General features: G+C 63.8%; 824 protein-coding genes, 15 tRNA genes, 10 pseudogenes and 1 riboswitch (1 of these 850 cut by a window edge). Of the genes and pseudogenes, 347 read left to right on the top strand and 502 right to left on the bottom strand.

The features are described 5' to 3' along the window. Nucleotides 1-481 precede the first annotated feature (481 nt). The 6 genes from R2N03_RS06605 to R2N03_RS06580 form a co-directional block, all read right to left on the bottom strand. Entirely contained in the window at nt 482-1,318 is an 837-nt protein-coding gene (locus tag R2N03_RS06605; RefSeq protein WP_316656451.1) for an ABC transporter permease, read from the bottom strand. A gap of 16 nt (nt 1,319-1,334) precedes the next feature. Next, entirely contained in the window at nt 1,335-2,603 is a 1,269-nt protein-coding gene (locus R2N03_RS06600) for an ABC transporter permease (protein ID WP_316656449.1), read from the bottom strand. Between the two features lie 103 nt (nt 2,604-2,706). Beyond that, nucleotides 2,707-3,747: an ABC transporter substrate-binding protein gene (locus R2N03_RS06595; RefSeq protein ID WP_316656447.1), complete on the bottom strand. Its 1,041-nt coding sequence runs from the start codon at nt 3,745-3,747 to the stop codon at nt 2,707-2,709. Nucleotides 3,748-3,818: 71 nt separating this feature from the next. Next, a complete protein-coding gene (locus R2N03_RS06590; protein ID WP_232042868.1) occupies nt 3,819-4,907 on the bottom strand; it encodes an ABC transporter ATP-binding protein in 1,089 nt (362 codons plus the stop codon). A gap of 441 nt (nt 4,908-5,348) precedes the next feature. Beyond that, nucleotides 5,349-6,767, bottom strand: coding sequence for a sensor histidine kinase (locus tag R2N03_RS06585; protein ID WP_316656443.1), 1,419 nt, complete (start codon nt 6,765-6,767; stop codon nt 5,349-5,351). Then, nucleotides 6,764-7,456 carry a response regulator gene (locus tag R2N03_RS06580; protein WP_232042866.1) on the bottom strand — a complete coding sequence of 231 codons (693 nt, stop codon included), beginning with the start codon at nt 7,454-7,456 and terminating at the stop codon, nt 6,764-6,766. Before R2N03_RS06580 ends, R2N03_RS06585 begins: the two co-directional genes overlap by 4 nt. 207 nt (nt 7,457-7,663) lie before the next feature. Here R2N03_RS06580 and R2N03_RS06575 point away from each other — a divergent pair, with 207 nt between their 5' ends. Beyond that, nucleotides 7,664-8,737 carry a porin gene (locus R2N03_RS06575; RefSeq protein ID WP_232042865.1) on the top strand — a complete coding sequence of 358 codons (1,074 nt, stop codon included), beginning with the start codon at nt 7,664-7,666 and terminating at the stop codon, nt 8,735-8,737. Nucleotides 8,738-8,821: 84 nt separating this feature from the next. Here the strand turns inward: R2N03_RS06575 and R2N03_RS06570 are convergent, their stop codons facing one another. From R2N03_RS06570 to R2N03_RS06530, 9 genes are all read right to left on the bottom strand, one after another. Beyond that, the gene (locus R2N03_RS06570; protein WP_316656438.1) at nt 8,822-9,922 is read right to left on the bottom strand and encodes a J domain-containing protein; all 1,101 of its coding nucleotides are present in this window, start codon (nt 9,920-9,922) and stop codon (nt 8,822-8,824) included. An 86-nt stretch (nt 9,923-10,008) separates the two neighbouring features. Beyond that, entirely contained in the window at nt 10,009-10,803 is a 795-nt protein-coding gene (locus R2N03_RS06565; protein WP_316656436.1) for an ABC transporter ATP-binding protein, read from the bottom strand. Nucleotide 10,804: 1 nt separating this feature from the next. Beyond that, nucleotides 10,805-11,713 (bottom strand): ABC transporter permease, encoded by a 909-nt coding sequence (locus tag R2N03_RS06560; RefSeq protein WP_316656435.1) that lies wholly within the window; start codon nt 11,711-11,713, stop codon nt 10,805-10,807. Nucleotides 11,714-11,888: 175 nt separating this feature from the next. Further along, nucleotides 11,889-12,869, bottom strand: coding sequence for an ABC transporter substrate-binding protein (locus R2N03_RS06555; protein WP_316656433.1), 981 nt, complete (start codon nt 12,867-12,869; stop codon nt 11,889-11,891). Between the two features lie 280 nt (nt 12,870-13,149). After that, nucleotides 13,150-13,947 carry a peptidylprolyl isomerase gene (locus R2N03_RS06550; protein WP_316656431.1) on the bottom strand — a complete coding sequence of 266 codons (798 nt, stop codon included), beginning with the start codon at nt 13,945-13,947 and terminating at the stop codon, nt 13,150-13,152. Nucleotides 13,948-13,989: 42 nt separating this feature from the next. Next, nucleotides 13,990-14,262, bottom strand: a complete 273-nt coding sequence (locus R2N03_RS06545) for a BolA family protein (protein ID WP_316656430.1) — start codon at nt 14,260-14,262, stop codon at nt 13,990-13,992. Beyond that, nucleotides 14,262-14,834: a septation protein A gene (locus R2N03_RS06540; RefSeq protein ID WP_316656429.1), complete on the bottom strand. Its 573-nt coding sequence runs from the start codon at nt 14,832-14,834 to the stop codon at nt 14,262-14,264. Before R2N03_RS06540 ends, R2N03_RS06545 begins: the two co-directional genes overlap by 1 nt. Nucleotides 14,835-14,868: 34 nt before the next feature. Next, nucleotides 14,869-15,255 carry a peptide-methionine (R)-S-oxide reductase MsrB gene (msrB, locus tag R2N03_RS06535; protein WP_316656428.1) on the bottom strand — a complete coding sequence of 129 codons (387 nt, stop codon included), beginning with the start codon at nt 15,253-15,255 and terminating at the stop codon, nt 14,869-14,871. A 116-nt stretch (nt 15,256-15,371) separates the two neighbouring features. Then, nucleotides 15,372-16,955, bottom strand: coding sequence for a protein adenylyltransferase SelO (locus tag R2N03_RS06530; RefSeq protein WP_316656426.1), 1,584 nt, complete (start codon nt 16,953-16,955; stop codon nt 15,372-15,374). A 332-nt stretch (nt 16,956-17,287) separates the two neighbouring features. Between R2N03_RS06530 and R2N03_RS06525 the strand changes: the two genes are divergently transcribed. The 6 genes from R2N03_RS06525 to R2N03_RS06500 all read left to right on the top strand — a co-directional run bounded on the left by R2N03_RS06525 (nt 17,288) and on the right by R2N03_RS06500 (nt 24,290). Beyond that, nucleotides 17,288-18,916: a 3-(methylthio)propionyl-CoA ligase gene (locus tag R2N03_RS06525; protein ID WP_316656424.1), complete on the top strand. Its 1,629-nt coding sequence runs from the start codon at nt 17,288-17,290 to the stop codon at nt 18,914-18,916. 222 nt (nt 18,917-19,138) lie between these two features. Then, on the top strand, nt 19,139-20,395 hold the full coding sequence (locus tag R2N03_RS06520) for a branched-chain amino acid ABC transporter substrate-binding protein (protein WP_316656422.1): 1,257 nt from the start codon (nt 19,139-19,141) through the stop codon (nt 20,393-20,395). A gap of 120 nt (nt 20,396-20,515) precedes the next feature. Further along, a complete protein-coding gene (locus R2N03_RS06515; RefSeq protein ID WP_316656603.1) occupies nt 20,516-21,463 on the top strand; it encodes a branched-chain amino acid ABC transporter permease in 948 nt (315 codons plus the stop codon). After that, complete coding sequence (locus tag R2N03_RS06510) at nt 21,464-22,780, top strand: branched-chain amino acid ABC transporter permease (RefSeq protein ID WP_316656420.1); 1,317 nt, start codon at nt 21,464-21,466, stop codon at nt 22,778-22,780. It abuts the gene before it with no gap. Nucleotides 22,781-22,782: 2 nt separating this feature from the next. Further along, the gene (locus tag R2N03_RS06505; protein WP_316656417.1) at nt 22,783-23,571 is read left to right on the top strand and encodes an ABC transporter ATP-binding protein; all 789 of its coding nucleotides are present in this window, start codon (nt 22,783-22,785) and stop codon (nt 23,569-23,571) included. Continuing rightward, nucleotides 23,571-24,290, top strand: coding sequence for an ABC transporter ATP-binding protein (locus tag R2N03_RS06500; protein ID WP_316656412.1), 720 nt, complete (start codon nt 23,571-23,573; stop codon nt 24,288-24,290). The genes R2N03_RS06505 and R2N03_RS06500 overlap by 1 nt, the downstream gene beginning before the upstream one ends. Before the next feature lie 68 nt (nt 24,291-24,358). Here the strand turns inward: R2N03_RS06500 and R2N03_RS06495 are convergent, their stop codons facing one another. Together R2N03_RS06495 and R2N03_RS06490 are read right to left on the bottom strand one after the other, a co-directional pair. After that, a complete protein-coding gene (locus tag R2N03_RS06495) occupies nt 24,359-25,885 on the bottom strand; it encodes an amino acid permease (protein ID WP_316656409.1) in 1,527 nt (508 codons plus the stop codon). Nucleotides 25,886-25,963: 78 nt separating this feature from the next. Further along, complete coding sequence (locus R2N03_RS06490) at nt 25,964-27,499, bottom strand: amino acid permease (RefSeq protein WP_316656407.1); 1,536 nt, start codon at nt 27,497-27,499, stop codon at nt 25,964-25,966. A 358-nt stretch (nt 27,500-27,857) separates the two neighbouring features. Between R2N03_RS06490 and R2N03_RS06485 the strand changes: the two genes are divergently transcribed. The 12 genes from R2N03_RS06485 to R2N03_RS06430 all read left to right on the top strand — a co-directional run bounded on the left by R2N03_RS06485 (nt 27,858) and on the right by R2N03_RS06430 (nt 41,749). After that, on the top strand, nt 27,858-29,939 hold the full coding sequence (locus R2N03_RS06485) for a 3-hydroxyacyl-CoA dehydrogenase NAD-binding domain-containing protein (protein WP_316656405.1): 2,082 nt from the start codon (nt 27,858-27,860) through the stop codon (nt 29,937-29,939). 36 nt (nt 29,940-29,975) lie between these two features. Further along, a complete protein-coding gene (gene pncA, locus R2N03_RS06480; RefSeq protein ID WP_316656403.1) occupies nt 29,976-30,608 on the top strand; it encodes a bifunctional nicotinamidase/pyrazinamidase in 633 nt (210 codons plus the stop codon). Nucleotides 30,609-30,665: 57 nt separating this feature from the next. Then, nucleotides 30,666-31,844: an acetyl-CoA C-acyltransferase gene (locus tag R2N03_RS06475; protein WP_316656401.1), complete on the top strand. Its 1,179-nt coding sequence runs from the start codon at nt 30,666-30,668 to the stop codon at nt 31,842-31,844. Between the two features lie 358 nt (nt 31,845-32,202). Then, complete coding sequence (locus R2N03_RS06470; protein WP_316656399.1) at nt 32,203-34,071, top strand: acyl-CoA dehydrogenase; 1,869 nt, start codon at nt 32,203-32,205, stop codon at nt 34,069-34,071. A gap of 25 nt (nt 34,072-34,096) precedes the next feature. Further along, nucleotides 34,097-34,879 carry an SDR family oxidoreductase gene (locus R2N03_RS06465; RefSeq protein ID WP_316656396.1) on the top strand — a complete coding sequence of 261 codons (783 nt, stop codon included), beginning with the start codon at nt 34,097-34,099 and terminating at the stop codon, nt 34,877-34,879. Between the two features lie 45 nt (nt 34,880-34,924). Then, nucleotides 34,925-35,359, top strand: coding sequence for a PaaI family thioesterase (locus tag R2N03_RS06460; RefSeq protein WP_316656393.1), 435 nt, complete (start codon nt 34,925-34,927; stop codon nt 35,357-35,359). An 89-nt stretch (nt 35,360-35,448) separates the two neighbouring features. Beyond that, nucleotides 35,449-36,852: a serine hydrolase domain-containing protein gene (locus tag R2N03_RS06455; RefSeq protein WP_316656392.1), complete on the top strand. Its 1,404-nt coding sequence runs from the start codon at nt 35,449-35,451 to the stop codon at nt 36,850-36,852. A 43-nt stretch (nt 36,853-36,895) separates the two neighbouring features. After that, entirely contained in the window at nt 36,896-37,906 is a 1,011-nt protein-coding gene (locus tag R2N03_RS06450; RefSeq protein WP_316656390.1) for an NADP-dependent oxidoreductase, read from the top strand. Nucleotides 37,907-38,006: 100 nt separating this feature from the next. Further along, nucleotides 38,007-38,855 carry a class II aldolase/adducin family protein gene (locus tag R2N03_RS06445; protein ID WP_316656388.1) on the top strand — a complete coding sequence of 283 codons (849 nt, stop codon included), beginning with the start codon at nt 38,007-38,009 and terminating at the stop codon, nt 38,853-38,855. Between the two features lie 26 nt (nt 38,856-38,881). Then, nucleotides 38,882-39,838 (top strand): glutathione S-transferase family protein, encoded by a 957-nt coding sequence (locus R2N03_RS06440; protein ID WP_316656386.1) that lies wholly within the window; start codon nt 38,882-38,884, stop codon nt 39,836-39,838. Nucleotides 39,839-39,892: 54 nt separating this feature from the next. After that, nucleotides 39,893-40,795, top strand: coding sequence for an SDR family oxidoreductase (locus tag R2N03_RS06435; protein WP_316656384.1), 903 nt, complete (start codon nt 39,893-39,895; stop codon nt 40,793-40,795). 27 nt (nt 40,796-40,822) lie between these two features. After that, nucleotides 40,823-41,749: an alpha/beta fold hydrolase gene (locus R2N03_RS06430; RefSeq protein WP_316656382.1), complete on the top strand. Its 927-nt coding sequence runs from the start codon at nt 40,823-40,825 to the stop codon at nt 41,747-41,749. A 10-nt stretch (nt 41,750-41,759) separates the two neighbouring features. Here the strand turns inward: R2N03_RS06430 and R2N03_RS06425 are convergent, their stop codons facing one another. Further along, nucleotides 41,760-42,908: an iron-containing alcohol dehydrogenase gene (locus R2N03_RS06425; RefSeq protein WP_316656379.1), complete on the bottom strand. Its 1,149-nt coding sequence runs from the start codon at nt 42,906-42,908 to the stop codon at nt 41,760-41,762. Nucleotides 42,909-43,017: 109 nt separating this feature from the next. Between R2N03_RS06425 and R2N03_RS06420 the strand changes: the two genes are divergently transcribed. Genes R2N03_RS06420 through R2N03_RS06410 form a run of 3 tightly spaced genes read left to right on the top strand, consistent with a single transcriptional unit; the run spans nt 43,018 to nt 44,899 of the window. Then, nucleotides 43,018-43,992, top strand: a complete 975-nt coding sequence (locus R2N03_RS06420; protein WP_316656377.1) for an alpha/beta hydrolase — start codon at nt 43,018-43,020, stop codon at nt 43,990-43,992. A gap of 20 nt (nt 43,993-44,012) precedes the next feature. Then, nucleotides 44,013-44,450 (top strand): acyl-CoA thioesterase, encoded by a 438-nt coding sequence (locus tag R2N03_RS06415; protein WP_316656372.1) that lies wholly within the window; start codon nt 44,013-44,015, stop codon nt 44,448-44,450. Continuing rightward, a complete protein-coding gene (locus tag R2N03_RS06410) occupies nt 44,447-44,899 on the top strand; it encodes a GNAT family N-acetyltransferase (RefSeq protein ID WP_316656370.1) in 453 nt (150 codons plus the stop codon). Before R2N03_RS06415 ends, R2N03_RS06410 begins: the two co-directional genes overlap by 4 nt. On the opposite strand, the gene R2N03_RS06405 is transcribed toward R2N03_RS06410, so the two are convergent. Beyond that, complete coding sequence (locus R2N03_RS06405) at nt 44,889-45,794, bottom strand: LysR family transcriptional regulator (RefSeq protein WP_316656368.1); 906 nt, start codon at nt 45,792-45,794, stop codon at nt 44,889-44,891. The genes R2N03_RS06410 and R2N03_RS06405 overlap by 11 nt on opposite strands. A gap of 101 nt (nt 45,795-45,895) precedes the next feature. On the opposite strand from R2N03_RS06405, the gene R2N03_RS06400 reads away from it, so the two are divergent. Further along, complete coding sequence (locus tag R2N03_RS06400; protein ID WP_316656366.1) at nt 45,896-46,804, top strand: sterol desaturase family protein; 909 nt, start codon at nt 45,896-45,898, stop codon at nt 46,802-46,804. A 12-nt stretch (nt 46,805-46,816) separates the two neighbouring features. On the opposite strand, the gene R2N03_RS06395 is transcribed toward R2N03_RS06400, so the two are convergent. The 3 genes from R2N03_RS06395 to ygfZ all read right to left on the bottom strand — a co-directional run bounded on the left by R2N03_RS06395 (nt 46,817) and on the right by ygfZ (nt 49,121). Continuing rightward, entirely contained in the window at nt 46,817-47,632 is an 816-nt protein-coding gene (locus R2N03_RS06395) for an NRDE family protein (protein WP_316656364.1), read from the bottom strand. 142 nt (nt 47,633-47,774) lie between these two features. After that, nucleotides 47,775-48,065, bottom strand: a complete 291-nt coding sequence (locus R2N03_RS06390; protein ID WP_316656362.1) for a DUF4936 family protein — start codon at nt 48,063-48,065, stop codon at nt 47,775-47,777. A 15-nt stretch (nt 48,066-48,080) separates the two neighbouring features. Then, on the bottom strand, nt 48,081-49,121 hold the full coding sequence (gene ygfZ / locus R2N03_RS06385; RefSeq protein ID WP_316656361.1) for a CAF17-like 4Fe-4S cluster assembly/insertion protein YgfZ: 1,041 nt from the start codon (nt 49,119-49,121) through the stop codon (nt 48,081-48,083). Between the two features lie 133 nt (nt 49,122-49,254). Between ygfZ and mltG the strand changes: the two genes are divergently transcribed. From mltG to R2N03_RS06355, 6 genes are all read left to right on the top strand, one after another. Continuing rightward, a complete protein-coding gene (gene mltG, locus R2N03_RS06380; RefSeq protein WP_316656358.1) occupies nt 49,255-50,253 on the top strand; it encodes an endolytic transglycosylase MltG in 999 nt (332 codons plus the stop codon). Beyond that, entirely contained in the window at nt 50,250-50,867 is a 618-nt protein-coding gene (gene tmk, locus R2N03_RS06375) for a dTMP kinase (protein WP_316656356.1), read from the top strand. The genes mltG and tmk overlap by 4 nt, the downstream gene beginning before the upstream one ends. Nucleotides 50,868-50,948: 81 nt before the next feature. Continuing rightward, complete coding sequence (locus tag R2N03_RS06370) at nt 50,949-51,959, top strand: DNA polymerase III subunit delta' (protein ID WP_316656354.1); 1,011 nt, start codon at nt 50,949-50,951, stop codon at nt 51,957-51,959. A gap of 21 nt (nt 51,960-51,980) precedes the next feature. Beyond that, nucleotides 51,981-52,397 carry a PilZ domain-containing protein gene (locus R2N03_RS06365; protein ID WP_316656352.1) on the top strand — a complete coding sequence of 139 codons (417 nt, stop codon included), beginning with the start codon at nt 51,981-51,983 and terminating at the stop codon, nt 52,395-52,397. 53 nt (nt 52,398-52,450) lie between these two features. Continuing rightward, on the top strand, nt 52,451-53,254 hold the full coding sequence (locus R2N03_RS06360) for a TatD family hydrolase (protein ID WP_316656350.1): 804 nt from the start codon (nt 52,451-52,453) through the stop codon (nt 53,252-53,254). 13 nt (nt 53,255-53,267) lie between these two features. Continuing rightward, on the top strand, nt 53,268-54,092 hold the full coding sequence (locus R2N03_RS06355) for an ankyrin repeat domain-containing protein (protein ID WP_316656348.1): 825 nt from the start codon (nt 53,268-53,270) through the stop codon (nt 54,090-54,092). A gap of 28 nt (nt 54,093-54,120) precedes the next feature. Here R2N03_RS06355 and egtB read toward each other — a convergent pair whose 3' ends face one another. Next, nucleotides 54,121-55,419 carry an ergothioneine biosynthesis protein EgtB gene (gene egtB / locus R2N03_RS06350; RefSeq protein WP_316656346.1) on the bottom strand — a complete coding sequence of 433 codons (1,299 nt, stop codon included), beginning with the start codon at nt 55,417-55,419 and terminating at the stop codon, nt 54,121-54,123. Between the two features lie 241 nt (nt 55,420-55,660). Here egtB and R2N03_RS06345 point away from each other — a divergent pair, with 241 nt between their 5' ends. The 7 genes from R2N03_RS06345 to R2N03_RS06315 all read left to right on the top strand — a co-directional run bounded on the left by R2N03_RS06345 (nt 55,661) and on the right by R2N03_RS06315 (nt 61,522). Beyond that, entirely contained in the window at nt 55,661-56,731 is a 1,071-nt protein-coding gene (locus R2N03_RS06345) for a LacI family DNA-binding transcriptional regulator (RefSeq protein ID WP_232042829.1), read from the top strand. Then, complete coding sequence (locus tag R2N03_RS06340; RefSeq protein ID WP_024975671.1) at nt 56,728-57,759, top strand: ABC transporter substrate-binding protein; 1,032 nt, start codon at nt 56,728-56,730, stop codon at nt 57,757-57,759. The genes R2N03_RS06345 and R2N03_RS06340 overlap by 4 nt, the downstream gene beginning before the upstream one ends. 2 nt (nt 57,760-57,761) lie before the next feature. Next, nucleotides 57,762-58,613 carry an ABC transporter permease gene (locus R2N03_RS06335; protein ID WP_316656340.1) on the top strand — a complete coding sequence of 284 codons (852 nt, stop codon included), beginning with the start codon at nt 57,762-57,764 and terminating at the stop codon, nt 58,611-58,613. Further along, nucleotides 58,610-59,407 carry an ABC transporter permease gene (locus R2N03_RS06330; protein WP_316656338.1) on the top strand — a complete coding sequence of 266 codons (798 nt, stop codon included), beginning with the start codon at nt 58,610-58,612 and terminating at the stop codon, nt 59,405-59,407. Before R2N03_RS06335 ends, R2N03_RS06330 begins: the two co-directional genes overlap by 4 nt. Next, complete coding sequence (locus R2N03_RS06325; RefSeq protein WP_316656335.1) at nt 59,404-60,465, top strand: ABC transporter ATP-binding protein; 1,062 nt, start codon at nt 59,404-59,406, stop codon at nt 60,463-60,465. The genes R2N03_RS06330 and R2N03_RS06325 overlap by 4 nt, the downstream gene beginning before the upstream one ends. Before the next feature lie 5 nt (nt 60,466-60,470). Further along, entirely contained in the window at nt 60,471-61,319 is an 849-nt protein-coding gene (locus tag R2N03_RS06320; protein WP_316656601.1) for a phosphodiesterase, read from the top strand. Nucleotides 61,320-61,393: 74 nt separating this feature from the next. Next, complete coding sequence (locus R2N03_RS06315) at nt 61,394-61,522, top strand: type 2 periplasmic-binding domain-containing protein (RefSeq protein ID WP_316656333.1); 129 nt, start codon at nt 61,394-61,396, stop codon at nt 61,520-61,522. A 111-nt stretch (nt 61,523-61,633) separates the two neighbouring features. Here R2N03_RS06315 and R2N03_RS06310 read toward each other — a convergent pair whose 3' ends face one another. The 3 genes from R2N03_RS06310 to R2N03_RS06300 are packed head-to-tail and all read right to left on the bottom strand — an operon-like array spanning nt 61,634 to nt 65,648. Further along, complete coding sequence (locus tag R2N03_RS06310) at nt 61,634-63,094, bottom strand: amidase (protein ID WP_316656331.1); 1,461 nt, start codon at nt 63,092-63,094, stop codon at nt 61,634-61,636. Between the two features lie 8 nt (nt 63,095-63,102). Further along, nucleotides 63,103-64,314, bottom strand: coding sequence for a M20 aminoacylase family protein (locus tag R2N03_RS06305; RefSeq protein WP_316656328.1), 1,212 nt, complete (start codon nt 64,312-64,314; stop codon nt 63,103-63,105). A gap of 26 nt (nt 64,315-64,340) precedes the next feature. Then, nucleotides 64,341-65,648, bottom strand: coding sequence for an MFS transporter (locus tag R2N03_RS06300; RefSeq protein WP_316656326.1), 1,308 nt, complete (start codon nt 65,646-65,648; stop codon nt 64,341-64,343). Between the two features lie 219 nt (nt 65,649-65,867). Between R2N03_RS06300 and R2N03_RS06295 the strand changes: the two genes are divergently transcribed. Beyond that, nucleotides 65,868-66,785: a LysR family transcriptional regulator gene (locus tag R2N03_RS06295; RefSeq protein ID WP_316656323.1), complete on the top strand. Its 918-nt coding sequence runs from the start codon at nt 65,868-65,870 to the stop codon at nt 66,783-66,785. A gap of 1,438 nt (nt 66,786-68,223) precedes the next feature. On the opposite strand, the gene R2N03_RS06290 is transcribed toward R2N03_RS06295, so the two are convergent. Together R2N03_RS06290 and R2N03_RS06285 are read right to left on the bottom strand one after the other, a co-directional pair. Beyond that, nucleotides 68,224-68,562 carry a zinc ribbon domain-containing protein YjdM gene (locus R2N03_RS06290; RefSeq protein WP_316656320.1) on the bottom strand — a complete coding sequence of 113 codons (339 nt, stop codon included), beginning with the start codon at nt 68,560-68,562 and terminating at the stop codon, nt 68,224-68,226. A 184-nt stretch (nt 68,563-68,746) separates the two neighbouring features. Then, nucleotides 68,747-69,733: a hypothetical protein gene (locus R2N03_RS06285; protein WP_316656317.1), complete on the bottom strand. Its 987-nt coding sequence runs from the start codon at nt 69,731-69,733 to the stop codon at nt 68,747-68,749. Between the two features lie 400 nt (nt 69,734-70,133). Between R2N03_RS06285 and R2N03_RS06280 the strand changes: the two genes are divergently transcribed. Next, on the top strand, nt 70,134-70,481 hold the full coding sequence (locus R2N03_RS06280; protein WP_316656315.1) for a hypothetical protein: 348 nt from the start codon (nt 70,134-70,136) through the stop codon (nt 70,479-70,481). 10 nt (nt 70,482-70,491) lie between these two features. Then, nucleotides 70,492-70,704 (top strand): DUF1653 domain-containing protein, encoded by a 213-nt coding sequence (locus tag R2N03_RS06275; RefSeq protein ID WP_316656313.1) that lies wholly within the window; start codon nt 70,492-70,494, stop codon nt 70,702-70,704. Between the two features lie 103 nt (nt 70,705-70,807). Here the strand turns inward: R2N03_RS06275 and R2N03_RS06270 are convergent, their stop codons facing one another. The 5 genes from R2N03_RS06270 to bioA all read right to left on the bottom strand — a co-directional run bounded on the left by R2N03_RS06270 (nt 70,808) and on the right by bioA (nt 75,384). Continuing rightward, nucleotides 70,808-71,317, bottom strand: coding sequence for a hypothetical protein (locus tag R2N03_RS06270; RefSeq protein WP_316656311.1), 510 nt, complete (start codon nt 71,315-71,317; stop codon nt 70,808-70,810). A gap of 155 nt (nt 71,318-71,472) precedes the next feature. Then, nucleotides 71,473-71,991 (bottom strand): hypothetical protein, encoded by a 519-nt coding sequence (locus R2N03_RS06265; protein ID WP_316656309.1) that lies wholly within the window; start codon nt 71,989-71,991, stop codon nt 71,473-71,475. A 58-nt stretch (nt 71,992-72,049) separates the two neighbouring features. Beyond that, complete coding sequence (gene bioD, locus R2N03_RS06260) at nt 72,050-72,739, bottom strand: dethiobiotin synthase (RefSeq protein ID WP_316656306.1); 690 nt, start codon at nt 72,737-72,739, stop codon at nt 72,050-72,052. Nucleotide 72,740: 1 nt separating this feature from the next. Beyond that, nucleotides 72,741-73,991: an 8-amino-7-oxononanoate synthase gene (gene bioF / locus R2N03_RS06255; RefSeq protein ID WP_316656304.1), complete on the bottom strand. Its 1,251-nt coding sequence runs from the start codon at nt 73,989-73,991 to the stop codon at nt 72,741-72,743. Next, on the bottom strand, nt 73,978-75,384 hold the full coding sequence (bioA, locus tag R2N03_RS06250) for an adenosylmethionine--8-amino-7-oxononanoate transaminase (RefSeq protein WP_316656302.1): 1,407 nt from the start codon (nt 75,382-75,384) through the stop codon (nt 73,978-73,980). The genes bioF and bioA overlap by 14 nt, the downstream gene beginning before the upstream one ends. A gap of 373 nt (nt 75,385-75,757) precedes the next feature. On the opposite strand from bioA, the gene R2N03_RS06245 reads away from it, so the two are divergent. Then, the gene (locus tag R2N03_RS06245; protein ID WP_316656299.1) at nt 75,758-75,931 is read left to right on the top strand and encodes a hypothetical protein; all 174 of its coding nucleotides are present in this window, start codon (nt 75,758-75,760) and stop codon (nt 75,929-75,931) included. A 61-nt stretch (nt 75,932-75,992) separates the two neighbouring features. Here R2N03_RS06245 and R2N03_RS06240 read toward each other — a convergent pair whose 3' ends face one another. The 8 genes from R2N03_RS06240 to R2N03_RS06205 form a co-directional block, all read right to left on the bottom strand. Continuing rightward, nucleotides 75,993-77,210, bottom strand: coding sequence for a benzoate/H(+) symporter BenE family transporter (locus R2N03_RS06240; RefSeq protein ID WP_316656297.1), 1,218 nt, complete (start codon nt 77,208-77,210; stop codon nt 75,993-75,995). Continuing rightward, on the bottom strand, nt 77,207-77,989 hold the full coding sequence (locus tag R2N03_RS06235) for a 1,6-dihydroxycyclohexa-2,4-diene-1-carboxylate dehydrogenase (protein ID WP_316656295.1): 783 nt from the start codon (nt 77,987-77,989) through the stop codon (nt 77,207-77,209). Before R2N03_RS06235 ends, R2N03_RS06240 begins: the two co-directional genes overlap by 4 nt. Then, nucleotides 77,986-79,008, bottom strand: a complete 1,023-nt coding sequence (gene benC / locus R2N03_RS06230) for a benzoate 1,2-dioxygenase electron transfer component BenC (protein ID WP_316656293.1) — start codon at nt 79,006-79,008, stop codon at nt 77,986-77,988. The genes R2N03_RS06235 and benC overlap by 4 nt, the downstream gene beginning before the upstream one ends. Nucleotides 79,009-79,044: 36 nt before the next feature. Next, entirely contained in the window at nt 79,045-79,533 is a 489-nt protein-coding gene (gene benB / locus R2N03_RS06225; RefSeq protein WP_316656292.1) for a benzoate 1,2-dioxygenase small subunit, read from the bottom strand. Continuing rightward, nucleotides 79,530-80,888 carry a Rieske 2Fe-2S domain-containing protein gene (locus R2N03_RS06220; RefSeq protein WP_316656291.1) on the bottom strand — a complete coding sequence of 453 codons (1,359 nt, stop codon included), beginning with the start codon at nt 80,886-80,888 and terminating at the stop codon, nt 79,530-79,532. The genes benB and R2N03_RS06220 overlap by 4 nt, the downstream gene beginning before the upstream one ends. 28 nt (nt 80,889-80,916) lie before the next feature. After that, nucleotides 80,917-81,852, bottom strand: coding sequence for a catechol 1,2-dioxygenase (gene catA, locus R2N03_RS06215; RefSeq protein ID WP_316656290.1), 936 nt, complete (start codon nt 81,850-81,852; stop codon nt 80,917-80,919). 76 nt (nt 81,853-81,928) lie between these two features. Beyond that, nucleotides 81,929-82,219, bottom strand: a complete 291-nt coding sequence (gene catC / locus R2N03_RS06210) for a muconolactone Delta-isomerase (protein ID WP_316656599.1) — start codon at nt 82,217-82,219, stop codon at nt 81,929-81,931. 29 nt (nt 82,220-82,248) lie between these two features. Continuing rightward, nucleotides 82,249-83,358 (bottom strand): muconate/chloromuconate family cycloisomerase, encoded by a 1,110-nt coding sequence (locus tag R2N03_RS06205; RefSeq protein WP_316656288.1) that lies wholly within the window; start codon nt 83,356-83,358, stop codon nt 82,249-82,251. 110 nt (nt 83,359-83,468) lie between these two features. Between R2N03_RS06205 and R2N03_RS06200 the strand changes: the two genes are divergently transcribed. Further along, the gene (locus tag R2N03_RS06200; protein WP_316656286.1) at nt 83,469-84,380 is read left to right on the top strand and encodes a LysR family transcriptional regulator; all 912 of its coding nucleotides are present in this window, start codon (nt 83,469-83,471) and stop codon (nt 84,378-84,380) included. Nucleotides 84,381-84,539: 159 nt separating this feature from the next. Then, complete coding sequence (locus tag R2N03_RS06195; RefSeq protein ID WP_428984369.1) at nt 84,540-87,512, top strand: transglycosylase domain-containing protein; 2,973 nt, start codon at nt 84,540-84,542, stop codon at nt 87,510-87,512. 3 nt (nt 87,513-87,515) lie between these two features. Here the strand turns inward: R2N03_RS06195 and R2N03_RS06190 are convergent, their stop codons facing one another. Beyond that, entirely contained in the window at nt 87,516-89,069 is a 1,554-nt protein-coding gene (locus tag R2N03_RS06190; RefSeq protein WP_316656282.1) for an MFS transporter, read from the bottom strand. 64 nt (nt 89,070-89,133) lie between these two features. On the opposite strand from R2N03_RS06190, the gene R2N03_RS06185 reads away from it, so the two are divergent. From R2N03_RS06185 to R2N03_RS06130, 12 genes are all read left to right on the top strand, one after another. After that, nucleotides 89,134-90,099, top strand: coding sequence for a LysR family transcriptional regulator (locus tag R2N03_RS06185; protein ID WP_316656280.1), 966 nt, complete (start codon nt 89,134-89,136; stop codon nt 90,097-90,099). 41 nt (nt 90,100-90,140) lie between these two features. Then, entirely contained in the window at nt 90,141-90,620 is a 480-nt protein-coding gene (locus tag R2N03_RS06180; RefSeq protein ID WP_316656598.1) for a CreA family protein, read from the top strand. A gap of 160 nt (nt 90,621-90,780) precedes the next feature. After that, complete coding sequence (locus R2N03_RS06175; protein WP_316656278.1) at nt 90,781-90,957, top strand: hypothetical protein; 177 nt, start codon at nt 90,781-90,783, stop codon at nt 90,955-90,957. A gap of 348 nt (nt 90,958-91,305) precedes the next feature. After that, the gene (locus R2N03_RS06170; RefSeq protein WP_316656276.1) at nt 91,306-91,833 is read left to right on the top strand and encodes a (2Fe-2S)-binding protein; all 528 of its coding nucleotides are present in this window, start codon (nt 91,306-91,308) and stop codon (nt 91,831-91,833) included. A gap of 18 nt (nt 91,834-91,851) precedes the next feature. Then, complete coding sequence (locus R2N03_RS06165) at nt 91,852-94,230, top strand: xanthine dehydrogenase family protein molybdopterin-binding subunit (RefSeq protein WP_316656273.1); 2,379 nt, start codon at nt 91,852-91,854, stop codon at nt 94,228-94,230. 9 nt (nt 94,231-94,239) lie between these two features. After that, a complete protein-coding gene (locus tag R2N03_RS06160; protein ID WP_316656271.1) occupies nt 94,240-95,046 on the top strand; it encodes an FAD binding domain-containing protein in 807 nt (268 codons plus the stop codon). Between the two features lie 21 nt (nt 95,047-95,067). Next, nucleotides 95,068-95,964: an AAA family ATPase gene (locus R2N03_RS06155; protein ID WP_316656270.1), complete on the top strand. Its 897-nt coding sequence runs from the start codon at nt 95,068-95,070 to the stop codon at nt 95,962-95,964. A gap of 3 nt (nt 95,965-95,967) precedes the next feature. Continuing rightward, nucleotides 95,968-97,191, top strand: coding sequence for a vWA domain-containing protein (locus tag R2N03_RS06150; protein ID WP_316656268.1), 1,224 nt, complete (start codon nt 95,968-95,970; stop codon nt 97,189-97,191). Further along, complete coding sequence (locus tag R2N03_RS06145) at nt 97,182-97,829, top strand: SRPBCC family protein (RefSeq protein WP_316656266.1); 648 nt, start codon at nt 97,182-97,184, stop codon at nt 97,827-97,829. The genes R2N03_RS06150 and R2N03_RS06145 overlap by 10 nt, the downstream gene beginning before the upstream one ends. 45 nt (nt 97,830-97,874) lie before the next feature. Next, nucleotides 97,875-98,906 (top strand): XdhC family protein, encoded by a 1,032-nt coding sequence (locus R2N03_RS06140; protein ID WP_316656264.1) that lies wholly within the window; start codon nt 97,875-97,877, stop codon nt 98,904-98,906. Nucleotides 98,907-99,181: 275 nt separating this feature from the next. Beyond that, nucleotides 99,182-100,285: an SDR family oxidoreductase gene (locus tag R2N03_RS06135; RefSeq protein WP_316656262.1), complete on the top strand. Its 1,104-nt coding sequence runs from the start codon at nt 99,182-99,184 to the stop codon at nt 100,283-100,285. A 108-nt stretch (nt 100,286-100,393) separates the two neighbouring features. Continuing rightward, on the top strand, nt 100,394-101,116 hold the full coding sequence (locus R2N03_RS06130; protein WP_316656260.1) for an MgtC/SapB family protein: 723 nt from the start codon (nt 100,394-100,396) through the stop codon (nt 101,114-101,116). Nucleotides 101,117-101,143: 27 nt separating this feature from the next. Here the strand turns inward: R2N03_RS06130 and R2N03_RS06125 are convergent. The 4 genes and pseudogenes from R2N03_RS06125 to R2N03_RS06110 form a co-directional block, all read right to left on the bottom strand. Next, nucleotides 101,144-101,302: pseudogene (locus R2N03_RS06125) on the bottom strand (methyl-accepting chemotaxis protein); the annotation flags it as partial. Nucleotides 101,303-101,324: 22 nt separating this feature from the next. Continuing rightward, nucleotides 101,325-102,335 carry a fimbrial protein gene (locus tag R2N03_RS06120; RefSeq protein WP_316656255.1) on the bottom strand — a complete coding sequence of 337 codons (1,011 nt, stop codon included), beginning with the start codon at nt 102,333-102,335 and terminating at the stop codon, nt 101,325-101,327. A gap of 423 nt (nt 102,336-102,758) precedes the next feature. Beyond that, a pseudogene (locus R2N03_RS06115) lies at nt 102,759-102,948 on the bottom strand (3-deoxy-7-phosphoheptulonate synthase); the annotation flags it as partial. Between the two features lie 111 nt (nt 102,949-103,059). Then, a complete protein-coding gene (locus R2N03_RS06110; protein ID WP_316656254.1) occupies nt 103,060-104,286 on the bottom strand; it encodes a DUF2252 domain-containing protein in 1,227 nt (408 codons plus the stop codon). A 36-nt stretch (nt 104,287-104,322) separates the two neighbouring features. Here R2N03_RS06110 and R2N03_RS06105 point away from each other — a divergent pair, with 36 nt between their 5' ends. Both R2N03_RS06105 and R2N03_RS06100 read left to right on the top strand, forming a co-directional pair. Beyond that, nucleotides 104,323-106,209 (top strand): glycoside hydrolase family 15 protein, encoded by a 1,887-nt coding sequence (locus tag R2N03_RS06105; protein ID WP_316656251.1) that lies wholly within the window; start codon nt 104,323-104,325, stop codon nt 106,207-106,209. 6 nt (nt 106,210-106,215) lie between these two features. Continuing rightward, on the top strand, nt 106,216-106,479 hold the full coding sequence (locus R2N03_RS06100; RefSeq protein ID WP_316656249.1) for a DUF1289 domain-containing protein: 264 nt from the start codon (nt 106,216-106,218) through the stop codon (nt 106,477-106,479). Nucleotides 106,480-106,547: 68 nt separating this feature from the next. Here R2N03_RS06100 and R2N03_RS06095 read toward each other — a convergent pair whose 3' ends face one another. Continuing rightward, nucleotides 106,548-107,984 (bottom strand): aldehyde dehydrogenase family protein, encoded by a 1,437-nt coding sequence (locus R2N03_RS06095; protein ID WP_316656247.1) that lies wholly within the window; start codon nt 107,982-107,984, stop codon nt 106,548-106,550. Between the two features lie 151 nt (nt 107,985-108,135). On the opposite strand from R2N03_RS06095, the gene R2N03_RS06090 reads away from it, so the two are divergent. After that, nucleotides 108,136-108,669 (top strand): hypothetical protein, encoded by a 534-nt coding sequence (locus tag R2N03_RS06090; protein ID WP_316656245.1) that lies wholly within the window; start codon nt 108,136-108,138, stop codon nt 108,667-108,669. Nucleotides 108,670-108,907: 238 nt separating this feature from the next. Further along, nucleotides 108,908-109,801, top strand: coding sequence for a LysR family transcriptional regulator (locus R2N03_RS06085; RefSeq protein WP_316656243.1), 894 nt, complete (start codon nt 108,908-108,910; stop codon nt 109,799-109,801). A 17-nt stretch (nt 109,802-109,818) separates the two neighbouring features. On the opposite strand, the gene scpC is transcribed toward R2N03_RS06085, so the two are convergent. From scpC to queE, 7 genes are all read right to left on the bottom strand, one after another. Continuing rightward, entirely contained in the window at nt 109,819-111,366 is a 1,548-nt protein-coding gene (scpC, locus tag R2N03_RS06080) for a succinyl-CoA:acetate CoA-transferase ScpC (RefSeq protein WP_316656241.1), read from the bottom strand. A gap of 329 nt (nt 111,367-111,695) precedes the next feature. After that, nucleotides 111,696-112,319 (bottom strand): carboxymuconolactone decarboxylase family protein, encoded by a 624-nt coding sequence (locus R2N03_RS06075; RefSeq protein WP_316656239.1) that lies wholly within the window; start codon nt 112,317-112,319, stop codon nt 111,696-111,698. A 249-nt stretch (nt 112,320-112,568) separates the two neighbouring features. Continuing rightward, nucleotides 112,569-114,191 carry an ABC-F family ATPase gene (locus R2N03_RS06070; protein WP_316656237.1) on the bottom strand — a complete coding sequence of 541 codons (1,623 nt, stop codon included), beginning with the start codon at nt 114,189-114,191 and terminating at the stop codon, nt 112,569-112,571. A 110-nt stretch (nt 114,192-114,301) separates the two neighbouring features. Further along, nucleotides 114,302-115,222: a muramoyltetrapeptide carboxypeptidase gene (ldcA, locus tag R2N03_RS06065; RefSeq protein ID WP_316656235.1), complete on the bottom strand. Its 921-nt coding sequence runs from the start codon at nt 115,220-115,222 to the stop codon at nt 114,302-114,304. After that, the gene (gene tadA / locus R2N03_RS06060) at nt 115,219-115,767 is read right to left on the bottom strand and encodes a tRNA adenosine(34) deaminase TadA (RefSeq protein WP_316656232.1); all 549 of its coding nucleotides are present in this window, start codon (nt 115,765-115,767) and stop codon (nt 115,219-115,221) included. The genes ldcA and tadA overlap by 4 nt, the downstream gene beginning before the upstream one ends. Before the next feature lie 10 nt (nt 115,768-115,777). Further along, complete coding sequence (gene queD, locus R2N03_RS06055) at nt 115,778-116,254, bottom strand: 6-carboxytetrahydropterin synthase QueD (protein WP_232042772.1); 477 nt, start codon at nt 116,252-116,254, stop codon at nt 115,778-115,780. 78 nt (nt 116,255-116,332) lie between these two features. Continuing rightward, on the bottom strand, nt 116,333-116,971 hold the full coding sequence (queE, locus tag R2N03_RS06050) for a 7-carboxy-7-deazaguanine synthase (RefSeq protein ID WP_316656229.1): 639 nt from the start codon (nt 116,969-116,971) through the stop codon (nt 116,333-116,335). A 465-nt stretch (nt 116,972-117,436) separates the two neighbouring features. Here queE and R2N03_RS06045 point away from each other — a divergent pair, with 465 nt between their 5' ends. Genes R2N03_RS06045 through R2N03_RS06035 form a run of 3 tightly spaced genes read left to right on the top strand, consistent with a single transcriptional unit; the run spans nt 117,437 to nt 120,216 of the window. Continuing rightward, nucleotides 117,437-117,682, top strand: a complete 246-nt coding sequence (locus R2N03_RS06045) for a helix-turn-helix transcriptional regulator (RefSeq protein WP_316656227.1) — start codon at nt 117,437-117,439, stop codon at nt 117,680-117,682. 3 nt (nt 117,683-117,685) lie between these two features. Then, entirely contained in the window at nt 117,686-119,020 is a 1,335-nt protein-coding gene (locus R2N03_RS06040; protein WP_316656224.1) for a type II toxin-antitoxin system HipA family toxin, read from the top strand. Continuing rightward, complete coding sequence (locus R2N03_RS06035; protein WP_316656222.1) at nt 119,017-120,216, top strand: MFS transporter; 1,200 nt, start codon at nt 119,017-119,019, stop codon at nt 120,214-120,216. The genes R2N03_RS06040 and R2N03_RS06035 overlap by 4 nt, the downstream gene beginning before the upstream one ends. Before the next feature lie 45 nt (nt 120,217-120,261). Here the strand turns inward: R2N03_RS06035 and thpR are convergent, their stop codons facing one another. The 3 genes from thpR to pcaH form a co-directional block, all read right to left on the bottom strand. After that, on the bottom strand, nt 120,262-120,846 hold the full coding sequence (thpR, locus tag R2N03_RS06030; protein ID WP_316656219.1) for an RNA 2',3'-cyclic phosphodiesterase: 585 nt from the start codon (nt 120,844-120,846) through the stop codon (nt 120,262-120,264). Between the two features lie 136 nt (nt 120,847-120,982). Continuing rightward, a complete protein-coding gene (gene pcaG, locus R2N03_RS06025) occupies nt 120,983-121,678 on the bottom strand; it encodes a protocatechuate 3,4-dioxygenase subunit alpha (protein WP_316656217.1) in 696 nt (231 codons plus the stop codon). Continuing rightward, complete coding sequence (gene pcaH, locus R2N03_RS06020) at nt 121,678-122,418, bottom strand: protocatechuate 3,4-dioxygenase subunit beta (protein ID WP_316656215.1); 741 nt, start codon at nt 122,416-122,418, stop codon at nt 121,678-121,680. The genes pcaG and pcaH overlap by 1 nt, the downstream gene beginning before the upstream one ends. 93 nt (nt 122,419-122,511) lie before the next feature. On the opposite strand from pcaH, the gene pcaQ reads away from it, so the two are divergent. Next, on the top strand, nt 122,512-123,453 hold the full coding sequence (pcaQ, locus tag R2N03_RS06015; protein WP_316656212.1) for a pca operon transcription factor PcaQ: 942 nt from the start codon (nt 122,512-122,514) through the stop codon (nt 123,451-123,453). On the opposite strand, the gene R2N03_RS06010 is transcribed toward pcaQ, so the two are convergent. Both R2N03_RS06010 and R2N03_RS06005 read right to left on the bottom strand, forming a co-directional pair. After that, the gene (locus tag R2N03_RS06010; protein ID WP_316656209.1) at nt 123,450-124,241 is read right to left on the bottom strand and encodes a DUF2182 domain-containing protein; all 792 of its coding nucleotides are present in this window, start codon (nt 124,239-124,241) and stop codon (nt 123,450-123,452) included. The genes pcaQ and R2N03_RS06010 overlap by 4 nt on opposite strands. Further along, nucleotides 124,216-124,986, bottom strand: coding sequence for a DUF899 domain-containing protein (locus R2N03_RS06005; protein ID WP_316656207.1), 771 nt, complete (start codon nt 124,984-124,986; stop codon nt 124,216-124,218). The genes R2N03_RS06010 and R2N03_RS06005 overlap by 26 nt, the downstream gene beginning before the upstream one ends. An 83-nt stretch (nt 124,987-125,069) precedes the next feature. Between R2N03_RS06005 and R2N03_RS06000 the strand changes: the two genes are divergently transcribed. Together R2N03_RS06000 and R2N03_RS05995 are read left to right on the top strand one after the other, a co-directional pair. Further along, nucleotides 125,070-126,290 carry a helix-turn-helix domain-containing protein gene (locus tag R2N03_RS06000; protein WP_316656204.1) on the top strand — a complete coding sequence of 407 codons (1,221 nt, stop codon included), beginning with the start codon at nt 125,070-125,072 and terminating at the stop codon, nt 126,288-126,290. A gap of 37 nt (nt 126,291-126,327) precedes the next feature. After that, nucleotides 126,328-126,990: a Vgb family protein gene (locus R2N03_RS05995; protein ID WP_316656201.1), complete on the top strand. Its 663-nt coding sequence runs from the start codon at nt 126,328-126,330 to the stop codon at nt 126,988-126,990. Nucleotides 126,991-127,056: 66 nt separating this feature from the next. Here the strand turns inward: R2N03_RS05995 and R2N03_RS05990 are convergent, their stop codons facing one another. Continuing rightward, on the bottom strand, nt 127,057-127,233 hold the full coding sequence (locus R2N03_RS05990; protein WP_316656596.1) for a GMP synthase (glutamine-hydrolyzing): 177 nt from the start codon (nt 127,231-127,233) through the stop codon (nt 127,057-127,059). 450 nt (nt 127,234-127,683) lie between these two features. On the opposite strand from R2N03_RS05990, the gene R2N03_RS05985 reads away from it, so the two are divergent. The 3 genes from R2N03_RS05985 to R2N03_RS05975 all read left to right on the top strand — a co-directional run bounded on the left by R2N03_RS05985 (nt 127,684) and on the right by R2N03_RS05975 (nt 130,260). Further along, complete coding sequence (locus R2N03_RS05985; RefSeq protein WP_316656197.1) at nt 127,684-127,899, top strand: hypothetical protein; 216 nt, start codon at nt 127,684-127,686, stop codon at nt 127,897-127,899. 520 nt (nt 127,900-128,419) lie between these two features. After that, nucleotides 128,420-128,842 carry a transcriptional regulator gene (locus R2N03_RS05980; RefSeq protein ID WP_316656195.1) on the top strand — a complete coding sequence of 141 codons (423 nt, stop codon included), beginning with the start codon at nt 128,420-128,422 and terminating at the stop codon, nt 128,840-128,842. Nucleotides 128,843-129,999: 1,157 nt separating this feature from the next. After that, on the top strand, nt 130,000-130,260 hold the full coding sequence (locus tag R2N03_RS05975; protein WP_316656192.1) for a hypothetical protein: 261 nt from the start codon (nt 130,000-130,002) through the stop codon (nt 130,258-130,260). Nucleotides 130,261-130,515: 255 nt separating this feature from the next. Here the strand turns inward: R2N03_RS05975 and R2N03_RS05970 are convergent, their stop codons facing one another. The 4 genes from R2N03_RS05970 to R2N03_RS05955 are packed head-to-tail and all read right to left on the bottom strand — an operon-like array spanning nt 130,516 to nt 137,549. Then, the gene (locus R2N03_RS05970) at nt 130,516-133,596 is read right to left on the bottom strand and encodes a type I restriction endonuclease subunit R (RefSeq protein ID WP_316656191.1); all 3,081 of its coding nucleotides are present in this window, start codon (nt 133,594-133,596) and stop codon (nt 130,516-130,518) included. A 7-nt stretch (nt 133,597-133,603) separates the two neighbouring features. Beyond that, entirely contained in the window at nt 133,604-134,647 is a 1,044-nt protein-coding gene (locus R2N03_RS05965; protein WP_316656189.1) for a restriction endonuclease, read from the bottom strand. Nucleotides 134,648-134,662: 15 nt separating this feature from the next. Further along, nucleotides 134,663-136,003, bottom strand: a complete 1,341-nt coding sequence (locus R2N03_RS05960; protein ID WP_316656186.1) for a restriction endonuclease subunit S — start codon at nt 136,001-136,003, stop codon at nt 134,663-134,665. Then, on the bottom strand, nt 135,993-137,549 hold the full coding sequence (locus R2N03_RS05955) for a class I SAM-dependent DNA methyltransferase (protein ID WP_316656183.1): 1,557 nt from the start codon (nt 137,547-137,549) through the stop codon (nt 135,993-135,995). The genes R2N03_RS05960 and R2N03_RS05955 overlap by 11 nt, the downstream gene beginning before the upstream one ends. A gap of 163 nt (nt 137,550-137,712) precedes the next feature. On the opposite strand from R2N03_RS05955, the gene R2N03_RS05950 reads away from it, so the two are divergent. Next, nucleotides 137,713-138,324 carry a 3'-5' exonuclease gene (locus R2N03_RS05950; protein WP_316656593.1) on the top strand — a complete coding sequence of 204 codons (612 nt, stop codon included), beginning with the start codon at nt 137,713-137,715 and terminating at the stop codon, nt 138,322-138,324. A gap of 302 nt (nt 138,325-138,626) precedes the next feature. Beyond that, nucleotides 138,627-139,052, top strand: coding sequence for a hypothetical protein (locus R2N03_RS05945; RefSeq protein ID WP_316656181.1), 426 nt, complete (start codon nt 138,627-138,629; stop codon nt 139,050-139,052). Nucleotides 139,053-139,349: 297 nt separating this feature from the next. On the opposite strand, the gene R2N03_RS05940 is transcribed toward R2N03_RS05945, so the two are convergent. The 5 genes from R2N03_RS05940 to guaB form a co-directional block, all read right to left on the bottom strand. Further along, nucleotides 139,350-142,790: a DEAD/DEAH box helicase family protein gene (locus R2N03_RS05940; protein ID WP_316656179.1), complete on the bottom strand. Its 3,441-nt coding sequence runs from the start codon at nt 142,788-142,790 to the stop codon at nt 139,350-139,352. 603 nt (nt 142,791-143,393) lie between these two features. Beyond that, nucleotides 143,394-143,990, bottom strand: coding sequence for a hypothetical protein (locus R2N03_RS05935; protein ID WP_316656177.1), 597 nt, complete (start codon nt 143,988-143,990; stop codon nt 143,394-143,396). Nucleotides 143,991-144,611: 621 nt separating this feature from the next. Next, the gene (guaA, locus tag R2N03_RS05930; protein ID WP_316656175.1) at nt 144,612-146,231 is read right to left on the bottom strand and encodes a glutamine-hydrolyzing GMP synthase; all 1,620 of its coding nucleotides are present in this window, start codon (nt 146,229-146,231) and stop codon (nt 144,612-144,614) included. After that, the gene (locus tag R2N03_RS05925; RefSeq protein ID WP_316656170.1) at nt 146,206-146,781 is read right to left on the bottom strand and encodes a hypothetical protein; all 576 of its coding nucleotides are present in this window, start codon (nt 146,779-146,781) and stop codon (nt 146,206-146,208) included. Before R2N03_RS05925 ends, guaA begins: the two co-directional genes overlap by 26 nt. A gap of 125 nt (nt 146,782-146,906) precedes the next feature. Continuing rightward, nucleotides 146,907-148,370 carry an IMP dehydrogenase gene (gene guaB, locus R2N03_RS05920; RefSeq protein ID WP_316656168.1) on the bottom strand — a complete coding sequence of 488 codons (1,464 nt, stop codon included), beginning with the start codon at nt 148,368-148,370 and terminating at the stop codon, nt 146,907-146,909. 154 nt (nt 148,371-148,524) lie between these two features. On the opposite strand from guaB, the gene R2N03_RS05915 reads away from it, so the two are divergent. Both R2N03_RS05915 and R2N03_RS05910 read left to right on the top strand, forming a co-directional pair. Next, on the top strand, nt 148,525-149,469 hold the full coding sequence (locus R2N03_RS05915; protein WP_316656165.1) for a DMT family transporter: 945 nt from the start codon (nt 148,525-148,527) through the stop codon (nt 149,467-149,469). A gap of 154 nt (nt 149,470-149,623) precedes the next feature. Continuing rightward, nucleotides 149,624-150,163 (top strand): DUF4124 domain-containing protein, encoded by a 540-nt coding sequence (locus tag R2N03_RS05910; protein WP_232042735.1) that lies wholly within the window; start codon nt 149,624-149,626, stop codon nt 150,161-150,163. A gap of 7 nt (nt 150,164-150,170) precedes the next feature. Here R2N03_RS05910 and R2N03_RS05905 read toward each other — a convergent pair whose 3' ends face one another. Together R2N03_RS05905 and R2N03_RS05900 are read right to left on the bottom strand one after the other, a co-directional pair. Further along, nucleotides 150,171-150,536, bottom strand: a complete 366-nt coding sequence (locus R2N03_RS05905) for an RnfH family protein (RefSeq protein ID WP_316656159.1) — start codon at nt 150,534-150,536, stop codon at nt 150,171-150,173. Continuing rightward, entirely contained in the window at nt 150,523-150,960 is a 438-nt protein-coding gene (locus R2N03_RS05900; RefSeq protein ID WP_316656157.1) for a type II toxin-antitoxin system RatA family toxin, read from the bottom strand. Before R2N03_RS05900 ends, R2N03_RS05905 begins: the two co-directional genes overlap by 14 nt. 125 nt (nt 150,961-151,085) lie before the next feature. Here R2N03_RS05900 and smpB point away from each other — a divergent pair, with 125 nt between their 5' ends. Then, nucleotides 151,086-151,532, top strand: a complete 447-nt coding sequence (smpB, locus tag R2N03_RS05895) for an SsrA-binding protein SmpB (protein ID WP_316656154.1) — start codon at nt 151,086-151,088, stop codon at nt 151,530-151,532. Between the two features lie 21 nt (nt 151,533-151,553). Here smpB and R2N03_RS05890 read toward each other — a convergent pair whose 3' ends face one another. From R2N03_RS05890 to ppsA, 3 genes are all read right to left on the bottom strand, one after another. Beyond that, nucleotides 151,554-152,480, bottom strand: a complete 927-nt coding sequence (locus tag R2N03_RS05890) for an SPFH domain-containing protein (RefSeq protein WP_102067135.1) — start codon at nt 152,478-152,480, stop codon at nt 151,554-151,556. 49 nt (nt 152,481-152,529) lie between these two features. Next, entirely contained in the window at nt 152,530-152,955 is a 426-nt protein-coding gene (locus R2N03_RS05885; RefSeq protein WP_232042730.1) for an NfeD family protein, read from the bottom strand. A gap of 165 nt (nt 152,956-153,120) precedes the next feature. After that, on the bottom strand, nt 153,121-155,508 hold the full coding sequence (gene ppsA, locus R2N03_RS05880; RefSeq protein ID WP_316656148.1) for a phosphoenolpyruvate synthase: 2,388 nt from the start codon (nt 155,506-155,508) through the stop codon (nt 153,121-153,123). 230 nt (nt 155,509-155,738) lie between these two features. Between ppsA and ppsR the strand changes: the two genes are divergently transcribed. Next, complete coding sequence (gene ppsR, locus R2N03_RS05875; protein WP_316656146.1) at nt 155,739-156,590, top strand: posphoenolpyruvate synthetase regulatory kinase/phosphorylase PpsR; 852 nt, start codon at nt 155,739-155,741, stop codon at nt 156,588-156,590. Nucleotides 156,591-156,655: 65 nt separating this feature from the next. Here the strand turns inward: ppsR and R2N03_RS05870 are convergent, their stop codons facing one another. From R2N03_RS05870 to rpsB, 19 genes are all read right to left on the bottom strand, one after another. Beyond that, nucleotides 156,656-157,552, bottom strand: coding sequence for a metal-dependent hydrolase (locus tag R2N03_RS05870; RefSeq protein ID WP_316656143.1), 897 nt, complete (start codon nt 157,550-157,552; stop codon nt 156,656-156,658). A gap of 34 nt (nt 157,553-157,586) precedes the next feature. Next, on the bottom strand, nt 157,587-159,386 hold the full coding sequence (locus R2N03_RS05865) for an SDR family oxidoreductase (RefSeq protein WP_316656141.1): 1,800 nt from the start codon (nt 159,384-159,386) through the stop codon (nt 157,587-157,589). 17 nt (nt 159,387-159,403) lie between these two features. Beyond that, a complete protein-coding gene (locus R2N03_RS05860) occupies nt 159,404-160,279 on the bottom strand; it encodes a M24 family metallopeptidase (protein ID WP_316656139.1) in 876 nt (291 codons plus the stop codon). A gap of 137 nt (nt 160,280-160,416) precedes the next feature. Next, nucleotides 160,417-161,199, bottom strand: coding sequence for a TrmH family RNA methyltransferase (locus R2N03_RS05855; RefSeq protein WP_316656137.1), 783 nt, complete (start codon nt 161,197-161,199; stop codon nt 160,417-160,419). An 18-nt stretch (nt 161,200-161,217) separates the two neighbouring features. After that, on the bottom strand, nt 161,218-161,922 hold the full coding sequence (gene rnhB / locus R2N03_RS05850) for a ribonuclease HII (protein WP_316656135.1): 705 nt from the start codon (nt 161,920-161,922) through the stop codon (nt 161,218-161,220). A gap of 4 nt (nt 161,923-161,926) precedes the next feature. Next, complete coding sequence (gene lpxB, locus R2N03_RS05845) at nt 161,927-163,060, bottom strand: lipid-A-disaccharide synthase (protein ID WP_316656591.1); 1,134 nt, start codon at nt 163,058-163,060, stop codon at nt 161,927-161,929. 32 nt (nt 163,061-163,092) lie between these two features. Then, the gene (gene lpxA, locus R2N03_RS05840; RefSeq protein ID WP_316656132.1) at nt 163,093-163,908 is read right to left on the bottom strand and encodes an acyl-ACP--UDP-N-acetylglucosamine O-acyltransferase; all 816 of its coding nucleotides are present in this window, start codon (nt 163,906-163,908) and stop codon (nt 163,093-163,095) included. Continuing rightward, nucleotides 163,905-164,399, bottom strand: coding sequence for a 3-hydroxyacyl-ACP dehydratase FabZ (gene fabZ / locus R2N03_RS05835; protein WP_316656131.1), 495 nt, complete (start codon nt 164,397-164,399; stop codon nt 163,905-163,907). Before fabZ ends, lpxA begins: the two co-directional genes overlap by 4 nt. A 2-nt stretch (nt 164,400-164,401) precedes the next feature. Continuing rightward, nucleotides 164,402-165,469, bottom strand: a complete 1,068-nt coding sequence (gene lpxD / locus R2N03_RS05830) for a UDP-3-O-(3-hydroxymyristoyl)glucosamine N-acyltransferase (RefSeq protein WP_316656129.1) — start codon at nt 165,467-165,469, stop codon at nt 164,402-164,404. Between the two features lie 10 nt (nt 165,470-165,479). Then, entirely contained in the window at nt 165,480-166,031 is a 552-nt protein-coding gene (locus tag R2N03_RS05825) for an OmpH/Skp family outer membrane protein (protein WP_316656127.1), read from the bottom strand. Further along, a complete protein-coding gene (gene bamA / locus R2N03_RS05820; RefSeq protein ID WP_316656125.1) occupies nt 166,031-168,328 on the bottom strand; it encodes an outer membrane protein assembly factor BamA in 2,298 nt (765 codons plus the stop codon). Before bamA ends, R2N03_RS05825 begins: the two co-directional genes overlap by 1 nt. A gap of 101 nt (nt 168,329-168,429) precedes the next feature. Next, nucleotides 168,430-169,818: an RIP metalloprotease RseP gene (gene rseP / locus R2N03_RS05815; protein WP_316656123.1), complete on the bottom strand. Its 1,389-nt coding sequence runs from the start codon at nt 169,816-169,818 to the stop codon at nt 168,430-168,432. A gap of 86 nt (nt 169,819-169,904) precedes the next feature. Next, complete coding sequence (ispC, locus tag R2N03_RS05810) at nt 169,905-171,095, bottom strand: 1-deoxy-D-xylulose-5-phosphate reductoisomerase (protein WP_316656121.1); 1,191 nt, start codon at nt 171,093-171,095, stop codon at nt 169,905-169,907. Nucleotides 171,096-171,109: 14 nt separating this feature from the next. Beyond that, a complete protein-coding gene (locus tag R2N03_RS05805) occupies nt 171,110-171,928 on the bottom strand; it encodes a phosphatidate cytidylyltransferase (protein ID WP_316656118.1) in 819 nt (272 codons plus the stop codon). A gap of 3 nt (nt 171,929-171,931) precedes the next feature. Continuing rightward, the gene (uppS, locus tag R2N03_RS05800) at nt 171,932-172,708 is read right to left on the bottom strand and encodes a polyprenyl diphosphate synthase (RefSeq protein WP_316656115.1); all 777 of its coding nucleotides are present in this window, start codon (nt 172,706-172,708) and stop codon (nt 171,932-171,934) included. A 52-nt stretch (nt 172,709-172,760) separates the two neighbouring features. Continuing rightward, entirely contained in the window at nt 172,761-173,321 is a 561-nt protein-coding gene (frr, locus tag R2N03_RS05795) for a ribosome recycling factor (RefSeq protein WP_316656113.1), read from the bottom strand. 165 nt (nt 173,322-173,486) lie between these two features. Next, nucleotides 173,487-174,197 carry a UMP kinase gene (gene pyrH, locus R2N03_RS05790; RefSeq protein WP_316656111.1) on the bottom strand — a complete coding sequence of 237 codons (711 nt, stop codon included), beginning with the start codon at nt 174,195-174,197 and terminating at the stop codon, nt 173,487-173,489. Between the two features lie 282 nt (nt 174,198-174,479). Continuing rightward, nucleotides 174,480-175,358: a translation elongation factor Ts gene (gene tsf / locus R2N03_RS05785; RefSeq protein WP_316656109.1), complete on the bottom strand. Its 879-nt coding sequence runs from the start codon at nt 175,356-175,358 to the stop codon at nt 174,480-174,482. 249 nt (nt 175,359-175,607) lie between these two features. Further along, entirely contained in the window at nt 175,608-176,351 is a 744-nt protein-coding gene (gene rpsB / locus R2N03_RS05780) for a 30S ribosomal protein S2 (protein ID WP_316656107.1), read from the bottom strand. 304 nt (nt 176,352-176,655) lie between these two features. On the opposite strand from rpsB, the gene map reads away from it, so the two are divergent. From map to R2N03_RS05765, 3 genes are all read left to right on the top strand, one after another. Then, a complete protein-coding gene (gene map / locus R2N03_RS05775; protein ID WP_316656105.1) occupies nt 176,656-177,480 on the top strand; it encodes a type I methionyl aminopeptidase in 825 nt (274 codons plus the stop codon). Between the two features lie 98 nt (nt 177,481-177,578). Next, complete coding sequence (locus R2N03_RS05770) at nt 177,579-180,164, top strand: [protein-PII] uridylyltransferase (protein WP_316656103.1); 2,586 nt, start codon at nt 177,579-177,581, stop codon at nt 180,162-180,164. A gap of 26 nt (nt 180,165-180,190) precedes the next feature. Then, nucleotides 180,191-181,807: a pseudouridine synthase gene (locus R2N03_RS05765; RefSeq protein WP_316656101.1), complete on the top strand. Its 1,617-nt coding sequence runs from the start codon at nt 180,191-180,193 to the stop codon at nt 181,805-181,807. Between the two features lie 72 nt (nt 181,808-181,879). Here R2N03_RS05765 and R2N03_RS05760 read toward each other — a convergent pair whose 3' ends face one another. The 6 genes from R2N03_RS05760 to R2N03_RS05735 form a co-directional block, all read right to left on the bottom strand. Beyond that, nucleotides 181,880-183,001 carry a hypothetical protein gene (locus R2N03_RS05760; RefSeq protein ID WP_316656099.1) on the bottom strand — a complete coding sequence of 374 codons (1,122 nt, stop codon included), beginning with the start codon at nt 182,999-183,001 and terminating at the stop codon, nt 181,880-181,882. 67 nt (nt 183,002-183,068) lie between these two features. Beyond that, nucleotides 183,069-183,602 carry a peptide deformylase gene (gene def, locus R2N03_RS05755; RefSeq protein WP_316656096.1) on the bottom strand — a complete coding sequence of 178 codons (534 nt, stop codon included), beginning with the start codon at nt 183,600-183,602 and terminating at the stop codon, nt 183,069-183,071. Nucleotides 183,603-183,616: 14 nt separating this feature from the next. Continuing rightward, entirely contained in the window at nt 183,617-186,040 is a 2,424-nt protein-coding gene (gene ligA, locus R2N03_RS05750) for an NAD-dependent DNA ligase LigA (RefSeq protein ID WP_316656094.1), read from the bottom strand. A gap of 11 nt (nt 186,041-186,051) precedes the next feature. Then, complete coding sequence (locus R2N03_RS05745; RefSeq protein ID WP_316656092.1) at nt 186,052-187,275, bottom strand: cell division protein ZipA C-terminal FtsZ-binding domain-containing protein; 1,224 nt, start codon at nt 187,273-187,275, stop codon at nt 186,052-186,054. Then, complete coding sequence (smc, locus tag R2N03_RS05740) at nt 187,276-190,791, bottom strand: chromosome segregation protein SMC (protein ID WP_316656090.1); 3,516 nt, start codon at nt 190,789-190,791, stop codon at nt 187,276-187,278. It abuts the gene before it with no gap. Nucleotides 190,792-191,180: 389 nt separating this feature from the next. Then, nucleotides 191,181-192,101, bottom strand: a complete 921-nt coding sequence (locus R2N03_RS05735; protein WP_316656088.1) for a DMT family transporter — start codon at nt 192,099-192,101, stop codon at nt 191,181-191,183. A gap of 140 nt (nt 192,102-192,241) precedes the next feature. Between R2N03_RS05735 and dapC the strand changes: the two genes are divergently transcribed. Genes dapC through prmB form a run of 7 tightly spaced genes read left to right on the top strand, consistent with a single transcriptional unit; the run spans nt 192,242 to nt 197,784 of the window. Beyond that, nucleotides 192,242-193,441 carry a succinyldiaminopimelate transaminase gene (gene dapC, locus R2N03_RS05730; RefSeq protein ID WP_316656085.1) on the top strand — a complete coding sequence of 400 codons (1,200 nt, stop codon included), beginning with the start codon at nt 192,242-192,244 and terminating at the stop codon, nt 193,439-193,441. Nucleotides 193,442-193,486: 45 nt separating this feature from the next. Further along, the gene (gene dapD, locus R2N03_RS05725; protein ID WP_024975807.1) at nt 193,487-194,314 is read left to right on the top strand and encodes a 2,3,4,5-tetrahydropyridine-2,6-dicarboxylate N-succinyltransferase; all 828 of its coding nucleotides are present in this window, start codon (nt 193,487-193,489) and stop codon (nt 194,312-194,314) included. Nucleotides 194,315-194,374: 60 nt separating this feature from the next. Beyond that, a complete protein-coding gene (locus R2N03_RS05720; RefSeq protein ID WP_316656075.1) occupies nt 194,375-194,788 on the top strand; it encodes a hypothetical protein in 414 nt (137 codons plus the stop codon). 14 nt (nt 194,789-194,802) lie between these two features. Continuing rightward, on the top strand, nt 194,803-195,147 hold the full coding sequence (locus R2N03_RS05715; RefSeq protein ID WP_316656073.1) for an ArsC family reductase: 345 nt from the start codon (nt 194,803-194,805) through the stop codon (nt 195,145-195,147). A 37-nt stretch (nt 195,148-195,184) separates the two neighbouring features. Next, the gene (dapE, locus tag R2N03_RS05710) at nt 195,185-196,336 is read left to right on the top strand and encodes a succinyl-diaminopimelate desuccinylase (protein ID WP_316656589.1); all 1,152 of its coding nucleotides are present in this window, start codon (nt 195,185-195,187) and stop codon (nt 196,334-196,336) included. Nucleotides 196,337-196,346: 10 nt separating this feature from the next. Next, the gene (locus R2N03_RS05705; RefSeq protein WP_316656071.1) at nt 196,347-196,865 is read left to right on the top strand and encodes a class IV adenylate cyclase; all 519 of its coding nucleotides are present in this window, start codon (nt 196,347-196,349) and stop codon (nt 196,863-196,865) included. Between the two features lie 16 nt (nt 196,866-196,881). After that, nucleotides 196,882-197,784: a 50S ribosomal protein L3 N(5)-glutamine methyltransferase gene (gene prmB / locus R2N03_RS05700; protein WP_316656069.1), complete on the top strand. Its 903-nt coding sequence runs from the start codon at nt 196,882-196,884 to the stop codon at nt 197,782-197,784. 28 nt (nt 197,785-197,812) lie between these two features. Here the strand turns inward: prmB and R2N03_RS05695 are convergent, their stop codons facing one another. From R2N03_RS05695 to R2N03_RS05655, 9 genes are all read right to left on the bottom strand, one after another. Next, nucleotides 197,813-198,172 carry a chitin-binding domain-containing protein gene (locus R2N03_RS05695; protein ID WP_316656067.1) on the bottom strand — a complete coding sequence of 120 codons (360 nt, stop codon included), beginning with the start codon at nt 198,170-198,172 and terminating at the stop codon, nt 197,813-197,815. Between the two features lie 317 nt (nt 198,173-198,489). Continuing rightward, nucleotides 198,490-199,305 carry a M55 family metallopeptidase gene (locus tag R2N03_RS05690; protein ID WP_316656065.1) on the bottom strand — a complete coding sequence of 272 codons (816 nt, stop codon included), beginning with the start codon at nt 199,303-199,305 and terminating at the stop codon, nt 198,490-198,492. Nucleotides 199,306-199,314: 9 nt separating this feature from the next. Further along, nucleotides 199,315-200,343, bottom strand: a complete 1,029-nt coding sequence (locus tag R2N03_RS05685) for a DmpA family aminopeptidase (RefSeq protein ID WP_316656063.1) — start codon at nt 200,341-200,343, stop codon at nt 199,315-199,317. 1 nt (nt 200,344) lies between these two features. Next, nucleotides 200,345-201,244, bottom strand: coding sequence for a glutathione ABC transporter permease GsiD (gene gsiD / locus R2N03_RS05680; RefSeq protein WP_316656061.1), 900 nt, complete (start codon nt 201,242-201,244; stop codon nt 200,345-200,347). Between the two features lie 10 nt (nt 201,245-201,254). After that, nucleotides 201,255-202,178, bottom strand: a complete 924-nt coding sequence (gene gsiC / locus R2N03_RS05675; protein WP_232042695.1) for a glutathione ABC transporter permease GsiC — start codon at nt 202,176-202,178, stop codon at nt 201,255-201,257. A gap of 70 nt (nt 202,179-202,248) precedes the next feature. After that, complete coding sequence (gene gsiB, locus R2N03_RS05670) at nt 202,249-203,814, bottom strand: glutathione ABC transporter substrate-binding protein GsiB (RefSeq protein ID WP_316656054.1); 1,566 nt, start codon at nt 203,812-203,814, stop codon at nt 202,249-202,251. A gap of 37 nt (nt 203,815-203,851) precedes the next feature. Beyond that, on the bottom strand, nt 203,852-205,699 hold the full coding sequence (locus R2N03_RS05665; RefSeq protein ID WP_428984368.1) for a dipeptide ABC transporter ATP-binding protein: 1,848 nt from the start codon (nt 205,697-205,699) through the stop codon (nt 203,852-203,854). Nucleotides 205,700-205,780: 81 nt separating this feature from the next. Then, the gene (locus tag R2N03_RS05660; RefSeq protein ID WP_316656051.1) at nt 205,781-206,743 is read right to left on the bottom strand and encodes an isoaspartyl peptidase/L-asparaginase family protein; all 963 of its coding nucleotides are present in this window, start codon (nt 206,741-206,743) and stop codon (nt 205,781-205,783) included. Nucleotides 206,744-206,760: 17 nt separating this feature from the next. Continuing rightward, on the bottom strand, nt 206,761-207,750 hold the full coding sequence (locus tag R2N03_RS05655) for a MurR/RpiR family transcriptional regulator (RefSeq protein WP_316656048.1): 990 nt from the start codon (nt 207,748-207,750) through the stop codon (nt 206,761-206,763). Nucleotides 207,751-208,000: 250 nt separating this feature from the next. Here R2N03_RS05655 and R2N03_RS05650 point away from each other — a divergent pair, with 250 nt between their 5' ends. Together R2N03_RS05650 and R2N03_RS05645 are read left to right on the top strand one after the other, a co-directional pair. Beyond that, nucleotides 208,001-209,938, top strand: coding sequence for an ATP-binding cassette domain-containing protein (locus tag R2N03_RS05650; protein ID WP_316656046.1), 1,938 nt, complete (start codon nt 208,001-208,003; stop codon nt 209,936-209,938). A 29-nt stretch (nt 209,939-209,967) separates the two neighbouring features. Then, nucleotides 209,968-211,083, top strand: coding sequence for a CaiB/BaiF CoA transferase family protein (locus R2N03_RS05645; protein ID WP_316656044.1), 1,116 nt, complete (start codon nt 209,968-209,970; stop codon nt 211,081-211,083). On the opposite strand, the gene R2N03_RS05640 is transcribed toward R2N03_RS05645, so the two are convergent. The 4 genes from R2N03_RS05640 to alr form a co-directional block, all read right to left on the bottom strand. Further along, a complete protein-coding gene (locus R2N03_RS05640; protein ID WP_316656042.1) occupies nt 211,066-211,581 on the bottom strand; it encodes a 2-thiouracil desulfurase family protein in 516 nt (171 codons plus the stop codon). The two genes, R2N03_RS05645 and R2N03_RS05640, sit on opposite strands and share 18 nt — an antisense overlap. A 16-nt stretch (nt 211,582-211,597) precedes the next feature. Next, nucleotides 211,598-212,077: a disulfide bond formation protein B gene (locus R2N03_RS05635; RefSeq protein ID WP_316656039.1), complete on the bottom strand. Its 480-nt coding sequence runs from the start codon at nt 212,075-212,077 to the stop codon at nt 211,598-211,600. 100 nt (nt 212,078-212,177) lie between these two features. After that, the gene (gene radA, locus R2N03_RS05630; RefSeq protein ID WP_316656037.1) at nt 212,178-213,548 is read right to left on the bottom strand and encodes a DNA repair protein RadA; all 1,371 of its coding nucleotides are present in this window, start codon (nt 213,546-213,548) and stop codon (nt 212,178-212,180) included. A gap of 85 nt (nt 213,549-213,633) precedes the next feature. Further along, nucleotides 213,634-214,758: an alanine racemase gene (gene alr / locus R2N03_RS05625; RefSeq protein ID WP_316656035.1), complete on the bottom strand. Its 1,125-nt coding sequence runs from the start codon at nt 214,756-214,758 to the stop codon at nt 213,634-213,636. Between the two features lie 630 nt (nt 214,759-215,388). Between alr and lplT the strand changes: the two genes are divergently transcribed. Then, nucleotides 215,389-216,705 carry a lysophospholipid transporter LplT gene (gene lplT / locus R2N03_RS05620; RefSeq protein ID WP_316656033.1) on the top strand — a complete coding sequence of 439 codons (1,317 nt, stop codon included), beginning with the start codon at nt 215,389-215,391 and terminating at the stop codon, nt 216,703-216,705. A gap of 45 nt (nt 216,706-216,750) precedes the next feature. On the opposite strand, the gene R2N03_RS05615 is transcribed toward lplT, so the two are convergent. Genes R2N03_RS05615 through tsaB form a run of 3 tightly spaced genes read right to left on the bottom strand, consistent with a single transcriptional unit; the run spans nt 216,751 to nt 218,803 of the window. After that, nucleotides 216,751-217,545 carry a uracil-DNA glycosylase gene (locus tag R2N03_RS05615; RefSeq protein WP_316656031.1) on the bottom strand — a complete coding sequence of 265 codons (795 nt, stop codon included), beginning with the start codon at nt 217,543-217,545 and terminating at the stop codon, nt 216,751-216,753. After that, on the bottom strand, nt 217,542-218,069 hold the full coding sequence (gene rimI, locus R2N03_RS05610) for a ribosomal protein S18-alanine N-acetyltransferase (RefSeq protein WP_316656029.1): 528 nt from the start codon (nt 218,067-218,069) through the stop codon (nt 217,542-217,544). The genes R2N03_RS05615 and rimI overlap by 4 nt, the downstream gene beginning before the upstream one ends. Further along, on the bottom strand, nt 218,066-218,803 hold the full coding sequence (tsaB, locus tag R2N03_RS05605) for a tRNA (adenosine(37)-N6)-threonylcarbamoyltransferase complex dimerization subunit type 1 TsaB (RefSeq protein WP_316656027.1): 738 nt from the start codon (nt 218,801-218,803) through the stop codon (nt 218,066-218,068). Before tsaB ends, rimI begins: the two co-directional genes overlap by 4 nt. A gap of 150 nt (nt 218,804-218,953) precedes the next feature. On the opposite strand from tsaB, the gene R2N03_RS05600 reads away from it, so the two are divergent. Next, the gene (locus R2N03_RS05600) at nt 218,954-219,223 is read left to right on the top strand and encodes an acyl-CoA-binding protein (protein ID WP_316656025.1); all 270 of its coding nucleotides are present in this window, start codon (nt 218,954-218,956) and stop codon (nt 219,221-219,223) included. A gap of 45 nt (nt 219,224-219,268) precedes the next feature. Here R2N03_RS05600 and R2N03_RS05595 read toward each other — a convergent pair whose 3' ends face one another. The 4 genes from R2N03_RS05595 to R2N03_RS05580 all read right to left on the bottom strand — a co-directional run bounded on the left by R2N03_RS05595 (nt 219,269) and on the right by R2N03_RS05580 (nt 223,748). Beyond that, complete coding sequence (locus R2N03_RS05595; RefSeq protein WP_316656022.1) at nt 219,269-220,726, bottom strand: DHA2 family efflux MFS transporter permease subunit; 1,458 nt, start codon at nt 220,724-220,726, stop codon at nt 219,269-219,271. Nucleotides 220,727-220,808: 82 nt separating this feature from the next. After that, nucleotides 220,809-221,279, bottom strand: coding sequence for an SRPBCC family protein (locus R2N03_RS05590; protein WP_316656021.1), 471 nt, complete (start codon nt 221,277-221,279; stop codon nt 220,809-220,811). Nucleotides 221,280-221,401: 122 nt separating this feature from the next. Then, the gene (gene aceB / locus R2N03_RS05585) at nt 221,402-222,982 is read right to left on the bottom strand and encodes a malate synthase A (RefSeq protein ID WP_316656019.1); all 1,581 of its coding nucleotides are present in this window, start codon (nt 222,980-222,982) and stop codon (nt 221,402-221,404) included. A gap of 67 nt (nt 222,983-223,049) precedes the next feature. After that, nucleotides 223,050-223,748 carry a haloacid dehalogenase type II gene (locus R2N03_RS05580; protein ID WP_316656017.1) on the bottom strand — a complete coding sequence of 233 codons (699 nt, stop codon included), beginning with the start codon at nt 223,746-223,748 and terminating at the stop codon, nt 223,050-223,052. Nucleotides 223,749-223,960: 212 nt separating this feature from the next. Between R2N03_RS05580 and R2N03_RS05575 the strand changes: the two genes are divergently transcribed. After that, nucleotides 223,961-224,890: a LysR family transcriptional regulator gene (locus R2N03_RS05575; RefSeq protein ID WP_316656015.1), complete on the top strand. Its 930-nt coding sequence runs from the start codon at nt 223,961-223,963 to the stop codon at nt 224,888-224,890. Between the two features lie 73 nt (nt 224,891-224,963). Next, nucleotides 224,964-225,398, top strand: coding sequence for a universal stress protein (locus R2N03_RS05570; protein ID WP_316656013.1), 435 nt, complete (start codon nt 224,964-224,966; stop codon nt 225,396-225,398). A gap of 135 nt (nt 225,399-225,533) precedes the next feature. Here R2N03_RS05570 and aceA read toward each other — a convergent pair whose 3' ends face one another. The 21 genes from aceA to R2N03_RS05465 all read right to left on the bottom strand — a co-directional run bounded on the left by aceA (nt 225,534) and on the right by R2N03_RS05465 (nt 246,850). Beyond that, nucleotides 225,534-226,838, bottom strand: coding sequence for an isocitrate lyase (aceA, locus tag R2N03_RS05565; RefSeq protein ID WP_316656011.1), 1,305 nt, complete (start codon nt 226,836-226,838; stop codon nt 225,534-225,536). 399 nt (nt 226,839-227,237) lie between these two features. Continuing rightward, nucleotides 227,238-227,375, bottom strand: a complete 138-nt coding sequence (locus R2N03_RS05560) for a hypothetical protein (protein ID WP_316656009.1) — start codon at nt 227,373-227,375, stop codon at nt 227,238-227,240. Between the two features lie 387 nt (nt 227,376-227,762). After that, entirely contained in the window at nt 227,763-228,179 is a 417-nt protein-coding gene (locus R2N03_RS05555) for a gamma-glutamylcyclotransferase family protein (RefSeq protein ID WP_316656007.1), read from the bottom strand. Next, nucleotides 228,176-228,673, bottom strand: a complete 498-nt coding sequence (gene rraA / locus R2N03_RS05550; RefSeq protein WP_316656005.1) for a ribonuclease E activity regulator RraA — start codon at nt 228,671-228,673, stop codon at nt 228,176-228,178. The genes R2N03_RS05555 and rraA overlap by 4 nt, the downstream gene beginning before the upstream one ends. 34 nt (nt 228,674-228,707) lie before the next feature. Further along, nucleotides 228,708-230,429, bottom strand: coding sequence for a thiamine pyrophosphate-binding protein (locus R2N03_RS05545; RefSeq protein ID WP_316656003.1), 1,722 nt, complete (start codon nt 230,427-230,429; stop codon nt 228,708-228,710). Between the two features lie 82 nt (nt 230,430-230,511). Beyond that, nucleotides 230,512-231,336, bottom strand: a complete 825-nt coding sequence (locus tag R2N03_RS05540) for a LytR/AlgR family response regulator transcription factor (protein WP_316656001.1) — start codon at nt 231,334-231,336, stop codon at nt 230,512-230,514. Between the two features lie 3 nt (nt 231,337-231,339). Next, nucleotides 231,340-232,578: a sensor histidine kinase gene (locus R2N03_RS05535; protein WP_316655998.1), complete on the bottom strand. Its 1,239-nt coding sequence runs from the start codon at nt 232,576-232,578 to the stop codon at nt 231,340-231,342. Between the two features lie 135 nt (nt 232,579-232,713). Next, a complete protein-coding gene (locus R2N03_RS05530; RefSeq protein ID WP_316655996.1) occupies nt 232,714-233,667 on the bottom strand; it encodes a CysB family HTH-type transcriptional regulator in 954 nt (317 codons plus the stop codon). A gap of 41 nt (nt 233,668-233,708) precedes the next feature. Beyond that, the gene (locus R2N03_RS05525; protein WP_316655993.1) at nt 233,709-234,818 is read right to left on the bottom strand and encodes a sulfate/molybdate ABC transporter ATP-binding protein; all 1,110 of its coding nucleotides are present in this window, start codon (nt 234,816-234,818) and stop codon (nt 233,709-233,711) included. Further along, on the bottom strand, nt 234,815-235,801 hold the full coding sequence (gene cysW, locus R2N03_RS05520) for a sulfate ABC transporter permease subunit CysW (protein ID WP_316655991.1): 987 nt from the start codon (nt 235,799-235,801) through the stop codon (nt 234,815-234,817). Before cysW ends, R2N03_RS05525 begins: the two co-directional genes overlap by 4 nt. 1 nt (nt 235,802) lies before the next feature. Further along, nucleotides 235,803-236,717: a sulfate ABC transporter permease subunit CysT gene (gene cysT / locus R2N03_RS05515; RefSeq protein WP_316655989.1), complete on the bottom strand. Its 915-nt coding sequence runs from the start codon at nt 236,715-236,717 to the stop codon at nt 235,803-235,805. A gap of 117 nt (nt 236,718-236,834) precedes the next feature. Beyond that, a complete protein-coding gene (locus tag R2N03_RS05510; RefSeq protein WP_316655985.1) occupies nt 236,835-237,509 on the bottom strand; it encodes an RBBP9/YdeN family alpha/beta hydrolase in 675 nt (224 codons plus the stop codon). 7 nt (nt 237,510-237,516) lie between these two features. Further along, the gene (locus R2N03_RS05505; protein ID WP_316655983.1) at nt 237,517-238,401 is read right to left on the bottom strand and encodes an EAL domain-containing protein; all 885 of its coding nucleotides are present in this window, start codon (nt 238,399-238,401) and stop codon (nt 237,517-237,519) included. A gap of 40 nt (nt 238,402-238,441) precedes the next feature. After that, nucleotides 238,442-238,657, bottom strand: a complete 216-nt coding sequence (locus R2N03_RS05500) for a TOBE domain-containing protein (RefSeq protein ID WP_316655981.1) — start codon at nt 238,655-238,657, stop codon at nt 238,442-238,444. Nucleotides 238,658-238,727: 70 nt separating this feature from the next. Next, nucleotides 238,728-239,567: an ATP-binding cassette domain-containing protein gene (locus tag R2N03_RS05495; protein WP_316655979.1), complete on the bottom strand. Its 840-nt coding sequence runs from the start codon at nt 239,565-239,567 to the stop codon at nt 238,728-238,730. Between the two features lie 19 nt (nt 239,568-239,586). Then, on the bottom strand, nt 239,587-240,393 hold the full coding sequence (gene ssuC, locus R2N03_RS05490) for an aliphatic sulfonate ABC transporter permease SsuC (protein ID WP_316655977.1): 807 nt from the start codon (nt 240,391-240,393) through the stop codon (nt 239,587-239,589). Nucleotides 240,394-240,410: 17 nt separating this feature from the next. Then, on the bottom strand, nt 240,411-241,574 hold the full coding sequence (gene ssuD, locus R2N03_RS05485; RefSeq protein ID WP_316655975.1) for an FMNH2-dependent alkanesulfonate monooxygenase: 1,164 nt from the start codon (nt 241,572-241,574) through the stop codon (nt 240,411-240,413). Nucleotides 241,575-241,665: 91 nt separating this feature from the next. Further along, complete coding sequence (locus tag R2N03_RS05480) at nt 241,666-242,658, bottom strand: sulfonate ABC transporter substrate-binding protein (RefSeq protein WP_316655973.1); 993 nt, start codon at nt 242,656-242,658, stop codon at nt 241,666-241,668. A 105-nt stretch (nt 242,659-242,763) separates the two neighbouring features. Then, nucleotides 242,764-243,456 carry an NADPH-dependent FMN reductase gene (gene ssuE, locus R2N03_RS05475; protein ID WP_316655971.1) on the bottom strand — a complete coding sequence of 231 codons (693 nt, stop codon included), beginning with the start codon at nt 243,454-243,456 and terminating at the stop codon, nt 242,764-242,766. 37 nt (nt 243,457-243,493) lie between these two features. Continuing rightward, nucleotides 243,494-244,513 carry a sulfate ABC transporter substrate-binding protein gene (locus tag R2N03_RS05470; RefSeq protein ID WP_260802585.1) on the bottom strand — a complete coding sequence of 340 codons (1,020 nt, stop codon included), beginning with the start codon at nt 244,511-244,513 and terminating at the stop codon, nt 243,494-243,496. A gap of 1,572 nt (nt 244,514-246,085) precedes the next feature. Beyond that, nucleotides 246,086-246,850, bottom strand: a complete 765-nt coding sequence (locus R2N03_RS05465) for an SDR family NAD(P)-dependent oxidoreductase (RefSeq protein WP_316655967.1) — start codon at nt 246,848-246,850, stop codon at nt 246,086-246,088. A gap of 132 nt (nt 246,851-246,982) precedes the next feature. On the opposite strand from R2N03_RS05465, the gene R2N03_RS05460 reads away from it, so the two are divergent. Next, on the top strand, nt 246,983-247,909 hold the full coding sequence (locus tag R2N03_RS05460) for a LysR family transcriptional regulator (protein WP_316655965.1): 927 nt from the start codon (nt 246,983-246,985) through the stop codon (nt 247,907-247,909). A gap of 92 nt (nt 247,910-248,001) precedes the next feature. On the opposite strand, the gene R2N03_RS05455 is transcribed toward R2N03_RS05460, so the two are convergent. The 3 genes from R2N03_RS05455 to R2N03_RS05445 all read right to left on the bottom strand — a co-directional run bounded on the left by R2N03_RS05455 (nt 248,002) and on the right by R2N03_RS05445 (nt 257,201). Continuing rightward, complete coding sequence (locus R2N03_RS05455) at nt 248,002-252,099, bottom strand: autotransporter domain-containing protein (protein ID WP_316655964.1); 4,098 nt, start codon at nt 252,097-252,099, stop codon at nt 248,002-248,004. A gap of 291 nt (nt 252,100-252,390) precedes the next feature. Next, nucleotides 252,391-256,497 (bottom strand): phosphoribosylformylglycinamidine synthase, encoded by a 4,107-nt coding sequence (gene purL, locus R2N03_RS05450; protein ID WP_316655962.1) that lies wholly within the window; start codon nt 256,495-256,497, stop codon nt 252,391-252,393. Between the two features lie 137 nt (nt 256,498-256,634). Beyond that, the gene (locus R2N03_RS05445; protein ID WP_316655960.1) at nt 256,635-257,201 is read right to left on the bottom strand and encodes a winged helix DNA-binding protein; all 567 of its coding nucleotides are present in this window, start codon (nt 257,199-257,201) and stop codon (nt 256,635-256,637) included. 86 nt (nt 257,202-257,287) lie between these two features. Here R2N03_RS05445 and R2N03_RS05440 point away from each other — a divergent pair, with 86 nt between their 5' ends. Both R2N03_RS05440 and pgi read left to right on the top strand, forming a co-directional pair. Next, nucleotides 257,288-258,883, top strand: coding sequence for an NAD(P)H-hydrate dehydratase (locus tag R2N03_RS05440; RefSeq protein ID WP_316655959.1), 1,596 nt, complete (start codon nt 257,288-257,290; stop codon nt 258,881-258,883). Between the two features lie 61 nt (nt 258,884-258,944). Continuing rightward, nucleotides 258,945-260,564 carry a glucose-6-phosphate isomerase gene (pgi, locus tag R2N03_RS05435; protein ID WP_316655957.1) on the top strand — a complete coding sequence of 540 codons (1,620 nt, stop codon included), beginning with the start codon at nt 258,945-258,947 and terminating at the stop codon, nt 260,562-260,564. 9 nt (nt 260,565-260,573) lie between these two features. On the opposite strand, the gene R2N03_RS05430 is transcribed toward pgi, so the two are convergent. Next, a complete protein-coding gene (locus R2N03_RS05430; protein ID WP_316655955.1) occupies nt 260,574-261,284 on the bottom strand; it encodes an ABC transporter ATP-binding protein in 711 nt (236 codons plus the stop codon). A 73-nt stretch (nt 261,285-261,357) separates the two neighbouring features. On the opposite strand from R2N03_RS05430, the gene R2N03_RS05425 reads away from it, so the two are divergent. Continuing rightward, nucleotides 261,358-261,966: an arylesterase gene (locus R2N03_RS05425; protein WP_316656587.1), complete on the top strand. Its 609-nt coding sequence runs from the start codon at nt 261,358-261,360 to the stop codon at nt 261,964-261,966. A 73-nt stretch (nt 261,967-262,039) separates the two neighbouring features. On the opposite strand, the gene R2N03_RS05420 is transcribed toward R2N03_RS05425, so the two are convergent. The 13 genes from R2N03_RS05420 to R2N03_RS05360 form a co-directional block, all read right to left on the bottom strand. Beyond that, the gene (locus R2N03_RS05420; protein ID WP_316655953.1) at nt 262,040-263,986 is read right to left on the bottom strand and encodes a SurA N-terminal domain-containing protein; all 1,947 of its coding nucleotides are present in this window, start codon (nt 263,984-263,986) and stop codon (nt 262,040-262,042) included. A 155-nt stretch (nt 263,987-264,141) separates the two neighbouring features. Further along, a tRNA-Asp gene (locus tag R2N03_RS05415) sits at nt 264,142-264,218 on the bottom strand. Between the two features lie 46 nt (nt 264,219-264,264). Next, a tRNA-Val gene (locus R2N03_RS05410) sits at nt 264,265-264,340 on the bottom strand. Nucleotides 264,341-264,416: 76 nt separating this feature from the next. After that, nucleotides 264,417-264,689 (bottom strand): HU family DNA-binding protein, encoded by a 273-nt coding sequence (locus R2N03_RS05405; RefSeq protein ID WP_021194571.1) that lies wholly within the window; start codon nt 264,687-264,689, stop codon nt 264,417-264,419. A gap of 171 nt (nt 264,690-264,860) precedes the next feature. Further along, the gene (lon, locus tag R2N03_RS05400; RefSeq protein WP_316655948.1) at nt 264,861-267,281 is read right to left on the bottom strand and encodes an endopeptidase La; all 2,421 of its coding nucleotides are present in this window, start codon (nt 267,279-267,281) and stop codon (nt 264,861-264,863) included. A gap of 170 nt (nt 267,282-267,451) precedes the next feature. Further along, a complete protein-coding gene (gene clpX / locus R2N03_RS05395; RefSeq protein ID WP_316655946.1) occupies nt 267,452-268,726 on the bottom strand; it encodes an ATP-dependent Clp protease ATP-binding subunit ClpX in 1,275 nt (424 codons plus the stop codon). Nucleotides 268,727-268,895: 169 nt separating this feature from the next. After that, nucleotides 268,896-269,543: an ATP-dependent Clp endopeptidase proteolytic subunit ClpP gene (gene clpP / locus R2N03_RS05390; RefSeq protein ID WP_316655944.1), complete on the bottom strand. Its 648-nt coding sequence runs from the start codon at nt 269,541-269,543 to the stop codon at nt 268,896-268,898. 41 nt (nt 269,544-269,584) lie between these two features. Continuing rightward, nucleotides 269,585-270,928, bottom strand: coding sequence for a trigger factor (tig, locus tag R2N03_RS05385; protein ID WP_316655942.1), 1,344 nt, complete (start codon nt 270,926-270,928; stop codon nt 269,585-269,587). Between the two features lie 244 nt (nt 270,929-271,172). Next, nucleotides 271,173-273,179: a bifunctional tRNA (5-methylaminomethyl-2-thiouridine)(34)-methyltransferase MnmC2/FAD-dependent 5-carboxymethylaminomethyl-2-thiouridine(34) oxidoreductase MnmC1 gene (mnmC, locus tag R2N03_RS05380; RefSeq protein ID WP_316655940.1), complete on the bottom strand. Its 2,007-nt coding sequence runs from the start codon at nt 273,177-273,179 to the stop codon at nt 271,173-271,175. A 233-nt stretch (nt 273,180-273,412) separates the two neighbouring features. Then, the gene (locus R2N03_RS05375; RefSeq protein ID WP_316655938.1) at nt 273,413-273,607 is read right to left on the bottom strand and encodes a hypothetical protein; all 195 of its coding nucleotides are present in this window, start codon (nt 273,605-273,607) and stop codon (nt 273,413-273,415) included. An 87-nt stretch (nt 273,608-273,694) separates the two neighbouring features. Further along, a complete protein-coding gene (locus tag R2N03_RS05370; protein ID WP_316655936.1) occupies nt 273,695-275,101 on the bottom strand; it encodes an MFS transporter in 1,407 nt (468 codons plus the stop codon). A gap of 86 nt (nt 275,102-275,187) precedes the next feature. Continuing rightward, a complete protein-coding gene (locus R2N03_RS05365) occupies nt 275,188-276,375 on the bottom strand; it encodes a CaiB/BaiF CoA transferase family protein (protein WP_316655934.1) in 1,188 nt (395 codons plus the stop codon). Next, nucleotides 276,372-278,135: an acyl-CoA dehydrogenase family protein gene (locus R2N03_RS05360; protein ID WP_316655932.1), complete on the bottom strand. Its 1,764-nt coding sequence runs from the start codon at nt 278,133-278,135 to the stop codon at nt 276,372-276,374. The genes R2N03_RS05365 and R2N03_RS05360 overlap by 4 nt, the downstream gene beginning before the upstream one ends. Before the next feature lie 119 nt (nt 278,136-278,254). Here R2N03_RS05360 and R2N03_RS05355 point away from each other — a divergent pair, with 119 nt between their 5' ends. Next, on the top strand, nt 278,255-279,172 hold the full coding sequence (locus tag R2N03_RS05355) for a LysR family transcriptional regulator (protein ID WP_316655930.1): 918 nt from the start codon (nt 278,255-278,257) through the stop codon (nt 279,170-279,172). A 106-nt stretch (nt 279,173-279,278) separates the two neighbouring features. Here the strand turns inward: R2N03_RS05355 and R2N03_RS05350 are convergent, their stop codons facing one another. Then, on the bottom strand, nt 279,279-279,704 hold the full coding sequence (locus R2N03_RS05350) for a GNAT family N-acetyltransferase (RefSeq protein WP_316655928.1): 426 nt from the start codon (nt 279,702-279,704) through the stop codon (nt 279,279-279,281). 260 nt (nt 279,705-279,964) lie between these two features. After that, nucleotides 279,965-281,029: a porin gene (locus R2N03_RS05345; RefSeq protein ID WP_316655925.1), complete on the bottom strand. Its 1,065-nt coding sequence runs from the start codon at nt 281,027-281,029 to the stop codon at nt 279,965-279,967. Nucleotides 281,030-281,320: 291 nt separating this feature from the next. Between R2N03_RS05345 and R2N03_RS05340 the strand changes: the two genes are divergently transcribed. Then, nucleotides 281,321-282,247, top strand: a complete 927-nt coding sequence (locus R2N03_RS05340; protein WP_316655923.1) for a LysR family transcriptional regulator — start codon at nt 281,321-281,323, stop codon at nt 282,245-282,247. Nucleotides 282,248-282,514: 267 nt separating this feature from the next. Here R2N03_RS05340 and R2N03_RS05335 read toward each other — a convergent pair. From R2N03_RS05335 to R2N03_RS05325, 3 genes are all read right to left on the bottom strand, one after another. After that, nucleotides 282,515-282,601, bottom strand: a tRNA-Leu gene (locus R2N03_RS05335). A gap of 125 nt (nt 282,602-282,726) precedes the next feature. Beyond that, entirely contained in the window at nt 282,727-285,846 is a 3,120-nt protein-coding gene (locus R2N03_RS05330) for an efflux RND transporter permease subunit (RefSeq protein WP_316655921.1), read from the bottom strand. 42 nt (nt 285,847-285,888) lie between these two features. Further along, the gene (locus R2N03_RS05325) at nt 285,889-287,103 is read right to left on the bottom strand and encodes an efflux RND transporter periplasmic adaptor subunit (RefSeq protein ID WP_428984365.1); all 1,215 of its coding nucleotides are present in this window, start codon (nt 287,101-287,103) and stop codon (nt 285,889-285,891) included. Nucleotides 287,104-287,272: 169 nt separating this feature from the next. Here R2N03_RS05325 and hpnD point away from each other — a divergent pair, with 169 nt between their 5' ends. Beyond that, a complete protein-coding gene (hpnD, locus tag R2N03_RS05320) occupies nt 287,273-288,106 on the top strand; it encodes a presqualene diphosphate synthase HpnD (protein ID WP_316655919.1) in 834 nt (277 codons plus the stop codon). Here hpnD and R2N03_RS05315 read toward each other — a convergent pair. From R2N03_RS05315 to R2N03_RS05305, 3 genes are all read right to left on the bottom strand, one after another. Beyond that, the gene (locus tag R2N03_RS05315; RefSeq protein WP_316655917.1) at nt 288,096-289,280 is read right to left on the bottom strand and encodes a DUF1501 domain-containing protein; all 1,185 of its coding nucleotides are present in this window, start codon (nt 289,278-289,280) and stop codon (nt 288,096-288,098) included. The genes hpnD and R2N03_RS05315 overlap by 11 nt on opposite strands. 23 nt (nt 289,281-289,303) lie before the next feature. Beyond that, complete coding sequence (locus tag R2N03_RS05310; RefSeq protein ID WP_316655915.1) at nt 289,304-290,914, bottom strand: DUF1800 domain-containing protein; 1,611 nt, start codon at nt 290,912-290,914, stop codon at nt 289,304-289,306. A gap of 80 nt (nt 290,915-290,994) precedes the next feature. Then, nucleotides 290,995-291,402, bottom strand: coding sequence for a hypothetical protein (locus R2N03_RS05305; RefSeq protein WP_316655912.1), 408 nt, complete (start codon nt 291,400-291,402; stop codon nt 290,995-290,997). Nucleotides 291,403-291,642: 240 nt separating this feature from the next. On the opposite strand from R2N03_RS05305, the gene ompR reads away from it, so the two are divergent. Together ompR and R2N03_RS05295 are read left to right on the top strand one after the other, a co-directional pair. Next, nucleotides 291,643-292,365: an osmolarity response regulator transcription factor OmpR gene (gene ompR, locus R2N03_RS05300; protein WP_004627064.1), complete on the top strand. Its 723-nt coding sequence runs from the start codon at nt 291,643-291,645 to the stop codon at nt 292,363-292,365. 44 nt (nt 292,366-292,409) lie between these two features. Continuing rightward, nucleotides 292,410-293,771 carry an ATP-binding protein gene (locus tag R2N03_RS05295; RefSeq protein ID WP_316655895.1) on the top strand — a complete coding sequence of 454 codons (1,362 nt, stop codon included), beginning with the start codon at nt 292,410-292,412 and terminating at the stop codon, nt 293,769-293,771. Between the two features lie 231 nt (nt 293,772-294,002). Here the strand turns inward: R2N03_RS05295 and ispF are convergent, their stop codons facing one another. Both ispF and ispD read right to left on the bottom strand, forming a co-directional pair. Next, nucleotides 294,003-294,509 (bottom strand): 2-C-methyl-D-erythritol 2,4-cyclodiphosphate synthase, encoded by a 507-nt coding sequence (ispF, locus tag R2N03_RS05290; protein ID WP_316655893.1) that lies wholly within the window; start codon nt 294,507-294,509, stop codon nt 294,003-294,005. Next, a complete protein-coding gene (gene ispD, locus R2N03_RS05285) occupies nt 294,506-295,264 on the bottom strand; it encodes a 2-C-methyl-D-erythritol 4-phosphate cytidylyltransferase (RefSeq protein ID WP_316655891.1) in 759 nt (252 codons plus the stop codon). The genes ispF and ispD overlap by 4 nt, the downstream gene beginning before the upstream one ends. A 172-nt stretch (nt 295,265-295,436) precedes the next feature. On the opposite strand from ispD, the gene mfd reads away from it, so the two are divergent. From mfd to serB, 3 genes are all read left to right on the top strand, one after another. Next, complete coding sequence (gene mfd / locus R2N03_RS05280) at nt 295,437-298,868, top strand: transcription-repair coupling factor (protein WP_316655888.1); 3,432 nt, start codon at nt 295,437-295,439, stop codon at nt 298,866-298,868. Between the two features lie 38 nt (nt 298,869-298,906). Next, entirely contained in the window at nt 298,907-300,091 is a 1,185-nt protein-coding gene (argE, locus tag R2N03_RS05275) for an acetylornithine deacetylase (protein WP_316656583.1), read from the top strand. 100 nt (nt 300,092-300,191) lie between these two features. Beyond that, complete coding sequence (serB, locus tag R2N03_RS05270) at nt 300,192-301,049, top strand: phosphoserine phosphatase SerB (RefSeq protein ID WP_316655886.1); 858 nt, start codon at nt 300,192-300,194, stop codon at nt 301,047-301,049. A 28-nt stretch (nt 301,050-301,077) separates the two neighbouring features. On the opposite strand, the gene R2N03_RS05265 is transcribed toward serB, so the two are convergent. The 9 genes from R2N03_RS05265 to phaC all read right to left on the bottom strand — a co-directional run bounded on the left by R2N03_RS05265 (nt 301,078) and on the right by phaC (nt 311,828). Then, complete coding sequence (locus tag R2N03_RS05265; protein ID WP_316655884.1) at nt 301,078-302,304, bottom strand: cystathionine beta-lyase; 1,227 nt, start codon at nt 302,302-302,304, stop codon at nt 301,078-301,080. 53 nt (nt 302,305-302,357) lie between these two features. Beyond that, nucleotides 302,358-303,107, bottom strand: a complete 750-nt coding sequence (locus R2N03_RS05260) for a hypothetical protein (RefSeq protein ID WP_316655882.1) — start codon at nt 303,105-303,107, stop codon at nt 302,358-302,360. Continuing rightward, nucleotides 303,082-304,266 carry a beta-ketothiolase BktB gene (gene bktB, locus R2N03_RS05255; protein WP_316655880.1) on the bottom strand — a complete coding sequence of 395 codons (1,185 nt, stop codon included), beginning with the start codon at nt 304,264-304,266 and terminating at the stop codon, nt 303,082-303,084. The genes R2N03_RS05260 and bktB overlap by 26 nt, the downstream gene beginning before the upstream one ends. 94 nt (nt 304,267-304,360) lie before the next feature. After that, nucleotides 304,361-305,722: a 30S ribosomal protein S12 methylthiotransferase RimO gene (gene rimO, locus R2N03_RS05250; protein ID WP_316655878.1), complete on the bottom strand. Its 1,362-nt coding sequence runs from the start codon at nt 305,720-305,722 to the stop codon at nt 304,361-304,363. Between the two features lie 63 nt (nt 305,723-305,785). Further along, the gene (locus R2N03_RS05245; protein ID WP_316655876.1) at nt 305,786-306,766 is read right to left on the bottom strand and encodes a tRNA dihydrouridine synthase; all 981 of its coding nucleotides are present in this window, start codon (nt 306,764-306,766) and stop codon (nt 305,786-305,788) included. Between the two features lie 196 nt (nt 306,767-306,962). Next, nucleotides 306,963-307,517, bottom strand: a complete 555-nt coding sequence (phaR, locus tag R2N03_RS05240; protein ID WP_316656581.1) for a polyhydroxyalkanoate synthesis repressor PhaR — start codon at nt 307,515-307,517, stop codon at nt 306,963-306,965. A 385-nt stretch (nt 307,518-307,902) separates the two neighbouring features. Next, nucleotides 307,903-308,643 (bottom strand): 3-ketoacyl-ACP reductase, encoded by a 741-nt coding sequence (locus R2N03_RS05235; protein WP_316655873.1) that lies wholly within the window; start codon nt 308,641-308,643, stop codon nt 307,903-307,905. A gap of 120 nt (nt 308,644-308,763) precedes the next feature. Beyond that, complete coding sequence (locus R2N03_RS05230; RefSeq protein ID WP_316655870.1) at nt 308,764-309,945, bottom strand: acetyl-CoA C-acetyltransferase; 1,182 nt, start codon at nt 309,943-309,945, stop codon at nt 308,764-308,766. Between the two features lie 89 nt (nt 309,946-310,034). Beyond that, entirely contained in the window at nt 310,035-311,828 is a 1,794-nt protein-coding gene (gene phaC, locus R2N03_RS05225; protein WP_316655868.1) for a class I poly(R)-hydroxyalkanoic acid synthase, read from the bottom strand. 268 nt (nt 311,829-312,096) lie between these two features. Between phaC and R2N03_RS05220 the strand changes: the two genes are divergently transcribed. Next, nucleotides 312,097-312,327: a hypothetical protein gene (locus tag R2N03_RS05220; RefSeq protein ID WP_316655865.1), complete on the top strand. Its 231-nt coding sequence runs from the start codon at nt 312,097-312,099 to the stop codon at nt 312,325-312,327. 4 nt (nt 312,328-312,331) lie between these two features. On the opposite strand, the gene pgeF is transcribed toward R2N03_RS05220, so the two are convergent. Beyond that, nucleotides 312,332-313,141 (bottom strand): peptidoglycan editing factor PgeF, encoded by an 810-nt coding sequence (gene pgeF / locus R2N03_RS05215; RefSeq protein ID WP_316655863.1) that lies wholly within the window; start codon nt 313,139-313,141, stop codon nt 312,332-312,334. Continuing rightward, nucleotides 313,125-314,237: an RluA family pseudouridine synthase gene (locus R2N03_RS05210; RefSeq protein ID WP_316655861.1), complete on the bottom strand. Its 1,113-nt coding sequence runs from the start codon at nt 314,235-314,237 to the stop codon at nt 313,125-313,127. The genes pgeF and R2N03_RS05210 overlap by 17 nt, the downstream gene beginning before the upstream one ends. A gap of 15 nt (nt 314,238-314,252) precedes the next feature. On the opposite strand from R2N03_RS05210, the gene R2N03_RS05205 reads away from it, so the two are divergent. Next, nucleotides 314,253-315,095: an outer membrane protein assembly factor BamD gene (locus R2N03_RS05205; protein WP_316655859.1), complete on the top strand. Its 843-nt coding sequence runs from the start codon at nt 314,253-314,255 to the stop codon at nt 315,093-315,095. Nucleotides 315,096-315,157: 62 nt separating this feature from the next. Here R2N03_RS05205 and yoaA read toward each other — a convergent pair whose 3' ends face one another. The 3 genes from yoaA to R2N03_RS05190 form a co-directional block, all read right to left on the bottom strand. Next, the gene (gene yoaA / locus R2N03_RS05200; protein ID WP_316655857.1) at nt 315,158-317,269 is read right to left on the bottom strand and encodes a DNA repair helicase YoaA; all 2,112 of its coding nucleotides are present in this window, start codon (nt 317,267-317,269) and stop codon (nt 315,158-315,160) included. A 77-nt stretch (nt 317,270-317,346) separates the two neighbouring features. Further along, nucleotides 317,347-317,550 (bottom strand): DUF465 domain-containing protein, encoded by a 204-nt coding sequence (locus tag R2N03_RS05195; protein ID WP_316655854.1) that lies wholly within the window; start codon nt 317,548-317,550, stop codon nt 317,347-317,349. A 37-nt stretch (nt 317,551-317,587) separates the two neighbouring features. Further along, nucleotides 317,588-318,340 carry a hypothetical protein gene (locus tag R2N03_RS05190; protein ID WP_428984364.1) on the bottom strand — a complete coding sequence of 251 codons (753 nt, stop codon included), beginning with the start codon at nt 318,338-318,340 and terminating at the stop codon, nt 317,588-317,590. Between the two features lie 110 nt (nt 318,341-318,450). On the opposite strand from R2N03_RS05190, the gene R2N03_RS05185 reads away from it, so the two are divergent. Next, on the top strand, nt 318,451-320,799 hold the full coding sequence (locus R2N03_RS05185) for a Tex family protein (RefSeq protein WP_316655849.1): 2,349 nt from the start codon (nt 318,451-318,453) through the stop codon (nt 320,797-320,799). Nucleotides 320,800-320,861: 62 nt separating this feature from the next. On the opposite strand, the gene R2N03_RS05180 is transcribed toward R2N03_RS05185, so the two are convergent. Next, nucleotides 320,862-322,763 carry a potassium transporter Kup gene (locus tag R2N03_RS05180; protein WP_316655847.1) on the bottom strand — a complete coding sequence of 634 codons (1,902 nt, stop codon included), beginning with the start codon at nt 322,761-322,763 and terminating at the stop codon, nt 320,862-320,864. Between the two features lie 384 nt (nt 322,764-323,147). Here R2N03_RS05180 and R2N03_RS05175 point away from each other — a divergent pair, with 384 nt between their 5' ends. Continuing rightward, nucleotides 323,148-323,387, top strand: coding sequence for a hypothetical protein (locus R2N03_RS05175; protein WP_316655845.1), 240 nt, complete (start codon nt 323,148-323,150; stop codon nt 323,385-323,387). 12 nt (nt 323,388-323,399) lie between these two features. On the opposite strand, the gene R2N03_RS05170 is transcribed toward R2N03_RS05175, so the two are convergent. Beyond that, nucleotides 323,400-324,434, bottom strand: coding sequence for a quinone-dependent dihydroorotate dehydrogenase (locus tag R2N03_RS05170; protein WP_316655843.1), 1,035 nt, complete (start codon nt 324,432-324,434; stop codon nt 323,400-323,402). A gap of 229 nt (nt 324,435-324,663) precedes the next feature. Here R2N03_RS05170 and R2N03_RS05165 point away from each other — a divergent pair. The 4 genes from R2N03_RS05165 (at nt 324,664) to R2N03_RS05150 (ending at nt 327,026) form a co-directional block, all read left to right on the top strand. After that, nucleotides 324,664-324,740, top strand: a tRNA-Met gene (locus R2N03_RS05165). A gap of 182 nt (nt 324,741-324,922) precedes the next feature. Continuing rightward, nucleotides 324,923-325,510, top strand: a complete 588-nt coding sequence (locus R2N03_RS05160) for an NUDIX hydrolase (RefSeq protein WP_316655841.1) — start codon at nt 324,923-324,925, stop codon at nt 325,508-325,510. Between the two features lie 21 nt (nt 325,511-325,531). Continuing rightward, entirely contained in the window at nt 325,532-326,278 is a 747-nt protein-coding gene (aat, locus tag R2N03_RS05155) for a leucyl/phenylalanyl-tRNA--protein transferase (protein WP_316655839.1), read from the top strand. After that, the gene (locus R2N03_RS05150; RefSeq protein ID WP_316655837.1) at nt 326,265-327,026 is read left to right on the top strand and encodes an arginyltransferase; all 762 of its coding nucleotides are present in this window, start codon (nt 326,265-326,267) and stop codon (nt 327,024-327,026) included. The genes aat and R2N03_RS05150 overlap by 14 nt, the downstream gene beginning before the upstream one ends. 3 nt (nt 327,027-327,029) lie before the next feature. On the opposite strand, the gene R2N03_RS05145 is transcribed toward R2N03_RS05150, so the two are convergent. The 5 genes from R2N03_RS05145 to R2N03_RS05125 form a co-directional block, all read right to left on the bottom strand. Continuing rightward, nucleotides 327,030-327,197: a hypothetical protein gene (locus R2N03_RS05145; protein WP_316655835.1), complete on the bottom strand. Its 168-nt coding sequence runs from the start codon at nt 327,195-327,197 to the stop codon at nt 327,030-327,032. A gap of 14 nt (nt 327,198-327,211) precedes the next feature. Continuing rightward, nucleotides 327,212-327,526 (bottom strand): TM2 domain-containing protein, encoded by a 315-nt coding sequence (locus tag R2N03_RS05140; protein WP_316655834.1) that lies wholly within the window; start codon nt 327,524-327,526, stop codon nt 327,212-327,214. Nucleotides 327,527-327,595: 69 nt separating this feature from the next. Then, nucleotides 327,596-327,877, bottom strand: coding sequence for a hypothetical protein (locus R2N03_RS05135; protein ID WP_316655832.1), 282 nt, complete (start codon nt 327,875-327,877; stop codon nt 327,596-327,598). Then, the gene (locus R2N03_RS05130; protein WP_316655830.1) at nt 327,874-329,283 is read right to left on the bottom strand and encodes a LutB/LldF family L-lactate oxidation iron-sulfur protein; all 1,410 of its coding nucleotides are present in this window, start codon (nt 329,281-329,283) and stop codon (nt 327,874-327,876) included. Before R2N03_RS05130 ends, R2N03_RS05135 begins: the two co-directional genes overlap by 4 nt. A 30-nt stretch (nt 329,284-329,313) precedes the next feature. Then, nucleotides 329,314-330,039: a (Fe-S)-binding protein gene (locus R2N03_RS05125; protein ID WP_316655828.1), complete on the bottom strand. Its 726-nt coding sequence runs from the start codon at nt 330,037-330,039 to the stop codon at nt 329,314-329,316. 240 nt (nt 330,040-330,279) lie between these two features. Between R2N03_RS05125 and R2N03_RS05120 the strand changes: the two genes are divergently transcribed. After that, on the top strand, nt 330,280-331,077 hold the full coding sequence (locus tag R2N03_RS05120) for an IclR family transcriptional regulator (RefSeq protein ID WP_316655826.1): 798 nt from the start codon (nt 330,280-330,282) through the stop codon (nt 331,075-331,077). Between the two features lie 72 nt (nt 331,078-331,149). Here R2N03_RS05120 and pbpG read toward each other — a convergent pair whose 3' ends face one another. The 5 genes from pbpG to R2N03_RS05095 all read right to left on the bottom strand — a co-directional run bounded on the left by pbpG (nt 331,150) and on the right by R2N03_RS05095 (nt 335,826). Beyond that, entirely contained in the window at nt 331,150-332,337 is a 1,188-nt protein-coding gene (pbpG, locus tag R2N03_RS05115; RefSeq protein WP_316655824.1) for a D-alanyl-D-alanine endopeptidase, read from the bottom strand. Nucleotides 332,338-332,733: 396 nt separating this feature from the next. Next, nucleotides 332,734-333,441 (bottom strand): nitroreductase, encoded by a 708-nt coding sequence (locus tag R2N03_RS05110; protein ID WP_316655822.1) that lies wholly within the window; start codon nt 333,439-333,441, stop codon nt 332,734-332,736. Between the two features lie 15 nt (nt 333,442-333,456). Then, entirely contained in the window at nt 333,457-333,900 is a 444-nt protein-coding gene (locus tag R2N03_RS05105; protein ID WP_316655820.1) for an acyl-CoA thioesterase, read from the bottom strand. 58 nt (nt 333,901-333,958) lie between these two features. Then, nucleotides 333,959-334,876, bottom strand: a complete 918-nt coding sequence (locus R2N03_RS05100; protein ID WP_316655818.1) for a DMT family transporter — start codon at nt 334,874-334,876, stop codon at nt 333,959-333,961. Beyond that, the gene (locus R2N03_RS05095; protein ID WP_316655816.1) at nt 334,873-335,826 is read right to left on the bottom strand and encodes a histone deacetylase family protein; all 954 of its coding nucleotides are present in this window, start codon (nt 335,824-335,826) and stop codon (nt 334,873-334,875) included. The genes R2N03_RS05100 and R2N03_RS05095 overlap by 4 nt, the downstream gene beginning before the upstream one ends. 399 nt (nt 335,827-336,225) lie before the next feature. Here R2N03_RS05095 and R2N03_RS05090 point away from each other — a divergent pair, with 399 nt between their 5' ends. Next, nucleotides 336,226-336,804 (top strand): phasin family protein, encoded by a 579-nt coding sequence (locus R2N03_RS05090; protein WP_316655814.1) that lies wholly within the window; start codon nt 336,226-336,228, stop codon nt 336,802-336,804. Nucleotides 336,805-337,142: 338 nt separating this feature from the next. After that, nucleotides 337,143-337,709 carry an alpha-amylase family protein gene (locus R2N03_RS05085; RefSeq protein ID WP_316655812.1) on the top strand — a complete coding sequence of 189 codons (567 nt, stop codon included), beginning with the start codon at nt 337,143-337,145 and terminating at the stop codon, nt 337,707-337,709. Nucleotides 337,710-337,828: 119 nt separating this feature from the next. On the opposite strand, the gene lpdA is transcribed toward R2N03_RS05085, so the two are convergent. From lpdA to aceE, 4 genes are all read right to left on the bottom strand, one after another. Then, complete coding sequence (lpdA, locus tag R2N03_RS05080; RefSeq protein WP_316655810.1) at nt 337,829-339,607, bottom strand: dihydrolipoyl dehydrogenase; 1,779 nt, start codon at nt 339,605-339,607, stop codon at nt 337,829-337,831. Nucleotides 339,608-339,665: 58 nt separating this feature from the next. Further along, nucleotides 339,666-340,238 (bottom strand): Ntn hydrolase family protein, encoded by a 573-nt coding sequence (locus tag R2N03_RS05075; protein ID WP_009240789.1) that lies wholly within the window; start codon nt 340,236-340,238, stop codon nt 339,666-339,668. 105 nt (nt 340,239-340,343) lie between these two features. Continuing rightward, nucleotides 340,344-342,017, bottom strand: coding sequence for a dihydrolipoyllysine-residue acetyltransferase (aceF, locus tag R2N03_RS05070; protein ID WP_316655805.1), 1,674 nt, complete (start codon nt 342,015-342,017; stop codon nt 340,344-340,346). Nucleotides 342,018-342,168: 151 nt separating this feature from the next. Further along, complete coding sequence (aceE, locus tag R2N03_RS05065; protein WP_316655803.1) at nt 342,169-344,859, bottom strand: pyruvate dehydrogenase (acetyl-transferring), homodimeric type; 2,691 nt, start codon at nt 344,857-344,859, stop codon at nt 342,169-342,171. A 313-nt stretch (nt 344,860-345,172) separates the two neighbouring features. On the opposite strand from aceE, the gene R2N03_RS05060 reads away from it, so the two are divergent. From R2N03_RS05060 to R2N03_RS05045, 4 genes are all read left to right on the top strand, one after another. After that, on the top strand, nt 345,173-347,740 hold the full coding sequence (locus R2N03_RS05060) for a PAS domain S-box protein (RefSeq protein ID WP_428984363.1): 2,568 nt from the start codon (nt 345,173-345,175) through the stop codon (nt 347,738-347,740). 60 nt (nt 347,741-347,800) lie between these two features. Next, nucleotides 347,801-348,436, top strand: a complete 636-nt coding sequence (locus tag R2N03_RS05055; RefSeq protein WP_316655799.1) for a response regulator transcription factor — start codon at nt 347,801-347,803, stop codon at nt 348,434-348,436. Between the two features lie 84 nt (nt 348,437-348,520). Continuing rightward, nucleotides 348,521-349,390, top strand: a complete 870-nt coding sequence (gene folD, locus R2N03_RS05050; RefSeq protein ID WP_316655797.1) for a bifunctional methylenetetrahydrofolate dehydrogenase/methenyltetrahydrofolate cyclohydrolase FolD — start codon at nt 348,521-348,523, stop codon at nt 349,388-349,390. Nucleotides 349,391-349,481: 91 nt separating this feature from the next. Further along, nucleotides 349,482-351,602 carry a M3 family metallopeptidase gene (locus tag R2N03_RS05045; protein ID WP_316655795.1) on the top strand — a complete coding sequence of 707 codons (2,121 nt, stop codon included), beginning with the start codon at nt 349,482-349,484 and terminating at the stop codon, nt 351,600-351,602. A gap of 59 nt (nt 351,603-351,661) precedes the next feature. On the opposite strand, the gene R2N03_RS05040 is transcribed toward R2N03_RS05045, so the two are convergent. After that, nucleotides 351,662-352,936, bottom strand: a complete 1,275-nt coding sequence (locus R2N03_RS05040; RefSeq protein WP_316655792.1) for an amidohydrolase family protein — start codon at nt 352,934-352,936, stop codon at nt 351,662-351,664. A 275-nt stretch (nt 352,937-353,211) separates the two neighbouring features. Here R2N03_RS05040 and R2N03_RS05035 point away from each other — a divergent pair, with 275 nt between their 5' ends. After that, nucleotides 353,212-353,427, top strand: a complete 216-nt coding sequence (locus tag R2N03_RS05035; protein ID WP_316655790.1) for a DUF2061 domain-containing protein — start codon at nt 353,212-353,214, stop codon at nt 353,425-353,427. A 62-nt stretch (nt 353,428-353,489) separates the two neighbouring features. On the opposite strand, the gene R2N03_RS05030 is transcribed toward R2N03_RS05035, so the two are convergent. Next, on the bottom strand, nt 353,490-354,860 hold the full coding sequence (locus R2N03_RS05030; protein ID WP_316655789.1) for an APC family permease: 1,371 nt from the start codon (nt 354,858-354,860) through the stop codon (nt 353,490-353,492). A gap of 282 nt (nt 354,861-355,142) precedes the next feature. On the opposite strand from R2N03_RS05030, the gene xth reads away from it, so the two are divergent. Both xth and hpaR read left to right on the top strand, forming a co-directional pair. After that, nucleotides 355,143-355,952 (top strand): exodeoxyribonuclease III, encoded by an 810-nt coding sequence (gene xth / locus R2N03_RS05025; protein ID WP_316655786.1) that lies wholly within the window; start codon nt 355,143-355,145, stop codon nt 355,950-355,952. Nucleotides 355,953-355,966: 14 nt separating this feature from the next. Next, nucleotides 355,967-356,431, top strand: coding sequence for a homoprotocatechuate degradation operon regulator HpaR (gene hpaR, locus R2N03_RS05020; protein ID WP_316655785.1), 465 nt, complete (start codon nt 355,967-355,969; stop codon nt 356,429-356,431). A 246-nt stretch (nt 356,432-356,677) separates the two neighbouring features. On the opposite strand, the gene R2N03_RS05015 is transcribed toward hpaR, so the two are convergent. Then, a complete protein-coding gene (locus tag R2N03_RS05015) occupies nt 356,678-356,968 on the bottom strand; it encodes a DUF1488 family protein (RefSeq protein WP_316655783.1) in 291 nt (96 codons plus the stop codon). Between the two features lie 328 nt (nt 356,969-357,296). Here R2N03_RS05015 and R2N03_RS05010 point away from each other — a divergent pair, with 328 nt between their 5' ends. After that, on the top strand, nt 357,297-358,100 hold the full coding sequence (locus R2N03_RS05010) for a DUF1223 domain-containing protein (RefSeq protein WP_316656580.1): 804 nt from the start codon (nt 357,297-357,299) through the stop codon (nt 358,098-358,100). A 12-nt stretch (nt 358,101-358,112) separates the two neighbouring features. Here the strand turns inward: R2N03_RS05010 and bcaP are convergent, their stop codons facing one another. The 3 genes from bcaP to R2N03_RS04995 form a co-directional block, all read right to left on the bottom strand. Beyond that, on the bottom strand, nt 358,113-359,543 hold the full coding sequence (gene bcaP / locus R2N03_RS05005; RefSeq protein WP_316655781.1) for a branched-chain amino acid transporter BcaP: 1,431 nt from the start codon (nt 359,541-359,543) through the stop codon (nt 358,113-358,115). A gap of 184 nt (nt 359,544-359,727) precedes the next feature. Beyond that, nucleotides 359,728-360,801, bottom strand: coding sequence for a DNA polymerase IV (gene dinB / locus R2N03_RS05000; protein ID WP_316655780.1), 1,074 nt, complete (start codon nt 360,799-360,801; stop codon nt 359,728-359,730). Between the two features lie 166 nt (nt 360,802-360,967). Beyond that, entirely contained in the window at nt 360,968-361,336 is a 369-nt protein-coding gene (locus R2N03_RS04995) for a hypothetical protein (protein ID WP_316655778.1), read from the bottom strand. 338 nt (nt 361,337-361,674) lie between these two features. Between R2N03_RS04995 and R2N03_RS04990 the strand changes: the two genes are divergently transcribed. After that, entirely contained in the window at nt 361,675-362,613 is a 939-nt protein-coding gene (locus R2N03_RS04990; protein WP_316656577.1) for an aldose epimerase family protein, read from the top strand. 9 nt (nt 362,614-362,622) lie between these two features. Here R2N03_RS04990 and R2N03_RS04985 read toward each other — a convergent pair whose 3' ends face one another. After that, nucleotides 362,623-362,964, bottom strand: a complete 342-nt coding sequence (locus R2N03_RS04985) for a carboxymuconolactone decarboxylase family protein (protein WP_316655776.1) — start codon at nt 362,962-362,964, stop codon at nt 362,623-362,625. A 115-nt stretch (nt 362,965-363,079) separates the two neighbouring features. Between R2N03_RS04985 and R2N03_RS04980 the strand changes: the two genes are divergently transcribed. Both R2N03_RS04980 and R2N03_RS04975 read left to right on the top strand, forming a co-directional pair. Next, on the top strand, nt 363,080-363,997 hold the full coding sequence (locus R2N03_RS04980) for a cupin domain-containing protein (RefSeq protein ID WP_316655774.1): 918 nt from the start codon (nt 363,080-363,082) through the stop codon (nt 363,995-363,997). A 37-nt stretch (nt 363,998-364,034) separates the two neighbouring features. Then, nucleotides 364,035-364,111 (top strand) — tRNA-Pro (locus R2N03_RS04975). Between the two features lie 63 nt (nt 364,112-364,174). On the opposite strand, the gene R2N03_RS04970 is transcribed toward R2N03_RS04975, so the two are convergent. From R2N03_RS04970 to R2N03_RS04900, 15 genes are all read right to left on the bottom strand, one after another. Further along, nucleotides 364,175-364,612, bottom strand: coding sequence for a MerR family transcriptional regulator (locus R2N03_RS04970; RefSeq protein ID WP_316655772.1), 438 nt, complete (start codon nt 364,610-364,612; stop codon nt 364,175-364,177). 33 nt (nt 364,613-364,645) lie between these two features. Beyond that, nucleotides 364,646-365,062 carry an integration host factor subunit alpha gene (locus R2N03_RS04965; protein ID WP_316655770.1) on the bottom strand — a complete coding sequence of 139 codons (417 nt, stop codon included), beginning with the start codon at nt 365,060-365,062 and terminating at the stop codon, nt 364,646-364,648. Between the two features lie 69 nt (nt 365,063-365,131). Continuing rightward, entirely contained in the window at nt 365,132-367,561 is a 2,430-nt protein-coding gene (pheT, locus tag R2N03_RS04960) for a phenylalanine--tRNA ligase subunit beta (RefSeq protein ID WP_316655768.1), read from the bottom strand. A 62-nt stretch (nt 367,562-367,623) separates the two neighbouring features. Continuing rightward, a complete protein-coding gene (gene pheS, locus R2N03_RS04955; protein WP_316656575.1) occupies nt 367,624-368,652 on the bottom strand; it encodes a phenylalanine--tRNA ligase subunit alpha in 1,029 nt (342 codons plus the stop codon). Nucleotides 368,653-368,799: 147 nt separating this feature from the next. Beyond that, a complete protein-coding gene (gene rplT / locus R2N03_RS04950) occupies nt 368,800-369,156 on the bottom strand; it encodes a 50S ribosomal protein L20 (protein WP_012762124.1) in 357 nt (118 codons plus the stop codon). A 28-nt stretch (nt 369,157-369,184) separates the two neighbouring features. Continuing rightward, nucleotides 369,185-369,382: a 50S ribosomal protein L35 gene (gene rpmI, locus R2N03_RS04945; RefSeq protein WP_004636003.1), complete on the bottom strand. Its 198-nt coding sequence runs from the start codon at nt 369,380-369,382 to the stop codon at nt 369,185-369,187. Between the two features lie 167 nt (nt 369,383-369,549). Then, on the bottom strand, nt 369,550-370,086 hold the full coding sequence (infC, locus tag R2N03_RS04940; RefSeq protein WP_316655740.1) for a translation initiation factor IF-3: 537 nt from the start codon (nt 370,084-370,086) through the stop codon (nt 369,550-369,552). A gap of 28 nt (nt 370,087-370,114) precedes the next feature. Continuing rightward, nucleotides 370,115-372,022 carry a threonine--tRNA ligase gene (gene thrS / locus R2N03_RS04935; protein WP_316655738.1) on the bottom strand — a complete coding sequence of 636 codons (1,908 nt, stop codon included), beginning with the start codon at nt 372,020-372,022 and terminating at the stop codon, nt 370,115-370,117. A gap of 367 nt (nt 372,023-372,389) precedes the next feature. Further along, nucleotides 372,390-372,466 (bottom strand) — tRNA-Val (locus R2N03_RS04930). Between the two features lie 22 nt (nt 372,467-372,488). Next, complete coding sequence (locus R2N03_RS04925) at nt 372,489-374,732, bottom strand: RelA/SpoT family protein (RefSeq protein WP_316655736.1); 2,244 nt, start codon at nt 374,730-374,732, stop codon at nt 372,489-372,491. A 28-nt stretch (nt 374,733-374,760) separates the two neighbouring features. Continuing rightward, nucleotides 374,761-375,129: a RidA family protein gene (locus tag R2N03_RS04920; RefSeq protein ID WP_316655734.1), complete on the bottom strand. Its 369-nt coding sequence runs from the start codon at nt 375,127-375,129 to the stop codon at nt 374,761-374,763. A gap of 30 nt (nt 375,130-375,159) precedes the next feature. Beyond that, nucleotides 375,160-376,029 carry an alpha/beta fold hydrolase gene (locus R2N03_RS04915; RefSeq protein WP_316655732.1) on the bottom strand — a complete coding sequence of 290 codons (870 nt, stop codon included), beginning with the start codon at nt 376,027-376,029 and terminating at the stop codon, nt 375,160-375,162. A gap of 147 nt (nt 376,030-376,176) precedes the next feature. Further along, complete coding sequence (locus tag R2N03_RS04910; protein ID WP_316655730.1) at nt 376,177-376,956, bottom strand: 3-hydroxybutyrate dehydrogenase; 780 nt, start codon at nt 376,954-376,956, stop codon at nt 376,177-376,179. Between the two features lie 13 nt (nt 376,957-376,969). Then, nucleotides 376,970-377,605 carry a 3-oxoacid CoA-transferase subunit B gene (locus tag R2N03_RS04905; RefSeq protein ID WP_316655729.1) on the bottom strand — a complete coding sequence of 212 codons (636 nt, stop codon included), beginning with the start codon at nt 377,603-377,605 and terminating at the stop codon, nt 376,970-376,972. 10 nt (nt 377,606-377,615) lie between these two features. Then, nucleotides 377,616-378,317, bottom strand: coding sequence for a CoA transferase subunit A (locus R2N03_RS04900; protein WP_316655726.1), 702 nt, complete (start codon nt 378,315-378,317; stop codon nt 377,616-377,618). 166 nt (nt 378,318-378,483) lie between these two features. On the opposite strand from R2N03_RS04900, the gene R2N03_RS04895 reads away from it, so the two are divergent. Beyond that, on the top strand, nt 378,484-379,029 hold the full coding sequence (locus tag R2N03_RS04895) for a LuxR C-terminal-related transcriptional regulator (protein ID WP_316655725.1): 546 nt from the start codon (nt 378,484-378,486) through the stop codon (nt 379,027-379,029). An 11-nt stretch (nt 379,030-379,040) separates the two neighbouring features. On the opposite strand, the gene R2N03_RS04890 is transcribed toward R2N03_RS04895, so the two are convergent. After that, complete coding sequence (locus R2N03_RS04890; protein ID WP_316655723.1) at nt 379,041-379,826, bottom strand: SDR family oxidoreductase; 786 nt, start codon at nt 379,824-379,826, stop codon at nt 379,041-379,043. 224 nt (nt 379,827-380,050) lie between these two features. Between R2N03_RS04890 and R2N03_RS04885 the strand changes: the two genes are divergently transcribed. Further along, nucleotides 380,051-381,736, top strand: coding sequence for an electron transfer flavoprotein-ubiquinone oxidoreductase (locus tag R2N03_RS04885; protein WP_316655721.1), 1,686 nt, complete (start codon nt 380,051-380,053; stop codon nt 381,734-381,736). Nucleotides 381,737-381,804: 68 nt separating this feature from the next. Here R2N03_RS04885 and aroC read toward each other — a convergent pair whose 3' ends face one another. From aroC to R2N03_RS04865, 4 genes are all read right to left on the bottom strand, one after another. Next, a complete protein-coding gene (aroC, locus tag R2N03_RS04880) occupies nt 381,805-382,905 on the bottom strand; it encodes a chorismate synthase (protein WP_232040277.1) in 1,101 nt (366 codons plus the stop codon). Nucleotides 382,906-382,978: 73 nt separating this feature from the next. Then, entirely contained in the window at nt 382,979-383,395 is a 417-nt protein-coding gene (locus R2N03_RS04875) for an FKBP-type peptidyl-prolyl cis-trans isomerase (protein WP_316655716.1), read from the bottom strand. A 74-nt stretch (nt 383,396-383,469) separates the two neighbouring features. Further along, nucleotides 383,470-385,377 carry an MFS transporter gene (locus R2N03_RS04870; protein ID WP_316655715.1) on the bottom strand — a complete coding sequence of 636 codons (1,908 nt, stop codon included), beginning with the start codon at nt 385,375-385,377 and terminating at the stop codon, nt 383,470-383,472. Nucleotides 385,378-385,469: 92 nt separating this feature from the next. Then, a complete protein-coding gene (locus R2N03_RS04865; protein ID WP_316655713.1) occupies nt 385,470-385,925 on the bottom strand; it encodes a CBS domain-containing protein in 456 nt (151 codons plus the stop codon). Nucleotides 385,926-386,152: 227 nt separating this feature from the next. Between R2N03_RS04865 and R2N03_RS04860 the strand changes: the two genes are divergently transcribed. Genes R2N03_RS04860 through R2N03_RS04850 form a run of 3 tightly spaced genes read left to right on the top strand, consistent with a single transcriptional unit; the run spans nt 386,153 to nt 388,658 of the window. Continuing rightward, a complete protein-coding gene (locus tag R2N03_RS04860) occupies nt 386,153-387,487 on the top strand; it encodes an O-acetylhomoserine aminocarboxypropyltransferase (protein ID WP_316655710.1) in 1,335 nt (444 codons plus the stop codon). Further along, nucleotides 387,487-388,311, top strand: a complete 825-nt coding sequence (locus tag R2N03_RS04855; RefSeq protein WP_316655708.1) for an alpha/beta fold hydrolase — start codon at nt 387,487-387,489, stop codon at nt 388,309-388,311. The genes R2N03_RS04860 and R2N03_RS04855 overlap by 1 nt, the downstream gene beginning before the upstream one ends. Before the next feature lie 29 nt (nt 388,312-388,340). Then, entirely contained in the window at nt 388,341-388,658 is a 318-nt protein-coding gene (locus R2N03_RS04850; protein WP_316655706.1) for an Mpo1-like protein, read from the top strand. A 4-nt stretch (nt 388,659-388,662) separates the two neighbouring features. Here R2N03_RS04850 and R2N03_RS04845 read toward each other — a convergent pair whose 3' ends face one another. Then, nucleotides 388,663-389,979, bottom strand: coding sequence for a YihY family inner membrane protein (locus tag R2N03_RS04845; RefSeq protein WP_316655704.1), 1,317 nt, complete (start codon nt 389,977-389,979; stop codon nt 388,663-388,665). A 77-nt stretch (nt 389,980-390,056) separates the two neighbouring features. Between R2N03_RS04845 and wrbA the strand changes: the two genes are divergently transcribed. Genes wrbA through R2N03_RS04830 form a run of 3 tightly spaced genes read left to right on the top strand, consistent with a single transcriptional unit; the run spans nt 390,057 to nt 392,458 of the window. Beyond that, the gene (wrbA, locus tag R2N03_RS04840; protein ID WP_316655702.1) at nt 390,057-390,650 is read left to right on the top strand and encodes an NAD(P)H:quinone oxidoreductase; all 594 of its coding nucleotides are present in this window, start codon (nt 390,057-390,059) and stop codon (nt 390,648-390,650) included. Beyond that, nucleotides 390,647-391,039: a DUF2069 domain-containing protein gene (locus R2N03_RS04835; RefSeq protein WP_316655701.1), complete on the top strand. Its 393-nt coding sequence runs from the start codon at nt 390,647-390,649 to the stop codon at nt 391,037-391,039. The genes wrbA and R2N03_RS04835 overlap by 4 nt, the downstream gene beginning before the upstream one ends. Before the next feature lie 6 nt (nt 391,040-391,045). Next, nucleotides 391,046-392,458 carry an FAD-binding oxidoreductase gene (locus R2N03_RS04830; protein WP_316655699.1) on the top strand — a complete coding sequence of 471 codons (1,413 nt, stop codon included), beginning with the start codon at nt 391,046-391,048 and terminating at the stop codon, nt 392,456-392,458. A gap of 10 nt (nt 392,459-392,468) precedes the next feature. On the opposite strand, the gene R2N03_RS04825 is transcribed toward R2N03_RS04830, so the two are convergent. Further along, nucleotides 392,469-392,672, bottom strand: a complete 204-nt coding sequence (locus R2N03_RS04825) for a hypothetical protein (RefSeq protein WP_316655697.1) — start codon at nt 392,670-392,672, stop codon at nt 392,469-392,471. 662 nt (nt 392,673-393,334) lie between these two features. Here R2N03_RS04825 and R2N03_RS04820 point away from each other — a divergent pair. Next, a tRNA-Arg gene (locus tag R2N03_RS04820) sits at nt 393,335-393,411 on the top strand. 423 nt (nt 393,412-393,834) lie between these two features. Here R2N03_RS04820 and R2N03_RS04815 read toward each other — a convergent pair. After that, nucleotides 393,835-394,815, bottom strand: a complete 981-nt coding sequence (locus R2N03_RS04815; protein ID WP_316655696.1) for a LysR family transcriptional regulator — start codon at nt 394,813-394,815, stop codon at nt 393,835-393,837. A gap of 310 nt (nt 394,816-395,125) precedes the next feature. Here R2N03_RS04815 and R2N03_RS04810 point away from each other — a divergent pair, with 310 nt between their 5' ends. From R2N03_RS04810 to R2N03_RS04775, 8 genes are all read left to right on the top strand, one after another. Beyond that, complete coding sequence (locus R2N03_RS04810; RefSeq protein ID WP_316655694.1) at nt 395,126-396,739, top strand: arylsulfatase; 1,614 nt, start codon at nt 395,126-395,128, stop codon at nt 396,737-396,739. A gap of 43 nt (nt 396,740-396,782) precedes the next feature. Continuing rightward, nucleotides 396,783-397,859, top strand: coding sequence for a formylglycine-generating enzyme family protein (locus R2N03_RS04805; RefSeq protein WP_316655692.1), 1,077 nt, complete (start codon nt 396,783-396,785; stop codon nt 397,857-397,859). A gap of 786 nt (nt 397,860-398,645) precedes the next feature. After that, a complete protein-coding gene (locus tag R2N03_RS04800; protein ID WP_316655690.1) occupies nt 398,646-399,812 on the top strand; it encodes a GGDEF domain-containing protein in 1,167 nt (388 codons plus the stop codon). A 175-nt stretch (nt 399,813-399,987) separates the two neighbouring features. Then, nucleotides 399,988-400,914: a LysR substrate-binding domain-containing protein gene (locus R2N03_RS04795; RefSeq protein ID WP_316655688.1), complete on the top strand. Its 927-nt coding sequence runs from the start codon at nt 399,988-399,990 to the stop codon at nt 400,912-400,914. Nucleotides 400,915-401,257: 343 nt separating this feature from the next. Continuing rightward, nucleotides 401,258-402,571, top strand: coding sequence for an MFS transporter (locus R2N03_RS04790; RefSeq protein WP_316655686.1), 1,314 nt, complete (start codon nt 401,258-401,260; stop codon nt 402,569-402,571). A gap of 36 nt (nt 402,572-402,607) precedes the next feature. Next, a complete protein-coding gene (locus tag R2N03_RS04785; protein ID WP_316655685.1) occupies nt 402,608-403,801 on the top strand; it encodes a M20 aminoacylase family protein in 1,194 nt (397 codons plus the stop codon). A gap of 72 nt (nt 403,802-403,873) precedes the next feature. Continuing rightward, a riboswitch (glycine riboswitch) is annotated at nt 403,874-403,969 on the top strand. Nucleotides 403,970-404,141: 172 nt separating this feature from the next. After that, complete coding sequence (locus R2N03_RS04780; RefSeq protein WP_316655683.1) at nt 404,142-405,395, top strand: D-amino acid dehydrogenase; 1,254 nt, start codon at nt 404,142-404,144, stop codon at nt 405,393-405,395. 855 nt (nt 405,396-406,250) lie between these two features. Continuing rightward, on the top strand, nt 406,251-407,930 hold the full coding sequence (locus tag R2N03_RS04775) for an MASE4 domain-containing protein (protein WP_316655681.1): 1,680 nt from the start codon (nt 406,251-406,253) through the stop codon (nt 407,928-407,930). 17 nt (nt 407,931-407,947) lie between these two features. On the opposite strand, the gene R2N03_RS04770 is transcribed toward R2N03_RS04775, so the two are convergent. Further along, the gene (locus R2N03_RS04770) at nt 407,948-408,577 is read right to left on the bottom strand and encodes a response regulator (RefSeq protein ID WP_316655678.1); all 630 of its coding nucleotides are present in this window, start codon (nt 408,575-408,577) and stop codon (nt 407,948-407,950) included. A 349-nt stretch (nt 408,578-408,926) separates the two neighbouring features. On the opposite strand from R2N03_RS04770, the gene ftsH (R2N03_RS04765) reads away from it, so the two are divergent. The 4 genes from ftsH (R2N03_RS04765) (at nt 408,927) to R2N03_RS04750 (ending at nt 412,536) form a co-directional block, all read left to right on the top strand. Continuing rightward, a complete protein-coding gene (gene ftsH, locus R2N03_RS04765; protein WP_316655676.1) occupies nt 408,927-410,846 on the top strand; it encodes an ATP-dependent zinc metalloprotease FtsH in 1,920 nt (639 codons plus the stop codon). 71 nt (nt 410,847-410,917) lie between these two features. After that, nucleotides 410,918-411,463 carry an Hsp20/alpha crystallin family protein gene (locus R2N03_RS04760; RefSeq protein WP_316655674.1) on the top strand — a complete coding sequence of 182 codons (546 nt, stop codon included), beginning with the start codon at nt 410,918-410,920 and terminating at the stop codon, nt 411,461-411,463. 117 nt (nt 411,464-411,580) lie between these two features. After that, nucleotides 411,581-412,117 carry a hypothetical protein gene (locus R2N03_RS04755; protein WP_316655672.1) on the top strand — a complete coding sequence of 179 codons (537 nt, stop codon included), beginning with the start codon at nt 411,581-411,583 and terminating at the stop codon, nt 412,115-412,117. Between the two features lie 8 nt (nt 412,118-412,125). After that, the gene (locus R2N03_RS04750) at nt 412,126-412,536 is read left to right on the top strand and encodes a hypothetical protein (protein ID WP_316655671.1); all 411 of its coding nucleotides are present in this window, start codon (nt 412,126-412,128) and stop codon (nt 412,534-412,536) included. A 98-nt stretch (nt 412,537-412,634) separates the two neighbouring features. Here the strand turns inward: R2N03_RS04750 and R2N03_RS04745 are convergent, their stop codons facing one another. After that, nucleotides 412,635-413,312 (bottom strand): hypothetical protein, encoded by a 678-nt coding sequence (locus tag R2N03_RS04745; RefSeq protein WP_316655669.1) that lies wholly within the window; start codon nt 413,310-413,312, stop codon nt 412,635-412,637. 90 nt (nt 413,313-413,402) lie between these two features. After that, nucleotides 413,403-414,689, bottom strand: a pseudogene (locus tag R2N03_RS04740) (erythromycin esterase family protein). 244 nt (nt 414,690-414,933) lie between these two features. On the opposite strand from R2N03_RS04740, the gene R2N03_RS04735 reads away from it, so the two are divergent. From R2N03_RS04735 to R2N03_RS04725, 3 genes are all read left to right on the top strand, one after another. Next, complete coding sequence (locus R2N03_RS04735) at nt 414,934-416,211, top strand: DUF3300 domain-containing protein (protein WP_316655667.1); 1,278 nt, start codon at nt 414,934-414,936, stop codon at nt 416,209-416,211. Further along, nucleotides 416,208-417,158 carry a DUF2950 domain-containing protein gene (locus tag R2N03_RS04730; protein ID WP_316655665.1) on the top strand — a complete coding sequence of 317 codons (951 nt, stop codon included), beginning with the start codon at nt 416,208-416,210 and terminating at the stop codon, nt 417,156-417,158. The genes R2N03_RS04735 and R2N03_RS04730 overlap by 4 nt, the downstream gene beginning before the upstream one ends. 201 nt (nt 417,159-417,359) lie before the next feature. Next, nucleotides 417,360-417,860 (top strand): BCAM0308 family protein, encoded by a 501-nt coding sequence (locus R2N03_RS04725; protein ID WP_316655663.1) that lies wholly within the window; start codon nt 417,360-417,362, stop codon nt 417,858-417,860. A 4-nt stretch (nt 417,861-417,864) separates the two neighbouring features. On the opposite strand, the gene R2N03_RS04720 is transcribed toward R2N03_RS04725, so the two are convergent. From R2N03_RS04720 to R2N03_RS04710, 3 genes are read right to left on the bottom strand one after another with little or no spacing between them, the layout of a single operon-like run. Beyond that, nucleotides 417,865-420,255 carry a serine hydrolase gene (locus tag R2N03_RS04720; RefSeq protein ID WP_316655661.1) on the bottom strand — a complete coding sequence of 797 codons (2,391 nt, stop codon included), beginning with the start codon at nt 420,253-420,255 and terminating at the stop codon, nt 417,865-417,867. Next, a complete protein-coding gene (locus R2N03_RS04715) occupies nt 420,210-421,472 on the bottom strand; it encodes a putative glycoside hydrolase (RefSeq protein ID WP_428984361.1) in 1,263 nt (420 codons plus the stop codon). The genes R2N03_RS04720 and R2N03_RS04715 overlap by 46 nt, the downstream gene beginning before the upstream one ends. Further along, on the bottom strand, nt 421,465-422,253 hold the full coding sequence (locus tag R2N03_RS04710) for a polysaccharide deacetylase family protein (RefSeq protein WP_316655659.1): 789 nt from the start codon (nt 422,251-422,253) through the stop codon (nt 421,465-421,467). The genes R2N03_RS04715 and R2N03_RS04710 overlap by 8 nt, the downstream gene beginning before the upstream one ends. Nucleotides 422,254-422,508: 255 nt before the next feature. Between R2N03_RS04710 and polX the strand changes: the two genes are divergently transcribed. The 3 genes from polX to R2N03_RS04695 all read left to right on the top strand — a co-directional run bounded on the left by polX (nt 422,509) and on the right by R2N03_RS04695 (nt 425,151). Continuing rightward, nucleotides 422,509-424,257: a DNA polymerase/3'-5' exonuclease PolX gene (gene polX, locus R2N03_RS04705; RefSeq protein WP_316655657.1), complete on the top strand. Its 1,749-nt coding sequence runs from the start codon at nt 422,509-422,511 to the stop codon at nt 424,255-424,257. 115 nt (nt 424,258-424,372) lie between these two features. Then, nucleotides 424,373-424,750, top strand: a complete 378-nt coding sequence (locus R2N03_RS04700; protein ID WP_316655656.1) for a hypothetical protein — start codon at nt 424,373-424,375, stop codon at nt 424,748-424,750. A gap of 17 nt (nt 424,751-424,767) precedes the next feature. Next, a complete protein-coding gene (locus tag R2N03_RS04695; protein WP_316655654.1) occupies nt 424,768-425,151 on the top strand; it encodes a hypothetical protein in 384 nt (127 codons plus the stop codon). Nucleotides 425,152-425,167: 16 nt separating this feature from the next. Here R2N03_RS04695 and R2N03_RS04690 read toward each other — a convergent pair whose 3' ends face one another. Next, entirely contained in the window at nt 425,168-426,985 is a 1,818-nt protein-coding gene (locus R2N03_RS04690) for an adenosylcobalamin-dependent ribonucleoside-diphosphate reductase (RefSeq protein WP_316655652.1), read from the bottom strand. Between the two features lie 697 nt (nt 426,986-427,682). On the opposite strand from R2N03_RS04690, the gene R2N03_RS04685 reads away from it, so the two are divergent. From R2N03_RS04685 to R2N03_RS04670, 4 genes are read left to right on the top strand one after another with little or no spacing between them, the layout of a single operon-like run. Continuing rightward, entirely contained in the window at nt 427,683-428,129 is a 447-nt protein-coding gene (locus R2N03_RS04685) for a hypothetical protein (protein ID WP_316655650.1), read from the top strand. 30 nt (nt 428,130-428,159) lie between these two features. After that, entirely contained in the window at nt 428,160-428,624 is a 465-nt protein-coding gene (locus R2N03_RS04680) for a CBS domain-containing protein (protein WP_316655649.1), read from the top strand. Between the two features lie 32 nt (nt 428,625-428,656). Next, on the top strand, nt 428,657-429,340 hold the full coding sequence (locus tag R2N03_RS04675) for a dienelactone hydrolase family protein (RefSeq protein ID WP_316655647.1): 684 nt from the start codon (nt 428,657-428,659) through the stop codon (nt 429,338-429,340). 3 nt (nt 429,341-429,343) lie between these two features. Beyond that, the gene (locus tag R2N03_RS04670) at nt 429,344-430,009 is read left to right on the top strand and encodes a phosphoribosyltransferase (protein WP_316655644.1); all 666 of its coding nucleotides are present in this window, start codon (nt 429,344-429,346) and stop codon (nt 430,007-430,009) included. A 33-nt stretch (nt 430,010-430,042) separates the two neighbouring features. On the opposite strand, the gene R2N03_RS04665 is transcribed toward R2N03_RS04670, so the two are convergent. The 5 genes from R2N03_RS04665 to R2N03_RS04645 form a co-directional block, all read right to left on the bottom strand. Then, nucleotides 430,043-430,696, bottom strand: a complete 654-nt coding sequence (locus tag R2N03_RS04665; protein ID WP_428984360.1) for a DUF2894 domain-containing protein — start codon at nt 430,694-430,696, stop codon at nt 430,043-430,045. Further along, nucleotides 430,671-431,324 carry an OmpA family protein gene (locus R2N03_RS04660; protein ID WP_316655640.1) on the bottom strand — a complete coding sequence of 218 codons (654 nt, stop codon included), beginning with the start codon at nt 431,322-431,324 and terminating at the stop codon, nt 430,671-430,673. Before R2N03_RS04660 ends, R2N03_RS04665 begins: the two co-directional genes overlap by 26 nt. Further along, nucleotides 431,321-433,420, bottom strand: a complete 2,100-nt coding sequence (locus tag R2N03_RS04655; RefSeq protein ID WP_316655637.1) for a DUF802 domain-containing protein — start codon at nt 433,418-433,420, stop codon at nt 431,321-431,323. The genes R2N03_RS04660 and R2N03_RS04655 overlap by 4 nt, the downstream gene beginning before the upstream one ends. Nucleotides 433,421-433,430: 10 nt before the next feature. Continuing rightward, a complete protein-coding gene (locus R2N03_RS04650; RefSeq protein WP_316655635.1) occupies nt 433,431-434,168 on the bottom strand; it encodes a DUF3348 domain-containing protein in 738 nt (245 codons plus the stop codon). Between the two features lie 110 nt (nt 434,169-434,278). Continuing rightward, nucleotides 434,279-435,397 carry a 3-deoxy-7-phosphoheptulonate synthase gene (locus R2N03_RS04645; RefSeq protein ID WP_316655632.1) on the bottom strand — a complete coding sequence of 373 codons (1,119 nt, stop codon included), beginning with the start codon at nt 435,395-435,397 and terminating at the stop codon, nt 434,279-434,281. A gap of 470 nt (nt 435,398-435,867) precedes the next feature. Here R2N03_RS04645 and R2N03_RS04640 point away from each other — a divergent pair, with 470 nt between their 5' ends. Further along, the gene (locus tag R2N03_RS04640) at nt 435,868-438,201 is read left to right on the top strand and encodes a putative bifunctional diguanylate cyclase/phosphodiesterase (RefSeq protein WP_316655630.1); all 2,334 of its coding nucleotides are present in this window, start codon (nt 435,868-435,870) and stop codon (nt 438,199-438,201) included. Nucleotides 438,202-438,275: 74 nt separating this feature from the next. Here the strand turns inward: R2N03_RS04640 and R2N03_RS04635 are convergent. The 5 genes and pseudogenes from R2N03_RS04635 to R2N03_RS04615 all read right to left on the bottom strand — a co-directional run. Continuing rightward, nucleotides 438,276-439,790, bottom strand: a pseudogene (locus R2N03_RS04635) (thymidine phosphorylase family protein); the annotation flags it as partial. A gap of 22 nt (nt 439,791-439,812) precedes the next feature. Next, nucleotides 439,813-440,091: a DUF1488 family protein gene (locus tag R2N03_RS04630; protein ID WP_316655628.1), complete on the bottom strand. Its 279-nt coding sequence runs from the start codon at nt 440,089-440,091 to the stop codon at nt 439,813-439,815. A 69-nt stretch (nt 440,092-440,160) separates the two neighbouring features. Continuing rightward, nucleotides 440,161-441,126 carry a ribose-phosphate pyrophosphokinase gene (locus R2N03_RS04625; protein ID WP_316655626.1) on the bottom strand — a complete coding sequence of 322 codons (966 nt, stop codon included), beginning with the start codon at nt 441,124-441,126 and terminating at the stop codon, nt 440,161-440,163. Between the two features lie 2 nt (nt 441,127-441,128). Further along, nucleotides 441,129-442,487: an MBL fold metallo-hydrolase RNA specificity domain-containing protein gene (locus R2N03_RS04620; RefSeq protein WP_316655624.1), complete on the bottom strand. Its 1,359-nt coding sequence runs from the start codon at nt 442,485-442,487 to the stop codon at nt 441,129-441,131. A 30-nt stretch (nt 442,488-442,517) separates the two neighbouring features. Then, nucleotides 442,518-442,940: an Hsp20/alpha crystallin family protein gene (locus R2N03_RS04615; protein ID WP_316655622.1), complete on the bottom strand. Its 423-nt coding sequence runs from the start codon at nt 442,938-442,940 to the stop codon at nt 442,518-442,520. A 339-nt stretch (nt 442,941-443,279) separates the two neighbouring features. Here R2N03_RS04615 and R2N03_RS04610 point away from each other — a divergent pair, with 339 nt between their 5' ends. Beyond that, nucleotides 443,280-443,783, top strand: a complete 504-nt coding sequence (locus R2N03_RS04610; protein WP_316655620.1) for a lecithin retinol acyltransferase family protein — start codon at nt 443,280-443,282, stop codon at nt 443,781-443,783. A 214-nt stretch (nt 443,784-443,997) separates the two neighbouring features. After that, nucleotides 443,998-444,348, top strand: a complete 351-nt coding sequence (locus R2N03_RS04605) for an HPF/RaiA family ribosome-associated protein (RefSeq protein WP_316655618.1) — start codon at nt 443,998-444,000, stop codon at nt 444,346-444,348. 49 nt (nt 444,349-444,397) lie between these two features. Here the strand turns inward: R2N03_RS04605 and phbB are convergent, their stop codons facing one another. From phbB to R2N03_RS04590, 3 genes are all read right to left on the bottom strand, one after another. After that, nucleotides 444,398-445,144, bottom strand: coding sequence for an acetoacetyl-CoA reductase (gene phbB / locus R2N03_RS04600; RefSeq protein WP_316655616.1), 747 nt, complete (start codon nt 445,142-445,144; stop codon nt 444,398-444,400). A 73-nt stretch (nt 445,145-445,217) separates the two neighbouring features. Next, entirely contained in the window at nt 445,218-445,754 is a 537-nt protein-coding gene (locus R2N03_RS04595) for a hypothetical protein (protein WP_316655614.1), read from the bottom strand. Between the two features lie 5 nt (nt 445,755-445,759). Further along, nucleotides 445,760-446,413 carry a nitroreductase family protein gene (locus tag R2N03_RS04590; protein ID WP_316655612.1) on the bottom strand — a complete coding sequence of 218 codons (654 nt, stop codon included), beginning with the start codon at nt 446,411-446,413 and terminating at the stop codon, nt 445,760-445,762. 221 nt (nt 446,414-446,634) lie between these two features. Between R2N03_RS04590 and R2N03_RS04585 the strand changes: the two genes are divergently transcribed. After that, nucleotides 446,635-448,200, top strand: coding sequence for a bifunctional aminoglycoside phosphotransferase/ATP-binding protein (locus tag R2N03_RS04585; protein WP_428984359.1), 1,566 nt, complete (start codon nt 446,635-446,637; stop codon nt 448,198-448,200). 35 nt (nt 448,201-448,235) lie between these two features. On the opposite strand, the gene R2N03_RS04580 is transcribed toward R2N03_RS04585, so the two are convergent. From R2N03_RS04580 to R2N03_RS04555, 6 genes are all read right to left on the bottom strand, one after another. Continuing rightward, nucleotides 448,236-449,705 carry an efflux transporter outer membrane subunit gene (locus R2N03_RS04580; protein ID WP_316656570.1) on the bottom strand — a complete coding sequence of 490 codons (1,470 nt, stop codon included), beginning with the start codon at nt 449,703-449,705 and terminating at the stop codon, nt 448,236-448,238. Continuing rightward, on the bottom strand, nt 449,705-450,790 hold the full coding sequence (locus tag R2N03_RS04575) for an HlyD family secretion protein (RefSeq protein ID WP_316655610.1): 1,086 nt from the start codon (nt 450,788-450,790) through the stop codon (nt 449,705-449,707). The genes R2N03_RS04580 and R2N03_RS04575 overlap by 1 nt, the downstream gene beginning before the upstream one ends. After that, nucleotides 450,787-451,491 (bottom strand): ABC transporter ATP-binding protein, encoded by a 705-nt coding sequence (locus R2N03_RS04570; protein ID WP_316655608.1) that lies wholly within the window; start codon nt 451,489-451,491, stop codon nt 450,787-450,789. The genes R2N03_RS04575 and R2N03_RS04570 overlap by 4 nt, the downstream gene beginning before the upstream one ends. Then, entirely contained in the window at nt 451,488-452,624 is a 1,137-nt protein-coding gene (locus R2N03_RS04565; protein ID WP_316655606.1) for an ABC transporter permease, read from the bottom strand. The genes R2N03_RS04570 and R2N03_RS04565 overlap by 4 nt, the downstream gene beginning before the upstream one ends. Before the next feature lie 192 nt (nt 452,625-452,816). Next, nucleotides 452,817-453,464, bottom strand: coding sequence for a response regulator (locus R2N03_RS04560; protein WP_316655604.1), 648 nt, complete (start codon nt 453,462-453,464; stop codon nt 452,817-452,819). After that, entirely contained in the window at nt 453,461-454,819 is a 1,359-nt protein-coding gene (locus R2N03_RS04555; protein WP_316655602.1) for a sensor histidine kinase, read from the bottom strand. Before R2N03_RS04555 ends, R2N03_RS04560 begins: the two co-directional genes overlap by 4 nt. Before the next feature lie 274 nt (nt 454,820-455,093). Between R2N03_RS04555 and R2N03_RS04550 the strand changes: the two genes are divergently transcribed. Next, a complete protein-coding gene (locus R2N03_RS04550) occupies nt 455,094-455,891 on the top strand; it encodes a helix-turn-helix domain-containing protein (RefSeq protein ID WP_316655600.1) in 798 nt (265 codons plus the stop codon). Between the two features lie 37 nt (nt 455,892-455,928). Here the strand turns inward: R2N03_RS04550 and R2N03_RS04545 are convergent, their stop codons facing one another. Genes R2N03_RS04545 through R2N03_RS04520 form a run of 6 tightly spaced genes read right to left on the bottom strand, consistent with a single transcriptional unit; the run spans nt 455,929 to nt 459,661 of the window. Continuing rightward, entirely contained in the window at nt 455,929-456,576 is a 648-nt protein-coding gene (locus R2N03_RS04545; protein ID WP_316655598.1) for a BON domain-containing protein, read from the bottom strand. Between the two features lie 38 nt (nt 456,577-456,614). Further along, nucleotides 456,615-456,977 carry a TraR/DksA family transcriptional regulator gene (locus tag R2N03_RS04540; protein WP_316655596.1) on the bottom strand — a complete coding sequence of 121 codons (363 nt, stop codon included), beginning with the start codon at nt 456,975-456,977 and terminating at the stop codon, nt 456,615-456,617. 44 nt (nt 456,978-457,021) lie between these two features. Beyond that, nucleotides 457,022-457,552 (bottom strand): flavodoxin family protein, encoded by a 531-nt coding sequence (locus R2N03_RS04535; RefSeq protein WP_316655594.1) that lies wholly within the window; start codon nt 457,550-457,552, stop codon nt 457,022-457,024. Between the two features lie 57 nt (nt 457,553-457,609). Beyond that, complete coding sequence (locus R2N03_RS04530) at nt 457,610-458,263, bottom strand: BON domain-containing protein (RefSeq protein WP_316655592.1); 654 nt, start codon at nt 458,261-458,263, stop codon at nt 457,610-457,612. Nucleotides 458,264-458,291: 28 nt separating this feature from the next. Next, on the bottom strand, nt 458,292-459,131 hold the full coding sequence (locus R2N03_RS04525) for a universal stress protein (protein ID WP_316655591.1): 840 nt from the start codon (nt 459,129-459,131) through the stop codon (nt 458,292-458,294). Between the two features lie 29 nt (nt 459,132-459,160). After that, nucleotides 459,161-459,661, bottom strand: coding sequence for a universal stress protein (locus tag R2N03_RS04520; RefSeq protein WP_316655589.1), 501 nt, complete (start codon nt 459,659-459,661; stop codon nt 459,161-459,163). Nucleotides 459,662-459,947: 286 nt separating this feature from the next. On the opposite strand from R2N03_RS04520, the gene R2N03_RS04515 reads away from it, so the two are divergent. Next, nucleotides 459,948-460,415, top strand: a complete 468-nt coding sequence (locus R2N03_RS04515; RefSeq protein ID WP_316655586.1) for a CBS domain-containing protein — start codon at nt 459,948-459,950, stop codon at nt 460,413-460,415. Between the two features lie 159 nt (nt 460,416-460,574). On the opposite strand, the gene R2N03_RS04510 is transcribed toward R2N03_RS04515, so the two are convergent. Beyond that, the gene (locus R2N03_RS04510) at nt 460,575-461,801 is read right to left on the bottom strand and encodes an MgtC/SapB family protein (protein ID WP_316655585.1); all 1,227 of its coding nucleotides are present in this window, start codon (nt 461,799-461,801) and stop codon (nt 460,575-460,577) included. A 148-nt stretch (nt 461,802-461,949) separates the two neighbouring features. Here R2N03_RS04510 and R2N03_RS04505 point away from each other — a divergent pair, with 148 nt between their 5' ends. Then, complete coding sequence (locus R2N03_RS04505; RefSeq protein WP_316655583.1) at nt 461,950-462,960, top strand: zinc-dependent alcohol dehydrogenase family protein; 1,011 nt, start codon at nt 461,950-461,952, stop codon at nt 462,958-462,960. An 88-nt stretch (nt 462,961-463,048) separates the two neighbouring features. Next, the gene (locus tag R2N03_RS04500; protein ID WP_316655581.1) at nt 463,049-463,504 is read left to right on the top strand and encodes a universal stress protein; all 456 of its coding nucleotides are present in this window, start codon (nt 463,049-463,051) and stop codon (nt 463,502-463,504) included. Between the two features lie 30 nt (nt 463,505-463,534). Here R2N03_RS04500 and R2N03_RS04495 read toward each other — a convergent pair. Further along, nucleotides 463,535-464,159 (bottom strand): annotated as a pseudogene (locus tag R2N03_RS04495) (LysE/ArgO family amino acid transporter). A 132-nt stretch (nt 464,160-464,291) separates the two neighbouring features. On the opposite strand from R2N03_RS04495, the gene R2N03_RS04490 reads away from it, so the two are divergent. The 6 genes from R2N03_RS04490 to R2N03_RS04465 all read left to right on the top strand — a co-directional run bounded on the left by R2N03_RS04490 (nt 464,292) and on the right by R2N03_RS04465 (nt 467,838). Then, nucleotides 464,292-464,654: an ArsR/SmtB family transcription factor gene (locus tag R2N03_RS04490; RefSeq protein WP_316655580.1), complete on the top strand. Its 363-nt coding sequence runs from the start codon at nt 464,292-464,294 to the stop codon at nt 464,652-464,654. 79 nt (nt 464,655-464,733) lie between these two features. Beyond that, the gene (locus tag R2N03_RS04485) at nt 464,734-465,999 is read left to right on the top strand and encodes an NAD(P)/FAD-dependent oxidoreductase (protein WP_316655578.1); all 1,266 of its coding nucleotides are present in this window, start codon (nt 464,734-464,736) and stop codon (nt 465,997-465,999) included. Between the two features lie 20 nt (nt 466,000-466,019). Then, a complete protein-coding gene (locus R2N03_RS04480; RefSeq protein ID WP_316655576.1) occupies nt 466,020-466,163 on the top strand; it encodes a hypothetical protein in 144 nt (47 codons plus the stop codon). A 35-nt stretch (nt 466,164-466,198) separates the two neighbouring features. Next, nucleotides 466,199-466,275 (top strand) — tRNA-Pro (locus R2N03_RS04475). A gap of 121 nt (nt 466,276-466,396) precedes the next feature. Beyond that, on the top strand, nt 466,397-466,870 hold the full coding sequence (locus tag R2N03_RS04470) for a SixA phosphatase family protein (RefSeq protein ID WP_316655574.1): 474 nt from the start codon (nt 466,397-466,399) through the stop codon (nt 466,868-466,870). A 128-nt stretch (nt 466,871-466,998) separates the two neighbouring features. Beyond that, nucleotides 466,999-467,838, top strand: coding sequence for a GNAT family N-acetyltransferase (locus tag R2N03_RS04465; protein WP_316655573.1), 840 nt, complete (start codon nt 466,999-467,001; stop codon nt 467,836-467,838). 72 nt (nt 467,839-467,910) lie between these two features. On the opposite strand, the gene ppx is transcribed toward R2N03_RS04465, so the two are convergent. Beyond that, nucleotides 467,911-469,449: an exopolyphosphatase gene (gene ppx, locus R2N03_RS04460; protein ID WP_316655571.1), complete on the bottom strand. Its 1,539-nt coding sequence runs from the start codon at nt 469,447-469,449 to the stop codon at nt 467,911-467,913. Nucleotides 469,450-469,618: 169 nt separating this feature from the next. On the opposite strand from ppx, the gene ppk1 reads away from it, so the two are divergent. Then, entirely contained in the window at nt 469,619-471,790 is a 2,172-nt protein-coding gene (gene ppk1 / locus R2N03_RS04455) for a polyphosphate kinase 1 (RefSeq protein ID WP_316655569.1), read from the top strand. 80 nt (nt 471,791-471,870) lie between these two features. Here ppk1 and phoR read toward each other — a convergent pair whose 3' ends face one another. The 11 genes from phoR to R2N03_RS04400 all read right to left on the bottom strand — a co-directional run bounded on the left by phoR (nt 471,871) and on the right by R2N03_RS04400 (nt 483,906). Beyond that, the gene (gene phoR / locus R2N03_RS04450; RefSeq protein ID WP_316655567.1) at nt 471,871-473,199 is read right to left on the bottom strand and encodes a phosphate regulon sensor histidine kinase PhoR; all 1,329 of its coding nucleotides are present in this window, start codon (nt 473,197-473,199) and stop codon (nt 471,871-471,873) included. Nucleotides 473,200-473,283: 84 nt separating this feature from the next. Beyond that, nucleotides 473,284-473,997: a phosphate regulon transcriptional regulator PhoB gene (phoB, locus tag R2N03_RS04445; protein WP_316655564.1), complete on the bottom strand. Its 714-nt coding sequence runs from the start codon at nt 473,995-473,997 to the stop codon at nt 473,284-473,286. A gap of 24 nt (nt 473,998-474,021) precedes the next feature. Further along, nucleotides 474,022-474,735: a phosphate signaling complex protein PhoU gene (gene phoU / locus R2N03_RS04440; protein ID WP_316655563.1), complete on the bottom strand. Its 714-nt coding sequence runs from the start codon at nt 474,733-474,735 to the stop codon at nt 474,022-474,024. 35 nt (nt 474,736-474,770) lie between these two features. After that, nucleotides 474,771-475,562: a phosphate ABC transporter ATP-binding protein PstB gene (gene pstB, locus R2N03_RS04435; protein WP_428984358.1), complete on the bottom strand. Its 792-nt coding sequence runs from the start codon at nt 475,560-475,562 to the stop codon at nt 474,771-474,773. After that, on the bottom strand, nt 475,559-476,443 hold the full coding sequence (gene pstA, locus R2N03_RS04430) for a phosphate ABC transporter permease PstA (RefSeq protein ID WP_316655560.1): 885 nt from the start codon (nt 476,441-476,443) through the stop codon (nt 475,559-475,561). Before pstA ends, pstB begins: the two co-directional genes overlap by 4 nt. A 38-nt stretch (nt 476,444-476,481) precedes the next feature. Continuing rightward, a complete protein-coding gene (gene pstC, locus R2N03_RS04425; RefSeq protein WP_316655558.1) occupies nt 476,482-477,456 on the bottom strand; it encodes a phosphate ABC transporter permease PstC in 975 nt (324 codons plus the stop codon). Nucleotides 477,457-477,558: 102 nt separating this feature from the next. Next, complete coding sequence (gene pstS, locus R2N03_RS04420) at nt 477,559-478,590, bottom strand: phosphate ABC transporter substrate-binding protein PstS (RefSeq protein WP_316655556.1); 1,032 nt, start codon at nt 478,588-478,590, stop codon at nt 477,559-477,561. A 190-nt stretch (nt 478,591-478,780) separates the two neighbouring features. Continuing rightward, nucleotides 478,781-480,124, bottom strand: coding sequence for a phosphoglucosamine mutase (gene glmM / locus R2N03_RS04415; RefSeq protein ID WP_316655554.1), 1,344 nt, complete (start codon nt 480,122-480,124; stop codon nt 478,781-478,783). Nucleotides 480,125-480,227: 103 nt separating this feature from the next. After that, nucleotides 480,228-481,136, bottom strand: a complete 909-nt coding sequence (gene folP, locus R2N03_RS04410) for a dihydropteroate synthase (RefSeq protein ID WP_316655553.1) — start codon at nt 481,134-481,136, stop codon at nt 480,228-480,230. Nucleotides 481,137-481,219: 83 nt separating this feature from the next. Beyond that, a complete protein-coding gene (gene ftsH, locus R2N03_RS04405; RefSeq protein WP_316655551.1) occupies nt 481,220-483,106 on the bottom strand; it encodes an ATP-dependent zinc metalloprotease FtsH in 1,887 nt (628 codons plus the stop codon). Nucleotides 483,107-483,240: 134 nt separating this feature from the next. Further along, nucleotides 483,241-483,906, bottom strand: a complete 666-nt coding sequence (locus R2N03_RS04400) for an RlmE family RNA methyltransferase (protein ID WP_316655549.1) — start codon at nt 483,904-483,906, stop codon at nt 483,241-483,243. Between the two features lie 108 nt (nt 483,907-484,014). Here R2N03_RS04400 and R2N03_RS04395 point away from each other — a divergent pair, with 108 nt between their 5' ends. Further along, on the top strand, nt 484,015-484,515 hold the full coding sequence (locus tag R2N03_RS04395) for a YhbY family RNA-binding protein (protein ID WP_316655547.1): 501 nt from the start codon (nt 484,015-484,017) through the stop codon (nt 484,513-484,515). Nucleotides 484,516-484,565: 50 nt separating this feature from the next. On the opposite strand, the gene R2N03_RS04390 is transcribed toward R2N03_RS04395, so the two are convergent. From R2N03_RS04390 to gloB, 8 genes are all read right to left on the bottom strand, one after another. Beyond that, a complete protein-coding gene (locus R2N03_RS04390) occupies nt 484,566-485,033 on the bottom strand; it encodes a DUF4149 domain-containing protein (RefSeq protein ID WP_316655546.1) in 468 nt (155 codons plus the stop codon). 22 nt (nt 485,034-485,055) lie between these two features. Beyond that, entirely contained in the window at nt 485,056-485,532 is a 477-nt protein-coding gene (greA, locus tag R2N03_RS04385) for a transcription elongation factor GreA (RefSeq protein ID WP_316655543.1), read from the bottom strand. A gap of 196 nt (nt 485,533-485,728) precedes the next feature. After that, nucleotides 485,729-488,974 (bottom strand): carbamoyl-phosphate synthase large subunit, encoded by a 3,246-nt coding sequence (carB, locus tag R2N03_RS04380; protein ID WP_316655541.1) that lies wholly within the window; start codon nt 488,972-488,974, stop codon nt 485,729-485,731. Nucleotides 488,975-488,990: 16 nt separating this feature from the next. Beyond that, nucleotides 488,991-489,665, bottom strand: a complete 675-nt coding sequence (gene leuE, locus R2N03_RS04375; protein WP_232040338.1) for a leucine efflux protein LeuE — start codon at nt 489,663-489,665, stop codon at nt 488,991-488,993. A gap of 21 nt (nt 489,666-489,686) precedes the next feature. Continuing rightward, nucleotides 489,687-490,823 carry a glutamine-hydrolyzing carbamoyl-phosphate synthase small subunit gene (gene carA, locus R2N03_RS04370; protein WP_316655540.1) on the bottom strand — a complete coding sequence of 379 codons (1,137 nt, stop codon included), beginning with the start codon at nt 490,821-490,823 and terminating at the stop codon, nt 489,687-489,689. Nucleotides 490,824-491,153: 330 nt separating this feature from the next. Next, a complete protein-coding gene (prpE, locus tag R2N03_RS04365; protein WP_316655539.1) occupies nt 491,154-493,052 on the bottom strand; it encodes a propionate--CoA ligase in 1,899 nt (632 codons plus the stop codon). A gap of 146 nt (nt 493,053-493,198) precedes the next feature. Further along, nucleotides 493,199-494,731 carry a transglycosylase SLT domain-containing protein gene (locus tag R2N03_RS04360; RefSeq protein ID WP_316655538.1) on the bottom strand — a complete coding sequence of 511 codons (1,533 nt, stop codon included), beginning with the start codon at nt 494,729-494,731 and terminating at the stop codon, nt 493,199-493,201. Between the two features lie 139 nt (nt 494,732-494,870). After that, a complete protein-coding gene (gloB, locus tag R2N03_RS04355; RefSeq protein WP_316655537.1) occupies nt 494,871-495,698 on the bottom strand; it encodes a hydroxyacylglutathione hydrolase in 828 nt (275 codons plus the stop codon). Here gloB and R2N03_RS04350 point away from each other — a divergent pair. Further along, nucleotides 495,697-496,602 (top strand): class I SAM-dependent methyltransferase, encoded by a 906-nt coding sequence (locus R2N03_RS04350; RefSeq protein WP_316655536.1) that lies wholly within the window; start codon nt 495,697-495,699, stop codon nt 496,600-496,602. The two genes, gloB and R2N03_RS04350, sit on opposite strands and share 2 nt — an antisense overlap. 43 nt (nt 496,603-496,645) lie before the next feature. After that, nucleotides 496,646-497,092 carry a ribonuclease HI gene (rnhA, locus tag R2N03_RS04345; RefSeq protein ID WP_316655534.1) on the top strand — a complete coding sequence of 149 codons (447 nt, stop codon included), beginning with the start codon at nt 496,646-496,648 and terminating at the stop codon, nt 497,090-497,092. A 45-nt stretch (nt 497,093-497,137) separates the two neighbouring features. On the opposite strand, the gene R2N03_RS04340 is transcribed toward rnhA, so the two are convergent. The 7 genes from R2N03_RS04340 to R2N03_RS04310 form a co-directional block, all read right to left on the bottom strand. Further along, entirely contained in the window at nt 497,138-498,646 is a 1,509-nt protein-coding gene (locus tag R2N03_RS04340) for a SpoVR family protein (protein WP_316655532.1), read from the bottom strand. 118 nt (nt 498,647-498,764) lie between these two features. Then, nucleotides 498,765-500,027 (bottom strand): YeaH/YhbH family protein, encoded by a 1,263-nt coding sequence (locus R2N03_RS04335; protein ID WP_316655530.1) that lies wholly within the window; start codon nt 500,025-500,027, stop codon nt 498,765-498,767. A gap of 54 nt (nt 500,028-500,081) precedes the next feature. Then, on the bottom strand, nt 500,082-502,004 hold the full coding sequence (locus tag R2N03_RS04330) for a PrkA family serine protein kinase (RefSeq protein WP_316655528.1): 1,923 nt from the start codon (nt 502,002-502,004) through the stop codon (nt 500,082-500,084). A gap of 668 nt (nt 502,005-502,672) precedes the next feature. Then, nucleotides 502,673-502,747, bottom strand: a tRNA-Val gene (locus tag R2N03_RS04325). 69 nt (nt 502,748-502,816) lie between these two features. Next, nucleotides 502,817-503,545 (bottom strand): DNA polymerase III subunit epsilon, encoded by a 729-nt coding sequence (gene dnaQ, locus R2N03_RS04320; RefSeq protein WP_316655526.1) that lies wholly within the window; start codon nt 503,543-503,545, stop codon nt 502,817-502,819. A 24-nt stretch (nt 503,546-503,569) separates the two neighbouring features. After that, on the bottom strand, nt 503,570-504,436 hold the full coding sequence (gene purU, locus R2N03_RS04315) for a formyltetrahydrofolate deformylase (protein WP_316655524.1): 867 nt from the start codon (nt 504,434-504,436) through the stop codon (nt 503,570-503,572). A gap of 8 nt (nt 504,437-504,444) precedes the next feature. Continuing rightward, complete coding sequence (locus R2N03_RS04310; RefSeq protein ID WP_316655522.1) at nt 504,445-505,290, bottom strand: NUDIX hydrolase; 846 nt, start codon at nt 505,288-505,290, stop codon at nt 504,445-504,447. A 104-nt stretch (nt 505,291-505,394) separates the two neighbouring features. Here R2N03_RS04310 and R2N03_RS04305 point away from each other — a divergent pair, with 104 nt between their 5' ends. Then, nucleotides 505,395-505,784: a hypothetical protein gene (locus R2N03_RS04305; RefSeq protein WP_316655520.1), complete on the top strand. Its 390-nt coding sequence runs from the start codon at nt 505,395-505,397 to the stop codon at nt 505,782-505,784. 5 nt (nt 505,785-505,789) lie between these two features. On the opposite strand, the gene R2N03_RS04300 is transcribed toward R2N03_RS04305, so the two are convergent. After that, entirely contained in the window at nt 505,790-506,329 is a 540-nt protein-coding gene (locus R2N03_RS04300) for a hypothetical protein (RefSeq protein ID WP_316655518.1), read from the bottom strand. A 261-nt stretch (nt 506,330-506,590) separates the two neighbouring features. Between R2N03_RS04300 and lpxO the strand changes: the two genes are divergently transcribed. The 3 genes from lpxO to R2N03_RS04285 all read left to right on the top strand — a co-directional run bounded on the left by lpxO (nt 506,591) and on the right by R2N03_RS04285 (nt 509,774). Then, a complete protein-coding gene (lpxO, locus tag R2N03_RS04295) occupies nt 506,591-507,493 on the top strand; it encodes a lipid A hydroxylase LpxO (RefSeq protein ID WP_316655516.1) in 903 nt (300 codons plus the stop codon). 314 nt (nt 507,494-507,807) lie between these two features. Continuing rightward, nucleotides 507,808-508,413, top strand: a complete 606-nt coding sequence (locus tag R2N03_RS04290; protein ID WP_316655514.1) for a BPSL1445 family SYLF domain-containing lipoprotein — start codon at nt 507,808-507,810, stop codon at nt 508,411-508,413. 212 nt (nt 508,414-508,625) lie between these two features. Then, nucleotides 508,626-509,774, top strand: coding sequence for an ABC transporter substrate-binding protein (locus R2N03_RS04285; RefSeq protein WP_316655512.1), 1,149 nt, complete (start codon nt 508,626-508,628; stop codon nt 509,772-509,774). Between the two features lie 109 nt (nt 509,775-509,883). Here the strand turns inward: R2N03_RS04285 and R2N03_RS04280 are convergent, their stop codons facing one another. Both R2N03_RS04280 and R2N03_RS04275 read right to left on the bottom strand, forming a co-directional pair. Continuing rightward, nucleotides 509,884-512,184, bottom strand: coding sequence for a xanthine dehydrogenase family protein molybdopterin-binding subunit (locus R2N03_RS04280; protein WP_316655510.1), 2,301 nt, complete (start codon nt 512,182-512,184; stop codon nt 509,884-509,886). Beyond that, on the bottom strand, nt 512,181-512,648 hold the full coding sequence (locus R2N03_RS04275; protein WP_316655508.1) for a (2Fe-2S)-binding protein: 468 nt from the start codon (nt 512,646-512,648) through the stop codon (nt 512,181-512,183). The genes R2N03_RS04280 and R2N03_RS04275 overlap by 4 nt, the downstream gene beginning before the upstream one ends. Before the next feature lie 140 nt (nt 512,649-512,788). Between R2N03_RS04275 and R2N03_RS04270 the strand changes: the two genes are divergently transcribed. Then, nucleotides 512,789-512,879, top strand: a tRNA-Ser gene (locus R2N03_RS04270). Between the two features lie 43 nt (nt 512,880-512,922). Here the strand turns inward: R2N03_RS04270 and R2N03_RS04265 are convergent. The 20 genes and pseudogenes from R2N03_RS04265 to R2N03_RS21005 form a co-directional block, all read right to left on the bottom strand. Then, a complete protein-coding gene (locus tag R2N03_RS04265; RefSeq protein ID WP_316655506.1) occupies nt 512,923-514,122 on the bottom strand; it encodes an Arm DNA-binding domain-containing protein in 1,200 nt (399 codons plus the stop codon). 291 nt (nt 514,123-514,413) lie between these two features. Beyond that, the gene (locus tag R2N03_RS04260) at nt 514,414-514,701 is read right to left on the bottom strand and encodes an ASCH domain-containing protein (RefSeq protein WP_316655504.1); all 288 of its coding nucleotides are present in this window, start codon (nt 514,699-514,701) and stop codon (nt 514,414-514,416) included. Beyond that, entirely contained in the window at nt 514,694-514,990 is a 297-nt protein-coding gene (locus tag R2N03_RS04255; RefSeq protein ID WP_316655502.1) for a hypothetical protein, read from the bottom strand. The genes R2N03_RS04260 and R2N03_RS04255 overlap by 8 nt, the downstream gene beginning before the upstream one ends. A gap of 277 nt (nt 514,991-515,267) precedes the next feature. After that, nucleotides 515,268-515,594: a hypothetical protein gene (locus R2N03_RS04250; protein WP_316655501.1), complete on the bottom strand. Its 327-nt coding sequence runs from the start codon at nt 515,592-515,594 to the stop codon at nt 515,268-515,270. Further along, a complete protein-coding gene (locus R2N03_RS04245) occupies nt 515,587-515,787 on the bottom strand; it encodes a hypothetical protein (RefSeq protein ID WP_316655499.1) in 201 nt (66 codons plus the stop codon). Before R2N03_RS04245 ends, R2N03_RS04250 begins: the two co-directional genes overlap by 8 nt. Continuing rightward, complete coding sequence (locus tag R2N03_RS04240) at nt 515,784-516,134, bottom strand: hypothetical protein (protein ID WP_316655497.1); 351 nt, start codon at nt 516,132-516,134, stop codon at nt 515,784-515,786. The genes R2N03_RS04245 and R2N03_RS04240 overlap by 4 nt, the downstream gene beginning before the upstream one ends. After that, nucleotides 516,135-517,088: a hypothetical protein gene (locus R2N03_RS04235; protein ID WP_316655495.1), complete on the bottom strand. Its 954-nt coding sequence runs from the start codon at nt 517,086-517,088 to the stop codon at nt 516,135-516,137. Then, the gene (locus R2N03_RS04230) at nt 517,085-517,570 is read right to left on the bottom strand and encodes a hypothetical protein (protein WP_316655493.1); all 486 of its coding nucleotides are present in this window, start codon (nt 517,568-517,570) and stop codon (nt 517,085-517,087) included. Before R2N03_RS04230 ends, R2N03_RS04235 begins: the two co-directional genes overlap by 4 nt. 9 nt (nt 517,571-517,579) lie before the next feature. After that, nucleotides 517,580-517,921 carry a hypothetical protein gene (locus tag R2N03_RS04225; protein WP_316655491.1) on the bottom strand — a complete coding sequence of 114 codons (342 nt, stop codon included), beginning with the start codon at nt 517,919-517,921 and terminating at the stop codon, nt 517,580-517,582. Next, nucleotides 517,921-518,364, bottom strand: a complete 444-nt coding sequence (gene ssb, locus R2N03_RS04220) for a single-stranded DNA-binding protein (protein ID WP_316655489.1) — start codon at nt 518,362-518,364, stop codon at nt 517,921-517,923. The genes R2N03_RS04225 and ssb overlap by 1 nt, the downstream gene beginning before the upstream one ends. Nucleotides 518,365-518,373: 9 nt before the next feature. Beyond that, entirely contained in the window at nt 518,374-518,994 is a 621-nt protein-coding gene (locus tag R2N03_RS04215) for a lambda exonuclease family protein (RefSeq protein ID WP_316655487.1), read from the bottom strand. Beyond that, nucleotides 518,978-519,784, bottom strand: a complete 807-nt coding sequence (locus R2N03_RS04210; protein WP_316655486.1) for a hypothetical protein — start codon at nt 519,782-519,784, stop codon at nt 518,978-518,980. Before R2N03_RS04210 ends, R2N03_RS04215 begins: the two co-directional genes overlap by 17 nt. 433 nt (nt 519,785-520,217) lie before the next feature. Further along, on the bottom strand, nt 520,218-520,406 hold the full coding sequence (locus tag R2N03_RS04205; RefSeq protein WP_316655484.1) for a hypothetical protein: 189 nt from the start codon (nt 520,404-520,406) through the stop codon (nt 520,218-520,220). Beyond that, on the bottom strand, nt 520,403-520,606 hold the full coding sequence (locus R2N03_RS04200; RefSeq protein ID WP_316655482.1) for a hypothetical protein: 204 nt from the start codon (nt 520,604-520,606) through the stop codon (nt 520,403-520,405). Before R2N03_RS04200 ends, R2N03_RS04205 begins: the two co-directional genes overlap by 4 nt. A gap of 31 nt (nt 520,607-520,637) precedes the next feature. Next, complete coding sequence (locus tag R2N03_RS04195) at nt 520,638-520,871, bottom strand: hypothetical protein (protein ID WP_316655480.1); 234 nt, start codon at nt 520,869-520,871, stop codon at nt 520,638-520,640. Nucleotides 520,872-520,901: 30 nt separating this feature from the next. Then, nucleotides 520,902-521,111 (bottom strand): hypothetical protein, encoded by a 210-nt coding sequence (locus R2N03_RS04190; RefSeq protein WP_316655478.1) that lies wholly within the window; start codon nt 521,109-521,111, stop codon nt 520,902-520,904. Nucleotides 521,112-521,125: 14 nt separating this feature from the next. Next, entirely contained in the window at nt 521,126-521,287 is a 162-nt protein-coding gene (locus R2N03_RS04185) for a hypothetical protein (RefSeq protein ID WP_316655476.1), read from the bottom strand. A 7-nt stretch (nt 521,288-521,294) separates the two neighbouring features. Then, a complete protein-coding gene (locus R2N03_RS04180) occupies nt 521,295-521,606 on the bottom strand; it encodes a hypothetical protein (protein WP_316655474.1) in 312 nt (103 codons plus the stop codon). A 145-nt stretch (nt 521,607-521,751) separates the two neighbouring features. After that, nucleotides 521,752-522,225 carry a LexA family protein gene (locus R2N03_RS04175; protein WP_316656568.1) on the bottom strand — a complete coding sequence of 158 codons (474 nt, stop codon included), beginning with the start codon at nt 522,223-522,225 and terminating at the stop codon, nt 521,752-521,754. Nucleotides 522,226-522,276: 51 nt separating this feature from the next. Next, nucleotides 522,277-522,450: pseudogene (locus R2N03_RS21005) on the bottom strand (helix-turn-helix transcriptional regulator); the annotation flags it as partial. A gap of 73 nt (nt 522,451-522,523) precedes the next feature. On the opposite strand from R2N03_RS21005, the gene R2N03_RS04170 reads away from it, so the two are divergent. The 38 genes from R2N03_RS04170 (at nt 522,524) to R2N03_RS03985 (ending at nt 554,314) form a co-directional block, all read left to right on the top strand. Further along, nucleotides 522,524-522,733: a helix-turn-helix transcriptional regulator gene (locus R2N03_RS04170; protein ID WP_316655472.1), complete on the top strand. Its 210-nt coding sequence runs from the start codon at nt 522,524-522,526 to the stop codon at nt 522,731-522,733. Between the two features lie 125 nt (nt 522,734-522,858). Further along, nucleotides 522,859-523,227, top strand: a complete 369-nt coding sequence (locus R2N03_RS04165; protein ID WP_316655470.1) for a hypothetical protein — start codon at nt 522,859-522,861, stop codon at nt 523,225-523,227. A 169-nt stretch (nt 523,228-523,396) separates the two neighbouring features. Then, complete coding sequence (locus R2N03_RS04160) at nt 523,397-523,663, top strand: hypothetical protein (RefSeq protein ID WP_316655468.1); 267 nt, start codon at nt 523,397-523,399, stop codon at nt 523,661-523,663. Then, a complete protein-coding gene (locus R2N03_RS04155; protein WP_316655466.1) occupies nt 523,660-523,878 on the top strand; it encodes a hypothetical protein in 219 nt (72 codons plus the stop codon). The genes R2N03_RS04160 and R2N03_RS04155 overlap by 4 nt, the downstream gene beginning before the upstream one ends. Nucleotides 523,879-524,022: 144 nt before the next feature. Then, on the top strand, nt 524,023-524,847 hold the full coding sequence (locus R2N03_RS04150; RefSeq protein ID WP_316655464.1) for a hypothetical protein: 825 nt from the start codon (nt 524,023-524,025) through the stop codon (nt 524,845-524,847). Continuing rightward, nucleotides 524,844-525,371: a hypothetical protein gene (locus tag R2N03_RS04145; RefSeq protein WP_316655462.1), complete on the top strand. Its 528-nt coding sequence runs from the start codon at nt 524,844-524,846 to the stop codon at nt 525,369-525,371. Before R2N03_RS04150 ends, R2N03_RS04145 begins: the two co-directional genes overlap by 4 nt. After that, complete coding sequence (locus R2N03_RS04140) at nt 525,368-525,823, top strand: hypothetical protein (RefSeq protein ID WP_316655460.1); 456 nt, start codon at nt 525,368-525,370, stop codon at nt 525,821-525,823. The genes R2N03_RS04145 and R2N03_RS04140 overlap by 4 nt, the downstream gene beginning before the upstream one ends. After that, on the top strand, nt 525,820-526,095 hold the full coding sequence (locus R2N03_RS04135) for a Ref family recombination enhancement nuclease (protein ID WP_316655458.1): 276 nt from the start codon (nt 525,820-525,822) through the stop codon (nt 526,093-526,095). The genes R2N03_RS04140 and R2N03_RS04135 overlap by 4 nt, the downstream gene beginning before the upstream one ends. 187 nt (nt 526,096-526,282) lie before the next feature. Beyond that, nucleotides 526,283-526,489, top strand: a complete 207-nt coding sequence (locus R2N03_RS04130; protein WP_182593970.1) for a helix-turn-helix domain-containing protein — start codon at nt 526,283-526,285, stop codon at nt 526,487-526,489. A 1-nt stretch (nt 526,490) separates the two neighbouring features. Then, nucleotides 526,491-526,748 (top strand): hypothetical protein, encoded by a 258-nt coding sequence (locus tag R2N03_RS04125; protein ID WP_182593969.1) that lies wholly within the window; start codon nt 526,491-526,493, stop codon nt 526,746-526,748. 38 nt (nt 526,749-526,786) lie between these two features. Further along, nucleotides 526,787-527,290, top strand: a complete 504-nt coding sequence (locus R2N03_RS04120) for a terminase small subunit-like protein (protein WP_316655454.1) — start codon at nt 526,787-526,789, stop codon at nt 527,288-527,290. Continuing rightward, nucleotides 527,287-528,795: a terminase gene (locus tag R2N03_RS04115; RefSeq protein WP_182593968.1), complete on the top strand. Its 1,509-nt coding sequence runs from the start codon at nt 527,287-527,289 to the stop codon at nt 528,793-528,795. The genes R2N03_RS04120 and R2N03_RS04115 overlap by 4 nt, the downstream gene beginning before the upstream one ends. Nucleotides 528,796-528,804: 9 nt before the next feature. Continuing rightward, the gene (locus tag R2N03_RS04110; protein WP_182593967.1) at nt 528,805-529,011 is read left to right on the top strand and encodes a hypothetical protein; all 207 of its coding nucleotides are present in this window, start codon (nt 528,805-528,807) and stop codon (nt 529,009-529,011) included. A 2-nt stretch (nt 529,012-529,013) separates the two neighbouring features. After that, nucleotides 529,014-529,490, top strand: a complete 477-nt coding sequence (locus R2N03_RS04105; protein ID WP_182593966.1) for a hypothetical protein — start codon at nt 529,014-529,016, stop codon at nt 529,488-529,490. A gap of 11 nt (nt 529,491-529,501) precedes the next feature. Further along, nucleotides 529,502-531,172: a portal protein gene (locus tag R2N03_RS04100; RefSeq protein WP_182593965.1), complete on the top strand. Its 1,671-nt coding sequence runs from the start codon at nt 529,502-529,504 to the stop codon at nt 531,170-531,172. Further along, nucleotides 531,169-531,537 (top strand): hypothetical protein, encoded by a 369-nt coding sequence (locus R2N03_RS04095; RefSeq protein WP_316655450.1) that lies wholly within the window; start codon nt 531,169-531,171, stop codon nt 531,535-531,537. Before R2N03_RS04100 ends, R2N03_RS04095 begins: the two co-directional genes overlap by 4 nt. Continuing rightward, a complete protein-coding gene (locus R2N03_RS04090) occupies nt 531,537-531,875 on the top strand; it encodes a hypothetical protein (protein ID WP_182593963.1) in 339 nt (112 codons plus the stop codon). The genes R2N03_RS04095 and R2N03_RS04090 overlap by 1 nt, the downstream gene beginning before the upstream one ends. A gap of 1 nt (nt 531,876) precedes the next feature. After that, nucleotides 531,877-532,131, top strand: coding sequence for a hypothetical protein (locus tag R2N03_RS04085; RefSeq protein ID WP_182593962.1), 255 nt, complete (start codon nt 531,877-531,879; stop codon nt 532,129-532,131). A gap of 2 nt (nt 532,132-532,133) precedes the next feature. After that, the gene (locus R2N03_RS04080) at nt 532,134-532,367 is read left to right on the top strand and encodes a hypothetical protein (protein WP_182593961.1); all 234 of its coding nucleotides are present in this window, start codon (nt 532,134-532,136) and stop codon (nt 532,365-532,367) included. Next, entirely contained in the window at nt 532,364-533,047 is a 684-nt protein-coding gene (locus R2N03_RS04075) for a glycosyltransferase family 2 protein (protein ID WP_316655447.1), read from the top strand. Before R2N03_RS04080 ends, R2N03_RS04075 begins: the two co-directional genes overlap by 4 nt. Then, nucleotides 533,031-533,354, top strand: a complete 324-nt coding sequence (locus R2N03_RS04070) for a Bbp19 family protein (protein WP_182593959.1) — start codon at nt 533,031-533,033, stop codon at nt 533,352-533,354. The genes R2N03_RS04075 and R2N03_RS04070 overlap by 17 nt, the downstream gene beginning before the upstream one ends. After that, nucleotides 533,347-534,078: a hypothetical protein gene (locus R2N03_RS04065; protein ID WP_182593958.1), complete on the top strand. Its 732-nt coding sequence runs from the start codon at nt 533,347-533,349 to the stop codon at nt 534,076-534,078. Before R2N03_RS04070 ends, R2N03_RS04065 begins: the two co-directional genes overlap by 8 nt. A gap of 101 nt (nt 534,079-534,179) precedes the next feature. Beyond that, nucleotides 534,180-535,226 (top strand): major capsid protein, encoded by a 1,047-nt coding sequence (locus tag R2N03_RS04060; RefSeq protein WP_182593957.1) that lies wholly within the window; start codon nt 534,180-534,182, stop codon nt 535,224-535,226. Nucleotides 535,227-535,237: 11 nt separating this feature from the next. Continuing rightward, the gene (locus R2N03_RS04055) at nt 535,238-535,714 is read left to right on the top strand and encodes a Bbp16 family capsid cement protein (RefSeq protein WP_182593956.1); all 477 of its coding nucleotides are present in this window, start codon (nt 535,238-535,240) and stop codon (nt 535,712-535,714) included. Nucleotides 535,715-535,768: 54 nt separating this feature from the next. Beyond that, complete coding sequence (locus R2N03_RS04050; protein WP_182593955.1) at nt 535,769-535,984, top strand: hypothetical protein; 216 nt, start codon at nt 535,769-535,771, stop codon at nt 535,982-535,984. Between the two features lie 10 nt (nt 535,985-535,994). After that, nucleotides 535,995-536,354 carry a hypothetical protein gene (locus R2N03_RS04045; RefSeq protein ID WP_316655444.1) on the top strand — a complete coding sequence of 120 codons (360 nt, stop codon included), beginning with the start codon at nt 535,995-535,997 and terminating at the stop codon, nt 536,352-536,354. Continuing rightward, nucleotides 536,351-536,701, top strand: coding sequence for a capsid staple protein (gene gp10, locus R2N03_RS04040; protein WP_182593953.1), 351 nt, complete (start codon nt 536,351-536,353; stop codon nt 536,699-536,701). The genes R2N03_RS04045 and gp10 overlap by 4 nt, the downstream gene beginning before the upstream one ends. Nucleotides 536,702-536,704: 3 nt before the next feature. Beyond that, a complete protein-coding gene (locus R2N03_RS04035) occupies nt 536,705-537,445 on the top strand; it encodes a phage connector family protein (RefSeq protein WP_316655441.1) in 741 nt (246 codons plus the stop codon). Next, complete coding sequence (locus tag R2N03_RS04030; protein WP_316655440.1) at nt 537,445-540,264, top strand: ubiquitin-activating E1 FCCH domain-containing protein; 2,820 nt, start codon at nt 537,445-537,447, stop codon at nt 540,262-540,264. Before R2N03_RS04035 ends, R2N03_RS04030 begins: the two co-directional genes overlap by 1 nt. Next, on the top strand, nt 540,261-540,719 hold the full coding sequence (locus R2N03_RS04025; protein WP_316655438.1) for a hypothetical protein: 459 nt from the start codon (nt 540,261-540,263) through the stop codon (nt 540,717-540,719). Before R2N03_RS04030 ends, R2N03_RS04025 begins: the two co-directional genes overlap by 4 nt. Nucleotide 540,720: 1 nt before the next feature. Beyond that, on the top strand, nt 540,721-541,248 hold the full coding sequence (locus tag R2N03_RS04020; protein WP_316655435.1) for a virion core protein, T7 gp14 family: 528 nt from the start codon (nt 540,721-540,723) through the stop codon (nt 541,246-541,248). Nucleotides 541,249-541,265: 17 nt separating this feature from the next. Continuing rightward, nucleotides 541,266-543,590 (top strand): hypothetical protein, encoded by a 2,325-nt coding sequence (locus R2N03_RS04015; RefSeq protein ID WP_316655433.1) that lies wholly within the window; start codon nt 541,266-541,268, stop codon nt 543,588-543,590. Continuing rightward, entirely contained in the window at nt 543,590-549,337 is a 5,748-nt protein-coding gene (locus R2N03_RS04010) for a hypothetical protein (protein ID WP_316655431.1), read from the top strand. Before R2N03_RS04015 ends, R2N03_RS04010 begins: the two co-directional genes overlap by 1 nt. 93 nt (nt 549,338-549,430) lie before the next feature. Further along, a complete protein-coding gene (locus R2N03_RS04005; protein ID WP_316655429.1) occupies nt 549,431-551,974 on the top strand; it encodes a glycosyl hydrolase family 28-related protein in 2,544 nt (847 codons plus the stop codon). 10 nt (nt 551,975-551,984) lie between these two features. After that, nucleotides 551,985-553,067 (top strand): hypothetical protein, encoded by a 1,083-nt coding sequence (locus R2N03_RS04000; protein ID WP_316655428.1) that lies wholly within the window; start codon nt 551,985-551,987, stop codon nt 553,065-553,067. Nucleotides 553,068-553,102: 35 nt separating this feature from the next. Next, complete coding sequence (locus R2N03_RS03995; RefSeq protein ID WP_316655427.1) at nt 553,103-553,348, top strand: hypothetical protein; 246 nt, start codon at nt 553,103-553,105, stop codon at nt 553,346-553,348. Beyond that, nucleotides 553,345-553,788, top strand: coding sequence for a glycoside hydrolase family protein (locus R2N03_RS03990; protein ID WP_316655425.1), 444 nt, complete (start codon nt 553,345-553,347; stop codon nt 553,786-553,788). The genes R2N03_RS03995 and R2N03_RS03990 overlap by 4 nt, the downstream gene beginning before the upstream one ends. A 1-nt stretch (nt 553,789) precedes the next feature. Continuing rightward, nucleotides 553,790-554,314: a 3TM-type holin gene (locus R2N03_RS03985; RefSeq protein ID WP_316655422.1), complete on the top strand. Its 525-nt coding sequence runs from the start codon at nt 553,790-553,792 to the stop codon at nt 554,312-554,314. A 9-nt stretch (nt 554,315-554,323) separates the two neighbouring features. Here the strand turns inward: R2N03_RS03985 and R2N03_RS03980 are convergent, their stop codons facing one another. Beyond that, nucleotides 554,324-555,040 (bottom strand): GNAT family N-acetyltransferase, encoded by a 717-nt coding sequence (locus R2N03_RS03980; protein WP_316655420.1) that lies wholly within the window; start codon nt 555,038-555,040, stop codon nt 554,324-554,326. Nucleotides 555,041-555,370: 330 nt separating this feature from the next. Between R2N03_RS03980 and R2N03_RS03975 the strand changes: the two are divergent. Beyond that, a pseudogene (locus R2N03_RS03975) lies at nt 555,371-555,535 on the top strand (IS3 family transposase); the annotation flags it as partial. Here the strand turns inward: R2N03_RS03975 and R2N03_RS03970 are convergent. Both R2N03_RS03970 and R2N03_RS03965 read right to left on the bottom strand, forming a co-directional pair. Next, on the bottom strand, nt 555,499-556,560 hold the full coding sequence (locus R2N03_RS03970; RefSeq protein WP_316655417.1) for an extracellular catalytic domain type 2 short-chain-length polyhydroxyalkanoate depolymerase: 1,062 nt from the start codon (nt 556,558-556,560) through the stop codon (nt 555,499-555,501). The pseudogene R2N03_RS03975 and the gene R2N03_RS03970 overlap by 37 nt on opposite strands. A gap of 635 nt (nt 556,561-557,195) precedes the next feature. Beyond that, nucleotides 557,196-558,371 carry a lipase family protein gene (locus R2N03_RS03965; RefSeq protein ID WP_316655415.1) on the bottom strand — a complete coding sequence of 392 codons (1,176 nt, stop codon included), beginning with the start codon at nt 558,369-558,371 and terminating at the stop codon, nt 557,196-557,198. 342 nt (nt 558,372-558,713) lie between these two features. On the opposite strand from R2N03_RS03965, the gene R2N03_RS03960 reads away from it, so the two are divergent. From R2N03_RS03960 to R2N03_RS03945, 4 genes are all read left to right on the top strand, one after another. Next, nucleotides 558,714-559,751 (top strand): AraC family transcriptional regulator, encoded by a 1,038-nt coding sequence (locus R2N03_RS03960; RefSeq protein WP_316655413.1) that lies wholly within the window; start codon nt 558,714-558,716, stop codon nt 559,749-559,751. Between the two features lie 191 nt (nt 559,752-559,942). Then, nucleotides 559,943-560,236: a hypothetical protein gene (locus R2N03_RS03955; protein ID WP_316655411.1), complete on the top strand. Its 294-nt coding sequence runs from the start codon at nt 559,943-559,945 to the stop codon at nt 560,234-560,236. Next, complete coding sequence (locus tag R2N03_RS03950) at nt 560,233-561,723, top strand: methyl-accepting chemotaxis protein (protein ID WP_316655409.1); 1,491 nt, start codon at nt 560,233-560,235, stop codon at nt 561,721-561,723. Before R2N03_RS03955 ends, R2N03_RS03950 begins: the two co-directional genes overlap by 4 nt. Before the next feature lie 297 nt (nt 561,724-562,020). Beyond that, nucleotides 562,021-563,172, top strand: a complete 1,152-nt coding sequence (locus R2N03_RS03945; RefSeq protein WP_316655407.1) for an ABC transporter substrate-binding protein — start codon at nt 562,021-562,023, stop codon at nt 563,170-563,172. Nucleotides 563,173-563,453: 281 nt separating this feature from the next. Here the strand turns inward: R2N03_RS03945 and R2N03_RS03940 are convergent, their stop codons facing one another. Next, nucleotides 563,454-563,762 (bottom strand): DUF7696 family protein, encoded by a 309-nt coding sequence (locus R2N03_RS03940; RefSeq protein ID WP_316655405.1) that lies wholly within the window; start codon nt 563,760-563,762, stop codon nt 563,454-563,456. A 514-nt stretch (nt 563,763-564,276) separates the two neighbouring features. Between R2N03_RS03940 and R2N03_RS03935 the strand changes: the two genes are divergently transcribed. Continuing rightward, nucleotides 564,277-566,283, top strand: a complete 2,007-nt coding sequence (locus R2N03_RS03935) for a CocE/NonD family hydrolase (RefSeq protein WP_316655403.1) — start codon at nt 564,277-564,279, stop codon at nt 566,281-566,283. Nucleotides 566,284-566,793: 510 nt separating this feature from the next. Next, entirely contained in the window at nt 566,794-568,335 is a 1,542-nt protein-coding gene (locus tag R2N03_RS03930) for a methyl-accepting chemotaxis protein (protein ID WP_316656566.1), read from the top strand. Between the two features lie 148 nt (nt 568,336-568,483). Here the strand turns inward: R2N03_RS03930 and R2N03_RS03925 are convergent, their stop codons facing one another. Both R2N03_RS03925 and acs read right to left on the bottom strand, forming a co-directional pair. Then, the gene (locus R2N03_RS03925; protein WP_316655401.1) at nt 568,484-570,547 is read right to left on the bottom strand and encodes a sodium:solute symporter family protein; all 2,064 of its coding nucleotides are present in this window, start codon (nt 570,545-570,547) and stop codon (nt 568,484-568,486) included. A gap of 14 nt (nt 570,548-570,561) precedes the next feature. Further along, complete coding sequence (gene acs, locus R2N03_RS03920) at nt 570,562-572,544, bottom strand: acetate--CoA ligase (protein ID WP_316655399.1); 1,983 nt, start codon at nt 572,542-572,544, stop codon at nt 570,562-570,564. A gap of 204 nt (nt 572,545-572,748) precedes the next feature. On the opposite strand from acs, the gene R2N03_RS03915 reads away from it, so the two are divergent. The 4 genes from R2N03_RS03915 (at nt 572,749) to murI (ending at nt 576,914) form a co-directional block, all read left to right on the top strand. Then, a complete protein-coding gene (locus R2N03_RS03915; RefSeq protein WP_316655397.1) occupies nt 572,749-573,708 on the top strand; it encodes a DMT family transporter in 960 nt (319 codons plus the stop codon). Nucleotides 573,709-573,792: 84 nt separating this feature from the next. Beyond that, a complete protein-coding gene (locus tag R2N03_RS03910) occupies nt 573,793-574,332 on the top strand; it encodes a TIGR00645 family protein (RefSeq protein ID WP_316655395.1) in 540 nt (179 codons plus the stop codon). A 189-nt stretch (nt 574,333-574,521) separates the two neighbouring features. Then, nucleotides 574,522-576,045 carry a fumarate hydratase gene (locus R2N03_RS03905; protein ID WP_004634356.1) on the top strand — a complete coding sequence of 508 codons (1,524 nt, stop codon included), beginning with the start codon at nt 574,522-574,524 and terminating at the stop codon, nt 576,043-576,045. A 20-nt stretch (nt 576,046-576,065) separates the two neighbouring features. Continuing rightward, nucleotides 576,066-576,914, top strand: a complete 849-nt coding sequence (gene murI / locus R2N03_RS03900; protein WP_316655384.1) for a glutamate racemase — start codon at nt 576,066-576,068, stop codon at nt 576,912-576,914. Nucleotides 576,915-576,972: 58 nt separating this feature from the next. Here the strand turns inward: murI and R2N03_RS03895 are convergent. After that, nucleotides 576,973-577,998, bottom strand: a pseudogene (locus R2N03_RS03895) (dicarboxylate/amino acid:cation symporter); the annotation flags it as partial. A gap of 205 nt (nt 577,999-578,203) precedes the next feature. Here R2N03_RS03895 and R2N03_RS03890 point away from each other — a divergent pair. Next, on the top strand, nt 578,204-578,545 hold the full coding sequence (locus R2N03_RS03890; protein WP_316655382.1) for a DHCW motif cupin fold protein: 342 nt from the start codon (nt 578,204-578,206) through the stop codon (nt 578,543-578,545). A gap of 23 nt (nt 578,546-578,568) precedes the next feature. On the opposite strand, the gene R2N03_RS03885 is transcribed toward R2N03_RS03890, so the two are convergent. Beyond that, complete coding sequence (locus R2N03_RS03885) at nt 578,569-580,887, bottom strand: AAA family ATPase (RefSeq protein ID WP_316655380.1); 2,319 nt, start codon at nt 580,885-580,887, stop codon at nt 578,569-578,571. A 502-nt stretch (nt 580,888-581,389) separates the two neighbouring features. Between R2N03_RS03885 and R2N03_RS03880 the strand changes: the two genes are divergently transcribed. The 4 genes from R2N03_RS03880 to hemP all read left to right on the top strand — a co-directional run bounded on the left by R2N03_RS03880 (nt 581,390) and on the right by hemP (nt 583,720). After that, nucleotides 581,390-582,049, top strand: a complete 660-nt coding sequence (locus R2N03_RS03880) for an energy transducer TonB (RefSeq protein WP_316655378.1) — start codon at nt 581,390-581,392, stop codon at nt 582,047-582,049. A gap of 33 nt (nt 582,050-582,082) precedes the next feature. Beyond that, nucleotides 582,083-582,811, top strand: a complete 729-nt coding sequence (locus R2N03_RS03875; RefSeq protein WP_316655376.1) for a MotA/TolQ/ExbB proton channel family protein — start codon at nt 582,083-582,085, stop codon at nt 582,809-582,811. Nucleotides 582,812-582,820: 9 nt separating this feature from the next. Then, nucleotides 582,821-583,234 (top strand): ExbD/TolR family protein, encoded by a 414-nt coding sequence (locus R2N03_RS03870; RefSeq protein WP_316655374.1) that lies wholly within the window; start codon nt 582,821-582,823, stop codon nt 583,232-583,234. Between the two features lie 216 nt (nt 583,235-583,450). Then, nucleotides 583,451-583,720: a hemin uptake protein HemP gene (gene hemP, locus R2N03_RS03865; protein ID WP_316655372.1), complete on the top strand. Its 270-nt coding sequence runs from the start codon at nt 583,451-583,453 to the stop codon at nt 583,718-583,720. Between the two features lie 197 nt (nt 583,721-583,917). Here the strand turns inward: hemP and R2N03_RS03860 are convergent, their stop codons facing one another. Beyond that, entirely contained in the window at nt 583,918-584,331 is a 414-nt protein-coding gene (locus tag R2N03_RS03860) for a GlcG/HbpS family heme-binding protein (RefSeq protein WP_316655370.1), read from the bottom strand. Here R2N03_RS03860 and R2N03_RS03855 point away from each other — a divergent pair. Next, complete coding sequence (locus R2N03_RS03855; protein WP_316655367.1) at nt 584,330-584,551, top strand: hypothetical protein; 222 nt, start codon at nt 584,330-584,332, stop codon at nt 584,549-584,551. The genes R2N03_RS03860 and R2N03_RS03855 overlap by 2 nt on opposite strands. Before the next feature lie 31 nt (nt 584,552-584,582). Here R2N03_RS03855 and R2N03_RS03850 read toward each other — a convergent pair whose 3' ends face one another. The 4 genes from R2N03_RS03850 to R2N03_RS03835 form a co-directional block, all read right to left on the bottom strand. Then, nucleotides 584,583-584,852, bottom strand: coding sequence for a hypothetical protein (locus R2N03_RS03850; RefSeq protein ID WP_316655365.1), 270 nt, complete (start codon nt 584,850-584,852; stop codon nt 584,583-584,585). A gap of 192 nt (nt 584,853-585,044) precedes the next feature. After that, entirely contained in the window at nt 585,045-585,371 is a 327-nt protein-coding gene (locus tag R2N03_RS03845; RefSeq protein ID WP_316655363.1) for a hypothetical protein, read from the bottom strand. 150 nt (nt 585,372-585,521) lie between these two features. Further along, nucleotides 585,522-585,761 (bottom strand): hypothetical protein, encoded by a 240-nt coding sequence (locus R2N03_RS03840; protein WP_316655361.1) that lies wholly within the window; start codon nt 585,759-585,761, stop codon nt 585,522-585,524. A 262-nt stretch (nt 585,762-586,023) separates the two neighbouring features. Further along, a complete protein-coding gene (locus R2N03_RS03835) occupies nt 586,024-586,521 on the bottom strand; it encodes a phasin family protein (RefSeq protein ID WP_316655359.1) in 498 nt (165 codons plus the stop codon). A gap of 434 nt (nt 586,522-586,955) precedes the next feature. Here R2N03_RS03835 and R2N03_RS03830 point away from each other — a divergent pair, with 434 nt between their 5' ends. The 3 genes from R2N03_RS03830 (at nt 586,956) to R2N03_RS03820 (ending at nt 589,094) form a co-directional block, all read left to right on the top strand. Next, entirely contained in the window at nt 586,956-587,156 is a 201-nt protein-coding gene (locus tag R2N03_RS03830) for a YMGG-like glycine zipper-containing protein (protein WP_316655357.1), read from the top strand. Between the two features lie 142 nt (nt 587,157-587,298). After that, the gene (gene nodI, locus R2N03_RS03825; RefSeq protein WP_316655356.1) at nt 587,299-588,261 is read left to right on the top strand and encodes a nodulation factor ABC transporter ATP-binding protein NodI; all 963 of its coding nucleotides are present in this window, start codon (nt 587,299-587,301) and stop codon (nt 588,259-588,261) included. A gap of 11 nt (nt 588,262-588,272) precedes the next feature. Then, nucleotides 588,273-589,094: an ABC transporter permease gene (locus tag R2N03_RS03820; RefSeq protein ID WP_316655354.1), complete on the top strand. Its 822-nt coding sequence runs from the start codon at nt 588,273-588,275 to the stop codon at nt 589,092-589,094. A 70-nt stretch (nt 589,095-589,164) separates the two neighbouring features. Here the strand turns inward: R2N03_RS03820 and purF are convergent, their stop codons facing one another. The 23 genes from purF to R2N03_RS03705 all read right to left on the bottom strand — a co-directional run bounded on the left by purF (nt 589,165) and on the right by R2N03_RS03705 (nt 613,371). Beyond that, nucleotides 589,165-590,697 carry an amidophosphoribosyltransferase gene (gene purF, locus R2N03_RS03815; protein WP_316656564.1) on the bottom strand — a complete coding sequence of 511 codons (1,533 nt, stop codon included), beginning with the start codon at nt 590,695-590,697 and terminating at the stop codon, nt 589,165-589,167. 98 nt (nt 590,698-590,795) lie between these two features. Further along, nucleotides 590,796-591,293 (bottom strand): CvpA family protein, encoded by a 498-nt coding sequence (locus R2N03_RS03810; RefSeq protein ID WP_316655352.1) that lies wholly within the window; start codon nt 591,291-591,293, stop codon nt 590,796-590,798. 81 nt (nt 591,294-591,374) lie between these two features. Further along, on the bottom strand, nt 591,375-592,235 hold the full coding sequence (locus tag R2N03_RS03805; RefSeq protein ID WP_316655350.1) for an SPOR domain-containing protein: 861 nt from the start codon (nt 592,233-592,235) through the stop codon (nt 591,375-591,377). A gap of 13 nt (nt 592,236-592,248) precedes the next feature. Next, a complete protein-coding gene (gene folC / locus R2N03_RS03800) occupies nt 592,249-593,547 on the bottom strand; it encodes a bifunctional tetrahydrofolate synthase/dihydrofolate synthase (RefSeq protein ID WP_316655349.1) in 1,299 nt (432 codons plus the stop codon). An 84-nt stretch (nt 593,548-593,631) separates the two neighbouring features. Beyond that, nucleotides 593,632-594,504, bottom strand: a complete 873-nt coding sequence (gene accD, locus R2N03_RS03795; RefSeq protein ID WP_316655347.1) for an acetyl-CoA carboxylase, carboxyltransferase subunit beta — start codon at nt 594,502-594,504, stop codon at nt 593,632-593,634. Between the two features lie 37 nt (nt 594,505-594,541). Then, on the bottom strand, nt 594,542-595,339 hold the full coding sequence (gene trpA / locus R2N03_RS03790; RefSeq protein ID WP_316655346.1) for a tryptophan synthase subunit alpha: 798 nt from the start codon (nt 595,337-595,339) through the stop codon (nt 594,542-594,544). 15 nt (nt 595,340-595,354) lie between these two features. After that, a complete protein-coding gene (locus R2N03_RS03785) occupies nt 595,355-596,176 on the bottom strand; it encodes a DNA-methyltransferase (RefSeq protein WP_316655344.1) in 822 nt (273 codons plus the stop codon). 10 nt (nt 596,177-596,186) lie between these two features. Continuing rightward, nucleotides 596,187-597,380 (bottom strand): tryptophan synthase subunit beta, encoded by a 1,194-nt coding sequence (gene trpB, locus R2N03_RS03780; protein ID WP_316655342.1) that lies wholly within the window; start codon nt 597,378-597,380, stop codon nt 596,187-596,189. Between the two features lie 96 nt (nt 597,381-597,476). Next, nucleotides 597,477-598,190: a phosphoribosylanthranilate isomerase gene (locus tag R2N03_RS03775; RefSeq protein ID WP_316655340.1), complete on the bottom strand. Its 714-nt coding sequence runs from the start codon at nt 598,188-598,190 to the stop codon at nt 597,477-597,479. Then, on the bottom strand, nt 598,187-599,011 hold the full coding sequence (gene truA, locus R2N03_RS03770) for a tRNA pseudouridine(38-40) synthase TruA (RefSeq protein WP_316655338.1): 825 nt from the start codon (nt 599,009-599,011) through the stop codon (nt 598,187-598,189). The genes R2N03_RS03775 and truA overlap by 4 nt, the downstream gene beginning before the upstream one ends. A gap of 91 nt (nt 599,012-599,102) precedes the next feature. Further along, nucleotides 599,103-601,988, bottom strand: coding sequence for a FimV/HubP family polar landmark-like protein TapV (tapV, locus tag R2N03_RS03765; protein ID WP_316655336.1), 2,886 nt, complete (start codon nt 601,986-601,988; stop codon nt 599,103-599,105). A gap of 390 nt (nt 601,989-602,378) precedes the next feature. Next, a complete protein-coding gene (gene asd, locus R2N03_RS03760; protein ID WP_316655334.1) occupies nt 602,379-603,482 on the bottom strand; it encodes an aspartate-semialdehyde dehydrogenase in 1,104 nt (367 codons plus the stop codon). 82 nt (nt 603,483-603,564) lie between these two features. Beyond that, a complete protein-coding gene (locus R2N03_RS03755) occupies nt 603,565-603,741 on the bottom strand; it encodes a hypothetical protein (RefSeq protein WP_232040405.1) in 177 nt (58 codons plus the stop codon). A gap of 81 nt (nt 603,742-603,822) precedes the next feature. Beyond that, complete coding sequence (gene leuB / locus R2N03_RS03750; RefSeq protein ID WP_232040406.1) at nt 603,823-604,893, bottom strand: 3-isopropylmalate dehydrogenase; 1,071 nt, start codon at nt 604,891-604,893, stop codon at nt 603,823-603,825. A gap of 29 nt (nt 604,894-604,922) precedes the next feature. Further along, nucleotides 604,923-605,573 carry a 3-isopropylmalate dehydratase small subunit gene (gene leuD, locus R2N03_RS03745; RefSeq protein WP_316655330.1) on the bottom strand — a complete coding sequence of 217 codons (651 nt, stop codon included), beginning with the start codon at nt 605,571-605,573 and terminating at the stop codon, nt 604,923-604,925. Nucleotides 605,574-605,596: 23 nt separating this feature from the next. Further along, nucleotides 605,597-607,006 carry a 3-isopropylmalate dehydratase large subunit gene (leuC, locus tag R2N03_RS03740; protein ID WP_316655328.1) on the bottom strand — a complete coding sequence of 470 codons (1,410 nt, stop codon included), beginning with the start codon at nt 607,004-607,006 and terminating at the stop codon, nt 605,597-605,599. Between the two features lie 217 nt (nt 607,007-607,223). Beyond that, on the bottom strand, nt 607,224-608,525 hold the full coding sequence (gltA, locus tag R2N03_RS03735; RefSeq protein ID WP_232040409.1) for a citrate synthase: 1,302 nt from the start codon (nt 608,523-608,525) through the stop codon (nt 607,224-607,226). 122 nt (nt 608,526-608,647) lie between these two features. Then, nucleotides 608,648-608,935: an FAD assembly factor SdhE gene (locus tag R2N03_RS03730; RefSeq protein WP_009241006.1), complete on the bottom strand. Its 288-nt coding sequence runs from the start codon at nt 608,933-608,935 to the stop codon at nt 608,648-608,650. Between the two features lie 71 nt (nt 608,936-609,006). Beyond that, the gene (locus R2N03_RS03725; RefSeq protein ID WP_009241007.1) at nt 609,007-609,708 is read right to left on the bottom strand and encodes a succinate dehydrogenase iron-sulfur subunit; all 702 of its coding nucleotides are present in this window, start codon (nt 609,706-609,708) and stop codon (nt 609,007-609,009) included. Nucleotides 609,709-609,730: 22 nt separating this feature from the next. Beyond that, nucleotides 609,731-611,509, bottom strand: coding sequence for a succinate dehydrogenase flavoprotein subunit (gene sdhA / locus R2N03_RS03720; protein ID WP_316655301.1), 1,779 nt, complete (start codon nt 611,507-611,509; stop codon nt 609,731-609,733). 3 nt (nt 611,510-611,512) lie between these two features. Beyond that, nucleotides 611,513-611,878 (bottom strand): succinate dehydrogenase, hydrophobic membrane anchor protein, encoded by a 366-nt coding sequence (sdhD, locus tag R2N03_RS03715; RefSeq protein WP_316655299.1) that lies wholly within the window; start codon nt 611,876-611,878, stop codon nt 611,513-611,515. A gap of 10 nt (nt 611,879-611,888) precedes the next feature. After that, nucleotides 611,889-612,299 (bottom strand): succinate dehydrogenase, cytochrome b556 subunit, encoded by a 411-nt coding sequence (gene sdhC, locus R2N03_RS03710; RefSeq protein WP_316655297.1) that lies wholly within the window; start codon nt 612,297-612,299, stop codon nt 611,889-611,891. Between the two features lie 259 nt (nt 612,300-612,558). Beyond that, a complete protein-coding gene (locus R2N03_RS03705; RefSeq protein ID WP_316655295.1) occupies nt 612,559-613,371 on the bottom strand; it encodes a GntR family transcriptional regulator in 813 nt (270 codons plus the stop codon). Between the two features lie 366 nt (nt 613,372-613,737). Between R2N03_RS03705 and R2N03_RS03700 the strand changes: the two genes are divergently transcribed. The 10 genes from R2N03_RS03700 to R2N03_RS03655 all read left to right on the top strand — a co-directional run bounded on the left by R2N03_RS03700 (nt 613,738) and on the right by R2N03_RS03655 (nt 626,326). After that, nucleotides 613,738-614,727 (top strand): malate dehydrogenase, encoded by a 990-nt coding sequence (locus R2N03_RS03700; RefSeq protein ID WP_316655294.1) that lies wholly within the window; start codon nt 613,738-613,740, stop codon nt 614,725-614,727. A 103-nt stretch (nt 614,728-614,830) separates the two neighbouring features. Further along, on the top strand, nt 614,831-615,811 hold the full coding sequence (locus R2N03_RS03695) for an HpcH/HpaI aldolase/citrate lyase family protein (protein ID WP_316655293.1): 981 nt from the start codon (nt 614,831-614,833) through the stop codon (nt 615,809-615,811). A gap of 30 nt (nt 615,812-615,841) precedes the next feature. Continuing rightward, nucleotides 615,842-616,738: a methylisocitrate lyase gene (prpB, locus tag R2N03_RS03690; RefSeq protein ID WP_316655290.1), complete on the top strand. Its 897-nt coding sequence runs from the start codon at nt 615,842-615,844 to the stop codon at nt 616,736-616,738. Nucleotides 616,739-616,981: 243 nt separating this feature from the next. Beyond that, on the top strand, nt 616,982-617,548 hold the full coding sequence (locus R2N03_RS03685) for a hypothetical protein (protein WP_316655289.1): 567 nt from the start codon (nt 616,982-616,984) through the stop codon (nt 617,546-617,548). Nucleotides 617,549-617,583: 35 nt separating this feature from the next. Next, nucleotides 617,584-619,035, top strand: coding sequence for a bifunctional 2-methylcitrate dehydratase/aconitate hydratase (locus R2N03_RS03680; protein ID WP_316655287.1), 1,452 nt, complete (start codon nt 617,584-617,586; stop codon nt 619,033-619,035). A gap of 71 nt (nt 619,036-619,106) precedes the next feature. Then, nucleotides 619,107-621,812, top strand: a complete 2,706-nt coding sequence (gene acnA, locus R2N03_RS03675) for an aconitate hydratase AcnA (protein ID WP_316655285.1) — start codon at nt 619,107-619,109, stop codon at nt 621,810-621,812. A 203-nt stretch (nt 621,813-622,015) separates the two neighbouring features. Next, nucleotides 622,016-622,288 (top strand): hypothetical protein, encoded by a 273-nt coding sequence (locus R2N03_RS03670; protein WP_316655284.1) that lies wholly within the window; start codon nt 622,016-622,018, stop codon nt 622,286-622,288. An 82-nt stretch (nt 622,289-622,370) separates the two neighbouring features. Next, nucleotides 622,371-623,582, top strand: a complete 1,212-nt coding sequence (locus tag R2N03_RS03665; RefSeq protein WP_316655282.1) for a DUF2863 family protein — start codon at nt 622,371-622,373, stop codon at nt 623,580-623,582. Between the two features lie 160 nt (nt 623,583-623,742). Next, nucleotides 623,743-625,338 (top strand): ABC transporter substrate-binding protein, encoded by a 1,596-nt coding sequence (locus R2N03_RS03660; RefSeq protein WP_316655280.1) that lies wholly within the window; start codon nt 623,743-623,745, stop codon nt 625,336-625,338. A 139-nt stretch (nt 625,339-625,477) separates the two neighbouring features. Beyond that, a complete protein-coding gene (locus R2N03_RS03655; RefSeq protein ID WP_316655279.1) occupies nt 625,478-626,326 on the top strand; it encodes a BspC domain-containing protein in 849 nt (282 codons plus the stop codon). A gap of 60 nt (nt 626,327-626,386) precedes the next feature. Here the strand turns inward: R2N03_RS03655 and R2N03_RS03650 are convergent, their stop codons facing one another. Together R2N03_RS03650 and yaaA are read right to left on the bottom strand one after the other, a co-directional pair. Continuing rightward, the gene (locus R2N03_RS03650) at nt 626,387-627,532 is read right to left on the bottom strand and encodes a M14 family metallopeptidase (protein WP_316655277.1); all 1,146 of its coding nucleotides are present in this window, start codon (nt 627,530-627,532) and stop codon (nt 626,387-626,389) included. Between the two features lie 35 nt (nt 627,533-627,567). Continuing rightward, the gene (gene yaaA / locus R2N03_RS03645) at nt 627,568-628,341 is read right to left on the bottom strand and encodes a peroxide stress protein YaaA (RefSeq protein ID WP_316655275.1); all 774 of its coding nucleotides are present in this window, start codon (nt 628,339-628,341) and stop codon (nt 627,568-627,570) included. A gap of 37 nt (nt 628,342-628,378) precedes the next feature. Between yaaA and R2N03_RS03640 the strand changes: the two genes are divergently transcribed. Further along, nucleotides 628,379-628,918 (top strand): putative toxin-antitoxin system toxin component, PIN family, encoded by a 540-nt coding sequence (locus R2N03_RS03640; protein ID WP_316655273.1) that lies wholly within the window; start codon nt 628,379-628,381, stop codon nt 628,916-628,918. Then, entirely contained in the window at nt 628,915-630,102 is a 1,188-nt protein-coding gene (locus R2N03_RS03635; RefSeq protein WP_316655271.1) for a pyridoxal phosphate-dependent aminotransferase, read from the top strand. The genes R2N03_RS03640 and R2N03_RS03635 overlap by 4 nt, the downstream gene beginning before the upstream one ends. A 12-nt stretch (nt 630,103-630,114) precedes the next feature. Here R2N03_RS03635 and R2N03_RS03630 read toward each other — a convergent pair whose 3' ends face one another. Next, nucleotides 630,115-630,771: a glutathione S-transferase gene (locus tag R2N03_RS03630; protein ID WP_316655269.1), complete on the bottom strand. Its 657-nt coding sequence runs from the start codon at nt 630,769-630,771 to the stop codon at nt 630,115-630,117. Between the two features lie 56 nt (nt 630,772-630,827). On the opposite strand from R2N03_RS03630, the gene R2N03_RS03625 reads away from it, so the two are divergent. The 4 genes from R2N03_RS03625 to R2N03_RS03610 are packed head-to-tail and all read left to right on the top strand — an operon-like array spanning nt 630,828 to nt 635,060. Further along, nucleotides 630,828-632,390, top strand: coding sequence for a 3-hydroxyacyl-CoA dehydrogenase (locus R2N03_RS03625; RefSeq protein ID WP_316656562.1), 1,563 nt, complete (start codon nt 630,828-630,830; stop codon nt 632,388-632,390). A 29-nt stretch (nt 632,391-632,419) separates the two neighbouring features. Beyond that, nucleotides 632,420-633,199, top strand: coding sequence for an oxepin-CoA hydrolase, alternative type (locus tag R2N03_RS03620; RefSeq protein WP_316655267.1), 780 nt, complete (start codon nt 632,420-632,422; stop codon nt 633,197-633,199). Nucleotides 633,200-633,201: 2 nt separating this feature from the next. Further along, the gene (locus R2N03_RS03615; RefSeq protein ID WP_316655265.1) at nt 633,202-633,936 is read left to right on the top strand and encodes a histidine phosphatase family protein; all 735 of its coding nucleotides are present in this window, start codon (nt 633,202-633,204) and stop codon (nt 633,934-633,936) included. 44 nt (nt 633,937-633,980) lie between these two features. Then, nucleotides 633,981-635,060 (top strand): phosphotransferase, encoded by a 1,080-nt coding sequence (locus R2N03_RS03610; RefSeq protein ID WP_316655263.1) that lies wholly within the window; start codon nt 633,981-633,983, stop codon nt 635,058-635,060. Between the two features lie 9 nt (nt 635,061-635,069). Here the strand turns inward: R2N03_RS03610 and R2N03_RS03605 are convergent, their stop codons facing one another. After that, on the bottom strand, nt 635,070-635,474 hold the full coding sequence (locus R2N03_RS03605; RefSeq protein WP_316655261.1) for a VOC family protein: 405 nt from the start codon (nt 635,472-635,474) through the stop codon (nt 635,070-635,072). Next, nucleotides 635,471-636,175, bottom strand: a complete 705-nt coding sequence (locus tag R2N03_RS03600) for an SDR family oxidoreductase (protein ID WP_316655259.1) — start codon at nt 636,173-636,175, stop codon at nt 635,471-635,473. The genes R2N03_RS03605 and R2N03_RS03600 overlap by 4 nt, the downstream gene beginning before the upstream one ends. Nucleotides 636,176-636,293: 118 nt before the next feature. Between R2N03_RS03600 and R2N03_RS03595 the strand changes: the two genes are divergently transcribed. After that, nucleotides 636,294-637,262, top strand: a complete 969-nt coding sequence (locus tag R2N03_RS03595; protein ID WP_316655257.1) for a LysR family transcriptional regulator — start codon at nt 636,294-636,296, stop codon at nt 637,260-637,262. Here R2N03_RS03595 and R2N03_RS03590 read toward each other — a convergent pair. Beyond that, nucleotides 637,190-638,137 (bottom strand): LysR family transcriptional regulator, encoded by a 948-nt coding sequence (locus tag R2N03_RS03590; protein ID WP_316655255.1) that lies wholly within the window; start codon nt 638,135-638,137, stop codon nt 637,190-637,192. The genes R2N03_RS03595 and R2N03_RS03590 overlap by 73 nt on opposite strands. Nucleotides 638,138-638,229: 92 nt before the next feature. On the opposite strand from R2N03_RS03590, the gene R2N03_RS03585 reads away from it, so the two are divergent. The 3 genes from R2N03_RS03585 (at nt 638,230) to R2N03_RS03575 (ending at nt 640,821) form a co-directional block, all read left to right on the top strand. Beyond that, on the top strand, nt 638,230-638,694 hold the full coding sequence (locus tag R2N03_RS03585; protein ID WP_316655253.1) for a PaaI family thioesterase: 465 nt from the start codon (nt 638,230-638,232) through the stop codon (nt 638,692-638,694). Between the two features lie 35 nt (nt 638,695-638,729). Further along, nucleotides 638,730-639,992: an acyl-CoA dehydrogenase family protein gene (locus R2N03_RS03580; RefSeq protein ID WP_316655251.1), complete on the top strand. Its 1,263-nt coding sequence runs from the start codon at nt 638,730-638,732 to the stop codon at nt 639,990-639,992. Between the two features lie 136 nt (nt 639,993-640,128). Then, the gene (locus R2N03_RS03575; RefSeq protein ID WP_316655249.1) at nt 640,129-640,821 is read left to right on the top strand and encodes a glutathione binding-like protein; all 693 of its coding nucleotides are present in this window, start codon (nt 640,129-640,131) and stop codon (nt 640,819-640,821) included. 690 nt (nt 640,822-641,511) lie between these two features. Here R2N03_RS03575 and ureG read toward each other — a convergent pair. From ureG to R2N03_RS03335, 48 genes are all read right to left on the bottom strand, one after another. Then, nucleotides 641,512-642,135 (bottom strand): urease accessory protein UreG, encoded by a 624-nt coding sequence (gene ureG / locus R2N03_RS03570; protein ID WP_316655247.1) that lies wholly within the window; start codon nt 642,133-642,135, stop codon nt 641,512-641,514. An 11-nt stretch (nt 642,136-642,146) separates the two neighbouring features. Further along, complete coding sequence (locus R2N03_RS03565) at nt 642,147-642,836, bottom strand: urease accessory protein UreF (RefSeq protein WP_316656561.1); 690 nt, start codon at nt 642,834-642,836, stop codon at nt 642,147-642,149. Further along, on the bottom strand, nt 642,829-643,491 hold the full coding sequence (gene ureE / locus R2N03_RS03560; protein WP_316655245.1) for an urease accessory protein UreE: 663 nt from the start codon (nt 643,489-643,491) through the stop codon (nt 642,829-642,831). Before ureE ends, R2N03_RS03565 begins: the two co-directional genes overlap by 8 nt. A gap of 867 nt (nt 643,492-644,358) precedes the next feature. After that, entirely contained in the window at nt 644,359-646,077 is a 1,719-nt protein-coding gene (gene ureC / locus R2N03_RS03555; protein ID WP_316655243.1) for an urease subunit alpha, read from the bottom strand. A gap of 22 nt (nt 646,078-646,099) precedes the next feature. Beyond that, nucleotides 646,100-646,405 (bottom strand): urease subunit beta, encoded by a 306-nt coding sequence (locus tag R2N03_RS03550; protein WP_102066395.1) that lies wholly within the window; start codon nt 646,403-646,405, stop codon nt 646,100-646,102. 11 nt (nt 646,406-646,416) lie between these two features. Further along, nucleotides 646,417-647,034: a HupE/UreJ family protein gene (locus tag R2N03_RS03545; protein WP_316655238.1), complete on the bottom strand. Its 618-nt coding sequence runs from the start codon at nt 647,032-647,034 to the stop codon at nt 646,417-646,419. 48 nt (nt 647,035-647,082) lie between these two features. Further along, the gene (gene ureA, locus R2N03_RS03540; protein ID WP_045206205.1) at nt 647,083-647,385 is read right to left on the bottom strand and encodes an urease subunit gamma; all 303 of its coding nucleotides are present in this window, start codon (nt 647,383-647,385) and stop codon (nt 647,083-647,085) included. A gap of 79 nt (nt 647,386-647,464) precedes the next feature. Next, a complete protein-coding gene (locus R2N03_RS03535; protein ID WP_316655232.1) occupies nt 647,465-648,352 on the bottom strand; it encodes an urease accessory protein UreD in 888 nt (295 codons plus the stop codon). A 143-nt stretch (nt 648,353-648,495) separates the two neighbouring features. Next, nucleotides 648,496-649,188, bottom strand: a complete 693-nt coding sequence (gene urtE, locus R2N03_RS03530) for an urea ABC transporter ATP-binding subunit UrtE (protein WP_316655230.1) — start codon at nt 649,186-649,188, stop codon at nt 648,496-648,498. Between the two features lie 30 nt (nt 649,189-649,218). After that, nucleotides 649,219-650,070: an urea ABC transporter ATP-binding protein UrtD gene (urtD, locus tag R2N03_RS03525; protein ID WP_316655227.1), complete on the bottom strand. Its 852-nt coding sequence runs from the start codon at nt 650,068-650,070 to the stop codon at nt 649,219-649,221. Further along, nucleotides 650,067-651,236, bottom strand: a complete 1,170-nt coding sequence (gene urtC, locus R2N03_RS03520) for an urea ABC transporter permease subunit UrtC (RefSeq protein ID WP_316655225.1) — start codon at nt 651,234-651,236, stop codon at nt 650,067-650,069. The genes urtD and urtC overlap by 4 nt, the downstream gene beginning before the upstream one ends. 1 nt (nt 651,237) lies before the next feature. Then, nucleotides 651,238-652,869, bottom strand: coding sequence for an urea ABC transporter permease subunit UrtB (urtB, locus tag R2N03_RS03515; RefSeq protein ID WP_316655223.1), 1,632 nt, complete (start codon nt 652,867-652,869; stop codon nt 651,238-651,240). 106 nt (nt 652,870-652,975) lie between these two features. Continuing rightward, nucleotides 652,976-654,235, bottom strand: a complete 1,260-nt coding sequence (gene urtA, locus R2N03_RS03510; protein ID WP_316655222.1) for an urea ABC transporter substrate-binding protein — start codon at nt 654,233-654,235, stop codon at nt 652,976-652,978. Between the two features lie 264 nt (nt 654,236-654,499). Continuing rightward, nucleotides 654,500-654,979, bottom strand: coding sequence for a MaoC family dehydratase (locus R2N03_RS03505; RefSeq protein ID WP_232040452.1), 480 nt, complete (start codon nt 654,977-654,979; stop codon nt 654,500-654,502). 37 nt (nt 654,980-655,016) lie between these two features. Further along, the gene (locus tag R2N03_RS03500) at nt 655,017-655,502 is read right to left on the bottom strand and encodes a MaoC family dehydratase (RefSeq protein ID WP_316655219.1); all 486 of its coding nucleotides are present in this window, start codon (nt 655,500-655,502) and stop codon (nt 655,017-655,019) included. A 56-nt stretch (nt 655,503-655,558) separates the two neighbouring features. Beyond that, nucleotides 655,559-656,689: an acyl-CoA dehydrogenase family protein gene (locus R2N03_RS03495; protein ID WP_316655217.1), complete on the bottom strand. Its 1,131-nt coding sequence runs from the start codon at nt 656,687-656,689 to the stop codon at nt 655,559-655,561. A 35-nt stretch (nt 656,690-656,724) separates the two neighbouring features. Then, nucleotides 656,725-657,921, bottom strand: coding sequence for an acyl-CoA dehydrogenase family protein (locus R2N03_RS03490; RefSeq protein WP_316655215.1), 1,197 nt, complete (start codon nt 657,919-657,921; stop codon nt 656,725-656,727). Nucleotides 657,922-658,005: 84 nt separating this feature from the next. Then, nucleotides 658,006-658,470, bottom strand: coding sequence for a DUF1178 family protein (locus tag R2N03_RS03485; protein ID WP_316655213.1), 465 nt, complete (start codon nt 658,468-658,470; stop codon nt 658,006-658,008). Between the two features lie 128 nt (nt 658,471-658,598). Continuing rightward, a complete protein-coding gene (locus tag R2N03_RS03480) occupies nt 658,599-659,219 on the bottom strand; it encodes an NUDIX domain-containing protein (protein ID WP_316655211.1) in 621 nt (206 codons plus the stop codon). A gap of 45 nt (nt 659,220-659,264) precedes the next feature. Then, complete coding sequence (locus R2N03_RS03475; RefSeq protein ID WP_316656558.1) at nt 659,265-659,570, bottom strand: DUF2818 family protein; 306 nt, start codon at nt 659,568-659,570, stop codon at nt 659,265-659,267. 13 nt (nt 659,571-659,583) lie between these two features. Continuing rightward, nucleotides 659,584-661,059 carry an NADH-quinone oxidoreductase subunit NuoN gene (gene nuoN, locus R2N03_RS03470; RefSeq protein ID WP_316655209.1) on the bottom strand — a complete coding sequence of 492 codons (1,476 nt, stop codon included), beginning with the start codon at nt 661,057-661,059 and terminating at the stop codon, nt 659,584-659,586. A gap of 16 nt (nt 661,060-661,075) precedes the next feature. Next, complete coding sequence (locus R2N03_RS03465; RefSeq protein WP_316655207.1) at nt 661,076-662,542, bottom strand: NADH-quinone oxidoreductase subunit M; 1,467 nt, start codon at nt 662,540-662,542, stop codon at nt 661,076-661,078. Nucleotides 662,543-662,554: 12 nt separating this feature from the next. Next, nucleotides 662,555-664,615 (bottom strand): NADH-quinone oxidoreductase subunit L, encoded by a 2,061-nt coding sequence (nuoL, locus tag R2N03_RS03460; RefSeq protein ID WP_316655205.1) that lies wholly within the window; start codon nt 664,613-664,615, stop codon nt 662,555-662,557. A gap of 29 nt (nt 664,616-664,644) precedes the next feature. Then, on the bottom strand, nt 664,645-664,956 hold the full coding sequence (gene nuoK, locus R2N03_RS03455; RefSeq protein ID WP_021194982.1) for an NADH-quinone oxidoreductase subunit NuoK: 312 nt from the start codon (nt 664,954-664,956) through the stop codon (nt 664,645-664,647). A 17-nt stretch (nt 664,957-664,973) separates the two neighbouring features. Next, entirely contained in the window at nt 664,974-665,606 is a 633-nt protein-coding gene (locus R2N03_RS03450) for an NADH-quinone oxidoreductase subunit J (protein ID WP_316655202.1), read from the bottom strand. A gap of 146 nt (nt 665,607-665,752) precedes the next feature. After that, the gene (gene nuoI / locus R2N03_RS03445) at nt 665,753-666,241 is read right to left on the bottom strand and encodes an NADH-quinone oxidoreductase subunit NuoI (protein WP_198139547.1); all 489 of its coding nucleotides are present in this window, start codon (nt 666,239-666,241) and stop codon (nt 665,753-665,755) included. A gap of 23 nt (nt 666,242-666,264) precedes the next feature. Then, the gene (nuoH, locus tag R2N03_RS03440; RefSeq protein ID WP_316655200.1) at nt 666,265-667,329 is read right to left on the bottom strand and encodes an NADH-quinone oxidoreductase subunit NuoH; all 1,065 of its coding nucleotides are present in this window, start codon (nt 667,327-667,329) and stop codon (nt 666,265-666,267) included. A gap of 8 nt (nt 667,330-667,337) precedes the next feature. Then, nucleotides 667,338-669,689, bottom strand: a complete 2,352-nt coding sequence (gene nuoG, locus R2N03_RS03435) for an NADH-quinone oxidoreductase subunit NuoG (protein ID WP_316655198.1) — start codon at nt 669,687-669,689, stop codon at nt 667,338-667,340. Nucleotides 669,690-669,701: 12 nt separating this feature from the next. After that, nucleotides 669,702-670,997: an NADH-quinone oxidoreductase subunit NuoF gene (gene nuoF, locus R2N03_RS03430; RefSeq protein WP_316655196.1), complete on the bottom strand. Its 1,296-nt coding sequence runs from the start codon at nt 670,995-670,997 to the stop codon at nt 669,702-669,704. Then, nucleotides 670,998-671,501, bottom strand: a complete 504-nt coding sequence (nuoE, locus tag R2N03_RS03425) for an NADH-quinone oxidoreductase subunit NuoE (protein ID WP_316656552.1) — start codon at nt 671,499-671,501, stop codon at nt 670,998-671,000. It lies immediately after the preceding gene. A gap of 101 nt (nt 671,502-671,602) precedes the next feature. Beyond that, the gene (locus R2N03_RS03420) at nt 671,603-672,856 is read right to left on the bottom strand and encodes an NADH-quinone oxidoreductase subunit D (RefSeq protein ID WP_316655194.1); all 1,254 of its coding nucleotides are present in this window, start codon (nt 672,854-672,856) and stop codon (nt 671,603-671,605) included. A gap of 13 nt (nt 672,857-672,869) precedes the next feature. Beyond that, nucleotides 672,870-673,472, bottom strand: a complete 603-nt coding sequence (locus R2N03_RS03415; protein WP_316655192.1) for an NADH-quinone oxidoreductase subunit C — start codon at nt 673,470-673,472, stop codon at nt 672,870-672,872. A 1-nt stretch (nt 673,473) separates the two neighbouring features. Then, entirely contained in the window at nt 673,474-673,956 is a 483-nt protein-coding gene (locus tag R2N03_RS03410; RefSeq protein ID WP_003272835.1) for a NuoB/complex I 20 kDa subunit family protein, read from the bottom strand. A gap of 6 nt (nt 673,957-673,962) precedes the next feature. After that, complete coding sequence (locus tag R2N03_RS03405) at nt 673,963-674,322, bottom strand: NADH-quinone oxidoreductase subunit A (RefSeq protein WP_004630810.1); 360 nt, start codon at nt 674,320-674,322, stop codon at nt 673,963-673,965. Nucleotides 674,323-674,485: 163 nt separating this feature from the next. After that, nucleotides 674,486-674,570: transfer RNA gene (locus tag R2N03_RS03400), tRNA-Leu, on the bottom strand. A 180-nt stretch (nt 674,571-674,750) separates the two neighbouring features. Continuing rightward, nucleotides 674,751-675,110, bottom strand: coding sequence for a preprotein translocase subunit SecG (gene secG, locus R2N03_RS03395; RefSeq protein WP_316655180.1), 360 nt, complete (start codon nt 675,108-675,110; stop codon nt 674,751-674,753). Nucleotides 675,111-675,174: 64 nt separating this feature from the next. Further along, nucleotides 675,175-675,921: a triose-phosphate isomerase gene (gene tpiA / locus R2N03_RS03390; RefSeq protein ID WP_316655178.1), complete on the bottom strand. Its 747-nt coding sequence runs from the start codon at nt 675,919-675,921 to the stop codon at nt 675,175-675,177. Nucleotides 675,922-676,001: 80 nt separating this feature from the next. Next, complete coding sequence (locus R2N03_RS03385) at nt 676,002-677,006, bottom strand: NAD(P)H-quinone oxidoreductase (RefSeq protein ID WP_316655177.1); 1,005 nt, start codon at nt 677,004-677,006, stop codon at nt 676,002-676,004. A gap of 20 nt (nt 677,007-677,026) precedes the next feature. Further along, on the bottom strand, nt 677,027-677,974 hold the full coding sequence (locus R2N03_RS03380; RefSeq protein ID WP_316655176.1) for an HAD family hydrolase: 948 nt from the start codon (nt 677,972-677,974) through the stop codon (nt 677,027-677,029). Between the two features lie 100 nt (nt 677,975-678,074). Beyond that, entirely contained in the window at nt 678,075-680,252 is a 2,178-nt protein-coding gene (gene pnp, locus R2N03_RS03375; protein ID WP_316655174.1) for a polyribonucleotide nucleotidyltransferase, read from the bottom strand. A 317-nt stretch (nt 680,253-680,569) separates the two neighbouring features. Next, nucleotides 680,570-680,839 (bottom strand): 30S ribosomal protein S15, encoded by a 270-nt coding sequence (rpsO, locus tag R2N03_RS03370; RefSeq protein WP_316655172.1) that lies wholly within the window; start codon nt 680,837-680,839, stop codon nt 680,570-680,572. A gap of 163 nt (nt 680,840-681,002) precedes the next feature. Next, the gene (locus tag R2N03_RS03365) at nt 681,003-682,259 is read right to left on the bottom strand and encodes a branched-chain amino acid ABC transporter substrate-binding protein (protein ID WP_316656549.1); all 1,257 of its coding nucleotides are present in this window, start codon (nt 682,257-682,259) and stop codon (nt 681,003-681,005) included. A 342-nt stretch (nt 682,260-682,601) separates the two neighbouring features. Next, entirely contained in the window at nt 682,602-684,143 is a 1,542-nt protein-coding gene (locus tag R2N03_RS03360) for a 2-isopropylmalate synthase (protein ID WP_316655170.1), read from the bottom strand. Nucleotides 684,144-684,459: 316 nt separating this feature from the next. Continuing rightward, complete coding sequence (pssA, locus tag R2N03_RS03355; RefSeq protein WP_316655168.1) at nt 684,460-685,332, bottom strand: CDP-diacylglycerol--serine O-phosphatidyltransferase; 873 nt, start codon at nt 685,330-685,332, stop codon at nt 684,460-684,462. An 11-nt stretch (nt 685,333-685,343) separates the two neighbouring features. Beyond that, complete coding sequence (locus R2N03_RS03350; protein ID WP_316655166.1) at nt 685,344-685,991, bottom strand: phosphatidylserine decarboxylase; 648 nt, start codon at nt 685,989-685,991, stop codon at nt 685,344-685,346. 148 nt (nt 685,992-686,139) lie between these two features. Next, on the bottom strand, nt 686,140-687,156 hold the full coding sequence (ilvC, locus tag R2N03_RS03345) for a ketol-acid reductoisomerase (protein WP_004630832.1): 1,017 nt from the start codon (nt 687,154-687,156) through the stop codon (nt 686,140-686,142). 76 nt (nt 687,157-687,232) lie between these two features. Further along, nucleotides 687,233-687,724: an acetolactate synthase small subunit gene (gene ilvN / locus R2N03_RS03340; RefSeq protein ID WP_004630835.1), complete on the bottom strand. Its 492-nt coding sequence runs from the start codon at nt 687,722-687,724 to the stop codon at nt 687,233-687,235. Further along, nucleotides 687,724-689,481 carry an acetolactate synthase 3 catalytic subunit gene (locus R2N03_RS03335; RefSeq protein WP_316655138.1) on the bottom strand — a complete coding sequence of 586 codons (1,758 nt, stop codon included), beginning with the start codon at nt 689,479-689,481 and terminating at the stop codon, nt 687,724-687,726. Before R2N03_RS03335 ends, ilvN begins: the two co-directional genes overlap by 1 nt. Before the next feature lie 357 nt (nt 689,482-689,838). On the opposite strand from R2N03_RS03335, the gene R2N03_RS03330 reads away from it, so the two are divergent. The 10 genes from R2N03_RS03330 (at nt 689,839) to R2N03_RS03285 (ending at nt 697,604) form a co-directional block, all read left to right on the top strand. Beyond that, the gene (locus R2N03_RS03330; RefSeq protein ID WP_316655136.1) at nt 689,839-690,405 is read left to right on the top strand and encodes an RNA polymerase sigma factor; all 567 of its coding nucleotides are present in this window, start codon (nt 689,839-689,841) and stop codon (nt 690,403-690,405) included. Continuing rightward, the gene (locus R2N03_RS03325; protein ID WP_316655134.1) at nt 690,402-690,845 is read left to right on the top strand and encodes a DUF3619 family protein; all 444 of its coding nucleotides are present in this window, start codon (nt 690,402-690,404) and stop codon (nt 690,843-690,845) included. The genes R2N03_RS03330 and R2N03_RS03325 overlap by 4 nt, the downstream gene beginning before the upstream one ends. A gap of 10 nt (nt 690,846-690,855) precedes the next feature. Beyond that, nucleotides 690,856-691,707 (top strand): DUF3106 domain-containing protein, encoded by an 852-nt coding sequence (locus tag R2N03_RS03320; protein WP_316655131.1) that lies wholly within the window; start codon nt 690,856-690,858, stop codon nt 691,705-691,707. Between the two features lie 92 nt (nt 691,708-691,799). After that, nucleotides 691,800-692,324 carry an RDD family protein gene (locus tag R2N03_RS03315; protein WP_316655129.1) on the top strand — a complete coding sequence of 175 codons (525 nt, stop codon included), beginning with the start codon at nt 691,800-691,802 and terminating at the stop codon, nt 692,322-692,324. Between the two features lie 25 nt (nt 692,325-692,349). Continuing rightward, complete coding sequence (locus R2N03_RS03310; protein ID WP_316655127.1) at nt 692,350-693,369, top strand: esterase/lipase family protein; 1,020 nt, start codon at nt 692,350-692,352, stop codon at nt 693,367-693,369. Nucleotides 693,370-693,613: 244 nt separating this feature from the next. Continuing rightward, entirely contained in the window at nt 693,614-694,564 is a 951-nt protein-coding gene (locus tag R2N03_RS03305) for a UDP-2,3-diacylglucosamine diphosphatase (RefSeq protein ID WP_316655125.1), read from the top strand. A gap of 101 nt (nt 694,565-694,665) precedes the next feature. Further along, nucleotides 694,666-695,709 (top strand): glycosyltransferase family 4 protein, encoded by a 1,044-nt coding sequence (locus R2N03_RS03300; RefSeq protein ID WP_316656546.1) that lies wholly within the window; start codon nt 694,666-694,668, stop codon nt 695,707-695,709. Nucleotides 695,710-695,721: 12 nt separating this feature from the next. Then, nucleotides 695,722-696,174, top strand: coding sequence for a diacylglycerol kinase (locus R2N03_RS03295; RefSeq protein WP_316655123.1), 453 nt, complete (start codon nt 695,722-695,724; stop codon nt 696,172-696,174). A 150-nt stretch (nt 696,175-696,324) separates the two neighbouring features. Next, the gene (locus R2N03_RS03290) at nt 696,325-697,023 is read left to right on the top strand and encodes a TetR/AcrR family transcriptional regulator (protein WP_316655120.1); all 699 of its coding nucleotides are present in this window, start codon (nt 696,325-696,327) and stop codon (nt 697,021-697,023) included. Continuing rightward, nucleotides 697,020-697,604 (top strand): LOG family protein, encoded by a 585-nt coding sequence (locus R2N03_RS03285; RefSeq protein ID WP_316655119.1) that lies wholly within the window; start codon nt 697,020-697,022, stop codon nt 697,602-697,604. Before R2N03_RS03290 ends, R2N03_RS03285 begins: the two co-directional genes overlap by 4 nt. 163 nt (nt 697,605-697,767) lie before the next feature. Here R2N03_RS03285 and R2N03_RS03280 read toward each other — a convergent pair whose 3' ends face one another. Genes R2N03_RS03280 through R2N03_RS03265 form a run of 4 tightly spaced genes read right to left on the bottom strand, consistent with a single transcriptional unit; the run spans nt 697,768 to nt 702,511 of the window. Then, nucleotides 697,768-698,346 carry a DUF924 family protein gene (locus R2N03_RS03280; RefSeq protein ID WP_316655117.1) on the bottom strand — a complete coding sequence of 193 codons (579 nt, stop codon included), beginning with the start codon at nt 698,344-698,346 and terminating at the stop codon, nt 697,768-697,770. A 35-nt stretch (nt 698,347-698,381) separates the two neighbouring features. Then, the gene (locus R2N03_RS03275) at nt 698,382-698,786 is read right to left on the bottom strand and encodes a group II truncated hemoglobin (protein WP_316655115.1); all 405 of its coding nucleotides are present in this window, start codon (nt 698,784-698,786) and stop codon (nt 698,382-698,384) included. A 36-nt stretch (nt 698,787-698,822) separates the two neighbouring features. Beyond that, nucleotides 698,823-701,354: an ABC transporter permease gene (locus R2N03_RS03270; RefSeq protein WP_316655113.1), complete on the bottom strand. Its 2,532-nt coding sequence runs from the start codon at nt 701,352-701,354 to the stop codon at nt 698,823-698,825. 56 nt (nt 701,355-701,410) lie between these two features. Continuing rightward, nucleotides 701,411-702,511, bottom strand: a complete 1,101-nt coding sequence (locus tag R2N03_RS03265; protein ID WP_316655111.1) for a substrate-binding domain-containing protein — start codon at nt 702,509-702,511, stop codon at nt 701,411-701,413. A 147-nt stretch (nt 702,512-702,658) separates the two neighbouring features. Between R2N03_RS03265 and R2N03_RS03260 the strand changes: the two genes are divergently transcribed. Then, nucleotides 702,659-703,495 carry an ABC transporter substrate-binding protein gene (locus R2N03_RS03260; protein WP_316655109.1) on the top strand — a complete coding sequence of 279 codons (837 nt, stop codon included), beginning with the start codon at nt 702,659-702,661 and terminating at the stop codon, nt 703,493-703,495. A gap of 31 nt (nt 703,496-703,526) precedes the next feature. Here R2N03_RS03260 and R2N03_RS03255 read toward each other — a convergent pair whose 3' ends face one another. Further along, nucleotides 703,527-704,471 (bottom strand): LysR substrate-binding domain-containing protein, encoded by a 945-nt coding sequence (locus R2N03_RS03255; RefSeq protein ID WP_316655108.1) that lies wholly within the window; start codon nt 704,469-704,471, stop codon nt 703,527-703,529. Between the two features lie 213 nt (nt 704,472-704,684). On the opposite strand from R2N03_RS03255, the gene xdhA reads away from it, so the two are divergent. From xdhA to R2N03_RS03225, 6 genes are all read left to right on the top strand, one after another. Further along, nucleotides 704,685-706,199: a xanthine dehydrogenase small subunit gene (gene xdhA, locus R2N03_RS03250; protein WP_316655106.1), complete on the top strand. Its 1,515-nt coding sequence runs from the start codon at nt 704,685-704,687 to the stop codon at nt 706,197-706,199. 4 nt (nt 706,200-706,203) lie between these two features. Further along, complete coding sequence (xdhB, locus tag R2N03_RS03245; RefSeq protein WP_316655104.1) at nt 706,204-708,570, top strand: xanthine dehydrogenase molybdopterin binding subunit; 2,367 nt, start codon at nt 706,204-706,206, stop codon at nt 708,568-708,570. A gap of 13 nt (nt 708,571-708,583) precedes the next feature. After that, complete coding sequence (xdhC, locus tag R2N03_RS03240) at nt 708,584-709,618, top strand: xanthine dehydrogenase accessory protein XdhC (RefSeq protein ID WP_316655102.1); 1,035 nt, start codon at nt 708,584-708,586, stop codon at nt 709,616-709,618. Between the two features lie 2 nt (nt 709,619-709,620). Further along, nucleotides 709,621-710,658: an adenosine deaminase gene (locus tag R2N03_RS03235; protein WP_316655101.1), complete on the top strand. Its 1,038-nt coding sequence runs from the start codon at nt 709,621-709,623 to the stop codon at nt 710,656-710,658. Nucleotides 710,659-710,675: 17 nt separating this feature from the next. After that, the gene (gene guaD / locus R2N03_RS03230) at nt 710,676-712,010 is read left to right on the top strand and encodes a guanine deaminase (protein WP_260801853.1); all 1,335 of its coding nucleotides are present in this window, start codon (nt 710,676-710,678) and stop codon (nt 712,008-712,010) included. A gap of 237 nt (nt 712,011-712,247) precedes the next feature. Then, nucleotides 712,248-712,820, top strand: coding sequence for a TMEM165/GDT1 family protein (locus R2N03_RS03225; RefSeq protein WP_316655099.1), 573 nt, complete (start codon nt 712,248-712,250; stop codon nt 712,818-712,820). 253 nt (nt 712,821-713,073) lie between these two features. On the opposite strand, the gene R2N03_RS03220 is transcribed toward R2N03_RS03225, so the two are convergent. Together R2N03_RS03220 and uraH are read right to left on the bottom strand one after the other, a co-directional pair. After that, nucleotides 713,074-714,318, bottom strand: coding sequence for a urate hydroxylase PuuD (locus R2N03_RS03220; RefSeq protein ID WP_316655097.1), 1,245 nt, complete (start codon nt 714,316-714,318; stop codon nt 713,074-713,076). Nucleotides 714,319-714,332: 14 nt separating this feature from the next. Then, a complete protein-coding gene (uraH, locus tag R2N03_RS03215) occupies nt 714,333-714,686 on the bottom strand; it encodes a hydroxyisourate hydrolase (protein ID WP_027681000.1) in 354 nt (117 codons plus the stop codon). A gap of 375 nt (nt 714,687-715,061) precedes the next feature. Between uraH and R2N03_RS03210 the strand changes: the two genes are divergently transcribed. The 6 genes from R2N03_RS03210 (at nt 715,062) to R2N03_RS03185 (ending at nt 721,562) form a co-directional block, all read left to right on the top strand. Then, a complete protein-coding gene (locus R2N03_RS03210) occupies nt 715,062-715,820 on the top strand; it encodes a GntR family transcriptional regulator (RefSeq protein ID WP_232040495.1) in 759 nt (252 codons plus the stop codon). Nucleotides 715,821-715,912: 92 nt separating this feature from the next. Next, complete coding sequence (locus R2N03_RS03205) at nt 715,913-717,322, top strand: nucleobase:cation symporter-2 family protein (RefSeq protein WP_260801855.1); 1,410 nt, start codon at nt 715,913-715,915, stop codon at nt 717,320-717,322. 4 nt (nt 717,323-717,326) lie between these two features. Continuing rightward, nucleotides 717,327-718,745, top strand: coding sequence for an 8-oxoguanine deaminase (locus R2N03_RS03200; RefSeq protein ID WP_316655087.1), 1,419 nt, complete (start codon nt 717,327-717,329; stop codon nt 718,743-718,745). A 111-nt stretch (nt 718,746-718,856) separates the two neighbouring features. Next, a complete protein-coding gene (gene puuE, locus R2N03_RS03195) occupies nt 718,857-719,819 on the top strand; it encodes an allantoinase PuuE (protein ID WP_316655085.1) in 963 nt (320 codons plus the stop codon). After that, nucleotides 719,816-720,340, top strand: a complete 525-nt coding sequence (gene uraD / locus R2N03_RS03190; RefSeq protein WP_316655083.1) for a 2-oxo-4-hydroxy-4-carboxy-5-ureidoimidazoline decarboxylase — start codon at nt 719,816-719,818, stop codon at nt 720,338-720,340. The genes puuE and uraD overlap by 4 nt, the downstream gene beginning before the upstream one ends. A 151-nt stretch (nt 720,341-720,491) precedes the next feature. Then, entirely contained in the window at nt 720,492-721,562 is a 1,071-nt protein-coding gene (locus R2N03_RS03185) for a porin (protein WP_232040500.1), read from the top strand. A gap of 98 nt (nt 721,563-721,660) precedes the next feature. Here the strand turns inward: R2N03_RS03185 and R2N03_RS03180 are convergent, their stop codons facing one another. Further along, nucleotides 721,661-723,982: an NADP-dependent malic enzyme gene (locus tag R2N03_RS03180; protein ID WP_316655081.1), complete on the bottom strand. Its 2,322-nt coding sequence runs from the start codon at nt 723,980-723,982 to the stop codon at nt 721,661-721,663. Between the two features lie 294 nt (nt 723,983-724,276). Further along, the gene (locus tag R2N03_RS03175; protein ID WP_316655079.1) at nt 724,277-724,945 is read right to left on the bottom strand and encodes a DUF4136 domain-containing protein; all 669 of its coding nucleotides are present in this window, start codon (nt 724,943-724,945) and stop codon (nt 724,277-724,279) included. 163 nt (nt 724,946-725,108) lie between these two features. Between R2N03_RS03175 and pepN the strand changes: the two genes are divergently transcribed. From pepN to R2N03_RS03160, 3 genes are all read left to right on the top strand, one after another. Continuing rightward, the gene (gene pepN, locus R2N03_RS03170) at nt 725,109-727,811 is read left to right on the top strand and encodes an aminopeptidase N (protein ID WP_316655077.1); all 2,703 of its coding nucleotides are present in this window, start codon (nt 725,109-725,111) and stop codon (nt 727,809-727,811) included. A gap of 46 nt (nt 727,812-727,857) precedes the next feature. Then, nucleotides 727,858-728,874, top strand: coding sequence for a class 1 fructose-bisphosphatase (locus R2N03_RS03165; protein ID WP_316655075.1), 1,017 nt, complete (start codon nt 727,858-727,860; stop codon nt 728,872-728,874). 76 nt (nt 728,875-728,950) lie between these two features. Continuing rightward, a tRNA-Thr gene (locus R2N03_RS03160) sits at nt 728,951-729,026 on the top strand. A gap of 59 nt (nt 729,027-729,085) precedes the next feature. Here R2N03_RS03160 and lysM read toward each other — a convergent pair. Then, nucleotides 729,086-729,562 carry a peptidoglycan-binding protein LysM gene (gene lysM, locus R2N03_RS03155; protein WP_316656544.1) on the bottom strand — a complete coding sequence of 159 codons (477 nt, stop codon included), beginning with the start codon at nt 729,560-729,562 and terminating at the stop codon, nt 729,086-729,088. A 263-nt stretch (nt 729,563-729,825) separates the two neighbouring features. Here lysM and R2N03_RS03150 point away from each other — a divergent pair, with 263 nt between their 5' ends. Next, entirely contained in the window at nt 729,826-730,875 is a 1,050-nt protein-coding gene (locus tag R2N03_RS03150) for an extracellular catalytic domain type 1 short-chain-length polyhydroxyalkanoate depolymerase (protein ID WP_316655073.1), read from the top strand. A gap of 7 nt (nt 730,876-730,882) precedes the next feature. On the opposite strand, the gene R2N03_RS03145 is transcribed toward R2N03_RS03150, so the two are convergent. From R2N03_RS03145 to gcvA, 3 genes are all read right to left on the bottom strand, one after another. Further along, entirely contained in the window at nt 730,883-731,188 is a 306-nt protein-coding gene (locus tag R2N03_RS03145; RefSeq protein WP_316655071.1) for a hypothetical protein, read from the bottom strand. Between the two features lie 104 nt (nt 731,189-731,292). Next, on the bottom strand, nt 731,293-731,703 hold the full coding sequence (locus R2N03_RS03140; RefSeq protein WP_232040564.1) for a hypothetical protein: 411 nt from the start codon (nt 731,701-731,703) through the stop codon (nt 731,293-731,295). A 74-nt stretch (nt 731,704-731,777) separates the two neighbouring features. Then, nucleotides 731,778-732,713, bottom strand: coding sequence for a transcriptional regulator GcvA (gene gcvA / locus R2N03_RS03135; RefSeq protein WP_316655069.1), 936 nt, complete (start codon nt 732,711-732,713; stop codon nt 731,778-731,780). A 157-nt stretch (nt 732,714-732,870) separates the two neighbouring features. On the opposite strand from gcvA, the gene R2N03_RS03130 reads away from it, so the two are divergent. Continuing rightward, the gene (locus R2N03_RS03130; RefSeq protein WP_232040566.1) at nt 732,871-733,704 is read left to right on the top strand and encodes a DMT family transporter; all 834 of its coding nucleotides are present in this window, start codon (nt 732,871-732,873) and stop codon (nt 733,702-733,704) included. 9 nt (nt 733,705-733,713) lie between these two features. Here the strand turns inward: R2N03_RS03130 and greB are convergent, their stop codons facing one another. Next, nucleotides 733,714-734,277: a transcription elongation factor GreB gene (gene greB, locus R2N03_RS03125; RefSeq protein ID WP_316655066.1), complete on the bottom strand. Its 564-nt coding sequence runs from the start codon at nt 734,275-734,277 to the stop codon at nt 733,714-733,716. Between the two features lie 114 nt (nt 734,278-734,391). Between greB and R2N03_RS03120 the strand changes: the two genes are divergently transcribed. After that, nucleotides 734,392-734,468, top strand: a tRNA-Arg gene (locus R2N03_RS03120). Between the two features lie 130 nt (nt 734,469-734,598). Here the strand turns inward: R2N03_RS03120 and R2N03_RS03115 are convergent. From R2N03_RS03115 to R2N03_RS03100, 4 genes are all read right to left on the bottom strand, one after another. Beyond that, nucleotides 734,599-737,013, bottom strand: coding sequence for a RelA/SpoT family protein (locus R2N03_RS03115; RefSeq protein WP_316655064.1), 2,415 nt, complete (start codon nt 737,011-737,013; stop codon nt 734,599-734,601). A 257-nt stretch (nt 737,014-737,270) separates the two neighbouring features. Continuing rightward, nucleotides 737,271-737,474 carry a DNA-directed RNA polymerase subunit omega gene (rpoZ, locus tag R2N03_RS03110; protein WP_004630929.1) on the bottom strand — a complete coding sequence of 68 codons (204 nt, stop codon included), beginning with the start codon at nt 737,472-737,474 and terminating at the stop codon, nt 737,271-737,273. A gap of 138 nt (nt 737,475-737,612) precedes the next feature. After that, nucleotides 737,613-738,278, bottom strand: a complete 666-nt coding sequence (gmk, locus tag R2N03_RS03105; RefSeq protein ID WP_316655039.1) for a guanylate kinase — start codon at nt 738,276-738,278, stop codon at nt 737,613-737,615. A gap of 25 nt (nt 738,279-738,303) precedes the next feature. Beyond that, nucleotides 738,304-739,239, bottom strand: coding sequence for a YicC/YloC family endoribonuclease (locus R2N03_RS03100; protein WP_316655037.1), 936 nt, complete (start codon nt 739,237-739,239; stop codon nt 738,304-738,306). 138 nt (nt 739,240-739,377) lie between these two features. On the opposite strand from R2N03_RS03100, the gene R2N03_RS03095 reads away from it, so the two are divergent. The 7 genes from R2N03_RS03095 to R2N03_RS03065 all read left to right on the top strand — a co-directional run bounded on the left by R2N03_RS03095 (nt 739,378) and on the right by R2N03_RS03065 (nt 744,669). Next, nucleotides 739,378-740,400 (top strand): serine/threonine protein kinase, encoded by a 1,023-nt coding sequence (locus tag R2N03_RS03095; protein WP_316655035.1) that lies wholly within the window; start codon nt 739,378-739,380, stop codon nt 740,398-740,400. Between the two features lie 98 nt (nt 740,401-740,498). Continuing rightward, nucleotides 740,499-741,413 carry a PP2C family protein-serine/threonine phosphatase gene (locus R2N03_RS03090; protein ID WP_316655033.1) on the top strand — a complete coding sequence of 305 codons (915 nt, stop codon included), beginning with the start codon at nt 740,499-740,501 and terminating at the stop codon, nt 741,411-741,413. Between the two features lie 92 nt (nt 741,414-741,505). Beyond that, nucleotides 741,506-742,228, top strand: coding sequence for a ribonuclease PH (gene rph / locus R2N03_RS03085; protein WP_316655031.1), 723 nt, complete (start codon nt 741,506-741,508; stop codon nt 742,226-742,228). A gap of 11 nt (nt 742,229-742,239) precedes the next feature. Beyond that, the gene (gene rdgB / locus R2N03_RS03080) at nt 742,240-742,845 is read left to right on the top strand and encodes an RdgB/HAM1 family non-canonical purine NTP pyrophosphatase (protein WP_316655029.1); all 606 of its coding nucleotides are present in this window, start codon (nt 742,240-742,242) and stop codon (nt 742,843-742,845) included. Between the two features lie 7 nt (nt 742,846-742,852). Further along, the gene (gene hemW, locus R2N03_RS03075; RefSeq protein WP_316655028.1) at nt 742,853-744,121 is read left to right on the top strand and encodes a radical SAM family heme chaperone HemW; all 1,269 of its coding nucleotides are present in this window, start codon (nt 742,853-742,855) and stop codon (nt 744,119-744,121) included. Between the two features lie 74 nt (nt 744,122-744,195). Next, nucleotides 744,196-744,285, top strand: a tRNA-Ser gene (locus R2N03_RS03070). A 126-nt stretch (nt 744,286-744,411) separates the two neighbouring features. Then, nucleotides 744,412-744,669, top strand: a complete 258-nt coding sequence (locus R2N03_RS03065) for a DUF6538 domain-containing protein (protein ID WP_316655026.1) — start codon at nt 744,412-744,414, stop codon at nt 744,667-744,669. Nucleotides 744,670-745,240: 571 nt separating this feature from the next. Here the strand turns inward: R2N03_RS03065 and R2N03_RS03060 are convergent. The 12 genes and pseudogenes from R2N03_RS03060 to R2N03_RS03005 form a co-directional block, all read right to left on the bottom strand. Continuing rightward, the gene (locus R2N03_RS03060; RefSeq protein WP_316655024.1) at nt 745,241-746,353 is read right to left on the bottom strand and encodes an OmpA family protein; all 1,113 of its coding nucleotides are present in this window, start codon (nt 746,351-746,353) and stop codon (nt 745,241-745,243) included. Beyond that, entirely contained in the window at nt 746,353-750,165 is a 3,813-nt protein-coding gene (gene tssM / locus R2N03_RS03055) for a type VI secretion system membrane subunit TssM (protein ID WP_316655022.1), read from the bottom strand. The genes R2N03_RS03060 and tssM overlap by 1 nt, the downstream gene beginning before the upstream one ends. 10 nt (nt 750,166-750,175) lie before the next feature. Next, nucleotides 750,176-751,465 carry a type VI secretion system protein TssL, long form gene (gene tssL / locus R2N03_RS03050; protein ID WP_316655020.1) on the bottom strand — a complete coding sequence of 430 codons (1,290 nt, stop codon included), beginning with the start codon at nt 751,463-751,465 and terminating at the stop codon, nt 750,176-750,178. Continuing rightward, entirely contained in the window at nt 751,462-752,805 is a 1,344-nt protein-coding gene (tssK, locus tag R2N03_RS03045; protein WP_316655017.1) for a type VI secretion system baseplate subunit TssK, read from the bottom strand. Before tssK ends, tssL begins: the two co-directional genes overlap by 4 nt. Nucleotides 752,806-752,810: 5 nt before the next feature. Then, a complete protein-coding gene (gene tssJ / locus R2N03_RS03040) occupies nt 752,811-753,311 on the bottom strand; it encodes a type VI secretion system lipoprotein TssJ (RefSeq protein ID WP_316655015.1) in 501 nt (166 codons plus the stop codon). Continuing rightward, nucleotides 753,308-753,562, bottom strand: a complete 255-nt coding sequence (locus R2N03_RS03035) for a PAAR domain-containing protein (RefSeq protein ID WP_316655013.1) — start codon at nt 753,560-753,562, stop codon at nt 753,308-753,310. The genes tssJ and R2N03_RS03035 overlap by 4 nt, the downstream gene beginning before the upstream one ends. A 7-nt stretch (nt 753,563-753,569) precedes the next feature. Continuing rightward, nucleotides 753,570-754,235 (bottom strand): hypothetical protein, encoded by a 666-nt coding sequence (locus tag R2N03_RS03030; protein WP_316655011.1) that lies wholly within the window; start codon nt 754,233-754,235, stop codon nt 753,570-753,572. 34 nt (nt 754,236-754,269) lie between these two features. Continuing rightward, nucleotides 754,270-755,037 carry a hypothetical protein gene (locus R2N03_RS03025; RefSeq protein ID WP_316655009.1) on the bottom strand — a complete coding sequence of 256 codons (768 nt, stop codon included), beginning with the start codon at nt 755,035-755,037 and terminating at the stop codon, nt 754,270-754,272. 38 nt (nt 755,038-755,075) lie between these two features. Then, nucleotides 755,076-755,402, bottom strand: a complete 327-nt coding sequence (locus tag R2N03_RS03020) for a hypothetical protein (RefSeq protein WP_316655006.1) — start codon at nt 755,400-755,402, stop codon at nt 755,076-755,078. Between the two features lie 90 nt (nt 755,403-755,492). Further along, nucleotides 755,493-757,076: a hypothetical protein gene (locus tag R2N03_RS03015; protein WP_316655002.1), complete on the bottom strand. Its 1,584-nt coding sequence runs from the start codon at nt 757,074-757,076 to the stop codon at nt 755,493-755,495. 8 nt (nt 757,077-757,084) lie between these two features. Further along, nucleotides 757,085-757,489 carry an effector protein Tle3 domain-containing protein gene (locus R2N03_RS03010; RefSeq protein ID WP_316656542.1) on the bottom strand — a complete coding sequence of 135 codons (405 nt, stop codon included), beginning with the start codon at nt 757,487-757,489 and terminating at the stop codon, nt 757,085-757,087. A 327-nt stretch (nt 757,490-757,816) separates the two neighbouring features. Continuing rightward, a pseudogene (locus tag R2N03_RS03005) lies at nt 757,817-758,707 on the bottom strand (Clp protease N-terminal domain-containing protein); the annotation flags it as partial. Between the two features lie 415 nt (nt 758,708-759,122). Here R2N03_RS03005 and R2N03_RS03000 point away from each other — a divergent pair. The 7 genes from R2N03_RS03000 to R2N03_RS02970 all read left to right on the top strand — a co-directional run bounded on the left by R2N03_RS03000 (nt 759,123) and on the right by R2N03_RS02970 (nt 765,721). Further along, on the top strand, nt 759,123-759,740 hold the full coding sequence (locus tag R2N03_RS03000; protein WP_316655000.1) for a TagK domain-containing protein: 618 nt from the start codon (nt 759,123-759,125) through the stop codon (nt 759,738-759,740). Beyond that, on the top strand, nt 759,737-760,570 hold the full coding sequence (locus R2N03_RS02995) for a type VI secretion system accessory protein TagJ (RefSeq protein WP_316654998.1): 834 nt from the start codon (nt 759,737-759,739) through the stop codon (nt 760,568-760,570). Before R2N03_RS03000 ends, R2N03_RS02995 begins: the two co-directional genes overlap by 4 nt. Next, on the top strand, nt 760,567-761,088 hold the full coding sequence (gene tssE, locus R2N03_RS02990; RefSeq protein WP_316654997.1) for a type VI secretion system baseplate subunit TssE: 522 nt from the start codon (nt 760,567-760,569) through the stop codon (nt 761,086-761,088). Before R2N03_RS02995 ends, tssE begins: the two co-directional genes overlap by 4 nt. 4 nt (nt 761,089-761,092) lie before the next feature. Continuing rightward, nucleotides 761,093-762,973: a type VI secretion system baseplate subunit TssF gene (tssF, locus tag R2N03_RS02985; protein WP_316654996.1), complete on the top strand. Its 1,881-nt coding sequence runs from the start codon at nt 761,093-761,095 to the stop codon at nt 762,971-762,973. A 2-nt stretch (nt 762,974-762,975) separates the two neighbouring features. After that, nucleotides 762,976-764,013 (top strand): type VI secretion system baseplate subunit TssG, encoded by a 1,038-nt coding sequence (gene tssG / locus R2N03_RS02980; RefSeq protein ID WP_316654994.1) that lies wholly within the window; start codon nt 762,976-762,978, stop codon nt 764,011-764,013. Then, the gene (locus tag R2N03_RS02975) at nt 764,000-765,097 is read left to right on the top strand and encodes a type VI secretion system protein TssA (RefSeq protein WP_316654992.1); all 1,098 of its coding nucleotides are present in this window, start codon (nt 764,000-764,002) and stop codon (nt 765,095-765,097) included. Before tssG ends, R2N03_RS02975 begins: the two co-directional genes overlap by 14 nt. Before the next feature lie 402 nt (nt 765,098-765,499). Continuing rightward, nucleotides 765,500-765,721, top strand: a complete 222-nt coding sequence (locus R2N03_RS02970; protein WP_316656540.1) for a transposase — start codon at nt 765,500-765,502, stop codon at nt 765,719-765,721. A gap of 372 nt (nt 765,722-766,093) precedes the next feature. Here the strand turns inward: R2N03_RS02970 and R2N03_RS02965 are convergent, their stop codons facing one another. From R2N03_RS02965 to R2N03_RS02945, 5 genes and pseudogenes are all read right to left on the bottom strand, one after another. Beyond that, nucleotides 766,094-767,275, bottom strand: a complete 1,182-nt coding sequence (locus R2N03_RS02965; RefSeq protein ID WP_316654990.1) for an MFS transporter — start codon at nt 767,273-767,275, stop codon at nt 766,094-766,096. 1 nt (nt 767,276) lies between these two features. Further along, nucleotides 767,277-769,055 (bottom strand): Vgb family protein, encoded by a 1,779-nt coding sequence (locus tag R2N03_RS02960; protein ID WP_316654987.1) that lies wholly within the window; start codon nt 769,053-769,055, stop codon nt 767,277-767,279. A gap of 15 nt (nt 769,056-769,070) precedes the next feature. Next, nucleotides 769,071-769,850: pseudogene (locus R2N03_RS02955) on the bottom strand (SDR family oxidoreductase); the annotation flags it as partial. Nucleotides 769,851-769,874: 24 nt separating this feature from the next. Then, nucleotides 769,875-770,852, bottom strand: a complete 978-nt coding sequence (locus R2N03_RS02950; protein ID WP_316654985.1) for an SDR family oxidoreductase — start codon at nt 770,850-770,852, stop codon at nt 769,875-769,877. Beyond that, on the bottom strand, nt 770,849-771,784 hold the full coding sequence (locus R2N03_RS02945) for a bile acid:sodium symporter family protein (protein WP_316654983.1): 936 nt from the start codon (nt 771,782-771,784) through the stop codon (nt 770,849-770,851). The genes R2N03_RS02950 and R2N03_RS02945 overlap by 4 nt, the downstream gene beginning before the upstream one ends. Nucleotides 771,785-771,928: 144 nt before the next feature. On the opposite strand from R2N03_RS02945, the gene R2N03_RS02940 reads away from it, so the two are divergent. Then, nucleotides 771,929-772,975, top strand: coding sequence for an AraC family transcriptional regulator (locus tag R2N03_RS02940; RefSeq protein WP_316654981.1), 1,047 nt, complete (start codon nt 771,929-771,931; stop codon nt 772,973-772,975). A 196-nt stretch (nt 772,976-773,171) separates the two neighbouring features. Continuing rightward, nucleotides 773,172-773,804 carry a DUF2968 domain-containing protein gene (locus R2N03_RS02935; RefSeq protein ID WP_316654979.1) on the top strand — a complete coding sequence of 211 codons (633 nt, stop codon included), beginning with the start codon at nt 773,172-773,174 and terminating at the stop codon, nt 773,802-773,804. A 197-nt stretch (nt 773,805-774,001) separates the two neighbouring features. Here R2N03_RS02935 and R2N03_RS02930 read toward each other — a convergent pair whose 3' ends face one another. Next, nucleotides 774,002-774,193 carry a hypothetical protein gene (locus R2N03_RS02930; protein ID WP_316654978.1) on the bottom strand — a complete coding sequence of 64 codons (192 nt, stop codon included), beginning with the start codon at nt 774,191-774,193 and terminating at the stop codon, nt 774,002-774,004. A 382-nt stretch (nt 774,194-774,575) separates the two neighbouring features. Between R2N03_RS02930 and R2N03_RS02925 the strand changes: the two genes are divergently transcribed. Continuing rightward, the gene (locus R2N03_RS02925) at nt 774,576-774,725 is read left to right on the top strand and encodes a hypothetical protein (protein WP_316654976.1); all 150 of its coding nucleotides are present in this window, start codon (nt 774,576-774,578) and stop codon (nt 774,723-774,725) included. A 33-nt stretch (nt 774,726-774,758) separates the two neighbouring features. Here R2N03_RS02925 and pcp read toward each other — a convergent pair whose 3' ends face one another. The 8 genes from pcp to R2N03_RS02885 form a co-directional block, all read right to left on the bottom strand. Further along, nucleotides 774,759-775,406, bottom strand: a complete 648-nt coding sequence (gene pcp, locus R2N03_RS02920) for a pyroglutamyl-peptidase I (RefSeq protein WP_316654974.1) — start codon at nt 775,404-775,406, stop codon at nt 774,759-774,761. A gap of 80 nt (nt 775,407-775,486) precedes the next feature. After that, nucleotides 775,487-776,512 carry a TRAP transporter substrate-binding protein gene (locus R2N03_RS02915; RefSeq protein ID WP_316654973.1) on the bottom strand — a complete coding sequence of 342 codons (1,026 nt, stop codon included), beginning with the start codon at nt 776,510-776,512 and terminating at the stop codon, nt 775,487-775,489. Nucleotides 776,513-776,651: 139 nt separating this feature from the next. Continuing rightward, nucleotides 776,652-777,608, bottom strand: coding sequence for a DUF979 domain-containing protein (locus R2N03_RS02910; protein ID WP_316654971.1), 957 nt, complete (start codon nt 777,606-777,608; stop codon nt 776,652-776,654). Between the two features lie 3 nt (nt 777,609-777,611). Further along, nucleotides 777,612-778,349: a DUF969 domain-containing protein gene (locus R2N03_RS02905; RefSeq protein ID WP_316654969.1), complete on the bottom strand. Its 738-nt coding sequence runs from the start codon at nt 778,347-778,349 to the stop codon at nt 777,612-777,614. A gap of 56 nt (nt 778,350-778,405) precedes the next feature. Continuing rightward, nucleotides 778,406-779,149, bottom strand: a complete 744-nt coding sequence (gene pxpA / locus R2N03_RS02900) for a 5-oxoprolinase subunit PxpA (protein ID WP_316654967.1) — start codon at nt 779,147-779,149, stop codon at nt 778,406-778,408. 19 nt (nt 779,150-779,168) lie between these two features. Further along, nucleotides 779,169-780,218 carry a 5-oxoprolinase subunit C family protein gene (locus tag R2N03_RS02895; RefSeq protein WP_316654965.1) on the bottom strand — a complete coding sequence of 350 codons (1,050 nt, stop codon included), beginning with the start codon at nt 780,216-780,218 and terminating at the stop codon, nt 779,169-779,171. Next, nucleotides 780,215-780,862, bottom strand: coding sequence for a 5-oxoprolinase subunit PxpB (gene pxpB, locus R2N03_RS02890; protein ID WP_316654963.1), 648 nt, complete (start codon nt 780,860-780,862; stop codon nt 780,215-780,217). Before pxpB ends, R2N03_RS02895 begins: the two co-directional genes overlap by 4 nt. Before the next feature lie 266 nt (nt 780,863-781,128). Next, on the bottom strand, nt 781,129-782,343 hold the full coding sequence (locus R2N03_RS02885) for a multidrug effflux MFS transporter (RefSeq protein WP_316654961.1): 1,215 nt from the start codon (nt 782,341-782,343) through the stop codon (nt 781,129-781,131). 496 nt (nt 782,344-782,839) lie between these two features. Between R2N03_RS02885 and R2N03_RS02880 the strand changes: the two genes are divergently transcribed. From R2N03_RS02880 to R2N03_RS02860, 5 genes are all read left to right on the top strand, one after another. Continuing rightward, entirely contained in the window at nt 782,840-784,354 is a 1,515-nt protein-coding gene (locus R2N03_RS02880) for an ABC transporter ATP-binding protein (RefSeq protein ID WP_316656538.1), read from the top strand. After that, nucleotides 784,347-785,456, top strand: a complete 1,110-nt coding sequence (locus R2N03_RS02875; RefSeq protein WP_316654959.1) for an ABC transporter permease — start codon at nt 784,347-784,349, stop codon at nt 785,454-785,456. The genes R2N03_RS02880 and R2N03_RS02875 overlap by 8 nt, the downstream gene beginning before the upstream one ends. Nucleotides 785,457-785,469: 13 nt before the next feature. Next, nucleotides 785,470-786,390 (top strand): ABC transporter permease, encoded by a 921-nt coding sequence (locus R2N03_RS02870; RefSeq protein WP_024975208.1) that lies wholly within the window; start codon nt 785,470-785,472, stop codon nt 786,388-786,390. Nucleotides 786,391-786,471: 81 nt separating this feature from the next. Then, nucleotides 786,472-787,632 (top strand): BMP family ABC transporter substrate-binding protein, encoded by a 1,161-nt coding sequence (locus R2N03_RS02865; RefSeq protein WP_316654955.1) that lies wholly within the window; start codon nt 786,472-786,474, stop codon nt 787,630-787,632. A gap of 159 nt (nt 787,633-787,791) precedes the next feature. Further along, entirely contained in the window at nt 787,792-788,088 is a 297-nt protein-coding gene (locus R2N03_RS02860; RefSeq protein ID WP_316654953.1) for a YkvA family protein, read from the top strand. A gap of 7 nt (nt 788,089-788,095) precedes the next feature. On the opposite strand, the gene R2N03_RS02855 is transcribed toward R2N03_RS02860, so the two are convergent. Genes R2N03_RS02855 through R2N03_RS02840 form a run of 4 tightly spaced genes read right to left on the bottom strand, consistent with a single transcriptional unit; the run spans nt 788,096 to nt 791,271 of the window. Then, nucleotides 788,096-789,076 carry a quinone oxidoreductase family protein gene (locus tag R2N03_RS02855; RefSeq protein ID WP_316654952.1) on the bottom strand — a complete coding sequence of 327 codons (981 nt, stop codon included), beginning with the start codon at nt 789,074-789,076 and terminating at the stop codon, nt 788,096-788,098. Beyond that, on the bottom strand, nt 789,073-789,507 hold the full coding sequence (locus tag R2N03_RS02850; protein ID WP_316654950.1) for a methylglyoxal synthase: 435 nt from the start codon (nt 789,505-789,507) through the stop codon (nt 789,073-789,075). Before R2N03_RS02850 ends, R2N03_RS02855 begins: the two co-directional genes overlap by 4 nt. A 10-nt stretch (nt 789,508-789,517) precedes the next feature. Continuing rightward, nucleotides 789,518-790,309: an SDR family oxidoreductase gene (locus tag R2N03_RS02845; RefSeq protein ID WP_316654948.1), complete on the bottom strand. Its 792-nt coding sequence runs from the start codon at nt 790,307-790,309 to the stop codon at nt 789,518-789,520. Between the two features lie 23 nt (nt 790,310-790,332). Continuing rightward, nucleotides 790,333-791,271: a DMT family transporter gene (locus R2N03_RS02840; RefSeq protein ID WP_316654946.1), complete on the bottom strand. Its 939-nt coding sequence runs from the start codon at nt 791,269-791,271 to the stop codon at nt 790,333-790,335. Between the two features lie 183 nt (nt 791,272-791,454). Between R2N03_RS02840 and R2N03_RS02835 the strand changes: the two genes are divergently transcribed. Both R2N03_RS02835 and upp read left to right on the top strand, forming a co-directional pair. Continuing rightward, nucleotides 791,455-792,933: an NCS1 family nucleobase:cation symporter-1 gene (locus R2N03_RS02835; RefSeq protein WP_316654944.1), complete on the top strand. Its 1,479-nt coding sequence runs from the start codon at nt 791,455-791,457 to the stop codon at nt 792,931-792,933. Between the two features lie 65 nt (nt 792,934-792,998). After that, nucleotides 792,999-793,649 (top strand): uracil phosphoribosyltransferase, encoded by a 651-nt coding sequence (upp, locus tag R2N03_RS02830; protein ID WP_232040591.1) that lies wholly within the window; start codon nt 792,999-793,001, stop codon nt 793,647-793,649. Between the two features lie 70 nt (nt 793,650-793,719). On the opposite strand, the gene R2N03_RS02825 is transcribed toward upp, so the two are convergent. After that, on the bottom strand, nt 793,720-795,297 hold the full coding sequence (locus R2N03_RS02825) for a helicase HerA-like C-terminal domain-containing protein (protein ID WP_316654940.1): 1,578 nt from the start codon (nt 795,295-795,297) through the stop codon (nt 793,720-793,722). A gap of 183 nt (nt 795,298-795,480) precedes the next feature. On the opposite strand from R2N03_RS02825, the gene R2N03_RS02820 reads away from it, so the two are divergent. The 8 genes from R2N03_RS02820 to rng all read left to right on the top strand — a co-directional run bounded on the left by R2N03_RS02820 (nt 795,481) and on the right by rng (nt 802,724). Then, entirely contained in the window at nt 795,481-796,206 is a 726-nt protein-coding gene (locus R2N03_RS02820) for a YebC/PmpR family DNA-binding transcriptional regulator (protein ID WP_316654938.1), read from the top strand. 84 nt (nt 796,207-796,290) lie between these two features. After that, entirely contained in the window at nt 796,291-797,559 is a 1,269-nt protein-coding gene (gene purD, locus R2N03_RS02815; RefSeq protein WP_316654936.1) for a phosphoribosylamine--glycine ligase, read from the top strand. Between the two features lie 147 nt (nt 797,560-797,706). After that, on the top strand, nt 797,707-798,615 hold the full coding sequence (gene hemF / locus R2N03_RS02810) for an oxygen-dependent coproporphyrinogen oxidase (RefSeq protein ID WP_316654934.1): 909 nt from the start codon (nt 797,707-797,709) through the stop codon (nt 798,613-798,615). Then, nucleotides 798,612-799,322 (top strand): nicotinate-nucleotide adenylyltransferase, encoded by a 711-nt coding sequence (locus tag R2N03_RS02805; RefSeq protein WP_316654932.1) that lies wholly within the window; start codon nt 798,612-798,614, stop codon nt 799,320-799,322. Before hemF ends, R2N03_RS02805 begins: the two co-directional genes overlap by 4 nt. A gap of 73 nt (nt 799,323-799,395) precedes the next feature. Further along, the gene (gene rsfS / locus R2N03_RS02800) at nt 799,396-800,025 is read left to right on the top strand and encodes a ribosome silencing factor (protein ID WP_316654930.1); all 630 of its coding nucleotides are present in this window, start codon (nt 799,396-799,398) and stop codon (nt 800,023-800,025) included. 21 nt (nt 800,026-800,046) lie between these two features. Further along, nucleotides 800,047-800,517 carry a 23S rRNA (pseudouridine(1915)-N(3))-methyltransferase RlmH gene (rlmH, locus tag R2N03_RS02795; protein WP_316654927.1) on the top strand — a complete coding sequence of 157 codons (471 nt, stop codon included), beginning with the start codon at nt 800,047-800,049 and terminating at the stop codon, nt 800,515-800,517. Continuing rightward, the gene (locus R2N03_RS02790) at nt 800,514-801,137 is read left to right on the top strand and encodes a Maf family protein (protein ID WP_316654925.1); all 624 of its coding nucleotides are present in this window, start codon (nt 800,514-800,516) and stop codon (nt 801,135-801,137) included. The genes rlmH and R2N03_RS02790 overlap by 4 nt, the downstream gene beginning before the upstream one ends. A gap of 117 nt (nt 801,138-801,254) precedes the next feature. Continuing rightward, nucleotides 801,255-802,724 (top strand): ribonuclease G, encoded by a 1,470-nt coding sequence (rng, locus tag R2N03_RS02785; RefSeq protein WP_316654923.1) that lies wholly within the window; start codon nt 801,255-801,257, stop codon nt 802,722-802,724. Between the two features lie 20 nt (nt 802,725-802,744). Here the strand turns inward: rng and R2N03_RS02780 are convergent, their stop codons facing one another. The 4 genes from R2N03_RS02780 to mdlC form a co-directional block, all read right to left on the bottom strand. Continuing rightward, nucleotides 802,745-804,136, bottom strand: a complete 1,392-nt coding sequence (locus R2N03_RS02780; protein ID WP_316654922.1) for an MFS transporter — start codon at nt 804,134-804,136, stop codon at nt 802,745-802,747. Between the two features lie 123 nt (nt 804,137-804,259). Beyond that, nucleotides 804,260-805,195, bottom strand: coding sequence for a ketopantoate reductase family protein (locus R2N03_RS02775; protein WP_316654920.1), 936 nt, complete (start codon nt 805,193-805,195; stop codon nt 804,260-804,262). A 7-nt stretch (nt 805,196-805,202) separates the two neighbouring features. Further along, nucleotides 805,203-806,687 carry an aldehyde dehydrogenase gene (locus R2N03_RS02770; RefSeq protein ID WP_316654917.1) on the bottom strand — a complete coding sequence of 495 codons (1,485 nt, stop codon included), beginning with the start codon at nt 806,685-806,687 and terminating at the stop codon, nt 805,203-805,205. Continuing rightward, entirely contained in the window at nt 806,687-808,276 is a 1,590-nt protein-coding gene (gene mdlC / locus R2N03_RS02765; protein WP_316654915.1) for a benzoylformate decarboxylase, read from the bottom strand. The genes R2N03_RS02770 and mdlC overlap by 1 nt, the downstream gene beginning before the upstream one ends. Before the next feature lie 92 nt (nt 808,277-808,368). Here mdlC and R2N03_RS02760 point away from each other — a divergent pair, with 92 nt between their 5' ends. Then, nucleotides 808,369-809,271 (top strand): LysR family transcriptional regulator, encoded by a 903-nt coding sequence (locus tag R2N03_RS02760; protein WP_316654913.1) that lies wholly within the window; start codon nt 808,369-808,371, stop codon nt 809,269-809,271. A gap of 5 nt (nt 809,272-809,276) precedes the next feature. Here R2N03_RS02760 and R2N03_RS02755 read toward each other — a convergent pair whose 3' ends face one another. Genes R2N03_RS02755 through R2N03_RS02745 form a run of 3 tightly spaced genes read right to left on the bottom strand, consistent with a single transcriptional unit; the run spans nt 809,277 to nt 812,626 of the window. Then, entirely contained in the window at nt 809,277-809,882 is a 606-nt protein-coding gene (locus R2N03_RS02755) for a peroxidase-related enzyme (protein WP_316654911.1), read from the bottom strand. Between the two features lie 53 nt (nt 809,883-809,935). Beyond that, complete coding sequence (gene msbA / locus R2N03_RS02750) at nt 809,936-811,711, bottom strand: lipid A export permease/ATP-binding protein MsbA (protein ID WP_316654909.1); 1,776 nt, start codon at nt 811,709-811,711, stop codon at nt 809,936-809,938. A gap of 54 nt (nt 811,712-811,765) precedes the next feature. After that, nucleotides 811,766-812,626: a glycosyltransferase family 2 protein gene (locus tag R2N03_RS02745; RefSeq protein WP_316654908.1), complete on the bottom strand. Its 861-nt coding sequence runs from the start codon at nt 812,624-812,626 to the stop codon at nt 811,766-811,768. 183 nt (nt 812,627-812,809) lie between these two features. Between R2N03_RS02745 and R2N03_RS02740 the strand changes: the two genes are divergently transcribed. Beyond that, complete coding sequence (locus R2N03_RS02740) at nt 812,810-813,574, top strand: glycosyltransferase family 2 protein (RefSeq protein ID WP_316654906.1); 765 nt, start codon at nt 812,810-812,812, stop codon at nt 813,572-813,574. Here the strand turns inward: R2N03_RS02740 and R2N03_RS02735 are convergent, their stop codons facing one another. From R2N03_RS02735 to dnaE, 3 genes are read right to left on the bottom strand one after another with little or no spacing between them, the layout of a single operon-like run. Beyond that, nucleotides 813,575-814,498: a glycosyltransferase family 2 protein gene (locus R2N03_RS02735; RefSeq protein WP_316654904.1), complete on the bottom strand. Its 924-nt coding sequence runs from the start codon at nt 814,496-814,498 to the stop codon at nt 813,575-813,577. 5 nt (nt 814,499-814,503) lie between these two features. Next, nucleotides 814,504-815,796, bottom strand: coding sequence for an O-antigen ligase family protein (locus R2N03_RS02730; protein WP_316654902.1), 1,293 nt, complete (start codon nt 815,794-815,796; stop codon nt 814,504-814,506). Between the two features lie 17 nt (nt 815,797-815,813). Then, entirely contained in the window at nt 815,814-819,329 is a 3,516-nt protein-coding gene (gene dnaE, locus R2N03_RS02725) for a DNA polymerase III subunit alpha (protein WP_316654899.1), read from the bottom strand. A gap of 149 nt (nt 819,330-819,478) precedes the next feature. On the opposite strand from dnaE, the gene R2N03_RS02720 reads away from it, so the two are divergent. Together R2N03_RS02720 and R2N03_RS02715 are read left to right on the top strand one after the other, a co-directional pair. Next, nucleotides 819,479-820,327 (top strand): sulfurtransferase, encoded by an 849-nt coding sequence (locus R2N03_RS02720; RefSeq protein ID WP_316654897.1) that lies wholly within the window; start codon nt 819,479-819,481, stop codon nt 820,325-820,327. Further along, entirely contained in the window at nt 820,324-820,449 is a 126-nt protein-coding gene (locus R2N03_RS02715) for a hypothetical protein (RefSeq protein ID WP_316654895.1), read from the top strand. Before R2N03_RS02720 ends, R2N03_RS02715 begins: the two co-directional genes overlap by 4 nt. Nucleotides 820,450-820,513: 64 nt before the next feature. On the opposite strand, the gene R2N03_RS02710 is transcribed toward R2N03_RS02715, so the two are convergent. Both R2N03_RS02710 and R2N03_RS02705 read right to left on the bottom strand, forming a co-directional pair. After that, nucleotides 820,514-821,086: a flavodoxin family protein gene (locus tag R2N03_RS02710; RefSeq protein WP_316654894.1), complete on the bottom strand. Its 573-nt coding sequence runs from the start codon at nt 821,084-821,086 to the stop codon at nt 820,514-820,516. 79 nt (nt 821,087-821,165) lie between these two features. After that, a complete protein-coding gene (locus tag R2N03_RS02705) occupies nt 821,166-821,864 on the bottom strand; it encodes a pirin family protein (protein WP_316654892.1) in 699 nt (232 codons plus the stop codon). A 106-nt stretch (nt 821,865-821,970) separates the two neighbouring features. On the opposite strand from R2N03_RS02705, the gene R2N03_RS02700 reads away from it, so the two are divergent. Beyond that, nucleotides 821,971-822,873: a LysR family transcriptional regulator gene (locus R2N03_RS02700; protein WP_316654889.1), complete on the top strand. Its 903-nt coding sequence runs from the start codon at nt 821,971-821,973 to the stop codon at nt 822,871-822,873. Between the two features lie 62 nt (nt 822,874-822,935). Beyond that, nucleotides 822,936-823,883 (top strand): tRNA glutamyl-Q(34) synthetase GluQRS, encoded by a 948-nt coding sequence (gene gluQRS, locus R2N03_RS02695; protein WP_316654887.1) that lies wholly within the window; start codon nt 822,936-822,938, stop codon nt 823,881-823,883. A 25-nt stretch (nt 823,884-823,908) separates the two neighbouring features. Here gluQRS and R2N03_RS02690 read toward each other — a convergent pair whose 3' ends face one another. Then, nucleotides 823,909-825,396 carry a DEAD/DEAH box helicase gene (locus R2N03_RS02690; RefSeq protein WP_316654885.1) on the bottom strand — a complete coding sequence of 496 codons (1,488 nt, stop codon included), beginning with the start codon at nt 825,394-825,396 and terminating at the stop codon, nt 823,909-823,911. Between the two features lie 245 nt (nt 825,397-825,641). On the opposite strand from R2N03_RS02690, the gene R2N03_RS02685 reads away from it, so the two are divergent. Further along, nucleotides 825,642-826,457, top strand: coding sequence for an oxygen-binding di-iron domain-containing protein (locus R2N03_RS02685; protein WP_316654882.1), 816 nt, complete (start codon nt 825,642-825,644; stop codon nt 826,455-826,457). On the opposite strand, the gene R2N03_RS02680 is transcribed toward R2N03_RS02685, so the two are convergent. Beyond that, entirely contained in the window at nt 826,441-827,142 is a 702-nt protein-coding gene (locus R2N03_RS02680; protein WP_316654881.1) for a TetR/AcrR family transcriptional regulator, read from the bottom strand. The two genes, R2N03_RS02685 and R2N03_RS02680, sit on opposite strands and share 17 nt — an antisense overlap. A 204-nt stretch (nt 827,143-827,346) precedes the next feature. Between R2N03_RS02680 and R2N03_RS02675 the strand changes: the two genes are divergently transcribed. From R2N03_RS02675 to R2N03_RS02665, 3 genes are read left to right on the top strand one after another with little or no spacing between them, the layout of a single operon-like run. Continuing rightward, on the top strand, nt 827,347-829,050 hold the full coding sequence (locus R2N03_RS02675; RefSeq protein WP_316654879.1) for an AMP-binding protein: 1,704 nt from the start codon (nt 827,347-827,349) through the stop codon (nt 829,048-829,050). A 13-nt stretch (nt 829,051-829,063) separates the two neighbouring features. Continuing rightward, nucleotides 829,064-832,375 carry an acetyl-CoA carboxylase family protein gene (locus tag R2N03_RS02670; RefSeq protein ID WP_316654876.1) on the top strand — a complete coding sequence of 1,104 codons (3,312 nt, stop codon included), beginning with the start codon at nt 829,064-829,066 and terminating at the stop codon, nt 832,373-832,375. A 20-nt stretch (nt 832,376-832,395) separates the two neighbouring features. Further along, nucleotides 832,396-833,673, top strand: a complete 1,278-nt coding sequence (locus R2N03_RS02665; RefSeq protein WP_316654874.1) for a branched-chain amino acid ABC transporter substrate-binding protein — start codon at nt 832,396-832,398, stop codon at nt 833,671-833,673. 4 nt (nt 833,674-833,677) lie between these two features. Here R2N03_RS02665 and R2N03_RS02660 read toward each other — a convergent pair whose 3' ends face one another. From R2N03_RS02660 to rpoD, 6 genes are all read right to left on the bottom strand, one after another. Further along, nucleotides 833,678-834,697, bottom strand: coding sequence for an MBL fold metallo-hydrolase (locus R2N03_RS02660; protein WP_316654872.1), 1,020 nt, complete (start codon nt 834,695-834,697; stop codon nt 833,678-833,680). A gap of 204 nt (nt 834,698-834,901) precedes the next feature. Next, nucleotides 834,902-835,726, bottom strand: a complete 825-nt coding sequence (locus R2N03_RS02655) for an OmpW/AlkL family protein (protein ID WP_316654870.1) — start codon at nt 835,724-835,726, stop codon at nt 834,902-834,904. 74 nt (nt 835,727-835,800) lie between these two features. Further along, a complete protein-coding gene (locus tag R2N03_RS02650; protein ID WP_316654868.1) occupies nt 835,801-837,057 on the bottom strand; it encodes a DUF2957 domain-containing protein in 1,257 nt (418 codons plus the stop codon). Nucleotides 837,058-837,143: 86 nt separating this feature from the next. Beyond that, the gene (locus R2N03_RS02645) at nt 837,144-838,739 is read right to left on the bottom strand and encodes a DUF2957 domain-containing protein (protein WP_316654867.1); all 1,596 of its coding nucleotides are present in this window, start codon (nt 838,737-838,739) and stop codon (nt 837,144-837,146) included. 674 nt (nt 838,740-839,413) lie between these two features. After that, nucleotides 839,414-839,501: transfer RNA gene (locus tag R2N03_RS02640), tRNA-Ile, on the bottom strand. A gap of 96 nt (nt 839,502-839,597) precedes the next feature. Continuing rightward, a complete protein-coding gene (gene rpoD / locus R2N03_RS02635) occupies nt 839,598-841,922 on the bottom strand; it encodes an RNA polymerase sigma factor RpoD (RefSeq protein ID WP_316654865.1) in 2,325 nt (774 codons plus the stop codon). Here rpoD and R2N03_RS02630 point away from each other — a divergent pair. Continuing rightward, nucleotides 841,915-842,295 carry a hypothetical protein gene (locus tag R2N03_RS02630; protein ID WP_232040628.1) on the top strand — a complete coding sequence of 127 codons (381 nt, stop codon included), beginning with the start codon at nt 841,915-841,917 and terminating at the stop codon, nt 842,293-842,295. The genes rpoD and R2N03_RS02630 overlap by 8 nt on opposite strands. A 108-nt stretch (nt 842,296-842,403) precedes the next feature. On the opposite strand, the gene dnaG is transcribed toward R2N03_RS02630, so the two are convergent. The 3 genes from dnaG to R2N03_RS02615 all read right to left on the bottom strand — a co-directional run bounded on the left by dnaG (nt 842,404) and on the right by R2N03_RS02615 (nt 846,050). After that, a complete protein-coding gene (dnaG, locus tag R2N03_RS02625; RefSeq protein WP_316654863.1) occupies nt 842,404-844,215 on the bottom strand; it encodes a DNA primase in 1,812 nt (603 codons plus the stop codon). Between the two features lie 40 nt (nt 844,216-844,255). Then, nucleotides 844,256-844,705, bottom strand: coding sequence for a GatB/YqeY domain-containing protein (locus tag R2N03_RS02620; RefSeq protein ID WP_316654861.1), 450 nt, complete (start codon nt 844,703-844,705; stop codon nt 844,256-844,258). Nucleotides 844,706-844,826: 121 nt separating this feature from the next. After that, nucleotides 844,827-846,050, bottom strand: a complete 1,224-nt coding sequence (locus tag R2N03_RS02615; protein ID WP_316654859.1) for a BaiN/RdsA family NAD(P)/FAD-dependent oxidoreductase — start codon at nt 846,048-846,050, stop codon at nt 844,827-844,829. Nucleotides 846,051-846,151: 101 nt separating this feature from the next. On the opposite strand from R2N03_RS02615, the gene tsaD reads away from it, so the two are divergent. Continuing rightward, a complete protein-coding gene (gene tsaD, locus R2N03_RS02610) occupies nt 846,152-847,195 on the top strand; it encodes a tRNA (adenosine(37)-N6)-threonylcarbamoyltransferase complex transferase subunit TsaD (protein ID WP_316654857.1) in 1,044 nt (347 codons plus the stop codon). Nucleotides 847,196-847,241: 46 nt separating this feature from the next. Here tsaD and folE2 read toward each other — a convergent pair whose 3' ends face one another. The 4 genes from folE2 to R2N03_RS02590 all read right to left on the bottom strand — a co-directional run bounded on the left by folE2 (nt 847,242) and on the right by R2N03_RS02590 (nt 851,444). Beyond that, the gene (folE2, locus tag R2N03_RS02605) at nt 847,242-848,048 is read right to left on the bottom strand and encodes a GTP cyclohydrolase FolE2 (protein WP_316654855.1); all 807 of its coding nucleotides are present in this window, start codon (nt 848,046-848,048) and stop codon (nt 847,242-847,244) included. 245 nt (nt 848,049-848,293) lie between these two features. Further along, entirely contained in the window at nt 848,294-850,204 is a 1,911-nt protein-coding gene (gene dxs, locus R2N03_RS02600) for a 1-deoxy-D-xylulose-5-phosphate synthase (protein WP_316654853.1), read from the bottom strand. Nucleotides 850,205-850,260: 56 nt separating this feature from the next. After that, on the bottom strand, nt 850,261-851,160 hold the full coding sequence (locus R2N03_RS02595) for a polyprenyl synthetase family protein (RefSeq protein ID WP_316654851.1): 900 nt from the start codon (nt 851,158-851,160) through the stop codon (nt 850,261-850,263). Beyond that, the gene (locus R2N03_RS02590; protein ID WP_316654849.1) at nt 851,157-851,444 is read right to left on the bottom strand and encodes an exodeoxyribonuclease VII small subunit; all 288 of its coding nucleotides are present in this window, start codon (nt 851,442-851,444) and stop codon (nt 851,157-851,159) included. Before R2N03_RS02590 ends, R2N03_RS02595 begins: the two co-directional genes overlap by 4 nt. Nucleotides 851,445-851,858: 414 nt before the next feature. On the opposite strand from R2N03_RS02590, the gene R2N03_RS02585 reads away from it, so the two are divergent. From R2N03_RS02585 to R2N03_RS02575, 3 genes are all read left to right on the top strand, one after another. Beyond that, nucleotides 851,859-852,956: an aromatic ring-hydroxylating oxygenase subunit alpha gene (locus R2N03_RS02585; RefSeq protein ID WP_024975153.1), complete on the top strand. Its 1,098-nt coding sequence runs from the start codon at nt 851,859-851,861 to the stop codon at nt 852,954-852,956. Nucleotides 852,957-853,042: 86 nt separating this feature from the next. Then, nucleotides 853,043-854,017 carry a DMT family transporter gene (locus R2N03_RS02580; protein ID WP_316654845.1) on the top strand — a complete coding sequence of 325 codons (975 nt, stop codon included), beginning with the start codon at nt 853,043-853,045 and terminating at the stop codon, nt 854,015-854,017. 15 nt (nt 854,018-854,032) lie between these two features. Further along, entirely contained in the window at nt 854,033-854,920 is an 888-nt protein-coding gene (locus R2N03_RS02575; RefSeq protein WP_316654843.1) for a sulfurtransferase, read from the top strand. Between the two features lie 60 nt (nt 854,921-854,980). Here the strand turns inward: R2N03_RS02575 and R2N03_RS02570 are convergent, their stop codons facing one another. The 4 genes from R2N03_RS02570 to polA all read right to left on the bottom strand — a co-directional run bounded on the left by R2N03_RS02570 (nt 854,981) and on the right by polA (nt 861,230). Then, on the bottom strand, nt 854,981-855,787 hold the full coding sequence (locus R2N03_RS02570; RefSeq protein ID WP_316654841.1) for a ZIP family metal transporter: 807 nt from the start codon (nt 855,785-855,787) through the stop codon (nt 854,981-854,983). A 127-nt stretch (nt 855,788-855,914) separates the two neighbouring features. After that, complete coding sequence (locus R2N03_RS02565; RefSeq protein WP_316654839.1) at nt 855,915-856,793, bottom strand: dienelactone hydrolase family protein; 879 nt, start codon at nt 856,791-856,793, stop codon at nt 855,915-855,917. A 100-nt stretch (nt 856,794-856,893) separates the two neighbouring features. Beyond that, on the bottom strand, nt 856,894-858,219 hold the full coding sequence (locus R2N03_RS02560; protein ID WP_316654837.1) for an NAD(P)/FAD-dependent oxidoreductase: 1,326 nt from the start codon (nt 858,217-858,219) through the stop codon (nt 856,894-856,896). A 197-nt stretch (nt 858,220-858,416) separates the two neighbouring features. Next, nucleotides 858,417-861,230, bottom strand: a complete 2,814-nt coding sequence (gene polA, locus R2N03_RS02555) for a DNA polymerase I (RefSeq protein ID WP_316654835.1) — start codon at nt 861,228-861,230, stop codon at nt 858,417-858,419. 4 nt (nt 861,231-861,234) lie between these two features. On the opposite strand from polA, the gene R2N03_RS02550 reads away from it, so the two are divergent. The 4 genes from R2N03_RS02550 (at nt 861,235) to R2N03_RS02535 (ending at nt 864,533) form a co-directional block, all read left to right on the top strand. Then, on the top strand, nt 861,235-862,146 hold the full coding sequence (locus R2N03_RS02550; RefSeq protein ID WP_316654833.1) for an LOG family protein: 912 nt from the start codon (nt 861,235-861,237) through the stop codon (nt 862,144-862,146). Nucleotides 862,147-862,229: 83 nt separating this feature from the next. Further along, nucleotides 862,230-862,658, top strand: coding sequence for a hypothetical protein (locus R2N03_RS02545; protein WP_316654831.1), 429 nt, complete (start codon nt 862,230-862,232; stop codon nt 862,656-862,658). An 82-nt stretch (nt 862,659-862,740) separates the two neighbouring features. Next, nucleotides 862,741-863,745, top strand: a complete 1,005-nt coding sequence (locus R2N03_RS02540) for a homoserine kinase (protein ID WP_316654829.1) — start codon at nt 862,741-862,743, stop codon at nt 863,743-863,745. Then, nucleotides 863,736-864,533, top strand: coding sequence for a BPSS1780 family membrane protein (locus R2N03_RS02535; protein ID WP_316654827.1), 798 nt, complete (start codon nt 863,736-863,738; stop codon nt 864,531-864,533). The genes R2N03_RS02540 and R2N03_RS02535 overlap by 10 nt, the downstream gene beginning before the upstream one ends. A gap of 24 nt (nt 864,534-864,557) precedes the next feature. On the opposite strand, the gene R2N03_RS02530 is transcribed toward R2N03_RS02535, so the two are convergent. Next, nucleotides 864,558-866,918, bottom strand: a complete 2,361-nt coding sequence (locus R2N03_RS02530) for a UvrD-helicase domain-containing protein (RefSeq protein ID WP_316654825.1) — start codon at nt 866,916-866,918, stop codon at nt 864,558-864,560. A 150-nt stretch (nt 866,919-867,068) separates the two neighbouring features. On the opposite strand from R2N03_RS02530, the gene R2N03_RS02525 reads away from it, so the two are divergent. Next, nucleotides 867,069-869,945: a valine--tRNA ligase gene (locus tag R2N03_RS02525; RefSeq protein ID WP_316654823.1), complete on the top strand. Its 2,877-nt coding sequence runs from the start codon at nt 867,069-867,071 to the stop codon at nt 869,943-869,945. A gap of 33 nt (nt 869,946-869,978) precedes the next feature. Then, nucleotides 869,979-870,851 (top strand): UTP--glucose-1-phosphate uridylyltransferase GalU, encoded by an 873-nt coding sequence (galU, locus tag R2N03_RS02520; RefSeq protein ID WP_316654821.1) that lies wholly within the window; start codon nt 869,979-869,981, stop codon nt 870,849-870,851. 117 nt (nt 870,852-870,968) lie between these two features. Here galU and R2N03_RS02515 read toward each other — a convergent pair whose 3' ends face one another. The 4 genes from R2N03_RS02515 to pobA all read right to left on the bottom strand — a co-directional run bounded on the left by R2N03_RS02515 (nt 870,969) and on the right by pobA (nt 874,968). After that, a complete protein-coding gene (locus R2N03_RS02515; protein ID WP_316654820.1) occupies nt 870,969-871,964 on the bottom strand; it encodes a hypothetical protein in 996 nt (331 codons plus the stop codon). Between the two features lie 465 nt (nt 871,965-872,429). Continuing rightward, nucleotides 872,430-872,648, bottom strand: coding sequence for a translation initiation factor IF-1 (gene infA, locus R2N03_RS02510; RefSeq protein WP_004631109.1), 219 nt, complete (start codon nt 872,646-872,648; stop codon nt 872,430-872,432). Nucleotides 872,649-872,992: 344 nt separating this feature from the next. Further along, nucleotides 872,993-873,283 carry a hypothetical protein gene (locus R2N03_RS02505; protein WP_316654818.1) on the bottom strand — a complete coding sequence of 97 codons (291 nt, stop codon included), beginning with the start codon at nt 873,281-873,283 and terminating at the stop codon, nt 872,993-872,995. 461 nt (nt 873,284-873,744) lie between these two features. Further along, nucleotides 873,745-874,968: a 4-hydroxybenzoate 3-monooxygenase gene (gene pobA, locus R2N03_RS02500; protein ID WP_316654815.1), complete on the bottom strand. Its 1,224-nt coding sequence runs from the start codon at nt 874,966-874,968 to the stop codon at nt 873,745-873,747. A gap of 118 nt (nt 874,969-875,086) precedes the next feature. Here pobA and R2N03_RS02495 point away from each other — a divergent pair, with 118 nt between their 5' ends. Beyond that, nucleotides 875,087-876,064, top strand: coding sequence for a LysR family transcriptional regulator (locus R2N03_RS02495; RefSeq protein WP_316654813.1), 978 nt, complete (start codon nt 875,087-875,089; stop codon nt 876,062-876,064). A gap of 137 nt (nt 876,065-876,201) precedes the next feature. Next, nucleotides 876,202-877,371 (top strand): ABC transporter substrate-binding protein, encoded by a 1,170-nt coding sequence (locus R2N03_RS02490; protein WP_316654810.1) that lies wholly within the window; start codon nt 876,202-876,204, stop codon nt 877,369-877,371. 3 nt (nt 877,372-877,374) lie between these two features. Here the strand turns inward: R2N03_RS02490 and R2N03_RS02485 are convergent, their stop codons facing one another. The 10 genes from R2N03_RS02485 to R2N03_RS02440 form a co-directional block, all read right to left on the bottom strand. Continuing rightward, nucleotides 877,375-878,076: an ABC transporter ATP-binding protein gene (locus R2N03_RS02485; RefSeq protein ID WP_316654808.1), complete on the bottom strand. Its 702-nt coding sequence runs from the start codon at nt 878,074-878,076 to the stop codon at nt 877,375-877,377. Then, complete coding sequence (locus tag R2N03_RS02480; RefSeq protein ID WP_316654807.1) at nt 878,069-878,842, bottom strand: ABC transporter ATP-binding protein; 774 nt, start codon at nt 878,840-878,842, stop codon at nt 878,069-878,071. Before R2N03_RS02480 ends, R2N03_RS02485 begins: the two co-directional genes overlap by 8 nt. Then, complete coding sequence (locus R2N03_RS02475) at nt 878,839-879,864, bottom strand: branched-chain amino acid ABC transporter permease (protein ID WP_316654806.1); 1,026 nt, start codon at nt 879,862-879,864, stop codon at nt 878,839-878,841. The genes R2N03_RS02480 and R2N03_RS02475 overlap by 4 nt, the downstream gene beginning before the upstream one ends. After that, nucleotides 879,861-880,730, bottom strand: coding sequence for a branched-chain amino acid ABC transporter permease (locus R2N03_RS02470; protein ID WP_316654805.1), 870 nt, complete (start codon nt 880,728-880,730; stop codon nt 879,861-879,863). The genes R2N03_RS02475 and R2N03_RS02470 overlap by 4 nt, the downstream gene beginning before the upstream one ends. 85 nt (nt 880,731-880,815) lie before the next feature. Next, nucleotides 880,816-881,214: a 4-carboxymuconolactone decarboxylase gene (gene pcaC, locus R2N03_RS02465; RefSeq protein ID WP_316654804.1), complete on the bottom strand. Its 399-nt coding sequence runs from the start codon at nt 881,212-881,214 to the stop codon at nt 880,816-880,818. After that, complete coding sequence (gene pcaD / locus R2N03_RS02460; protein WP_316654803.1) at nt 881,207-882,019, bottom strand: 3-oxoadipate enol-lactonase; 813 nt, start codon at nt 882,017-882,019, stop codon at nt 881,207-881,209. Before pcaD ends, pcaC begins: the two co-directional genes overlap by 8 nt. A gap of 22 nt (nt 882,020-882,041) precedes the next feature. Then, nucleotides 882,042-883,403 carry a 3-carboxy-cis,cis-muconate cycloisomerase gene (locus tag R2N03_RS02455; protein WP_316654802.1) on the bottom strand — a complete coding sequence of 454 codons (1,362 nt, stop codon included), beginning with the start codon at nt 883,401-883,403 and terminating at the stop codon, nt 882,042-882,044. 13 nt (nt 883,404-883,416) lie between these two features. Then, complete coding sequence (gene pcaF / locus R2N03_RS02450) at nt 883,417-884,619, bottom strand: 3-oxoadipyl-CoA thiolase (protein WP_316654800.1); 1,203 nt, start codon at nt 884,617-884,619, stop codon at nt 883,417-883,419. Between the two features lie 22 nt (nt 884,620-884,641). Then, entirely contained in the window at nt 884,642-885,304 is a 663-nt protein-coding gene (locus R2N03_RS02445) for a CoA transferase subunit B (protein ID WP_316654798.1), read from the bottom strand. Continuing rightward, on the bottom strand, nt 885,301-885,990 hold the full coding sequence (locus R2N03_RS02440) for a 3-oxoacid CoA-transferase subunit A (protein WP_316654796.1): 690 nt from the start codon (nt 885,988-885,990) through the stop codon (nt 885,301-885,303). Before R2N03_RS02440 ends, R2N03_RS02445 begins: the two co-directional genes overlap by 4 nt. A 310-nt stretch (nt 885,991-886,300) precedes the next feature. Between R2N03_RS02440 and R2N03_RS02435 the strand changes: the two genes are divergently transcribed. The 6 genes from R2N03_RS02435 (at nt 886,301) to R2N03_RS02410 (ending at nt 891,483) form a co-directional block, all read left to right on the top strand. Further along, entirely contained in the window at nt 886,301-887,092 is a 792-nt protein-coding gene (locus tag R2N03_RS02435) for an IclR family transcriptional regulator (protein ID WP_316654794.1), read from the top strand. Between the two features lie 98 nt (nt 887,093-887,190). Next, the gene (locus R2N03_RS02430) at nt 887,191-887,778 is read left to right on the top strand and encodes a hypothetical protein (protein ID WP_316654792.1); all 588 of its coding nucleotides are present in this window, start codon (nt 887,191-887,193) and stop codon (nt 887,776-887,778) included. A 406-nt stretch (nt 887,779-888,184) separates the two neighbouring features. Next, nucleotides 888,185-889,030 carry an ABC transporter substrate-binding protein gene (locus R2N03_RS02425; protein WP_316654790.1) on the top strand — a complete coding sequence of 282 codons (846 nt, stop codon included), beginning with the start codon at nt 888,185-888,187 and terminating at the stop codon, nt 889,028-889,030. A gap of 48 nt (nt 889,031-889,078) precedes the next feature. Beyond that, nucleotides 889,079-889,774: an amino acid ABC transporter permease gene (locus tag R2N03_RS02420; protein WP_316654787.1), complete on the top strand. Its 696-nt coding sequence runs from the start codon at nt 889,079-889,081 to the stop codon at nt 889,772-889,774. 2 nt (nt 889,775-889,776) lie between these two features. Further along, nucleotides 889,777-890,460: an amino acid ABC transporter permease gene (locus R2N03_RS02415; RefSeq protein WP_316654786.1), complete on the top strand. Its 684-nt coding sequence runs from the start codon at nt 889,777-889,779 to the stop codon at nt 890,458-890,460. 273 nt (nt 890,461-890,733) lie between these two features. Then, nucleotides 890,734-891,483 (top strand): amino acid ABC transporter ATP-binding protein, encoded by a 750-nt coding sequence (locus tag R2N03_RS02410; RefSeq protein WP_301288162.1) that lies wholly within the window; start codon nt 890,734-890,736, stop codon nt 891,481-891,483. Nucleotides 891,484-891,556: 73 nt separating this feature from the next. Here R2N03_RS02410 and R2N03_RS02405 read toward each other — a convergent pair whose 3' ends face one another. After that, nucleotides 891,557-892,480 (bottom strand): glutamate/aspartate ABC transporter substrate-binding protein, encoded by a 924-nt coding sequence (locus tag R2N03_RS02405; RefSeq protein ID WP_316654780.1) that lies wholly within the window; start codon nt 892,478-892,480, stop codon nt 891,557-891,559. Between the two features lie 112 nt (nt 892,481-892,592). Next, nucleotides 892,593-893,861: a D-amino acid dehydrogenase gene (locus tag R2N03_RS02400; protein ID WP_316654778.1), complete on the bottom strand. Its 1,269-nt coding sequence runs from the start codon at nt 893,859-893,861 to the stop codon at nt 892,593-892,595. 581 nt (nt 893,862-894,442) lie between these two features. Between R2N03_RS02400 and R2N03_RS02395 the strand changes: the two genes are divergently transcribed. Then, nucleotides 894,443-895,150: a succinate dehydrogenase iron-sulfur subunit gene (locus R2N03_RS02395; protein ID WP_316654775.1), complete on the top strand. Its 708-nt coding sequence runs from the start codon at nt 894,443-894,445 to the stop codon at nt 895,148-895,150. Nucleotides 895,151-895,308: 158 nt separating this feature from the next. Beyond that, complete coding sequence (locus tag R2N03_RS02390; protein ID WP_316654772.1) at nt 895,309-895,512, top strand: hypothetical protein; 204 nt, start codon at nt 895,309-895,311, stop codon at nt 895,510-895,512. A 166-nt stretch (nt 895,513-895,678) separates the two neighbouring features. Here the strand turns inward: R2N03_RS02390 and pelG are convergent, their stop codons facing one another. The 4 genes in view from pelG to R2N03_RS02370 are tightly spaced (at most 18 nt apart) and all read right to left on the bottom strand, a layout consistent with a single transcriptional unit that may run on beyond the window. Beyond that, nucleotides 895,679-897,049, bottom strand: coding sequence for an exopolysaccharide Pel transporter PelG (gene pelG / locus R2N03_RS02385; protein ID WP_316654769.1), 1,371 nt, complete (start codon nt 897,047-897,049; stop codon nt 895,679-895,681). Then, nucleotides 897,049-898,647: a GT4 family glycosyltransferase PelF gene (pelF, locus tag R2N03_RS02380; RefSeq protein ID WP_316654766.1), complete on the bottom strand. Its 1,599-nt coding sequence runs from the start codon at nt 898,645-898,647 to the stop codon at nt 897,049-897,051. Before pelF ends, pelG begins: the two co-directional genes overlap by 1 nt. Further along, nucleotides 898,644-899,630: a tetratricopeptide repeat protein gene (locus R2N03_RS02375; RefSeq protein ID WP_316654763.1), complete on the bottom strand. Its 987-nt coding sequence runs from the start codon at nt 899,628-899,630 to the stop codon at nt 898,644-898,646. The genes pelF and R2N03_RS02375 overlap by 4 nt, the downstream gene beginning before the upstream one ends. Before the next feature lie 18 nt (nt 899,631-899,648). Then, on the bottom strand, nt 899,649-899,651 hold the end of the coding sequence (locus R2N03_RS02370; RefSeq protein WP_316654761.1) for a PelD GGDEF domain-containing protein. It continues 1,449 nt past the right edge of the window; 3 of the gene's 1,452 nt are visible here — the last part of the coding sequence; its start codon lies off the right edge, out of view; its stop codon occupies nt 899,649-899,651.

Below are 899,651 nucleotides of genomic sequence, written 5' to 3'. Positions count from 1 at the left end.
GGGGAGGGGAAGGAGCCAAACTCGCTGCGCTCAGACAAGGCTCCTTCCTTTTTCCTCCCCGCAACAAAAATCCAAGGCGCCATCTAGGGCAGGAACGTCAAAGGCCACACCGACGGTGTGCTGGCCTGGGTGGTAGTTATTTTTGCTGGTGTTGCTCGCCTTGCTTCGCGTTGTGCTGTTGGTGCCTGCTGCACGGGTGATCGATGGTTTGGCCTTTGACTTTCCTGCCCTATGCGGCGCCTTGAATTTCTGTTGCAAGGAGGAAAAAGGAAGGGAAACTGTCTGAGCGAAGCGAGTTTTTCCCTTCCCCTCCTTGCGACATAAATTCAAGGAGGGGTTCGCCGCATCGGGCGCGCCTTTCTTTGCTTACTTTCTTTGGCAAGACAAAGAAAGTGAGTCAGCCCCGGCAGGGGATGAAACAAGGGATGGACCACAAGAAACAATCCAAACCAAAAGCCCAAACAACCAAAACCAAAAACCCTTACGCCACCGCCTTAGCCGCAGCCCGCCCCCGCAACCACTCAAACGTCAACAGCAGCCCCGTCGAGAACACAATCAGAATCGTCGCCAGCGCTGCAATCGTCGGCGAGATGTTCTCGCGGATGCCCGTGAACATCTGGCGCGGCAGCGTCACCTGATCGGCCCCCGCCAGGAAGAGCGTCACCACCACCTCATCGAACGACGTGGCAAACGCAAACAGCGCGCCGGAAATCACGCCCGGTGCGATGACGGGCAAGGTGATGCGGAAGAACGTCATAACTGGGTTGGCACCCAGCGACAGGCTCGCCCGCACGAGGTTGTGATTGAAGCCCTGCAGCGTCGCCAGCACGGTCGTCACCACAAACGGCACGCCCAGCGCCGCATGCGCGAGGATCAGCCCGATATACGTGTTGGCCAGCCCCAGCGGCGCGAAGAACAGGTACATGCCCACGCCGACCACCACCACCGGCACGATCATCGGCGACACCAGCACCGCCATCAGCAGGCCCTTGCCGCGGAAGTCCGCCTTGTTCAGCCCGATGGCGGCCAGGGTGCCGAGCGCTGTTGCGACGATCGTGGCGGCGGGGGCGACGATGAAGCTGTTCTTGGCCGCCATGCGCCATTCGTCAGACGTGACGAGGTTCTGGTACCAGCGCAGCGAATAGCTCGGAATCGGATACGAGAGGAACGTGCTCGACGAGAACGACAGCGGCACGATCACCAGCACCGGCAGCACGAGGTAGAGCAGCGTGAGCACGGCCAGGCCGCGCAGCGCGAAGTACCACATGCGCTCGACGAGCGAGGTGTGCGGGGCGAACATCGGTTTGGCGAGTTTCATTGTCGATGGGCTCCGTTCAACCAACGCGGACCTTGGGCCGCGTGAAGCGTCCATACACGGCGTACAGCACCAGCGTCGCCAGCAACAGCAGCGCACCCAGCGCGCACGCCATGCCCCAGTTGATCGTGACGTTGGTGAAGTAGGCCACGTAGTAGCTGACCATCTGGTCGTTCGGCCCGCCCAGCAGCGCGGGGGTGATGTAGTAACCGAGGGCCAGGATGAACACCAGCAGCGCGCCGGCGCCGATGCCCGGATACGTCTGCGGCACATACACGCGCCAGAACGCGGCAAACGGATGGCTGCCCAGCGACACGGCCGCGCGCTGGTACGTGGGCGGGATCGACTTCATCACGCTGTACAGCGGCAGGATCATGAACGGCAGCAGGATGTGCGTCATCGAGATGTACACGCCCACGCGGTTGAACAGCAGCGCCAGCGGCTCCTTGATGATGCCGAGGTCCATCAGCCCGTGGTTGATCAGGCCTTCGGTCTGCAGTAGCACGATCCACGCCGCCACGCGCACGAGGATGGACGTCCAGAACGGGATCAGCACCATCACCATGACGAGGTTGGCGCGGCGCTCCGGCAGCGAGGCAATCCAGTACGAGAGTGGATAGCCCAGCAGCAGGGCGAACAGCGTCACCATCGCGCTGATGACGAAGGTGCGGATGAACACCGTCACGTAGATCTGCTCGTCGGGGTCGGTCGCTTCGATATGGCCGAAGGCATCTTGCCGGTGGTCCAGCGCGGCCAGCAGGTAGAACGGCGACGTGCGGCTGCTGTTCTTGGCAATGGCCTGCCAATACGTGACATCGCCCCAGCGCTCGTCGAGTTCGAGCAGCTTGGCGCGGGTCTGGCCGGGCGTCAGCGTCAGTGCCTTGCCCTGGTCATCGGCCAGCGGCATCGCGCGAGCGGTCTTGGCAACCAGCGAGCGGAAGCCCGGGATTTCAGTGTTGAGGCGGCGGGCCAGTGCGCCCATCGCTTCGCCTTCGCTCACGATGGTGAGGTCTGCGGCGAGCGCGGCGTAGGCGGCGTCGGCCGGCGGGCTCTTGCGGTCCCAGTCCTTCAGGGCGATGACCGTCTTGGGCAGCGCGTCGGCCACCTCGGGGTTCTGCACGGCGCGCGTGAGCAGGGCGCCGATCGGCACGACAAAGATGAGCAGCAGGAAGATGGCGAGCGGCGCCACCAGCGCCAGGGCCATGGCACGCCTGCGCGCCTCAGCGCTCTTCAATTCGCGTTTGAGTTTGGCCGTCGAATCAGGAACCGATTCAGCCGCGATCGTCATGGTGTTCAATGCTGCCTCGCCATCGCTACGGGAATTCGTCCGCGCGGTTGCCTTGCCAAGCCGGCAGGGCACCGCGCGGTCACTGCGTTACACCGCTATGCGGTTACTTCGACGCCCACGAGGCGAAGCGCTGTTCCAGTTCGTCGCCGTGGTCGGTCCAGAACTGCAGGTTCTGCAGCACGGCGTTCTTGGCGTTCTCCGGCGAGTTCGGCATGTTCGCCTGCGTCTTGGCGTCCAGCGCCTTGATGGCCGCTACGTTGGCCGGGCCGTAGGCGATGTGCTTGGCGTACTCCTGCTGCGGCTTTTGCGACAGCGTGTAGGCGATGTACTGCTCGGCCAGCGCCTTGTTCGGCGTGCCCTTGGGGATGGCCCAGTAGTCCAGGTCGTAGATGCTGCCGTTCCAGACCACCTTCAGGTTCTTGCCTTCGCGCTGGGCTGCGTCGATGCGGCCGTTGAAGGCGGTGGACATCACCACGTCACCCGCCACCAGGAATTGCGGCGGCTGCGCGCCGGCTTCCCACCACTGGATGTTCGGCTTGAGCTGGTCGAGCTTCTTGAACGCGCGGTTCTGGCCGTCCTTGGTGGCCAGCACCTTGTACACGTCCTTGACGGGCACGCCGTCGGCCATCAGCGCGAATTCCAGGTTGCCGCGCGCACCCTTGCGCATGCCGCGCTTGCCCGGGAATTTCTTCACGTCCCAGAAATCGGCCCAGCCGGTCGGGGCGGTCTTGAGCTTGTCGGCGTTGTACGCCATCGCGGTCGACCACACGAAGAAGCCCACGCCGCAGGTGCTCGGCGACTCGGGGATCAGATCGGTCTTCTTGGCGATCTTGCTCCAGTCGAGCTTCTCGAACAGGCCTTCATCGCAGCCGCGGCCGATGTCGCCCGATTCCACTTCCACCACGTCCCAGTTGACGTGCTTGGCTTCGACCATGGCCTTGATCTTGGCCTGCTCGCCGTTGTACTCGACCACGGTGACCTTGTTGCCGGTCTGCGCCTCGAACGGCTTGTTGAAGGCCGCCTTCTGCGCGTCGCCATTGGCGCCGCCGAAGTTGACGACGGTGATTTCCGATGCGTGCGCGCCGAATGCAATGGCGAACGCACCGGCAAGCACGGACAGACGCGTCTTTGTGATGTGTTTCATTCCTGGCTCCTCTTATTGGCGTGTGGGTACAACGTGTGGTCGTGGCATGCGGGCAGGGTTGCCCGCGTGCGTCATGCAAAAACGCGCAGGTGTTCGGGTGCGAACTCAAGCTGGATCGGTGCGCCGGGTGCGAAGCCTTCGAGCGCGCGCGTGCCCAGCGGCACCTTCACGAAACATTCGGGTTGATCGGGCAGGGCACAGCGCATGCGCACGTGGTCGCCAAAGTAGACGAGGCCCCGCGTCTGCCCCGTGATGGCGTTGCCGGCAGCGGAGGCACCCTCGGCCAGGCGCATGCGCTCGGGGCGGATGCAGCCGGTGGCGGTGGCCCCCACGTTGGCGCCGGCGATGTTGCGGCCCATGATGCGGGCGCCGTCGTTGAGCTGCAGTTCGCAGTAGTCGCCGTCGACGCGGGTGACGGTGCCGCGCAGCGTGTTGCTGTCGCCGATGAAGTTGGCGACGAACTCGTTGCAGGGGCGTTCGTAGAGGCTGTCCACGGTGTCGAGCTGCTGCACGATGCCTTTGTCGAACACGGCCACGCGGTCGGACATGGTGAGTGCCTCGCCCTGGTCGTGCGTCACGTAGACGAAGGTCACGCCGAGCTTTTCGTGCAGCGATTTCAGCTCGTACTGCATGTGTTCGCGCAGTTGCTTGTCGAGTGCGCCCAGCGGTTCGTCCATCAGCACGAGCTTGGGCTCGAACACCAGCGCGCGGGCCAGCGCAATACGCTGCTGCTGGCCGCCCGAGAGCTGCGCGGGGTAGCGCTTGGCAAAGCCTTCCATGCGGACCATCTGCAGGGCCTTGTGCACGCGGTCTGCACGCTCGCTGGCGGGAATCTTGCGCACCGTCAGCGGGTATTCCACGTTTTGCGCGACCGTCAGGTGCGGAAACAGCGCGTAGTTCTGGAACACCATGCCGATGTTGCGCTTGTGCGGCGGCACATTGTTGAGCAGCGCGCCTTCCAGGCGGATCTCACCGCCGGTCGGGAATTCGAACCCGGCCAGCATCATCAGGCACGTGGTCTTGCCCGACCCGGAGGGGCCCAGCAGGGTCAGGAATTCGCCCTGGTAGATGTCCAGGTCCAGATGCTTGACCACGAGGGTCTCGCCGTCATACGTCTTGCGTACACCGCGAAAGCTGACGATCACGTCGTCGGTCTTCATTGCTGCCTCCTGCCGTTCTCCGATCCTTTCGGGTCGGTCAACATGCCGTGTTGTGACGAATTGTTGATGGACTATAGCGGCTCATTGTTCTGCAAAGTGGACCCAATCCTGGTTATTTGATGGAGCCATTTTTAGCGACACCTCAGGCGCGGCCTACGGGCGTGCGGGCCGCGGCACCACAATAGGGAAAACCCCGGATGCCTTGCCCGAGCAAGCTCGGCGGCCGATCGTGTGGTGGTTGCGATGTGTTTGAGTTTAGGTCGTGCGCCAGCCCACGTGCGGCGGGCATAACAGCGCGCGGATGGAACCAATTTTGGCGGAACAGCGGGCCGGGTCAGGGCGCGTGGAATTGGTGCGCCGCGTCGTCACGCAAATGGTGCACGGCGTTGGGCAGGTGTGTGGAGCGCTAGGAAGACGATGTTGTCGTGCAGCAACCCGCGTTCAGGCGGGCGTGTCCTCAGCCAACGCCAGGGCCAGGTAGACGCTCACGGTCAGGCCCCCACCGGGTGTTTCAGACAGCGCGACCGTGCCGCCGTGCAGGCGAGCGATCTCGCGGACGATCGCCAGCCCCAGCCCGCTGCCGTCGTGGCCTTCCGATGCGGCACCGCGATAGAAACGGCCGAACACAGCATCGCGCTCGGGCACGGCAATGCCGGGGCCATCGTCTTCCACTTGCAGCACGGCCTGCTCGCCGAGCATCGCCATCGCCTGCCGCTTGACCCGCAGCGTGACGCGCGCGCCGTTTCCGGCGTAGAGGATGGCGTTGTCGAGCAGGTTGCTGATCAGCTCCTGCAGCCATTGGGATTCGCCCGCGATCGTCACGGGTTCGCCTTCAAAGCCGAGGTCGACGCCGGATCGGCGCGCAACGGGCGCCAGTTCCAGCGCGACATCGCCGGCCAGTGTGTCCAGGCGCAGCGGCTGGAGCTGCGGTGCGTAGCCGCTGTCGGTCTCCAGGCGCGAGAGCGACAGCAGTTGCTGCACGCCCCGCGCGGCCTGGCGCACGGTGCCGTGCAGCGGCTCAAGGTGGCGGCGGATGCGTTCTCCATCGGGCTCGCGCAGCGCGAGTTCGGACTGCGCCTGGATCACGGCCAGCGGCGTCTTCAATTGATGTGCGGCATCGGCAAAGAAGCGCTTGCGGGCTTGCACCATGCGCAGCAGGCGCGCCACATATTGATTGATGGCCTCGACCAGCGGAGCCACTTCCGCCGGTAAGCCTTGCTGCGGTAGCGGGGCAAGCTCATCGGTACCGCGTCCGGTAACGGTCTCGCTCAGTTGGCGCAGTGGTCGCAGACCCCGCCTGATACCCAGCCAGACAATGCCGACCGCCAGCACCACGAGCAGGCCCTCTTGCTGGAGGGAGCCCGCCAGGATCTCGTGCGCCAGCGCCTCGCGCGGCTCCAAGGTCTCACCCACCAACAGCCACACGAGCTGGATCTGGGCAGACTGGGCGTCGCGTACGGGCACGGCTTGCGCAGCCAGGCGCACGGGCATGCCCTGGAATTCGCTGTCGTAAAAGACGGAGCGATAGGGCGCCGGCCGCCGCCCGGTCGGCATGGGCAGATCGTCATAACCGGTCAGCGTCTTGCCGTTGGCATCAGTCAGGCGATAGAAGACGCTGCTGCCGGTTTCCGATTGCAGAACGTCCAGCGCGAGGTAGGGCAGGTCGATGGCGAACTGCTTGTCGCGAAGGCGCACGCCCTCACGCATGGCCTTGAGCGACGCTTCGAGCGTACGGTCGAACGCGGCGTTTGCAGCCGTCATGGCCCGCGCGTACGTAAGCCACGCGTCGAGCGCGAGCAGCCCCATGAGCGGCAGCAGCAGCCAGAACGAAAGCTGTCGGCGCAGGGTGGGCGGGCTCATCGGCCTGCGGTCGCGGTCGTGCTGGGCGTGGCTTCCAGCAGATAGCCGAGACCGCGCAGCATGACGATGGCCACGCCGCTGCCGTCGAGTTTTTTGCGCAGGCGGTGCACGTAGATCTCGATGGCATCGGCGTTGACCGATTCGTTGATGCTGAAGATCTTTTCCGAGATGGCGGCCTTGTTGACAGCGCGGCCATCGCGCAGCATCAGCACCTCCAGCACGGCGCGCTCGCGGCCGGTGAGGGCGAGCAGTTCGCCATGAAGCGTGAAGGCCCCGCTGATGCCGTCGTAGTGCAGCGGGCCGCATTGCAGCTGCGTGCTCTCGTGCCCGTGGCTGCGGCGGATGAGCGCCCGGGCGCGGGCCTCCACTTCGGTCAGGTCGAACGGTTTCGCAAGGTAATCGTCAGCCCCGAGGTTCAGGCCGCGCACGCGTTCTTCCACGGCGCCATGTGCGGTCAGGATCATCACGGGCAGCGGGTTCTTGCGGGCGCGCAGGCGGCGCAGCACTTCCAGTCCGTCCAGGCGCGGCAGGCCAATGTCGAGAATGGCCAGGGCGTAGTCCTGCGTGGTGAGCAGCAAGTCGGCCGCGTGGCCGTCATGCACGCAATCGACCGTGAAGCCGGCCTGGCCGAGGGCTTCTTCCAGCGTGCTGGCCAGCTTCAGGTTGTCTTCCACCAACAGGATGCGCATATCGGACGTCTCTCAATCAGCCGCAGAGGAATACAGACATCGCCGCATGTTTTGAAGCTAGGGAAACCCCCGAGAACACCGCGACACACACCGGCAATTTCCCGCCAATCGAAAGTGAACTGAAAGTGCGCCCCTCATACGATCCGTCCCGCCCAAAGCCCCTGTGACCGGGGCTCTTGCGCAAGGACAACGAATAAGGGAGACCTGATGAACAAGACTTCGATGGCGCTGGCCGTGGTTGCGCTTGCCACCGCCACCACGGCCGGCACGGCCGCCGCACAATCCTCCAACGTGACCCTGTACGGGATCATGGATTCGGGTATCGAGTACGTGAACCACGCCGGCCCGAACGGCGGCAGCGCCACGCGCCTCGTCTCGGGGGGCAAGAACACGTCGCGCTGGGGCATGCGCGGCACGGAAGACCTGGGCGGCGGCCTGAAGGCCGTGTTCAACCTGGAAAGCGGCATCGCCATCGACACCGGCAAGCTCGACACCGACAACACGCTGTTCGACCGCCGCGCGGTGGTTGGTCTGGCGGGCGGCTTCGGGCAAGTGGTGGCAGGTCGCACCTTCACGACCACGTACGACTTCATGCTGCCGTACGACCCGATGGGCTACGCGCCGAACTACTCGTGGGCAACGTCGTCCACGGCCACGGGCGATCGCAAGGACGGCCTGTTCTCGCGCGCCTCCAACGCTGTGCGCTATGACGGCAAGTTTGGCGGTCTGAAGCTGGGTGCCACCGTGGGCTTTGGCGAGGCGGCCGGCAACTTCAAGAGCAGCTCGAAGTACGACCTTGGGGTCGGCTACAGCGTGGGCGGCTTCTCGGCCGCAGTCACGTGGGATCGCCAGAACGGGGCGGGCACCAGCACCACGCCGGCAGACACGACCGATTACATCCAGGGCATCCATGCCGGTGCCAGCTACGATTTCGGTGCACTGAAGCTGTTTGCGGGCTACCGCAACTACAAGCGCGCCTTTACCACGGCCGCTGCCAGCCTGCGCAGCGACATGTACTGGGCGGGTGCCAGCTATGACGTGACGCCGGCTTTCACACTGTACGGCGCGGTGTACAAGCAGAACATCAAGGACGGCACGGATGCCGATCCGATCCTGTTCTCCGTGCGCGGCCAGTACGCACTGTCCAAGCGCACGACGGCGTATCTGTCTGCCGGTTATGCCAAGGCCAAGAACGGCCAGAACGTGAGCCTGTCGCGCGACGTGATCGGCTACGCCAACAACCAGGTTGGCGTGACGATGGGCCTGCAGCACCGCTTCTGATCGGCCAATCGAACGATCGCTGTAAAGAACACGGGCACCTTCGGGTGCCCGTTCTGTTGGATCGGTGCGCAGCTCAACAGGCCATCAGTCGAGCACTGGGCGGGATTTCAGCATGCGCCGCACGTCTTTGAAATCGTCAAAGGCGGCAAGGTCCTGCTCGATATTGCGGACGTGTTGGCGCAGCGCTGCGATGTCGATATCGAGCTTTTGCAAGATGGCGTCCGGCGGAAGTGCCCCGAACCGCTGATACCCGTATGTGTACCGAAACGTCGTCTCGACACGATGGATTTGCCGGTCCAGCTCGCGCACCTGGTCTTTCAGGATCTGGTTGTAATGCGTCAGCCGCGTTTCGCTGATCTGGTTGATCGAGCGCTGGTCGATGTGCTCCAGCTCAAGTTGCAACTCCAGCAGTTGCAGCAGGTTGTTCTTGTCGTAAGCCTCGTTGACGCGCTGCATGAGCCGCGTCTTCCGGTCGCGCTCCTGCGGACCGCTCTCTCGGTCGGGGTGCAGGGCGCTGGCGAGCTTGCGATAGACCTCGCGGATGGAGATGCTGATCTGCGCCTGTTCGTCTTCCTCCCGCGCTTCTGCCGCAAGTTGCTTCGGAGATTTCTTTCGCGCGGCCCGGCGGGCTTCACGCCTGGTTGCGGCGGCGGCCTTTTTCGCGGCGCGTTGCTCGATGTGCGCGCGGGCGCGTTGCAGTAGCGCTTCCTCTGAATGGACATCCGCGTCGTCGCCCAGGTCGACGCCGAGGGCGGCCTTCAGCCTTGCCTTCATCTCTGCAGCTTGCAGCGCGGCTTCCCGGTCGAAGTCCGTGCCGCTGTACTTGTTGTAAAGCGCCTTCAGGCTTGTGTCTTCATCGATCAGATCGCGTGTCAGATCGATGATGAGGGCGGATATCTTGCGGCGCTCGGCCTTGGTGAAGGCCTCGTGCTCGTAGATCTGGTCCAGGCTGCGCACAAAGCGGATTTGCAATGCGATGCGGCTGCGCTCCAGCGGCAGGAACTCGCCGGCATATCGGCTCTGGAACTGAACGGTGGACGTCTCCCAATCCGCCAGCCGCTTGCGCCGATTCTCGATCTGCTTGATCAGCGCGTTGAATGCTTTCTGGCCTTTTGTCAGCGCTGATGAGTCGTCCGCATGCTGATCGGGCGCGATGCTGATGGCAGGGCGGTGGGCCTTGGTCATGGAGCGGAAATGTCGCGGGCTCCGCTAAGGGAGCCCGGTCTGTGTGTGATGTGCCCTGAGCGTCGTGTTGACGCCCAGGAACGGGATCAGCCCAGCAACAGCGCGTCGTCGTCCACCTTGGCGCCGCGCGTTTCCTCGAACTTCTGCAGCAGGTGCGGCACGTCCAGGCCGCGGCGTTCCTCGCCTTGCACGTCGAGGATCACGTTGCCCTGGTGCAGCATCACCGTGCGATCGCCGTAGTCGAGCGCCTGGCGCATGGAGTGCGTCACCATCATCGTCGTCAGCTTGCTCTCCGAGACGATCTTGGCGGTCAGCTCCAGCACGAAGGCGGCCGTTTTCGGGTCCAGCGCGGCGGTGTGCTCGTCCAGCAGCAGGATGCGCGAGGGCTGCAGCGAGGCCATCAACAGACTCACGGCCTGGCGCTGGCCGCCCGAGAGCAGGCCGATGCGATCGGTCAGGCGGTTTTCCAGGCCCAAGTCCAGCCGGCGCAGTTGCTCGCGGAAGATCTCACGCCACTTGCGGTTGGTGGCGAACGAGAAACCGCGACGCTGCCCGCGGCACATGGCCAACGACATGTTCTCTTCGATGGTCAGGTTTTCGCAGGTGCCGGCCATCGGGTCCTGGAACACGCGGGCGACCATGTTGGCGCGCTGCCAGGCGGTTTTGCGCGTGACATCGACACCGTCGATGGTGATGCGGCCGGAGTCGACCAGTTGGTCGCCGCTGATGGAGTTCAGGAACGTCGACTTGCCGGCACCGTTCGAGCCGATCACGGCCACGAACTGGCCTGACGGAATCTCCAGCGACAAGCCGCGCAGCGCGCGCGTCTCGATGGGCGTGCCGGGGTTGAAGGTGAGGGTGAGTCCTTGTGCGCTCAGCATGTCAGTTCCCCTTGGTACCGGTCTTGGCCAGCTTGCCGAACACCTTGCGACGCATGCCGGGCAGCACCAGGGCGATCACCACCAGCGCAGCGGTCACCATGTTCAGATCCTGCGCCTGCAGGCCGATGAAATCGCTGTTGAGCGCAAGGGCGATGAAGAAGCGATACAGGATCGCGCCGACCACCACGGCCAGCGTGGTCAGCACCAGGCGGCGGGCCGGCAGCACGGTCTCGCCGATGATGACGGCGGCCAGGCCAATGACGATGGTGCCGATGCCCATCGATACATCAGCGCCGCCTTGCGTCTGTGCATATAGCGCGCCGGCAAGCGCCACCAGTGCATTGGAGAGCGCCATGCCGGCCAGCGTCGCCGCGCCGGTGGCGATGCCCTGTGCACGCGCCATGCGCGGGTTCGCGCCAGTGGCGCGCAGCGACAGGCCGATCTGCGTGGAGAAGAACCAGTCCACCAGCAGCTTGACCACTACCACCACGACGGCCAGCAGCACGGGGCGGAACACGTAGTCGGGCATCCAATCCGGCTGCAGCAGCGAGAAGACGGTCGGCTCGGTGATGAGCGGCACGTTCGGCTTGCCCATGATGCGCAGGTTGACCGAGTACAGCGCGATCATCATCAGGATACTGGCGAGCAGATCCATGATCTTCAGGCGCACGTTCAGCCAGCCCGTAATGAAGCCGGCAACTGCGCCGGCCAGCGTGCCACCCAGCGTCGCCATGAACGGATCGTGTCCGCCCGCGATCAACGTGGCTGCGACTGCGCCGCCCATTGGGAAGCTGCCGTCAACAGTGAGGTCAGGGAAGTTGAGGATGCGGAAGGAAATCAGCACCCCAAGCGCCACGAGACTGAAGATCAGACCGATCTCCAGGGCGCCGAGCAATGAAAACAGTGACATGACAGAGTAGGGCGCGATGGTTGGGCACCGGCCTGTGTGCAATGAACGGGGACGCTTGTGGGTAGCAGCGTAAGCGCCCGGCCATTATGCGGCGGATAGCCGCGTTGGGGCTCGGGCTGCCAGACCCGCGCCAGGCCGGCTCCGTCAGGCGGAAGCCGACCCGGCGCCTTGCGAGTTACTTGATGACTTCCTTGGCGTCCTTCAGCAGGTCCGCCGACAGGGTCGCACCTTGCTTCTTGGCCGCGCCTTCGTTCACGAACAGTTCCAGGTCGGAGCTGCCGGCCGACGCAATCGCACCCGGCTTCTCACCCTTCAGGATGCGGGCGACGACCTTGCCGGTCTGCTGGCCCAGCTTGTAGTAGTTGATGCCCAGCGCAGCGATGGCGCCACGCTTCACGCTGTCAGTGTCGCCGGCAACCAGCGGAATCTTCGCTTCGTTGGCCACCTTCACCAGCGATTCGTACGCCGACACCACGTTGTTGTCGGTGTTCGTGTAGATCACGTCGACCTTGCCGATCAGGTTCTTGGCCGCCGGCGCGATGTCCACGGTACGCGGTGCAGCTGATTCCACCAGCGTCATGCCCTGCGCCGGCAGCAGCTTCTTCAGCTCGTTGACGACCACCACGGAGTTGGCTTCGCCCGGGTTGTAAACCATGCCCACGCGCTTGGCATTCGGCACCACACGCTTGATCAGCGCAATCTGCTTGTCCAGCGGCAGTTTGTCGGATACGCCCGTCACGTTGGTGCCGGTCGGCGCCCAGCTCTTGACCAGTTGCGCGGCAACCGGATCGGTCACGCCCGAGTACACCACCGGGATCGTCTTGGTGGCAGCCACGACAGCCTGCGCCGACGGGGTGGCGATCGCGATGATGGCGTCCGGCTTGTCGCCGATGAACTTGCGGGCGATCTGCGCGGCCGTGGCGGGGCTGCCTTGGGCGCTCTGGTATTCCCACTTCAGGTTCTTGCCTGCGTCAAAGCCTTCGGCCTTGAGCTGTTCCTTGGCGCCATCGCGGATGGCGTCGAGCGCGGGGTGCTCAACGATGGCCAGCACTTCGACCGACTTCGTGGCCTGTGCAAGCGCTGGCGTGGCCTGCAACAGCGCCACCGGAATGGCAGCGAGCGCGGCAATACGGAAAGCGTTCTTGAAGCTGGACATAAGGATCTCCTGTTTCCTTTTGGGTGGTTTCGCTCGAGCCGCGGGCGGGGTAGGCCCGGGCCGGCGTGGTTGGATTTCAGACGTTCTTGGGCGCACCGAAGCAGTGCAACGCCGGCGCACGTGGCCGCACATTATGAGACAAATGACGCTGCTTTTCAGCAAACGCTTCAAACGGGGCGTGGCTGCGCCAAAACGTCCGGCGAGGCGCAGCGTGCGCCAGGTCATGAAATCAAAAAGGGGCACACGGCCCCTTTTCTTGACTGCCCCAGCGGGCCGATGCTTACTGGATCTTCGCCTTTTCGCGCAGGTCCTTCAGCATGGCCTGGAACTTGGCACGCTGCCAGTTCTGATCGCCCATCATCATCTCGAGCAGTTGCGGCTTGACGTCTTCGTACGACGGGATCTTCGCATCGCGCGTGTCGTCCAGGCGGATCACGTGCCAGCCGAACTGCGTCTTGACCGGCGTCTGGGTGATTTCACCCTTTTTTAGCGCGGTAAGCGCCGCCGAGAATTCCGGCACGTAGGTGCTCGGGTTGGCCCAGTCCAGATCACCGCCATTGGCGCCCGATCCCTTGTCCTTCGATTGCGCCTTGGCGATGTCTTCAAACTTGGCGCCGGCCTTCAGCTTGGCGATGATGGCCTTCGCGTCGGCTTCCTTGTCCACCAGGATGTGGTGGGCGTGATATTCCTTGCCGTTGCCGAACTGCGACTTGATCTTGTCGTACTGCTTGTGCAGTTCGTCTTCGGTGGCGGGGCTGTTCTTGACGTAGTCCTCGAACTCGGCGGCCACCAGGACGTTCAGGCGGGCCTGTGCGAGCTGTTCCTGCACGTCATCGCGTTCGAGCAGGCCGCGCTTGGTGGCGTCCTGTTCGATCAACTCGCGGTCGATCAGCATGTCGCGGGCGCGGTTGCGCAGCTCCGGCGATTCGGGCTGGCCCGACTTCTTGATCAGCGCGTCCACCTTGGCGCTCGGGATGGCTTTGCCGTTGACTACGGCGGCGTTCTGGGCCAGGGCCGGTGCGGCGGTCGCAGCAAGGGCAACAGCCAGCAGGCTGGCGGTGAGGCTGGAAATCTTCATGGGATTGCGTTCGAGGGAAGGACGAGTGAGCGAGGAAGGCGCTTACGTGTTTTCTTCGGGAGTGACCGCGCGGATCGCCAGGGCATGAATGGCTGCGGGCCACAGCGTGCGCAGCGCATCATACACCATGCGATGACGCGCCAAACGGTTCTTGCCGGCAAAGGCCGTACTGACAATATCGACGTTGTAGTGCCCCCCGCCGGACGCAGCGCCAGCGTGCCCGGCGTGCTTGGCGCTGTCGTCCTCGACGACAAGGTGGGTGGGCTGGAAGGCCTCGCGCAGCAGGCGTTCGATTTCGCGCGGGTCAGCGGCCATCAGCGGTCTTCCTGAGCGTTGGAGTCATTGGCAGCATTGGCCGGACGTTCCTGCATGTGGCGCGCCAGCCAGATGCTCTGCACGATGATGAACATCACCATCAGGCCCATCGAGCCGAACAGCTTGAAGTTGACCCAGACGTCCGTGTCGAAGTGATACGCCACGTACAGGTTCAGGCCGCCCATGGCGAGGAAGAATGCCGCCCACACCAGGTTCAGACGGGCCCAGAGCGGATCGGGCAGCGAAACCTGCTGCTCCATCATGGCGCGGATGAGGTTCTTGCGAACGAACACCACGCTGCCCAGCAGCACCACGCCGAACAGCCAGTACAGCACTGTCGGCTTCCACTTGATGAAGGTTTCGTTGTGGAAGATGAGCGTCGCGCCGCCAAACACACCGATGATGAGCAGCGACAGCCACTGCATGGCGTCGACCTTGCGGTGCCGGAACCACACCCAGGCGATCTGCAGCACGGTGGCGACCATCGCGACGGTGGTCGCCACGTAAATGCCGGCCACCTTGAAGGCAGCAAAGAACAGGATGACCGGGAACAGATCGAACAGGAATTTCATGCGGGAACGCGCTTGTGCGGGCCTATGCGGAGGATCAATCGCCGAATTTTAGCGCAGCCGAGTTGATGCAATACCGCAGGCCGGTCGGAGCGGGGCCATCTTCGAAGACGTGACCCAGGTGCGCGCCGCAGTTTTTGCACTGCACCTCGATGCGCACCATGCCGTGCGAGTAGTCGGTCTTTTCGGCGATCACCTCGCCATTGATCGGCTGGAAATAGCTCGGCCAGCCGCAACCGGCGTCGAACTTGGTCGACGATTCAAACAGCGGCGTGCCGCAGCAGACGCAGTTGTAGATACCGCGATCCCAGTGATCCCAGTACTTGCCGGTAAAGGGGCGTTCGGTGGCGGCTTCGCGGGTGACGCGGTATTCGATGTCGGAGAGTTGGTCGCGCCACTCGGCGTCGGTTTTCTTGACGGTCATGGTGATGAGACTCCTGGTTGGTATCACCGGCGGCCTCGTGGGCGCCGGTCTGTGTTGGTCGTGCCGGGGTGTGGATCCTGACAGGCGCGGATGAGCGCACGGCATCGACTGGGCGGTTACGACGAGCAGCTCACTTCGAGCGACGCCGCCCAATCGGGCGCCGGTTGCGCGTAATGCTCAAAGCCAGCGTGCTCGTCAAACGGGCGGGCCAGCACGGCCCGCAGGTTTTCGACCTCGGAAAAGTCCTTCTCCCTCGCGCGCCGGATGGCGATTTCCGCCAGGTGGTTGCGCAGCACATATTTCGGGTTCACCCGGGACATGGCGGCAGCGCGCGCGTCGTCCGGTTGCGGTTCGGCCTGGAGGCGCTGGCGGTAGGCGCTCAGCCAGACGTCGGCGGCGGCGCGGTCGAAGAAGAAGTCGCGGACGGTGCGCGCTTGTGCCGCAGCAGGCGTATCGTCGCGACGCACCTCGGCCAGGTGGCGGAAGAAGAGCGTGTAGTCGGTGCGCTGGGCGTGCAGCAGCTTGAAGAGGTCACCGAAGAGGGTTTCGTCCTCGTCCCGCGCGGTGGTCAGCCCCAGCTTGGCCCGGTAGCGCGCGTAGAAGGCGGCACCGTAGGCATCGCGGTACGTCAGCAGGGTGTCTTGTGCGGCGTCGATGGCGGGCTGCGCCTGGGCTTCGTCGCTCAGATCGATAAAGGCGCCCGGATCGTCGCCAAACAGCGGCAGCAGGGCCTGCGCCAGGCAGAACAGATTCCAGTAGCCCATCTGCGGCTGCTGGGCGTAGGCGTAACGACCGCTGGTGTCCGAGTGGTTGCAGATGTGGTTGGCGTTGAAGCCATCGAGGAAGCCGAACGGGCCGTAGTCGAGCGTGAGGCCGAGGATCGACATGTTGTCGGTGTTCATCACGCCGTGGCAGAAGCCGACGGCCTGCCAGTCGGCCATGAGTTCTGCCGTGCGGCGGGCCACCTCGCGCAGCAGCGCGAGATAAGGCTGCACCTCGCTGCGGCAGGCGGGATAGAAGCGGTCGATGACGTAGTCGGCCAGCGCGCGCAACTGGGGCAACTGCTCGCTGGCGGAGAAATGTTCGAAGTGACCGAAACGCACGAAGGATGGGGCAAGCCGCGTCACCACGGCGGCGGTTTCGATCTCTTCACGACGCACCGGCGCGTCGCTGCCGGTGACGCACAGTGCACGCGTGGTCGGGATTCCCAGACCCGCCATCGCTTCGGAACAGAGGAATTCGCGGATGGACGAGCGCAGGACGGCACGTCCGTCGCCCATCCGCGAATACGGCGTCCGGCCTGCGCCCTTGAGCTGGATTTCGCAAGGCCCATCTGTCGTCTGGAGTTCTGCCAGCAGCAGCGCGCGCCCGTCGCCCAACTGGCCTGCCCACACCCCGAACTGATGGCCTGAATAGACGGTAGCGAGGGGCGTGCTCCAGGCGGGGACGGCGTTGCCGGTAAACGCATCCAGGCCGGCAGGCGTATCGAGTTCCGCGCGCGCAATGCCTAGCGAAGCTGCTGCTTCGGGCGAAAAGCCGACCAGATACGGCGCGCTTCCCGTCGGCATGGGCATGGGCCGCAGGCGCGTCAGGAAGCGCTCGCCCAGTGCGGAAAAGCCGGGCGTGGCGGGCGGCCGGCCGGCCCAGTCGAAGGGGCTCGCAAGGGAATCGTCAGGTTGGGCGGCAGTGGAGGGGGGCATAGGTCGAGGCGGCTGATTAGCACAGGAAACGGCGCAAAAACAGTGCCGAACCCTCAAATTTTGTGTGCTGCGCGGGGCGTTGGACCACGCGCTGCGTAGGGGAAAACGCCATGTTGAGATGCAACAAGACTATCGCGTATTGTACTTGCGAGTAAAAAAAGCTGCAGCCTGCCAACCGTTGCACCATAAGGGTTCGCAGGATTTTTTAGATGGCCGGGTAAACGTGGGGGCCGATGCCGCAGCGCACAACAACATCCCGTTGACGCGTCAGACGATCACGGGAACAATCGGCCAAAAAATAGAACGGTTGTTCAGTTTTTCTAGGAGACACCATGGCCCTGATGGGACAAATGATGAGCGCACCCTTGCTCATCTCGACCATCATCGAACACGCCGCGCGGAATTCCGGTTCGACCGAGGTCGTGTCGCGCCGGGTTGAGGGCGATATCCATCGCACCACGTACCGGCAAGTGCGAGACCGCTCGAAGCAGCTGGCAAATGCGCTGGCCGCGCTGGGCGTGCAGCCCGGCGAACGCATTGGGACGCTGGCCTGGAATGGCTATCGTCATCTCGAGATCTACTACGGCGTGTCCGGTTCGGGGTCGGTGTGCCACACCATCAACCCGCGGTTGTTTCCCGACCAGATCGCCTACATCGTCAACCACGCCGACGATCAGTACGTCTTCTTCGATCTGACGTTCGTACCGCTGGTTGAAGGCATTGCCGCGCATTGCCCGAACGTGAAGGGTTGGGTGGCGATGACCGATCGCGCGCATATGCCGGCCTCCAGCGTGCCGATGCTCTGCTACGAAGAGCTGCTCGATGCGCAGAGTGCCGAGTACACGTGGCCGCAGTTCGACGAGAACACCGCCGCCGGTCTCTGCTACACGTCGGGCACGACCGGCAACCCGAAGGGCGCGCTGTATTCGCATCGCTCCACGGTGCTGCATTCGTACGCGTCCGCGTTGCCGGATGCGCTCGGATGCTCGGCGCAGGACGTGATCCTGCCGGTGGTGCCGATGTTCCATGTCAATGCCTGGGGTCTGCCGTATTCGGTGCCGCTGGTCGGTGCCAAGCTGGTCTTCCCGGGGCCGAAGCTGGACGGCGCCTCGCTGTACGAGCTGTTCGAGCAGGAACAGGTGAGCTTCTCGGCTGGCGTGCCGACCGTATGGCTCGGGCTGCTGCAGCACGTGCAGGCCAACAAGCTGAAGTTCTCGACGTTCCGCAAGACGGTCATCGGTGGCTCCGCGGCGCCGCCGGCCATGATCCGTACGCTCAAGGAACTCGATGTGGAAGTGATCCACGCCTGGGGCATGACGGAGATGTCACCGCTGGGCACGACGTGCAGGCTGATGGGCAAGCATGCAGGCCTGTCCGATGACGCCAAGCAGCATGTGCTCGAGCGCCAGGGCCGCGCCATCTATGGTGTCGAGATGAAGATCGTCGACTCGGAGGGCCAAGAGCTGCCCTGGGATGGCAAGGCCTTTGGCGACCTCTACGTCCGTGGGCCATGGACCATCCAGAGTTACTACCGCAACGACAAGTCGCCGCTGGTCGACGGTTGGTTCCCGACCGGCGACGTGGCCAATATCGATGCCGACGGCTACATGCAGATCACCGATCGCAGCAAGGACGTGATCAAGTCGGGCGGCGAGTGGATCTCGTCCATCGACATTGAAAACGTGGCTGCTGCGCACCCCGCGGTGCACATGGCAGCCTGCATCTCCTGCTATCACCCCAAGTGGGATGAACGGCCGCTGCTGGTGGTGATGAAGAAGCCCGGTGCAGAAGTCACGCGTGAAGAGATGCTGAAGTTCTTCGAGGGCAAGGTGGCCAAGTGGTGGATTCCCGACGACGTCGTGTTCGTCTCCGAGATTCCGCTCACGGCCACCGGCAAGATGCAGAAGCTCAAGTTGCGGGAGCAGTTCAAGGATTACCGGTTCCCCTCCACGCAAGGTTAGACACAAGGCAGAAACCGCCGCCCGTGCCCCGGCAGCAGGCCAAGCACACGGACGGCGGACGTAAGACAACCGGATCAGGGCCGGCCACTGCGCAGCGATGCTGCTGACGCAGCGGGATGAAGCCCGGGCGCGTTGCAACCTGGAGACGCAAGCAGCCGACGTGCTCGACAACGGCACGCGGAGAGTGACTCGCAGGCGCTCCACCACATGAAGGAGACACGCATGACGAAGTTCCGTCCGTTGGTTGTGGCTGTCGCATGTGTCGCGGCAATTGGTGGTGCAGCCCTGCCCACCGGAGCATCTGCCGCCGAAACCGTCAAGATCGCCTGGATCGACCCGCTGTCGGGTCTGATGGGCGCGCTGGGCCAGAACCAGCTGCGCAGCTGGCAGTACATCGCCGACATGGCGACACAGAAGAACTGGGCTGGCGACGGCACCAAGTTCGAGGTGGTGGGCTTTGACAACAAGCTCTCGCCGCAGGAAAGCCTGACCGTGCTCAAGCAGGTGGCCGACCAGGGTATCCACTACATCGTGCAGGGCAATGGCTCGAGTGTTGGCATGGCGCTGGAGGAGGCCGTGGCCAAGTACAACGAGCGCAATCCGGGCAAGGAAATCGTCTACCTGAACTACGCGGCGGTAGACCCCGACATGACCAACAGCAAGTGCAACTACTGGCACTTCCGCCTGGACGCCAACTCCGACATGAAGATGGAGGCACTGACCAGCTATCTGGCCAAGGATCCGAAGGTCAAGAAGGTCTACCTCATCAACCAGAATTATTCGTTCGGCCACCAGGTGGCGCGTGCGGCCAAGGAATATCTCAAGCGCAAGCGTCCGGATATCGAGATTGTCGGCGAAGACCTGCATCCGCTGGCGCAGGTGAAAGACTTCTCGCCTTATGTCTCGAAGATCAAGGCTTCGGGAGCCGACACGGTCATCACCGGCAACTGGGGAAGTGACCTGGCGCTGCTCATCAAAGCGAGCAAAGACGGCGGCCTGAACGCCAACTTCTATACCTACTACGCCTCGACCACCGGCGTGCCGACAGCGATGGGCGCCGCAGGTGCCGATCATGTCAAGTACGTGGGGTACTGGAACGTCAATAACGATGGCTACAAGGGCGCTGACATCGTCGAGGGCTTCAAGAAGAAGTACAACGATGACTTCTACCTGATGGCCTCGTACACGGGCATTGCCATGCTGGCCAAGGCTGTCAAGCAGGCCAAGTCCGCCGAGCCTGCCAAGGTTGCCAAGGCCTTTGAAGGGATGAAGGTCGACAGCCTGAACGGCACGTTCGAGATGCGCGCGTCTGACCACCAGGGCCAGCAACCGCTCTACATCGCCACCTGGGAGAAAACCAACGGCAATACCGTCAAGTTCGACCAGGAAAACACCGGCTACGGTTGGAAGACCAACGCCGTACTCGACGCGTATGTGGCGTCGCAGCCGACGTCCTGCCAGATGAAGCGTCCCCAATAACGCTGGTCGTTTAACGGCAGGTGGAACGCCGAAGGGCTGCCCGATGCTATCGTGCGGCGATGTTTTAAACGGGGCATGGGCCGATGCATTCGGCCCATGCCCCGCCGAAAGGGCTGTAGCGTGGAATTCCTAGTCATCAATCTGTTGAACGGCGTCAGCTATGGGCTGCTGCTGTTCATGTTGTCTTCGGGCCTGACGCTGATTTTCAGCATGATGGGCGTGCTGAACTTCGCGCACGCCAGCTTCTACATGCTGGGCGCGTATTTCGCCTATGTCGTCAGCGGCCATCTTGGCTTCTGGGCTGCACTGATCGTGGCGCCGCTGCTCGTCGGCACGCTGGGCGCGGTGGTGGAGCGCTTTTGCCTGCGCACAGTGCACCGCTATGGCCACGTCGCGGAACTGTTGTTCACCTTCGGTCTGGCCTACCTGATTGAAGAGGGCGTGAAGCTGGTGTGGGGCCTGCCAGCCGTCCCCTATCGCGTGCCGGATGTACTGGACGGGCCGCTGTTCACGTTGTTCACCTCGTCGTTCCCGAAGTACCGCGCTTTCATGATGCTGGTATCGCTGCTGATGCTGGTGGGCATCTTCCTGCTGCTCACGCGCACCCGCATCGGCCTTGTCATCCAGGCGGCGCTCACGCATCCGGACATGGTGGAGGCGCTGGGCCACAACGTGCCGCGTGTGTTCATGCTGGTGTTCGGCGGCGGCTGTGCGCTGGCCGGGCTGGCGGGCGTGATCGGCGGCAATGCCTTCGTCACCGAGCCGTCGATGGCGGCCGCGGTCGGCTCGATCGTATTTGTGGTGGCGGTGGTCGGGGGGATGGGCTCGCTCGTGGGCGCCTTCATCGCGTCGCTGCTGATCGGTTGCATCCAGACCTTTGCTGTCACCTTGGATATCTCGGTGACGAGCGTGCTGGAAAAGATCGGCGTCACGCTCAGTCCCGATGTGCCGCTCAGCTCGGTCTGGAACCTGACGATTGCGCAAGTTGCACCGGTGCTGCCTTACCTGCTGCTGGTGTTGATGTTGATTTTCCGCCCGCGCGGGCTGATGGGTACGCGGGAGAGCTAAATGGAACGCGTCATGCAACAACAACAAACGCTGCCGACCAACGATCGCTCGCGCACGATGAAGTTCAGGCCGGTCAACCTCACCCGGTGGCTGATCTGGGGTATCACGGCGCTGGTGATGATCGTGCTGCCGCTCATCTGGTCGCAGGGCTTTGCAATCACGCTGCTCTCGCAGATGGGCATCATGATCATCTTCGCGCTGTCATACAACATGCTGCTGGGGCAATCGGGCATGCTGTCGTTCGGCCACGCGGTATATGCGGGTCTGGGCGCCTTCATGGCCGTCCATCTGCTCAACAAGATCGGCGCGATCCAGGCAGTTGGTATTGCAGGGCCGCTGACAGTCGCACTGCTGCCCATCGCTGGTGGCCTGGGCGGTGCGCTGTTCGGCGTGATCTTCGGCTACGTCACCACCAAGAAATCGGGTACGACGTTCGCCATGATCACGCTGGGTATCGGCGAGATGGTTTTCGCCAGCGCCCTGATGTTCCCGGACTTCTTCGGCGGCGAGGGCGGTGTCTCCACCAACCGAAGCATCGGCGATGCGTTGATGGGGGTGACGTTCGGTCCGGCGCGCCAGGTGTATTACCTGATCGCCGCCTGGTGCCTGATCTCGATGGCGCTGATGTACGCCTGGACGCAGACTCCGCTGGGCCGTATCGCCAACGCGGTGCGCGATAACCCGGAACGTGTCGAATTCATTGGCTACAACACGCAGCGCGTGCGGTTCCTGGTGGTGATCCTGTCGGCGTTCTTTGCCGGCATTGCCGGTGCGCTGTCGTGCATCAACTTCGAGATCGTCACGGCGGAAAACGTCTCTGCGGTGCGCTCCGGCTCGGTTCTGCTGGCGACGTTCATTGGCGGCATGGGGAGCTTCTTCGGGCCGATCATCGGTGCGGTGCTCACCGTGTTTTTTACAGTGGCGCTGTCGGGCATCACCAAGGCGTGGCTGCTGTATCTGGGCCTGTTCTTCGTGCTGATGGTGATGTACGCGCCGGGTGGCATTGCCAGCCTCCTTGTCATGCATCTGCCCATCATTCGCCGCGGTAAGTTCATGAGGCTCGTGCCCGCGTATGCGGTAGCGATTGTGCCGGCCGCCGTGCTGCTGGTTGCGCTGATCTCCACGGTCGAGATGATCTACGCCATACAGGACGAAAGCTCGGGCGGCGTCGCCACGCTGTTCGGGATGTCGTTTGAACCGGCAACGTGGATGCCGTGGGCGGTGGCTGCCGCTCTGTGGCTGGTGGGGGCCATCGGTCTGCGCGTCGCAGGCAGCAAGCTGCGCGCCGCCTGGGACAACGCTTTGCAGGAGCCGTAATCATGAGCCAAACCACTTCCGGGCCGATCCCCGCGCTCGAGTTGCGTGATGTACGCAAGCGCTTTGGCGCCACAGAAATTATCCGCGGCGTCAATCTCACCGTCGGTAAGGGTGAGCGGCATGCGCTCATTGGCCCTAACGGCGCGGGCAAGTCGACGACGTTCAATCTGATCTCGGGCAGGTTCCCCGCCAGTTCGGGCAGTGTGCGACTGAACGGTGATGAGATCAGCGGCCTTGCGCCGTTCGAGATCAATCGCAAGGGCCTGTCGCGCAGCTTCCAGATCACCAACATCTTTCACCGGCTGTCGGTGTTCGAGAACCTGCGCTGCGCGGTGCTCTGGTCGCTGGGCTACAAGTACTCCTTCTGGCACAAGCTGGCCGAGCTGCGCGATGCGCGTGAACGTGCAGAGGAGGTGCTGGAGCAGATCGGTATGACGCACCGGCGCGATGCCCCTGCTGGCATGCTGACCTATGCCGAACAGCGTGCGCTGGAAATCGGTATCACCATCGCGGGTGGGGCGGACGTGATCCTGCTGGATGAGCCCACTGCCGGCATGAGCCGCTCGGAATCGGACCACGCAGTCGACCTCATCCGCAAGGTGACGGTAGGCAAGACGCTGGTGATGGTCGAGCACGACATGAGCGTCGTGTTCGGCCTGGCTGATCGCATCTCCGTGCTGGTCTATGGCGAAGTGATCGCCACCGATACGCCTGAAGCCATTCGCAATAACCGCCGCGTGAAAGAAGCCTACCTCGGCACCACGCTGGACGAACCCGCAGGAGCGCATTGATGGCGACAAACACTCCCATGCTCGAAGTGCGCGGCCTGCATGCGTACTACGGCAAGAGCCACATCCTGCACGGCGTCGATATGCACGTGGGCGAGGGCGAGATCGTTGCCCTGCTCGGGCGCAACGGGGTGGGCCGCTCGACCCTGGCCAAGTCCATCATGGGCATGGTCAGGCATGAGGGCGAGATCCTGCTGCGCGGCAAGAACGTCAGCGGCCTGCGCACCTTCGAGGTGGCGCATCAGGGCATCGGCTACGTTCCCGAGAACCGCGACATCTTTCCGACATTGACGGTGCGCCAGAACCTGCTGCTGGGCGAAAAGCGCAATCCCAGCCAGCCCAAGCGGCGGTGGCAGCTGGAGGACATGTACCAGATGTTCCCGCGCCTGAAGGAGCGCGAGAACACGGCTGCTGGTGTGCTGTCCGGCGGGGAGCAGCAGATGCTGACGCTGTGCCGCACGCTGATGGGCGATCCCGATTTCATCATTATCGACGAGCCGACCGAAGGTCTTGCGCCGCTGATCGTGACACTCGTGGGCGAGTATCTCAAGACGCTCAAGGAGCGCGGAATCTCCGTACTGCTGGTGGAGCAGAAGCTGGCTATCGCCCTGGACATTTCACAACGCGTGTATGTGATGGGCCACGGCCAGATCGTGTTTGAGGGAACGCCCCAGCAGTTGAAGGCGGATGCGAAGGTCCGGCAGGAGTGGCTGGAGGTTTAAACGCCGCAGGTCGATCCACGGCGTACAGATGGCCCGCATGGACAACCGTGCGGGCTTTTTTCTGGCAGTCAGTTGACGGCTGTGCCCGCCGCAGAGGCTTCCGTGGTCGCCTTGGCTTGCTGGAGATGCTCGGCGCTGAACTGCATCTCCGAATACTTCACAAAGCGCGTCTTGAACTTCCAGCGGTAAGCCAGCCAGATCACCACGAACAGGATCACGCCGCAATACGTTGCGATGAAGGCGCCAAAGTTGTCGACGGGTGCAAACAGCGCCTTGGTGTTCTGCCCAAGAATGATCACCACGCACAGGATCGCCACCATGATCGGCCCGAAAGGGAAGAACGGCGACCGATACGCCAGTTGCGCCACGGAATGCCCCTGGCTCGTGAACCCCTTGCGGAACCGGTAGTGCGCCAGCGCAATGCCGAACCAGGCGATGAAGCACGTGACCGCAGACGTATTCAGCAGCCACAGGTAGACCACCTGGTCGCCAAACAGCGAACTGAAGAAGCACAGTGCGCCAACCGCCGACGTGGCCAGCAGCGCGCGATGCGGCACTCCATTGGCCGACACCTTGGCAAACCAGCGCGGCGCCTGGTTCTCGAGCGCAAGGTCATACAGAATCCGCGTCGATACGTACAGGCTCGACGTACCGGACGACAGCAGCGCGGTCAGCACCACCGCATTCATCATCCCAGCCGCAAACGCAAGGCCCGCATGCTGGAACACCAGCGCAAACGGGCTGACGCCGACGTCGGTCGCTTCATTGCGCAGCAGGTTCGGGTCGGTGTATGGCAGCAGCACGCCGATGATCAGGATCGCCAGCACATAGAACAGCAGGATGCGCCAGAACGTCTGGCGGATGGCGCGCGGGATCGTGCGGGAGGGGTTCTCCGCCTCGCCGGCAGCCACGCCAATCGTCTCGACGCCCTGGAACGAGAACCCGGCGATCATCGCCACGCCGACCATGGCCGGCACGCCGCCCACGAACGGCGCATCGCCCACGGTGAAGTTCTGCCAACCCGACTGCGGCCCGCCGTGCATGATGCCGAAGATCATCGCCAGGCCGATCAGCAGGAACACGACGATGGTCACCACCTTGATCATCGAGAACCAGTATTCCGCCTCGCCAAAACCGCGCACGGAGAAGGCGTTGAGGCCAAACATCAGCAGCAGGAATGCGGCGCTCCAGACCATGCCCGACACGCCTGGGAACCAGTACTTCATCACGAGTTGCGCGGCAGCCAGTTCCACGGCTACGGACACGGCCAGCGCAAACCAGTAGTTCCATCCGAGCGCAAAACCGAAGCCTTCTTCGACATACAGGCGGCTGTAAGTCACGAACGAGCCCGAGACGGGCAGATGCACCGCCAGTTCGCCAAGACTCGTCATCAGGCAATAGACCATCACGCCGATCAGCGTGTAGGTGAGCAGGGCGCCGCCGGGCCCCGCCTGCGCGATGGACGCGCCGGACGCAACGAATAGCCCCGTGCCGATGGCGCCGCCCAGGGCAATCATCATCAGGTGGCGCGAGCGCAGGCGTCGGCGCAGTTCGGATTGGGCTTCGAGGCCGGTGGGGGTGATGGATGTATGCATAGCCGGTGGCGCCTGAGCGGGCGCCCCAATAAAAACGCCCGCCGGACGCTGTGCAAACGGCTGGCGGAGCGGGAGTGATTACTGCGTACGGTTCGCGACGGTCGGCAATTCGGGGCCAGGGTCTTGGCCGGCCAGCGAATCGCGCAGCACGGGCGGGCGCGGGAAGTGCATATCTTGATAACGGACGATGCCGCCCCCGCGCACCAGCCGGTAGCCGATCCAGATCAGGAAGAAGACCGGGATGCCGATGTACGTGGCGATCACCGCTGGCCAATCGACGGTGCCGGTGGTGAATGCCTGGTAGTTCTGGCCGAGCGTGATGACCAGGCACAGTCCAAACGCGAACAAAGGGCCATATGGAAAGAACTTGGAGCGGTACGGCAACTGCGCCGGATCATGCCCCTGCGCCACAAGACCCTTGCGGAACCGATAGTGGCTGATGGCAATGCCAAGCCATGCCACGAAGCCGGTCATGCCCGAGGTGTTCAGCAGCCACAGGTAGACCGTCTTGTCGCCATACAACGAACTCAAGAAGCAGAGCGCGCCGACGGCGGTCGTGGCCAGTAGCGCATTGCGTGGCACACCGTTCCGGGTGAGTTGCGCAAAGATGCGCGGCGCGCGGCCCTCGGTGGCCAGGTTGTAGAGCATCCGCGTGGATGCATACATGCCCGAGTTACCGGCCGACAGCACGGCGGTCAGGATCACCGCGTTCATCAGGCCGGCGGCAAACGCAAGGCCTGCGTGCTTGAAAACGAGCGTGAAGGGGCTCACGCCAATGTTCGTCACTTCCGTCGACAGCAGATTGGGATCGGTGTACGGCACCAGCGCGCCAATGATGAAGATCGCCAGCACGTAGAACAGCAGGATCCGCCAGAACACTTGTTTGACCGCACGCGGAATGGTGCGCGCCGGGTCGGCCGATTCGCCGGCCGCCACGCCAATCAGCTCCGTCCCCTGGAACGAGAATCCCGCGATCATCGCCACGCCGATCATCGCCGGCAACCCGCCGACGAACGGCGCATCACCGATCGTCAGATTCTGCAGGCCCGATTGCGGACCGCCCTTCATGATCCCGAAGATCATCGCCAGGCCAATGCCGATAAAGAAGATGACGGTGACGACCTTGATGAGTGCGAACCAGTATTCCGCCTCGCCAAAGCCGCGCACCGAGATGGCGTTGAGCAGAAACATGATGGCAAGGAACGCGGCACTCCATAAGACGCCGGGCACATCGGGAAACCAGTAATGCATGACGAGCTGCGCGGCCGCCAGCTCAACGGCAATCGTCACGGCCCAGTTGTACCAGTAGTTCCAGCCAAGCGCGAAGCCGAAGCCTTCGTCCACATACAGCGCGCCGTAGGTGGCAAACGATCCGGAAACGGGCATATAGGCGGCAAGCTCGCCCAGGCTGGTCATCAGGAAATAGACCATTGCCCCGATGAGGATATAGGCGGCGAGCGCGCCTCCGGGGCCCGCTTGCGAGACCGAGGCGCCGGAGGCGACGAAAAGCCCGGTGCCGATCGAACCGCCGATGGCGATCATGGTGAGATGGCGCGCGCGCAGGGTACGTCGCAAGCCAGGTGTCTCGGAAGACGGGGTGGCGTATTCGGACATGGAGACAGAGTGGGCGATTTTGCTCGGATCGCGAGCGAAATCAACAAAATGTGACGAGACATTCCCCGCACCTGTTGGGCGCCGGCGAACGAAATGCGCGACTCTATCAAAACCGTCTGGTGGGCTGCAAAAAATCGATGCTGCCGCACCCGCCATCGTGCCTGCTATTGCTTGCCGGATCGCCCTTCGGAGGGCCCCGTGCAGCGCAAAAATAAAAATTGAACGACCGTGCTATTTTGTGTATTCTGTGTCGAGTCGCGGGCCCGCCGCGCGCAGAAAAAAGACATTTGAGAGACAGTTCAACCGCGAGGCACGGCGCGTCGTTTCAGCCGGCCCTCGCATCACCAAAGGAACAAGCATGACAGCGGAGTACAAGGTCCAGGACGGCGTTGCCGTCATCACGCTCAACAACCCGCCGGTCAATGGTCTTGGCCACTCCACGCGGCTGGGCATTGTCGAAGGCATGGTGAAGGCAGGCGATGATCCGAGCGTCAAGGCCATCGTCATCACTGGCGCGGGCAAGGCCTTCTCGGGCGGTGCCGACATCCGCGAGTTCAACACCCCCAAGGCGACGCAAGAGCCGACGCTGCACGCCGTCATCAAGGCGGTCGAGTCGAGCACCAAGCCGGTCGTGGCCGCCATCCATTCGGTGGCGATGGGTGGTGGGCTCGAATTGGCGATGGGCTGTCACTTCCGCGTCGCTGCACCGGGTGCGCAGATCGCGCTGCCGGAAGTGAAGCTGGGCATCCTGCCGGGCGCAGGCGGCACGCAGCGTCTGCCGCGCGCCATTGGCCTGGAGCCGGCGCTGAACATGATCGTTTCCGGCAACGCCATTCCGTCGGAAAAGCTGGCCAAGAGCGGCCTGTTCGACCAGATGATCGAAGGCGACCTGATGGCTGGCGCCATTGACTTCGCGCTGAAGGCTGCTGCCGAAGGCAAGCTGCCGAAGCTGCGCGATCGCAAGGTCGAGCACGACAATCCGCAAGGTTTCCTGCAATTCGCCCGTAACACGGTGGCTGCTGTCGCCAAGAATTTCCCGGCGCCAGGCAAGTGCGTCGATGCCGTGCAGGCCGCGGTGGAAAAGCGCTTTGACGACGGTATCAAGTTCGAGCGCGAGCTGTTCATTGAGCTGGTGAATACGCCGGAATCGCGCGCCCTGCGTCATGCGTTCTTCGGCGAACGCGCAGCGAGCAAGATTCCGGACGTGCCGGAAGCCACGCCGGTGCGCAAGGTGGAGAAGGTTGCCGTGATCGGCGCCGGCACGATGGGCGGCGGTATCTCGATGAACTTCCTGAACGCGGGCATTCCGGTCACGATGCTGGAAACCAAACAGGAAGCGCTGGACCGCGGCGTGGCCACCATCCGCAAAAATTACGAAAACAGCGCCAAGAAGGGCAAGCTCACGCAAGAGAAGGTCGAGCAGCGCATGGCCCTGCTGACCCCGACGCTGTCCTACGACGACATCAAGGACGCCGACCTCGTCATCGAGGCCGTGTTCGAAGAAATGGGCGTCAAGGAAGTCGTGTTCAAGAAGCTGGACGAAGTCGTCAAGCAGGGCGCGATCCTGGCGTCGAACACGTCCACGCTGGACGTCGACAAGATCGCCAGCTTCACCAAGCGTCCGCAGGACGTGGTCGGCATGCACTTCTTCAGCCCGGCCAACGTGATGAAGCTGCTGGAAGTCGTGCGCGGCAAAGAGACGGCCAAGGACGTGCTGGCTACCGTCATGAAGCTGGCCAAGGCCATCAAGAAGACGGCGGTCGTGTCCGGCGTGTGCGATGGCTTCATCGGTAACCGCATGATCGAGCAATACAGCCGCCAGGCCGGCTACCTGCTGGACGAAGGCGCGCTGCCGGAGCAGGTCGACAAGGCCATCGAAAAGTTCGGCTTTGCGATGGGCCCGTTCCGCATGGGCGATCTGGCCGGCAACGACATCGGCTGGGCCATCCGCAAGCGCCGCGCTGTGGACAAACCGGACATCGTCTATTCGAAGACCGCCGATCTGCTGTGCGAGATGGGCCGCTTTGGCCAGAAGACCGGCGGCGGCTGGTACGACTACAAGGCGGGTGACCGCAAGCCGTATCCGAACCAGCAGGTCAACGACATGATCGTCCAGCACTCGAAGGATCTGGGCATCACCCGCCGCAAGATTTCGGACGAAGAAATCGTCGAGCGCCTGGTGTTCGCGCTGGTCAACGAAGGCGCGAAGATCCTGGAAGAGGGCATTGCCTCCAAGGCGTCGGATATCGACATGGTCTACCTGACCGGCTACGGCTTCCCGCTGTTCCGCGGTGGCCCGATGCTCTACGCAGACACCGTCGGCCTGTACAACGTTGCGCAAGCCATGCACCGCTATAGCAAGGGCTACCACGGGGAAGCCTGGAAGGTCGCGCCGCTGCTGCAGAAGCTGGCCGACGAAGGCAAGGGCTTCAACGGCTGATGCGCGGCTAACGGACCAAGCGACTAAGCAACCGCCATGCAACTCACGCCCACCGATTGCCTGCTGATCATCGACGTGCAGAACGACTTTCTGCCCGGCGGTGCGCTGGCGGTGCCGGACGGCGACCAGGTCATTCCGGTCGTCAACCGGCTCGCCCAGGCGTTCGGTCGCGTGGTGCTGACGCAGGACTGGCACCCGCGCGAGCACGTGTCGTTCGCAGCCAACCATGCAGGAACGCAGCCGTTCGGCACGATCGATCTGCCGTACGGCCAGCAGGTGCTGTGGCCGGTGCACTGCGTGCAGCACAGCACCGGCGCCGCGCTGGCCGATGGTCTGGAGGCACCGCATGCGCAGTTGATCATCCGCAAGGGCTATCACCCGCATATCGACAGCTACTCCGCCTTCTTTGAAGCGGATCGCAAGACGCCGACGGGCCTGCTGGGCTATCTGCGCGAGCTTGGCGTTAAGCGCGTGTTCTGCGTTGGGCTGGCCACGGATTTTTGCGTGGCGTGGTCGGCACTGGATGCGCGTGCCGCAGGGCTGGAGGTTGCTGTCATCGAGGATGCGTGCCGGGCGATCGACCTGAGCGGGTCGCTTGCCCAGGCGTGGCAGCGCATGACGGATGCAGGCATTGCACGGTTGCAGTCGTGCGACGTCTTGAACGGATAACGAAATACCTGGCGCGGAACGGAAACCGCGCCTCCACCAGATACGAGGAGCAACACCATGACCGAAGCAGTCATCGTTTCCACCGCACGTACCGGCCTGGCAAAGAGCTGGAAAGGCGCTTTCAACATGACGCACGGCGCCACGCTGGGCGGCCACGCCGTGCAGCACGCCATTGCCCGCGCCAAGATCGAAGCGGGCGAAGTGGAGGACGTGCTGATGGGCTGCGCCAACCCGGAAGGCGCGACAGGCGCCAACATCGCTCGCCAGATCGCCCTGCGCGCCGGCTGCCCCGTGACCGTGCCGGGCGCAACCGTCAACCGCTTCTGCTCGTCGGGCCTGCAGACGATTGCCATGGCCGCGCAGCGTGTGATTGCCGATGAAGGCGACATCTTCGTGGCGGGCGGCGTCGAATCCATCTCGTGCGTGCAGCAGGAGATGAACCGTCACATGATGACCGAAGGCTGGCTGAACAAGCACAAGCCCGAGATCTACTGGAGCATGCTCCAGACCGCCGAGAACGTCGCCAAGCGCTACAACATCGGCAAGGATCGCCAGGATGAATACGGCGTGCAGAGCCAGCAGCGCGCCGCCGCTGCCGCCGCTGCCGGCAAGTTCAACGACGAAATCGTCCCGATGACGACCGTGATGGGCGTGGCCGATCCCAAGACCGGCCAGCTCATGACGCGCGAAGTCACGATCTCCGCCGACGAAGGCATCCGTGCCGACACGACGCTCGAAGGCGTGTCGAAGATCCGCACCGCCATGCCGGGTGGCGTAGTTACGGCAGGTAATGCCAGCCAGTTCTCCGATGGTGCCTCGGCAGTCGTGGTGATGAACGGCAAGGTGGCCGCTGCCAAGGGCCTGCAGCCGCTGGGCGTATTCCGCGGCTTTGCTGTGGCTGGCTGCGAGCCGGATGAAATGGGTATCGGCCCGGTGTTTGCCGTGCCCAAGCTGCTGAAGAAGGCCGGCCTGAAGGTCGAAGACATCGGCCTGTGGGAACTGAACGAAGCGTTTGCCGTGCAGGTGCTGTACTGCGCAGACAAGCTGGGCATCCCGATGGACCGCCTGAACGTCAACGGCGGTGCCATCGCCGTGGGCCACCCGTACGGCGTGTCGGGTGCACGCCTGGTCGGCCACGCGCTGATCGAAGGCAAGCGCCGCGGCGTCAAGTACGTGGTCGTGACCATGTGCATCGGCGGCGGCCAAGGCGCAGCCGGCCTGTTCGAGGTGCTCTAAACAGACAGGCTCCCGCTCAAAACGGGAGCCTGTTTGTTTGTGCCAAAACTGGCTTGATCGCTAGCGCATGCACCCCAGACGGTTTGGCCGTTGACGTTCCTGCCCTAGATGGCGCCTTGAATTTTCGTCAGCGGGCGGAAGCAAGACGGGAAACTGTCTGAGCGAAGCGAGTTTTTCCCGTCTCCGCCCGGTGGCGAAAATTCAAGGGGTGGGTCGCCATCTCGGGCGCGCCTTTCTTTGCTTACTTTCTTTGGCAAGACAAAGAAAGTGAGTCGGGCCCGGCAGGGCACGAAACAAGGGGTTGACCCAAGGCCCTCGCCCAGGCAGGGCACGAAACACAGGATGCACCACCAACATCATGTCCTCGAAACTGCTATCCCGCCGCGACCTCAGCTTCCTGCTCTACGAATGGCTCAACGTCGAATCGCTCACACGCATTCCACGTTACGCAGACCACTCCCGCGAAACCTTCGACGCTGCACTCGATACCTGCGAGCGCATCGCAACGGACCTGTTCGCCCCGCACAACAAGAAAAACGATCAGGAAGAACCGCACTTCGACGGCAACAAGGTCCACATCATCCCCGAAGTGAAGGTCGCGCTGGACGCCTTCAACAAAGCCGGCCTGATGGCTGCTGGGCAAGACTTTGAACGCGGCGGCATGCAGCTGCCGACCGTGGTCGAAAAAGCCGGCTTCGGCTTCTTCAAGGCCGCCAACGTCGGCACCAGCTCATACCCGTTCCTCACCATCGGCAATGCCAATCTGTTGCTTGCGCACGGCACGCCCGCGCAAATCGAGACCTTCGTGCAGCCCGAGATGGAAGGCCGCTTCTACGGCACGATGTGCCTGTCGGAGCCGCAGGCAGGCTCGTCGCTGTCGGACATCGTCACGCGGGCCGAATATGAAGGCGAGTCGCCGCTTGGCGCGCAATATCGCCTGACCGGCAACAAGATGTGGATCTCTGCCGGCGAGCACGAACTGTCGGACAACATCGTCCACCTCGTGCTGGCGAAGATTCCCGGCCCGGACGGCAAGCTGATTCCGGGAGTGAAGGGTATTTCGCTCTTCATCGTGCCGAAGTTCCTCGTCAATACCGATGGCACGCTCGGCGAGCGCAACGACGTCGTGCTGGCCGGCCTGAACCACAAGATGGGCTATCGCGGCACGACCAACTGCCTGCTGAATTTTGGCGAGGGTACGCAGTTCCGCCCGAAGGGCGCAGACGGGCAGCCCCGCGCGGGCGCCATCGGCTACCTCGTCGGCGAGCCGCACAAGGGCCTCGCGTGCATGTTCCACATGATGAACGAGGCGCGCATCGGCGTCGGCATGGGCGCGACGATGCTCGGCTACACAGGTTACCTGCATGCGGTGGACTACGCGCGCAATCGTCCGCAGGGGCGTCCGGTCGGGCCGTCGGGCAAGGATGCGGCATCCCCGCAAATCCGCATCGTCGATCACGCCGACGTGCGCCGCATGCTGCTGGCGCAGAAGGCCTACGTGGAAGGCGCGCTGGGCCTGAATCTGTATTGCGCCAAGCTCGTGGATGAGGAACGTGGCGAGACCGACGCCGCCAAGCGTGCCAAGCTCGGCCTGCTGCTCGACATCCTCACGCCGATTGCGAAAAGCTGGCCGTCGCAGTGGTGCCTGGAGGCCAACAGCCTGGCGATCCAGGTACATGGCGGCTACGGCTACACCCGCGAATACAACGTCGAACAGTTCTACCGCGATAACCGCCTGAACCCGATCCACGAGGGCACGCACGGCATCCAGGGTCTGGACCTGCTGGGGCGGAAGGTCGTGATGCAGGATGGTGCGGCCTTTGCCGCACTGGGCGAACGCGTGCAGGCCACTGTCGGCCGTGCGCTGGAGACCGACAACGAATCGCTGGTCGGCTATGGCCGGGCGCTCGGCATGGCGACGCAAAAGCTCGCCAAGGTCACGCAGACGCTGTGGGCGGCTGGTGACCCGCGCGTGACGTTGGCCAATGCATCGGTTTATCTCGAAGCCTTCGGCCATGTCGTCATCGCGTGGGTCTGGCTGGAGCAGGCCCTGGCTGCGGCCGAGGCATTGCCTGCCGCGCAGGGCGACGATGCGGATTTCTATCGCGGCAAGCTGCAGGCTGCGCGCTACTTCTTCCAGTGGGAGCTGCCGAAGATCGACCCGCAGATCGCACTGCTGGGTTCGCTCGACACCACGACGCTGGACATGCAGGACGCTTGGTTCTAATTACGACAACGACACTGGAGACACCATGGGTACGCTCAAGCATCTGTTCGATCTTTCCGGCAAGACGGCGCTGATCACCGGCGGCTCGCGCGGCCTCGGCCTGCAGATTGCCGAAGCACTGGGCGAACAGGGCGCACGCATTGTTTTGTCTGCCCGCAAGGCCGATGAGTTGAAGGAAGCGCAGGCGCATCTGAAGTCGCTTGGCATCGAGGCCGACTGGATTGCTGCCGACGGCGCCGTCGAAGCCGACATCCAGCGCCTGGCCGATGAGGCGCTGGCCAAGCTCGGCCACGTCGACATCCTCGTCAACAACGCGGGCGCGACGTGGGGTGCGCCGGCGGAAGACCACCCGGTCGAAGCGTGGGACAAGGTGATGAACCTGAACATCCGCGGCCTGTTCCTGCTCACGCAGCAGATCGGCAAGCGATCGATGATCCCGCGCAAGTACGGCAAGATCGTCAACGTGGCATCGATTGCCGGTCTGAAGGGGAATGCGCCCGGAACGCTCGACACGATCGCCTACAACACGAGCAAGGGTGCGGTCGTGAACTTCACCCGTGCACTGGCCGGCGAATGGGGCGAGCACAACATCACGGTCAACGCCATCGCGCCGGGTTTCTTCCCATCGAAGATGACGCGCGGCTCCCTCGAAAAACTTGGCGTCGAGAAGCTTTCGGCACGCACGCCGTTGCACCGCATTGGCGACGAAGAAGACCTCAAGGGCGTGGCAGCGCTGTTTGCGTCGGATGCTTCCAAGCACATCACGGGCCAGATCCTGGCCGTGGATGGCGGCGTGAGCGTGGTCTAATTCCGGCTGGCTTTCACTCCATTGAACGCAGCCTTCCAAACGAGCATGAACGCAGACACCAACGGTTTTCCGATCAACATCCCCTTCCTGCAATGGCTGGGCATGCGCTGCCTGAAGGCGGCGGACGGCGAGGGCATCGTCGAGCTGGCACTCGAAGATCGCCACATGAACAGCTGGGAAATGGCCCACGGTGGCGTCACCATGACGATGCTCGACGTGGCGATGGCCATGGCCGGACGCTCGGCGGATGCCCATGGCCGCGGCGTGGTGACGATTGAGATGAAAACGGCGTTCATGCGGCCCGGGCGTGGCACGCTCAAGGCCAGCGCGCACTGCGTGCACCAGTCCACCACCATGGCCTTCTGCGAAGGTGAGGTGAGGGACGAGGATGGCAAGCTGGTGGCGCGCGGCTCAGGCACGTTCAAGTTCGTCAAGCGCATGCCGCCGCCGCGCACCCCGGAGCCGGGTGCTGACGGCTGAACGTACGCATCGCAGTTGCAGTTTGGCCGTGCCCCGTTTGCCCGCCGGGCAGAGCCCGGTCTACCAGAAGTGCAATCACGGAGACGACCATGCGACAACCCGCGCGGCAGGCAGTATCTGCCCTTGCCATCACGTTGCTTTGCACGACAGGACTCACCATGACCCTGGAAGGATGCGCCTCGAACTCCGCGCCGGCTGCGGCACCCGCGACCACCGCGTCGGCAACGGTGCAGCCGCCGTCGGCGCCCAACCCGCCGATGCAAAAGCCGCTCACGGCGGACGAGTCCGACCCGAACAGGATGGGGTGGATGCAGGGCTTCCCGCCGCCGGCGGATCGGATCATTCGCTTTGATCTGGCGGGCAACATCTTCCCGCGCACGCGCTACGGCTACAGCCACGTGCGGGAATTCGTCCCCACCCGCGTTGTCTGGCGCGGCGATGGCCCGGTGAGCAAGCTGCCGCGCGCCGAGCGCGACATCAGCGGTGTCCTCTTTACCGATGCCGACGGCACGCGCCGCACCTTTGCCGAAGCGCTGAAGCTGACCTACACCGATGGCATCCTCGTCATGCACAAGGGCAAGGTGGTGTACGAGCGCTACTTTGGCGCGCTCGATGCGCACACGCAGCACATCGCCATGTCGGTGACGAAATCGTTTGTCGGCACGCTGGCCGCCATGCTGGTGGCCGACGGCAAGCTCGATCCGTCCGCGCCGGTCACGCAATACGTGCCTGAACTCAAGGACAGCGCCTACGGCGATGCTACCGTGCGCCAGGTCATGGACATGACGGTGGGTGTGCATTACTCCGAGAACTACGCCGATCCGAACGCCGATGTCTGGGCCTACGCGCGCGCGGGCGGCATGCTGCCGCGCCCGGTTGGCTACCAAGGGCCGGACAACTTCTATGACTACCTGAAAACGGTGCGCAAGGAAGGGGCGCACGACGCCGAGTTCTCGTACAAGACCGTCAACGCGGAAGCGCTGGCGTGGATCGTACGCCGCGCCTCGAACAAGTCGCTGGCTGCGCTGCTGTCCGAGCGTATCTGGCAGCCGATGGGCGCGCAGGACGATGCCTACTTCCAGGTCGACAGCATCGGCACCGAATCGGGCGGCGGTGGCTTGAACACCACGCTGCGCGATCTGGCGCGCTTCGGAGAAATGATCCGCAACGAGGGGCGCTTCAACGGCAAGCAGATCGTTCCCAAGAGCGTGATTGCCGACATTCGCCGCGGCGGTGACCCGGTCAAATTTGCCAAGGCAGGCTACACGACGCTGCCGGGCTATTCGTATCGCAACATGTGGTGGGTCTCGAGTAACGAGCACCACACGTTCGAGGCGCGCGGCATCCACGGCCAGCGCATCTATATTGATCCGGTAGCCCAGATGACGATCGTGCGGTACGCCTCGCACCCGATTGCCGCCAATGCCGCGAACGATCCGGTGACGCACCGCGCGTATGCGGCGCTCGCCGAGTATTTCATGCAACACAAGTAACCCCGACCCTTACACCGACATCCGACATTCAGGAGCGATATTCATGTCGAAGACCTATCAGCGCATCGTCCTGGCATCCCGCCCGCAAGGGCCCGTCACGCCCGAGAACTTCCGCCTGGAGACAGCGGAGATTCCCGAGCTGCAAGATGGCCAGGTCCTGGTGCGCAATCATTTCCTGTCGCTGGACCCGTACATGCGCGGGCGCATGAACGAGAGCAAGTCGTATGCAGAACCGCAGCCGCTGAACGAAGTGATGATTGGCGGCACCGTGGGCGTGGTGGAAGCCTCCAAGAACCCTTCGTTTGCCGTCGGCGATAGCGTGGTCGGCATGTTCGGCTGGCAAGAGGTGGGCGTGTCGGACGGGCGCGGTATCCAGAAGGTGGATACGCGCCACATTCCGCTGTCGGCGTACCTGGGCTCGGTTGGCATGCCCGGCGTGACGGCTTGGTATGGGCTGAACAAGATCATGCAGCCGAAGCCCGGCCAGACCGTTGCGGTGAGCGCCGCTTCGGGCGCCGTCGGCAGCGTGGTCGGCCAGCTCGCCAAGCTCAAGGGCTGCCGCGTGGTGGGCTTTGCCGGCGGCAAGGACAAGTGCGACTACGTGGTCAACGAGTTGGGCTTTGACGCCTGCATCGACTACAAGGCCGCCAAGGACCCGAAAGAGCTGTACAAGATGCTCAAGGAAGCCACGCCCGACGGCATCGACTCGTACTTCGAGAACGTGGGCGGCACGATTCTGGATGCGGTGCTCTCGCGCATGAACGCGTTTGGCCGCATCGCCATGTGCGGCATGATCGCCGGCTATGACGGCCAGCCGCTGCCGCTGCAGAATCCGCAACTGATCCTGGTGTCGCGCCTGACGATCGAGGGCTTCATCGTCTCCGAACACATGGACGTGTGGCCCGAAGCCCTGCGCGAGCTGGGCGGTTTCGTGGCGCAAGGCAAGCTGAAGTTCCGCGAGAGCGTGGCACAGGGCTTGGCTAGCGCACCGGAAGCGTTCATGGGCCTGCTGAAAGGCAAGAACTTCGGCAAGCAACTCGTCAAGCTGGTCTGAGCTGCGCCGCAGCGTACGGACTGTCAATGGTTTGACAGTTCGCCGGGTGAGGGCCGCCACAGAATGGCCCCACCCACAACAAACGCGTGAAGGAGACACCATGAACGCACCCGAAACCGCCCACGCCAAGCGGCCCGACAGCATGACGGCCAACCTCAGTCCCGAGGCCGCCGCCCGCTACCGCAACCTGCCGCGCCCGCCGCAATTCGCCACGGTTGAAGAGGAGCGCCTGCACCGCAAGCAGCGGTTGGCTGCGGCCTTCCGGCTGTTTTCCAAGTTCGGCTTTGACGAGGGGGTGGCGGGGCACATTACTGCACGTGACCCGGAGCACCAGGACAGCTTCTGGGTCAACCCATTCGGTGTGCATTTCAGCCAGGTGAAGGTGTCGAACCTGATCCGCTGCGATCACCACGGCAACGTGGTCGAGGGCGATTACCCGGTCAACGCGGCGGCGTTCGCCATTCACTCGCGCGTGCACCAGGCGCGGCCCGACGCGGTGGCGGCTGCGCATTCGCACAGCACCTACGGTCGCGCTTGGTCGACACTTAGTCGCAAGCTCGATCCGCTCACGCAGGACGTGTGCGCCTTCTACGAAGACCATGCCGTGTATGACGATTTCGGCGGCGTCGTGGTCGAACTGGACGAGGGGCAGCGCATTGCCGAATCGCTCGGCGACAACAAGGCCGCGATCTTGCAGAACCACGGTCTGCTGACCGTCGGCAAGACCGTCGACGAGGCGGCGTGGTGGTTCATCACGATGGAGCGTTCGTGCCAGGTTCAACTGCTGGCCGAGGCGGCTGCCGCGCGAACGGGCGAGGCGCCTCGCTGCATCTCGGATGCGGCTGCGCGGCAGGCCTATTCCATCGTTGGCTCTGCGCAGGCCGGCTGGTTCCAGTTCCAGCCGCTGTACGCGCGCATCGTCAAGGAACAGCCGGATCTGCTCGACTGATCCGCCCCCCTTTTTCTGGAGCATCCATGACGGACCTGATCCTGCATCACTACGCCACCTCGCCGTTCTCGGAGAAAGTGCGGTTGATCCTCGGCTACAAGGATCAGCCGTGGAAGTCCGTCACGGTTCCCGTGATCCTGCCCAAGCCCGATGTGATGCCGCTGACAGGCGGTTACCGCCGCACGCCGTTCCTGCAGATCGGCGCGGACATCTACTGCGATACCGCGCTGATCGCGCAGGTGCTGGAATCGATTCATCCGGCCCCGACGCTCTATCCGGCAGATCACGCCGCAGCGGTGTTTTCGATGGCGCAATGGGCCGATACGACGCTGTTCTATGCGTCGGCCTCCTTCGTCATGCAGCCGGCGGGCTTCCAGAGCCTGTTTGGCAGCATGCCGGAGACCTTCGTCAAAGCGTTCGTTGAAGATCGGAAGGCGATGCGCTCGGGGGGCACCGGCCTACGCATGCCGCTCGAGGAAGCGACGTCTACGCTGCATGTGTTCCTTGCGCAGCTCGAACGCCAGTTAGCCACCGGGGAGCGCATCCTCCTGTTTGGCGAGCAGCCGACCGTGGCGGATTTTTCCGTCTATCACTGCCTGTGGTTCATCCGCCGCGCAACGGGTGTCGCGGGCATTCTCGACGCACATCCCGAGGTCGTGGCCTGGATGCATCGGATTGCTGCATTCGGTCATTCGCAGGCGCAACCCATGACACCCGGCGAAGCCCTCGACCTTGCCCGCGCAGCCACACCGCGCGCGCTGACCGAGGCGAATGCCGCCTTCGATGTTCGTGATGGCCTGGCCAAGGGCACGCGAGTGACGGTGGCGGCGGTCGATTACGGTACCGATCCGGTCGAGGGGGAACTGGTCGTCTCCACGCGAGACGCGGTGGGTGTGTTGCGCGAAGACCCGCGCGTCGGCCAGGTGGTGGTGCATTTTCCGCGCGTGGGTTACGCCGTGCGCAAGGTCGAGGCAGCCGGCTGATACAGCGTTGCCACGTCGATCGCATTTCATGACTACAACACGAGAGAGACACATATGAAGCAATTCGCAGGCGGCGTGGCCGTCATCACGGGTGGCGCGTCGGGCTTCGGCAAGGAATTCGCCAAGATCGGTGCGGGGTTGGGCATGAAGCTCGTGCTGGCCGATATCCAGCAGGACGCGCTCGATGCCGCCTTGGCCGAATTCAAGGCGCAGGGCGCGGATGTGGTCGGCCTGCGCGTCGATGTGTCTAAGGTGGAAGACGTACAGGCGTTGGCTGATCTGGCCGTCAAGACGTTCGGCAAGGTCAACCTGCTGTTCAACAACGCCGGTGTCGGTTCCGGCGGCCTGATCTGGGAAAACACCGAGCGCGACTGGGACTGGGTGCTCGGCGTGAACCTGCACGGCGTGATCCACGGCGTGCGCATCTTCACGCCCCTGATGCTGGAAGCGGCCAAGAAAGATCCGTCGTACGAGGGCCATATCGTCAATACGGCTTCGATGGCGGGGCTGCTGAATGCGCCGGCCATGGGCATCTACAACGTGTCCAAGCACGCAGTGGTCGCACTGTCCGAATCGCTGTACCAGGACCTGAGCCTGGTGACCGAGCAGGTGCATTGCTCGGTGCTGTGCCCGTACTTCGTGCCGACCGGCATTACGCAGTCGGACCGCAACCGCCCGCAGGACCTGGCCAACACGGCGCCGCCCACCAAGTCGCAGTTGGTTTCGCGTGCCATGTCGGAAAAGGCTGTCAGCTCCGGCAAGGTCACCGCCGAGCAGGTCGGCCAGATGACCTTCGACGCCATCCGCAACGCGGGCTTCTACATCTACTCGCACCCGCACGCGCTGGCGCCCGTGCAGCATCGCTTTGAAGACATCATCTCGCAGCGCAATCCGTCCGATCCGTTCGAAGGCAAACCGGACGTGCGTGCGCGCCTGGTGGATGCGCTGCGCGGGTAATCCCACTTCCACGACTCCGGAATCGACATGAACACTGCCACTGCCGCCGCCATCACGGAATCGCAATTCGCCGATCTGCCCAACGGTACACGGCTGCATTACGCCAGCGCGGGCAAGCGCGGTGCACCGCTGATGCTGTTCGTTCACGGCTTTCCGGAGTTTTGGTACGAATGGGAAGCGCAACTCGCTGCGTTTGGCGATACGCACTTTGCCGTGGCGCCCGACATGCGCGGCTACAACCTCTCCAGCAAGCCGGCGGCGGTCGAAGCGTACCGCCCGAAGCTGCTGGTGCAGGATCTTGAGCAGTTCATCACGTCGCTTGGCTACGAGCGTGCCATCGTGGTCGCGCATGACTGGGGTGGGGCGATCTGCTGGAACCTGGCGATCCAGCATCCGGAGCGCGTGGAGCGGCTGGTGATCATCAATTCGCCGCATCCGTGGGTATTCGCCAACGCGCTGCTGACCGATTCTGCGCAGCAGGCTTCGTCGGCCTACATGAACTGGCTGCGGCAGCCGGGTTCAGAGGAGGCCCTCGCTGCCAATGACTTCGAGAAGCTCGAAGGCTTCTTTCACGGCATGGGCCAGCCCGTGGCCGACTGGTTCACGCCCGATGTACGGGCGCGGTACCACGCAGCCTGGAGCCAGCCGGGCGAGGGTGGCTCGCATGGCCTGACAGGCGGTGTGAACTACTACCGCGCCTCGCCATTGCACCCGCCTGCAGAAGGCACGGCGCCGTTGCGCATCGACCAGATGCCGCCCGAAGCCTTTGTGGTGAAGGTGCCCACGCTCGTGATCTGGGGCGAGAAGGATATGGCGCTGCCCAAGAGCCTGCTCAACGGGCTGGAGCGCTTCATTCCGGACCTGCAGCTTGAGCGCATTCCCGAGGGTACGCACTGGGTGGTGCACGAACAGCCGGACCACATCACTGCGGTGATCCGGCCGTTCGTTTCATAGCGCAGCCGCGTTACATCGATTCCGCCAGCATGCGGCGGTAATCGTCCGCCGTGGCCATACGCGGGTTCGTCTTGTGGCAGTGATCGAGCAGGGCACCTTCCACGACATGCTCCAGTGCGTCTTCCGGCACGCCCATCTGGCGCAGACCGGTCGGCAGACCCAGCCGCGCAGTGAGGTCATGCACGGCCTGGGCGAGGTCGGCTCCGGCGGGCAGGTTCATCACGCGGCGCATGCGCGCGTAGCGGTTGTCCCGCACAACGGACTCCGCCGTCTCGTTGAAGCGCAGGACTGCTGGCAACACCACCGCATTGAGCGTGCCGTGGTGCAGCCCAGTCTTGCCGTTCACCTTCACGCCGCCCAGCGGGTGCGACAGTGAATGCACGCAGCCCAGCCCTTTCTGGAACGCCATCGCGCCCTGCATCGATGCGCTCATCATGTTCAACCGGGCGTCCCGGTCCGAGCCATCGCGCGTCGCGCGCTCGATGTTGGCCCAGGCGCGCTCGAGGCCGTCGAGCGCGATGCCATCGGCGGGCGGGTTGAAGGCCGGCGCGAGGAACGTCTCGATGCAATGGGCGATGGCGTCCATGCCGGTGGCGGCCGTCAGCGCGGGCGGCAGGCCGAGCGTCAGCTCGGCATCGCAGATGGCCGACTTGGGCAGCAGGTGCCACGAGTGGAAGCCGAGCTTGCGGCCATCCTCGAGGATGATGATGGCGCCGCGCGCGACTTCGCTGCCGGTGCCCGCCGTGGTGGGAACGGCGATCAGCGGAGCCGCCGCTTCTGTGATCTTGCCGCTGCCGCCTTCGATCGTGGCGTAGGTGGTGAGCGGCTCCGGATGCGTTGCCGCAATGGCAATGCCCTTGGCGAGATCAATCGAAGAGCCGCCCCCGATGGCAATCAACCCATCGCAGCCGGCTTCCTTGTACTGCGCGGTAGCCTTCAGCACCATGGCTTCAGTGGGGTTGGACGGCGTCTCGTCAAAGACCGTCACGGGCAGGCCGCCCGTCGCGTCGATGGCGCGCTGTGCGAGGCCAGCCGCAGCCACGCCCTTGTCGGTCACGATCATGGGCCGGCGGATGCCGACGCGGGCGCATTCGCTTTTCAGTTCGTTGATCGTGCCGAAGCCGAGGTGAACGTGGGTCAGGTAAAAGATCAGGGCCATGCGTTGTCTCCGGTGGTGTCGTGTGCGGCGCCCGTCTTGTCTCGCGGGCGTGGTTCAATGGATACTCCGATGATAGCCAAATTAGAACGATCGTTCAGTTCTCGCCCTCATGCAGTCCCCGTCTCTCGACCCGCACGTCGCCCAGTTGCTCGAACTGGTGGCGCGTGCCAAGCGTCCGCCGCTGAATGCGCTCGATCCGGCCGACGCCAAGATCGCCTACGAAAAGAGCAGCCCCATTGTCGACATCCCACCCATTGCCCTGGAATCCGTACATGACCTGACGGTGACCGCGCGCGACGGCCATGCGATTCCCATTCGGACGTATGCCGCGCGCGAGGCGAGCTGGGCCGATCCGCTGCCGTTGCTCGTGTACTTTCATGGCGGCGGCTTCACGGTCGGCAGCGTCAAGACGCATGACCAGCTCTGCCGCTCGCTGGCCGCCAAATCCGGCGCGATGGTGCTCTCGGTCGATTACCGCCTCGGGCCCGACTGGAAGTTCCCGACCGCCGTCAACGACGCCTTCGACGTGCTGCAGTGGGTCTTCGACGAAGCCGCCACGATTGGCGCGGATGCCTCACGCATCGCCTTTGGCGGTGACAGTGCCGGGGGCACGCTCGCGGCGGTGTCTGCCATCGAAGCGCGCAACCGCGGGCTGTCGCCCGTGCTGCAACTGCTGATCTACCCGGGTACCACCGCGCGCGAGACCACGCCGTCGCACCGCGCATTTGCCGAAGGCTATCTGCTCACGCACGAGATGATCCGCTGGTTCTTCTCGCAATACCTGCGCTCCGACGCCGACCGCGACGACTGGCGTTTTGCCCCGCTGGATGCTGGCGGCCATGGCGCGGACGTGCGGGGCGTGTGTCCGGCGTGGATCGCCGTGGCGGGCTTCGACCCGATCCGTGACGCGGGCATCGGCTACGCCAACAAGCTGCGCGCAGCGGAGGTGCCCGTCGAGCTGAAACTGTACCAAGGCATGATCCACGATTTTTTCAAGATCGGCCGCTTCGTACCCGCCGTCGAAGATGCGCACTGGGACGCCGCCAACGCGCTGCGTCGCGCCTTCGGCACCGAAACCGAATAAGCCTGGACCAGGGAGACCGCATGGCGATCGAGGATTTCCGCCACAGCACGCCGCTGCGCGTGCGCTGGGCTGAAGTCGATGCACAGGGCATCGTCTTCAATGGCCACTACCTGATGTACGTCGATGTGTGCACCACCGAATACTGGCGCAGCATCGGCGTGCGGTATCCCACCGAAGTGGTGGATGTGCTTGGCGTTGATTTCTACGTGGTCAAATCCACGCTCGAATACCACGCGTCTGCGCGCTTTGACGACGAACTGGACCTGCGCTGCCGCGTGGCGCGCCTGGGCCGCTCTAGCATGCGCTTCATCATCGAGATGTATCGTGCGCAAGAACACCTCGTCACCGGCGAAGTCATCTACGCCTGCGCCGATCCTGCCACCCAAAGCGCGGCGCCGATACCCGACGCGCTGCGCGAGCGCATCCTCAATTTTGAAGTTCTGAAGCCTGAAACATGACTGCTCCTGAATCTGTCCGCCCGCTCGGCGACGTTGAAATCAGCCGCTGGGACGCCGTACGCGAAGACGCCCGCGCGATCCGTTACGACGTGTTCGTCATCGAGCAGAACGTGCCCGTCGAACTCGAATGGGATGCATGGGACGACCAATGCTGGCATGCGCTGGCACGTGACACTGCTGGCCGGCCCGTCGCCACGGGGCGCCTGCTGCCAGACGGCCATATCGGCCGCATGGCGGTGCGCAAGGAGGCGCGCGGCACCGGTGTGGGCGCGCGCGTACTGGAAGCACTGATCGGCAAGGCGCAGTCGCTCGGCTACCCGCAGCTGATCCTCAACGCGCAAACCCACGCGATGCCGTTCTACGCACGCGCCGGCTTCGCGCCCGAGGGGGAGGCGTTTGAGGAGGCCGGTATCCCCCACCGGACCATGCGACGGGTGCTCACACGTTGATCGCTTGGGCGGCCCGCGCGATGGCAGCGATGGCCGCCTGCGCCGCCGGCGAGGCGGTTCTTCCGCGCAGCCGTACGATGCCCGTAATGGAGGGCGGCGACAGCCAGCCCTTCACCGAAAGCCGCACGAGTGCACCAGACTCCAGCTCTTCGCGCACGGCGGCATCCGTTGCGCCCAACACCGTGTCCGTGGTCAGTGCCACCGTCTTGAGCACCCCGTAGTTATCGCATTCCAGCGCGATGCTGGCCTCCTGGCCAGCCGGCAAGCCCAGCAGGGTGGCCAGCTCCAGCTTGGACGGGCTGAGCAGCTTCGGAACCGCAATGCCGTATTCCCACACCTCGCGCGGCGTATGCCGACGCGTTGTCAGGGGATGGCCTGCGCGCGCATACAGGTGTGGCGGCTGTCCGCCGATCGGCTGGATGTCGAGCGCTGCGTCGCTGGGCATGTCTCGTACATCGGCGGCAAAGAACTCGATGCTCTCGCTGCGCAGGCTGTCGAGCAGTTGCACCCAGTTGCCAACCTCCATGCGCAGCGCCACCTTTGGATGCTGCTGGCGTAGTTCGCGCAGGGCTTGCGGCATGAGCGTGGCCGTCAGCAGCGGGCCAACGCCGAACGCGGTATCACCAAGCTGGCTGTCGCGGTAAAGATCGACGTCGCGTTGCAGGCAACGTGCCTCGAACAGTAGCTTGCGCCCCCGTGCGATGACGAATTCCCCAGCCGCGGTCGGGCGTACGCCGCCAATGTCCCGGTCGAACAGGCGAATGCCAAGCTCGTCCTCGATCGCTTGAATGCTGCGGCTGAAGGCAGGCTGGCTCAGGTGCACGAGTTCAGCGGCCCGCGCGAAGTGCAGGGTGTCGGCCAAGGCAACGACGTGACTCAGGCGGCGTAGATCCATCGTATTGCGTAAATTGCATCAAATAAATGCTAATTATGCATTGGACGCATTGAGTGGGCACTCCTAGGCTTGTCATCACAACCAAAAGGAGGAGACGTTCGATGAGTTCGCAACTGGAGCACGCCCTGATCGCAGCCTGCATCCTCGGCTTTGGCGCGATGGAATTCATCAGCCGGCGCTACCAGGCCAATGTACGTGGCCGCGCCACTGCCAACGATGCCTGGCTCGAGGTGCTCATGTTCATCAGCCTGGTTGCCGTCACGCAGCCGATCGCGCTGCTGGGCAGCAACGCATTGTGCAAGTGGCTGATTCCCGCCCAGCACGATGCCTGGGCGGATCTGCCATGGTGGGCCATGACGGGCCTGCTGTTGATCGGCGACGACCTCACGCAGTACCTGTGGCATCGCGCCTCGCACACGCCGCTGCTGTGGCCGTTGCACCGCGCGCATCACAGCGCGTCGTACATGAGCGTGCGCGTCACGTACCGGAACAACTTCTTCTATTACCTGATGATGCCGGGGCTGTGGATCGGCGGCGTGGCGGTGTATCTGGGCTTCGGCGAGGTGTATGCGGCATACCTGGTGGTGAAGCTCGCCGTCATTGTCGGGGCGCATTGCGCCTGGCCGTGGGATGCGCCGCTCTATCGCATTCGTGCATTGCGTCCGCTGATGTGGCTGGTCGAGCGCACCATCTCCACGCCGGCCACGCACTGGGCACACCACGCGCTCACCAATGCAGACGGCATTGGTCACTACAAGGGCAACTTCGGCAACCTGCTGTTCTTCTGGGATGTGCTGTTCGGCACGGCACACATCACACGCAAGTACCCGGCGCAGGTCGGCCTGCAGGATGATGTGCTGTTCGGCCCCGAGGCCTGGAAGGTGCAGATGTTCTATCCGCTCGTGCGATCCGGCCGCGAGCATTCGGCGCTGCGGCCCGGCGGCGCGGCGGTCACTGAAATGGACATGCAGAAGGAGCTGCTCTCTGACACTCACCGCGAAGCGGCATAAGCCGCCTTGCGCTCAGGTATCGGCGTGCGTGACGGTGTCGAGCACGCCGAGGTAGCGCGTCTCGCCAATCTGGCCCTGGGCGTCGAAACGGCGTTCGGTCACGTCGAAGCAGCCGTCATGGCGGATGCGCAGCACAGTCGTCGCACGTGTGCCGTAGCGCGGTGAACGGATGAAGGCCGCGGAAAGCAGCCGCTCCCAATCCGGCGCGACGCCGGTGGCGGGCAGGGCGCTGACGGGCGCCTCCCGCGTCTCGGCCATCAGATCGAGATAACGGGCCACATCGCCCGCATTGCCGTGCCGGCCCGTATCGGCGGCCAGCGCTTCGGCAAAGGCAGCCATGCGATGCCGCACCTTGAACCATGGTGTGTCGAGCAACGCATTCGAGAGCCCGTACACACCCGGAGAAAGCTTGCGGGGAGCCTCGGCGCGATTGCTGGCCCACCAGAGCTCGTCCCGTGTGGCCGTCAGCAGGTTGTAACCGTTGTACGCGCCGTTGCGTGCGGTGAGGCTATCCAGGTACGTCGGGATCGACGTGTCTTCCGCCCTGAGAAAATTGGAAACCAGCTCGCCGCGCGAACGCGCATCGGGCCGGCGCTCCGACGGCGCGCGGTAATTGGTGAGCGCGGCAAAACGGCCGTCGCGCGTCATGCCCATCCATGTGCCGGCATGGCCGACTACCTCGGCAAGGTCACGGCCCGCGAGCACGTGGGGCGCGTCGCTCCACCACGCCAGCGGCGCGGCAGGGCGGTCATAGAATTCGTCCCGGTTGGCGGCCACCACAAGTGCGTAGGCGGGGTGGGCGTGCCAGGCCGTGAGAATCAAACACATGAGCACTTCCTTTGAACATGCCGCGCAACGGACGGCCAATGGTCAATGTGACGACCTGTGTCGCGCGGGCTTCGGCCAAGCATAGCAGCCTGCCGGATGTTTGCGTTGGCGATCATGCCGGCCGAAATGGCCAGCGGCGCCGTCAACCGTTTTCGATGTCGGCGAACAGTTCTGCGTGGCGCTCGCCGGCGACGAATTCACGTGGGCCGCTGGTATCCCACAGCCCCGCAAGCGTGGCGGCGAAGGCTGGCGGCACATCGTGGTAGCACTCCATCCAGGTTGCCTGGCCGTCGCGCAGTTCGGGGCGGCGCATCAACATGCCGCTCACGCCGGTCGCCTCTTCCACGGTCTCTAGCCAACGCTGCCAGCGCGGCACGGCGGCCCCGGCATCACGCTCCGCGATGCGAAAGTAGACGAACAGGTGGTCGGCCATGATGGTTGCGCGTTGTCAGGCGTCTTGCGTCAGGGGGATCGCGTACGGCAGCTTCTGTAACGTCAGGAGCGGGCCGTCCGCCGTGGCGAGGTGGATGGCGGAGCCAAGCGCATCCAGCTTCAGTTCGACCAGGAGATCCGTGCCGCCGTCCGGCGCCATGGCGGCATTGACCACCATGCCGCACGGCTGGTTCGGATCGGACTCACTGTAGACCTCGGCGCCAGCGGAGGTGGGCGCATCGACGTGCGCGCGCTGCATGCGCCGCTTGAGCGTACCGCGATACTGGCTGCGCGCCACGACTTCCTGTCCCGGATAGCAGCCCTTGCGGAAGTCGACCCCGCCCACGAGCTCGAGGTTCACCATCTGCGGCACGAACTGGTCTTGCGTCGGCAGCGTGATCTGCGGCACACCTGCCTGCAGGGCCATCCAGTCCCATACCTCGGTGCCAACCAGCGACAGGCGGGACGACAGCGTCTTCCACGCGTGCTGGAAATGCTCGGCATGGACGATCCATTGGTAGCGCGCTCGGCCGTCGGCGTCCGGCAACCGGACCACGGCCCCGACCTGCTGCCCGACCGTCGCTGGCTGCTGCGCCACCGCGTACACCGCATCCTGCTCGGGCAGCACGGCGCCGGCATCGCGCAGCGCCTGCGCCGCTTCCGGACCGGCGACACCGATGGCGATGAATTCGTCCATCGGGCGCAGCTTGGCCTTGGCACGCAGCACGAACATCGACAGCCGCTTGGTCAGCGCGGGCGCGACGAGCTTGTCGGTCTGCAGCACGATGGTATCGGCCTGACGCCACACGAGCAGCGAGGCAAGCAATCGGCCCTTGGGCGAGCAGTAGCCTGCCACGCGCGCCTGGTTCAGGCCCAGACCGGTGACAGCATTGGTCAACTGGTTGTGAAGGAATTCAGCCGCATCCGCGCCTTCTACGGCGATGCGTGCGAGGTCGGTCGGTGCACACAGCACGCTGCCGCGGGTGGCGGCGTCAAACTGCACGTCGAGCGGCGGAAAGCTGAGCGTATCGACGAAATCCTGAAAAACGTCATTCATGGTGTGCGGGCTGCCGGAGGTTGACCCGGTATTATATTGGGCTGTCTGAAGGGCCGTTTATGCGCCTTCAATCCATTCCAAGAGTGCGGGCAAGGTCGATCGTTGACTGCCCCGCGCGCAGATTCACAACGCAATGCTCTCATTTCTCAAGCGCTTGACTCTGCTGGCGATCCTGATGGCGCTGGCGGCAGCAGGTGGCGTGGCCTGGTGGGCCCAGCAACCGGTGAGCCTGACGGCGTCGCCGCTGGAAGTGGTGATCAAGCCAAACTCGAGCGTGATCTCGGTCGCCAGGCAACTTACCAGTGCCGGCGTGGGTGTGCAGCCGCAATTGTTCTCGCTGGTCGCGCGTGCCACGGGTCATGCCAAGAGCCTCAAGGCAGGCGGCTATGCCCTGGAAGCGGGCGCCACACCACTTTCCATTCTCGACAAGATGGCGCGCGGCGACGTCACCCATTACGTCGTGACCATCATCGAAGGCTGGAACATGCGCCAGATGCGCGCGGTCATTGATGCCGAGCCTGCGCTCAAGCACGAGACCGCTGGGCTGAGCGATGCCGACCTCATGCGCAGGATCGGCGCACCCGAGGCCAACCCCGAGGGGCTGTTCTTCCCGGACACCTACCTTTTCGCACGCGGCAGCAGTGACGTGGAGCTGTACCGCCACGCCTACCAGGCCATGCAGAAACGCCTGAACGATGCCTGGGCCAAGCGTGCGCTCGATCTGCCGTACAAGACGCCGTACGAAGCGCTGACCATGGCCTCCATCATCGAGAAGGAGACCGGCCAGAAGCTCGAACGTCCGATGATTGCCGCCGTCTTCGTCAATCGCCTGCGCAAGAACATGCTGCTGCAGACGGACCCGACGGTCATCTACGGGATCGGCGCTGGTTTTGACGGCAACTTGCGCAAGCGTGATCTGCTGACCGACACGCCTTACAACACCTACACTCGCACCGGCCTGCCTCCCACGCCGATCGCCCTGCCGGGCATGGCATCGCTGCAGGCGGCGCTGAACCCGGCGCCCTCCGACGCGCTGTATTTCGTGGCGCGCGGCGACGGCAGCAGCCAGTTTTCGACCAACCTGACGGACCACAACCGGGCCGTCAACAAATACCAGCGCGGCCAACCATGACCGGCAAGTTCATCACATTCGAGGGTATCGACGGCGCGGGCAAGAGCACGCACCTGGCATGGTTCGCCCAGCAGTTGCAGGACCGGCTTGCGCCTCAGGGGAAACAGGTGGTCGTGACGCGGGAGCCGGGCGGCACGCCGCTCGGCGAACGCCTGCGCGAGCTGCTCCTGCACGAGCCCATGCACCTGGAAACCGAGGCGCTGCTGATGTTCGCCGGGCGCCGCGAGCACATTGCCGAGGTGATTCAGCCTGCGCTTGCGCGTGGTGACTGGGTGATTTCCGATCGCTTCACCGACGCGACGTTCGCGTATCAGGGCGGGGGCAGGGGCTTGGCCATCGACCGGCTCGAAGCCCTGGAACGGTGGGTGCAACAGGGCCTGCAGCCGGACAGGACCATCCTGTTCGATCTGGCCCCCGAGATTGCCGCCGCGCGCCTGGCTGATGCCCGTACCCCCGACAAATTCGAGGCCGAGTCCACCCAGTTCTTCGTGCGCACCCGCGCTGAATACCTGCGCCGCGCAGCGGCCGACCCCGGCCGGTTTGCTGTGCTGGACGCCAACCGCGAACGCGGCGACATCCAGAAAGATCTCGAGAAACTGCTTGCAACACTCTGATTCGGCTGGCAATTTCGGTTACTGGAATAATCGTTTCACGACAATAATCCGCATCAACAATCTGACGTAACTCATTGATTCATGATGCTTTATCCATGGCAATCCGCTGACTGGACGCGCCTGCAAGCCATGCGCGGCAAGCTGCCGCACGCGATCCTTCTCAACGGCCAGTCCGGCACCGGCAAGCGCGATTTCGCCATGCACTTCGCGCAAGGCTTGCTGTGCGACTCGCCTGCCGCCGACGGCCAGCCTTGCGGGACCTGTGCAGCGTGCAATTGGTTTGCCCAGGGCAACCACCCCGACTTCCACCTCGTGCGGCCCGAGGCCATGGAAGAGGCGCCCGAGACAGAGAAAGACGCCGACGGCAAGAAAAAGGCGCCCAGCAAGATCATCCGCATGGAGCAGGTGCGCAACCTGATCGAGGCCGTCGGCGTGGGAACGCACCGGGCGGGGTTGCGCGTGGTGGTGCTGTATCCGTTGGACGCCCTGCAGACCGAGGGTGCGAACGCGCTGCTCAAGACGCTGGAAGAGCCGCCACAGGACACCATCTTCCTGCTCGTGACCGACCGCATCGACCGCATCCTGCCGACGATCCTGTCGCGCTGCCGGCAATTCCCCCTGCAACCCCCGCAGCCCGAGGCCGCGCGCCAGTGGCTGGAGCAGCAGGGCGTGCCGCATGCACAACACCTGCTGGCCGAATTCGGCAACGCGCCGCTGGCCGCCCTCGCTGCGGCGGAGTCCGAAGACCGGCCGCTGCTCCAGTTCCTGCTTGAACAGCTCGGCCAGGGCGCGAAACTCGACGCGCTGGCCACGGCAGACCATTTACAGAAATTGTCGGTACCTGCCGTTCTCAGTACCATGCACCGATGGGTGTTTGACCTCATGGCATCCCGGCTGGCGGGACGGCCGCGTTACTTTCCCGCGCAACGTGATGCGCTGCGGCGCTGCGCAAACGCCATTCCCCTGGACCGTCTGGAACGTTTTGCGCGTGCCTTGCCGGGACGCCGCCGCACCGAGCTGCACCCGCTGGCGGCACGGCTGGTCATCGAAAGCCTTTTGCTGGATTACAGGCAGCTGTTTGCGGCCGCCTGACACTGAACCTCTGGAATCTCTGTGAGCACAGCACCTCTTCGCACGCCGGGCACACCGGTGCCCCCCGGTACACCGGCTCCTGGCATGGCTGCAGGCGCGCCGACACGTCCCGGCATTGTCTCCCTCGCCATCAAGGACGAGGCCGGCCTGCACGCGGCGTACATGCCGTTTCTGAAGAATGGCGGCATTTTTGTTCCGACGCAGCGCCCATACCGGATCGGCGAGGACGTCTTCCTTGTCTTGTCGCTGCTGGATCGTCCGCAGAAGTACCAGGTGGCCGGCAAGGTGGCCTGGATCACGCCGGTCGGCACGCCCAACAAGACGCCCGGTATCGGCGTACATTTCGGCGAAGATGAACCCTGCAGCGTTTTGCGTCGCGTGATCGAGGAGTTGCTCGGCAAGCAGATCAACTCGCAGCGACCGACGCAAACGCTCTGATGTTTTTTCTGCTGCAGCACATGAAACCTGTGCTGTAACTTTCTGATTATTCGATGTTTGTCGACTCCCACTGCCATATCAATTTCCCCGATCTGCGCGCGCGCCTGCCTGAACTGCTCACGCGCATGAAGGAAAACCGCGTCACGCACGCGCTGTGCATTTCCGTCACCCTGGAAGACTTCCCGAGTGTGTTGGAGATCGCCGAGCAGCAGCCGAACGTGTACGCCACGGTGGGCGTGCACCCCGATGCAGAAGCCGACATTGACGAAGGCACCCGTATCGAAGAGCCGACGCTCGAGCGCCTGCTGGCGCTGGCGGATCATCCGCGCGTGGTCGGCATCGGCGAGACGGGGCTCGATTACTACCGCCTGAACGGGCGCTCCGTTGCAGACATGGAATGGCAGCGCGATCGCTTCCGCACGCATATCCGCGCCTCGAAGCAGACCGGCAAGCCGTTGGTGATCCACACCCGGTCGGCGGCGGATGACACGCTCGCCATCATGCGCGAGGAAGGCGCAGAGGCCGCGCGCGGCGTCATGCATTGCTTTACCGAGACGTGGGACGTGGCAAAGGCCGCGCTGGACCTCGGTTTCTACATCTCGTTCTCAGGCATCGTCACCTTCAAGAACGCGGTAGACCTGCAGGAAACCGCCAAGAAGGTGCCACTGGATCGCATGCTGATCGAGACCGATTCGCCGTATCTGGCACCGGTACCGTTCCGCGGCAAGACGAACGAGCCCGCCTATGTGCGCCATGTGGGCGAGTTCCTGGCGACCTTGCGTGGCGAACCGCTGGACCGTATCGCTGGCGCTACCACGGATAACTTCTTCAATCTTTTCAAGGCAATACCGCGATAACTTGAAGCGCTCTATGAAAAAAACCGCAGTAGCCGCAGGGCTCGTGATGGCGCTGTCTGGCGTCGCATTCGCCACGCCGCAAGACGACCTGCGGGAGGCGGTTGAGTACAACCGGCCGGCGCTGGTGCAGAAATATGTCGCCCAGGGCGTCAACCCCAACCTGAACACGCGCGACGGCACGCCGCTACTGGTGGATGCGCTCAAGGACAAGAACATCGAGGTGGCCGAGGCGCTCATCCGCGCCAAGAACATCGATTTCGAGCGCACCAACGCTGCCGGCGAAAACGCGCTGATGATGGCCGCCTACCAGGGCCTGCTGCCCATGGTGAAGCTGCTGGTGGAAACCTACGACGTGGAGGTCAACAAGACCGGCTGGACCGCGCTGCATTACGCCGCCACCAACGGGTATGACGACATCGTCAAATACCTGCTCGACCACGCGGCCTATATCGATGCGGAAAGCCCCAACGCGACCACGCCGCTGATGATGGCAGCCATGGGCGGGCACATCACCACCGTCAAGCTGCTGCTGGACGAGGGCGCGGACATGAACCTGCGCAACCAGCAGAAGATGGACGTGATCGACTTCGCCAAGCGGTATCACCAGGATGAGATTGCGGCGGGGTTGGAATCGCGTCGCCGCAAGCTGGCAGCGCAGGCGGGCAAACCCGCTCCGGTGGCGTCGCCCGCAGCGGCAGTCTCGCAGCCTGCCCAGGCAAGCGCGCCTGACGCGCCAGCGCCGATGCCGGCAGTCAAACGGGACACCGTCGCTCCTCGCCCGGCGGGCCAGGACACGATCGGCACCCCAACCAACATGCTGTTTGACAGCAACCGCTAGACGCAACGCAACTACCGGGCGTGGCGCCTCACGCCCGCCGCGCCAGCCGCACTCCGGTGAATTGCCACCGCTGGTGCGGGTAGAAGAAGTTGCGATACGTCGCCCGCAGATGCCCCTCTGGCGACACGCACGACCCGCCACGCAGCACCATCTGGCTGCACATGAACTTCCCGTTGTATTCGCCCACGGCCCCCTCGGCTGGCTCAAAGCCCGGGTAGGGGCCATAAGGGCTGGCGGTCCATTCCCATACATCACCGAACAGTTGACGCAGGCTGCTAGCCTCGGCGATGTCGTGGTCGGGCAACGGGCGTAGTGCGCCCCGGCCGGCAAAGTTGCCTTGCACGGGGAGGCCTTCTGCGGCGTGCTCCCATTCGGCTTCCGTCGGCAGGCGGGCGCCGGCCCAGCGGGCATAGGCATCGGCCTCGTAAAAGCTGACGTGCGTGACCGGCGCCTCCAGATCCACCGGCTGCAGGCCGTGCAGCGACATCTGCTGCCAACCTTCGGCCTCGTCCATGCCGGCGCGCCAGTAGAGCGGGGCGTCAATGCCTTCGCGCTGCACCCATGCCCAGCCGTCGGAGAGCCACAACGTTGGCTGCCGGTAACCGCCGTCCTGCATGAAGGCAAGCCACTCGCGGTTGGTGACCGGGTGCGTGGCCAATGCATAGGGCTCCAGCCAGACCGTGTGGCGCGGGCCTTCGCAATCGAACATGAAACCGGCATCGGACTCGGTTTTGCCGATCTGCACTGCGCCGCCCTGGAAGCTCACCCAGCCCGGTTGCGCGGGCGCCGCATGCACGCGTGGCGGCGGCGTTTCTGCATAGGCCGGGCATAGCGGATTCTGTGCAAACAAGTGGAGCAGATCGGTCAACAGCAGTTCCTGATGCTGCTGCTCGTGGTGCAGACCAAGCGTAATCAGGCGCGCCAGGTCATCCGTTACGCCGTCGGCCAGCAAGCGCTGCATGGCCGCATCGACATGGGCCCGATAGGCACGCACTTCGTCGAGCGTGGGGCGGGTGAGCATGCCACGGCGCGGGCGCGGGTGCCGCGCACCCACGGTCTCGTAATACGAATTGAACAGGTAGCGGTAGCGTGCGTCCGGCGAGCGGTAGCCCGGCACGTTCGGGCCCAGGATGAATTCTTCAAAAAACCACGTCGTATGGGCCAGATGCCATTTGGCGGGGCTGGCGTCGTCCATGGATTGGACGGTGGCATCGGCGTCGGACAGGGGCGCGGCCAGGGCCAGCGATTGCGCTCGCACGACGCCGTAGTGCTGCATCAGCGCGGGCAGGGCGGTAGTTGGCACATCAAAAACGGGCGATACGCGCATGGGGTCTCCAGAGCAGGCAGCGAGAACAGCACAGCAGCAAGTGGGCCATGCCGCTGCGCGCGCGTTGGCGCACGCCGCTTGCCCATTTTCGTAAGAAGCATATGCGAGCTTTGTAACTTTGCCATGCACAACCCTGGCGATGCTGCGTTGCGGCGATGACTGCACTGCAGCATCGATTGTCATGAAATAGTCATTGCGCGCACCTAGGATGTAAACGTTTACACTTTTCAAGGGGCCCGCAGTGGGCAGCAGCATCAAGGACGTGGCGACGCATGCCGGCATTTCGATTGCCACGGTGTCGCGGGCGGTCAATACGCCGGAGCGGGTGAGCGCGTCGACGCTGGCCCGTGTGCAGGCCGCCATGGATGCGCTTCACTACCGCCCGAACGCGCTGGGCCGCCAGCTGCGCGCCGAGCGCACGGGCTTGCTGGGCGTGGTGCTGCCATCACTGGCCAACCCCGTGTTTGCCGAATGCATGCAGGGCATCGAGGAGGCTGCGTCCATCACAGGCCAGCGCGTGATGCTCATGACCACCGCCTACGACCGAGAGCGTGAAGCCCGCGCCATCGAGACCATGCTCGAGCAGCGCGTCGACGGCCTGATCCTGACCGTGGCCGATGCCGCCGCCAATCCGCACCTCGATCGCCTCGACGCCGAGCATGTGCCTTATGTGCTGGTCTACAACGACACGGTCGGCCAGGCGCGCATTCCTGCACGCTGCTGTGTGACCGTCGACAACCGGGCGGCCGCCCGCGACGCCATCCGCGCGTTGCTCGCACAGGGCCACCGCCAGATCCGCATGCTCACCGGCACGCTGGCGGCGTCGGACCGTGCGGCGCTGCGCCACGACGGCTACCGCGAAGCGCTGGAAGCGGCCGGCATTGCGCCGCAGCCGCCGGTCGAAATTGACTTCAATGCCGACGCCATGCTGCCAGCCGAGCTGGCCCGCCTGCTGGCGCCGCCGCGGCCGACCGCCATTTTCTGCAGCAACGACCGCCTTGCGTTGCTCACCATCCGCTCGCTGCGCGAGATGGGCCTGCGCGTGCCAGAAGACGTCAGCGTCGTCGGCTTCGATGGCCTGGCGATGGGGCAGTGGCTTTCGCCCACGCTGGCGACGGTGGCGCAGCCGCATCGCAGGATCGGCACCGATGCAGCCATGGCGCTGGCCCGCCGCATCACTGGCGAGGCGGTGCCCTCGATTACGTTGCCGCACCGCCTGCTGGCGGGCGGCACGCTGGCCCGTGCGCCGGCTGAAGCGTCTCTCTCCGTTGTTTCTTCCCTCACGTCTGATACGCAAGGAGCGTCTCGATGAAACGTCTCGTTCAATGGCTGCGCGCGTGCGGCCTCGTGGCAGCCGGCGCATTTGCCCTGGCTGCGCCGGTGCAGGCTCAACCTGCTGGCCAGCAAGTCGCGATCTGCTACAACTGCCCGCCCGAGTGGGCCGACTGGGCCAGCCAGATCAAGGCCATCAAGGAAAAGACCGGCATCACTGTGCCGTTCGACAACAAGAATTCCGGCCAGGCCATCGCACAGATGCTGGCCGAGAAATCGCACCCCGTGGCTGACGTGGCCTACCTGGGTATCACGTCCGCGTATCAGGCCAAGGAAAAGGGCCTGGTCGCCAACTACAAGCCCAAGCATTGGGAAGACATTCCGGCCGGCATGAAAGACCCGGATGGCGCGTTCTTCTCGATCCACTCCGGCACGCTGGGCTTCTTCGTCAACAAGGACGCGCTGGAAGGCAAGCCCGTGCCGCGCTCGTGGAAGGATCTGCTCAAGCCCGAATACAAGGGCATGGTCGGCTATCTGGACCCGAGCAGCGCCTTTGTCGGCTACGTGGGCGCCGTGGCGGTCAACCAGGCGCTGGGTGGCACGCTCGACAACTTCGGCCCGGCCATCGAGTGGTTCAAGCAGTTGAAGAAGAACGCCCCGATCGTGCCGAAGCAGACGGCCTACGCGCGCGTCGTGGCAGGCGAAATCCCCATCCTGCTGGACTATGACTTCAACGCCTATCGCGCCAAGTACAAGGATCACGCCAACGTGGAGTTTGTGATTCCGCAGGAAGGCACGATTGCCGTGCCGTACGTGATGAGCCTGACCGCTGGTGCGCCGCATGCCGAGAATGCCAAGAAGGTGCTGGATTTCGTGCTGTCGGACGAAGGTCAGACGCTGTGGGCCAACGCCTACCTGCGCCCGGTGCGCGCCAGCGCCATGAGCAAGGAAGCCGCCTCGCGCTTCCTGCCGGCCAGCGAATACGCCCGCGCAAAGACGGTCGACTTCAACAAGATGGCAGCCGGCCAGCAGGCGTTTGGCACGCGCTACCTGAACGAGGTCCGCTGAGCATGAGCACCGTCACCCGAACCACCTTGCCCGACGATGCGGTGTTGCCCGCACGGTGGCGGGTGGCGTTGCTGGCACCGGCCGTCGCGCTGTTCTGCGCGTTCTGGCTGCTGCCGATGGCCGCGCTGCTGCGTGTGAGCGGCAGCGAAGGGCTGGTCGCCACGTACACGGCGGCGCTCACCACACCGCGCTACCTGGGCAGTCTGTTCTCGACGGTGGTGCTGTCCGCGGCGGTGACGCTGGCGACGCTCATTCTCTCGACCATCGCCGGGTTGTTTCTGGTGCGCCACAACGTGCCGGGCAAGCGGATGATTACCGCCATGCTGACGTTTCCGCTGGCGTTTCCCGGCGTGGTGGTCGGCTTCATGGTGATCCTGCTGGCCGGGCGCCAGGGCCTGCTGGGTGACCTCACGCACAAGCTCGTCGGCGAGAAATGGGTCTTCGCCTATTCCATCGGCGGGCTGTTTCTCGGCTACCTGTATTTCTCGATTCCGCGCGTGGTGCTGACGGTCATGGCAGCGGCGGAAAAGCTCGATCGTTCATTGGAAGAGGCGGCACGCTCGCTGGGTGCATCGTCGTGGCAGGTGACGCGCGATGTGCTGGTGCCCGGGCTCGCGCCCGCCCTGATCGCCTCGGGGGCCATCTGCTTTGCCACGTCGATGGGCGCGTTCGGCACCGCCTTTACGCTCGCCACCGATATCGACGTGTTGCCGATGACGATCTATACCGAGTTCACGCTCAACGCCGGGATTGCGATGGCGGCGGCGCTGTCTGTGGTGCTGGGCGTGGTGACGTGGCTGGTGCTGGCGATTGCGCGCACGGCGGCTGGCGGACAAGCGGGGGCGGCAGCATGAAGCGCGCCTTGTCTGCTGCCCAGTGGGGTATCACGCTGCTGCTGTGCCTGTTCCTGATCGTCCCGGTCATCCTGTCGATGGCCGTGGGCCTGACACGTAACTACATCCGCGGATTCAAGAGCGGTTGGACGCTCGATTGGGTCGCCCAGGTCTGGGATATGTATCAGGCGTCGATCTGGATGTCACTGCTGGTGGCGCTGTGCACGCTGGTGATCGTGCTCGCGGCCGGCGTGCCTGCGGGCTATGTACTGGCGCGGCGTCAGAGCCGTGCAAGCCGCCTGATCGAAGAATTCCTGACGCTGCCCGTGGCGCTGCCCGGCTTGGCGACGGCGCTGGGGTTGATCGTGGCCTATGGCGGCTTTGGCGGTTTTCGCGAGAGCCTGTGGTTCATCGTCGTCGGGCATGTGGTCTTTACGCTGCCGTTCATGGTGCGCTCGGTTGCAGCCGTGGCGGCAGGCCAGAACCTGAAGACGCTGGAGGAGGGCGCCGCCAGCCTGGGCGCGTCGTTCTGGCAGCGCTTTCGCACCATCGTTCTGCCCAACGTGCAGCCCGGCATCCTGGCCGGGGCATTGACAGTGGTGACGCTCTCGGTGGGCGAATTCAACCTCACCTGGATGCTGCACACACCGGAAACCAAAACCCTGCCGGTCGGCCTGGCCGATACCTATGCGTCGATGCGCCTGGAGATTGCCAGCGCCTACACGCTGATCTTCTTCGTCATGATCGTGCCGCTGTTGGTGCTGATGCAGCGCTTTGGCGGCCTGCGGGTGAACAACGGAAAGGCTTCCCGATGAGTACCGAACCTCTACATCTCGCGCCCGTGCCGATCCGGCTGCGTGGCTGCGGAAAACACTTCGGCGGCCAGCGCGTGCTGGAGTCGATGGACCTCGACATCGCGGCGGGCGAGACCGTCGTGCTGCTCGGCCCCTCGGGCTGCGGAAAGACCACCACGCTGCGCATCGTCGCGGGGCTGGAAGCGCCGGACGCCGGCGGCACCGTGCACTTTGGCGACGAAGACGTCACCGCACGCCCGATCGAGCGCCGCCGCGTCGGCATGGTGTTCCAGAGCTACGCGCTATTTCCCAACCTGAGCGTGCGCGGCAATGTGGAATACGGCCTGCGCATCCAGCGCCGGCAGAACGGTTTGTCCGACACGCAGATCAGCGCCCGGGCGAACACGCTGCTGGAGATGATGCACCTCACGCCGTATGCAGACCGCGGTGTGGATCAGCTCTCCGGCGGGCAGCGCCAACGCGTGGCCCTGGCGCGCGCGCTGGCGCCCGAGCCGCGCGTGCTGCTGCTTGATGAACCCCTCACGGCGCTCGACGCCAAGCTGCGGGAATCCGTGCGCGCCGAGATGGACCGCCTGCTGCGCAGCCTCGGCATCACGACCATCTACGTGACACACGACCAGGAAGAGGCGATGGCGCTGGCCGATCGCATCGTAGTCATGGAAGCCGGCCGCATTGCGCAGATCGGCACGCCGCGCGAAATCTACTTCCAGCCGGCCAACCGGCACGTGGCGGATTTCATCGGCGTCATGAACCGTCTAGATGGTAGGCGCGAGGACGGCGCATTCGTCTGCGCAGGCGGCCGCTTGCCCGTGCCAGCGGGCGAAGGCGACGCCGTGTTCTTCCGCCCCGAAGATGCCGTGCTGGTGGATCCGGCGCACGCCGCCCTCAAGGGCAAGGTCGAATCAACGGTGTTTCTCGGCTTCCGCACCCGCGTCCGCGTGGCGGGCATGTCAGCCACGCCGTTATTCATCGACGTCCCCGGCCGGCAACTCTTTACGCCTGGCCATGCGATCGGCTTTGATGTTCCGGCCGAGCGCCTCCTGACCTTGCAGGCCTGATGCCGATGCATTTCCTGCAACTGACCGACCTTCACATCAAGCGCCCGGGGCGACTCGCGTATCGGCGCGTGGATTCGGCGGCCTATTTGGCGCGCTGCGTGGCGCATATCCTGGCCCAGCCCGAGAAACCGGACGCCATCGTGCTGACCGGCGATCTCGTGGACGCTGGCGCGCCGGAGGAGTACGCGCACTTGCGCGCCGTACTGGCGCCGCTCGATGCGGCTGGCATCCGCATGCTGCCCGTACTGGGCAACCACGACGGCCGCGAGGCCGCCCGCGAAGCGTTTGCCGATTGGCTTGCGCCCATTCCGGCCACCGCGCAAGACACACGCGGTTTCCAGTACTGGACGGACATTGGCGACGCTCGCCTGATCGTGCTCGATACGCTGGACACCGGCCATCCGGGTGGCCGCCTGGGCGTGCAGCGCCTGGATTGGCTGGCCGAAGCGCTGGCGTATGAAACGCAACGCCCGACCGTCATCGCGATGCATCACCCGCCGTTCGCCACCGGCATCGGCCACATGGACGTGCAATCGCTGGCCGAGGAAGACATCCCGGCCTTCGCACAGATCGTGCGTGCCGCCGGCAACGTCGAGCGCATCATCTGCGGGCATCTGCATCGCTCCATTGACGTGCGCTTTGCCGGCACGGTGGCATCGACGTGCCCCTCACCGGCGCATCAGGTCGCGTTCGACTTGGACCCCGACGCGACGCCCGGCTTCGTGATGGAGCCGCCCGCGTACAAGGTCCACGCGTGGGTGCCGGGCCAGGGGCTGGTGAGCCACCTCGCGTACGTGGGCGAGTTTGACGGCCCACACCCGTTCTTCGAGGCGGATGGCCGGCTGATCGACTAGGCCGCTTCCGCGGCGGCGGCCATGCGATCAGCGCGGCACTGGCCGGACAGGGCGAGATTCTGACGAACCTGCCCTTGGTGCGAGACGCATTGCAGGCGGGCACGCTGGCACAGCCGTTCGAGGGACCCGTGATCCGCCGGTATGTGTTCTGGGCGGTGAGCCCCACCGCACGCATTGAAGATGCGGGCATGCGCGCCGTATGAAACTGGCTGCAGCTGTGTCGCGCTGAGATGACAGCGGCGCGAACGACCGCCAGTTGAGCGCCGCGTCGTAGCGTGCAGCGGTCATCGCCGACCCGCAGGCTCGCGAGGGGATCAGCCCAGGAGTGGCGATCTCCGCTGCGCTGGCGCGAATGCCTCGTGCCAGGCGGCCGCGAGCTGCAGCAAGGCGAATTCCGACCGCGGCGGCGCAATGACCTGCAGGCCAAGCGGCAGACCGTCTGCCGTGAAGCCCGACGGCAGGCTGGCAGCCGGCACGCCGGCAAGTGTCGGGCCAATCACCACCTCCATCCAGCGGTGATAGGTGTCCATGGCGCGGCCAGCCACTGTCTTGGGCCAGGGTTCTTCTGCGGGAAACGGAGCGACCTGGCTGCACGGCAGGACAAGAAAGTCGTAGTGTGCAAACTGGGCCAGCAGCGCCTGGTACCAGCGCGATCGCGTGGCCGTCGCACGGCTGATGTCGGCTGCACTGCGGCGCTGACCTTGTTCGACTTCCCAGATGGCTTCGGGCTTGAGCAGCTCCCGTGTCTGCGCGTTGGCGTACAGCGGTCCCAGATTGCCGGACACCATCCACGAGCGCAGCGTGCACCAGCACTCCCACAGCGCGTCCATCGGGAAGAAGGGGGATACCGCGTCAACGTGGCAACCCAGGGTGTGGAACGTCTCCAAGGCCCGGGTGTTGACGGCCATCACTTCGGGCTCGATGGCGAGGTAGCCGCCCAAGTCGCCCAGCCAACCGATGCGGGTCTGGCGAAAGTCGCGTTGCAGCGGCTGGGTGAAGCACGAGGGATCGTCCCCCAGCGAGAGCGGCGCGCGCGGATCGTATCCGGCCAGCGTGGCAAGCAACCACGCGAGGTCTTGCGGGTTGCGTGCCATGGGGCCTTCCGTGCCGAGCTGCTGGAAGAACACGTCGGCGGTCGGACCATAAGGGACGCGGCCGAGGCTGGGCCGCAGCCCGTAAATATTGTTCCAGGCTGCGGGATTGCGAAGTGAACCCATCATGTCGCTGCCGTCGGCCACGGGCAGCATGTTCAGGGCCACCGCGACGGCCGTGCCGCCGCTGCTGCCGCCGGCCGAGCGGGCAGGGGCCCAGGCGTTGCCCGTGGTGCCATAGACGCGGTTATAGGTATGGGAGCCCAGGCCGAACTCGGGCGTGTTTGTCTTGCCGACCAGCACCGTCCCCTGGCGGCGCAGGCGCTCCACAACGATGCTGTCGTGCGTCGGCACGTGGTTCGCCAGGGCCAGGCTGCCCATGGTCGTGACGAGGCCCGCTGTGGCGGCAAGGTCCTTGGGCGCCTGCGGAAAACCGTGCATCCAGCCGCCAGACCGCCCCTGCGACAGTTGCGCATCACGCATGCGGGCCTGTTCGAGCGCCGCTTCGGCGTCGACCCGCGCGACGATGGCGTTGACCGCCGGGTTCAGGCGGTCGATCTGTGCCAGGAAAGCTTCCATCACTTCGACGCAGGACACATCGCGTCTGTGGATGCGCGTGGACAGCTCGATTGCGCTCCACTGAACGATGTCCTGGTTGGCTGTGGCAGAGAGGTCGGCGTACATGGCAGTGGTCAGCCCTTCAGGAAAGCTTGCGTCAGTCGCACCCAGCAGGCCGCGCCCAGTGGCAGGACCTGATCGTTGAAGTCATATCCCGGATTGTGAACCATGCAGCCGCCGAATTCCCCCTCGCCGTTGCCCAGGATGAGGTAGCAGCCGGGCACTTCATTGAGCATCCAGGCAAAGTCCTCGCTGCCATTGAGCCCCTTGGGCGCCTGCGTGACCACGTTGTCCGATCCGACCAGTTCGGTGCAAACCTGTTGCGCCAGCTGGGTTTCGGCCTCGGTGTTGACCATGGGAGGCGTCAGTTGCCGGTAGTCGACCTGTGCTTCCACGCCGTGCGCCTGCGCCGTCAGGCTGACGATCTCGCGGATGCGCTGCTCCACCAAGGCACGCGTTTCAGGCCGCGCCGCGCGCACATTGAGACCGATTGTGACCGCTTCCGGAATCACGTTGTGCGTGGCGCCGCCACGAATGAACCCGACCGACACCACGGCGGTATCGTCGGGAGCCACGTTGCGTGCGACCACCGTCTGCAACGCGGTAACGATCGCTGCCGACGCTGCGATCGGGTCGCGCGCGCGGTGCGGCATTGCACCGTGCCCGCCCACCCCTTTGACGATCACGTCCGCCACATCGGATGACAGGCTCACCGGCCCCGGCAATACGCGGAAGCTGCCAGCCGGCACGCCCGGCATGTTGTGCAGGGCGAAGACGGCATCGCAGGGAAAACGCTCGAACAGTCCGTCCTCGATCATGGCGCGAGCGCCGCAGAGGTTCTCTTCGTCGGGCTGAAAGATCAGATTCAGCGTGCCGTCGAAGCTGCGGCTGTCGGCCAGCGCCTTGGCGGCCGCCAGGAGGATGGCGGTATGGCCGTCGTGGCCACAGGCGTGCATCTTGCCGTGGTTGCGGCTCGCATAGGGCAGGCCGGTGGCTTCGATGATGGGCAGCGCGTCCATGTCGGCACGGATGCCCAGCCTGCGCGTGCCGTTGCCCACCTTCAGTTGGCCGACCACGCCGCTCTTGCCGATGCCGGTATGGACCTCGTAGCCCCAGCTTTTCAGCAGGTCTGCAACGAGCGTGCTGGTCGCGCCGACCTCAAAGCCCAGTTCCGGTTGCGCGTGGATCTGGCGGCGGATGTTGACGAAGGTTTCGGCGTCGATCTGCACCGGGGGCAGCAGATGCGGCAATAGCTGGAAGGGCGTGAGCGTGGGCGCTTTGGTCATGTCTGGGGCTCCTTGCGGGATGGTGTTTATTGGTGGGACTCGCGCGTTTCGCGCAAGCTCAGCACGGTCAGCAGCGTCACGGCACTGCACGCCATCATGTAAAAGGCGGGCGAGAGCGGGTTGCCCGTGCGGGCCAGCAGCCACGTCACGACAAACTGGCAGGAACCACCAAACACCGTCACGCCCACCGCGTAGATCACCGACAGGCCACTGGCGCGGACCTTGGTCGGCAGCATCTCCATCATCATCAGCAGCATTGGCGTGGTGCCCAGATACAGGCCGCCGGTCAGCAGGGCCGACAGCGCCAGCACAAGCGGCACGCTCGGGTAATGCGTCATCAGCCAGAAGGCCGGATACAGCGCCGCCACCGTGAACAGCGTCGCGCCCACCACGAGCGGCTTGCGGCGCGGCAGGCGGTCGGCCAGCCAGCCGGACACCAACGACGCGGTAAAACTCGTCAGCCCGGTCACGCAGCCCGCGAGCAGCGACAGCGACGGCGGCAGATGCAGCTCGCGGATCATGTAGGTCGGCATGAAATAGATCACCAGATACGTGCCAACCGTGCCGCCAATGATGGTGAGCACGCCTTTGACAACGAGGTCACCATGCGCGCGGAAGAGGGTACCCAGGGGGCTCGACGCATGCGGTTGCGCGGTATGGGTTTCATCCAGGTGCGCGCGGATGTAAAAGCCCACCGGAGCGATCAGCAGCCCCAGAAAGAAGGGCACGCGCCAGCCCCAGCCCTGCAGTGCCTCGGGCGACAGGCTGCCGTACAGCACCGCAGCCGTCAGGGCCCCGCAAAGCGCGGCGATGCCCTGGCTGCCCAACTGCCAGCTCACGCGAAAACCGCGCCCCTTGATGCCGCCGGACTCCATCAGCATGGCCGTGGAGGCACCAATCTCGCCGCCGAGTGAAAAACCCTGCAGCAAGCGCCCGGCCACGACCACCAGCGGACCGAGCACGCCTGCCGTGGCATACGTCGGCGCCACGGCCAGGCACAGCGTCCCGATGACCATCAGCCCAATGGTCAGCGTCATCGCGGCCTTGCGCCCGCGGCGGTCGGCATAGTTGCCGATCACGAAACCGCCCAGCGGGCGCATCACGAAGCCGATGCCGAACGTCGCGACCGCCAGCAGCAGTGAGCCATAGGCACTATCCGACGGGAAGAACAGCTTGCCGATCATCAACGCGAAGAAGCTGTAGACGGTGAAGTCGTACATCTCGAGCGCATTGCCGATCGAGCACGCGGCGATCAGGCGCGCCTGGCTCGCAGGCTTGGGGGTGGCAGCCGCGGACACGGGTGTCAGGGCAGGCTGCAGGGTGGCGTCATTCATTCGGGTCTCCGTCCATCGTGTTGAAAAGGGGTTTCTCTGAACCCTCGCGATGCAGTATTCCGGTAAGCCGCGCCATGAAAAAATCGTAAATATTCATCGCGATAACCAAATAGAATCACCGTCATAACCGGCGCGCATCCGCCATCGGGGAAAGCCCGGTGCAGCGCCGACACGCGATGCGAATTCCACGACACGCGCACCGGAGGAGGGCAGAGCACGGTGAAACTGCACCAATTGCGCATCCTGCTGGCTGTGGCCCAGCACGGCAGCATCCACGAGGCGTCGCGCGCGCTGCATATCTCGCAGCCTGCGCTGTCCAAAGCCATTGCAGAACTGGAGCGCGAGCTTGGCGTCACGCTGCTGTCGCGGTCCGTGCGGGGCGTGAGCCTGACGGCCTACGGCATGGCGGTGGTGAAGCGTGCCAGCGTCGTCGAACAGGAGCTTCGCCACGCGCTGGAAGACATCGAAACCATCCGCGGGCACGCCGAAGCCGAGCTCAACATCGGCTTTACCGCCGTGGCCTCCAGCGGGCCGCTGCCCGACGCAATGGCTGCGCTGCGCAAGCGCTTTCCGAATGTCGCCTTGCGCTGCTTCGAACAGCGTCCACAGCAGATCCTGGAAGGCCTGCGCGAGGGGCGTCTCGATCTGGGGCTGATCTCCAGCAACAGCGGGCCAGGCACAAGCAGCTTCCAGTGGGAGCCGCTGTTTTCCGTGCCGATGCGCCTGGCCGTGCGGCCAGGTCATCCGCTGCGCCGCGCGCGCCGCTTGCGCCCGCTGCTGGATGCGGACTGGCTGGTGCTGGACCCGCTCGACGACCCAGGCAGCCCTCTGGTCAGCCTGATGCGGCTGCATCGGCTCGAGATGCCGCGCCGTATCGTGCAGAGCGGTTCCAATCTGCTCGGGCTGCAGTTGGCCACCAAGACCGATCTCATCAGCATGTGGTCGGATTTCGTCTTCAGTGGCACCGGCGGCCCGCTGCGTATGGTCCCGGGTTCGCTGGATGTGCTGCCCATGGAAGACGAGTTGCCCGAATTCAGCGCCTATCTGGTCTATCGGTCAGCCGATCTGATGACGCATGCGTGCGCGGAGTTTTGCAAGGAAATCCGGCACTTTGCGCAGAGCTACCTGACCAAATAGCCGCATAATTTGCAGTATTTCAGCGGCTCAACTCCGCTCGCCCTCCTTCCCCCCGTCCAGCTCCGTGAGGGCCCGCACTTGCTGAGCAAGCTGCGGCAAGCCCGCTACGATGGCCTGTAGGGCTATCTGAGACTCCGTCATACCAAGAGCTTCCGCTGCTGCGCGCAAACCACACCTGAGCTGATACGAGATGCTGAGGTTCAGTCTTTCACGAGCGCTTTCACCCCCAAGGGTTCGCATTGGTTCAATTACCCCGTTTTCCCGAACGGTAACCGATGGGGTGATCCCGTGTGGTTCTGGGGTAGTTTGACTTTCCCCCCGTGTTACAGGTCGGGGGGCATCGGTTTGGGCACGCGCTGGCGACCATTCGGTTTCCGAACCGCTCACTTTTTGCATCAAGGCTTTTCTCTTAGCTTCACCCATTGGTTACACCTGTCACCGATCCGTTACCTATTGGTTACTTCAAGCGTAGCGGATAGAAGGGAGCCACGCAAGCCCGCCACCCCGTGTGTGATGGGGCCACCGCGCCCCGCTGCGCGTGTCACAGCGGCCCCAACCCCCACGGATACACCGGTGCAGCCACCAGAAACGACAGCGATACATGCGGCTGGCAAAGGGGTAGGGAGCGTGACGCGGCGCAAAGACGGGCGAGGGCGGTCATACCCGCTACTCGGCCCCGCCAGCCGCGCTGGAAGCGCGTCAAAGGCCCAGAGCACCGGAATCCTCTCCATGCCCCCGAAGGGGCCCCCCTGCGGCTTCGTTTGCGGCGCGGGCACTCCCGACGCTAGACGCTGGCGACAGGGAAACGAGCGCAGAGGTCGCGGGAACATCGTTGCGGGGATCAGGGCGACCAAGCTGGCGAAGGTAGCCAGCGGATTCGAGCCTTTGCAAGCGCAGAACCTGAGGGGCCCAGTGCGGGACAGGGCGCAGGCCAGTATCCCAAGAGGTGATCGTTCTCTTGTGCGTCTTGAGCTTGCGGGTAAGGGCTTTCATGGGCAAGCCCTGGCGCTCATAGCACCACTCGGCGTGAGTCGCCCACTTGCGAGAGGGATTATTAGCCATTGGCCACCCCCGGCGCACAGGAAATTTTTTCCACCCGGGCATCCTCGAGAGCATCACGAGCACTACCCACGCCAGCCGCTAAGTGGCAAAAAACTAACGAGACATGCTCCAGCCAGGTATAGCTGGGAGGGTTGGTTGTTGAAACTATTTGAACGAAAGAATCGAGCGCCCAAACGGCATCGTTAAGACGCTCCCATGCTTGGGAGCTAGAATCGGCAAGAGCCATTATCAACCTCTTGTGCAGATTGATTGTGGTTAGGGGCCGGCCTGTGTTGGCGCACGCGCCGGCCCCGCTTTTGTACTACGAGATACGCATAATTTGCATTATGTTAAATAAAGCGCGCAGGGACAGCCGCAAGCGTCATCCCTCGTTCTGCTAGGCCTTCTTCAAAAACTCCGGCTTGAGCAGATAGCTCACGCCATCGATCTTGCAATCGATCGGATGGTCACCCGAGACCAGCCGGATGTTCTTGACCTTGGTGCCCGCCTTGAGCGTGCCCGAACTGCCCTTGAGCTTGAGATCCTTGATGAGGATGGCCGCGTCTCCGGTGCTCAGCAGATTCCCGTTGCTGTCCTTGATGACCGGCTCGGCTTCCGTTTCGTCTGACGGTGCTCGCGGGTCCCATTCGTGGGCGCAGTCAGGGCAAATGAAGAACTCGCCATCCTGATAGGTATGCTCGGAGGCGCATTCTGGACAAGCTGGAATCGTAGACATATCGGGTGGCATGCAGGCGGCTGAATCGGGGCCGGCACTATACCAGCCGGAAGCGCGTCGATGGCTTGACGATTGTCATGCCGACCCGAAACTCGCCAGCGCGAAAACGGGCCCGCGATCAACGGTGGCCCGTTTCCATCTCCCCTGACGGCGCCCTTCGCGGTGCCGTCGGAGGCTGCGGTGCTCAGTTGCCGAACAGGCTCTCCAGCGCGCTGATGGTGGTCGAGATGGTCGCCGTCACCGTGCCTGTCTTTCCTGCATCGATAGCCAGTGTGACGTCGCCCGTGGAAGCGAAGGATGCGCTCGCCTGATCCTCCGTCGTGGCAAATGCCACAGCGCCGCCACTCGGCACGCCCGTGGCGCCCACGATCAACGGTGAACTCGTGGTGAGCAGCAGGTTTTCGTTACCGGAGGGGGTTGTGAAGTTCAGGTTGCCAGAAAGACTGACCTGGTCCGTGAACGTCAGCAGCGAGAGCGCATCATCCAGACGCCAGCCCGCCAGCACAATGGAATCCTGAACGCCATTGATATTGCGATTGACGGTCGCATCATTGGATGTCGCGATATATCTGAGCGTGCTGTCGGGTTGCGGAATCGATTTGGAAATGGTCATCGTTCCGTTGAATGTCATGGAGGCAGTCCCTGCCTGGGCACTCAGGTTGTTGGCCGTAGCGGCTGCAACAAACGAGAAATCCTGCAGGTTTGCAGTTGGACCGGACGCCGCATTGATGACGAATGACATTCCGCCATTCAGCGTGGTCAATAATGTTGCGCCGGCAAGCTCAACATTCTCCTGACAATTCGCGAAGGTCATGCTGGCGGTGTCGCCCGCCGTGATGCTGTTCGACCCATCGCGATCGTTAAACGTAATGGATGCCGTGCCGCCGCCCGTGCAATTGGTCGAGACCGTTCCCGGGCCCGCCTGGCTTGCGGCGATAATGACCGAGAACAGGCTGATTGCGTAGAGGCTGTAGGTATCGCGCGAGCCGAAGTACGTGTAGGCGGCAGCGGTTTGCGCATTCAGGTAGCCGTTGGCCGGGTCTGCCAGTCTGATGGACGAAGGTTGCTGCGGCGCGGGCGGCACGATCCCCCCGCCATCATCCCCGCCGCCACACGCAGCCAATGAAACCGCCATCGCGGTGATCAATGTCGTCTGTAGCCATGTCTTCACAGCAACCTCCTTATTCTTTTTAAGGTGATTCAAAAATCTGTGCTGGAGACATCAGCTTATGCAGCGTGAATTCAATTGCCTTTGACGATTAAAAGTTCATTGATCCACCGCAATACACTGCGCGCGTCAAAATCATCTGACAAAGCAGAATCTGCCTGCGCTTTCATTGCAATCCAATATCTGAATATCCGGCAATCTCATGCGCGCCCCCTCACCTTCGCGTGTCATTCCCCATCGCTTATTTGCATCACCACCCGCGCATTCAACGTGCGTGCCTTCGAGGAAGACTCGTCCGACCGTCAGGCGCGCGAGCGTCGCCCGCGGCGTCAACAGCGCGACACGCCCCTGTCTTCGTTCTATGATCCAGCCTTCAATGATGGTTGCTGAACAGGAGAAGACCATGGGCGAAGCCAAACGACGCGGCACGCAAGCCGAACGCATGTCCCAGGCGCAGAGCCGGCTGGAAGCGCTGCGCCCCGACAAGTTGGTCTGCGGCGCCTGCCAGACCGGCTTTACCGAATTCGAAGGCATGGAGCCGCGCGACATGCCGGGCATCCGTGCCATCTTCGGCGGCGAATGCCCGAACTGCGGCCAAAGCGTCATTTCGTTCAATGGCGAGCCCGAGGCGGTCGCCGCAGCCATGCTCGCGTATCAAGATGCGATGGAAAACGCCAAGCTCGGCGCACAGACCCAGGAAGGCAAGCACGTGCCGTACGTGGACGAAGATGACAAGCCCACGCACCACTGAGTTGCAGACCATGGAAAATCGCCCCGCGACACGCCGCTACCGCCACTACAAGGGCGGCGAGTACGAATGGCTTTGCGAAGCAACGTACGAGCCCGATCCGGCGATCAAGATGACGGTCTATCGGGCCGCCAACGGCACCATCTGGACGCGCCCTTCCACCATGTTCCACGAACTGGTAGAGGTCGAAGGCCGGCAGGTGCCGCGCTTCGCGCCGATCGACTGAGGCAGGTTCGCGCCCCGTTGCGCAGCCGTCTTGGGTCGCCATTTTGGGTGATTCCGCACACGCGGCTGGCTGTATTGCGCCGGCATCCGCCGGTTGAGCGCGATCAGCCCGTCGCATGCGTGCGTTGCAATTCACCGGCTGCCGGTACACGGCGCTCGAACGTGACGCGGACACGGCGCGAGAACTGCAGGTAGACGCCACACGTGGCCACCATAGCCACGGCGACCGCCACGCCATCGATGAGGGTGCCACGCGCGCCCGGCACGCCACCCGCCACCAGCATCAGTCCGATGAGCGGCGGCAGCAACGCCATATGCACGATCGTGGCGCGCCGAAACGCGCTGTCGTGCGTGGTGGCCAGCACCAGCACGGTCACGCACGAGATCAGATAAAGCAGTGTTGTCAGGTTGATGGTCCCGCTGCCCGGCGTATCCGCGTTGAAAAGGTCAGCGCCCGCCAGCCGCACGGCGTCGACCGACAGGCCCTGCCAGAACACCCAGGTCGGTCCGGCAATCGCCACCGCAAGCACCCACGGCAGCCACCCGGCTATGCCGTACAGCGGATGATGTTCCGCTTCAGACGGGTCGATGTCGACCCAGCGATGCGTCAGCATGAGGCACCCCCTGGCTTGGTTTCCTGCTCTGCGGGCGGGTTGTTCCGGCGCATGCCCTGAGGCACGTGCTTCCCCTATTGCTCAGCTTAGGTCGTGGGCCGGCACGCGCAATGCGGGAGGAACCCCAAGCGCACAAACGGGTTGCGCCACATCAATCACCGCCGGAAGAGGCGCGGACGGTCGGGGTCGTACAGCGGGTCGGGCGTGATCTGCGTCAGTTGCAGCACGCCGGCCGGGTCGAAATAGAAGTGCATCAGCGAGGGCCAGACGTCGTCCGACTTGAAGCGATATGACCACACCAGCCGATCCATGCGCGGGAAGTACGCCGTCTCCACTGGCCTGCCGAAATGGCGAAGTACGTCGTCCTTCGTCCAGACCCCGACCTTGGCCTGGGCAAACTCCAGGCTGCTCAGGACCTGTTTGAATGCGATGAGTCTGCCGCTGGCGTCAAAGTCGGCTGCATAGGTGAACTGCCCGTAGGGTTGGGTCGGGTACAGCCAGCGCGTGCCGCCGTTCAGCGGATAGGTTTCGCGCGGCGGTCCGAATTGCGCCTGCACCGCGGATGCGTCGCCGCCGACGAGACGCTGCCCTTTCGTCACCGGGGATTCCAGTGCCGCACATCCCGCCATTGCCGCGACCATCGTCGCTGCCGCCAGCCAACGCGTCACGCGCATGACAGCCGTCTCCATCCGACCATTGAACCCTGACAGTGTAGCGCCGCCTGGGCCTTCATCATGCGAGCAACGGCGTGATGTCCAGGTGTGAGGCAGCAAGGCGGGCATCGGCGGCGGGCAGGCGCGGGACCGTGCCGAGGTGCGGTGCGTCGATCCAGCGGCGCAGGGTCGCGACATTGTCGTCAAGCCCGGCCATGCCGGCGTCGACCACATTGCCAACCCAGCCAGCCAGGCGCAGCCCGCGTGCGGCAATGGCTTCCGCCGTCAATGCGGCGTGGTTCAGGCAACCCAGCCGCAGGCCGACCACCAGGACCACCGGCAAGCCCAGCGCGACAGCCAGCTGCGCCGTATCGAAATCGTCCGATAGCGGCACGCGAAAGCCGCCCACGCCCTCCACGACAACAGCATCGGCCAGCGATTTCGCCTGACTGAGCGCGTCGAGGATCGGCGGCAGGGTGATGGTCACGCCCTCGCGGGCCGCGGCCAGGTGCGGCGACATCGGCGCCTCCAGCAGCCAGGGGCAGATCGTCTGCAGCGGCAGGTCAACCGATGCGGCAGCCCGCAATTGCTCGACGTCTTCATTGGTGCGCTCGGACGATCCGGGCAGCGTGCCTGCGGCAATCGGCTTGAGACCGGCTGCACATAAACCGGCGTCAGCCAGCTTGACCAGCAGGGCCGAGCTGACCAGCGTCTTGCCGATCTCGGTATCGGTGCCTGTGACGAAGCAGGCGAAGCGGGCTTGCGTCATGTCAGGCCGCCTTGGCAGTCGGATGCAGCGATTCGCCCGCCGCCTCCAGCGCCCGCGCCAGGCGCTCGATATCGTCGTCCGTGTGCGCTGCCGAAAGCGTAATGCGCAGCCGGGCCGTGCCAGCCGGCACCGTCGGCGGGCGGATGGCGGCGATGCGGATGCCCTCGCGCTCCAGTGCCGCGGCCAATGCCAGTGCCGGCGCGTTTTCACCGATCACCAGCGGCTGGATCGCCGTGGGCGACGGCAACCATTGCCAGCCGAAACGGGCCGCCAGGCGCTGCGCATGCTGCGTCCAGGCTGCGATATGGCAGTTCAGCCGGGCGCGCCGCTGGCGGCCCTCCTCGCCTGCGATGACATCCAGCGCCGCCTCCACTGCACAGGCGATCGCGGGCGGCGCTGCCGTCGTGAAGATGTACGTCCGCGCCCGCTGGATCAACCAGTCGATGACCAGGCGGTGCGCAACGATCGCGGCCCCCGAGCCGCCCGGCGCCTTGCCGAACGTGCCGACGTAGACGAGGCGCTCCGAATGCAGCCCGAGGTGCGACAGCACGCCCGCGCCGTTCTCGCCGAGCACGCCCAGGCCATGGGCATCGTCCACGATCAGCCAGGCGTCATAGCGCTCGGCCAGAACCAGCAGCTCGGGCAGCGGCGCAATATCGCCATCCATGCTGAACACGCCATCGGTGACGATCAGCTTGTTGCGGCTTGTGCTGGCGGCCAGTTGCGCTTCCAGTGCGGCCAGGTCGACATGTGGATACACCTTGATCGGCGCCCGTGACAGCCGCGCGCCGTCAATGAGCGAAGCGTGATTCAGCGCATCGGAAAAGATGGTGCACTCCCCCGCCGGTCGCACGCCACCTGCCTGCGCCATGGCGCTGACCACGGCCAGGTTGGCCATGTAGCCGGTGCAGAAGAACAGCGCATCCGCCTCGGGAATGTGGGCAGCCTGCAAGGCCGCCATGCGCGCTTCCAGCCGCGCATGGGCAATCGAATGGCCGCTCACCAAATGCGACGCGCCACTGCCGAAGCCATATTCGCGCACGCCGGCGGCCGCGGCTTGCACCAATGCCGGATGGGCTGCCAGGCCGAGGTAGTCGTTGCCGCAGAAACCAAGAATCTCGCGCGGTTCACTGCCGGGCATGCTGATGCGCTGGCTGCGATCGGTCGGGCTGTACGCGGTGCGGCGCACGCGGCGCAGGTGGGCGGCGTCGATGGCGTCGAGCCCTGCCTGCAGGTCGTCAAGCAATCGCATAGGTTTCTCCTTCTTGCGCGCCGGTCGCTTGGGCGAGCGTGTCTTCCAGCGTCAGCAGCGTGCGTTCGACGAGTGTGTCGGTCTCGGCATCGCTCAGCACATAAGGCGGTAGCAGATAGACGGTGTTGCCGATCGGGCGCAGCAGCAGTCCATGCGTCCGGGCGGTGAGCGCAAAGCGCTCGGCAAAGCGCGCGCCGGCCACTTCCGGATGCACGTCGAACGCGGTGATCATGCCGGTCTGCCGCAGGTGCGCGAAGCGCGCGTCGTGCGACAGCGGCGCGAGCCCCTGCGCGATGCGCGCGGCCGTCACGCGGTTGCGCGCAAATACGTCTTCTTCGGCAAACAGGTCCAGCGTGGCAAGCGCTGCGCGGCACGCCAGCGGGTTGCCGGTGTAGGAATGCGAATGCAGGAAGCTGCGTACCGGCGCATCGTCGTTGAAGGCGTTGTAGATAGCGTCGCGCGAAAGCACGATCGACAGGGGCAGGTACCCTCCGCTGATGCCCTTGGACAGGCACAGCAGATCCGGCCACACGCCTGCCTGCTCGCAGGCAAAGAAAGTACCCGTGCGCCCGCAGCCGACGGCAATCTCGTCAGCAATCCAATGGACGCCAAACGCGTCGCACAGGGCGCGCACGCCGCGCAGATAACTCACATCGTGCATGGCCATGCCGGCCGCGCATTGCACCAGCGGCTCGGTGATGACGGCTGCGATGGCACCCGCATGGTTGGCAAGGCACGCGCGCAGTGCCTCGAGCGCGCGTTCAGCGACGTCGGCCGGGGTTTCTCCTGGCGCAGCCTGGCGGGCATCCGGCGATGCGACGCGGTGCGATTGCAGGATCAGTGGGTCATAGGCATCACGAAAGATCGCTACATCGGTCACGCCCAGCGCGCCAAGCGTTTCGCCGTGGTAGCCCTGCTCCAGACAGAGGAAGCGGTCGCGCGCGCCCTGTCCCGCATTGCGATGGGCATGGAAGCTCATCTTCAGCGCGATCTCCACGGCGGACGCGCCATCGGAGCCGAAGAAGCTATGTCCGAGCGCGCCGCCTGTCAGGCCGATCAGGCGTTCAGCCAGCTCGACTGCCGGGCGATGCGTGGCGCCGGCCAGCATGACGTGCTCGAGCGAGTCGAGTTGCGATTTGAGGGCGGCATTGATATGCGGATTGGCATGGCCGAACAGGTTCACCCACCACGAACTCGTGCCGTCGAGATAGCGTTTGCCGTCGAAGTCGATCAGCCATGGCCCCTGTCCGCGTGCGATCGGCAGCGGCGGCATGGCGTCGAGCCGCGCATTCTGCGTGCACGGATGCCAGACAGCCGCACGGCTGCGCGCCTGCCACGCCGCGTTGGCATGGGGCGCGCCGTCGACCGGCACAGGGATGGGGGGATACGCCATACAAACCTCCAGGTGACAACGCCGACCTCGAGGCATCAACCTCGGCGGCCGGCACATGGCGGCGTATGGTAGGCGGCTTCTCCGCAAAACAACAAGCGAACAGATCGATCAATTTTAGAGGAAAATTAGCCGACAAAGACAGACAAAGTGCTATTTTCTTGCCGAAAATGAGGCGTCCTGCCGGCTTCTCTTCGCAAAAAAAATTCTTAGCGCAAGGCTTTGGGTGCACTTTTATTCACTTATTTGGGTGCACCGCTGGCAGGCGTGGCATCAAGGCTGGGTGATATTCACAATGTACCGGCAGTATCGGCTCCAGCGTTGCCCAACCCTAGGGATAACCCTATACTCGGAAAAACCCTAGAGAGAGCCTATCATGATCCAGCAAAGCTATTTCACCCCGAAGTTTGCCGCTGAAGCCCAAGTCCAAGCCGCCGCGCGCACGCCGGTTGCACTGATGCGCGAAGCGCTGAATTATTTTCGCCAGGGCTGGCAAGCCAACCTGATCAATGCCAAGGTGGTCGGTCAATCGGGGTCGTACATCGGCTGAGGGCTCGAGCCACGCGATGACAAACGGCGCATCCGCGCCGTTTTTGTTTTGGATGAGGCCGTCAGCGTCGCGTTGCGCTCAGCACCAGTGAGGCGCCCGAGCCGATGACGACACCCCAGAAGGCCGAGCCCAGCCCGAAGAGCGTCAGCCCAGACGCAGTCGCCAGAAAAGTGATGACCGCGGCCTCACGGTGGGCTTCATCCTGAATCGCGCCCATCACGTTCGATGCAATCGCTCCGATCAGGGCAAGTCCGGCCAGGATGGCGACAAAGGGCTTGGGCAGCGCGACAAACAGCATCACGATGGCGCCAGCGAAGGTGCCTCCCAGCAAGTAGAAGATGCCGTTGGCGATGCCCGCCACGTAGCGTTTGGCTGGGTCGTCATGCGCATCCTTGCCCGTGCACAGCGCCGCCGTGATTGCCGCGATCACGATGGTGATGCCGCCAAAAAACGCGACGGCAATCGACGCGAGACCGGTCGCCGTCATGATCGGACGGGCCGGGGTGTCGTAGCCCGAGCCCCGCAATACGGCCATGCCCGGAAGAAACTGCCCTGTCAGGCTGACAATGACGAGCGGAATGGCCAGGCTCAGCGTTGAGTTCAGCGTCCAGCGCGGTGCAATGAAGACCGGATGCGTCAATTGCAGCGACACCCCATTGAAATGGGTCTGCCCCAGCGCCATCGCCAGCGCAACACCGGTCAACAGGACCACCACGATGCAGTAGCGCGGCCACCATCGCCGGCCCAATACGTACGCGGCGATCATGGAAAACGCCAGCACCGGTGTGGCCGCGGCAGCCGCGAACGCGTGGGTGCCGAACTGGAACAGAATGCCGGCCATCATGCCCGCGGCGATGCCCCTGGGAATCAACCGCATCAGCCTGTCGAAGGTACCCGACACGCCGATCAGCAGAATGATCGTGGCTGCCGTGATGTACGCGCCTACCGCCTCGTTGAGCGACAAGCCAGGAAACAGCGACACCAGCAACGCCGTGCCCGGCGCGGACCACGCCGTCACCACCGGTGCCTTCCACCGCCAGCTTGCATAGATGCCGGACACTGCTGCGCCGATGGAGATCCCCCACACCCATGACGCCACCATCGCATCGGACACGTGCGCGGCCTGGGCTGCCTGGAAGAAGATGACGAGCGGCCCTGCGTACGAAATCAGCACGGCAAGGAACCCGGCCGCAACGGCGGAGACCGACCCGTCCGCAAGCAGGCTGCGTGGGGCGGCGTCCGCGCCTGCCAATGCCGCGTCGGCGGAGCCGCGCGTCAACCGAGGTCTCCGCCGCCGACCGGCAATACCGTTCCCGTGATGTACGAGGCGTCGTCGGATGCGAGGAAGAGAATCGCCCGCACCTGCTCATCAATGGTGCCGTAACGGTGCATGAGGCTGCTGGAGAGGGTTTGATCGACGATGCCCTGGTACCAGAGGGTTTCCTGCTCGGACATGGGTGCCGCGTTGCGCGGAATCCTGCGCGGCGGTGCTTCCGTGCCGCCCGTGGCGACCGCATTGACACGAATGTTGTCTTCCGCATGCTCGAACGCCAGGCTGGCCGTAAGCGCATTGACGCCGCCCTTGGCGGCCGAATATGGAATCCGGTAGATGCCGCGCGTCGCAATCGACGACACGTTGACGATCACGCCCCGCTTGGATTCCACCATGTGCGGCAACACCGCCCGGCAGCACCACAGCGTGGGGAACAGCGAGCGACGGATCTCCGCTTCGATCTGCGCTTCTTCGTAATGTTGATACGGCTTCGCCCAGATCGTGCCGCCAACGTTGTTGATGAGCACGTCAATGCGGCCGAAGGCATCCAGCGCTGTCTGCACGGCGCGCTGCGCGCCGGCGTAAGTTTCCAGGTCGGCTGTGACGGCGTTGGCGTTGCCCCCGGCTGCAGCGATTTCAGCCTGCACCTCGTGGACCAGCTCTGCGCGATCCACCAGCAGCAGCTGCGCGCCCTCTTCTGCCGCCGCGATGGCCACGCCGCGCCCGATACCCTGCGCCGCGCCCGTCACGACGACGACCTTGCCTGCAAATCGAAGCATGCTCATGCCGCCTTCGGGAGAACGTTCGGGGTGAATTTTTCGTAGTGGAAGCTGTGCGGCTTCACACCCTCATCGTCAAAGTACTTGCGCACGGCATCGACCATCGGCGGCGGCCCGCACAGGTAGACATCCACGTCGCCCTCGTTCAGGGCGTCGGCCGGAATGTGCTGCGTCACCCAACCCTTGCGCGGATGATCGGACGCCGCGTCGGCGACGACGGTGGCGTAGCTGAAATTCGGCAGCCGGGCTGCATACCCCTCGAGCGCATCGACCTGAACCAGGTCGAGATCACGCGTCACGCCATAGATGAGGTGCACTTTCTGCTGCGGGTTGGTGCGCGCCAGCACCTCGAGCATCGACAGGAACGGAGCGAGCCCCGTGCCGCCGGCAAGGAACAACAGCGGCCGCTGCACGTCACGCAGATAGAAGCTGCCCAGCGGCCCGTGCAGATCGAGTTTGTCACCAGGCTGCGCGGTTTCCAGCCAACGGCTCATCACGCCGCCGGGAATCTTCTTGATGAGGAAGCTGATCTTCCCTTCCCCGGGCGCGGATGAGAACGAATACGAGCGTTGCTGGCCGCTGCCGGGCACAGCGATGTTGACGTACTGGCCGGGCAGGAACACCGGCGCGGTGGCATCGACATCCAGTTCGAGCACGACCGCCGCATCGTTGTGCAGTTCGACCTTCGACAAGGTTGCACCGAATTGACTCTGGCCGGTCTTGCAGCTGGTCGACGTGGTCGGCACGGCGATCACGCAGTCGCTTTGCGGCACCATCTGGCACGTCAGGACGAGGCCGGCGTTCTTCTCGTCTTCGGTCAACGCTTCGTCGATGTAATCGTCGCCGAGGTCGTAGCTGCCGCTCTCCGCGCGGCACTTGCACGTTCCGCAGACGCCATCGGAGCAATCCATCGGCAGGTTGATCTTGGCGCGGAAGGCGGCATCGAGCACCTTCTCACCGGCCTTGCAATCGATGAAACGGGTAACGCCGTCCTCGAAATTGAGTGCAACTTTGAAACTGGACATGGAAGCCTCCACTGCCTTTGGTACGCGAGCTCGGCGTCAGACGTGATAGACGTCGAGCACCTGCCGGATGTAGTCGTTCTTCAGGACGATCTTCTTGCGTGCGATGCGCAACCCATCACCCGCCCTGCGCAAGGTCACGAACATCGTGCCGAAGAACTGGTCGGTGCTCTTGTACCGATGACTCAGCGTGTGGAAGTTGTAGCGCACGTCGACTTCATCGTCGCGCTCGGCCAGGACTTCCACGTTGGCGATGTTGTGGCTGGTTCGCGGCTCCGGTGTGGAGGCCCCGCTGCGCTCGGTCTTGATGCGGAATACGCGGTCTTCAAGCCCGCACCGATCGGGGTAATACATCAGCGAGATCTGGCTCTGCGGGTCGTCGGTGAGCTGATCGTCGTCATCCCAGGCCGGCATCCAGTAAGAGACGTCTTCTGCATAGCACTCCAGCCACGCGTCCCACTGACGGTCATCGAGCAGCCGCGCTTCGCGGTACAGGGCGGCGCAGATGTTCTGGTAATCGAAGCTCATGCCGCCACCCCTTCGCATTCCTTCTTCAGTGCATCGCGCATGACCTGCACCCAGTATTCGTGCTGGCAGACGAACAGGCCTTCATCTTCGCTGCGTTCGCCGGAAATCAGCGGCCTGAGCCCCATCTTGTCCGCGTTTTCATCGGGGCCATGAACCCACAGCGGCGCACCGCGTGACAGGTCGTTCCACAACGCGGTGGTGCCGGCATAGCCGTTCTGGCACGCGCGGAATTCTTCCAGGTCGTCGGCGGTGCCCATGCCCGACACGTTGAAGAAGTCCTCGTACTGGCGGATGCGCAGCGCCCGGTCGGTTGCGTTCTCACCCTTCGGCGCGAAACAGAAGATCGAGACTTCCGTCTTGTCGACGCTGATCGGCCGCACCACCCGGATCTGCGTGCTGAACTGGTCCATCAGGAACACGTTCGGATACACGCACAGGTTGCGGGTCTGATTGACGATGAAGTCCGTCTTGATTTCGCCCACACGCGCCTTGATCTCATCGCGGTGTGCATATACGGGCCGCACCTCGGGGTTCATCGTCTGCGTCCACAGCAGGATGTGGCCGTGCTCGAACCCATAGACGCCCGCTACCGACTTGCTCCAGCTGTTCGCATCCACGGCTTGCGTGCCGCCTTCCTTGCGCCGCCCCATCGTTGCGGCGTAGTTCCAGTGCACGGTGCTGACGTGGTAGCCGTCGCAGCCGTTCTCCATCTGCATCTTCCAGTTGCCGTCGTAGACATAGGAAGAATTGCCGCGCAGCACTTCCAGGCCATCGGGTGCCTGATCGACGATCTGGTCGATGATCACCCGCGCCTCTCCAAGGTAGGCCTCGAGCGGCTGTACGTCGGCATTGAGACTGCCGAACAGGAAGCCACGATAGTTCTCGAACCGCGCGACCTTCTTCAGGTCGTGCGACCCGTGCGTGTTGAACTGCACCGGGTACTCGGTCGTCTTTTCATCCTTCACCTTGAGCAGCTTGCCGGTGTTGGAGAACGTCCAGCCGTGGAACGGGCAGGTGAAACTGCCCTTGTTGCCATGCTTGCGACGACACAGCATCGCGCCCTTGTGCGCACAGGCGTTGATGACCGCATGCAGCTCCCCGGTCTTGTCGCGGGTGATGACGATCGGCTGGCGGCCGATCCACGTAGTGTAGTAGTCGTTGTTGTTCGGGATCTGGCTTTCGTGAGCCAGGTATACCCAGTTGCTCTCGAAGATGTGCTTCATCTCCAGTTCGAACAGATCCGGGTTGGTGAAGATATCCCGACGGCAACGGAAAATACCGGCCTCTTTGTCATCCACCACCGCGGTCGATAGCAGGTGATCCAGTTCGCGGGCTTTGTCGATCAAGGCGGACATGTGGCTCTCCATCAGCGCGAGACGGTCGTTACACCGCCGCCGAAGCGCGAGGGCGGTTCACGATCTGGTTATCCTTGCCCTGCACCAGCGGCGTGAGGACAACATTGAATTCAATGTCTTTGTACGCATCGGCCTTCAATCCGAATGCGCCGCCACCGGCCTTTTCAACCACATGCGGAATGAGCTCTTCCCGCGTGGCGTAGGCGAAGTCGTCCCAGATCAGCGGATCGCCTTCGATATTGAATTGCGTCGTCAGCTTGCGGTGTCCGTTGCTCGTGACGAAGAAGTGCACGTGCGCGGGCCGGTTGCCATGGCGCGCAAGCCCGTTCAGCAGTTGCTGGGTCGCGCCCTGCGGCGGGCAGCCGTAGCCGACCGGCATGAGCGTGCGGAACTCGTATTTGCCATCGGCGCCTGTCTTGACCGCGCCACGCAGGTTGAACGCGCTCTGCTTGCCGGTCGGATCGAAGTGCGAGTAGAAGCCGTTCGAGTTCGCGTGCCAGCATTCGACCAGCGCGCCGGCCAGCGGCTTGCCGTCCTCACCCGTGACCGTGCCGTGAATGACCAGCGGGCCAGCGGCGGGATCCGCGTCGATGTCGATGCGGGATACACCATCGCGCACGGGCGCGCCGGCAACGTACAGCGGACCTTCGATCGTGCGCGGCGTGCCGCCCTCGATGCCGATCGCCTTGTCCGCGGCGTCCATGCGGATATCGAGGTACTTCTCGAGGCCGACGCCCGCGGCCAGCAGCGCGGCCTCGCCGTCCTGCCCAAGCTTGTTCAGGTAGTTGATGCCGGCCCAGACTTCATCCGGGGTGATGTCGAGATCGTCGATGGCCTTGAACAGATCGGCCAGCAGGCGGTGCACGACCAGCTTCAGGCGGGGGTTGCCCTCAGCGCCTTCCAGGTTGGTGGCTGCCTTCAGCAGATCCTGCACTTCTTTCGTTTGGAATACCTTTACGCTCATGATGCGTGTCTCCTTTGGCTTTTAGGGAAATGTCCGCGGCGCGTTCGCCGCCCTTCAATATGCAGACCCGTTGGCCTCAGGCGTCGCTCTCTCGGATCGATGACGGGTGTCGGCACAGCGGCTGCACTTCAATCGTCATGTACGGAAAGAGCGGCAGCGTGGAGACCAGCGTGTGCAGCTCGTCGACGCTATCCACATCGAAGATGCTGACGTTGGCGTACTGCCCCGCGATGCGCCACAGGTGACGCCACTTGCCTTCGGCCTGCAGCGCTTGCGCACGTGCCTTCTCGGTCGCCTTGAGCGCAGCGGCTTCCTGCTCGGGCATGGAAGGCGGCAGACGGACATCCATTCGTACGTGGAACAGCATCGTGGTCTCCTTGATGAGTGTCTTTGGTGTCATGGGCGGCGCAGGCGCGCCAGCTTGTCGCGATCGATCTGGATGCCGAGGCCGGGGCCGGTGGGCACCTGCAGCATAAAATCGCGGTACTGCAGCGGCTCGGTCAGCAGCTCCTGCGTGAGCAGCAGCGGCCCGAACAGCTCGGTGCCGAACTGCAGGTCGCCGAACGTGGAAAACACATGGGCCGAGGCTGCCGTGCCGACCGCGCCTTCGAGCATCGTTCCGCCGTAGAGGCCGATGCCCGCAAGCTGCGCAATGGCCGCAACCTGCATGGCGGGAATGAGGCCGCCGGACTGCGCGATCTTCACGGCAAACACGTCGGCGCTGGCGGTGGTCGCCATCTCGAAGGCATCCAGCGGGCCGTGCAGCGCCTCGTCGGCCATCATCGGCACGGCGAACTGGCGTGCCAGCCGCTGCAGCGCGCCACGGCTTTCTGCGCGTACCGGCTGCTCGATCAGGTCGACCCCACCGGCTTCCAATGCAGCGATGCCATTAGCGGCATCCAATTCGCTCCAGGCCTGGTTGACGTCCACGCGCACGCTCACGGCATCCCCCAGCGCGCGCTTGATCGCCAGCACATGGGCCACGTCATCGGCCACCGGGCGCAGGCCGATCTTCAACTTGAAGATGCGGTGGCGCCGCTCGGCCAGCATTACCTCTGCCTCGGCAATGTCTTTCTTCGTGTCGCCGCTGGCGAGCGTCCAGGCCACGGGCAATGCATCGCGCAGACGGCCACCGAGCAGTTCCGACAGCGGCACGTTCAGCCGGCGCGCCTGGGCATCGAGCAGCGCCGTCTCGAGTGCGCACTTGGCGAAGCGGTTGCCCTGGATGGTCTTGCGTACCTTTGCCATGGCAGCCGCCACGTTGCGCGCATCCATGCCGATCAGCAGGGGCGCAATGTGCGTGTCGATATTGACCTTGATGCTCTCGGGGCTCTCCTCGCCGTAGTTGAGGCCACCGATGGTGGTGGCCTCGCCCCAGCCTTCGATGCCGTCTTCGCAGCGCACGTGCACGAGAACGAGCGTCTGCGTGTGCATGGTGGCAACGGACAGCTTGTGCGGACGGATGGTGGGCACATCCACTAGAATGGCCTCGATCGAGCGAATCATGTTTTCCAGGTATCAGATTGACAAAGATCAACTTGGAAATGAGATTACGCACCACGATTTATTGCGTCCAACACCGATTTAGTATCGGCTCTATACCTCAAAGGTTGGATATGGAACTGCGTCACCTGCGCTACTTCATCGCCGTCGCCGAGGAGCTGAACTTCACGCGCGCGGCGGAACGGCTGCACATTGCCCAGCCGCCGCTCTCGCGGCAGATCCAGCAACTCGAGGAGGAGATCGGCGTGCTGCTGTTCGAGCGTGGCAGCCGCCCGCTCAGGCTGACGGAAGCAGGCCGCTTCTTCCATGCACATGCGCGGCAGTTGCTCGCGCAGACGGCGGAACTCGCCTCGATGACGCAACGCGTGGGGCAGATCGAGCGACGCCTGTCGATCGGCTTCGTGGCTTCCACGCTGTACGGGATGTTGCCGAAAGTCATCCGGCGCTTTCGGGCGGAATACCCGATGGTCGACCTGGCGATGCACGAGATGACGACGATGGATCAGATCCAGGCGCTCAAGGACGGCCGCATCGACGTCGGCTTCGGCCGCATCCGCTATGAAGACCCAAACGTGCGGCGGATCCTGCTGCGCGATGAACGGCTGATCGTCGCCCTGCCGTCCGGCCACCCGCTGCTGGGCGCCAAGCCCGCCGCGTCCTTGCGCGACCTCGTGGGCGACACGCTCATCATTTACCCGCGCGCCCCGCGCCCGAGCTATGCCGACCAGGTTCTGGCGCTGTTTCACGATCGCGCGCTCGAACCGACAAAGATCTACGAGGCACGGGAATTGCAAATCGCACTGGGGCTGGTCGCGGCAGGGGAAGGCGTGTCAGTGGTGCCGCGCAGCGTGGCGGGGCTCAAGCGCGAGGATGTCGAATACATGGAACTGGATGATCCACAACTGGTCTCCCCCATTATCCTGAGCACGCGGCTGCTGGATGAGTCTGAAGATATCCAGGCCATCCTGGCACTGACCTACCGCCTCTACGACGAGCAGCACATCCCGTATTACGCACCGTCGTAAAGCTTGCAACAGCGGGCCCGAAGTGACACGGCGCTGGACACGACGGCGGCGTGGGCTAGATTGAAACCAGGCGCGCGTTCGCCTGCGATTGGAGCGTAGCAAGTGACAAGAATACGGCGCCCCGTCAAATTGGCCCTGATTGCAGCGCTCGTGCTTGCGATGGCCGCATGGCTCGTCGTCCGCGAGTTCCACAGCTCCGCATGGCAGGCGCACTATTTCGCACAGCTTGCCCGATCGCAAACCTTTACGGTCAAGCCGGGGCCCAATGCTTCCGCCCGATACCCGAACTCCGGGCCGTATGACAAGCGGCTCGGGTATCACGATCTCCCCACGTACTTGGATCGCTTGCGTACACGCGGCTACGTCGTCGCGCAGCAGGCCGTGCCGTCGCAGGACATGCTGTCGCTGATGGATCGCGGCCTGAACGCGCCTTACCGGGAGAAAGATCAGGCCGGGCTCGAGCTGCTCGATGCCGATGGCCATCCGATCTATCGCGTGCGCCACCCGGAGCGGGTGTATGACGGGTTCGAAGCGGTTCCTCCGCTGCTCGTCGATTCGCTGCTGGCCATCGAAAACCGAACGCTTCTCCAGACCGAATATCCCAAGCGCAATCCTGCCGTTGAATGGACGCGCCTCGCACGCGCGGTATGGGATCGCGCCCTCCATACCGTCAATGCCGAGCATGAATCGCCCGGCGGCAGCACGCTTGCCACGCAGATCGAAAAGTATCGCCATTCGCCCGAAGGCCGTACCGATTCCCCTAGCGAAAAGCTTCGCCAGATGGTGTCGGCGTCGATCCGCGCCTACCTGAGCGGCGAAGACACCACTGCCACGCGCCACCAGCTCGTGGTCGATTACCTGAACACCGTGCCATTGGGCGCGCGCGCCGGGTTCGGGGAGATACTCGGTATCGGCGATGCGCTTCGCGTCTGGTACGGACGGGATTTTGCGCAGGTGAATGCGCTGCTGTCGGCCGGATCAACCGCGCCCCTGGCGGACCGCGCACTCGCCTACAAGGAGGCGCTGAGCCTGCTGGTATCGCAGCGCCGGCCGTCGTACTACCTCGACAACCTCGATGAACTGGAGGCGCTGACGAACGCCTACCTGCGCGTGCTTACCGCGTCCGGCGTGATTCCGCCCGCGCTGCGCGACGCGGCCATTGCGCAATCGCTCAAGCAGCAGGCGCTCGGCACGCGCGTACCGCCTCCGCCCGCCGAGCACAAGGGCACGAATGCCGTGCGCGTGAACCTGGCGGGCATGCTCGGTATCTCGCGCATGTACGCGCTGGACCGGCTCGACCTGACCGCCAGCAGCACGCTCGATGCGCCCTTGCAGCACCAGATCACCACCGAGCTGCGCAAGCTGCAAGACCCGGCACACGCCAAGGCCGCCGGCCTCGTGGGCGACATGATGCTGCAACACGGCGATCCACGCGGCGTGACTTACAGCTTCACCCTCTATGAACGCGCCCCAGGCGGCAATCGCGTGCTGGTGCAGGCCGACACATTCGACCAACCGTTCGACATCAACGAGGGCGTCAAGCTGGATCTGGGCTCGACGGCCAAGCTGCGCACGCTGGTGACATATTTGCAAATCGTGGCCGAGCTGCACCAACGCTATGCGGGGCAACCCGCGGCGGCGCTGCGCAAGCTCAACATTCCGGTGCAGAACCCGATCGAGCGCTGGGCCGTCGATTATCTCGCCCATGCGCAAGACCGCTCGCTCACCCCGATGCTCAATGCAGCAATGGAGCGCAAGTACTCCGGTAACGCCGGCGAATGGTTTGCAACCGGCGGCGGCATGCAGCACTTCGAGAATTTCGAAAAATGGGAAGGCACCCAGCAGTTCACGGTGCGCGAGGGGCTCAAGCACTCGGTCAACCTCGTCTTCGTGCGGATCATGCGCGATATCTCGCGCTACTTTCAGCACCAGTTGCCCAGCGCGGGTGCACAGGCCCTGACCGATCCGAACTCCCCCGAGCGGCAGGTCTACCTGCAACGGTTTGCCGATCGCGAAGGCAAGCTCTTCATGGGCCGCTTCTACACCAAGTACCGAGGCAAAACGCTCCAGGAGCAGGAAGCCACCCTCGTCCAGAGCACGCATGCAACGCCGGTGCGGCTGGCCGCCATCTTCCGCAGCATCGACCCGCAGGCCGGCCCCGACAAGCTGGCCGCCTTCCTGCGCACGTACCTGCCGGGCGCCAGGCTTGACGACGCAGCGCTTGCCAAGCTCTACAACAACTATTCGGTGCAGCGGTTCGACCTGGCGGACCGGGGCTACATCGCGCGGCTGCATCCGCTGGAGCTGTGGCTCGTGGCGTATCTGCGCGAGCATCCGCAGGCAACGCTCGCGCAGGTCAACGAGGCCAGCGCCACGGAACGACTCGCAGTCTACAAATGGCTACTGCAGTCGCACCGCAAGGGCGCGCAGGACAAGCGCATCAAACAGATGCTCGAGATCGAGGCTTTCCAGCAGATCCATGCCATGTGGAAGCGACTGGGGTATCCGTTCGAATCCCTGGTGCCGTCGTATGGCACGGCCATCGGCGCGTCGGCGGACCGCCCTGCCTCGCTGGCGGAGCTGATGGGTATCATCGAGAACGATGGCGTCCGCCTGCCCAGCGTGCGCATCGATCGCCTGCACTTTGCCGCCGGCACACCTTACGAGGCCATGCTTTGCAGAGACCCCAGCGCCGGAGAGCGCGTGCTGCCGCCGGAGATTCCGCCAGTGGTCAAAGCCGCGCTGGCGGGAGTCGTGGAAGGCGGCACCGCCAGGCGGCTCTCGGGGACGTTCATGGACAACGACGGCACGCCCGTCGCCGTGGGCGGCAAGACCGGCACCGGCGACAACCGTTTCAAGACCTTCAGCCGCGGCGGCGGGCTCCTCTCCGAGCGGGTGGTGAGTCGATCCGGCGCGTTCGTGTTCTATCTGGGAGACCGCTACTTCGGCACCGTCGTCGCCTACGTCGCCGGGGCGGACGCGGCCAGGTACAAGTTCACGAGTGCGCTGACCGTGCAGGTGCTCAAGGTGCTGGCGCCGACGCTGATGGCGTATCTGGACCTGCAGGACGCCGCGCCCGCATTCCGTTGCAACGTACCGCAGGCGACTGCGCCCGCGCAGAAGCTGGATTGATGCTCAGCGCAGATGGCGCTGCAGCCAGATCGCGCCCGCGCACAGCAGCGCAATCAACGCGCCCCAGGCAAGCAGATCGCTGGCGGCCAGCAGCGTGGCCTGGCGGTCGATCTCCGCCGACAGTCGAATCAGCTCGGCGCCCTGCAGCGGATGCGGCCATTGCCACGCCGGCGTGAGCGCCGTCACGTGGCCGACCAGGTCCGTGCGGTGCTGTGCTTGACCACGCTGCAGCAGCAACGTGGCGCCCATCGTGCCAAAGGCCTGCGCCCAGGCGCGCATGATGCCCTTGAACTGATAGGCGTGGCCGAAATCCCGGGCGGGCATGTCGACGTAGGTCAGCCCCGCGACCTGGATCACCACGAACATCCCCACCGTGCCTTCGATCATGAACCCTGGTGCGACGGCTGCCACCGAGGCGCCCGGCATGGCCACGTGTGCCAGCCACAGCAACGCGGTGGCCATGAGGACGAAACCGATGGAGATCAGCACCCGCTTGGGCGGCAGCAGGCTGGTCAACTGGAAATTCAGAAAGCCCAGCACGACGGTCACGAGACCGCCCAGGCTCATCAACTGGGCCGTGGTCTCGTAGCGAAAGCCCAGGCCGTTCTGGAGCAGGCTGGAGGAAAGAAAGCCCCACGCGCTGGCAAACATGTAATAGATGGCGTAGAAGACCATTCCCGTGAGGAAGCGCCGCTGCAGCGTGGCGCGCAGGTCAACCCAGGGCAGCGGATGGCCCGCCTGGCGGATGCCGACCCAGGCGATCAGCGCCGCCACCGCGATGATCGGCAACACCTGTGCGGGCGAACCATCCGGGTGAACGAAGCGTGCCTGCTGGAAGCCATGCAGGGCAATCAGGGCGGCCAGCCCGAAAGCGACGGCCGAGGGCCAGTCGAGCGACGCAAAATCGCCCTTGCGCTCATGCATTCTCGGGTGCGGATAGAACGCCGCCACCAGCACGCAGACGACCACCGCCACGAGCAGCTGGGCCACGAAAATGGCGCGCCAGCCAAATTGCTCCGTGAGCGCGGCCGACAGCATCGGCGACACGCAGCTCAACCCGAAGATGCCGTAGATCATCCCCTTCATCAGCGTGCGGCGTTCCTGTACAGGGCTGTGCTGCACGAAAATGCGCGAGGTGGAGAGCATCGGCCCGCCGCCAAAGCCCTGCACGGCCCGGCCAACGATGAGCATCGTGCCGCCATCGGCCGCCGCGCACATCACGGTGCCGGCGATGAACACCAGCAACGACAGCAGCGTGTGCCTGCGGTACGTCATGTGATCCGCCAGCCGCCCCATCACCAGGATCGCGAGGCTGGCCGCCGCTGCATACGAGGTGACGGCCCATAGATAGACGTCCCGGGAAGCCAGCACCCCGCCCTCGATATGCGGCCCGGCAATCGAGAACATCAGGTTTGCCATGTAATCCACGCCCGTCGCCAGCCCGATCACCATGCCGACCATGCGCAGCTCGAGCCGGCTACCGACAGTCGACTCCCCGCGCCCAGGGCGTGGCGCGGGGGCGGGTGACAGGCTGGGATGCGTGCTTGGCGTGTTCATGCCGGGATGGTAATTTGCCTGAAAACCGCCGGAAATCAGCCTTCAACAAATTCATTGTTCAACCATGCGAACGACGGACTGGAACGATTGGGATACTTTCTGCACCGTGGCCACGCTGGGCAGCTTCACCCGTGCGGCCGATCGTCTGGGGTTGCCCAAATCGTCCGTCAGCACCGCGGTATCGCGGCTGGAAGGAAAACTGGGCGTGCGCCTGTTCGAGCGCAGCACCCGCCGCCTGCGGCTGACGGATGCCGGCGAGGCCCTGCTTCGCGATGCCGGCCCATTGTTCCAGCGCCTGCGTGAAGTCTCGGAAGACGCGGCGGCGACGTTCCAGTCACCGGCCGGCACGCTCCGTATCGCCATGCCATACGAATTTGCAGCGCGCCAGTTTGCCGAGGTGGTGCTGGAAGTCATGCGCGAGCACGCCGGCCTGCGCATCGAAGTGGACGTGGCGCCACGCGAGATCGACCCGCTCGCCCAGGGCTACGACATCATGCTGACCGTGCCCCGCGGGCCGCTGCCCGATTCCGGCCTGGTTGCCCAGCGCGTGTTCGACCTGCGGCGCGCGGTGGTGGTCGCCCCGCAGCTTCTGCAGCAGCGCGGGCCGCTCACGCACCCGGATCAACTCGCCGACTGGCCGTGCCTGGGCCTCTCCAACGAAACCGAGTGGCAGTTCCGCACGCCCGGCGGCGAAACCATCAACCTGCCGCTCGACTTTCGCATGCGCACGTCCAACAGCGAGTTGCGCATGCAGGCCGCCATTGCCGGGCTGGGTGTGGCGCGAATCACGTCGGTGTTCGCCACCGATCTGGTTGCCTCGGGTGCGCTGGCCGAGGTGCTGACGGATTTCCAATCGACGCCGATGCGGGTGTACGCCGTCTTCCCCGGCCGCCGCCTCATGCCGGCCAAAGTCAAAGTCTTCATGGACACCCTGCACCGCCGCATCGAACACGCCCGCCAGGCCGCGGATGTCCGGCCAACCTTCTTGGACGATGCCGCCGCGCCATGGCCGCCTGAATCGCTTCTCTGATGTCTTCCCACATGCTTTCTCTTACCGACCACCCGAGCACCATGCGCCCGTTTGTCCGCTTTCCCACGCTTCTTGCCCTGCTCGCGCTGAGCACGGCTGCCTGCTCCCGCGCCGAAGACATCGGCAGCGTCAGCACGAACTTCCGCATCACCGGCTCCGACAAGATCGTCGTTGAAGCCTTCGACGACCCGCTCGTGCAGGGTGTCACCTGCTATGTGTCACGCGCCCGCACCGGCGGCATCAAGGGCACGCTCGGCGTGGCCGAAGACGTGAGCGAGGCCGCCGTGGCATGCCGCCAGGTCGGCCCCATCAGCTTCACGAAGCCACTGCCACAGCAGGACGACATGTTCACGCAGCGCCTGTCGCTCGTCTTCAAAACGCTGCACGTCGTGCGCGTGGTCGATACCAGGCGCAATGTGCTGGTCTATCTGACCTACTCCGACAAGGTCATCTCGGGTAGCCCCAAGAACAGCGTCACCGCCGTACCGATACCCGCGGGGCAGCCGATTCCTGTCAAATGAGATCGGCAAGTGCGCAGCGCACCGCATTGGTGCGTTCCGGCGCAACCGTGGTGGCCGCACAACGTCAGGTGGTGCATACGTAAGCTTACGTATGGTGCATTGCATCATCTGATGTATGATTAGGGTATTCCCTAAGCGGGAATTCCCTAAGAGGCCAATCATGCAAAACACGAACGACCTGAAGCTGACCGATCAACTCGAACGCGAACTGATCGAGCGCGAAATGTCCGAAGGTATCTACTACTATCGCCGTCCTGGCGGCCAAGCGTTCTCGTTTGCCCAGTTCTTCTCGGCAATCGCGCACCTGTTCAGCACGCACCGCACCGCCAAGGCCTAAGCCGCCGTTATCGTTGATGGGCGTGTGCCCAGGCTAGCTGATCTGTAGTACCCGATACACCGCAGTTCCGTGCGCCGGCCGTGCTTCGCAGCACCTGCCGCCACACCCGCTAGGTCATGACCGCCTGGTGCCAATCGAGGGCCGGATTCCGGCCCTTTGTCACGTCTGCGGCACGGTCTTTCCGTGCCGGGGCAGCCCCCTTTTCTGCTTTGCCCCCATCCGCGCCGCGGTTGTCTTCTCCGTCGCCTGTGCTTTACTGAGTAAAGCCGCGATCACCGAAATGCAGAACCCGCGCGCATCTTCACTGCGACGCGGGCACACGGCGACCATTCCCCCAAGGAGACTCCTATGGCGATCAGCCTCAAGCTGTCGGTCAACGGTGCGCCTGTCACCGTCAATGTCGAACCCCATACCCTGTTGGTCCAATTGCTGCGCGAACACCTGCGCCTGACCGGCACGCACGTCGGCTGCGACACGGCCCAGTGCGGCGCCTGCACCGTCCACCTGGACGGCCGGGCGGTGAAGTCGTGCAACATCCTGGCCGTACAGGCCGACGGCGCCGAAGTGACCACGATTGAAGGCTTGTCGCAGCAAGGAGCGCTGCATCCGATGCAGGAGGCGTTCCGTGACTGCCACGGCCTGCAATGCGGCTTCTGCACACCCGGCATGGTGATGGCGGCCACTGCCCTGGTGGCGCAGTGCCCGCATCCGGATGAACGCCAGGTGCGCGAGCAGCTCGACGGCAACCTGTGTCGCTGCACCGGATACCACAACATCGTGCGCGCCGTGATGAAGGGTGCCGACGCCATGGCGGCAGCCGAGGGCGACGATGCCTCGCTGCAAAGCCTGGCCGCCGCGCGCGCCCAAGCCGCCTGACCGAGCGAGGAGACGACCATGAATGCTCCCGCAGAAGCCAACAACCACCTGATCGGCGCCTCCGTCAAACGCAAGGAAGACTTCCGTTTCCTGACGGGCGCCGGCCAATACACCGACGACGTCGTCCAGGCCCACCAGTCGTATGCGGTGTTCCTGCGCTCGCCGTATGCGCATGCCCGCATCAAGCATATCCATGCGGATGCAGCGCGCGCGCACCCGGGGGTGCTCGCCGTGCTGACCGGCGACGACCTGGCCGCGGACAAGGTCAACGGCCTGCCATGCGGCTGGCTGATCCACAGCATCGACGGTACGCCGATGAAGGAACCGCCCCACCCCGTGCTGGCGCAGGGCAAGGTGCGCCACGTGGGCGACCAGGTAGCGCTGGTGGTGGCGGAGTCGGTGAAGATCGCCAAGGACGCCGCCGAGATGATCGACGTCGAGTATGAAGAGCTGCCCGCTGTCGTCGACCCCGCCAAAGCGGCAACCGCCGGTACGGCCGTGCATGACGATGTGCCGGATAACACCTGCTACATCTGGGGCCACGGCGACAAGGCGGCCACCGATGCCGCCTTTGCCAAGGCGGCGCACGTCACGCAACTTCACATCGTCAACAATCGGTTGATCCCGAACGCCATCGAGCCGCGCGCCGTCAACGCCAGCTATTCCCGCCAGGACGACAGCTACACGCTCTACGTCGCCAACCAGAACCCGCACGTCGAGCGGCTGCTGATGTCGGCCTTCGTGCTGGGCCTGGCCGAAGCCAAGGTGCGCGTGATCGCCCCGGATGTCGGCGGCGGTTTCGGCTCGAAGATCTTCCTGTACCCGGAAGACGTAGCGCTCACGTGGGCATCGAAGAAGGTCGGCCGGCCGATCAAGTGGACGGCGGAACGCTCCGAATCCTTCCTCACCGACGCACACGGGCGTGACCACGTGACGCAGGCCGAGCTGGCCATGGATGCGCAGGGCAACTTCCTCGCCATGCGCGTGCATACGACGGCGAACATGGGCGCGTACCTGTCCACGTTTGCCAGCAGCGTGCCGACAATTCTGTACGCGACGCTCCTGGCGGGTCAGTACAAGACGCCGGCCATCTATGCCGAGGTCAAGGCGGTGTTCACCAACACCGCGCCGGTTGACGCCTATCGTGGCGCCGGGCGACCGGAGGCGACCTACGTGGTCGAGCGCATTGTGGAAGCGGCCGCGCGTGAACTCCAGATGGACCCCGCCGAACTGCGCCGCCGCAATTTCATCCGCACGTTCCCGTACGCCACGCCGGTTGGCCTGACCTACGACACGGGCGACTACGAGCCTTGCCTGGACCGCGCCATCGAGTTGGCCGACGTAAAGGGCTTTGCCGCCCGTCGCGATGCCTCGCGCGCCAAGGGACGCCTGCGCGGCATGGGCTATTCCTGCTACATCGAGGCCTGCGGGCTGGCGCCGTCGAACATCGCCGGGGCACTGGGCGCACGCGCCGGGCTGTTTGAGGCGGGCGAGATTCGCGTGCATCCGACCGGCTCCGTCACCGTGTTCACCGGTTCGCACAGCCACGGCCAGGGCCACGAGACGACGTTCGCACAGGTGGTGGCCGATCGGCTGGGCGTGCCGATTGAAAACGTCGACATCGTGCACGGCGACACGGGCCGCATCCCGTTCGGCATGGGCACGTACGGTTCGCGCTCGATCGCCGTGGGCGGCTCGGCCATCATGAAGGCGCTCGACAAGATCGAGGCCAAGGCCAAGAAGATCGCGGCGCACCTGCTCGAAGCCTCGGCGGAGGACATCGAGTTCAAGGACGGTGTGTTCCGGGTGGCTGGCACCGACCGCACCAAGACCTTCGGCGAAATCGCGCTGACGGCCTATGTGCCGCACAACTATCCGCTCGACAAACTGGAGCCGGGCCTGGACGAAAACGCCTTCTACGACCCGACCAACTTCACCTATCCGTCAGGCGCGTACATCTGCGAGGTGGAGGTCGATCCCGACACCGGCGAGGTCCACATCGACCGGTTTGTCGCCGTGGATGACTTCGGCAACATCATCAACCCGATGATCGTCGAGGGACAGGTGCACGGCGGGCTCGGCCAGGGGATCGGCCAGGCGATGATGGAGCGCTGCGTGTACGACGAAAGCGGCCAGTTGCTGACCGGCTCCTACATGGACTACGCCATGCCGCGCGCGGACAACCTGCCGAGCTTCACGGTGGAAACCGCAAAGGGCACGCCGTGCACGCACAACCCGCTAGGCGTGAAGGGCTGCGGTGAAGCGGGAGCCATCGGCTCGCCACCGGCGCTCATCAACGCGATCGTCGATGCGCTGGCCCCCCTGGGCGTGAAGGACATCCAGATGCCCGCCACCCCGCACCGCGTGTGGCAGACCATTCAAGCGGCGAAGGCCTAGGAGCAGAACATGTACGACTTCGAGTACCAGAAAGCCACCGATGCCCAGACCGCTGTCACGGCGCTCAAGACGCAGTCGGATGCGAAGTACCTCGGCGGCGGCCAGAGCCTGCTGGCAGCCATGAAGCTACGCCTGGCGCAGCCCTCCACGCTGGTGGATGTCACGCGCATTCCCGGCATGGCAGGCATCCGCTCGCAGCCCGGTGTGATCACCGTGGGTGCCGCCACGCGCCATGCGGATGTTGCGGAAAACGACGAGGTGCGCCGCATGCTCCCTGCGCTGGCCGAGTTGGCCGGCGGCATCGGCGACAGGCAGGTGCGCGCCATGGGCACGCTTGGCGGGTCGCTGGCCAACAACGACCCGGCCGCGTGTTACCCGGCAGCCGTGCTCGGGCTGAACGCGACCGTCGTCACCGAACGCCGCAACATCGCCGCGGACGACTTCTTCCTCGGCATGTATGAGACCGCGCTGGCAGCGGACGAGCTCATCACCGAGGTGCAGTTTCCGGTGCCGGATCAGGCGGCCTACGTCAAGTTCCGCAACCCCGCGTCGCGTTTCGCACTGGTCGGTGTATTTATCAGCCGCAAGGGCAACAACGTGCGTGTGGCCGTGACGGGTGCGGCGCCATGCGTGTTTCGCAGCACGCCGCTGGAGCAGGCGCTGTCGGCCAGCTTCACGGCGGAAGCCGCGCGCAAGGTGGTGGTGCCAGCCGATGATCTGGTGGGCGATCTTCATGCCTCGCCGGAGTATCGCGCGCACCTGATTCCGGTGCTGACGGCACGCGCGGTGGAGCAGGCCCTGGCAAGACACCACTAGACGTATCCCTCAGAGAGCCGCATGCCCGTCGACTCCATTGATGATTGCCTCTCGCAACTGCAGGGACAGGGCTATTTCGCCAGCCGCGAGCTGGCAACTGCCCTGTTCCTCGCGTTGCGCATGCAACGACCGTTGTTCCTGGAAGGCGAACCCGGCGTCGGCAAGACCGAGCTGGCGAAGGCGGCGGCCGGGCTGCTCGGCACGCCGCTGCTGCGGCTGCAGTGCTACGAGGGATTGGACACCGCCAGTGCGCTGTACGAATGGGACTACCCGCGCCAGATCATGGCACTGCGCCTGGCCGAAGCTGCCGGGGAAAAACCACGCGCCGACACGCTGTACCGTGATGAGTTTCTGCTCAAGCGGCCGCTGCTGCAGGCGCTGCTGCCCGATCCGGCTCACCCTGACACACCGCGTGTCCTGCTGATCGACGAGATCGACCGCGCCGACGAGCCGTTCGAAGCCTTCCTGCTGGAACTGCTATCGGATTTTCAGGTGTCGATTCCGGAGTTCGGCACCGTGCGCGCACACGTCATTCCGCTCGTCATCATGACGTCGAACCGCACGCGCGAGGTGCACGACGCGCTCAAGCGGCGCTGCCTGTATCAGTGGATCGGTTATCCGGACAAGGCGCGCGAGCTGCAGATCGTGGCGCAGCGGGCGCCCGAGGCTGCCGCCCGCCTGCAACAGCGTGCGGTGGATTTCGTGCACCGGCTGCGCGGCATCGACCTCTTCAAGGCACCCGGCATCGCCGAGGCCATCGACTGGTGCCGCGCGCTGGCCGCGCTCAACGTCACGGAGCTCGATCCGCAATCGGTGCAGGACACACTGGGCGTGCTGCTCAAATACCAGGACGACCTGGCCCGAGTCGATGCGCCGACCATCCACGAATTGCTGGCCGCGCCCGCGCTGCCGGAGTAGGCGATGCACGCGACGCTGCCGATGTTCGCCCGCAACGTGACGCACTTCGTGCGCCTGCTGCGCAATGCCGGCATGGCGCTCGCGCCGTCCCGCGCCGTCGATGCGATCGAAGCCCTGGCCTATGTCGACATCGGCCGGCGCGAGGACGTCAAGGGCGCGCTGGCCTCCCTGCTCGTCTCACACCCCGACGAGCGCATCCTGTTCGATGCTGCCTTCAATGTGTTCTGGCGCGATCCGGACTGGGAGTCCAAGCTGCGCGCGCTGCTGCTGCCCAAGGTGCGGGGCGGCATCCCGCCCACGCGAAGCAACCGCCTGGCCGATGCGTTGCGCGCGCAGCCCTCCTCCAGCCTGCCGCCAGGCCCCTCACCCGACGGGGAGCGCCATGACATCGTGGCGCCATTGGCGTTTTCCGCGCACGAGGCGCTGCGCACACGCGACTTCGATACGCTCAGCGCGGCGGAATGGCGCACGCTGCAGCACGTGATCCGCCAGCGGCGTGTGCATCTGGCGCAGGAGCGCACGCGCCGGCTGAGCGCTGCATCGCGCGGGCGGCATCCTGACCTGCGCGCCACCGCCCGCCAGGCCGTGCGCGCCGGCGGCGAATGGACGGAATGGAGGTATCGCCAACCCGTGGAGCGCACACCGCCGCTTGTTCTGCTGCTGGATATCTCAGGCTCGATGAGCCGCTATTCACGCGCGGTCCTGTATTACTGCCATGCGCTGGTGCAATCGCGCGAACGCATCCAGGCGTTCCTCTTCGGCACGCGGCTGACCAATGTGTCGCGGCAACTCAGGGAACGCGACCCGGATGTCGCCGTACAGGCCATTGCCCAGCTCGTGCCGGACTGGTCGGGTGGCACGCGCATCGGCGGCGCGCTCGCAGAATTCAACCGCCACTGGGCACGACGCACGCTGTCGGGCCGCGCCACCGTGCTGCTCGTGACCGACGGGCTCGACCACGAACACATCGAGTTGCTGGACGCCGAGATGGCGCGCCTGGCGCGCTTCGCCCACCGCATCCTGTGGCTCAACCCGCTGCTGCGCTTCGCCGGCTTCGAGCCGCGGGCACGGGGGGTGCGAGCCATCCTGCCGCACGTCGACGCGATGCTGCCGGCCCACCACTTCGACAGCCTGACGGCACTGGAGCTGGAATTGGCGCATGCTCGGCGCACGCGCGCTCCACGTCCCCACCCTATTCACGCCCCCGCCACCGCACCATGGAACTGACCCAGACCCACCTCCTGCCCGTGCCCTTGCAGACCGCCTGGGATGCCCTGAACGACCCCGCCGTGCTGCAACGCTGCATACCCGGCTGCGAAAGTCTCACGGCCGCCGGCGATGACGCTTACGAAATCGCCATGCAAGCGGCGGTTGGGCCCGTCAAGGCCCGCTTCAAGGGGCGCATGCAGCTGTCCGACATCACGCCCCCACGCAGCTATTCGCTGCACTTCGACGGCCAGGGCGGCGCGGCGGGCTTCGGCAAGGGCAGCGCACAGGTGCAGCTCACCCCCGAGGGGCCGACCGTCACGCGGCTGTCCTACACCGCCACGGCGCAGGTGGGGGGCAAGCTCGCGCAGATCGGCTCCCGGCTCATCGACGGTGCCGCGCGCAAGCTGGCAGACGAATTCTTCCAGCGCTTTGCGGCGGAATTCGGCTCAACCGATGAAGCCACGGCCGCGGTGGACGGCATGCCCGCTGGGCAAGCCATTCCCGATCTGGCGACTGGCCAGCTCCAGGCTCACGGCGCGCCGCAAGGCACCCCGGCGATCAGCCCGGCGGTGCAGCCGCGCAATCCGTGGCCGTGGATCATCGTCGCCATTGTGGCCGTGGCGGCGGCATACCTGTTTTTGCATCACGGGGCATAATCGGCCCTCCTCTTCGCACAGGCGCCAAAGCGCAGGAAACGCATCATGGACAGCGTCGATCTTGAAGTCTTGAAAACCAGCGCGCGCTGGCTGGAACAGGGGCGGCGCGTGCTGCTGGTCACCGTGGTCAAAACCTGGGGATCGTCCCCGCGGCCCGAGGGCGCAATGCTTGCGCTGCGCGACGATGGCGTCGTCGTGGGCTCGGTGTCGGGCGGCTGCATTGAAGACGACCTCATCGATCGCGTGCGCCGTGAGGGTCTTCAGCAGACCCGGCCCGAGGCGGTCAAATATGGGATCAGCGCGGAAGAGGCGCACCGCTTTGGCCTACCCTGCGGCGGCACCTTGCAACTGGTGCTCGAACCGCTGACGGCTTCCAGTGGCATCGATGCCCTGCTGCACGCGGTGGAAGCCGGCCAGCTCGTCGCGCGGACACTCGACATGGCAACCGGCGCAACCACGCTCGATCATGCCAACGTGACCGACGGTCTCGCGTTCGACGAGCAGCGCCTGGTGACGATCCATGGGCCGCGCTACCGCATGCTGCTGATCGGCGCGGGGCAGCTCTCCCGCTACCTTTGCCAGATCGCTGTCGGGTTGGACTACCAGGTGACGGTGTGCGACCCACGCGAGGAATACAGCGAAGACTGGTCGATCCCGGGAGTGACCATGGTTCGCACCATGCCGGACGACACCGTGCTGGCCATGAAGCTCGACGAGCGCAGCGCCGTGATCGCCCTCACGCACGATCCGAAGCTGGACGACCTTGCGCTCATGGAGGCGCTCAAGACGCCCGCCTTCTACGTAGGCGCACTGGGCAGCCGCCGCAATAACGCCAACCGCCGCGAGCGCCTGAAGGAATTCGACCTCAGCGATGCCGAACTGGCTCGACTGCACGGCCCGGTCGGCATCTACATCGGCAGCCGCACACCACCGGAAATCGCGATTTCCATTCTGGCCGAGGTTACGGCCGCCAAGAATGGCGTGTCGCTGCCCACCATCCTGCAGGTGGAAGGCGCGAAGGCCGCGCGAGAAATTGCCGCAAACGCCACATCCAGTTGCGTCGTGCCGCATACCTGAGTCAATTCCCGCATCAAAAGGGGATGCTGAAAGGCGCCTGAAAGGTTACATTCTTATAACTCGCTGACTCTGCTCAGCGTTCGGCCGTGCTGTCTCGGCGAAGCCATCCGGCCCCGTGAACCCTGTTTCGCGTGCGCGGCTGCCTCTGGCGCCACCGCCTGCCCCTGCCCCGGGCGCACCGTCACTGTGCGCGTTCGCCGGTATGGCAGCAGGCAGATTGTTCGCAAGCCGGCGAGTTGCCGGCTTTGCCACCCAAGGAATTCGAGTTTTCTCGCATGAGTATTCTGCTGACCGGCGCGACCGGTTTTGTGGGCGGCGCCATTGCCGCAAACCTGGCAACCAAAGGTTTGCTGGCCGACACGCGCTTTGCCGTGCGCGGCCATACGCCCGCCGAAGGATTGGAACGACTGCGCAGTAATCTGCGTCGCTTCGAGTTTGCTCAAGCCACGTTGGACGGCATCACCGAGTCGCAGATCGTGCCGTTCGACCTGCGCGAGGCCGGTGCCGCCAACCTGGGCGACCCGGAGGTCATCATCAACTGCGCAGCGCTGGCGACGTTCTCGAACCATCCCTCGCTGTGGGAGACCAACGTTGGCGGCGTGCTCGCGCTCGGCCGCCTGGCGTCGCAGGGCAAGCGGCTCAAGCGGTTCGTGCAGATCGGCACGGCCATGTCGTGCGGCCAGCTGGCGGATCGCCACGTCAGCGAAAGCTGGGATGTGCCGCCGCTGGAGCAGCACGCCGTGCCGTACACGTATTCCAAGGGGATGGCGGAGCTGAAGCTGCGCGAACACGTGCCCGAACTCCCGTTGGTGGTGGTGCGGCCGTCCATCGTCGTGGGCCATAGCACGCTGGGTTGCGAGCCGTCGGGCAGCATCTTCTGGATGCTGCGCATGGTCGCGATGCTGGAGACATTCAGCTGCCGCCTGAGCGACCGCGTCGACATCCTTCCTGTGGATGACTGCGCCGAAGCCATCGTGCGGCTGGCGACCAAGGCCACGCTGGCGCACGACCTGTATCACATCAGTGCCGGTGACGCGCATTCGGAGCGCATCGAGACGCTCTACCCGCGCTTCAAGCGCTGCAAGACGCCGGAAGAAGATGCCCAGGCCGTGGCCGGCTATGTGTATCAGCAGAAGATCGAAGAGAAAGCGCTGGCACGCAAGTTCCTGCGCATGACGGGCGATGGCAACGTGCGACTGGTTGCGCGCTGCATCCACCTGTATGCCAAGTTCGCCAGCATGAGCTACGTGTTCGACAACACGCGGCTCGTGCAGGAGACCGGCTTCCAGCCGCGTTCCCTGCTCGCCTACCTTGACCGCTGCCTCGAAACGTCGGACGCCGTGTCGATTACCGAGCAGATGCAGTGGGACTATAAGTAGCCGTCAGCCTCTCCGGCTCGCACGGCGTGTCATGGCGCCGTGTTATAAGCATCGGCGCCCAATCCAGCACCAGAGCAAGACTCCGGTCGTTACAACAAGGAGCCGCCGATGACGCCACAAGCACTCGTCCATCTCAATATCCCCACGCTGGTGGATTCATTCATCAGCCTGGCCTCCGCCTTTGCGCTCGGCTCGCTGATCGGCTTCGAACGGCAGGTCAGGCAGCGTACCGCGGGCTTGCGCACCAACGCGCTGGTGGCCGTGGCGGCCGCAGCCTTTGTCGATATGGCTGCGCAGGTCGGCACGGCTTCCGACACCACCCGCGTGATCGCCTATGTGGTGTCGGGCGTCGGCTTCCTGGGCGCCGGCACCATCATGAAGGAAGGGTTGAACGTGCGCGGGCTGAACACGGCCGCCACGCTGTGGGGGTCGGCGGCCGTGGGCGCGGCGGCGGGCTCCGACCTCGTCGGCCAGGCCCTGATGATTTCCCTGTTCGTCCTGGCCTCGAACATCCTGCTGCGCCCGGTCGTGGATCGTATCAACCGCACGCCGCTCGACAATCAGGCCAGTGAAGTCACGTACACGATGTGCGTCATCTCCACCAGCAACCGCCAGAAAGAGGCCCTGGCCGATCTGGAGCGCCTGCTGGAAGAGGCCAGCTATCCGATCAGCGACCTGTCGGTCGAGCCCTTTGGGGAAGACCACGTGGAAATCGAAGCGATGCTCATGTCGACCGCCGCGAACGCTGCCGAGCTCGATCGCATCGTCAGTGCGCTGCAGGCGCAGCCGCATATCGCCCAGGCCTTCTGGAATCCGAGCACGACGGAGTGAAGCGCCGCACCCGGCGGCAGGCCTGACTCAGGCCAGGCGAAAAGCTGCGATGGCAGCTTTCAGCGCCTGCGCTCGCTCTTCCAGCGATTCAGCGGCAGCCGCCGCTTGCTCCACCAGCGCGGCGCTCTGCTGCGTAGCTTCGTCCATCAGCGTGACTGCCTTGTTGACCTGCTCGATACCAGCGCTTTACGCACCCCGCCAGCGCTCGTCACTGATACTCCATCAGCACCGACATGGCGCCATTCACGGTGCCGGGCGTGATGTTGGCTTCGGTCTGAACATACGACACCCGCATCGGGATCGAGAAAGAACCGCCCGTGTCCTTGTCGTAAGCATCGACGGCGATCGACGTATCAAATGCAGCCGCCGCGCCCGCGTTGTCGGTCACCTTGATCTTCACGCCCTTTGCGGTGGAATCAGCGGAAAGCGGCAACACACCCGGTGCATTCTCAATGGTGCCGCCCTCCGGCGTGAGCCTGTAAAGAACCTTGTTGAATCCCTTGGGGCAGTTGTTGATTTGAATCTGGAAACTGCGCTCGCCGGCCGTCGTCCCGATGCCGGTTAAGCTCCCTGCCCGCGTGGATGGCAGCACTACCGTCTGACTCGGCACCGAGCAGCTCTCTTCGACCCAGGTCACGCTCGTGTTGAGATGGATGTACCTTCCGATCGAGTCTCCTGGACCTGCTGAGAAAAGCGTGAACTGAAGATGGTTCTTGGCCACTGAATTAGCCATTTCATATTTGTTTCTCAGCAACTGAATTTCGATGGGGGAGGAAAATTCCACTGACTTACCTCCAAAAAACTTCCCCAGAGGTTCTCCATTGACCACGATCTGCATATCCAAGCCTCTAAGTTCTGTGCCAGCGCGTGGCCCATCTGCGAACCAGATCCACTGGTTGCCGCGGAGACTGTAGATATCAAATGCGATTAACGTGCAGGTGGCTTTACCACATATCTGTTGAGGCGTCCTATATGCCCTCGCCACAACCCTATCAGTCGGAGTATTTTTCGGTAGTGTAATCGGAGCAGGAAAAGGGTTGATATCGCGGCCCTCATCAGCCAAAGCCGGCTTTGCCACAGGCAAAATCAGGGCCGCCAATACTGTGCATCCAATCCTGCGCATGGCTTGCGCACTCGGTCGATTTGTCATCATTAAGTCGTTCCAGAAATAGTGATCGCAGCGGTCGGGCAGACTCATTTCACGCATCGCGTTATCCATATTCAAATCAACCCTAATTCCTAGGCGTATCTCCGTTTAATTGGGAGAGGCCCCGGAAGCGCTGCCCGTACGGTGAACAGCACGCTGCCAATTGACTTCGCCAGCTATTGCAATGCAATGCCTGGTCGGATTCTGGATGTTGGGCGACGCCAGATATGTAAGAGCAGTCTGAAATGCAGCTCAATGCAGGCACCCAACGCACCAAGCGAACACCAAATGTGATTTGGGAAGAGACCAGCCGACGCGATAGGTCGGTGCCTGGACGATGTGGGCGGGATGCCTGCTCGCAAGACAAGACCAAGCTGCACGCGAGTGTGCATCCGACTGGCAGTCATTGAATGGACTAAAGAAACGCCGACCGACGTCGGCGATCGGTACAAGGCGGCAAAAGCAGAATCCACCGTCCTTATCTGACCCGTCGTACGAATACGCGCGCCGATGCCGCACCGCCTCGGCCAGTACGTCGAGCACGGGCTCAGTCTGCGTCCAGCTCAGGCGCGCCTGTGATCGACGCGCCGTACTGGAGCGGCACGCCCGGTTTCAGGTCGTGGCGGCCCGCTTCGAGATTGCTTTCGACCATCACGCCGATGATGCGGCGCTCCCCCTGCGACATTTACCGTGCGAGACCCCGCGCCGCGTGGAGTTATCGAGGTTCTTCATGGTGCGCTCAGGGCGACTTCAAACAGGCGCCGAGCGCCGGAGGCCAATGGCCGCCCTCGCGCACTCAGCGGGCCTTGTCACCGCGCGCCTGGCGGTAATCCTCGGCAAACTCGGCCCATTGCCGTAGCGACACGTCACGCCCATGTGCTGCCAGCTTGAGCGCCGACTTGCGCCACGCCGTGCCGGCCGCGTAGTCCTGCACCCGTTCGACCAGATCGGTTCCATGCCGGCCGCACCCGCGCAGATGGCACCACGCCGCAACGCGGGCCATGGTCTGCAGTGCATCGTCCAGGTTGGCGACGACGTTTTTGCCGGAGCCCAGCGCCACGCGGTCAGCGGTCGGCTGCAGGCTCTTGACCACGTATGACTTTGGCGCCTCACCCTTGGCCCCGTACACCACGCCGCGCAGCAGCGCCGGTGAGATCGCCTGGGAGATGCGCTGGATGCCAACCACCCGCACAGCCTCGCTGCGCCAGGGCGCCACGCTCCCCGCATGGCCCAGCGCAGCGGCCCACACACTCGGGACAGCGAGCTTGATGTCGATCAGGCGCAGCGTGGCGGGATCGTCCTGGGGGCGCGCCAGCACCGAATAGCGCTCCAGCCCCAGGCTGCCCGTACCGGCAATGCGCCGCGCCACGTCGATCGCGATAAAACGCTGGCCATCGCCCTGCTCCCCATACGCTTCCAGGATGCGGCGCGCGCGCCGGGCCTCGTCCTTGCTGGCACGCAATGTGCGGCGTCCATCGATACGCAGGCTGACGCGGTTGCCGTCGCGCTCCGTGCGGTCGGCCAGGTAGGCTGCGCGGTTGCGCTTGCGCAGGCCGCGCAACAGGTCGTACACGATGCCCGTGGCCGTGGCGCGTTCGACCCAACGTGGCTTGCCATCGACCAGCGCAGCGGCATACGTGTCAAGGAAGCGGTGGCAGAGGTTGCGTGCGTCTTCGTCCGCCAGTTTCCAGCAGCGCGCGGCCACCTGAAGGCTTGACAGCACGCGGACGAGATCGACGGTGAACGGTGCGGCCAGGGCCTCGTCGAAATCGTTCATGTCGAAATAGACGAGGCCGTTATCGCCCTTGAAGCTGCCGAAATTCTCGAGATGCAGGTCTCCGCAGACAAGCGTGCACGGGGCATCATGCAGCAGCGGGGCATCGGCCAGCGAGGCCGCGTACAGGTTGTTGGTACCGCGAAAGAACGAGAACGGATCGGCAGCGATGGCGGCGAGCTTGCGGGTGAGCCGCTCCGGGTCGCGCCCGGCGTTGTATTCGAGAATGGTGCGGGTGCTATCGTGCATGGTCACGGCCTCGTCGGTCACTTGGAGTGGAGTGCAATGCCCTCGAAGATCGAAGATTATGCCCTGATAGGCGATTGTGAAACCGCTGCACTGGTCTCGCGCAACGGGTCGGTCGACTGGCTGTGCTGGCCCCGGTTCGATTCGGGCGCATGCTTTGCCGCGCTGCTCGGCACCCCCGACCACGGACGCTGGCGCATCGCCCCGCAAGGTGGCGTGCGCCGCGTGCACCGCCGCTACCTGCCGGGCACGCTGGTGCTCGAGACGGTGTTTGAAACCGACACCGGCGTCGTCAGCCTGACAGACCTGATGACTTTGCGCCTGCCCGGCACCAGCGCCAGGCGAGACGACACGTCGGACCTCATCCGCATCGTGCGCGGCATCTCCGGAACGGTGACCATGCGCATGGACCTCACCCTGCGCTTCGATTACGGCGCCTCCGTGCCCTGGGTGAGCCGCGTTTCGGAAGCTACCGGTACCACGGCCGACGGCCCATGCGACACGCCCAACTGCGTATTGCGCGCCGTCGCGGGGCCCAACATGACGACCCTGCGCACGCCCGCCCCCATCCGGGGCGAAAACCTCTCCACCGTGGCCGATTTTGTCGTCGCCGAGAGTGAGGCCGTGCCGTTCGTGCTGACGCATTCCCCATCGCATCTGCCGCTGCCGGAGTCCATCGACGCGCTCGAAGCACAAGTCGACATCGAGGCACGCTGGCGCGCGTGGTCCGACCGCTGCCAGGGTGCAGGCGAATGGACGGAAGCCGTCACGCGCTCGCTCATCACGCTCAAGGCGCTCACTTACCACCGTACCGGCGGCGTCGTGGCGGCCCCCACCACCTCGTTGCCCGAGCAGCTCGGCGGCGTGCGTAACTGGGACTACCGCTACTGCTGGCTGCGCGACGCCACCCTGACCCTGCTCGCCCTCATGAACGCCGGCTACTACAACGAAGCCCGGGCCTGGCGCGAATGGCTGGAGCGCGCCATTGCGGGCAGCCCTTCGCAGGTGCAGATCATGTACGGCATTGCAGGCGAGCGCCGCCTGGGCGAATGGACCGTACCGTGGCTCCCCGGCTACGAAGGCGCGCAGCCCGTGCGCGTCGGCAATGCTGCCGCCATGCAGCTGCAGCTCGACGTCTATGGCGAACTGATGGATGCGCTCTACATCGCCCGCAAGGGCGGCCTCGATGGCGACGAAGCGTCCTGGCAGTTGCAGGTTGCGCTGATGACGCATCTGGAAGGTGTCTGGCAATCGCCGGATCGAGGCATCTGGGAGGTACGCGGCCCGTCGCGGCATTTCACGTATTCCAAGGTGATGGCGTGGGTGGCATTCGACCGAGCCGTCAAGACGATCGAGCAATTCAATCTGGCCGGCCCCGTCGAGCGCTGGCGCGGCGTGCGCGAGCGCATCCACGCCGAGGTCTGCACACACGGCTACAACGCCAGGCGCGGCTGCTTCGTGCAGAGCTACGGCAGCGACGAGATGGATGCTGCGTTGCTGATGCTGCCGCTGGTCGGCTTCCTGCCTGCGGCAGATCCGCGCATCCAGGCGACTGTGCGGGCCGTCGAAGAAGACCTGCTCGTCGACGGCCTCGTGCGTCGCTACCGTACCGAAGCCGTGGCCGACGGCTTGCCCCAGGGCGAGGGGGTCTTCCTCGCGTGCAGCTTCTGGTATGTCGACAACCTCGCCTTGCAGGGGCGGCATGACGAAGCGCGTGCGCTATTTGCCAGGCTGCTTGCGCTGCGCAACGACGTGGGGCTGCTGGCGGAGGAATACGACCCGCGCGCAGGCCGCCTTGTCGGCAATTTCCCGCAGGCGTTTTCGCACATTGCGCTGGTGAATTCGGCCTTGACCCTGTGCGCCGCCGCCGACCACGTAAGCCAACGCGCGGGGCACGCAAGCCCCACGCCGAAGCCGGTAAAATAGGCGCTCATGTCTCAACCCTCCGCCCTCAGCCCCATGTCCGACGAAGAGACCAGTGCGTCTTCCGGCAGCACCCTGCTCGGCCGCCCCGACAGCCCATGCATCGGCATCTGCTCGACCCTCTTCGACGAGGTCTGCCAAGGTTGCGGGCGCACCGCGCTGGAAGTCAGCAATTGGGTGTTCATGACCGACGACGAGCGCGACGCTGTCTGGACCCGCATCCTTGCCGACGGGACTGCCCAGGGATACCACCCCGACGGCAGCCGGAAGTAAGCGCCGCCAGCCGCAATCAAAAAAATCCCCGGCGAAAGCCGGGGTTTTTCGTAGGTGCCGCAGAGAGGTCAGGCGGTCTGCGCGGGCTTGAGCTGGAGCGCCTTGTACTCCAGAAACTCCTCCAGCCCGTACTTGCCGTTCTCACGCCCGTTGCCGGATTGCTTGTAGCCGCCAAACGGCGCCTGCATGTTGAACGGCCCGCCGTTGATGTCGACCTGCCCCGTACGGATGCGCCGCGCGACGCGAATCGCCCGCGCCTCGTCGCCCGACCAGACGCCGCCGCCCAGACCGTAGATGCTGTCGTTGGCAATGCGGACGGCCTCGTCCTCATCGTCGTAGCAGATCACGCTGAGCACCGGTCCGAAGATCTCCTCGCGCGCCACCGTGTCGGTGGTCTTTACGTTGCCAAGCACGGTGGGCTTGACGAAGAACCCCTTCGGCAGGCCTTCCGGCGCTTCCGGCCCGCCGGCAATCAGATCGGCGCCCTCTTCCAGACCCTTGCGGATATAGCCGAGCACACGTTCGCGCTGGACGGCGGAGATCAGTGGACCGAGGCGCGTGGTTTCCTGGGACGGGTCACCCGGCACGTAGCCGGCAGCAAACTGTGCGGCAAGCGCTTTCACTTCTTCGTACCTGGCGCGCGGCACCAACATGCGGGTATGCGCCGAGCAGGTCTGTCCGGAATTGAGGAAGCAGGCCGACAGCGTGCCCTTGACCGCAGCGGCCAGGTCCGCGTCATCCAGGATCACCGAGGCGGACTTGCCGCCCAGCTCCAGCGCCACCCGCTTGACCGATTGCGATGCCAGTTCAGCCACACGCTTGCCGGCACGCGTGGACCCCGTGAACGACACCATGTCCACTTCCGGATGGCTCGCCAGCACCTCGCCCACCACGGGCCCGTAGCCGGTGACGAGATTGAACACGCCGGGCGGCAGGCCGGCTTCTTCGATCACTTCGGCCAGCACGAAGGCATTGAGCGGGGCCACTTCCGACGGCTTGAGTACGACCGTGCAACCGGCCGCCAGCGCGGGCGCGACCTTCAGGGTGATCTGGTTGAGCGGGTAGTTCCACGGCGTGATCGCGCCCACCACACCCACCGGTTCGCGCACGACCAGCGAGTTGCCGACCTGCTCTTCAAACTCGAACTTGCCGAGCAGCTTGGCGAAATTGCCCCAGTTGTAGACCGGGCCACCGACCTGGATGGCGCGTGCCAGCTTGATGGGCATGCCGACTTCACCGGCGATGAGTTGCGCCAGCTCCTCGCTGCGGGCCTTCAGGCCATCGGCGATCTTCTGGATGTATTCGGCGCGCTTGGCCACCGGCGTGGCGGCCCAACTGTCGAAGGCGGCGCGGGCAGCCGCCACGGCTGCTTCGGCGTCGGCGACGCTGCCTTCAGGAATCGTCGCCATCACGGCTTCGGTGGCCGAATGAATCACTTCAATCACGCCCTTGCCCTGCGGGGTGACCCATTTGCCGTTGATGAAAAGCTTGTCGCGTTGCTGCATCGTTGCTTGTCTCGCTCTGGTGGATGCGCGATGTGCGCGTTGTGCTATCCGGGTTGCGACTGAGGCCAGCATCGCCCCCGGGCGGTTATGATCGGGCTATTGTAGAGCCAGTCGAGCGCGCACTGCAGACGCGCCGGACGAGGGAGACCGCATGACCACCACCATCTACCAGAAGACCGAAAAGGGGCAGGACGAGATCCGCACCCGCGCGAATCGTCTCGGCCAGCGTCACCGCGCGCTCCTTCTGATGATCAATGGCGAGAAAACCTGCGACGACATCCTCGTTCAGCTTGAGCCGCTGGGCATGACATCTGCCGTGTTCGATGAGCTCGAACAAGCTGGCTACATTCGCGTGCATGTGCCTGGTGCGTTGCCGGTCAACAGCGCCCTGCCCGGTAGGTCGCCTGCCGCAGTGGAGGGCGCGGATACGCCCAAGCCGCCGCCCAGCGAGGAAGGCATCGAGAGGTACCAGCGCCTCTACCGTTTCTATACGGAAACCATCAGCCGCTACCTGGGCCTGCGTGGCTACCTGCTGGAAATGAAGGTGGAAAAGGCTGGCAACATCACCGAGCTCATCGCGCTGCGCGAAACGCTCAGGGACGCGCTGGCCAAGGCACGCGGGGAGCCCGACGCCAGCAACGTGATCGCCCAGCTCGATCTGCTGATTGACGAGGCAACCAGCTAGGCCATCCCCCTGCCGACACTGATAACGAGGCGGCCTCTCCGGCCGCTTCCGTTGCGTCTGCGCGTATCCCTCAAGCGCTTGCGCCAAGTCGCCGCCTCGGGATGCTGGCGCGGAATCGTTTGGTCAGCCGTCCCCTCTGGCGTGGGAAAGACGGCGGTGGAACCCATGCGCCGCGGAATGGAAAAACCTCATTACTATTGCGTATTCCATTCGCCTGCTTCATGGCAGAGGTCCGCCCGTGTCCATCGATATCCGAGCCCTCCGTTACTTCGTTGAAACCGCGCGGCTGCAGAGCTTCACCCGGGCGGCAAGCTCGCTGTCGGTCACGCAGTCCACCATCAGCAAGATGGTTCGTCAGCTGGAAAACGAAATCGGCCAGCCGCTGCTGATCCGCGAAGGCAGGCAGGTGCGCCTGACAGACGTAGGACGGGTCGTCTATGCACGCGGCCAGGAAACGCTTGGCGTGGTGCATCGGCTGACGCTTGAGGTTGCCGACCTGTCTTCGCTTGGGCGCGGTGAACTCACGGTCGGCATCCCGCCGATGGTGAACCTGTTCTTCTCGCCGGTCGTGAGCGCGTTTCGCCAGCGTTATCCCAACCTGGTGCTGAACCTGGCCGAATATGGCGGGCTGACCGTGGAGCAGCAGGTCGCCAGCGGTGAACTGGAGGTGGGCGCCACCGTACTGCCCGGCGACAGCGGCCTCGAACTCGCTACGCGGGCGTTCGCCAAGTATCCGATCTGGGTGGTGGGGCCGCGTAAGGCGAAGTGGGCGAAGGGCAAGACCGTCACCCTCGCGGCACTGCGCGACGAACCGCTGCTACTGCTTGCCGAAGACTTTTCGCTGACGCGCAAGCTGCGCCAAGCCTTTATCGAAGCCCGCTTCGAGCCGCACATCGCGGCACAAAGCGGGCACTGGGAATTCCTCGCCTCCATGGCGGCTGCCGGACTGGGCACGACTTTTTTGCCACAGCCGTTGGTGGCCAACCTTGCCAACCGCGACAAGCTGGCCGTGGCACGCCTGACCGCTCCGGACATGGATTGGGCGCTTGCGCACCTGTGGTCGCCGGGCCGGTACCTGTCCCACGCCGCTCGCGCGTGGCTTGCGACGTGCGAGGAAGTGCTGGGCGCCTGAGCAGCGGCGCCCACGCATCAAGCGCTGAGAGCGGGTTCCGGACGCTGGCTCTCATCCATAGAACCTGCCGGGGCCATCGAGCCCTGATCACGGAAACGGACATGCCAGGCGAGCGCCTCCTCCAGCAGATGGGGCGTGTGGCCGCCGCGTCGCTGGGCGCGCACAACGTAGTCGCGCAGCAGCTCGCGGTAGCGAGGGTCCGCGCAGTGGCTGATGATCTGCACGGCACGCTCGCGCGGCGCCAGCCCGCGCAAGTCGGCCAACCCATGTTCGGTGACGATGATGTCGACGTCGTGCTCGGTGTGGTCCACATGCGAGACCATCGGGACGATGCTCGAAATATCGCCGTCCTTGGCCAACGACTTGGTCACGAAGACCGACAGATGCGCATTGCGCGCAAAGTCGCCCGAGCCGCCGATGCCGTTCATCATGTGCGTGCCGCCCACGTGCGTCGAATTCACGTTGCCGTAAATGTCGCATTCCAGCGCGGTATTGATGGTGATCAGACCCAGCCGGCGGATCACCTCCGGGTGGTTGCTGATCTCCTGCGGCCGCAACACCACCCGCGACTTGTAGCGCTCCAGTTCTGTCAGGAACCGCTTGTACACCGGGCGGGACAGCGTGATCGACGAAGCCGAGGCAAACGCCAGCTTGCCCGAGTCGAGCAGCTCGATGGAGCTGTCCTGCAGCACCTCCGAATACATCTTCAGGTCATGGAACGGCGAGTCGATGAAGCCGTGCAGGACCGCGTTGGAAATCGTCCCGATACCCGCCTGCAGCGGCTGCAGCGTGGGTGACAGGCGGCCCGAGCGCACCTCGTGTGCCAGGAACGCATTCAGGTGCCCGGCGATGGCGTTGGTCTCCGCATCGGGCGGCAGCACGTTGGAGGGGCTATCGTCCTGCCCGGTGATCACGATGGCCGCGATCTTGCGCGGATCGATCGGGATATACGGCAGACCGATGCGCTGCTCCGCCGAAATGAGCGGAATCGGTTGGCGATAAGGCCGCTGCACTGGAAAGAAGATATCGTGCAGCCCCTCGAGGTTGGCGGGCATGTTCAGGTTGATCTCGACGATCACCTGTTTGGCCAGTACCGCGAAGCTGGCGGAATTGCCCACCGACGTGGTCGGTACGATGCCGCCGTTTTCCGTGATGGCCGTGGCTTCGACAACCGCCACATCGAGCGGTGCGATCTGCCGCGAGCGCAGTTGCTCAACGGTCTCCGACAGATGCTGGTCAATGAACATGACCTCGCCTGCGTTGATCTTGCGCCGGAGCGTGGCGTCCGCTTGAAACGGGAGGCGGCGGGCGATCACATCGGCTTCGGCCAACACCTTGTCGATGTCGTTGCCGAGCGAGGCGCCGGTCATCAGGGTGATGCGCAACGGCTCGTGCGCGGCACGCCGGGCCAGCGCGAACGGCACCGCCTTGCAGTCACCTGCGCGGGTAAAACCGCTCATGCCGACCGACATGCCATCACGGATCAGGGTCGCGGCTTCGTCCGCAGACACCACTTTGTCCAGCAGGGATTGCAGGCGAATGCGGCCGCCAATATCGGGTGTCATCTCGTCTCCTTGGTACGTCGAGGGGCTGCGGTTGGCGCTTCTTATGCTGATATGCGACGCCTTGTACGCAGCCCTGGCTTGTTCACAGTGATGTGCGGACCAAGTGTAGCGATGGCAACGGATTCCGATGGCGATAAAAAATCATAGTATCCAGTCGGTTTTTTCATAGACTTGGCCGAGGCAGCTCGCCTTCGCCCCGGGCAGCGCCCAAAGAGAAAGGGGCCGCACATTGGCGGCCCCTTGGCGACAGCAAATGGTCAGCGCTCAGATGGCAACGTTCTGGCTCCCCAGGTACGTCAACACGCCGCCCTTACAGAGCGCCACGGCGATCACGGCTCCGGAAAACGCGCGAGCTTCGCGGCGTTCTTCGGCACCGCGTATTGCGCCACGTTCATCTCCATGGCAAGCAGCGTGTAATAGCCGCAGATGCCGGTCATGTCTACGATCCCCTTATTGCCGAACCGCTTTTCCGCCCGGGCATAGGTATCGTCGGACACCCGCTTGTTGCGGATGAGCTCGGTCGTGAAGTCATAGACGATCTGCTCATCCTCGCTCATGCCGGCGGGGCGGCGGCCGTCCGCGATCGCATCGGCAATGCTGGGTTTGATCCCGACCTTCAGGGCGATCGGATGGTGCACGTACCACTCGTAATCCTGGCTCCACTCTCGCGCGGTAACGAGGATGACCAGTTCGCTCAACGTGTTGCCAAGGGCCGAGTGGTATCGCAGGTAGTCGCCCATGGCACGCGCCTGGCTCATCACCTCCGGGCTATGCATCAGTGGCTCGAAGGGTCCGAAAACCGGAACCTTGCGCGCAGCCAGAAAATCTTGCGCGGCCTTGACCTGCTCTGCGTCGTATTTGTCTGGCGGAATGGTCGGCAGGCGGTCCGCCGCGTGTGCAGACGTCATCAGCACCAGTGCAGCTGTCGACAGGAACGTCAGTACGTTTTTCAACGTGAGTCTCCTCATATGTCTTGATTGTTCTTTGCTGGCGCTGAACGCCGCGGCTGAGATGCCGGTGCGGCGTTCGGCCAGGGCATTCTGGAATCAGGCGGAGGCACTGTCAACGAGCCTTGGCGGGCGGCACGTCGCGGGTCGGTCGGTCCCAACGGGACAAGGCACGCTCACCTTGCGGGGAACGCTGCCCCCAAAAAAAGGAGGCCGCACATCGGCGGCCCCTGGGTGACGGTGAACGATCGACGTTCAGACTTCCACGCCCTGGCTCTGCAGGTATTCGTCGTAGGTGCCGAGGTAGTCGGTGAGCGTGCCGTCGGTGCGAATTTCAATGATGCGCGTGGCCAGACCGCTCACGAACTCGCGGTCGTGCGACACGAAGATCAGCGTGCCCTCGAACTTGTCCAGCGCGATCTGCAGCGACTCGATCGACTCCATGTCCATGTGGTTGGTCGGCTCGTCCAGCGCCAGCACGTTGTGGCGGCCGAGCATGAGCTTGCCCCAGATCATGCGGCCCTTCTCGCCACCAGAGAGCACCTTCACGCTCTTCTTGATGTCGTCGGCGGAGAACAGCAGACGGCCCATCGTGCCGCGCAGCGACTGGTCGTCGTCGCCGGCCTGCGTCCACTGGCTCATCCAGTCCATCAGGTCGCGGTCTTCCGGGAATTCTTCGTAGGTGTCCTGCGGCATGTAGCCGACGTTGGCGTGTTCGGCCCACTTGACGGTGCCACCGTCGACCTCGATGCCGCGCTGTACGCCGGTCTTGACGGCGCCGTTCAGCAGGCAGCGCAGCAGCGTGGTCTTGCCGGCGCCGTTCTCACCGATGATGGCAATCCGCTCGCCCGCGCGTACGGCCATGGTCAGGCCGTCGAAAATCTTGCGGTCGTACGTCTTGCGCGCGTTGTCGGTTTCCACCGCCAGGTTGTGCAGCTTCTTTTCGAACTCGAAGCGGATGAACGGGTTCTGACGCGACGACGGCTTGATGTCTTCCACCTTGATCTTGTCGATCATCTTCAGGCGCGACGTAGCCTGGCGCGCCTTGGACTTGTTGGCCGAGAAGCGGCGCACGAAGTCCTGCAGGTCGGAGATACGCTCCTTGGCCCGCGCGTTGGCAGCCTGCAGGCGTTCGCGCGCCTGCATGGAGGCTTCCATGTAGTCGTCGTAATTGCCCGGGTAGACCTTGAGCGTGCCGTAGTCCATATCAGCCATGTGCGTGCAGACCGAATTCAGGAAGTGGCGATCGTGGGAGATGATGATCATGGTGGAATTGCGCTCGTTGAGCACCGATTCCAGCCAGCGGATCGTGTTGATGTCGAGGTTGTTGGTCGGCTCGTCCAGCAGCAGCACGTCCGGGTTCGAGAACAGCGCCTGGGCCAGCAGCACGCGCAGCTTCCAGCCGGGCGCGACGTTGCTCATCGGGCCGCTGTGCTGGTCGGTCGGGATGCCCACGCCGAGCAGCAGCTCGCCCGCGCGGGCTTCGGCGGTGTAGCCGTCGTATTCGGCGTACTTGGCCTCCAGGTCGGCGGCTTTCATGTAGTCGTCGTCGGTCGCGTCCGGGTTGGCGTAGATGGCGTCGCGTTCCTGCGCGGCAGCCCACATTTCGGTGTGACCCATCATCACCACGTCCAGCACGCGCATGTCTTCGTAGGCGAACTGATCCTGGCGCAGCTTGCCCAGGCGCACGCCGGGTTCCAGCATCACGTTGCCCCCGCTCGGCTCGAGGTCGCCGCCCAGGATCTTCATGAACGTCGACTTGCCGCAGCCATTGGCGCCGATCAGGCCATAGCGATTGCCCTCGCCGAACTTGACCGAGATGTTCTCGAACAAGGGCTTGGGCCCGAACTGCATGGTGACATTGGCGGTGGAAAGCACGTGGGAACCTTGATTGAAAAGCAGTGAGCGGGCGCCGCAAGCACTTTGCGCGCACCGGTTGGAAAACCTGGCATTTTACCATCCGGCCATGACCCGGACGGGCGGTCGGCCTATCGGTGCAGCGTCGGATACCGCGACAGATGCAACGTAAAGCCCGCAGAGTCGAATTCCAACCCGGCCTGCGCGCCGATGGGTAACGTGGCCTTGGTGGGGCAATGGCCAAACGGCAGGCCGCTCAAGACCGGAATCGGCAAGCGCTCGGCAAGGTAGTCTCGCATGGCGTCAAAGTCATAACCCGCGTCGTACGGCGTCGTGCGGTAGCCGGAAAAATCGCCCAATACCAGCGCTTGCTGGTTCGGCAGCACGCCGGCCTGCTCCAGTTGCAGCAGCATGCGCTCGACCCGGTACGGGTGCTCGTTGATGTCTTCAACGAAGAGAATGCCGCCCTCGATCTTCGGCAGATAGGGAGTGCCAATCAGGCTGCAGAGCATGGCCAGGTTGCCGCCCCACAGCTTGCCGGTGATGCGCCCGCCCTGGCCTGCAGCCTGCGGCGCCTCGACGCGCAGCCGGTACGCGGGCTCACGCAGGATGCCCCAGAAATGCTCGACCATGAAGGCATCCACCTCAGCCAGGCCGAAATCGGAGCACAGATGCGGCCCCGCGAAGCTCACTCCGCCCGTGGCAGCCAGATAAGCCAGCGAGAACGCCGTGAAATCACTATGGCCGACGATAATGGTATCGGTAGCCTGCGCGCGCTGGTGGATGGCCGCAAAATCGATGCGGTCCAGCAGCCGGGTCAGCCCATAGCCACCGCGGACGGCCATCGCGATCTCCTGGCCGGCGCCGGTGCCGATCTGGTGCAGGTCCGCCAGCCGCGCCTCGTCGTCGCCGGCAAAGCGTTGATGCTGGCGCGCGAGGCATGCCTCGTTGACGAACTCGCAGCCTTGCGCACGCAGCGTCGCAATGCCTCGGCTGGCAATTTCCGCGTCATTCGGGTAGCCGGAAGGAGCGATCAGGCGAACGGTGATCATGGGGCGCAGTCGTCGGATTCGATGGCAGCAAGCCGCGCAGCACGTTGGCTCGCACGGCGCTCGGCAAAGAAGGCGCGCAGCATGTCGCCGCATTCCTGCGCAAGCACGCTGCCGGTGATGGCAGTCTGGTGGTTCAGCCGCGTCTCGGCAAACAGGTCGAGAATGCTGCCGGCGGCGCCCGTCTTTGGGTCCGGCGCGCCATACACGACCCGCGCCACGCGGGCATGCAGCATGGCGCCGGCGCACATCACGCACGGCTCCAGGGTCACAAAGACTTCGCAGTCGGGCAGGCGGTAGTTGCCGAGCTTTTCGGCGGCCTGGCGCAGGGCGCGCATTTCGGCATGCGCGGATGGATCGTGCGTGCCGATCGGGGCGTTGTAGCCGACGCCGACGATCTCGTTGCCGCGCACGACCACGGCACCCACAGGCACCTCGCCCTGCCCCCATGCGAACCTGGCCTGCACGAGCGCCTGCTGCATCCAGTAGCCGTCTCGCTCGTGGGTGCTCATGCCGGCAGGCGGTGTCAGAACGTGCGGCGACGTCATGCGAAGGGATTCAGTCCTGCTCGTGCGGGCGTGCGAGCTTCACGTCGGCCCAGCAGTTCGGGGTTTCGTACAGCACGAGCTTGGACAGACGCAGATGGTGCCCAAACGTGTTGCGAAACACTGGCTCGAGAATGTCGAACGCAATCTGCGCGAGGTTCTCGACGGTGGGGACGTCATTCAGCACGACGGTCTTGTGACCGCCTTCCATATCGTTCAGGAATTCGACCAGCTTGGTATCGCCGCGATAGACGAGGAAGGCGTGATCCCAGAGGTCGACGAGGTGCTTGTTGGCGAGCTGCTTGACGTCGCCGAAGTCGAGAATCATCCCGTCGTCGGCAGCCTTGTCGTTGTGCAGGACAACGCCTTCGAGCGTGAGTTCGAGTTGGTAGCGGTGGCCGTGCAGATTGCGGCACTGGCCCGCATGGCCCGGGATGCGATGGCCGGCGTCGAATTCGAGCCGGCGCGTGATGGAAACGGTCTTGGTCATGGAGCAAGGTGGCGGCAGCAGGCGCCGCGAAACGGCTGGAACCGGCAGAAAACCGGGGACAAAGTGCTGCGGCCCGCCTTAGCGGATGCCCAGCATCTTATGGGTTTGCAGCGACAGGCGCCAGCGCGGCCGGCGCTGGCACAGCGCAACGGCTGCCGCCGTATTCTGCCGGGCAAGCGGGCCGTCCATGGCCTGCAGGAAGAAATGCTGGAAATCCAGCCGTTCGTATGCGTCGAGGTCCTGCCCGTCTTGCGGGATCACCACCTTCAGCTCGTCGCCGCGCGTGACGACGAGTTCGGAACCCATCTTGGGGCTCACGCACACCCAGTCGATGCCTTCCGGCACGGCGATGGTGCCGTTGGTCTCGATGGCGATTTCGAAGCCGCGTGCGTGCAGCGCGTCGATCAGCGGCGTGTCGAGTTGCAGCAGCGGCTCGCCGCCGGTGCAGATGACGAGCGGTTTGCCGCCGCTGGTGCTGTCCGGCCATTCGGCGGCGACGGTATCGGCAAGTGCGTCGGCAGTGGGGTATTTGCCGCCTTGCGTACCGTCCGTGCCGACGAAGTCGGTGTCACAGAACTGGCAGATGGCGGTGGCGCGATCGGCTTCGCGCCCACTCCAGAGATTGCAGCCGGCAAAGCGGCAGAAGACTGCTGCGCGGCCGGTGTTGGCACCCTCGCCTTGCAGCGTGTAGAAAATTTCCTTGACGGCGTAAGTCATGTCTGAACGGTGGCATTCACAGGAGAACGACGCAAAAGCGGCGTAATTCCCGCGCAAACCGTACCAGTGCCCACTAGTGATTAACCCGATATTGTTTCATAAATCCGGCTTATGCGCAGAAAAACGCCAACGTCACAAGCGAAAATGCACGCCTCCGGCGTGAGCCACGCCAGGAAAACAGCGACGGCATCCGCCACCACGTGCGCCAACGCCGCCCATCGCTTGGTTTGCGCCTTCATACTGCCGCTATGAGGTTCGACACGGCTGGCCGCCGCAGGATGGAGCCACGCGGAGCCGGATGCCCCCTATGCATCCGCACTGGCCGGAAAGGCGCTTGCGCGCCCTCCGACGCGATAGCCTTGATATCGTCCAGGAGCGATATCGCAAAATAATCACCCCTGAGCGATATATTGCAATTATCGCTTAAAGCCGATAAGCTACCGTTATCGTCTTGAGGTGATCATCATGGATACGCAACTGTCTTCCGCACCACAGCTGTCGGCGCATCTGAAGTCGCTGCGCAAGGCACGCGGACTGACGCAGGCGCAACTCGGCGCCCTGCTCGGCGTGAGCCAGAACCGCATCGCCGACATCGAGAAAGACCCAGGGGCCGTCAGCTTCGAGCAACTACTGCGCATCCTGCATGCGTTGGGCGCGCAACTGGCGGTGCGCACAGTCCCGCCAGCCGCCGACACGCCGGCTGACTGGTAAGCCATGGCTCATCCCGAACTCCACCTGTGGATGAACGGCGAGCATGTCGGCGTCTGGACGGCCAGCCGTGCCGGCGTGCCAATCCTGCGTTATGACGAGGCGTGGTTGCGCTCGCCCAACGCACGCCCGTTGTCACTGTCTCTGCCCATTCCGGCCGGTGTGCCCGAACTGCGCGGGCAAGTGGTCGACGATTACTTTGACAACCTGCTGCCCGACGCTCAGTCCATTCGCGAGCGCGTGAGACGTCGCTTCGGCCTGGCCTCCACCCACGCAGCCGACTTGCTGGCCGCCATCGGACGCGATTGCGTGGGCGCAGTGCAACTCCTGCCACCGGGCATGGCGCCCACCGGCTACGACCGCATCGACAGCGAGCCCCTCACCGAGGCTCGGGTCGATGCGTTGCTGCAGAACCTGACCGCCACGCCTGCACTGGGCGAGGACGCTGACGACCCTGATGCCTTCCGGATCTCGATTGCCGGCGCGCAGGAGAAGACTGCCCTGCTGCGCATCGGCAACACATGGCATCGGCCGCTGGGCGCCACGCCCACCACGCATATCCTCAAGCTGCCGCTGGGCCTGATCGGCAACATTCGCGCGGACATGCAGGACTCCGTCGACAACGAATGGCTGTGTGCGCAGTTGCTGGCGGCATGGGGGCTCGATGTGGCCCGGACGGAAATGGCGCGCTTCGGCGATCGCAAGGTGCTGGCCGTCGAACGCTTCGACCGCCGCTGGATGCCGGGCAACACGTGGATCGCGCGCCTGCCGCAAGAGGATTTCTGCCAGGCTACTGGCACACCCGCGCACCGCAAGTACGAAAACGACGGCGGCCCGGGCATGCGCGCGTGCCTTGGCTTGCTGTCCGCCTCCGAACACGCTGTCGACGACAAGCGCCGCTTCGTACTGGCGCAGCTTGCCTTCTGGCTGCTGGCGGCCACGGACGGGCATGCAAAGAACTTCTCGCTGGCCATCGCGCGAGGCGGACGTTTCCGCATGACGCCGCTGTACGACGTGCTCTCTGTCTGGCCAATCATGGGCGACGGGCCGAACCAGCTCTCGCCGTATCGGGCTCGCTTGGCGATGGCGCTTCGCGGCAAGAATGTGCACGCCCGCCTGGCCGATATTCACGTGCGACACTGGCAAACCCTGGCAGCACAATCGGGGGTTCCGGATGCGTTTGCGCAGATGCAGGCCCTTGTCGAGCGTGCACCCGCGGGGCTGGACCGCGTCGAGGCCATCCTGCCCCACGACTTTTCCGCACGGGTGTGGGAGGCCGTGCGCGCCGGAGTCCGATCGCAAGTCCAACGCTTTCAAACCGAACTCGCCTCCACGCCATGACCCCTACCCCGCGCCCAAGCGTCCTGCGTCAGATTCCATCCGGCATCTGGGTACTCGGCTTCGTCAGCCTGCTGATGGACATCGCCTCGGAGATGATCCACAGCTTGCTGCCGTTGTTCATGGTGTCGGTGCTGGGGGCGAGCGCGCTCACCGTGGGCGTGATCGAAGGGGCGGCGGAATCGACCGCGCTGATCGTCAAGATCTTCTCCGGCGCGCTGAGCGACTACCTCGGCAGGCGCAAGGGTTTGGCGATATTCGGTTATGCGCTGGGCGCTTTCACGAAGCCGCTCTTCGCCATCGCACCCACGGCGGGCATCGTGCTGACAGCGCGCCTGCTGGACCGTGTCGGCAAGGGCGTGCGTGGCGCACCGCGCGATGCGCTGGTCGCTGACATCACGCCGCCCGAATTGCGCGGGGCGGCGTTCGGGCTGCGGCAATCGCTCGATACGGTAGGGGCATTCCTGGGCCCTCTGCTTGCTGCCGGCCTGATGCTGCTGTGGGCGGACGATTTCCGGGCGGTGTTCTGGGTGGCCGTGGTGCCGGGGCTGCTCTCGGTGGCGTTGCTGACGCTAGGCCTGCGCGAGCCGCATGCGCACGCGGGCCCCCATCGCACCAACCCGATCCGCCGCAGCAACCTCAAACGGCTGGACCCGGCGTACTGGTGGGTGGTGGTGATTGGCGCCGTGTTTACGCTAGCGCGCTTTTCGGAGGCCTTCCTGGTGTTGCGTGCCCAGCAAGGAGGCATCCCCGTCGCGCTGGTGCCGCTGGTGATGGTGGCAATGAACGTGGTCTACGCGCTGACGGCGTATCCGTTCGGCAAGCTGTCGGATCGCGTAAGCCATACCGCGCTGCTGGCGCTTGGCCTCGCGGTGCTGATTGCCGCCGATCTCATCCTCGGGATGTTTGGCCACTGGGGCGTGGTCATCGCGGGCGTGGTGCTGTGGGGCATTCATATGGGGATCACGCAAGGTCTCCTGGCGACCATGGTGGCCGATACCGCTCCCGCGGATCTGCGTGGCACCGCCTACGGCATGTTCAACCTGGTGAGCGGACTGGCCATGCTGATAGCCAGCGCCCTGGCCGGGCTGCTCTGGGACAGGGCAGGCCCTGCCGCCACATTCCACGCCGGCGCTGTGTTCTGCGTACTGGCCCTGGGTCTGCTGGGCGCCCGCCGAGCCGCTGCAGGCAGACCGTGACGCCCTGCCCGCGGACCGATCGCGAACCGCGGGGCCAGGCGTCAACTAACCCGTGAGCGACCAGCGCCCCAGCTCGTCGTACCGTGTCTTGCCGAGCCAACTGTGGATCAGCATGAAGTCACGTACCGTCCAGGTCACGGGTTCGACCGGCTTCGATGCGAAACCGCCGCGGTCATACAGGAGCGTGACGTGCGGCTTGAACTGGCCCCCGGGCAGCGGGACGCCCGCCTCCTGCAGCGCTTCGCCCAGGGCCGACTGGAATGCCATCAGGGGTGCGACCTCATCGCTGCCCACCAGGACAAAAGGCCGCTTGTCGCGGCGGCCATGCAAGCTCACCACGCGGTCAAACGTGACGCTGAATGGCGGCATGACCAGCGCCTCGGCGGCACCGCGTATCCGCGCAATGAGGTCCTCCGGGGGCGGTTGGACGAAATCCCCGAGGTAATACAGCGTGACATGCAAGCGGTGCGCATGCAGCGCCTTGCCCTTGAAGCCGACCGCGGGCCGCAATAGTTCCACCAGCCGCCCGATGTGCTCTGCCGTTGCGGAATCCGGCTTGATTGCCAGAAACAGGCGATGCGCGGGCACCTGCGGGATGGCTTCGAAGCCAGGAAGGGAGAGTTGGGTCACGGCGATGGCGGCGGGTGCAAATCATGGATCAACCCCGCCATTATCGGCATGTGCGTGACGTCTTGCGGGCTGCGCGCGGAAAAAAAAGACGCCCGGCAGCGTCAAGTGCCGGGCGTGGTTCCCTGTGATGCGGCGATCAGATATCGAAGAAGACCGTCTCGGCGCCGCCGTCGGGCGTGTCCTGCAGGCGCACGTCGAACGTATAGACCACCTCGCCGTTACGCTCGCTGCGCTGGGCGATCAGCGTCTTGCGGCGCACTTCCCATTCGATGCCGCCGAGTACCGGGTCGGTGCCGTTGGCGCCGGTCTCATCGCTGAAGTACACACGCGTGTGCAGGCCCAGGTTGATGCCGCGCGCGAACAGAATCATGCAGATATGCGGCGCCTGCACCGATGCCCCGCGCCCGGCCACCGCGCCCGGCTTGATGGTTTCGAAACGGTACACGCCGGTATCGAAATCCGCGCCCGCGCGGCCCCAGCCGCGAAATGCCGGGTCGACCGGCTTGTCCTGGCGGTCCGCCGGATGGGCGTACTTGCCATCGGCATTGGCCTGCCAGATTTCGATCAGCACATCGCGCACGAGCGAGCCGGAACCATCGAAGACACGGCCTTCCAGCGCGATGCGCTCACCGCGCGTGTCCGGCGTCGTCAGCACGTTGCCGAACTCTTTCTCGTAGATGTCGAAACCCGCCTGACGCGGCGCAAGCCCGATGTGTACGTAAGGGCCGCCCGTCTGCGAAGCGGTCTCATTGAAATGCGCGAACGGCGGCGTTGTCGCCATGGATGTTGCCTCGTCGCGCTCGAGCGATTGACGAAGCGTGGTCATGGTCATCACTTGGCTCCTTGCACGGCGTTTTCAAAATGCGTGGCGCGGCGGCCCCGCAGCGTGATGTCAAAGCGATAGCAACGCGCGTCAAGCGGCACGTGGTTGGCGGTGTCGTGCAGCGCGATCAGCCCGCGCACCTGCTCCTCGCTCGGGATGGTCTTGATGATCGGGCACTGCGCGATCAGCGGATCGCCTTCGAAGTACATCTGGGTGATGAGGCGCTGCGCCCAGCCGTCACCCGAGAGCGAGTAATGGATGTGCGACGGACGCCAATCGTTGATGCGGTTGCGCCACGGATACGGGCCAGGCTTGATGGTGCGATAGACGTAGTAGCCGTTGGCGTCGGTCAGCATGCGGCCGCAACCGCCGAAGTTCGGATCGATCGGCGCGATGTACTGGTCCTTCTTGTGGCGGTAGCGACCGCCGGCATTCGCCTGCCAGACCTCCACCAGTGCGTTCGGCACGGGGCGGCCGAATTCGTCGCGCACGTAGCCGTGGACGATGATGCGCTCGCCGATGGGCAGGCCTTCCTTGGCGTAGTTGAGGATGAGGTCATTGTCGAGCGGGCCGAGGTCGTCGGCATGGAACACCGGCGCGGTGGTTTCCGAGAGCGTGTTCAGCGTCGAGATGAGCGCATTGCGCGGCGAGCGCAGCACGCTCGTTTTATAGACAGGGGTCAGTGCGGGCGGATGCTGGGCGGTGTCGCGCTGCGCGAATTCACCGGTGCCGGAAAGCGGCAAGGTCATGGGGCGTCTCCTGTTGAAATCGTGAGACGACTGTATCGCTGCTAAAAAGTGAAGTAAATTGACTTCTGATCGAAAAATCAATAACCCTTGGTTATGGAAAATATCCCGTCTGGCGATTTGTCTTCGCGCATCCGCTTCCGGCATCTGAGCTGCTTTGTCGCCATCGCCCAGGAGCGCAACCTGCGGCGCGCCGCCGAACGGCTGCACCTGAGCCAGCCGGCGGTCTCCAAGACGTTGGGGGAGCTTGAGTCGCTGGCCGGTATGCAACTCGTGGAGCGCGGGCGGCACGGCGCCAGGCTCACCGCCGCCGGGGAGCAATTCCTGCGGCATGCGGTGGGGGTCTCGCAGGCGCTGGAAGCGGCGACGGCCGCCCTGATGGGCTCCAGCGACGCTGCCGCGCCGATCGTGCAGATAGGCGCCCTGCCGACCGTCGCCAGCAGCCTGCTGCCCCAGGCGATCGCACGCCTGCACGCGCAGCGCCCGCATGCGGGGGTGCGCCTGCGCACAGGCACCAACATCGAGCTGCTGTCGGCGCTCAAAGCAGGAGAGCTCGACTTCATCGTTGCACGCATGGCGGAGCCGGATGCCATGCAAGGGCTGTCGTTCGAACTGCTCTATGCCGAGCCACTCGCGCTGGTGGTACGTCCCGGGCATCCGTTGCTGGCGCAGCCGGGGGCATCGGCCTCGTTGCAGGCGGTGCTGGATTACCCGTTGGTCGTCGCGGCCCCTGGCACCGTGCCGAGGCACCACACCGATGCCCTGTTCCAGACGCACGGATTGCGCGTGCCGACCGGCGTGACGGAAACGCTGTCCGTATCCGTCGCGCGCCTGTTGGCATGCCGGTCCGACGCTGTGTGGATCACGCCTGAGCGGGCCGCCCGTGATGACCTTGAGCACGGCGCATTGGCACGCCTTGACATCGCCACCTCCGGCACGAAGGAGCCCGTCGGCCTGCTGCGCCGAAGCGCCAGCGCGCCCAGCGAACTGGCTGGCGCATTCATGGACATGCTGATTGAACTCGCCCAGGCGCACTAACCCGGCACGAGCGCTCGCACGACCAGAAAGGCGCCGCTTCCCAAGGCCGCTGCGCCGACAAGCCTTGCCGCCCGGTCGCCAAACGGCGCGAGCCGCTCGAGGGTGATGGCAGCCGAAACCGCCGCCATTGCCCACAGATCCATGGCACCGGCCACCAGCAGGATCGACGTCAGGGCTGCGCACGAGCCGACGCACTGGATGCCCAGGCGCGCACCGTATCGCAAGGCGTGACGAGGGCCGGCACGCAGCATCCCGCCAGAGGCCGGCACCGTGCGGCAGCCTGCAAGCTGACGGGCCTTCCACGCACTCAATTGCACCGCGCCCGCGGCGAGGACAATCGCGCCCGTCGCAGCCGGAACACCACGCACCACGCGCGGCCAGACCATTTCGAGCACGGCAAGTCCAGCCTGCCCCGCAAGCACTGCCGCCCCGACACCAACCCAGACCGCCAGGTAAGCCACGCCCACCAGCACGGTCAGTGCATCCAGTTGCGCCTGCCTGACAACCGGCACGCCCCGGCGATAACGCTGCAGCATCGGCACCAATGACGGCAGCATCATCGCCGCCATCATCACCGTCCACATGCCAAGGAACGATGCGGGCTGCGTGGTCCACCGCCGCCCGCACAATGGCATCCACATTGGCATATCGGCCACGGCCCGCATCGACTCACACCACGCCACCGTCGCGCCCGCACTGATGAAAAATACCAGCGCCGACACGGCGAGAAAACGGCGCTCACCCGATGTGGCTGCGCGCGGTTCATCCACGCGGTGCGTACTCGTCATGGCGACGCCACCAGACTCCGGCCTCGTTGCGGCCCAGCGGCGCGCGATCGAGCCATTGGTATGCGCCCCACAGCCCATCCAGCCCGCGCGCGTAGGTGGAGTACGTGTGATACACGACGCCGTCCTGCATCACGAATGCGCTCATGCCGGGCCGATCCCGCACATAGGTTGGGCCATCGGTACCGCACATGGTCGCAAACTGCACGACGGGCGCGGGCAGGTCGGATGCGTCCATCACGTGGCTGCCGCGCACGTAGTTGTAATCAGCCGTGCCGTCGCGCTGTTGCGCTTCGGAAATCGACACGTTGAAGTCATAGTTGAAATCGCTGCTGGCCGAAGATACCCACGGGAACGACCATCCCATGCGGTCCTTGTATGCCTGCAGCTTGGCAAGCGGCGCGCGCGACACCGCCATCAGCGTGACATCATGGTTGGCCAGATGCGTCACGAAGCCATCGAAGCCGTCCGCAATCATGGAGCAGGACGGGCACCCGGCCTTGTAATCGGGGCCGAACATGAAGTGATACACGAGCAGTTGCGAACGATTGCCGAACAGGTCAGCCAGCGTGAGGCTGCCAGCCTCGGTTTCAAACTGGTAGGTTTTGTCGATGCGGACCCACGGAAGTGCCTGGCGCCGGCGCGCCAGCTCGTCGCTGCGCCGGGTCAGTTCCTTCTCGGCCTTGAGCAGTTCGAGCCGCTCGGCAAGCCAGGCTTCGCGTGTTCCGATGGGATGTCCTGCGCTCATGCTTGTCTCCGTTCAGGTAAGGGGTCGTGCTAGATTAGGCGGCGAACCAGAACGGCGGGAGTGACAAGTGTGGCGGGATTTGGATGGATTCCTTGATCACGGCGGCGGCGCGCGCGCTCGCGGCCGGTGACCCCTTCGGTGCCCTCAACCGCGTCGCCCTGCGCGACGATGCGTCCGCACTCGCACTGCGCGGCATCGCCATCGCACAACTCGGTGACCTCGCGCGCGCCAAGCATCTGTTGCGCCGCGCCGCACGCGCATTCGGCGCCAAGGAAGCCCTGGCACGCGCCCGCTGCGTCGTCGCAGAAGCAGAGGTCGCCCTAGCCTCACGCGATCTCGGCTGGCCCGCCAGGACGCTGGACGCCGCACGCGTCACGCTCGAGGCGCATGGCGACCCTGTCAACGCGGCCCATGCGCGGTATCTGGCCATCCGCAAGCTGCTCCTGATCGGCCGCCTTGACGAGGCCGACCGCGCGTTGACCGCAATGACACCGTCGCGCCTGCCGCCTGCGCTGCGTGCGGCGCATGCGCTGGTCGTCGCGGGCATCGCCATGCGCCGCTTGCAGACCGCTGCGGCACGCAGCGCGCTGGTCCAGGCGAGCGAAGCTGCCCGGCAAGCCGGCATTTCAACGTTGACGGCGGAAGTCGAGCGTGCCGCCCGCATCCTGCAGGCTCCGGCAGCCAAGTTGATCGCGCGTGGTGCTGAACGCGTCGTGCGCCTGGAAGACGTGGAGGCGCTGTTCGCATCGGATGCATTGGTTGTCGATGCCTGCCGGCTCTCGGTGCGGCACACCGACACGGTCATCTCGCTGGCCACCCGCCCCGTGCTGTTCATGCTCGCTCGCCTGTTGGCCGAAGCCTGGCCAGCCGATGTGCCCAGAGACACGCTGATCGCCCGCGCGTTCCGCACCCGGCACGCAGACGAATCGCACCGTGTACGCCTACGCGTCGAGATGGGCCGACTGCGCACCGCATTGGGTGCAGCGGCAACGATCAAGGCGACTCGGCACGGATTCGGGCTTCAGCCACGTCGCGCTGCGGAGGTCGTTGTGCTCGCGCAGCCTGTTGAAGAACGGTACGCCGCCGTGCTCGCCTGCCTGGCCGATGGGGAATCGTGGTCGAGCTCGTCCCTGGCGCTTGCCCTGGGGGCCAGCCAGCGCACTGTACAGCGCGCGCTCGATGCGTTGGCGGTATCGGGCAAGGTGCAATCCTTCGGCCACGGGCGTGCACGCCGCTGGGTGACGCCGCCTGTCCCCGGATTCGCGACCACCTTGTTACTCCCCGCGCCGCTGCCGAGTGACTAGCATGGAAGCTCGACAACCGAACGCACAGGACAAGAACATGAAACGATCCGCCGCAGACATCGTGCGCGAATATGGCCCGTTCCCGGAGGCCGACAGCGTCGGCGGCGTCACGTATGACGGCCAGAGCATCTGGTTTGCCGCCGGCGGGCGGTTGCAGCAAATCGACCCGGCGAGCGGACAACCACTGCGGTCGATCGACGTAGCCGCCCATGCCGGCACGGCATTCGACGGCCAGCACCTGTTCCAGATTGCCGAAGACCGTATCCAGAAGATCGACCCGCAAACGGGTCAGGTGCTTGCGACGATCCCCGCGCCCGGGGCCGGTGGGGACTCGGGCCTCGCCTGGGCCGAGGGCACGCTGTGGGTCGGGCAGTATCGCGACAAGAAGATCCACCAGATCGATCCTGAGACCGGCACCGTGCTGCGCACCATCGAGTCGAACCGCTTCGTCACCGGCGTCACCTGGGTCGATGGCGAACTCTGGCACGCCACCTGGGAAGGCGATACGAGCGACCTGCGGCACATCGATCCGCAGACCGGAGAAGTGCTTGAGCTGCTCGAGATGCCCCCGGGCGTGGGAGTCTCCGGACTGGAGTCGAATGGCGCGGATCAGTTCTTCTGCGGTGGCGGCAACAGCAGCAGGATCCGCGCCGTACGCCGGCCTGGCAAGACGGTCAAGACGGACGCGGCTGCAGACTGACCGCGATGGTCGGCCTCATGAAAAAGCCCGCCGTGCAGGCGGGCTTTTTGCTGGCTTTGCGGGAAGTCACTCCCACTCGATCGTCGCAGGCGGCTTGCCGGACACGTCATATACGACCCGGTTCAAACCACGCACTTCGTTGATGATGCGGTTCGACACGCGTGTGAAAGCCTTGTCCGGTGCGGGTTCTTGCGGTTTTAGCCCGTCCCTGTCCAAGCTCTGTCCAAAAGGGTCAGAGCAAATGAGTATCCGTCTACGTGGGAGCCGATTTCAGGTCCGTGTCACTGTTAATGGTCATACAGCCGCACAAAGCTTCGACACCCTAGCTGAAGCGCAGCGCTGGGAAGCGCACCAGAAGATCCTGCTCGAGCATGGTGTAGCTGGGCGAAGCAAGCCCGTAGCGCCAACGGTCAAGATCTCGCTGGCCGATGCTATCGATCGGTACAGCATTGAGGTTCTCCCCGAGAAACGGGGGTGTCGGTCGGAGCAGTACCTGTTGCGGTACTGGCGAAACTCATCTCTTGGGGGGCGTCTGGTAAGCGAGATTTGTAGACAGGATCTGGTTACGGCCCGAGACGAGCTTCAGGAGTCTGTGCCGAAGCCTTCCTCCAGAACGATCTTTGTCAGAAGTGCCCCAAAGAGGCCCCAGACGACCACGAGCTTCACACACGTGATTGCGATATTGGACTTTGTTTGACCCTGCACACCCATCCCCTTTTGTTCCCTGAGCGTTGGTTAGTGAGCCTTATTGCCTGCAACACCAGACGCCCGCCAAACCTTGAACACGTAGTTGCCGTCCTGCTGCTGCCGGGACTCGTAGTGCCGTTGCACGACGAGATCGAAACCCTGCTCGGCAGCAAGGAGCCGCAAATGGAGTTCCGCTTCTTCCTGCGTATCGAAGAAACCTGACTGAAGCGTTGCCGTACCCCAGCTTTTGTCCAACCCAGTCTTGCCTTCGTACCTCGCCGAAAACACGTCCATCGCCTCGGCCCTGGTCACGAGTTTGTTAGCCTCAACCGAGCACGTCGGACAAAGACATACCGTCCGAGACCATGCGGACCCCGGAAACGCGTTGCTTAGCGGATTGGAATGCCGGCAAGCCTTGCAAATCGAGGTATTGCACTTGGCACACGTCGACAAGCCATGTCTCGCATCATGGACAAGAATTTGCCCTTCGCAGCAGGAGCAAGTCCCGACCGGCTGAGCGTTGCGCCATCTCGAATAGAAATAGGTTCCAACGGCTGTCGAAGCAGCTGCAATAGCAAGCGCCAAGGCTCGGGCAGCGCCACGCCCCATCACGTCATCTTCAACTGAGTCAGCCACATCTATCCCCGATCGCAGTCCGTCAACTGGTAAGCATAAACCACATGAAATTAATGTAAAACCATTTGGTTTCCTGGCGCTAGCGTAGCTCTTCGAAACTTCGGGCATGCCCAGCCCGGAAGAAAAACTAGCCTTTGCCGAACGCCTGAAGCAGGCCCTGACCCGCAGCTCGAAGAAGATCGAGTCGGCGGGCGAACTTGCCTTGCAGTTCAATCTCCGACACCCGAGCGAACCGGTTTCAGTTCAGGCGGCCCACAAGTGGCTCATCGGCAAGGCAATGCCGACCGTCGACAAGATGGAGACGCTGGCCCTATGGCTGGACGTTCCACTGCAATGGCTTCGGTATGGGATTCCGGAATCAGGGGGTAAGCCCAGGAAGAAGAAAGCGAAAGCGAGCGAACTGGGCACCCTGGCAGCAGACGAGGCAGAGCTGATCGTGCGGCTCAGGGCGATGCCGGAGGTTCGCCGCAAGCTCGTCTTGGACTTGGCGGAACAGCTCTCGCTCGACGGCGAGATGTGGGCCAACTAGTCGGGTCTATGCCGTGACTGCTGTGACAAGGCCGTGACGACCGCCGAAGGCCGAAAAGCCTTGCCAATACTGGGCTGTGACACTGTGACAGTTGTGACAGTAGAAAACACATAGCCCAGACTGCGCATTGCTCCCGACTCACGAGGAAAGCATTCCATGGAGTGGAGGCCGCCCCATCCCCCCCTTTCACCTGCCGCTGACACGTTCGTCACAACGTCACAAGCCAGGCGTCATGCGGATTTTGTGGTGTCACGGGGCGATCTCGGCACCGTCACGGCTGTCACGCCAGGCGGTCACGGGCCGGATGCACGACTATACGACGCCATAGCCTCAACTGGCCCAGCCACGAAATCGCTTCCGTCACTGACCACGGCCTAGCATGGCCTGTGTACGAGCCAACATGGCTGCCTTGATGTGGTCTCGCTGGTGGTCATCTTCCGCTAGCGACGCAAGGTATTTGTCTCGCAAGCGCACTGCGTGGCCGTGCCGCTGGTAAACCTGTACCAGATCTGATTCCAATTCTTGATGGCCAGCGGAATCCCAGTTGGCATCAGCGTCCGGTAGCTCACCGCCCCAACCACGGGCTAAGGCATCGTCCTTTTCCCACTCACCTGTCCAGTGCTGTAGCGCTCCGGAACCGAGCATCCCAGTGGCAGATGAGACGGCAGTACGAGAGGCTTTCGCCCGCCCCAAGAGAGCAGGAAGCTCCCGAACGAGGGCGCAGTAGTCAACTTGGGCTCTGCGCAGTTCCAGGCGCAGATCTAACGCCTTCATCTCCCCGGAGCGTCTGTAGCTGATGTAGCCCATCACAGCCCCTGCGCTCCCGGTAACCGCACCGATCACGCCTGTTGTGGCCCCAAGGTAGATCAACCAGTTTGGATCGGACAATTTTTCACCTGTCTATGGATGGGCGACCTCTAGGGATATTAGGCCCCTTGCAAGGACTCGGGCGAAATGGCTAACGGACACACCCCAGAGCGCTCATCCGGCAAGCGTGTGTCAGCCGAGCGGCCGAAAGCGGATTTGCCAACGCCAATAAGTCGACGCGCTTTCCCCGCCCTGAGGGGATCGGGTCCGGCACAGCCCTCATCCGCTTCACTAAAAAGTTTGTTCAAACTAAATTTTTAGAATAAACTACGTAAATTGACGGAGGGGTTATGGAGAAGCGACACGACGACGTTCTTAACGCACGCCTTGAGTCCGTGATGACTGCAGGGGTAGCGCACGTGCTATGGAGTGAACTGTATCTGTGGTACGGGGTGCAGAAGATTGCGGCTCGTACGATTCGTGACCTGATCGAGCGCTGGGAGGAAATCTCGCAGGGCGAGCATGGTCGCTTGATGCAAATCCCGGGGTCTGGTGGTGTCTTTTTGGTTGCCGAAAAGAACATCGAACCCGTGGTGGACCCAAAAGCGTAGCACCAGGCAGGACCATGGTGCGGGGAGAAGTTGCAGAACGCCAGGCTAGACGAATGGAGAAGAATAATGGCCCAACGAGAGCCAAAATCTGTCACACGCACTGTCATCAAAGTCACCGGACGTACCGGTGACAAGAAAGGCTCGCTGGAGCTCACCTCCGGCAATGTTAGCTATACGCGCAGCAATGCGGATTCGCCTGTGCTTACGCTCACCTACCTTCTACTCACGTGATATGGCGATTGGACAGGCTTGGATTCAAGCCCACTCCGCACTCAGCTTCTCGGCCTGCTGCAGGACAGTCTGCACGGCTTCTTCTTGCTGATCAGGCGGGTATTTGTACTTCCGCAGGATGCGCTTCACCATTAGTCGCAGCTTGGCCCGCACACTCTCTCGCTTCTCCCAGTCGACGCTGACGTTCTGTCGGAGGTTTTCGGTCAGCTCATGGGCGATTTTCCTCAGTGTTTCGTCACCCAACAGACGGACGGACGCCTCATTGTTCGCCAAGGCGTCGTAGAAACGCAGCTCGTCCTCGTTCAGCCCCAACTGCTCGCCCCGGCTTGCCGCCTCCCGAAACTTCTTCGCCATCTCGATCAGTTCTTCGATGACCTGGGCTGTTTCGATAGACCGGTTTTGATAGCGAGTGATGACGTTGGACAGGAGCTCCGAGAACTTCTTCTCCTGGACGACATTGCCACCGAAGCGACTCTTGATCTCGCCCTCCAGCAGTCGCTCCAGCAACTCCACCGCAAGGTTCCGCTCTGGCAAGTTTTGAACCTCAGCCAGGAACTCGTCATCAAGGATGCCGATGTTCGGCTTGTCCAGACCAACCGACTCAAAGATGTCGACAACGTCTTCTGACACGACAGCAGATCCAATGATCTGCCGGATGGCCAGTTCCCGTTCCTCGTCGGTACGTTTCTTCTGGCTGATGTCTCGCTTGGTCAGTAGCACCTTCACGGCCTGGAAGAAGGCAACCTCCTCACGTACAGCCTTCGCCTCATCCAGAGTGCAGCAGAGCGTGAACGCCTTGCTCATGGCGAGGGCGGTGTCAGCAAAGCGCTTCTTGCCGTCCTTCAGGCCGAGCACGAAGTTCGCTGCACCAGCCAGCAACTTGTGTCCACCGGTCAGGAAGCCGCTGTAGTCGAAGCCGTGCATCATGTCTCGCAACACATCCAACTTCTCTTCCAGCACAGCATAGGCTTCGTGTGCATCTACGGTTGGCCGTCCTCGGCCATTGCTGGCTGTGTATTCCTTGAGGGCCTGCTTGAGATCGTTGGCGATGCCAATGTAGTCGACCACCAAGCCGCCCTGTTTGTCTCGGAATACTCGGTTGACTCGGGCGATGGCCTGCATCAGGTTGTGGCCCTTCATCGGCTTGTCCACATACAGCGTGTGGACGCAAGGGGCATCGAAGCCCGTCAACCACATGTCTCGAACGATGACGAGGCGCAGCGGGTCCGCCGGGTCCTTGAATCGCTTCTCCAGCCGTTTCTTGACCTGCTTCGAGTAGATGTGGGGACGCAGCAATGCCTTGTCGGAGGCCGAGCCCGTCATGACGATCTTGATCGCCCCTTTCTCCGGGTCGGCATCGTGCCAATCCGGTCGCAGCTTGACGATCTCGTCGTAGAGGTGAACGCAGATCTCCCGGCTCATAGCAACGACCATAGCCTTGCCCGGCATCGCCTTGTTGCGCTCTTCGAAGTGGGCGACTAGATCGGCAGCCACGCTCTTGATTCGTGGATCAGCGCCAACGATCTTCTCAAGCGCTGCCCATCGGGTCTTCAGCTTGGACTGCTCATCGCTTTCCTCGTCCTCCGCCAGTTCGTCGACCTCCGCGTCAATCTCCGGCAGAGTCTCCTCTTTGAGCCCCAGCTTAGCCAAACGGGATTCGTAGTAGATCGGCACCGTGGCCCCGTCATCCCGGGCCTGCTGCATGTCATAGACATGGATGTAGTTACCGAATACAGCCCGAGTGTCTCGGTCTTCACTGGAGACCGGCGTGCCGGTGAAGGCAACGAACGTCGCGTTGGGCAGAGCATCCCGCAAGTGCTGGGCGTAGCCGACCTGATAGCCCTTGCTATCACCTTTGAATTTCGCTTCGAAACCGTATTGCGTTCGATGGGCTTCATCTGCGATCACGACGATGTTGTGCCGGTCGGAGAGCACCGGGAAGGTGTCTTCGTCCTCGCCAGGCATAAACTTCTGGATGGTGGCAAAGACAATGCCACCCGAAGGCCGGTTCGCCAGCTTGGCACGGAGGTCTTGCCGAGTGTCAGCTTGCACTGGCTGTTCACGCAACAGGTCTTGCGACAGCGAGAACACGCCGAAGAGTTGGCCGTCGAGATCATTGCGGTCCGTGATGACAACAATGGTCGGGTTCTCCATGGCCGCCTCACGCATGACCCGAGCGGCAAAACACGTCATGGTGATGCTCTTGCCACTGCCTTGGGTGTGCCAGACAACGCCGCCCTTATTGCTTCCGCCAGGTCGAGACGCTGCTACGACTTGGTTGATAGCTGCACGTACGGCATGGAACTGGTGATAGCCAGCGATCTTCTTGACCAGCGTGCCGTCATCTTCAAACAACACGAAGAAACGCAGGTAGTCGAGCAGATAGCTCGGCGAGAGCACGCCCCGAATGAGCGTCTCCAGCTCGTTGAACTGCCCCAGTGGATCGAGCGTTTGGCCGTCGATGGTGCGCCAAGCTTGGAAGCGCTCCGAATTGGCGGATAGAGAACCCATCCGAGCTTCGCTGCCGTCCGAGATGATCAGGATTTCGTTGTACTGGAAAACGTCGGGGATCTGCTCTTTGTACGTCTCGATCTGGTCGTACGCTTTCCAGATGTCAGCGTTCTCGTCGGCTGGGTTCTTCAGCTCCAGAAGGACCAATGGCAGGCCGTTGATGAATAGAATGATGTCCGGACGCCGGGTGTGCTTCGGCCCCTTGATGCTGAACTGGTTGATTGCAAGCCACTCATTGGCAGATTCGTTCGTGAAGTCGATGAGCCTCACGAAATCACCACGGGTCTCTCCATCTTTCTGGTACTCGACCGGCACCCCGTTGACCAACAGATTGTGGAACAGCCGATTGACGGACAACAGAACAGGCGTGTCCAGATTCACGACCTGACGCAACGCGTCCTCTCTTGCTTCAAGCGGGATCGTTGGATTCAGCCGGCTGACGGCACTCCGCAAACGATCGATGAGCACCACCCGGCGATAGTCGGATCGTTCTGGCGATTCGCCGTCAGGGCCAATGTCTGGACCGTAAAGCTGGCTGTAACCGACATCCGTCAGCCAATCGAGCGCTTCTTGTTCTAGTTGGTCTTCGGTCATCGCCCCGTCACTCCTCCGGGTTGGCAACAGTCCAAATCCGCTTCAACGGCAGTTCCGCCCGAATGTCTTGGTCGATCTTGTCGTAATTCTCAAGGAGTTGTTCGATGAGGTCGTCACGGTTCCAGATGCGAACCTTGAAAAACTGCGTTGGCAGCTCCTTGAGAACCGTCGCTTTGAACCCCGACCAAGACACGAACAAGCCTTGGTCTGCGCTAACGCCTTGCATCGCGCCGATGAGCTGTGTGAACTCTGGTCTATCCGATGGCGCATCGCCAGACTTCACCTGGACACAGATACGAGGCCTATCGAAACCGAACGCCCCGCCTGCAGCGAGTATGTCGACGCCTTTATCTGGCCCCTCCGGACTCAGATATGTTGTGAACCCTTGAGCTTTCAGGATGGCTTCGACCAAGCGGGCCATCCCGTGACCCTTGAATTTCTGGATAATCACCTTGGCGATAGCATCCCGGCCGACCTGTTCGAGGTCCACCGCAGCGTCATCGGTTGCGAGTCCGTCACCTTGTTCAACAGCAACGGCAGTGGGTGGGGTCGCCGGCATAGTCCCCCATCCTTTCTTGGCCATAGCACGGACGCGCTTTTCAGCATCATTCCGCTTTATCTCGCAGACAGTCAGGAACGCACCAAAGGAGAAGAGGAGGTCCTGATCGAATACACTTCGGGGAACATCGGTGTTGAACCATTGCACCTTGCGATAGTGCCGATACATGGCTTCGGCCGTCGGAGCAAATTCGTAGCCGCTTTGGACCTCGCCGATAGCAATACTCCCGCTGTGCTTTCTGGGCACGATTACCCAATCGTCCGGTTGTATGCCGAGAGCAAAAGCCCACACCTGCCCGGACCAGTTGATGACACGCTTTACTGGTTCATTGGGATAGTGCTCCAGCATCAGTGCCTTGATAGCAGCGTAGTCGGATGCAACGGAGAGGTTAGTTTCTGTCAGTGCATCCCACGTCAGGTAGATGCGCTTGTCGTCGAAGAACCGTTGCTCGTGTTCTCCATACCTGCCTGCACGGACGAGCCAGAGGGCCATAGCGTTGCTGTGTTGTTAGACGGTTTCGAGTGCATCAGCAGCTTCGGAAATGCGAAGCTGGCCTGAGATCAGGCGAGGTAGGAGGGTGTCCCTGAGGGGGGTCAATATTGACAAGGTCCTGCAGTTGTTGATCTGCGATTCCATCAGGGGGCCTACGGCATCGACAAAGGACTTAGTGGCGAGGGATTCCGGTACAACAAGACGCATGCCGCCAAGAAGCTTGGTGGTCAGACTACCTCGACTACTGTGAGAGTCCGAGATGTTACGCATCTCGTCGTAACGTCGTGATAGATTGTGGAATAGCCACAGAGAATGGCAAGCACTTGGTTCGGCACGGATGGCGACGACAGATTGATTTATGTACGTCTCTACAGCGCTATAGGACGTCTGCCCTCTCGTGTGTCCCTGTCCCGCAGAGGCAATAAGAATGTCCCCGGGTATCGCAAGCCTCGTGGATGAGTTTTCTACGGCCAATGCATTAATCCGCTTTTCACAATCGACGATGACTCGGTGCCTCGTCTCTCCCGACGAGAACCAGCGTAGCGGGCCAACCCAGTATTCGGCCTTACGGGTATCTGGCGTTCCACCGCTGAATACGTTTGACGAGACCTCCGCAACTGAACGCACACGCCATCCCCTCGGCACCAGCCCCAGCTCCGATGCCTCGAAGCTATCCGGGAACAGCGCAGCCGTGTCCGAGTCCATCCCTTCCGGCTCACGGCCCTCAGCCTTGGCTCGAACCGGGTCGAAGTCAACGAACCAGGACTTGAATAGAGCTTGGGCGATGGCTTCGAGGGTGGCATTGGTTTCCCGAAGCAGGGCGATGCGGTCGTCGAGGGTGGAAATCACTCGGGCAATCTCGTCCCGCTCACCCTTGGGCGGAATCGGGATCGGCAGTGCTCGAACGTCCTTTAAGTTGATCGTCGTTTGTACCGTGGTATTCGCTCGACTAATTAGCAGGCTTTGCGACGCTGGTGAGCGTAGGCACGCAGAAATCCACTCCGGTCCAATCTCAGAAATTGGGTGTATGACGCCAACAGCCCTCGCCACGTTGAAGCCCGCCAGGGATTCTGGAACCATGGCCACTTGGCCGACAGATCCAACCAGCGTGAGGAGGACTTCCCCACCCTTCAGCCGGGTACGGGAGTACTTGGACTCTACGTCCGACGAGATCTTCATGAGATCGGTTAGGTCGAGCTGCCCCTCACGAAAATTGTTAACCCGAACCAACGGAATTCCTTCAGGTTGTGCCGTGCCGGGCTGCACTACGCCATAGGTAATTGACCCATCTAAAGCGCACTCATTGAGCGGGCGATATTCCCAGCCATCTGGCAGATTGGGAAGGTCAAAACTCATACCCGAGCCCTCCCAGCTTTTGGCGAATCAGCGCATCCAGCTCAGCCCCCTTCGCCATCTGCTCGCCCAGCTTTTCAGTCAGCTTTTGCATCTTCTCGGCAAACGCCTCGTCGTCATCTTCGACCTCTTCTGCGCCCACATAGCGGCCCGGTGTCAGGACGTGACCATGCTCGGCAATCTCAGCCAGTTTCACGCTACGGCAGAAGCCAGGAATATCTGCATAGGTTGTCGTCGCTTCGCCATCGCCTCGCCATGCGTAGACAGTCTCAGCGATCTTGCCGATGTCTTTATCGGCCAGTTCAATTTGTACACGGGTAACAGACCGTCCGAGCTTCCGGGCGTCGATGAACAACACTTCGCCTTTGCGGGATGCCTTCTGCTTGGTCAGGAACCACAAGCAGGCTGGAATCTGCGTGTTGAAGAACAACTGGCCGGGCAAGGCGATCATGCATTCGACAACATCAGCCTCGACCATCGCAGCACGAATGTCACCCTCGCTGTTCTGGCTAGAACTCATAGAACCGTTCGCCAACACAATGCCAGCACGGCCCGATGACTTCAGGTGATACAGCATGTGCTGCAACCAAGCATAGTTGGCATTCCCTTGGGGCGGCGTACCGTAGACCCAGCGAGGATCGCCCTCCAGGCTCCCGTGCCACCAATCGGAGACGTTGAATGGTGGATTGGCCAGCACGAAATCAGCACGTAGGTCGCTGTGCTGGTTCCGGATGAAGGTGTCGGTTGGCTCCTTGCCCAGATTGAAGTCGATGCCTCGAATGGCCAAGTTCATTGCGGCCAGCCGCCAAGTGGTCGGGTTGGATTCCTGGCCGTAAATCGACACGTCCCCGAGCTTGCCCCCGTGGGCTTCGATGAATTTCTCAGACTGAACGAACATCCCGCCAGACCCGCAGCATGGGTCGTACACCTTGCCGTGGTGGGGAGCCAGAACGGCCACCAGGGTCTTCACGATGCTGGCAGGCGTATAGAACTGTCCGCCTTTTTTTCCTTCAGCGCTGGCAAACTGGCCGAGAAAGTATTCGTAGACCTGCCCGAGAATGTCCTTGGCCTTGCTGGTATCGTCGCCAAAACCGATCGTCGAGATCAGATCCACGAGCTCTCCAAGCTTGCCGTCCGGCAACTGGGCACGAGCATAGCGCTTGTCGAGGATGCCCTTGAGCTTCGGGTTCTCAGCCTCGATGGCTGCCAGCGCCTCATCGATGCGCTTGCCGATATCCGCCTGTTTAGCTTGTGAACGGAGGCTTTCCCATCGTGCTGCCTCGGGAACCCAAAACGCATTCACTTCCCGGTAGTAGTCCCGGTCCTCTAGCTCCTCAGCGAGCAACTCATCGTCGCTGTCGTACAGGAAATAATCGTCGTTGGGATCAAGGAAGCGCCGGGTCAGTTCTGCTCGCCGAGCTTGGAAAGCGTCTGAGATGTATTTCAGGAAAATGAGGCCAAGCACGATGTGCTTGTACTCGGCGGCGTCCATGTTGGCACGGAGCTTGTCGGCCGTGGCCCACAGGGTTTTCTTGATGTCTTCGATCATCTGGGAGGCGTGTTCTGTTCGCAAGAATGGCGCAGCAGCCGTTATTATGAAGCGGTTTTGTAAGATTTTTCCTACATTCCGTCGCCAGGTACGCTCGAATAATCCATACCCGAGCCACGTTTGGCGTTGGAGCCCAGATTTTGAGAAACAAGGGAAAAGCAGTATGCAGACGGTCGCTGTTCTGGACTTTGAAACTACAGGGCTGTCACCGAGCCAAGGCGACCGAGCCACGGAAATCGCCATCATCCTGCTGCGAGAAGGGCAGATCGTCGACCGCTATCAAAGCTTGATGAATGCGGGACGGCGCATTCCCTCGAACGTCGTCAGCCTTACTGGCATCACGAACGAGATGATTGCATCTGCGCCGGCAGTGTCGACGGTGATGCGAGAAGCATCCCAGTTTGTCGGCAAGCATCCGGTAGTGGCGCACAACGCCTCATTTGACAAGCAGTTTTGGCGGGCTGAGCTTGCACTGCTGGGGACCACGGCAGACCAGTCGTTTGCCTGTACGCTGCTTGCGTCAAGGCGCATCTACCCGCATGCTCTGAATCACAGGCTTTCGACGCTGGCAGACATGCTACGGTTGCCCAAGGCCGGGCGTGCTCACAGAGCGATGGCCGATGCTGAGGTGACCAGCCACCTATGGTGCCGACTGCAACAAGATATCGCTCAGACCTACGGGGTGAGTCGAGTCGATTACGACCTCATGGCCCGTGTACAGGCCACCAGCAAAGCTCAGGTTCCGGCGCTGCTGCGCAAGTTAGGCGGAGGCTAGACACAAATCAAGTTGTGATCCGAGCCTGGAAGAGTGAGCGGCTCGGCTCGGCCGATGGCCTTCTCTCTGCTGATGTTTTCTCTCTCTCTATATATATATTAGGAAATGCTCGACGCCGGAACGCCGGCATTGACATAGCTTTCCGGCGCTAGATCGCCCACGAGTTTTTGAGTTTCGTGGGCGAAACACCACCGGGAATGACTCCGGTCCAGCACGTATCCAATGACGTCATAGTCCATGACTGCCTCCTTCGGAGTCTGCTAGCGTCGCCAGTTCCTGGGCTGTGGACCAGAACGTTCTCCATGGCTTCGATCACCGCCCACAGTGCCTTCCTGTTATTCGCGTTGATGCTCATCATGAACTCCATGGTCGGCGGTTGGGAATCGCCTGAGACCATGAAGTCGGCAGGACAGTTGGTTGCACCAACCAGTTGTCTGGATCGTGAGCGAGCCATGAGTTGCCAACTGTTGGTGGCTCTGCGTGGCACGCAAGAAAACGCAATGGAGCCAATCATGAACCGTGAATCTCAGAAAGACGCCGGCGAAATCAATGCGTATCTTCGCCAGTTTGATAGAGAACAGCTACTTGAGCTTGGAGCCAAGTTGTACGAAATGGCAAAAAAGCAATGCCAGACTGGATTTGATGACCGTGGTCAACCAGTAACGCAAGAGCACTTCAGAACGCTAAACGAGATGCGAAAAATCCTCAACGACCGAGGTGCATCATAGTTCGTGGCGGCTCCCTCGTGTCCATGCCGACCCCATTTCATGGGCTGCCGGCGACAGGGCCTGCTTGATGTTCTCCATCATTGCTGGGAGGGGTTTCGTCCATGCCGGGGCTAGTCGTGCTATGGCCCCGAGCTTTGGGGGAGCAGACGGTTCGGCCGGGCAGTTGGCCTGCTCTCTGTTGATGTTTTCTATATATATAGTAGGAAATGCTCGCAGCCGAACAGCAAACAATGGTGCGGCTTTCCTGCGCTGAGTCGCCCACGAATTTTCAAAATTGGTGGGCGGACCACCAGCCGGTCAGCGCAACATCAGTTCGATCTTGATGGGCTTGAATGCGTCGCAGCGTTTGCCGACAGCATCGAAGGTCGAACTTTGCCAGTCTGTTTGACGCCCCACGCAACAAGCGTTCTGATGAAAGAACTTGCAGCCCTCGCAGACTTGGCGAGGCATCGCAGGCTCTCCCAGCGGCAGCACCTCCGCAACCGGCACCGTCTGTCCTTTGGGCAACGCCCGCAGTCGAGCTGCCTGACGTTTCAGGATCAGAATCATCTCCGGAAAGTCCCAGTTTGGCGGCACGATGGGCTTGGTGATATCCGTCACCTTCCGGCCCCTGTCCTGCTTTTTGCCGTAACTGACACCCAACGGCCCAAGCAGTTCGCACAGCAGTTCGAGGCCGTCCTCATGGGCTGAGGCTCGCTGAGCGTTTCCGCCCTTGCCCCTCAGTTTTTCTCGAACCTTCGTCAGCCGATCAATCTTTCGCCCAATGGACTGGAACTCCATGTCGCTCCCCGCCAGGGCTTGGAACGCCTCTCCAAGCTGACCGTTTCGGGTCAGCGCCGCCGACAGATCTTCCGCATTGATCCGTCCAGCCTTGAGGTCCTCCAGCTTTTCCAGCAACACGACAATCTTGTCTGTCTTCTCGGCCTCGACCTTGGCCCAGTCGGGGTGACGATCCCGAGCATACTGGTTCGAAATCCACGGCGAAATTTCACCGATCAAGCGCAAGACCTTGCCTCCATCGACCTTTTGAGCCACCGTCGGGTCTGCAATGCCGAAGCCTGTCATCACGATGCCAGCCTCTTCGTTTTGCAACTCACGCTCAAGACGAGGTTCGTCATGCTTCCAGCCGTTCCTGCGCTCGTCTCGTAGTGCTGTCAGCTTGGCCGCTGCACCGAGCGGACCATGCCTGGGAACCAACGCGGCTGCTTCGACAACTGCCTGACGATAGGCCAAGCGTGCCTCTTTGCGAGCCTCCTTGACAGGGGCAGCAACACTGCGCTCAACCACGGCATCCGTTCGCACAACAACGTCATAGTTCTGGATGGCGTTGTCCCGCACCAGCACGCTCAGCGCAACCTGGCTGTTCTGCTCGGCCTCACGCAAGCTTTTGTACAGCACCCGGTCGAGCTGGAAGTGTTCTTCAAGCAAGCCAGCAAGGGACGCTTCGCCCTGCATACGCTCAGCGATTTCCTGGCGCAGCATGACACCGTTGGGCAAAGCAAATCTCACGTCAGGCTGAACGTTGCCGTAGATGCGCACTTCGCACTGCACTTGGCCACGATTGGCACGGTTCACCGTCTGGATGATCTGATTGGTGTCGGCCTTCACATGATCGAAGCGAGCCCACAGGATGTCTGGTTCCCGCACGAAATTGAGCCCCAGGCCAAACAACGGACTGGCGATAAGGATGGGCAGCGTGCTCGTTCTTGCAGCTTCGATTTCCGCTTCAGTGCTCTCAGGACGAGACACGACCATGGCGTGCCCTGTTAGGCCGTACCGCTGCACCAAGAGGCGATACATGCCCAGCCTGGAGGTATCGAGCATCAACACCAGGCGTGGCAAGGGCTCGCCGTTGTCCAGCTTGGCTTTGAAGCCCTCGAACAACACAGCGAGGTCCGAGTCAAACTGCCCACTGGGTACAACTTCCAACGGATTGGCCTTGGCCGATGCAAATTCGTAGCAGCAGTAGAGATCTTCTGTCAGGCCCCCCAATGATTGCTTGCAGACCTCAGTCACAGCAGTTCGTTGAACGTCCGTCAGCGTGCCTGTCAGCATCAGTGTCTGGCGAGCCTTGCCGAGAGCAGATTCCAAGGCAGCCAGGCGATTGGCCTTGCCCATGTAATGGTCCAGACCTTGATGAATTTCATCGAGAATCAGGACATGGGGCAGCCCCAGGTTATAGGCACTCTTCAGGAGCTTCGGCAAAGACTTGTAGGTGGTGACAACCACGCCACCTCTGGGCAAGTTCGGTCCCCACGCGTCCTTGTAGTACACAGGGTTGAGACCGGCTGCTGTCAGGTCGCCCCGCATCTGATCCACCAAGGCAATCGTCGGCCCGGCATAGAAAACAGTCCGACGCTGTTGGATTTGTTCTCCAATCCAGCCGATCGTTGCTGTGGTCTTGCCTGAACCCGTCGGCGAGTAAACCAACGACACCTTGGCTGTGGCAAAACTCGTCAACGCTGGAAGATAGCCGTCAACCAGATCCAAATGATGGTGCGGCACCTCTGAAAACCAACCAAGCTCATCTCGCACATAGGCATGCGCACCGGGCGACAGCTCCTTGAGCAGAAAAGTCTCAGCGTCACCGTGACGAATACCAAGCTGGGGGCGCTGCTTGCTGACATACCAGGAGCCAGGTGAGCCCTCGTCGGCGAAGTACAGCGTCAGATAGTTCCCATCGCCGCTAAGCTTGGTGCGGACCAAGGTGCGGCCGACGCGGGCGGGCTGACCGGCACGGTTTGGTGCAGCGCTATACCGGGTGTTGGCGATCCTGCCCTCAACGTGGGTCAAGGCGGTTCGAGCCGTGTAGCCGTGGGCACGCTTGTACTCGTTGACGAGCTGCTCCTTGAGTGTTCTGGCCTGACGTTCCACGGCCTTGTCCAACGCTGGCACCGAGACCGATTGAACGTCCTTACGGATCAAGCCTTGACGGCTCTCGGGCAAGAGCTGGCACACAACCCCATCACCAATCGTCGGCGCTGCAATGTAGTGGGCCTGAACTGGGTTATACAGCAATGCTGGATCAATACCAGGGACCAACGCCACAACGCCGCCCTTGTTCTCGCCCAGCTTGTAGAAGCCGGTCTGCATACAGTGCAACGACAGATAGGCAACAAGCTGCTTGCCGGGGATACGACGATCCAGCCAGAAGAACAGATGGACGTTCAAGCCAGACTTGAGCGGAACTCCGTCTGCGCCCAGGATGCCGGCACTGGCGCTGAACTGAAAGAAGTACGTCGCGTTGCGGAACTCAGCCGGGAGCCGGGCAATCACCCACTCGATAGCCTCATGTGACAGCGGGTCCATACCTTCCGGCAGCTCGATGTCGTCGAAGTCGAGCATCGCCCATGGGGTGCCAGCCGGATGTTCGCAGAAGTTTTCTTTCGTCCTGCGTACCCACGTACGGGAGGTGCTAACCGGTAGGTCACGGATCAGGATGCACTGACGATTGGCGCTGTGCGATTCGACGATCCCGGCAAGGTCTTCGATCCCGTTGGCTGGGACCATTTTCGCCACGTACCCGAACGCATTTTGGTAGCTTGTTTTCCGCACATCGCCCGCTTCGTCCTTGTTGTAGCACTTGTTGACGGGGGCATCCAGCGAGGTCAGTACCGTCACATACGACCCGCTAGTTGCAGCGGTGACGGTGGCCGGAACGTTTGGAGCAGATTTTTGTTGGAAGGAAATGCTTGTCTGTAACGGAATTCCCTCCATGAAGATGGAGTTAAAATACATATATCAATTGTTTTTTATTATTCGGGCTCGGTCGAATTCTCACTTCGCCGAGCTCTTGTTTTTGGAACGGTGGGAACGAAACCTACACATCTCCACCGGTAGTGCTGTCAGATGGCCTTCCGCAGTGTTGCCACAGACACACCGACAAGCGTTGCAAGCCTTTGTGCGCAGTCATACTTGGGGACGTATCCTTTGTTCTGCCAAGTCTTGACCGCCCGACTCGACACACGCAGCTCTGCTGCTACTCTGCTGGGTCCACCGGCATTGCGCACGGCGGAAATTACGTTATTCTCTGTGTTCATGATTAATTGCATGCGCTGAAAAATTGCAGCACAAATTCCTTATTCGTATTTTAACTTTAAAAGTACTTATTTCAATATTTTTTAAAAAATTAAGAAAGAACTGCTCAAGGCAGGCGGACCGTCTAGAGGCATCGCCCAGGAGCGGCAGGAGCCGTGCAGAGGAGGAGCGTGGATTTGTTTGAAGGGCATAATCCCATCCTCCCAACGCCCGTCGGATCGTGGGTTGGCGAGAGTCACCCAGGGGAAGATGGGGAGGTACAGAAACGAAAAATCCCCGCTTTTGTCGGCGATCAGGTGATACTCAGGATGGCTGCCTGTTGAATTTACTCGTGCGATGAGATGCTGCCCGAGAGCCGGCCTCAACGACAGACCCGCTCTCGTCAATTCTCAAGAACTGCCCCGGAGGCGGACACAACTCCCCCAACTCTAGCCTTACCCTTTCCGCAACGTCATGCGGAGAGACCGTCTTGCGATCAAAAAAAGGCCAGATTCCGGCATTTTGATAAGACGTAACTGGGAACTCATCCACCGACTTCCGTTTCTCCTTGACAACAAACAAGCTGTACCACACTCGCCCAAATCTAGGTGGCAAATTCGCCCCGAGATATTTCAACGCATATCCGGCAAACACCAAGCCCTTGTTGGTATTGCTTAACCGGCCAAACGCCGCCCGAGCATAGTTTGCCGATAGTTCGTGGTAGAGCCTCTCCAGCCAATCGAGCGCCTCCCTTGCAGGAGTCAAGGCAAGCGCAATGTAGAGCACCTCCTCATAGGCATCTTTCGGAAAGATGTCATCTGATCTCAGGAGCACATTTGCCCGATACACCGCCCTGCTCGGAACCGGTGGGAGCGTAGCGCAGAACTTCTGAAATGGATTCGGGCCAGCATTATTGGTCATGGTGCCCTCCTTCGTAGGCAAGAGCCCCATGCAGTTTGCGCTGGGTGCAATCCCAGGTTGCCAAGGTGTTCGACTGAACGCCCATGTAGGCGGCGGCTTCCGCCCAATCAATATCTGAAGCGCTCGCTGAAGAGGCAATACCAGTGCGGGCAAAGGTGGGAGCCCCAAAGCTCCGACCGCCGCCAGCGGGTCACGGTCCAACATTTCGAGGTCCAGCCATTCAAACGGCCTCTGCTCGACTGGCGAAGTGCTCATATCCATGAAATCTGTTGCGTAGAGCCATCTCGTTACCACTCAGCCCATTGGTACAGCATGGGGCTGGAATGAGAGGGCGGCGTTCGATTGGTGAGGATGGGGCAATATCCCAAACGGCGATCGATGGAAGTGCTGGTTGAAGCATCGCCCTCGCCTGCTTACGCCCTTCGCCGATCCACCAGCGTTGGCAAAAGCCTTAGAATGCAAAAACGGCTTGGCAATCACCAAGCCGTTCTTGTCCAAATCTTGTCCAAATTTGAGCTTGGACAGAGGACGAACTGAACCAAAAACCCTGTGCCGGGCGATTTGGGCGCCACTGAATGTTGGGCTAGACAGGTGGCTTAACCCATTGATTTATCGGAGTTTTCACTCCCACTCGATCGTCGCAGGCGGCTTGCCCGACACGTCATACACGACACGGCTCAAACCACGCACCTCGTTGATGATGCGGTTGGACACGCGACCCAGCAGCGCATACGGCAAGTGTGCCCAGTGCGCAGTCATGAAGTCGGTCGTCTGCACGGCGCGCAATGCCGTCACGTAGTCGTACGTGCGGCCATCGCCCATCACGCCGACGGATTTGACCGGCAGGAACACGGCAAACGCCTGGCTGGTCAGGTCGTACCAGCTCTTGCCAACGTCGCCCTCGGCGCAAAGGCCGGCAGCGGCGTCCTGTGCCGTTGCCTTGGTGCCGCGCAATTCCTCGATGAAGATCGCATCGGCACGGCGCAGCAGGTCTGCGTATTCTCGCTTGACCTCACCCAGAATCCGCACGCCCAGGCCAGGCCCCGGGAACGGATGGCGATACACCATCTCGTGCGGCAGGCCCAGCGCCACGCCCAGCTCGCGCACTTCGTCCTTGAACAGGTCGCGCAGCGGCTCGAGCAACTTCAGGCCGAGCGTTTCCGGCAGGCCGCCCACGTTGTGGTGGCTCTTGATGGTCGTTGCCTTCTTCGTCTTGGCGCCGCCCGATTCGATGACGTCCGGATAGATCGTGCCCTGCGCCAGCCACTTGGCATTGCTCAGCTTCTTGGCTTCGGCCTGGAACACTTCAACGAATTCGCGGCCGATGATCTTGCGCTTGGCTTCCGGGTCGGTCACGCCGGCCAGGTGGCCAAGGAACTGCTCGGAGGCATCCACGTGCACAACCTTCGCGTGCAGGCGGCCGGCGAACATGTCCATCACCATCTTGCCCTCGTCCAGGCGTAGCAGGCCGTGGTCGACGAACACGCAGGTGAGCTGGTCGCCGATCGCGCGATGAATGAGCGCCGCTGCCACCGACGAATCGACGCCACCCGACAGGCCGAGGATCACCTCTTCATCGCCTACCTGCTCGCGGATGGCCTTGACGGCTTCCTCGATGTGGTCGCGCATGACCCAGTCGGGCTTGGCACCGGCAATTTCCAGCACGAAGCGCTCGAGCAGCGCACGGCCCTGCACGGTATGCGTGACTTCCGGGTGGAACTGCACGGCGTAATAGCCGCGCGCCTCATCGGCCATGCCGGCAACAGGGCAGCTCGGCGTTGACGCCATCAGCTTGAAGCCGGGCGGCAGTTCCGTGACCTTGTCGCCGTGGCTCATCCAGACCTTGAGCATGCCGTGGCCTTCCGGCGTGGCGAAGTCCTGGATGTCCTTGAGCAGGCGGGTGTGACCATGCGCGCGCACTTCGGCGTAACCGAATTCGCGGTGGTCGCTCCACTCCACCTTGCCGCCCAGTTGCACGGCCATGGTCTGCATGCCGTAGCAGATGCCGAGCACCGGCACGCCCAGGTCCCACACGGCCTGCGGGGCGCGCAGCTGGTGGTCTTCGTACGTGCTGGCGTGGCTGCCGGACAGGATGACGGCCTTGGGCGCGAACTCGCGCACGAAGGCGTCGGACACGTCGTTCGGGTGAATCTCGCAATAGACGTGTGCTTCACGCACGCGCCGCGCAATCAGTTGCGTGACCTGCGAGCCGAAATCAAGGATGAGGACTTTGTCGTGCATGTTGTGGAGGAATGGAATCGGCAATCGTGTCGACCTCAGTGCCGGGGCCGTAGCCCGGGGGCGGCATGTAGGCGGGTTCGCGGCGCTCGGCGTCGACACGCTGGCGCTCGCGCGCGGCGGCGGCTTCATCGCGCGCCTTCTGTGCGCGCTCGCGCTCGTTGGTGCGCACGCGACGCGAAGCGGGAATCTGCACAGCGGAAAACGCTGCCAGCACGGCGGCGAAGGTTGGCAGCCAGATGCGGCCCGCGCCTTCCACCGGCAGGTGGAAGAACAGCAGCCAGGCAATCACCAGCACCGCCACGGCCAGGTTCACATGGCCGATCACCTGCGCCACGGCGGTGGTCAGTTGCCCATTGACGGTGGCGTGCCACAGCAGCCACGCCAGGCCGATCAGCGTCACGCCGAGGAGTTGACCGTACAGGGCCGGCTCCGGCTGCGGCAATTGCAGCGCGCCGAAGATGGACGTCAACGGCGAAGCCAGCAGGACGAGACCGACGCACAGCGCGACAGCCGCATCCAGAAACAGAACGAGTCGCAAAAGCGCTTTCATCTTCGTCTCCAGTTGCGGGTGGCCGCCCGTGCTTCGGCCACCGGTTGAATCAGCCGGAACGCCCGCGCGCCCCGGCGGCAGTACTGCTCACCTTCTATCTTGTGTACGGTGATCGGGGCAGCCGATCAGTCGAGGTGATAGTTCGGCGCTTCCTTCGTGATCTGCACGTCGTGCACGTGCGATTCGCGCATGCCGGCGGCGGTGATCTGAACAAACTGGCTCTTGTCGTGCCATTCGTCAATCGACGCGCAGCCGCAGTAGCCCATCGACGAACGAATACCGCCCGTGAGCTGGTGCACGATCGGCAGCACCGAGCCCTTGTAGGGCACGCGACCCTCAATGCCTTCCGGCACGAGCTTGTCGACGTTGGCGGTGTTGTCTTCCTGGAAGTAGCGGTCAGCCGCACCGTCCTTCATGGCGCCTACCGAGCCCATGCCACGGTAGCTCTTGTACGAGCGACCCTGATACAGGAACACTTCGCCCGGCGCCTCTTCCGTGCCGGCGAACATGCCGCCCATCATCACGGTGTGCGCGCCTGCAGCCAGCGCCTTGGCGATATCGCCCGAGTAGCGGACGCCGCCATCAGCAATGAGCGGCACGCCGGTGTGCTTGAGCGCTTCGGCCACGTTGGACACGGCCGTGATTTGCGGCACGCCCACGCCTGCGACGATCCGCGTCGTGCAGATCGAGCCTGGGCCGATACCGACCTTGACCCCATCTGCGCCGTGGTCGACCAGTGCCTTGGCGGCTTCGGCCGTGGCGATGTTGCCGCCAACGACTTGCACATGCGGGTATTTATCCTTGATCCAGCGCACGCGATTGAGCACGCCCTGGCTGTGACCGTGCGCCGTGTCGACGACGATCACGTCCACGCCGGCCTTGGCCAGCAGCTCGACGCGCAGATCGTTGTCCGGACCCACGCCCACTGCCGCGCCCACACGCAGCGAACCCTGCGCATCCTTGGAGGCAAGCGGGTACTCGGTGGCCTTCTGGATGTCCTTCACGGTAATGAGGCCGCGCAACTCAAAGTCGTCCCCGACTACCAGCACGCGCTCCAGGCGGTGCTTGTTCATCAGGCGCTTGGCCTCTTCCAGCGAGGCGCCTTCCTTGACGGTGACCAGCTTCTCGCTCGGCGTCATCTTGGCGCGCACCGGGGCGTCCAGCTCTTCTTCAAAGCGCAGATCGCGGTTGGTGATGATGCCCACCACCTTCTTGCCTTCCAGCACCGGGAAGCCCGAAATGCCATGCTGGGCCGACAGGACCATCACGTCGCGTATCTTCATCTCCGGGCCGATGGTGATCGGATCGCGCAGCACGCCCGATTCGAAGCGCTTGACCTTGGCGACTTCGCGCGCCTGTTCTTCCGGCTTCAGATTCTTGTGGACGATACCGATACCACCCTGCTGGGCCATGGCGATGGCCAGCCGCGCTTCCGTGACCGTATCCATGGCGGCGGACACGAGCGGAATGGCGAGTTCGATCGAACGGGTGAGCTTGGTGCGAAGGGACGTATCGCGGGGCAGGACGGCCGAGTAAGCCGGGACGAGCAGCACATCATCGAACGTGAGTGCTTTCTGGACAAGACGCATAGCAATTTCCTCTAGGCGCAAAATCGGATTATACGGGAAATCGCCCCACGGTTGTAACGACCCGTGCTATGCTCGATAAATTTTTCTTCGCGCACGCACCTCCAGCGCCCTGCGCCGCCAGCAGCCGCGCAGAATCAGCCTCGCGAGTGTTCGAATGGGAATTGGCGTATTGTGCGCCCTGCTGGCCGGGGCGATGTGGGGCATGGTGTTTATTGCGCCCCGCGCGCTGCCCGCGTTTTCACCGTGGGAACTGACCCTCGGCCGCTATCTCGCCTACGGCGTCATCGCAGCCGTTGCCGCTGCCCCGATCCTTCCCCGCATTGCCCGCAAGATTACCCGCGCCGATTGCCTAGCGCTGGTCATGCAATCCTGCAGCGGCAATCTTGTTTACTTCGTTTTCGTGGCGTTTGGCGTGCAACTGGCTGGCGTTGCACCCACCTCCCTCATCGTCGGCATCCTGCCCATCACAGTGACGATGCTTGGCCGGCGCGATCACGGCGCCGTGCCGCTCTCCCGGCTGATCTGGCCGCTACTGGTTGTCGCTGCGGGCATCGCCTGCATCAACGTCGACCTGTTCGGCCATGAATCGGCAACGGCAGCCACCAACGTCCGGCCGGTCTGGCAACGCATTGCCGGCATCGCTTGTGCCGTGGGCGCGCTTTGCAGCTGGACTTGGTACGCCGTGGACAATGCCCGCTACCTGCAGCGCAATCCGCATTTCTCCAGCAACGAATGGTCTGCGTTGTACGGCATTTCCAGCGGCATTCTGTCGGCGGCCTTGACCTTGGTGGCCCTGCTCGCGGTTGGTACGAGCTGGATGCATGCCGGCGGGCGCGTCTGGGGCACGTTCTGGGCGGTCAATGCCGCCGTGGCACTCGGCGCGTCGCTGATCGGCAACAACCTGTGGAACATCGCCTCCCGACGGCTACCGCTCACGCTGTCGGGCCAGATGATCGTGTTCGAGACGCTGTTCGCGCTGGCATATGGCTTCGTGTACGACGGCCGCTGGCCGCGTCCGCTTGAGATCGCCGCAATCGCCTTGCTGATTGCGGGTGTCGGCTGGTCGGTCCGCTTGCACGCCAACGACAAGTCTGCATAAACTGGGCGCCTTGCCGGGGGGCGAGTCGACAGGCCAAGCCAGGCCGTCGGCCTAAATTGGCGAGTGGCGATCACGCCACCGGGCTCCCGTGCGCGTCGAGGGGCCGTCGTCGGGTCGGCCAGCGCGCCGTCGGCAGTCCACGAACGAGAACTTCATGAAACGACTGCACGTCCTGTTACCTGCCACCGCTGCCCTGATCGCCCTTGCCTGCCCGGTTGCCCAGGCGCAATGGGCCTGGCAATGGCGCGATGACAAGGGCCACATGGTCTACAGCGACGCCGCACCGCCGCCGTCAGTGCCGCCCAGCCGCATCATCCGCAACCCGAACAGCCGTACGGCTACTGCGTATGAAGCCCTTTCTGCGCCGGCCTCTGGCGTTAAAGCGGTGGACGCGAACGGGGCAGCCAAACCCGGCCAGCCAGCCTCGGGCGTCGCGGCATCCAACCCCGATGAAGAGCTGCGCAAACGTCTGTCCGATCGCGCCAAGAAAGAACAGGACGAAGCCAGGCAGGCAGAGGCTGCCCAGCGCAAACAAGCCGAATGCGCACGCCTGCGCAACGAAACCACGTATATGCAGGATGGCCGCCGCGTCGGCTCAGTGCAGGCCGACGGCTCGATCGCCTATATGGATGACAACCAGCGCGCCGCAGCCGTCCAGCGCAACCAAGCTGCCCTGAGCGCCAACTGCAACTGATTGCCCGTTACTCGAGGACGTCGTCTTTGGGCGGCGCCTCGTTGCGCAGCCACTTCAGCCCCTCGCGCGTGCCAGTGGCTCGCACCTTCTGCACGCGCCGCCGGCGTGCGGTTTTTGGATCGGCGATCAGCGGTCCCAGTATTTCTATGCGGTCACGTGCGTGCAACGGTGCATCGGGCGTCTTGCGCTTGCCGTAGATCCCCAGGCGGCAGCTATCGATCGTCAGTTCCAAGCCATCGAGCAGACCAGAGGCACGCACAGCGTCAGCCACCGTCGCCTGCGCCGCCACCTGCACGTTGACAAGCCGCGGCGGCGTGACCGTCGCCAGGCAGACCATCACGTCGATCACGTTGTCGGACTCAGGATTCGCCATACACCGTCTCAGCGCGTTTGACGAACGAATCGACGAAGGTGTTGGCAATCATGCTGAACACCGGCCCGATCAGCTTTTCCAGAATCACGCTGGAAAATTCGTAATGCAGGTGGAAGTTGATCTTGCAGGCGTCCGCGCGCAGCGGCGTGAAGATCCAGAAACCGGTAAACGACTTGAAAGGCCCGTCTGCGAACGTCATATCAATGCGGGTGGGCCGCGTTTGCACGTTACGCGTGCGAAAGAACTGGTGGATGCCCTTGAAGGCAATATCCACGCGGGCGTCGAGTGACGTTTCGGTCTGCTCGTAGATTTCCACGCCGCCGCACCACGGCAGGAAGTTCGGATAGTCCTTGACGTCGGTGACCAGGTCGAACATCTGCTCGGCCGAGTAGCCAATCAACACGGTTTTTTCAACGTCTGCCATGCGTCATCCGAAAGCTTTGCGCGCCGCGTCCCGGTTTGGATTGCGGCGGATTTGTTAAACTCGCCATTTTATCGCAGCGCATGCAGGGATCGTCACCCCAAGGCGCGCACCGCATATTCCAACGTATGACCATCGCCGACAACAAGAAGGCCTTTTTCGATTACTTCATCGAAGAGCGCTACGAGGCAGGCATGGCTCTCGAGGGCTGGGAGGTGAAAGCCATCCGGGCCAACCGTGCGCAGATCAAGGAAGGCTACGTCGTCATCCGTAACGCCGAGCTGTTCCTGATCGGGGCCCATATCAGCCCGCTGCAATCGGCCTCCACGCATGTCCATCCAGACCCCGTGCGCACCCGCAAACTGCTGCTGCACGCCGAAGAGATCAAGAAGCTCATCGGCAAGGTCGAGCAGCGCGGCTACACGCTCGTGCCCATCAACCTGCACTACACGCGCGGCCGCGTGAAGTGCGAAATCGGTCTCGCCAAAGGCAAGAAGCAGTTCGACAAGCGCGAAACCGAAAAGAACCGCGACTGGCAGCGCGAAAAAGCCCGCCTCATGCGCGAGAAGGCTTGAGCCCTTTCGCTCGCCGAGCTTTTACGCGCTCGGCCGCTGCTGCTTCACAATCGTCAACGCTGACGCAATCATCGTGCTCAGGTCGCCCATGTTGCCCGGTACGATGAGCGTGTTGCCCTGCTTGGCCAGGTTGCCGAACGCACTCACATACTCTTCCGCCACTTTCAGGTTGACGGCATCGACACCGCCCTCGGTGCGAATGGCCTGACCGATCTTCTGGATCGCTTGGGCGTTGGCTTCAGCCACCGCCAGAATCGCCGCCGCTTCGCCCTGCGCCTTGTTGATGGCGGCCTGCTTTTCCCCTTCCGATTTCTGGATGGCCGCCTCGCGCGCACCGGATGCCAGGTTGATCTGCTCTTGGCGCTTGCCTTCGGATGCGGCGATCAGCGCACGCTTTTCGCGCTCTGCCGTGATCTGCGCCTGCATGGCGTGCAGGATTTCCTTCGGCGGCGTCAGATCCTTGATCTCGTAGCGCAGCACCTTCACGCCCCAGTTCGATGCCGCCTCATCCAACGCATTGACCACGCTGTGGTTGATGAAGTCGCGTTCTTCAAACGTCTTGTCCAGTTCCAGTTTGCCGACCACCGAGCGCAGCGTCGTCTGCGCCAACTGGGTAATGGCGATCACGAAATTGCTGGAGCCATACGAGGCCCGCATCGGATCGGTCACCTGGAAGTACAGAATGCCGTCCACCTGCAGCTGCGTGTTGTCCTTGGTGATGCAGATCTGGCTCGGCACGTCGAGAGGAATTTCCTTGAGCACGTGCTTGTACGCCACCCGATCGACAAAGGGCAGCACGATATTGAGCCCGGGCGAAAGCGTCGCGTGATACTTGCCCAGCCGCTCGAGAATCCAGGCGTGCTGTTGCGGCACGATCTTGATGCCTTGTGCGATCAGCACAATGGCGGCAAACAGGACGATGATCGCGAGAGTCCCCAGCTCGAACATAGAACCTCCGTGGTTGAGCTTGTTGGTTGTTTTGGATGCTATTTGCGTGCTATTTGGGTGCGACGACGAGCACGTTGCCGCGCACTTCGACGATGCGGAATTCACCGCCCGTAGCCGGCGCATGCGGTGCCAGTTCGACATCCCATGCAGCGCCGCGATACTGCACGCGCGCGCGGCGCTCTGGCGACCAGGCATCGACACGCAAAGTCTCGCCGATATCCAGATTGACGTTGCGATTGCGGGCGGCATTCTCGCGCGTGGTCCGCCCGTAGCGCGTGCGCCGCAGCCCGACGATGCCGAACACCGCCACAATCGCGGCCACGATGGCCTGGGCGGGAAACGTAAGGCCGATCAGCGCGCCAAGTCCGCCGGCGACCAAGCCGATGGCCACCATCAGCAGATAGAACGTCCCCGTCATCAGCTCGCCGATGACGAGCAGCACGGCCAGAGAAAACCAGACGGTCTGAGCCGACATACTCCCTCTCCCGAAATCCCATAAAAAAACCCCCGCGACGCTGCACGTCTGCGGGGGCATGTCGCTCGGCCCCCGCCAGCGTTGGGCGCCGCCGGGCACTTCGCGTTCTTGTTGGCGCATACCCGTCAGGATACGCGCCGCGTCTTACGACACTCTAGGCCGGCATTAAACCGAACCGAGCTTCTGCCACGTGTCGATCACCGAATCCGGGTTCAGCGAGATCGACGAGATGCCTTCCTTGGCCAGCCATTCGGCAAAATCCGGATGGTCGGACGGGCCCTGGCCGCAGATACCGACGTACTTGTTCATCGACAGGGCCGTGGAAATGGCACGCTGCAGCATGAACTTGACCGCCGGATCGCGCTCGTCGAAGTCCTTGGCCAGCAGCTCCATGCCGGAGTCGCGGTCCAGACCCAGCGTGAGCTGCGTCAGGTCGTTCGAACCGATCGAGAAACCGTCGAAATGCTGCAGGAACTGCTCGGCCAGGATCGCATTGGACGGCACTTCGCACATCATGATCAGACGCAGCCCGTTCTCGCCGCGCTTCAGGCCGTACTTGGCCAGCAGCTCGACAACCTTCTCGGCCTGGCCGAGCGTGCGCACGAACGGCACCATCACTTCGACGTTGGTCAGGCCCATTTCGTCGCGTACGCGCTTCATGGCGCGGCATTCCATCTCGAAGGCTTCAGCAAAGTCCTCTGCGATGTAGCGCGAGGCGCCACGGAAGCCCAGCATCGGGTTTTCTTCGTCCGGCTCGTAGCGCGAACCGCCGATCAGCTTCTTGTACTCGTTGGACTTGAAGTCCGACAGGCGCACGATCACGGGCTTCGGATAGAACGCCGCCGCGATGGTGGCGATGCCCTCGGCCAGCTTGTCGACGTAGAAAGCACGCGGGCTGGCATGGCCGCGGGCCACGCTTTCCACGGCCTTCTTCAGGTCGCTGTCGACCTGCGGGTAGTCGAGGATCGCCTTCGGATGAACACCGATGTTGTTGTTGATGATGAATTCAAGGCGGGCCAAGCCCACGCCGCCGTTCGGGATCTGGCAGAAATCGAACGCCAGTTGCGGATTACCGACGTTCATCATGATCTTGGTGCTGATCGTCGGCATTTCGCCGCGCTGGACTTCCGTGATTTCGGTTTCCAGCAGGCCGTCGTAGATCTTGCCTTCGTCGCCTTCGGCGCACGAGACCGTCACCAGCGTCCCGTCCTTCAGCAGGTCGGTCGCATCGCCGCAGCCAACGACCGCCGGCACACCCAGTTCACGCGCGATGATGGCTGCGTGGCAGGTACGGCCGCCACGATTGGTGACGATGGCCGAGGCACGCTTCATCACCGGTTCCCAGTTCGGGTCGGTCATGTCGGCAACCAGCACGTCGCCTGGCTGCACGCGCTCCATTTCAGCCGGGTCGTTGATGACGCGCACCGGGCCCGTACCGATCTTCTGGCCGATGGCGCGACCGGTGGTCAGCACCGGCGCCGAACCCTTCAGGCGGAAGCGCTGCTCGACCTTGCCGTGCGCCTGGCTCTTCACCGTCTCCGGGCGGGCCTGCAGGATGTAGATCTTGCCGTCCTTGCCGTCCTTGCCCCACTCGATATCCATCGGGCGGCCGTAGTGCTTTTCAATGATGACGGCGTACTTCGCCAGCTCTGCCACGTCGGCATCGTTGATGGAGTAGCGGTTGCGGAGTTCGCCCGGCACGTCGACGGTCTTCACGCGGCCTTCTTCGCCCGGCGCGGTGAATTCCATCTTGATCAGCTTGGAGCCGATCGAGCGGCGGATGATCGGGTACTTGCCGGCGGCCAGCGTCGGCTTGAAGACGTAGAACTCGTCCGGGTTGACCGCGCCCTGCACCACCGTTTCGCCCAGGCCGTAGCTGGAGGTGATGAAGACAACCTCCTGGAAGCCCGATTCGGTGTCGATCGTGAACATCACGCCCGAGGCGCCGCAGTCCGAGCGCACCATGCGCTGGATGCCTGCCGACAACGCCACCACGTCATGGGCGAAGCCCTTGTGCACGCGGTACGAAATCGCGCGGTCGTTGTACAGCGAGGCGAACACGTGCTTGATCTTGTCGAGTACGTCGTCAATGCCGGAGACGTTGAGGTAACTTTCCTGCTGGCCGGCGAACGAGGCGTCGGGCAAATCCTCGGCCGTGGCCGACGAACGCACCGCGAACGAGGCCTCGGCCCCTTCACGCTTGGAGACACGCTCGAAGTGCTCGCGGATCTCCTGCTCCAGACGCGGCTGGAACGGCGCAGTGGCGACCCACTCGCGGATCTCCTTGCCGGCGGCAGCCAGCGCCTTGACGTCGTCGACATCCAGGCTGGCCAGACGCTGGGAGATGCGCTCGGTCAGGTTGTTGTGTGCAAGGAAATCGCGGAATGCCAGTGCCGTGGTGGCAAAACCGCCCGGAACGCGCACGCCGGCGCCATCCAGCTGGGAGATCATCTCGCCCAGCGAAGCGTTTTTACCGCCGACGACTTCAACATCCGTCATCCGCAATTGCTCGAACGGCAGCACATAGGCGCCGTCTTGCGACTGGTTAGTCATACAAACCCCTAAACTAAGTGAAAAACCGGTCGGATGCGTGCAGGACTTTGTTCTTGTCGTCTCGCTGCACGAATCGCTTGGCTAAACCATCCGGAACCTGGCCCCAATTGGCACACTGGCGGCGCCGGGCGGGCGGCCTCCCCGAATTGCTTAGCTAAACGATCGCCGCTATTCTACCGTGCCGCAGCACGATTTCCTGCCGGCGTGCTGGAAAAAACCCCTCGTTTTCGATGACCGACCTCGCCGCCGCATCTCCCAACCGCGCGCCCGTCCGCACTGTTTTCATCGTGTCGGATGGCACCGGGATCACCGCAGAAACCTTCAGCCACTCGATCCTCGCCCAGTTCGAGATGAAATTCCGCCAGGTGCGGATTCCGTTTGTCGACACGCTCGACAAGGCACATGTGGCCGTCGCGAAAATCAACGAGGCATTCCACACCGAAGGGGTGAGGCCGATTGTCTTCACCACGCTGGTGGATGCCGAGGCCAACGAGATCGTCCATCGGGCCAAGGCAACCATCCTGGACATGTTCCAGACCTTCATCGAGCCGCTCGAGAAGGAACTGAACCTCAAGTCCACCCACGCCATCGGCCGCTTCCATCAGAATGCGGATACCGAGGCTTACAAGAACCGCATCGAAGCGATCAACTTTTCGCTCGCGCATGATGACGGCCAATCGCACAAGAATCTGGCTGAAGCCGATGTGATCCTGGTGGGCGTGTCGCGCAGCGGCAAGACGCCGACCAGTCTCTATCTGGCCATGCAATACGGCGTGAAATCGGCCAATTACCCGCTGATTCCGGACGATTTCGAGCGCGGCAAGCTTCCCACGGTGCTGTACGACTACAAGGCGAAGATCTTCGGCCTGTCGATCGATCCGCAGCGCCTGTCCGAGATCCGGAACGAACGTCGCCCAGGCAGCAAATATGCGGCACTGGAAAATTGTCGCTACGAGGTGAACGAGGCTGAATCCTTGATGCGGCGAGAGGGCATCAAGTGGCTATCGTCCACGCACAAGTCGATCGAGGAGATCGCCACGACGATCCTGCAGGACGTCAAGATGGATCACAACAACGACTAGGGTCCTCGTCGCTGCACAGCAAACGGCCGGCTTCGCACCGGCCGTTTTGCTTGCTGGAAGCCCGCTCAGGCAGCGTCCCGCACCCAGTTGCCGCCGTGGGCAGCGGCTTGCGCCGCAGGGGAAGTTGCAAGATAGGCCAGTGCCTGCTCCGTCGAGCCTTCGTGATGGGGCGTGTAGCTTGGCCGGAAATAGCGCAGGGCTGCTCCCAGCATCTTCCAGAACGACGGCAGGCAAGCGCGCCGCGAACCGTGCCACCAGCCCCGGATGAAACCTGGAAAGCGTCCAGCCCCCGGATCTCGCCTGTACATGAAGCGGAAGCCTGTGACGAGAAAGTACAGCAGCAGCAAGATCGTGGTCAGCATGTGGAAGCAGCGCTCCGCATAGGTGCCGCCCATGTGGCGGAAGATGTCGAACGCCACCGTGCGGTGCTCGACCTCCTCTGCGCCATGCCACCGCAGCAGGTCGAGCATCACTGGGTCCGCCTGGGCGGCGTCGAGACCCTTCGCGTTGAGCACCCAGTTGCCGAGATAGCCGAAGAAGTGCTCCAGCGCTGCGATGATGCCAAGCTGCTGACGAAGCCAGAAGCGCGTGTGGCCAATCTTCAGGCCCAGCGGCTGCTCGCCGAGCACCTTCGCAAACAACCAGTCCAGCCGCCTGGTAAAGGGCTGGGTGTCGATGCCATGATCCTTGTAGTAATGCGCCAGGACCCCGTTGTGGGAGCGCGAGTGGACCGCCTCCTGACGCAGGAAGCCCTCGGCATCCGCGCGCAGTTTCGGATCGGTAATCTGCGGCAGCGCCTTGTTGTAGACACGGCAGAACCAGAGTTCGCCTGCGGGAAACAGCAGGTTCAGGATGTTGATGATGTGCGTGCTGGACGGGTCACCGGGAATCCACTGGATAGGCGTGTCCTTCCAGTCAAAGCGGACGTGGCGAGCCTTGATGTAATAGTCGGGCGCGGTCATGGTTTGTCTCCGTATCGTTGTCGTGTTGCCGCGCTCAATGCCCGGCCATGCTCACGCGCGCGATCAGTCGGCCGAGCCACTGCGCATAGCGTGAAATGAAGCGCGACGCGTGCGCCTCGATGCCGATCGTGACGACCGGCTTGTTGCGCAACACCGCGCGCAGCATGGCGCGGGCGACGGTCTCGGGCTTGAGGCCACGCAACTGATAGAGCTTCGTCGCGCGGGCGCGCAACTGGGCTTGCTGAGCCTCCGTCGTACCGGCATACACGGTAGAGGCCATGATTCCGGTTTCGGCAAAGCCGGGGCAGATGGCCGACACACCGATGCCGTATTCGGCCAGTTCACCACGCATGCATTCGGAGAGCATCAGCACGGCGGCCTTGGTGGTTGCATAGGCCGCCAGATCGCGCGATGGTGCAAACGCCGCGGCCGAGGCGGTGTTCAGGATATGTCCGCCCTGCCCGCGCGCCACCATCTGTCTGGCGAACAGGCGCGCTCCGTGGATCACGCCCCACACATTCACATGCAGGATGCGCTGCCAGTCGCGCTCCGACGTGTCGATAATGCCGCCGGCCATGCCGATGCCCGCATTGTTGACAACGATGTCAGCACCGCCGAGTTCCTTGCCGACCCAATCGACGAGCGCCTCCATGTCTCCCGCGTTGCCGACGTCAGCCGTCCGCGCCCACGCCTTGCCGCCCGTCAGGCGAATCAGCGTGGCGGTGCGCTCGGCATCTTCGGCGCGAATGTCGACAGCGACGATGGCCGCACCCTGCGCTGCAAACTCCAGCGCCGCACACCGGCCGATCCCGCTACCCGCGCCGGTAATGACAGCGAGCTTGCCGGACAGCGGCGCGTGCTCGCCGTGCTGGCGTGCCCGCTGCAAGGCTTCGGGCTCCGGCTTGCCCTCCACATAGTCGATCAGCTCACGCGCCATCTCGGCCATCTGGGTGGCGTGCGTGACCGGCAGCCAATGCCGCGCGACCACCTCGCGCCGCCAATACTGCGGCACCCAGCGCGAGAGGTCTTCGGACAAGGCCGGGCTGACGTATTTGTCCAGCATTGGGACGATGACCTGCACCGGCGCGTGCGCATTACGCTTGCGCGGCGCGAACAGGCTACGGATGAAGTTGGCGCGATAGAGCGAGACACCACGTACGCCGTCGGACGTCTGCGTGGCGCGCGGCACGATGGTGGTGTTCTCGACGCGCCGCAAAAGCCGTGGCCACGCGCGACCGAGCCACAGGCGCCACGTCAGTTCGGGCACAATCGGCAAGTGGAACAACAGCACGTACCACGAGCGCACAAGCTGCCCAAGCATCTTCCCCAATGACGCAGGCGTGGGCCGCAGCAGCCGCGCGCGCATCCAGTGCCCTACGTGGTCAAGACAGGGCCCCGAGCACGACGTGTACGACGCGATGCGTCCGCGCAGGCGCGCTTCGGTCACGAATTCCCAAGACTGGATCGAACCCCAGTCGTGTGCGATCAGGTGAACCGGCTTGCTGGGGCTCAACGTGTCGATCACAGCGATGAAATCGTCCGTCAGCCGTGCAAACGTGTAATGGCGCATGCCCCGTGGTGCACTCGATCGGCCCGCGCCGCGCACGTCGTAGGCAATGACGTAATAGTCGCGCGCGAGCATTGGGGCCATCTCGTGCCAGACCTCACTGTTGTCGGGATAGCCATGGACGAGCACGATCGTCGGGCGCGCCGGATCGCCCCACGTTTTGACCGCGAGTGTCACCTCGCCGGACTGCACGGTGCGCTCGGCGCGCGGGAAAGCGACGGCCGGTTCGAACAAGGCCAGCGGAGCCTCTTCAGGAAGCGTCTTCATGTGGGCCTCCGCACGCGTTACGCCGCACGTTGCTGCGCGAGCTGACGCTGTTGCCAGCGACGCACGTGCGGCAGATCGTCGTCGAGCCAGTAGGCGTCGTCTTCGGTGATGACGAGCAATTCTTCAAACTTGGCGCCGACGCCATGAAAGCCCAGATGCGGCTCAACGGCCCACAGGCCAGGCACCGGCGCGTGCTCGGAGCGCCGATCGATCGACCAGAGGGGCGACCACCCCTCCTGCTTGCCGCTACGCACTTGATCGAGGACCAGGTTGCGCGTGGCGTTCAAGCCGAAGCGCGCGACGAAACGTGGCTTGGACGGGCGCTCCAGCTTGGCCACGCGATGCGCCAGCACCTTGAACGGATACGCCTTGTGGCGCGGCTCCACGCCCTGCTTCATGCAGAGTTGATCGACCGCTCGCGCCACATCCGCCATCGGCCGGCGCTCGCGGATGAGGCGCACGATCAGCTCGCGATGCGCCATCAGGTCGTCCAGCAGCTGCTCCAGGATGTCGTTATGGCCAAGGCACGTGGCGTACCCGACATCGGCAATCACGCCATTGCGTACCGGCGCCACATCGAGAATGACCGGCATGTTCTCCTCCAGCCGCCGCGACGACGGGAAGAACGCCAGGTTGAAGCCAGCCATATGCGTCAGACCTGAGAAGCCCTGGAAGGCCGTGCGATCGCCAAACCAGGCAAACGGCTTGTGCAGCCAGTCGTGCACGCCACGATCGCCCAGCCATTCCGTGAGCAGCCTGGCAGCGTCCTTCTCGGTCATGCCCGGCCGCAGCATGGCGCCGACGGCCTCGACGCATTGGTAGGCGAGTTGCTGGATCTCGCGAAACTGCGCGAGTTCGTCCATGTTGACGCGCGCCAGCGTGGGATTCGGCATGGCGGTCTCCTTGAGTCTGGTTATCGGGGGCGCCGAACGGCACCTCGCTCAATGTTCCATTACTCAATGGCAAAGTCAATGCGGGACTGTTCTGGCGTTTGAAAACGCCATGTGACCTATCGCCAACAAAAACAGGTTCAGCCGGCGCGACGCTGGCGCACGGCCTCGAACAGACAGATGGCTGCAGCGGCAGCCACATTGAGCGACTCCATGCCTCCGGGCTGCGGAATGGCCACGGGGGTAGTCACCGCAGAGAGCCATTCATCAGAGACGCCCGCCCCCTCGTTGCCGAACACCCACCCCACCGGGGTCTTGAGCGGCACATCAAAGACGGCCTGCCGCGCGTGCGACGATGTCGCCAGCAACGGTATCTGCAATCGCGGATGCACGCTCTCGAACGTGCAGTGTTCGACGATGTTCAGGTGAAAATGCGCGCCCATCGCGGCACGCAGCGTCTTGGCCGACCACGCAAATGCACAACCTGCCGTCATGAACACATCGCGCACACCCGCAGCTGCCGCGCAGCGGAGGATCGAGCCTACGTTGCCGGCATCCTGAATGCCATCGAGGATCACGCAATCCGTATCGATCACCTGCGGCAGATGGCCTTCCGGCGTGTCGATCAGCGCCATCAGGTCGATGCCATTGACGACCGTGGTGAGTTGGGCGAACAGGCTGTCCGCCAGCAGGATGACGGTTTGCGGGTCGACGCGATCGAGCAACCTCGCCACCTCCGGATGCGCAACGTGCCGTTCGGAGACCAGGCACTGGGCCGGCGTGTGTCCCGCATCCAGATAAGCCGCAACCAGGTGGACGCCGTCGAGCACCGACTGCCCCGCGCGCCGACGATGTTGCGTCGAGCCCGAGAGGGCCTTGAGGTGCTTGAACACCGCGTTGTCGCGGGAGGTGATGTGTTTCACGAGGTCGTTCGCGGAGAGTCAGGCGTCCCAGGCGCTTTCGGCGGCGTCGGACGGGGTTTGGGCGTGCGTCGTCGCCAAGGCCTCAAGCACGCGGCGCACAGGCGCAAATGAACGGCGATGGTGCGGCGTCACGCCATGCAAGTCGATCGCCGCGAGATGCTGCGGTGTGCCATACCCGGCATGCACGTCGAAGCCGTAATGCGGGAACGCCTCGTGCAACGCAGCCAGTTGGCGGTCGCGCGTGACCTTGGCCAGGATCGATGCCGCCGAAATGGCCGGCACAAGCGCATCGCCCTTGACGATGGCCTCGACGGCAAACGCGATCTGCGGACAGCGGTTGCCATCCACCTGCACCAGATCAGGCGCCATGCCCTGAGCGGCTACGCCCTCCACCGCTCGGCGCATGGCCAGCATGGTCGCGTGCAAAATGTTGATGCGGTCGATCTCTTCGACGGTAGCCTCAGCCACATGCCAGGCGAGCGCCTTTTCGACGATCTCGTCGTAGAGCGCTGCGCGCTTCTTGGCGGTGAGGATCTTCGAATCCGCCAGCCCCTTGATCGGCTTGCGTGGGTTGAGAATCACGGCGGCCGCCGTCACGGGTCCGGCCAGCGGCCCGCGGCCCGCTTCGTCCACGCCGCAAAGCACGCGGCGGGCGCGCTTGCCCTCCGCTGTATCCAGAAGCGGGAGGCCGAGTTGCGAGGGATTGGAATTGCGCGGCGCCATGGCCTTACAGCTTAGCGCGGCTGCGCAGCAGGTCGACCACGACTTTCGCGCCGATCTCAGCCATGTTCTGCTTGAGCGTCAGATGCATCTGCGTGAAATGCTCGCGCAGGAACGTGGCGTTGCCGTGGTCGCTGAGTTGCAGCAGGGTTTCACGCGCCAAGGCCTCGGGCGTCGCGTCGTCTTGCAGCAACTCGGGCACGACAAAGCGACCGGACAGGATGTTCGGTAGCCCAACGTACGGCAGATAGCCCTTACGCTTCATGATCTGCGCTGTCAGCCAAGGCACCTTGTAGGTGATGACCATCGGCTTCTTGTACAGCGCGGCTTCGAGCGTGGCCGTGCCGCTGGCCAGCAGGATCACGTCGGCGGCTTCCATGGCCGCATGCGACTGCCCGTCGACGACCCACAGGTGCAGGCCCGGATGTTCAGCGTGCAGGGCGTCGATACGTTCACGCAATGTCGCGTTTGCGGCGGGCAGCACGAATGCAAGATCGGGCTCCACCAACTGCATGCGTGCCATCGCGGCAAACAGCGTTGGCCCAAGGTGCTTCACTTCGGAGTTACGGCTGCCCGGCAACACCGCCACGACCTTGCGGCCCAGCGGCAGGCCCAGCCTTGTGCGGGCCCCTTCCACGTCCGGCACGAGCGGGATTTCGTCCGCCAGCGGATGACCCACGTACGTGGCCGGAATTCCGGCCTTTGCATAGATCTCGGGCTCGAACGGAAACAGGCAAAGGATATGATCGACCGCGCGCGCGATCGTCTTGATGCGCCCCGCGCGCCACGCCCAGATGGACGGGCTGACGAAGTGCACCACCGGCACACCTGCCTGTCGCATCGCGATCTCGACGTTGAAATTGAAATCCGGCGCATCGACGCCGATAAAGGCCAGCGGCGGGTTTGCCAGCAGGTCCTGCTTCAGCGCCTTGCGAATGGCAAGGATCTCTCGCAGTTGCCCCAGCACCTCCACGTAGCCATTGACCGACAGCTTGTGCATCGGCCAGTTCGACTGGAAGCCCTGCTCGGCCATGCGGGCCCCACCGATGCCGTTGTAGGCGATGTCGGCGGGCAGCTGCGCCTGCAGTCCCTTGAGCAACAGCGAGGCCAGCAGATCGCCGGACGCCTCGCCGGCCACCATGCCGATGCGACGTGCCGGCGCTGTGCGATCGGTCAACGCACGATGCCGCGCTTGGTGGCGGCAATGAAATCAGCAAAGGCGGTGAGCGCCTCGCGGGCAGGCGCGTCGTCGGCCTGGGCAATCTGCGCGGTGATCTCAGCCTTGGCCTGATCGAAGCTCAGATCGCTCTTGTACAGCAGCTTGTAGGCCTGGCGCAGGCCGGCGATCTGACCGGCTGTGAAACCGCGCCGGCGCAGCCCTTCCACGTTGATGCCATGCGGCGCCGCCTTGTTGCCGCCCTTGTCGCTCGCGGCGATGACAAACGGGGGGACATCCTGCACGAGTGCCGACGCGCCGCCCAGCATGGCGTGCGCGCCAATGCGTACGAACTGGTGGACGCCGGACATCCCGCCAAGGATCGCCCAGTCGCCCACTTCGACGTGACCGGCGATCTGAGCGTTGCTCGAGAATATCGTGTGGTTGCCGACGCGGCAGTCGTGCGCAATATGCACGTAGGCCATGATCCAGTTGTCGTCGCCGATGGACGTAATGCCTGCATCCTGCGCCGTGCCGGTGTGGATCGTGGTGAACTCTCGGATGGTGTTGCGATCGCCAACGATCAACTGGGTCGGCTCATCGCGGTACTTCATGTCTTGCGGACGACCGCCTACCGACGCGAAATGTCCAATGCTGTTGTCTCGGCCCAGCGTGGTGTACCCCTCGACCACCGTATGGTGGCCAATGCGGGTGCCCGCCCCGATGCGCACGTTCGGGCCGACAATCGTGAAGGCGCCAATCTCGACGCTCGAGTCGAGCTCCGCCTTCGGGTCGATCTGCGCGGTCGGATGGATCTTCTGTGCTTGCGTCATGCCTCGCCCTTGGATTTGTCTTCGCGCACGGCACACATGATCTCGGCCTCCACGGCAACTTCGCCGTCAACCGTACCGTACACCTTGAACTTCCACATGCCGCTCTTCGAGCGCAGTAGCTCGGCCGTCATCACCAGCTGATCGCCGGGAATCACCTGGCGCTTGAAGCGTGCGCCGTCGATGCTGACGAACAGGTAAAGCTGGTTATCCTTGCGCTCATGGTCGGCCTCGCCGAAGGTCAACAGTGCGGCGGTCTGCGCCAGCGCTTCGAGCATCAACACGCCCGGCATCACCGGGTGACCGGGGAAGTGGCCGTTGAAGAACGGTTCATTGAACGTAACGTTCTTGATGGCCGTAATCGACTTGCGCGGCTCCAGCGAAATCACGCGATCCACGAGCAGCATCGGATAGCGATGCGGGAGCAGATCGAGAATCTTCTTGATGGTGAAATCGCTGACGAGGCTCGTCGTCGCGTTAGATGCTTCGGTCATGGTTATTGCTGCAGGTCTCTGACCTGCTGTTCCAGTTGTTGCAACCGTTCGCGCATGCGCGTCAGGCCTCGGACGATGGCCGCGTTGCGTTCCCAATCGCCATGCGGCATGAACGGGAAGACGCTGGTGAAATGGCCACCGGGTTTAGTGATGGATTTGGTGATCGATGTACCGCCCGATACCGTCACACGATCGGCGATCGTGAGGTGACCCGCAAAATTGGCCGCGCCGCCGATGATGCAATAGCGCCCGATCTTTGTGCTGCCCGAGATCGCTGCGCAGCCCGCGATGACGGTGTACGCGCCGACGTGGACGTTGTGTGCGATCTGGACCTGGTTGTCGATCTTGCAGCCTTGCTCGATCACCGTGTCCGCCATTGCGCCGCGGTCGATGGCGGTGTTCGCCCCGATCTCGACGTCATCGCCGATCATGGCACGGCCAGTTTGCGGGATCTTCACCCACTCTCCGCCCTGGGGGCCGAAATCGGGCGCAAAGCCGAAGCCGTCTGCGCCGATCACGACACCGCTGTGCACAATGCAGCGCGCACCGACGATGCAGCCGTGGTAGATCGAGACGTTGGCGTAAAGCAGCGTGTCGTCGCCGATGTGCGCGCCGGCACCGACGAAGCTGTTGCCAGCGATGCGGACGCGCTCGCCCAGCACCGCTCCGGCTTCGATCGTCACGTTCGGGCCGATCGAGCACGACGTCGGCACCACGGCACCCTCGCCCACGCTGGCGCTCGGGTGGATACCCGGTACGACCGGGCGTGCGGCCAACGCAGCATAGCGCTGAGCGACGCGCGCAAACGCAGCGTAGGGGTTGGCTGCCACGAGCCAGCTCCGGCCAGCCGCATGGCCTTGACCCTCAAGCGTTTCCAGATCGCGGGGCGACACAATGATCGCGCCCGCGCCGGACGTCACGGCTTGATTGAGGTACAGCGGATTGGAAAGAAAAGCGAGCTGATCGGCGCCGGCCTGGTCGAGCGGCGCGATCGACTTGACGATCAGGCCGGCGTCACCCTGGACGGTCGCGCCGAGCGACGCGGCAAGTTCACCAAGCGAAAACGACATGGGAACACCCTCATTTCGCAGATTGCGAAGTGTTCAGCGCCTTGAGCACATCGTCGGTGATGTCGATGCGCGGGTTCACGTACACCGCTTCCTGCACAATCAGATCGTACTTGCGCTGCTCGGCGATCGAGCGGATGACGCGATTCGCCCGCTCCAGCACCTGCGCCAGTTCCTCATTGCGACGCTGGTTCAGGTCCTCGCGGAACTCACGCTGCTTGCGCTGGAAATCACGGTCCAGATCCGACAGCTCGCGCTGGCGGCGAGTGCGATCGGAGTCGGCCAGTACTGCCGATTCCTTGTCGAGCTTGTCCGACATGGACTTGAGCTTGGACGCCATGTCCTGCAGTTCGCGATCACGCTTGGCGAACTCGGCTTCCAGCTTGGCCTGTGCAGCCTTTGCGGGCTGAGAATCGCGCAGGATACGTTCGGAGTTGACGGCCGCGATGCGGGCTTCCTGTGCAGTGGCCGGCAATGCGGTTGCCACGGCGAGCGCGGCAAAGGCTGCGGACACGCCCATGCGGGACAGCTTGATGCGCGTGGTTTTCATCATGAATGCAGTCATTAGAATGCAGTCCCGATCTGGAACTGGAACCGTTGGGTTTGATCTTCGGCCTTGCGCTTGATCGGGAAGCCCATACTGACCTTCAGCGGGCCGATCGGCGACAGCCACGACAGGCCGAAACCGGTGGAGTAGCGCATGTCGCCCAGCTTGTAAGGCTGGCCTTCTGCGAACACGTTGCCGTAGTCGAAGAATGTGAACAGACGAACCGTGCGGTCTACGCCGGACCCTGGCAGCGGGAAGATGAACTCCACGTTGCCAACGAACTTGCTCGCGCCGCCGATGGCGACACCGTTTGCATCGCGCGGGCCCAGCGTGCTGGTTTCGTAACCGCGGATCGAGCCGATACCGCCGGCGTAGTAATTCTTGAAGACCGGGAAATCCTTGTTTCCGTAGCCGTGGCCGTAACCGATCTCGTTGTTGAAGGCCATCGTGAACGACTTCGACAGCGGATAGAAGTACTGGTGCTGGTAGTACGCACGGTAGTACTGCAGGTCGCCGCCCGGGATACCGACCTCGAGGTTGGCCTGCTGATAGCGACCGCGTGTCGGCACCAGCGCGCTGTCACGCTGATCCTTCGACCAGCCGATGGTGATCGGGAAGTTGTTGGTGATCCGCCCGTTCTTGGCAACGTAGTTCTGATAAGCCAACGGCGTATTCGACGTGACGTCGATGGTCGTACGCTCGTAGCCGATGCCGAAGAAGACAGTATCGGTTTCCGAGAACGGCACGCCGAACTTGACGTTACCGCCCTGTTGCACCACACGGTAATCCTGGTCACCCGTGTAATACAGCGGCCGATATGTGCGGTAGTACAGCTCGGTCGAGCGGCTGATGCCATCCACCGTGAAGTACGGGTCGTACTGCGTGACGGCAACCGTGCGGTTCGACTTGGACGTGTTCACGTCCAGCCCCAGGCTGGTACCCGAACCGAACACGTTGTCCTGACGAATACCGGCCGACAGCACCAGCTTGTCGGTTGAAGAGAAGCCCACGCCCAGATTGATCTGGCCGGTCGGCTTCTCGGTCACATTGACGTTCACATCCACCTGATCGGACGTGCCCGGCACATCTTCGGTGGTGATGTTCGCGTCGGTGAAGTAGCCCGTGCGGTTGATGCGATTCTGCGAGAGCTGCAGTTTCTCACCATCGAACCACGAAGCTTCCATCTGGCGCATCTCGCGGCGGACGACCTCGTCGCGGGTCTTGCTGTTGCCGACCACGTTGACGCGGCGCACGTACACACGGCGGCCCGGATCCACCACCAGCGTAAGCGTAACCGTGCGATCTTTCTGATTGATCTGCGGCTGCGGGTTGATCGTCGCGAACGCGTAGCCATATGTGCCGAGCAGATCGGTGATCGCCTTGGTGGTCGCCGACAGCTTGGCGGACGAGAACACATCGCCCTGCTTCAGCTTGATGAGCTTTTCCATCTCGGCCTGCTTCGAGAGCAGCTCACCGGTCAGCTTGATATCCGACACCTTGTACTGCTCACCCTCGTGGATGTTCAGCGTGAGGTAGATATCCTTCTTGTCAGGCGTGATGGACACCTGGGTCGACTCGATAGCGAATTCGAGATAACCGCGATCGAGGTAGAACGAGCGCAGCGCTTCCAGATCGGCGGTGAGCTTTTGCTTGGAGTACAGATCGTTCTTGGTGTACCACGACAGCCAGTTGGGCGTGGACAGCTGCATCTCGTCGCGCAGGTCGCCTTCGGAGAAGGCCTTGTTGCCGACGATGTTGATCTGGCGGATCTTGGCGGTCGGACCTTCATCCACGGTGAAGGTAATCGACACGCGGTTGGCATCGACCGGCGTGACGGTGGTCGACACGTCTGCGGCATAGTAACCGCGAGCGACATACTGGCGCTTGATTTCCTGCTCAGCGCGGTCGATCAGCGATTTGTCGTAGTAGCGGGCTTCAGCCACACCCACACCGCGCAGCGTGCGACGCAGCGCTTCCTTGTCGAATTCCTTGAACCCGATGAACTCGAGTTGGGAAATCGCGGGACGCTCTTCCACGCGCACGACCAGCACGTTGCCTTCGGCGCGGATCTGCACGTCCTTGAAGAAGCCGGTGTTATAGAGCGCGCGAATCGACTCTGCGCCCTTCTCGTCGGTGAAGGTCTCACCCACCTTCACGGGGAGATAGCCGAATACGGTGCCCGGCTCGACGCGCTGCACCCCCTCCACGCGAATGTCCTTGACGACGAACGGCTCCACTGCATGAGCCTGACCGGCAGTCACGGTCAGCACGGAGGCCGCCAGCACGCTGAGCGGGAAGCGATGTTGTCTGATCAATCTAATCCCCTAATTGGATCCGGCTGGAATCCACTTCCGAGTGTTTTCAAAACCTTGGGTTGCCCGCTCACCTTCAGGGCAACGATAAGGCAGCAATACGTCTAGCCGCGAGTCAGAAACAGCCGACTCAAATCGTTGAACAAAGCGAGCGAAGTGAGAAGCAGAATGCAGGCGACGCCGATTTTTTGGAGTACTGCTTGCCAGGATTCCGGCACGGGTCGGCCTGTCAAAAATTCCACGCAATAATACAGCAAATGCCCCCCATCCAATACCGGAACGGGCAACAAGTTCAGCACACCGAGGCTGACACTGATCAGCGCGAGAAAGCCTACAAACGTCTGCCAGCCAAGGCTCGCCGCCTTGCCCGCGAAATCGGCCACCGTAATCGGGCCGCTCAGGTTCTGCAGCGATGCCTGGCCGACGATCATCTTGCCCAGCACCTCCAGCGAGAGCACCGATGTCTGCCAGACCTCGCGCGTCGCGTGGACCATGGCGGCTAGCGGCTCGTCACGGATCAGCGCCGTTTCGACCTTCTGATTCAGCTGGGCGCCGAGCTTGCCGACCTTGGGGCCGCCCGGATTCTTGGGGTCGGCATCGGCGTCCAGACGAACCGGCAGCGTCAAGGACACGCCATTGCGCAATACGTCGATCGAGGCGTTCTGCTCCGGCATCGCGCGAATCTGACGGATCAGATCGGTCGCCTGATCCGTGGATTGACCGGCGAAGCGGACGATCCGATCGCCGGCACGCAATCCGGCGCGCGCAGCGGCGCTGTTGGGCAAGACATCGACGATCGTGACAGGGCCACCCATCAGACGCAGGCCAATCTGGTCAATCACATCCGCCTGGGGTGTGCGCGCGGCGCTAGGCAGACCTTGCAAGCGGACCGTACGCTCGACCCCGTCAGCGCCACGCACCTGCATGAGCGCATCGTGCCCGCCGATACCCGCTGCGTACAAGCGCATGCGGACATCGCTCCAGCTCTGCACGGGGCTCGGCGCATCAGCCTCGGTGCCGATGGCGACCACGCGGTCCTTGGCTCGCAGATCCGCTTGGGCCGCAATGCTTCCCGGCGGCGGGGCGCCGAGAATGGGCAACGGCTCAACCGCACCCACCCACGCCAGCACCGCATACAACACGATCGCGAGCAGGAAGTTGGCGATCGGACCTGCAGCAACAATGGCGAAGCGCTTATAGACGGGCTGGTGATCGAACGTGCGCGGCAGCTCTTCGGGACGAATCGGCGGGTCTTTCTCCGGATCTCGCGAGCCCTCGCCCAGCATCTTGACGTAACCCCCCAGAGGGATGGCGCAAAGGGTCCATTCGGTGTGGTCGGGGCCGCTGCCGACCCGTCGGAACAGCACCTTGCCGAAACCGACAGAGAACCGCAGCACCTTGACGCCGCACAACCGGGCGACGCTGTAGTGCCCGAGTTCGTGAATGACGATCAACACCGCGATCGCAAAGACAAACGCTAAAACGGTCTGCAAGAACCTTCTCCGGATGCACTGAACGGTTCGCGCAGCCTAGCCGCGCGAGCGCGTTATGTTACCCGCTTGCCCTGACGGGGCACTGTTTACGCGGCGGGCGACTGCGCGCAGGCCAGCGCAATGTAGCGTTCGGCCTGCCGACGCGCCGCCGCATCCGCGGCGAAGACGGTCTCGAGCGAATCCGCCGGCACAACCGTTGTACGCGCCAGCGTATCGCCCACCACGGCGGCGATGTCCGTAAAACGGATGCGGCGCTGCAAGAATGCCTCGACCGCCACCTCGTTCGCGGCGTTCAACACAGCAGGTGCCGTACCACCGGCCCGCAATGCTTCAAAGGCCAACGCCAGGCACGGGAAGCGGTGCAGATCCGGCGCCTCGAACGTCAAGGTACCCGTTGCCGCAAGATCCAGCAGCGGCACGCCTGCCTCGATGCGCTCCGGATAAGCCAGCCCATACGCGATCGGGGTGCGCATGTCGGGATTGCCCAACTGGGCCAGTACCGAGCCATCTTCGTATCCGACCATCGAGTGGATGACGCTCTGCGGGTGAATCAGCACTTCGAGCCGCTCGACGGGCACACCAAAGAGCCAGTACGCCTCGATGACTTCCAGCCCCTTGTTCATCATGGTGGCGGAATCGACCGAGATCTTGCGCCCCATCACCCAGTTCGGATGAGCGCAGGCCTGATCGGGCGTCACATCGGCCAGTGTTTCGACGGCGCGGGTGCGGAACGGGCCGCCGGAGGCCGTCAAGACAATACGGGACACACCGCGACCAAACTGCGGCGAGTGCTGAGGCAGACTCTGGAAGATGGCGTTGTGCTCGCTGTCGATCGGCAGCACCGTAGCCCCATGCTGGCGCACCGCATCCATGAAGAGCGCACCCGACATGACCAGCGCCTCCTTGTTGGCCAAGAGCACGCGCTTGCCAGCGCGCACGGCAGCCAGGGTCGGGCGCAATCCGGCAGCGCCAACGATGGCGGCCATGACAGCGTCGCAATCAGGATGGGCAGCGGCTTCTTCCAACGCCTCGGCGCCCGAGCGAATGTCGATGCCGGCAGCGTCTGCCCCCAACTGTTCGCGCAAGGCGTCGGCTGCCGCGGGCGAGCCGAGCACGGCCATCTCCGGGCGGAACTCACGACAAAGCGCCGCAAGCTTGTTGGCCTGCGCGTTCGCGGTGAGTGCAAATACGCGATACTTGTCAGGATGACGACGCACCACGTCTAGCGTGCTGTCGCCAATGGAGCCGGTGGCGCCAAGAACGGTCAAGCGCATCATGTTCAGAAGACGCCTCAGGAAATCAGCAAAGCAGCCAGGGGGAACACCGGCAACAGTGCATCGATGCGGTCCAGGACACCGCCGTGGCCGGGAAGCAGCCGGCTGCTGTCTTTCATGCCAACCTGACGCTTGAGCAGCGACTCGAACAAATCTCCGCCGATGCTTGCCCCCACCAGCAGCAGGGTCAGCGCCAGGGCAGTGACAGCGCCGCGCTGATCGAACTGATACGAGAACCACGTCGGAGCAAACCAGTGCGTGCTACCGGCAACGGTCGCAATCACACCCACCAGCACGGCACCGCCAATCGCACCCTCCCAGGACTTGCCCGGGCTGATGGTCGGGGCCAACTTTCGCCGGCCAATCGCCTTGCCGACAAAATAAGCACCGACATCGGCCGCCCACACGAGCACCGCCACCGAAAGCAGAAAGGCAATACCGTGTGCACGCAACATGCTGACCGCATGCACAAACGCAGGGAGAATGACGCACCCCAGCAGCGCGACAACCACGCGGCGACCGCCGCTCAATCCGTGCACGCCGCCGGCCAGCAAGGCCCAAGCCACGATCCACGCCGCTGCGGCCCCGTAAAACAATGGGCGGACATCGCCACGGGGAGGAATATCGTGCCAGGCGATCGTCAACAGAATGACCACGACCGCATAGGCAACCGGCCCCCACCCGTCAGGCAAGCGGACCAGACGCCCCCACTCCCATGCGGCGAGCGCGGCAAACACCACCACCAGCCCGACCAAGCCGGCGGGCGGCGCGAAAAACAAAATGGGCAGGATGACAATCAGCAGGCAGACAGCGGTAATCACGCGAGTCAGCAGCATGTGTCAGGCTCCAGCAGACAACACAGTGGGGGCGGCGGCGTCGAGTTGCGCGCTGGTGCGACCAAATCGACGCTCGCGATTGCGATACCAAGCAAATGCGCGATCGAGCTCTGCGGCGTCGAAATCGGGCCAGAAGCGATCGGTGAAATACAGCTCGGAGTATGCGAGCTGCCACAACAGGAAGTTGCTGATGCGCTGTTCGCCGCCCGTTCGAATGAACAAGTCCGGCTCCGGCGCATAGGCCAGGGCCATGTGGGGTGCCAGCACCTCTTCGGTGATGGCCTCGGGCGCGATACCCGGCTGCGCGGCCAGCAACGCCTGCATGGCCTGGAGAATGTCCCAACGCCCGCCGTAATTGGCAAGAATGGTCACCGTCAGCCCCTTGTTGGCGGCTGTCTTGGCCTCCGCCTCGCGGATCAGCAGTTGAATGCGCGGGCTGAAGGCTGACAGATCGCCGACCACGCGCAAGCGAATGCCGTTCTCGTGAAGCTTGCTCACCTCGCGACGAAGCGCGGTCATGAACAGCTTCATCAGGAAGGTGACTTCCTCCGCCGGCCGGCGCCAGTTCTCTGAACTGAAGGCAAACAGCGTCAGGTACCCCACGCCTCGGCGGGCCGCGGCCTCGACCGTCGCCCGGACAGCATCGAGCCCGCGGCTGTGCCCCGCGACGCGCGGCAAACGACGCTCGGTCGCCCAGCGGCCGTTACCGTCCATGATGATGGCAACGTGGCGCGGGGTATCGGCGGTGTCTGGCACCGCCAGTGTGGAACTGATATGCATGAATCGGGGTTCCCGCCGCGCACGCCCAGGGCGTACGTCGCGGGAGACGGCCTTACACCGTCATGATTTCCTTGTCTTTCTCGGCAACCAGCTTGTCGATCTCGGCGACATACTTGTCGGTCAGCTTCTGCACCTCGTCACCACCGCGGCGCTCGTCGTCTTCCGAGATGGCCTTGTCCTTGACGAGCTTCTTGAGTTGCTCATTCGCATCGCGACGCAGGTTGCGCACGGCAACCTTGGCGTCTTCACCTTCGCCCTTCACAACCTTCGTGAGCTCCTTGCGGCGCTCTTCCGTCAGCGGAGGCATCGGCACCCGGATGATCTCGCCCATGGTGGCCGGGTTCAGGCCCAGGTCGGCGTCGCGGATGGCCTTTTCAATGGCCTGCACCATCTTCTTTTCCCACGGCTGCACGCTGATCGTGCGGGCGTCGGCGAGACCCACGTTAGCCACCTGGCTGATCGGCACCATCGAGCCATAGTAGTCGACCTGTACGTGATCGAGCAGACCGGTATGGGCACGGCCCGTGCGCACCTTGGCCAGATCGGCCTTGAAGGCGTCGATCGACTTCTGCATCTTCTGCTCAGCATTCTTCTTGACATCGGCGACGCTCATACTTCCTCCGAACAATAACGGCGGCCTGCCAGACACGCGTCCCGGAACACGACACAGGACGTCGGCAAGACCAACAAGACAATAGGCGATTTTACATGGAAGCCGCCCGCCAACGCCATTTGCGTGGACATGACAGCTCCCGGCAGAACAAGCGAACTGGCAACCTCAGACGTGCACCAGCGTGCCCTCGTCTTCGCCCATGATCACGCGCTTGAGCGCACCCGGCTTCTGAATCGAGAACACCTTGATCGGCAGCTTCTGGTCGCGGCACAGCGCGAATGCGGTCGCGTCCATCACCTGGAGATTGCGCGAGATGGCCTCGTCGAAGGTGATGGTCGTGTAACGGGTCGCGCTCGGGTCTTTCTTGGGGTCTGCGGTGTAGACACCATCGACCTTCGTGGCCTTGAGGACGATTTCTGCGCCGATTTCCGAGCCGCGCAGCGCGGCGGCGGTGTCGGTGGTAAAGAAAGGGTTGCCGGTGCCGGCCGCGAAGATCACGATCTTGCCCTCTTCCAACTGGCGGATAGCGCGCGGACGAATGTACGGCTCGACCACCTGATCAAGGCGCAGCGCAGATTGCACGCGGCCCTCGATATTGGCGTGGCGCATGGCATCCTGCAGCGCCAAGGCGTTCATCATGGTGGCAAGCATGCCCATGTAATCGGCCGTAGCGCGGTCCATGCCGGCCGCACCGCCAGCGACGCCGCGAAAAATATTGCCACCGCCGATCACCACAGCGACCTGCACGCCCAACCTCACGATCTCGGCAATATCGTTGACCATCCCTTCGATGGTGCTGCGATTGATGCCGAAGGCATCGTCACCCATCAGGGCTTCGCCGGAAAGTTTGAGTAGAACGCGCTTGTAGGCAGGCATGGAAATCCTCGTGACGATTCCTGGTACGGGAAACAGGAATGGAAAATAACGGCTGCGACAGGAGAAGCGGGGGTTTCGCCGATCCCACAACCTTCTTGCGTGGGCGCCATCCGGACGCGATCCCCGGCGGACGCCAGCGCAAGCAGGCTGCACCTGCAAACAGGGCACCTTGCGGTGCCCTGTCTGTTCGGCATTATATGATCGCGCCGATGGAGAAAAGTTGCCCTGTCGGCCCATACCGAAGGGCCGACCGACTGACCATCGGAAACGATCGAGACAGCATTACGCCTGTTGCTTGGCGGCCGCGACCTGTGCGGCCACTTCAGCAGCGAAGTCGTCTTGCTTCTTCTCGATGCCCTCGCCCACCACATACAGCGTGAAGCCCTTCACGGTCGTGTTGGCGGCCTTCAGCATCTGCTCGACGGTCTGCTTGTCGTTCTTCACGAACGGCTGGTTCAGCAGCGAGACTTCCTTCAGATACTTCTGCACGCTGCCTTCGACCATCTTGGCAACGATCTCAGCCGGCTTGCCCGATTCGGCGGCCTTCTGCTCGGCGATGCTGCGCTCCTTGGCGATCAGCTCGGCGGGCACTTCATCCGACGACAGCGAGACAGGCTTCATGGCGGCGGCGTGCATTGCCACGTCCTTGGCGGCCACTTCGTCGCCTTCGAACGCCACCATCACGCCGATGCGGGTGCCATGCAGGTACGAAACCAGCTTGGAGCCCTCGAAGCGCTGGAAGCGGCGGATCGTCATGTTCTCGCCGATCTTGCCGACCAAGGCCAGACGCGTGGCGTCAACGGTCGCGCCGTCCAGCTCGAGGGCGGACAGTGCAGCCACGTCGGCCGGAGCCTGCTTGGCCACCAGTTCAGCGACCTTCGCGCCGAAGGCCAGGAAATCGTCGTTCTTCGATACGAAGTCGGTTTCGCAGTTCAGCTCGACCAGCGCGCCCGTCGTGCCGTTGATGTAGGCGGCCACGATGCCTTCAGCCGTCACGCGCGAAGCAGCCTTGCTGGCCTTGTTGCCCAGCTTCACGCGAAGGATCTCTTCCGCCTTTTCCAGGTTACCTTCGGCTTCGGTCAGAGCCTTCTTGCACTCCATCATCGGCGCGTCGGTCTTCGCGCGCAGTTCTGCCACCATGCTTGCGGTAATTGCCGCCATTCTTATGCTCCTTGTTTCAGATCGTCGTCCGGTCGCAAGCGAACTCATCGCCCCGCGCCGGCCTGTCGTCCGGTTTCCATCCGGCCGCCCCACGAAATACGACGTGCGTGGGACATCCGCATGACAAATTTCAAAAAAAAGGGGCGTTTGTTACGCGCCCCTGTCTGGCCATCAGCCCCGATGCGTTGCACCAGGTGCGGCCTGGCAGCGTCCCGCGCAACCAAGCCGCGGGCGCACGCCTTCTTGTCTTTAGCCTTCTTGGACTTCGACGAAGTCGTCGCCGCCACGAGCAGCCTCGACCACTTCCTGGACCGCGTTGGCGCGGCCTTCGAGGATCGCGTCGGCCACGCCGCGCACGTACAGTGCGACAGCCTTGCTCGAGTCGTCGTTACCCGGAATGACGTAGTCGATGCCTTCCGGCGAGTGGTTCGTGTCAACCACGCCGATCACCGGAATGCCCAGCTTGGCAGCTTCCGTCACGGCAATCTTGTGGTAGCCGACGTCCACCACGAAGATGGCGTCCGGAATGCCGCCCATGTCCTTGATGCCGCCGATGGACTTTTCCAGCTTGTCCATTTCGCGCTCGAACATCAGCGCTTCTTTCTTGCTCATGGTTTCGGTCGCGCCGGCTTCCTTGGCGGCTTCCATGTCCTTCAGGCGCTTGATGGAGGTCTTGACCGTCTTGAAGTTGGTCAGCATGCCGCCGAGCCAGCGGCTGTCGACGTACGGCATGCCTGCGCGAGCGGCTTCCTCAGCCAGGATCTCACGCGACTGGCGCTTCGTGCCGACGAACAGGATGGTGCCCCGGTTGGCTGCCAGTTGGCGCACGTACTTCAGTGCGTCCAGGTACATCGGCAGCGTCTTTTCCAGGTTGATGATGTGAATCTTGTTGCGATGGCCGAAGATGAAGGGGGCCATCTTGGGGTTCCAGAAGCGGGTCTGGTGGCCAAAGTGGACACCGGCTTCCAGCATTTCGCGCATGGTCACGGACATGAAATTCTCCAGTCGGGTTAGGTCTGAAGCCGCCTCAGACATCCGTTGCATGCGTTACGACGGACACCCGCGGTGAAGCGGCTCGCGATTTCAAGCGCCACCGACCACACGGCCGGCAACTGCTTAGCCGATGATTATAGCGGCAAAAACCCAATCAACTCAAGACCTTCCATAGACGCACCCCAATCCACTCAAGACCCGGAACGCGCGCGCGGCAGCCCCGACCGGGTCGCTTTGGTGCGATAATTCAACCTTTAGCCAATACGCAGCGCATTGCGCATCTGCGTGCAGAAAAAGTCACAGTATGGCCGTTATCATTCACACCGCCGAAGACATCGCGCAGATGCGCGTGGCCTGCCGGCTGGCGTCTGAAGTTCTCGACTACATCACACCGTTCGTGAAGCCGGGCGTCACCACCGGTAAGCTGGACGCCCTGTGCCACGCCTACATGCGTGACGTTCAAGGCACGGTGCCGGCCCCTCTCAACTATGCCCCCCCGGGTTACCCGCCGTTTCCTGCGTCGATCTGCACGTCGATCAACGATGTGATCTGCCACGGCATCCCTGGCGACAAGGCGCTCAAGAGCGGCGACATCGTCAATCTGGACATCACAGTCATTACGAAGGAAGGCTATTACGGCGACACCAGCCGTACCTTCATCGTCGGCGAAGGTTCCATCCTGGCCAAGCGCCTCACGCAAGTGACGTTCGAGTGCATGTGGAAAGGCATCGTCGCGGTGCGGCCGGGCGCCCGGCTGGGTGACATCGGTCACGTGATCCAGCAGCACGCCGAGGCAGCTGGCTACAGCGTGGTCCGCGAATATTGCGGCCACGGCATCGGCAAGAATTTCCATGAGGATCCGCAGATCCTGCATTACGGCCGCCCGGGCACGGGCATGGAACTCAAGGCCGGCATGATCTTCACCATCGAACCAATGATCAACGCGGGCAAGCGCGACATCCGCACCATGCCGGACCAGTGGACCGTCAAGACTCGCGACCGCAGCCTGTCGGCGCAGTGGGAACACACCATTCTGGTGACGGAGACCGGCTACGAAGTACTGACGGTGTCGGCGCTGACGCCCCCGCCACCGGAATTCGTCCGCGAAGGCGCCCCGGCCACGGCCTGATTGAACGCGATGCGGGCGCGCCGCAGCAGTTGCGCCTGCCCCAATCCCTGCAGCGACCGGACGTCCGCGCCGGTCGCTGTTTCATTTATGCTCGATTCATGCACACCGCTGCCGCCGCCCCCGCCGAGATGTCTCCGCGCGACGCCCTGAAGGCTGAACGCGCGCACCTGTTCGCGCAATTCGAGCAGCACGCCAATGTGCATCAGTTGGTCACCAAGCTGGCCCGGGCGGTGGATCACGCGCTGATCCAGCTCTGGCAGGACGAACAGATGCCCCAAGGTTGCGCCCTGGTTGCCGTGGGCGGCTATGGGCGAGGGGAGCTGTTCCCGCATTCCGACGTCGATATCCTCCTGCTGCTGCCGCACGCCGCAGACAAGGCGCTCGAGACGCGCCTCGAAGCGTTTATCGGCCGATGCTGGGACATGGGGCTGGATATCGGGTCATCGGTGCGGACGGTCGAGGAGTGCATCAGCGAGGCCGAGCTGGACGTGACGGTGCGCACGTCCCTGCTGGAGCATCGCCGCCTGACCGGCGACGAAGACTTGTACCGTACGTTCGAGGTGCAGTACCAGCAGCACCTCGATGCTGCCGATTTCTTTCAGTCGAAGCTGCTGGAAATGCGCCAGCGGCACGCCAAGTATCAAGACACGCCCTACTCCCTCGAGCCCAATTGCAAGGAAAGCCCAGGGGGCTTGCGCGACCTGCAGGTCATCCTGTGGATGACGCGCGCAGCCGGCTTCGGATCGAGCTGGAACGAACTGCTCGCAGGCGGCCTGCTCACGCGCCGCGAGGCGCAGGAACTGACCTCCAACGAACGCCTGCTCAAGACCATCCGGGCGCGCCTGCACCTGCTGGCGGGGCGCCGCCAGGATGTGCTCGTCTTCGATCTGCAAACACAGTTGGCCGAGGCTTTCGGCTATCGCCCGACCACGGCCAAGCGGGCAAGCGAACAGATCATGCGCCGCTACTACTGGGCGGCAAAGGCGGTCTCGCAGCTCAACACCGTGGTGCTGCAGAACATCGAGGCACGCCTTTTCCCAACCGAACTTGGCATCACGCGAAAGATCAACGAACGCTTCGTCGAGCGCCAAGGCATGCTCGAAATTGCCGACCCCGATCTCTACCAGCGTGAGCCGACCGCGATCCTGGAAACCTTCCTGCTGTATGAGCAGACACGCGGCATCAAGGGATTGGCGGCCAGCACGCTGCGGGCGCTGTACAACGCCCGGACGCTGATGGACGCCAGATGGCGCCAGGACCCGGCCAACCGCGCGCTCTTCCTGTCGATCCTGCAACAGCCGCAGGGCATCACGCACGCGCTGCGACTGATGAACCAGACCAGCGTGCTGGGCCGCTACCTGATCAACTTCCGGCGCATCGTCGGACAGATGCAGCACGACCTGTTCCACGTCTACACGGTGGACCAGCACATCCTGATGGTGGTGCGCAACATCCGCCGTTTCGCCATCGTCGAGCACACGCACGAGTTCCCGTTCTGCAGCCAACTGATGGCGAACTTCGACAAGCCGTGGGTGCTGACCGTGGCCGCGCTGTTTCATGACATCGCGAAGGGGCGTGGCGGCGACCATTCCGTGCTCGGCATGTCAGACGCGCGACGCTTCTGCCGACAGCATGGCATTGCCAAAGAGGACGCAGACCTCATCGTCTGGCTCGTCGAGCATCATCTGACCATGAGCCAGGTCGCGCAGAAGCAGGACGTGGGCGACCCCGAAGTCATCCGTCGCTTTGCTGACCTGGTCGGTGGCGAACGGCGCCTCACCGCGCTTTATCTGCTGACCGTGGCCGACATCCGGGGCACCAGCCCCAAGGTGTGGAACGCCTGGAAAGGCAAGCTGCTGGAAGACCTGTACCGCATGACATTGCGCGCCTTGGGCGGCGCCACCACCGACGCGCATGCCGTGCTCGAAGGCCGCAAGGATAAGGCGCGCGCCCTGTTGCGCCTGGCTACGCTGGACGACGCCGCTTACGAAGCCTTGTGGAAGCAGCTCGACGTCGGTGTGTTCTTGCGCCACGGAGCGAGCGATATTGCCTGGTTTACGCGGCACTTCTGGAACCGCGTCAACACCACCGCCCCCATTGTGCGGGCGCGTATTTCTCCCGTGGGTGAAGGCCTTCAGGTGGCCGTGTATTCGCCGGACCGGCCTGACCTGTTTGCCCGCATCTGCGGGTATTTCGAGCGCAAGGGCCTGACCATCCTCGATGCCAAGATCCACACCACCAAGCACGGCTATGCGCTCGACACCTTCCAGGTAGCCGACCCAGGCACCGGGCTGGTGGAGCCTGGGCACTACCGCGACATCATCACGCTCGTCGAGCACGAGTTGGCCGAGCAGATCGCACTCGAAGCCGCTTTGCCTGAACCGCCGCGTGGACGCGTCTCCCGCCAGTCTCGCAGTTTCCCGATCAAGCCCCGCGTCGACCTGCGTCCGGACGAGCGCGGCCAGTATTACCTGCTGTCGATCTCGGCCACTGACCGCACCGGCCTGCTGTATGCCATTGCCCGTGTGCTCGCGCGCCACCGCGTGTCGGTGCACACCGCACGTATCAACACGCTTGGCGAGCGCGTGGAAGACATCTTCCTGGTCGACGGCACCCGCCTGACCCAGGACAACAAACTGCAGCTCGCGCTGGAAAGCGAGCTGCTCGATGCGCTCGCCATCTGAGCGCCCAGCCTTACCGGTCCAGATTCATGACTACCGACTCCGACGATTTTCCGGGCGACGACGACAAGCGCCGCTCCGACCCGACCCAGCGCGCAACCCGCCCGGGCAAGCGCACCACGCTCGGTGTGCGCCGTGACGAAACGGGCAACACGGTGCGCAGTAGCGGCAAACCGCTGCGCGCCTCTGACCTGAACCGTGACCGGCTTCCGCTGCGGCCGTCGCAACGCGCTCCCAAGCCCGAGGAAGGTCGCGACAATAAAGCCTCACAGCCACGCGCGCCGAGACGCGACGCGGATGAGCGCCCGCCGCGCAGGTTCAGCGATGACCAGCGCCCGCCACGCCGCTTCGATAACGACCAGCCGCCGCGACGCTTCGAAGACCGCCCACCGCGTCGTTTTGACGATGCGCGTCCGCCGCGCAGGCCCAGCGATGACCAGCGCCCGCCACGCCGATTCGATAACGACCAGCCGCCGCGACGCTTCGAAGACCGCCCGCCGCGCCGGTTCGATGACGAGCGTCCGCGCCGCTATGGCGATGATCAACGTGGGCCACGTCGTGACGGAGACCAACGGGCACCCAGCCGCTTTGACGAGAATCGCCCGCCACGCCGCTACGGTGACGATCAACGTCCGCCCCGACGTGCCGATGACGAGCAACGCCCACGACGCTATGGCGACGATCAGCGTCCGCCGCGACGCTTCGACGATGAGCAGCGCCCCCGCAAGTACGGCGACGACCGCGCGCCGCGACGCCTTGACAACGACCGTCCGCCACGCCGCCCCGAAGACCGGCCGCAGCGTCCGGAGCGCCAGGAGCGTGCGCCGCGCCAGGTCGAAGAGCGGGCCCCACATCAGGCAGCACCGGCTGAATCGGGCGGGCTTGTTCGCCTGTCCAAGCGCATGTCCGAACTGGGTCTGTGCTCACGCCGCGAGGCCGACGAGTGGATTCCGCGCGGTTGGGTCGTCGTCGATGGCGAGCCCGTCACCGAGCTGGGTTCGCGCGTGCGCCCGGATGCGATCATCGAGATCCACCAGGCCGCGCGGTCCGAGCAGGGCGAACGCGTGACCGTGCTGCTGCACAAGCCGGTCGGGTACGTGTCGGGCCAGGCAGAAGACGGCTACCAGCCGGCGGCCGCGCTGTTCGTGCCGGAAAACCAGTGGGAGCAGGATCCCACGCGCAAGCGCTTCGCCCCGTGGCAGCGCAAGGCGCTGGCGCCCGCAGGCCGCCTGGACATCGACTCCACCGGCTTGCTGGTGCTGACGCAGGACGGCCGCGTCGCGCGCCACCTGATCGGCGAGGATTCAACGGTCGAGAAGGAATACCTCGTGCGCGTGGTGTGGAATTCACCGCAAGGTCGCGTGGAGCACGACATCTCGAAGGTCTTCCCGGAAGAACTGCTCGAGAAGCTGCGCTTCGGCCTGTCGCTGGACGGCGAGCCCCTCAAGCCCGCCAAGGTGAGCTGGCAGAACGAGGAGCAGTTGCGTTTCGTGCTGCGCGAGGGCAAGAAGCGCCAGATCCGGCGCATGTGCGAGCAGGTCGGCCTGGACGTCGTGGGCCTGAAGCGCATCCGTATGGGACGCATCGTACTGGGTGATCTGCCGGTGGGGCAGTGGCGGTTCTTGGGGCCATTCGAGAAGTTCTGACGCCCGCTCCGCTCCAACGAAAAAAGCCGGTCGACGCCTATCGCGTGACCGGCTTTTTCCTTGGGCGCCTGGTCAAAGACGCGGTGCCTGGCAGGCGGCGCCCGTGGCGTTGGTTGATGCCGGCATACCGAACACGGCTTGCGCACCGCAGCGCGAGCCAAACATCTTCGCCTGATCGTGCCCCACGCCGACCACCTCGTGCGCCTGGTGGTTGACGTGCATGCGACCCGCCAGATGGTGCTCGTAGCGCCAGTAGTTGCGTGCGCGATCCAGACGGGTCGGGCCTTCGGCCTCGGCACCGCAGCGCTTGTCGAGCACGCGGTGATTCGGGTCGTTGTCGGCGGTGCCGGCCAGATAGGTCACGTGGCGTTGTGCGTAGCGGTGGAACAGTTGCCTGCCGCTCTTGCCGGCCGCATACGGGACCATGTCGACCATGCCGTACTTGTAGTGGTCGTAATCGGGACAGACGCTCGTGCTGTAGCGCCTGAAGCCCTTGCCGTGCGGCCGTTCGGGCGTGAAGTACAGATAGGACGACGGGTTGGCGACCACATAGTTCAGGTCAATGCCGCGCTTGCGGATACCCTCGTCGATATCGTTGAGCACCGCATAGCGCTGCACGATCTGCCCGCCACCGGAATGGCCCGCCACTGTCACGCGCTTGACGTTGGGTGCGCGCACCGGGTCGGTCACGTAAGCGATCAGGTCATCGAGCACCTTGAGCGAACTCAGCCCCGTGTAGGGGGGATTGGTCGCATTGAAGCCGCCGATCCACCCGTCGACCGACCAGACCGGCATGCCATCGAAGCCCTTGCCCGTATCGGGTGTGCCGGGAAAGTTCGGCGCAATCAGCAGAACCTCGTCGGGGTTGCGGCCGCTCGTCCTGAGCAACTCCGCGCCTGCGGCGTAATAGTCGTTGCCGTTGCGCTGCAGACCGTGCTGCACGAGCACCACTTCCCGGATGCCGCTCAGGTCGCCGTCAAGCGGATGGTTGGCATAGACAGGAAAATCGTAGGCACCGGCGTCGGCGCCCAGATGCACACGCTGCCAGACCGGGCCTTGCGGTTTTACAGCTGCCGGCGCGGCCGCGGCTGTTTCCGGAGCTTGCGGCCCCGCGCAGGCCGCCAGCCCGAGCATGGCTGTTACGGCCATTCCAAGCGCCAGTCGGCGCCAGCCCCACATCCCCTCTCCCTTCATAGCATCTCCGTGGTGGATGAAAACGCGCCCACCCGCCCCAGCGGATGCAGCGCTCCCGCCACTGCGATCAGTCGTCGTGATTGGCGGGCAATTCCGGGAACAGCACCTCAGTAAAGCCGAAGCGGGTGAAATCCTTCACACGCATCGGATACAGGACGCCCTGCAGGTGATCGCACTCGTGCTGCACGACACGGGCGTGGAAGCCCTCTGCAATGCGGTCGATCGCGTGGCCGTGCTGATCGAAGCCGGTATAGCGCAGACGGGTGTAGCGCGGCACGACGCCGCGCAGGCCGGGTACCGACAGGCAGCCTTCCCAGCCGTCTTCCATCTCGTCGGAAAGCGGTTCGATGGTGGGATTGATCAGCACGGTCTTCGGTACGGCGGGCGCATCCGGATAACGCTCGTTGCGGTCGAACCCAAAGATGACAACCTGCAGGTCCACGCCTACCTGCGGTGCCGCGAGGCCAGCGCCCCGCGCGGCATCCATCGTATCGAACAGGTCTTCGATCAGCGCAGTCAGCTCGGGCGTATGAAAGCGCTCGACCGGCTTGGCGACGCGCAGCAGACGGCTGTCGCCCATCTTCAGGATGTTTCGGATCACGCCTCGTCTCCTGGCTACTTTTTTAACAGCGCGAGCATACCCGCTTCGTCCAGAACCTTCACGCCCAGTTCTTCTGCCTTGGCGAGCTTGCTGCCGGCCTCTTCCCCGGCGACAACGTAGTCAGTCTTCTTCGAGACCGAACCCGAGACCTTCGCGCCTGCGGCTTCAAGCATCGCCTTGGCTTCATCGCGCGTCAGGTTCGGCAACGTGCCGGTGAGCACAACGGTCTTGCCCGACAGAACGCCCGCTTCCGCAGCCTCGTCCGGCATGATGGCCAACAGCTCGGCGCGCAACGCATCGAGTTGTTCCAGCTGGATGCGGTGGTCATGCGCGCCTAGCCATTCAAGCAGCGAAGCCGATACGTCTGCCGGCAGACCGGCCAGCTGATCGGCTTGCACCCGCGCCAAATGGCCAAGCGTCGGCGCCGCGGCAGCCAGTTGCCTGGCACGCGTGGCAGTCAGCTTCGGCACGCCGAGCGACGCATACAGCTGCGCGGGTTCGAGCATCTCGCGCAGCTTGGCGTTCGGGGCATGCTCGCCCTGCGGAGCGACGCCCGCATCGAGCAACGCATCCAACGCCTGCTGGTTCTTCGGCTCGGCAAAGAAGTCGGCAATGGCCTCGGCCACGACGGCACCCACGTCGGGCAGGGAAAGCAACAGCGGCGCAGGCGCACGGCGAATGACCGCCAGGCTCCCCAGCCAATCGGCCAGCGTCTTGGCAGTCGACTCGCCCACGTGGCGAATGCCGAGCGCAAACAGGAAGCGCGCCAGCGGCGGCATCTTGCTCGCCTGAATGCCTTCGAGCAGATTCTCTGCCCACTTCGTGGCGATCTTGCCGGCAGCCACCGTTTCGGGTGTCAGCCCATCCCGCTCGTCGGCGCGCCGCTTCATCTCCAGGAAGTCTTCGAGCGTGAGCTTGTACAGGTCAGCAATGCCATGCACGTAGCCCAGCTCGACGAGGTTGTCGATATAGCGCTCGCCCAGGCCTTCGATATCCATCATCCGGCGTCCGGCAAAATGGCGGATCGCCTCTTTGCGCTGCGCCGAGCAGAACAGTCCGCCCGAACACCGCGCCACCGCCTCGCCCTCCTCGCGCACGACGTGCGAGCCGCAGACCGGGCAGGTCTTGGGCAGCATGTAAGGGCCGTGCTGGGGCACCTGCTCCGCATGGAAAAGATCCCGGCCGGGCTTCTCCACCATCGGGCGACGTTCCAGCACCACGCCCACCACCTCGGGGATCACGTCACCGGCACGCCGCACGATCACGGTGTCGCCCACGCGCACGTCCTTGCGGTGCACTTCATCTTCGTTGTGCAACGTCGCATTGGTCACCGTCACGCCACCGACGAACACCGGCACGAGCCGCGCCACGGGCGTGATGGCACCCGTGCGGCCCACCTGCACATCGATTGCCTCGACCGTGGTCAGCGCCTCCTGGGCAGGATATTTGTGTGCCACGGCCCAGCGCGGCTCGCGCGTGCGGAAGCCCAGCTCGCGCTGCAACGCCAGCGCGTTGACCTTGTAGACGACCCCGTCGATATCGAACGGCAGGCTATCGCGCTTGGCCCCAATGGCAGCGTGGAAGTCAACCAGCCCATCCCCGCCTTTGACGGTCGCACGCTCCTTGCTGATCGGAAAACCAAAATCCTGCAGCGCATCGAGCAGGCCGGAATGCGTCTCGGGCATAGGCTTCCAGCCAACCACCTCGCCCAAGCCATAGGCAAAGAAAGAAAGCGGGCGCTCCGCGGCCATCTTGGGGTCGAGCTGCCGCACGGCCCCGGCAGCGGTGTTACGCGGGTTGACGAAGGTCTTCTCGCCGCGTTCACGCTGGCGTGCATTGAGCCTTTCGAAATCGTCGCGGCGCATGTAGACCTCGCCGCGCACCTCGAGTACGTCGGGCACGACGCCGCGCACTGGAGACAGCCCGAGGGGTATCTGCCGGATCGTGCGGATGTTCTGCGTCACATCTTCGCCCGTCGTGCCGTCGCCGCGCGTGGCCGCCTGCACGAGATAACCAGCCTCGTAGCGCAGGTTGATGGCGAGGCCATCGAACTTGAGTTCGGCTGCGTATTCGACGGGCGGGTCGGTCGCATCGAGGCCCAGTTCACGGCGCACGCTCGCATCAAACGCACGTGCGCCGTTTGGCGTGGTGTCGGTCTCGGTGCGGATCGACAGCATCGGAACGACGTGGCGCACCGGCGCGAACTCCGGCAGGATCGCACCGCCCACCCGCAGGGTCGGCGAATCGGGCGTCTTCAGTTCCGGGTGCTCGGCCTCGAGCGCTTCGAGCTCGCGATAGAGCCGGTCATATTCGATGTCGGGCACGCTCGGCTGATCGAGCACGTAGTACTCGTGCGCATAGCGATTCAGCGCGGCACGCAGCCATGCCGCCCGCGCCTCGGGAGTCGCTCGGGACGCAGGGTCTGCGGTCTTGCTCATCGTGGAAAGCGTCAGTGACTGAACAGGCGCACCGCAGTGCTGGAACCCGCCGGGATGCCGCGCGACTCAAGCTTGTCGTACAGCACCCGCAGATGCTTCTGGATGGCAACGAAAGACTGCTCCGTCAGCGGACGCAGGTTGTCGTCCACCACCTGTGCACCCATGCGCTGCGAGAGCGTGTAGGCATATTCGCAGACCAGCTTGAACGGTTTGGACGCCTCCTCGGCCACGGGCACGTCCAGCAGCAGCGTGATCTGACGGCCGCCCTTGACGGTCAGGTCATCGCGCAGGAAGTTGGTGTCGCCGAACTGCAGCGTGAACAAGGCGCGCTGTACGCCGTCGGCCCCTGCGTGGAAGCGTGTGAAGCGTGTGCCGTCGCGCGAGAGCACCAGACCGTCCTGCGTCGCCACCGTCTGCACATACGCTGCCGACCACGGCGCGCCGTCGGAAATCACGCTCACGCCGAGTTGCACATCGCACTCCGCGGCGAACGCATCGAGCTCGCGCGCGTTCGAGATCGTCTCGTTCATGTCCGGCAGTTCTGGTACTGCATCGGCGGCTTCCGACAGCGGATCGATGGCGCTGATGAATTCCGAAAACTCCAGCGCATTCAGCGGGCCAGTGCGGTTGGCCAGTTGCACGGCCACCTGCAAGTCGAGGTAACGCTGGCCGGCGCGAATGGCTTCCCAGGCGTTGGCCGCCGGGTTCAGGCCTTCCACGTGGATCTGCTTGGTGCCCGCGCGACGCAGCTTGGCCAGCGCGGGCAGCAGACGGTCGCCCGACACTTCGCGCTCCGGATGCAGCGGCACGATGCAATCGATCAGAGGGTCGATCACGCCGGAGGCAGGCTCAAGCGAGCCAGGCGCGGGCTCCTCGGCGGGCTCTTCCGCTTCCGCCGCCAGCAACTCGGCCTCTTCGCCACCGGGGGCGAGTTCGGCACCGATCACGCCCGCCTCGGTTTCAGCGCTGCCTGTCGACGGCTCATGCCCATCGGAGCGCAGAGCCAGCCCGGGCTCGAGACGCGGCTCGACACGGTCGATCTCGTCCAGCTGACCGCCCAGCGCAGGTTCATGCCGGTCGGCCCAGCCCTCCCCGTGCGGTGCTTCCCCTGCGAGCGGGTTATAAGCCTCGGGCCGGCGCGCCTTGCGGATCTGCCATTGGTTGTAGACCACGATCACCAGCACGAACACCACGCCGGCGCCCAACAGCGCCATCACCAGGTTGTTGTCCTGCATTTACGCGGCCTCCGCCATGGTCAGCGCGGCATCCATGTCCACCGCCACGATCCGGGACACACCCTGTTCCTGCATGGTCACACCAATGAGCTGTTGCGCCATTTCCATCGCAATCTTGTTATGAGAAATAAAAACGAATTGGGTCTTGTCGGACATGCGCTTGACCATGTTGGCGTAGCGCTCGGTGTTGGCGTCGTCCAGCGGCGCGTCCACCTCGTCGAGCAAGCAGAACGGGGCCGGGTTCAGCTGGAACATCGCAAACACCAGCGCAATCGCGGTCAGCGCTTTTTCGCCGCCCGACAGCAGGTGGATGGTCGAGTTCTTCTTGCCCGGCGGCTGCGCCATCACCTGCACGCCCGCGTCGAGAATCTCTTCGCCCGTCATGATCAGCTTGGCCTGGCCGCCGCCGAACAGCGTCGGGAACAGCTCACCGAAGTGATGGTTGACCTGGTCAAACGTGCCTTGCAGCAGAGCGCGCGTTTCCTGGTCGATCTTGCGGATAGCGTCTTCGAGCGTGTTGATGGCGTCAGTCAAGTCCGCCGACTGCGCATCGAGGAAGCCCTTGCGCTCGCGCGCTGCCGCCAGCTCGTCGAGTGCGGCCATGTTGACCGGGCCCAGTGCATTGATCGCGTTGTTGATCCGCGTGACTTCGCCCTGCAGATACGAAGGCTTGAGGTCTGCACTCAGGCGTTCCGCCAGCGCGGCTTCGTCCACGTTGGCCGTGGTGAGCTGCTCGGTGAACTGCTCCTGATTCAGGCGTGCGGCCTGCTCCTTCAACTGCAGTTCGGTGATGCGATCGCGCAGCGGCTGCTGCCCCCGTTCGGCCGTCAACCGTTGCTCGTCGAACTGGCGCAGCTGCGCGGACAACGCGTCGAGCTCCATGCGCGCCATGCCGAGCTTCTCTTCCTTCTCGGCACGACGTTCGAGCGCTTCCTGCAGGCCGGTGTGCGCGGTCTGCTCGTTGATGGTTTCCAGCTCAGCGCGCGCGTTCTCCAGCGTCAGCACGATCTGCTGGGCCTGGTCGGTGGCCACCTGAATGTTGCGCTTGAGCTCGGCGATGCGGTTGTTCAGGTTGCGCTCGGCAAAGTGCGCTTCCTGCGCGCCGCGCTCGAGGTCACGCAACGCGTTGCGAGCGTCTCCCAGGCGGGCTTCCAGGGCTTCGAAAGCCTGCTGGTTGTCTTCAAAGCGCGCCTGCATGTCGGCGAGCGCCGCATCGTGCTGCTCGAAGGTCGCTTCCGACTCGGCCCGGATGGCACGTTGTTCCTCGATCTGCGCGCGGATCTCTTCCAGCTCGCTGTCGATCTGGCCACTGCGTGCGTTGTAGCGCTCCATCGCCTGCGAAAGCTTGAGCACGTCCATCTGCAATACGTGCACACGCCGCGTGGCCTGATCGGCGCGGGCTCGCACATGCAGGAGCGCCTGGCTGGCCTGCGCGTAGGCCGCATCCGCACGCACGGCTGCGCTCTTGGCTTCGTCCGACAGCAGCGTCTGGGCGCGCACCTGCTTCTGCAGGTTCTCGATCTCCTGCGCGCGGGCCAGCATGCCGGCCTGCTCGGAATCGGGCGCGTACAACTGCACCGACGAACGGCCTACCAGGTGCCCGGCCTTGACGACAAACGTACCGCCCTCGGGCAACGTCTGGCGCGCGGTGAGCGCCGCCTGCATGTCGTCGGCGATGTACACGTCGGCCAACCAGTCCTGCAGCACGGCGCGAATGCCTGGCTCGGTCACCTGCACCAGCGACATCAGCGGACGCAGCCCCGCCGGCGCGTCAACCGGGCGCGCCGCCGCGGGCGGCGCATAGAACGCCAGCTTGGCGGGCGGTGCATCGGCCGCGAACGCCTTGATCCAGTCGAGGTTCGAAACCTCCAGCGCTGAAAGCTTCTCGCGCAGCACGGCTTCCAGCGCCGGCTCCCAGCCCTGCTCGATCTGCAGCTTCTTCCAGAAACGCGGCAACTCGCCCAGTTCATGCCTGGCAAGCCACGGCTGCACCTTGCCGTCGGTCTGTACGTTTTCCTGCAGCTGCCTGAGCGCGGCCAGGCGAGCCTCGAGGCTGGCAATGGTGGACGCTTCGGATTGCACGCGATCCTGCGCAGCGCGACGTGCGTCGTCGAGCAGCGGAAGTTGCGTCTCGGCGTCTTCAAGTGCGGCCTGCGCTTCGGTCAGCACTTCTTCCTGCTCGGCGAGTTCGGCGCGCAGCGTTTCGAGCTGCACGTCGTCCGGCTTGTCGAGGCCGCTGGCTTCCTGCGACAGGCGCTCGCGGCGCTGCTCAAGTTGCTGCAGGGCTTGATCCGCATTGCGCTGATGCGCGGCTTCGAGCTTGAGCGCCTGTTCCGACTGGAGGATGGCGGCGCGTTGCTCGTTCAGCGTGGTCTGTGCATCGCGCCACTGCGCTTCCAGGGCAGGCAGTTCGTCCGACTTGCGGGCGACTTCCTCGGCGGCCTGCGCGGCGCGTTCCTCCGCCATCGCCAGTTCTTCTTCCGCCGCAGCGAGATCCGCCTGGGCCTGCTCACCCTGGGTGCGCCATTGATCCTGCTGTGCGGTCAGCGTCGCAATCTGCTGCTGGATGCGATTGCGCGATTCCACCACGTAGCGGATCTCGGCTTCCAGGCGGCTGACCTCGGCGTTGGCTTCGTACAGGGCGCCCTGCGCGGCGTGCATGGCATCGGACGACGCGTAGTGGGCGGCACGCATCGTTTCCAGCTCCGCCTCGATGTGGCGAAGCTGCGCGGTCTGCGCTTCCAGGTCCACCTGCGCCTGCAGGATCATGCGCTGGTGGCGTTCCTGCTCGGCCTGCGCTTCGCGCTTGCGCAGCAGCCACAGCAGATGCTGCTTCTCTTCGCCTTCGGCCTGCAGCGTCTGGAACCGCTGCGCGACTTCGGCCTGCCCCTCGAGTTTTTCGAGGTTGGTGCCGAGTTCGCGCAGGATGTCTTCCACGCGGGTGAGGTTTTCGCGCGTGTCGGAAAGGCGGTTTTCGGTTTCGCGGCGGCGTTCCTTGTACTTGGAAACGCCCGCGGCCTCTTCCAGGAAGATGCGCATGTCATCGGGCTTGGCCTCGATGATGCGCGAGATCATCCCCTGCCCGATGATGGCGTAGGCGCGCGGTCCGAGGCCCGTGCCGAGGAAGATGTCCTGGATGTCGCGGCGACGCACCGCCTGGTTGTTGATGAAGTACGACGAGGTACCGTCGCGGCTCAGCACGCGCTTGACCGCCACCTCGGCGTATTGGCTCCACTGGCCGGCGGCACGGCCTTCGGCGTTGTCGAACACGAGTTCGACGCTGGCGCGACCGGCGGGCTTGCGTTGCGTGGAGCCGTTGAAAATCACGTCCTGCATCGATTCGCCGCGCAGTTCGGCCGCGCGTGATTCACCGAGCACCCAGCGCACGGCGTCGATGATGTTGGATTTACCGCAGCCGTTCGGGCCGACGATGCCGACGAGCTGGCCCGGAACGTGGAAATTGGTCGGATCGACGAAAGACTTGAAGCCTGCGAGCTTGATCGAGGAGAGGCGCACGTTGAGTTCGTCTCGAAGGGATCAGTGAGAGTAACGAAGCGAGCGCCCGAGGCTTGCACCCTGTCCATGACTCACGCACGGTGTGGCGCGTGATGGCAAGGCGCCCGCCAGGGGCGCGGATGGCGCCATCATACCACCCGCCCCCTGGGCTCCCGCCAATCAAATCGCTACAGAAATGAACGAAATTGGCCCGACCTTACGCCGGATTGCTGCGGATTTGTCAGGGGTTTCACCTGGGTGACAAATGATGTCAATCCGGCCGCCGGGCTCGCGCGTGTTCACGGGGCGCAAGCCATTCCGGCGAGCGTCTTGTGCATCGCACCAGGACTCCGAACGGGATGGGAGGCAACAGCGCCATCGCTTCGGTCGGTTGGCAGAACCGCCGCGGGCTATTTGCGCGGCGACAGCGCCGACAGCGCACCCGCCAGAATGATGCACGCGCCGCCCGCCATCTCGCGCATCGACATGCGCTCCGCGGTGAGCAGCGCCGACGACACGGCCGCCACCACGATCTCGAACAACATCAGCAGCGCGGCGCGGTTGGCGTGCAGGCGCTGCAGACCGCGCTGCACCAGCGCATTGCCACCCACGAGTACGCCGGCCATGGCAATCAACAGGAGCCAGGTACCGCCCTGTGCAAGTGCGTCAGGTGCCGAGTGCACACCATCAAACAGCAGCGCCGCAGGAAACCCGACCAGCGCGCAACCGGTGAACACAACCACGGTACGCATCTCCGGCCGCATGGTCGGATGGCGCTGCCCCGCCAAGCGCGACAGCACGTTATTGCAGGCAAAGGCCAGACCGGCGATCAGCCCAGCCCATTCCGCCGATGACCCTGGCCACGGTGTGCCCGCCTCGCCCGACCACAGCATCATCACCGCGCCCGCCAGCGCGAGCGTCAGCAGCATGCCGCCGCGCCACCCCAGCCGCTCATGCAGCCACATGCGCGCCAGCAGCGCCGTCCACACCGGGGTCAGGTAGAACAGCAGCAGCACACGCATCACCGTGCCGTGTACCGTGCCCCAGACAAAGCCGGCGTTGGTCACCCCTGCGGCCAGCCCGAGCGCCGGGATCACCCATGACCACTGAAACGTTGCGAAGTGACGGCGGAGCGCCACGGCAGCCAGTACAGCGGCGGCGGCACCCGTCAGCGACGAGGCCAGCATGCCGCCCAAGCCCCAGGCGGCCAATAATCGATACGGATACCAGGCAATGCCCCAGACCGAGGCGCCCAGCAGGATGAACATCGCGGCCGCCCATTGCGGCTCGTGGTGGGTGGCGGTATCCGCCGAGGAAGCAATCGATGTCATGTGACCAACAAAAAGCGGCGGAGAACCGCCGCATCCAGCATTGTCTTGGGGCGGCCAGCACACGTTGGCCGTATAATTTCGGGCTTCCCGGCAAGCGCCCCTGCTTAGCCCAGACCAGCCCAACACCGCCGCCCAACACCGTGAATCCGCGCCTGTCTGCCCTGCAGCCGTATCCGTTCGAGAAACTGAAAGCGCTCGTCAAGGACGTGACGCCCAGCCCTGCGCATACGCCGGTCAGCTTCGGCATCGGCGAGCCCAAGCATCCGACGCCGGCCCTGGTGAAAGACGCGTTGACGGCGGCGCTCGGCGGGCTGGCGAATTATCCCACGACGCTCGGCTCCGATGCACTGCGACAGTGCATCGCCGCATGGCTGGAGCGCCGCTACGGCTTGCCGAAGGTCGATCCGGCCACCGAGGTCATCCCGGTCAACGGCTCGCGGGAGGCACTGTTCTCGTTCGCGCAGACCGTGATCGACGGCAGCAAGCCCGGCGCCCGCGTGCTGTGCCCGAACCCGTTCTACCAGATCTACGAAGGCTCGGCGCTGCTGGCCGGCGCCACGCCGCTATTCGCCAACAGCGACCCGGCGCGCAACTACGCGCCCGATTTCGCCGCGATTACGCCCGAAGAATGGCGCAACGTGCAGCTCGTCTTTGTATGCAGCCCGGGCAACCCGACCGGCGCCGTGCTCACGCTCGAAGACTGGAAACAGCTCTTCGCGCTGTCGGACGAATATGGCTTCATCATCGCCTCGGACGAGTGCTATTCCGAGATCTATTTCGACGAGGCCAACCCGCCGCTGGGCGCGCTGCAAGCCGCGCACAAGCTGGGCCGCGGTTTTGACCGCCTGGTGATGTTCTCGAGCCTGTCCAAGCGCTCCAACGTGCCGGGCATGCGCTCCGGTTTCGTGGCCGGCGACGCCAAGCTGCTCAAGGCCTATCTGCTGTATCGCACGTATCACGGCAGCGCGATGAGCCCGTCGGTGCAATCCGCTAGCATCGCTGCGTGGAACGACGAGGCCCACGTGCGCGACAACCGCGCGCAGTACGTCAAGAAGTTCCAGCAGGTCACGCCGATGCTGGCCCAGGTGCTGGACGTGGCCCTACCCGACGCAGCCTTCTACCTGTGGGCCAACGTCAAACGCACGGGCCTGTCGGACACTGAATTCGCACGCCAGCTGCTGGCCGCTAAAAACGTCGCCGTGCTGCCAGGCAGCTACCTCGCGCGCGAGGCGCACGGCACGAATCCGGGCCAGGACTACGTGCGCATCGCGCTGGTGGCCGGCGTGGACGAATGCCTGGAAGGCGCGCGCCGGATTGTCGAATTCTGCCAGCAACGCTGATCCGTAATTTTCTCTTCTGTTTCCTCTCCGAGAGCCAACAAGACCATGACGCAACAACTGCAATCCCTGATCGATCAAGCGTGGGAAGACCGCGCCAACCTGTCGCCCAAGGCCGCTCCGGCCGATGTCCGTGAAGCCGTCGCCAACGTGATCGGCCAGCTCGACCGTGGCGCGCTGCGCGTGGCCGAGAAGAAGGACGGCGAGTGGATCGTCAATCAGTGGATCAAGAAGGCCGTGCTGCTGTCGTTCCGCCTGGAAGACAACGCGCCGATGGCTGCCGGTGGCTTCACGCAGTTCTACGACAAGGTGCCGAGCAAGTTCGCCAACTACACGGCCGAAGACTTCGCCGCGGGTGGCTTCCGCGTGGTGCCGCCGGCTGTGGCGCGCCGTGGCTCGTTCATCGCCAAGAACGCCGTGCTGATGCCGTCGTACGTGAACATCGGCGCTTACGTTGACGAAGGCACGATGGTCGACACGTGGGCCACCGTCGGTTCGTGCGCACAGATCGGCAAGAACGTTCACTTGTCGGGCGGCGTGGGCATCGGCGGCGTGCTCGAGCCGCTGCAGGCCAACCCGGTCATCATCGAAGACAACTGCTTCATCGGTGCCCGCTCGGAAGTGGTGGAAGGCGTCATCGTTGAAGAGAACTCGGTAATCTCGATGGGCGTGTACCTGGGCCAGTCGACCAAGATCTACGACCGCGAAACCGGTGAAGTCAGCTACGGCCGCATCCCGGCGGGTTCGGTGGTGGTGGCGGGCAACCTGCCGTCGAAGGACGGCACGCACAGCCTGTACTGCGCCGTGATCGTCAAGAAGGTCGACGCCAAGACGCGCGCCAAGGTTGGCCTGAACGAGCTGCTGCGCGGCGATTAAGCATCGGCGCAAGGCATGCCTGCTAGTCTTGCGGGCATGCCAACCACTTGAAGCCCAGCCATGTCCGAACGCAATGCCACCGGCACCCGCTTCGGCAAGCTGCGCCAACGCATCATGGGTCTTGATCCAAACACCATCGGGACTGTCCTGTCGCTGCTGCCCACCATCCTGGAGCAAGCGAACAAGACCATCGACAAGTTCAAGAACCGCAAGAAAACCGGGACCGAGCCTGCCCGCGGAGAGGGCGCCGCGCCCGACCCGAATACACGGATTGCCGAGCTGGAAGCGGCGATCCTGCAGCAGGCCGAGTCCGTCAAGCTGCTGGCCGAACAGCACGCCATCACCATCGACGCGTTGCGCGACGAAGCCGCGCGGCTGGAGCGCCGCCTCAAGCGCATGACGTGGCTGGCGTCCATCGGCTTTGCCTTGGCCGTTGTTGCCCTCTCGTTTGCCCTGCAAGCCTCTCGACACTGATTGCGAATCCCACCATGACGACCCTGCACGGCATCCCCAATTGCGACACCGTGAAGAAAGCCCGCACGTGGCTCGAATCGAACGGCATTGCCTACACCTTTCACGATTTCAAGAAGCAAGGCGTGAGCGCCGATATGCTGGCCGGCTGGCTCAAGCATGTGCCGCTCACCACGCTGCTCAACCGCAAGGGCACCACGTGGCGCGCGCTGTCTGACGCCGACAAGGCCCGCGCGGAAGACGAAGCCGGCGCCATCGCGCTGATGCAGGCCAACCCGTCGCTGATCAAGCGGCCAGTGCTCGTGCACGAAAAGAGCGTCAACGTAGGCTTTTCTGCCGACCAGTACGCCGCCCTGTTCTAACCACAACAACATCACCGTGACTGTCGTCATGTCGAACATGCAGCCCACGCTTGCCCTCACTGAAGACCTGATCCGCCGCCGCTCCGTCACGCCCGAAGACAAGGGTTGCCAGGACGTGCTGATCGAACGCCTGACCGCCGCCGGCTTCGAATGCGAAACCGTGATCAGCGGCCCGGACCACTTTCGGGTGACCAACCTGTGGGCCGTCAAGCGCGGCCGGGCCGGCACCGACGGCAAGCTGCTGGTTTTCGCAGGCCACACCGATGTGGTGCCCACCGGCCCCGTCGAACAATGGCACTCCGACCCGTTCGAACCCACGCACCGCGACGGCAAGCTCTACGCTCGCGGCGCGGCCGACATGAAAACGTCCATCGCCGGCTTCGTGGTCGCATCAGAAGAATTCGTCGCCAAGCACCCGGACCACGCCGGCTCGATCGGCTTTTTGATCACCAGCGACGAGGAAGGCCCGGCGCACGACGGCACCGTCAAGGTGTGCGACCTGCTGCGCGCGCGCGGCGAGCGCCTCGACTACTGCGTGGTCGGCGAGCCGACCTCCGTATCCACCCTCGGCGACATGGTCAAGAACGGGCGACGCGGTTCTTTGTCGGGCAAGCTCACGGTGAATGGCGTGCAGGGCCACATCGCCTACCCGCATCTGGCCAAGAACCCGATCCACCTGGCTGCCCCGGCGCTGGCTGAGCTGGCCGCCGCCAAGTGGGACGACGGCAATGCCTACTTCCCGCCGACCACGTGGCAGATGTCGAATATCCACGGCGGCACGGGCGCGACGAACATCATTCCCGGCCACGTCACGATCGACTTCAACTTCCGCTTCTCGACCGCAAGCACACCGGACGGCCTGAAGGCGCGCGTGCACAGCATTCTGGATGCACACGGCCTCGACTACACGCTCGACTGGACGCTGGGCGGCGAGCCCTTCCTGACCGAGCGAGGCGACCTCTCCGAAGCCCTGGCCTCCGCCATCCAGGCCGAGTGCGGCGTGACGACCGAACTGTCGACCACGGGCGGCACGTCGGACGGCCGCTTCATCGCCAAGATCTGCCCGCAGGTGATCGAGTTCGGCCCGCCGAACGCGAGCATCCACAAGATCGACGAACACGTCGAAGTGGCGTTTATCGAGCCGCTGAAAAACGTGTATCGCCGCGTCTTGGAAACGTTGATCGCCTGAGGTTGCCCCGATGGCGCGCAACGTCGAGATCAAGGCGCGTGTGCGCGATGTGGCGGCACTCATCGAGCGCGCGGCTGCCATCGCGGATTCCGGCCCCGAACGCATCGAGCAGGACGACACGTTCTTCGCCTGTGCGAACGGGCGCCTGAAGCTGCGGCAGTTCTCGCCCGAGCGCGGCGAGCTGATCCACTACTTCCGCGCCAACAGCGCCGGCCCGCGCGTGTCGGACTACCACATCGTTCCGTCCAGCGCGCCAGACGCCCTGCGCGACACGCTGGCCGCCGCCATCGGCACGGCCGGCCGTGTCATCAAGGTGCGCCAGCTGTATCTCGCCGGCCAGACGCGCATTCATGTGGATGCAGTGAAAGACCTCGGCGATTTCGCCGAACTCGAAGTCGTGCTGCACGATACGCAGTCCGAAGACGACGGCGTGAAGATCGCCCACCAACTGATGCACGCCCTCGGCATTGCCGAATCCGACCTGCTCGACGTGGCCTACGTCGACCTGCTCGCTGCCACCCAACGCTGAGCCATACCCGTCAACCATGACCACGCCTACCCTCCCCGCCTCCCACCCGTTCACCACCGTCCGCGATCTGCTGCGCTACGCCGTTTCGCGCTTCACCGCCGCCGGCCTTGTTTTCGGCCATGGCAGCGAAAACGCCTACGACGAAGCCGCTTACCTGATCCTGCACACGCTGCACCTGCCGATCGACACGCTGGAGCCGTTCATGGACGCGCGCCTGCTGCCCGAAGAAGTGGCCGCCGTGCTGAAGGTGATCGAGCGCCGTGCCGTCGACCGCGTGCCCGCCGCGTACATCACGCGCGAGGCGTTCATGCACGGCATGCGCTTCTACGTGGACGAGCGCGTGATCGTGCCGCGCAGCTTCATCGGAGAATTGCTCGAAGACGGGCTGGAACCGTGGATTGACCAGGAGGACGGCCCGACCGACGTGCTGGAGCTGTGCACCGGCTCGGGCTGCCTGTCGATCCTGGCGGCGCTGCAATGGCCCAATGCGACCATCGACGCGGTGGACCTGTCGCCGGACGCACTGGTTGTGGCCAATCGCAACGTCGCCGATTACCACCTGGAAGAGCGCATCCGCCTGCACGAAGGCGACCTGTATGCGCCGCTGCCGCCGGGCGTGCATTACGACGTGATCCTGACGAACCCGCCGTACGTGAACGAGGCGTCGATGCAGGCGCTGCCACCCGAATACCGCGCCGAGCCACGCATGGCCCTGGCCGGCGGCACCGACGGTATGGATATCGTGCGTCGCATTCTGGCCGATGCGCCACGCCATCTGAAGCCGCACGGCGTGCTAGTTGTCGAGATCGGCAACGAGCGCGAAAACGTTGAAGCGGCGTTCCCCGACCTTGACATGGTCTGGCTGCCGACCAGCGCAGGCGAAGACCAAGTATTCCTGGTCACGCGCGAGGCGCTTTGACGCCGTCAGACGCCCATCCCGATGGGCGTCACGACACCATCTCGTCGCACGCGTCCTTCACGACGCACATGGAAAAGCGCTTGTCGAACACCTGGCCGCTCGGGCAGTGGTCGAAGGCAGCGTGCGACTGCGCGTCGCAGGTGGCGTAGGCGGTTGTGCAGTTGGTCCGCACGGGCTGGTTGGGGCCGCGGTTGGTGCCATCGTCGACGAGGAAGCGGCCGGATGGGGATGGGCATTTGAACTCGGCAGCCGCCTTGGCCAGGGCGGCTGCGGCCTTTTCGGCCTTCGACGTCTGCGGCGTGGGCGGATTGGCCGGGGACGGGCGGCGGTCGCAGGCCGTTAGTGCTAGCGCACACAGCAGCATGCCGAGTGTGAGTGCGCGGGTCATGGGGGCTCCTTCGGGGTTGGGTGTCCTGAAGTTTACGCTGCGATGTGCGTTTTTGGTCTATCCCTGTTTCGTCCCCTGCCGGGGGCGACTCACTTTCTTTGTCTTGCCAAAGAAAGTAAGCAAAGAAAGGCGCGCCCGAGATGGCGACTTCCCCTTGAATTTATGTAACTGGGCGGAGACGGGGAAAACTCGCTGCGCTCAGACAGTTCCCCGTCTTTTTTCCGCCCGCTTACAAAAATTCAAGGCGCCATCTAGGGCATCAACGGCCAAACCGTCTGAGTGCGTGGGATGGCGCCATGACTTGCGCCACACCTTTCTCAGCGGAGCATCGCTGACATGGCAGAGAGGCTGTTGAGCATGCGCACGGCGTGCTCGACCGAATCGGCCGCGAAGCGCAGCATCGTGCCGTCGACGCGTTCCAAGGCGGGCCATTGGCAGAACAGGTCGGCCTGTGCGGGCGTTTGCGTTTGCAGCCGGCACACGATCGGTGCCTGCAGGCGCAGCGGCATGCTGAAGTGCCCGCGCTGTACCGTTGCCTTCACCGCCGCGTAGATGGCGTCGCACGATTGCTCAGGCGAGAGCGACGTGCCGGCGTTCTGGCCTTCGGCCTGCTTGGTCTCGACAAACGTGGTGTGCGGCAGCAGCGGCTTGGTTTCCTTGATGAACACGTCGTCGCCGCTGGCAACGGCCACCGGCACACCGCGCTCGCCGGCTAGGGCGCCGTAGAGGCCGGCTTCGCCCAGTTCCTGCTCGTTGAACCAGACGCGCGCAAACGCGAAGCTGTTGATGGTGTGTGCCAACACGCCGCGGCTGCCCGCGCGCGCGTGGTAGCCGATCATGCAGACGGCGTCGCAGCCGTCCACGCCGGCCATCATGCTGAGGTAGCGCGGCTTGCCGAGAACGAAGCGTGCGCGGCGGTCGATGGAATCGGGGATGAGGTTGCGGAAGCCGCCGTGCGAATCGTTGACGAGTACGTCAGTGGCGCCACCATCGAAGGCGCCGCGAACAGCTGCGTCGGCTTCTGCAGTCATCCAGCGGCGGGCGCGTTCGTACTCAGCGTTACCGGCACGCGTTTGCTCGGGGTGGAACACGTTGGCCACGCCTTCAATGTCGGCGGAAATCAGGATGCGCATGGAGTCAGGTCAGAGCAATTCGGTCAGGGCGCGGCGCGTGTTGCCGTCTCGGCCGGTGACGGCGGTCGCGTGGAACAGCGCGTGCACGATGGCTTGTTCGACGCTGTCGGCGGCGGCCTGGAACAGCGGGTCGAGGTGCGATTCGTGGGTCATGGCGACGGCCGGCATGGCGCGTGTGCCTTCGTGCGGCACGGTGTAGGCGGTGGAGAACGCCAGCGCGATATCGCCGCTGCCATGGCCGAAGACGGAGCCGGTACGCGCCAGGCCTGCGCCCGCGCGCAAGGCGAGGCGGCGCAACTGGCGGGCGTCCAGCGGCGCATCGGTGGCGAGCAGCATGATGATCGAGCCTTTCTCGGGCTCTGGGGCAACGGCGGCCAGCCCTTTCGCCAGCGCCTCTCCCACACCGCGTCCCGCAAGTGTCAGGTTCTGCATCACGCCAAAGTTGGACAGCACCAGCGCGCCGACCGTGCGTTGGGCGCCGTCGGCAAGCGTGACCACGCGCGACGCAGAACCGATGCCGCCCTTCACGCCGAACGATGACATCCCGCGCCCTGCCCCGACCGCGCCCTGCTCGAACGTTTGGGCTGCCGCAGCGTAGGCCGCGTCGTAGTGCACGTCCTGCACGGCAAACGCCTGCAGGTCGTTCAGATAGCCGTCATTGCATTCGAAGACGAGCGGATTGACAGTCGACCATGTGCGACCGATCTGCGGGTTGGCTGCAACGGCCTGGCGGATCTGCGCCTGCGCCACAGCGCCCACGGCGAACGTGTTGGTCAGCGCGATCGGCGTTTCCAGCACGCCCAGCTCATCCACCTGCACCAGGCCGATGCTCTTGCCGAAGCCGTTGAGCACCACGCTGGCCGCGGGCACCTTGTCGAGGAACGGGTCACCCGCATGCGGGCGCACCACGGTCACGCCGGTCTGGATGTCGCCGCCGGCAATCGTGGCGTGGCCGACGCCGACGCCCGCCACGTCGGTGATGCTGTTGCGCGCACCGGCAGGCAGCACGCCGATGTGTGGAATGGTGAGGTGCGTCATCTCAGCGACGGTCGATCTTCGGATCCAGCGCGTCGCGCAGTCCGTCGCCCAGCAGGTTGAATGCCAGCACGGTCAGGAAGATCGCCAAACTCGGGAAGATGGCCACGTGCGGTGCCGTCACCATGTCGGCGCGTGCCTCGTTGAGCATCGCGCCCCACTCCGGCGTGGGCGGTTGTGCGCCCAGGCCCAGGAACGAGAGGCTGGCGGCGGTGATGATCGAGGTGCCGATCCGCATCGAGAAGTACACGACGATGGACGAAATCGTGCCCGGCAGGATGTGCCGCATGATGATGGTCCAGTCCGACGCGCCGATGCTGCGTGCAGCTTCCACATACGTCAGGTGCTTGAGCATGAGCGTGTTGCCGCGCACCAGCCGCGCAAATGCCGGGATGCTGAACACCGCCACGGCAAAAACGACGTTCATCATGCCGTTGCCCAGGATAGCCACAATGCCGATCGCCAGCAGGATGCCCGGGAAGGCGAACAGCACGTCGGAGATGCGCATGACGATGCGGTCCCACCAGCCTTCGTAGTAACCGGCGAGCAGGCCGAGCACGGTGCCCACGATGGCGCCGATGATGACCGACACGAAGCCCGCTTCCAGCGAGATGCGCGTGCCCATCAGGATGCGGCTGAAGATGTCGCGGCCCAGCGAATCGACGCCGAACCAGTGCTGCGCCGACGGCCCCGCGTTGAGCGCGTCGTAGTCGAAATAGTTTTCCGGATCGAACGGCACGATGTGCGGCGCGAGGATGGCGATCAATACCAGCGCGATCACGAACACACCGGCGCCCATCGCCAGATGCTGCTTGCGGAACTTGCGCCAGAACTCGCTCCACGGCGTGCGGACGGGCTCTGCAGCGGTTTTCGGCGCGACCGCCACGCTTGTTGCCTGTGTCATGGCGGTCTCCTTACTTCTTGTAGCGGATGGTCGGATTGATGATCGTGTAGAGCACGTCCACCACCAGGTTGATCAGGATGAATTCCAGCGAGAACAGGAGCACCTCGGCCTGGATGACGGGGTAATCGCGCATCTCCACTGAATCCACCAGCAGCCGACCGAGGCCCGGCCAGTTGAACACCTTCTCCACCACGATCGAGCCGCCCAGCAGGAAGCCGAACTGCAGCCCCATCATGGTCACCACGGGAATCATCGCGTTGCGCAGGCAATGCTTGATGACGACCACCGTTTCGCGCACGCCCTTGGCCCGGGCGGTGCGCACAAAATCTTCCTGCAGCACTTCGACAAACGAAGCGCGAGTGAAGCGCGCCATCACGGCAGCCACCGCAGCACCCAGCGTGAGCGAAGGCAGGATGTAGTGTTTCCAGCTCTCGGCGCCGATGGACGGCAGCCAACCGAGCTGCACCGAGAACACTTCCATCAGCAGCATGCCCAGCGCGAAAGCCGGAAACGAAATCCCCGACACAGCCAGCGTCATGCCCAGGCGATCCGGCCACTTGTTGCGCCACACGGCCGAAGCAATGCCGATGGCCATCCCGAAGATCACCGCCCACACCATGCTCGCAATCGTCAGGTTCAGCGTCGGCATGAAGCGATCTCCGATCTCTTCGCTCACCGGACGCTTGGTACGGATCGAGTTGCCGAACTCGCCGCGCACGGCGTTGGCGAAGAAGCGCACGAACTGCTCGTGCATCGGCTTGTCCAGGCCCAGGTCTTTGCGCACCAAGCCAACGGTCACGTCATCGGCCTCGGGGCCGGCCGCGAGCCGGGCCGGATCACCCGGCAGCAGGTGCACGAACAGGAACACCAGCACTGCCACGATCAGCAGTGTCGGGATCACGCCCAGCACACGTTTAATGAAGTAGTTCAGCATGGCAAATCCACCGCAGGCGGCAATTCAACGGCCCGCGCAACGGCTGCGCGGGCCGGTACGGCAATGAGACTTACTGCTTGATGTCGATGTCGTCGAAGCTGAACGAGCCGTCCGGTGCCAGGTAGGCACCCGAGAGGCGCTTCGAACGCGCGTAGACGATCTTCTCGGTCACCAGGAAGGCCCAGGGCGCGTCTTCCCAGATACGCTTCTGGGCGTCGGTGTAGAACTTCGACTTCTCGGCACGATCGGTGGTGCGCAGTGCGCCGGCAATGTCGGCATCGACCTGGTCGTTCTTGTAGTACGCCGTGTTCAACGATTTGGGCGGCATCGACTCCGAAGCCAGCAGCGGACGGAGTGCCCAATCCGATTCACCCGTCGACGACGACCAGCCTGCGTAGTACATGCGCACGCCGGCGTCTTCCGGCTTGGGCACGCTTTCCACGCGCTCGACGCGCTGGCCGGCTTCCAGCGCCTGCACCTGAGCCTTGATGCCGACCTGGGCCAGTTGCTGCTGCACGAACTGGATGATCTTCTGCGCCGTCGTGTGGTTGTAGGCCGACCACAGTTGCGTCTCGAAGCCGTTCGGGTAGCCCGCTTCCTTCAGCAGCTCTTTCGCCTTGGCCGGGTTGTACGGCCACGGGCCCAGCTTGACCGCGTAATCCACGCCCTGCGGCACCACGCCGTCGGCTGGCACGGCATAACCCGAGAACGCCACCTTGGTCAGCGCATCCTTGTTGATGGCGTAGTTGATGGCCTGACGCACCTTCGGATTGTCGAACGGCTTGACGCGCGTGTTGAACGACACGTAACGCTGGATGATGGAAGGCGCGGCGATCAGGTCCACCTTCGGGCTGTTCTTAAGAACGGCCGCCTGCTCGAACGGAATGCTGAACGCGAAATCCGCCTCGCCCGTCTGCATGACGGTGGCGCGCGTGTTGTTGTCCACCACCGGCTTCCACGTGATGGTGTCGATCTTGGGCAGCCCGTGCTTCCAGTAGCCGGCGAATTTCTTGCCCTTCAGATCATCGGTCTGCTTCCACTCGACAAACTCGAACGGGCCGGTGCCGACCGGGTGGAAAGCAATGTCCTTGCCGTACTTCTTGAGTGCCGTGGGCGAAATCATCGCGGCCGACGGGTGCGCCAGCACGTTGATGAACGGCGAGAACGGCTCCTTGAGCGTCACGCGCGCGGTGTACGGGTCCACCACTTCGGTCTTGGCGACACGGTTGAACAAGGTGTAGCGCTTGAGCTTGTTGGCCGGGTCCGTCACGCGGTCCAGGTTGGCCTTGACGGCGTTGGCATCAAACGTGGTGCCGTCGTGGAACTTCACACCCTTGTGCAGCTTGAACGTGTAGACCAGGCCGTCCTTGCTGACGTCGTAGCTGTCGCACAGCACGTTGACGAGCTTCATGTCCTTGTCGAAGCCGAACAGGCCTTGATAGAACGACTTGGCGGCGCTGAACGACAGCGTGTCGTTGGCGTCGTACGGGTCCATCGTGGTGAAGGTCGAGTAGACCGCCATCACGGCGTCCTTGGCGGCAAAGGCCGGCATGGTGAATGCCGCCAGGGCCAGGCCGCTGGCAACCATGGCTGCGCGCGGGCCGAATGCGACTCGGTGGGCAAAGCGATTGAACATTTCCTTCCTCCTCATCAAAGATGACGTCTCACTGCATTCAATAAGCGCCGCCAATCGAATGGCGGGCAACAAAGTGGTCTGGCGCCACTTGCACCAACGGCTGCACCACCGGCAGGTCGCCAACGGCACGGATCGGGCTGGGAATTTCGTGCGTGGAAAGTTCACGCTTCAGGTGACGGCGCGCCGGGTCCGCAATCGGCACCGCAGACATCAGCTTCTTCGTATAGGCGTGCTGCGGGTTTTCGAAGATGGCGCGGCGCGGGCCGATCTCGACGATCTGGCCGAGGTACATCACCGCCACGCGATGGCTGATGCGCTCCACCACCGCCATGTCATGCGAGATGAACAGGAACGCAACGCCAAATTCCTTCTGCAGGTCGAGCATCAGGTTGACGATCTGCGCCTGGATCGACACGTCCAGCGCGGACACAGACTCATCGGCAATCACCACCTTCGGGTTCAACGCCAACGCGCGCGCAATGCAGATGCGCTGGCGCTGGCCACCCGAGAATTCGTGCGGATAGCGCGACGCATGTGCGGCCTGCAGGCCCACCTTGTCGAGCAGCCATTCCACGCGTTGCTGCGCCTCTTTGCCGGAGGCCACCTTGTGCACCAGCAGCGGCTCCATGATGGAGTAGCCGACCGGCACGCGCGGGTCCAGCGAGGCGAATGGGTCCTGGAAGATGAACTGGATGTTTCGGCGCAGCGTCTGGAGCGCGGGCCCCTTCAACTCGCCGATGTTCTGGCCGGCAAATTCGATGCTGCCGCTCTGGCTGTCCACCAGACGCAAGAGTGACCGTCCCGTCGTCGACTTGCCGCAGCCCGATTCGCCGACCAGCGCCAGGGTCTCACCAGGGTAGAGATCAAAACTGACCTGCTCCACCGCATGCACCCGGCGCGTGACGCGGCCGAAGATGCCCGTGGGCACGTCAAAGCGCGTGACGAGATCACGCACACGCAAAATGGGTTGCACATCGTGCGACGCCGCCGGTTGCGGTGTCGTATCCACCGCAGCAGCCGTGCCATCCACACGCAACAGCGGAAAACGCGCCGGCCCATCGGTGCCCTGCATCGAGCCCAGGCGCGGCACCGCCGACAGCAACGCACGCGTATACGGATGCGCGGGCTGCGCAAACACGGTGGCCGACGGGCCCTCTTCCACGCGATCGCCCTTGTACATCACGAGCACGCGGTCGGCGACTTCCGCCACCACACCCATGTCGTGCGTGATGAACACCACGGCCATGTGCAGCTCCTGCTGCAGCGCGCGGATCAGTTGCAGGATTTCGGCCTGGATCGTCACGTCCAGCGCGGTGGTCGGCTCATCCGCAATCAGCAGCGACGGCTTGCATGACAGCGCCATCGCAATCATCACGCGCTGGCGCATGCCGCCCGACAGTTGGTGCGGATAGCGCCCCAGCACGTTGCGCGCTTCCGGAATGCGCACCAGCTCCAGCATGCGCAGCGCCTCGGCCTTGGCCTGACTATGCGTCTTGCCCTGGTGCAGACGAATCGATTCGGCAATCTGCTCGCCCACGGTAAACACGGGGTTGAGCGAGGTCATCGGCTCCTGGAAGATCATCGCGATGTCGGCGCCGCGCACGCCGCGCATGGCAGCGGGGCTGGCGCTGGCCAGGTCCAGCACTTCGCCGTTGCGGCGGCGCAGATGCATCTGCCCGCCGATGATCTTGCCGCCGCCGTGCTCCACCAGCCGCATCAGCGCCAGCGACGTCACCGACTTGCCCGAACCCGATTCGCCCACCACGGCCAGCGTCTCACCCCGGTCGACGTGGAACGACAGGTTGCGCACCGCGTCGACCACGCGCTCGGACGTGGCAAAGCGCACACTCAGGTCTTGCACTTGCACGACGCGCTGATCGGGCATGGCAATGACGCTGCTGGCACTGGGCTGTTTGGTTGCTGTCACGACAAATCTCCTGCTGTCCGGCTTGGCGGGTTCGGCTTCTTACCGATAGATCGACACAACGGGCACCTGCGCGCCGCGTGCGAACCCGCGGTACATCCCTTCGGTGTTGAACGGCAACGCGACGTTGCCCTGCGCATCCACGGCGATCAGGCCACCGCGGCCATTGATGGCCATCAGCTTGCGCATGACCACGTCGTCGGTTGCATCGGCCAATGACTTGCCGGCGTATTCCATCTGCGCGGCAACGTCGTAGGCAGCTACGGCGCGCATGAACATCTCGCCCGTGCCCGTGCACGACACCGCCGCCACGTTGTTGGCAAAGCAGCCCGCGCCAACGATGGGCGTATCGCCCACGCGGCCGACCTTCTTGTTGGTGACGCCGCCCGTGGAGGTGGCGGCCGCCAGGCGCCCTTGCGCGTCGCATGCCACGGCGCCCACGGTGCCGAACTTGCTGTCCGGGTCGATGGGTGCGGCTTCCTTGGCCACGAGCGACGCGGCATCGTGATCGAGCAGCGCCATGCCGTCCTGCTGGCGGGCGCGCTGCCATTGGGCGTAGCGCGCTTCGGTGTGGTAGTAGTCGGACTCGACAAACTCCAGGCCCTGCGCCTGTGCGAAGGCCTCGGCGCCTTCGGAGGTGAACAACACGTGTTCGCTGCGCTCCATCACGGCGCGAGCGGCGAGGATCGGGTTGCGCAGGCGCTTGACGCAGGTGACCGCGCCGGCAGCCAGCGTGGCGCCATCCATGATCGACGCATCGAGTTCGTACGTGCCGGCGCTGGTGAGCACCGCGCCCTTGCCGGCGTTGAACAGCGGGCACTCTTCGAGCAGGCGCACCGCTTCGGTCACGGCATCCAGCGCGCTGCCGCCGTCCATGAGAATGCGCTGCCCAGCGGCCAGGATGTCATGGAGCGCTTGTTGGTAAGCGGCTTCCTTGTCGGCACTCATGGCCGTGCGGGTAATGGTGCCGGCGCCGCCGTGGATGGCGAGGATGGGCGTAGTCATGCGTGGCTCGATGTCAATCAGTTTTCAGCGGTGCGTTTGCGGCCGCGTCGGGTGGTCGTCGGTGTGCCGGGGGTGCCTGCGGCATCGTTGGCGCGGTGCGCTGGGGCGGTATGCAGCCACGGCAGCACGAATTCAGTGAGTCGCTCGGCCGATTCCAGCGAATGCGCAGAGCGATGCGCAACCGCGCCGCAGAGCGCCTCGAACAGCGCCACCGCAGCCGTGTCGGACGTGGCGGAGAACTGCCGCTCCGTGCGCGCGTACAGCGCAATGTCAGCCAGCGGAGCAAGCGGCGAAGTCGGGCTGTCGGTCAACGCCAGCACCTGGCAGCCCTGCTCGCCGGCTTGCTTGCACAGGGTGATGGTGTCGGCCGCATAGCGCGGGAATGCGATGGCGATCAGCAGATCCTTCGCGCCGATCTTGCGCAGGTGGCGCGCGGCATCGGAGGCGCCGCCGGGCTGCGAGACGGAGATCACCGTGTCGCAGTACAGGTCCAGACCGTGGCGCAGCAGGCCCGCCAGGTAACCGCTCGCCCCAAAGCCCATCACGTAGATGCGTTGCGCGCCCAAGATGGCATCGACCGCGCGCTCACACGCTGCGGGGTCGAGCATGCGGCGCGTAGCGTCGAGGTTGGCGATATCTTCGTTGAGTGAGGCGGCGAAGATCTCCGCGCTGGTGGCCGGGCGTGCCAGCTCGTGGCGCAGTTTTTCCACCGGCGCGAGCGTCGCCTCGAAGCCGCGCAGCAGCCCGGCACGGAACTGCGGATAGCCATCAAAGCCCAGCGCCAGCGCAAAGCGATTGGCCGTGGCAATCGACATGTCCACCGCGGCGGCAAACTCGTCGATGCGCATGGTGGCCGCGCGGAACGGGTTCGCCAGCACGTATTCCGCCATGCGCTGGTGCGCCGGCGTGAGCGTGGCCAGGGCCGCCCCAATGCGCTCGGAGACCGTCGCATCGTCGGCAAATGCGCCTTTCGACACATCCGTACGCTTGCTGGTGGATTTCGCCATGTTTCTGGGCCGTGAAAATTTTGTGTAAATGTATTTTCACGAATTAACCGTGTAAAGAAAAAAACTTTCATGAAGGCCTATGGTTTTCCCTAGGTCCAAGGCTCGCGCACAGATTGGGGGCGAGCGCGGCCTCGTCACGGTGCAATACACCAGTCCAAACGCCCCTAAAAGGCCCTAAGGCGCCAGGATCGTGCGACGCAGCACGCTACAATCGCACCCTTCTCCGATTTGCCTTCAAGCGCAGTTTTTCGTGATCCGATTCGACGACCTCGTCCTCCAGCGCGGCACCAAGGTGCTGTTCGACCACGCCTCCGCCACCCTCAACCCCGGTGAACGGGTCGGCCTTGTCGGCGTGAACGGCAGCGGCAAATCCACGCTGTTTTCCATGCTGCGCGGCGAGCTGCACGCCGACGGCGGCGAAGTCGCCATCCCGCCTACCTGGCAGGTCGCGCACGTGGCGCAGGAAACCCCCGCAGTCGACCGCAGCGCGCTCGACTACACGCTCGACGGCGACACCCGCCTGCGCGACATCGAACGCCGTCTCGCCGCAGCAGAAGCCGCGCACGACGGCCACGCGCAAGCTGAAGCCCACACCGCTTTCGCCGATGCCGACGGCTACACCGCACCGGCGCGCGCGCAGGCGCTGCTGCTCGGCCTCGGTTTCACGATGGCGCAGACCACGCAGCCGGTGGCGAGCTTCTCGGGCGGCTGGCGCATGCGTCTGAATCTGGCCCAGGCGCTGATGTGTCCGTCCGACCTGCTGCTGCTCGATGAGCCGACCAACCACCTGGATTTGGACGCCGTGGTCTGGCTGGAAGACTGGCTGTCGCGCTACGCCGGCACGCTGGTCATGATTTCGCACGACCGCGAATTCCTCGACGGCGTGTGCAACGTCACGCTGCATATCGAAAACCAGAAGCTCAAACGCTACGGCGGCAACTACACGCAGTTCGAGACGCAACGCCTGCAGCAGATGGCGCTGCAGGAAGCGTCGTACGCGCGGCAGCAGAAGCAGATCGCGCATCTCGAATCGTTCATCACACGCTTCAAGGCCAAAGCCAGCAAGGCCAAGCAGGCGCAGAGCCGCGTCAAGGCGCTGGAGCGCATGGAGCGCCTCGCGCCCGTGCATGCGGCGGCGGGCTTCTCGTTCGAATTTCGCGAACCTGAGGCGGCGCCCAACCCGATGCTCACGTTTGAAGGCGTCGATTGCGGCTATCCGGGCCCGAGCGCTGATGAGCCCATCACCATCCTCAAACACCTGACGTTCTCGATCCAGACGGGCCAGCGCATTGGCCTGCTGGGTGCCAACGGCCAGGGCAAGTCGACGCTGGTAAAAACGCTGGCCGAAACGCTGGCGCCCCTGTCCGGCACGATCCGGCGCGGCAAGGGCCTGCAGATCGGCTACTTTGCCCAGCACCAGCTCGAAACGCTGGACGATCACGCCTCGCCGCTGCTGCACCTGGCGCGCCTGGCGCCCGACGTGCGCGAGCAGGAACTGCGCGACTTTCTCGGCAGCTTCAACTTCCGCGGCGATATGGCGACCTCGCCCATCGAGCCGTTTTCTGGCGGCGAGAAGGCGCGCCTGGCACTCGCCCTGATCGTCTGGCAGCGCCCCAACCTGCTGCTGCTCGATGAACCGACCAACCACCTGGATCTCGACACGCGCGAAGCGTTGACGATGGCACTCGCCCAGTTCGACGGCACGCTGATCCTCGTCTCGCACGACCGGCATCTGCTGCGCGCCACGACCGACCAGTTCCTGCTCGTCGGCCAGGGCACCGTCGCCCCGTTCGATGGCGATCTGGACGACTACCGCGACTGGCTGCTCAAGCAAGCCGCTGCCAAGCGCGCAGCCGCCAGTGCACAGGCAGCTCCGGCCGATGCGGATGGTGCACCGGCCACCAACCGCCGCGATCAGAAGCGCGAAGAAGCCGCTGAACGTCAGCGCCTGAATGCGCTGCGCAAGCCGCTGCAAAAGAACGTCGACACCATCGAAAAGCGCATGGCGCCGCTGCAGAAGGAAAAGGCCGAAGTCGAAGCCTTCCTCGCCGACGGCGCCGCGTATGAAGAGGCCAACAAGGCGCGCATGATGGAAAGCCTGCGCCGCCAGGCTGAACTGAACGCCGAGCTGGAACAGTTGGAAGAACGCTGGCTCGAACTGCACGAACAACTCGAACAAATCAATTAAGGCTGGCGTGCCCGGCCGAGGAGACCTCTTTGACGACGACCCCATCGCCGGACACCGCCACGGCTAAGCACCAGCCGCTGGCGGGCGTGCGCGTGCTCGACCTGACGCGCCTGCTGCCGGGCCCCGCCGCCACGCGCCACCTGGCCGACCTCGGTGCGACTGTCATCAAGATCGAAGACCCGGGCCCTGGCGACTACGCCCGCGATATGCTGCGCTCGCCTGCCGACCGCGCGGCCGATCGGCCGAGCCTGTTCTTTCGCTCACTCAATCGCGGCAAGGCGGAACTGCGCCTCGACCTCAAGCTTGCCGAAGACCGCGAAGCCCTCATCGAACACGTGCGCCATGCCGACGTGCTCATCGAGAGCTTCCGCCCCGGCGTGATGGCGCGCCTGGGCGTAGGTTGGGAAACCCTGCGTGCGGCCAACCCTGCATTGGTGATGTGCTCCATCAGCGGCTATGGGCAGGATGGGCCGCTGGCCCAGGCCGCCGGCCACGACATCAATTACGTCGGCTATGCGGGCATGCTGGATCAGCTCACCAGCATCGACGGCACGCCCATCGTCCCCAATGTGCAGATCGGCGACCTGCTGGGCGGTGCGCTGACGGCGGTGGTCGGCATCCTCGCCGCACTCGTCGACGCGCGCGCCACCGGACGCGGCCGCTACATCGACGTGTCGATGACGGACTCGGTGTTCGCGCACAACCTGATGGCATTCTTTGCAGTCGGCACGCGCGGCCAGGCAAGCCGTGCCGGTGCTGACCTGCTCAATGGCGGCGTGCCGTGCTACGGCGTCTACCGCACCGCAGACGACCGTTTCATGGCGGTCGGCGCGCTGGAGCTGAAGTTCTGGCAGACGATGTGCGACGTGATCGACAAGCCCGAATGGAAGGACAAGCACTGGGCGTGCGGCCAGCGGGTCGGCGGAGAAGAAGCGCACGCCATGCGCGACGCGCTTGCTGCGCTGTTCCGCACAGCCACGCAAGCCGAATGGACCGCACGCTTTGCCCACGCAGACTGCTGCGTCACGCCCGTCCTTCGCATGGAAGAAGCGATGCAGCATCCGCTCTTTACCGCGCGCCACAGCGTGATCAGTGCAGCGGGAGAACCCGTGCAGCTCGCTTTGCCGCTACGCTTTACCGACTGAAGTGACGCGGTCGAGCGCGTCGAGCAAGCGGGCCGCTTCTTCCAGCTGGTGCTGGCTGAACACCCGGATGCCGTGCTGGCGCAGCAGCGCGGCCGTCACGCCCTCGCCAGGCTGCAACTGGCCGGCGAACGTTCCGTCATACACGATCGTAGAACCGCAAGATGGGCTCTGCTCGGTCAGCACAGCGATATGGACGCCCGCTGCGCGCGCGGCCGCCAGGGCGCGTTGCGCGCCCCGCACGAAGGCCTCGGTGACATCGTGGCCATGGTGCTCCACCACGCGGGCGTGGCCACGAAGGACCGCCCCACCGCCACCCTCACCGCGGATTTCCGCAGGCGGACGCGGCACCGGCAGGCCGCCAGCCATCTCCGGACACATCGGCACGACGCGCCCTTCCATCTGCCAGCGTGCGAGGATGCCCCCTTCGCTGATGACCGTGCCGCCGTCATAGCGCACCGGCTGGCCCAACAGGCATGCGCTGACGAGAACCCGTTGCACGGCAGATGGCGCAGGCTTAACGACGTTCGCGGCGGATCATCGCCACCACTAGCGTCAGGGCCAGGATCACCATCCAGACCAGCGACCAGGCGGGAATCGACAGACCCAGGATGGGCGGCGTCGGCGCCGTGCACAGGCCATCGGACTCAAACACCTGCGGCAGCCACTTCGCCGTTGGAAGCGCGTTGACCCAGTTCTCGATCGGGTCGATGCCGCACGTCGCCTTCGGGTTGAGCAGCAGCGACACGTGATACCCCGCCACGCAGATCCCGCCCAGTGCAGACAGCATGCCCAACCCGTGCCACAGCAGGCGCGTGGCCGACGACACCGCAGCCAGCAGCGAGAACACACCGATGCCGACAAATGCAAACCGCTGCAACACGCACAACGGGCAGGGCTGCAGCCCTTGCACGTGCTGCAGGTAGAGCGCATAGCCGACCAGCCCGAAGGCGATCACGGCAATCAGCAGGAAAAAGGCGCGCGAATTGGCTTGCATGGCGGCGTCGGGTCAGGAAAGAGAGATGGCGGATTATCGCATTGCAGGCGCGCCGCATTTTCAAAGCGCGTCACTGACATCGTTGCGAAAGGCTGAACACTCAGGACTCCAGTGCACGCACTCGGTCGATCGCCTGCTCGATACGCTCCACGGCGATCACATCCAACCCCTCGATGGGCTGCTTGGGCGCATTCGACTTGGGGATGACGGCAATCGAGAAACCCAGCTTGGCGGCTTCTTTCAAGCGCTCCTGGCCGCGCGGTGTCGGGCGGATCTCGCCCGCCAGGCCGATCTCGCCAAACACGACCAGCCCCCGCGGCAGCGGCTTGTTGCGCATCGACGAATGGATCGCCAGCAGCACCGCCAGATCCGCCGCCGGCTCGGTGATCTTCACCCCGCCCACGGCGTTGAGGAACACGTCCTGGTCGAAGCACGCAATGCCCGCATGGCGATGCAGCACCGCCAGCAGCATCGCGAGCCGATTCTGCTCCAGCCCGACCGCCAAGCGGCGCGGGTTCGGCACGTTGGCCGTGTCCACCAGCGCCTGAATCTCGACGAGCAGCGGCCGCGTGCCCTCTTGCGTCACCAGCACGCAGGAGCCCGGCACCACCTGTTCATGCTGTGACAGGAACAGCGCCGACGGATTGGCCACCCCCCGCAGCCCGCGCTCGGTCATTGCAAACACGCCCAGCTCGTTGACGGCCCCGAAGCGGTTCTTGAACGCGCGCACCAGCCGGTAGGCGGAATGCGTATCACCCTCGAAATACAGCACCGTATCGACGATATGCTCCAGCACCCGTGGGCCAGCCAGCGCGCCTTCCTTGGTCACGTGACCGACAAGGATCGTCGTCACGTCGAGCCGCTTGGCGATGCGCGTGAGCTGGGCCGCGCACTCGCGCACCTGCGCCACGGAGCCCGGCGCGGACGTCAACGCCTCCGAGTACAGCGTCTGGATCGAGTCGATCACGACAACTTCGGGCTTTTCCGCCTCGATGGTCGCCTGGATGCGCTCGAGCTGGATCTCGGCCAGCAGCGCGAGGTTCGGACTCTCAATGCCGAGACGCCGGGCGCGCAGCGCGATCTGCGCACCAGACTCCTCGCCGCTGACGTAGAGGACGCGGCGCGTGGCCGACAGGTTGGACAGCGCCTGCAGAAGGAGCGTCGACTTGCCGATGCCGGGATCCCCGCCGATCAGCACCACGCCGCCGCTGACCAGGCCGCCGCCCAGGACGCGGTCAAATTCGTCGATGCCGCTGGAAAAACGCGGCACGTCCACGGCGTCGATGTCGGACAGCTTGCGTACCGTCGCGCTCGATGCCAGAGACTGGAACCGCGCGCCCGCTCCGGTCGTCGGCTGCGCGACCGTCTCGACCAACGTATTCCACTGCTGGCATTGCGGGCACTGCCCCGCCCATTTCGGCGACGTGCCCCCGCACTCGGTGCACGTGTAGACCGTCTTGCTCTTGGCCAAACCACCCCCTGCTTGCGGCCGCCAGCCACACGACGGCCGCCGCTTGATGTGTGTAATGCGTATGTGACGTGATGTGCGGCCGCGCTCAGGCGGCCTTGCCGATCTCGCCAGCGTCCGCCGAGTCAACCGGCTCCACTGTCACCGGCACGCGCGGCGCCAGGGCGCACATGAGCTCATAGCCGACCGTGCCCGCGGCATGCGCCACGTCGTCGATCGGCAGGCCTTCCCCCCACAGCGTGACGGACGTGCCGACCCGTGCGTCGGGCACGTCGGTCAGGTCGACGGTGATCATGTCCATCGACACGCGGCCCACCGTGCGGGTGCGCAAGCCGCCCACCAGCACCGGCGTATGGTTGCCGTCCCAACCGGGCGCATGACGCGGGTAGCCGTCCGCATACCCGCACGCCACGATACCGATGCGCATCGGCTGTTCCACCTTGAAGCGGGAGCCGTAACCGACGGTGGCGCCGGGCTGCAGGTCCTGAATGGCAATCAGCTCGCTCTTGAGCGACATGGCAGGCATCAGTCCCGTACCTTCGATGTCGGCGGCAACGCCGGTCGGCGAGGCGCCATACATGATGATGCCGGGGCGCACCCAGTCGCGATGCGCCTTGGGATGCCACAGCGTAGCGGCGGAGTTCGACAGGCTCGCCTCACCCGGCAAACCCTGCGTGGCCTGCTCGAACGCGGCAAGCTGGTGGTCGATGCCCCGCGGGCCGTCGGCATCGGAAAAATGCGTCATGTGAACGATGGTGCCGATGCCCGAAATCGCGCGAGCGCGCTCCCACGCCGCACGATAGGCGCCGGGCGCAAAACCGAGGCGGCTCATGCCGGTGTTGATCTTGAGCTGTACGCTGATGGGGCCCTTAAGGCGGGCCAGCTCCAGCATGCGCAGTTGCTCTTCGTTGTGAACGGTGGTGGTCAAGCGGTACTGCTCGACGATGGCGAGGTCTTCGGGCTTGAAGAAGCCTTCAAGCAGCAGAATCGGCCCTTGCCAGCCAAGCTGGCGCAGGCGGACGGCCTCGTCCAGATCCAGCAGCCCGAAGCCGTCGGTCTGGCGCAGGCCTTCATAGGCGCGTTCGATGCCGTGGCCGTAGGCATTGGCCTTGACGACGGCCCAGAGGCGCGCGTTCGGCGCATAGCGGCGGGCAACCTGGAGATTGTTGGCAAGTGCACGGCCGTGGATGACGGCCTGGATGGGTCTTGGCATGACGACAAACCTGCAGAACGTTGATGCGATGCACGCTTGTGGCGCGGCGTCGATGTTGCGATGCAACAAGTATGCGCTGCGGCAGAGGGAGTGTGCCCGGCCTCGCGCGATGAGCGTTCTATTTGACCACAGGACGCCCGGTGGTTCGCGCTCCGCGGGCTCATCGCTCAAAAAGAAACTGCCGGGCCGTCACCGGAAGCGCACAAGTTTCGTGATATAAAGCCGTTCAATTTAGGCGTGGGAAAACAGACGTGATGCGTTGGCAGCATGAGGAAAGTTCGGCAGCAGCCACTTCTCTTTGCGTAGCGACGTCACGTCTGGGTTGACCATGCGAACAGGCGAAAACAAAACCTGTGCGGGGCGGAACGCAAATCCCCGACGCCTGTCACTGAAGATTCCCGCGGTTCCCCGGCGATGCGCCCAGGGCCCGCACAAGGGAACCACAGCAAGGGGAGCCCGCGCGGGCGTCGGCAGCATTGCCGCAGCCGCGCAATGGTGCGCTGCCTGGCCGGTCAGCCAGGTTGCCGCATGGCTGGCTGCCCCGGGGGAGCGCTTCCGCATGCCGGCATACCGCCGGCACGTCGCGAAGACAGAAATGGCACCGCGGTCTACGGGGACGAATTCGAAGGTATGAAGAAGGGCTTTTACACCATCATGGCGGCGCAGTTTTTTTCGTCGCTCGCCGACAATGCGCTGCTGATCGCCGCAATCGCCCTTCTCACAGAGATGCACTCCCCGCAGTGGATGACCCCGCTGCTCAAGCTGTTCTTCGTGCTCTCTTACGTTCTGCTTGCCGCCTTCGTGGGCGCGTTTGCCGACTCCATGCCCAAGGGCAAGGTGATGCTCATCACCAATGCCATCAAGCTGGTGGGTTGCGGCGTCATGCTCACCGGAATACACCCCCTGCTCGCCTATGGCGTGGTCGGCTTCGGTGCGGCGGCGTATTCGCCGGCCAAGTACGGCATCCTCACCGAACTGCTCCCTCCGGAAAAACTCGTCGCTGCCAATGGGTGGATCGAAGGGCTGACAGTCAGCTCGATCATCCTGGGCACCGTTCTGGGTGGCGCGCTCATCTCCAAGCATGTCTCGACGTGGCTCCTGTCATTCGACATACCGGGCCTCGAAGCCATCGACACCCCGGCTGAGGCCGCCATGCTCGTCATCATGGTGATCTACCTCATCGCGGCGCTGTTCAATATGCGCATTCCCGACACCGGTGCGCGCTACCCGCAGCAGGAAAAGAACCCCGTCCGGCTGATCTCGGAATTTGCCGACTGCTTCAACGCGCTGTGGCACGACAGGCTGGGGCAGATTTCCCTGGCGGTGACGACGCTGTTCTGGGGTGCGGGCGCCACGCTGCAGTTCATCGTGTTGAAGTGGGCAGAACAGTCGCTGGAGCTGAACCTCTCGCAGGGCGCCATCCTGCAGGCCGTGGTCGCCGTGGGTGTGGCAGCGGGCGCCATGGCTGCGGCCGTGAAGATCCCGCTGCGCCGCTCCCTCGACGTGCTGCCCGTGGGCGTGGCAATGGGCGTCGTCGTCATGATGATGGCGTTCTATACCAAGCACACCATTCCCGAAGTCATGTTCCACATCGGCGGCATGCATCTGCCGCTGTACATGCTGATCGCCTACCTGTTCCTGATGCTGATCGGGGCGATGTCGGGCTTTTTCGTGGTGCCGATGAATGCGCTGCTCCAGCATCGCGGGCACGTGCTGCTCTCGGCCGGCCACTCGATCGCCGTGCAGAACTTCAATGAGAACGTCTCGGTGCTGCTGATGCTGTGCCTCTACGCGCTGCTCATCAAGCTGAATGTCTCAGTCGGCGTCGTGATCGTTTCGTTCGGTATCTTCGTGTGCGCGACGATGGCGCTGGTGATGCAGCGGCATCGCCGGAACGAACGCCTCTATCACACCGCGGCCCTCATCGGCGAAGACAAGCACCACTGACCTGGGGGGCGCCGGCCTGCCGGCTCCGCCGCTTCGACGAGGAAGTTACCGGCCGCCCTGCTCCGCATAGACCTTTCGGGCCAGGCACAGGTCTTCCCATGCGCGGGACTTGTCTGTCAGGGTGCGCAGCAGATACGCCGGGTGATACGTCACCACCACCGGCACACCTTCCACCTCGTGCACCTTGCCGCGCAGCTTGCCGACCGGCGTTTGCGTCTGAAGCAGGCTCTGCGCCGCAAAGCGCCCGAGCACAACGATCACGCGCGGCTTGACCAGCGCGATCTGGCGCTTGAGATACGGATCGCACATCGCCACCTCGTCCGGCTCCGGATCGCGGTTACCAGGCGGGCGGCACTTCAGCACGTTGGCGATGAACACGCCTGTCTCGCGCGACAGGCCGATCGCTCGCAGCATGCTGTCGAGCAGCTTGCCCGCCTGACCCACGAACGGCTCGCCCTGCTTGTCTTCCTGCTCGCCGGGCGCTTCGCCGATCAGCATCCATTCGGCCTGGCGGTCGCCCACGCCAAACACGGTCTGCGTCCGGCGCTCGCACAGCTTGCACGCGGTGCACCCGGAGACGGCGGCCTCAAGCTGCGCCCAGTCGAACGCGGCAATCTGTTCGGCGCGAGGCGAGACGGCGTCCGCGCTCCCATCGGCTACGCGAGCCACCCCGGGTTCGGCGTTGGCTACGGCAGGTTCCCGGGCCACGGCAGCCGGCGCAACGGCCGCAGGCTCGGCAATGGCAACCTCGGCAGGCGCTGCCTCGATCGGTGCCGCACCGCGCAACGTCCATTCTGTGGAAACGCCCAATGCTTCCAGCAGGCGGGATCGACGATTCATGCTGCCTCCACCCCACTGGCCTCGCAGACGATGCGCATGACGACGGCATCCTCACGCGTATTGTTTTCTGCCGGGTAATAGCGTTTGCGCCGGCCGATCTCGGTAAACCCGACGCGCCGATACAGCGCAATCGCGCCGGTATTGGACGGCCGCACCTCCAGGAGCAGGCTGCCAAACCCATGCGCCAGGGTGAGCGCCACCGCCAGACGCAACAGCCACCGGCCCAGCCCCTGCCGTTGCCAGACGGGCGCCACCGTCACGTTGAGCAAGTGCATCTCATCGACCACCGGCATCAGGATCAGGTATCCGGCAACCTCGTTGCCTCCATCGCGCAACACGACACCAAGGTGGCCCGACTTGAGCGAGTCTTCAAAGTTGCCGCGTGACCAGGGAAACGCAAAAGCCGCCTGCTCGACGGCCGCCACGCCGGCGACATCGAGCGCGGACATGCGTTCAGCCCGCCAGCCGGAAGGCAACGGGGCCTGCGCGATGACGCTGGCCAACGCGTTGTCGATCACGCTCATGGATGACCACCCGCGGCCGCCTTGGCCTGCTGCACAGCGAGGCGCTCCTCGATGGTGAGCGCGACCTTGTCACGCACGTAGAGCGGCGCCGCGTCTTCCGGGCGGACCGTATGACCTGCCGCCAGCAGTCGCTGCCCGATGGCGACGATCTCACGCGCATGCGGCAAGACTTCGGGCAGCACGACAGCTGCTCCTGCCGCCACGCTCAACCGATCGCCGAACGCCGCAGCAGCATTGCCAGCCAGCCAATAGGGGCCGGATGGCGCGGCCACCGTCTGGGGCGCGCTCACCTGGATGGGGGACAGCGCGTGCCAGCCCGAGGCCTCCCGCGCCGTATCGACAGGCGCGAAGCTGGCCCAGTAGCACTCGTCCATGCGGGCGTCGAGCGCAACCGTAACCACCGTACCGGCTGGAAGCGACGCACGTGTCTGCTCCGCGCAGGCGGCAAGAGAACTGACCTGCACGATTGGCAGCTCCGCGCCAAAGGCCAGTCCTTGTGCCACGCCGCAAGACGTGCGCAACCCGGTGAACGAACCGGGCCCGGCGCCGAAGGCAATCGCTGCGCAATCGGCCAAGCGAATGCCAGCCTCGGCGAGCAGTTCTCCGGCGGCCGGCAGCACACGGCCGCTGGATCGGGCACCCGTGTGCTCGTGGCGAAACAGCGTGCGCGTGCCGTCACCAAGGGCGACGGAACAGAACTCGGTGGAGGTGTCGAAAGCAAGAATCCATGGCATGGCGGCATTGTACCGGCAGGGGTGACGCCTGAATGCGCAATCCCCCCGCGGCGCACGCGGAAAACCGAAGGCGTCCTCGAATTCAAACGGCCCTGCGGCATACCCCGGGCGCTATCATCGCGTCACGATTGTTTTCAGCCGGGAACCACCATGAGCGACCTGCAAGCCCGTTTCGACCAAGCCCAGATCGACGTCAAGGGCCTCTCCGAGCGCCCCACCAATATGACGCTGCTGCGCCTGTATGCCCTCTACAAGCAAGGCGCCGAGGGTGATGCGCACGGCGACAAGCCGGGCTTCACCGACATCGTCGGGCGCTACAAGTTTGAAGCGTGGGAGGGCCTGAAGGGCACTTCGCAGGACGAGGCCAAACAGAAGTACATCGACCTCGTCGAAGAACTGAAGAGCGGCGCGACGACCTGATCGTTCGATCGCGGCACGAAGAACCGGGCGCCACGCCCGGTTTTTTTATTGCGCGGCAGGCGCGGCGGACAGCGCCTCGCGCCGACGCATGCGCCACGCGGCTGCCACGGCCAGCGCGCACAGCGTGCCGAGAAAGATAAACGTCTCGTCGAACGCGAGGATGCGTGCTTCCGGATCGACCGCCGCCGCGTGAATCGTCTCGATCCCGCGCGAGGCGAGACGCCATTGCAGGAAGATGCCCGTCGCCGACACGCCGATCGCGCCGCCAAGCTGCCGCAGAAAATTCACCGCGCTGGAGCCCTGCGGAATCAGCGTGAAGTCAACACCGCGCATGGCGCCGAGGCTCAGCGAAGGCAGCACGAAACCGAGCCCGATCCGGCCGATGATGGCAATGGCGATCAACAGCAAATAGCTGGTGGCGCGGGTATTGGTCGCCATCAGGAAGAACGAAAGCGCTAGCGCCGTGAGCCCGAATGATACGAGGCGGAACGGCTCGACACGGTTGGTCATGCGCCCCGCCCACATGATCGTGACGGCCAGCACCAGACCGGCTGGCAGCAGCACCAGCCCGGCGCGTGACGGCGCGTAGGCGAGCGCCACCTGCATGTACACCGGCACAAGGTAGGTCGAGCCGTACAGTCCGGCGCCGTAGATGAAGGCCACCACCGCGCCCATTGCAAACTGCCGGTAGCTGAACAGCCGCAGATCAAGCAAGGGCGATTCCACCCGTCGCTGCCAGAACACGAAGCCCATCACGCACACTGTCGCCGCAAGCATCAGCGCAATGCCGTGCACCACGCTGGCATGCAACGCCACCAGCCCGTTGAGCAGCGCAACCGTCGCCGAGCCGATCAACAACAGCCCCCGCCAGTCGAGCGGCCTCGCTTCCCCTGTCATGGACGAGTTGATCGGCATGAGGCGCCGCGCCATCGCCCACCCCAGCAGCGTGAACGGCACGACGACAAAGAAGATCGACCGCCAGCCGAACAGCTCCACCAGGAAACCGCCCACGCTCGGCCCCACGGCCGGCGCCAGCACCACCCCAAAGCCAAACAGGCCGAACGCCTTGCCCTGCTCCCGCTCCGGAAACACGCGCAGGATCAGGATGTTGGGCAGCGGCTGCATGATGCCGGCGGCCATGCCTTCCACCACCCGCATGCCGATCATCACGCCGTAGTTGGGCGACAGGCCGCCCGCCAGGCCGCCCAGCCCCAACAGAAGCAACGCGCCGATGAACGTGCGCCGCAACCCAAAGCGCAGCAGCAGCCAGGGCGTGAGCAGCATGGACATGGTCATCGCCACCATGAAGCTGGCCGACACCCACTGGGCGCGCTCCTGCCCCAGCACGAAATGCCGGCTCAGGTCGGGAATCGCCACATTGACGATGGTGGCCGAAATGACGGACGACACCGCGCCCACCATCAGCGTCAACAGCACGAGCCACTTGAATCGCTCGCCGTGACGGGCGCGCAGGGCTTCCAGGGTGGGTGTGGATGTCGCCATGGTCTCGTTCTAGTGTTGTGAGACGACTTGGGGGACAAACCCGGTCCGCCGCGTCCTCCACGCGTCGGCCGGATAGGAACCGTCAGCCGAGGCGGCCGGTGGCGGCAATCTCGCGGATGCGGCGCACGGTGTCGATATCGGATTCACGATAGGCGGACTTGACGATCTCGGCGTAGCGCGTGTCGCCGGTTTCGTCGGCGTTGGGCAGCGTGGTGTCGTAGACGAAGCGGATGAACGCGGCGTTGGCGTCGTTACTCTCGATCGTCATGGTCAGCGACCCACCGGCGTGTTCGCCGGTGGCTGCGGTGGTGTAGGTCACGCGCTTGTGCGGCTCGAGCGTCACGCGATCCTGGATGCGCGCCTTTCCGAAAACAAGTTCGCGCTCGACCCAGCCGTCGCCTTCGGCGGTGATGATGCATTCGTCCAGGCTTTCGACGAATTCGGTCTGCTCGCGCACGCGCAGCACCAGCCCTTGCCAGATCTGGTTCAGGGTCAGGGTATCGAGGAGCGGGTTGAGTGGATCGTTGACTTCCACCAGGTGTTCAAAACGCAAAGCGGCCTCCGCAAAGTTTCGTGACATTATCGCGCGGCTTGACCGGCCTTGCGGCAAAAGAAAAACGCCGGCGGGTTGCCCCGGCCGGCGTTTCCTCTGCGCGCTTGAAGCGTCGCTTACCTTCAGATTTCTTCGTACAACGGCAGCGTCAGGAATTCTGCAAAGTCTTCCGACGTCGACATCTGTTCGAAGATTTCCGCAGCGCGGTCAAAGTGGCCCACCGCGCCCGTCTCCTTCACCTTGGCCAATTCTTCCGGAATCAGCTTGCGCACGAGTTCGGCCGTGACCTTGGTGCCGTCTTCCAGCTTGCCCTTCGGCGAGCGGATCCATTGCCACACCTGCGAGCGCGAGATTTCTGCCGTGGCGGCATCTTCCATCAGGTTGTGGATCGGCACGCAGCCGTTGCCGGCCAGCCAGGCACCCAGGTAGTGGATGCCGACGTTGATGTTCATGCGCAGGCCGCCTTCGGTGATCGGCGTTTCCGGCTGGAAGTCCAGCAGGTCGGCAGCCTTCACTTCCACGTCCGGGCGTTGCTTCTCGAACTGGTTCAGCTTGTCGCCCAGCACAGCCACGAATTCCTTCATGGCCGGCTCGACCAGGCCGGGGTGGGCCACCCAGCCGCCGTCATAGCCGTCGGTCGCGTCGCGCTTCTTGTCGTTGATGATGCCGGCCATGGCGATGGCGTTCTTCTCCGGATCGTTCTTGATCGGGATCAGCGCGCTCATGCCGCCGATGGCGGGCGCGCCACGCTTGTGGCAGGTCTTGAGCAGCAGCAGCGCGTAGGCGCGCATGAACGGCGAGGTCATCGTCACCTTGGCGCGGTCGGCCAGGCAGAAGTTCTTGTCGACCTTGAACTTCTTGATGCACGAGAAGATGTAGTCCCAACGGCCAGCGTTCAGGCCAGCGCTGTGCTCGCGCAGTTCGTACAGGATTTCTTCCATCTCGAACGCGGCGAGGATGGTTTCGATCAGCACGGTGGCCTTGATCGTGCCTTGCGGCAGGCCGATCTCGTTCTGCGCCATCACGAAGACGTCGTTCCACAGACGCGCTTCCAGATGGCTTTCCATCTTCGGCAGGTAGAAGAACGGGCCGGCGCCACGAGCGATCTGTTCCTTGGCGTTATGGAACAGGAACAGCGCAAAGTCGAAGATGCCGCCCGAGACGCGCTGACCATCAACCGTGACGTGCTTCTCGTCCAGGTGCCAACCGCGCGGGCGCACCTGCAGCGTGGCGATCTTGTCGTTGAGCTTGTAGGTCTTGCCGTTCTGCTCCAGCGTGAGCGTGCGGCGGATGGCAGCCTTCAGGTTGACCTGGCCCTGGATCTGGTTGTGCCAGCTGGGTGAGTTGGAATCCTCGAAGTCGGTCATGTAGCTGTCCGCGCCCGAGTTGAACGCGTTGATGACCATCTTGGCCTCAACCGGGCCGGTGATTTCCACGCGGCGGCAATGCAGTGCCGGCGGGATCGGGGCGACCTTCCAGTCGCCTTCGCGAATGGCCTTCGTTTCCGGCAGGAAATCGGGGCGCTCGCCGGCGTCAAGACGCTTGGCGCGTTCGACGCGAGCCGCCAGCAGCTCTTGGCGACGCGGCTCGAAGGTACGATGCAGCTTGGCGACCAGCGCCAGTGCTTCGGGGGTCAGAATGTCTTCATAGGCCGGAAGAATCTCGGCCTTGATCTCCATGCCTTGAGGCAGCGTGAGCGCCATGGTTGTTCTCCTGATGAGGATGTGAGGGTTGGACGGGGTCGGCCCTATGGCTGGGCCGATTGAATGCTTACGTCAGTTGCCTTGCCTGCACGAACTGCAGCAGATCGCGCATATCGTGGCCAGCCGCGGTGGGCGCCACGTCGAGTGCCTCGGGCGGATGCCCCAGGCGGTTGATCCAGAACGTTGTGAAGCCGTACCACGTCGCGCCACAGGCATCCCAGCCATTGGACGAGACAAAGAGAATCTGCTCGGCAGGCACGCCAAAGGCTTGCGGCGCCAGCGCGTAGGCTTGCGGCGCGGTCTTGTAGAGCTTGACCGCATCCGCCGACAACACGTGGTCGAACAGCCCGGCCATGCCGGCGCTTTTCACGGCAATGTCGAGCATCTGCGGGTTGCCGTTGGAGAGAATGCCCAGCGGCAGACCCAGCTCGCGCAGACGACGCAGCGCCGAGACATTTTCGGGAAAAGCCGACAGGCACGCATATTCGCGCATCAGCGTGGCTTCGTCGTGGGGGGAAAGTTCTACGCCCAGGCGGGCCGCCGCATAGCGCAGCGCATCGACGGTGATGTCCCAGAACGGCTTGTAATGCTCGCCCGAGGGACCGGCCAGCGAGCGGATGCGCGTGTAATCGATCTGTTTGTCGCGCCAGAGCACGGACAGCGCCTCGCCCTTGCCAGTAAATAGCTGCTCGGCCCGCGCGGCCACGGAATACACGTCGAACAACGTGCCATAGGCGTCGAAGACCACCGCGCGAATCGGACTCATGCATCAGCTCCACGGACTCGAAGGCCTTGCACCGCACTTTCCGCCCAGGCAGAACGCTTTGCCGACCTTCGTAACGAAGGCCATTCTAGGAAATGTGACGCGCCGCACAAAGACGGGTTCGGTCACTTGATCTTTGACTTTTATCCATTGAATAACGAGTGATAACCTTTATATTCGTCACAATCCCGCAGCGCGCTGTATAACTACCGGCCATGGACCATTTCAAGCAGCTCGAAACCTTTGTCGCCGTGGCCACACGCGGCAGCCAGTCCGCCGCCGCTGCCGCGGAAGGCGTGGCGCCGGCCATTATCGGGCGACGCATCGACGCGCTGGAGGAGCGCCTTGGCGTCAAGCTCCTGGTGCGCACCACGCGCCGCATCACCCTGACCTTCGAGGGCTCGGCGTTCCTGGAAGACTGCCAACGCATTCTCAATGACCTGCACAACGCCGAAGCCAGCGTCTCGGCGGGCGGTGTCAAGGCCAGCGGGCATCTGCGTGTCACGGCCCCGGCCGGCTTTGGCCGCCGCCACGTGGCGCCGATGGTGCCGGATTTCATTGAAGCGCATCCTGATGTGTCCATCACGCTGGACCTGGGTGACCGGGTAGTCGACCTCGTGAACGAGGGGTTCGATTGCGCCATCCGCCTGGGCGACCTGCCGGACTCCAGCCTGGTGTCGATCCGTCTCTGGGAAAACCGCCGCGTGGTGGTCGCCGCGCCGTCGTACCTGGAGCGCCACGGCGTGCCGACGCAGCTTGAGCAACTTTCCGGCCACAACTGCCTCGCGTTCGGTGCCAGCGCCAACGTGCAGCGCGGCTGGGTGTTCCAGCAAGGCAGCAAGGCCGTCACTGTCAAGGTTTCGGGAACGATGGAGTGCACCGACGGCGCCGTGCTGCGCGAATGGTGCCTGCAAGGCCATGGCCTGGCCTGGCGCTCCTGGTGGGAAGTCGGTCATGACATTGCCACCGGCAGGCTCGTGACGGTGCTCGATGCGTTCGAAGCGCCGCCCATCGGCATCCATGCCGTGTTTCCGCAGCGCAAGCACTTGCCGCTGCGCGTGCGCCTGTTCATCGATTTCCTGAAGAATACCTACGGCAATCCGGCCTACTGGCGGCGCGCCGACGCTCTCGTCGGAATGGATTAGCCATCACTCCGGGTGGGTGAAGCCGGCCGCGCAGCCTACAATCGAGACAAAGCACAGCACCTCAGGAGGCCGCATGTTCCAGCACATTCTCATCCCGACCGATGGTTCCGAATTGTCGCGCAAGGCAGTGGCCGGCGCACTCGACTTTGCCAAGACGCTGGGCGCACGCCTGACGGCCTACACCTGCCTGGAGGAATATCCGTACACGCCCTTCTCCGAGATCGTCGTGGAGACCCCGCAGGCCTTCAAGGAGCGTGTCGAAGCGCAGGCGCGTGCAGTGCTCAAGGACGTGGAAGATGCCGCGCGTGCCGCCGGCATCCCGTGCGACACCGATATGACCTGCTTTGCCGTGCCTTACATGGGCATCATCGACGCGGCCGAGCGCCACGGCTGCGATGTCATCTTCATGGCGTCGCACGGACGGCGCGGGCTGGCCGGCCTGCTGCTCGGCAGCGAGACGCAGAAAGTCCTGACCCACACAGAGATTCCGGTGATCGTCTATCGCTGAACGTCACCCGGTTGCAGGCCGCATGCAGTGCGCACGCTGCACTGCATGCGCGCAGAAAAAAACCGCGCCACTCACGGGGCGCGGTTCGAGAGACCGGAGCGTGGTCAGCACACCGGCCCAGGTGACCTGGATGCGTCAGGCTACCTTTTTGGCTTGCGCCTTTTCTTCGAAGAATTGTTCGTCTTCCGTGGAGCCCTTCAGCGCGGTGGTCGAGGCTTCGCGCTCGATGGTCTGCGTCACGGCATCGAAGTAGCCCGTGCCGACTTCGCGCTGGTGCTTGACGGCGGTGAAGCCCCGCTCGGCTGCCTTGAATTCGGCTTCCTGCAGCTCGACGAAGGCGCTCATCTGGCTGCGGGCATAGCCGTAGGCCAGGTTGAACATCGAGTAGTTCAGGGCGTGGAAGCCAGCCAGCGTGATGAACTGGAACTTGTAGCCCATCGCACCGAGTTCCTTCTGGAACTTGGCGATCGTGGCGTCATCCAGGTTCTTCTTCCAGTTGAACGACGGCGAGCAGTTGTAGGCCAGCATCTTGCCCGGGAACTTGGCGTGGATGGCTTCGGCAAACTTCTTGGCGTATTCCAGGTCCGGCTTGCCGGTTTCGCACCACACCAGATCGGCGTACTCCGCATAGGCCAGGCCGCGCGAGATGGCTTGCGCCAGGCCCGGCTTGGTGCGGTAGAACCCTTCCACGGTGCGCTCGCCGGTGCAGAACGGCGTGTCGTTTTCATCCACGTCGGCGGTCAGCAGGTCAGCGGCTTCGGCATCGGTACGGGCGATCAGCACGGTGGGCACGCCCATCACGTCGGCGGCCAGGCGGGCAGCCACCAGCTTGCTCACGGCTTCACGGGTGGGCACCAATACCTTGCCGCCCATGTGGCCGCACTTCTTCACGGCAGCCAGCTGGTCTTCAAAGTGGACGCCGGCAGCGCCCGCTTCGATCATGGCCTTCATCAACTCGAACGCGTTCAGCACGCCGCCGAAACCGGCTTCAGCGTCCGCGACGATCGGGGCGAAGAAATCGATGTCGTCCTTGCCTTCCGACCATTGGATCTGGTCGGCACGCTGAAACGTGTTGTTGATCTTCTTGACGACCTTGGGCACCGAGTCCACCGAGTACAGCGACTGGTCCGGATACATTTCGCCGTTGCTGTTGGCGTCGCCAGCCACCTGCCAGCCCGACAGGTAGATCGCCTTCAGGCCTGCCTTGACCTGCTGCATGGCCTGGTTACCCGTCAGTGCGCCCAGCGCGTTGACGAACGGCTCGTTGTTGATCAGGTTCCAGAGCTTCTCTGCGCCACGCTTGGCCAGCGTATGCTCGATCTGCAGAGAACCGCGCAGGCGCACCACGTCTTCGGCGGTGTAACCACGCTTGATGCCCTTCCAACGCGGGTTGGTCTCCCAATCCTTCTGCAGTGCTGCCACTTGCTGTTCGCGCGTCATTTGAATCTCCTGTTCGATCGCATCACTCAAATAGAAACCGGGTCACTCACGCATCGCCTCGAGCCGCTCACGCCTTCTGGGGTGCCGTTGGGCGGCCCTAGTCATATGTCTTATATAAGAGTGTAGGAAGGCGAGGTGCAGCGCAACAAGCGAAAGATCATCACAAGAAGAAGTTTTTATTCGTTATTTTTCATATACTTACAAGCATTATTCCACGATGCGAGAACACCTCCCCCATCATGAAAGATGGCGGATGGTGCCATGCGATACACGTTTTTGCGAAACAAAAAGTCTTTCCGCATCGTGAAAATGAACTACCCGATCACCGGCGCGTGCTGGCGGGCATAAAAAACGCCGCGGGTGCGGCGTCCAAGCTGAAATGGGGAGGCGCGGATGCACTCAGGACTGCCGCGCCACGTCCGACAGAACGTCCCACTGCAGCGGGTCCGGCGCCTTGCCGCCCAGCGCCGCCGTCACGAACCTATAGAGCGCGTCGATGAAACCAGCCCGGAACTCACGCGGGAGCGTGCGGGACATTCCATCGGTCTTGGAGCGCAACCGCACGGCCATGAACGGCTGGCGCGCGCGTGTCGATGTGTGTCCAGCGGAGAAACTCCTTGGCGGCGAGCGCCCCCGATTGGTATTGACGCAGGACATTCATCGCACACCCCCGCGCGGCTGGCACAGGGAGATGCAGGGCGGTGGAGAGGGATACGAAGCGGGGCGATACCTGCTTGACGCGATAGACGTGAAGTCTCCTGGACGAGGAGGCCAGCCGTTCGCCGCTAAACGAGGGTGGCGGGCCTGACGACGGCGTTAGCAGACGATGGAAAAGCACATGGGCTGCCAAACCCGGCTGTTCGAGCAAACAGCGCCGAAATCATAGCCGCGCGATGCGAGGCACTTTTTCTGAATTTTGTGAGCCTAGCGCGCCAGGCGATGCGCCACCCAGTCGCCACCCGTGATAACGGGCCGCCCCGCGATGTGCTTCGGGCTGACGGGGTAGACGATACATTCCACGGGTTCGCCGCCCAGCGTAACCGGATGGTTCTCGCGCAGGAACAGCGCGTCGCCACCCGGGTACACCTCTTCGATTTCGTCGAGCACGGGAACAAGCGCGGCATCGATGCGATACACGTCACCGCGCACAGCTGTGCCGGTGGGGTCGAGCACGAGGCCGGGGTACGCGCCAAAGTCGTACAGGCGCCCGTGCAGCATGGCCGACCCCAGGAGCTCTGGCTCCGCAATGCCACGGGCCGCGGCGGCCACCCGCAAGTCATTGGCCTCGCCCGCCCGGAGCGTACCGTAGACGAACACGTGGATGGCGTCGGCGCGGCTCATACGAGTTTGTCCTGCGAGACCAGCACGCCGTCTTCGTCGGCATAGACCCATTCGCCCGACTGGATGTACGCGCCCGGCATCTGCACACCGACCTCGCGCTGACCGGCGTTCTTTTTGATGCTCTTGCGCGGATGCACCGCGAGGGCGTGGATGCCGACATTGCACTCGACCAGCTCGCGCGTGTCGCGCACGCAGCCGTTGATCAGAATCCCTTCCCAGCCGTTCTCCTCGGCCAGCTTGCCCAGATTGCCGCCCACCAGCGCGCAGCGCAGCGAGCCGCCGCCGTCGATCACGAGCACGCGGCCGGCGCCCTGCTCTTCCAGTGCGGCGCGCACCAGGCCGTTGTCTTCAAAGACCTTGAGCGTGGAGGCCGGGCCAGCAAACGCGGCGCGCTTGCCGAAGCTGCGGAACACCGGCGTGAGCACGCGCAGGCTGCCGTACACCAGCTTGTCTTCGTGCATATCGCACAGGTCGGTTACGGGAATCATCGTCATGGCAATGGTCGGAAGGCTGTTGGAGAAAGCGGGCTTAACTGCGCGATTGCGCGCGCAGTGAATCGATGGTTGCGCGCGGGCTGATGATGTTCGGATCGGTCTGCACCTCGATCACGCTCGCCACGGGCGCAGCCAGCGCGGTCTCCACCGCCGACTGGAACCCTTCGAGCGAACGCACCGTGTGCCCTTCGGCGCCGTAGGCTCTGGCCAGCGCGGCAAAGTCGGGGTTGCGCAGCTCCGTGCCGCTCACGTGCTCGGGGTACTCGCGCTCCTGGTGCATGCGGATGGTGCCGTACATGCCGTTGTTGACCACGATAAAGATGACCGGCGCGTTGTATTGCATGGCGGTCGCCAGCTCCTGGCCGTTCATCAGGAAGCAACCGTCGCCGGCCATGCAGATGACGGGGGTGTCGGGACAGATGATCTTGGCGGCCACCGCAGCGGGTGCGCCGTAACCCATCGCCCCGCTGGTCGGTGCCAGCTGCGTGCGCGAGCCCGCGGCCAGCGAGCCATATTGGTAGAAGCGATGCAGCCACGTGGCGTAATTGCCCGCGCCATTGGTCAGGATGCTGTTGCTCGGCAGGCGCTCGCGCAGCCACCGCATCGCACGGGCCATGTCGATGCCCTTGCCGCCAAACGGGGGCGGCACGATGTTGGCGAGGTAATCGGCGTTGGCCGCTTCTGTCCAGGCGGACCAACGCGGCGGGGTCTCGGGCGAGTCGGGCGATACACCATCCAGCGCTTCCGCAATCGCGGGCATCGATGCATGAATCATCAGATCGGCCTGGTAGACACGCCCCAGCTCTTCCGCGCCCGCATGCACGTGAATGAGCGTCTGCTTCGGGCGCGGCACATCGAAGAGCGTGTAGCCGGAAGTGGTCATCTCGCCCAGGCGCGGGCCGATGGCGAGCACCACGTCGGCGTCTTTCATCCGTGCGGCCAGCTTCGGGTTGATGGCAATGCCGACGTCGCCAGCGTAGTTCGGGTGGCGGTTGTCGAACAGGTCCTGCCGGCGGAAGACGCAGCCCGCCGGCAGATTCCAGCGCTCAACAAAGGCTTGCATGCGGGCGGCAGCTTGCGGCGTCCAGCCGGAGCCGCCCAGCAGCAGCATCGGGCGCTCGGCGTTCTGCAACAGCGTCTTCAGTCGGGCCAGGTCGTGCGGGCCCGGCCAGGCCATCGCGCGCGGCATGGGCGGCACGTCGGCCACGCTGGCCACCTCGGTCAGCATGTCTTCCGGCAGGGCCAGCACCACTGGGCCCGGGCGGCCCGCCGTGGCAGTCTGGAAGGCGCGCGCGATGTATTCGGGAATGCGCTCGACGCTGTCGATCTGCGCGACCCACTTGGCCATCTGGCCGAACATGCGGCGGTAGTCGATCTCCTGGAAGGCTTCGCGGTCGACGAAGTCACGGCCCACCTGTCCGATGAACAGGATCATCGGCGTGGAATCCTGGAACGCGGTATGCACGCCAATGCTGGCGTTGGTGGCGCCCGGGCCGCGGGTGCAGAAGACGATGCCAGGACGGCCCGTGAGCTTGCCGTAGGCATCGGCCATGTTGGCGGCGCCGCCTTCCTGCCGGCAGACGATGAAGCGCGCACGATCGCGGCGCTGGTAGAAGCCTTCGAGCACCGACAGGAAGCTCTCGCCCGGTACGCCAAAGGCCATATCGACGCCGTGAGCGACCAGCGCATCGACAAGGATCTGCCCCCCGTGACGCGGCTCGTTGGCAGGGATGGCGTTGCGTGCTGCTGTCTCCATGGCGGCGGGTCTCGCTCTCGACTCGTTGACGACACAACGGATCATAGCGGAAGCCATCGCGGGCGCACACGCCCGAATCGGTCTACATCTGCCGGAACAGGTGGGCGTATTGGCGAGCCACGGGCAACGTCTCGGTGCGGCCGCGCATCTTCAGGCCCAGTCGACCCAGCGACAGCTGCACGGCGCTCGACACGTGGGCCACGTTCACCACCGTACCGCGATGCACCTGCCAGAAATGCTGCGGGTCGAGCTGCAAGAGCAACTCGCGCAGGCTCGTGCGGATGAGCGATTCGCCACTGCCTGCCACCACGTTGACGTACTTGTCCGTCGCTTCCAGATACAGCACGTCATCTACGGGAATGAAGCGCACTTCCTGTCCGACCAGCGCCTTGATGAAGCGCAGATACCCACCTTGCGGCGCGAGGCGCGTCTGCGCGGCGCCCTGCAGGCCCGCCAGGCGTTCAACCAGCTCTGCCAGCGTCTGCGTCGGGTCGGCAGCAGCCGCACCGTTCGGCTGCGACCCGATGCGCGCCTTCAGGCGTTTGACGGTGTCGGCCAGCCGCTCGGTCTGCACGGGCTTGAGGACGTAATCCACCGCAGCCTGCTCGAAAGCGTCGAGCGCGAACTGGTCATAGGCGGTCACGAACACCACCAGCGGGCGATCTTCGCGGTCCGACAATTCACGCGCCACGTCGATGCCCGAGAGGCCGGGCATGCGGATGTCGAGGAAGACCACGTGGGGCCCCTGCCCCTCGGCCGCGTCGTCAATGAAGTCGAGCGCAGCCTGCCCGTCGTGCACGGCAGGCAGCAGCGTGGCGTCGGGCCACAATGCCGCCAGCTCGGCGACGAGGTTGTCGGCCAGCGCCGGTTCGTCGTCGGCAATCAGCAAGCGAGGGGATGCGGGCATCGGTCAGGTTCCGGCGGATACGCGCGAAGCCAGCGCGGCGGTCGGGCGGGAGAAGCGGCAACGCCATTCGGGAGCGTCGGCTTGCGAGGGCGCAGGCATCGTCACGTGCGCCAACGGCAGCTCGATGGCGATCGTCACGCCGTGCGGCATGGTCTCGGTAATCGTCAGACGCGCGGCGCCATCAAACAGCCGCGACAGGCGTTCACGCACGTGGGTGAGCCCGAGGCCCGAGCCCTTGCCGCCATCGTTGCCGAAGCCGACGCCGGTATCGCGCACTTCCAGCACGAGGCGCTCGCCTTCGCGTCGGGCCGACAGTGCGATCTCGCCACCCTCGCGCGCGGGCTCGATGCCGTGCACCACGGCGTTTTCCACCAGCGGCTGGATCAGCATCGGCGGGATGACGATGTTGGCGATGGCATCGTCCAGGGCCAGCGAGAACCGCAGCCGGCCACCAAAGCGTAGCGCCTGGATGTCGAGGTACGCGTGCAGCAGCGCAAACTCCTGCGCCAGCGTGCACTGCTCGGCACGGGCATGCGAGAGCGACGTGCGCAGAAAGCCGATCAAATGCTGCAGCAGGCGCCGTGCGCCGGCGGGGTCACGGGCAATCATCACGTCAACGTGGGCCAGCACGTTGAAGAGAAAATGCGGCTCGATCTGTGCCTGCAGCGCCATGAGTTGCGCACGCACGACCTGCTTCTCGGTCTCTTCACGCTCCAGCGCATCGAGTGCAGCCTGGCGCTGCAGCGCCGCCAGCTTGCCGCGCGACCAGTAGTAGTACGTCGCGCCCAGTGCCGCGAGCATGGCGATGATGAAACTCGTGCGCAGGCTGTCGGCGTGCCAGGGTTCCGGGTTCGGGTTGTTCTGGCACAGGATCGCGCGCGCGATCCACTGCCCGAGCGGCACGCCGATCAGCACCGCGCTCACGATGACCCACGGAAACACCTTCTTGCTTGGCGGCCCGTCGCCCCAGAGCACATGGCGCGGTATGCCAATCAGTGAGTACATCGATAAACCGATCGACTGGCTGAACACGAAATCCTTCCAGAAGGTCTCTTCTGGCCGGATGCCGAACGCAAGCACGGCCGCAATCAGCGTATTGATGCCGATGATGACCGTGTAGCGGATCGCCCAGCGCTGGGCCAGGCGCAGGCAGTCTGCAAGCGAAGGGAACGACACATTGGCGAACATGCGGGCGATCTTACCGGAGGGTGCTCCAGCGTTGAAGCGTGGGGTTTCCCGCATCAACGCGGGCCGGCCGGCGTGGAACCGAAGCTGTCCGCAGTATAGGAACGACGCCCGGGCAGACGCCACGGGCGTGCGACGAATGGCGCAATTGGATGGATGAACGGCTGGCAACCGGGTCCGTCGATGCGGCAGCTACGCCGCCAGCGCCTCTCGCGCCGACACCACCGTGGACGCCACTGCCTCCGCCACCGTCTCGCGCGACAGATGCGGCGCGAACATCCCGATGAAGTCGTGCGCATAGCCGCGCAGGTACGCGCCCCGGCGCACCGCCACGCGCGTGGTATTCGGCTCGAACAGGTGATCTGCCCCAATGCAGACGAGGTTGTCGTCCTTGCGCCCGTCATACGCCATCGACGCGATGATGCCCACGCCCACATCCAGCGCCACGTAGGTCTTGATCACGTCGGCGTCCATGGCGGTCAGCACGATTTCGGGGTGCAGGCCGGCACCGGCAAATGCCGCGTCGATGTTGCGGCGGCCCGTGAAGCCCGCGTCGTACGTGATGAGGGGGTATTGCGCCACGTCTTCCAGCGTCGGGAGCGGGTTCTTGGTCAGCGGATGGTCCGGGCTGACCACCAGCACGTGACGCCAGCGGTACGCCTCGAACGACGTCAGCCCCGGCTCGTTGGCCACGGCTTCCGTGGCGATACCGATATCGGCCTGCCCCGTGAGCAGCAGCTCGACGATGTGCGAGGGCGATGCCTCCTGCAGCGCCAGCGTGACGTGCGGGTATTCCTTGCGGAACGACTGCACCACCTTCGGCAACGCATAGCGGGCCTGCGTGTGCGTGGTCGCCACGGTCAGGCGGCCGGATTGTCGGCCGGAGAATTCCTCGCCGGCCTGGCGCAGGTTTTCGGCTTCGAGCAGCAGGCGCTCGACAATGCGGACGATCTCGCGGCCCGGCTCGGTCAGGCCCGTCAGCCGCTTGCCGTAGCGCTCGAAAATCTCCACGCCAAGCTCATCCTCCAGCTCGCGAATCTGCCGCGACACGCCGGGCTGCGACGTGTACAGCGCATTGGCGACTTCGGTCAGGTTGAACTGGCGGCGCACCGCCTCGCGGATGGAACGCAGTTGCTGGAAGTTCATGGCTCGTGTCCTCTCGTATGGGTTGTCGTCGGAGCGTCGTGTTACACGGCGGCCTGCGCGACGGGCCGTGCATTGCCTTGCGCGAACACACGGATCGCGCGCGGGCGCACCACCAGCGTTTCGCCTTCACGGAAGCCCTCGATGCGGAAGCGCTCGATGGGCAGGGAGACTTCGATGATGTCGTCGGTGTCTTCGCGCTCCAGCTCCAGCTGCGCGATGGCGCCCAGCGTGAGCGCACGGCGCAGCGTCACGGGAATGCCCTCGGCGCCCGGCGCATAGCGCTCCAGATCGATCTCGTGCGGGCGCACGAAGGCCACGGCCTGATCGGCGCGCGACGAATCCACGCCGCCCGACGGCACGGCGATGGCCGAATCACCCACGTGCAGCACGCTGCCGCCCTCGCCTTCTTCCAGGCGGCCGTGGAACAGGTTCACGTTGCCGAGGAAGCCGTAGACAAACGGCGTGGCCGGCGTGTTGTAGACCGCATCGGGGCTGCCGACTTGCTCCACCTGGCCGCGGTTCATCAGCACCACGTTGTCGGCCACTTCCAGCGCCTCTTCCTGGTCGTGCGTCACGAACAGGCTCGTGACATGCAGATCGTCGTGCAGGCGGCGCAGCCAGCGGCGCAGTTCCTTGCGCACCTTGGCGTCGAGCGCGCCGAAAGGCTCGTCGAGCAGCAGCACGCGCGGCTCCACCGCCAGCGCGCGTGCCAGGGCAATCCGCTGGCGCTGTCCGCCAGACAACTGCGGCGGGTAACGATCGGCCAGCCAATCCAGCTGCACGAGTTCCAGCAGTTCCTCCACCTTCGCGCGGATCTGCGCTTCGCCCGGCCGCTGCGCGCGCGGTTTCACACGCAGGCCAAAGGCCACGTTCTCGAACACCGTCATGTGCTTGAACAGCGCGTAATGCTGGAATACGAAGCCGACCTGGCGCTCGCGCACATGCTGGTCCGATGCGTCTTCGCCGTTCAGGTGGATGCTGCCCGAATCGGCATGCTCCAGCCCCGCGATGATGCGCAGCAGCGTGGTCTTGCCGCAGCCCGACGGGCCCAGCAGCGCAGTCAGTTCGCCCTGCTTGAAGTCGAGCGAAACATCGTTGAGGACCACGAAGTTGCCAAAGCGCTTGGTGATGTGTTGAACCTGGATGCTCATGCTGCGCTCCCTTCCAGCGGAGATTGCACGGAGACGTGCGAATGCGAAATCGATGGTGACGATAACGGTGCGACGCGCCCGCCCGGGCCTTCGCCCACGCCGGCATCTGCATCAGCCAGCTCGCGGCGGCTGCGCCATTCGACCAGCGTCTTCAGCGCCAGCGTGACAAGCGCCAACAACGTCAGCAGCGACGCCACGGCAAACGCGGCCGCAAAGTTGTATTCGTTGTAGAGAATTTCCACGTGCAGCGGCATCGTGTTGGTCAGGCCGCGAATGTGGCCCGACACCACCGACACCGCGCCAAACTCGCCCATCGCCCGCGCGTTGCAGAGGATCACGCCATACAACAGGCCCCACTTGATGTTCGGCAGCGTCACGCGAAAGAACATCTGCCAGCCCGATGCGCCGAGCACGATGGCGGCCTCTTCCTCTTCGCTGCCCTGCGCCTGCATGAGCGGAATCAGCTCGCGGGCCACAAACGGAAACGTGACAAACACAGTCGCCAGCACAATGCCGGGCACCGCAAAAATGACCTTGAAATCGTGATCGGACAGGTAAGGCCCAAACCACCCCTGCGCGCCGAACAGCAGCACGTAGATCAGGCCGGCAATGACGGGCGATACCGAAAACGGCAAGTCGATCAACGTCAGCAGCAGGTTCTTGCCGCGAAACTCGAACTTGGCGATTGCCAATGCCGCCGCCACGCCAAACACCACGTTCAGCGGCACGGCAATCACCGCGACCGTCAGCGTGAGATAGATCGCCGACAGCGCGTCTGGCTCAATCAACGCTTCGAGATAGACAGCGACGCCCTTCTTGAACGCCTCGACAAACACGCTGGCCAGCGGCACGAACAGGAACAGCGCCAGGAACACGAACGAAACGAGGATCAGCGCTGCGCGCACCCAGGCAGATTCTGCGGTGGCGCCACGGCGGCCCACAGCGGGCGCCTGACCGAGTTGACGGGAGACAGTACCGGCCATGTCAGGCTCCTGCTGCCGCATGGGCGGTCGGGGGTTCTGGGGCACGCTCGATGGCGTCATTGCGATTGCCACGGCGGCGCGTCCAGGCTTGCAGCAGATTGATCACCAGCAGCAGCGTGAACGAGATGCCGAGCATGACGACGGCAATGGCAGTGGCGCCCGCGTAATCGAATTGCTCCAGCTTGGAATAGATCATCAGCGGCGTGATCTCGGAAACCATCGGCATGTTGCCGGCGATGAAGATGACCGAGCCGTACTCGCCGGTGGCACGCGCAAACGCCAGCGCAAAACCGGTCAGCAATGCGGGCAGCAAGGTCGGCAGAATCACGCGAGCGAAGGTCTGCCACCGCGTGGCGCCCAGGCTGGCTGCCGCTTCTTCCAGTTCGGCCTCCAGGTCTTCGAGCACCGGCTGCACGGTGCGCACGACAAACGGCAGGCCGATAAACGTCAGCGCCACCACGATACCCAGCGGCGTGAACGCGACCTTCAGCCCCAGCGGTTCCAGCCGCGAGCCGATCCAGCCATTCGGCGCGTACAACGCGGTGAGCGCAATGCCGGCCACCGCAGTCGGCAGCGCAAATGGCAGATCCACCAGCGCATCGATCAACCGCTTGCCCGGAAAGCGATAGCGCACCAGCACCCACGCCACGATCAGCCCGAACACGAGGTTGATCACCGCGGCAATCAATGAGGCACCGAACGTCAGCTTGTACGACGCCACCACACGCGGCGCGGTGACGGTCGTCCAGAACGCATCCCACGTCATGGTGAACGTCTTGAGGACCGTTGCCGACAGCGGGATCAGGACGATCAGCGCGAGGTACAGAAGCGAGAAGCCCAGCACCGGCCCGAAACCGGGCAGCACGTTGGCGGGCTTAGGCCGCCTGGACAAAGAAAACGCAGAAGACAGGCTCATCAGCGCACCGATAAAAATGGCCGCAGGGCAAAACACTGCGGCCGATATGCAGATGAACCGATTGTGGCGGACCGCTCTTATGACGAAAACGAATATTTGCGCATGTGCATCATCGTTTTAGATATAAGGCGTGCTGGGTAAGACATCCCACTGCGCTTGCCAGTCGGCGCCATCGCGGGTGGTGTCTTCGGCACCTGCGCGGCCGATCAGGCGGTCGAGCAAGTCCAGGCCGGCGTCCCATTCACCGAGGTTGGAATCGGCGTTGATATGGCCGGCCTCGCCGGCGTCGACGAATTCCGTGCCCCACCGCGCGGCCCAGTCGATGGCACTACCTTGCGGCATCCACGGATCGTTACGGCTGGCGACGACCGTGGCCGGGAATGGCAGCGTATGGCCGGGCAGCAGATCCCACACGCCAAACTTGTCCGGATCCGCCGGCGCGACGAGCAGCACCGCCGCCACCGCCTCCTTGGTCTGCACTGCCCAATGCAATGACGCCAGGCAGCCAAAGCTATGCGCCACCAGGATCACCGGGCGCCGGCTGCGCGTCGGCGGACGCTCGGCGACTGCCGCATCCACCGCTTCGCCCACACGGGCGGACCAGCGCGGCAGGTCAGGCGTTGACCAGTCGTTCTGTTCCACGCGACGCCACGCCGGGAAGCGCTGCTCCCAGCGCGTCTGCCAGTGGCCGGGGCCGCTGCCATGCAAGCCAGGAACGGTCAGGATGACGGCGTCTGCCGGCCACTGCCAGGCGGGTGCGTCCGATGCGGTTGCGGGTGCGCTGCGTGCCATGTCGTACTCATTGCGTCAGAGAAAGGCCGGCCGCGCTTTGCTGCTGTTGCACCAGCGGCGCCTGCGCCATCGGTACCACCATGGGCGCGGGTGCAGCCTCCGGCTCGGGTTCCGCGCCGGGCAGGATGCTGCCCTGCACATACGTGATACCTGCAGCGCGGGCCAGTTCCAGATCGCTCGGGTGTTCGCAACGCCGCAACGCCAGCGTCACGCCCAGCTCACGCGCCGAATCGGCCAGCGACACCACGTTGCGCGTGCGCCAATCGCGCCGTGCGTCGAGCTTCAGATAAGCCGGCCTGGCGTGCACGAGCAGCGCGCCCGCTTCCGCCGGGTCCGATGCCTGCACGGCCACGGCAAAACCGTTGCGCCGGTAGTTGTCCACCACGAACAGCAGCAGCCCCAGATCGTCATTGGCCGTGGACGGCACCTGGATGACGAACTGCTCGGGATGCAGCCCCAGCGCCGTCACCGCACGGTGGAACGCCTTGCCGTGGTCGGCCGCCACCGCCGCCAGCAACCGGCCATGCACATTGACGACCAGCCGCCGCGCGTCGGTGCGCGAAAAATAGTTGAGCGTATGCACCAGCCGGCACAGGCGGTCCAGCTCGACCAGCGTGCCGTCATCCGACGCCAGCGAGAACACCTTCCACGGGTTCAGGCCCAGATCGCCGTCGCGCGTCCAAGTGCGCATCAGCGCTTCGTGGCCGGCAAGCGCCAGCGTGCCATCAGCGGCCAGCTGCCAGACCGGTTCAAACAGGCTGGTCAGCGCGCAGTGGAAGAACTGGCCCTGCACGCGGCCGGCGGCGTCGCGCCACAAGTGGCGGTCCGGCGTCGGGGCGCTGGGCAGCGTGCCGAGAAATTGTGCGAGTGCGGTGGTGTGCATCAGGCTCATGGGTGAGGCTCCTTGTTGGGTCGCCGTCTCCTCCCCGTCCTTACAGTTTGGCGATCGAGACTTCAGTCGCCTTCACCAGCGCAACCACTTCGCTACCGACCGTGAGGCCGAGGCTGTCGACCGAGCGCGTGGTGATGACCGAGGTGACGATGCCGGCCGGGGTCTCCACGTCGATCTCCGAGAGCACGTCGCCCCGGATGATCTCCTTGATCTGCCCGCGAAACTGGTTGCGTACGTTAATCGCTTGGATGCTCATGATGTTCCTTCTTAGATGACAACGGCACTACGTGCCAATGAATGTTTTCAGGAGAAAGGTTTGCCGCGCCTTACACGGCCCAGCGCACGGCGGTGGCCGACACGTCAAAGGGTGATGCCCACGCCGTGTGCGAGCGCACATCGGTCACTTCGTTCGGATCGGTCTTGCGCTGCATCACGCGATTGAGGATCGCCTCTTCCAGCCGGGCAAACGCGGGCGAACCACGATGGCGCGGACGCGGCAGATCAATGCGCTCATCCAGCGCAATGCGGCCGTCTTCGATCAGCACCACGCGGTCGGCCAGCGCCACCGCCTCGGCCACATCGTGCGTGACCAGCACGGCGGTAAAGCCAAGGCGTTGCCACAGGCCTTCGATGAGGTTCTGCATGTCGATGCGGGTGAGCGCGTCGAGCGCGCCCAGCGGCTCGTCCAGCAGCAGCAGGCGGGGGCGATGCACCAATGCGCGCGCCAATGCCACACGCTGGCGCTGCCCGCCCGACAGGCGCGCGGGCCATTCCCCTGCCCGCTCGGCCAGACCGACTTGCGCGAGCACTTCAGCGGCCTGCGCGCGTCGTGTTTTCGGCAGGCCGAGCGCGACGTTGTCGAGCACCTTCTTCCACGGCAGCAGGCGGGCATCCTGGAACATCACACGAGCATCGTCGTGCAGGCCGTCTTCGGCGTCGCCGTCGCGGCGCAGGTGGCCATCGTCAATGCCTTCCAGCCCGGCAATCAACCGCAGCAGCGTGCTCTTGCCGCAGCCGCTGCGCCCGACGATGACGACAAACTCGCCCGGGGTGATGTCCAGATCGATACCGTGCAGCACTTCACGGTCGCCATAGCGTTTGACGACGTGCTCGATGTGCAGGGCGGTGCCGGCCAGCGCGGCGTGTTCGGTAGCGTTGCTTTGCATGCGTCTCTCCAATTCAGCCTCAGGCCGCGGCTTGATAACCGGGGTGCCAGCGCAGCCAGTAACGCTCCAGCCCACGCGATAGCCAATCCGCCAGCTTGCCCAGCAGCGCGTAGAGCAGAACGCCAAGCAGCACCACATCCGTCTGCAGGAACTCGCGCGCATTCATCGTCATGTAGCCGATGCCGGCCTGCGCCGAGACCGTCTCCGCCACGATCAGCGTCACCCACATCAGGCCGAGCGAGAAGCGCACGCCCACCAGGATCTGCGGCAGCGCCCCCGGCAGGATCACCTCGCGATACAACTGCGCACGCGACAGGCCGTAGCTGCGGGCCATCTCCACCAGCGCCGGATCGACCGAGCGGATGCCGTGATACGTGTTCAGGTAGATCGGGAAGAACACGCCCAGCGAGACAAGAAACAGCTTGGCCGACTCGTCGATGCCGAACCACAGGATCACCAGCGGAATCAGCGCCAGCACCGGGATGTTGCGGACCATCTGCAGCGTGGTGTCGAGCAGTGTCTCGGCGGTGCGGAAGGTGCCAGTCAGCAAGCCCAGCGCCAGCCCCAGCGAACCACCGATCGCAAAGCCCAGCAGCGCGCGCCACGTGCTCACGGCCACATGCGTCCACAGCTCGCCGGAGCGTGCCAGCGCAATAGCGGCCTTTGCCACGTCCAGCGGTGCCGGCAGGATGCGGTTCGACAGCCAGCCCCATTGGGCCGAGGCCTGCCACAGCACCAGCAGCACCAGCGGCACGATCCACGGGGCCAGGCGTTGCTGGACGGTACGCAGGAAGGTCTTCGCCTTCGGTTTCGATTCGGATGCCATTACTGTGTCCCCCGGGCTCAGCTTGCCGCCACGCGCGGCACGATGCCGGTGGCAATCACTTCGCCAAACGGGCCGTTCAGCACGTTGCCCGGCAGCTTGTCGCGCACCGAGCGCGGCAACAGCGGGAACACCAGTTCGGCAAAACGGTAGGCCTCTTCCAGATGCGGATAGCCGGACAGCACGAACGTATCGATGCCCAGCTCGGCGTATTCCTGCATGCGCGCGGCCACGGTTTGCGGATCGCCCACCAGCGCCGTGCCGGCACCGCCGCGCACCAGACCCACGCCGGCCCACAGGTTCGGGCTGATTTCCAGATCGGCGCGCGTGCGCTTGACGCCGTTGGCATGCAGCGCGGCCATGCGTTGCTGGCCGGCGGAATCCATCTTGCGGAACGCCTCTTGCGCGCGCGCCACGGTGTCGTCGTCAAGCTTGCTGATGAGCTTGTCGGCGGCAGCCCAGGCTTCTTCATCCGTCTCGCGCACGATCACGTGCAGGCGGATACCGAAGCGCACGGTGCGGCCATGCCTGGCAGCGCGCGCCCGCACGTCGGCCAGCTTCTCGGCCACAGCCGCAGGCGGTTCGCCCCAGGTGAGATACGTGTCGACCTGCTCCGCTGCGAGTTCGTGCGCCGCCTCCGACGACCCACCGAAATACACCGGCGGATGCGGCCGCTGCACCGTCGGATACAGCACCTTCGCACCCTTCACGCTGAGGTGCTTGCCGGTGTAATCCAGCGCAGCGCCTTCGTGGCTGGCCGCCAGCGTTTCGCGCCAGATGCGGATGAATTCTTCCGAGGCTTCGTAGCGTTGCGCGTGGTCCAGGAACAGGCCATCGCCGGCCAGCTCCGACGGATCACCACCGGTGACGAGGTTCACCAGCAAGCGGCCATTCGACAGACGGTCGTACGTGGCGGCCATGCGGGCGGCAAGCGTGGGCGCCATCAGCCCGGGACGCACCGCCACCAGGAAACGCAGGCGCTTGGTGACGGGAATCAGGCTCGCAGCCACGATCCACGGGTCTTCGCACGAGCGGCCGGTGGGAATCAGCACGCCCTCGTAGCCGAGCGTATCGGCGGCCACGGCCACCTGCTGCAGATAGGTGTGATCGACCTGGCGTGCGCCCTCGGCAGTGCCGAGGTAACGGCTGTCGCCGTGCGTCGGGATGAACCAGAAAACTTGCATGAAAGCTCCTCGAATCGTATTCAGCGTTAGGCGATTGCCGGTTGCGCGGGCGTCGCGGGCCGTGCGGCTTGGATATCGATCGTCATGGCAATCAGCGCGCAGCTTGTTGCGTCGTCGGTTGCCACGCAGCGTCGGCCACCTTCACCGGACGCGGAATCAGCTTCAGTGCGTGGAACGTGTCGGCAATGCGCTGCTGGTCAGCCAACGCCTCGGCGCCGACAGGCTGGATGCCGTAGGCAATGCGCGATACCGAACGCGCCACCACGGCCGGCTCCAGCCCCAGCTGCGGGCCCAGGATGGTCGCCACGTCCGTGGCGTGTGCAGCAGCCCAGGTGTCGGTCTTCTTCAGTTCATCGAGCACGATGTTCAGCACATCGGGCCGTGCGCTCGCATACCCTTTCGATGCCAGGAAATACTGTGAGTTGTTCACCACGCCCGTGCCATCGGCCAGTACGCGCGCGCCGAGCTGCTGTTCGGCTGCGGCGAAGAACGGGTCCCAGATCACCCAGGCGTCGATGGCGCCGCGCTCGAAGGCGGCACGGGCATCGGCAGGCGTGAGGTTGACGGGCTGGATGTCGCTGTAGGGCACGTTGGCCTTTTCCAGCAGCTTCACCAGCAGGTAATGGACGTTCGAGCCCTTGTTGAAGGCCACGCGCTTGCCTTTGAGATCGGCCACGCTCTTGAGCGGCGAGTTCTTCGGCACGATGATCGCCTCACCGGCCGGCGCAGGCGGCTGGTTGCCGACGTAGACCAGATGGGCACCAGCCGCCAGCGCGAAGATGGTCGGCGCCTCACCGGTGGTGCCGAAATCGATGGCGCCGACGTTCAGGCCCTCCAGCAATTGCGGTCCGGCCGGGAATTCTGTCCACTTCACCTCGATGCCCTGGGCGGCGAGGCGCTTGTCCAGTGTGCCGCGCGTCTTGAGCACGGTCAGCGTGCCGTATTTCTGGTAGCCGATGCGCAGTTGCTTCCCGGCTGTAGGCGGCGGCGCGTCGCTGTTGGCAAAGGCAGCGGATACGCCAACCGTGGCGAGAAGCGCTACGGCGATGTTCAAGGTTCTACGCAGGGGCGAATGGGTTGTCATGGTTTGATCGATGCGAAAGATAGGGACGGCACAATCCGCGCGCAGGCGCTGCGCGGCATGAGAACAACGGGAACGGTGTAAGAAGGTGGCGGCGCGTTCAGCGCATCACGCCAGACATCGCATTCGCTCGGCGTCGGCCTGCGTGTGGGTCTGCGTATGGGTCTGCGTATGGGTCTGCGTATGGGTCTGCGTATGGGTCTGCGCATGGGCGAGCGTTGCGGCACGCACCGCGCTGCGGCTTGAAACGATGACCTGCGCCACGGCCGGATGCCGTGCCAGCGCCAGTGCCTGATGCACGCGCTCCACGCCGTCATCCAGGCGCTGCTGCAGCGATGGGTCGACGCTCACGCCGTCATCGGCCACGACGATCTGCGAGTCGACTGCAAAGATGCCCGGCAGGATCGAGCGCGCCGCCAGCGCCGTCAGCACGGGGCGCAGCGCGTAGTCGATCGCCAGCGTGTGGGCGAGGCTGCCGCCGGTGGCAATCGGCAGCACGACCTTGTCGCGCAGCCCGCTCTGCGGCAGCAGATCGAGAAACGTCTTGAGCAGCCCGCTGTAGGCCGCCTTGTAGACCGGCGTGGCAAGAATCACCACGCCCGCCGCTTCCACCCGCGCCACCGCATTGGCGATGGCGGGGTCGGACACCTGCGCACCGAGCAGCGCATCGGCCGGCAGGCTGCGCAGGTCCAGGTGGTCCGCCTGCTCGCCGGCGCGTTGGAGCTGCGCACGCACATGGCCCAGCAGGCGCGCAGATCGCGATTGCGCCGAAGGGCTGCCGGAAATCGTCAGGATTTGCATGATGCGGATCACCCGATGTCGTTACGTCGTGGGGGCCTTACTTGCCCGGTTGATAGAGCTGGTCAAACTGCCCGCCGTCGGCAAAGTGCGTCTTCTGCGCCTTCTGCCAGCCGCCGAACGTGTCGTCGATGGTCACGAGCTTCACCTTCGGGAATTCGCTCTCGTGCTTCTTGGCCACGGCCGGGTCGGTCGGTCGATAGAAATTCTTCGCACCGATCTCCTGCCCTTGCGGCGTGTACAGGAACTTGAGATACGCCTCCGCGGCCTTGCGCGTGCCCTTCTTGTCGGCCACCTTGTCCACCACCGCCACCGGCGGCTCGGCCAGGATGGAAATCGACGGCACTACCACGTCAAACTTGTCTTTGCCTTCCACGCGCGAGGCCAGCAGCGCTTCGTCTTCCCACGCGATCAGCACATCGCCGATACCGCGCTCGGTAAAGGTGGTGGTCGCACCGCGCGCGCCCGAATCGAGCACCGGCACGTTCTTGTAGAGCTTCTGCACAAAGTCTTTGGCGGTGGCGTCCGAACCGCCCGGCTGCTTCAGTGCGTAGGCCCAGGCGGCCAGGTAATTCCAGCGTGCGCCGCCGGAGGTCTTCGGGTTGGGCGTGATGACGGCGATGCCCGGCTTGACCAGGTCGTTCCAGTCCTTGATGCCTTTCGGGTTGCCCTTGCGAACGAGGAAGACGATGGTCGACGTGTACGGCGAGGCGTTGTGCGGCAGGCGCTTCTGCCAGTCCTTGGCCGTCAGGCCGCGCTCGGCGATCGCGTCGATGTCGTAGCCCAGCGCCAGCGTCACCACATCGGCATCCAGCCCGTCGATCACGGAGCGGGCCTGCTTGCCCGAACCGCCATGCGAAGCGCGCAGGGTGATGTCCTCACCCGTTTCGGCCTTCCACTTCTTGGCGAATTCGGTGTTGATTTCCTTGTACAGCTCGCGCGTCGGGTCGTACGACACATTCAGCAGTGTCGTTGCCGCATGCGCACCCACGGTTCCCCCCGCCACGATGGCAGCCGCCGTAGCACGTACAAGCGTATTGAACACAAACTTGCGAATCATCTTGCAGCTCCGTTTCTGATCTCTGATGGATTTGGAATAGGAGCAAGACTACCGAGCGGGTCTTGTACGGGGAACGAATGGTTTCAGGGAATGTTCATTGGTTTTTGCATAAAGGCGGGGATTGGGGCTGCGCGGATGCGGGGCAACGGGCTTCAGGCGAGGCGCCAAGCGTGGCGCTTGAGGGTCAAACCCCGGACTTTGGATGTCGGAGAGCCGAGCTTGGGCCTTGGACAGCGGGACTCCGGGGGTTTTGGGTGGAGGTCGGGCCTCGGAGAGACGTCGGGTCGATTGTTTTTGGGTGGAGCTTGGGGGTTGGAGGGTGGAGCTTGAGGGGTTTTGGGTGACGCTTGAGTGTTGGAGGGTCCAGATTGAGGGTTTTTGGGTGGAGTTCCAGTCTCGGACGGCGGAGCTCGAGGGTTTTTGGGTGGACTTTCACTCTTGGATGGTGGAGCTCGAGGGGTTTTGGGTGGACTTCCACTCTTGGACGGTGGAGCTCGAGGGTTTTTGGGTGGACTTCCAGTCTTGGATGGTGGGGCTCGAGGGTTTTTGGGTCGAGTTCGGGTGTTGGAGGGTGAATTGCCCCGGCACCGGGAGTGTCAGTATTTCCGTGTTCAAGGGGGCTTCCTTGGCCCGGGCGTTTTTTGTTGGTGGTGCATCTCTGTTTCACCCCCTGCCGGGGGCGACTCACTTTCTTTGTCTTGCCAAAGAAAGTAAGCAAAGAAAGGCGCGCCCGATGCGGCGACCCCCTCCTTGAATTTCTGTCGCAAGGAGGGAGGGGAGGCAAACTCGCTGCGCTCAGACAGCCTCCCCTCTTTTTCCTCCTTGCAACAGAAATTCAAGGCGCCGCATAGGGCAGGGAGAGGCCAAACCGTCGATCACCCGTGCAGCAGAAGCCACCAACACAACGCGAAGCAAAGCGAGCAACGACAGCAAAAAACGAGTGCCAGCCAGGCCAGCACACCGTCGGTTTGGCCTTTGACGTTCCTGCCCTTGATGGCGCCTTGGATTTTTGTTGCGGGGAGGATCAAGAAGGGAGGCCTGTCTGAGCGAAGCGAGTTTGCCTCCCTTCCCTCCCCGCGACAAAAATCCAAGGGGAAGTCGCCATCTCGGGCGCGCCTTTCTTTGCTTACTTTCTTTGGCAAGACAAAGAAAGTGAGTCGCCCCCGGCAGGGGGAGAAACAAGAGGTACGCCGCCGCGCCAAGCCCCAAGCCCTCACGTTTCCAGTTCTGAACTCCACGCACGGAGCATTTTTCTCGGCCTCCCGAGCTCAGAACTCGATCCACGGAGCTTTTTGCTCGGCGCCCCGAGCTCGGAGCTCGGCGGATGGAGTTCAGAGCTCGACGGATGGAGTTCAGAGCTCGACGGATGGAGCTCAGAACTCGACGGATGGAGCTCAGAACTCGACGGATGGACCTCAGAACTCGGCGGATGGAGCTCAGAGCTCGACAAATGGCGCTCAGAACTCGGCGGACGGAGCTCAGAGCTCGACAAATGGAGCTCGGAGCTCGACGCCTGGATTTCAGAACCCCACAGTTGACGTTCTGAACCCCATGCGCAGGGACGTGCGCTGCTTACAGGAACATCCCGCCCGACGCCTCAATACGCTGCGCATTGACCCACCGGTTATCTGGCGACAGCAACGAGGCCACCACGCCGCCAATATCGTCCGGCAGCCCAGCGCGCCCCAGCGCTGTATTGGATGCCACCATCGCATTGAGGCTCGCGTTGTCGCGCACGGCGCCGCCGCCAAAGTCCGTCTCGATGGCGCCCGGCGCCACCACGTTCACGGCAATGCCGCGCGGGCCAAGTTCCTTCGCCAGATAGCGCGTCAGCACCTCCACCGCACCCTTCATTGCCGCATACGCGCCGTAGCCCGGCAGCGCAAAGCGCGCCAGCCCCGACGAAATATTCACGATGCGCCCGCCGTCCGCCATGAGCGGCAGCAGAATCTGCGTGAGGAAGAACACGCCCTTGAAATGCACGTTTATCAGTTCGTCGAACTGCGCTTCGGTGGTTTCGGCCACGGCGGCATGCACGCCAACGCCGGCGTTGTTGACGAGGTAATCGAAGCGCTCGGCCTTCCACTGCGCCAGCACGCCGCGCACGGCCTCGGCAAAGGCGGGGAACGTGGCGATCTTGCCCGCGTCGAGCTGCAAGGCGGCGGCACGGCGGCCCTGGGCTGTCAGTTCAGCGACAAGGGCATCGGCTTCAGCGCGGTTGCTGCGGTAGGTGAAGATCACGTCGGTGCCGCGCTGGGCCAGCTTCTGCACCATGTTCTTGCCAAGGCCGCGGCTGCCGCCGGTAACGATGGCGATGGGGGTATGGGTCTGCGTCATGTTTGCTCTCCGGTTGGATTTGAGATGGGTGTCGAACACCGTGAGAGCATGGTATTGGGCGAGTAGCAAAGAATAAATCTCGCTTATCCTATCGCTGTGTTTGTCCACAGATAACAATCAGCCCACCCCGCCATGTCCACCAACCGACTCGAAGCCATGCAGATCTTTGTGCGCGTGGCTGAACTTGCCAGCTTCACGCGTGCGGCCGAAGCGCTGAGCATTCCCAAGCCGGCTGCCTCGGTGGCGGTGCAGCAGTTGGAGACGATGCTCGGCACGCGCCTGCTGCACCGGACCACCCGCAAGGTGCAGCTCACGCAGGACGGCCAGACGTTCTACGAGCGCTGCCAGGACCTGCTGGCCGACATGGACGAACTGCAGACCATGTTCCGCCAGAGCCCGCAGGCGCTGCGCGGCCGTCTGCGCGTCGACATGCCGGTGGGCGTCGCGCGCCGCATCGTCATTCCGGCCCTGCCCGCACTGCTCGATGCGCACCCCGAGCTGGAAATTGAACTCTCCAGCACCGACCGCCGCGTGGACCCCGTGCGTGAAGGTTTCGACTGCGTCTTGCGCATCGGCACCCTGACCGACAGCAGCCTCATCGCGCGCCCGCTCGGCCAGTTGCATCAGGTCAACTGCGCAAGCCCCAGTTACATCGCACGCCATGGCCTGCCGCAAACGCTCGACGACCTCGACCACCATCGCATCGTCCATTACGTGCAGACGCTGGGGACGAAATCACCGGGGTGGGAATACACGGTGGATGGCCGCTCCGCGTTCCGGCCGATGAAGGGCGCGGTGACCGTCAGCTCAGCCGAGAGCTACGATGCGGCGTGCCGCGCGGGGCTGGGGATGATCCAGGCGCCCGTATATGCGGGGCTGTCGTCGGCGATTGCGGACGGCACGCTGGTGGAGGTGCTGCCCGACTTCCGGCCGCCGCCGATGCCGGTTTCGCTGGTGTATCCAAACCGGCGAAACCTGCCGGTGCGGGTGCAGGTGTTCATGAACTGGCTGGGGGCGTTGTTGGGGCCCTATCTGGCACCGGTTTCGGCCGGTCGGTAGCGCGGGGGACTTCGCATCCCCCGCACTGCCGACTGGCCGGGCACCTGCTCTGCGTGGATGCCCCGCTCGCGCGCGGCTGCACGACACAGCCATCAGAACCGGTGATTGACCCGCACATATGCCGACTGCGCAGACACATGGCTGGTGTTGAGGGTGGCATCCACCCCCAAGGACACCGTGGTCGCCTTGGCGGCCTGGAGCGTGATGCTCGCCCCCGTCGTCAGGAACGAACGCGGCAGATCGGCGCCCGGTGCCGCGAACACGGTGCCGTCCTGGCTCTGCACCTGGACGACGCGGCCGGCGTTCATCAGCTCGTGCGCATAGCCCACGCGAAGCTGCACGTTGACCGGCCGCACATCGCCGAAGGCCTTGTCGAGCGTGACGCCCACATACGGCTGGAGACTGCGCGCGCTGTCCGGGCCGACTTGCAGGTTCTGGCCGTTGGCACCGTTCTCGCCGAAGCCGCTGCCGCGCACATAGGCATAACGCAGCCCCAAGTGCGGCGCGAGCCGGATGCCGCCCGCTTCCATCGGCAGGCTGACTTGCGTGGCGGCAGTGAATTCATGCGCCAGATGATCGCCTTCGGCCGTACCCACGCTGCCGAACGGCCGCTTCTGCGAGAAGAAATCAAGCCCGTAGCCGACGGTGGCCGACAGGTTGACGGCACCCATCGGCTGCGCACCGTAAAGGGCCACGCGCAGCGTATCGATGGCGCCCGATGCGCCGGTGGTGTCTTCGCCGAGCGTGGTGTGCGTGTAGCCGCCCGCCGCGCCGACGGTGGCTGCGCCCATGCGGCCCTCCGCTCCGGCGAGGAACCCGTAGGCGTGCGTGAGGAACCCCGGCGCGTTGCCTGTGCCGCCCACCTTCGTGCTGGAACCGCTGGCCGTAGCCCATACGTTGTTGGAGCCGCCCAGCGCGTCTTGCGGCCCGGACACGCGGCCGAGCAGCGCGGCGTTGGCGCCCTGCGCCTGCAGCAGCGCCGTGGTGCCAAGCGCCGTGTAGATGGTGGTCTTGGTCGGCGCCACGACGGTCGGGCTGCCGGGTGTGCCGGGCGCGGTTGCTTCTGCGAGCAGCAGATCGACCGCATTCGTTCCATAGTCCACCGAGGTCTGCAACGTACCGAGGCTGGCTCCTGCCGTTGCCGTACTGATGTTTGCGAAGCGCCCCGTCACGCCGTTGGCCGCGCTCAGCACGGTATAGCGACGAGCGGTATAGGTGCCCGGATCGAACACGATGGCAAGCGACCCGCCAAGCGCCGCAGCACCACCCACACGCAGTTGCGAAGCCTCCGTCGGGCTGATCTCGATGGCGAGCGTCCCGCTCGAACCTTGCGTGTAGTTGCCGCCCACCGAGAGGGTTCCGATGGAGCCGCCCGGCGCGACCACCCCGCTGCTGCTCACGTCGCCCGAAACCGTGCCGTGGCCGCGCAGCGTGCCAAGCGCGCTCACCAGGACACTGCCGCCAAGCAGTGCGCTGGCGTTCGCCGCATCGCCGACAGCGAGGGTGCCGCCCGCGACCGTAGTCGTGCCTGAAAAAGCGCTGCTGACGCCGTTGAGCGTGAGCTTGCCCGTGCCCTGCTTGATCAAGGCACCGTTGCCGCTCAGGCTGCCGCTGAAGGTCTGCGAGGTGTCATCAGCCAGCGTGAGCGAGCTGCCGCCCAGGGCAACGCGGCTGCCTGTCACGCCGGCGAGATGCGCTACCGTTTGGTCGCCGCCAGCAGATAGATCGAGTGCCGAATTGACGCCTGCCAGCGTGACCGCCGTGGCCGAGGCCAGGCGGCCTGCACCCGACAACGCCAGCGTGCCGGCGTTAATCGTCGTTGCCCCGGTGTACGTGTTCACGCCGGACAGGGTTTGCGTACCACCGCTCAGCGTGAGGTCACCCGTCCCACCAATCACGCCGCTGAACGTGCCGGCGGCGTTGGTCAGTGTGAGCGTCCGGCCGCCCAGCGCGACGGTGCCGGTGCCGGTCAGTGCGTTGATGCTGGCGCCGGAGGTCGTCCCCGAGATATCGAAGGTGCCGTTGTTGACCACACCGCTGGACGCCGCAATGCTGCCGGCGCCCGACAGCGCAAGCGTGCCAGCGTTGATGGTCGTTGCGCCGGTCAATCCGTTCGCCCCCGACAACGTTTGCACGCCGCCCGCAACGATAAGCCCGCCGGTTCCGCCGATCGCCCCTTTGAACGTCCCGGCCGCATGGGCCAGGGTCAGCGTCTGGTTACCCAGGGCGACGGTACCCGTACCTGTCAGGGTGTTGATGGTGGCGCCGGCCGTCGTTCCAGAAATATCAAACGTGCCGTTGTTGACCACCCCGCCGGAGGTCGCAATGCTGCCTGCACCCGACAGCGCGAGCGTGCCCGCGTTGATGGTGGTTGCGCCGGTAAAGACGTTTGTGCTCGACAGCGTTTGCGTGCCACCCGCCACCGTAAGCCCGCCTGCGCCGCCGATGACGCCGCTGAACGTGCCGGCTGCGTTGGCCAGCGTAAGGGTCTGGCCACCCAGGGCGACAGCGCCCGTGCCCGTCAATGCGTTGATGGTGGCGCCCGAGGTCGTCCCAGCGATATCGAAGGTGCCGTTGTTCACCACGCCGCTCGAAGCGGCAATGCTGCCGGCGCCCGACAGCGCGAGCGTGCCGGCGTTGATGGTGGTACTGCCGGCATAGCCCGCCGTGCCGGAGATGGTCAGCGTGCCAGCCCCTGCCTGCACCAGATTGCCCGCGCCGCTGATGGTGCCGGCGTACGTGACCGTATCGCTGCGGTTGAAGGCCAGTGTGCCGTTGTTGACGATATTGCCCGCCACCGAGCCCGTGGTGCCGCCGTTGCCGATCTGCAGCGTGCCGGTGGTGATGGTAGTCGCGCCCGTGTAGGTGTTGTCGCCCGTCAGCGTGATCGTTCGACTGCCGGTGACACCCACGCTGCCCGCGCCCGATATGACGCCTGACACCACGAGGTTCGTTGTGGTCGAATCAAGCGTGACGCGGGACGTGGCGTCGCCCAGCGTGACGTTGTTCGACAGCGAGAGGCCTGCACTGCTGGCGGTGATCTTGGCCGCCGCCCCCGCTGCCACGTCGAGGTTGCCGACGATGTTGGAACCCGTCACCAGTTGCAGCGTGTTGTTCGTCCCGTTGAACTGGATGGCTGCCGCACGCGTCACGCCGTCGCTGAACAGCCCGCCGCTGATAGTGCCGCCATTGACGATGACCGCGCCGTTGGCAATGACACCCACGCCCGCGGCTCCGCCGTTGCCCGCACCGCCGGTAATCGTGCCGACGTTGGTGAGCACGTTGAACCCGGCAGCCAGATTGACGCCCACGCCACTGGCACCGGCCGTGCTGCCGCCGCCACCGGCAGCGCCCCCTACACCGCCCACGATCGTCCCAACGTTGGTCACCTGAGTGCCGGAGCCCAAGACGAGCAACCCATCGCCGCCGCCACCGCCGCCGCCCGGGTTTCCGCCGCCCCCTCCGTTACCGCCATTACCGCCGACCAGCGTGCCTTGGTTGTTCACGTCGGCAGCCGGCGTCACCATCACCAAGGCAGCGCCGCCACCACCGCCGCCTCCGCCATTGGACGGCGTCCCCGATGTGCCGGCGCCGCCATTTCCGCCGGCGCCGCCCTGCACGGTCATCCCGTTGTTAACCGTGAGGTTGGTGCCCGTGGAGTACACGCCGGCGCCGCCGCCACCGGCACCGCCAGCGAAATTGAATCCGTCGAACGCTTGGCCCGACCCGCCCTGTACGTTCGTATTGACCACCGCATCGCCCGCCAGCACCACTGCCGGCGCCCCGCCGGGGCCGTCTTGCCCAAATTCGTTCAGGGCCCCGATGCCGCCGGTCCCGCCCGACGTTGCACCGCCAGGAATCTGCACCGTTGCGCCGCCGTTGCCCAGCCCGGACGAACCGCCGCCACCGCCATTGCCGCTGCCACCGTTTCCGCTGCGGTTTGGGATGCCGCTGCCGCCTGCGGCGCTGCAGTCTGCAATCGTGCTCGGCGAGCACGTCGCCGCCCAGCTTGGCAGTGCCGCGCCAGCCAGCCCGAGTGAAACACCGATTGAAAGGATGGAGGCGCGCCGACGTGCTTGCGTCGTGTCACTGCTGGCGTCAACGCCGCCGCGCGACGCCTTTGTCAGTTCGGACACTACTTGCGGAGCACGCAAGGTGCGGCTCCAGACCAGCCGATAGACCCGGTTCATGTTGATCCCCTCGTTGCATAGACCCATGGGTCGGGCGCTGATCATTGAGAGGCAGGACCGTGGCGCGAGTGACCCGTTTTTTGTGTTGTCGTTCTCTGGCGCGCCGTCCGGTGGATGCAGTATTTTTTGGACTTATGAATCGGGGCGCATGCGCGCGAAATATAGCACCTGCCTGGGTAACTATTGTCCAGGCCATCGACAAGGCCTACCGTGCGGGTTCTGTGCCCCCGAACGAGAAAAAAAAACGCGCCGAGTCGCCCCGGCGCGTTTTTTATGGGTGCGGCAGACGGGTCAGCCCATCCACTTCCGCGCGTTGCGGAACATGCGCATCCACGGGCTGCTGCCGTCGCCGGCGGCTTCCCATTCCTTCGGATGCCAGCTCATCTGCACGGCGCGGAATACGCGCTCCGGATGCGGCATCAGGGCAGTGAAACGGCCGTCATGCGTCGTCACCGAAGCAATGCCCTGCGGCGAGCCGTTCGGGTTCAGCGGGTACGTCTGCGTGACTTCGCCGCGGTTGTCGACGTAGCGCAGGCCAACGGCGACCTTGCCGATATCGCCTTGCTGCGAGAAGTCGGCATAACCCTCGCCGTGCGCGACGACGATGGGGATACGGCTGCCTTCCATGCCCGCGTAGAAAATCGACGGGGATGCTTCGACCTGCACGGTCACCAGGCGGCCTTCGTATTGCTCCGACTGGTTGCGCGTGAACTTCGGCCATGCGCCGGCGCCCGGGATGATCGGTGCGAGGTTCGCCATCATCTGGCAGCCGTTGCACACGCCGAGCGCGATCGAATCGGTGCGGTTGAAGAAAGCCGCGAACTGCTCGGCGAGCATGCTGTTGAAGAGGATCGTCTTCGCCCAGCCTTCGCCCGCGCCGAGCACATCGCCGTAGCTGAAACCGCCGCAGGCGACGAAGCCCTTGAAGCTGGCGAGGTTCGTGCGGCCGGCCAGCAGGTCGCTCATGTGGACGTCGTAGGTGTCGAAGCCGGCCTTGTCCATCGCGTAGGCCATTTCGATCTGCGAGTTGACGCCCTGCTCGCGCAGGATCGCCATGCGCGGGCGCGCGCCCTTGGCAATGAACGGCGCGGCCACGTCTTCCGCAATATCAAACGTGAGCTTGGGCGAGATGCCCGGGTCTTCGGCGTCGAGGATGCGGTCGTATTCGCTCTGCGTGCACTCGGGGTTGTCGCGCAGGCTGGCGATGCGCCAGGAGACGTCTGTCCAGGTGCGTTGCAGTTCGATGCGCGACGCGCTGAACACCTTCTTGGCGTCGCGCCAGATTTCGATGTGGTCGTTGGCATTGGGCGCGCCGATGACATGGCTGCAAGCCGAAAGGCCGTGTGTGCGCAGTACCGCCAGCACGGCGTCGCGCTGAGCCAGCGGGACCTGGATGACGGCACCAAGTTCTTCGGCAAACAGCGCGCGCAGCGTGAGGTCGGCACGGCGGCCGGAGACTTGCTGCGCCCAGTTCTTGGCGTCGCCATAGTCGAACTCATGCGCGCCGTCCAGCGTGAGCATGTCGACGTTGATCGAGACGCCGCAGTGGCCGGCAAAGGCCATTTCGCAGACCGTCGCCCACAGGCCGCCGTCGGAGCGGTCGTGATACGCCAGCAGCGAACCGCTCGCGTTCAGTTGCTGGATGGCGGCGAAGAAGCGCTTGAGATCTTCGGCGTCGTCCACGTCCGGCACGCTGTTGCCGATCTGCTCGGTGACCTGTGCCAGGATGCTGGCGCCCATACGGTTCTTGCCGCGGCCGAGGTCGATCAGGATCAGCGTGGTGTCGGCCGGCGCGTTGGCCGATTCGACTTGCTTGAGCTGCGGCGTGAGCGTCTTGCGCACGTCCGTCACCGGCGCAAACGCCGAAACGATGAGCGACACCGGCGCGACGACTTCCTTCGCGCGAGTTTTCCCACCTTCGTCGTCTTCCCACTTGGTGCGCATCGACAGCGAATCCTTGCCCACCGGAATGCTGATGCCCAGGGCCGGGCACAGCTCCATGCCGACCGCCTTGACGGTGTCGTACAGGCGGGCGTCTTCACCGTTCACGCCGCAGGCTGCCATCCAGTTGGCCGACAGCTTGAGTTGCGTGAGCGAGTCGATCGGGGCGGCGGCGATGTTGGTGATGGACTCGCCGATGGCCATGCGGCCCGATGCGGGCGCGTTGATGACGGCCAGCGGCGTGCGCTCGCCCATCGTCATCGCCTCGCCGGCGTAGCCCTTGTAGTCGAGCGTGGTGACGGCCACGTCGGCCACCGGCACCTGCCACGGGCCGACCATCTGGTCGCGCGTGTTCAGGCCGCCAACAGTGCGGTCGCCGATGGTGATGAGGAATGACTTGCTGGCCACCGTCGGATGACGCAGCACGTCGCGCGCGACGACTTCCAGGTCCAGACCGGTGACATCGACTTCCGGCAGCTCCTGCGCGACGCGGCGCACGTCACGGTGCATGCGCGGCGGCTTGCCGAGCAACACGTCCATCGGCATGTTGACCGGGAAGTGCTCGGGGAGATCGGCCGCGGTGTCGCTGTCAACGACTTGCAACTGCTGCTCGTCCGTGGCGAAACCGACTACCGAGAACGGCGCGCGCTCTCGCTCGCACATGGCCTGGAAGCGCGGGAAATCGCCGGGGGCAATCGCCAGCGTGTAGCGCTCTTGCGATTCGTTGCACCAGATTTCTGCCGGGCTCAGGCCAGACTCTTCCAGATGCACCTGGCGCAGGTCGAAGCGCGCGCCCTTCTCGGCGCCGTCGACGATTTCCGGGAAGGCGTTGGAGATGCCGCCCGCGCCCACGTCGTGGATCGACAGGATCGGGTTGTCTTCGCCCAGCGCCCAGCACGCGTTGATGACTTCCTGCGCGCGGCGCTGCATTTCGGGGTTGCCGCGCTGGACGGAATCGAAGTCCAGGTCGGCGGTATTGGTGCCGGTGGCCATCGAGCTGGCCGCGCCGCCGCCCATGCCGATGCGCATGCCGGGGCCGCCAAGCTGAATCAGCAGCGTGCCGGCCGGCAGCCCGTGCTTGTGCGTGTGGCCAGCATCGATGTTGCCGATGCCACCCGCAATCATGATCGGCTTGTGATAGCCGCGCACGGTACCGCCCACGTTCTGCTCGTAGACGCGGAAATAGCCGCCCAGATTGGGCCGGCCAAATTCGTTGTTGAACGCGGCGCCGCCGATCGGGCCTTCGATCATGATCTGCAGCGGCGAGGCGATGCGGTCCGGCTTGCCCACCGGGCCCGGTGCAGCTTCATTCGGGTTGCGGTGCGCCACGGGCTGGGCAGTATCGCGCGCGTTTTCCCACGATTGCACGGCTTCCGGCAGCAGCAGGTTCGACACGGTAAAGCCGGTCAGGCCAGCCTTGGGCTTGGCGCCGCGGCCCGTCGCGCCCTCGTCGCGGATTTCACCACCCGCGCCGGTGGACGCCCCCGGGAACGGCGAGATGGCCGTCGGGTGATTGTGCGTCTCCACCTTCATCAGCGTGTGCGTGAGGGCTTCGCGGCGGCCATATTGCGGCACGCCCGTCTCGCCTTCCGTGCCTGCGTGCGCGAACCAGCGCTCGGCCATGCCGCCCTCCATCACGGCGGCGTTGTCCGAATACGCGACGATCGTGCCCTGCGGCGCGAGCTGGTGCGTGTTGCGGATCATCGCAAAGAGCGACTTGTCCTGCGTCTCGCCGTCGATGGTCCAGTCGGCGTTGAAGATCTTGTGGCGGCAGTGCTCGCTGTTGGCCTGCGCGAACATCATCAGCTCGACGTCGGTCGGGTTGCGCTCGAGCTTGCGGTAGGCGTCGACCAGGTAGTCGATTTCATCATCGGACAGGGCCAGGCCCATGTCGACGTTCGCGGCTTCCAAGGCTTGGCGGCCACCGGCGATATCGACAAAGCGCAATGCCTTGGCGGGCAACACGTCGAACAGGCCATAGCCGGCTTCGCGCGTGTCGATGACCGTTTCGGTCATGCGGTCGTGCAGGTGCTCGGCCACGGCGGCGCGGGTGGCGTCGTCCAGATGCTTGGCCGCACCGGTCAGGCTGCGGATGAGGCCCTTCTTGCACGTGACGGTAAATTCCACGCCGCGCTCGATCCGGTGGATTTGCGGCAACGCGCAGTGGCGGGCGATTTCCGTCGCCTTGCTGGCCCACGGCGAGATCGTGCCGAAACGCGGGATGACCACGAAGCGGTCGCCCTCGACATCGGCCGGAGCGGGCGAACCGTAGGTCAGCAGCGCTTGCACACGGGCGGATTCATCGGCCGACAGCGGCGTGTCGGCAGCCACGAAATGCAGGTATTGGGCACTGACGGCATCGATGTCCGGATCGATGCGCTTGAGGGTGGAAAGCAGGCGTTGCTGACGGAAGGCGGACAGCGCGAGAGCGCCGGGAAAGCACGAGAAATGCGCCATGGTGGGCAAGGCAGGCAGTAGCTGGAAGGGGAGTTTTCCCGGCGTGCGCGGGAAAACCGCTATTGTACCTTGCCCAGCCCCTCTTACCGACGGTCAAATCGGCTGGAAATGCCTTTGCCAGGGCTGAAACAGGCGTTTTACAGCGAGGTCGCCGAGCGCGCGGCCTGTTCGTACAGGCCTGTCAGCACGCGCAGCAGTCGCGCCAGCTCGCCGATCTCGGCGTTTTCCTCGCCGCCGGGCGAGATGTTGCTGGTCAGGCATTGCTCGCGGATCTCGCGGTACCGTGCGCACGCCTTCTCGCCCGCCGGGGTGGTGGTGTAGGTGACTTCCTTGCCATTGCGCGTGCCTTCCACCAGCTCCATCCCCTGCAGCTTCTTGAGGGAATATGTGACGAGGTGGGTATCTTCCACGTTGAGCACAAAGCAGATGTCGGCCAGCCGCTTGGCTCGGCCGCGGTGGTTGACGTGATGCACCACCAGCACATCGAGGAACGTCAGGTCGCGCACGCCGGCGGCGGCCATGCAGCGCACGCACCAGCGGTTGTAGGCGTTGTAAGCCGTGTTGAGCGCAAATTCGAACTCCGACAACTCCGGGCTGCGCGCCGACACCAGATGCGACGAAGACACGATCGGACCACCCTTTCCTGCCGCGTCGACGGCGGCTTGCGGCAGATCAGCTTTGGGAGTGGACGGCGACTTGGACATTGCAACTGGGCTGGGAATGGACGGGAAACGCAGGCTATTGTAAGAGAATAGATCGTCATGTCTGTCCCGGTAAATCCATCGTCGCCATGTCCGCACACCCATCCTGGCGGGAAATCCTGACCGACGGCGCGCTTGCCGCCCACCATGGCGCCGACCAGTTGTTCGGTACCGTGGGCATTCGCGCGCTGGAAGCCGCCGCCTATCGCACCCTCGAACCGTTCACGCTCATGGCCCGCGCCGGCGAGGCAGCCGCCGACTGGCTGCAGGCGCGCGTGCCGCACGGGCATCTGCTGGTCTTGGCCGGCCCCGGTAACAACGGCGGCGATGCGCTGGTCGCCGCAACGGTGCTGCACCTCGCTGGACGCCCCGTCAGCGTGTGGCTCGCGGGCGACCCCGCCAAGCTGCCCGATGATGCCCGGCGCGCCTGGACGGAAGCGCGCGCCGCCAACGTGCCGATCGAAGTCCTTCACGCACCGGCGTCTGTGCCGGCTGCAGCGACCGCCATCGTAGACGGGCTGTTCGGCATCGGGCTTGCGCGCCCCTTGACAGGGTTGCATGCGGCGCTCGTCGAAACCGCCAATGCGAGCGGTCTGCCGGTGTACGCGCTGGATATCCCGTCCGGCCTGAACGGCGATACGGGACAGGCGCCGTGGCCGGAGTCGCCCGTCATCCAGGCGCGGGCGACGATCACCTTCCTTGCCGTCAAACCGGGGTTGCTCACCGGCGATGGTCGCGATGCGACGGGCGATATCGCCCTGGCCGACCTGCAAGTCGCGCAACCCGCGTACGACGGCGTGATCGAGCCAGATGCATTCATCAACACACCGGCGCGCTGGCTTGCGCACGTGCCGCGGCGGCGCCACAACGGCCACAAAGGCACATACGGGAGTGTCGCCGTCGTGGGCGGCGCGGCGGGAATGGTCGGAGCGCCGCTACTGTCGGCGCGAGGCGCGCTCTATCTTGGTGCAGGCAAAGTGCATGTGGTGTCGCTCGGAGCCGATGCGCCAAGTGTCGATCCGGCGCAGCCGGAATTGATGCTGCATCCGTGGGGAGCCCTCGATCTGGGCGGCATGCAGGCGCTCGCCGTCGGCCCCGGCATGGGCACCGGCAAGGAGTCCGAGGCCGCGCTCGAACACCTGCTGGATCGCATGCTGTCAGCCCGGACAGCAGCCGTATTCGACGCGGATGCACTCAATCTGTTTGCCAAGGTGCCGGCACGGCTCGCGCGCCTGTCGCAACTGGCAGGGAGCGGCGTACCGCTGGTGCTGACGCCGCATCCGCTCGAAGCCGCGCGGCTGCTGCAGACTGACGCGCGCGCCGTGCAGCATGACCGGCTTGCAGCCGCCCAGGCCATCGTCAACCGCACCGGCGCCGTCGTGATCCTCAAGGGATCGGGCACCGTAGTTGCAGCACCGGGCGTGTCACCTGCCATCAATCCGACCGGAAACGGCGGCTTGGCAACGGGTGGGACCGGCGATGTGCTGACCGGCATGGTCGGCGCGCTGCTTGCACAAGGCATGGGCGCGCGCGAGGCTGGGCTTGCGGCGGTATGGCTGCATGGGCGGGCGGCGGATGATCTCGTTCATGCGGGGGTGGGCCCCATCGGCCTGCACGCCGGCGAGCTCTGCGCGCCTGCGCGGGCCGCACTGAACGCCCTGCTCGCGTCGGACGCTCGCCGATAGATCAGCGTCATCCTGCGCCGTTATACTGCGCACTCGTTTTCCAACGCCGATACGACGCCGTATGCCCATCGCCTTCCCCGCCTGGCAGTCCCTGACGCAACACGCACAATCGATCCGCACCGCACAGATGCGCGACTGGTTTGCCGCGCCGGATGCCGAGCAACGGGTGCGCGACTTCACGCTAGAAGCCGCGGGCCTGACGGTGGATTACGCCAAGAACCGGATCACGCGCGATACGCTTGCCCTGCTGCTGCGGCTGGCCGACGAGGCTGGCGTGCTGACGCTGCGCGATGCCATGCTGCGCGGCGAGCGCATCAACAACACCGAGCAGCGGTCGGTGCTGCACGTGGCCCTGCGTGGCCAGGCCGAAGACGATTATCGAGCCGATGGCGAACCCGTCATGGGCGACGTGCTGCGCGTGCGCGCGCAGATGCACGACTTCGCCAACCGTGTGCATAGCGGCGCATGGACGGGCCACTCCGGCCAGCGCATCACCGACGTGGTCAATATCGGCATCGGCGGCTCCGATCTCGGCCCCCGCATGGTGTGCCGCGCGCTGGAACACCTCGCCGTGCCGCATGTTCGCGTGCATTTCGTCTCCAACGTCGATGGCACCGATCTGGCCGAGACGCTCGACCGCTTGAACCCTGACACCACGCTCGCCATCGTCTGTTCGAAAACGTTTACGACGCTCGAGACCATGGCCAACGCGCACAGCATGCGCCGCTGGTTCGTCGAGCATGGCGTCGCGGAAGACCAGCTCAAGCAACACTTTGTCGCCGTTTCCACCAACCGCGATGCTGTCGTTCAGTTCGGCATTGACCCGGACAACATGTTCACGTTCTGGGATTGGGTGGGCGGGCGCTTCTCGTTGTGGTCGGCGGTAGGCCTGTCGATCGTCCTGGCCATCGGGCCGCAGCAGTTCGAAGCGATGCTGGAAGGCGCGCGCGCGATGGATCGACACTTTGCCACCGCAGCGCCGCGCGAGAACCTGCCGCTCATTCTCGGGATGCTGTCGGTGTGGTATCGCGGATTCTTCAACGCGGCAAGCGCCTGCACGGTGCCGTATTGCGCTCCGCTCGAGTTGCTGACCGATTTCATGCAGCAGCTCGAAATGGAAAGCAACGGCAAGTCGGTCCAGCGCAACGGTGCCGCCATCGACACGGACACCGGGCCCATTGTCTGGGGCACGGCCGGCACCAATGGCCAGCACGCGTACTTTCAGTTGATCCACCAGGGCTCGCAGATCGTGCCGGTGGATTTCATCACCACGCTCGAACCGGTGCGTAGCCTGCCCGGCCACCATGCCAAGCTGCTCGCCAACTGTTTCGCGCAGGGCGAGGCGCTGCTGCGCGGCCGCACCGCAGATGAGGTGCGCGCCGGGGGCGTGACCGACGAGGCGCTGGTGCCGCACATGGTGTTTGAGGGTAACCGCCCCAGCACAACCATCCTCCTCGAGCGGCTCGATGCCGCATCGCTGGGCGCGCTGATCGCCTGCGCCGAGCACCGCACGTTCGTGCAAGGAGCGGTATGGAACATCAACTCGTTCGATCAGTGGGGCGTCGAACTGGGGAAGAAGCTTGCCAAGCCGATTCAGGCGGAGCTGGAAGGTGCGCCCGCCTCCGTCGCGCACGATGCGTCGACGGCCGCACTGATCCGTCGCGCCAAGCGCGCCCTCTGACAACGTCGATCAGAGCTCGGTGACGGTCTCGTCAGCGACCAGACGCCCCGCTTCGATGGTGAGAATGCGGCCGCAACGTGCGGCGACGGAGCGGTCGTGCGTGACCAGCACCAGCGTTGAACCCGCGCTCCGGTTCAACTCGAACATGAGGGCGATGACGGCTTCGCCGGTCGCGGTGTCGAGACTGCCGGTCGGCTCGTCGGCAAACAGAATATCGGGTTGTGTGACGAACGCGCGGGCCAGCGCCACGCGCTGCTGCTCGCCGCCCGACAACGTCTTTGGATAGTGCGACAGCCGTGAACCCAGGCCCACACGGTCCAGCAGTGTCGAGGCGCGACGGCGCATCTCGGCAGCGCTCACGTCGCCCTGGAGTTCAAGCGGCAGCATGACGTTTTCAAGCGCGGTCAGGTGTGGCAGCAGCTGGAACGACTGAAACACGAAGCCCACATGGCTGCCGCGCACGGCCGCCCGGCCGTCCTCGTCCAATTTGAACAGCTCATGGCCCAGCAGCGTGACCGAGCCCGACGTCGGCAGATCCAGCCCGGCAAGCAAACCAAGGAGCGTCGATTTGCCCGAACCCGACGCGCCGACGATGGCTAGCGTCTCGCCGGCTTCCACGCGGAAGGTAACATCGCTCAGAATAGGTAACTCGCCCGTGGCATCGCGCACGGTCTTGTGCAGCGAATCGACCTCAATCACACAGGTAGCAGAAGACGACATGATCGGACAGGTTGGTAAGAAAAGGCACAGCGTCAAGTTGCTGGTGCTCGCGCTCGGTTGCGGGGTGCTCGGAATGCTGCCGATGGGAGGATCGCTTGCCGCGCAGGCTTCTCTGACGTCGCGCCGCGTGGTGGTCCTGGGCGACAGCCTGTCTGCCGGGTATGGCCTGGCACAAGGCACCGGCTGGGTGACGCTGCTCGACAGGCGCCTGAAAGAGCGGAAGCCTGATTATAGCGTTGCCAATGCAAGCATCAGCGGCGACACGACGGCGGGCGGGCGGGCACGGCTGCCGGCTGTGCTGGCGCGCGAGAAACCCTCGATCGTCATCCTCGAACTGGGCGCCAACGACGCACTGCGCGGCCTGTCGTTGGCCTCGAGCGAGGCCAACCTCAAGGCAATGATCGAGACGTCGCAGGCGGCCGGCGCCAAGGTGCTGCTGGTGGGCATGCGCATTCCGCCCAACTACGGGCCCGACTACAGCGAACGTTTTTTCGCCATGTTCGGCAAGCTGGCGCAGCAGTACAAATTGCCGCTGGTGCCGTTCCTGCTCGATGGCGTGGTACAGCGACCGGACTGGTTTCAGGATGACCGCATCCACCCGGTCGCCCAGGCTCAGCCCACGATGCTCGATAACGTCTGGCCCAAGCTGGAACCGATGCTCAAACGACGCTCGGGCGCTTGATTCGCGCCACTATCGTCGGCATAAAAAGAAGGCCCCCTGAATTGGGGGCCTTTCTTCATCGACGTCTGGTTGCTCAGGAGGCGTCGTCCGCCGTATTGGCAGGCTTCTGGGCGTCGACCGCACTGCTGTTGATCTTCACCTTCGAACGCGCCTTGAGTGCTTCGTAGTAGGCGTTGAAGTCGGCCTGGCCAGCAACCTGCGCCAACTGCTGGGCATCCGCCGCGCGGCGAGCTTGATCCACGTTGGCGGGCGGCAAGACCTTGTTGATGCGATACAGGGCATAGCCCTGCGGGCCGAGATCCACGCCGACAGTCGTCGGCAGCTTCGTGGCATCGGCACGCAGGATGGCAGTGAGCGCCGCCGGCGGCGTTCCTTGTGCCTGTTGGCGCGAAACCGTCTGCACAGCGCCGAAGCCATCTGCGCTGTTGCTCTGCTTCAGGGCGGCGAGCTTCTCTTCACCCGCCTTCCTGGCCAGCGCGGCAGACGCTTCCGCGATCACCTTGGCCTTGACCTGTTCACGCACGTCCGCGAGTTTCTTGACGGTGGCGGGACGATACTCGGCCACGCGCGCGGCAACCAGTGTCGTGGGGCCCACCTGGATTGCCGCCGTGTTGCGGTGATTCTTGATGACGTCGTCGGCAAACAGGGCCTTGAGCACCTTGTCGTTGCCGATCGGGCTGCTGGCCAGCGCCGGATTCGGTGTGCGCGTCACGTTGTCGGCGGTCTGAATCTGCAACTTGAGCTTGTCGGCGACCGGCTTCAGGCTGTCCGACTGATCCTCCACCGTGTTGGAGAACGCATCGGCCAGCTCCGAGTACTTCTTGTTGGCCAGTTGCGTACGCACTTCGCGCTCGAGCTCCGGCTTGACGGCTTCAAGCGGCTGCACGCCGCCGCCCTTCACTTCTTCGAGCTTGATGATGTGGAAACCGAAACTGGTCTCGACGACGTCGCTGATGTCACCCGGTTGCTTGAGCGCAAACAAGGCGCTTTCGAACGGCGGCACGGTCGCACCCTTGGATAGGAAACCCAGTTCGCCGCCCTGCGCGGCCGAGCCCGGGTCTCCCGAGTATTTCTTGGCCAGATCGGCAAAGGCTGCCGGGTTCTTGTGCACCTCTGCCAGCACCTCCTCTGCCTTCTTCTTGGCCGCGTCCTTATCGGCCGGCTTGGCGTTGTCGGGGAGCTTGATGAGAATATGCGCGGCGCGACGCTCCTCCGGTGTCTTGAAGCGCGCTGCATTCTGGTCGTAGTACTCCTTGAGCTGCTCGGGCGTGACCGGAATCTGCTTCATCATGTCCTCGCCGGAGAACACGACGTACTCGGCCTTGACCTGCTCGGGCACCGAGAACGCTTGCTGGTGCGCGTCGTAATAAGCCTGGATCGCCTTGTCATCTGCGGTGACCTTGGCGGCATAGTCAGCCGGCTTAAACAACAGGGCCTGCACCTCTCTCTGCTGGTCGCGCGCCTGAATCAGACGGTCTACCAGCGACTTCGGCACAAAGGCCGTCGCCACGATCGATTGCGGAATCTGTTGTTGCGCAAGCTCGAAGCGCAGGTTGCCCTCCAACTGCTCGGGCGTCATGTTCTGTGCGGCCAGCAGGCGCACGTATGCTTCCTGATCGAACGAGCCGTCAGGCTTGCGCAAAGCCGCCACTGCAGGGATCTGGAGAATGGTGTCGCGAATCTTGTCGTTCGAGACATTCAGATTTGCACGCGTGACTTCGTTGGCCAGGACGCGCTGCTGAATGATGCCGTCCAGCACATCGCGGCGCATCTGCGGCCCTTCGAACTGGCGCGGATCATACTGCGCGCCAAGCATCTGGCGCAGCCGCTCGGTTTGCTCGCGCACGCGGGCATCGACCTCGTTGGTGGTGATGACCTTGCCGTCCACCTTGGCGGCGTCGTGCGAGCTGTCCATAAAGCTCGAGTAGCTCTGCACGCCAAAGAACACGAACGATGGGAACACCAGAATCAGCAGCACCAGAAACATCAAGCGCCGATGCGTACGTACGAAATCAAGCATGCTGGACCGGAGATGAAGGGAAGGTGGAAAATCCGGCGATTCTATCAGGTGCTGTCGACATTCCGGACAATCGCGGCATGGCGCCCCCGATAAGCTGCGAGGTGACTGCCGCGGAAATGACAAAGGCCCGAACGAATCGGGCCTTTGCAGTGTATTGGCGGAGCGGACGGGACTCGAACCCGCGACCCCCGGCGTGACAGGCCGGTATTCTAACCGACTGAACTACCGCTCCAGATTTTGGGCGGACGGTTCGAAGTGCGGAACGGCATTGCGAACGGTGGTGGGTGCTGAGAGGCTCGAACTCCCGACCTACGCCTTGTAAGGGCGCCGCTCTACCAACTGAGCTAAGCACCCGTTCACACTGCCGGCGCAAGCCGGACTGTCCAATGCTCGCGTTCGTTGTCACCCGAACCGCAAGCACCAAAGCCCGCTAGTTTAGCGCATCTTTCAGCGCTTTGCCAGGTTTGAATTTTGCGACCTTGCCACCCTCGATGGTGATGGTCGCGCCGGTGCGAGGATTGCGCCCGTTTCGCGAAGACCGCTTGCCAACCAGGAACGTACCGAAGCCGACCAGCGTCACCGATCCGCCATCGCACAACGCATCTTTGATACCACCGATCAGCGCGTCGATAGCACGCCCCGCCGCAGCCTTGGACATATCCGTCTGCGCAGCCACATGGTCGATGAGATCCGTCTTGTTCATCGCGCCACCTCCCCGAACGCCCGCTCAATGTGGATTCATTAAAGTGGCCGGCTATCGACGTGTCAAGGCGAAGAACCGCCTACACCGACCATCTAAACCTCATCGTCATCCGCCCGAAAAAAAAGGCCCGAACAGTCTCGGGCCTTTCTTCAACCTGCTCAGGTCGGCGCATCAGTGATGCACCATCTCCTGCGATTTCCCATCGTCGGCCTTGCCGGCTTCGGGTGCTGGCTTGGCTTCTTCTTCCGGCAGCGGCTCCGGCTTGCGCACCAGCGCGAGTTCCAGCACCTTGTCGATCCAGCGCACCGGCTGAATCTCGATGCTGTTCTTCACGTTGTCCGGAATGTCCGCCAAGTCCTTGACGTTCTCTTCCGGAATCAGCGCCAGCTTGATGCCGCCGCGGTGTGCAGCCAGCAGCTTTTCCTTCAAGCCACCGATCGGCAGCACTTCGCCGCGCAGGGTGATTTCGCCGGTCATCGCCACGTCGGCGCGCACCGGAATACCCGTCAGCACCGATACCAGCGCCGTCGTCATCGCGATACCCGCCGACGGGCCGTCCTTGGGCGTCGCACCTTCGGGCACGTGGATGTGGATGTCGCGCTTCTCGAACATCTCATCCTTGATACCCAGCCGAGCCGAACGCGAACGTACCACCGAGCGCGCAGCCTCAACCGACTCCTTCATCACGTCGCCCAACGAACCCGTGCGGGTGATGTTGCCCTTGCCCGGCATCAGCGCGGCTTCGATGGTCAGCAGATCGCCGCCCACTTCGGTCCATGCCAAACCGGTCACCTGGCCGACTTGGTCTTCCTTACCGGCCAGACCAAAGTCGAAACGACGCACGCCAAGGAATTTGTCGAGATTGTCCGAATCGACCTTCACCGACGTACCGCCTTCCTTCTTCAGCAGCAGCTGCTTGACGACCTTGCGGCAGATCTTCGAGACCTCGCGCTCCAGCGAACGCACACCAGCTTCCCGCGTGTAGTAGCGGATGATGTCGCGCAACGCGGCTTCGGTCACCTCGATCTCGCCTTCCTTAAGACCATTGTTCTTGATCTGCTTGGGCAGCAGGTAGCGGCGGGCGATGTTGACCTTTTCGTCTTCCGTGTAGCCCGACAGGCGAATCACTTCCATCCGGTCCAGCAACGGCGCCGGAATGTTCAGCGAGTTCGACGTCGCCACGAACATCACGTCCGACAGATCGAAGTCCACCTCGATGTAGTGGTCCTGGAACGTATGGTTCTGTTCCGGGTCCAGCACCTCGAGCAGCGCGGACGACGGGTCGCCGCGGAAGTCCGCACCCATCTTGTCGATTTCGTCGAGCAGGAACAACGGGTTGCGCACGCCGACCTTCGTCAGGCTCTGCAGAATCTTGCCCGGCATCGACCCGATGTACGTACGGCGGTGACCGCGAATCTCGGCCTCGTCACGCACGCCACCCAGCGCCATGCGCACGAACTTGCGGTTCGTTGCACGCGCCACCGACTGCCCAAGCGAGGTCTTGCCAACACCCGGCGGCCCCACGAGGCACAGGATCGGCGCCTTCAGCTTGTCCACACGCTGTTGCACTGCGAGGTATTCAAGGATGCGCTCCTTGACCTTCTCCAGACCGTAGTGGTCTTGATCCAGCACTTGCTCGGCGTTCGACAGGTCGTTGTTGACCTTGCTCTTCTTGCGCCACGGCAGACCGACCAACGTGTCGATGTAGTTGCGCACGACCGTTGCCTCGGCCGACATCGGCGACATCAGCTTGAGCTTCTTGAACTCGGACTCGGCCTTCTTCTTGGCCTCCTTCGGCATGCGGGCGGCCTTGATCTTCTTGTCCAGCTCTTCGAGATCGGCGCCCTCTTCGCCTTCGCCCAGTTCCTTCTGGATGGCTTTGACCTGCTCGTTCAGGTAGTACTCGCGTTGGCTCTTTTCCATCTGGCGCTTGACGCGGCCGCGGATGCGCTTTTCCACCTGCAGGATGTCGATCTCACCTTCAAGCTGCGAAAGCAGGCTCTCCAGACGTTCGGTCACGTTGAACATCTCGAGAATCTTCTGCTTCTGCTCGAGCTTGATCGGCAGATGCGCGGCGATGGTGTCAGCCAGGCGACCCGGCTCATCGATGCCCGACAGCGACGTCAGGATCTCGGGCGGGATCTTCTTGTTCAGCTTCACGTACTGATCGAACTGCGACACGATGGCGCGACGCAGCGCCTCGGTCTCAGCCGATTCAGTGGGTTCCGGGCCGACGGGCACGGCTTCGCAGAAGAAGTGCGATTCGTCGTCGGTAACGGAAAGGATGTTGGCGCGCTGCGTGCCCTCGACCAGCACCTTCACGGTGCCGTCCGGCAGCTTCAGCATCTGCAAAATGTTGGCGATACAGCCGACCTCGTAGAGGTCCTTGTCGGTCGGCTCGTCCTTGGCGGCGGTCTTTTGCGCCACGAGCATGATGCTCTTGCCCGCCTCCATCGCGGCTTCCAGCGCCTTGATGGATTTGGGGCGCCCCACGAACAGCGGAATCACCATGTGCGGAAACACCACCACGTCACGCAGCGGCAACAGCGGCAGGCGAATCTGCTCAGCGGGTAAAAGTTGGGTTCCGGACATTATTTTCCCCAGAAAGTCATGTAAGGGCTAAATTGGGCGCAGTAACGGTTTTACAAGACCGTTGCTGCAAGTCGCATGCCGACCCGGTTTCCCGAAGCAAAAAAAGCCGCTCGCGTGCGAACGGCTTCCTGCATGGGACACATACGGCGCATCCCGGCCGGGCATTCGCGTCAGTTGGAACCTGCAACCTTGGGTTGCTCTTCGTAAATCAGCAAGGGTTTGCCATCGCCGGAGATCGTGCTTTCATCGATCACCACCTTTTGCACACCCTTATGGTTGGGGAGGTCATACATCACATCCATCAAAGCGTGCTCGACGATGGACCGCAGACCGCGCGCCCCCGTTTTGCGCTTGATCGCCTTGCGCGCGATTGCCGTCAGCGCAGTCGGGCGAATCTCAAGCTCCACGCCTTCCATCGCCAGCAGTTTCTGATACTGCTTGACGATTGCATTCTTGGGCTCGACCAGGATTTCCATCAGGGCAGCCTCGTCGAGCTTGGCCAGCGTTGCCACAACCGGCAGACGGCCAATCAACTCTGGAATGAGACCAAACTTGATGAGATCCTCGGGCTCCACGTGAGGAAGGACTTCGTTGACGTCGCGCTCTTCCTTACTCTGCACTTCCGCGCCAAAACCGATCCCGGTCTTGTCCGAGCGCTGCCTGATGATCTTCTCCAGACCGTCGAAGGCGCCGCCGCAGATGAACAGGATGTTGGTGGTATCGACCTGCAGAAAATCCTGGTTGGGATGTTTTCGGCCACCCTGCGGAGGCACGGAAGCCATCGTCCCTTCGATGAGCTTGAGCAGTGCCTGTTGCACACCTTCGCCAGACACATCCCGCGTAATGGACGGGTTGTCCGACTTGCGCGAAATCTTGTCGATCTCATCGATGTAGACGATGCCGCGCTGCGCCTTATCCACCTCGTAGTTGCAGTTCTGCAGCAGCTTCTGGATGATGTTTTCGACGTCTTCGCCGACGTAGCCCGCTTCGGTCAGGGTCGTCGCGTCGGCAATCACGAACGGGACGTTGAGCAGGCGTGCCAGCGTTTGCGCAAGCAGCGTCTTGCCGGAGCCCGTCGGTCCGATCAGCAGAATGTTGCTCTTCGACAGCTCGACATCGTCCTTCTTGCCGAGATGCTTCAACCGCTTGTAATGGTTGTAGACCGCAACCGCCAGGATTTTCTTGGCCTGCTCCTGACCAATCACATATTGGTCGAGGCTTTGGCGAATTTCATGTGGCGTGGGGAGGTCGGACTTGACCGCCAGGCCACCTTCCTTTTCGGAAATGGCGGCCTCGTCCCGGATGATCTCGTTGCACAGGTCGATACATTCATCGCAGATGAAGACCGAGGGGCCGGCAATCAGTTTCTTGACCTCATGCTGGCTCTTGCCGCAGAACGAGCAATACAGCAGCTTTTCGCCAGTCGAGCCTTTCTTGTCCGCCATAACGATAACCAGTAGTTCCTGGCAGCATCATACGCCAAATTATCTGGCGACGATCCGCACGTGTTGTACAAAGCAAAAACGAGGCGCGAAGCCTCGTTTTTGACACCGCTTGACATGATTGGTGCGCTGGTGTGCCGCAGAGCGCACCGGCTCGCGCGCACTCCGCGCATTAGCGCTTGCTGATCACCTGATCGATCAGACCGTACTCCTTGGCCTGTTCGCTGCTCATGAAATTATCGCGGTCAGTGTCGCGCGCAATCTTGTCGACCGGCTGACCGGTGACCTCCGAGAGCACCGTATTCAGGCGTTCACGCAGATACAGGATTTCGCGTGCCTGGATCTCGATGTCCGAGGCCTGACCGCGCGCGCCTCCCAGCGGCTGGTGGATCATGATGCGCGAGTTCGGCAGTGCCAGGCGCTTACCCTTAGCGCCGGCCGCCAACAGGAACGCACCCATGCTGGCTGCCATGCCCATGCACAGCGTCGACACATCGGGCTTGATGAACTGCATCGTGTCGTACATCGCCAAGCCCGACGATACCGAGCCGCCCGGCGAGTTGATGTAAAGCGAAATGTCCTTGTCCGGATTCTCGCTTTCCAGGAACAGCAACTGTGCCACCACGAGGTTGGCAGTCTGGTCGTTGACCTCGCCCACCATGAAGATCACTCGCTCCTTGAGCAGGCGCGAGTAGATGTCGTAGGCGCGCTCGCCGCGGCCAGACTGTTCGACCACCATCGGCACCAGACCAAGCCCCTGCGTTTCGAGCGCGGAAGCCTGGGTACGGGCAAGTTGGTCGATCAGTTCATTGCGGATCATGCGGTTCTCCGGTGCTTATTTCGGAAACTCTATCGATCGAATCAGCCTTGCGCCGGCGTGGCGGTCAGCTCTTCGAACGACACGGCCTTGTCAGTAACCTTGGCCTTGTCGCACACAAAATTTACCACGTTGTTTTCGAGCACGTAGGCTTCCATCTCGGCCAGGCGCTGTTGATCGCCGTAGTACCAGCGGATGACTTCCTTCGGATCTTCGTAGCTCTTGGCGAACTCTTCGATCTCGGCCTTGATCTGCTCCGGCTTGGCTTCCAGGTTGTTGGCCTTCACGACTTCGGCCAACACCAGACCCAGCTTCACGCGACGCTCGGCTTGCTGCGTGAACATCTCGGCCGGGATCGGCATGTTCTTGGCGTTCGGCATGCCGCGGGCTTCGAGATCACGACGGGCCATTTCCACCAGGCGTTCCTGATCCTGCTCGACCAGCGACTTCGGCACGTCCAGCTCTGCCACCTTCAGCAGCGCTTCCATGACCTGGTCCTTGAGCAGCGCGTGCGTGCGGCGCTTGACTTCACGCTCGAGGTTTTCGCGGATGTCGGCGCGCATCTTGTCGAGGTTGCCGTCGGCGATGCCCAGCGATTGCGCGAAGGCTTCGTTGACTTCCGGCAGGTGCGCCCACTCGACTTGCTTGAGCGTGACGGTGAACTCAGCCGTCTTGCCGGCGACGTCCTTGCCGTGGTAGTCCTCGGGGAATGCCAGCGGGAATTTCTTCGACTCGCCTTGCTTCAGGCCCAGCGTGGCTTGTTCGAACTCGGGCAGCATGCGGCCTTCGCCCAGCACGAAGCTGAAACCTTCAGCCTTGCCGCCGGCAAATTCCACGCCGTCGATCGTGCCCACGAAATCGACCGTCACGCGGTCGCCATCCTGTGCAACGGCTGCACCGCCGTCGCCGTGCTCGCCAGCTTCGCCGCGCGGGTGGTAGTGCACGCGTTGCTTGCGCAGGATGTCGAGCGTCTTGTCGATCTCGGCATCGGTGATTTCGGTCTTGGTGCGGGTCAGTTCCGCGCCGGCCAGATCGCCGAGCTTGACTTCCGGATACACCTCGAAGGTGGCGTCGAACGCGACTTGGTCATCGGCCACGCCTTCGGTCTTCAGCTCAAAGCGCGGTTGGCCGGCAACCTTCACGCCCTGCTCGTTGGTGATGTCGAAGAACTGACGGGCAGCCTTGTCGTAGCGGACTTCAAATTCGACCTGTTGGCCGTATTGCTTCTCGACCATCTTCATCGGGACCTTGCCCGGGCGGAAGCCGGACATCTTGACGGTCTTGGACAGACGCGCCAGACGGCTTTGCTTCTCTTGCTCCACTTCGGCCTTCGGGACAGCCAGGGTCACTTTGCGATCAAGCTTGCCGAGGTTTTCGATAGTCGACATGGTCGTAATTCCAGATTCAGAAGATGGTTGCGTCGAACGGCGCAGCGCCAGCAGCAGCCGTGGTTCAAAGTTCTTGGTCTTGCCGGGCTTGCAGGAATGCGGCGCGAGGGCCGCTTGACTGCACAATGCACGGCACAACGGGCGCGTTCAGGCTGGCAAACGCAAAACGCATATTATGGCATGGAACGTTCGGCGGCCCTGATTTTTTGGGTCGGAACGCCTGGGAAACCGTCTCGGGAGCCCGTCATTCGCCGCTGAGCGGCGCGTCCATTTCGGTGGGTGCTTCCCCCTGCCTGTGACGCAACGCGCGCAGGACGAAACGCCCCGGATCCAACGCCGCCGCCAAGTCTGCCTCGAGCGGCAATGGACCTCCGTCGATCAAGGACGCCAGCAGTTCCGCGCCCAGCACCGACCACGTCAGGCCCCGCGAGCCATACGCCAGCGCTGCGTACAGGCCCGGCACGCGCGGCAGTTGGGCATGCGGTCCGCGCAGGCGAAAACCTGCTGACATGGCCACCGCCTCATCCACGAGGGCACCAATCAACGGCAGCCGATTGGCAGAGACACAACGAACGCCGACATAGCCCCGCAAGCTTGCGGGATCGAGCTTTGCAAGCGCCACCGACTGCCGCGGCTGCAGGCGTGCCAGCCGTTGCAGATTGGCTGTGTGATCGGCGGCACACTCGGCCAGGCTGGACGCTCCGGGCTGGAAGGATGACCCGGCGCGCACGGATTGCGCACCCGGCTCGGCGGGCAGCAGATAACCGTCGCCGCACACCACCGCCTTCGGCCATGCCACCCCCGGCTCCAAACCGGCGATTGGCACATCCGTGAGTTGGCCGCGCACCGGCTTGAGCGACGCGGAAGCCAACGGTACCAGGCGCGCTGCGTCGAGCCCATTCGCAACGACGACGACCGGCGCACTGGCAATCACGCCCCCCTGCGCATCGCCGGCCTGCCAACGACCGCCCTCCTGCCGCAACGACTCTACTCGGGTGTTCCAACGCGCATCGAGCGCAACACCGGCGCAAGCGAGGTTGGCCCGGCAGACATCCGGGGGCGCAACCCACCCTGCCTGCGCGAACCACCAGCCGCCTTGCGGCACGCTGGCACCGATGCGCTCGGCAGCTTGATGCGCGTCGAGCCAATCGATGTAATCAGCGGGGTACCCGAGCGCCCGCACAACCCGCTGCTGCTCGATGGCGTCGTCCGCGTGCTCGGCAAGTTGCAGCACGCCGGTGGCCCGGAAACCGGTGGCGAAGCCAGCCCGGTCGAGCGCGCCCCAATGCCGACGTGCGAGCAGGTTGCCCGCGCGCGATAGGCGCGAAAGCACGCTGTCATCGATCGACACGTGCGGATGCATGGCCGCTGCTCGATGTGCGGATGTGCCTCGCGCCGGGCCGTCGTTCTCGTCAATGAGCGTGATACGCCAGCCGCGCGCAGCAAGCCGTTCCGCGACGGCACTGCCCGCCAGCCCCGCGCCAAGCACGATCGCATGGCGCTCGCTCCAGACCGGCGGCTCGGCCGGACCGCGCCGTGTGCGCCAATGCGTCGGGAACTGCGCGATGGTCATATCGCGTTTCGTGCCGAAGCCAGGCGCCTTGCGCGTGTCGAAACCGACTTCCTGCAGGCCGCGCCGCACGAAACCGGCGGCGGTATACGTAGCCAGCGTGGCGCCGGCGCGGGCAACGCGCGCGAGTTGCTTGAACACCCGCGGCTGCCACAGGTCAGGGTTCTTGGCAGGGGAGAAACCGTCGAGATAAAACGCATCCGCCGCGCAGGACAACTGCGGAAGCATGTCCATTCCATCCCCAAACAGCAGCGTCAGCGTGACACGTCCGCCATCAAACTCGAGACGGTGTACGCCCGGCACCGCGACGGGCCACACCTGACGCAGCGCGTGCGCTAACGGTGCGAGGGCGCCATCCTTCGGATGCAAGATGGATAAGCCGGCACTGTCGAACGGATGTTTCTCGAGCGAGACGAAATCGAGCCGCGCGCAGCGCAGCGGATCGTTGCGCCAGGCCGCCCATGTTGCGAGGAAGTTCAGCCCCTGACCAAAGCCGGTCTCGACGATGGTGAAAGCGCCCTTGCCCTGCCACGCGCCGGGCAGGCCATTTCCGCCCAGGAAGACATGCCGAGCCTGCGCGAGACCGCCTTCGATGCTGTGATAGACATCGTCGTATTGCGCAGAGAACGGCGTGCCGTCGGGCGTGAGCTGAGGTGTGGCGAGAACGAGGCCGCGGGGCATGGAACACTTGGAGAAATGATCGGCGGATTGTACTGCCGCGCTCGCGGACGGCTTTGATCCCGGACAGGCGCGCACACCCGCGAATCACCGGTCGACGCTGTGCTGCGGGCGTGGTGGAACCGCACGTGGAAATCTCACATGCCGCCCTCCAGCAGCATTGGGCATGGGCCCATTTCCAAGATCGCCCGCGTATCCTGAAACGGCAGGCCCGCGCCGCCGTGCAGCGGGTCGTGCTATGCCCCACCGCCAGCGGAGCGATGTCGGAACGCCACCAGGGCGATGGCCAACGCCCCAAGCGACAGGCCGATGGCCAGGCCGGTCATTCTGTCCGCTCGGCGCGACCGCTCGGCCTGGTCACGAGCCTCGATGGCTTTGCGCACGGCCTCCCAGAACTCGGCGCGGTGTTCGTTCTCATCGAAGATGGTCATGGCAGGTTTCCCCGTTGTGTCTGCCCTGCCATCCTAGGGAACGTGCGGCATGAGTGCTACCGGACGTTTCGCGTAAGCCACACCGGATCAGGTTGCAGCGACAGGTTTACCCACTGGCGCAGAGGGTGGCAGCGGGATATCCATGTGCGCCTGCCCAAGATCCATTGCGTCGGCCCGTTCAGCGGAGGAAAGCTCATCCGCGCGATACCCCGTCCGGTTGAGCAGCACCAGCGTGCAGGCCAGCGACACCCCGGCATACACCGCAGACGACACGGCAACACCGACGATGTGCCCGGTGCTGTTCAGCACCCACTGTGCGAATACCGGCGTTCCACCGCCCACCACGAGCGAGCACAACTGATACGCAAGCGACAGACCTGTATAGCGGATACGTGTCGGAAACACGCGCGCCAGAATCCCGCCGATGGCACCGTAGAACATCGAATGCGGAATGGTCGCCAGGCACATGCCCACAAGCGCGATCCAATACACCTTCGTCTCGATTGCGAAGAACATCACCGGCATCAGCAAAAACTCGGGCAGCACCATCAGGCAGATGGCGCGGCGCATGTCCATACGCGAGACCAGCCAAGCGCCCACCGGCTGCGTCAGGAACTGCACCACCAGCGCAATCGCAATGATGCCGAGAAAGGTGTCCTGCGCGTAGCCAAGTTCCTTGGTTGCCCACGACAACGCAAAGTTGCTCTTCAGATACGTCACGTGAATCAGCGGCAGCGTGCCGGCGCCAAGCAGCACCAGGCCCCAGTGGTCGCGCGCGACGTCCTTGAGGGGCAGCTTGACGGTCTTCTTCTGTGCAAGCACGCGCTTCATGTCATCAGACTCTTCCAGCTTCAGCCGGATGACCATGCCGACGATCACCAGCAGCGCCGACAGCAGGAACGGCACGCGCCAGCCCCACAGCATGAATTGCGGCGTAGGCAGTGCGCTGAGCCCGAAAAACACCAGCGTTGCAAGCAGATTGCCAGTGGGCGAGCCCTGCTGGGCAAACGACGAATACAGGATGCTCTTGTGCTTGGGCGCGCTCTCGCTGGCAATCAGCACCGCACCGCCCCATTCGCCACCCACCGCCACGCCCTGGACCACCCGCAGCACCACCAGCCCGACCGGCGCCCACATGCCAATCTGCGCGTGGCCGGGGAGCAGGCCGATGCCCATGGTTGCAAGGCCCATCAGGATCAGCGTGATGATGAGCGTGGTCTTGCGGCCGATCCTGTCGCCCAGATGCCCGAAGATGATCCCGCCGATGGGCCGCGCGGCAAATCCGGCCCACAGCGTCACGAACGAGAGCAGCGTGGCAATGCCCGGGTCCAGTGTCGTGGAAAAGAACACCTTGCCAAATACAAGCGCGGCGGCCAGGCCGTAGATGTAGAAGTCGTACCACTCGATGGTGGTGCCGATGAACGCGGCGACTGCCGCACGGCGCGGCTGCAGGGTCGAGGCTCCGATGGCCGGCGATGCTGGCTGGTTAGACATGTTGGTCTCCTTGGTGTTTTGCCGAGTGGTGCGGCCTCTGGTGGGCCATCTACCTCGTTGTGCGCGGGATGCGAATCAGTTCGTCTTCATTTCAGGATGCCGGCCTCGAATAGTCGCTGCCGCGTGTCTGCGTCGATGCCCAGCGACGTCAGCACGGCGTCCGTATCGGCGCCGAATGCCGGCGGCGCATTCCGGTACGTGGCCGGCGTGCGCGAGAGCTTGATCGGCGAGCCAGTACCGCGGTACTCACCCAGCGCGACCACCATCTGGCGGTGCAACGTATGCGGATGCCGCGCCACCACATCGACACTCAGCACCGGCCCGCATGGCACACCAGCACGGATCAGGTCCTGTGCGAGCGTCTCGCAGTCGAAGCGTGCAAGCCGCGCTTCCAGCGCCTGCTTCAGTTCCGGGCGGTGCGCGCATCGACTGCGGTTGTCGGCAAAGCGGGCGTCGCCGGCCAACTCGGCCGCGCCGATATGCATGCACAGCTTGGCGAACTGGCGGTCATTGCCAACGGCTAGAAAGATCGGCGCGGTGCCGGTCTGGTAGCTGTCGTAAGGTGCAATGTTCGGATGGGCGTTGCCGCTGCGCCCCGGCGCCTTGCCAGAGCCGAAGTAGTTGGGCAGGTGCGGATGCAGCAACGAGACACCGCAGTCATAGAGGGCAATATCGATCGACTGGCCGCGCCCGCTCTTCTCGCGCTCGGCCAGCGCCAGCAGAATGCCGGCAAAGGCGTTGAGCCCCGTGACCATGTCGACGATCGGCAGGCCGACGCGCATCGGGCCACCGTCACGTTCGCCGTTGACGCTCATCAGCCCGGCCATCGCCTGGATGACTGCGTCATAGCCGGGCAACCCTCCAAGTGGCCCGTCGGGCCCGAAACCCGACACGGCGCAATGAATCAGCCGTGGAAAACGCGGCTGCAGGTCGCGCTCGAAATCCATGCCCCAGCGCGCCAGCGTGCCGGGCTTGAAGTTTTCGACCAGCACGTCAGCATCTTCCAGCAATTGCCAGAGCACCGTGCGGCCCTCCTCGCGCGACAGATCCACAGAGATGCCGAGCTTGTTCCGGTTGACGCCGTTGAAGTACCAGGCGGTGTCTGTGTCATCGAACGGCGGCCCCCATGTACGGGTTTCGTCGCCAGCCGGTGGTTCGAGCTTGATCACGCGGGCGCCATGATCGGCCAACGCTTGCGTGCAATGCGGGCCGCCAAGCACCCGGCTCAGGTCGATGACCTTCAAGCCCTGCAATGCGCCGGTCACCGCGCTCATTGCGCTCTCCCTCGCGGCAGTGCCTGCATGGCCAGAGCGAATGCGACCTCGCGCTGCTTGACGAGCGCATCGGACAGCAGCGCGCTGTCGTCTTCGGGGAGTGCCAGCGGATCCACCGGCAGCAGCTTGTGACGCAACACCAGGTGAGCGAGTGCAAGACGACGATAGTCCGGCGCCAGACGCACGCCCTCCACCGCCATTAAGATCGCTGTGGCGATGTGATACAGCGCCGAGCCTGCCTGACGGACCAGCTCGTCGCCGCCAGTTTCGGCCACGTGGTCGATCGTGTGGCACACCCGATCCAGCGTGGCGCGCAACTGCGCGTCGCTTTGCGGCGGCACCGTGACACTTTCGAGCAGGCCGAGCAGATACGTACGCAGCGGTTCCAGCGCGCCTTCGCGCTTCACGGCCCGCGCTATGTCCAGGGCAACGATGTTGCTTGTTCCCTCCCAGATCGAACCGAGGTGTGCATCGCGCACGAGGCGCGCGTCGCTCCACTCTTCGATGTAACCCGTGCCGCCGCGCACTTCCATCGCATCGCCGGTCACGCGGCGTGCATCTCGGCAGGCCCGGAACTTGATCATCGGCGTGAGAATTCGCACGCATTTCGCCGCATGCTCGTCGCCGGCATCCGCAAGCGGCAATAACTGCGCGATGTGCATGAACATCGACCGCGCCTGCTCCGTGGGTAACAGCATCTTCAGCAACTGGCGCTGCATCAGCGGCATGTCGATCAGCTTTCGGCCAAAGGCTTCGCGGCGGCCCGCGATATGCAGCGCCTCGGTGGTGGCACGGCGCATCAGGCCGGCCGCGCGCACGCCGTTCGACAGGCGCGACATATTGATCATGTCGGCCATCTGATGAAAGCCCCGGCCAATTTCGCCAATCAGATAAGCCTCGGCGCCTTCGAGAACGATCTCGCCGCTGGCCATCGACCGGCTGCCGAGCTTGTCTTTCAGCCGGACGATACGGTACTGATTGCGTGTACCGTCCCGCAGCGTCCTGGGCAGCAAAAACAGCGCCAGACCGCGGATGCCAGACGGTGCGCCATCCGGACGGGCCAGGACCATGGCGAGATCGGCATCCGCGTTGGAGCAGAACCATTTGTCGCCGTAGAGGCGCCAGGTCCGTGTGCCGTCCGGCGCAGTCTCCAGTGCCGCCCGCGTTGCAATGCGCGCAACATCGGAGCCTGCAGCCTGCTCCGTCATGAACATCGCGCCTTGGTAAAGCGCATCGAAATCCCGCGATGTCAGCTTCGGGAGATAGCGCGCCACCAGGGTGGGATCACCAAACTTGCGTAGCGTGCGCGTCAGCGAGTCCGTCATGCTGACCGGACAGCACAGGCCAAACTCGGCTTGCACGAACAGATACGTGAGCGCGTATTTGACCAGCGCCGGCTGTGCGTTGCCAACGTGGCTCATCGAAGCCAGACCCAATTCGGCGTATGCCACGCGTTCGAGTGCGACGTAAGCCGGGTGCTTGTCGATGCTTTGCCGCGCCTCGCCGCGACGCGTGCGGTGGCGCAGCAGCGGCGGATTGTGGTCGGCGCTGATGGCCCAGGCATCAAGTTCATCGGAAGCCCGTTGTCCCAGCGCATCGAGCTGCGGTTCGAGTGCACGGTATTGCGCCTCGCCCAGATGCAGCCGTAGCAAGCCGGCGAAGTCGGGGTCCACGCGGAAGAAATTGATGCCCTGGCTATCGGGAATGTTTTGAGGGCCGACCGGCAGAGCGGTGACCGGGTCACGAGCGATGTCGTTCATGCGGGGGTTGCCTCGCTGTCTCCTGTTTTGTCCAGCCAGCATAGAAACCACATCGATAACCGTCCAATACACATTTCATCCTGTACGATAAATAGTTTTTATCGATGGCCGGAGGCGTGATGGATCTGAAGCAACTGCGGTATTTCGTTGCCGTGGCGGAGGAGCTGCATTTCGGACGGGCCGCCCAGCGCCTGTTCATCTCGCAACCCGCACTCAGCTTTGACATCCGCAAATTCGAGGAACGGTTGGGCGTACAACTGCTTGCGCGCACCAACAAGAATGTCGCGCTGACGAACGCCGGGCAGGTGTTGCTAGACGAGGCGCGCAAGCTGTTGCAGCAAGCGGCAGAGGTCGAACGGCTTACACAGCGCTCGGCGCACGGGCTGAAGGGCCGGCTACGCATCGGCTTCGTCAATTCGATGCTGTATCGCGGCTTGCCGCGCGCGGTGGAACGCTTCGAGGCCGACCACCCGGCGGTGGAGATCATCCTCCGGGAAATGAACACCAGCGAGCAGGTCCAGGGCATCCTGCGACAGCAGATCGACCTCGGCTGCGCCTACTGGGGCACGTTTCCGGCGGAAGTCGTTTCCACGCCGCTCTTTTCCGAACCCTTCGTCGCCTGCCTCCCCGTGGCCCACAAGCTGGCACGCCGCAAGCGTCTTGGCCTTGAGGCGCTGGCGCAGGAGCCTTTCATTCTTTTTCCGCGCACAGTTTCGCCGCATTATCACGACCTGATCATCGCGCAGTGCGTGGATGCGGGCTTCAGCCCCGTGATCCGCCACGAGGCGCGGCTATGGCAGACCGTTGTGACGATGGTGGGGTTCGGGATGGGCGTGGCATTGGTACCCAAAACGCTGCGGCACGCAGGCGATTCGCGCGTGAGCTTTGTACCTTTGACCGGCGCAAGGAAGGAATCGCCCGTGCTGTCACTGCGGCGCGCGGGCGATGTGGAGCCGGTGGCAAGCCGCTTTCTCGACTACCTGGAAGTTGCCACCCGAGAGGACGAGAAACGCCAGCCGGTCCGGAGCACTCGGTAGGCTTGAACCGTGCCGATCCGGCCACCGAAGTGCTGCCGTATGATCGCCGGCACATCAAGTCTTGCATCCCTGTCGCCGGCCTTCACATGCTGCGCTCTGCGACTCCCTACAACGTCTTGCTGAGAAAAATTCGGCAACTCCCGGGCGGATCGCACGGCACCTCTCCAAACCTCACCCATCCGTGGCGCTCATAGAATTGCGGTGCCTGAAAGCTGATCGTATAGACCACCGCCGAGCGGCATCCGCGGCGGCGCCCTTCGTCTTCAAACTTGCGCAGCACCTCGCTGCCTACGCCCGTGCCGCGAAGCGTCTCGGGCAGATACAACAGGTCTAGAAACAGCAGGCCCAGGGACGTGCGGCCGCTTGCCCCACCATGAATCTCGCCGCTTTGCGGATCGCGCACGAGCACGGCCAGCGGCTCCCGGTCGCCATAGCCGACGTGAGCATCATTGAAGCGGTTCAGCCCTTCGCCAATGATCTCGACTGCCCTGGCATCAGCCTGGTCGGTAACGATGATGTCTGGGACGCGCATGGAGCCTTCCGGTTGGCAGAGACTGCTGCACGATATTCGGCGTGATGGCCTGCGTCAAATGGACGGGCGCAACGTCCGGCTCCAGCCTTGGTGCGTCGCAGTAACTCGGGCCGGTCAGGTTCGAGGCTGTCCTTCAGAAGAGTAAAAAAAAGCCGGCACAAGTGCCGGCCAAACGTCCTTGAGCGGAGTGACAAGTCAAGGTCGATATGAGTCGTGATCGGCGTACCACCCGGTGCGTCGACGTCTCTGCATGAGCCGCATCAGAAGCGATGACGCACGCCGACCATGGCGCCCGTCTGGTTCTGCCCAGGCAGCGTATTGGCTGCGCCGCTCATGCCGTAGGTTGCGTTGCCCTTGTTGTTGACATAGCCCAGCAGCGCATAGGCGTCGGTTCGCTTGGACAGCGCGTAGTCGGCATTCACAACGAACATCCACGCGCTGTTGCTGTCGGTGCGGGCGTTGTTGTAATAGGCCGCGCCGGTCAACGTGAAAGCTGGCGTGATCTTGTAAAGGGCGCCGAGCCAGTACAGGTTGTCATGACGTGCGGTGCCGCCCGTCAGCTCGTTGCGCATCCAACGGTAGCCGGCAAAAACCTTGGCATCGCCCACAGCATAGGACGCACCGATCGCGGCCCGCTTCGCAGCTTGTTCTGCAGACGAAATCGTGCTGCCCTGGTATTGGTCGTAGGCCACGCCCACGGACAGCGGGCCGTTTGCATACGCAGCGCCACCACCAAAGTTGGTGCCAACCTTGAAATGACCCGGCACTTCACCGCCCAGACCGGAATTGACATCACGGCCGAAGCTGTAGAAGCCCGTCGCCGTGACCCCGCCAAACTTGCCGGTGTACTTGACCGCATTGTCGGCGCGGCCATTGAACTGGTTGTCCACCGAGTTGAGCGAGAACATCGGCCCAACCGCCATCGGGTCGTACGCACCGAACAGGTCATACAGCGCGTTTTGCTGACGGCCCAGCGTAACGGCGCCGAAATCGCCCTGCAGGCCCACATAGGCCTGACGACCAAACAGCCGGCCGCCTTGAGCCGACTTGCCCGTGTCGATATCGAAGCCGCTCTCCAGTACGAAAATACCCTTCAGGTTATTTCCCAGATCTTCGGCCCCACGGAGCCCCCAGCGAGAACCCGAGAGCCCGCCCGAGGTCAGCGCGGTGGTGGATCCACTGCCATTGGCGCCACCATTCACATGGTTCTGGTAGCTGACGCCTGCATCCACAATCCCATAAAGCGTCACGCTGGACGATTGGGCGAACGCGGCGCAGGACGACGTACCAGCCAGTACGGTCACTGCGAGGAGAACTTTTTTCATTATCAGTCCTGATTGTGCTTGATCGAATGACCTTCCAACTTCATGCCATGAATGCTTGCGACATCCCGTTCAGACCGCCGTCATGCGATTCCAACGGGTGGCACCCCGAAGGCGCAGCAAGTCTAGTTCCGTCGCTGCGCAAACAGAAGCCGACGACCGTGAACACGGCGTTCTCCTCCTCGAACAATCTGTTCCGGTGGCTGGAAAAACAGACGGGGGCTGGCGTGGCAAAATCGTTGCATCGCGAATCAATCGCGATTTGGCCTGCAGCGAACGAAAGAGGATTGAGCAGTGAAGGCAGCGGATTGGAAGGATTGGGAGATCTTCTGCAGGGTCGTCGAAGGTCAGGGCTTCACGAAAGGAGCTGCCCTTGCCGGTGTGCAGAAATCATCTGCGAGCACGGCTGTGTCCCGCGTCGAAGCCAGTGTTCGGGCCAGACTATTCGAACGCAACACCAGGCATGTGCGCGTCACCCAGCAGGGCCGGCTGCTTTACGAGAAGCTGGCGCCGCTGTTCGAGGCCCTGGTGGATGTGACACGAGATGCGGAGGCGGCCTCGGAAGAGGTGCGCGGCACACTGAAGATCGCCACGCCATATGAAATCGGAGTCCAGCAACTATCGCCCTGCCTGTCCCAACTCATGCAGACCTATCCCGATCTGCAGGTGCAGGTCGACGTCACCTGGGAACAGCCCGACCTCGTCAGGCAAGGCTATGACCTCGCCTTTGTCATGACAAACACCGCGCTGCGCGACAGCGGTATCACGTGCAAACGCGTGGTTTTGTGGGAGCGCGCTTTCTTCGCATCTCCGGAACTGATTGCCCGACTGGGATGCCCGACACGACCTGGCGACCTGAACGACTGGCCGACCATCGGTAGCGACGACGAAACGCTCTGGGAATTCTTCCATGACATCGATGCGCCAGAAGACGTTCAGATCACGCCACGCATGCGTACGTGCAGCGCCGAACTGCGAATGCGGGCTGCCTTGCATGGCCTCGGCATTGCCCGCTTGACCCAACAGTTTGCGGCAGACGAGGTGGCACGCGGGCGATTGACCCGGGTATTCCCCGCTTTCCGCTCGACACCGCTGAAGGTTTACGCACTCATGCCCGCAAGAAAGAACATGCCGGCCGCAGTTCGCGCCTTCTTGGCGACCCTCGAATCGACGTTGGACTTGGCAGGGCCGAACGGGACTCTGCGTGCGCCGCGCCCGTAGAGGCGCACACGCGGCGCATACGCAGGCCACACGCACGATGCCGACAACTCGCCGGGCACGGCTGAACGGCCACGCGACCTTCGCGATGATTGCCCGCCCTTAAGGCTGGCGGATGCCGTCAGCAGACGCTGAGGCGGGCTCGCGAGCAGTGGAAAAGTTCGCCGGAAATGCTGGCAAGTTTGCTGTCATTTCTGGCTGAAAGCTGGCAAAAAAGGGCTGGATTTTTGACAGCCTAAAAATCTAACTCTTTGATTTTAAAGGAAATTTTGGTGCGAGGGAGGGGACTCGAACCCCTACACCATTGCTGGCGTCAGGACCTAAACCTGGTGCGTCTACCAATTTCGCCACCCTCGCCGGATGGATCGCGGAGCCCAAGGCATGCCAAGGGCGTCGGAAAGGAAGCCGGAGATTATATCGCAGTCGCTCGCGGGTTTCTATCCCCACCACGGTAGCGATGTGGCGGCGTTGCGATGCGACATTCAGATGGTTGGCGCGCTTGCCCCGGCCTCTGGCCGTTTCACCCGGAACCACGCCGCGTACAGCGCCGGCAGGAACAACAGGGTCAACACGGTAGCAACGATGAGGCCGCCCATGATGGCCGCGGCCATCGGGCCCCAGAACACGCTGCGCGACAACGGAATCATCGCCAGCACTGCCGCCGCAGCCGTCAGGATGATGGGGCGGAAACGGCGGACGGCGGCCTCGACAATGGCCGTCCAGACAGGCACGCCCGCAGCTACGTCCTGCTCGATCTGGTCCACCAGAATGACCGAGTTGCGGATGATCATCCCGATCAAGGCGGTAATGCCGAGCTGCGCCACGAAGCCCATCGGCGCGCGCAGCAGCAATAGCGTTGCCGCTGCCCCGATCAAGCCGAGCGGGCCTGTGAGAAACACCATCACCGAGCGCGAGAAGCTGTGGAGCTGCAGCATCAGCAACAGGAAGATGATGAAGATACACAGCGGCATCTGCGCGGCAATCGACGCCCCGGCGTTCGCGCTTTCTTCTTCCGCCCCGGCAATCTTGATCTGATAGTCCGGCGGCAGATCGGCGCGGATCTTGTCGAGCAGCGGATTGATCTGCGCGGTCACCGTCGGCCCCTGCACGCCATCAACCACGTCAGACTGCACGGTGATGCCGTAATCGCGGTTCTCCCGCCAGATCACACCGGGTTCCCAGGCAAAGCGCACGCGCGCAACCTGCGAGAGTGGCACCACGCGTCCGCTGGATGTCGGCACCTGCACCTTCTGCAGCGCGTCGAGCGTATTGCGCTCGTCTTCCTGCGGCCGCATGACGATGTCGAGCAGCTTGTCGCCGTCGCGGTACTGGGCGATGGGCGCGCCAGACATCACCGTCTGCGTAACCTGCGAAATGGAGCCCGTCGATACACCGAGCGCACGCGCCTTGTCCTGGTCGATGTCCAGGCGCAGCACCTTGACGTTCTCGTTCCAGTTGTCGTTCACGCCTACCGTGTTCGGGTTCGCTTGCATGATCGCCTTGACCTGGTCGGCAATCTTGCGCACGCCGCCAATGTCAGGGCCCATTACGCGGAACTGCACCGGATACGGGACGGGCGGCCCATTCGGCAGCAACTTCACGCGACCCCGCAAATGTGGGAACTGCGATTTCAGCAAGCCGATGATGTGCTGCCGCACGCCCTCCCGAGCTTCGAGCGAAGTCGGCATGACGATCGCCTGCGCGACGTTGGTCTGCGGCAGGATCTGGTCCAGTGGCAAATAGAAACGCGGCGCGCCCGAGCCAATGAACAGCGTCACGCTGTCGACGTTCTGCTCCTTGCGCATCAGCGCCTCGAAGCGCTTTGCCTCGGTCTCGGTCTGGTTGAAGCTGGAGCCCTCCGGCAGCCACAGCTCAACCATCAGCTCAGGACGGCTGGAATCGGGGAAGAACTGCTTCTCGACGTACTTGAAACCGAACACGCCGAGGCCGAACGCCACCAGCGTGATGACGATGACCGTCTTGCGGTATTCCACGCACCAGTTCACCCAGCCGCGAAAGCGGTTGTAGAACGGCGTATCAAACAACTCATGATGGCCGCCGTCGCCAACGTGCGATTGCGTACGCAGCAGCAGGAAGCCCAAATACGGCACGAACACCACCGCCGCAAACCACGACAGAATGAGCGCCAGCGCCGTCACCGCAAAGATGCCGAACGTGTATTCACCCACCGTCGAACGTGCCAGCCCCACTGGCAAAAAGCCCGTGGCGGTAATGAGCGTGCCGGTCAGCATCGGCATCGCGGTCGACGTATACGCAAAGGTGGCCGCCTCCATCTTGGAGAAGCCCTCTTCCAGCTTGCGCACCATCATTTCGACCGCGATGATCGCGTCGTCCACCAGCAGACCCAGCGCAATGATCAGCGCACCGAGCGAAATCTTGTGCAGCCCGATGTCGAAGATGTTCATGAACAGGAACGTCACCGCCAGCACCAGCGGGATCGTCAGGCCCACCACCAGGCCCGGCCACACGTCAATGCGCAACTTCGGCCTGGTGTGCAGACCCAGCGAAAGAAAACTCACGCCCAGCACGATCACCACCGCCTCGACCAGCACATGCACGAATTCGCCCACGGAACTCTGCACCGATTTCGGCTGGTTCTGCACCTGCTCCATCTCAACGCCCACGGGCAACTTCGCGCGGATCTTGTCGACCGTCGCGCGCAAGTCCTTGCCAAGCTGGATGATGTCGCCGCCCTTGGTCATCGAGATGCCCAGGCCGATCACCTCCTTGCCGTTGAAGCGCATCTTGGCGTGCGGCGGGTCTACATAGCCGTGCTTGACCGTGGCGATGTCACCCAGGCGGATATTGGTCGTACCGCCGGGGCCGCGCAGCGTCAGGTTCTCCAGATCGCGGATGTCCGAGAACTGGCCCGACACGCGAATCTGTACATTGTCGGTCGGGGTGACCAGCACACCGCTGGGGCCGATGTTGTTCTGCTGGCCGATCTGCGTGGCGATGCTGTTGATATCGAGCCCCATCTGCGCCAGCTTGGCCTGCTGGAACTCGATGTAGATCTTCTCGTCCTGGTCGCCCAGCAGCTCGACCTTGGCGACATTGGGTACGCGCAGCAATTGCTGGCGGATCGCATCAGCGTAGTCGTTGAGCTGGCGGTACGTAAAGCCGTCGGCGGACAACGCATAGATCGAGCCATACACGTCGCCGAAATCGTCGTTGAAGTATGGTCCGCGCACACCCTGTGGCAAGGTCGGCGCGATATCGCCCACCTTCTTGCGCACGGTGTACCAGAGCTGCTGCGTTTCCTTGGCGGGCGACGTGTCGGCCAGCTGGAACGTCACGAGCGTTTCGCCGGGCTTGGAGTAGCTGCGGATCTTCCAGGCGTAGGGCACTTCCTGCAGTGCCTTTTCGATCTTGTCGGTCACCTGGCGCGACATCTGCTCGGCCGTCGCACCCGGCCAGAACGCCTGCACCACCATCGCCCGGAAGGTGAAGGGTGGATCCTCGTCCTGCCCGAGCCTGGAATAAGCAAAGATGCCGCCAAGCAGCAACGCGACAAGCAGGAAGCGCGTGAGCGGCTGATGTTCAAGCGCCCAGCGTGACAGGTTGAAACGGGAGTGTTCCATACGCGCGAAGGTTGGCGTGTTGGGGCGGAAGCCGGATGCGGCTTACCGGCGCGGCGTGATGGCAGATTGCGCCGACGGCTGATCGGCGGGCGCCATCGGCATCACCTTCTGTCCGGCTTTGAGCAAATGCACGCCAGCGGTCACGATGGTCTGACCGGGCGCAAGACCACTGGTGACCAGCAGCACGTCGCCTCTCGGCTCCCCCACCGTCACCGGCACAGGCTTGACCGTCTGCGACGCGGCATCGTAAAGCCATACGACGTTCTTGCCTTGCTCCTGAAGCAGCGCACTCATTGGCACACGCACGCCCATGTCGCCAGTGCCCGCACCGCTGCCCGGACGAACAAACGTCGCCACTGCCGTCATGCCCAGCCTTAGATCGGGCGGCGGGTTCGGAATCGAAATCTTCACCGTGTATGTCCGGGTCAGCGGGTCCGCCGCCGGCGCAATCTCACGCACCTTGCCCGGTATGCTGCGCGACTGGTCAGCCCATAGCTTGACGCTCACCTCGGGCGATTTGCGCAGCGTATCGACCTGGTCTTCCGGAATGCCGACAACGACTTCCTTCTCGGCAGTCTGCGCGACACGCACGACGGGTTGGCCAGCGGACACGACCTGCCCGACTTCCGCATCCACGCCCGTCACCACGCCGTCGGCGTCGGCCTCGAGCGCGGCATAGGCGGCCTGGTTGGATTGGTTGCGGTAACCGGCCGTCGCCTGCTCATAGCGAGCCTGGGCGGCATCAAAGTTGGCCTGGTGGCGCTGCTGCTCCGCCGCGCTGATGAAGCCCTTGGCGAAGAGTTCGGAAAAGCGTTTGAGATCGGCGGCGGCAAGGTCACGGTCGGTCTTGGCAGCCGACAACTGCGCCAGGGCCGATTGTTGCGCGAGCGCAAGATCGGTCGGGTCGAGCCGGGCGAGTACCTGGCCCTTCTTGACGGTCGCGCCGACATCCACCAGGCGCGCGATGATCTTGCCCGGCACGCGGAAGCCCAGACGCGACTCGATCCGCGGGCGCACGTCGCCGGAGAACTCGGCGGTTCCCGCTGCCTGCTCGCTTGTGACCGTCATGGTGCGCACCGGGCGCACGTCGGGCGCTTTGGGTGGTGCCTTGCTGCAACCGGCCAGCAGCGCGCTGCCGCCAAGCAGCACAGCTGCTACGAACGCGGCGCCGGCCACGGCGCGCCTGCGCGACGCCAGAGGCATGTCGGCGGAACCGTTGGAGTCCAACTGCAGGTACGACGGGCACATCGCAGGCATGACACGCTCTCAGTAAATAACTGACCGGTCAGTAATATACCCACGGCAATGCGCAGGGTCAACGACACGGCCGCGTCTGATTGATTTTCCCAGCAGAGGGCGCCGGCTTGCCCCGCCGTAACGCTTGTAGAATGTCCGCCCAGTCCCCCCCCTACCCCAGCGGCTCGACGTGACCCCTGACGACTACTGTGCCGACAAGGCCGCCCCGCCCGGCAGCGACCTTTACTACAGCGTATTGTTTCTGACCCCCGAACGCCGCCGCGCAACCATCGCGCTGGAAGCCGTGCGGCGGGAGTTGGAAGACGCCGTGCGCGACGCCAGCGACCCGGGCGTGGTGCAGTCGAAGCTCCAGTGGTGGCGGCAAGAGCTTGCCCGCCTGTTCGAGGGGCGACCAGACCATCCCGCCACCAAGGCGCTGCAACCGCATCTCGCTGCCTACGACATCGGCGCCGTCCATCTCGGGGAACTGCTGGCCGGTGTCGAGGCCGACGCCATGCAAAACCGCTACCTGGATTGGCCGAACCTACGTCGGCATGGCGACCAGGTTGCGGGCGTCGCCGGCCGCCTCACGGCGCGCATCGCGGGGCACACGCACGCACGCACGCTGGAATTCGCGCGGCAACTGTCGCTGGCCGAACAACTCGTCCACTTCATCCGCAACCTGGGTGAAGATGTGCGCAGCAACCGCGTCTACATCCCGGTGGATGAACTGCAGCGCTTCAACGTGCCGGCGGCCGATCTGTTCAACCGCCGCTATACCGAAGGTTTCAAGCCGCTCATGGCATTCCAGGCCGAACGAGCGCGCGCCATCCACAGGGAAGCGCTGGCCGTGCTGCCGGCGGAGGATCGTCGCGCTCAACGCCCGGCGCTGATTCGCGGCCGGCTGGCCATGCATCTGCTAGACGAAGTGGAGGCCGACGGCTTCCGGGTACTGACGCAGCGTACCGACCTCACCCCGCTGCGCAAGCTGTGGCTCGCCTGGAAGACGCAGCTCAGGCCCTGATCAGGTCCAGTGGCGCGAACCGCCCAGCCAGCACCGGCTGGGAGTCCATACCCCACCAGCGCTCCAGCACCGTTGCGTAGAGCGAGCGGAAATCGACCGACGGGTCGAGATTGCCGCCGCCATCCAGCCGTTCCAGCACGGGCCCCTGGCCGGCCAGGCCGCCATTGACGCGGCCACCGGCCACGAAGTGCGCCGCCGCAGTGCCGTGGTCCGTGCCATTGTTCAGGTTCTCGCGCGGGCGGCGACCGAACTCGGAGTACGTCAGGATCAGGGTGTCGTTCCAGCGGCCCAACTCCATGAGGGCACTCTTGAGCGAAGCCATGCCCTCGCCCAGCTGGTGCAACAGACTCGCCTGCGTGCCCAACTGGTTGGTGTGCGTATCAAAACTGCCCAGCGACAGGCATACCGCAGCAACATCCGCCCCGCCACGCCCGGGCGCCGCGATGACCTGCATCGCCGCCTTGATCGAGTTGCCGAACCCGCCTTCTGGGAAACGGGTCTGGAACACAAACTTGCCCGCCCTGGGGCGCAGGCCGTCTGCCGCCTTGACGATATCCGACTCGACCTTCAACACGTGCGCGAGCGTGGCATTGCCGGTGGCGTTGGACGGCATCGCCAGCTTGGCTTCATTCAGGAAGGCATCAGGATTGGTCAGTGCCACCGCGCGCGCGCCCCCGCCGAGCGGGCCGAGATCCGCACTGCCGATAATCACGCCATCCGCACCAAACGAAGCGGGCACGGGCTTGAGCGAAAACGCACGCGTCAGCCAGCCTTCGCTCAGGTATTGGTCTGAGCGCGAGGCCGTATCCCAGATCTCGATCGAACGGAAATGCGACAGGTTCGGCTGCGGGTACGACAGCCCCTGAACCACAGAGAGTTCACCGGCGTGCCATAGCGGCATCATGGCCTGCAGCGACGGATGCAGCCCGTAGCGATCATCCAGTTGCAGCACCTGCTCGCGCCTGATCGCAATGCGTGGGCGCAGCGCGTAGTACTGGGCGCTGGTGTAAGGCACCACGGTATTCAGCCCGTCGTTGCCACCCTTGAGTTCAATGAGGATGAGCAGGTTGCCGTAGCCCTGGCGCCTGTCCTGCCCTTGCGCAAAGACGACGCCAGGCGCCATGCCGCCCATGCCAAGCATGGCGCCAGCCTTCAGAAAGTCGCGACGTTCCATGATGTGCTCCTGCAGACGGGGTATTACTTGAGCTGGTAGGCCGGGTCCATCATCAGCGTGCGCAGGTACGCTGTTCCGGCGAGCTTGACCGGGATCGGTGCGGTCGGCTCGATCGGCAGCACCGCCCGCTGGATCGAAATGCGTGGTGCCAGTTCCGGTGGGGTGTCTCCCTCGGCACCAAACTGAGCGAGCCATTTGGCCGCATTGAACGACACCATCGTCTGCGACTGTGCCAGCTTGAAGCGCCCCTCTTGTCCCATTCCCTTCAGCGCCTGGCCCAAACCTTGTACGGCGCCGCCTTGCTTCAGTTCTTGCCGCATGGCTGCCATCATCACGCCGGGCTTCTGTGCCTGGGCGGGCGCCTTCATTTCGGTCGACCGGAAGAGTTGATCCAGAAACTGCTTGCGTCCCAGCAGGGTGTTCGAGTTGATCCACGCGTCGCCGCCAGGCCAGCCTTTCACGTTGGGTGGCGCCAGCAGGTTCTGCCCGAGCTGTGCGGCCTTGATGGCAAACGGCGCAGGATCGGAATACTGGACGTTGAATTCCTTGAGCGTGCCGACAATCAACTCCACCGGCGACTTCACCAGCGTCGCGCGCGATTGCGACGCCCAGAACGCCGGCGTCAGGAACAGCCCGCGTAACGCCACCTTGATGTCGTAGTTGCTGGAGCGGAACGCATCAGCCACGCGCTGTACCTGCGCCGCATCGGGATCGGGCGAGACAAACTCGCGCCAGAGCTTGGTGACGATGAAATTTGCCGTTTCAGGGCGCGCCAGCAGGATGTCGAGCATCTGGTCGCCATGGTAATCGCCGCTCTGCCCGAACACGGTCTTCACCCCGGTGTCGTGGATCTGCGGACGCCAGATGTAGGCAAAGTCGTGCTCGCGGTCGACGCTCCAGCCGGTATAGGCCCGTGCAGCTTCCTTGATGTCCTGATCGGTGTAGTGGCCCTCTCCGAGCGTGAACAGTTCCATCACTTCCCGCGCGAAGTTCTCGTTGGGCTTGCCCTTGCGGCTCTGGGCGCCGTCGAGATAGATGAGCATCGCCGGGTCCTTGGCGATGGCATGCAGCATGGCGCCGAAATTGCCGACCGCGTTCTCGCGCAGCAGCACATTCTGCCGATACATCAACTGGGCAAACTGAACCTTCTGCGCGCTGGACACGAAATGGTTGTGCCAGAACAGCGTCATGCGTTCGGTCAGCGGCGACGGTGTCCTGATCATCTCGCCCAGCCACCATGCGCGCAGTTCCAGTTCGCGGGCGGCGTTCTGACGGCGCGCGGCTTTTCGAGCCTCTTCGTCCGGCAGCTTGTTGTACGGGATGATCGGCTCGTTCACCCATGCCGGCGGCGGCTGCATGGCAACGTGGCCCGTCTGCGCGAGCAGTCGGTCGACGGCCTCGGGGCGCGTGAGCCCGGCATAGGCATCGAGTTCGCTCTCGGACGGAGAAAAGCCGACGCGGGTGAGCAAGTAGCGCGCGTCGTCGCGGTCCAGGCGCTGCGCGTCGGCGACTGGCGCCGCCGCGGGCACGATGTGGCGATGCGCCTTGCCTTGTGTTGCCGCCTGCGTGGGCGCAAACGTGAATGCACCGGCTACGCCCAGCGCCAGAACGATCGCGATGCCGCGGATTCGCATGCCGTGTCCCCCAAGTCAACCCGTTTGGTCTATTGCCGCTTGCCAGGACAGCAACGGTGCATTGTTTCTTCCCGGCCTACCTAACCGCCACGGTGATAAATGTCGCGCGTGACGTCGTAGATGTTCTGACGCAATTGCCGGCGTTCCTCGGGAGACAGCTTGCGCTGCGGGGGGGGCGAACGGCCCACGCTCTCGGCACGGCGGTTTTCCATGGCGGCCGCACGGCGCCGGCGCTCTTCGTTCTGACTGCCATGCGCCGCGCCAGGGTTGCCGCCTTTGTGCGGTCCTGCCGCGTCAAAGAAACCGCCGCCAAACCGGCCGAACACACCGCCATTGCCACCGACAGGGCCTGACGGGGCACCGTGCGGCCCGCGCGCCTGCGCCGGAAGGTTCGCCAGGCACAGGGCGACAGCACACGCCGCCAGCGCCAGGCGCTGCCGCCAATGAGTCGACCGATACGTCAAATGAGAGAGATAAGCTACGTCCATGTTGCTGGAAACCGATGCGCCATGCATCATTGCGCGACAATCGATAACAGGCAACCGCATTGCACGCCAGTCCTCTTCGAGGGGGTCGACAGCGTCGCACCCATCCCGACGAACCGCCAAAGCAGTGTAGCTGTGCGTCCTACAGACTGTTCGCGTGGCGCGGTAAATAATGTAACCGTCTGTTTCAATTGGGCTTTTACTGCGCCTCGGCCCCCTGCTTTTGTCGTTACCATTAGCGCCATGGAAAATTCTGGTCAAAAGATTCTTGTCGTCGACGACGATCCCCGCCTGCGCGATCTGCTGCGCCGCTACCTCGGGGAACAGGGCTTCACCGTGCTGGTGGCGGAAAACGCCACGGCCATGAATAAACTCTGGCTTCGCGAGCGTTTCGACCTGCTCGTACTGGACTTGATGATGCCGGGCGAGGATGGCCTGTCGATCTGTCGCCGCCTGCGTGGGGCCAACGATCAGACGCCCATCATCATGCTCACCGCCAAGGGCGAGGACGTCGACCGCATCGTCGGCCTCGAAATGGGCGCCGACGACTACCTGCCTAAACCGTTCAACCCGCGTGAGCTGATCGCGCGCATCCACGCGGTGCTGCGCCGCCGTGGCCCGGCCGAAATTCCCGGTGCGCCATCGGAAACGCCCGAAACCTTCGCTTTCGGCGATTTCGTGCTGAACCTCGCGACCCGCACGCTCAAGAAGAACGATGAGGAAATCACGCTCACGACGGGCGAATTCTCCGTACTGAAGGTGTTCGCGCGTCACCCGCGCCAACCCCTGTCGCGTGAAAAGCTGATGGAAATGGCGCGCGGCCGCGAGTACGAAGTGTTCGATCGCAGCCTGGACGTGCAGATTTCTCGCCTGCGCAAATTGATCGAACCCGACGCCAGCAATCCGCGCTTCATCCAGACGGTATGGGGACTCGGCTACGTGTTCATTCCTGACGGCGCCAAGTAAGGCGCTCGATCAGACTCCAAGCAACCCTCTTTCCCGCATCCGACTTGGGCATTCCGCGTCCGGCCGCGCTGCGGCGCCTGTTGATCAGTGTGTTCGGTTCGCTGTTCTGGCGAACCTTCATGCTGATCGCGCTGCTGATCGCCATCTCCCTGGGCGTCTGGTTCCAGAGTTTTCGCATTTTCGAGCGTGAACCACGCGCGCAGCAGATCGCCATGCAGGTGGTCAGCGTGGTCAAGCTCACGCGGGCAGCGCTGCTGTACTCGGACCCCGGTCGGCGACGGTTCCTGCTGCTGGACCTCGTGCAGAACGAAGGCATCAAGGTCTACCCCCGCGAGAACGAGGACGAATACCGCGAGCCGCGCACCAACCCCTACCTGACGCAGCTCGTCCAGCAGGAGATCCGCAATCGGCTCGGGACCGATACGGTCATCGCCACGGCCGTCAACGATATCCCGGGGGTGTGGGTCAGTTTCCAGATCGAGGGCGACGATTACTGGGTTGCCATCAGCCCCGACCGCTTCGAGCACGTACCCGGGCTGCAGTGGCTGTGGTGGTCGATGGCGGCGCTGGTGCTGTCGGTACTCGGCGCAGCATTCATCACCTCGCGCGTGAACCAGCCGCTCAAGCGGCTCGCGGATACGGCACGCGCCATCAGTGCGGGCGACGATCCGAAGCCGCTGCCCGAGGGGGGCGGTACCGAAGTGGCGCAGGCGAATCACAGCTTCAACCAGATGGTGCGGGACCTGAAGCAGCTTGAAGCCGATCGCGCTGTCATGCTGGCGGGCATCTCGCACGACCTGCGCACGCCGCTCACACGCCTGCGGCTGGAAACCGAAATGAGCCCCGTCGACGACCAGACGCGCGAACTGATGGTGGCCGACATCGAACAGATGGATGCCATCATCGGCCAGTTCCTGGACTACGCGCGCCCGTCCGGCGAGATGCTCGAGGCGGTCGACCTGACCGAGCTCATCCGCGACACCGCGCCGGTCTACTCGGCCCATGGCGACATCGATCTCACCCTCAAACTGGCGCCCGAGGCGATCGCGCGCTGCAACCGCATGGAGACGCAGCGCATTCTCGACAACCTGATCGAGAATGCCCGGCGCTACGGCAAGACACCCGGCACCGACCGAGCGGACATCACCGTCAGCACCTCGCTGCAGGGCAACGAAGTGGTGTTGTGTGTCGCCGACCGTGGCGCCGGTGTGCCACCCGACCAGCTCGCCCTGCTGACCCGGCCGTTCTACCGGCTGGAATCGGCGCGCAGCGAAGCCAAGGGCGCCGGGCTTGGCATGTCGATCGTCAATCGCATCCTGCAGCGCAGCGGCGGCCGGCTCCTGCTGGAAAATCGTACCCCGCCGGAAACCGGGCTTGTCGTCAGTGTCTGCTACGCGCGCATCTGACCTGACCTGCCGTATTGATACGGTCCTCGCTGCTCCCCGCCGCCGTCATGTACCACGGGCAAGGTAATTCGCGCCCCCGGCCCTAAGTGCGACGCGCGGTTGATCAACCACCCGGTTCAGGTTCATTACCAATACCGCAGCTGCAAGGCTCAGTTCGCTCCAGGAGCAACAACGGCAGCGCGGGAGTGATCCGGGCTGCCGCTTTCCTCACACACGACGAACGGGCGAAGCTCAGTCCTGCTCGGCGGCTTCTGCGCGATAGATCAACACCACGGCCTGCGCAACGATGCCTTCTTCCTCGCCTTCGAAGCCGAGCTTCTCGTTGGTCTTGGCCTTGACGTTGCACCGCTCAGGCGCGATGCCCAAGTCTTCGGCAAGGTTGGCGACCATGCCCGGCACATGCGGCGCAAGCTTGGGCTTCTGCGCGATGACAGTGGCATCGACGTTGCCGACCGCATAGCCGGCCTTGTGCACACGGCGCACGGCTTCGCGCAGCAGCACGCGGCTGTCGGCACCGGCAAAAGCCGGATCGGTGTCGGGAAAGTGCCGGCCGATGTCGCCCAGGCCGGCGGCGCCGAACAGCGCATCGGTAATCGCATGCAGCAGCGCGTCAGCATCGGAGTGGCCGAGCAGGCCGCGCGTGTGCGGGATCTCCACGCCACCCAGGATCAGCTTGCGGCCCTCCACCAGCGCGTGCACGTCGTAGCCCTGGCCAATGCGGATGTCCATCCAGTTCATGCTTGCGATGCCTCGTTGGGTTGTGCGCCCTGCGCGAGGATGGCCTCGGCAAGCGCGAAATCGTCGGGATACGTCACCTTGAAGTTGCGCAGCGCACCCGGCACAAGCAGCGGCGGGTGACCGGCGGCTTCGATGGCGCTGGCTTCGTCGGTGACGATGCGATGCTGCAACAGCGCTTCCCGCAAGGCGCGCTCCAGCAGCCCGAGCGGAAACATCTGCGGCGTCTGCGCTTGCCACAGGCCGTCGCGCGGCACGGTCGCGTCGATATGCTCTGCCGCATCTGCGCGTTTGAGCGTGTCTGCCACGGGCAGCGCAAGGATGCCCCCCGCAGCTTGCGTGCCTTCGGCCTCCACGGCGGCGACCAAACGGGCGATCAGTGCGGGCGTCAAGCCGGGGCGCGCCGCATCATGTACGAGCACCCAGTCGTCATCGTGTGCACCCAGGCCACGCAACGCCGCCAAACCATGGGCGACGGACGCGTGGCGCGAGTCGCCTCCGCAATCGACTTCGACCAGCTTGGGCGCATCGAAACCACCGTCGGGGAAGCGCTGCACGAGCGGCTGTGCGCCGGGCGTCGTCACCACAAGCACGGTGTCGATTTCGGGGCTGGCCAGGAAGGCCTGCGCGGTGTGCCACAGCATCGGCCGCCCGGCGATCACCTGATATTGCTTCGGCAGATCGCCACCGGCGCGCGAGCCAGTGCCGGCCGAGGGAATCAGCGCAAAACGGCGTCGGCCGGGGAAGGAAATCGACATGACAGGCGGGAATGTGAACGTGGGCGCAGCATTTGCGTGGTTTTTGGCCCTCGCAAGCACGCAGCTGGCGCGGATTTTATAATAGCGGTCTACGTCACGACACCCCGCCTGCACATGCCGGCGGGGTGTCGTGCTTTGTCTTGCAGTCGTGCCCCCCAGAACCTGACACCCCATGTCCGATTTTTCGCTCTCCGCCCTGCCCGCCGTCAAACCGGGCTCGCGCTTCGTCTTCAGCGGCCTGCAGGGCGCGGCAGATGCCCTGCTGCTGGCGCGCTACCTGGAGCAGCATCGCGCCGCTGTGCCGATGCTGGCGGTGGTCTGCGCCAATGCCGTCGATGCTCAGCGCCTGGCCGAGGAGCTACGCTGGTTTGCCCCGCAGGCGCGTGTGAAGCTGCTGCCGGACTGGGAAACGCTGCCGTACGACAATTTCTCGCCGCACCAGGATTTGATCTCCGAGCGGCTGGCGACGCTGCATGACCTCCAGAACGGTGCGTGCGACATCCTCCTCGTGCCCGCCTCCACGGCGCTGCAACGCGTGGCGCCGCCATCGTTCCTGGCGGCCTACACGTTCTTCTTTAAAAAAGGCGAAAAGCTGGACGAGGCGGCGCTGAAAGCGCAGTTCACGTTGGCCGGCTACGAGCACGTCAGCGCCGTGATGCGCCCAGGCGAATACTCCGTGCGCGGCGGCCTCATCGACTTATTCCCGATGGGCTCACCGCTGCCGTACCGGCTCGACCTGTTTGGCGACGAAATCGAGACCATCCGCTCATTCGATCCCGACACGCAGCGCAGCCTCTACCCGGTCAACGAAGTCCGCCTGCTGCCGGGCCGCGAATTTCCGATGGACGAAGCCTCGCGCACGGCCTTCCGCGGTCGCTGGCGTGAGGTGTTCGAAGGTGACCCGACGCGCTCGCCCATCTACAAGGACATCGGCAACGGCGTGCCGAGTGCCGGCATCGAGTATTACCTGCCGCTGTTCTTCGAAGAGACCGCGACGCTGTTCGACTACCTGCCGGGCGCCACGCATCTCGCCTTCGTAGGCGACATCGAAGGCGCGGTGCGCCGCTTCTGGGCCGACACCACGCAGCGCTACAACTTCATGCGCCACGACCGCGAGCGGCCGCTGCTGCAGCCTTCCGCGCTGTATCTGGATGAAGAGGCGTTCTTCGTCGCGGCCAAGCCGCACGCTCGCCTGGTGTTGCGCGCCGAGCCGGGTGATGCACCGCTTTCGCTGCCGTTGCCGAACGTTGCCGTCAACCGCCGCGCAGAAGACCCGCTGGTCAATCTCGAATCGTTCCTCATGCGCAGCAATTGCCGCGTGATGATCTGCGCCGAATCCGCAGGCCGTCGCGAGACGCTTGCGCAAATGCTTGCCACCAGCGGCCTGCACCCCGAGGGCGTCGCGGACTTTGCCGATCTGATGAGCGGCGATGCCAAGTTCGTGCTGGGCGTGGCACCGCTGTACCAGGGTTTCATCCTCGGCGACGAACGCATCGCGCTGATCACCGAGACCGAGCTGTACGCGCAGACCGTGCGCCGCGCCGGTCGCCGCAAGCAGGAACAGGCCACCGCCGTCGATTCGATGGTGCGCGATCTGGCCGAGCTGAAGATCGGTGATCCGGTGGTGCACAGCGAACACGGCATCGGGCGCTACCAGGGGCTGGTGTCCATCGACATGGGCAATGGCGAGGAGGAGTTCCTGCACCTCGACTACGACAAGGGCAGCAAGCTGTACGTGCCGGTGCATCAGTTGCATGTGATCTCGCGCTACTCGGGCGCCGATCCGGAAACCGCGCCGCTGCATTCGCTTGGCTCGGGCCAATGGGAAAAAGCCAAGCGCAAGGCGGCGCAGCAGATCCGCGACACGGCAGCTGAGCTGCTGAACCTGTACGCCCGACGTGCTTTGCGCCAGGGCTTTGCGTTCCCGCTCACGCCGGAGGACTACGCCACATTCGCCGAGAGCTTCGGCTTTGAAGAAACGCCCGATCAAGCCGCCGCCATTGCTGCGGTGATTGCCGACATGACGTCGGGCAAGCCGATGGACCGCCTGGTCTGCGGCGACGTCGGCTTCGGCAAGACGGAAGTCGCGCTCCGTGCCGCATTTGTTGCGGTGATGGGCGGCAAGCAGGTGGCCATCCTGGCACCGACTACGCTGCTGGCCGAGCAGCACTACCAGACGCTGGTCGACCGCTTTGCCGACTGGCCGGTGCGCATTGCCGAGATATCGCGTTTCAAGAACAAGAAAGAGATCGATGCCGCGATCGACGCCATCAACGCCGGCACGATCGACATCGTGATCGGTACGCACAAGCTGCTCTCGCCGGACGTAAAGTTCGACCGGCTGGGACTCGTCATCATTGACGAGGAACACCGCTTTGGCGTGCGCCAGAAAGAGGCGCTCAAGACGCTGCGCGCCGAGGTGGACGTCCTCACGCTCACCGCTACGCCGATCCCGCGCACGCTGGGCATGGCGCTGGAAGGCCTGCGCGATTTCTCGGTGATCGCCACGGCGCCGCAAAAGCGCCTGGCCATCAAGACGTTCCTGCGCCGCGAGGAAGACGGCGTGCTGCGCGAGGCCATTCTGCGTGAGCTGAAGCGCGGCGGGCAGGTCTACTTCCTGCACAACGAGGTCGAGACTATCGAGAACAAGCGCGCCAAACTGGAAGAGCTGATTCCGGAAGCGCGCGTGGTGGTCGCACACGGCCAGATGCACGAGCGCGAACTCGAACGCGTGATGCGCGATTTCGTGGCCCAGCGCGCCAACATCCTGCTGTGCACGACGATCATCGAGACCGGCATCGACGTGCCAACGGCCAACACGATCCTGATCCACCGCGCCGACAAGTTCGGCCTGGCGCAGTTGCACCAGTTGCGTGGCCGCGTCGGGCGCTCGCACCACCAGGCGTATGCGTACCTGCTGGTGCACGACGTCGACGGCCTGACCAAGCAGGCACAGCGCCGCCTTGAAGCCATTCAGCAGATGGAAGAACTCGGTGCGGGCTTCTACCTGGCGATGCACGACCTGGAAATCCGTGGTGCCGGTGAGGTGCTGGGCGACAAGCAATCGGGCGAGATTTCCGAGATCGGCTTCCAGCTCTACACCGACATGCTCAACCAGGCGGTGAAGTCGCTCAAGGCCGGCAAGGAGCCCGACCTGATGGCGCCACTCGCGGCCACGACCGAGATCAACCTCGGCACGCCGGCCCTGCTGCCGCAAGACTATTGCGGCGATGTGCAGGAGCGCCTGTCGCTGTACAAGCGCCTGGCCAACTGCGAAAGCAGCGAGACCATCGACAACATCCAGGAAGAATTGATCGACCGCTTCGGCAAGCTGCCGCCGCAGGCGCAATCGCTCATCGAGACACATCGCCTGCGTATTGCCGCCCAGCCGCTCGGCATCCGCAAGATCGACACGGGGGCGAACGCTGTCACGCTGCAGTTCGTGCCGAATCCGCCGGTCGATGCCATCAAGATCATCGATCTCGTGCAGAAGAACCGGCAGATCAAGCTGGCCGGACAAGACCGTTTGCGCATCGAGAATATCCCGGCCGAGACCGCGGCGCTGGCGCAGACGATCCGCCACGCCATGCGTCAACTGACGTGATCCGAGAGCATCGACGGTTCAAGACAAGGATACCTATGATGAGCACCGCCCTCACCACGCTCGACTGGACACGCAAGCTGGTCAGCTTCGACACCACCAGCCGCGGCTCCAACCTCGCGCTCATCGAAACCGTGCGCGATTACCTGCGCGGGGCTGGCGTCGAATCGCACCTCTCGCACAACGACGATGGCAACAAGGCCAATCTGTTCGCCACGATTCCGGCAGCGGACGGCAGCGTACAGGGTGGCATCGTGCTGTCGGGCCATACCGATGTGGTTCCGGTGGACGGCCAGAAATGGGACAGCAACCCGTTTGCGCCGGAAGTGCGCGACGGCAAGCTCTACGGACGCGGCACGTGCGACATGAAGGGGTTCATTGCCGCGTCGCTGGCGCTGGTGCCGTCGCTGCTGCAGGCCCGACTGCGCGAGCCTGTGCACCTCGCGCTGTCATATGACGAGGAAGTCGGCTGCGTGGGCGCCCCGCGCATGATCGAAGACCTGATCGCGCGCGGCATCAAGCCCGCCGGCTGCATCGTCGGCGAGCCCACCTCCATGCGCCCGATCGTCGCGCACAAGGGCATCAACGCCTACCGCTGCCGCGTGCACGGCCGCGCCGCGCATTCGTCGCTCACGCCGCAGGGCGTCAACGCCATCGAATACGCCGCGCGCATCATCTGCTTCGTTCGTGACCTGGCCGATGAATTTCGCGCGAAAGGCCCGTTCGATGAGGCATTCGACGTGCCGTTCACGACCGCATCCACCGGCCTGATCCAGGGCGGGATTGCGCTCAACACCATTCCGGCGCTGTGTGAGCTGGTATTCGAATTCCGCAACCTGCCTGGCGTGGATGCACCGGCCATCCGCGCACGCGTGGAGCGCTTTGTTCGCGAGACCATCGAGCCGGCCATGCAGCGAGAGCACCCCGACGCCCGCATTGAGCTTGATGAAATTGCGGCCGCGCCGTCGCTCGACGCGTCCGAGCAGGCCGCCATCACGCAACTCGTGCGCGCGCTGACCGAGGACCATGACAAGCGCAAGGTGGCCTACGGCACGGAAGCGGGCCTGTTCCAGCGCGCCGGCATTCCCGCGGTGCTGTGCGGTCCTGGCAACATCGAACTGGCTCATAAGGCCAACGAGTACGTCGATCTGTCCCAGCTCGATGCCTGTGACCGGTTCCTCTCCAAGGTCGCACGGAGCCTGATGATCGATACCGCAACTGCCTGAGCCTTAGCCCGTACAGGCCTCGCCTGTCGTCGGGGCGCGTTGCGACCGGCCCGTTCGTTACAATAGCGGGCTCCACGGCGCATCTTTTCCTCTCTCTTCCATGCCTGTCGTCCTGCAAAGCCTGTCGCCACTATCCACTGGCGACATCGAATCCGTCCGTAGCCTGTTCGGCAGCGCCGCCTACGAGATGCGTGCGCCCAACGTCGCCACGATTGAATGGGTGCATGAGCTGCCCAGCGAGCTGCGCGTCCAGCTGGATGCCATCTGTGCCAACCTGAAGCTGGACTACGCCTGGATTCCCGACGAATGGACCTTCGGGGATTTCCGTGTGCTGGCGATGGACATGGACTCCACGCTCATCACCATCGAATGCATCGACGAGATCGCCGACTTCTGCGGGCTCAAGCCCCAAGTGGCCGCCATCACCGAGGCCTCGATGCGTGGCGAGATCAAGGATTTCAACGAAAGCCTGACGCGCCGCGTCGAACTGCTGAAAGGCCTGGACGCGAGCGTGCTCGAACGCGTCTACAACGAGCGGCTACGCCTGTCCCCCGGGGCCGAGAACATGCTCAAGGCCGTGCAAGCCATGGGTATCCGCACCCTGCTCGTGTCAGGCGGCTTCGAGTTCTTCACCTCGCGCCTGCAGGAGCGCCTGGGCCTGGATCGCACGCGCGCCAACACCCTTGAGATTGTCGACGGCAAGCTGACAGGTCGCGTGCTCGGCGATATCGTCAATGCCGATGTCAAAGCGCAGACGCTCAAAGCGTTCTGCAACGACCTGGGCGTGACGCCGCAGGAGGCCATTGCCATGGGCGACGGCTCGAACGACTTGAAGATGATGGGGGTAGCGGGCCTGTCGGTGGCGTTCCGCGCCAAGCCCATCGTCCAGGCGCAAGCGGACGTGGCGTTCAACGTCGTCGGCCTGGACGGTCTGCTGAATCTGTTCCCGCTGCAGTAAGCCGCAGCGGAAACGGCGGGCGGGAGCGTTATTCCGCCCGCAGGTACGTTTCCATCGCGTGTTTCAGATCGGCGATCAGGTCACGCGGGTCTTCCAGTCCGATGTACAGCCGCACGAAACCGCCTGCGTTTTCCCAGCCCGCCGGCGGCCACGCGGTCGCCGTACGCATTGACGAAATGTTGTACGGCAGCGCAAGGCTGTGCGCCCCACCCCACGAAAAGCCGATTGCGAAGTAGCGCAGCCCTTCGATGAAGGCATCGACCTCGGCCTGCGAGTAACGCTCGTGCAGCACGATCGAGAACAGGCCGCTCGCGCCGGTAAAGTCGCGCTTCCAGAACGCGTGGCCAGGACAATCCGGCAGGGCCGGATGCAGCACGCGTACGATCTCCGGCCGGTCGGCCAGCCATTCCGCAACTTCACGCGCATGGGCGTCGTGCGCCGCCAGCCGCGTCGGCAAGCTCGGCAGACCGCGCAGCACGAAATAGCAATCATCCGCCGACACGCCCCACCCCATGCGCATGCGCGTGGCCAGCAGCTTGTGGTGCACTGTCTCGTCATTGGTGATCGCCGCGCCCATCAGCACGTCGCTGCCGCCGGACTGGTACTTGGTCAGCGCCTGGACGGAGATATCGATTCCGTGGGCGAACGGCTGGTAATACACGCCGCCGCTCCAGGTGTTATCGATGGCGGTGAGGGCGCCTGCGGCACGGGCCGCTTCGGCGATGGCAGTGCAGTCCGGCACTTCCATCGTCACCGAGCCGGGCGCTTCCAGCCACACCAGCTTGGTGTTATGCCGGATGAGGTCGGCAATCCCGGCGCCGATCATCGGATCGTAATAGCGCACGGTGATACCGAACTGGCGCGCCATCCATTCCGCGTGGTCGCGGTTCGGTCCGTAGGCGTTATCAGGCACCAGCACATCGTCGCCGGATTGGATCAGCGCGAAGTACACCAGCGAGATTGCGGCCAGCCCCGAAGGCAGCAGCAACGCGTGCGAGCCGCCTTCAATCTGCGCCAGCGCCTGGCACAGCGCATCCGACGTCGGTGTGGCGTGCAAGCCATAGCGCCAATGCACCACGCTGCCGCTGCCGAAGGCCCGCATGTCAGCCAGGTTCTTGAAGACCACGGTCGATGCGCGGTGCGTGGCATGCGAGAACGCCGCAAAGCCGGGCGGAACATCCAAGTTCGGATGCACGGCTACGGTGGAAGGAAAGGCGGCGGGAAACTTTGGCGGGAGCTTGTTATCGTCGGTCACGGAAGTTCCTCGTACGTAGCGTAGGGGCGGCGGTCAGCCATTGACCCGGCAGCTTACCAGCGGGCGCCTGATTGTGCGGGATTGACCGGCGTCAGCACTGGCGCGGGAGCCATCTGCCCGGGGGCAGCCGGCATGGTTGGTGTCGCTGGCGCGGCAGCATTGCTGTTGGCTGCGTCATCGTATGGTGGAATGACGACCACGGCGACAGGCCTCAGCACGAAGGGCAGCGTACGGCCATCGTGCGCAACGTCCGTCCATGTTCCGCGCACATTGCCGCGCGCGTCGATGGCGCCCTCCCATGTGCCGCTGACGCGCGTGCCGTCTTCCGACTCCTCCATGAGGAAGCCGCCGTTCTCGTATTCACCGGTCACGAGTCGCACGCCCGGGCTGTTGCCGGCGACGTATTCGCCATGGACGCTGTCGATTTCGCCGGGCTTGCGGCCCAGGCGCATGCGGATCGACATGTCGCCGATCACCCCGGTGTAGACCGGGAATTTTGCATAGTCGGGCTGCGGCTGCAGCACGGGGGGCTGCCCGGTCTGGACAGACAGTCCGTTGGTGGACTTGGCCGCCTGGGCGGCGCGCCGCTTGTCGCCATCGGCGATGGCGCGGTTCAGGCCCAGGTCGCCCGGCTGCACGGTGGCGCCGCCGGTCGAAACGTCGTAGCCGTTGTCGGGCGTCGGCGTCCGGGCAGACGCCGACGCTGCGCCCAGGACCAGCAGTAACGCGATCAGCGCTCCTGCCGGCCCCATTGGGCGTTGAATCGAAACGATGTGCTCAGATGCGTTCAAACACCGCGGCAATCCCTTGTCCTCCGCCAATGCACATGGTCACCAGCGCGTAGCGACCGCCAATGCGCTGCAACTCATGCAGCGCCTTGACTGTAATCAGGGCACCCGTTGCGCCAATGGGGTGGCCCAGCGAAATACCCGAGCCGTTCGGGTTGACCTTGGCCGGGTCGAGGCCGAGTTCCTTCGTCACCGCGCAGGCCTGGGCGGCGAAAGCTTCGTTGGCCTCAATCACATCGAGATCCTTGACCGACAGGCCGGCGCGCTCCAGCGCATTGCGCGTGGCGGGCACGGGGCCGATGCCCATGATCTTCGGATCCACACCCGCATGCCCATACGACACCAGGCGCGCCAGCGGCTTGAGACCGCGCTTTTCCGCCTCCGAGCGCTCCATCAGCACGAGCGCCGCACCCGCATCGTTCAGGCCCGACGCGTTGCCGGCTGTGACCGTACCGTTCTCCTTCGCGAAGACCGGCTTGAGCTTGGTCATGTCATCGATGGTCGCGTCATGACGGACGTGCTCGTCGGTATCGAACTGGATGTCGCCCTTGCGCGACTTGATCGTGACCGGAACGATCTGGTCCTTGAAGTAGCCGGCACGGATCGCGCGCGAGGCACGCTGGTGCGATTCCAGGGCCGTCTGGTCCTGCTGCTCACGGCTGATGCCAAATTCGCGGGCGACGTTTTCTGCCGTCACACCCATATGGATCGTATGGAACGGGTCGTGCAGCGCGCCGAGCATCATGTCGACCATCTTGGCGTCGCCCATGCGGGAGCCCCAACGGGCGGCCGGGGCCAGGTACGGCGCGCGGCTCATGCTTTCGGCGCCACCGGCGATGGCGATGTTGGCGTCACCCAGCAGGATCGTCTGTGCGGCGCTCACCACGGCCTGCAGGCCCGATCCGCACAGGCGGTTGACGTTGAATGCCGGGGTTTCGGCGGACACGCCGCCGTTGACGGCCGCCACCCGCGAGAGATACATGTCGCGCGGTTCGGTGTTGATGACATGGCCGAACACCACATGGCCAACCTCCTCACCCTTCACGCCGGCGCGGGCCAGCGCCTCACGCACCACCAGCGCGCCCAGTTCGCACGGCGCCACGTCCTTCAGGCTGCCGCCAAACGTCCCGATTGCGGTACGAACGCCGCTCACCACCACCACTTCACGTGCCATTGCTGTCTCCTATGCCATCAAAGTTGGATGGCGGCCAGTATAAACGCACGACCGTTCGCAAATTTTAGGTAGGACTACTTAAGCAAACGCTGCCTCAGACCTCACCCCACAAGTCGTGGCCATCGGCGCCCGTGATCTTGACCGACACGAAATCGCCTGCCTTGTAGCGCTTGTAGGGCTTGGCCGGCGGCGCGATGTAGACCAGACCATCAATTTCCGGCGCATCCGCCGACGAACGGCCGATGCCGCCGTCCTGGTTCACCTCGTCCACCAGCACCCGCAGCGTCTTGCCGACCTTGCGCTGCAAGCGGCGCGCGGATACACGCTCGGCCACCTCCATGAAGCGCGCACGGCGCTCCTCGCGCACCTCGTCGGCCAGCGCACCGGGCAGCTCGTTGGCCGTGGCACCTTCCACGGGCGAATACGCGAAGCAGCCGACGCGGTCCAGTTCGGCTTCGGCGATGAAGTCGAGCAGCGTTTGGAACTCTTCTTCCGTTTCGCCCGGAAAGCCCGCGATGAAGGTGCTGCGAATGGTCAGCTCCGGGCACACCTCGCGCCAGGCGCGGATGCGGTCCAGCGTCTTTTCGGCGTTGGCCGGGCGCTTCATGCGCTTGAGCACGTCCGGGTGGGCGTGCTGCAGGGGCACGTCGAGGTACGGCAGCACCTTGCCCTCGGCCATCAGCGGCATCACTTCGTCCACGCTCGGGTACGGATAGACGTAGTGCAGGCGCACCCAGGCGCCGTACTGGGAGGCCAGCTCACCGAGCGCCGCCACCAGTTCGGTCATCCGTGTCTTGAGCGGGCGGCCATTCCAGAAGCCCGTGCGGAATTTGACGTCCACGCCGTAGGCGCTCGTGTCCTGCGAGATCACGAGCAGCTCCTTGACGCCCGCCTTCAGCAAGTTCTCCGCTTCCAGCATCACTTCAGCCACGGGGCGCGAAACGAGGTCCCCGCGCATCGACGGGATGATGCAAAAGCTGCAGCGATGGTTGCAGCCTTCGGAAATCTTCAGATACGCATAGTGCTTGGGCGTGAGTTTGATGCCCTGCGGCGGAACCAGGTCGATAAACGGGTCATGCGGCTTGGGCAAGTGCGTGTGCACGGCTTCCATGACTTCGCCCAGCGCGTGGGGCCCCGTCACGGCAAGCACCTTGGGGTGCACGCTCGTGATGATGTCCTGGCCAGCGGCATCTTTCTTGGCGCCCAGGCAACCCGTGACGATCACCTTGCCGTTCTCGGCCAGCGCCTCGCCAATCGCGTCCAGGCTCTCCTGCACGGCCTCGTCGATGAAGCCGCAGGTGTTGACCACGACAAGGTCTGCGCCGCCGTACGTGCCGGAAATCTCGTACCCCTCCGCACGCAGTTGGGTGATGATCTGCTCGGAATCGACGAGCGCCTTGGGGCAACCGAGCGAAACGAAGCCCACCTTCGGGCTCTGGGGACTGACGTCGGACATGGAAACAACCTGATGTGGGAGAGGATTTGCGCGGGTCACGGGTTGGCCGCGCTGTTGCGTATTTTAACTGTTTGCCATGCCTCGGCGGCCAAGCGCAAGCAGCATCTGGTGGATCACCTGCTCGATTTCGAGCGCGTCCTGCAGGCGCCGGATGGCGTCGTGCAGTTCCGCGGCCTGCGGCCACGTCCGCTTCAGATAGCTGAGCCACAGTTTGACGCGGCCATGTTCATGTTTGGCCGAGATGCGCGCGTGCAGCTTTTTCAGGTAGGCGGACAGGTACCCCAGGACGATCGGCCACTCCGCGGGGGACGGCTCACGCTCGGCCTGGCCGCGAATGCGCTGCGCCAGGAACGGATCGGAGACCGCGCCGCGGCCGATCATCACGTCGTCGCAGCCGCTGACTGCCCGGCAGCGCTCCCAGTCGGTCACCGTCCAGACTTCGCCATTGGCGGTGACCGGCACGGCGACGGCATCGGCAATCCGTGCGATCCAGTCCCAGTGTGCGGGCGGGCGATAGCCATGATCGCGCGTGCGGGCATGCACTACCAGCGCCTGGGCTCCGCCTTCCGCCAAGGCCGTCGCACACTCAATGGCGCGAGACGTGTCCGAAACACCGAGCCGCATCTTTGCCGTCACCGCAATGTGTGCAGGCACCGCCGCGCGCACGGCCCGCACGATGTCATGCAGCACTTCCGGCGTAGCGAGCAGCATGGCACCGCCGCCATGCCGGTTCACCACCTTGGCCGGACAGCCGAAATTCAGGTCGATTCCGTGCGGAGACAACGTTGCGGCATAGGCGGCGTTGCGGGCCAGCCATTCCGGATCGCTGCCGAGCAATTGGATGGCCATCGGCGTGCCGCTGGCCGTGTAGCCGCCGTTGCGGATCTCGGGCGTCTCACGCTCATAGGTGCGCGCGGGAAGCAACGAACCTGTCACGCGAACAAACTCCGAGACGCACCCGTCGTATCCGCCAGCCTGAGTCAGCACATCGCGCATGACGAAATCCGCGACCCCTTCCATCGGGGCAAGCAACAGGCGGCTCATGCGAAAACGGAAAACGACCGGCACGCGTGCCGCAGGCTGACAGCAATCATGGGAAAACCAAAACGGGGTCGGAGAGTGATGCGGCGCTTGCCACACACGAAGCGCCGGCATTTTACCCTGCCGCCCGCCACGGGGCCCCAAACGAAAAAGGCGAACCGCCACGCGATTCGCCTTGCTTCTGCCAGCGCTGCCGAACCTACTTCTTCTCGGGCGGCTGGTTGAACGGGAATGTCCCGAACATGTTCTTGGCCTGGCTCTGCATCTGTTCCTGCATCTGCACGAACAGGTTTTTGCTCTGCTCGATGTAGTTGCTCATCATGCCCTGCATCATCGGGCCCTGCATGTTCATGAACTGCGACCACATGTCCGGGTTGAACGTGTTGCCGCTATACAGATCCTTCGAGTTTTCTGCCAGCTTGTTCTGGATGTCGATGAACGCCTGGATGTTCTTCTCGAGGTACGTTCCCATCATTCCCTGCATGGCATGGCCGTAGAAGCGGATGATCTGCGCCAGCATGGAGCCGGAGAACATCGGCACGCCACCGGTTTCTTCTTCCAGGATGATCTGAAGGAGGATGCTACGGGTCAGATCTTCACCGGATTTCGCATCGATGACACGAAACTCCTCGCTTTCCATCACAAGCTGCTTGACGTCTGCCAGCGTGATGTAAGTGCTGGTCTGGGTGTCATAGAGCCGGCGGTTGGGATATTTCTTGATCAGCCGTTCGGTGCCCTTCTTGCTGGTGGCCATCATGCCTTTCCGTGTTGGCGATGCTGCTGCGGTGCAGCCGATGCAGTGCGAAATCGGCGCAGCAACATACAAGTCTTGCGCTGCTGCTCCGATCTGCGTGCGAGTGCGGCAACGCAAGTGCATCCGGTTATGATCGGACGCCCCTTGTCTCCCTGCGGAGCGCCTCCGTGACTGGATTCTATGCGGATCGCCCTGCAAAGAAAAGGCGACCTCCCCCGGTAAAAACCCGCAGCATTTTGACGCGAGCGAGTCAGCTGAATGCGCGCGGGAATAAACAAATGCGCTGTGCTGCAATGCACTTGAGGCATTGCAGCACAGCGCGAGGTTTCGGGGAACATTGCTGCAGCCATGCCGCAGCATTGCCGCAGCATGGAGATCGTGGCGGTCAGCCCATGTGCAGGCCGCCGTTGAGCGAGAAGTCTGCGCCGGTAGCAAAGCCCGACTCTTCCGAGGCCAGCCACGCGCAGATCGAGGCGATCTCTGCGGGCTCGCCCAGGCGCTTGACCGGAATCGTGCCGACGATCTTATCGAGCACATCCTGACGAATGGCTTTCACCATGTCGGTGGCAATGTAGCCCGGCGATACGGTATTGACCGTGACACCTTTCGTGGCCACTTCCTGCGCCAGCGCCATCGTGAAACCGTGCAGGCCGGCCTTCGCTGTCGAGTAATTGGTCTGCCCAAACTGGCCCTTCTGGCCATTCACCGACGAGATGTTCACGATCCGGCCCCAGCCGCGATCAGCCATGCCATCGATGACCTGCTTGGTCACGTTGAATAGCGAAGTCAGGTTGGTGTCGATCACCGCGTCCCAATCGGCGCGGGTCATCTTGCGGAACACCACGTCACGCGTAATGCCGGCGTTATTGATCAGCACATCCACGTCGCCCACTTCCGCCTTGACCTTGTCGAAAGCGGCCTTGGTCGATTCCCAGTCACCAACATTGCCTTCCGAGGGGATGAAATCGAAGCCGAGCGCCTTCTGCTGTTCGAGCCACTTCGCCTTGCGCGGCGAGTTCGGTCCGCAGCCTGCAACGACGGTAAAACCGTCGCGCGCCAAGCGCTGGCAAATCGCCGTTCCGATACCGCCCATGCCACCGGTGACGTATGCGATGCGTTTGGTCATGTCCACTCCTTGTCGTTGTTGTTGGAACTGCCCGGTCATTTACCGGGCAGCTGATGCTCGGTGTGTCTCGGATCGGCATGCGCAGCATTCGTTCCGCGTCACGCCCATCCCACCACAAGATTACGGACGCTCAACAGCCAGCGCCACGCCCATGCCGCCGCCGATACACAGCGAAGCGAGGCCCTTCTTCGCATCGCGCTTCTGCATCTCGTGCAGCAGCGTGACCAGAATGCGGCAGCCCGACGCGCCGATCGGATGGCCGATGGCGATGGCGCCTCCGTTGACGTTGACCTTGGAGGTATCCCAACCCATCTGCTTGTGCACGGCCAGGGCCTGCGCGGCAAACGCCTCGTTGATCTCCATCAGGTCCAGATCGCCAACAGACCAACCGGCACGCGACAGGCAACGCTGGGACGCCGGCACCGGGCCCATCCCCATGACCTTCGGGTCCACGCCGGCGCTGGCGTAGGCGCGGATGGTCGCCAGCGGCGTCAGCCCAAGCGCCTTGGCCTTCGCGGCAGACATCACCACGACCGCCGCCGCGCCATCATTGATGCCCGATGCGTTGGCGGCCGTCACCGTGCCAGCCTTGTCGAAGGCTGGCTTCAGGCTGGTCATCGATTCCAGCGTGGCGCCGTGGCGGATGAACTCGTCCTGCGCGAAGGCGATCGGGTCGCCCTTGCGCTGCGGGATCATGATCGGGACGATTTCATCGTTGAATCGACCGGCCTTCTGCGCAGCCTCTGCCTTGTTCTGCGAGGCAACGGCGAACGCGTCCTGCGCCTCGCGCGTGATGCCATATTCCTTGGCGACGTTCTCGGCTGTGATGCCCATGTGGTACTGGTTGTAGACGTCCCAGAGACCGTCAACGATCATCGAATCGATGAGCTTGGCGTCGCCCATGCGAAAGCCGTCGCGCGACCCCGGCAGAACGTGCGGGGCGGCCGACATATTCTCCTGACCACCTGCCACGACGATCTCGGCATCGCCCGCCATGATGGCGTTGGCCGCCAGCATGACGGCCTTCAGGCCCGAACCGCACACCTTGTTGATGGTCATGCCCGGTACCATGTTGGGCAACCCAGCCTTGATGACGGCCTGACGGGCAGGATTCTGTCCCGAGCCGGCAGTCAGCACCTGCCCCATGATGACTTCGCTCACCTGATCCGGCGCGACCTTGGCGCGCGACAGGGCTTCGCGGATAACGGCCGCACCCAGGTCGGGCGCAGCAACCTTTGCCAGCGAGCCGCCAAATTTGCCGACGGCGGTACGTACCGCCGATACGATCACAACATCGGTCATTTGCTTACCTTCCACTTTCGAGAGAGAGAGTCGTGAGAAACCGTCAGCGGTCGTGGCCGCGACGGCAACGGGGGATCATTCGCGCGATCTTACGCTTTCTGTTTGACGTATCGGCCAGGCGCTGGCTCGATCTCCGGGTAGTCTCCACTGCCGTAGCGCTTGGGAGCCGCCTTCTGTGCCCCGGCGTGGGACGCCAGCCACGCCGACCAGTCGGGCCACCAGCTGCCCGGCTGCTCCTTGGCACCCGCGAACCACGCATCGGCGGTGTCAGGCAGCTTGGCGTTGATCCAGTGCGAGCGCTTGTTGGCCGCCGGCGGGTTGATCACGCCGGCGATATGACCAGAAGCCCCGAGCACGAAACGCCGTTCGCCCTTGAGCAGCGGCACCGACGCATAGGCCGAATGCCATGGGACGATGTGGTCTTCGCGCGAGCCGTAGATGTAGACCGGCGCATCGATCTTGCCGAGGTCCACAGGCGTGCCGTTGACCTTCAGCTTGCCGGGAATCTTCAGGTCGTTCTGCAGGTACGTATGGCGCAGATACCAGCAGTACCACGGCCCGGGAAGATTGGTGGAATCACCATTCCAATACAGCAGATCGAACGGCGCAGGCGTCTTGCCCTTCAGGTAGTTCTCGACCACATAGTTCCACACCAGGTCATTCGGGCGCAGGAACGAGAATGTGTTCGCCAACTCGACCCCACGCAGCAGGCCAGGACCGGTGGGCGCCTGTGCGCCGATGGTCCGCTCACGCATCTCTACCTGCGCCTGGTCCACAAAAACGTCGAGAATGCCGGTGTCTTCAAAGTCGAGTAGCGTCGTCAGCAATGTAAGGCTCGCGGCCGGGTGTTCGCCGCGCGCGGCCAGCACGGCCAGCGCCGTCGACAGGATCGTGCCGCCGACACAGAAGCCCAGCGCATTGATCTGGTCCTGGCCGGAAATCTCCCGCGCCACACGCAGTGCCTCGATCGCGCCGCCTTCGATATAGTCGTCCCACGTCCGGGACGCCATGCTCGCGTCGGGATTCCGCCACGAGACCAGGAATACCGTATTGCCCTGCTCGACCGCATAGCGCACAAGCGAGTTGGCGGGCTGCAGGTCGAGGATGTAGAACTTGTTGATGCATGGCGGCACCAGCAGCAGCGGGCGCGCATACACCTTTGCCGTCAGCGGCTTGTACTGGAGGAGCTGGAAATAATCGTTCTCGAAGACGACCGCGCCTTCGCTGTTGGCGACGTTCTGACCAATCTCGAATGCGGTCTCATCCGTCTGGGAAATCTTCCCGCGCTCCATGTCCTGCAACATGTTCAGAATGCCGGTACGCAGGGATTCGCCGCGCGACTCGATCAGGTGCTTCTGCGCCTCGGGATTGGTCGCCAGGAAGTTGGATGGCGACATCGCTGCCGTCCATTGCGAGACGGCAAAGCGCACGCGCTCGCGAGTCTTTGCATCGGCCTCGACGGCGTCGGCCATTTCCGTCAAGGTGCGCGCATTGAGCACGTAGAACGCCGCTGCATAGCCGTAGAGCGGACTCTTGCGCCACGCATCATTCGCAAAACGGCGGTCGGACGGCGCGATGGCCTCAGCGCCCTCTCCGGTGCTCATGTGGCGCCAGATCTTCAGCCATTCTTCGAGATACTTTTGCTGGATTTCCGCCAGCCTTTCATGCGGGATCAGCGTGAATGGGCTCGCGCCCTCGCCCGCCTGCGCGCCGTTGACGCCGGCAGAAGCCGGTGAGGCGCCTCCGGGTTGGGCAAACGCACCTGCAAAGGCTTGCCATTGCTTGAACTGCTCAGTCCACTTTGCGGGGTCCGCCAAGCCCTGCCAGGAGGCTTGAGTGTGGGCGCCAGATGCTTTGGAAGATGTCGATTGACGCGATGCCATAGTGCCCTCGATCCGTACGATATATGCCACTCCGATAATGGAAGCCGCATAACTCGTAGTATTGCGGGGCATTGTTGCCTTGTGGTTTCAAGGCTGTCAACGGGAGTTGCCCGATCAACCTACGTAAACCTTGATCGGGCGCGGGTTTTGGCGCCTCGGGAAAATAAGGCGTCCACTGAATGGCTAAGCTCGGTGACGGGGCTATGCGCCGGGCGGCGCCGTTTCATGCGAGACTGCCGCATTGCGCCGACGCCGGGCCATTTCGTCCATGTATATCGTTGCCATTGCCTGGCTTTATGTCGTTCTGATGATGTCCTTGACTGAGCAATCGTGGATTGCAGGTGTCGGCACGTTCCTCCTGTACGGCGTCGCACCGCTCTCGCTCTTTCTGTGGATCGTCGGATCGCCTGCGCGCAAGCGGCGCCGACAGGCACGCGAGTCTTCCGCGGCCAAGGTGGAGGCAGATACCGCCGCCTCGGCCGGCGACGGTACGCCCTGAACTGTCACTCGGCGCGCCAGATCAGCGTCGCCATGCGACCGGTTGTGCTGGCGCGGCGGTATGAGTAGAAACGGCTCGCGTCGGTCATCGTGCACAATCCACCGCCGTACACGTCGGTGCAACCAAGGCGCGCCAGTCGCAGCCGGGCGAGCGCATAGAGATCGGCAAAGAATTTCCCTTCGACTGCCCCTCGGACGAAAGCAGCCTCCGTGGCACGCCACTCGTCAGGTCGGGCTGCATCCAGAAAGGCCCGCCGCACTTCCTCGCCAACCTCGAAGCACGAAGGGCCAATCGCCGGACCGAGCCACGCCAACCATGTCGGATCCGCTTCCTGCCCACTGGCACGCAGCCGCTCCATCATTGCGTCGATCGTGCGCTCGATCACACCGCTACACAGGCCACGCCACCCGGCGTGAGCCGCGCCCACCGTCACTCCACGCGCATCACTGAGCAAGATCGGCAGACAATCGGCCGTCATGACGACGCAGACGCGGTCCCGGCAGGAAGCCACGGCGGCATCAGCCACCACGGGCGTCAACGGGCCGGCGACTTGGTCGAGGTCGGCCACGCCGGTGCCGTGCACCTGCTCCATCCACACAGGCTCCGAGGGGAGCGCCTCCCGCAGGATGCGGCGATTCTGCTCGACGGCTTCGGGCGCATCGCCGACATGCCGGCCAAGGTTCAACCCGCCGGGCAGCCCGCCAGCCAGGCCGTACGGGCCGACGCTGACACCGCCCAAACGAGTCGTCGACAAGGCCCTGACGCGCGGGTGTGCCGGCCAGTCGGGAATGATCCAATCACGTGAGTTCGACATCGGGATCGAGGTCCAGGGCTTCCATCAATGCGGCGAAATCCTCAGGCACGGGCGCTTCCCAGTGCACCGACTTGCCTGAGGCTGGATGCACCAGGCCCAAGCGCACGGCATGCAGGGCCTGCCGGGCAAACGGCACGGGAAGCGGGGCCTTGATCGTCTGTGGTCGCCCCCGCCGGAAGTTGCGGGTGTACACCGGATCGCCCACGAGCGGATGGCCCTCGGACTCGAAATGCACACGAATCTGATGCGTGCGGCCGGTCTCGAGCTGGCAGCGCACGAGCGAGATCTGCGCGCGTCCCAGGTCCACCACGTCCAGCGTCTTGAAATGCGTGCGCGCCGGTTTGCCGCTCGCCGTTTCGATGATGGCCATGCGCGTGCGATCGCGAGGATCGCGCCCGATCGGCGCATCGATCGTGCCCTCCTCCGGCGTCTCCCCCCACACGAGCGCAAGGTAGGTTCGCTTGACGGTGCGAGCCTGCAGTTGCCGCACGAGATCGGTCTGCGCAGGCAGCGTACGAGCAACCACCATCAGGCCTGACGTCTCCTTGTCGAGCCGATGGACGATGCCGGCACGCGGCAATGCCGCTGCGTCCGGATAGCGATACAGCAGGCCGTTGAGCACAGTGCCGCTCCAGTTGCCGGCGGCTGGGTGCACGACCAGGCCAGCCGGCTTGTTGATGACGAGCAGCGTGTCATCTTCATAGATCACGTCCAGATCGACGGGCTCCGCGACGAAGGCATGCTCGTCGGCTGCCCGCTGGGGCACGACCTCCACGCGCGCGCCACCGGACACGGCCGCACGCGGGCGCACCGCTGCGCCATCCACGCGCACGGCACCTGCGTCGATCCATTGCTGCAGGCGGCTTCGCGAATAGTCGGGCAGCAGCTTGGCGAGCACCTTGTCCAGGCGTTCGCCATGGAGGGTTTCAGGGATTTCCACGACGATGGGAACGACGGCGTCCGCTGCGTCAACGGCAGGCAAGTCGAGCGACTCATCGTCGAGCGCGTCTTCGGCGTCCCGCGCAGTGAGGGAAACGTCAGCAGCTGCGTCGTCTGACACAGGGCTTGGGCTATAATGCTTGATGCGATTTTTCATTCAGAAAAGGTGCCCATGTCGGTCACGAGCATGAAGCTGGCGCGGTTTCACAAGAAAACCCGTGCACATATCGGAGCAGTGTTGGTGGCAGGCGCATGCCTGGCTATCTCGGCCTGCGGCATCCTGCCGGAACAGCAAGACGAAACGGCTGGCTGGTCGGCCAACAAATTATATTCGGAAGCGAAGGACTCGCTCGACGGCGGCGACTACGCCAAGGCCGTCAAGTACTACGAGAAGCTGGAAAGCCGCTATCCGTTCGGCCCGTACGCCCAGCAGGCTCAGATCGAAACGGCCTACGCCAACTACAAGGACGGCGAAACCGCCGCCGCGCTGGCTGCGGTCGATCGCTTCATCCAGCTTCACCCGAATCACCCCAGCGTTGATTACGCCTACTACCTCAAGGGGCTGATCAACTTCAACGACAACCTGGGCTGGCTCGGCCGCTTCTCGAACCAGGACCTGAGCGAGCGCGACCCGAAGGCGTCGCGCGCTGCCTACGATGCGTTCAAGACGCTGATCACGCGCTTCCCGAACAGCAAGTACACGCCAGACGCCACGCTGCGCATGCAGTACATCGTCAATGCGATGGCCGAGCATGAGGTGGGTGCCGCGCGTTACTACTACCGTCGGGGTGCATACCTCGCTGCGGTCAATCGCGCGCAGGACGCCATCAAAGACTACGATCGCGCCCCCGCCGTGGAAGAAGCGCTGTACATCATGATGAAGTCGTACGAGGCGCTCGGCATGAAGGACATGCGCGACGACACCGAACGGATCATCAAGCAGAACTACCCGAACAGCGATTTCCTCGCCTACGGCCAGCGCAAGAAGAGCAAGCCCTGGTACCAATGGTGGTAAGCGCGGTTTGCGTCCGTACCAAGAAAAAGCCCGGTCGATTCGCCGGGCTTTTTGTTTGCACGTCAGGTGGAAACGTCGCCTGGGGGCGGAACGTCTGGCCGAAGTGAGCGCAGGAAATCGGCGGCTGTCTCTGCCTCGCGCGTGCGCTTGAACGGCGGAAGACTCTGCCAGATCTGGCGACCATAGGATTTCTCCACCAAGCGTGGGTCGCAGATCATCAGGACGCCGCGATCGGTCTCGGAGCGGATCAGCCGGCCGGCCCCCTGCTTGAGCGTGATGACGGCATGCGGCAGCTGGTGGACGGCAAACGGGCTCAGCCCCTTCTTCTCGAGCGCCTCCATGCGCGCGCTCAGAACCGGATCATCGGGTGGTGCGAACGGCAGCTTGTCGATGACGACCAGCGACAACGCCTCGCCTCGCACATCCACGCCCTCCCAGAAGCTCTGGCTGCCGATCAGCACCGCATTGCCCAGCGCCCGGAAGCGGTCGAGCAGTTCTGTGCGGCTGGCCTGGCCCTGGACGAGCAGCGGGAAATCCCAGCCGCGCTGGGCAAACTCATCCGCCAATCTTTCTGCCGCGCGATTGACTGCGCGCAGCGTCGTGCACAGCACGAACGTCTTGCCACCAGCCGCTTCGATCATCGGCAAGGCGGTGTCGAGCACGGCATCGGTGAAGCGCGGGTCGCTCGGCTGTGGCAAGTCTCGCGGCACGAAAAGCAGGCCCTGCGATGCGTAGTCGAACGGGCTGTCCAAGGTGATTGAACGGTTGCGGTCCAGGCCGAGCTGCGCGGCGTAGTGCGTGAAGTTGCCGCGCACGGAGAGCGTCGCCGAGGTAAAGATCCAGGCGCGCGGCTGGCCCGCCCGTTGGCGCGAAAAGATTGGCGCAATCGACAGCGGCGTCAGGTGCAGTTGCACGGAATTGGCGAAAACCTCCACCCAGCGCACGCGTTCGTCAGCAGGCGCCGCGGTTTCCCCAGCCTCGCCGCCATCGTTCCTGGGCGTCTGCGACAGCTTGGGATTGGCCCATGCTTCCAGCTTCTCGCACAACGCAATGGCGCGGCGATGGCACTGCTCGATGGTCTCGGCGCGTTCGGCCTGGGCTTCGAGCGCCGCCGTGAAATCCGATAGCGCCTGCTCCAGCTTGGGCAGCACCTCGTAGAACGGCGTGGCGATGGCAGCATCGTTGTCGATCTGCTTGATCGACAGACGCGCGCCATCCTGCCGGAAGACAAGGCGCAGGTCGCGCGCCGCACGCTCGAGCGGGGCGGCAATCGCCGCCCAGTCCACCGCGTCGCGGGCGTGCGAGAGGCCCTCCGCCACACTGTCGCGTGCGAGTTCGAGAATCTGGTTGGTCGAGATGGTCTCGCCAAAGAACAACGTGGCGGTCTCGGGCAACTGATGCGCCTCGTCAAAGATGACCGTGTTGGCGGCTGGCAGCAGCTCCGCCATGCCGGTGTCCTTGAGCATCACGTCGGCGAAGAAGAGGTGGTGATTCACGACCACCACGTCGGCCTGCTGCGCCTCCTTGCGCGCGCGCATGACAAAACAGTCCTTGTAATAGGCGCAGTCCGAGCCAAGACAGTTGTCTCGGGTGGACGTGACGAGGTTCCACACCGGAGCGTTCTCGGGCACAGATGACAGCTCAGCCTTGTCGCCAGTCTTCGTGGTCTTGAGGAACAGATTGATCTGACGTAGCCACGCCGCGTCCTGCCGCGAAGACAGGCGTCCGTTCTGCGAGGTGCGTTCCAGGTGATAGTGACAGACATAGTTCGCGCGGCCCTTGAGCAACGCCACCGACACCGGCGCATTCAGCGCTTTGCGGACCGTCGGAATATCGCGCAGGAACAACTGGTCCTGCAGGTTCTTCGTCCCGGTGGAGAGGATCACCTTGCCGCCCCACAGCATCGCCGGAACGAGGTACGCATAGGTCTTGCCCGTGCCTGTGCCAGCCTCGACGATGACCGAATCGGCGGCCTCAATGGCATTGGCCACGGCCTGCGCCATCTTCAGTTGCGACAGGCGCGGGCGGTACGAATCGATACCTTTGGCCAATGTCCCGTCGTCGGCGAACAGCGTCGCCAATTCGTCGTGATGGGCATCAACCGCAGCAGCGGCAGGCGTCTCACCGGCGTCGGGTTCAGCAGACGGCTCGGCAAGCGGCAGTGGCGAAGTCAACGCAGATTCCTGGGGATGAAATGACGGAGGCCGCACATGATCGCGGCCTCTCGGGATTGGTTTGCGCTAGCCACAACCTAGGCCGGCACATCGGGCTCGAGCTGCAACTGTAGCAGGGTGATGGTGTCCTTGAGCTTGAGCCGGCGCTTCTTGAGGCGGCGCAGTTGCAACTCGTCGTGATCGACTTCCGCTGCCAGCCGATCGATCAGGAAATCGAGATCGCGGTGCTCGATCTGCAACTCGATGATGCGACGCGATAGCGTGTTCAGATCGCTGTCCATCTCGCCCTCCTCAGGAAACCCCGGCCTTGGCTGGAGTTTAGAACCCCAGCGGGCTCGTGTTGTTCTGGTTTTGCTCGTTGCGGCGCTTGGTCTGTTCTCGGCGCTCGTCCAGTTCTCGCTGGCGCTGAACTGCCTCCTGCTGCTTGTCCTGATATTGCTTGACGTTCTGAGCGCGCTTTGCCGCGTTGGCTGCACCCTGCTCTTGTGCCGCCTTCAGCTTGGCATCGTAGTCGGATTGCTTCTTGCCGTACGCCTGCGCCTTGGCGGCGCGCTGCGGCGCCTCGGCCTGACGCTGGGCCTCGTTCAGGCGTTGCTGCTCCTGCTTGTTCTCGAAATCGGCGCGGTTCTTCTGCTCGGCTGCCTCCCGCTGCGGGCGCTCGGCCTTGTACTGCGCCTCGCGGATAGCGCGGTCCTGATCGCGGCGGGCGGCACGGTCGGCGCGCTCGGCTTCGTCCAGTGCCAGTTCGCGTTCTCGGATCGTATGCAGCTCCGTACGGCGCACATCCTTGGCCTTCTCGATGCAGTGCGTCGTGAAGAACTTGTCGTAGCAGGCGCGTTCGGCCTGCGCATATCGGTACTCCGCCCACGACTTGGCGCTGTTGATGCGGTCATGCTCCGAGCCGAAGTCGGGCAGCGCACCAGGCGTGGCAACGGCAGGCGCAGCGGCCGGCTGGGACTGGCTCCATGCCGGCGCCGAGGACAGCGCGGCCAGCAACAGGAGCAGTCGAGAGGCGTAGCGCGCGGCAGCGCGGCGGCGAGCGGAAAACAGGGGCGTAGGCATGGCACGCATTTTATCACCGCCCCTGTGCGGCAAACGCCGCGCAATCGAGGATTTCAGCCCGGGAGCGGTGTTCACGTTGTGGCAAAATGCGCGGCTTTCCATCGCACTCTCTGGAAGCAATGACCGATTCCGTGCTGCAGAAGATCGTCTCCCGCATTGCCGTTGAACTGGCGGTGAAGCCGCAACAGGTTGCCGCCGCCGTACAGTTGCTGGATGAAGGCGCCACCGTGCCGTTCATCGCGCGCTACCGCAAGGAAGCAACCGGCAACCTGGACGACACACAACTGCGCAATCTGGAAGAACGCCTGTTGTACCTGCGCGAACTGGAAGACCGCCGCGCGGCCATCCTGGCGTCGATCGAAGAGCAAGGCAAGCTGACGGACGCGTTGCGCACCGCCATTCACGCCGCCGAGACCAAGCAGGTGCTGGAAGACCTCTACCTGCCATACAAGCCCAAGCGCCGCACGCGTGCCCAGATCGCGCGCGAATGTGGCCTGGAACCCCTCGCTCATGCGCTGCTGGCCGACCCGACGCTCGATCCTCAAGCTGAAGCTGCCAAATTTGTCAACGGCAAGCCGACCGCCGATGGCGGCGTCCCCGACGTCAAGGCCGCGCTGGACGGCGCGCGCGACATCCTCTCCGAACAATTTGGCGAGACGGCCGAGCTGCTGGGCAAGGTGCGTGACCACCTGTGGAACCACGGCCTGGTGTCGTCGACGGTCGTGGAAGGCAAGGAAACGGCTGAAGAAGAGAAATTCCGCGACTACTACGCTTACAGCGAGCCGATCCGAAACGTGCCGTCGCACCGCGCGCTGGCGCTGTTCCGTGGCCGCAATGCCGGCGTGCTGTTCGTCAAGCTCGGCCTAGGCGAAGAGCAGGACGCGCTGAGCCCACACCCGTGCGAAACCATGATTGCACGCCACGTCGGCATCGAGAACAAGGGCCGTCCGGCAGACAAGTGGCTGTCGGACGTGTGCCGCTGGTGCTGGCGCGTCAAGGTGCAGCCGCATATCGAGACCGAACTGCTGACGCAACTGCGTGAATCGGCCGAGGCAGAAGCGATCAAGATCTTCGGTCGCAACCTGCACGACCTCTTGCTGGCCGCACCGGCTGGCCCTAAGGCGGTGATGGGCATCGATCCCGGCATCCGCACGGGCTGCAAGGTTGCAGTGGTCGACCATACCGGCAAGCTCCTGGAAACCGCCACGATCTACCCGCATGAGCCGCGCCGCGATTGGAACGGTTCGCTTGCCACCCTCGCCCGCCTGGCCAAGCAGCACGGCGTGGCGCTCATCTCCATCGGCAACGGCACCGCAAGCCGCGAAACCGACAAGCTCGTGCAAGACCTCATGCATCAGTTGGCCAAATCGGCCCCCGAACTGAAGCTCACCAAGATCGTTGTGAGCGAGGCGGGCGCGTCGGTCTACTCGGCATCGGAACTGGCAGCCAAGGAGTTTCCGGATCTCGACGTCTCACTGCGCGGCGCTGTATCCATCGCCCGCCGTCTGCAAGATCCGCTGGCAGAACTCGTCAAGATCGACCCGAAGTCGATCGGCGTTGGGCAGTACCAGCACGACGTCAACCAGCGCGAGTTGGCCCGCGCGCTGGATGCGGTAGTTGAAGACTGCGTGAATGCCGTCGGCGTCGATGTCAACACGGCTTCTGTTCCGCTGCTGGCGCGTGTCTCTGGCTTGAACTCGATCCTCGCCAAGAACATCGTCGAATATCGGGACGCCAACGGCGCGTTCGTCAACCGCGACGCACTCAAGAAGGTCCCACGCCTGGGCGACAAGACATTCGAACAGGCGGCAGGCTTCCTGCGCATCAACGGTGGCGATAACCCGCTGGACCGCTCGTCGGTGCACCCGGAAGCCTATCCGGTGGTGCAGCGCATTCTCGACCGCATCAAGAAGGGCATCGGTGACGTGCTCGGCAACCGCGAAGCTCTGCGCGGACTCACGCCCCGCGATTTCACGGACGAGAAGTTCGGCCTGCCGACGGTGGTTGACATCCTGTCCGAGCTGGAAAAGCCCGGCCGCGATCCACGACCCGAGTTCAAGACGGCGACGTTCCAGGACGGCGTCGAAAGCATCAAGGATCTTCAGCCTGGCATGGTGCTCGAAGGCGTGGTGACCAACGTAGCCGCCTTCGGCGCGTTCATCGACATCGGCGTGCATCAGGACGGGCTGGTGCACGTCTCGGCGCTGTCGACCAAGTTCGTGCGCGACCCGCACGAGGTCGTCAAGCCCGGCCAGATCGTGAAGGTCAAGGTGATGGAGGTGGACGTCAAGCGTAACCGCATCGGCCTGACGATGCGCCTGTCGGATGAGCCCGGCCATGCGCCCGCCCGTGCGGCTGGCGCAGGGGAGCGCCAGGGCCAGGGCGGTCATCGCCAAGGTGGCCAGCAGCGCCGCGAGGTGGAGCCGGCGGGGGCCATGGCCGCAGCGTTCGCCAAGCTCAAGCGCTGAACGGACGCAAAAAACAAAAAGCCCGCCAGGACATCGGCGGGCTTTTTGTTGGTGCAAGCTTGTCAGATTTCGACCTTGGTGCCCAGCTCGACCACGCGGTTGGCGGGGATATGGAAGAAGTCCGACGGCTTGGCGCCGTTCTGATGCATCCACGCAAACAGGCGCTCGCGCCACATCGACATGCCGGGCAGCTTGGACGGCACGACCGATTCCCGGGCGATGAAGAAAGACGTATCCATCAGTTCACAGCGCGTGCCGATCTGCGGCTGACTGAGTTCAAGGACGCGGTACACGTCGGGGGTTTCCTTGAAACCGTATTCGGCCTTGACGACGTAGATGCCGCTCCCGAGATCACGCACGTTGACGCGCCGCTTGTCGTCCACGTAGGGAATGTCGCGCGTGACGAAGCTGATGAAGATCACCCGCTCGTGCAGCACGCGGTTGTGCTTGAGGTTGTGCAGCAAAGATACCGGTACGTATTCGGTATTGCCGGTCAGGAATACGGCTGTCCCTTCCACGCGATGCGGCGGATGCGCCAACAGCCCGGCCAGGAAAGGCTCGAGTGGAATCCCGTCTTCCAGGCTGCGTGCACGCACCAGCTTCTTGCCCTTGTACCAGGTCATCAAAAGGAAGAACACGAAGCCGCCCAGTGTCAGCGGGAACCATCCGCCGTCGCGGATCTTCAGCAGGTTTGCCGAGAAGAAGGCCATGTCGACCACGAGGAAGCCCAGGCTCACCAAGGTGACCAGCGCCGGATGCCAGCGCCACACCGAGCGCATGACCACCGCCGCCAGCACGGTCGTGATGACCATCGTGGTCGTCACAGCAATGCCGTAGGCTGCGGCCAGGTTGTCGGACTTCTTGAACGCCAGGACCACGCCGATCACCAGGATCAACAGCATCCAGTTCACGACCGGCACGTAGATCTGGCCGATCTCCGCCTCCGATGTGTAGCGGATCCGCATGCGCGGCACGAAACCCAGCTGGATGGCCTGGCTCGTCAACGAGAAGGCGCCCGAAATGACAGCCTGCGAGGCGATCACGGTGGCGGCTGCGGCCAGCACCACCATCGGTAATTGCAGCGCTTCCGGGACGGAGCGATAGAACGGGTTTTCGATGGTGCTGGGGTCGGTCAGCAACATTGCGCCTTGCCCGAAGTAATTGAGCAACAGACTTGGCGCCACGATGAAGAACCATGCCCAGCGAATCGGGCGGGCGCCGAAATGCCCCATGTCCGCGTACAGCGCCTCGGCCCCTGTCAGCACCAGAAAGACCGAGCCCAGCACGATGAACGCCTGTAGCGCATGGTCATGCAGAAACGAAATCGCGTACGCCGGGTTGACGGCCGCCAGGATCTGCGGCGCCTTCGCCAAGTTCATCAGTCCGAGTGCCGCCAGCGCGGCGAACCACAGCAGCATCACGGGCCCGAACAGCTTGCCGACCACCGATGTCCCGCCGCGCTGAATGAGGAAGAGCGCCGCCAGGATCACCAGCGTGATCGGCAGCACAAACGGTGTCAGTGCCGGCGCAGCGATCTCCAGCCCCTCCATGGCAGACAGCACCGAGATGGCCGGCGTGATGACTGCATCGCCGTAGAACATGCAGGCGCCAAACACGCCAAGCATCATCAATACCGACATACGCTTGGAACGCGCATTTGCGGTGCGCAACGACAATGCCATCAGCGCCAGGATGCCGCCTTCGCCATTGTTGTCCGCACGCATGACGAACAGCACGTACTTGAGCGACACCACGATCACCATCGCCCAGAACAGCATCGAGATGATGCCGAGCACGGCAGCGCTGGAAAATGGAATGCCGTGATCGGGACTGAAGCACTCCTTGAGCGAGTACAACGGGCTGGTGCCGATATCACCGAACACCACACCCACGGCACCGATGACAAGGGCGCGCAGATTCACACTGCTGTGGGGAGACCCTGTTGCTGTGAGAGCTTGACTCATGAACTTGGAAAGCAGCCGAACGACCGGCCACTCAAAATAGTGCAATGCACAATGAGGGCGGATTGTACTCTCGGCTTTTCGCACGCCAACCCCTCACGCAGACATTCGTTGCCTCGCCGCATCAGCGCAAGTTCCCCCTTGCATCCGACGCTGCAGACAAGCACAGGCGCGGCCCTCGAACAAACGACCGTTTCATACCTGAAGTACCCCCCAACGCCCGGTCTTCGATAACCCTTATTGAGGATGAGAGCCCCACGCCACTCGGTCAAAAGTGGGACATGCGCCGACATGACTTTGTAGGAGAATTTCCGACAAAGCCGAATTGCGAATGCTGGTCGCGCACCGCCTTGACGGAGCGCTACGATTCTTCACCAAGGACAGGTATTGTCGAATTCCCCCATTCTCGCCTGGGCACGCGCTCGCGCCCCGTTGGCCGCACTGGTTGTGCTGCTCACGGTGGCTGGGGTGTTGCTGGCCATCCCGCGGGTCATCTTGCCTTGGGCACAATCGGCGTTCGCGCAACGCCTCGATCCGGCAGTGTGGGCCGACTATGCCGGCCCGTTTGACTTGGCTGCTGCCGTGGTGGCCGTCAGCGCCATCATCATCTATTTGATCCGGCGCTGACACGGAGACAGTTCAACGCTCCAGCGCGCGAGCGCATTCCGCAACCAGCGCCGGACCACGGTAGATCAAGCCGGTATAGAGCTGCACCAGCCGCGCACCGGCGTCAATCTTCTCGCGCGCATGCTCGCCAGCCAGAATGCCGCCCACACCGATAATTGGTACGGCGTCACCCAGCAACCCATATAGAGCGCGGATCACTCGGGTCGAGCCCTCGCGCACCGGCTGCCCGGACAGCCCACCCGCCTCCTCCGCGTGCGGCAGCCCCGCGACCGCTTCACGGCGGATCGTCGTATTGGTGGCAATCACGCCGTCCATCTTGTGACGCAGCAAGGCATCGCCAATGTTCGCGATCTGGTCATCGTCCAGATCCGGCGCAATCTTCAGCACCACCGGCACATAGCGCTTGTGCTGGTCCGCCAGTCGAAACTGCGCATCGCGCAGCGTGCCAAGCAGGCTGTCGAGTTCGCTTGCGCCCTGAAGCTGCCGCAGATTCTTGGTGTTCGGCGATGAAATGTTCACCGTCACGTAGCTCGCGTGCGGATAGACGCGCTCCAGACAGTACAGATAGTCGTCGACGGCGCGCTCAATCGGGGTGTCAGCGTTCTTGCCAATGTTCAGGCCCAACACACCGCCGGCTGCGCGCCACTTCGACGCCTTCACGTTTGCGATGAAGGCGTCGACGCCGCCATTATTGAAGCCCATCCGGTTGATCAGCGCGTTCGCCGCCGGCAGCCGGAACATGCGCGGACGCGGATTCCCCGGCTGCGCACGCGGCGTGACGGTGCCCACCTCGATAAAGCCGAAGCCCAGCGCACCCAGCGCGTCGATGTACGCCCCATCCTTGTCCAACCCCGCCGCCAGGCCAACCGGATTCGGAAACGTCACCCCCATCACCGTGCGCGGCTGCGCAGCGACGCGCGCGCCGATGCAGCCCGACAGCCCCATCGAGTGCGCCCGCTTGAGCTGGTTCAGCGTGAAGTGATGCGCGTCTTCGGGGTCCATCGAAAACAGCAGGGGGCGGACAAGCGGATACAGAGCGTTGAGCACGATCAGAGATGAGAGAGGAAGGCCAAAGGCCGCATTGTAAACGGCGCATGCGTCGCCATGCATCGTGGGCGCCGCATACCAATTCCAACAAGCGGAATGTGTCGCAGAGTCAGGTAAATCCAATGTTTGCGGGCACACTGCGCCCGCCTCTGGCCGCTTCTATTGGCATGCCGCACAAAAAGGTGTTGCATTGCCGCATGGCTTCCGTTATAGTCTTCTCTTCGACGGACGCGGGGTGGAGCAGTCTGGCAGCTCGTCGGGCTCATAACCCGAAGGTCGCAGGTTCAAATCCTGCCCCCGCAACCAACAAAGTCGAACGGCTCGCTCCAAGACCTGAGCCGATCCAGCAAAGCCCGCCAGCCAGCGGGCTTTTTGCTTTTCCGCGCGCGCAGTCAACCCGCGCGCACCGTCGATATCCCGGCCCGCACGGGATCAAACCTGCTCGGTGATACACTGAGATATTCCATCTGCCTGAGTCCTCGGCCCCTATGAAATTCTGTTCCAACTGCGGCCAGCCTGTCGTCTCGCGCATTCCCGCCGGCGACAACCGGCCGCGCGCCGTTTGTGACCACTGCAATACGATTCACTATGTGAATCCGCGCAACGTAGTGGGCACGGTGCCCGTTTGGAACGATCAGATTCTCTTGTGCAAGCGCGCCATTGAACCGCGCTACGGCTTCTGGACCCTGCCGGCCGGCTTCATGGAAATCGGCGAGACCACTGCAGAGGCCGCCTCGCGCGAAACGCTGGAAGAAGCCGGTGCGCGCATCGAAATCGGTGAGCTCTATTCAGTGCTCAACGTACCGCACGTGCATCAGGTGCATTTGTTTTATCTAGCCAAGCTCAACGATCTGGATTTCGCACCTGGTGAGGAAAGCCTGGAGGTCGGCTTGTTCAACGAAGCCGATATTCCTTGGGATGACCTTGCCTTTCCGACTGTCATCCATACGCTGCGCTGCTTCTTTGCCGACCGCGCGGCGGGCCGCCTGACCGATGGCAGCTTCCGCCTCCACACGCTGGACATTTACAAGCCGATGCGATCGAGCACGGCCGACACAGCAACCATCACGTCGTAATCCCGCCCGGGTTTTCGCACCATGATCGCCTGGCTGGATCCGCATGATCCCTTTCCGCCGGTCGATCAAGCTCTGGGATCGGACTCCGAAGCACCCGGTCTGCTGGCGGCGAGCGCGGAACTCTCTCCACAACGGCTGTTGATCGCATATCGGCAAGGTATCTTTCCTTGGTATGCGCAAGGACAGCCCGTGCTGTGGTGGAGCACGGATCCGCGCATGGTCTTGCGCCCGGAACGTTTTCGCGTGTCGACGACCTTTCGCAAGACACTGCGGCGCGTGCTCGATCACCCAACGTGGGAAATCCGCATCGACCATGGCTTCCGCGAAACGATGATCGCCTGTGCCAGTACCGCTCGCCCCGGCCAGCACGGCACGTGGATCACCGAGGAAGTCATACAGGCCTACACCGCCCTGCACCGCCGCGGCTACGCTCACAGTGTCGAGACCTGGTACGCCGGGCAGCGCGTGGGCGGCCTGTACGGCGTCGCGCTAGGCCGCATGTTCTACGGCGAATCGATGTTTGCGCACCGCACGGATGCATCCAAGATCGCTTTGGCCGCCCTATGCGCCTTCCTCGGCAACCACGGCGTTGCGATGATAGACTGCCAGCAGGAAACCGAGCATCTGGCGTCGTTAGGCGGAGCCCCGATGCCGCGCGCTGCTTTCCTCGCCCATGTGCGCGAGGCAACCAACGCGCCGGCCGTCACGCCCTGGCACTTCGACAAGTCGGTGCTCCGCCGGTGGACCGTGCGCAATGAGCAAGCTTAAGGAACTCCCCCTCTCGGCATTGCAGTTCTATGCCACCGCGCCTTACGCATGCAGCTATCTCGATGGCCGCCTGGCGCGTTCGCAGGTCGCCACGCCGGCGCACCTCATCAACGCAGACGTCTACTCGAAACTCGTCCGCGCCGGCTTCCGGCGCAGCGGTATCTTCACCTACCGGCCGCATTGCGATGATTGCCATGCATGCACGCCATGCCGTGTGGTTGTCGACGAGTTTTCTCCGTCGCGCGCGCAACGTCGCGCAGCCGAGCGGCATCAGTTGCTCGAGGCACTCGTCGCTCCGCTCACCTATGTCGAAGAGCATTACCAGCTCTACCTGCTCTACCAATCGGTCCGGCACGCCGGCGGCGGCATGGACCACGACAGCCGCGACCAGTACGAGCAGTTCCTGCTGCAAAGCCGCGTGAATTCGCGCCTGGTGGAATTTCGCGAGCCGCCAGAATCACCGTCGGCCGGCAAGCTGCGCATGGTGAGCATGATCGACGTGCTGGAGGACGGTCTCTCTTCCGTCTACACGTTCTACGATCCGACCGAGCAGAAAGCGAGCTACGGAACGTACAACGTGCTGTGGCAGATCGCACAGGCGCAGGCCCTGGATCTGCCATACATCTACCTTGGCTATTGGATAGCGCAGAGCCGCAAGATGGCCTACAAGGCGCTGTTCCAGCCGCTGGAGCTGCTGGTCAATGGAGAGTGGCGGCGATTCGAAGACGTAGCACCAACCGGCCAGTAATTGTCAGCGCGAGGTGCGCTCGATGCCCGCGTCGACAACCCCGTAGGCGGTCACACCGGAACTCTGGCTGTACTGTTCGCGCGAAGTGCTGCACCCCGCCAGCAGGGCACCGAGGCAAGCCACCCTTGCCGCCGCGAGCGCAATGCGCTTCCACCAAACGGTTCGCTTCATGAGATCACCTCGCTTCAGGTGGCAGCCGACAGCCGCTCGGCCAGGACCGTGTTGTACGCGCGGACCATCCCGGGAATCAGGAACATATCCACCAGCACCCACAGCCCGCCAATCACGGCGAGCACCCAGCCTGCCGTGTTGCCCATGTCGCGGAAGGCGAGCCACGTGCCACCGATGTTGGCGACAGCCTGCGCCACACCGCTGCCCGGGCGTTTCAGATAAAAACGGTGCACCCCCAGAAAGCCCAGCAGGAACCACCAGAGATAGGCGACACCCGAGCTTTTCTTCTGGGCGTCGTACAGCATGATTTCGCGGGCAGTTTGGTTCATGGAATCGGCGGACACAGGAATCACGAGTCAGACACTAGCACGCATCGTGCGTTCCATGTCGCCCAAGGATTACATGCTGGCCAGCTTGGCTTCCGCCTTGTCAGTCCACAGCCGCATTTCAGCCAGCAACGACGCCGGCGAGAATGAACAGCTTTCCTCGCCAAACGACACCGCCATGTCCAGACGCTGGAGCAGTGACCGGCGGACCTGATCGTACGCCGGCGGCAGCGCAGCCAACGGCTCCAGCGTGGCCTCGTCACGCCACAGCTTGAGCAAGCGCGGCAGGTCGGGCGAACGGGCGTGACGATCAAGCCCATCACGCAGTGTCTGGAGGGATTCCGCGGTCGTCATGCTCGCGCCTTCTTCTCGCGATAAAGCTCGCGGAACGTCTTGCCTGCGGGCGCCGGCATGTCGCGCGTATCCGTCCAGCCCTTGCCGACGGGCAACGCGTGAATCAGCTTCTTGTCGCCCCCCATCCAGCGCAGCACGCGCGCTGCGACCCACGTCCCGGCCGAATAGAGCGCCGGACGACGCGCCACGAACCCCCAGACGCGCAGCCCGAAGCGCTCGGACTGCGGACGCAGCTCTCGCTCCATCTGCTTCTCGCGCAACGTGCGGAGCAGGTCCGACAGCGGAATCGAAGCCGGGCAGACGCGATTACATTCTCCGCACAGAGTGGCGGCCTGCGGCAAGTCCAGCGCATTCGACAGTCCGACGTAGCTCGGCGTCAGTACGCTGCCCATCGGCCCGGGATAGACCCAGCCGTATGCATGGCCGCCGATCTTCTGATAGACGGGGCAGTGATTCATGCACGCGCCGCAGCGGATACAACGCAGCATTTCCTGGAACTCGCCGCCGATCAGACCACTGCGGCCTCCGTCGACGATGACGAAGTACATGTGCTCGGGGCCGTCCTTCTCACCTTCCGCGCGGGGACCCGTCAGCAGCGAGAAGTAGTTCGAGATCGCCTGCCCCGTGGCAGAGCGCGGCAGCAAGCGCATCACGGTCGCCAAATCTTCAAGCGTCGGCAGCACCTTCTCGATGCCCGTCACCGCGACGTGCACGCGCGGCATGATCGTGCACATGCCTTCGTTGCCCTCGTTGGTGACAATCGCCACCGAGCCCGTCTCGGCAATGATGAAGTTGCCGCCCGTCACGCCCATGTCGGCGGAGAGGAATTCCGGACGCAGCACTTCGCGCGCCTCGCGCGTCATCTGCGGAATGTCGGTCAGGCGCGGCTTGTTGTGCGTCTTGGCGAAGAGATCGGCGATCTCTTCCTTATCCTTGTGCACCACCGGCGCAATGATGTGCGACGGCGGCTCGCTGTCGTTGATCTGGAGGATGTACTCGCCCAGATCGGTCTCGATGCTCTGCACGCCCATCTCGCCGAGCACCTGGTTCAGGCGCATCTCCTCGGTCACCATCGACTTGCTCTTGATGACCTTCTTCACGTCATGTTTGCGGGCGATTTCGGCAACCAGGCGAGCCGCGTCGGCTGTGGTTTCGGCGAAGAGCACCTTCGCTCCACGGCGCATCGCTTCCGCTTCGAAGGTGGCCAGCCAGACGTCAAGATTCTCAAGGGCGCGATTGCGACGGTCCTTGAGCGCTTCCCGCGTGGCAGGAAAATCGATCTCCTGGATGGCCGCCGCCCGCGCAGTGACGAACTTCGTCGAGAGCTTGGTGAGGTTTTGCTGCAGGCGCTTGTCGGCGAGTTTCTGCCCCGCGCGCGCCTTGAATTCCATGCTGCGGACTTGCATGTGATTGCGTCTCCGTGGTGTTCCTGACGCTTACGCGTCACCAGCCAAGACTTGCGCGATATGCAGCACGCGCGTGTGGGTGTCGCCGGTTCGGCGCAGGCGGCCTTCGATGTTGAGCATGCAGCCTACGTCGCCAAGCACCACGGCGTCGGCGCCGCTGGCCTTGATGTTGGCGCATTTCTCGTCGGCGATGGCGGTCGAGATGTCGCCATACTTGATCGAAAACGTGCCGCCAAAACCGCAGCAGGCTTCGCATGCGGCCATTTCGGTCAACTGCACACCCGGCAACTTGCCCAGCAATTCGCGAGGCTGCGTCTTCACGCCCAACTCCCGCAACCCGGCGCAGGAGTCGTGATACGTCACGTGTCCTTTGAATTCGGAATCAAGCGCTTCGATACGCGCCACATTGACCAGGAAATCGGTGAGTTCGTGCACGCGCGGCGCAAGGCGCTCATAGCGGCCGGCAAGCTCCGGATCATCGCGGAACAGATCGGCGTAATGCTTGCGAATCATGCCGCCGCATGAGCCAGATGGAATGACCACGTAGTCGAATTGCTCGAACTCTTTCAGCGTCTTTTCCGCAAGGTCACGCGCCAGGGGGCGGTCGCCTGAGTTGTAGGCAGGCTGACCACAGCATGTCTGGGCAGGCGGCACGACCACCTCGTAACCGGCCTTTTCCAGCAGCTTGAGCACCGAAAACCCGATGTCGGGCCGCATCAGATCAACCAGGCAAGTGACGAACAGACCTACGCGCATGGGGAGTCTCGTGTGTTCTTCGGGAAGCCGCCATTATGCTCCCGATGCCCGGCCAGCCCGGCTTTCCACGCACAGAACTTCTTCATGCCGGTGATGAGTGCGCTTCACGAGACCAACGCGAACACAATGGTGTGTTGCGTGAACTTACCCTCAAAAATACCCGGAATCATGCATCGAGAGGGTGCGCATTTTCACATCGTGGGATAGAATTTTGCATCGCATTCGCAACTCACGGTACCCATGGCAGAAGCAGACAAGGACCCTGGCAAGACGTCAATCCAGGTCATCGAACGCATGATGATGCTGCTCGACGCGCTGGCCGATCATGCCGATCCAGTCAGCCTGAAAGCGCTGTCGGCCAGCACTGGCCTGCATCCCTCCACCGCGCATCGCATCTTGAACGACATGGTGGCGTGCCGCTTTGTCGATCGCTCGGACCCTGGCAGCTACCGCCTCGGCATGCGTCTGCTTGAGCTCGGTAACCTCGTCAAAGCCCGGCTGTCGGTGCGCGAAGCCGCGCTTGCACCGATGCGCGCCCTGCACCGGCTCACCGGCCAGACGGTTAATCTCTCGGTGCGCCAAGGGGACGAGATTGTCTACATTGAACGCGCATACTCGGAGCGCTCGGGCATGCAGGTCGTTCGCGCCATCGGAGGCCGGGCGCCGCTGCATCTGACTTCAGTTGGAAAGCTGTTTCTCGCCGCCGACGAAATCGGCCGAGTGAGGGCCTATGCGACGCGCACCGGTCTTTCCGGCCACACCCGCACGTCGATCACCGATCTGCCCAAGCTCGAACGCGAACTAAATTGGGTGCGTACCAACGGTTACGCGCGCGACAACGAAGAGCTGGAACTTGGCGTGCGCTGCATCGCTGCTGGCATTTATGACGACTCGCGCCGGCTGGTAGCTGGTCTGTCGCTGTCCGCGCCCGCAGACCGGCTGCAGGATAGCTGGCTCGACAACCTCAAGGACACCGCCCTGCAGATCTCCAAGGGCATGGGATACACCTTGGAGGAAGAGCCGGCTCGAGCTGAATGACCCTGGGGGCACAGCCAACAAAAAAGCGCGTTCGATGACGCGCTTTTTTGTTGGCAGAGCGTGTGCTGTGGCTCAGGCCCCGGGCTGCTCCGAAGCCAGAACGGTCGCCGGCCGATTCGTGACCGGCACGTTACGCAGCGGCGCCGCTGCCTGCGTCGCTGCCTCGATATGCGGATTATGTTCCAGCCAGTTGCGCACGCGCGTGGCATCGGCAAAGCGCGTCAGGTTACCCGCCGAATCGAGGAACACCATCACCACATTGCGACCGTGTACGTTGGCCTGCATCACCAGGCAGCGCCCGGCCTCGTTGATGAAGCCGGTCTTCTGCAGACCAATGTCCCACTCGCCACCCCGCACCAGGCGGTTGGTATTGACGTAATGGAGGGTGCGACCGTTCGCGTTGACGGTGTGCTCGGGGGTAGTCGTGAACTGACGGATGATGGGCACCTTGTAGGCAGCCATCACGATTTTGGCGAGATCCTGCGCGCTCGAGACATTGCTGCTGGACAGGCCGTTCGAATCGACATAGTGCGTGTCATTCATGCCCAGCTCGCGCGCCTTGCGGTTCATGGCAGCCACGAATGCCGGGCGACCGCCCGGGTAGTTACGGCCAAGTGCGGAAGCCGCCCGGTTTTCCGAGGACATCAGGGCCAGCAGGAGCAGGTCTTCACGCGTGAGCATCGTGCCATAACGCAGGCGCGATCCGGTGTTGCGTTCGTAATCGCGATCGTCCTCGGTGATCTCGAGCAGCTCGTCCATCGGCTGATGCGCATCGGTCACGACCAGCGCAGTCATCAGCTTGGTGATCGAAGCGATCGGCAGCACGGCCGATGAATTTTTCTGGAACAGCACTTCACCGGTGTTCTGATCCATCACCAGCGCGACAGAGGAACGCAATGCCAACGCATCCGGCGTGGACCTCAGGCCCATGGCCTCACCGAGGGTCGGGGCAGCCGGCACGAACGACGCGCGCACTGGCCGCGCTCCGCGCTCGACCATGATGACCCGGCGCTTGCCTTTTACGATGACGACCTTGCGGACCTTGGCGGACGCAGCCGAATCGGTACTCGCAGCGGCAACCTTGGCGCTGGCCTTACGGCTGCTGACGGTCTTGCCTTTCGTCTTCGCGGTCTTGGACGCGGTGGATTTCTTGGTGGAAGTCGCCGCGTGGGCGGTGGCGACGGAAGCGGCAGCGAGCGCGACCGTCATCAGCGAAACGAGACCGAAACGCCGAAAAAATGAGGAAACAGACCGTGACATGATTCGATCACCCGCGCGTGAGATGGCGCAAGTGTAGGTAAAAACAAAATTCTTAGCAAGATGAAGGACTTAGCTCACAGCCTTAAAGTTCGACCTATAGAGCCTTATCATTCGGTCATCATTTCGACGCCGCGCACATCTCGGACACGATGAAACGCCCGACAAAAGTTATTTATGCATCACATAACCGCAGCACAGAGCAGGCTGCCTGTAACAGCCAACTAGCGTCGTCGCAGCCGCACTGCCATCGGCGCCAAACGCACCGGCGCAGATGCGAGCCACATGGCGCAGTCTAACGGTCCATCGGCCCGCTCTGTTGACACAATTCGACCTCTTTTCCGCGGTAATTCTGGCTTTGCGCGAGGAAGTGCGCGATTCGCTGCGTAATCGCGACACTCAGTCGAGAAACCGGGTGAAGTCGGAGACGGGCGCACGTTCGGTCACCAGCGTGTTCTCGACCGCGGCAGGATCCGCATAGCCCATCGACATGCCGCACACGACCATTTCCTCGTCCGGCAGCGCGAGCTGTTCCTTGATGACGCGATGAAACTGGGTGAACGCAGCCTGGGGGCAGGTATCCAGACCACGCGCCCGCGCTGCCACCATCAGGGCTTCGAGGAACATACCGTAATCGAGCCAGCTGCCCTGCTCCATCACGCGATCAATCGTGAAAATGAGTCCGGCTGGTGCGTCGAAAAAGCGAAAGTTGCGAGCGTGCTGCGCGCGCATGCGCTCCTTCTCGGTCCGGCCAATGCCAAGCAGGCCATAAAGATCCCAGCCGACTTTGCGACGTCGGCTCTGATAGGGATCGACCCATGCCCGCGGGTAGTACGGATATTCCTCGCGATGCAGGGTATCGGCCTCCGGATGGTCATACGCAGCCAGCACGGAGTCCGACAGGCGCGCCTTCGATTCCCCCGTCAGGACGTAGACCTTCCACGGCTGGGTATTGCTGCCTGACGGCGCATGCCGCGCCACGTCCAAGACCGCCTCGATATCCTCGCGCGCCACAGGCTGCGGCAGGAACGCGCGAACGGAGCGACGAGAAGTAATGGCCCGGTCGACAAGCGCGATGTCGGCGGGACTGGGATGTCGGTCTTTCATGGCAAGACAGATGACTCAGGCGACAATGCTCGTGACGAGCGGTTCGAGCACCGCGCGCAATGCTTGCGGCAACGGCACAGGGCGGCGCGTGTCACGATCCACATAGACATGCACGAAATGTCCCTGCGCGGCGGCCTCGTGCGCATCGGCACGGAACAGTCCCACCTCATAGCGCACGCTGGTAGTACCCAGGCGTGCCACACGCAGGCCCGCAACCACGGGCGCAGGAAACGACAGCGACGCAAAGTAGTTGCATTGGGTCTCAATGACCAGACCGATGGTGTCGCTGTGCTGCGGATCGAGTACGCCCCGCTCGATCAGGTAGGTATTCACGACGGTGTCGAAATAGCTGTAATAGACAACGTTGTTGACGTGGCCGTAGACGTCGTTGTCCATCCAGCGCGTGGTGATGGTCTGAAAGTGGCGATAGTCGTCGCGCGTCTGACGGGGCGTGCTCATGGGCTGCGGGCGAATGGCTGGAGAAAGTGGTGAGGATACGCCAACCACTCGCTGCCGATCACCTGCGGATGACAAGGGCTACGCCGCATGCCGCAATCACCATACCCAGCGCGGCCAGCGGTGGAAAGCGCTCGCCAAACAGCGCCCACGCCATGACGGCCGTCGTCGGCGGGGTCAGGTACAGGAGCGACGTCACCTTGGTCGCCGCACCTTTTCGGATCAGCACGAACAGCAGGGAAATCGCCCCGATCGACAGCGCCAGCACTGACCACACGAGCGAACCGATCATCTGCGCCGTCCAGTGGACCTCACGCGTCTCAAACAGGAACATGAATGGCAGGCACAGCAGCGCCGACGCGCCGAACTGGATACACGCACCCATGCGCAGGTCGAACATCGGGCAATAGCGCTTCTGGTACAGCGTGCCCGTGGTGATCGACAGCAGCGCACCCACACACAGCGCAAGCGTCGTGACACCCACGCCCGCCAGATGCAACTTGTTGGCCACCACGAGGCCCACGCCAAGAATGCCGCAAAACAGACCCATCCATTGCCGGCGCGATACGCGCTCGCCACGCATCGAAACATAGAGCGCAGTCAGGATCGGTTGCATGCCGACGATCAACGCAGTCATCCCAGCAGGCATACCCAGCTTGACCGCGGCCCAGACCCCGACGAGATAGCCCCACTGCATCAGCACGCCGGCCACGGCAATGTGACCGACAACCGCCCAATCGGTCCGCTCCGTTCCCACAAGGCGCGGCAGCGGCACGCACGCCAGCCACACCAGCGGCAGCAGGCAGACCAGCACACCGACAAAGCGGAAGAACAGGAAGGTGATCGGCTCGGCGTACGGCATGCCGTACTTGGCCACGATGAAACCCGTGCTCCAGATCAGCACGAACAACCATGGCATCGCGGCGACGAACAGGGACTCGCGCGCCGGCGAGGGCGCAACGGAATACGCTTGGGTCATGCGGAAGGCAGATGAAGGATCGGCGTGGCTGCTCGGGCTGCCCAGCGCTGAGCGTGTCGGGCAGCCAGCGCGATAGTTTGCGCATGCACGGCCACCGTGTCGTCGATGTTGTTGCCGTAGCCGCCCGCCATGGTAACGGCAATCGGAATCCGCCGCTGGTATGCAAAATCGAATACTTCCTGATCCCGCTGGGCCAAGCCGCGCATGGTCAGCTTGAGCCGGCCGAGCCGATCGCCCTCGTGCGGATCGGCGCCCGCCAGATAAATGATCAGTTGCGGCTTGAAGCGCCCTGCCAGAATATCCAGCGCGCCCGTCAGGGCCTGCAGGTAATCCTCATCCCCGCAGCCGTCGTGCAGGCCGATGTCCAGGTCTGAGGCTTCTTTACGGAAGGGATAATTCTTCTCGCCATGCACGGATAGCGTGAAGATCGACGGATCGTCTCGCAGGATCGACGCCGTACCGTTGCCCTGATGGACATCGAGATCAATGATCGCGACCGCAAAATCCGCCGGCGCCCTGCCCGACCGATGTTGCATCCAGCGCGCGGCAATTGCGGCGTCGTTGAAAACGCAGAAACCGCCACCTTTGTCTGCATAGGCATGGTGGGTTCCGCCTGCGAGATTGGCGGCGATACCGTCAGCCATCGCGGCCTCGCATGCCGCCATTGTGGCGCCGGCCGAACGGCGACTGCGTTCCACCATTTCGGGTGACCACGGAAAGCCGATCTCACGTTGGCGCGCCAGGTCCAGCTCGCCGCTGCTCACCGCCTCGACATAGCCTGGCGCATGGGCCAGCAGAAGTGCCTCGTCATCCGCGCGTGGCGCCTCGCAGAGCGCGACCTGTGGAACATCCGACAGGACCCGGGCCCGCAAGTCACTGTATTTACGCATGGGGAAGCGGTGGCCTGACGGCAGCGGCAAAACAAAATGATCGGTATAGAACGCCCGCATGTGAACGAAGAATCGCAAAGCAACAATAATTGGCAGCCGAGCGCATCCTAACCTACGCTGCCGCCATGTGTTCTTGGAGTGGAATTCGCTCGCCGATTGTCTGCAAGCCCGGCTGCAAGCGCTACATGTCCGCACTTTTTGGCCACAAAAGATCACGCCAAACGATTCGTCGCGCAATTCGTGCGCACGAAAAATCGGCGAATCCTTATTTTTGTGCAATGCACAAATCACGCTTGACAGCGGTCTGGCGTTCAACAAGAATGGAATTGTTGCGACGCACCATCCCTACTCGATCGCGATGTCGCCTGGAAGGCTGGACGCTAAGCGTCACGCTTTATTCATCTGGGCGATCTAAATTTTGAATTTGATTCCCCGTCCACCTTCAATTGGAGAGACAACATGCTGACCCAGGAACAGATCGCTGCGGCGCACAAGGCCAACCTCGAAACGTTTTTCGGCCTGACCAACAAGGCTTTTGAAGGCGTCGAAAAGCTGGTTGAACTGAACCTGCAAGTCGTCAAGGCCACCTTGGCCGAGAACGTCGAACACGCCAAGAAGGCGCTGTCCGCTAAGGATGCCCAAGAATTCCTGTCGGTGCAGACCGCTGCCGTCCAGCCGCTGGCCGAGAAGGTTCTGGCTTACAGCCGCCACCTTTATGAAATCGCTTCGGACACGCAGAGCGAGTTCAGCAAGGCCGCCGAATCGCAGATCGCCGAAAACAGCCGCAAGCTGCAAGCGCTGGTCGACAATGTGTCGAAGAATGCCCCGGCGGGCTCGGAGTCTGCCGTCGCACTGGTGAAGTCGGCTCTGTCCGCCGCCAACAACGCCTACGACTCGGTGCAGAAGGCTACCAAGCAAGCTGTGGAACTGGCCGAAAGCAACTTCCACGCTGCCGCCAACGCTGCCAGCAAGGCAACCGCCCAAGCTTCGGCCCAAGCGCGCGCTGCCACGAGCAAGAAGTCGGCAACGGCCGCCTAAGTCGCTCTCGGTTGCACTGCAGTTAGAAGAGCCTCCTTCGGGAGGCTCTTTTCATTCTGGCCGTCGCGCCTGAGTCAACCCTCCAAACGCACGGTTTGCGCGCATTTGCGCGGAACCGAAACGTTGGCCGGGCGGTCCATTGCAGCGTGTTCGTCAAGTTGTCTCCTCGGTACCGCCACGAAAACCTGTCCTCAGTGGTGATCAGTGGGTACCTTTAACCCGGCTCCGGCCGGGTTTTTTGTGTGTGCTCGCCGGCCCCGACACCTTCAAACTGCGAACTTTTGTGCCTGCCTGACACTCCATTCAACATTGCGGCTTACCGCTTCTTCTTCACGCAAATGTCCCGCGAGTCCCTGGCAAAGCGCGCCCTGATTGCGGTGGCCGCGCTGATCTTGCTGTTTGAAGAGTGGATCTGGAATGTCATGCTGCGGGCGACAGCCCGACTGGCGGCGCATCCCTGGGTCAAAATTGTGGAACGCAGGCTCGCCCTGCTTGAGCCCGTCGAGGCACTGAGTGTGTTCATCCTGCCGATGCTGGTACTGCTGCCGTTCAAGTTGGCTGCTGTCTACGTCCTCGCACGCGGCAAGTTCATTGCCGGCACGCTGGTGCTGATCCTGGCGAAGGTCGTCAGCACGGCACTCGGTGCACGCATCTACTACGTCGTACGCCCTCAACTGCACACGCTTGCCTGGTATGTCCGCTGGGAAAGCGCCTTCCTGGCCTGGAAGGGCCGCATGGTGGCCGCGCTTCGGGCAACGCCAGCATGGCAGGCGCTGCAGGCTCGCCTCGCCTTGTGGCGTGAGCATCGGCACGGGTTGATGCATCTGGCTTGGCGTCGTCTCACCGCTGCCCTGCGCTTGCTGAAGAAGCATCGACGTTCCACGCAGCCTCGACATCAAGACTAAGGATCGCTGCCTTCACACTGACGCCTAATAAAGAAGAAGGGGCGGTCCACCAGGACTGCCCCTCTTCTTTGCAAACCTAACACGTAGATTGCCGTACGTGCCTGGCGGTTAATTGCAGTTCAACGCTTGCGAGCCGGCGGTACGTCCGTGCAAACGCCCTCATAGATTTCTGCAGCCATACCCACCGACTCACCCAACGTCGGGTGCGGGTGGATGGTCTTGCCGATATCCACAGCATCCGCGCCCATCTCGATGGCCAGGCAAACCTCGCCGATAAGATCGCCCGCATGCGTGCCGACGATGCCGCCACCGATGATGCGGTGGGTTTCCTCGTCGAAGATGAGCTTGGTGAAGCCCTCGTCGCGGCCGTTGGCAATTGCGCGGCCCGACGCAGCCCACGGGAAGACGCCCTTGCCATACTTGATGCCCTGTGCCTTGCACTGGTCTTCGGTCAGGCCTGCCCAGGCCACTTCCGGATCGGTATAGGCGACCGACGGAATCTGCTTGGCATCGAAATACGCCTTCTCGCCATGTGCGGCCTCGGCCGCCACATGGCCCTCGTGCACGGCCTTGTGTGCCAGCATCGGCTGCCCGACGATGTCGCCGATCGCAAAGATGTGCGGCACATTCGTGCGCTGCTGCTTGTCCACGTCGATGAAGCCGCGGTCGGTCACGGCCACGCCGGCCTTTTCCGCGCCGATGCGCTTGCCGTTTGGCGCGCGGCCCACGGCCACCAGCACCATGTCATAGCGCTGCGGCTCGGCCGGTGCGGCTTCGCCTTCGAACTTGACGTAGATGCCGTCCGGTTTGGCTTCCACCCCGACCGTCTTGGTCTTGAGCATGACCTTGTCGAAGCGGTTCTTGTTCATCTTGTCCCACACCTTGACGAGGTCGCGGTCGGCGCCCTGCATCAGGCCGTCAAGCATTTCCACCACGTCGATGCGGGTGCCCAGCGTGCTGTACACCGTGGCCATTTCCAGGCCGATGATGCCGCCGCCGATAACCAGCATCTTGGCCGGCACCTCGCGCAGCTCCAGCGCGCCGGTCGAATCGACGATGCGCGGATCTTCGGGGATGAACGGCAGCTTCACGGCCTCGCTACCTGCAGCGATGATCGCCTTGGCGAAGCGGATGACCTTCTTCTCACCGGTGGCCGCTTTGCCGGCGCCATCGGTCAGCTGGACTTCCAGATGGTTCGGATCGAGGAACGTACCGACGCCGCGCACGACTTGCACCTTGCGCGCCTTGGCCATGCCGGCCAGCCCGCCGGTCAGCTTGCCGATGACGGACTCCTTGTGCTTGCGCAGTTGGTTGATATCAACCGTGGGCTCGCCGTAGACAATGCCGTGTGCAGCCATGGCCTTGACTTCGTCCATCACGGCGGCCGTGTGCAGCAGCGCCTTCGACGGGATGCAGCCCACGTTCAGGCAGACACCGCCCAGCGTGGAGAAACGCTCGACCAGCACGGTGTTCATGCCCAGATCGGCGCTGCGGAAGGCTGCCGAGTAACCGCCCGGGCCGGAGCCGAGGACGAGCATGTCGCATTCGATGTCAGCGCCGCCGGCGTGCTTGGCCGCTTGCGGTGCGGGGGCCGATGCTGCCGGAGCGGCAGCAGGCGCTGCGGCGGGAGCCGGAGCTTGAGCAGGCGCCGGAGCAGCAGCGCCGGCTTCCGCAGTCGCGATCACCATGCCCTTGCTGACCTTGTCGCCCACCTTGACCTTCACGTCGACGATCTTGCCGGCCACATCCGACGGCACTTCCATGCTGGCCTTGTCGGATTCCAGCACGATCAGCGACTGCTCGGGCGCCACGGTATCGCCCGCCTTGATCAGCACTTCGATGACTTCCACCGCATCGAAATCGCCGATGTCCGGCACCTTGATTTCCACCACGCTCATTCCTGACTCCTTGTTCTTGTCGTCGGCACCCGGCATCGCCCGGGCCCGCTGACGCTTTTCAATCCTGCAGACGGACTGTGTGCACTTCGATCGGACCGCCCGAACTCTTGTCGAACTCCACGCCTGCGGACACGCCCACCTGTGCAACGTCCGCCGCCGACTTGCCCGGCATATCGAACACCGCCGACATGGCCCCCAGCGCAAAATTGCGCCCCGAACCGATGCCCCAGAAGCGGTCGAACGAAAACACCTCGCGGTACGAATAGACGCCGTAGATGCCGGTAGCGTTGGCGATCAGGCAGGTGATCTGCGACGACTCGTACGGGTCGTCATCGTCTTCCTTGGTGTTGACGAAATACTCGTCCTTGAGCTTTTCGTGCACCTTGAGGAAGGTTCGGAAGACGTCGTCGCGCGTGCCGAGGCGGCACTCGTCGGCCAGCCCCGTCAGCAGGCTGCGCATGACCGGAAAGTGGGCCGTCGTGCCCGCCAGCGCGATCAGCGAATCGCCCACCTGGAAGATCTTCTGGTTCTGCTCGTAGCCGCGCGCCAGGCGCGTATCGCCGAACGTCACGAGTGAATCGGCCGCAATCGCCACTTCGCCGTCTTTCTTGACCACCACGCACGTCGTCATGTCGTCCTCGCCATCAGTCCACTGACCAGTCCGCCGACCGCTGCAAACCCATGCGGGCCGGCACGCACAGGCTCGAAGCCAGATGCGTGCCGAGCCCGCGTGGGCTTACAGGCTGACGCGGCGGAAGTCCGCCAGCACGCTGGCCAGATACGCGTTGAAGCGCGCAGCCTCCGCGCCGTCGATCACGCGGTGATCGTACGACAGCGACAGTGGCAGCGTCAGGCGCGGCACGAATTGCTTGCCGTCCCAAACCGGCTTCTGATAGCCGCGCGACAGGCCCAGGATCGCCACTTCCGGTGCGTTGATGATCGGCGTGAAGTTCGTGCCGCCAATACCACCCAGCGAAGAGATCGAGAAGCAGCCGCCCTGCATCTGGTCCGGCTTGAGCTTGCCTTCGCGGGCAGCCTTCGACAGGTCCGCCATTTCCTTGGCGATGTCGATCAGGCCCTTCTTGTCCGCATCGCGAATCACCGGCACCACCAGCCCGTTGGGCGTATCGGCCGCAAAGCCGATGTGGAAATACTGCTTGAAGACGAGGTTGTCGCCGTCCAGGCTCGCGTTGAAGGTCGGGAATTTTTTGAGCGCACCAACGACTGCCTTGATCACGAACGCCAGCATCGTGAACTTCACGCCGGCCTTTTCGTGGTCCTTGTTCATCTGCACGCGGAAGGCTTCCAGCTCGGTGATGTCCGCTTCGTCGTTGTTGGTGACGTGCGGGATCATGACCCAGTTGCGGTGCAGGTTTGCACCCGAAATCTTCTTGATGCGCGACAGCGGCTTCGGATCGATCGGGCCGAACTTGGTGAAGTCGACCTTCGGCCACGGCAGCAGGTTCAGCTCGCCACCACCGGCCGGCGCACCCGCCGCAGCCTTGCCAGGCGCCGCGGCCTGGCCACTCATCACGCCCTTGACGTAGCGCTGCACGTCTTCCTGCGTGATGCGGTTTTTCGGGCCCGTGCCGCCAACGAGGTGGACGTCCACGCCCAGCTCACGCGCGTACTTGCGCACCGACGGGCTGGCGTGCGCGGCCTTGCCCACCGTACCAACCGTATCGGCGGTGTACGTAGCGGGCGCTGCGGCCGGAGCAGCTGCGGGCGCAGCCGCCGGGGCCGGGCTCGGTGCAGCGGCAACCGGGGCCGGGGCTGGAGCCTGTGCAGGTGCCGGTGCAGCAGCAGCGCCGCCAGCACCTTCCAGCACGACGATCAGCGTGCCTTGCGATACGGCATCGCCAACCTTCACGCGGATTTCCTTGACGACACCAGCGGCCGGCGAAGGCACATCCATCGTGGCCTTGTCCGACTCGAGCGTGATCAGCGACTGCTCGGCTTCCACCTTGTCGCCCACCTTCACGCTGATCTCGATGACCGGCACGTCGGTGTAGTCGCCAATGTCCGGCACCTTCACTTCAACGGTGCCGCCACCTGCGGCAGCCGGCGCAGGGGCCGGGGCTTGTGCTATGGGCGCGGGCGCCGGTGCAGCAGCGACCGGAGCCGGTGCGGGTGCAGCTTGCGGCGCAGGGGCCGGCGCGGCGGCGGCGCCCTGCTCTTCGAGCAGCAGCACCAGCGAGCCTTCCGACACGGTGTCGCCCACCTTGATCTTCACTTCCTTGACGACGCCGCTCTTGGGCGAGGGCACGTCCATGGTCGCCTTGTCCGACTCCAGCGTGACCAGCGAATCCTCGGCGTTGACGGTATCGCCCGCCTTGACCAGCACTTCGATCACCGGGACGTCTTTGTAGTCGCCGATGTCCGGCACCTTGATTTCTACGACTTGACTCATTCTTCTGTCTCCAGAGGTCTGGCGGCGAGCGCGTCCGGCGGTAGACACGCGCTGCCCGGCAGGCTACCGCATCGTGCACGCAAATACACTAGGCGAAAGTCTGTCGGGGCGGTGCCCGGCCGGGACGCAACCCGCGCGCCCGGCGGCTCCGTTATACGGTCATCGGGTTGGGCTTGTTCGGATCGAGGTTGTACTTCTTCAGTGCCTCGGCCACCTTTTCGCGCGGCAGCACGCCTTCGTCGGCGAGCGCCTTGAGCGACGCGACCGTCACCCAGTAGCGGTCCACCTCGAAGAAGTGACGCAGCTTCTCGCGGGTATCCGAGCGGCCGAAGCCGTCGGTGCCCAGCACCACGTAGCGACGCGGCACAAAGGCGCGGATCTGCTCGGCGAAGGTACGAACATAGTCGGTCGATGCGATGACCGGACCGCGTGCGTTCTTGAGCAGCTTCTCGACGTGCGACTCGCGTTGCGGAGCCGTCGGGTTGAGCAGGTTCCAGCGCGCGGTGGCGTTGCCTTCGCGGGCCAGCTCGGTAAAGCTCGGGCAGCCCCACAGGTCGGATTCGACGCCCCAGTCCTTCTTCAGCAGCTCGGCCGCAGCAATCACCTCACGGAAGATCGTGCCCGAGCCCAGAAGTTGCACGCGCGGTGCGTTGCTGTTCTCGACGCCCTTCTTGAACTGATACATCCCCTTGATGATGTCCGCCTCGACACCCGCCGGCATTTCGGGGTGCTCGTAGTTTTCGTTCATCACCGTCAGGTAGTAATAGACGTCTTCTTGCTCCACATACATGCGACGCAGGCCGTCTTGCATCACCACCGCCAGTTCGTACTGGAAGGTCGGGTCATACGAAATGCAGTTCGGGATAGCAGCGTGGTACACGTGCGAGTGGCCGTCTTCGTGCTGCAGGCCTTCGCCGTTCAGCGTGGTACGGCCTGCGGTGCCGCCCAGCAGGAAGCCGCGCGAGCGCATGTCGCCAGCGGCCCAGCAGAGGTCGCCGATACGCTGGATGCCGAACATCGAGTAGTAGATGTAGAACGGGATCATCGCCACGCCATGCGTCGAATACGACGTGGCGGCGGCAATCCAGTCGCACATGGCGCCGGCTTCGTTGATGCCTTCCTGCAGCACCTGACCCGTCTGCGATTCCTTGTAGAACATCAGTTGGTCGTGATCCTGCGGCACGTACTTCTGGCCTTCCTGGTTCCAGATACCAACCTGGCGGAACAGGCCTTCCATGCCGAACGTGCGCGACTCATCGGGCACGATGGGCACGACGTGCTTACCGATGTTCTTGTCCTTCAGCAGGATGTTCAGAATGCGCACGAACGCCATCGTCGTGGACACTTCACGGCCTTCGCCGGTGGCCTTGAGCAATGCGTCGAACGCGGCCAGCGCCGGAATCTGCAGCGGGTCGGCCTTCTGGCGACGGGCCGGCAGGTAGCCGCCCAGGTCCATGCGCGCCTTGCGCATGTATTCGAGTTCCTTCGAGCCTTCTTCGAACTTGACGTACGGAACGTGCTCGAGCTGATCGTCGGCAACCGGGATGTTGAAGCGATCGCGCAGCTTGCGGATGGCGTCCACCGGCATCTTCTTCTGCTGGTGGGCGATATTCATCGCCTCGCCAGCCTCGCCCATGCCGTAACCCTTGATGGTCTTAGCCAGAATGACCGTCGGCTGGCCCTTGTGCTCGGTCGCCGCCTTGAACGCCGCGAAGATCTTGTGCGGATCATGACCGCCGCGGTTCAGCGCCCAGATGTCGGCGTCGGACCAGTCGGCCACCATCGCCTTGAGTTCGGGCGTGTTGAAGAAGAACTCACGCACGTAGGCGCCGTTCTTGGACTTGAAGGTCTGGTATTCGCCGTCCACGCATTCCATCATGCGGCTCATCAACAGGCCCTTGGTGTCGCGGGCGAGCAGTTGATCCCAGCGACTGCCCCAGATGACCTTGATGACGTTCCAACCCGCGCCGCGGAATTCCGATTCCAGCTCTTGAATGATCTTGCCGTTACCGCGCACCGGGCCGTCCAGGCGCTGCAGGTTGCAGTTGATCACAAAGACGAGGTTGTCCAGCTTTTCACGGCCGGCCATGCCGATCGCGCCCAGCGACTCTGGCTCGTCGGTTTCGCCATCGCCCAGGAAGGCCCAGACCTTGCGGTTTTCCCAGTTCTGGATCAGGCCACGGCTAGCCAGGTACTTGGTGAAGCGCGCCTGGTAGATCGCCATGATCGGACCCAAGCCCATCGACACGGTCGGGAACTGCCAGAAATCCGGCATCAGCCACGGATGCGGATACGACGAGATGCCCTTGCCGTCGACTTCCTGACGGAAGCTGTCGAGTTGTTCCTCGCTCAGACGGCCCAGCAGGAAAGCGCGCGAGTACACCCCCGGCGCAGAGTGGCCCTGCACGAAGACCAGGTCGCCGCCGTGCTTGTCCGACGGGGCGTGCCAGAAGTGGTTGTACCCGACGTCGTACAGCGTGGCAGCCGAGGCAAACGACGAGATGTGACCGCCGACGTTGGTGTCCTTGTTGGCGCGCAGGACCATCGCCATGGCGTTCCAGCGCGTGTACGAGCGGATGCGGTGCTCGATTTCCTGGTCGCCGGGAATGCGGTCCTGGTTCTCCACCGGGATCGTATTGATATAAGGGGTTTCTGCATGCAGCGGCGAGGTCACGCCATTGATGCGTGCGTACTCGATCTGCTTGTCAAGGAGGAATGCCGCGCGCTGCGGGCCTTCCGCGCCGATGACGCCTTGCAGCGCCTCCAGCCATTCCTTGGTTTCCTGGGGATCGACGTCGCTGGCGCGCGTGGCGCCCAGGACTTGCTCTGGTACGGCCGACATGGCGGTCTCCTTGGGTAGCAGTAACGTTTGATGCGTCTCTTGGGAGGCGTCCCGACGGCACGCGCGATCGCACGCACAGGACCACCCCGACTTTTGCGCTGATTCTATGGGCACCCCCAAACGCAATACAAGCGGAATTTTCAAATTGCGATATGGTTTTTTATAATGCGGAATATTGTGGCGACGCAAAACAAAGCACTTTTGACGCTGCACCGCAGCAATTTCGCCCCATTCCCGCCACCCTTACCAAGCGGTTTCCCCAAGCGACGCGCAAGTTGATTGCCGTTACACTAGGTTTTGCGCAGTTGCACAGATGTCCACTCCTTTTCCTCCTCAGAATTCCGGCGTTCGTCCGCCCATCATGCTTGCCCCCTCCCACGCCTCAAAGGAATCGGCCGCGGCCGAGCCTTCGGTATCCGTCGTGCCTGTCCCGGTGCCCGCGCCGGAGCTTCCGCCCGATGACGGCGTGCGCCCGAACGTGCCCCGTCGTCTGTGGCTGACGCGCCTGGGGCGGCTGTGGTCGACCAACTGGTTCATGTTCATCCCTTTGGTGGCGATCGTCCTGTTTGCCGGCGCGATGATCTTCATCCTCTATCAGCTGCATGCCACGGAAGTGCAGCAGCAACGCGACGCCCTCTACCGCGACGCCGCTTGGGCCGAGCAGAAGGTGCGGCTCTCCCTGCAAAGCAATCAGGATCAGGTCGCAGCGCTGGCTCGTGACATCGGCGCCGCGCAGCTCGATCCGAGTGCCTATCGCGATGCAGCCCGCCAGTTGCTGCGCGAAAACCCCGAGCTGGTCTTCATCAATTGGCTCGACGCCACGCGCCGCCCGCGCTGGGCTTTTCCCGCCAATTCAGAGTTCGTCACGCGCGTGCGGGAGACGCGCGAGCATCCGCTCGAGCCCGAGATCCAATCCGCCTACGATGCCGCACGCGAAACCCAGCGGCCCGTCTACTCGCGTCCGATCCAGAACGAGCGTGGCGAGAGCTTCATGCTCATGGAGGTGCCCATCGTGCGCGACAACGAGTTCCTCGGCACCGTGGGCGCCATGTACTCCGTCACGGGCATCCTCACGCAACTCCTGCCTGGCGAGCTGACGGACCGCTACCGCTTCTCGCTGGTCGACAAGAACAACGTCATCCGTGCGAGTACGTCATTGCGGCCGGTGCCCAAGGCGGCGGCATCGTACGAAGTGCTGCTCGACCCGCCGGGGCATTCGCTGTCGCTGCGGGCCGAGGCGTATCCGGCCCCATCCAACCTGCCCAACAACATGCTGATGTGGCTGGTGGCAGGGCTGTCGTGTTTCGTCATCTGGAGCCTGTGGAGCGTGTGGCGTCACACCAGCCGGCGCTCCGAGGCACAGCGCGCGCTGCTGGCGGAAACCTCGTTCCGCCGCGCGATGGAGAACTCCATGGTGATCGGCATGCGCGCGCTCGATCTCAACGGCCGCATCACCTATGTCAACCCTGCGTTCTGCCGCATGATCGGCTGGACGGAAGCAGAACTGGTCGGCCGCATGCCGCCCTTCCCGTATTGGCCGCCCAACGAGATCGGCGAAATGCAGAAGCACATCGAGCTCACGCTGCGCGGCAAGGCCCCCGCCAACGGCATGGAGCTGCGCATGATGCGCCGTGACGGCACGAGCTTCTATGCGCGCATGTATGTATCGCCGCTGATCGACGCGCGCGGCCGGCATACCGGCTGGATGAGCTCCGTGACCGACATCACCGAGCCCAAACGCGCGCGGGAAGATCTGGCCGCAGCGCATGATCGCTTCACGACCGTGCTGGAAAGCCTCGACGCCGCCGTCTCGGTGCTCTCCACCGACAAGGCCGAATTGCTGTTCGCCAACCGCTACTACCGCCAGCTCTTCGGCTGGGAGGCGTTCGGCCACTTGCAGCTCTCCGGCAATGACGTCAACACGGAGGATGTTTCCAGCGATGCGCTCGACCTGGTGGATGCGTACGCCGGCCTGCCGGCCTCTGAGCTGACGCCCCATGCAGCCGACGCACGTGAAATCTACGTGCCGTCGATGCAGAAGTGGTTCGAAGTGCGCCGCCGCTACATCCAATGGGTCGATGGCCACCTCGCCCAGATGCAGATCGCGACCGACATCACGGTGCGCAAGGCGGCCGAAGAAATGACGCGCCAGCATGAAGAGCGCCTGCAGTTCACCAGCCGACTGACCACCATGGGAGAAATGGCATCGTCCCTTGCCCATGAGTTGAACCAGCCGCTGGCCGCGATCAACAACTACTGCATGGGTGCGGTCGGCCGTCTCAAGAGCGGACGCAGCACGCCCGAAGAGCTGATCCCAGTGCTGGAGAAAACGTCAGCGCAGGCGGTGCGCGCGGGCACCATCATCCAGCGCATCCGCGGCTTCGTGAAACGCAGCCAGCCGCAGCGCCGCGAATCCGATCTGCGCGAGATCGTGGCCGACGCGGTCGGCCTGGCCGAGCTGGAAGCCACCCGGCGTGGCATCACGATCCTGACCCGCTTGCCGGGCGATGTGCCGCACCTGTACGTAGACCCCGTGCTGATCGAACAGGTGCTCGTCAACCTGCTCAAGAACGCGGCGGAAGCCATGGCCGCCCATCCTCGCCTGCGCGCTGCAAGCGTCCTGCGGCTGCATGCGAAGCTCGTCCACGACCCGGAAAACTCGGTGTTGATCGAGGTCATCGACCAGGGACCAGGCGTGGATGACAGCACCAAGGAACGCCTGTTCGAGCCCTTCTTCAGCACCAAGTCCGACGGCATGGGTATGGGGCTCAATATTTGCCGCTCCATCATAGAATCGCACCTTGGCAGGCTTTGGGTGGAAAACAATGCAGACGGGATCGGCTGTACGTTTAAAATCATCCTGCCGTTGAATCCGCTGTGATGGGCGGTTATTCGCAGTACATCGTTTATATAACGTAGAACGTAGACCGAGGACTCCTCCATGAGTACAACGCCCGCTGCAGTTGCTCCGCGCAACGAAACCGTATTCGTCGTCGACGACGATGAGGCCATGCGTGACTCATTGACGTGGCTGCTGGAAGGCAACGGTTACACGGTGCGCACCTATCGCAGCGCTGAAGAATTCTTGGTCGACGACAAGCGCGGCGAAGGCGTCGGTTGCCTGATCCTCGACGTGCGCATGCAAGGCATGAGCGGCCCCGAACTGCAGGATCGCCTGCTGGCCGAGAACAGCCGCATGCCCATCGTGTTCGTCACGGGCCACGGAGACGTGCCGCTGGCCGTGTCGACCATGAAGAAAGGCGCGGTCGATTTCATCGAGAAGCCGTTCGACGAATCGGAACTGCGCGAGCTGGTCGAACGCATGCTCAGCAAGGCACGCACGGAGGATTCTGCCGCCCGCGAACAGCAGGCGGCCAAGGACTTGCTCAGCCGCCTGACCACACGCGAGCAGCAGGTGCTCGAACGCATCGTGGCCGGCCGCCTCAACAAGCAGATCGCCGACGATCTGGGCATTTCCATCAAGACGGTGGAGGCGCACCGCGCCAACATCATGGAAAAGCTGAACGTGAACACGGTGGCCGACCTGCTGCGCCTGGCCCTGTCGCGCAACGCCTGACGCGTCCGGAAAACGGGCGGCAGGGCGGCCGGAAAGGAGGCGCCGATTTATAATCGCGGTTTGCCCTCCCTCCTCCGCCCAGACATGACCGCCCAACTCATCGACGGCAACGCGCTTGCCAAGCAACTTCGCGCAGAAGCCGCGCAACGTGCCGCTGCCCTTACCGCACGGGGCCACCAGCCCGGCCTCGCCGTCATCCTCGTCGGCGAAGACCCGGCCAGCCAGGTTTACGTGCGCAACAAGATCAAGGCGTGCGAAGACAACGGCTTCCTCTCCGTCTTCGATCGCTACCCGGCTGATCTGACCGAAGCCGACCTGCTCGGCCGCATCGACGCCCTGAACCGCGACCCGCGCATCCACGGCATCCTGGTTCAGCTTCCGCTGCCCAAGCACATCGACAGCCACAAGGTGCTCGAAGCCATCGCACCCGAGAAGGACGTCGACGGCTTCCACATCGCCAACGCCGGCGCCTTGATGACAGGTGCCCCGCTATTCCGTCCGTGCACGCCGTATGGCTGCATGAAGATGCTGGAGTCGATCAACTATCCGGTGCGCGGTGCCAACGCAGTCGTGGTGGGTGCATCGAACATTGTCGGCAAGCCGATGGCCATGCTGCTCCTGCAGGCCGGCGCCACCATCACCATCTGCAACAGCAAGACGCGCGACCTGGCCGCGCACACCCGCGAGGCCGACATCATCGTGGCCGCGGTCGGCCGCCGCAATATCATCACGGCTGACATGGTCAAGCCGGGCGCCGTCGTCATCGACGTGGGCATGAACCGGGACGACGCGGGCAAGCTGTGCGGCGACGTCGATTTTGCGGGTGTGAAGGAAGTCGCCGGCTACATCACCCCGGTGCCCGGCGGCGTCGGGCCGATGACCATCACCATGCTGCTGATCAACACGCTGGAAGCCGCGGAACGCGTTGCTGAGGGAGCTTCGCCGGCGGCGTAAGCTTCACCTGATCCATTGGAAAAAGAGAAAGCGTCCCAACCTGACGGATCGGACGCTTTTTTTGTCCCCAAATTTCTATTCCGAGCCCGCCATGACCGACACTTCGCCCAACGTTGCCAGCCCGGCCAACAATCCGCTGCTCGATTTTTCCGGTCTGCCCCGCTTTGCGGACATCCGCCCGGAACACATCACGCCCGCCATCGACGTGCTGCTTGAGCGCGCTGCATCGGCCGTCGCGCAGGTCAAGGACCCGGCCACACCGGTCGGCTGGAATACCGTCGTCACCGCGCTGGAAGAGGCCACGGAGCCGCTGGGCCGCGCCTGGGGCATCGTCAGCCACCTGAGCGCCGTCGCTGACACGCCCGCCCTGCGCGAAGCACACGCCGCCAACCTCCCGCGTGTGACGGAGTTCTGGTCGGGCCTCGGCCAGGATCTGGAACTATTCAAGAAGTACAAGGCGATTGCCGCAAGCGATGCGTTCGCCGCGCTCACAGCTGCACGCAAGAAGCTGCTCGATAACGAGCTGCGCGGTTTCCGACTGGGCGGTGCCGAGTTGCCCGAAGATCAGAAGCCGCGGTTTTCGGCGATCCAGGAACAGCAGGCGCAGCTCACGAAGGCCTTTAGCGATCACGTGCTGGATGCCACCAACGCCTATGCATTGGTGATCGACGACGAAGCCCGCCTGGCCGGGCTGCCCGAAGACGCCAAGCAAGCTGCGCAGGATGCCGCGCGCCGTGATAACGCCGACGCCAAGGGCTGGAAGTTCACCCTGCACTTCCCATCGTATTTTCCGGTCCTGCAATACGCCGACGACCGTGCGCTGCGCCGCACGCTGTACGAAGCCAACGTCACCCGGGCGTCGGAACTGGGGGTGCACCACGGTGGCGGCAAGGCGGAGTGGAACAACACCGCCAACATGGCCGAGCAGCTCGCATTGCGCACCGAAGAAGCCCATATGCTCGGCTACCGCAATTTCGCCGAGGTCTCGCTCGTACCGAAGATGGCCGATTCGCCGGAAGAAGTCCTGCGGTTCCTGGGCGAGCTGGCCGATCGTGCCCGCCCCTTTGCGGAAAAGGACTGGGCGGAGCTGCAAGCCTTCGCCAAAGACACACTGGGCATCGACAAGCTCGAACCCTGGGACATGGCCTACGCTTCGGAAAAGCTGCGCGAGGCCCGCTATGCGTTCTCCGAACAGGAGGTGAAGCAATACTTCCCGGAGCCCGCCGTGCTGGACGGCCTGTTCGACGTCGTGCAGACGCTGTTCTCCGTCAAGATTCTCCCTGAGCAGGCGGAAGTGTGGCATCCGGACGTGCGTTTCTTCCGCGTGGAATCGGCCAAGGGTGAACTACTGGCACAGTTCTACATCGACCTGTACGCCCGCGAGGGCAAGCGCGGCGGCGCCTGGATGGACGACGCGCGCGGCCGCAAGCGCCTGGCCGATGGACGTGTGCAGACCCCGGTGGCCTATCTCACCTGCAACTTCTCCGGCCCGGTCGGCGACAAACCAGCGCTGTTCACGCACGACGAAGTCATCACCCTGTTCCACGAGTTCGGCCATGGCCTGCACCACATGCTCACGCAGGTGGATGAGCTGGGTGTGTCGGGCATCAATGGCGTGGAATGGGATGCGGTGGAGCTGCCCTCGCAATTCATGGAGAATTTCTGCTGGGAGTGGGAAGTCCTCTCGCGCATGACGCGCCATGTCGATACCGGCGAGCCCCTCCCCCGTGCGCTGTACGAGCGCATGCTGGCCGCCAAGAACTTCCAGAACGGCATGGCGACGCTGCGCCAGATCGTGTTCTCGACGTTCGACATGCATCTGCATACGGATTTCGACCCCAAGGGCACGACTTCCGTGCTGGAGCTTTCCCGCCAGGTCAACAACCGTTTCCACGTGGTTCCGCAGGCCGAGTTGTCGCGCTGGCCGAATACGTTCAGCCATATCTTTGCCGGAGGCTACGCGGCGGGTTACTACAGCTACAAGTGGGCCGAGGTCCTGTCCGCCGACGCGTATGCGGCATTCGAAGAGGCCAGCAAGCTGACCGGCTCGGTGCTCGACGCGCAAACCGGAGAGCGCTACCGGCAGGAAGTGCTGGCGGTCGGCGGCAGCCGTCCCGCGATCGAGTCGTTCACTGCCTTCCGCGGCCGCGCTCCGTCGATCGATGCATTACTGCGTCACGGCGGGATGGTCGTGACAGCCGAGCCGGTCTGACACGCCACGCCGCCGCGCAAAACGCCGCTTCGCGCCCTGTGCCGAAGCGGCGTTTTTTTCTACTGCGGTAAGCGGAAATCGACGCGTGCGGGTCTGCCCGGCAGGGACAGCTCGGCATGCGGAGCCGGTGATCGCGCCAACACCTGGCCACGGCGCATGACGAGCAGGCGTGCCGCCCGCAGCCGGATCGCCTCAACCGGGCTGGCGGCATCGAGCACGACCAGATCGGCGTGGCATCCGGGGGCGATACCGTAGCCGTCCAGACCGAGGATGCGCGCAGGCGCCTCAGTCACGGCGGCAAAGCACTGGCGCATCGCATCCTGCCCGGTCATCTGCGCGACATGCAAACCCATGTGGGCAACCTCCAGCATGTCGCCGCTTCCCAGGCTGTACCACGGGTCCATCACGCAGTCGTGTCCGAACGCGACGTCGATGCCGGCCGCCAGCAGTTCGGGCACGCGGGTCATGCCTCGCCGCTTCGGATATGTATCCGACCGTCCCTGAAGCGTGATGTTGATCAGCGGATTGGCGATGGCGGCCACGCCAGCCTCGCGCATCAGCGGCAGCAGCTTGCTGACGTAGTAGTTGTCCATCGAATGCATCGACGTCAGGTGCGAGCCCGCCACGCGGCCATGCAGACCCAGGCGATGCGTTTGCCCAGCCAGCGTTTCGATGTGGCGTGAGAGCGGATCGTCGGATTCGTCGCAATGCATGTCGACGCGCAGACCGCGCTCCGCGGCGAACTCGCACAGCAGGCGAATCGATTCGGCACCGTCGGACATGGTGCGCTCGAAATGCGGTATGCCTCCCACCACGTCGACACCCATGTCGATGGCACGCTTGAGGTTGTCAAAGGCGCCGGGACTGCGCAATACGCCGTCCTGCGGAAAGGCGACCAGCTGCAGGTCCAGATACGGCGCCACCTGCTGCTTCACGTGCAGAAGCGCCTCGACGGCCAACAAACGCGGATCGCACACGTCCACGTGAGACCGAATGGCCAGCAAGCCGCGCGCGACGGCCCAGTCGCAGTAGTGCAGTGCGCGGTCCACCAGCATCTCCTGTGTGAGTGTCGGCTTGAGTTCGTTCCACAGCGCGATACCTTCGAGCAGCGTCCCAGATTGGTTGACACGCGGTTTGCCGTAGGACAGCGTCGCGTCCAGATGAAAATGCGCATCGACGAACGGCGGGCTGACGAGCGCGCCGTTTGCGGCAAACTCCTGCGTCCCTCGTGCGGGCAGATTCGGCTGCACGCCGACGATGCGGCCAGCCTCGATACCGATGTCGATGCCGGCGCGCCCGTCGGGCAGGCTGGCGTTGCGGATCACGAAATCCATGCTGGCTCCTGTGGCGGCGTTGCCATCAATCTACCGCACGCGCGCCGCAGCCACCTGGCAAAGCGCGCAGATCTGTCCCACGATATCCAGATGAACGCCTGGGTGATCGAAGGCGAGGCAGCGTCAAGCGCCAAGAGCGTTGGCCAGACGCTCGCATGCCGCCGGCGGGTACGGTCGCCTGGCCACCACGTGATCGCATCGGGCCATTGCTGCCTGTCCTGCCCGTCCGTTGGCGGTTGTGCGCGACAAGGCATGCACGGAGAAGGGAAAACATCATGGTACGAACCGTCAGTGCTCGCCGCTCCGTGACCAAGGCGGTGACCTATCGCGTCCTGGTCATGTGCCTGGACTTCGTCACGCTCTACCTGCTGACCGGCACGGCACATATTGCGATCGGCTTCATGGTCATCAGCAATGTCTACACGTCGATCGCCTACTTTGTCCACGAGCGCCTGTGGGCGCGCCTCAAGTGGGGGATCTCCGAGACATGAAGGCGCCGCCCGGGTTCAGAAAAGGGGGGGAAATGCGATCGAACCCATGGGCATAAGCCTGCTCAGTTGGGCTGCGCCGCCCAGATTCGCCTGCGATTCAGCGCCAGCGGAATGGCACCGATGGCAATCCCGCCCATGCCGACGAGGTTCGTGACCCAATCGAACGTCGGAATGCTATAGAGCGCGATAAAGAAGAGAAAACACCCGCTTGCAACGGGCCAGATGACATGCGTGACGGCCCGCCACACGCCCTCGCCCAGCGTCTGACGGTAGTACCAACCGCAAGCGAAACCCGTCAGGCCAAGGTAGAAGCAGATCTGGAACCCGATGGCGGTAATCGAATCCTGCAGGATGATGTTGATCGTCGGCAGGTAGGACGATACGAACAGCAGGACCAGCCCCGTGATCCAGATGAAGAAGATCGCGATATGGGGCGTCTGCCAGCGCGGGTGAAGACGCGCGTAGCGCTGGTGGAGTGCACCGTCGCGGCTCTTGGCAAACAGCGTGCGCGTGAACTGCAGCATCTGCGTCTCAACCGTGCCCACGGTACTCAGCAACACCGCAATGATCGAGACGTAGCCCCACGTCGGCCCGAACAACTTCTCCGCGATCGCGAAAATGATGTTGGTGTTGTAGTGCTGAATTTCCGAATCCGACAAACCCAGCAGCGTGATGGTGATGAAGACCAGGAAGAACACCATCAAGAAGACCATCGACCAGAACGCAGCCCGCCCCGGGGTGTGATTTGAGTCGCGCGTCTCCTCGCTCAGGTTCATGGTCACGTCCCAGCCATAGAAGAAGAAGATCGCCACCAAGGCACCATTGGCGAACAGCTTTGGTGAAAACGCAAAAGGCGAGAACCAGGCCAGTGAGAACGGGTGCTGCGGAGCGTGCGGAAACATGAAGAAGCTCGCAACAATGATCACCAACAGAATCACGCCCTCGACGAGGGTCATGAGCACCTGGACGTAGCTGGTGAGCTTGATGCCTTTGACGACGACCGCACTGACAAACGTCAGCCAACCGGCCGCAATCAGGGTCACGTAATGGACGTTATTCATCCTTGGCCGATCAAAGATGAGCAGCGTCGCGTTTGCTGCCGGAATCATCGCTGAGACCATGAACACGCAGCACAGCACCAGGAGCGCCCAGCCGGCAAAGAAGCCGAGCGCCCGCCCGAATACCATGCTCACCCATGAATACGATGTGCCGGCACTCGCCAGGGCACGGTTCATGTTGATGAACGCGTACGCGATGCCAAACATGATCAGCCCGCACACCAGGATGCTCGCTGGCGAGAGCGTACCAGCCGTCCCGATGATGGTGGAAGTCGTGATCTCGATGCTGTAAGCCGGCGCAGTACCGGCAATGCCCATGATGACCGATTCGACGATGCCCAGTGAATCGGCATTGAGCTTGGCAGGTTGATTCATGACTGAGCGACTCGCAGTCGACATTGATGGGTCGACTTTTACTCTTTGCGGGATGTGCTGACAATAGGATCGCACCCGGCGCACCGCACTACTGCAATGGGCTGCACTGCAACAGCGGCGGCGTGCCGGAACGGGATTGCGCACTGATACGATAGTGCCTTTCCTGCAACACGGCTGCTACGCCTCAACTGCCTGCCCGCTGGGCATGTTGCTAGGCAGCCGGACCCACACCGGCGCTTGCGCGCAACGCAAGCGCCTGACATTCGACATATTGCTGATCCCATGAGAGTCGCAACCTGGAACGTCAACTCCCTCAAAGTCCGCCTGCCGCACGTGCTGCAGTGGCTGGCTGAACGCGAAGCCGATGCCACGCCCATCGACCTGCTCTGCCTTCAGGAACTGAAGCTGCCCGATGACCGTTACCCGTTGGCTGAACTGGATGCCGCAGGCTATTCGTCGCTGTTCACGGGCCAGAAGACATACAACGGCGTCGCCATCCTGTCGCGCAAGGCTGCGGTGCCGGAGGGCCACGATGTGGTCAAAAACATCCCCGGCTTTGAAGACGAGCAGCAGCGCATCGTAGCTGCTACGTATGACATGGCCGACGGCCCGGTGCGCGTCATTTCCGCCTACTTCCCGAACGGTCAGGCGCTTGATTCCGACAAGATGGTCTACAAGATGCGCTGGCTCGCAGCGCTGCAGACGTGGTTGACATCCGAGATGGCTGCAAACCCGCGCCTGATGCTGCTCGGCGACTTCAACATCGCGCCGGAAGACCGCGACGTACACGACCCCAAGAAATGGGAAGGCCAGAACCTTGTGTCGCCCGAAGAGCGTGCCGCGTTTCGCGCCCTTGAAGGCGCGGGCCTTGTCGATGCGTTCCGCCTGTTCGAGCAGGAAGACAAACTCTTCTCCTGGTGGGACTACCGGCTGTTCGCCTTCAAGCGCAACGCGGGTCTGCGCATCGACCACATCATGCTGTCGCCCGAACTGGCCAGGCTGTGCGAGTCATGCCACATCGATCGCGTGCCGCGCACATGGGAGCAACCTTCCGACCACACCCCCGTGGTCGCTGCGCTGCGCGACGCGTGAAGTCGGGACACGGCATGGCGTCCGCGTTCAGGCACCGCAACCTGCCGCATCTGCTGCTGCGCGCGCGGGAGACCCTCATGGCGCGTTTTCGGCCTATCCTGCGCGAGCATGGCATCACCGAGCAGCAATGGCGAGTGCTGCGCACGCTAAATGACATGGGCGACATGGAGCCCAACCAGCTCGCCGATGCATGCCTGATCCTCAGCCCGAGCCTGACGCGCATGCTGGCGACGATGGAGCGGTCCGAGATGATCGATCGCCGACGCTCATCGGTGGACCAGCGACGCCAGGTGATCTCGCTGACGCCAAAAAGCCGCGAATTCCTCGCCAATGTGGAGCCTCTGGTAGAGGCGGAATATGCGCGCATCGAAGCCCAGCTTGGGCGTGCGCGCCTGGACGCCCTTTACGTCGCCATCGACGAGTCGATCCACGTCATGGAAACGCACGCGCCCCTGTCTCCCTTTACCGGCGACGACTGACGCCGCTTCAGCAGACGACGCGATCCGTTATGGGCGTTCCATCGTTGCCCCTGAGGGCCTGTGCAAGCGGTTCGGCGCTGCGTGCCCGCGATGACACATCCGTGCCGACCGCCGCAAGGGTGCCGCCTGGCGAGAGGTTCGAGTCATGCCTCATGCAGAAAAAAGCCGGTCGCGTGGACCGGCTTTTTCTCGGGGCAGTGGACATGGTTGGCCACCGTGGTGTGGTCACAAGGGCGACCGATCGAATCAAACCACGGCAACGTGCACGCGCTTGACCACGACCGGCTGCGGCAATTCGGTCAACCCGTTGGATCGCTGCACGCCGTCGGCAATCAGCACGCGGGCGGCATCCTGGATCCGCTCTTGGCCGGCCTCAAAGGCCGCCTGAAGCGACAACACCTGGTCACCACTCAAGCCTTCCCACAGTGCCTCGCGCGTTGCCACGCAGGTCACCTTTTCACCGTCGACCAGCGCGTCGAACAACAGGCCCTCGTTGTTGATGTCGTACGCCTCTTTTTTCTCAAACTTGATTTCCATCGTCAAAGCCCTCCGATTGCAATGGACAACAACGCACACGCTGTTGCGTGGAAACCGTGCGGGGGGGCCGGCATGGTTTCGTCGGACTGATGTCCAACTGCACAGATCATTTTAACCACAGCTGGCGACACACGTGCGAACGGCATCGACAGCGGCGAACGCCCTGCTCGACGTCCGCAGCCAGCCATCCCAGACGGCACCTGGCCTCGCGGCCGCTTCGGCACGGCTATGCTTTTTTGTCAGGGGCGCGCCGCTGATCCGACTAAGCAAAGCGAGAGCCCTACGCAAGCACCGTGCCGGACGCGCCACCCAGGAGACCATGATGGCAATGAAACCACGCTGTTCACGACACGCCCATGTCATTGGCGCACTGATACTGGTGGCATCCCAGCTGGCGCACGCTGCCGACTGCAGTGCTTTGCATGTCCGCAGCCCAGCGCACACGATTGCCTTGGTTGAACTCTATACATCCGAAGGTTGTAATAGTTGCCCACCCGCTGACCGCTGGTTGAGCCGGACACCGCCAGATGCCCAACGCTGGATTCCGCTGGCGCTGCATGTCGACTATTGGGACAGCTCCGGCTGGAAAGACGCTTTTGGTCGTGCCGCATTTTCAGAGCGGCAGCGTGCGCTCGGGGAGGCTGCCCGTGCGCCGACGATCTACACCCCGGAAGTCTTCGTCTCCGGCCGTGAACTGCGCCAGTGGGCAGACCCGGCTGACTTCGCGCGTGCCGTGAATGCGCGTAACGCGCTGCCTGCGATGGCGGACATTTCACTCGATGCCATCCTGCCGAGCAGACCGGGCGCAGCGCTGCAAACCCGGGCGCACTTCACACGCCGGCCCAGCGCCACCGGCCGTGCCAGCCAGGCCGTGGCGTGGATCGCATTGACACAAAACGGCCTCGTAAGCCACCCGAACGGCGGTGAAAACGGCGGCGCGGAGCTGCATCATGACCATGTTGTCAGGGAATGGATCGGCCCGATCCAGTTGGCTGGGCCGACCGCCGAATGGCAGGGCGAGATTCCCCTACCCGCCAATGCACCCCGCACCGAGATGGCCCTGGCCGCCTTCATCGAGCGGCCGCGCGACGCGGAGATCCTGCAGGCGGTTTCCGCGCCACTATGCCATTAGGCACTGCGGCAATCAGCGCGCCGTTTCCGATACCTGAACGGCGTCAGGCCTCGCCGTATGCAGCAGCGAGCGGCGGCGTGCATAGCCGAAGTAGACCAGCAGGCCGATCACCACCCAGACCAGGAAGGCGATCCAGGTGACCTTCTGCAGGTGGCTCATCAGGAACAGGCACATCCCGATGGCCAGCAGCGGGACCACAGGCACTCCCGGGCAACGAAAACCGCGATGCAGATCCGGACGCGTGCGTCGCAGCACCAGCACTGCCATTGCGATGAGCGAAAACGCTGCCAGCGTGCCAATGTTGATCAGTTCAGCCAGCACGTTCAGCGGGACGAGCGCGGCGATCAGCGCAAACACGATACCGACCACCCACGTATTCAGGAATGGCGTCGCATAGCGCGGGTGGATGTGCGACAAGCGCTTGGGCAGCAATCCGTCGCGCGACATGGCAAAGATAATGCGGGTCTGGCCGTACGCCATGACGAGGATCACCGTCGTCATGCCGATGATCGCGCCCAGGTCCACGAAACCCGCTACCCAGCTTTCGCCGGCAATCTGCAACGCCAGCGATACCGGATGATCCACGCCCGCAAACTTCTGGAACGGCACGATACCGGTCATGATGGCAGCCACCAGCACGTACAGAATCGTACAGATGGCCAGCGAACCGATGATGCCGATCGGCAGGTCGCGCTTGGGATTGCGCACCTCTTCGGCCGCGGATGTTACGGCGTCAAAGCCGATGAAGGCAAAGAACACGATGGCCGCCGCACCGAATACGCCTGACATGCCGAACGGCATGAACGGATGCCAGTTGACGGGCTGCACATGACGCACGCCGACGAAGATGAACAGCAGCACCACCGTCACCTTGATCGCCACCATCACGTTGTTCGCGCGCGCGGATTCCCGCACACCAAACGACAGCACGGTCGTCACGAGCAGCATGATCACCAGCGCGGGCAGGTTGAACAGGGTCTGCACGCCCGGAATGGCGCCTGGCGCCGCGGTGAGCGCCTGCGGCAGATGGATGCCGAAACCGGACAGCAGCGACTGGAAATACCCAGACCAGCCGACCGACACGGCAGAGGTCGCCAGGCCGTACTCCAGCATCAGGTCCCAGCCGATGATCCATGCCACCAGCTCGCCCATGGTCGCGTAGGCGTAGGTATAAATGGAGCCCGACACGGGGATGGTCGAGGCGAATTCGGCGTAGCACAGCGCGGCAAACCCGCATGCCAGCGCCGCCACGATGAACGACAGGGTCAGTGCGGGCCCGGCGGTCAGTGCGCCCGTGCCGGTCAGCACGAAGATGCCGGTGCCGATAATGGCGCCGACGCCCAGGAAGGTGAGATCCAGGGGCCCGAGGACTTTCTTCAGGCCGGTATTGCTGTGGCCCGTGCGGATCATGTGATCCACGTTCTTGGTACGGAACAAACTCATCGACTGCGTCTCCTATCTGCGCTTTCCGGATGTGGTGGAAGGCACTGTCGCGCACGTGTGGCGCGCGGCGGCGGATTCTTGCAAAAAGCGGGGATTCTACCCGCTGGCGATAACCCGCCCTCGTATCGCCATGCTGCAGACAGGAGAATAGGACAATTCTGACCCGAGGGTTGCGACAGACGGCTCAATCGGCAGCCGCAGGATCTTCGGCAAACAGGGGCTGCTGGCGCGCGTGGGCATCGGACTCGTACAGACGCACGCCCACGCCCAGCAACCGCACGGGAATCTTCCGACGCTCGAACCCCTGTGCCAGCAGCTTCGAGAACACCGGCAACGACACCTGCGGCGAGATGCACTCGACCGTCGTGCCACGGAAATCGGCAAAGCGCAGCTTGACGTAGGTCTTGTGGATCATGTTGCCGGCGCGCGCGCGCTCGACACGGGCGGCCAACTGGTCAACGAGCGTGCTCAGTTCGCGCTGACACTCGTCGAGTGTGCGCAGATCCGAGGCATAGGTTTCTTCCACACTCACCGACTTGCGGGTCTGTGACGGCTGCACCTGGCGGTGATCAATGCCTCGGCAAAGGTCGTGCAACCGAAAGCCAAAGACGCCGAAATGCTGCTGCAGGCGATCGGTGCCCCACGCGCGGAGGTCACCGCAGGTTTCCGCGCCGAGGCGTCGCAGCTTGGCGGCAGTGACCTTGCCCACGCCAAAGAGACGATCCACCGGCAGGGCTGCCACGAAGGCATCTACCTGCTCTGGCCGCACCACAAAAAGGCCATCCGGCTTGTTCCAGTCGCTGGCGATCTTGGCAATGAACTTGTTGGGAGCAACCCCCGCCGACACGGTGATGCCAACTTCCTCGCGCACGCGGCGGCGGATGTCTTCTGCGATGCGCGTGCCACTGCCGGCGAGCAACGGGCTGTCGCTCACGTCCAGGTAGGCTTCGTCCAGCGAGAGCGGCTCCACCAGCGGCGTGTAGCTGTGATAAATGGCGAAGATCTGACGCGCGACCTGCCGGTATTTCTCCATGGCCGGCGGCACGATCAGCAAGTCGGGACAACGCTTGACCGCTTGCGCCATGGGCATCGCGGAATGGATACCGAACTTGCGCGCCTCGTAGTTGCAGGTTGCGACTACCCCACGCCGCTCCGGCCGCCCGCCCACGGCCAGCGGCTTGCCGACAAGGCGCGGATCGTCGCGCATCTCGATGGCGGCATAGAAACAGTCACAGTCGCAATGGATGATCTTTCGCACGGCAGCGCCGCTGCAACCCGCGTCAGGTACGGGTGAGCATGTTCAGAGGGACCGCCAGCGTACCAGCTTCCGCCGCATGCGCACGCTCCCCTGCGCAACATGGCTTTTCGCCGATGCCGCATCGCAGCATCAGCGAAAATCGGTCCACGAAGATGGACGCGACGCCTTAGCGATTGATATCGCGCGAGACGGCGCCCAACTCGTCGTTGAGCGCGTGCTGCTCATCCCCTGACAGGCCGCCGCGATGCTGGCTGGCCATATCGTTGGCCTCCTGGCGGATACGGCGCAGCCGGTCGCGCAAGCCATCGGCGCGGTACGGATCGATGTAGCCCTGCGATTGGCGCACGTCGACGCGGTGAAACTCTTCAGCAAGACGGCCCTGCACCTGGTCAAAGCGGGCGCGCGGGTCCACCGGGGCGGGTGCAGGCTGCTCATGCACGACGACCGTGCGCGTTTGCGCGGGTGGCGCAACAACACAACCGGCCATCGAGGCCGCCAGCACGGTGCACAAGGTCAAACGCGGAAGAATCGACATGATTTGGCTCGTAGTGTCGTAACAAAAACGCGCATATTACGCGCGACTGACGCAATCTTACGAACCGCTTCACGCAAAGCTGTGACGATTGGTAACCATGCCTTACACCGCGAGAGCCTCGGGCGGCTCGACGGGAGGCGGCGGCTCGTCCGGCGAGGGCAAATCGGGCGGGATGCCGGGTGGCGAGGGTTCGTCGGGCGGAGGGACAGTGTGTGCAGGCAGCATCTGGCGGCAAGACAAACCGCAGCGGCGGATAGACATGGTTTCCCTCCAGACAAAACGCATTGACAATCTAGTATGCGATTCCCATGCCAACAAGTCACTGCGCTGCCGACCCCATGCACGATCTGCCCACTGCCCGGTTTCAGGACCAAACGCTCATCCGGATCGGAGACGCCCGCGTGGACGGCTCCATGCTACTGCTCGCACCCCATGCCGGCGGGCGGCTCGTGCGTTGGCGCCATCGCGGCGAAGACATCCTGTTCTGGCCAGAACACGCAGACTGGTCGAACCCCGCCAAAGTACGCGGCGGCAATCCCCTGTTGTTTCCCTTTATCGGCAGGCATTTCGTCGAGGGTGAAACCGGGCGCTGGCGCGATGCGCGAGGCCAGGTGCATGCCTTGCCGCAGCACGGGTTCGCCCGTGACCTGCCATTCGAGGTGGAAGACGCGAGCGACAAGCATATCGTCATGCGTTTGCGCGACAGCACGCAAACCCGCGCAGGCTACCCATTCGCCTTCGAGTTTTGCGTGACATACCGGCTGCTTCACGACGGGCTGGAGGCCACCTTTACGGTCAGGCATGTCGACGACGGCAGCGCCCATGCGCCCATGCCCTTCTACGCGGGCCATCATTTCTATCTGGCGCTACCGCACGCGCTGCGCGGCGCAACCGAACTGTCGATGCCGCCATCGCGGTTGTCGCGGCAGTTGTCCGATGGCAGCCTCGACACACCTGAACCGGGTCGACGTACATACCAGCTCAATGACCCGGCGCTGCAGGATCGCTACCACCTGCTCGACGCCGACGGCGCAGCCACGCTTGCCATCCCGCCGCATGCCGATGCACCGCTGGGTCGCCGCATCCGCTTCGAGGTGGACAACGCGCCGGTACCCTGGCACGCCATCACCACGTGGACGGAGAACGCGACGTCCGACTTCTACTGCGTCGAGCCGTGGATGGGGCTGCCCAACGCAATCCACCACGGCGAAGGCTTGCACCTGCTCGCGCCGGGTGAGTCGCGTCAGGCCACCTGCTGCCTGCGAGTCGCACGTTAGCTGACGCGCTCAGGCGTTTTCATATGCCTGCACAGCATCCATCACGCGCGCCGAGTAGACCAGCGCGGCGCCCGCGTTGATCGCAATTGCCACGCCCAGCGCCTCGGCAATGTCTTCATGCGTGGCGCCATGCCTTAGGGCTTCAGCAGTGTGCACGGTAATACAGCCGTCGCAACGCGCCGTCACGGACACCGCCAGCGCAATCAGCTCGCGCGTCTTCGCATCCAGGCGCCCCGTCTTTGCGCCGGCACCTGACAGCAATTGATAGCCCTTGACCGTGTCCGGCGTGATGCGTCCGATCTCGCCGATACGCCCAAGCAACGCTTTCCGATAGTCGACCCAGTCCAGCATGATGTGCTCCCGATGAAGCGGCGCTGGCCCGATGCCTGCGCCGTCAGGAAAGTATTGCCATTGTGGTCGATCCAATGAATACTCGATCCGATCAATTTTTAGCGGAATCGTCTCAATGGACGCCCTAAGCCGGTTCATCAGACTTATCCGGCCGCAAGCCAGCCTCGATTTGCGATGCCTGTTCCAAGGGCCCTTCTCGATCCCGCATGATCCAGAGCCGGACGGCCAGGCGCCATTTCATCTGGTGCTCGCCGGCCGTTGTGTCGTCGAGATCGGCGGCCGCCGCCTCACGCTGCGAGCAGGCGACTTCATCCTCCTCCCGCGCGGCCAGGCACACACCCTCCGAGATCCAGCCGGCTCGCGTGACACACCTGCCCGCAAGCCGCGCGCAGGTCACGACGGCATGCTGCCGCTTCGCCAGCTCGGCCGTGGCGCTGCCGAAGTCGACCTGCTGTGTGGCCGCTTCGTGCATGAACCCGGCTCTGCCGCCCTGCTCCTGCAGACGCTGCCCGATCCGCTGCACGTCTCGCTGGCAGACAGCACGTCGTTTCCTGCGCTGCAGGCGCTCATCAACCTCATGCGAGTTGAGGCGGAAGCGCGCGCCCCGGGGGCGCTGGCCATTGTCACAGCGCTGAGCCAGGCGCTGTTGACGCTCGCGCTGCGCATCCACGGACAGCGCGAACACGCCGACGCTGGCATCCTGACGCTGCTCTCCGACACCCGCCTTGGCGCGTCCGTCCAGGCCATGCTTGCAGCGCCAGAGCAGCCCTGGACGATCGACACGCTCGCTGACCTGGCTGCCATGTCGCGCGCTACCTATGCCCGTCATTTCAAGGCACGCTCGGACATGACGGTGTGGAACTTCCTCACACGCGTGCGCATGACCCTCGCCTGCGACCAGTTGATGCACACACCGCACGGTGTCGGCGACATCAGCACGGGCGTTGGTTATCAATCGGAGGCCGCTTTTGTCAAAGCATTCAAGCAGCACCTGGGCATGACGCCCGCACGCTATCGGCGCGCGACCCACTAGTCATTGGCGAGCGGTCTCTGTTATACTTTCATGCTTTCGGGGCGTAGCGCAGCCTGGTAGCGTACCTGCATGGGGTGCAGGTGGTCGGAGGTTCAAATCCTCTCGCCCCGACCAAAATAAAAAGCCCGCGTAACGTCTTCGTTACGCGGGCTTTTTCATTTCCGGTGGTGCCGCCGCCTACCCCTTGTCCGTGCGCAGGACGGCCAGTAGGTCCATCAACGCACGCCGCAACACCGGCACATCGACTGCGCCATCGGCAATCGCTGGCGACGGCGGTGCTGCCTCGATCTTTTCGGCTTCCGGTTCGGGGATCGACGGCGCGGCACTGCCGACGCCATGCCGAAGCTCATCGAGCCGGTTGCGCGCCCCATTGATCGTAAATCCCTGTTCGTACAGCAACTCACGGATGCGCCGGATCAGCAGCACTTCATGATGCTGGTAGTAACGGCGATTGCCGCGCCGCTTGACGGGCTTGAGTTGCGTGAACTCTTGCTCCCAATAGCGCAGCACGTGCGGCTTGACGGCGCACAGGTCACTTACTTCCCCGATGGTGAAGTAGCGTTTGGCAGGAATGGGCGGCAGGTTGACCCGCTCCGTATGTTTATCGGCGGCCATGAAGGGCTGGCGAAAGAAGCAGAATAAACGGAATTACGTAGCGCTCGCAGGCAGCGGCTCGACGCGCTCTTCAACGAGCGCCTTGAGCTTCTGGCTGGCGTGGAACGTAACGACACGGCGTGCGGTGATGGGGATGATCTCCCCGGTTTTCGGGTTGCGGCCCGGACGTTGCGGCTTGTCGCGCAACTGGAAGTTGCCAAAGCCCGACAGCTTGACGCTATCGCCCTGCTCGAGCGCCTCGCGGATCACGTCAAAGAACGCCTCGACCATGTCCTTCGACTCGCGCTTGTTCAGGCCGACCTGTTCGAACAGCATCTCGGCGAGTTCGGCCTTGGTGAGTGTCGGCACATCCTGGACGCGCGCATCCCGGGCATCGGCCAGTACGGTCGAAGAGGAGCCGAGTGATTCGCCCAAAGATGCGGCCAGCGCGGACGCGTGTTGATCGTTCATAGGATTCGCTTGGCGTATTCGATCCGAATGCGGAGGTTCGTTCGAGCTGTCTCTCGCGAGGGGCGGACGTCAGGCGCGCAGACGCGCACCGAATGCATCGCCGGCCGCTCGAATCAGTTGCTGCGTGGCGGCCTCGACAATGTCATCCTGGAGGGTGCTGTCAGTATCTTGCAACGTAATTCTGAAGGCAAGGCTTTTCTCCTGCGCCCCAATCACGGCCGTCGCGGCCTTCGGACGGAATTCATCGAACAGCACGACGCCTTGCAGATAGCGCTGCCACGACGTGCCGATCGCGGTCTTTTCGAACGTGTCGACGAGATCCTGGACCGCCACATCCTGACGCACAACGAGTGCGATATCGCGCGTCACCGCCGGCACGCGCGGCACTTCCCGGTACGTCGGCAGACCAACCGCGGTGATGGCGTCGAGTTCGAGCTCCCACACCACGGGCGCGGTCGGCAGATCGTACTTCTGCAGCCAACGCGGATGCAGCTCGCCAATCCAGCCGATCGCGCGACCATTCAGCACGACACGGGTCGAACGGCCAGGGTGCAGGGCCGGATGCTCCGCACGCTCGAAACGCGCCTGCAGCGGCCACAGCAAGGACTCCACATCGCCCTTCACGTCGAAAAAATCGACGGCGCGCGACGGTACGCCCCACTGTTCTTCCTTCGCGGGACCATATGCAATACCCCCTGCCATCATTGGCTGCGCATAACCGGCAACCGACAGCCCCCCATCCGCAACGCTCGCATCGCGATGGAACACACGGCCCACCTCAAACATACGCACGCGCGACGCCTTGCGGTTCAGGTTGTAGCGAACCTTGTCGACGAGTCCGCCGATGAGCGTGCTGCGCATCACCGCGTACTGGCTGGCAATCGGGTTCAGCAGCGGGATCGGCTGCGTGTTGCCAGCGAAATCGGCTTCCCAATCGGTCTCGACGAAGGCGAAGTTGACGACCTCGTGGTAATCGCGCGCAGCCACGGCATGGCGCACGTCGTGCATCGTACGGCGCGCCTCGTTGGTCGGACGCATCGCGTTTTCGGCGACGGGTGGTTTGGCTGGAATCTGCTCGAAGCCGTAGATGCGAGCGACCTCTTCGATCAGGTCTTCCTCGATCTCCAGGTCGAAGCGATACGACGGCGGCTCGACGATGACCACATCGCCGTCCACGCTGAACGTGAGGCCGAGGCGCTTGAACACGTCTGCCACAACGTCGTGCGACAGCGGAATACCGAGCACACGTGCAGCACGTGCGACGCGCATGCGCACCGGCTCGCGCTTGGGCAGATTGACGATCTGATCGTCGATCGGGCCAGCCTGGCCGCCGCAGATTTCGAGGATCAGCGCACTGATGCGTTCGATGTGTTCAACGGTGGTCGCGTAATCAACGCCTCGCTCGAAGCGATGGCCTGCATCCGTCGAGAAGTTGTAGCGCCGCGCGCGGCCTTGAATAGCCGCCGGCCACCAGAATGCGGCCTCGACGTAAATGTTCTGTGTGTCGAGCGTGACGGCCGTCTTGTCGCCGCCCATGATGCCGGCAAGGCTTTCGATGGCCTGCTCGTCCGAGATCACGCCGACCTTTTCGTCGACGGTGATGGTGTCGCCGTTGAGCAGTTTCAGTTGTTCGCCAGCCTTGCCCCAGCGCACCGTCAGGCCGCCGTGGATCTTGTCCAGGTCGAACACGTGCGACGGGCGGCCCAGTTCGAGCATCACGTAGTTCGAAATATCAACCAACGCCGACACGCTGCGCATGCCCGCGCGCTCGATGCGCGAGACCATCCAGGCCGGCGTCTTCGCGTGCGCGTTCACGCCGCGAATGATGCGACCCGAAAAGCGACCGCACAGGTCCGGTGCTTCCACCTTGACCGGCAGCTTGTCAGCGAGCGTCACCGCCACGGGCGCCATCGACGGCACGGTGATCGGTGCGCCGGTCAGCGCGGACACTTCGCGCGCCACCCCATGGATCGACAGGCAATCCGCCTTGTTGGGTGTGAGTTTGATGATGAAGATCTGGTCATCCAGATCCAGCACCTTGCGAATGTCTTCGCCGACCGGTGTGTCTTCCGGCAGGATCAGCAGACCGCCGTGATCTTCCGACAGCTTCAGCTCGCGCGCCGAACACAGCATGCCGTAGCTCTCCACGCCGCGCAGCTTGCCGATCTTGATCTTGAACGGCTTGCCATCTTCGCCAGGCGGCAGCTCGGCGCCGACCATCGCGCACGGCACCTTGATGCCCACCGACACGTTCGGCGCGCCGCAGACGATCTGCAGCAGCTCGCCCGTACCCGCATCGACCTTGCAGACGTTCAGGCGATCGGCATCCGGGTGCTTGTTGACCTCGACCACATGGCCGACAACGATCTGCGAGAACGGCGGAGCAACGGGGTCGACCTCTTCCACCTCGAGGCCGGCCATCGTCAGGCGATGGGAGAGCTCATCCGTGGTGATCGACGGATTGACGAAACTGCGAAGCCAGGATTCCGGAAATTGCATGGCGCGACAGAAAAGAAATTCGATTAACGGGGCGACGAAGTACCAGTGCGAGCGCTCGGCGCTTACGCGAACTGGCGCAGGAAACGCACATCGCCCTCGAAGAACAGGCGCAGGTCGTTGATGCCATAGCGCAGCATCGTCAGGCGCTCCAGGCCGGAGCCGAACGCAAAGCCGATGTAGCGCTCAGGGTCCAGGCCCATGTTGCGCACCACGGTCGGGTGCACCTGGCCGGAGCCGGAAATCTCCAGCCATTTGCCGTTGCCGAACGCCATATCGATCTCGGCCGACGGTTCGGTGAACGGGAAATACGACGGGCGGAAACGCACCTGGATGTCGTCCCGCTCAAAGAAGTTGCGCAGGAAGTCGGTATAGACGCCCTTCAGGTCGGCAAAACTAATGTTGTCGGCAATCCAGAGGCCTTCGACCTGATGGAACATCGGCGAGTGCGTAGCGTCGCTGTCGACGCGGTACGTGCGGCCCGGCGCGATGACCTTGATGGGCGGAATGCGGTCGAGGTGCTTGTATTTCTCAACGTGCATGCGAGCGTAACGCACCTGCATCGGGCTGGTGTGCGTGCGCAGCAGCAAGAGCTTGTCTTCGCTGTCGCGGCCATCGATGTAGAAGGTGTCCTGCATCGAGCGCGCCGGATGATTGTCCGGGTTGTTCAACGCAGTGAAGTTCATCCAGTCCGATTCGATTTCTGGGCCGTCAGCCACGTCAAAACCGATCGAGCCGAAGATCTTGGCGACGCGCTCCCAGGTGTTCATCACCGGGTGCAGGCTGCCCTCGGCCACATCGCGGCCGGGCAGCGTCACGTCGATCGCCTCGGCGGCCAGACGGGCGTTCATCAGCGCGTCGGCCAGCGCCTGGCGGCGGGCGGTCAGCGCCTCTTCAACGCGGCTCTTGGCCTGGTTGATGCGCGCGCCTTCGGACTTGCGCGTCTCCGGATCGAGCTTGCCCAAGCCTTTGAGCAAGTCGGTCAGCACGCCAGACTTACCGAGAAAGCGTGCCTTCTCGTTTTCCAGCGAGGCGTTGTCCTCCGCAGAGGCAAACGCGTTTTGGGCATCGGCGACGACTTGATCCAGATCCAGTGACATGGGAAGGCGAGCGAGAAAATTCGGGTGATTCGGGTCCGCGAAATGCGCGGAATAAAAAACGGGGCTCGGTGAGAGCCCCGTCAGGGTGATCAGCCGGCAAAGTCACTGGGCAATTCCAGCGGCCTACCCGGCCAATCCAATTCAGGCGACGTTGGCTTTCACCTGGTTCACGATGGCGGCAAAAGCCACCTTGTCGTGAATGGCCATGTCCGACAGCACCTTGCGGTCCAGCTCGATGGACGCCTTCTTCAGGCCGTTCATGAACTTGCTGTAGGTCAGACCATGCTCGCGTGCGCCAGCGTTGATACGTGCAATCCAGAGCGCGCGGAACACGCGCTTCTTGTTGCGACGATCGCGGTAGGCGTACTGACCAGCACGCATGACCGCCTGCTTGGCGATGCGATAGACGTTATTGCGGCGGCCGCGGTAACCCTTGGCTGCGCTGATAACCTTCTTATGACGGGCCCGCGCTGTGACCCCACGTTTTACTCGAGGCATGAAATGCTCCTTTCGTAGTTAGTTAGGGTTAGGCGTACGGCATCATTGCGCGAACGGACTTCAGGTTCGTCTCATGGACGCCCTCGGTACCGCGCAGGTGACGCTTGTTCTTGGTGGTCTTCTTGGTCAGGATGTGACGCTTGAAGGCTTGGCCACGTTTGATCGTGCCACCAGGACGGGCAGTAAAGCGCTTGGAGGCGCTTTTCTTCGTCTTCATCTTCGGCATGGAACAACTCCGTTTTTGACATGAAGCCAGGTGGACGGCTAGCGCCGACACTTGCAAGACCCGGGCTCACTTGTTGTATCGCTGCAGGCTTTGACACCTGCCGCGTTTTCCGACGTTTCCGTCTGGAACCTGCTCAGCGCAGCCGGAAACGTCCGGCCACCACTGCATTACTTCTTCTTCTTGGGCGCCAACATCATCACTGCCTGGCGGCCTTCCATCTTCGGCATCTGCTCAACCTGGCCGAATTCCTCCAGGTCAGCCTTGATACGCTCCAGCACGCGCATGCCGAGTTCCTGGTGAGCCATTTCGCGGCCGCGGAAGCGCAGGGTAACCTTGACCCTGTCACCATCCTCCAGGAAGCGCGTCGCGTTGCGCAGCTTGACGCCGTAGTCGTTGTCGTCGGTGCCAGGGCGGAACTTGACTTCCTTCACCTGTATGACCTTCTGCTTCAGCTTGGCGTCGTGGGCCTTCTTCTGTTCCTGATATTTGAACTTGCCATAGTCCATCAGGCGGCAGACGGGCGGCTGCGCAGTCGGCGCGATCTCGACCAGGTCGACGTCGTTCTCTTCTGCCAGACGCAGTGCGTCGAACAGCTTGACGATGCCGAGCGCTTCCCCCTCAACCCCGGTCAGCCGGACTTCCGGTGCGCTGATCTCGCGGTTGATGCGGTGAGATTTGTCGGTAGCGATGTTGAATGTCCTCAAAGAAGCAAAAAAACAAGCCGTGCCCAGCTCATGACTTGTTGGCGAGATCGTTCTGCAGTCGCTCAACAAACGCCGATACGGGCATGGAGCCTAGATCGACGTTGCCACGGGCACGCACGGCCACCTGATTTTCATCCCGCTCTTTATCGCCCACCACAATCTGATAGGGGATCTTCTGCACGGAATGCTCCCGGATTTTATACCCAATCTTCTCATTCCGCAAATCGACAATCGCCCTAAATCCTTGTTTTTGCAGGGATTGAGCAACGGATTGTGCGTATTCGGCGTGAGCATCGGTGATGCTGAGAACAGCAACCTGGACGGGCGACAGCCATGTCGGCAGCGCGCCGGCGTATTGCTCAATCAAGATACCGATGAACCGCTCCAGGCTGCCGACGATGGCGCGGTGCAGCATGATCGGCCGATGGCGCGCGCCATCTTCGCCCACGAACTCGGCGTCAAGACGCTCCGGCAGGTTCGGATCCACCTGGATCGTGCCGCACTGCCACTGGCGCCCAAGCGCATCTTTAAGCACATACTCGATCTTCGGACCGTAGAACGCCCCCTCGCCCGGCAGGTACTCGAACTCGCACCCCGATGCGCGCAGGCCCTCGGCCAGTGCGGCTTCGGCGCGGTCCCAGCTCTCTTCGGTGCCGATGCGCTTGTCCGGACGGGTCGACAGTTTGTAAAGAATCTCGGTAAAGCCAAAGTCCTTGTAGACCTTCTGCAGCAGCGTCGTAAACGCCGTCACTTCGGCCTGGATCATGTCTTCGGTGCAGAAGATGTGGCCATCATCCTGCGTGAAACCGCGCACCCGCATGATGCCGTGCAGGCCGCCCGAAGGCTCATTGCGGTGGCAGGCACCAAACTCGCCGAAGCGCAGCGGGAGGTCGCGGTAGCTCTTGATGCCCTGCTTGTAGATCAGGATGTGGCCCGGGCAGTTCATCGGCTTGAGCGCGTATTCGCGCTTCTCCGATTCCGTGATGAACATGTTCTCGCGGTACTTGTCCCAGTGGCCGGTCTTCTCCCACAGCGACTTGTCGAGAATCTGCGGCCCCTTCACTTCCTGGTAGCCGTTCTCGCGATACACGCGACGCATGTACTGCTCGATCTCCTGCCAGAGCGTCCAGCCCTTCGGATGCCAGAACACCGTGCCGGGCGAGTACTCGTCGATATGGAACAGATCGAGCTCGCGGCCAAGCTTGCGGTGGTCGCGCTTTTCAGCCTCCTCCAACATGTGCAGGTAGGCTTCCTGGTCTTCCTTCTTTGCCCAGGCCGTACCGTAGATGCGCTGGAGCATCTCGTTGTTGTGATCGCCGCGCCAGTAGGCGCCAGCCACCTTCATGAGCTTGAAGACCTTGAGCTTGCCCGTCGACGGCACGTGCGGGCCGCGGCACAGATCGACGAAATCGCCTTCGCGATACAGGCCGATCTCCTGGTCCGCCGGAATAGAAGCGATGATCTCAGCCTTGTACTTCTCGCCCATGCCCTCGAACAGCTTGACAGCATCGTCGCGGCTCCAGACTTCGCGGGTGACCTTCTCGTCTTTCTTGGCGAGCTCAGCCATTTTCTTTTCGATCGCACCGAGGTCTTCCGGCGTGAAGGGCCGCTTGTAGGCGAAATCGTAATAGAAGCCGTTCTCGATGACAGGACCGATCGTGACCTGCGCGTCCGGGTAAAGCGCCTTGACCGCATAGGCCAGCAAATGCGCCGTGGAATGGCGAATCACATCGAGACCATCGGCATCCTTGTCCGTCACGATAGCGAGCTTGGCATCGCGATCGATGGTGTAGCTGGTATCGACCATCTGGCCATCCACACGGCCCGCAAGCGCGGCCTTGGCCAAACCCGCACCGATGCTCTGCGCCACTTCGGCAACCGTCACCGGGCCGGGAAACTCGCGCCGGGAACCGTCCGGCAACGTGATTGCGATCATGCTTGCTCCTGTGGAGTCACTGTCGCGCGATTCTCGTGCACGCGGCAGGTGTCATTCTGTCGTGCGCCGCACCGGAAAGGCGCGGCAGGTTATCGAATCGGATGCTTCGAAGCGATTTCAGCCTGATCGCCACGCACAAGACAAAATTGCGGACGAAAAAAAACGCGGCCAAGGCCGCGTTTTCATTTGCGCTGACTACCCGCTCTGGGCAGACCGCAAGGCGAAAACCGCACCTTGACTACTGTCGCTCCGAAGCGGTGGTAGTTCGCGGTGCCTGAATCATATTTCGCCTGATATGCAGTTGTACGGGACAACTCCGAGGGATGACGGCTTGGACACCCTACCCGACGCGTCCTGCTGAATGCGTTGGTAGGCTCGATTGGACTCGAACCAACGACCCCCACCATGTCAAGGTGGTGCTCTAACCAGCTGAGCTACGAGCCTGCCGAAAGACGAAACTATACCGTCACTTTCGCCGCGCTGTCAATACCCCCGTGACTTCCTCAATCAATGTCAGTGCGCGCTGCAATTGAGTGGCCTGCGCCACCTCGGCCGTGAACTGCATCTTGGCAACGCCCTTGCTCGACAATGTCCGGACACCGGTCACATTGATCTTCTCGCGGGAGAGAATTTCCGAGATGTCGCGCAGGAGCCCCTGGCGGTCCAATGCTTCGACCTGGATATCGACGGGATAGACCGAATCACTGCGCTGACCCCACTCCGTCTGGATCACTCGGCCAGGCGCCCGCGCAGCCAGCTGCTGGAACGTCGAGCAATTCTGACGGTGGATCGACACCCCCCGCCCTCGCGTGACGAACCCGACAATCGGGTCGGGCGGTGCCGGCTTACAGCAACGCGACATCTGCGTGAGGAGCGAATCGACCCCCACCACCAGCACCCCGCTCTTGGCACCGCGAGCGACACTCGTTGCGCGGCTCTTCTTGGTGATGGCGGCCTCGTCGTCGACCGGCGCAGGCGGCGGTGCCCCGTCGGAGCGCAGCACAGCCTCCACCCGTCGCAAGCTCAGTTCGTCCTTGGCAACGACCGCATACAGGTCATCGGGCGTCTTGTACCCGAGCTTGGCGGCCAGTTCTTCCAGGTTGACGGACGTCTTACCCTCGCGCTGCAGGGTTTTATCGATGAGCGCACGGCCTTGCGTAAGCGTTTCTTCCAGCTCTTGCGCGTTAAACCACGCGCGCACCTTGGTGCGTGCCCGGCTGCTGGCCAGATAGTGCAACTCGGGATTCAGCCAGTCGCGCGAAGGCCCGCCCTGCTTCACGGCGACGATTTCGACGGTCTGCCCGTTCTTGAGCGGCGTGTTCAACGGCACCATCGCGCCGTCGACGCGGGCTCCGCGGCAACGATGCCCGAGGTCGCTGTGAAGGTAGTAGGCAAAGTCGACCGGCGTCGCACCTTGCGGCAGGGCAATGACACGCGCCTGCGGCGTCAGCACGTAGATGTGGTCATCCAGCTCCGTGTGCTTCAGTTGCTCCCACGGAGAATCCTCGTGCGCGACGGTGTGCTCGGCCTCATCCTTCCAGGCGAGCAACTGGCGAAGCCAGGCGATCTTCTCGTCGTAGCGCTCACTGGCGGAGAACTGCCCGGCGTAACCCTTGCTTCCCGCCTCCTTGTAGCGCCAGTGCGCAGCCACGCCGTATTCGGCGAAGTGGTGCATTTCGCGGGTGCGAATCTGCACTTCGAGCGCACGGCCGTCATCGCCGATCACCACCGTGTGCAGCGACATGTAGCCGTTGGCCTTGGGGCGCGAGATGTAGTCGTCGAATTCCTTCGGGATCGGCTGCCACATGTGGTGCACAAAACCGAGCACGGTGTAGCAATCCTTGATGTCGTCGACGATGACACGGAACGCACGCACGTCGTACAGGTCAGCAAAGTCGAGTTCCTTGCCGCGCATCTTCTTCCAGATGCTGTAGATGTGCTTGGGCCGACCAGAAACCTCCGCCTGGATGCCTGCATCGTGCAGCGTCTGTTGCAGCTTGGCGATGGCTTCGCCGATGAACTTCTCGCGCTCGATGCGCTTCTCATCGAGCAGGCGCGCGATGCGCTTGTAGGTGTCGGGGTCTTCGAAGCGGAAGCCGAGGTCTTCGAGCTCCCACTTGAGCTGCCAGATACCCAGGCGGTTGGCCAGCGGCGCGTAGATATCGAGCGTCTCGCGCGCCATGCCTTCCGGCGCCGGGCGCTTGCTTTGCGCCAACCAGCGCAGCGACTGCAGCCGCGACGCCAGCCGGATCAGCACGACACGAATGTCCTGCGCAAAGGCGAGCAGCATCTTGCGCAACGCCTCGACCTGGGCACGGCGAGCCTCGGCTTCGTTCTTGCGGGTGATGCTGGCGTCCGTGGGGCTGACCAGGCCTGCGATCGCCCCGATGCGCAGCAACTGCCGCACGTCGTGGACCAGCTTGACCACTTCGGCGCCGAAAGCCGGTTCGAGCGCCTTTTCGTTGTCCATTGCCAGCGTGGGCAGCAGGAACAGCGCGGCCGCCTGCAGCGATGGCGTGTCGACGCGTAGCCCTTCGAGAATGGCGATCGTGCCGCGCGCGTGCGATTCGAGCGGCTCGCCGGTCAGCGTGACGCGATCGCCCACGTTGGCCGCGAGATGGTCGATGGCCCGCGCAACCTGGACGCTGCCCGCGCCGTGCTCTGCCGTCGTTCCGGCCTCCTCAGCCGGCCGGTCGGTCTTGTTGTTCATGATGCGTCCTGCAATGACGCGACGGGCTTCAGTTCTTCTGAGCGGCCGTCACAACGATTTCGATGCGGTACTTCGGGTTGGCCAGCGCCGCCTCGACGGTTGCCCGCGGCGGCGAATTCCTGGAATCTGCGGCGACCCACTGGTCCCATACCTTGTTCATCTCGCCAATCTCGCTGATGTCTTTGAGAAAGATCTGGCACATCAGGATGCGCGTCTTGTCACTGCCGTTGGCGGCCAGCACGCGATCGATGATGGCGAGCACCTCGGCAGTCTGCTCGGCAATGCCCGCGTCCAGCGTGGTCTCGGGCACCTGGCCGGCCACGTAGACGACGCCGTTGAATACGGCCGCATCGGAATAACGATGCTCGACATTGAAACGCTTCAGTTCAGAGTTCATCAGGTCAATCGAATTGGATCAGATACACGGTCATTGACCGAGGAAGAATGTGCGGGCTATCGCGACCTGGTCGGGCTGGACGAAGGTCGGCGCATGGCCCACGTCTGCAATCTCCACCGCATTGACGTGCTTACCCCGCTGCTTCATGGCATCGACGGTTTCGCGCGTGAGCAGGTCGGATTGCGCACCACGCACAATGAGCACCTCGCCGGGGATCGCCTCAAACAGTTCCCAAAGCGCGGCCTCGCCAGCAGCGAGCAGTTCCGGCGTAGTGCTCTTGAAGGGCTCCGCCAGGCGAGGATCGTAGTGCGGCACCCACTCGCCGCCCTGCGGTTTGAGGATCGCGGCATTCAGCTCGCGCCACTGCTCCGGCGTATGCGGCCCGAACGACGCGCTGATCGTCTTCAGGTAGGCCAGCCCTTCGTCAAAGGTTTTGAAACGAACGTTCAAGCCCAGATAGGCACCAATGCGCGCCAAGGAGGACTCCGTCACGCGCGGACCCACGTCGTTGAGCAATAGTTTGCGAACAGGTGAGTTCGGCAGCCCCGCCAGGCCCATGCCGATCAGCCCGCCCATCGAGGTGCCGAACCAGTCGACCGACTCCGCGTTCAGGCGTGCCAGCAGCGTCACCATGTCGGAGACGTACTGCGGCAGCACATACCCTTTCGGATCAGTGAGCCAGTCGGAACGTCCGCGGCCGACGACGTCGGGACAGATGACGCGATAGTCATTGGACAGCGCCCGCGCCAGTACGTCGAAGTCACGACCCGTGCGCGTCAGTCCATGCACGCAGACCAGCACACGCGGATTCTGCTGATCACCCCATTCGTGATAGGCCATGCGGTGCAGGCCGGACGGGCTTAGGCACTGCACGAAAGCGAGGCGCGGCGAAACGGGCATGAACGACTCCTACACGTGGACGGCGGGGAGAAACCAGGCCTGATTGTACGCGGCCCCGCAGCCATGCGGCAGCGCAGCAGGAAGGTGCGGTCAGGCAAAAACAAAAAAGCCTCGCCGCAGCGAGGCTCTTCCATCCGCATGAATCGCTTATTGCGCGACCCAGCCGCCGTCCATGTTCCACGCCACGCCGCGTACCTGCTCGGCCGCGTCGCTGCAGAGGAACACCGCCAATGCGCCGAGCTGGTCGGGGGTGACAAACTCGCCCGAAGGCTGCTTCTCCATCAGCAGTTCCTTCTTGGCTTGCAGCGCGGGAATCCCTTCCTTCTCTGCACGCGCGTCGATCTGTTTCTGCACGAGGGGCGTCAGCACCCAGCCGGGGCAGATCGCGTTGGAAGTGATGCCCGTCTGCGCCGTCTCCAGGGCTACCGACTTGGTGAAGCCGACGATGCCGTGCTTGGCCGCCACGTACGCCGACTTCTGCGCCGACGCCACCAGGCCATGCGCCGAAGCAATGTTGATGATGCGCCCCCAGTTCTTGCGCTTCATGCCCGGCACAGCCAGACGCGTGGTGTGGAAGGCCGAGGTCAGGTTGATGGCGATGATGGCGTCCCAGCGTTCCACCGGGAAGTCCTCCACGTTGGCCACGTACTGAATACCGGCGTTGTTCACGAGGATGTCCACGCCGCCGAACTCGGCATCGGCATAAGCGAACATTGCCTCGATTTCGGCGGGCTTGCTCATGTCGGCGCCGTGATACCCGACGCGAATGGCCTGTTTGCCCGCCGCCGCGATTTCAGCCTTGGGCCCTTCCACGTCGCCAAAGCCGTTCATGATGATATTGGCGCCTTGCGCGGCAAGCGCGCAGGCAATGCCCAGACCGATCCCGCTGGTCGAGCCTGTCACGAGGGCGGTTTTTCCTTGCAGCATTGCAGTCTCCTGATTACAGCAGTTTGACGCCAGTCTTGGCTTGGATCTCTTCACGCGATACGCCCGGCGCGGTTTCCACCAGCTTCAGGCCTTGTTCCGTCACGTCGATCACGCCGAGATCCGTGATGATGCGATCGACCACGCCCACGCCCGTCAAGGGCAGCGTGCATTTCGGCAAAATCTTCAGGTCTTCGGTGCCATCCTTCTTCTTGGCCGTGTGCTCCATCAGCACGATCACGCGCTTGACGCCTGCGACGAGGTCCATCGCGCCGCCCATGCCCTTGACCATCTTGCCGGGGATCATCCAGTTGGCCAGATCGCCCGCCTCGCTGACCTGCATGGCGCCGAGAATGGAGAGATTGATCTTGCCGCCGCGAATCATGGCAAAGCTCTGGTCGCTGCCGAAAATGGCGCTGCCCGGCAGGGTGGTCACGGTTTGCTTGCCGGCATTGATGAGATCCGCGTCCACTTCGTCTTCCGTGGGGAACGGGCCGATGCCAAGCATGCCGTTTTCGCTCTGCAGCCAGACTTCCTTGTCGCCGGTGTGGTTGGCCACCAGCGTCGGGATGCCGATGCCGAGATTGACGTAGAAACCGTCCTGCAGTTCCTGGGCAGCGCGTGCTGCCATCTGATCTTGTGTCCAGGGCATGTCGGTCTCCTTAATTCGTTGCGCGGACAGTGCGCTTTTCAATGCGCTTCTCGGGCGAGGCATTGAGCACGATGCGGTTCACGTAGATGCCCGGCAGGTGGATGTCGTCCGGGGCAAGCTCGCCCACTTCCACGATCTCTTCCACCTCGACGATGCAGAGCTTGCCAGCCGTGGCCGCAGCCGGATTGAAGTTGCGCGCGGTCAGGTTGAAGCGCAGGTTGCCCGACTTGTCGGCCACCTGAGCCTTGACCAGGGACACGTCGGGCACCAGTGAACGCTCCATGACGTACATCTCGCCGTCGAACTCGCGCAGTTCCTTGCCCTCGGCCACCATCGTGCCGACGCCCGTCTTGGTGAAGAACGCCGGGATGCCGGCGCCGCCTGCGCGCAGCTTTTCTGCCAGCGTGCCTTGCGGCGTGAATTCCAGCTCGAGTTCGCCGGCGAGGTACTGGCGCTCGAACTCCTTGTTTTCGCCCACATAGGACGAAATCATCTTCTTGATCTGGCGCGTTTCCAGCAGCAGGCCGAGGCCGAAGCCGTCAACGCCCGCGTTGTTGGAGATGCAGGTCAGCCCCTTGACGCCCGAATCACGCAGTGCGGCGATCAGCGCTTCCGGAATGCCGCACAGGCCGAAGCCACCCACGGCGATGGTCTGGCCGTCCTTGACGACGCCGGCAAGCGCCTCGCCCGCGCTGGCGAAGATTTTGTTCATGCGTACTCCTTCCTTGGTGGTCCAACGAATCCGGCTCGGTTTTGACCGCATGCACACTTGGGGTTTGTGCGGTGCAGCGCCGGAAAATTGTAACGGTACAATCCGGCGAGAATACGCAAGCGCCACGCAACGCAGCAATACGTACGACTACATAAGGTCCAGCCCCATGACAGCACTCGATTACCAGACCGCGTTCCAGCTTGCCCCGGTCGGCATGGTGATGTCACGCGAGCGGGTGATGGTCGATGTGAATGACGAGGCCGCGCGCATTTTCGGCCACGCGCGCACCGCAATGATCGGCCAGTCGTTCGAACTGCTCTACCCGACCCATGATGAATACGAGCGCACCGGCGCCCGCATCGTGCCGATCATGAACGCGCGCGGCAGCTATTCGGACGAGCGCATCATGAAACGCGCCAGCGGCGAGCTGTTCTGGTGTCACGTCACCGGCCGGGCACTCGACCGGGCCAAGCCGCTCGGTGAAGGCATCTGGACATTCGAGGATCTCTCCGCGCATCGTCCCGTCACGGCGGCACTCACGCCGCGCGAGCGCGACATCGCTGCGCAGCTGGTCGAGGGCAAGACCAGCAAGCAGATCGGCAAGCAGCTGGAGATCAGTCCGCGCACGGTGGAGATCTACCGCGCGCGGCTGATGAAGAAGTACGCCGCCAACACGTCACTGGAACTCGTGCAGCGGCTCATGGGGCACTGAACCCCATCGCGTCACACCATGCCGTCGTCGGCGTTGATGACGGCGCCATTGATGAAATCGGACTGATCCGACGCCAGCAGCAGAATCAGCCCGTCCAGGTCTTCCGGCTTGCCGACGCGCTTGCGCGGCAGCATCTGGACGAGCTTCTGGCCCGCTTCGGTTTCCCAGTGATGATGGTTGATCTCGGTATCGATGTACCCGGGGCAGATGGCGTTCGTGTTGATGCCATAACGCCCCCACTCGAGCGCCATGGCTTTCGTCATGTGGACCACAGCGGCCTTGCTCATGCAATACACGCCGATCTGCGAGAGGACCTTCAGGCCAGCCACCGACGCAATGTTGATGATGCGTGACTGCGGCAAGGGCGAGCCATTCTTCTCCGCCCCCTTGGCACGGGCGATCATGCGCTTGGCCGTCTCCTGCGCGACAAAAAAGGCACCGCGCGTGTTGGTATCAAAGATGAAATCAAAGTCGTCAGGCGTGACATCGACCATGCGCTGCGTCGTCGAGACACCCGAGTTGTTGACCAGGATATCGATGGTGCCGGCTTCGGTTTCTGCGTGAGCGATGGCCGCGCGGATGCTGTCCGGATCCGTCACATCCAGGCGCACGACGTGCGCGCTCCCACCCTTCGATTCAATGTCGGCACGCAGCTCCTTGAGGCGCTCGACGCGCCGGGAGGCCAGGACGACCTTGGCACCCGCGGCCGCCAGCGTATGCGCAAAGCGCGCGCCAAGGCCGCTCGACGCGCCCGTGATCAGCGCGACCTTGCCTTCCAGATTGATCGACAAACCCATGATGCGTGATCCCCGTTGTGTTGGTGTTGCGGGTGCCGGGCCGGTAGACAACGGCGTCAGCATGTGATTTGGGCGCAGCTTAGCAAAAAATCGAACGATCGTTCAGAAATTTCTCTTGCCGCATCCGGGCGCCTCCCGGACAATGCGGAAAATTCTAATGCAGTAATCCGTCATACCAATAAGCAAACGCCCCTAACTGTCCCAAAAGCAGCGAAGAGACACTTATGAACCAGCAGCAGCTCCTCGAACAATACGGCCCGCGAGAGTCCATGGAGTATGACGTCGTGATCGTCGGCGGCGGTCCTGCCGGCCTCGCGACTGCGATCCGCGTCAAGCAACTGGCTGCCGAGACGGGCAAGGACGTGTCCGTCGTCGTGCTGGAAAAGGGCTCTGAGCCGGGCGCACACATCCTCTCGGGCGCCGTGATGGACCCGCGTGCGATCACCGAACTGCTCCCGAACTGGAAGGCTGACGGCGCGCCGCTCAACCAGGCGGTGACAGGTGACGACGTGCTGTTCCTCAGCGAGACCGGTTCCAAGCGTACCCCCGACTGGCTCGTGCCGCGCAACTTCCACAATGACGGCTGCTACGTCGTCTCGCTGTCGAACGTGGTCAAGTGGATGGCCACGCAGGCCGAAGCGCTGGGCGTGGAAATCTTCCCCGGTTTCGCTGCCGCAGAAGTGCTTTACGACGACAAGGGTGCGGTGCGCGGCGTGGCCACGGGCAACATGGGCATCGGCAAAGATGGCGAGCCGACCGAGAACTTCCAGCTCGGCATGGAGCTGCTCGGCAAATACACCATCTTCGCGGAAGGCGCACGTGGCCATCTCGGCCGTCAACTGCTCGAGAAGTTCAAGCTCACCGCAGGCAAGGACCCGCAGACGTTCGCCATCGGCATCAAGGAACTCTGGGAAATCGATCCGGCCAAGGCCAAACCCGGCCTGGTGGTCCACACCGCCGGCTGGCCAATGGAGGATGACACCTTCGGCGGCGGCTTCCTGTACCACCTCGAAGACAACAAGGTCACGCTCGGGTTCGTGATCGGCCTTGACTACAAGAACCCGTGGCTGAGCCCGTTTGAAGAAATGCAGCGCTGGAAGGCCCACCCGGCCATCCGGGCACATATCGAAGGCGGCAAGCGCATCGGCTACGGCGCCCGCGCCATCAACAACGGCACGCCGCAAGCGCTGCCCAAGACGGTATTCCCGGGCGGCGCGCTGGTCGGCTGCGATGCTGGCTACCTGAACGCAGCTCGCATCAAGGGCAGCCATGCGGCCATCAAGAGCGGCATGATGTGTGGCGACGCCGTGTTCGAAGCCGTGACTGCCGGCCGCTCGGCAGACGAGCTGTCCGCGTACCCGGCAGCATTCGAGCGAAGCTGGCTGAAGGAAGAACTGGACCAGTCGCGCAACTTCAAGCTGTGGTTCAAGAAGAGCCCGACCCTGGGCAAGATCATGACCGGCATCGAGCAGTGGCTGCTGCCCAAGATTGGCGTCAGCAACCCGCCCTGGACGCTGCACGGCACGAAGTCGGATAACCAGTCGCTCAAGCCGGCATCGGAATGCCCGAAGATCGAGTATCCGAAGCCGGACGGCAAGATCACGTTCGATCGCCTGTCGTCGGTGTTCATCTCGAACACCAACCACGAAGAGAACCAACCGGCCCACCTGACGCTGAAGGATCCGACCGTACCGACGCGCATCAACCTGACGCAGTTTGCCGGCCCCGAACAGCGCTACTGCCCGGCTGGCGTGTATGAGTTCGTCAAGAACGATGAGGGCACCGAGCGCCTGCAGATCAACGCGCAGAACTGCGTGCACTGCAAGACTTGCGACATCAAGGACCCGACGCAGAACATCGTGTGGGTCACGCCGGAAGGCGGTGGCGGTCCGAACTACGTCGGCATGTAAGTACCGGGGGAGCGCCCAACAAAAAAGACGGCTTGAAGCCGTCTTTTTTGTTGCCTGAGCGAATCGATTCAGGAAGCTTTTGCCGGAATGGCCGGCGTCTGCACCGACACGTCACCGCATTGCGCGCGATGGCGCAGCGCGTGGTCGATCAGGACAAGCGCGAGCAGCGCCTCGGCGATCGGCGTCGCACGAATCCCGACGCACGGGTCGTGGCGGCCGAACGTCTCCACCACAGCCGGATCACCCGCCTTGTCGATCGAACGGCGCGGCGTGCGAATGCTCGACGTCGGCTTGATCGCCAGCGACACGGAAATGTCCTGTCCTGTCGAAATCCCGCCCAGGATGCCGCCGGCGTTGTTACCGACGAAGCCCTCCGGCGTCAGCTCGTCGCCATGCTCGGAGCCGCGCTGGCTAACTGCGTGGAAACCAGCACCAATCTCGACGCCCTTCACCGCATTCAGGCCCATCATGGCGTGGGCGATGTCTGCGTCCAGCCGGTCGAACAGCGGCTCGCCCCAGCCGACCGGCACACCGGTAGCCACCACCTCAATGCGCGCGCCGACGGAATCGCCGTCCTTGCGCAGGGCATCCATATAGGTTTCCAGCTCGGGAACGATCTCGGCATTGGGCGCGAAGAACGGGTTGTTCGGCACCTCGTTCCAGTCCATGAACGGGATCTGGATATCGCCCAATTGCGACATGAAGCCGTGGATTTCAACGCCGAACTTCTCTCGCAGCCACTTCTTGGCGACGGCGCCTGCAGCCACTGTCGGCGCCGTCAAACGGGCGGAAGAACGGCCGCCGCCGCGCGGATCACGGATGCCGTATTTGTGCCAGTAGGTGTAATCGGCGTGGCCGGGACGGAAGGTCTCGGCGATGTTGCTGTAGTCCTTGCTGCGCTGGTCGGTGTTGCGGATCAGCAGGCAGATCGGCGTGCCAGTGGTCTTGCCTTCGTACACGCCGGAGAGGATCTCGACGAGGTCTTCTTCCTTGCGCTGGGTGACGTGGCGCGAGGTGCCGGGCTTGCGGCGGTCCAGATCGGGCTGGATGTCTTCTGCCGACAGCGTCATGCCGGGCGGGCAGCCGTCGATGACAGCGCCGATGGCCGGGCCATGCGACTCGCCGAAAGTAGTGACGGAAAACAGCAGGCCCAGGGTATTGCCAGACATGATCGTGCTCAGGAAAGCGCCGCCACGGCGGCGGCGCGAAACTTCGGGAAACCGCTATTGTAAGGCCGATCAATCAGCTGCCGATGCCCAGAAGCTCGACCTCAAAATTCAGCGTGGAATTGGGCGGGATCGTGCCAGGCACCCCGCGTTCACCGTAGGCGGTAGCGGCCGGGCACGTCAGCTTCGCCTTTCCGCCGACCTGGATTTTCTGCACGCCTTCCGTCCAGCAAGGGATCACGCGGTTCAGCGGGAACGAGATCGGCTGGCCACGCTTGTAGGAGCTATCAAACTCCGTGCCGTTGGTGAGCGTACCGCGGTAGTGCACCTTGACCGTGTCGCTGGCCTTCGGCGACGGACCGGTGCCCTTAACAAGCGTTTGGACGATCACACCAGAGGGCAAGGTTTCGGTTGATGCCGGCACCGCCGCTTGAGCGGCAACTGCGGCAAGGACGAGGGACGAGGCGCACAGCAGCTGAGAAACGGTTTTCATCGGAGATCACGGAAGAAGTTGGGTTAGCGGCCCCGCGAGGCCTGCCGGCAGTGTATCGAATTCCGGTGGTGCCGCTAGAGACGTTCGCCGCGCAGTGCCAGCACCGCTGCTTGCAGTCCTTCCGGCGACACGGCCTGGGCCGGCACCGGCGTACCGATGCACAGTTCCAGCCGGTTGAGCACACCGCGACGGAACGGACGCGTCATCGCTGCCCCGCCCTTGCGCGAGAAGAAACTGCCCCACAGCCCGCGCAGCGCCATCGGCACCACGGGCACCGGAGTGCGCTCCACAATCCGCCTCACACCGTCCTTGAAGGGGTTGATTTCGCCCGTCGCGGTGATCTTGCCCTCGGGGAAGATGCACACCACCTCGCCGTCGGCCAGCGCGGCAGCAATCCCGTCGTAAGCATGCTTGAGCATCTCCGGATCTTCGTGCATCGGCGCAATCGGAATAGCCTTGACCGTGCGGAAGAACCACGACAGCAGCGGCACCGTGAAGATGCGGTGGTCCATCACAAAACGGACCGGCCGGCTTACGAAGGCACCGACGACCACCGCATCGACAAAGCTGACATGATTGCAGACCAGCAGGCACGGGCCCTCATCGGGAATGCGGTCCGCGCCATCCACCTTCACGCGATACACGGTGTGGATCAACAGCCACATCACGAAGCGGATCAGGAATTCCGGCACCAGCATGTAGATGTAGATCGCCACCACGGCATTGAGGATGCCTGTGATGAGAAACAACTGCGGGATGGTGAAACCCGCGCGCGTGAGCACCATCGCCAGGACGGCCGAGGCAATCATGAACAGCGCATTGAGGATGTTGTTGGCCGCGATGATGCGCGCGCGGTGTGTCGGCTCGCAGCGGCTCTGGATCAATGCATACAGCGGCACGCTGTAGAAGCCACCAAACATCGCCAGCAGGAACAGGTCAGCCAGTACGCGCCAGTGGCGGTGGTTCTGCAGGAATCCCGCCACACCCGTCAGCACATCATGGGCGACCAGCGCCTCCGCATGGGAGGCAAAGTACAGGTCGGCCGCGAACACTGTCATGCCGATCGAGCCGAATGGCACGAGGCCGATTTCCACCGTGCGCCCCGAAAGCTTTTCGCAGAGTACAGAGCCGAGTCCGATGCCGATGGAAAACACCGCCAGCAGCAACGTCACCACATTCTGGTCGCCGGCGAGCACGTTGCGCGCAAAGGCGAAGAACGACGTCAGGAACGTCGCGCCCACAAACCACAGCCACGAGATGCCGAGCAGGCTCAGGAACACCGCGCGCTGGTTGCTCGCCAGCTTCAGGTTGCGCCAGGTCTCGGAGATGGGGTTCCAGTTGATGCGCAGATCCGGCTGGGAGGCAGGCGATACGGGGACGCCGCGTGCCGTCAGCCAGCCGCTCACTGCGATGGCGATGCACACGATGCCTGTGAACGTTGGGCCGATAAGCTCGCCGTTACGCGTCAGGTTGGCCAGTTCACCGCCGGCAATGGTGCCGATCAGGATGGCGACGAAGGTGCCCATTTCCACCAGTCCGTTGCCGCCCACCAGTTCCGCAGGCTGCAGATGCTGCGGCAGATACGCATATTTGACCGGCCCGAACAGCGTGGAATGCACGCCCATCAGGAAGGTACACAGGTAGAGCAGCTCGATATGGCGCAGCGCAAACCCGGCGCAGCCGATCGCCATGATGGCGATCTCCAGCGTCTTGACGAAACGGATCAGCCGCGCCTTGTCCATGCGATCGGCAATCTGACCGCTGGTGGCGGAGAGCAGGACAAACGGCGCGATGAAGATGGCCGAAATCAGAAACGCCGCGGAAGCCGGATCTGCGTGACCGAACAGCGCGGCGTGGTAAGTCACCAGCGAGGAAAACGCCACCTTGAACACGTTGTCATTCATGGCGCCCAGGAACTGCGTCCAGAAAAACGGCGCGAAGCGGCGCTGCTTCAACAAGGAAAACTGGCTCGACTGGCTCATCGGCGATAGTGATCGGGGGGCGGAGGGATCAACAAAAAACCCGCTCGCAGCTGCGGGCGGGTTCTGGGAGTGTACCGAAGACGTCGCGCAGTTCAGTCTTCGTTGGCCTTCTCTTCCGGCCAGTCGCGAATGTATGCCTTGAGCATCTTGTTCTCGAAGTTCTGCTCTTCGAAGACAGCCTTGGCAACGTCGTAGAAGGAAATCACGCCCATCAGCGTGCGGTTGTCGAGTACCGGCAGATAACGGGCATGGCGCTCGAGCATCATGCGGCGCACTTCGTTGACCTCGGTTTCCAGCGTACAGGTGAGCGGGTGGTCGTCCATCACCTTGCGGATCGTGGTGCCGTCGCCAACGGTGCCATTGTTCTTGGCGAGGACCTTGATGACCTCGCGGAAGGTCAGCATGCCGACCAGTTCGCCGTATTCCATCACCACCAGCGAACCGATGTCGTATTCCGCCATCGTCTGCACGGCCACCTGGACCTTGGTTTCGGGGGCCACGGTGTAGAGCGTGTTGCCCTTCACGTGAAGAATATCGCTGACTTTCATATTGCGTCTCCCAGGTTTTGGGGTGCCGGTCTGCCGGGGGGCGACCGCGCGCGGGTTGTCGTTATCGTTGTGTTTCGATCCTAGCCCAAACGGGACGGCTTCGACAAGCACGCGAAGCAGAAAAAAGCGTCGAAAACCGCGCCCGCTCGGCGTTTGCCCGGAATGCATCGCGGGTGGGTGGGGTGCTAGCATGCCTGGTCTTCATTCCTATTCGGTGCTTGAAAACCATGTCCAAAGCCCGCTTCGATACGCTGGCCCTGCATGCTGGTGCGGCTCCCGACCCGGCCACGGGCGCGCGCGCCACGCCCATTCACCTCACCACGTCGTTCGTGTTCCGCGACAGCGAACACGCGGCGTCATTGTTCAACATGGAACGCGCGGGCCACGTCTATTCGCGCATCTCCAATCCGACCGTCGCCGTGTTCGAGGAGCGGATGGCAGCGCTGGAGAACGGCGTAGGCGCCATCGCCACCGCATCGGGACAGGCGGCGCTGCACCTGGCGATCGCCACGCTGATGGGCACGGGCTCGCATATCGTAGCCTCGTCGGCGCTGTATGGCGGCTCGCACAATCTGCTGCATTACACCCTGCGCCGCTTCGGCATCGACACGACCTTCGTCAAGCCCGGCGACATCGACGCCTGGCGCGCAGCCGTCCGCCCGAACACGCGGCTGCTGTTTGGCGAGACGCTGGGCAACCCGGGGCTGGATGTGCTCGACATCCCGACGGTGGCATCCATCGCGCACGATGCAGGCGTACCGCTGCTGGTGGATTCCACCTTCACCACGCCGTGGCTGTTGCAGCCGTTTGCGCATGGCGCAGACCTCGTCTACCACTCGGCGACCAAGTTCCTGGGCGGACATGGCACGACCATCGGCGGCGTGCTGGTTGACGGTGGCACGTTCGACTACGTTGCCGCAGGCAAGCACCCCGAGTTGACGGAGCCCTACGCCGGCTTTCACGACATGGTATTTGCCGAGGAAAGCACCGTTGCGCCGTTCCTGCTGCGCGCACGCCGCGAGGGCCTGCGCGACTTTGGCGCATGCATGAGCCCGATGGCAGCGTGGCAGCTACTGCAGGGCATCGAAACCCTGCCGCTTCGCATGGCACGCCATGTGGAAAATGCCCGCCGCGTCGCCGCCTTCCTGGCAAGCCACCCGATGGTCGCGTCGGTGGCCTACCCTGATCTGGAATCGCACCCGGATCACGCGCTCGCCAAGCGTCTGCTGCCGCGCGGCTGCGGCGCGGTATTCAGCTTCGACCTGCGCGGCGACCGGCGTGCCGGCCAGCAGTTCATCGAATCCCTGGGGCTGTTCTCGCACCTGGCGAACGTGGGCGATGCGCGCTCGCTGGTCATCCACCCGGCGTCGACCACGCATTTCCGCATGGACGCCGATGCGCTGGCTGCCGCCGGCATCAGCGAAGGCACGATCCGCCTGTCGATCGGCCTTGAAGACGCCGATGACCTGATCGACGATCTCAAGCGCGGCCTGAAAGCCGCCGAGCGGGCCATGTCTGCCGCGCCAGGCAAAGCCGCCCCCAACGCAACCGGAGCCCGCTGATGGAATGGACCGTACAAGGACAGCGCGCCTATGCCTACACGGGCGGCAAGCCCTTTAACGCAGCGCTGCCGTGCGTCGTGTTCGTGCACGGCGCGCAGAACGACCACTCGGTCTGGGGGCTGCAGACGCGCTGGTTCGCGCATCATGGCTTCAGCGTGCTGGCGGTGGATTTGCCGGGGCATGGCCGCAGCGCCGGCGCACCGCTGCAAACGGTCGAAACGATGGCCGACTGGGTCATGGCGCTGGTACAGGCAACCGGCGTCACGCAGCCCGTGATGGTGGTCGGACACAGCATGGGTTCGCTGATTGCGCTGGAGTGCGCGTCGCGCTACGGCGACCGCGTCCGGCGCATTGCGCTGGTGGCGACCGCCTGGCCGATGAAGGTGTCGGATGCACTGCTGGATGCGGCGCTCAACAACACCGCCGGCGCGATTGACATGGTGAATGCCTGGTCCCATTCCAGCCTGGCCAACAAGCCGTCGGCGCCGGGCCCAGGCTTCTGGATGCACGGCTGCAGCCAGCGGCTGATGGAACACGTGGCTCGCGTCATCGAAGCCCCCGTCTTCCACACCGACTTTTCTGCCTGCAACGCCTACGCGCGCGGCGCCGAAGCGATGGCTTCCGTGAGTTGTCCGTCCCTCGTCATCGTCGGCGAGAAAGACCAGATGACGCCCGCGAAGGCTGGCCGACAAGTGGCTGCAGGGCTGGTAGGCAGCCGTGTCGTGGGCCTGCCTGGCGGTCACGCGATCATGGGAGAATGCCCCGACGGCACACTCGACGCGCTGATCGCTTTTGCCCGGGAACGGGAAGCCGCACCCGCGTAGCCAGCAACCCAGGACTCAGGAGACGCATCATGGCCACTACCGAGACGCATACCTTCGGCAGCTTCGCCGAGTTCTATCCGTACTATCTGGGCGAGCATCAGGACCGCACCTGCCGACGCCTGCACTTTGCTGGCTCCTCGGTGGCGCTGGTATGCCTGATCCTGCTGCTGTTCACGGGCAACGCCTGGTGGCTGCTCGGCGCAGCCATCAGCGGCTATGCCTTTGCGTGGGTCGGGCATTTCGGCTTCGAGAAGAACCGGCCCGCCACGTTCCGTCACCCCTTCTATAGCCTGATGGGCGACTGGGTGATGTACCGCGATATCTGGACGGGAAAGATTCCGTTCTGAGCCATCAGCTGGCGGCTGAGGCCGGCATGGACGGTGCCGCAGCGGCGGCCTGCGCCGCAGCCGCCACGCCGCGCTGGCCCGACGCGAAGACACTTTCTAGCGTGCAATCGAGCGCCGGATTCCGCAGTTGGCTGACGAGTGAGCGCGTGTCACCCAGATGCCGCGCCAGGGCCGTGCGCGGCAGGCGCGGCAGATTCAGTACGAGCCGTTCATACAATGGGCGCAGCGTGGTTGTGTGTGCGTCGCACAGCAAGGCCCAATGCGTTTCGCTTCGATCCTGTTGCAATTTGCCGACCAGGTGGAGCGACTTGAGCTTGACCAGCAGATCAGCCAGGTAATCGGCTTCCAGTTGCAGGCGCCTGCCGATCTCCAGTTCAGCCACCGTGCGCGGCGGTTCCTCGCGTGCGCGGTAGAGCAGCAGCAGAATGCCGAGCGCGTCGAAGAACTCGCTGCCCGGAAATGTTCGCCGCTGCCAGTAGCCTTGCCGGACGATCGGTAACGTCGATGCAATCGTGGCGCCCAGCAGGGTGACCAGCCAGCTCACGTAAATCCATGTCAGGAAGATCGGCAGCGCGGCAAATGCGCCGTACACAGCCGTGTACGTGGGGATGTGCGCGACATACGAGCCAAAGCCTCGCTTGGCGATTTCGAACGCCACCGCGGCGATCAGGCCTGCGACAAGCGCGTCTCGCCGCGCGACATTGGTGTTGGGCACGAAGACGTAGAGCATCGCAAAGGCAATGGCCGACAACAGGATCGGCACGACGCCCACGACCACGCCCAGCCCAAAGGGCAGCTTATGGACGTAGCCCGCCGAGATCGACACCAGGTAGGAACTGACCGACAGGCTCGCCCCGATCAGCACGGGACCCAGCGTAACCAGTGCCCAGAACACCAGCACACGCTGCGCCAATGGCCGCCGTTGACGCACGCGCCAGATTGCGTTGAGCGCGTTCTCGACCGTCAGCATGGTCAGGACGGAGGTCACCACCAGGCCGATCAGGCCCGCCGCGGTGAGTCCCTTGGCATTGCTCGAGAATTGATTCAGGTAGGCGAGGATCGGCCGGCTGATATTGCCGGGCACGAGGTTGCTGAACATGTAGCTTTCGATGTCGGCGCGAAAGCTCTTGAACATCGGAAAGGCGGTGAACAGCGCGAACGCCACGGTCAGGACCGGCACCAGCGAGAGCACCGTTGTGAATGTCAGGCTGCCGGCCACCTGGGGCAGCCTGTCCTCACCCGCACGGCGCAGCGCATAACGCGCCAGCGCACGCAGCTTGGCGGCATTCCATTGGCGAAGCACTCGGGCATCAAAAAGCATGAAGAATGAGGCGGGACGCGGGGGTAAGGGGCGCAACTATAATACCGCGACGTCATTGCCGGTCCGGCCCCCTCGTTATGAAAGACATCCTCGTCCTGTACTACAGCCGCCACGGCAGCACACGCGCACTCGCAGAAGCCATCGCGCATGGCATTGAGACGGTGGACGGCGCCCAGGCGCGCGTTCGCACGGTTCCGGCCGTCTCCACCGTCTGCGAAGCCACCCAGCCCGACGTGCCCGACGGTGGGCCGCCCTACGTGGAGGTCCGCGATCTGGAAGAATGCGTCGGCCTGGCGCTGGGCTCGCCCACTCGCTTCGGCAACATGGCCGCGCCGCTCAAATACTTTCTCGACGGCACCACGCCGCAATGGCTGTCAGGCGCATTGGCAGGCAAGCCCGCGTGCGTGTTCACCTCGACGGGCAGCATGCATGGCGGACAGGAAACCACGCTGATCTCGATGATGCTGCCGCTGCTGCACCATGGCATGGTGTTGCTCGGTCTGCCGTATCAGCAGAGCGAGTTGCTTTCCACGGATGCCGGCGGCACGCCATACGGCCCGTCGCATGTGGCCCACCGCGGTGATACCGCACCGCTCACCGCCCATGAGCGCACGCTGGCTACGGCAATGGGGCGTCGGCTCGCACAGACTGCCCTGAAGCTTTCCGCATGATTCCCGCCGATCACGCCGTCGCTGAATCTCGGGCCCTGCATCTGCTGAGTGCCGCGAGCCTGCTCGCCATGATTGTGCTGTGCGCTGCGTGGGAGCTCTGGCTGGCGCCGGTCCGGCCGGGTGGATCATGGCTCGCGCTCAAGGCGCTGCTGCTGGCGTGGCCGTTGCCGGGCGTGCTGCGCAAGAACCGCTACACGATGCAATGGGCGTCCATGTTCATCCTGCTCTTCTTTACCGAGGGCATTGTGCGCGCCACATCAGACATCGGGCTCTCACGTTCGCTCGCGTGGGCTGAGGTGGTGCTCAGCGTGGCGTTCTTCTTCGCGACGATCTTGTATCTGCGCCCGTTCAAGCGTGCCGCCAAGGCGCGCGCCAACCCGAACCGCTGACCAGCCATGACCTACGACGCCTTCCTGCAAGCCTGCGTTGACGCCATTGGCGGTGCACACGTCTTGACGGCACCACAGGACCAGGCACCGTACCTCACAGACTGGCGCAAGCGCTTCACGGGGCGCGCACGCGCGGTGCTGCGTCCAGCCAGCCCTGATGAAGTGGCGACACTCGTGAGCCTGTGCGGCGCGCACGGCGTGCCGATCGTCCCGCAAGGCGGCAACACCGGTCTGTGCGGCGGCGCCACGCCCGACATGGAAGGCAACGCCGCCGTGATCTCGCTGCAACGCATGCAGCGCGTGCGGGCGGTTGACCAGATCAACAACACCATCACGGTGGATGCGGGTTGCATTCTCGCCAACGTACAGCAGGCCGCAGCCGACGCCAATCGGCTCTTCCCGCTGAGCCTGGCGGCGGAGGGCAGTTGCACCATCGGCGGCAACCTCGCGACAAACGCGGGGGGCACCGCCGTCCTGCGTTACGGCAACGCGCGGGAACTGTGCCTCGGCATCGAGGCCGTGCTACCCAACGGCGAGCGATGGAACGGCCTGCGCGGCCTGCGCAAGGACAACACCGGCTATGACTTGCGTGACCTGTTGATCGGTGCGGAAGGCACGCTAGGCATCATCACCGGCGCGACGCTCAGGTTGTTTCCGCAGCCGCGTGCCCGGGTGACGGCGCTGGCTGCGCTGCAATCACCCCAACTGGCGCTCGAGCTTCTCGCCCTGGCACAGGGCCATGCGGGGACGCTGCTGACGGGCTTCGAGTTGATGTCGGCGTTCTGCCTGGACCTGGTGCGCAAGCACTATCCACAATTGCGCGTGCCCTTCACGCAGGCCCACCCTCAGTACGTGCTGCTGGAGCTGTCCGATCTGGAGAGCGAGGAACACGCCCGTGCGCTGTTCGACGCGCTGATGGAAGACGCGCTCGCACGAGGCGTCATCGTCGATGCGGCAGTCGCGGAATCGGTCGCGCAATCGCGCGACTTCTGGAACCTGCGCGAGCATATTCCATTGGCCCAGGCCGACGAAGGCAAGAACATCAAGCACGACATTGCCGTGCCGATCTCGCGCATCGCCGACTTCATCGAGGTCACGGACCAGGCGCTCGCCTCGGCCTACCCGAACATCCGCATGGTGACGTTCGGCCACCTCGGCGACGGCAACCTGCATTACAACGTGTCACCGCCCGTGGGGCACCCGCACGATGCCTTCCTGGCCAACCAGGACGGCATCAACCGTATTGTTTACGACAGCGTGCATGCGCACGGCGGGTCCATTTCCGCCGAGCACGGCATCGGCCAACTCAAGCGCGAAGACAATGCACGCTACAAGAGCGCGGTGGAGTTGTCGGTCATGCGCGCGATCAAGCGGGCGCTGGACCCACGCGGTTTGATGAATCCGGGGAAGGTGCTGTAAGGCGCGCGCTTCAGCCGAAGTACCGCCAGATGTAATTGACGACCGCAAACGCGATCGTCGCCGCCAGCAGCCATAGCAGCATGCGCGGCACGCCGCTGGGCGGCAAGCGGTGATCGGCTGCACCGGAACGGTCACCGATCCGCCCACTCTGGGCATGGCGGGTATAAGTGCTTCGGGACGCCCCCGCTGGGCGCCTTGCATGACGCGTGCTCATCGACCGTTCCTCCCTGCCCCATGGTTGTCGCTTCGCCTGGCCCCCTGTTGCCGGCGAAACATCATTGCGAGGGCCGCCAGAAAGGCTGCCCGAACAAGACTCCCCTGATTTTCCCGTTTGGTCGGAACCGAAATAGCCTCCATCACCATCATCTGGCGTACGTAGGCTTGGTGCTCCGCGTCGTTGCGCGGAATTTCAAGTTGAAACGTTATTGTTTTGAAACGACCCGACGTCGTGGAATGTATCAAAAATCCCCCCGATTGGGGGGTATGAATATCATCCCTGACCATTTGGATGATGCGCGGGAACGACGCTTGCGGGCCCGATACGGGCAAACCCGAAGTCTGGCTACTGATCCACCACGGAGCTGCCCATGCAATCCGCCCTGCCCGATCCGCGCTGGCACGCGCATATCACGCCGCCCACACCTCCGGAGTCTCCTCCGCATCCGCCTCCTGAGATGCCGCCCCCCGACGAACCGGCGCATGACCCGGTCCACGACCCTGAACCTCGAACGCCCCCGATCGAGCTGCCGCCCGGCGAGGTACCACCAGAGATCCCGCCCCAGCACTAGCAGGCCACACCACGGCCATCTGTTAGAATCGCGGCCTCCCAGGCATCCGGAGGCCGCGCGTCTGTGGTGACCCTGGGCAGCCACGGATCTGCCCATAGCTCAGTTGGATAGAGCATCGGCCTTCTAAGCCGACGGTCGGGGGTTCGAATCCCTCTGGGCAGGCCAACTATCCTGACGGGTCAATGGCTTAGAGAATCACGACATCGGTGTGGTTTCAGAAAACTGCGCTCACAGTGCGCCGTAGGCGCGCCGAGCAAACCACCCGCAAAGCGCCATCCCAGGCCACGTTATAGCCCTGCAGGAACCGCCCACTGCGCAAAAGCCGACATAGCCATTGGCGCGACGGACACCCGTGACAGAAACCGCCCCGCGCTCGCAACGAGCGCATCCCTGGGACAGTACGTAAGCGCCCAGTACCACCAACCGATACAGGCACCCCTTCAGCCGCAGATGCCACTGGAGCGGCAAGCACAGCTCAGGAAACGCTCTGGGCACCGTCTCGTCGCGGCAGACTTCCTCAAGCGCTAGGCAACCGACGAGTCGCCAAAGAGCTGTGGCGCGACGATCTAGGCTACGAGCCGCTCGTTCTCACCTTGCGGACACGGACTCCCGGCTGGCCTCCTGCAGCGCGGCTAGCACCACGGACACCGCCGTACTTTTCGGCTCCGTCGTCAACGCACCGACGCGCTCGACTGCAGTCGATACCTTCAACGGTAATTGCCGCAGTTCTCCATTCAAATCCGTTTCGCCGTGCCGCAAGCGCGTCGAAACGAACAGGCACGGCACGCGCCGCGCCACGGCGTAGTTGGTCAGATGCGATGTCGACTCCATCAATACGTGCGGCGCGGCGACGCCCGCAGTCGCGAATTCGACTTCGAGAGCGGTTCGCATCGGAGAACCCATCGGCGGCATGATCCAGGGCCACGCTGCCACGTCGCGCCAAGTGACGCGACTGTGCCGATGTAATGGATGATCTTGCGGCGCGACGACCAGAATCTCGTCGCTGTATAGCTCGGTGACAGAAAAGCCTGCGGTCAGCACCACCGACTCGAGCCGGCACACAAGTAAATCGAGCTCGCGTCGCTGCATGAGCGGCAGTAGATGGTCGAGTGTGTTTTCCGAGTAGTTGATCTGCTGCGTCGGCGCATGTCTTGCCAGGTACTCGATTACACCTGGCAGCAGGCGCATCGAGATATACGGCAGCATGCCGACCTTCAATGGCAGGCTCGTGCCGCGTTTCAAGGCATCGAATGCGGGCTGAATCGTGCGCAGGTCGGTGAGGATGCGCGCAACGCATTCGAGCATCGCTTCCCCATATGCCGTGGGCGCGACCCGTCGCGAGGTGCGCTCAAACAGGGGCAGGCCCAACGTGTCCTCCAGTTCGCGCAGCCATTTCGATAACGCCGGCTGTGTGATGGACGCTTCTTCGGCCGTACGCGCAAAGCTGCGGTGGCGCCCGAGCCAGTCGAGCGTCTCCAGATCCCGTATGCGCAGCTTGCGCAATACGTGCGGCAAATGCTCGATACGACTACGGTCAGCGCCGGGCGGCACCACGTCGGGAAGCAACACGGATGATCTTTTTGTAGCAGCCATCGCGCCCTTTCATTCATTACCGTACGGTTATCAATCAGCACTCATATTTCATCGAATCGTATCGTATATCGCTACACAATTGAGCACGCACCTGTCCTACGCGGATGCGGGAAATCGAAGGGGCAAACCCAGGAACGATCAAAAAATGGCCTGAGCTTGAACGCCTGAGACCAAAACAAATATTCAAGGAGACACGATGAAGCACCTCATCAGCGCATGCGCGATCGCCTGGGCAATGCTCATGACGTCCAGCGCACACGGCGCCGACAAGCGCCCGAACATCCTTTTGATCCTCGCGGACGATCTCGGCTACTCGGATATCGGCGCGTTCGGCGGCGAGATCAATACGCCGAATCTCGACCGGCTCGCGAAAGAAGGTGTTCGCATGACCGGTTTCTATGCGTCGCCGTTCTGCTCACCGACGCGTGCGATGCTGATGTCGGGCGTCGACAATCATCGCGTTGGGCTGGGCGGCATGGCCGAGCTGCTGACGCCAAAGCAGCGCAACGCGGCCGGGTACGAAGGCTACCTGACGCATTCCGTCGTCACGTTCCCGACGCTCCTCAAGAACGCGGGCTACCACACCTACATGGTGGGCAAGTGGCATCTCGGGCTGACGGAGGAGTACAGCCCCGCGAAACGCGGCTTCGAGCAGTCATATGCAATGGTGCAAGGCGGCGCCAGTCACTTCGACCAGACCGGCATCATCACGACCGACCCTGACAAGACGCCGAAAGCGATGTACCGCGAGAATGGCAAACTCGTCGATCTGCCGGATAACTTCTATTCCACCGTCTTCTATACGGACAAGATGCTGTCCTACATCGACAGCAACAGGGACGACGGCAAGCCGTTCTTCGCCTATGTCGCATACACCGCGCCGCACTGGCCGCTGCAGGCTCCCGACGAGTACATTGCGAAATACGAGGGCAAGTACGACGCTGGCTACGACGCGATCCGCGCGCAGCGTCTCGCGCGCATGAAAGCGCTCGGCATCGTGCCAAAGGACATGCAGGCCTATGAGGGCAACGACACCTGGCCGAAGTGGAATTCGCTGACGCCGGTGCAGCAGCGGATCGAAGCGAAGCGCATGGCCGTGTACGCCGCGATGGTCGAGGCGATGGACGCGCAGATCGGGCGTATCGTCGCGCATCTGAAGGAGACGGGGCAGTACGACAACACTCTGATCTTCTTCATGTCGGACAACGGCGCAGACGGCAACAGCATCCTCGACGAAGCCGCCGACCGTGACTGGATCAGGCGCCACGCTGACAACAGCATTGCCAACACCGGACGCAAGGGCTCGTTTGTCGAGTACGGCCCCGGCTGGGCGCAGGTCAGCGCGACACCCTGGCACCTGTACAAGGCGTTCGCCCACGAGGGCGGCATCGCCGTGCCGAGCATCGTCGTGATGCCACGCTCTCCGCGCGCCGGAGAGATCAGCCGCGTGCCTGCCCATGTCACAGACGTGGCGCCGACCATTCTGCAGCTCGCAGGCGTATCGCCTCCCGACGGCTGGTACGACGGGCGTCCAGTATTCCGTATGCAGGGCACGTCGATGCTGGGCTTCCTGTCCGGTCAGAGCAGCCGGGTTCACGGGCAGTTCGTCGAAGGCTGGGAACTGAACGGCCGCCGCGCAATGCGCAAGGGCGACTGGAAGATCGCTTATGCGAACAAGCCGTGGGGCAAGGATCGGTGGGAGCTGTATCACGTGAGCGTCGATCGCTCCGAGTTACACGACCTCGCCGCACGGTACCCGGCGAAGTTGAAAGAACTCGTCGCCGACTATGAGAAGTATCAGGCTGCGAACGGCGTGCAGGATATTCCCGGCCTCGCGGAACGCCCCGGCTACAGCAACGGCACGCACTACTATCAAGATGAACTCGACACGAATCCGTAATCGTTGCGTACTCGCTGCGTTGTGGCTCACGACGGCGTGCTCGTTGGCGTTCGCATCGACAGACAAGCCGCTGTGCGAGGCTTATCGCGGCGTGCCCGACGGCTTCGGCCCGATGCGCGGCGATGTGCCGAATCGCGCAGGCATGATCGCGATTCCGGCGGGCCGCTTTCGAATGGGCTCGACCGAAGGCTATCCGGAAGAGCGTAACGTCCAGCCGGTGAAGCTCGACGGCTTCCTGATCGATGCGCATGAGGTGACGAACGCGCAGTTCGCGATGTTCGTCCGGGCGACCGGCTACGTCACCGAGGCCGAGCGCCAGCGCGATCCCTCCGATTTTCCCGGAGTCCCTGCGGAGCAGCTACGACCGGGGTCGGTGGTGTTCGTATGGCCGAACGGCGCCGAGCAGTTCGAGCAGTCGTACCGATGGTGGCGCTTCCAGCCGGGCGCAAACTGGCTGCATCCGTATGGGCCCGGGAGCAGCATCGCCGGCAAGGCGAACCATCCCGTCGTGCAGGTGACGTATCGCGATGCGCTAGCGTACGCGAAGTGGCTCGGCCATGACCTGCCGACCGAAGCCGAATACGAATACGCGGCGCGCGGCGGCAGGGAGAGTGAGACATATCCGTGGGGTAACACCTTCAAGGTCAATGGCAAGTACGTGGCCAACACTTGGCAGGGCGACTTCCCTGCGCATAACGAAGCGAGCGACGGCCACAGGGACAGCGCACCTGTCGGTTGTTATCCGGCGAACGGTTATGGGATGCTCGATCCCGTCGGCAACGTGTGGCAGTGGACGAAAGACGTCTACGGGGATCGGCATCCTGCCGAAGAGGCTCAGAACCCACTCGTCGTCAAAGTATCTGCGCCGTTCGATGACGGACGTCATCCGGCTCGCGTCATCAAGGGTGGCTCCTTCCTGTGCGCACCGAACTTCTGCGTGCGCTACCGGCCGTCATCGCGGCAACCTCAGGATCCGACACTCGGCACGGTGCACATCGGATTCAGGACAGTGTTGAGGGCGTCGTCGGCCCCGGCTCAAACGGAAACCGGCAGCCTGAAGAATCTCGAAGATTCGCGGCGTGTTCGCGCGCAGTCCAATTTGAACCACGGTTTGGAGTGAATCCCATCGGCCACCGCAGCGGCCCGCTCCGAATCACTCCGTCAAGCGGGTCAATCCTGCTTGCGCGTTAGCCACACAGGAGACGGCATTGCCATCAAACGCAGGGTCAATGGCATCTCGATACGCTGCGTCGAGATCGACCCCGCAATCCTCTGGGATGCATCGCGCAGACAGGGTCCAGCCCGAGCACTTCAGCAAGGACGCTCTTGCTGAAGTCAGCAGAAGGGACAGAGGACAGATGCTCGATGCCCACCCAAGGCAACGCGCACGCGCAGCATCCAGCGCCGAGCGATCGGTGACGAGTCGATCGGCATGCAGAAGGAGCGCTATGCAATCGGTCCTCGGCATCCCGTCGAGTCGACTTGCAGAAACGACGACAACGATCATCGCGCCTGCATGGTTGCCCCCGCAACAATCGCATTGCCAATCCCCGCCTCAGGCATCTCGACTGCACAGAAACCGGCAATCGCACGCGTAACCCATTCCGGTAGGATTTCATTCGCTGGCTTCATGGCGGGTCCCGGGCTTGCGGCGGGTAAGTTGCAGCGCGCGCTGCATCACGAACCGGCACCGCCCTGGACACCGCACGTTTGTCGCCCGCAGCGAGCGCCAACGCCATTGCAAACAAGACGCGTTTTCGACACGTTCGTCGAGAGGCGGACCGCGCTCACGCGAGGCTGCCAGGCAGCGCGCGCCCCCGACCAGAGTGGGGTTCAGGACGCAGGCTCCCGGCCGTTAGCTAGCCGATAACCGGATCAAAAAAGAAACCGGTGCATGGGAGCGTCGATGATGGATCAGAGCGAAAGCATCCTGCGGCTGGTGATGCTGATCCTGTTTGCGGTGTGCGGCGTCATGTGGGCCGTCCTGGGCCGGGTCTTCCGCGAAGAAATCAAACAGGGGAGCCTGCTCTTTGTCGCCAACATCTCCACCGGCGTTGGCGTGGCGCTGATTACAGAGCGCGTCATCTACTCGAACTTCGTCACCGTACAGATCGCCGACTGGCTGGTCGTGGCAGGCCTCATGGTGTTCTGCCGCGCAGTTGCCGCCTTTGGCGACTCGGCCCGGCCATCGCCGCCAGTCTGGTACCTGCCGCTACTCATTGAGGTGGTATCGACGGCCTTCGTTCCGTCCAATGCCAGCTCCTACCTCCTGAGGTCGATGGTCTTCAACGCCGCAACCGGCTTCCTCACGTTCTTCGCCGGTATGCAATGCCTCAGAGGACTCGCAAGGCACCACAGCCGAATACTGCTCGCGCTTCCGTTCCTCTGTGTCGGGATCCTGTTCTTCGCGCGCCTGGCACAGATCATCGCGGCCATGTTGCAAGGCAGCACGCCGGTGAGCGACTTCCGCGTGAGCTTTGTCCCCTATCTTTGGGGCTTCATGGTCTTCCTGGTGATCGCGAACATGTCGGCCATCGGCGTGGTCGTGGGCAGGCTCGTCAGTCGTCTGAGAGGGTTGGCCGCCAATGACTATCTGACGGGCGGCCTGAACCGGCGCGTCATCACGGAAAAGCTGGGGCGCCACCTCGCCAACCTTCAGCGCCATCGGGTTCAGTTGTCGTGCGTGCTGTTCGATCTCGACCATTTCAAGCAGATCAATGACCGCCACGGCCACGACGTCGGCGATGCTGCACTGATGTACGTCGGCGCTCTGGTCAGGTCATGCATTCGAGAAACGGACGACTTCGGACGCTACGGCGGCGAAGAATTTGTCATCCTGATGCCGCAGACGACCATCGCGATTGCGCTGCAGGTCGCTGAACGGATTCGCCAGACCCTGGAGCAGTCGCCGCTGCGCTATGGGGATATCACGGTTCCACTCACGGCAAGCTTTGGTGTGGCAGAAGTGCGGGCCGGCGAGTCCCAGGAGAGCGTCCTGCGCCGCGTTGACGTGCTGATGTACGCAGCCAAGCAGGCGGGGCGGAATCGCGTCATGCTCGCCACGGAGACGTAGCCCTCACAGCGCGACTTGTCCCATCGCAGGTGCGGGGTCGGCTATAGTGCCCGCCACGGCAGCCTGTGGCATCCCACGCGCCTGCAATTGCCCTTGCCTCGCGCCCACGACAAAATGGCGAGGCCCCGGCGCACGGCCGCATCGTGCCGGCAAGGCCCTCGTTCAAGACCCTCTCATGAAACTTCACCAGCTCCGCGCACTTGCCGCCATTGCCGACGCAGGCAGCATCCAGGAGGCCTCGCGCGTGCTGCACATCACGCAGCCTGCGCTCAGCAAGGCCATCAAGGAGCTTGAGACCTCGGTGGGCGCAACGCTGTTCGTGCGCTCCAGCAAGGGGATCCGCCTGACGCCCCATGGCCAGCGGCTGGTCAGCCACGCGCGACTCATCAGCGAGAACGTACGCCGCGCGCGTGAAGACCTCGAGGACATGAAGGGGACGGTCGTCAGCGAGATCGGCTTCGGGGTGACGCCGGTCACGGCCCTGATGCGGCCGGTGGCAGCCGTGCTCGATACGTTCCGCCGCGAGTTCCCCGCTGCGCGCCTGCGCATCCAGGAAATGCGCTCGGCGCAGTTGCTGGAACAGGTACGCGAGGGCATGATGGACTTCGCCCTGACGTCGCAATTGCTGCCCGCCGATGGCGGTCTCGACTGCACGCCGGTTTGCCGGGTGCCCTCGGTGATCGGTGCTCGCAAGGACCATCCGTTGCGCGGCGCACGTTCGCTGCGCGAACTCCAGCAAGCGGACTGGCTCACCCTCGATCCGCTCAGTGATATCCACGCGCCGTTTTCGCGCCTCTTCGCCAACGCCGGGCTCGAGTTGCCCGGACGCGTGGTCGAATGCACGTCGATGAATCTCGCGCTGGAGCTGTGCTGGAAGTCCGATGCGCTGCTGCTCCTGTCAGCTGAATCCGTGCGCCATTCCGTGATCCTGCAGACCATCGACTTCCTTGCCATCGAGGAGCCCCTGCCAGACCGCATGGTGTCCCTCGTGACGCGCGACCGCCACACCCTCACATGGGCCGCCGAACGCCTGCACAGCCGCCTGCTCGCCGGGCTGCAAGGACGACACGGGTATCTGGAGAAGCTCCCCGCATCGAACTGACCTCGCAGCGCACCCCGCGCGCGGAAAACCTCACCTGACTGCCCAGGCAATCCAGCACTCTGCGCCACGGGCTCCCACGCCACGAGGCGCCGAGCAACCATGAGCGCGCGCCAGCGGACGACGGTGCCTGTGCCGATCTGGTGTCGCCGCCCGGGCCAGACAATTCCCCTGCTCCACGCCTCGACCGCCGGCCTCGGTGATAACCCGAACGAGCCATAGCCGTTGCTCATACCCATGAACAAAAGCGAGGGCCGTGGATGCCGCTGGGCTCTTACTATGTGCCGCACAGGATCGGGCGCACCGGTCTCCTTCCCGTGCGACCTGCCATACCAGCGAGGATTTCATGATCGAGTCGCAGCCCGCGTCACTTTCCCTGCCGTCGCAGCCAGGGGCCGCTGCCCCGCCTGCGGCTGAACGTTCCCACGCGCGTCGCGCCGTGGTCGCCGCCGCCATCGGCAACGGCCTGGAGATGTACGACTTCACCGTCTACAGCTTCTTCGCCGCGACCATCGGACGGCTGTTCTTTCCAGCCACCAGCCCGCTGGCCTCGCTGATGCTCTCGTTTGCCACCTTCGGCGCCGGCTTCGTCATGCGTCCGCTGGGTGCCGTGCTGATTGGGCACTTCGCCGACCGCCGAGGCCGCAAGTCGGCACTGACCCTGACCATCGGCCTGATGACGGCTGGCACGGCGCTGATCGCCTTCGCACCGACTCATGCCTCGATCGGACTGGCCGCCACCGTCCTGGTGGTGCTGGGGCGGCTGCTGCAAGGCCTGTCGGCCGGCGGCGAGATCGGCGCGGCCTCGGCGCTGTTGATGGAATCGGCCAGCAAGCAGAAGCGCTGCTTCCTGGTGAGCTGGCAAGGCGCGACCCAGGGCGGCGCGGCGCTCGCCGGTGCGCTGACGGGTGCGGCCATCACGGCAACGCTTTCGCAGGAAGCAATGATGTCGTGGGGCTGGCGCATTCCGTTCATGATCGGCCTGCTGATCGCGCCCGTCGGCTTCTACATCCGCCGCAACCTGAAGGAAACGCACGTGAGCGGCACCGAACACGCCGACCTCAAGACCGTGTTCCGCCAGTACTGGCGCGTGCTGCTGCTGGGCATGCTGCTGATGACGGGCAGCACCTCGGGCATGTACATCACGGTGTTCTACATGCCGACGTATCTCATCCAGTCGATCCACATGCCACCAGTCACCGCTTTTCTCGCCGCCTGCATGGCGGGCCTGGCCATGCTGGTCATGTCGCCCGTGTTCGGCAGGCTTGCAGACCGCCTGCCCACGCGCAAGCCGATCATCGTGGTAGCTGCACTGACGTCGCTGGCCTGGTGCTACCCAAATTTCCTGCTGCTGACCACGCACGCCACGCTGATATCCGTCGTGCTGCAGATCGGCGTGAGCGTGACCATCATGTCGATCAGTGGCGGTGCCGGCGCCGCCATGATGATGGAAGCGTTCCCGCGCGAGCATCGCGCCACCGGCATGGCGGTGATGTACAGCCTGGGCGTGACCGTCTTTGGCGGCTTCGCGCCGCTGATCGTGACATGGCTGATTGCCACCACCGGCTCGCCCATGGCGCCGGCCTGGTACCTGATGTCCGCCAGCACCATCAGTCTGGTCGCGCTCACGCTGTTCCCCTCGCATCCCGGCCGCGATTGACCCTTACCGCATACGCATACGAACGTGCATCACGCCATGAACCAACTTCCCGACAATCTGAACATTCCCGCACCGCTGCGAGAAGCAGCGCAGCGATTCGCCCAGATTCGGCAGCGCATCCACGCCCGGCCTGAACTGGGGGGCGATGTCGCCAACACTGCCGAGCTGGTGGCCGGCTTGCTCAAACAATGGGGCTATAGCGTGCACACCGTGGGCGGCCACGGCATCGTGGGCCAGCTCAAGGTTGGCGACGGCACGCGCAGCATCGGCCTGCGAGCGGACATGGACGCCCTGCCGATGCAGGAACGCACGGGCCTGCCCTACGCCAGCGAAGTCCCGGGCCGCATGCATGCCTGCGGTCATGACGGACACACCGCCACGCTGCTGGCCGCCGCCGAATATCTCGCTTCCACGCGCAACTTCAGCGGCACGCTCAACCTGATCTTCCAGCCCGACGAAGAAGGCCTGGCCGGCGCGCTGGCGATGATGGACGATGGCCTGTTCGAACGTTTTCCGTGTGACGGCATCTACGCGTTCCATAACGCACCGGGGCTGCCGTTGGGTGCGGCCGTCGTGCAGGAAGGCCCGCTGGGCGGCTCCTCGGACCGCGTCACCGTGACGTTTCGCGGCCGCGGCGGCCATGGCGCCATCCCCAATCTGGCCAACGATCCGACGCTGGCCATGGCGGCCACCGTGCTGGCGCTGCAGGGCATCGTTTCGCGCAACGTGGCGCCCGTGGACGCCGCCGTCATCAGCGTTGGCGAAATGCACGCCGGGACGACGCACAACATCATTCCCGAGACGGCCATGCTCAAGCTGAGCGTGCGCGCCACCAAGCCGGACGTGCGCGATCTGCTGGAGCGCCGCATCCGCGAGGTGATCACGCACCAGGCTGCCTCGTATGGGGTGGCGGCGGACATTGAGTATGAGCGCCTCGTACCGGCCATCCAGAACAGTGCGCGCGAGGCCGGTATCGCCCGCGAGGCCGTGGCGTCGGTGGTGGGCGGTGAGCGTGTCCTGCGCATGCCGCCGTCAGCGCAAATGGGCAGCGAAGACTTTGCCTGGATGCTGGAGCGCATGCCCGGCTGCTACTTCGCCCTGGGCAACGGCATGGCGGGGCAGGCATGGGTCGGTTGCTCGCTGCACAACGACGGCTACGACTTCAATGACAAGCTGATCCCGATCGGCGCGGCATGCTGGGTCACGCTGACCGAGCAATACCTGCGCTGACCCTTCGGGATTGCCCTCTGGTCATTTCACGCATTGTGTTGCATAGTGACGGCCAGACATTGCAAGGTTTTACCCGCGATACCGGGAGAGACTGCCCACCGCCAGGCGGGCAGCGCCGAAGGAGCAACCGCCCCGGAAACTCTCAGGCAAACGGACCGGTATCCGTCATCACACTCTGAAGAACCCCGGCCTCATCGTCAGCCGGCGGTACCGAAGGAGCAAGCCACGGCCCGCGATTGCGGGCCGCTGCGAATCTCTCAGGTCAAGGACAGAGGGGGCGCCCGCTGCGCATCGTGCGTCACGGGCTTCCCATCCTGACGTCCGCAAGAGACCTGAAACAATGAAGACAATCGCCGTAGTTGGCGGTGGAATCACGGGAGTGACCACCGCATATGCCCTTGCGCGCCGCGGATTCGCCGTGACGCTGTTCGAGCGCCATCGCTATCCCGCCATGGAGACCTCGTTCGCCAACGGTGGCCAGCTTTCCGCCTCGAACGCCGAGGTCTGGACGCACTGGTCCACGCTGCTCAAAGGCATGAAGTGGATGCTGCGCAGCGATGCCCCGTTGCTGCTCAACCCGCGCCCCACCTGGCACAAGCTGAGCTGGTTTGCGGAGTTCATTGCGGCCATCCCGCGCTACCGCGCCAACACCATCGAGACCGCGCGCCTGGCCATCGCCGCGCGCGAGCATCTCTTTGGCTGGGCAGAAGCAGAGGGCATCGACTTCGACCTTCGCAAGCAGGGCATCCTGCACATCTATCGACACAAGGCCGGCTTTGAGCATGCCGGACGCGTATCGGCCCTGCTGGCTGCCGGCGGATTGCCGCGCCGCGCCGTCACACCCGAAGAGATGCGCGCCATCGAACCGACCCTGGCCGGACGCTACTACGGCGGCTACTTCACCGAAAGCGACTCCACCGGTGACATTCACAAGTTCACCACGGGTCTGGCCGCTGCGGCAGCCCGGCTCGGCGTGGACATCCGCTGCGGCCAGGACGTCGACACCGTGACGACCGACGGGCGCCGTGCCGCCGTGGTTGCAAACAACGCCACACATGGTTTCGACGGCGTCGTCGTGTGCGCTGGCGTGGCCAGCCGGGAACTGGCCGCCCAACTGGGCGACCGGGTCAATGTGTACCCCGTCAAGGGCTACTCCATCACCGTCAACCTGACCGACGAAGAGAGCCGCGCCAGTGCGCCCACTGTCAGTCTGCTCGACGACGAGACCAAGCTCGTCACCAGCCGGCTCGGTGCGGACCGCTTCCGGGTGGCCGGCACGGCGGAGTTCAACGGCATCAACCGCGACATCCGCGCCGATCGGATCCGCCCGCTGGTTGACTGGGTGCGCGAATGCTTCCCGGGAGTCAGCACGCGTAGTGTGGTGCCTTGGGCGGGCCTGCGCCCCATGATGCCCAACATGATGCCGCGTGTCGGACGCGGCCGCGCAGCCAATGTCTTCTACAACACGGGGCACGGGCACTTGGGGTGGACCCTCTCGGCGGCCACCGCTGAGATGATCGGCGACGTGGTCCGGCAGGCAGTGGAGCCGACCGTATCGGTGCAGGCAGGCGCGCCACGGGTGCGCGCCGTCTGATGTGACAATGCGGTGCGAGAAAACCTGGCCCGGTTGCCTCGCCCGCGCCCTTCCGCAAAACCGCGTCACGCGCGCGCCCGGGACTCCGGCGTGCGCGCCTGCGCGGGGCAATCGGCGCGGGCTTATGCGGAACCTCGTTGCGCGAGTCCTCGCTGCTTCCGGTAACACAGCGCCTGACACCGCTGCGCCGACCGACAGCCCGTGAGCCGGGCCGGCAACCGGCCATGGTTGGGCAGGGCCACCGCCCAACGTTTCCCGATCCGCCTTCCTCGCGTCGTGGCCCTCGCCGCCACAGACCCGCGCTCCTGCAGCGCCCCGCCGCCATGCACACCGGAGCCGCCGGCCAGGTACCACGCAGACAGGCGTAAGAATCGCTTCAGATAGGCGGCTTCGATCAGATCAGGCATGAAGAGGCTCCTGTGCATCGGCCGCACCGGGCACCATCAGTCGCCAATGGTCCGCAGCAAGCCGGTGAATTGACCAGGCAGCAATCAAGCGCTTGACTTCGCAGCATGCTTGACGCCGAATGGTGGGGTATATGCAGTGCCTCATCCGGACACGTGCAACAACAATGCACGGCCAGCGTAAGGGGTGGAGTCCACACAAGTAAGCGGCCTCGGACGAAATGCGCGTCAGCCGATGCGATCGCGTGTCAGGTAAACCTGACAAGAACATCGTTAGCAGCCGCTATGCAGCCGGCTCCCCCCTCAGCGCCCCCAACAGAATCGGGAAAACCTGCCCCGGACGGATGCCGCGCGTCCGCCGTTCCATCGGAGTTTGATCTTGCCTGACTCGGCGAATAGTCCCCGCATCTTCCTGTCCAGCGTTGCACCCCGGGCCTGGCAGGAACGGCTGATGTTGATCCTCATCCTGATCTCCGCGGTGGTCTTTGCGGCCATGCTGCCCTTCGCGCAACATCAGCTGCACCAGATCTGGGGGTTCATTCCGGTCTATCAGTCCGCGATCATCATCAATGACCTCGTCACGGCGGCATTGCTGATCGGCCAGTTCACCCTGCTGCGCTCGCCCGGGCTGCTGATCTTGGCATCGGGGTACTTCTTCACCGCCACCATGGCCGTGGTGCATATGCTCAGCTTTCCGGGGCTGTTCGCCCCCACGGGGCTGCTCGGGGCCGGACCGCAAACCACGGCGTGGCTTTACATGTTCTGGCACGGAGGGTTTCCGCTGGCGCTGATCGGCTATGCGCTGCTGCAAGAGGTCGCACGCACGAGGCAGGCACGCCTGCGGCACGCTGCTCGTCCGGTACTCTGGTCCGCTGCCCTCATCCTGCTTCTGACGTGGGGGCTGACGGCACTGGCCACGGGCAGTGCGTCGCCATTGCCGGAAATCATGCGCGGACACGGGTACGCCTATGCCATGTCTCCAACCGTGAGCGTGGTCTGGGGCCTCAATGTGCTGTCTGCGGCCATCCTGTGGCGCTATCGCCGCCGCTCGCTGCTGCATCTGTGGTGCACGGTGGTGGCGGTGGCATCGGTCTTCGATGTGGCGCTTTCGACTGTCTTCAACCATGGCCGGTTCGATGTCGGTTTCTACGCGGGGCGCGCTTACGGCCTGATCGCTTCGGGCTTTGTGCTCGTGGCGCTGATCATCGAATACGCCCGCCTGTATGCGATGCTCGTGACCGCCCTGGAGAACGAAAGCGCCGAGCGGCGACGCGCGCTCGACAAGACGCGCCAGTTGAACGAGGCCAACGAACACCTCGAGCAGCGCGTGTGGCAGCGCACCGCGCAGCTCAGCACCACCAACGAAGAGCTGCGCCAGGAAATTGCGGAGCGCAGGCGTACCGAGCAGGCGCTCGAGCGGTCGCGAGAAGAGCTTCGTGAACTGGCGACGATCAGCTCGCGCGCCCGCGAAGAAGAGCGGCGCAGGCTCTCACGCGAGCTGCATGACCAGCTTGCGCAGTCGCTGGCCGCGCTCAAGGTAGACATTCAAATGATGGAGCACAAGCTCACGCCGCCAGACGAGCCCCTCGCCAAGCGGCTGAAGCTCATGGAGCAAGCCGTCGACAACATGATCGGCGAGACGCGGCGGCTCGCCTCGGACCTGCGGCCGTCCATGCTGGACGACCTCGGGCTGGCGCCGGCGTGCCGATGGCTCGTTCAATCCTTCCAGCGGCGTCATCGCATCCAGTGCGAACTGACGATCACGCCGGAGCAGCTCGAACTGCCGGAGCCCTATGCGTCGACCGTGTATCGCGTCCTGCAGGAATGTCTGGCCAACGTGGCTCGTCATGCCGGTGCCTCGCTCGTGCAGGTGCGGCTGGCCGATGACGCGTCCGGCGTTGTGCTTTCGGTGCGCGACAACGGCGTCGGCTTCGACCCCGCACACCCCCGAAAGGAGCTGTCCTTTGGCCTGGTGGGCCTGCGTGAGCGCGCTTACCTGGTGCAAGGCAACCTGCGCATTGAATCTTCGGCCGAGAGCGGAACGCTCATCGAACTGACCATTCCGCTCGGGCCGGTTACACAGCCACCAGCGCAGCCACCAGCTGCCAGCCCCCAGCCGCACGCGACGTAGGCGGGACGCGGCGCGGCTCAATGCAGCCCGTGGCTGAGCGCATACCGCACCAGGGCCGCATCATTGGGCAGGTTCATGCGCTCGAGGATGCGTGCCTTGTACGTACTGACCGTCTTCCTGCTGATGCAGAGATCATGCGCGATCTGCGCGAGTGAATCGCCCCTCGACAGGCGCAGGAACACATCGAACTCCCGATCGCTCAGCCGCTGATGAAGGAGCTGTTCGGTCGGGTCGCCGAGATTCTGGATCAGCAGCTCCGCCACGGCCTGGGTCATGTACGTCCCGCCCGCTGCCGCTTTGCGGATGGCCTGCTCGAGCTCCATCACCGCGCCTTCCTTGGTGAGATAACCCACCGCGCCGGCACGGAACGCGCGCAGCGCGTATTGGTCTTCGGCATGCATGGTCAGGATGAGGATCTTGAGCGGCGGCGCTTCCCGGCGAACCTGTGCGATCAGGTCGATCCCGCTGCGCCCAGGCATCGACAGGTCAAGCACGAGGACGTCCGCAGCGATCCGGCGCGCCAGCTTGATCGTTGACGCACCGTCCGTCGCCTCGCCAACGACGTCGATGTCGTCGGCATCGCTGAGAATGCGCCTCAGGCCCTCACGAAACACGGCGTGGTCATCCGCAATCAGTACCTTGATCATTCGGCCTCCCCTGAAGCAGCGGCGCTACCCATTGCTTTCATCCTATGCCGAGCAATGGCGCGTTCTCAACGCCAGTTCAACCGCATCCTGATCGATGTCAGGAAGCCAGCGCACGATGGCCCTTGTGCGGGCAGCCCTGTCCGGGCGTGATCGATTGCGCATGCGCTCGTGACACCTCGTTGACCGGCATCAAGCCGCTTTACGTGTTGCAGTCGAAGATGAAGATTCGCCTTGGATGGACAGGAGTCTTCCCATGCTCGCATTCGTCCCGGCTGCACACGCGCCGTCGGAAGGCCACCCGCCAGCGGACCGACCGTGGTCGCGCCACTGATCGCACGTAGAGGACGACATGGAACCGCAGCAAAGGAAGTTCTCGATCTGGTATGTGATCGTGGTCATGTTGACCACCCTTGCCATCCAATCCCTGTTCTTCTCAGAACAGCTCCAGACGCTGCCCTACAGCGATTTCAAGGTGCTGCTCAAAGCCGGCAAGGTGACAACGGTTTCGATTGGCGAACAGGACATCACCGGGACGTTCTCCACCGCGGGTGTCGATGCCCTGCTCTCCAAGCCGCAGGCTGAGGAGATACACCGCGCCGCCAAGGCTGAACAGGCGTTCTCGACGCTGCGCGTGACCGACCCGGCACTGGTTCAGGATCTGGAGGCAGCACACGTGCGATTCACGGGGCGCCCCGACAACAAATGGTTGAGCACCGTCATCTCGTGGGTGGCACCGGCGCTGATCTTCTTTGGCATCTGGAGCGTACTCATCCGCCGCGTGGGCACTGCGGCCGGCGGCTTGATGGAGATCGGCAAAAGCAAGGCCAAGGTCTACATGCAGAAGGAAACCGGCGTCACCTTTGCCGATGTGGCCGGCATCGACGAAGCCAAGGAAGAACTCTCCGAGATCGTCAGCTTCCTGAAAGACCCGATGCGATATCAGCGCCTCGGCGGCCGGATTCCCAAGGGGGTGCTGCTCGTCGGGGCCCCCGGCACAGGCAAGACGCTGCTTGCCAAGGCGGTTGCAGGCGAGGCAGCCGTTCCCTTCTTCAGCATGAGCGGCTCCGACTTCGTCGAGATGTTCGTCGGCGTGGGCGCTGCGCGCGTGCGCGACTTGTTCAGCCAGGCAGAGAACATGGCGCCCTGCATCATCTTCATCGATGAACTCGACGCGCTCGGCAAGACCCGTGCACTGAGCCTCGTCGGTGGCAATGAAGAGCGTGAGCAGACCCTGAACCAACTCCTGGTCGAGATGGACGGCTTTGACAGCAACAAGGGCGTGATCATCATGGCGGCGACCAACCGCCCCGAAATACTTGACCCGGCACTGCTGCGACCGGGCCGGTTCGACCGCCATATCGCGCTGGACCGCCCGGACCTCAAGGGTCGCGAGCAGATCCTCAAGGTGCACGCCAAGAACGTGACACTGGGCGCCGATGTCGAGTTGAGCAAGGTCGCGGCGCGCACGCCGGGCTTCGCCGGGGCCGACCTGGCCAACCTCGTCAACGAGGCCGCGCTGTTGGCCGCGCGCAGGGGCAAACCCGCCGTCGACATGACCGACTTTGATGAAGCACTGGACCGGATCGTCGGCGGCCTGGAGAAGAAGAACCGGGTGATGAACCCGAAAGAGAAGGAAACGATCGCTTATCACGAGGCCGGTCATGCCATCGTCGCCGAACACCGCCCGCTGGCCGATCGCGTGTCGAAGGTGTCGATCATTCCGCGTGGGATCGCCGCCCTGGGCTATACCCAGCAAACGCCCACGGAAGACCGCTACCTGCTCAAGCGCAGCGAACTGCTCGACCGGCTCGACGTGCTGCTGGGTGGCTACATTGCCGAGCAGATCGTGTACCGCGACGTCTCGACCGGCGCCCAGAATGACCTGCAGCGCGCCACCGACATGGCCCGCCAGATGATCACGCAATTCGGCATGAGCGAACAGCTCGGGCTCGCCACGTATGAGGATGCGCCCAACCCGCTCCTCGCGGGGTCGGGATTGGCACAGCGCGAGCGCAAGGAATACAGCGAAGCCACGGCACAACTGATTGATGGCGAAGTGCGCAGGGTGCTCACCGACGCCAGCGTGCGCGTCACGGCCACGCTGGAAGGCCAGCGCGCAAGGCTTGAAGCGCTGGCGCACCTGCTGCTGGAGAAGGAGGTGGTCGATCGCCACGATCTCGACACGATTCTGGCCGCCAACGTGACGCCCCTGCCGCCCCCGAAACAAGGGCCGGGACCGTCTTCCAGCGCCCCGGCCGCGATGGGTTGATGCCTGTCAAGGTGCCGCTCGCAGGCGCGTCCAGAATGGTTTCTCCAAGGACCTCAACAGGAGAACGCACCATGGCTGAATCTGACACCAAAGTGCCGGTGAAGACCGGCGCAGAACCCTCGACCAAACCACCGGGCTCGCTCCAGCCCTGGCGCGCATTCGACAATCTGCGGCAGGAAGTGGCGCGCGTGTTCGATGACTTCGATCGCGGGTTCCACCTGTTCCCCTTCCGTCGCGCATCGCTCGATATCGAGCCGTTCTGGCGGCGCGAATGGGCCTTGACTTCCGCGCCCGCCGTGGATGTGGTCGAGAGCGATACCGCTTATGAAATCAAGGCGGATCTGCCCGGCATGGACGAGAAGGACGTCGAGGTGCACCTGGCCAACGGCGGCCTGACGATCAAGGGCGAAAAGCAGGAAGAGAAGGAAGAAAAGCAGAAGGACTACTACCTGCACGAGCGCCATTTCGGCTCGTTCGAGCGTTCGTTCCGGATGCCCGATGGCGTCGATGCCGACAAGATCGAGGCCAGCTTCAAGAATGGCGTCCTGACCGTGACGCTTCCCAAGACGGCCGAGGCCCAGGCCGCGCCGAAGAAGATCCCGGTCAGCGGCGGCTGACCGTCGGCTCGACACCGACCTGCCGGCGGATGTCCGGCGGCGCCAGGCACATGGCGCCCCCGATGCTTCCGCCAAGGTCAGCCGCGCGCGCCGTCCATCTTTTTGCAGGAGTATCCGATGACCGAGCCGTTTGCCTATCTGGCGTTCGAGCCGAAAGGCCCCGGGTTGATGTGCGCTCTCATGGTCATCGTCGAAGGTGACGACGTGTACGGGTGGTACACGGGCCCGGCCAAGGGCAGCTTCCCCGCTGCGTTCTTCATGCTGGAGCGTTACTACTCCACGCACGAGACCGCCTTCTATCACAGCGTGCAAGACGACGTCTATGCTGGCTGGCGGCTGGCCTACCCGCCGGTCGAGATTGACGCGGGCCGCCAGCCACCCGTGCAGCCGCCCATGTGTCACGCGCTTGAACAACGCCAGGACGCCTTCCTCGCGGCGTGGCTGTTCTATCGCGACGATCCCGGCAATGCCGATGAGGTGCAGTGGTATGCCACGCAGCACCTGCCACTGGGGCATACCGGCATCCGGCACGAACAGCTGAACAGGTTCGCCCCGGGCGACGTGATCTGGAGTTATGCATCGCCCGGATTGGATCTCAATATCGTCGAGTTTCTCCGCCGCCGTTGGCCCCTCGACTTCGCACTGGCTGCGTAGCCCATCCGATGCGCAGCCCGCCAGACCATCTGCATATCGACGCGACGGCTTGCGATCACTCGTGCGTGGGCAGCCGCATTGCCGGCAATGGCCCCGATATGGCCCACCGGAACCCAACGCGCACGGTGGAGCACGCCCCGAAAGGCTCCGCAGAGGAAGCCCACCGGATCCGCACGGCGCGTGCACAGGCCGAGCGTATGACCGTGATCGGCGACGGGCATGCCGGCTGGGTGAACGTTCGCACGCTACGGCGGAGCGACAAGCGCTGGGTGTGCGAATGCAGGTTCATCTCGCCGACGGGCGACAACTCGCCGTGGGTCTGTGCCGCAAGCGAGGAGGGCTACATTTCGCGCGATCTCGCCCTCAGTGCAGGCGTTCTATTGGGCCGCGCCCTGGCGGCGCACTACAGGCGCGGATAGGCGCCCGCCGCCCGGCGCGGCATCATGCCCACACCGCGCAAGATGCGTGAGCGCCCGCCTGGCGCGCCGCATGGCAGCCGGGCGAGCGCGTGTCACATCTATTCGTGTTGCCAGGTCATCGTGCGCACGACCGCCTGGCTTGCCGGGACGGTCATTGCCGTCTGCTGGACGACGCCGTTGTACGACGCGCTGACCCGGTAGCTGCCGCGCGGCAGGCGGACATAGAGCAACGGGCCCTCCGACACAACGGCCAGCGCGACGGCCCCATCTGCGGAGCGGATGTGGGTATCGACATCGGACAGATATTCGCCGCTCTTGCCCGTGAAAGTCAGCCGCACGTTGTACTGCGGCGCGATCTTGCGCATCGCTTCCACATCATCCTGACCGATCCCGCCGGACACATAGGCCACGCTCCCCTGCTTCCGCGCGACCGGGGTGCCGGTACGGGGCCCTTCGTCCAGGCAGCCCATCTCGTGCATGGCCCGCCACGACCGGCGGTCCATCATCGTGCCGCGCGGCATCTCCCGAGGTCGCTGATTCAGGCGGCCTGGAGCGTTCGCCCCCGGGATGTCGTGCATACGCTGCATCAGGGCACGACGCTCCGCGGGGGTCCTGGCATTGCGCAGTTGCGTACAAAAGTCGGCAGTGGCATCGCGCTGCTGATCGGGCGGCGTTGACGGCAAGGGGGACGGCGCCTGCGCCAGCGCCGCGCCCATTGACGCGAGCGACACCGCGACCAGCGCGGCATGCAGTGGGTGACGTATCCGAAGCATCATGGACTCCTAGAAAGATCAGCGCATTCCTCTAGCCACAATGGTCCATTCGCGCAGAAACGCGTTGATGTGGCGCAACTCCCGCCGTGGCCGTCAGGCAGGCAACGCTGCGCTCAAGGGTTCGATCGCGGTGGTTTCGTCCAGGTGGAACAAGGCGTCGAACTGTGCACCGATGACGGCTTCGAAGTAATGCGAGGCGTACTCGGTTTTCGGCAGATACAGCACACCGATGGCGCGCTCGAGTAACGGTTCATGGAACACGTCGCGCGCCGCAGGCCCGAGGGGCAGGAAGAGCCGGTCCAGGCCCGTACTGTGAAACAGAAACTCCCAACTGTCGGGGCGTGCCGGCCGAACCCACTTCTGTTCGGCATCGCCGCCCCACTCGGATGCCGCGCAGACCTGCCCCGTGTACGTCGTGAAACCGACAAGCAGCGCCGCATCGTGCGCCTGCTCCCGGACCAGTTGGCCGAGATTCCATTCACGTCGACTGGCCGATTCCGTGGCACGCGCGTCGCCCAGGTGCGAGTTGTGTGCCCACACCACCACGCGCCCGTTACCGCCGCGGCGCTGCCGATAGGCGGCCAGGCCAAACAGCGTCTACGCCATGTGCGCGTCACGCAAGTTCCATGTGTTGACGCGGCGGCCGAACGATTCGCGGTAATAGGCCTCCGCATTGACGACCACCATGGCGTTCTGCTCGGCAAAATAATGTGCGTCCATGGCAGCCATGCCTTCCTGCTCGATCAATCTGGCCTCGCTGGTACGAAGCCTGCGCAGTTGTTCGACCACTTCCCGTTGCGCAGGCAGTCTTAGCCCTGAAGCGGCCTCATAGCCGTAAGTCATGGGCTCTCGCACATGGTCCAGCGCCGCATAGTGCTCGCGCGCGGCGGCCGCCTGGTCCGGGTCGTTCCTCTCCAGGTACGCGATGACGGCTTCCGCCGAGCGGTACAGGCTGTACAGGTCCAGCCCATAGACGCCGACGCGCTCCGGCGCGGGTAATGGCGCGTTGTAATCACGCAGCCATGTGATGAATTCCAGCACCTCGCGGTTGCGCCACATCCAGGCGGGAAAGCGCTGGAAGTCGGCCAATGCCTCGACAGCGGTGTCGGTGCTCTCTGCCTGCACATAGCGGTTGATGCGCCAGACGTCCGGCCAGTCGCCTTCAATGGCGACCGCGTCAAAGCCACCTTGCCCGATCAACTGCCGCGTAATATCCGCCCGCGTCTGATAGAACTCGCGCGTTCCGTGCGTCGCCTCGCCGAGCAGCACATAGCGCTTGTCGCGCGCCATCTCGAGCAGCCGCTCGTAGTCGGTGGCGCCGCCCGTCAGGCGGCTGGCCGCCTCGCGCACGCCAAGGAAAGGGGTCAGAGGCTGGGACATGGGCGATGGACTCCGATGTGTGCAACCGCGAGCAGAACCAGTCTATGCAACGGTGCCCTGCATGACTTGCGCCATCGCAAGCGGCGTACGCCGCGGCCCGGGCATCCATGCGCTCCACGCGTGCCCGTCGTCTGCGCGGGCGTTGACGCGTATCAACCGCAGACCGCCCCGTTGGCCGAATATGAAACGCACAGGGAACCCGTCTGTGCCGGACGCGAGGTTCCCGCGCTTGCGGAGGCAGTCCATGAAAGCGCGATCGGTCAGGCCGCTGGCAATTGCACTGACGTTCCTGCTGCTGATGTGCAGCGCCGCCTTTTCCCAGCCGAATACGCCTGAGAGCATGCCACCGCAGCCCACGGCGGAGCAGCTCGACCAGATGCTCGCGCCCATTGCGCTGTATCCGGACGCGCTGGTCGCCCAGATCCTCATGGCTGCGACCTATCCGCTCGAGGTGGTTCAGGCAGACCGCTGGGTGCGCGACCCGACCCACGCCGCCCTTGCCGGTGATGCGCTGGCAGATGCATTGACGCCGCTGCCGTGGGACCCGAGCGTGAAGTCGCTCGTGCCATTCCCCAGGCTCCTGCACATGATGAACGACAACCTCGACTGGACCGAGCGCGTCGGCAACGCGTTCCTCGCCGACGAAGCCGCCGTGATGGATTCGATCCAGCGCCTGCGCAGGCGGGCCCAAGTCAACGGCAGCCTGGGTTCGACAACGCAGGCCATGGTAACCACGCAGGACGGCGACATCCTCATCGAGCCCACCAACCCACTGGTGGTCTATGTGCCCGTCTATGACCCCTATGTCGTGTACGGGCCGTGGCCGTATCCGGCTTACCCGCCCTACATCTTTCCGGATATCTGGGGCGGGGTCGTCATTGGCGGCGCCGTCGGGTTCGGGTGGATCGGTTTTACGGTGGTCGCGCCGCTGTGGGGCTGGAGCCACTGGAACTGGCACAGTCATCACATCGATATCGACCGCAGACGTTTTGGCGACATCGGCCACCATCGGCCGCCGCCCGGCGGTTTCTGGGTGCATGACCCGGGACATCGTCATGGCGTCCCGTATCCGGGCCCCTCGCGGGGGCGCTTCGACAGCGGAACGGCTGTCTCACCGGATGCGCGGCGCGGCTTTCGCGGCTATCCCACGCCGCCGTCCGCGCCTGCGGGCTCGGTGATCCGGCCCTCCCCGATTTCGCCGCCGCGACCGGCTTTCCAGGCACCGCATGGCTCGCCCCGGCCGACGCCAGGGGTACGCCCCGCCCCGCGCGCCCGATCGCCAGCCTACCCGCCGACATTCGAGTCATTCGGGCGCGGCGCCGACGTGCGCGGCCAGGCGCAACGCGGACAGGCCAGTCGCATGCCAGCGCCAGTGCCCCAGCCGAGCGGGCAACCACCAAGAGGCTTCGCACCGCAAGGGATACCCCACGGGTTGCCTCACGGGATCCCTCAGGGAGCCCCTCATGGGACGCCTCGCGGGGCACCTCAGGGCGCGCCCGCCGGCGGCGCCAGGAGACGATGATGCGAGAGACCTGCACACAGTGGCTCCTGCGCCGTCTTGCCGCGCTCACGGTGGCAGCGGCCGCCGGCATGACGAGCCTTCCTGCGACGGCCACGGCGGCTGCGCAACGGACGTTCTCCTCCCCGGAACAGGCTGCCGAGGCATTGGCTTCCGCCTGGCGCAGCGGCGACAGCACTGCCCTGCTCGCGCTGTTCGGCCGCGACGGCGCCAGGCTTGTGCGCTCCGGTGACCCAACCGGAGAGAGGATCGCGCGGAGCAGGCTGGCCTCTGCCTACGATGAAGCCCATCGCATCGAGATGGACGGCGCGGACCATGCGTTCATCATCCTGGGCAACGACGAATGGCCCTACCCGATTCCGCTGGCGATGCGGGACACGCGCTGGCGCTTCGATACGCAAGCCGGCGCACAGCAGATCATCGACCGGCGCATCGGCCATCATGAAGCGCATGCGATCCGTGTCTGCCGCGCCTATGTAGAGGCGCAACTCAGCTACGGCGCATCGCACCGCGCGGCGGATGGGCGGCCGGTGTACGCACAGCGCCTCGCCAGTTCACCAGGCAGGCAAGACGGCCTCTACTGGGTCGCATCAGCCGGCGAGGAAGAAAGCCCGCTGGGGCCGCTCATCGCACTTGCCGACGCTCAGCGACGCGGGACATCGGGCACGGGGCCTGCCGCGCCCTTCCACGGCTACGTCTTCCGCATCCTGACCCAGCAGGGCACGCACGCACCCGGCGGCGCGCAGGACTACGTCGTCGACGGGCACATGACCGGCGGGTTCGCGCTGGTGGCGTTTCCTGCCGCGTACGGCGCGTCGGGCGTGATGACGTTCATCGTCAATCAGGACGGTGTCGTGTATCAGAAGAACCTCGGCCCCCACACCGCCGGGACGGCGCGCCGCATGCGCGCATACGACCCCGACGAGAGCTGGACGCCGGCCCTGCCATGACCCTCCGCTTCATCATTGAAAGACACCGTCATCGCGCCCATGACGACGGTGCCGCGAGTCACCCCAAGCCCGGGCGCTTCGCTTGATCCAGCCCAAACCGCGGCGCGCTGCCATGGCTAACCTAGGAAATGTCCAACCGCACCGGCACTCCAGATTGGTGTGCGCTGCACGTCGGCAGGACCGCCCTCAATAGGAGTCAACATGAAACTGCGTTCCCAATCCGAACGGGTATGGCCGGCACGCTGGAGCCCGTTTGCCGTTGAGCCGATTCACGACCGCTACCGCCAGCCAGACAAGGCGCCGAGCGCGAGTTGCTGTCCGGTATGCGGTGCCGTCTTCCTCAAGGGCCGCTGGCAATGGCGCAATCCGCCGCCCGGTGCCAATGCCCTGGTCTGTACCGCCTGCCAGCGCGCGGCCGATCATGCGCCTGCCGCACGCATCCATCTGTCGGGAGCATTTGAAGCGGCCCACCGCGAAGAGATCCTCACCCTTGCGCGCCATCGCGAAGCAGCGCTGCGCGCCGATCACCCGATGGAGCGCATCATGGCGGTCGAATCCTCGGCGGATGGCACGAACATCATGACGACGGGCTTCCACCTGGCGCGCGACATCGGCCATGCAATCCATCACGCATTCCACGGACGGCTGACCTTCGACTATGGCAACGCCGAGACCGAGCTGCACGTGAAATGGACGCGCTGATGCGTCAGTAGAGAAGATACGGCGCACGCAGCGCGCGGAACGCCTCGGCCTGCGCGCTGGCGAGCTGCTCGATATCGCCCAGGGGCACGCCATCGCGCAGCATGCTCCAGACCGTCTGCGAGCCGACGGAGGTGCGGATCGCGGCCAGCCTGAAGTGTTCGGGATAACGCAGCGACAGCACCCTCGCCAGGGCCAGCCCGATGCGGCCCGGGCGGTCCGGCATGGAGACGCGCCGGATCATCACCCCCGAACACAGCCGGCCCTGATACGGTCCTTCGGCCGGCACGAAATGGATCGGCTGATACGTGGCACCGTAGCCGGTCGCATTCAGCTCGCTTGCCAGCGCAGCGCCGTCGATCCACGGCGCGCCGATCACACTGAAGGGCGTGGCGGTGCCCCGGCCGACGCTGATGCTGGCGCCCTCGATCAACCCGACATCAGGGTAGCGCTCCAGGGCCACGGAATCACGCAGGTTGGGCGAAGGCGGAACCCAGCCCAGACCGGTGTCCGCAAAGCGCATCGAACGGTCGTACTGCTCCATGGCCACGACCTGCAGTGCCGCGCCGTGACCGGGCCGATCGTTCAGGAAGCGCGCCAGTTCGCCGATGGTCATGCCGTGCACCAGCGGCAGCGGCGCATAGTTCGTCAACGAACCGTCCGCCGTGTCCGATACCGGGCCGCCCACCACGTCACCACCCAGCGGATTGGGCCGGTCCAGCACCAGCACGGGAATATGCGCCGCGGCGCCCGCCTCCAGCGTGGCGCCCAACGTGGCGAGGTAGGTAAAGAATCGCACCCCGGCATCCTGCAGGTCGAACACCAGCACGTCGATAGTGGACAGCACATCAGGCGGCATGCGCCTGCGCGTGCCGTACAGACTGTGCACGACCACGTGGGTGCGGGCGTCGATCGTGTCGCCGAACGGCGTGTCGAGATCCGTGCCAAGGCCATGTTCCGGCGCAAAGATGGCGCTCAGCCGAACGCCGGGCGCCTGCGCCAGAACGTCGATGGTCCGTCTGCCCATCGCGTCGAAACCGCTGCGGTTGGTTACCAGCCCCACCCGCTTGCCGACGAGGGGTGCAAACCCGGCGGCTTCCAGCACATCGATGCCGGTGCGCACGGGTCCGCTCGCGGGGGGCAAGCGCTGTTCGGTCCAGGCTACTGCGTCGGCCATGACGGGCGCCCGTGCAGCGATCTGTTGCCCCGAGAGCACCGGCGCCGTACTCGAGACCAGGCCCAGCACGGCTGCACGCAACGGCATGGCGTCGCCCTTCTCATCGGGGTACAGGCGGCTGGTCAGCACGATCACGAACCGCCGCGTCACCAGATCGATCCACAACCCGGTTCCGGTATAGCCGAGATGCTGCAGCAGCCCGGCGCGTGGCGCGCGATACCGGTTGGGAATCAGCGGCGCCTGCACTTCCCAGCCGGGCGTGCGCGTGGCCTCCGGCGCGGTGGTGCTGTCTGGCGTGGAAAGCATGGCCACGCTGGCAGCCTGCAGAATGCGCTGGCCATCCAGCCGCCCGCCATTGAGCAGCATGCGCGCAAAGCGGGCAAGGTCGCCCGCACTGGAAAACAGGCCAGCGTTGCCGGATACACCACGCAACGCGGCGGCCGTCGGGTCCTGCACTTCGCCCCGCAGCCATCGTCCGTTCCGTGTCGTGGTGGGGGCAATACGGGCCATCAGCTGGCGGCCCGGCCGGAACCGCGTGTCGCGCATGCCAAGCGGGCGGAAGATGTTTCGCGCACACCAGGTATCCAGCCCGATCCCGCTCGCGCGCTGCACGATCTCGCCCAGCACGACGTAATTGATATCGCTGTAGATGACGCGGCTGCCGGGCTCGGCAACAGGCGGCATGGCCGCGATCGCATTGAGCACTGTCGTGGGGCTTTTCAATGCCGCACGCGACGCCAGGCCGGGCGGCAGGCCCGAGGTGTGCGTCAGCAACTGGCGCACGGTCACACCCTCTTTTCCGTCGGCGCCAAAGGCAGGCCAGTAGCGGGCGGCAGGTGCATCCAGCACGATCTGCCCGCGCTCCACGAGCTGCAGCACCGCCGTGGCGGTGGCGACAGCCTTGGTGAGCGAAGCGAGATCGAAGATCGTGTCATCCGTCATCGGCTCGGCCGCCGGCCCGATCGTGCGCTGCCCGAGTGCGACGCGCTCGCGCACGCCGCCGGCATCGCCCACCAACACGACCGCGCCCGCCACGTTGGCATCCGCGATCTGCGCAGCGACCACGGCTTCCAGTTCGCGCCCGGAGACGGGCTTGCCGAGTGGCGCGAGATCGCCTGCAGGCGCCGCGCCACCCCTCGCCAAGGGTCCATACAGCAGCGCGGCGAGCGCCAGCCCTATCGCGGCAAGCTGGCGCGATCGTAACGGTTGCGAGCGTTCCATAGCATCCACCCGTGGGTGCCCTCGGCGTTGGCGGCGTCGATCTGGGCCTGGATCATCCCGGCATCGAATTCGCGATGGTCAAAGGCATAGTCCCGAAACGCCTGCAGCCACGGCCGGAACCTCACGCCGGGCAAGCCCGTGCGGCGCCTGGCTTCGGCCAGGGAGCGCGCGACGATCTCGCCGGGCTTCTCGGTCGGCTTCCTGATGCCGGGCAGGCCCCACGTAAAGCCGGACGGATACAGCATCGGCGATATGTAGTCCACCGCCGCGCCCAGCGTTTCGATCCGCTGTCCAATGGCCGTGTCGTCGGCGTTCCAGCACACGTAGCCGAAGATATCTGCGGACAGATACACATTGTCCGCGCGCAGCCGCTCGCGGGCCCGCGCAAGAAAGCCCGTGATGGCCGCCACACGGTTGACCTCGGTGTTGGGCAGTTTGAACTGCAGGCCGCTGGCATCGGGAAACCGGAGGTAATCGAACTGGATCTCGTCAAACCCGAGCCTGGCCGCCTCTTCGGCCACATCGAGGCTACTGACCCACGCAGCCTCGATGGTGGGATCGATCCAGCGCTGGTCTTCCCGATCACGCCAGATTTCGCCGTTGCGGTCACGGACAGCCCAGCCCGGGTGCGCCGCTGCCAGTCGATCGTCCTTGAACACCACGATACGGGCGATCAGATACAGACCGCGCGCCCGCAATTGCTGGATCAAGCTGGCAAACCGCCTGCCGCGCGATGCGTCGCTGCCGCCCGCCGGCGCCGCGCCGATCGCCAGGCGAGACGCACTCGGATAAGGGGTGTCCCCACGGTCGCCCTTCATGTCGATCACCAGCGCATTGATGGCGGTGTCGCCTTGCAGGGCAACCGCTTCCTCACGCAAGGTCGGGTTGGAGACCCCTTGTACCGACAAGTAGACCGCCCTGGGCTGGATTGGCCTGAGCGCAACATTGACGGCCGCCTGATTCGCGTCGAGCGCCACCTCCGTACGGGCATAGCCGGGCGCGCGCACGCTCATCGTCGAACGATCACCGACGCGGGGCGATGCAATGGACGCGATACCGGCCGCACTGGTGACTTGACTGCCGCCCCACGCCACCGTGGTGGCCCCAGCGACGGGCCGGCCGTCCGACGCGTCCACCACATGGACCTCCAACGCCTGGGCCAGTCCCATGATGCAGAACAGCACTGCGCCCAGCCATGTGCACCCGCGGCTACTCATGTCGTTCCTCGCCCGCCCTGAGCATGTCGGCCATGCACTGCACGCCGCAGCGGTCGGTCATCAGATAGCGCGGCAGCGCCATCGCCCGCTGGGTGCGCCGCACCGGTTGCGCTTCCAGCGTGAAGCCCGCGATATACCCCTCCTCCTGCGCAATCCGCTCCAGCACCGGGCCGTGGATGCCAAACGGCCACGCCAGCAGGTGCACCGGCCGCGCCGTCTCCGTCTCGAGTCGGGTGCGCGAGCGCCGCAGCTGGTCGTGCACGAACCGGGAGAAGTCTTCCGCACCCCGATGCTGCTGCTCGACACGAAAGTCCGGGTGCCAGTACGTGTGGGACTGCACATCGAACTGACCGCCTGCCACCAGCTCGCGCAGTTGCGCCCAGGTCATCGCATAGGAGGCGTTCGAGATGGCTGACGGGTAGATGAACAGCGTCACCGGGATCGGCCTGCCGCGCACCGCCGGCCACAGCGTTTCGTAGACCGACCGGTGCCCGTCGTCCACGGTGATGGCGACCGCGCGCTCGGGCAGCGCAACGTCGTTACCGGCCTGCCAGTCGACCACATCGGCCAGCGCGACGATGCGATAGCCGGTCGCTTGAATGGTGCGCAATTGCGCTTCGAACGTCTGCATGCGAACGGTCATGGCGCTGTCCACGGTTGCCCCGAAGCGGTGGTAGACCAGGACCACCACATGACGGTGCACCTGCGCAGAGTCGGCGCTTGCGCGAGGGCACCCGGCCATCAGCCATGCAACGCATAACAACGGGATCAGGCTCCGCATGGCGGCAAGCCCTCCAGGCAGAGTGGTCGCTGTGCAATTCCTCATGCTTACGATACGACCGGCGGTTGTGGTCGGGTTGATCCTGCGCAAGCCGAACGGCACGCTGTGCCGCCGCGCCCACGAAACGTCGCCTGGCTTGACGTGCCGCAAGGTCCATCGCGCTGCGCGTGAAACGATGAGACATCCGCTACCGCACGTGGGCTGGGTCCCTGCGCTGCGGCGCCAGGTGACTTCACGCAAACATGGGGACGTCTCATGCCGCAACCGGTTTCCTCCCGAGATCAAGGCAACCAGCACATCGCTGCGGTCTTCAATGAAATTGCCGATCTGCTCGAGGTGGAAGCAGCGAATCCGTTTCGGGTGCGCGCCTACCGAAACGCGGCGCGCCTCGTTGAAGGCATGACCGAGGGCGTCGACGCCATGCTCGCGCGCGGCGCAGACCTGACCGGGCTGCCCGGCATCGGCATCGACCTCGCCGCAAAGATGCGCGAGATCGTCGAGACGGGAACCTGCGCCATGCTCACGCGCGTGCGCGCCGAAGTTCCGGCGTCCATCGTCCAACTGCTTCAGTTGCCCGGACTCGGGCCCAGGCGCGCCCGCATGCTGGAGCACGAACTCGGGATCGTCACCCTGGACGACCTGGCCCGCGCGGCGGCCGCACACCGCATCCGCGAGCTGCACGGCTTTGGTCCGCAAAGTGAGGCGCGCCTGCTCGAAGCGGTCACGGCACGCCTGGAGCGCCATCGCCGCTACGGGCTGGACATTGCCAAGCCGTGCGCCGACGCCCTCACGCGCTACCTGCAGGCAAGCGGTAAGGTCGAGCAGCTTGAAATGGCCGGCAGCTACCGCAGGGGCCGCGACACCGTGGGCGACCTCGACGTGCTCGCCACCGCCCACGACCGGGCATATGTCGTCGAACACTTCGTGCATTACAACGAGGTGGTCAACCGGATCTCGGCAGGGCCGACCCGGGCGAGCGTCGTACTGAAGAACGGCATGCAGGTCGACCTGCGCGTCGTCCGGCCGGACGCGTTCGGCGCGGCGCTCGTGTATCTCACCGGCTCCAAGGCGCACAACATCGCGTTGCGCAAGCTGGCGCAGACGCAGGGCCTCAAGATCAACGAATACGGCGTGTATCGGGGCAAGGACCGCGTGGCGGGCGCCACCGAAGCATCGGTCTATCGCGCGATCGGCTTGCCCTGGATCTGCCCCGAACTGCGCGAAGACCTTGGCGAGATCGAAGCCGCGCGGGCAGGCACACTCCCGTCACTCGTGGAAGACCACGACATCCTTGGCGACCTGCACGTGCACACGTCCGCCAGCGATGGAACGGCCACATTGGAAGCCATGGCTGCGCAGGCCAGGCTGCAGGGACTCCACTACCTTGCCATCACCGACCACTCACCGCGCATCGCCGTGACGCACGGCCTGACTGCGGCGCGCCTGGCCGCACAGGCCGACGCGATCGATCGCTTCAACGCCGAGCACAAGGGATGGCCCGTGATACTCAAGGGTATCGAGGTCGACATTCTGGAGGATGGATCGCTCGACCTGCCAGACGCGGTCCTCGCACGCCTGGACCTCGTCATCGGCGCGGTTCACAGCCATTTTGGCCTGCCGCAGGCGAAGCAGACCAGCCGCTTGCTTCGCGCGATTGACCACCCGCACTTCACCATCCTGGCGCATCCGTTCGGCCGCCTGCTGGGCGAGCGCAAACCCTGCGAGGTCGATCTGCCGCGCGTGATGAAAGCGATCGCGCAGCGCGGCTGCTTTGTCGAAGCCAATGCCCAACCCGCGCGGCTGGATCTCTCCGACATGGGGTGCCGGCTGGCAAAAGCCGAAGGCGTGCTGGTGAGCATCGCCACGGACGCCCACAGCCCGGCTGACCTCGGCAATATGCCCTTCGGCGTCATGCAGGCGCGGCGTGGGTGGCTGGAGCGCAAGGACGTGCTCAACACGCGTTCGCTCAAGGCCCTGTTACCGCTGCTGAAACGGACCCTGTAGGCAGGGGCGCCAGACCCGCCTGTCTCGGCTACCGGATCAAGCCTTGTGCGCGATCAACCGTACATGCGCCGCGTCCTCTAGATTGAAACAAGAGCCACTTCAACACGCGCCTGCCATGATCGCCCTTGCCTCCCCCCACGCGCATCGCGCCAATGCATTGCCCGCTCCTCCCCTGGTCGAGGACACGCTGGCCGAGGCCTTCCTCCCGGACGCAGTCTCTTCCGCGCTCAGCGACCATGCGCTGGCCGTGCTGGCCAGAACGGCCGCGGACTGGTTCACCCCGTCGGTGGCGAAATACCTTGGCGTCCGGACCGGGCACGGGCGTATTCGACTGGCCGGGCACATTGCAGACGCGCGCCCGCTGGCCTATCTGAAAACCGCCCTGCTTCGCCTGCCCGGCGTGAGCGGGCTCGACCTGCTGATTACCGTGGAGCCGCCATCCGGTCTGCCGCTTGACGACGCCGCCACTGCGCGCCGGCCTCTGGCGGGATAACCGGAGCAGGAGCAACCATGTACACGGCACGCTTCTGCGCAACGGCCTGCCCTTGTCCGCGGATTGACTTCGAACCGGGCTGCCCGCAATCGAAGGAGGACATCCTGCAAGCGTATGCGGTGCTTTTCTGGTTCAACTTCTACCTCCGCTGTCCCGAGTTTCCGGCGACAGACGGCATGTTCCCGAGGCAGCCGGATGTTCGCCGGGCCTATCTGCAGGTGCATGCAAAGGTCTTTGCGCACTGGGCCACTGCGGCCAACCGGATCGGCATCCCCACGGCGCGGTTCCGCGACACTTGCGTGACCGTGCGCGCGGCATGGATCGGGGCGGGCGACCCCCTGCTGGCCTGCCGCTCGCGGGCGGGGGCCCTGTCCGGGTACCCCTCGATGGATCTGGACTGAGCAGCGGCCCGGCCGCTCAGCAACCACAGGCGGGGCGTCCGTCCGCCGTGGGCAGCACGGCCAGCACGTCATCCGCAGCGGTGTCGGGCCGGAAAACCGTGATGCCCTTGAGCCGCAGCCGCCACGCATGAAAGAGCAGCGCGTCAACCTCCGCGCGCGAGACACCGCCGGAAATCAGCACCGTCTTCGAGATCGAAGCGTCAATGAACGGCTGCAGCGTCGCCACCATGCGCAGGTGGTCCAACCCGCTGACCTGGCTGGCTTTCACGAAATAGCCCGGCAACGCCGCATGGTTGCCGTGCAGGGCCCGGAAGTGCCGGCTGGCGCGGTTCTCGATCCGGTAAAGCTGCGGGGGACCGTGCTGAATGCGCACCCTCCGCTGGTATGCCCAATCGAACGCCGGTTCGACGCCGCTGGAGCAGTTGTCGCCAAAGGCCAGGCTGACGCTGCCCGTCGGCGCCAAGGACAGCAGATGGCTGTTGCGCAAGCCGTGGCGGGCAATCGATTCACGCACCGCCCTGGGCAGCGCGGCCGCAAAATGCCCGGGTGCAAGGCTGCGCTCGGCGCGAAACAGCGGGTAAGGCCCGCGTTCCCTCGCCAATGCGGTGGAGGCGGCATAGGCGTTGTCGCGCAGGCATCGTGCGATCTGGGCGGCCATGTTGCGCGCCTCGGGTGCGTCATAGGGCAGGCACAGCATCGTAAGCGCATCGGCCAGGCCGGTCACGCCCACGCCGATCCTGCGCTTGGCGCGCGCTTCGCGCATGTGCTCCTCTTGCGGCCAGCGCGTGATGTCGATTGCGTTGTCGAGCATCCTGACCTGAATCTGCACCGCGCGCCCCAGGCCGACGAAGTCGAACATCGGTTGCCCGCCCACGCCGAATGGCCACTGCACCCACCTCGACAGATCGATCGGGCCGAGCACGCAACTGCCCCACGGCGGCAGGGGCTGCTCGCCGCACGGGTTGGTGGCGGCAATGGTTTCGATGTCGGCCAGATCGTTGGCGGCGTTGATGGTGTCGATGAACAGCAGGCCGGGCTCGGCACTGTCATGCGCACCCTCCACGATCAGGCCCCACAGGTGCCGTGCAGGCGGCGTTGCGTAGCACCAGCTACCGTTGTCGAGCCGGTAGGCACCTGCCGCGCGCAGCGGCGCGTTCGGTTCGGCACGATGCAGCAGAGGCCATGGGGCATCGTCGGCGACGGCCTGCATGAAGGCGTCTGTCACTGCCACCGACACGTTGAACGTTGTCCAGCGCTTGCGTCCACGCTTTGCGGCGACGAACGCGCCGAGGTCCGGGTGGTCGCAACGCAGTACCGCCATCTGGGCGCCACCTCGCGTGTCACCCAGCGGCAGCGACCGGCACGCCTGATCGAAGCGGTCGATGACGGCGCAGACGCCGCCCGTGGCCCCATTTGGCCTCGCACATCGGGCATCGACAGGTGCCACCGAGGAGAAGTCGTAGCCAACGCCACCGCCCATGCGAAGCGTGGCCTGCGCCTGGTGCAATGCACGTTCGATATCAGCGAGACTCGCCACTGGCGCATCCGGCGCGACGATGGGATGCACGAAGCAGTTCACCATCGTGGCGTGCCTGGCAAGGCCCGCATTCGCCATGATGCGCCCGGCCCCGATGGCCCCAAGGAGCATGTTGCCGTAGAACAGGCTCGCAACGTGAGCGCGACGCTCGGGGACTTCTGCCGCAGCCAGCGCCTGCGCGACCCGCCTGAACACCTGATCGCGCGTGGTTTCCTTCGGACCGAGATAGCGGTCGGCCAGCACGGCCGCGCACACGGGCGACAGCGCCTCGGGTTCGGTCGGCGTGTCTGCCTGCATGGATGTCGGCCCCGGGCTGCAAGTCGGTCGGCAGGTCAACCGGCGCGCATGAAGGCCGGCAGCCGCGTGCCGGCGCAGGCCCGCGTGACCACACGCCACGTCACCGATTTACCGCCCGCACCCGGCGCGCGGCGCACAGACCACGCACGGCGCCCCGGGCGGCCCAGAGGCATGCCAGTGCAGCGCGCGCCGAGCCGGCAGGCCGGTTCAGGTGCGCCACGGCACGCACGCGCGCACGAACGCACGGGCTTGCGTGCCGGCGAGCGCGCCCGCCCGCGCGGCGATGATGATCTCGAGCGCATATGGTTCTCCCGCGTGTCGGATGTGTCATGGCCAGTGCGGCTGGTTTCCGCACGCGATCCACGCCCGGACACCCCCTGCCTACCCTCGACTCCATGCTAGGCAACGGTCCTCCTTCCAGGTTGATCTGCGTCATGCAGGAATGGCCCGGAGCCGCGTGGCGGCATTGGCTCTGCCCCTGTCGGCGTAGGCAAGCAAGCGCCTTGAAAGGCTGGCCTGGCGGCAAGCGCACGCCAGCGGTTCGCACCCTTTGCGCCATATCAATCCGAAGCGCGGTGGAATACCTACCCTGCAGGGAGATCAATCATTCGGCGGCGCCCGATGCCGCCGCCGGACCTGACCGGAGACAGCGATGCAACAACCGTCAGATGTGGCCTGCACCCTTGCCTGCGCCGCCATGCGCGATGCGGGTCGGGCTGCTGAGTTTCTCCTCGATGCGCAAATCGAGTTCGCGCGCTTCCGCCTCAAGGTCGCCGAGGCCGCGTTGGAGGATGTGAGGGGAATCGAGCACGAACTGAGCAGCACCCATGACTGGGCGTCGTTGGCGGCTGCGCAGAGCGCGTTCGTGAAGATGCAATCGACGCATGGCGCGACAGCGCTGAAGACCTGGGTCGATTTCATGAACGGTCTGCAGGCCGCCTACCTGCGCCAGATGACCGAATGGAACGAGCAGATGCAACGTCCGCAGGGCCAAGCCTCTTCGTCGCAGTTGTTCGCGGCCTCCGCCGATTCGTTGCGGGCCTTTTTCGACAGCTTCAATCTGGTGGCGCCCGCCAACTCCGAGGCCAAGCGAAAGACCGCGCCGCAACCGGCAATGCAACCCCACGGCGGGCACGCCGCCTGAACACCACCAGACTGCCAGCAGGAGCCCATCATGCGAGTTCAAGACGTGTATTCCCATAACGCGGTTCACATTCCGCATTCCTGCACGCTTCAGGAAGCGGCCCAGCAGATGCGCGCGAAACATGTCGGCGCCCTGGTGGTGACGGAAAACACGCCTGCCGGCCCGCGTGCGGTGGGTGTGGTGACCGATCGCGACATGGTGCTCGACGCGGTTGCGGTGGGTGTCCACCCGGCCCAGACCTGCGTTGCCGATGTGATGAGCCGCGGCCTGTTCAGCGTGTCGGTCGATGCCAGCCTGAGCGATGCGCTGCAAGAGATGCTGGCGGCGGGTGTGCGACGCGTTGGCGTGACTTCCGATGGCGAACTCGTTGGCGTGCTGTCTCTGGATGATGTGCTGAGCGCAATGGCCACCGAATGGAGCCTCATCGCGCGCCTGGTGCGCAACGAGCGCGAGCGCGAGACGACAGGCAGCGTACAGCCGCCGCTGAGCGTCTGACATGGTGGGTTTCCAACAACCGGACGCGCAGCATGAACCCTGAAGCGCTGAATCTCAGCATGGATATCGTGGCCGATGACGCGATGCTGGAGGGCAACCTGACGTGCCCCGGCAACGCGATCGGTCTGGTGATCTTTGCGCATGGCAGCGGCAGCTCGCGATTGAGCCCGCGCAACCGGTTCGTCGCGGATCGGCTCAACGCCGGGGGCTTGGGTACGCTGCTGTTCGACCTGCTGACCCCGGACGAAGCGGCGCATGCCGCAAACCGCTTTGATATCGAACTGCTCGCGCAGCGCCTGCGCACGGCCACGCACGCGGTCGGCCACATCGCGCGCGAACGCCAGCTGCGGCTGGGGTATTTCGGGGCCAGCACAGGTGCCGCTGCCGCCATCCAAGCCGCCGCCGCGCCGGACGGCCCCTATCGGATCGATGCCGTCGTCAGCCGCGGCGGGCGCCCGGACCTGGCCGGGGCCGATGCCCTGGCGCAGCTTGCGTGCCCCACCCTGCTGATCGTCGGCGCGGCGGATATCGATGTCCTGGATCTCAACCGCCAGGCCATGTCGGAGATGCGCTGCGAGAAGGCCCTGGAGACCGTGCCGTACGCAACGCATCTGTTCGAGGAGCCTGGCACGCTCGAACACGCGGCGGAGCTGGCACGGGCCTGGTTCGTGCGCCACCTGGGCGCCACCGAGCGCCGCCATCAACCAGCGAGGTGAGTCGTGCGATTCAAGGATCGATCGGATGCAGCGCGCCTGCTCGCGCTCGCCCTGGACAAATACAAGGACAGCCATCCGCTGGTCCTGGCCATTCCGCGTGGGGCTGTCCCCATGGGGCAGCTCATTGCGGCAGCGCTGGAAGGCGAGCTTGACGTTGTGCTCGTCCGCAAGATCGGGGCGCCGTTCAACCCCGAACTGGCCGTCGGGGCAGTCGAAGAAGGGGGCTGGACCTACGTCGCCCCGCATGCAGCGCGCGTGGGCGCCGACACGACCTATTTCGAACGCGAGCGCGCTGAAGAAATGGACGTCATCCGCCGGCGACGCGCGCTCTACACCCCGCACCGCGAGCCCATCGAAGTGAAAGACCGGGTGGTGATCGTCGTGGATGACGGCCTGGCGACAGGCGCCTCCATGAAGGCCGCGCTGCACGCCATACGCGAGCGGCACCCGAAACGGCTGGTCTGTGCCGTTCCGGTGGGCGCACCCGACAGCCTGGAGGCGATTCGCCCGCTGGCCGATGAACTGGTCTGCCTGTACGCGCCACCCGGTTTTCGCGCGGTGGGTGCGTATTACGATGCATTCCCCCAGGTGGAGGACGATGAAGTGCGCGCCGCACTGGATGCCGCACCGCATGGCGCGCCACACGGCACACACGCCTCGGAGGAATGACGCGGCTGCGGAAATGCATCCGCTTTGATCCCGCTAGCGCGCCTTGCCGCGCTGACTTTTACGGGCCCCGCCGGTCCGCGTGCTGTCCCGGGCCGCGACCGTGCTGAGCTCGCTCATCTGCTCAAGCCACGAAAGCGCATCCACGTAGGAAAGGAACTGCCGCAGATACGCTGGCGACAGCTCGCGCATGCGTACCAGCGAACGATGCACGAGACTGCTTGAGTTGAGCGGCCCTGCATTCGATGGCACCTTGTCCAGCGACTGACGCAACTGCGTTTCAGCGCTGACCCGCGCCCAGATCGCCCGAAAGTCATCCAGCATGCCCAGTTCCGGGTACGTGCCGGACATGGCGCCCTGGCCCGCAGGACGTGCACGGCTGGCGATGTCGCGCAGCAACTCGGCCAGGGGGCCCTGCACGGGTTCGCACGGGCAGGCTGTGTTGTCGACCGTATCCGCCGTGTGAGCGGCAGGCACCGTTGGCCGGACGCGATCGGCATAGCGCTCCAGCAGCCGGTTCAGCCGCTGGAACAGCATGTCCCGCGCGTCGCCAGCCTGGGCAGCAGCCCGCCGGTGCAATGCCTCGATCAAGCGGAAGCGAACGGGGTCCACCCGGTCGGCGCCGGTTGCGCGCAGGTCGTCCAGCGCCGCTGCAATGGCCGACTCAGTGAGCGTCACGTTGCCCGCCATTGGAAGCCGCCGACCGGGCAACCGGCGCGATCTCGACCCGCCGATTCCGGGCGCGGCCCGCGTCATCCGCATTGGAACTGACCGGCTGCTCGGAGCCGAATGCCGCGGCAAAGACGCTTGAAGCGGGAATGCCTTCATCGATGAACGCGCGCGTGACCGTCAACGCGCGCTTTGCCGACAGCTCCCAGTTGTCGGCAAACTGGCGGTTGCCCGCACGCACCTGCTGGTCGTCGGCAAACCCGCTCACCATCAGGATCTCGTCGCGCGATTGCAGATATGCCGCCAGCGGCCCCGCAAGGCTCTTCAGCAACGTCAGCCCCTGCGGCTGCAACTGGTCTGAATTGAGCGCGAACAGCACGCTGCCATTGATGCCGATCCGCCCGTTGACGAGCGTTACCCGCCCAGCCGCCAGCGGACCGGCAAGCGCCTGCTCCAGCGTCCTGCGGCGCTGCGCTTCCGCCTCCCGCTGCTTCACCTCGTGCTCCAGTTTGGATGACAGCTCCAACTGCACGCCGATAACGCCCACGAGAATCAGCACAAAGGCGCCGAGCAGTACCGACATCAGGTCGCCAAAGGCGGCCCACACCGGCGCCGCGCCCTCCAGGCCTGCGTCAATGTCGTCGTTCATGCCGCCTCGGCTCCGGCCACGGTGCGTTGCCCGCCCAGCCGCTGCAAGTCTTCGAGGATCTGCTTTTGCGACAGCATGCTCAGGTCGATGACCTCCCTCGCCTGCGCGACGTAATAGGCGAGTTGCTCGTCGCTGCGTGCGAGCGACTTGTCCAGCGCCGATTCGATCCGCTGCAGATGGGCGATCAGTTTGTCGTTCGACTCGCCGAACACCTGAACGGCCACGCCGAAGGCTTCGCCCAGGCTTGCCACTTCGGCGGCGCTGCCTGTCACCTGTGCGGCCACCGCGCCCAGCTTGCCGGTTTCGGCCTCGACGTGGTCCGTGAACCGGGTGCTCACGCGCTCGAGCAGACCGGCGGAGGTCGCCACCAGCGCGTCCACAGCCGAGCGCTGCTCGGTAGAGGCGTGGTTCACGGCATCGAGCAGCGTTTCGAGCGTGCCCAGCAAGCGCGTGCGCTCTTCCAGCATTGCCGTGTCGCGCACCATGCTGTCGGACAGCTTCTGGCGCAATTCGGCGACCACCTCGGCCGCCGCCCTGGGCGCTTCCGACGCGGCCTGCACGAGCCGCGAAATCTCCGCGATCGTCTCGCTGGCATGCGCCTGTGTCTGCGCGGAGATCTCGCGTGCGGTGTGCGCCAGCGCGTCGCAGATCTCGCGCTGCCGGCTCGCCATGTCGGCGCCCGCGGCTTCCCAGCGCTGGCTCAGGTCGGCACCCATCACGCCGAGCGTGTCCGTCCACGCCGCCAGGCGCTGCTGGTCACGCGCTTCCAATGCAGACTGGAGTTCGAGTTGGGATTGCTTCAAGGCGTCCAGCAGTGAGGCGGCGTGTTGCCCGAAGGTCGCGGCAATCGCTTCAAAGGCGCGCTGCTGCTGGCCGGCTGCAAGCGCCTGGGCATGCCCTTGCTGCACGAGCGCGTCGCCCCATGCACCGGACAGGCTGCCCGTGGTCGCTTCGAGGCGCTCGGCAACGCCATCGACCAGGCGTGTGGAACGTTGCTCGAACGCTTCTGAAAACCGGTCGAGGGCGGTGCTGACGTGTCCGACCAGCGCCTCGCTCGCGCGTTGATGTTCCGACAGGGCGTTGTTGCAGATGCCGGCCACCGTCTGGGCTGTGGTCTCCAGACGCGTCGACACGCCATCCAGCTGCCGCTGCACCGCATGCGCCACCGCGTCGTGCAGCGCGGCGGTTTCGCGTGTGATCCCGGCCATCGTCGTTTCGACGACCGGCTGGATGGCGGCGCCGGCCGCGCGGGCGCTTTCGGCGGCGCTCTCCCGCAACGATTGCCCCACCGATGCGGCGAGGCTGCTGTAGGCGCTCTCCGCCTTGTCGAGAAACGCCTGCTGGCTGGCAAGCTGCCGCTCGCCGCTGGCTGTGCCCTGCTGCTCCAGGGCCGCCATCATGGCCTGCAAGCGGTCTACCAGCGCGGGCATCACGTCGGCCTGGCGCTGCAGGAGCTTGACGGTCTCTTCGCGTTGATGCGCGTGTGAGTAGGGGCGCAGCGTGGTCGCGATGTGGGTATCGAGCGCCTGCACGGCCTGAAGCCGCTCACGTCGGCACAAGGCGGACAGCAGCCCGAGCATGGCCGACGTTGCCACGCCCGCAATCGACGTGCCGAACGAAAACCCGAGCCCCTTGATCGGCGCCGCCAGCGAGGCGCGGATCGCCTGCAGGTCCGTCGCGCTTTCCAGCGCAGCGCCTGTCCCCTTGAGCGTCACCACCATGCCCAGCAGGGTGCCGAGCATGCCGAGCAGCACGAGCAGGCCGACAAGGTAGGACGTCAATACGGGGCCGGGAATCGCAGCGCGCTCGCCCTCCACGCGCAGGCGTACCGCGTTGCGCAGGCCGGGATGTAATTGATCGAGCCAGCCACTCAGCCTGGCGGGTGGCTCGGACAGCCCGGCAACGGCGCGGTCGAGCGTGCCCGTCGCCTGCTGATACCGGCGCAATTCGAGCGTCCCCGTCAGGTAGATGGCGCCGATCACCAGCGTGACGCCCAACGCGAGCGGGTTCCAACCAATGAGATAGCCCGCGGCAATCCAGCCCACGGCCGCCAGGCCGGCGAAGAAAACGATGAAGTTCAGGTGATGTCTGGACATGGTGTCCGGCTTAGCGGGGGCCAAGGGCGGCAAGCAGCCCTTCGACCGGTTGAAAACGGACATCCAGCTCGGCAAGGAGCACGCTCTGCATATCGTTGCGGAATGCGTTCAGCCAGGCGCTGGATGGGGCGGGAGCCGTGCTGTCGGCAAGGGGATCGGCCTGCCGCTGCAGCTCGGCGGCTCGCAGACGCTCGAAATACTGCCCGAGCAACGTCGGGATCGCGCCCAGCAGCGTGCGCTCCCGCCCGGCGAGGGCTTGCTCCATGCTGGCATCGAGCATGGCGAGGCGCGCCAGGTCTGGTGCCTTGGCAGCCAGGGCACGACGCAGGCGGCCACGCAGGCTGCCGATCTCCGTTTCCATCGTCTGCTGCATCGACACATACCGCTGCCGAAAGTCGGCAAAGTCGACGTCGACGGCCACGGGTGCGCTCTGGGCGGGCGGGCGCGCACCGGAGTTCGATCGCGTGTCTGACAGACCGGTCGCGCCGATGGCCTTCGCCAGTGCCGAGCGAACGCGGCCGCACAGCGTTGCCGCATCAGCGCCAGCGGCCTGCGCGCCGGGCGCGACCGTGGGCAGGCTGGCGTTCAGCGCGGTCGACAGTGTGATGGCATCGGTCCAGCTGAGCCATTGGCTCAGCCGGTCTGACAGTGACTGCCCAGGCTGGGAGAGATCGGTGTCCGCCAGGCGAGCGAGTAAGCGGATCAGCGCAGGGCCGCTGAGCGCCCTGCGTTGCTGGACGTGCGCCATGCTACGAGTGCAAAAAAGGGCGCAGTTTACACCCCCGGGGCCCCGCGCCCCCGCCGGCCAGCCCGCCGCCTGCGCAACCGGCGGCAGACACGCGGTTCGGCGTGCCGACGTCAGCCTTTGCGACGCGCGCGCACCGCGCCGGCAAGCGTCTCCAGCAACGGCTCGGTCTGGGTCCAGCCCAGGCACGCGTCGGTAATCGACACGCCATGTCGCAACGGCACGCCCGGCTTGAGGTCCTGCCGGCCTTCCTCCAGGTGGCTCTCGATCATGACGCCGACGATGCGCTGCTCCCCACCGGACAACTGCTGCGCCAGGTCATGCCCCACGTCGATCTGGCGCGTGTGCGACTTGCCCGAATTCGCGTGCGAGCAATCGACCATCACCTGCTCGCGCAGCCCTGCCGCTCGCAGGATCCGGCAGGTGTCTTCAATGGCGGCGGCGTCGTAGTTCGGGCCCGTCTTGCCGCCGCGCAGGATGACGTGTGCATCGCGGTTGCCGCGCGTCTCGAAGATCGCGGCCATGCCCATCTTGGTCATGCCCATGAAGGCGTGCGACGAGCGCGCCGCCAGGATGGCATCCGCCGCGATCTGGACGCTGCCGTCGGTGCCGTTCTTGAATCCGACAGGGCAGCTCAGCCCGGAGGCGAGTTGCCGGTGGCTCTGGCTCTCGGTCGTCCGGGCGCCGATCGCACCCCAGGCGATGAGATCGGCGATGAACTGCGGGCTCAGCAGGTCGAGGAACTCGGTGGCGACAGGCAGCCCCAGCGCATTGATTTCCAGCAGCAGCTCGCGCGCGCGGCGCAACCCTTCATTGATGCGGAAACTGCCATCCAGGCGCGGATCATTGATGTAACCCTTCCAGCCGACGGTCGTACGCGGCTTCTCAAAGTAGACCCGCATCACGACCAGCAGATCGTTCTGCAGGCCCGCCACCGCCGCCTTGAGCCGGTGGGCGTACTCCATCGCCTGGTCGTGGTCGTGGATCGAGCATGGGCCCACCACCGCGATCAGGCGGTCATCCCGGCCCTGCAGCACGTTGGTGATGGCGGCCCGGCTCGTCTCAACATGGGCCTGGACTTCGGGTGACACCGGCAACTCGTCGAGCAGGAGCGCCGGCGAGATGAGCGGACGGACGGCACCAATGCGCACGTCGTCAATGCGGGTCGTATCCTGGGTGGCGTCGGCCACGCCGACCTCTTTGTCATGCTGGGGATCGTCAATGCGGATCATGGCAAGCGCAGGCCTGGGTCTCAGGCGGCAAGAAAAACAGCGCCCATTAAGCCCGGGCAATGCGCGCCGCGCAAGCCTGTCCGGGCATGACGCCCGCACCAATCGCATGAAATCTGTCCGCGGACAAACACCGCGTCAATGGCTGCCTGCACATGCGGCGCCGTGAGCCATTTTGCTGCACCGCACGACCACGGCCCGCACGCAGCGGCCCTCATACAAAAGCTCTATTCAGAAAGGGACGAATCGTCCGCTTCTGTGGGGTAGGGCAAGCGAATGCGTGCCCCGCTGCCACTTGGAAAGGAATTCGCATGCCGCTGGCCCGCCCGCTCCCCTTGCCCGTCCGTTCAAGACGGGCGGCACACATGGCCATCATGCAGATCTGCGCTGTCGTTGCCCCTTATGCCCTGGACCCTGCCCGGCCATAGCGCCTGTCGATCGCGCGCCGCCCGGACCGAACCCTGGAGCGTTCCATGAGCGTCAGCACGTTTGCGGGCAAGGTGGCCGACTTCCTGGGCGTGTCGCAGGACAACCCGGAACTGCTCAAGGCGCAGTACCGCGCCTTCTCGCGCCAGTTGCCGATGATGTACTTCATCCTCATCACCAGCACCTGGGCGGTCGCCCTGACCTACCGCGCCATCAGCCCTGCGTGGCTGGCAATCGGCATCCCGCTGCTGCTCACGGCGGCCTGCGCGGTGCGCGTGCTGCACTGGTGGCGATCCCGGCGGATCGATCCGACGCCAGCGCTCGCGCTGCGCGCGCTCACGCGTACCAACCGGTTGGCGAGCGTCATTGCCTTCGCGTTCACGGCCTGGTCGCTCGCCCTGTTCCGCTACGGCGACGCCTACACCCGCTCATACCTGGCCTTCTACATGGCCATCACGGTCATCGCCTGCATCTTCTGCCTGATGCACCTGCGCTCGGCGGCCGTCATGGTCACGATCATCGTCAACGGTGCGTTCATCGCGTTCTTCGCATCGACAGGCCAACCGACCTTCGTGGCGATCGCGGTCAACATGGCCCTGGTGTCGTTCGGCCTGCTCGTCATCCTGATGATCAACTATCGCGACTTCACCCTGATGGTGAACGCGCAGACAGAGGCCCGCCGCCGCGAAGCGGAGCAAAGCCGGCTGCTGCACATGATCGACGACATGCCGATCGCCGTGATGACCGTCAAGCCCGATACCTGCCACGTCAACTACGCCAACAACACGTCGAAACGCCTGCTCGACCAGATCGCACACCTGCTGCCAATGGAGCATGACGCGCCGCCAGATACGCCCGTCGACGTTCTGCTCGCGCATCCGGAGTTTCAGCGGCGGCTGCTCGTCGAGCCCGGTCACCCGGCGCAGAACACGCGAGTGCGGCTCGGGCCCGAAGTGCTCGACCTGAAGATCGCGCCCGTCCGGGCCCATGACGGCAGCCACCTTGGGTCCATGTTGACCTGGGGGCTGGTGACAAAGGAGGTGGAGGCGGAAAACCGCATCCGCCAGCTGGCCCACTACGACATGCTCACCGGGCTGGCCAATCGCACCAACTTCCGCGAGCAATTGGACATGCACCTGGCGGCGCCGGGGGCCCACCTCGGCCTCCTGTATGTCGACCTCGATGGCTTCAAGGTGATCAACGATACCAAGGGCCACCGCGCGGGAGACGCGCTGCTCGAAGCGGTTGCCGCGCGCCTGCGCTCGGTCTGCGGCGACCCGGGCACGACCATTGCGCGCCTGGGCGGCGACGAGTTTGCCGTGCTCGTGCCGCATGACGATGCCGATCGCGCCACCGCCCACGCCCACGCCATCATTGCCGCATTGGGCGCGCCCTACCCCCTGGGCACCGATCAGAGCGTGCGGATCGGCGCATCGATCGGCGTGGCACTGGCTCCCGCGCATGGCCATGACGCCGAGACCCTGCTCTCGCGCGCCGACATCGCGCTCTATGCTGCCAAGTCGGCGGGCAAGGGCATGGCGCGCCTGTTCTGCCCAGCCATGGAGACCCGCATCCAGGAACGCGCCCTGCTGGAAACCCAGTTGCGTGCCGCCCTGGAAACCCAGGACCGCCTGTTCGTCTTCTATCAGCCGATCGTCAATGTCCAGACGGGCAAGATCACCGCGCGCGAGGCGCTGGTACGCTGGCACCATGCCGAACGCGGCTGGGTGCCGCCCGCGGAGTTCGTGCCCATCGCCGAACAGAGCGGTCTCATCGACCACCTTGGCGATTTCGTTCTGCACCGCGCCTGCCGTGAAGCGATGCGATGGCAGGACGGCGCGCGCGTAGCCGTCAACGTATCGCCCATGCAACTGGGCAAGGCCACACTGGCGCAAACGGTACGCGCTGCGCTGCTCGACTCCGGCCTCGCCGCTGATCGGCTTGAGATCGAAGTCACGGAAACAGCGCTCATCCAGAACGAGGCGGAAAGCTTCGAGGACCTGCGCCAGCTCTACGAGATGGGCGTGCGTGTCGCGCTGGACGATTTCGGTACCGGCTATTCGTCTCTGGCGCACCTGCGTGCCTTCCCGTTCGACAAGATCAAGATCGACCGGTCCTTCGTCTGCGACGTCCACAAGCGGCCCGACAGCGCGGTGCTGGTCAAGGCGCTCGCCGATCTGGGCCGCCAGCTTGGCGTGACGACCGTGGCCGAAGGCGTTGAGACACAGACCCACGCCAGAATCATCCGGGAAGCCGGCTGCGCCGAGGCCCAGGGTTATTTCTACAGCCGGCCCGCGCCATCCGATGAAGATAGGGCCGTCGTGGACACCTGTGGCGTGACCTCGCCAGAAGCCATCGCGCCCGGAGGCTGCGTCGCCTGATGCGAGGCGCGATCCATCGGTGAGGGCGCGGCACCCGCCGGCACGGGCCCGCTGGCCGCGTCCTGTTCTGACAATGCCAACGCGACCGCCGGATGTATCCGCGCATAGGCAAAGGAATACTCCAGCTCGCCCGACGCCTGCGCATGGATGGTGAACAGCGGCTGTCCGACCCTGACCCGATCGTGCAGCCGCACATGCGTTTCGACACCCGCCACCTGGCGCATGGGCGCGCCTGCCAGCTTGGCGATGCGGGCGAGATGCCGGTTGTCGATGTCCACGACAATGCCGTCCTGCTCGGCCACCACGTCGCGGCGGAAGACGGCTTCACCGGGCACCCACAGGCCACCCTGCGCTTCGCAGATCTCCTCGAACTTGCGCCAGGCAGCGCCGCTGTCAAGGACGCCGGCAGCCACATCCTGCCCGGTGCCCGGCGCCGCTGCCCCGCAAAACTCCAGTAGCGCGCCGGCCAGCAGCAGCGAACGCTCGCGCAGATCGAACGGCGCGGTGGGCATGCGCTGCAGCACCGCCAGCACGTCGCGCGCTTCCAGCGCCGGGCCGATCCCCCGACCCACCGGCTGCATGCCGTCCGTGCGCACGATCAGGACGTGCACGCCAAACGACCGGGCCACCCGCTCGAGCAACATGCGCAGCCGCTCCAGATCCTGCAAGCTGCGGACCTTCGCCGTCGGCCCCACGGGCACGTCGATCACCACATGGGTGGACCCGGCGGCGATCTTCTTGGACAGAATCGATGCCACCAACTGCGCGTCGCTGTCGACATCCAGCGCACGCTCCACGCGGATGAGCACGTCATCCGCAGGGCTCAGGCTGAGCGCGCCGCCCCACGCGAGCGAGGCCCCCACCCGATCGACCACACGCCGCAACTCGGATGCGCTCAGGGCCACACGCGTGAGGGTTTCCATCGTGTCGGCGGTGCCGGCCGGTGACGTGATCGCACGCGACGAGGTCTTCGGCAACAGCAGCCCCGCGGCGGCCGCAATGGCCACGACGATGGGGCTGGTGCGGTTGCCCGGCAGGCCGCCCACGCAGTGCTTGTCAGCCACCACCGGACGGTCCCACTTCAGGCGCTCGCCCGAATCGACCATCGCCTGCGTGAGGTCGATCGTCTCCTTCACGCTCATGCGCCCGCCCGCGCATGCGCTGAGGAAGGCAGCGATGTGCACGTCGGCGTATCGCTCGTTGGAAATGTCGCTGATGACGCCGGCCAGTTGATGGGTATCCAGGTGCGTGCCATAGATCTTGGCGCGCACCGAGCGCAGCGACTCCAGCGCGGGCGCATGGCTCACGCTCACGATATCGCCGGGCCGCGCCAGCAGATGCTCCGCCGCGCTGACGGAAAGACTGACCTCGTGCGTCTCCAGCAAGCCCGACCCGACGAGGTTGAGCGTCGCGATCACCGCCAGTTGGCCGATCCGCACCTCGACCCGGGCCTGCGCTGCAAAACCTTCGGCGCGGCAGATCGCGCAATCCGGATGCATGTAGATGACATGCTCCTGCCACGTGTCGATGCCCAGCGGCTTGAACGTGAGTTGGTCGGGCAGCACCGTCACCTCGGGCGGACTGAGCATGGCGAACGCTCCTGGACAGGCGTCACACGGGAAAGCGAAAGTGACCGCTGTGCAGGGTGATCTGCTTTGACCCGGTCAGCTCGAACATCGCGCGGGCCACGGCCTCGATGTCGCTGCGGTGGCCGAAAAACGCCTGCACCAAGTCTTCGGAGCGACACGACCGCGCACCGAAGTGGTCTTCAAGCGCCTCTGCGGTGATGGCGTAGCTTGCGCTGCTGCCATCCACCGACGCGCCACATTGCAGGACCGGACCGGCCGCGCAGTACGTCGGCTCGCCGGTTGAGAACTCGATCTGTTTCATGGTGCATCCCACGGGGGGTTGGGGTTCCGCTCTCTGCCATTCTTTACCGCCAGCGTAGAAGGCCCGTCTTCAACGATCAAGCCGGGTTGTGGCGTCGGTCAGAGGTAGATCAAACAGCGGCGCAATCGCATCGGCGAGGGGCTGCGCCAGCGCAATGCAGTTGGACGGATGCGCGATGGAGTCGGCGGTAACGACGTCTTGCGCCGCACTCCTCAGCTCGTTGTAGGCGCTGCCGGCAAACACGGCATGGACAGCCACGCAATACGGGCGCGGCAACCCCGCCCGCTGCAATTGCCACGCCGCGGCAATGAGCGTCCGGCCGGTGGAAATGATGTCGTCGATCAACACCGGCGTGCGCCCCGCCCCCTGCCCCGCCGCAACGGCCGATACGTCGACGCTCCACGCCCCGCGGCGGACCTTGCTCAGCACCGTCCAAGGCACATCGCACAACGCCGCGACCTGCTCGACCCACTGGCGGCTCTCCTCGTCCGGCCCGACGAGAAACGGATGGGGCACCTGCGCACGCACCCACGCCGCCAATGCCGGAGCGGCCTGCACCGCCACCGCGGGGACTCGGAAAATTTCCGACAGCGTCGGAATCCGATGCAGGTGCGGATCAACGGTCACCACCCAATCGAAATGGCCGCTCAGCAATGCGGCAAAGTGCTGCGCCGCGCGGATCTCTCCGGCCTGAAAGACGGCGTCCTGCCGCATGTAGGCCAGATACGGGGCAACCAGCCCCACACGCCGCGCACCGCCCTCGCGGGCGGCAATGGCCAGCCACAGCAGCGACAGCACCTTGTCATCCGGCCGGTCCAGCGTGCATACGATGACGACGTCGGCATCGGTCACGGGCGTGAGCAGCCGTACAAAGGACTCGCCATCGGGAAAGTGCTTCACCTCGGCGCGGCCGCGGTCGGCGCCCAGCCGGGTCACCAGCCCGACCGCCGTGGCCTCGTTGCCTGGCATGGCAAGCACGATGCGCCTTCCGCCCGCAGTGACAGCCGTCGGAGCCAGCGCGGCCAGGGGTTCCATCTTCAGCCCAGCGGATAGGTCTGCCGATACTCTGGCATGCACACCGGCCACTGCAGTTCGCGCTCGATGCGTTGGCGCATGGCATCGCTGGCGGCCGGCTCGCCGTGCACGATGAACGTCTGCCGCGGCGCACGTGTGAAGCCGCGCAGCCAGACCATCACCTCCTCGGCATCGGCATGAGCGGAAAGGTTGGCAATCTGTTCGACCGTCGCACGGATAGCGATGTCGCGGCCGTGCACGCGCAACTCGCGCTGGCCGGCCAGCAGGGCCGCGCCCCGCGTGCCCGCCGCCTGGAAGCCGGACATCAGGATCGCATTGCGCCGCCCGCCGCCAAAGCTCTTGAGGTGATGCAGCACCCGGCCACCCGTGGCCATGCCGCTGGCGGCCAGAATGATCTTCGGCGCACGGTCGCTTCCCAGGTGCATCGACTGCTGCGGGCTCTGGACCGGAATGGCCAGCGCACACGCCGCCTGGCAGTCCGCCACGTCGATGTGCAAGTCGTCGATATGGCGGGCAAACACCTCGGTCGCGCGTTCGGCCATCGGGCTGTCGAGATAGATCGGCACATGCGGAATCCGGTGTGTGCGGATCAACTGGTACAGGCAGAACAGCAGCTCCTGGGTACGCCCGACCGCAAATGCCGGGATCAGCAACGTGCCACCCTGGCCAATGGTCCGCCGCACGATGTTCTCCAGCACCTCGAGCGGGTCACCCGCCGGATGCAGGCGATCGCCATACGTCGATTCGACCAGCAGCGTATCGGCCTCCGCCACAAGCTCGGGCGGGCGCATGACCGGATCGACCTGGCGTCCCAGATCGCCGGAGAAGACAAGGCGCTGGCCGTCTGCAAACAACGTCACCGTGGCCGCGCCGATGATGTGCCCGGCGCGGTGGAACTCCCCTTCCACGCCTTCCACCACCGGGAAGCGCTCTCCATATGCCACCGGGTGCAGCTTGTGCAGCGCCTTGGCGGCATCGTTTTCGTCGTAGAGCGGCAAGGCGGGATGATGGCGCGAGAAGCCGTGCGCATTGGCGTACTGGGCATCTTCGACAGCGAGCCGCGCGCTGTCGGGCAGCAGGATGTTGCACAGCTCTGCCGTGCCCTTGGTGCAGTAGACCGGGCCGCGAAAGCCGTTGCGGACCAGCAGGGGCAGGTAGCCGCTGTGGTCAATGTGCGCATGGGTCAGCACCACCGCATCGACGTGATGCGGGTTGACAGCCAGCTTGTCCCAGTTGCGCAGCCGCAAGGACTTGTAGCCCTGGAACAGCCCGCAATCGACCATCACGCGATGCCTGGCGGTCTCCAGCACATACTTTGAGCCGGTCACCGTATCGGTGGCCCCGAGAAACTGCAGCCGCACGGTTCCCCCCCTTTCTTCTTGATCGTTCGCTCAACGGATGGTGATCCGCTGCTGCTGCGAGGCCTCTTTCTTCGGCAGCGTCAGGCGAAGCAACCCGTTCTCGTACGTCGCCTCGACCTTGCTTTCATCGATGGCGGCGTCCAGCGTGAACATGCGCTGCATGGACCCACTGTAGCGCTCGCTGCGGATGACGCGCTCGCCTTCCTTCTTCTCGGTCTGGCGCTCGACCTTGGCGGCAATCATGACCGTCCCGCGATCCACCGTGACGTCGATATCTTCCTTCCTGGCGCCCGGGATCTCCGCGACCACCGCATATGAGGTGTCCGATTCTGTCACGTCCACCTTGAACGGCAAGGCACGCTCCATGTTGCCCTGGAACGAGCGCAGCAACCCCTGGAACAGATCGCCCACCGGTTCGATGGCAAACGGGTCGTAACGCCTGAGTTGGCTCATGGCTGCCTCCTGATGAATGGTTTGAAAGGACGTGCGGGCAAGTGCCTGCCGACCCATTCATCGTGGCACGGCAGACAGGGGGGGCCTTGCGGCAGATCAACGACCGGAAACCCCGGCAGCAAAGGCCTGGCGATGTGTCCTCTCCTGCACGCCCAGGCGGCATGCCGCGGCGGCTGGCGACACGCGTTGTCAGGGTTGACTGACAGCACCGGCCGGCCTTCCGACAGGATTCTCAGACCAGCCTGCATGACGGGCGCCCTGGCGCAGCCAATACTGGGTTCACGCCATCGCGCAGTGCGACGGTTGCGCAAGCGCCCCACGGAGCGACGGGAGTCCGCCATGCACCCCAACCATCATGAAGACCGCAACTTGCGCGGCACCCGCAGTGATGCTGCCGCCGATACCCTATTCTTCTCGTTGGGCGCGCACCTTGTCACGCAGCGCGAGGGGTATGAGCACCACGGCATCTATGTCGGCGATGGGCAGGTGATCCACTACGCGGGCTTCTGCCACGGGCACCGGCGCGGCCCGGTGGAGCGGGTTTCCACGGACGCCTTCGCCTGCGGACACCCGGTTCATGTCAGGACGGACCGCCATCCCCGATACGAGGGCGCCGAGGTTGCGCGCCGCGCCGGCTCCCGTCTGGGCGAAAGCAACTACCGGTTGCTGACCAACAACTGCGAGCACTTCTGCGCATGGTGCCTGTTTGGCGAGTGCCGCAGCGAACAGGTCAACGCCTGCCTCAAGAGCCCGGCGCGCGCCCTGCGAGCCGCCGCCGGACTGTTCATGGCGGCCATGCCGGTGCCTTGGCGCACGCTGCAGGCCAGCCCGCGCGCGACGTGAGGCGCCAGCAGCATGGACCGCGCGAAACAGTGCCTGCGGCGGCACAGACCAGTGTGCGGCGCAGCATCAAAACGGGGCAGCGTTGACGCGTATCAAACCGCCATCCCGCTAGACGGGAAAAATGAAGCTGCTGGATCGCGCAGACAGGCTGCCCTGGGGCGCGCGCCAGACCGGCGCAGCGTGTTGCTGCGCGGCCTGCTCAATGGAGTTCCCCGTGACGATTCCCGTCGATATCTCGTTTCAAGGTCTGCCGCACTCCAAAGCGGTCGAAGACGCCATCACCCATCAGATCACCCGCCTGGAACGGCTGCGCAGCCACATCACCCGCTGCCGCGTCAGCCTGGTCCAGACTGCCCGGCATCAGCAGCAGGGCAGGCCTTTCACCGTGCACGTCGATGTGACGACCCCGCTGAGCGACCACATCTCCAGCACCACGGCGGAGGAAGACCCCTACCTTGCACTGCGTGAGGCGTTCTCGCACGTGGAACGCATGCTCGTCGAAGCCGCGCAACGGCAGCATCCCGGCCACGGCGGCCGGGCGGCAGGCCAGACCGAAAGCGCATGACGTACGCCTGCCGCCCGGAGCCATGCGCCCGGGCGGCGCGTGCGGTGGGCTACTGCATGTGCAGGCCGCCGTTGACGGCAATGTTCGCGCCGGTGATGTAGGCAGCGTCCTCGGAGCAGAGGAAGGCCACCAGCGCGGCCACCTCCGCAGGCTGCCCAAGACGGCCCAGCGGGATCTGCGGAAGGATGCGCTGCTGCATGACATCGGCGGGCACGTCGCGCGTCATGCGGGTCGCCAGGTAGCCCGGCGATACGGTATTGACCGTCACGCCCCTGGCCGCGCATTCGAGTGCCAGCGCCTTGGTAAAGCCATGGATGCCGGCCTTGGCCGCTGAATAATTGGTCTGCCCGAAAGCGCCCTTCGACCCGTTGACGGACGAGATGTTGACGATGCGGCCCCAGCCACGCTCGATCATCCCTTTATAGAACGGCTTGGTCATGTTGAAGACCGAATCGAGATCCGTGGCCAGGACGTTGCGCCACGCCTCGAGCGTCATGCGCTTGAACGTCACGTCCTGCGTGATGCCGGCGTTGTTGATCAGGACGTCGACCGGCCCGACCTTTGACAGCACTTCTGCGGCGCACCGCTGGCACGCGTCGTAACTTGCCACATCGACCGCAAAGGCAGGAAACACGCGGCCACTGGCTTCCTGCCCCGCCAGCCAGGTGGCCACGTTGGCGTTGCCCAAGGAGTGCGTGACCACCACCTGGAATCCCTGCGCGTGCAGTCGGACCGCCATGGCTTCGCCCAACCCGCCCATGCCGCCCGTGATGAGCGCAATTCGGCCTGCTGTCATGTTCACCTCTTCTGATGGACGCATTTGACGAGCCGGTTGCCGGCGGCCCGACACACGGGCCGCGCAACAGGGCTCAAGGATCACGGCGCGAGGCTTGTCCCCCGGCGCCGGGCGGGGCGCGCGGCACAACGCGCGAACACCCGGTCTTGCAAAGCAGCCATTCGTCCGGGCCGGGCACGGCTGGCAACCGGATGATCATGTCGACCGGCTGCGGGCCTGCCGTGAGCGTGACCGCGTGCATGCCGCCCCGGTATGCCGTGTTGAGCTGATAGCGCCCGTCTGGCAACTTCAGATACAGCAAGGGTCCCATCGTGCGCATCCGCAGACGCAGCCGTCCATGCTCGTCGACAACCGACACGTCGACATCGGACAACGCCTCGCCGCCCTTCGCCGACACCAGGTTGAGCCGGACGTTGAAGCGGCGCGCCATCGCATGCATCGCCTTGCGTTCGTCGCGCCCCACCCCGCCCGAGACATAGGCGATGTCGCCCTCGAAGCGGACTTCGGGTGCGGGCATGGCCTCGGGCTCGCTTGCATACGCTCCGCCGGCCGCCAGCGCGGCTTGCGCCAGTACGACCCAGAGCAGGAAAACGACGATCCGAGCCATCATCCGCCTCATGCACCGGGTTGCGGATGCCCGACGGTCTGCGCCAGCACCGGCACTTCATCCTCGTTGAGCGACAGCGCTTCGGCCAGCAGCCGATGGTTGATCCAGCCCCGCACGACCGTGGCAAGGCCGGCCGAGGCGCAGTACAGCGACACGTTCTGGCAGATGGCGCCGGCGGTGACCGCGGCAAACGACGCACGCTGGGGCGGCGGCAACTGATCGGCGCGAGCGTGGTTGATGACATAGACGATATCCAGCGGCGCCTGACTGACAAAGTCCTGATACCCCGTCAGGTTGCGCGCATCGACCGCACGCCGGAGCACGAGGCGATGCGGTACGGGTTCATAGCGGTAGACCCCCTCCGGCAGCGCTGCATAGATGTCGATCACATTCAGGCCATGTGGCGACGGCGCGGTACGGCCACGGATCTCGGGCCGGTTGACGCCATCCGCCGCCCACAGCAGTTCACTGAGCTGCTGCAGGGAGAGCGGTGCCGTTGAGAATGCCCGCACGCTCTTGCGTTGCGCAAGCGCGGTCATCAGCACGGCACCCCCGCCCAGGTGCGGCGCGGGCAGTTCCATCGTGGCGGGCGGCGTGTGCCCGGTCGGCGCAGGCAGCACTCCGTGCGCGGGTTCATAAGAGAGCAGCGTGGTTTCGCTCATGGCGTCGACCTCAGAACACATGGAGACAGGGCAGCAAGGCAACACGACCCGACTGCTTGAGCGTAGTCAGGCAATGGCGGTTAGCATTGATGCCGGTCAACCGGTCCGCAAGGATCGAGCGTGACGCATCGCGGCAGGTGCCGTGCCCCCCGGCTCACGTTGATCTGCATCAGCGACACATTGGCGTGCACACACGATAGTGACGCTCAGGAGGGACGCGCATGGTGGACCAACGAGGCTGCACACGCCCCACAGCACCCGACCCGCAGGCCGAGGCATGGATCGCCGGCATGCTGGAGCCGGCCGCCTACCCGCACCCGGCCGCACAACCCCGGATGATCGAGACGCATCTGTCGTGGGTGTTTCTCGCGGGCGAATTCGCTTATAAGGTCCGCAAGCCGGTCGCACTCGACTTCGTCGACTTTTCATCCCTGGCCGCGCGCCGCGCCGATTGCGAAGAGGAATGGCGGCTCAATCGCGCGCTCGCGCCTGACCTCTACCTGGGCGTCATCCCGATCACGCGCGACCAGGGCACCATGGCCATCCGTGTCGGCGGGCAAGGGCCTGCCGTGGAATACGCCGTCCGCATGCGGCGCTTTCACCAGCGCGATGTCTTGCGTGCCATGGCATGCGAACGGCGGCTTGGCCCGGAGCAGATCGACCCGCTGGCCGATCTGGTTGCCGATTTCCATCGTGCAGCGCCCACGGCTGCCCCGGATACCGACTACGGAACCCCCGCGCGCATCCGTCGCACGCTGGAGGACTGCGCAGCCGGACTGCTCGCGCTGACCACCGACCCGCTGCAGGCATCGACCGCCGTGTCGCTGCTTCGCCGGCACGCCGAGCGGCTCGACAGCGCCTTCCGCTCACGCAGGCGCACCGGGCATATCCGCGAATGCCATGGCGATCTTCACCTGGGCAACATTGTCCTGATCGGCACGCGGCCAACGCCGTTCGATTGCCTGGAGTTCTCCGCGCCGCTGCGGTGGATCGACACCATGCATGACACGGCATTCCTGTTCATGGATCTGCTGGCGTTGGAGCTGCCCGAACTTGCGTACCGCCTCATCAACCGCTACGTCGAATCCAGCGCCGACTATGGCGGGCTCGCGGTCCTGCCCTTCTATGCCGCCATGCGCGCGCTGGTGCGTGCCCGCGTGCTGCTCGAGCGCGCGCGGCAGCTTGCCAATGCGCCCGAACAGGCCGCCGCGCAGCGCCGCGAGGCGCACGGGCTGCTCGATCTCGCGGTGTCGCTGCTGACGCGGCATGACGGATGCCTCATCCTGATGCACGGCCTGTCGGGCAGCGGCAAATCCACCCGCGCCGCGGCGCTCGCGGAGGCCGAGCGCATGATCCGCGTGCGATCCGATACCGAACGCCGGCGCAGCCGACACCCCACCGGCGCCGACCGTTACACGCCGCATGCGGTCGACCGGACCTATCGGCGACTGGCCGCCATTTGCAGGATTGGCGCGTGTGCGGGGTTTCCCATGATTGCCGATGCCACCTTCCTGGCGAGCCGGCACCGCGCGCGCTTCTTCGCGCTGGCAGAGCGCCTTGGCGTGCCCGTTGCCATTGCGGATTGCGGCGCCGCACCCGATGTCCTGCGCGCACGCGTCGTGGAAAGGGCACAGCGAGGCACGGATGCCTCCGAAGCGGATCTGTCCGTGCTGGAACGACAGATCGCGAGCGAGCAGGCCCTTTCGGATGTAGAGCAGGCCCGTGTCATTCCCGCGGGCACGTCTCCGGTGTTGGCCTGGGTCCAGCGCCCGCCGGCAGCCCGATGAACGCGAAGTGAACGGGCGGGTTGCGGCCGCCTTGCTCAGGGGCCAGGCGCACCGGCCACGGACGGCGCCGCGTTGCGCCAGCCACCACCCAACGCGAGGAACAGGGCAACGGTGTCCTGCAGGCGTTGGGCCCGGGCCTGCACGGTGCCGAGCACCGCTTGCTGATACTGCTGATCGGCGCTCAGCACCTGGAGGTAACTTGCCACGCCGGCGAGATACTCCGCGTGGATTTCATCCAGCGCATCGCGCGCAGCCGATTCGGCACGCAACTGCGCATCGACTTGCACAGCGTCGTGTTCTAGCGCGCGCAGGACATCCGCCACCTGCTGGAAGGCGCCCAGCACGACCTGCCGGTAGTCGGCATCCGCTGCCTGCAGAGCCTCTTGCGCCGCGCTGCGCCGGTAGACCAGCGTTCCGCCCTCGAACAGCGGCGCCATCAGGCTGGCACCCAGGCTCCAGGCGGCGGCCGGTGCGCCGAACAGGCCCGCGCCGGTGCTCGACATGCGTGCGTAGTCCGCGCTGAGGGTGAGGCTCGGCAACATCGCAGCAGTGGCAACACCGACCTGCGCGCTCGCCTCATGCAAGCGTGCCTGGGCTGCCAGCACGTCCGGCCGCTGGCGCACCAGCTCTGATGGCACCAGGCGGGGCAGATCGGGCGGCAACGCCAGACCGGCCAACGCCACGTCCGCGGCATCCGCCTGGGCCGGAAACCGTCCCGTCAGCACGGCCTCCAGATGCGTGGCCTGATCGCGCTTCTGCTCCAGCGGCGCGAGCGACGCTTCCAGCGAGCCCAACTGCGCGGCAAGGGTCAGTTCACTGGCATGCGCAGCGACACCGGCCTCGACTTGCGCATGCGCGATGTCCACCTGCTCGCGTACCACCCCGATCAAGCGCTGCGTGGTGTCGATTTGCGCGGCGTATGCGGCGCGGGCGATCACAGCGTTGGCCAGATTGCCCGTCAGGGTAAGGTAAGCCGCCGCCAGCGCGTACCGCTGGCCCTCGGCCTGCGCGGCCAGGGCTTCCACGGCGCGCCGGTTGCCGCCGAAGAGATCCAGCGCATAGCTGACGCTCGGCCCGAGCGTCCAGAGGGTAAAGAGGCTGGCGGGCCCCGCCTGCCCCAGCCTGGCGGGCACCACCGCCTGGCGCGACACCGCTGCCGAAGCCGACACCTGCGGATAGAACACGCCAGCGCCGGCCCGCAGCAGGTCTTGCGCCTCGCGCAGCTTGGCTTCTGCCTGCTGCACTGTCGGATTGGCAAGGATGGCCGCCTCCATCACCGTATCGAGCGGCGGGCTGCCGAAGGCACGCCACCAGTCGGCGGGCACCGACGCCGCCGCAAAGCGCTGGACGACACCGTCGGCCAGAGCGGATTCCACCGGATCCCCCTGGCGCAGGTATCGGTTCACATCGGGCGCGGGCGGCCGATGGAAATCCGGCCCCACGGCGCACCCGCCCGCAAGCGCGATGGCCGCCAGGCTGGTGGCCGTGCAGCGCGCCGCCTTCATCACGATGCCCCCTGCAGATAGACATCGACCAGCTGCCCCGGATACACCATGAGGTTCGCTGGCTGTGCGAAACGGAACAGCAACGGCAGCACACGCACGTCGACGCGTTCCGAGCGTTGGTCAGAAAGCTGCACCTTCGGCGAGATGTAGGGCTGCACGCGCACGAACTCCAGCGGCACGCTCACATCGGTGCCACGGAAGAACATGCGGGCCTGCACCTTGCCCGGCGGGAGACGATGCACAAGGATCTCGTCCACATACACGCGTACGGCCAGCTTGCCCTGCCCGGATCGCATCATCACGAGCGGCACGTAGCTGCGCGTGTAGGCATCGTAGGTGCCCTGCGCGGAAACATACGCCCCGGGCGAGGTGTTGACCGACATCACGACGCCATCGACCGGCGCGCGGACGACATACTTCCCGAGCAGGGCGTTGGCCGCTGCGGCGCCTTTCTGCAGCGCGTCGCGCTGCTTCTGGAGCGAGCGCACGTCGTAGATCCACGCGCCCGCGCGCGTGAGCTCATACTGCCGCTGCGCGACGGCGAGGTTGCCGTGTGCCACGCGTACGGCATTGGCGGCGTTGTCCATCGCATCGCGGCTGACGGCCCTCGGATTGAGGCGGGCGGCTGCCTCCAGCTTGTCCAGTTGGTCCTGCACCGTCCGAAGGCCCGCTTCTGCCGCGGTGACCTGCGCGCGCGCGACCTCAAGCGTTTCCTTGCGCGGCTGGGCGGTCAATGCGCTCAACTGGGCGTCGGCGGCTTCGGCCTGCGACTGTTGCTGTGCCGCCAGCGCGCGCTGGACGGAATCCTCGACCTGGATCAGCGCGTCGCCCTGCTTCACTGTCTGACCTTCCTGCACGAGAATGCGCGCCACGGTGCCCGACACCTCGGCGTACAGGTTCAGGTTGGCGCCGCTGGACTGATCGCTTTCGATGATGCCATTCGCGTAGATGCCGGTGGCATAAGGGTTGGACGCCGCCTTGAACACCGGCGGCAAGGGCGGGCTCTGCCGCCCGTAATAGATGGCAGCCCCGATGCCCGCAAGCAAGCCGAGCACGGCCAGGATCATCAACCACCGGATCTTCATTGCGAGGCCCCACGTTCAATGTGGCTCAGGCGGCCGTCCTCCATGTTGAGGATGCGGCTGGCCATGTCCAGGATGCGCGCATCGTGCGTCACGATCACAATGCAGCGCTGCGCGTTGAGGATCTGCGTCTTGACGAATTGCATGATCGTGCGGCCCGTATCGCCGTCGAGCGAGGCCGTCGGTTCGTCCAGGATCAGGATGTCCGGCTGCGTGACGATGGCGCGTGCGATGGCCACGCGCTGCTGCTCGCCGCCGCTCAGCTTGACCGGCGGCAGTTGCGCGCGATTCTTCAGGCCGACCACGTCGAGGTACTGCATGCCCTGCGCCAGCGCCTGGTCCCAATCCATATGACGCAGCACCAGCGGAATGGCCACGTTCTCGACCGTGGTCAAGCGCGGAAACAGGTGGTAATCCTGGAACACAAAGCCGATCTTGCGCAGGCGGAATTCCGCCAGGGCATCGGCTCCCAGCTTCCAGATATCGACGCCGTCGACCACGGCACGGCCGTCATCCGGACGCAGGATGCCGGAGATCACGCTCAGCAACGTGGTCTTGCCGCTGCCCGACGGGCCCACGATGAACAGCATCTCGTTGAAGTAAGCCTCGAAGCTGACTGCATTGAGCGCCCGCGTGCGCGCCTCGCCCTCGCCGAACCATTTGTCGATGCCCTGCGCGGCAATGGCGACATTGGCCACGATCATCCCCGGAAAATGTCGAAGGGCTCGATGCGCAGCACCTTGCGCACGCCGATGTAGCCCGAGATCGCGGCAATGATGATCACCATGACAAGCGCAAGCAGCAGGTTGGTGAAGGTGATCATGGCGGCGTAGTCGGGAATCCGCAGCCGGACCAGCGCAATGGATGCCGAGCACAGGCCGATCCCCAGACCATAGCCAAGCAAGGCCACGAAGGTGGCCTGGAATACGATCATCATCACCAGCTCATGCCCCTTGGCGCCGATGGCCTTGAGCGCGCCGAAGCGTTCCAGGTTCTCCAGGATGAACGTATAGAACGTCTGCCCCGAGATCGACAGCCCGACGACAAAGCTGATCACCGTCATCAGCAGGATGTTGGTACCGAGGCCGGTCTGGTAGGTGTAGAAATGCGAGATGCGGCTGATGAACTCTTCCTTGGTCAGCGCGCGGTAGCCAAGCCTGCCCACCGCGCGCTCGATGCCGGCGATGTCGGCATCGCTCTTGGGTTCGACCAGAACGTAGGACATCGTGTAGCGCGTGCCGGGCAGGTATTGCACGGCACGGCGGTACGTGGTGTACAGCGTCGGCACGCCGAACAGGCCGCTGGTCACGACCTTGCCGATGCCGACGATCACGCCGCGATGGTCGTTGATCTCGAACTCGGTGCCGATATGCGGGTTCTCGAGCTTGCCGAACTCGGCGTCCTGCATGACGATGAAGCCGTTCTCGCCGTACACATCCTCGATGCGGCCGCTGAGCATGCGCGGGCGGCCGAACAAGGTGGCGTCATCGATGCCGACGACCGAGACCGGCTGGTAGGTGCCACTGGCCAGGCGCACCAGCGCGCCGCCCGAATACAGCGGCACGGCAAATTTCACACCGTCGATGCTGCGCACGGCGTCGAGCACGTAGTCGGGCATGCCGATCGTGTTGGCGACCGTGTTGACGGCCGGGTCCATGACCCACATGCGCGCGCCAATGTTGTACACGGCCGAAGACGACCGGTTGAGCACGCCCGCAAAGAGCGAGGTCATCTCGATCATCAGGAACACCGCGAACGTGATGCCCACCAGCAAGCCGCTCAGCTTGGCCTTGTCATTGACCAGCAGCTTGTAGGCGAGTCTGAGGATGGCTGGCACGTGACCCCCTGTTGGTCATGCAGGGGGTAGCCGGAGCCAGGCCCGAAGGCAGCATCTGACCCGGCGCCGATGCACGTGCCTTCACGATAGCGCGCGACCGGCGTTCCTCCTTGACGTGCCGCAAGGGGAAAAAACTTCCGCGCAGTGTGCGCGCCGGACGTGACGACCACGCCGCGCATGGCAATGGAGCGGTTACAGCGTGTCTTCGTCCGAGAACAAATGGTGGCGTATCGCGTAGCGCACGAGCGCTGCCTCGCTCGAGAGCTGCAGCTTGTCCATCAGCCGCATCTTGTAGGTGCTGATGGTCTTGGCGCTGACGCACAGGCTGGTGGCGATCTCGGTCAGGGCCTCGCCCTGCACCAGCCTGCGGTAGACCTCCATCTCGCGGTCCGACAGCCGGGTATGGGCCGCCTCGTCGTTGGCTTCGCCCAGGCTGTGCGCAAGCTTTTCGGCCATGGCAGGGCTGACATAGGTACCGCCACTAGCGACCTTCTGCAGGGCCGCGACCAGCTCGGTCGCAGCACTTTCCTTGGTGAGGTAGGCCGCTGCCCCGGCACGGAACGCGCGCGCGATGTACTGCTCCTCCGCATGCATGGTGAGCACCAGCACCCTGACGCCGGGATGGTCCGCATGCAGTTGACGCACCAGTTCCAGTCCGTTGCGCCCCGGCATGGACAGATCCAGCACAATCACGCGCGGCTGATGGTCGCGCACCAGTTGCAGCACCTGCGTGCCGTCGGAGGCTTCGCAGACGACATCGAAATCGCCAGCCCGCTCCAGAATATGGCGCACGCCGTCGCGCATCACGGCGTGATCGTCGGCGATCATCACGCGGATCATGGGCGGCTCTCCTCGGTGCGTTCTTGGGCGGCCGGAAACCGCACCGTCAATCGGAAACCGCTGTCCAGCGCATGCGACGTCGTGGCCTGGCCGCCGAGTTGCCGCGCCCGCTCTCGGATACCAAGCAGCCCAAGTGGCCGGCGCGCCCCCACGGCTGGCGGTGCGCCGCTCCATCCGCGGCCGTTGTCCTGGATGTCCAGCTCCATCATGTCACCCTTGCGGCCAAACTGGATCTCGACACGCGTGGCGTCGGCATGGCGCACGACATTGTTCAGCGCCTCCTGCACGATCCGGAACACCGAGATGGCCGAGCGTTCATCCATCGGCACCTCTTCGGCCTGCACATGGATGACCAGTCCAAAGCGCTGGCGGACATTCTTGGCGATCCATTCGATGGCAGGCACCAGCCCCAGTTCGTCGAGCAGCGGCGGACGCAGATCGGCTGAAATCTGGCGTACGGCGGCGATGGTCTCATCGATCACGCGCTGCATGGCCAGCGTCTGGGCGGTCAGCGCGCCGGGCGTGCCCGCCGCATGAAGATCCGCCCCCAGCAGGGAGAGATCCATCTTCAGGGCGCTCAGGCGCTGCCCCAGGTCGTCATGGAGTTCGCGGGCGATGCGGCGCCGCTCCTCTTCGCGCGCCGCCAGAATGCTGTCGGACAGGTGCTGCAGTTCTTCCTGCGAGCGCCGCAGCGCTGCCTCGGCCCGCATGCGCTCGGTCGTGTCGCGCAGCATCACCGTGAACAGCTTGGTGCCGCTGTCCTCGATCTGCGAGATGGATGCCTCGATCGGAAACTCCCGGCCGTCCGCGTGCAGGGCGAACAACGCACGCTGCTTGCCCATCTGGCGTTCCGAGACGCCGGTCACGCCAAAGCGGCGAACATGGGCCTCGTGGGCGCTGCGAAACCGCTCGGGGATGAAATCAGCCAGCGGGCGGCCGATGGCGTGGCTGGCCGGGCAGCCGAAGAGCGTTTCGGCCATCGGGTTGAAGAGGACGATGCGCTGCGCGTCGTCCACCGAGATGATCGCCTCCATGGACGAGCGGATGATGCCGGCGAGACGGGCTTCGCTCTTTTCGAGGTAGGCGAGATAGTCGCTCACGGTGGCGCGCAGCATGCGCAGCCGGAACCAATAGAACGTGAGGGCCAGGACGGCGGCGATACAAGCCCCGGCAAGCAACACGACGGCCGCACCGCGCGCACGCGGAATGACCGCCGATACCAGCCAGGCTGCCGACACGAACAGCAGCAGAATGGCCACCGCACCGGCGAGCAGTTCCGCCGGCGTGGAATGCAACTGCAGCACGCGCCGCCGCGACGCCGGCGCGGAATGCCCGACTTGCCCGTGTGGCTCCATTGCTGAGCGCCGCCCCGATCAGATAGAGATGTCCAACCTTAATGCATCTGGGCGCCGAATGGAATGAGCCAAGTGACGGAGGCGTCGCCGCACCCGGCGGCTGTTGTCAGGGATTCCTGACAGCGCCGCAGCGCACGCCGACGCGACTCTCAGCGCTGCCTGATTTCGATCAAGGCCAAGCGCTCTGATACTACGCATACGGACGCCGCCACAGCCAGACTGTCGGCGATCAGAGGCCGAACGCAGCACGCCCGCCCCCTCAGGAGAGACATCCATGATTCCGAATGCCCTCGAAGCCCGCCCCCAGACCGATGTGGAACGCCCCGCCCCCGTCGCCACGCTCAAGCTGGTGCGTGATATCAACGCCCACGTGCCGATGGACCCCGCGCTGCAGAGCCAATGCGCCAACTGCGTCATGCATTGGGCATGCCTGACCAATGCCGTACCCTCGGCACAGCGCACGCACCTGGAGCGCATGGTCCACACGTGGCGCAAGGTCGGCAAGGGCGAGGCGCTGTTCCGCGCCGGCGACACCTTCCACTCGATCTACGCCATCCGTTCCGGTTCGTTCAAGACAGTGGTGTCGCACCCCAACGGCTCAAATCACGTCACCGGATTCCAGTTCCCCGGCGAAACGCTGGGCCTCGATGGCATTGCGGCTGACCAGCACACCTGTGACGCGATTGCCCTGGAAGACAGCACCGTCTGCTCGATGCCATTCCATTGCGTGGAAGATCTTTGCCAGGACATCCGCCCGCTGCAGCATCGGCTGCATCAACTGCTGGCCGAGGAGATCGTCCGCGAATCCGGGCTGATGCTGCTGCTGGCAGGGCTGACCGCCGAGGCGCGCGTGGCGACCTTCCTGCTGAACCTGTCTGCGCGCATGCAGGCGCGCGGCTATTCGCCATCGAGCTTCACCCTGCGCATGACGCGCGACGAAATCGGCAGCTACCTCGGCATGCAGCTGGAAACCGTCAGCCGCGCGTTGTCCCGCTTCCAGCGCGAGGGCTGGCTCACCGTTGAAGGCAAGCGGATTGAACTGCTCGATCCGGATGCGCTCGGCGCCCTCTGAGTTGTCGATCCCATGCGGCGCCATCCCCGTGGCCGGGTCAGGGGGCCAGCTGCAGATGATCGATGACTTCCGTCACGCCCGGCGCCGACCACGCGGCGCCCATGGCGGCACGACGCTCGGCAGCCGAATCGATGCGCCCGCTCAGCGTGACCGTGCTCCCCTGCACAGACACCTGGATATGGCTGGCTTCACGTTCGGCATGCCGGCGCAGCGCGGCTCCGATCTGCTGCGTCACGTCGGTCGGCACGAGCCGCTCCTTGATCTTCAGCCGGTTGATGAGCCCCCCTACCCCGCGTAACGACCCGACCGCGCGCGCGGCCAGTTCGCTCTGGTAGGGCCAGTCAACCTCGCCGGACAGGGTCACCCAACCGTTCTCGACCAGCACCTCGATACGGTTCGACGGCAGGCTGGCGTGCCACTCCAGGGCAGATCGCGCCGCGTACGCGATGTCCTCGTCCGCATGCGTACCGGGTAGGCGGACTTCGATCTTCTGGACCACGCCCCGCACACCCGCCACCCGTTCCGCAGCGTGCTCGGCAGCCAGCTTTTCCGTGTAGCTCTGCACGTGGCCGGTCAGGGTCACCACGCCGTGATCGACCTCCACGCCGATCGCCGCCGCATCCACGGCGGGTTCCCACAGGAGCTCATCGCTCACGTCCTGCTTGATGCCCAGATCACTCTTCATGTCAGCCTCCATGCCTCGGTGGTTCGCTTGCACTTGCATTACGCCCAGTGGCGTTCCCGGGCCGCCTGGCAGGCAACGCAACGCTCCGCAGTGGGCTGGGCCTGCAGTCGCAGGAACGGGATGGCATCGCCGCAGTCCACGCAGACACCGTACCGGTGCTCACGCATGCGCTTGCGGCTCGCTTCAATGTCGGCCAGCTCCTGCCGATAGTGCGCCAGCATGACGTCGCCGGCGAGTTCGCTGGTTTCCTGTGCCGCCAGGTCGGCGTCTTCAAACGGCTCCGCCGCCATCGGCGGTGGCGCACTGGAAATGACGCCAGCCAGCTGTCGGCGCACGCGGCTCTCGTGCTCATCGAGCAACGCATTGAGCTGCTTCCATTGCGCGTCGGTCAAATGGGTCATGCCCGTCTCCCCTTTCCCCTGTTGATCCCCGTCCATGGGCAGTCTCATGCCTCCGAGGGCGACAGCCACGCCGGGCGCCGCTTTGTCTGCCCCCAATGGCCAGCGACCCGCACCTGATCGATGAACCCCGCGACCTCTTCTTGCGAAAGCCCGCTCAACACATCGCGCTGGCACAGTGCCAGCACCGGCGTGGGGATCGACGCAGTGATCTGCGCGATCTCCTCCACGGCCCGGAACGCACCGCGTGCGGCCATCACGCACACCACGGAAAGATGCGCGGGCAGCGGCATCTGGTCTTTCAGGAAATCCCGCATGGGTGAGGCAAGGTGACCCATCCAGATGGGTGCAAGTACCACGACCTGATCGAATGACTCGAGATCGGGCCCTGCATAGTGGTAGCGCGCGTGCTTGCCCAGCAGGGTTTCAACGACGCACCGAAGGTCGCCCATGAAGCCCGCTCGCGGATGTTCATCGGTCACTTCGGCCAACGGCCAGCCGCTCTGCGCCGCCATCTGTTCGGCCACCAGGCGGGCAGTGCCGGTGCGCGAGTAATACACAATCAGTGTTCTGTTCATGGCGAACTCCTGGGCTTGCGGTTTGCGCGGTTTGCGCGGTTTGCGCGGCTTGACCGATCAGACCTTCACCCACAGGTGGTCGATGACGGCACGCACGCCGGGGGCATCCCACGCGGCCTCGCGGGCGGCACGGCACTCGTTGAGATTGCGCAGCGCCCCGGTGAGCGTCACGGTGCCATCGGCCACCGACACGTGCACCCGCGCGGCATCCAGCACCGCCTGGCGCTCCAGTGCCTTGGTGATGCGTTGGGACAGGTCCGCCGGGCCAGCGGCATTGCGCATCGTCAGCGCATTGGCCACCGACCGGACGCCACGCACCCTGCGCACGGTGTCCAGTGCGGCACGGCGCTGAAAATCCTGGTCGACTTCGCCGCGCAAGGTCACGGCGCCGTCGTCGACGGTCACGGAAACGGCGCCCTCGGGCACGGAGGTGTTCCAGTGCAGCGCGTCGCCGATGGCCCGGGCAATCTCTTCATCCGGGCGCTGCATCTCGGGCGGCACCCTCACGTCCACATGCACTACCAGCGCCGTGACCCCCGAGACGCGCCGCACGGCCTCCTCGGCCGCTGCCTTGTCGGCAAAGGCATCGACGTTGCCCGAGAGCGTGACGACGCCGTCCTTGACGCGAACGGCAAGGCGGTCGGCATCGACCGCCGGATCCCATTGCAACTCCTCTTCCACGTCGCTCTTGAGTTGAATGTCGCCTTTCATGCCGTTCTCCTTCGGTCCACGCCCGGACTCAGTGCGACAACAGCACCGGCACCGTCATGGTGCCCAGCAACGTGCGCGTCACCCCGCCCAGTACCAGTTCGCGCAGGCGGCTATGCCCGTACGCGCCCATCACGATGAGATCGGCGTTGAAGTCGGAGGCGCGAGACAGCAGCATCTCCCCGATCGCGATATCGGATTCCACGCAACGCACCTCTTCAACGGTGGCTTCAATGCCATGCATCTTCAGTGCGCGCGCAACCTGGCCGACGGTCGTCTCTTCGGCCCAGTGCGGCGGACGGTCGCCCATCATCTGCAACACGTGAACCGTGGCGCCTCGCATCAACGGCATGGCATCGTGCAGCGCACGCGCCGATTCCCGCCCGCCGCTCCACGCCACCAGCACGCGCTTTGCCACATTGGCAAAGTGCCCCGCATAAGGCACCGCCAGCACGGGCCGGCCGGCTTCCAGGAGGAGTGTCTCGACAAAATCGGCCGCGACGAAGCTGGCCGGATCATCCGGGTTGCGCTGGCCAACGACCAGCAGATCGGCCTCGCGCGCTTCACGCAGCACGAGCGCCAGTGGGTCACCCTCGACGGCGCGCCATTCGACCTGGTCCGCCATCGACGCGGTGGCCTCGCGAAAATTGCCATGCATGACATCGCGCACGAGATCCCGTCGATGGCGGTCTTCTTCCAGGTAACGCGCCGCCCCATCCATCATGTAGAACCAGTCGGGGCTCGGCATGAAGCTCGCATAGACGCCGATCAGCCTGGCGCGGTGCGCCTTGGCGTACTCCATGGCGAGATGCAAGCGGTGCACCGCACCCTCGCTTGCGTCCAGATGCACCATCACGCTGGCATAACTCATAGCGGTTCCTTCTGCCGTTGGGCGCCGGGCTAGGCGATGACGACGTTCGAAAGCGGTTGTGTATCGACAGGCTCGGCTTGGGCCTCGACGGCGCGCACGAGCAGCACCGGCAAGCGGCTCTGCCGCACGACGCTCTCCGCCACACTGCCCAGCAGCATCCGCCTGAAGCCGCGCCGGCCATGCGTGCCGAGCACGATCGCTTGGGCATCGGTATCGTGCGCGGTCTGTTCAATGGCGTAGCCAATGTCAAAGGTGCCGATCGGATCGTCCACGACGACGGTCTTGACCCGAACGCCGGCTTTCTCGGCCTTGGCGCGGCCCGCGGCAACAAATTGCTTACCCTGGTCGATCAGCGCGTCGGTAAACCCGCGCACGTCGATGTAGCCCACGTCGTACTTGAGGTAGCTGTTGTCGATCACGTGAGCGATGACCAACTCCGAGTCAAGCTTGAGGGCAAGCTGGATCGCCTCGTCAAGGGCGCGATCGGCGGTTTCGCTGCCGTCGACCGCAACCAGGATCCTGTCGTACATGGTGAGCCTCCACATCAAACGGGCCGAATGCCCCTGCCTCGGCTTGCTTGGTTCCATGTTGGATCAACTGGCGGCCGGCCCCTTGATTTACATCAGCGTTTGCCCATGCCCGCGCCGCGCGAGAGCGGCTTGATCTGCCTCAAGGGGTGGCTTGCGACGCCCGCTAGACTCGGCGGCAGTTCGCTGCCACGGCGACCCTCGGGCAGGGGCATCACACCTTGTGCAGGATCAACATCCGGGGGTGCCCCGTCCTTATAGTGAAGACGTATGTGCAACGGAGTCCAGCATGAGGGTTGACGAGATTTGCTCGCGCCGCATCGTCCACGTCTCGGCGTCGACGACGCTGCAGACGGCCGCTCGGCTGATGCGGGACCAAAGCCTGCGCGCGTTGTTCGTCACCGAGCCTCGTGTGTCGGGCATGCGGGTGGTCGGCATCGTGACCGACCGCGACATGGTGGTGCATGGCATTGCCGACCACGACGACTGCACCCTGGCCACCGTGGCCGAGGTGATGACCCACGGCGTACTGACCATTCAGGGACACGCCGTCATCAGCGAGGCGCTGCGCACGATGCTGGGCCACGGCCTGCACCGGCTGGCGGTGATCGACGAGCAGCAGCGGCTGATCGGCATGCTCACATTGGACGACACGATCCGCGCGATGGGAGGCGAATGGACGTTGCTCGCCGGCATCCTGGGCCGAGACCGCTGTTCAGAGTCGACGTCGCAGGCGCCGTCGTACCTGACGATCTAGCCTCGGCGTTCTCCATCTCGTAATCGGCATGGCCAGGTAGCGCTGGCCGCGTCCGGGAAGGTGCCGGCGCGGGTGGGCTGCCCGGGCCTGCCACCGCTGATGAGGGGGCCGATCTGTTGATTCCCGCTCGACTGACCGCTGGGCATCGGGTGGGACGGATCACCGCCAAAGCAGGAAGACGGCCCAGGCCAGGGCCACCATCGTCAGCAGGCCGACGGCAACGCGGCCGGCGAACGCCTTGCCGCCGCTGAACGCCACGACCAGCTTGGTGAGCGTATTGGCCGTGAAGGCCAACATGATGAGCATGCCAGCGGCGGGCTGCGCAAGCACCCCGTCCGCTGTCTGCGAGGCAATGGATGCCGTGGCAGCATGCACATCTGCCAGGCCGCCGAACAGGGTGACCGCCACGACGGCCGCCGTGCCAAACCACGTCCTTGCCAGGGCGGCCACGAGCAACAGCGCCGCTGTCCACAAGCCGAAACCAATCGCGATACGCCAGTCGATCGATGACGTGGCGCTTTCCGCCTCGGCCTGCGCCGGCGACTTGTCGCGCAGGACCCAGAAGGCCACCCATCCTCCAATCCCTGCCATACCGGCTGCCAGCGGCAAGGCCAGGAGCCACAGCAAAGCCACATTGATGGCGGCCACCAGCAAGGTCATCTGCGCCAGCGTTGCAACGTTGGACATCAGCGCGGCGGCGACGGCGCCTTCGATGGAAGATCGCTCCGCACGCACCCGCCCGCCCATCGCCGCGATCGTTGCAACGCTGGAAGCAAAGCCGCTGAACAGCCCCGCGAGCGGCAGCCCGATACGGCTACCAAGCCACCGTGTCGCCAGATGTCCCGCGTTACCGGTCACCATCACGAGCAGCACGACCAGCCACAGCGTATGCGGGTTCCATACATGCAGTGGCCCCATGGTGCGGTCGGGGACCGCTGGCCACACCAGCAGCGCGGCAACGGCCAGGGTCAGCAGGTCGGCCAGTTCACGCTGCGTGATGACCGTGCGGGCAAACCGATGCAGGCGGGCCTTGGCATAGAGGAGTACCAGCAGCACGGTTCCGAGGCCTGCCGCCATTTCTGGAGCGCTCACTGCATAGGCTCCGAGCAAGGTCGTCGCGACCAGCGCCACTTCGGTCGTGACACCTGGGTCCTGCTGCGCCGAGTGGTGATAACCCAGCGCTGCCAACACTGTCACCGCGAGCACGACCGCAGGCACGGCAAGCGGAATCGGCAGGCTCGCGGAAATGGCACCCGCCAGTCCGGCAATGGCAAACGTTCGCATGCCGGCTGGAAGCTCGTCCGTGCCGGTGTGGCTACGCTCTCGCTCAAGGCCGATCGCCAGCGACAGGCCCAGCGCAACGGAGAACGACAGTAACGAGGTCATCGCTGGCGCATCGGCAGTTTTCGGGCGTCCAGTATGAACCACAGCCGGCCACCCCGGTTGATCCAACGCAGCCGCGGGTCCGCTACCCAGGCCACGGCTCCGATCGGCTCGTCCATACTGAATGCTCACGCTGCGTTGGGAGGCTTCCATGTCGGAATCCATGCGGGCCATGATCCTGGGGAAAGCAGGCGCGCCGCTGGCGCTGCGTACCGTTCCCACGCCTGTGCCAGGGCCGGGCGAGGTCCGGATCGCCGTGTCGGTGTGCGGCGTCTGCCGTACCGACCTGCACATCGTCGACGGCGAACTCGCGCACCCCAAGGCATCGCTGATCCCGGGCCACGAAATTGTGGGCACCGTCGAATCGTGTGGTGCCGGCGTGACGTCGCCCACGCCGGGCGACCGCGTCGGCGTGCCCTGGCTCGGCTGGACGTGCGGCGCATGTCCGTTCTGCCTGGGGGGGCATGAAAACCTGTGCGACCACCCTGCCTTTACCGGGTACACGCGCGACGGCGGCTACGCTGAGTACGTGGTGTGCGATGCACGCTACTGCCTGCCGATTCCGGAGCGCTACGACGACGCACACGCAGCGCCGTTGCTGTGCGCGGGCCTGATCGGCTACCGCACGCTGCGCATGGCGGGCGATGCACGCCGGCTGGGCATCTACGGCTTTGGAGCCGCCGCGCACCTGATCACGCAGATCGCCGTCGCCGAGCAGCGCAAGGTCTTCGCATTCACACGCCCCGCGGATACCGCCGCCCAACGGCTCGCCCGGGAAACCGGCGCCTGTTGGGCAGGCGCAAGCGACGAGACCGCGCCGGAGCCGCTCGATGCAGCCCTGATCTTTGCGCCCGTCGGGGCGCTGCTGCCGCTCACGCTGCGCGCCGTCACCAAGGGCGGCGTGGTGGTCTGCGGTGGCATCCACATGAGCGACATCCCGGCATTCCCCTACCGGCTGCTCTGGGAGGAACGCAAGCTCATGTCCGTCGCCAACCTGACCCGCGCGGACGGCCTCGCACTGATGCGCGTGGCGGCGGCGGTGCCTTTGCAGGTGCACGTCACGCCTTATCCGCTCGAAGCCGCCAATGCCGCGCTGGATGACCTGCGCGCGGGGCGCGTGGCGGGCGCCGCAGTGCTGCGGATTGCATGCCAGGACCGTTGATGTGCATCAATGGGCGCGCCATCACCGCGCCTACGCTGATCACATGCGGCAGTGTCCGCACCACATCTCTGGAGACTGGGAGCCTGCCATGTACCAACGTATCCTGCTCGCCGTCGACGGCAGCCATGCCTCGCGCCTCGCACTGCATCAAGCCATCATCGTGGGCAAGGCCACGGGCGCCGAAATTCAAGCCCTGTTCGTAGCCGACACGTCGGACGCCGCGCTCGATATGGTTGGCTTCGACGCGATCGCCTACACAGAGCGTGTCATTGAATACGGCCGCGACACGTTGGCCGACGTGGCCTCCAAACTCGAAGCCGCCGGCGTGAAGCACTCCACCAAGCTGCTGGAAAAAGCCGTCGCGCCAGGACAGATCTCTTCGACCATCGTGAACGAGGCCAACGAGACTGGCGCCGACCTGATCGTGCTGGGCACGCACGGCCGTCGCGGGATCAAGCACATGGTGATGGGCAGCGTGGCCGAAGGCGTCGTCCGCAAAACCAACAAGCCCGTGCTGATGGTGCGCAGCGAGGTCGAAGAGTAACGGCAGCTGACCGTTGCCGCTGCCGCGCCCTCACCGCCCGAATAGGGCATGGCGCAGCAGCCGTGCGGACAACGCGAGCATCGTCACCCCAATCATCCCAATCACCCCATCCAGCACCTGCCATGCCCGGCGCCGGGCAAACCAAGGGGTGAGCCAGCGCGCGCCAAACCCCCAGCAGAGCAAACCAGAACAGGCTGGCTGAACCGGCCCCGGCCACGCACCACCCGGGCAATGCCGCCGCCTGCTGCGCGCCAATACTGCCTACCAGCAGCACCGTATCGAGGTAGACATGCGGGTTGAGCAGCGCAGACGCCGCTGCCTGAGCCAGCGCGGCTGCGTGGTTGAGGCCCGGCCCTGCCCGGCGACGCCTGCAGCCGGCTGGCTTGGCCCGCCCGCCGTACAGCAGTAGGAAGGCGGCACCCGCCACCACCAACGCACGCGCGAGACCGGGCCGGTCGCCCAACACCTGCGCCATGCCCAGCACACCCGCGCTGATCAGCAACGCTTCGGCCATGGCGCAGAACAGCACCACGCTGCCTACGTGCTCACGGCGCAAGCCCTGGCGCAACACGAACGTGTTCTGCGTGCCAATCGCCACAATGAGGCCCAGGCTGAGCGCCAGCTCCTGAAGACAAACGGAGAACAGCCGTGAGATGGAGGCAAGAGGATTCGTCCAGCAGACAGCTGGCCCGCGGTTTCCGCAGACAATCTATATTTTTATATAATATTTGCCTCATATTCCGCCTGCCAACCGCGCAAACAGAACGCGTCTTTGCACTGCGCCCCGATGACTGACCCGACCACCGCCCAGACCGAGCCTGCCCCGTTGCCCGAAGCGGCCATCTCCATGCTGCGCGCCTCTGCCTCCCAGGCATGCGCGGTCCTCAAAGCGATGGCGCACGAAGATCGCCTGCTGCTGCTCTGCCAGCTCACGCAGGGCGAGCGCAACGTTGGCGAACTCGAAGCCCTGGTCGGCCTGCGCCAGCCGAGCCTGTCTCAGCAGCTCGGCGTGCTGCGCGACGAAGGGCTGGTTTCGACCCGCCGCGAAGGCAAGTACATCTATTACCGGCTTGCCAGCTTCGAGGTCATCCAGATCATGCAGACGCTTTCCGAGCTGTACTGCGGCAAGGTCATGAAGATCGTCCAGTGAATCGCCCCGCATGGCGTGCGCGCCGTGCCTACCACCGAAGCACCGGCCGCACTCCCCCGGCCGCCCCATCTGAGATCGCATGCATACCGAGTCCCCCTCCCAGCCCCTGTCGACGCCCCTGCTCGACTGCGATGTGCTCATCCTCGGCGGCGGTACCGCTGGCATTGGCGTTGCCGCCAGCCTGCGCCGACGCCGGCCGCAGCTTGGCATCACCATCGTCGAACCGTCCGATACGCATTACTACCAGCCTGCGTGGACGCTGGTGGGCGGCGGTGTCTTCGACGCCCAGGCCACTGCCCGCCCGACCGATGCGTTGCTGCCGGCCGGCGTGCAGCGCATCCGCGCCGCTGCCACGCGTGTCGATGCCGATGCGCATCGCGTGCAACTCGACAATGGCCAGACGCTGGCCTACCGGCAACTGATCATCTGCCCCGGCCTACGCCTGGCATGGGAGCGCATCGAGGGCCTGGAAGCCACGCTCGGCCAGCACGGCGTGACGTCGAACTATCGGTTCGATCTGGCGCCGTACACGTGGTCGCTGGTGTGCGGCCTCCGCGCGGGCCGCGCGTTGTTCACGCAGCCCGCCATGCCGATCAAGTGCGCCGGCGCGCCTCAGAAGGCGATGTATCTCGCCTGTGATCACTGGCGGCGTACTGGCGTGCTCGACCGCATCGACGTGGAATTCAACCTCACCGGCGCGGCGTTGTTCGGCGTCGAGGCCTTCGTGCCGGCGCTGACGCGCTATATCGAGCGCTATCGCGCGAAGCTGGCATTCGGCTCCACGCTGGTGGCCGTTGACGGCCCGGCACGCACGGCATGGTTCGAACACAAGAACGCCGCGGGCGAGCCGGTACGCACCGCCAAGCGCTTCGACATGCTCCACGTGGTACCGCCCCAGGTTCCGCCGGCCTTCATCGCTGAGAGCGGCCTGGGCGATGCGGCAGGCTGGTGCGAGGTCGACCCGGCCACCCTGCAGCACGTGCGCCATGCCGACGTGTTTTCGCTCGGCGATGCCAGCTCGACGCCCAACGCCAAGACCGCCGCCGCCGCCCGCAAGCAGATTGTCGTGGCGGCAGAGAACCTGCTTGCGCATCGCGAGGGCCTGCCGCTGCCGACGCGCTACGACGGCTACGGCGCGTGTCCGCTCACGGTCGAGCGGGGCAAGGTTGTGCTGGCCGAATTCGGCTACGGCGGCAAGCTGCTGCCGACCTTTCCGCTGCTGCCGACGGTGGCACGCACCTCCGCCTGGTGGCTCAAGAAGACCGTGCTGCCTTGGGTGTACTGGAACGCCCTGCTCAAGGGCCGCGAATGGCTCGCCCGTCCGAGCACGCCGGCGGAGCGCTGACACGTGCCTCCGGTTGAAGCGTGCTTGATCACGCTGGCGCCCTGACCGGCAGGCTCGCCGGTGGCCGCTTTGCACAGCGTCTTGCCGGGCCGGCGCTCCAGCAAGGCTTCGCGATTTTCGCCGGCGTGACGGCGCTCGGGTTGATCGCCCGCACGCTGATTTGACCGGGTTGCCGCGAAAGCAGTATAATTGCGGGTTCCGGAGCGTAGCGCAGCCTGGTAGCGCATCTGATTTGGGATCAGAGGGTCGTAGGTTCGAATCCTATCGCTCCGACCAGCATTGAGCAGCACAACAAAACGGCCTACGTTCATCGCGTAGGCCGTTTTGCTTTGCGCAACCCGGAAGGTCATCGGGCGATGCTATAAAGGCAGTATTACGCGTCGTCCGCCGAGCCTCCATGAACCTCATCCTGTGGCGCCACGCCGAAGCCGAAGACGTGGCCGCACCCTTGCGCATCCATCGCAGCACCGATCTCCAACGCGAACTGACCCGGCGCGGCGAGAAGCAGGCCGAGAAAATGGCCGCCTGGCTGCGCCCCCGCCTGCCCGAAGATACGCTGGTGCTCGCCAGCCCGGCTGTGCGCACCCAGCAGACCGCCCGCGCCCTGACCGAGCATTTCCAGACCCTCCCGGCAATGGCGCCGGGCGCCGGTGTCAGCGGCATCCTCGCAGCGATCGATTGGCCCTCGAACAGGAACCTGGTGCTGGTAGGCCACCAACCCTGGATCGGTCGCCTGGCCAGCCTGTTGATCGCTGGCAGCGAGATGGACTGGAACGTCAAGAAGGCTGGTATCTGGTGGCTCTACCGCCGCGTTCGCGAAGGCCAGGCCCAGACCGTGCTGCGCGCGGTCGCCAACCCCGACCTCGTGTGACACCTCACTGGCGTCACGGTAACGCCACGCAAAATTCATGCAACAGTCACGATTGACACGGTTTTGTCGCCGATCTGTCACGCTGCGTCTCTAGAATCGCCCCGAAATCTACCCTTGGGGATGCACGAATGCGAGACCTGCCAACGCCCACCCAGCCGTTGATCGACGCACTGCCCAGCCTGAATCTCGGCCAGGCCAACGCACGGAGGGGGCTTCCTCGCACACCGGATGCTGTTCCGACGCGTGACAAGCCTGTTCTGGCCGTTTCGTGGGCGCGCCATCAGGATGAAGTGACCGAAGCGCAGCGCCTGCGCTACAAGGTCTTTGCCGAAGAGATGGGCGCCCGCCTGCCCTCGGCCCATACCGAACTGGACGTCGACATGTTCGACGCCGTGTGCGATCACCTGATCGTGCGCGACCAGAAGACACTGCGCGTGGTCGGCACCTATCGCGTATTGCGTCCGGACGCCGCCAAGCAGATCGGCTGCCTGTACTCGGAGTCCGAGTTCGATCTCGTCCGCCTGGCACACCTGCGACCAAAGATGGTCGAGCTGGGCCGTTCGTGCGTGCACCGCGATTACCGCTCGGGCAGCGTCATCATGGCGCTGTGGGCAGGCCTGGGCGAATACATGCAGCGCTACGGCTTCGAGTCGATGCTGGGCTGCGCGAGCGTATCAATGGGCGATGGCGGCCACTTTGCCGCCAGCCTGTATCGCAGCTTCGTCGACGATGGCTCGCTCGCGCCGGTCGAATACCACGCCTTTCCGCGCGTTGCCCTGCCGGTTGAAGAGCTCAACCAGCGCCTCGAAGTTGAGCCGCCGGCGCTGGTCAAAGGCTACCTGCGCCTGGGAGCCCGCATCTGCGGCGCGCCGGCCTGGGACCCGGATTTCAATGTCGCCGACTTCCTCACGCTGCTGCGCCTGTCGGATATCAATCCGCGCTACGCACGCCACTTCCTGCGCGCCTGACGACAGCCCCGCAATGCAAAACGGCCCGGTCTTTCGAACCGGGCCGTTTGCTTGGCGCGTACACCGCGACGCCTACACGTACACCACCTTGTAGCGTCGACCGATGCGCTCCCATTCATCGGCTTCCTGGGCGAGGCTGTACTCGACCAGCGGATTCTGCTCGATCCATCGCTTGGGCAGTTCCACCTCGAAGCCGCCTTCGTTGAGTTCGCCCTCGCTGTGCCGTACGCGCAGGTCAGGCATCTGCATGGCACCACGCCGGCGGCACAGCACAAACGCCAGGCGCAGGCTGAACAGCATCCGCCAATCCAGGAACTTGCCACCGCCCGAGAGCTTGCCCAGCTTGCCTGCGTGCCCCAGCAACAGCGTCGCCAGCCGGGCCTGATCGGTCTTGGAAAAGCCGGGCATGTCCGCGTGGCTGGCGATGTACGCCGAGTGCTTGTGGTAGCCGCTGTGCGAGATGCTCATCCCGATCTCATGCAGGCTTGCAGCCCAACCAAGCAGCGCAATGTTGTCTTCGCGACGCTCATCGGGCGGATCGGGAAACTGCGACAGCAGCGATGTGGCCGCGTCCCGCACACGATGCGCCTGCGCACGGTCGACACCATAGCGGCGCATGAACTGCTCGATCGTCACCGTCCGCATATCCTCATGATGCGTCCGTCCAAGCAAGTCATAGAGCACGCCCAAGCGCAGCGCACCGTCGGTTACGTCCATGCGGTCGATGTCGAGTTCAGCAAACACCCCCAGCATGATCGACAGCCCGCCAGGCAGCACCGGAATGCGGTCGGCTTTCAGCCCGGTCATCTTCAGACGGTTGGTGTTCTCGGCCTTGATGAGCGCGCGCTTGAGGCGCTCCAGGCCCTCGCGCGTGATGCCGTGCTCGGTGCCCTTGTCATTGAAGCCATTGAGTTCGATCAGCTCGGCCAGCGCGCGGGCCGTGCCAGACGAACCGACCGCCTGATTCCAACCCGCCGTCCGGTATTGCTGCACGAGAATCTGGATCTCGCGACGCGCGGCCAACTCCGCCTGCTTCATCGCGTAATCGTCAACGCTGCCGTTCGGGAAAAAATGGCGACTGTGCGATACGCAACCGATGTAGAGTGATTCCATCAGCTTGGGCTTGTAGCCATTGCCGATGATGAACTCGGTCGAACCACCGCCAATGTCGACCACCAGCCGGTTGCCCTGGCACGCAGGCGCATCATGCGACGCACCGAGATAGATCAAGCGTGCCTCTTCCCGGCCCGCGATCACTTCGATGGGGAAACCGAGTGCCGCTTCGGCCTCGATCAGAAATTCCTGCGCGTTCCTGGCCACGCGCAACGTGTTGGTGGCGACTGCCCGCACCTGTTCCGGAGCGAAGTCGCGCAGCCGATCACCAAAGCGGCGCAGTGCGTCGACACCGCGGCGGCGTGCCGGCTGGTCCAGGTATTTGTCTTGCGTGAGCCCGGCGGCAAGTCGCACCGGTTCACGCAGCGCATCGACCTGGAAAATCTGGCTGCTGCTTGCGCCATTGGCGGTGACGGTCTCGTCGACGCGGCCGATCATCAGCCGGAAGCTGTTGGAACCCATGTCGACAGCGGCCAGCAGACGGGGGGTGGGACTCATGAATGGAAACGGGTGAGGTGCAGAATCAAGGCGCGGGGCTATTGTCGTTCGAAACAATGCGCAACAAAATATGTCTCTAGTGTGTCCCGAACATGACAATTTTGATGTGTCACAAATTTGACACCTGATTATGAAAAAGTGGCCGGATCGTCATCCGTCTGAATGCAACATGTCCACATTGCCCGCTGGCGACCTGCTCAACCGCGAACTGGGCATCCTGGAATTCAATGCCCGCGTACTGGCACAAGCTGCCGACCCGGGTGTGCCACTGATGGAGCGGCTGAAGTTCGTCTGCATCGTGTCGAGCAATCTGGATGAGTTCTTTGAGATCCGCATCGCCGGGCTGAAGGAACAGATGCGCGACAACCCTTCGTCAATGACACCTGACGGGCTCTCGGTGCAGCAGGCGTTTGGTGTAGTGACGGAGCGCGTGAGGCAGCTGGTTGCGCAACAGTATGCCATGCTGCAGGACGAGATCCTGCCGCTGCTCGAGAAGGAAGGCGTCTTCTTCCATATGACGACCAACTGGAATGAAGCGCAGCGTGCCTGGTGCCGCAACTTCTTCCAGCACGAGCTCGTGCCGATTCTCACGCCGATGGCGCTGGACCCCGCGCACCCCTTCCCGCGCGTGCTCAACAAGAGCCTGAACTTCATCATCGAGCTCTCGGGCAAGGACGCCTTCGGCCGCGAGGCAGAGCTCGCCATCGTGCAGGCACCGCGTGCCCTGCCCCGCCTGGTGCAGATGCCACCGGAACTGTCGGGCTATCCGTATGGCTTCGTGCTGCTGTCGTCGTTCATGCAGGGCTTTGTGCATGAACTGTTTCCGCAGATCGACGTGCATGGGTGCTACCAGTTCCGCGTGACGCGCAACTCGGACCTGTTTGTATCCGAAGACGAGATCACCGATCTGCGCGAGGCGCTGCAGGGCGAACTCTCGACGCGCCACTTTGGCGATGCGGTGCGCCTGGAGATTGCGCATGACACTTCGCCTGCGCTGGTCCGCCGCCTGCTCCAGGAGTTCGGCTTGTCCGAGGCCGACTGCTATCGCGTCAAGGGACCGGTGAACCTCGTGCGGCTGCTGCAGGTGCCCGACATGGTCGACCGGCCCACGCTGAAGTACCCGCCGCACGCACCGGCAACGGTCAAATCGGTCGCGAACAGCTCGAGCGTGTTCGACGCCATCCGCCAGGGCGACATCCTGCTGCATCATCCGTACGAGAGCTTCACGCCCGTCCTCGAGCTGCTGCAGCAGGCCGCGCGCGACCCCGACGTGGTGGCCATCAAGCAGACCGTCTATCGCACCGGTAACGAATCGCCGGTCATGGAAGCACTGATCAAGGCAGCACTCAACGGCAAGGAAGTCACGGTGGTGGTCGAGCTGCTGGCGCGCTTTGACGAAGAAACGAACATCAACTGGGCGGATCAGCTCGAATCCGCAGGCGCCCACGTGGTGTACGGCGTCGTAGGCCATAAATGCCATGCCAAGATGTTGCTGGTGGTGCGCCGCGAAGTCTCGGGCAAGGGCAAGACTGTGAAGCTGCGCCGCTATGCGCACCTGGGCACGGGCAATTACCACCCCAAGACCGCCCGCCTCTACACCGACTTCGGCCTGATGACGGCCAACGAGCAGATCTGCGAAGACGTGCACCATGTGTTCCAGTTGCTCACCGGCACGGGTGCGCAGGTCAAGCTGCACCATCTGTGGCATTCGCCGTTCACGATGCACGACAACCTTGTCGAGCATATCCGTGCCGAGGCACGCGCGGCCCGCTCGGGCAAACGTGCGCGCATCATCGGCAAGATGAACGCGCTGCTGGAGCCGACCATCATCGACGAGCTGTATAAGGCCTCACGTGCGGGCGTCAAGATCGATCTGATCGTACGCGGCGTCTGCGCGCTCAAACCGGGTGTGCCGGGGTTGTCGGAAAACATCAGCGTGCGCTCGATCGTCGGGCGCTTTCTTGAGCACCACCGCGTCTACTATTTCCACGCAGGCGGCGCGGAAGTGGCTTATCTGTCGAGCGCCGATTGGATGGACCGTAACCTGTTCCGTCGCGTCGAGGTGGCTTTTCCGGTGCTCGACCGCAAGCTCAAGGCACGCGTCATCAAAGAGAGCCTGCAAGTCCATCTGCGCGACAACGCATCGGCATGGGTCATGCAGTCCGACGGCACCTACGTGCAGCGTCAGACCCGCGGCAAACACGTGCGCATCAGCCAGCTCGAGTTGCTGAACCATTTCTCGCCGCAGGCTGCGGCAGCCGCAGAAAACGCGGCGGCGGTGGCGGCGGCGACCGCCGCGGAGCCAACGGTACGCGCTCCGGTGGAAATCTCGGCCGGCTAGCACGCTCGCCCGCGCAACAAAAAACGCACGCTGTGGAGCGTGCGTTTTTTGTTGGATAGACATGCCGGCCCATGCGCCGGTCAGGCGATGCGCTCTTCGCTCACACTGGCACTGCGCACCACCGTCCGTTCTGCCGGGAATACGGCCCGGAACGTGCTGCCCTTGCCATGCTCGCTGGTGACCTGCAATTCGCCGCCGTGACGAGACAGCACGTGCTTGACGATCGCCAGGCCCAGCCCAGTTCCGCCGGTATCGCGCGAGCGGCTGCGGTCGACGCGGTAGAACCGCTCGGTCAGGCGCGGGATATGTTCGGCCGCAATACCGATGCCCGTATCGGTGACGGAAAAAACGGCATGACCATCCTTGACCGTCCAATCGAGATGGATCTTGCCGCCTGCGGGCGTGTACCGGACGGCGTTGGAGGCCAGGTTGCTGAATGCGGAGAGCAGCTCCAGCTCCGCACCACACACGCTCACCGTCGGGTCACACGACATGCTGACAGCATGCCGGCCAGCGGAAAGCGCCTCAACGTCATGCTGGAGCTGCAGCATCATGCGCGGCATCGGCACCGGCGTGAGCGAAGGCGGCTCGGAATTGCCCTCGAGCGTGGCCAGGGCCAGCAGGTCTTCCACCAGATGCTGCATGCGCACGGCCTGCACATGCATCATGTCGAGGTAGCGCTTCTTGTCTTCTTCAGGCAGCGGAAGGTCCCGCACGGTCTCGAGAAAACCCGACAACACAGTCAGCGGGGTCTTCAGCTCATGCGAGACGTTGGCGACGAAGTCGCGGCGCATCGCCTCGGTATTCTCCAGCTTGGTGATGTCCTGCGACACCAGCAGCTTGCGGTCTTCCCCGTATGGCAAGACCTGTACGGAAATGATGCTTTGCTTGTGGGGGCCCACGTCATGCATGGTGAGCGGCTCCTCGAACTCGCCGCGCGCCAGGTAGCGCACGAACTCCGGCCGGCGGATCAGGTGGGTAATGCGTTGACGCAGGTCTCGCTTGGCACTCAGGCCGAAGTGCTCCTCGGCGACGGCGTTGCACCATTCGATCTGGTCTTCGCCATCAAGCATCAGCACTCCGTTGGGCGACGCCTGGATGGCCTGGATGAAGCGGCTGTGTTGTTGCTCCACCTGCAACACCTGGGTGCGCCAGCCTTTCATCAGCCGATGCAGCCGGTAATAGACTTCACCCCAGAGGCCAATCGCACTCGGGATTTCTCCATAGGCAGGCGAATCCAGTATCCGCCACAGGCGCTGAATCTGGTAAACGTAGTAAAGGAGCATCGCCAGCAGCATCGCGCTGAGCACGGCCAGCGCGACGATCCTGTTGGCGAAGACATAGAGACATGCCGTCGCGATGCCCATCAGGGCACCGAAGAAGGCAAAGCGGGTCCAGAAGACGTTCATACGAGCATTCTAAGCGCTGGACCGCGACGTTCGTGTGAACGCGCGATGGAAAACGACGCCATCGCGCACTCGCTTTGATGAGGCTTACTGCCCCGGATTACGCGCGAGCCGATAGCCGCTGCCGCGCACGGTCTCGATCATGTTGCTGTAGCCCCCCGGGGCAAGCGCTGCGCGCAGGCGCTTGATATGCACATCCACCGTGCGCTCTTCGACAAACACATGATCGCCCCATACCTGGTCGAGCAGCTGCGAGCGGCTGTGCACCCGCTCGGGATGCGTCATCAGGAAATGCAGCAGACGGAATTCGGTCGGGCCGAGGTCGAGCTTGATGGGATTTTCCGCTTCGGTGTTCGTGGCCGTCACGCGGTGCGTGGCCGGATCCAGCTTCAGGCCATTGATGGTCACCACATCGTCGGTCAGCTGCGGCGCGCGGCGGCGCAGCACGGCCTTGATACGGGCCAGCAGCTCCTTGGGCGAAAACGGCTTGGTCACATAGTCATCGGCGCCGCTGTCCAGGCCCATGATCTTGTCCTGCTCTTCGCTGCGGGCGGTCAGCATGATGATCGGGATCTGGCGCGTACGCTCGTTGGCGCGCAACTCCTTGGCGAACATCACACCCGACTTGCCCGGCAGCATCCAATCCAGCAGGACGAGATCAGGCAGCACGTCGCTCATCAGCGACAGCGCCTGTTCTGCGTTGTATGCGCGGATCGGGTAGTGCCCTGCATGCTGCAGGTTGACGGCGATCAGCTCGGCGATCGCCGGTTCGTCTTCCACGACCAGAATACTGCTCGGCATGCTCACGTCTCCAGTCCTGCCCTGTTACTCGCCTTCGCCCAGGATCTCGCGCTCCAGCGTTTCGCGCGAGGCATGCCGGACGTCCGTTCCCTTGACGATATAGATAATGAACTCAGCGATGTTCTTGGCGTGGTCGCCGATGCGCTCGATGGCCTTGGCAATGAAGAGCAGATCCAGGGCCACGGAGATCGTGCGCGGGTTCTCCATCATGTAGGTGATGAGCTCGCGCATGAAGCCACGGAATTCCTCGTCGATCGCCTTGTCTTCCTGCAGGATCGATAAGGCTTCTGCGGTGTCCAGGCGCGCGAAGGCGTCCAGCGCGTGGCGCAGGATAGTCGCAGCCATTTCGCCCGACCGCTCGACGCCGGCATAGTGCAACGCGTGCGCCGACGGGTCCTGCATGATGCGCTTGGTGCGCTTGGCGATCTTCTCGGCCTCGTCGCCCACACGCTCGAGGTTGGTGATGGTCTTGGAAATGGCCATCACGAGGCGCAGGTCGCGCGCGGTCGGCTGGCGACGCGCGATGATGTTGTTGCAGTCGCCGTCGATCTCGATTTCGAGCGCGTTGACTTCCAGCTCCACGGCCATGACCTGATCGCACAGGGCGGCATCGAAGTTGGCCAGGGCGCGCATCGCACGCGCGATCTGCGCTTCCACCAGACCGCCCATCTGCAGCACCTTCGTGCTGATGGACGTCAGGTCGGTGTCGAACTGCGTCGACAGGTGTTTGTCGGACATCGTTTTCTCCTTGTCGCTTCGGCGCGCGTTGCGTGTCAGCCGAAACGGCCGGTGATGTAGTCTTCGGTTTCTTTGCGCTGCGGCTTGATGAAGATCTTTTCGGTCTCACCGAATTCGATCAGCTCACCCAGATACATGTACGCGGTGTAATCGGAGCAGCGCGCTGCCTGTTGCATGTTGTGCGTCACGATGACCACGGTGTAGTCATCCTTGAGCTCAGCGATGAGTTCTTCGATCTTGCCGGTGGAAATCGGGTCAAGCGCCGAGCACGGTTCGTCAAGCAGAAGCACCTCCGGGCGGATGGCGATGCCGCGTGCGATACAAAGGCGCTGCTGCTGGCCGCCCGACAGGCCGTAGCCAGACTGGGTGAGCTTGTCCTTCACTTCGTTCCAGAGTGCGGCCTTGGTCAGCGCCCATTCCACGCGATCATCCATCTCGGAGCGCGACAGGCGTTCAAACAGCTTCACGCCAAAAGCGATGTTGTCGTAGATCGACATCGGGAACGGCGTCGGCTTCTGGAACACCATGCCGACCTTCGCGCGCAGCAGCGCGATATCCGTGCGAGAGGTCAGCAGGTTTTCGCCGTCCATGTTGATCTCGCCTTCGGCACGCTGCTCGGGGTACAGCGCGTACATCTTGTTGAACGTACGCAGCAGCGTCGACTTGCCACAGCCCGACGGGCCGATGAAAGCCGTCACCTGCTTCTCGGGAATCTGCAGCGAGATGTTTTTCAGTGCGTGGAACTTGCCGTAGTAGAAGTTCAGGTCACGCACATCGATCTTGGGTTGTTGCGTGCGCACTTCGAGGGATGTAGCAGTCATGATCATTTCTTGGTGAACAAGGCACGCGCGAGGACGTTCAGTCCGAGCACACCCAGCGTAATCAGGAACACCCCGGCCCAGGCCAATTGCTGCCACTCGGGGAACGGGCTCATCGCGAAGCGGAAGATCACCATCGGCATCGTTGCGATGGGCTGATTCAGGTCCAGGCTCCAGAACTGGTTGTTCAGCGCGGTGAAGAGCAGCGGCGCGGTTTCGCCTGCAACGCGGGCCACAGCCAGCAGCACGCCGGTGATGACGCCCGCATAGGAAGCCTTGAGCGTGATCGACAGCACCATCTTCCACTTGGGTGTACCGAGCGCCATGGCTGCTTCGCGCATCGCGTTGGGTACCAGGTTCAGCATGTTCTCTGTGGTTCGCACGACGATCGGAATCTGCAGCAGCGCCAGCGCGATCACACCGGCGATGCCCGAGAAGTGCTGCACGCGTGCCACGACCAGCGCATAGACGAACAGGCCGATGACGATGGACGGGGCAGACAGCAGGATGTCGTTGATGAAGCGCGTGGCGCCGGCCAACACTGAAGTCTTGCCGTATTCAGCCAGGTAGATGCCCGCGAGGATGCCCAACGGCGTGCCGATCAGCGTGGCCATGCCCACCAGCAGGAGCGAGCCTGCCATGGCATTGGCGAGGCCGCCTCCCGGCGTATTCGGCGGCGGCGTCATCTCGGTAAACAGCGACAGCGACAGGCCACCGACACCCAACGACAGGGTCGTCCAAAGGATCCACGCCAGCCACACGAGCCCGAAGGCCATCGCGGCAAGCGACAGCGTGAGCGCCAGCCGATTGACGTTGCGGCGGCGGGCCTGCAGGCGTGCCTTGATCTTCTCCGAGTCGGCGCGGACGGCAGGAATGGAAGGCGTACGCATGGTGTTGGTTCTCATGGCATCGGGCAGATCGCGTTGGTTCACTTTCGGCCCTCGCCTTTCTGCAGTCGCAGCAGCAGCAGCTTGGACGCTGCCAGCACAACGAACGTGATGACAAACAGGATCAGGCCAAGCTCCATGAGCGCCGCGGTGTGCAGGCCAGGACCCGCTTCCGCAAACTCGTTGGCCAGCGCCGAGGTGATGCTGTTACCCGGCGAAAACAGCGATACGTTATCCAGCAGGTTGGTGTTGCCGATCACGAACGTGACAGCCATGGTCTCGCCCAGCGCGCGGCCCAGGCCCAGCATCACCCCGCCAATCACACCGGCCTTCGTGTACGGCAGCACGACGTTCCACATCACTTCCCACGTGGTGCAGCCCACACCGTAGGCGGATTCCTTGAGCAGCGTCGGCGTGACTTCGAACACGTCGCGCATCACCGAAGAGATGTACGGGATGATCATGATCGCGAGGATCACCCCCGCGCACAGCAGGCCGATACCGATCGGCGCGCCCTGGAACAGCGCGCCCACAAACGGAATCATGCCGATGGTCGCGGCCAGCGGCTTCTGAAAATATTCGCCGAAGATCGGCGCAAACACGAGCAGGCCCCACATGCCATAGACGATGGACGGCACGGCGGCCAGCAGTTCAATGGCGGTACCCAGCGGCCGGCGCAGCCAGGCGGGCGACAGCTCGGTCAGGAACAAGGCAATGCCGAAGCTCACGGGCACGGCAATGATGAGCGCAATCAGCGAGGTGACCAGGGTGCCGTAGATCGGCACCAGCGCGCCGTAGACATCGGCGGGCGGATCCCACTCGGAATTCCACAGGAATGACAGGCCAAACTTCTCGATCGACGGCCAGGCGCTGATGACGAGGGAGACGATGATGCCGCCCAGCAGCAGGAGCGTCACGATCGCGGCAAGGCGGGTCAGGCCGCCGAACAGCAGATCGCCGATGCGGCTTGGCGCGCGCATGTTGGAAGCGTCGGAGGAATCAGAGAGCGTGGCCATGAGGAACACCAGTCAGCCGTGAGAGAAGCTTTGAAATGGCGCGGGCAGCCTGACAATGTCGGCCGCCCGCACCGTGTGCTGCATCTACGCAGCAGGCGAAACTCAGTTGTAGATCGCCTTGCCCGAGGCGTCCTTCACGCTCGACTTCCACGTCGCGCGAATCTGGTTCTTGACGACGTCCGGCAGCGGCACGTAGTCCAGATCCTTGGCAGCGGTGTCACCACCCTTGTAGGCCCAGTCGAAGAACTTCATGACTTCCGCACCCTGGACCGGCTTGTCCTGCGTCTTGTGCAGCAGGATGAAGGTCGCGCCGGCGATCGGCCATGCGTCCTTGCCCGGCTCATCGGTCAGGATCTGGTAGAACGACTTGCTCCACTCGGCGCCAGCTGCAGCGGCCTTGAAGGCATCGGCGGTCGGCTGCACCACGGCACCCGACTTATTCTGCAGATTGACGTGCGTCATCTTGTTTTGCTTGGCGTAAGCATACTCGACATAGCCAATCGCGCCACCCAGACGCTGCACGAAGGCGGCCACGCCTTCATTGCCCTTGCCGCCCGTGCCGGTGGGCCAGTTCACGGTCGTACCTTCGCCGACCTTGCTCTTCCACTCCGTGTTCACCTTCGACAGGTAATTCGTGAAGATGAAGGACGTGCCCGAGGCGTCAGCACGGCGCACCACCAGGATGTCCTGATTCGGCAGCTTCGCCTTCGGGTTCAGCTTGGCGATCGCCGGATCATTCCACTTCTTGATCTCGCCCAGGTAGATCTTGCCCAGCACCTCGCCAGTGAGCATCAGTTCGCCAGCTTTGATGCCCGGGAGATTGATCACCGGCACCACGCCGCCGATCACGGTCGGAAACTGCATCAGACCATCCTTGTTCAGGTCGGCGTCCTTCAGCGGCATATCGGAGGCGCCAAAATCGACGGTCTTGGCAGTGATCTGCTTGATCCCACCGCCCGAGCCGATGGCTTGGTAGTTCACCTTCGTGCCGGTCGCCTTTTGGTAGGCGTCAGCCCACTTGCTGTAGACAGGCGCCGGGAAGGTTGCGCCAGCGCCAGTGATGTCGGCGGCAAACGCAGCGCCAGCGATAGCCAGGGAAGCAACGCCCGCGATTGCGGTCTTAACCAGTTTCATGTGTCCTCCAGAGGAGCGGTTGAGCGATGACAGATTTTTGACATCCGAACTGTAGGCCGCGCAAATGACAGTTATGTGACAACACGAAAACTTGTCATAACTGCCCTGCAGCGCACGAAAGTCGCCTCGAGAACACAAAAAAAGCGGCCCGAAGGCCGCTTGGCTACAGGTCTCATTGACCTGGCAGGCGCTATTGCAACGTCGCGGCCAGACGCTCCGCATGCTGGTTGGCCAGATCGGCGTCCTGCGCTTCCACCATCACGCGCACCACCGGCTCGGTGCCGGACGGCCTGATCAGGACACGGCCCTTGCCGTTGAGCTCGGCTTCGCTCGTCTTGAGTGCAGCCTGCAGGCCCGTGTGCGATTGCCAGTCGAAGCCTTTCTCGACCCGCACGTTGATCAGCTTCTGCGGAAACAGCCGCACGCCATCGAGCATCTGCTCCAGCGTCTGGCCGCTGCGGCGCAATGCAGCGAGCACCTGCAGCGCCGAGATGATGCCATCGCCGGTGCTGTGCTTGTCGAGGCACAGGAGGTGCCCAGAGCCCTCGCCGCCAAGCAGCCAGCCATTCTTCTTCAGCTCTTCCAGGACGTAGCGGTCACCCACCTTGGCCCGGACGAATGCAATGCCTTGAGCCTTGAGGGCCAGTTCCACCGCGAGGTTTGTCATGAGCGTTCCCACAGCGCCTTGCACCGGCAGGCCGGCTGCACGGCGCGCCTGCACCATGACATAGAGCAGTTCATCACCGTTGTAGAGACGGCCATTGCGATCGACCACCTGCAGGCGGTCGGCATCGCCGTCGAAGGCCAGGCCAATGTCGGCCGCATGTTCGCGTGTCGCCTCGACCAGCTTGGCGGGCGCCGTCGCACCGTAGCCGTCATTGATATTGCGTCCGTTCGGCTGGTTGCCGATCGACACCACATCCGCGCCCAGCTCGTGGAAGACGTGCGGCGCGATGTGATAGGCCGCGCCGTGCGCGCTGTCCAGCACGATCTTCATGCCAAACAGATTCAGATCATTCGGGAAGGTGCTCTTGCAGAACTCGATATATCGACCGGCAGCATCCTCGATACGACGGGCGCGGCCCAAAGCGTCGGAGGCCGCATATTCCATCGGCTTTTCCAGCTCGGCTTCAATCTGCAACTCGGTCTCGTCGGGCAGCTTGTCGCCCGTGGCCGAGAAGAACTTGATGCCGTTGTCGTAATACGGGTTGTGCGACGCCGAGATCACAACGCCTGCCGACAGGCGCAGCGCACGGGTCAGGTAGGCGACGCCGGGCGTGGGCAGCGGTCCACTCATCAGCACATCCACGCCCGCCGCCGTAAAACCGGCTTCCAATGCTGCCTCCAGCATGTAGCCTGACAGGCGCGTGTCCTTGCCGATCAGCACAGTGGGCCGGCCGTGGCCACGCGCCTCATCACCGTGTGCCAGCACGCGGCCGGCGGCATAACCCAGGCGCAGCACAAAATCCGGCGTGATCGGGCTTTCGCCGACACGCCCGCGAATGCCATCGGTGCCGAAATACTTCCTGGACATGGAGTGTTTCTCCTGCAGAGTGTTTCTTTGTTTGTAAGGCGCCGGCCTCGCCGGAGCAATCATCTGTTCGCTCGACACCAGCCGCGCGAGACCGGAATGCATGTCACCCCAGCGGCGGATCGAAGCGCTCGTGACGCATGGCCCACCAGATCTGGAGCGCTTCGACCGTCGGCTGGACATCATGCACGCGCACAATGAATGCACCTCGCTCGGCAGCCAGCAGCGCTGCCGCCACGCTTGCGGTCACACGCTCCATAGGGGGCTTGCCGCCCAGCACCGCGCCCAGCGTCGACTTGCGAGACAGGCCGACAAGCAGCGGCAAGCCAGTCTGCGTGAGTTCCGCCAAGCGATTGAGCATGATGAGATTGTGGTTCGGCGTCTTGCCGAAGCCAAATCCCGGGTCCAGCGAGATGCGATCCGCAGCCACGCCCGCAGCCATCAGTGCCGCTGTCTGCGCGTGCAAGAACGCCGTCACCTCGCCCATCAGATCGCTATAGCCCGGCGATTCCTGCATGGTTTCCGGATCGCGCTGCATGTGCATGACGCACAGGCCAGCATTGCCCTTGGCGACCGCCTCGATCGCGCCGGGGTGCCGGAATCCCCAGATATCGTTGATGAGATCCGCTCCGGCGCTCAGAGTGGCAGACATCACCTCGGGCTTATAGGTGTCAATCGACAGGGGCTTACCGCAATCGCGTAATGCCTCGACGATCGGCATGACACGATCCAGTTCTTCCTGCAATGCAAGCGGGGCGGCCCCGGGCCGGCTCGACTCTCCGCCGATGTCGATCATGTCGACACCCTCTGCGATCAGTTGCTCGGCATGGCGTAACGCTGTGTCGCGTGTGGCGTGCTGGCCGCCGTCGGAAAACGAATCGGGCGTGACGTTGAGAATGCCCATGACCAGCGGACGACGGTCACGCGCGTAACGGAAGCGGCCGCACTGGAAGTGTGTGGTGGTGTAAGTGGAGGTCGTCAAGATAGATGATTCAGAATGCAGCGCCCGAAGCATGCCAAAAAAAGCGCCAACAAAAAAGCCGGTGCGTGTGCACCGGCTCTTCCACGTCGCCGCCGGGGCGACAAATCAGTAGGTCATCATGCCGTGGCAGGCACGTTGCCAGGGGTCACGCCTGCTGGCGTACCACCACCGGGAGGCGTGCTGCCGCCACCGGTGGAGCCGTAACGCGGCGGACGCGGCGGCTTGCCATCCATGATGTCGTTGACCTGGTCCGCATCAATGGTTTCCCACTCAAGCAGCGCTGCCGTCATGGCCTCCACCTTGTCGCGGTTGGATTCCAGCAGACCCTTAGCCAAGGCATATTGTTCGTCGACAATGCGACGGATTTCCGAGTCCACCTTCTGCTGCGTTGCCTCGGAGACCGTCTTCGATGCCATGCGACCGAAGAAACCGTCCTGCTCGGTATCGACGTAGACCATCGTGCCCAGCGTGTCGCTCATACCGTAGCGCGTCACCATGTCGCGGGCCATCTTCGTGGCACGCTCGAAGTCGTTCGAGGCACCGGTGCTCATCGCCCCCAGGAAGACCTCTTCGGCAGCACGACCACCAAACAGGATGGCAATCTCTTCAAGCATCGTGTCCTTATAGGCGTAATGCTTGTCGTGCTCCGGCAGTTGCCAAGTCAGGCCGCCAGCCCAGCCGCGCGGCATGATCGTGACCTTGTGCACCGGGTCAGCCTTCGGGAGCAGCTTGGCCACCACCGCATGGCCCGACTCGTGGTACGCCGTCGCGCGGCGTTCCTCTTCGCGGATCACGGCCGACTTGCGCTCCGGACCCATGAAGATCTTGTCCTTCGCATCTTCGAAGTCCTGCATGTCGACCACGCGCTTGTTACGACGTGCGGCAAACAGTGCAGCTTCGTTGACCAGGTTGGCCAGATCAGCGCCCGAGAAGCCCGGCGTGCCACGCGCCAGCACCGATGCATCAACGTCGTTGCCGATCGGCACCTTCCGCATGTGCACCTTGAGAATCTGCTCGCGGCCGCGAATGTCGGGCAGCCCAACATAGACCTGACGGTCGAAACGGCCGGGGCGCAGCAGCGCCTTGTCGAGCACGTCGGCACGGTTGGTTGCCGCGATCACGATGACGCCCGAATTGGCCTCGAAGCCATCCATCTCGACCAGCATCTGGTTCAGGGTCTGCTCGCGCTCGTCGTTACCGCCGCCCATGCCGGCGCCACGATGACGGCCGACCGCGTCGATTTCATCGATGAACACGATGCACGGCGCCTGCTTCTTGGCATTTTCGAACATGTCGCGCACACGGGCAGCGCCCACGCCGACGAACATTTCAACAAAGTCCGAGCCCGAGATGCTGAAGAACGGCACCTTGGCTTCACCGGCGATCGCACGTGCCAGCAACGTCTTGCCGGTCCCCGGAGGGCCGACCAGCAATACACCACGGGGGATGCGGCCGCCCAGCTTCTGGAATTTCTGAGGATCCTTCAGGAAGTCGACCAGCTCGACAACCTCTTCCTTCGATTCGTCGCAACCGGCCACGTCCGCAAACGTGACGCTATTGTTGTTCTCGTCGATCAAGCGCGCTCGCGACTTGCCGAACGAGAACGCACCGCCTTTCCCGCCGCCCTGCATCTGCCGCATCATGTAGAACCAGAACACGATGATCAACAACGTCGGGCCAAGGTAGTAAAGCGCGGTCAGGAGCACGCCCTGCTCTTCTTCGGCCTTGCCGGTCACCTGCACGCCGTACTTCATCAAGTCGCCGACCATCCAGATGTCGCCCGGCGAGATGAGGGAATACTTGTTGCCCTCGTTGGGTGTGACCAACAACGTACGGCCCTGGACTTCGACGCGCTTGATCTTGCCGCCCTTCGCGTCATCCATGAATTGCGAGTACGTCACACCCTCCTGGGTGCGAGGCTTGTCGAACTGCTTGAAGACGGTGAACAGCACCAAGGCAATCACCAGCCAGATGGCCGCCTTCTGAAACCAGTTGTTATTCAAGGCGAGACTCCTTTAGAAATGCCTTGACGGGATGCTTGGCATTGTAATGCACGGGCACCGTCGCGGGTTGATTGCCCGCAAGACAGCCGACCGGCGCCCACATGATTGAGGACGCCCTTTCTGAGTAACGTCCGTCAGCCCGCATGCTTGAGCTGCCGGCCAAGCAGGAAGGTCTCGGACGATTTGTCGCGGGAGGCCTTCGGCTTGCGCGGCGCCACGATCTTGAAATGGCGCTTGAACATCTCGACGATCTGACTATAGCCGCTGCCGTGAAAACATTTGATCAACAGCGCGCCCTCAGGTTTCAGGTGCGCCATGGCAAACTCCACGGCCAACTCGGCGATGTGCTCCATGCGCGCGGCATCTGCCGACGCTACTCCTGACAGGTTGGGGGCCATATCGGACAAAACAAGGTCCACTTTGCCGCCGCCGGTGGCTTCAAGCACAATTTCTTCCAGTTGCCGGAAAACGCCTTCCTCGCGGAAGTCACCTTGGATGAAGGCGACATCGGCGATCGGCTCCATCGGCAGGATGTCGATGGCGACGATGGCGCCATCAATGCGCCCGTCCTTGGCCCGTGGCGACGCAGCCAGCTTGTTGCGCACATACTGGCTCCAGCTGCCCGGCGCAGCACCCAGGTCGACGATGACCTGGCCCGGCTTGATCAGCTTATCCTGCTCGTCGATCTCCTTGAGCTTGTAGGCGGCGCGCGCGCGATAGCCTTCGCGCTGCGCCAGCTTCACGTACGGATCGTTGATATGGTCGTGCAGCCACGACTGGTTGAACTTGTTCTTTGCCATTGAATTGGTTGCAATATCGTCCCAACATCGCGCCAAACATGGCGGCCAGGACTGATTTTGGCGGATAATACGCGCCGTTTGTCCTTTTGCGCGATCTCGCCTTCATTTATGCCCGCCCTGAGCCTCACCCCTGCCCAACGATCGGAACTGCGCTCGGAAGCGCACGCGTTGAACCCGGTCGTCATCATCGGTGCGGAGGGCCTCACCAAGGCCGTTCTGGCCGAAATCGACCGCTCCCTGGCTGCCCACGGGCTGATCAAGATTCGGGTGTTCGGCGATGACCGCGAAGCACGCATCGAACTTTACGACACCATCTGCGCGCGCCTGCAGGCCGCGCCCGTGCAGCACATCGGCAAGCTGCTGGTGATCTGGCGCGAAGGCCCGGCGTATTTGAAGGAAAACCAGCCGCGAGACCTCAAGCCGCCGCGCAAGACCTCCGTTGGCGCCGGTCCGCGTTCGGTCACCGTGCGCAAACCCAACCCGAACAGCGCACGCCGCCCGAAGCCGGTACGCCTGAGCGTGCTCGGCAACGAACGCGTCACGGCGGGCGGCAACGTCAAACGCGCAAAACCGCGTCAATCCAGCCAGAAGAAGAAGGCGCTGTCCTGACGCCGAGCGGCGCCGAAAACGACCGGCTTTCTAGCCGGTCTTTTTTTTGTTCAAGCCGGATGCCGGATACCGGCCGCCTTCCAGATGAGCACGAGGCCCAGCAGGCTTTGCACCAGGTAAAACACGCTCGACACGCCGTGCAGCATGCCAAACCGGGCGCGATACGGCGAATCGCCCACCGCGACGCCAAGCGCATCCGCCTGCTCGCGCAGCGACGCCATGAACGGCTGCAGGCCGAAATAGCCGACCAGCACACACAACAGCATGGCCAGCACCAGCCAGCGCAAGCGCTTGTACCCGGTCAGCCCGCGCCGAACCTGCGCCGTGGCAGCCAGCAGCATCAGGCAGCCCGTCGCCAAACCGATCCACGCCTCTGCGTGGAACAGCCGGCCGGCGATCGAACCGGCCAGTTGACGGTCGTCCAGCATGGCAAACAGCGTCGGCGCGACGACATAGCCGATCGTCCAGAGCGAGCCGCACCAGACCGTGGCAAGCAACTGGAAGAAGCGCTGCGGCATGGTTGGTGGCTCCGGGTGCGTATTACAGATACTTGACCGCAACGACTTCGTACTCGCGCTCGCCGCCCGGGGCGACGACGGTGGCGACGTCGCCCTCGAACTTGCCGATCAGGGCGCGGGCGATCGGCGAGCTGATCGAAATCTTGCCACTTTCCAGATCCGCTTCGTCATCGCCGACGATCTGGTAGGTGACGGGCTTGCCGGAATCCAGGTCTTCGAGGTCGATGGTGGCGCCGAACACGACACGGCCATCGGCATCGAGCGAGGCCGGATCAATGATCTGCGCGGCGGCCAGTTTGGATTCGATTTCCATGATGCGACCTTCGATGAAGCCCTGACGCTCCTTGGCGGCATCGTAGTCGGCGTTTTCGGACAGGTCGCCCTGGGCACGTGCCTCGGCGATCGCGTTGACGACGGCCGGACGCTCCTTGGTCTTCAGACGTTGGAGTTCGTCTTTCAGCATCTCGGCACCGCGTTTGGTAATTGGAATGGTGCTCATGTTGAGTAATTCGGAATCGCAAAAAAATCAGCCGCAGCAAAGCGGGAGGGCGCGTAGCGCACACCCGCCTGACGGCGGCTGTCGTTGTGTTGACACTGACGCTGTAGTTTAGGCGAACCGCCCGGAGGCGGCAACTGCCCTCCCCCGGCGGGTCCGCTGCGACGCTATGTCGCGCCGCGAGGTCTCAGCACTGACCTTACAGCGTGGCGTGGAGCCCCTGCAGATCGTACACGTCCAGATTCTGCATGTGCTTCAGGCCCTCCACCGCAGCGCGCGCGCCGGCGATGGTCGTGTAGTACGTCACGCGGTTGGCCAGCGCAGCCGTCCGGATGGAGCGCGAATCCGCAATCGCGGCGCGCGTCTCGTCGACCGTCGTGAACACGAGCGCCAGCTCGTTGTTCTTGATCATGTCGACGATGTGCGGGCGGCCATCCTTGACCTTGTTCACCACACGCACCGGAATGCCGGCAGCTTCGATGGCCGAGGCGGTGCCACGCGTTGCCACGATCGGATAGCCAAGCGTATGCAGGGCCCGGGCGACCTCGACGGCCTGCGGCTTGTCGCTGTCCTTGACCGTCATCAGCACGGTGCCCTTTTCGGGCAGGCGCGAACCGGCGGCGAGCTGGCTCTTGAAGAGCGCCTCGCCAAACGTCTTGCCCACACCCATCACCTCGCCGGTGGAGCGCATTTCCGGTCCAAGCACCGGGTCGACACCCGGGAACTTGTTGAACGGGAAGACGGCTTCCTTGACGCTGTAGTACGCCGGCACGACCTCCTTGTCGATGCCCTGCGAATCGAGCGACTGGCCTGCCATGCAACGCGCAGCCACCTTGGCCAACGAAACGCTGGTGGCCTTCGAGACATACGGCACTGTGCGCGATGCACGCGGGTTCACTTCCAGCACGTAGACGATGTCTTCGCCGCCCTTTCGCTGGATCGCGAACTGTACGTTCATCAGGCCGACCACGTTCAGCGCCTTGGCCATTGCGGCGGTCTGGCGCTTGAGCTCATCGACGGTGGCTTGCGACAGCGAGTACGGCGGCAGCGAGCAAGCCGAGTCGCCCGAGTGCACGCCAGCCTGCTCGATGTGCTCCATCACGCCGCCGATGAACACGCGCTTGCCGTCGGAGAGGCAATCCACGTCGCATTCGATGGCGTCGTTCAGGAAGCGGTCGAGCAGCACGGGGCTGTCGTTCGATACCTTCACGGCCTCGCGCATGTAGCGCTCGAGGTCGCGCGGCTCATGCACGATTTCCATCGCGCGGCCACCCAGCACGTACGACGGACGCACCACCAGCGGGTAGCCGATTTCTTCGGCCAGCTTGAGCGCTTCGTCTTCGGCACGCGCGGTGCGGTTGGGCGGCTGGCGCAGGCCCAGCTCGTGCAGCAGCTTCTGGAAGCGCTCACGGTCTTCGGCCGCGTCGATCATGTCCGGCGACGTGCCGATGATGGGCACGCCATTGGCTTCCAGGTCGAGCGCGAGCTTCAGCGGCGTCTGGCCACCGTATTGCACGATCACGCCGACCGGCTTTTCCTTGTCGACGATCTCGAGCACATCTTCCAGCGTCACCGGCTCGAAGTACAGGCGGTCGGACGTGTCGTAGTCGGTCGAGACGGTTTCCGGGTTGCAGTTGACCATGATGGTCTCGTACCCGTCTTCGCGCAGTGCCAGCGCGGCGTGCACGCAGCAGTAGTCGAACTCGATGCCTTGGCCGATCCGGTTCGGGCCACCGCCCAGCACCATGATCTTCTTGTTGCTGGTCGGCTCGGCTTCGCACTCGCCGTGCTCGGCCTCATAGGTCGAGTACAGATACGCGGTGTTGGTGGCGAATTCGGCCGCGCAGGTGTCCACGCGCTTGTAGACCGGGCGGACTTTCTCGGCGATACGCTTCTCACGCACGGCCTTGGAAGTCGTCTTCATCAGCTTGGCAAGGCGGCGGTCGGAAAAGCCCTTCTGCTTGAGCAGACGCAGCTCGGCGGCCGACAGGCTTTCCAGCGTGCGGGCCTTGACCAGTGCTTCCGTCTTGACGATGTCTTCGATCTGGGCCAGGAACCACGGGTCAACGGACGTCTCGGCGTAAACCTCGTCGATCGACAGGCCCAGGCGGAATGCGTCGCCCAGATACCAGATGCGGTCCGGACCGGCTTCGCCGATCTCTTCGATGATCTCGTCACGGTCGGTGGACTTTTCGTCCAGGCCGTCCACGCCGACTTCCAGGCCGCGCAGTGCCTTCTGGAACGATTCCTGGAAGGTCCGGCCCATGGCCATCACTTCACCGACCGACTTCATCTGCGTGGTCAGGTGGCTGTCGGCCTGCGGGAATTTTTCGAACGCGAAACGCGGCACTTTGGTGACCACGTAGTCGATCGACGGCTCGAACGACGCCGGGGTCGCGCCACCGGTGATTTCGTTCTTCAGCTCGTCCAACGTGTAACCCACAGCCAGCTTGGCAGCGACCTTGGCGATCGGGAAACCGGTGGCCTTGGAAGCCAGCGCGGAGGAGCGCGACACACGCGGGTTCATCTCGATCACGATCATCCGGCCATCCTTCGGATTGATCGAGAACTGCACATTCGAGCCGCCGGTATCCACACCGATCTCGCGCAGCACGGCCAGCGAGGCGTTACGCAGGATCTGGTATTCCTTGTCGGTCAGCGTCTGCGCCGGGGCTACGGTGATGGAGTCACCGGTGTGGATGCCCATCGGGTCCAGGTTTTCGATCGAGCAGACGATGATGCAATTGTCGGCCTTATCGCGCACGACTTCCATCTCGTATTCCTTCCAGCCGAGCAGCGACTCTTCGATCAGCAGCTCGTTGGTCGGCGAGAGGTCGAGACCGCGCTTGCAGATCTCTTCGAATTCTTCGCGGTTGTATGCAATGCCGCCGCCCGTGCCGCCCAGCGTGAACGACGGACGGATCACGATCGGGTAGCCGCTGGTGCCGGTGTCGCGAGCGATCTGCGATTGCACGGCCAGCGCCTCTTCCAGCGAATGCGCGATGCCCGACTTGGCCGAACCCAGGCCGATCTTGGTCATCGCGTCCTTGAACTTCTGGCGGTCTTCGGCCTTGTCGATGGCCTCGGGCGATGCGCCGATCAGCTCGACGTTGTACTTCTTCAGCACGCCGTGGCGGTGCAGGTCCAGCGCGCAGTTCAGCGCGGTCTGGCCGCCCATGGTCGGCAGGATCGCGTCAGGGCGTTCCTTGGCGATGATGCGCTCGACGACTTCCCAGGTGATCGGCTCGATATAGGTCACGTCGGCCGTGTTGGGGTCGGTCATGATCGTGGCCGGGTTGCTGTTGACCAGGACCACCTTGAAGCCTTCTTCACGGAGCGCCTTGCAAGCCTGCGCGCCGGAGTAATCGAATTCACACGCCTGGCCGATGATGATCGGACCCGCGCCGATGATCAGGATGGTTTTGATATCTGTACGTTTTGGCATAACCCGCTCGATTCGATTAATTCAGTGTGGCCGTCGCCAGCTTGGCGGAAAAGCCGATAAACATGGCGCCGACGCCGCTGCTCATACCAGCAGACAAACGTCGTCGCGCGCGGAACGCCGCGGCCAGCCGCGCGCCCACGAAGATGATGGTGGTCAGGTACAGGAAGCTGCAGATCTGGCAGACCAGCCCCAGCACGACGAACGACACCACCGGCAGCGCGTAGTGGGGGTCGACGAACTGGATGAAGAACGAGATGAAGAACAGGATCGCCTTCGGGTTCAGCAGGCTGATGATCAGCGCCTTCTTGAAGGGATGCGATTCATCGGCCGGGACCGCGTTTTGTTCGACGGACCCGCTGGCCTTGCGCGCGCGCCAATTGCGCACCGCGCCACGCAGCATCTGCAGACCGATCCACGCAAGGTACGCCGCACCGATGTACTTCACGACGTAGAACAGCGCCGGACTCGCCTTCAACAGCGAAGCCACGCCCGCTGCCGACAACACCATCAGGATGGCATCGCCCAGAAACACGCCGCACGCACCCTGGTAGCCCGCGCGCACACCGCGTCGAGCCGCCACCGACAGCACGTACATCGAGTTCGGCCCCGGCAGCAGCACGATGAAGATCGTGCCGAGCAGGAAGGTCCAGAACTCGGTGATGCCGAAGTGGGCGAGCATGAAGGCGTTCATGACGATGCGATCTCGTTTGCTTTACTGCTTGGCTGCGTCCATCGCCGCGGTGAAGCGGTCGAACAGATACGCGATGTCGTGCGGACCGGGCGACGCCTCCGGGTGACCCTGGAAACAGAACGCCGGGCGGTCGGTCAGCTCGAAGCCCTGCAGCGTGCCGTCGAACAGCGAAACGTGCGTCACGCGCGCATTGGCCGGCAGCGATTCGGGGTCCACTGCAAAGCCGTGGTTCTGCGAAGTGATGACCACGCGGCCATCCTGCAGATCCTTGACGGGGTGGTTCGCGCCATGGTGGCCGGTCTTCATCTTGAGCGTCTTGGCACCGACGGCCAGGCCCATGATCTGGTGACCCAGGCAGATCCCGAACGTCGGGATACGACGCGCCAGGAATTCCTTCGTGGCGTTGATGGCGTAGTCACACGGTTCCGGGTCGCCGGGGCCGTTGGAGAGGAACACGCCGTCGGGGTTGTAGGCCAGCACATCGGCTGCGCTGGTTTGCGCCGGCACCACCGTCACGCGGCAGCCGCGCTCGGCCAGCATGCGCAGGATGTTGAACTTGACGCCGAAGTCATACGCGACCACGTGATACTTCGGGGCTTCCTGCTTGCCGTAGCCGCGGCCCAGCGCCCATTCGGTCTGGGTCCATTCGTACGGTTGGGTCACGGATACGACCTTTGCCAGATCCATCCCCGAGAGACCTGGGAACGAACGCGCGAGGTCGATAGCCTTCTGGACGTTGTCTTCGCCCGCCAGGATGCAGCCATTCTGGGCACCCTTCTCGCGCAAGATGCGCGTCAGTTTGCGGGTATCGATGCCGGCAATGGCGACCACCTTCTCACCCTTCAGGTAATGCGAGAGCGAGTGTTCCTTGCGGAAGTTGGACGCGAGGATCGGCAGATCCTTGATGATGAGGCCGGCGGCATGGACTTTCGTAGCTTCGACGTCCTCACGGTTCACGCCAACGTTACCGATGTGCGGGTACGTGAGCGTGACGATCTGGCGCGAGTAGCTCGGATCGGTAAGGATTTCCTGATAGCCGGTGATGGCGGTGTTAAACACCACTTCGCCGATCGTATGACCGGCCGCACCGATGGAATAGCCACGAAAGACCGTGCCGTCTGCAAGCGCGAGGATGGCGGGCGGGAAAGACGGCAACACGGGTAGCTCCTGCTGGATTCACCCTGTGCCAACCTGAACGCCTTGTGCGCCATGCGGAATTCCGGCTGCGCGGAATCCGGCCGTTTGCACGTCGAAGCCGGGGCAAGACTCACCGGGAAACGAGGCAGACAGGGCGATGGGCGGGAGGTAGGAAGCGGTAGGCGCTAGGGTGAGGGGTTTCTGAACTCAAACCTGAAAATTATACCCCGACACCGCAAAAAACTCAATAAAAGGAAGGACTTATCGGCGGGCCGTCCGTCGATTGTGCAGGTTCGCCGTACCCGCCAGCCTTGCCACAGGCTGGCGCCGGCTTCACTTCTTGTGACCGCGCTAGCCCTGCATCGCGGCCTGAACCTGAGCCAGCGCGGTCGGATCTTCGATGGTGGTCAGGTCGCCAGGGTCGCGCCCCTCGGCCACCGCCTGCATCGCCCGCCGCAGCAGCTTCCCGGAACGCGTCTTGGGCAGTGCGTTGACAAAAAACACGCGCGAAGGCCGCGCCACCGCGCCCAATTGCGCTTCGACCGTTCGCATGAGCTCGCCCTCCAGCGCGATGCGGTCGGCAGGTTCAGCCACGCGCGACGCATCGCGCACGATGGCAAACCCCATCGCCACCTGCCCCTTGAGCTGGTCAGCCACGCCTACCACCGCCACCTCGGCGATGGCCGGATGTGAAGACAGGCTTTCTTCGATCTCGCGCGTGCCCAACCGGTGGCCAGCCACGTTGATCACGTCGTCGGTGCGGCCGAGGATCGTGACGTACCCCTCTTCGTCACGCACGCCCCAGTCAAAGCTCGAATAGATGTGCCGCCCCGGGAAAGCCGACCAGTACGTCTTCAGGAAGCGCGCGTCATCACCCCAGACGGTCGTCATGCAGCCCGGCGGCAGTGGCGCCGCGACCGCCAGCAGGCCCTTTTCGCCGGGCGGGCACGGCTGGCCTGTCGTCTCGTCCAGGATGTCGAGCTTGTAGCCATAGACCGGGAAGCCCGGCGAGCCGAGCTTTTGCGTCGAGGGCTCCACCCCCTGCGGGATGGCCAGCATTGGCCAGCCGGTCTCGGTCTGCCAGTAGTTGTCGACGATAGGCTTCTGCAGCGCCTCGCCGATCCAGCTCGCGGTCGGTTCGTCCAGCGGCTCGCCGGCCAGGAAGAGGCGACGCAGACTCGAGAGATCGTGGCGCTGCAGCAGCGCCGGATCCTGCTTCTTGAGGACGCGGATGGCCGTCGGCGCTGTGAACATGATGCTCACGCGGTATTGCTCAACGATGCGCCACCAGATCGCGCCATCGGGGCGAATGGGCGTGCCTTCGTACATGACCGTCGTCAAGCCCGCGAGCAGCGGCGCGTACACGATGTAGCTGTGCCCGACCACCCAGCCCACGTCGGAAGCGGTAAACATCGTCTCGCCCGCCTTCGCGCCGAAAATGAGCGGAATCGAGGCGGCCAGCGCCACGGCATAGCCTCCTGTGTCGCGCTGCACGCCCTTCGGCTTGCCCGTCGTGCCCGACGTATAAAGGATGTACGACGGCTCGCTCGACTCCATCCATTCGCATGGCACATCGGCCTCGGCGTGCTGCGCAGCCAAGGCGGCGTAGTCGACATCACGCGCGTTGTGCGGCATCGGGGCGAGCTTGCGGTCGACCAGCAGCACGCGCTCGGGCTTATGCGCCGCCATGTCAATCGCCGCATCGAGCAGCGGCTTGTATTCGACCACCTTGCCCGCACGGGAGCCCGCGTCCGCGCTGACGATCACGCGCGGCGTGGCGTCGTCGATGCGTGTGGCCAAGCTGTTCGACGCAAAGCCGCCGAACACGACGGAATGGATCGCACCGATACGCGCACACGCCAGCATCGCAAACGCGGCCTCGGGAATCATCGGCAGGTAGATCAGCACGCGGTCGCCGCGCTTGACGCCCAGCGCCTGCAGGCTCGCCGCCATGCGGTTGACCTCGCGATGGAGTTGGCGATACGTGTACGTGGTCTCGATCCCGGTTTCGGTCGAGACATACACCAGTGCAGCCTGCTCGCCGCGCGTGGCGAGATGCCGGTCGACGGCGTTGTGGCACAGATTGGTGCGCCCCCCGACAAACCATCGGGCAAACGGCAAGTGTGAGTCGTCGAGTACCGCCGAATACGGCGTTTGCCAATCGATGCGCTTGGCCTGCTCGCCCCAGAAACCGGCGGGGTCATCGATGGAGCGCTGATACAGCGCACGGTATGCGGCGGACATGGGCATGACGTTGTCTCCTGGCCATCGTGGGCGACGGCTCGATTGGGATGTGCTGGATACGGCTACTCTGGCGCAACGAACTTACGCAGGTCTTACCGCACCCCAAAACGCGAAACGGCGCCCCGCGGGACGCCGTTTCATGTTGCCGGGCTTCAGCGCTTCTTGCGCTTGGCCGACGGGCTCGCTACGTGCTTTGCCTTCGCCACCGGCTTTCCGGCCACCTTTGCGACCGGCACGCGCACGGTTGCAGCGGTGGCACGGGCCCCGCCGGCCGATACGCGGACGACCCGCACACGGCCCGCGCCGCGCGCCGGCGGCAGCATCAGCACCACATTACGGCCGCGGGGGATGGCGTCACCCGGCAGCTGATTCCACGCGCGGATCTGAGCGACCGACACGCCATAGCGTCGCGACAGGCCCGCCACGGTATCGCGCTTGCCCGCACGCACCACCACGCGCCGCAGATCGGGCATATCCGGCTCGACCGCCATGGTGGCGTTTTCTGCCAGTTCCGGGCTGATGTCGGGAGCGTCTTCCTTCGCGCCGTCGGCACGCGGCACGACGACGGTGGAGCCCGCCTTCAGGCGCATACCCTTGGGGATCCGGTTGATCTCGCGGATGGTGTCAGGGTCGACCTTGAGCCGTGCCGCCAGCGCCTCCACGCGCTCGCGGTTGCCGACGGTCACCGCCGTCCAGCTGGACAGCCCGCCGTGATACGTGTTGAGGTTGTATTGGAACGTCTCGGCGTTGTCGTACGGCAGCAGGATCTGCGGGTTGGACGCGCCCAGGATCACCGGCCGGTTGAACGACGGGTTCAGCGCCTTGAACTCGTCCATCGGCAGATTCGCGAGCCGCGCAGCCAGTGCCACGTCGATGTCACGAGACGTCGTGACGGTCACAAAGTACGGATGGTTCGGGATGTCCGGCAGCGTGATGCCGTATCGCTCCGGGTTGGCGATGATGTTCTTCACCGCCTGCAGCTTGGGCACATACATGCGCGTCTCGGCGGGCATGTTCAGGTTGACGTAGTCCGTCGCCAGACCTGCCGCCTGGTTGCGCGCGACTGCCTTTGCCACCGAGCCCTCCCCCCAGTTGTAGGCGGCAAGCGCGAGCTGCCAGTCACCGAACTGGTCATGCAGCTTGGAGAGATAGTCCAGCGCAGCGTCGGTCGAGGCCAGCACGTCGCGGCGCTCATCCTGAAAGACGTTCTGCTTGAGGTTGTAGGTCTTGCCGGTGCTCGGGATGAACTGCCACATCCCGGCCGCCTTGGCGCTCGACACTGCCTGCGGGTTGAACGCGCTTTCCACGAACGGCAGCAAGGCCAGTTCCGTGGGCATGTTGCGCCGCTCCAATTCTTCAACGATGTGATACAGGTAGCGGTTCGAGCGCTCCACCATGCGGCGGAAGGCTTCGGGGCGCTGTGCATACCAATCGGTGCGATCGTCCACTGCCGAGCTTTGCAGGTCGGGCATGGAGAAGCCTTGGCGAATGCGCGCCCAAAGATCCTTGGCCGGCCCTTTCAGGGAGGCCACGGGCTGCTGATCGACATTGACAACCGGCGCCTTTTGGCCGGATGCGGAAGAGGCGCTTGTGCTGGCGGTGTCGGCGTTCGGCGCGGGGGCCGTGGCACAGGCCGCGAGTAGCAGGCTGAGCACAGATGCCGCAAGAAGTCGCACGGATCGCATCAAGTTCTGAGAGGTTGGTACCGAAAATTGCCCCAGATAGTATGAAACGCATCCCGCCGCGTCAACCCGCGTTCACCCGGCGCCTGCCCAGGCAACGAATGAGTAGCGCACGCGTTGGCAGTCCGCGCGCCCAGCATTTTCAACGAAAGCTGTTCTTCCACTCCCGCAGGGCAGCGAACACCGCAACCGGGTCGGCTGCATCGATTCCAGCCTGCCGGGCCACTGCCCGCGCAACGTCAGGCTCGTCCGAACGCATGAACGGATTGGTCGCGCGCTCGTGGCCGACTGTGGTGGGCACGGTCGCGCGGCCCTCGGCCCGCAACGCCGTCACCTCATCCTCCCAGGCCGCCAACGGGGCATTGCCCGGCTCGACCGCGCGGGCAAAACGCACGTTCGACGCGGTGTATTCGTGCGCGCAGTACACACGCGTGTCCGGCGCCAGGGCAGCCAGCTTGGCCAGCGACGCGCGCATCTGCGCGGGCGTGCCCTCGAAGAGCCGGCCGCAGCCCGTGGCAAACAGGGTATCGCCGCAGAACAGGCTGGCCGGCGCATCGTTGCCCGAGAGCTCGCTGACATAGGCGACATGCCCCTTCGTGTGACCGGGCACGTCGATGACGCGAAATGTCGCCGCCGGGTGCGCAAGCGTGACGACATCCCCCTCGCGCACTGCCTGCGTGCGGCACGGAATCGACTCATCAGCCGGGCCGACCACCGGCAACGGCGTGCCATCGGGGCGCTCCGGATATGCCGCGACCAGCTCGCGCACCCCGCCCACGTGATCGCCGTGATGATGTGTGATTACAATGGCACCGAGCGCGAGACCGCGCTCTTGCAGAAAGCGCAGCACCGGTTGCGCGTCGCCCGGATCGACGACGGCAGCCACGCGGCCATCGTGAAGTGCCCAAATATAATTGTCGGAAAACGCAGCGATCGCCTCTACGGCAAGCGGCACACCACCCTGGACCATGCCCGACTCCTCTAACGATCGTCGCATTATAGATTGGCACCACTGGCTCGCCTCGCCGCCGGGGCAGTACGTCCTGCGCTGGGAGCAGGCGCAGTTCGACCGCACCGTGGCCGACATGTTCGGCTTTCACGCCTTGCAGCTCGGCCACCCCGGTTTTGGCGCGCTGCGTGAAAACCGCATTCCGCTGATCGCCCGTGTCGTGGACGATATCGATCCGGCCGCCCCGACCGAGACACTGGATTCGATGGACGGGGACCCCGCCGAGGCTGCCGAGACCGCCGAGGGCGAGCACGACCAGACCGCTCCACAGCGCCAGGCTACGCCGCGCGTGATCTGCCGCTACGATGAACTACCCTTTGCCTCGCAAAGTATCGATCTCGTCGCCCTGCCCCATGTGCTTGAATTTACCGACGACCCGCACGAAGTGCTGCGCGAAGTCGCGCGCGTGCTGATGCCCGAAGGGCGACTTGTCATCACCGGCTTCAATCCGCTCAGCCTGTGGGGCATGCGACAGGGCATGCGGCGGCTCGGTACCGAATCGTTCCTGCCGGCACAAAGCCAGATGATTGCCTTCGCGCGCCTGAAAGACTGGCTCAAGCTGCTCGGATTTGATATCGTGCGCGGCCGTTTCGGCTGCTACTGCCCGCCCAACCGCACCGACAAATGGCTGCAGCGCGCGGCGTTCATGGAGAAGGCCGGCGACCGCTGGTGGCCCATTTTCGGCGCGGTCTACATGTTGCAGGCGGTCAAGCGCGTGCGCGGCATGCGGCTGGTCGGCCCCGCCTGGAAGACGCGCAAGGCGTCGGCACTCGTGCCGACCGGCACGCCGGTCGCCACGCCCTCGGGCTCGCATTCGACCAAGACGCCACCCGCCGCCGCACGTGATGGCCAATCGGGCCTCTGACGCCAGGGCGCCGGCGCTCCACTGACCTATTCCAATCGTTTTCATGCAGGAAGTTACCGTCTACTCCGATGGCGCATGCAAGGGCAACCCCGGCCTGGGCGGCTGGGGCACCGTGCTCGTCTCCGGCAGCCACGAGAAAGAACTCTTCGGCGGCGAAGCCGTCACCACGAACAACCGCATGGAGCTGATGGCCGTCATCGAGGCGTTTCGGGCGCTGAAGCGGCCATGCCGGGTGAAGGTCTACACCGATTCGCAATACGTGCAGAAAGGCATCAGCGAGTGGCTGGCCGGCTGGAAGGCGCGCGGCTGGAAAACCGCCGACAAGAAGCCCGTGAAAAACGACGACCTGTGGCGCACGCTCGACGCTTTGGTGGCGCCGCACGAGGTAAGTTGGCACTGGGTAAAGGGGCACGCCGGGCATCCCGGCAACGAACGCGCGGACGCACTGGCCAACAAAGGCGTCGACATGGCGCGCCAAGCTAGCGCCTGAGGCTGCCAAGCGTCCAGGGCACGCGGGTTCAGGCGCTTGTGCCCTTCAGTCGGGCTTGCATTCGCACTTCATCTCGCGTCGCCCGTCCTCGTAGACCACCTCCAGCCGGCACGTAAAGCCCCATAGGCGCACGACGTGCCGCAGCATCTCTTCGTAGTTCGGCCCAAGCGGGCGGCGGTTGCTCTGCAGGTGACGCAGCGTCAATGAGCGATCACCGCCCACGTCCACGTTGATCACCTGGATGTTGGGCTCGATGTTTGAGAGGTCGTACTGCCCTGCCAACAACTCGCGGATCTTGCGATAGCCATCGTCGTCATGGATGGCGGTGACGCGGAGCCTCGCGTCGCGGTCGTCGTCGAGCACGGAGAACAGCTTCAGCTCACGGATCACGCGCGGCGACAGGAACTGCAGCAGGAAGCTCTCGTCCTTGAAGTTACGCATGGCGAAGTCGAGCGTCTTCTGCCAATCACTGCCGGCGATCTCCGGCGCCCAGCGGTAGTCCTCGTCGTCAGGGGATTCGCAAATGCGCCGGATGTCCTGGAACATCAGGAAACCCAGCGTGTACGGGTTCAGGCCGCTGTAGTACGGGCTGTTGAACGGCGGCTGGTAGATCACGTTGGTATGCGCCTGCAGAAGCTCGAGCATGAACGCATCGTTGACGAGTTTCTCGTCGTAGAGCTTGTGCAGGATGGTGTAGTGCCAGAACGTGGCCCAGCCTTCGTTCATCACCTTGGTCTGCCGCTGCGGATAGAAGTACTGCGCGATCTTGCGCACGATGCGCACGATCTCTCGTTGCCACGGCTGCAACTTGGGCGCGTTCTTCTCGATGAAGTACAGCAGGTTCTCTTCCGGCTCCGGCGGGAACTGCGGATCGGGCTCCGGGGCATCGTCGGCAGTTGCCAGCGCGCGTGCGCGGTGCGTGGGCAGCGTACGCCACAGGTCGTTCACCTGTGCTTCAAGATATTTCTCGCGCTCCGCCTGGCGTGCCTGCTCCTCGTTGATCGACAGCTTCTTGGGCCGCCGATAACGATCGACCCCGTAGTTCTGCAACGCATGGCAGGAATCGAGCAGCAGTTCCACCTCCTGCTCGCCGTAGCGCTGCTCGCATTCGGCCACGTAGTTCTTGGCGAAAAGCAGGTAATCGACGATGGCGTCAGCGTTCGTCCACGTGCGGAACAGGTAGTTTCCCTTGAAGAAGGAGTTGTGGCCGTAGCAGGCATGCGCGATGGTCAGCGCCTGCATCGGCATCGTGTTCTCCTCCATCAGGTAGGCAATGCAGGGGTTCGAGTTGATGACAATCTCGTAGGCCAGCCCCATGAGGCCGCGCTGGTAGCCGCGCTCCGATGCAAGGAAGTGCTTGCCGTAAGACCAATGGTTGTAGCCCAGCGGCAGGCCGGACGACGCATAGGCATCCAGCATCTGCTCGGCGGTGATGATCTCGATCTGGTTCGGATAGGTGTCCAGGCCGAAATCTGCGGCAATCTGGGCGATGCTTTGGTCGTAGCGCCTGATCAGCTCGAAGGTCCATTCCGAGCCCGTAGATAGGTAGGCCATGCTCGTTCCCGTTGGTCCATCACACAGGGTCACAGGTGGCGTGCTCGCCATGGCACACGCTGCCTCTGCACGGCGGCAGTGCCCAGCTGGGAGCAACCTGCTGCAGCCCGATCAGCAATCAGGCGGCGCGCTTCTGAAACAGCTCGTGCAACACCGGATAGATTTCGTCCGCCTTGAGAATGCGCTGCATCGCGAAGTTATCGTGCCCAGCCTTCAACGAAAGATACTCCTCCCACAGGTTCTGCGGCTCCGTGGAGACCACCTCAACATAGGCGTAATACTGCGTCAACGGCAGGATCGACTCGCGCAGGATCTTGGCGCACAGCTCTGAGTCCCCAGCCCAGTTATCTCCATCCGAAGCCTGCGCGCAGTAGATGTTCCATTGGCCGGGCGAATAGCGCTCCTGAATCACTTCCGCCATCAGCTTGAGTGCGCTCGACACAACAGTGCCGCCCGACTCGCGGGAGTGGAAAAAATCCTCCTCATCCACCTCCTTGGCCACCGTGTGGTGGCGGATGAAGACGACGTCGATCCGTTCGTAGTTCCGCTTCAGGAACAGATACAGCAGCATGAAGAAGCGTTTGGCCAGGTCCTTGCGCGACTCGTCCATCGAGCCGGACACGTCCATCACGCAGAACATCACCGCCTGCGCCTGCGGCCGCTTGCGCAGCACGCGATTGTTGTAGCGCAGGTCGAGCTTTTCAATGAAAGGCACGCGATCCAGGCAGGAGCGCAGATGGCGCATCTCCTTCATCAGCTCTTGCGCACGTACGCTGTAAGGGCCGTCGTTTTCCAGTTCTTCGTTGTACTGGCCTTCCAGCTCATGCAGCCGACGTTGATATGGGCTGGACAACGCAATGCGGCGACCGAGCGAGCTACGCATCGTCCGCAGAATCGACAGGTTGGACGGTGTGCCGTCGAGTGAGAACCCCGCGCGCACCTTGCGCACCTCCGCGATCTTGGCAAGGCTGCGCTTGGCGAGATCGGGCAACGCCATGTCTTCGAAAAAGAAGTTGAGAAAGTCCTCGCGCGAGAGCGTGAAGATGAAATCGTCTTCGCCCTCGCCCGAGTCGCTGGCCTGCGAGCCTGAGCCGCCGCTGCCCTGCTGCGGGCGGTCGAAGCTGTCACCGCGAATGAACTCTTTGTTGCCCGGGTGAACGCCTTCTCGGCGCCCGCCCGAGCCGTGGTGGAACATGGGCTCGGAGATGTCCTTGACCGGAATGGACACCTGCCCGCTCTGCTCGATGTCCATGATCTTGCGACCCGTCACCGCCTTGGCCACCGCGCGGCGGATCTGGTCTCGGTAACGCTTGATGAAGCGTTGCTTGTTGACGGTGCTCTTGCCGCCACCGTTCTCCCGCCGATCGATGATCGTGCCCATGTAACTGCCCTCGATTGGAAGTTCGCTGGGTGTCCTTGCCCTCTCCTGACCTCCTTACGATGACTTCCTGACGCGCAGATACCACTCGACCAGCAAGCGCACCTGCTTCTGGGTATAGCCCTTCTCCACCATGCGGTTGACGAAGTTCTCGTGCTTCTCTTTGTCGTCATGCGACGACTTGGCATTGAACGAGATCACGGGCAGCAGATCCTCCGTGGTCGAGAACATCCGCTTCTCGATCACCGCGCGCAGCTTCTCGTAGCTCGTCCAGACCGGGTTCTTGCCTCCGTTCTTGGCGCGCGCCCGCAGCACGAAATTGACGATCTCGTTGCGGAAATCCTTCGGGTTGGAAATGCCCGCCGGTTTTTCCACCTTTTCCAGCTCGTCGTTCAATGCGCTGCGATCGAGAATTTCGCCGGTGTTAGGGTCGCGATATTCCTGATCCTGGATCCAGAGGTCGGCAAACACCACGTAGCGATCGAAAATGTTTTGCCCGTACTCCGAATAGGACTCCAGATACGAGGTCTGGATCTCCTTGCCGATGAACTCCACGTACGGCGACGTGAGGTATTCCTTGATGTAGGACATCAGCTTGGATTCCGTCTCCGGCGGGAACTGCTCGCGCTCGATCTGCTGCTCGAGCACGTACAGCAAGTGCACCGGATTGGCCGCCACTTCCGTCCCATCGAAGTTGAAGACCTTCGAGAGCACCTTGAACGCAAAGCGCGTTGACAGGCCTGTCATGCCCTCGTCGATGCCTGCAAAGTCGCGGTACTCCTGATACGACTTGGCTTTCGGGTCGACATCTTTCAGGCTCTCGCCGTCGTACACACGCATCTTCGAAAAGATGTTGGAATTCTCGGGCTCCTTGATACGCGTGAGCACCGCGAACTGCGCCATCATCTTCAGCGTGTTCGGCGCGCACGGCGCGGCCGCCAGCGAGCTGTTGCGCAGCAGCTTGTCGTAGATCTTCACCTCGTCCGACACGCGCAGGCAGTACGGCACCTTGACGATGTAGATGCGATCAAGGAACGCCTCGTTGTTGCGATCGGACTTGAAGCTCTGCCACTCCGCCTCGTTCGAGTGCGCCAGGATGACGCCATCGAACGGGATCGCGCCAAAGCCCTCCGTGCCCTTGTAGTTGCCTTCCTGCGTGGCCGTCAGCAGCGGGTGCAAGACCTTGATCGGCGCCTTGAACATCTCGACGAATTCAAGCAAGCCCCGGTTGGCCAGGCACAGCCCACCCGAATACGAATACGCATCCGGATCGTCCTGCGGATAGTCCTCCAGCTTGCGGATGTCGACCTTGCCTACCAGAGACGAAATGTCCTGATTGTTTTCGTCGCCCGGCTCCGTCTTGGAAATCGCAATCTGCGACAGCACCGACGGATGCAGCTTCACTACGCGGAAACGCGTGATGTCGCCATTGAACTCATGCAGCCGCTTGACCGCCCACGGCGAGGCAATCGAGTTCAGGTAGCGTCTTGGTATGCCGTAGTCCTCCTCCAGGATCTTGCCATCTTCCTCGGGCGAGAACAGCCCGAGCGGGGACTCGTGAATGGGCGAGCCCTTCAGTGCGTAGATGGGGATCTGCTCCATCAACGACTTCAACTTCTCGGCGAGCGAGGATTTGCCGCCACCCGGGGGCCCGAGCAGGTAAAGAATTTGTTTGCGTTCCTCAAGGCCCTGCGCGGCATGCTTGAAGAACGAGACGATCTGCTCGATCGTGTCCTCCATGCCGTAGAACTCCCGGAAGGCTGGGTAAATCTTGATGACCTTATTGAAGAACAGACGCGACAGCCGAGGATCGTGGTGGGTGTCCACCAGTTCGGGTTGCCCGATCGCGGTGAGCATGCGCTCGGCGGCGGTCGCATAGGCGGTGGCGTCTCTCTTACAGATATCCAGATACTCCTGGATGCTGTATTCGTCCTCTTTGCGAGCTTCGAAACGCGTTGCGTAGTGGCGGAAAATATCCATATCTCCCCCGTAGATTTCTTCCTCACTCCCCACCATCCGCCGAGAGCCAGGCTAGTTCTTGCGTGCGTTGAATCGATGATGCTGATTCCACTGTAGACGAATCGCCGATGAGCACAAGAACGCTGATGGGCATCCGGTGGTGCACAGCCGCTCACGATTGCGTTAGCGCTCGACCGCGTGCAGTGCCAATTCATCCTGACACGCAGCGTGAGCGCAAACGCCACGACAATCGGCCTTCCCGAGCCACAGCAGAAAGCATACCCATGATGCACTTCTGTCGCGCTCGCAGAATTGGTACGTAACCGATCTGTCTGAGTTCCCGCGTATCACCTGCGCGCAGGCAGGGGATTTCCCGGCATTTCGGTGCTGTCCAGACCGTGGTAGGCAAGGTCGCGGGGCGAATGTCGTGAAACCTGTAAGGGCAACGTTCCTCGCTGTTGCGGGGAGCGGCGCTCGGATTCCGTCGGCAGGTAGTTGACGCACCCCTGCTTGCAAAGAGAAAGCGCGGGAGTGTGCCTCCGCCGACAGGTGTCGCTTTTTCGCGCCAGAAAGCCGGGGCGGCCGGATACCGAGACGGCAAAGGCGACGATGAGACTGCGCGGACGCGAGGCAAAGAAAAAGGCCCTCGGCAGTCGCCTGAGGGCCTTTTGAGCGATTTCTCGCTGATTTGGTGGGTGGTACAGGGATTGAACCTGTGACCCCTGCCGTGTGAAGGCAGTGCTCTACCGCTGAGCTAACCACCCGAATGCGGTGAAAACGGGATTATGGCGAAAAGCCATTAGCGTGTAAAGACCCCAACCGCACTTTTTCCGTCATGCCGCCGGCGGCACGGCGTCCAGCGATTGATACGTCCAGACAGTCTTGCCACCGCTCGCTTTGTCGATGTCCTTGAGTACACCCGCATGGGCTTGCGCCTCGGCCTCCGTGGCGAGCAGGACCGGCAGCTCCAGCGCGCTCAGATCGACGGCAACCGCCTCGGACGATGCGCCCTCGCCGCTCTCGAGCATGTCGATCACCAACGTGTTCTGACCGCGCGTCATGGCCAGATAGACTTCGGCGAGCAGCTCCGCATCCAGCAAGGCGCCGTGCAACGTGCGGTGCGCGTTACTTACGCCCAGCCGGTCGCACAGCGCGTCAAGCGAGTTGCGCTTGCCCGGAAACATGCGGCGCGCCTCGAGCAGCGTATCGATATGCCCCGACAGATGCTCACGGAAGGCCGGCAAGCCCAGGCGCTGGAACTCCATGTCCAGGAAGCCCAGATCGAACGCCGCGTTATGAATGATGGCCTCGGCGCCCTGCACGTAGTCGCGGATCTCATCGACGATTTCGGCAAACTTGGGCTTGTCCGCCACGAACTCGTTGGTGATGCCATGCACCGCCATGGCGCCGGCATCGATCTCGCGCTCGGGGTTGATGTAGAAATGCAGATTCCGGCCGGTCAGGCGCCGGTTGACCATCTCCACGCAGCCGATTTCGATCACGCGGTCGCCAGTGGCAGCGTTCAGGCCGGTGGTTTCGGTATCGAGAATGATCTGTCGCATCGCGCGTTCCCTCTGCTGACTGGCTTACTTGAACACGACGGTCTTGTGGCCGTTGAGCAGGATGCGATGTTCCGCATGCCACTTCACGGCGCGCGCCAGCGCCACGCATTCCACGTCGCGGCCCACGGCGGTGAGCTGTTCAGGGTCCATGCTGTGGTCGACGCGTTCGATTTCCTGCTCGATGATCGGACCCTCGTCGAGGTCGGCCGTCACATAATGCGCAGTGGCACCGATCAGCTTCACACCGCGCTCGTGCGCCTGGTAGTAGGGCTTGGCGCCCTTGAAGCTCGGCAGGAAGGAGTGGTGGATGTTGATCGCACGCCCTTCCAGCTTGCGGCACAGATCGTCAGACAGGATCTGCATATAGCGCGCGAGCACCACCAGGTCGATCCGCTCTTCCTGGGCGATTTCCCAGATGCGGGCTTCCTGCTGCGCCTTCTGCGCATCGGTCGCCTTGAGCAGCGGCAGGTGCATGAACGGCACGTCGTACGACGCTGCCAACTGGTAGAAATCGCGGTGATTCGAAGCGATGGCGGCAATCTCGATCGGCAGCTGCCCGGCGCGGGCACGGAACAGCAGATCGTTCAGGCAATGGCCGATCTTCGAGACCAGGATCATCACGCGCGGCTTCACGCCGGCATCGAACATGCCCCACTGCATCGAGAAGCGCTCGCCAATCGGGGCAAAGCGTTCGCGCAGCGCGGCGAGTTCCAAGGGTTGCCCCTGCGGTACGAAGTGGACGCGCATGAAAAACCGGCCAGTGAACTCGTCGCCATACTGGTCGGAATCGAGGATGTTGCAACCCTGCTCGAACAGCAGGCCCGACACGGCGTGAACAATGCCGGGCTGGTCCGGGCATGACAGGGTAAGAATGAAACCGGAGTGACTCATCAAGCGTTTTACGTATTGTTGTCGGGCGCGAACCGTTGCGGTGCATGGGGCAAACCCAGGCGCGCCAGGGCGTCGAGGGTGACGAGCGTGGCGTCGACCGTCATCGCGCGGTCCGCCATGATATCAAGGGCGGTGTCGGGGCTGGCGCGCAGGTGTCCGGCCACCTCGCCATCCTGGTTGACCGGAGTGAAGTCGGCCGGCAGCACCAGGTCGAACGCAAACAGCGTCTCGCATTGAATGCCCTCCGGCACCTCGCGAAGAACATCGAGCGTACCGCGCGGCACCAGGTCAGCGGCCAGATCAGGGCCGATGCCGGCCTCTTCCCAGCATTCCTTTTCGAGTGCCCCGCGCGGGTCGAATCCGTGGCCGATTCCGCCGGCGACGAGGTTGTCCCACATGCCAGGGTCGATGGGCTTGGTTGGGGCGCGGCGGGCCAGCCAGAGCTCGGGGCCGGGGCCCTCAATCAAGCCATTCATATGCGCTGCATAAGTGCGGATGCCGAAGAAGCGCGCCGCGGCGCGTTCGATGAGCGCGAGCGCGGGCGCACCCCAGCCGGTATTGACGACAAAGCGCTCGTCGCGCCAGCCCCACACGTGACCCTCTTCGGCCAAGCGGCCGATGACCTCGGACAGGGCGGCGGTGCGGTCGGCCTGCGTAGCCAGCGTCTCGCGCAGATCCACGCGCTGCGCCGACATATCAAACCACTGCGGCCAGCGCGCGAGCAGTGCGCCACGCTCCGGGGTAAGCCAGCCGACGCGCTGCCCGGCAATGACCCACGCCAGCAGCCCAGTGCGATCGAATGGCTGACGCGCGGAAAGGCCGTCCCGCACGCGCTGGATGCGCGGGTCCGTCATGCCTGACTCCCATCAGGGCCGGTGCGCGTTGTACTTTCCGTGCTGCGCGTGCCGGGCGATAATGCACTGCTCATACAAGCCGTCATCAGACTGGAGAAACAAGGATGGATGAAATCGACGAGCTGTCGGATCTGCCGACCCCGCGCTTTATCTGGGGCTTCGCCATTGCCGTCACACCGTCCGGCGAAGTGTCGCACGATGAGTTCGAGTACCTGACCCACACCCGCGCGCCACGCTTTACCTGCCGCGTGGTCGAACTCGAAGACATGCCCGCCGAGCCCGAGGACGATGGCGACATCGACGGCCGCATCGTCCATTTCGACAACCCGAAGCGGATGTTCTACATCACCGACCTGGGTCTGGCGCTGATGAACTTTACGCTGTTCGACAAGGTGGACAGCAAGACCACACTGAAGAAAGCCTGCGACGAAGCCATCGCCGACTGGCTCACGCGACGCGAATTCCTCGACTCAGAACCGGACGACGAGGAGTAATCGGCTCAGCTCTCCCCGCCTGCACGGCCGTCCTCGGCGAAGTGCAGGTCGGGCAGGCGCACATCGGCGTAGGAGCGCCCCGCGTCCAGCAGCGCCGAAACCTGGGCCTTCACCCGCTCTTTCTGTGCGCGCAACGACCGCGGCGGCGCGGTCGGGTCCTGGCCCGTGTGGTGCAGATACAGCATCTTGTAGGTGAGCTGGCTCACCATCCACTGTCGCAGCACGCGACGCCGGCCCGCGTGGTCGGCCTCCAGCGCGTCGATCTGATTGAGCAGCGCGGAAAACGCCCGCGCCACGCTCGCGGCATCCGGCACTTCGCCGGCAATACAGCGCTCGGCGACGCCACGCGCATCGGCGGGTGACATCGCATCGCTCTCGACGAAGCGCTCCTCGGCCTGCACGGCGGCCGGCGTCTGCCGCGCAGAGACGCCCGAGAGCGCCTCCTGTGCCCGGCGGATGGACGCATCCAGCGACTCCGTACGGCCCGGCGCCATGCCAAGGGTGGGCATTTCGCTGGGTTGTTCGGCGCTTCGTTTGGCGTCCATGGCTCCCTCCGGTTACTGCCCGCCGCCATCTGCGTGAGCTAGTAGAAACGCGATTGTAGAACGCCGCGCACATTTCGCGACAACCGAACACATGGGTTCGGCATGGCGAATGGCAGGCAAACGATCACGTGACATCACGTCAAGCAAGGCGCTGTTGGCTCGCGCCCACGCTGGGCTGCCCCGCCACGGTTAAAATACGCGCTTGCGCAGCTGGGGCTGCGCCTCAATTGCAGACCGCCCGTGCGCGGCAAGGAACACGCCTTGATCAAGTGGATTCTCGTGGCCCTGTACCTGGGCTCCATTCTGTACGTGCATTTTCGCGGCAAGGTGCGCCTCAAATTCTGGCGCCAGATGTTCGATCACTCCGCCGTGGTCGCGCCGGTCAACTGCTTTATGTACGCCTTCTCCGGCGTGCCACAAACGCCATACATCCCGGTTGAGCGCTTTCCCGATCTGGAAAAGCTGCAGGCCGCCTGGCCGCAAATTCGGGACGAGGGACTGGAGCTGATCAACCTGCGCAAGATCAAGGCAGCCGAGAAGAACGACGATGCCGGGTTCAATTCGTTCTTCAAGAATGGCTGGAAGCGCTTCTACCTCAAGTGGTATGAGGCGAGCCATCCCTCTGCCGAGCAGTTGTGTCCGAAGACGGTGGCCCTGCTGCGCGAGTTGCCCAGCGTGAAGGCAGCGATGTTTGCAGAGCTGCCACCGGGTGGCAAGCTCAACCCGCACCGCGATCCGTTTGCAGGCTCCCTGCGCTATCACCTGGGATTGGCGACGCCCAATGATGACCGCTGCTTTATCGAGGTTGACGGCGAGCGCCATAGCTGGCGCGATGGCGAGGGCGTCGTCTTTGACGAGACCTTCCTGCACTGGGCACAGAACGGCTCCGACAAGGACCGGCTGATCCTCTTCTGCGATATCGAGCGGCCCATGAAGTTTGGCTGGGCGCAGCGCGTGAACAAGTGGCTTGGCCGCAAGGTCATGACGGCAGCCAGCTCCCCCAACGATGACGGCGACCAGACCGGAGGCATCAATAAGCTGTTCCGCTATGTCTGGTTGATGGGCCAGTACCGCCGCCGCTTCAAGGCGTGGAATCGCCAAGCGTATTACGTGGTGAAGTTCGGCCTGATCATTGGCGTGGCAGCGTTGATCGTCTGGATCTGACTCCCCGCCCGGCGCGTGCCCCCACAGCGCATCAGATAACCGGCCTCCGAGCCGGTTTTTTTGTGACCGTCGCAGGCGCCGCCCCCGCACTGCCAGCTTGCGTTTTTACAAAGGAGTGAAGGAAAAGCCCCACATCCGACGCAAATCTCGCCTAATGTCAGGAATTGAGCGCCCCGGCGTTCATGCGATATGGCGGGCACGCCGCTTGCTCCACGTTGGTTGACACCCTTGCCCACGGCACGGGAACGCGTCAGAGCCGGGATGCGCGTGGCTGTGTCCCCCCATCAACAATCGAGACAGTGAGATCCATCGCCATGAAAAAGAACCTGATCAGCCGCCGTACCGCCGCTACGCTTGCTGCCGTCGCACTGCTTGGCACACAGATCGCGGCCTGTACGACGACCAGCCCGAATGCGCAGGGCTCCGATGTGATGACATCGACGAACAAACACGCGACCACCAACTCGCAGGCAGATTCGGTGCTGTCGCGCCTGTACACCACGGCCAACGGCTCCCGTGAGCTGGTGTCGCGCGCCAAGGGCGTACTGGTATTCCCGTCCGTGCTCAACGCCGGCTTCGTGGTCGGCGGCCAATACGGCGAGGGCGTGCTGCGCACCAGCGGCGGCCGTCCGCTGGGCTACTACAACATTGCTTCGGCATCGCTGGGCTTCCAGGCGGGCGCCCAGTCGCGCGCGCTCATCATTCTCTTCATGACGGACGAGGCACTCCGGAAATTCCAAAGCAGCCAAGGCTGGACGGCCGGGGTTGATGCCACGGTAGCGCTGGCCAAGATCGGCGCAAATGGGGCCGTGGACACCAATACCGCGCAGCAGCCGATCATCGGCTTCAACCTGACCAACGCGGGCCTGATGGCCGGCGCATCCATCGAAGGTACAAAGATCACCAAGCAGAACAACTGAGCTCGGGATCTTCTCGCTGTAATCACCGCCGTCCTGCACGGCGGTTTTTTTCGTATGAGCCTGCCGCAAGCGTTGCACCGAAGTCGCAATCCGGGGGAAACCCGAAGAGGGTGCCGCCCGGCTTCTCGGCTAGCATCGTCGGTCCGATGTTGCAGTGCGCGCTGCGACAGCGGACCACACGACAGAACAACCACCCAGGACAAGGGGGAGACATGACAGGTCGCATTTTTGCCTGGCGAGGCGCCTTGGCGTGCGCGCTACTGACAGGCGTACTGGGATCGGGACACGCGATGGCCGAACCGGGCGTCACCGATGGCAAGATCCTGATCGGCCAGACCGCGGGCTTCACGGGCCCGGCCGGCGAGCAGGTCAAGGAGATGACGCAGGGCGCGAAGCTCTACCTCGATGCCGTCAACCGGGCGGGCGGCGTGCACGGGCGCAAGATCGAGCTCATCTCGGAAGATGACGGATTCGATGCCAACGCTTCCAGGAAGCATGCTCACGCGCTGCTGGTCGACAGGCAGGTGTTCGCCCTCTTCCTCCCGCGCGGCACGCCGAATACGGAGGCGATCATGACTGAAGCTCGCCCGCTGGGCGTGCCGGTGGTGGCGCCATCGACGGGGGCGGCAACGTTCTTCGATCAGCCAGACCCTCTGCTGTTCGTCGTGCGTGCGAAGTACCAGGCGGAAATCGCGGAGCTGGTCCACTACTTCGATACGCTGGGCCTGCGCCGCCTGGCACTCGTCAACGTGAACGACACGTTCGGCAAAGACACTGAAATCGGCTTCGACAAGGCCACGCAGAAGCTGCCGTCGGATGGCCATCGCATCTTCACGGTGGATCGCCTGAAACCCGAAATCGCCAGGGCGGCGGCTGACGTCGGCCAGTTTGCGCCCCAGGCGGTCATCCTGGCCTGCCCCGGCACCACCGCGCGCGCCATGATCGAAACGCTCAACAAGCAAGGCACGGCCACACAGATTGCCGCGCTGTCGAATAACGCGGGGCTGGCATTCGCGCGGTCGCTGGGAGCGATGGGGCGCGGCGTGGTGGTATCTCAGGTGATGCCGTCGCCGGTGCGCTCGACCACCCAGCTCGGACGTGACCTTGCGGCCAGCGCGAAAACGGCGGGTGTAACGCCCTCATACGCCATGATGGAAGGCTATGCTGCCGCGCGCGTGCTGGTCGAAGGGCTCAAACGCGCCGGCAAATCGCCCACGCGGAGCAGCTTCGTATCGGGCCTGGAGTCTGCCGGCGCGATCGACCTGGGCGGCCTCGAGGTGCGGTATGGCCCCAACCTGCGCAAGGGCTCGAACTATGTCGAGCTGACCGTCATCGGCCCGAACGGAACATTCGTCAAGTAGGCAGACCGCAATGCCAGCTGTCCGGGTGGCCGCCTGACCGGCCGGCCGCGAGCGTCGGGAAAAAGCCGCAGGCCTTCACCTGCGGCGTCTTCGTTTCAGCGTAATCCCATCACACCATCGGCAACTGCCGGACGGGCTTGCCGGTCAACTGCGCCACGGCGTGCGCCACGGCAGGCGCGATCGGCGGCACACCCACTTCGCCGATGCCACTGGGCTCCGCCGTGCTCGGCACGATGTGCGTTTCGATAACCGGCGTCTCGGCCATCTTGAGCGCCGGATAGTCAGGGAAGTTGGACTGCACGACCTGCCCGTTCTTGATCTCGATGCGCCCGTGCAGTGCCGCCGTCAACCCGAAGATGACCGCGCTCTCCATCTGCTGCGCGACGATGCCGGGGTTGACCACCGTGCCGCAATCCACCGCACAGACAACGCGATGCACACGCGGCTTGCCGTCTTTCAGCGACACCTCCACCACCTGCGCGACCACGGAACCGAAGCTCGGGTGCAGCGCCAGTCCACGGGCACGCGGTGCGCCATCGGCCGCAGGTGCAAGCGGCTGGCCCCAGCCTGCCGCCTGCGCGGCGGTCTCGAGCACCTTCAGTTCGCGCGGATGCGCCTTCAGCAGATCTCGTCGCATGGCCAGCGGATCCAGCTTCGCGGCAGCGGCTACCTCGTTGAGGAAGCCCTCCAGGAAGAACCCGTTGTACGAGTGCCCGACGCTGCGCCAGAACCCCACGGGAACCGGCAGGTCGACCGCCACGTGCGCGATGTGCTCGTGCTCGATTTCGTATGGCAAGTCGAACAGCCCCTCGGCGGTGTAGCGGTCAATGCCAAGCGAGGGCGCACCGAACAATCGATCCAGCTCCCCTGCCAGGATCGATTGTCCCGCGCTGCGCGACGCGATGGCCGTGACCTTGCCGTTCTCGACGCGAGCCTTGAGCCGCGCGATGGCCTGGGGGCGATAGAAGTCGTGGCGGACATCCTCTTCGCGCGACCAGATGACCTGCACCGGCCGACCTTCGGTCTTGGTGGCGATGGTGACCGCCTGACCGATGAAATCGGATTCAAGCCGCCGCCCGAAGCCACCACCGATGAGCGGAATATCGATGTGGACCTGATCGCCGCTCACGCCCGCAGCGCGCGCCGCCACGAGTTGCGCGAGTGTGGCGACCTGCGTGGGCGCCCACAGATGCACGCCGTCCTTGGTCACCTGCGCGGTGCAGTTGATCGGCTCCATGGTCGCGTGCGCCAGGTACGGCGCTGCGTATTCGGCTTCGACGATGGTGGCGCCATCCGCCTTGTCGAACGCCTTCAGACCGTCGCCCAGGGAGCGGTAGGTAAAGCCGCTCTTGTCACTATCCAGCGCGCTGACGAGCTGCTGTTGAATGCCGGCAGAATCCAGGGAGGCATGCGGGCCGTTGTCCCATTCGGGCTGTACTGCGGCAAGCGCCTGACGCGCCTGCCAGTAGTGATCGGCGACCACCGCCACGCCCGGCGCGCCGCCGGTCGATCCTTCGAACGGCACCACGTAACGCACACCCGGCATGCCGAGCGCGGCTTTCGACTGGAACGTCTTGAGCTTGCCACCGAAGACCGGGCACATCGCGATGGCGGCATACAGCAGGCCGGGCGGGCGCGCATCGATGGAGAAGCGCGCAGTGCCATCCGTCTTGGCTGCGATGTCATTGCGCGGGGCCGGCCTGCCGATCAGTTGGTACTGCGAAGCCGGCTTGAGCACCACGTGGGCCGGCGCCGAGATACCCTGCGCCACCTTGGCCATGCCGCCAAAACTGGCCTGCTTGCCGCCCGGCCCGACCAACTGCCCGTCGCGTACGCTCACCTGCGCCGCAGGCACGTTCCACTCCCGCGCAGCCGCTTCCACGAGGGCAGCACGCGCCGTGGCGGCTGCCTCGCGCACGGGCTGCCAGCCGTCGGCCACGCTGCTGCTGCCACCCGTGATGATGAGGCCGATTTCCCGTGCACTCTTGGCCATGATCCAGTGCAGCGCGCGCGCCCACGCCTTATCGGCGCTATCCGGATGCAACGGCAGCGAGCTGTCCCCCATGGCGACAACATTCCCGTAGATGCGCTCGACGGGCGACGTCTCGATGCGCACGCGCGACAGCGGAACGTCGAGCTCTTCAGCGGCCAGCATCGAAAGCGCGGTGTGGATGCCCTGCCCCATTTCCACCCGCGGCATGGCCAGCACGACATCGCCGTCGGGCGTGATCTTGATCCAGCCGTTCAGCGCGATCTCGCCGTTGTGTTCAGGAAACGCCGAAGGGTCTCCGACCCGGCTGCGCGGCGGCATCACGCCCCACCCCACCACGAGCGCGCCGCCCACCGCGAGCGCGCCCAGCAGAAAACGACGGCGGCCGCTGCGCGGCTTCTTGCTTGTGTTGGCGCTCATGCGCGGACCTCCCGCAGTGCCTTGGCAGCGCGCTTGATGGCGGCACGCACGCGCGGGTACGTGCCGCAGCGGCAGATATTCGTCATGGCGGCGTCGATGTCGGCATCACTCGGATCGGGCTGGCGGGCCAGCAGGTCGGCCGCGGCCATGAGCATGCCGGACTGGCAGTAGCCGCACTGCGGCACCTGTTCGTCCATCCAGGCCTGCTGAAGCGCATGGCGTTTGCCTTCTTCGCCAGCGAGTCCCTCGATCGTCGTGATGTGCTTGCCCGCAACGGCGGCAACCGGCAGCACGCAAGACCGCACGGCGGCACCGTCCACATGGACCGTGCACGCACCGCAGGCTGCAACGCCGCAACCAAACTTGGTGCCGGTCAGGTTCAGGTGGTCGCGCAGCACCCATAAAAGGGGCGTGGCAGGATCGCAGTCAACATTGACTGCCCGCCGGTTCACATCCAGATCCATGAGGTTGCCTCCAAGTGTTGTAACTTTTTTGTGAGGCAAGCCTACGTTCAAACAGTTGCGTCCCGCAATAGTGGTACCCCTCGATCGACGCTCCGCAGGACTTGGCGTCGTTGCACGGTGTGCTACAATCGCGGGCTTCCGGAGAGATGGATGAGTGGTTTAAGTCGCACGCCTGGAAAGCGTGTATAGGTTAATAGCCTATCGGGGGTTCGAATCCCCCTCTCTCCGCCACCATTCCTATATCCAGCAAGGGTTTACGGAAAGCATGCTGCGATTACTTGCTGCTGTTTTCGCTGGATTTCTGTACGGAATCGGTAGGGAATCGCAGCATCGCTGCGAACTTCTCGACAGCCTTGCTTCCGGCCCCTTGGTCAGCCTCTGGCATCCACCGCGCGTAGGTCTTGAGCGTGATGGTGGCGTTGGCGTGGCCCATCTGCCGGGCCACCCACATCGGATGCTCACCAGCCGACAGCATCATAGACGCATAGGTGTGGCGCGTCTGGTACGGCTTGCGGTATCTCACCCCGGCTTTGCGCAGGTAGCGCGTCCACAGTAGCCGAATCTGCATGTCGCCGCCCCAGCGCTCACCGTGGCGCGGGTCTTGGAAGACTTCCTTGTTGGCGAGCGCCGTGTGCGCCTTCTGCTGGATCAGCGCCTGGAGCGCGGGCGGAAGCAACTTCACCTCGCGCCGGCCGGCTGCCGTCTTGGTGCCCTCTGGCGCATCGGCGGTCTGCGTCTGGGCCCGGCGCACGCGCATCGTCTCGCGCGCGAAATCCACGTCCCGCCACTCCAGCGCCACCAGCTCGGATGTGCGCAGTCCTGACCAAAACGCAAACTGCACCATGTTCGCCATCTGCTCTGGCATCGCCGCGATGATGGCTGCCTGCTCGTCTGCGGTGAATGGGTCAATCTCGTCCTCTTCCTTGGGCTCTTCCTGACGCGCATAGGTCCAGTCGTGCAGCGGATTGGAAGGTATCAGCTCGTCTTCGTCGACGGCATCCTGCAGCGCCGACCTGAGCACGCTCTGGATATTGGCCAGGCGCTTGTTCGTGCAGTCCAGGGTAGCCAGCCAGTCGCGCACGTTTTGGCGCTTGAGGTCAGCCAGCACTTCCTTGCCGAGCGCTGGGATCAGTTGATAGTTGACGATCTTGCGGTAGCCGTCCCAGGTGCTGGCCTTGAGGTGCGCTTTCTTGCGCGCGAGCCACGCTTCAAGGTACTCGCCGACGGTCTGCACCTCGCCCTTGTACTCGGCGAACTTGGCTGCGTTGGGGGAGTTGGGAAAGCTCTTGGCGTAGACGAACGTGCCGTTCTCGATGGCGAGCAGGACGCTGGCGCGCCACTGCTCGGCCCGCTTCAGATTAGCGGCAATGGGCTTGAGCCGAATGCGCTCGCGGCACTCGACGCCCCTGTACGTGAAGGCGATTTGGATGCTGCTTTCCGAGGCTTTCTTAACACCCCGCCCGTCTCTACCCATCGTTCGTACCCCTCAATATCTATCAGCACGCGGCCATCGGCGGCCTTCGTCCAGACGTCGCCTTCGGCCCAGGTGCCGTCGTTGATCTTGTTGTACACGGCCTTCTCGGTGTACCCGGTCAGGTCGGCGAATTTGCGGATTGTAATGTGCCGGATCATCGTAGGCCCCAATGCTTCCGCGTCGTCTCAATGACGCGCCGCGCTTCCCTATCCCAATTATTCCAATCGAGCGCGCCGGGTATAAAAGCCGCCGCGCTCGTCTCCAGAATCCTCGCCAGTGCTGCTGGGTGGGTCATGCTGGCGTACTCACGTCGATGGCGAACACTTCGACCGGTTCAGGCCCGAAGTGTGGATGCGTGATGCGCTTCAGCTTGTAGCCGCGCCACTTCAAGACGAGGCGGCGCGACTCGTCATCTGCTTTCGGGTAGCCGCGCGTCAGCACAATCCGGTCATAGACTCGGCCTGTGATGCGCTTGCGCCAGTAATCCGTGAGCAGCCGATACTCTTCGAGCTTTGTGCCAGCCTTGATCTGGTCGAAGTAGACCCCGTTCACTGGAATCGTCAAAACACGTTCAGCCATCACCCCTCCCCGTCATCGCGGGCGGTTGTGCGCTGACGACCTGATGCGCTATGACCGGCTCGCCCATGAACGTCGGCGGAGGCGGATTTACCTTGTCCCACTCGGCCTTGTATTCCTCAAGCAGTTTGCAAGCGTTGTTGAAATTGGCATCCGCGTCCCATGTCATGCATTCGAGCATGAATGCGAGCTTGCCCGCATAGTGCTCGTCAATGGCGCGGGCGCGCTGGCATAGCGTGCCGCAGTTGCATTCATGCCCGCACTTCGGATACATCGCATCAAATCGGCTCATGGTTCAAACCCTTGATTCTTGGCGCTTCCTTCAGAATATCGATCCCAATCGCCGCGTATCTCGTGGTATCTAGGGAGAAGACACTTAGCCAGTTCCGGATGGTCTAGCGCCCAAACAATCATCTGATGCACCTCAAGAGGTACATTGTGTGCAACAGCGTGAATTGAGCTACCCGTCGAAGTCTTTGCCTTGTAGCTGGCCGTAATTGATACTTTCATCATCCGCTCACATCCCGAAGATCGACAAAATCCACCGCAGCTATTGCATTGTTTTTGGCTCACTTGCTTTCTCCAATGGCTGCGGCTGCGCGGACGATGGCGCGGCGGGTGGCTGCCAAACTGTCTGATCCGTATGGCTCGCGCTTACAACCTGCGTCTTTCGACCAAAACGCTTCCACCACGCCTAACGCTCTCTGATGATTCACATCGATTTGCAGCTGTACTGCCAGCCGAAACGCATCTCCATCGTCTTTGAGTGGATTCCAGCGCGTTCCGAACTTGCCTTTGTCGATGTCAGAAAAGTTCTCGCTTCCCTCTGTGCCCCATATATGGAGCCTGATGCCTACCGCTTTTGCTGCCAACTCGACTAGCTCACGATCAGTCATGGCCGCCCTCCTGCTGCTGCGCCGGTACAACGACGCCAAGCCTAGCGGCTTCTCGCAGCACCCACGGGTCACGCCAACCATTGGAAACCTTGCGCGAAATTTCCGTGCGCTTCTCGTTTTCCGTTTGCCAGTAGTAACCCTTGCGCGGGTATTCGCCGCTGGCGCGCAACACGTCGAAATAGCTGTCGCTCATACGCCCTCCTGCTGCTGCGTGGGGGCGGCGGCGCTGTCAACTCCCGCGAGCAAGCCATAAAGGTATGCGTAGATCAGCTCTTTCGACGCGCTGCCGTTGATCGACCAATCGGTGTTGTCGCGATAGAAGTTGATGACCTGAAATTCGGGCGCGCGCGTCTCCACGATCAGTGAGTAGTGACGTGCCTTGATAGGCTTGCGCAGCGGTTTGCGGATCTCGTATTCCTTCCACCAGATCCTCCAGTCCATCCCCGTGGTTTCCCGGACCTCCGACAGCAGGTCATCAAGCGCTTTATCACCAGTCGGCTGCATGGCCTCGTTGTCGCCGAAGTATGAGCACATGGGCATTTACTCGCCCTCCTGCTGCTGCGTTGGGGCGGAGGCGAGCGCAGTGAACACCTCGCCAACTATGGGAGCACAGGGCTCACCGTCTCCGTAAGGCTTGCCTTGCAGAAGGGCCTTGGCGACGCTTCCGTCTTCTACCGTGGCTGTCCCTGCCTCATCGCACCAGAAGTTCTGCGGCTCACCAGATACCGTGTCCCATGCGGTATCGTCGGACAAACTGAAGTGGTGCCCATTGGCGTAGAAGCGCAGCACATCGAGAACTTCTAGCGGCAGCGGAGCCTTCCCATCCGCCACGCCCGCCCGCTGGCCGGACTGGGCGGCGCGATCCATACCTGAACGAACGCCACCGTTCCAGATTTCTTGCTCTGTCGGGGCTCGGCCATGCACGCCGATGAAGCCACCACGAAAGCCGCCAAGCGAATTTGCGACACGCGGCAGGTCATTAACGGACTGCGCCGCCCGCTCATCCGCCCCCGGCTCGGCCTGCTGCTGGGCGGCCCTGTCATGCCACCCCTGCGCATACCCTTCTTTGCGCATAGTTTCTCCAAATTGCTTCAGCTTTGCGTCAGAAATCGGGATAGGCTCGGCCACAGTCGCGGCGCTGGCGCGGGCGAGGTTCGCTGCGAACGCCTTTTCAATCGCAGCTTTGTCGCCCCAGTTCGCCATTACGATGCGCATAGCGTCTTCGACACTCAGCCCCGGCGCCGATGCTTCGGGGTGGGTGTAGTTGCAAGGGTTGACGGCTGACACCAGGGGGATGTCATGGTTCGTGTCTTCCTTCTCGGAAAACGACGGGCCGACGAAATCACCGGCTTCACCCTTGCGGATGCCGTTCCACCACAGCACGGGCCGCGCATCCGCCTGCGCGCGGAGGATTTCTTGAACTGCAGCATGTGCCCGGACTGCATTCGCGGGGTCGTCCGCAAAATGCTTCGCGATGATCTCGTTCGTGCTCATTCCTGTTTCTCCTTCTGCTGGGCGAGGGCGGCGGGCGCTGCTGGCAGCGGAATCCAGTGGGTATATTCAAATTCCGGAGTCACCTTCCAACGCGACTCCCACTCCTTTCCTGGCAGCCACATTGCGAAATAAGTGCCTGCACTACGGCTCACGTATGAGCACCACGGCTCACCACCACGGATGTCCCATGCGCCGTCTTCCTCATCCTCTGCAACGACTTCAAAGTGCCCGTTGCAGAGATCGTAGACAGTGCCTTCCTCAATGCGAGCAATGACAATGGTCGTCCCATCCTTCGGCGCCGTCTCAATCAGCTGCCACTGAGCAAGGTGCTGGTAGCAGGCGAGCCATGCCTTGTATGCAGTAGCGGCCTTTTCATACTGGTAACCACCGCGCTCTGAGCGCACCAAAGAAATGGGTGGCCTAGTTCTCTTTGCCCACGCCTCAAACACCTCACGCAGCGCCTCTGTCGTCTTCTCGTCCATGCCTTCCCCTCAAACTGTCTTGGACTCAATGCGCCGCGTGGACTCAAGGGTGCGCCAGACTTCGATCTTGGCTTGTGCAGCGATCATCATCCAGCGCAACTCTTCCTCTACCGCAACTGCTTCTTTCAGGCCTTCCAAGTGCTTGATGTAGCCCGGGTCGGCATATGCTTCCCGTTCTTGCGCGCTGACCGCGTTGTGTCCAGAGGCTTCCGCTTGCTTCATGAGAATCGACTTCATACTCTTACGGTATTCCTCTAGGTAGACGCGATTAGCCTTGGCCTGGGCGTATTGCGGGGCGTTGTCCCGAATGAAATCCAAGCACTTGAAGACATTGATTTCGGCGTCGTCCATCAGAAGGGAATCCGATCATCTATGTCGTCATAGCCGCCCCCTTGCGGCTGCTGGCGGCCCTCACGCGCTGCCTGATAGCCTTTGCCGCCGTCATTCTTCGGCGCGCCCTCCGGCTTGCCGCCCAGCATCTGCATCTGCTCTGCAACGATCTCGGTGCTGTACTGCTTCTGGCCGTCCTTCTCCCATTGGCGCGTCTTCAGCTTGCCCTCGATGTAGACCGATGAGCCTTTCTTCAGGTACTGACCCGCGATCTCGGCCAGTTTTCCGAAGAAGGCCACTTTGTGCCACTCAGTCGCCTCTTTCATTTCACCGCTAACTTTGTCCTTGTAGCGGTCGGTAGTTGCCACGCGGATATTGGTCACGGCGTCGCCGCTGGGCATGTAGCGCGTTTCAGGATCGGCGCCGAGATTGCCGACGATGATGACTTTGTTGACGGATGCCATTTCTGTTCCTTACGCTGCGATTTTTTGGAGTGCGGTAACTTCTGCTGCGACTTCTTCAAGGAAGCGCTCGATCTCAAACGCCAGTGCCTTGATGTACTGTTCGTCCCTCGGGATGCGCTGCACGAACATCTGAAGTTTCTCGGGCATGCGCGGGTCATAGCTCACAAAGTCACACCATTCCCGGCCAGCGATCCACATCTGCCCTTGCACCTGCGGCATGTGCTCAAGCGGCATGTGCTGCGTCTTGAGAGTTTCAATGTGTGTTGCCGAGACTGGACACTTGATTTCGATTAGGCCGTCAGCACCAATCAGGCCATCAGGCGAGCATCCAGCCATCAGCGTTTCGTGCTGGATAAATCCGATCTCCTGCACATCCACTCCGCGATCAGCCATGTAGGCAATACGGGCAAAAGGCTCTTGCTCGGTGCCCCACTGCATCGCAGCGTTGCTGTAGCCCTCTTGTCGGTTTCCCGTGAGGCGCTCAATCACCAACTGCGCACGGTAGTTGCGCCGGTCTGCAGCCTCGCCCGTCTTGATCTTCGCCAGCACCTTGCCCAGCACCTTGCCGAAGTTGCTTGCTGTGGCGCGGCCCAAGCGGGCCTCAAACCATGAATCAGTCCGTTGTTCCATTGCTGGCCTCGCTCAGTTCCTTTTGGCGAACTTGGAAGTACGGCAAGTACTTCTTGCGCTCGTCCGCCTTCAGCGTGTTCATGATCTTCGCCAGGTCCTGCACAGATTTGGCTTCTTTCATGGCCGGGTGCTCAATCGGATTCCCGGGCTGCACAGGATTGCCGTCATCGTCAGCCGCAGGGCGAAGTTCTTCCGGCAGGTCTTCGATGTCCTGCGTGAAAATGTCCGATGCGCCTAGCGCGGTCAGCGTGAAGTCGATCTGTGCGCGCTTCTTCGCCATCTTCAGGACCGTGTTCGCCAAGTCGGCAGGCTCGGTGCGTACCTGCTTGATCTGCATGAAATCGTATCGACGCTGGCCCTTGTTCCATACCTTCTGGAACTTCACGCGCTTGCGCGATTCCGGGTAGAAGTCGAATTCCTCATCGCAGACAGCCGTGCGCCACTTGTACTTTTCTTCCCCGGTGGAGCACTCCCCAATACCCTCGCCAACAGCTGTGCCGGTTGGCTGGTGAAAGCCAATGGCTTTGACCCGGTAACGAATGCAATCGCTGTCAGATAGGTCTTCGATTTCCAGGCGCAGGCCCATGTGGAACGTGGTCAGCAAAACCTCAGAACCGGCCTTGTACAGCGTCGGCTTCTGCGTCCCCGGAATCGTCCCGAAGTGCGTGCCGTCCTTCATGACGGCGCCCATGACCTTTTGTACTGCGTTGATGCGTTCCCGCATCTGATCCGCAGACATGAGCTGCATTTGTGGCAACTCTACGAGTGCATTCATTTCGTCGTTCCTCATGCCATTTCAAAACGTCTTCCGCGTCCGCGTTGTCGTCCATGTCAGGCTCGCAAGCCGACCGTGACGTACCACATGACCCCAATGCAAAATCCCAAGCCGATGACATATGCCCAGTCCATCGCTTTGCTCGCCAAGCTCTTGCGGCGCTCTACGCTCAATCGAGCGTAAGGCCCGAACTTGGAAGAACTCAGCGAACGCGGCGTGCTGCTGTAGTGCCTCACATCCCTTGAGAATTGCATTGCGGTCTCCTGTTATCGCGAGAACGGCCAACCCTTGCGTAGTGCAGGCAACCCATCCGCGCGATGCTTGATCTTCTCCATCATGTCCAGCAGGACGTAATCGGTGTCGCGTACCAGTTTCTTTGCGTCTACTACTGCGCTTGGGTCGATATGCAGGACAACTGCACCCTGTACCCATCTGACTGAGCTTGAGTTCATTGCTGGGCCTCCGCTTTGGCGATTACTGCGTGGAGCTTTTCAATCAAGGCGTCCGCCTGAGCCAGCGTCCATGCGGTGGGCCCGCACAGGTAGTCAACGGAAGCCTTGCACGCCTCCACCAACTCCCCCACAAGGTTTTCATGGTCGGCGGATCGGGCGATGGCCTTCTCTTGGGCGGTTGTCATGTCAGGCTCTCGTAGGCGGCGATTTCTTTGTTTTCCGGATGCGGACCAAGGCCGTGCACGTACTGGATGTGCTCGTAAATGCCTTGTTCTTTCTGAGTGTCCTGGTGGACGATCATCACCACGCCGCCTGCCGCTTGATAAACAAGCGCGTGTTCACGGGCTAGTCGACAAATCTCGTCATATGCTTGGTTCGCATTCATGTCCTTCCTCTTTCGTGTTCAGTGGCGGGGGTTAGGCGCGACCGCTGCCCATGCCGTCTTGGCGAAGAAGCCCGACGAGGCGGCGAAACGTCTCGGGAGGGTCAAATTCATCCGTGGTAAGCGCGGTGCTACAGCACAGCGTCGAATCAGTCGCGCTGGGGCAATGGATCGTCGCCACCATCGCCATCTTGTTTTCACGACAGACGGCGATGATTTGCTTCATCAGCGGCGCGATCTGCTCGTCGTAGACATCTTCTTTAGTCATGTGTCATCCCCTGTTGGTCAGCAGCGCCGGTTAGGCTTTGATTGCGTAGATGTCTTCGTGAGCGCGACGGTTGCTGTACCCCGGCGCCGTCCATCCCCAAACTTCGCGGGTCTTGGTTTCCCACGTCGAGAAGTTCGGCTTTGCCAAGGGCATGATGTCGCGCGGGTCTGCATACAAAGCAGCAAAGAACTCGTCTTTGGTAACGCGCTTGAAACCGTGCGGAATATCAAAGGTGCTCATCACCATTCCCCTCATCAGCAGCGCCGCCGTTGGCTGCGCTCGTCGTCTTGTTCGCTGTGGATTCGGTTGCCCGGGTTACGCGCCAGCTTGTTCACCAGCAGCACGAACCCAAAGATGAAAGCCATCACAAACGCCAAGCCGATGGCCGCCCAGGTGTAAGCCTCTGTTGCAGTCATGGCGGCCTCACGCAGCGCGGGGCAGGGACATGCCGAGCGAGCGCTCCAGCCGGCCGCGCGATTCCTCTTCGGCGATCAGCGCGTCGGCGGCTTTCTCTTCCTCGGCAACGGCGTTGCGAATGTCGCGCAGGAACTGCTGCACGAGTTCGCGGCCCAGCGATGCCATCGCCTTGTCGTCCAGATCACCGCGCAGCAGAGCGTTTGCGATGGGCGCCATGTAGCCGTGCGTGTCGTCGATGCCTTGGTCCGCGCAATACATGCCGTCGGCCACAAGGGCTTCGCACACCAGGCGTTCCGTGGGGGTGACTGCGTTGATCATCGCTGCTCTCCATCTGTTGGCACCGTGTGGTGCGTCGATGGAGGTACTATAGGCATACCGATATTCCATGTCAATAGGAAAACCGATATTCCTGGCAAAAAAATTGCCGACTCGTCGGTCGGCGTTTAGTTGTGGTGCTTTGCCGTCAGGTCAGGTCGATGGAGGCTTGCCTCACCACTCCGCAAATCGCGTCCTCTTCGGTGAGCTTGAGGTACCTGTTGGGCCAGTTTGGGTTCAGGGCCAGCAAGTACAGTTCGCCGTCCACACTTACAAGTCGCTTAAAGGTAGCTTCCTTGTTGTCGCGCCGAACGATGATGAAGTCGCCCGGGTTGGGCTGCAGGTCGGGGTTCACGTACAGAATCATCCCTTCGGGGAAGGAGTACTGACCGCCAGGATCTGTCATCGAGTCCCCCTTCACTCTCAGACAATAGCCTGCTTTCCCTAGGTCTTTTGAACAGTCCTTCCATTCGTCTGCGTCCCCCGGTGCGAAGTTATCTATGATGTCTGTCCACATGCCTGCCTGAACCCACGAAATTAGTGGGTATCTCCTCCCGCTGAGGCTAGGGCCGTCTTCTATATTTGCCTTCTCTGCCGCTGACGTAACGGCTCTTCCCCGCACTCCCGCTGGCGTGGAATGTTTTGGCCCTCGCTCTTCCGCCAGCCATAACGCACTGACACCACAAGCCGCCGCCAAGGCAGCAACATGCGCTGATCCCGAATGTACACCTCTCTCGGCGTCAGAGATAACGGATTGCGATATGCCGGACTTGCTCGCTAGCTCCTTCTGAGTCAGCCCAGCTTCCTTGCGTGCGTCTCGCAGGCGCTCACCAAACGTTTTTTTCATGCCGATATTGTGGCTTCGGCTGCCATAGGGATGCCTATTGACTTTCAAGATCGGAATGCCTATATTTGTACGCATGGACGATTTGAAGAAGCTGGCCAGCGAAATTCTGGCGACCGGACTGACGCAGAAAGCTCTTGGCGATCTCATTGGGAGAAGCCAAGCGCAGGTGTCCGACCTCGTGAACGGCAAGACCAAAACGGTCGAGTACAGCGTTGGCAAGAAATTGAAGTCGCTGCACCGAAAGCACTGCAAGACCCGCGAAGCCAGCTCGCAACCCGCATAACGATCTCCCCCTTTTGGCGTGCCCGTCGCACGCCTCTTTTTAGTCGCCAGCCAACTGGGTAACCAAGTGGGTATTCAACTGGGTAGCGATTGAATTTTCCTAATAACAAGAAGCGAGTAGCGCCCATGAACCAGTTGGAGATTCGCATGTTTGCGCCGTTTGTTGAGGCGCACAGGCTCACAGAAGCAGAGGTAGAGGCCATGTCATTTGAGCAGACAGTAGAGAAGGCGCTGGAGTCTGGCCTGAAGCGGTTCGACCGACGTACCTTGGCAAAGCTCGCAGGCATCCACTACCCCCACTTTGGCGATCTGATTTCCGGCCGCCGTCCTTTCCCGGCGACCAAATTGGCGCGCTTCTGCATGTTGTGCGGTTGCGCATATCCGCAGCAGTGGTTGGAGATCCGGGCCAGGCGCGACGAAGAGGAATATCGGCGCGTCAGTGGTCAAGCGATTTTTGACTACTTGCAGCAAGGCATTGCAGCGAGGGCGGCATGATTTCCATCGCTTCTATTGACCAAGTTAGGGAACAGGGAAGACAAGCGGCCCGTGATGGCGTGCCCATGTCTACCAATCCGTATCCGCGTCCCAGCCCACATGCCACGCAGTGGGAACACGGGTTCATGTGGCAATTGCTGGATCCAATTGTGAAATCGTTGGAGGCGGTATGACCGAGTTTCACGCAATCGCCAATGCCGCCATTTGGGCCTTCAAAGCTAGGCGGCTATGGCTTGAGGCGCGTCGCAAACATCGCGACATGCTCTTTGATTTCACGAGAGAAACCGGTGAGTGGTACACAGAAGTTCAAGACGCGACTGACTACCCACATATCGAAGCCGCACACAAAGAACGTCAGGAAGCGGCCAAGGAAGTTCGCCGTACTGCGCGAAAGCTGCGATCACTGATCCGATCCCATCTCAGGGAGGCGTCATGAAATCCAAAACCCAGTACGACCGCATCTGCACCGTCCTGCGCATCAAGGCGATGACGACGTTTGAACTTGCTGTCGCGGTCGGCTCTACATGCGTGTGGAAACGCCTACGCGAGGCAGTGGATTACGGCTATCTCCGAGCAAACGAGAAGCTCGTAGAGGGCACTAAGCGCGTCAATGGCAAGACGCTGAAGACTTGGAAGATTGTGCGGGTGTGATGGCATGCAAGAAGTATCCGCGCAAGCCTTCTGTGACGAAGGCCGAGCGTGAGCATACCCCTCCCCAATTAGCCGAGTGGCTTGTCGAATTAGCGCGTCGCTGCGCACGTGTGAGGTAACGCTGTGGCCGGAGACTGGATCAAGATGCGCACGGACCTCTTCACTCATCCGAAGGTGTTCAAGATCGCGCAAATGCTCGGCAAGGACGAACTGTATGCCGTTGGTGCTCTCTTTGCGTTCTGGTCGTGGGTAGATAAGCACGTTGTAGACGGTCATGTAGACGGAGCAACGTCTCAGCTTGTAGACAGAGCGACACGTGTAGACGGTCTTTCTGCGGCTCTTATTTCTGTTGGGTGGATGTCTGTCTCGGATGAAGGGATTTCCATTCCAGAGTTTGAGGAGCACAACGGCGACTCTGCCAAAGAACGAAGCCTTAAAAATCAAAGGCAAGCGCGTTGGCGAGCCAGAAAAGCAGATGGTCTTGTAGACGCATCACCGTCTACAGAAGCGTCTACCAGAGAAGAGAAGAGAAGAGAAGAGAAGAAAGAACAAAAACAAAAGACAGCGCGCGTTGCCGCGCTCTCATCGTCGGACCTTGTTGCAGAAGGCGTTGACGAAGAAACCGCCACCGAATTCCTGGCCCTGCGTGCGAAGAAGCGCGCGCCCTTGACGCCCAAAGCGTGGGATGGCTTCAAAGCGGAAGCTGAAAAAGCTGGCTGGTCGCTGCAAGACGCCGTTGCCAAATGCCTTGCACGCGGCTGGCAGGGATTCGAGGCCGTATGGGTGCAGTCCGAATCCAAGCCGCAGGCGCAGCGTCCTCCCCCTCTGCACGCCATGACCGATACCCAGCTCGACACCGAGGGTCGCCGCTATGGCGCAGGTGGAGCGCGAATGGGTGAAAGCCGGCACGAGTACATCGGCCGCATTCAAACCGCGATGGCTGCAGCTCAAGGAAGGGCAACGGAATGACGATCGATCGAACCCCTAGCAACGCGCCCACAGCAGGTAAGCCGGGTCAGTGTTTCGCCTTTGGCTGCCCGATGTGGGCCGGCATCAAGTCAGGCGACGAGTGGCTCTGCGACTGCCACGCCATGAGCGCACCGCAGGACTGGCAGGACATCACGCAGCGCTTGCGCGAAAACATCCGTCTCGTTCGCGCATGCCATTGGGCGATGAACCTGCATGGATCGAACCAGGCGGTTCGCGCTGGCGAGTACATGGCACGTATCGGGCGCCCGGATTTGGCACCTCAAGTCCGCAAGCTGGATCACTCCTACCCCGATCGTCACACCGGAGAGCGTGTGGAGCGAATTGTGGCGTGTGACGAACGCGAATACTTGGGCCTGTGGGTCCAACGCCTACGCAGCACTCTGTTCCGTGAAGCAACGCAGAAAGCCGAACGGCGAGAAGCACGGATTCAAACGACTCAACACATTGAGACGTGGACTCGTGCGGCTGGCCTGCTTGGGAACACCGATCAGGAGGCGGCATGAGCCTCCAGCCCACCTACCAAGGCGAAGTCCAGTTCGCCGGTTACAGCGACAGCAGCCGCAGCGGCCCGCGCGTGACGATGCGCTTGCACGATCGAGACGACCTACAGCTTTTCGTTGGTAAGGAAGGCAAGCGGTTCGCGTTGGTGCTGGTCGAGATTGGGGATGACGAGCAGCCGGTGCAGCCCGCTCCCGAGGCACCCAAGGGCGGCGCACTGGCAAAGCTGGCCGGGATGTGGTGCCAGGAGCCGGAGTTTTGGGCGTTCCTGAACGCATGGCGCGGGGATACAACCTACCCAGTGGTAGTTGAGCCGGGCGGCGCTGCGCTTGCGGTGCGTGCTATCTGCGGTGTCGATAGCCGTGCCGCGCTGGACCACGACAAAATCGGCGAGACGCGGTTCCAAACGTTGATCCGCATCCCCTACATGCGCTGGATGGCAGGAGACCGCTCATGACCAAGGCAGAGGGCGAATACCTGGGTCGCGTCGCCGCGCTGGGTTGCATTCTTTGCCTGCGCTTGGGCTACGGCTTCACGCCTGCACAGATTCACCACGTGCGCGAGGGAGAAGGCGCCGGCCAGCGCGCGTCGCACTTTCTCGGTGTGCCGCTATGCGAGCCGCACCACACTGGACCGCGCGGCATCCACGGCAACCGCCTGGCACTGCTGCCGCTGAAGGCGGACGAGATGGACCTGTTGGCCTGGACGATCGAGGAGTTGAACTCATGACCTGCTGTCTTTGTGACTCATCTGAGCACACATCTGCACACCGCCGCTGGCTGAACATCTACCGCGACCGGAACGGCAAGTTCCACTGCAGTGAGATCGGGTTCGAGACGGAGCAAGCCGCTCGGAACGTTGGTGAGGCGCACGGCGAGACGTTTCTCAAGCCGGTGCATGTTGATTGGAGGGAGTGATGGCACAAGTGTTCGCTGAACGACTGAAGCAGGCCCGCGAGGAGCGCGGATGGTCGCTTGCCAAACTCGGCTATGCGGCAGAGATGAGCCGCGAGCAAGTTGCCCATTACGAATGTGGCCGCAAGGAGCCGCGCTTGAAATGCCTGATCCGTCTGGCAGACGCGCTGGATTGTTCGCTGGATTTCTTGGCTGGACGGGAGGACTGACGTGAAGTACGCCAACGAGGTCATCGAGATCCTGACGTCTCAGCCCCACCACAAGTTCCGCATGTACGAAATCATGCACTCCATGAAGCCAGACCACGGCAAGTTCGAGTCAATGCGCTTCGGCGTGCATCGCGTGCTGCGCCATCTGTGCAAGGCGGGGATCGTGTCGAAGGAGACGGCGATTCTGCTCAAGAAGACGCACGTATATCAGATTGTCACATCGCATCACGCAGCGTCACATCACGCCACTACTAAGTAAAGGCGCACACCCCTAGCATTCTCGGGGGAAAGTGTGTCTTGCAAAAAGGCATCTCGCAGGCCCACTTCGGTGGGCTTTTTTCTTTTGGAGCGTGTGTGGGGCGTCCTAGCTCTTTCACTCAGGCGGTAGCGGACACGATTTGCGAGCGCCTCGCGCTTGGTGAGTCGTTGCGCGCTATTTGCCGTAGCGAAGGGATGCCGGATCAGTCCACTGTGTTTGATTGGCTCCGGAAGCACGAGGACTTTGCCAAGCAATATGCACGCGCGCGCGAGGATCAGGCCGAGTTCTACCTCGACGAGATCATGGCCATTGCTGATGACTCGCGCGGAGACACGGAAACGCGGGTTGATTCGCAGGGCAATGAATATGACGCGCCGAACAACGAGTGGATTCAGCGCTCGAAGCTGCGCGTGGATGCCCGCAAGTGGGCCATGTCGAAGCTGGCTCCCAAGAAATTCGGTGACAAGATCGGCGTCGAGCACAGCGGCAGCATTGAACTGGCAGACGCCCTTGAGGCTGCTCGCAAGCGGGTGGCCAAATGACCGCCAGCGTCGAAGCCCAACTGATCGAGGAAATCGCCAAGTACAGCAACGACCCGCTCGGGTTCGTGAACTTCGCGTTCCCGTGGGGCTCGGGTGAGCTGGCCGACCATCAAGGTCCGGACGAATGGCAGGTGGACACACTGACCGACATCGGTGAGAAGCTGCGCGCCGGCCAGATTGATGCGGCGCAGGCCATTCAGATCGCGGTGGCATCCGGCCACGGCATCGGCAAATCAGCCCTCGTGTCTTGGCTCATCCTGTGGGCCATTGCCACATTCGAAGACACGCGCGGCGTGGTGACGGCCAACACCGACGCCCAGCTGCGCACCAAGACGTGGGCCGAGCTGGCCAAGTGGTACCGCCGCTGCATCTGCTCGCACTGGTTCGAATTCACGGCCACGGCGCTCTACGCACGCGACACCAAGCACGAAAAGACCTGGCGCATCGACATGGTGCCCTGGAGCGAGCGCAACACCGAGGCATTCGCCGGCCTGCACAACCAGGGCAAGCGCGTGCTGCTGGTATTCGATGAGGGCTCGGCCATCCCCAACATCATCTGGGAAGTGGCAGAAGGTGCGCTGACCGACAAGGACACGCAGATCATCTGGGCCGTGTTCGGCAACCCGACACGTAACTCTGGCCGCTTCCGCGAGTGCTTCGGCCGATTCAAGCACCGTTGGATTACCCGCCAGATCGACAGCCGCACTGCGCGGATGACGAACAAGGACCAGCTGGCGCAATGGGTGGCCGACTATGGCGAAGACTCTGACTTTGTGCGCGTGCGCGTGCGTGGTGTGTTTCCTCGCGCTGGCTCGACCCAGTTCATCGGGTCGGACATCGTCGAGGCGGCGAAGTCGCGCGAAGCTCACGCTGGTGTCTACGACGCGCTGGTGATCGGCGTTGACGTTGCACGCTTTGGTGACGACGAGACGGTCATCTACATCCGCAAGGGGCGCGACGGTCGCACGCATGAGCCGATCAAGCTGCGCGGTCTGGACACGATGCAGGTCGCCGCGCGGGTGGCCGAGCAGTACGAGTTCTACCGCGCCGATGCGATCTTCGTTGACCAGACAGGCGTCGGCAGCGGCGTCGTGGATCGACTGCGCCAGCTGCGTATCCCCTGCACTGGCATCGACAACGGCGCCAGCCCTGACCGCTCCAACCCGGGCCAAGAGGCCACGGTCTACGCCAACAAGGGCGCCGAGATGTGGGGCGTCATGCGCGACTGGCTCAAGACCGGCGGCGCGATCCCAGAGAACGATGTCGACTTGCACGCCCAACTGCAAGACCGCGAATACGGCTACGTGCTCCGCAACGGGCGCGATGCCATCCAGCTTGAAAGCAAGAAGGACATGAAGAAGCGCGGGCTGTCGTCGCCTGACATCGCGGACGCGCTGGCCCTGACCTTCGCCTATCCCGTGCAGCCCAACGCGAATGCCGGCCGTGCCGCTGCGTTTGCGAGCAGGCAGGTGCAGCACGAATACGACCCGTACGCAACGAACTAGGAGGCCCACATGGGAGGCTCGTCCGCACCATCCGTTCCGGCCGTCACCGTGCCGCCGCCGATCCCGCAGGTGCAGTCGCCTGCCGGTCTCAAGGCTGCCAGCGATACCGCAGCCCGCGCGCAGAACGCCGTGGGCCCAGCCGCAACCATCGGGACTACTCCCAATGGCACCACCGCGCCGGCCACCACCGGCACCAAAACGCTACTCGGGAGCTAGCCATGTCGCTGAAAGACAAGTTCGAGGCCATCAAGGCCGCCATCCACAACGCGATGAACTTCGCCGAGCCGGAAGAAGTGCTGAAGAAGGCTGAGCACGAGTTCAAGCAGGGCATCGTCGACGAGTTCGAGGCCGTGCACGCAAAGATCAAGGCGCTGGAAGAAAAGCTGTTAGGCACGTCCGCGCCTGTCGAAAACGCCCAGCCGGCGGTGGCGGAAAACACCGGCAGCGGTGCAGCACCTGTCGACTCCCTGGGGGCGACTAGCGACAGTGCGGGCGTCTCCATTCCCGCAGCGGGCACCGCGCCTGACGCAGTTGCTGTCCAGAGTGGGGTTGATGTTGCCGCGATCGATGCGGCAATCGCGCAGCAACATGCTCAGGCACAAGCAACCTTGGAATCCGCGATGTTCGCCACCCCGCCGGAGCCCAAGGTGTTCGACGGCATCGTGCCGCGCACACCCGAAGCACCGGCAGCCTGACGGACTGACCCATGGCTGATCTCGGCAAACTCCGTCAGCACTGCGATTCGCTGTTGCTCGGCATGCGGAACGACCGCATGTCGTGGTGGACGCATTGGCGCGAAATTGCCGACTACATCATCCCGCGTCGGTACAAGTGGCTGATCACTCCGAACCAGGGCAACCGCGGCTCGCCGATCAATCAGCGCATCATCGACAACACCGGCACGATCGCGCTGCGCGTACTGTCGGCTGGGATGATGTCCGGCATCACGTCGCCTGGGCGGCCGTGGTTCAAGCTGGCCACGGATGACAGCGACCTGAACGAGGTGCCCGCCGTCAAGCTGTGGCTGGACGACTGCCAGAAGCGCATGGCCACGGTGTTCGCCGAGTCGAATTTCTATACCTCGCTGGCCACGCTGTACAACGACCTGGGCGCGTTCGGCACGGGCGTCATGATCCTGTACCAGGACTACGACGACGTGATCCGGTGCTTCAACACGTGCGCTGGCGAGTACTTCCTGCAGAACGATGACCGCCAGGACGTGAGCACGCTGGGCCGTGAGTTCGTGCTGACCGTCAAGCAGGTCTACGACCAGTTCGGCGAGGAGAACTGCAGCGAGACGGTGGTGAACGCTGTGAAGACCGGCGGCGCCGCATTGACCCGCGAGATTCGCATCGGCCACATCATCGAGCGCAATGGCGACATGATCCCGGATGCGCCGGGCGCGCGTGGCATGCCATGGCGTGAGGTGTACTGGGAAATGGGCACCGGTCAGAACCTGGTGCTGCGCACGCGCGGCTTCCGTGTGAAGCCATTCATCGCGCCGCGCTGGGACATCGTGGGCAATGATGCCTACGGCCGCTCGCCAGGCATGGATGCGCTGGGCGACATCAAGGCGCTGCAGGTCGAGCAGAAACGCAAGGCGCAGGCCATCGACAAGCACGTCAATCCGCCGATGATCGCCGACGTGTCGCTCAAGAACGAGCCCGCGTCGATGCTGCCCGGCGGCGTGACCTACGTGACGGGAACCGGCGCTGGCGTCGGGTTCAAGCCTGCGTACGAGGTCGCCCCGGACTTTTCCGGTCTGGTCGAGGACATCAAGGAAGTCCAGCAGCGCATCAAGACGACGTTCTTCAACGACCTGTTCCTGATGATCAGCCAGCTCGACACGGTGCGCACAGCCACCGAAGTTGATGCCCGCCGCGAGGAAAAGCTGATCCAGCTGGGCCCGGTGCTCGAGCGCTTCGAGAACGAGGCGCTGGACCCGGCCATCAATGCCACCTTCGACATCATGCTGCACGGGGGGCTGCTGCCTCCGGTGCCGCAGGAGCTGTCCGGCAAGAACATCAAGGTCGAATACATCTCGATGCTGGCCCAGGCGCAGAAGGCGGCCAGCACCACGGGCATCGAACGCCTGATCGGGATCGCCGGGAACGTGGCGGCCGTCAAGCCAGAGGTGCTCGACAACCTGGACTTCGACCAGATCATCGACGACTACGCCGACCTGCTCGGTGTGTCGCCCAAGTCCATCGTGGCCATCGACAAGGTGCGCCAGATCCGCGCCAAGCGCGACGCGCAGCAGCAGCAGCAACTGGCGCTGCAGAACAGCATGGCCGCTGCCCAAGGCGCCGAGACGCTTTCCAAGACAGACGTGGGCGGCGGTCAAAGCGCCCTGCAACGCATGGTGGGTGCCGCATGAGCGAGAAGCTTTTCGACCTGAAGGATCTACACAAGCTCATCCGGCCCGAGGTAAGCGCGCGCGACCGGCGCTTGTTCGACATGCGGCAGGAGCAGGAATCGCTTGAGCAATTGGCCGAGGATCGCGCCAAGGAAATGACGGCCGGGCCGCCGCCGGTGCCGGATGCGCAGCTGGTGTTCAACCAGGCAACGCAGACCATGGGCGTGGCCGTGCGTGGCGCGCGCCGCGTCTGCCCGCTTCCCAAAGGCTACAGCGGCGCCGGCACTGAGCTGGCCATACTGCCCGGCAATCGACTCATCGTCATCAGCCCGGACAAGTCGCCGCTGCTGATCGACCCACAAACAGGCACAACCCGGAGGCTGTGATGGCAACCAACAAACCAACTGGCCCGACTTCTGGCCCCGCAGCGCCTCCGCCGGAGGTTGCGCCGCCGCTGTCTGGCAATGCCGGCCAGCCTTCCCTGTCGCGTGATGCGTCCGACCCGTGGCGCGGCGGCAGCGGTGGCAGCCCGACTGACAAGGACGTGAGCAAGGGCAGCATGGGCAAGGTCACGAAAGAGGATGCCAAGGGCAGCAAGAAGACGGGTGGCATCAAGGACAACCCGGGCACCGGCAAGGAATCGGTCGTCTCGCGCACGGCGCTGAAGCACAAGACGCCCGCGCAGAAGATGTATCCGAAGCTGCCTTCGCGCGACGGAGACTGATATGCCAAAGCTCACCGCTGCCGATCGCAAGAAGATCCCGGCCAGCCAGTTCGGCGAGCCGGGCAAGCGCGCGTATCCAATGCCGGACAAGAGCCACGCCGCCAACGCAAAGGCGCGCGCCAGCCAGGCGGTGAACTCCGGCCGCATGTCCAAGGCCGAGGAAGAGAAGATCGACGCGAAGGCCAACAAGGTTCTCGGCAAGGGCAAGAGCCCGGCCGAAAAGCTGTATCCCAACCAGGGCAAGAAAGGAGATTGAACGTGGAACATCAGGAAGCCCAAGCTACCAACGGCGGGCACATCATCGAACGCAGCGGCGACGCACAACCGGCGTACCTGTCAGAGAAGATCGGCCGTGACTTCGGCGCGCCATTCGGCGGATGGACGCCGGAGCGTGACAAGGCGACGACGTATGAGAGCGCCGAGAAGGCGCAGGCAGTCATTGACGGCCCACTCGGTCACGTCGCTCCGTTCTGCAAGGTGGTGGCCAAATGAAGCGCGTCGCGATCTGCATCCCCTCGCCCGACATGGTGCACGCTGATTTCGCCATGTCACTCGCTGCGATGGCCTACCGCTGCTCTGGCTTTACGCAGGGCGGCCAGCAGTTCGAGGCCATCCCCATCGCCATCATCAACACCAAGGGCTCGCTGGTGGCTAACAACCGCAACCGGCTGGTGAAGGAAGCGCGCGAGCTAGGCGTCGACTACCTGCTGTTTCTGGACAGCGACATGGTTTTCCACGTCGACACGCTGCGTCGCCTGCTGTCGCACGACAAGGACATCGTCGGCGGCACGTACATCCAGCGCGAAGACCCGCACCGCCTGCTCGGCAAGACGGTCGACGGCCAGATGCTGCATGAGGCCATGTCCGGCCTGCAGGTCGATCTGGGCGGCCTGATGGAGGTCGGCGCGCTGCCCGGCGGCTGCCTGCTGGTGAAGATGAGCGTGTTCGACGACATGGTCCATCTGCCATTCCAGACGCCTGCGCATTTCGAGAACGAAGAACCATGGATCGAGGGCGAAGACTATTTTTTCTGCCGCATGGCGCGCGAGGCTGGTAATCAAGTCTGGCTCGACTGGTCCGTGTCCTTCCACCTGCGCCACATCGGCCAGACGCACAACGCCATCCCGGCCGTGCAAGTCCAACCGGAGGAAGCCCATGCGATCGTCCACTGATACCGAAGTCGCGCAGTACGACGACCTGGGCGACCGCGCCTCGGTCAAGGACAAGGAAAAGCGCGCCAAGGTGCGCGAGGAACGTCGGATCAACGCGCTCAAGCAGGTCATGGGCAGCGCCGACGGCCGCTTGTTCATGTGGGAGTTTCTGTCGAGCTGCGGCCTGTTCTCGGTCGCCTTCAACGGCAACTCGCGCGACTACTTCAACCTGGGCCAGCGCAATGCCGGCATGCCCTTGTTCCTGGACATCCAACGCCACTGCATGGATCAGTACCTGCTGATGGCCAAGGAGAACGCAAATGCTTAAGTACCTGCTCCGACGCCATTTCCTGATGAACGAGGCCGGCGACGGCGGCGATGGTGGTGGCGGCGCTCCTGCCGCGGCACCGGCCGCTACCGATGCGCCCGCGCCGGCCGCCAGCGATCTGATGCCGCCGGAAAGCCTGCTGAACGACAAGCCCGAGGCTGATGCGAAGCCGGAAGGCGAAGGCGAGAAGCCGGCAGAAAACAAGGAAGGCGAGAAGCCTGCCGAGGACAAGCCCATCAAGTACGAGGCGTTCACGCTGCCGGAAGGCGTGACGATCGACGAGGAAAAGCTGGGCGCGTTCAAGGAACTCGCCGCCGCCAACAAGATCCCGCAAGACGTCGCCCAGCAGTTGGTCGACATCTACGCGGCCGACATCAAGCAGCTCACCGAGGCACCGTATCGCGCGTGGTCGGAGCTGCAGACCAAGTGGCAGGAAGAAATCAAGAACGACCCCGTCATCGGTGGCGCGGATCTTGACAAGAACCTTGCCGCTACCAAAGCCGGGCTGAAGAACCTGCTCGGCGAAGATTCAGCGAAGTTCTTTGAGGCGCTCAACATCACCGGCGCCGGCAACAACCCGGACATCGTCCGTGCTCTCTTCAAGGCGGCAGCCCAACACGCACCCGCCACACCGGTACGGGGCAACCCTGGCGGTGGAACCAAGTCTGCAGGCGCAACCCTGTACCCGCAGATGGCAGGGCTCGGCAACGGGCACGAAGGCTAAACCACTCCACGTCGCGATTCGAAACGGCCTCACCTTGACACGGCCAACCGATGACGACTCAACGCAAGGAGAACTGACCATGCAAACCTAGGAGCAACACCATGGCAACCATCGGGGGCACCGCCCTGACCTACGCCGATTGGGCGAAGCGGATGGACGACGACGGCAAGGTCGCGACCATCATCAACCTGCTTTCGCAGACCAACGAAATCCTGGACGACATGCTCGTGGTGGAAGGCAACCTGCCGACCGGCCACAAGACGACCGTCCGCACCGGCCTGCCGGCCGCGACGTGGCGCCTGCTGAACTACGGCGTCGTGAAGACCAAGTCGACGACCGCGCAAGTCACCGACAACTGCGGCATGCTGGAGTGCTACAGCGAAATCGACAAGGATCTCGCTGATCTCAACGGCAACACCGCCGAGTTCCGCTTGTCGGAAGACATGGCCTTCCTGGAAGGCATGAACCAGCAGATGGCGCAGACCCTGTTCTACGGCAACGTGACCGTGAACCCGGAACGCTTCATGGGGCTGGCACCGCGCTACAACACGGTGACCCTGGCGAACTCGCAGACCGCTGCCAACGTCATCGACTGCGGCGGCACGCTGTCCACCAACACCTCCGTGTGGATCACATGCTGGGGCCCGAACACGATGCACGGCATTTTCCCGAAGGGGAAGATCTCCGGCCTGCAGCATCGTGACCTGGGCGAATGGCCGCTGCAGGATGCCAACGGCAACCTGTACCAGGGCTACCGGACTCACTTCAAGTGGGACATGGGCCTTACCGTGCGCGACTGGCGTTACGCGGTTCGCCTGGCCAACATCGACGTGGCACTGCTGTCGGGTGGCTCGGCTGCGAACCTGATCAACGCCCTGATCCGTGGCGTGCACCGTCTGCCGACGGCGCCGGTTCGCGTGTCGACCGAGCAGAAGTCCGATGCGCCGGACGGCGGGATGATGCAGATGGGTCGCCTGGCGATCTACTGCAACCGCACGATCCGCACGTATCTGGACATCCAGGCCGTCAACAAGACGAACGTGCTGCTGCGCCTCGAAGAGTGGGAAGGCAAGGCCATCACCACGTTCCGTGGCATTCCCATCCGCACGGTTGACGCGCTGCTGTCGACCGAATCCCGCATCGTCTAAGGAGTATTGCCATGATCCTCGACGGAAACCTCGTCTTCGACGGCACGATCGCCACCACTGGCCTGACGGGCGTCAACCAGTTCGCCAGCGGCGCAACCACCACCAGCACAAACACGATCGACCTGCTGAACGCTCGTGATCTGGGTGATGGCGGTGATTCGATGTCCGGCAACCTGACCGTCAGCTTCCTCATCACCACGGCGTACTCCGGCGGCACGTCGGTCAACTTCCAGCTGCAAGGCTCGACCGACAACACCACGTGGACGGTCTACAGCGAGACGGGCGCCATCGCCATCGCCTCGCTGACGGCCGGCACGCGCCTGGCGCTGAAGATGCCCTCGGTCAACCCCGATGCCGGTCCGCCGCCGCGCTACCTGCGCACGGCCTACGTGAACGTGGGCGCGAACACGGCCGGCGCCGTGATGGCGTACCTCAACACGCCGGACGACAACCGCTACTACAAGCCGGGCATCGTCATCAGCAACTAAGCCGCACCGGCCCGGTTCGCCGCCGGGCCGTTTCCCATCCCATAGGAGATTCCCATGTCCGACACCGCACAAGCCAAGGGCGAGATCCCGCAATACGAACTGACCGAAGCCGCCTACATCGACGACAAGTACCTCGAAGCGGGCGCAAAGATTCAATACCTGGGCGAGCCCGGCCACCACATGACGCCGCTGAACGCCGCCGCCGAGGCCGCCGCCAAGAAGGCGCGCAAGTACCTGGACCCCATCCTGGCGATGACCGCCGTCAACTAAGGAGAAAGCCATGGGAGTTTTCGCAACGGGCGGCGTTGAGCAGGCCCAAACAGTCGTCACCGGGACGCTGGCCGCCGCTGCGAACGGCAACGCGGCGTTCTTTCTCGGAAACTTCAACGTTGCTGTGTGGGGCACGTTCGTCGGCACGCTGACTCTGCAGAACTCCTATGACGGCGGCACCACGTGGATTCCAGTCATCAACAAGCGCACCGGCAACGTGATCACCTTCACTGCGCCCGGCGCGCTGCAAGAGGACGAGGTCGAGGCTGGCGTGCAATACCGCCTCGCAATGACCGCGTACACCAGCGGAACGGCCAACTACCGTCTGTCGGAAGGCGCGCAAGCCGGCCGCGTGGAGCGACTGTCATGAGCATGAAAATTGTCGATATGGCGCGGGACGAGGATTTCAGTGGCCCCGACTATCCCGAGCCCAGCCCGTATCCGTGCGGCCTGCGCATCAGCCTGAACAAGGAAGACTTGGAAAAGCTCGGCATTGATGAGATGCCTGAGCTGGGCGACCAGATTTGTTTCTACGTCTGCGGCGAGGTCGTCAGCACGTCCGAGTCGAGCGAGTACGGCGAAAGCAAATGCCTCGGCGTGCAGATCCAGCAGATGGCACTCGAAGAGCCGCCGGCCGAAGAAGAGGCCGAGGATGCGGCGGCCGAGCGCGGCGGCTTCAAGGAAGCGGCCGGCAAGCTCTACGGCAAGAAGGGGTAAGCCATGTCGACGTCGTCCCAAGTCGCAATCGCAAACATGGCGCTCGACGCGATCGGCACGCGCTCAACCATTGCCGCCATGAACGAGGGCAGCGCCGAGGCGAATGCCATCAATCGGCACTGGGACAACGCCGTGGCGTCTGTGCTGCGCGCGGCGCATTGGAACTTTGCGCGCAAACAGGTTGCGTTGACCTTGCTGCAGGACGGCACCAATGGCGGCACCGTTCCGACGCCGTGGCTGTACGAGTACGCCTACCCGAGCGATTGTCTGCTCATGCGCTACCTGATGCCGCTTATTCAGGTGCAGCCTGTAAGCGTGGTTGGATCGGCGTCGCCCGTGGCCGCATACGGGCCGCCCGTGAAGTTCGTCATCGGGACGGACGTTGACCTGAACGGCAATCCCATCAATGTGATTCTGACGAATCAGCCGCAGGCGGTTGGCGTCTATACATTCCGCAACACCAACACGGCGATGTGGGATGAGCTGTTCGTGCAGGCGCTTGCCTCCTATCTCGGCTCGCGCGTGTGCATCGCGTTGACCGGCGACAAGGCCATGATGAAGATGGCCTTCGACATGGCGGTGCAGCACACGCTCAAGGCGCAAGCCCAGAACGGCAACGAGGGGCTGACCAAGATCGACATCACGCCGGACTGGATGCGCGTGCGCGGCTACTACTCCGATTGGGCGTGGCCTGATGGTGGCCTGTACTCCTACGGCCCGCAGTCCCTGACGATGGTGTCCTGATGGCGCAGCCCGTCATCCTCCCATCCTTCGGTGCCGGCGAACTGGCGCCATCGATGTATGGCCGCGTCGATCTGGCGAAGTATCATGTGGGTGCCGCGCGCTTGCGCAACTATTTTGTCGACTACCGCGGCGGCGCATCTTCGCGCACCGGCACGCAGTTCGTGGGCCAGGTCAAAGACAGCTCCACGCCCAACCGACTCATCCCGTTCCAGTTCAACACGCAGCAGACGTATGCACTGGTATTCGGCAACCAGTCGCTGCGCTTCGTCACGAACGGCGGGTATGTGCTGGAGCCGACGATCGCGATCACCGGCATCTCAAAGACCAATCCCGTCCTGATAACGTCGCCAGGCCACGGGTATAGCAACGGCGACCTGGTGTTTCTGTCCGGAATTTCCGGCATGACGCAGTTGAACCAGCGCTATGCGGTTGTGACTGGGGCCGGCGCGAATTCGTACTCGCTGAACGATATGTACGGTGTTCCGCTGAACACCAGCAACTACGGCGCCTACATCTCAGGCGGCACTGCGGCGCGCGTGTACACGCTGTCGACGCCGTACGCAGGAGCGGACCTCGGGCTGCTGAAGTACACGCAGTCGGCTGACACCATGACGTTGGTGCACCCGAGCTACCCGCCATACACGCTGAAGCGCCAAGGCAATGCCAACTGGACGCTGGCAGCCATCAACTTTGCGCCGACGACTGCCGCGCCGACTGGTGTGGTGGCGACATTCCAGAACCGCGGCACCGGTACGGCGTATCCAAACACGCAGTATGGCTACGTGGTCACGGCCATCGTGCGCGGCGTCGAAAGCCTGCCGTCGGCCATCGCCAACACCACCAGCATCGCGCTGGGCCAGAACGTCGGCGCGCAAAACAGCATCATGTGGAATGCGGTCACTGGCGCCACGCTTTACAACATCTACCGCACGCAGGAGAACCTGGGCTCCAATGTGCCGCAGGGCGCGCTGCTAGGTTACATCGGCTCGACGACGCCCGCCGGGACGAACTCGTTCATCGACGACAACATCCTGCCGGATTTCACACGCTGCCCGCCGCAGGCGTACAACCCGTTCACCACTGCCGGGAACCCCGGGTGCGTGACGTACTACCAGCAGCGCCAGGTATTCGGCGGCATGGCCAACGCGCCGGAGCAGATCGACTTCTCGAAGTCGGGCGATTTCTTCAACATGGATTACTCGATCCCGTCGAAGGACAACGACAACATCGAGATCACGATCGCCAGCCAGCAGGTCAACGCCATCAAACACCTGGTGCCGATGCAGAGCCTGATCGCGCTCACATCGAACGGCGCCTGGAAGATCGATGCCGGCAGCGGCGCAGCGATTACGCCCACGCAGATCCAGGCCACGCCACAGGCTTACAACGGTTGCAGCGACGTGCCGCCGCTCATCATCAACTATGACATCCTGTACGTGCAGTCAAAGGGCTCTATCGTGCGCGACCTGTCGTACAACTTCTACGTGAACGTCTTCACCGGTAAGGACATTTCCCTGCTGGCGAACCACCTGTTCTACGGTCACCAGATCATGGAATGGTGCTACGCCGAGGAACCGTTCAAGCTGATCTGGTCGGTGCGTGAGGACGGCATCCTGTTGTCCCTGACGTACCTCAAGGAACAAGACGTCTACGCCTGGTCGCATCACGATACAGCCGGCCTGTTCAAGAGCATCTGCACGATCAGCGAGGGGCAAGAAAATGCGGTCTATGTGATCGTCGAGCGGCTCATCAATGGACAGTACCTGCAGTACATCGAGCGCTTCGCCAGCCGTCAGATGAAGGCAGATCCGACTATCGGGCTGCCGGCAGATGCCAGCCTGGCGTGGTGCGTGGACGCTGGTTTGCAGTATCCGCTTACAAAGCCTGCCGCGACGCTCACGCCTACCGAGGTCAGCACGGTGCCGGTGGTCTATGGCGTGCACACCATCGCAGGGGGCCAGAACTACAGCTCGGGGACCGTGATTACGGTGACCGACGAAACCGGCGTCGGCGCCGTCCTGACGCCTGTAATCTCGGGTGGCGTTATCCAGTCCGTGACGGTGGTGCAGCAAGGCTCCAACTACACCAATCCGACGCTGACCATCATCGACCCGGCCGGCACCGGATCAGGCGCCGCGGTTCAGGCAATTCTCGCAAGCCCTGTGCCGATGACTGCGAGCGCTGGCGTGTTTGGTTCTGCCAATGTCGGTGACGTGGTGCGCATCAATGGCGGCATGGGAACCGTGCTGCAGGTGCAAAACTCACAACAGATCCTGGTGAACGTCACGACGCCGCTCACGAATACGTGGCCCGCCGTCGCCGGATCGTGGTCGATCACCACGCCGGTGTCGACCATCCGAGGTCTGGACCACTTGAACGGCCAGACGGTATCGATCCTGGCTGATGGCAACGTCGCGCCGCCACAGGTCGTGGTGGATGGATCAATCACCTTAGACCGCCCCTACAGTGCCATCACGGCCGGCCTGCCGTTCACCTGTCAACTGCAGAGCCTGTACCTGGACATTCAAGGGGCAGACGGCACGATCCAGAGCAAGCGCAAGACAGTGCCGGCGGTGACAGTTCGGATGCAGGACACGCGCGGCCTCAAGGCGGGCCCGACATTCGACAACTTGGTCGAGATCAAGGAGCGCACCACCGAGCCGATGGGGCAGCCGATCAAGCTGTTCACGGGGGATCAGCGCATCGTGCTGCCGGCCAGCTACAACGTGCCGGGCCAAATCTGCATCCAGCAAGACTACCCGCTGCCGTCCACCATTCTGGCGCTGATTCCGGAAGTGGTGGTTGGAGACACGCGATGATCGGTGAAATCGTTCCCGCCATGTCATCTCACGCCAGACAGATGGCGCCCAGGATGCGCGCTGCCGAAGTGCAGGAGGTCGCCGATTCTTACGGCATGTCTCCGCTGGATGCGCTTCTCTTTGAGGTCAAGCGCTCATCGGTTGCGTGGTCTTGGGTAATCGACGGCGAGGTCGCGTGCATGTTCGGGATCGTCACGCCCGCGGCGCTATCAGAGGTGAGCTATCCATGGTTCCTGACGACGGAACTTGTCGAGCAGCACAGCCGGCAGTTTGCGCGTGCGTGCAAGACGCTGTTGCCGGAACTGCTGGCACATCATCCACGCATGGTTGGCCGTGTCGACGCCAGGTATATGGCATCGGTGCGCTGGCTGCAGTGGCTGGGCGCGAAGCTAGGCGAGCCTGAGCCGTGGGGCGTTGGCAATGCATTGTTCCGAACATTTGAAATAGGAGGCTGACATGGGTGTCGCAGCAGTAGTCCCGATGGTCATCACAGCTGTTGCAGCAGCAGCCAGTACGTACAGTGCTGTGTCCAGCGCAAACGCTCAGAAGGCCGCATCAGCTTATCAAGCGCAAGTCGCGCAAAACAACGCCACCATTGCCGGCATGAATGCCAATGCCGAGATCGAAAAAGGTAACCAGCAGGTGCAGGCCGCGCAGGAGCAGGCCGCGCAGCACCAAGGGATGATTCGCGCGGTCATGGGCGCCAGTGGCCTTGATCTGAATTCCGGAAGCGCACTGCGCAACCAGGAAGGCATGGCGCAGATCGACCAGATGAATCAGGCCACGATCACGAGCAATGCCGCACGTGCCGCATGGAACTACCGAAACAGCGGGGCAAATTTTGGCGCGGAATCTCAGTTGGACATGATGCGAGGCAACGAGGCTGCAACAGCCAGCTATCTCAGCGGCTTCTCGTCAATGTTGAGCGGCGCGGGCACATTCGCACGGCAGTATTACGGCATGCAAAACAGCGGTGCTTTGTGACGTAAGGAAAGAAAAACATGCCACTCCTGCCGAAACTTGAAACTACGCAGAGCGTCTTCAGCTCCGGCGCACTTGCGCCGCAACAAATCGGTGGCATCACGCCGGACGCGTTCGGCGGGAAAATTGCCGAGGCCGAAGGCCAAGTCGGCCAAGCGCTTGGCAAAGCCGGGAACGATGCGTTTGACATTGTTCAGCAGCAGCAGGAAATCAAGAACGAAACGGATGTCAACGACCAATACTACAAGTCGACCTTCCCCGCGATCACCGACGCCACCCAGAAGTTCATGAGTCTGCAGGGAAAGGCTGCCGTCGATGCGCTTCCTGCCTATCAGCAGCAGCTTGAAGACATCCGCTCGCAGCAACGCGCCAATCTCGCCAATCCAGCGCAACAGCGCATGTTCGACAACATCGCGCGTCGCACGATCGCGTTCAGCGCAGACGGAGCGGCGCGTCACGCTTCGCAGCAGCAGCGCGTATACGAGGATCAGACCTCGGCCGGCATGGTGTCCACCTACCAGCAAACGGCGGCGCAGAACTGGAACAACCCGAACGCTTTCAACGGCGCGCTGGCTTCGATCGTGGCGGAGCGGACAACGCACGGCCAATACACTGGCCAGCCAGTCGAGTACGTCACCGCGCAGGTGCAGAAGGACATCAGCGCATCGTGGATCGACCGCCTGAAGGGTATCGCTGCGGCAGGAGATGCTCAGACCGCGCTTTCCCTGCTGAAGGATGGCGAGAACTGGACCGACAGCGCAGGCAACCAGCGGCATACGGATGTCCGCGGCCAGATCCTTGGCCGCGACCTTCCGGCCATCACGGCAGAACTGTCGAGTCATGCAGCGGATCAGATCGGTGTGCAGTATGGCAACCAGGCAACCAGCCCGCAGGCAACCGCGGCCCCTGCCGGCGCCTCGCTTGGCGTGCGCAACAACAACTTCGGAAACCTGCGTGATGCGAAGACCGGCCAGTTCCGCCAGTTCGCCACGCCGCAGGAGGGCATGCAGGCTGCCGACCAGAACCTGCTGGCCTACAACACCAAGCACGGCATCAGCACAATCCAGGACGTCATCAACCGCTGGGCGCCGGCATCGGACAACAACAAGCCGCAGGAATATGCCGCGACTGTGGCGAAGGCCGTCGGCGTGGCTCCAGATGCCAAGATCGACCTTACCGACCCGAAGGTGCGTACCAAGGTGCTCAACGCCATGTACGACGTAGAGTCGCCAGGGTGGCGCGCCGCCGTGCAGCAATCTCAGCAGCCCCAGGTGGGCGCAGCGGCTGGCGCGGTCAGCGGCACGCTGCCGGTGGGTAATGCGTCCGGCGTTCCGAACGCCGCGGCAATTGCCCCGCAACCTGTAGGTTTGGCGCAAGACCCGAACGTGATGCGCGCCAACCAGGAAGCGACGGCAGAGGCTGCGCGCAAGGCGGCGCAAGACCATGTGATGCAGTTGACCGGCAATCCCATGGCTGCCAAACGCGCCGGGGATGTGGCAGCGGCAACGGTGGCCGGCAACACCAATGCTGCCATCGCAGCGCAGCACTCGCGCCAACAAGCCGCCAGCGGCGAACTTGCCAAGGCAATTGCAGGTGACCCTTTGTCAGGCGCCAAGCCGATCACCTCGTTTGCTGACCTGGTATCGAACCCGGTGGCGTACGCCCAGTACAGCCAATTGTCGCCCGCCGGCCAGGCAGCGGTGACTGAGCGCCTTACGAACCCGAGCTCGCTCAAGATGACGCAGGAGTCGCTCAACACGTACTACCAGTTGCGCGGGCAGGCAGCGAACGATCCCGAGACGTTCATGAAAACAGACCTGTCGCAGTACTTCGGGAAAATCCCCGAGCCGCAGCTGATGCAGTTGATCGGCCAGCAGACCAGTGCCGCGAAACGGGATGTGAGCCAGCAGAACAAGGATCTGAACTGGAGCCGGGCCAAGTCCAACGTCGACGACATGCTGCGACCGATGGGCTTGGGCTCGGTGGTAAAGAAGACCGACGAGACGAACCTGAAACGGACAGAAGCTTTCTACGGCAAGTTCCAGGAAGCGCTGGACGCCTACCACGACGCCAACCAGAAATACCCGGACACCTCGACCACACGCAAGATCGCCAGTTCGTTGCTGGCCGAAGGCACGCAGGATTCAGGTCACTGGTACGCCTTCAACAGCAAGATGCCGGCTTTCGAATCGCCGGACGTGTCCAAGTTCACGGCGACCATTCCGGATGACCAGAAGCCGCAGTTGTCGGCTACCTTCCAGAAGGTGATGGGCCGCGCGCCGACCGACCAAGAGTTGGGCAAGTGGTACACCGCATTCAAGCTGTCCCAGCGCAAGGGCAAGTGATGGCTGACGATTTCGAATCCTTCCTGCAGCAGAACGCCCAACCGGCCGCCGGCCCGCAGGCGGATGTGCCGTCCGCACCGACGATCACGCCGGATAAGCCCCCTGCCGATCCGTTCGAATCATTCTTGCAGGACAAGAAAGATCAGTACCTGAAAGACACCACGCAACGCGCGCAGGCGGTAGCTGTGTCGAACAGCGGAGCCAGTTCTGCCGCCGCTGGCCAAGCCGCGCGCGTAGGCCGCAAGATCGGCATGCCGCAGGCTGCTGTCGAAGCCGATCTGCCGCGCTACGAAGCGCAGGCCAAGGCGCAAGAAAATGCCCAAGTGCTGGCAGACGATCCGAAGTTTGCGCAATGGGTGGCCGGCAACCCGGATAGCGCGCGCGTGGCTCAGGACGATTTCGCCAACATGTCGACGATCGGCAAGCTGGTGAGCGGCGCCGAGGCCGGCGGCCTGGGTCTTCTGCGCGGCTTGGGCGCATCGATGAACTCGGCTGCGCTTGCCGTGAACCGGGCGATCCCAGCGGCCGCGCGATACCTTTTCAACCCGAGCGGCGCCAACCCGGAAAACATGATCCCGGGCGCGCAATCGCGCACGCTCTCGAGTCTGATTACCGGCCAGTCCAATACCACCCATCCGCTGGAGGACTGGTGGAACCGGAATTTCGTGCAGCCGCGCATCGAGGCGCAATCCGCGCTGGCCACGCCGCAGGATGCCAGTTTCGGCGTAAAGGCGGCCGATACGGTCGGCAACCTACTTGGCACGCTCGCGCAAATCACGCTGACTGGCGGCGGTGGCGAGGCGCCGGCCGCTGCCAACGCAGCAAAAACAGCGGCCCAAGCCATCGGCGAGACGGTTGCGCACGGCGCGCGCGCGATGGCATTCCCGTCCCTGACAGCAGCCGTCAATACTGGGAAAGACGTCTACGATCAGACCGGCGACATCGGGCAAGCCGTGCGCGCGGCGCAGATGGCCTACGGCACGACCACGCTGGGCGGCGTCGTTCCGCTTGGCGCGCCTGGCGGCTTGGCCACGCGCTTGGTGACAGGCGCTGTATCCGGCGCCGTCTCCGGGGAAGTCTCGCGCCAGGCCATGAATCTGGTGATGCCGCAACAGCAGGGCTTCGACCCGGAACAGCTCATCTTGTCCGGGTTGACAGGCTCGCTCCTATCCGGCGTGATGGGGCCGCGTGCGTTGCACGACGGCGTGCGGCAGGCGGCCGCCGACAGCGTGCGCGCCGAGGCCGCCGAGCGCGGCGGCGATGCGATCGCCAAGTTGAGTGAGTTGTCGACGTCCTCTGCGCTGCGCGAGCACGATCCCGATGCCTTCCGTGAATACGTGAAGCACGCCAGCGAGGACGGCCAGCTGACGGATGTGTATGTGGATGGCAATGTCCTGGCAGACGCGCTGCGCCAGTCTGCGGTCGACCCGAACAACATCCCCGGCCTGCCTGACCGTATGGCCGAGGCACAGCGCGCCGGTGGCGACGTGCAAATCCCGATCGAGGACTATGCTACGCACATTGCCGGGACGCCGATCGACAAGGCCATCCTGCCGAATCTCAAGGTCGAGGAAGGCGGCATGACGTATGCCGAGGGGCAGCAGTTCTTCCAGGGCGCCAAGGAAGACATGGCCGCGCGCGCGCAGGCGATCGCCGATCAGCACCAGCAGGAGACGGCTGGCGACGCCGAGGTCAAAGCCATCGGTGACAAGCTGTTTCAGCAGATGCAGTCGACCGGGCACTTCCCGGATGACGTGTCGCGCGCCAGCATCGCGCCGGTGACGGAGTTCTACCGGACCATGGCCGAGCGCCTCGGGGTATCGCCGGCCGAACTGTACGAAAAGGCACCGCTGCGCATCGTCGGAGAAGACGTGGGCGGTGGCCTGGAGAAAGGCGGCGAGCGCGGCGCTTTCAACCCAGACACGCGCACCGTGGCGTTGCTGCAGCACGCAGATTTGAGTACGTTCCTGCACGAGTCTGGCCATTTTTTCCTGTCGACGCTGGGCGACCTGGCGGCCCGGCCGGATGCGCCTGCGCAGATCCGCGCGGACATGGAGACTGCCATCAAGTGGATGGGCGGCAAGGATCTGGCCGACTGGCAGGCGCGCACACTTGATCAGCAGCGCGACATGCACGAGAAGTTCGCGCGCGGCTTCGAGGCGTATCTGATGGAGGGCAAGGCGCCGAATGCCACCATGCAGTCGCTGTTCTCGCGCTTCCGGTCCTGGCTGGTGAACGTCTACCGCAGCATCTCTGGGCTGAACGCCGAACTGACGCCGGAGGTGCGCGGCGTGTTCGACCGCCTGCTGGCTAGCGACGAGGCCATCCGCCAGACCGAGCAGCAGCGCGGCTATTTCCCGCTGGACCTGTCCAAGTCAGGCGCCACGGAAAAGCAATTGTCCGACTATGCCGCGCTCGGCCAGCAGGCCACGGCCGATGCCGTCGGCGACATGCAGACGCGCAGCCTGCGAGATATGAAGTGGGCGAGCAACGCGAAGTCCAAGGCGGTCAAGGCGCTGCAACGCCAAGCGGCCACCGAGCGCAAGGTGATCCGCGAGGAGGTCACCAAGGAAGTCAAGGCCGAGCCTACCGAACGCGCGCGCGAGTTCTTGAAGTCCGGCAAGATGCTGGACGAGAACGGCCAGGAAGGCCCTGACCTGCGCCCGCTGGGTTCCGGTGACGCCAAACTGAACGCCGATGACGTGAAGGCTATGTATCCGGAGAGCATGCTGAACCGGCCGGACCTGGACGCCCTACGCGGCATGACCAGCAAGAACGGCATGCACCCAGATATGGTGGCTGAGATGTTCGGTATCGGAAGCGGCGACGAGTTGGTGCGCAGCCTAACTGAGGGTGAAAAGCCGGCAGACCGCATCGCACGCCTGACCGACGAACGTATGCTGCAACGACATGGCGAACTGGTCGATCCGGATGCTATTGAGGCCGCGGCCAACGAGGCCGTGCACAATGAGGCGCGGGCTCGCTTCATGGCCACCGGCCTGAAAATCCTGGCCAAGTCGCCCATTCCAGCCCGCGAGCTGGCGCGCGCCGCTACCGAGGCGGCAGAGGCGGCCATTGCAGCCAAGCGCGTGCGCGACGTGAAGCCTCGCCAATATGAGGTTGCCGAGGCCAAGGCCAACAAGGAAGCGATAGCCCAGGCGCCGAAAGACCCGGCCGCAGCGCTGGAAGCCCAGCGTCAGGCGCTGCTGTCCAACCGGCTTGCCAAGGCCGCGCGCGACGCCGAGACGCAAATCAAGAAGATCGTCGACAGCCAGAAGCGCTACGACCGCGACAGCATTCGCGCCAAGATGGACCCGGATGTGCTTGAGCAGATCGACGCGCTGCGTGAGCGCTTTGACTTCCGGCAGGCGCCGCCGGCTGGCGCCACCAAGGATCAGGTAGCACTGCAGACATGGGTGGACACGCAAAAGGCCTTCGGCTACGCGCCGGTGCAACACCCCGACATGCTCAATCCGACAGTGCGCATGCACTACAAGGACATGACGGTCGAGCAGTTGCGCGGCTTCAATGACACCATCCGCAGCCTTGAGCAAATCGCCAAGGAGCGGAAATCCGTCATGATCGACGGCAAGAAGGCGGACCTGGCCGAGGTTGTATCTGGTCTGGTCGACAAGATGAAGGCCCGCGGCGAGAAGTTCACTACACAGGAACTGGTCGACCGCCCACGCGCCGGGGTCGACTCCATTTTCAAGGTGACGCTGGATCGGGTGGCATCCTTCCTGCGCGCGAGCGCTGCGGAGTTCAAGGGCCAGCAGTTCAAGGCGAACCAGTTCGACATGCACGAGGTGATGGGTCCGTTCACCAAGGCGATCTTCGAGCGCGTGTTCGGGGCGAACTACCGCAAGGTTGACATGCTGAAAAGCCTGTCGATGGAGTTCCGTGCATCGGCGGAAAAGCTCGGCGTGGACTGGCAGAAAAGCCTACTGGACGTGGTTCCCAATACGCGCCTGATCGACGCCGACCTGACGCAGGAGCGCGGCGAGCCGGTCTACCGGCGCCTTACGCGCGGTGACATGCTGGGCATTGCGCGCCACGTCGGCAACGAATCGAACTTCGACAAGCTGACGCGGGGCATGGGTTGGGCGCCGGGGGACGTGTGGGCGTTCCTGAACGAGCACATGACGGCCAAGGATTGGCAGGCGACGCAGGCCACTTGGGATGCGTTCGAGAAGCACTGGCCGGAAATGGTCGAGATGAACAAGCGGCTTGGCAATGTGTCTCCGGATCACATCGAGCCGCGCGCGTTTAAGACGGCAGACGGCATTGATCTGCGCGGCGGATACGCACCAATCGACTACGACCCCCTGCGCTCCAAGCTGGCGGTGCGCAAGGCAGATGCGTCGGCGATCAACCCGAGCGAGGGCCTGTTTGGCAAGAGCTATTTCCGCGCCGATACCACCACCAACGGCTCCCTGAACGCGCGCACGGGATACATCGATCGCCTCGACCTGGATTTCCACTCGCTGGAGAAGCGACTGCACGACACCATCCACGACCTGGCTTACCGCGAGGCGTTGCTGGATGTGCACAAGATCCTGAGCAACCAGGACTTCCGACGCCAGTTCCTGCTGTCCTACGGTCCCGAGCAGTACAAATCGCTGCAGCAGTGGGTGGGCGACTTGGCCAACGGCCAGAACTCTGACGCGCAGATGAGCCGTCTGGGACAGATCATGAACGCCACACGGCGTATGGTGGTTGCTAATGGCATCGCTCTGCGCGTATCCACGGTGCTCAAGCACGGCGGCGCTGCCGGCCTGAAGTCGCTTGGCTATTTCAGCGGCGGCGGCGAGAAGTACTTTGCGGCGCGCGTGGCCAAGATGGCGACCGACAACAGCGGCCAGATCCAGGGTGCCATTGAGAAGTTCCCCGAGATTCGTGCGCGCCTGATGCAACAGGACCGCGATTTCCGCCAAACGTCATCGTCCCTGTTCCAGCCGGAGAGTCTGCACGCGAAGGCCGAGCGCTTCGGCCACGCCGCGGTGGCCTATTCGGACATGATGACGGCCGTTCCAACCGCCTGGGCCGCCTATGATCGAGCGATCACCGAGGGCATCCCCAAGAACCGCGGCGGCACCGGCAAGCCCATGAGCGAGGAAGACGCCGTGCGTTACGCCAGCCAGATCGTGCGCGAGGCTCACAGCAGCAACATTGAGTCGGCGCGCTCCATGATCCTGCAGGACAAGAACGAGGCCGTGAAGATGTTCACGACGCTCTACGGTTTCATGAACAACTCGCTCGGCCAGCACATGGATATGGTCGACAAGTTCCGCACGGCTGGCTTCAGCAAGCCCGAGGTACTTGCGCGCTACATGATGGCCATGATTGTGCCGGCGCTCTGGACCGGCATGGTTCACAAGCCAGACAAGGAGGAAGGCTGGGCGCATTGGGTGGCCGGCTCGATCACTGGCGAATACGCCGCGATGGTGCCGATGCTGCGCGAGGCTTGGTCGGCGCTGGAGGGCCACAGCTCGGCCGGCGTGCCGTCGTACATGAGCGTGCTGGGCGCGATTGGCAAGCCCATTTCCGACCTGTACAAGGCGGCCAAGGGCGACGAGGTAAAGGCGCCGATCAAGGATCTTGGCAATGCGCTGGGCCTCGCTATCCCCGGGCTCGGCCAAATTGGCACGACACTGCAGTACGCAGCAGACGTGAAGCAAGGGAAAGCACACCCGCGCACAATCTCGGATGCGTTCCGAGGCTATGCGATGGGGCAGAATACCGACTGACATTTTCATAAACCAGTACTTGCGCTAGCCGGCTACACCTTTACACAGCCACCCGCGCAACCGCAAGGCAACCCAACCCGATAGGGGGCTGCCTTGACGATTTCCACCACTTCGAATTCCGTTGTTGCCCAAGGGAATGGCGCGACAACGAATTTTTCCTTCAGCTTTGCCGTCCCGAGCGCAGCGTTTCTGCAAGTGCTGTATGCGGATACCACGGGCACGGTAACGCTTCTCCCTCCCTCGTCCTATTCCGTTTCCGGCATCGGCTCGTCGGTCGGTGGCTCCGTCACCTATCCGCTGTCTGGACCGCCCATTCCTGCCGGCACTAGCCTGCTGATCCAGCGCATCGTCCCTTACCTGCAGCTGACCGATCTCATCAACCAGGCGGGCTATTACCCCAATGTGGTCGAGCTTGCGCTGGACTACCTGACGATGGAGATTCAGCAGCTTGCGCAGAATTCCGCGCTGTCGTTGAACGTGCCTTTCGCGGCAGTCGCGCCGGGCCTGACATTCCCGAACGCCGCTGGCCGCGCCAGCAAACTGGCGGGCTTCGATGCAAGCGGCAACGTGGCTGTCTACCCGATCACGGCATCGGTCGGGGCCGGCAGTCTCACGAGCGAAGGCCCTTTCGTTGCGGGTACGAACTTCACGCCAGGCGTCACGACTAGCCTGACGCTTTCACAGGCGTACGGTTCTGCCGCCAACGTCGCCGTGCATTTCGATGGCCTGTATCAAGGCACCGACCAGTACACCCTCACCGGCACGCAGATCACGTTCACTTCGCCAATTCCGGTCGGCGTCAGCAAGATCTACATCGTCGGCGGTACCACGCTGTCGATCTACGTGCCGGCTGCAAACTCGGTCGGAGACGGGCAGCTTTCATGGGGCAACATCCTTAACCGGACGGTCGATTCGATTGCCGCGCTAGCCTCCCTGAATCCATCAATCTACACGCGCGCGTTCGCAACCGGTTACTACGTCGCACAGGATGGCGGCGGCGGCCACTACGTCTACAGCTCGACTACGCCGCAGGCGAATGCCAACGGCGGCACGATCGTGGCATCGACGTATGCAGGAGCAACTGGCTGCTGGCTTCTCATCACGATAGGCATGGTGTCGATCAAGCAGTTTGGCGCCAAGGGCGATGACACAGCCGACGACACCGCGACGACGCAGGCGTGCATGACGTGGTGCTACACGAATCTGAAAGCGATGTGGGTTCCGAAGGGCACATACAAACTCACGTCGAAGGTTTCCGTGGCCGGCCCGATGACGATTATCGGGGAAGCGCTCAGTCCGCCAGTTACTCCCGCGTATCAGCAAGGCCAGCCGGTAGTCACGTTTCACTCGACCATCACCAGCGGCTACGCGATTCAGTGCGGCGGGCCCACGTATGCTCGCGGCGGCCATTACGAGAACTTCCGCGTCTACGGATCAGGAACTGCCCAGCATGGCTTCTACATCCAGAACCAAGGCTGGGAGGGCTGCATCCGCAATGTCACGATTGAGAGCTTCACGGGTACGGGTTGCACACTGGATTACCTGCAGGACAGCACGATCACGAATCTTGCGATCATCGACTGCGGTTCAGAAAACCAGTATCCATCGCTGAACATCATCAACGGCAGCAACATCCTGCGCTTTGAGCATCTGCGGCTTGAGATCACGCCGTACATGATGAATGTCAACGCCGGGGCTGACATCTATTTCGCTGGCTGCCACTTCGAGACCAGTGAATATGTCTCGGGTCCGATCACGGTACTCAATCGTTACACGCGATACTCCACGATCATCATCAACAACGCCAGCACGGATGTGCAGTTTGATTCGTGCATCTTCGGGCCGAACAGCGTTCAGGGTGTGGCCGCGCATTTCAGCGTGGCCCCAACGTCTGTTGCGGCGATGGTGAGCGTCGCAGGATGCGCGAACGTGCGATTCAGCAAGTGTCGGTTCGCCATGAGCGGAGCCAACCGCTCCGCGAATTTCTTGTCCTTCAACACTGGCACATCATCCACTTCGGTAACTGAATGCTCTTTCGAGCAGGTCTACACCGATGTGAATGCCATCGTGCTATCCGGCACCACGTTCGTGAACAACGACGTGTCTTGGTTCGACGATGGCGTGAGTACATTGATGTATGGCATCGCCAATCAGCCTGGCGGTAGTCCATCCATCGTAGAAAACAACCGCCTGTATCAGAACATCAGCACCGGACAAGTCAAGACTGCGGGCTATCTGCTGACGAGCCAGACGGGCGGCTCGTATCTGATCATCGGCTACAACCAAAACAGCGTTTCGAAGTTCTACAAGCACCATAACGCGGCATGTCTCGCCAAACCTTGGATGCAAGCTCAGAACGTCAATCTCACCGGCTTCTCCGGGACGCTTGATCTTGAACTGTACGACATCAACACGCAGTTCTATTGGACGGCGGCGGCCACGGTCAGCTCAATCATCAACATGTGTTCTGGCCAGCGCGTCAAGCTTTGGAACAGCAGCGCCGGAACGTTGACAGTCAATAACGCCGGCAACGTCGTGTTGAAAGGAAACGTGAACGCATCTGCCGGCCAGAACGGAATCCTGGTTCTCGAAGAGAGCGGGACTGGCTATCTGATGGAAACATCCCGCAACTTCTAAGGGCTCAACCATGAAACGATTTTCGACATTCATCCTGGGTCTGGCTCTCTCGGCATTTGCTGCAGCGACGACGCTCAACCCCGTGCAATTGCTGAACCCGGCAGGGTCAACGGCTGGCCAAGCTGTCATCTCGAATGGCGCCACCAGCGCGCCGACATGGCAGGCGGTTCCTCTAACTGGCCTTGCCACACAGGGTGCGAACACGGTGCTTGGCAACGGCACCGCAAGCACTGCGGCGCCTACGGCATTGGCCGTACCCAGTTGCAGCGCTGCCACCAATGCTCTGCTGTGGACGAGCGGCACAGGGTTCTCGTGCAACTCAGGTATCAATGCTGCCACGCTCGGCGGCGCGACCTTCGCGGCGCCTGGTGCCATCGGTGGTACGACTGCCGGCAGCGGCGCATTCACCACGCTGACCGCCAGCAGCACGGTGAGTGGCGCGGGATTTACGAGCCTGCTGAGCCCATACGCCCCGCTTGCGTCGCCAGCGCTGACCGGCACGCCCACCGCGCCCACTGCTGCTGGCAACACCAACACCACGCAGCTCTCCACAACGGCATTTGTAGAGGGGGAGTTCGCGGCACCCCCTGTCGCTGGTTTTGGTAGCACGACGGCGCGGCCCGTCGCTGCAACGACGATTACCGCCAGCAGCACGATCACGCCTTCGCAGACGGCCGGCATCGTTGGCACGACGACGAACAACAACGCCAATGCGGGCAGCTTCGGCGAGTACCAGACGGCCACGACGACTAACACCTCGATGTCGAATGGTGCCGGCGCCAATCTCACGTCGATCTCGCTCACGGCTGGCGATTGGGATGTCGAGTGCAGCGCTCTATTCCATCCGGCAGGCACGACCGTGATTACCGGATTGGCCGTGAGCGTCAGTACCACCTCAGCGAGTCTGGGTGCGCTCGGCACGATCAACTACATCCAGGCCAATTACAACACGGGCAGCAACAACTACATCCCGGCGCCGACTACCCGCATCAGCATCGCCGCGACCACAACGACCTATTGCGTCGGCGTAGCCAACTTTGGCACGAGCACGATGCAGGGCGATGGATTCATCCGCGCGCGTCGCGTTCGATAACAACCATCGATAGGGAGGGAGGCATGGAGATGAGCATGATTATCCAGATTGCCGGTGGCAGCATCATCGCGTTGCTCGGGTTTTTGCTGAGCCGCACCTACGGCCGTATCGACTCTGCGCATACGGAACTTGGCGATGTTCGCAAAGAGATGACCGATCTCGCGCTGCAACTCGCCAAGGATTACATCCGACGCGACGACTTCCAGGCCGTCACAGATGCGATCTTCAAGAAGCTGGACCGTATTGAAGACAAGCTCGATGGCAAGGCAGACAAGCCATGAACTTCGATCTTCTTGAAGCCGATCTCAAGCGCGATGAAGGAAGCCGGGATCGGCGCTATCAGGACACGGTTGGCAAGTGGACGATTGGCTATGGCCACAACATCGACGCCGATCCGCACTACCCCTATACGCAGGCTGACGAGCCACTGACGGAGGAGCAGAAAGTCGCGCTGCTTCGCCGCGACATGGCCGCCGCTGTCGCCGCGCTTGACGAGTATGCCAACTGGTGGCGCGCAATGGAGGAACCGCGACAGCGCGCGCTGGCCAACATGTGTTTCAACATGGGCTGGGGCACGCTGTCTCAGTTCAAGAACACGCTGGATGCAATGCACTTCGCCAAGTACGACTTGGCGGCAGCCGGGATGCGTGCGTCGAAGTGGTATCGCCAGGTGGGCGCTCGCGGCGAGCGTCTCGCCAAGATGATGGAAGAAGGAGCATGAAATGGAATGGAAAGACCTTGCGGCAGACGTTGCGAAAGCCGCTCCGATACTTGGTGGCCTGCTTGGCGGCCCCGCTGGTGCTGCTGTTGGTGGTCTTATTGCTTCGGCGCTTGGAACGGGAAATGACCCGGCGCAAATCTCGGCAGCCCTAGCAACCAACCCCGATGCATTCATCAAGCTCAAGCAGATCGAATCCGAGCAATCGGTTCGCTTGCGCGAGCTTGCCGTAACCGCAGAGAGCAACCGCCTGCAAGCCGAGACTGCCCAGCTTTCCACGGTCAACACTTCCATCCAAGCCGAGACAAAAGCCGATCACTGGCCCACGTATGCATGGCGCCCGTTCATCGGCTTCATCACGGGCTTCATGGTCTTCGGGGACTATTTCATCTTGCCGCTGGCCAAGATCCCGGTTCCCTCCGTACCTGAATCCGTGTGGATCATGCTTGGTTCTATCCTTGGCGTGGCCTCGTTCTGGCGCGGCAAGATGCAAGCTGATCCGAATGTCAAAACGGATGCTCGAGGATAGGATGCGCGCTTAAGCCGCGTACTTCCGATACTTCGCTCGGGTAACTTGGTAGTACTCTTTGGAGAAACTGAACAGGAGATCCAGTTCGGTTTCTCCGGTCACCTTGGCGCCGAATCGAGTGTGGAAGGCGATCACTTTTTCATTGCCCTTGCGCACATCAAAGTGCGAGCGCTGGAAACCCAGCGAGTCGAAGGCGAAATCGTAGACCAACAGCGCGGACTCGATGGCTGCAAAGCTCGGTGCATCCGGCACTGTCAGCCAGCTACCCCAGCAGAACGAATCACCTTGGAAGTCGTATAGCCGAACGGTGCCAAGGGCGTTTCCTTCCTTGTCTTCCATGATGAAGTAGTACTCGATCCCGATAGCCTCGCGCTCCACGTAGCCGCGCAGATAGTCGGCCTGCTTCTGGACATCTGGAGATACCGAACTGATGAAGCGGTTTTTCGCGGCGTTCAGGCGCAGGCTAAGAATGAAAGCAGCATCCGATGGGCGGGCTGCCCGGAGCACCAAGTTCTTTCCAGAGATGCGAAGTGCCCGAGCCTCTGCGATCTGAGCGACGTCTGGATCAGCATCCTTGGCAAGCTCATGAATCACATTTTCAGATGTCGCCAGGTTGGCCGCAACGGCGCCACGGATGACCGGATCGCCATCTTTTGCAAGGCGCGCCAGCTCTTCGGCTGAAGTCGTGCTGTTCGCATGGCGAAATTGTGCGTGCTGGTCCTGCATGCTGTTCTCCTTGTTCTTTTGCGGCCGTTAGGATGCCACAGGTGGTAACCGGCAAGCCTTTTCTGCTGGCCTAGTTGTAGATTAATTCGACGGTTTATCACAGCATCTTCCTGCAAATGGCGTAGCTACGTAGAGCAACGGGGGTTCGAATCCCCCTCTCTCCGCCAGGATTCATCCTCAGCGACGCTCGCTGAGTGCCAAACGCTCTCGCCACCCCGCTAAAACAGCGGCTTTCGTGGTGAATAGCGCTCCTCTCGTCCCTAGGCCTCCCAGATTGTCCGACCCTCCGTTGTGGGTAGGATGTTGGGCAGCGCCTCCCCCAGATAGAAACACCGCCGGGCGCCGTGAAAGCGCAGCGAATCGGTGGCGCTGGCCGGCCGGCAATGGGTGCACTGGTGCAATCACACCCGACGGCCTGAGCCCATCGGATACATCCCGCAGGCAGAAGCTGAGGCAGACTACGGCCGGCCGGTCACCCGCTGCACCATCGCGTAGAGCACCGACATCTGCAAGCCGTTCTTGAGTGCGTAGTTCGGGTCGTATTGATTAGAGTAGCCCCACCAGTCAAAGCAAGCATTCGGGTTCGTCGTCCCTGGCGCAGACGAGGCAATCGTGTCGGGATAGACAACCACGAGTTTGTTCGTGTCGGCCCATGCATTGATGCCGGCCTCGGTAACCCAGCGGTTTCCGATAAGCGATGCCTCCTGCAGACAACCGTGGAGGGCGAGCACGAGCCCGCACTGATCGCCCCCGGCGCACGCTTTCGGAACAAAAACGCTCCCCGTCGGACTCATCGAAACCGTCGGGGACGCGCCGAACTCCGTTTGATCGAATGTAGCAAGCGTGCCCGACAGCGCTCCGTCGTTACGCGGTTTCAATGAGCCGAGGAACATCGTCAGCCACGTCTTGACGGAGTCGTAGACCGCACCGTTCGCCGAGCAGCGCACCATGTAGGGGCTTCCCAGTGTGCCGCATCCAAGCTCACCGTCAGGCGATTCCCAGCCGTGCGCAGCGGGATACATGTTGTCGAAGTGAACGTTGGCCCCATAACGCTCATATTCTGAGCTGAGGTCGGCCATCTCCAGCGGGTTGACGACAACGTCTTGCGTGCCGGACCAGAGGTAGACGGGCTGTCCACGCAGATTCGTCGCCGGATCGATGGTGCCAAGCGATGATTGCGCGTCCAGATACGCCTCGGATACCGCAAGCGTGCTGTTGTACGAGGCCTGATTCGAAGGAAGCGTCAAGCCTCCGCAGTTTGCCAACGCTGAGGCGGCTCCGCCGGCGCCGGCACACCAGTACACGCCGCCAGCATAGACAGCAGCCCCCTTGAAGGTCGAAGAGTGGGCCACATGCATCTGTACTGCCGCGAAACCGCCAGACGAAATACCCACGACAAAGACCTTCGCCGGGTCGATGTTATAGCCCTGAAGACTTACCGTCGTGGCCGATCCGCCACCTGCATCGGAAGTGCCAGCGACGGCTAACGCCGTCACCCCGGCCAGGCTGAGCGCTAGCACAGCGACCGACGCCAACCGTCGGCCTGGAGTCATCCTCATCACTGTCACCTCCTCGAATCCACCACCGGACGCATCGCACGTCCTGATCAACTGTCTGACGTTATTCCGCGTGGACGAACAGAACAAGTAGGGTTGGCCCGCCGTGCTTGCCGTCGTGATGCGAGCCTCAGGGCTTGCCCCAACGTTTGCGCGACAGCAGCCAATGAAACGTCCCACGCACCGGCGATCGAAGCCACGTCGAGGTCCACTGTGAGGAAGCGGCAACACTGCGGGGCTACCGTTACATCAACTGACCGACGCGGCGCAAGGCTTGTCGCATCACCGGCGAACGTACCAGAGCGACCAGGCTTCACCGAGATCCGCCCACTCCCCCTGGTGCATGAAGACCCAGGGGACAGTGGAATCACCGGACCGCTGCGATCCCGCTGACCAACCCACTGGCCAACACGCCAAACGGATTGACTGCACGACATCGTCGCCCGTGGCATGCGCCGCACGATCGCGCCGACGCATGGCTCACGCTTCATCGACCCTTCGGAGAAACATCATCCGAACGTGAGGGGGCGGCCAGGGCGGCACTCAATTGTCTCCCCCTCCATCTCACCTACCGTTCCTCAGGCTACTGCTTCAAGGACCTAGTTGCATGTCTGCGTGCCGGCGGGAACCGTTGGTGCGCCTCCCGCAAAGCGGCTGGACAAATACTGCAATGCGCTTGGTGCGCCGGCTACCAGATAGCTGATGTGATCGCCACCGACCGGATCACGATAGTAGTTGACGTGTGCACCCGCTGCGCACCAATTGCTGACCATCGCATCCGCACCCGCAATCGGGATCAGCTCGTCGGTCTGCGAGTGATAGACAAACATATTGATTGTCGGGGTCTCACCGGAACTCGGTAGCGAGATCAGCGGACCGACAGCGGTCACCGTGGGGTTATTGAGCGGATCGGGGATAGTCGTGTAATCAGCAAAATGGCCCGTCGGAGCAAGCGAGCCGTCCGACGTGTCCCCCACACAACCGTTGGCCAGTGAAGTGAACGCACTCTGGCCTCTCGCGTTGAGTACTGGCGTCAGGAACTGTGGATAGGCACGATTGACGCCTTCTGCCGCGGACAAGATGAGTGAAAAGAAGGCAGCGCTGATGGCCGGGTTGGTATCGACATTGCGCAGGACGCCGAGGACATCTGCGGGCGTCCCGCCCGAGGCAGCGCCAACGATATTCAGCTCTGGCGCATAGCGGGGCTGCAAGGACGCTGCCCAGGAAGTTGCAATGGCGCCGCCCGAGTAGCCCCACATCCCAACCGGCGTGTGCACATCGAGTCCGAGCGGAGCAAATTGTTCAGCCGCACGGATGCTGTCGAGCGTAATCTGCCCGGCGAGCCGGCCGGCCGCATACGACGAGCTGGGTCCCTCGTGGTCCGGATAGACCAGCGTCCAGCCCATCGTGTTCAAGCCTACGAGCGGAAGTGAGCTCTCTGCCTGGCTATTGCGGTCGCCGGTGAAGCCTGTCGTTGTATGCGACGGCGCGCACTGATTGCCAAGCGCATCCTCCGCATACTGGTACGCAACCAGCGGAGCGACGCCAGGCGCTGGGGATTGCGGCTTGACCACCGTGGCTACTGCCGCAATCGGACGTCCGTCCGTATCGCTCGACATGAACTGCAATTGCCACGCAGCGTTCGGCAACGGGGTACCCGCCACGGGCGCAAACGTCACGGAGCGCGACTTGAGGATCGTGCCTGGTGGTACGTTGGGCAGCGGGTTGGGCTGTTGGTAAAACGGATCGTTATCGGGCGCGGGGGGAAACGGCACCGTCACCGCGAGCGGTGTTGCTGTCTGTGCGCCATCACTCCCTCCGCCTCCACAAGCGCCAAGGCACCCGATCAGGGTTGCAGCAACGACGCGCACAAGCGTCCAGACTGCGCGGCTCTTGCGTGAAGAGTTGGTCGTTACAGGATGCATGCCTTCGCCTCTATCTCTTGGCCGCCGCAGTGTGCGTTCGCCGCCTTCGTTTCTTCCGGGTAAGTCTCGACTTGTACAGCCGAGTAAATTCTCTTGAAATACCCCGCACGATTTCATCGTGATCGTGCGCCAGTCTAGGAATCAAACGCGGGCGTACCACTATCCCAACCCAGCCAATTGAATGACTTGAACATGCCAACCCTGACCGTGACCCGGGGCAGCTCGTCCGCCTGGCTCAAGGGCGTGACCAACATGTTTGCGTCCGAAGGACTGGACGTTTCGCGCCTACTCGCGGATGTCGGCATTGATAAGGACCTGCTCGGCAGGCCCGACGCACGATTCGGTGCTGACCAGATCACGCGTCTATGGGATGTGGCCGTGGAGTGCTCGGGCAATCCCGTGCTGGGTCTGGACCGGCAACTGGCGGCCAGGCATGTCGACCTCGATGTGGTGGGCTATGCGATGCTCGCCAGCTCCGATCTGCGCACAAGCCTGCAGACGTTGGCCCTATACATGGCGGTGATTTCCAACGCCGCCACATTCGAACTTGCGCCGGAGGGGCGGCACTGTTGGCTGGTGCTCGGGCACGTCGGCAACACGCTGCGGGTTCCGCGCCAGCGGCAGGAATACGGACTGCTGTCGATCCTTGCCTGGTGCGAGTGGTTGACACGCCAAACCATCCACCCACTGTGCGCGGAGTTCGTGGCAGGTGACCCAGCCAACATCGCTCCGTATCAGCGCGCGTTTGGCTGTCCGCTGCGCTTCGGACAGCCCCGCACCAGACTGCTGCTGGCGCAACAGGACCTGGACAGAGCCCTCCCCTCGCACAACCCATCCTTGCTGGACGTGCATGGGCGCCTCATGCAAGAGCGCTGCGCTGACCTGGGCGCCCTTAGCGTGCGCAGCCGGGTCACCAGCGAAATTCAACGCCGGCTGCACCTGGGCGAGCCGCGCCGTGAAGACATCGCGGCTGGCCTTGCCCTGACCGACCGCACGCTGCAAAGACGCCTGCAGGCAGAGCGCACGTCGTTTCAACAGCTACTCGATGAAGCACGCCGAGAGCTGGCACATAAGCACCTCGCCGACCAACGGCACAGCCTGGCAGAAGTTGCCGACTTGCTGGGCTTCGTGGATCAAAGCAACTTCTTTCGCGCGTGCCGCCGATGGTTCGGCTTGCCGCCCGGACAATACCGCCAAAGATCGGCGCATGCGACCGAGGGCATGCGATGAGCCTGTCCTCGCGACCCAATGATGACGCCAGCCGATGCGCTGTCCGCGAGAGAGGGGCAACGTAGTGGTTCGCCCTGCCCTGCCCCAGGGGTATCGATGTAAAGCCCATCCGCCCTGCATACTCTTCCCGCTCGCTTGCGCCTCGAGTGAACCAGTATCGATCGACAAAGCGGCGATCGGCTTGCGCGGGAATGCCGATGAATCCCGAGGCGCGCGCCGAGATGACAAGCGCAAAAGATAAGCAGCCGTTTCATCCGCATGGAATGGTTCGCGCGCCTCGCATGCAGATGTACGTGGCGCTCACCCCAGCACCATCGAACTGTCATTGGCCAAGCTGTGCGCTCGGATGCAAACACGCCGGGCTTGCGCTGGCGCCAAGGGATCTCATCGAATTCCCATCTCGTAGCGAGCCGAGCGAAGCCATGAAGCACATATACCTGGACGATCTCGATCAAACACCATTCTCGATTGGAGTGACAGCATGAAGGATTCAAGCAGTGCCGCGGCCAAGACCAAGATCGTCGTGGGAGCGGCAACCCAGGTTGCATTGACAGCCGGACTGGTCGCCGCGACGGCAAGTCGGGCGCCGCAGGCTGGGTCGTATGTGACGGTCATCGCGATCGTCCAGGCAGCGCTGGTGATCGGCTACGCGTGGTGGATCGCGAGCCGCTTTGTGACACCGGTAGATCGGTTGGTTGCCATCGCCAAAGACATTGCGTCGGGTAACTTGCGGGACATTCGTTGGGAGGCAGAAAAAGGCAGTCTCTCAGCGCTCAGTGCCGAACTGCAGGGAATTGCCGACACGCTCTTCCAGATCGTTTTGCGCGTTCGCTCCGGCACGGCTGCCGTCGCAACAACATCGAGCTTCATCTCGGCCGACAGCAATGCTTTGCTGCAGAGTACGACCACCCAATCGGGCGCGCTCGAGTCGACAGCGTCGACAATGGAGCAACTGACTGCGACGGTTCAACTGAATGCCGCCAACGCGGAGCAAGCCTACCAGCTCTCGACGCATGCTTCGAACGCCGCGAAGAATGGCGGCGAAGCGGCTGACCGCGTGGTCAAGACGATGAGCACGATCATGGAAAGCTCGAAGCGCATTGTCGAGATCATCTCCGTAATCGACGGCATCGCCTTCCAGACCAATATCCTGGCGCTGAACGCCGCTGTCGAAGCTGCGCGTGCCGGGGAACATGGCCGTGGCTTTGCCGTGGTGGCGGCCGAGGTGCGTTCGCTCGCGCAACGCGCGTCAACAGCGGCCAAGGAGATCAAGCTCCTGATCGAAGACTCCGTGAGCCGCATCCACGAAGGCAACGTCCAGGTCATGGAAGCTGGCGGCGTCATCCAGGGCATCGTGAACAACACGCAGAATCTGATGAACCTGATGGCGGACATCTCTTCCGCCAGCAAGGAGCAAAGCGATGGGATCGTAGCTGTGAATGAAGCCATGACCCAGATCGACTCGATGACGCAGAAGAACACCACGCTCGCAGGGGATTCCACCAAAACCGCAGTCAGCCTGATCGAGCAAGCCCAGCATCTCTCACTCGCTGTTGCCGCGATCAAGCTCGGCGCCGGCGAATTCGGCACCCGCGACGAGGCGGTACAGATGGTGAAGGAGGCCGTCAACTTCGCGCGTGAACATGGTGCGGACGCGCTGGTGGAAGAAGTGGGCAAACTGAACAAAAGCCGCTTCGTGGACCGAGACCTGTATTGCAGTCTCTACGACGTCGAATGCAAATGCCTCGCAAACGGAGCCAACCCGCGATACGTCGGCATCAACGGCAACACGTTCAAGGATTCGGACGGCAGGTTCTTCGTCAAGGAGATCGTCGCGAAAGCCGCCAAAGATGGAAGCGGCTGGGTCGATTACAAGCATCCGCATCCGGTCACACGCGAGTCGCAGCCAAAGACGACGTACTTCGAGCGGATCGGCAACATCGTTGTCTCGTGCGGCTTCTATCGCCAGTGATGATGACGCTCTGCCGCGGGCGCGGCGCGCCGTCATGACTGCGGACACCACGCTCACGCACCTGGTGTTCCAGGTGGATTGCCACCCTGGCTCGCAAAGACAGCAAGCAGCACGATCACGCACCGTGTCCCGGCGTATCGCGTGGCATCGCGCGCAAGCAGATTGGCTGGGAAGCGCAACGCGTTGACGTCGATCAGGTCGCCGGCGCGCCCATTCCTGCGCAGGGTTGTTCGGCATGCCCCAAGCGCGCGCCATTCCTGACGCTCGCAACAAAAATAATGACAAGAGGAGACGCACATGGATCGCAGACAATTCATACGGAGTTCAGCCGTGCTCGGGGGTGCCACGCTGCTAGCGCCGCTCGCCCGCGCAACCGAACCTGGTGTACACCCCGACAAAATCGTCTTCGGGCAATCGGTAGGCTTCGAGAGCATCTGGGGAGACGGCTACCACAACTACACCAACGGACTGCTCGCTTGCTTTAACCATATCAATGCGCAAGGCGGCGTTCACGGGCGCAAGCTGGAGCTGCGGCATCTGGAAGACAACTACATCCCGGAAAAGACGGCCGCAAACGTCAATGCGTTTCTACACGAGGACGTCTTCGGACTTGCCTGCTTGGGCGGCACCGGCAACACGGTTGCTGCATTGCCCCTCATCGAGCAGCACCGCCTACCGACCGTGGGCACGCTGACTGGCGCCCCTGCAGTGCGTAAGGCAAGCGCCCCGCTCTTCCACACACGCGCAACCTATAGCGACGAAGTGTCCAGGATGGTGCAGCACGCAACCACGATCGGGCTGAAGCGTATCGCGGTGGTTCACCTGGACAACGCGTTCGGCGCCGCATGCGCACAATCGGCCCAGGAGGCAGCGCAAAAGTTTGGCGCCCAGATCGTCTCAATCATTCCGCATAGCGTGCAAGGCGACGACATCGACGCTGTGGTGCAGAAGATCAACGAGGCCAAACCCCACACGACACTGCTGTTCACCTCGCCGCAGTCGGTGGCGAACATGCTGCTGCGCTATCACGCGAAGTACGGCCCCCTGCCACTGCCACAGCCCTGGATTCTTTCAGTCACGACGGCCAAGATCGTCTTCGAAAAAGCCGGGCCGCTCTCGCATGGCGTGGCGATCACGCAAGTGGTGCCAGGCCCCAACGAGCGCTCGGTGCCGCTGGTGCAGGAGTTCCGTGAGATCAATGACAACTACGGCGTCAAGACCAACCAGACCTACGAGGCGATCGAAGGTTTCCTGACCGCCAAGGTCATCGTGGAGGGGCTGCGCGCATGCGGAGCCAACCCGACGCGCGAAAGCTTCATCAATTGCCTCGAGGCGTTCGGCACGCGGGATTTTGGCGGCGTACGCGTGCACTACGACCACGCCAACCATGGTGGCCTTGACTACACCGCCGTCGCGATGATCGGCGTGAACGGGCGCATCGTCAGCTAAAGCGACAAAAGGCGATCACGGGGTACGGATGGCACATGCACGGCGGGTCGCCCTGTGGCAGACGCTCCGCTCTGTTTTGTGGGGGATTTTCTGGCGGCGGACGGCAGCCCCTTCGCTTCGCCAACATCAGAGGCCCAAGCATGCGTTGCCTGGGCCTTTTTGTTTTACAGGCCGGCCAGTCTGAAGCGATCGATGTCGCCGCGAGGACAACAACATCCATGCCGCCCTCGTCATGGCACTCTCCATCACCTCCTGGCGCACGCCGGCCCGTCCCCAGTGTTTCAATGCAACGTAGCGTTGCCCTGCGTCACATACGCCGCAACTGCATCGCCGCCTGTCTGCAATGTCTGCATCACCGTCGCGCGGATCGACTCCGCCTTCATCTGCAGGCGCAGCGCGATGTCGGCGCCGCGGCTTGCAGCCACGTGTTCGATGAAAGCCATGCGGGCGCGCTCGTTCAGCGTGGCGACGTGCGCGGCTTCAGACCACACCCGCCAGGCAGCAGGTTGACCGGCGAATTGCTGGCGGCGGCGCAGCAGGTCCGAATCGATGGCAGCCGCGATTTCGACGTCCTGGATGGTGCGGTTCATGGTGGCCTCTTCTGTCTGTGGTCTGTGCGTGGCGCCCTGTCCCGGGCGTGTCTAGACGGTTCCATGCAACGTCCATGCCAATCCGAGTGCGCGCATTTTTCCCGCTGCGCCGCCGGTCCGGGAAACGCCCGCCACCTGTTTGAAACGCAAGCGGGGCGTGGCTTTCCGGAGACCGCCCCCACATCGGTGGGGTGCGTTTCTTTTGCCTCAGAAGCGCGGCGTTACGATCGCTCGTTACCTCGCACGTTACGTAACACCGGCGATGCTTCGCGCCAAAGACACGCGCACAAGGCCGACGCCATGCGGTCCTTGCGCTGTAGATCGACGGGCACAGTTGCTGCTTGCTGTCCCTGCCCAAGCCTGCTGACGCAGGGTCGGTCGTGACACCCACCCGTCTCTGCGTCGGTCCTTTCGCTTGCTCGGCTTCCTGATCGGAAGCGATCTGCCGCGTGCCGCCCCCTCGGCATGCCGGCCCCCCCACAGAACAGAAACGACAGTACAGAGGAGACACCCCATGCAGATGGGTACCCTACGCGCGCGGCCAGTTCGCCGGCTGATCTTGCCGCTGCTGTGCGCCGCGCTTGCGTTGTCCGGTTGCGGCGGCGATGGCGCTTCAAGCGTCGCCACACAAAACACGGCACCGGCCGATTCAAACGCCACGTCAACGTCGGCCGTGCCTGGCGCGGCCAACTGGACCACGCTCGGCACACGGGCCACACTCGCGCAGCCAGGCACGTCGATCACCAGCAATGCCGGGGCCAGATGGGTCGATTACAACCCGCCGATGCAATATGCCGGCGTCGCACGACAACCGACCCAGTACGTCACGATGCCCGACGGCACCAAGCTCGCCGCTTATGTGACATTGCCAGCCGACGCCGCTGGCAACCCGGCGGCCGGCCCCTTTCCGACGGTGCTCGTGCAAACGTCGTACAACGGCGGCAACGCGCAGTACGAAGCCTCGATCGGTGCCGCACTGGGTGCGGCGGATCCATACATCGTCCAGCATGGTTACGCCACCGTCGTCGTTGACGTGCGCGGCACGGGCCAATCGCAAGGCTCATGGGATGCGTTTGGCGCCGATGAACAAAGCGACTACGGCCATGTCGTCGACTGGGTCATGCAGCAGCCGTGGAGCAACGGCGCCATCGGCCTGTACGGCGTGTCGTACCTCGGCATCACAACGGTGATCACGGCGGCGCAAAACCACCCGGCGGTCAAGGCGGCGTTTCCCATCGTGCCCATTGGCGACGGCTACCGCGACATCGTCTTCACCGGAGGCCAGACCAATCTCACGTTCATTCCGGCCTGGTTTGGGCTGGTCTCCGTGCTGAGCCTGACCGACCCGACGCTGGTGACCGACCCCGCGATCGGTCTACCGACGGTCCTGCAGCACCTCGTGTCTGCGGTCACGACCTTCCAGTTGCCAACCATGCTGCAAGCGCTGGTCGGCACAACGGCCACGGCTTACGACGGCGCATTCTGGGCCACGCGCTCGCCGCTGGAGACCGACGGCAAGATCCAGGTGCCGACCTTTGTGGTGGGCGGTCTGCATGACCTCTTCCAACGCAGCGAGCCGCTCACCTACGAGACCATCAAGACACAGGCCCCCGCCAAGCTCCTGATCGGTCCGTGGACGCACTTGCAGGCGGCGATCGGCAGCGGGCTGCCGGCCGACGACGTGCCACCGCTCAACCACATCGAGTTGCAATGGTTCGATCAGTATGTCAAAGGCATGGCCGCCGGTGCCGACGCATTGCCCAACGTCACGCAGTACATGACAGGCTATGGCCACTACGCCACGGCGACCGACTGGCCCCATCCGCAGGTGCAAGCGCTGCCCTTGTTCCTGCGCGGCGACAGATCCCTGTCCGCCACGGCGCCGGCTGCTGACGAGGCCTTCAACCTGGTGCCGCAGGTGCCGCTGAACGGGGCGTGCTCGATCAGCCTGTCGCAGTGGACCGCGGGCCTGACCGGCTTCATCCCGCTGCCTTGCCAGACGGATGACACCCTCGCCGAGGCAGCGGACGTGAAGTTCGAGACGCCTCCCATGCAGACGGACATGGTCATCAACGGACCGATCGAGGCCGATGTGTGGATCTCCACCACGGCGCTCGATGCTGGCGTATCGGTGCGCATCGATGACGTGGACGCCGCCGGCAACGTCACGCCGCTCACCGATGGCCTTCAGACCGCCTCGCTGCGCGCGGTGGATGCCAGCCGCTCGCGCACCATGAACGGCCTGATGATCCAGCCGTGGCATCCGTTCACGCCAAGCTCCGCACAACCGCTGATGCCGGGTCAGCCTGTTCTGGTGCCAGTGGAGGTGTTTCCGAGTAGCGCCCTCATCGCGAGCGGCCACAAGCTGCGGGTGGCAGTGGGCGCAAGCAACCTGCCGCAAGGCGTGCCACCGCTGCCAACGTTGCTGAACTCGCTCGCTGGCGTGCTGACCATCTACAGCGATGCGGCCCATCCGTCGAAGGTCGTACTGCCGGTCGTACCCGCATCCGTTCTGCAGTAACTGCGCTCCATCCGTCCGAAGAAGCCCGCCTGCATGGCGGGCTTTCTCTCATCAGTTCGACCGATAGCGGAAATCGCTAATCGAATGCATCCGGCTCGCTTCAAAGCGGCATTGGAAGCGCCGTCTGGTTTATTCAAATTAGCGATGCGCCTCGCCCGAGGTGATATTAGCGAAATCCATCACACTATCCGGAATTCCACGAAGGCTGACACCCCACAGCCCAATAGCCGCAAGCCACGGCGACCGTCAACAGAACTCAAAATAGTTAAGTAGAAACCTGAACAAAATGGTTATTCAGGATTTGATCTGCCCGCCGATACAACCCTATAGCGCGCCTCAAGCAACCAATGGGCTTTTGCCGGCGCTTCCATAACGAATCCGCTTCGACGTCAGCTACAACGGCAGCAACACGGTGGCAGGTTTGCCGACCGCGCACTCGACGCAGGCCAGCCATGCCGATCACGACCGCACCATTCTTGTAGACCGGAGGACGCTGTGAACCTTACCCAGGTGACCATCAAGTCCAAGCTGACCGCAGGTTTTGGCGTACTGGCCGCCATTGTCGTCGTGGTATCAGGCATGTCATTGCGGGCGCTTTCCGAGTCCACAGAAGGCTTTTCAAATTTCGTACACGGCATCAACGCACGCGCCGATGCGGCCAACGCCGTGCGAACGGCGGTTGATCGGCGTGCCATTGCTGCACGCAACCTTGTACTGGTGGTCACGCCGGAGGATCTGGAGCTGGAAAAAGCCGAGGTGTCACGCGCCCATGAGGACGTCAAGGCGCGGCTCAAACTCCTGAACGACCTGGTGACCAACACCAAGGACGCCAACGATCGCGCGCGTGCGCTGGTCGCTGACATTGACAGCGTGGAAATGCGCTATGGACCGGTAGCGACCGACATCGTGGCGCTGGCGCTCGCCGGCAAGCACGAAGACGCTATCCGAAAGATGGACAACGAGTGCCGTCCGCTGCTGGCTGCGCTCATCAAGGCCACCGGCGCCTACGCCACCTACACGCACGAGCGTCAGGAGCAGCTCGTGCAAGCCTACGAAGCGCAGTACCGCATGCAGCGCAATATCCTGATCGGCCTGTCGATTGGCGCCGTGTTGCTCGCGGTGATCGCGGGCATGGTGATCACCCGTTCGATCACGCGGCCCATCCGCACGGCCGTGGATGTTGCCAAGACCGTGGCCCGCGGCGACCTGAGCAGCCGCATTGAAGTCCACGGCAAAGACGAGACGAGTTTCCTGCTCTCGGCCCTGCGTGACATGAACGGCCGACTCACGGAGATCGTCGACAAGGTGCGCGTGGGCAGTACCAGCGTGGCCGGAGCCGCCAAGCAGATCGCGGCGGGCAATGCAGACCTGAGCCAGCGTACGGAAGCGCAAGCGTCATCGCTGCAGCAGACCGCAGCCAGCATGGAAGAACTCACCTCCACGGTCAAACAGAACGCCGACAACGCTCAACACGCGACGGCGCTGGCGGCGACAGCGTCTGAGGTGGCGCATCAGGGCAGCACGGTTGTCGGCCAGGTCGTGGCAACCATGCAGGACATCAGCGATCGCTCGAGCAAGATTGCCGACATCACCGGCATCATCGAGGGCATTGCCTTCCAGACCAACATCCTCGCACTGAATGCCGCGGTCGAGGCTGCGCGTGCCGGTGAACAGGGCCGCGGCTTTGCAGTGGTAGCCAGCGAAGTCCGCAGCCTCGCGCAGCGCTCTTCGACGGCGGCCAAGGAAATCAAGGAGCTGATCGCCTCGTCGGTGGAGCGCATCCACGATGGCTCCACGCTGGCGGGCGAAGCCGGTCACACCATGTCGGAAGTCACGCAGGCCGTGGCGCGCGTCACGCACATCATGGAAGAGATTGCGGCGGCCTCGATCGAGCAGAAACGCGGCATCGAACAGGTCAACCAGGCCATCTCGCAAATGGATGAAGTGACGCAACGCAACGCGGCATTGGTGGAAGAAGCGGCCGCGGCGTCGCAATCACTGCAGGATCAGGGGCAGGAACTCAACGCGGCGGTGGCGTTTTTCCGCATTTAGGCGCGGTGCGGAACCGCCTGATGCCCGACTTCTGACGCCATGCCCCCTCGCCTTCCTGGCATCCGCGCCTGCCAGATCGCGGCCCTTGTGAGCGCCTGGCCGGACCCACGCGGCCCGATACAAGGGCGCGCATCAGAACGGCCGCCGCCTACAGAGGATCGCGGATATAGCCGACCAGCTTATCGATGACCGGCCGGTTCGGCCGGGTCAGCAGGCTGACGACGATGGCCACGGCAAACCCTGCCGGCACGCCGAAGGCGCCGGAGGCAATCGGGTCGACGCCAAACCATGGCTGGCCCAGCACGCCCGTCATGCGCGTGAAGAATGGATAGTTGGCGATGATGTAGTACACGCTCACGGCCAGCCCCGTCAGCATGCCTGCGATGGCCCCGGCGCGGTTGGTGCGTTTCCAGAACACCCCCAGCACCAGCACCGGAAAGAAGCACGACGCTGCCAGGGAGAACGCCGCGCCGACCAGGAAGAGGATGTTGCCCGGTTTGAGCGAGGTCACATACGCCGCAAGCAGCGCCACGCCCAGCAGCACCACCTTGGCCCCCGTCACGCGCCGCTGGTGGCTGGCAGTGTTGTCGATCATGTGGAAATACACGTCGTGTGACAGCGCATTGGCAATGGTCAGCAGCAGGCCGTCGGCGGTTGACAGCGCCGCCGCCAGCGCCCCTGCGGCGATCAGCCCCGACACCACATAGGGCAGGCCCGCGATCTCGGGGGCGGCCAGCACAATCATGTCGGGCTGCATCATCACTTCCGCCCACTGCACGATGCCGTCGCCGTTGATGTCGTGCAGTGCGAAAACGGGCGGGTCCACCTTGCGCCACGGCACGATCCACTGCGGCAGATCGGCAAACGGCGCGCCCACCAGGTGCTGCAGCAGGTCCAGCTTGACCAGTGCCGCCAGAGCGGGAGCCGACACATAGAGCAGCACGACGAAGAACAGCGTCCAACTCACCGAGTTGCGCGTCTCCCGCACGGACGGCGTGGTGTGAAAGCGCGTGAGGATATGCGGCAGGCTGGCCGTGCCCACCATCAGGCAAAAGACGAGCAATACGAAGTTCAGCCGCTCGGTGCCGCGCTCCGCTTCGGATTTCGACGGAAACGGCTCGGCGGACGGGGGCTCCATGCGGCTGCGCGCGAGCGCATCCTCGCGCTGCTGGTTCCACATGAACGCAGCGGTGTTGGCATCGGGCGGAAACTCCTCGCGTGCACGTTCGAGCGCCTTGATCTCGCGCAGCGGTGCGTTGCGCTCGCGGGCGAGCGTCAATCGGGTATTCAACGCCTCGCGCGCATCCACAAAAGACTGCGGCAAGCCTGCAATGCGGTCCTGAAGCGCCTGTGCCTCGTTCAGGAAGTGGTCGCGCACGCCCTGCTCCGCCGGGTCATGTGCAATGCGCTGCTCCTCCTTCTCGATCTGACGCAGCAGGTGTCCGGTCGAGAACTGCGGCAGCGGATCGTGATACCGATGCCAGCCGATCAGCCCGACCACGCCCAGAAACGACACGATCATGATGATGTACTGCGCCACCTGGGTCCAGGTGACGGCGCGCATGCCGCCCAGGAACGAGCACACCAGAATCCCGGCCAGCCCGAAGAACACCCCCACCGAAAACTCCACGCCGATGAAGCGTGTGACCACCAGTCCCACGCCCTGGATCTGCGCGACGAGGTAGACGAAGGAACAGAGCGTGGCGCCGAGCACGGCAATGCCGCGCACGACGGAGCTGCCGCCGCGCTCGCCGTTGCCGTAGCGCGTGGCGAGAAAATCCGGCACCGTGTAGCCGCCGAATTTGCGCAGGTAAGGCGCGAGCAGGAAGGCGACGAGGCAGTAGCCACCCGTCCAGCCCATCACGTAAGCCAGGCCTTCATAACCCGAAGCGAACACGATGCCCGACAGGCCGATGAACGAGGCGGCGCTCATCCAGTCGGCGGCGGTGGCCATGCCGTTGAAGAACGCGGGTACCCTGCGCCCGGCCACGTAGTACTCGGTCAGGTCTGCGGTGCGGCAGATCAGGCCGATGCACGCATAGATGGCGATGGTGACAAAGAGGAACACATAGCCGAGCCACACCCCGGGCCCGCGCACGCGCTCGATCGCGCCCATCATCGCGATGAAGAGCAGCAGCCCCGCGGTATAGAGCCCGTAATACAGAAACAGCCGCTTGCGAAAGCGGCTGTCTTGCTGTGGATCGGCGGCCAAGATGGCGACCAGCGTTAGCGGGTTTCCTTCAACTGGTCGAGGATGGCCGGGTTCTCCAGCGTGGACGTGTCCTGCGTGATGTCCTCGTCCTTGGCCAGCGAGCGCAACAGGCGACGCATGATCTTGCCCGAGCGCGTCTTGGGCAGGTTGTCGCCAAAGCGGATGTCCTTCGGCTTGGCAATCGGACCGATTTCCTTGCCGACCCAGTTGCGCAGGTCCGCCGCGATCTGCTTGGCCTCGTCACCTTCAGGACGCGAGCGCTTGAGCACCACGAACGCGCAGATGGCTTCGCCCGTCATGTCGTCGGGGCGGCCGACCACGGCAGCCTCGGCGACGATCGGGTTGGCTACCAGCGCCGACTCGATCTCCATCGTGCCCATGCGGTGGCCCGACACGTTGAGCACGTCGTCGATGCGGCCCATGATGGTGAAGTAGCCGGTGTCCTTGTCGCGGATCGAGCCATCGCCCGCGAGATACAGCTTGCCGCCCAGCTCTTCCGGGAAGTAGCTCTTCTTGAAGCGCTCCGGGTCGCCCCAGATCGTGCGGATCATCGACGGCCACGGGCGCTTGACGACCAGGATGCCGCCCTGCCCGTTCGGCACATCCTGGCCGGTTTCATCGACGATGGCGGCCATGATGCCCGGCAGCGGCAGCGTGCACGAGCCCGGCACCAGCGGCGTGGCGCCTGGCAGCGGCGTGATCATGTGACCGCCGGTTTCGGTTTGCCAGAACGTATCGACGATGGGGCAACGGCCGCCACCGACGTTCGTGTGGTACCACATCCAGGCTTCAGGATTGATCGGCTCGCCCACGGTGCCGAGCAGGCGCAGGCTCGACAGGTCGTACTGCTTCGGGTGGATCTTCTCGTCGGCTTCGGCGGCCTTGATGAGCGAGCGGATCGCCGTGGGCGCCGTGTAAAACGTATTGACCTTATGGCGGGCGATCATCTCCCAGAAGCGCCCGGCGTTCGGGTACGTCGGCACGCCCTCGAACACAACCTGCGTGGCGCCTGCAGCCAGCGGGCCGTAGCTGATGTAGGTATGGCCCGTCACCCAGCCGATGTCGGCCGTGCACCAGAAAACGTCGTCCGGCTTCAGGTCGAAGGTCCACTGCATGGTCAGCAGCGCCCACAGCAGGTAGCCGCCGGTGCTGTGCTGCACGCCCTTCGGCTTGCCCGTCGAGCCCGAGGTGTAGAGGATGAACAGCGGATGTTCCGCGCCCACCGGGGTCACTTCGCACGTGTCGGGCTGGCCGCCCTCGACCTCGTCCATTGCGCGATCGCGGCCTTCCACCCAGTTCACGTTGCCGTTGGTGCGGCGATAGACGATGACGTGCTTGACAGCCTCCGTGCCTTCCATGGCGAGTGCTTCATCGGCGATGGCCTTGAGCGGCAACGCCTTGCCGCCGCGCATCTGCTCATCGGCGGTGATCAGCGCCACGGCGCCCACGTCGACAATGCGCTCCTGCAGCGATTTGGCCGAGAACCCGCCGAATACCACGGAATGTGTGGCGCCGATGCGCGCACACGCCTGCATGGCGACGATGCCTTCGATCGACATCGGCATGTAGATGACCACGCGGTCGCCCTTCTTGATGCCCAGGGCCTTCAGGCCGTTGGCGAAGCGGCAGACGCGCGCATGCAGTTCGCGGTAGGTGACGCGCGACACCTTGCCATCGTCCGTCTCGAAAATGATCGCGACCTTGTCGGCGTTGCCGTTTTCCAGGTTGCGTTCGAGGCAGTTGTACGAGGCGTTGAGTTCGCCGTCTTCAAACCACTTGTAGAACGGTGCGTTGGATTCATCCAGCACCTTGCTGAAGGGCTTGTGCCACAGCAGATGCTCGTGCGCCAAGCGTGCCCAGAAGCCTTCGTAGTCGTGTTCGGCTTCGGCGCACAGGGCGCGGTAGGCGTCCATGCCGGCGATGTTTGCCTGTTTGACAAAGGACGCGGGCGGGTCAAACACGCGCGTTTCCTGCAGGACAGATTCAATGCCAGCCATGATGTCTCCTGATAGCGATGTCTGTGATCGTTTTGCGGCGAATCTAAGCGGCTGACCTGACTCCAGCCTTACGCACTCTGACGCCTCAAACCGACGCGAAGGGCATTACTATAATGCGACAGCCCATCCAGGGGCGCGCATCGCACTGCAACATGATCGGCCTCAGAGCCGCACCCCGCGCCGCTTTCCATTCCATTCGTCATCGTGCCCATCCACGCCCTCTTCCTGATTGCTGCCATGGCACTGGTCGGCAGCAATGTCGGCTTCGGCAAGTCCATCGTCGCCGTCATGCCGGTGATGCTGTTTGCACTCCTGCGCTTTCTGATCGCCATCGTCTGCATGGCACCCTGGTACAAACCTTCGCGCATGCGCAAGGTGACGCGCGGCGAGTGGAAGAACCTCTTCCTGCAGGCGTTCTTCGGCACGTTCGGTTTTACGCTGCTGATGCTCAACGGCGTGCGGCTGACATCAGCGCTGGCCGCTGGCATCATCACCAGCACGATTCCGGCCGCCGTAGCGCTGCTGTCGTGGCTCGTGCTGCGCGAGAAGCCATCGGGACGGACACTGGTATCTGTCGTGCTGGCGGTGGCAGGCGTGGCATTGCTCAATGCCTATCGCGGCGGCGAATCGTCAGCGGGGGCACCCGGGGATGCTTCGGAGGCGTTGCTCGGCAATGCGCTCGTGATGGGCGCCGTGCTGTGTGAGTCGATCTACGTGATCCTGTCACGGCGCCTGACACAAACCCTTCCCGCCATCGAGATCTGCGCGTACACGCACCTGATCGGCGCACTGCTGATGCTGCCGCTGGGCCTCGTGCCCCTCCTGACGTTCGATGTGGCGAGCGTGCCGCTCTCCATCTGGGCGCTGGTGGTCTGGTATGCCCTCGCGGCCAGCATCTTTTCGTTCTGGCTGTGGATGAAAGGCATCCGCCATGTGCCGGCGCATCTTGCGGGCGTCTTCACCTCCGTGCTGCCGATTGCGGCCGCCACCTACGGCATCGTCGCGCTGGGCGAGACGCCGGGCTGGCCGCACGGCGTGGCACTGGCGTGTGTGGTCGCGGGCATCCTGGTCGCAAGCTGGCCTGCACGCCCCCGGCACCCGGTGCGCCCTCGGCGCGTGGCGGACCCATTGGATCCGCTTGATCCGTCTCTCGATCGGGAATAACGCGATTGCCGCAGGCGCTGCCCCGTAAGCGAATTCGCAAACCGGGATCGATACAATCGCGCCCTTTTACCCGCCCCATTCCACATGAAGTCGCCCATCGCTCCGCTGCGGCCCATTCCCCGGCTGATTTTCTTTTCCCGCTGGCTTCAACTGCCGCTGTACCTCGGCTTGATCATTGCGCAGGCGGCCTACGTGTACCTGTTCGTGATCGAGGTCTGGCATCTGGTCTCGCATGTGACAGAACTCGACGAAACCAAGATCATGCTGGCCGTGCTCGGCCTGATCGATGTCGTGATGATCTCCAACCTGCTGATCATGGTGATCATCGGCGGGTACGACATCTTCGTGTCCAAGCTCGGCATCGAGGGCCATGAGGACGAGCCCGAGTGGCTGGACCACGTCAACGCGGGCGTGCTGAAGGTGAAGCTGTCGATGGCGCTGATCAGCATCTCGTCGATCCACCTGCTCAAGACGTTCATCGACGCGGCCCAGAAGGACACGCACACGATCCTGTGGCAGGTGCTCATCCACGTGGCATTCCTTGTGTCTGCGCTGGTGATGGCGTGGGTGGATCGCATCGTTTCGCACGCGCATCCGCACGGCGAGGCTGCCGACGCACATTGACGCTGCGCCCTTGTTGGCGCGGCGATTCCGACGAACGCGATCGGACAATCCGCGCCCGACATTGGGTGTATGATCTCAGGCTGTTCTGAGCCTGCGGCGCCCGCCGTCCAGGCCACAGGCGGGGAGTGAAGGTCACCGACCGCTGCCCTGCCGCACCGGCTTTTCATTCCTATACGTTGGTCCCCCACCATGACCGTCATTCGTCAAGAAGACCTCATCCAGAGCGTCGCCGACGCCCTGCAGTACATCAGCTACTACCACCCGATGGACTACATCACTGCTCTGGGCCGCGCCTATGAGCAGGAGCAGAGCCCGGCCGCCAAGGATGCCATCGCGCAGATCCTGACCAACAGCCGCATGTGCGCTGAAGGCAAGCGCCCGATCTGCCAGGACACCGGCATCGTCACCGTGTTCCTGAAGGTGGGCATGAACGTGCGCTGGGATGGCGCCACGATGAGCCTGGAAGACATGGTCAACGAAGGCGTGCGCCGCGCGTACAACGACGTCGACAACAAGTTGCGCGCGAGCGTGCTGGCCGATCCGGCCGGCAAGCGCACCAACACGAAGGACAACACCCCGGCCGTGATCAACATGTCGATCGTGCCGGGCGACACGGTGGACGTGATCGTCGCGGCCAAGGGCGGCGGCTCGGAAGCCAAGTCGAAGTTCGTGATGCTGAATCCGTCCGACTCCATCGTCGACTGGGTGCTCAAGACCGTGCCGACGATGGGCGCCGGCTGGTGCCCACCGGGCATGCTGGGCATCGGCATTGGCGGCACGGCCGAAAAGGCCATGCTGCTGGCCAAGGAAGCCCTGATGGAGCCGATCGACATTCAAGACCTGATCGCCCGCGGCCCGAGCAACCGTGCAGAAGAACTGCGCATCGAGCTGTACGAAAAGGTCAACGCGCTGGGCATTGGCGCGCAAGGCCTGGGCGGCCTGGCCACCGTGCTCGACGTGAAGATCCTGGACTACCCGACCCACGCGGCCAACCTGCCCGTGGCGATGATCCCGAACTGCGCCGCCACGCGCCACGCACACTTCACGCTGGACGGCAGCGGCGTTGCCAAGCTGGAAGCGCCGGACCTGTCGCAATGGCCGAAGGTCGAGTGGGCACCGAACACCGAGACCTCCAAGCGCGTCGACCTGAACACGCTCACGCCGGAAGAAGTTGCCTCGTGGAAGCCGGGCCAGACGCTGCTGCTCAACGGCAAGATGCTGACCGGTCGCGACGCCGCACACAAGCGCATCGCCGACATGCTGGCCAAGGGCGAGAAGCTGCCGATCGACTTCACCAACCGCGTGATCTACTACGTCGGCCCGGTCGACCCGGTGCGCGATGAAGTTGTCGGCCCGGCAGGCCCGACCACGGCCACGCGCATGGACAAGTTCACCGAGACGATGCTCGCCCAGACGGGTCTGATCGCCATGGTGGGCAAGGCCGAGCGCGGCCCGGTCGCCATCGAATCCATCAAGAAGCACAAGTCGGCTTACCTGATGGCCGTGGGCGGTGCCGCTTACCTGGTGTCGAAGGCCATCCGTGGTTCCAAGGTGCTGGCATTCGAAGACCTGGGCATGGAAGCCATCTACGAGTTCGACGTGAAGGACATGCCCGTGACCGTCGCCGTCGATAGCTCGGGCACGTCGGTCCACAAGACCGGCCCGGCGGAATGGCAGGCGAAGATCGGCAAGATTCCGGTCGCAGCAGGCTGATCCGTTCACTCATATTCAATATGACGACACGCGCGCAGGCACCGGTCGGGGTCTTTGATTCCGGCCTCGGAGGGCTCTCCGTCCTGCGCGCGATTCGCGCCGAACTGCCGGCCGAATCGCTTCTCTATCTGGCGGATTCCCGCCATGCCCCGTACGGGGAAAAATCTCCCGAATACATTGCCCATCGCACGCTGCGCGTGTGCGAATGGCTGGTCGACCAGGGCTGCAAGGCGTTGGTGATCGCGTGCAACACCGCCACGGCGCAAGCCGTGCACGTGCTACGCGAAAAACTCGCGGTGCCGGTGATTGGCGTCGAGCCGGGCTTGAAGCCAGCGGTTGCCACATCGAAGAGTCGTGTGGTCGGCGTGCTCGCGACCGAAAGCACGCTGCGCAGCGAAAAATTTGCACGCCTGCTGGCGGCTGCCTCGGGCGATTGCAAAGTGCTAAGCCAACCCGGCTACGGGCTCGTCCCCCTGATCGAACGTGGCGATACCCACTCGCCTGCGGTGCTGGAGCTGCTGCGGGCGTATCTGCAACCGATGCTGGACGCAAACGCCGACACGTTGGTGCTCGGCTGCACGCACTACCCGTTTCTGGAAGACGCCATCCGCGAGATCGCGGGCGATCGTCTGACGTTGATCGACACCGGCCACGCCGTCGCGCGCCATCTGGGCCGCACGCTCGCGGCGGCGGGATTGCAGGCAGCGGGCCCAGCCGCATCGCCCCGCTTCATGAGCACCGGCGACGTGCTTCCGCTGCAAGCCATGGTGGCTGCATTGCTCGGAGAGGCACCGATGGCACAGCGTGTCGACATCGGCGATGCGCCCCTGAGCCCGGCCGTGGCATCGCTCGCTTCTCAACCGGAATAACGCCGCTCAGATACAACAACACCGCCCTGAAAGGCGGCGCTGTCGTCTTGGCTTAAAGTCAGCCGACCTGCGGCTGCACTGCGGGTTCTGCGGCCTCTTCCACCGCCTCCTCTTCAGCCGGCTCATACTTCGCCACCACGGCCGTGGCCAGGCTGTTGCCGATCACGTTGGTGGCCGTGCGGCCCATGTCGAAGAACTGGTCGATCCCGATGATCAGCAGCAGACCGGCTTCGGGCAGATGGAACATCGGCAGCGTGGCTGCCACCACCACCAGCGAGGCACGCGCCACACCGGCCATGCCCTTGCTCGTGAGCATCAGGACCAGCAGCAGCGTCAGTTGCTGCGTGAAGCCCATCTCGATGTTGTAGGCCTGCGCGATGAACAGCACCGCAAACGCCTGGTACATCATCGAGCCATCGAGGTTGAACGAGTAACCCAGCGGCAGCACGAAGCTCGAAATGCGCTTGGGCACGCCAAAGCGGTCAAGCGCCTCGATCGTCTTCGGGTAAGCGGACTCGCTGCTCGCCGTGGCGAACGCCAGCAGCGTCGGCTCACGAATCAGCCCCAGCAGACGGCCCAGCGAACGACCCAGCAGCACGTAGCCGACAAAGAACAGGATCGCCCACAGCAGCGCAAGGCCCAGGTAGAACTCGCCGATCAGCTTGCCGTACGTCCACAGCACGCCCACGCCTTCCACCGTGATGGCGGCGGCCATGGCGGCAAAGACGCCCAGCGGCGCGAAGCGCATCACGTAGTCGGTAATGCGGAACATCAGCTTGGTCAGCTCTTCCAGGCCACGGCCGATCACGCTGTCCATCGGGTTCTTCATCGTCGACAGCGCGGCGCCGAAGAACAGCGAGAACACCAGGATCTGCAGGATCTCGTTGGTGGCCATGGCCTCCACGATGCTGTGCGGGAACACGTGCGTGATGAAGGCCTTAAGGGTGAAGTCACCGGTCTTCAGGCCCGACGTGGCCGACACATCCGGCAGCGCGAGGTTCATGTGCACACCCGGCTGGAAGAAGTTGACCAGGAGCATACCCAGCGCCAGCGACGTCGCCGACGCGCACACAAACCAGATCAATACATTGAACCGATTGAATTTGCAGGCTGCTGCAATGCCGCATGAACATTGGCTGGATGTTCCAGCGCCACGGATTGTTGAGGAACAGGCAATGCTGACGAGGGATGCCTGCAAGCGGCGCCGCATGCACATGAAAAGCGGCGCCTCCGGCATATACGTCCCTGCTACGATCATGGGCTCACTCACCTACACCACGGAGCCCGCAATGAACATGGCGCCCTTCGCTTTCGGCACGACCGACTGGTCCGCCGTCGAGACCACCGAACATGCCGGCGAGACCGGCACGGCGATCTGGCGTACACGCTACTTCGGTGACGCGTCGAACCGCATCCGCGTGCGCATGGTCGATTACACGGCGGGCTATCTGGCAGACCACTGGTGCAGGAAGGGGCACATCCTCTTCTGCCTGGAAGGCGAACTGGAAACCACGTTGGAGGACGGCCGCAGGTTCGTGCTCACACCCGGCATGAGCTACCAGGTGGGCGACGATGCCGAGGCCCACCAGTCCTGCACGAAGACCGGCGCGCGGCTGTTCATCGTGGATTGACGCCGCGCGGTGACCAGCGGCGATCAGGGCTGCGTAAAACCGATCGAACGGTGCTCGCGCAGCGCCGGCTTGATGGAATGTTCCTGCCGCAATTGCGCGAGAAACGCCTCCGGATCGAGCGCCTCGCCCAGCAACACGGACTGCTGCTTCACCACAGCGAAATCGCCCGGCGTCAGCATGTCGAGCGAGGCGAGGATCTCTCGCCAGATGGGCTTGAGCGCCTCCGCCTTGCCCGCCAGCGCCTCGACGATGAACATCTGCTCACGCTGGGCGCGCATCAGCGGCTTGAAGCGGATCTTGAACGCAAAGCGCCGCAGCGCCGCCTCGTCGATGCGATCGAAGAGGTTGGTCGTACAGATGAAGATGCCGTCAAAGCGCTCCATGCCTTGCAGCATCTCGTTGACCTCCGACACTTCGTAGTGACGTACCGCGCCTTGACGACTCTGCATGAAGCTGTCGGCCTCGTCGAGCAAGAGCAGCGCGCGCTCCTCTTCCGCGCGCGAGAACATGGCGGCGATCTGCTGTTCGGTCTCCCCAACGTACTTGCTCATCAGATCCGATGCGCGGCGGATCATCAGCGGCACGTCGAGTTGCGCGGCAATGTGCTCGGCCAGCACCGTCTTGCCTGTTCCCGGCGGCCCGTAAAAGCACAGCGTGCCGCGTTTTCGGGCGCGCAGCGCATCGATGATGCGCTCCACCGAGAAACGCGATTCGAGGTTCAGGTAGTCCAGCTTGTATTCGGTCACGACGCGATGCGCCTGCACTTCCGGACGCAGGCCCATGGCCTGATCGGCGTGATCAAGCTGACGCACGATCAGGGATTCGGCCGACTCCTCCATGGCGGGCTGCGTGAGGCGCGCAAAGCGCGCCGCAGAGTCGATCTGGGCGGGCGTGAGCGTCTTGCGCGCAGCCAGCTTGGCCATGAAGGCATCCGATACGTCCAGGCCTTCCAGATGCTTGCGGATGATGCTTTCGCGCACCGCCGACGGCGGCACTTTCAATTCAAGATGGAACTGGAAACGCCGCAAGTACGCCGGGTCGATCTGGCGGATGGAGTTCGACACCCAGATCACCGGCACCGGGTTCTGTTCCAGCGTCTGGTTGACCCACGCCTTTCCGTTGACCGAGCCGCGCGGCTCCTCATGCCCGAACAGGCTCATCAACTCGCGCGTCGGGCCGGGGAATACATCCTCCACCTCATCGAACAACAGCACCGCGCCGGGCCGCCCGCGCAGGAACGCCTGCGAGACCTGCAGCGAGCGATAGCGATCTTTGCCGTTGAGACTGTTGCCATCCTTGTCCAGGCAATCCACTTCATACAGCTCACAGCCCGCATCGCGTGCCAGCACGCGCGCCAGCTCGGTCTTGCCGGTGCCGGGCGCGCCGTACAGCAGGATGTTCACGCCCGCCGCGCGCTGCTGCGATGCATTCTCCAGCAGAGCGGTCAGATAGCGCGCGTCAGTCTCGACATGCGGGTAATCCGCCTGTGAGAGTTCGGTGGGCGGGGCGGGACGCGTGAAGACGGCCATCATCTCCGCCTCGCTGGCGTAGTCGCCCAGCAGCACGTGCAGCAGGCGGTCGGAGATGCGCATCAGGTCACCGAGATCGGTGACGCTGTTTTCGGGCAGCGGCGGCTCGATCAGGCCGAGCGTTTCCAGACGCGAGCCAGGACGCAGCGAGGCGGCGACCTCGGCGGTGCTCGCCCCCGCAAGGCCGGCCAGCAGCTGGAATGCTTCCTGGCTGTGCGCGACCTTGCAATCGACCATCACCGCGCGGAGGTCGCGCTTGTACTTCACGAGCGACGCAAACAGCAGCAGCGCGCGCTCATGCGGCGGCAGGCCCAGCACGCGCGCCAGCATGTCGATGTTGCCGACCAGCAGGACGCGCTCGTTTGCCAGCCGTGCGCCCAGGACATCGCACGAGGCGCCGAAGACGGTGAACATGTCCTTGGCGTGATGCTTGACGTATTCATCGAGGTAATAGAACAGCGAGCCCTCATCGAAGGCGCTGCTCCATTGGCCGTGGCGGTCCATGAATGTGGGCAGGTCCAGCTTACCCACGGCGCGCCAGCCCGGCATGTCCGCGCAGCGCGCGGCCAGGAAGCGCTGCAGGCGCTGGATGACCGTCACGGGCCAGACCAGTTCCGGCGCGCAGACGGTCAGGATGTCGTTGATATTGGTGCGCAAATTGAAGCGCAAGCCCATCGCACATACCGTGCGAAGCGCGAATTGCGCACACATGGAGTCCAGCGACGAGACCAGCGCCTGGGGCTGTCTGCCGCCGGTGGGGACGAATGTGCCGTCGTCATCGGCGTCGTCCAGGCTGAGGTTGGCTTCATCCATGGTCGCCCCCTTTCCCCGTTTCACGGTTGGCCGGCCGGTCACCGCGTTCGAATGTTTTTTCATCCTAGCGCGTTTGCGCCCGGTGCGTACCCCGGGTTCATCCCCGTGTCCGCACATTGCGGGGCTGCTCCGGCCGCGCACGCAAGCCGCCCAAGCAGCCAAGGGCCTGCCATCCGCCATCTGGACGTGGCCCGCACCCCACGAATCGCATGGTATTTTCGCAAATAGGAATCATTAGCGTTTATACTGCATCAATCAAAGCGATAGCGCAGATCAAAGCCGCATCCCGCTGTCGCAACATTGTTGCAATATGTAGGCCTACAATACCTGCCATGCTGGCGGCGACCCCGCTGGCTCCAACGCTAGGCGTCATGGAACTGCTCCTCAGTCTGCTCATCAGCATCGGCGTTTCATTGCTCGTTTTTGGCAAGCGCTGAAGCCTTCGTCCTGCTGCCAGACACGCCGCACACTAACCCTTTCTGCCTTCGATTCCCGGTCGTTGATGATTCACCCACGTACTCTCAAGATCCTGGTGGTCGTGCTGATGCTGCACGCGGGCGTGCTGATGATGATCCAGCTCGGCCTGATTCAGCCGCCCCTCAGCGAGGAGGCGCCGCCTGAACTGCAGGTGAACCTCATTCCCGCAGTGCGGCCGGAGCCGATCCGGCAGCCGGAGCCGCCCAAACAGCCGCCCGTGAAGCAGGAAGCACCCAAGCAGGTCAATCTGGTCAAGCCGGCGCCGCAGCCCAGGCCGACCCCGATGCCGACGCCCGCGCTGCCGCCATCGGACAACGCACCCGTGGCGCCCCCGGCACCGCCCGCGCCGCCTGCCCCGCCCGTCGAGGCAGCGCCTGCGCCCGCACCCGTACCATCGGGCCCGATCAGCGTCGGCCTCAATGACATCCAGTGCAGCGACCCCCAACCGGTATACCCATCGATGTCGCAAAAGATGGGCGAGGAAGGCCGCACGCTGGTCAAACTCTCCATCGGCACAGCTGGCGAGGTCACCAATGTGGCCGTAGTCACGTCGTCTGGCTCCCCTCGCCTGGACCGCGCAGCTACCGAAGCGGCCCGCGGCATCAAGTGCACTCCATACAAGCAGAACGGCCGTGCTGTGCCCGTCGTGGCCAGCAAGCCGTACGTGTTCAAGCTCGATAACTAATCCGATCTGTCTCTCGTCATCAGGAAACCCACTATGCAGGAACTCGGTCTTTCCCACCTCTGGACACAAGGCGACATCGTCACGCGCGCCACGGCGATTCTGCTGCTGATCATGTCGCTCGCCTCGTGGATCGTCATCCTCACCAAGGCGTGGGATATCGTGCGCCTCAAGTCGATGGCGCAAGGCGCTGAAAAGCGCTTCTGGCATTCCGATGATTTCGATCACGCGATGCAGACGCTGGGCTCACCCAAGGACAATCCGTTCTACACGCTTGCACAAACCGGCCGCGAAGCCGCGCAGCACCATCGCGCCAGCCAGCCGCAATTGCATGACGTGATGGATATTTCCGACTGGATCACGCGTTCGCTCAAGAGCGCCATCGATGAATCGGTCGGGCAGATGCAATCCGGTCTGGCCGTGCTGGCGTCGGTCGGTTCGACTGCGCCATTCGTCGGCCTGTTCGGGACCGTGTGGGGCATTTATCACGCGCTGCTCGGCATTGGCGCGGTGGGCGTGCCCACCATCGACAAGGTGGCCGGCCCCGTGGGGGAATCGCTCATCATGACGGCATTCGGCCTGGCGGTGGCCATTCCGGCGGTGCTGGGCTACAACGCCCTCACACGCGGCAACAAGGCCGTCATCGCCAAGCTCAACCGCTTTGCACATGACCTGCACGCTTACTTCGTGACCGGCGCACGCCTGCGCCCGAGCAGTCAGCGTGACGACGGCGGCGTCCGCCTCACCGCTGTGAAGCCGCAGTAAGGAGTCGCCATGGCCTTCGGATCTTTCGACAGCGATGACGACGTCATGAGCGAAATCAACATGACGCCGCTGGTCGACGTCATGTTGGTGCTGCTCATCATCTTCATCATTACGATTCCCGTGATCAACCATGCGGTGAAGATTGACCTGCCGCGCGCCTCCAACAAACCCGACGATGCCAAGCCGCAAAGCGTGAACGTGGAGATCGACGCGCAGGGCCAGGTGTTCTGGAACAACCAGCCGGTCGACGAGGCCACGCTGCAGGCGGATATTGCCCAGGCCGCGCAGCAGCAGCCCCAGCCCGAAATGCATCTGCGGGCGGATCGGAACGTCCGTTATGAACGCGTGGCGCAGGTGATGGCGGCCATCCAGCGCGGAGGCCTCGCCCGCATCGGCTTCGTCACCGAGCCGCAGCGTAACTGACACCGCCGGCAGGCTGACGTCACTCACCCCCCGCCCTCGCGCGGGGGTTCGTCATTTCAAGCATCGTGCACCGCGAGATCAGTGACCCCTGGGGCGCAAGGGCTCAGCACATCGTCAGGCGAACCTTGAAATGATAACGATTCTCATTTATTCTGCTGCGTATTCGCTGGAAACGCTCTTTCCAGCCAACGCTTTGCTGCTCGCCTGGAACGCTCAATGATTGCCGCCGAACACCAAGACGCAGGACGCACCGTGACACGCCGCCGCCATATCATCGTGGCCCGCACACGCCCAACCCGCGCCGACGCCGCACCTGCACCCGCAGCCGCGCAAGCTGCCGAGCCCGCCGCCACGGCAGGCACCGCGACAAGGACGATGACCTCGGAGCAGCTCTTCGCCGGTCAGAACGCGGTGGCCATCCATCACAACGGCGCTGTGTACACCCTGCGTGTGACGCGCTTTGGCAAGCTGATCCTGACCAAGTAACACGCACCGGCTTTTGTGGGGACATCTCTCTCAGGAGACATTCGGCCGTAGCCAGCCATCGTCATTTCGCGTTGGCAGACGTCCAGACCCGTCTGCCTGACGACCGCCAGCCAAGCCGTTCTTTTCTCGCCACCCAAAGAAAAAAGGGCGCGACTTGCGCCACGCCCTCCTCTTCGGGCCACTTCGCGATCTGCGTATCAGCAGATCACGTGCACAGCGGCAATGCCCGCCTTGGCGATCTGCACGTCTTCCGACGACTTCACGCCCGATACGCCCACGGCGCCGGCACAAACGCCTTCCACCAGAATGGGGACGCCGCCCTCCAGCATGCCTTGCAGGTGCGGTGCAGACAGGAACGAGATACGGCCGTTGTTGATGATGTCCTCGTAGATCTTCGATTCACGGCGGCCCAGCGCGGCCGTCTTGGCCTTTTCCGGTGCAATGTACGCAGAGATGACTGCGCAGCCGTCCATGCGGCGCAGGCCCATCAGATGGCCGCCGTCATCGACCACGGCGATCGTCACAGCCCATTGATGCGCGCGCGCTTCCTTCTCGGCGGCATCCAGGATTTTGGTGACATCGTCCTGGCACAGGCAGGGCTTGGTTTTCATGACGTTCTCCTTGGTCGAGGTGATACGGATGCGCGAATGCCGCGCAAAGCGAAAGTATGCCACCGGCGTGCGCCGCTTCCAGAGCACGATCCTCTTCATCCAGCGCAAAGGAGCCGATACATTTCTGCATCTTCAGTATCGTCGCGCGTGCGCGGCTTGCCAGGTGAATGTTCTTCCGCCACGCACGCGCAGCCGACAGGCAAGAAAAAGCCCGGTGTGACCCGGGCTGGATGTCGTGCGGCAACGGCGGATCAAGCGCCATCGGTATAGGGATCCCGGCGGCCGACCCCGGCGCCTTCCGTGTACGGGCCGGGGGGCGCCGTCCTGGCACCGTCTGTGTAGGGATCGGCACGGCCGATCTTCGCACCATCGGTGTAAAGGTCTGCACGGCTCACCTTGTGGATCGGCTGGTCGGGCTCGATCGAGCCGGCGTGCGCGACTGTCGCGCCGAGCGCGAGCGCCAAGCCGCCTGCGGTAACGGCGAGGGCGCGGATTGCAGATCGTTGCGTCGTGACTTGCATGTGGCCTCCTTCGGTCATGGCAGTGTGAACATGCGATCGGCCAAGGACGCCGTCGGTTCTGCCCCGTGCGCGTTTGTCACGTAGCAACCACGTCGCTTGCCCGTCGTGGATTTCTACGCAGATGCCGTGCCTGCGGCGTGCCGGCAAAGAAAAAGGCTCCCAAGGGAGCCTTTTCATCGAGCAGCCTGCCGTTCAACGCCAGTGTCCCCAGCGACGGCCGTCATACCAGCGGTACCGTGGCCCCCACCGATACCACCCCGCACCGACCACCACCGGAGGTGGACCGTAGTACACGGGCGCCGGAGCGTAATACACGGGGGGCGGCGGAGGCGCGTAGTACGCCGGGGGCGGCGGCGGGTAATAAACCGGAGCAGGTGCCACATACACCGGAGCGGGAACCACCGGAATACCGAAGCCAATGCCGACGCTCACGTGCGCCGACGCTACCTGCGGCACGGCCAGCACCGCCAGTGCCGCCGCACCTGCAATCAACAGCCCATTGCGTCGAGTCATCTTCATCACCTGCAGCTTGAGAAGCGCCAGCCAAACCCTGGCCCGCGCCGATTACGGTATCTGTATTGTATTCACGGCAAAAAACGCAGGTGATACGGTGCTCGCGATTTGGTAACAGAACGTAACCTCCACACGCGACACCCCTGGCGCGGCAGCTCAACCTGGCGTCGGGCTGCAGTCCAACTCCCCAGCGGCGATCATTGCGTCGGCATAGGCGCGGGCCGCTTCGAGGGCGACGCTGGCGCTCGGGTAGGTATTCGTCGATTCGCGCACGGTGGTACGTGGCAGAAGCGTCTGGCCGGTGCTCGCATGCAGGATGCTCACTTCCGCGCGCCATGCATTCGGCGAGAGTTCATAGGCTGACACCTCGATCTTGCAATCGTCTCGGAAAGTCATGTGTCCTCCGGTTCATATTGAAGCGTCGCGGCCGCTCGTCAATGCACGAACAGCCAGATCAACAACAACAAGAACGCGGGAACACCGAGTAACCACGCAACGAGATAGGGCATGACGGCCTCCTACATGTTGGATGGACATGTAGGAAGCCTACAAACATGCGCACAGTGGGAGTGTCGACGCCGTCCCGCACCGTTTTGTAGGACTGGACCGAAATCGCCGTCGGCAGCGTGCCGACATTGCTAGCCCGTGCGCGGCTGCCTCAATGTGACGCTTCGTCCTTGGCGATCGCGTCACTCACCTCGGCCACGGCCTCCTCGGCAGCCTCCGCGGCAGCGACTTCCAAGCCCACCGAAGCCTTCAGGAACCTGATCGCGGCTTCTGCGCCGGGAGGCGCGGCGTCGACAAAATTTTCGGTGACGAAGCCCCATTGGCGACGCACCTCGTCGCCATGGCGCTGCAACGCGCGGGTGATGGCGTTCTGCGTCTGCACCCCGATTTCGACAAGATTGCGCGTGTAGCCCGAGACCCGCTCGCCGGCAGGCTGCAGATAACGCGCCTGCGCGCTCCACCATTGGCCTGGGTCCTGTGCGTCGGCAGCCTCGTGCAGGCACTGCCCGGTTTCGCCAAAGCCGGCCTTGAACGCTTGGAGGTTGAGCCCGATCAGGCGATTGACGCCGTCAACGGTTTCTTCGGTAACGGCCAACCACGCTTCGAGCTGCGAGCGTTGAAGCAGGCCGAGTTGCTCCAGAGTCATCATGTCGGGTTCTCCCTCGCGAGATGGGTAAATGCGTCCGGCACGCGCCGGGCGTTTCAGTGTAGTCGCGGGCGAAAGCAATTTCCTTGACCTCGCCCATCTGTCCGACCGGTCTCGCGACAAGATCGTCCATCGTGAACCGCGCCGGGAGGGGTGGAACCGGCGAGGACCGTCCGTCTGGCATGCGGAGGCGTTCGCCGCGTGGGCGTGGGCGCCCTGCGGTACATGCTCACGCCCCATCGGCCCAGCCCGGCACCGGGGCTGCCGGCACGCCATGACAGAACGGACAGGGCGTGTTCCCGCGCGGGGAACTTTGTTGCCGGAGGCATCCCCGGCCATGTGGGAATCGGCTGACAGTGTTTTCAGGCAGCGATGCCTGCACATGGTCGCGCCGGCGCCCTTTAATCCAGGTATACAAATGACGCGAGGAGTTGTTTATGCGTGCCTTCGTATCCTTGTTCCTGGCGGCCGCGTTGGCATCCGTCAGCGGATGCGCGGACATGACACCCAAGCAGCGCAATACCGCACTGGGGGCGGCTGCAGGTGGTATCGCCGGGGCGGCCATCTGGGGCGGCCCGGGCGCCACGCTCGGTGGCGCAGCGCTGGGTGGCGTGATCGGCAATGCGGCCACCAGATAGCGCTGTATCTCAGTTCGCGGGTGAGGGCCAGGCAGCATGCCTGGCCCTTTTTGTTGACTGAGCGCGGGGCTTTCCTCGCGGATGCCCCTCGCACGCGCACGGCTGGGCGAGCGCATAATCGGCGTTTTGCAACGGAGGCGACGTGCGATACGAGCACCCAGGCTTTGCCGTGAGCAGCACACCGATCCTGAGCGTCGAGGGCTTGCGCAAGCAGTACGGCGGCCAGACCGTGGTCGACAACCTGAGCTTCAAGGTCCGCCGCGGACAGTGCTTCGGACTGCTGGGCCCAAATGGCGCAGGCAAGACGACCACGCTGCGCATGCTGCTCGGCATGACGATGCCCGACGCGGGCACGCTGCAACTCTGCGGCGAGGCGGTCCCCGAGTTTGCCCACCGCGCGCGCATGCGAGTGGGCGTGGTGCCGCAGTTCGACAATCTCGACCCGGATTTTTCCGTCACGGAAAACCTGCACATCTTCGGGCGTTACTTTGGGCTCTCCTCTGCCGAGATCCGCGCACGCATCCCTGCGCTGCTCGAATTTGCACGGCTCGAGCAAAAGGCTGACGCACAGGTGCGCGCGTTGTCGGGCGGCATGAAGCGGCGGCTGACGGTTGCTCGGGCGCTCATCAACGATCCGGATATTCTGGTCATGGACGAGCCGACCACCGGGCTGGACCCGCAGGCACGCCACCTGATCTGGGAGCGCCTGCGTTCGCTGCTCGCGAATGGCAAGACCATCCTGCTGACGACGCACTTCATGGAAGAAGCCGAGCGCCTCTGCGATGAGCTGTGCGTGATCGACAATGGCCGCAAGATCGCGCAGGGCAAGCCACACGAGCTCATCGCCCGCGAGATCGGCTGCGACGTGGTCGAGGTCTATGGCGAAGAACTCAGCGCGCTGCGCACGCTCCTCGCTCCGCTGGCCGAACGCGTGGAAACCAGCGGCGAAACGCTCTTCTGTTACGCACGCGATCCACAACCCCTGGTGGCGGCGTTGCGCGCCCAGAGCGAAGCGCACACCATGCCCGGCCTGCGTTACCTCCACCGCCCCGCCAACCTCGAAGACGTTTTCCTGCGCCTGACCGGCCGCGAAATGCGAGACTGAGGCGCTTATTCATGTCCACTGAAACCACGCTTTCCGTCCCGCAGCAGCGCGCTTATCCGCAACCACTGCTGCCGCTCAATTTCCGGAACTGGCAGTACGTCTGGCTGCGCAACTTCATGGTGTGGCGCAAGCTGGCCATCCCGTCGATGGCCGGCAACCTGGCCGATCCGATGATCTACCTGTTCGGCCTGGGTCTCGGCCTCGGTCTTCTGGTCGGACACGTGGATGGGGTTTCGTACATTGCCTTCCTGGCCGCCGGCACAGTCGCGTCGAGCACCATGATGTCGGCCAGCTTCGAGGCGATGTACTCGGCGTTCTCGCGCATGCACGTGCAGCGCACGTGGGAGGCGATCCTGTACGCGCCGCTCAGTCTGGGCGACGTGGTGCTCGGCGAACTGATCTGGGCGGCCAGCAAGTCTGTATTGTCGGGCCTGGCGATCATGCTGGTGGCAGGCGCGCTCGGCTACGCATCGATGCCGCAGGCGTTACTTGCGCTGCCGGTCGTTGTGCTCACGGGCTTTGTCTTCGCCTGCCTGGCGATGAACATGACCGCCCTGGCGCCCAACTATGACTTCTTCATGTTCTATCAGACGCTGGTGATCACACCGATGATGCTGCTCTCGGGCGTGTTCTTTCCATTGTCACAGCTGCCGGCGCCAGTGCGCGCGGCAACAAACGTGCTGCCCTTGCCGCATGCCGTTGAGTTGATCCGCCCGCTGATGCTGGGTCGTACGCCCGACAACATCCTGCTGCACCTCGGTGTGCTGCTGCTCTATGCCGTTGGCGCACTGTGGCTGTGCCTTTGGCTGCTGCGTCGGCGCATGCTCAAATGACGCCGCCATTGGGCCGCCCAAGAAAAAGCCCGTCCACACTGGACGGGCTTTTTTGTTCCGCTTCTGCCGCCTACTCGTTCACGGCAGAGCGCTGCAGATGCAGTTGCGTGCGCGGATCATCGTTCTGCGCCTGATCGGCCCCAGCGGCAGAGTTGTTGCGTGCAGTCTCCAGTCGATCGAGATATGCCTCGTCGATATCCCCCGTCACATACTTGCCGTCGAAGCACGACGCGTCGAAATCCTTGAGCGCCGGGTTGACGTCGCGCACGGCGCGCTTCATGTCTTCCACGTCCTGATAGACGAGCTGATCGGCGCCGATGATCTTGGCAATCTCTTCGTGCGTGCGGCCGTAGGCGACGAGTTCACCGCGGGTGGGCATATCGATCCCGTACACGTTCGGATATTTCACGGGCGGCGCCGCGGAAGCAAAGATCACCTTCTTGGCACCGGCGTCACGCGCCATCTGCACGATCTCCGACGACGTCGTGCCACGCACGATGGAGTCGTCGACGATCAGCACGTTCTTGCCCTTGAACTCGATCGCCATGGCGTTGAGCTTCTGGCGCACCGACTTCTTGCGCACCGCCTGGCCCGGCATGATGAAGGTCCGGCCCACATAGCGGTTCTTGAAGAAACCCTCGCGATAGGGCACGCCCAGATGGTTGGCGACCTGCATGGCGGCCGGTCGCGACGAGTCCGGGATCGGCATCACCACGTCGATCCGATCCGTCACTTCACGCTTGATCTTCTCGGCCAGATAGTCGCCCATGCGCAGGCGCGCGTCGTACACCGACACGCCATCAATGCGCGAGTCCGGACGCGCCAGGTAAACGTATTCAAAGATGCACGGTGTCAGGACCGGGTTTTCGGCGCATTGCTTGGTGTGCAGCTTGCCTTCCAGATCGATGAAGATGGCTTCACCGGGCGCCACGTCGCGCTCGAATTTGAAGCCGATGCCTTCCAGCGCCACTGATTCCGAGGCCACCATGTACTCAATGCTGCCGTCCGGCGTTTCCTGGCTGCCGAGGGCCAGCGGACGGATACCGAACGGGTCGCGCACAGCCAGCACGCCGTAGCCGGAGATCTCGGCGACGATAGCGTACGAACCGCGCACGCGACGATGCACACCCTCCACGGCCGTGAAGATGGAGTGGCGGTCCAGCGGGATGTCATTGCTTGCACGCTGCAGCTCGTCAGCCAGCACGTTGAGCAGCACTTCGGAGTCCGACTGCGTGTTGATGTGACGGCGGTCGCGCCGGAACATTTCTTCGCGCAGTTGATCGGAGTTCGTCAGGTTGCCGTTATGCGCCAGCACGATGCCGAACGGCGCATTGACATAGAACGGCTGCGCCTCTTCTTCGTTCGACGTTCCAGCCGTCGGATAACGCACCTGGCCGATACCGCTTGTCCCGGGAAGGCCACGCATATTGCGGGTGCGGAACACATCACGAACCATGCCGTTCGCCTTGTGCATATAGAAGGTGCTGCCGGATGCGGTGGCAATACCGGCCGCGTCCTGCCCACGGTGCTGCAAGAGCAGCAGGCTGTCATAGATGAGCTGATTGACAGGCGTGGATGAAACCACGCCAACGATACCGCACATGTCGATCTCCAGCGAGAACGTATTGGAGGCGCCAACACCCGTTGCAGGCGCCAAAAAAAACCTTCCAGGTCGTCTAGCTTGCGGCAAGACGCCCTGAATCAATAGTGAACGTACTTGGCGACGTCCGGCGGCAGCAGCGGCTTCGCCGCTTGCGCTGCCTGCTCTGCGTAAGGGCGTACGACCGCGTCGCGCCAAAACGGCTGTTCGGGCAAGCTCGTGAAGCCCGCCACCGTCATCAGCACGAGGACGATCACACCGCCGCGCGCCAACCCAAAGACCATGCCGAGGCCGCGGTCGGCCGGCTTGAGGCCCGCACTGGCCAACGCCGCCGCGAGGAGCGCACCCAGCAACGACGTTGCGATCACCGTCACGATAAACAGTAGAACGAAACCGAGAACCGTGCGCGCCACCGGCCCGCCCGGCAGCGTCTCGGGCATCCACGCCGCAGCCACGTCCGAAAACGAGTACGCCACCCAAGCAGCGAACAGCCAACCCAGCAGGGCGAGTACCTCGCGGATCAGCCCTCGAAACAGTCCTACCAGTGCTGACGTGACGACGATGAACAGCACACCATAGTCAAAGAACGTGGGATGCATCAGGTAGCGGCTCGGGTCGGCTTGGGTTGAAGTCTGCGCATCGGACCGGCGTGTCTGGCGAGTGCGCGTCGTACCGCATGGTTATTGCTGGACGAGCTTCGGCGTCAGGCCGATCTGTTCTGCGCGCTTCTGCGCCGCTTCCGCAGCCGCACGGTCATTGAACGGGCCCGCTCTCAGCAGGGCCAGGTCACCCTTCTCGGGTACCTTCTTATGTTCGATATAGCCTGGAATCTTGTCGGCCTTGAGCTTGCCGAGCCAGTTGCGTGCGCGGTCTTCCGAAGCGAATGCACCGATCAGGAGGATGAACTTGCCTTCCTTTGCATCGTTGCCCGGTGTGACGGCTTGCTGGGCTTGCTGCGCCGCCTTGGGGGCGGGCTTGGACTCCACAGGAGGCGCCACGCTGGCAGCGGGTTTCGGTGGCGTGGGCTTCGGGGCCTGAATGTTCTGGACGACAGCCGGTGCGGCGGAGCTGGCGACCGGCGCATCGTTGGCCGCCACCACTTCCTCACCCTGATCCAGTGCCTGCGTCTGGTCACCAGACGAGCCAGCAGCGCGTGGCGCCAAACGACGGCTCGCAACTTTCGGCTCATCGCCAGAGCGCTTTGCACTGCCGTCAGCCGATTGATCCTGGATCTGCACGGCGACGGCATCCGTGACGGGCCGCGGCTTGGCGTCAAACACGAGCGGCAGGACGATCACAGCCGCGCCAACCAACACGACCGCCCCGATCAGGCGGCGACGCGCACGTTGCTTTTGCGGAAGTTCGGGATCAAGGCCATCGTCGTCACTGTCATCGCGACGGGAAGCACGGCTGCGCGCATTCGACGAGGCGCGGGACTCGCGCACTGCATCGCGGGCCACGTCAGCAGCACTGCCGGCCGCGCGCCGTGAGCGTTCGCCTTCAGCGTTCTTGCGGGAGGAGAAGATGGAAAACAGTCCCATGAGGGCCCCGGGTTTAGTGCGCGCGACTCTTGCGCTCCGCCAGCACGCCGGCAACGGTGTAGAACGATCCGAAGACCACGATTCTATCATCCTCGGTCGCCCGCTCCATGGCATTGCGATAGGCTGTGGCGGGATCGCTGAATGTGCTGACGCTGGCGTCCTTGCCAGCCTGGAACCCGACATCGGTCAGTGCCTGCGCGAGACTCTCGGCGCTGGCGGCGCGCGGCGTGGGCAGATCGGTCAGGCACCAGTGGTCCACCTTGTCGAGCATGTGCCTGAGTACGCCGGCGATATCCTTGTCCTGCATGGCGCCGAACACAGCATAGGTGTAGCGGTAAAACCCCATGTTCTCGAGGTTCTGCCCGAGCGCTGCCGATGCGTGCGGGTTATGCGCCACGTCCAGGATGACCGACGGGCGGCCCGGCATCACCTGGAAGCGACCCGGCAGCGCCACTTGCGACAATCCCAGACGCACGTCTTGTGCCGTAACGGGTAGACGATCCCGCACCGATTCCAGCGCGGCGAGCGCCGCCGATGCATTTAGCAGCTGATTGGCGCCACGCAGCGCCGGATAGCCAAGGCTTGACCAACGCCGCCCGCGGCCGCTGAATCCCCACTGCTGCTTGTCGCCTTGGAAATTGAAATCGCGACCGATCAGCCAAAGGTCGGCGCCAACAGCTTCGGCGTGCTTGACCAGTGACACCGGCGGCACCGGATCGGCGCAGATCGCAGGCTTGCCGGAGCGGAAGATACCAGCCTTCTCGAAGCCGATTGCTTCGCGCGTATCGCCCAGATAGGCCATGTGGTCGAGGTCGACGCTGGTGACGATCGCGCAGTCCGTATCGATGATGTTGACCGCGTCCAGCCGCCCGCCCAGGCCAACTTCCAGGATGACCGCGTCGAGCCCAGCGTTGGCAAACAGAAGCATGATCGCCAACGTGGTGAACTCGAAATACGTCAGGCTGACTGGTTCATCAAAGCTGCAGCGTGCGCGCTCCACCGCTTCGAAATGCGGCAGCAGCATGGCATCAGGAGCGATCTCGCCGTTGATGCGCGCGCGCTCGTTGAAATCGATCAGATGAGGCGACGTGTGACAGCCAACCTTGTAACCAGCGGCCAGGAGAATCGCCTCCAGCATCGCGCAGGTCGAGCCCTTGCCGTTGGTGCCGCCCACGGTGAAGACGACCGATCGGAATTCCAATCCCAGCGCATCGCGCACGCGGCTGATGCGCGCCAGCCCCATGTCGATGCCGACGGGGTGTGCGGTTTCGAGGTGGGCCAGCCAGTCGGGCAGATTGTCGAATGTAGGCATGCGAAGCGTATCGCGCGGAATCCGCCGCGCAAAAACAAGAAGCGCGGACTCATCGCCCGCGCTTCGGTTATCGGAGGCAGCGCATCAGGCCAGCGCGTCGGCCGGTTGCTTCTGCAGGAGCGCCAAAAGCTCAGCGATCTCGCGGCGCATGTTGCGGCGGTCGACGATCATGTCGATGGCGCCCTTCTGCAGCAGGAACTCGGCGCGCTGGAAGCCTTCCGGCAGCTTCTCGCGCACGGTCTGCTCGATCACGCGCGGGCCTGCAAAGCCGATCATGGCCTTGGGCTCGGCGATCACCACGTCACCCATGAAGGCGAAGCTGGCGGACACGCCACCTGTGGTCGGATCGGTCAGCACGCTGATGAACGGCAGCTTGGCTTCGGCCAGCTTCTGCACCATCGCAGTGGTCTTGGCCATCTGCATGAGCGACAGCAGGCTTTCCTGCATGCGCGCACCACCCGAGGCCGTCACGCAGATGAACGGCACCTTCTGTTCCAGCGCCGTCTGTGCGCCACGCACGAAGCGCTCGCCCACCACCGAACCCATCGATCCGGTCATGAACTCGAACTCGAAGCAGGCCACCACCACCGGCAGGGCATGGATGGCGCCGCCCATCACGACCATGGCATCGGTCTCGCCGGTGTTGTCCATGGCGGCCTTGATGCGATCGGGGTATTTCTTGCTGTCCTTGAACTTGAGTGCATCGACCGGGAGGATCTCCTGGCCCAGTTCATAGCGGCCTTCAGCGTCCAGCAGCGCGTCCAGACGGGCCCGTGCGCCAATGCGCATGTGATGGTCGCACTTCGGACAGACGTGCAGGTTGGCTTCGACATCAGTGCGGTACAGCACCGACTCGCAGGCCGGGCACTTGATCCACAGGCCCTCGGGAATGCCCTTGCGCTGTGACGGATCAGTCTGTTGGATCTTGGGCGGAAGCAGTTTGTCCAGCCAGCTCATGCGTACTCCTTGAATGCGCTCGCGCGAAGATTGCGACTCAGGCGTCCAGCGCCTGGCGGATCTCCGCGATGAAATCAGTCAAGCATTGTACCGCTTGTTCGCGGGGTGCTTCCTCAAGCAATTGCACAATGCGGGATCCGATAACCACGGCGTCGGCGACACCGCCGATCGCACGTGCCGTTGCCGCATCACGGATGCCAAAGCCCACGCCCACCGGCAGACGCGCATGCTGCCGAATCTGCGGAATCCGGGCGGCAACGGCGTCCAGATCGATGGTGGCCGCACCCGTCACACCCTTGAGCGATACATAGTAGATGTAGCCGCTTGCCACACGTGCGATCTGGGCGATGCGTGCCTCGGTGGAGGTCGGCGCCAGCAGGAAAATCGGATCGATGCCGGCTGCACGCATGGCCATGGCAAAGGCTTCGCATTCTTCCGGCGGATAGTCGACCACCAGGACACCGTCTACGCCAGCCTCGGACGCCGCCTTGGCAAAGGCATCGACACCCATGCGCTCGATCGGGTTGGCGTAGCCCATGAGCACCACGGGCGTCGTCGTATCGGTGGCGCGGAACGCACGCACGTATTCCAGCACGGTGCGCAAGCCCACTTTCTTTGCCAATGCGCGCTCGGAAGCCCGCTGGATGACCGGACCATCCGCCATCGGATCGGAAAACGGCACGCCCAGCTCGATGACGTTGGCGCCGCCCTTGACGAGGGCGTGCATCAACTCGACAGTCATTTCGGGGTACGGATCGCCTGCCGTGATGAACGGGATCAGGCCCTTGCGGCCCTGCGCTGACAGTTGCGAAAAGGTTTGAGCGATGCGGGACATATGGGAACAGGTTTGTCAGGCGACCTTGACGACGTCAGGCGCCACGGATTCAGTCGGTTGCGCAGCGGATACGGTGACGGCATGGACTGCCGCCACGCGCTCACGTGCCACGCGACAATAGTCGGCGTTGATCTCGAAGCCGGCGAAGCGGCGGCCAAGGCGCGCGCATGCCGCCGCCGTCGTGCCACTGCCCAGGAAAGGGTCCAGGACGAGGCCACCCGGCGGGCAGCTCGCCAGGATCATGCGCTCAACCAGCTCGAGCGGCTTCTGCGTCGGGTGCTCGGCACGCTCCGGGTCCTGTCGGTGCAGGCGCGACACGCTCCAAACGTCCTTCGGGTTATAGCCGACCTCGAGCCACTTCTTACCCTCGAAACGCTTGCGGCTGCGCGCTTTCTTGGTCTCGGCGTCATACGGAATACGCACGGCGTCGACGTCGAAGTAGTAATCGCGCGAGGCGGCAAAGAAACCGATGTTGTCGTGCACCGACGAAAACTTGCGCGTGCTCCCGCCCATGCTGGGCACGCGACGGTCCCAGATGATCTCGTTGACCATCGTGAGCCGTCGCTTGAGCATCACGAACAGTTCAGGCGCGTATTGCCAAGTGCAGAACAGGTAAAGCGATCCGTTGCGCGCCAGCTTCGGCCGCACCGCATCGATCCAGCGTTCAGACCAGGCCAGGTAGGCATCGCCAGACAGCTTGTCGGAGTCGTTGCCGTAATCCTTGCCCAGCCCGTACGGCGGATCGGCGATGACGAGGTCCACACTGCCGTCGGCCAGATGCCCGACCCCGGTAATGCAGTCCTCGTTGAAGATGCCGTCGATGGCGCGCTCGGTCATGTGGACGTGCTTAGAACTTGATGCCGGAAAGTTCAGCGACGGTGTGCATGTCCTTGTCCCCGCGGCCGGAAAGGTTCACCAGCAGGATCTTGTCCTTGGGCAGCGTTGACGCCAGCTTGCACGCATACGCCAGCGCGTGGCTCGACTCCAGCGCGGGAATGATGCCTTCCATGCGGCACAGGTCGTGGAAGGACTGCAGCGCTTCCCCGTCGGTGATGCCGACGTATTCGGCGCGGCCCATGTCCTTCAGCCAGGCGTGCTCGGGACCGACCCCAGGGTAATCCAGGCCCGCCGAGATGGAATGCGTCTCGATGATCTGGCCATCGGCATCCTGCAGCAGATACGTGCGATTGCCGTGCAGCACACCGGGGGTACCGCCGGAGAGTGACGCCGCGTGGCGGCCTGTCTCGATGCCCTCGCCGGCAGCTTCCACGCCGATCAGCTTCACGTCTGCATGATCGATATACGGGTAGAAGATGCCCATGGCGTTGGAGCCACCACCCACGCAGGCAATGACCGCATCCGGCTGGCGGCCGACCATCTCGGGCATCTGCACCTTGCATTCCTCGCCGATCACGGCCTGGAAATCGCGCACCATCATGGGATACGGATGCGGACCCGCCACCGTGCCGATGATGTAAAAGGTGTCGGCCACGTTGGTGACCCAGTCTCGCATCGCTTCGTTCAGCGCATCCTTGAGCGTGCGCGAGCCGGATTCCACCGGCACCACGGTGGCGCCCAGCAGCTTCATGCGATAGACGTTGGCGGCCTGGCGGCGCACGTCTTCGCTGCCCATGTAGACGACACATTCCATGCCGTAACGCGCAGCAATGGTCGCCGTGGCTACGCCGTGCTGACCGGCGCCGGTTTCGGCAATCACGCGCGGCTTGCCCATGCGGCGCGCCAGCAGCGCCTGGCCGATGACGTTATTCACCTTGTGCGCGCCGGTGTGGTTCAGGTCTTCGCGCTTCAGATAGATCTGCGCGCCGCCGCAGTGCTCCGTCAGGCGACGAGCATGGTAGACGGGTGACGGACGGCCGACGAAATGCTTCAGCTCGTACTCGTATTCCTTGATGAATTCTGGATCGTGCTGGTAGCGCGCGTAGGCATCACGCAGTTCATCCAGCGCGTGGGACAGCGTTTCCGCAACGAAGGTACCGCCGTAGGGGCCGAAATGGCCGTGGGCGTCGGGCAGGTTATACATGGCAATCTCTCGAGGCGTCCGCCGAGGCCAGGGTGAAGACCAGTCGGCGGAGATATTCAGGACTGCGTACGTCGCGAGAGCCCCGCCAGATCGGCTTTAGGCCTGAACCGATGCGCCCAGGGCTGCATCGGCCTCGCGGACCGCACGCACAAATGCGGTCATCCGGGCGTGGTCTTTCACGCCCCGTGCGGCCTCGATTCCGCTGCTGACATCCACAGCGTAGGGCCGCACGCGTTCAATCGCGCCAGCGACGTTTTGCGCGCTCAACCCACCACTCAAAACGAGCCGAGGAGCGGCGCTTGTGGTTGGCAAGGATGGCGATTGCGGGAGCCATTGCAGAGGAATGAGGGTCCAGTCGAAGACGTGGCCGCCGCCACCATATCCCTCGACGAATGCGTCGAGTAGCAAACCTTGGGCAGCGGCAAAGCGATTTCCGAATTCTACCGAATCGGCCCCCGGCTGAACACGGACGGCCCGCAGCCAGGGCAGGCCCACCTGGTCGGCAATCTGCGCGCACACCTCGGGGGATTCATCGCCATGGAACTGGAGTAAAGTCAGCGGCACTTCGTCGAGCACGCGCGCCACCTCCTCCGCGCTGGCGTTGACGAACAGGCCGGTCACGGTGACGAACGGGCCGGCACGGCGGGCCAGCTCAGCGGCGCGCTCCACAGTCACATGGCGGGGGCTCGGCGGATAAAACACCAGCCCGATGGCATCGGCGCCCAACGCGACGGCGTGATCGACATCGGCCGGCTCGGTCAGGCCACAGAGTTTGATGCGGGTTCGATGGAGCGACATGGCGAAGTTCATAGCCCGGCGTGCTCGTCGAACACGCCGCGAAACAGGCTGGACGAAGCCGGCGATGCCGGCAACTGGAAAGCGTCAGGATAGCCGACCTCCGCCAGATACAACCCGTCCGGCATGAAGGTAGGTGCGGCAGCGACACGGCTGCGGGCGGCCAGCACCTCAGCCATCCATGACGCAGGTTGACGCCTGCGACCAATGGCCACGAGGCACCCCATGATGTTGCGCACCATGTGGTGCAAGAAGGCGCTGCCGCGTATGCGCACGAACACCCACTCACCTTCACCGCGCACTTCCATCGAGTACATCGTCTTGACCGGCGACTTGGCCTGGCACTCCGCCGCGCGGAAAGAAGAAAAATCATGCTCGCCGACGAGCGCCTGCGCGGCCTCATGCATAGCTGCCACGTCAAGCGTCTGGCCAGGCGGCAGCGTCACGTAGCCAGCCTTGCCCTCGAGCAACGGCGCTCGCGTCGGGCCGAAGGTGAGTGCGTAGTAATACGTGCGGCGGTGCGCGGAAAAGCGTGCATGAAAATCGTCCGGCATGTCCTGCGCCCAGCGCACCGCCACTGCCGGCGGCAGGAAAGCATTGGTACCCCGCACCCACGAGAACGGATCGCGAACGAGGTCGGTATCGAGGTGGACGATCTGACCCAGCGCATGTACCCCCGCATCGGTGCGACCAGCCACGGTGGTCGGCAGGGCGACGCCAGCAAACCGGCGCAGCGCCGCCTCCAGCACGTCCTGAACAGTATTGCCGTGCGGCTGCGATTGCCACCCAGAGAACGCGGCACCGTCGTACTGGATGCCGAGCGCAATACGCGTCATGCCTTGTGAATCCTTATGCGGAAAGAAAAACGCCGGCAGGATACCACCCTGCCGGCGCTGTCGATGGCCTTGCCGTCTGATGGCGCGTCCGTCAACCGATCTGGCGCATCAGGGCCTGGGCTTCCGCATGGAACGACGGATCGCCCAGGTCAAGCACTTCCTGCAACAGCTCGCGCGCACCTTCCTTGTCGCCGATCTCGATGTAGGCCTTGGCCAGGTCGAACTTGATCTGCAGGTCGCGCACGCTGTCGGAGCCGCCTTCGCCAGACAGGGTATGCGGCAGATTGGTATCCAGACGGATGGCCGATTGCGGCTCGTCGTTGGCCACGTGTGCCGGCTCGGCGTGATGCGCCTGGGCTTCGAAGTGCATCGGAGCCTGCGAGGCGTCAGCCGGCTGCGCCCATGACGGGAGACTTTCCTCGGCTGCGGGCACCGCCGCTGCCGCGGCCGCTTCGGCTGCAGCCGGAGTCGGGTTCAGGTCCAGCGACAGGTCCGACAGATCCATATGCAGCGGGGGCGCAGCGACCGGCTGATAAGCCTCGCCAGCATGCACGTTGAATTGCGGGAGGTCGGCGTTGGGCTCGGCGTGCACCTTGAACATGTCTGCAGCCTCTTCCGGCGCAGTGATCGGCTCGCTCGCCGAGGGCGCCGGGAACGATTCCAGCGGCAGTTCAAGATCGGCCAGCTGCGGTGCCTTGGTCGACGGCGCAGACGGGTCCAGATCCGGGGACAGCGTGGTCCAATCGTCGCCGCGGCGAGTCGTTTGACCCGTCACCGTCGGGCTGAAGGCTTCAGCCGCCACGGCAGCCCCGACGCCCGCAAGCGCCGCAGCGCCGGCGACAGCCGCACCGGCATGGCTCGGCGCAGCAGCGGCTTCGGCAGTGGGATGCTGCCCGTCACCGTGCGCCGTCAGGTACAGCGGGTTGGCCGGATCGAACTTGCGGCCCATTGCGGTAGCCTCAGCCCACTCGGGCGACGATGCACCCACCTGCGCCAGCATCTCTTCTGCAACGGTCTGGAACCCGTGTGCGTCCTGCCGGTTGGCGTAGATCTCCATCAGCTTCAATCGAATGGCCTGACGCTCCGGATGCTGTTCAAGCGCCTCGCGCAGGATTTCCTCGGCCTGCACGTCGCGGCCATAGGCAATATAGACATCGGCCTCGGCGATCGGGTCTACCTCGTTACTCTCGTTGCTGCCGCCGATACGGAAATCGGCACCAAACACGCTGTGCTGGGAGGTATCCACGCTTTGGCCCCCGGCTGCACCGAAGAGCGAGTTCGCACCGGCCATCACGGTGCTTTCCTGGGATAGCAAACTATCCTGGAAGCCGTGCCCCTGCTCCGGCTTTTGCTGGCGACGACGATACGCCACCAGGCCACCCAGCAACGCGATCACCACGCCACCCAGGCCAAGCGCCATCGGGTTACCCATCAGCGACGACAAGAACGACTCTTCGGCAATCGGCGGCTGGGGCGCCACGACAACAGGCGCCTTCTTCTTCGGCGCCACGGCCGGCGCGGATGCGGCGGCAAGGGGCGCGCTGGCAGCCTGCGCCGCCGAGGCAGCGGCAACCGGAGCCGATGCCGCTTCCGGCGTGGAAGCGGCAGCCGTTGCCGACGAAGCCGGCGCCGCAGCGGCCGTCTGCGTATTGGCCACCGGTTGAGCCGGCGCAGAAGCCGACGCAGCAGCCGGTGCCGGTGCATTAGCGGCTGCCACAACCGCGGCGGCTGTCGACGGTGCAGCGCCCGCTGCAGCCGGTTTGGCGGCGCTCGCCGCCTTCGCCAACTCGGCGTTCTTCAGCTCGACCAAGCGTTGCATGTCAGCGAGATTCCTCTCCAGCTGAGCAACGCGTGATTCCATTTCCTTGAGCGCATGCTCCTTGGCGACCAATTCCTCGTCGCGCGCGGCAGCGCTGGCCTTTGCGGTGCGATCCGCCTTCGACAGGCGCAATTCATCGCGTCCGCTGGCTGCCGGTGTAGCCTGGTCCTGCACACGGGCCGACACGCTGCCACTTTGCTGGCGAGCTGAATCGGTGTCTGTCGCTGCGTTGGCTTCCGCTGCGGTGGCCAGGCGATTACGATAACCGGCGAAACCGGAGGTCTGCGCGACCACCTCACGACGTGCTTCGCGCGGCGAGACTTTCTGCGCATCGGTCTGCGACGGCACTTTCAGCACTGAACCGGTACGCAGCCGATTGATATTGCCGCCGATGAACGCGTTGGGGTTATTGCGATACAACGCCAGCAGCATCTGGTCGAGCGACACGGCCTCCTGGCCCTGCGCCGCCGTCGAGGCAATGTCATACAGGCTGTCGCCCCGCTGTACGGTGTACGAACCGCCCGGAGCCGCGTTCGGCGCGGGAGCAGCGGGCGCCGCTTGCTGCGGCCGTGCTGCCTGGCGCGCTGGGCGAGCCGGCGCGGCGGCTGCCGGTGCCGGTGCAGGCGATTGGGACGCCGGCGCAGAAGTGGTTTCCGCCGCGCCGGGCGTGGTGGCTTGTACTACCGGCGTCGGCGCAAAATTCTGGGCGGAATGGTTCGACCCTACCGGATCCAGCAGGAACGTATAGGCGCGGGAGATATGGCCGCTCGCCCAGTTGAGATCGACCAGGACATCGACGAACGGCTCGGCAACGGGCTGGGTGGAACGCAGCCGCACCACGTAATTGCCGTCTGACTGGCGCACCAGCGAGGCACGCAGCGAAGAGACGATTGGGTTGTAGGTCAGGCCGGCGCGCGCGTAAGCGTCGGGGGTTGCCAGCTTGGCAACCAGGTTTTGCGCTTCTTCCGGCGTCACGCCAGTCAGGTCGATTTCGGCCTGCAGCGGCTGCCCAAGATTGGAACGCACGTGCAGCGCCCCGAAGCCAGCCGCCTGCGCAGCGGGCTGGATCAGCAGCAGGCTCGCCGCGGCAAACGCGACGGCAGACCAGCGGGGACTGCGATGGGACGATTCTCTCCGGCGGTATTGGCTCACCCTCACCTTCGACTCCGTTATCTTGTAATGTGCAAACGAACTTAACATCAACGAGTTAGCGCAGCAAGTTCACCCAAAAGGTGAAAAGCCGGGACAAGAACCGCCGTCAATTCATCTGAATACGACAAAGTTGGCGAGATTCTGAAGCACCCGACGTACCCCCCCGGAATGCGTGTGCTTCAATGTGGCGCTAACCCCTCCCCGTGCCCCGTCCACCCCACCAATGGGCGGACAGCGTTCCGGCCGCTATTGTGTACCAACGTTAAAGCCCGTGGGCGTCCAGATGGCACAACGCCGCGCAGGCCGCGCGGCGTTGGTTGAAAAAGCGCACTTTCTGTTGTCAGGCAGCAACGACCATCGTTACAGGCCCGTCTGCCACCGAAAGCAAACCGAGAGTCACTTATCGAGCAGGATGCGCAACGTACGACGCAGCGGCTCGGCGGCGCCCCACAGGAGCTGGTCGCCGATCACGAAGGCGCTCACATACTCGGGCCCCATGTTCAGCTTGCGCACGCGGCCCACGCCGATTTCCAGGCCACCCGTGATGGAAGCCGGCGTCAGTTCCCTCTCGGTGATGCTGCGGTCGTTCGGCACCCACTTCACCCAGGGGTTGCCCGAGCGGATGATCTGCTCGATTTCGTCGAGCGGCAGGTCGCGCTTGAGCTTGAGCGTCAGGCCCAGGCTGTGGCAGCGCATTGCGCCAATCCGCACGCACAGGCCGTCGACCGGAATCGTCTGCGCCGTGCCCAGGATCTTGTTGACCTCGGCCTGACCCTTCCACTCTTCCTTGGACTGACCGTTGTCGAGCTGCTTGTCGATCCACGGGATCAACCCACCAGCCAGCGGCGCCGGGAAGAATTCGGTCGGCACGTCTTCGCGGATGGTCTTGGCAACCTTGCGGTCGATGTCCAGGATGGCGGAGGCCGGGTTGGCCAGCTCATCGGCCACGGCACCGTGGATCACGCCCATGCCCTTGAGCAGCTCGCGCATGTGGTTTGCACCGCCGCCCGAGGCTGCCTGGTAGGTCATCGAACTGACCCATTCGACCAGGCCTTCGCGGAACAGACCGCCCACGCCCATCAGCAGGATGGAGTTGGTGCAATTGCCACCGATGAAATTCTTGGTGCCGGCCGCCACCGCATTCTTGATGAGCGACAGGTTGACCGGGTCCAGCACGATCACGGCATCGTCTTCCATGCGCAGCGTCGAGGCGGCGTCGATCCAGTAGCCATTCCAGCCGGCAGCGCGCAGCTTCGGGAAGACTTCTGTCGTGTAGTCACCGCCCTGGCACGTGATGATCGTGTCGCACGCCTTCAGCGCTTCGATGTCATTCGCGTCGGCCAGGGGCGCATCCGTCTTGGCGAATGCGGGTGCCTTGCCGCCAGCGTTGCTGGTGCTGAAAAACACGGTGTCGATCAGGTCGAAATCCTTTTCTTCCTGCATGCGCTGCATCAGCACGCTACCGACCATGCCGCGCCAACCGACGAGACCTACCTTCATGATTGTGAACCTCTAGTGATTTTCCCCGCCTCGGTCGCCCGGCGTGACCGCGCGGGGAAGGCGAACGGGCACGACGGACGATCTACGAGATCGTTTTTTTGGTAATGATTTTCGTGGTCGTGCGAATCTCGACAGGCGTCATGCGAGTGCGCGCGGCGGTGCCCTTGGCGGCAATGGCCAGGGTGCCCAGAATGCCCAGTACGAGGACGGGGAGCGCAATCGAGATCATCTGCAAAAATATACACGATTTGGCGGCCACACAATGCACTGCAACATGTGTCCGCCCAAAAAACGACGATTGCGGTGCCGCGTGTGACGGCACCGCGACGCATGTTTTGATTTACAAGGCAGCGACCACGGCGTCGCCCATCTCGACAGTGCCGACCTGCTTGCAACCGGGCGTCAGGATGTCGCCGGTCCGGTAGCCCTGCGCCAGCACCTTCTTGACGGCAGTTTCGATGCGATCAGCCTGCTCGGCCTTGTTCAGCGAATAGCGCAGCATCATCGCCGCCGACAGGATCGTCGCCAGCGGGTTGGCAACACCCTTGCCAGCGATGTCCGGCGCGGAGCCGTGCGACGGCTCATACAAGCCTTTGTTGTTCGCATCGAGCGACGCCGACGGCAGCATGCCGATCGAGCCCGTCAGCATGGCAGCCTCGTCCGAAAGGATGTCGCCGAACATGTTGCCGGTAACGATCACGTCGAAGTTCTTCGGCGCCTTCACGAGTTGCATGGCCGCGTTGTCGACGTACATGTGCGACAGCTCGACTTCCGGATATTCCTTGTGCACATCGGTGACGATGTCCTTCCAGAACTGGAACGTCTCGAGCACGTTGGCCTTGTCGACGCTGCACAGCTTCTTGCCGCGCTTGGCGGCAGCCTGGAAGGCGACGTGCGCGATGCGGCGGATTTCCGGCTCGCTGTAGCGCATGGTGTCGAAGCCTTCGCGCGCGCCGGCGAACACACCGTCAGGTGCTGCTCGCACGCCGCGCGGCTGGCCGAAGTAGATATCGCCAGTCAGTTCGCGCACGATCAGGATGTCGAGGCCGGAGACGATCTCAGGCTTCAGGCTCGACGCGCCGGCCAGTTCCGGATAGCAGATCGCCGGACGGAAATTGGCGAACAGTTGCAGGTGCTTGCGCAAGCCGAGGATGGCCTGCTCCGGGCGCAGCTCGCGCGCCAGCGTGTCGTACTTCCAATCGCCCACGGCGCCGAACAGGATGGCGTCAGCCTCCTTGGCGAGCTTGAGCGTGTCTTCCGGCAGCGGATGGCCCTTGGCCTCGTAACCGGCGCCGCCCACCGGGGCGAATTCCATCTCGAACGGCTCGCCCAATACCTTGAGCACCTTCACGGCCTCGGCGACGATTTCCTTGCCAATGCCGTCACCCGGCAACACTGCAATCTTGGTCATGTGGTTGTCCTTGTTGTTCTGGTATCCGCTCAGCCGACGAGCTTGTGCGCGAGCCACGGCATCCTGGCCAGGCGCTGCGCTTCGTAAGCCTTGATCTGGTCGGCGTAGCGCAGGGTCAGACCGATGTCGTCGAAGCCGTTGAGCAGACAGTATTTGCGGAAGGCCGTGATGTCGAATGGATACGCCGTACCGCCCGGCGTGACGATGATCTGCTTGTCCAGATCGACAGTCAGCTGGTAGCCGGTAAAGGCTTGCGTCTCGTTGAACAGATGGTCGACTTGCGACTCTGTCAGCACGATCGGCAGTAGGCCGTTCTTGAAGCAATTGTTGAAGAAGATGTCGGCAAAGCTCGGCGCGATGATGGCGCGGAAGCCGTACTGCTGCAGCGCCCACGGCGCGTGCTCACGCGAGCTGCCGCAGCCGAAATTCTTGCGCGCCAGCAACACCGAGGCGCCCTTGTAACGCGGCTGGTTCAGTACGAAATCCGGGTTCAGCGGACGCTTGCTGTTGTCCTGCCCAGGCTCGCCGACGTCCTTGTAGCGCCACTCGTCGAACAGGTTCGGGCCGAAGCCCGTGCGCTTGATCGATTTGAGGAATTGCTTCGGGATGATGGCGTCGGTGTCGACGTTTTCGCGGTCGAGCGGCGCCACGAGGCCGGTGTGGATGGTGAATTGTTCCATGATTGCTCTCTCTATCCTGCCGCTCAAGCGAGCTTGCGCACGTCAACGAAGTGACCTTCCAGGGCAGCCGCAGCCGCCATCGCCGGGCTGACCAGATGGGTGCGGCCGCCCGCGCCCTGACGGCCTTCGAAGTTGCGGTTGGACGTGGATGCGCAGCGCTCGCCCGGGTCGAGGCGGTCGGCATTCATTGCCAGACACATCGAGCAACCCGGCTCGCGCCATTCAAAACCCGCCGCCTTGAAGATCTTGTCGAGCCCTTCGCGCTCGGCCTGTTCCTTCACGAGGCCCGAGCCCGGCACGACCATCGCCAGCTTCACGTTCGAGGCAATGCGCTTGCCCAGCTTCTGCACGACCCACGCGGCAGCGCGCATGTCTTCGATGCGGCTGTTGGTGCACGAGCCGATGAACACCTTGTCGATGTTGATGTCGCTGATGGCGACGTTCGGCTGCAGGCCCATGTATTCGAGCGCGCGCTCCATGGCGTTGCGCTTGTTCGGGTCTTTTTCCTTTTCAGGATCCGGCACACGGTCTTCAATGCTGACCACCATTTCCGGCGACGTGCCCCAGCTCACCTGCGGGCGAATCTCTTCAGCGCGCAGCTCGACCACCTGATCGAAGTGCGCACCTTCGTCGGAATGCAGCGTGCGCCAGTAGGCGACGGCCTGTTCCCACTCCACGCCCTGCGGCGCGAACGGACGACCCTTGATGTACTCCAGCGTGACATCGTCCACGGCGACCATGCCTGCGCGTGCGCCGCCTTCGATGGCCATGTTGCACACCGTCATGCGGCCTTCCATCGACAGCGCGCGGATGGCCGAGCCACCAAACTCCATGGCGTAGCCCGTGCCTCCGGCCGTACCGATCTTGCCGATGATGGCGAGCACGATGTCCTTGGCGCTGCAGCCGCGCGGCAGCGTGCCTTCCACCTTCACGAGCATGTTCTTGCTCTTCTTGGCGAGCAGCGTTTGCGTAGCCAACACGTGCTCGACTTCCGACGTGCCGATGCCATGCGCAAGCGCGCCAAACGCACCGTGCGTGCTGGTATGCGAATCGCCGCACACGACCGTCATGCCAGGCAGCGTCGCGCCCTGCTCCGGCCCGATCACGTGCACGATGCCCTGACGCTTGTCATTCATCTTGAATTGCGTGATGCCGTAGCTGTCGCAGTTGGCATCGAGCGTATCGACTTGCAGCTTCGAAACCGGATCGGCAATGCCGTGCGAACGATCGGTGGTCGGCACGTTGTGATCCGACACAGCCAGGTTGGCACTGATGCGCCACACCGGACGCTCGGCCATCTTCAGGCCTTCGAAGGCCTGCGGGCTCGTCACTTCGTGCAGCAGTTGACGATCGATGTAGAGGACGGTCGTGCCATCCTCTTCGGCATGAACGACGTGATCGTCCCAAAGTTTGTCGTAGAGCGTCTTGGCCATGATGCGATCCGTGCACAACGCGCCCTTTCTTATTTCAGGGCCGCCGCGCGAGCAGTTTCGTGGGGAGTGATCGATTATGCCACCCGGTGCATTGGGCACCGGACGTGACTGACGAAAGGGGGTATCGCCATTATGCGAAAGCCCTTCTGACAGCTGCGGGCAACAAAAAGCCCCGCTGGTTTCCCGAGCGGGGCTTCTGTAAAGCAAACAGCCTGGCTTAGCGCTTGTCGATCGACGGCACTTCGCGGGTTGCAGCACCGTTGAACAACTGGCGCGGACGGCCGATCTTGTATTCCGGATCCGTGATCATCTCTTCCCACTGTGCAATCCAGCCCACCGAGCGGGCCAGCGCGAAGATGCAGGTGAACATCGAAGTCGGAATGCCCAGCGCGCGCTGAACGATGCCCGAATAGAAGTCGACGTTCGGGTACAGCTTGCGGCTGACGAAGTACTCGTCTTCCAGCGCGATCTTTTCCAGCTCCATGGCCAGCTTGAACAGCGGGTCGTTGTGCAGGCCCAGTTCGTTCAGCACTTCATGGCAGGTTTCGCGCATCAGCTTGGCGCGCGGATCGTAGTTCTTGTACACGCGGTGGCCAAAGCCCATCAGGCGCACGCCGCTGTTCTTGTCCTTCACCTGCTTGATGAACTCGGGCACCTTGTCGACGGTTCCGATTTCTTCCAGCATGTTCAGTGCAGCTTCGTTCGCGCCGCCGTGCGCCGGGCCCCACAGGCAAGCGATACCGGCAGCGATGGCAGCGATCGGGTTGGTGCCCGACGAACCGGCCAGACGCACCGTCGAAGTCGAGGCGTTCTGCTCGTGGTCTGCGTGCAGGATGAAGATCCGGTCCAGTGCCTTCTCCAGCACCGGGTTCACCTTGTAGTCTTCGCACGGCGTGGCAAACATCATGCGCATGAAGTTACCCGTGTACGACAGGTTGTTCTGCGGATAGATGTTCGGCTGGCCGATGTTGTACTTGTACGCCATGGCCACCAGCGTCGGCAGCTTGGCGATCAGGCGGATCTGCGAGATTTCGCGCTCGCGCGGGTCGTTGATGTTGGCAGCGTCCGGATAGAAGGCGCTCATGGCACCAACCAGGCCAGTCAGCACGGCCATCGGATGGGCGTCACGACGGAACCCGCGCAGGAAGAACTGCATCTGCTCGTGCACCATGGTGTGATTCGTCACCACATGGTTGAACTCTTCCTTCTGCTTGGCATTGGGCAGCTCACCCTTCAGCAGGAGATAGCAGATTTCCATGAAATCGCACTTGCTGGCCAGATCGTCGATGGCGTAGCCGCGGTACAGCAGCTCACCTTTGTCACCATCAATGTAGGTGATCTTGGAATTGCACGACGCGGTCGACATGAAACCGGGGTCGTACGTGAACTTGCCCGTCTGACCGTACAGCTTGCGAATGTCGATCACGTCCGGGCCAACCGTGCCCTTGTAGATCGGCAGCTCGACGCTGGGCGAGCCATCGGAAAACGATAGGGTGGCTTTCACTTCGGACGGCGTCATGTCGGTTTCCTTCTCTGCTGTTTATAAAAATAAAGTCGGGAGACTCCCGCCAGACGGATCAAGGGGCGCCGGCCGGGGGCGGCTGGACTGATTCGTCTTGCGGCAACCTCTCGCGCGCCGGTTTAGACCGAGCGCAGCAAGGTCAGGACGTGCTGGATGTGAGGCACGTCGAGTTCGCCCTCCGGCTCCTTGCGTGCAAGCAGGAGATCCATCAGGTCGTTGTCGGGTAGCTCGAACAACTGCGAGAGTGCGGCAACGTCGTCATCCGACAGTTCCGTCTCGTAGCGGTTGAAGAAGCGCTCGACGATGATGTCGTTCTCGAGCAGGCCGCGTCGGGCACGCCAGCGCAAACGGGCTCGCTTGTGCGGATCGGACTGATGGGAGAACGTCGGAGTGTTCACAGCAACCATACTTCCTAAAAATGCGTCGCCGGAGAAACCGCTCCGGCGACACACAATGCCAAAGTGCGCTGACTCGCGGCTCACACCGCGCGGCGCACCATCAATTCCTTGATCTTGCCGATGGCCTTGGTCGGGTTCAGACCCTTCGGGCACACATCGACGCAGTTCATGATGGTGTGGCAGCGGAAGAGGCGGTACGGATCTTCCAGGTTGTCCAGACGCTCGCTGGTGGCCTGGTCGCGGCTGTCAGCGATGAAACGATACGCCTGCAGCAGACCGGCCGGGCCGACGAACTTGTCCGGGTTCCACCAGAACGACGGGCACGACGTCGAGCAGCTCGCGCACAGAATGCACTCGTACAGGCCGTCGAGCTCTTCACGCTCTTCCGGCGACTGCAGGCGCTCCTTCTCGGGCGGCGGCTCGTCGTTGATCAGGTACGGCTTGATCGAGTGGTACTGGTTGAAGAATTGCGTCATGTCCACGATCAGGTCGCGCACCACGGGCAGCCCCGGCAGCGGGCGCAGCACGATTTTCTCGGGCAGCTCACGCATGTTGGTCAGGCATGCCAGACCATTCTTGCCGTTGATGTTCATGGCGTCGGAGCCGCACACGCCTTCACGGCACGAGCGACGGAACGCGATCGACTCGTCCAGCTTCTTGAGCTTGACCAGCGCGTCGAGCAGCATGCGCTCGTGACCGTCGAGCTCAACCTCGTAGGTCTGCATGCGGGGCGCTGCGTCCTTGTCCGGATCGTAGCGATAGACTTCAAAAATACGCTTCATTTTTGTGGGCCCTTCTTATCCGTTAGAACGTACGCGCCTTGGGCGGCACCGATTCCACCGACAGCGGCTTCAACTGCACGGGCTTGTAGTCGAGGCGGTTGCCTTCGGAATACCACAGCGAGTGCTTCATCCAGTTTTCGTCGTCGCGGTTCGGGAAGTCGCTGTGGGCGTGAGCACCGCGTGACTCCTTGCGGGCGGCGGCCGACACCATCGTCGCCTTGGCCACTTCCACCAGGTTGGCCACTTCCAGCGCTTCGATGCGCGCGGTGTTGAACACCTTGGACTTGTCCTTCAGGTGGATGTTGGCGGCGCGCTCGCCCACTTCCAGGATGCGCTCGACGCCTTCATCCATCAGCTTCTGCGTACGGAACACGCCCGCGTGCGACTGCATGTTGCGGCGGATGTCGTTGGCAACGTCCTGCGCGTACTCGCCCGAGCTGGACGCATCCAGCTTGGCCAGGCGCTCGAGCGCACGGTCGGCGGCATCGGCCGGCAACGGCTTGTGCTCGCGGTTCTTCAGGTTCTGCGCAATGATGTGGTTGCCCGCCGAACGGCCGAACACCACCAGGTCGAGCAGCGAGTTCGTGCCCAGGCGGTTGGCGCCGTGCACCGACACGCACGAGCATTCGCCAATGGCGTAGAAGCCGTTGACGACCTCGTTCGGGTTGCCATTCTTCGGCACCACGACCTGGCCGTGATAGTTCGTCGGAATGCCACCCATCTGGTAGTGGATGGTCGGCACCACCGGAATCGGTTCCTTGATGGCGTCGACGTTGGCGAACTTCAGCCCGATCTCGCGGATCGACGGCAGGCGCTTCATGATGGTCTCGGCGCCGACGTGGGTCAGGTCGAGCAGCACGTAGTCGCCGTTCGGGCCGCAGCCACGGCCTTCCTTGATTTCCTGGTCCATCGAGCGCGACACGAAGTCACGCGGCGCCAGATCCTTCAGCGTCGGAGCATAGCGCTCCATGAAGCGCTCGCCGTCCTTGTTACGCAGGATGCCGCCTTCGCCACGCACGCCTTCCGTGATCAGCACGCCCGCACCGGCCACGCCGGTCGGGTGGAACTGCCAGAACTCCATGTCTTCGAGCGGAACGCCTGCGCGCGCGGCCATGCCCAGGCCGTCACCGGTGTTGATGAAGGCGTTGGTGGACGCTGCGTAGATGCGGCCTGCACCGCCCGTGGCGAACAGCGTCGTCTTCGCTTCGAGGATGTAGACCTCGCCGGTTTCCATTTCCAGCGCCGTCACACCCAGCACGTCGCCGTCCTGGTCGCGGATCAGGTCCAGCGCCATCCATTCGACGAAGAAGTGGGTCTTGGCACGCACGTTACGCTGATACAGCGTGTGCAGCAGCGCGTGGCCGGTACGGTCAGCCGCGGCGCAGGCACGCTGCACGGGCTTCTCGCCGTAGTTCGACGTGTGGCCGCCGAACGGACGCTGGTAGATGGTGCCGTCGGCGTTGCGGTCGAACGGCATGCCGAAGTGTTCCAGCTCATACACCACGTTCGGTGCCTGGCGGCACATGAACTCGATCGCGTCCTGGTCGCCGAGCCAGTCGGAGCCCTTGACGGTGTCGTAGAAGTGATAGTGCCAGTTGTCTTCGCTCATGTTGCCCAGCGAAGCACCGATACCACCCTGCGCCGCCACGGTGTGCGAGCGGGTGGGGAAAACCTTGGACAGCACGGCCACGGAGAGGCCGGCTTCTGCCAGCTGCAGCGATGCGCGCATGCCCGAACCGCCCGCGCCGACGATCACCACGTCGAACTTGCGGCGCGGCAGTCCAGTCTTGACTGCGACCATGTCTTAAACCCTCCAGAGAATCTGAGCTGCGTAGCCCGCGCAACCAACGAGCCACAGAATCGTCAGCACTTGCAGCGTCAAACGCACTGCCACGGGCTTGACGTAGTCCATCCAGATGTCACGCACGCCGATCCAGGCGTGATACGTGAGCGACAGGATCGCCAGGAACGTCAGCATCTTCATCCACTGGTTGGCGAACAGGCCCGCCCAGCTCTGGTACGACGTGTCCTTCGAGAGCAGGAACGACGCCAGCAGCACGACGGTGTACACCGCCATGATCACCGCCGTCACGCGCTGCGCGAGGAAATCCTTCAGGCCATAGTGCGCGCCAACGACCAGGCGCTTGGGACCGATATTGTTGTTTGCCATCAGGAGCTCCTCAGAACAGGCCGAACAGCTTGGCGCCGAACACGACGGTGAGCAGCAGGCTGACGATCAGCACGCTGACAGCCGACTTGGCCGAGGTGGTCTTGTCGATACCGATGTGCAAGTCGAGGATCAGGTAGCGGATACCAGCGCAGAAGTGATGCAGATACGCCCAAATGAGCGCAAGAACGACAACCTTGGCGAAGCCGTTGGACAGAAGCGCCGAGAACTTGGCGAAACTGATTTCCGACGTGAGACTCTGCTCGAACAGATACAGCACGAACGGAAGAAGAAGAAACATCAGTGCACCGCTGGCACGATGCAGGATGGACACCTTACCGGCCCAGGGCAAGCGGTAGCGGGCGATGTCGCCCAAACCGATGTTCCTGAATTCCGGCCTGGCTTTCTTGATGGCTTCTGCCATGTCAGACCCCATTGGCTAATCAACAAACAAAACTGCTTTGCAAAAATCCGCAAGATTTTAGCGCGCTTTCGTTGCGCAGCGCACCAATAATTTCCCGCGCAGCGCCCCGTTCTTTGTGCATCCTGCCCCCTGCCGCCATTGGCGCAAACGGGGGCGATTGTCTTCTCTACACAGCCTTCATGGCGCGCAATGCGCTGTTGCGCAACCCACAAATCAAAGCGCCGCCGAACCCGCATCAATCAGGCCCGGCGGCGCGTAGTCAACTCAGGTCATTCTGGTAGTAATGCCGCGTGGTGACGTACAGCCCACGGCGCAACTCCACGGGTCTATCGCCGAATGTGTGCGAGACACGCTCCACCGACAGCAACGGCGACCCGGTCGTCACGGACAACAGCTCCGCCGTGGCCGCATCAGCGGCGACAGCACGAATGTGCTCGGTAGCACGCAGCATGCGCACACCGAATTCCGCCTCGAAGAACGCGTACATCGGCCCTTTCCACTCGGTCAGCTTTTCGGCGGTCAACCCCTTGAAGCTGATTCCTGGCAGCCAGATTTCCTCGAACACGGTCGGCTCGCCGGAAAAGAACAACACGCGGCGGATCTGCACGACGCTGTCACCGGCCTTCAGCTCGAGCAGGCGCGCGATTTCGGCCGGCGCCCGCATACGCTTGCATTCCAGCACGCGGCTGCTCGGGTAGTGTTGCTCACCCTGCTCCGGCATCAGGCGCAAGAAGCGGAATTGCACGCCTTCTTCGTAATGCGTCGTAACGAACGTGCCCTTGCCCTGACGGCGAGCGACCAGATTTTCGGCCGCCAACTCATCGATCGCCTTGCGTACGGTGCCCTGGCTCACCTTGTAACGCGCCGCCAGCTCCATCTCGCTGGGAATCATCTCGCCCGGCTTCCACTCGCCGGTCTGGAGGCTTTTCAGGATCAGTGTCTTGATCTGCTGATAGAGCGGACTGAAGGTGGGTGAGCCCGCCCCCGCGCCCGCTGATGCAGGCGACATACCGACGTCCGCGCCAGTAGCGGGCGGCACGACGGCAGATGGAGGGCTGGAGGGACTCGACATAACTGCCGATTTCACCACAAAAGCCACGGACGCGTCCAGCCCGTTTATAGAATGTCTTATGTCTTATATAAGACAGAAGATTGATTGACTTTCACATCAGGGCACCCCTACACTCGCGCCTGTTCCGGACGAGCGGTTTCACACTGGTCACAGCGAGGGTTCACGCACACGCGCCAGGGTGTTTCCACTTCGTCATGCGGACGCAGTAAACTGCGAAGTTCTTGCCGATTCCGGGCCGGCTACCCCATGAGATCCATGAGGCAGTGGCATGCGTCGGCGATGCCCGCGCAGCTGCGCCGCCATCCTGCCAAGGGTGCGCGCCCTGCGCAGTGCGATCCGCTTTTCACTACCGTTTGGAGAGTTCTCATGGCAAAAGCACCCATGCGCGTCGCAGTGACCGGCGCTGCTGGACAGATTGGTTACGCCCTGCTGTTCCGCATCGCTGCCGGCGAAATGCTGGGCAAGGATCAACCCGTCATCCTGCAACTGCTGGAAATCCCCGATGAGAAGGCCCAAAAGGCGCTCAAGGGCGTGATGATGGAGATCGAAGACTGCGCCTTCCCGCTGCTGGCCGGCATGGAAGCCCACTCCGACCCGATGACTGCCTTCAAGGACGCCGACGTTGCCCTGCTGGTGGGCGCCCGCCCCCGCGGCCCGGGCATGGAGCGCAAGGACCTCCTGTCGGCCAACGCGCAGATCTTCACGGCACAGGGCAAGGCCCTGAATGCCGTCGCCTCGCGCAACGTCAAGGTGCTGGTGGTCGGCAACCCGGCCAACACGAACGCCTACATCGCCATGAAGTCGGCGCCGGATCTGCCCCGCGAGAACTTCACCGCAATGCTGCGCCTGGACCACAACCGTGCCCTGTCGCAGATTGCCGCCAAGACCGGCAAGCCGGTGTCGAGCATCGAGAAGCTGTTCGTGTGGGGCAACCACAGCCCGACGATGTACGCCGACTACCGCTACGCCACGATCGAGGGCAAGAGCGTCAAGGACATGATCAACGACCCGGTGTGGAACAACGACGTGTTCCTGCCGACCGTTGGCAAGCGCGGCGCCGCCATCATCGAAGCGCGCGGCCTGTCGTCGGCCGCTTCGGCCGCCAACGCTGCCATCGATCACGTGCGTGACTGGGTGCTCGGCACCAACGGCAAGATCGTCACCATGGGTATCCCGTCGAACGGCGAATACGGCATTCCGAAGGACGTCATGTTCGGCTTCCCGGTCACGACCGCCAACGGCAAGTACGAAATCGTACAAGGCCTGGAGATCGACGAGTACAGCCAGGGCAAGATCAACATCACGCTCAAGGAACTGCAGGAAGAGCAAGATGGCGTGAAGCACCTGCTGGGCTGAGTCGCATGACCTGAAGAGAAACCGGAGCGGATCGCCAACGAACCCTCCGGTTTTTTTTGCATCTGGAAGGCGCCGCAAGCGCCGCCAATCTGATAGAAACGCCGTGCACCCCACCGAGGTTTTGTTCCAGGACGACACCGTTCCTGCCCAATTGCCCGTCTGCGACCACTATGCTGGCGCGGAAAAGCTGATGCGCAAATCGCTCGCGCTGCAACAAGCCCTTGGTCCCGTTTTCGACATCACGTTTGACTGCGAAGATGGCGCCGCCGTCGGCCGCGAGCGCGAGCATGCCGAACTGGCCGCCGCGCTGATCAACAGCGACGATAACCACTTCAATCGCGTGGGCGTGCGCATTCACGATCCGAATCACGATGCGTGGACGCAGGACGTCGACATCCTCATCGGCCAGGCAGGCAGCCGTCTTGCCTATGTGACCGTGCCGAAAGTGCGCGACGTGGTGGAAGTCGCGCGCGTCACCGACCGCGTGAACCAGGCCGCGCGTGCGGCCGGAATTGCGCGACACCTGCCGATCCATGTGCTGATCGAAACGCATGGCGCGTTGGCGCAGGTGTTCGACATCGCATCGCTGGTGCAAGTGGAGTGCCTGAGCTTCGGGCTGATGGACTTCGTGTCTGCGCACAACGGCGCGATTCCAGGCGCGGCGATGGGCTCGCCGGAGCAATTTGAACATCCGCTGATCCGGCGCGCCTTGGTGGACATCTCTGCTGCATGCCATGCGCATGGCAAGGTGCCGTCGCACAATGTCAGCACCGATATCAGGCACCCGGATCGCGCGGGCACCGACGCCGCGCGGGCACGCAACGCATTCGGCTATCTGCGCAAGTGGAGCATCCACCCCGACCAGATCGAACCGATCGTGCAGGCATTCCGCCCGTCGCATGACGAAGTGATCCAGGCTGCGGCCATCCTGGGGGCTGCACAGGACGCCTCCTGGGGACCGATCCAGCACGAAGGACGCCTGCACGATCGGGCCAGTTACCGCTACTGGTGGGCGGTGCTTCAACGTGCACACACCACGGGAGTGGAAATGCCGGTCAGTGCCGCATCGCGCTTCTTCGCATGATGCAGCCATCGCATTGAGAGGAGAGTTGCCATGACATCCGATACGCAATCCAGCGCAGGCGCGCGCTTCCGCCATGCGCTGGCCGAAGAATCGCCGCTGCAGATTGTCGGCACGATCAACGCCAACCATGCGCTACTGGCCAAGCGCGCCGGCTATCGGGCGATCTACCTGTCAGGCGGCGGCGTGGCGGCAGGATCGCTGGGCTTGCCCGATCTGGGCATCTCCGGCCTCGACGACGTCCTGACCGACGTGCGCCGTATCACCGACGTGTGCGACGTACCGCTGCTGGTTGACGTCGATACCGGCTTTGGGGCCTCCGCCTTCAACGTGGCGCGCACGACCAAGTCGTTGATCAAGTTCGGCGCGGCCGCCATGCACATCGAAGATCAAGTGGGGGCCAAGCGCTGCGGACATCGGCCGAACAAGGAAATCGTCTCGAAGGACGAGATGGTTGACCGCATCAAGGCCGCTGTCGATGCGCGCACCGATGAGGCTTTCGTTGTCATGGCTCGCACCGACGCGCTGGCGGTCGAGGGCTTTGACCGCGTCCTGGAACGCGCCGTAGCCTGTGTCGAAGCGGGCGCGGACGCGATCTTTCCCGAAGCGATGACGGACCTGTCGATGTACCGCCGGTTCGTTGACGCCGTCAAAGTGCCGGTGCTGGCCAACATCACCGAGTTTGGCCAGACGCCGCTGTTCACGCGCGATGAACTGGCCTCCGTGGGCGTCTCGATGATCCTGTATCCGCTCTCGGCCTTCCGCGCCATGAACAAGGCTGCCGAGAACGTCTATGCCGCCATTCGTCGCGACGGCACGCAGAAGAATGTCGTCGACACCATGCAAACGCGCATGGAACTCTACGACAGCATCGGCTACCACGAATACGAAGCCAAGCTGGACGCGCTGTTCGCGCAGAACCGCAGCTAAGTCTGGCAGATCGATCAACACCGACAAGGAGCACCGAAGGCGCAGAGCAGGGGGCGGGTTGCCCCGCAATACCCGGCAGCAGATGGCAGGTCTCCCTCATTTGGTGGACAGCTTGCATCGTCGTGTAACAGACCGTTGGGTGCGGCGAACAAATCGGTCAAAATACCGGCCGGCGTGCGCCAAGCCCTGGCATTCCGGCCCCGGGCGGCCGCCACCCCTGACCAGTCTTTCGGAAGGAAATTTATGAACAAGTTCATCGTGGGCGCCTGTGCCGGCGTTCTCTCGCTGGCTGTATCGCAGTACGCGACGGCCCAGAGCCCGACCACGGCAAAACCGGCTGCCAAGAAGAAGGCGCACGCCAGGAAGAAGATCGCCAAGAAGGCACCCCCGGTTGCTGCCGTCAAGCCGGAAGGCGTGGAATGGAAATGCGAGCTCGGCAACGAGATGTACCTGAAGGGCGACATGGCGCGTGACCAGGTCATCACCATGTTCTGGAAGGGCAAGAACTACCAGTTGCCGCGCCAGATGACGCATACGGGCGCCGACCGCTATTTCGATCAGAAGTCCGGGCTGGACCTGGTGGTGATCCCTGCCAAGGCCATGCTGTTCGACCACAATGAGGGCCACCGTCTGGCCGACGAATGCCAGACTGCCGCAATGGCCGCCGGCGCACCGGCTCCGACGCAAGCCGGCGCGCTGCGTGCTCCTGCGGGCCTGCCGCTCATGCTGCAGGACAATGCGACCCCCGCTCCGGCTCCGGCTCCGGCTCCGGCCCCGTCGCCTGACGCGGCTCAACCGGCCAAGCAGTAACGCGCACTATCGCCAGGGGCCGACAGGAACTGCCCATGTCCGCGCCGATTGCAAACATCCGCCCGAAGCCCGACAAAGTCATCGTCGACATCGTCGACTACGTGACAGCGTCCAAGCTCGCCAGCAAGGCGGCCTACGATACGGCCCGCCATTGCCTGATCGACACCTTGGGCTGCGGGCTGGAGGCGCTGTCCTATCCGGCGTGCACCAAGCTCCTGGGGCCCATCGTACCCGGAACCATCGTGCCCAACGGCGCGAAGATTCCGGGCACGCCATTCCAGCTCGATCCGGTGCAGGCGGCCTTCAATATCGGCGCCATGATCCGCTGGCTGGATTTCAACGACACGTGGCTGGCAGCCGAATGGGGCCATCCGTCGGACAACCTCGGTGGCATCCTGGCGGTGGCCGACTGGCTGTCCCGCACGAACATTGCCGGAGGCAAAGCGCCGCTCGTCATGCGCGACGTGCTCACCGCGATGATCCGCGCCCACGAAATCCAGGGCTGCATCGCGCTCGAGAACGCATTCAATCTGGTAGGACTGGACCACGTTGTACTGGTCAAGGTCGCCACCACCGCGGTGGTCGGGCAACTGCTCGGGCTGTCACGCGAGGAACTCATCAATGCCGTGTCGCTGGCATGGGTGGACGGCCAGGCGCTGCGCACTTACCGCCACGCGCCGAATACCGGAAGCCGCAAATCCTGGGCGGCAGGTGACGCGACCAGCCGCGGCGTGCGCCTCGCACTCATTGCCAGGACCGGCGAGATGGGCTACCCCTCCGCTCTCACCGCAAAAGGCTGGGGCTTCTACGATGTGTCCTTCAAGGGGCGGCCGTTCAAGTTCCAGCGCAAGTACGGCACGTACGTGATGGAGAACGTGCTGTTCAAGATCAGCTTCCCGGCAGAATTCCACGCGCAGACTGCCGCCGAAGCCGCCATGACGCTGCACACGGCCCTTGCCAAGGCCGGCAGGACCGTGGATGACATCGAACGGGTCACGATCCGCACGCACGAAGCGGCGATCCGCATCATCGACAAGCAAGGCCCACTGAACAACCCGGCCGACCGCGACCACTGCATCCAGTACATGGTCGCCGTGCCCCTGATCTTTGGCCACCTGAGGGCTGAGGACTACGAAGACCACGTCGCCCGCGACCCGCGCATCGATGTGTTGCGCAAGAAGATCGTCTGCGTCGAAGACAAGCAGTTCACCCAGGATTACCACGACCCCGGAAAGCGCTCGATCGCCAATGGCATCACCATCCAGTTCAGGGATGGCACGGCGCTCAAGGAAGTCGTGGTGGAGTACCCGATCGGCCACAAGCGGCGTCGCAAGGAAGGCATGCCGCTGCTGGTCGAGAAGTTCCGGAGCAACCTGGCCCGCCGTTTTCCGGACAGGCAGCAGGAGGCCATCCTGCGTGTGTCATTGGACCAGAAAGCGCTGGAAGCCATGCCGGTCAACGAGTATGTCGATTTGTACGTGATTTGATTCTGTCGATTTGATGTATCCGCAACGGTCGCTTCGGCGCCCCGCGCATCCTTGAGCCTTGGAGCCATGCCATGCCCTACAACCTGAAAAAAACCCTGAAGGAATTCAAGATCAACGGCGGCCAGACCGGCAAGTTCCACTCCCTGCCGCAACTGGGCAAGGAACTGGGCGTGGCGATCGAGCGCCTGCCGGTGTCGATCCGCATCGTGCTGGAGTCCGTGCTGCGCAACTGCGACGGCAAGAAGGTGACCGAAGAGCACGTTGCGCAACTGGCCAACTGGAAGCCCAACGCCGAGCGCGTTGATGAAATCCCGTTCGTGGTAGCCCGCGTGGTGCTGCAGGACTTTACCGGTGTGCCGCTGCTGGCTGACCTAGCCGCCATGCGCAACGTGGCCGAGCGCATGGGCAAGAACCCCAAGAAGATCGAGCCGCTGGTGCCGGTCGACCTGGTGGTGGATCACTCGGTGCAGATTGACCACTTCCGTGAGAAGAAGGCGCTGGACCTGAACATGCAGCTGGAATTCTCGCGCAACAACGAGCGCTACCAGTTCATGAAGTGGGGCATGCAGGCATTCGACACGTTTGGCGTGGTGCAGCCTGGCTTCGGCATCGTCCACCAGGTCAACCTGGAGTACCTGGCACGCGGCGTCCATAAGAAAGACGGCGTGTACTACCCGGATACGCTGGTCGGCACCGACAGCCACACCACCATGATCAACGGTATTGGCGTGGTGGGCTGGGGCGTGGGCGGCATCGAAGCGGAAGCCGGCATGCTCGGCCAGCCGGTGTACTTCCTGACGCCGGACGTCGTGGGCGTGGAGCTGAAGGGCCGCCTGCGCGAAGGCTGCACGGCCACCGACCTGGTGCTTACGATTACCGAAATGCTGCGCAAGGAGAAGGTCGTCGGCAAGTTCGTCGAGTTCTTCGGCGAAGGCACCGCCAGCCTGTCGCTGCCGGACCGCGCAACCATCGGCAACATGGCTCCGGAATACGGCGCCACGATGGGCTTCTTCCCGGTGGACGACAAGACCATTGACTACTTCAAGGGCACGGGCCGCACGAAGGAAGAAATCGCCGCGTTCGAAAGCTACTTCAAGGCGCAGAAGCTGTTCGGCGTGCCGAAAGCCGGCGAAATCGACTACACCAAGACGTTGACGCTGGACCTCGGCACGGTGGCCCCGTCGCTGGCTGGCCCGAAGCGCCCGCAGGATCGTATCGAAATCGGCAACGTGAAGTCGACGTTCTCGTCGCTGTTCTCCAAGCCGGTTGCTGAAAACGGCTTCAACAAGAAATCGGAAGACCTCGACAAGACCTTCACGACCACCAACGGCGTCGACGTGAAGAGCGGCGACGTGCTGATCGCGGCCATCACCTCGTGCACGAACACCTCGAATCCGAGCGTGCTGCTGGCGGCGGGCCTGCTGGCCAAGAAGGCTGTCGAAGCCGGCCTGGAGGTCGCGCCGCACATCAAGACCTCGCTCGCCCCGGGAAGCCGCGTGGTGACGAAGTACCTGGAAGCCGCCGGCCTGCTTCCGTATCTGGAAAAGCTCGGCTTTGGCGTGACGGCCTACGGCTGCACGACGTGTATCGGTAACGCCGGTGACCTGACGCCGGAGTTGAACGAAGCCATCGTGAAGAACGACATCGTGGCCGCCGCCGTGCTGTCGGGCAACCGTAACTTTGAAGCGCGCATCCACCCGAACATCCGCGCCAACTTCCTGGCCTCGCCGCCGCTGGTGGTCGCTTATGCAATCGCCGGCAACGTGACGCGCGACCTGATGACCGAGCCGGTCGGCAAGGGCAAGAAGGGCCGCGACGTCTATCTGGGCGACATTTGGCCGACCTCGGACGAGATCGCCAAGCTGATGAAGTTCGCAATGAACGCCGACACGTTCCGCACGAACTACGAACAGGTCAAGAAGCCGTCCAAGCTGTGGGCCAACGTCAAGGGCACGAAGGGTCAGGTCTACGACTGGCCGAAGTCGACGTACATCGCCGAGCCGCCGTTCTTCGAAGGCTTTGGCATGACGCCGGCCGCTGCCTCGGCATCGGTCAAGGGCGCACGCGCGCTCGGCGTGTTCGGCGATTCCGTGACGACCGACCACATCTCCCCGGCCGGTTCGATCAAGGAAACGTCGCCCGCCGGCAAGTACCTGCTGGCCAACGGCGTGCTCAAGGCCGACTTCAACAGCTATGGCTCGCGCCGCGGCAACCATGAGGTGATGATGCGCGGCACGTTCGCCAACGTGCGCATCAAGAACCTGATGATCCCGGCCAAGGCCGATGGTTCGCGCGTGGAAGGCGGCGAAACGCTGTTCCAGCCGAGCGGCGAACAAATGTCGATCTACGACGCCGCCATGAAGTACATCGCCGACGGCACGCCAACGGTCGTATTCGGTGGCGAAGAGTACGGCACGGGCAGCTCGCGCGACTGGGCCGCCAAGGGCACGCAGCTGCTGGGCGTGAAGGCCGTGATCGCGCGCAGCTTCGAGCGCATCCACCGCTCGAACCTGGTCGGCATGGGCGTGCTGCCGCTGCAGTTCAAGGGCAACGACTCGGCACAATCGCTGGGCATCGTGGGCGACGAGACCTTCGACATCGAAGGCCTGGATGGCGAAATCAAGCCGCAACAGGACGTCACCCTGGTCATCCATCGCGCCAATGGCGAGACGACGCGTGCACAAGTGCTGCTGCGCATCGACACGCCGATTGAAGTGGACTACTACAAGCACGGCGGTATTCTGCCGTTCGTGCTGCGTCAGTTGCTGGCCGCGTAAGCTGCCGGCTGCGCTGCAGCAGACCGGAAGCCGGCTCTTCGGAGCCGGCTTTTTTTATTGCTGCGAATCAAACGTGATGACGAGGGCCCAATCCGCAGGCGCGCTTTGGTAGAGTGTGCCGAGTACCGCGCGGCGCAGTTCTCCGTGATCCGCGCAGCCGTCCGGTTCATCTCTGACGATTCATCCGCAGGAGCTTCGCACCCATGTCCAAAGTGGTCCTCGCCCTACTCGTCGTTGCGGCCGCCGTGTTCTATATCGTGTTCAAGGCGCCGCAAACCGATACGCGGGCACCGGCATCGACTGCGACGCCCGGAGCAACCGCCCTGGCACCACCGCCGGGCAACGCACCCGCTTCCGCAGCAACTGCCAGTGCCCCGGCCAGCATTCCGGCCGCATCGGAACCTGTTGCCACCTCGGCACCGCGCACGACGCGCGATACCGCAACCGAAGCATCGGCACCCCCAGTCAAACCCTAGGCTTTCGCCGATAAAGCGTCGGGCAGCTGCGTCCAAGGGTAAAATAACGCCCCTTCTTTCCAATCGACCGGTACGGCACAGCATGGCAGGATTCCGCTCCAAGGCTCCCCAACGTCTTTCCCCCGATGCAGAACGGCTCGTCGCCGATGCCCTGGCGCTCGATGCGTCCGGCAGCCGCATCGAAGACGTCTACTGGGAACAAAGGCTGTCCGAACGCCTCTCCCGGCTGCTCAAGAATGGCAGCCAGACCGCGCTCGACGCCGCACTCGAGCACCTCTTCAAGCACAATGAAGAGGCCTCTGACGTGCTGGCAGAGCAGGCCGAGACGTTGGCCGAGTCGGCAGTGATCAGCTCGGGCGGCGTCGAATACGACGCGTTGCTGATTGCTGCGCCCGTCCTCGCACACACGCGCTACATGATTCCGTCGGGCACCATCAAGCCCGAGCTTGCGCAGACGCTGCAGGTCCACCTGCAGGCCCATGTGATGGCGTCCAATGCCCGCGTGGCGCTGGCGCCTTATCTGTACAGCATCGATCAGCTTCCGCGCACGCATTCCGATACCTTCGCGCTGACACACAAGCTGGCCGCGTATGCGCTGTCGGGTCAGCCAGCCAAGGTCGACCTGCGCGACATGCCCGAGACCGCGCCCATCCTGGCCGACCCGCGCTACCTGCTGGCCATTGTCGTGGCCCAGCATGGCCAGCCGCTGTTCCGCTGGCAGGAAGACGCCAAGGAACACCATGCCGAGCGTTCAGCGTGTCTCGAACAATGGCGCGAGCAGGTCACGCCGACGATCTCCACGCTGATGCCCGGCTGCGAGTTCGATCTGCTGCTGCCGGACGCATTCTTCCTGTCCTGCCGCGAATCCGACAAGCGCATCCGTCCGCTCACGGTGCGCGCAGCCGTCAACTATCTGCAAGGCGCCCTGGACATGCCGGCCAACCGCTTTGCGGCCATCATCGGCGCATTCGGCGAAGAGCAGATCGAGGAATACCGCGTCGCTTTCACGGTGCGCGGAGAGAAAGACCTCATCTATGGCATCGTCTGGCCGGTCTACGGTCGCGATGGCGGCGCCACGGACGTTGCCGCCGAGGGCGAGCCCGGCAGCCCGCTGGAGCAGATCTGCGACGAACTGCGCGCTTGCGGCATCGAAGACATCTTCCGCCACGGCCAGCTGTTCGAGCCTGAGTACTGTGAAGACTGCGGCGCGCCGCTGTATGCGGATCGCTCGGCCGAGATCGTTCACGCAGAAATGCCGGAAGACGCACCCACACAGCAGCCCCTGTTCCACTGAGGTGCCGTACCGCGACGCAAGCCACCTTCGGGTGGCTTTTTCATTGCTGCGGCGTCGATTCTATCGATAGCCGCTTTGTGCCCCACACGTCGAGACGGGCTGCGGCACAATGGCGCTTTCTCGCCACATGGCATCATCGCCCGAACCCGAGGAGCTCCCGATGGCCAGTCACCCCTTCAGCCCTTTTCTGCGCGCCCTGATCCGCAACCTTGCCGCGTGCATACTGGCAGGCACCGCGGCAGTGCCGCTAGCCGCACAGGCCGACGACTTGCGCATTGGCCTCTCCGCCGACGTCACATCGATGGACCCGCAATGGAACAACGCCGGTCCCAACAATGCGATGGCGCTGCATATCTTCGAGTCGCTGGTCTTTCTCGACAAGAACGGCCGATACATCCCAGGCCTGGCGACATCGTGGAAGGCCATCGATGCGCACACGTGGGAAATCAAACTGCGCCCGAACGTGAAATGGAGCGACGGCACGCCATTCACCGGCGAAGACGTGAAGGCCTCCATCGAGCGCCCCGCGCGCCTGACCAACAGCCCGGGCCCGTTCACGAGCTACACCAAGTCGATCACCGAGGTGCAGATCGTCGATCCGCTCACCGTGCGGCTGAAGGTGTCGATCCCGAACTACGCGAGCATCCCGAACGACCTGAACAGCCTGCCGATCATCCCGAAAAAGGTGGCAAACGCATCGCAGGCCGACTTTGATGCGGGCCGCGCCATGATCGGCACCGGCCCGTTCCTGTTCGACCATTTCACGCGCGGGCAAGAGATTGTCCTGAAGAAGAACCCCCATTACTGGGGCCGCGTGCCGCAGTGGGACAAGGTGACCTTCAAGATCATCACCGACAATGCGGCGCGCACGGCCGCCCTGCTCTCGGGCGACGTGGATGTGGTGGAAGCGGTCCCGGCCGCCGATGTGCCGCGCATCAAGCAGAACCCCAAGTTCCATCTCGAGCAGCAGGTGTCGTGGCGCACGATCTTCTGGCAGATGGACCAGAGCCGGGATGCCTCGCCGTTCATTACCGACAAGGCAGGCAAGCCGCTTGCCAAGAACCCGTTCAAGGACCGTCGCGTGCGCGAGGCCGTAGCGCTGGCAATCAACCGCGATGCCATCGTGAGCCGCGTGCTGGAGGGCCAGGGCGTGGTCGCATCGAGCATTGTGTCGCCCCAGATCTTCGGGCACCCGGGTGGGAAGCCGATCGGATATGACCCTGCCCGCGCAAAGAAACTGCTTGCCGAGGCGGGCTATCCGGACGGCTTCGGTCTGACGCTGCATGCCACCAACAACCGATACCTGAATGATGCCCAGGTGGCGCAGACCACGGCGCAGTTGCTCACGCGCATCGGCATCCAGACCAAGGTGGAAACCCTGCCGGTGGCGGCGTATTTCTCGCGTGCGCGCCAGGGCGAGTTCTCGTTCATGATGCTCGGCTGGGGTTCCGTGGCCGCGGACGTGGCGCTGCGCAGCATCCTCGGCACGCCAAATGCGCAAACCGGCTACGGCACCTGGAACTGGGGCCGCTACAGCAATCCGGAACTGGACAAGCTCGTGCAGACGTCGCTGTCCACGGTATCGAGCGAACAAGCGCACGAGCAGGCCGCCAAGGCTGCGGCACGCTTTGCACAGCAGGATTACGCGATCATCCCGTCGCACCACCAGCTCGCCACATGGGCGATGCGCAAGGGCATCCGCTACGAGGCGCGTACCGACGAATGGTCGCTCGCGCACCTGTTCACCAAGCAGTGATGACCGGCCCGCAACGTCGTGGCGTGCGGTGACAGCAAGATCGCCGCACGCGCTGCATTGGGGAAAGCCGCAGGAACTTTCGCCTACGGCTTTCCTCTATCATGGCGTTTTCCCACGCCGATACCCTGTAACACTCGTGATGTTGCGACCCAAACTTCTTTGTCTCGGCGTCGTTGCGCTGCTGGCTGCCTGCTCCAATCTGCAGACCCAACCAACCGACACGTCGAACCAGACCACCGCCTCGACTGGCGCAGCGCCGGCCACCCAGGCCGTGCAGTCCACGCCGGCCACCCCGCCCGGACCGACCACCCCGCCCATCGTGTTCAGCGCGCCCGACGCGGACGGCACCACAACGGTCAACCTGCCGCCCAAGGACAAGATGAGCTTGTCCGAGTACCGCGCACAAACCCGCGACCGCCTGATCAAATCTGAAAACGCTCGCCCCGACGTGGCCGATTGCGCCGCACATGCGAGCTGGATCATTCCACGCTCGACGAGTTTCGATCAGTTCCGACTGCCGACCGGCGCATTGTCCGACGGGCAAGCCAAGGTCGAACCATGGGATACGCGTTTCTCACCGAGCAAGCAAGGCGCAATCAAGGTCTCGAGCGTGGTGAGCTTCATCGCCGCCGTGCACAAGCGCGGCACGCCAGGCGACCAATGGGAACCGGTAAAGGTGCGCTGCGGCTATGACGAAGGCATGATGCTCGCGTACGAGTTGCTGGACGCCAACGGGCAACCGTTCGCCAGCCCGTCCGCCGCACCATCGACAACCGCCCGTACGCACTGCCGACGCGGTCATCGCTGCACGACGACTGCGGCGCACGGCAAAACCTCTGCCAGGGGCAAGGCCTCGGCCAAGTCCGCCAAAGCTTCCAGGAGCAATGGCACGGCAAAGGCCAAGTCGGCCACGACCGGCAAATCCAAATCCAACGCCAAGTCGACGACCAACAAGGCAACAAAGAAGAAATCGACGGCCAGCCAGTAAAAGCAAACGCGCCGTCAGGGTTTCTGGCGGCGCGTGTTGTCTTGGGGTCGCCGTACCCCCTCAGCCCAGGTATTCCAGGATCGCTTGCAGCATCGCCGCGCCCAGGGCGGCACTGCGCGCACCGTCCCAGCCCACGCGCGCGTCGGGCAAATCGGCGTTGTCCTTGAACGGCATCTCCAGCGTCAATGACAGGCACCCATAGGTATGGCCGATGTACTTGGAGGCCAGCTTGAGCGCATCCTCGTTGTACTTGCTCGCCTCGTAGCCGTACTTCGTCTGAAAATCCGGTGAGGCGCGCAGGAACGCGGCCACAAAGCGGTCCTGGTCCGCGCGCTGCGCATCGGTGAAGCCAGGCAACATCTCGCTGCCGGCCACGAAGACATAGGGCAAGGCCTCATCACCATGGATATCGAAGAACAGGTCGACGCCGGTTCGCTCGATCGCCCCACGCACGCAGAGGACTTCTGGGCTGCGCTGCGCATCGGGCTCCATCCATTCCCGGTTCAGGTTGGCGCCCGCTGCATTCGTGCGTAGATTGCCGAGCGACGAACCGTCCGGGTTCATATTGGGCACGATATGAAACACCGCGCGGTCGGCGAGCACGCGTCCCACCGGGTCACCCTTCCACACGCCCTGACGCGTCAGGCGCGCGAGCAGACCTTCGACAAACCATTCGGCCATCGTCTCGCCGGGATGCTGGCGCGCGATGATCCAGACATGCTTCTTGCCAGGCCCGGGCTCGCCGACGGTGATGCTGGTCATGTCGCGCCCCTGCACGGTGCTGCCCAGACGCTGGGTCCGCACGCCCGGCGACGCTTGCGCGGCCGCAACGAGCGACAGGTGCCGCTCATCCGGATACGGTTCGAAATACGCGAACCAGACGCTGTCGTGCTCGGGGGTCAGTTCGATGGTCAGCGCCTTGCCGTCGTAGCGCGTCGGCACGCGGAACCAATGCTCCCGGTCATACGACGCGACGGCCCGGTAATCCTTCCAGCCAGCGGCGTACGTGCATTCGCTGGCGTTCTCGAGGGTCAGCCTGCACGCCTGACCCTGCACGCCCTGCAGGCGGAAGTGGAACCACTGCGTGAAGTCGGCATGCGAATCACGGCGGATGCGCAGGCGGATGGCATCTGCGCGCGCGGCATCGACGATCTCGATGGCGCCGCTGTCGAACGTGCTGGAAATGTACGGTTGGGTGGCAGTCATGTCAGGCCCTGAAGACGTTGGACAGCAAAGGCGTGTCAGGCAAGCTTGCGGCGGAAGACCCAGCGCTCGTCGTCGGAATCGTCGGCGACAAAGGCATAGCCATCGACATCGAACGCCTGGAGCTTGCGCGGATCGGTCATGCGGTGTTCGATCGCGTAGCGCGCCATCAGCCCACGCGCGCGCTTGGCATAGAACGAAATGATCTTGTACTGGCCGCTCTTCCAGTCTTCGAACACCGGCGTGACGACACGCGCCTTGAGCACCTTGGGCCGCACCACCTTGAAATACTCTTCCGACGCGAGATTGACGAGCACGGGGTCGTCGTCCTGCTTGAAGAGCGTATTGAGCGCAAGCGTCACATCATCGCCCCAGAACGCGTAGAGATCCTTGCCGCGCGGATTGGCCAGGCGCGTACCCATCTCCAGCCGATACGGCTGCATCCAGTCGAGCGGGCGCAGGACCCCGTACAGGCCGGACAGAATGCGCAGGTGCTTCTGCGCGAAGTGCAGATCGTCTGCGGAGAGCGCGTTTGCGTCGAGCCCGCCATACACATCGCCGTCGAACGCGAGGACCGCCTGCTTGCTGTTCTCGGCCGTGAATTCGGGCGACCAATCCGCGTAGCGCGTGGCATTCAGCACGGCAAGCGGGTCGGAAATGTGCATCAGCGTGCCGATCTGGGCCGGTGACAGCTTGCGGAGCACGTCGATGAGTTCTGCGGAGCGCCCGATGAAATCGGGCAGCGTGTGGGTCTTGATGCGCGGCGGCGTGTCGTAGTCGAGCGACTTGGCCGGCGAGAGGACGATGATCATGTCAGAATCGCGGTTCACAAGTCTGGAATTGTATCGAATGGCAGACGCTGCCGCCCTTGCCCCGAGCCCATGCCCGCCACCGCCGCGCGTGGTGCTGGACTCCAACATCTGGGTCGACATCCTGATCTTCGATGACGCTGTGGCGCGCCCTATCCGGGCAGCGCTCGAAGCCGGCCGGCTGGAAGCCATCATCAGCCCCGCCTGCCGCGAAGAGTTACGCCGTGTGCTCGACTACCCGCAGTTCGCGCGCTATGCAGTCGATGCACAGGCGGCGCTGGCCTGGGTGGACCGTGTCACGCAGCCGGTGGCCGACCCCGAAGAGGCGGCCGGCGCGCAAGGCCAACCCTTTGTCCCCCGCTGCAAGGACCGCGACGACCAGAAGTTCCTCGCGCTGGCCGACGCTGCCAGCGTGGCGTATCTCGTCTCCAAGGACAGGGCGGTGCTCAAGCTCAAGCGTCGCATGGCCAAGTATTGCGACGTGGCCGTCTTGCCGCCGAAAGAATTCGCCGCGCGCGTCAGGTTGGAAGCCATTGAACCTGCCCAAGCCCACCTCAAGCCCGAAGCCGCCTTGCCATGACCACCGTTGCTACCCGCGCTGCTGAACCCCTTGCGCCCATGACCCCGCCGCCCTCGCGGCTGCCGAATGTCGGCACCACCATCTTTACCGTGATGTCGGCGCTGGCCGCCGAGAAGCAGGCCGTCAACCTCGGCCAGGGCTTCCCTGACTTCGACTGCGACCCGCGCATCGTCGATGCGGTGTCGGACGCCATGCGCGCCGGGCTGAACCAATATCCGCCCATGGCGGGCGTGCCGGCGCTGCGCCACGCCATCGCAGCGAAGATCGCCAACCTCTACGGCCACAGCTACGACGCCGATCGCGAGATCACGATCACCGCCGGCGCCACGCAGGCACTGCTGACCGCCGTGCTGTGCTGCGTGCATCCCGGCGACGAAGTGATCGTGTTCGAGCCGACGTACGACAGCTACATCCCATCGATTGAGCTGGCAGGTGGCAAGGTGGTTCCAATCACGCTCGAAGCTCCGGACTTCCGTATCCCCTTCGACAAGCTGGCGGCTGCCATTTCACCGCGCACGCGCCTGGTCATGCTCAACACGCCGCATAACCCGACCGGCACGGTCTGGCATGCGGACGACATGCAGAAGCTCGCCGACATTCTGGCGCCCACCAACGTCCTGCTGCTCGCCGACGAGGTCTACGAGCACATGGTGTACGACGGCGTGCCGCACGCCTCGGTGGCACGCATTCCCGAGCTGGCGCGGCGTGCCTTCGTGGTCTCGAGCTTTGGCAAGACGTATCACGTGACGGGCTGGAAGGTCGGCTACGTGGCTGCGCCCGCTGCGCTGTCGGCGGAATTCCGCAAGGTGCACCAGTTCAACGTGTTCACGGTCAACACGCCAATGCAGCACGGGCTGGCGGCCTATATGGCCGATCCGCGCCCGTACCTCGACCTGCCCGCGTTCTACCAGCACAAGCGCGACCTGTTCCGCGCCGGTCTCGAGAAAACGCGCTTCAAACTGCTCCCCTGCCAGGGGACGTATTTCCAGTGCGTGGATTACACCGCCATCTCGGACCTGCCCGAGGCCGAGTTCGCCAAGTGGCTCAACAGCGAGATCGGCGTGGCGGCCATCCCCGTGTCGGCGTTCTATTCGCAGCCGCGCGAGTCCGGCGTGGTGCGTTTCTGCTTCGCCAAGAAAGACGAAACGCTCCAGTTGGCGCTGGAGCGTTTGTCGAAGCTGTAAGGCTGGCGCCCGTCAGGCTCGCTTGCTGGCGTAGTAGGCGAGCATCTGTTCCGTGTTGACCTTGCGGTCGGCGTTGATCTTCTGCACGTTCGGGTTTTCAGCCATTTTCGCCAGATACGGCTTGATGCCCTCGATGGCCGCGAGCATGTCTTCGCCGTAGATGATCTTGGTGGCCGAGCTCACCAGCGGGAAGTGCACGATGGCCGCACAGTCCGCAATGGTGAACGTGTCGCCCGCCACATACGGCGCAAACTTGAACAGCTTTGCCGCGGCCGGAATGTTCTTCTGGAGTTGCTCGCGCACCTTCACCTTCAGGTTGTCGCTGACCTTGCCGCCGAAGAACGCTTCTGCGAACAGCTGGCGCGCCACCAGTTCCAGGTGTAGCTCCAGGAAGGTCACGATTTCGCGCACCTTCGCCGCCGCGAACGGGTCGGACGGAATCAACGGATGCTGCGGATAGCGGGCCTCCAGATAATCGACAATCACCTGCGACTCGCAGAGCCCTCCCGCTTCGCACGCCAGATACGGGACCTTGTGCAGCGGGGAGAGGTCAGCATCGGTCTGGTCGGGCCAGCGCAGCGCTTCCTCGAACGGAAGGCCCTTCTCCATCAGCGCCAGCTTCACCTTGTTGTAGTAGTTGCTCGCAGAAAAACCGTATAGCGTCAGCATGAAGCCTCTCTCCTTGGTGGTGTGACCGCCCATTATGGTCGGTGCGGGTGCCAAAAATCGCACGCTCGTGCTATTTTAGCCAGACTTCTTTCGATCGCAGCGGAATTCAAATGCAGACCATCGGGATTGTGGGCACCGGCGCCATGGGGCGCGGCATCGCACAGATTGCGGCCCAGGCCGGCCTGCGCGTCAGGCTGTTCGACGCCAACGCGCAAGCGGTGCAGGCGGCGCGCACGGCACTGGCAGACACGCTGACCAAGCTGGCCGCCAAGGGCAAGCTCACGGCGGATGAAGCCGACGCCACAATCGGGCGGCTGTCTCCCGCCGACACCCTCGCCGACCTCGCCGACTGCGATCTTGTCGTCGAGGCCATCGTCGAGAAACTGGAGGTCAAGCGCGACCTCTTCCGCCAGCTTGAAGACATCGTGCGTGAAGATGCGATCCTGGCGTCGAATACGTCGTCGCTGTCGATCACGGCCATCGCTGCGGCGTGCAGGCACCCCGAGCGCGTGGCGGGCTTCCACTTCTTCAATCCGGTGCCGCTGATGAAAGTCGTCGAAGTCATCGACGGCCTGCGCAGCGCGCCGGCCACCGGCGACGCCCTGGCCCTGCTCGCCAAGCGCATGGGACACACCGCCGTGCGGTGCATCGACATGCCGGGCTTCATCGTCAACCACGCCGGACGCGGCATGAACACCGAGGGACTGCGCGTGGCGCAGGAAGGCGCCGCCGCATTTGCGGACATCGATGCCGTGATGCGAGAGCAAGCCGGCTTCCGCATGGGCCCGTTCGAGCTGATGGACCTGACGGGCCTGGACGTGTCGCATCCGGTGATGGAATCGGTCTACCGCCAGTTCTATGACGAGCCACGCTATCGGCCTTCGCAGATCACAGCCGTGCGCCTTGCCGGGGGCATCCTGGGCCGCAAGACCGGCGAGGGCTTCTATCGCTACCCCGATGGGCAGAAGCAGGTCCCGGCCGCAGCGCCCGCGCCGGCAGCCCGCCCGTCGTCGGTGTGGATCAGCCGCGCTCATGAGGCCGGTCATGCCGCAGCCCAGCGCCTGCTGCTCAGTCTGGGTGTCACGCCCGAAGCGGGCTCCAAGCCATCGGCCGATGCGCTCATCATCGTCACGCCGCGCGGCGTCGACGCGACGGCTTGCGTGGCCGCCGAGGGACTCGACGCGCGCCGCACCGTGGCGCTCGATACGCTCTATCCGTTTGCCGCCACCAAGCGCCGCACGCTGATGACCACGCCCGCCACCGACCCGACCTACCGCGACGCTGCCCACGGCCTGCTCGCCTCCGATGGTGTGCCCGTGACGGTGATCCGCGATTCGGGTGGCTTCGTTGCGCAGCGCATCGTCGCGTGCATCGTCAACATCGCCTGCGACATCGCACAGCAGCGCATTGCCACGCCACACGACATCGACCTGGCCGTCACGCTCGGCCTGGGCTATCCGCAGGGGCCGCTCGCGCTGGGCGACACGCTCGGCGCAATGGCGATTCTCGAAGTGCTGCAGAACCTCTACGCGCTCTACGGTGACCCACGTTACCGCCCGAGCCCATGGCTGCTGCGCCGTGCGCGTCTTGGCATGTCGCTGCTGACACCCGACGCCTGATCGCCCCCACCCACCCTGACGAGGCCGACATGACCGCGCAACTGCTCTCCCAACGCATCGGCTCGACGCTGGTGCTCACGCTGTCCAACCCCGACGCGCGCAATGCACTGGACCCGGTGATGTACGCCGCGTCGATGGAAGCACTGGACCGCGCCGCCAACGACAACGAGATCCGCGCCGTCATCTTCACGGGTGCCGACAAGGCCTTCTGCGCCGGCGGCAACCTGAACCGCCTGCTGGAAAACCGCAGCAAACCCAGGAGCGTGCAGGAACAGGGCATCGACGCGCTCAACCACTGGATCGAAACCATCCGCACGTTTCCCAAGCCCGTGATTGCGGCCGTGGAAGGACCAGCGGCGGGCGCTGGCTTCTCGCTCTTGCTGGCGTGCGACCTTGTGGTCGCCGCATCCGATGCGAAGTTCGTGATGGCGTATGTGAATGTCGCGCTCACGCCGGACGGCGGCGGCTCGTGGCACATCGCGCGCTTCCTGCCGCGCCCGCTCGCCAGCGAAATCATCATGCTGGGTAAACCCGTCGGCGCCGAGCGGCTTGCACATTTCGGCCTCATCAATGAAGTCGTCAAGCCGGGCGAAGCGCTGGATCACGCGCTCGCGCTGGCGGAAAGACTCGCGGCGCAATCGCCGCACGCCGTAGGGCGCATCAAGGGCCTGATCGCGCACGCAGAAGATGCCTCGCTGCACGAGCATCTCAAGGCCGAGCAACACAGCTTTGTCGAAGCCCTGCACCACGCCGATGGCAACGAGGGCATTTCGGCCTTTCTGCAGAAGCGCAAACCCCAATACCGCTGAGCATGGTTCCGTTCCCGACCCCGAACCGTCGGCGCGTCTATCTGATGCGCCATGGCGCCGTCACGTACTTCGATGCAACCGGCCGCCCGGTCCTGCCCGAAACCGTGCCGCTCAACGAAGAGGGCCGCAGGCAGGCCAGCGCCGCAGGCCAAGCCTTTGCGAACGAGAACATCGTCTTCGATCGCGTGATCGTCAGCGGCCTGCCGCGCACGGTGGAGACGGCGCAGCGCGTTCTGGCCGAAATGCCCGCGATGCAGCAACGCGGCGTCACGCTCGAGCAATGGCCGGAGCTGCAGGAGATCCGCGGCGGCAAACTGGCAGAGATTCCTGAGCACGAAGTCGCGCAGGCCTTCATCGGTGCATTCGCGGGCACGGTGCCGGAAGACCGGCGTTTTCTCAACGGCGAAAGCATCGGCGAGTTCCTCGACCGCGTGATCCCGGCGCTGACCCACCTGCGCACGCAACCCGACTGGGACACGGTGCTGCTGGTGCTGCACGGTGGCACCAACCGCGCGATCCTGTCGCACGCCATTACCGGAGGCCAGCGTGTGTTCTTCGGCAACCTCGCGCAGACCGCCGGCTGCATCAACGTGCTGGATGTCGGCGATGACCCTGCCGACTGGGTGCTGCGCATGAGCAATTTCGCGCCACCCTCCCCCGTACACCTCGGCTCACGCCTGACGACGATGGAGGTCCTGCTGCAGCAATACCTTCGTTTCCGCCGGCCGGCAGCCTGACCCCTTTCCCAATACAGAGACAGAACAAGATTCGGAGACACGCCATGACACAGCAGGATTTTTCCGCCTTTGAAGGCACGCGCCCCGTCGCAGAACAACAGAAGTTCGACATCGGCGCGCTCGAGGCATGGATGGCCCATCACGTGCAAGGGTTCGCTGGCCCGCTCACCGTTGAACAGTTCAAGGGGGGGCAGTCGAACCCGACCTTCAAGCTGATCACCCCTTCACGCACGTATGTGATGCGCGCCAAGCCGGGCCCGAAGGCGAAACTGCTGCCCTCCGCCCACGCCATCGAACGTGAATACCGCGTGATGGATGCACTGGCCAAGACCGATGTGCCCGTCGCCAAGATGGTTGCGCTGTGTGAAGACGAAGCCGTGATCGGCCGCGCCTTCTACATCATGGAATTCGTGCAGGGCCGCGTGCTGTGGGACCAGGCGCTGCCCGGCATGGAGCCGGCCGAGCGCACCGCGATCTATGACGAGATGAACCGCGTCATCTCTGCGCTGCACACCGTCGATTACGCCGCCATTGGTCTGGCTGACTACGGCAAGCCCGGCAACTACTTCGCGCGCCAGATCGAGCGCTGGAGCAAGCAATACAAGCTGTCGGAAACGGAATCCATCCCGGCGATGGACAATTTGATCGCATGGCTGCCCAAGCATGTGCCGCAGGAGGCCGAAGAGATCACCAGCATCGTTCACGGCGACTACCGGCTCGACAACCTGATCTTCCACCCCACCGAACCGCGTGTGCTGGCCATCCTCGATTGGGAACTGTCGACGCTGGGCCATCCGCTGGCCGATTTCAGCTACCACTGCATGAGCTGGCACATCGAGCCGGGCCAGTTCCGTGGCGTGGCGGGGCTGGACTTCGCAGCGCTGGGCATCCCGACCGAAGCCGAGTACATCCGCCAATACGAAGAACGCACCGGCCGCCGCATCACGGGCGACTGGAACTTCTACCTCGCCTACAACATGTTCCGCATTGCCGGCATCCTGCAGGGGATCATGAAGCGTGTCGTGGACGGGACGGCCTCCTCTGCGCAGGCGCTGGAAGCCGGCAAGCGCGCGCGCCCAATGGCTGAACTGGGCTGGAAGTACGCGCAGAAGGCCGGCGCCTGAGCGCTGGTCTCACTCGTACTCGCGCGCCGCTTCCAACGGACCGGACAGCGGCGCTTCCAGCTCCACCACCACACCACCCGGCAACTCGACAAAGATCTGCGCAGCGGGCCGGCCAGGATGCTTGCGCACCTGGTGCGGCATCCCGCTCGCCTTCACGGAGGCGAGCACCTCCGCCGCATCCCGCTTGGTGCGGAAGGCGATGTGCGAGAACACCATTTCCGGTGCTTCGCCCTCTTTGTCCACCAGGTGCACCAGCGCATCGTCGCCCTGATACAGCCACGTGCCTGAGAATGGAAAGGCCGGGCGAGGTCCAGGCTTCCAGCCCAGCACGTCGGCGAAAAACTTCCGGATGGGCGCATCGCCCGCCACGTGAAAGTTGATGTGATCGAATGTCCAGTCGCTGCCGGATGTCATAGCAAACCGCCTCCGTCAATGTCGATGAGGGCACCGGTCATGAACCCGTTGGTCATGGCCAGCAGATAGCCTTGTGCCAGGTCGTCGGGCGTACCCACGCGGCCAACGGGCAAGCCGCTGCCGATGCGGGCGAGCATGGCCTGGCGATCACCCTGTGCGCCCCACACCGCCGTATCCACCACGCCAGGACTCACCACGTTGACGCGGCGCGGCGCCAGTTCCTTCGCCAGGTTCCTGGCGGCCGCCTCCACGGCAGCGTTGATGGACGCACGCAGCAGCCCGGTGGCCGTTGGCTTGCGCGAGAGCAACCCAGACGTGAGGGTAATCGATGCGCGCGCCGCCAGGTGCGGCAACGCTGCCTGTACCGCCATCAGCGCCGCAAAGAGCTTGGTGCCAAAACCTTGCTCCAGATCGGCACGCTGCAAAGATGCAAAGGGTGGCGGGCTCTTGCGCGAGCCAATGGTGATGACAAGATGGTCGATCTGACCACCGGCAGCGGCTTGCGACATGGCACGGACCAGCGACGCCGTATCGTTCGCGTCGACGGCAATCCCGGCAATGGCGCCATCGGCCGCACCCGACCTGCCCAGCACCGTCACCCGCGCACCCGCCACCGCAGCCGCTTGCGCCACCGCCTGGCCGATGCCCGCCGTGCCGCCCAATACCACCACCGACTGGTCCTGCAAGATCTTCGACGTCATGCCAATGCTCCTTTGAGAAGAAAGAAAAAAACCGTATCCCGGATGCGGCCATTCTTTCATCAAACAAAAGCGAGACAATCTGGCTATGCTTTGATGATTTTCCAAATTTAATTTGATAATGATTGCGCTCGACGACCTCCGCCTGCTGGTGCGCATTGCAGACGCCGGCAACCTTTCCGCCGCGGCACGCCAGCTCGGCTGGCTGCCCGCCACGGCCAGCGCCGCGCTCAAGCGCGTGGAAGCCGAACTGGGCGCGCGGCTGTTCGACCGCACCACACGCAGCATGCGGCCCACCGAAGCCGGCCAGCGTTATCTGGGCTACGCAAGACAGGCGCTGGAGGCGTTGGATGAGGGCGCGGAAAGCCTGGGGCAGGATCGCACCGAGCTGTCCGGCCCGATCCGCATTGCCGCCACGTCGGACCTCGGCCGGCACATCCTGCGCCCCTGGCTGGACGCCTTCTGCGACCAGCATCCGGGCGTGCGCGTGACACTCGTGCTCGGCGACCGGCTGGCAGACCTGATGCGTGAAGACCTGGATTTCGCGCTGCGCTACGGCCACCTGCAGGACTCTGCGCTGTTGCGGCGGCCGCTGGCAGCGCATCCGCGTGTGATCGTGGGCGCGCCGTCATATTTCAAGCAGCACGGCAGGCCCGCGCACCCGAGCGACCTTGCAGACCACCGTTGCCTGATCCTGCTGCGCAACGGCGAGCCCGTCACGCGCTGGCAGCTCACCCACGCCAGCGGCCCCGCCCCGATCGACGTACGCGGCGATTTCCAATGCGACGATGGCGCGGTCGTCCGCGACTGGGCCATCGCGGGCCGAGGGCTGGCGTTCAAATCCTGGCTGGACGTCGCGCAGGACGTCTACGCCGGGCGCCTGGAAGTGACACTGCCGGCGTGGAGCCATGCACCCACCCCGCTGCAGCTGGTCAGCCTGGCCCGCCGACATCGCCCGGCGCGGCTCACGGCATGCGCGGATTTCCTTGCCGCACGCTTTGCGGAATTCAGCGCACGCTATCCGTTTCCGTCGGCAAAGGCGGCAACCGCATCGTCCAGGGCCACCTCGGCCATTGCGGCAAAAACGTGATCGCGCAGCCACCGACTGGCGGCATCCTGGTCGCTGTTGGTGTGCCAGTACAGGTAAAGCTCCAGCGGCGGCACGTTGAACGGCAGCGGCAGCATGACGTTGCCGTACGGCTCGTTGGCGATGCGGGCATAACGGATCGGCAAGGTGGCCAGCAGATCCGTGCAGCTCACCACACGGCAGGCTGCCGGATAGTGCTGGCAGCGTAATCGCACACGCCGTTCATGGCCGAGCCGGCGCAGCTCCACGTCCTCCAGGCCAGCGCCTCGGCGCCGCGACGACACGTGCACGTGCTCGCACGCCAGGTAGCGTTCGAGCGTAAGCGGCTCGTGCGCGATCGGGTGGCCCGGGCGGGCCAGCACCACCATCGGATCGGTCAGCAGCGGGGCATGGCGGATGGCGGGCGACGCCGGCAGCAGAATATCCGCCGCCGCATCGATGGTGCCGGCCAGCAATTCGGCTTCGAGCTGGCGCCGGTCGCCGCGTACGGTCGTCACGTCGATGCGCGGAGCCTCCTTGGCAATGGCGGCCATCAACGGCGGCAGCAGCGTCGCTTCCAGCGCATCGCGCATCGACAGCGTGAAACGGCGCTCGCTCGTGGCCGGATCAAAGCGCGTGCCTTCGCGCAAGGTGCGCTCGAAGCCCTGCAACGCGGTGCGAACCTCGGCGACGAGCGTGCGCGCCAGGGGCGTCGGCACCATGCCCTGGCCCCGGCGCTCGAACAGCGCGTCGTCAAACAGCTCGCGCAGCCGTCCAAGCGCATGGCTGACCGCCGGCTGCGTCAGGTTGAGCGTGCGCGCCGCCGCGGTGATGCCGCCCTCTGTATAGATCGCATCAAAGACGACGAACAGGTTCAGGTCGACGCGGGATATATGCATGATATTGATGAACTGCAATCCACGAAATTCATTTCTCTTATTGTATGCCAGCGCTTATCCTGCGGACATCGATGTGAGTAGCGCCACGCGCCATGACCACAGCCACCCGCCTCCGCGTACCTGCCGGCTTTCAACAGCTGGTCAAGCCGAGCCCCTTCCTGACCATGCTTGGGCCCGTCTATGCGCGTGGCATGGGGCCGTCGATGGTGATGGGCTTTCACGTTGGCCACCACCACCTGAACCGGCGAGGCATCCTGCACGGCGGGGTCGTGGCGTCACTGGCGGATGCAGCGCTCGGCTACTGCCTTGCCGAGCCTGCGAGCGGCGACAGTCGCGAGGGCGTACTCGCCATGTCGACCGCCAGCCTGACGGTCGACTTCATCGCTTCGGCCGGTGAAGGCGACTGGATCGAAATCACCCCGGAAGGGTTGCGCACCGGCAGCAAGCTGGCCTTTGCGCAAGCCCTGTTTCATCGCGCTGACCGGCTGGTCGCCCGCGCGAGTGCCGTGTTTGCAGTGCTCGGCGGACGCATCGCCGGGCCGTCTGATCCGACTTGATGGATTGCCCGTTCGAGATTTCCTGAGGAGACACCATGAATTTCGATTACACGCCCAAGGTCAAGGACATGCAGGCACGCCTGCTCGCCTTCTTTGACCAGCACATCTACCCGAACGAGCACCGCTTTCACGAAGAGGTGGAAGCCAACCGCCGCGCCGGGAATGCCTGGATTCCGACCAAGGTCATCGAAGAACTCAAGCCGCTGGCACGCAAGGCCGGGCTGTGGAACCTGTTCCTGCCGCGTTCGCCGCGCGCGCCCGAGGGCCTGTCGAACCTCGAATACGCCCCGCTGTGCGAGATCATGGGCCGCGTGCCCTGGGCGCCGGAAGTGTTCAACTGCTCCGCGCCCGACACCGGCAACATGGAAACGCTGGAGCGCTACGCGTCTGAAGAACTGAAGGATCGCTGGCTGGAGCCGCTGCTGCGCGGTGAGATCCGCTCGGCCTTCCTGATGACCGAGCCGGCCGTGGCCTCGTCGGACGCCACCAACATCGAATGCCGCATCGAGCGCCAGGGCGACGAATACGTCATCAACGGCCGCAAGTGGTGGTCGTCGGGTGCCGGCGACCCGCGCTGCGCTGTTTACATCGTCATGGGCAAGACCAACCCCGATGCCGGCCGCCACGAGCAGCAATCGATGATCGTGGTACCGGCCAATGCACCGGGCATCACGGTCATGCGTCCGCTGTCGGTGTTCGGTTACGACGATGCGCCGCACGGCCACATGGAAGTCGACCTGAAGGACGTGCGCGTGCCGGTGGGCAACATCCTCCTGGGTGAAGGCCGCGGGTTCGAGATCGCGCAGGGTCGCCTGGGCCCGGGCCGCATCCACCACTGCATGCGCAGCATCGGCGTGGCCGAGCGCGCGCTGGAACTGATGTGCAAGCGCCTGTCGTCGCGCGTTGCGTTCGGCAAGGCCATCGCACAGCACAGCGTGTGGCACGAGCGCATTGCCGAAGCCCGCTGCATGATTGAACAGGCCCGTCTGCTCACGCTCAAGGCCGCGTACATGATGGACACCGTCGGCAACAAGGTCGCCAAGGCCGAGATCGCGATGATCAAGGTCGTAGCCCCGAACATCGCCTGCCAGATCGTCGACTGGGCGATCCAGGCACACGGCGGCGGCGGCGTGTCGGGTGATTTCCCGCTGGCGTCGGCCTATGCACACCAACGCACGCTGCGCCTGGCTGATGGCCCGGACGAAGTGCACCGCGCGGCCATCGCCAAGCTGGAACTCGCCAAGCATCTGCACAAGCTCGCCGATGTGGCCGACATGCCAGTCACGCGCGGCGCCTGAGGCTGGCCATAACGTTCACTCCTTGTCCCCGCGTTACGCGGGGTTTTTTTTGCCCGCGCGCACCGTCAGCGCGTTTTGGCGTTCTGTGCTTGAATGACCGGCTCTTCCTTCTTTCCTGCTCAGGAGCAAGCAAGTCATGATCGACGTCTACAGCTGGGCCACGCCCAACGGGCACAAGGTGCACATCATGCTGGAGGAATGCGGGCTGCCCTACCGCGTTCACGCCATCAACATCGGCGCCGGCGACCAGTTCAAGCCCGACTTCCTCAAGATCAGCCCCAACAACAAGATCCCGGCCATCGTCGATCAGGATGGTCCGGACGGCAAACCGATTTCGCTGTTCGAATCGGGCGCGATCCTGCTGTACCTCGCCGGCAAGACGGGCAAGTTCATGCCCGACGACGTGCGCGGCAAATACGAGGTGCTGCAATGGCTGATGTTCCAGATGGGTGGCGTCGGCCCGATGCTTGGTCAGGCGCACCACTTCCGCATCTACGCGCCTGAGAAAATCGAGTACGCGGTCAACCGCTATACGAACGAGGCCAAGCGTCTGTATGGCGTGATCGACAAGCGCCTGTCCGAATCCAAGTACCTGGGCGGTCCGGAGTACTCCATCGCCGATATCGCCACGTGGCCGTGGCTACGCAGCTGGCAGAACCAGGGGATCGAGCTGTCGGATTACCCGAAGCTGCAGCGCTGGTTCGAAGCCATTGAAGAACGCCCGGCCGTGCAGCGCGCGGTGAAGGTGCTGGCCAAGGAACGGCCTGCTGTGCAGGACGACAAGGCGAAGGAGATTTTGTTTGGGGCGACGCAGTACGAGCGGCGTTGATTCGGCGTTTTCCTTTGCTGGAAGGGCTGCCTTGTTTGGCGGCCTTTTTTGTTTTTGTTGGTTGGGGTTGGGCTTTTGTTTTGTTCCCCTGCGGGGGCTGGCTCTTGTGGTGCATCCCGTGTTTCACCCCCTGCCGGGGGCGACTCACTTTCTTTGTCTTGCCAAAGAAAGTAAGCAAAGAAAGGCGCGCCCGAGATGGCGACTTCCCCTTGGATTTTCGTAACCGGGCGGAGACGGGGAAAACTCGCTGCGCTCAAACAGTTCCCCGTCTTTTTTCCGCCCGCTTACAAAAATCCAAGGCGCCATCTAGGGCGGGAACGTCAAAGGCCACACCGTCGGTGTGCTGGACTAGGTGGCACTTATTTTTGCTGTTGTTGCTTGCTTTGCTTCGCGTTGTATTGGTGGTTCCTGCTGCACGGGCGATCGATAGTTTGGCCTTTCCCTGCCCTAGATGGCGCCTTGAATTTCTGTTGCAGGGAGGAAAAAGGAAGGGAAACTGTCTGAGCGAAGCGAGTTTTTCCCTTCCCCTCTCTGCGACATAAATTCAAGGAATCTTTCGCCATCTTGGGCGCGCCTTTCTTTTGCTTACTTTTCTTTGGCAAGACAAAGAAAAGTAAGTCGTGCCCGGCAGGGTACGAAACAGGGATGGACCACAAGCGCCCACCGCAGGAAACACACCGCCCCAAAAAGCTAGCCCCCCACCAACATCCCCTGCCTCTCAATAAACCGGATCACCTCATTCAACCCACCCTGCGCCCGCAGATTGCACATCACGAACGGACGGTCGCCACGCATCTTGCGCGTGTCGCTCTCCATCACCTCCAGCGACGCTCCGACATACGGCGCCAGGTCCGTCTTGTTGATGATGAGCAGGTCCGACTTGGTGATGCCGGGGCCGCCCTTGCGCGGAATCTTCTCGCCGCCCGCCACATCGATCACGTAGATGGTCAGGTCCGACAGCTCGGGGCTGAACGTCGCCGCGAGGTTGTCACCGCCCGACTCGATGAAGACCACATCCGCATCTGGAAACCTGGAGAGCATGCGATCGACCGCTTCGAGGTTGATCGACGCATCTTCGCGGATGGCCGTGTGTGGGCAGCCGCCGGTCTCGACACCCATGATGCGTTCGGCAGGCAGCGCGCCGGAGATGGTCAGCAGGCGCTGATCTTCCTTCGTGTAGATGTCGTTGGTGATCGCCACGAGGTCGTAACGCTCGCGCATGGCCTTGCAGAGCATTTCGAGCAGCGTGGTCTTGCCGGAGCCCACCGGGCCGCCCACGCCAACACGCAGGGCAGGAAGTTTCTTGGTTCGCATGATGATCGGGTTCAGGATCGAAAGAGTCGTGAGTATTGCGTTTCATGCCGGGCAGACAGCACGCCCAGCCCCGGCGAAAACGTAGACAGTTCAGGCGGATGACAGGCCGCGCGGCGCGTGGCCTCTTCCACCGCACGCGCCACCGCAGCGTGCAGGCCAAAAAGGATGCGCTGCCCCGCAGCCTGCCCGAGCGGCACCGCCTTGACTGCCGCCGCCATCTGGTTTTCCACCCAGGCAAAGCAGTACGCCGTCACACCGTCACGCGGGTCGACATTCAGCGCAGCAGCGGCGGCGGCAAAGGCCGTCGGAAACGTCACCGAGGCACGCGCAGCCAATGCACTGCGCAGTGCACCATCGCCCCACTCCATCTGCTGGATGAGGCGATTGAGCGACCAGCCCATCTGAGACGTTTCGAGCCGCAGCTCGCGCGTCTCGCGGGTGGCAAGGAACCACGCATCGCGCTCGGCCACGGCATCGAAGCGGCCTGCCTGCCAGTCGGCAAACTGCAGCAGCCACAGCGGCGCCTCGCAGGCGGCCAGCACGTCGAGGCCTTCGGCAATCCACGCCGCAGCCGACGCTTCATCCACCACGTGCCGCACGTCTACCGCTGCCTCCAGGCCCTGCGAATAGCTGAACGCGCCCACCGGCAGCGCCGGCGACGCGAGATGCAGCAAGGCAGTGAGCTGCGCGGCGTTAGTCATGGTGATGGTGGTGATGGCCGCAGCCGGGCCCGTGGACATGGCCGTCGTCGTGACCGTGACCGTGGTCGTGCCCATGCGCGTGATCGTGGCTATGCGCGTGCCCATGGTCATGATCATGCGAGTGACCGTGATCTTGCCCGTGGTGTTCGTGGTACAGCGCCTGCGCGGCCGCGTAGTCCTCTTCGAACGTCGCATCGTGGCCGTGACGATGGCCGCCACCATAGGCGCCCGCCTCCGGCTCGAACGGTGCTTCCACATGCGCGACGGTCACGCCCAGGCGGACCAGCATGTCTTCGAGCACTGGATCGGCTTCGAGCTGCAGTGCATCGGCACTGACCTGCACGGGCGTGTGGCGATTGCCGAGGTGGTAGGCGGCGCGCATCAGCGCAAGACGGTTGTCGCTGGTCACGCGCAGTACCCGCTCAGGCGCGGCCTGCACTTCCACCAGCGTGCCGTCTTCAGCGACCAGCACGTCGCCGCCGCGCATGACGGTGCCGCGCGGCAGCACCACGGCCACTTCACGGCCATCGTCGAGGGTGGCGCGCAGGCGGCTGCGGCTGCGCTCCAGGAATGGCAGCACTAGCTTGGGTGCACGCTTGACCAGCACGGAGGCCAGGCCATGCGGTGCGGGGAGGTGTTTGTTGATGGAAAGCATCTTTACGACCTGATTCGTCATCCAACTATGAAGCTCGAAGTTCTGAACTCCAGGCGTCGAGTTCTGAACTGCAAGCACCGGGTTCGGAACTTCAAGCGTGGAGTTCTGAACGCCATACGTCGGGTTCTGAACGTCAAACGTTGAGTTCGGAACCTCAAGCGTCGCGTTCTGAACTCCGAGCGTTGAGTTCAGAGACGCCACGCATCGGGTTCGGAACTTCAAGTGTCGAGTTCTGAACTCCAACCGCCGAGTTCTGATCTCCAAGCGTGGAGTTTTGATCTCGGCGCGGCAGCGCATCCTTATTTCACCCCCTGCCGGGGGCGACTCACTTTCTTTGTCTTGCCAAAGAAAGTAAGCAAAGAAAGGCGCGCCCGAGATGGCGAAAGACTCCTTGAATTTATGTCGCAGAGAGGGGAAGGGAAAAACTCGCTGCGCTCAGACAGTTTCCCTTCCTTTTTCCTCTCTGCAACAGAAATTCAAGGCGCCATCTAGGGCACAGGTAAAGCACACAATCTTCTGCCCGTGCGCCACTCCGTTGTACGACTGGAACCATCGCTCGCACTCAACGAGCCCCGGCGCCCACCTCAGTTCCCCGCCGGTGTGGCCGTTGACGTTCCCGCCCTTGATGGCGCCTTGGATTTTTGTTGCGGGGAGGAAAAAGAAGGGAGGCCTGTTTGAGCGCAGCGAGTTTGCCTCCCTTCCCTCCCCGCGACACAAATCCAAGGAGTCTTTCGCCATCTCGGGCGCGCCTTTCTTTTGCCTACTTTTCTTTGGCAAGACAAAGAAAAGTAGGTCGTGCCCGGCAGGGTACGAAACAGGGATGGACCAACAACAACAAACCCAAGCCCATCCCACCCACCCCACCAACTAGAACAAGAAATACCTCTGCGCCATCGGCAACACCTCCGCCGGCTCACAAGTCAACACCGTCCCATCCGCCACCACCTGATACGTCTCCGGATCAACGGTAATGTCAGGCTGCCAGTCGTTATGAATCATGTCCGCCTTGCTCACACTACGCGTGCCCTTAACGACTGCAGTGGTCTTGGCCAACCCATATCGCTCCGCCACGCCAGCCGCAGCAGCCGATTGCGACAGAAACGTCAACGACGTCCGCCCCAACGCCCCGCCCGCCGACCCAAACATCGGCCGATAGTGCACAGGCTGCGGCGTCGGGATCGACGCATTCGCATCCCCCATCGCCGCAGAAGCAATCATCCCGCCCTTCAGGATCAGGCTCGGCTTCACGCCAAAGAACGCGGGCTTCCACAATACGAGGTCAGCCCACTTGCCGACTTCAACCGAGCCCACTTCGTGCGCAATGCCATGCGTGAGCGCGGGGTTGATCGTGTACTTCGCCACGTACCGCTTCACGCGGAAGTTGTCATGCCCGCCGCGCGCGTCGTTCGGGTCGCCGGCCAGCTTGCCGCGCTGCACCTTCATCTTGTGCGCGGTCTGCCACGTGCGCAGCACGACTTCGCCGACGCGGCCCATGGCTTGCGAATCGCTGGAGATCATCGAGAACGCGCCCAGGTCGTGCAGGATGTCTTCGGCCGCAATCGTCTCGCGGCGGATGCGGCTCTCGGCAAAGGCGATGTCTTCGGCAATGGACGCATCGAGGTGATGGCACACCATCAGCATGTCGAGGTGCTCGTCCAGCGTGTTGACGGTGAACGGCCGCGTCGGGTTGGTGGACGATGGCAGCACGTTGGATTCACCGCACACGCGGATGATGTCGGGCGCGTGCCCGCCGCCCGCGCCCTCGGTGTGATACGTGTGAATCGTGCGTCCTTTGAATGCGGCGACGGTGGCTTCAACAAAGCCCGATTCGTTCAACGTATCGGTGTGGATGGCGACCTGCGTGTCGGTGTCGTCGGCCACACTCAAGCAGCAATCGATGGCGGCGGGCGTGGAGCCCCAGTCTTCGTGCAGCTTCAGGCCGATGGCGCCTGCGTCGATCTGCTCGCGCAGCGCGCCGGGCAGGCTGCCGTTGCCCTTGCCCAGGAAGCCGATGTTCATTGGGTACGCATCAGCCGCCTGCAGCATGCGCTGCATATACCAGGGGCCCGGCGTGCAGGTGGTGGCGTAGGTGCCGGTGGCGGGGCCGGTGCCGCCACCAATCATCGTGGTCACGCCGCTGTTCAGCGCCTCGTCGATCTGCTGCGGGCAGATGAAGTGGATGTGCGAGTCGACGCCGCCGGCGGTGACGATCATGCCCTCGCCCGCGATGATCTCGGTGCCGGGGCCGATGACGATCGTCACGCCGGGTTGGATGTCCGGATTGCCCGCCTTGCCGATTGCCGAGATGCGGCCGTGCTTCAGGCCGATGTCGGCCTTGACGATGCCCCAGTGGTCGATGATCAGCGCGTTGGTGATGACGGTGTCGGCGCAGTCTTTCGATTCGCGCTGGCTCTGGCCCATGCCGTCGCGGATGACCTTGCCGCCGCCGAATTTCACTTCTTCGCCGTAGATGGTGAAGTCGCGTTCGACTTCGACGATGAGGTCGGTGTCGGCCAGGCGGACGCGGTCGCCCGTGGTTGGGCCGAACATTTCCGCATAGGCGCGGCGGTCGATCTTGAGTGTCATGTCCGTTCCTTCTGCGTCAACTTCACAGCTTGCCCATCACACGGCCAGCAAAGCCATAGACCACGCGATCGCCCGCAAGCGCTACGAGTTCGACCGTGCGCTCCTGCCCCGGCTCGAAGCGCACGGCGGTGCCGGCGGCGATGTTGAGCCGATAGCCGCGCGTGGCTTCGCGGTCAAAGCGCAGCGCGTCATTCACTTCATAGAAGTGGTAGTGCGAGCCGATCTGCACGGGGCGATCACCAGTGTTGGCCACCGTGACCGTGACCGTCGCGCGGCCTGCATTGAGTTCGAGATCGCCGTCTTGCGGCAGGAGTTCTCCGGGGATCATCTCGCGCCCCTTCAGACGGCCGCCGCCAGCAGGCCGGCACCGTACAGCGCCACGCCCACACCCGACAGACGCGCCAGCCATGCCAGACGCGGCTTCAGCGCAAAGCCCGCGCCGATACCGGCGGTATGCAGCAACGCAGTCGCCACGGCAAAGCCGCCCACGAAGGTCGGGAACATGGCCTGCGCGCCTGCGGGGAATTCCGTGCCGTGCGCGTAGCCGTGGAACAGCGCGAACGCGCCGCACAGCAACGCACCACCCCATGCCGGCAGTTGGGCGCGAGCGGCAATCAGCAGGCCGAACACGAGCAGCGATGCGGCGATCATCGGCTCAGCCATCGGCACCGCCACGCCACCCGCGCCGAGCAGCGCGCCCAGGATCATCAACGCAACAAAGGCGACCGGCGCCCACAGCGCATCGCGCACCGAGCGCGAGGCCAGTGCGCTCCACACGCCCACGGCCACCATCGCCAGCAAATGGTCAGCGCCCGTGAGCGGATGCAGGAACCCGGCAAGCAAGCTGCCTTCGGCGGTATGGCCCGGATGCCCCGGGTGGGCAAACGCGATGGACGCGCCAAACGTGAGCGCAATGGCCGCAGCGGGCCGGACGAAGCGAGACAGGGTAGGCGTCATGGCAGGACTCGTAGTGGTGAGTGGCGTGCGGACTTCAAACTTCAAAACTCAAACGATCGGGTGATGGACGGTGACGAGCTTCGTGCCGTCCGGAAACGTGGCTTCGACCTGGATGTCGGGAATCATCTCGGCCACGCCGTCCATCACGTCATTGCGGGTGAGGAGCGTGGTGCCGTAGTGCATCAGCTCGGCGACGGTCTTGCCGTCACGCGCGCCTTCCATGATGGCCGCGCTGATGAAGGCGACGGCTTCCGGGTAGTTGAGCTTGAGGCCACGGCCCTTGCGGCGCTCGGCCAGCAAGGCGGCGGTGAAGATCAGCAGCTTGTCTTTTTCGCGCGGGGTCAGTTCCACGAGGGGCTCTCTTCGGTGAGGGTCAATTCAGTTGAGTTCAGATCGGGCGATGCGAAGTCACGTTGCCATCAACTGGCCATCATGTGGCCCACAGGCGCAGCGGACGGCCTATCACGCCATGCATCGGTTCGCGCAGCGCGAGCCACGTCTGTGACAGCAACGCGCGCGCATCTTCGGGCCGACGTGCGAACACGCGCAGCAGCAAAACGTTTGGCAGACCGGGTGCATCTTGCGTGAGACACGTGACGCCCGCGCGCAGATCGTCGTTGTACGGCAGGTGCTCGGCCATCGATTCGGCCAGGGCTTCGGTGGCGCCCTCGCCCACGGCCCACAGCGTGCCGACGACGTGGAAGCCGGCCATGCCCGTCGTCGCATTCAGCATGGGCGATTGCGCATCGAACGCGGCCGACTCGATCCATAGCGGCTGGCCGTTGCAACGCAATGCGGTGCGCATGGCGATGCGGCCTTCGTCCCACGATTCGCCAGCGGCATGGCGGCCGAGCATGGTGGTGTCCCAGCCGATGGCGGTGGCACCGGGGGCCAGATCGAGAGTCAGGTCGATGATCGGGCAGGCCTGGTTGAAGACGATGTTCTCTTGCGGCAGCCAGTCGAGCCGCGCGCCTGCATCCATGCGGATCGCAACGCGCTGCGTGGCCGTGCGGCCGAGCGACTTGTACCACTTGGTGGCGCCGGGCGTGGTCAGCACGGCATGCGCATCGGCGCCGAGTTCGATGTCGATATCGAGCACGTCGCCGCCTGCAATGCCTGCGGGCGGATGCAGCATGACGGCATGGCAGACGCCCTCACCTTCCGGATACAGGGCCTTCTGCACCCGCAGCGGCCCCTGATGCCGGCACATGGCCAGCACGGTGCGCTCACTGCGCCGTGCAAACGCCAAGTGCAATGAGGCTTCCCAAGATGCAAATGCGGAGGCCTGCGGCGGAACAGGAAAATCGGGATGGCGCATCGGTCGTGCAAACGGGAGGCATCCCTCATGAAACGCGGCTGTGCGGTTCAGATTGGACTCTGCCCTAAGCAAACGGAAAGGTTTTCCATCATAGCCAGATGCCGCCCATTTGGCACCCGACTTTTTCACACGACACCTGTGCGTCAAACCGCCACCAGATCGCGTACGCCATCGGCCTCCATGTTGGCGCCGTCGCCCTGGGCGATCACCTCGCCACGGCTCATGACGACGTAGCGGTCGGCAATGCTGCGTGCGAAGTCGTAGTACTGCTCGACCAGCAGCACCGACATGCCGAACTCATCCACCAGCCGGCGCAGGGTGCGGCCGATCTCCTGGATGATCGACGGCTGAATGCCTTCGGTCGGCTCGTCCAGGATCAGCAGGCGCGGCTCGCTCATCAGCGCGCGGCCAATGGCAAGTTGCTGCTGCTGGCCGCCCGACAGATCACCGCCGCGTCGGCCCTTCATCTCCTTGAGCACCGGAAACAGTTCATAGATGGAATCGGGCACCTTGGACGGCGCACGCTTGGCGGCCGCACCGATCAGCAGGTTCTCTTCCACCGTCAGGCGCGGGAAGATCTCGCGCCCCTGCGGCACATAGGCAAGCCCCTGCGAGACACGCTCGTACGCGGGCAGCTTCTGGATGGTGCGCCCTTCCCAATCGATCGCACCGCTGGCAGCGGGCACCACGCCCATCAGGCATTTGAGCAGCGTCGTCTTGCCGACGCCGTTACGGCCAAGCAGTGTGGTCAGCTTGCCTGTTGGGACGTCAAAGCTGACGTTGCGCAGGATGTGGCTGCCGCCGTAGAACTGGTTCAGTTGTTGGACCTGCAACATCGCGTTCTTTCCTTTTGCCTTGAGAAGGCTCTAACGCCCCAGATAGGATTCGATGACGCGCTCATCGCGCTTGACGGCGTCGAGCGTGCCTTCGGCCAGGACGCTGCCTTCGGCCAGCACGGTCACGCGCCCTTCCGCTCCCGCCAGCGCGGCGACAAACTCCATGTCGTGCTCCACGACCATGATCGAGCACGTGCCGCGCAAGCCGTTGAGCAACGTTGCGAGCTGCATCGTCTCTTCATCCGTCATGCCCGCGACAGGCTCATCCAGCAGCAGCAGTTGCGGCTGCTGCATCAGCAGCATGCCGATCTCCAGCCGCTGCTTCTGCCCGTGCGAGAGCAGCCCGGCGGGCCGATACGCCTCGGCTTCCAGGTGGATGCGGCCGAGCGTTTCTTCGATGCGCTGACGGCCGTCGTTCAGCAGACGCGCGCGCAGCGATACCCACCAGCGCTTGTCGGCCTTCATCGCCAGTTCCAGGTTTTCCCACACGGTGTGCTGCTCGAACACGGTCGGTTTCTGGAACTTGCGGCCGATGCTGATCTGCGCGATGCGCGGTTCGGTCAGGCGTAGCAGGTCGATGGTCTGGCCGAGGAACACGCGGCCCGTCACGTCGGCGTTGCGCGGCCCCGTCTTGCCGGTAATGACGTCCATCATCGTGGTCTTGCCCGCGCCGTTGGGGCCGATGATGCAGCGCAGCTCGCCGTGGTCGATCGACAGCGTGAGCGCGTTCAGCGCGCGAAAGCCGCCGAAGCGCACCGTCACGTCTTCGAGATACAGGATGGCGCCGTGCGAGACGTCAATCGTGTCCGGCTCGACCAGGTGGCCCATGCCGGTGGCGGTGCCAGTCTCCGCGCGGTCGGGGAGCTCGGTGAACGTGCTCATGCGTGGTCTCCGGTCACGGTCGCGGCTTCGGGTGCCTTGGCTTGCGTGGGCGCCCGCTTCTTCATGCGCAGCTTGCCCATCAGGCCCAGCACACCGTTCGGCAGATACAGCGTCACCAGCACGAAGATTGCACCAAGCACGAACAGCCAGTATTCCGGCACCCATGCGGTGAGCAACGTCTTGGCCCCGTTGACGAGGAAGGCGCCGATGATCGGGCCGATCAATGTGCCGCGCCCGCCAACGGCCACCCACACGGCCATCTCGATGGAGTTGCCCGGCGACATCTCGCCCGGGTTGATGATGCCGACCTGCGGCACGTAGAGCGCGCCCGCAATGCCGCACAGCACCGCCGAGAACGTCCACACGAACAGCTTGTAGCCGAGCGGGTTGTAGCCGGAGAACATCACGCGGGCCTCGGCATCGCGAATGGCAGTGACCACGCGGCCGAACTTGGACGTGACGATGGCGCGGCACGCGATGAACGCCAGCACCAGCGCCACGAACGTCGCGACGAACAGCACGGTGCGCGTGGGCAATGCGGAGATCGGGAAGCCGAGGATGCGCTTGAAGTCAGTAAAGCCGTTGTTGCCGCCAAAGCCCGTTTCGTTACGGAAAAACAGCAGCATGGCCGCATACGTCATCGCCTGCGTGATGATCGACAGGTACACGCCTTTGACGCGTGAGCGGAAGGCAAAGAAGCCAAACAGCCACGCCAGCACGCCGGGCACCAGGATCACCAGCAGCATCGCCCACGCGAAGTGCTCGGTGCCGTGCCAGAACCACGGCAGCTCTTTCCAGTCGAGGAAGACCATGAAGTCGGGCAGATCGCTCTTGTACACGCCTTCTCGGCCGATGGAGCGCATCAGGTACATGCCCATGGCGTAGCCGCCCAGCGCAAAGAACACGCCGTGGCCGAGGCTGAGGATGCCGCAGTAGCCCCACACCAGATCGAGTGCCAGCGCGGCCAGGGCGTAACACATGATCTTGCCGATGAGCGTGAGCGCATACGCCGACAGATGCAGCGGGCTGCCTTCCGGCACAAGAAGCGCGCACACCGGCGCACCAATGCACACGATGAGCGACACGAGCACCAGCGCAGACCACCCGCGCCGCGACAGCAGCGGCATGCGCGCCGGAATATCGAGAGAGAACTTGGTTGTCGTCATATCAGGCCTCGGCGCTGCGGCCTTTGAGGGCGAACAGGCCCTGCGGACGCTTCTGGATGAACAGCACGATCAGCACCAGCACGATGATCTTCGCCAGCACCGCGCCATAGAACGGCTCGATGAATTTGTTGATAAGGCCCAGCCCGAACGCACCGATGATCGTGCCCGCCAGCTGCCCCACCCCGCCCAGCACCACGGCCATGAACGAATCGATGATGTAGCTCTGGCCGAGGTCCGGCCCGACGTTGCCGATCTGCGAAAGCGCGCAGCCGCCCAGCCCGGCAATACCCGCGCCGAATGCAAACGCGTAGCTGTCGACCTTCCACGTACGCACGCCAACGCAGGCGGCCATCGTGCGATTCTGCGTGGTGGCACGCACGAACAGCCCCAGGCGCGTGCGGTTGAGCACCGCCCAGGCGATCGCCACCACGGCCAGCGCAAACAGCAGGATGACGAGCCGGTTGTACGGCAGCACAAGGCCCTGCGTCAGGGCAACGCCGCCGCTCATCCAGCTCGGGTTGGCAACCTCCACGTTCTGCGCACCGAAGATGGAGCGCACCGCCTGCATCAAAAGCAGGCTGATCCCGAAGGTGGCGAGCAGCGTTTCCAGCGGACGGCCATACAGGTGACGCAGCACCAGCCGCTCCAGTGCAAAGCCGACGACAGCCGCCGCCAGGAACGCGGCAGGCAGCGCTGCGGGCAGATACCAGTCGAAGGCGTTCGGAAAGTCGTTGCGGAAAATCGTCTGCACCACGTAGGTGGCATACGCACCGATCATCAGGAACTCACCGTGCGCCATGTTGATGACGCCGATCAGGCCGTAGGTAATGGCCAGCCCGAGGGCCGCTAGCAGCAGCACGGAACCGAGGCTCAGGCCGGCAAACAGGTTGCCGATCAGTTCAGATTTGCGTTCCTGCGCGGTCAGACTGTCGAGCGCTTGCTGTGCGGCGGCACGCAGCTCATTGTCGGCGCCGCTGTCTTTGGCAAGCAACGGGGCGATGCGCTGGCGGGTCTGCGGATTCGTATCGGCTGCGAGCAACTTTAGCGCTTCGAGCTTCTCGGCATGCGTGCCATCGTCGAGCGCGAGGTTGGCCCACAGCAGATGCAGCTTGCCGCGCAGCTCCGGATCGGTTTCATGCTTGCGTGCGGCGTCGACAATGGGGCGCGACGCCGTCTCGGGATGCGCGAGCAACGTATCGACGGCTTGCGCGCGCACGGCACGGTCGGGCGATTGCAGCACGAAGCCGCTCGCCGCACTGTCGACTTGCGCACGCAGGGCATTGTTCAGTGTGAGGGATTGCAGATCGTCGGCCTTGACGGTGACCGGCTGACCGGAGATCGCATCCAGGTACTTCTCGCCGTCCTGGCGCACCATGCCGGCGGCGGGCGCGAAGAACAGCGCGTCATTCTGCAACGCTTGCAGGATCGGCCCGGCTTGTTCGGCGGGCGCAGCGGCCAGCGCGTTGAGCGTCTTGACCTTGGCATCGAAGTCGTCTTCGGCCAGCGGCTTGAGATCGGCCTGGGTCAGGGGTTGTCCGGCCGCCCACGCAGATACCGCGGGCATCGCAGTCAGACAGAAGGCGCACAGCAGTGCGGCAAGGGAATGAAACAACCAGCGGGACAAGCGCATCATGGCAATCCGATGCGTGGCGGCCGATGTCGAAACCGGTCCGCCACGTCGTACAGCGTCGTTCAAAGGACTGGCCACGTCAGACACGTGACCCGTCCGCCTGACCACATTACTTGCTTGCAACCATGTCAGGCTTGCCCTCGTTGCCCGGGATGTACGGGCTCCACGGCTTGGCACGGATCACCGTCGGCGTCTTCCACACGACGTTGAACTGGCCGTCGCCACGCACCTCGCCAATCATCACAGGCTTGCTCAGGTGATGGTTGTTGTTCATCACCAGCGTGAAGCCCGACGGAGCCTTGAACTGCTGGCCGTACATCGCCTTGCGGACCTTGTCTACGTCGGTGGAACCGGCCTTCTCGACAGCTTGCTTCCACATCATGATGCCGACGTAGGTGGCTTCCATCGGGTCGTTGGTGACGCGCTTGTCGCCGCCGGGCAGATTGTTGGCCTTGACCCATGCAGCCCACTTCTTCTTGAAGTCGTCGTTGACGGGGTTCTTGACCGACATGAAGTAGTTCCATGCAGCCAGATGGCCCACCAGCGGCTTGGTGTCGATGCCGCGCAGTTCTTCTTCACCCACCGAGAAGGCCACCACCGGCACGTCCTTGGCCTTCAGGCCCGCGTTGCCGAGTTCCTTGTAGAACGGCACGTTGGAGTCGCCGTTGATGGTCGACACCACGGCCGTCTTGCCGCCCTGCGCAAACTTCTTGATGTTGGCGACGATGGTTTGGTAGTCGGAGTGGCCGAACGGGGTGTAGACCTCTTCGATGTCGCTGTCCTTCACGCCCTTGCTGTGCAGGAACGCGCGCAGGATCTTGTTGGTCGTGCGCGGATAGACGTAATCGGTACCGAGCAGGAAGAAGCGCTTGGCACCGCCGCCCTCCTTGCTCATCAGGTATTCCACGGCCGGAATGGCCTGCTGGTTGGGCGCCGCGCCGGTATAGAAGACGTTCTTCGACATCTCTTCGCCTTCGTATTGCACCGGGTAGAACAGCAGACCGTTCAGCTCTTCATAGACCGGCAGCACCGACTTGCGCGACACCGACGTCCAGCAGCCGAACGTCACGGCCACCTTGTCCTGCGTCAGCAGCCCGCGCGCCTTCTCGGCAAACAGCGGCCAGTTCGACGCCGGGTCCACCACCACCGGCTCCAGCTTGCGGCCCAGCACGCCACCACTCTTGTTGATCTCGTCGATCGTCATCAGCGCGACGTCTTTCAGCGACGTCTCGGAGATGGCCATCGTGCCCGACAGCGAATGCAGGATGCCGACCTTGATCGGTTCTTTGGCCTGGGCAAACGCGAGGCTCGACACGGACAACAGCGTTGCGGCGGCGGCAGACAGCTTCAACAGCTCACGACGTTTCATTGCGGCTCCTTGGGTTTATTGGTGGCAAGAACGACTCCCGGGGCCCAAAAGTGCAACTACCGTGCCATCGCATTTGGCTCGTTCAAAGGGAAATACGCGCCAAAACGGTGCTGAAGCCGCGCCAAGTCAGCGCATGTGTTCGTTGGAATGCGCCCGCTTGGGGCGCGTAAAGACAAGCACAAAACAAGCGGAGTGCAAGCGCACGCCAGTGCAAAAAGAAAGGCCGGCATTGCGCCGGCCTGGGGAACATGAGAAAGACGCGACTCAGGAATAGCGGCGAGAGATCGATTCGGCCACGCACACCGGGCGATCCTGCCCTTCGCGTTCGATGGTCACCGCCCAGGTCATCTGCGCGCCCGTCAGCGTGGGGGCATTGGGCAATGGCGGCAGCGCTTCCATTTCCACCAGCTTCACGCGGGCGCGCACACGGCTGCCCACCGGCACGGGCGCGGTGAAGCGGACCTTGTTCAGGCCGTAGTTCACGCCCATCTTCACGTCTGACATCTCGATCGCGTTGGCCATCAGCATGGGCAAAAGCGACAGCGTGAGGAAGCCGTGCGCCACCGGCGCGCCAAACGGCGACTCGCGCTTGGCACGCTCCACATCCACGTGAATCCACTGGTGATCGCCCGTGGCCTCGGCAAAGAGGTTGACCTGCTGCTGCGTGATCTCGGTCCAGTCGCTCACGGCAACTTCCTGGCCGATCAAGCCTTTGAGCTCGTCGAGCGATTCGATGATGCGCATCTGCGTTGTCTCCTTGTTGTGATGGAATGGCGAGCGATCAGGCTTGCGGACGGCGACCGAACAGGCCCATGCCCGTGACGGTACAGACGAGTTCGCCGCGCTGGTTGCGAGCCTCCCAGCGGTTGACGGCCACGCCGCGATCCGGCTTCGACTGCGACGGACGCACTTCCATGCAGGTGCTCGACACCGACAGCGTGTCGCCCGGATACACCGGCTTCATCCAGCGGATTTCATCCACGCCGGGCGAGCCCATGCTGGCCGCCTTGCCGAGAAACCCCGTCACCATCAGCCGCATCATGATCGAGCAGGTCATCCAGCCGCTGGAAATGATGCCGCCGTAGATGCTGTGCTTGGCGGCTTGCGCATCGATGTGGAACGGCTGCGGATCGTACTGCCGCGCGAAGGTCAGGATCTCTTCTTCGGTAACCGTGTAGGTGCCCATCTGCAGCGTGCGGCCGACTTCGAAATCGTCGAAGTAGAACTCGTACGATCGTGTTGTTGCTGCCCTTTCGTTCTCCGCCATCTCGTCTCCTCCAAATGACAACGCCCCGCACGAATGCGGGGCGTTCAGGTTTGCCGTTACGCCGCTTGCTGGAAACCCGGCAGCGATGCGAAGCGTGCCAGGTGATGGTCCACGTCGCCCAGCGTCGTGTTGATCATTGTCAGCCGCTTGAACATGTGCGCGGCCGGCAATTCGTTCGTCACGCCCATGCCGCCGTGCAGTTGCACGGCTTCCTGACCAACGTCTCGCGCTGCCTGGCCGACACGCGCCTTGGCCGCCGACACGTAGCGGCGGCGTGCCTCGACATCGCCATCTTCAAAGTGCGCAGCAGCCAGATAGGTAATCGAACGGGCCTGCTCTGCGTGGATGAACATATCGACCATACGATGCTGCAGTGCCTGGAAGCGCGCGATGGGCACGCCGAACTGCTGGCGGGTCTTGGTGTACTCCAGCGTTGCGGCGTTCAGCGCATCGATCAGGCCGATCGCTTCTGCGCACAGCAGGACACAACCAAGATCGGCCACGGCATCGATGGTTTCCCACGCCTCGCCCGCAGTGCCCAGCAGCGTTGCCGGTGCGTTGTCGAAGCGGATGTCGGCAGCACGCAGGTTGTCGATCGTACGGTAGTCCTTGACCGTGACGCCGGCGGCGTTACGGTCGACCACGAAGAGCGACAGACCCGACGTATCACGCGCGTCGCCGCCGGTACGTGCCGAGACGATCAGCTTGTCAGCCTGTGCGCCGTGCACCACCACCGCCTTCTCGCCGGTGAGCGTCCAGCCGTTGCCCTGCTGCGCAGCGCGCGTGGTGACGTTGAAAAGCTCATAGCGCGATTGGGGCTCGCCGAAGGCAATGGCCAGCTTCACGGCGCCGCCAGCGACTTCTTCGAGCAATGCATCCTGACCGCCCGCCAGCTTGAGCGCCTGCGCGCCCAGCACGGTGGCCTGATACGGCTCCACGACCAGGCCGCGGCCGAGTTCCTGCATGACGACCAGCAGGTCCATCGCGCGACCATCAAAACCGCCTTGTGCCTCCGGCACCGGCAGTGCCGTCAGACCGAGCTCCGCCAACGCATCCCAATGGCCTTGCGATACGCCTTCGGGGGAATACACGACCTTCTTGCGCGTCTCGAAGTCGTAGTCCTTGTCGATGAAGCGGCGCACTGCATCGGCCAGTTGCTTCTGTTCGTCGGTGAACGAGAAATCCATGTTTGTCTCCGCTATGTGTTCTGTCGCCGTTCTGCTCAGACGCCAAGGATCATCTGCGAGATGATGTTGCGCTGGATTTCATTCGACCCGCCGTAGATCGAGGTCTTGCGATAGTTGAAGTAGTACGGTGCGAGCGGCGCAGCATCGTTGTCGCCCGTGACGGCCTGCGGCACATCGCCCTCGAGGTAGTCCGGGTCGAAAGGCTGGGCATACGGCCCCACGGCCTCGACCATCAGTTCGGTCAGCAACTGCTGGATCTGCGTGCCCTTGATCTTCAGCAGCGATGCCTCGGGGCCCGGGCCCTTGCCGGCGTTCTCGTTCGACACCACACGCAGCACCGTCATCTCCAGCGCCAGCAGTTCAATTTCGAGCGAAGCGATCTTGGCAGCGAACATCGGATCTTGCAGCAACGGCTTGCCGTTCTTCTGATGCTGCAACGCGACGCGCTTGAGGAATGCGAGTTCGCGCTTCGAATTGCCCACGCGAGCAATGCCGGTGCGCTCGTGGCCAAGCAGGTACTTGGCATACGTCCAGCCGCGGTTCTCTTCGCCGATGAGGTTTTCGACCGGCACCTTCACGTTGTCGAAGAACACCTCGTTCACCTCGTGCTCTTCGTCGAGCATGATGATCGGGCGAACGGTAATGCCCGGCGTCTTCATGTCGATCAGCAGGAACGAGATACCCTCCTGCTTCTTGGCCTCCGGGTCCGTGCGGACGAGGCAGAAAATCATGTCGGCGTGCTGGCCGAGCGTCGTCCAGGTTTTCTGGCCATTGACGATGTAGTGGTCACCTTCGCGTACCGCGCGCGTCTTCAGCGAGGCGAGGTCGGAGCCCGAGCCCGGCTCCGAATAGCCCTGGCACCACCAGTCGGTACAGTCCAGGATGCGCGGCAAGTAGTAGCGTTTCTGCGCTTCGTTGCCGTACTTCATGATGACGGGCGCGACCATGCTGACGCCGAACGGCAGCACGCCAGGCGCGCCGACCTGCGCGCACTCTTCGTCCCAGATGTGTTTTTGGATGGGGGTCCAGCCGGTGCCGCCCCATTCGACCGGCCAGTGCGGGACCGACCAGCCCTTGCCCGCCAAAGCCTTGTGCCAGCGTACGAAATCGTCGCGGTTCAGGCGGCGGTGGTTCAACACCTTGTCTTGGATGTCCTTGGGCAGATTGGCTTGCAGCCAGCCGCGGACTTCCTGGCGGAACGCGTCATCGGCCGCCGAGTAGTTCAGATCCATGCCTGTCTCCTGTGGTTGGCTCTCCACCGCGGCAAATCGATGGAGAACGTTCTGTCGGACCGGCGCGGACCTGGAATCGGGCGACTAGTGCACGGGCTGCTTAAGCGCGTCGGGCACCAGCAGCGGCATCACGTCAATGCCTTCCTCTGCCAGCTCCTGCGCTTCCTCCCGAGATGTCGTCCCGCGAATCCCCCGCTCCGGCGCCTCGTTGTAATGCATTCGGCGCGCCTCTTCTGCAAACCGATCACCGACGTCCTCGGTCGTGGCGAGGACATGGCGCACGGCTTTCAGATAGAGCTGCTGCAGGGCTGCTGCGGAAACACCGGCCTTGCCTTCGCCCGTCGTGACGGCATTCCCGTTGGTGGGGGCATCGGCACGTGACGATGACAAATTCAGGCGCGGCGCACTCGGCAAGCGCTCAACCTCGTTGTGACCGCAAACTGGGCACGTCAATAGCCCGCGCTCTTGCTGCGATTGCAGGTCGGCATCGGAACCGAACCAGCCTTCGAAGCGGTGGTCATTGGCACAGCGGAGGTCCAGCACTTTCATGATCGGTCCAGCGCATGGAGATGAGTGTATCCCCGATTCGAAAATTTGTGAACGGTCGTGCTAATTTTTTCGCACGACCGTTCGCTAAGAGACGGTGAGCAAAGGAAGTGGGGCCGGCTGCCGATGATTCAAGCGGCGCCAGCGCCACCCGGAGCCCACTCGCCGGATAGTATCTTCTCCAGCCAGAACACACCGATGATGGTCTTCACGTCGGATATCTTCCCGGCGCGGACCCAGTCGATCAACTGCCCGGCCGACGTGATGAAGGTCTCCAGGAATTCGCCTTCGTCGAGCGCGGCCTCGCCTTGCTGCAGATCCCGCGCCAGATAGATGTCGATGAACTCGGTGGAATACGAGATGACCGGATGGATCCGCGTGAGGTAATCCCAACGCTCGGCGGTGTAGCCGGTCTCCTCTCGCAGCTCACGCTTGCCGCAGGCCAAGGCCCCCTCCTCTGGATCGAGCTTTCCAGCCGGGAATTCGATCATCACCTGACCAATGGGATAACGGAACTGGCGTTCCATCAGCACGGTACCGTCGTTGAACAACGGAATCATCATGACTGCGCCCGGATGGATCAGGTATTCGCGGCTCGCGTTACGCCCGTTCGGCAAGCGAACGATGTCCTGCTTGAGGGTCAGAAACTTGCCCTGGTGCATCAGCGCGGACGCAACCGGCGTCTCACGCAGGCCGGCGTCGGTATCGGATGCAGTGTCAGGCGATGGGGGAAGCGGGTGGTGATCAGACATGGCGCTCTCTCGTGCCGAGACAGCGGATACCTGCACGGCGGATGGTCAACGGGGGTGGCGAACCAGGTACTGCCACGTAAAGCCGGGAAACGCGAATACCAGCATCAGGCAGGCTGTGACTGCGTAGAACTGCCACCCCTGCGGGAAGGCATTGCCCTGGCTTGATTCGATGCCGAAACCGATCAACCCCACCATCACATACATGGCAATCAGCTCGACGCCACGCAACCAGAACGGCTTGCGTGGCCAGCGTGCCGGCACCAGGGCCAGCACGCGTTGATTGACGAACGGCAGATTCGCACCGATCAGTGCCAATACGATGACAAACAGGCCGCTCGTCGAAGCGCTCATCATGAACCGCCGACTAGGAAGCCAGGGTCAGGCGGATGGCCTGATAGCAGAGGGCCATCAGGCTCGCCGGGAAGATACCCAGCAGCAAGACCAGCAGGCCATTGACCGACAGCAGCGAGCGCAAGCCAAAGGTCGCTTCCACAGGGCCTTCATCCGCCGGCGCGTCAAAGTACATCGCCTTCACGACACGCAGGTAGTAGAACGCGCCAACCAGTGAGAACAGCACAGCCACGATGGCCAGCCATGACATGCCGGCGTCCACCACAGCGCCCAGCACGGACAACTTGGCATAGAAACCGACCGTCGGCGGCAGACCTGCCAGGGACATCATCATGAACAGCATCAGGAGCGCAAACCAGGGGCTCTTCTTCGACAAGCCCTTCAGGTCAGCGATCTCCTCTGCTTCATAGCCCTTGCGCGCCAGCAACAGAATCATGCCGAAGGCTCCCAGCGCGGTGAGCACATAGGTGATCGCGTAGAACATCGATGCGCTGTAGGCCTGGGCCGTGAGGTTCGGCTTGCCGGCGCTGACGCCCGAGAGCAACCCAAGCAGCAGGAAACCCATGTGCGAAACCGTCGAGTACCCCAGCAGGCGCTTGAAGTTGGTCTGCACCACACCCGTGATGTTGCCCACGGCCAACGACACGACCGCCAACACGATCAGCATGTTCTGCCAGTCGAACGCCAGGGGCAGCATCCCCTCGACCAGGATACGCAGCGCCATTGCAAACGCTGCCAGCTTCGGCGCCCCCGCAATCAGCAGCGTCACCGCCGTGGGGGAGCCTTGGTACACATCCGGCACCCACATGTGGAAGGGTGCGACACCCAGTTTGAAGGCCAGCCCTGCCACCAGGAATACGACGCCAAACACCAGGATCGTCTTGTTGATATTGCCGGTGTTGATTGCGCGGAATACCTCACCCAGGTCCAGCGATCCGGTCGCGCCGTACAGCATCGACATGCCATACAGAAGCAGGCCCGACGCCAGGGCACCCAGAATGAAATACTTCATCGCCGATTCCGACGACACGTTCGAGCGGCGACGCAACGCGACCAGCGTGTAGGACGCCAGCGACAGCAACTCCAGACCGAGATAAAGGGTCAGGAAGTTGTTGCCGGTGATCATCACCACCTGACCACCCAGCGTGAAGAGCGAGAACATGTAGAACTCGCCGTTATACATGTCGCGGTCTGCCAAATACTTCCGCGTGTACACCAGCGTGGCGAACAGCGCCAGCGCAGCAGTTGCACACAGCACGTTGGCCATCGGATCAATCACCGCCAGTTTGCTGAACGCATAGTGCGTTTCGCCGCCGGCCGCATTGATCGAAAACCACACGGCAAGCACCAGCGTAATGACGAGCGACACCGGATAGGCAACGCTGCTGCGCTGCTGGCCTCGCGCCAGATCAATCCAGTTGACGGCACCAATACCAAGTGCGAGGAAGATGATCGGGGCGATGGCCGCCATGGATGAGGACGATTGCATGGTTTCTTCTCCCCGCTTACAGCTTGCTCTGTGCCACGTGGGTGAGGAGATTCACCACGGACGCGTGCATGACATCAGTGAAGGGCTTCGGATACAGGCCCATGTACAGCGTGGCGATCGCGAGCACGCCCAGCATGAAGAACTCGCGGCAATTCAGGTCCTTCAGCTCGGCCACGTGCTTGTGGGTCACATCACCGAAGATCACGCGCTTGACCATCCACAACGAATACGCTGCGCCCAGGATCAGTGCCGTCGCGGCCAGCAAGCCGATCCAGAAGTTTAACTTGACAGAACCCAGGATCACCATGAATTCGCCAACGAAGCCAGAGGTTGCCGGCAGGCCGCAGTTGGCCATTGCAAAGAACACCGACAGCGCCGCGAACTTCGGCATCGTGTTCACCACACCGCCGTAATCAGCGATCTGGCGAGAGTGCACACGGTCATACAGCACACCAATGCACAGGAACATCGCGCCCGAGATGAAGCCGTGCGAAATCATCTGGACGATACCGCCTTCGACACCGATCTCGTTGAAGATGAAGAAGCCCAGTGTGACAAAACCCATGTGCGCGATCGACGAATAGGCGACCAGCTTTTTCATGTCGGCTTGCACCAGCGCCACCAGGCCGATGTAGATCACGGCGACCAGCGAGATCGCGATGATGAATGCGGACAGGCTATGGCTGGCATCCGGCGCGATCGGCAACGAGAATCGCAGAAAGCCGTAAGCGCCCAGCTTCAGCATGATCGCGGCCAGCACCACGGAACCGCCCGTAGGCGCTTCCACGTGGGCGTCGGGCAGCCAAGTATGGACCGGCCACATCGGCACCTTCACGGCAAACGCCATGAAGAAGGCGATGAACAACAGGATCTGCTCGTTCAGCGACAGCTTGACCTCGTGCCACTGGAGGATTTCGAACGTACCGCTGTGGAAGTACAGATACAGCAGGGCAATCAGCATCAGCAGAGAGCCGAGCAGCGTGTACAGAAAGAACTTGATCGCCGCGTAGACGCGGTTCGGACCACCCCACACGCCGATGATGATGTACATCGGGATCAGCGTGGCCTCGAAAAATACATAGAACAGCATGCCGTCGAGCGACGCGAACACGCCGATCATCAGACCCGACAGAATCAGGAACGCGGCCATGTACTGCGCCACGCGCTCTGTGATCACTTCCCAGGCCGAGATCACGACGATCACGGTGATGAAAGACGTCAGCACGACGAACCACATCGAAATGCCGTCGACACCCAGGTAGTAGCTGATGTGGAAGCGTTCGATCCAGCTCGACTTCTCGACGAACTGCATCGCGGCAGTCGTTTTATCGAAGCGCGTGATCAGCGGCAGCGTCATCACGAAGCTGATCAGTGAACCGATCAGCGACATCCAGCGGACATAACCGGGATTGCGGTCTGAGCCCGAGGCCAGCACCAGCACGCCGAAGAAAATCGGCAGCCAGATCGCAAAAGACAGAACCATTTTTGTTATCCCTTATTTGCCCGCAAGGAACACGAAGTACGTCAGCAGCGCAACCGTGCCGACAATCATCGCGAACGCATAGTCATAGATGTAACCGGACTGGAGCAGGCGTACGACGCTCGCGAACCACCCCACCAGACGCGCGCTGCCGTTGACGACCACGCCATCGATCACACCCTGATCGCCGCCCTTCCACAAGCCGCGGCCAAACTTGACCGCGCCGTTGGCGAAGACGATCTCGTTGATCTTGTCCATGTAGTACTTGTTGTCCAGCAATTTGTAGACGCCGGAGAAACGGCTTGCAATTGCGGCCGGGATATCGGGGCGCTTCAGGTAGAAGAACCACGACAGCACCACGCCCGCCAGCAGCAGGATGAACGGCGCTGACGTGAAGCCGTGCAAAGCCATCTCGACCCAGCCATGGAAATCTTCAGCCAGCACCTTCATTGCTTCGTGGTTGTCAGCATTGAAGATGACTTCCGAGAACACCACACCGTGCTTGAAGAACTCGCCGAACAACATCGGCTGAATCGCCATGGCACCGATGATGACCGACGGGATTGCCAACAAGACCAGCGGGACCGTCACAACCCAGGGCGACTCGTGCGGCTTCTCGCCCGGCGCAAGGCCGTGGTGATGGTCGTGGCCACCCTCCTCCTCTTCATGGTGATCGTCATGATGAGCGTGGGCCGTGCCGAAACGCTCTTCACCGTGGAACACCAGGAAGTACATGCGGAACGAGTAGAACGCAGTCACGAACACGCCGGCCAGCACCGCCCAGTAAGCGAAGCCAGCGCCCGGCAGGTGCGATTCGCGCACCGCTTCGATGATCGAGTCCTTCGAATAGAAGCCTGCGAAGAACGGGGTGCCAACCAGTGCCAGCGAACCTACCAGCGACGTCAGCCACGTGATCGGCATGTACTTGCGCAGGCCGCCCATGTTGCGCATGTCCTGATCGTGGTGCATGCCGATGATGACCGAGCCGGCGCCGAGGAACAGCAACGCCTTGAAGAACGCGTGCGTCATCAGGTGGAACACCGCAACCTGATAGGCCGATGCGCCCAGCGCGACGGTCATGTAGCCCAGCTGCGACAGCGTGGAGTACGCCACCACACGCTTGATGTCGGTCTGGATGATGCCCAGGAAGCCCATGAACAGCGCGGTGATGGCACCAATGATCAGCACAAACGACAGCGCGGTGTCCGACAGCTCGAACAGCGGCGACATGCGCGCGACCATGAAGATACCGGCCGTCACCATCGTGGCTGCGTGAATCAGTGCGGAGATCGGCGTCGGGCCTTCCATCGAGTCGGGCAGCCACACGTGCAGCGGGAACTGCGCCGACTTACCCATCGCGCCGATGAACAGGCAGATGCAAGCGACCGTCAGCATGTGCCAATCGGTGCCCGGGAAGCCGATCGTGGCCAGATTGTCGCGGGCCGCAAACACGTCGGCATAGCTCAGGCTACCGCTGTATGCCAGCAGCAGGCCGATGCCAAGCACGAAGCCGAAATCGCCCACGCGGTTGACCAGGAACGCCTTCATGTTGGCGTAGATGGCCGTCGGACGCTTGAACCAGAAGCCGATCAGCAGGTACGACACCAGGCCCACCGCTTCCCAGCCGAAGAACAGCTGCAGGAAGTTGTTGCTCATCACGAGCATCAACATGGAGAACGTGAACAGCGAGATGTACGCGAAGAAACGGTTATAACCGTCGTCTTCCGCCATGTAGCCGATGGTGTAGATGTGCACCATCAGCGAGACGAAGGTCACCACGCACATCATCATCGCCGTGAGCGAATCGATGAGGAAACCGACCTCCATCTTCAGCGGGCCGACTGACATCCACTCATAGACGGTACCGTTGTAACCGGCGCCATTCATGACGTCAGACAGCGTCAGTGCTGATAAGACGAAGGCGATCGCGACACCAAGGATGGTGACAGTGTGGGACGCCGCGCGGCCGATCTTCTCACCAAAAAACTTGGTGCCGAACAGCCCGGCGATCGCCGCGCCGGCCAGCGGCGCAAGCGGAATCGCCAGCAGCAGGTTGGGGTTGAGCGTGGTAGCCATGGAACGCTTCTTATAGGTGGATGCGGCGGTCAGCCCTTGAGGCTGTCCAGATCGTCGACGTTGATGGTGTCCAGGTTACGGAACAGCACCACCAGGATGGCGAGACCGATCGCGGATTCCGCCGCAGCCACCGTCAGGATGAAAAACACGAATACCTGCCCCGCCAGATCACCCAGGTAATGGGAGAACGCGACGAAGTTCATGTTGACCGCAAGGAGCATGAGCTCGATCGCCATCAGCAGCACGATCACGTTCTTGCGGTTCAGGAAGATGCCGACGATGCTGATGGCAAACAGCACCGCGCCGAGCACGAGGTAATGGGCGAGGGACAGCGAAGACATATGGATTCTCCCGGGGCTCAGCTTTTGGATTCAGCCGAAGCAACGCCGGCCGCCTTTTCCGCCGGCATCGAGACCAGGCGCACGCGATCCTTGCGCTGGACCCGGATCTGTTCGGAGGGGTTCTGGGCCTTTGTATCCTTGCGGCGCCGGGCAGTCAGCGCAACCGCGGCAACGATCGCCAGCAGCAGCACCACGCCGGCAACTTCAAATGCATAGATGTAGTCGGTGTAGATGAGCTTGCCCAACGCCTGCGTATTCGGGCCGTTAAACCCTTTGGGCAGCTCCTGCACTGGCTGCACACGGCCCATGAACGTCTTGGTGAGCACGACAGCCATTTCGAGGATGATGACCACGCCTACGAACGCGGCCATCGGGACGTAGGTCCAGAAGTCGCGGCGCAGGTGCTCGATATCGATATCGATCATCATCACCACAAACAGGAACAGCACCATCACCGCTCCGACATAAACGAGCACCAGCGTGATCGCGAGGAACTCCGCCTTGAGCAACATCCAGATCGCCGCCGCGGTGAAAAACGACAGCACGAGGAACAGCGCCGCGTGAACCGGGTTCTTCGCGGTGATGACCTTCAGCGCTGCGAGCACCAGCACCAGCGCGAAACAATAGAAGATGATCGTCGTGGTTTCCATGATCCTGGCGCGCGCCGTTTGGCGGCACGCGCTTATCCAAAGCCGCCGCAGCTCAACGCTGCCGCAACTGGTTGGCTCCCGAAGAGCCGTTGTCCTTCCGGAATGTCAACTGCGCCACCCGCCGCTTTCGCCGCAGGCGTCTTGAATCAGCGGTACTTTGCGTCGGCCGCCTTGTTGGCCGCAATTTCCGGCTCGAAGCGGTCGCCTACGGCCAGCAGCATGTCTTTGGTGAAATACAGGTCGCCGCGCTTTTCACCGTGGTATTCCAGGATGTGGGTTTCGACAATGGCGTCCACGGGACAAGCCTCTTCGCAGAAGCCGCAGAAAATGCACTTGGTCAGATCGATGTCGTAACGCGTCGTGCGGCGTGTGCCGTCGTCGCGCTGGTCCGATTCGATGGTGATGGCCATGGCGGGACACACGGCTTCGCACAGCTTGCATGCGATGCAGCGTTCCTCGCCGTTCGGATAGCGCCGCAGCGCGTGGAGACCGCGGAAACGCGGTGACAGCGGCGTCTTCTCTTCCGGAAAGAGCACCGTGATCTTGCGCGCAAACAGATAGCGCCCGGTCAGGGCCAGCCCCTTGAAGAGTTCCTTCAGGAGCAGGCTGTTAAAAAATTCCTTGATGGCAAGCAACATGGTGCCTTCCTATTGTCCCGTTACTTCCAGATATTCCAGGGCGACACCAACCAGATGGCGACGACGACCAACCAACCCACCGTGAGCGGAATGAAGATCTTCCAGCCCAGACGCATGATCTGGTCATAGCGATAACGCGGAAACGATGCGCGCAGCCAGATGAACACCGACAGCAGGAGGAATACCTTGATCAGCAGCCAGAAGAAGCCCGGAATCCAGTTGAGCACCGGCGCATCGATCGGCGAGGCCCAGCCTCCCAGGAACATCGTCGCCGTCATTGCCGAGATGACGATCATGTTGATGTATTCAGCCAGGAAGAACAGCGCGAACGCCATCCCCGAGTACTCAATCATGTGGCCTGCCACGATTTCCGACTCACCTTCCACCACATCGAACGGATGACGGTTCGTCTCGGCGACGCCGGAGATGAAGTACACGCCAAACATCGGCAGCAGCGGCAGCCAATTCCACGACAGGATGTTGATACCGTGATCGGCGAAGAAACCGCGATTCTGGGAATTCACGATATCGGACAGGTTCAGACTGCCTGTGACCATCAACACGGTCACAAGCGCAAAGCCCATGGCGATTTCGTACGAGATCATCTGTGCCGATGCGCGCATCGCACCCAGGAACGCATACTTGGAATTCGAGGCCCAGCCGGCAAGGATCACGCCATACACGCCCACCGAACTGATTGCCATCACGTACAGCAGGCCGGCGTTGATGTTCGACACCACGGCCTCGGCCTGGAACGGCACCACCGCCCAGATCGCTATAGCGGGCATCAGCACCATCAGTGGCGCGATGATGTACATGCCACGGCTGACCGCGCTCGGCACCATGACTTCCTTGAGCAGCAGCTTGAGCACGTCTGCAATCGGCTGCAGCAAGCCCATCGGACCCACGCGGTTCGGGCCCAGACGCACGTGCATCCAGCCGATGAGCTTACGCTCCCAGAGAATCAGGTAGGCCACGCACAGCAGCAGCGGCAAGATGATGCAAACCGCACGAACCAGCGTCCAGACCAGCGGCCACCAGCCGCCGAAGGTGGCGGCGCCGAAAGATGTAATCGACTCGATCATGTTGACCCTTACACCGTAGCCGCCAGCGCGGACGATTCAACCTTCTCAACGCTCACCGCACCGAACATCGCACCCAACTTGGTCGAAGCTTCGGTTGCAGCCGGCACACGGATCACACCGGAAGCCAGCGACCGATCCAATACCGCCGGCATCACGACACTACCCTGCCCTTGCGTCACGCGGACGGCATCGCCATCGGCCAGACCCAACTGCGTGAATACATCGGCGGACACGCCTGCACGAACGGCTGCGCGAGCGGCTGCGGTCAGCTGCAGAGAACCGGCTCGACGCACAATCGGGTCAGCGTGATAAATGGGGACGTCGGCCAGACGTTCGATGCCGACACTGTCCGCAACCGGCACCGTAATCTGCGCGGTTGTTGCGTTGGAGAGCTGCCCGGCAACCGGCTTGGCCAACACCTCGTCACGCACAGCTTCCGACGTGTCGTATTCGAAGCCAGGCAGATTGAGTAAATTGCCAAGCACCCGCAGGACCTTCCAGCCAGGGCGCGAATCGCCCAAACCACGCACCACGCCGTTGAAGCTTTGCGGCAGGCCCTCGCAGTTCACGAACGTACCCGCGGTTTCAGTGAACGGCGCGGTCGGCAGCAGCACATCGGCGTATTCCAGCGCCGCACGCGACGCGAACGGTGCCAGTACGACCACGGTATCGGCCTGATCCAGCGCAGCGCGCGCCTGCTGTGGATGAGCGGTATCGAACTCCAGCTCGGCGCCGAGGAGCACATAGGCACGGCGCGGCTGCGCCAGCATGGCGGAAACATCGAGGCCGCTGGACTGCGGCAGCGCGCCAGCAATGTAGCCCCCCACCGTATTGGCAGCCTCGGTCAGGAAGCCCAGCGTGGCGCCGGTCTGCTGAGCGATCCACTGAGCCAGCGCATGCAACTTCGAGAACTGCGGATGCGCCACGGCGGCATTCCCCAGGAACACGGCCTTGCGCTCACCCGAAGCCAACGACGCGGCGATGCGCTGCGCGGTTTCCCCAGCCTCGACACCTTCCGTGCCCGTCGGACGTGCTGTGTTGCTGGCTGCGGCAATCGCCACGGCCACTTGAGCCATCAACGACAACCATTGCGAAGGCGCGCCTAGAAGTTGCGTGGCTGGCATCAGCAGGTCTTCGCCGCCGGCACCGATCACGCTCAACTGCGCCCCCTTCTTGCCGGCTTGGCGCAGACGCGCAGCGAGCAAGGGGTGATCCTTGCGCAGGAAAGCACCCACCACCAACGTGCGCTGCAGCAGCGACACATCGGCGATCGGCATGCCCAGCCACGGAGCCCCCGCCGGCTTGACGGAGAAATCCGATTGGCGCAGGCGGAAATCAATGTTGTCGCTGCCGATGCCGCGCATCAGCTTCTGCAACAGGAACAACTCTTCCAGCGTGCTATGCGGGCTGGCCAGTGCACCAATCTGCTCGGCGCCGTGGTCACGCTTGACGTTATTCAGACCGTTGGCCACGTATTCAAGCGCCGTGGTCCAGTCGACAGCATTCCACTGACCGCCCTGCTTGAGCATTGGCTGCGTCAGGCGCTCGTCGCTGTTGAGACCTTCGTAGGCAAAGCGATCCTTGTCGGACAACCAGCATTCGTTGATGGCTTCGTTGTCCAGCGGAAGCACGCGCATCACACGCTGGTTCTTGGTCTGAACGATCACGTTCGCGCCGAGGCCATCATGCGGCGACACCGACTTGCGGCGCGCCAGTTCCCACGTACGGGCCGAGTACCGGAACGGCTTGCTGGTCAGTGCACCGACCGGGCACAGGTCGATCATGTTGCCCGACAACTCCGAATCCACCGTCTGGCCGACGAACGTGGTGATCTCGGAATGCTCGCCGCGGTTGAGCATGCCCAGTTCCATCACGCCGGCAATTTCCTGGCCGAAGCGGACGCAACGCGTGCAGTGAATGCAGCGCGTCATCTCTTCCATGGAGATCAGCGGGCCCACGTTCTTGTGGAACACCACGCGCTTCTCTTCCTTGTAGCGCGATTCGGACTTGCCGTAGCCGACCGCCAGATCCTGGAGCTGGCACTCGCCGCCCTGATCGCAGATCGGGCAATCCAGCGGGTGGTTGATCAGCAGGAATTCCATCACGGACTTCTGCGCCTTCACGGCCTTCTCCGAGGCAGTGAAGACCTTCATGCCCGCGGTGACGGGGGTGGCGCAGGCCGGCAGGGCCTTGGGCGCCTTCTCGACCTCGACCAGACACATCCGGCAGTTGGCCGCGACCGACAGCTTGCGGTGATAGCAGAAATGAGGAATGTAGGTACCCGCCTGGCGGGCCGCCTCCATTACCAGGCTGCCCTCGGCAACCTCGACCTTCTTGCCATCGATTTCGATTTCAACCATGTTCTGCCACGCTTAAATGTAGGTGGGCACCATGCACTGCTTGTGTTCGACGTGATACGCGAACTCATCCCAGTAGTGCTTGAGCATGCCGCGGACCGGCATCGCGGCGGCATCGCCGAGCGCGCAGATGGTCCGGCCCATGATGTTCTCGGCCACGTTGTTCAGCAGGTCCAGATCTTCCTGGCGCCCCTTGCCGTGCTCGATGCGATCGACCACGCGGTACAGCCATCCGGTGCCCTCTCGGCACGGCGTGCACTGGCCGCAGGACTCCTCGTAATAGAAATACGACAGGCGCAGCAGCGACTTCACCATGCAGCGCGTCTCGTCCATCACGATCACCGCCCCTGAGCCGAGCATCGAGCCGGCCTTAGCGATCGAGTCGTAGTCCATGTCGGAGGCCATCATCAGATCGGCCGGCACGACTGGAGCCGAAGAACCACCCGGAATGACCGCCTTGAGCTTCTTGCCGCCACGCATCCCGCCAGCCAGCTCCAGCAGCTTCGAGAACGGCGTGCCCAGGGGGATCTCGTAGTTGCCCGGACGCTCCACATCCCCGGACACCGAGAAGATCTTCGAGCCGCCGTTGTTCGGCTTGCCCATCTTCAGATAGTTGTCAGGACCGATGGACAGAAGGAACGGTACCGCAGCGAAGGTCTCGGTATTGTTGATCGTCGTGGGCTTGCCATACAGGCCGAAGCTGGCCGGGAACGGCGGCTTGAAGCGAGGCTGCCCTTTCTTGCCCTCCAGCGATTCGAGCAACGCGGTTTCCTCGCCACAGATGTACGCGCCATAGCCATGGTGCGCATGCAGCTGGAAGTTGAAACCGGAACCAAGGATGTTGTCGCCCAGGAGGCCCGCAGCACGCGCCTCTTCCAGCGCCTCTTCAAATCGCTTGTAGACGTCCCAGATTTCGCCGTGGATGTAGTTGTAGCCCACGGTGATACCCATTGCGTAGCCACCGATCGCCATGCCTTCGATCAGCGCGTGCGGGTTGTAACGCAGGATGTCGCGATCCTTGAACGTACCGGGCTCACCCTCGTCCGAATTGCAGACGAGATACTTCTGGCCAGGGAATTGGCGCGGCATGAAGCTCCACTTCAAGCCAGTCGGAAAGCCAGCGCCGCCGCGGCCGCGCAGCCCCGAAGCCTTCACGTCGGCGATGACCTGCTCGGGCGGGATCTTCTCGGTCAGGATGCGCTTGAGCTGCTGGTAGCCGCCGCGCTTGACGTAGTCTTCTAGGTGCCAGTTGTCGCCGTTCAAGCCGGCGAGAATCAGCGGCTGGATATGTCGATCGTGCAGAGAGGTCATTTACTTGCCTGCTCCGTTGGCGGACGCCTTCGCCTGCAAATCGGCGATCAGCGCGTCGAGCTTCTCGTTGCTCATGAAGCTGCACATGTGGGTGTTATTGACGATCATGACCGGTGCATCACCGCACGCGCCCATGCATTCACCTTCTTTCAGCGTGAAATTGCCGTCGGCCGTGGTCTCATTGAAACCGATGCCAAGCTTCTTCTTCAGATGTTCAGCAGCACGGTCGCCGCCCGACAGCGCACAAGGCAGGTTCGTGCACACCGACAACTTGAAGCGGCCTACCGGCTTGGTGTCGTACATGTTGTAGAACGTCGCCACTTCCTCGACCCACACCGGCGGCATTTCGAGATACTCGGCCACGAACTGCATGACTTCGGGCGAGACCCAGCCTTTCTCGCTCTGCGCGACCGCCAGCGCCGCCATCACGGCGGACTGTTTTTGGTCGGCGGGATATTTCGCGACCGCCCGGTCGATTTCCTTGAGAGCTTCTGCTGATAGCATGTTCGTTGCGATTGGTGCGGGACGCGGGGCTCTCACCCCGGCGTGCGTCCTCGTTTCACAGCCGCGCTTGCCCGCGCGTCAAACCTTCGTTTACTGGGCGCTCAGCGATCGATTTCGCCGAACACGATGTCCTGCGTCCCGATGATCGTCACTGCATCGGCGATCATGTGACCCTTGGCCATCTCGTCGAGTGCCGCCAGATGGGCGAAGCCCGGTGCACGAATCTTCAGGCGGTACGGCTTGTTGGCACCATCGGACACCACATAGATACCGAACTCGCCCTTCGGGTGCTCGACGGCGGCATACGCCTCGCCTTCCGGCACGTGCATGCCTTCCGTGAAGAGCTTGAAGTGGTGGATCAACTCTTCCATGTTGGTCTTCATGTCCACGCGCGAGGGCGGTGCCACCTTGTGGTTGTCGGTGATCACCGGACCCGGATTCTTGCGTAGCCACTCGATGCACTGGCGAATGATGCGGTTGCTCTGGCGCATTTCTTCGACACGCACCAGGTAACGGTCGTAGCAATCGCCATTGACCCCGACGGGGATATCGAAATCGATGCGGTCGTACACCTCGTACGGCTGCTTCTTGCGTACATCCCACTCGATCCCGGAGCCGCGCAGCATGGCGCCGGAGAAACCCTTCTGGAGCGCACGCTCCGGGCTCACCACGCCAATGCCGACCAGGCGCTGCTTCCAGATCCGGTTATCGGTGAGCAGCGTTTCGTATTCGTCGACGTACTTCGGGAAACGATTGGTGAAGTCTTCGATGAAATCCAGCAGGGAGCCCGAACGTGTTTCGTTCAGCGCGGCCAGCGCCTTCTCGTTGCGCACCTTGGATGCCTTGTATTGCGGCATCGTATCGGGCAGGTCGCGGTACACGCCGCCCGGACGATAATAGGCCGCATGCATACGCGCGCCCGACACGGCTTCATACATGTCGAACAGGTCCTCGCGCTCGCGGAAGGCATACAGGAACACCGCCATGGCGCCCACGTCCAGCGCGTGCGAACCGATCCACATCAGGTGGTTCATGATCCGCGTGATCTCGTCGAACATGACGCGGATGTACTGTGCACGGAGCGGAACCTCGAGGCCCAGCAGGCGCTCGATGGCCATCACATAGGCGTGTTCGTTGACCATCATCGACACATAGTCGAGGCGGTCCATGTACGGTACGCTCTGGATCCAGGTCTTCTGCTCAGCGAGCTTCTCAGTCGCACGATGCAGCAGGCCGATATGCGGGTCAGCGCGCTGAATCACTTCGCCATCCAGCTCGAGCACCAGGCGCAGCACGCCGTGCGCGGCCGGGTGCTGCGGGCCGAAGTTCAGGGTGTAGTTCTTGATATCTGCCATGATCGGGCGCCCTTCAGTGCTTCAGGCCACCGTATTGATCCTCACGGATCACACGCGGCGTAATCTCACGCGGCTCGATGGTCACCGGTTGGTAGACCACACGGCGCTGCACCGGGTCGTAACGCATTTCAACGTAACCCGACACAGGGAAATCCTTGCGGAACGGATGGCCGATGAAACCGTAATCGGTCAGGATGCGGCGCAGGTCCGGATGGCCTTCGAAGACCAGACCGTACAGGTCGAACGCCTCGCGCTCGAACCAGTTTGCGGAATTCCAGATGTCTACAACGGACGGCACGACAGGAAGGTCGTCATCCGGCGCAAACACGCGCACGCGCACGCGCCAGTTGTGCGATACCGACAGCAGATGCGAGACAGCGGCAAAGCGCGGACCATTCCAGGCACCATCGCCGTAGTCGGCATAGTCGACGCCGCACAGATCCATCAGTTGCTCGAACTTGAGCGAAGCGTCGTCGCGCAGCACCCGCATGGCCTCGAGATAATCGGAAGCCTTCACCACCAGGGTGAGTTCACCGACGGCTTCGGACAGACTCTGAATGCGGTTGCCTAGCGCCTTCTCGAGCGCGGCTTTCAGGGTGGCAAGCTTGTCGGTCATGTCAGCCCTTGCGCGCGATGGTATTGGTACGGCGGATCTTCGCCTGCAGCTGGATGACGCCATAAATCAGCGCTTCCGCCGTCGGCGGGCAGCCCGGCACGTACACATCGACCGGCACGATGCGATCGCAGCCGCGCACGACGGAGTAAGAATAGTGGTAATAGCCACCGCCATTGGCGCACGACCCCATCGAGATGACCCAGCGAGGCTCGGCCATCTGGTCGTACACCTTGCGCAGCGCGGGCGCCATCTTGTTACACAGCGTGCCGGCCACGATCATCACGTCAGACTGACGCGGCGACGGGCGGAACACCACACCGAAGCGGTCCAGGTCATAACGCGATGCGCCAGCGTGCATCATTTCGACGGCACAGCAGGCCAGGCCGAACGTCATCGGCCACAGTGACCCGGTACGGGTCCAGTTGATCAGCTTGTCAGCGGTTGTCGTGACAAAGCCTTCATTGAGTACGCCTTCGATCGCCATTTCACATCACTCCCAATCGAGCGCGCCTTTTTTCCAGATGTAGACGAAGCCCACGAGAAACTCGAGAAGAAACACACCCATCGCGAAGAACCCAGGCCAGCCGATCTCACGCAGCGCCACGCCCCACGGAAACAGGAACGCAGTCTCCAGATCGAACAGAATGAACAGGATGGCGATGAGGTAATAGCGCACGTCGAACTTCATGCGCGCGTCTTCGAACGCTTCGAAGCCGCACTCGTACGGCGAGAGCTTGTCAGGATCGGGATTGTTCGGACCGAGAACTCGGCCGATGGTCATCAGAGCAAGGCCAAGGCCAACGCCGACAACGATAAACAACAGTACGGGGAAATAGGCTTCGAGGTTCAAGGGACGCCCGCCTTTTTGAATGGTTGCAACAGCACTGCCCGCAGGCGGCGCCTTGTCGCCCCATCGAAGGCGCCGGGTCCGCAGCCTTACGACGCTTCAACTGCGCGTCGTCTTGCGGAGGGGCCTGCGCGGAACATCCCGTTGAACAGACCCCGAATTTGATTGGTGCCGACGGCGAGACTCGAACTCGCACAGCTTTCGCCACTACCCCCTCAAGATAGCGTGTCTACCAATTTCACCACGTCGGCTGGGGGATGAAACTTTATCAGGAAGCCGGATTTGGCTTGGCGCCTCCGCCGTTTTCCGTATTGTTTCAAGCCTTGCATTCTACCGCAAAGCGAGACTTTTGTTCAATGCACAAACAAAAAACTTGCACTGCAAGATGGGCTTTCGAACCGCGACAGCACACCCCTATTGATTACGGGAAATTACTTCGGCACAGCCGGCGCGGACGCTGCCGCTGATGCCGCCGGAGCCGACGCAGCAGGCGCCGAAGCCGCCGGCGCAACAGGCGCCACCGCTCCCATCACACCCGCCGAAACACCACCCTTATTCGTACCGATCAGCGTGAGCGCCAGCGTGGCAATGAAGAACACGGTGGCCAGTACCGCCGTCGTACGCGACAGGAAGTTGGCTGAGCCACTGGCACCAAACAGGCTGCCCGAGGCGCCCGAGCCGAATGCCGCGCCAACATCCGCGCCCTTGCCGTGCTGCAGCAGCACCAACCCGATGACGCCCAGTGCGCTTAGGATTTGCGCTACCAGCAGCAGAGTTTTCAGAATCGCCATTTCGCTTCTCTCAAGAATATGTTGCGGTCGCGCACATCCGTTGTGCGACGACCTAGACAGCCGCTTACGCGCGGCCGATCGCCAGAAAATCTTCAGCCTTCAGCGATGCGCCGCCGATCAGGCCGCCGTCGATATCGGCCATCGCGAACAGCTCACCCGCATTGTCCGGCTTCACACTGCCGCCATACAGGATCGGCAGGCGCTGTGCCACATCAGCATGGCACGCAGCGACGCGGCCACGCAGGAACGCATGGACCGCCTGAGCCTGCTCGCTCGTCGCCGTTTTACCGGTACCGATGGCCCAGACGGGCTCATAGGCCACAACGATGCGGCCGAGTTGCTCAACCGACAGCGCGTCCAGCACCGCGTCCAGCTGGCGGCCGACCACCTGCTCTGTCTCACCGGCTTCACGCTGTGCGAGCGTTTCACCCACACAGACAATCGGGATGATGCCGTGTTCCAAGGCCCGCAGCGCTTTCGTCGCCACTTGCGCATCGGTTTCGCCGTGATACGTTCGGCGTTCGGAGTGGCCGACGATCACGTAGCCACAGCCGAATTCCGACAGCATCGACGCCGCCACTTCACCGGTAAAGGCGCCGCGCGTTTCTGCCGACACGTCTTGAGCACCCCACCCCACCATCGAGCCGGCCAGCAGCGACTGGCACTGCGCCAAGTACGGGAACGGGGCGCACACCGCCAGCGTGGCGTTGGTTTTGCCTGCCGCCTTGATCTGTTCAAGCAGCGCGGCGTTGGTGCTCAGGCTGCCATGCAGCTTCCAGTTGCCCACCACCAGCTTCGGTCTTGCGTTCACGTTTTTGCTCGGTCGACTGTCAAATAAACCCGGCATTCTACCGTGGCGGCAAAAACGGGGTCAATTTTCGCGTCTTGGCGTCAATCCCAAATCAACATGATCTTGCCGATGTGGGCACTCGACTCCATCAAGGCATGCGCCTGAGCCGCCTGTGCCGCCGGCATGACCTCGTGAATCACAGGTTTGATGCGGCCCGACGCCAGCAGGGGCCATACCGTCTCGTACAAGTGGCTGGCGATCGCAGCCTTGAAGGCGACCGGCCGCGGGCGCAGCGTCGAGCCCGTCAGCGTGATGCGCCGGCGCAGGATGTCGCCCAGCGGCACCTCGGCCTTGGCGCCACCGAGCAATGCGATCAGCACGATACGCCCGTCGTCGGCCGTACAGGCAATCTCGCGCGCGACATAGCTGCCGCCCACCATGTCCAGCACCACGTCGGCACCACGCCCGGTCTCCGACTTGACGATCTCGACAAAATCTTCTGTCTTGTAGTTGATGGCGCGAGCGGCGCCCAGTTCGACGCAGGCCGCGCACTTGTCCTCGCTGCCTGCCGTGGCGAACACCCGATGGCCCAATGCCGACGCCAGCTGGATGGCCGTGGTACCGATGCCACTGGAGCCGCCCTGCACGAGCAGGGTTTCTTCGGCACCATGTGCGCCCCGCCCGAGCAACCCGCGATCAAAGACGTTCGACCAGACGGTGAAATAGTTTTCCGGCAGGGCGGCAGCCTCGACGTCGGACAAGCCTACCGGCACCGGCAGCACCTGGCCCAGCGGAGCGGTGCAGAATTCTGCGTAACCGCCACCCTGCACCAGCGCGCATGCGCGATCGCCCAGCTTCAAGCCATACCGGTTGTCGGCGTGCGACAGATCTCCGCCGACGAGCTCTCCAGCCACCTCCAGCCCGGGAATATCGGAGGCGCCGGGCGGCACCGGGTAATTGCCGGTGCGCTGAAACACATCCGGCCGATTCACGCCGGCCGCGCGCACGCGGATCAGCACTTCGCCCGGTTTCGGCTCCGGCGTGGGCCGCTCGCCAAGCTTCAGGACTTCCGGGCCGCCGTATTGTGTGATTTCAATCGCTTTCATGGGAATCGGGTCAGTGAGGGTTACGACACAGAGCGCTTCGGTTCGACGAAGTGCTGCGGAATGCCGCGCGTGGTTTCGCGCAGGATCTCCTGTTTGCCATGGACGATGGCATCGGCGATCTTGCCGATATGTAATTTGAGCCACATCTCAGTCGGCGAGCCGGCGCGGTAGTCGGCCGGGCCGTGCATGTCGACGCGATCATCCGCACGCAAGTTGTCGGCCTGCTCGAAAGAGCGCGGGCTCTCGGGGTTGTAGACCGCGTACGTGCGACCGCCGCCCTTGCGCGCCACCGAGAACGCCGGAATATCGCTCGGGCCATCGGCCACGTAGATCATGTTGGCAAACGGCACGCGACGCTCATCCTCGGCGATGGACGAGTTGACGTTGACCGCTTCCGGGTGCTTGTTGACGCCCTTGTTGATCTCGAACAGCGCGCGTGTCTTGGTGGTGTTGTCGATGGCATAGATGACCTCCGAGATCACGAGCCGGCCGGTCGCATCCGGGGCTTCCAGAAATTCGCAGCCCCATACGCCATCGATATACGGCGCGATGGGCGAGCCCTTGATCATCTCGGTCAGGCCAGTGCTGACGATGTAGTGCTCGAGCTTGATGTCGAACGCCTGGTAGGCGCCGCTGTCGCGCACCCAGATCTTGCTGCGCTCGAAAAAGTCGGTCACGCCCGGGAAGAACTCAAGCTCGGCGCCAAGTTCGCGCAGCGTGGCATTGTCCAGACCACTCATGCGGCCGTCACGCACGTGGCGCAGCAAAACGTTCAGGTAGAAGGTTTCGCGGTTGACTTTTTGTCCGCGAAACTCGATTTCCCTCGCGCCCGCGTCGACTTCGTCCCAGAACGCCTGCTCGGCAACGCCGTAGCGTTCAAAGAGAGGCTCCTGCATGTAGCGAGGGATCAGCGTCTTGTCGAAATCCCAGACGACGGCGATGCGGTTTTGCTCGAACAGGCGGCTCATGTTAGGGCGCGATGGGGTTGCGAGAAACACTCGCGACGCAGTGTAAACAAAAAAACGGCTGGACATCGTCCAGCCGTTTCCGTCACGAGAAACGCCGCGCTTACTGCTGTTGTTGCTGTTGTTGCTGTTGTTGCTGCGAGGCAGCGTCGCCAGCACCCGGTGCTTGCGGTGCCGCAGCCGGCACGTCACCTTCCTCAGCCTTGGCAGCCTTGATCGACAGACGCATGCGGCCCTTCTCGTCGGTGCTCAGCAGCTTCACGCGCACAGCCTGGCCTTCCTTCACGTAGTCGGACACCTGGTTTACGCGCTCGTTGGCGATTTCCGAGATGTGCAGCAGACCGTCCTTGCCCGGCAGGATGTTGACGATCGCGCCAAAGTCCAGCAGCTTGAGCACGGTGCCGTTGTAGATCTTGCCCACTTCAGCCTCGGCCGTGATGCCTTCGATGCGGCGCTTGGCTTCGGCCATGCCTTCCGACGACGTCGACGCGATGGTGATCGTGCCGTCTTCCTGGATGTCGATCGTGCAGCCGGTTTCCTTGGTCAGCGCCTGGATGGTCGAACCGCCCTTGCCGATCACGTCGCGGATCTTCTCCGGATTGATCTTGACGGTGATCATGCGCGGAGCGTGCTCCGACAGCTCGGTGCGTGCGCCGCCCATGGCAGCCTGCATCTTGCCCAGGATGTGCAGACGGCCTTCCTTGGCCTGCGCCAGTGCCACTTGCATGATTTCCTTGGTGATGCCCTGCACCTTGATGTCCATCTGCAGCGCGGTGATACCAGCGTCGGTACCCGCCACCTTGAAGTCCATGTCACCCAGGTGATCTTCGTCACCCAGGATGTCGGTCAGCACGGCGAACTTGTTGCCTTCCAGGATCAGGCCCATGGCCACACCAGCCACGTGCGCCTTGATGGGCACGCCTGCGTCCATCAGTGCCAGCGAGCCGCCGCACACCGACGCCATCGAGGACGAGCCGTTCGATTCGGTGATCTCCGATACCAGGCGCATCGTGTAAGCGAATTCGTCGTCCTTCGGCAGCACCGGAATCAGCGCGCGCTTGGCCAGTCGACCGTGGCCGATCTCGCGGCGCTTCGGGCTGCCCACACGGCCGGTTTCGCCCGTGGCGAACGGCGGCATGTTGTAGTGGAGCATGAAGCGATCGCGGTACTCGCCTTGCAGCGCGTCGATGATCTGCTCGTCGCTCTTGGTGCCGAGGGTGGCCACCACCAGCGCCTGCGTCTCACCACGCGTAAACAGCGCCGAACCGTGCGCGCGCGGCAGCACGGAGGAGCGGATCTCGATCGGGCGCACCGTGCGGGTGTCGCGGCCGTCGATACGCGGCTCGCCGCTCAGGATCTGGCCGCGCACGATCTTCGACTCGAGTTCGAACAGGATGTTGTCGACTTCCACGCCGTCGGCATCCACGCCGGCTTCAGCCAGCTTGGCGGCAACCGACTTGTAGACTTCCTTCAGCTTCTGGCTGCGAGCCGACTTCTGGCGCAGCTGATAAGCGGCCTGCAGGTCGGCCAGACCCAGCTCCGACACCTTGGCGACCAGCGCCTCGTTCTTCGGCGCAGGTTGCCAATCCCATTCAGGCTTGCCGCCTTCACGCACCAGGTCATGGATCGCGTTGATGGCGATCTGCATCTGCTCGTGGCCGTACACCACGGCACCCAGCATCACTTCTTCCGACAGCTGGTTGGCTTCGGATTCGACCATCAGCACGGCACGCTCGGTACCGGCAACGACGAGGTCCAGTTCCGAATGCGCCAGTTGCGCACGGTTCGGGTTGAGCAGGTACTGGCCATCTTTGTAACCCACCCGGGCAGCCCCCACCGGGCCGTTGAACGGCAGGCCCGACACGGCCAGTGCAGCCGAAGCAGCGACCAGCGCCGGGATGTCGGCCGGCACTTCCGGGTTGATCGACAGCACGTGGATGACGACCTGAACTTCGTTGTAGAAGCCTTCCGGAAACAGCGGACGCAGCGGACGATCGATCAGGCGCGAGGTCAGCGTTTCATTTTCCGACGGACGGCCTTCACGCTTGAAGAAGCCGCCCGGGATCTTGCCGGCGGCGTAGGTCTTTTCCAGGTAGTCGACGGTCAGCGGGAAGAAATCCTGGCCCGGCTTCGCATTCTTGGCACCGACCACGGTGGCGAGGACGACGGTGTCATCCATGTCGAGCACCACGGCGCCGCTGGCTTGACGAGCGATCTCACCCGTTTCCATGCGAACCGTATGGCCGCCCCACTGGAATTCCTTGACGATCTTATTGAACATGTTTTCTCCTGTTCGGTATTCGCGGCGCCGACGCTTCGACGTCGTTTCTCATGCGCCACGACAAACACGCTCCGGAAGACGGTGCGGTTGCAGAAGTGTGTTTATGCCATTCCAGAGCGGCGCTGCCGCAACGCCGCGCTGGAATGACACAAGATCCTGCTTCCTGCCGCCTCCGGCCCTTGGCAGCCGATCAACCGGCTGCCCTCGCTTGCCGGTTGCCCGGCGCGACCACAAACGCGGCCGCCAAAAACAAAATGCCTGCATCAGCATGCTGACGCAGGCACTTATTCATCACGCGCTGCGCGTGATACCCACCATTACTTGCGCAGACCCAGCTTTGCAACCAGTGCGGTGTAACGGTCGGCGTCCTTGCCCTTCAGATAGTCCAGCAGACGGCGACGACGGCTCACCATCTTGAGCAGGCCGCGGCGGCTGTGGTGGTCCTTCATGTGCGCCTTGAAATGCGGCTGCAGTTCGTTGATGCGGGCCGTCAGCAGTGCAACCTGCACTTCCGGGCTACCCGTGTCGTTGGCGCTGCGGCCGTTATCCTTGACGATTTCTTGCTTGTTGATGTCAGCGACGGACATGTTGATTCCTTTGACTTGCGGACACTGCAGCGCCAAGAGTGGCCGCCGCCGATGCCGTGTTAAACGATAGTCTTGCCGGACACGTGTCAGACTCGATCAGGCCGGCAAGACCGCGATTATAGCTCAGAACATTGCACTGACGACTGTTTCATGCCACTCCCGCTCAGGGGCGCACCATCTTGCAGGTCGTCGGCAAAGCCGTTTGCGCCGCATTAATCACTTTCAACGTGCGAAAGCCGTAACCGGAACCCTCGATATCGAAGGGTACGCCAGGCGTGCCCGCGCGCTCCATCTGCATGACGATCAGCGGCTGGATCGCCTGGTGGTCCTCGGGGCGCAGCGTGATGCGGTGGAAACCATTGTCCATCGAAGCGCCTTCCAAAGCACGCGCCACGGCTGCCGCCTCATTCGTGCCGGCGCGCTCGATGGCAGCGACCAGCATGTCGACCATCATCTGGTCACGCAGAACCGGGTAGTCGTCCGCCGCGGCTGGATAGCGTACACGGAACGTCCTATAGAAGGCGTCTGATTTGGCGCCACCTAGATTCGGATGCCACTCCGCCACCGCCACCACACGGCCGACGCCTGCCTCCCCCATCGCGCCAGGCGCACCCAGCGAGTTGCCATAGAACGTGAAGAAACGCGCTTTGAGCCCCGCATCGCGGGCGGCTTTGACGAGCAGCGTCAGGTCATTGCCCCAGTTACCGGTGATGACCGTATCGGCCCCCGACGCTGCAATGCGCGCCACGTAAGGCGCAAAGTCCTTCACCTTGCCAATCGGATGCAGCACCTCGCCGACGATGGCGACATCGGGCCGTTTCTCTCCCAACTGCTGGCGTGCAGACTGCGCGACCTGACGACCAAACGTGTAGTCCTGCCCGATCAGATAGACCTTCTTGATGGACGGGTCCGTGCGGATGACTTCGGTCAGGGCATGCATGCGCATCTCGGCCGAGGCATCGAAGCGAAAGTGCCAGAAACTGCATGCTTCGTTGGTCAATGCCGGATCGGCGGCGGCATAGTTCAGAAATAGCACGCGCGCGCCAGGATGGCGCTCGTTGTAGCGCGAAATCGACGTCGACAGCGCCGCCGCAGCCGCAGAGCTATTGCCCTGCATGACAAATCGGATGCCCGCATCGGTGGCCGCCTGCAATTGCAGCAGAGACTCATCGACGGTGTTCTTGCTGTCGAAACGCACCAGGGCGAGTGGATGGCGCCCATCGGGTAGCCTCACGCCTCCGCGCGCGTTCACACGTTCAATGGCAATGCGCAGATTGCGATCTACCGCCTCGCCCGCATTGGCAAAGGGACCCGACAGGCCTTCAATCAGTGCGAGCCGGATCGGCGCGGCCTCAGGCTGAGCGCATGCCGCACCGCACAGGCCCACTGCCGCCAGCGCGGCCATCAACCAACGTAACATCATGGCAACTCCCCGTGAAGCGCGGATGGTAAAGCCGCCACGGGCGCAAGCACAAGCAGCCGCCCTTGCCCAGCGACTGCACCCCCGAAATCGGCACCGGGCTTCGACACGCGATCGTGGCAAAGGGATGAGCGCGCGTCGTTTTTCAGCGGCAACATCCACGCGAGGCAGATGACCTGGCGTGGACATTCGGGTCGGCAATGTCGTGGATCGCACGGACACCGCTCTCAAAGACGGCTGGCATCGGATCACGCTTCTTCTGCAACCCGATACGGCCGTACCCGCTTCGCGACCCGATGGGTAACCGGGTGCGCGCTCTGTGATGTTCCTGTGGAACCGCGATCAGATCTGAGGATTGAGCTTCTCGCTGCTCTTGTCCTGCAGCTTGTTCAGCGCGGCCAGATACGCCTTGGCCGAGGCGGCGACGATATCCGGATCCGTGCCCACGCCGTTGACGATGCGGCCCGACTTCGACAGGCGAACCGTAACCTCGCCCTGCGCCTGCGTACCCGTCGTGATGGCATTGACGGAATACAACAACTGCTCGGCACCGCTGGCAACCTTGCTCTCGATGGCATTGAGGGTGGCATCAACAGGACCGTTGCCTTCCGCCTCGCCCGTTACCTCCTTGCCGTCCGCCACGAACACGATGCGGGCATGCGGACGCTCGCCGGTTTCCGAGCGCTGCGACAGCGACACGAAGCGGAAATGCTCGCCTTCGCTCTGCTGCGCCTCATCCGAGACGATGGCAACGATGTCTTCGTCGAAGATCTCGGCCTTCTGATCGGCCAGCTCCTTGAAGCGCGTAAAGGCTGCATTGAGTTCCGCCTCCGAATCGAGTTCGATACCGAGTTCCTGCAAGCGTTGCTTGAACGCGTTGCGGCCCGACAGCTTGCCGAGAACGATCTTGTTCGCAGACCAGCCCACGTCTTCCGCGCGCATGATTTCGTACGTGTCGCGCGCCTTCAGCACGCCGTCCTGGTGAATGCCGGAGGCATGTGCGAAGGCGTTTGCGCCCACCACAGCCTTGTTGGGCTGCACCACGAAACCGGTGATCTGCGAGACGAGCTTGGAAGCCGGGACGATCTGCGTCGTGTCAACGCCGACGTCGAGGTTGAAGTAGTCGCGGCGCGTCTTGACGGCCATCACCACCTCTTCCAGGCTGGTATTGCCGGCGCGTTCACCCAGGCCGTTGATGGTGCATTCGACCTGACGCGCGCCACCCAGCTTGACCGCAGCCAGCGAATTGGCGACTGCCATGCCGAGGTCGTTATGGCAGTGCACCGACCAGATCGCCTTGTCCGAATTCGGGATGCGCTCGCGCACCGAGCGAATCAGTGCGGCATAACCTTCCGGCACCGCGTAACCCACCGTATCGGGAAGATTGATCGTCGTCGCGCCCTCGGCGATCACGCCTTCCAGCACGCGACAGAGGAAATCCATGTCGGAGCGGCTGCCATCTTCCGGCGAGAACTCAATGTCGTCCGTGAACTGACGCGCGAACCGCACCGCAAGACGGGCCTGCTCGTACACCTGATCCGGCGTCATGCGCAGCTTCTTTTCCATGTGCAGCGCCGAAGTGGCGATGAATGTATGAATCCGGAACTGACCGGCGGGCTTCAACGCCTCGGCCGCGCGGGAGATATCACGGTCGTTGGCGCGAGCCAGGGAACAGATTCGCGAGTCCTTGACCGACTGCGCAATCGCGCGGATGGCCTCGAAGTCGCCATTCGAGCTGGCCGCGAAACCGGCTTCGATCACGTCCACCTTGAGCCGCTCGAGCTGTTTGGCGATACGGATCTTTTCTTCCTTGGTCATCGAGGCGCCAGGGGACTGCTCGCCATCGCGCAACGTGGTATCAAAAATAATGAGTTTGTCGCTCATGGCGGCTCCTTGGTGGCGTGACGTTTTTGGCGTCGATCTCAGTGGTGTGAAGGGCTGGCTTTTTGCGGCGCAAAATGCAAAACGCCCCGGCGTGCATGGTTGCAGGCCGGGGCGCTGTGAATCCTGGTTCGCGAAAACTTGGCGGTTTCAGCTTGCCTTGTCTTGCTATTTCCTATGCGCGTGCCCCGACCTGACGACCTAGTAGGCCATCAATCGAGACTAGCGTAATCAGAATGGAAATCAGACGCGAAAGCATGCGGTCGACTATAGACGAATTCAAAAATTGACGCAAGCGCACAATCGTGCAGCGCACCAGTCACTCATGCGCATCTTCGGACGCCTGCCTTGGCAAGCGCGGACTTCCCTGCTGCCCGTGCAACGTGCGCCAGCCCCAGAGGAGATAACCCGATAGGGCGTAGCCAACGAACAGGCCGAACAGTGCCACCGGCGGATCGCTCGATACCACCACGAACAGCACAAGCACCAGCACCATCACACCGAACGGCACACGGTGCCGCACATCAAGCGCCTTGCCACTGTAGAACGGCGCATTCGACACCATCGACAGCCCTGCATACAGGGTCAGCCCGAATGCAACCCACGGCATCCACAGCTCCTTGACGGGCAGCTTGTTGTCGATGGCCAGCCAGACAAAGCCGGCGATCAGCGCAGCGGCGGCCGGGCTCGGCATCCCCTGGAAGAAGCGTTTGTCGACCACACCAATGTTGGTGTTGAAGCGCGCCAGACGCAGCGCTGCGCCTGCGCAGTAAACGAACGCAGCCAACCAGCCCCACTTGCCCAGGTCACGTAAGATCCACTCGTACATCACCAGCGCGGGCGCGACACCGAATGACACCATGTCCGACAGCGAGTCGTATTGTTCACCAAACGCGCTTTGCGTGTGGGTGATGCGTGCGACACGCCCGTCCATGCCGTCAAGCACCATCGCCGCAAAGATGGCAATGGCCGCCGTCTCGAAGTTCAGGTTCATGGCCTGCACGATCGCAAAAAAGCCCGCGAACAGGGCCGCTGTCGTGAAGGCATTGGGCAGCAGGTAAATGCCGCGCCGACGTGGACGCATGACCTCGAGGTCGTCGTCCTCCGATCGTGGATGGTTGTGGCGCAACGGACGCAGGTGCGTCACATTGTTGGCAGTAAAGCGCTTCTTGCGCCGGTTGAACGCGGGCATGGCAGCCTCCGTCAGTCCAGTTCGGCGAGCACCGTGAGGGTCGCAGACACTTTCTCGCCAATTGTCACGCGCGGGCGCGCAGTCAGCGGAAGATACACATCGACGCGCGAGCCGAATCGGATGAAACCGTAGCGCTGACCACGTACAAGCGTCTCGCCTGCCTTGGTATAGCAAAGAATACGACGCGCGATCAAACCGGCCACCTGCACCGACGTGACGAGCTGCCCGTCGGCGCGACGCAACACGACTGCATTACGCTCGTTCTCCAGCGAAGCCTTGTCCAAGTCGGCATTCACGAACTTGCCGGGAAAATACTGCACTTGCTGCACCGTGCCGTCGACCGGCGCACGGTTCGAGTGCACGTTGAACACGTTCATGAACACGCTGATCTTCAGCGCATCGCGATCGGCGTACGGATCACGCACTTGCTCGACGGCGACGATGCGACCATCGGCCGGCGACAGAATCGCATTGGCCTGCGTGGGCACGGCGCGCGCCGGATCGCGGAAAAACTGCAGCACAAACAGCGTCAGCATCCAGAACGGCCAAGCCCAGCCGAAGCCGGCGGCAGCCTGCACGATGAGCGTGACGATGAAAATCCCGCCCAGGTACGGCCAGCCCTCGCGGGCGATGATGGGATGCGGATACGTGTTGTTCAAATCAGACCTCGACAGCGTCTTGAAGGAAATGCGGCATTCTAGCCGACACGGGGCCGCGCCAGCACTTGAAACAATGGTTGGCGCCCCGGATTCAGCATAAAAAAAGCCAGCCCGGAGGCTGGCTTCTTCTCGCACAAGGCGCGAACAATCAGTTCTTCGTCTGGTCGACCAGCTTGTTCTTGGCGATCCACGGCATCATCGCACGCAGCTTGGCGCCCACTTGCTCGATCTGGTGCTCTTCGGTCAAGCGACGACGCGAGATCAGCGTCGGCTGGCCTGCCTTGTACTCCAGCAGGAAGCTCTTGGCGTATTCGCCGGTCTGGATGTCCTTCAGGCATTGCTTCATGGCCTTCTTGGTCTCTTCCGTCACGACGCGCGGGCCAGTGACGTACTCGCCGTATTCGGCGTTGTTCGAGATCGAGTAGTTCATGTTGGCGATGCCGCCTTCATAGATCAGGTCGACGATCAGCTTCAGCTCGTGCAGGCACTCGAAGTACGCCATTTCCGGAGCGTAACCAGCCTCCACCAGCGTCTCGAAACCAGCCTTGATCAGTTCGACGGTACCGCCGCACAGCACGGCTTGCTCGCCGAACAGGTCGGTTTCGGTTTCTTCGCGGAAGTTCGTCTCGATGATGCCGGCACGGCCGCCGCCGTTGGCGGTGGCGTACGACAGGGCGATATCACGCGCGGCGCCCGACTTGTCCTGGTGCACGGCAATCAGGTGCGGCACGCCGCCACCTTGGGTGTACGTGCCACGCACGGTATGGCCCGGAGCCTTCGGGGCAATCATGATGACGTCCAGGTCGGCGCGCGGGATCACGGCACCGTAGTGCACGTTGAAGCCGTGAGCGAATGCCAGTGCAGCGCCTTGCTTGATGTTGCCGTGCACTTCGTTCTTGTACACGTCGGCGATCTGCTCGTCCGGCAGCAGGATCATGACGACGTCGGCTTCCTTCACAGCCTCGGCCACTTCCTTGACCTGCAGGCCGGCGTTGACAGCCTTGTTCCACGACGCGCCGTTCTTGCGCAGACCGACCGTCACCTTCACGCCCGAGTCGTTCAGGTTCAGGGCGTGGGCGTGGCCTTGCGAGCCATAGCCGATGATGGTGACGTTCTTGCCCTTGATCAGGGAGAGGTCAGCGTCCTTGTCGTAAAACACTTTCATGTTGATGTCCTAATTTTCAAATACTTCAATATCGATGGGGGCCGGCCGCAGTTACACGCTGGGTGCACGCGCCGGCTCAAACCTTCAGAATGCGCTCGCCGCGGCCGATGCCCGAGCCGCCCGTACGGACGGTCTCAAGAATGGCAGTGCGATCGATGGCATCGAGAAACGCGTCGAGCTTGCTGCCGTTGCCGGTCAGCTCGATCGTGTAGGTCTTCTCGGTCACGTCGATGATGCGGCCGCGGAAGATGTCCGCGGTACGCTTCATCTCCTCGCGCTCCTTACCGACCGCGCGCACCTTCACGAGCATCAGCTCGCGCTCGATGTGCGCACCTTCGGTCAGGTCGACGACCTTGACGACTTCCACCAGGCGGTTCAGGTGCTTGGTGATCTGCTCGATGATGTCGTCCGAACCGGTCGTGACGATCGTCATGCGCGACAGCGAGGCATCTTCGGTCGGAGCGACCGTCAGCGTCTCGATGTTGTAGCCACGCGCCGAGAACAGACCCACCACGCGCGACAGCGCGCCGGGTTCGTTTTCCAGCAGGACGGAAATGATGTGACGCATTACAGATCCTCCGCGCCGAGCAGCATTTCAGAAATGCCCTTGCCTGCCTGGACCATCGGCCAGACGTTTTCGGTCGGGTCGGTCTGGAAGTCGAGGAACACGGTGCGATCCTTGAGTCGGAAGGCTTCGCGCAGCGCGGGCTCGACGTCGGACGTCTTCTCGATGCGCATGCCAACGTGGCCATACGATTCGGCCAGCTTTACGAAGTCGGGCAATGCCTGCATGTAGGAGTGCGAGTAACGGTTGTCGTACTCGATTTCCTGCCACTGGCGCACCATGCCCAGGTAGCCGTTGTTGAGCGAGCAGATCTTCACCGGGGTGTCGTACTGCAGGCAGGTCGACAGTTCCTGGATGCACATCTGGATCGAGCCTTCACCGGTGATGGTGACAACTTCCTTGTCCGGGAATGCCTTCTTGATGCCCATCGCGTACGGCAGGCCCACGCCCATCGTGCCCAGGCCGCCGGAGTTGATCCAGCGGCGCGGCTCGTTGAACTTGTAGAACTGCGCGGCCCACATCTGGTGCTGACCGACGTCAGAGCAGACGAAGGCATCGCCATTGGTCAGTTCCCAGATCTTCTCGACCACGTACTGCGGCTTGATGATCTCGGAGGTACGGTCGTACTTCAGGCAATCGACGCTGCGCCACTGTTCGATCTGCTCCCACCACTTCGCCAGCGCCGTCTTGTTGGGCTTGATTTCACCCGTCTGGATCTGGGCGATCATCTCCTGCAGCACGTCCTTGACGTTGCCGACGATGGGGATGTCGACCTTCACCCGCTTGGAGATGGAGGACGGATCGATGTCGATGTGGATGATCTTGCGCGGCTGCGTGGAGAAGTGCGCGGGGCTGCCGATCACGCGATCATCGAACCGTGCGCCGATGGCGATCAGCACGTCACAGTTCTGCATCGCCATGTTGGCTTCGTACGTGCCGTGCATGCCGAGCATGCCAACGAACTGCTTGCTGGTACCAGGGAAGGCGCCCAGACCCATCAGCGTGTTCGTGACCGGGTAGCCCGTCAGCGCAGCCAGTTGGCGCAACTCTTCGCTGGCCTCCGCCAGCACCACACCGCCACCCGAATAGATGTACGGACGCTCAGCCTGCAGCAGCAGGCTCACCGCCTTGCGGATCTGGCCGGAGTGCCCCTTGTTGACCGGGTTGTACGAGCGCATCTCGATGGTCTTCGGATACTCGTACTTGCACATCTCGCGCGAGACATCCTTGGGGATGTCCACCACCACCGGGCCCGGACGACCGGTCGAGGCAATGTAGAACGCCTTCTTGATGGTCGACGCGAGGTTGCGAACGTCCTTGACCAGGAAGTTGTGCTTGACGATCGGGCGCGTGATGCCGACCGTGTCGCACTCCTGGAAAGCGTCCTGGCCGATGGCGTGCGTCGGCACGTTGCCGGTGATGACCACCATCGGGATCGAGTCGAGGTACGCGGTGGCGATGCCGGTCACGGCATTTGTCACACCCGGGCCGGACGTGACCAGCGCGACGCCAACCTTGCCCGTGGCGCGCGCATAGCCGTCGGCCGCATGGACCGCCGCCTGTTCATGGCGCACCAGGATGTGTTCGATCTTGTTTTGCTTGTAGAACGCGTCGTAGATATAGAGCACCGCGCCGCCGGGGTAGCCCCAGACGAACTCGACACCCTCTGCCGCGAGCGCATTGACGAGGATCTCTGACCCCATCATGTCGGCAGTTGAACCGCTATTGGCGTGGGAAAATTCCGCGCTTGGCATATTCATGTCAGTCCTTTGCAATTTTCGGCAAAAAATTGTTTGGATGCTCTCTACCGGGCTTGTGGCGCGGGTTTGAGCGGTGCGCGTCTGCATGGATGGTCCGCCTGATGGGCGGCCAGATGAGACAAACCACAGATGTTGTGAACCGCGAATGATACTGCAATGCCGCAAGGCGGTCCAGCCGCCGCGCGATTCGCCACACCAGACTGTCCGCCGGACAGCCGGGCTGTCCGCGGAACGGCATTTTTGCTAGCATCGCAACATTTTTGGCGGCCTAGACCGTCAGCCGCGCGGCGCTACCATCACATTATGACAATGTGAAATGTCGCCAAAACGCCCCACAGGATTCGCACCCGCCGTTGTATGGCCTCTGAACAGGAACTGTCGGCCTTCCTTTTAAGCGTCGAAAAACGCGCCTTCAAGCAGGCAGTATTCGCGGTCCGCGATGATGACGCCGCGCTCGACATCGTGCAGGACGCGATGATCAAGCTAGCCGAAAAATACGGGGACAAGCCCGGCGCAGAGCTGCCGCTGCTCTTCCAGCGCATCTTGCAGAACACCATTCACGACTGGTTTCGCCGCGCCAAGGTACGCAATACCTGGGTCAGCTTGTTCTCCAGCTTCCGCTCGGACGCCGAGGGCGACGATACGGATCCGCTTGAGTTGATCGAAAGCGAAGCCGGCTCCACAGCAGCGGAGAGCAGCGCCGACAAGTTCGAGCGCGCGCAGATGCTGGACATTCTGGAACGTGAGATCGAGAAGCTTCCGGCGCGTCAACGGGAGGCCTTCCTGATGCGTTACTGGGAAGACATGGATGTTGCCGAGACCGCCCAGGCGATGGGCTGTTCCGAGGGGAGCGTGAAGACGCACTGCTCGAGGGCAACGCACGCCCTGGCCCAAGCGCTGCGGGCGCGAGGGATCCGACTATGAACAAGGCAGAACTTCGAGAACGCCGCTTCGTGCATGCCGTCCGCACCGCTCTGAACGAGTCGGCCGGACAGTTGCCGCCCGATGTGCGCGACCGCCTCGCCGCGGCGCGCCGGACAGCGCTCGCGCACCAGAAAGCAGAGGCGCCGCAGACGGTGCGTTCGTCTGCCATGGCCGTGCCCGGTGTGGGCTCAGTGTCGTTCGATCTGGAGGGACGCGGTCACGCCCCGCTCCAGCGTGCCGGCGCATTCCTGCGCCGCCTGGGCCTGCTGTGGCCGACCATCGCGCTGATCGCTGGGCTGGCCGGCATTTATCAGTGGCAGCAGCAGCAACGGGTCAACGAGCTCGCCGAAGTGGACGCCGCAATGTTGCTGGATGACTTGCCGCTGGCCGCCTACGCCGACCAAGGCTTCCATCAGTATCTCGACAAACGCGATCAGTAAAGGCTGATCGATGAGCAACTTGCACCGCACCCACGGCCAGGCACCGCGAGGCGATCGATTAGCACACCCCCGCGCAATCCTCCTCGCGCTGATCGGTGCCGCGGGACTGCTCACCACCGGGCTCGTCATCGGACAGGTCCAGACAGCGTCGATGCCGGCAGCTGCCTCTGGCGCAGCAGCCAGCACAACCACTCCGCTGGCACTGCCAACGCCGCCCGCGACCAATCCGCAGCCCTCCATCCACCCAAACTGGTCGGAGTTGACCGTTGTACAGCAACGCATCCTCGCGCCGCTGTCACCGGAATGGAACGGGCTGCCCGAACTTGCCCGCAGGAAGTGGCTGCAGATCGCCCAGGCCTATCCGAGATTCACACCGGCCCAGCAGCAGCGCCTGCAGGCGCGCATGGCCGACTGGATCAAGCTGACGCCGGAACAGCGTCACCGCGCCCGCGAAAACTTTCAGACCACGAAGTCCGTTCCGGTGCAGAAGAAGAGCGAGGCCTGGCAGCGATATCAGCACTTGTCCGACGACCAGAAGAAGGAGCTGGCCGCGGCAGCCAAGGCACAGAAGCGTCTATCGGCTGTCACGGCGTTGCCAAGTAGCGCGCGGCTCGCCAAGGATGCTGCGAAAGCCGTGCATCATGGGGCGCACACCAAGCCCGGCACGACCAAGTCCGCACCGAATGCGACGACACCGGCGCCGCTGCCGGTAACTGCATCGGCGCCGACAGCGTCGTCAACGCCGGCACCAGCGCCGGCAGTTGCCGCCCCCGCCGCCGCCAGCACCCCGTCCGTTGCGCCTGCCGGGCATTCCGACGGCGACTCCGGCAACCCGCCACCATCGACCATGCTGGGCAGCTGAGCCCGGCGCGCCGTTTGGCATAATCCGAACAAGCGCCGCACATGAAGTCCGGCGCATGATCGACAGCGCACTGAACGCGCGCACCCGGATCGATGCTCAATATCGCCTCCCCCTCCTCCCCCACTACGGCCTCTGACCCGCTCGCAGCGCCAACACTGCGGCGCCGGTTCGCAGCCATGCTCTATGAAGGTCTGCTGCTCTTTGGTGTGATGTTCGGGGCAACGGCCCTCTTTCTGCTTGCACGCGCAGTCATCCCACCATTGGCCCGCACCGGCGACGCAGGCCTGCAAGTGTGGGGCTTCTTCGCGCTCGGTCTGTACTTCGTCGGCTTCTGGCGCAAGCGCGGGCAGACGCTCGCCATGCAGACGTGGCGTATGCGCGTGGTGAATGCAGACGGTTCGCGCATTTCGATCGGTCGCGCCATTGCCCGTTATGTGCTGGCGTGGATGTGGGTCGCCGTAGCCGTTGGCGTCATCCACCTGAGCGGCGTGTCCCGCTGGGCCGGGGCCGGAGTCGCTCTGGCCTGCGTATTGGCCTGGGGCGCGCTGGCGTGGCTCGACCCGCAACGCCAGTTCATGCACGATCGCCTGGCCGGCACGCGGCTGGTGCGCGACTGACGTCATCCTCGGCGACGGCCCTGCCATGACCCGCGCCGATCTCGCTGCTCCATCCGTCCCATTCGCGTCGCTGACGGCAGCCAATGCGCGCCGTGCAGCCGTGGCGCTCCAATGCGTCGCGGCGGTCGCGGTAGCCTGGGCGGCGCATCGCTGGGGCGGATGCAGTTGGGCAGGCGCAGCAGCCGTTGCCGCAGTGGCGCTGGTCTTCGGCTACGTGGCGTCGGTTGGCTGGGCGTTCCTCATCGCGTTGGCGAGTCTCGGCTCGGCGAATCCGGATGACCCAGCCTGGGATCGCATGCCCGTACCGAGCGCGCAACGGATCGGCACCGCAGGCTTCATTGCATGCTGGCTGCGCGAATGCGCGTCGGTCGCATGGATGTTCAACGTGCTCCAGCCATTCCGGGCACAGGTGGCGTTCGATACGCCGGTTGAAGGCGGTCAGCGCATACCGGTGTTGATGATCCACGGCTATGGCTGCAATCGCGCGGTGTGGCTGCCGATACAGAAGCACCTGGCCGCAGCCGGTCACCCAACCGACGCGATCGATCTGATGCCGTTGCTAGGTGATATCGATGATTACGCTCGCGACATCGCCCGCGCCATTGCAAGCATGACGCATGCGCATGGCCGCGCTCCGGTCCTCCTCTGCCACAGCATGGGCGGGCTCGCCGCACGGGCTTTGCTGCGCCAATCGGGGGACGGCTGCCCGGTGGCGCACGTCATCACGCTCGGCACGCCACATCGCGGCACGGTGATGGCGCGCGGCGGGCGCGGCCGCAATGTGCGGCAGATGGCGTGGGCCAGCCCCTGGCTGCGTCAGCTGGCCGCATCCGAAACGCCGGCTGTGCGTGCACGCATCACGTCGATCTTCTCGTGGCATGACTCCATCGTCGGGCCAGCCGGAGCGTCATGGCTGGAGGGCGCACGACACGTTCCCTTCGCGGGCATCGGGCATGTGTCGCTGCTATGCGACGCGCGCGTGCGCAACGCCGTGCTGGCCGAACTCGCACGCATCGAACGCATCAGGCCAACCCCATCCGCTTGAAAGGCTCGCCCCGCGCGGGTCTTGGGCGCATGCCGCAGCGCCTTGCGAGCACCCCGTCATGTGACGGTCATGTTTCTGACACGGCGCGTTCACGCAGCGGTGGCGAAATCCATGTAACGCAGCCTTCGTTGCCGACATGGTCCTGCCCAATCTGCCATCGCGCCCTGGTTTCCTCCGCCGCTTCGCGCAACGCTTTCGCGCCGCTCCCTCCATCGGTTCCGACCGGAACGCTCCCCCGCCGCTGATGCAAATGGCCGCTGGACTCGCCGCCGCCGGCGCGCTGGGTTCCGCGGTACCCGCCAGCCGCGGCGACGTGCGCGACCATGAGCCGCCCGGGGCTGCGCCCGCCCCGATGCGGCTTGCAGAGCAACTGGCGGACAACGATACCGATCCGCCGATCGAAAAAATCCACCGCTATCGCACCATCTGGCTGTCGGACATTCATCTCGGCACCGCCGGCTGCCAGGCCACCTACCTGCTGGACTTCCTCAAGCACAACGAGTCCGACACGCTTTACCTCGTCGGCGACATCGTGGATGGGTGGCAACTGCGCAAGGGCTGGTACTGGCCACAGGCACACAACGACGTGGTGCAGAAGGTGCTCCGCCGGGCGCGTAAAGGCACGCGCGTGGTGTTCATTCCTGGCAACCATGATGAGATGGCGCGCCAGTTTCACGGTCTCAACTTCGGCGATATCGAGGTCGCAGAGGACGCGGTGCACGTGACGGCTGCAGGCAAGCGCCTGTGGGTGGTGCACGGAGACCTCTTCGACGGCGTGATGCAGCACGCGCGCTGGCTGGCCTACGTGGGCGACACGCTCTACACCTTCATCCTGGCGATGAATCGGCACTTCAATCGCATTCGCGTGCGGCTGGGGTTTCCGTATTGGTCGCTCTCGCAATACCTCAAGCACCAGGTCAAGAACGCAGTCAACTTCATCAACTCGTTCGAGCGCGTGATGACCGACGAGGCACGCCGCCGCGGCTGCGACGGCGTGGTCTGCGGGCATATCCACAAGGCCGAGATCCGCGAGATCGACGGTCAGCTTTACTGCAACGACGGCGACTGGGTGGAGAGCCTCTCTGCCCTCGTCGAAACCATGGAAGGCGAGTTGCAGATCGTCTACTGGACGCATCTGCTCGATGCACCGCGTACGACCCGCAGGGCACGCCGTGCCGCAGCGGCTGCTGTCTGATGAAAACCCACATGACCACAACCAGTATCGACCTCGCGCCCCTCGACGTTACCGCCACGACATCCACCGCACCCACGCCCCAAGGAGAGCCCGTGAAAGTCATGATCGTCACCGATGCCTGGGAACCGCAGGTCAACGGCGTCGTCCGCACCCTAACCCAGACACGCCGCGAACTCGAAGCAATGGGCCACCTCGTCGACATGATCACGCCACTCGAATTCAAAACGGTGCCGTGCCCGACGTACCCAGAGATTCGCCTGTCGATTCTGCCCGCCAAGCGTATGCGCGAGCGCATCGAAGCGTTTGCGCCGCAAGCGCTGCATATCGCCACGGAAGGCCCACTTGGGCTCGCCGCGCGCGCCTACGCACTGCGGCACAAGCTGCCCTATACGACGGCTTACCACACGCGCTTTCCCGAGTACGTGCAGGCGCGCTTCGGGATTCCGCTGGCCTGGACGTATCGCTTCCTGCGCTGGTTCCACAGCCCCGCCCAGGCCGTGATGGCACCCACGCCCGTCGTGCTGAAAGACCTGGCTGCGTATGGCATCACGAACGGCGTGCTGTGGACGCGCGGCGTCGACCTTGACGTCTTCACGGCGCAACGCGGCAACGTGCTCAACACCGCGCACCCGATCTTCCTGTACGTAGGCCGCGTGGCCGTCGAAAAGAACGTGGAGGCGTTCCTGGAACTCGACCTGCCCGGCTCGAAGTGGGTCGTGGGTGAAGGTCCGGCCCTGGCCGGCCTCAAGGCGAAATACCCGAACGCGAACTACCTGGGCGTGCTCAGGCAGCCTGAGCTGGCCAAGGTGTATGCGTCGGCCGATGTATTCGTCTTTCCGAGCCGCACCGACACGTTCGGCCTCGTACTGCTGGAGGCGCTTGCCAGCGGCCTGCCGGTGGCGGCGTACCCCGTGACGGGTCCGATCGACGTGCTGGGGGACTCGCCGGCCGGCGCGCTGCGAGAAGACCTGCGGGAAGCCTGCCTGGAAGCGTTGCGCATCGACCGCGCCACGGCACGTGCGCATGCGGAGCGCTTCTCGTGGCGCGCAGCCTCCGAACAATTCCTGGCGCACCTGCGTCCGTTGCCCGCCGGCCAGGCCATTGGCGCCAAGGCTGCGCAGCCGTCCACCGCAGCGGGATCCTGAGCCTTGCGTGCCATGAAGCCCACCACCCCGCCGGAACGCCCGCCCGCACCGCCTGCGGCAGGCGCCTATTCGCCGGCAGACAACCCGCACAAGGGCAACCGCGGCGTCACGCGGGCGTGGTTTGCGCTCAAGAACTCCATCAGCGGCATCCGCTTTGCCATCGACGAGGAAAGCGCGTTCCGCCAGGAGTTGACGCTCTGCGCAATTCTGCTTCCGTGCGCGTTCGTCATCCCCGCCACGGTGGTCGAGCGCATCATGATGATCGGCACGCTGGTGCTGGTGCTCATCGTCGAGCTGCTCAATTCCAGCGTGGAGGCCGCGGTCGACCGTATTTCACTGGAGCAGCATGGCCTGTCCAAACGCGCCAAGGACTTCGGCAGCGCCGCGGTCATGCTCGCCCTCCTGCTTTGCGTGGGCACATGGGCGGCGATCGCCTGGCCCTGGGTGGCAACGCTGCTGCACTAGGCACGCGTTAGGACATACCCGCCCTTACGCCACGTCAACGTTTGGCAACGTCGCCCCCGCTGTACCCGGAGCGACGTTGCACTGGCACGATCTTTTATAATCCGGGCACCAACACGCCACGGAGACAGGGCCCCCGGCCTTGGCAGTTCAATGGAAACCAAGCAGCATTCCACCGGCCCGCGCCGCACACGCGATCGCATCCTCGAGGTGTCGCTACGCCTGTTCAACGAGCTCGGCGAACCCAACGTCACCACCACGACGATCGCCGAAGAACTCGAGATCAGCCCGGGCAATCTGTACTACCACTTCCGCAACAAGGACGACATCATCAACTCGATCTTCGTCCAGTTCGAACAGGAGATGGGCCGTCGCCTGAAGCTGCCCGACGACCACAAGGCCACACTGGATGAAACGTGGGGCTACCTGCAGTACATGTCGGAATTCCTCTGGAATTACCGCTTCCTGTATCGCGACATCAACGATCTGCTTGCGCGCAATCGCATGCTGGAGTTGAACTTCAAGCGGATCGTCGAGCAGAAACGCCACTTCGCAATGGACATCTGCCACCAGTTCATCGAAGACGGCGAAATGGAAGCCACGCCCGAGCAGGTGGACGTCATCTGCACCAACATCGTCGTGGTGGCCACATACTGGCTGTCGTTCCAGTTCGTGCAGCACCCACGCCAATACAACGATCCCAACGCGATCCGTGACCACCTGCACGGCGTGAGCTACCACATCCTGTCGATCCTGGCGCCGTATTTGCGCGGCAAGCCCCGGCGGGCTTTCGATCTGTTGGCAGTCAGCCGCAGCAACGACCCGCCGCCCCAAGTCACCTCAGCCCAATGAATTCGATCTGCGTCTATTGCGGTTCCAGCCCGGGCGTGCGCCCCGAATATGCAGGCCAAGCCATTGCGTTGGGTGAGGCGATGGTCAGGCGCGGCCTCACGCTCGTCTACGGCGGCGGCAATGTTGGCCTGATGGGTATCGTGGCGGATGCGGTCCTGCACGGCGGCAGTCCTGTCATCGGCGTCATTCCCAAATCGCTCGTGCGCAAGGAGGTCGGCCATAAAGACCTGACCGAACTGCACATCGTCGACAGCATGCACCAGCGCAAGCAGATGATGGCTGACCGCGCGGATGCCTTCATCGCCATGCCTGGCGGCGTGGGCACCTACGAGGAGCTGTTCGAAACGTTCACGTGGCTGCAGCTCGGCTATCACAACAAGCCGATCGGCCTGCTGAACGTGGCGGGTTTCTACGACAAGCTGCTGGGCTTCATCGACCATGCCGTGCAAGAGGGTTTCCTCAAACGCCACCACGCCGATCTGCTGCATGTCAGCGACGACCCGTCCGCGCTGATCGACATGCTGGCAAACGCGCCGCGCGACACCGTCGACAAGTGGTCGGAGCGCCGCGAGCGTACGTAGGCCACGCATGCAAGACACCTTGCTCGGCATGGCGTGCTGCTGACAGTGCGGCGCGCGTGGGCGCACCATACGCCAACGCTGTTGCGCGGGGGTTCGATGGTGCCGATCACGTTTTCGGGCGCGCTCATGTAGTCGGCGTTCAACCGCTGAGCCGCGTCAGAGTCTAGAAGGACGATCCCGGCTGCGCGAGAAACGCGACCTCTTCCGGCGTCGACGCCCTTCCCAGCGCGGCATTGCGATGCGGGAAACGCCCGAAGCGCGCAACGATGTCCCGATGCTTCTCGGCCCAGACCAGCGAATCCGTATCGCCCTCCTGGTCGCGCAGGCGCGTATAGAGTCGAATCGACTCGTCCTGCATGGCGGGCACTTCGCTGTGCTCGAACGGCAGGTAACAGAACATGCGGTGGAAGCGGGTTGGGAGCTGGGTGTCCCAGCCAGCGGCCACGACGATCTGCGCGGTGTGCAAGGCCGCTGCATCGCTGGCAAAGGCGCGGGCCGTATTGCGGAACATATTGCGCGAGAACTGATCGAGCACCACGATGCGCGCGATGGCTTCCTGCGGCGTGTCCATCCACGTATCGCCTCCGCCTGCCGAGAGCGCCTCCCACAGCGGCAGGAAGCGGGCGCGAATCTCTGCATCGAACGCATCGGACTTGGTGAACCACTCGGGCCGCGCATCGACGAGCGGCACGGACCCGAACCAGAACGCGAGTACGTCGTCGGCAGTGGGCAAACCGATCATGCGAAGTCTCCTGTCTTTGTCATGGGCACGCGCCATCAGCGCGGTACGTTGCGCATCCAATCCGCGGTTTGCCAGAACGCCTGCATCAGGCGCATCTGCAGGGCTTCGTCCAGGCCCTGGTCCTGCATCGCGAGTGCCATGCAGCGCATCCACTGGTCGCGCTCCTGCGTGCCGATCTCGAACGGGAGATGGCGCGCGCGCAGGCGCGGGTGTCCAAAGCGTTCAATGTAATGGCTGGGGCCGCCCAGCCAGCCGCACAGGAACCAGAACAGCTTGTCGCGTGAACCGTCGAGGCTGGGCGGATGCAGCGCGCGCAGCACGGCAAACTCGGGTTCGAGGTCCATCAGGTCATAGAAGCGGTCCACGAGTTCACGCACACGCGCCTCGCCGCCGATCAGGTCGAAGGCCAGGGATTCCTGGCCGGAGGTTGCATCAGTCATACAGCGTCAGTCACTTCAAGAAGAATCACGCTCCGCTCACGCGTCGCGCAGCGTTGCCATGGCCGGCCGGCGCAGCACGTCGCGCAGACTCAGCCAGCCCCCGGCAAAGGCGCACACCATGCCGCCCACAATGCCCACCGGAAGAATCGCCGGGTTGAACCGATAGGGAAAATCGAACACATAGGCCGACAATGCCCAGCCGATCGCAATCGCTGCCGCACCGGCCATCAGACCGGCCAGGCCACCGACGATCAGCACCTCGGCGTACTGCGTCTGGCGCACCACACGAGAACCCGCGCCCAGGGCGCGCAGCACGCCGGCATCGCGCAGCCGCTCATCGCGCGAGCCCGACAGCGCCGCATAGAGGACGAGCATGCCTGCCGCCAACGTAAAGACAAACAGAAATTCCACGGCGGCCGTCACCTGGTCGAGCACGCCTTGCACCTGCTGCAGGATCAGCTCGGTATCGACCACCGTCAGGTTGGGGAACGCGCGCACCAGCCTGGACGGCAAGTCCGCTTGGCCGGCGGGAATCCGGAACGCTGTCACGAAGGTCTGCGGCATGTCGCGCAGCGCCACGGGCGGCAGGATCACGAAGAAATTCACGCGCATCGAACTCCAGTCGACCTTGCGTAGCGAGGTGATGGGCGCGTCGACGGTCTGCCCGCCGACGTCGAAGCGCAGCACGTCGCCCAGGCGCAGGTTCAGCGTCTTGGCGATGCCCTCCTCCACCGATGCCTCGGGCTTCTGTCCGCCGAACCAATGCCCCGCGACGATGCGATTCTCCGGCGGCTGCGCGGTTGCGTAAGACAGGTTGAACTCGCGCTCGACCAGGTTGCGGGCGCGCGACTCGGCATAGGTCTGGCGGTCGATGGCCTGGCCGTTGACGTGGGTCAAGCGCCCGCGCACCATCGGATAGAGCTTCGGTTCTGCAACGCCGGCGCGGGCCAGCGCCTGACTGACGGGCCCCACCTGGTCCGGCTGGATATTGATGATGAAACGGTTGGGCGCATCGGCAGGCGTCGCGCTGTGCCACGAGCGGATCAGATCGTTGCGGGTCATGGCGAGCAGCAGCAGCGCCATCAGGCCGACCGCCAATGCCACGGTCTGCAAGACGCTGACGCCACGGCGGCGCTCCAGCACGGCCAGCGCAAAGCGCCACCCCACGCCGAACACACGCCCGCGACCCCGCGACGCCGACAGCGCCCGCAGCGCGCCCGCGGCCGCCAGCGAAAACATGACGATGGCGCCGGCAAGCCCCGCTGCCATCAGCGCTCCCAGCTTCAGATCCCGCGCGGATGCCACCAGCAGCGCGAGAAATGTCGCACCACCAAAGGCGTATCCCACCCATGTGGCAACGGCACGCTCACCCACATCGCGGCGCAGCACGCGCAGCGGCGCCACACGCACCAGGTTCAGCAGGGGCGGCACAGCAAAGCCCAACAGCAGCACCAGCCCCGCCATCACGCCGACGACAGCCGGCCACACCGACGGCGCAGGCAGCGACACGGTCAGGAGATCACCCAGCGATGCCAGGAGCAGCCAGTGCGCTCCAAAGCCGAGCGCGACGCCTGCGGCCGACCCCAGGATGCCCACCAGCACGAATTCCAGCGCGAACAGGCCCAGGATCTGCCCCTGCCGCAGCCCCAGGCATTTGATGATCGCCACCGCATCGGTATGCCGCGCGGTGTAGCGACGCGCCGCCATGGTAATCGCCACGGCAGCGATCATCGCGGCCAGCAGCGCCACGAGCGACAGGAAGCGCTCGGCGCGATCCAGCGTTTCACGCATCTGCGGCTGTCCGTTCTGCAAAGACTCAATGCGCACACCACGCAAATGCCGCGTCTTCAACACCTGCTCCGCCCAGTTGCGGAAAGCGTTTGCAGCGGCATCCGGACCGGCCACCAGCAAGCGATAGGTTATCCGGCTGCCATAGGTGACCAGGCCCGTCGACGCCAGGTCGGCCATCGGCAACATCACTCGGGGGGCAAAGTTCATGAAGCCCGCGCCGCGGTCAAGCTCCTGCGTGATGACGTGGGCGATCCTGAACGTACGCGTACCAAGACGGATGGCATCGCCCACGCGGACGCCCAGCGCCTCAAGCAGCGGCGCGTCGACCCACACTGTGCCGGGCGCGGGAATCGCGTGGATGGGTGCGCCGAGACTGTCGCCCCCGTCACCGACCTTGATGGCCCCGCGCAGCGGGTAGCCCAGGTCGACCGCCTTGACGGCGGCCAGTTGCGAAACCGGTTCGCCCGATATGCCGCTGGCCAGCGCTGTGGCCATGCTCGGAAACACCGCGGTATGCGTGACCTGCAAGCCACTGGCGCGGGCCCGCGCTTCGATATCCGCTGGCAGCGGCTGGTCGGACACCACCAGCACATCGGCGCCCAGCAATTGGCGCGCATCGCGCTCCAGTCCGGCATGCATCCGATCGGCGAGGAAACCGACCGACGCCAGGGCAGCCACGGCAAGCACGAGCGCGACGAGCAGCAGGTTCAGCTCACCGGCGCGCCAGTCGCGCCGCAGCATGCGCAAGGCTTGGATCCACACGGAAAATCGAGACATGGGCAGAACACGGACGGGGCGCGTCGAACGCGCGACCCCGCCATGTTCGCATGACTTCAGCGCGCGAGCGCGGGGAGGCCCTCGGCGTGCCAGGGCAGCGCCTGCTCGGCGGTCAGCAGCGAAACGTGCTCGGGTGCGCGATAGCCTGCCAGATGGCTCAGGCCCGCCCGGAAACCGGGGTCGCCGATGCGCTCCATCAGCTCGCGCACCCAGGGCGCAAGCGCGTCATTGCGGCGCACCGCCAGGTAATACGTTTCGCGCGTGAGCGGCACGAAATGCAGACCGTGGGCCTCGGCGCCCGGGCGCAGGCCGAAGCCAACGTCTGCCCGCCCGTCCTGCACGGCCACGGCGATCTTGTCGCTGGAAAACTCCTGTTCGTCGTACCCGAGAATCTGGTCGGGATACAGGCCCGCGGCCACCAGCAGCTGATCGAACAGCAAGCGCGTGCCCGAACTGCGCTGGCGATTGATGAAGCGCGCCTGCGTGCGCGCCAGATCTGCGAGCGACTGCACACGTCCGGCCCACTCCGGCGACATCATCAGACCTTGCTCGCGGTCGGCCAGCGCGATCAGGCGCACTGCCGTCGGGCGTAGCCATTTGCGCAATGTCTGATGCGCAATCGAACCAGCGCCCTGTTGCGGCGCCACGTAAAAGCCCGCCACCTCGCACTGCTTCTCCTGCAGGCAGATCAAGCCCTCGACGGCACCGCAGAACACGGTGTCGAGCTGCGCGCCGTGGCCTTCGTTGGCAAACGTTTGAGCCAACACCTCGACCGCTGGATCGTGACTGCCCGAAAAACGGATGCGCGTCTGCGATTGGGAGGCATCTTCCAGCTCAGCGAGAAACTGATGCATGGCATGGCGCACCACGGGGTCGAGCTGCTCGCGCAGACGCATCTCGGCGCGCAGCATGCGTTCGCCGAACAGGGTGAGAGAAGCGCCGCGGCCGCGTTCCATGTCGAGCAGGGAGCGCCCGAGCATCTCTTCCCACGACCGCATCACGCCCCAGGCGTGCCGGTACGACAACCCGACCTGCTTGGCTGCCCGGTGCAGCGATCCCGTCTCGCGCACGGCTCGCAGCAATTGGAAGACCTTGCCATTGGCACGCGGGTTATCGTCCGGCCCAATTACCGGAAAGACTTCGAACTGGAACGTCATTATGTTTATGATTTCCCATTTACTTCGATCACGCTCCCGGAAAACAATCTTCGTGATCTTCGGGGCGGGCGCATCGTGGCCGCCGCACGCCGCCATCATGCAGCATCAGACATAAAGCGTCCACGTCTCTCACATTGCCCTCACGACATGACCCGCCTGTCCAAATCCCTTCGCGCATCGGCTGCCGTCTTGATGACGCTGGCGTTTGCCACCGCCGCATATGCTGGCGATCTCCGCATGGCGACCACCACCAGCACCGACAATTCGGGCCTGCTGAAAGTGCTGCTGCCCAAGTTCGAAGCCGCCACGGGCGTCCATGTGCAGGTGATCGCCGTTGGCACCGGCAAGGCGGTCAAGCTCGGGGAATCGGGCGATGTGGATGTCGTGCTCGTTCACGCAAGGTCGCTGGAAGACGCCTTTGTCGCATCCGGCGGCGGCATCGACCGGCGCGATGTGATGTACAACGATTTCATCCTTGTCGGCCCGGCGGCAGATCCGGCCCACCTGCGCGGACAGAAGGACGTCATCCGGGGCATGGAGGCGATTGCCAAGGCCGATGCCAAGTTCATCTCGCGTGGCGACAATTCCGGCACCGATGTCATGGAAAAGGCCTACTGGAAGATGGCCAACATCGATCCGAAGGGTCAGCCTTGGTACGTGAGTGCCGGCCTGGGCATGGGCGAAGTGCTGAACATGGCCGCGCAGATGAATGCCTACACGCTCTCTGACCGAGCCACCTACGGCGCCTATCGCGCCAAGACGGGCCTGGATATCGTGCTGGCCGGCGATCCGCGCATGTTCAACCCGTACGGCATCATCGCCGTCAACCCGAAGAAATATCCGAGCACCAACTACGCGGATGCGACCAAGCTGATCCAGTGGATCACGTCGCCCGCCGGCCAGCAGGCCATTGCGGACTTCAAGGTGAACGGTGAGCAGGTGTTCTTTCCGGACTACGGGAAAGCAGCGCCCGGCAGCAAGTAACGCGCACTGAAATAGCGCACAGGACGGCAGCTCAGGCTGCCGTTTCCAATTGCGGATGCTGCGGCAGTTCGGCCGCCACCTCGCCGATCATGCGGCGCAGCCACATGACATCGGGTGCAGCATGGCTACGCTCGTGCCAGAGCTGATAGAAGCGCATCTTGGGGAACGCAACGGGTGCGGGAAGGATGCGGATCGGCAGGTACTGCGCGCAATGCGCGGCGAACTGCCGGCCCGTCGTAAAGACGAGGTCCGAGCGCATCAAAACGTACGGCACCAGCCCGAAGTACGGTAGCGACACCTGGATCTGGCGCTTGAGCCCCTGCTCTGCAAGTGCCTGATCGATCATGCTGCGCTGCATGACGGCATACGGCGCGGGCGCCAGATGCGGCATCTCCACATAGTGCTTGAGCGAAATGCCCTTGCGCGCCAGCGGATGCTGCGCACCCAGCATGCAGACGACTTCATCGTCGAACAGCGGTGAAATATGCAGATGTTCGGGCGGCGACAGCCAGTTGCCGATCACGAGGTCCATGCCGCCCTGCTCCAGTGCGGCCAGGTAATCGACGCCGGCATTGAGCGGATGCACCACCAGCTTGGCCTGCGGCGCCTGCTTGCGCAGACGCTCGACGATGTTGGGCAGGAAGAAGGCATCGAGGTAATCCGGCGCGCCGAGGTGAAACGTGCGGGTGGTGTTGCCGGGGTCGAATTCCTGCGACGGGCGGGCGATGCGCTCCATCGCCTCCAGGCTCTGCTGCGCGAGCGCCAGCAGATCATGGCCGCGCTCGGTCGGCACCATGCCGTTCTTGCCGCGCACCAGGATGGCGTCGCCTGTGATCTCGCGCAGGCGCTTGAGCGTGTTGCTGATGGCCGGCTGTGACTGGCCGAGCTTGACCGCCGTGCGCGTCACGCTCTGCTCGGTGAGCAGCGTGTAGAGAACACGCAGGAGGTAGGTATCGAGGTGATCTTTGCCGTGCATCTGGAGGCGGGTAGCGGCTGCGCCGACCCTTCTAAAAGAAGTGCTTGGGGACGCTGTCAGTGTATGTCACCTGCACGCCGCGCCGCCAGACCGCTACCGGCGGGTATACCCCGGATTTTGGCTTTCCGATGCGGGTTATCACATGGGCCAAATATTGCATTCCTGGCCCGGTGCTATGGTTCCGTTACACACACAAACAGGCGTAGAACCCCCATGGAGACTCAGCCCATCCGCTTCTTCCACCGCGGCCAGGTCCGCACCGTCACGGACGCCCCGATCACCCGGACGGTGCTTCAATACCTGCGTGAGGACGCACACTGCACCGGCACCAAGGAAGGTTGCGCCGAAGGCGATTGCGGTGCATGCACCGTGGTGCTCGGCGAGCTGCAGGAAGACGGCAGCGTCGGCCTGAAGGCCGTCAACGCGTGTATCCAGTTCCTGCCCACGCTGGACGGCAAGGCGCTGTTCACCGTGGAAGACGTGCGCGGCAAGGACGGCACACTGCACCCGGTGCAAGAGGCCATGGTGGAGTGCCACGGCTCGCAGTGCGGCTTCTGCACGCCGGGCTTCGTGATGTCCCTCTACGCGCTGTACGAAAACACCGGCAACCAGGCGCCGATCCCATCGCGCCAGACCATCTGCGATTCGCTGACCGGCAACCTGTGCCGCTGCACCGGATACCGCCCGATCATCGACGCTGGCGAACGCATGTTCGAACTGCCCGCGCCGGCAGGCATCGACCGCACGCAATTGGCCGACACGCTGCGCAAGCTGCAGCGCAAGGACACCTTCAGCTATGCGCCCGTCGACACCGAGAACGCAGCGCGCTTCTACGCACCGCGCACCGCATCGGCCTTTGCCGCCATCAAGGCCGCGCATCCGAACATCCGCATCCTGGCCGGCAGCACCGACGTCGGCCTGTGGGTCACCAAGCAGTTCCGCGATCTGGGCGACATCCTGTACATCGGCCAGGTAGCCGACTTGTACGCACTGGAAAAGCGTGGCGGCTGGATCGAGATTGGCGCGGCCGTCTCGCTGGAAAAAGCCTACGAATTCCTGGCCGCCGACTACCCCGAGACGACCGAGTTGTGGAAGCGCTTTGCCTCGCTGCCGATCCGCAATGCTGGCACGCTCGGCGGCAACATCGCCAACGGCTCGCCGATCGGCGACTCGGCACCCGCGCTGATCGCCATCGGCACGCGCGTCGTCCTGCAGCGTGGCGAAGTCCGCCGCGAATTGCCGCTCGAAGACCTCTACCTCGCCTATCAGAAGAACGCGATGGAAGAAGGCGAGTTTGTTGCCGGCCTGCGCATCCCCGCGCGTGAGGGCCGCGATGCTTTGCGCTTCCGTACGTACAAGCTGTCCAAGCGCTTTGACGAAGACATTTCCGCCGTGTGCGCGGCGCTGGCCATCGAGCTGGACGGTGACATGGTCCGCAGCGCACGCATCGCCTACGGCGGCATGGCAGCAACTTCCAAGCGCGCCACTGAAACCGAAGCCGCCATCGTCGGCCAGCCGTGGAACGAAGCAACGGTGCGTGCTGCCATGGCAGCCATGTCACGCGACTACACCCCACTGACCGACATGCGCGCGACCGACAACTACCGCCGCATATCGGCCGCCAATACGGTGTACCGCTTCTGGCTGGAAACCCGCCCCGATGCGCCGCTTGCGGCCGAACAGATCAATGTGCGCGCGGTCGAATTGAATACCCTCACAGCAGCGTAAGAACATGAACAAGCAAACCGAAGCCTTCCTGCTGGCTGAAGCCGATATTGCTGCCGCCATGCCTGATCAGCGCGGTGCTGTGGTGGGCATTTCGCGCCCGCATGAGTCTGCGCACCTGCATGTCGCGGGCACTGCCACGTACACCGACGACATTCCTGAGCTGGCCGGCACGCTACACGCGGCGCTCGGCATGAGCACGCAGGCGCATGCGCGCATCGTCAACATGGATCTGGATCGCGTGAAGGCCGCGCCGGGCGTGGTGGCGGTATTCACATCAGCCGACATTCCGGGCACGAACGATTGCGGGCCGATCATCCACGACGACCCGATCCTCGCTACCGACACCGTGCACTTCATCGGTCAGCCGATGTTCATCGTGGTGGCCACGTCGCACGATGCGGCCCGCCGTGCGGCGCGTCTGGGCAATATCGAATACGAAGTCCTGCCCCCGCTGCTGACGCCTGAAGAAGCGCGTGCCGCCGGCAAGTCCGTGCTGCCGCCGATGCACCTCAAGCGCGGCGAACCGGCTGAGCGCATCGCCTCTGCACCCCACGCTGAAGCCGGCAAGATGTCGTTGGGCGGGCAGGAGCAGTTCTACCTCGAAAGCCAGATCTCGTACGCCGTGCCGAAGGAAGACAATGGCATGCACGTGTGGTGCTCGACGCAGCATCCGACCGAGATGCAGCACATGGTGTCGCACATGCTGGGCTGGCATGCCAACCAGGTGCTGGTCGAGTGCCGCCGCATGGGCGGTGGTTTCGGCGGCAAGGAATCGCAATCCGGTCTGTTTGCCTGTTGCGCTTCGCTGGCGGCGTGGAAACTCGCCTGCCCCGTCAAGCTGCGTCCGGACCGCGACGACGACATGATGATCACCGGCAAGCGGCACGACTTCCGCTTCGCCTACGAAGCCGGCTACGACGACGACGGGCGCATCCAGGGCGTCAAGGTCGACATGACCTCGCGCGCCGGTTTCTCGGCCGACCTTTCGGGCCCGGTGATGACGCGCGCCATCTGCCACTTCGACAACGCCTATTGGCTGCCCGAGGTGGAAATCGACGGCTTCTGCGCGCGCACCAACACGCAGTCGAACACCGCATTCCGCGGCTTCGGCGGCCCGCAGGGCGCGTTTGCCATCGAGTACATCATGGACAACATCGCGCGCTCGGTCGGCAAGGATGCCCTCGACGTGCGCCGCGCCAATTTGTACGGCAAGGACAAGAACAACGTCACGCCGTACGGGCAGACCGTGGAAGACAACGTCATCCATGAACTGCTCGACGAACTGGAGGCGACGTCCGACTACCGCGCCCGCCGCGAAGCGATTCGCGCGTTCAATGCGACCAGCCCGGTCCTCAAGCGCGGCTTGGCGCTGACGCCGGTGAAGTTCGGCATCTCGTTCAACGTGAAGCACTTCAACCAGGCCGGCGCACTCGTGCACGTCTACAACGACGGTTCGATCCTCGTAAACCACGGCGGCACCGAAATGGGCCAGGGCCTGAACACGAAGGTCGCGCAGGTCGTCGCGCACGAACTGGGCGTGTCGTTCACGCGCATCCGCGTGACGGCCACCGACACCAGCAAGGTGGCCAACACGTCCGCCACGGCTGCATCCACGGGCAGCGACCTGAACGGCAAGGCCGCGCAAGACGCCGCACGCCAGATCCGCGAGCGCCTGATCGCGTTTGCCGCCGAGCATTACGAAGCGCCCATCGAAACGGTGGCGATCGTGGGCGACCATCTGGAAATCGGTGCACGCCGCGTGCCGTTCAACGAACTGATCAGCAAGGCCTACGTTGCGCGCGTGCAGTTGTGGTCCGACGGCTTCTACGCCACGCCCAAGCTGCACTGGGATCAAGCCAAGCTGAAGGGCCGGCCGTTCTACTACTACGCCTATGGCGCGGCAGTCTCGGAAGTGGTGGTCGATACGCTCACAGGCGAATGGCGGCTGTTGCGCGCCGACGTGCTGCACGACGCCGGTCGCTCGATCAACCCGGCCATCGACATCGGCCAGGTGGAAGGCGCGTTCATCCAGGGCATGGGTTGGCTGACGACCGAAGAGCTGTGGTGGAACAAGAACGGCAAGCTGATGACGCACGCGCCGTCCACCTACAAGATCCCGACGGTCAACGACTGCCCACCGGACTTCCGCGTGAACCTGTTCAACAACGCCAACGTGGAAGACAGCATCCACCGTTCCAAGGCGCTGGGTGAACCGCCGCTGCTGCTGCCGTTCTCGGTGTTCTTCGCCATTCGCGATGCAGTGGCTGCGGTTGGCGATGGCCGCACGAACCCGCCGCTGAATGCGCCGGCCACCAGCGAGGAAATCCTCAAGGCCGTGGATGCGATCCGCAGCGCCCCGCTGACCGCCTGAGTCGGGAGACACCATGGACCACACGCAATTGCGCCCATTCCGCTTTGCCGATGTGCTTGCCACCGTGCAGGCCGGGCAGCCGTGCGTGCTGGTCACGGTGACGGACGTGCAAGGCTCTGCGCCGCGAGAACCGGGCACGCTCATGCTGGTGGGCACCGACGGCTTCTTCGGCACCATCGGTGGCGGTCATCTGGAATGGCGCGCGATGGAAATTGCTCAGGCGATGATGGACGTGCCCGAAGCCACCGGCGAAGCGCGCCGCCAGTTCGTGCGCATTCCGCTTGGGCCTGCGCTCGGCCAATGCTGCGGCGGCGTGGTGCGGCTGTCGCTTGAACGACTCGACGCGCGTGATGTGGACTGGATCGCCCTCGCCGATGACGCCATGCGCCAACGCCGCAGCCTGCGCCGCTTTGTCTCCGCTGATCCTGCGGTAGCGGTTGAAGCAAGCGTGGGCGACGCAGCTGCGGCCGGCGTGCAATTCGACGCCAGCGGATTCACCCAAACGGTGCTGCCGCCCGACATGTCGATCGTGCTGTGCGGCGCGGGCCATGTCGGGCACGCCATCGTGCGCGCACTGGCGCATCTGCCCTGCCGCGTCACGTGGGTGGATGAGCGCGATGCGATGTTCCCGTTTCCGACGGAAGTGCCCCCGAACGTCGTCATCGAATCCACCGATACGCCGGAAGCCGTGATCGATCACGCGCCCGCCGGCAGCTACTTCCTGGTCATGACGCACAACCATGCGTTGGATCTCGCGCTGTGCGAACGGATCATGCGCCGCACGGACTTTGCCTACTTCGGCCTGATCGGCTCCAAGACCAAGCGCGCGCGCTTCGAGCACCGCATGGTCGAGCACGGAGTGGACCCGGCACGCCTGCCGGAAATGGTGTGTCCCATTGGCGTGGCGGGCATCGTGGACAAGGCGCCGGATATCATTGCGGTATCCGTCGTCGCGCAACTTCTGCAGGTGCGAGAGCTGCAACAGCACGCGCTCACCAGCGCCAGCAGCGGCGCGGCGGTTCCTTACCGAGTCCCCACGCCTGTCTAATCATGCCGATTTCCGCCGCGCTTGCAGAACGCATCGCCACCAGCCCGAAAGCTGAACTGCACATCCACATCGAAGGCTCGCTCGAACCCGAACTGATGTTCGCGCTGGCTGAGCGCAACGGCGTGAAGCTGCCGTATGCGTCCGTCGAGGAAGTGCGCGCCGCCTACGCCTTCGACGATCTGCAATCGTTCCTCGACCTGTATTACGCCGGCGCCAGCGTGCTGCTCACCGAGCAGGATTTCTACGACATGACCGCCGCGTACGTGGCACGCGCACTTGCCGACAACGTCCACCACGCCGAAATTTTCTTCGACCCCCAGACGCACACCGCGCGCAACGTGCCCATGCATGTCGTCATCCACGGCATCGTCCGCGCATTGGATGACGCCGAGCGCGAGCACGGTTTTTCCAGCGCGCTGATCCTCTGCTTCCTGCGCCATCTGAGCGAGGAAGACGCATTCGACACGCTCGAAGCGGCCCTGCCCTACATCCAGGACCCGGCCAACCGCATCATCGGTGTGGGGCTGGATTCATCCGAGCGTGGCAATCCGCCGGAGAAGTTCGCGCGCGTATTCGCGCGCTGCAAGGGGCTGGGCCTGCACCTGGTGGCCCACGCCGGCGAGGAAGGCCCGGCGCAATACGTGATCGACGCCCTCGACATCCTCAAGGTGGAGCGCATCGATCACGGCGTACGCGCCATCGACGATGCCGCACTCGTCAAGCGCCTCGCCGCCGAACGTATCGCGCTGACGGTCTGCCCGCTCTCGAACGAGAAACTGAAGGTCTATCCGGACCTGCGCGACCACTCGCTCAAACAACTGCTGGACGCGGGCTGCGCTGTGACGCTGCACTCCGATGATCCGGCCTACTTTGGTGGCTACATGAACACCAACTGGCTCGCCACCTTCAATGCCCTCGACCTGTCTGCGGCCGATGCGCACACGCTCGCACGCAACAGCTTCGAGGCGTCCTTCCTGCCCGAACAGGACAAAGCCCTGTGGCTTGCCAAGGTCGACGACCACTGGAAAGCCGCACACTAAAAATCTACGAAACGACGATGACCACGATGCCCCCGACTTCCAACAACGTTCACGCTTACCGCGGCCGCGTGCTGCATTTCCTGCACGATCCGCAGTATCGCGAGCGCGATGCCTATGAGTACTGGGAAGACGGCCTGCTCGTGGTCACGGGCGGCAAGGTCGTGCAGGCCGGCGACTACGCGGCACTGCGCGAAAACCTGCCCGCCGGCACGCAACTGCACGATTACAGCGGCAAGCTGATCGTCCCGGGCTTCATCGATACGCACATCCACTTCCCGCAGACGGACATCATCGCGTCGCCGTCGCCTGGCCTGCTGCACTGGCTGGAGACATACACCTTCCCCGAAGAGCGCCGCTTCGAGAGCGAGCAGTACGCCGCTGGCGTCGCCTCGTTCTTCCTCGACGAACTGCTGCGCAACGGCACGACCAGCGCCATGGTGTGGAGCACCGTGCACCGCAGCTCGGCCGAGACGCTGTTCACGCAGGCCCAGCAACGCGGCATGCGCATGATCACCGGCAAGGTGATGATGGACCGCAACTGCCCGGAATATCTGCGTGACACGGCCGAATCGGGCGCCCGCGACACGGCTGACCTGATCTCACGCTGGCACGGCAAGGACCGTCTGGCCTACGCCATCACACCGCGCTTTGCACCCACGTCGAGCGAAGCGCAACTGCAAGCGTGCGCAGAGCTCGCCAAGCAATACAAGGACGTCTTCATCCAGACGCACGTCGCAGAAAATCCCGACGAAGTGAAATGGGTGGCCGACCTGTTCCCGAACGCACGCAGCTACCTGGACGTCTACGACCGCTACGGCCTGCTTCGCAAAGGCGCCTTTTACGGCCACGCCATCTGGCTGGACGACGGCGACCGCCAACGCATGGCCGAATCCGGTGCAGCCGTGGCGCACTGCCCCACGTCCAACCTGTTCCTGGGCAGCGGCCTGTACAACTTCCACAAGAACGACGCGCATCGCCTGGCGCTCACGCTGGCCACTGACGTTGGCGGCGGCAGTTCGTTCTCGATGCTGCGCACGATGGGCACGGCGCATAAGGTCGCGCGCATGGGCGGCTATCACCTGACCGCCCTGAGGATGTTCTACCTGGCCACGCGCGGCGCCGCTGAAGCGCTGGGCTGGGAAGACCGCATCGGCAGCTTCGTACCGGGCGCGGAAGCCGACTTCATCGTGCTGGACCCGGCAGCGACGCCGCTGCTGGCCCGCCGCAATGCACGCTCGGAAACGCTGGAAGAGCTGCTGTTCTCGCTGGCACTGCTGGGCGAAGACCGTGCCGTATCCGCCACTTACATCCAGGGTGAGCCGGCCAAATTCGCGGTTGGCGCCAACGCCTGATGCACTTATAATCCTGCCTTCCATTGGGGAGTAGCCGCCCGGGGTCGATACCCTGGGGGCCACGTCAACAGACTTGACCGCCGTCGCAACGACAGGTGGTTATGGCGTGGTCAGCCGCACTCAGGGTGCCACCCCGGCACCCGGTGACGCGCCTGGCGAGACCGATGACAACCCACTGCGGACAGGGCCGGCAGTGGCGCGTCATTGGTTCGCACACGGCCCGGACACCACAACAACATGGAAGCCTTTCTCGTCTCCACCGGCATCGTCGCCCTCGCAGAAATCGGCGACAAGACGCAACTGCTGTCGATCTTGCTGGCTGCGCGTTTTCGCAAGCCGGTGCCGATCATCCTCGGCATCTTCATCTCCACCCTTGTCAACCACGCACTGGCCGGCGCTGTCGGTGGCTGGATCACACATGTACTTGGCGAGAACGTCCTGCGGTGGATTTTGGGCGTGGGCTTTATCGCCATGGCCGGGTGGATGCTGATTCCGGACAAGCTCGACGACGAAGAGGCGCCCAGCGGCACGCAGCGCGGCCTGGGCATCCTGGGCACGACGATCGTGGCGTTCTTCTTTGCCGAGATGGGCGACAAGACGCAGATCGCGACCGTGGCACTGGCGGCTCGCTTTCACGATGTCGTATCGGTCGTGGCGGGCACGACCGTTGGCATGCTGCTGGCGAACGTGCCGGCCGTGCTGATGGGCAACAAGTTCGCTGCGCGCATGCCGATCACGCTGGTGCATCGGATTGCGGCGTTGATCTTTCTGGTGCTGGGAGTGCTTGCGCTGTTGGGCGTTGGGAAGTAAGCCACAGATCTCAGGCTTCAACGCTCGCTCGGGGCATGCTTAGGCTGCGCGGCGCACCTTGGAAAGCGCCAGCGCAGCGCCCTGAGGCTTGTATGGCCGAACCGAAATCGAGCGACGCGGAGCACCTCGCCGCTGATGCTTAGCGCAAAAAAAACGGGGCCGTAGCCCCGTTCAACCCTCACCGGTCATGCCACCCGCTAGGGAACAAATGGCATGCTCCGATAAACCTTTCTGTTGTTGCTCAGCGTGCGCCTCAGTTCGTCTTGGCGCCGTCCTCAAACCACTTGGCGATGATCGCGCGCTCGTCATCGGTAATCTGCGTCACGTTGCCCAGCGGCATCAGCTTCTGCTGCACGACTTGCTGATAGATGAGCTGCGCATGCGCGGCGAGCTCGTCGGGCGTATCGAGCAACACGCCCTTGGCCGGTGAAGGCATCAGGGTAGGATGAGCCGAGTGACATTGGTAGCACCGCGCAGTAACGACTGCCTGTACTTTGGCGAAGTCAGAGCCGCCGTGTGCCGGAGTGGCAGCCACCGCCGCGCCTTGCGCCGCTGCGGCCGGCGCGCTTTCCGTGGCCGCAACGGCCGGACGGGGCACCGGAGCGAGCCACACCGCCACCCCCAACAGCACGGCCACGCCTGCTGCCGGATAACCCCAGTTCACCACGCCCTTGTGCTTGAGGATGAAGAACTGACGGATCAGCACGCCAGCCAGCATGATCAGCACCAGCACAGCCCAGTTGTACTTGGCGGCGTACGTCATGCTGTAGTGGTTCGACAGCATCGCAAACAGCACCGGCAGCGTGAAGTACGTGTTGTGCACGCTGCGCTGCTTGCCGCGCTTGCCGTGGATCGGGTCCGGCTTCTCGCCCGCCTTGAGCGAGGCCACCACCTTGCGTTGCCCCGGAATGATCCAGAAGAACACGTTGGCGCTCATGATGGTCGCGATCATCGCGCCGATCAGCAGGAATGCCGCGCGGCCCGAGAACAGGTGGCACGCCGCAAACGCCGCGAGCACCACGTAGATCGCCACCAGAATGCCGACCACGCGGTCGTTCTTGCCAAACACGCGGCAGATGGTGTCGTACACGAGCCAGCCGACCACCAGGAAGCCCAGTGCGAGCAGCACGGCCGTCGTCGCCGTCATGTCGAACACGCTGCGATCGATCATGTAGACGTTGGCGTTGAACAGGTACACCACCGTCAGCAAGGCGAAGCCCGACATCCAGGTGGAGTACGACTCCCAGTAGAACCAGTGCAGATGGTCCGGCAACTGCTTCGGTGCCAGCAGGTACTTCTGCGGGTTGTAGAACCCGCCGCCGTGCACGGCCCACAGCTCGCCGTCGACGCCCTTGTCCTTCAGATCCGGCGCGGTCGGCTTGGTGAGGCTGTTATCGAGCCAGACGAAGTAGAACGACGACCCGATCCACGCGATCGCAACGATCACGTGCAGCCAACGCAAGAGCAAGTTGGCCCAGTCGAGGATATAGCCTTCCATGATTGCCCCGCTCCTTAGCTACCGCGATAGGTCGAATACGACCACGGCGACACCAGCAGCGGCACGTGGTAGTGCGCGCTCGTATCGGCCACGCCAAAGCGCAGCGTCACCACGTCCAGGAACGCGGGCTCGGGGAGTTTGACGCCGGCGGCGCGGTAATACTCGCCCACGCCGAAGTCCAGCTCGTACACGCCGGTTTGCAGCGCGTCGCCTTCAAGCAGCGGCGCATCGCAACGGCCATCGTGATTGGTGCGAACCGATTTGATCGGTTGCCGCTGATTGTCGACAATTTTGAACAGTGCAATCGCCAGGTTTTGACCCGGCGTGCCTGCAGCGGTGTCGAGCACATGGGTGGTCAAGCGTCCCATTTGTCTTCCTCTGTAGTTCGAATTTTCAGAAGCGCCGCTGCCTCCACTTGCACCTCGCGCCAAACCCTTGTGTGACAAGGGCTGGCGTCGGGGCCCGCTCGGTACGTGCTGTGCACGCATCCCGGCGCGCGTCCAGCCGGTTTACGCCTGCCGTCCATCGGGGGAAGACATGCCAAACCGGCAAAGCCGTCGCTCGTTCTGGGTCCGACTCCTTGTCTTCGCCGTGTCCCTAGACCGGCTCGAAACAGGGATTTCCCTAGTTTGTCGGATTCCCGAACGCATTTTGTTGACAATATTGAAGGCGCCCACGAATAATTGTCAACAGATTTTCGCAGTGGCTGATGCCGCGGCGCACTAATGAAAGGCAGGTCTGCCATGTCCAAGAATCTCAAGCTGGTCTCCACGGAAGCGGTGTCAAAGTCGGGCGCCAAAGCATCGGGGGCAACACGCATGTCGGTCGAAGAACGGATGTATCACGAGATCTACGACGCGATCATGGAACACCGTCTGCCACCGCGCACGAAGCTGACGGAGCATGCGCTTTGCGAAATCTATGCCACCGCCCGGCATACGGTGCGCAAGGTCTTCTCCCAACTGGCCGCTGATGGCCTGGTTGACCTGGAGCCGAACCGCGGTGCGTTCATCGCCGCACCCTCCATCGACGAGGCCCACGCCATGTTCGAGCTGCGCCAGATCCTGGAGCGCGCGGTGCTCGACAAGGTGGGTCACAGCAGCAACCCCAAGGCGGCCATCGCGCCGCTGATGGAACTCGTCAAGCAGGAGCGCCAGGCGTTTGTCACGCACGATCGTCCGCGCTGGATTCGCCTGTCTGCGGAATTTCACGTGGCGCTGGCCGAGCAATCCGGCAACCCACTGGTGGTCGAGATGATGCGCAGGCTGGTGTCGCGCACCACGCTGATGATCGCCAGCGTCGAGGCCCCGGGCAACAACGCCTGCTCGTTCGACGAACACCTCGACATCCTCAATGCCCTTGAGCGCGGCGACGCCAGCGCTGCCCAGGCCCACATGGCCCAGCACTTGCAATGTTGCGCCGATCGCGTGCGCCCCGAAGCGCCCGCTGATTTCGATCTGCGTTCGGTATTGGGCCCGCGCGGCGGGAAGGACAAAGTCTAGGACCGGTTTAGCTGTATCGGGCGAGCCGGCACGACAGAGGCCAGCCGCCACAAGCCGGACGCCGTCCGGCTTACCACCCAAAGGAGACCTTCATGGCAAGCAGCACCATCGCCGCCCCCACGGCGGATCTGACCAATGAGCGCGTGGCGTACGGACGCCTGCTCGCATTGGGCCTTCAACATGTATTGGTGATGTATGCAGGCACCGTGGCAGTGCCTCTGATTGTGGGCGGTGCACTGCATCTGCCCAAGGAACAGCTTGCGTTCCTGATCAACGCAGATCTCTTTGCCGCCGGCCTAGCCACACTCATCCAGGCCTTCGGTGTGTGGAAGTTCGGCATCCGCATGCCGGTCATGATGGGCGTGACCTTCGCGTCGGTGGGCCCGATGATCGCCATTGGCACCGACCCGAGCATCGGCCTGCTGGGCATCTACGGCGCTGTGATTGCGGCGGGGTTGTTCGGCATCATCGTCGCGCCGCTCATGGGGCGCGTGCTTGGGCTCTTCCCGCCGGTCGTAACCGGCACCGTCATCACGCTGATCGGCATGTCACTGATGGGCGTGGGGATCAACTGGGCTGCGGGTGGCCAGCCGACCATGAAGACCATGGTGGACGGCGTGCTCAAGACCGTGCCCAATCCGGCCTACGGCGACCTGAGCGGCTTGGGCATCGCGCTGGCAGTGCTCGTCATCATCCTGTTGCTGACAAAGTACGGTCGCGGCCTGATCGGCAATATCGCCGTGCTGCTGGGCATCGTGATCGGCACGTTCATCGCCATGGCGTTCGGCAAGGTCAGCTTTGCCGGCATCACCGACGCCGATTGGGTGGCCGTGATCACGCCGCTGCATTTCGGCATGCCGACCTTCCACTTCGGCGCCATCGCTTCGATGTGCATCGTGATGTTGATCACGCTGGTGGAATCGACCGGCATGTTCCTGGCGCTGGCGGAAATTACCGGCAAGAAGCTTTCCACCGATGACCTCACCCGTGGCCTGCGCGCTGACGGTCTTGGCACGGTGATCGGCGGCTTGTTCAACACGTTCCCGTACACCTCGTTCTCGCAGAACGTGGGGCTGGTGACGGTCACGGGTGTGCGCTCGCGCTTCGTGGCAGCCATGGGCGGCCTGATTCTGATTGCGCTGGGCCTGTTCCCGAAGATGGCCCACATCGTGGCGTCCGTCCCGTCCTTCGTGCTGGGTGGCGCGGGCATCGTGATGTTCGGCATGGTGGCCGCCACGGGTGTGCGCATTCTGGGCTCGATCGATTTCAACAAGTACCGCCACAACCTGTTCATCGTGGCGATCTCGATCGGCTTCGGCATGATCCCGACGCTGGCACCGACCTTCTTCCAGTATCTGCCGCATTGGCTGGAGCCGGTCACGCACAGCGGCATCGTGCTGGGCACGCTGGTCGCCGTCATCCTGAACCTTTACTACAACGGCATGCAGTCGGCCGAGCACGCAATGCGCGACGCTGCCGCCAACACCCACGGCACGGAGTAATTGCATGACCGCCACTGTCGCGCACAACGACCCGCTTCTGATCGCCCGTCATGCCGACGTGCTGGTCACCATGGATGCGCAACGCCGCGAGATCCCCGACGGCGCACTGGTTGCGCGCGGTGGCGTGATCGAATGGATCGGCGCCACGGCGGATCTGCCCTCGCAGTATCGCGACGCCATCGGTCAGCCGAATGTGCGTGTGATGGAGCTGCGCGACCACGTGGTCACGCCGGGCTTCGTCAACACGCACCATCACATGTATCAGAGCCTGACGCGCGCCCTGCCGGCCGCGCAGGACGCCGAACTGTTCGGCTGGCTGACCAACCTGTATCCAGTGTGGGCAGGTCTCACGCCGGAAATGGTGCGCGTGTCGACGCTCACGGCGATGGCCGAACTGCTGCTGTCGGGTTGCACGACCTCCAGCGATCACCTGTATCTCTACCCGAACGGCAGCCGGCTCGATGACTCGATCGAAGCCGCACAGCAGATCGGCATGCGTTTTCACGCGGCGCGCGGCAGCATGAGCGTCGGCCGCAGCCAGGGCGGTTTGCCGCCGGACCGCGTGGTCGAAGGCGAAGAGGCCATCCTGAAGGAAACGCAGCGCCTGATTGAAACCTGGCACAACGCCGATCGCCATTCGATGCTGCGTATTGTGGTGGCACCGTGCTCGCCCTTCTCTGTCTCGCGCGACCTGATGCGCGAATCGGCCAAGCTCGCGCGCAGCTACGGCGTGTCGATGCACACACACCTGGCCGAGAACGATAACGACATCGCTTACTCGCGCGAGAAGTTCGGCATGACGCCCGCCGAGTACGCAGAAGACCTCGGCTGGGTGGGCCGCGACGTCTGGCATGCACACTGCGTAAAGCTCGACGCGCATGGCATCGACGTATTCGCGCGCACCGGCACCGGCGTTGCGCATTGCCCGTGCTCGAACATGCGGCTGGCGTCGGGCATTGCGCCCATCCGCACCATGCGCGACGCCGGCGTACCGGTCGGCCTCGGCGTGGATGGCAGCGCGTCGAACGATGGCGCGCACATGCTCGGCGAAACGCGCCAAGCCATGCTGCTCGCGCGTGTCGGCTTCGGCCCCGCGGCGATGAGCGCGCGCGAGGCGCTGGAGATCGCCACGCTCGGCGGCGCGCGCGTGCTCAACCGCGACGACATTGGTGCGCTCGCACCCGGCATGTCGGCCGACTTTGTCAGCTTCGATCGTCACCAAGTCAGCTTTGCCGGCGCCGACCACGACCCGGTTGCGGCGCTGGTGTTCTGCGCCCCGTCCAACGTGGCGCACAGCGTGATCAACGGGCGCGTGGTCGTCGAAGACGGCCGCCTGACCACGCTGGAACTCGACGCCCATCTCACGGTTCACCGGAAGCTCGCGCTGGAACTGGCGCAGGCTGCCCGGGCAGTCCCGGCCTGACGCGATGGCGCTTTGTCTTGTTCATGACGCCGCTGTGATGTCGTGAATTTGGAAAGCCGCATTCCACTGTCTGACCGGTGTTGTATGAAGTCTCCTCGACATGAAAAAACCATGACAAACAATAACTATCCGCGCGATCTCATCGGTTACGGCAAGAACCCGCCCAACGCCAATTGGCCGGGCGGCGCGCGCGTAGCACTGCAGTTCGTCCTCAACTACGAGGAAGGCGGTGAAAACTGCGTCTTGCACGGCGACGCCGGCTCCGAGCAGTTCCTCTCCGAAATCATTGGCGCCGCGGCCTACCCCGACCGCCACATGAGCATGGAGGGCATCTACGAATACGGCTCGCGTGCAGGCGTGTGGCGCATACTGCGCGAGTTTGAAAAGCGCGGCCTGCCGCTGACGATCTTCGGTGTGTCGATGGCCCTGCAGCGCCATCCGGACCTGACCCAAGCCTTCGTTGACCTGGGCCACGAAATCGCCTGCCACGGCTGGCGCTGGATCCATTACCAGAACATCGACGAAGCCACCGAGCGCGAGCACATGCGCATTGGCGTGGAGATCATCCGCGAGCTGACCGGCAACGCGCCGCTGGGCTGGTACACCGGCCGCGACAGCCCCAACACGCGCCGCCTGGTGGTCGAGCACGGCGGCTTTGCCTACGACGCCGACTACTACGGCGACGACCTGCCGTTCTGGACCGAAGTGCAAACCTCGTCGGGCGAGAGCAAGCCGCACCTGGTGGTGCCGTACACGCTCGACACCAACGACATGCGCTTTGCCAGCCCGCAAGGCTTCAACACAGCCGACCACTTCTACCAGTACCTGAAGGACGCCTTCGACGTGCTGTACGAGGAAGGCGATCCCAACGGCCTCGCACGGCCGAAGATGCTGTCGATCGGCATGCACTGCCGCCTGCTGGGCCGCCCCGCGCGCTTCCGTGCGCTGCAGCGCTTCCTTGACTACGTGCAATCGCACGACAAGGTCTGGATCTGCCGGCGCATCGACATCGCGCAGCACTGGATCCAGAACCATCCGTATGCCAAGCAACCCGTTTTGAGCACCGCAGCATGAGCCAGACCACCTATACCCTCTCGCAACTCAACGGCATGGACGCATCGCAGTTCGTGCAAGTCCTGGGTGGCATCTACGAGCACTCGCCCTGGGTTGCTGAACAGGCCGCCACGCAACGACCGTTTGCTTCGCCCGAGGCGCTCGCGGCTGCCATGCGCAATGTCGTCGACACCGCGGGCATCGAGCCGCAGCTCAAACTCGTGCGCGCCCACCCGGAGTTGGCGGGCAAGGCCGCCGTGCGTGGTGAGCTGACCGCCGAGTCGACGCGCGAACAAAGCGGCGCGGGCCTGAACCTGTGCACGCCGGAAGAATTTGCACGCCTGCAGGCACTCAACGCCCAGTACAACGAGAAGTTCGGCTTCCCGTTCATCCTGGCGGTGCGCGGCTATGACCGCCACGGCATCATCGAGAACTTCAGCCACCGCGTTGAGAACGACCGCGATACCGAGCTGCGTGCGTCGCTCGAACAGATTCATCGCATCGCGGGTTTCCGCTTGGCCGATTTGATTGCAGCACACTGATTTTTCAGGTTCATCAGCAAAAACAACGCTGTGGGCACGGTGTCATGGGGCATGGGACACCGATCGGCATGGAGCCTGACCAGCCGGCCTGTGACCGCATCAAAGAATGCGGCGCAACCCGCAGTGATCTTCAACAACAAAGGAGGTAGCAATGCAGTCGAAATTCAAGCGTGGCGTGGCCGCGCTGGCAGTGGCATCGGCACTGGGGGCAGCAAGTGCCGGTGCGCAAGCGCAATCGTCCGTCACGCTGTACGGCCAGGTGGATGCATGGGCGGGCGCCACCAAGAGTCTGGGCGCATCGGATCGCGCCTGGGGTGTCAACTCGGGCGGGATGTCGACCTCGTACTGGGGCATGAAGGGCAGCGAAGATCTGGGCAACGGCCTGAAGGCGATCTTCACGCTGGAAGCGTTCTTCCGCCCGGACACCGGCAAGTCCGGCCGTTTTGACGGCGATACGTTCTTCGCCCGCAACTCGTTCGTGGGCCTGCAATCGAGCACGTGGGGCTCGATCAAGCTCGGCCGCCTGACGCCACCGTACTTTGTCTCGACGATCCTGTTCAACCCGTTCATCGATTCGTATACGTTCTCGCCGATGGTGTTCCACACCTACCTCGGCAACGGCCTGAGCGGCCCCGGCGGCATCTCTGGCCTGGTGGGCGATTCGGGCTGGAACAACTCGATCATGTACTCCACGCCGGACTTCAACGGCCTGACCGCCAACTTCATCTACGGCGCGGGTGAGCAAGCCGGCCATAACGGCCAGAACAAGTGGGGCGGCAACTTCCTGTACTTCCATGGCAACTTCGCGGCCACGGCAGCCTTCCAGCAAGTGCGCTTCGACGGTGCGCCGGGTGACCTGAACGCGCTGGTGGCAGGCTTCTCGCGCCAGTCGGCTGCGCAACTGGGCGCCACGTACGACTTTGGCGTGGCCAAGGTCTACGGCCAGTACCAGTACATCAAGAACGCCATCAACTCGGGCGACGCGAAGAGCAACGGCGGCCAACTGGGCGTGTCGGTGCCTGTGGGCCCGGGCAGCATCCTGGCGTCGTACGCGTACACGAAGACCTCGGGTGCGGCTGACGTGAAGCGCAACACGTGGGCAGTCGGCTACGACTACTCGCTGTCCAAGCGCACTGATGTGTACGCCGCGTACATGCGCGACAAGGTGACGAACCTGAGCTCGGCCGACACCTTCGGCGTGGGCATCCGCGCAAAGTTCTAAGCAGTCGGCAGCAAAGAAAAACGGCGCCTGGATTTTCCCCAGGCGCCGTTTTCTTTTGGGCCGCCAACCTTCAGCGGCCCAAATACCGGATCAAACGATCAACGCGTGGCCGACACGTCTGCCACCGCCAGCGCCGTCATGTTGACGATACGGCGCGATGTGGCCGACGGGTTCAGGATGTGCACCGGCTTGGCCGCGCCCAGCAGGATCGGGCCCACCGTCACGCCCTGCCCGCCCGTGATCTTGAGCAGGTTGAACGCGATGTTGGCGGCGTCGAGCGACGGCATCACCAGCAGGTTTGCGCTGCCCGAGAACGCGCTCTTCGGCAGGAAGTGGTGGCGGATATCTTCCGACAACGCCGCGTCGCCCTGGATCTCCCCTTCCACCTGCAGATCCGGTGCTTCGGTCTTCAGCAGGTCATACGCAGCGCGCATGCGGCGGGCCGAGGCGTTTTTCGACGAGCCGAACATGGAGTGCGACAGCATCGCCACCTTCGGCTCCTGGCCGAAACGGCGCACTTCTTCTGCCGCCAGCTTGGTGATGTCGGCCAGTTCTTCTGCGCTCGGCATCTCGTTGACGAACGTGTCGGTGATGAACAGCGTGTGCTTCTCCAGCATCAGGCCGTTCATGGCCGCAAACACCTTGGCGTTCGGGGCCAGGCCGATCACGTCGCGCACGTGTTCCAGATGCGCGTCAAAGCGGCCAACCGCGCCGCACAGCAGCGCATCGGCATCACCCAGACGCACCAGCAGTGCGCCGATCAGCGTGTTCGAACGGCGCAGCGCCGACTTCGCCATGTCCGGCGTCACGCCGTTGCGGCCCATCAGCTCGTGGTAAGCGGTGTGGTACTGGTGATAGCGGCGATCGTCTTCCGGGTCCACCAGCTCGAAGTGCACGCCCGGCTTCAGGCGCAAGCCAGCCTTCTGGATACGCATTTCAATCACATGCGGGCGGCCGATCAGGATCGGCTTGGCCAGGCCTTCGTCGACCACCGTCTGCACGGCGCGCAGCACGCGCTCTTCTTCACCTTCGGCGTACACGACGCGCTTCGGGTTGGCCTTGGCGGCCGAGAACACCGGGCGCATGGTCAGGCCCGTGTGATACACGAAGTCGCTCAGTTGGGCGCGATACGCATCCAGATCCTTGATCGGGCGCGTGGCCACGCCGGATTCTTCCGCAGCCTTGGCGACGGCCGGCGCGATCTTCTCGATCAGGCGCGAATCGAACGGCTTCGGGATGATGTAATCCGGGCCGAAGGTCAGGTCCTGCCCGGCGTAAGCCTGGGCCACGGCGTCGTTCGTTTCGGCTTCCGTCAGTTCCGCGATGGCCTTCACGCATGCCAGCTTCATCTCTTCCGTGATCTTCGTGGCGCCACAATCGAGCGCACCGCGGAAGATGTACGGGAAGCACAGCACGTTGTTGACCTGGTTCGGGTAGTCCGAACGGCCCGTGGCGATGATGCAGTCCGGCCGCGCGGCCTTGGCCACTTCCGGGCGGATTTCCGGCTCGGGGTTGGCCAGCGCCAGGATGATCGGCTTCGGAGCCATGGTCTTGACCATGTCGGCGGTCAGCACGCCGGCGGCCGAGCAGCCCAGGAACACGTCTGCATCGCGCACGATGTCGGCCAGCGTACGGGCCGAGGTGTCCTGCGCGTAGCGCGCCTTGTTCGCCTCCATCTTGGCGTCGCGGCCGACATAGATCACGCCCTTGGAATCGACCACGTAGACGTTCTCACGCTTGACGCCCAGGCCCACCATCACGTCCAGGCAGGCAATGGCCGCGGCGCCCGCGCCCGACACGGCCACCTTCACGCTGCCGATGTCCTTGCCGACGACCTTCAAGCCGTTGAGCAGCGCCGCCGACGAGATGATCGCCGTGCCGTGCTGGTCATCGTGAAAAACGGGAATGTTCAGGCGGTCACGCAGCTTCTGCTCGATGTAGAAGCACTCGGGCGCCTTGATGTCTTCGAGGTTGATCCCGCCCAGCGTCGGCTCCAGCGAGGCAATGATGTCGACGAGCTTGTCCGGATCGCGCTCGGCCAGTTCGATATCGAACACATCCACGCCGGCAAATTTCTTGAACAGGCACCCCTTGCCCTCCATCACCGGCTTGCTGGCCAGCGGGCCGATGTCGCCCAGGCCCAGCACAGCGGTGCCGTTGGTGATCACGCCGACGAGGTTGCCGCGCGAGGTGTACTCCGCCGCCAGCGACGGGTCTTGCTCAATCGCGGTACACGGATACGCCACGCCCGGCGAATACGCCAGCGACAGGTCGCGCTGGTTGATCAGCGCCTTGGTCGGGCGCACCTCAATCTTGCCGCGCGTGGGGGCGCGATGGTATTCAAACGCCGCGCGGCGCAGTTCGGCCTCGGCGCCTTGGTCTTGGGAATCCGGCGAGGCGTCGTGAAGCTTGTCGTTCATAGCAATGAATCCTGATGGGGAGTTCCGCACATGAGGCGCACATGCGCTCAGGCAGAAACTCCCTGAGACGAAATGGCGAAAAACAGTGGGAACAAAGAGAAACCGGGGGTGAGGCCGCACGCGTTGCGCAGCACCGTCAGGAGGGTAGCGACGGGGCGGAGGCGGCGCCGGCCAGGGGTGGCGGTCGGCGCGAGACGGGATGAAGTGACAACGCTCAAGCGAGGTACGGCTGGCGGCCTACAGATTAGGTCACGCATTCTAACGTAGACAGCCGGCCAAAACCCACCCTGGCGCCTACTTGGGTGCCGGCCCGGATGCCGGTTTCGCCGCCGGTTTCACCGATGGATCAACAGGCAGCTCTACGACGATGGGCTGCGCGTTCGGCGCCGGGAAATTGGCAAAGGCGCTGCGTACCAGGTACGGCATCACCGCCGTCAGCGATCCATCCCCACCCTGCGTTTGCGCCGTCACCTGATAAACGCGCTTGCCGGTGGCTGCTTCGTCAATTTCCACGTGATAGGCATAGAACGGCACCTGCACGTTGGTATCGACGTATTGCGGCCCCCACGGGCCCCAGGGTCCCCAAGGGCTGCGCCATGGCCCCCATGGCCCGGGCCCCCAGTACGGATCGGGATACACCGGCTGCCGCACCTGTACGAGGCGCGTGGCGGTCGAGTAGTCCAGGCGGACCAAATAGCGTGCGCTGGCACGGGGCACGCTGGAAAAGCCGTGGGCGGCCAGTTGGTCTGATGTCCAGGTCTCGTAGGTCTGGCGTTCGAGATCATTTTGCTGCGCCGCAGTGTGCTCGAAGGCATAGGTGCGCGGCGGGTTGTCGGTCCAGCCGGGTTGCCGGAACGCCGTCACCTGGCTGGTGACCGTGCTCGCGCAGCCCGCCAGCAGGCTGGCCGCCATCAGGGCGCCAGCCATCGGCCAGACGCCCGATCTCTTGATCCATTTCCACATAGAAGATCCCTCTACTCTCAATCAGACAGATGGTCGCGGGCCCAGGGCGCGGGCTGCGCGCGCTCTGTTACTCAGAGTGACGCCCCGCGCGGAAGATTCCCGCCAAGGGCCTGAGTACAATGGCCCTTTGCGACCGCAGACAACGCAGATAAGGATGTTACCGATGTTGCGCACCGATACCGCCGTCACGATTTACCGCAAGGACTACACCGCGCCCGCTTTCCGCATTGACGAAGTGGCCCTGGAGATCGATCTCGTGCCCGAGCGCACTCGCGTCGTCAACCGCATGCGCATGACGCGCACGGACGCCGGCAAGCCGCTCGTGCTGGTGGGTGAGGGGCTGGAACTGGCCGCCGCAACCGTCGACAGCAAAGCGCTTTCCGGCCTGCAAGCCTCGGGCGACACCCTCACCATCGACGCCGTGCCGGCCGATGTTGGCACCAGCTTCACGTTGGAACTCACCACCTACTGCAATCCCGCAGCCAATTCGTCGCTGATGGGCCTGTACGTTTCCAACGGCAACTTCTTCACGCAGTGCGAGGCCGAGGGCTTTCGCAAGATCACCTACTTCCTCGACCGCCCGGACGTGATGACGGTCTACACCGTCACACTGCGCGCATCGAAGGCGGACTACCCGGTGCTGCTGTCCAACGGCAATCTCATGTCGGAGCGCGACCTGCCGGACGGCCGCCACGAAGCCGTGTGGCACGACCCCTTCAAGAAGCCGTCTTATCTGTTCGCGCTGGTGGCGGGCAAGCTGGAGTGCATCGAAGAGCGCATTCAATCCGCCTCGGGCAAGGAGAAACTGCTGCAGGTCTGGGTCGAGCCGCACGACCTCGGCAAGACCCGCCACGCGATGGATTCGCTCATCCATTCCATCCACTGGGACGAACGCCGCTTCGGCCTGGAGCTGGATCTCGACCGCTTCATGATCGTCGCCGTGGGCGACTTCAACATGGGCGCGATGGAGAACAAGGGCCTGAACATCTTCAACACGAAATACGTGCTGGCCAATGCAGAGACGGCCACCGATGTGGACTTCGCCAATATCGAATCGGTGGTCGGCCACGAATATTTCCACAACTGGACGGGCAACCGCGTCACCTGCCGCGACTGGTTCCAGTTGAGCCTGAAGGAAGGCCTGACGGTGTTCCGCGATCAGGAGTTTTCCGCGGACATGGCCGCAGCCGCCGGCAACGAAGCCGCCGCGGCCAGCGCCCGCGCCGTCAAGCGCATCGAAGACGTGCGCGTGCTGCGCCAGGCGCAGTTTCCGGAAGATGCCGGCCCGATGGCCCACCCGGTGCGGCCCGACAGCTACGAAGAAATCAACAACTTCTACACCGTCACGGTGTACGAAAAAGGCGCGGAAGTGGTCCGGATGTACCAGACGCTGCTCGGCCGCGACGGCTTCCGCAAGGGCATGGACCTGTACTTCCAGCGCCACGATGGCCAGGCCGTCACCTGCGACGACTTCCGCGCTGCCATGGCCGATGCCAACGGCCGCGACCTCACGCAATTCGGCCGCTGGTATAGCCAGGCCGGCACGCCTGTCGTCGCAGTCGAAGGCCATCACGATGCGGCCACGCACACCTACACGCTCACGCTGCGCCAGCGCTGCGAGCAGGTCGGCATCGAAGTCAACAGCGGTATCCAGAAGCAACCGTTCCACATTCCGTTTGCGATCGGGCTGATCGACAAGCAGGGCCAGGATCTGCCCCTGCGTTTGCGTGGTGAAACCGCATCGGCCTCGCCCGTGACCACGCGCGTGCTGGACTTCGCCGAAACCAAGCAGACCTTCGTCTTCGAAGATGTGGCCGAAGCGCCGTTGCCCTCGCTGCTACGCAATTTCTCGGCGCCGGTGATCGTTGAATACGGCTATACGACCGAGCAGCTCACGTTCCAGCTCGCGCACGATTCCGACCCGTTCAACCGCTGGGAAGCCGGCCAGCGCCTGGCCACCGACACGCTGCTGCGCATGGTGACGGACATCCAGCACGGCCGCGCGCCGGTGGTCGACCCTGCGCTGGTCGAAGCCCTGCGTGCCGTCGTCGCCGACGCCTCGCTTGATCCGGCCTTCCGCGAGCAGATGCTGATCCTGCCGGCAGAGAGCTACTTGGCCGAGCGCATGGACGTAGCCGATCCGGCAGCCATTCATACGGCGCGTCGTACGCTGCGCCGCACGCTTGCGGAAGCCCTCAACACCGAGCTGCTGCGCGCGTATCACGACAACCAGACCGACGAGCCGTATTCGCCCGATGCGGTATCGGCCGGCAAGCGCGCACTCAAGAACATCACCCTCGGCTATCTCGTGGAAACCGAAGCGCCCGACGCGTTGGCGCTGGCCGAGCGGCAGTACGCCAACGCTACCAACATGACCGACCGCATGGGCGCCCTGTCCGCCCTGGTGACCAGCTACGCACCGGGCCGCGAGGCGGCGCTGGCCGATTTCTACACGCGCTTTGCCGACGACGCACTCGTCATCGACAAGTGGTTCTCGCTGCAGGCCATGCAGCCGGGCGCCGCCGGCAAGCCGACGCTGGCGACCGTGCGCGCCCTGATGGCCCATCCCGCCTTCACGCTGCGCAACCCGAACCGCGCGCGCTCCCTGATCTTCAGCTTCTGCTCGGGCAACCCCGCGCAGTTCCATGCCGCCGATGGCTCGGGCTATGCCTATTGGGCCGAGCAGGTGCTCGCGCTCGACGCCATCAACCCCCAGGTCTCTGCCCGCCTGGCACGCGCGCTGGACCGCTGGCGCAAATACGTGCCCACGCTGCGCGACGCCATGCAGGACGCGCTCAAGCGCGTGGCGGCGCATCCGAGCCTCTCGCGCGACGTGCGCGAGATCGTCGGCAAGGCGCTGGCCTGAATGTCACCGCTTGTATCGTAAAATCGCGCCCGTCTCAGGAGAACCCATGAAGCGCATCAACCTCACCCGCTACCTGATAGAAGAGCAGCGCGAGCACAACACCATCCCGGCCGAGCTGCGTCTGCTGCTCGAAGTCGTGGCGCGCGCCTGCAAGGCGATCTCGCACAGCGTCAACAAGGGGGCCCTTGCCGGCGTGCTCGGCTCGGCTGGCACCGGCAACGTGCAAGGCGAAACCCAGCAGAAGCTGGACGTGATCGCCAACGAAGTCCTGCTCGAAGCCAACGAATACGGCGGCAACCTGGCCGCCATGGCCTCGGAAGAGATGGAATCGTTCTACGAGATTCCGCACCGCTATCCGAAGGGTGAATACCTGCTGCTGTTCGATCCGCTCGACGGCTCGTCCAACATCGACGTGAACGTCTCGATCGGCACGATCTTCTCGGTGCTGCACATGCCGCAGGCGGGCGAGGCCGTGACCGAAGCCGACTTCCTGCAGCCCGGCGCCAAGCAGGTCGCCGCCGGCTATGCCGTGTACGGCCCGCAGACCACGCTGGTGCTGACCGTCGGTAACGGCGTGCACATGTTCACGCTCGATCGCGAAGTCGGCAGCTTTGTGCTCACCAGCCGCGACGTGCAGATTCCGGCAGACACCAAAGAGTTCGCCATCAACATGTCGAACATGCGCCACTGGGCACCGCCCGTGCGCCGCTACATCGACGAATGCCTGGCCGGCACCGAAGGCCCACGCGGCAAGGATTTCAACATGCGCTGGATCGCCTCGATGGTGGCGGACGTGCATCGCATCCTCACGCGCGGCGGCATCTTCATGTACCCCTGGGACAAGCGCGAGCCGGGCAAGGCCGGCAAGCTGCGCCTGATGTACGAAGCCAACCCGATGGCTTTCCTGGTGGAACAGGCCGGCGGCGCGGCCACCAACGGCGAGCAACGCATTCTGGACATCCAGCCCGAACAGCTGCACCAGCGCGTGGCGGTCGTCCTGGGGTCGAAAAACGAGGTGGATCGCGTCACGCAATATCACCTCGAAGCCAAGAAAACGGCGTAACGCCGCCATGTAAGACTGTTGCTCCGGCGGTTCTTGCAGAGCGACAAAAAGTTCTGTTAGAATCTCCGTTTCCGACGCCGCTGTAGCTCAGTCGGTAGAGCAGCGCATTCGTAATGCGAAGGTCACCAGTTCGATTCCGGTCAGCGGCACCAGAATGACGAAAAGCCCAGTCTTCATCGACTGGGCTTTTTGCTTTTGGCCTGCAGAAAAATCAGGCCGCGGGAATGCGCAGCTTCTGCCCCGGATAGATCCTGTCCGGATTCGACAGCATGGGCTTGTTCGCCTCGAAAATCAGCGGGTATTTGTTGGCGTCGCCATAAAACGTTTTTGCGATGGCCGACAGCGTATCGCCGCGCTCGACGGTATGCCATTGCGACTCGGCCGATTCGGTATTGACCGACATCTGATCGTCGACCGATTTGATGCCCTCGACATTGCCGCAGCACAGGACAATCTTTTCGCGCGTGGCCTGGTCAGGCGCGACACCGAACACCTTGGCGGCATCGCCATCGACCTGCACAGACAACGCGGTCGCCGAAAGGCCCTGTTGGGCGATGTATTGTTCGATGGCCGCGCTCTTTGCACGGTTGGAAGCATCTGCATCGGCCGGTGCATCCGCAGGAGCGGCTGCGGCATTACCGTGGAACAGCTTCTCGCCGGCTTCTTTGATAAAGTCAAAAAGACCCATAACGACCTCCATCAGTACACAACGGGGAACGGAAAGTGGGAAGGCGGATGCGCCAGGGGAGCGTCCGCCGCGGCAGTGTAGCCGCTCATGTACGCCCCCTCCATGACGGCTCGGGCGCAAATGCAAACTTCAGCGGCGTATGTGCATTGGCCGCAGCCCGATATGCTGCGATGCAACAAAATCGCTGGCACAATGGTCTACCGATGGAAGCCCAACACAACCGACGGGCAAGCCCCCCCCCCCACCCAGCCTGACGCATCGCCATGAATCGCATGTGGATAAAATCCATCTCCCGGCTGGTCGACGCACTGACCACGCCCGGCTTCGGGCGCCACTCGTGGCCACCCAAGCCTGTCAGGCCGCTCAAGCCCGCCGCGCGCCGGGACGGCCCGCGCCGCGTGCGCCCCACGCCCACCCAGGGAACCTTCGTTCGCGAACAGTTCATCTACGAACCCGAATCGCCCGCCGTGGTGGCGCGCCGGCCGGAATACTGGCTCTACACACCGCCCACACGCGGCAGCAAGCCCCCCGCATTGATGGTGATGCTGCATGGCTGCAAGCAATCGGCAGAAGTGCTGGCGCATGGCACGCGCATGAACGCACTGGCAGACCGCGAGGGCTTTATCGTGCTGTATCCGGAGCAGCCGCGCCGCGCGCATCCGCAATGCTGCTGGCACTGGTATGACCCCGAGCACGCGGGCGCACGCGAAGCCGATGGCATTATCCAACTGATCGAACAAACCCTGGCACAAACTGGCGCCGACCCTTCACGTGTGTATCTGGCAGGGCTGTCGGCCGGCGCGGGATTGGCCGGCCTGATGGCATTGCGTCATCCGAAGCTGTTCGCCGCGTTGGCGCTGCATTCGGGCCCGGCCTTGGGTGTGGCACGCTCGCCGGCATCTGCACTGAACCTGATGCGGCGCGGCGCACGCGTCGACCCGCTCGAAGCGCTATCGACCGTGGTGGATGTGAACGCCTACCCGGGCATGCCGACGATGATCCTGCACGGTCTGCGCGACGACGCCGTCAACCCGGCCAACCAGGCGCAACTGGCTGCGCAGTTCCGTGCGCTGAACCATCTGGGCGATGGGCGCGGTGTTTCGCGCGACACCTCACGCGGCGACGGCTACGTCCTGCGCAACGACATGCGCGGCGGCGAATGCATTGTCAGCCTGTGTCAACTCACAACCATGGGCCACGCCTGGAGTGGCGGCGACCCACGCTTCGCCTTCCACGCGCCGGGACCGGATTCAACGTGGCTCTGGTGGCAATTCGCGCGCCAGCACGTTCGGCAGACCGCGCTGGCAGCGTGAGCCCACGTCAGAGATCGATCGACTGCTGGACGGGGTTGCGCCCGAGCAATTCGTCAATCAACCCATAGCCGCGCGTCAGCCCGGCATCTTCCGCGGCTTCGCGCGTGGGCAGCGGGCGCTCGTCGTGCGAGTGGGCGACGAGGGTTTCGACCGCTGTCGGGTCTGCACCCGACTCGCAAATGCGCACGACAAAATCCCACTGCGTGGGCCCCTGCCCGCCCTTGTCCGATTTGCGCTCAGCACGCGGAATGGCCAGTACGTAGACGTCGAAGTCCTTGTACAGCTCGGTGCGCCAATTCGATTCCATTGTCATGTTGCCTCCCGGAAGACGCCGCAACTTCTCACTTGGCGGTTGCGGCATCGACAGACTTGCCTGCAAAAAACAGGCCGGTACATGACCGGCCTGTCGTTGCATCGTCAGCATTCGCCCTTGCGCGCGTGGCCCGGGGGGCAGTGGTAGCGGTCGTCGCGATCCCGGCCACGGCCATGCCAGCGACCGTCGTCGCCTCGGTCCCAGCCACCGTCACGCATTTGCCAGCCGTGCGGACCCTGCTCCCAACGCGGCTCGCGCCAGTGATAACCCGGTCGGCCATGTTCGCGATAGCCGCGACGCCAGACATAGCGGCCGTCGCGCCATTGCCAGTAACCCGGTACCCATACGTAGCCCGGCTGCAAGACTGGCACGGGCTCATACTGGGGCGGCGGGGGCGCGTAGGTCGGGCCGATCTGCACGCCGATCGACACCTGGGCCTGCGCCGGCAAGGCGATCGAACCAGCGACACCGGCAGCCGCCAAGCATGCAGCGAGAATCCATGCGTTCTTCTTCATGTGGGGACCTCCTTTTCAAAGCAATCGAGCGTGATTGCATCGTAGCATCGCGTTTCGCCCCCGCCTCTAGGGTGTTACGCGGCGTTACCTCCGTTACCGGAGACCGGAAATGTATTCACGTTTGCGTGACGTTGCGGTCGTTCCTCCCCCAGCCACGCGCAAAAGGCCTGCACGACCTCGTCACCCAGATTGCGCGCGGGGCTGTACCAGTAGTAGCTGCGCGCGACCAGCGCGAGATCCGGAAACGGCGCCACAAGACGCCCCTCCTCCAGATCCTCCGCGATGAGCGCCGATGGTCCCATCGCGACACCCAACCCATCGATGGCGGCTTGAATCGACAGATAGAAATGCTCGAACGTGAGCGCATGCGCTGGCCGCAGGTTCGGCACGCCTGCCAGCACCAGCCAGCTGGGCCACACCGAAGGCAGCGTGTCCGAATGCAGCAGCGTGTGATGCCGCAAGTCGGACGGGGTCGATAGCGGCAAGCGCTCCAGCAACACCGGGCTGCACACCGGAAAGCGGCTCTCGTCCAGAAAGCGCCCGGATTGAAAACCCGCATGAATCTCCGGCCCGCCACGAATGATCACGTCGAAATGATCAGGCAAGTCTTCGATCTCTTCGATGGAGGTGGTCAGCCGCACCTCCACGCGCGGAAAGCGCATCTGAAACGTGGAAAGCCGCGGAATCAGCCAGCGCATCGTGAACGTCGGGATGCTGTTCACACGGAGGATGCGCACGGCATCGCGGTCGCGCAGCGCCTGGCTGGCCATGCTGATGCGGTCAAGCGCTACGCCAATCTCGGCAAGGTAGCGTTGGCCCGCATCGGTCAGTTCCACACGCCGATTCAGCCGACGAAACAACGACACACCCAGCCACGCCTCCAGCGCCTGGATATGACGGCTGATCGCGCCATGCGTGACGCTCAGTTCTTCGCCCGCGCGCGTAAAACTGAGATGGCGCGCCGCCGATTCAAAGGCGCGCACGGCATTCAGAGGGGGCAGCTTGCGCATATCGCGTGAATTTTTTGCACAGATCGAGTCAGTATATATCGATTGTTGATCACACTTTTGCGGCGTTACGCTGGCGTCTTCTTGCTCTCGCTGCCACAGCATCGAGTGAAAAAAATCTACCCGATTCTCGCTTTCGCACATCGCGCACATCGTCATCGTGACCGCCGCCGTCATCGCCCTGGTTCTCTGCGCCGCCCTGCTCCACGCCTCATGGAATGCCTTGCTGAAAAGCGGCTCCGACCGCCTGCGCGCCATTACGCTGATGACGCTGGCCTCTGGCGTGGCCGCAATACCGATGGCGATTGCATTGCCGTTGCCGGCGCCGGCCGCTTGGCCTTATGTGGCGCTGTCCGCGGTGCTGCACGTCGGCTACAACGTGTTCCTCGCGCGCGCGTACCGGTTTGGTGAATTCGGGCAGGTGTACCCGATTGCGCGCGGATCGTCGCCGCTGCTGGTAACGGTGGGCGCCGCACTGTTTGCGGGCGAAATGCCGGGCGTGATTGCGCTCGCGGGCGTGGTGCTGGTGAGCGGCGGCATTTTGAGTCTGGCGCGCGGCCGCAAGGCCGACCTTGGCTCGACGCTGGCGGCCCTCACCACGGGCGTGTTCATCGCGTGCTACACGGTGTGCGATGGCATCGGCGCGCGGGTAGCCGGCAATGCGAATGCGTACTCGGCTTGGCTATTCATGCTCGACGGTCTGCCGATGGTGCTGCTCTATCGCGTGTGGAAAGGCCCGTTAAACATCGACCTGCGAGACGCCGCTACGCTCAAGACGTTTGGCGGCGGCGTGGTCTCGCTCATCGCATACGGCATCGTCATCTGGGCCGTGACGCTCGCGCCGATGGGGCCCGTGTCGGCCCTGCGCGAAACGTCGGTGGTGTTTGCCGCGCTGCTCGGCCGACTGTTCCTGAAGGAGTCGCTCACGGCGCGGCGCCTCTCGGCGTGCTCTGTCATCGCTTTCGGCGCCTACTGCCTGGGGCACCCGGCGTGAGGACACAACTCACGCCGAGCGCGGCGGATATTTGACTTCAAGGATGTCGATCTGCTCGACGCCCGTGGGCGTGCGCAGCGGCACCGTATCGCCCTCGCGCGCTTTGATCAGCGCTCGCGCAATCGGCGAGATCCAACTCACGTGTCCGATGTCCAGATCGACCTCGTCCATGCCGACGATGGTGACGGTGGTCTCGTCACCGCGCTGGTTGGCGTAGGTGACCGTTGCACCAAAGAAGATCTGATCGTTGTCGCCCTGCAAACTGGCGTCGACCACCTCGGCCTTTTCGATACGGCGCGTAAGAAAGCGGATGCGGCGATCGATCTCGCGCAGGCGCTTCTTGCCGTAAAGGTAATCGCCGTTCTCAGAGCGGTCGCCGTTTGATGCCGCCCAGGACACGATGCCAACCACTTCGGGCCGCTCGGTGTCGATCAGGTGCATCAGCTCGGTGCGCAGGCGCTCGTAGCCTGCCGGCGTGATGTAATTCTTCGAGCCTGCCGGCAACGGTGCGGCCCCTTCGGGCAGATCGTCTTCGTCATCGCCGGCGTCTTCCCGGACGAAAGCCTTGTTCATGTGGAAACCAACGGTGGATCAGGGCTCCATTATAGAAAGCCGGCTCCCTTGCAAGAAAAAGTGAAGAAGGGGTTCACAAGACCGAAAAACTCTGTATAATCTCACTTCTCGGTTGCGGCTGTAGCTCAGTTGGATAGAGTACTTGGCTACGAACCAAGGGGTCGTGGGTTCGAATCCTGCCAGCCGCGCCAACCTCATTTGAAAAAGGCTTCCAGAAATGGAAGCCTTTTTCTTTTGCCGCGCAGCTTGCTTCGCGAGCACAAACCATCCGCAAAAAGGCGAGGCTATGTGGCCTCGCCTTTTTTGCTTTTATCCGAGGGATCACTCCCCGCCGCGGTCCCGCGCGATACGGATGACATCCGGGTTACGCCGTAGCGCGCGCATCACGTCGGCGAGGTGCACGCGATCATGCACCTGGATCAGGAATGTCATATACGTCGCTTCCTGATCGCCCTCCTGCTCCATCGATACGTGGGCCACATTGGCGTCCGCCGAGGTCAGGTCCGCCGCCACGCGCGCGAGAATGCCCTTGGTATTGCGCACCAGCACCTTGATCGACACGTCAAACGCGCGCGTGGTGTGCTCGGCCCACATGACGTCAATCCAGTGCTCCGGATCCTTGCCATGCAAGCGCTTGGCCACGCGGCACTCCTGCACGTGGATCTGTAGCCCTTCGCCCTTGCCGATATAACCGACGATCGGGTCGCCAGGGATCGGTCGACAGCATGGCGAAAACACCATCGCCATGCCCTCGTCGCCACTCACGGTCACCGCGGGCGCTTCTTCGCCTGCGAAGGTATGCACGGCAGCCATCAGCGCTTCGTCACCCTCGTGGCCACCCTCCTGAAGGACGATCTCGATGCGGCGTGCGACCACGGCTGCCACGCGACGACCGAGGGCAAGATCCGCGAACACGTCTTCGCGCGTCTTGTTGCCAGTCCATTGGACAATTCGTTCCCACACCTGCGCGGACACCGCCTTCATGTCGATGCCGAGCTGGCGCAAGGCCTGATCCAGCAAACGCTCCCCGAGCTGAATCGCTTCGTCCAGCTTGGCCGTCTTCAGGAAATGACGGATCGCCGCACGCGCCTTGCCGGTGCGCACAAACGTCAACCACGCGGGGTTGGGCTTCGAATAGGGCGCCGTCACGACCTCGACGATATCGCCGTTCTTCAGCTCCGTACGCAGCGGCAGCAACTCGTTGTTGATCTTGACCGCCACGCACTGGTTACCCAGGTCGCTGTGCACGGCGTAAGCGAAGTCCAGCGCAGTGGCACCGCGCGGCAGCGCCCGGATCTCGCCTTTGGGCGTGAACACATAGACGGCATCCGGGAACAGGTCGATCTTGACGTGCTCGAGAAACTCCTGTGAATCGCCCGTCTGGCTCTGGATATCCAGCAGCGACTGCAGCCACTGGTGCGCCTGCTGCTGCGCGCGATCGGGCTCGTCGTGATGCTGCTTGTACATCCAGTGCGCGGCCACGCCCGCCTCCGCGATCTGGTTCATCTCCCGCGTGCGGATCTGAAACTCGACCGGCGTGCCGAATGGCCCGACCAGCGTCGTATGCAACGACTGGTAACCATTGATCTTGGGGATGGCGATGTAATCCTTGAACTTGCCGGGCATCGGCTTGTACAGGCTGTGCAGCGCCCCGACCGTCATGTAGCACTGCATCTGCGTGTCCACCACCACCCGGAAGCCATAGACGTCCAGCACCTGCGAGAACGACAACTGCTTGTCGTGCATCTTGCGATAGATGCTGTAAAGCGTCTTTTCGCGCCCCGTCATTTCGGCCGGGATGCCAGCATCCGCCAGTGCGCGCTGCGCCGCCTCCAGGATACGGCTGACCACCTCGCGCCGATTGCCGCGCGCCGCCTTCACTGCCTTCTCGAGCGTCGCATATCGGAACGGCGAGCCAATGCGGAAGCTCAGTTCCTGCAGTTCCCGATACGTGGTGTTCAGGCCAAGACGGTGGGCGATCGGCGCGTAAATCTCCATCGTCTCGCCGGCAATGCGACGGCGTTTCTCGGGCGGCACGTGGTCGAGCGTGCGCATGTTGTGCGTGCGGTCGGCGAGCTTGACGAGAATCACGCGCACATCGCGCGCCATCGCCAGCAGCATCTTGCGAAAGCTCTCCGCCTGCGCCTGTTCGCGGCTCTGGAATTCGAGCTTGTCCAGCTTGGTCAGGCCGTCGACCAGTTCCGCGACCTTGGGGCCGAACTTCTCGGCCAGCTCGCTCTTGGTCACGCCCTGGTCTTCGATCACGTCGTGCAGCAGCGCCGCCATGATCGATTGAACATCCAGCTTCCACGCCGCGCAGATTTCCGCCACGGCCACCGGATGCGTGATGTACGGCTCACCGCTCTGCCGGTATTGGCCAAGGTGGGCTTCGTCGGAAAAGTGGAACGCCTCCTTCACCAGCTTCAGGTCTGCCGGCTTCAGGTACGACAGCTTTTCAGTCAGCCCCGCGATCGAGACAACCTGCTGACGCGGCGGCGTGGCCGGCTGCGAGGTCGGTCCAAACAGGTGCCGATAGGTCTGCTCGAGCACCGCATCGATGAAGAGCGTGTCGGCCGGTTCGGGCTCGTCCGCCCGTGGTGCTATCTCTGCACCGCCGACCTTGTGCGTCTTGGGCGGTAGCGCCGCCCGCTCTCCCACCAGATCCGCGCCACGCGGGTCAGGCAGGTTCGGCGCGCCAGTACGCGGCGACGCAGGACCGGAAGCGGATGTCGGCATGGAAACGATGGAAGCGGTGGAGGGCCCGGGCGGCGATGCGGAGGGACCGCCTGTCGCGCCCGCTGGCACCACCGCCGGCGGCACATTGGATTCGTGCGTGGCGGAGTGCTCGTTTCTGGGCGAAGAAGAGGCGGGCGAGGTAGGCATGCCTGAGTCTGGTGCAATCGCGGCTTTGTCGTCCATGAAAGATCGCACAAACGATCCATGGCCGCGATCAGTGGCCAGGGCAGCGTACCACGCCAGGCAATGCAGTCAGCTCAGGATGGGACCTTCTTGAGCATCTCGATACCAACCTGGCCGGATGCGATTTCGCGCAATGCGGTCACGGTCGGCTTGTCCTTTGCATCGACCTTGGGCGTATGGCCCTGCACCAACTGACGGGCGCGGTACGTTGCGGCCAGCGCCAGTTCGAAGCGGTTCGGAATCTGTTTCAAGCAATCTTCGACGGTAATACGCGCCATGAAAACTCCACCTGGTGGCAAATCTTGTTGATATCGATATTTTAGCAGCAGCGTGGCACATGGCCCCGGCAGCCCATTCGGCGCAGGCTCTACCACAGTTTTGCCGATGCACCGGAAAATGCGGGCGCTCGCAGAAACTCAGTGGATGCCCAGTTCGACGAAGAGCTCGCCGTGGCGCGCCTTCTGGGCACCAAAGCGCAGACGCGTGGCCTGCACCACCGTGCGCAGTTCTGCCAGCGCGGTGCCAAAGTCTTCGTTGATGATCACATAGTCGGCATCGGGTGCGTGGGCCATCTCCGAGCCGGCGGCGAGCAGACGGCGCACGATCACGTTCGGTTCGTCCTGGCCGCGCTTCTTCAGGCGATCTTCCAGTGCCGTGAGCGACGGCGGCAGAATGAAGATCTCGACCGCGTTGGCGAAGCGCTGGTGCACCTGCTGTGCACCCTGCCAGTCGATCTCGAGCAGCACATCGGTGCCGGCGCGCATCTGCTCTTCGATCCACACGCGTGAAGTGGCGTAGTAGTTACCATGGACTTCCGCCCATTCGAGAAACTCACCGCGATCCCGACACGCCTTGAATTCCTCCACGGTCATGAAGTTGTATTCGCGGCCGTGCTGCTCGCCTGGGCGCGGCTGGCGCGTGGTCGCCGAGATCGACAGGCGAATCGACGAGTCCTGCGCCAGCAGCGCGTTCACCAGCGTCGATTTGCCGGCGCCGGACGGCGCCACGACCATGAACAGGCTGCCAGGGAAATGATTTTCGATAGGCGTGTCGACCGCGGAATGCGCTTGAGTGGATGGCATGTTCTGGTTCTGTCGTTCTGGAGTGTTATTCGAGGTTCTGGACCTGCTCGCGCATCTGTTCGATGAGCAGCTTGAGCTCCATCGACGCGTCGGCCAACTCCTTGGCAGCGGCCTTCGACCCGAGCGTGTTCGCCTCCCGGTTGAGCTCCTGCATCATGAAATCCAGGCGCTTGCCGATCTGGCCGCCCTTCTCCAGGATGTGGCGCGTCTCGCGCAGGTGCGCCTGCAGGCGGGAAAGCTCCTCGGCGATATCAATGCGAATGCCGTATACCGTGGCTTCCTGGCGGATGCGCTCGGACAGTTCATCCCGGGTAAGCGCAGGAGTGCCGTCTGGCGCAGCCAGGCCAAAGGCTTCGCGCAACCGGTCGGTCAATTTGTCCTGGTGCTGCTGAATCAAGTTGGGCACCATCGGCGCAAGCTGCTCGATGATCACCAGCATGGCGTCGACACGCTCCAGCAGCATGGACTTCAGCGCATCGCCCTCGCGACGGCGCGATTCGAGAAGTTGCTTGAGCGCCTCTTTGGCGGCGTCAACGACGGCTTCGCGCAGGGCGTCCTGGGTCAGTTGGGGCTCGGCCAGCACGCCGGGCCAACGCAGGATTTCACCCATACGAAGCGATCCCGAGGCCGGCAGGTGGCGCGTCACTTCCTGCTCCAGCCTGGCCAACTGTTGCAGCATGCCGACATTGAGCGCAGCGACGTCGCTGGCGGCTTCCTGGCGCTGCAGATTGATCCGGCACTCCAGCTTGCCGCGCGACAGTGCCCCCATCAGCATTTCGCGCAGGGCCGGCTCGAACGCCCGGCACTCTTCGGGCGCACGGAACAGCAGGTCGAGAAAACGCGAGTTGACGGTGCGGAATTCAACCGACACGGTGGCAAGGCTTCCGCTGGGGGCGCCGTGAGCGTCGGTAAAGGCTGCCTGGCGTGTGGCAACGCCGTAGCCGGTCATGCTATGGATCATGGATTCGTGGTCTTTTTTGCGTGGAGAAGCTTGGAGAATTGGCGGGGAATCCCCCACCTTTTGTCGCTTTACAACGTATGGACTGGTCGGTGAGAATCCGACAGCCATTTCGCCACAGAAGGTCTGTTGACCCTAACCATGACAGAGTCAAAAGGCTCAGGACAGCCAAGCAGTGCGCCGTTGCCGGTCGGCACCTTGCTGTCCAACTATCGTATTGTAAAGAAGTTGGCCAGCGGGGGGTTCAGCTTCGTCTATCTCGCCACCGATGAGCATGGGACGCCGGTGGCCGTAAAGGAATATCTGCCGTCTTCGCTGGCGCGTCGCGCCCCCGGCGAACTGATTCCGGTTGTGCCGGAAGAAAGCGCGAGCGCGTTCCGCCTCGGGCTCAAATATTTCTTTGAAGAAGGCCGGTCGCTGGCCAGGATTTCCCACCCTGCCATCGTGCGCGTGCTCAATTTCTTTCGGGAAAACGGCACCGTGTACATGGTCATGACGTACGAGCAGGGTAAGACGCTGCAGGAGCACATCCTCACCGCGCGCCAGCAAGGCAAGCTGAAGATGCTGCGTGAGCGCTTCATCCGCCAGGTCTTCCATGACCTCATGAGCGGCCTGCGCGAAGTGCACATCCACAAGCTGCTGCATCTTGACATCAAGCCGGGCAACATCTATCTGCGTGAAGACCATTCGCCGATCCTGCTCGACTTTGGCGCCGCACGGCAGACGCTCACGTCCGAGGCATCGCGTTTCCAGCCGATGTACACCCCGGGCTTCGCTGCGCCGGAGCTGTACCGCAAGCACAACGAACTCGGCCCCTGGACAGACATCTACAGCATCGGCGCCACGATCTTTGCCTGCATGGCTGGCACGCCCCCTCAGGAAGCGACGCAGCGCGAAAAGGAAGACAAGCTCGAAGAAAGCCTGGAGCGCCTGCGCAAGGTCTACACCAGCAGCCTGATCGACCTGGTCGGGTGGTGCCTCAAGATGAAGCCGGAAGAACGCCCGCAGAGCGTGTTCCGGTTGCAGAAGGTGCTGCGCGAAGAAAGCAACGCGCTGACCGAATTGCAGGCCCTGACCGCCGTCACGCAAGGCGGCCCATTGCCCGAAGAAAAAGAGGCGCTGACGACGCGTTTCATGAGCCTGTTGCGCCGCCGGGACAACTGACCCGCTTGCGCGGAGTATGATTTTCGAATCCAAGCGGCGCAGCGGCGGGCAGAAGCCGCCCTGCTCCGTTCTCACCTCACCCCAACTCACGAGCCGCAATGCGCTTCTCGGTTTATCAAGAAAGCAAAAAGGGCGCACGACGCGTCAACCAGGACCGCATGGGGTACTGCTTCACGCGCGACGCCATGCTGATGGTGCTGTGCGATGGCCTGGGCGGTCACTCGCTGGGTGAAGTCGCGGCGCAACAGGCGCTGCAGACCATGGCGCGCCAGTTCCAGCGTCACGCGCGGCCGTCGATCCGCAACCCGCGCGACTTCCTGCACGAGAGCATCATGCTCGCGCACCGCGACATCCACCGCTATGCCGAAACGAACGGCCTGCCGGATGCGCCGCGCACCACCATCGTCTGCGCGCTGGCGCAGCGCGGCTCGCTGCACTGGGCCCATGCCGGCGATTCACGTATGTACCTGATGCGCAAGGGCGCCCTCGTCACCCGCACGCGCGATCACTCCAAGATCGAAAACCTGCTGCAGCAGGACCGCGTGCTGCCGATGCAGGTTGCCAACCACCCCGAGCGCAACAAGATCTACAACTGCCTCGGCTCGCCCAACCTCCCGCTGGTCGACATCGGCGGCCCGGTCAATCTCGAGACGGGCGATGTCACCATGCTGTGCTCCGACGGCCTCTGGGGCAGCGTGCAGGAGGATGAGCTGATCGACACGTGCACGAGCTTCTCCGTCACGCAGGCCATCCCGGAATTGATCGCACGTGCGCTGCGCAATGCCGGCGACACCGCAGACAACACGACCGCCATCGCCATGATGTGGGAACTGGATGCCGTCACCGCCACGCAGGATTCCGTCCAGACCGACACCTTGCCGCTGAACGCCTTCACCACGTCCATCCTGGACGCGCCTGGCAGCGAATCGGGGCTGATGTCGGAGGAAGAGATCGAGCGGTCGATTGCCGAGATCCGCGCCGCCATCGACAAGACCAGTAACCTGACGCGGTAGGCGTTACCACGCTGCGCCATGCCGGCCCGCCCTGCCGAGCGCAGCGCGGGCCGGTATCATGTGGGGCTATCCGATTCTCCGCGAGACCCCCCATGCGACCCAGCGGCCGCCAGCCCGACCAACTCCGCCCTGTCACTCTCACCCGCCATTTCACGCGCCATGCCGAAGGTTCGGTGCTCGTCTGCTTTGGCGACACCCAAGTGCTGTGCACAGCCAGCGTGCTACCCAAGGTGCCTCCGCACAAGAAGGGCAGCGGCGAAGGCTGGGTGACGGCCGAATACGGCATGCTGCCGCGCTCAACGCACACGCGCTCCGACCGGGAAGCCGCCCGCGGCAAGCAGACCGGTCGGACGCAGGAAATCCAGCGCCTGATCGGCCGCGCGATGCGCTCGGTGTTTGACCTGACCGCGCTGGGCGAGAACACCATTCAGCTCGACTGCGACGTGCTGCAGGCCGACGGCGGCACGCGCACGGCCAGCATTACCGGCGCCTTTGTCGCGGCATACGACGCCGTCTCCGTCATGCGCAAGACCGGCTTGCTGCCTGAAGGCGCGCAACCGATCCGCGATTTTGTGGCGGCGGTATCGGTCGGCGTGGTCGACGGCGTGCCGGTACTCGACCTCGACTATCCGGAAGATTCCGCCTGCGATACCGACATGAACGTCGTCATGACTGGCAGCGGCGGCTTTGTCGAAGTGCAGGGCACCGCCGAAGGCACCCCGTTCACGCGCGCCGAAATGGACGCCCTGCTGGGGCTGGCCGACCAGGGCATCCGCACGCTGATCGGCCTGCAGAAGCAGGCGCTTGGCCTGTAAGCGAAGCTGCAATGCGCAAGCTCGTTCTCGCCTCGAACAACGCCGGCAAGCTCGCCGAGTTCAACGCCCTGCTCGCTCCACTTGGCTTTGACGTGACGCCGCAGGGCGCACTGGGTATTCCCGAGGCGGAGGAGCCTCATGTGACCTTCGTCGAAAACGCGCTCGCCAAGGCTCGCCATGCAAGCCGCGCCTCGGGCCTGCCCGCGCTGGCTGACGATTCCGGCATCTGCGTGCATGCGCTTGGCGGCGCACCTGGCGTGTACTCGGCGCGTTACGCCCAACTGGTCGGCGAACCGAAGTCCGACGCGGCCAACAATGCACGCCTCGTGCGCGAACTGGCTGGCAATGCCGACCGCCACGCGCACTATGTGTGCGTGCTGGTCTACGTACGACACGCGGAAGATCCGCAACCCATCATCGCCGAAGGCAACTGGTTCGGCGAGGTGATCGACACACCGCGCGGGGATGGTGGCTTCGGCTACGACCCGCACTTCCTGCTGCCGGGCCTCGGCAAGACCGCCGCAGAGCTCTCCAAGGCAGAGAAGAACACCGTGAGCCATCGCGCCCAGGCACTCACGCAACTGGTCGAGCGGCTGCGCCTGTTTGAAAACGCTTGAAGGTCCGATGATTCCGATTCACCCCGCCGGCGCCCCCAAGGCACCCTCCGCAACACCCGCCGAGACCGGCGACAAGGTCACCTCGGTGTTTCTGCAGCCGGGCAGGATCAGCTTGCCCGCCTCGCCACCGCTGTCCTTGTATGTGCATGTGCCGTGGTGCGTGCGCAAGTGTCCGTACTGCGATTTCAACTCGCATGCGGAGCCGGAGGCAGGCATCCCGGAGGAACGTTTCCTGGCAGCCGTCCGGCAGGATCTGGAGGCCGCGCTGCCCATGGTGTGGGGGCGGCCTGTGCACACGATCTTCATTGGCGGAGGCACGCCGAGCTTGCTGTCGGCGCAAGGTCTCGACCGGCTGCTGTCGGACATCCGCATGCTGCTGCCGGTCGATGCCGACGCCGAGATCACGATGGAAGCCAACCCGGGCACTTTCGAAGCCGAACGCTTCCGCAGCTATCGCGCAAGCGGCGTGAATCGGCTTTCCATCGGCATCCAGAGCTTCAATGACGCGCACCTCCAGGCGCTGGGCCGCATCCACAGCGCCACCGAGGCCCGCGCGGCCATCGACATCGCGCAAGCGCATTTCGACAACATCAACCTCGACCTGATGTTTGCGCTGCCCGACCAGACCCTCGCCGAGTGCGAGGCCGACGTTGAAGCCGCGCTCGCGTTGGACACGAATCACGTATCGCTCTACCACCTGACGCTGGAACCCAACACGTATTTCGCCAAGTACCCGCCCGCACTGCCGGACGAAGATACGGCGTTTGCCATGCACGACTGGATCCACGCGCGCCTCGCCGCTGCCGGCTACGAGCATTACGAGGTGTCGGCCTACGCCAAGCCGGGCAAGCGCTGCAAGCACAACCTGAACTACTGGCAGTTCGGTGATTACCTCGGCATCGGCCCGGGCGCGCACGGGAAGCTAAGCTTTCCGCATCGGGTCATCCGTGAAATGCGACACAAGCATCCGGACACCTACCTGCGTCATGCGGAAACGACCGGAGGCGCTGCAGTTGTCCAGGAACAGCGCGAAGTCGACGCGGCTGACCTGCCGTTCGAGTTCATGCTCAATGCGCTGCGGCTGACAGAGGGCTTCCCGGTCACGCTGTTCCAGGAACGCACCGGCCTGCCCCTGCGTACGGTCGAGCGCGAACTTGATGCGGCCGAGCAGCGCGGCCTGCTCGCGCGCGACCACGCCGCCATCCGCCCGACGGCGCTGGGGCAGCGATTCCTCAACGACCTTCAGACGCTGTTCCTGCCCGACGACGAACATTGAGGGTTGCGCCGCTTTGCGCAGCCGTTACAATGGCGGCCTCGCGTGCAATGCGCGAGCTGCAATCTGTACATCAAGGAAGCGTGGCCGAGTGGTTTAAGGCAGCAGTCTTGAAAACTGCCGATGGGGTGACCCATCCGTGAGTTCGAATCTCACCGCTTCCGCCAATTCAAGCCAAGTCATTGATTTGCCGATAGACAGGGGAGTTTTTGCCCCTAACTGGTACACATGACTGGTACACAACGGCAGCGCAAGGCTCGCTCAGCACAGGAAGCTGACACGCCCCCCTCTACATGCGCAAGGACGACCACGGTTACAAACTCGTCCGCCCCATCCCCAAGGATTTACGCGACCAACTTGGCCAGGCCAACTTCATCAAGCGATTGGGCCGCGATTACCGGGAGGCCAAAACCGCTTGCGTCAAGTTCACCGTCGAAACCGACCGGCAGCTTGCCGAGGCCCGAGCCAAGCGGGCCAACCAGAATTCGATCGATGCGTTCCTCAAGCGGGATACCCAAGCCCGGCTCAAAACCATTTCGGTTATCCAGTAACTCCCCGACCAAGTAGCAGCTCTCTGGCTACAAGCCCTGAATGCTGACGCCCTGGCCCGCAAGGGTGGTCTCGACGACGAATTTGAGTCGCTGGATGCCAACGTGGGAGAAATGCTGCCCCTTATCAACCGAGCGCTCGCATTCGGGTAAGTCGCCAAATTCCACGGTGTCACCGTCCAACTACTGATGATGCGGGGCTGTCAGCTAAGCGAAACGGCTACGCTCGGCTTGAGTCTGCGCGATAGACATGCTTTTCCTCCATGAAATAAGCCGACAGGGCCGTGTTGCCATACTAGCCGCCCAAATCTTCCACTGCTTCTTGGGCACAACCTGCTTCCACGTCGCATCCCCGCCTATGTCGCGCAAGAACGCCACCATGCGCACGAATTCCGCTTCCTCGTTCATGAGCTAGCCAATGCTGGCGCTGGCGTTCGACCGCAACACACGTCCTTGGTCGCCAGCAAGTCAGGCTTGAACGCTGCCAGATCGTTCGATTGTGGTTGCTTGCATCTGCTCCAGCGTATCGAAGGTCTTGGTGTCGTCGAGCTGGCCGAGGCGCACCACCGTGGACTCAGGACGCCGCGTCTCGCAAGCGATCCAGCGTGATTTCCACACGCCGGTTCAACGCCCTGCCCGCAGCGGTCCGGTTATCCCCAATCGGGTCTTGTGCGCCACGCCCGATGATGACCATCCTGCCCATTGCAATGCCTCGCCCGTGCAAATAGCGTCCAACCGCCATGGCGCGAGCTTCGGACAGCGCAAGATTCGACTCCAGGCTCCCTTTTGGACCGGGCGAGTCGTCTGTGTGGCCCACGATCTTGATCACGCCACGCGTTGTGGCCAGGGCCGTTGCAAGCTGATCCAGTTGACGCGCGAGCATTGATGTCAGCTCTGCCCGGCCTGGCGCGAATCCGAGGTCGGCACTGACCACCATATGCGCCAAGGCATCGCTTTGCGCGGACTCGACGGAGGCAACCTGAGTGGAGAGCTGATTCACCTTGTCCGTCAATGCTTGGTTGGCGCGGTGCTGCAAATAGACCACCAGCGCAAGCATAACCGCCAGCACTGCGACGATGGCCGCAATAACAACGGGGGCGCGGCTGCGCTTCTGCGGTTCCTCGTGTACGAAAAACATCTTCGGGCCAGGGTCGGCTGCACTTAAGACCGGTATCGGACTTGGTACGGCAGCGGCGGCAGCCAGCGGCACGGGTACTGCCGTGCTGTGGCGTGCTGGCTCCGGTCGCGGCAACGGTGCCCCATATTCGTCACGCAGCCCACGGTCGATCAGTTGGCCGAGCACTTCGAGCGCATCCCCGAATACGTTCGGGGCTTGCAGCAAGGTAGCGATCCAGGCGCGGCAACGGTGGCCGGCACTGTTCTCGCCGTAAAGCTCGGCCAGCAGGCCAGGCTGGAGCCATGCGCCACGCAGGCTGTTGGCACGGCCACGCACTCGGCTTCCTGCTTGATCCATCGCGGCACAGAAGCAGTAGTGAACTGCCTCCACGCCGTCAGCCTTGTGTCCGGCTGCATGGCTGGCGGCCTTGTAGGTCGCCAGACGTGCACGCGCTTCGGATTTGAGCGCATCCAGCCGTGCCAGCGATTCCAACTCCGGCGACAACTCGTCCAGCAGCCAAAACAGAGGTTGGGCAAGCCTGAGTAGGTGGTTCTTCGACGGCGCGCCCATCACCCCGACCTCCCCGGACACTGAAAGCCTTGCAGCAAACCCGTGGTCCACGGGTTCGGCAGGCTACCGGTGTTGATGTCGAGCTTGGCCTTGCGGCCGTCAAAGTCATACTCGGCCACAAAATGGCTGGCCGACGCCGAACTCGCCAGTTTGCCCTTGGCAATCACTCGCATGAGCGACCATGGACCTGACGCCGTCAGCGTGGACGTCTCCGGGCGCACGCGCGGGTTGGCGGTAATCTCAGCGCCCTGCCCGCCGCGCGGGCCTGGCCACGTGACCTTGAGCGGGCTCACCGGCCCGTGGACGTAACGCTGGCTCTCTCCGTCGAAGTCCATGTTCAGCTCGACAATCTCCGGGTCAAGCTCGACGACCTTCATATCCACCTTCCAGGCCATCTTCCTAGCGCCCGGATCCCGGAAGAACACCTCGCGGATTTCCTTGGCGCGCTGGAACGGCACCAGGCTCGGCCCCATTATTGGCGGCACGTCCGGCGCGCTGAGCGTGTAGCGCCAGGGGGAGATAGTGGTATCCACGTGCGGGGCCAGCACCTTCTGGAAGAAATCGTCCAGAACGCCTCCGGAAGCAAACACCCGCGCAAAGTCCTCCAGGTCCACATCCAGCTTTGACGTAGGCGTAAAGGGGTATTTACCGTCAATGGCGCTACGGCAGCTTTCGCCAATCACGGCGTTCATCTGGGCAATCAGGATGTCGCCGATGCCCTTGTTGACATCCCTCGAGCCCTGCACCACCAGGTTGGCTAGCACTTCCTTGAACGGTGCCGGCAGCTTGGCAGCCTCCATGCGTAATTGCGCGCCGGCTTCGGCTTGCGGCGGCAGGTTGCGTGTTTCAATGGCGTTGCTAGCGACCACGAGCGTGGTGTAGTACGCATTGACCATGCCGGCGATGGCGTCCAGCCGTGGCTTGCTGTTTCCTGCCTGCGCGTTGGCAGCCGTCACATCGGCCTGGCCCGTCACGACCTCACGCAAGGCTGCGAAGCGGCCATCCACAAGTTCGCGCTCCTGCCGTGCTTCGGCTCGGGTGGCGAAACCGCTGATCTTGTCGGACTTCTTGTCCAGGACGGCCAACGCCTTGTCCGCCAAGGACTGATCCTCCGGGTTACTGGGCGGCTGACTCAGCGTCGTCTCCTGCACCACGGCACGTCCTAGACGCGCCAGCGGCGAATCAGGCGCGGCGAAGTTGCGCAAGACCTCCAGATCGAAAGCGAGGTTGTTGCCCGTCAGTGCCCGAATGTCCTTGAGGTAGTCCGTCCATCGCTCGGCATACTCGGTCAGATACAAGCGACGGATTTCCTTCGTGAGTGGATCGTCGCCCGTCAGCTTGCCGGCCGCGCCCTCAAGCGTTTTTTTTTGAGCGCCGAGCCCGCCTCGTCCCATGACCCACGCATCCACCGCCTGGGCTTTATTCACGAACTCGGGCAGGCGTGCATTGAACAGGTTGTGATAACCCGCATAGGTGAACAAGCCTGGGACACCGCGTTCCAACGGCTCCCCGCTGGCGCGGGAGAACACCGTTCCGGCCTGTGGCCCGATCGCGCGTACCAAGGTGAAGTCCGCTGGCGCCTCCTCCATCATGGCGGCCTTGGCTCGGTCGTACAGACGCTCCGTCGACGTGTTACCGTCCAGGAAATCCCGAGCGGATTTGATGAGTGTTTCGTTCTTGGCGTACGGCGACAGAATCGGGCGGCTGCCATCGAGCAGGCTGTTCAGGTGTTCAACCACGGCAACGCGGCCGCCAAACGCGTCTGCACCTCCGGTCGCCCAGTCGGTCTGCACCCAGCTTCGTACGTCGGATGCACTGAACGGATCCTTTTCGTACAGCATCAGGTAGACGCGCAGCGTGTCGTAGGTCAGTTTGGCGTCCTTGCTGGCGATGGCGGCGGACAGCACCGATTCCACGCGGCGCACCAGATACGGTACCAGCAGGTTGTCCTCGAGCTTGACGTGTGTGGCGGTGGACACAGCCAGCACCGTCGGGACGGAATACAGCCCATAGCGCCAGCTCAACGGAGGCGCGGTCAGATTCAGGCTGGTGTAGGCCGGCAAGTCATTCGCCTGGGCGAGCAAATCCGGCACGCCATCCGCTTCCGGCTTCTTGTAGAAGTCCGTCACCCGTGCGCTCAGGGCGCGGGCCTTGTCCCGCACGACGTCGAGATAGTGGCTGTTGTGCCCGAAGCTTGCGTACAAGCCCGCCACCAGCCACAGCACAAGGGCCAGCATCGAGGTGTGGGCCATCAGGCGGAGCAGGCGGAAGCGGAACTCCCAGCGCAGATTCGGCCGCACGAGATGCGCCTCCGGGAAAATCCCCCGCTTGAAGAGGTCAGCCAAGAAGTAGCTGTCGGAACCGGCGGTTCGGCCACGCTCTTCGGCCTTGTCCGCATCCGCATCGAGCACGCGCAGCAGCACGGCATCGTTGGCGGCGATCACCGACTCGCTGGTCTGTGCCGCGCTGGTGAAGTAGACGCCGCGCAGCGTCGCCTTGACCTGCGTGTTGTCGTAGCGTGAGTCCGCAAAAATTTGGTCGACCAGGTCGGACAGCGGGTCGGTCAGGGCATCGAACTCCTCAACCAACCCCACCAACGCAGCGCGCCGATTCAGATCGAATTCCTCATTGAACCGGTCGGTTTCGCGTGCGACCAGACGCGCGCCCAAGGCAGCCATCTCGGTTTGACAAAGCGCACCGACGGGGGGTAATACCTCGTCGCGCTTGACCTTACGGTCCGCCGGGAAGCTGAAGCCCCACGATTGGGTGCGCCCTTCGCTACCCAGGTATTGGAAATACTGTGCGAAGCCGCTCAACTGGTCGAGCTTGCTGACCACGACATAGACTGGGAACTGGATCCCCAGCCTCTCTCGCAACTCCTCAAGGCGCGAGCGAATCTTGAGGGCCTCGCTGGCGCGCTCCTGTGGCGTTTGCTGAACCAAATCGGCCACGCTGACTGTGACCACCACGCCGTTGACAGGTGCGCGGCCGCGGACTTTGCGCAGCAGGCCGAGGAATCTGTCCCATTCGGCACGCACCGCTTCGGGCTTACGCGCCTGACTGGTGGTGTTGCCGACGGTGTCGATCAGCACCGCCTCGTTGGTGAAGCGCCATGCGGGGACGGTGGGACCATCCTCGGAGCGGGCGGATACGTCTGGGCTGCCGCCCACGGGGAAGCGCAGACCGGCGTTGCTCAACGCGCTCGTCTTGCCTGCGCCAGCAATGCCCAGCGTGAGATACCACGGCAACTCGTACAGATAGCGCCGTCCCTCGAACAGCCGAGCCAAACCACTGCCGGTACGCAGCGCCTTCAACTGGCGCATGGCCGCATCGACGCTGGCTGTCACGGTCTTGGTATCGCCCTCGGGGGCTGACTCATCGACGCTCTTCTTGCCAGCATCCAATATCCGGTTCCGGAATCCTTCGTCCGTGCGGATGCGGTGCCAGAGCAGGTAAAACAAGTAGACGGCCGACACCAGCACGATGACACCGATCAACAGCAGGCGAGGTGTCGTGTCTTGCAGCGGGTGATGCTCACCGAAGGCCAACATGGGCCCCACGTGCCAGATCAACAGGCATAGCGCGGCGGCCATCACGAAGAACACTGGCAACCCACGCAGCAGGAAGGCGTAGAGCGCCAGCAGCAGCACGATGATCGCCACGCGCACGCCGACACCGGCCAGCGGCACGATGCCATCCACGCTCAAGAGCGGTCCAATCCACCAGACCGCTGCGGTCACCAGAAGGATCGCCAACAGGCCCAGCATTTGCCAGGAAAAAATGGCCGATCCCAGTCGATTCAAGAATTTCATGCTTGGCTTCTCATGACTGCGAGACGATGATCTCGACCCGGCGATTTTTCGCCCGGCCTGCCCACGTCGTGTTGTCCGCCACAGGCTCGGTGTCGCCCTTGCCTACGGCTTCGATGCGGTTCTGTACGACGCCCTTGCCAGCCAGGTATTCGGCGACGTGCACCGCGCGCTCTTCGGAAAGGACCTGATTCGATGCGAACTCCGCCGTGCTGATCGGCTGGTTATCGCTGTGGCCGATGATGGTGACCTTGCCGGGCACCTTGGCGATCTCGTCTGCTACCTTGTCCAGCAACGGCAGGACCTTGGCGTTGACGCCCGCGCGGCCACCGCCGAACATGTCGTCGCCACGGAAAGTGACCGCGCTCTGGTGAGCGTCTTCCTTGACGGTCACCACACCGCGTGCGATCTCGTCCTTGAGCAGCTCCGCCAGACGCAGCGCCACTTTGGGTGGCGGCGGTGGGGTAATCCTGCCTATAGCCTGAATCTGCTGCTCCAGTTCGTGCGCACGCACGGAAAGTTGGTACTTGTACCAAGCGAACAGACCAAAGGCGGCCAGCCCGAGGATGGCGGCGCTCAACCAGATGGGCACCGTGCGGATCATCGAGAACCGTCGTGGCAGAGCGACCTGCAAATTCGGGGAAAGCTCTCGCGGCACGGGTCCGCGGTGCTGGCGAATCAGGTCATACAGACGCTGGCGAATCGCAAGATGCTGCCGTTCGCCGTCCGTGATGTTGCGGTACCGGCCCTCGAAGCCCAGCGAGAGCAGGTAGTAGATCAGCTCGATCACGTCGATGTGCTCGGCCGGGCTGTTCACCAGACGGCCCAACACATGGAAGACTTTCTCGCCGCCCTCGTGCTCACCGTGCATCTGAATGAGCAAGCTGTTGTTCGCCCAGACGTACTGGCCCCACGGCATGCCTTGCGCGGCTTCGTCCAGCGCCGTGCACAGGCAGTAGCGTGCGGCCAGAATATGTTCGGCGCGGATGTTGGCGCGCTCGCAAACGGTCTGGAAATCGTGCAGTTCCTCGATGAGGACGGATTTGAGGAGGACGACCTGATCGACGCGCAGCGTGGCTGGCATGTCCGCTAGCGCCCGCACCAACGGCCGGGCGGCGGCCAGCAGCGGGTTGGCGGCTTGCTGGGCTTTTGCGACACGTTGCTCGATGGGCTTGCGCTTGCCGCGCAGCGGGTCGTTGGCGGCTTGCGATGGAGTTGGCCGCACGGTGTCGGGGCCTTCCGCCATCGCGTCGGGCGTCTGAGCGAGGCGATTGTCCAAGTCTGTCGTGACGGGAGCGTTCATTGGCGCACCCCCCACAATTCAAGACGCAATTCGGGGAAGTTGCCCGCCACGTGCAGCGCGAGTCCGCCATAGCGCTGAACCTGCGCCCACAGCGGGTGGTTCTGATCCAACTCGAAATAGACCTGACCCGCGTTGAACGGAATCTGGCGCGGCGGTACAGGCATGGCTTGCAGCGCGATGCCTGGTAAGTGCGAGCGGATCAATTCAGCGAGACGCGCGGACGGCCCGACCTTGGCTTGGGCCGGGAACTGTTGCTGCAGCGTATCGGCGGGCATCTGTGCGCCCACCGCGAGCACGAAGGTGCCAAATCGCTCGAACTCCGTTGGCTCCAGCACGGCCAGTTGTACGCCGTTGGGTTCATTACGCAACTCAATGCGTTGAGCACTGCGCTCCAGCACCACGTTCAACAGGAAACGCAGATCGTCCACAACCGGTTTGATACAGGTGTGGGGCTCGTCATGCCGATATGGGGCATAGTCCTTCGGGCGGCGTGTTGTTATGCGCACGAAGGTGGACAGTTCACCCGCAAATGCGGTCAGTTCAACGTATAGGGCTTCGGGCGATGTTGCTTTAGCGCTGAGCATGTGCGCGAACACTGGCTCGAAGCGGTTAAACAACTGCAGGATCAGGTATTCGGAAATTTCCGCCGCATCGCCGCCGCGGGTACTGGAAGCCGTTAGGCGTTCGGCCATGGCGCTAGCGCGCAAGCGCAGCAGCCCGTGCACTTCACCCAGCCATGATTGCAGCAAGGCGCTGGCCGAGTAGACATTGACGGGCGGGATCATTGCCGCGTCGAGACGCGCGCTGCCGTCGGCACGGATTTCGATCACCTTGGTCAGGGGAAGGCCCAACCACGATTCGGTGAGTTCTTTCTCAGGCAGCAGGCGCAGACGCAGGTCGGCCAGCTGGACCAGTTTGGGGCCTTGGCCGATGCAGTTGGCGTCCAGCAGCTCTTCTTCGAAGCTACGGTAGCGGGCCAGGGAGTCTTGCGCATCCTCGAAGGTGGTTTCTTCCGTGTTTGGCGTGCGGATGGGGGCGGCCAGATAGATGGTCTGGTTCAGGTGCTCGTGACGCAGTGCCAGCGGCGGCGGCAGCTTGGCGTGTGCGGGCGCATCAAACGGTGTGCCATCCTGAAAGAGGCCAGCCGCGCCGGAGACGACGAGCTTGCCCAGCGCCAGTGCTTCCGCATCGACCGCGAAATCGTGGAAGCCCCAGAAGAATGGGCTCAAGGCGGCAGCGCGCTTGTGGGCGAAATGCTCCAGATAACGCTCCTGCTGCTGGAAGAGCTGCGGGCGCAAGAACAGCCCTTCGCTCCAGACGACTTTGTTGTACCAGCTCATAAAAATCAGTCAGGTTTGGATACGGTAACGGCTTGCTGGTCGAGCAGGATGTGCAGCTTGACCTTGCGGGCGGGGATGGCGGCGCGATACCAAGCGGCTTCGGGCGCGGGTGGCAGCTTGTAGATGGTGCGCCAGGTGGCCTTGCCCAGATCGCGGTAGCCGACCAGGAAGCCCAACGCTTGCGAGTCGGGGTTGAGCTTGCGCTCGATGTCCTGGAACTCGCCGGGGCGCAGGATGAATTCGTCGCGGGCGAGCAAGTCCTGCATCAGCACGGTTCGGTCTGTCGATTCGAGGGAGTAGTAGTCGGCCTGCTCGAAGCTGCTGGTGGTCTTGAGCTCGTACAGGCGAACGAGCACGGGGGACGCCCTGCCCTTCTCGTCGGGGTTGATGGTGCCCTTGGCCTCGATGGACAGGTCGAGCTTCATTTGCTCGGGCTGCGCGGGCGCGGTGGAGCACGCTGCGAGCGCCAGCGACAGCACCCACAGCATCAGCAAACGGAACATCATGCTTTGCCTGGCTGACTGCCGATGAGGATGCAGCCGCACTCGGTGCCGTCGCCCGCGTGGGCCATGAGAATGCCGTCGACTTTGGCGGTGCCGCCCACGTTCATGATGCGGTTGACGCCGTGCGTCGGGCAGTTGACGAGGTCGCCCAGGCGGGCGATGGGGCGGCCGCGGATTTTACTGGTGAGGGAGCCGGTGATGACGACAGCGCCGTGGGTGCCGGTGTCGCCTACGGTGATGATTTGTGCGGACACGTTTCGCCTACCTATCCATCGCTCGCATTGTAAAAAAACCGCCTATGCCGATGGCAGCAAACGGGGCCAGCACGATCACTCCTCCGACTGTCAAGAGAGCCAGCACTCCATCTGCTGCAACTGTTACAGGGGTCAGCACCGCCAGGGCTACCTTGCCGCCAATAGGCAACTCCTCCCGAACACATACGCTATAGGGTTGGTTGAATTTCTTTGTCTGGCCTGTCGCGGGTATCGTGAAGCCCCTAGCGCTATAGCGTTTGCCGTTCAGCTCAAAGTTCTGGCTCGTGCGCTCGCCATTCGATTTTTTGAACCCGTACGCCTGCGCCAATTGCTCGTCTTCATCGGTAGCATCTTTTGGCAATAGCAAGAAGAAGCTGCCATTGATGTCGCCGTTCGGCGTGACATCGAACTGACGCATCACTGCTGAGAGCTTCGGATGCAGCGGCGAGTCAAGAACTTCGATCAGCTTGGGTGGTGTATCGAAGATGTAGTGATAGGTTTCCCCAAGCACGACGATCTTCTTGCCGTCGCTGCTGACCAGGATTTGGCTGACGGGCTCCTTGTAATCCCTGTACTCTTTTTCTGAGATTTTCTTGTACAGCGCCTTGGTGGCGCACCCGCCTAGACCGAGCAGCGGCAGCGCCGATGCGCAAAGAAATAGCCGACGATTCATTATTTGTTCACTCCCCTAGAATTTTCTGTATCTGTTACTTGCACGCTGCGACCATCTTCTTCGCGGACTGCGCACCGGGCAGCCTGAAGAAGGCCGACAACGCATCCACACTCTCTGGAGTCTTGGCGTGCTGAATCAAGCTGCGGCACGTGCTTTCGTCAGGCGCATGGCCCTTATCCAGGCATGCACCAAACACCGTTGATAGGTCCGTCTTCATGCCAAGTTCTGCGTAAGTCGCTACCGCGCTCGGACGTAAAGAGGGGTGGGATTGCGCGCAACCTTCAACGATGCCGGCCAACTCAAACATCGCTGCTTCAACGGCCATCGCTGTTCGTACATCGTTCTTGAATTTCGCGTGGCACGATTCGACCATCCCTGCCGCGACTTTCGCGCTTGACGCTTCGAAGAACGCCTCCAGCGCATCCATGCTTTGTGGCGGCTTGGCTTGTTGGATCAAGCTACGGCACATGCTTTCGTCGGGCGCGCGCCGCATATCAAGACACGAGCCGAGCTCCGATGAAACGAATGCGCCGTCCATGCCGAATGCACCCAGAGCCGTATCTGCATACTTACGTAACGAAGAGTGAGCCTGTGCACAACCTTCGACCATGCCAACCATGTAGCCCACCGCCATGGTGGCGGCCAGCTGCATTTGGGTGCCGGCCATCTTCCTCAACTCCCGTGCTTGCCAGGCAGTGATGTCGGCATTGGCCTGAGTGGGCCATTGGCCGATGGCAACGGCGAGGGCGGCCGATGCCCATTTAGTTAAAGATCTCATTGCGTTGGCATCTCCTTTGTTCACTTATCAAAAGTGTTTCCAGCTTCAAATGCGATGTAGCTCTACCGTGCAAACCTGACTGAAACGCGCTCCGGCTTGTCCGTCTCATACAAACCGGTCTCGCCATGCTCGTCGGTGACTCCCGCCATCACTACAGTGCCGTCCTGATTGACGATTTCATATCGTCTATTCGCAACCGGCCGGTTATCTGCAGGACGCATCAACCGGAACTTGCGCCCAAATTTCTTCGCCTCCAATTGCGATGTCTGCAGATCCTGTTTTCCGGGCTGAAGCACTCCCGGTGCCGTAGTAGTGCAAGCAGACAGCAGCACGCAAAATGCCGCCAGTCCAGCCGTTATTCCGTACTTCAACGAATAAGAATTTCGCATAACACCATCTTCTTTATGACTCTTGGTTGGGAGACAAAATTTGGATAAGCGCCTAGACAGCTCTCGTGCCTCCGCTTGTCCCACGCTGCATTATTTGTTGTTAATTGGATTGCCAAACCACGGCCAATACGCCCGGCCCTCGCCCCGCGCGCGATCCCACTGCGTAATCTGTGGCGACGGCTTCCAACCCGGCGGCGGGCCAATCAACACGGCCCAGCTATCGGTGGCATCGGCCACGCTGGTGACGACCGCACTCTTTCCACTTTGGTTGGCATAGGCAGCGGCAAACGCAGCATTGGTGGCAAAGCTCGCTGCCCGCGCTGGCCCTTCCATGTGCTCGGACACGCTGTAGATATTGGTGACCTGGTCCAAGTCAGGCCATTGCTGATGCACGGCGGCACGCAGCGGGCCCATCAGCGTGGTGATGTTGGGGGCGTGCTTTTGTACGTCGTAATAGACGCGTTCGACCGGTTGGCTCTGAGGCACTTGCCCTTGCACCGCTTGCATCAAGTCGCTCCACGCACCGCCGGGGTTGGCGGACTTGGCATCGATACCGCCTTCGTGGTGGTGCGGAGCATAGACAGAAGCCAGCGGTGTATAGCCCCAATCCGCGCTCGGATGGCCGAGGATCAGGAGGGTGCTGTTCTCGTTGGTCTGCTCCCCCATGGGGTAGTTGGGCGCATCCATGTTCCACACCCACACCAGCTTGTTGGGATTCTCAGCTAAGAATTTGAGAGCCTCTTGCAGATCGTAGAAGCCGACGGTTTCATCGCCAGCCTTGAGCACGATCTGCGGGAGCCTGCCCGTGGGATTGAACATCATGCTCTTGGCGCCGGCGCTATTTGCCACCTTGTCAAAGACAAGCCGCCGCGCACCTTGCAGCGTCAAAGTCCGCTCGCCGATGATCATTGTTTCGTTTGCGGGCGCACCGCGAACGGTTTCACCCCGATCGTTTTTGTGCAAGGTCACCCAATAGTCCCGCATGCGCTCTTCTGCGTGCGCGGAGTCATAGGCCAAATAGCTGGGCGCAGGAATGCCCATGGCTTTCTGGTCATCTAGCAACTCTTTTTGACCACTGTCTAGGTTCTGGTCATTGAAGTACGTCGGTGTATTGAGCCATTCCCGCGGCATACCAGCGAACACGATCGCGTCGATGTAATCAGGACGACTCGTTCCCGTGCGAATCGAGTAGAAGTAATTCGGATCAGCCGGATAAGATCTGAAGGTGCTTAGTGGTTTGCTTAGTAACTTACTGAAAGCTCCAACAAATCGGTCGCGTTTGACGTTTGGATAGTCCTCCAGTCGCTGGTTGCGAGGCATGCCAAGAGTCAACTCCCCCACTGCGCCCCCCAACTTGAACCGCGCCGCCTCACGGTCATTCGCATTGGGCTGCGCCAGCCCCTGTACCCACAGCAGGTTCCATTGGGTGGGGTAGCTGCGTCGCATCAGCGGGTTGAGCCACTGCACGCCCAGCACCACGGCGGCAGGTGCTTTGGCGCAGTCGGCTTGTGCGCCAGCGGTTTGCATTCGTGGCCAAGCCACGGGCTTGCGAGAGTAGTTGGCAGACATCGAAACTCCAGAATGGCAGGCGGTCAGCAGCAGGCAAGTCGTGGCCAGCATCTTGGTAACCACAACCGTGCGCCTGCGCAAATTCAAACGAAACAGGTTAGACATGCAGGTCCTCATGCGTAGCGCGAGTCGGAGTTCTTCGGTTTGTGCTGCGATTGCAGGACCGGAGCCCAGTTGCGCTCAGCCTCAATCTTGAGAACGGAAAGCGCCCCCTTCTCTGGGTCGAACTTGGCGACCTCCATCAGCTTCTTTCCTCCCAATTGAGCCGTGCCGTAATACTCGAATTCGATGTCTTTGTCGGCATCTCGCCCCGGCGGGAAATAGTCGCCGTATTCTTCTTTCGGCTCACACCACCGCCAATCCGCCATCCTGCGCAACTGGTTCATCTGCGCATTGCTGAACTGGCACAGCCCCACGTCCACGTCATAGGCCAGCACGTGCTCGCTGTGCTCGGGGTTGGTCAGGATGGTGGAGTGGTTGGTCGCCTGCTGGTCGGCGCCCTTCGCAAGCAAGCCCATGCGCTGGGTCTTTTCAAATGCTCCAAAGTCCGTGCCATTGATGTCGACGTGCTTGGCTGCGCTCATCTTGCTGATGTCGTCTTCGTTGAAGCGCTTGCCAAAAAAATTGAGCGCGCCATCGGGGCCAAACCATTGCTTGCCACCGCTGCCGTCGTAGATCGCACGGCGCGCTTTTTGTCGAATGCCGGCGTTTTGGTCGTAACGCATGGACGCCTCGCTGGCGGCGTCGCCATGTCCGGTTTCGCGTTGCTCGGCGTAGGCGTCTTTCCCTTCGAAGGTCTTGCGGTTGGCGTTGAGCGAATCGCTGGCTGATTCCTTGTACCGGTTGGCGGCCTCCTCCAGTACGCCCTTCAGGCGCGCCTCAAACTCGCCCCTCATGCTCGCGCCGGCCAACAGCGCGCCGACATCCAGGCTGAGCAACCGTACGCCCTTCAGGCTCGGAGGCACTTCGTCAGAGGCAATGGCCTGGGCCAAGCCTTCGATCACTGCGGTCTTGCCGACACCGGCTTCGCCCGTGATAAGCGGATTGTTCTGACGGCGACGCAGCAGAATGTCCGCCATCGTGCGGATTTCGTGCTCACGGCCGATGACGGGGTCGAGTTCGCCAGCACGGGCCGCCTGGGTGAGATCGCGACAATACTGGCCCAGCGCGGACTTGCCCGACTTGGATGCAGCCATGGCACCACTGGCCTCGCCAGGCGTGGCGGACTCCAGACCGCTGCCGTCATAGGCAGCCTCGCCACTCTCCGGCGATTGCGCGACCAACGCTGGCACGGTCTCCACCAAATCGTCAACGCGCACCTTGGCGAACTGGTTCGAGATGGCGAGCATCGTGCGACGCAGCTCCGGCGTCTTGAGCAGCGCGGTCAGCAGATAGGCACCGCGCACACGGCCGTCAGCAAAGCCCAGCGTGGCGAACACCCAGGCACGTTCGATGGCGGTTTCGATCTGGAAGGCGAAGTCGCTGATGGACGTGGCGCCAGTCGGCAACGCGGCCAGCGCGCGGGTCAAGTCAGCATCAAGCACGGACCGGTCCACGCCCGCGTACGTCAAAACCCGCTGGAGATCGCCATCCGGCGCCTGCAGCAACTGATGCAGCCAGTGCACCACCTCCACATACGGGTTGCCGCGCAACTTGCAGAACGCTGTCGCGCTCTCGATGGCCTTGAACAGGGTGGGATTGAGTCGGCCGAACAGCGCCTGACGCGATATATCCATTGAAACTATTCTTGTGAATTCCCTTGAAATTCCGACCACCTATTCCGGGCGGCCTGAATTGGCTCTTATTTTTAGAATACGTTGGACCAACCACTCAGCGCAATTGAAATTATGCACTACAAATTTCAATGCTAATTTACATTTCTTGCGCCAACAACGTCAGAAATCATGTTATGAAAAAGAAACACAAAATACCCTTGTCAGACGGTCATCTCCAAGCCCTATGTTTTAATATAGATCAACACCCGAGAGCACCACAAATAACATACGAGACACACAGAAATGCGCCCCTCCATGAATATTGACAATTTATTTCATCCGAATCCTTGAATTATATTTTACTTAATTCTTATATTGAGAATATTGAATTTAAAATAATTTGCATTACGAAATGCATCGCGCTTGCAAATATCATGTGCTGCGTTTCAATCTTTCAGTCTATTTGCGCGTGGAAATCATGGAGCACCAACAACTCAACCAGCACGAGGGCGGCTTACTCGACGATCTCGTACCCGCAGGACGCGGCGACGCGATGCGGAATCTGGACGACCCGTTTGCCTTGTTGCGACACACCGGCACGCCCATGCCTCACCTGCCCTCGCGGGAGGTGCAGGATGCGATGTTGGACCCGTTGGCGCAGCTTCAGCGTGAAGCAGAGGCCGTGCTGCGCAACCCGGAGTTGACCAGCACCTACCGCCAATCGGCGTTGGTTGAGCGGTCCACCGCGCTGCCGGAGGCGGATACGCCGTCGAAGCATCCATGGGCAGGCACCGATGGTGACGCCAGCAGCCTGCTCGATCTGCTCTCCGGGCCATCCGGAATCAACGATCTCATCGGCACGATGGACTCTCTCGACACCCGCCGGCTCTTAACGCCGCCCACCACGCCGGATGTCTTGCTGCTCTTTGCCGGTGACATCGGCACACATCAGCGGCACGGCATGACCGCTGCATTGACCCGCCGCGAGCATCACCTGGTGTCGATGGACAGCGCCTATCTGCCCGCGGCACAAGCCGGAGAAGAACAACCATGACCACGATTGCCTTGGTGTCTAATCAGCCATTCAGCCCGGGGCTCACCGCCGTCCTTCAAGACGCTGGATCGGTTTCTCTCGCCTTGCAAGCTGCGGAAGCGCGCGTGCGCCAGCAACCCGCCGCACTCGACGCGCGCTGGCCGCTGTTCCAGTGGCTTTGCCTAGTGGGGGATTGGCCGCGTGCCCTCAAGCAATTGCAGATGGCTACCCAGTTGGCACCCGACTTTGCGCAGACCGCGCACGTCTATCGAGACTTGATCCGGGCCGAGATCTTCCGCGCTGCCGTGCTCAACGGCGAGCGCGAGCCGGGCGCCTTGTTGGCATCCCCCGCTTGGATGCTGCCACTACTCGATGCGCTGAAGCTGGCTCGAGAAAACAACCTTGATAAAGCGGATCGCTGCCGCGAGCAGGCGCTCTCCGAGGCTGCCGCGCCCGCAGGCACGCACGATGGCACGCCGTTTGGCTGGATCACCGACAGCGATACCCGCTACGGGCCGACGTGCGAGCTGATTTCGGCGGGGCGCTATGCATGGCTGCCGTTTACGCAGATGCGCAAACTGGAGATGCAGCCAGTCACAGGGTTGCTCGACCTGATCTGGCGGCCCGCCACAGTGACCCTGATCGACGGCGCCGTCTGCCGTGGCTTCACGCCCGCGCGCTATTCGCGTTCCGAGCACAGTGTCGAGGCGCTCCAACTGGCACGCGAGACGCATTGGACCGACGTTGGTCAGACCGGCGTCATTGCGCTGGGACAAAAGACGTGGATGACCGATACGGGCGACGTTGGCCTGCTCGACGTCATCTCGCTGACCTTCGAGCACGGCGCATGAGCGGACATCGCACACCCAAGCGGCCCAATACGCAGTTATTGCCGACGCTCTTCGACCGCCTGCGCGACGATGCACCGCTACGGGAAACCGAGAACGCCAGCGAGTACACGGTGAGCCGCTCGCAGATACGCGAGATTATCCAACGCGACCTGACCTACCTGCTCAACACCACCAACCGCGAAGACGAAATCGACCGCGCCAAGTATCCAGCGGTGGCGCGCTCGACGGTCAATTACGGCGTGCCGCCCGTGGCCGGCAGCTATCTCTCGACGCACAAGTGGACCGACATCGTTTCGATCGTCCGCCGGGCGATTCTGGACTATGAGCCACGACTCATTCCCGGCTCGCTCGGTGTTCGCCCGCTGGGCGATGAAGACGCGCCGACGCGCTACAACACGCTTGTCTTTGAGATCCGCGGTTTGATCCACATGGACCCGTATCCGATGGCGTTTACGGCCCAGAGTTCGCTCGACCTGGAGACCGGCAAGATGAACCTCCAATCCATTCACGCAAGCTGAGCCCATGGACCCGCAACTGCTGGATTACTACAACCGGGAACTCGTCTACATGCGGGAGCTGGCGGGCGAATTCGCCAAGCAGCACCCGAAGGTGGCCAGACGTCTGGGCATGCAAGGCATTGAGATAGCCGACCCCTACGTGGAGCGGCTGATCGAGGCGTTCTGCTTTCTGTCGGCGCGCACGCAGATCAAGCTCGACGCGGAGTTTCCACGCTTCACCCAACGGCTGCTGGAGGTGGTGTATCCCAACTATGTGGCGCCCACGCCCGCCATTGCGGTAGCGCAGTTCCACCCGAGCCACAGCGAAGGCGATCTCGCGCGTGGGCAGCCAGTACCACGCGGTACCCCCTTGCTCGCCAAGGCGCCGCCCGGCGAATCGACGCAGTGCGAGTTCCGCACGACGCAACCGCTGTCGCTCTGGCCGATCGAGATTGCCGAGGCGCGACTGACGGGCATTCCGCCCGACATTCAACGGCTGGAACGCTTTGTGCCCGCGCATGTGACCGTGCAGGGGGCGCTGCGATTGCGGCTTCGGCTCACTCTGGACGCCACCTTTGCGCAGTTGAACGGCTTGGAATCGCTGCCCATTCACCTGTGCGGCGACGACCAGATTGCGTCGCACCTGTTCGAGTTGCTGCACAGCGCGGGCTGCGCCACGTTAGTCGGCAAGCCGGGCGACATGGGTGAACGCTTACATGCTGTCACGAACAGCGCGGTGAGCCATGTTGGCATGGCACCTGATGAAAGTGCGCTGCCGCTGGATTGGAACAAGTTCCACGGGCACAACCTGGTACATGAGTACTTTGCGTGCCCGCAGCGATTTTATTTCTTTGGGCTCAACGGGTTGGCGCCTGGGTTGTCCCGGATCGACGGCCGGGAGGCGGAGATCGTGGTGCTGCTGTCAAAATCGCCACAAACCTTGGCCAGTCAGGTGGACGCGGGACAGTTCGCGCTCTTCTGCACGCCCGTCATCAACCTGTTCCCGAGGCGGGCCGACCGGATGGAGATTGACCCGGGGCGCACGGAGTTTCATCTGGTGGCCGATCGCCGCCGGCCGATGGATTACGAGATATTTTCGATCCGAAAACTGTCAGGGCAGGCCAACGAGCACAGTGTACCGGTCGATTTCCGGCCGCTGTTTTCCACGCTCAACAGCGATGAGGGCAACCACGGCCGCTACTTCTCGATGCGGCGCGAACGCCGGCTGGTATCCGAACACGGGCGCAAGCACGGGACGCGAACAGAGTACACCGGCACCGAGGTGTTCGTCTCGCTGGTGGATCAGGTCGAAACGCCCTACCCCAATGACCTGCGCTACCTGTCGGTCGAGGCCATGGCGACCAACCGGGATTTGCCGATGCTGGTGCCGCGCAAAGGGTTGAATGACCTGCGCTCACCGGACTCCATTCCGGTGGCGGGGGTTGGGCTGATCCGGCCGCCTTCCACGCCGCGCCCGCCCTTTGCAGAGGGTGAGACGGCTTGGCGCTTGGTCCGTCAACTGGGCTTCAACTATCTGTCGCTCACGGACCTAGATCACCGCGAGGGGGGGCAGGGCCTGCGCGACATGCTGCGCCTCTTCGTGGCCAGCGAAGACTTGGCGCAGCAGCGCCAGATCGAGAGCTTGATTGGCTCCAGGGTCCTGCCGGTTACGCGACGGTTGCCCGGGAGGGGACCGATCCTCTATGGACGTGGCGTGCAATGCGAGTTGACGGTGGATGAGACGGGGTTCTCGGGCATCAGTCCGTATCTGTTTGGGGTGGTGCTGGAACACTTCCTTGCTCGGCACGTGTCGGTCAATGCCTTCACGGAGACGGAGTTGACCTCGATCCAGCGCGGGCGGGTGCATCGCTGGCCCGTGCGCATGGGTAACCGGAGCGCGGTCTAGCCATGTATCGCGGAATCGACGACAACACACCACCCGCTGCAGGAACGCATCCTCCAGCAGCGCCACCGCTCCATCAAGCGCCCTGGCGGCTGAGTTTCCTGGGGCTGCTGCGTCAGTTGAGCGCGCAGCAGCGGGATCGTCCCCCGATTGGTCATGCGAGGCGGCCGAGTGACGAGCCCTTTCGGATTGGACAGGTCGCCTCGCTCACCTTCGCCCCGCGTGAAATCGCGCAAATTCAACAACAGCGGGACAAGCTCAGGATTCAGCTCTTCGGCCTGGGCATGCTGGGTCCGAATGGTGCGCTGCCGATCCACTTCACGGAGATCGTGCGTGAGCGGACCGAGGCGCACCGCGACAGCACCACCGCGGATTTCCTGGACCTGTTCCACCATCGCGCGCTCACGCAGTTCTACCAGGCGTGGGCGCATGCGCAATCGACGGCGGGGTTGGATCGCCGGGACGATGAGGTGTTCTCGCGCTATGTTGGATGGCTGGCGAGCCATGCGCCGAAAGAGATGGCGGGCCCGTTGCCCTCGCATGCCCGATTGGCAGCCAGCGCCCATCACGTGCGGGAAGCGCGCAACCCCGATGGCATTGCGGCCACGCTGGCGCATTTCTTCGGCGTGCCGGTAAAGCTTGAGGAATTTGTTCTGCACTGGATTGCGATTGATCCAGCCGAGCAATCGTTGCTGGGCGCCCCCGGCGCACCCAGCGTCATGGGGCAAGGCGCCATGCTGGGCGAAGCCGTACCGGATCGCCAACACAAATTCCGCTTGGTGATTGGGCCGCTAGACCTGAAGCAATACCTGAACTTCACACCGAATGGGCGGGATTTGCCTGTGCTCATCGAATGGGTGCGCTCGTTCGTCGGCTACGAGTTCGTGTGGGAGGTCGAGCTTCAGGTCATTCCCGACTCAGCGCCACCGGCGGTGCTGGGTTCCTCCGAAAGTCTGGGCTGGTCAACCTGGCTCGGAGAGCCCGACAGTGGCCGCGCCATCACCGGCATGGTGTTCGAGCCAGAGCAGTATGCAAAACATTGAAGCGATGAAAACGAAATCGAAGCATCCAGTATCCGCGCAGCCCATCACTGCGTTCGCCGAGCTATACGAGGCCATCTCCCAAGAAAAGCCCTGCGGGGATGACCTGGAATACGACCCGGAGTTTGTGGTACTGCAAGCCAAGGCGGCGACCAAGCCTGACGCCCAGTACGGCGAATTCGTCAGCACACCGGAGGCGGTGAACTGGAGCGACCTGGAGCGTGATTGCCGCCGCCTGCTGCAGCGCACGCGCGATATTCGTGTGCTGGTGCTGTTGCTGCGCTGCCGGGTCCGGCTGGACAACGCGAACGGCTTACGGGATGGCTTGGGCGTCTTGGCGCAACTGTTGGCGAAGTGGCCGGAGGCCATCCATCCGCAACTGGTGGTGGATGGCGAAGTCGACCCGGCGTTGCGCGCCAACGCGCTGGCTGCCTTGGTGGATCCGCAGGGGTTTTTGCAGGACATCCGGGAACTGGCCATCACCTGCAACGGTGTGCTGCGCCTGCAAATGCGTGACGTGGAGCGCTCGCTCAGCATCCCTCGACCGGCGGATGCGCTGGCGTCGGAGTCTGTGCGGCAGCAGCTTCAGGATTTGCGGCAGCAGCAGAGCCCGGCGATGGCGGCGCTCGACCAAGCGGCGGCCTTTGCGGCATCCATCGACGCATGGGCTCGCGACCATCTGCCGGGCGAGCATCCCGATCTGGAGCCGCTCCTTAAGCTGCTGGAGTTCGTGGCCACGGACACAGTCACAACATCGGCAGCAGCGGCGGTCCCGGTCACAGAACCGAGCCGGATAGCACCGGCCCTCCCGCCATCGTCAAACACTGGAAACCTGGAGTGCGGTGACGTGTATACTGAAGTCCCCAACTGCACCAGCCTTAGTGATGCGCAACCTGCCATACCCATGGATCGAGACACGGTTCGCGCTACGATTCGCTCCGCCCGGCTTTGGTTTGAACACAACGAGCCGAGCAGTCCGGTATCGCTGCTGCTCAAGCAAGCAGAGCGCTTGACCGGCAAAGGTTTTGATGAGGTGTTTCAGGCCATTCCGGCCGATCTCGTGGAACGATGGGCGCAGGATGATTGACGTATCACGACGGCCAACGCGCAAAGATTGATCGCAACATGCCGCAACCGGACACATGGGATCGGCTCTCACGGGAGAAACGGGCGCGCGAACTCAAGACCGTCAGTCGGGAATGCCATGCTGCTCACCGGCGTGAACGTCAGGCAACCCTGCCGCGCCTCCAACGGGACATCATCCGGTTTGCAATCCAACGGCATGGACTGCGCATTCTGCCCCATGTACCGGAGTGGGTGTCATGGCGCCGCGGTACTACAACCCCATGACGGGAGAGACTTGGTCAGGCCTGGGTGCGCCACTGTAATGACCCAGTGAAAAACTGCTCACGTCAGAATAGGAGAAATGACGATGCGCACGAAGATGGAAGAAGACATCAAGCACTGAACAGCCAAGCGCAAGCGCGCACTGGTGTTGGCCATCATCCAGGGCAAGACGACGGTAGCGGAGGCCAGTCGAGCCTACGATCTGTTTCCCTCCGAGGTTGAGGGCTGGGTGGACGATGGTAAGCGCGACGTTGAGAACGCATTGCGCGCCAACCCGCTGGACCTGAAGGAACAATACGAGCGGCAGATCAAGGGCCTTCAGGAAGCGTGCTGCGAAGTCATGCTGGAGCTGCGTGCCAGATAAAAATTGCAGTCCCTGAAGTCCCGGAAGGAACTCGTGCTGGCCGTGCTCCGTGCGGCGCTGGATGCTGGGCACGGACGCATCCGGTTTGGCTGGATGCGGTTGAGCGTTGAAACGCAAACCGTAATCAGTGTCAAGGCGGCACGGAAGCTTGCACCACCAGACGGTCCAAACACCCAAACGGGTCTACCAGCGTAGGAGCACACGATGGTACGCTTATTGACCTACATGGCTGGTACACACCGTGTTTCGGGTGTCGTTGTAACTCCTTGAATTACAACGACTCCTTATTTCAGACGCCGAATCTCACTGCTTCCGCCAATAAACCCGGTCTCACCCTCACCCTCGCCCTCGCCTTCGCTTGCTGGCGCAAGCTCAGCGCACCTGGGCGCGCAGCGCTCGCATCCACGTCAGATTGAACAGCATCAGCGCGACCAGTCCGCTGCCGCAGCACAGCAAGGCAACACTCACGCCAAAGCGCTGCATCAGGGCACCGGCAAGTACGCCCGAGCTGGCGGGGACCACCTGCGAGATGATGGTGTACATGCTCAGCACCCTTCCGCGCACGGCGACGGCGGCTTCGGCCTGAATGCCGGCAACGATCAGAGACAGGCTCATTCCGCCGAGCACACCGACCGTGGCAAGCATGGCCAGCGCGGTGCCAGGCGCCCGTATGCCGCCCAGCGCCGCAAGAGCGACGCCAGCGCCGAGCGTTCCCGCAAAGATGGCCGCTCCGTGATGCACACGGGAAGCCAGCACCATGGCCAACACGCCTCCGCCGATCAGTGACAGCGCAAGGCTGCCGAGCAGCAGCCCGCGTTGCAAGTCCGCGAGGCCGAGCTGCTCTACCGCCAGTCTTGGCAGCAGCACTTGCATCGGTCCCATGGCCAGATAGCCCGCCATGGCAACCAGCATCAGTTGCATCAGCAACGGCTGGGCCCATACCGCGCGCAGACCTTCCCGCACGTCGGCGGCCATCGCTTGGCGCGATGCGCTACCCGCTTGGGTCCGGACGGGCAGGAGCAGCACGGAGGCGACGATCACCAGACCGAGGATGCCCCACACCACGGACGGCCAGCCGCCCAGACGGCGCAGCATCGCGATCATCAGCGGCCCCAGGCCAAAGCCCAGCATCACGAAAACGTTGAAGAGGACGGACATCTTCTTGAGCCGCTCGGCTGGCACGATCTGCGCGAGTGCTGCCATCCGTGCAGGGGACGCAAAACTCCACGCCACACCCGCGAGCCCAGCGGCGAGCAGCAGCGTAGCGGTGCGCTCGTGCGGTGCCCGTAGGACGGTCCAACCCAATGCAAGCGCGGCAAGACCGAAGATGGCCTGCGCACCCTGGATGACGCGCCCCGGCGCCAGCCGGTCACACAACACGCCGGCAAACCAGCCGAGGACCAGAGGTGGCCCGAAGCACAGGCCCAGCCCGAGCCCGGATAACCAGGCAGAGCCAAGCATGTCCTGCGCAAACAGGATCACGCTGTAATTGACCATGTGCCCGGCTGTGAAAGCGCACAGGCATGAAGCGAGGAAGCAGGCTTGCCGATGCATCTTATCGTGGCTGGAGGTGAATCAGGGTTGGCTGGGCATCTTCGACATGCCAGCTCGGAAAGCTGGACGTTGACGTGTAGACACTGCCGTCGGGGGCAATCTCCACATCCCGCGTAAAGGCCACGCGCTTGGGCAACGGATACTGGACCCACTTGCCCGTGGCGATGGTGAGCGCATAGAGTGAATCAGACTGATCGCCGTTGACCCACACGACCCCGCGGGCCTTGTCCACGTTCAGTGCGTATGGCGTGTCGCTGCCCTTGGGCAGCACAGGCAGGTCGTAGCGCGTGAACTTTCCGTTTGCCGGGTCGTAGCTGGCGATGGCAGATTCCGGAAACGCGGTGATCCAGAGTCGGCCATCGGCATCCGTGCGCAGGCGGCGCGGACCCTTGAACGGCGTGGGGATCATCGTGATGCGGTCGGTGCGCGGGTCAATCACGCCGATCTCGTTTGTATGCAGCCGCGCGAACCACACTCGGCCATCGGGTGTGATGTCGATGCCATAGGGCAGTGGTACGCCGGTATTGTCCCGGTCGACCTTGAGCCAGTTCGCGAGTGGAACGCCATGATCCATCAGCCAGTAGAGCTGGCGGATGAAGTGCGTCGTGAACTTTTCGCCCAGGCTGCGCGTGGGAAGGTCATAAAGCTTGAACTTGCCGGTTGCGCGGTCGAGCATCCCGACCTGGTTCGAGAGCGCGAGCGTGAACCATACGCGGTCCTGCGCATCCACGCGAATGGTGTGCGGATAGAACCCGCCACCGATTTCGTGCAATTGAAACTTGCCGGTGTGCGGATCGAATTCGACCAGCCGCTGCTGCGCCGATGGCGTGATGAAGATGTGGCCGTCCTTTTGGGACTCGGCCAGGGAGTGCGCGTTGGACGTCGAATCGTGCCGCGGGAAATCCCGCAAGCGTGCGCTCAGCAGACCGCCCGGCTTGTCGCCCGGCAAATGCGGAATCTTGTAGACCGTCATGCGGCCGGTGTCGGGCTGAAGCGCCCAGAGCCGGTCCTGGATGTTGTCCGCGACATAGAGCACGCCGTCGCGGGCGAGCAATACGTCGTGGGTCTGCGACATGGCGTCACCGACGGGCCATTCCGTGATGCGCGCGGTGGCCAGCTCCGTTTGCCAGGGCGCTGTCTGCGCGACACGCTCGGGATGCTCGCGCAGCGTCTGCCAATTCTTGGCAAGCAGCGACGGCAGGATCTTCTGGTCTTCCGTCGACAGCCGCGACCCATAGCGCATCATGCGCTGGATGGTGTGGGTCCATTCCGTTTCCGAACGCTCGCGGCGCACGAATGCGTTGCCCTGCTGATGGCAGAACGTGCATTGCGTCTGGTAGCGCAGCTTCAGGCCGGGATCGCCAAGATCGAGCGAGCCGAGCCATGCATTGGCCGGCCGCGCCTCGGCAAGCCTTGCGGGGTCGGTTTCGCGCTGGATCTTCAGCACCGAGCCCGAGCTGGCCAGCGGCAGGGTCAGCTCCTGGTACCCCGGTTTGCGCAGGCGCACCTGCTGCGGAAAGTCGGGCGTGTCGTCGGGGAGCGTGGCGCGTCCTTGTGCATCGGTGAAGACGGTTGTCTCCTTCCAGGCCTGGAAGGGCTGTCCCGAAGGCGGGTAGCCGCCGTCACTATTCGGCAATCCCGGCGACTTGACGGGAAAGACGCGCAGCATGACGGTCGGCACGGGCACACCGGCAGCGTCCACCACCTGCACCTGGGCAGCCGAGGCGGCCCGCATTGCGCCAAGCAACAGGGCGCTTGGCAGAATCCATTTTGTTTGCATGATTGTCCTGCCTCCTTAACGGAATTCGTGGCCAACGCGACGGCGCATCAGGCCTTCGTACATTCGGGGCGCCAGGCGGCTGACGATATAGGCGACCTTTGCCGTGACACCAGGCAGCACCAAGCGCTTGCGGCCCACCGCTGCACGCACGATGCAAGCGGCGATCTCGTCGGGGCTGGCCACCGTTCCCGTCACGTCGCGCTTGCCGCCGACGGGCTTGCCGTCGCCTCCGAGCGCCGCCGCTTCAATCCCTGTCGAGATGAAGGACGGGCACACCAGCGTCACGGAGACGCCGCGGTCGCGCAGTTCGCTGCGCAGGCTGTCGAAAAAGCCATGCAGCGCGTGTTTGCTCGCGGCATAGGCCGAGCGGCCGATCAGCGGCGAAAACCCGGCGATGCTGCTGACGGCGACAATGCGGCCGCGTGTTGCCATCAGCGACGTCAGCGCTGCCTTCGTGCAATGCACCGCGCCGAAGTAGTTGACCTCCATGACTCGGTGCATGACCTCTGAACCTGTGTGCTCGAACAGGCTGCGCGCGGCGATGCCGGCATTGTTGATGAGCAGGTCGACATTGCCGAACAGCGCGACGACTTGCCCGAGGGTCTCTTCCACCCGATCTGCATCGGTGATATCGCAGGTAAAGGCTTGCGCGCGGCAGCCGTCAGCCCGCAATTCAGTGGCGATGGCTTCCGCCGCGGCGCCGTCGCGGTCGAGCAGGGCCACCTGGGCGCCCGCCCTCCCCAGCTGACGGCTCAACGCAGCGCCCAGTCCACCGCCCGCGCCGGTCACAACCGCGCAACGGCCCTGCCATGCCCCTACCTACGCACGCCCATGGCGCGGGCGACTCGCCCACCACAGATCGAAGACTTCGGCCGACGTCCTGCGCGGCCGGTAGCCAAGTTCGGCCTTGAGCCGCTGGTTATCGAGCACCGGCCGATAACGAAGGAAGCGGACCTGTTCCGGACCATAGCGACTGACGCCCAGGCGATGGCCGATCGCCAATGCCAGTTGCAGCAGCCACGGCGGGACGACCAGGCAGGGCTTGCCCATGCGTGCGGCCAGCTCGCGCACACCCAGCGCGCCATCGCCGGCCACGTTGAAGATGCCCGCACGGCGACCTCGCAACGCGTGCAGGATGATGCCGACGACGTCCTGGTCCCAGATGAAGACGAAAGGACTGGCCGCACCGCGAAGCACCAGAATGCGCTTCTTCTCGAACAGCGCCGTGATCTGATTGTTGACGCGCTCGCCGAGGATGGTGCCCACGCGGAGTACGGTCTGCTTGAGGGCCGGGTGGCGTTCGCGGTATTCGGCGAGCATCTCCTCAACCAGCCGCTTGTGCCAGGCATACGCAAACTCTTGGTTGCCGCGGATGGGGTCGCTCTCGCGAAGCCACTCGGGGTTGTCTGCGTGGTAGCCATACGCCGCGCCGGACGACGAGATCAGGATCTGCTCCACGCCGGTGGCCACGCAGGCCTGCAGGAGGCGCTGCGTCCCGACGACATCGACCTCATACTCCAGCGCACGATCGCTGCCTTGGGGCGGCGTCACGATGGCCGCGAGATGCACCACTTGCTGGATTCGATGTGTGCGCAGCAGCGCTTCGAGGTCTGCATTCCGAATATCGCCCTGTGCGTAGATGACGCCCGGGAGTCGTTTGCCGGCGGCTGGCTCGCGAAGATCCATGCCGACGATCAGTCCGGACTGTCCGCTGTACTGTGCAGCCAGCGCCTCGACGACCTGATGTCCCAGGTAGCCATTGCTGCCGGTGACGAGAATGCGCGCAGAGTCATTCATGCCAGCCTCCTGCGATCGCGCATCAGCCAGAATGTCGACAGCCCCGTGCCCGCCGCGATATGCCAGATTCCCCACCACGACGTGACGATGGCCATGCCGCCCAGCCCGTCAAAGAAATTGAAGATGAGCACCAACCCGAGCCCGGAGTTCTGGATGCCGGTTTCAAAGGCCACGGCGCGGCAGTCGCGCTCCGCCAAGCCCGCAAGGCGCGCGAAGGTGTAGCCACCGGCCAGGGCGAGTGCGTTGTGCGCCAGCACCAGCAGTACGACGTAGCGCCCCCACTCCAGGAAGATCGCCCAGTTGAGCGCCAGCGCGCCCAGCACGAACACCAGAAACACCAGCATCGAGAACCGCTTCATCGGCACGTGCAGGCGCTTGGCCAGGGCCGGCGCACGTGCTTGCACCAGCAGTCCGAGCGCCAGCGGCAGGCCCAGCAGCAGCCCGACTTCCAGCAGCATCCGCGCCGGATCGAGCGAGAAGCTATGCAGCAATGCGGCCATCTCCGGATCGCGTGACGCCCAGAAACTGACGTTCAGCGGCGTCATGACAATGGCGCCAAGCGTCGACAGGGTGCTGATCGACACCGACAGCGCCGTGTTGCCGTTGGCGCGGTGCGTGAAGAAATTCGAGATGTGGCCGGCTGGGCAGGACGCCACGAGCAACATCCCCAACCCGATCGACGGCGCCGGTCGCAGCAGGACGATCATCAGGAATGTGGCGGCCGGATACAGCACGTGATGGCTGAGCAGACCAATGACCAGCGCCCGCGGTCTGGCCCACGCCTGCCGGAAGTCGTCGCGCGTCAGGTCCAGGGCGATGCCGAACATCACCAGGGCCAGGACCAGGCTGAGCCCGAGCTGGGCTTGCGGATTGAAGTTCAGTCGCACCAGGTCAATCGACGAGGCAGCGACGTGCTGTGGTGTGATAGGCACCGGAGTCTCCCTTGATGATGGCCGCTCTCTGTTGGGGGCCATTGCGTCATGTCGACACCGATTGTTCTGTCCTGCGGACGACTTGCCTAGGTGCGAAACGTCCAAAACAGATGAAATTCGGACACGTTGCTACAATGCTCCGCCATGCAGCCAGACTTCCCTTTGTCCGACGAGCGGATTCACCGTCCGCACAAGCTCCAGGCCCTGATCGAGATCATGGTCGGCCTGGGCGTGGATGCCGTCGCGGCGCTGGCGGGCACAGGCCTCGCGGTGACAGACTTCCAGCGGCCCGAGACGCGCATCAGCGCGCGTCAGTTGCTGACCGTTTGCGAGAACGCACTGCGTCTGTCACCTCGCGCCGATCTGGCGCTGCGCGCCGGGCTTGCTGCCCGGATCACGCAGTTCGGCCTCTACGGATACGCCTTGCTGTGCAGCCCCACCGCGCGAGAGGCGATCGCCATGGCGATGCGCTATCGCGTGCTGACGGCACCGCTGCTCGGTCTGGAGTTTGTCCAGCGGAACAACGTCGTTGGCTGGCGCTTCAGCGATGTCTATGGCCTGGGCGAGGACACGCCGCTGTATCGCTTCGTGCTCGAATGGCAACTGGGTACGCAACTGGCCCTGCACCGTGACGTGCTGGGCGCAGCACTACGGCCCTTGCAGGTCATGCTGCCGTACGCGGCGCCGTCGCACACCGCCGACATGGCCGAGCAGCTTGGCTGCCCGGTTCAGTTTTCCAGCGGCCAGAGCGAGCTGCAATTCGATGCGGCCTGGCTTGAGCATGCTCCCGTACAGGGCAACCCCGCCACCGCCATGGTGGCGTACGAAACCTGCGAGCGCCTGCTGAACGAGTTTCAACAGGCGCGTGGCATCACAAGTCGATTGATCGCTGAATTGCTGCGCGTACCGGGGCGCTTTCCAGGCATCGAAGCGATTGCCGCCGACTGGGGGATGAGTTCGCGCACGCTCAGGCGCAAGCTGGCCGACGAGGGCAACGCCTATCAGCAAGTGCTCGACAAGGTGCGTTGCCAGCTCGCATTGGATTACCTGCGGGATACGCGATTGAACAATGACGAGATCGCCGCGGCGCTGGGGTTTACGGAGGCAGCGAATTTCCGTCAGGCATTCCGGCGCTGGACAGGCATGCCGCCCAGCCGGGCGCGGACGCGGCGCGGATCACCGGCTCGGTAAATGGGAAGCAAACGGGAAGCCGGCGAGTCGCAGGAAACGCACAGCGGACGGACCGCGCGTGGGCCGGGTAGCCTGCGTCAGGGCCGTCGTCGTAGGGGCAATCCATCGTCCTGGAGGCTGCCATCGGCGCGCCGGCGAAGCGAAGCCGCGGGCAAAACTGCTATAGTCGCGTCGGCCTTGATTTCTGACTCCTGCGATGTCCTTCGTCTTCCGCCGAACCGTTCTCACGCTTGCCGCCGCGGCTTCCGTTGCGGGCACCGGGCTGGCCAACGCTCAAGCCGCCGCACCGCAAACGCCAGCCGCCGCTACCGTTGCCGCGGGCGGCACTGTCGCTGAACTGCAGCAGTTGCTTGCCCAGAAGCGCCTGACCGAACTGCGCACCACCTACAACGGTGACTACGGTACGAGCCTGCTCCTGGTGAACGAAGACACCACCGCCTACGTCGCGCTCTCGTATCGCAAAGAATTGTGGCGCGTGTACAAGTTCGCGGCGGTCGAACCGGCCGAGGGCGCATATGACACCCTCGCCGGCCAGACCCGCACGTGGGCGGAAGACGACCTGCGCCGCGCTGTCACCGCCGGACAGAAGGCACACCTCGAACGCGAGGCCCAGGCGGCCGAACAGCGCGCCGCGTCCCTCAGCGAGGAAGTGCGCATCATGCAGGCGCAACGCCAGAAGATGCTGGCGGAGCAGCAAACCATGCGCAAGGAAGCCCAGGCATTGGACGTCGAACGCCGCGCATACAAAACGCAGTTCGATTCACTGCAGCAGCAGATCCGCCTGCTGGAAAAGCAGCTCAACGACCCGCACTGGTCGCCCGCACCGTAACGTCGCCAGGCGACGCGCGGCAAGCAGGATCCCCACCGGACCCGCCCTGGCGATATCGGACAAGTCTGATCGACCGGGCTGGCTTCGCTGTCTAAGATCGGCGCGTTCCATCGGGGCGCAGCTGGGTCCATCCGTCCACCCCATGGTCATTCAGCGTGGGGAAATGCAATGGGCAGGCGAAACTTCATCATCGACGGTCACTTGGCCATGCCGGGCGCCTCGCGGCTGCGCGTGCCGCCGCCATTCGGCGCGTCGCGCGGCATCACCGAGACGATCGAGTCGCGCCGGGCCAGCGCATTGGCGGATGACGTGTTCACCGCGCTCGGTGTCAGCGGCCCAGTCGATGGCTCGGCCTGGCCATCGCGACTCTCGCTGCTGGCAGTGGGCATCGCGTGTACAGTGGCTGCGGCGTGGCTTGGTGCCTACACCGCGCAGCGGCGCGACCTGACACCCTCCCGCGAACCCCTCCATGCAACGGCAGCTCCGCAGAATGCCGCCTCAGAGCCATCGCGGCCACCGGTGGCTTCCGCGTCTGGCCATGGCGTGCCGCTGGTCCTGAGAGCGATGACGCCCCCGGCCACACCGGCATTACCCGGTCTGGCACTGGCGAGCGGTCGGAAACCCGCCGCGGCGTCGCTGCCTTCAGCCAGATTGGCCGGTCCACTCAAGCGCGTGACTGTCTTGGCCGCCCCTGCCCAACCCATCGCTCAATCAGACCGGCCAAGCGCCCTTGCGCGCGCCGCTCACCGCACAGCTGTGCTCGCGGGGCCCATGGATTCCGCCTACCAGATCGACGATGCATCGCTGCCCGTCGAAACCGATCGCGCAATGGCCGAGACCACGCCGATCCATTCGGGCTATGTGGCGCACACCTCGCCAGTGCGCTTCGAACTGCAACGCCACACGCGCCTGACCGACTGATCCTGCATGCGCCCCGAGACTGCCGCCGGTTGCCTAGTGCAACTGCCCGCCTGTTTCGCGAATGTCTTCCGGACGACGCAGCGTCGTCTCGATGGCGATCCGCAGACCGGTCACAACGGTGTCCTGCGCCAGGCTCGGCTGGCCCGGATGCCTGACTGCCTGCGACGGCAGGTACGGAATGTGGATGAAGCCGCCACGCGTCGGCAAGTTGTGGCGGGCAATCGCATGCATCAGGCCATAGAACACGTGGTTGCAGACGAACGTGCCAGCGGTCTGCGACACGGACGCTGGAATGCCGCCCGCCCGCAGTTCCCGCACGATGGCCTTGATCGGCAGGGTTGAAAAATACGCCGCCGGCCCATCGTGCTCGATGGCAACGTCGATGGGCTGCTTGCCTGCGTTGTCGGCAATGCGCGCGTCGTCCACGTTGATGGCAATGCGCTCGATCGACATCTCGGCGCGGCCCCCTGCCTGCCCCACCGCGATCACCACGTCTGGACGCAGTGTCTGCAGCAGTTTGCCGAGCACCTTGATGGATTCGCCGAATACGGTCGGCAGTTGCCGCGCGATGATGTCGGCACCGGCGATTCCCTGCCCATCCAGCGTGCGCACAGCTTCCCACGACGGGTTGATGGGTTCGTTCTCGAAAGGATCGAAACCTGTGACGAGGACGGTTGGCATGGCGTTCTCCTGCTGCTCGGTAAGACAGAAATGATGATAAACGCCCGTTGAACATCATGCCCAAGCTTGCAGCGATGGCCTCACTTGACCTTGCTGCGCTTGTTCTCGAAGCTCAACAGGATGTCGACTTCCTCCGTGCCTGCCGTGTGCAGCCATTCGCGCGTCAGGCGCTCCCCCAGGCGCCGCATGTCGCCTTGCAGGCTCACGTCGGGGTTGAGTACACGCACGCCGGTCCTGGCAAGCTCGGCTTCATCGTGCTCGTAGGTCTGGCGGCTGGATTCCCAGCCACGCGCTTCGTAATCCTGGGCGAGCTTGAGCACCGTTTGCTGCATCGCAGGCGCAAGCCTGGCAAAGCGAGCCGCGTTGACGAACACCGCATTCTTCGGGATCCACGCGTTGACCTTGTAGTAGTAGGTCAGACGCTGCCCCGCCCTGGTCTCCAGACCGGTGGAGGGTGAAGTCAGCATCGTATCGATGCGGCCCGCGCCGATGGCGGCGCCCAGATCGGCTGCCTCCACCTGCACGGCCTGCGCGCCATAGAGTTCCGCGATGCGCTTCTGTGCGGCGTTGTAGGTGCGCAAACGATGTCCTTTCAGATCGGAGAGCCGGGCAATCGGCGTCTCGGCATACAGGTTCTGCGGCGGCCAGGGCACGGCATAAAGCAGACGCAAGCCATTGGCCTTCATCAGTGCCTCCACGCGGCTGCGCGAGGCATCCCAAAGCAGGCGCGCATCGTTGTAGCCCGACACCACAAAGGGAATCGAATCCACCCCGAACAGCGGATCGCGCGGGGCCAGCGTGGACAGCATCACCTCGCCCGCGTCGGCCTTGCCATCCCTCACGCCATCGAAAATGCTGGCGGCCTTGAGCAACGAGCCGTTCGGATAGACCTCGAACGTCAGCCCGCCATGAGTGGCGGCGCCCACCGCACTGGCAAAGGCTTGCAGGTTCTGCGTATGGAAGTTGGCGGCCGGATACGGCGTGGCGACGCGGAACGTCTCGGCGCGAGCCTGCGCGGCCGACACGAGCGACAGCGCACTGGCTGCGAGAACACAAAAAAAGCGGCGTCCCGACATGGAACGGCCGCGTGTCATCTGGCTGCTCATGAATCCCCCCGGAGAAGAGCGCGATGCTGGTCGACGGCCGCCCCTGCCGTGTCGCCACGAGCGGCCACGTGCGGTGGCGTCCGCCGGCTTGATTCGGTCGCCGACGTGACGCGCACAGCACGCTATACCTTCAACACGATTACTGCAGCATCAGGAAGTACAGCAGCACGATATTGGCTGTCAGCAGCAAGAGTGCGGTGGGGAGCTGCGCCTTGATGACGGCGTTCTTATCGGACAGCTCCAGCAGGGCCGCCGGCACGATGTTGAAGTTGGCCGCCATCGGCGTCATGAGCGTGCCGCAGTAGCCCGAGAACATGCCGATGGCCGCCATCACCGCCGGGTTGGCATGGAACACGCCCACCAGGATCGGTACCCCCACCCCGCCCGTCATGACCGGGAAGGCTGCAAAGCCGTTGCCCATGATGACGGTGAACAGCGCCATGCCCACGCAGTAGACGACGACCGCGACGAGGCGATAGTCCATGTTGATGTAGGCGGTGGCCAGGTGCGCGACGGCCTTGCCCACACCCGCATCGGCAAAGACGAGACCCAGCATGGCCAGCATCTGCGGCAGCACCAGCGCCCAGCCCAGCGACTCAGTCAGCCGGCGCGACTCACGCATGGCTTGCACCGGCGTGTCGCGCGTCATCCAGCAGGCCAGTGCGAGCGAGATGATGCAGCCCAGGCCCAGCGAGACGAACGTCTGGTTCTTCGGGTCCAGCAGCAGGTCGCCGCCGATCTTGATGTCCTTCAGGAACACGCTGCCAATGACGGTGACCACCGGAATGGTCAGCGCCGGGATGAACAGGCGGTTGCCCAGGCGCTTGGCCGACGCGCGGCGCTCTTCGACCGGCAGTTCGCCGTGCTTGCCGAGCGTGACACCACCCGTGCCGGCCAGCAGCGCCATCAGGACAGCGCCGCAGCCCACCAAGATCGGCGGAATCTTGTCGCCGACCAGGAAGATCATGGCGAAGATCGCCCAGAACAGGCCGGTCGTCCAGCGGCGCGGATGGTCCTTGTCGGCAAACGTCATCAGCGCGGTGATCGTCAGGACGATCCCGGCCAGCCAGTACAGATAGTTGATCGACAGAATCATGGCTTACCCCTGCTTGGCCGCAGCCGTGTTGGTGGTGCCGACGGCGCCCCGCTGGCTACCCATTTCACGGGCCAGCCAGCCGTCCAGGCGCTTGAGGCGCACAGCGTGGATCAGGAACGCGCAGATGGCGGTCGGGATGCCCCACACGGCGATGTGCAGCGGTTCGATGTCGATGCCCGAGCCGAGCAGGAACGTGTGCATCAGCGCGATGGCACCGAAGGCCACGAAGATGTCTTCGCCAAAGAACAGGCCGACATTGTCAGTGGCGGCACAGAACGCCAGCAGGCGTTCACGCACCGGCGCCGGCAGCTTGCCGAAGCGGTTCTCGGCGGCACCTTCGGCCATCGGCGCCAGCAGCGGACGCACCATCTGCGGATGCCCGCCGAGGCTCGTCAGACCGGCGGCCGCCGTCAGCTCGCGCACGGCGAGGTAGACGATCAGCAGACGACCCACCGTGGCCGATTGAATGCGCGAGATCCAGTTCTGCGCGTGCTCACGCAAGCCGTGGCGCTCAAGCAGGCCCACCACCGCGAGCGGCAGCAGGATGATCAGCGGCAAGGTCCGCGTCTTGATGATGCCCGTCCCGATCGCCGTCAGGATCTGGTCAATGGACATCGATGCCGCAAAGCCGGTGGCGATGGCAGCCGCCGCCACCACCAGCATCGGATTGAAGCGCAGGATGAACCCCGCGATGATGACGACCACCCCGATCAGCGGCCATAGATTCACTGCCGTACCCATGTGGTGCTTCCCCCCCAAGTTGATAAAAGGCCCCGTTGGAAGGACGGGGCCGTGGCTCAGGCGCCGGCGCGAACAGCGATCCCTTCGCTGCCCAGCCGTTCCCGAATGCGTCGCGCGAACGCCAGCGCGTGTGCGCCGTCGCCGTGCAGACAAACCGTTTCCGCGCGGATCGGCACCCACGTGCCATCGATGGCCTTCACGCGCTGTTCGCGCACCATCGTGAGCGTCTGGTCGAGCGCGGCCTCTTCACTGTCGATCAGGGCACCCGGTGTGCCACGTTTGACGAGCGAGCCGTCAGGGTTGTACCCGCGATCGGCAAACACCTCTTCCTTGGCCTGCAGGCCGAGTTCACGCGCGGCCTTGACCAGCTCACCGCCCGCCAGGCCGAACACCACCAGCGACGGATCGAAATCACGGATCGCGCGCACGATGGCGGCAGCCAATGGCCGGTCACGCGAAGCCTGGTTGTACAGCGCGCCGTGCGCCTTCACGTGGGCCAGCTTGCCGCCCTGCGCGCGCACGATGGCGGACAGCCCGCCGATCTGGAACAGCACGCCCGCGTAGATTTCTTCGGGCGGCAAGTGCATCTCGGTACGGCCAAAGTTTTCGCGATCAGGAAAGCTCGGATGCGCGCCGATCGACACGCCCTGGCGCAGCGCCCAGCCGACGGTCTGGCGCATCGTGTTGACGTCGCCCGCATGCCAGCCGCAGGCGATGTTGGCGGAGCTCACCAGCGCAAGCAGCGCCTCGTCGGTATCGCAGCCCTCGCCAAGATCGGCGTTCAGATCAATCGTGGTCATGATGGTGTCTTCCGGTGCTTCAGGCGTTCAGTCGCGTCCTGGCGGTGCGCCGGGCTGTGGAGAGGATGCCCTGGCGCTGCCAGTCCAGCGCGGTTTCGATTTGCTGCAGATACCGTGCCACGTCGGCGCGGGCGGCTTCGGCCTCTTCCAGCGTCACACGCTCGAAGCGCACGCGCGTGCCGAGCGGGATCTGCGCGAGGCGCCATTGATCGGCCAGGATGACGGTGCCGATCTTTGGGTAACCGCCGGTGGTCTGCGCGTCGGCCATCAGCACGATAGGCTGGCCCGACGGCGGCACCTGGATCACGCCCGGCACCACGCCGTGCGAGAGCAGATCGCCGCTGCGCTGCTTCTTGCGCTTGAGCTCAGGCCCTTGCAAGCGGAAGCCCATGCGGTTGCTGTTGGGGGTGAGCGTCCATTCCGATTCCCAGAACGCGGCCTGCGCATCGGCGAGGAACTCGTCGTACTCGGGGCCGGGCAGCACGCGGATCACGGGGGTGTCGCCTTGCGCGCGGTCGAACGTCCAGCGTGCCGCCTTCACGGCAACGGCATCGCCGCTGATGTCGGGCGCGTAGGTCGTATCGGCGGGAAGCACGGCCAGCTTGTCGCCGTCCCTCAGGGGGCGGCCCTCGAAGCCGCCGAAACCCGCCTTCAGGTCGGTGCTGCGCGAGCCCATCATTTCGGGGACATCGATGCCGCCAGCCACACACAAATAGGCCCGCACACCGCCCTGCGCTACGCGCAGCGTCAGCGTCTGCCCGCGCTGCACGGGAATCGCACGCCACGCATGCACCGGCGTGCCGTCGAGCGTGGCACGGCAATCGGCGCCGGTCAGCGCGATCAGCCCATTCACGTGGAAGCGCAGCGTGGCGTTACCCAAGGTGAATTCGATACCCGCCGCATCGCTGCGGTTGCCCACGAGGCGGTTACCGACGTACAGCGACAGCGGATCCAGCGCGCCCGACATGCACACGCCAAAGCGGCGATACCCGGAGCGGCCCAGGTCCTGCACGGTCGCCAGTACGCCAGCGCGTACGACTTCGATCATGGGTAGCGGTTTGGAGCTCATGCGCGCACCTTCGAGGCGACGAAGCGGATGCGGTCTCCTGGTGCCAGCAGCGCGGGGGGATTGCGCTGCGGCAGGAAGAGCGCTGCGTCCGTGCGCCCGAGCAATTGCCAGCCGCCGGGAGAGGCGGCTGGGTAGATACCGGTCTGCTCGCCACCGATGCCGACCGAACCCGCCGGTACGGCCATGCGTGGCTCGGCGCGGCGGGGCGTCGCCAGCGATTTGTCCAAGCCGCCCATGTAAGCGAACCCGGGCTGGAAGCCGAGGAAGTAGACGATGTATTCGGGGGCCGTGTGACGACGTACCACCTCTGCGGGAGTCAAGCCGGTGTGCTTGGCAACCTCGCGCAGATCAGGGCCCTCGTCGCCGCCATAGGCGACTTCGATATCGACCAGCTTGCCGTCGGCCACCAGCGCCTCGCTCTCCTCCCAGGCTTCACGCAGCCGGGTCTCGAGCAGTCGTGCGTCGGCCAGCGGCCCAAACACGAGCGTGAGATTGTTCATGCCGGGCACCACGTCCACCACGCCCGCCCAGTTGGACGCGCGCGAGGCCATCGCCCAGATGCGCTGCTGGCAATTCAGGGTCGCCGGCGGCGGGACCTCGCACAACAGCGCCAGCTCGCCCAGCCGGTGAATCGTGCACTGCAACTTAACCCCCGTTTCGTGTGCGCAGTTGTCGGACCAATCCCGGCAAAACGCTGCGCGATTGAAAACGAAAGTGATACGTTAATAAAACGTTGATAAATTCTATATAAGAGCTAACCCTTAGACCGCGAAAGGGGCGCGCTGCCCGCGTGTGGTGCACGGGGCAGCTTTCCTCATCATAGGTAACGACAGGGAGAAGAGATCTGGCGTGTTACGCAGGAGGCACACCAAACCGAGGCGGCTGCCGCAGAGCCGCCAGCGGAGTGACTTCAGTGTCCCGCCTCATGGCGCGTGGCGCGTAGGCCCAGCCACAGGGCGGCCGTCGAGCAGATCGCCATCATGCTCAACAGTGGCGCGGCACTCTGGCCCACGGCGGCAACCACCGTACCGGTGACCATGCCCAGGCCGAACTGCATGGCGCCCATGAGCGCAGAGCCAGTGCCCGCGCGGGCGCCCTGCCCCGCCATCGCCAGCGCCCCTGTGTTGGGCGAGATGCAGCCGATGGACGCGATGTAGCAGAACAGCGCCGCCAGCACGAGCGGCAGCGGCGTGAAACCGGCAGCCGCCGCCCCCGTCGCCAGGATGCTCGTCACCACCGGAATCCATAGCGCGCGCCTCAGCACGCGCGCCGGCGAGAACCGGCGAACCAGCCGCACGTTCACGCGCGAGGCCGCGATCATCCCCGCCGCGTTGCCGCCAAATACCCAGGCGTACTGCGACGGCGTCAGCCCGTAGCCGTCAATCAACACGAACGACGACACGGTGATGTACGCGAACATGCCCGACAGGAAAACTGCGCCGCACCACATATAGGCAGCGTAGTGACGGTCGCGCAGCAGGGCCCAGTAGTCGCGCAGGACAGGACCGAAGGCCAGCCTGCGCACGTTCTCCGGCGCCAGCGATTCGCGCATCAGGTAGTGCACGGCCACAAGCGACAGCACGCCAAAGGCCGTCAGCAGCACAAAGATGACGCGCCATGACGCCACCTGCAGTACCGCCCCCCCAATCATGGGCGCCAGGATGGGCGCGATGCCCATGACGAGCATCAAGGTCGAATAGGCCTGCGCGGCGCCGGCCGGATCCATGCGATCACGCACAGCGGCGCGCGCGATCACCATGCCGGCACATGCGCCAAACCCCTGCAGGCCCCGCAGCAGGGCCAGCATCGAGGCGTCCTTCGCAAAGGCACAGCCAACGGAGGCAGCCACGTACAGACCCAGGCCAATGTAGAGCGGCGGCTTGCGGCCAAAGCGATCACTGGCCGGACCGTAGATGAGCTGGCCGATCGCCAGGCTGATGAGAAAAACCGTGAGCGTGAGCCCCGCCGCCGCCGACGACGTATTCAGATCGCGGGCAATGGTGGGAAGGCTCGGCAGATACATGTCGACCGACAGCGGGCCAACGGCCGTAAGCGCGCCGAGCAGCAGAAGCCAGCCGGGGATAGGGCCGGGCAGGCGAGAACGTCCGGGAGCAGGAGCAGTCATGGAAGGCAGGACAACGCGGCAGCGCAGTGGCGACTGATCGCGGGGCAAACTGCGCACTGTAGCCTAAAGAGATCCCCTACGCCGAGGCACCGGGCCGGTGCATATCGTGGCAAACCCGCCGGATTCGCCCCACGCGGGGGACGCGCCTGCCACCTGCATACCGCGGCATGACAAGCTGCAACCCCGTCAATCGAGCCGCTCGTCCCGGCACGGGATTTGCACGCTGCCAGCCCTTGTACGAGACAGGCGCAGACCGGCTGAAATCGCGGTCCGACGCAATGCCCGAAGCTATAATTCGCGGCTGATGGCAAGCATCACATTGCGATGATGATTGCTGCGATGCGTCGAGGCGAACCTGCATCGGCACCGCAATCTGTGAAGTGTCGTCAACGCAAATAAGAGACCGCCTCCGATGCGCATCCGCACGGTGAGCGGCACGGAAACCACGAGCCAACCTGTTGTGACACCACTCCCACCACGCCTGTCGCTGACGGGCATGACCAAGCGCTACCCGAGCGTGGTCGCCAACGACGGCGTCAGCCTGACTGTCGCGCCGGGCGAGATCCATGCCGTGCTGGGCGAAAACGGCGCCGGCAAGTCGACGCTGATGAAGATCATCTTTGGCGCCGTGCAGCCCGACGCCGGCGAGATGCTGCTCGACGGCCAGCGCGTCGAGATCGCCAACCCGCACCAGGCGCGCGCGCTGGGCATCGCCATGGTGTTCCAGCACTTCTCGTTGTTCGACACGCTCACGGTGGCAGAGAACATCCTGCTCGGCCTGCCCGCTGGCACCGACTTGCGCGATGTAGCCGATCAGGTGCGCAGCACGGGCGAGAAATACGGCCTGCCGCTGGAGCCGCATCGCCATGTGCACACGCTGTCCGTCGGCGAGCGCCAGCGCGTGGAAATCGTGCGCGCGCTGCTCACCAAGCCGCGCCTGCTGATTCTTGACGAGCCGACCTCGGTGCTGACGCCGCAGGCCGTCGAGAAGCTCTTCGTCACGCTGCGCCAGTTGGCGGCAGAAGGCACGAGCATCCTCTACATCAGTCACAAGCTCGACGAGATTCAAGCCCTGTGCCACGCCGCCACGGTGATGCGCATGGGCAAGGTCACGGGCGTGTGCGACCCACGCCAGGAAACGGCGGCTTCGCTGTCGCGCATGATGATCGGTGGCGAGCCGCCGCGCGAATTGCGCCCGCAGACCACACCGGGCGAGGTGCGCATGGAGGTGGCCGGCCTGTCGCTGCCCAAGTCGCACGCCTTTGCGACGGAACTGCGTGACATCGCCCTGCAATTGCGCAGCGGCGAGATCGTCGGCATCGCGGGCGTCTCGGGCAACGGGCAGCAGGAACTGCTGGCCGCCCTGTCGGGCGAAGATACCCGCGCCTCGGCACAGACCATCAGCATCGGCAACGAGCCGGTCGCCAAGCTGGACCCACGTGCGCGTCGCAAGCGCGGACTGTCGTTCGTGCCGGAAGAGCGCCTGGGGCGCGGCGCCGTGCCATCGCTGTCGCTGGCCGCCAATACGCTGCTGACGCATCAGCGTGCGCCGCAGGTGCGTGGCGGGCTCATCGACAAGAAGGCTGCCGCCAAGCTGGCTACCGGCATCATCAGCCGCTTTGGCGTGAAGGCCGGCGGCCCGGACGCATTGGCCAAAAGCCTGTCGGGCGGCAATCTGCAGAAATTCATCGTCGGCCGCGAAATCGAATGCGCGCCGCGCGTGCTCATCGTCGCGCAACCTACCTGGGGCGTGGACGTGGGCGCGGCGGCGCAGATCCACAACGAAATCCTCGCGCTCAAGGCGGGGGGCTGCGCCATCCTCATCGTGTCGGAAGAACTCGACGAACTCTTTGCGCTGTGCGATCGCCTGCACGTGATCGCCAACGGGCGCCTCTCCCCTTCCACCCCCACGCACGCCACCGACCGCGAACAGATCGGCCTGTGGATGAGCGGCATGTGGGACAAGACCGCGGCTTCGGCGGCAGCAACCTCGGAGGCGGCCCATGGCTGACGTCATGCATGGCAGCCGCCTGGCGCTGCCGGTTTCGCTGGAGTTGCGCGCAATCCCTTCGCGCACCATGGCCTATGCCTCGCCGCTGATCGCGCTGGTGCTGACGATGGTGTTCGGCCTGCTGCTGTTCGCACTGCTGGGCAAGGACCCGGTGGCGGGCCTGCGCGTATTCCTCGTCGAGCCGCTGGCCAGCAAACGCGCGATTGGTGAAGTGCTGCTCAAGACCGTGCCGCTGGTGCTGTGCGCGCTCGGCTTGTCGGTGTGCTATCGCGCCAACGTGTGGAACATCGGCGCGGAGGGGCAGCTCATCGTCGGCGGTATCTTCGCGGCGGCCACGATCATTTACTTCGATACGCCCACGCCCGCCATCCCCGGCGGCTTTGCGCTGGTGCTGGCCGTCGTTGCCGGCCTGATCGGCGGGGCACTGTGGGCCGCCATTACCGCGCTGCTGCGTGATCGCTTTCATGCCAACGAGATCCTCGTCTCGCTCATGCTCACGTACATCGCGCAGTTGCTGCTGCTGTACGTGGTCAACGGGCCGTTGAAGGACCCGAACGGCATGAACTTCCCGCAGTCGATCGTGTTCGACAGCGCATTTGTTCTGCCGACGCTCGTGGCCGGCACGCGTCTGCACGTCGGCTTTCTGTTCATGCTGGTGATGACGGCGGCGATGACGTTGTTCGTGTTCCGCAGCTTTGCGGGTTACCGGCTGCAAGTGGGTGGGCTGGCACCGCAGGCGGCGCGCTACGCGGGCTTCTCGTCGCGTGCGGCGCTGTGGACAGCGCTGCTGGTGTCGGGCGGCCTGGCAGGCATTGCCGGCGCCTTCGAGGTCACGGGCCCGATCGGGCAGCTGCTGCCGTCCATTTCCCCGGGCTACGGCTTTGCCGCCATCGTGGTGGCATTCGTCGGTCGGCTGAATCCGGTTGGCACCGTGCTGGGCGCGATCGTGATGTCGCTGTTCTATATCGGCGGCGAGCTTGCGCAATCGCGCCTGGGCCTGCCGTCGGCCATTACCGGAGTGTTCCAGGGCATGCTGCTGTTCTTCCTGCTCGCCTGCGACACGCTCATCGAATACCGCCTGCGCTGGCGCGCGCATCACTGATCAGGCCTCACACATGGAAAGTCTCGCTCCCCTGATCGCCGCGTCGATCAACGCCGGCACCCCGCTGTTGCTGGCCGCCCTGGGCCTCTTGATGAACGAGCGCTCCGGCGTGCTCAATCTCGGCGCCGAAGGGATGATGCTGGTGGCCGCCGTGGTCGGGTTCATGGTCGGTTACCAGACGCAGATTCCGCTGCTGGGTTTTGCCGCCGGCGCGATTGCCGGTATGGTGATGGCAGCCCTCTTCGCGTGGCTGGCGCTGGTGCTCGTCACCAACCAAGTCGCAACAGGCCTCGCCTTGTCGATCTTCGGCACCGGGCTGTCCGCCTTCATGGGGCAGCGCTTTGTCGGCATGTCACTGCCGGCGCAGGCGCACGGCATTCCGGGGCTGGAGTCGATTCCGTTCGTCGGCCCTGCCCTGTTCGCGCACCACTGGATGGTCTATTTCAGCCTGCTGCTGTGCGGCGCGATTGCCTGGTTCCTGTTCAAGACGCGCGCGGGGCTCACGCTGCGCGCGATCGGTGAATCACCGGAGTCGGCGCACGCGCTCGGCTACCCGGTGCGCACCATCCGCTTTGGCGCGCTGCTGTTTGGCGGCGCATGCTGCGGGCTGGCCGGCGCATACCTGTCGCTCGTCTACACGCCAATGTGGGTCGAAAACATGGTCGCCGGCCGCGGCTGGATTGCCCTCGCGCTGACCACCTTTGCGACCTGGCGGCCCATGCGCATCCTGTTCGGCGCGCTGCTGTTTGGCGGTGTGACGATCCTGCAGTTCTACCTGCAGGGGATGGGCGTGTCGGTGCCGTCGCAGATTCTGTCGATGGCGCCGTTTGCCGCAACCATCGTCGTGCTGGCCATCATCTCGCGCAATCCGGATTGGATCCGCCTGAACATGCCCGCTTCGCTCGGCAAGCCGTTCCGCCCAGGGGCTGCCTAAACTGCTGCCCAAGGCTTCTGCATTCCCGTCTTTTGCTTCAAGCATTAACACAGTCAACGAGCCACACAACAGGAGAAATCGATGAACGTTACCCGCAGGATCACGCTGGCCGCCCTGGCCGCCGGTGCTGCCCTGACCCTCTGGGGTTGCGGCAAGTCCAATGACGGCGCCGGCGACAAGACCGCCGCCCCGGCCGCTTCCTCCGCGCCCGCAGCGACCGCCCCGGCTCCGGCAAACGAGCCGCTGAAGGTCGCATTCGTCTACGTCGGCCCCGTGGGCGATGCAGGCTGGACATACGCCCACGACGCCGGCCGCAAGGAAGTCGAGGCCAAGTTCGGCAACAAGGTGAAGACCACCTACGTCGAGAGCGTGCCCGAGAGCGCGGCCGACGCTGAACGCGTGTTCCGCGACCTGGCCACCCAGGGCAACAAGGTCATCTTCGGCACCAGCTTCGGTTTCATGGAATCGATGCTCAAGGTCGCCAAGGAATTCCCCGACGTGAAGTTCGAGCACGCCACCGGTTTCAAGACCGCCGACAACCTCGGCCAGTACGACGTGCGCACGTATGAAGGCGCGTACCTGGCCGGCGTGGTGGCCGGCAAGATGAGCAAGTCGGGCAAGCTGGGCGTGGTGGGTTCGGTGCCCATTCCTGAGGTGATCCGCAACATCGACTCGTTCACGCTGGGCGCGCGCAGCGTCAACCCGAAGGCCACCACCCGCGTGGTGTGGGTCAACAAGTGGTTCGATCCGGGCAAGGAGCGTGAGGCTGCCACCACGCTCATCGGCCAGGGCGTCGACGTGCTGATGCAGAACACCGACTCCGCCGCCGTGGTGCAGACCGCGCAGGAGAAAGGCGTCTATGCGATCGGCTGGGATAGCGACATGAGCAAGTTCGGCGAGAAGGCCCACCTGGCCGCCTCGATGAACAAATGGGGCGTGTACTACACCAAGGTGGTCGGCGACGTGCTCGACAACAAGTGGAAGCCGGAAACCGTGTGGTGGGGCCTGAAGGAAGGCGCAATCGATCTGGGCGCGTACAACGCCGTGGTACCGGAAGACGTGAAGGCGCTGGTTGAGACCCGCAAGAAGGGCATCATCGACGGCTCGGCACCGATCTGGAAGGGTCCGCTCAAGGACAACACCGGCAAGGAAGTCCTGCCTGCCGACAAGGTCGCCGACGACGGCTTCCTGCACGGCATCAAGTTCTACGTCGAAGGCGTGGAAGGCAAGATTCCGGGCTAAGTTCTACCCGTTGAGGCAAAAAGCCGGCACCTCGCAAGAGGGCCGGCTTTTTTATCGCTGCTTGCCACATTGAAATCGGTGCGTCGTACCCAAGCTGATAAGCTGGTTTGCCGGTCAAGCACCTGCATGTGATCCTCGCTTTTCACCCAGGAGCCCACGATGTTCGGACGCCTTTTCCGCCTGTGGAGCGTCGTGCGCACTGACGTGCGCCTGCTGTGGTTTGCACTGCGCCATCCGGACAGGCCGTGGTGGCTCGCCCCGGCTGCCCTGCTGCTGGTGGGATATGTGGTCTCGCCGGTCGACCTGATCCCGGATGTCATTCCGGTACTCGGCTGGGTGGACGACATCGTGCTGGTGCCGATTGCGCTGCACATGCTGCTGCGTGCGCTGCCCGACCGCGTGCGCGAGGATGCACGCTTTGCCGCCGCCCGGCGGGTGAAGCCCACCGGGCGCTAACCGCTCTTTACGGCAAAAGGATCGTCGATCCGGTCGTCTTGCGCCCTTCCAGATCGCGGTGCGCCTGCGCCGCGTCGGCCAGCGCGTAACGCTGGTGGATCTCGATCTTCACCTTACCGCTGATCACGACATCGAACAGGTCCGCGGCCATCGGCTCCAGCAGGTCACGCCGCGCCGTGTATGTCATCAGCGTCGGGCGCGTGATCTTGAGCGAGCCTTTCGCGCTCAGCACGCTGAGGTCAACCGGTGGCACCGGCCCCGACGCGTTGCCGTAGGTGACCATCATGCCGCGCGGGGCTAGGCAATCCAGCGAACCCGTGAACGTGTCTTTGCCGATGCCGTCGTAGACCACCGGCACACCCTTGCCACCGGTGATTTCGCGCACACGGTCGGTAAAGTTCTCGCGTGTGTAGACGATGGTGTGGTCGCAGCCGTGCGCGCGAGCAAGTTCCGCCTTGGCATCGCTGCCGACCGTGCCGATCACCGTGGCGCCCAGCGCCTTCAGCCACTGGCAGGCGATCAGGCCGACGCCGCCCGCCGCCGCGTGGAACAACACCGTATCGCCCGGCTGGACGCGGTAGCTGTCGCGGATCAGGTATTGCGTGGTCATGCCCTGCAGCATCATCGCCGCGCCGGTTTCAAAGTCGATGGCCTCCGGCAGGCGCACCAGGATATCGGCCGGCATCGTACGCACCTGCGCGTAAGCGCCGGTCGGACGGCCAGCGTAGGCCACGCGGTCGCCCGGCTTGACGTGCGTCACGCCCTCGCCCACCGCTTCCACCACGCCGGAAGCCTCCATGCCGATGCCGGCAGGCAGCGGCTGCGGATACAGGCCCGTGCGGAAATACACGTCGATGTAGTTGAGGCCGACGGCATGTTGCCTGATGGTGGCCTCGCCCGGGCCGGGCGCGGGCACGTCGACGTCGACGAGCTGCATCACTTCCGGGCCGCCGGTTTCAAAGATGCGGATGGCTTTTGATTGCGTCATGCGTGGATCTCCTTCGGGTCGGGTTGCACCAGCCGCAGGGCGGACATCACCAGATCGGCGGTCGCCAGGTTGGTGGCACAGGGAATGTTGTGGACGTCGCACGCGCGCACCAGCGCATTGATGTCGGGTTCGTGCGGCTGCGGCGTCATCGGGTCGCGCAGGAAGATGACTGCATCGATGCGGCCTTCGGCAAGCTGCGCACCGATCTGCAGGTCGCCGCCCCACGGGCCGGACAGCATGCGCTGCACCGTCAGGCCGACTTCCTTCTCCAGCCGGCCGCCGGTGGTGCCGGTTGCCAGCAGATCGCATTGCGACAGGAAGGCATGGTGTGTTTGCGCAAACGCGACCATGTCGTCCTTCTTGTGGTCGTGCGCGATCAGGGCGACGCGGCGGCGTTTCAAGGATGTGCTCTCGGGCGTATTGGTGGTCATTGGGGGTGGCTCAGAAGGTGCCAGGATATGCGCCGCCATCCAGCAGGATGTTCTGCGCGTTCAGGTAGCCGGCGTGCTGGCTGCACAGGAAGGCGCATACGGCGCCAAACTCGGCCGGCTGGCCGAAGCGCTGCGCCGGGTTGCCCTGGCGCTTGCGCTCGAAATGCTCGTCTGCGCGGATGCCTGCCGCCTTGGCGCCCGCTTCGAGCGTCTTGGTCAGGCGATCGGTTTCGAACTGGCCCGGCAGCAGGTTGTTGATGGTGACGCCGTGCCTGGCCACTTCGCGCGCAAGACCCGCCACGAAGCCGGTCAGGCCCGAGCGCGCGCCGTTGGACAACCCGAGCACGTCGATCGGCGCTTTCACGGCACCGCTGGTGATATTGACGATGCGGCCCCAGCGGCGCTCGATCATCTTGTCGACGGTGGCCTTGATCAGGTCGATGGGGGTCAGCATGTTGGCATTGAGGGCGGCCATCCAGGCGTCGCGGTCCCAGTCACGGAAGTTGCCGGGCGGCGGGCCGCCCGCGTTGTTGACGAGGATGTCGGGCGAGCCGCCCAGGCGTTCGCACGCGAGCAGCGCCTCAGCGCGGCCTTCCGGCGTCGTGATGTCGGTAGCGACGGCTTCCACGCGCACGCCGTGCGCTGTGCGGATGCGCTCGGCGGCTGCCGACAACGCTTCGGCACCGCGCGCGACGATCACCACGTCCACGCCTTCGGCGGCCAGCGCGTCGGCGCATGCGAGGCCCAGTCCCTTGCTTGCGCCGCACACCAGCGCGCGCTTGCCTTTCAAGCCCAGGTCCATCCTGTCTGACTCCTTCTTGATCGTTATTTCGCAGGGCTGGCGGGTTGGCTGCCACGCCGGGACAGCAGTGCCATGCCGGCCAGCACCAGTGCGCTGCCCGCGATCTGCCACATGGTGATCGGCTCGCCAAGGAGCCACCACCCGAGCAGCAGCGTCGACACCGGCCCGATCATGCCCGCCTGCGAAGCCACCGGTGCGCCCACGCGCGCCACGGCCATCATCGTGAGCGTGACGGGCGCCACCGTGCAGAATACCGAGTTGATGGCTGACAGCCCGTACACCTGCCATGGCAGCACCAGCGCCGACAGCGGCCGCAACACCAGAAACTGCACGATGCACGCCACGGTGGACACGCACATGGCATACGCCACCAGCCGCATCGAGCCCACACGCTTGACGAGTTCACCGCTGGCCAGCAGGTAGATGCCATAGCTGAGGGCGCTGGCGAGCACCAACCCGCCGCCCAGCCATACGGTGCCGCCGCCCAGATGCAGGTCGTGCGCAAACACCAGCACGATGCCGGCATACGCCGTCGCCAGCGACAACCATTGCAAGCCAGTAATACTGCGCTTGAAGACCGTCGCCGTGATCAGCAGGACAAACGACGGCGTGAGAAACAGGATCAGCCGCTCCAGCCCCGCCGTGATGTACTGAAGCCCAAGGAAATCGAGAAAGCTCGAAAGGTAATAGCCGACCAGCCCCAATCCGACGATGCGCCAGCGGTCTGCGACGGCCAGCGGCGCCACGCGCCGCGACTGCCACCAGCCCATCGCCATGAAGAGGGGCGCGGCCAGCAACATGCGCAGCGTGATCACCATCACCGCATCCACCTGGTAGCGGTACATCAGCTTGGCGACAACGGCCTTGGCAGAGAACAGCACGGCACCCACCGAGGCGAGCAGCAAGCCGCCAGTGTCGGCGGTACGCGTGGGGGCGGGGGGCGCAGAAGACGCGATGGTCACAACGGTACGCGAGCGGGCGCGGTGAGCGTGTTGGAGAGCGCCGTCGATTGTATGTGAATTCAACCATTCGTTCCGATGGCGGGCACGCCGCGCGTGGCACAGGTTTCGCTTCGGGCTCCGGCTGGCCGCCGTACAATCGCGCTGCATTCCGAATATCAAGAACGACAACGGATTCCACATCACATGAGCCAAACCCATTCCGCCGCCTTCGCCGATGGCGCCGCCAACGCGCCCGACCCGACCCTCTGGAACGAAGACCTCAACCCCACCCCGCAGGCTGCCCGCACCTGGACGGCGACCAATTACGCCGCGCTGTGGGTATCGATGGTGGTGTCGGTGCCAGCCTACATGCTGGCGTCGGGCCTGATGAGCGAAGGCATGAACTGGTGGCAGGCGGTGCTGACGGTGTTCCTCGGCAATCTGATCGTGCTGGTGCCGATGGTGCTGGTGGGCCACGCTGGCACCAAGTACGGCATCCCGTTCCCTGTGTTGGTGCGGGCGTCGTTCGGCGTGCGCGGCGCGCAGTTGCCGGCCATCCTGCGGGCCATCGTCGCATGCGGCTGGTTCGGCATCCAGACGTGGCTTGGCAGCCAGGCGATCTACACGATCCTCAACGTCGTCACCGACAACATGCTGGTCGGCAGCAACATTCCGGGGCTGGGCATCAACCCCGGCCAGGGATTCTGCTTCCTGCTGTTCTGGGCGCTGCACATCTGGCTGATCACCAAGGGGCTCGAATCGATCAAGCGCTTCCAGGCGCTGGCCACGCCGCTGTTGATCCTGGCGGCGCTGGGCCTGGTCTGGTGGGCGTATATCAATGCGGGCGGCTTCGGGCCCATGCTGTCTGCGCCGTCGGCGTTTGCGGCGGGCGGCAAGCGCGCCGGCGAGTTCTGGGGCTTCTTCTGGCCGTCGCTCACGGCCATGGTCGGCTACTGGGCCACGCTGGCGCTGAACATTCCCGACTTCACCCGCTTCGCACGCAGCCAGCGTGATCAGCTGGTCGGCCAGGCAATCGGCCTGCCGCTGCCGATGGGGCTGCTGGCGCTGGTGGCCGTGCTGGTCACGTCGTCCACGGTGGTCATCTACGGCCAGGCCATCTGGGATCCGGTCACGCTGGCCGGCAAGATGACGGGCCCGTCGGTCATCGTCGCGCTGCTGGCGCTGATCACCGCCACGCTGATGACGAACATCGCAGCCAACGTGGTCTCGCCGGCGTATGACTTCTCGAACCTGGCACCGCACCGCATCTCGTTCCGCATCGGCGGCTACATCACGGCGGGCATCGGCCTGGCGATGATGCCGTGGAAGATCCTGGAAACGACCAAGGGCTACATCTTCACGTGGCTGGTCGGTTACGGCGCGCTGCTGGGCCCGGTGGCCGGCATCATGATGGTCGATTACTTCCTGGTGCGCCGCACCGTGCTCAAGACGGGCGAACTGTTCCGCGTGGACGGCCCTTACGGTTACGGAAACGGCTGGAACGGCCGCGCCATCGCCGCGCTCGTCATCGGCGTGCTGCCCAATCTGCCGGGCTTCTTCAAGCAGGCCGGGTTCGTCGCCAACGTGCCGGGCGTGTTCGAAGCGCTGTACACGTATGCATGGTTCGTGGGCCTCGCTATTTCGGCCGTGGTGTATGTGATCCTGATGCGCGGTCGCCGTTGAGCGCCTCCACAATCGGCACGGGGCGCGCCGGTACAATGCGCCCCATCTGAGAATCCCTTGCCGCCATGAAACAAGATCCGCGCTTTCCGAACCTGTTCATCCTCAATCACCCGCTGATCCAGCACAAGCTCACACACATGCGCGACAAGGACACGTCGACGCGCACGTTTCGCGAGCTGCTGCGCGAGATCACGCTGCTGATGGGCTACGAGATCACGCGCAACCTGCCGCTGACCAGCCGCCACATCGACACGCCAATGGGCCCGATGGAAGCGCCCGTCATCGCCGGGCGAAAGCTGGCCGTGGTGCCGGTGCTGCGCGCGGGCGTCGGCATGAGCGACGGGCTGGTCGAACTGATTCCGTCGGCGCGCATCGGCCACATTGGCGTGTACCGTGATGAGCAACACCGCCCGGTGGAATACCTCGTGCGGCTGCCGGACCTGGAAGACCGCACCTTCATCCTGTGCGATCCGATGGTCGCCACCGGCTACTCGGCCGTCCACGCTGTCGACGTGATGAAGAAGCGCGGCGTGCCCGACGAGAACATCCTGTTCCTCGCGCTGGTGGCAGCGCCCGAAGGTGTGGAGGTGTTCCAGAAGGCGCATCCGAACGTGAAGCTGTTCGTGGCCTCGCTCGATTCGCACCTGGATGACAACGCCTACATCATCCCGGGCCTGGGCGATGCGGGTGACCGCCTGTTCGGCACGAAGAACTGAACGCGCACCGTTTTGCACAAACAAAAACAGCCGGCACTGCCGGCTGTTGTCTTTGGTGCGTCGAATGCGCTCAGCGCTTCTTCGATCCGCCCAGAATGCTGCCCAGCACGCCGCGCACGATTTCGCGCCCGACAGTGGAGCCGATGGTGCGCATCGTCGACTTGGCGAGGGTTTCGACGATCGAGTCACCGCGACCGCTGCGGCCGGTGCCCTTTGTCAGGATCGACCCGACTTCGCCGAGCCAGCCACCGCCGCTGTCCTGTGCCGGAGCGGGCATGGGCGCGGTTGTCGGAGCCGGCGCCGACGCCGTACCCGCGGAGGCACCGAAATCGGTGCCGATGGAACCAGGGGCCGGTGCAGTCGCCGAGCCGCTCGCGACACGGCCGGTCAGCTTTTCGTAGGCCGACTCCCGGTCGATGGCCTTGTCGTAACGCCCCGCCACCAGCGAATCGGCCAGCAACGCGCGGCGCTCATCGTCCGAAATCGGCCCGATGCGCGATGCCGGCGGCACGACGAACGCGCGCTCTGTGACCTCCGGGCGGCCGCCCTCATCGAGCATGGAGATCAGCGCCTCGCCCACGGCAAGCTCGCCGATAGCCGCTTCGATACTGAACCCCGGATTCGCCCGCATCGTGGTGGCCGCCGCCTTCACGGCTTTCTGATCGCGCGGCGTGAAGGCCCGCAGCGCGTGCTGCACGCGGTTGCCGAGCTGGCCGAGCACCGTGTCGGGCACATCAGCGGGGTTCTGCGTGACGAAGTACACGCCCACGCCTTTGGAGCGAATCAGCCGCACCACCTGCTCCACCTTCTGCAGCAGCGAGGGCGGAGCGTCGTTGAACAGCAGATGCGCCTCGTCGAAGAAGAAGGCGAGCTTGGGCTTGTCCACGTCGCCCACCTCGGGCAGATGCTCGAACAACTCGGAGAGCATCCACAGCAGGAACGTCGCGTACAACTTGGGCGCATTGAGCAGCTTGTCAGCCGCCAGGATATTGACCACGCCCTGCCCGCGCACGGTCTGCATCAGGTCATTGACGTCCAGCATCGGCTCGCCGAAGAACTGGTCGGCGCCCTGCTCTTCCAGCGCGATCAGGTTGCGCTGGATGGCCCCGATGCTCGCCGACGAAATGTTGCCGTACTGGTTCGTGTAGTTCGAAGAATGCTCACCAACGTGCTGAAGCATCGCGCGCAGGTCTTTCATGTCGAGCAAGGCGAGGCCGGCGTCGTCCGCGATCTTGAAGACAAGATTCAGCACGCCGGTCTGGATGTCGTTGAGTTCCAGCATGCGCGCGAGCATCAGCGGGCCCATGTCGGACACCGTGGCGCGCACCGGGTGACCCTTCTCGCCGTAAACGTCCCACAGCGTGACCGGGCATGCGGCCCATTGCGGCTCGTCCAGGCCGCGCTCCTGCAGGCGCGCCTTGAGCTTGTCGTTCGGCTGCCCAGGCTGCGAAATACCGGTCAGATCACCTTTCACGTCGGCCAGGAACACCGGCACGCCGATCTTCGACAGGCCCTGGGCGATCGTCTGTAGCGTGACGGTCTTGCCGGTGCCGGTGGCGCCGGTGATCAGGCCATGGCGGTTCGCGAGCTGGGGCAGCAGCACCAGCTCAGCTTGAGCGTTCTTGGCGACAAGGATGGGGGCGGTCATGGCGTATTGGCGGAGATCAAATTCCTGGGGGCAACGCCCGTGCTCGACCGGATGGACGGGTCGGCAGGCGGGTTCAGCATGCTAAAATCCGCGGTCGATTATAGAGCGTGCACGTGGCGTCGGACCGCCATCTGAACGCCTCACATCCCTTCATTTCCCACCGCATTCCGCTCGGAGAGTTTCATGGCCGGTCATTCCAAATGGGCCAACATCAAGCATAAGAAAGCCGCTGCCGACGCCAAGCGCGGCAAAGTCTGGACGCGCCTGATCAAGGAAATCACCGTGGCGGCCCGTCTGGGCGGCGGCGATGCGGACTCCAACCCGCGCCTGCGCCTGGCCATGGACAAGGCCACCGACGCGAACATGCCCAAGGACAACATCAACCGCGCCATCCAGCGCGGTGTGGGTGGTCTGGAAGGCGCGAACTACGAAGAAATCCGCTACGAAGGCTACGGTATCAACGGCGCCGCCGTGATCGTCGACTGCCTGACCGACAACCGCACGCGCACCGTGGCCGAAGTCCGCCACGGCTTCGACAAGTACGGCGGCAACATGGGCACATCGGGCTCCGTCGCGTTCCTGTTCGACCACATCGGCCAGTTCATCTATGCTCCGGGCACGCCGGAAGACAAGCTGATGGACGCCGCGCTCGAAGCCGGCGCCGACGATGTCGTCACCCACGATGACGGCTCGCTCGAAGTCATCTGCCCGCCCAACGATTTCAGCAAGGTCAAGACCGCGCTGGAAGCCGCCGGCTTCAAGGCGGAACTGGCCGAAGTCATCATGAAGCCGCAGACCGAAGTCGAGTTCACCGGCGAAGACGCGGTCAAGATGCAGAAGCTGCTCGACGTCCTGGAAAACCTGGACGACGTGCAGGAAGTCTTCACCAACGCGGTCTTCGGGGAATAAGCCCCGGGACACGCGCATAACGGCGATCGACCTCACGATCGCCGTTTTTGTTTTCCAGATTTCGAATTTTTGAGTAGGTACAGCATGAAAGTGATGGTGGTCGGTTCGGGCGGTCGAGAGCACGCCCTGGCATGGAAGCTGGCACGCTCGCCCAAGGTGCAGGTGGTATACGTGGCCCCCGGCAACGGCGGTACGGCGCTCGACAAGCGCCTGCAGAACCTCCCGATCACGGATCCGGAAGTGCTGGCAGCCTTTGCCGAGCGCGAAGGCATCCACTTCACGGTGGTCGGCCCCGAGGCGCCGCTGGCCGCCGGCATCGTCGACCTGTTCCGCGCCAAGGGCCTGCGCATCTTCGGCCCGACCAAGGCCGCCGCGCAGCTCGAATCGTCGAAGGATTTCGCCAAGGCGTTCATGCACCGCCACGGCATTCCGACCGCCAAGTACCAGACCTTTAGCGATGCTGCGCAGGCACATGCGTACGTTGACCAGGAAGGCGCCCCGATCGTCATCAAGGCCGATGGCCTGGCCGCCGGCAAGGGCGTGGTCGTGGCGATGACGGCCGAAGAAGCGCACAACGCCATCGACATGATGCTGGCCGACAACCGTCTGGGTGACGCAGGCGCACGCGTTGTGATCGAAGAATTCCTCGCCGGCGAAGAAGCCAGCTTCATCGTGGTGTGCGACGGCAAGAACGTCGTGGCACTGGCCACCAGCCAGGACCATAAGCGCCTGCTCGACGGTGACGCCGGCCCCAACACGGGCGGCATGGGTGCCTACTCGCCCGCCCCGGTCGTCACGCCGACGCTGCACGCCCGCGCCCTGCGCGAGATCATCCTGCCGACCATCCGCGGCATGGAGAAGGATGGCATTCCGTACACCGGTTTCCTGTATGCCGGCCTGATGATCGACGCAGAAGGCAACCCCAAGACGCTCGAATTCAACTGCCGCATGGGCGATCCGGAAACGCAGCCCATCATGGCGCGCATGAAGACCGACCTGTACGACGTGCTGGACCGCGCCATCGACGGCAAGCTCGACGGCATGGAGCTGGACTGGGACCGCCGCACCGCACTGGGCGTGGTCATGGCCGCACACAACTACCCGGACACGCCGCGCAAGGGCGACGTCATCACCGGCATCCCGAAGGAAACCGAAGACAGCGTCACCTTCCACGCCGGCACCACGCTCCAGGACGGCGAACTGGTCACCAGCGGCGGCCGAGTGCTGTGCGTGGTGGGCCTGGCAGACACCGTGAAGGCAGCCCAGCGGGCGGCCTACAACGTCGTGGAACAGATCCAGTTTGACGGCGCCCAGTACCGGACGGACATCGGATACCGCGCCATCCGCCGCTGATCGACACACCACCTACCGCGCCGGCGCCCACAGGGGCCGAGCGCGGTATCGGTCACCAAGGGTGATCCCCGACTTGCCTCGGCGACACGCCCGCTACAATGGTGACAACCGTATGACTTGGCCGCCGCTGCGGCCCCTCCCGACCTGATGGATACGCAAGCCGTCCGCGCCTACCTGCTGGACCTGCAGGACCGCATCACCACTGCCGTCGGCGCACTCGACGGCGGCACCTTCGCCACCGATACGTGGGAAAAGCCGCCCACCGAACGCCTGCGCGGCAATGGCCGTACCCGCATCCTCGAGGCCGGTACGCTTCTCGAGCGCGGCGGCGTGGGTTTCTCACACGTCCTGGGCGACACGCTGCCCCCCTCGGCCACGGCCAACCGGCCCGAGCTGGCCGGGCGCGGCTTCGAAGCGATGGGCGTATCGCTCGTCTTCCACCCCCACAATCCGTACGTGCCGACAGTGCACATGAACGTGCGCTGCTTCGTCGCCCAACGGGCCGATGCCGAGCCGGTCTGGTGGTTCGGCGGTGGCATGGACCTCACGCCGTATTACGGCTTCGCGGAAGACGCCTCGCACTTTCACCGCACGTGCCAGGGCGCGTTGGCGCCGTACGGCGATGAACTGTACCCGCGCTTCAAGCAGTGGTGCGACGACTACTTCTATCTGAAGCACCGCAAGGAAGCACGCGGCATCGGCGGCATCTTCTTCGACGACTTTGCCGAACTCGGCTTCGAGCGCAGCTTCGAGATGATGCGCTCCGTCGGCGATGCGTTCCTGCCCGCGTGGCTGCCCATCGCCGAGCGGCGCCGCGCCGTTGCCTACGGGGAGCGCGAACGCGCCTTCCAGGCCTACCGCCGCGGCCGCTACGTCGAATTCAATCTTGTGTTCGACCGCGGCACGTTGTTCGGCTTGCAAAGCGGGGGGCGCGCCGAATCGATCCTCATGTCGATGCCACCGGTGGCCAACTGGCGCTACGACTGGCACCCCGAGCCGGGCTCGCCCGAAGCCGCGCTGTACACCGATTTCCTGCCGGCGCGCGACTGGGTATGACACAGCCCGACCGCGCCCGCCGCAAGCTCGACCGGCCATACCGCCTTGGCTTGCTGGGCGGCACGTTCGACCCGCCGCACGTGGGCCACGTCGCCCTGGCCGAGTTGTGCATTGCACGGCTGGAACTTGACGAACTGCTGTGGATTCCGACCGGCGTGTCGTGGCAGAAAAGCGCCGATGTCACGCCCGCCCCGCTGCGCCTGGCGATGACCGAACTGGCCGCGCAGGCCGTGCGGCCCGGCCGCGCGCGCGTCCACGTCAGCCGCATGGAAGTTGACCGCCACGGCCCCAGCTACACCATCGACACCGTGCGCGAACTGCGCGGCGTCTACGGCCCGGACGCCTCCATGGCCTGGCTGATGGGCGCGGACCAGCTTGTCGGTCTGGACACCTGGCATGGCTGGCAAGAACTGTTCGGGTATGTCCACCTGTGCGTGGCCACGCGCCCCGGCTTCGACCTGCACGCGCTGCATGCGCCGGTCCAGCGCGAACTCGACGCGCGCCGCGCCGACACGGCATTGATACAATGCGCTCCCGCTGGCCATATGTGGATCGACCAAACCCTGGCTGTCGACCTGTCATCCACCCGCCTGCGCCAGCAGCTGGCCACTGGCGCACGCTGCGACGCCGACCTGCCTGCCGGGGTGGCTGACCTGATCCAATCGCATTCGCTGTACCGCCGTGCCAATGGCACGGTCAGTGCTTGACCGCGTGATTGACCGTATTCGCGCGCTTTTTTCGACCTTTTTTCTCGCCCTTTAAACGTTCTTCTCACTCAGTATGGATATTCGCAAACTACAACGCGTGATCGTCGACGCGCTCGAAGACGTCAAGGCGCAAGACATCAAGGTCTTCAATACGACCCACCTGACCGAACTGTTCGACCGCACGGTCATCGCCAGCGGCACGTCCAACCGCCAGACCAAGGCCCTGGCCGCTTCGGTGCGTGACGCCGTCAAGGAAGCCGGCGGTCACGTCATCGCCGTGGAAGGCGAAGACGTGGGCGAATGGGTGCTCGTCGACTGCGGCGACGCCGTGGTCCACATCATGCAGCCGCAACTGCGCCAGTACTACAACCTGGAAGAAATCTGGGGTGACAAGCCGGTGCGCATCGAGCTCGGCGGCACCGCCAAGCGTGGTCTGCCCAAGGCCAGCGAAGGTTACGACGACGAGGAAGACGAGGCCGAAGAGGTCACGCCCGCCAAGCGCCGCACAACCAAGCCGAAGCTGGCAGGCGAGCGCCCGACCAAGGCCGCAGCACCGGCCAAGAAGGCGCCCGCCAAGACGGCTGCCAAAAAGCCGGCCACCAAGCGCGCGACCGGTACGGGCAAGACCGCCACGAAGACCGCCGCAAAAACGGCCACCAAGACGGCAGCCAAGCGCGCTCCGGCCAAGAAGCGCGCAGCGTAACGTCGGGCACGCACTCGCGCCATGCAGTTGCTGATCGTTGCCGTCGGGCACAAGATGCCGTCCTGGATCGAGGACGGCTTCTCTGAATATGCCAAGCGCATGCCGCCCGAGCTGCGCATCGAACTGCGCGAAATCAAGCCCGAGCAGCGCTCGGGCAGCCGCACCGCCGCCACCGTCATGCAGCTTGAAGCCGCGCGCATTGAAGCCGCGCTGCCCAAGGGCTGTCGCATGATCGCGCTGGATGAGCGCGGCAAGGACCTCACCACCGTCGCACTGTCTGAATCCCTCACCGGATGGCAGCAGGAAGGCGGTGACATCGCTTTCGTGATCGGCGGCGCGGACGGGCTGGACCCAACGCTCAAGGCCAAGGCGCGCATGCTGATCCGCCTATCCAGCCTGACGCTGCCGCATGGCATGGTGCGCGTGCTGCTGGCCGAGCAGCTCTACCGCGCGTGGAGCATCACGCAGAACCACCCCTATCACCGCGTATGACGCTCGAAACCGCCGGCGCCCCACATCTGTATCTGGCCTCCCAAAGCCCGCGCCGGCAGGAACTGCTGCGCCAGATCGGCGCACGCTTCGAGCTCCTGCTGGCCGCCGACGACGAAGACGCGGAATCGCTCGAAGCCGTGCTAGCCGGTGAAACACCCGACGATTACGTTCAGCGCGTCTGCGCCCTGAAAGCGCAGGCAGCCGTACGCCGCCGGATCACACGCGACCTCCCCGCCCTGCCGATCCTGACTTCCGACACCACCGTGTGCCTTGGCGGCGAGATTCTGGGCAAGCCGGCCGATGCCGCCGACGCCCATCGCATGCTGCGGGGCCTGTCCGGCCGGGCGCACCGTGTGCTGACCGCCGTGACGGTCGTCACGGCCGAAGGCACGCCAATGCACGCGCTGTCCATCTCGGACGTGCGGTTTGCCGTGCTGACGAACAACGACATCGCCCGCTACATCGCCAGCGGCGAGCCGTTCGGCAAGGCCGGCGCCTACGGCATCCAGGGGCGCGCAGCGGCCTTTGTCGCGCATATCTCGGGAAGCTATTCGGGTATCATGGGCCTACCCTTGTTCGAGACCGCAGCGCTGCTCGCACAAGCCGGAGTGGTGCTGTAACCCCACGCTGCAACCCGCACACGCCGCCAGTGTGCGAGGGCCGGTTTCAAGACACGCTTCGGGCGCGCACTACCAGCCCGGAGGCGGGTGCTGAAACCCGCTCTCCTGGTATCTCTCATGTCCGAAGACATCCTCGTCAATATCACGCCGCAAGAAACGCGCGTGGCCATCGTCCAGCAAGCCGCCGTTCAGGAACTCCACATCGAGCGCACGCTCACGCGGGGACTCGTCGGAAACATCTACCTCGGCAAGGTTGTACGCGTGCTGCCGGGCATGCAGTCGGCCTTCATCGATATCGGCCTGGAGCGCGCGGCGTTCCTGCATGTGGCCGACATCTGGCACCCGCGCGATGCCAAAGACGCGCCGCCCACACCGCAGGTCGCCATCGAAAAAACGCTCTTCGAAGGCCAGGCGCTGATGGTGCAGGTCATCAAGGATCCGATCGGCACCAAAGGGGCGCGGCTGTCCACGCAGGTCAGCATTGCCGGCCGCACGCTGGTGTATCTGCCGCAAGACCCGCACATCGGGATCTCGCAAAAAATCGGCAACGAGGCCGAGCGTGAAGCGCTGCGTTCGCGCGTGACAGCCATGGTCCCCACCGACGAGCGCGGCGGCTTCATTGTGCGCACCATCGCCGAAGAAGCCACCGACGAGGAGCTCGCCAACGATGTCGCCTACCTGCGCAAGATCTGGGCAACCATCCGCCACAACGCGACGACCCTGCCCGCCCCGTCGATCCTGTATCAGGACCTGAACCTCGCCCAGCGCGTGCTACGCGATTTCGTGACGGACGAAACGCGCAGCATCCAGGTCGATTCGCGCGAGAACCATCAGAAGCTCGTCGAGTTTGCGCAGGAGTACACGCCGGCCGTGGTCGAGCGCCTGACGCATTACACCGGCGAACGGCCGATCTTCGACCTGTACAACATCGAAGCGGAAGTGGAGCGTGCGCTGTCGCGCCGGGTCGACCTGAAATCGGGCGGTTACCTGATGATCGACCAGACCGAGGCGATGACGACCATCGACGTCAACACCGGCGGTTACGTGGGCGCGCGCAACTTCGACGACACGATCTTCAAGACCAACCTGGAAGCAGCCCACACCATTGCGCGTCAGCTGCGGCTGCGCAACCTGGGCGGCATCATCATCATCGACTTCATCGACATGGAGTCGGCCGAGCATCGCGATGCCGTGCTGGCGGAACTGCGCAAGGCGCTGTCGCGCGACCGCACGCGCATCACGGTCAACAGCTTCTCGCAGCTGGGCCTGGTGGAGATGACGCGCAAACGCACGCGCGAATCGCTCGCGCATGTGCTGTGCGAGCAATGCCCGGTATGCCAGGGCAAGGGCCAGGTGAAGACGCCGCGCACCGTGTGCTACGACATCCTGCGCGAGATCATGCGCGAGTCGCGGCAGTTCAATCCGCGCGAATTCCGCATCCTCGCGTCGCAATCGGTGATCGATCTGTTCCTGGAAGAAGAAAGCCAGCACCTTGCGATGCTGGGGGATTTCATCGGCAAGCCGATTTCGCTGCAGGTGGAATCGTCGGCGGCCAGCCAGGAGCAGTACGACATCATCCTGATGTAGCGCTGCGCCCAGCGTGGCAGCTATGGTTTGACCGGACTGCCGTGTGGCAACTGGGGGCCGGCTCCAGACGGAGTCGCCCGCTGGATCAGGCGCGGGATCTGTTCGCGCATGGCCAGCAGCGCGGCCAACACCACCAACATCACGATCCCGAGCATGGCCAGATAGGCCACTGACCCGCCGGCGGTGATAATCATCGCCCCGGCAAACGCGCTGAGAATCGCGCCCAGCCGACCGAACGCCACCGCCGACGCCGTGCCCGTTGCGCGCACCGCCGTCGGATAGACATAGGCACAGAGCGCATACATCGTCGATTGCACGGCGTTGACGAACAGCCCGTGCAGCCCAAGCCCGACGATCAGCAGATTCGTATTCAGCTTGGCGTCGACACCCTGCAACGCAAAGGCGCTCGCGGCCGCGCCCACGCAACACAGCGCCATGGGCCAACGCGAACCCCATCGCGCGATGGTCACTGCGCAAACCAGGGCGCCGATCACACCGCCGAGGTTGTACGCCGTCAGCCCCGAGCCGGCCACGCTCACGCTTAAACCTTCTGAAGCAAGCATCGTCGGCAGCCAGCTGAACGCCGCATACACGGCCAGCAGGCACATGAAGAAGGCCGCCCAAAGCGCCACCGTATCGCGCGCCTGCCCCGGCGCGAAAAGCGACCGGAAACTCGCGTGCTGAATGACCTTCTGACCCGCCACATCCGCAAACGCGGTATTGGCGGGCACATCGCGCCCCATCTTCGATAGCAGATGCGCCAGTTGTGGCCAGCGCGACGGACGACGCGCCAGGAAACGCGGCGATTCGGGTAGCCCAATCACCAGCACGCCTCCGAGTACCAGCGGCAGCGCCCCGCCGATCCAGAACAACCCACGCCAGCCATAGAGCGGCAGCACGTGACCCGCAAACAGGCCCGCGAGCATCCCGCCCAGCGGCACGCACACGATGGTGGCCGTCACCGCCAGCGTGCGGCGACGCGCGGGCGTGAACTCCGCCGTCATCGTGGTGGAGCTTGGCAGCGCGCCACCAATGCCCAGGCCAGCAATGAACCGCAGCATGGCGATCGTCGCCACATTGGGCGCGAAGCCGATCGAACACGTCGCCACGCCAAACACGAACACGCTGACGATCAACGCCCAGCGACGCCCGAAGTGATCGGCAAACAGGCCGGCCAGCGCACTCCCCAGGCCCATGCCAATGAGCCCCGCGGCCACGGCCGGTGCGAACGCGTTGCGCGTGATGCCCCACTCCTTGATCAGCACGGGGATGGCAAATCCGATCAACTGACCGTCAAAGCCGTCCATGACAATGGCAAAGGCTGCGAGCAGCACCGCCACCTTCTGCGCCAGCGAAAATGGACCGTCGTCCAGAACGGCCCCGATATCGACCGTCATCTGACTCCGACTCATAAGGGCCTCCGTTTGAACGCCGCGCTCTGCAAGCTCGAACTGAACATCATGTGGTTGTCTCCTGTGAACTGGCGTCTGCGCGCCGTTTGAATTGACGATATCGAACGTCCGTGAGCGGCTGCGCTACGGCGCTCCGGGGCTCAGGCCCTGCGCCTGCAGCAGCCTGACCAGCTGCATGAGCGTCTCCGTGTGCGGCACCGGCACGCCATGCCGGCGCGCTGTCGCCACCACGGCGCCGTTGATGGATTCGATCTCGGTCGGCCGTCCGGCCAGCACGTCCTGCAGCATGGAAGGCTTGTGCCCGCAGTGGGCGACGATGGCGTGCCGCACGTTGTCGCCCACCTTCGCGGCGTCGACAGGGATGCCAGTCGCGCGCGCCACGGCCAGCACCTCGTTGGCGATGGCCAGCGCGAGCGCCGGACCGTCTTCCACCGCACCGAGCGCATCGACGGGTCGATTCAGCACCGTGCACAACGGGTTGAGCGCTGCATTGAAAGCCACCTTTTCCCACACCGCGCCCCACACATTCTCGTCAGCGTGGCAGTTCAAGCCCGCGTTCGTCAGCGCATGGACTGCGCGTGCGAGTGCAGGGCTTTGGGCGCCATCGGCCGTCATCATGCGAATCGCACCGGCACCATGCGAACGCACTCGGCCCGGACCCGTGAGGTCGGCTGGCCACGTCGTCACGCCGACGAAGATGCGTTCGCGCGGCACTACAGGTACCAGCGCCTCAACATTACCCAGACCATTCTGCAGGGTCAGCACGTGCGTCGATGGGCCGATGAGGTGGCGCGCGCTGGCCAGTGCAGCGCGCGTGTGCATTGCCTTGGTGAAGACGATGAGCAGGTCGGGGCGCCGCGTTGCCGCGCCCGGTCTCATGGCCTGCAGGTTGCGGATACGGCGCTCGCCATGGTCGGTTTCGAGCTGCAAGCCCTGCGTGCCGATCGCGTCCAGATGCGCATCGTTGATGTCGAGCAGCGTGACATGTTCACCCGCTTGCGCCAGCAATCCGCCAAAGAGCGAACCCATGGCGCCCGCGCCGAGTATCGCGATATCCATGACCGGCTCAAAACGGATAATGGCGTGGCGAGGTCTGCACCGTCAGCCAGCGCAGTTCGGTGAACTCGGCCACCCCTGCACGACCGCCAAAGCGACCGAAGCCGCTCGCCTTGACGCCGCCGAACGGCATCTGCGCCTCGTCATGCACAGTCGGGCCATTGATGTGGCAGATCCCCGATTCGATGCGGCGCGCCACGTTCATCGCCCGGGCCACGTCGCGGCTGAAAACGGCCGACGAAAGGCCGTACGCATTGTCATTCGCGCAGGCCACGGCCGCATCGTCTCCGCTCACCCGTACGATGCCCTTCACGGGTCCGAACGACTCTTCCGAGTAGATCAGCATGTCGGGCGTGACGTGGTCGAGCAGCGTAGCCGGCATCAGCGTGCTGGTGGCCTTGCCACCACACACCAGCGTTGCACCCTTGGCGAGTGCGTCATCGATCAGGTGATTGCAGCGTTCGACCGTGCTCATGTCGACCACCGAGCCGAGCACCGCAGGACCCTTGCGTGGATCGCCCAGTGGCAACGATGCGGCCTTCGCCGCAAGCTTGGCAACAAACGCATCAGCGATGGATGCATCCACGATGATGCGTTCGGTGGACATGCAGATCTGCCCGGAATTGGCAAAGGCGCCGAAGGCAGCGCCCGCCACGGCGGCATCGATATCCGCATCGGCCAGCACGAGCAGCGGCGCCTTGCCGCCCAACTCCAGCACGGCTGGTTTGAGATACGTGGCGCACGTCTGCGCGATGATGCGGCCCACGCGCGTGGAACCGGTGAAGTTGACCCGCCGCACAGCCGGGTGCGCGATCATGGCCTCGACGACGGCGCCTGCATCGGCCGGCGCATTGGTCACGAAGTTGACGACGCCGCTGGGCAGACCGGCCTCCTGCAGGGCTTCGATGATGAGTCCGTGCGTGGCCGGGGAGACTTCCGAGCCCTTGAGCACGACGGTATTGCCGCACGCCAGCGGCAGCGCGATCGCACGCACTGCCAGAATGACCGGTGCATTCCACGGGGCGATGCCCAGTACCACGCCTGCCGGTTGGCGCACGCCCATCGCCAGGCTGCCTGGCACGTCCGAAGGAATGACCTCTCCGGCAATCTGCGTGACCATGGCGGCGGCCTCCTGCAATCCACTTGCGGCCAGATGCACGTTGAAGCCGGCCCACAATGCGGACGCGCCTGTCTCGGCCGCCATGGCCTCCGCAAAGGCGTCGCCCTTCGCTTCTAGCGCCTGCGCCGCACGCATGAGCAACGCACGGCGTTCGGACGGGCCCATCGCGGCCCAGGCAGGGAAGGCAGCGGCTGCCGCATCGACCGCTCGACGGGCGTCATCCACCGTGGCGGCCGGCGCGCGTGTTGCCACGGTGCAATCGAGCGGGTTGCGTCGCTCGAAGACCTGGCCATTGGCGGCCTGTACACGCTCCCCGTTGATCAGCATCGGGATGGTCTGCGCAGTGTCCAGCGGTGCAACGTTCGTATTCGTCATCAGGCAATCTCCACTTCAATCAAGGTCGGTCCAGCCGATTGCAATGCGGTGCGCAGCACGGCTTCCAGCGCATGCGGGTCGGTCACGCGCTCGCCGGTGCAGCCCATGGCGCGGGCCAGCCCGACGAAATCAATCCCTTGCAAGTCGGTGCCCTGCACCACATCGGTGGCAGCAAAGCCGAACACCGGCGCAAACTCCTGCAGCGCGGCGTAGCGGCGGTTGTTCAGGATGACGAAGGTCATCGGCAGCTCAAGGAGCGAGGCGCTGCGCAGCGCCTGGATCGAATACATGCTCGAGCCATCGCCGATCAGGCCGATCACGCGCGTGCCCGGCTTTGCCAACGCCACGCCCACGGCAGCGGGCATGCCGTAGCCCAGGCCGCCGCTATCCATCGTGTAGAACCCGCCCGAGCGGCGCATGGGCAGATAGGCCTGCATGGCCGACCGGGCACTCGGAGCTTCTTCGACGACGATGTCTGTGGGGCGGCGTACCGCGTCCAGCGTCTGCAGAACAAAGGCCGCCGACATGGGAGCGCCCGGCTCGGCGCGCGGCGATAAGGCGCGTGCAGGCGGCAGCGGCCGGGCTGGCGGGGCGGGCCTGGCGAGCAGATCGAGGACGCCCAGCCGAATGTTGCCCACTGCCGAAATGCCCTCTGGGGTCCACGCAGCGGTGGCAGGATCGTCAACCAGTTGCACCAGCTTCGCACCCACTGGCACGTGCGGGCCGTGCCCTTCCACGTGATACGTGAATGCCGGTGCACCCAGCGCAAAGACGACATCATGTCCCTGCAGCAGCCCGACGATCTTTTCGCGCATGGCCGGCAGGAAACCGGCAAACAGCCGGTGGTCTTCCGGAAACGCCCCGCGCCCCGCCATCGGTGCGGTAAACACCCGCGCCTGATGCGTCTCGGCGAGTTGCACGACAGCATCCCAGGCGCCTGCCCGGTCAACCGCTGCACCCACCACAAATGCCGGACGCCGCGCGGCGTCCAGCACATCGCCAAGGCGGGCGAGCACCGCCGGGTCGGGTCGTACCGCTGTTGCGACTTCGTGTGCGGCCACCGGCTCGGTTACCTGGTCCCAATCATCGACAGGAATCGACACCAGCACCGGCCCACGCGGCTCCTGCATGGCGATGTGATACGCGCGGGCCAGCGCAAGCGGTACGTCTTGCGCACGCGCGGGCTCGATGCTCCATTTCACATACGGCTTGGGCAGTTCGGTGGCCTGGTTGGAGGCGAGGAAAGGATCGAACGGCAGGATGGACCGCGCCTGCTGCCCGGCGGTAATGACGAGCGGCGTGCGGTTCTTGAACGCCGTGAAGATGTTGCCCATGGCGTTGCCGACACCGGCGGCCGAGTGCAGGTTCACCAGCGCCGCGTTGCCTGTCGCCTGTGCGTAGCCATCGGCCATGCCGACCACCACGGCTTCCTGCAAGCCCAGGATGTAGCGGAAATCTTCCGGAAAATCACGGAACATCGGCAGCTCGGTCGACCCCGGATTGCCAAACACGTGGGTCATGCCGAGCTGGCGCAGCAGTTCGATGGTGGCGTCGCGCACGGTGATCAACGCGAGCGAAGTGCGGGTCATACGGGCAGTCTCCTTGAAACAGGCTGCCAGTATGGGATCCGCCGCCATTAACGCGACATTGAATTCTTGCGCCAAAGCCATTACCTTTTGGCATGACTTTCGATCTGCGCCAGTTGCGCGCCTTCACCACCATCGTTTCGGCCGGCAGCCTCGGGCGCGCGGCGGAAGTCCTGCACGTCACTCAGCCTGCCCTGAGCCGGATCATCAAGCGCCTGGAAGACGAAGTGGGCGCGCCGCTGTTCGAGCGGCACTCCAAGGGCATGCAGTTGACCGCCATCGGCGAGGCGCTGCTGCCGCACGCGTCATTGCTGCAGCGTGAGGCCGATTACGCACGTGAAGAGATCGACGCCATGCGCGGCCTCGCCAAGGGCACGATCCGGGTGGGCGCAGTGGGCAGCATCGCCAGTTATGTCCTGCCGCTTGCCGTGGGCACGGTGGTGGCTCGCTGGCCGAACCTGCGCGTGGAGATCCTCGAGGGCGTCTGGGACCGGCTGGCCGAGGGTCTCGTCAAGCACAAGATCGACCTTGCGCTCTCGATTGCGATGCCGGATACGGACGAGATCATCGCCATCGCCGATTGCCGCTGGGAAGACGCCAGCTTCGTCGTGGCATCGCCCGAGCACCCGCTGCGCAAGCGCCCAGCACTGACGCTGGCCGCTACGCTGGATGCGCCCTGGGCCATCCCGCCGCGCGGCACCGGGCCGTACGAACACATGCGGCACGTGTTCGAAGCCGCGGGTCTTGGCTTGCCGAACATCGTGGTGGAAACACGCTCGGTGACGGCGCTCAAGAGCCTGGTGGCGCGCTCGGGCTTCCTGAGCTGGATGGCCGAACCGATGATCGATGCAGAGCGCCGTGCCGGGGTCATCGAACCGCTACCGATTCCCGGCCTGGTGGCGCGCCGCACGCTCACTGCGTTCCGGCGTCGCCACGGCATCCTGCCCAGCCCCGCCGTCAAGCTGCTCGAAGCGCTGCGCGCGCTGACGGCGACGTAGGCTGCTCAAAGCGCGTGTTTCTTCTCGCGCGGCACGCGGCCGAGCAGGAAGAACTCGTCATTCGGGCGCATCGAGATCACGTTCGCCATGCGGTTAGACAGCCCAAAGAAGGCCGTGATGCCAGCGATGTCCCACACGTCCTCGTCGTCAAAACCGTGCGTGCGCAGGGCATCGTAATCGGCCTCGGTGACCATGTGCGAGGCGGTGCAGACCTTCATCGCGAAGTCGAGCATGGCCCGCTGGCGCGGGGTGATGTCGGCCTTGCGGTAATTGACGGCGACCTGATCGGCCACGAGCGGATTCTTCTCGTAGATGCGCAGAATGGCACCATGTGCAACCACGCAATACAGGCACTGGTTGGCGCCGGACGTGGCCACCACGATCATCTCGCGCTCGCCTTTGGTCAGGCTGCTGCCTGCGCGCAGCATCAGCGCGTCGTGATAGGCGAAGAAGGCGCGGCACTCGTCCGGCCGATGCGAGAGCGCAAGAAACACGTTCGGCACGAAACCGGTCTTGTCTTGCACCTCGAGGATGCGCGCACGGATGTCTTCGGGGATGTTTGCCAGTTCAGGAACGGGGAACCGGCTGATGGGCGGCGTGGTGGTGGTCACGATGTCTCCTGTGTGTGATGGGACATCCTGCACGCCGCCCGTGAGGGCACGGCTTACTGGGTGGCGAACTGGATGCGATGCAGGCCAGCATACAGCCCATCGCGCTCGATGAGTTCGCGGTGGGTGCCAGCCTCGGCGATTTTTCCGTGTTCGAGCACGACAATGCGGTCTGCGTTCTCGATGGTCGACAGGCGGTGCGCGATCACCAGCGTCGTGCGGCCCTGCATCAGCGCTTCGAGCGCTGCCTGGACCTGGCGCTCGGATTCCGAGTCGAGCGCGGACGTCGCTTCGTCCAGGATCAGGATCGGCGCGTCCTTGTAGACGGCACGAGCAATCGCCAGACGCTGACGCTGGCCACCGGAAAGCTTCGAACCGTTGTCGCCGATATTGGTGTCGATGCCATCGGGCAGGTTGTCCACCACGTCCGTCAGGTAGGCGGCCTCCAGCGCACGACGCACGCGCGCCATGTCGATTTCGGAGGCATCCCGCGCGCCGTAGGCCACGTTGGCGGCAATGGTGTCGTTGAACAACACCACATCCTGGCTGACGAATGCAATCTGGCGGCGCAGATCGTGCAGCGACAGGTCGGCCAGCGCATCGCCATCGAGCGAGATCATGCCCGAAGTCGGCTCGAAGAAGCGCGGCAGCAGGTTCACCAGCGTGGTCTTGCCGCTGCCCGACGGGCCGACCAGGGCAACGACTTCGCCCGGCTTGACGTGCAGGTTGACGCTATCGAGCGCAGCGCGACCGTCTTCGCCATAGCGGAACGTGACATTGTCGAAGCGGATGTCGCCGCGCGCGCGGTCAAGGGGCTTGCCACCCTCTTGCGGCTCGATCGGCGTGTCGATCAGGCCGAAGATGAACTCGGCTGCGGTCAGGCCGCGCTGCAGCGGCTGATTCACGTCGGTCAGGTGCTTGAGCGGCGAGATCAGCAGCAGCATTGCCATCACGAAGCCGGTAAAGCCGCCGACCGTGGTCTGGTTGGCCTGCGCCTGCAGCATGGCGATGGCCAGGATGATGGACAGCGCCAGCGCCGCCAGGAACTGCGTCACCGGCTGGTTCAGGCCGCCGGCCACCGCCACGCGCATGGCGTAGCCGCGCAGACGGTCGGTCATGGCGTTGAAGCGCAGCGACTCATATGCCTCGCCGCCATGCAGCTTGACGACCTTGTAGCCGCCCACGGCCTCTTCCACCACGTAGGCGGCCTGGTTGGTCAGGTTCTGGCTTTCACGGTTGAGCGAGCGCAGGCGACGGTTGATACGCGACATCAGCAGGCCGATGATCGGCAGGATCACCGCCACCACCAGCGTCAGGCGCCAGTTCGTATAGAACAGGAACACCAGCAGCGCCAGCACCGTCATCGAATCGCGCACCATCGTGATGAAGACGCCGGTCAGTACCTGCAGCACCTGGTTGACCTCGAAGATCACGGCATTGATGATCGATGCCGCCGTGTTGCGCTGATAGAACGACGCCGGCGCCTGCAGCAGCCGCTCGAACATCTTCATGCGCAGGTTCAGCAAGACCTTGTTCGACACCAGGCTCAGCAGGTAGGTCGACGCAAACTGTGCGACGCCGCGCACCACGGCAATACCGACCAGCATGGCCGGCACCTGCCACAGCTTGCCCGCGTACTCGCCCCCGAAGCCCTGGTCCAGCAGGTCCTTGACCACCTTGGGAATGATGCCCTCCGTGGCCGCAACCACGCCCATGGCGATCATGGAGAGGATGAAAGCGGTGAGCTCCGGGCGCAGGTAACCCCACAGCCGCTTGAGGTTGTTGGGCGTGGGCGCCTGTGATGCCGTTTTTGAAGAATCAGTCACTGCCATGGAATCAAAAGGAAAATTGGCCGAAGACGACCCGGATCTCGTGTGATTGGGGGCTTAGAGAACGTCGACACCGGGACGCAGCCGTCTCGACAGGTCATTGCGACGCAAGTCCCAGCGCAGCTCGGAGGTCAGCTTCGGCTCGGGTAGTCGCCAGTTGGCGCCGGCGGGCATACCGCGACGCAGGAAATATTTGTCGAAGGTGGACTGTGACAGACCCCATTTATTGAGGAACTGGCGTCGGCCATCGTTCTTCTTCACCTTACCAGTCGACTTGCACTGGAAGTGGTAAACCAGCGAATCGCCCACACCCAGAAAGATGCGGCAGCCCGCGTGCCAGAGTTTCATCGAAAAATCATTGTCACTGCTCATGCCAGGCGACAACTCGCTGCTATAACCGCCGAGCTTGAACCACCAGCGCCGATGAACCAGCGTCGGCGGCCACGTGGCACCCATCCAGTCGCCGCGCACGAGACCCGGCGCGTCAGCCAGCAGGCGTGTCGCGTCGAAGGTGTCCGCATCGCGTCCGTAATCGCCGACTACCACGCACGGGTTACCTGTGTTCACCGGCTCAATCATGGTGCCCGAGAGCATGAACTGGTCCGTGTCCAGCGTTTTCAAGCGCCGCACGAGTGCGCTGTCCCAGCCCGGGCAGCACACCATATCGTCATTCAGGAAGACGATATAGTCATGCTTGGCCAGCATGGCCGATTCATTTACAGCTAAGCAGATACCGACGTTCTGCAGCGAATATGTGTGGTCCAACCCCTGCTCGCGCACCCACGTCAGCGTGCCGTCAGACCCGTCATTGACGTGCACGATAATCTGGTGGTCATACGCTGAATGCTCGCGGATGCTTTGTACGCACAACTTGAGCAGTGGGAGGTTGTTCCAGGTCGGCAGTAGGATGGAAAACATAGCGAAAATGAGGAATCGCCGCGAAACGCGGCCACCCGCTTATAGCGGTCGAGTATTGTACCGCCTGCAATCCCGGGGCCATATGCCACAATATGCGCCGCCAAAACGCCCTGGCTCATACGCAAGCGGTGAGCCCGCGGCTGAACACCGCTACTGATCGCTCCAGGCGCACACACTTTTTTCATGCCCATCCAGCTAAGCGCTACCATCCTCACGCGCAATGAAGCACACAATATCGGCGACTGCATTACCTCGCTTGCCGGGCTAGCCGACGAGGTCATCGTGCTCGATTCCTGCAGCACCGATGCTACACGCGACGTCGCCCGAGCACACGGCGTGCGCCTTATCGAGGATGACGGCCCGTGGCCCGGCTTCGGCCCGCAGAAAAACCGTGCGCTCGAGGCCGCCAGTGGCGAATGGATTCTCTCGATCGATGCGGACGAGCGCGTCACGCCCGAGTTGGCCAACGAAATTCGCTCCGCCATCGCCCAGGCAGATGCAACTGGCGTCAATGCCTACGCAATTCCCCGTTTATCGCAATTTTGCGGCGCCTGGGTGTACCACTGCGGCTGGCGGCCGGACTATGTGACACGCTTGGTCCGGCGCGGCCTGGCGCGCTTTTCGGACAACCTTGTCCACGAAAGCCTGAAAGTGACTGGGACAACAGGGCGCCTGCAGGCGTCGCTACTGCATTACAGCTACACATCGATGGAGCAAGTGAAGCGCAAGAGTGCGCAATACGCAGAAGCCGGCGCGCGTGAATTCGCTGCGCGTGGTAAGCGGCCCGGATGTGTGTCTCCAGTACTCCACGGCGGCTGGGCCTTTGTCCGCACGCTACTGCTGCGGCGCGGCTTTCTAGACGGCCGCGCCGGCTGGGCCATTGCGCGAATGAACGCATCAGTCAGCTATCGCAAATACCAGCGTGCGCGTGAGCTGACCGGTAGATGATCATCGCTCGCCTTTTTCGTCAGGCGCACGGGTGAGAATTTGTGCCGGCAGGTTTGGCTCCCACGCGCGCAGGTCGCCGGTCGGATACAGCTTTAGCGCATAAAGTGCCCGCTTTAAGCGCCCTTTCAAGCCCGATTTGGGCACCGTGGGCAATGCACTCGCCACGACCTCTTGCGCGGTCGACCACACGTAGCCGCGCGTAAAGGCGTGCTGCGAGACACCCCACTTCAGCAGAAACTCTCGCCCGCCTCGGTTGCGCCGCACGCGGCGCGTCGTGGAGCAGCCAAAGTGATAAATACGGCTCGCACCGACCACACGAAAAATACGGCAACCGACCAGCCACAGCTTCATCAGGAAGTCGTCGTCACTGCTCATGCCGGGCCCGAATTCGATACTGTAGCCGCCCACCAGATGCCACAGGCGACGGTTGACCAGCATTGGCTGCAGCGCCACGCCGTCACGGTCTGCCAATGGCGGCTGGCTTGCCATATACGCCAGCAGGCCGGCTTCATTAAAGTTGTCTGGCCCCGTGCCAAAGTCGGCCACGTTCACCTGCGTGTTGCCGGTATCAGTCGGCTCGATCAGTTGCGCAGCTAGGTAGGAAAACTGATCTCCGATCTGGCGCTGTGCCGTCACAAACGCCTTATCCCAACCCGGCGTGACGACCATGTCGTCGTTCAAGAACAGAATCCAGTCATGCGAAGCCAATCGCGCCGCATCGTTGAGCGCCAGGCATACGCCGACGTTGCCCCGGCTCCACGTGTGCGGCAACCCCTGCTCACGCACCCAATCGAGAGTGCCGTCATTACCTTCATTCACGTGGATGATGATCTCGTGTGCAAACGCGGAATGCCGTCGGATGCTATCCACACACAACTTGAGGTAAGGCAGGTTGTTCCAGGTTGGGATAAGGATGCTGAACATGGTGCTCAACGCTTATATATACGATCGGAAGGGTGGCCCGCATGGGCCGCAATGCCCGCCAGAATCGCCATGACGGCAGCGTAGAACGACACCGTCTGCTTCAACGTAAAAATTTCGACCGTCAGCCCGAATACGAAGAAGGCCGCGGCGAACACCATACCCATCAGCCCAGCACGCCGCATCGGCGCGATGGGCGAGTGTAGGTAGCGCCAGCATAGGATGGCCGGCATGAGGTGGATGGCGATGATCCCCAGGCCGCCCAACACCCCATACGCGACGGTGAAAGCCAATAACTGATTGTGGGCCTCGCCGCAGCCCAGTTCGCGAGCCATCGGCGTCATCTGTCCGGCATCGACCAAGGCCTGAAGATTGCTGCAAAAACCGCCTGCGCCAAGACCGAAAAGCGGATTGTTCTCTGTCAGAATCAGCGCCGCATGGTAGATCTGCAAACGGATGCCCACCGAGGTGTCCTTGTGCCCCAGCGCAAACTGCGACAGATCAGACCACAGCTCATGAAATCGCGCCTGGATCGGCGCGGAAACCAGATAGACCGCCGTCAGCCCCAGCACTGCCGTCACTGGCACCAGCCAACGCCAGCGCGAAGACTTGTTCCGCCCACGCACGATCACCACCAGCAGCAGGATGGCCGGAATAGCCAGCCATCCGCCGCGCGATCCGCTCAACAAAGACGTCGCCAGCCCCGCCAGCAAACCGCCCACCTTGAGCACGCGCACCATCAAGGTGTCTTTGCGCCACCAGTTGAGTGACAGCACCGACAGCATCCCCAACGCCAATGCCATGTCGCCGTAGTGGATAGGGTTCAGAAACTTGCTGCTCAACCGTTGGCCGCCCCAGTCTCGCCCATACCAGAGACCAATCCCGAGCGCAGCAAAAGCGGCCACCATGAACGACAGATCGCACCAACGCATCCAGCGCAACGGCACGCGGCGCAGCACAAGAAACAACGGCACCGCTACGAGAAAACGCGAAGGCGTATCGAATGCGCTCCAGCGCATCTGGGTATGCCACACCTCACTTAAAAACACGGCGATGAGCGGTACAGCCATTGCCGCGCAGGTCGCCCGGATGGACCAATCTACGTCGCGCCGCACTTCGGTGTCGGTCGAGGTGCGAGGGGAAGTTATTTCGACCCAAAGTGCAACTAAACCAGCAGCAATCAGTAGCGCACTGGCACTGCCGCGCATTGCAATGGCCGCCAGGGGATACAGCAGCAAAAATGCTGCCAACGCCACATACCGGACATCGACCACACCGGGTCGTTTCAGCAAGCCTTTCATCGTGTTGGGGGGGAAAATCAGTCGTAAAGGGTGGCGACGTTCTCGGCATCCAGCGCCAGCCGCAGCGCAGCGATGGCATCCTCGGTCGGCACGATGCGCCAGTCATCGCCCAGCACGGCCTCGCAGCGAGCCTGCTCGCAGACGTAGCTGATGCGCACGGATACTCCGTTGCCGTCCGCCGATACATGCGGCGTGAGGAGGTCGCGCAGCTTGGCGGGCGTCGAATCGCCGTTCATCGAGAGCCGGATGGCCCGGGCGAACTTGGCGCGCGCCTGCGTCATGTCCATCACGGATTCGGCTGTCATGCGTACGCCGCCGGTAAAGGTGTCGTGACGGGCGTTGCCCTGCACGATCAGGACTTCGTCTTCCTTGAACAACGCGCGGTTGGCTTCAAACACTTCGTTGAATACCGTCACTTCGACAGTCGCGCCACTGCCGTCGTCCAGCAGCACGATGACCATCTTGCCGCGCTGGGTCATCTGCGTGCGCACGCTGGCAATCACACCGGCGACGGTCTTGCCGCGGACATCGCGGCCGAAACCGCCACCGCCACTACCGCCGCTGACTTCCTTGGTGAGATCGGCCAACGTTGTACGGGCGAAGCGGCGCACCTCGTCGCGGCACGCATCAAACAGATGCCCCGAGAAGTAGAAGCCCAGCGCCTGCTTCTCTTCCTGCAGCGTGCGCTTGGTGCTCCAGCGCGGTTCATCAACGAGTTCTGGACGGTGGGCTTCCGCCTCTGCTCCGCCCATCAGGTCAAAGAGGGAGACCTGGTTGGCCGCTGCCGCCTTCTGCTCGGCGGCCTCCATGGCGAGGCCGATCGAGGCCAGCAACTGCGCGCGGTTGTCATTGAGGCTATCGAAGGCGCCCGCGCGGACCAGTGCCTCGATGGTGCGGCGATTGACCTGGCGCCGATCGACGCGCTCGCAGAAGTCGAACAGATCCTTGAACGGGCCGTCTTCGCGTGCGCGCAGGATGTCTTCAATAGCCCCCTGCCCGCTGCCCTTGATTCCGCCCAGGCCGTAACGGATCGTCTTCGCGTCCGTCGGGGCGAAGCGGTACTGACTCGCGTTGATGTCCGGCGGCAGCACCTTCAAACCGTTGCGCGGATCCACGCAGTCGTCGTGAAGGATCTTCACCTTGTCGGTGTCGTCCATGGCGAGCGACATGTTGGCTGCCATGAATTCGGCCGGGTGATGCGCCTTGAGCCACGCGGTGTAGTACGCCAGCAGCGCATACGCGGCCGCGTGCGACTTGTTGAAGCCGTAGCCCGCGAACTTCTCCATCAGGTCGAAGATTTCGTCGGCCTTTTCGGTGGAGAGCCCATCCTTGGCTGCGCCCGCGCGGAACAGCGCGCGGTGCTCGGCCATCTCTTCGGCTTTCTTCTTACCCATCGCACGGCGCAGCAAGTCGGCGCCGCCGAGCGAGTACCCGCCCACGATCTGCGCCATCTGCATCACCTGCTCCTGGTAGACCATGATGCCGTAGGTCTCCTTGAGCACCGGCTCGACGCGCGGGTCGGGGTACTCGACCTTCTCGCGACCGTGCTTACGCGCGCAGAAGCTGGGGATCAGGTCCATCGGGCCTGGGCGATACAACGCTACCAGGGCGATGATGTCCTCAAAGCGGTCAGGTTTGGCGTCCTTCAGCATGCCCTGCATGCCGCGGCTTTCCAGCTGGAACACAGCGACCGTGTTGGCCGACTTCAGGATGTCGAACGCCTTCTTGTCCGTCAGCGGAATGTGACTGCAGTTCCAATCTGCCTTGGACGGATCGAGCATGCGGATATAGCGCTCGGCCCAGTCGAGGATCGTGAGCGTGGTCAGGCCCAAGAAGTCGAACTTGACCAGGCCGACGGCTTCCACGTCGTCCTTGTCGTACTGGCTGACGACGCCGGCATCTTCGCCGCCTTGTGTGTAGAGCGGGCAGAAGTCGGTCAACTTGCCCGGCGCGATCAGCACACCGCCCGCGTGCATGCCGACGTTACGCGTCATGCCTTCCACGCGCTGTGCAAGTTCCAGCAGCTGCTTGACCTCTTCTTCGTTGGCTTCGCGCTCGGCCAGCAGCGGCTCTTCCTTCTTCGCTTCTTCGAGCGTGACGAGCTTGCCCGGCTTGAACGGGATCAGCTTGGCCACGCCGTCAACAAAGTTGTAGCCAAGATCGAGCACGCGGCCCACGTCGCGCACCGCGGCCTTGGCGGCCATGGTGCCGAAGGTGGCGATCTGCGAGACGGCATCCTTGCCGTACTTCTCTTTCACGTACTGAATGACGCGGTCGCGGCCGTGCTGGCAGAAGTCGATGTCGAAGTCGGGCATCGACACACGTTCCGGGTTCAGGAAACGCTCGAACAGCAGGTTGTATTTGAGCGGGTCCAGATCGGTAATGCCCAGCGCATATGCCACCAGCGAACCGGCGCCCGAACCCCGACCCGGCCCCACCGGCACGCCGTTGTTCTTCGCCCAGTTGATGAAGTCGGCAACGATCAGGAAGTAGCCGGGGAAGCCCATCTTGATGATGGTGCCGGTCTCGAATTCCAGGCGGGCGTAGTACTCTGCGCGCTTGGATTCACGTACCGCCTCGTCGGGGAACAGCACTTCCATGCGCTTTTCCAGCCCTTCCTTGGCAAGCTGGACGAGGTAGTCATCCAGCGACATGCCATCGGGCGTCGGGAACAGCGGCAGCTTGGGCTTGCCCAGTTCTAGCTTGAGGTTGCAGCGCTGCGCGATCTGCACCGCGTTGGCCAGCGCGGACGGAATGTCGGCAAACAGCGCGCACATCTCGTCCTGCGTCTTGAAATACTGTTCGGTCGTGAAACGACGGGCACGGCGCGGATTGGCGAGCAGTTCGCCCTCCGCAATGCAGGTGCGCGCTTCATGGGCCGTGAAATCGTCCGGCGTCATGAACTGCACCGGATGCGTGGCCACCACCGGCAACTGCATGGCCGAGGCCAGCTTCACGGCTTGCTGGATGTAGGCCTCGGTACCGGCGTGCCCCGCGCGCTGCAGTTCGATGTAGAAAGCGCCCGGAAACACGCGCGACCAGTTCGTCGCGAGCTTGCGCGCCAGCGCATCGTTTCCATTGGCCAGCGCCATGCCGATATCGCCCGCCATACCGCCGGAGAGCGCCAGCAGGCCGGTGGCCAGGGGGGCGTTTTCCACGCCAGGCTCATCGAACCATTCGGGGGCGATTTCCGCGCGGCCGCGATGTTGGTTGGAGAGCCAAGCCCGGGCCAGCAGCTGGCACAGGTTCAGGTAACCCTGCTTGTCACGCACCAGCAACAGCAGGCGTGTCGGTTTGTCGCGTTCATCGTGATTGGTGATCCACACGTCGGCGCCGACGATGGGCTTCACGCCCTTGCCGCGCGCCTCCTTGTAGAAACGCACCAGGCCGAAGGCATTGGCGAGATCGGTCAGCGCCAGCGCACCCATGCCGTCTTTGGCGGCAGCCTTGACGGCGTCGTCAAGACGGACGTTGCCATCGACGACGGAGTATTCGGAATGGAGACGGAGGTGGACGAAGCGCGGCGAAGTCATCCGCGTATTGTACCGGGTGACACCCCCGGCAAAGCATTCCACGCTGGCCCCATTGACCCACGACAACCCCGCCCGGCGTTCCGGGCCGTTATAATTTCGTCTTACGAATCAAAAGCTTATCCACGCGCACCAAACCGCGCGGCAGCACAATGCAGATCGTCAACATTTCCGCTTACAAATTCGTCACCCTCGATGACCGCGAGACCCTGCGCCCCGCTCTGCTGGCCGAGTGCCAGGCGCGCGGGTTGAAGGGCACCGTGCTGCTGGCGCCCGAGGGCATCAACATCTTCCTGGCCGGCTCGCGTGAGGCCATTGACGGCATCGTCAGCTGGCTGCGCGCCGACCCCCGTTTTGCTGACCTGGCACCGAAGGAAAGCCTGTCCGACCACCAGCCGTTCCGCCGCTTGCTGGTGCGCATGAAGAAAGAAATCATTACCATGCGCCACCCGCTGATCCGCCCGGAAGAGGGCCGCGCGCCGTCGGTCGCCCCGCCAGATCTCAAGCGCTGGCTCGATCAGGGCCACGATGACGAGGGCCGCCCCGTGGTGATGCTCGACACGCGCAACGACTACGAAGTTGCCGTCGGCACGTTCAAGAACGTCGTCGAATACAACCTCAAGAAGTTCACTGAATTCCCGCCCGCCATTGCCGCGCACAAGGACGACTTTGCCGGCAAGACGGTCGTGTCGTTCTGCACCGGCGGCATCCGTTGCGAAAAGGCGGCGATCCACATGCAGGAGATCGGGGTCGAGCGCGTCTATCAGCTTGAAGGCGGCATCCTCAAATATTTCGAGGAAGTGGGCGGCGCCCATTACGACGGCGATTGCTTCGTGTTCGACCACCGCACCGCACTGAATGCCGAACTGCTGCCGGCGGGCCCCAAGCAATGCTTCGCCTGCCGCGCCGTGGTCACGCCGGAAGAACAGCAATCTCCCGACTACATCCCAGGCCAGCGCTGCCCGCATTGCGCCGGCAGCCAAGCGCGCGCCGCCGCATGAAGCGCCTCGCCGCCCTGCTCCTCGTCACCACGATGTGCCTGACAGCATTGGCAGGCTGCGCGGCTAGCTGCGAGGGTGGCTCCAACCGCGGCGTGTTCTGCGGAGCGGGCACGCGCTTCTGAGCGCTTAACAGCGCACCAACAAAAAACGCCGGACGTGCCGGCGTTTTTCTTTGAGCGATCCGCTTTACTGACGGCCGCGCACGAACTGGTTGGTGATGGCAACAATGCGCTCGCCGAACAGCTTGGCGGTTTCCAGGTCGCCGGGCAGCGGGCCTTCTTCCGGGCTCGCGTCCGACGGCGATTGCGCCAGCGCGCCGCCAAAACCCGCCAGGTAGTTCACATCGTTGCGCGTGGCGGCCTTGCTGTTGGCCGGCATCATGCCCGTGCCGACCCAGATCATCCCGTGCTGCTGCGAGAGCGTCCACAGGTATTGGATCGATGCGTACTTGTCGCCGTTCATCGACGCGGAGTTGGTAAAACCCGCCGCGATCTTGTCACGCCAGGCGCCCGTGAACCACGCCTTGGACGACGCATCGGCGAATTTCTTGAAGTCGCCGGACACACCGCCCATGTAGGTCGGCGCGCCAAAGACGATCGTATCGACACCCGCCAGCAGCGCCCAGGTATCGTCGTTGACGTCGGCCACCGAGATCAGGTGGGCCTCTGCGCCAGCTGCCTGCACGCCCGCGAACACGGCCTCGGCCTGCTTCTTGGTGTGGCCATAACCGCTGTGATAAACGACTGCAACTCGTGCCATGGGAATCCTCTTATGGGTTGGGGTACGACAGGGGAACGAACGAGAACAAACGCGGCGCACCTAGCATGCGCCGCCAAGATTACGGCAAATCGAACACGAGCACTTCGCTGTCTTCACCGCCGGAAAGCGTCACCGCGTCTTCCCGCGTCAGCTTGGCTGCGTCACCGCCCGTGAGCGACCGGCCATTGACGACCAGCGTGCCGCGTACGACGTGCACATACGCCCGGCGGCCCGCCGCGATGGGCAACGACGCAGCTTCCGCGCCATCGAAGTACCCGGCATACAGCGCCATGTCCTGATGCACCTTCACCGATCCGTCACGACCATCGGCGCTAGCGATCAGGGCGAGCTTGCCGCGCTTCGCCGCCGCATCGAAATGGCGTTCTTCATAGCCCGGTGTGAGGTTCATTTGCGCGGGCAGCACCCAGATCTGCAGAAAATGCGTGGTCTGGTCCTGCGCGTGGTTGAACTCGGAGTGACGCACACCTGTCCCAGCTGTCATACGTTGCACGTCGCCCGGGCGCAGCACGCTGCCGTTGCCCATGCTGTCCTTGTGCGCCAGTTCGCCGTCGAGCACATAGCTGATGATCTCCATGTCGCGGTGGCCGTGGGTGCCGAAACCCATGCCCGCTGCCACACGGTCTTCATTGATGACGCGCAACGGCCCGAACTGCACGTGCTCCGGGTCCATGTAATCGGCAAACGAAAAGCTGTGAAACGACTTCAGCCAGCCATGGTCGGCGTAGCCTCGATCCTGGGAGTGGCGGATTTCAATCATTTTGATGAATCTCCTATCCAAATCACTGCGTTGATGTGTGAATGGTACGCAGATTGGCTATAGTTGAGAGGAACGGCTTTGATTCAATTCATCAAAAATTCTGAATATGGCGCTCTCACTGGAATCTCTGGAAGTGTTGGACGCGATCGAGCGCAAGGGCAGCTTTGCTGCTGCGGCGCATGAACTGGGCAAAGTGCCGTCGGCGCTCACATACGTGGTGCGCAAGCTCGAAGACGACCTCGACGTGCTGCTGTTCGATCGTCGCCGCCACCGCGCGGAGCTGACGCCCGCCGGCCGTGCGCTGCTAGACGAAGGGCGTCACCTGCTCCAGGCTGCAGACGACCTTGCGCGGCGCGTCAAACGCCTCGCCACCGGCTGGGAATCCACGCTGACCATCGTTGTCGACGACCTCGTGCACTTTCGGGCGCTCATGCCCGTCATCCAGGATTTCTACGCCGAGAATACGGCCACGCGCCTGCGCTTCAGCCGCGAGGTACTGGCCGGTACGTGGGATGCGCTGCTCTCGGGGCGCGCCGATCTGCTGATCGGACCCGCGCAGGTGATGCAGGTGCAAGGCATCCAGACCCGCACGATCGGCAGCATTCCCTTCGTGTTCACAGTGGCGGCGCACCATCCGCTCGCGCAGGCGGACGAACCGCTGCCGGCCGCCGCCATCACGCGCCATCGCATCGTTGCCGTAGGTGACACTTCGCGCAGTCTGCCGGCGCGCACCATCGGCATCCTTGCCGGCCAGGACACGCTGGTTGTGCCCTCCATGGCCGACAAGGTGCAGGCGCAGATTCGGGGCCTGGGTTGCGGCTGGCTGCCCGTGCCGCTGGCACAGCCGTATCTCGATTCCGGCGTGCTGGTCGCAAAGGAAACCACCGAGGACAACCGCGCCGGCACATTCCAGGTCGCATGGCGCAACAACATGCGCGGCAAGGCACTGCAATGGTGGGTTGATAAGCTGGAAGACCCCCGTTTGGCGCAGGCCTTGCTGATGCAGTAGGCGGCCCGGCGTGAAAAATCGCGCAAAATAGCAGCATCGGCATTCGCGCCTGGAGCTTTGCGTTGTCCCAAGCCAATCTCGACTTTCCGGAAACCGCCGCCGCGCATGCGCAAGGCGTCTATCGCGGCCGCTTTGCGCCCTCGCCCACCGGGCCGCTGCATATCGGGTCGCTGGTCACCGCGCTCGCCAGTTGGCTCGATGCACGCGTGCATGGCGGCATCTGGCTCGTGCGTATTGAAGACATCGACTTCCAGCGCAACGTACCCGGGGCCGACCGCGACATCCTCGCCACCCTGGAGGCGCTCGGCCTGATCCCAGATGAGGCACCGCAGTGGCAAAGCACACACCTGGCCCGCTTCGAGCAGGCGCTTGAACGCCTGCTGGCCATCGGCAAACTGTATCCATGCGGTTGCACGCGCCGCGAGATCGCAGATTCCGTCACCACCGTCGACACCAATGGCCGCCTGCGCCATCAGACCCTGATCTATCCGGGCACGTGCCGCACCGGATTACATGGCAGGCAGCCGCGCGCCTGGCGGGTGCGCGTGCCGGACCCCGATGCCGCAACCGTCTGCTTTCACGATCGGTGGCAGGGTATGCAATGCCAGAACCTGGCAGAAGCTGTCGGTGACTTCGTGCTCAAGCGGGCCGACGGCATGTGGGCATACCAGATTGCCGTGGTGGTGGACGATGCAGCACAAGGCATCACGGACGTCGTGCGTGGCGCTGACCTGCTGGACTCGACGCCGCGCCAGATTTATCTGCAGCAATTGCTGGGGCTGCCCGCGCTGCGCTATCTGCACGTGCCGGTGGTCGTGAATGCCGAGGGCGAGAAGCTGAGCAAGCAGACCGGCGCACGCGCCATCAGCCGCAGCCAGCCGCTTGCCGCGCTCACTGAAGCGGCGCGGCACCTCGGGCTGGCCATTCGTGCCGACAGTGTGGAGGAGTTTTACCGGGACGCCGTCCCGGCATGGGCCAATCGCCTGGCGCAATTGACCCCGGCGGCATGATCGCCGCCGCTTTCAAGACAACCGCTTAACGCTTGCGCGGCACACCGCCGAGCAGCGCGGCAATCGGGCGCTTGGCTGTGCGTGGGTGGCCGGCGGGCTGCGTCGGCTTGGCGGCCTCTGCCGACTCCGCCGGCACAGACGACTCGTATGGACGATTGAAGAACGGGTCGTCCGATGGGCGGAACGCCGGGCGCACGATCGTGTGATCGAGGACGCGGGCGCCGTTGCGCTCATCGCGCTCACGGGCGCGACGGACTTCACTGCGGGCGCGCTTCTCGTCGCGCTCGCGGCGTTCACGGTCACGCGCCTGCTCGCCGGTCGGATCGAATCCTTCGATCTGCTCGCGCGGCAAGTTGCGCTTGATGAGCTTTTCGATATCGGCCAACAGCCTCTCATCGCCCGGCGCGAACAGCGACAGCGCGTCGCCCGAGGCGCCGGCGCGGCCTGTACGGCCGATGCGGTGCACATAGTCTTCCGCATTGAACGGCAGATCGAAGTTGATCACGCACGGCATCTGCGAGATGTCGAGGCCGCGCGCCGCCACGTCGGTGGCGACCAGCACGTCGACGGTACCTTGCTTGAATGCTTCGAGCGTCTGCATGCGCTCGGTCTGCGTCTTGTCACCGTGGATGGCACTGGCGTTGATGCCTTCTCGTTCCAGCGCACGCGCCAGCCGCGAGCAACCGATCTTGCTGTTCGAGAACACGATGCACTGGCGCGGCAGGCCTTGCTCTGCGCGCTGGCGGAGCAGGTGTACGAGTGCGACCTGCTTGTGGTTGTCGGGGACGGTATAGATGACCTGGCGGACGTTCTCTGCCGTGGCGTTGCTGCGCGCGACTTCGATCGTCTGCGGATGGCGCAGGTAGCTGGAGGCCAGTTTCTTGATCTCGGGCGAGAACGTGGCCGAGAACAGCAACGTCTGACGATGCGCCGGCAGCAGGTTGATGATGCGCTGCAGGTCGGGCAGGAAGCCCATGTCGAGCATCCGATCCGCTTCGTCCAGCACCAGCATGCGCACCTGCGAGAGGTTCACGCTGCGCTGCTGCACGTGATCCAGCAGACGGCCCGGCGTGGCGACGAGGATTTCCACGCCACGGCGCAGTTGCTCGGTCTGCGGGTTCATGTCGACACCACCGAACACGACAGTGCTACGCAGCGCCGTGTACTTCGCGTACTTGGCGACGTTGTCGTACACCTGGTCGGCCAGTTCGCGCGTGGGCGTGAGGATCAGCGCCCGCACCGGATGGCGTGCCGGAGACGCGCTGGTGTTGGCATCGGGCAGCAGGTTCTGGATGATCGGCAGCGAGAAGCCGGCGGTCTTGCCGGTGCCGGTCTGCGCGGCACCCATGACGTCGCGGCCGGCCGTGACCACGGGAATGGCCGCAGCCTGGATGGGCGTGGGCTTGGTGTAGCCGCTCTCGGTCAGCGCACGGAGGATATCGGGATGCAGGCCGAAGCTGTCGAATGTCACCGATTCGTTGACCGGCGCTTCTGACGTTGTCGCAGTGTTCATAGGGGGATGCAGCATGCCGAGGGGCATGGCGGGCGCAATCGGCGCAGGCGGAAAACCGAAGAAAGAACCGCGAGCGGCTCGCGCAATGCGTTAAAAATCAAAAGTTTATCACGTGCAGCACCGTCCGGACGGTGGATACGCACGTCGACGCCCCCGCGTACGCCACGCCTGCCTTGACACGGATCAAGCGCGCAAGCCCGCCGCTGCGCCACCATCGCATCATCCAAACCCGCGCCCCAGCTGCCATGGTCACCACACTGTATGAATCCGCCGAGCACGTCTGCCTGATGTTTTCCGACCTGGTCGACGACCAGGACGACCTGCCGGTGCAGACCAACCAGTTCCTCGTCGTCGACCACGGTCACGGCGCGCTGATCGACCCGGGCGGCCAGATGACGTACAACGCTTTGTTCATCGCGATGAATCGGTACTTCTCGCCCAAGCAGTTGGACTACGTGCTGGCGTCGCATGCGGACCCGGACATCGTGGCTTCCGCAGGCCGGTGGCTCACCAGTTCGAGTTGCGACATCCTGATCTCGCGCGTGTGGGAACGCTTCCTGCCGCACTTCTGCAATGTGGGCAAGACCGAAGGGCGCATCGTGCCGATTCCGGATACGGGCATGGCGATTCCGCTGGGTCAATCGCATCTGCTGGCCGTGCCCGCGCACTTCCTGCATTCCGAGGGCAACTTCCAATTCTACGATCCTGCGTCGCGCATTCTGTTCTCCGGCGACCTGGGCGCTTCGATGGTGCATGCCAACGTGGCCGCCAAGCCCGTGGAAGATTTCGACGCGCACCTGCCGCTGATGGCGCCCTTCCACCGCCGCTACATGAGCGGCAACCGCGTCTGCCGGCTGTGGGCGCAGATGGTGCGCGGGCTCGACATCGAGTGGATCGTGCCGCAGCACGGCCAGGCGTTCCACGGAAAGGCCATGGTCAACCGCTTCATTGACTGGGTGGAAACGCTCGAGTGCGGCATCGACCTGATGACGCCGGAAATCTACCGCCTGCCCGGGCTGCCAGCGGCACCGGCCGGCACAGCACTCAAGACGCGCGCGTAGGCGCCAGCGCGGCGGCAGCCGGCAGGATGATCTTCATCATGGCGCTCGACAGCTCGTGCGCCAGCACTTCCGCATCGATGCGGGAGGGATCGTGCCATGTGTACATGAAGCCCATCACCCCGCCCATCGAATGCGCGGCGACGCGCGCATCGCCAAACTCAAACACGCCCGTGCGCTTGCCCTCATCGAGCAGGGCGTAAAGGTCGCGGTAATACGCGCGCGACATGCCGTGCAGCCATTCCACCGTCTCGGGTCGCAGGTATTGCCGGTCGCGGTAAGTCAGCGCAGCGGCGTAGTGACACCGGATACAGCGGCGAGCCATTTCCAGCAGGCAGGCCTGTAGCCGTTCACGCACGGGCAGCGCCGGATCGGCCGTCTCGCGAATCGCAGACAGACAGACTTGCGCGGCCTCGCGGCACAGGATGTCGAAGATCTCGTACTTGTCGGTGAAGTAGTAGTACACCGCCGGCTTGGTCACACCGAGCGCGGCGCACAGGTCGCTCATCGTCATGCCAGCGTAGCCCTTGGTAAAGAAAAGCTGGGCCGCGGTATCGAGAATCTGGCGGCGGCGTGCCTCCTGCCGTTCCGCAATGTGCGGACGCGTGACTGGCACGGACGCTTGGGGCGCTTCGCTTTCGGCAGACGGATGCACGTCGGGGACGGCAGTTTTGCGGACGGTGGACATGACTTATATTTTCGCACGCCACCTGCGAACGCGCCGTGGCGCCGACGCATCTCGCTACGCAGCGTTTTGAGGAGGCCATGCTTGACGCATCAAACAAGGCTTTCTATATTCATACCCGTTGGTATAAAAATTTACCTTTTAGTATAAACAGCGCGGCGCAATGATGCGCACGCGCTGCACACCCAACGGAGACAAGCTTTGGCGATGGACGAGTCCGAGTACCTCGGGCGGGTCCGCGCGCTATGGGCGCGCGCATGGCCGGCCGGCACACCCCGCGAACCGCACTACCCCATCGGTCGTGCTCCGCTCACCGACTATCTGCGCCACTGGGCACGCGCGACGCCCGACAAGCCCGCCATCCATTTCTACGGCCACGACACGACGTTCGCCCAGCTTGATGACCTGAGCGACCGCATCGCCGCGCTGCTCGCGCAGCAGGGGATCGGCGCGGGCGACCGCGTTGCGGTGTTCCTGTCGAACTGCCCGCAGTTCAACGCGGTGTTCTTCGGCATTCTCAAGCTCGGTGCGGTGTATGTGCCAATCAGCCCGCTGTCGCAACGCGCCGAGCTGATGCACGCCCTCACCGATGCCACGCCGCGCGCGATCGTCGCGCTGGATCGGCTGATGCCGCTCGTGCGCGACGTCAAGGCGGAGACGTCGCTCGAACACGTGTTCGTCACCCGCTACGCCGACGTCCTGCCGGCGCAGCCGACGATGCCCCTGCCCGCCATGCTGACCGAGCCGCCGCTGGCCTGCGATGACGCGATTGATCTGCTGCCCGCGCTTGCCGCCGTTGAGCCGATTGCCCTGCCGCCCGCGTCGCTCGATGCCGTTGCCGCCCTCAACTACACCGGCGGTACGACGGGCCTGCCAAAAGGCTGCATCCATACGCAAGGCGACATGGTCGACATGGCGGCGGCTTTCTCCGCCGTGTCGCTGCGCGCCGATGCAGACACCGTCATGCTCAGCTTCTATCCGCAGTTCTGGATTGCCGGGGAAAACACCGGGCTGATCTTTCCGGCGTTTCTGGGCGTACCGCTGGTGCTGCTCGCGCGGTGGGACGCCGAGGCCTTCATGACGGGGGTGCAGCGCTACCGCGTCACCAATGGTTCGATGCTCGTCGACAGCGCTGCCGAGGTGATGGCGCATCCGCGCGTGCAAGCATACGACCTGCGCTCGTTACGGCACACCGGGGTGTCGTCGTTCGTGAAGAAGCTGAATCCGGAATACCGCCGCGCGTGGCGCGAACTCACCGGCTCCATGATGGCCGAGAGCGCCTGGGGCATGACGGAGACGCAGACCTGCAACAGCTTCACCGTCGGCATGCAGGCAGATGACTTCGACCTGCGCTCGCAGCCGATCTTCGTCGGCTTGCCGGTGCCGGGTACCGACTTCAAGATCTGCGATTTCGATACGCACGCCCTGCTGCCCATCGGCGCGGAGGGCGAACTCTGCGTGCGCACGCCCACCCTGCTCAAGGGCTACTGGAACAAGCCCGAAGCGACCGCGCAAACGCTGCGCGACGGCTGGTTTCACACCGGCGACATCGGCTGCATCGACGAACACGGCTACATCCACTACCTCGGGCGCCGCAAGGAAATGCTCAAGGTCAACGGCATGAGCGTGTTCCCCGCAGAAATCGAAGCCATGCTCGGCAAGCACCCGGCCGTGCTCGGCTCGGCAGTCGTCGGCCGCACGGACGAACAGCGCGGTCAGCTTCCCGTCGCGTTCGTGATGCTGCGCCCCGAGGCCGCCGGCAAGCTGGATGACGCCACCCTGACCGACTGGTGCCGGGACAACATGGCGGTCTACAAGGTGCCTATCGTACGCATCGTCGATGCACTGCCACTCACCGCCACGGGCAAGGTCCGCAAGCAGGATCTCGCGCCGCTGGCAGAACAGCTCTAACCCTGGTTTCTCCATGACGTTTCGCAAACTGCTGATCGCCAATCGCGGCGAGATTGCCATCCGTATCGCCCGTGCGGCCGCCACGGCCGGTCTGCCTTCCGTGGCCGTGTACTCCGAGGACGACCGCGACGCGCTCCACCCACGGCGCGCCGATGAGGCCGTTCCCCTGCCGGGCACCGGCCCGCGCGCCTACCTCGACGGCGCGGCCATCCTCGCTGCGGCCAGCGCGGCAGGCGCCGACGCCATCCATCCCGGTTATGGCTTTCTCAGCGAGAACGCCGACTTCGCTCGCCAGTGCGCACTCGCCGGCGTGCAGTTCGTCGGGCCGGCACCACGCGTGCTGGCGTGCTTCGGCGACAAGGCACGCGCCCGTTCGCTCGCACTGGAAGCCGGCATTCCGGTCGTCAGCGGAACGCGAGGGGCGACATCGCTGGAGGACGCGCAAGCCTTCTTTGCCGCGCTGCCGCCTTCGCACGGCATGATGATCAAGGCGGTGGCCGGTGGCGGCGGCCGCGGCATGCGCGCCGTGCGTGACGCGCGGGCCATTGCCGAAGCCTATGCGCGCTGCGTGTCCGAGGCCACCGCCGCATTTGGCAGTGGCGACGTCTACGTGGAGGCCCTGGTCGCCGCACCGCGCCACATCGAGATCCAGATCGTTGCCGACGCGCACGGCAACGTCACACACCTCAACGAGCGTGAATGCAGCCTCCAACGCCGTCACCAGAAGCTGATCGAGATCGCACCCAGCCCGGCGCTGGACGACGCACTGCGCGCACGCATCGCCGACGCGGCCGTGACGCTTGCCAAAGCGGCCGGCTATTGCGGCATCGGCACGTTTGAATTTCTGGTGGAAAACGCCGGCACGCCGCGCGCTGCGTTCTATTTCATGGAGGCCAACCCGCGTGTGCAGGTCGAGCACACGGTCACCGAAATGGTGACGGGTGTCGATCTGGTCCTGACCCAGCTGGCGCTGGCGCAAGGCGCTTCGCTGGCCGATCTGGGCCTCGCCCGACCGATCACGCCGCGCGGCCATGCCGTTCAGGTGCGCATCAACGCAGAAACGATCGACGCATCCGGCCAGCCGCATCCGTCTACCGGCATGCTGACGGCGTTCGAGCCGCCGAATGGACCCGGCGTGCGCGTCGACACGGGTGGCTATGCCGGTTACCGGCCCAACCCGCGCTTTGATTCGCTGCTGGCCAAACTGATCGTCCATGCGCCGCGGGGCACGTATGCGCAGGCGCTCTCACAAGCGTACCGCGCGCTGTGCGAGTTCCGTATCGAAGGTGTGGCGACCAACAAGCTGCTGCTCCAAGACCTGCTGCGCGATGCCGACGTGCAGGCCAATGCCGTGCACACCCAGTTCCTTGACACCCGCCTCAACGACCTCATCGGCGGCACCGGCGCGACGCATCCGACGCTTCACGTTCCATCCGGCGCCGCTGCCAGCGTGGCGCCCGCCGAATCGTTCGGCGATGCGCTGCCCGATGACGCAGAACTCCTCACGGCGCCGATGGACGGCGCCTTGATCCAGCTGTCAGCCGAAGCCGGCGAGCACGTTGCACGCGGCGACGTGCTCGCCGTGATCGAAGCGATGAAGATGGAGCACGTCGTGACCGCGCCCGCCGCGGGGCGCGTGCTGCAGATCTGTGCGCAGCCCGGCGCAACCGTACGCGAGGGCCAGCCGCTTGTCGCGCTGATGCCCGACGCCATGCAACACGACGCCGATGCGTCCAGCGCGGATATCGATCTCGACCATGTGCGGCCCGACCTGCAGGCGGTGATCGATCGCCACGCGTTCGGCCTCGACGAGCACCGTCCCGATGCCGTCGCACGCCGCCGCAAGACAGGCCAGCGCACGGCGCGCGAGAACATCGACGCCCTGTGCGACGCGGGTTCGTTCATTGAATACGGCGCGCTGGCCATTGCCGCCCAACGCCAGCGCCGGACCGTGGAAGACCTGATCCGCGCAACGCCTGCGGATGGCATCGTCACGGGCATCGGCACCGTCAATGGCGAGCACTTTCCTGACCAGGACGCGCGCTGCATGGTGCTTGCTTACGACTACACCGTGCTGGCCGGTACGCAAGGCACCTTCAGCCACAAGAAGACGGACCGCATGCTGACGCTTGCGCAGCAATGGCAACTGCCGGTGGTGCTGTTTGCGGAAGGCGGCGGCGGGCGCCCGGGCGATACCGACAAGCCAGGCGTGGCGGGCCTGGACTGCACGACGTTCATCCAGTTTGCGCGGCTTTCCGGGCTGGTACCGCTGGTGGGCATCGTGTCCGGCCGTTGCTTTGCAGGCAACGCCGCACTGCTCGGCTGCGCGGACGTGATCATTGCCACGCGCAATGCCACCATCGGCATGGGCGGCCCTGCCATGATCGAAGGCGGCGGACTGGGCGTCTACGCGCCCGAAGAGGTGGGGCCCGTCGGCATGCAGGCCCCCAATGGGGTGATCGATGTGCTGGTCGATGACGAAACCGCCGCCGTTGACGTCGCCAAGCGCTATCTGAGCTATTTCCAGGGCCCAATGAAGACCTGGGAGACACACGACGCACGTCACCTGCGGCACGTGATTCCGGAGAACCGCATGCGCAGCTATGACATGCGCACCGTGATCGATGCGTTGGCCGACGTGGGGTCGGTGCTGGAGCTGCGGGCGGCATTTGGCGTGGGCATCATCACCGCGCTGATCCGGATCGAAGGCCGTGCCTTTGGCTGCATTGCCAACAACCCGCGCCACCTGGGCGGTGCGATCGACGCACCCGCCGCCGACAAAGCGGCCCGCTTCATGCAGCTCTGCAATGCGTTCGACCTGCCGATCGTTTCGCTGTGCGACACGCCGGGCTTCATGGTCGGCCCCGAGGCGGAAAAGACCGCCACCGTGCGGCACGTCAGCCGCATGTTCGTGACCGCTGGCAACCTGCGGGTACCGTTCTTCACGGTTGTGCTGCGCAAAGGCTACGGCCTGGGTGCGCAGGCCATGGCTGCGGGCAGCTTTCACGCACCGTTCTTCACGGCGGCATGGCCCAGCGGCGAGTTCGGAGCGATGGGCGTGGAAGGCGCCATCCGGCTTGGCTTCCGCAAGGAGCTCGAGGCCGTGGAAGACCCCGCCGCGCGCGATGCGCTATTCCGCAAGATGGTCGATGAAGCCTACGAGCGCGGGCGCGCGCTGAACATGGCCAGCTATCTGGAGATCGACGCCGTCATCGACCCCGCCGACACGCGCCGCTGGCTGTTGCGCGGACTGCAATCGGCACCCCCGGCACCGCCGCGCCACACGCGTGACCCGGCTGGGCGCCGCTTCATCGACACGTGGTAACCACAGCACAAGGAGGAGACATGCCCGCATCGATCCGCTCTGCCCGTCCGTTGTCCGCGCTTGTCATTGCGGCCGCCGTGCTCGCCGCGCCGCTGGCCCAGGCCTCGGACCCGGCACCGATCAAGGTGGCGTTCATCGATCAGTTGAGCGGGCCGCTGTCGAATGTGGGCGAACAGTTCCTGGCGAACCTCAAACTCGCGGTGGAGGATGCGAATGCGCAGCCGCAGGGTGTGCTGAACGGGGCGCGCTACGAGCTCTCGACCTACGACAACAAACTGTCCGCGCAAGACAGCCTGTCGGCGCTGCAGAGTGCCATCGATGCCGGCGCCAAGGTGGTCTTTACCGGAGGGTCGGGCTCCTCGGTCGTGGCCGCCATGGTAGACGCCGCGACCAAGCACAACGAGCGCAATCCCGAGCAGCGCGTGTTGATCATCAACTATGCCTCGATCGATCCGGACCTGACCGGCGCGCACTGCAGCTTCTGGCACTTCGCCACCGAGGCCAACACGGCCATGAAGATGCGCGCGCTGGCCAACTTCGTGAAGACGCAGTCCGACATCCATCAGGTGTATTCGCTGAACCAGGATTACGCACACGGCCGGCTGTGGGCGTCACTGGGCAAACAGATGATTTCAGCAGCGCGGCCGGATGTGCGGTTCACGGGCGAAACCCTGCACCCGATCGGCAAGGTGAAGGATTTCGCGCCCTACGTATCCAAGGCCAAGGCGACCGGCGCGGACACGATCCTCACAGGCAACTGGGGGCAGGATCTGAACCTGCTCATCAAGGCAGCCGGTGACATGGGCTACGACGTGCGTTACCTCAACCACAGCGGCGCTGGCGCGCCCGGCACCGTGCTGGCAGTGTCGCAGGCCAAGCTCGGCAAGGTGACGTGGGTGTCGGAATGGACACCCGGCAATGGCAACGCGCAACTGATGCAGATGGATGCGCGCGTGCGCCAGACGCCGGCCGGCGAGCATTTCGCGCCTCGCACCATTCTGTCGGTCGAACTCCTGACGGATGCCATCCGCAAGGCCAATTCCACCGACCCGCTCAAGATAGCCCTGGCGCTGGAGGGCATGCAGAAGCAAAGCTTCCTCGGCGAGGTCACGATGCGTAAGACCGACCACCAATTGCTGCTACCCCAGGTCGTCTCGACCATCGCACCGGTGGACGGCAAGGCAGTCAAGGTCGGCTACGACGGCACGCAGTGGGGCCACAAGACCGAAAGCACGACCTCGGCCAAAGACCTGGACCTGCCGACCCTATGCAGAATGAAGCGGCCGGCAGGGGCATGACGCTTCAGTCCGTCCGGTCCGTGCGCAGCGGGCCATACTCGATCGGCACCCAGGCGAAAGCCTTGCCGTCCTGCCGCACATGGCCGAGACCCGGGAACGGCAGGTGGGCGCCCGCTACCCAGAGCTTGTCGTGCGCCGCCTCCGCAAACAGCTTGCGGCGCGTGGCAACTGCCTGTTTCTGATCGACGTCGTATTCGAAGGCGACTTCCGGATGCTGGAACTGAACCGCATGGCTGTGCACGATGTCGCCCCACACAAGCAGGCTGTGGCCCTTGGAGGCCACGAGGTAGCCGCTGTGCCCCGGCGTATGGCCATTGGCCACCACGGAACGCACGCCTGGCACGACTTCATCGCCGGGCTTGAATCGCTGCAGCTTGCCCGCGGCAGCGTACGGTGCCACGGCGTCGCGTGCCATCTTGAAGAACGGCTGCATGTCCTTCGGCTTGGCTGCGGCAACGGTCTCGCTCAGCCAGAAGTCGGCTTCCGGCGCCGCCACATAGACTTGCGCATTCGGAAACGCCGGCTGGCCCTGCGGCGTCAGCAGTCCGCAGGCGTGGTCGGGGTGCAGGTGGGTCAGCAACACGACGTCGATCTGCTCGGGCTGATAGCCCGAGGCGCGCACGTTGCCCTGCAAGCCGCCCATGGTCGGCCCGAAGCACGTGCCCGAGCCCGTATCGACCAGGATGCGCTGGCTGCCCGTGTCGATCAGGTAACCGTTCACGGCCGTCTGCATGCCTGGCGTGGACGACACAAACATGCGGGCGAGCAGGCGCTGCACCGATTGCGCACTCATGCCAACGAGCGTCTTGGCCGGCAGGTCGACATAGCCGTCGTACAGCGCAGTGACCACGTCATCGCCCAAGGCCATGCGGTAATAACCGGGCACCTGCGTGCGCGGCTGCGTGGCTGCCGGTGCAGGCGTGGCGGCGAAGTCCGCGGCTTGGGCGTGACCATGCACCATGGATGCGGCCAACGCGATGGAACAGGCGATCCGTTGAATGGCAGGGGTGTAGCGCAAACGCATGACTTGGCTCCTGAACAGAGTGACCGCTGCCCCGTTGCAGCGGCGGGAGTCGGGATCATGCCACGTCCAATTCACATCCGTTGACGCCAATGGCGACAGGGCTATTGCCCAACGACGAGATGGCGCCCGAACGTCACACGGCGCGCGCCGGTTCCCGCCGTCGTGCCGCGCCCATTCAGCCAGGCATGGACAACCGATGCCCCGCTAAAACCTGTACGACACCCCGACGAAGGTGATGATCGGATCGGCTTTCAGCGTGGTCTTGCTCGTGGCAAGCGTCGTCCCATCTGCCGCCTTGATGACGGTCGCGGCCTCGGTCTTGAGCGGGAGGTACGACACCGTCGCCGTCAATGACCACCGCGCGTTGATCGCGTAGCTCGCGCCCAGGTTGAAGATCGGTGCGAACGACGACGACGATTTTCCCTCCACATACGTTGGCCCTGGCTTGCCCGCCCCTGCCGCCAGCACGCTGCCCAGTTCGCGGTTCACTGCAGCTGCAAAATTGCGGTTCAGCTCGATGTTGGTAAAGAAGCTATAGACCACCCCCGCGCCCACGAACGGCCGGAACGTCGATTGAGCGTGCCCAAAGTAGTACTGCAGGATGATCCCGGGGCTCCACTGGCGTGCCTTCCGAACGGCGGGTTGATTGGACGGGTCGTCGAGATCGACGTGCCCGAACGCGCCGGCCGGCCCGGGCGCGCGGATCACGCCATGGCCAGTGAGCTTGAACTCGGGCGGCACGCCGGCGATGGTGGTCAACGCGACGTTGTCGGTAAAGAAATGAGTGAGCGTCAATCCGAGCGTATCGGCATTGTTCACCGTCAGGCCGCTATTGGGCGACGTGAAGCTGCCCGGCAAGCGCAGCGGATCATTGATCGGCGCGTTGATCACGCTGGTGGTCAGGTTGTTGCTCGAGTCCTGCGGCATGATGTGGAACCAGCCCACCGTCGCCACGTTGTCCCCTGCCTGCTGCGCCATGGCGCTCGCGGATGCGCAGGCCGCCACCAATGCGACAGTCAGATTCTTCATGATGCGTCCTCCTGTTGTTCTGAGCGGAGCGCGACCGTCTGTGCCGCGCTCCGTGGCGTGTGATTCCGGAAACGTCACTGCACGAAGGCGCCCACGGTGAAGTAGGGGTTCTTCGTGTCGCTCATATCCAGGAAGCCGAAGGTCTTGCCGGTGAAGATCAGCTTGCCGGTCGGGGCGGAGCCTGCGGCTGCGCTCGTCTGCGTGGTGCGGATCACGCCCGCTACCGTTTGCGTAAAGTCCAGATTCAGCGGACGCGTCAGCGCCACCTGCGAAGCGTTGAATGGATCAAGCATCGTGGCCTGCGCACCTACGAGCGCGGTGGCGCGGTAGTTGAACGTGCTGTCCACGCCCGTGTACTCGCCATCCTGCGAGCCCTGCGCAATGTTGGTCGCGGGGGCAAGGAACGAGATACCGGACTCGTCATCGGCCACCGGGGGCCCGGCAGTCAGATCGGAGTTGGCCGCGCCCACGCGGATGAAGATGGGAACGAGCTGGCCATACAGCTTGCCGACGATCAGCACGCCCTTGCCCGCCTTGGCGGGATCGAGCGACGAGACCGTCGCCGGCACCTGCGGTTGATAGTTGATCGTGGTAAAGGCGGGCGCATCGGCGCGCAGCGTGAGCTTCTGGTTGACCGTCGCGCTCGAGGTCAGGCAGGCGCCACCGTTCTTCACGCCCAAGTTGTCGCACTCGGTATAGGTGCCGTCCGCGTTGATGGTGAAACGCGCATCGACCGCCTGCTGTGAAAAATTCTGCGAAGGCACCTGGTGGTAGCCCAGCTGGTTGTAGTTGCCCGCGATCCGGCTCAGATCGGTCTCGGTATTCGAGAAGCTGATGAACGGGTAATACGGGAACGTGGTCTGCGGAATCTTGCCCACGCCGACAATGCCGTCGAACTGGATCGTCGCCCCGGGTATCGTGCCGCCCAGCACGCCCTGCCCCAGGAAGAACCGCGCCGGACGGCTCGGATCAAGGCTTGCATTGTTCAAGCGGAACGCGCACTGGTTCAGCTTCTCGGTCGGCAGCGCCGTCTCTTGCGTGAGGGTGCCGGTCTGCACGTTGTTGGGCGCCGTATCGCGCGTCGGCGCAACAGTGCCCGTCTTGACGGGAATCGGCGAGGCCAGATACGTAATCTGGTACGTCATCTTCGTCGTATCGAGCTGCACCTTCACGAGTTCGCCCGAACCCGACCCGCCGGTGAATACCGTGTTGTAGTCGATGGCCTGCGGACACAGGCGCTGGATCACCGGGGGCGGCGGATCATCGCCACCGCCACATGCCGTTACGATCGGCGCGCACGCGAGCGCCACCAGCCATTTACGCCATTGCATTTGCGTCTGCTCCTGGTTGTTGTTCCGAGGTGGCGGCGCACACATCGCGCAGGCCGCCGCCGGATGGGGTTGCATCGATGCGCGCGTCACTGGACGAAGGCGCCGACCGTGAAGAACGGGTTGTATTTGTTGTTGTTCATGAGCATTGCGTACACATTGCCCACCTTGACGGCCACGCCTGTGTCGCCGGCCTTGAACAGCGCAACGTTGCCGCTGGCGCCCTGCGCGTTGAAGTCGTTCTGCGCCGTCACGATCAACTTGCCCGGCGAGGCCTGTGTGTAGTCGAGCCCGAACTGCGCCGTCACATGCGAAGTCAGCGGGTTGATGAAGGCCGCCGTGCCGTTCTGGAACAGCGTGGAGGTGTAGTTGGCGGCCAGCGTCGACACGGCCGTGCCGTCGCTGCAGTTGCCGGCGTTGGCGTGGAAGAAGCCGCCGCTGAAGGAGCCCGACAGTTCCGGGTGATCGATCGTCGCGTTCAAGCCGTTGCCGCTGGCAGGCGCGCCGCTCGGGCCGTTGTTGGTGACCACGCCGCACGCCGAGCCGCTGGTCGCACCAACATAGCCGCCCTTGAGCGCGTTAGCGGGGATGGCCGTGGCGGGCGAGAGGATCGAGATACCGATCTGGTCATCCGCCACCGAAGCCAACAGGTTGGTGGCATCGCTATGCGAGTAGCCGACACGGATCACCACCGGCACCACCTGCCCGTTGAGCTTGCCGGCAATCAGAATGCCCTTGGCCTGGCTCGGCGCCAGCAGCACCAGCGGCGAGACCTGACCCACATACGGATACGGCACGCTGCTGCTGGTCGGGTTGCTGACGAACACGTTGTCCTGCGAGCCATCGGCGTTCTGACGCAGCGTCCACGGCGTGCCCGTCGTGTGGCACGAATAGTCGATGCCTTCCGCCGTACACGTGCCGTCGGCATTCAACGTTTGCGTCCAGTTGACGGCGTCGGGTTGCCAGCCTTGCGGCGCCGAGGTCTGGTTGCCCGACCCCGTGGGGGTGACATGCACGCCAACCTGGTTGTAGCGCCCCGCCACCTGCGAGAAATCGGTCACCGTCTCGGAGAAGCCCAGGAACGGATAGAAATCAAACGTCCGCGACGGCACCGCGCCAATCACGACGCCGGGAATCGGCTGGATGCCGTCGAATTGGATGGTCGCCCCCGGAATGCCGCCCCCCACGATGCCCTGACCGACAAACAGCATCGGCGGGTCCTGCGGATTGACGGTAATGGCATAACTGTTGTCATCTGTCTTGCCCGACTGCAGCACGAAGGCGCAGCGGTTCTGCTCGGGTGTCGGCAGGTTGGTCGGATGGACAAAGCTGCCGTTGATCGTCAGGCCCTTGCGCGTCGTATTGATCTGCCCCGCCGAGGTCGGCACCGACGACTCAAGGAACTGCATCTGGTACGTGTTCTTGCTCGTATCAAACCTGACCTTGATGTACTCGCCACTACCCGAACCACCGGTGTAGGTGGTCGTGTAATCAAGCGACGCCGGGCACAGGCTGGTCGGCGTACTCGGCGTCGTGTTTGCCCCGCTCGGAGGGCAGGAACTGCCCGAGCATTGAGCGACGTCCGAAGCGCCGGGATCGTCCGCCCCGCCACATCCGCCAATCAAGGATGCGGCGAGTAGGCAACTGATTGCCACGGCAATAACAAGATGACGTTGACCACCCATGGTTCCCTCCTTGGGTTGTGAGACGTGGTGTGTTTTTCGCCGGAGAACACCGGCTGTATTCCCGCCTGCCTGTTACGGTCGACAGCGGACGGCCCGCCCGCTCAACAGATCGATCTGCGCATCACATCAGCAGGCGCAACAAACACCTGCGAGTGCGACTCGCGCGGCAGCCGATTCGGTGCGTGCCGAAGTAAGAACAAAATCCGGGAAACGATAGCTAGCGGGAGCGATTGGACGCGCCGCGATGACGATGACGCGCATGGGCACGCGCGAGGGAGAAATACTGAAAGGGCCCGTTTTCAATGCGTAGCATCCTATATCTCCGAAGGGTACGCTACTGACTATTAACTTATTGTTATGGGCGACACTATGGTCCGCGCAGAGCATGAAGTAAATAGAGATTTCATTCAAAACAAAATCTGCGACAGCCCGCGCAAACCGATATGGCGTGGCCTGGCGGTATTTCAAACAAGAGAAGGCTTTCTTTTCGTTTGAAGTGTTTTAAACCCATCCCCTGAACGTGGGGAAAATGTCTGCAAGGTGTGACATGGATTCGATTATTTCCAAACGTTATTAATTCGCAGGAAATATCGGTCAGCAAAAAACAGACCTGCGAAGGATTCGCGGCCCGAAATAGCGGAGGAGCTTCTGCGGAAGCGTTAACGGAGAGGGAGTGGTGGGCCGGGTGGGATTCGAACCCACGGTGTCCTTTCGGAGGCGGATTATGAGTCCGCTGCCTGCAACCAGCACGGCGTCCGGCCCATGAAGGGGAAAAAAGAAACCCGGCGCTTAGGCCGGGCCTCTTGAGCGATGATTTTACCCGAAAGTGGGCACAAGCCCACCCGGAAAATCGCCTGATCAGCTCCCCTCGAGGAAGCTCTTGAGCTTGTCGGAACGGCTCGGATGGCGCAGCTTGCGCAGTGCCTTCGCCTCGATCTGACGGATACGCTCACGGGTCACGTCGAACTGCTTGCCGACTTCTTCCAGCGTGTGGTCGGTGCTCATTTCGATACCGAAGCGCATGCGCAGCACCTTGGCTTCGCGCGGCGTCAGCGAATCGAGCACGTCCTTCACCACGCCGCGCATGGAGCCATGCAGCGCCGCTTCGGCCGGAGCCAGCGTGTTCGTGTCCTCGATGAAATCGCCCAGATGGGAGTCGTCGTCGTCACCGATCGGCGTTTCCATGGAGATCGGCTCCTTCGCGATCTTCATGATCTTGCGGATCTTGTCTTCCGGCATCTCCATCTTCTCGGCCAGCGTTGCCGGATCCGGCTCGTTGCCGGTTTCCTGCAGGATCTGACGCGAGATGCGGTTCATCTTGTTGATCGTCTCGATCATGTGCACCGGAATCCGGATGGTGCGCGCCTGATCGGCGATCGAACGCGTGATGGCCTGACGGATCCACCACGTCGCGTACGTCGAGAACTTGTAGCCGCGACGGTATTCGAACTTGTCCACCGCCTTCATCAGGCCGATGTTGCCTTCCTGGATCAGGTCGAGGAACTGCAGACCGCGGTTCGTGTACTTCTTGGCGATCGAGATCACCAGACGCAGGTTGGCCTCGGTCATTTCGCGCTTGGCCTCACGGGCGCGGCGCTCGCCTTCCGACATCTTGCGGTTGACGTCCTTGAGTTCAGCCAGCGGCAGCACCACACGGGCCTGCAGGTCGATCAGCTTCTGCTGCAGTTCGTGCACGGCCGGCACGTTGCGCTCGACGATGGTGCTGTACGGCTTGCCATCCGCAACCACCGATTCGATCCACTTGAGGTTCGTTTCGTTGCCCGGGAAGCGCGCGACAAAATCAGCGCGCGGCATGCCGCACTTGTCCACCACGATGTTCAGGATGGCGCGCTCGAGCTTGCGAACCTCGTCCACCTGGCCGCGCAGCGTGTCGCACAACCGCTCGACGTTGCGTGCCGTGAAACGGATCGTCATCAGCTCGGCCTGGATGGCTTCCTGCGCCTTCACATAAGGCTTGGACTTGTAGCCTTCCTTCTCGAACGCACGACGCATCTTGTCGAACTGCTCGCCGATCACACCAAACTTGACCAGCGCAGCCTGCTTGAGCTCTTCGAGTTGACGGGCCGAAGCTGCGGCAGCGCCGGCGCCTTCATCGTCCTCGTCTTCCTCTTCGTCGCCCTCTTCTTCGGCTTCCTCTTCCTCGAATTCCTCTTCTTCCTCGGCAGCAGCGGCTGCGTCGGCTTCAGCGTTCGGGTCGATCAGGCCATCGATGTACTCGTCGATCTTGGCTTCGTCGTTGGCAACGCGCTCGCCCATGGCGAGGATTTCAGAGATGGTGACCGGGCAGGCCGAGATGGCCATGACCATGTCCTTCAGGCCGGCTTCGATGCGCTTGGCGATCACGATTTCGCCTTCGCGCGTCAGCAGCTCGACCGTGCCCATTTCGCGCATGTACATGCGCACCGGGTCGGTCGTGCGGCCGAATTCGGAGTCAACCGTCGACAGCGCGGCTTCGGCTTCTTCTTCAGCCTCTTCTTCCGTGGTCACGGAAGGCGCGTTGTCGTTCAGGAGCAGCGTTTCGGCGTCCGGCGCCTGCTCGTACACGGCAACGCCGATGTCGTTGAGCGTGGCGACCAACGTTTCCAGCGACTCCACGTCGACCATGTCGTCGGGGAGGTGGTCGTTGATTTCGGCGTAGGTCAGGTAGCCGCGCGATTTGCCCAGCTTGATCAGCGCCTTGAGCTTCTGGCGGCGAGCCTCGAGCTCTTCTTCCGAACCGCCTTGCTGCGAGGCAGCGAATTCCTTGAGCAGGGCTTTTTCCTTGGCCTTGCGGTCACGGGCCTTCAGCTTTTCGGTTTTCGGTGCCGGAGCGGCGGGGGTGTCAAATTCTTCAGTCACGTCCGTGCTGCTGTCGTCGTCTGCCTGCGTCTCTGCCTTGGGCTTGCGGCCGCGCTTCTTGGGCTCGGCTGCGGCCTCGGCGCGGGGCGCGGGAGGAGTTGTGGGGGTGGCCTCTGCCTGGGCGGTGCGCTTGGTGTCTTCCGCGGTCGCCTTGGCTGGCTTGGCTGCGGTGCTGGTACGAGCAGTACCCGTCTTGGTTGCGCTTGCGCTGGCAGTGGTCTGCTTGCTCTCGACTTCGGTAACTTTCGATTTCGCCACGGTGGTTGTCTTGCCCTTGAGTGCGACGGAAGCGGCTGTGCCGCCAGGTCTGGCGCTCGTGCTCATCGACGTCGAGACCTTGCCTGAGGTTGAAGATTGGATCACGCCCTTTGTGCGCGCTGTCGGTTTGACAGTCTTGGCGGCGACAGCGATATCGGCGGTCTGGCGCGGCTGGGTTTTCCCCGTCTTTGCCGGCGCAGTGGCCTTCACTCCTGTCGATCCTGCCTGCCCCATATGGGTCCGACCATTCGCGACTTTCGCCGTTCCCGCTGGGGTCTTTCCTCCTCCCGAGCCGCGCGCCGATGAGGATCGCTTGGCAGAATCAGAAGCAGGACTGGCCTTGGAACCGGCCTTCGCGGAGGTCTTCACCTTCACCATGGGCACGCTCACTCCCCCAAAAATGGGAAAAAGGACTTGCAATCCAAACCGGCTATTCTAGCACGCCAGACCCAGCCGGTCTAAACGAAAATCGGGTTTTCGCCTGAAAAATCAAGGGGCTAACCGCAATTGCCCGCCCCGCTTGGCGGTGGGCTCTGCGGCCCATGCGCTACACGAGCTGTCGACGGCGGCTGATTTCGCCCACCAGCCAGCGCATGCGCTCCTTGTCGTCGTCGCCGGCATGGCCGGCTTCCATCTTGCGCTGCAACATCTCCAGCTCGCGCTTGAGTGGCTCGGCGAGCATCTTTTGCACGGCGGTATCGAACTCGGCAATGGCCGGCTCCAGCTCAATGTCGTCTTGGAGCACGGCCGTACGTAACCCGGCAAAGGCTTCGGCGTGAGGGGTCTGCCCCAGACGCTCGACAAAGGCCCCGAAGTGCACCTCCGGACCCACAGCATCACATTCGGCCAGCAGCCCCGCCAATACCTCACCTTGGGGCAATTGGGGCGCAGTCAACTGGACGCGGGCATCGGCGTCGAGCCTTGCAGCCAGTGCGGGATAGCGCATGAGCAGGCGCAGCACCTTTTGCTCCAGCGCCGTGGGTGCGGTGCGCGCCACGCGCGGGCGCTTTTGTGTCATGCGGCCCGCTTGGGCCGGGTCACTGCGCAGGCCGCACAGCGCTTCGATATCGGCGGGCGTGGTGCCGGTCATCTCGGCCAGACCACGAATGATCTGCAAGCGCAGGCCACCGGCGGGCATCGCCGTGAGTAAAGGCTTGGCCTCGTACTGCGCCCGCGCGCGCCCCTCCGGCTGGCGCAGGTCGAGATCCTCGCTCACGGCCTGCAACAGGAAGCGAGACAGCGGCATCGCGTTGTGCACCTCGCGCGCAAAGGCTTCGGTGCCTTCCTCGCGGATGAAAGTGTCCGGATCGTGCTCGGGCGGCAGAAACAGGAACTTGATCGTCTTGTTGTCGGTAGCATGCGGCAGGCAGGCTTCGAGTGCGCGACGTGCGGCCCGACGCCCGGCACTGTCCCCGTCGAACGAAAAGATGACGGTATCGACCTGCCGCAACAGCTTCTGCACGTGGACAGGCGTACAGGCCGTGCCCAGCGTCGCCACTGCATTGGCAAACCCGAGCTGCGCCAGCGCGACGACGTCCATATAGCCTTCCACGACCAGCACATAGTCGAACTCGCGGATGGCGTTGCGCGCCTCGAACAGGCCGTACAGCTCGGTGCCCTTGCTGAACAGCGGCGTTTCGGGGGAATTGAGATATTTCGGCTCGCCCTGCCCCAGCACCCGGCCGCCAAATCCGATCACCACGCCCTTGGTATTGCGGATCGGGAACATGATGCGATCGCGAAAGCGGTCGTAGCGGCGATGCGAGCCGTCGGCACTGGTCTTCTCGCTTTCGATGACGAGCCCGGCCTCGATAAGCGGTGCGGCGGTGGCGTCTTCGCGATACGGACCAAACACGGCTTCGAGCGATTGCCAGTCGTCCGGCGCATAGCCGAGGCCGAAGTGCGCGGCAATCTCGCCAGTCAGTCCGCGGCCTTTGAGGTATTGGATGGCGTTGGGTGCACTGCGCAGTTGCTTGCGATAGTGCTCGCAGGCGCGAGCCATGACGTCGCCCAGTGCGACAGTCTTGGCTTGCTGCTCAGCCCGTGCTGCAGGCGGCAAGCCACCGCGCTCTTCGGGCACCACCATACCGACGGATTGCGCGAGGTCCTTGATGGCCTCGACGTACGATTGCCCGGAAAACTCCATCAGGAAGCCGATGGCCGAGCCATGCGCGCCGCAGCCGAAGCAGTGATAGAACTGCTTGGTGGGCGACACCGAGAACGACGGCGACTTCTCGTTATGGAACGGGCACAGCCCCATGAAGTTGGCGCCGCCCTTCTTCAACTGCACGTAACGCCCCACCACGTCGACGATATCGACGCGGTTGAGCAGGTCGTCAATGAACGGCTGCGGGATCACGCGCGGTGCGCCCCTGAAGTGAAAAGCCGGTCGGGATGAATCAGGCGCCAGCCAACATGGCCTTCACGCGGGCCGACACTTGCGTCATGTCCGCGCGGCCAGCCAGGGCCGGCTTGAGGATGCCCATCACCTTACCCATGTCTTGCGGGCCAGTTGCACCAGCCTTGGCCACGGCATCGCGCACGGCGGCGTCGACTTCGGCTTCCGACAGCTGTGCCGGCATGTAGGCTTGCAGCACGGACACTTCAGCCGCCTCTTTGGCAACGAGGTCATCACGGCCGGCCTGCTCGAACGCCGCGATGGAGTCCTTGCGTTGCTTGATCATCTTGTCGACCACGGCCAGCACGGCGGCGTCATCGAGCTCGATGCGCTCATCGACCTCGCGCTGCTTGATGGCCGCCTGCAGCAGACGGATCGTCCCCAGGCGATCCATTTCCTTGGCGCGCATGGCGGCCTTCATGTCTTCCGTAATCTGTGCCTTCAAGGACATTCCGAACTCCGATAAACGGCAAAACCCGCTCGAGCGGCTGGCCCAGCGGGTTGCAAACGTAGAAAAATGGATCGCTGATCGTAGCACAGAACCGAGGCGGTTCCGGGGCCGACCGGAGGAATCAACGTGCGGAAGCGGCCTCCCCCGCTGCGACCGCAGAGGCCCACGCCCACTGGAAGTTGTAGCCACCGAGCCAGCCGGTCACATCGACCACCTCGCCGATGAAGTAAAGGCCGGGCACCGCTTGCGCCTCCATGGTCGAAGATGACAGCGCGCGGGTATCAACACCCCCGCGCGTGACTTCGGCCTTGCGATAGCCCTCGCTGCCCGAGGGTGTCAGTTCCCAGCGATTGAGCGCGCCGCCGAGCGTGCGCAGAAGCTTGTCCGGCAATTCGGCAATCGGCGCGTGCGGGTTGGCTCCGTGGGTTGCGCACCAGGCTTGCGCCACGCGCTCCGGCAGGCGCTGGGCCAGCACGGTCCCGAGTTGCTTGCGCGAGCCGGTTTTCTCTTCGCACAACCATTGCGCGGCATCGGTGTCGGGCACCAGATCAATGAGGAGCGGTTGGCCAGCGTGCCAGAAGCTGGAGATTTGCAGGATGGCCGGCCCAGACAGGCCACGGTGCGTGAGCAGCAGGTCTTCCCGGAACGTTGTGGCATTGCCCTTTCGGCCGCCCTTGCCTGCGGGCTGCGCGACGGTCACGTCCACTTCCATCGACACGCCGGACAGTGCCGAGAACGGTGCCCAGTGCTCGGCGTTGAACGTCAGCGGCACCAGCGCGGGAAGCGTCTCAACGATCTTCAGGCCGAACTGCCGGGCGATGCGGTAACCGAAATCCGTCGCGCCGATCTTCGGGATGGACAAGCCGCCGGTGGCGACCACCAACTTGTCGGCGACGACTTCACCGGCGCTGGTCGAGAGGCGATAGGCATCGCGCTCCTTGCCGATATCGGCGATCGAACAACCGGTGCGCCAGATCACATTGCCTTTCTCGCACTCGGCCTCCAGCATGCGGATGATGTCTTCCGCACTGTCGTCGCAGAACAGTTGGCCCTTATGCTTTTCGTGGTAAGGAATGCGGTAGCTGGAGACGAGGCGGATGAAATCCTGCGCCGTGTAGCGCGCTAGCGCGGAGCGGCAGAAGTGCGGATTGTTCGACAGGTAATTGGCCGGGCCGGCGTTCACGTTGGTGAAGTTGCAGCGCCCGCCCCCCGAGATGCGGATTTTCTCGGCAAGCTTCGTGGCGTGATCCACCAGCACCACGCGCGCGCCGCGCTGCCCGGCCACCGCCGCACACATCATCCCGGCCGCGCCCGCGCCGATCACTGCCACATCGCACCGCATCATGCTCGTCGCGCCCTTGGTTGCCGGTCTGCGTGAAAACTGCGCATTTTAACTTGTGCTATCTTCGGCGGCCTTCCCATTGCAATTCCTCACGCCTGCCCGTCATGCTGGTCCTCGGCATCGAATCTTCCTGTGATGAAACCGGTGTCGCGCTGTACGACACGACGGCAGGCCTGCGTGCGCATGCGCTCTATTCGCAGATCGCCATGCACCGGGAGTACGGCGGCGTGGTGCCAGAGCTGGCCTCGCGCGACCATATCCGCCGCGTGATCCCGTTGCTGGAAGAAGTGCTCGGCAAGGCCCATGCCACGCGGGCTGACATCGACGCCATCGCCTACACAAAAGGCCCGGGGCTTGCCGGCGCATTGCTGGTCGGCGCGTCGGTGGCGAATGCGCTGGCGTTTGCGCTGGGCAAGCCGCTTGTCGCCGTGCATCACCTGGAGGGGCATCTGCTTTCGCCGTTGCTGGAGGCGGACCGGCCCGAGTTTCCGTTCCTGGCGCTGCTCGTCTCGGGCGGACATACGCAGTTGATGCGCGTCGATGCGGTCGGCCAGTACACGCTGCTGGGTGAAACGTTGGATGACGCCGCCGGCGAAGCCTTCGATAAAACCGCCAAGCTGCTCGGCCTGGGCTACCCGGGCGGCCCTGCCGTTTCGCGCCTCGCCGAGTTCGGCAACCCTGGCGTATTCGACCTGCCCCGGCCGATGCTGCATTCGGGCAACTTCGATTTCTCGTTCGCGGGCCTCAAGACCGCGGTGCTTACGCAAGTGCGCAAGCTCAACCTGACGGGTAGCGAAAGCTGCTATCAGCCGCGCGCCGACCTCGCGCGCGCCTTTGTCGAAGCGATTGTGGACGTCCTTGTCAGCAAGACGCTGCGCGCCGCCCGCGAGCATGGCCTCAAGCGCATCGTCGTGGCCGGTGGTGTGGGTGCCAACCGCCAGCTGCGCGATGGGCTGAACGCCGAGGGCAACAAGCGCGGCCTGCGCGTGTATTACCCCGACCTGCAGTTCTGCACCGACAACGGCGCCATGATTGCCTTTGCCGGCGCGATGCGGCTGCAGGCCGACCCCACCCAGGTGCAGGATGGCTACGGCTACGGCGTGACGCCACGCTGGGACCTCGAAGACATCCGCATCCAGCCAGCATGAAAAAAGCCGCTCGGTTGAGCGGCTTTTTCTTTGGGCACAGCGTCGATTACTTGTCGGTGCGCTTGTCGCGCTCGATCAGCGCATAGGCGCTGTGGTTGTGGATCGACTCGAAGTTCTCGGCTTCCAGCGTGTAGGCGACGATGCGGTCGTCCTGGTTCAGGCGCATGGCGATATCGCGCACCAGGTCTTCCACGAACTTCGGGTTTTCGTACGCACGCTCGGTCACGAACTTTTCGTCCGGACGCTTGAGCAGGCCCCACAGTTCGCATGAGGCTTCTTCTTCGGCCATGCGGATGAGCGCCTCGACCGGCGTATCGGCCGCCAGCTCGGCATCGATCGTGATGTGCGAGCGCTGGTTGTGCGCGCCGTACTCCGAAATCTTCTTCGAGCACGGGCACAGGCTCGTCACCGGCACCAGGGCCTTGACACGCACCTTGGTGTGGCCGTTGCGCACTTCACCGATCATCGTCACTTCGTAGTCCATCAGCGACTGCACGCCGGACACGGGCGCCGTCTTGCTGACAAAATACGGGAAGTGGACTTCGATGCGGCCGGCGTCCGCTTCGAGCTTTTCCAGCATCTTTTCCAGCAGCAGCTGGAATTGCGCCAGGTTCAGCGGCTCACGCTCCTCCTCCAGCAGCGCAACGAAGCGCGACATGTGCGTGCCCTTCTGGTCTGCCGGGAGATGCACATCGAGGTTGAACGTGCCGATCGTGTGTTGCACGCCGGCCGGGGTCTGCAGGGACAGCGGGTAGCGCACACCGCGCACACCGACGCGCTGGATCGGAATCTGGCGGGTATCGTGGCTGGACTGCACGTCCGGCATGGCGAAAGCCGGGTTCATATCGTTCATGATCGGTTTCCTTTACGGTCGCCCGGCCATCGCAGTCAGCCGAAACGCAACGAGTGTGAAACCGCGGAACCTGGCCGACTGTGACCACCCCTCAAGTGACCGAATCGACCCATCCCGCGACTGCGCACACATAATTCAGAAATTGGACTGGCGGAGTGTAAGGGAAATTTCCCACCTCTGCAGTCAACTACTCAAACCCGCAACCCCTATGCGGGTGATTGACGCTGCCTATCGCCGAACGGCGCTCAGGCCACACGCGGCGCTGCGGCTCGGGGCTGCACGGCGAAACGTTCGCGAATCGACGCGAGGATGCCGTTGGCATCCAGGCCACACTGGGCAAGCAGCACTGCATGATCGCCGTGATCCACAAAGCGGTCAGGCAGGCCGAGTTGCAGTACCGGCGTCGCCACGCTGGCAGCGGCCAGCGCTTCCAGGCAAGCACTGCCCGCGCCACCCATCACGCAGCCCTCTTCCACCGTTACCACGTAGTCGTGCGTGCGTGCCATGTCCAGCACGCAAGCCACATCCAGCGGCTTGACGAAGCGCATGTTGACCACGGTGGCATCCAAGCGCTCTGCAGCGGCCATGGCCGGGGCGACCATCGAACCAAATGCCAGGATCGCCACCCGCTGACCCGCCGGCGCGGTCGACGCCCTGCGCACTTCGGCCTTGCCCAACGGGAGCGGCTCGAGCGACGCTTGCACCGCTACGCCCGGGCCTGCGCCACGCGGGTAGCGCACTGCCGTCGGGCAGTCCTGTGCAAAGGCGGTGCTCAAGAGCTGGCGGCATTCGTTCTCATCCGCTGGCGTCATGACCATCATGTTGGGGATGCAGCGCAGATACGCAATGTCGTAAGCGCCCGCGTGCGTGGCGCCATCCGCGCCGACCAGGCCCGCACGATCCAGCGCGAACACCACCGGCAGGTTCTGCAGCGCCACGTCGTGGATCAACTGGTCATAACCGCGCTGCAGGAACGTCGAATAAATCGCGACGACAGGCTTCAGACCTTCGCACGCCAGCCCGCCCGCGAACGTGACGGCGTGCTGCTCGGCGATACCGACGTCGTAGTAGCGATCAGGAAAGCGCTGCTCGAACTCCACCATGCCCGAGCCCTCGCGCATGGCGGGTGTGATGCCAACCAGGCGCTTGTCGGCGGCAGCCATGTCGCACAGCCACTGGCCGAACACCTGCGTGTACGTCATCTTGGCCGGGCGGGCGGCAGGCTTGATCCCTTCTTGCGGATTGAACTTGCCCGGGCCGTGGTACAGGATCGGGTCCGCTTCCGCCAGCTTGTAGCCCTGGCCCTTCTTGGTCACCACATGCAGGAACTGCGGCCCACCGCCTTCCAGTGCACGCTGGCGAATGTTCTGCAGTGTGGGCACGAGCGATTCGAGATCGTGCCCATCGATCGGCCCGATGTAGTTGAAGCCGAACTCCTCGAACATCGTTGCCGGCACGAACATGCCCTTGGTGTGTTCTTCGAAGCGCTTGGCGAATTCGAGCACCGGCGGCGCCACCGAGAGCAGCTTCTCCACGCCCTTCTTGGTTGCAGCGTAGAACTGGCCGCTCATGAGGCGCGCGAGGTAGCGGTTGAGCGCGCCCACCGGCGGCGAAATCGACATGTCGTTGTCGTTGAGCACCACCACCAGCGGCAGGTCTTTATAGACACCCGCGTTGTTCATCGCCTCGAAGGCCATGCCGGCGCTCATCGCACCGTCGCCAATTACGGCGATGGCGACGCGGTTCTCGCCATTGGTCTTGGCGCCCAGCGCCATGCCGAGCGCAGCGGAAATCGACGTGGACGAGTGCGCCGTACCAAATGTGTCGTAAGGGCTTTCGCTGCGGCGCGGAAAACCCGAGATACCATCCAGCTGGCGCAGCGTGGCCATCTGCTCGCGCCGGCCGGTCAGGATCTTGTGCGGATAGCTCTGGTGGCCGACGTCCCAGACGATGCGGTCGTCCGGCGTGTGGAAGACGTAGTGCAGCGCAATGGTCAGCTCGACCGTGCCCAGATTCGACGACAGGTGACCGCCCGTCTGCGAAACGGATTCGAGCACGAAGGCGCGCAACTCGTCCGCCAGGGGACCGAGTTGGCGGCGGTCCAGTCGGCGCAGGTCGGCCGGATCGTCGATGGTTTTGAGAAGTTCGTACGTCATGTGGGACCGCCGCTCAGGCGTTTTGGCGTTGGGCTCTAAGCCCAGCGCGATGTTGTTCAGTGGCCACGCCGCACGATCAGGTTGGCCATGTCAGCGAGCCGGACGGTGCGTGCCTTACCCAGCTCGCGGGCCAGTCGCGCCACCGCCTCGCCTGCCGCGACGTGCAACTCCTCGGCCAGCGCGCGCGCCCTGTCCACCCCAAGGATGGACACATAGGTCGGCTTGTCGTTGGCTTCGTCCTTGCCGGCAGTCTTCCCCAGCGTGGCAGTGTCCGACGTCACATCGAGGATGTCATCGACCACCTGGAACGCGAGACCGACAGCCCCCGCATACGCATCGACTTGCTCCAGCGCAGCTGCGCTTACACCAGCACACAACGCGCCCATCCGCAGACTCGCCCGCAGCAGCGCGCCGGTCTTCATGCGATGCATTGCCTCCAGCGCATCCTGCGACAGGGCGACGCCCACGCTCTGCAGGTCCACCGCCTGGCCGCCCGCCATACCCAGCGACCCCGATGCACGCGCCAACTCGCCCACCAACACAGCGCGGGTTGCCGGGTTCACCGCGGCCAGTTCGGCGAGCACAATAAAGGCTTGGGTCTGCAACGCATCACCCACCAATAGCGCCGTCGCTTCATCATAGGCGCGATGCACGGTCGGGCGGCCGCGGCGCAGGTCGTCGTCGTCCATGCACGGCATGTCGTCGTGAACGAGCGAGTAGGCGTGGATCATCTCCACCGCGCAACTCACGCCGTCGAGCGCCTCGGAGGAAGCCTCCCCCAGCGCGCCCGCCGCATGCGCCAGCAAGGGCCGCACGCGTTTTCCGGCCCCCAGGGTGGCGTAGCGCATCGCCGCGTGCAGGCGCGTCGGCGAAACGGTATCCGCCGGCAAGGCGTGTTCGAGCGCGCTTTCCGTCCGGGCCACCACAGATGCCATCCATTGGGCGAAATCGCTCATGCGCCGCCCTGCTCGTTCGCGTTGCTATCGTCGGCTAGGGGCCTCAGGGCTTCGCCATCAAGCACGCGCACCTGCTGCTCGACGCGTTCCAGCACCTGCTGACAGTATTTGACCAGCTCGGCTCCGCGTCGATACGCCGCAAGCGAGGCCTCCAGCGGCAATTCACCGGATTCCATGCTGGCGACGAGGGTTTCGAGTTCAGCCATGGCCGCTTCATAGGAAGCCGGCGTAGCGGAGGGCGTGGCGGACGCGCTGCTGGAGGCGTCGTTTGAGGCACGGGGCATGCCGGTTGCGAATCAGAAAAGGACAATCTGGCATTTTACGGCAATTCCGCGTGCGTTCCGCGCACATCCCGCAAGGGGCGGGATAGCGGTTTGCGGTGACGAGGCGGGGCATTGTCAGCCCGGCGATCGCGCGACTGGAAGCGGAAAGGGTTCGAAAATCAGGGACTTATCAATTTCCCTGGGGTACAATCCCCCCCTTTCCTCCAAAGGCCGGGCCGGTGTACGCCGCTCCGCACGATGGTTTGGGTCTGTTGGCCCATTGAACGTATGGTCGTTGGCCCAAGCGGGGGCCAGCAAGCGCTCGTTTCCTACCTCAACAGACCCTAGGCCACCTGCCGATGGCGTCCTTTCCCAAATCGATCTTGTCGATGGTTGGGTTGTTCACTGCTTTCACCGTTATTGGGAGTGGGGATAATGTCCAATCTCAGCGCCGCACTGAATCTGGTGCCGTCTGAAACCCAGTTGCCCGTCTCTGCTTACTTCGACGAGGCGCTGTATCAAACTGAAATCGAACGTCTGTTCAAACATGGCCCCGGTTACGTCGGCCATGAGCTGATGGTCCCGGAAGTCGGCGACTATCACACGCTTGCCGCCGAGGCCGAAGGCCGCGTGCTGGTGCGCAACCCGAACGGCGTCGAACTGCTCTCCAATGTGTGCCGGCATCGGCAGGCAATCATGCTCAATGGGCGCGGCAATGCCCAGAACATCGTCTGCCCGCTGCATCGCTGGACATACGACCTGCAGGGCGACTTGCTGGGCGCACCGCACTTCGAGAAGCAACCGTGCGTGCATCTGTCACGCTCGCCGCTGCAGAACTGGAACGGCCTGCTGTTCGAGGGCAAGCGCGACGTGCGTGAAGACCTCGCCCGCCTGGGCGTGGCGCGCGATCTCGATTTCTCCGGCTACATGCTCGACCACGTCGAGGTGCACGACTGCAACTACAACTGGAAGACCTTCATCGAGGTGTACCTCGAGGACTACCACGTCGTGCCCTTCCACCCAGGCCTCGGGCAGTTCGTCTCGTGTGACGACCTGGAATGGGAGTTTGGCGAGTGGCACAGCGTGCAGACGGTCGGCATCCACGCGAATTTGCGCAAACCCGGCACACCGGCTTACCAGAAGTGGCATGATGCCGTGCTGCGCTTCAACAACGGCGAGATGCCGAAGTACGGCGCGGTGTGGCTCACCTACTACCCGAACGTGATGGTCGAGTGGTATCCGAACGTGCTGGTCGTGTCGACGCTGCATCCGATGGGGCCGACCAAGACCCGCAACGTGGTCGAGTTCTACTACCCGGAAGAAATCGTCCTGTTCGAGCGCGAGTTCGTCGAAGCCGAGCGCGCCGCCTACATGGAAACGTGCATCGAGGACGATGAAATCGCCGAACGCATGGACGCCGGGCGCCTGGCGCTGCTCAAGCGCGGCACGAGCGAAGTCGGCCCGTACCAATCACCCATGGAAGACGGCATGCAGCACTTCCACGAGTGGTATCGACGCGTCATGGACTACTGACCCGGGCGCTGGCGCGCAGACGCCAACCGAGTGACAATGCAAACGGTGCACCCATGTGGCGTGCACCGTTTTTTTTCGTCCCGTCCATGTCTGCCGATCTCATCGCCCAAGCTGCCGAACGGTCTGCCAGTGCTTCCCGCCAGTCCCTCTGGATGATCCTGGCGGCATTCGCTTTTTCGGCGATGGGCGTATGCGTGAAGCTTGCCTCCGCCCACTACAGCACAGGGGAAATCGTCTTCTACCGCAGCGTGATCGGGCTGACGGTCATGGGCGCGATTCTTGTCAGGACAGGCGCTGGCGTCCGCACGCCATACCTGATGTCGCACATCAAGCGCAGCGTGTTCGGCGTGACGTCGCTGCTGCTGTGGTTTACGTCCATCAGCCTGCTTCCATTGGCCACCGCGATGACGCTGAACTACATGTCGCCGGTATGGATCGCGCTGATCATTGGCGCAGGCGCCACGTTGGCCGGCAAGTCGGGCGGCGCGGATCGCAAGATGGTGGCGGCGATTCTGATGTCGTTCATCGGGGTGATCTGCCTCCTGCAGCCGAGCGTCGGGGCTTCGCAGATGACAGGCGGCATGGTCGGGCTGGTGTCCGGCGTCTTCACTGCCCTCGCCTATGTGGAGGTCCGCCAGTTGGGCGATCTCGGTGAAAACGAAGCGCGCATCGTGTTCTATTTCTCGCTCGTGAGCGCGGCCGCCGGCGGTGTCTGGATGCTCATCGGCGGTGCGCAGCAACATACCTGGTCAAGTGCCGGGCTGCTGGTCGCCGTCGGCCTGCTCGCCACCCTGGGACAGACCGCCATGACACGCGCCTACAAACGCGGCAACACGTTATTGACGGCCAACCTGCAGTACACCGGCATCGTCTTTGCGAGCGGTTGGGGTATGTTGTTTTGGAATGACCGCCTGAATGCCCTGTCGTGGGCAGGCATGGCGCTCATCATTGGTAGCGGCATCGTCACCACGGTGATGCGCGCCCGCCAGTCGGGCGCGGAGCACCCTACACCGCAGACGGCCGTGTCAGGCCCCGAAGCCGAGATCCACCCGGAAGTTTGATTGGAGATTGCCGCCATGAGCGAACGCGCTCACTACGCCACCCTCATCACCGCGCCGCAACTGGCCGCCTTGCAGCACAGCGCGCCGGAACACCTTGTCGTCATCGACTGCAGCTTTGACCTGGCCAATGCCGCCGCCGGGCGGGACGCATATCATGCAAGCCACATCCCCGGCGCTTTCTATTTGCACCTGGACAACGAACTTTCCGGCCCCAAGACGGGCAGCAATGGCCGCCACCCATTGCCGGACGCCGAAGCGCTGGTCGCGCGCCTGAGGGCGCTGGGTGTCAATGACGATTCACAGGTCGTCGCCTACGACCGGCAAGGCAGCATGTTCGCCGCGCGCCTCTGGTGGCTGCTGCGCTGGGTCGGTCATCCGGACGTGGCTGTACTCGACGGTGGCCTGCAGGCGTGGGAAGCCATGCACTTCCCGGCCGATGCGGTCGTGCCGGAAGAACCCCAGCTCAACGCCGCGCCAGGCAACCTCGCCCGCAAGCCCTCGCTCGCGCCGCTGGTGACGGCCGACATCGTGCAGAAGTACCTGGGCCACGCGAACAAGCCCATCATCGATGCCCGCGCCCCCGATCGCTACCGCGGAGAAAACGAAACGCTGGACCCGGTGGGCGGCCATATCCCTGGCGCGCGCAACCGCTTCTTCCGTGACAACCTGCAGCCCGATGGCACGTTCAAGCACGCAGACCAGTTGTACGCCGACTTTGCCGCCGTGCTGGCCGGTGCAAAACCGGAAGACGCCGTATTGCAGTGTGGCTCTGGTGTGACTGCCTGCCATAACGCACTCGCCATGGAAATCGCCGGACTGCCTGGCGCTGCCCTGTACGCCGGTTCGTGGAGCGAATGGTGCAGCGACCCGTCGCGCCCGGTGGCAAGCGGGCCGAATCCATAACCTGCCCCCGTGCACAAAAAAGCCCGGCATCGACCGGGCTTTTTCTTTGGGAAGGCTGGCTCAGTGCGCGTGGCCGTGCAGGCCATCCGTCAGGAGGAAGATCATCACGATGCCTGCCACAATCAAGGCAACCTGCACCGCCGATTCCTGCCAGCGCGGCTTGCGCTTCATCTGCGGCATCAGGTCGCACACGGCGATGTAGATGAAGCTGCTGGAGGCCACCACCAGGACGTACGGAATCCACGCCGTCAGCCGGTCCAGCAGGTAATAGCCGAGTACCGCGCCCACCAGCGCACAGAGGCTGCAGATCAGGTTGTAGACGAACGCGCGGGCCTTGGTGAAGCCAGCATTGAGGAGCACCATGAAGTCGCCGATCTCCTGCGGGATTTCGTGCGCGGCAATCGCCAGCGCGGTGACAATGCCAACCCGGGTGTCTGCCAGGAAGGCGGCAGCAATGACAATGCCGTCCGAGAAGTTGTGCAGACCATCGCCGACGAGGATCATCAGGCCGCTGCGGCCCGCTTCCTGGCGATCGTGCCCGTGATGGTGGCCATGCCCGTCTCCCTCGTGATGATGCGAGTGGCGGATCAGCGAGATCTTTTCGAGCAGGAAGAATCCGAGCAGGCCCGCCAGCAGCGTCGCGAACAGCGCATGCGTATTGGGCTCCATGCCGTGCCGCGCCTCGAACGCCTCCGGCAGCGAATGCAGCAGCGACGTGGCCAGCAAGACGCCGACGGAAAAGCTGACCATGCGGTCAACCACGCGCGACAGCACGGTCAGCGACAGCACGGCTGCGCCGGCCATGCTGCCGATACCCGACAGCGCGGTGGCCACGAGGATGCCAAACAGGGTGGTATCGAAGGTCATGCGGCGTGCGCCTATAAACGCAACCGAGTTGCAAGAAGAGGCGCATTGTATGCCCCTTTGCCCACCTTTACCAGCGCAACCAGAACAAAAGGCCCGCGCGGGGCCTCTCCTGCCGGGCGATGAACCCCTACGCGACGCCGTGGTCCTTGAACCAGGCGATGCACTTCTTCCAGCCGTCTTCCGCGTCCGCCTTGACGTAGCTCGGCCGGTAGTCGGCATGGAATGCATGGCCCGAATTCGGATACACGATGATGCGCGACGCGTGCGCCTTCGGATTCCTGGATGATTCCAGCGCCGTCTTCAGCGCACCGACAGCGTCCTGCGTGATACCGGTGTCCTTGCCGCCATACATGCCCAGCACGGGCGCCTTGAGCTCGTCCACCCTGTCGATTGGAAAGGTCGGCTGCAGAGGCGTGGGGTTGCCCTTCGGCTGGCCGTACCACACCACGGCGGCCCGCACGTCCGGGCTATGCTCGGCAAACAGCCACGTCTGGCGACCGCCCCAGCAGAAGCCGGTGATCCCGATGCGCGTCGGATCGCCCCCGTTCTGCTTGGCCCAGGCCACCGTCGCATCCAGGTCGCCCGTGACCTGCGCGTCGGGCACCTTTGAGATGATGTTGGCCTGCAATTCCTGGATCGTGGCGTACGACTGCGGATCGCCCTGGCGTGCGAACAATTCAGGCGCGATGGCCAGATAGCCCAGCTTGGCGAAGCGCCGGCAGACATCGGCGATGTACTCATGTACGCCAAAGATTTCACTGACGACGATGACCACCGGCAGCTTGGTCTTGCCTTCGGGCTGGGCGCGATAGGCCGGCATCTTGAAGTCGCCCACGGGCACTGTCACCTCGCCTGCCGTCAGCCCGATGAAATCGGTCTTGATGGCCTGCGCCGATACCGGCAGCACCGCCGCCGCAAATGCCGAACCCAGCGCGGTCTTCATGAAGCCACGGCGATCAAAACCGCGGCCAGGCACCAGGCTCTCCACTTCTGCTTCCAACTGCATCGCACGCTCCTTGCGCCCCGGGAGGCGATTACGGTGAACGAAGCGATAAGTCTACCCAAGCAGATGCAACGCTGCAGAGCCCGGCATCCCGGCGGCGCGCCTAGTGCAGCTTGACCCGCGGGTTCGTCTTGCTGCGCAGCCAATGCGTCACGGTATCGAGCGCCATGCGGACCCAGCCGTGCAGCGCCAGCACGTGCATGCGGTACAGCGACGTATACATCAGCCGCGCCATCAAGCCCTCGATGAACATCGAGCCGCCGATCAGGCCGCCCATCAGGCTTCCCACCGCACTGAAATGGCCGAGCGACACCAGCGACCCCAGGTCCTGGAAGGCGAAGGGCTCGACCGGCCTGCCCTCCATGCGCCGGCGCAAGGCCTTGTACAGATAAGTGGCCTGCTGATGTGCCGCCTGCGCGCGAGGGGGCACGCTGGTGGACGCCTCCGGCCAGGGGCAGCTCGCGCAATCGCCGAAGGCATAGATGGAATCTTCGCCTTCCACCTGCAACGTGCGAGACACGATCAGCTGCCCCAGCTTGTTGACCGGCAGACCCAGTTCACCCAGGACCGAAGGCGCGCGAATGCCTGCGGCCCACACCGTCAGGTCCGCGGGGATGGACTTGCCGCTGGCCGTGTTCACGGCGTTGGCGGTGACTTCGGTCACGCGCTCGCTGGTGATCACGTCCACGTCGAGCTTGTGCAACAGCCCGGTGGTCGCGGCCGAAATCCGCTCCTTGAGTACCGGCAGGATGCGCGGACCGCCTTCGATCAGGTGGATGCGGATATCGTGGCGCGGGTCCATCTTGTGCAGGCCATACGCGGCCAGCACATGCGCGGTGTTACGCAATTCGGCGGACAGCTCGACCCCCGTGGCGCCCGCGCCCACGATGGCGATGTCCACCTGCGGTCGGGCGTCGCCCACGCGATTCTGCGCACGCATGCACGCCGAGATCAGCTTGCGACGGAACCGCTCGGCCTGCCACGCAGTATCCAGCGCGATAGCATGTTCGGCCGTGCCCGGCACGCCGAAGAAATGCGTCACGCTCCCGATGGAGAGCACCAAGGTGTCGTATGGAATGGCACGCTCGGGCAGCACCTCGGTGCCATCGGCATCCAGGCTCCCGGAAACGGTGATGGTCCTGGCCACACGGTCGAGCGCTTTGAGTTCACCCTGCTGGAACTCAAAGCCATGCCAGCGCGCCTGCGCGGCGTACTCGAGCTGGTGGGTGTTCGGATCCATGCTGCCTGCCGCAACTTCGTGCAACAGCGGCTTCCAGATATGTGTCGGGTTGCGGTCGACCAGCACAACCTGCGCCAGGCCGCGCTTGCCAAGCTTGTCACCCAGTCGCGTTGCCAGTTCAAGCCCGCCTGCCCCGCCCCCCACCACCACGATGCGCGGTCCGTCCGCGCGCTCCGTCTGCCCTGCCATGTGTGTCTCCCTGCAAGCCCTGAAAATCGATGCGATCGCGTGATCTGTCAGTTGCAGTCTGCTGCAACGCAAAATCTGCCGCAACCCCAGGCGCGTGGATAGGCCGGATCAGGGATACCGCATAGCACGTCCGTTCGCAGGCTGCCTTGGCAGGCAAGCCGCCGTCGCGCGTTGTCCGGCGGACAGGTGGCGGTGCTTCAGTGCGCCTCTTCCCAGTTGGCGCCCACGCCCACCTCTGCAACCAGTGGCACACGCAGCGTTGCGACACCGCACATCAGTTCGGGCAGGCGCTCGCGCACGACGGTCAGTTCCTCCTGCGGAACCTCCAGCACCAGCTCGTCGTGTACCTGCATGACAAGGCGGGAACGCATGGCCTCTGCTTCCAGCCAGCCCTGCACGGCGAGCATCGACAGCTTGATGAGATCGGCTGCCGTGCCCTGCATCGGCGCGTTGATCGCAGCGCGCTCCGCAGCCTGGCGGCGGGGGCCGTTACCGCCGTTGATGTCAGGCAGCCACAGGCGTCGTCCGAAGACGGTCTCCACATAGCCACGCTCGCGCGCCGTCTGACGCGTTTCATCCATGTACCGGGCCGCGCCAGGGTAGCGGGCAAAGTAGCGATCGATATAGAGCTTGGCGGCATCGCGGCCGATCCCGAGGTTGCTGGCCAGCCCGAATGCGCTCATGCCGTAGATGAGCCCGAAGTTGATGACCTTGGCGACGCGCCGCTGGTCAGCCGTCACCTCGAGCGGCGTCACGCTGAACACTTCCGCAGCGGTGGCCCGGTGCACGTCCTGCCCTTCCTGGAATGCCCGCAGCAGGCCTTCATCCTGGGACAGATGGGCCATGATGCGCAGCTCGATCTGCGAATAATCCGCCGACACGATCACGCTGCCTTCCGGCGCGATGAACGCCTCGCGGATGCGCCGTCCCTCTTCCGTGCGGACCGGAATGTTCTGCAGGTTCGGATCGGTCGATGCAAGTCGGCCCGTCACTGCCGTCGCCTGGCCATACGTGGTGTGAACCCGGCCGGTGCGCGGATTCACCATCTTCGGCAGCTTGTCGGTGTAGGTGGACTTGAGCTTCGCCAGACCCCGGTAATCCAGCAATAGCTTGGGCAGCGGGTAATCCTCGGCGAGCTTCTGCAGGACCTCTTCGTCAGTCGACGGTGCGCCGCTGGTGGTCTTCTTGATGACCGGCAGCTTCAACTGCGTAAAGAAGATGTCGCCGATCTGCTTCGGGGAGTTCAGATTGAACGGCTGGCCTGCCAGCGCGTGCGCCTGTATTTCGAGTTCAACCAGGCGCTGGCCCAGTTCACTGCTCTGCTTCGCCAGACGGTCGGCGTCGATCAACACGCCGTTGCGCTCCATCTTCTGCAGCACGATGGAGGTTGGCATTTCGATCTGCTCGTAGACGTAGCGCAGCTTGTCGTCTTCCGCCACCTTCGGATACAGCGTGCGGTGCAGGCGCAGGGTGATATCGGCGTCCTCGGCCGCGTACTCGGTCGCGCGATCGAGCGGGACCTCGTCAAAGCCGATCTGCGATGCGCCCTTGCCGCACACCGCTTCGTACGTGATGGTCTTCAGATGCAGCACGCGCTCGGCCAGCGCATCCATGCCGTGATTGCGATGGGACTCGAGCACGTACGATTCGAGCATCGTGTCATGCTCGATGCCACGCAGCGCAATGCCATGGTTGGCGAACACGTGCGCGTCGTACTTCAGGTGCTGACCGACCTTCTTGCGCGATTCATCCTCGAGCCACAGCTTCATGCGCGCGAGGACCGCATCGCGCGCGAGCTGCGCGGCGCCATCGAGGCCGGCGACATCCGGCCCCCGGTGCGCCACCGGGATGTAGCACGCCTCACCCGGCGTGACAGACAGCGAAATGCCCACGAGCTGCGCGAGCATCGGATCGATCGACGTCGTCTCCGTGTCGATGCTGACCAGGTCCACCTCGTCCAGCCGCTGCATCCACGATTCAAGCTGCGCCTCGGTCGTCACCGTCTCGTACCGCACCTCGCCGGGCGGCGCCTCGACGTCGAACAGGCTGGCTTGCGCCTGCTGCTGTGCGGCTTCACCAGCGTAGTTCTTCACGGGTGTGGCGGCCTTGCGCGCCGCGCCAACACTGCGCGTGTCTGGCAGTGCCTCACCGGAGGCTTCGCGCAGCCACGTCTTGAAACCGTAGCGCGAAAAGAAATCGACGAGCTTGGATTTGTCTTCGCCGCCGTCGATCAGTGCGTCGAACGTCGGTACCTCGTTGGCCAGATCGCAGTCGAGCTTCACCGTCAACAGTTCGCGCCCCTTGGGCAGCCATTCCAGCGTATTGCGCAGATTCTCGCCGACGACGCCCTTGATCTCGCCGGCACGGGCGATGACATTGTCGAGTGAACCGAATTCGGACAGCCACTTCACGGCAGTCTTCGGGCCGACCTTGGGCACGCCCGGCACGTTATCGACCGTATCGCCGATCAGCGAGAGGTAGTCGACGATGCGCTCGGGCGGCACGCCGAACTTCGCCTGCACCCCAGCCGGATCGAGCGTTTCGTTTGTCATCGTGTTGACCAGCGTGACGTGGTCGTTGACCAGTTGAGCGAGGTCCTTGTCGCCCGTCGAGACGATGGTGCGAATACCCTCGCGGGCCGCCCGATCGGCCAGTGTGCCGATCACGTCGTCAGCCTCGACGCCATCCACCACCAGGATGGGCCAGCCCAGCGCGCGCACGGCTTCGTGGATCGGTTCGATCTGCGCGCGCAGGTCGTCCGGCATGGGCGCGCGGTGTTCCTTGTATGCGGGATACAGGTCATCGCGGAAGGTCTTGCCTTTGGCGTCGAAAACGCAAGCGCTATACTTGGCCGGGTAATCGTTGCGCAGCTTGCGCAGCATGTTCACGATGCCGTAGATGGCGCCCGTAGGAAACCCTTCTCCATTTCGCAAGTCGGGCAGTGCGTGATAAGCACGGTACAGATAACTCGAGCCATCGACGAGCAACAGCGTTTCTTGACTTTCCGACATTCCCATGGACTCTAAAGTGACTGGCGCGCCCGAAGGCGTTTCCAACAATGGCGCTTCCGCTGAAGGTGGCGTGGCGAAGCAGGCTGCAGGTGTATCGGCGGCCGACATGGACGTCAACGTGACGGTGGGCGCCGACCATCCTGTGGAGATTGCTTCCGCCAAATCGGACACCGCAGCCGGCCGTACCGATCGCAAGATGATCCCCAGTCTGCGGGCACTTGCTGACGAGGAACGCGCCACCGCAAAGAAAGCGCGCGCCTCCTGGCAGATGTTCACGATTATGGCAGAGTTCATCGAGGCGACCGAGTACCTCTCGGAGATCCGCCCGGCCGTCTCGATCTACGGCAGCGCGCGCCTGCGCGAGGATTCGCCGTACTACGAACGCACCATCGAAATCGCCCGCCTGTTCTCGGACGCAGGCTTCGCCGTCATCTCGGGCGGCGGGCCCGGCATCATGGAAGCGGCCAATAAAGGCGCGCATAGCGGGAAGTCGGCCAGCGTCGGCCTGAACATCGAGTTGCCGCATGAGCAGCAGGGCAATCCATACCAGGATATTTCGATGCGTTTCCGCCATTTCTTTACGCGCAAGGTCACCTTCGTGAAGAACTCCGACGCGTTCATCGTCATGCCCGGCGGCTTCGGCACGCTCGATGAACTGGCCGAAGTGCTGACGCTGGTCCAGACCGGTAAATCGCGCAGCGTGCCGGTCGTGATGTTCGGCAGCCGCTTCTGGAAGGGCCTCCTCGACTGGTTCCGTTTCACGCTGCTGCCGATGGGCCTGATCGCCGAGCACGATCTCGACATCATGCGCATCGTTGACGAGCCGAAGGACGCGCTGGACGCCGTCTACGAGTTTTATGAAAAGCGCGAAGGGACCTCGCCGATTCCTCCGAAGGAGGAGATGTTCTACCTGTAACGACAGGCGCAAGCCGCACGGCGGATGGCGAGGGGCTCGGACTGCTAGAATGTGCGGTCCCGGATCACTCGCTGGAGTCCATCATGGATTCGCTGTTTCACCCGCCCGCCGCCCTGTCCCGTTCCGGTCTGGCCGCCGCGCGCCTGATGCGCCATATGGGGCTGTTGGCAAGCGCCGCTTTCTGCCTGGCGCTGCCCGCACATGCCGAAGTGACGGCCGACAGCGCCGGCCTGGACCTGCCGGACGTCAAGGCGATCAACAATCAGCCGATCGCCAAGCCGACCAAGGGCGCGATCCACCATGAGCCCGTCAAGCCGAGCTTCGAATACCGCGACAACGACGGCACGCAGGTCGAGGAATATCGCTTCCAGAAGGGGCAGGCTCCAGACATCCATGTCAAATCGGGCATGGGCACGTCCTACGACATGAGCAAGCCCGAAGACAGCTCGCCGCGCATTCGCGAACGCGGCACCGTCGACCGCGTACCCTCGGTGAACGTCCTCAAGTTCTAAGCGTCACGCCGCAGCGGCGGCGTCTCCGAGCAGCCCCATGTGGGCTGCCCCTTCTTCCTCCACCTGTTTCCTGTTGCAAAGCATGGCTGTTTTCACCCCGGTCTCCGACGCCGAGATCGCCCTCTGGCTGGATCAATACGATGTGGGCGCCGTGCGCGCATTTCGCGGCATCCCTTCCGGGATCGAAAACTCCAATTTCTTCCTGACCACGGAGAAAGACGGGCAGACGCACGAGTACGTCGTCACGCTGTTCGAGAGACTGACGCTCGAGCAGTTACCGTTCTACCTGTACCTGATGCAACATCTGGCGGCGCGCGGCATCAGTGTGCCGGCCCCGATCCCAGGACGAGACGGCGCGATCCTGCGCACCCTCAACGGCAAACCTGCGACCATCGTGACGCGGCTGTCAGGTCGATCGAACCTGGCGCCCACCGCGTCTGAATGTGCCATTGTCGGCAACATGCTTGCCCGCATGCATCTGGCGGGGCGCGATTATTCGCGCCATCAGCCGAACCTGCGCAGCCTGCCGTGGTGGAACGAGGTGGTGCCGGACGTGGCGCCTTTCGTGCATGGCGACACACGCGCGCTGCTGGAGGGCGAACTCGCCCATCAGCGACTGTTCTTTGCCAGCGCCGACTATGCCTCGCTGCCGGAAGGCCCCTGTCACTGTGATCTCTTCCGTGACAACGTGTTGTTCGAGCCCGCCGCAAACGGGCAGCCTGAGCGCCTTGGCGGCTTCTTCGACTTCTACTTCGCGGGCGTCGACAAGTGGCTTTTCGACGTGGCGGTCACGGTCAACGACTGGTGCATCGACCTTGCGACCGGCGCGCTTGATGCCGAACGGGCACAGGCGATGCTCCATGCCTACCATGCCGTACGTCCGTTCATCGATGCTGAAGCGCGTCACTGGCAAGACATGCTGCGCGCCGCCGCCTACCGTTTCTGGGTGTCGCGCCTGTGGGACTTCTATCTGCCGCGCGATGCCGAACTGCTCAAGCCGCATGACCCGACCCACTTTGAGCGCGTGCTGCGCGAACGCGTCGGCGCCCATGGCCTGACTCTGGACCTTCCCCAACCATGCAACTGATCGAAGTCTCTGGCAAGCAAGGCTACGTCTGGCTGCGCCAGGGCGCCTGGCTGTTCCGCAAGAACCCCATCGGCTTCTTGCTGCTGCTGTTCCTCTACCTGTTTGCCGTGAACCTGCTGATGCTGCTGGTTCCGCCTGTAGGGGTGTTCGCCATCCTGCTCGTCAATCCGGCCATCTTCGTGGGATTCATGTCGGCGTGCCGGGATACCGTGGCAGGCAAGCGCATCGGGCCCGCGTCGCTGATCGCGGGCTTTCGCGCCTACGGCAAGGATGCGATGCGCAGCCTGCTCAAGCTCGGCGGCATCTACGGTGTGCTCGTGCTGATTGTCAGCGGCGTGCTGATGATGCTGGTCGATGTCGATACCCTCATGACGGTGGTCAGCGACAAGCCACTGACGACCGATGCCATCCGCGAGTTCTATCTCGCCATGGTGATCGGATCGGTGCTGTACATCCCGGTGGCGGTACTTTTCTGGTTTGCGCCGTTGCTGGTGGCCTGGCATGGCATCCCGGTGGGCAAGGCGCTGTTCTTCAGTTGGATGGCCGTGTGGCGCAATCGCGCGGCGTTCATCCTGTATGGCGCCCTCTCCGCGATTCTGCTGATCGCGGTGCCGCTGTTCATCGATGCTCTGTTTGCCTCGAGCGACGCCAACAACATCGCGCCGCTGATCGCCACGCCCTACCGTGTGCTGGTGATGGCAGTGCTGTACTGCTCGTTCTACGCCACCTACCGCGGCTGCTTCAATGTCACGCAGGCTGCGGGCCAAGCCACCGACACGACGGTCTGACCTGCACGTCAACCCGATCGATGCTCAGTTGATCGGGTCGAGCTTGGCGATGCCCAGCGCCAGCGTCTTCACGCCGTGGCGGTTGAACTTGATCTGGGCGCGCGCCTCGGCGCCCTCGCCTTCCAGCGTCGTGATGACGCCTTCCCCGAACTTGTTGTGGAACACCGACTGGCCCACGCGGAAGCCCGTGGCCTCTGCACGCTTGGCGTCAGCGTAGTTCTTGCCGGTGTCCATGCCGCCGGTCGGGCGGCCAGTGTAGGCGTCGTCATCGCCGCGCTCGGGGCGCTTGAACCAATCCTTGCCCCAGGCGGAATCGCCTTGCGCACGGCGGGTGGCTTGATAACCCGACTGCTGCGGCGTCAGCCACTTCAGCGTCTCTTCGGGCAATTCGTCAAAGAAGCGTGAACGGATGTGGTAGCGGATCTGACCATGCAGCACGCGGCTTTGCGCGAACGACAGATACAACCGCTCGCGGGCCCGGGTAATCGCCACGTACATCAGGCGGCGCTCTTCCTCCAGGCCGTCCTTCTCCATCTGGCTGTTTTCGTGGGGGAACAGACCCTCTTCCAGTCCGGTGATGAAGACGACATGGAATTCCAGCCCCTTGGCCGCATGCACGGTCATCATCTGCACGGCATCCTGGCCGGCCTGCGCCTGGTTGTCGCCAGCCTCTAGCGAGGCGTGCGTGAGAAACGCGACCAGCGGTGTCATCTCCGCGGGCGTCTCGTCGAGCACGAGTTCAGAAACGGTATCGATCTCGCCGCCTTCGATGCGCAGCATGGCGTCGTGGCGCACCGGCAATGCGGTCGCAATTGCGTCGACACCGTAGCCTTCTTCGGCAACGAAGGCTTGGGCGGCGGTCACCAGTTCCTGCAAGTTTTCGATGCGGTCCTGGCCCTCCTTCTCGCCCTGGTAATGCGTGATCAGGCCGCTGGCATGAATGACGTGCTGGACGATTTCGGGCAGCGTCATCTGGCGCGTGTCGGCACGCATCTGCTCAATCAGACGCACAAACGCCGACAACTTGGTGCCCGCTGCCCCGGTGAGATACGGCACCGATGCCGCGAGCGAAATGCCGTACAGTCGCGCCGCATCCTGCAGCTGCTCCAGCGAACGCGCCCCCACGCCACGCGCCGGAAAGTTCACCACGCGGCCAAACGCGGCGTCATTGTCGGGATTCTCAAGAAGCTGGAGATACGCCAACGCGTGCTTGATTTCCGCACGCTCGAAGAAGCGCAGGCCGCCATAGACCTTGTAGGCGATGCCGGCGGAAAACAGCGCGTGCTCAATCACCCGTGACTGCGCGTTGCTGCGATAGAGGATGGCGATTTCGGAACGCGCCGTGCCACTGGCAATGCGGTCGCGGATTTCTTCGACGATCCAGCCGGCTTCCTGCCCGTCGGTGGCGGCCTGATAGACGCGCACCGGCTCGCCATGGCCGGCATCCGTGCGCAGGTTCTTGCCCAGCCGACGCGTGTTGTGCGAGATCAGGTGGTTGGCGGTATCGAGGATATGGCCGTGCGAGCGGTAGTTCTGCTCCAGCTTGATCCGGTGCTCGACGCGAAATTCGCGCTCAAAATCGACCATGTTGCCGACGTTGGCGCCGCGAAACGCGTAGATGCTCTGGTCATCGTCACCCACGGCAAAGATGGCGTTGGGCGTGACACCAGGCTCGCCCAGACCGGCGAGGATCTTGAGCCAGGCGTATTGCAGCTTGTTCGTATCCTGAAACTCGTCGACAAGGATGTGCTTGAAGCGCCGTTGGTAGTGCGCGCGGATGGCATCGTTGTAGCGCAGCAATTCGTAGCAGCGCAGCAGCAGCTCGGCAAAATCGACCACGCCTTCGCGCTGGCATTGCGCGTCGTAAGCGGCGTAGAGATCGGCCATGCGGCGGTCGTATTCGTTGGCGATTTCCAGATCGCCAGCGCGCAGGCCCTGCTCCTTGGCGCCATTGATGAAGTACTGGACATTCTTGGGCGGGAATTTCTCGTCGTCGATATTGAGCGACTTGAGCAGGCGCTTGACGGCGGAGAGCTGGTCTTGCGTATCCAAGATCTGGAACGTCTGCGGCAAACCGGCATCACGGTAATGCGCGCGCAGCAACCGGTTGCACAGACCGTGGAACGTGCCGATCCACATGGCGCGCGTGTTGATCGGCAGCATGGCCTGCAGGCGGGCCGTCATTTCCTTGGCCGCCTTGTTCGTAAACGTGACGGCCAGCACACCTGAGGGCGACACGCGCGCGCTCTGGATCAGCCACGCGATGCGGGTGGTCAACACGCGCGTCTTGCCGCTGCCCGCCCCCGCCAGGATCAGCGCCGATTCATCGGGAAGCGTGATGGCAGCGCGTTGTTCGGGGTTCAGATTGGCGAGCAGGTCGGACATGCGGGAGGAGCCTCGGCAGAATCCTGAAATTATACCGGCCGCATTCGCCGCTTCGCCCGTGCCGGACATCGACACGCCGTATAATTCCAAGCTTTCGCCCGCTATTTTCCTGGGCCAAACGTCTTTTTGCGCCCACTGCGCCCCGTCAGCATGACCGATCAAAACCAGTCCCTCGCCAAGAGTTTCGAACCCGCCACCATCGAGCAGAAGTGGAGCGCGGCCTGGGAAGCGATGGGCGTCTCCCGCGCGACGCTCGAAGCCGGCAAACCCGACTTCTGTATCCAGCTGCCGCCGCCGAACGTGACGGGCACGCTGCACATGGGCCACGCGTTCAACCAGACCATCATGGACGGCCTGACGCGCCACGCGCGCATGTCCGGCGCCAACACGCTGTGGGTGCCGGGCACCGACCACGCGGGCATCGCCACGCAGATCGTTGTCGAGCGCCAGCTGGACGCCCAGGGCGTGTCGCGCCACGACATGGGCCGCGAGAAGTTCGTCGAGAAGGTCTGGGAATGGAAAGAGCAATCGGGCTCGACCATCACGCGCCAGGTGCGCCGCATGGGCGCCTCGATCGACTGGGAGCGCGAATATTTCACGATGGACCCGAAGATGTCGCGCGCGGTCAGCGAAGTCTTCGTGCGCCTGTATGAGCAGGGCCTGATCTACCGCGGCAAGCGCCTGGTCAACTGGGACCCGGTGCTGGGCACCGCCGTGTCCGACCTGGAAGTGGTGAGCGAGGAAGAAGAAGGCTCGCTGTGGCACATCCGCTATCCGCTGGCCGAACCGGACGCCGTTGGCGGCCTGACCCACCTGACGGTGGCCACCACCCGCCCCGAGACGATGCTCGGCGACACGGCCGTGATGGTGCACCCTGAGGACGAACGTTACGCCCACCTCATCGGCAAGTTCGTCCACCTGCCGCTGACCGATCGCAAGATCCCCGTGATTGCCGACGAATACGTCGACCGCGCGTTCGGCACCGGCGTTGTCAAGGTGACCCCTGGCCACGATTTCAACGACTACGCGGTGGGCCAGCGCCACAAGCTGCCGCAGTTGTCGATCCTGACGCTCGACGCGAAGATCGTTGCCGATGCACCGGCCGCCTATGCCGGCTTGGATCGCTTCGACGCGCGCAAGAAGATCGTCGAGGATCTCGAGGCGCAGGGCCTGCTGGCTGAAGTCAAGAAGCACACGCTGATGGTGCCGCGCGGCGACCGTACCGGCGTCGTCATCGAGCCGATGCTGACGGATCAGTGGTTCGTCGCCATGAGCAAACCGGCGCCCGAAGGCACGCGCTTCCCGGGCCGCTCCATCGCTGAAGTCGCGCTGGACGCCGTGCAGAGCGGCAAGATCAAGCTCGTGCCCGAGCAGTGGGTCAACACGTACAACCAGTGGCTGAACAACATCCAGGACTGGTGCATCTCGCGCCAACTCTGGTGGGGTCACCAGATTCCGGCGTGGTACGACGAAGCTGGCAATGTGTATGTCGGCCGCACCGAAGAGGAAGCCAAGGCCCAGGCAGCTTCTAAGGGTTACACCGGCGCACTCACGCGTGACGACGACGTGCTCGACACGTGGTTCTCGTCGGCGCTGGTGCCGTTCTCATCGCTGGGCTGGCCGGCCGATACGCCGGAACTGAAGCACTTCCTGCCCTCGACCGTGCTGGTCACGGGCTACGACATCATCTTCTTCTGGGTGGCGCGCATGGTCATGATGACCCTGCACTTCACCGGCGAAGTGCCCTTCCACACCGTCTACGTGCACGGCCTCGTCCGCGATTCGGAAGGCAAGAAGATGAGCAAGTCCGAGGGCAACACGCTCGACCCGGTGGACCTGATCGACGGTATCGCGCTGGAGCCGCTGCTGGCCAAGCGCACGACCGGCCTGCGCCGCCCGAAGGACGCGCCCAAAGTCGAGAAGCGCACGCGCAAGGAATTCCCCGAAGGCATTCCCGCATTCGGTGCCGACGCACTGCGCTTTACGTTCGCCTCGCTCGCCACGCTTGGCCGCAGCATCAACTTTGACCCGGGCCGCTGCGAGGGCTATCGCAACTTCTGCAACAAGCTCTGGAACGCCACGCGCTTCGTGCTGATGAACACCGAAGGCCAGGACTGCGGCGTGCAGGAATGCGTCGGCGATTGCGGCCCAGAAGGCTACCTGCATTTCTCGCAGGCCGACCGCTGGATCGTCTCGCTGCTGCAGCGCGTGGAAACTGAAGTGGAAAAAGGCTTTGCCGACTACCGCTTCGACAACATCGCCAACGCCATCTACAAATTCGTCTGGGACGAATACTGCGACTGGTACCTTGAACTGGCCAAGGTGCAGATCCAGACCGGCACGCCCGCCCAGCAACGCGCTACGCGCCGCACGCTGCTGCGTGTGCTGGAAACCGTGCTGCGCCTAGCGCACCCCATCATTCCGTTCATTACCGAAGAACTCTGGCAGAAGGTGGCGCCGATGGCTGGCCGCGCCAAGGGCGACGGCACCGAAAGCCTCGCGCTGCAGGAATACCCGCGCGCCGTGCTGTCCAAGATCGACGAACAGGCCGAACAGTGGGTGCAGCAACTGAAGGCGCTGGTGGACGCCTGCCGCAACCTGCGCGGCGAGATGAATATTTCCCCGGCGCAGCGCGTGCCGCTGTACGCCAATGGCGAAGCCGAATTCCTGCAGGTGGCGGCACCGTACGTGCAGGCGCTGGGCAAGCTGTCTGAAGTGAAGGTCTACACGGATGCGGCCGCCATGGAGCAGGACGGCGCAGGCGCACCGGTCGCCATCGTCGGCGAGAACAAGCTGCTGCTGAAGATCGAGATCGACGTGGCTGCCGAGCATGCGCGCCTGTCGAAGGAAATCGACCGCCTGCGCGGCGAGATTACCAAGTGCGAAGCCAAGCTCGGCAACGAATCGTTCGTCGCCCGCGCGCCGGCCGCCGTGGTGGAACAGGAACAAAAGCGCGTGACGGATTTCAAAGCCACGCTGGCCAAGCTGGAGGCCCAGATCGCACGGCTACCGGTTCAAGCCGCCTGAGCGCCCGGAACAATCGATATCAAGGAAACCACGATGCAACGCGTCACCAAAGCCGTTTTCCCCGTCGCGGGGCTCGGAACCCGCTTTCTGCCGGCCACCAAGGCCAGCCCGAAGGAAATGCTACCGGTCGTAGACAAGCCGTTGATCCAGTACGCCGTGGAAGAAGCCATGGCCGCCGGGATCACCGAGATGATCTTCGTCACGGGCCGCAGCAAGCGCGCCATCGAAGATCACTTCGACAAGGCGTACGAACTGGAAGCGGAACTGGAAGCCAAGCACAAGACTGCCCTGCTCGAGGTCGTACGTTCGATCAAGCCGTCGCATGTGGATTGCTTCTACGTGCGCCAGCCGGAAGCGCTGGGCCTGGGCCATGCCGTGCAATGTGCCGAGAAGCTCGTGGGCGACGCGCCCTTCGCAGTCATCCTGGCGGATGACCTGCTGGACGGCGACCCGCCCGTCATGAAGCAGATGGTCGACCTGTACGAGCACTACAACTGCTCGGTCATTGGCGTGGAAGAGATCGACCGTGAGCAGAGCCGTTCGTACGGCGTTGTCGATGGCCGGCCGTGGGAAGAAGACGGCAGCGTGATCAAGATGTCGGGCATCGTCGAAAAGCCGGCGCCGGAAAACGCGCCGTCCAACCTGGGGGTGGTCGGCCGCTACATCCTCACGCCGCGCATTTTTGATCACATCCGCAACCTCAAGCCGGGCGCGGGCGGTGAGCTGCAACTGACGGACGCGATCCAATCGCTGCTGTCGGCAGAGCAGGTGCTGGCCTACCGTTACAAGGGCGTGCGCTACGACTGCGGCAGCAAGTTGGGCTACCTGAAGGCCACGGTGGAATTTGCGCTCAAGCACAAGGAAGTGGCCAAGGAATTCCGCGCGTATTTGTCTTCGCGCGGCTGATGTCGGCGGTCCATGGAAAAACCCGCGCAGCGCGAGCTGACGCGGGTTTTTTCTTGGCCGGAGCCAGCACCCCGACCACGGCTACGCCCCCCCTTTCTGGCGTAGGCGCTGCGGCCCTTATTGCGGTGCCGGCAGCGGCGAGATGGTCTGCTTCAGCAGGCTCCAGTACGTGCTGGTGCTGTACGGCAGCATCTCCTCGACGTAGTTCCACCAGAAGTAACCGCCGATGAAGCGGGGGTCAGCCGCCATCTGGGTCGTGCCCATCGGGTAATACGACTTGATGAGATTCTGCTGTACGGAGGTCGGCGCCGAGATGCTGGACGTGCCAATCTCACCAAATCCGACCTTCGCCATCGGGAAGACGCTTTCCAGCAACTGGAAGTCGCTGGTCCACGACGGGCTCAGGCCCGGACAATCCTTGTAGGGGTAGTAGCTGAACAGGGCGTAATCCGCGCCCTGCAGCACACGCGACGGCAGGAAGTTCGTTGCCCATGTGCGCCACGAATCCATCGGCAATTGATAGCAATTGTTGCCCTTGCCATCGTCGTTGTAATACATCGTCACCGACACCAGGCCGCCTGCGCCCTTGACGATGTCATACGCATTACCGACCATCTGGCCGATCGTCTGCTCTTCCGACGTGGCCGTCGCCGTGGGCCCGTTCGGGTCGGCGCGCAGCCATTCGCCGTTGATCTCGTTGGCGATTTCCCACACGTCGACCACGTTCTTCAGCGTGCTCACCAGCTCATTGGTTCGGGCGCTGTAGGTGGCGGGATCGACCGGGAAATAGTACGAGTCCATGACCTCGCCCATCACATACGCAACCTGGTGAAGCTTGACCAATGGAGCGTAGTAATCGGCCGCCGACGTACCCGGATCAAAGACGACGCGCACGGTCGGCTTGTACGGCAGATGCGTCAGCGATGCGACGATCGCGTTGATTTTGCTGACATCGTCGAGCGTCACGCCGTAGATCGGCGCCTTCGGGCGCGTGGCCTGCGCCGAGGCTGTCTGTATGCCCAGGCCCGTCAGCGCTGCCGCCGCCAACAAGCCCACCGTGGCGCGCCTGCTTTTGCGCGCCGCCCTCTGTGCTGCATTCTTGCTTCCCAACATTGTGTTTTAGGTTCCCTCGGACGCAAAACGTTACGCCCAGATATGGTGGACAAGCGCCGTCCTACCTGTGCGGTATCCCGATGTGGTGTGACTCTATTGGCACACTGAACACCGAACGGGCATGAGCGTCAGACGACGCCCCGGTCGGCGCATTGAATGCGCGATTGGAAGCCTCTGCCGACAGACATCGGCGGGCCGTGCGCTTTTAATTGAGGACTGGTACAGATGGAGCGCCAATTGCCGGATGGCAAGGCGCGGCTTTACAGAAATGAAAAGCCCTGCACTGCAGCGGTGCTGTCAGCACGTTCCCCCCGCCGACAACCTGCCGGCATGATACCGGAAGTTGCCCGCAGATCAACGGAATTTAACGCTGCTTATGCAATGATCATAAAAAAACCGCGCACTTTTCCGAGTACGCGGTTTCTTCGAGACGCCCGCCGGGCGGACCGATCGGCCGGCTTTGCCTTACTTGTGCCGGTAGTTGATACGGCCCTTCGTCAGGTCATACGGCGACATCTCGAGCTTCACCCGATCACCCGCCAGGATGCGGATGCGGTGCTTCTGCATCTTGCCCGATGCATATGCCCAGATCTCGACGCCGTTCTCCAGCTGCACGCGAAAGCGATTATCGGGCAGTGCTTCCGAGACCACCCCTTCAAATTCGATCAGTTCTTCCTTGGCCAAACTCGTTCCTTTGTGTGCAGCGCGCAGCTGCGTCATGGTTGCAATGGTGTGATGACCCGCCAGAGCGCCGAGGCATGCCCCAAGGGGCATGCAGCAGTGTCGCTGCGATCATCTCTGCCCGGACAGGGGCTATGGGGGTACCGGATCGCACCAAACGCAAGTCATGTCCGCCTGTGGCGTACGCCGTTCAGTGCAAGCGAGGAATGGGTGGCGGTCGCAGATGCGCGCCGCCCGGATCAACGCGGGGTCATCCCCGGTGCTAGACTCCGTCGCCACAACCAATCTGGCCGGGCGGCGAGCCGGGATTCGCGCGTTATTCTATCACAGACGCGGTCTGCGCGGCCTCATGCGCCATCTGCCAGTGGCATGTGGCCCCCACCGCCGTCGATGATGCTTTCGGCAAAACGCAATGCTGCGATCCGCGCGTCGCCCACATTCGTGAACTGCTGGTCTCCCGACAGGCGGAAAACCTGTGTCTGGCCCGGTTCGGGAGACTCCCCCGCCCGGCAGATCATGACAGCGGCGTTGTAGCTGCGGTCCTCTCTGGCCTCGGGCCAGCGCGCCGTGCGTTCGTGCTGGTAAGCCAACGGATAGATATCGAAGCCCTTGTACTGGCCCGCCGGCGAAGTGTCCATCGCAACCGCCCCCTTCCTGAACGTCGAGTGCTTTCCGACTATACACCCGTCGGTTTTTCATGGCGATGACAGCGACGCCAACGTTTGATCTACACCCCGTCACAGGGTCCTGCAGGCTTGGCGACGCGGCCGGGTCATATCCGGCCGATCTGCACTGGACGTCCGAAAAACATGCGCGGCATGGCCCCTGCCGCAGCAGGAAGCGAGACAACCCGCTGTGCTGGCTTGCGCGGCACTCGCCTACGGATCCGACCCGACCAGCTGGATGCGCAAGCGTGGGGCGCGAAGCCATCACAGCCAGCGCGCAGCAGACCCGTGACCCGGAGAGGTGGCTGCGGCGCTGCTTGAGTCACCGCAACCTCCGACCACCGACTTGAGACGGCAGGGGCGGCGCGGCCGACCCTCGCGCAGCCGCACGCATGCCGGTGGGGCACCGCACCCTGCATTCTCCAAGCCGATGGCTACGCCGCCCTGGGACAATTGACCAGGCTCAGCCCACTTGCCGGCTCATCGGCAAACGGCAAGCCAACATAGTTCTCCGCCAGTACGCGCGCACCCGCGGGAGACCGCGTCACGTAGTCCAATTCGGCGCGCTGCAGCCGCTGCATGAACGGCGTGTGATCGTCGAAGCGATGCAGCATCGACGTCATCCACCACGAGAAATGCTCGGCGCGCCAGATGCGTTGGAGGCAGCGCTCGGAATAGCCGGCCAGCGCTGACGCGTCGTCCTCGCGGTAGCGCGCGATCAGTGCCTGGGCGAGCACACGCACGTCGGCCACGGCCAGGTTCATGCCTTTTGCGCCAGTGGGTGGCACGATATGCGCAGCGTCGCCTGCCAGGAAGAGACGCCCGTATTGCATCGTCTCGCAGACGTAACTGCGCATCGGCGTCACGCTCTTCTGCAAGATGGGGCCTTCCTTCAGCTGCCAGCCGTCGTTGGTTTCCAGGCGCGTGTGAAGCTCATCCCAGATTCGGGCGTCGGACCATTCCGCCAGGTCTTCGTCCGGCTTGCACTGGAGATAGAGGCGCGTGATCTTGGGCGAGCGCATGCTGAACAGCGCAAAGCCGTGATCGTGATTCGCATAGATCAGCTCCTCAGCCGCCGGTGCGGCTTCGGCCAGGATGCCGAGCCACGCAAACGGGTAAATGCGCTCGAACACGGCTTGCCGCTGCGCTGGAATGGCTTGGCGACAGATGCCGTGAAAGCCGTCGCAGCCGGCGATGTAGTCGCATTGCAGCGTCTGAGGCACGCCGTCGTGGGTGAAGCGCACGGACGGCGTGGCCGATTCGATGTCGTGCACCGATACGTCCGACACGTCGAACAGCAGCGGCGCGCCCTGCTCGATACGTGCCGCGATGAGATCTTTCACCACCTCATGCTGGCCATACACGGTGATGGACCGCCCACCCGACATCGCCGTCAGATCAATGCGATGGCGCGTGCCGCCAAACAGCAAGTCGATGCCGTGATGCACAAGTCCCTCGCGGCGCATGCGTTCGCCCACGCCGGCTTCATTGAGCAGATCGACCGTACCCTGTTCCAGCACCCCGGCGCGGATGCGTTCTTCGACATAGTGGCGGCTCTTGGTTTCGAGGATGACGGCATCGATGCCGTTGCGGTGCAGAAGCTGCCCGAGCAGCAGGCCCGCCGGGCCCGCGCCGATGATGGCGACCTGGGTGCGCATGGTGGTGTCTCCGAGTGGATGGGTTTCGTTATGGCAAGCATTGTTGGGGCGCGCCTTGATATCGCACAATGCAATATTGGCGATAATCTCTATCGCTGATCCGAATAATCATATTGCCATGTCCGCCCTGTCCGATTTCGACCTGAACCTGCTGCCGATCCTGCTGGCGCTGCATGACGCGCGCAGCGTCAGCAAGGCGGCGCAACAGCTCGGCATGAGCCAGCCGGGCGTGAGCACCGCGCTGGGCAAGCTGCGGGCAGCGTTTGATGACCCGCTGTTCGTACGCACCTCGCGCGGCATGGAGCCGACGCCGCGGGCGCTGGCGCTCATTCCTGCAGCACGTGATGTGCTGGCGCGGGTGCAGCAGGGCATCCTGGAAACCGGCGCGTTTGACCCGGCCACCACCTCGCACACCTTCTCCGTTGCACTATCCGACGTGGGCGAGATGGTGTTCCTGCCACGCATCGTCGAAGCGATGGCGCGCGAGGCCCCGCGCGCGTCGGTGCAATCCGTGTCGCTGCCGCCTGCGCAAATCGAGCGTGCGCTCGAGACGGGCGCCCTTGACCTGGCCGTCGGCTACTTTCCGGATCTCAGGAGCAACAACTTTTTCCAGCAACGGCTGTTCACGCATTACTTCACGTGCATCGTGCGGGCTGACCACCCCGTGACACGCGGCGGCAACACCAGGCTGTCGATGGCGCAGTTCCTGGAGTACGGCCACGCCGTGGTGCGTGCCGAAGGCCGCAGCCAGGAACTGTATGAACGTTTTCTGGAGCGCAAACGCATTCGCCGCACACCCGCCCTGCTCACGCCACATTTCATGAGCATCCCGTTCATCCTGTCGCGCACCGATTTGATTGCAACGGTGCCGCACGCAGTCGGGCTGTCGTTCATGCAATCGCACGCCAACATCTGCGTGATGGAGCCGCCGCTGGAGCTGCCCAGCTTCGATCTCAAGCAGCATTGGCATCGCAGATTTCATAACGACACGCGCAGCCAGTGGTTCCGCGCGCTGGTGTCGTCGCTGTTCAACGACGAGGCGGATGAATGGCGCGAACCCGGCCATCGGCCCGCCAAACGCAAACACACGAAGTAATCGACGCGCGACGGACGTTCACAATGCGAACACTCGATTGCATTGCGAACACAGAGCCTTTAGGATCGTCGCCACGCGCAGGCGACGCCGTGATGTCTTCTCGGCCCACGCCTGCCGGCCAACCCTTGGAGACCGTCATGAAACGTCGTGCCCTGCTGTTGACCGCGGCCGCTGTTGCGTTTGCCGCCGCCTTCCCTGCCTTTGCGGACGAGCCGATCAAGATTGGCCTGATCGCGCCTTTCTCAGGCCCCTTTGCCGACTACGGCAAGCAGATGGAAGGTGGCATCAAGGCGTATCAGAAGCTGCACGGCACGACGGCTGGCGGGCGGCAAGTACAGATCATCATGAAGGACACGACAGGCCCTGTGCCCGACGTCGCCAAGCGCCTTGCACAGGAGTTGGTGGTCCGCGACAAGGTCGATTTCCTGGCAGGCTTCGGCCTCACGCCGGAAGCGCTGGCCGTGGCGCCCATTGCGCAGCGGGCCAAGAAGCCCATGGTGATCTTCAACGCCGCATCGTCGTCGATTACCACCAAGTCGGACTATGTGACCCGCGTGTCGATGACGCTGCCGCAGGTCTCCGCGCCAATGGCCTCGTGGGCGCTCAAGAATGGCATCAGGCAGGTCGCCACGGTGGTCGCTGATTACGCCCCGGGCATCGATGCGGAGAACGCCTTCAAACAGACCTTCACGGCGGGCGGCGGCCAAGTGGTGGAGGCCGTGCGCGTGCCACTGCGCAATCCGGAATTTGCGCCATTCATCCAGCGCGTCAAAGACACCAAGCCGCAAGCCGTGTTCGTCTTCCTGCCGGCCGGAGAACAGGGCGTGGCCTTCATGAAGGGCTTTCGCGAACGCGGGCTGGCCCAGGCCGGCATCAAGGTCATCGCCACGGGCGACCTGACGGACGACCACGTGCTGCCGGCCATGGGCGATTCCACGCTGGGTGTCATCACCTCATTCCACTACTCGGCCGCGCACGACTCGCCGCAGAACAAGACCTTCCTGAAAGCCTTTGCCGAGGCCAATCCCGACGATGGCCGCCCCAACTTCATGGCGGTTGCCGCGTATGACGGGATCGGCGCGATCTACGACGTCATCAACAAGCTCGGCGGCAAGATCGACGCAGACAAGGCGATGGCCGCTTTCAAGGGCATGAAGATCGACAGCCCGCGCGGGCCCATCACGATTGACCCGGCCACCCGCGACGTGGTGCAGACGGTCTATATCCGCCGCGTGGAGAAAGTCGGCAACGCGCTGTACAACGTCGAGTTCGACAAGTTTGCCGACGTGAAGGACCCGGGCAAGTAAGTCCTACGCAACGGATACAAGCCGCTGCAGCAGCGGCGCATCGGCCAGCAGGTCCGCACTGGCCGATGCGTGCACGATCCGCCCGCGATCAAGCACCAGAGCGTGCTGCGTCAGGTCAAGCGCCAGACGCGCGTGCTGCTCCACCATGATGACGGCCATCCCGCCCTCGTCGATCAGCGCGCGAATGGCGCGACTGAGTTCCTGCACGATGATCGGCGCCAGGCCTTCCATCGGTTCATCGAGCAACAGCAGGGCGGGATTGGTCACCAGTGCGCGCGCAATGGCGACCATCTGCTGCTCGCCGCCGGAGAGCTGGTTACCGAGATTGCGGCGCCGCTCCTTCAAGCGCGGAAAGGTCTTGTAGACGTGCGCGACATCCCACATCCCGGGCCTCGCCACGGCAGTCAGGTGCTCTTCCACCGTCAGCGAGGGGAACATCCATCGTTCCTGCGGTACCCAGCCAAAACCGGCACGCGCGCGCCGATGCGTCGGCACCTTGGCGATGTCGGCGCCGCGCCAGCGGATGCGCCCGCCGTGCAGGCGCGTAAAGCCCATCAACGTGCTGAGCAGCGTGGTCTTGCCAACACCGTTGCGGCCCAGCAGCGCGAGACTGCCGCCGGCGTCCAGCGCGAACGATACGTCGTCCAGTACAACGGCGTTACCATAGCCGGCCGTGACGTTCTCGACAGTCAGCAAGTCAGGCATGTTCGGCCTCTCCGAGGTAGACCTCGCGCACGCGTGGGTCGGCGGCGATCTCCTGCGGTGTGCCTTCGGTCAGCACCCGTCCGGCCACCAGCACACTGATCCGCTCGGCAAAGCGGAACACGAGATTCATGTCGTGCTCGATGAAAAGAATGGTGATGTCGCGCGGAAGGCTGGCAATCACCTCGAACAGTTCGGCACTCTCACCCGCCGGGATACCAGCGGCAGGCTCATCCAGCAGCAGAATGCGCGGCTGCGTCGCCAGCGCGAGCGCCATTTCCAGCAGCCGCTGTTTGCCGTACGGCAACGCGTGCGTGGGTGCGAGCGCGTCGCCACCCAGCCGCAAGCGGCAGAGGAGCGCCATTGCCTCCTCGCGCGCCTCCTGGTGTGAGGCAACCGTGCGATGCCAATGCCACGAGGCGCCCGTACGCTCGAAAATGGCCAGCATGACCGACTCCAGCACCGTCAGCCCCGGAAACAGCGTGTTGATCTGGAACGTGCGGGTGATGCCGCGCTTGACGCGTTGGTGTGCGGGCAAGCGCGTAATGTCTTCATCGTCCAGCAGCACCTGTCCGCTCGTCGGCGCTAAGGTGCCGGTCAGCAGGTTGATGAAGGTCGTCTTGCCAGCGCCATTCGGGCCAATCAGGGCATGACGCGCGCCAGGCGCGAACGTCAACGAAATATCGGAGTTTGCGTGAAAGCCGCCCCAGCGCTTGGACAGGCCTCGTGCACGGAGCGTTGGCGCGGGACGCATCATTGGCGCGTTCATGCTGCCCCCCGCTTGCGCGAGCGCCAGGCGCGCGCGGCTGTTTCCAGTCCGCCAAGAATGCCGCCGCGTGCAAACAATACGATCACCATCAGCAGCACGCCGATCCAGAATTGCCAGTAGACGGGGTTGATGCCCGACAGGACATCCTGCGCCACCATGAACACTGCCGCGCCAATCAGTGCCCCATACAGCCTCCCCGCGCCGCCCAGCACGAGCATGATCAGCAGCTCCGCCGAGCGCGAGAAACCAAGCGAATCCAACCCGACAAACTGCGTGGTCTGCGCCAACAGTCCACCGGCAATGCCGGCAATCGCGGCGCTCACGGAAAATGCGGCGACCAGGCGCATCCGCACATCGGCGCCAATGGCGGGCATACGCTTCGGCCCCTGCTGAATGCCTCGCAGCGATAACCCGAACGGCGAGCGCACCAGCCTGCGCAGCACCACAAACACCAGGAACAGCACGGACAGGCTGTAGACATAGGCGGTACGGCCCTCCAGATCAAACTCGAAGGTGCCGAGCAGGTTGTGCATCGTCACGCCGGACAGCCCATCGACGCCGCCCGTCAGAAATGCCATCTTGTTGGCGGCCTCATACAGCATGAGCCCGACGCCAAGCGTCACCATCAGGCGCGTCAGGTCTTGCCCGCGCACCACGAGAAAGCTCACACAGAAGCCCACCAACCCGGCCACAAGCGCACCGGCAAGCAGACCCGTCAGCGGCTCGCCCCATCCGTGCGCGGCGAGCAACCCCGCCGTGTAGGCGCCAAGCCCAAAGAAGCCCGCATGTCCGAGCGACACAACGCCCGCATAGCCCAGCACCAGATCGAGCGACAGCGCAAACAGCCCGACAATCAGCACCTGGCTGCCAAACACGAGGTAATCGGGCAGGAGGAAGAACACCGCGATGGGCACGCACCAGAACGCCACCTCGAACAGCGACCAGCGTGCATCCGGCAGGCCGTGCACCTGCGTGGTCGCGGCGCCCTGAGTCGAACGCATTCTTTGCTGCATCACATTCATGCCCGCCTCCCAAGCAAGCCGCTCGGAAACAGCACCAGCAGCAGCACCATCAAGCCGTAGATGATGAACGCGCCCACTTCCGGCACGTAGTACTTGCCTCCAACGTCGAACACGCCGAGCACGAGGGCCGCCAGCAGGGTCCCCCGGATGGACCCCGCGCCGCCCACGGCCACCACGAGCAGGAAGTACACCATGTATTTGATGGGGAACGCTGGGTCCAGGCCGAGCACATCGATCCCCAGGCCGCCCCCCAGGCCCGCCAGCCCTGACCCCAGCGCGAACGTGACGGAGAACACCACGCTCACGTTGATGCCCAGGCCGGCGGATGCCTGCTGGTGATCCACTGACGCCCGGATCTGCGCACCGAAGCGTGTCCGTTCAACGAGCCAGACCAGCAACCCCGTCAAGACGATGACCACGCCGATCAGGAAGAGCCGATAGCGTCCGACTTCGAGTCCGCTGCCGAGCACGTGCAGTTGCCCGCGCAGCATCTCGGGCAGTTCGACGGGCTGTTGGGCGGGTCCCCAGACGTAGGTCGCCCCCGCCATCGCCATGAAGACGAGTGCGATCGAAAACAACACCTGGTCAAGCGGGCTTGCGCGATAGAGCCGCCGGTACAGCGTGCGTTCCAGCACAAAGCCGACGACTGCGGTGACGAAGAAAGCGAGGGGCAGCGTCGCCAGAAACGGCACGCCAAAGCGGTTCATCAACACCACGCACACATAGCCGCCCGCCATGGCAAACGCCCCGTGCGCGAGGTTGATGAAGTTCATCAGGCCCATCGTGACCGATAGGCCGATGCTGATCAGGAACAGCAGGCTGCCGTAGGCCAGCCCGTCGAACAACACACCCAATGCGCTGAGCATGGGTCTCCTCCTTGGACTTCCAGCTCGGCGGCCGGATTGCCCGGTGTGTTGCGTGGCGTCTCTCCGGAGACGGTGAATCCTGCGTCTACGTCTTGGACACGCCCTCCGCGTCCATCTCTGCAAACACCGTCTGCGCCAGATGGAACGCATGGTTGGCTGCCGGCACGCCGCAGTAGATGGCGGTCTGCAGCAGCGTTTCCTGAATCTCGTCGCGGGTGACACCGTTGTTGGCGGCAGCACGCAGGTGAAGACGCAACTCGCCGTCGCGGCCGAGCGCAACCATCATGGCGATCGTCAGCAGACTGCGCGTGTGGCGCGGCAAACCGGGGCGCGTCCAGATTTCGCCCCAGGCGTAGCGCGTGATGAGATCCTGGAACGGTGCGGTCAACTCGGTCTGCGCGGCGTTGGCACGGTCGACATGGGCGGCGCCCAGCACGGCGCGGCGCACTTCCATGCCCGCGGCGTAGCGTTCGCGATCATCCATGCGCGACCTCGCGTGCCACGCCGGTCGTCAAGAAGCTGACCAGCGCTTCGGTGTAGCCGTCAGCCTGCTCCCAGTTGGCGAGGTGGCCGGCGGAAAGCTCGACGTATTGCGCACCCGGCACACCGTCCGCAATGAGTTTGGTCTGCGCGGCGGGCGTGGAGATATCGTGCGTACCGCCAATCACCAGCATCGGCACGCGGATGTTCGGCAGTTGCGCGCGCAAATCCGCATCGCCAATGGCTGCGCAGTTGCCGTTGTAGCCGGCGTCCGGCGTGGACAGCAGCATCGCCTTGACGATGTCGACGCGGCTGGCGTTGGCATCGCGATAGCCCTGCGTGAACCAGCGCTCCAGCACCGTTTCCGTAATGCTGGCCATACCGCCTTGCTCGACCTGCGCGATACGCGTGTTCCAGCTCTGCTGCGTGCCGATGAGCGCGGCGGTGTTCGTCACCACCATGCGCGGGAAGCGCTCGCCGTGATGTGCGGCCAGCCACAGGCCGGTCAGCCCGCCCATCGACAGACCGCAGAACAGCGCAAGGTCAATGTTGTAGTGGTCGAGCAACGCAAGCACATCGCCGCCAAGTTGTGCGACGCCGAACGGCGCGTCGGGCACGCTCGACTGGCCGTGGCCACGCTGGTCATAGCGCAGCAAGCGGAAGTGTTGGCGCAGCGCTTCGAGTTGCGGCTCCCACATGCCCAGATTCGTGCCCAGGGAGTTCGACAGCACCAGCACAGGCTTACCCGTGGCGGGCCCATCATCGAATTCGTGATACAGGCGGACATTGTCGTGTTCAAGCCAGGGCATGGTGTCTCCGTGGAATGTGTGTTCAGGGATGGCGGCGGGCGTGTTCGGCCAGCACGCGGTCGACTGCTGCGCCCGCATCGCCAAGGTAATGAGAAGGAACAAGCAACGTGTTCAGTCGTTGGGGTGCAGCGGCGCCCCAGATGCGCACGACATCGTCGTCCTGGGCCAGCACGTCATGCAACGTTCTGCTCTCTTGTACGGCTTTGCGGCTGGCAGCTTCGACCACGTGATGCGCTTGCAGGCGGCCAAGATCCGCACCCAGCGCCAGCATCACGGCTTCACCGAGGATCAGGCCGTGCGTGAGGTCGAGATTCGCGCGCATGCGAGCGGCGTCAACATGCAAACCTTCGACCATCTCGCGCATGCGATCGAGCGCGCCGGCCGTGAGGCAGGCCATCTCACGCAACGTCGCCCATTGCGCCTGCCAACCGCCGAGCGCGCGTTCGTGCTCCTGCGGCAGCGCAGACAGAAGCGAGCTCGCCAGCCCCGGCATGCGCGTGGCCGCAGCAAGCACCGTTGCGCAACCGACCGGGTTGCGCTTATGCGGCATGGTGGAAGATCCGCCCTTGCCCGCAGCGGACGGCTCGGCAACCTCGCCGACCTCCGTCTGCGTCATCAGCGAAAGATCCCGCGCGCAGTGACCCAGCGTACCAGTCAGCAGCGCGAGCGTCGTACCGATGTCGGCGATTCGATCCTGCTCGCCGTGCCACGAGAGCGTCGGCAGCGGCAGATCAAGCTCGTGCGACAGCGTTTGAGCGACGGCACGTGCCTGTTCACCCAGGCTGGCGAGCGTGCCAGCGGCACCGCCAAACTGCAGCGCGGGCACATGCGCACGCAGCGCGGCAAAGCGATCCTGCGCGCGATGCACGGCTTCCAGCCAACCCGCAACCTTGCGCCCGAACGTTGTCGGCAGCGCCTGCTGCAGCCACGTGCGCGCCACCATCGGTGTATTGCGATGACGCTGCGCCAGCGCGGCGAGCGCGTCGGCCAGTTTCTGCAAATCCGCTTCGATCAACGCAGCCGACTGCCGCCACTGCAACATCAAACCGGTATCGATGATGTCCTGACTCGTCGCGCCCCAATGCACGTAGCGCGCGGCGTTTTCATCGTGCTGCGCGACGGCGGCAGTCAGTTGCTTGACCAGTGGAATGGCCAGGTTGCCCGCGCTGGCAGCGGCGTTACCCAGCGCGTCCAAGTCCAGCACTACGCTGGCGCACACCGCGCGAATCGGCGCCACGGCTTGCGCCGGAATCACGCCAACCGCGCCCTCGGCCTGTGCCAGCGCCGCCTCCACATCGAGCATCGCGCGCACCGTGGCCGCATCGGACCACACCGCCAACATGGCCGGTGTGGAGAAAGCGCGATCGAGCAGTCCGCTGGTCATGGCCGTATCAAACTCAAACGCGTTCGATCACCAGCGCAATGCCCTGCCCCACGCCGATGCACATCGTGCACAGTGCATAGCGCCCGCCCGTGCGTTGCAGCTGATACATCGCCGTCGTCACCAGGCGCGCGCCGCTCATGCCAAGCGGGTGGCCCAGTGCGATGGCACCGCCGTTCGGGTTGACGCGCGGATCGTCGTCACGCAGGCCCAGTTGACGCGTCACCGCCAGACCCTGCGCGGCAAACGCCTCGTTCAGCTCGATCACGTCCATCTGATCGATCGTCAGGCCCAGCTGCTTGAGCAGCTTCTGCGACGCCGGTGCCGGGCCAATGCCCATCACGCGCGGCGGCACACCAGCCGTGGCCATGCCGACGATGCGGGCACGCGGGGTCAGGCCAAAACGCTTGGCAGATTCTTCGTTGGCGAGGAGCAGCGCGCACGCGCCATCATTTACGCCCGAAGCATTGCCAGCCGTAACAGTGCCGTCCGGACGCACCACACCCTTGAGCTTGGCGAGCGCCTCCATGCTGGTCGCACGCGGATGCTCATCGCGGTCCACCACGATGGCATCGCCTTTCTTCTGCGGGATCGTCACAGGCGTGATTTCCTGCGCGAGCGTGCCGTCTTCCTGCGCACGTGCGGCGCTCGCCTGGCTGCGCAGCGCGAAGCGGTCTTGGTCTTCGCGGTTGACCTTGTAGTCGGTGGCGACGTTCTCGGCGGTTTCGGGCATCGAATCGACCCCGTATTGCGCCTTCATCAGCGGGTTGATGAAGCGCCAGCCGATGGTGGTGTCGTAGATGGCAGCATCGCGCGAGAAGGCATTCGCCGCCTTGCCCATCACGAACGGCGCGCGGCTCATGCTTTCCACACCGCCTGCGATCATCAACGCGGTTTCACCCGAGCGGATGGCGCGCGCAGCGGTGCCGGTCGCGTCCATGCCGGAGCCGCACAGGCGGTTGATGGTCGAGCCCGGCACGCTGTCGGGCAACCCGGCCAGCAGCGACGACATGCGCGCCACGTTGCGGTTGTCTTCGCCTGCCTGGTTGGCGCAGCCGAAGATCACGTCGTCGATGGCCGTCCAGTCGACCTGCGGGTTGCGCGCCATCAGCGCCTTGAGCGGCACTGCACCCAGATCATCCGCGCGCACGGCGGACAGGCTGCCGCCGTATCGGCCGATGGGGGTCCGGATGGCGTCGCAGATAAAGGCTTCGGTCATGATGGTTCTGTCTCCAATGGTTCTAGGCACGACGCAACGGCGCCGCCGTCATCGTCTGCAGCGTATCGAAATCGAGGCCGTCGGCCATCTCCCGCACCACCAGGCCATCGGGCGTGATGTCGATCACGGCAAGGTCGGTGTAGATGGTATCGACACAGCCGATGCCCGTCAGCGGGTACGTGCACGACGGCACGATCTTGCTGTCGCCCTGCTTGGTCTGGTGCTCCATCATGACGAAGACGCGCTTGGCGCCAATAGCGAGATCCATCGCGCCGCCCACGGCAGGAATGGCGTCGGGTGCACCGGTGTGCCAGTTGGCGAGGTCGCCCGTGGCCGACACCTGGAAGGCGCCGAGCACGCAATAGTCGAGATGGCCGCCCCGCATCATGGCAAACGAATCGGCGTGATGGAAGAACGATGCACCGGGCTTGATGGTGACCGGCTGCTTGCCGGCGTTGATCAGGTCTTCGTCTTCTTGCCCAGGCGCGGGCGCGGGGCCCATGCCCAGCAGGCCGTTCTCGGTGTGCAGGATGATTTCGCGGTCGGCCGGCAGCTGGTTCGCCACCAGCGTCGGCAAGCCGATGCCCAGGTTGACGACGGAGCCATCGGGAATGTCACGCGCCACACGCGTAGCGATTTGATCGCGCGTCCAGCGTTGAATCTTGGCGGTGGTTTCGGCGCTCATGCGGCCTCCTTGGCTTGCGCTGCGTTGCCGAGTTGCACGACACGCTTCACAAAAATGCCCGGCGTAACGATGTGCTCCGGATCCAGCTCGCCAAGCTCCACCGTCTCACTGACCTGCGCGATGGTGCACTTGGCCGCCATCGCCATCACCGGCCCGAAGTTGCGTGCCGTCTTGCGATAGACGAGGTTGCCCCAGCGGTCTGCGCGCAGGGCCTTGATGAGAGCGTAGTCGGCTGTCAGCGGCAACTCAAACACGTATGGCTTGCCGTCGATGATGCGCGTTTCCTTGCCTTCGGCCAATTGCGTGCCATAGGCGGTCGGGCAGAAGAAGCCGCCAATGCCGGCACCTGCGGCGCGGATGCGCTCGGCCAGGTTGCCTTGCGGCACCAGTTCCAGTTCGATTTCGCCGGCGCGATACAGCGCATCGAACACATACGAATCGGCTTGGCGCGGGAACGAGCAGACGATCTTGCGCACGCGGCGCGCCTTGAGCAGCGCGGCCAGGCCCGTCTCGCCATTGCCGGCGTTGTTGTTGATGATGGTCAGCTCACGCGCGCCATGTGCAATGAGCCCGTCGATGAGTTCCGAGGGCATGCCCGCGGCACCGAACCCGCCGATCATGATGGTAGCGCCGTCGTGGATATCGGCCAGGGCGGCCTCCACGGACGGACAGATCTTGTTGATCACGTACTTTCTCCGGCTGTGGCGCCGGTCGCGGCGCCGCTCGAAGCATCGCGGGGCCGCTGAAAAGCCCAGCCGCGAAAGGCGGCCTGCGAGTCTCCTGTTTGACGACTGGATCGAGACGGCCTTTGCTGTCCGGCCACCGCTGCGCTCGCGATTTGTTCGCTAAGCGAACCTGAGTTCGATCCAAGAACGAATCTACGCCTCCCCTCGCAACCCTGTCAAGACGTACGAATGGCGACCATCCGTTCGTGTAGCGAAACGCCGTGAATGCCAGTAGGCTTAAGGCCAATCACACCGTCTCTGTCCTGTTTGCATGTCTGCTGCCGAACTGCCCACTGAAAAGCCCAGCGATTCCTACGTCCAATCCTTTGCGCGCGGACTGTCCGTCATCCGTGCGTTCAACGCGGAGCGGCCGGAGCAAACGCTGTCCGAAGTTGCGGAAGCCGCAGGCCTGACGCGCGCCGGCGCCCGCCGCATCCTGCTCACGCTGGTGAGTCTGGGCTACGTCAGCTTTGAGGGCCGCCTCTTTCGCCTCACCCCCAAGATTCTTGACCTCGGTTTCGCTTACCTCACCTCGATGCCGTTCTGGAACCTCGCCGAACCGGTGATGGAGGAACTGGTGCAGACCGTGCACGAAAGCTGCTCCGCCTCGGTGCTGGACGGCACGGAAATCGTCTACGTGCTGCGCGTGCCCACGCAGAAGATCATCGCGCTGAACCTCTCGGTGGGCAGCGGGCTGCCCGCGTTCTGCACGTCGATGGGGCGCGTGCTGCTATCCGGCCTGCCGGAAGACCGGCTCGACATCGTGCTGCGCGAGTCGGACCGGCGCGCGCGCACGCAGCGCACCGTCATCGACGTCGATGCCCTGAAGGAAGTGATTGCCGGTGTGCGGCAGCAAGGCTGGGCGCTGGTTGACCAGGAACTGGAGGAAGGGTTGATCTCGCTGTCGGCGCCGATCCGGAACCGGGCCGGCGACATCATTGCCGCCATGAACATCAGCGGACAGGCCAACCGTACGTCTGCCAAGCAGATGACGAAGCAGTTTCTCGAGCCCCTGCAGCAGGCGGCAGAACGCATCTCGGCGATGGTGCGCGTGCGGACCTGAGCCCTCGGCTGATATTCCAAAACGACCGTTCGGGTGTGCTGCGCGCCTCGCGTCCGGGCCGTTTTTTCAATAAAATTGTGGCTCCGTCGGCAAAAAGGATGTCTGTGACTCAACACACCGCCATTCGCACCGGTCTGGATGTGGAAGGTTGCCAGTGCCGGCGAGCGAATCTTGCGCCCATCCTGGCGATTGCCCTGCCGCTGCTGACCAGCGCCGTGTGGGCGCAGTCGCCTCCGCCGTCAGGCGCTGCCGCATTACAGGAGTTGACGCCGCTGGCCCGCATGCTGGTTGGCGCAGCAACGGGGCGCAGCACGGCGGCGGCCGGCGTACCCGCCCTCACTGGCCCCGCACGCAACACCGATCGCGCCCTCACCCAGGCCTGCGCTGAAATCAATCGGTACACGCCCGTCCCGCTCGACCGCGAGACCGCACTGGCGCAATGCACGCTGGCACAGAAGAAGAATCTCATCTTCGTCATTACGCTGACCAACTACGCGGCGCATTCCGCGGCGTCGCAGGGCTTCCGGCTGAACTTCGTCCCGATCCTGCAGAAGAACATCTGCAACAACGGTGATGTACGCATCCTGACGCGCCTGGGCTTGAGCCTGGTCTATCGCTATCGGGGCAATGACCACGAGACGGTCGGCGATGTGCCCATCAACGAGACGATCTGCGGCACGCTTTAAACCCGCAACCCCATTGTGGGGATGCCCGGGAATCTCCTGATGGAGCCATGGCACTTGCCATGGCATTAATGTTGGCCCAGCCGCGTTTCGCCGAGCCCCGACTTGCCACGATCCTTGCGCGTTTTCCAGGCAAATGCAGCGTCGCCCACTACGCTTCCCGGCCTGACTCGCCCCATCAATCTCCCTGTGCGATCCGCCCCTCTCCTGTTTGCCACGCCGCGTCAGCGCTGCGCGGGCATGGGCTATAGTTGGGCGGTTCGTTTGCTGGGGTTGCTCATCCGGTGCTGCCACGGTCTGCATATGGTTATCCGGATTGCGCGCTGCCAGATCGGCAGCACGGCTGTATGCTCGCGGTCGTTTTGATTCACGCGCTGTCTACCACCCAAGTCGTCAAGGAGGAAATCCGATGAAAACAAGCCGACGTCTGACGCAATTTGCCGGTGCTGCCATCGTGGCTGCCGCCACCCTGGTCGCCACGACGGCCCACGCCGATCAACTCGCAGACATCAAAAAGAGGGGCGAACTGGTCTGCGGCGTACTGGGTACCGACGAGCCGTTCAGCTTCCTGAAGGACCCGATGAGCCGCGAGATCGTCGGCTATGACGTCGACATGTGCGACGCCATTGCCAAGAGCCTGGGCGTGAAGCCCGTGCTCAAGCAGCTGGCCGTGGCCGCCCGCCTGCCCGAACTGCAGCAAGGCCGGGTCGACCTGCTGGCCGCCTCGCTCACGCACAACAAGGAGCGCGAAGCGCAGATCGACTTCTCGGTGTCGACGTTCATCACCGGCCAGAAGGCCATGGTGAAGAAGAGCAGCGGCATCACGTCGCTCGCCCAGCTTGATGGCAAGAAGCTGCTGACCGTCAAGGGCTCCACCATGGAAGCCAACATCGCCAAGACCATCAAGAACGCCGATGTGGTCTCGTTCGACAACAGCCCGCAGGCACTGCTGGCCCTGCAGCAAGGCAAGGGCGTCGCCTACGTGAACGACGAAACCACGCTGATCGGCAACATGGCCAAGATGGGCCCGGCCGCCAAGGATTACGCGCTGCTGCCGCAAAACCTGTCGACCGAACACCTCGCACTGGGTATCCGCAAGGGCGAACCGGCCTTCAAGAAGCAGGTAAATGACGTACTGCTCGGCATGGAAAAGAGCGGCGAGGCACAGAAGCTGTTCGACAAGTGGTTCGGCCCGAACACGAAGATGGCCTTCCCGCAGCGCACCTTCAAGATCTCTACCGACAAGATCGATTAATCGTTAAAGGTCGGGCCGCCCAGACGCCGTTCTGGGCGGTGAATCTCCATGCCCCATTTTGATTTGTCGATGCTGCTCTCTGGGCAGTATCACCAGTGGCTTGTCAGCGGTTTCTTCCTGTCGATCAAGCTTTCCGTGCTGGCCTTCGTGCTGGCCCTTCCGCTTGCCATCGTGGTCGCGCTGCTGCGCCTGTCGCCCGCCGCACCACTGCGCGGCATCGGCCAGACGTTCGTCGAAGCCATCCGCAACGTGCCGCTGCTCGCCCACATGCTGTTCTGGTATTTCGGCGCGCCTCAGATCCTGCCGGAGTTCATCCGGGATTGGCTCTACAGCATGAACTACGAGGCCGCGAGCGCGGTCATTGCGCTCGTGCTCTATACGGCCGCGTACATGGCGGAAGACATCCGCAGCGGCGTCCGCTCGATCCCGAAGGAACAGCTGGAAGCCAGCCGCGCGCTCGGGCTCTCGTTCCTGCAGGCCATGCGCTTGGTGGTGCTGCCGCAATCGCTGCGCGTGACGGTACCGCCGCTGGTCAGCCAAACGTTGAACCTGTGGAAGAACTCCAGCATCGCCATGGTTATCGGCGTGGCCGAGTTGATGTACCAGGCTCAGCAGGTGGAGTCCGCCACCTTCCGCGGCTTTGAGGCGTTTGCGTTTGCCACTGCCGCCTATCTGACCATCTCGATTGCGATCACGGTGTTCTCGGCCTGGTATCAGCATCGCTACCCCGTCCGGACGCTGTAGCCATGCTCGATCTCATTCAAACCTACGGTATCTATTACCTGATCGGCCAATACCCGAACGGGCCGCTGGGCGGGTTGGCGCTGACGTTCCTGCTGGCGTCTGCCGGCCTCGTGCTGGCGCTGCCGATGGGCATCATCCTGGGCCTGTGCCGCGTGAGCCCGATTGCCGCGCTGCGCTGGCCGGCCACGGCGCTCGTCTATATCGTGCGCGGCACGCCGCTGCTGATGGTGATCTTCTGGGCGTACTTCCTGCTGCCATCCGTCACCGGCCAGCGCACCGACCAGTTCAGCACCATGCTGACCGCGCTGGTGATTTTCGACGGCGCCTATCTGGCGGAGATCGTGCGCGCCGGCATCCAGGCGTTGCCGCGCGGGCAGATGGAGAGCGCCCGCTCGCTCGGCCTGTCGTACATGCAGGCCATGCGCCGGGTGATCCTGCCGCAGGCGCTGCGCAACATGCTGCCGTCGCTGGTCAACCAGCTTGTCTCGACCATCAAGGAAACCTCGCTCGGTTACATCATCAGCCTGCCCGAGGTGTCGTTCGTGGCGGGGCAGATCAGCACCGCCGTGATGGTCAAATCCGCCGAGGTGTACGGCCTGCTCGGCATCAGCTACTTCATCATGTGCTTCAGCCTCACGCGCGTGGCGTTCTATCTGGAGCGCCGCCTCGCGGCACGCGCTCCTTAGGGTCTGATGACACACAAAACGTACGCACGTTGGCCCGAGCGGGGGCCAGATGCGCGAAGGGCGTCGCCGCAAAGGGTCATTCCCTTTGCAAGACGTTCCGACAAAGCAGGTGGCCTCCGCTCGGGCCAACCCGGAGGGCAGGAAGCCGATGGGCCCCATGGCGTCGTTGCGGCCAGCTTGCTTGGAGCACCAAGCGGCGCCGCCCGCGCCTAGCCCTGCGACCCATCGGCTGCCTGCGTGCGCACGTTTTGTGTGCCATCAGACCCTAAAACCATGAACATGATCACGATCGAACACGTCGACAAGTGGTACGGCGATTACCACGCGCTGGTCGACATCAACGAAACCGTTGCCAAGGGTGAAGTGGTGGTGGTGTGCGGGCCGTCGGGCTCGGGCAAGTCGACGCTCATTCGCACGCTGAACCGGCTCGAAGCCATTCAGAAAGGCCGCATCGTCGTGAACGGCCACGAGGTGCATGCGCCGGGCGTGGACGTCAACGTACTGCGCAGCGGCATCGGCTTCGTGTTCCAGCAGTTCAACCTGTTTCCGCACCTGACCGTCATGCAGAACTGCACGCTCGCGCCGGTGCAGCTCAAGCGCATGCTGCCGCAGGAGGCCAAGGATTTTGCAATGAGTCTGCTCGAACGCGTGGGCCTGCCGCACAAGGCCGGCGCCTACCCCGGCGAGCTGTCGGGCGGGCAGCAGCAGCGCGTGGCCATCGCGCGCGCCCTGGCCATGAAGCCGCCCGTCATGCTGTTTGACGAGCCGACGTCCGCGCTGGACCCGGAGATGGTGAACGAAGTGCTGCTGGTCATGAAGGACCTCGCCCGCGACGGCATGACCATGGTGTGCGTCACGCACGAAATGGGCTTCGCGCGCGAAGTGGCAGACCGCGTCCTGTTCATGGACCAGGGCCAGGTGCTGGAGCGCGCCACACCGGAAGACTTCTTCCAGCGCCCGCAACACCCGCGCGCACAACGCTTCCTGGCCGACATCCGCTCGCCCTGGAGCGAACCCGCCTGAACCTTCAGGCAGCGAGCAAAAAAAAACGGGGGACACAGTCCCCCGTTTTTCTTTGGATGCGCGGCAACGCGGCTTATTGAATGGCCTTGTCGTTCGGGTGCGCGTACAGCTCCTTCATGCCGGCCGTCATCGGGTAGTTCAGGTTCAAGCCCTTCGGCGGAATCGGCGACAGGAACCACTTCTTGTACAGATCGTTCGCCTTGCCCGACTTCATCAGGTCGGCGATCACGTCGTCAGCCACTTTCTTGAACGCCGGATCGTCCTTGCGCATCATGCAAGCGTAGGTTTCGGTCTGCAGCGGCTTGCCTGTGACAACCCAGTCAGCCTGGTTCTTGGCCTTGGTGCGCTCGCCATACAGCAGCGGCTCGTCCATCACAAACGCCACGGCACGGCCCGATTCCAGCGTCAGGAACGCCTGTCCGTGATCCTTCGCGAGGATCAGGTTCATCTTGTCGGCGTCCTTGGCTTCACCGTTCATCTTCTGGAGGATGCGGTCTTCGGTCGTGCCGGCAGTGGTCACCACCGTCTTGCCCTTCAGGTCCGGGAAGTCCTTGATGCCCGAATCCTTCTTCACCAGCATCAACATGCCGTAGATGAAGATGTTGTTCGAAAACGCCACCTGCTTCTGGCGCTCGAGGTTGTTGGTGGTCGAGCCGCATTCGAAGTCGATCGTGCCGTTCTGCAGCAGCGAGATGCGGTTCTGCGACGTGATCGGCGTGAGCTTGACCTGCAGCTTCTTGCCCACCGCCTTTTCCACGCCCGCGACAATCATGTTGGAGATCTCTTGCGAGTAGCCGGTGATGGTGTTCGCGTCAGCCTGATACGAGAACGGAATCGACGACTCGCGATAGCCCACCGAGATCACGCCCGACTGCTTGATCTTGGCCAGCGTGTCGGTCGACTGCGCCTGCGCGCCAGTCGACAGCACTGCTAGCGCGCCGGCCGCAGCCAGCGTCAGGCCACACAGAATGCGTTTGGTCGAATGCAAGGTCTTCATGCTTCCCCTCCTATGGGTGTGTTCGCTCCAGACTACCTGGGTTACCAATGGGCTCGGGCCAGATACGCATCATCGGGCCTGCGCGCTCGGTCTTTTGAATCTCGTTCTTGTGTCACGCGGCAAGCGCGTACGGCACTGGGGAAATCGCGGGCTTGCGGCCCGCAATCAGATCGGCCAACAAGCCTGCACTGCCCAGCGCCAGCGTAAAGCCCAGCGCGCCGTGGCCCACGTTCAACCACAACCCTTGCACCGGCGATGGGCCCACCACCGGCACGCCGGTTGGCGTTGCGGGCCGCATGCCGGCCCAGGGGGCAGCATCGGCACCCGCGTCATTGGCGCGCATGGCACCCGGAAACAGCGCGCGCGTTTCGTCATACAGCGTCTGCGCACGGCGCGTGTCCAGCGCCGTTGACCAGCCCACCAAGTCAGCCATGCCCGCCACACGCAGCGTCTGGCCGATGCGGGCATAGACGATCTTGCGCGCCGCATCCGTCACGCTGATCACCGGGGCAACATCGCCCTCCCCTAGCGGCAGGCTGATGCTGTAACCCTTCAGCGGATACAGGCCCGGGTCGATGCGCAATGGGCTGAGCAGCCTGGCGCTGGTCACGCCCGCTGCCATCACCACCGCATCGGCGGCAACCTGTTCGCCATCGGCCAGTTTGAGACCACGCACACGGCGGCCTTCTGTCCACAACGCATCCACGCCGGTGTTGAAGCGCAACGTCACGTTCGGCATCGCGCGCAACCTGTCGAACAAGCCAACGCAGAGTTGATGGCAATCGGCCACGTCTTCGTCGGGCGTATAGATGGCGCCGACGATCTGGTCGCGCACGCCGGCAAGCGCGGGCTCGTGGGCGACAGCCTCATCGGCGGACAACGCATGCTGCTCGCAGCCGAGCGTGGCCTGATAGCCAACCTGCGCGCGGGCAGATTCAAATGCCGCAGCCTCGCGGTGCACCACCAACTTGCCGCGCCGGGCGAAGCTGAACGCCAGATCCGGCAGCGCCTCCCGCAGCGCTTCCATGCGGGCGCGGCTGTAGAACGACAATGCGAGCAGCTCGCGCGTGGTGCGATCGGCACGGTCGCGATTGCAGGCCGCGATGAAGCGCAGCCCCCAGCGCAGCAACGCCGGGTCCAGCGACGGCTTCAGGCGCAGCGGCGAATCACGGCGCAGCAGCCAGCCCGGCACATGCGAAAGCACGCCGGGGCCGGCCAGCGGCGCCACATAGCTGTAGCTCAACTGGCCGCCGTTGGCGTAACTGGTGCCCTCGCCCGGGCCCGGATGGCGCTCGACCAGGGTGACCTGATGGCCTTCCTGGGCCAGCGCATAGGCCGTGCTAATGCCGATGATGCCGGCGCCGACTACTGCGATTTGCATGAAGAAGCTGCGAGATGGGAAATGTCGGGTGCAGCTTAAGGAGGCAAAGGGTGATTGGGCAAATGCGGAGTCGTTGGAAAGAATGTTGTGAAGCTATGGGTCGTGGGCTGCCCTTCCTTAGCGCTGGCGGTCTACCACTGTCCCATCGGCTGCCGAGGCTGGCGCTCCGACCCGCCCAGCCCTCAACGGCGCCGTTAGAAAGCGCCACTGGCATTTCTTCATCCTGCCGTGCGGCGAGTATCCGGCCGAGGCCATCACGCGCAATCAGCCCTGCGCACCCATCAAGCGATCTTCGGTTCACGATGGAAGGGGCTGCCGATAGCGCCCTCTCATCGGACTCGGTGACATCGATCTGCCTCGCCCGGCACATCCGGCCTGCCTTGACAGGTGGAGTGCTCTCGAGCCGTAACGCCCCCCTGCCGCGCCACAACTTTCATTTATGTCACATTGTGATATATATAAAGATGGTCGTGACATGTCGCGATGCGATGCCCCCAATGACCGCCATCTAGCCCACCTGCGCGACGGTACCGATGTGCCGGGCGGCCTTGCCGGTACGGGGAGCGAGAGGAGGAAACATCATGAGCGAGTCCAGGACGTTCGAACTCTTCCGCTATGACCCTGACCGTGACGCCGCGCCTCACATGCAGACGCTTGAGATCGATGTCGCGCCAACCGACAGGATGTTGCTCGATGTTCTGCTGCGCCTGAAGGGGCTCGATGAAACCCTGAGTTTCAGGCGCTCCTGCAGGGAAGGCGTCTGCGGGTCGGACGCCATGAACATCAATGGCAAGAATGGGCTTGCGTGTACGACGAACCTCCGCGAACTGCCACGCCATACGATTTTGCGTCCGCTGCCCGGCTTGCCGGTCATCCGCGACCTGATCGTCGACATGACGGGATTCTTCAAGCAATACCATTCGATCAAACCGTACCTGATCAACGATACGCCGCCACCTGAACGCGAACGTCTCCAGTCGCCCGAGGAACGTGACGAGCTCGATGGGCTCTACGAATGCATCCTTTGCGCCTGTTGCTCGAGCGCCTGCCCATCCTTCTGGTGGAACCCCGAAAAATATGTCGGCCCCGCGGGGCTTCTGCAGGCATACCGGTTCCTCGTGGACTCACGCGATGAGGCCACGAATGCAAGACTCGACGATCTCGAGGATCCGTACCGGCTGTTTCGCTGCCGGTCGATATTGAACTGCACCAATGTTTGCCCGAAAGGATTGAACCCGGCAAAGGCGATTGGCGAGATCAAAACCATGCTGGTGCGCCGGATGGTTTGAACAGTTTTGGACGAAGAAGCGACGACCCTTACGGCAACACCCCATACGAGACGCGGGGAACCGATTACCGTGCGACCGCCCGGCCAAGCCGTGAAAGGCCTGGCGGATCGCAGCGGCAGAAGACGTCGCCCACAGACAAGTTCCTGGTTGGAGCACGGATGAACGAAGACCGGCGCATCGCGTTCCTTGTGGCGCGCGACGGGATGAGCGCGACAACGGCATGGGTGCACCGCACGATGGCGATCTATCGTCGGGCGCTGCTGGACAAGGGTCACTACGCGAGCGGACAACAGTACCGCCGCGAGTTCATTGCGGCGTATTGCGTATTCAAGAAGTGGCTTGAAACCGGCTCGACTGAATGATCCGAGCACGCGGCTGGATGAGGCGGACGATGGGCGACGGGATAAATCCGCTGCAAGGCAAGCGCGTCGCCGCTTGACGCACGGTACCTGTCTTGGAGCCCCTTGGTTGTCAGGGCAAGTTGGTCTCGGCGGCGTAGGCCGACCAGGAATCTCGCGGCAGCGGGCCCTACTGCAACATGAACGTCTCGTACTCCAGCCGATCAAGCTTGCGATCCAGGATCACCAGGCTCGCCATCACGACCAGCAGCAGCGACACGGCAAACCCGTAGCCATACCAGGCCGGCCCGAGCTGCAACGTCATCCACGTCAGCACGCCGTTGAGCACGACGAACGCTGCCGTCAGCCCCAGCACGACACGACGCCGGTCGAGGTAGAAGAAGATGTTCACTACGCCGAGAAACACCACCTGCAAGCTCGCGGCGATGGTGTCGACGTACAGCAGCGGCAGATACAGCTCGGAGATCTGCAGCACGCGCAGCACCGAAGCGCCCACGGCAAACAACACCAGCGCCGCCATCGCCTGGATCTTCACGATTTCGTACAGGCCGGCGCGGATGGTCTGCACCATGGTGTTGCGCATGTCTTCGATGTGCTCGAGCGAGGCCCCACCCCGCACGGCGTCGTAGAAGGCGTCGTAGTACTCGACAAAGTCCGTCTCGATGCGCACGAGGAAGACCGCCATGCCAGGGATGATGCCGAGGTAAGCCAGGAACACCGGAATGTCATAGATGACCGACGCATGCAGCGGCCCGATCACCTGCTGCCCGGTGCCCGGCGCATACCAGAACATGAACTTGTCGAGCCAGATGCCGAGGTTGTAAAGCAGCCCGATCAGCATGAGCGACGGATAGGCAAACCGCTTGTCGAACACCTCGAACGACAGAAAGCGCCGACCGCTGAAGTTGCGATAGATAAGGGCCACCATACCGATCAGCAGACACAACTGGCCCAGCACGAAGCCCAGCAGCAGACCCTCCAGGCCCGCACGGTTGAACATCAGCGCAAGCAGCACCGTGAGCGTGTAGCCCATCAGGAAGATCCACACGATCGACTTGTACTGCTTCATGCCCGACAGGAAAATCACCGCGATCCAGATGTTGGCCATGACCACGAAGCCCGCCAGCATCAGGATCCGGTAGATGGCGGACTGCTGCCCAAATGCGAACAGCACCAGGATGAGCCCCAGGCCGCCCGCCACCAGTGTCATGACGAACGACACGGCGTGATAGTTAGGCAGGATCAGGTCATCGCGCTTCTCGAAGAGGCGGTCAGACGTGAAGCGCGTGAAGGCAAGCTGCAGCGGCCCGGTCAGGATCAGGCTCACCGCGATCAGGTAGGTGACCGACACCTGGAACTGGGTGATGAGCGAGCCCGGCAGCACGAACGGCAGGCTCAGGATACCAATCAGCAGAATCCCGACGATGGACAGGATCCACGGCCCCGAGCTGATGATGCCGGCGTAGGTGTAAGCGCGCAGCAGCCCGAGCAGACTGTCGCGCTTGAGCATCTTGCGCAGTTCGAAGCCAATGCCTGCCATCAGCGCGCTCCCTTCTGCTGAGCGTGGTACGGGCAAGCCGCGGCAGCGGTCTGGGTACCGTGTTCGATGCCCAGGTCCGGCATCGCCTGCAGGCGGGCGTACAACTCGTGGTAGCTGCCGATCATCATTTCCTGGGTGTAATAGCGCTCCACGCGCGCAATGCCGGCGGCTTGCGCTGCGTGCCAGCGCGTTTCATCCCGCAGCAGTGCGAGCACCTCGTTGGCCAGGGCAGCGGGGTCTGCGATGCGGACCACGGCGCCCGCCGCGCCCAACGCAGCGTCCTCGCCCTCCAGACCGAACAGCAGCTGGCGGCACGACCCGACATCGGTGGTAACCGACGGCACACCCGCGGCAAACCCTTCCAGCACCACCAGGGGCAACGCCTCGCTGATGGAACTCAGCACGAGCACGCCCACCTTGGGGAGGATGTCGTCGATCTTCTGGAAGCCCAGGAACTTGATGCGATCCCCCAACCCAAGGCTTTCGGCCAGGCTGTGGCATTCCTGCGCGTATTCCGGGTCTTCGTCTTCGGGCCCGGCGATCCAGCCTTCGGCATCCGGCATCTGGCGCGTGACAGTCAGCATGGCGCGGATGAAGGTCTTCACATCCTTGATCGGCACCACCCGGCCGATCAGGCACATCACGCGCGGCACCTTGGCCGGCCGCTTCTCGCGCAGCGCGGCCAGGCGCGGCAGGTTGATACCGTTGGGAATGCTGCGGGTCTTGGCCTCCGGCGCGCCGTCGATCACCTGCCGCTGCCGGTTGCCCTCGTACAGCGCCACGATGTCTTCGGCGGCGTCGTAGCAGACACGGCCCATGGTCTCGAAAAAGCGCACCCACAGATCGCGGAAATAGCTGATCTGCGCGATGTCCTTCTCGAAGATGCTGCGGTTGTCGCGGATCCACTGGCTCTGGAACAGATCGATCTTGCGTTCCTTGGTGTAGATGCCGTGTTCGGATACCAGCAGCGGCCGCCCGCGCCGGTAGCGCAGCAGCGCACCAAGGAAGCCCGCATAGCCCGTCGAGACGGTGTGGAACGTCTTCACCGGGATCAGGTTTTCGGCAATGCGCACGAGCTGCCACAGCGGCTTGTGCATGATGCGCACGGTCCAGAAGTAGTCCGTGAACGACGGATCGGTGCAGTAGCGCCGGTAGTAGTCCGTCATCATGTCCCACGCGCGGCGGCTATAGAGGAACTGGTCTTCCGCCAGCGGACCGTCGTCCCGCAGATCGTCGATCGCGGCCCGGATCAGGTGCGCCGTCTCCTCAACGTGCGACGGATTGCGCAGCGCATCGTGCAGCCTGCGCGAGCGCTCGAACGCCTTAGCATCGCCGCCGCTGGCCTGCACCAGGGGTGGCGCCGGAAAATCGTACAGATAGTGGCACTCCAGATGCACCACGTTGTCGGGAATGGCGTAGACGGGCTTGCCGTAATCCTCCCGGCGGCTGCCGATGAAGACGACGGCAAAGCGGATGTCCGGAAACGCCCGGATCATCTGGTTGACCCAGCTCGACACGCCGCCACTCACGTAAGGGAACGTCCCTTCGAGCAGCAGCGCAACATCGGCAGACTGGGCGCGTGGAAAGTGTTCGCTCATGATGTCCAGTAGCGCAACAACGGGCGCAGCAGCGGCAACGGCGAGCGGCTCGAGAACTGCGCCAGGGCTGCGCGCGCGCCCGCGTAGTCGCGGCGCAGGTAGCAGGCCTCGGCCAGCGGCGGCAGCAGCCGGTCACGCGGGAAGCCGAATCGCTCGGCCTGGCGCAGGTGCGCTTCAGCCACATCGGGTTCGCGGCGCGACAGGGCAAGACGCCCGCGCATGTACCACAGCGCGGCATTGTCCGGCTGGATATCCAGCGCCGCACTGGCATAGCGCTCGACCTGCTCTGCCGTGTAGCGGTACACGTCACCCTGCACCAGGTTCTGATAGATGAGCTCCCAGTACAGGTCAGCCAGGCGCTTGTTGATCTCGTAGCGGGCCTCCGGCGTCACGGCCTCTTCGAGGCGGGGCAGCTCGGCCAGGATCTTCTGCGTGAGCTCCTTCTCGGCGTTGTCGAGCATGCCGTAGGCCAACAGGCGGATGTCGTCCACCGGATCGGCCAGCAGGTCGCGCAGTACCGGGCTGGCGGTGCGCGTGGGCATGGACTGCATGGCCACCAGCGCGGTCATGCGGCTCTGCACCGGCGCACGGGCATTGCCAAGCTGGGCCCGCAGCCGTGCCCCGCCCCCGTGCGTGACGCGCGAGATCAGATGCGCAACGAACACCGGCAGCCCCACATCGGCGATGTCCTTGTCGTCTTCGGGCTTGGGAAAGAGCCTGGAGAGCAGCAGCCCCCCGAGCACCAGCGCACCGCCCGCCACCGGTACGAAAAAGCACAGCGCGGCCAGATAGCCGTATGTCCAGACGAACGGCACGCGGTAACGACGCGGCAGCAGCCGCCATGCAGCCAGGCCGATCAATGCGGCGGCCGTGGCCTGCAGCAGCAGGCAGGCCAGCAGCAGCGCAAGGCTGTTGCCTGCATGCAAGACCATGACCACCGCCGCGATCTGTGCCGAGATGCCGCCGAACGTGAGCTTGACCATGGTCCGCTGTCCCCGCCCTCA

Source organism: Ralstonia condita, from assembly GCF_958405655.1.
GTDB classification, from domain to species: Bacteria; Pseudomonadota; Gammaproteobacteria; order Burkholderiales; family Burkholderiaceae; genus Ralstonia; species Ralstonia condita.
This window is presented reverse-complemented; position numbering and strand designations above follow the sequence as displayed.

Coding starts and splice junctions, on each gene's coding strand:
- R2N03_RS06605 (WP_316656451.1), bottom strand. CDS start 1,318: ATGAAACTCGCCAAACCGATGTTCGCCCCGCACACCTCGCTCGTCGAG.
- R2N03_RS06600 (WP_316656449.1), bottom strand. CDS start 2,603: ATGACGATCGCGGCTGAATCGGTTCCTGATTCGACGGCCAAACTCAAA.
- R2N03_RS06595 (WP_316656447.1), bottom strand. CDS start 3,747: ATGAAACACATCACAAAGACGCGTCTGTCCGTGCTTGCCGGTGCGTTC.
- R2N03_RS06590 (WP_232042868.1), bottom strand. CDS start 4,907: ATGAAGACCGACGACGTGATCGTCAGCTTTCGCGGTGTACGCAAGACG.
- R2N03_RS06585 (WP_316656443.1), bottom strand. CDS start 6,767: ATGAGCCCGCCCACCCTGCGCCGACAGCTTTCGTTCTGGCTGCTGCTG.
- R2N03_RS06580 (WP_232042866.1), bottom strand. CDS start 7,456: ATGCGCATCCTGTTGGTGGAAGACAACCTGAAGCTGGCCAGCACGCTG.
- R2N03_RS06575 (WP_232042865.1), top strand. CDS start 7,664: ATGAACAAGACTTCGATGGCGCTGGCCGTGGTTGCGCTTGCCACCGCC.
- R2N03_RS06570 (WP_316656438.1), bottom strand. CDS start 9,922: ATGACCAAGGCCCACCGCCCTGCCATCAGCATCGCGCCCGATCAGCAT.
- R2N03_RS06565 (WP_316656436.1), bottom strand. CDS start 10,803: ATGCTGAGCGCACAAGGACTCACCCTCACCTTCAACCCCGGCACGCCC.
- R2N03_RS06560 (WP_316656435.1), bottom strand. CDS start 11,713: ATGTCACTGTTTTCATTGCTCGGCGCCCTGGAGATCGGTCTGATCTTC.
- R2N03_RS06555 (WP_316656433.1), bottom strand. CDS start 12,869: ATGTCCAGCTTCAAGAACGCTTTCCGTATTGCCGCGCTCGCTGCCATT.
- R2N03_RS06550 (WP_316656431.1), bottom strand. CDS start 13,947: ATGAAGATTTCCAGCCTCACCGCCAGCCTGCTGGCTGTTGCCCTTGCT.
- R2N03_RS06545 (WP_316656430.1), bottom strand. CDS start 14,262: ATGGCCGCTGACCCGCGCGAAATCGAACGCCTGCTGCGCGAGGCCTTC.
- R2N03_RS06540 (WP_316656429.1), bottom strand. CDS start 14,834: ATGAAATTCCTGTTCGATCTGTTCCCGGTCATCCTGTTCTTTGCTGCC.
- msrB (WP_316656428.1), bottom strand. CDS start 15,255: ATGACCGTCAAGAAAACCGACGCCGAGTGGCGCGACCAACTCTCCGAC.
- R2N03_RS06530 (WP_316656426.1), bottom strand. CDS start 16,955: ATGCCCCCCTCCACTGCCGCCCAACCTGACGATTCCCTTGCGAGCCCC.
- R2N03_RS06525 (WP_316656424.1), top strand. CDS start 17,288: ATGGCCCTGATGGGACAAATGATGAGCGCACCCTTGCTCATCTCGACC.
- R2N03_RS06520 (WP_316656422.1), top strand. CDS start 19,139: ATGACGAAGTTCCGTCCGTTGGTTGTGGCTGTCGCATGTGTCGCGGCA.
- R2N03_RS06510 (WP_316656420.1), top strand. CDS start 21,464: ATGGAACGCGTCATGCAACAACAACAAACGCTGCCGACCAACGATCGC.
- R2N03_RS06505 (WP_316656417.1), top strand. CDS start 22,783: ATGAGCCAAACCACTTCCGGGCCGATCCCCGCGCTCGAGTTGCGTGAT.
- R2N03_RS06500 (WP_316656412.1), top strand. CDS start 23,571: ATGGCGACAAACACTCCCATGCTCGAAGTGCGCGGCCTGCATGCGTAC.
- R2N03_RS06495 (WP_316656409.1), bottom strand. CDS start 25,885: ATGCATACATCCATCACCCCCACCGGCCTCGAAGCCCAATCCGAACTG.
- R2N03_RS06490 (WP_316656407.1), bottom strand. CDS start 27,499: ATGTCCGAATACGCCACCCCGTCTTCCGAGACACCTGGCTTGCGACGT.
- R2N03_RS06485 (WP_316656405.1), top strand. CDS start 27,858: ATGACAGCGGAGTACAAGGTCCAGGACGGCGTTGCCGTCATCACGCTC.
- pncA (WP_316656403.1), top strand. CDS start 29,976: ATGCAACTCACGCCCACCGATTGCCTGCTGATCATCGACGTGCAGAAC.
- R2N03_RS06475 (WP_316656401.1), top strand. CDS start 30,666: ATGACCGAAGCAGTCATCGTTTCCACCGCACGTACCGGCCTGGCAAAG.
- R2N03_RS06470 (WP_316656399.1), top strand. CDS start 32,203: ATGTCCTCGAAACTGCTATCCCGCCGCGACCTCAGCTTCCTGCTCTAC.
- R2N03_RS06465 (WP_316656396.1), top strand. CDS start 34,097: ATGGGTACGCTCAAGCATCTGTTCGATCTTTCCGGCAAGACGGCGCTG.
- R2N03_RS06460 (WP_316656393.1), top strand. CDS start 34,925: ATGAACGCAGACACCAACGGTTTTCCGATCAACATCCCCTTCCTGCAA.
- R2N03_RS06455 (WP_316656392.1), top strand. CDS start 35,449: ATGCGACAACCCGCGCGGCAGGCAGTATCTGCCCTTGCCATCACGTTG.
- R2N03_RS06450 (WP_316656390.1), top strand. CDS start 36,896: ATGTCGAAGACCTATCAGCGCATCGTCCTGGCATCCCGCCCGCAAGGG.
- R2N03_RS06445 (WP_316656388.1), top strand. CDS start 38,007: ATGAACGCACCCGAAACCGCCCACGCCAAGCGGCCCGACAGCATGACG.
- R2N03_RS06440 (WP_316656386.1), top strand. CDS start 38,882: ATGACGGACCTGATCCTGCATCACTACGCCACCTCGCCGTTCTCGGAG.
- R2N03_RS06435 (WP_316656384.1), top strand. CDS start 39,893: ATGAAGCAATTCGCAGGCGGCGTGGCCGTCATCACGGGTGGCGCGTCG.
- R2N03_RS06430 (WP_316656382.1), top strand. CDS start 40,823: ATGAACACTGCCACTGCCGCCGCCATCACGGAATCGCAATTCGCCGAT.
- R2N03_RS06425 (WP_316656379.1), bottom strand. CDS start 42,908: ATGGCCCTGATCTTTTACCTGACCCACGTTCACCTCGGCTTCGGCACG.
- R2N03_RS06420 (WP_316656377.1), top strand. CDS start 43,018: ATGCAGTCCCCGTCTCTCGACCCGCACGTCGCCCAGTTGCTCGAACTG.
- R2N03_RS06415 (WP_316656372.1), top strand. CDS start 44,013: ATGGCGATCGAGGATTTCCGCCACAGCACGCCGCTGCGCGTGCGCTGG.
- R2N03_RS06410 (WP_316656370.1), top strand. CDS start 44,447: ATGACTGCTCCTGAATCTGTCCGCCCGCTCGGCGACGTTGAAATCAGC.
- R2N03_RS06405 (WP_316656368.1), bottom strand. CDS start 45,794: ATGGATCTACGCCGCCTGAGTCACGTCGTTGCCTTGGCCGACACCCTG.
- R2N03_RS06400 (WP_316656366.1), top strand. CDS start 45,896: ATGAGTTCGCAACTGGAGCACGCCCTGATCGCAGCCTGCATCCTCGGC.
- R2N03_RS06395 (WP_316656364.1), bottom strand. CDS start 47,632: ATGTGTTTGATTCTCACGGCCTGGCACGCCCACCCCGCCTACGCACTT.
- R2N03_RS06390 (WP_316656362.1), bottom strand. CDS start 48,065: ATGGCCGACCACCTGTTCGTCTACTTTCGCATCGCGGAGCGTGATGCC.
- ygfZ (WP_316656361.1), bottom strand. CDS start 49,121: ATGAATGACGTTTTTCAGGATTTCGTCGATACGCTCAGCTTTCCGCCG.
- mltG (WP_316656358.1), top strand. CDS start 49,255: ATGCTCTCATTTCTCAAGCGCTTGACTCTGCTGGCGATCCTGATGGCG.
- tmk (WP_316656356.1), top strand. CDS start 50,250: ATGACCGGCAAGTTCATCACATTCGAGGGTATCGACGGCGCGGGCAAG.
- R2N03_RS06370 (WP_316656354.1), top strand. CDS start 50,949: ATGATGCTTTATCCATGGCAATCCGCTGACTGGACGCGCCTGCAAGCC.
- R2N03_RS06360 (WP_316656350.1), top strand. CDS start 52,451: ATGTTTGTCGACTCCCACTGCCATATCAATTTCCCCGATCTGCGCGCG.
- R2N03_RS06355 (WP_316656348.1), top strand. CDS start 53,268: ATGAAAAAAACCGCAGTAGCCGCAGGGCTCGTGATGGCGCTGTCTGGC.
- egtB (WP_316656346.1), bottom strand. CDS start 55,419: ATGCGCGTATCGCCCGTTTTTGATGTGCCAACTACCGCCCTGCCCGCG.
- R2N03_RS06340 (WP_024975671.1), top strand. CDS start 56,728: ATGAAACGTCTCGTTCAATGGCTGCGCGCGTGCGGCCTCGTGGCAGCC.
- R2N03_RS06335 (WP_316656340.1), top strand. CDS start 57,762: ATGAGCACCGTCACCCGAACCACCTTGCCCGACGATGCGGTGTTGCCC.
- R2N03_RS06330 (WP_316656338.1), top strand. CDS start 58,610: ATGAAGCGCGCCTTGTCTGCTGCCCAGTGGGGTATCACGCTGCTGCTG.
- R2N03_RS06325 (WP_316656335.1), top strand. CDS start 59,404: ATGAGTACCGAACCTCTACATCTCGCGCCCGTGCCGATCCGGCTGCGT.
- R2N03_RS06320 (WP_316656601.1), top strand. CDS start 60,471: ATGCATTTCCTGCAACTGACCGACCTTCACATCAAGCGCCCGGGGCGA.
- R2N03_RS06310 (WP_316656331.1), bottom strand. CDS start 63,094: ATGTACGCCGACCTCTCTGCCACAGCCAACCAGGACATCGTTCAGTGG.
- R2N03_RS06305 (WP_316656328.1), bottom strand. CDS start 64,314: ATGACCAAAGCGCCCACGCTCACGCCCTTCCAGCTATTGCCGCATCTG.
- R2N03_RS06300 (WP_316656326.1), bottom strand. CDS start 65,648: ATGAATGACGCCACCCTGCAGCCTGCCCTGACACCCGTGTCCGCGGCT.
- R2N03_RS06290 (WP_316656320.1), bottom strand. CDS start 68,562: ATGTCTACGATTCCAGCTTGTCCAGAATGCGCCTCCGAGCATACCTAT.
- R2N03_RS06280 (WP_316656315.1), top strand. CDS start 70,134: ATGGGCGAAGCCAAACGACGCGGCACGCAAGCCGAACGCATGTCCCAG.
- R2N03_RS06275 (WP_316656313.1), top strand. CDS start 70,492: ATGGAAAATCGCCCCGCGACACGCCGCTACCGCCACTACAAGGGCGGC.
- R2N03_RS06270 (WP_316656311.1), bottom strand. CDS start 71,317: ATGCTGACGCATCGCTGGGTCGACATCGACCCGTCTGAAGCGGAACAT.
- R2N03_RS06265 (WP_316656309.1), bottom strand. CDS start 71,991: ATGCGCGTGACGCGTTGGCTGGCGGCAGCGACGATGGTCGCGGCAATG.
- bioD (WP_316656306.1), bottom strand. CDS start 72,739: ATGACGCAAGCCCGCTTCGCCTGCTTCGTCACAGGCACCGATACCGAG.
- bioF (WP_316656304.1), bottom strand. CDS start 73,991: ATGCGATTGCTTGACGACCTGCAGGCAGGGCTCGACGCCATCGACGCC.
- bioA (WP_316656302.1), bottom strand. CDS start 75,384: ATGGCGTATCCCCCCATCCCTGTGCCGGTCGACGGCGCGCCCCATGCC.
- R2N03_RS06245 (WP_316656299.1), top strand. CDS start 75,758: ATGATCCAGCAAAGCTATTTCACCCCGAAGTTTGCCGCTGAAGCCCAA.
- R2N03_RS06235 (WP_316656295.1), bottom strand. CDS start 77,989: ATGAGCATGCTTCGATTTGCAGGCAAGGTCGTCGTCGTGACGGGCGCG.
- benC (WP_316656293.1), bottom strand. CDS start 79,008: ATGTCCAGTTTCAAAGTTGCACTCAATTTCGAGGACGGCGTTACCCGT.
- benB (WP_316656292.1), bottom strand. CDS start 79,533: ATGAGCTTCGATTACCAGAACATCTGCGCCGCCCTGTACCGCGAAGCG.
- R2N03_RS06220 (WP_316656291.1), bottom strand. CDS start 80,888: ATGTCCGCCTTGATCGACAAAGCCCGCGAACTGGATCACCTGCTATCG.
- catA (WP_316656290.1), bottom strand. CDS start 81,852: ATGAGCGTAAAGGTATTCCAAACGAAAGAAGTGCAGGATCTGCTGAAG.
- catC (WP_316656599.1), bottom strand. CDS start 82,219: ATGCTGTTCCACGTACGAATGGATGTCCGTCTGCCGCCTTCCATGCCC.
- R2N03_RS06205 (WP_316656288.1), bottom strand. CDS start 83,358: ATGATTCGCTCGATCGAGGCCATTCTAGTGGATGTGCCCACCATCCGT.
- R2N03_RS06200 (WP_316656286.1), top strand. CDS start 83,469: ATGGAACTGCGTCACCTGCGCTACTTCATCGCCGTCGCCGAGGAGCTG.
- R2N03_RS06195 (WP_428984369.1), top strand. CDS start 84,540: ATGGCCGCATGGCTCGTCGTCCGCGAGTTCCACAGCTCCGCATGGCAG.
- R2N03_RS06190 (WP_316656282.1), bottom strand. CDS start 89,069: ATGAACACGCCAAGCACGCATCCCAGCCTGTCACCCGCCCCCGCGCCA.
- R2N03_RS06185 (WP_316656280.1), top strand. CDS start 89,134: ATGCGAACGACGGACTGGAACGATTGGGATACTTTCTGCACCGTGGCC.
- R2N03_RS06180 (WP_316656598.1), top strand. CDS start 90,141: ATGCGCCCGTTTGTCCGCTTTCCCACGCTTCTTGCCCTGCTCGCGCTG.
- R2N03_RS06175 (WP_316656278.1), top strand. CDS start 90,781: ATGCAAAACACGAACGACCTGAAGCTGACCGATCAACTCGAACGCGAA.
- R2N03_RS06170 (WP_316656276.1), top strand. CDS start 91,306: ATGGCGATCAGCCTCAAGCTGTCGGTCAACGGTGCGCCTGTCACCGTC.
- R2N03_RS06165 (WP_316656273.1), top strand. CDS start 91,852: ATGAATGCTCCCGCAGAAGCCAACAACCACCTGATCGGCGCCTCCGTC.
- R2N03_RS06160 (WP_316656271.1), top strand. CDS start 94,240: ATGTACGACTTCGAGTACCAGAAAGCCACCGATGCCCAGACCGCTGTC.
- R2N03_RS06155 (WP_316656270.1), top strand. CDS start 95,068: ATGCCCGTCGACTCCATTGATGATTGCCTCTCGCAACTGCAGGGACAG.
- R2N03_RS06150 (WP_316656268.1), top strand. CDS start 95,968: ATGCACGCGACGCTGCCGATGTTCGCCCGCAACGTGACGCACTTCGTG.
- R2N03_RS06145 (WP_316656266.1), top strand. CDS start 97,182: ATGGAACTGACCCAGACCCACCTCCTGCCCGTGCCCTTGCAGACCGCC.
- R2N03_RS06140 (WP_316656264.1), top strand. CDS start 97,875: ATGGACAGCGTCGATCTTGAAGTCTTGAAAACCAGCGCGCGCTGGCTG.
- R2N03_RS06135 (WP_316656262.1), top strand. CDS start 99,182: ATGAGTATTCTGCTGACCGGCGCGACCGGTTTTGTGGGCGGCGCCATT.
- R2N03_RS06130 (WP_316656260.1), top strand. CDS start 100,394: ATGACGCCACAAGCACTCGTCCATCTCAATATCCCCACGCTGGTGGAT.
- R2N03_RS06120 (WP_316656255.1), bottom strand. CDS start 102,335: ATGGATAACGCGATGCGTGAAATGAGTCTGCCCGACCGCTGCGATCAC.
- R2N03_RS06110 (WP_316656254.1), bottom strand. CDS start 104,286: ATGCACGATAGCACCCGCACCATTCTCGAATACAACGCCGGGCGCGAC.
- R2N03_RS06105 (WP_316656251.1), top strand. CDS start 104,323: ATGCCCTCGAAGATCGAAGATTATGCCCTGATAGGCGATTGTGAAACC.
- R2N03_RS06100 (WP_316656249.1), top strand. CDS start 106,216: ATGTCTCAACCCTCCGCCCTCAGCCCCATGTCCGACGAAGAGACCAGT.
- R2N03_RS06095 (WP_316656247.1), bottom strand. CDS start 107,984: ATGCAGCAACGCGACAAGCTTTTCATCAACGGCAAATGGGTCACCCCG.
- R2N03_RS06090 (WP_316656245.1), top strand. CDS start 108,136: ATGACCACCACCATCTACCAGAAGACCGAAAAGGGGCAGGACGAGATC.
- scpC (WP_316656241.1), bottom strand. CDS start 111,366: ATGACACCCGATATTGGCGGCCGCATTCGCCTGCAATCCCTGCTGGAC.
- ldcA (WP_316656235.1), bottom strand. CDS start 115,222: ATGATCACCGTTCGCCTGATCGCTCCTTCCGGCTACCCGAATGACGCG.
- tadA (WP_316656232.1), bottom strand. CDS start 115,767: ATGACGTCGCCGCACGTTCTGACACCGCCTGCCGGCATGAGCACCCAC.
- queD (WP_232042772.1), bottom strand. CDS start 116,254: ATGACCAAGACCGTTTCCATCACGCGCCGGCTCGAATTCGACGCCGGC.
- queE (WP_316656229.1), bottom strand. CDS start 116,971: ATGACTTACGCCGTCAAGGAAATTTTCTACACGCTGCAAGGCGAGGGT.
- R2N03_RS06045 (WP_316656227.1), top strand. CDS start 117,437: ATGGATACGCAACTGTCTTCCGCACCACAGCTGTCGGCGCATCTGAAG.
- R2N03_RS06040 (WP_316656224.1), top strand. CDS start 117,686: ATGGCTCATCCCGAACTCCACCTGTGGATGAACGGCGAGCATGTCGGC.
- R2N03_RS06035 (WP_316656222.1), top strand. CDS start 119,017: ATGACCCCTACCCCGCGCCCAAGCGTCCTGCGTCAGATTCCATCCGGC.
- pcaG (WP_316656217.1), bottom strand. CDS start 121,678: ATGACCATGACCACGCTTCGTCAATCGCTCGAGCGCGACGAGGCAACA.
- pcaH (WP_316656215.1), bottom strand. CDS start 122,418: ATGACCTTGCCGCTTTCCGGCACCGGTGAATTCGCGCAGCGCGACACC.
- pcaQ (WP_316656212.1), top strand. CDS start 122,512: ATGGAAAATATCCCGTCTGGCGATTTGTCTTCGCGCATCCGCTTCCGG.
- R2N03_RS06010 (WP_316656209.1), bottom strand. CDS start 124,241: ATGACGAGTACGCACCGCGTGGATGAACCGCGCGCAGCCACATCGGGT.
- R2N03_RS06005 (WP_316656207.1), bottom strand. CDS start 124,986: ATGAGCGCAGGACATCCCATCGGAACACGCGAAGCCTGGCTTGCCGAG.
- R2N03_RS06000 (WP_316656204.1), top strand. CDS start 125,070: ATGGATTCCTTGATCACGGCGGCGGCGCGCGCGCTCGCGGCCGGTGAC.
- R2N03_RS05995 (WP_316656201.1), top strand. CDS start 126,328: ATGAAACGATCCGCCGCAGACATCGTGCGCGAATATGGCCCGTTCCCG.
- R2N03_RS05980 (WP_316656195.1), top strand. CDS start 128,420: ATGCCCAGCCCGGAAGAAAAACTAGCCTTTGCCGAACGCCTGAAGCAG.
- R2N03_RS05975 (WP_316656192.1), top strand. CDS start 130,000: ATGGAGAAGCGACACGACGACGTTCTTAACGCACGCCTTGAGTCCGTG.
- R2N03_RS05970 (WP_316656191.1), bottom strand. CDS start 133,596: ATGACCGAAGACCAACTAGAACAAGAAGCGCTCGATTGGCTGACGGAT.
- R2N03_RS05965 (WP_316656189.1), bottom strand. CDS start 134,647: ATGGCCCTCTGGCTCGTCCGTGCAGGCAGGTATGGAGAACACGAGCAA.
- R2N03_RS05960 (WP_316656186.1), bottom strand. CDS start 136,003: ATGAGTTTTGACCTTCCCAATCTGCCAGATGGCTGGGAATATCGCCCG.
- R2N03_RS05955 (WP_316656183.1), bottom strand. CDS start 137,549: ATGATCGAAGACATCAAGAAAACCCTGTGGGCCACGGCCGACAAGCTC.
- R2N03_RS05950 (WP_316656593.1), top strand. CDS start 137,713: ATGCAGACGGTCGCTGTTCTGGACTTTGAAACTACAGGGCTGTCACCG.
- R2N03_RS05945 (WP_316656181.1), top strand. CDS start 138,627: ATGGCTTCGATCACCGCCCACAGTGCCTTCCTGTTATTCGCGTTGATG.
- R2N03_RS05940 (WP_316656179.1), bottom strand. CDS start 142,790: ATGTATTTTAACTCCATCTTCATGGAGGGAATTCCGTTACAGACAAGC.
- R2N03_RS05935 (WP_316656177.1), bottom strand. CDS start 143,990: ATGACCAATAATGCTGGCCCGAATCCATTTCAGAAGTTCTGCGCTACG.
- guaA (WP_316656175.1), bottom strand. CDS start 146,231: ATGCACGACAAAGTCCTCATCCTTGATTTCGGCTCGCAGGTCACGCAA.
- R2N03_RS05925 (WP_316656170.1), bottom strand. CDS start 146,781: ATGAAAGCGCTTTTGCGACTCGTTCTGTTTCTGGATGCGGCTGTCGCG.
- guaB (WP_316656168.1), bottom strand. CDS start 148,370: ATGCGTCTTGTCCAGAAAGCACTCACGTTCGATGATGTGCTGCTCGTC.
- R2N03_RS05915 (WP_316656165.1), top strand. CDS start 148,525: ATGGGAATTGGCGTATTGTGCGCCCTGCTGGCCGGGGCGATGTGGGGC.
- R2N03_RS05910 (WP_232042735.1), top strand. CDS start 149,624: ATGAAACGACTGCACGTCCTGTTACCTGCCACCGCTGCCCTGATCGCC.
- R2N03_RS05905 (WP_316656159.1), bottom strand. CDS start 150,536: ATGGCGAATCCTGAGTCCGACAACGTGATCGACGTGATGGTCTGCCTG.
- R2N03_RS05900 (WP_316656157.1), bottom strand. CDS start 150,960: ATGGCAGACGTTGAAAAAACCGTGTTGATTGGCTACTCGGCCGAGCAG.
- smpB (WP_316656154.1), top strand. CDS start 151,086: ATGACCATCGCCGACAACAAGAAGGCCTTTTTCGATTACTTCATCGAA.
- R2N03_RS05890 (WP_102067135.1), bottom strand. CDS start 152,480: ATGTTCGAGCTGGGGACTCTCGCGATCATCGTCCTGTTTGCCGCCATT.
- R2N03_RS05885 (WP_232042730.1), bottom strand. CDS start 152,955: ATGTCGGCTCAGACCGTCTGGTTTTCTCTGGCCGTGCTGCTCGTCATC.
- ppsA (WP_316656148.1), bottom strand. CDS start 155,508: ATGACTAACCAGTCGCAAGACGGCGCCTATGTGCTGCCGTTCGAGCAA.
- ppsR (WP_316656146.1), top strand. CDS start 155,739: ATGACCGACCTCGCCGCCGCATCTCCCAACCGCGCGCCCGTCCGCACT.
- R2N03_RS05870 (WP_316656143.1), bottom strand. CDS start 157,552: ATGACCGCGCCCGACTATTACATCAAGGCTCGCCACGTCCGCTTTGAC.
- R2N03_RS05865 (WP_316656141.1), bottom strand. CDS start 159,386: ATGAAGACGCTTCCTGAAGAGGCTCCGCTGGCCTTGTTCGAACCGGCC.
- R2N03_RS05860 (WP_316656139.1), bottom strand. CDS start 160,279: ATGCCGAATCCCACGCTGGCGCGCGTCAACATGGACGAACTCGCGCAG.
- rnhB (WP_316656135.1), bottom strand. CDS start 161,922: ATGGCGCCGCGCAATTCCAATCCCTCGCAACTCGGCCTCCCGCTTCTG.
- lpxB (WP_316656591.1), bottom strand. CDS start 163,060: ATGGTGGCCGGCGAGGCGTCCGGCGATCTGCTGGCCTCGCTGTTGCTC.
- lpxA (WP_316656132.1), bottom strand. CDS start 163,908: ATGACGCAAGCACAGAAGATCCATCCGACCGCGCAGATCGACCCGAAG.
- fabZ (WP_316656131.1), bottom strand. CDS start 164,399: ATGACCGAAGCATCTAACGCGACGACGAGCCTCGTCAGCGATTTCACC.
- lpxD (WP_316656129.1), bottom strand. CDS start 165,469: ATGTCGTTTTCGCTTGGTGAACTTGCCGCGTCGCTCGGCGCGACCGTC.
- R2N03_RS05825 (WP_316656127.1), bottom strand. CDS start 166,031: ATGACTGCATTCATGATGAAAACCACGCGCATCAAGCTGTCCCGCATG.
- ispC (WP_316656121.1), bottom strand. CDS start 171,095: ATGATGCGCTTGACCGTTCTTGGCGCCACCGGCTCCATTGGCGACAGC.
- R2N03_RS05805 (WP_316656118.1), bottom strand. CDS start 171,928: ATGCTGCTGACTCGCGTGATTACCGCTGTCTGCCTGCTGATTGTCATC.
- uppS (WP_316656115.1), bottom strand. CDS start 172,708: ATGCATATCAGTTCCACACTGGCGGTGCCAGACACCGCCGATACCCCG.
- frr (WP_316656113.1), bottom strand. CDS start 173,321: ATGAGCGTCGCCGATGTCAAGAAGAATGCTGAGCAGAAGATGCAGAAG.
- pyrH (WP_316656111.1), bottom strand. CDS start 174,197: ATGCCTGCCTACAAGCGCGTTCTACTCAAACTTTCCGGCGAAGCCCTG.
- tsf (WP_316656109.1), bottom strand. CDS start 175,358: ATGGCGGCAATTACCGCAAGCATGGTGGCAGAACTGCGCGCGAAGACC.
- rpsB (WP_316656107.1), bottom strand. CDS start 176,351: ATGTCCGTGACCATGCGCGAAATGCTGGAAGCCGGTGTCCACTTTGGC.
- map (WP_316656105.1), top strand. CDS start 176,656: ATGGCCGTTATCATTCACACCGCCGAAGACATCGCGCAGATGCGCGTG.
- R2N03_RS05770 (WP_316656103.1), top strand. CDS start 177,579: ATGCACACCGCTGCCGCCGCCCCCGCCGAGATGTCTCCGCGCGACGCC.
- R2N03_RS05765 (WP_316656101.1), top strand. CDS start 180,191: ATGACTACCGACTCCGACGATTTTCCGGGCGACGACGACAAGCGCCGC.
- R2N03_RS05760 (WP_316656099.1), bottom strand. CDS start 183,001: ATGAAGGGAGAGGGGATGTGGGGCTGGCGCCGACTGGCGCTTGGAATG.
- ligA (WP_316656094.1), bottom strand. CDS start 186,040: ATGAGCAAGACCGCAGACCCTGCGTCCCGAGCGACTCCCGAGGCGCGG.
- R2N03_RS05745 (WP_316656092.1), bottom strand. CDS start 187,275: ATGCAGGACAACAACCTGGTGATGGCGCTGTTGGGCGCCGGCGTGGTG.
- R2N03_RS05735 (WP_316656088.1), bottom strand. CDS start 192,101: ATGACATCGATTGCTTCCTCGGCGGATACCGCCACCCACCACGAGCCG.
- dapD (WP_024975807.1), top strand. CDS start 193,487: ATGACGCAACAACTGCAATCCCTGATCGATCAAGCGTGGGAAGACCGC.
- R2N03_RS05720 (WP_316656075.1), top strand. CDS start 194,375: ATGTCCGAACGCAATGCCACCGGCACCCGCTTCGGCAAGCTGCGCCAA.
- R2N03_RS05715 (WP_316656073.1), top strand. CDS start 194,803: ATGACGACCCTGCACGGCATCCCCAATTGCGACACCGTGAAGAAAGCC.
- dapE (WP_316656589.1), top strand. CDS start 195,185: ATGCAGCCCACGCTTGCCCTCACTGAAGACCTGATCCGCCGCCGCTCC.
- R2N03_RS05705 (WP_316656071.1), top strand. CDS start 196,347: ATGGCGCGCAACGTCGAGATCAAGGCGCGTGTGCGCGATGTGGCGGCA.
- prmB (WP_316656069.1), top strand. CDS start 196,882: ATGACCACGCCTACCCTCCCCGCCTCCCACCCGTTCACCACCGTCCGC.
- R2N03_RS05695 (WP_316656067.1), bottom strand. CDS start 198,172: ATGACCCGCGCACTCACACTCGGCATGCTGCTGTGTGCGCTAGCACTA.
- R2N03_RS05690 (WP_316656065.1), bottom strand. CDS start 199,305: ATGCGCATCCTGATTTCCGCCGACATTGAAGGCGTGGCCAACGTGTTC.
- R2N03_RS05685 (WP_316656063.1), bottom strand. CDS start 200,343: ATGACGCACCTCACCATTCCACACATCGGCGTGCTGCCTGCCGGTGCG.
- gsiD (WP_316656061.1), bottom strand. CDS start 201,244: ATGACACAGGCAACAAGCGTGGCGGTCGCGCCGAAAACCGCTGCAGAG.
- gsiC (WP_232042695.1), bottom strand. CDS start 202,178: ATGCTGAACTACTTCATTAAACGTGTGCTGGGCGTGATCCCGACACTG.
- gsiB (WP_316656054.1), bottom strand. CDS start 203,814: ATGTTCAATCGCTTTGCCCACCGAGTCGCATTCGGCCCGCGCGCAGCC.
- R2N03_RS05665 (WP_428984368.1), bottom strand. CDS start 205,699: ATGCCCGATCAGCGCGTCGTGCAAGTGCAAGACCTGAGTGTGCGCTTT.
- R2N03_RS05660 (WP_316656051.1), bottom strand. CDS start 206,743: ATGACTACGCCCATCCTCGCCATCCACGGCGGCGCCGGCACCATTACC.
- R2N03_RS05655 (WP_316656048.1), bottom strand. CDS start 207,750: ATGGCGAAATCCACCAGCAAGCGTACGGATGTGTCGAAAGGCGCATTT.
- R2N03_RS05635 (WP_316656039.1), bottom strand. CDS start 212,077: ATGCAAGCCAATTCGCGCGCCTTTTTCCTGCTGATTGCCGTGATCGCC.
- alr (WP_316656035.1), bottom strand. CDS start 214,758: ATGCCAAGACCCATCCAGGCCGTCATCCACGGCCGTGCACTTGCCAAC.
- lplT (WP_316656033.1), top strand. CDS start 215,389: ATGAAGAAGGGCTTTTACACCATCATGGCGGCGCAGTTTTTTTCGTCG.
- R2N03_RS05615 (WP_316656031.1), bottom strand. CDS start 217,545: ATGAATCGTCGATCCCGCCTGCTGGAAGCATTGGGCGTTTCCACAGAA.
- rimI (WP_316656029.1), bottom strand. CDS start 218,069: ATGAGCGTGATCGACAACGCGTTGGCCAGCGTCATCGCGCAGGCCCCG.
- tsaB (WP_316656027.1), bottom strand. CDS start 218,803: ATGCCATGGATTCTTGCTTTCGACACCTCCACCGAGTTCTGTTCCGTC.
- R2N03_RS05600 (WP_316656025.1), top strand. CDS start 218,954: ATGAGCGACCTGCAAGCCCGTTTCGACCAAGCCCAGATCGACGTCAAG.
- R2N03_RS05595 (WP_316656022.1), bottom strand. CDS start 220,726: ATGGCGACATCCACACCCACCCTGGAAGCCCTGCGCGCCCGTCACGGC.
- aceB (WP_316656019.1), bottom strand. CDS start 222,982: ATGGCGCTCACGCTGCCTCAAGGCATGGAGATCAAGGCCGAGATTCTT.
- R2N03_RS05580 (WP_316656017.1), bottom strand. CDS start 223,748: ATGAGTCCGATTCGCGCGGTGGTCTTCGACGCCTATGGCACGTTGTTC.
- R2N03_RS05575 (WP_316656015.1), top strand. CDS start 223,961: ATGGACCATTTCAAGCAGCTCGAAACCTTTGTCGCCGTGGCCACACGC.
- R2N03_RS05570 (WP_316656013.1), top strand. CDS start 224,964: ATGTTCCAGCACATTCTCATCCCGACCGATGGTTCCGAATTGTCGCGC.
- aceA (WP_316656011.1), bottom strand. CDS start 226,838: ATGACGCGCGAACAGCAAGTGGCAGCACTGCAGAAGGATTGGGAGACC.
- R2N03_RS05560 (WP_316656009.1), bottom strand. CDS start 227,375: ATGTCCCGCACGCTCCCGCGTGAGTTCCGGGCTGGTTTCATCGACGCG.
- R2N03_RS05555 (WP_316656007.1), bottom strand. CDS start 228,179: ATGAGCCGCGCCGACGCCATCCACGTGTTCGTCTACGGTACGCTCCGG.
- rraA (WP_316656005.1), bottom strand. CDS start 228,673: ATGACGATGATTCCCGTAACCGACCTGTGCGATATGCACGAAGACAAG.
- R2N03_RS05545 (WP_316656003.1), bottom strand. CDS start 230,429: ATGGAGACAGCAGCACGCAACGCCATCCCTGCCAACGAGCCGCGTCAC.
- R2N03_RS05540 (WP_316656001.1), bottom strand. CDS start 231,336: ATGCCCGCATCCCCTCGCTTGCTGATTGCCGACGACGAACCGGCGCTG.
- R2N03_RS05535 (WP_316655998.1), bottom strand. CDS start 232,578: ATGCGGGAAACCCCACGCTTCAACGCTGGAGCACCCTCCGGTAAGATC.
- R2N03_RS05530 (WP_316655996.1), bottom strand. CDS start 233,667: ATGAACTTCCAGCAACTGCGTTCCATCCGCGAGGCGGTGCGCCGCCAG.
- R2N03_RS05525 (WP_316655993.1), bottom strand. CDS start 234,818: ATGAGCATCCAGGTTCAACACATCACCAAGCGCTTTGGCAACTTCGTG.
- cysW (WP_316655991.1), bottom strand. CDS start 235,801: ATGGCCGGTACTGTCTCCCGTCAACTCGGTCAGGCGCCCGCTGTGGGC.
- cysT (WP_316655989.1), bottom strand. CDS start 236,717: ATGAGCCTGTCTTCTGCGTTTTCTTTGTCCAGGCGGCCTAAGCCCGCC.
- R2N03_RS05510 (WP_316655985.1), bottom strand. CDS start 237,509: ATGGCACGCAGCGCACCCGCAACCGCATCGGACGCACCCGCCTGGCAG.
- R2N03_RS05505 (WP_316655983.1), bottom strand. CDS start 238,401: ATGAGCCTGATGCACACCACCGCACTCGCACAATTTCTCGGCACGCTG.
- R2N03_RS05500 (WP_316655981.1), bottom strand. CDS start 238,657: ATGAGCATCCAAGCGATTAACGTACGCAACCAGTTTCGCGGGCAGATC.
- R2N03_RS05495 (WP_316655979.1), bottom strand. CDS start 239,567: ATGCAAAGCAACGCTACCGAACACGCCGCGCTGGCCGGCACCGCCCTG.
- ssuC (WP_316655977.1), bottom strand. CDS start 240,393: ATGGCATCCGAATCGAAACCGAAGGCGAAGACCTTCCTGCGTACCGTC.
- ssuD (WP_316655975.1), bottom strand. CDS start 241,574: ATGCAAGTTTTCTGGTTCATCCCGACGCACGGCGACAGCCGTTACCTC.
- R2N03_RS05480 (WP_316655973.1), bottom strand. CDS start 242,658: ATGACAACCCATTCGCCCCTGCGTAGAACCTTGAACATCGCCGTAGCG.
- ssuE (WP_316655971.1), bottom strand. CDS start 243,456: ATGCAAATCCTGACGATTTCCGGCAGCCCTTCGGCGCAATCGCGATCT.
- R2N03_RS05470 (WP_260802585.1), bottom strand. CDS start 244,513: ATGATTCGCAAGTTTGTGTTCAATACGCTTGTACGTGCTACGGCGGCT.
- R2N03_RS05465 (WP_316655967.1), bottom strand. CDS start 246,850: ATGACGCAGACCCATACCCCCATCGCCATCGTTACCGGCGGCAGCCGC.
- R2N03_RS05460 (WP_316655965.1), top strand. CDS start 246,983: ATGTCCACCAACCGACTCGAAGCCATGCAGATCTTTGTGCGCGTGGCT.
- R2N03_RS05455 (WP_316655964.1), bottom strand. CDS start 252,099: ATGAACCGGGTCTATCGGCTGGTCTGGAGCCGCACCTTGCGTGCTCCG.
- purL (WP_316655962.1), bottom strand. CDS start 256,497: ATGGCGCATTTCTCGTGCTTTCCCGGCGCTCTCGCGCTGTCCGCCTTC.
- R2N03_RS05445 (WP_316655960.1), bottom strand. CDS start 257,201: ATGTCCAAGTCGCCGTCCACTCCCAAAGCTGATCTGCCGCAAGCCGCC.
- R2N03_RS05440 (WP_316655959.1), top strand. CDS start 257,288: ATGTCCGCACACCCATCCTGGCGGGAAATCCTGACCGACGGCGCGCTT.
- pgi (WP_316655957.1), top strand. CDS start 258,945: ATGCCCATCGCCTTCCCCGCCTGGCAGTCCCTGACGCAACACGCACAA.
- R2N03_RS05430 (WP_316655955.1), bottom strand. CDS start 261,284: ATGTCGTCTTCTGCTACCTGTGTGATTGAGGTCGATTCGCTGCACAAG.
- R2N03_RS05425 (WP_316656587.1), top strand. CDS start 261,358: ATGCTGCCGATGGGAGGATCGCTTGCCGCGCAGGCTTCTCTGACGTCG.
- R2N03_RS05420 (WP_316655953.1), bottom strand. CDS start 263,986: ATGCTTGATTTCGTACGTACGCATCGGCGCTTGATGTTTCTGGTGCTG.
- R2N03_RS05405 (WP_021194571.1), bottom strand. CDS start 264,689: ATGAACAAGACGGATCTCATCGACCATGTGGCTGCGCAGACGGATATG.
- lon (WP_316655948.1), bottom strand. CDS start 267,281: ATGTCCGGAACCCAACTTTTACCCGCTGAGCAGATTCGCCTGCCGCTG.
- clpX (WP_316655946.1), bottom strand. CDS start 268,726: ATGGCGGACAAGAAAGGCTCGACTGGCGAAAAGCTGCTGTATTGCTCG.
- clpP (WP_316655944.1), bottom strand. CDS start 269,543: ATGATCCGCAATGAACTGATCGACCAACTTGCCCGTACCCAGGCTTCC.
- tig (WP_316655942.1), bottom strand. CDS start 270,928: ATGTCGACTATCGAAAACCTCGGCAAGCTTGATCGCAAAGTGACCCTG.
- mnmC (WP_316655940.1), bottom strand. CDS start 273,179: ATGCCCCGCGGCCTCGTTCTCGCCACACCTCAGCTCACGCCCGACGGC.
- R2N03_RS05375 (WP_316655938.1), bottom strand. CDS start 273,607: ATGACCATCTTCGATGAGAACGAACACCGCGCCGAGTTCTGGGAGGCC.
- R2N03_RS05370 (WP_316655936.1), bottom strand. CDS start 275,101: ATGTCTAACCAGCCAGCATCGCCGGCCATCGGAGCCTCGACCCTGCAG.
- R2N03_RS05365 (WP_316655934.1), bottom strand. CDS start 276,375: ATGAGCGCGGTGACCGGCGCATTGCAGGGCTTGAAGGTCATCGACCTG.
- R2N03_RS05360 (WP_316655932.1), bottom strand. CDS start 278,135: ATGAACGACATCGCTCGTGACCCGGTCACCGCTCTGCCGGTCGGCCCT.
- R2N03_RS05355 (WP_316655930.1), top strand. CDS start 278,255: ATGGATCTGAAGCAACTGCGGTATTTCGTTGCCGTGGCGGAGGAGCTG.
- R2N03_RS05350 (WP_316655928.1), bottom strand. CDS start 279,704: ATGCGCGTCCCAGACATCATCGTTACCGACCAGGCTGATGCCAGGGCA.
- R2N03_RS05345 (WP_316655925.1), bottom strand. CDS start 281,029: ATGAAAAAAGTTCTCCTCGCAGTGACCGTACTGGCTGGTACGTCGTCC.
- R2N03_RS05330 (WP_316655921.1), bottom strand. CDS start 285,846: ATGGAACACTCCCGTTTCAACCTGTCACGCTGGGCGCTTGAACATCAG.
- R2N03_RS05325 (WP_428984365.1), bottom strand. CDS start 287,103: ATGCCTGCGATGTGCCCGTCGTACCTGCAGTTGGACTCCAACGGTTCC.
- R2N03_RS05315 (WP_316655917.1), bottom strand. CDS start 289,280: ATGGAACGTCGCGACTTTCTGAAGGCTGGCGCCATGCTTGGCATGGGC.
- R2N03_RS05310 (WP_316655915.1), bottom strand. CDS start 290,914: ATGCGAATCCGCGGCATCGCGATCGTTCTGGCGCTGGGCGTAGCCGGT.
- R2N03_RS05305 (WP_316655912.1), bottom strand. CDS start 291,402: ATGGACGTAGCTTATCTCTCTCATTTGACGTATCGGTCGACTCATTGG.
- ompR (WP_004627064.1), top strand. CDS start 291,643: ATGGAAAATTCTGGTCAAAAGATTCTTGTCGTCGACGACGATCCCCGC.
- ispF (WP_316655893.1), bottom strand. CDS start 294,509: ATGAACTGGATGGACATCCGCATTGGCCAGGGCTACGACGTGCACGCG.
- ispD (WP_316655891.1), bottom strand. CDS start 295,264: ATGTCGATTTCCTTCCCCGGCCGACGCCGTTTTGCGCTGATTCCCTCG.
- mfd (WP_316655888.1), top strand. CDS start 295,437: ATGTCCGATTTTTCGCTCTCCGCCCTGCCCGCCGTCAAACCGGGCTCG.
- argE (WP_316656583.1), top strand. CDS start 298,907: ATGAGCACCGCCCTCACCACGCTCGACTGGACACGCAAGCTGGTCAGC.
- serB (WP_316655886.1), top strand. CDS start 300,192: ATGCCTGTCGTCCTGCAAAGCCTGTCGCCACTATCCACTGGCGACATC.
- bktB (WP_316655880.1), bottom strand. CDS start 304,266: ATGGCACGTGAAGTGGTGGTGGTGAGCGGCGTTCGTACCGCAATCGGG.
- rimO (WP_316655878.1), bottom strand. CDS start 305,722: ATGTCCGACGTCAGTCCCCAGAGCCCGAAGGTGGGCTTCGTTTCGCTC.
- R2N03_RS05245 (WP_316655876.1), bottom strand. CDS start 306,766: ATGAGCCGCCTGTTGCTTGCCCCGATGGAAGGGGTCGCGGATTTCGTC.
- phaR (WP_316656581.1), bottom strand. CDS start 307,517: ATGGCCACCAGCAAGAAGGGCACCGAACGGCTGATCAAGAAATATCCC.
- R2N03_RS05235 (WP_316655873.1), bottom strand. CDS start 308,643: ATGACCAAACGCATCGCATACGTCACCGGTGGCATGGGCGGTATCGGA.
- R2N03_RS05230 (WP_316655870.1), bottom strand. CDS start 309,945: ATGACCGATGTTGTGATCGTATCGGCGGTACGTACCGCCGTCGGCAAA.
- phaC (WP_316655868.1), bottom strand. CDS start 311,828: ATGGCATCGCGTCAATCGACATCTTCCAAAGCATCTGGCGCCCACACT.
- R2N03_RS05220 (WP_316655865.1), top strand. CDS start 312,097: ATGTATATCGTTGCCATTGCCTGGCTTTATGTCGTTCTGATGATGTCC.
- pgeF (WP_316655863.1), bottom strand. CDS start 313,141: ATGTCGAACTCACGTGATTGGATCATTCCCGACTGGCCGGCACACCCG.
- R2N03_RS05210 (WP_316655861.1), bottom strand. CDS start 314,237: ATGAAAAATCGCATCAAGCATTATAGCCCAAGCCCTGTGTCAGACGAC.
- R2N03_RS05205 (WP_316655859.1), top strand. CDS start 314,253: ATGTCGGTCACGAGCATGAAGCTGGCGCGGTTTCACAAGAAAACCCGT.
- R2N03_RS05195 (WP_316655854.1), bottom strand. CDS start 317,550: ATGGACAGCGATCTGAACACGCTATCGCGTCGCATCATCGAGTTGCAG.
- R2N03_RS05190 (WP_428984364.1), bottom strand. CDS start 318,340: ATGCGTGCCATGCCTACGCCCCTGTTTTCCGCTCGCCGCCGCGCTGCC.
- R2N03_RS05185 (WP_316655849.1), top strand. CDS start 318,451: ATGACCGATTCCGTGCTGCAGAAGATCGTCTCCCGCATTGCCGTTGAA.
- R2N03_RS05180 (WP_316655847.1), bottom strand. CDS start 322,763: ATGAGTCAAGCTCTCACAGCAACAGGGTCTCCCCACAGCAGTGTGAAT.
- R2N03_RS05160 (WP_316655841.1), top strand. CDS start 324,923: ATGAAATTCTGTTCCAACTGCGGCCAGCCTGTCGTCTCGCGCATTCCC.
- aat (WP_316655839.1), top strand. CDS start 325,532: ATGATCGCCTGGCTGGATCCGCATGATCCCTTTCCGCCGGTCGATCAA.
- R2N03_RS05150 (WP_316655837.1), top strand. CDS start 326,265: ATGAGCAAGCTTAAGGAACTCCCCCTCTCGGCATTGCAGTTCTATGCC.
- R2N03_RS05145 (WP_316655835.1), bottom strand. CDS start 327,197: ATGAAGCGAACCGTTTGGTGGAAGCGCATTGCGCTCGCGGCGGCAAGG.
- R2N03_RS05140 (WP_316655834.1), bottom strand. CDS start 327,526: ATGAACCAAACTGCCCGCGAAATCATGCTGTACGACGCCCAGAAGAAA.
- R2N03_RS05135 (WP_316655832.1), bottom strand. CDS start 327,877: ATGACGACCGCGGAATCCCTCCAGACACTGCGTGATGGGCTTGATCGT.
- R2N03_RS05130 (WP_316655830.1), bottom strand. CDS start 329,283: ATGCAAGTCCGCAGCATGGAATTCAAGGCGCGCGCGGGGCAGAAACTC.
- R2N03_RS05125 (WP_316655828.1), bottom strand. CDS start 330,039: ATGCGCGTAGGTCTGTTCGTCACTTGCCTGGTTGATCTGATGCGGCCC.
- R2N03_RS05120 (WP_316655826.1), top strand. CDS start 330,280: ATGGCAGAAGCAGACAAGGACCCTGGCAAGACGTCAATCCAGGTCATC.
- pbpG (WP_316655824.1), bottom strand. CDS start 332,337: ATGTCACGGTCTGTTTCCTCATTTTTTCGGCGTTTCGGTCTCGTTTCG.
- R2N03_RS05110 (WP_316655822.1), bottom strand. CDS start 333,441: ATGAAAGACCGACATCCCAGTCCCGCCGACATCGCGCTTGTCGACCGG.
- R2N03_RS05105 (WP_316655820.1), bottom strand. CDS start 333,900: ATGAGCACGCCCCGTCAGACGCGCGACGACTATCGCCACTTTCAGACC.
- R2N03_RS05100 (WP_316655818.1), bottom strand. CDS start 334,876: ATGACCCAAGCGTATTCCGTTGCGCCCTCGCCGGCGCGCGAGTCCCTG.
- R2N03_RS05095 (WP_316655816.1), bottom strand. CDS start 335,826: ATGCGGGCGTTCTATACCGATCATTTTGTTTTGCCGCTGCCGTCAGGC.
- R2N03_RS05090 (WP_316655814.1), top strand. CDS start 336,226: ATGCTGACCCAGGAACAGATCGCTGCGGCGCACAAGGCCAACCTCGAA.
- R2N03_RS05085 (WP_316655812.1), top strand. CDS start 337,143: ATGTCCCGCGAGTCCCTGGCAAAGCGCGCCCTGATTGCGGTGGCCGCG.
- lpdA (WP_316655810.1), bottom strand. CDS start 339,607: ATGAGCGTGGTGGAAATCAAGGTGCCGGACATCGGCGATTTCGATGCG.
- R2N03_RS05075 (WP_009240789.1), bottom strand. CDS start 340,238: ATGACGACGTGCGTGGTGGTCAAGAAAGACGGCGAAGTGGCGATTGCG.
- aceF (WP_316655805.1), bottom strand. CDS start 342,017: ATGAGTCAAGTCGTAGAAATCAAGGTGCCGGACATCGGCGACTACAAA.
- aceE (WP_316655803.1), bottom strand. CDS start 344,859: ATGTCGGCCGTACCAGAGCAAGTCCTGGGCGCCACGCGCGCCAGCGAC.
- R2N03_RS05060 (WP_428984363.1), top strand. CDS start 345,173: ATGTCCACTCCTTTTCCTCCTCAGAATTCCGGCGTTCGTCCGCCCATC.
- R2N03_RS05055 (WP_316655799.1), top strand. CDS start 347,801: ATGAGTACAACGCCCGCTGCAGTTGCTCCGCGCAACGAAACCGTATTC.
- folD (WP_316655797.1), top strand. CDS start 348,521: ATGACCGCCCAACTCATCGACGGCAACGCGCTTGCCAAGCAACTTCGC.
- R2N03_RS05045 (WP_316655795.1), top strand. CDS start 349,482: ATGACCGACACTTCGCCCAACGTTGCCAGCCCGGCCAACAATCCGCTG.
- R2N03_RS05040 (WP_316655792.1), bottom strand. CDS start 352,936: ATGGATTTCGTGATCCGCAACGCCAGCCTGCCCGACGGGCGCGCCGGC.
- R2N03_RS05035 (WP_316655790.1), top strand. CDS start 353,212: ATGGTACGAACCGTCAGTGCTCGCCGCTCCGTGACCAAGGCGGTGACC.
- R2N03_RS05030 (WP_316655789.1), bottom strand. CDS start 354,860: ATGAATCAACCTGCCAAGCTCAATGCCGATTCACTGGGCATCGTCGAA.
- xth (WP_316655786.1), top strand. CDS start 355,143: ATGAGAGTCGCAACCTGGAACGTCAACTCCCTCAAAGTCCGCCTGCCG.
- hpaR (WP_316655785.1), top strand. CDS start 355,967: ATGGCGTCCGCGTTCAGGCACCGCAACCTGCCGCATCTGCTGCTGCGC.
- R2N03_RS05015 (WP_316655783.1), bottom strand. CDS start 356,968: ATGGAAATCAAGTTTGAGAAAAAAGAGGCGTACGACATCAACAACGAG.
- R2N03_RS05010 (WP_316656580.1), top strand. CDS start 357,297: ATGAAACCACGCTGTTCACGACACGCCCATGTCATTGGCGCACTGATA.
- bcaP (WP_316655781.1), bottom strand. CDS start 359,543: ATGAGTTTGTTCCGTACCAAGAACGTGGATCACATGATCCGCACGGGC.
- R2N03_RS04995 (WP_316655778.1), bottom strand. CDS start 361,336: ATGTCGATTCTTCCGCGTTTGACCTTGTGCACCGTGCTGGCGGCCTCG.
- R2N03_RS04990 (WP_316656577.1), top strand. CDS start 361,675: ATGCACGATCTGCCCACTGCCCGGTTTCAGGACCAAACGCTCATCCGG.
- R2N03_RS04985 (WP_316655776.1), bottom strand. CDS start 362,964: ATGCTGGACTGGGTCGACTATCGGAAAGCGTTGCTTGGGCGTATCGGC.
- R2N03_RS04980 (WP_316655774.1), top strand. CDS start 363,080: ATGGACGCCCTAAGCCGGTTCATCAGACTTATCCGGCCGCAAGCCAGC.
- R2N03_RS04970 (WP_316655772.1), bottom strand. CDS start 364,612: ATGGCCGCCGATAAACATACGGAGCGGGTCAACCTGCCGCCCATTCCT.
- R2N03_RS04965 (WP_316655770.1), bottom strand. CDS start 365,062: ATGAACGATCAACACGCGTCCGCGCTGGCCGCATCTTTGGGCGAATCA.
- pheT (WP_316655768.1), bottom strand. CDS start 367,561: ATGCAATTTCCGGAATCCTGGCTTCGCAGTTTCGTCAATCCGTCGATC.
- rplT (WP_012762124.1), bottom strand. CDS start 369,156: ATGCCTCGAGTAAAACGTGGGGTCACAGCGCGGGCCCGTCATAAGAAG.
- rpmI (WP_004636003.1), bottom strand. CDS start 369,382: ATGCCGAAGATGAAGACGAAGAAAAGCGCCTCCAAGCGCTTTACTGCC.
- thrS (WP_316655738.1), bottom strand. CDS start 372,022: ATGATCGCAATCACGTTGCCGGACGGTTCCCGGCGCGAGTTTCCCGGC.
- R2N03_RS04925 (WP_316655736.1), bottom strand. CDS start 374,732: ATGAACAACAAGACCGACCGGCCGGCTGAGGAGGCCGGAACGACGGCA.
- R2N03_RS04920 (WP_316655734.1), bottom strand. CDS start 375,129: ATGAACTCTGAACTGAAGCGTTTCAATGTCGAGCATCGTTATTCCGAT.
- R2N03_RS04915 (WP_316655732.1), bottom strand. CDS start 376,029: ATGCCCGTTTCGCCGCGCCTCGCTTTCGTGCAGTGCCTAAGCCCGTCC.
- R2N03_RS04910 (WP_316655730.1), bottom strand. CDS start 376,956: ATGCTGCAAGGAAAAACCGCCCTCGTGACAGGCTCGACCAGCGGGATC.
- R2N03_RS04905 (WP_316655729.1), bottom strand. CDS start 377,605: ATGCCCTGGACACAAGATCAGATGGCAGCACGCGCTGCCCAGGAACTG.
- R2N03_RS04900 (WP_316655726.1), bottom strand. CDS start 378,317: ATGAACAAAATCTTCGCCAGCGCGGGCGAGGCGCTTGCCGGCGTCGTC.
- R2N03_RS04895 (WP_316655725.1), top strand. CDS start 378,484: ATGACAGCACTCGATTACCAGACCGCGTTCCAGCTTGCCCCGGTCGGC.
- R2N03_RS04890 (WP_316655723.1), bottom strand. CDS start 379,826: ATGGGTTTGTCGATCAATCTGGAAGGCAAGGTCGCGCTGATCACGGGC.
- R2N03_RS04885 (WP_316655721.1), top strand. CDS start 380,051: ATGAACCAGCAGCAGCTCCTCGAACAATACGGCCCGCGAGAGTCCATG.
- aroC (WP_232040277.1), bottom strand. CDS start 382,905: ATGTCTGGCAATACCCTGGGCCTGCTGTTTTCCGTCACTACTTTCGGC.
- R2N03_RS04875 (WP_316655716.1), bottom strand. CDS start 383,395: ATGAAAACCGTTTCTCAGCTGCTGTGCGCCTCGTCCCTCGTCCTTGCC.
- R2N03_RS04870 (WP_316655715.1), bottom strand. CDS start 385,377: ATGAGCCAGTCGAGCCAGTTTTCCTTGTTGAAGCAGCGCCGCTTCGCG.
- R2N03_RS04865 (WP_316655713.1), bottom strand. CDS start 385,925: ATGAAAGTCAGCGATATTCTTCACGTGAAGGGCAACACGCTCTACACC.
- R2N03_RS04860 (WP_316655710.1), top strand. CDS start 386,153: ATGTCCAAAGCCCGCTTCGATACGCTGGCCCTGCATGCTGGTGCGGCT.
- R2N03_RS04855 (WP_316655708.1), top strand. CDS start 387,487: ATGGAATGGACCGTACAAGGACAGCGCGCCTATGCCTACACGGGCGGC.
- R2N03_RS04850 (WP_316655706.1), top strand. CDS start 388,341: ATGGCCACTACCGAGACGCATACCTTCGGCAGCTTCGCCGAGTTCTAT.
- R2N03_RS04845 (WP_316655704.1), bottom strand. CDS start 389,979: ATGCTTTTTGATGCCCGAGTGCTTCGCCAATGGAATGCCGCCAAGCTG.
- wrbA (WP_316655702.1), top strand. CDS start 390,057: ATGAAAGACATCCTCGTCCTGTACTACAGCCGCCACGGCAGCACACGC.
- R2N03_RS04835 (WP_316655701.1), top strand. CDS start 390,647: ATGATTCCCGCCGATCACGCCGTCGCTGAATCTCGGGCCCTGCATCTG.
- R2N03_RS04830 (WP_316655699.1), top strand. CDS start 391,046: ATGACCTACGACGCCTTCCTGCAAGCCTGCGTTGACGCCATTGGCGGT.
- R2N03_RS04825 (WP_316655697.1), bottom strand. CDS start 392,672: ATGAGCACGCGTCATGCAAGGCGCCCAGCGGGGGCGTCCCGAAGCACT.
- R2N03_RS04800 (WP_316655690.1), top strand. CDS start 398,646: ATGATGGATCAGAGCGAAAGCATCCTGCGGCTGGTGATGCTGATCCTG.
- R2N03_RS04795 (WP_316655688.1), top strand. CDS start 399,988: ATGAAACTTCACCAGCTCCGCGCACTTGCCGCCATTGCCGACGCAGGC.
- R2N03_RS04790 (WP_316655686.1), top strand. CDS start 401,258: ATGATCGAGTCGCAGCCCGCGTCACTTTCCCTGCCGTCGCAGCCAGGG.
- R2N03_RS04785 (WP_316655685.1), top strand. CDS start 402,608: ATGAACCAACTTCCCGACAATCTGAACATTCCCGCACCGCTGCGAGAA.
- R2N03_RS04780 (WP_316655683.1), top strand. CDS start 404,142: ATGAAGACAATCGCCGTAGTTGGCGGTGGAATCACGGGAGTGACCACC.
- R2N03_RS04775 (WP_316655681.1), top strand. CDS start 406,251: ATGTTGATCCTCATCCTGATCTCCGCGGTGGTCTTTGCGGCCATGCTG.
- R2N03_RS04770 (WP_316655678.1), bottom strand. CDS start 408,577: ATGATCAAGGTACTGATTGCGGATGACCACGCCGTGTTTCGTGAGGGC.
- ftsH (WP_316655676.1), top strand. CDS start 408,927: ATGGAACCGCAGCAAAGGAAGTTCTCGATCTGGTATGTGATCGTGGTC.
- R2N03_RS04760 (WP_316655674.1), top strand. CDS start 410,918: ATGGCTGAATCTGACACCAAAGTGCCGGTGAAGACCGGCGCAGAACCC.
- R2N03_RS04755 (WP_316655672.1), top strand. CDS start 411,581: ATGACCGAGCCGTTTGCCTATCTGGCGTTCGAGCCGAAAGGCCCCGGG.
- R2N03_RS04750 (WP_316655671.1), top strand. CDS start 412,126: ATGCGCAGCCCGCCAGACCATCTGCATATCGACGCGACGGCTTGCGAT.
- R2N03_RS04745 (WP_316655669.1), bottom strand. CDS start 413,312: ATGATGCTTCGGATACGTCACCCACTGCATGCCGCGCTGGTCGCGGTG.
- R2N03_RS04735 (WP_316655667.1), top strand. CDS start 414,934: ATGAAAGCGCGATCGGTCAGGCCGCTGGCAATTGCACTGACGTTCCTG.
- R2N03_RS04730 (WP_316655665.1), top strand. CDS start 416,208: ATGATGCGAGAGACCTGCACACAGTGGCTCCTGCGCCGTCTTGCCGCG.
- R2N03_RS04725 (WP_316655663.1), top strand. CDS start 417,360: ATGAAACTGCGTTCCCAATCCGAACGGGTATGGCCGGCACGCTGGAGC.
- R2N03_RS04720 (WP_316655661.1), bottom strand. CDS start 420,255: ATGGAACGCTCGCAACCGTTACGATCGCGCCAGCTTGCCGCGATAGGG.
- R2N03_RS04715 (WP_428984361.1), bottom strand. CDS start 421,472: ATGAGTAGCCGCGGGTGCACATGGCTGGGCGCAGTGCTGTTCTGCATC.
- R2N03_RS04710 (WP_316655659.1), bottom strand. CDS start 422,253: ATGCGGAGCCTGATCCCGTTGTTATGCGTTGCATGGCTGATGGCCGGG.
- polX (WP_316655657.1), top strand. CDS start 422,509: ATGCCGCAACCGGTTTCCTCCCGAGATCAAGGCAACCAGCACATCGCT.
- R2N03_RS04700 (WP_316655656.1), top strand. CDS start 424,373: ATGATCGCCCTTGCCTCCCCCCACGCGCATCGCGCCAATGCATTGCCC.
- R2N03_RS04695 (WP_316655654.1), top strand. CDS start 424,768: ATGTACACGGCACGCTTCTGCGCAACGGCCTGCCCTTGTCCGCGGATT.
- R2N03_RS04690 (WP_316655652.1), bottom strand. CDS start 426,985: ATGCAGGCAGACACGCCGACCGAACCCGAGGCGCTGTCGCCCGTGTGC.
- R2N03_RS04685 (WP_316655650.1), top strand. CDS start 427,683: ATGCGCGATGCGGGTCGGGCTGCTGAGTTTCTCCTCGATGCGCAAATC.
- R2N03_RS04680 (WP_316655649.1), top strand. CDS start 428,160: ATGCGAGTTCAAGACGTGTATTCCCATAACGCGGTTCACATTCCGCAT.
- R2N03_RS04675 (WP_316655647.1), top strand. CDS start 428,657: ATGAACCCTGAAGCGCTGAATCTCAGCATGGATATCGTGGCCGATGAC.
- R2N03_RS04665 (WP_428984360.1), bottom strand. CDS start 430,696: ATGGCGGGCAACGTGACGCTCACTGAGTCGGCCATTGCAGCGGCGCTG.
- R2N03_RS04660 (WP_316655640.1), bottom strand. CDS start 431,324: ATGAACGACGACATTGACGCAGGCCTGGAGGGCGCGGCGCCGGTGTGG.
- R2N03_RS04655 (WP_316655637.1), bottom strand. CDS start 433,420: ATGTCCAGACATCACCTGAACTTCATCGTTTTCTTCGCCGGCCTGGCG.
- R2N03_RS04650 (WP_316655635.1), bottom strand. CDS start 434,168: ATGGCGCACGTCCAGCAACGCAGGGCGCTCAGCGGCCCTGCGCTGATC.
- R2N03_RS04645 (WP_316655632.1), bottom strand. CDS start 435,397: ATGATCCGCATTGACGATCCCCAGCATGACAAAGAGGTCGGCGTGGCC.
- R2N03_RS04640 (WP_316655630.1), top strand. CDS start 435,868: ATGAGCGTCAGCACGTTTGCGGGCAAGGTGGCCGACTTCCTGGGCGTG.
- R2N03_RS04630 (WP_316655628.1), bottom strand. CDS start 440,091: ATGAAACAGATCGAGTTCTCAACCGGCGAGCCGACGTACTGCGCGGCC.
- R2N03_RS04625 (WP_316655626.1), bottom strand. CDS start 441,126: ATGGAACCCCTGGCCGCGCTGGCTCCGACGGCTGTCACTGCGGGCGGA.
- R2N03_RS04615 (WP_316655622.1), bottom strand. CDS start 442,940: ATGAGCCAACTCAGGCGTTACGACCCGTTTGCCATCGAACCGGTGGGC.
- R2N03_RS04610 (WP_316655620.1), top strand. CDS start 443,280: ATGCACCCCAACCATCATGAAGACCGCAACTTGCGCGGCACCCGCAGT.
- phbB (WP_316655616.1), bottom strand. CDS start 445,144: ATGACAGCAGGCCGAATTGCGCTCATCACGGGCGGCATGGGCGGGTTG.
- R2N03_RS04595 (WP_316655614.1), bottom strand. CDS start 445,754: ATGATGGCTCGGATCGTCGTTTTCCTGCTCTGGGTCGTACTGGCGCAA.
- R2N03_RS04590 (WP_316655612.1), bottom strand. CDS start 446,413: ATGAGCGAAACCACGCTGCTCTCTTATGAACCCGCGCACGGAGTGCTG.
- R2N03_RS04585 (WP_428984359.1), top strand. CDS start 446,635: ATGGTGGACCAACGAGGCTGCACACGCCCCACAGCACCCGACCCGCAG.
- R2N03_RS04580 (WP_316656570.1), bottom strand. CDS start 449,705: ATGAAGGCGGCGCGCTGCACGGCCACCAGCCTGGCGGCCATCGCGCTT.
- R2N03_RS04575 (WP_316655610.1), bottom strand. CDS start 450,790: ATGAAGATCCGGTGGTTGATGATCCTGGCCGTGCTCGGCTTGCTTGCG.
- R2N03_RS04570 (WP_316655608.1), bottom strand. CDS start 451,491: ATGATCGTGGCCAATGTCGCCATTGCCGCGCAGGGCATCGACAAATGG.
- R2N03_RS04560 (WP_316655604.1), bottom strand. CDS start 453,464: ATGATCCGCGTGATGATCGCCGACGATCACGCCGTGATGCGCGACGGC.
- R2N03_RS04555 (WP_316655602.1), bottom strand. CDS start 454,819: ATGGAGCCACACGGGCAAGTCGGGCATTCCGCGCCGGCGTCGCGGCGG.
- R2N03_RS04550 (WP_316655600.1), top strand. CDS start 455,094: ATGATTCCGAATGCCCTCGAAGCCCGCCCCCAGACCGATGTGGAACGC.
- R2N03_RS04545 (WP_316655598.1), bottom strand. CDS start 456,576: ATGAAGAGTGATCTGGGCATCAAGCAGGACGTGAGCGATGAGCTCCTG.
- R2N03_RS04540 (WP_316655596.1), bottom strand. CDS start 456,977: ATGACCCATTTGACCGACGCGCAATGGAAGCAGCTCAATGCGTTGCTC.
- R2N03_RS04535 (WP_316655594.1), bottom strand. CDS start 457,552: ATGAACAGAACACTGATTGTGTATTACTCGCGCACCGGCACTGCCCGC.
- R2N03_RS04530 (WP_316655592.1), bottom strand. CDS start 458,263: ATGAAAGGCGACATTCAACTCAAGAGCGACGTGGAAGAGGAGTTGCAA.
- R2N03_RS04525 (WP_316655591.1), bottom strand. CDS start 459,131: ATGAGTTATGCCAGCGTGATGGTGCATCTGGACGCAAGCGAGGGTGCG.
- R2N03_RS04520 (WP_316655589.1), bottom strand. CDS start 459,661: ATGTACGACAGGATCCTGGTTGCGGTCGACGGCAGCGAAACCGCCGAT.
- R2N03_RS04515 (WP_316655586.1), top strand. CDS start 459,948: ATGAGGGTTGACGAGATTTGCTCGCGCCGCATCGTCCACGTCTCGGCG.
- R2N03_RS04510 (WP_316655585.1), bottom strand. CDS start 461,801: ATGACCTCGTTACTGTCGTTCTCCGTTGCGCTGGGCCTGTCGCTGGCG.
- R2N03_RS04505 (WP_316655583.1), top strand. CDS start 461,950: ATGTCGGAATCCATGCGGGCCATGATCCTGGGGAAAGCAGGCGCGCCG.
- R2N03_RS04500 (WP_316655581.1), top strand. CDS start 463,049: ATGTACCAACGTATCCTGCTCGCCGTCGACGGCAGCCATGCCTCGCGC.
- R2N03_RS04490 (WP_316655580.1), top strand. CDS start 464,292: ATGACTGACCCGACCACCGCCCAGACCGAGCCTGCCCCGTTGCCCGAA.
- R2N03_RS04485 (WP_316655578.1), top strand. CDS start 464,734: ATGCATACCGAGTCCCCCTCCCAGCCCCTGTCGACGCCCCTGCTCGAC.
- R2N03_RS04470 (WP_316655574.1), top strand. CDS start 466,397: ATGAACCTCATCCTGTGGCGCCACGCCGAAGCCGAAGACGTGGCCGCA.
- R2N03_RS04465 (WP_316655573.1), top strand. CDS start 466,999: ATGCGAGACCTGCCAACGCCCACCCAGCCGTTGATCGACGCACTGCCC.
- ppx (WP_316655571.1), bottom strand. CDS start 469,449: ATGAGTCCCACCCCCCGTCTGCTGGCCGCTGTCGACATGGGTTCCAAC.
- ppk1 (WP_316655569.1), top strand. CDS start 469,619: ATGTCCACATTGCCCGCTGGCGACCTGCTCAACCGCGAACTGGGCATC.
- phoR (WP_316655567.1), bottom strand. CDS start 473,199: ATGAACGTCTTCTGGACCCGCTTTGCCTTCTTCGGTGCCCTGATGGGC.
- phoB (WP_316655564.1), bottom strand. CDS start 473,997: ATGCCGAGCAGTATTCTGGTCGTGGAAGACGAACCGGCGATCGCCGAG.
- phoU (WP_316655563.1), bottom strand. CDS start 474,735: ATGTCCGACAAACACCTGTCGACGCAGTTCGACACCGACCTGACGTCC.
- pstB (WP_428984358.1), bottom strand. CDS start 475,562: ATGATCATGACTGCTACATCCCTCGAAGTGCGCACGCAACAACCCAAG.
- pstA (WP_316655560.1), bottom strand. CDS start 476,443: ATGCGTACGCCTTCCATTCCTGCCGTCCGCGCCGACTCGGAGAAGATC.
- pstC (WP_316655558.1), bottom strand. CDS start 477,456: ATGGCCACGCTCTCTGATTCCTCCGACGCTTCCAACATGCGCGCGCCA.
- pstS (WP_316655556.1), bottom strand. CDS start 478,590: ATGAAACTGGTTAAGACCGCAATCGCGGGCGTTGCTTCCCTGGCTATC.
- glmM (WP_316655554.1), bottom strand. CDS start 480,124: ATGTCCAGGAAGTATTTCGGCACCGATGGCATTCGCGGGCGTGTCGGC.
- folP (WP_316655553.1), bottom strand. CDS start 481,136: ATGCTTCGGGCGCTGCATTCTGAATCATCTATCTTGACGACCTCCACT.
- R2N03_RS04400 (WP_316655549.1), bottom strand. CDS start 483,906: ATGGCAAAGAACAAGTTCAACCAGTCGTGGCTGCACGACCATATCAAC.
- R2N03_RS04395 (WP_316655547.1), top strand. CDS start 484,015: ATGCCCGCCCTGAGCCTCACCCCTGCCCAACGATCGGAACTGCGCTCG.
- R2N03_RS04390 (WP_316655546.1), bottom strand. CDS start 485,033: ATGCCGCAGCGCTTCTTCCAGTTGCTTGCCACGGTCTGGTGCGGCTCG.
- greA (WP_316655543.1), bottom strand. CDS start 485,532: ATGAGCACCATTCCAATTACCAAACGCGGTGCCGAGATGCTGAAAGAC.
- carB (WP_316655541.1), bottom strand. CDS start 488,974: ATGCCAAAACGTACAGATATCAAAACCATCCTGATCATCGGCGCGGGT.
- leuE (WP_232040338.1), bottom strand. CDS start 489,665: ATGAACGCCTTCATGCTCGCCCACTTCGGCATCACCGAGTTCTGGACC.
- prpE (WP_316655539.1), bottom strand. CDS start 493,052: ATGCCCATGTCCGCCGCATACCGTGCGCTGTATCAGCGCTCCATCGAT.
- R2N03_RS04360 (WP_316655538.1), bottom strand. CDS start 494,731: ATGCGATCCGTGCGACTTCTTGCGGCATCTGTGCTCAGCCTGCTACTC.
- R2N03_RS04350 (WP_316655536.1), top strand. CDS start 495,697: ATGCCCGACTCCTCTAACGATCGTCGCATTATAGATTGGCACCACTGG.
- gloB (WP_316655537.1), bottom strand. CDS start 495,698: ATGGTCCAGGGTGGTGTGCCGCTTGCCGTAGAGGCGATCGCTGCGTTT.
- rnhA (WP_316655534.1), top strand. CDS start 496,646: ATGCAGGAAGTTACCGTCTACTCCGATGGCGCATGCAAGGGCAACCCC.
- R2N03_RS04340 (WP_316655532.1), bottom strand. CDS start 498,646: ATGGCCTACCTATCTACGGGCTCGGAATGGACCTTCGAGCTGATCAGG.
- R2N03_RS04335 (WP_316655530.1), bottom strand. CDS start 500,027: ATGGGCACGATCATCGATCGGCGGGAGAACGGTGGCGGCAAGAGCACC.
- R2N03_RS04330 (WP_316655528.1), bottom strand. CDS start 502,004: ATGGATATTTTCCGCCACTACGCAACGCGTTTCGAAGCTCGCAAAGAG.
- dnaQ (WP_316655526.1), bottom strand. CDS start 503,545: ATGCGACAGATCATTCTCGATACCGAAACCACCGGCCTGAACGCTGCC.
- purU (WP_316655524.1), bottom strand. CDS start 504,436: ATGAGTCACTCCGGTTTCATTCTTACCCTGTCATGCCCGGACCAGCCC.
- R2N03_RS04310 (WP_316655522.1), bottom strand. CDS start 505,290: ATGACGGACCCGCGCATCCAGCGCGTGCGGGACGGCCTTTCCGCGCGT.
- R2N03_RS04305 (WP_316655520.1), top strand. CDS start 505,395: ATGGATGAAATCGACGAGCTGTCGGATCTGCCGACCCCGCGCTTTATC.
- R2N03_RS04300 (WP_316655518.1), bottom strand. CDS start 506,329: ATGGACGCCAAACGAAGCGCCGAACAACCCAGCGAAATGCCCACCCTT.
- R2N03_RS04290 (WP_316655514.1), top strand. CDS start 507,808: ATGAAAAAGAACCTGATCAGCCGCCGTACCGCCGCTACGCTTGCTGCC.
- R2N03_RS04285 (WP_316655512.1), top strand. CDS start 508,626: ATGACAGGTCGCATTTTTGCCTGGCGAGGCGCCTTGGCGTGCGCGCTA.
- R2N03_RS04280 (WP_316655510.1), bottom strand. CDS start 512,184: ATGAGCGCCAACACAAGCAAGAAGCCGCGCAGCGGCCGCCGTCGTTTT.
- R2N03_RS04275 (WP_316655508.1), bottom strand. CDS start 512,648: ATGGATCTGGATGTGAACCGGCGGGCAGTCAATGTTGACTGCGATCCT.
- R2N03_RS04265 (WP_316655506.1), bottom strand. CDS start 514,122: ATGGGTAGAGACGGGCGGGGTGTTAAGAAAGCCTCGGAAAGCAGCATC.
- R2N03_RS04260 (WP_316655504.1), bottom strand. CDS start 514,701: ATGGCTGAACGTGTTTTGACGATTCCAGTGAACGGGGTCTACTTCGAC.
- R2N03_RS04255 (WP_316655502.1), bottom strand. CDS start 514,990: ATGAGCCGATTTGATGCGATGTATCCGAAGTGCGGGCATGAATGCAAC.
- R2N03_RS04250 (WP_316655501.1), bottom strand. CDS start 515,594: ATGACTGATCGTGAGCTAGTCGAGTTGGCAGCAAAAGCGGTAGGCATC.
- R2N03_RS04245 (WP_316655499.1), bottom strand. CDS start 515,787: ATGAGCGACAGCTATTTCGACGTGTTGCGCGCCAGCGGCGAATACCCG.
- R2N03_RS04240 (WP_316655497.1), bottom strand. CDS start 516,134: ATGCCCATGTGCTCATACTTCGGCGACAACGAGGCCATGCAGCCGACT.
- R2N03_RS04235 (WP_316655495.1), bottom strand. CDS start 517,088: ATGAGCACGAACGAGATCATCGCGAAGCATTTTGCGGACGACCCCGCG.
- R2N03_RS04230 (WP_316655493.1), bottom strand. CDS start 517,570: ATGGACGAGAAGACGACAGAGGCGCTGCGTGAGGTGTTTGAGGCGTGG.
- R2N03_RS04225 (WP_316655491.1), bottom strand. CDS start 517,921: ATGGACGACGCCGAAATCAATGTCTTCAAGTGCTTGGATTTCATTCGG.
- ssb (WP_316655489.1), bottom strand. CDS start 518,364: ATGGCATCCGTCAACAAAGTCATCATCGTCGGCAATCTCGGCGCCGAT.
- R2N03_RS04215 (WP_316655487.1), bottom strand. CDS start 518,994: ATGGAACAACGGACTGATTCATGGTTTGAGGCCCGCTTGGGCCGCGCC.
- R2N03_RS04210 (WP_316655486.1), bottom strand. CDS start 519,784: ATGAGGAACGACGAAATGAATGCACTCGTAGAGTTGCCACAAATGCAG.
- R2N03_RS04205 (WP_316655484.1), bottom strand. CDS start 520,406: ATGACAACCGCCCAAGAGAAGGCCATCGCCCGATCCGCCGACCATGAA.
- R2N03_RS04200 (WP_316655482.1), bottom strand. CDS start 520,606: ATGAATGCGAACCAAGCATATGACGAGATTTGTCGACTAGCCCGTGAA.
- R2N03_RS04195 (WP_316655480.1), bottom strand. CDS start 520,871: ATGACTAAAGAAGATGTCTACGACGAGCAGATCGCGCCGCTGATGAAG.
- R2N03_RS04190 (WP_316655478.1), bottom strand. CDS start 521,111: ATGAGCACCTTTGATATTCCGCACGGTTTCAAGCGCGTTACCAAAGAC.
- R2N03_RS04185 (WP_316655476.1), bottom strand. CDS start 521,287: ATGACTGCAACAGAGGCTTACACCTGGGCGGCCATCGGCTTGGCGTTT.
- R2N03_RS04180 (WP_316655474.1), bottom strand. CDS start 521,606: ATGATCAACGCAGTCACCCCCACGGAACGCCTGGTGTGCGAAGCCCTT.
- R2N03_RS04170 (WP_316655472.1), top strand. CDS start 522,524: ATGGACGATTTGAAGAAGCTGGCCAGCGAAATTCTGGCGACCGGACTG.
- R2N03_RS04165 (WP_316655470.1), top strand. CDS start 522,859: ATGAACCAGTTGGAGATTCGCATGTTTGCGCCGTTTGTTGAGGCGCAC.
- R2N03_RS04160 (WP_316655468.1), top strand. CDS start 523,397: ATGACCGAGTTTCACGCAATCGCCAATGCCGCCATTTGGGCCTTCAAA.
- R2N03_RS04155 (WP_316655466.1), top strand. CDS start 523,660: ATGAAATCCAAAACCCAGTACGACCGCATCTGCACCGTCCTGCGCATC.
- R2N03_RS04150 (WP_316655464.1), top strand. CDS start 524,023: ATGCGCACGGACCTCTTCACTCATCCGAAGGTGTTCAAGATCGCGCAA.
- R2N03_RS04145 (WP_316655462.1), top strand. CDS start 524,844: ATGACGATCGATCGAACCCCTAGCAACGCGCCCACAGCAGGTAAGCCG.
- R2N03_RS04140 (WP_316655460.1), top strand. CDS start 525,368: ATGAGCCTCCAGCCCACCTACCAAGGCGAAGTCCAGTTCGCCGGTTAC.
- R2N03_RS04135 (WP_316655458.1), top strand. CDS start 525,820: ATGACCAAGGCAGAGGGCGAATACCTGGGTCGCGTCGCCGCGCTGGGT.
- R2N03_RS04130 (WP_182593970.1), top strand. CDS start 526,283: ATGGCACAAGTGTTCGCTGAACGACTGAAGCAGGCCCGCGAGGAGCGC.
- R2N03_RS04115 (WP_182593968.1), top strand. CDS start 527,287: ATGACCGCCAGCGTCGAAGCCCAACTGATCGAGGAAATCGCCAAGTAC.
- R2N03_RS04110 (WP_182593967.1), top strand. CDS start 528,805: ATGGGAGGCTCGTCCGCACCATCCGTTCCGGCCGTCACCGTGCCGCCG.
- R2N03_RS04105 (WP_182593966.1), top strand. CDS start 529,014: ATGTCGCTGAAAGACAAGTTCGAGGCCATCAAGGCCGCCATCCACAAC.
- R2N03_RS04100 (WP_182593965.1), top strand. CDS start 529,502: ATGGCTGATCTCGGCAAACTCCGTCAGCACTGCGATTCGCTGTTGCTC.
- R2N03_RS04095 (WP_316655450.1), top strand. CDS start 531,169: ATGAGCGAGAAGCTTTTCGACCTGAAGGATCTACACAAGCTCATCCGG.
- R2N03_RS04090 (WP_182593963.1), top strand. CDS start 531,537: ATGGCAACCAACAAACCAACTGGCCCGACTTCTGGCCCCGCAGCGCCT.
- R2N03_RS04085 (WP_182593962.1), top strand. CDS start 531,877: ATGCCAAAGCTCACCGCTGCCGATCGCAAGAAGATCCCGGCCAGCCAG.
- R2N03_RS04075 (WP_316655447.1), top strand. CDS start 532,364: ATGAAGCGCGTCGCGATCTGCATCCCCTCGCCCGACATGGTGCACGCT.
- R2N03_RS04070 (WP_182593959.1), top strand. CDS start 533,031: ATGCGATCGTCCACTGATACCGAAGTCGCGCAGTACGACGACCTGGGC.
- R2N03_RS04065 (WP_182593958.1), top strand. CDS start 533,347: ATGCTTAAGTACCTGCTCCGACGCCATTTCCTGATGAACGAGGCCGGC.
- R2N03_RS04060 (WP_182593957.1), top strand. CDS start 534,180: ATGGCAACCATCGGGGGCACCGCCCTGACCTACGCCGATTGGGCGAAG.
- R2N03_RS04055 (WP_182593956.1), top strand. CDS start 535,238: ATGATCCTCGACGGAAACCTCGTCTTCGACGGCACGATCGCCACCACT.
- R2N03_RS04050 (WP_182593955.1), top strand. CDS start 535,769: ATGTCCGACACCGCACAAGCCAAGGGCGAGATCCCGCAATACGAACTG.
- R2N03_RS04045 (WP_316655444.1), top strand. CDS start 535,995: ATGGGAGTTTTCGCAACGGGCGGCGTTGAGCAGGCCCAAACAGTCGTC.
- gp10 (WP_182593953.1), top strand. CDS start 536,351: ATGAGCATGAAAATTGTCGATATGGCGCGGGACGAGGATTTCAGTGGC.
- R2N03_RS04035 (WP_316655441.1), top strand. CDS start 536,705: ATGTCGACGTCGTCCCAAGTCGCAATCGCAAACATGGCGCTCGACGCG.
- R2N03_RS04030 (WP_316655440.1), top strand. CDS start 537,445: ATGGCGCAGCCCGTCATCCTCCCATCCTTCGGTGCCGGCGAACTGGCG.
- R2N03_RS04025 (WP_316655438.1), top strand. CDS start 540,261: ATGATCGGTGAAATCGTTCCCGCCATGTCATCTCACGCCAGACAGATG.
- R2N03_RS04020 (WP_316655435.1), top strand. CDS start 540,721: ATGGGTGTCGCAGCAGTAGTCCCGATGGTCATCACAGCTGTTGCAGCA.
- R2N03_RS04015 (WP_316655433.1), top strand. CDS start 541,266: ATGCCACTCCTGCCGAAACTTGAAACTACGCAGAGCGTCTTCAGCTCC.
- R2N03_RS04010 (WP_316655431.1), top strand. CDS start 543,590: ATGGCTGACGATTTCGAATCCTTCCTGCAGCAGAACGCCCAACCGGCC.
- R2N03_RS04000 (WP_316655428.1), top strand. CDS start 551,985: ATGAAACGATTTTCGACATTCATCCTGGGTCTGGCTCTCTCGGCATTT.
- R2N03_RS03995 (WP_316655427.1), top strand. CDS start 553,103: ATGATTATCCAGATTGCCGGTGGCAGCATCATCGCGTTGCTCGGGTTT.
- R2N03_RS03990 (WP_316655425.1), top strand. CDS start 553,345: ATGAACTTCGATCTTCTTGAAGCCGATCTCAAGCGCGATGAAGGAAGC.
- R2N03_RS03985 (WP_316655422.1), top strand. CDS start 553,790: ATGGAATGGAAAGACCTTGCGGCAGACGTTGCGAAAGCCGCTCCGATA.
- R2N03_RS03980 (WP_316655420.1), bottom strand. CDS start 555,040: ATGCAGGACCAGCACGCACAATTTCGCCATGCGAACAGCACGACTTCA.
- R2N03_RS03960 (WP_316655413.1), top strand. CDS start 558,714: ATGCCAACCCTGACCGTGACCCGGGGCAGCTCGTCCGCCTGGCTCAAG.
- R2N03_RS03955 (WP_316655411.1), top strand. CDS start 559,943: ATGCCGATGAATCCCGAGGCGCGCGCCGAGATGACAAGCGCAAAAGAT.
- R2N03_RS03950 (WP_316655409.1), top strand. CDS start 560,233: ATGAAGGATTCAAGCAGTGCCGCGGCCAAGACCAAGATCGTCGTGGGA.
- R2N03_RS03945 (WP_316655407.1), top strand. CDS start 562,021: ATGGATCGCAGACAATTCATACGGAGTTCAGCCGTGCTCGGGGGTGCC.
- R2N03_RS03940 (WP_316655405.1), bottom strand. CDS start 563,762: ATGAACCGCACCATCCAGGACGTCGAAATCGCGGCTGCCATCGATTCG.
- R2N03_RS03935 (WP_316655403.1), top strand. CDS start 564,277: ATGCAGATGGGTACCCTACGCGCGCGGCCAGTTCGCCGGCTGATCTTG.
- acs (WP_316655399.1), bottom strand. CDS start 572,544: ATGGCTGGCATTGAATCTGTCCTGCAGGAAACGCGCGTGTTTGACCCG.
- R2N03_RS03910 (WP_316655395.1), top strand. CDS start 573,793: ATGAAGTCGCCCATCGCTCCGCTGCGGCCCATTCCCCGGCTGATTTTC.
- R2N03_RS03905 (WP_004634356.1), top strand. CDS start 574,522: ATGACCGTCATTCGTCAAGAAGACCTCATCCAGAGCGTCGCCGACGCC.
- murI (WP_316655384.1), top strand. CDS start 576,066: ATGACGACACGCGCGCAGGCACCGGTCGGGGTCTTTGATTCCGGCCTC.
- R2N03_RS03890 (WP_316655382.1), top strand. CDS start 578,204: ATGAACATGGCGCCCTTCGCTTTCGGCACGACCGACTGGTCCGCCGTC.
- R2N03_RS03885 (WP_316655380.1), bottom strand. CDS start 580,887: ATGGATGAAGCCAACCTCAGCCTGGACGACGCCGATGACGACGGCACA.
- R2N03_RS03880 (WP_316655378.1), top strand. CDS start 581,390: ATGATTCACCCACGTACTCTCAAGATCCTGGTGGTCGTGCTGATGCTG.
- R2N03_RS03875 (WP_316655376.1), top strand. CDS start 582,083: ATGCAGGAACTCGGTCTTTCCCACCTCTGGACACAAGGCGACATCGTC.
- R2N03_RS03870 (WP_316655374.1), top strand. CDS start 582,821: ATGGCCTTCGGATCTTTCGACAGCGATGACGACGTCATGAGCGAAATC.
- hemP (WP_316655372.1), top strand. CDS start 583,451: ATGATTGCCGCCGAACACCAAGACGCAGGACGCACCGTGACACGCCGC.
- R2N03_RS03855 (WP_316655367.1), top strand. CDS start 584,330: ATGACGTTCTCCTTGGTCGAGGTGATACGGATGCGCGAATGCCGCGCA.
- R2N03_RS03860 (WP_316655370.1), bottom strand. CDS start 584,331: ATGAAAACCAAGCCCTGCCTGTGCCAGGACGATGTCACCAAAATCCTG.
- R2N03_RS03850 (WP_316655365.1), bottom strand. CDS start 584,852: ATGCAAGTCACGACGCAACGATCTGCAATCCGCGCCCTCGCCGTTACC.
- R2N03_RS03845 (WP_316655363.1), bottom strand. CDS start 585,371: ATGAAGATGACTCGACGCAATGGGCTGTTGATTGCAGGTGCGGCGGCA.
- R2N03_RS03840 (WP_316655361.1), bottom strand. CDS start 585,761: ATGACTTTCCGAGACGATTGCAAGATCGAGGTGTCAGCCTATGAACTC.
- R2N03_RS03835 (WP_316655359.1), bottom strand. CDS start 586,521: ATGATGACTCTGGAGCAACTCGGCCTGCTTCAACGCTCGCAGCTCGAA.
- R2N03_RS03830 (WP_316655357.1), top strand. CDS start 586,956: ATGCGTGCCTTCGTATCCTTGTTCCTGGCGGCCGCGTTGGCATCCGTC.
- R2N03_RS03820 (WP_316655354.1), top strand. CDS start 588,273: ATGTCCACTGAAACCACGCTTTCCGTCCCGCAGCAGCGCGCTTATCCG.
- purF (WP_316656564.1), bottom strand. CDS start 590,697: ATGTGCGGTATCGTTGGCGTGGTTTCATCCACGCCTGTCAATCAGCTC.
- R2N03_RS03810 (WP_316655352.1), bottom strand. CDS start 591,293: ATGCATCCCACGTTCTTTGACTATGGTGTGCTGTTCATCGTCGTCACG.
- R2N03_RS03805 (WP_316655350.1), bottom strand. CDS start 592,235: ATGGGACTGTTTTCCATCTTCTCCTCCCGCAAGAACGCTGAAGGCGAA.
- folC (WP_316655349.1), bottom strand. CDS start 593,547: ATGCCTACATTCGACAATCTGCCCGACTGGCTGGCCCACCTCGAAACC.
- accD (WP_316655347.1), bottom strand. CDS start 594,504: ATGAGCTGGCTGGACAAACTGCTTCCGCCCAAGATCCAACAGACTGAT.
- trpA (WP_316655346.1), bottom strand. CDS start 595,339: ATGTCCCGCATCGCTCAAACCTTTTCGCAACTGTCAGCGCAGGGCCGC.
- R2N03_RS03785 (WP_316655344.1), bottom strand. CDS start 596,176: ATGACCGAGCGCGCCATCGACGGCATCTTCAACGAGGACTGCATTACC.
- trpB (WP_316655342.1), bottom strand. CDS start 597,380: ATGTATAACCTGCCCGACGCCCACGGCCATTTCGGCCCCTACGGCGGT.
- R2N03_RS03775 (WP_316655340.1), bottom strand. CDS start 598,190: ATGAACTTCGCCATGTCGCTCCATCGAACCCGCATCAAACTCTGTGGC.
- truA (WP_316655338.1), bottom strand. CDS start 599,011: ATGACGCGTATTGCGCTCGGCATCCAGTACGACGGTGCCGCGTTCTCT.
- asd (WP_316655334.1), bottom strand. CDS start 603,482: ATGAAGGTAGGTCTCGTCGGTTGGCGCGGCATGGTCGGTAGCGTGCTG.
- leuB (WP_232040406.1), bottom strand. CDS start 604,893: ATGACCAAGATTGCAGTGTTGCCGGGTGACGGCATTGGCAAGGAAATC.
- leuD (WP_316655330.1), bottom strand. CDS start 605,573: ATGGAACAATTCACCATCCACACCGGCCTCGTGGCGCCGCTCGACCGC.
- leuC (WP_316655328.1), bottom strand. CDS start 607,006: ATGGCCAAGACGCTCTACGACAAACTTTGGGACGATCACGTCGTTCAT.
- gltA (WP_232040409.1), bottom strand. CDS start 608,525: ATGACGCCGTCCGAAGTGAAAGCCACCCTATCGTTTTCCGATGGCTCG.
- R2N03_RS03730 (WP_009241006.1), bottom strand. CDS start 608,935: ATGGTTGCTGTGAACACTCCGACGTTCTCCCATCAGTCCGATCCGCAC.
- R2N03_RS03725 (WP_009241007.1), bottom strand. CDS start 609,708: ATGAAGCGTATTTTTGAAGTCTATCGCTACGATCCGGACAAGGACGCA.
- sdhA (WP_316655301.1), bottom strand. CDS start 611,509: ATGGTCGCAGTCAAGACTGGACTGCCGCGCCGCAAGTTCGACGTGGTG.
- sdhD (WP_316655299.1), bottom strand. CDS start 611,878: ATGGCAAACAACAATATCGGTCCCAAGCGCCTGGTCGTTGGCGCGCAC.
- sdhC (WP_316655297.1), bottom strand. CDS start 612,299: ATGGCAGAAGCCATCAAGAAAGCCAGGCCGGAATTCAGGAACATCGGT.
- R2N03_RS03705 (WP_316655295.1), bottom strand. CDS start 613,371: ATGTCGAGTCCCTCCAGCCCTCCATCTGCCGTCGTGCCGCCCGCTACT.
- R2N03_RS03700 (WP_316655294.1), top strand. CDS start 613,738: ATGGCAAAAGCACCCATGCGCGTCGCAGTGACCGGCGCTGCTGGACAG.
- prpB (WP_316655290.1), top strand. CDS start 615,842: ATGACATCCGATACGCAATCCAGCGCAGGCGCGCGCTTCCGCCATGCG.
- R2N03_RS03685 (WP_316655289.1), top strand. CDS start 616,982: ATGAACAAGTTCATCGTGGGCGCCTGTGCCGGCGTTCTCTCGCTGGCT.
- R2N03_RS03680 (WP_316655287.1), top strand. CDS start 617,584: ATGTCCGCGCCGATTGCAAACATCCGCCCGAAGCCCGACAAAGTCATC.
- acnA (WP_316655285.1), top strand. CDS start 619,107: ATGCCCTACAACCTGAAAAAAACCCTGAAGGAATTCAAGATCAACGGC.
- R2N03_RS03670 (WP_316655284.1), top strand. CDS start 622,016: ATGTCCAAAGTGGTCCTCGCCCTACTCGTCGTTGCGGCCGCCGTGTTC.
- R2N03_RS03665 (WP_316655282.1), top strand. CDS start 622,371: ATGGCAGGATTCCGCTCCAAGGCTCCCCAACGTCTTTCCCCCGATGCA.
- R2N03_RS03660 (WP_316655280.1), top strand. CDS start 623,743: ATGGCCAGTCACCCCTTCAGCCCTTTTCTGCGCGCCCTGATCCGCAAC.
- R2N03_RS03655 (WP_316655279.1), top strand. CDS start 625,478: ATGTTGCGACCCAAACTTCTTTGTCTCGGCGTCGTTGCGCTGCTGGCT.
- R2N03_RS03650 (WP_316655277.1), bottom strand. CDS start 627,532: ATGACTGCCACCCAACCGTACATTTCCAGCACGTTCGACAGCGGCGCC.
- yaaA (WP_316655275.1), bottom strand. CDS start 628,341: ATGATCATCGTCCTCTCGCCGGCCAAGTCGCTCGACTACGACACGCCG.
- R2N03_RS03640 (WP_316655273.1), top strand. CDS start 628,379: ATGGCAGACGCTGCCGCCCTTGCCCCGAGCCCATGCCCGCCACCGCCG.
- R2N03_RS03635 (WP_316655271.1), top strand. CDS start 628,915: ATGACCACCGTTGCTACCCGCGCTGCTGAACCCCTTGCGCCCATGACC.
- R2N03_RS03630 (WP_316655269.1), bottom strand. CDS start 630,771: ATGCTGACGCTATACGGTTTTTCTGCGAGCAACTACTACAACAAGGTG.
- R2N03_RS03620 (WP_316655267.1), top strand. CDS start 632,420: ATGACCGCGCAACTGCTCTCCCAACGCATCGGCTCGACGCTGGTGCTC.
- R2N03_RS03615 (WP_316655265.1), top strand. CDS start 633,202: ATGGTTCCGTTCCCGACCCCGAACCGTCGGCGCGTCTATCTGATGCGC.
- R2N03_RS03610 (WP_316655263.1), top strand. CDS start 633,981: ATGACACAGCAGGATTTTTCCGCCTTTGAAGGCACGCGCCCCGTCGCA.
- R2N03_RS03605 (WP_316655261.1), bottom strand. CDS start 635,474: ATGACATCCGGCAGCGACTGGACATTCGATCACATCAACTTTCACGTG.
- R2N03_RS03600 (WP_316655259.1), bottom strand. CDS start 636,175: ATGACGTCGAAGATCTTGCAGGACCAGTCGGTGGTGGTATTGGGCGGC.
- R2N03_RS03595 (WP_316655257.1), top strand. CDS start 636,294: ATGATTGCGCTCGACGACCTCCGCCTGCTGGTGCGCATTGCAGACGCC.
- R2N03_RS03590 (WP_316655255.1), bottom strand. CDS start 638,137: ATGCATATATCCCGCGTCGACCTGAACCTGTTCGTCGTCTTTGATGCG.
- R2N03_RS03585 (WP_316655253.1), top strand. CDS start 638,230: ATGACCACAGCCACCCGCCTCCGCGTACCTGCCGGCTTTCAACAGCTG.
- R2N03_RS03580 (WP_316655251.1), top strand. CDS start 638,730: ATGAATTTCGATTACACGCCCAAGGTCAAGGACATGCAGGCACGCCTG.
- R2N03_RS03575 (WP_316655249.1), top strand. CDS start 640,129: ATGATCGACGTCTACAGCTGGGCCACGCCCAACGGGCACAAGGTGCAC.
- ureG (WP_316655247.1), bottom strand. CDS start 642,135: ATGCGAACCAAGAAACTTCCTGCCCTGCGTGTTGGCGTGGGCGGCCCG.
- R2N03_RS03565 (WP_316656561.1), bottom strand. CDS start 642,836: ATGACTAACGCCGCGCAGCTCACTGCCTTGCTGCATCTCGCGTCGCCG.
- ureE (WP_316655245.1), bottom strand. CDS start 643,491: ATGCTTTCCATCAACAAACACCTCCCCGCACCGCATGGCCTGGCCTCC.
- ureC (WP_316655243.1), bottom strand. CDS start 646,077: ATGACACTCAAGATCGACCGCCGCGCCTATGCGGAAATGTTCGGCCCA.
- R2N03_RS03550 (WP_102066395.1), bottom strand. CDS start 646,405: ATGATCCCCGGAGAACTCCTGCCGCAAGACGGCGATCTCGAACTCAAT.
- R2N03_RS03545 (WP_316655238.1), bottom strand. CDS start 647,034: ATGACGCCTACCCTGTCTCGCTTCGTCCGGCCCGCTGCGGCCATTGCG.
- R2N03_RS03535 (WP_316655232.1), bottom strand. CDS start 648,352: ATGCGCCATCCCGATTTTCCTGTTCCGCCGCAGGCCTCCGCATTTGCA.
- urtE (WP_316655230.1), bottom strand. CDS start 649,188: ATGTTGCAGGTCCAACAACTGAACCAGTTCTACGGCGGCAGCCACATC.
- urtD (WP_316655227.1), bottom strand. CDS start 650,070: ATGAGCACGTTCACCGAGCTCCCCGACCGCGCGGAGACTGGCACCGCC.
- urtC (WP_316655225.1), bottom strand. CDS start 651,236: ATGACGACAACCAAGTTCTCTCTCGATATTCCGGCGCGCATGCCGCTG.
- urtB (WP_316655223.1), bottom strand. CDS start 652,869: ATGATGCGCTTGTCCCGCTGGTTGTTTCATTCCCTTGCCGCACTGCTG.
- urtA (WP_316655222.1), bottom strand. CDS start 654,235: ATGAAACGTCGTGAGCTGTTGAAGCTGTCTGCCGCCGCCGCAACGCTG.
- R2N03_RS03505 (WP_232040452.1), bottom strand. CDS start 654,979: ATGCGCATCATCGAATCGCTCGACGAGCTCAAAGGCTTGATCGGCCAG.
- R2N03_RS03500 (WP_316655219.1), bottom strand. CDS start 655,502: ATGGCGGAGAACGAAAGGGCAGCAACAACACGATCGTACGAGTTCTAC.
- R2N03_RS03495 (WP_316655217.1), bottom strand. CDS start 656,689: ATGGATTTCTCGTTCACCGACGAACAGAAGCAACTGGCCGATGCAGTG.
- R2N03_RS03490 (WP_316655215.1), bottom strand. CDS start 657,921: ATGGATCTGAACTACTCGGCGGCCGATGACGCGTTCCGCCAGGAAGTC.
- R2N03_RS03485 (WP_316655213.1), bottom strand. CDS start 658,470: ATGAAAGTGCTGGACCTCCGCTGTGCCAATGACCACCGCTTCGAAGGC.
- R2N03_RS03480 (WP_316655211.1), bottom strand. CDS start 659,219: ATGTCTGATCACCACCCGCTTCCCCCATCGCCTGACACTGCATCCGAT.
- R2N03_RS03475 (WP_316656558.1), bottom strand. CDS start 659,570: ATGAGCGCTTCGACGAGCGGCCTGTTTGTCATCGTATTGGCACTGATC.
- nuoN (WP_316655209.1), bottom strand. CDS start 661,059: ATGCAATCGTCCTCATCCATGGCGGCCATCGCCCCGATCATCTTCCTC.
- R2N03_RS03465 (WP_316655207.1), bottom strand. CDS start 662,542: ATGGTTCTGTCTTTTGCGATCTGGCTGCCGATTTTCTTCGGCGTGCTG.
- nuoL (WP_316655205.1), bottom strand. CDS start 664,615: ATGGCTACCACGCTCAACCCCAACCTGCTGCTGGCGATTCCGCTTGCG.
- nuoK (WP_021194982.1), bottom strand. CDS start 664,956: ATGTCTTCGCTGTCCCTCGCCCATTACCTCGTGCTCGGCGCGGTGCTG.
- R2N03_RS03450 (WP_316655202.1), bottom strand. CDS start 665,606: ATGGAAACCACGACGATCATCTTCTATTGTTTCGCGCTGGTGCTGGTG.
- nuoH (WP_316655200.1), bottom strand. CDS start 667,329: ATGATCGAGTCGATTACATCTTTCGGCGCCGCCACCTTCGGCGGCTGG.
- nuoG (WP_316655198.1), bottom strand. CDS start 669,689: ATGGTTGAAATCGAAATCGATGGCAAGAAGGTCGAGGTTGCCGAGGGC.
- nuoF (WP_316655196.1), bottom strand. CDS start 670,997: ATGACCTCTCTGCACGATCGACATATCCAGCCGCTGATTCTCGCCGGC.
- nuoE (WP_316656552.1), bottom strand. CDS start 671,501: ATGCTATCAGCAGAAGCTCTCAAGGAAATCGACCGGGCGGTCGCGAAA.
- R2N03_RS03420 (WP_316655194.1), bottom strand. CDS start 672,856: ATGGCAGATATCAAGAACTACACCCTGAACTTCGGCCCGCAGCACCCG.
- R2N03_RS03415 (WP_316655192.1), bottom strand. CDS start 673,472: ATGACCGACAAGCTTGCCACCCTGAAAGCCGCGCTCGAGAAGGCGCTA.
- R2N03_RS03410 (WP_003272835.1), bottom strand. CDS start 673,956: ATGGCGATCGAAGGCGTACTCAATGAAGGCTTTGTCACGACAACCGCT.
- secG (WP_316655180.1), bottom strand. CDS start 675,110: ATGGCGATTCTGAAAACTCTGCTGCTGGTAGCGCAAATCCTAAGCGCA.
- R2N03_RS03385 (WP_316655177.1), bottom strand. CDS start 677,006: ATGAAAGCGATTGAAATCACACAATACGGCGGCCCGGAAGTCCTGAAG.
- R2N03_RS03380 (WP_316655176.1), bottom strand. CDS start 677,974: ATGAGCCGCCTGTTCGAGCAAAACCGCATCGCCGTCGTCTGGGATTTC.
- pnp (WP_316655174.1), bottom strand. CDS start 680,252: ATGTTCAATAAGATCGTCAAGGAATTCCAGTGGGGCGGCCATACGGTT.
- rpsO (WP_316655172.1), bottom strand. CDS start 680,839: ATGTCCGTCGCTGACATCAACAAGCAAGAAATCGTCAAGGATAACGGC.
- R2N03_RS03365 (WP_316656549.1), bottom strand. CDS start 682,259: ATGTTACGTTGGTTGATGGCCGCGCTGGCGGCAGTGGGCCTGTGCGGT.
- R2N03_RS03360 (WP_316655170.1), bottom strand. CDS start 684,143: ATGAGCGACAAACTCATTATTTTTGATACCACGTTGCGCGATGGCGAG.
- pssA (WP_316655168.1), bottom strand. CDS start 685,332: ATGCCCGCGTTCAACCGGCGCAAGAAGCGCTTTACTGCCAACAATGTG.
- ilvC (WP_004630832.1), bottom strand. CDS start 687,156: ATGAAAGTGTTTTACGACAAGGACGCTGACCTCTCCCTGATCAAGGGC.
- ilvN (WP_004630835.1), bottom strand. CDS start 687,724: ATGCGTCACATCATTTCCGTCCTGCTGGAAAACGAACCCGGCGCGCTG.
- R2N03_RS03335 (WP_316655138.1), bottom strand. CDS start 689,481: ATGAATATGCCAAGCGCGGAATTTTCCCACGCCAATAGCGGTTCAACT.
- R2N03_RS03330 (WP_316655136.1), top strand. CDS start 689,839: ATGGCCTCTGAACAGGAACTGTCGGCCTTCCTTTTAAGCGTCGAAAAA.
- R2N03_RS03325 (WP_316655134.1), top strand. CDS start 690,402: ATGAACAAGGCAGAACTTCGAGAACGCCGCTTCGTGCATGCCGTCCGC.
- R2N03_RS03320 (WP_316655131.1), top strand. CDS start 690,856: ATGAGCAACTTGCACCGCACCCACGGCCAGGCACCGCGAGGCGATCGA.
- R2N03_RS03315 (WP_316655129.1), top strand. CDS start 691,800: ATGCTCAATATCGCCTCCCCCTCCTCCCCCACTACGGCCTCTGACCCG.
- R2N03_RS03310 (WP_316655127.1), top strand. CDS start 692,350: ATGACCCGCGCCGATCTCGCTGCTCCATCCGTCCCATTCGCGTCGCTG.
- R2N03_RS03305 (WP_316655125.1), top strand. CDS start 693,614: ATGCAAATGGCCGCTGGACTCGCCGCCGCCGGCGCGCTGGGTTCCGCG.
- R2N03_RS03300 (WP_316656546.1), top strand. CDS start 694,666: ATGATCGTCACCGATGCCTGGGAACCGCAGGTCAACGGCGTCGTCCGC.
- R2N03_RS03295 (WP_316655123.1), top strand. CDS start 695,722: ATGAAGCCCACCACCCCGCCGGAACGCCCGCCCGCACCGCCTGCGGCA.
- R2N03_RS03290 (WP_316655120.1), top strand. CDS start 696,325: ATGGAAACCAAGCAGCATTCCACCGGCCCGCGCCGCACACGCGATCGC.
- R2N03_RS03285 (WP_316655119.1), top strand. CDS start 697,020: ATGAATTCGATCTGCGTCTATTGCGGTTCCAGCCCGGGCGTGCGCCCC.
- R2N03_RS03280 (WP_316655117.1), bottom strand. CDS start 698,346: ATGATCGGTTTGCCCACTGCCGACGACGTACTCGCGTTCTGGTTCGGG.
- R2N03_RS03275 (WP_316655115.1), bottom strand. CDS start 698,786: ATGACTGATGCAACCTCCGGCCAGGAATCCCTGGCCTTCGACCTGATC.
- R2N03_RS03270 (WP_316655113.1), bottom strand. CDS start 701,354: ATGTCTCGATTTTCCGTGTGGATCCAAGCCTTGCGCATGCTGCGGCGC.
- R2N03_RS03265 (WP_316655111.1), bottom strand. CDS start 702,511: ATGACGTTCCAGTTCGAAGTCTTTCCGGTAATTGGGCCGGACGATAAC.
- R2N03_RS03260 (WP_316655109.1), top strand. CDS start 702,659: ATGACCCGCCTGTCCAAATCCCTTCGCGCATCGGCTGCCGTCTTGATG.
- R2N03_RS03255 (WP_316655108.1), bottom strand. CDS start 704,471: ATGCACGGCAAAGATCACCTCGATACCTACCTCCTGCGTGTTCTCTAC.
- xdhA (WP_316655106.1), top strand. CDS start 704,685: ATGGAGACTCAGCCCATCCGCTTCTTCCACCGCGGCCAGGTCCGCACC.
- xdhB (WP_316655104.1), top strand. CDS start 706,204: ATGAACAAGCAAACCGAAGCCTTCCTGCTGGCTGAAGCCGATATTGCT.
- xdhC (WP_316655102.1), top strand. CDS start 708,584: ATGGACCACACGCAATTGCGCCCATTCCGCTTTGCCGATGTGCTTGCC.
- R2N03_RS03235 (WP_316655101.1), top strand. CDS start 709,621: ATGCCGATTTCCGCCGCGCTTGCAGAACGCATCGCCACCAGCCCGAAA.
- guaD (WP_260801853.1), top strand. CDS start 710,676: ATGACCACGATGCCCCCGACTTCCAACAACGTTCACGCTTACCGCGGC.
- R2N03_RS03225 (WP_316655099.1), top strand. CDS start 712,248: ATGGAAGCCTTTCTCGTCTCCACCGGCATCGTCGCCCTCGCAGAAATC.
- R2N03_RS03220 (WP_316655097.1), bottom strand. CDS start 714,318: ATGGAAGGCTATATCCTCGACTGGGCCAACTTGCTCTTGCGTTGGCTG.
- uraH (WP_027681000.1), bottom strand. CDS start 714,686: ATGGGACGCTTGACCACCCATGTGCTCGACACCGCTGCAGGCACGCCG.
- R2N03_RS03210 (WP_232040495.1), top strand. CDS start 715,062: ATGTCCAAGAATCTCAAGCTGGTCTCCACGGAAGCGGTGTCAAAGTCG.
- R2N03_RS03205 (WP_260801855.1), top strand. CDS start 715,913: ATGGCAAGCAGCACCATCGCCGCCCCCACGGCGGATCTGACCAATGAG.
- R2N03_RS03200 (WP_316655087.1), top strand. CDS start 717,327: ATGACCGCCACTGTCGCGCACAACGACCCGCTTCTGATCGCCCGTCAT.
- puuE (WP_316655085.1), top strand. CDS start 718,857: ATGACAAACAATAACTATCCGCGCGATCTCATCGGTTACGGCAAGAAC.
- uraD (WP_316655083.1), top strand. CDS start 719,816: ATGAGCCAGACCACCTATACCCTCTCGCAACTCAACGGCATGGACGCA.
- R2N03_RS03185 (WP_232040500.1), top strand. CDS start 720,492: ATGCAGTCGAAATTCAAGCGTGGCGTGGCCGCGCTGGCAGTGGCATCG.
- R2N03_RS03180 (WP_316655081.1), bottom strand. CDS start 723,982: ATGAACGACAAGCTTCACGACGCCTCGCCGGATTCCCAAGACCAAGGC.
- R2N03_RS03175 (WP_316655079.1), bottom strand. CDS start 724,945: ATGTGGAAATGGATCAAGAGATCGGGCGTCTGGCCGATGGCTGGCGCC.
- pepN (WP_316655077.1), top strand. CDS start 725,109: ATGTTGCGCACCGATACCGCCGTCACGATTTACCGCAAGGACTACACC.
- R2N03_RS03165 (WP_316655075.1), top strand. CDS start 727,858: ATGAAGCGCATCAACCTCACCCGCTACCTGATAGAAGAGCAGCGCGAG.
- lysM (WP_316656544.1), bottom strand. CDS start 729,562: ATGGGTCTTTTTGACTTTATCAAAGAAGCCGGCGAGAAGCTGTTCCAC.
- R2N03_RS03150 (WP_316655073.1), top strand. CDS start 729,826: ATGAATCGCATGTGGATAAAATCCATCTCCCGGCTGGTCGACGCACTG.
- R2N03_RS03145 (WP_316655071.1), bottom strand. CDS start 731,188: ATGACAATGGAATCGAATTGGCGCACCGAGCTGTACAAGGACTTCGAC.
- R2N03_RS03140 (WP_232040564.1), bottom strand. CDS start 731,703: ATGAAGAAGAACGCATGGATTCTCGCTGCATGCTTGGCGGCTGCCGGT.
- gcvA (WP_316655069.1), bottom strand. CDS start 732,713: ATGCGCAAGCTGCCCCCTCTGAATGCCGTGCGCGCCTTTGAATCGGCG.
- greB (WP_316655066.1), bottom strand. CDS start 734,277: ATGAACAAGGCTTTCGTCCGGGAAGACGCCGGCGATGACGAAGACGAT.
- R2N03_RS03115 (WP_316655064.1), bottom strand. CDS start 737,013: ATGCCGACATCCGCTTCCGGTCCTGCGTCGCCGCGTACTGGCGCGCCG.
- rpoZ (WP_004630929.1), bottom strand. CDS start 737,474: ATGGCGCGTATTACCGTCGAAGATTGCTTGAAACAGATTCCGAACCGC.
- gmk (WP_316655039.1), bottom strand. CDS start 738,278: ATGCCATCCACTCAAGCGCATTCCGCGGTCGACACGCCTATCGAAAAT.
- R2N03_RS03100 (WP_316655037.1), bottom strand. CDS start 739,239: ATGATCCATAGCATGACCGGCTACGGCGTTGCCACACGCCAGGCAGCC.
- R2N03_RS03095 (WP_316655035.1), top strand. CDS start 739,378: ATGACAGAGTCAAAAGGCTCAGGACAGCCAAGCAGTGCGCCGTTGCCG.
- R2N03_RS03090 (WP_316655033.1), top strand. CDS start 740,499: ATGCGCTTCTCGGTTTATCAAGAAAGCAAAAAGGGCGCACGACGCGTC.
- rph (WP_316655031.1), top strand. CDS start 741,506: ATGCGACCCAGCGGCCGCCAGCCCGACCAACTCCGCCCTGTCACTCTC.
- rdgB (WP_316655029.1), top strand. CDS start 742,240: ATGCGCAAGCTCGTTCTCGCCTCGAACAACGCCGGCAAGCTCGCCGAG.
- hemW (WP_316655028.1), top strand. CDS start 742,853: ATGATTCCGATTCACCCCGCCGGCGCCCCCAAGGCACCCTCCGCAACA.
- R2N03_RS03065 (WP_316655026.1), top strand. CDS start 744,412: ATGCGCAAGGACGACCACGGTTACAAACTCGTCCGCCCCATCCCCAAG.
- R2N03_RS03060 (WP_316655024.1), bottom strand. CDS start 746,353: ATGGGCGCGCCGTCGAAGAACCACCTACTCAGGCTTGCCCAACCTCTG.
- tssM (WP_316655022.1), bottom strand. CDS start 750,165: ATGAAATTCTTGAATCGACTGGGATCGGCCATTTTTTCCTGGCAAATG.
- tssL (WP_316655020.1), bottom strand. CDS start 751,465: ATGAACGCTCCCGTCACGACAGACTTGGACAATCGCCTCGCTCAGACG.
- tssK (WP_316655017.1), bottom strand. CDS start 752,805: ATGAGCTGGTACAACAAAGTCGTCTGGAGCGAAGGGCTGTTCTTGCGC.
- tssJ (WP_316655015.1), bottom strand. CDS start 753,311: ATGATGTTCCGTTTGCTGATGCTGTGGGTGCTGTCGCTGGCGCTCGCA.
- R2N03_RS03030 (WP_316655011.1), bottom strand. CDS start 754,235: ATGAATCGTCGGCTATTTCTTTGCGCATCGGCGCTGCCGCTGCTCGGT.
- R2N03_RS03020 (WP_316655006.1), bottom strand. CDS start 755,402: ATGCGAAATTCTTATTCGTTGAAGTACGGAATAACGGCTGGACTGGCG.
- R2N03_RS03015 (WP_316655002.1), bottom strand. CDS start 757,076: ATGTCTAACCTGTTTCGTTTGAATTTGCGCAGGCGCACGGTTGTGGTT.
- R2N03_RS03010 (WP_316656542.1), bottom strand. CDS start 757,489: ATGGGCTTGCTTGCGAAGGGCGCCGACCAGCAGGCGACCAACCACTCC.
- R2N03_RS02995 (WP_316654998.1), top strand. CDS start 759,737: ATGACCACGATTGCCTTGGTGTCTAATCAGCCATTCAGCCCGGGGCTC.
- tssE (WP_316654997.1), top strand. CDS start 760,567: ATGAGCGGACATCGCACACCCAAGCGGCCCAATACGCAGTTATTGCCG.
- tssF (WP_316654996.1), top strand. CDS start 761,093: ATGGACCCGCAACTGCTGGATTACTACAACCGGGAACTCGTCTACATG.
- tssG (WP_316654994.1), top strand. CDS start 762,976: ATGTATCGCGGAATCGACGACAACACACCACCCGCTGCAGGAACGCAT.
- R2N03_RS02975 (WP_316654992.1), top strand. CDS start 764,000: ATGCAAAACATTGAAGCGATGAAAACGAAATCGAAGCATCCAGTATCC.
- R2N03_RS02965 (WP_316654990.1), bottom strand. CDS start 767,275: ATGCATCGGCAAGCCTGCTTCCTCGCTTCATGCCTGTGCGCTTTCACA.
- R2N03_RS02960 (WP_316654987.1), bottom strand. CDS start 769,055: ATGCAAACAAAATGGATTCTGCCAAGCGCCCTGTTGCTTGGCGCAATG.
- R2N03_RS02950 (WP_316654985.1), bottom strand. CDS start 770,852: ATGAATGACTCTGCGCGCATTCTCGTCACCGGCAGCAATGGCTACCTG.
- R2N03_RS02940 (WP_316654981.1), top strand. CDS start 771,929: ATGCAGCCAGACTTCCCTTTGTCCGACGAGCGGATTCACCGTCCGCAC.
- R2N03_RS02935 (WP_316654979.1), top strand. CDS start 773,172: ATGTCCTTCGTCTTCCGCCGAACCGTTCTCACGCTTGCCGCCGCGGCT.
- R2N03_RS02930 (WP_316654978.1), bottom strand. CDS start 774,193: ATGCCCACTGCCAGCAGCGAGAGTCGCGATGGCCAGGCCGAGCCATCG.
- R2N03_RS02925 (WP_316654976.1), top strand. CDS start 774,576: ATGGATTCCGCCTACCAGATCGACGATGCATCGCTGCCCGTCGAAACC.
- pcp (WP_316654974.1), bottom strand. CDS start 775,406: ATGCCAACCGTCCTCGTCACAGGTTTCGATCCTTTCGAGAACGAACCC.
- R2N03_RS02915 (WP_316654973.1), bottom strand. CDS start 776,512: ATGAGCAGCCAGATGACACGCGGCCGTTCCATGTCGGGACGCCGCTTT.
- R2N03_RS02910 (WP_316654971.1), bottom strand. CDS start 777,608: ATGATTCTGTCGATCAACTATCTGTACTGGCTGGCCGGGATCGTCCTG.
- R2N03_RS02905 (WP_316654969.1), bottom strand. CDS start 778,349: ATGGGTACGGCAGTGAATCTATGGCCGCTGATCGGGGTGGTCGTCATC.
- pxpA (WP_316654967.1), bottom strand. CDS start 779,149: ATGACCACGATTGATCTGAACGCCGATCTTGGCGAGGGCTGCGATACC.
- R2N03_RS02895 (WP_316654965.1), bottom strand. CDS start 780,218: ATGAGCTCCAAACCGCTACCCATGATCGAAGTCGTACGCGCTGGCGTA.
- R2N03_RS02885 (WP_316654961.1), bottom strand. CDS start 782,343: ATGACTGCTCCTGCTCCCGGACGTTCTCGCCTGCCCGGCCCTATCCCC.
- R2N03_RS02880 (WP_316656538.1), top strand. CDS start 782,840: ATGACCAAGCGCTACCCGAGCGTGGTCGCCAACGACGGCGTCAGCCTG.
- R2N03_RS02875 (WP_316654959.1), top strand. CDS start 784,347: ATGGCTGACGTCATGCATGGCAGCCGCCTGGCGCTGCCGGTTTCGCTG.
- R2N03_RS02870 (WP_024975208.1), top strand. CDS start 785,470: ATGGAAAGTCTCGCTCCCCTGATCGCCGCGTCGATCAACGCCGGCACC.
- R2N03_RS02865 (WP_316654955.1), top strand. CDS start 786,472: ATGAACGTTACCCGCAGGATCACGCTGGCCGCCCTGGCCGCCGGTGCT.
- R2N03_RS02860 (WP_316654953.1), top strand. CDS start 787,792: ATGTTCGGACGCCTTTTCCGCCTGTGGAGCGTCGTGCGCACTGACGTG.
- R2N03_RS02855 (WP_316654952.1), bottom strand. CDS start 789,076: ATGACGCAATCAAAAGCCATCCGCATCTTTGAAACCGGCGGCCCGGAA.
- R2N03_RS02850 (WP_316654950.1), bottom strand. CDS start 789,507: ATGACCACCAATACGCCCGAGAGCACATCCTTGAAACGCCGCCGCGTC.
- R2N03_RS02845 (WP_316654948.1), bottom strand. CDS start 790,309: ATGGACCTGGGCTTGAAAGGCAAGCGCGCGCTGGTGTGCGGCGCAAGC.
- R2N03_RS02835 (WP_316654944.1), top strand. CDS start 791,455: ATGAGCCAAACCCATTCCGCCGCCTTCGCCGATGGCGCCGCCAACGCG.
- upp (WP_232040591.1), top strand. CDS start 792,999: ATGAAACAAGATCCGCGCTTTCCGAACCTGTTCATCCTCAATCACCCG.
- R2N03_RS02825 (WP_316654940.1), bottom strand. CDS start 795,297: ATGACCGCCCCCATCCTTGTCGCCAAGAACGCTCAAGCTGAGCTGGTG.
- R2N03_RS02820 (WP_316654938.1), top strand. CDS start 795,481: ATGGCCGGTCATTCCAAATGGGCCAACATCAAGCATAAGAAAGCCGCT.
- purD (WP_316654936.1), top strand. CDS start 796,291: ATGAAAGTGATGGTGGTCGGTTCGGGCGGTCGAGAGCACGCCCTGGCA.
- hemF (WP_316654934.1), top strand. CDS start 797,707: ATGGATACGCAAGCCGTCCGCGCCTACCTGCTGGACCTGCAGGACCGC.
- R2N03_RS02805 (WP_316654932.1), top strand. CDS start 798,612: ATGACACAGCCCGACCGCGCCCGCCGCAAGCTCGACCGGCCATACCGC.
- rsfS (WP_316654930.1), top strand. CDS start 799,396: ATGGATATTCGCAAACTACAACGCGTGATCGTCGACGCGCTCGAAGAC.
- rlmH (WP_316654927.1), top strand. CDS start 800,047: ATGCAGTTGCTGATCGTTGCCGTCGGGCACAAGATGCCGTCCTGGATC.
- R2N03_RS02790 (WP_316654925.1), top strand. CDS start 800,514: ATGACGCTCGAAACCGCCGGCGCCCCACATCTGTATCTGGCCTCCCAA.
- rng (WP_316654923.1), top strand. CDS start 801,255: ATGTCCGAAGACATCCTCGTCAATATCACGCCGCAAGAAACGCGCGTG.
- R2N03_RS02780 (WP_316654922.1), bottom strand. CDS start 804,136: ATGAGTCGGAGTCAGATGACGGTCGATATCGGGGCCGTTCTGGACGAC.
- R2N03_RS02775 (WP_316654920.1), bottom strand. CDS start 805,195: ATGGATATCGCGATACTCGGCGCGGGCGCCATGGGTTCGCTCTTTGGC.
- R2N03_RS02770 (WP_316654917.1), bottom strand. CDS start 806,687: ATGACGAATACGAACGTTGCACCGCTGGACACTGCGCAGACCATCCCG.
- mdlC (WP_316654915.1), bottom strand. CDS start 808,276: ATGACCCGCACTTCGCTCGCGTTGATCACCGTGCGCGACGCCACCATC.
- R2N03_RS02760 (WP_316654913.1), top strand. CDS start 808,369: ATGACTTTCGATCTGCGCCAGTTGCGCGCCTTCACCACCATCGTTTCG.
- msbA (WP_316654909.1), bottom strand. CDS start 811,711: ATGGCAGTGACTGATTCTTCAAAAACGGCATCACAGGCGCCCACGCCC.
- R2N03_RS02745 (WP_316654908.1), bottom strand. CDS start 812,626: ATGTTTTCCATCCTACTGCCGACCTGGAACAACCTCCCACTGCTCAAG.
- R2N03_RS02740 (WP_316654906.1), top strand. CDS start 812,810: ATGCCCATCCAGCTAAGCGCTACCATCCTCACGCGCAATGAAGCACAC.
- R2N03_RS02735 (WP_316654904.1), bottom strand. CDS start 814,498: ATGTTCAGCATCCTTATCCCAACCTGGAACAACCTGCCTTACCTCAAG.
- R2N03_RS02730 (WP_316654902.1), bottom strand. CDS start 815,796: ATGAAAGGCTTGCTGAAACGACCCGGTGTGGTCGATGTCCGGTATGTG.
- dnaE (WP_316654899.1), bottom strand. CDS start 819,329: ATGACTTCGCCGCGCTTCGTCCACCTCCGTCTCCATTCCGAATACTCC.
- R2N03_RS02720 (WP_316654897.1), top strand. CDS start 819,479: ATGCAGATCGTCAACATTTCCGCTTACAAATTCGTCACCCTCGATGAC.
- R2N03_RS02715 (WP_316654895.1), top strand. CDS start 820,324: ATGAAGCGCCTCGCCGCCCTGCTCCTCGTCACCACGATGTGCCTGACA.
- R2N03_RS02710 (WP_316654894.1), bottom strand. CDS start 821,086: ATGGCACGAGTTGCAGTCGTTTATCACAGCGGTTATGGCCACACCAAG.
- R2N03_RS02705 (WP_316654892.1), bottom strand. CDS start 821,864: ATGATTGAAATCCGCCACTCCCAGGATCGAGGCTACGCCGACCATGGC.
- R2N03_RS02700 (WP_316654889.1), top strand. CDS start 821,971: ATGGCGCTCTCACTGGAATCTCTGGAAGTGTTGGACGCGATCGAGCGC.
- R2N03_RS02690 (WP_316654885.1), bottom strand. CDS start 825,396: ATGAACACTGCGACAACGTCAGAAGCGCCGGTCAACGAATCGGTGACA.
- R2N03_RS02685 (WP_316654882.1), top strand. CDS start 825,642: ATGGTCACCACACTGTATGAATCCGCCGAGCACGTCTGCCTGATGTTT.
- R2N03_RS02680 (WP_316654881.1), bottom strand. CDS start 827,142: ATGTCCACCGTCCGCAAAACTGCCGTCCCCGACGTGCATCCGTCTGCC.
- R2N03_RS02675 (WP_316654879.1), top strand. CDS start 827,347: ATGGACGAGTCCGAGTACCTCGGGCGGGTCCGCGCGCTATGGGCGCGC.
- R2N03_RS02670 (WP_316654876.1), top strand. CDS start 829,064: ATGACGTTTCGCAAACTGCTGATCGCCAATCGCGGCGAGATTGCCATC.
- R2N03_RS02665 (WP_316654874.1), top strand. CDS start 832,396: ATGCCCGCATCGATCCGCTCTGCCCGTCCGTTGTCCGCGCTTGTCATT.
- R2N03_RS02660 (WP_316654872.1), bottom strand. CDS start 834,697: ATGCGTTTGCGCTACACCCCTGCCATTCAACGGATCGCCTGTTCCATC.
- R2N03_RS02655 (WP_316654870.1), bottom strand. CDS start 835,726: ATGAAGAATCTGACTGTCGCATTGGTGGCGGCCTGCGCATCCGCGAGC.
- R2N03_RS02650 (WP_316654868.1), bottom strand. CDS start 837,057: ATGCAATGGCGTAAATGGCTGGTGGCGCTCGCGTGCGCGCCGATCGTA.
- R2N03_RS02645 (WP_316654867.1), bottom strand. CDS start 838,739: ATGGGTGGTCAACGTCATCTTGTTATTGCCGTGGCAATCAGTTGCCTA.
- rpoD (WP_316654865.1), bottom strand. CDS start 841,922: ATGAGCACGAGCGCCAGACCTGGCGGCACAGCCGCTTCCGTCGCACTC.
- R2N03_RS02620 (WP_316654861.1), bottom strand. CDS start 844,705: ATGTCCTTGAAGGCACAGATTACGGAAGACATGAAGGCCGCCATGCGC.
- R2N03_RS02615 (WP_316654859.1), bottom strand. CDS start 846,050: ATGATGCGGTGCGATGTGGCAGTGATCGGCGCGGGCGCGGCCGGGATG.
- tsaD (WP_316654857.1), top strand. CDS start 846,152: ATGCTGGTCCTCGGCATCGAATCTTCCTGTGATGAAACCGGTGTCGCG.
- folE2 (WP_316654855.1), bottom strand. CDS start 848,048: ATGAACGATATGAACCCGGCTTTCGCCATGCCGGACGTGCAGTCCAGC.
- dxs (WP_316654853.1), bottom strand. CDS start 850,204: ATGACGTACGAACTTCTCAAAACCATCGACGATCCGGCCGACCTGCGC.
- R2N03_RS02595 (WP_316654851.1), bottom strand. CDS start 851,160: ATGAGCGATTTCGCCCAATGGATGGCATCTGTGGTGGCCCGGACGGAA.
- R2N03_RS02590 (WP_316654849.1), bottom strand. CDS start 851,444: ATGCCCCGTGCCTCAAACGACGCCTCCAGCAGCGCGTCCGCCACGCCC.
- R2N03_RS02585 (WP_024975153.1), top strand. CDS start 851,859: ATGTCCAATCTCAGCGCCGCACTGAATCTGGTGCCGTCTGAAACCCAG.
- R2N03_RS02580 (WP_316654845.1), top strand. CDS start 853,043: ATGTCTGCCGATCTCATCGCCCAAGCTGCCGAACGGTCTGCCAGTGCT.
- R2N03_RS02575 (WP_316654843.1), top strand. CDS start 854,033: ATGAGCGAACGCGCTCACTACGCCACCCTCATCACCGCGCCGCAACTG.
- R2N03_RS02570 (WP_316654841.1), bottom strand. CDS start 855,787: ATGACCTTCGATACCACCCTGTTTGGCATCCTCGTGGCCACCGCGCTG.
- R2N03_RS02565 (WP_316654839.1), bottom strand. CDS start 856,793: ATGCAGTTGGAAGCAGAAGTGGAGAGCCTGGTGCCTGGCCGCGGTTTT.
- R2N03_RS02560 (WP_316654837.1), bottom strand. CDS start 858,219: ATGGCAGGGCAGACGGAGCGCGCGGACGGACCGCGCATCGTGGTGGTG.
- polA (WP_316654835.1), bottom strand. CDS start 861,230: ATGTCGGAAAGTCAAGAAACGCTGTTGCTCGTCGATGGCTCGAGTTAT.
- R2N03_RS02550 (WP_316654833.1), top strand. CDS start 861,235: ATGGACTCTAAAGTGACTGGCGCGCCCGAAGGCGTTTCCAACAATGGC.
- R2N03_RS02545 (WP_316654831.1), top strand. CDS start 862,230: ATGGATTCGCTGTTTCACCCGCCCGCCGCCCTGTCCCGTTCCGGTCTG.
- R2N03_RS02540 (WP_316654829.1), top strand. CDS start 862,741: ATGGCTGTTTTCACCCCGGTCTCCGACGCCGAGATCGCCCTCTGGCTG.
- R2N03_RS02535 (WP_316654827.1), top strand. CDS start 863,736: ATGCAACTGATCGAAGTCTCTGGCAAGCAAGGCTACGTCTGGCTGCGC.
- R2N03_RS02530 (WP_316654825.1), bottom strand. CDS start 866,918: ATGTCCGACCTGCTCGCCAATCTGAACCCCGAACAACGCGCTGCCATC.
- R2N03_RS02525 (WP_316654823.1), top strand. CDS start 867,069: ATGACCGATCAAAACCAGTCCCTCGCCAAGAGTTTCGAACCCGCCACC.
- galU (WP_316654821.1), top strand. CDS start 869,979: ATGCAACGCGTCACCAAAGCCGTTTTCCCCGTCGCGGGGCTCGGAACC.
- R2N03_RS02515 (WP_316654820.1), bottom strand. CDS start 871,964: ATGTTGGGAAGCAAGAATGCAGCACAGAGGGCGGCGCGCAAAAGCAGG.
- R2N03_RS02505 (WP_316654818.1), bottom strand. CDS start 873,283: ATGGACACTTCGCCGGCGGGCCAGTACAAGGGCTTCGATATCTATCCG.
- pobA (WP_316654815.1), bottom strand. CDS start 874,968: ATGCGCACCCAGGTCGCCATCATCGGCGCGGGCCCGGCGGGCCTGCTG.
- R2N03_RS02495 (WP_316654813.1), top strand. CDS start 875,087: ATGTCCGCCCTGTCCGATTTCGACCTGAACCTGCTGCCGATCCTGCTG.
- R2N03_RS02490 (WP_316654810.1), top strand. CDS start 876,202: ATGAAACGTCGTGCCCTGCTGTTGACCGCGGCCGCTGTTGCGTTTGCC.
- R2N03_RS02485 (WP_316654808.1), bottom strand. CDS start 878,076: ATGCCTGACTTGCTGACTGTCGAGAACGTCACGGCCGGCTATGGTAAC.
- R2N03_RS02480 (WP_316654807.1), bottom strand. CDS start 878,842: ATGAACGCGCCAATGATGCGTCCCGCGCCAACGCTCCGTGCACGAGGC.
- R2N03_RS02475 (WP_316654806.1), bottom strand. CDS start 879,864: ATGAATGTGATGCAGCAAAGAATGCGTTCGACTCAGGGCGCCGCGACC.
- R2N03_RS02470 (WP_316654805.1), bottom strand. CDS start 880,730: ATGCTCAGCGCATTGGGTGTGTTGTTCGACGGGCTGGCCTACGGCAGC.
- pcaC (WP_316654804.1), bottom strand. CDS start 881,214: ATGGATGATCGCGAACGCTACGCCGCGGGCATGGAAGTGCGCCGCGCC.
- pcaD (WP_316654803.1), bottom strand. CDS start 882,019: ATGCCCTGGCTTGAACACGACAATGTCCGCCTGTATCACGAATTCGAT.
- R2N03_RS02455 (WP_316654802.1), bottom strand. CDS start 883,403: ATGACCAGCGGACTGCTCGATCGCGCTTTCTCCACACCGGCCATGTTG.
- pcaF (WP_316654800.1), bottom strand. CDS start 884,619: ATGACCGAAGCCTTTATCTGCGACGCCATCCGGACCCCCATCGGCCGA.
- R2N03_RS02445 (WP_316654798.1), bottom strand. CDS start 885,304: ATGAGCGCCGAAACCACCGCCAAGATTCAACGCTGGACGCGCGATCAA.
- R2N03_RS02435 (WP_316654794.1), top strand. CDS start 886,301: ATGTCTGCTGCCGAACTGCCCACTGAAAAGCCCAGCGATTCCTACGTC.
- R2N03_RS02430 (WP_316654792.1), top strand. CDS start 887,191: ATGTCTGTGACTCAACACACCGCCATTCGCACCGGTCTGGATGTGGAA.
- R2N03_RS02425 (WP_316654790.1), top strand. CDS start 888,185: ATGAAAACAAGCCGACGTCTGACGCAATTTGCCGGTGCTGCCATCGTG.
- R2N03_RS02420 (WP_316654787.1), top strand. CDS start 889,079: ATGCCCCATTTTGATTTGTCGATGCTGCTCTCTGGGCAGTATCACCAG.
- R2N03_RS02415 (WP_316654786.1), top strand. CDS start 889,777: ATGCTCGATCTCATTCAAACCTACGGTATCTATTACCTGATCGGCCAA.
- R2N03_RS02410 (WP_301288162.1), top strand. CDS start 890,734: ATGAACATGATCACGATCGAACACGTCGACAAGTGGTACGGCGATTAC.
- R2N03_RS02405 (WP_316654780.1), bottom strand. CDS start 892,480: ATGAAGACCTTGCATTCGACCAAACGCATTCTGTGTGGCCTGACGCTG.
- R2N03_RS02400 (WP_316654778.1), bottom strand. CDS start 893,861: ATGCAAATCGCAGTAGTCGGCGCCGGCATCATCGGCATTAGCACGGCC.
- R2N03_RS02395 (WP_316654775.1), top strand. CDS start 894,443: ATGAGCGAGTCCAGGACGTTCGAACTCTTCCGCTATGACCCTGACCGT.
- R2N03_RS02390 (WP_316654772.1), top strand. CDS start 895,309: ATGAACGAAGACCGGCGCATCGCGTTCCTTGTGGCGCGCGACGGGATG.
- pelG (WP_316654769.1), bottom strand. CDS start 897,049: ATGGCAGGCATTGGCTTCGAACTGCGCAAGATGCTCAAGCGCGACAGT.
- pelF (WP_316654766.1), bottom strand. CDS start 898,647: ATGAGCGAACACTTTCCACGCGCCCAGTCTGCCGATGTTGCGCTGCTG.
- R2N03_RS02375 (WP_316654763.1), bottom strand. CDS start 899,630: ATGGTCAAGCTCACGTTCGGCGGCATCTCGGCACAGATCGCGGCGGTG.